The organism is Rhodopseudomonas palustris BisB18, from assembly GCF_000013745.1.
In the GTDB taxonomy this organism is placed as follows: domain Bacteria; phylum Pseudomonadota; class Alphaproteobacteria; order Rhizobiales; family Xanthobacteraceae; genus Rhodopseudomonas_A; species Rhodopseudomonas_A palustris_F.
The window spans coordinates 280780-1203525 of sequence record NC_007925.1 but is presented as its reverse complement, the minus strand read 5'-3'; the positions used below and the strand labels follow the sequence as shown (position 1 = coordinate 1203525).

Here is a 922746-nt window from a genome sequence, read left to right as displayed (position 1 = left end):
CCTTCTTCAGAAAGTCTTCGCGCAGCTTCAGCCACTGTTCGTATTCGGCGCGCTTGGCTTCGAGTTCGGCGATGCGCTGGCGCAGTTTTTCCTCGGCCGCCTGCAATTCCTTCTGCTGCCAGGCGACGCGGGCATCCAGCGCCGCATCGGCGATGTTGCTGCAGAATTTTGCGGCGTCGGACTCTTGCGGCGGAGCCGGCGGGGCTTCGCCGGCGGCGGGTGCCGCCGCCGCGGTCTTGACGACGCCGGCGCTGGTCTGCACTGGCGCGGCTGCGCGATCTGGCGCCGTATCGGGCTTGGCAGCCACGCGGGAACGCGCGGCCGACGGCGGCTTGGCCGACGATGATTTGGCGGCCGACGCTTTGGCCGACGCTTTGGCGAATTCGCTGAGGTTCAGCGGCTTCGACAACTTGGGCTCGGATTGCGCCAAGGCCGGCGCTTGAGCGCAGAGCGCGAAGCATCCCAAGCCCAGTGCAATTCCGCGCCATCTCGCAAAGCTCGCCATCGTTCTCTCGTCCATCAACACTGCGAGCGTTGCACGCTCAATCTTGCGCGACGCTGACTGCGCCATCTCATTGGATGACGAGGTCGGCTTGCAGCGCGCCGGCGGCCTTGATCGCCTGCAGGATCGCGATGATCCCCGACGGTTTCAGACCGATCTGGTTGAGGCCGCGCACCAATCGCTGCAGATCGGTACCGCGCAGGATCGCGATCTTGGCGCCCGGCTCGTTGGCGTCGATGAAGGTCTGCGGCACCACCACGGTCTCGCCGCGCGGCGAGAACGGCGAGGGTTGCGACACGATCGGCGCTTCGGTGATACGTACCGTCAGGTTGCCGTGGGTGACGGCGACCGTCGAGATCTGCACGTTGCGGCCGATCACCACCGTGCCGTTGCGCTCGTCGATCACCACCCGCGCCGGGGTGTCCGGCTCCACCAGCAGTTCCTCGATCTCGGCGATGAAGCGGACCGGCGACACCGATCGCGGCCGCGACAGGATGATGGTGCGATAATCGCGCTCGGAGGCGACCCCGGCTTGGTAACGCCCGCGACTGTGCTGGTTGATGGTGTCGAGCACCCGGGTCGCGGTGACGAAATCCGGATTCTTCAATTCGAGTAGCAGCGTTTCCATGTCGCTGAAGCGGCCCCGCACTTCGCGCTCGATCAGCGCGCCGTTGGGAATCCGGCCGCCGGTGGCGACGCCCTGGCTGAGCGACTGCGCCGCGCCCTCCACCGCATATCCGCCGACCGCGATGGCGCCCTGCGCGACCGCATAGACCTCGCCGTCGGCGCCGCGCAACTGCGTCATCACCAGCGTGCCGCCGAGCAGCGACGACGAGTCGCCGAGCGAGGAGATCGCAACGTCGATGCGCGAGCCGCCGGCGATGAACGGCGGCAGGTCCGCGGTGACCACCACCGCCGCGACGTTGCGCGTGCGCAGCGAAGTGCCGCGGATGTTGATGCCCATGTTGTCCAGCATCGACTGCAGCGACTGCTCGGTGAACGGCGAATTGCGCAGCGTGTCGCCGGTGCCCTTGAGGCCGATCACCAAGCCGTAACCGAGGATCTGATTCTCGCGCACGCCTTTCAGGTTGGCGATATCCTTGATCCGAACCGCGGCGTCGGCGGCGGTGATCGACAGCGCGATGATCACGCCCCATAGCAGCCGAGCTATCATCCGTTTTGAATCCGCACTGACCCGTCCGGCTGCACGATCCCTCGGATGGTCACGCCGGTATCGAGATTTCGAAGTTGGATCATCGACCCGGGGCTGCCGGCCTGCAGCGAAGAGCCGTAGGTCACGATCGACAGCGACCCGTCCTCGACGACGACCTTGACGACACTGCCGCGCGACACGAGCTTCTGCTCCTCGAGGGCGTTGATCGGGATCAACTGCCCGGGCAGCAACGTGCGCCGCGCGATCCGGCCGACCACCGCCGGCCGGTCGCCGACGAAGGCGGCAACGCCCGGCAGGTTCGGCGCGAAGCTGCGATCGATAATCATCTCGTCTTTGATCAAGTCGCCCGGGTAGATCACCGTGGCGGGAACCGGAAAGCGCGCCGGCTCCTCCGCGAGCGCGCTCGCGGAGATCACGGTGGCGACGAACGCCGCCGACCAGACCCGTCGAACGAGGGTGGATATGGCGCGCATCAAGGCCATCTTTCCGCTGCCCAACTTACCGAAGCCCCTTGGATACGGTCTGCGCCATCTCGTCGGCGGCCGTGATCACCTTGGAGTTCATCTCGTAGGAGCGCTGCGCCGAGATCAGCTCGGTGATTTCCTTCACCGGGTCGACGTTCGAGCTCTCCAGGTAGTGGTGATAGATCTTGCCGAATCCCGGATCACCCGGCACCCCGACCACCGGAACGCCAGACGACAGCGTCTCCTTGTAGAGATTGCTGCCGAGCGGATCGAGGCCGGCTTCGTTGGCGAAATTGGCGAGCGTCAACCGGCCCAATTCGCGCGGCGTGATCTCGCCGTCCAATTTCGCGAACACCTGTCCGGATTCGTTGACGGTGACTTCCACCGTGCCCTGGGGAATCAGGATCGCGGGATCGACATTGTAGCCGTCCGCCGTCACCAGTTGTCCATCGGCGTTGGTGTTGAACGCCCCCGCACGGGTGTAAAGCGTCTCGCCATTGGGCCCCACGACTTGAAACCATCCGCGGCCGTTGACCGCCAGATCGTAAGGATTGCCGGTCTGGGTCAACGCGCCCTGCAGATGCAGCTTGCGCACCGCGGCGGAACGCACGCCGAGCCCGAGCTTGGCGCCTTCCGGCACCGCGCCCTCGCCGACCCGGTTCGGCACGCCCTGCATCCGATCGATCTGATAGAACAGATCGGTGAATTCGGCTCGCGCGCGCTTGTAGGACGTCGTGTTGATGTTGGCGATGTTGTTGGCGATGACCTCGACGTTGAGCTGCTGTGCGCTCATTCCGGTCGCCGCGATGGCAAGGGCTCTCATATCGAATTCCTCATATCGCCATTCGGCTGACTTCTTGATAGGCCTGCACGACCTTGTCGCGGACCGCGACGGCCATCTGCAAGGTTCGCTCGGCCGACATCATCGCTTCGACCACGCGCTGCGCCGAGACCTTGCCTTGCATCCCGGAGATCGACGCGGCCTCGCCGGCCTTCAGCGTTCCGATCGCATCGGCCGCGACCTGCTCCATCACCCCATCGAAGCCGATGGTCGGGGCACCGGCTTGCGGCAGAGCCGAGGCGGATCGCGCAACATCGGTCGTCTTGGAGAGCCCCCCGGGGCTGCTTACAATCGACGAAATCGTTTCGAGCATCACGCCCCCCTCAGCAGATCGATCGTCATCGAGACCATCGACCGCGTTTGTTTGATCACCTGCAGATTGGCCTCATAGGTGCGGTTGGTTTCCCGCATGTCGGCCATTTCGATCAGCATGTTGACGTTCGGCAGCTTGACGTAGCCGCTCTGGTCGGCCGCCGGATGGCCGGGCTGGTAGTCCAACCGGAACGGCGCGCGATCGACGCCGATGTCCTTGACCTTGACCACCGGGACGCCGGCCGCGCGATCCATCTCCGCGGTGAACGTCGTGGTCTTGCGCTGATAGGGCTCGGCTCCCGGCGAACGCCCGGTGGAGTTCGCGTTCGCCAGATTCTCCGACACCACGCGCAGCCTTGTCGACTGCGCCTCGAGCCCGGAACTGGCGATCTGGACGGACGCTTGCAACGGATCGATCATCGAGGTCTCCCGCTAGCCCTTGGTGCTGCTCATGAACATCCGCTGAAACGACTTCACGATCGCGGTGTTCAACGAATAGTCCCGGTTCACGTCGCCGGCCTTGAGCATCTCCTGCTCCAGGCTGACCGAATTGCCGGAGTGCACGATGTCCCAGCTGTCCTTCTCGCGGGTCTCGCCGGGATTCGCCGCGGTCCCGCTGGCGATGTGCATCGGCGAGGTGACCGCCACCGGGATCAGCTTGCCGTCGAGCAACTTGCTGAAGGACTCGATGTCCTTGGCTTGATAACCCGGCGTGTTGGCGTTGGCGACGTTCGAAGAGATCGTTGCCTGCCGCAGCGACAACCACTGCGCTTGCGATGATGCGACGTCGAAAAGATAGATCGGACCCACGGCAGCCTCGGCATGATCATTTTTGTAAACATGGTATACAAATTCAAACTTGTCCCAGGCTGATGCAGGTCGCGATTAGCAGCTCGACTCCAGTTTGAAATTGCAGCGGGATCTTTTCGCGCGGAATGTCGACGTGCAACCGATGCCGAACGCAGATGGCAGTGGCATTCAAGCTTAGTCGGCCTGGCGTTCAGGCGCCGGGCTTGGCACGACGCGAATGCAGGAAGTAGATGATCTCGGCGACCGGACGGAAGAACTCGGCGGGGATCACCCGATCGATCTCGGCGGCGTCATACATCGATCGCGCCAGCATCCTGTCTTCGACCACCGGCACGTTGTTCCGCTCGGCAATCTCCCGGATTTTCAACGCAATCAGATCCTGCCCCTTCGCCAGCACGGTGGGCGCCGCATCCTCGCCGTGCTGATACTTCAGCGCGATGGCGTAATGCGTGGGATTGGCGATCACCAACGTCGCCCGCGGCACCGCCGCGAGCATTCGCTTGCGCGCGCGGTCGCGGGCGATCGACCGCAGGCGCGATTTGACGATGGGATCGCCCTCGGCCTGACGGAATTCGTCCTTCAGCTCCTGCTTGGTCATGCGTAGGTCGCGACGCCAGTGGAAACGGGCCCACAGCAGATCCAGCGCGACCAGCACGATGGTCGCGATGCTGATCGCCGAAACCAGCCGCATCGCCGCCGCCAGAATCAGTTCCGGCACGGCGGTCGGATCGCTGAACAGTGCATTCACGGCCGTAGCCTCCTCAGCCCGCAAGACGATGGTCACGACAAGGCTAATGGCGATAAACTTGAACACGGACTTCGCGAACTCGACCCGGCCCTGGCCGCCGAAAATTCGTCCCCAGCCCTTGGCGATCGAAATCCGCGAGGCATCCGGGGCAATTCGCTCGAAGACGATCAGCGGCACATTTTGCAGAACCGAGGCCAGCACGCCCGCCACGGCGAGCACGATGACGATCGGCAACACCAGCCCCGCCGCGCTCGCGCCGACGGCGACCAGGAATTCGGTGGCATCCGCGGCGGTGCGAATACGTATGCCGGATGGATCGTCGATCATCCGGGCCAGCGTCGCCGTGAGATTGCGGACGTTGTCGACGGCGAGAAAACTCAGAATGAGCAGCAGCGCGATCATCGACGAGAAGATCGAGGCCTCGCGCGAAACCGGGATCTTGCCCTTCTCGACGGAGTCGCGGATCTTCTTTTCCGTCGGCTCTTCGGTCTTGCTCTCCTTGTCGGGACCCTCGGACACGATCGCAGGTCGTTAGGTGAAAACCGGCTGATCGGCCTCATCCGCGTTGAGTTCGATCTCGCCTCGGCCGGCCATCTCAAGCGCAAGGTCGGTGATGGTCCGACGCGCATCGAGGATTTCGCGTTGATGCGCCGGCACGCCGGTGGCCAGTTCGTGCTCGACCAGGCGGCGGGTCCGCGACGCCAGCGACGACAGAATGAGTTCGCGGAACGCCGCGTCGGTGCCCTTCAGCGCCGTCACCACCCGGTCGGTCGGCACCTGATCGAAGATCAGCATCCGCGCCTTGCCGGTCAGATTGACGATGTCGTCGAAGGTGAACAGCATCCCCTTGAGGATTTCCGCCGACTTCGGTCGGGATTCGGCGAGGCTCTGCAACGACTCTTCCATCTGCGTGCGTTCCATCTTGTTGATGATGTCGGCCATCCGCGGGTAAGTGTCGGACGCCAGGTTGCGCGCGAAATTGATCATGAAATCTTCATGCATGGTCTTTTCGATGATGGCCATCGCTTCTTCGACCACCGGCTTGAGACTTAGCATGCGGCGCATCAGGTCGTGGCGCATATCCGAAGGCAGGTGGCTCATCACCCGCGCGGCGCAGGCCGGCTTGACCCGCGACAGCACCAAGGCAGCGGTCTGCGGATGCTCCTTGAGCAGATAGTTGGCGAGCAGGCTTTCCGAGACGAACGAAATCCGCTCCCACACCGATTTCGTCTTGTTGCCCAGCACCTCCGATATGATGTCGGAGACCTCGTCCGGCGGCAGAACGCCGTTCAGCAATTTCTCGAGCTCGCCCACCGTGCCGAAAATGTTCGGTCCCGTCGAAAAGTGCTGGGCGAATTCCTCGATGATGGTTTCGAGCTCGGGCGTCGAGATCGGCTTCAGGTCCGCGGCGGCGCGGGTGACGATCTTGATCTCTTCGGGGTCGAACTCCTTCAGGATGCCGCCGGAAAGCTCGCGGCCCATCGCCAACAGCAGCACCGCGACCTTCTCGGTGCCGCGCAGCGGCTTCAGATCCGGACTGCCCTTGGCGGGCGCATTGAATGCCATTCCCAACGCTCGCTATGCTTCTGCGCCGGTGGTTCCCCCGACGATCTCCGTCAGCGACACGCCGAATCGCGAATTCTCGTCCTCCACGACCACCACCGCGCCCCGCGCAACGATGCGGCCGTTGACCACCACTTCGACCGGCTCGCCGACCCGATGATCCAGCGGGATCACCGCGCCGCGGCCAAGCTTCATCAAATCCGCGACCGGCATCGTCGCGGATCCGAGCAGCACTTGGACGGTCACCGGAATCCGCAGGATCGGCTCGAGATTGGTGAGCCGGTTGGTTTCCTCAACGGCGCGCGCCGCCAAATCAGCGAGCTTGCCGAACGACGCCGGGTCGGATTTGGGCGGCTCCGCCTCATTCGCAGCCGCTACGTTATTGAGGTTGGATTCAAACGGCTGGTTCATGTCACTTGCTCTCTCAGTAGCTCTGTTGTCGGCAGCTTACACACTGGTGATCGATGGTTCCGCGAAGCCGGGAGCTTTCGCCCGAACGTCAAGGGCGCCTCGCTCAGGCCGACCCGCGGGATGCGTCGCCGTGCACTTCGATATCCACGATCGCTTTGCGGGCCTGTTCGATCTTGTCCCCCAGCACGTTGACCAGCTGCCGTCCGTCGGCGCTGAACTCACGGACCATCAGCACCATGTCGTCGACGGCTTCGGTGGTCTTGCCGAGCACGGTGGCGAAGTCGCCCTGGTCGTTGCGCAGTCGCACCAGCTCGCGGTGCATCTTCGTCACCCGGATGCTGGTGAACAGCAACGCGGCCAGCAGCACAAGATCAACGAGATAGGATGCCATCGATGAATTCCCGCTTTTGATCCGCAGATTCCTTGACCTGCAGCGAATAGACACCGTTCAGCTGCCCAAGCTGGCACCAGAACAGCCGCTGATTGTTGCACTCAAGCCGCACCATCGTATTCGGCGTGGCATTGAGCTTGATCACCTGGCCGACGTGAAAGCCGGCGACCTCTCCGAGGGTGAACGGCCGTTCTTCGAGCACCGCTTTCAGCACCACCTCGGTGCGCTTGATCTCGCTGTGCAACTGCCGGCTCCAGTTCGGGTCGGTCGACGCCGACTCGCCGGTCACGATCTGCGACAGCGCCTGGCGGATCGGATTGAGCGCGGCGTGCGGAATCACGATGAACATCTCGCCGCCGCGGTCCAGCCCCTGCAGCAGGATGTTGGCGCACACCGCCATGTTGTTGAGCCGGCCGACCGCCAGATAGTCCATCCGGGTCTCGACGCGCTCCAGGGTGAAGTTGACGTCGGAGGCCCGCGAGAACGACGACTGCAGCGCCTTGCCGAAGCGCTCGAACAGCGCCTGCGCGACGTGCATCTCCACATTAGAGAACACCCGCGGCATGTCCAGCGGCGGCTCGGCGCCGTCGGCGCCGAACAGCAACTCGATCATGGTGTAGATGAAATCGCGATCGAAGCCGATCAGCACCCGGGCATCCCACGCCTGGGCATAGAACACCGCGGCGATGGCCTCTCCCTCGTAGCGATCGACGATGTCGGAAAGCCGGTCGCTGCCGACGCCGCTCAGCGAGAAATACGACTGCGAGGGCGACATCGACCGCAGCGCTTCCGCGCAAAGATTGGTCATCTGGTCGAAGATCACATGCAGCATCGGCATGCGCTCGACCGAAATCCCGGCGGCTCCGAGCAGCTGATCGGAAGCCTGCTCCGACTGCCCCGATTTGATCTCCACCACTACGCCCCCGCTCCCGCTCTCGCGGCTTGGTCCGGGGTTGCAGCCTTCGCCGCCCCGCCGGAGATCGTCTCGTTTTCCACCACGTCGATCGACGGCCGTTCGCCGGGCCCGATCATCTTGCGGCCATGTTCGATGGCGATCTGCGGCAGCGCGCCGTTCATGAATGCCAGCAGCGTCTGTTTGACGATGATGTACATCCGGCATTGCCGCTCGCGCACCGATTTGACCTTGGCGGCCAACGGCGCCACCAGGCCGTAGGACAGAAAGATGCCGGCGAAGGTTCCGACCAACGCCGAGCCGATGAAGCCGCCGAGCAACTTCGGCGACTGATCGAGCGCGCCCATCGCCTTGATCACGCCGAGCACCGCCGCCACGATCCCGAGCGCCGGCAGTCCCTCGGCGACCATCATCATCGAACTGTACGGCTTCAATTTGCTGCGGACGATGGTTTCGATCTCTTCGTCCATCAGCGCTTCGATCTCGTGAGGCCGGGCGCTGCCCATGATGATCAGCCGGAAATAGTCGCAGATGAAGCTCACCATCGCCTCGTTGGCCAACACGGTCGGAAAATTGCCGAAGATCTCCGACGAAGCGGGATCGTCGATGTGCCCTTCGACTTCGTTGCGGCCCTTGTTGCGCACCTCGCGCATCAGCGAATGCAACAGCCCGAGCAGATCGAGATAATGGCGCTGCTGCGGCACCGCCATGGTCAGCGCCTGCACCACGGCGACGCCGGTGTCGACCACCACCTTCCAGGGATTGGCTACGATATAGGTCCCGAGCGCCATGCCGCCGATGATGACGAACTCCCAGGGTTGCCAGATGACGCCGATGTGCCCGCCCATCGCGGCGAACCCACCAAGTAGGCTGGCGATGGTGATGAGAGAACCAAAGAGAATGCTCAAGCGCACGGCTCCGAATCAATGGACATCATCTGATTAGGCAGCGAATCTTGCACGAGGCTGACATCGGCCGCGCCGCCAGTTCCGCACAAGCTTGACCACCGACTCTCACGGTCGATTTCGTCCGGTGGATCTCGCCGCAAGGAACAGCTCTATGGTGTCAACCATCGCCAGCTATCAGCTGATCGCGAACAACATGGCGCGACCGCTGCAGCGGACCGCGATCAGCGTCGACACGCTGGCAAGCCCGCAAAACCTGAAACTCGGAAGATAGAAAATGCAATCAGCGCTCTACGTCAGTCTGTCGGCCCAGGTCTCGCTGGAAAAGCGCCTGGAGACCATCGCCAACAATATGGCGAACATGAAGACCACCGCGTTCCGCGCCGACGCGGTGAAGTTCGAAACCGCGCTGTCGCGCGCCGCGTCGCAACCGGTCGCGTTCGCGACCCCGGGCGACAATTTCATCTCGCGCGCCGCCGGCAGCGTGACGCAGACCGGAAACAATCTCGACGTCGCGGTGGTCGGCAACAGCTGGATGGGATTCACCGGCCCGTCGGGGCCGGTCTATACGCGCGACGGCCGGATGCAAATCAGCAGCACCGGCGAGTTGCAGACCATCACCGGCTATCCGGTGCTCGACGCCGGCGGCACCCCGATCATCGTCGATCCCGACGCCGGTCCGTTGACGATCTCGCGCAATGGCACCATTTCGCAGGGCACCAACGAGGTCGGCATGCTCGGCTTGTTCGAGATTGCCGCCGACGCCAAACTGGCACGGTTCGCCAATTCCGGGGTGGTGCCGGATCGCGGCGCGACCGCGGTGGTGGATTTCATCAACACCGGCTTCCAGCAGGGTTACGTCGAAGGCTCCAACGTCGATCCGTTGTCGGAAATGACGCAGCTGATGACCGCGACCCGCGCCTTCCAGAGTGTCAGCTCGCTGATCGAGAGCTCGGAGGGCACGATGCAGAACGCCATTCGCACGCTCGGCGAGCCGTCGAAGAGCTAGCGATAGGCCGCAACAGGTGAGACTGAGATGAACGCGCTTGAACGACTCGAATCCACGCTGGTGGCGCTGCGCCAGGACGTGCCGACGGTGCGGCTTGGCGGCGTCGTCTCCGAAGTCACCCCGACCTACTATCGGGTGGCGGGCTTGTCACGCTACGTCCGGCTCGGCGAACTGATCGGACTCGACGTCGACAACCAGATCCAGCTCGGCGAAGTGGTTCGCATCGACGGCACGGGGGTCACCGCCAAGCCGTTCGATTCGCACGTCGCGGCGGGTCTCGGACTGGTGGCTTATCGCTTGCCGCCGAAAACCCTGTCGCCGCACCCGAGCTGGAAAGGCCGGGTGGTCAACGCGCTCGGCGAACCGCTCGATGACGCAGGGGTGCTGCAGGCCGGCGAGCGGGTGATGTCGACCGACGCCAATCCGCCGCCGGCGATGAGCCGCACGCGGGTGCAGGCGCCGCTGCACACCGGGGTGCGCGTCGTCGACCTGTTCACGCCGCTCTGCATCGGGCAGCGGATCGGCATCTTTGCAGGGTCCGGCGTCGGCAAGACCACGCTGCTGTCGATGCTGGCGCAGAGCTCGGGATTCGACACCGTGGTCACCGCGCTGGTCGGCGAGCGCGGCCGCGAGGTGCGCGAATTTTTGGAAGAGGCGCTGGTCCACCATCGCTCCCGGGCGATCACCGTGGTCTCCACCAGCGACGAGAGCCCGATGATGCGGCGGCTCGCCGCCAAGACCGCGACGACGATTGCCGAGTACTTCCGCGACCGCGGCGAGTCGGTGCTGTTGATCGTCGATTCGGTCACCCGGTTTGCTCATGCCGCGCGCGAGGTCGCGCTGGCGACCGGGGAGCCTGCGATCGCGCGCGGTTATGCCCCGAGCGTGTTCAGCGAACTGCCCCGGCTGCTCGAGCGCTCCGGTCCCGGGCTCGACGGCCAAGGCTCGATCACCGGGATCTTCGCCGTGCTGGTCGACGGCGACGATCACAACGAGCCGGTGGCGGACACCGTGCGCAGCACCCTCGACGGCCACATCGTGCTTGATCGCGAGGTGGCGGATCAGGGGCGCTATCCCGCCATCAACGTGCTGGCGTCGGTGTCGCGGCTGGCGCAACACGTCTGGTCGCCGGAGGAGCGCAATCTGGTCCGCAAGCTGCGCGCGATGATTGCGCGTTTCGAGGATACCCGCGATCTTCGGCTGATGGGCGGCTATCAGCCCGGCCGCGACAACGAGCTCGATCAGGCGGTGCAGTTGGTGCCGAAGATTTACGAGGTGATGCAGCAGGCGCCGTCGGATCCGGCGTGCGGCGAACCGTTCCAGGAACTGCTGGCGGTGATCAAGACCGCGATCGCCTGACCGCGGCACTCGCGCGGGGGAGAAAGTCCTTTGCCGCCTGGAGGAATGCCGTCGCGGCAAGCGCCGCCGCGCCTCTCCAGAAACAGCTCGGGCCCCGGTCGCGTCCGCGACCGGGGCCCAGCTTCGTTGTCGTCGCATCCGCCGGCCCTGGCCGGCGGAGTAAGTGCCGATCGCCTCAGCTGGCGGTGGCGGTCGCCAGCAGCGAGCCGGCATCGGTGTTGCTGGGTGCCCTCCGCAGCAGCTTCTTCCAGCGCCATAGCGACGCCACCATGATCACCACGCCGAGCGTCAGCATGATGATGGAAATTCCCGCATTGAACAGGTTGTAGCCCTTCGCAGCCGGGTTCAGGTAGACGTTGCTGATCATCCAATAGCCCGCATAGTTCACCGTCACGTAGAGATAGGCGAGCGGCACCAGGCAGGTCAGCATGTAGATCCGCTTCTGGGCGAGGCGCAGGATGATGGTGGCGCCGACCATCAGGCCGATCGAGGCCATCAGCTGGTTCGACACACCGAACAACGTCCACACCGAGTTGATGTCGCCGGAGTTCAACAGGTAGCCCCACAGCAGGCAGGCGAGCAGGCTGGCACCGAGCGCGCCCGGCATCCAGTCGAGCCGCTTGAACGGCTTGTACACTTCGCCGGCGAGATCCTGGATCAGGTAGCGGGCGACGCGGGTGCCGGAGTCGACGGCGGTCAGGATGAACACCGCTTCGAACATCACCACGAACTGGAAGAAGTACGAGGCGAGGTGCGTGAACCACGGCAGCTTGGTGAAGATCTCCGTCATGCCGACGGCGAGCGTCACGGCGCCGCCGGTGCGGCCGTAGAGATCCATGCCGATCTCCTGGCTGAGCCGCGGCAGGTCAACAACCGTCATGCCGAGCGCCTGGAACACCGCCGGCGAGGCGTTGATGGCGAAGTAGTCCGCCGGGTGCAGCACGGTGGCGGCAATCAGCGCCATCACGCCGACCACGCATTCCGCCAGCATCGCGCCGAATGCCACCGGCAGGATGTCGCTCCACTTGTCGACCAGCTTCGGCGTGGTGCCGGAGCCGATGAAGGCATGGAAACCGGAGATCGCGCCGCAGGCGATGGTGATGGAGATGAAGGGCCACACCGGGCCGCCGATCACCGGGCCACCGCCATGGATGAAGTCGGTCAACGCCGGGAACTGCACCACCGGGTTGATGAACACCACGCCGACGATCAGCGCACCGAACACCCCGATCTTCATGAAGCTCGACAGATAACCGCGCGGCGTCAGCAGCAACCACACCGGCAGAGCGGTGGCGAAGAACGCATAGGCCGGGATGGCGAGCGATACCGTCCGCTCATGCACGGTCAGCCAGTCGCCCAGCATGGTGCCCTGCAGATAGGGCCCGATGAACACGGCAGCGATGATCGCGAACACCCCGAAATAGGTGGCGCCTTTGGAACGTCCGGTGAGCTTCTCGTAAGTTCCCACCGCCATCGCAATCGGAATGGTCATCAGCACCGCGAAGGTGCCCCAGGCGTTGCGTTCCAGCGCATGCACCACGACCATGGACAATCCGGCCATCGTGATGGTGATGATGAACAGCATCGCGATCCCGGTGCACCAACCGGCGACCGGACCGAGCTCGGCTTTGGCCACTTCGGAGAGCGACTGCCCGCGATACTTCATCGAGGCGAACAGCACCACGGTGTCGTGCACCGCGCCGCCGATACACGCACCGATCAGCAGCCACAGGAAGCCCGGCAGATAGCCGAACTGGGCGGCAAGCACCGGCCCCACCAGCGGGCCAGCCGCCGCGATCGCGGCGAAATGCTGACCGGCATTCACCCATTTCCGGGTCGGGACGAAATTGCGTCCGTCCTTCATGGAATGGGCGGGGGTGACTTGTCCGTCGTCCGCCTGCAACACCTTGCGAACGAAGAAGATGCCGTAGAAGCGATAGCAGATCGTCAGAACGCAGATCGTTCCTATGACGAATGGTAGGGCGTGGATCATGGCTGCTCTCCTTTTGAAGATGCGGCACCCTAGTCCACGCAATTGCGCCCGGAACGGCGGTTCGGAAGAACGGCTGCATGCTTCGCCGAGCGGCGGCCCGTCGGCGCTGAGCGGCGACGGCGACGGCGGACGCGGTGCCTTACGGAGTGGCAGAACCGGTCGGACCGAACTATCGTGCGGCAACGCTCAGGAACCCCGCCATGCTGCCTTTCGTGTTGATCGAACGCCTATCCATGACGCTGGATCGCCTGACCATGACGTTGCAGCTGCTGCAACAGACCTGCGTCTATCTCGTCATCGCCTACCTGCTCAGCCGCACGCCGCTGTTCATTCCGCTGATGAACGTCACTGTTCGCCCTTCGCACAAAGCCGCGGCGTATGTCGTCTTCTCGATGTTCTGCATTTTGGGCACCTATTTCGGCCTGCAGTTCGACGATTCCATCGCCAACACGCGGGCGATCGGCGCCGTTCTCGGCGGCCTGTTCGGCGGGCCGTCGGTCGGGCTGGCGGTCGGGCTGACCGGCGGCCTGCACCGCTACACGCTGGGCGGCCCCACCGACGTCGCCTGCGCGATTTCCACCATTTCCGAAGGGCTGATCGGCGGCCTGGTGCACCGCCACTATGTCGGACGCCAGCAATTCGACCGGCTGTTCGACCCCTGGCGGGTGGCGCTGGTGACCTTTGTTGCCGAAGTGATGCAGATGGCGATCATCCTGCTGATCACCCGGCCGTTCGAGGTCGCCTGGTCGGTGGTGGACCATGTCGCGCTGCCGATGTGGATCGCCAACACCCTCGGCGCCGGGTTTTTCATGCGCATCCTGCAGGAACGACGGATGCTGCTTGAACGGCAGTCCAGCGTGTTCTCGGCCAAGGCTTTGAAGATCGCGGCGCGCGCCGAGGGCATTCTGCGCAACGGCTTCAATGAGGACACCACCAAGCTGATTTCCCGCATCATCTACGAGGAAACCGGGGTCGGTGCGGTGTCGATCACCGATCGCGACAAAATCCTGGCCTTCATCGGGATCGGCGACGACCACCATCTGCCGGGCACGCCGATCGCATCCGAGCAAACCCTGGAAGCCATCGACCACAACCAGGTGGTGTACGCCGACGGCAACGAAACCGATTATCACTGTTCGCTCAGCCCGACCTGCCCGCTCGGCGCGACGCTGGTGATCCCGTTGCTCGGCGAGGACGAACAAGTGATCGGCACCATCAAGCTCTACGAGCCGCGCAACAAGCTGTTCTCCAAGATCAATCGCACGCTCGGCGAGGGGCTGGCGCGGCTGTTCTCCACCCAGATTCTGGCCGGCCGCTACGATGAGAAGAAGCAGCTGTTGGCGCGCTCCGAGATCAAGCTGTTGCACGCGCAGATCAACCCGCACTTCCTGTTCAACACGCTGAACGTGCTGTCGTCGATCATCCGCACGGATCCCGAGCGGGCCCGCGAGCTGGTGCTGCACCTGTCGACTTTCTTTCGCAAGAACCTCAAGCGCCCCACCGAGGAAGCGACGCTGGGCGACGAAATCGATCACGTGAACGCCTATCTGCAGATCGAACTTGCCCGTTTTGCCGACCGCCTCTCGGTGGAATTCGACGTGCCCGAGGCTCTGCGTAGCGTCGCCCTTCCGGCTTTCTCGCTGCAGTTGATCGTGGAGAACGCCATCAAGCACGGCATCGCGCATATGCTCGAAGGGGGCGTGGTGCGGATCGTGGCCAAGGAGGTCGAGGGAGTGTTGCTGTTGTCGGTGGAAGACAATGCCGGATTGTACGGCAACCATGAACACGGCGACGGGTTGGGCATGAACCTGGTGGACCGGCGGATCCGCAACCGCTACGGCGACGGCTACGGCCTCGACGTCAGCTGTGAGCCTGAAATCAGGACGCGCGTCACCATGCGGGTGCCCATGCAATTGGTGGCGGCATGATACGGGCATTGATCGTCGACGACGAGCCGCCGGCTCTCGGCGAACTGCGTGTGCTGCTGAACGAGGCCGGCGACATCGACATCGTCGGCGAGGCCGGCAACGCGGTGGAGGCGATCGCCGCGATCAACCGGCTGCAGCCCGAGGTGGTGTTCCTCGACATCCAGATGCCGCGCATCAGCGGGTTGGAAATGCTCGCCATGCTCGATCCGGCGCATGCCCCGCGCATCGTGTTTCTCACTGCGCATGACGACTACGCGGTGCAGGCCTTCGAAGAGAACGCTTTCGACTACCTGCTGAAGCCGGTCGATCCGCTGCGGCTGGGCAAGACTCTGCAACGGCTGCAGCGCGACCGCGCCCCGCAGGACGTCGGTTCGCTGAAGAGCGCCCATCCGTTGCGACAGATCCCCTGCGCCGGACAGAATAGGATTTCGCTGTTGCGGGTGGAGGACGTCGAATATGTGGCGTCGCGGGCCAGCGGCGTGTTCGTGGTCGGCGAGGACGGCAAGGAGCGCTTCACCGAGCTGTCGCTACGCACCCTGGAGGAACGCACCAGCATGTTCCAATGTCACCGGCAGTATCTGGTGAACCTCGACCGCATCAAGGAGCTGCGTTTCGAGGAAGGTGGGCTCGGACATATCTTGACGCTGGCCGGCCGCTCGGTGCCGGTCAGCCGACGGTTTCTCTCCGTGCTCAAGGAGAAGCTCGGCATCGGTTGACGCGGGCTTGCTGCGGAAGGCAAGCGCTTCGAGTTCGCCTATCGCTTTGGTCGGCACGCAAGCTTCACCCGGCGCGAGCGCGCGCGCTCAACGTCCCCATTTCAGGGTCAGACCGGCATCGCCGGGAAAGCCGCCGGGGAAGTCGAGGATCTGGGCGGTCAGGCCGAACCCCTGCGGTTTCAATTCGCGCTGCCAGCGTTCGAACACGTCGGCGGCCTCGCCGATCAAGGTTTCCGGCCAGCTCGGATCCATCGCATTGATCGCGCGTCCGCGGTCGCTGCACAGCTCCGACGGAAACCGGATCAACAGCAATTCTCGCGCGCCGCGCTGGGCCGCCTGGCGGGCGCGCGCGATCAAGGCGTCCCAACTCGCCTGGTCGAGCGCCTTCTGCTGTAGCGCGGTGACCAGCGCGCGCCGCGCTTCGCCCGCCATCCGCTCCGCCGCCGCGCGCTGCGCGCGTTCGGCCTCCTCGGCGGCGGTGGCCAGAAAGTCGAATTCCGAGGCGCTCGGTCCGACGACGACCTCCTTGCGCGCCACCGCGGGCGGAGCTGCCGTCCGCGGCACAAACGAAACATCAGTGCTGATCACGTCATAAGCCGACATCTTATTTCTCCATGTCACTCTCTCAACCAGGCGGCTTCTCCAGCCGTCAAAATCCGTCGTGGCGGGCGTCGATCAGCAAGGTCGTCACGGCTCTCGTTGCCGGCATCTTCGACGTCGCGATGCGCGGCGGCCCTGCCCGCCCAAAACCCTTACGTCGCCACCAGGCCCTTGCTGCGGAACAGCTCACGGGTGCGTTCGAGCAGCTCGGGGGACGGCGGCGGGGTGTCGGCCAGCCGATACGGCGTGCCGACGTCGGCCCATTTGAACGCGCCCATGTTGTGGAACGGCAGCACGTCGACACGTTCGACATTGCCGAGGTCGCGCGCGAAGCAAGCTAAGCCTTCGATCTCGTCGAATTTGTCGGTGAGGCCGGGCACCAGCACGTAGCGCAGCCAGACCGGCTTCTGCATCGCCGCGAGCCGGCGGGCGAACACCAGCGTCGGCTCCAGCGCGACCCCGGTGAGGTTTTGGTAAGTCGCCTCGCTGAACGCCTTGATGTCGAGCAACACCAGATCGACGTCGGCCAACAGATAGTCATCGGCGTGGGCGCCGAGAAAGCCCGCGGTGTCGAGCGCGGTGTGCAGCCCCATCTCCTTGCAGCCGCGCAGGATGGCGTGGGTGAAGTCCGGCTGCACCAACGGCTCGCCGCCGCTCAGCGTCACGCCGCCATGGGCGTGCATCAGGAACTTGGTGTAGGCGGCGATGTCGCGCAGCACGTCGCGCGAATTGCTCGGCTTGCCGTGATGCATGTGCCAGGAATCGGGATTGTGGCAGTACTGGCAGCGCAGCAGGCAACCCGCCAGGAACAGCACGTAGCGAATCCCGGGACCGTCGACGGCGCCGCCGATCTCGGTGGAATGCACCCAGCCCGAGATGGCCGGACGCACGGCGCGCAAACCCGAAGGTTTGCGCGCCGCGGTGGCGTAACCGGCGTTGGCCTGGTCAGTGTACACTATGGAAGGTCCGAGAGATGACGTCGAGCTGCTGCTCGCGCGTCAGTTTGGTGAAGTTCACCGCGTAGCCGGAGACCCGGATGGTGAGCTGCGGATAGAGCTCGGGATGATCCATCGCGTGCAGCAGCGTCTCGCGGTCGAACACGTTGACGTTGATGTGGTGGCCGCCTTGCGCGAAGTAACCGTCGAGCAGGCCGGTCAGATTGTCGACGCGGTCGGCTTCGCCGGCCCCCAGCGCCGAGGGCACGATGGTGAAGGTGTAGGAGATGCCGTCCTGCGAATGCGCGTAGGGCAGTTTCGCCACCGAAGCCATCGAGGCCACCGCGCCCTTGACGTCGCGGCGATGCATCGGGTTGGCGCCCGGCGCGAACGGCTCACCGGCCTTGCGGCCGTCCGGGGTGTTGCCGGTCTTCTTGCCGTACACCACGTTGGAAGTGATGGTCAAAACCGACATGGTGGCGACCGAGTTGCGATAGGTCTTCTGCTTGCGCAGCCGCTCCATGAACTCCTTGACCAGCCAGATCGCGATCTCGTCGACGCGGTCGTCATTGTTGCCGAACGCCGGATACTCGCCTTCGATCGCGAAGTCGGTGGCAAGCCCGCGGGCGTCGCGGATCACCTTGACCTTGGCGTGCTTGATCGCCGACAGGCTGTCGGCGGCCACCGACAGACCGGCGATGCCGCAGGCCATGGTGCGCAGGATGTCGCGGTCGTGCAGCGCCATCTCGATCCGCTCGTACATGTACTTGTCGTGGCAGTAGTGGATGGCGTTGAGCGCGCCGATATAGGTCTTGGCGAGCCAGTCCATCATCGGGCCGAGCTTGGCTTTCACATCATCATAGTCGAGCACGTCGCCGGTCACCGGCGACAAGGTCGGGCCGATCTGTTCGCCGGACAGTTCGTCGCGGCCGCCGTTGATGGCGTACAGCATGGTCTTGGCGAGGTTGGCGCGGGCGCCGAAGAACTGCATCTGCTTGCCGATCCGCATCGCGGAGACGCAGCAGGCAATGCCGTAATCGTCGCCCCAATAGGCCCGCATCAGATCGTCGTTCTCGTACTGGATCGACGAGGTGCGGATCGAGGTCAGCGCGCAGTAGTCCTTGAAGCCCTGCGGCAGGTAGTCCGACCACAGCACGGTGAGGTTGGGCTCCGGCGCCGGGCCGAGCGTCTCCAGCGTGTGCAGGAAGCGGAAGCTCGACTTGGTCACCAGCGCGCGGCCGTCCAGCCCCATGCCGCCGATCGATTCGGTGACCCAGGTCGGATCGCCGGAGAACAGCGCGTCGTATTCCGGGGTGCGCAGGAAGCGCACGATGCGCAGCTTCATGACGAAGTGATCGACCAGCTCCTGGGCGGTGGCTTCGTCGAGCACGCCTTCGGCGATGTCGCGCTCGACGTAGATGTCGATGAAGTTCGACACCCGGCCGAGCGACATCGCGGCGCCATTGGATTCCTTCACCGCGGCGAGATAGGCGAAATAGGTCCACTGGATCGCCTCGCGGGCGTTCAGCGCCGGCTTGGCGAGGTCGAAGCCGTAGGCCTTCGCCATCACCACCAGTTCCTTCAACGCGCGGATCTGCTCGGCGATCTCCTCGCGCTGCCGCAGCACGGCGTCGTCGAGCGAGTCGAGTTCGAGGCTGGCGGCTTGCGCCTTCTTGTCCTCGATCAGCCGGGCCACGCCGTACAGCGCGACGCGGCGATAGTCGCCGATGATGCGGCCGCGGCCGTAGGCGTCGGGCAGCCCGGTGATGATGCCGGACTTGCGGCACTTCACCGCGTCGGGCGAATAGACGTCGAACACCGCGTCGTTATGGGTCTTGCGGATGCCGGGGAAGATCTTCTCGAAGCTCGGATCGGCTTTGAGGCCGTAGGCTTCGAGCCCGTTCTTCACCATGCGCCAGCCGCCGAACGGCATGATCGCGCGCTTCAACGGCGCGTCGGTCTGCAGGCCGACGATCTGTTCGAGCTCGCGGTCGATGTAGCCCGCGCCATGCGCCACGATCGAGGAGAACGTCTTGCTGTCGACGTCGAGCACGCCGCCGTGGTCGCGCTCGAGCTGCAACAGATCCTTCAGCTTGGCCCACAGCGCCTGAGTGCGCGCGGTCGCCGGCACCAGGAACGACGCATCCCCCACCCACGGCGTGACGTTCTTCTGGATGAAATCACGAACGTCGATCTCGCGGGTCCAGTTGCCGGTTTCGAAATCACGCCACGGATCGCTCGGGATTGCGTCGAACGCTTCGCCGATCGGGTTCTGCACTTGGATGTTCATGATGTGACCTCTCTGGATGAAATGTCGGGAAAGTCTTTGTCTCGTCGTCGCGCACGCCGCGGGCAGCTGTTGAAAGTGCCTGGGCTTGCTCACTCGGCAGCCTGCGCGGCGGCCGGCCGGTTGTCGGCGTCGCGGGCGGCGGCTTGGATCGCGGTGAGCGCGATGGTGTAGACGATGTCGTCGACCAGCGCGCCGCGCGACAGGTCGTTGACCGGCTTGCGCAGGCCCTGCAGCATCGGGCCGACCGAGATGACGTTGGCCGAGCGCTGCACCGCCTTGTAGGTGGTGTTGCCGGTGTTGAGGTCGGGGAAGATGAAGACGTTGGCGCGGCCGTCGAGCGGGCCGCCCGGCGCCTTCTGCCGGCCGACGCTTTCCACCGTGGCGGCGTCGTATTGGATCGGGCCGTCGACGATCAGATCCGGGCGCAGCGCCCGCACCTTGTCGGTGGCGCGGCGCACCTTGTCGACGTCTTCGCCGGCGCCGGACGCGCCGGTCGAATACGAGATCATCGCCACCCGCGGCTCGATGCCGAACGCCGCGGCGGAGTCGGCGGACTGGATCGCGATCTCGGCGAGTTCGTCGGCGGTCGGATCCGGGTTGATCGCGCAATCGCCATAGACCAGCACCTGATCCGGCATCAGCATGAAGAACACGCTGGAGACGATGCTGGAGCCCGGCGCGGTCTTGATCAGCTGCAGCGCCGGACGCACCGTCGAGGCGGTGGTGTGAATGGCGCCGGACACCAGCCCGTCGACGTCGTCTTCCGCCAACATCATGGTGCCGAGCACCACGGCATCTTCCAGCATGATCTCGGCCTGCAGCTTGGTGAGGCCCTTGGCCTTGCGCCGCTCCACCAGCGGCGCGACGTAGCGGCTGCGCTGCTGCTCGGCGTCGACGATCTCGATGTCGTCCGGCAGGTCGATGCCGTGCGCCGCGGCAACCTCGCGGATGCGGTCCGGCGCGCCCAGCAGCACGCAGCGGGCGATGCGCTTCTCGGCGCAGATCGCGGCGGCGCGGATGGTGCGCGGCTCTTCGCCCTCGGGCAGCACGATGCGGCGGCTCGCCGCACGCGCGCGCTCGACCAGGCGATGCCGGAACACCGGCGGCGGCATCAAGCCGTCGACCGGCAGGTTGAGACGATCCGCCAACGGCGCGGTGTCGACCTGCTCGGCGATGAACGAGATCACCCGCTCCATGCGGTCGGCATCGGCGCGGTTGACGTGCGCCGACAGGTTGGCGAGCTTCGAGGCGGTGATGAACGTATCATCCTCGGTGCAGAGCAGCGCCAGCCGATCGAGCGGCGCCGCCGCCAGCACCGCCGCGACCTCGGGCGCCGGCCGTCCGCCGCAGGTGAACACGAAGCCGGCCAGTGGCATGCCGCGTTGCGCGACTAACGCTGTTGCGAGGATGGCGTCGCTGCGATCGGCCGGCGTCACCACCAGGGTTCCGGGCCGCAGATCGCCGAGCAGCTTCTCCGCCGAGCGCGCGGCGACCACCACGGTCTGCACCCGCGAGCTCTCGATGTCGCCGCGGTTGAGGATGCTCAGCCCAAGATCCTCGGCGATGTCGATCAGCCGCGGCGCCCGCAGATGCGCGGCGCTCGGCACCGCGGCGAGAATCCGCACCGGCGTCGCCGAGCCCTTCAGCGTCAGCGCGCCGAGCGCGGACAACGCCGTCGCCGCCGCGGCATCGGCGCAGCGGTTGATCAACAGGCCCGCGATCGGCCGGCGGCCGTCGTCGCCATATTGCTCGGCGGCGGCGGCGGCCTTCGCGGCCAGCGCCGCCGCACTGTGCGCGCCGCCGGCCAACACCGGAATGAGATCGGCGCCGAGCGAGCGGATGATCTCGATGTTGAGCCGCGTGGCGATCTGGAAATCGACGTCGGGGATCAGCCCCTCGACGATCACCACGTCGCAATCGGCGCGCACGGTTTCCACCATCGACACCACTTCTTCCATCAGCCCGCCGAGCTGGCCGGAGCGCACCATCTCGGCGGCGTGGTCGAACGCGATCGGATCCGGCGCGGCGACGCCGCACAGAGTGCGGGCAAAATGCGGCGCGAGATCGAGATCGCCGGCATGCGCCTCGGGCTGCGCGACCGGCTTGACCACGCCGACCCGCACGCCGGTGAGTTGCAGGGCCCTGACCAGACCCAGCATCACGGAGGTGAGCCCCGCGTCGCGGGACACCGGAACGAGATAGAAGGTGCGATGGCGGGGGAGCGTGTTCATGGCAGTCATCCGGTGATCGATCGACGAGCGACAGTGCTGGGCGCCTGAGCGATCAGGCGAAGTGAAGGTCGTGGGACTGCGCGGCAACGCCGGTCGCGGGAAAAATCCCGACCAGGGTCGCGGCGTCGTTGGCGATCAGGCCTTCTTCATCGGTGGGAATGACCACGGCGGTCGGCCGCCGGCTGCGGCTGATCCGGCCGGAACGGCCGCCGAACATCCGCTCATTGGCCTCGCGGTTCAGCGTGAAGCCGAACACCCGCAGGCTCTCGATGGTCTTGGCGCGGATCAGCGCCGAGTTCTCGCCGATGCCGCCGGTGAACACCAAGGCGTCGAAATTATCCAGCGAGGCGGCGAGCCCGCCGATGTGGCGCGCCAGCCGGTGCACGAACACGTCGAGCGCCAGGATGGCGCCGGCGTGGCCGGATTTGGCGGCCTGCTCCAGCGTGCGGCAGTCGCTCGACAGTTCGGAAATGCCGAGCAGCCCGCTTTCTTTATTGAGCATGGCGTCGACCTCGTCGAGGCTCAGCCGCGCGGTGCGGGCGATATGCGCCACCGCGCCGAAGTCGATGTCGCCGCAGCGGGTGCCCATCACCAGGCCCTCGATCGGGGTCATCCCCATGGTGGTGTCGACGCTCTCGCCGTTGCTGACCGCGGTCGCCGAGGCGCCGTTGCCGAGATGCGCGATGACGATGCCATGATCCTGCGGATCGAGCCGCAGCAGCTCGACCGCCTGGCGGGCGACGTAGCGATGCGAGGTGCCGTGGAAGCCGTAACGCCGCACGCCGAAGTCGCGATAGAGGTGCTGCGGGATCGCGTAGGTGAATGCCGCGCACGGCATGGTCTGATGGAACGCGGTGTCGAACACCACCACCTGCGGCACCGACGGCAACCCTTGCGAGCAGGCGCGGATGCCGAGCAGATTGGCCGGGCCGTGCAGCGGCGCCAGCGCCGACACCGCCTCGATGTCGGCGAGAACTTCCGGCGTCACCAAAGCGGACGCGGTGAAGCGCTCGCCGCCGTGCACGACGCGATGCCCGACCACGACGATGCGATCGAGCAGGCTTTGCTCGTCGAGATAACGCAGGATCGCCGCCAGCGCCGCGTCATGGGCGCCGCCGTGCAGCGAATTGCTGGTCTTGGTCTCGCCGGACTTGATCACCAGCCTCGCCTCGGCAAGCCCGAGACATTCCGCCAAACCGCTCGCCAGCGGCGCGCCGCCGAGCGCGGGAATCACCGCGAATTTGAGCGACGAGGATCCGCAATTGATCACCAGGACGAGTTGCGACGTATAGGCCATGGGTTCGATCTCGCTGCTTGCGACTGCGTTGATCGAACCTAGCGCAGGACATTGCGGCCCGAACCGCGGTTCCGGCGAACGGCAGAATGCCTCGCCGAACGGCGGTCTGCTGGCTTTGAGCGGCGGGCTGAACGGCACCAGCGGGGGCGCCGACGAGCGGCCCGACGCGACCACCACCAACCTAGAGTACAGCAGCGCGACGGTTTCCCGCGACTCGTGGCACGATGCCGTCTCTTCGAATCGTCATCCTGCCCGAGCTATTTTGCCCGATCCGTCGATCGCTTTTTCAGCGAGGCTCGTAGGCCTCACACGCTATGCGTGCTCGGTGAGCACGGCCACGTCGTCGGCATAGATCAGCGGCGCGTCGGTGGCCGCCTGCAATTCGTCGCGGGTCAGCCCCTCGGCGATGCCGCGGACGATGAAGCCGCGCGACGGATCGACATCGATGATCGCCATATCGGTGTAGATGTTGGTGACGACGCCAAGCCCGGTCAGCGGGTAACTACACGCCTTCATCAACTTGGGCGCACCGTCCCGCGCCAGATGCTCCATCACCACGATGACGCGGCGGGAGCCCGCCACCAGATCCATCGCGCCGCCGATGCCCGGAATGTCGTCCTTGGCGCCGGTCGACCAGCTGGCGATATCGCCGTTCATCGCCACCTGGAACGCGCCCAAAATGGTGGCGTCGAGATGGCCGCCGCGCATCATCGCGAACGACAGCGACTGATCGACGATCGAGGCACCCAGGATCAGCTGCACGTGCTGCTTGCTGGCGTTGATCAGATCGTCGTCGCCGGGCAGGCCGGGCTGCAGGCCTTCGAGGCCGAGAATGCCGTTCTCGCTGTGCAGCACCACCTCTTTCTTCGGGTCGAGATATTTCGGCACCAGCGTCGGGATGCCGAGGCCGATATTGATGTAGCTGCCGGGGGCGATGTCCTGCGCCGTCAGCTGCGCGACGCGATCGCGGCTCAGTTTCTTGGCTGCGGCCATCTCAAGCATCCTTCCGTACGACGCGACTGACGAAGATTCCGGGGGTGACCACGGATTCCGGCGGGATGGTTCCCAACGGGACGATGTCGTCGACCTGGGCGATCGTGGTCTTGGCGGCCATGCACATCACCGGCCCAAAGCCGCGCGCCGCGAGCCGATAGGTGAGATTGCCCCAGCGATCGGCGTGATAGGCCTTCACCAGCGCGAAGTCGGCCGCCAGCGGCTGCTCCAGCAGATAGCCCTTGCCGTCGACCACGCGCTGCTCCTTGCCGTCGGCGATCGTGGTGCCGTAGCCGGTCGGGGTGAAGAACGGCCCGAGCCCGGCGCCAGCGGCGCGCATCCGCTCCAGCAAGGTGCCCTGCGGCACCAACTCCAGCTCGATGCGGCCGGCGCGGTACAACTCCGTGAACACCACCGAGCCCGACGATTTCGGATAGGAGCAGACGATCTTGCGCACCCGCCCGAGTTCGAGCAGACGCGCCAGACCGACGCGTTCGGTGCCGGCATTGTTGCTGATGATCGTGAGATCACCCGCGCCGTGGGCGATCAACGCGTCGATCAGTTCGCGCGGCAGGCCGGAATCACCGAAGCCGGTGATCATCACCGAGGCGCCATCGCTGATCGGCGCGACGGCGTCGGCCAGGGACGAAGCTATCTTGTTGATCATGTCGCGGCCTCGGTCGAGGGCTTGGCGGGACCCGCCGGTGGGAAATGTCCGACGTGCGATGCGCCGGGGCTGCGTTCGGCCGGTGCGTGGCCGATATAGCGTTCGTGCAACAAGCGGGCCGGCAGGCCGAGCAGCATGATGACGGTGCCGGTGACCATGCCGACGGCAATGATGTAGAAGCCGAGCGCGAAGTCGCCGGTGGCCTGCTGGGTCCAGCCGATGATGTTCGGCGCGGTGAGGCCGCCGCATTGCCCGATGCTGCTGATCAGCGCGATGCTGCCGGCCGACGCCTTCTTCGACAGATAGGCGGTCGGGATCGACCAGAACAGCGCCACCGATCCGAGATAGCCGACCGACAGCACCGCGAGCAGGGCGATCGCCAGTTTCCAATTCTGCGCCACCGAGGGCAACAGCGCAATCGCGGCCGCCGCCAGGAACACGCTGCACGCATAGTGCCAGCGCCGCTCCAGCTTGAGGTCGGAATGCCGGTTGATCAGCACCATGCCGAGCGCGCCGACCGCATAGGGAATCGCGGACAGCAAACCGACCATCAGCGTATCCGACACGCCGGAGTTGCGGATGATGGTCGGCGAGAAGTAATTGATCACCGAGCCGCACCACGCCACGGTGAACCAGGCGATCGCAGCGGCATAAAGCCTTGGATCGCGGACCGCGGTCCAGAAGGTGCCGTGCTTGCTGCTCTCGCGGGAGGCCGCTTCGATGGCCAGATTGCCGATGACGAAGCGCTTCTCCTCAGCGTTCAGCCATTTGGCGTGCTCCGGGCCGTCGTCGAGATAGAAGTAAGCCATGATGCCGACCAGCACCGGCGGAATGCCTTCGATCAGGAACAGCCACTGCCAACCCTTGAGCCCGGCGAAATCCGCCATCTGGCTCATGATCAGTCCGGACACCGGGCCGCCGATCACGCCCGACACCGCGATCGCCAGCACGAACATCGCCATGATCCGGCCGCGCATCGCCGAGGGAAACCACAGCGTCAGATAGAACACCACGCCGGGAAAGAACCCGGCCTCGGCGATGCCGAGCAGCGCGCGCACCACATAGAACTGCGTCGCCGAGGTGACGAACATCGTCGAGATCGAGACCAGGCCCCACAGCACCATGATGCGCATCATGGTGCGGCGCGCCCCGATCCGCTGCATCAGCAGATTGCTCGGGATCTCGAACAGGATGTAGCCGACGAAGAAGATGCCGACGCCGAAGCCGTAGGCCGCGGCGCTGATGCCGAGATCCTGGCGGAACTGCAGGCTGGCGAAACTGATGTTGACGCGGTCGATGTAGTTCAGCACGTAGCAAGCAAACAGAAAGGGAATCAGGCGGAGCGTGATCTTGCGATAGACATGTCCGGCCGCCTCGGATGCCGGCGCATCCGTCGCCCCTGGTTGTTTGATCGTCTCCATGTCCGCTCCCTTTTGTTGATATTGTTTGTTGGTCGTGGTCTTGAACGCGGCGGGCGCTACAGCGCCGCCGGTGTGCCGAAGATCGCGGTGCATTGGCTGGACAGCACCCCGCCATTGCCGTGCGCCAGTGCGACGTTGTGCTTGGCGAGCTGCCTGGCGCCGCATTCGCCGCGCAGCTGCCGGACGCATTCGATCATCGCCAACAGGCCGTACATGCCGGGATGGCAGTAGGACAGCCCGCCGCCATTGGTGTTGACGGCGAGGCGACCGCCCGGCGCGATGCCACCGTCCTGCACGAAAGAACCGCCCTCGCCCTTGGCGCAGAAGCCGAGATCCTCGAGAAACAGGATCGGCGTGATGGTGAAGGCGTCGTATAGCAGCGCGACGTCGATGTCGGCCGGCGCTAAGCCCGCCGCCGCAAAGGCGCGCGGCCCGGAGACCGCGGCGGCCGTGGTGGTGAGGTCGGCCATGCCGGAGATCGAGCCGTGGCCGATGGCTTCGCCGGTGCCGAGCACATGGATCGGCAGTTTGCGGCAATCGCGCGCGGTCGCCGCCGAAGTCACGATCATGGCGCCGCCGCCGTCGAGCACCAGGCAACAGTCGCGCACGGTGAGCGGGTCCGACAGCATCCGCGCGCCCAGCACCTGCTCGCGGCTGAGCGGTTCTTTCTCCCAGGCCTTCGGATTGAGCAGCGCCCATTGCCGCGCCGCGACCGCGACGTCGGCGAGCTGCTCGCGCGTGGTGCCGAACTGATACATGTGTCGGGCGGCGGCCAGCGCGTAGGCGCTCGCCGGCATCACCGGCCGAAACGGCGCCTCGTAAGGATTGATATCGGTCGGCGACGCGGCGGCGCGCGACACCGAGCGCTGCGTGCTGCCATAGGCGATCAGCGCCACTTCGCACAGCCCGAGCTCGATCACCGCCACCGCATGCGCCAGATGCGACATGAACGAGGAGCCGCCGATCTGGGTGCCGTCGATGGTGCGCGGATTGAGCCCGAGATACTCGCAGAGCATCATCGGCCCGAACCGCACCTGCGCGCTGGCGGCGAACACCGCGTCGACGTCGCTGAGCTTGAGGCCGCAGTCGTCGAGCGCGCGCATCGTCGCCTGCGCCATCAGATCGACCGGCGTCATGTGCGGTCCGACGATGCCGAGATCGGATTCGGCCACGCCGACGACGGCCGCATGGCCACGCGTCCGCGTCGTCATGAGTTCTGCTCCGCATTGAGTGCATCGAACACCGGCAGCGGCGTGCCGGCGGCATCATGGGTGATCCGCACCCGCACCCGCATGCCGATCTTCACCGCGGCGGGATCGACGCCTTCGACACGGCTCATCAGGCGAAACCCCTCGTCGACGTCGATCAGCGACACATTATATGCGGGCTCGCCCTTGGGATGCAGCGTGGTGGCCGAATAGACCGTGCCGAGCCCGGCGGAGATTTGCCATTGCAGATCGGTCGCGCCGGAGCGCGGCGCCACCAGCCGCGGAAAGAACACCGCCGTGCCGTCGGGCGCGCGCTGAAACGCCAGTTCGCCGCGTGCCAGATGCGCGAGATAAGTCTCCAGCGGAGCCGCCGCAGGCGCCGACATCAGCGCGCCCCCGCCTGGCCGGCCGGCAGCAGGCTCAGCATGCGATCGACCATCTGCGGCGCGAGGCCGAGATAGTTCGCCGGATCGCAATGATGGCGGATCGCCTCGGCGTCGCCGAGCGCATCGACGATCTCCGGCACGTCGATCAGCACGTCGGCCAGCGTCCGCTTTTCGGTCAGCGCGACGCGGCATGCGTCATAGACCACGTCGTGCGCAACCTGGCGGCCGAGCTTCGGCGCCGCAGCCATCATCACCGCTTCGGCGACGATCAGACCGCCGCTCATCGCGAGATTGTGGCGCATCCGCTCGGCATCGACGATCAGCCCATCCAGCATGTACTTGGCTTGCGCCAGCGCGCCGCCGGTCAGGATGAAGCTCTCGGGTATCGCGATCCACTCGACATGCCAGGGGCCGGTGGCGCGCTCCAGATCCTGCACCATGCCGTCGAGCATCAATGCTACGTGCTGACGAACGGTCTTCGCCGCGGCGAGCATCAGTTCGGAGGAAATCGGGTTGCGCTTCTGCGGCATGGTCGAGGAGGCGCCGCGGCCCTTGACGAACGGCTCCGCCAGTTCGGCGAATTCGGTCGCCATCAGCAACATCACGTCGGTGCCGATCTTGCCGAGGCTGCCGGTGACCAGCCCGAGGAACGACACTACTTCGGCGAGGCCGTCGCGCGCAACATGCCAGGTCGCCGACGGCTGCGCCAGCCCCAACAGGTCGCACAGCGCGGCTTGCACTTTAAGCCCGTCGGCGCCGAGCGAGGCGAGCGTGCCGGCGGCGCCGGCGAATTGCCCGAGCAGCACCCGCGGCCGCATCTGCGCGAGCCGCTCGATGTGACGTTCGATCATCGATAGCCAGACCGCGACCTTGTAGCCGAAGGTGATCGGCAGCGCCTGCTGCAGATGGGTGCGGCCGGCCATCGGGGTGTCGCGATGCTTCAACGCCAGCGCCGCAAGAATGTCGCGGAGCGCTACGAGATCGGCGCCCACCAGGTCGAGCGCGGCGCGCACCTGTAGCACGGTCGCGGTGTCCATGATGTCCTGGGTGGTGGCGCCCCAATGCACGAAGCCGCCGGCTTCGCCCGCCGCTTCCGACAATTGATGCACGATCGCCAGAATCGGATAGCCGGTGATTTCGGTCTGGTCGCGCAGCCGATCGAAATCGATGGTCATGGTGGCGGCGGCCGCCGCGATGGCCTCCGCGGCATCGGCCGGGACCACGCCGCTGGCGGCTTCAGCGCGGGCCAGAGCTACCTCGACCTCGAGATAGCGGCGCACCAGCGCCTCGTCCGAGAACACCGACCGCATCGCGGCGGTGCCGAACATGTCGCGGAAAATCAACGATTCGGTGACGGTACTCGGCATTGAAGCGTTCTCGATCCTGCCCTGGGGTGGCGCTGGTCGCGCCTATTGGTTCGTACCTATTCCTCAGATGAGACCTTATGTCAACGATAGGTTCGAACTTATTGTTGGCCCTTCGCGGGGGCCTTGGGTAGGGTGTGGGCCGGACAACCTTTCGCTGCAGGGAGCAGGGATTTGCGAACGCGCTGGGCCATCGTCGCGAATTTGTTGACGCAACGGATCGTCGGCGGCGAATATCCGGTTGGCACGGTGATGCCGAACGAAGTCGACTTGGCAGAACAACTCGGGGTCAGCCGCTCGACGGTGCGCGCCGCGCTTGGCGAATTGCAGCAGGCCGGGATGATTTCGCGGCGGCGCAACGCCGGCACCCGCGTCGAATCCGTGCGGCCGCTGCGCGGTCCCGGAAGTTACAACCAGACCCTGGCGACGATCGAAGATGTTGCGCAATACGGCGCGCAAACCGACCGGCATGTGCAGGAGATCGCAACCGAGATCGCCGATAGCAAGCTCGCGACGTTGCTGGACTGTGCACCGGGCGAAGCGTGGCTGCGGGTGTCGAGCCTGCGCTCCTCGCCGATCGCATCATCGCCGCCGCTGTGCTGGACCGACGTCTACGTCGCGCCGATGTTCGCGGCGATCGTGCGTCAGCGCGTCGCCGATTATCCCGGGCTGATCAGCACGCTGATCGAGGACTTCGCCGGCCACCCCACCGCCGAAATTCACCAGACCATCACCGCCATCGGCGTACCGAAGCGGCTGGTCACGGCGCTGGAGGCGAAGCAGGGTGCCCATGCGCTGGAAATTACCCGTCGCTATCTCGACGCCAAGGACCGGGTCTTCATCGTCAGCCGGAGCATTCATCCGGCCGACCGATTCTCCTACGACAGCCGCCTGAAGCGACAATCGGCACCGAGCGGCGTCTATCCGCTGAGCGCCAAACCAAAGCGGCTGGCGGGCTGAAAGCTCCGCCCCGCTTTGCGTCATGGCTGGCGAAAACGCCGGCAAACGGTGACGAAGGAGAACCGGCGGATGCAGCCTCCCGATCTTGAGACTTTTCGGTTAGGATTGAATCGTCCAACCAAAATGTTGTCGTCATTCCGGATTGCGAGTTCGAAGAACGAGCAAGTCAGGAATGCATAGTCCCTGCGGTGGTTATGGATTCCGGGCTCACTCGCAAAGAAGCTGCTCGTGCCCCGGAATGACGGCCCGGGACTCTTGAACAGCATCTATCCTAACCGAAAATGCCCTAGAGGTGCATCACGCCGAGGCCAACGCGCTCGTGGTTGGTCTCCGGCAGGAACGCGGATTCGCCGTAGGCCGCGACGACCACCCAATGCGCGTCGGCAAGGATGACGACCTTCACCTTCAGGCTGCTGTCGCCGGGGACGCTTGGCACCAGGCCGTTCAGCGCCTCAAGTCCGGCATGAATCAGCGCGTGGGTCGCGCCGGGTCTATTCTCGACGGTTTGATTCCGCAGGGCGGCGTTCAGGATCGCGCGCGGGAAGGTCTTGTTGATTTCGGTTTTCCGCCCGCTGACCCACATCACCGAGAGCTTGTAGTTGGTCTCGGCCGCGATCTTCTCCTTGAATCCTGCTTCCTCTTCATTCGAGGTCATCGCCAACATGATGGCCACTTTGCCAATCCTGCTGGCAGTCAGTTCCAATTGCACCAGTGCTGTTCCTTGCGTTGAGGAAACCGGTCGTGATGTCGCGAGGCCGTCAAACGGATGCCAGCGCATAGATACAACCGGCGAGGAAACGACGGCGGCGCTGAGCCCGATTCAGCGCGTTGATCTATCACATCCCCTCATACAGACGAAGTGTTGAGAATCGGTTCCGGCGGGTTCAGTCGAGATTGCGTCCAAGGCGGGTGAACCCCGTAGATGCACGCAGTTCGATGCAATTTTTACTGCGACGGGCGTCGCGCGGGATGTCAGACGCGCGGCAACGTCAGCAAGGCTTCCACCCGCCGGACCACCAACACGGCGAGTACGGCCTTGATCAGGTCACCCGGCATGAACACCAATGAGCCGGCGATCACCGTGGTCACGCTGATATGGCTCACCGCCGCCAGCCAGAGAACGCCGCCAAGGTTGAGCACGATGACGCCGCCGAGCACGGTCACGAACAGGTAGGCGGCGGAGCGGGCCAGAGGACGCTGCAAGGCTTCGGCGCGTGTCGCCAAAAAGCCGATGATGTAGGCAGCGGGCATCCATGCCAGCAAGTAACCGGCGGAAGGACCCGCGAATACGGCCAATCCACCGCGCCCGCCGGACAGCACCGGCAGGCCGACGGCAACCAATGCGAGCACGGTGAGGCAGGCCAAAGCGCCGCGCTTCGGGCCGAACATCAGGCCGGCCAACATGACGCCGAACGACTGCAACGTAATCGGCACCGGCAGAATGCCGACCACGATCGGCGGCACCGCGCCGAGCGCAACGATCAAGCCGGCGCTGAGGCCGATGAGCGCGAGGTCGCGCGTTCCCAAGGCGATGGTGGATTGCGGTGTCATCGTTACCAATCTCCGTTACCAAGGTTTGCATCCGACAACCGAGCGCCGTACGGAACCGCGGCGCTGGCGCGCAGCTGATCGCCGCCGGAGCCGGGATGCGCCGGCGCGAAGCCGTCGGGCGATTCCGGGGTGACGACTGCACCGGCGGTCGCTCCGCCGCCCGAGCGCGGCGGCGGACCGCGCAAGTCGATGGCATCGGCGAGATCCTGCGCCCGCAGGATGATTCTCACCACCAGCGGCACCGCGAGCGCGACGATCGAGCGATCCAGTCCGCGCATCGCCTGGGCTTCGCGGATTGCGGCGATCTCGTCGACGATCAGCGGCACGAAGCGGATCGCCAGCGTCAGCGTCAGGCCGGCGCGCTCGGCATCGAGCAGCCCGATCCGCTCCAGCGGCCGCAGCGCGGACTCGATCACGGCCGTCATCGCCAACACCGACGTGCTGGAGGTCACCGCATGAGCAAAACAGATCAGAGTGACGAGCCGCAGCGTGACGACGGCTGCGGAAACCATGCCGTGTTGCCAGCCTTCCAGCAGCGCGATGCACGCCACGATGACAACGGGGCCCTTCAGCCCGCGCCACAGCTGCCGCGGTCCGAGACCGGTCGCCAGCAGCGCACAAAGCGAAAGTCCGAAAGCGGCGGCGAGCAGCCATGGCCGCTCGACAAACGCCAGCCCCGCGCCGAGCGCGGCCAGCACCGTCAGCTTCCAGCCCACCGGAACGCCGGCGAGCGGCGCGGAGGCGATCCAGCGCGGCCCGGCTGCGGTCATTGGCACAACTCCCGATAGCGCGCGACGGCTTCGGCCGGCAACGCATCGACGACGAGGCGGCCGCCATCGATCACCAGCACGCGATCGAAATCCTCGACCAGTTCGAGGTCATGGGTCGCCACGATCGCCTGCTCCGACATGCCGGCGAGCAGCCGCTGAAACCGGTTGCGGTTGGCGAGGTCGAGCTGCGAGGTCGGCTCGTCGAACAGGATGGTGGTCGGCGCCCGGGTCAGCACGCCGGCCAGCGCCACCAATTGGCGTTCGCCGCCGGAGAGTTCATGGACGCGGCGTTTCGCCAGACCGGCGATGCCGAGGCGGACCAGGCTGGCTTCGATCCGCGCAGCGATGCCGTCGGGCGTCAGCCCCCTCGCCTTCAGACCGAACGCCAGATCTTCCTCGACGATCGGGCAGACGATCTGGTTGTCGGGGGTTTGAAACATAAAGCCGGTGCGGTTGCGCACGGTGACGGCGTCGCGCCGCGGGTTGAGGCCATCGACGGTGACGGTCCCGCCCGACGGGGTGACCAGGCCGATCATCAGACGCAGCAGCGTCGACTTACCCGAGCCATTGACGCCGAGGATGCCGATCCGAGCCTCGTCGGCGGAAAAATGAATGTTGTTCAGGACGCCGCGATTCTCGCGGGTCAGCGACACCTGATCGAAAGCGATCCGCTGTGTGGCCTGCTCCGCAGCCAACCGCGCCGGCACGACAGGCGCCGAGGTTTTGCCGATACCGCGGGCCAAGATCGATCGGAGCGTCATGGCGGCCTCTCAAGGGATCGGCGCATCACGCCGAGGTTGCATCCTCGTCGACCGGCCGCGGCAGGTATGGCTGCCGCGGCCGGTCGCCGATTCGATCATATCAACCGAAGATAGCCTTCATACCGAGATAGAGCACCGACGGACATACCAGACAGCCGAAGCCGGTGTAGAACGTCGCGGTCAATGCGCCATAAGGCACCAGGCGAACGTCGGTCGCGGCAAGACCCGCGGCGGTGCCGCTGGTGGTGCCCATCAGACCGCCATAGACCATGGCAGCCGCCGGATTGGTCAGGCCGAACGGCTTGGCCAAGAACGGCGTCAGGATCATCACGGCGATCGATTTCACCACGCCGGCGGCGACCGACAACGCGATCACATCCGAGGTCGCGTGCAGCGCCGAACCGGTGACCGGACCGACGATGAAGGTCACGGCGCCGGCACCAATGGTGGTGAGCGAAACCGTATCACGGTAACCGAACGCATAGGCGGTCCCAACGCCGACGATGAACGCCAGTACGGTGCCGATCACCAACGCCAACACGCCGCCTACACCGGCCTTCTTCAGTTCCTCAAGCCGCACGCCATAGGCGGTCGACACGATGCAGAAGTCGCGCAGCATGGCGCCGCCCATCAGGGCGAAGCCGGCGAACATCGAAATGTCGGCGATACCCTTCTTGCCACCCGTGGTGACGCCGCCGTAATAGGCCAGCGCCAAACCGATGATGATCGCAACTGCCGAACCGTGGATACGGTTCTTGGTGATGTGCTTGGAGAACGCGTAGCACAGCCAGGTCAACAGACCGACGACGACGAAGGCGAAGATCAGCTGACGCGGGCCGATCAGGTCATTAAGAAAAGAAGTCATGTCACTCTCCCTGATCAGGCTTTGATGGGCTTGGATGCGGAGGTCGGCGCAAGCGTCGCGGCGTCTTCATCATCCCCGAATGTCGAAGTCCGCGAACCCGCCAGAATCGAGAGCGGACGGATCAGGACGAAGCAGATGATGACCGACAGCAGGCCGGCGATGATAGCAATCGCGCCGCCGGACATCGCCGAAGCGACGTTCTGCGTCGCCGCCATCGCGATCACGACCGGGATGTACATCGCATTCCAGAACATGATGCCGTCTTGCGAGGGCTTCGGAAGCCACCCCTTACTTTTCAGCCAAGGCGTCACAAACACCAGCAACAGCATGGCGAAGCCGACGCCGCCAATATCCCCGGGGATGCCCAACGCAATGCCGAGGCCGAGGCCGATCGACGTGCCGATGAACATGCACAGTCCGAGGACCATCACACCATAGATGACCATTCTAATTACTCCCCGCTGAGCGCAGCCGATTACCAATCCGTCGGACGCTATCTCAGGTTAGGTTCCAGCGTTCACGCACGAGCCATCTCGTGCATGTCGGATAGGGTTCAGCAATTCAGTTGCCCAAGGTTCGGCTAACGCCTGAGTAAACCGGAGCCCCGGGCAATTCGCTTATTCGACGACCGCGATCAGGGCGCCGGGCTTGACCCGGTCACCGACCGCAACCGCAATCGACTTCACTGTGCCGTCGATCGGGCAGACCAGCGGGCTCTTCATCTTCATCGCTTCCAGGACGGCGACCGGGGTGCCCGCCTTGATCACGTCGCCGACCGCGACGCTGATCGAGTCAACTTTGCTCGGCATTTTTGCTTTGAGATCCATCTTAACTTTCCTCGCTTGCTGTGAACCCGTCCGACACGGACGAGCATACGGATTGATCCAGGGCGTGAACGACCGCGGACCTGTCTAGGAGACGAACGCCGTCGATGCCGCGGCCAAGAACCGTGGATGTCGACGACATCAGTTCACTAAGCTTGATGCCGAGACCGCTCGGCAGCGTCACTTCGACGTCGAACTTGCGCTGATACTGCAGCCGCAAGTCGGCCAGGCCGGCGTGAACCCGGCCGAGCCTGGCGTAACTGGTCGGACGCACCACCGCGTCGACATCGGAGATCGGTTCGAGATAAGGCAGCCCGGTCAGCACCTGCAGCGCCGCGGAGCCGAACAGGCCGACCTCGACGCCGTGCGCGCTGCACAGCGCGCGCAACGCCTTCAGCGCGTCGGCGGCTTCGAAAGCATCGTCGCGCAGCTGCCGCATCACGTCATACGGCGAGTGGGTCTTGCCGATCCGCTCCGGCGGCAGCGCGAACAGCGCCCGCACCCGCGAATCCTCGGCGCGGAACGGAAACGACACGCCGAGCTGCACGTAGTTCGGCGGCAACGCCGCCTTCGGCCCGCAGACGATGCCCGGAATGGCATCGGCCGCGAAGGCACGGCGCACCTGCTCTTGCAGCGCCGGTTGGCGGAACGGGGCGAGCAATCCGCCACACACGGTCTCGGCGGAACGCAAACGTTCCTCGACCGAGAATTCCACCATGGTGTGTCGTAGCCCGAGCATCGCTTCTAACTCCCGCCGCGATCCCTCCGCAGGGAGGTCGATCGCGCCATCTCATGACCCCGGCGATACCTATCGCCGGGTAATTCTCTCTCAGCGTTTCTTATGCCAGGCCGGATCGGTCTTGGAGGTCGACTGGACTTCCACCTGAGCGCGGACCAGATCGTCGAGGGCCTGTGTCGCCACCGGCCCGGTGATGTGTAGTTCTGCGGGGTCGATGGCCTCGGCGCTGCCGAGACCGGGGACCAGGCGCAGTTCGGTGGCTTCGCACGAGGTCTGCAGATCGGACGCGATCTTCACCACCCGGCTCTTGATGCGCAGAATGGTGCGGGCCGCGCGATCCAGCGTCTCGTGCGAAGACGCTGGCGTCTTGGTGATGATTACTTCGTATTCCGGATAGGTGCGGCGGCGGCGATAGGTGATGATCTTGCCCGCGGGATCGCAGACGTGACCGGTCTCCGACACCGGGAAGCTGTCGCCCATCGGCAGCCCGCCGACCACCAATTCGCGGAAACCGTCGCCGGCGGGTGACGGCACCAGCGTGAGATCGTCCCGCATCGGCTTGCCGTCCAGCGTCAGCCAGCCGAACTCCTGGCAACCGTAGAGGTCGTGGACCCGGTACCCCTGCGCCGCGACCTCGGTCAGCAGATCGAGATCAAGCGGCGTGCCAGCCACGACGATTTTGCAGGACGCCGGAAGATCCGCCGTGAGGCCGAGCTGCTTGGCTTCCGCCAGGCTGGCGCGAATGAACGAGGATTCGCCGAGCACGATGTCCGGCCGCTGCCGGCAGAACGCCGAGATGAAGGCGGCGCGGCTGGAACGCTCGAGGAAGAACCATTCGATGCCGCAGCGATCGAGCGCCTCTTTGGAGAACACGTTGACCAGCGGCGGATAAGTGACGAACATCCGGTCGCCCGGTTTCGCCCCGACCGCCGCCATCACCCGCCGGGTCGCCTCGCACCGCGCTTCGATTTCGGTGTGGGCGACGCCGACGATGTTCTGAAACGCCGACGATCCGGTGGTGAAGGTGACGTAAGCGAGGTTGAAGGGGGTGTGGATCTCTTCGATCACATGCGCCGCCGTAGGCCCAGCGATGCCCTTGTCCGCAAGGCTGCGGCGGGGCATCTCGGCAAGCGTCGGCGCGGTGCTGAACGCATCGGCCGCAGCTGCGTATTGGTCAAGTGCGTCGGACATCGATCCACTCCCCCTTCGGGTTAGTTCGCTTGCGGGCGGAATTTGGCTTGCACCGCCGCGAACTCGTTGCTCAGCCGTTCCTGCACCAACGGACGGACCTTGCGGCCGCCGCGATCCAGGCCGAGCTTGCCGCGGCCACGCGGGCCGACGAGGTTGAGGCCGGCGGCCTTCGCCTTACGGATTTCGGCGACCTGCTTGATGATCGCCGGACGCATCGCCGGAATTTCGGAGACCAACTCCTCGACACCGCCGAGCTGATAGAAGAACGCCGGACCGGCCGCGAACACCGGGTTGCTCTTGGCCAATTCCTCGAGCACTTCGATGTCCTTCTTGATGATCCGCGACACCGAGGTGATCGGCATCACGTGGATCATGGTGCCGAACTTGGAGTCCAACGCCAGAATCCGATCGGCCTGCAATCCGTGGCACAGGAAGGCGCCGGAAATCGCGCGACCGACCACCATGGCGACGATCGGATGTCCGGCAAGCCGGGCTTCCGCCAATGCCAGCTGATAGGCACCGGTCGCCTTGTTCATGCCGAAAATCTCTTCGACCTTGCCCGGACCGTTGCCGGGAGTGTCGACGATCAGCACGAGCGCCCGCTTCTTCGCCAACGGCAGCTCGGCATCGGCCGCGAGGCTGGCGTAGACGGCCTGCGCCATCTTGTAGCCCTCCTCCATGCCGATGATGCCGGAATACACCACCGGAAATTTCTCGTTGAAGGCTTCCGCGTCCGAGGCGATCACCGTGACCAGCGCGCCATCGAGCTTGGCTTCGCCCACCACCGCGCCGGGCCCGAAGGTCGGATCGCTGAACGCCAGCTTGCCGACCTTGTCCTGCACGAAGCTCTTCGGATCGACGATCAGATCGACCGCCTCCCGGCCTTTTCCTAATAGGGTGTCCATGTTCGTCTCCTAATCACAGAACCAAGCGTTGAACGGTCTTGCGGAACTCCGCGATGGGACCGTCGGCGAGGCCGATCGGATCGTTGTTGCCGGCATAGCGCCAGACGTCGCGGGCGTCGGTCGGCGCGATCTTCACCGCGAGCGCGACACCGCGCAGCTGCTTCTCGACGAGCGCCTCCGAGCCGATGCGACGCAGCGGTTCGAATTCGGCGATCGACAGCAGAGTCAGTTCGGTCAGCTGAGCGCGGAACGAAGCCACGGTGTCGTCGACCAGGAAGTTGCAGTCGCCCATCACGAATTTGTGGCGGCCACCAGTGGTGCGATAGACCAGCGCGCGGTTCGAGCTGTCGAACTCGTCCTTGCCCATCTCCTGCTCGATCACTTCCGGACCGGTCAGGCCGAGCCGGCCGAATTCGCTCATGATGATGGCGTCGGTCGCCGCGGCGACGAAGCCCATGCCGCCGAAGCAGCCGATCCGCGAACCGATCAGGGCGACGACCGGAACCTTGTGGCGGGCGCGCTGGATGGCGTCCATCACCTCGGCATGCGCCAGCAGGCCGGCGTTGGCTTCGTGCAGACGCACGCCGCCGGTCTCGAACGAGATCGCCACCAACGGCCGCTGCGCGTCCGGCAAGTTCGGGAATTCGACGATCAGGTTGTCATAGAACTCGATCGCCTGATCGATGGTGCCGACCATCTTGGCGCCGCCGACTTCGCCGACCGAACCGCCGATGAAGCGGCCTTCCTGCGAAATCACGAACACCGGGCGCTGGCCGATCTTGCCGACGCCGGTGACGATGCCGTCGTCGAATTCCACCGCTTCGCCGAGCGTGACGAGATGCGGACTGCAGAACCGATCGAACGGGCCGACCAACTCGACGAAGCTGCCTTCGTCGACGAGGCCGATCGCCCGATCACGAGCGTTGCTCTCCAGAAAAGAGCTTGTCTGTATTTTATTCCAGTTGGGCATGATTATTCCTCGTTGCTCAGGCCGATAGTTCGGCAAGCGCCTGGCGCAGTCGCAGGGCGACCACGGCAGGCGAGGCGTTGTTGTCGTTGATCTCGATCAGCGCGTCGGTGAGACCCGTCTCGGTGGCGAAATGGGTGATCACCCGACGCCACAGATCGTCGAAGCCCTTGACGGGAGTCACGACCCGCACCTTCAGCTTGCCGACCTTGTCGGACGCCGAGAGCAGAACTTCGAGGTCGCCGGAGCCGACGACGCCGTAGTGCACCGGAGCAGTGACGCGCCTTGGCGTACCCGTTCCATCGATTTCGAATTCGATCGTTTGAAGAGCCATGTCTTCCCCCTGATCACCAGTTGCGGAAACGAGTCGGCGGGTTGTAGAGCCCACCGGAGATGTCAACGAGGTCGCGCATCGAGCGCGCGGCCAGCAAGTCGCGGTTGGCGCGCGAGCGGTCGATGCCGATATCTTCCGGCGTCTGGAAGATCTTGGCTTCGCGCAGCTTCTTGGTCTCCGCCGGGTCTTCCTTGATCCCGACCTCGGTGTAGCCGGCGACGGCGCGAATGGCGGCCATCCGGGTCTCCATGTTCGGCGCGCGGTTGAGGTAGGCGATGCCGTCCTCGGTGACGATGTGGGTGACGTCGTCGCCGTAGATCATCACCGGCGGCAGCTCGAGCTTGGCGTTTTCAGCGAGCTTCCAGGCATCGAGCTTGTCGACGAAGCTCGGCGCGCGGGCCTCGCCGAAGGTTTCGACGCCCTGCACCACGAGCCGCTTGCCGCGCGGCATGTCGCCGATCAGGTCGTGCATGTTCGGCACTTCCTGGCCGCACTTCAACCAGCTGTCGGTGACGTGACGACGGCCCTTGGGGTCGCAGCCCATGTTCGGCGCGCCGCCGAAGCCGGCGACGCGGTTGGCGGTGGCGGTCGAGGAGTTGCCGAATTTGTCGATTTGCAGCGTGCCGCCGATGAACATGTCGAGCGCGTAGTGACCGGCGGTCTGCGCAAAGGCGCGGTTCGAGCGCAGCGAACCGTCGGGGCCGGTGAAGAACACGTCGGAACGGGCGCGGACATAGTCTTCCATGCCCAGCTCACCGCCGAAGCAATGGATGGTGTCGACCCAACCGGCTTCGATCGCCGGGATCATGGTCGGATGCGGGTTCAACACCATGTGGGTGCAGCACTGGCCCTTCAGACCCAGTTCCTCGCCGTAGGTCGGCAGGATCAGCTCGATGGCCGAGGTCAGGAAGCCGATGCCGTGGTTGAGGCGCTTGACCTTGTATTCGCCGTAGATGCCCTTCAGTGCCAGCATCGCCAGCAAGATGTGGTTGTCGGTAATCAGCCCGGGATCGCGGGTGAATAGCGGTTCGATGAAGAACGGCCGCGGGCTTTCGACGACGGCATCGACCCAGCCGGCCGGAATATCGACGCGCGGCAGCTTGTCGACGATCTTGTTGACCTGGGCGATCACGATGCCCTGGCGGAACTTGGTGGCCTCGACGATCACCGGCGTGTCTTCGGTGTTGAAGCCGGTGTAGAGATTGCCTTCGCGATCGGCTTCATAGGCGCAGATCAGCGAGACCCGCGGCGTCAGATCGAGGAAGTAGCGGCCGAACAATTCGAGGTAGGTGTGGATCGCACCGAGCTCGATCTTTCCCTCGCTGATGAACTTGGCGACGCGGGCGGCCTGCGGACCGCCGAATGCGAAATCAAGCTTTTTGGCAATGCCCTTCTCGAACATATCGAGATGCACCGGCAGCGGGACGCAGGACTGCACCATGTGCAGGTTGTTGATTTCCTTCGGATCGACCTGCAGCAGACAATCAGCGAGATAATCCGCCTGCTTCTGGTTGTTGCCCTCGATGTTGACGCGATCGAAGGAACGAATCACCGCCTTCAACAGCGCGACGGTGTCCTCCTTCTTCACCTGCTTGCCAGGACCAATGTATTTGGCCGCGGCCTCCATCCGCTGGCGCGTATCCGTTGCCAGCTTGTCCCACTTCCGTTCGGTTTTCATGAGAGTACACCCGTGTGTTTCATGGAGATTTGGTCGGGCCCCCGGCCAACGGAGATGCCCGTGGCGATTTCGCCGGAGTGAACGAGGCGGATAGATCCCGTCTCGTCTAAGATGCGCAGGGCCCCGTCGTCGGCGAGGCCGAGAAGTCGAGCGGTGATCGGTTCATCGCCATCGGTGATCCGGACGATCTGTCCGAGATGTTCCGCATGCCGCGTCCAGGTGCTGGCAAACGCCGACACCCCGACGCTTTCCCACAGCGGCAGCCACACCTTCAGCGAATCGAGGAAGCTGTTGAGCAGCCCCGTGGGGTCCACGGCGGCTCCGGCCAACGTCGAAAGCGAAATCGCCGAGTCACGTAGTTCGTCCGGAAAGTCGCGCTGCTCGATCGCAACGTTGAGACCGAACCCGAGCACGACGAAGTCGAGATCGCCGGCCGGATCGCTGTGCGCTTCGGCGAGGATGCCGCAGATCTTGCGACCGTCGACCAGCAGGTCGTTCGGCCATTTGATGCCGGCCGCAATGCGGGTCTGATCGGCGACGGCTTCCCACAGCGCCACCGCACCGAGCAGCGCCAGTTGAGGGGCGTCCTGAAACCCCCGCCCCGTCCGGATCAGGACAGAGACGCACAGACTGCCGCCTGGCCGCGAAAACCACGCCCGCGAACCCTTGCCGCGGCCGCGGGTCTGATGATCGGCGACAAGCACGGTGCCGTGCTCGGCACCGGACTGGCCGAGCAGGATCATCGCGCGGTTGGTGCTGTCGATCTCGGCGACATGAAGAACGGTCCGCCCGATGCCATAGACCCGCTGGGCAGCGCCGAGGCGTGTCGCGTCAGGAATGATGTCATCGAAGCGGATCATGATTGTTCTCCAGTTTGCCGTAGCCGCTTAGTGAGGAGCCACGAGACCGATCGTCGAGGCGAAGATGCCGACCGCGATCGCCGAGACGATGACGCCGCAGATGTTGGCACCCATCGCCACCGGGAAGATCATCGCGTAGGGATTCTCCTCGGCAGCGATCTTCTGGGCGAGCTTCGCGGTGGTCGGCACGCAGGAGATCCCGGCGATGCCGACCAGCGGGTTGAAGGCCTTCTTGCTGATCAAGTAGACCAGCCAGCCGCCGGCCAAACCGCCGATGCCCGAGACCAGCAGCGCGGTGATGCCGAGCACCAGCAAGATCAGCACGCGGCTGTCGAGCAGGGTCGAGGCTTCGCAGAGCACGCCGAGCACCAGGCCGAGCATCAACGTCGACATGTAGGTGATCGTCTTCTCGAGCAGCTCCTGGTAGACCTCGATCTCGGCTTCCTTGATGGCGATGCCGAGGAAGAACGACAGGATCAGCGGCGATGCGACCGGCAGCAGCAGGCAGAGCAACGCGGCGGAGACGATGGTGAAGATGAACTTCGCCTTCTGCGAGACATCCGGGAATTCCATCTCGACGTCCATGCCGCGATACTTCTTCGGCACCAGGAACTTCATCAGATAGGGATAGCCGGCGTAGGTCAGCGACAGATAGAGGTAGGCGATGATCGAGATCGGCACGAACAGGTTCTTGGCCATCATCAGCGAGGCGAACAGCACCATCGGGCCATCGGCACCGCCGATCGTACCCACCGCCGCCGCTTCACCCGGCGTCAGGCCGCAGTAATAGCCGATCACCAGCGTCACGAAGGTGCCCATTTCGGCGAAGATGGCGCAGGTCATCACCGCCCAAGGACGGGCCAGAATGAAGGAGATGTCCGACATCGACCCGATGCCGAAGAACAGCATGCAGGCGACCAGCGAGTTCGAGAAGGCGAAGTTGTAAACCGGTTGCAGGAAGTAGATCTGCATTTCATTGACGAGCTTGACCGGATCCGAGATCATCGGATCGAGCATCAGCGTCCCGATGTGATTGCCCTCGAGGAACATCACGCCGGCGTTGACGCACATCATGGCGACGCCCATCGGCACCATGATCAGCGGCTCGAGCGTGCGCTTGAAGCCGAGATAGGCAAGAAAGAACCCGGCGACGATCAGAAAGACGCGGGCGAAGGCGATGGACGGCTCTTGCACGAACATCGTCGCGATGCCGGGAAAGATCGTAAAGAGTTGTTGAAGCATGTGATTGGTCTCCCCTGGTCGATCAGGCGTTTTCGGGTTTTTCGGATTCGCCCAGGAGTTTACTGAGCATGACGATGACCGCGATCACCGCGTATGAAATCGCGGCGGTGAGCGCATAAGCCATCAGCGCGTAGACGATGACGTTCATTGGTAGTCTCCAGTTGCATGAAGGGCTTCGAAGCCGGTCGTCGCCGAGACCGGAAACGACCCGCGCTCGATGAGATGGACGGCGATGGTGACTGCGAGCAGATCGGCGGCACCGCCGGCACTGATCCGTCGCGCGACGCACGCGTCGCCGAAGGCGTGAATTCGAGCGATCCCATCGTCGGTCAGCGCGCCGCCGAGATCGCGGATGCGGCGGGCGCGGTCGCGCGCGAACGCGAGCGCATCGGGGCCGCCGCGCCAAAGCACCGTGGTGTCCTCGGTCTCGGCGATCAGATGGATCAGGGTGTGCACCAGCGCGCGGTTGAGGCCGTGGCCGGCATCGATCGCGGCGCGTAGCGTCGACAGACCATGCGCGGCCACCGTCGGAAAACCGTCCTCGACCTCGCCGCGAATGCCGCGCGCGCCATAGCGGGCGTGCAGCTGTTCGCCGGCGGTCGCCGGATCGTCGCGCCGCTCGATCAACTCGCGCTGCACCAGGCCCTGCGTGATCGCCGCAACTTCGGCGAAGATCTGCGTGGAATTCGGCGCCGCTTCGCCGCGCTGCGCGCGGCCGGCCGCGGCGGCGGTGATACCGAGCGCAAACAGCGCGCCGCGTTGGGTATTGACGCCGTTCGACGCCGCCAACAACAACGCGTCATACTCCCGACCGACGGCGCGCACTGCGGGCAACACCGCCGCGGCAGCACAGCCTTCAAGGGATAGTCCGATCGCCGCGCAGCGATGGAAGCACGGCGCGATCGCCGCGGAGGTCAACATGAAGGTCTGCTGATCCATGTCGGCATGCGCGCCCATCGAGCGCGCAGTCACCAGACCGGGCTTCGGATGAGCTGATACTTCGAGCAGGATGCCGCTAAGGCAGGCCGAACCGATGGTCCATGCCATCGGCGAAACGCCACCAGCGAAATAGGGTGTGAAGTCAGCGGTGCGGAGTGGCGAGCAGTCCATGACGACGATCCAGCCCACCGATTGCTTCCGAGACATGCGTCTCAAAAGACAAGCGGTCGCGGCACGACGCCCTAGCGGCGCGCACCGTCAGCAGAACACCATCACGGAGTATCTCTAAGTCACCTGGCGTGGGCTTCCCGACACCCAGCCGCCTCAACGCTGAAGCCGAGCCGGGGGGAAGATGCGTATGCGGTCGATCACGGTTATCTCGGGCTGACTTCCTCGACCAGGACGATCAGCAGTGCGACGGTATGTCACTGGGCCCAGATCGCGTCAACAGGACTTTTCACTATCCGGTATCATACGTAGGTCGCTGCAAACGATTGGCGACGCAGGCGAAACTGACGGTTTGATTATATCAATTGATAAATGCGATGCATCATTCCAAATCGGTTTCGCGCCATTGACCGCAGCCGCTCCGTCGTCAATTCACCGACGCCAGGCAATCGACTAGGCGGCGGCGCCGCTGAGACGGTCGGCGTTTGCCGGCGAAGTTGACGCGTTGCAGGCCTGCGATTGAACAACCGTCAGCCGGTATATACGTTACTGCGCATGAACCTCATGGACGTTGGCTCCGCCAGCAAGATCAGGACCGGCCGGTCCGTCTGCCCGCACGACTGCCCTTCGGCCTGTGCGCTCGAGATCGAGATGCTGGACGACCACACCGTCGGACGGATTCGCGGCGCCAAGCAGAACTCCTACACGCTGGGGGTGATTTGCGAGAAGGTGGCGCGCTATGCCGAGCGCATCCACCACCCGGATCGGCTGCTGCATCCGTTGAAGCGCGTCGGCCCGAAAGGCAGCGGCGCGTTTGCGCGGATCTCCTGGACCGAGGCGCTGGACCTCACCGCGGCGGCGTTTCTCAAGGCCGAACGCGACCACGGCGCGGAAAGCGTGTGGCCGTTCTATTTCGCCGGCACGATGGGCTTGGTGATGCGCGACGGCATCGAACGCCTGCGCAACGCCAAGGGCTATTCGGGAATGTATGCGACCTACTGCACGCCGCTGTCGTGGTCCGGCTACTATGCCGGCGTCGGCCGATTGAGCGGCGTCGATCCACGCGAGATGCAAAGGTCGGATCTGATCGTGGTGTGGGGCGGCAATCCGGTCAACACGCAGGTCAACGTCATGACCCATATCGCCATCGCCCGCAAGACACGCGGCGCCAAGCTCGCCTGCGTCGACGTCTATGACACCGGCACGATGAAGCAGGCCGACATCAAGCTGTTGATCCGCCCCGGCACCGACGGCGCGTTGGCCTGCGCCGTGATGCACGTGCTATTTCGCGACGGATACGCCGATCGCGGCTATCTGCGGCAATACACCGATTGTCCGGAGCAGTTCGAACGCCACCTCGGCGACAAGACGCCGGAATGGGCGGCGCGGATCTGCGATATCCCGGCCAGTGAGATCGAGGCCTTTGCGGCTTTGATCGGCACGACGCCGCGATCGTTTTTCCGGATCGGCTACGGCTTCACCCGCTCGCGCAACGGCGCGGCGAGTATGCACGCGGTGAGTTCAATTCCGGCCGTGACCGGTGCATGGCGCCACGAGGGTGGCGGCGCGCTGCACACCAACAGCGGCATGTACAAATGGGACAAGACCCTGATCGAAGGCACCGACGCCGGCGTGCCGTCCGGCCGCATGCTCGATCAGTCGCGAATCGGGGCGGTGCTGCTCGGAGATCCGCACGACCTGCAAGGCGGCCCGCCGGTCACTGCGATGCTGGTGCAAAACACCAATCCGGCTTCCGTCGCGCCGGATCAGACCCGGGTGAAACAGGGGTTGGCGCGGGACGATCTGTTTCTCTGCGTGCACGAGCAGTTCATGACCGAGACCGCGCGCTACGCCGACGTCGTGCTGCCCGCCACCATGTTCCTGGAGCACGACGACGTCTATCAGAGCGGCGGCCACCAACACATTCATTTCGGCCGCCAATTGATGCCGCCGCCGGGCGAGTGCCGCAGCAATCACGAGGTCATCAAGGAGCTGGCGCGGCGGGTCGGCGCCGTGCATCGCGGCTTCGCGATGACGCCGCGCGACATCATCGACGAGACGCTGAAGGCATCGAACCGGCCCGATCTTGAGCGGCTCGACGCTGAAAACTGGCTCGACGTGCAACCCGACTTTGCCGTCGCGCACAACATCAAGGGGTTCGGTCATCCGGACGGCAAATTCCACTTCAAAGCGGACTGGAACGGGGCCGCTGCCTATCTGCGGACCAAACAACTCGGCCCCTGGCAGGACCTGCCGACATTTCCCGATCACTGTCGTCTGATCGAAGAAGCGACCGAGGATTACCCGTTTCGGTTGACGACCAGTCCGGCGCGCACGTTTTTGAATTCGACCTTCAACGAGACGGCTTCCAGCGTGAAGCGCGAGGGCCGCCCGACGCTGCTGGTGCATCCCGACGATCTCGCGACGCTCGGGCTGCTCTGCGGCGACAAAGTGAGGGTCGGCAGTCGCCGCGGCGTGGTCACGCTGCATTGCCGATCCCACGATGGACAGCGGCGCGGCGTGCTGATCGCGGAATCGATCTGGCCGAACGACGCCCATGAGGATGGTTGCGGCATCAACACATTGACCGGCGCCGATCAATCAGCGCCGGCGGGCGGCGGCAGCTTCCACGACAATCGGGTCTGGCTGAAGAAGGCTTGACACGGCGCGACGCCGCGCGCATTCACCCGCGAACCTCTGCGACGACCATTCGCGCGCCGATGAACCCGATGCACGGCAGACGTAGTCATCTGCCGCCGAGCAATCGCCGTGTGCTCCACTGATTTTCTCGATGCCGACGGCCGTCGCTCCGCCTTAACGCGTCACTCACCGAATTTTTGCAATGGAAGTTTCCGCCGACGAAAATGTCGGCTAAGGCTCTGCGACATCTTGGCGCGGGAGAACCCAACGTGGTTGGCGCGATCGCTATCGTCTTTGTCGTCGCTTACGCAGCCATTGCGTTGGAGCACTCGCTGAAGATCAACAAGACGGCCTCGGCCCTGATTGGGGCCGGTTTGCTTTGGTCGGTCTATGCCGTCATGAGCGGCGACGCCGCCCTGGTCGCCAGGCAACTCAACGAGTCGGTGTCCTCTACCGCACAAGTTGTGTTCTTCCTGATCGGTGCGATGACGATCGTCGAGGTGATCGATGCGCATAACGGTTTCGAAGTCATTACTTCGATGATCAAGACCAAGAAGCAGGTCACCCTGATTTGGTTGATCGGGCTGGTAACGTTCTTTCTCAGCGCGGCGCTCGACAATCTGACAACGACGATCGTGATGATCTCGCTCATCAAGAAGCTGCTCGGCAAGTCCGACGACCGGTTGTTTTTCGCGGCGATGATCGTGATCGCCGCGAACGCCGGCGGCGCATGGTCCGCGATCGGCGACGTCACGACCACGATGCTCTGGATCGACGGCCAGATCACCCCGCTCTCGATCATGAAGGGCTTGTTTCTGCCGTCGCTGGTCAATCTGATCGTGCCGCTGCTGGTCGTGAGCTACCTGCTGAGAGGCCGCGACATCGTTTTGCCGACGCGCCAGGATAATGCGCCGACGCGAACCAAACAGCTCGAGCGCAACGTCACCTTCTATCTCGGGCTTGCCATCCTGATCGGCGTGCCGGCCTTCAAGAGCATGACCGGGTTGCCGCCTTTCATGGGAATTCTGTTCGGCCTCGGCGTGCTGTGGGTGGTCGGCGAAATCATCAACCGCGACAACGATTCCGGAGACGGGATGCGCCCGAGCTGGGTCGACGCCCTGATGCGCATCGACATGAGCTCGATCGTATTCTTTATCGGAATCCTGCTGGCCGTCGCGACCTTGGAGCACACCCACATTCTCGCCATGCTGGCCAAATGGCTGGATTTCAATGTCGGACGACAGGACGTGATCGTCATCGTTCTCGGCCTTGCCAGCGCGGTCGTCGACAACGTGCCGCTCGTCGCCGCGTCGATCGGAATGTACAGCCTGGCGGACTATCCGCCCGACAGCTTCCTTTGGGAATTTATCGCCTACTGCGCCGGCACCGGCGGATCGATTCTGATCATCGGTTCGGCGGCCGGCGTCGCCGCGATGGGGCTCGAGAGAATTCAGTTTCTATGGTACGTGCGCCGGATCAGCGGCCTGGCGCTGCTCGGCTATTTCGCCGGCTGCGCGGTTTATATCGTTCAGTACAACTTGACGCATTGAGGAGCGACCTTGCGCGCTTGGCGAGGGCAGCGCCGCAAGCCGTGCCACCGCCCGAGCACCGTTCGTTCAAGACTGCCGCGAGGCGGAATCTAGAGAGCACTTTCGGTTAGGATTGCTGCGGTTCAAGAGTCCCGGGCCGTCATTCCGGGGCACGAGCAGCGTCAGCTGCGAGTGAACCCGGAATCCATAACCACCGCAGGGAGTAGGGATTCCGGACTTGCTCGTTCTTCGAACTCGCAATCCGGAATGACGACAACATTTTGGTTGGATGATTCAATCCTAACCGAAAATGCTCTAGCCGCTGTCATAGAAGAGATCGACGACCGTGGCCGTCAGCACCGGCTTCCGGGTCTCTGCGAAGTTGATTTCACAGTTGGTTTCGACACGAACGAAACTACGCGTCGGAGTCACGGAAACAAACCTTGCTTGCAGGAACAACGGCACCTCGGTGCCGACCGGGTGCCGGAAGCGCACCCGACGATACTCGGCGACCATGGACATGTCGCAGCGTGCGACGGTGTAGGCCTGCTGCAACAGCCGCGGCAGTTGCGCAATCAGCAGGTTTCCGGGCACGATCGTTCGGCCCGTCGGCAGAGCCGCCTTGGCCCGCTCGGTGTCGCAATGAATCCATTGGCGATCTTGGCTGAGCGCGACGAAGCGATCGACATCGGACTGCGTCAGCGCAAACGTCTCGCTCGGGGGCAGTTCCTGGCCGACCAACGCGGCGAGATCGAGCGGGCGATCAACCTGGAGACGCACGAGCCTACTCCACACGTAGCAGCATGGCGGAGCCGAGCCCGCCCGCCGCAGCGATCGTCGCAAGCCCCGTCGCGCCCGCTCCCATGGTCTGCAATTCGTGCCACCCGCGCACCGCGACGATTGCACCGGAGGCGCCGATCGGGTGCCCGCGCGACAGCGCGCCGCCGCCGCGATTGACGCGGGCGGGATCGAGGTCGAAGGCCTCGATGCAGGTCATGGCCTGAACGGCGAACGCCTCCATGATTTCAACGACCGAGATCGAAGCGACCGGCAGCCCCGCACGACGCAACGCCGTTCGCACCGCTTCGATCGGCCCCAGGCCAGGCCGTTCCGGATCGCCGCCCACCCGTGCGCCGCCGACGAGACGGACGACCCGGACAGGCGCTCGGATCGACGCCAGCGCCCGTTCCGACACCACGAGGACGGCGGCCGCCGCATCGGCCTCGACCGCCACCGTCGCCGCCGTCACGCCGTGGATCGGGCTGCCGGCGAGCAACGGAAGTCGGGCGCAAAGCCCGGCGGTGAGACGCCGCGCAAACGCATCTGCTGTTAGTCCGGCCACGGCAACACATTCAACCGCCGCAGCACCGCGCGCCAGCGCCTTGCGGTGGCTCTCGATGGCGAACGCCTCTTGGGCGGCGCGGCTGATGTCCCACTCCGCCGCCAGCGTCGCTGCGGCGGGAATCATATCCGGATCGCGCTCCGGCCACGGCGTGAACGGCGGGCGGTCATAGGGCTGCGCAACCTCGTCGGCCCCGAGCGGACGACGCGAACGGATCGGCGACCGACTGAAGCTTTCGACGCCCCCGGCGACGATCACATCGGCTTCGCCGCTGCTGATCCGCGTCGCCGCCAGCAGGATCGCATCCAGGCCGGAGCAACATTGCGTGTCGATGGTGATCGCCGGCACCACGTCCGGAATTCCGACCTTGAGCGCGGCCAAGCGTGCGGGATTGCCGCCGCCGTAAAGCGCGTTTCCCAGAATCACATCGTCGACTTCGGCCGGCGCCAGGCCGGCTTCGTCGAGCACGGCCGCAATCGATGCTACGGCCAGATCCACCGCTTCGATCCTCGCGAAGGCACCTCCACGAGGAACCACCGCGGTCCGGCGCGCCGCAACCATGAACGCCGCGCTCATGGCAGCCTCCCGGTGATCGCGCCCGTCATCCAGGCTTGCCGCAGCCTTTCAAAGTCGGTTTTGCCGGACCGCGTCAACGGCCACTCCGCGACGCTCGCATAGACCCGCGGCACCTTGTAGAGCGGCAATGCCTTGCGCTGGTAAGCGATGAGATCTGCAGATGTGACGACCGCATCCGTGCGTATCTGCACGAGCGCGATCAGCCGCTCGCCGCGGCTTCGGTCGGGGGCGCTGAGAACCGCCGCGGCCGTCACCATCGGGTGCTGCTCCAACACCCGTTCGATCTCCTCGGGGTAAACGTTCTTGCCCGAGGTGACGATCTTTCGGCGCGCGCGGCCGACCAGATGCAGGAAGCCCTGCGGGTCGAGAAAGCCGATGTCCCCCACCGAGACTTCTTCACCATAGTGGAGCAAGTCGGAATCTTCACCGCAAGCGTAGTTCATAATTAGAAACGGGCTCGCGACAAACACATAGCCGGTCTTTCCCTGTGGAATTGGCCGGCCGGCTCGATCCCGGATCGTCACCACGGCTCCCGAGAAGGCGCGGCCGACAGACGTCTCTGGAGCGCCTTCGTCGGCTTTGGCGACCGTCATGAAGCCGGTCTCTGAAGCACCGTAGAACTCGGCAAACCGCGCGTTTGGAAACAGCCGTCGCAACGGCTCACGTTCCCCGATGGGCCACTTGGCTCCCGACGAGAGAATCCAGCGCATCGAGCCAAGAACCTGGTCACCAGCCGCCTTGACCGTCAGTTGTAGCTGCGTCGGCACGCCATACAGCACCGTGACACGCTCTGCTTCAATGAGGCGTACCACGGCGTCGGGCCGGAACCGCCTGCAGAGCACGACCCGGGCGCCGGAATTAAGCCCATGCACCAGAGCATAAAGAAACAACGAATGGGTCAGCGTTCCCGGCGCGAGGATCACGTCGTCGGAACTGATTCCGAATTCCAGTGCGTCGTGGCGAGAGCTCTCGGTCCACGATCGATGGTGGCGGCGGTACCCTTTTGGCAGGCCTGTCGATCCGGATGTGAAGCCGACATAGAAGGGCAGCATGGCATCCGGCTCGGCGCCTGAGTGCGCGGGGGCCGACACGCCGAGCGCCGGCACAACCTGCATGAACGCAATCATCGGGTCCGCAACGATCACGGTGTTGCTGCCGCTGAAGCGAGCGTCAGAACTGACAAACAGGTCGGGTGACAGCCGCGCTCGGATCGCGCGGGTCATCTCGATTGGCCAGTCCGGATCGAACACCTGCGCTTCGCGCCCGGCCCGCGCGACCGCCAGAAACAGCAGAGCCAGCGCGGGGCTGGTGGGCAGATGAAGGGCAACGCTGCCGCCCGCGGGGGTGGTGGCGACAATGAACCCCGCCAGCCGGTTGATCTCGCGGTTGAGATGCACCCAAGAGATCCGCTGGTCTTCGAAGACCAACGCGTCGCGGTCCGGCGTGCGCGCCGCGTAACAGGACAGCGCGGCCGTGATGCTCACGTGTGTTGCCCGAGCGCGACGGGACAGGCCCGTTGGACGGCCTTGGCCGGGCATCCGCGCGCCAGCGCTGCCAAGAGTTTGCCCGGCAGAAACACCGCGGTCGCATGCGTCTCCTGAAGCGCGCCCGCCTGCGCCACGATCATCAGGCCGGCGATACGGCAACCGCAAGCGATGAGAATTCTCCTCGGCTGGCCAAGATCCGCGGTGTCGCCCGCTAGGCTCACCGACAACGATCATCGTGTTGGCAGGTCAAATAAAAACGGTCCAGCAGCAAGATTGCTGGCTCGCGCAAAGACCGCCAGAATGCAGGCAAGTTGCATCTGCCACATCGACGATTGTCGATACCGCGATTGATCCAAGCAGCGCAAGCCTGTTTTGTCGCACGATCTTGCGCTGCGGACGGCGTCCTCGCGGCGCAGGCGCCGGAGATCTGGTCACGACTGAAGCTGCCGGAAACGGCAGACAAGCTTCAGAGGATGGGGAACTTGGTAGCGGAAGCCCTAACCTGCGTCACCCAAGACGGCGAAGCTATTTCCGATCGGCGGCGCGCAGCGCAGCGCAGTTTCGCACAGCGCCAGCCGTTCGGTGAAGGCACTAGACGGCTCGGCTGATAGCCCATTGTGTGATGGTCACAAGGTCGCTCGCGGTGGACACCAATTGTGGCGCGGTGTTGACGCCGTTGGGCGGTCCCGAGAGCGGCTCGACACAAGCTGCGTCCGGCTGCTTGTCGTACACCACCATCGATGAGGCAGGCGACGTCATATCGAGCCGCACTTGCCCGGGCCACAGCAGTTCGGCGCGCATCGGCCCGTCGAACCCGAAACAATCGTCCCACGGCCCCGGGCGCGGTGCAATGCGCTCCGAGCTCGGCAGTTCGTCCGAACCGGGCGCGTATTGCCAGTCCGCAGTGAAACCGATGTGGAGTTTCTCCGCGTCGGTTGCCGTCTCGCTGAGCCCTTTGCGAAACCAGGGATGCCAGCCGGCGGCAGCGGGAAAGCTGTCGCCGGCGGTGGAAATTTTCAGCGCAATGGTCAGCGTGTTTCCTGCAAGCTCGTAACGCTGCGTCACGCTTCCCTGCCAGGGCCACGGATCGCCGAGGTCGAAGTGAAACTCGGCTGACGATGCCGACGTTGCGCCGATACGCCACGGTGCGAAGCAGGCCATGCCGTGCAACGCGTGCGGCGGCTTGTTCACCGGAAGCTGCCAACTCCGCTCGCCAAATTGCAGCCGGCCAGACCCCAGGCGCCCGACCCAAGGCACCATCGGAAAACAGCCATACTGAAACGCACGCCGATCTGGCGTCCACTGCCGCAGCAATTCGAGGCCGAACGCCGTCAGCGACGTCATCCGGCACCCGTCATGGGGATAAATCGTGGCGGTCAGATCGCCATCGCGCAACAGCACTTGAGGACCACGCGGGCCAGACCACGGCGCGTCGAACGCCCGTCGGACCGTCTGATAGCAATCGTCGTCATGAATGAGTGTCATGTCGTCTCCCGCGGCAGTGCCGTCGCATAGTCATGAAGTTCAATCAGCCGAACCTCGCTGATCAGCCAGACCGACGTCGCGGAGATCAACGAGACGACGATCAGATAGCCTGCCACCCACCACGGGTCGCCATGGCCGAGCGTCAGCAGCGACGCCGAAATCAGCGGCGTGAGGCCGCCGAGCATCGCCGAGAACTGATAGGCGAACGACAGGCCGGTGTAGCGAACCCTGGTGCCGAACATCCGCGAGAACATCGTGGGCTGCACCGCGAACATCGCCGTGGGACCCAAATTGTAAAAGACAATGAAGGCGAGGCAGATCAGCACGCCATTTCCGGTTGCGAGCGCCGCGAAGAACGGCACGATCAGAACCGCGCAGGCCAGTGCGCCGAACAGGTAGACCACGCGTTGGCCGTACCGATCGGAGAGCCAGCCAAACAGCGGGCACAGCATGATGCCGATCGCCGAAGCCATCAGCATGCCCATCAGCGGAAGCTGACGCCCCATCGCCAGGTTGGTGGAGACGTAGGCAATGCCGAATGCATTGACGATGTTCGAGGACACCGTCTCGGCGAGGCGCGCGCCGAGCGCGAGCGCGATATTGCGGGGATGCCGGCGTAGCAGTTCGACGATCGGGAGCACTCGCTTCTCGGTGCTAGCCTGCTCGCGGCGTCGCGTGGCCTTGAAATCCAGTGTCTCCTCGATGTGTAGCCGGATCTGCATGCCCACGATCAGCATTGCCGCCGAAAGCAGGAAGGGAAGGCGCCAGCCCCAATCCAAGAACTGCGCTTCCGTAAGCCCCCAACTGCACAAGGCGAACACGCCCGTCGCCAACATGATTCCGGCGGACGCCGCCATTTGCGGCAAGGAGCCGAAGAAACCACGACGCGATTCCGGCGCGGATTCGATCGTCATCAGGGCTGCGCCGCCGTACTCGCCGCCCAATCCAAACCCCTGAATCAGCCGAAGCACCACCAACATGATGGGCGCCGCGATCCCGACATCGGCGAACGTCGGCAGAAACCCGATGAGGAAAGTCGATATGCCGGTGATCAACAGCGTCGCGATCAAGGTCGCCTTGCGCCCGACCCGGTCTCCGAAATGACCGAACACCACGCCGCCGAGTGGCCGGGCGAGAAAGCCCACACCGAAGGTGGCAAACGCCGCGATCGTCCCCACCGCAGGATCCGACTGCGGGAAGAACAGCTTGCCGAACACGAGGCCCGCCGCGGTCCCAAAGATGAAGAAATCATACCATTCGAGCAGGGCGCCGGCGAAACTCGCGGCGACCACTTTCCGCATGGCCGCCGGCGAGAGGCCGCGTGTTGTTGCGTTTTCGTTATCGGTAGGCATGGGAGTTCCTCCTCTTGTTCGGCCAACTGATTACACCGTCCTTATGGCCGGCCCTGCTCGCTCTTTTTATCTGGGTCGTGCATCGGTCACGGCTTGATCGGGGTCAGCGGCGCGACGATCGCCGCGGCGTCCTTGCTGCCGAGCCCGGCGGCGCGGGCCAGTGAGAACACTGAGAGTCCCGCCGCGGCGACCGGCGTCGGAATCCCCCAGGTCGCGGCGGCATTGACCGACAGCCGCAGATCCTTGGCGGCGAGATCGACCGCAAACCGGGTGGTGAAATCGTCGTTTATCATCCAGCCGAGCCGGATGTCGGCCTGGGTCGACCATCCGCCGGTCGTCTTCAGCGCGGAGGAAAACACCTCGGGATCAATGCCGGCTTTACGGGCCAGGAGGTAGCCCTCCGCCAGAATCGCCAAATTGGTCATGCCGACCAAGTTCGAGATGAGCTTGAACATCGTCGCCCCTTCGACGGAGCCCATGTCGAACACCACGCTCGACATGTGTTTGAACACGGGCGCCAAAGCCTCGAGAGAAACTTGATCGCCGCCGACGAACAGCGGGATCTCACCTTTCTCCGCCATCGCCGGTGTCTTGCCCATGGTGCACGCCACGAAGCGCGCGCGTCCGCCCTTGGCGATCATGTCGCTGACACGTCGCGACGTGGCCGGATCGATGGTGGAAAGATCGACCGCGATCGCGCCTTCCGCGAGGTCGGCGGCGTGCTCGGTCCAGAACGCCTCGACGTGGTCCGGCGTCGGCAGACAACTGAACACCACGGCCCGCCCGGCGACCGCGTCGCGGGCGCTCGCCGCCGCGCTGGCGCCGTGCGACACCAGCCGCTCGATGGCGGCCTTGGAGAGATCGTACACCGCGAGGCTCCAGGGTCCCGAGGTGAGCCGCGTCGCCACCGCGCCGCCCATCGCGCCAAGTCCGATGATGCCGATATTGTCGATTGAACGGCTCATGCCGCATTCTCCTTCACTGCAACGATAGAGAGCACCGAAGCGTCTTCGGCGTCGACGTTGGCGCCGATCGGCTCCCAGCGGATCGCAAGACAGGTCAGAAATCCGACCAGCGGCACGATTGCCAGCCAGTAGAAAGCGTCGGTGCGCAGGTTCTGCCAAAGGATCGGCCAGAAGATCAGCCCGCAAAGGGCGCCGGCGCGCATGATCGCGCGCGCAAAACCGACGCCCGCCGTGCGAATGCTCGGCGGGTACGACAAGGTCGCGATGGTCATGCCGAGACCGCCGGGACCGGCCGAATGAAAGAAGATGATCAGCCCGAGCAACACCAGCGCCAGCCACGGGCTATCCTTGCCCATGAAGCCCAGCATCAGCAGCGCCAGCACCACCATGCCGAAGCCGAACATCGACTGCCGACGCGCCCCGATCTTCTGCACCAGGATCGAACCGATCGCCCCGCCGGTGACGCCGCATAGCGCATTGACGGCGGCCGAGCCCCACAGCGCGTTCGACAGCCCGCCGGAGAGAATGCCCGCAAGCGTCAAGGGGAGATAGACGCCGACCGCATTGTATTGCCAGGCCTGCATCGTGGCGACCACACAGCCGAGAATGGTCCGTCTACGATAGGGCGCACGGAACAGCACAGAGTAGGCACCGTGCAGCTTGGCCCCTGCCTCCTTCTCGTGGGTGGCGTCCCCGGCCACTTCGGCCCGGACGTCATAACGATCGCTGAGGATTTTGCAGGACTCGTCGTAGCGATAGGTGCGCGCCGCCCACATCGCCGACTCCCCGATGTAGATATAGCGCAGCACCATGACGACCACGGCGAAGGCGGAGCCGATGAAAATGCCGTAACGCCACAGCATCGGCTGCTCGACCGCCGCCGCCGAGAGCGACAGCAAGATGAGATAGACCACCGTGGTCGAAAGGTACCATCCCATCTGCCAAAGATTGACGGACGTGCCGGACTTCTTCGAGGACGAGCCGCGCAATTCGGCGACCGCGCCGGTTGCCAGCGGGAAATCGATGCCGAGACCTAATCCCATCACCAACCGACTCACCAGCACAGCCCAGATATTTGGAGCGAAAGCGATCGCGAAGGCTCCGACCGTGCAAAGCCCCATGCCGATCAGGAAGCCGCCGCGCTGGCCGAAGCGATTGATGATCCGGTTCGACAACAAGCCGCCGATCAGCGCCGAGACCAGAACCGAGGCGTTCACCGTCGCCGCAAGCCCCGGCGAAATGCCGAACTGCGTGGCGATGAACGAATTGCCGAAGCCGATCATCGCGGCCTGGTAGGCATCGATCAGGACGCCGCCCAGCGCGATCAGCGTGACGGCGAGACCGGAACGGGTCGCCGGGTGGGCGTTGACGATATCGACAACGTCTTGTGGGCGCCGAATGACGTACGGCGCTGCGGCCGTGAGTGTATTCATGGACTTCTCCTGTTCCACAAGAACGTTGGGATTCTGAAGTGCCGACACGACGTGACGAAGGAAGTCAGTTTTTGAACTTGATAAGCACCTTGATGGATTCCGGCTGCTTGGCCCGGGCATAGGCATCGGCGGCCTGTTCGATCGGGAACACATCGGTGATCAGCTTCGAAGTATCGAAGCTGCCATCCGCCAGCCAGGCGATCGCAACGTCGAAATCCGACGGCACGTACATGCCGGAGCTCAAGAGGTCGCGTTCAAAGCGCTGCATGCTCGGCAGCGGAATTTCGCGCGGGCCGGAGGGCACGCCCATGCAGATGACGGTGCCGCCGGCCATCACCTTGGTGCAGGCTTCGGTGAGCGTCGCCTGCGCCGCCACCACGTCGATGACACCCGTAAACCGTTCCTCCGCGGCCAATTCGCCCGGCGCGACGACGCGGTGCGCGCCCATCTGCAAGGCCAACTCCCGCTTGCGCGCTTCGGGTTCGACCACGGTGATTTTCTGCGCGCCCATGATGCGCAACGCCTGCACAATCGACAGCCCGATGGTGCCGGCGCCGATCACCAGCACGTCCTCGCGCGCATCGACCGGCATCCGACTGACGCAGTGATGCGCGCAGGCCACCGGCTCGGCGAACGCCAAGATCTCCATCGCCAAGCCCTTTGGCGCAAGGTGCAGGTTGCGCGCCGGAACGACATGCGAGGAGCGCCCTAGGCCGGGCGCACGGAAGCCCGCGACCTGCGGAGGCTCACAGAGATTGAAGCGACCCGAGAGACAGGCACGGCATTTGCCGCACGCCATGATCGGATCGACTACGACGTGATCGCCGACCCGTGCGTTGGTGACGCCGCTGCCGACTTCCACTACGACGGCGGAAATCTCGTGGCCGGTCACCATCGGCGGTTTGGCGAACGGATGCCCGCCCGCCAGCACGTGCAGCTCGGAGCCGCAGACGCCGATAAAGGCCGGCTCGATACGGACCTCATCGGCCGCCAGCGCGGGCAAGGTCACGTCGACCTGCTCGCATACCACCACACCGATGTCTTGGAATTTGACCTGTGAAACGATGGTCATGAGAATCTCCATTCAGCCGAGTGCTTGTTGACGATGCAGATCAGCGCGACGCCATCGCGGCGTCGACGATTTCAGCCAGCCGCTGCAGCCTCGGCACCGAGACATCCCGCAACATTGAATCGATATCCTGGGCGCCGATCACCGATGCCCACACCGCGCGCCCGGCCAGAAACCCGGATGCGCCGGCGGCCATCGCGATCCTGACCGCGCGGCCGTACAGGTCGGCAGGCACGCCGGAGGACAGGATCACCCAAGGCATCGAAATATTTCCTGCCAGGCGGCGGCATCCCTCGAGCAGCTCGCTTTCGCTGCCTTTACCGCCGAACGGCATCTCGACCTTGTAGAGATCGGCCTCGGTGGCGCCGAGCTCGAGCGCGGCGGCGACAATCGCTGCCTCGCGGTCGAATTCCCAACCCCGGCGCGGCGGCCGCACCACCGGCTCGATGACGCTGATCAGTCCCGCCGACCGGCAGCGCGCGACGAACTCGGCGACCATCGCCAGCCGCGGCTCCGCCGGTTCATCGGCGCGCCAGAGCACCAACAGCTTCAGCGCCTTGGCGCCCATCGCACGGCAGGCCACGGGGTCCACCGACAGATCGATGCGCACGTCGTCGACCGGAATGCCGTTGCCGGGCAAGAATTCGTCGGCGGCGGCGATCAGGCCGCAGCTTGGCGCCAGCACCCGGTCGGCAACGATCTTGTCGAGGCAGAACTGGCGGTCCGCGAGCGTCGCGGATGCGTAGGGCGACAGGATTTTCGCTGCCGTCACCTTGAAGTTGGTCAGTACCGAATCGGCGACCGGGGTCGGCGTTCCGGCCGCGGCGAACATCGTTCGCATCGCCTCTCGCTGGTCGATCGCCAGCATCGCGAACCCACCCGAGGGGCGCGCGAGGTCGGACAGAGTGCAAGGGGCTTGGGTTACGGTCATGGACAATTTCCTCTGGAATGGGGGGACGAATGGCTCACACGGCGGACGACGGGGACGCCGTCAGCATCTCGTTCAGTTCGGACAGCGTCGGAATGGCGCTGCGCGCATCGAGCGCGCGGCACGACAGCGCCGCGGTGGTGTTGGCTTGCAGCAGCACCGAGGCCCAGTCGCCGCCGCGGCAGAGCGCGGCGAGCAAGCCGCCGTGAAACACGTCGCCGGCGCCGAGCGTCGAGACGATCTCGATATCCCGCCTGGCCGCCACCGCGACCTTCCCGGCCGGCTGGCCCGGCGCAAATCGTTCGCTCCAAAACGCGATCGATCCCTGCGAGCCGCTGGTCGCGACCACCGCCGCGGCGCCCCCGGCGAGGGCCAGTCTCGCGGCCTGTTCGATGCCCTCCGGCGTGTGCTCGAGCCCGAATTGCCGGGTCAGCGCTTCCGTCGTGGGGATGTAGAGATCGAGGCCGTCCAGCGTAAAGCCGGCGACCGGATGGCCGGCGTCAATCGACAGCCGAGGCTGCCGCGAAGGCGACCGACCACGCAGATAGTCCGACGCCGAGGCGAACCCGAAATGATCGGTATGCACCCACTCGGCGCCGTCGATCAGCTCGATGGCCCGCGCACCGAAGGCTGCGATCGGCGGCAGCGCCGGAACGGCCAGTGTGGCGATTGCGCGAGTCTGAATATCCTTCGAGACGACGACGCAGGAGGCCTGGGTTGCCACCGCGCCGTCCTGCAGCACGCCGGACACGTCGACGCCTTCGGCCTCGAGCATCTGGATCGCGTGATCGCCGGCGGTGTCCTTGCCGACCCGGCCGATGAAAGCGGCTTTGATTCCCTGACGCGCCAACACCACGGCGGCATTCGCCGCCGGGCCGCCGCCCGCGATCATCACCTGCTCGCCGATGACGCGCTCGTCGGGGCCGGGGTATCGCGGGACCAAGGCCAGGGCATCGAGCGTCACCACGCCGACGCACACGACGCGAAATGGACCAGACATAATCACCTCTCCTTGATCACCGGCGTAACCAAATGTGTGATAAAGATGACAACATCAGACTTTGTTTGTCCATAAAATAACGACTGGCGCGCGGCGTTTTGCCATTAATCTTGTGCTGCAGTGCAACTGAAGCCCCCGGCCCTCACGCCGAGGCCACGCCGCACGCCCGAATCTGTTAGAATCTGTTAGATATTTGACAAACTGCCGGCGCATCCCCCGCCCTGGCGAGACCCGAGGAAAGAGACCCGCGACAATGGCTCCCGACAACCTGCGCTACCGAGATGCGCCTGCCCGGCGCGGGGCGATCATCGACCAGCTCAAAAATCTTGGTTTCCTCACCATCGGCGAGGTCGCGAAAGAGTTGGGGGTGTCGGAAATGACGGTGCGGCGCGATGCGCGACGCCTGCACGAGGAAGGTCGGCTGATTGCGTTGCGTGGCACGTTGCGACTGCCGAGCTCGCACGACGAATCCGAAACGGAATACCAACGCCGCGCCGCAGCTGCGACCACCGCGAAGGAAATGGTCGGACGGATCGCCGCCAGCGAGGTGCTGCCGGGCGATGTGATCGCCATCGACGCCGGCACCACGGCGTTTCAGGTCGCCCGCGCGTTGCCGGAGGATTTCGACGGCACCGTCGTCACCCATTCGATTCCGGTGCTCGATCTCTTGATCGATCGGCCGATGACCAAGACCATCGCGCTGGGCGGCGACCTCTACCGGCCGAGCCGCGCGCTGGTCGGCTCCTTTACCGTGGAATGCGCGCAACGCCTGAGCGTGCGGACCTTCTACATGGGCGCCGCGGCCGTGGACGAGCGGGGTGTGTATGCGTTGGGCGACGTGGAGCGCCTGGTCAAGCAAACCCTGATGAGCATTGCAGATCGCGTCGTACTGGTGATCGACAACCGCAAATTCGACGTCAAGGCGCCAGTTTTCATGTGTGATTGGAGCCGTTTTTCCCTCGTCGTCTCCGACCAGGTTCCGCCGGACCAGATCACTGCGCTGCTGCGTCAGAAGAACATCCAAATACAGGTCGCCAGCGAAGGATAATTTGCGGCGAAGGGTATTTTCGCATAGCTCGACCACCGCAATCCTGGAGCATTTTCGGTTAGGATTGATGCGGTTCAAGAGTCCCGGGCCGTCATTCCGGGCACGAGCAGCGTCAGCTACGAGTGAACCCGAAATTCATAACCACCGCCGGGAGTAATTCCGGACTTGCTCGTTCTTCGAACTCGCAAAAAAGCGGAGGCTTACGAGCAGCAGCAGCATTTGCTGCAGGGCCTGCGGCACCGCGGCGTGCCGCTGCTGCCGCCGCTGGCCGGTATGCGCACCAACGCTACCTTGGAGAGCTTTTCGACTCGAATAATGATTTTGAAGAGATTTATGACGTCTTGAACTGGTTTTCGACGAGAACTCTGTTACGGTGGTTTTCGACAATGTGGCTCGTTTTGGCGCCTGAATCGACTATTTGAATGGGTTTTCGACCATGGACCTGGCCTTAGCCACCCCGCACCTCTTCCAGGACAAGCTCCTGCCGGATGAGGCAAGGCCTGTGGGCTTGTCGGCTCTGGTGCATGCGCTGGCCGTCAAGGCTCCGGTGCGCCGCCCGTGCGCGATTTCCGAAAAGCACATTCGCGGCAGTTCTCGCGATCAAGCCGAATGGCGGCTTTTCGACAAGCGCTATTGGCCGGGCGAAACCCTTTCCGCCCACCTGAACTTTGCCCTCCGCCATGAGGATCTGGATCTGCTCGTCCTAAAACGGGTGTTCAAGGCGGTGCCGAAATCGGCAATCGAAGCATTCGTCCGCGAAGCGCCGACCGGCGTGCCGACGCGCCGCGTCTGGTTTCTATACGAGACGCTGACGGGAGAAATGCTAGACGTTGCGGAATCCCCGGCTATAGCGGCGGTCGATTTGCTCGACCCCAAAGCCTACTTCACGGGCAAGCCGAAAGTCTCCAAGAGGCACCGTGTCCGGGACAATCTGCTCGGAACGAAGGACTTTATTCCGATCATCCGCCGCACACCTGCACTTGCCGCATTCACCGAAAGCGGCCTTGCGGCCAAAGCGCGTGACACCGTCGGCCGCACCGGCGGGCACGTCGTTGCCCGCGCCGCCAGCTTTCTTCTACTGGCGGACAGCCGCGCGAGTTTTGAGATCGAGGGCGAACACCCGCCGCGCAACAGGCTTGAGCGCTGGGGACGTGCGGTCGTCCAGGCCGGGAAACATGCGCTTACGCTGGATGAGATCAACCGGCTTCACGGCGTCCTGATCGAAGACAACCGGCTTATCCGCCCCGGTCTTCGCCCTGACGGCGTTTTTGTCGGCGAACGGGATCACGAGAACAATCCGATGCCGGAATTCATCGGCGCGCGGCCCGATGATCTCGACAGCTTGATGAAGGGCATGATCGCCACCAACACGCGGATGCGGGATGACGGCATGGATGCGGTCCTGCAAGCGGCATGCACGGCCTTCGGATTTGTCTATGTCCATCCCTTCCAGGACGGCAACGGGCGTCTTCACCGCTGCCTGATCCACCACGTCCTTGCAGAGCGCAAATTCACGCCACCCGGCATGGTGTTTCCGGTCTCGTCCGTCATGCTGGACCGGATCGACGATTACCGCACGACATTACAGGCGCATTCGGGTCCGCTCATGGATTACATTGAGTGGAAAGCGACACCCGACCGCAACGTCGATGTGACAAACGACACAGCCGACCTGTACCGATATTTCGACTGTACGGAAGAAGCCGAATTTCTCTATCAGTGCGTCGCGCACACCATTGAGCATGATCTGCCGCATGAAATTGATTATCTGCGCCGCCACGACGAAGCGCGCCGCAAGATCATGGACACGGTCGAGATGCCCGACCGTCTCGCCGACGACCTGCTGCTGTTCATCCGCCAAAACAAAGGAACGCTCTCGAAGAAGCGCAGAGAGCGTGAATTCAAGGCATTGAAGGACGAAGAAATCGCACAGATCGAAGATGTCGTGCGCGAGGCATTCGACGGGTTCGAGAATCGTGTCCCCTGACGCGGTGTAGCTGGCGGCGGGTCACCGCGACTGCCGGGTTGGTCCGGGCCGGTCAGCTGGCGGATGCCGGGAGGCTGACGGCGGGATCGTCGCCGATCGGGGCGATGGTTTCCAGCGTCATGTAGCGGGCGCGCTGCAGCATCCAATCACCGAGGTATCGCAACTGCGCATCAGCTATGATGTGACCTGGAACGCGGCGCAAGCCATCAAGCTGAAGTGCTCGCAGCTCGGCGCGGCTCAATCCCGCGCGCCACGGCGTCCGCTTTCGGGCTTGCTGCGGTGAGGATCCTCGGCGGCGGAATGGCGTCGATCGGCAAATCGCAAGCGGTCCGCGCGTCGGAGTTTAGGGACGACCGTACAATTGACGAATTCGGATTCGTTCCCGAGACGTTCAGTGGGAGGGGATCAGTGGTAGCGGGAGAGGGATTCATCCGATTACCCCCCTCGATCTCGGCCTTTTCACCCTCCGCCGCGCCGCTGGCTGAGGCAACCCGGCGTTTGGCGGGCTGCCCCACAACGGCCCCGGCCACCGCTGGTTCACTGTCGCCGCCGGACAGGGGCGTGGGATGGTGTTTCGGGGCCATGGGAGTGCCATCAAAGCGCAAGATCGCGACGGCCGGCGAGGAAAGCGCCAGCGCCGGTTGGGTCGGCCTGTTCAATTCGCCGGGGACCAGGCCGTGGGTCGCGAATGCCAGCACTTTGAAACCCGAGAGATTGAGTGCCTTCACGCTCTGCTCGTTGGCTTGTTTGCCGAGATTGAGCACCTTCGACGGATCGGCCTGCAATGCCAGCGCGATTGATTTCAATTCTTCGGCGGTGTCGGGAAGCCGCGGCAGCATTGCGAGGTCGGCACTTTCGACGCCTTCCAGTTTCGGGCTACTGCGCCGCTTCAGCGGCACTCCGCGTCTAACGTTGCTACCGGCGTCGGCTACCAGCATCGACGAGTTAGTTTTCTCGGCCTCGGCCTGCTGCTCAAGGCTGAAATAGGAGTCGCCGAACGCTATCAACTCGCCCCGATTTGGCTTGCCGGGCGGCAGATTGCGCAGAGTCCGCAACGCCGCTGCGGAGCACCGTCGTCACCGCGTGAGTGCGCGCCAGCCACGGCACATTGCGGTAGCCGATAAAGAGTGGATCGTCGTCAGGCTTGACCTCGCTCGGCGCGGTCGGCAGCAACTACAGCGGCAGCAGACCGAGCGCGCCGTTGGTGACCACGATCAGGTTTTTCGCAGGCTTCCAGCCGCTTTCGACCGGCTTCAACAGCAACGAATAGAGCTCGTAACCCAGCTTCAGATCGAATTCGGGAATATCGGAAATCATTGCCGCCTGTGGCTCCAACGCCTCGCGCAGCTTGCGCACCCCGGATTCAATTCGCCGCTGGTGGCGTTGATCGCGGCGAAGACCACCGGGCCGGTCTTGGGACCGCCCAGACAAAGCTGCCGTTCTGGCCCAAATAGAATGACAGCAGCGCCTCGTCATCGACCAACGTGGCTTTGATCTGCTTAACAGTGGGCGGCTTTGGCGACACCAGGTCGGCATAGGCCGGGAATTTCTCGCGGATCTGCAGGCGCGCCTTGTTGCGCTCTCCGCGCAGCATGTTGATCGACGCATTGCATTGGCATCACCAGCAACGTACACCGGCGCGATCTGCACCCACGCAGCAAAGGGCGCTAAGCGAAATGGCTCAGTTGAACGCCGCGATGCCCGTAATGGCGCGACCAAGGATCAGCGCATGGACGTCGTGCGTGCCCTCGTAGGTGTTGACCACTTCCAGATTGACGAGATGGCGCGCGACGCCGAATTCGTCGCTGATGCCGTTGCCTCCCATCATGTCGCGCGCGGCGCGGGCGATCTCCAGCGCCTTTCCGCATGAATTGCGCTTCATGATCGATGTGATCTCGACCGGCGCGGCACCTTCGTCCTTCAGGCGTCCCAATCGCAGACACCCCTGCAGCCCCAGCGTGATCTCGGTGAGCATATCCGCAAGCTTCTTCTGCACCAGTTGATTGGTGGCCAGCGGACGGCCGAACTGCTTGCGATCGAGAACGTATTGCCGGGCACGGAGATAACAGTCTTCGGCCGCGCCGAGCGCGCCCCAGGCGATGCCGTAGCGGGCGCTATTGAGGCAGGTGAACGGGCCTTTGAGGCCACGCACTTCCGGAAACGCGTTCTCCTCCGGACAGAACACATCGTCCAGCACGATCTCGCCGGTTATGGACGCGCGCAGGCCGACCTTACCGTGGATCGCCGGCGCGCTCAGGCCCGGCCAGCCCTTTTCGAGCACGAAGCCGCGGATTTCTCCGGCGTCGTCCTTGGCCCAGACCACGAAAACGTCGGCGATCGGGCTGTTGGTGATCCACATCTTCGCGCCGGATAGCCGATACCCGCCATCGACCTTCCGTGCCCGGGAAATCATGCCGCCCGGGTCGGAGCCATGATCGGGCTCGGTGAGGCCGAAGCAGCCGATCCACTCCCCGGTCGCGAGTTTTGGCAGATATTTCTGCCTTGTCGCCTCATTGCCGAATTCGAGGATCGGCACCATCACGAGCGACGATTGCACGCTCATCATCGAACGGTAGCCGGAATCGACGCGCTCGACCTCGCGCGCGATCAGGCCATAGCAGACGTGGTTCAGGCCGGCGCCGCCAAACGTCTCCGGAATGGTCGCGCCGAGCAGGCCGAGTTCACCCATGCTTCGGAACACACCCTCATCTGTCTGCTCGTGCCGGAACGCTTGCACCACTCGCGGCAGCAATTGCTCCTGGCAGTAGGCGTGCGCCGTGTCGCGGACGGCGCGTTCGTCCTCCGTGATCTGGCCATCGAGCGAAAGCGGATCGTCCCAGCGAAAATGTTGGCGCGGTGGGGGTAAGGCCATTTGAAGCTCCTGAGTGAACAACGCGACGCGGTGGCGGGACCGCGCGAGTTGGGCGATCTGCCTGGATCAGCGATGGGTGAAGTTCGGCTTCCGCTTCTCCAGAAATGCCGTGATGCCTTCGCGGGCATCCGGCGCCGCGAACCGGGCATGCATTTCCCGCCGTTCAAACAATATGCCCTCGCTCAGCGGCGTCTCGAACGCGCGATTGAGGGTTTCCTTCAGCACCATCAATGCGGGGGCGGAGAACGACGCGATGGTCATCGCAAGCTTCAAGGTCTCTTCGCGGAGCTTGTCGTCATCGACCACGCGCGACACCAGCCCGTAGCAGTCGGCCTCGTCGGCCTCGAGCGGACGGCCGGACAGGCACATGTCCATCGCCTTGGCCTTGCCGATGGCGCGCGGCAGCCGCTGGGTGCCGCCGGCGCCGGGCAATAGGCCAAGCTTGATCTCCGGCAGCGCGAATTTGGCGCTGCGCGCGGCGACGATGATGTCGCAGGCCAGCGCCAATTCGCATCCGCCGCCATAGGCCAGACCCGCGACCGAGGCCAGCACCGGTTTGCGCACCTGCCGGATGGTCTCCCAGTTCCGGGTGACGAAGTTCGACTTGTAGACGTCGCTGTAGCTCCACTCGGCCATGACGGCGATATCGGCGCCCGCGGCGAAGGCCCGCGCGCTGCCGGCGATCACGATGGCGCCGATGTCATCGTCGGCGTCGAAATCGCGCAGTGCCGTGCCGAGCGCATCCATCAACTCGTCGTTGAGCGCGTTGAGCATCTCCGGGCGGTTGAGCGTGACGAGTCCGACTCGGCCTTCTCGTTCGACGATGATCACGTTCTCTGCCACAAGCTTGCTCCCTCACTCCATACAGCGCGCTGACGATGTCTCATGCATGCCGACCGGCGTAGGGTCGGCGATTGGCGTTGACTGTCCTATAGATCGTTCTGCTGCAGCATTTCGCGCAGCCGGAATTTCTGAATCTTTCCGGAAGGGGTCGCGGGCATCGCCTCGCGCACAATCAGCCGTTCCGGGATGTACTGGACCGCGAGTTTTTGCGTCTTCAGAAATTCGACCATGGTCCGGAAATCAATCGTCTCTCCCGTCCGCAGCACGACGACCGCGCAGGCGCGCTCGCCGAGGCGCTCGTCGGGATAGGCGACAATCGCGACTTGGGAAACGGCGGGATGCTTGTAGAGCAGCGCTTCAACTTCGACGACCGGGATGTTCTCCCCGCCGCGGATGATGACGTCCTTGCTGCGGCCGCTGATGCGGATGTAGCCGGCGGGGGTCATGTAGGCGAGGTCGCCGGTATCGAACCAGCCCTCCGCATCGGTGGCGTTCCATTGCGGGCGTCGCAGATAGCCGCCGAAATTCGAGCATGCCCGCACCACGAGGCGTCCGATCTGCCCCGCGGGCAGCGCGGCGCCGTCACCATCGATCACCTTCACTTCGACGCCGGGCAGCGGGCAGCCGTCGGTGGTCGACGCCAGCTTGTCGTCGTCGTCGAGTGTGATGAGCGTGACCGCGCCGTTCTCTGTCATACCCCAGGCGGAGACGATTTTCGCACCGAGGCCTGCTTGCGCCTGTTCGACCAGCGGCCCCGGAATCGGCGCGCCGGCGCAGAGAAAGGTTTTCAGGCTCGGAACAGGCAGGGCGCTCTCTTTCACGACCCGCGTGAGATCGGTCAGGAACGGAGTCGAGGCCATGGTGAAACTGACGCGCTCAGTGCGGATCAGTTCGGCCGCCTTCGCCGGCTCCCAGACATCCTGCAGCACGGCGCTCGCCTGCAGCATGATCGGCATCATCAGCCCATACATGAAGCCGGTCTGATGCGCCATCGGCGACGCCATCAGGATGACGTCGTCCTGACTGAGCTTCAGCCGCCGCGCATAAGGAATGATATTGGCCATCAGCGTATTGGCGCTGTGCATCACGCCCTTGGGCTCGCCGGTGGTGCCGGAGGTGTAGATCAGTTGCGTGATGTCGTCGGGCCCCGGGCGATGGTTGGTCAGGATCGCAGGCGCATCCGGCGCCTTCTCCCATTCCGGAATCGTCAACAGCGTTTCGAAATCATCCGCGCCGCCGCCACCGACCACAACGATCTGTTGCAGCGCCGGCAATAGCGGCTGCAGACCGCGCGTCATGGCTTCGTGATCGAAATTGCGGAAGGTCTTCGGCACGACGAGCACCTTGGCCTCCCCGTGCTTCAGCATGAACGACAATTCGCGCTCGCGGAAAATTGGCATCAACGGATTGAGCACCGCGCCGATCCGCGAACAGGCCAGATAAAGGACGCTGAACTGCCAGCCATTCGGCAATTGCATCGCGACGACGTCGTTGCGAGTGACGCCGAGTCGCGACAGCCCGACCGCGACGCGGTCGGCAAGCGTGGCGAGTTCGCGATAGCTGAATCGGCGGGTCTGGTCACCGTCGAGACGCACGGCCGCGAGCGCGGTCTTGTCTGGGCAAGCGGCGACGCAGGCGTCGAGATCGTCGTTGATGGTGCGATCGTGCCAATGGCCCCGGGCGATGCTTTCGGCACGACGTGCCGGCAGCAGGATGGCATCGAATTCCATGATGATCTCCCCCTGTATGTGGGTGTCGTCTGTGCTGGCGCGCTGCTCACGCCGGAACGGCGGCGCGGCCGGCCCGGCTGCGCGCGATGACGGTCTTCATGATCTGGGCGGTGCCGTCGCCGAGTTGGAAGCCGAGCACGTCGCGCAAGCGCTGCTCCATCACGCCGCGATCGTACCCGCCATGGCCGTGCGTCAGCAGGCACTCATGCACGACGTCGTAGGCGAGTTTCGGCGCCCACCATTTGCACATCGCAGCTTCTCTGCTGTGTGGCGCGCCGTTGTCCTTCAGCCACAGCGCCTGCAGGCACAGCAGACGCGCGGCTTCGACCTGGGTGTCGAGATCGGCGAGCGGATGCGACACGCCCTGGAACGCCGACAACGGCTGACCGAACGCCTGCCGCTCCGCGACATGGGCCCAGGTTTCCTCGAGCGCGACCCGCGCCACCGCCAGCACCTGCATCCCGATCAGCGCGCGCGAGAAATCGAACCCCTGCATCACCTGCACGAAGCCCTTGTTCTCATCGCCGAGGCGATGCGAGCCGGGTACGCGGACGTTTTCGAAGAACAGCGAGCCGCGGCCGATGGCGCGCTGGCCATGGCAGTCGAACCGGCTGCGGGTAATCCCCGGCAGGTCCATCGGAATCAGCAGCGCCGTGACACCATGCGCGCCGGACTCAACTGTTCCTGTGCGCCCGAACACCACCGCGGCGTCGGCCTGGTCGGCGGCGGAGATCGAGGTCTTCTCGCCATTGACGATATAGTTATCGCCGTCGCGCTCGACGCGCAGCCGCAGATTGGCGGCGTCCGACCCGCCGCGAGGCTCGGTGAGCGCGATCGCGATCAGCGCATCGCCAGCCAGCAGCCTCGTAAGCCAAGGCTTGGCGATCTCGGGCCGGCCGTGCTGGGACAAAATCTGTCCGTTCAGTGAGGCCAGCAGATTGATGTAGGAGATGCTGAGATCGGCGCGCGCGACCTCCTCATGGATGACGCCGGCGGCGAGGCTGCCCATGCCGAGACCGCCGAACACTTCCGGCAGCTCTGGAGCGATAAATCCCATCTCACCCATCGCCTTCATCACGCCGCGGTCAAGAACGCGCGTTTTGTCGCGCTCCTGAAATCCGGGCGCGATGCGATCGATGGCAAATCGCCGGGCCTGATCGGCCAGCGCAACCAGGTCTTCATTGAGATAAGGGTTCACCGATCCGCCTCCTGATTGCGTCCATACACCGGGGGATGCCCCCGGCGGTCACTCAACGATCCGGCTAAGGCGTCACTTGATGTATTTGCGGAATTCTGGCTTGCGCTTTTCCTTCAGCGCATTGACGCCCTCGCGCGACTCGTCGGTGTCGTAATAGAGCTTCAGCGCATACATGCCCATGCCGGCGATGCCGGCCTGGTGCGCGGTGTCCATGTTAAAACTGCGCTTAGCGATGGCGAGCGCGGTCGGGCTGCGCTCGCACAGTTCTTCGCCCCATTTCTGCACTTCGACGTCGAGTTCCTCGTGCGGCACGCAGAGATTGGCCAGCCCCATGGCTTCGGCTTGCTTGCCGGAATAGCGGCGGCACATGTACCAGATTTCGCGCGCCTTCTTTTCGCCGACCACGCGGGCGAGGAAAGCCGTGCCGTAGCCCGGATCGACCGAGCCCATCTTCGGGCCGACCTGGCCGAAGATCGCTTTCTCCGAACAGATCGTCAGGTCGCAGATCGTCGCCAGCACGTTGCCGCCGCCGATCGCATATCCCTGGACGCGGGCGATGACGGGTTTCGGCACGTCGCGGATCGCGGTGTGCAGTTCTTCCATCGGCAGGCCCACGGTGCCGCGGCCATCGTAATTGCCGTCATGGGTGGTCTGATCGCCACCGGTGCAGAAGGCGCGATCGCCGGCGCCGGTCAGCACTATGGCGCCGACGTCCTTGTCGTAGCCAGCTTTGTAAAGCGCCTTGATCAGCTCGTCGCAGGTGGTACCGCGGAACGCGTTCATCTTGTCGGGGCGGTTGATTATGATCCAGGCCACGCCGTTGCGGATGTCGTAGATCAGGTCCTCGAACTTCATGAGCTTTCCTCCTGTTGTTGCTTTTGCTTAGCCGTTCATGGTCAGGCCGCCGGAGACACTCAGCACCTGACCGGTGACGAACGATGCCTCGTCGCTGCCGAAGAACACGATCGCGCCGGCGAGATCGTCCGGCTGGCCGAGCCGCCCGAGCGGGATCGCCTTCGTGAAGGCCTCCACCAGTTTTTCTGGATTGGGCGCGCCGGAGGTGACGCCGGCCAGCAGCGCGGTATCGGTTGGACCGGGGCAAACGACGTTCACGGTAATACCGTGGCGGGCATGTTCGCGCGCCAGCGTTTTTGAGAAGGCGACCAGGCCGCCCTTGCAAGCCGCGTACACTGCCTCGCCAGAGGAACCGACGCGCGCGGCATCGGAGGCGATATTGACGATTCGCCCGTAGCGGCGCTCGACCATTCCCGGCAGGACCGCGTGATGCATATGCAGTGCACCGGTCAGGTTGATGGCGATCAGCTTCTCCCACTCGCCGGGGTCGGATTTGGCGAAAGGCTTAAAGATGTCCCAGCCAGCGTTGTTGACCAGCACGTCAATGGGGCCGAGCTTTGTTTGCGTCGCCGCCACCGCGGCGTTGACGCTGGCCCGATCGGCGATGTCGCACTTGAACGCCTCGGCGGTGCCACCGGCCGCGCGGATCTCGGCGGCTACTTTCTCCGCCGCTTCGAGATTGAGATCCAGCACCGCGACCTCGGCGCCCTCTTGCGCGAATTTTCGACAGGTGGCCCCGCCTATGCCGCCGCCGCCGCCCGTGATCACGACAGTCTTGTTTTGCAGACGCGCCATCCCCGCTTACTCCCTCTCCCGGTGTTTGTTCTTGCCCGGCTATTTGCCGACGGTCGTCGTCGGCCGCTTGGCTTTTAGGACAATATATTGCTATATCTATCGCGCTGAACAGAAATCCGCAAGAGGGAGTCGATGGCACGGAATACGAAAACTGCTTCTGATAACGCCACGACAAAGATCGAATTGGCTAACCGATTGTTTTTTCGGCTCTACCAATGCGCCAATATGTTGCATAAAACCGGGACGCGCGCCGTCGAAGCGGAGGGAATCACCACCCAGCAATGGGCGGTGCTGGGAGCGCTGTCGCGGCCTGCCGCCAAGGAAGGGATGAGTATCGGCGATCTCGCGCGCTATCTGATGGTCAGCCGGCAGAATCTCGCCGGGCTGATCGGCCGCATGGAGCGCGACGGGCACGTCGAGATCCTGCCGGATGAACGCGATCGTCGCTCACGCTTGGTGACAATGACCGACAGGGGGCGTCATGTTTGGCATGTTCTCGCTCAGCCCAAGATCCGCGCCTATTACGATCAGGTGCTTGCGGATTTCTCGATCAACGACACCACGCATGCGCTGCACTATTTGCTCAAGATTCTCGACAATATGAAGCGGATCGATGAGGGCGCGCCTGACGTCGATCCAGACCGAAACATTTGACAATCGTTGAAGGTTCGCCACGACGACAATCGTAAAACACGATCAAAAGTGAGATGGGGTGGAAGCAATGAAGGCAGCCTTTATGACTGGGCATGGCGGCAACGAGGTCATCGTCGTTGGCGAGCGGCCGATACCGATACGGCAGCCGGGCGAGGTGCTGATCCGCATGAAGGCCGCGACCGTCAACCGCGTCGACCTCTATATGCGCGACAGCGGCGCGGGCATCACCCATTCGCTGCCGCAGATCATGGGCGTCGATGGTGCCGGAGTAATCGAAGAAGCCGATGACGCCGCGCTGATCGGCCGGCGGGTGACGATCTATCCAGGCCTGGTCTGCGGCCGTTGCGAATTCTGCCAGCGCGGCGAACCGGTGCTGTGCGCCAAGATGCGCCTGCTCGGCGAGCATTGCAACGGCACGATGGCCGAGTATGTTAGCGTCCCGGCCGGCAACGCACTTGAGATTCCCGACGCTCTCGATTTTGCACAAGGAGCAGCGCTGGGCGTGAACTATCTCACCGCCTGGCGAATGCTGTTCAACAAGGCCAACCTGCAACCCGGCGAAACCGTGCTGGTGTTCGGCATCGGCGGCGGCGTGTCGTTGGCGGCGCTGCAGATCGCCAAGGCGGCCGGCGCCCGCGTGTTCGTCACTTCCCGCAGCGCCGAGAAGGCGGCCCACGCTCGCGCGCTCGGCGCGGATGCGGCGATCGACGCCCCGGCCGACAAGATCCCCGCCGCGGTGATGGAATTGACCGGCGGCCGAGGCGTCGACGTGGTGATAGAAAACATCGGCGGCGCGATATGGAGCGCGGCGCTGAAATGCCTGGTGCGTGGCGGCCGGATCGCCACCTGCGGCGCCACCATCGGCGACAACCCCTCCGCCGATCTGCGCCGGGTATTCATCCGGCAATTGCAGATTTTCGGATCGACGCTCGGCAATCCCGACGAATTCGCAAAACTGATCGAATGGTGCGCCGCCGGACGGATCACGCCGCCGATCGATGTCCATTACCCGCTCGACCAAGTCCGCGAGGCATTCTCACATCTCGAAGCGGGCCAGCAGTTCGGCAAAATTGCCATCGATATTTGATAGGCGACTTTCCTAAGCGGGATGCCCGCGCTTGTCGCGGGCATCCATATCTTGAGAGCCGTGCACGATGAAGGACATGGTGGCCGGGACAAGCCCGGCCATGACGGTTGAGTGGCTGGTACCAACAATATCACGCTGCGGTGCGGCGAGCGCGGACGCCACGATCGTGAAACGGATTTGATCCACGTCAAATCCATTTCTCGCATTCCAATACTAGATTACATTATAGCACGGCGGGACTCACCGCCGACGGACCAACGCTCCGGCGAGTGGCGCGGAGTACAGGGAGGATCACGGCATGCTCGACAGGGCGCGCCAGACCACGGGCGACATCGTCGCCCGCTGCGAAGCGCTGTTTTCCGACCTCAGTTTCACCGCCGCCCGCGAATGGAAGGCGGCCGAACCCGGCCGCATCGTGGTCGGCTTCCTGCCCTACTACGCGCCGCGCGAGCTGGTACATGCAGCCGGCGGGCTGCCACTCGGAATCTTCGGCGGTGGCGACCAGCTAGAGGTCATCCACGGCGACGCCTATTACCAGAGCTATATCTGCCGAATTCCGCGCTCGACCATCGAGCTCGGCGTTTCCGGCAGGCTCGATTTCGTCGACGGCATGATGTTTCCCTCGATCTGCGACGTGATCCGCAATCTGTCGGGGATGTGGAAGCTGATGTTTCCCGAGAAGGGCGCGCGCTATATCGATCTGCCGCACAATTTCGAGGATGACCTCGGCGGCGACTTCTATGTCAGCGAATTGCGCGAGACCTGCGAGTGGCTCTCCGGAATGACCGGTAAGCCGATCACCACCGAAGCCCTGCGCGCCTCGGTCGCTGCGTTCAACGAGAACCGCCGACTGATCCGCGAGCTCTACGCGCTACGCGCGGTTGAGCCGTGGAATGTTCCCTCCTCCGAGCTATATTTGCTGCTCCGCGCCGGTATGGTGATCCCGGTCGAGCAGCACAATCAGTTGCTCGGAGAATATCTCGCCGCCGCGCGGCTGCAGCAGCGGCCGATCAAGGACAATTCCCGCGTGGTGATCTGCGGCATGTTCTGCGAGCAGCCGCCGCTCAACCTCATCAAGTCGATCGAGCTGTCGGGCTGCTACATAGTCGATGACGATTTCATCCTGGTCACCCGCTGGGAGAATTCCGACGTCGCGCTCGACGGCGATCCGCTGAAGAATTTGGCGAACGCCTATCTGCACGATTCCAAATCGACACCGCCGAAATACGAGCCCGACGAGGCCAAGAAGGGCCTTTATCTCGTCGATAGCGTGCGCAAGAACCGCGCCGAGGGCGTGATCTTCGCGATGACCAGCTTCTGCGATCCCGGCCTGCTGGAGCGCCCGATGCTGCAGGCGGTGCTGAAGAGCCACAACATCCCGCAGATCGCTTTCAAATACGCCGAAAATTCCGGCCAGATGCAGCCGATCCGCGAGCAGGCCGGCACCTTCGCCGATTCGATCAAACTGTGGAGCGGGGCATGACCATCATCGTCGGACCGAAGACCAAGCCGCCGGAGGCCACCAAGGACGCCTCGATGGCGCGGCAGAAGGAGATGGTCAACGCCCATTATGACCGGCTCGCAAACGCCAAGGAGCGCGGCGAGAAGGTCGCCGCGACCTTCGTGCCGGGCAATCTCAACGAGTTGTTGATGTGCTTCGACATGATCAACAATTTGCCGGAGGTCAACGCCATCCAGAACGGCCTGCGTAAGCAGAGCGGCGCTTTCGTCATGGAGGCGGAGAAGCTCGGCCATTCCGAAGACGTCTGCACTTACGTGAAATCCGACATCGGCATGATGGCCAAGGGCAATATCGGCCCCAACGGCCGCCGCCTGCCGGACCCGGACGTGCTTCTCTTGTCCTATACCGGCTGCTTCACCTTCATGAAGTGGTTCGAACTGCTGCGCCGCCAATACAACTGCGAAACCATAATGTTCCAGACGCCGTACCTCGCCGACGGCAAGATCACCAAGGACATGATCAGCTACATGGTGAAGCAGCTGAAGCTGGACGTGATCCCGAAGCTGGAGCGGATCTCCGGCGTCAAGTTCGACATCGACCGGCTGCGCGACTACCTCCGCAAATCCGCCAAGGCGGAGGACGATCACGTCTGGGTGCTGCAGTCGGCCAAGAACAAGCCCTCGCCGATCGACGCCTATTTTGGAGGCATCTATTATATCGGGCCGATCTTCGGCGCCTTCCGCGGCACCGACGAAGCGATTGAATACTACAAGTTCCTGCGCGCCGAGGTCGAACAGCGGATCGCCGAGGGCAAAGGGCCGGTGACGCCGGATGGCGACATGGGCAAGGAGCGTTATCGCCTCGTGGTCGAAGGCCCGCCGAACTACACTAATTTCCGTCAGTTCTGGAAGATGTTCTATGACGAAGGCGCGGTCGTGGTCGCCTCCAGTTACACCAAGGTCGGCGGCACCTATGATCTCGGCTTCCGCCACGACCCCGACCGGCCGCTGGAGTCGCTCGCCGAATATTGCCTCAATGTCTACACCAACCGCAATTTGCCGATGCGTGTCGACATGTTGGAGAACTACATGAACGAGTACGAGGCGGACGGGCTTTTGATCAATTCGATCAAGAGCTGCAATTCGTTCTCGGCCGGCCAGCTTCTGATGATGCGTGAGGTCGAGAAGCGCACCGGCAAGCCCGCGGCCTTCATCGAAACCGACCTGGTCGATCCGCGCTACTTCTCCGCAGCCAACGTCAAGAACCGGCTGGAGAGCTATTTCCAGATGATCGAGCAGAAGCGCGCCGGTCTGCGCGGCGCGGCCTGAGGAGGGATGATGCGCACCTTTATTGGTATCGATCTCGGCTCGACCACCACCAAGGCGGTGCTGCTCGACCAAAACAAAGAAGTGATCGGCCGCGGCATCACCAATTCGCGGTCGAATTACGCGACAGCGGCGCGGGTCGCCTCGGAGGAAGCGCGGATCGACGCCCGCTTCACGCTGTTTCGCCGTGCGTTACACGCCGGCGACTCCGGCCACGAGCACAGCCGCGAATTCCTGGCCGCGCTCGAACGCAATTTTCGCCTGGTCCAATTCCTCGAACAGCTCGACGATTTGGAGGAGACCTGCCACGGCCAGTTGAAGAGTGATCGCTTCGCTTCCGTCGCCGACGCGCTGAAAGAGGCGCTGCACGAAGTGTTCATCCGATTGCGGGCCGAGGCGCCTTTGCTCTACGCACCGGAGGCCAAGCGCAAGTCCGACTTCTTCCGCGACATCGCCGGCTCCCGCTACCATGTCCACGCCGAAGCCGTCGCGCGCGAGATGGGCGTTGCGCTCGAGATCGTGTTGAATGCCTACGACAAGTCGATCATCGAGGTTGAGAACCGACCGCCGGGCGGCGAGCTCAGCGAGAAGTTTCGCCGTGGCATCGCGCGCATGCTCGACACCGATTCGCACATCGCCGATGGGGAAGGCGACTATACGCGGATGATCGAGGACGCGCTCGGCATCGAACTGGAAGAGACCTATCTGGTCGGAACCGGCTACGGCCGGGTCACGCTGCCGTTCTCCAAGGAGCATATCCGCTCGGAAATCCTGTGCCACGGTCTCGGCGCGCACATGATGTATCCGGCGACCCGTACCGTGCTCGACATCGGCGGCCAGGACACCAAGGGGATTCAGATCGACGGCCAGGGTATCGTCGAGAATTTCCAGATGAACGACCGCTGCGCCGCCGGCTGCGGACGCTATCTCGGCTACATCGCCGACGAAATGAACGTCGGCCTGCACGAGCTCGGGCCACTGGCGATGAAGTCGAACCGCCCCGCCCGCATCAACTCGACCTGCACGGTGTTCGCCGGAGCCGAACTGCGCGACCGACTGTCACTCGGCGAGAAGCGCGAGGACATCCTCGCCGGCCTTCACCGCGCGATCATTTTACGCGCTATCTCGATCATTTCGCGCTCGGGCGGCGTGACCGACCAGTTCACCTTCACCGGTGGCGTCGCCAAGAACGAGGCGGCGGTGCGCGAATTGCGCAAGCTGATCAAGGAGAACTACGGCGAGGTGACGATCAACATCAATCCCGACTCGATCTACACCGGCGCGCTCGGGGCATCCGAGTTCGCCCGTCGCGCCATCGCGTCGTAAGGAGGAAACTCATGCCGATCACATCCGGGATCGATGTTGGAACCGGCGCTGTCAAGGTGGCCTTGTTCGAGGTGGGCGACGACGAAGAAATTTGCCTCGGCAAACTGGTCGAGCGGGTACGGCAGCGTGATCCGCTCAAACTCGCCGGCGACGTCTACGACAATGTTCTGAAGGAGGCCGGGCTTACGCGCGCCGATATCGCCTATTGCGCCACCACCGGAGAAGGTGAGGCCCTCGACTTCCACACTGGGCATTTCTATTCGATGACCACGCACGCGCGCGGCGCGATTTATCTGCGGCCGGACAGCCGCGCCGTACTCGACACCGGCGCGCTGCACGGCCGCGCCATCCGCATGGATAATCGCGGCAAGGTGCTGTCCTACAAGATGACCAGCCAGTGCGCGTCCGGCTCGGGGCAATTCCTGGAGAACATCGCGCGCTATCTCGGCATCGCCCAGGACGAGATCGGCTCGCTTTCGAAACAGGCCGACAATCCGGAAAAAGTCTCCGGCATCTGCGCGGTGCTGGCCGAGACCGACGTCATCAACATGGTATCACGCGGCATCACCGCGCCGAACATCCTGCGCGGTATCCATGAATCGATGGCTGACCGGCTCGCCAAGCTGCTCAAGACCCTCGGCACGATCGACGGCATGGTACAAATGACCGGTGGCTTGGCGCTCGACAAGGGTCTTGTCGAGGCCATGCAGGACGCCCTCGTCAAGGCCAAGATCACCGTGCCGATCGAAAGTCATCCGGATTCGATTTTTGCCGGTGCGTTCGGTGCTGCGTTGTGGGGAGCTTTCCGGCACCGGAAGCTCGCCGACATGGCGAGCGCGACAGGCCAGGAAACAGCGCGTTGCGACTGAAGCCGGTCGCCGCGATAGTATGGACCGGAAAGCGGCGCCAAGATCGCTTCCGGACGCAAGAACGATCAGGGAGAGACACCATGAACGCTGCAGGGGTCGCTGCGCCGCCGGAGAGATTCAATATCGCCGGGCATCTGCTGCAGGCTAATTGCGGCCGGCCGGACAAGCTGGCCTTCATCGACGACTCAAGCGCGCTCAGCTTCGCCCAGCTCGACGAAAAAGCGAGGCGGTCGGCGGCAGGCCTGCGCGCCCTCGGCATCAAGCGCGAAGAACGCGTCTTCCTGCTGATGCTTGATGGCACCGACTGGCCGATTGCATTCCTCGGCGCGATCTACGCCGGCATCGTCCCGGTCGCGGTCAATACGCTACTGACCGGCGACGACTACGCCTACATGCTGGAGCATTCCCGCGCGCAGGCCGTGCTGGTCAGCGGCGCGCTGCGCGGCACGTTGAAGATGGCGCTGACCAAGAGCGATCACGAGGTGCACAAGGTGATTGTGTCTCACCCTGACGCGCCGCTCGAACCCAACGAGGTCGAATTCGAGGCCTTCGTCGGCGCGCACGCACCACTGCAGAAGCCCGCCGCCACCCATGCCGACGATCCGGCATTCTGGCTGTATTCCTCCGGCTCAACCGGGCGCCCGAAGGGGGTCGTCCACACCCAGGCGAACCCGTACTGGACTGCGGAACTCTACGCCCGCAACACGCTGCAGCTGCAGGAGAGCGACGTCTGTTTCTCGGCTGCGAAACTGTTCTTCGCCTACGGCCTCGGCAACGCGCTGACCTTTCCGCTGAGCGTGGGTGCTACGACGCTACTGATGCCCGAGCGCCCGACGCCGGACGCGGTGTTCAAGCGCTGGCTCGGCGGTGTCGCCGGCTTGAAACCGACGGTCTTCTTCGGCGCACCAACCGGCTATGCGGGCATTTTAGCCGCGTCCAACCTGCCAGCGCGTGAGCAGATTACACTGCGGATGGCCTCCTCCGCGGGCGAAGCGCTGCCGGCGGAGATCGGCCAGCGCTTCCAGCGCCATTTCGGCATCGACATCGTCGATGGTATCGGTTCGACCGAGATGCTGCACATCTATCTGTCGAATCTGCCCGATCGGGTTTGCTACGGCACCACCGGCTGGCCGGTGCCGGGCTACGAAATCGAATTGCGCGGCGACGCTGGTGGGCCGGTGCCGGACGGCGAACCGGGCGACCTCTACATTCATGGCCCCTCGTCGGCGACGATGTATTGGGGCAACCGCGCGAAAACCCAGGAGACTTTTCAGGGCGGCTGGACCAAGTCCGGCGACAAATACATCCGCAATGAGGACGGCTCCTACTCCTATGCCGGGCGCACCGACGACATGCTCAAGGTCAGCGGCATCTATGTCAGCCCGTTCGAAATCGAGGCGACGTTGGTGCAGCATCCCTCGGTGCTGGAAGCCGCGGTGGTCGGCGTCGTTGACGAGAATGGCCTGACCAAGCCGAAGGCCTATGTGGTGCAACGGCCGGGCGTAGCCGTATCCGAAGCCGAATTGAAGACCTTCATCAAGGATCGATTGGCGCCCTACAAATATCCGCGCAGCACGGTGTTCGTCGAGGAACTTCCGAAAACCGCGACCGGAAAGATCCAGCGCTTCAAGCTTCGCGAGGGTACCTTGGGCTGAAGCAAGCGCGCTCAGCGAGGAGGATGACATGGCGTTGATGATCAATGAGGATTGCACGGCGTGCGACGCGTGTCGCCCGGTCTGTCCGAACGAGGCGATTGCAGCCGGCGACCCGATGTTTGTGATTGACGCGTTGCGCTGCACCGAATGCGTCGGAGCGGAGGATGAACCGCAGTGCCGACTGGTCTGCCCCGCCGATTGCATCGTCGCCAATCTAGACTGGTCGGAGACGCCTGAGGAACTGCAGACGAAATACGATCAGTTGCACGGCTAAGCCCTACCGGCCGAGGACAGCCGAACAGATTGACCGTGCGAGGTGCGCTCGCTCTTGCGTCGCTCGGTCTCGATCACCTTCAGGAGCGACGTGATCGAGATCGATCGTAACGTCGTCATCGCAATTCCGTCGATGTCTCGCAGCATCTTGTGCAGCGCCCGACTTTCTTCGTGATCGTCTGAAGCTGCCTGTTCGAGATCAGGCGCGGTATCTTCGAACAGCGTGATAATATCGAGCAGGGTGACACGCTTCGGATTGCCGCTGAAGCGATAGCCGCCACCAGGACCGCGCACCGATTCGATCAGGCGGGCTCGCACCAAGGCGCGCAGTACCTTGGCCAAATGATTGAGTGAGATGGCGTATTTTTCGGCGATATCGCCAGCGGAAATCTGCTGATCGGCGTGCGCCGCGAGTTCGAGCACGGCATACAATCCACACATCGTCGATTTCTGTAGCTTCATCGGCTTCAATCTTTTCTCGGCTTCCGTCGTCTCGCACTGCACGCGTCTCAATCGCCGCTGGTCCGGATCGCCTAGTCGAGATTCTTCTCCATTCCGATGAATCGGCCAACCATCAGACCCTGGCTGCGAAAAAATGCAATCACAAGCTGATTGTCATGCTCGATCATGGTCCGAACCTTGCTGACGCCGGCCTCCGCGAAGATTCTGCAAATTTCATCAAACAGTTGGGTGCCGACGTTGTTCACCCTTATCGCAGGATCGACCGTCAGCGCAAATACCCATCCGTAACTTTCCGCGCCAAACTCGAAATCCCGGACCTCACCCGAGATGAAACCGACCACCTGTCGGTTGATCTCGGCCACCAGAAATGCCCGACAGCCAGTCCGTTTCTGCGAGAAACTCTCATACAGATCCTGCCAGTATCGCGGCTTCGGTTGTCCGGTCGCCGACTCATCGATCTTGACGATCCATGACACGTCTTCGGCGCGGGCGGGCCGAACATACACTTCGCGAGCCGCTTCACCCGCGGCAACCCTGTTCACAGCACTCATCGCGTTCTCCCAATTGCGCGCTACGCATGATTCTCGCTCCTAAAGCGCGAGTGCAAGAACGACGTTCTGCGTAGGCTTGAACCCCAGTCGATCGAAAAGGCCGATCAGAGTGACGTCATTCCACTCGACGACGGTCCGGACGCGCTCAACACGCAGACTCGCGAGATGCGACATCAATTGGGTCAGCAGGATCGAACCGACACCCTGCGTCCGAAACTCGTTGTGGACCCCAATCGTGTCGAGCACTGCCTCCATTTCGGTCTGACCGAACTCTCCGTAGTCGACCGCGCCATAACGAAACCGGCGGGAGTCCGGTCGATTTCCGGGAGCATCGACAGCCGGACGCCTTTCTTGCGCAACGCCTCCTCCATCTTGCGTTGATAGTAGGAGGACGCCGGTTTGCGATAAAAGCGCTCCACATGAGCCCCCCCCCCCCCCCCGAGCATCATCATACTCCCAGCATGGTCTTGACCATTTCCTGATCCGCGAGCAACTGCTCCGACGTTCCCTCGAACACGACCTCGCCCTTGGTTAGGATGACGTGCCGATCGACCAATTCGACCAGGTCGTCGAGGTTCTTATCGACGATCACAATCGCAATCCCTTTCGTTGCGATCAATCTCATCGTCTTCCATATCTCGTCGCGCATTTTCGGCGCGAGGCCCTCGGTCGCTTCGTCGATCAGCAGGAGGGTCGGATTGCTCAGCAGAACGCGTCCGATCGTAAGCATCTGCTGCTCTCCACCAGACAGCAGATTGCCCCAAATCTTGCGACGATCGGCGAGCCTTGGAAACATCTCGTAGATCGCCTCGGGCGTCCACTCGACCTGCCCTTCGGGGCCAGGGCGTTCGGCGAACAGCAAATTCTCCTCGACCGAAAGGTTGGGGAAAATCCCCCGTCCCTCCGGGACAAAGCCCATACCGGCCCGCGCCTTGATATTCGGGCGGGCGTCGGTCATATCGCGTCCGTTCAGTAGGATTGACCCACGTTTCGGCTTCAGCAATCCCATCAGCGTGCGCAGCAGCGTGGTCTTGCCCATGCCGTTTCGCCCCAGCAGGCTGACGGTTTCGCCCCGATCGACATGAAAGTTGACGCCGCGCAAGATATGGCTGGGCCCGTAAAACGTATCGATGCCGCGCGCCTTGAGCATCACTTCCGCTATGGCGGTCATGCCGCCCCCTTCATCCTGGCGTGATGGCCGAGATAGGCCTCCAACACCGCCTCGTTGGAGCGGATTTCATCCGGACGTCCACGGGCGAACAGCTTGCCCTGGACCAGGACCGTCAATGTGTCGGCCGCGGCAAACACGGCATCCATGTCGTGCTCGATCACGATGACGGTATGATCGCGGACGAGATCGCGCAGCAGTGCGACGACCCGTTGGGTCTCTTCAGGCCCCATGCCGGCCAGCGGCTCGTCGAGAATCAGCAAATCCGCGCCGCTGGCGATCAGCATCGCGATTTCGAGTTGGCGCTGTTCGCCATTCGATAACTGTCCCGCGATGAAGTCGCCCCGACCGACAAGGCCGGCCACGCTGAGGGCATGATTGATCGCGGCTTCCTCCTGCGCGCGATAGTGACCGTCGCGCAACCGCCAAAACTCATCCTTATGAACCTGGGCCGCAAGGGCGCAGTTCTCTCGCACGCTGAACCGCGGGAAGATGTTGGTGCGCTGATAGGAGCGCCCCAGACCAGCCTGGGCGATTCGATGGGCCGGCCAGCCTGTGACGTCGAGTTCGTCGATTTGCACGCTGCCGGTCGTCGCCGGAAGCGCGCCCGAGAGCAGATTTGTAAACGTGGTCTTCCCAGCACCATTCGGCCCGATGATGGCGTGCACCAAGTTCGCTTCAAACCGTACCGAGACGTCGCTGACGGCGACCAATCCGTTGAAATTCTTGCTCAGCCCCGTGGTCGACAACACCTTGGCAACCCGCGCCGGTCGTTGGGATTCAACATCCCGCCGAATGGGCACCTGATCCTGGCGAGCACGCCTCCATTTGAGAAGGCCTGCGAGCCCGTCCGGCGACATCAACACCGCAACAATGAGGCTCGCACCGGTCCCCAGCCGCCAATGGTCGGCCACGAACGGACCGACGATACTTGCCGTCTTGAGCAGTTCCTCAAGCGAGGCATACGCGAGCGCGCCGAGGATCGGCCCAAATAGAGTGCCGGCGCCTCCAAGCACCACCATCATAATCGCCAAACCGGATTGATGCCAGTTGAGCAGATCCGGCGTGACAAAGCCGTCGATCGAGGCAAATAACGCCCCGGCCAGTCCTGCCAGCATTCCCGCCAAGGTGAACGCGGCCAGCTTGTAGCGATACGCGTTGTAGCCGAGCGAACTCATCCGAACTTCGTTGGCGCGAATGCCCTGCAATACCCGTCCGAACGGCGAGCGCACCAGCGCGAACAGCAGGCAATAGGCTCCCACCAGAACCGCGAGGCAGATATAGTAGAATTGTCGCCGATCTGAGAAGTCGAGTAGACCAAAGCCGAGAATGGTCAGATCAGGCTTGACGTTGATATAGGCTCCATCCGAGCCGTTGGCGATATCGGTGTCATGAAACAGTGCGAACAACATTTGCCCCGCTGCCAGCGTCACCATAATGAAATAGAAGCCCCGCGTCAGTGTTGCAAAGGCACCGACGATGAACGCGACCAGACCTCCGGCCAGCAACCCGGCGCCAAGCGCCACGAGCACGTTGGCGGCCTCTGACTCCGGCGAGACGAAATAGACCGCGTAGGCGCCGCAGCCGAAGAAAGCGGCATGACCGAAGCTGACCAGACCGGTCACCCCAATCAGGAGATCAAGGCTGAGGACGAACGTGGCCAGAATCACGATCCGGGTCATCAGCTTCACCGGATAGGGGCCGGTGAAGAACGGCAGCGCCACGAGACAAGTTAGCAGGAGCGCAAAGAACACGATAACGGTGGGATTGGGGCGGGTCAGCATGTCAGGATCGTCCAAATAGCCCGGCGGGACGCGCCACCAACACCAGGGCCATCAGCGCATAAATAACGATGCTGGAAAATTGCGGCAAAAACACCTTGCCAAAAGCGTCCGCCAGACCGATCAGCAACGATCCGATGAGCGCGCCACGCACCGAACCGATTCCGCCGATCACGACGACGACAAAGGAGACGATCAACACCCGGTCGCCGATCCCCGGATAGGCGCTTTCGATTGGCGCAGCCAACATGCCCGCGGTCGCGGCCAAGGCAACACCGGTGGCAAACACCATCCGGAAGATCAATCGCGAGTCGAAGCCGAGCGCCTCGACCATTTCCCGGTTCGACTCGGCCGCCCGGATCAGCCGCCCGACCCTGGTCTTCCGGATCACAAAGGCCATCATGATCGCCAGGGCGACGCAGATCGCCATCAACGCCAGCCGGTAAACCGGATAGCTCAGGCCTTCCGTCAGCCGAACGCTTGCCGAAAGATAGCTCGGCGCCGGAATTGCGTGCGGGTAGGAACCCCAGATCACTTGCTGAAGCTCGTTGAAGACGAGGATCAGCGCGAAGGTCAGCAGCACCTGCTGCAAATGGTCCCGATCATAGAGATGACGGATGAACAGCCACTCGATCAATAAACCCAGCGCAAAGGCAAGCGGAATCCCTGCCGCCAGCGCAAGAAAGACGTCGCCGAACACACCGGTCAGCGACAACGCCATATAGGCGCCCAGCATGTAGAATGAACCGTGAGAAAGATTGATGACGCCAAGAATGCCGAATACGAGCGTCAAGCCGCTCGCGGCCAAAAAGATCACCAATCCTGTTTGCAGTCCATTCAGGAACTGGATGAGTATGAGAATCATGGACACCGACCGACGTTCTGAATGACCCGAAAGAGGCCGGCGTGAGACCGCCCGCCTCTTGTTCGCGACCGACGCTATCAGGCCAGCTTGCAGCCATTGGCTTCGTCGGCCACCGCAGGGGCGGCCAGGCCGAGATGGGTGTTCTTGCCGCCCTTCAGTTCGCGCAGGTAAAAGTTCTGCACGGGATTGTGCGCTGCGGACAGCTTGAAAGGCCCGCGCGGACTGTTGAACGATGCCGCCGCCATGGTGGCGTTCAATTCCTTGCGTTTGGAGACATCGCCGCTGACGGCCTTCAGACCGATATTGAGCAATTGCGCCGCATCCCACCCCTGGACTGCGAACACATCCGGTGGGCTTTTGTAGGCTGCCTCGAATGACTTAACGAAGGCCAGATTCTCCGCGTTGTCGAGATCGCCGGCATAGTGCAGCACCGTCTTGATGCCGTCGCCGGCCGGACCCGCGGCGGCTTCAACGCCGTCCGTCAGGAAGCCGGGTCCCCAAAGCGGAATGCCGAGTCTTGCCGCGGCGTAGTCCTTGATGAACTTGAGTGCGCCGCCGCCGGAGAAGAACGCATAGACGCAATCGGGCTTCAGCGACGCGACTTCGGCCAGCGCCGACTGAAACTCGACGTCGGGGAATGCGATGGTGATGTCCTTTAGAATTTCGCCTTTTCCGGCGCTGAAGGATTTCTTGAAGCCGCTGACCATTTCTTCACCCGCGGCGTATTTCCAGGTGACCGTCACCGCCTTCTTGTGTCCCGCCTTGAGCATGGCATCGCCGGTAGCGCGACCGATCTGGCCATTGGCGAACGAGGTCCGGAACACGTTCTCTGCGCACATCGCGCGGGTGATGATGTCCGCACCGGCATTGGGCACAATGGTCGGTATGCCGTCTTCGCGCGCGATCTTGACCATCGCCATCGCAACGCCCGAATGCACGGTGCCCATCAGAATGTCCGCCTTCTCGCCCTGGATCAGCTTGGTCGTCAACTCGGTCGCCTTGGGCGGCGCGGACTCATCATCGACCTTGACGAACGAGACGCTTCGTCCGGCGAGTTTCCCGCCCTGCGCCCCGACGTAGAGCTCGAGGCCACGGGTGATCGCTTCGCCCAACGGGGCATAAGTGCCGCTATAGGGCAGCAACAGCCCGATCTTGATCGGCCCCGATTGCGCGTAGGACGACCGAATGAACGGACCGCACGCCAAGGCGGCGCCAGCGGACGCTCCAATAGATAACAAACGACGTCGGTTTATCATAGTTACCTCCCTTGAGTGTTATTGTGGCGCGCTTCCGCGAGGAATCCGCCTCTCTCATTTCTTGGTTTGGTACTACATTACGATTGCGTCGGGCGGGACAATCGTTCGGCCAGCGACGGGATCTAAAGTCGTATGAGTCGGGCGGAGTCAATGTGCTGAACCGTTCTGGTCCACCACCATCTCACGCAACATATAACGTTGCAGCTTGCCGCTCGACGTCTTCGGAAGTTCATCTACGACTCTTATCCAACGCGGGTACTTCCAGGGGCCGATCGAACGCTTGACGTGTTCCTTGAGCTCATCGAACAACACACTGATGTTTTCTTCCCGCGAGGCGAGCACGACGAAGGCCTTCGGCTTGATCAGTCCATCCAGATCTTCTGCCGGTATCACCGCCGCCTCGGCGATCTTGGCATGGCTCATCAGCGCTTCTTCGATTTCGAAGGGCGACACCCATATGCCGCTGACCTTGAACATATCGTCGCTGCGGCCGCGGTAGGTGTACACGCCATCGGCACGGCGGTGATACTTGTCCCCCGTTCGTGTCCATTCGCCTATGAAGGTCGTCCGCGACTTGTCACGCTGATTCCAGTAGCCCGCGGCGGCGGATCCGCCGTTCACCAGCAACTCGCCGATCGCGTCGTCGGCGATGTCGCGCCCCTGTTCGTCTACCAGCTTCAGACGATATCCCTCCACCGGAAATCCCGACGTCCCGTATTCCACCGCGTTCGGAAGATTGGTCAGGAACAGATGCCCCATCTCGGTCGAGCCGACGCCATTGACGATGTCCCGCCCAAAACGGCTTCGCCAATTCAATCCGACCTGTGCGGGCAGCGGCTCGCCGGCGGAAACGCACAGGCGAAGTCGCTCCGGCAGTCGCTCGTCCTTGCTATTCTGATCAGCAAGAATCGCGGCATACAGAGTCGGCACGGCGAACAACAGGGTCGGCTGGTGAACCTGCAATACGTGAAACACGGATTCGGCAGTCGGCCGCTCCGGGTAAAGCACCGATGTCGCCCCAACCCACATCGAGCAAAACATCGCGTTCCCAAGACCGTAGGCGAAGAACAGCTTTGCCGCCGAGAAGACGACGTCATCCTCGCGATAGCCAATTCGACGCTGGCCGGCACTCTGGGCCATGAAACGTGGGCTGGAGTGAACGTGCATGACGCCCTTGGGCATGCCTGTTGTGCCCGACGAATACTGCCAATATGCAACATCATCGGCACAGGTGCTGGCCGGCGCTCCGCCCTCGTTTTCCGCCGCGAGAATATCCCTCAAATTTAGCGCCGACGACGGTTCGTCGCCGACCGCAATGATCGACCGGAGGTGGGGGAGATCGGCCGCGGCTTCCTCGATCAACGGCAGCAGGTTGGTCGATACGAAGACCGCCTTTGACCGAGAATCCTCCAGAAGGTAACGGTACTGATCGGCTGTCAGCCGGGTGTTGAGCAGCACCGGAACGATACCGGCACGGATCGCCCCCCAGAACAGAATGGGAAACTCAACGATGTCCTGCAGAATCAGCGCGATACGGCTTTCCTGCTCGATGCCAAGCCGCGCCAACATCGGGCCGACCCTGGCCGCCGCGTCGCTTAGCTCGTCATAGCATATCCTACGCGACGGATCGATGAAGGCGGTCTTATCGCCTCGACCTTCCGCGACATTGCGATCCACAAAATCGACCGCCGCATTGTAGTCACGTAGCGGCATGGCGCTCCCTACCCTGGCATCTTGACCTCGCCTAGCATGCGGCCGCGTTCGCCTCCTTGACTTTTGCTAGGTGCTGAACCTCAAAATCGGCAAATCATCACGCCTTGACTTTAGTCATGGAAGCCTCGTGCCGGCGCCGACAGTCTGACGGCGAGGGAGCGGCCCATGCACGAACCGATGCCACGGCAACACAAGCGATTGCTACGCCTGAAGGTCAACGGACGCTGGCGCGAGGACGCGGTCGCCGACGGCCTGATGCTGATCGACTACCTGCGCGATGTGGTCGGCCTGACCGGGGCCAAGACCGGCTGCGACGGCGGCGAATGCGGCGCTTGCACCGTGCTGATCGACGACGAAGCCGTACTGTCCTGCCTCACGCTTGTTGTGCGCTGCGAAAGCAGTCACGTCGAAACCATCGAAGGCCTGGCAACCAAGGGTGGCCTCAATCGGCTGCAACAGGCCTTTCACGAACGGCTCGGCACGCAATGCGGATTCTGTACGCCAGGAATGATCATGGCTGCGGAAAGCTTGCTGCGGCGCAATCCGTCTCCCACCGAGGCCGAAATTCGGACAGCGCTCTCGGGCAATCTCTGCCGCTGCACCGGATACACGAAGATACTCGAATCAGTTCAGGCAGCCGCGGAGCTGGCGCCATGACGGCGGGGCCGATGCCACAGGGCGGCCTCGACCGGACCGGATTCCCGCTGATCGACGGCATCGAGAAGGTCACCGGGCGGGCCCGCTACACTGCGGACCTCAACCATAGTGAAGCCCTCGTCGCGCGCATCCTGCGCAGTCCGATCAGCCACGGTGACATCGTCAGGCTCGACATCAGCAAGGCGCTCGCGTTGGAGGGCGTCTTGGCGGTGGTCACCGGCGAGGATTGCCCGTTTACCTACGGCGTGCTGCCGATCGCCATGAACGAACATCCGATGGCGCGCGGGCGGCTCCGCTATCGCGGCGAGCCGATCGCCGCGGTGGCGGCGGTTGATGCCGCAACCGCGCAGCGCGCGATCGACTTGATTGAACTCGAATTGCGCGAGCTCCCGGCCTACTATGATTCAGCAAGCGCCCGCGCTCCGGACGCGCTGCTGTTGCACGACCACAAGCCCGGCAATATCGAGCGGGAGGTCCACAACGAGTTCGGCGATCTCGCTGCCGGCTTCGAGGCGGCAGATCTGGTTCGGGAGCACAATTTCAACTGCGCCGAGGTCAATCACGCCCAGATCGAGCCCCATGCCTGCCTGATGGACTACGATCCGATCAACGGCCGGCTGACCGCGCAGAGCGTCTCCCAGGTCGGCTATTATCTGCATCTGATGCTGGCGCGGTGCCTCGACATCGATCAGTCGCGCATTCGGGTGATCAAACCGTTCGTCGGCGGCGGCTTCGGGGCACGCGTTGAGGTCCTGAACTTCGAGATCATCACTGCGCTGCTGGCGCGCAAGGCCAGCGCCAAGGTGTCGATGCGCCTCACACGCGAGGAGACTTTCGTCACCCATCGGGCGCGGCCGCAGACCGATGTCAGACTAAAGATCGGCATGAAGCGCGACGGTCGGCTCACCGCCTGCGCCTGTGAAGTCGTGCAGCGCGGCGGCGCCTATGCGGGATACGGTATCGTCACCATCCTCTATGCCGGCGCATTGCTGCAGGGCCTGTACGATATTCCAGCGATCCGATACGACGGCTATCGGGTGTATACCAATCTGCCTCCCTGCGGCGCGATGCGGGGGCACGGTTCGGTCGACGTCCGTCACGCGTTCGAAACCCTGATTGATCGGATGGCGCGCGAACTCGGCCTCGATCCGTTCGCGGTACGCCGCGCCAATCTGTTGACGGCGCCGACGCGGACACTGAACGACCTGATGGTGAACAGCTATGGGCTCGCCGATTGCCTCGATAAGGTCGAGCGCGCCAGCGGATGGCACGAGCGAATCGGGCGGATGCCGCCGGGCAAAGGGCTCGGCATGGCCTGCTCGCACTATGTCAGCGGATCGGCCAAACCGATACACTTCACCGGCGAGCCCCACGCGGTGGTCGCACTCCGACTCGATTTCGACGGCGGCGTAACGGCGCTGACCGGCGCGGCCGATATCGGCCAGGGCTCCTCCACCGTGGTGGCCATCACGGTCGCGGAGACATTGGGCATCGCGCTGAACCGGGTGCGGGTGATTTCCGGCGACTCCGCGGTCACACCGAAGGACAATGGCGCCTACTCGTCGCGCATCACCTTCATGGTCGGCAACGCCGCGATCGATGCGGCCAAACAACTGAAGGACATCCTCATCGCCGCGGCGGCGCGCAAGCTCGAAGCCAGTCCCGATCAAGTGCAATGCGGGGGCGAGACGTTCTATGTCGGCAGCGGCGCGCAGGCCGCGCTGTCGTTCGCGGAGGTCGTGGCGGCCGCGCTGGTCGCCGAGGGCGCGATCACCGTCAAGGGCTCTTTCACCTGCCCGCCCGAATCCCAGGGTGGCAAACATCGCGGCGGCGCGGTCGGCTCCACCATGGGCTTCAGCTACGCCGCCCAAGTGGTCGAGGTCAGCGTCGATGACGCGACCGGCTTGATCGCGATCGAAAAGGTGTGGACCGCGCTCGACTGTGGACGCGCCATCAATCCGCTGGCGGTGGTCGGTCAGGTGCAGGGCGCGGTGTGGATGGGAATGGGACAGGCGCTGAGCGAGGAAACCCGGTATCTCGACGGTTTGCCCGCCCATGCCAGCTTCCTCGAATATCGCATGCCGACGATGGCGGAATCCCCGCCGATCGAGGTGCAAATCGTCGAAAGCCACGATCCGTTCGGCCCGTTCGGCGCCAAAGAAGCTAGCGAGGGAGCGCTGGCCGGATTTCCGCCGGCGATGGTCAATGCCGTCGCCAATGCGATCGGCGTCGATCTCGATGATTTGCCGGTGACGCCGGATCGCGTCGTCGATGCGCTTGTCCGGCGACGGCGCGAGGCAAGACGGACCAATCCCGCGAGGGCCACATCATGAACGCGCTGCACCCGCTGCGTCTGGTTCAACCCGGCACCGTCAACGAGGCCGTTGCCGCACTGGTGGAGAATCCTGAAGCCCGTCTGGTGGCCGGCGGCACCGACCTGCTGGTTAACATGCGCCGCGGCGTGCAGCAGCCGAATCTGCTGGTCGATGCCTCCGGAATCCCTGAGATCAAACAACTGACCTTGAATGCCGATGAAGTGACAATCGGCGCTGGCGTCACTATCGCGACACTTGCCAATGACGCCCTGATCGCATCGCGCTATCGGGCCTTGGCCGAGGCGGCCAGAACCATCGCGGGTCCCAGCCACCGCAAGGTCGGCACGGTGGGCGGCAATCTGTGCCTCGACACCCGCTGTATTTACTATAACCAGAGCGAATGGTGGCGCCAAGCCAACTCATACTGCCTGAAGAATCGGGGCGAGACCTGCCACGTCGCTCCCAACGGGAACCGGTGCCACGCCGCCTTCAGCGGCGATCTGGCTCCCGCGCTGCTGGTACTCCGCGCCGAAATCGATATCGCGGGACCGAATGGCGTCCGCCGCATACCGCTTTCCGAATTTTATGCTGAAGACGGCAAGGCGCACCTGACCCTGCAGCCCGCAGAGGTCGTGGTCAAGGTACGGCTGCCGACAAATCAAATCACTTCGAGCTATCAAAAAGTTCGGGTGCGCGGCGCCATCGACTACCCCCTGGCGGGCGTCGCCGTGGCGCTGTCGCGGTCCGGCCCTGATATCGCGCAGTTGCGGATCGCGCTGACCGGCACCAACTCCCGTCCGTTCCTGCTCGCCGGAACGGACGCGTTCGAGCGGCGCCCGCTCGACGACCAGATGCTGAAGGAGATCGATCGACGGGTGCAGCAGCAAGTGCAGCCGATGCGAACCACACTGATGTCGGCCAACTACCGGCGGCTTGCTGCTGCCGGCATCGCCCGCCGCCTCACGACCGCGCTGTTCAACGCTCTCGAGGTGGCTTGATCGCCGGGCGGCAGCGCCACACGCGTTGCCGCTCTAGCGCATCACCTGTAGCGTGCCGCGCACGGCGCTGCGACCGTCGGCTGCCAGCTTACGCAATCTGGCTACGTCGCGGACCGCAACTTGGGACGCAACGACCGTGACGCCGATGCTCCGCAGTTTTGCGAAGGCCCGCGACAACGACTCTGGGGTCAGACCCAACTCCCCCGCGATCAAGGTCTTGTCGTAGGGCAAGACCAGCCTACAGGCCCCCTGCTCCGTCAGCGCGAGCGAAGCGAGGAATTCCGCAAGACGCTGCACACCGCTCTGCGCCTTGAGCTGCTCCACCCGCTGCACCAGATAGTGCATCTGCTGACAGATCGAGGCGATCATCGGTACCGAAATATCGGGATTGTGGCGAATGCAACGGACCAAATGATCGGCCGGAATTCGCGCCACGCGGGCTTCGGTGACAGCCTCCGCCGTCGCAAGATAGCGACTGCCGGTGAGCGCCGCGGCCTCCGCGAAACTGCCGCCTTTGGTCATGATCTCGATGACCGATTCGTCGCCGGCGACGTTGCTGCGAAACAGCTTCACCCAACCGTCGATGACAATAAAGAAAGCGGTCGCCGGTTCGTCCTGCGGAACGATTGGCTCGCGCGCCCGCACGATGATCGCCGTAGCCGGTGCGATCATGTGCGCGACGGTTTCTGCCTTTAGTCCACGAAAGACGGCGATCCGCGTGATGATCTGCAGATCACCGCCGGTCAGTTTCGATGCCATCGAGGACGCTCACTCCCTATTTGACCTGACTAGAGCCCATTCGCGAACGGGTGATCCTTGATCGCCGTCAACTATTTTCGGCATTTCAGTGCCAAATTATGCTGCGTTGCAGCGTAAGCTGGGATGGTTAGAGCGCATGTGAGCGCGTGCGCAACAACTCGCACGCGAGCTGTTTGCGACCCAGTAAGCCATCATGGGAGCGGTCTACGGCATCACCAGCCCGAGGTTGCAGATTCCACAATTGCTGGACCTTTATCGCAAAGGAGGCCTCAGACTCGACGAGCTGATCACCAAGACCTATCCGGACGAGATCAATATCGGATATGCCGATCTGGAGGCCGGCAAGAATCTGCGCGGGGTCGTCGTCTTTGATTGAGCCCCGCCGTGGCCCACGCCGAAGCCTAAGTGTTTCCGGAGGCCGACGGAGATAGTCTGTTGGAAACGAAAGCCTTCGTGGGCTTCAGGATCACGCGTTCGGCAAGCCTATCGACAGGGGGCGCGATTGAGTCCATTGAACCCCACCGGCACGTTGAAGATCAACGATGCCGAGCTGGAATATCGCTTCGTCGGCCCGCTACCCGACGAGGCGCCGACGCTGGTGTTGCTGCATGAAGGGTTGGGCTCGGCGGCGCTCTGGTATGAGTTTCCAGAAGAACTAGCCGAGGCCACCGGAGCCGGCGTGTTTGCCTATTCGCGGGCCGGGTATGGCAGCTCGACGCCGACGCCGCTTCCACGGCCGCTCGACTACATGCAAAGCGAGGCATTGCAGGTGCTGCCGCGCGTGCTCGACGCCATTGTCTTTCGGCGCGGGCTGCTGATCGGCCATTCCGACGGCGCCTCGATCGCCACGCTGTATGCCGGCTACGTCGAGGATCATCGAATTCGCGGCGTGTCACTGATCGCACCGCATTTTATTGTCGAGGATATCTCGGTGAGTTCAATCGCCGAGATCCGACAGACCTATGAGACCACCGAGCTGCGCTCAAAACTGTCGCGCTGGCACGCCGACGTCGATAACGCCTTCTATGGCTAGAATGACGCCTGGCTCGATCCGGCGTTTCGCGCCTGGGACATCTCTGAATCCCTCGCCTATATCCGCGTCCCGCTGCAGATCGTGCAGGGCGGCGATGATCACTACGGCACGGTGCGGCAGATCGAGATCGCACGCGAGAAGTGCACCTGCCCGCTGGAGGTGAGTCTGATCGCAGGGGCAGCGCATTCGCCACAGCGGGAAGCCGCGGCCGAGACGCTCGCGATCATCGTCGATTTCGCGAAACGCGTCCTTGCGCTACACGGAGAGACAGCCAGCGGCGGCCAGACCAGGCGCGTTGTGCACAAGAAAGCAGATATTTCTCGCCTGCCCTAGACGCGGTGCTAGTATGCACTATCGGCGCCTATCCGATGAGCCACGGGCTAACTCGGTTACAATCGCGTTTTCAGTCGGAGCCCGATGACGTCGCACGGGCGCAAAAGACAATCGGCGAGGCGCTTGACGCCGAAGCTGCGGAGAGCCGCGGCCTGGTCACCTTCGCGCTCGATGACGTCGACTGGGACGACGAGGTGCGGGTATTTCTCGAAGAACGCGCCTCGTTCTCGCCGGACAGCCTCAACCGTCAGATCGGCGAATTCAAGGACATCGAGGCCACACCGGACGGCATACTGATCGATGACGCGACCTGGACGAAGCGTCGCAACGAATGGCTACCCTCGACCGACGACGGCGACTTCGTCGCCTCGCTGATGGTGCCGGTGAGCGAACCGGGCCAATACGCGCCTTGGATTTCGCCGCCCAGGGTCGGCATCGACAATCGCCCCGGCGATTTCGAATACGTGAAGATCGAGACCTCGCTGTCGATCAAACCTGGTCCGGATCTGCGAGTTTCGGAGTCGGCCTTGCGTTCGTCCGCCGGGCTCGCTCGCGAGATCGGCGCGCGGTCGCTCGGAACGATCGACCATGATCGCGGTTCGGCCTCTTGGTCTATCGTACCGCCGAAGCGCGCATCGAAGCGCTCCGCCGCCGGCTGCAGGGGCTCACCACCAATCCCGGCGCCGCGCTAATGGTTGAGCTTCGGCCCTTCGAGAACGGCGGCGTGTGCAGGCTGACTTTCTTGACCTGGCTCAGCTTGGCTGCCTGCGCCAACGATAGGGTTGGGCAAGACCCTCCTCGTTGCTCGCCACGTATATGCCGCGCGCCGCCCGGCGCGACATGACCGAAGTCAAATCAATTTGGCACCCGTCGGCTATTTTGGGCTGATTTCTCCTCACCCCTTAAGAAGCCGTGCGTCGGCTTCGAACGGATATGTCAACATGTATCAAATTGTGCGACGCGAGCAGTTCTCGGACACGACCTTCCTCTGGGATGTCGAGGCGCCGGACATCGCGGCTTCCGCCGAGCCGGGCCATTTCGTCATGCTGCGGCTTTATGATGGGGCCGAGCGCATCCCGCTCACCGTCGCCGACTTCGACCGCAAGAAGGGCCTCGTCACCATCGTCGTCCAGGCGCTGGGCAAGACCACGCGGGAAATGCGCGACAAGTTCAAGACCGGTGACACGTTCGAGGATTTCGTCGGCCCCCTCGGGCTGCCCCAGCATATCGACAAGGCCGGCCACGTCGTGTTCGTCGGCGGCGGCCTGGGCGTGGCGCCGATCTTCCCGCAATTGCGGGCGTTCAAGGAAGCCGGCGCGCGCACCACCGCGATCATGGGCTTCCGCAGCAAGGATCTGGTGTTCTGGGAGGACAAGTTCCGCGAATACGCCGATGAACTCATCATCTGCACCGATGACGGCAGCTACGGCGAGCCCGGCTTCGTCACCGCGGCGCTGAAGCGCGTCGTCGAGGAGCAGAAGCCCGACAAGGTGGTGGCGATCGGCCCGATGCCGATGATGCACGCCTGCGTCGAGACCACGCGGCCCTTTGGCGTCAAGACCATGGTGTCGCTGAACACCATCATGGTCGACGGCACCGGCATGTGCGGCTCCTGCCGCGTCACGGTCGGCACCGAGGTGAAATTCGCCTGCGTCGACGGCCCGGATTTCGACGGCCATCTGGTCGACTTCAAGGAACTGCACGCCCGCCAAAACCGCTTCAAGACCGAGGAAGACAAGGCGAACGAACATTTCGCCCATGTCTGCAATCTCGAGAAGCAGCTGATCGTCGACGGCAAGCGCAACTACAAGAAGCTGGCGACGCTGGCCCCGCACCAGACGCCGATGCCGGAGCGCAACGCGCAGGATCGCGCCACCAATTTCAAGGAAGTCAATCTCGGCTATTCGGTCGAGGAGGCGCTGCGCGAGGCCGAGCGCTGCATCCAATGCATCGAACCGACCTGCATCGCCGGCTGCCCGGTGGGCATCGATATTCCCGTCTTTATCCGCAACATCCTGCTGCGCGACTTCGATGCGGCGCTGGAGACGATCTACGAATCGAGCGTCTTCCCGTCGATCTGCGGCCGCGTCTGCCCGCAGGAGACGCAATGCGAGGCGCAGTGCATCATCCGCCGCTACAAGAAGCACGAGCCGGTCGCGATCGGCCGTCTCGAACGCTTCGTCGGCGATAACGCGCGCGCGCCCAAGGGCAAGCCGATCGACCTGTCCAACACCATCGGCAAGGTGGCGATCGTCGGCTCCGGCCCCGCAGGCCTCGCCGCCGCGGCAGATCTCACGCGTTACGGCGTGGAGACGACGGTGTACGAAGCCCTGCATGTGCTGGGCGGCGTGTTGCAATACGGCATCCCGTCGTTCCGGCTGCCGCGCAACATCATCGACCGCGAAATCCAGCGCCTGAAGGACATCGGCGTCAAATTCGAAACCAACAAGGTGGTCGGCAAGACTTTCACCATCGACCAGCTGATGAACGACCGCGGCTACGATGCGATGTTCGTTGCGGCGGGCGCCGGCGCGCCGACCTTCCTCGGTATCCCCGGCGAATTCGCCGGCCGGGTCTATTCGGCGAATGAATTCCTCACCCGCATCAATCTGATGGGCGGCGACAAATTCCCTTATCTCGATACGCCGGTCAGCGTCGGCCAGAGCGTGATCGTGATCGGCGCCGGCAATACGGCGATGGACTGCCTGCGCGTGGCGCGCCGCATCGGCGCTGCGACGGTGCGCTGCGTCTATCGCCGGTCGGAAGCCGAGGCGCCGGCGCGTATCGAGGAAATCCGCCACGCCAAGGAAGAGGGCGTCGATTTCTTCTTCCTGCATTCCCCGGTAGAGATCCTCGTCACCGAAGCTGGCGTCGTGCGCGCGGTGCGGCTACAGAAGATGGAGCTCGGCGAGCCCGACGAGCGCGGCCGCCGCAAGCCGATCGCGCTCGACGAATTCATCGAGCTCGAATGCGACACGGTGATCTATGCGCTCGGGACCAAGCCGAATCCGATCATCGGCCAGGCAACGCCTGGGCTTGCCCTGAACAAATGGGGCAACATCGCCGCCGCTGACGACACCCAGTCCACCAACATGCCGGGGGTGTTCGCCGGCGGCGACATCGTCACCGGTGGCGCCACGGTCATTCTGGCGATGAGCGCGGGGCGCCGCGCCGCGAAATCGATCGCGGCCTGGCTGCGATTGAACAAGAGCAAGTGGCCCATCACGGCGCAGGAGGCGGACGACTTCGTCGCCGGAAAACTGGCGCCGCCGATCGAGGAGGATGGCGTGGCGCATTGTCCGAAATGTCACCAGCCGCTGGAGAGCTCAGAGGAATACATCTGCTGCGCCGAATCCGAGCTGCAATGGCGCTGCGACGATTGCGCCAAGGTGAGCGAAGGGTTTGCGTTCCCCTACGGCATGTGCCCGCATTGCGGCGGCAAGCTGCAGGCGCTGCATCGCCCCGAGGTGAGCGACGAAGCCGGTCTGGCGGCTATTCGCACCGCTTTCGAAATCGAACTCGGCGGCCGCGCGTTCTATACCAAGGCCGCCAAGGAAACCTCGGATACGACCTTGCAGGAGCTGTTCCTGTCCTTCGCCGGGATGGAAGAGGAACACATGACGACGCTGGCGCAGCGCTATCACATCGCGTTGCCGGACGCCGCGGTGGGCTTCCATCTCGGCACGGCGGCGATCATGGCCGGCGTCAAAGGCAAGATCGACGATCCCGTCACGCTGTTCCAGGCGGCGATCGAGTTCGAACGCCGTGCCGCCGCCTTCTTCAAGACCCGCGTCGACGAGACGCCGGATGGATCGGTCGAACGGCAACTGTATCGCGAACTCGCCGCCGAGGAGGACGAGCACGTCGCCGTGCTGCAGACCGAATTCGCGCGCTGGCAGGAAGGCAAGCGCGGCCTGCTCACCTAGCAGTCTGCTGAAAAACCTAGCCTGCCCCTATCAGGTGGCCCGGGTCGCGTCTTAGTTCATGAGCGGCCTTGGCGCCAAGGCTTGTGTGGCCGGCGAAACCGGCCCGGTTCGTAAAGCCGGCCATCGCACGACTTCGGGTGCCGGCGGCTTCTAGCCCAAGGACGAGTGAGGGCGCTGGGGTGTTATAGCGGCGCCGCCAAGTTTCGATGATAATCCGGGCTTCGGAGAGGCTGCAGAAGATCTCACCGTGGATCATCATTCACGCCGAGCCGAACGGCCGGGGCTCAATGTCGAAGTGCAGGGAACACTGGCTCGATTGACGAATTCGGATGTGTTCCCGAGCTGTTCTGAGGCAGGGGATCAGTGGTAGCGGGAGAGGGATTCATCCGATTACCCCCCTCGATCTCGGACTTTTTACCGTTCGCCGCGCCGCCGGCTGAGGCAACCCGGCGATTGGCGAGCTTCGTCCATAACTACTTTGTTTACCGCCGGTTCACTGCTGGCCATTGAGTAAACGTCAATGCAGCGGTCGAAGCGCTCAACACCCCCCTCGCGACACATTGCCGCCGTTTGCAGGGCATGCCTTCGCCGGCCGCATCACGAGATCGAGCGTTGAGCTGGGCTAGCGTCAGCTCCACGACAAGGCGCCTGACGGCGGTATGTAGCCGCGCCTAGCCCCTTGGCGGACGTTTGATTAAGCTCTAAGGAAGCTCGTATCATAGCCTGTCGCTCATGACCATTCCTTCGTTTGGAGTATCAAGCTTCGTCAGCGATCCACATTCGAGGATAATGAGCTGATTGTTCGAAGAAACCTGCCTGCCTCAAATAGCTTTCTCATTAGCGCCGAAGAATACAGCGCAGATGTTGTTCCCGAGGCGTAAAAATCGTGGCAATCGCTTGATCCGACGAGTACGCTTCCGGAATCCTCAGATTCGTCAAGTCGGAAGGGCTATAAGGGGCGTCGATGCGGGTGGTTTTTAGAGGCCGTGCAACTAGACGCACGAAGCCGTCCCCCCTAGACGAGGGCGACGTACTTGAGCTGCTTGCCAACGATTGGGACGATTTCGGTTTTGGCACTCTCTTTGGCGTCACTTGCCGCGTAGGCGAGGTCTCACTTGATCTAGATTATCTGAGGTTGCTAGTTGAGGACGAAAATCCGAGCCGCGTCAAACTACAACAATTGTTGAGCGACGGGTGGGATGGCAACTTCCCGATTCCTGACACAAACTACATTTCGGTTCCGTCCGACATCTCGTTCTATCAGCAGCTCGAGGGCGTGATCGGCATCGAACGGACCATCGACGTCGCGCTCGCGCTTCGCGATGCCAGCTATCTCGTGAACGTCGTCAGGGACGAGATTGCCGTCGCCCTGACCCAAACCACCGGCTTTGGACGCTCTCTCCAACGCGAACGTGGAAGTATCAAAGCGTATTTCGACGGCTGGCGTGTCCTCGATAATCAGCACATCGCGGTTCTTGATCTCGGATTTGCATTTGAGAACGTGTTCGGAGAGCGATCAGCGCTCGATCTGAAATACCAATCAAGCAGCCCGTTTCCTCACGACATAAACGTCCTGATTGGCCCCAATGGGCACGGAAAATCCCAAGTTCTTCATCAGATGGTTCGGGACTGGATATCGCCTAGCGACGACACCGAGTTCGGGTTCGTCCGTAAGCCAAACCTCAGCCGGATGGTGGTCGTCTCGTACAGTCCTTTCGAGCATTTCCCAGTCGACCTCGCGGGGAAGCGCTTGAAGGACGTTGATGCCTACAAGTATTTCGGCTTTCGCGGCCGCCGTGCTCCGTCGGAAGCCAACAGGCGCGGCCGGATCGCGCTTTCGCACGAATTTCCGAAGAGGGATGCTGCGCGCTCGCTCCTCGATTGCCTCAGCGATGATCAGAAATATCAGTCCATTAGGGATTGGGCGAACAAGGTGCAGACAGTCGAGGGTGTCTTGCGTAGCGCCATCGACTTCGATTTCGCCACCGTGGAGATTCCTTTGGCGCGCCGCGCCCGATCGCTATTCGCGGCGGACACGACTGTAGAGCCACTGAGCATTATGACCGGCGATGACGAAGAGCGCCGTCAGTTCCTGCCAATCGCGTCTGATCGAATAGGCGTTCTAGACGCCGCGAAAGTGTTGGATTCGCTTGTCGAAGAATCCGGTGTTACTTTCTTCAAAGATGAGGAGCCGATCGAGCTGAGCTCCGGCCAACGGCTCTTCGCGTACATCGTGATCAACATTCTCGGCGCTATCAAGAGGAACAGCCTTATCCTGGTCGACGAGCCGGAGTTGTTCCTGCACCCGACGCTGGAGGTTCAGTTCGTGGGCATGCTGAAGCGAATCCTGAAAAGCTTCAACTCGAAGGCCCTGTTGGCGACCCATTCCGTAGTGACGGTACGCGAGGTGCCAGCGGACTGCGTCCACGTGTTCGACAAGGGCGAGGATTTTCTACTGGTCCGTCATCCGCCCTTTCAGACATTCGGCGGTGACATACAGCGCATATCGTCCTACGTGTTTGGCGACAGTCATGTCTCCAAACCGTTCGAGGACTGGATTACGGAGCAACTTGCGGAGTTCGGCTCGGCGGACGAGTTGCTCGCGGCCCTTGGTGACGGGGTCAACGAGGAGCTCATCGTGCGGATCAGGGCCACGGGGCGCGAATAGTAATGGTAATGCCGCTTCCGGTCCCTGCCGCTTGTTCCCTGCAATTGGTCGATGATCTGGTGGCCGAACGCCAGTCCGGGAAGAACAAGTTGTTCTTCAACGGGATCGCTGCCGAGTGGCGTCGGCGCGTTCAAACGTACTTGGACGAGCGCGGCTCGCCAGCAACAGTCCCGACCTGGCCTTTGATCGGACCAGACAAGAAGAAGTTTCTGAACCTCTACGCCTCCCCGGCCGACGGTACCGCCCAGAAGAATGTGCTGGCCGCGCTACGCGATCATACTCTGACAATATGTCCCGCTTGCGGAGAGGCGGGCAGGCCGAATACATTGGACCACTATCTTCCGAAGGATGTATATCCGCACTTCTGCGTCACGCCGCACAATCTGTTTCCGATGTGCGACGCTTGCCAAATAGAAAAGGGTAGCAAGACCGGAGACGTCGCCGATCCGCGCTTCTTTCTGCACCCATACTACGACATTTTTATAGGCCAGCAGGTACTTGGGCTTTCGATCCACGCGCCCTATGTGTGACGACAATTATCTTGGCCGGCGGACGACAACTAGCTTGGCCGGTGTGGCCGGACGGCGGGAGGGCGTAGCCCGACCAGAGTCCGGCCACACCGGCTGCGCCGTTTTGTGGGGTCATTTGACGTCACTGGCGGTCGTTTCTGAGGTGGTGCAAGCGGTTCTTTCCTCAATGGAAAGGGCCGTTCGTGCCAGGCAGCCACCTCAACGACCACCAGGTGAGAACGTACATGGACCATCGTCGAACCCATCCTCAGCACACTGCCGCCGCCAAAGCGGGAATCAGCGAACGCTCGGCTCGTCGGATCGATCGCGATCCAACCTTGCCATCGCAGCGCAAGACACCCCGAGGTTATCGGACCCGTCCCAACCCGTTCGACGGCGTTTGGGAAGCCGATATCGTGCCGCTGCTGCAATCGATGCCGTCGCTGCAGGCCATCACCATTTTGCGCGAGCTGCAGCGGCGTCATCCCGGCCGCTTTCCCGACAGCCATTTGCGAACCCTGCAGCGCCACATGCGGCGGTGGAGCGCACTCGCCGGCCCCGAGCGCGACGTCATCTTCCGTCAGGAGCATCCGCCCGGTGCGCAGGGCCTTTCCGACTTCACCGATGCGGGCGAGCTTGGTGTGACGATGGTTGGGCTCGCCTTTCCGCATCGCTTCTATCACTTCGCGCTGGCCCATTCGCAGTGGGAGTACGCCCGCGTGGTCGAGGGCGGGGAAAGCTTCTCGGCGCTTGCCGAGGGGCTCCAGAACGCGCTCTGGCTGCTCGGGGGGGCCCCGCGCGAGCATCGCACCGACAGCCTCTCGGCTGCGTTCAAGAACCTCTCGGAGGAGGAGGACTTCACGCGCGCCTATCGTGAACTTTGTGACCATTACGGCATGGCGGCGACCCGCAACAATCGCGGTGTCAGTCATGAGAACGGCTCGATCGAAAGCCCGAATCGCCACCTCAAGAAGGCGCTCGATCAGGCGCTGACGCTGCGCGGTAGCCGTGACTTCGATACTCGGGTGGCCTATCAGGCATTCACCGACGACATCGTCGGCCAACGCAATGCCGCCCGCGACCAGGCCTTCGCAGCCGACCGCGCCGCCCTGCGGGCGCTGCCGCCGCGCCGCACCACGGACTTCAGCGAGGCTGCCGTGGTGGTCACGTCCTCCAGCATGTTCTGTCTGCGCAAGGTGTTCTACACGGTGCCGTCGCGTTTGATCGGCCATCGCCTCAAGGTGCACCTCTACGACGATCGGCTCGACTGCTTCCTCGGCTCGACGCAGGTGCTCGTGCTGCCGCGCGGCCGGGTGCCGCGGGGGGCCCAACGCGGACACGTCGCCGACTACCGGCACGTGCTGCCGAGCCTTCGGCGCAAACCCCAGGCCTTGCGCAACCTGGTATGGCGTGACGCGCTGTTCCCGCGGCCGGCGTTCCGCCGGGCCTGGGACACGCTGGTCGAGCGAGGCCCGATCGACCGGGCTTGTCGCACCATGGTGGCGTTGCTCGACATCGCCTATTGCAGCGGTTGCGAAGCAGAACTCGCCGCGCATATCGACAGCGTGCTCGATCTCGGCCACCTGCCGGATCCCAACGCCCTGCGGGCTGTGTTCAGCCGCGATGCCGCGGCTCAAAACGGCGGGGCGGCATTGCCCACGGTGGCCGTCACGATGCCGGCCGCGTTGATCTACGACGTGCTGCTGTCCAGCGTCCACGGCGAGGTGTCGTCATGCTGACGCGCGACAACACACCAGCGCCCATCACGGTCGATCTCGCTCGCCTGCCGATGCTGCTGACCTCCCTGCGGCTGCCGACCATCGGCCAAATGTGGGCGGACCTCGCCGAGCGTTCAGACCGCGAAGGCTGGCCGGCCGCTCGCTATCTTGCGGCCTTGCTCGAGCACGAGCTTGCCGAACGCTATCAACGTCGAATCCAGCGCAACATGCAGGACGCTCACCTGCCGGCGGGGAAGAGCTTCGCCACCTTCGACTTCGCCGCCGTCCCGATGATCAACAAGAGCCAGATCACCGCGCTCGCGGCCGGCGGTTCTTGGCTCGACAAAGGCGCCAATCTATTGGCCTTTGGCCCGCCAGGCGTTGGCAAGTCGCATCTCGGCGCAGCTCTCGGCCAGGCTCTCATCGAAAACGGCTATCGTGTTCTGTTCACCCGCACGACCGACATGGTGCAACGACTTCAGGCCGCTCGCCGCGATCTAACGCTGCAAAACGTCATGGAAAAGCTCGACAAATACGACCTGCTCATCCTCGATGACCTCTCTTACGTCCGCAAGGATCAGGCCGAAACCAGCGTGCTCTTCGAACTCATCTCCGCCCGTTACGAGCGTCGCAGCTTGCTCATTACAGCTAATCAGCCATTCGGGGGCTGGGAGGAAATCTTCCCCGACAAGGCAATGACCGTGGCCGCCATCGACCGCCTCGTGCACCACGCCGTCATTCTGGAAATGAACACCGACAGTTATCGTCGCAAGGCCGCAGTCACGCGAATGACCGATCGGAAGGCCTCGGAAAACTCAAAGCAAAAGCCTGTAACCAAAACGATCTAATCGTCGCAATCGCGCCAATTAGATCTTGCGTCGTTGCTCAACTCCTTGCACCCTCAAATCGCTTCAGAGGCGACCGCCAAAACCGGCCATCCTAGTTGTCGCCGACCGGCCATCGTAATTGTCACTCTACACGCCCTACGACGCGCCGACGTTTAATCTCGCGCCAGTAGGGGGGATCACACCCGAACAAGCGAAGCTGCTTGTCAGGCACGTGCAGGAGCTAAATATCGTCGGACGGTACGGCGGCTATTTCACCGAGGCGCACCGGCGTGTGCTGCGGCTCTGTGATGGGATGAGGGCGTCGGGCCAAGATGTTGCTCGAGGCGTCCAGTTGTTTCGCGACAATGCGGCAATGGTCAGCTCGAACAGCTGGGATCACCTGTTCTACAGTGCCGTCCTCGACGATCCCGGCTTTTTAGATTATCTCACCAACGGCGACTTGCCCCCAATCTATGACTATTGAATGGGCGATGCGCGCCGGTGCCCTTAGCTGAACGAATCGGCGATTTCCTCAGTGGCTGTGCTGCTCGACTGCCTGACTGACTCTCCACGGCGACATCGTCGAAACCGGCAACGATAGCTGGTGTTTCAAAGCCGCGCCCGACATCCCCCCGGCGCCGCAACACCTGCGGCGGAATGGTCTCGATCGGCAATCGCAAGCGGTCCGCGCGGCTGCAATGTGGCGCCTACAAGGAGAGTGAATCCTGCACCAATAGCCGTAAGGTCTACCGCGACGCCATTGAGGCGCCGTGCTTGCGAGACTGAAAGGCGAGCTGTCGCAATCCGAATGCGACTATTCAATCCATCAGGGCCTATAACGATGAGCGGCGACGCCTTGCGCGCGAAGCTGGCGAGCACGATGAGCAAGTTGAAACGCCGCAATGCCGAGGTCCCACGCTGATTTGAGCGCCCGATCGACGCGATAACACCAGGCGTCGATCTCGCACCTTGATACCGAGGATCAAGACGCTTGAAATCGAGCGCGCCGACATAGGCGGGAAGCTGAAATGCGCCAACGAAGCCCATATCGTCACATTGCATCCCGGTCGCAGACCGCTGTTGGTCCCGTAGCCCGCTTCCCTCCATTACTACTCGTTGCCGACCATCAATGAATCATTCCACCGGACAAACCCTAAATTTAAGATCAAGATCAGAACAAATAGTCGATCAGCTCGCAATCTCAGATACCGAAGTTCTCGTGCTATCAATAAATTTACCAATCCCATTGCTAGCACTATCAGTGTGAAACATTCGATTACGTACCATCTCGTATAGTACGCCATACCTAAAATACCGCCCCTCCGCGATTCCTCCAGATGAAGACATTGCGGAATTGAAAAGGTTCGCATAGATGTCTTCTGCAGACGCCTTAGTCACCGATTTTGTACTGATAGCGTAATCCAATCGTCCGGAAACTCTCGTCAGAGAGAATAGCGCATCAAGCTCCTCCACCTTTAGCTGCTTCCGCATGTGAGCCTCGAAGCGTTCTGGTGGCGACATCCCGTCCAACGATGACTTGAATCTGAACGAGATCGACGTTTGATAGTCTTCTGGATTCAGTAGAGCTACATCCATTGCTATTGGTGTGTACGACGTTTCACTACGCACAACCAATGGATCACGGAAAATGTACCGCCGAAGATCGACAACTTGCTCGAACCGCTGACGGATTTCACTCACAACTTTAAGGTATGCCGAAAAAATATCGCTCGCTCTATGCCCATCTTTGACGACCACGGGATTCAGGTTGCAAAACAGCACCAAAAAACAGTCACCCCAACCATCCGTTAGTAGTCCAATATCCCCTTGAGAATGGAAATGACGGTATGGAGACGCAATAAGCCGATCGTCGCTAACGTGCCCCTGCAACGCAATTGACCGCCTCAAGTCGCTATCGAACGAATTCATCACGATGTCTTCTGCAAGAAGGCGCTCGATGAAGGTTAGCCTCGCCGAACGTTGCGTCAGCAGAACGTTAATTGTGGCGATCGGCACCCTCTGGCTTTCAACACTGACATTTGGATCTCGTATTGTAGGGTACGGACTTTGAGATGCTTCGAATTCTTCCAAGCGACCAACGCTTTCGTTGGCAAAGGTGCAAGCAAACGGAATTCCTCGTTGCTGCCGCCGAAAGAATGGGACCGTGAATAGCTCCTCTCCGCGGCGCGACACCGGAGACCCAGTGCGCGAGGTGCGACGCCCCTCTTCCAAGACGAAGCGATCGAACCGACCGAGCAATGTAGAGGAAAGCGCTTGACCGTAGTACTCTCTCCCATCCGTTCCAGACGGCGCGGTGCAGCCATCTCGCCCCCACGGTTTGGCCAGCAACTTGCGGCCTTCCTTCCAGCAGTTCTCTGGATCATGCCCGAGCCGAAAAGATGCATTCTCACCCATTTCGTGTTCAAAGTAGTCCAGCGAAATGCGATCGATGTTGAATGATCGCGCGGCGATCAGCCCCGGGATCACTCGGTAATCCCCTCCCGCTCTCTTTCGAGCCTGCGTAGGCACGTCCAAAAACTTAGAAAATACTTCGGCCCAGGTTTGGGATGCCGGATGGTGTCGAACGACACCAGCTCTAACGTTGATCTCCGGTCGAACTGCCAAATAGTGAATTACCTGAATTACGTCATTGAATGCTCGTGCGACAGGATCCCTTATCAGTATCTTATCCCGCAATTCTATCGGTCGTCTGTCGTTTGACGTAACAACGTTCCGAACGCCGGCCTCCAGTTTACTCCCGATTTCACTCAACTTATGAGTTGCTGCAAACTCCAACACATGGCGATACCTCTGCGCACGAATTGAATCCGGGAAATTGCAGTCAGTATGCTCACGACATAACCAGCCAGCGCGAATGCCTGCGACTCGATCGATGACTTCAGAACTATTCTTCGGCCATTCATCAATTAGATCTCGAAGCTCTCCGTCTGACTCCGATGCTGCTTCATTGGTGATCGCTAAATTGATCATGTCGTGAAGGGCTCTGGCAAGCCTATCGTCATCCGCAGTGGCCAAATAGGGTTTAATCTCCTCCAACAATTCATCGAGCCACCGCAAAACAGCCTTGAGTCGCACGACGGGAGAGCGCTCGAACCAAATAACAAACTCAAGCGCGTAATGGTAAAGGTCTCTCCCTAGCCAACCAAATTCATGGAACGCCGTCATCCAATACTGGCGAGGGGTGCCGTGCTCCTCGCTGATTGGCGTTCCTAACAGATCACGCGCTGTCAAAACAGCACACTGCCACGGGATATCTATCAGACGCTGGAACATCCGCAGCTCGGATGCTTTCACAAAGTGGGTCGCTCCCAAATAGAGCTGTCCGAAAAGAATGCTAATCTCTCGTCTCGGGTCCATAGAATTGGTAAGAGGATTACTACAAAGATAGTTTCCTAACATTCGCGGCTGCTTGAGCAGACGATCAAACCACATACCAACGCACGCGGACGAGACTATATTGTCGAGCGTCTGAGTGTGCCGGTGCAATGGCGCGATCTTTTCTCGGCGCCAATATTCGTCATGCTTCCCACGCTTGGTTCTCCATTCGTTTGTCTGCGGCCCCAGGTCAGAGCTCGCGATCATCTCCTCGATGACACGGCACATTTCGAGCCAAAGGCGCCAGTCTTCCCTCTGGTCGCCGTCCATCCATTCTAAAAGCTTGTTCGCCGTGAACTCAACAAGGTCTCGCGCACCTTCCAGGACAACATTGTCCAATTTGCTCTCGCTATGTCGCAATTCTTCGGTTAGAGCCGCGCCGAATGCACGAGCCACTGACAAACGAAGGTACCACTCTGGAATCTGCCCGCGCATCGCGGTTATTTGCTCGACGTGAATCTCTGATGCGCTGCGGAACGATGAGTCGCTCCCCGATACTTCGAATAGGTCTTCGCAGCCCGCACCAACTAGCTCTAGAAAATGAGCAAATAGATAGGAAGTCCCGTGAACTGCGATGCTTGCCATATCGACTGCACATTCAAGCCCAAGATCTTCTCTCCTCCGCCAAGATAACTCGAAGAACTGGAACTGAGAGGCATAGCACTCAAGAATATGCGAAAGCTGTCTCAATAGGCGAGAGAACGCGTCGTAGCGCCGGTCAAGCGAGGTCGGCGTAAGGTTGTCAAAGTGCTTATTGATGAGAAGATGCGCTACTTCATGGGCTATGATTGGTTGAAGATCAGGCCGTTCAGGCATCCAAAACGACGAACGAATGAACCCCGCTCGGATGTGCGTTGCATCTTCTACGCCGTCTTTAACAACTTCGGTGCGGGCAACGGATGTAAAGTATCCTGTGTAGCGGTGCACGAGATACTCGATTTCCTCATCCAGACGTACGTATCCGTAGTCGTCTTCAATACCATTCAAAAAATTGAAATACTGAGCTAGATCAATCGAAATGAAACGGCATAGATCTGCAAGGTCGGTTGTATAGATGCCCTGATCACGCCGTCGACGAACCGTTGGAATAGGATCGCGCTCCAATGACAAATTGAGGATTTCTTGCACACAGGATTGAACATCACGAAATGCCTCAAGTCTTTGATGCAACATGAACAGCACGACCCGGCGAACAAGCAGAAACTCGGCTATTGAGTCTGACGTAACACACGCCGTCTGATGAAATGCCTGCCAACCCCGACAGGCTAGCACTAGTTTGTCTCGAACAGAGTCCCTTTTCAGAAGCTGCAGATATCGAAGAGATTCGTACAGCCTTTCGTCGATAGCGGAAAGCAGATTCCTTTCTGATATATGGCGTCGCTTCTTTATAAGACTTGCAGAGACTTTCTTGACTTCATTGCAATCGGACCAGCTCCCGTAGATCTTTGTTATCGCCTCGTCGTCAACGAGGCTATCGGCATCTATGGATGCTAGATTGGCGCCGGGAAATTCAAGACACCAAAGTTGCGAAAGGGTTTCGCAGCCATTCTTTAACGAAGATAAGTTGGGAAGAATCGGCCACCAATCAATGCCGTCGGTGTCGGAATTGGTACTGTAGCGCCCCCAAAGGTAGCGGTCCTCAAGTTCGAGAGGCTGATAGAATTCTGCGACTCCGAGGTGACTCGACACGGTCTCTTGAATGTGCCGAACCTCCAGCATTAGCGTATCGATACGCTCAAAAGCATCCATCCAACTTACGATTGCCATGGATCTTGCGGAGTAAGAGGGCGACACTTCACACGCTTCCTTCTAAAACACAGCTCGATGATTACACACTAGTTTTCGACAGTCAGCCAAGGCTCTGCAAGAACGCCGCATAGAGTGATGCAAGGCCGGTAATGACCGTTGCTACGAGCGCTGGTAGCCACTTTTCTTCTGCAAACTTCACTAAGTCTGGCGCATGCGACATTTGCCAATTGCCAAACGCCGTCATTGAATTCGGAAACGGCCGAGCGTTGAAATAGCTTTTGAACTGTTGCGAAAAATCCTGCTTGAGTGTTGATACTGAATACCAAAGGCTTTGAAAGAACCAAAGCGTGATGCAAAGCATGAATGGCATCTTGCTCAACGACTGAGATTGGTTGCAGGAGCCGCTAGCCGATGCAGGAGGCGAAATCGCTTGGATTATTGGATACATCAAGAACGTTGCGATGCAGAGCGCAAATCCAAAAAGAACAGGACTAAGATAACTCAGTATGAACTCTATTCTCGCAGATGCCATTGTCTTGCGATTGCGCTGTAGTGGCACGAAGCAACTAACGATCGCAAATGCCGACAATGCAAAAAGGCGACTATCTTCTCGTCTTAACTCAAGTGAACGCAGTTTGGCGGTGTTTTCAGACGCCGTGCTAGCTAGACAATCCGACCGAAGGCATTTCCGCAGCCGTCGCACCACAACATTTGTCATTTTGATTGGCCAACGAGTCCGCGCTTCATTGCCTCGGAATAGCCTTCCTACCCAATAGATGGTTTCTTGACTAATCGGTCCAATCTTACGACCAAGCCGGGACTGATAACGAATGAGACCTCCAGCATGGTTAGAGGGGAATGACGGAAAGCAGCTTTCATACTCACGGCGTGCTTTCGTCGAACAAAGCAGTAAGAGCGCACTGATTGGCTGGGTGGATGAGCCGTTCAGCATCGCACTTATAAGTGCGCTAACGCCCATTGCAGAAGCCAGAAATAGTATGAGAAATGTAAACCACAGGAAGAGCGGCGCTACGCCAGGGATCGCCTGCGCGGGAACGACAGAGAATATGGAAAATAGGCCAAGACTTTGAACTAACGCATGCGCCAATAAATGGTAATGGACCGCATGAGGCACCAGATAGTATCGCGACGCTGAATGTTTCGGATCAAACGTCCCGAATTGACGATCAACGCGCCGCCACACAACAAAGGGGGGGGGCAGTGAAGGATCTTGGCGCCCGGTCACGCCACATCACAATAAATCAGCCCCAACGAAAAGGAGCGCGCTTCAGTTTGGACGTATCGGATCCGTGCCCGTTGCTCACGGGTATTGCCTGAGACGCTGGCCTCGTCGATGTATCAAAAATACGCCCGTTCAGCGGTCGCAACTGACGCTGCACTTCCATAGCCGCGTCAGCGCGCAATAGGTCAACATCTCTCTGTATGTGCTTATGCCAATCCTCTGTTTTGTGCCGCGAGAGGTCGAATTCGTCTCGAAGAGAGCCAAATTCTTCTCGAAGATTGTCGGCGCCCTCTTTCAGGCCATCGAACCGGTCGTCAAGCTTGGCAGACAACTTGTCGGTCGCCTCTGACAAGCGTTGCAGATTGGCGGTTACCTCTGACAATGCACGTTTCAGATAATGTGTTAGCTCGTCTTCCATAGTGGTCCCCGTTAGCAACAAAGCTCGATCGGATTAATAGCAGAGGCTCCGTCTTGAAACAGACGCAATCCATCCGGAGGCACTCCTCGTAAGCGATTTTGCAACAGTGCGATAAAAAGGCAACAGAGACCTAAAGTAATGGTGAATCGCAGCCGGCTGGTACGTGTCTCAACTCTCTCGATAGGCATTGATAGGTGTGTGTTCGTGGGGCGGCGCTATTCTTGTTCTGGCAACGTTGAGGGCGGCGCAAGCGGCGGTAATAGCGTGCCGGCTGATACTGAGGGTCGACAGGAGTTAGGTTGCCTGAGTTAGGGTCTACAAATCCGTTGCTACCTAAATTGAGTGCGCCACGCCGAGGAAGATTCGGAATGCTTCACTGACATAGCTGTCTGGTTACTGAACTGCAGTTCGTATGCTAAAGCACCTGAGCACCGGTGAGTTTTCGGCCGCAATGCGTGCGCGAGGATGTCTGAAATGGTGCTCTCGGATCGCGTTGTGAAATTGATGGCAAAGGACCGACGCAGTTTTGTAAGCCGCGCGGGCGCGATTGTCCGGGTAGGCCAAGACGGCGAACCAAGCATATTCGCCGCGAAGATGACGACTGCCGCGCGACGAAGGAAAAGGGGACCGCAGCAGCCTTGGCGCCGGGAGCATAGCCGGGATGATCGAGAGGCCCAGCTCGTCGCGTTGCGGGACGAAGAGCATGCCGCGTTGCAGGCGCTGGCAATGGAGTGGACGGCGCGCCGGCAGTCGGGCTTTGCGGCAGTGAAGAAGAAGGCCACACGGAGGCGCTTTCGATAGGGGGCTCGGCGGCGGCTACGGAAGCTCCGCTCTCGCCGCTCTAACTAAGCGCCCCGGCTGAGCTTAAACGTGTCTCGCCTTGGGCAGGTCAACTGCGCTAAAATCGACACCGAGCCCGTGTTGCCCAAGAGCGTGGACAGTACTATCGCCGCCTCTAAGCAGCGCACGCGCACGTCGATTTTCTTGAGAAGACGCGCATCCAGAATGGGGAGAGCGATGGCGCGAGTTTCTAGGCCGGCTACACGAGGAACACCGATGATATGCGCGACTTTAGTTGCTTGAACGACATTCGGCCGGGTGGCTGTACGGAGAGGCGTCCTATTGCTCGCTCAACGCCCGGGCACCCGATTGCTCCATGTGGAACACCGATCTATCCTACCGGAATGCAATTGGCTCAGCGATCACAAGGACCCGGTCGTTCGTGGCAAACTCAATTCACGCACAAGGGGCACGCGACCGACGGATTCGCGCTTGTGCTCCATTCCTCGAAAGAGCAGATATCCCCTGCATAATCGACGAGATCAGCACTTTGAGGCCCGCGTCGAAGAAGCGCTTCGCTTTTTGCTGGCCCAGTCGGTCTCAACGTGCGTGTTGGCGCAGGCAGGTTGGCTCGAACTCTCATCCGGAACACCGCGCTCGCGGCGCACCGCCATCAACCCGGCAAATCGTACGCGGTTTCCATGCTTTGGTCGGCCAGTCCTGGAAACTGTTATCCTGGGCTATGTGATCCGCGAGGCCAAGCATCCTTATACCCAACGGTCATTGAGATTGACCGACATGTGCCCACGCTCGCATCCCGATTGATGTAATTGTGTCTGGCTGGGATGAGGATTTGCCATGCCTCGCAGGCCGTATCGACGATGGCGTCATAGGTTTCGAGAACGCGGTTTGAGAGCCGGTTGGCCCGCATGTATTGCTAGATGTTCTCGACTGCGTTCAACCGAGATGGAGAAGGTATTGGCGCTGGCGGCCGATTTCCGCATTCGCTGGAGCCTCTCGTTCTTGACGACAAGAATGACCGCAGACACATCTGGCACGCCTTCTGAGAACAAACTGGCTCCGGAATTCGCGACCGTTGGACAAACATCTTATAGATCACATGTTCCCGATGATCTCAACAACGACGCAATTGAAATCCTTCAAGGAGATCATGTCAATTGAGTCTCTGCAGATGTCTGAAATCGAGCCATACCGACCGCTGCTGCTAATCGAATGTGAATAGGCGTCGAGATTGATCCATCCAGCGGGAATTCGATCAATCGCTTAGCGTACCGGTCAGCGTCGAAACATGCGCCGATTTACAATCAACCGCTTTGCGAGGCATCGCTCGAAGATGGGAGCTTCGAGCAGCTCAGGGGCCGCGGGTGTTGCACGGTGGCCTTCCGGTCGGCGCCAAACCGCGCTATGGCGGGCAGCGCCGCGATATTCCGGGTCTCCGCGTCGCCCGCAATCGGTCATGCCCGATCTCGCGGCCATTCCTGCGGGATGGTGGGCTTTTCTGTCGCCCGTTCCAAAGCGAATGCCTTCTTTCCCATTGCGGCCCAGAGCGCTCGGGCGTGTTCGCCTTGATTGCTTTTGAGCTTGTCTGCCATCCAGAGCAGCGCGCCGAGGATAATAGCGCGATCATCGCCGCTCAGGTCCACGACACGAGCTTTGACGACGAGGCCCCCCAATTCGATCAGACGCCGCGTGCGTTTGCGCCGCTCGACCTGCCAACTGCGCATATCATGCCGTGCCAGCGCCGCTTGATGGCGGTTGCGCGCCGCCCGGATGTGAAGGAGCGCCGCCCGTGTCGCGGTCAGATGCCGGTGCAGATCGGCGCGACCCGCATTGAAAGAACGCGGCCCCGCGCTTCGCCCATGCCTCCCTCTTTCCGGCATCCTTGGTTTCGGCCAACACGATCAGCGCGCCGGCCAGTTCGTCGGCGTCGAGAACATCGGCACCGGTGGCGATCACCAGTTCGCCGAGTTGCTGCACCTTGCGGGTTTTGAGGTCTCTGGTCTTTTCTTCCAGCGCCTTCAGTTCGGCATCAAAGTCGCGTGGCTTGCGCATCGTCGTCTCCACATGTTGTCGATGCAGCGATGATAGTTGAGGGCGAGCCGGAATGCTTTAGGATCACCGGGACGGTTTGAGACGGCGTAGTCCCTCCCGAGATTTTTTCGAGGGAGGGCGCGCTTATACGTCGTTCCGACGTGCGCTTCGCCGTGGCAATGATCTGATCGCGATGGCGATCTATCATCTTCACGTCAAGGTCATTGGCCGCAAATCCGGCTCCAGCGCGGTGGCCTCCGCCGCCTACCGCTCGGCGTCGCGGCTGCGCGACGACCGGCTTGAGCGTAGCTACGACTTTTCGGCCAAGCGCGGCGTCGTCCATTCCGAGGTCATGCTGCCGGAGAATGCGCCGCAGGCATGGCGCGACCGCGAACGGTTGTGGAACGATGTCGAATCCTTCGAGGTCCGCAAGGACGCGCAGCTCGCCCGCGAGGTCGAATTCGCCCTTCCGCGCGAGCTGACGCAGCGCCAAGGCATCGAACTGGCCCACGACTTCGTGCAGTCCGAATTCGTTGACCAAGGCATGATTGCCGACGTCAATGTGCATTGGGACATGGCCGAGGACGGCATGCCCAAACCCCACGCCCATGTCATGCTGACCATGCGTGCGGTGAACGAAAACGGCTTCGGCCCAAAGATACGAGACTGGAACCGCACCGAGATGGTCGAGCGCTGGCGGGAACGCTGGGCCGAGATCGCCAATCAGCGGCTGGCCGAACTCGACATCGACGCCCGGATCGACCATCGAAGCCTTGAAGCACAGGGCATCGGGCTGGAGCCGCAAAGCCAGATCGGCGCGACGGCGCAGCGGATCGAAAGCCAAGGGATCGAGGGGCGAGGGATCGAGGCCGCCACCAATGTCGCTGATCGGGCCGAGATGCACCGCCAGATTGCGCGGGGCAACGGCGCAAGAATTATCGCCGATCCTTCCATCGCGCTGGACGCCATCACGCAGCAGCAATCGACCTTCACGCAGCGCGACATGGCGAAGTTCGCGCACCGGCACAGCGACGGCATCGACCAGTTCAACCAGGTCATAGGGACGATGCGGGGCGCGCCCGATCTGGTCGAACTGGGCAAGGACGGACGGGGTGAGGACCGCTTCACCACCCGCGACATGATCGAGACCGAACAGCGCCTGCACCGCGCCACCGAGCTGATGGCGGAGCGGGATCGTCATGAGGTGCAGGACGCTGACAGGTTGGCGGCGCGGGCGCGGGCGGAAGCGCGCGGTCTGATGCTTTCGGCGGAGCAGGCCGACGCCTTGGCGCAGGTCACGAACGGTCGCGATCTCGGCGTCGTGGTCGGCCATGCCGGAACGGGAAAGAGCGCGATGCTGGGCGTGGCGCGGGAGGCTTGGGAAGCAGCAGGTTACGAGGTTCGGGGCGTGGCGTTGTCCGGCATCGCCGCTGAGAATCTGGCAAGCGGATCGGGCATCGCGTCGCGCACCATCGCCAGCCTGGAACATGGCTGGGCGCAGGGTCGCGACCTGCTCAGCGCGCGCGATGTGTTGGTGATCGACGAGGCCGGCATGGTCGGCACGCGCCAGTTGGAGCGCGTGCTGTCCCATGCTGCCGAGGCCGGCGCCAAGGTGGTGCTGGTCGGCGATCCGCAGCAGTTGCAAGCAATAGAAGCGGGCGCGGCGTTTCGGTCGATCTTTGACCGCCACGGCGGCGCGGAGATCGGCGAGGTGCGCCGCCAGCGGCAGGACTGGCAGCGCGACGCCACGCGCGATCTCGCCAACGGCAAAATCGGCCACGCGCTTGATGCCTATCGCTCCCACGGCATGGTCCATGCTGCCCCGACACGAGAGGACGCGCGCAAAAATCTGATCGACCGCTGGGACCGCGACCGGCAGGCATCGCCGGACCGCAGCCGCATCATCCTCACCCACACCAATGACGAGGTTCATGCGCTCAACGCCGCCGCGCGGGAACGGATGCGGGCGGCCGGCGATCTCGGCGAGGATGTGCGTGTCACGGTCGAACGCGGCGCTCGCAGCTTCGCCACCGGAGATCGCGTCATGTTCCTGCAAAACGAGCGCGGGCTTGGCGTGAAGAACGGCACGCTCGGCGCCATCGAGCATGTCAGTCAGCAATCCATGTCCGTGTGCATCGACGATGGCCGTTCCGTTGAATTCGACCTGAAGGATTACAACCGCATCGACCATGGCTATGCCGCGACCATCCACAAGGCGCAGGGCATGACGGTGGACCGCACCCATGTGCTGGCGACGCCGGGCCTGGACGCCCACGCCAGCTATGTCGCTCTTTCCCGGCACCGTGACGGCATGGAGCTGCATTACGGCCGTGACGACTTCACCAGCCAGGACCGGCTCACCCGCACCCTGTCGCGCGATCGGGCCAAGGACATGGCGTCGGACTACGATCGGGTTGACCCGGTGCAAAACTATGCCGAGCGGCGCGGCATCACCTTCCGCGCCCGTGTCGCCGAGATCGTGCGCAAGATCGTGCCCGAGAGGGTGCGCGGCATGTTCGATGGCCTCCGCCCACCGACGGTCCCCGCACCGGAAGCCAGGTCGGAGCCGGAAAGGGAAAGCGCCGCGGCGGCGGTCCGGCGAACGACGGACGATGCGCCGGGAAGGACCGTGGCAGCGGACAGCGACGCGGCGCTGCGCCAAGCTCGCACCAAGGCGCTCATCCGCCACGCCCGCGCCGTGGATATGATCTTCGAGATGCAGCAGCAGGGCGGCAAGGCCAGCCCGGAGCAGGTGAAGGAATTGCAGGAGGCCCGCAAGGAGTTCGAGGAGGTACGGCCCTATGGTTCGCACGACGCCGAAGCCGCCTACAAGACGAACCCGGAACTCGCAGAGCAAGCCGCTTCGGGCAATCCCGCCCGCGCGATCCGCGCCCTCCAACTCGAAACCGAGCTGCGCACCGCCCCAGCCCGGCGCGCCGACCGCTTCGTGGAACGTTGGCACAAGCTCGACCAAACCAGCCAGCGTCAGTATCAGGCCGGCGACATGTCCGGTTACAAGACCACGCGGGCAAGCATGGGCGTCATGGCGAAAAGCCTGGAGCGCGATCCGCAGCTAGAATCCATCCTCGCCAACCGCAGGGCCGAACTCGGCATCCAGATGGAAAGTGGACGCCGGCTCAGCGCGGCCCTTGCCTTTGCGCACGGTATCGACATCGGCAGAGGCCGGGGGATCGGAATCTGACCTATCCTATTTTCCGCCGCCGGTTCGCCACGCTTCGCCGAGTCGGAAAACGCTCTTGCCTGCCGGTTACTGCTGGCTCTGTCTGGATCAGGAGTAGTCAGCAGGAGGCAGCGTTTCCATGCCCGAACCAGACCGTATCATCCGTCTGAAAACCGTTCTCGCCCGCGCCGGCCTGTCCAGGTCCACCATCTACCGCAAGATCGCCGAGGGCACATTCCCGGCTCAGCTCAGAATCAGCAGCAACGGCGCAGGCTGGCGCGAATCCGAAATCAACCGCTGGGTCGCCAATCCTGTCGCATGGCGACCACGGGGCGATTTCGAATAGCCTCGCTGAGGTCGAGGCTGCTGGACGCCATGAAACCGGACCGCCGGCAGGGGACATCTCCCGCGGCCAAAATACTTGTCTCGGTGTTTAGCTATCATTTAACTTTCTCTGCGTATCTTCAGGGTGCCGACCCCCAATTTTTCTACGTTTTTGAGGCACCCAATGTCCGAATGGTCTGAAAATGTTGCGAATCTGGACATCCACGAACCGACATTCTTGGGTTCTCCCGGCATAACCGGTGCAGATCTCCGGGCGTGGCGCAAACGATTTGGAATGACCCAGGACATGCTGAGGCTCGCACTTCAGGTCGGATCGCGCCAGACCATCATTGCGTGGGAAAAATCAACCGAACGGCTCCCCCGGTACGTCCACCTGGCCATGATCGGCTTGGAGCACTCCGACGGGCACCAGTTCATGACGGGCTACCGATTCTCGGCTTCAGAGGCACGCCAAGCCCGCAAAAAAGCGACCTTCTGAGGGCCTTGAAATCGTGTGTGTGACCCATAAATCGTTGCGCAGGCCTCCGACCTATGCCCTGTCGGTCGATATCGGGGTCTGTGTCTATGATCTATGGGAACTATGGGGTGATGCCCCGTCCTGCCAGACGCTAAACCGGCGACATCCGATCTCTGGTGCCCTGACAAGCACCGCGTGGTGGGCCACAGGCCACGCAAAGCGATCCCTCAAACTGCAAACAGCCCCACGGGCTGAGGGATCGCTATTGTGAAAACCATCGGTTGGGCCGCAATCATCTACAATGTTCACGACGCCCTGACGTTTTGCGCCGTTCTCCTTCTCATCATCGGAGAATGCACGGCCACCTACATCGCGAATCAGAAGCCGAAGCGGAGGTGAGTCACTTCTTCCTTTTGTGCTTCTCTATGAGGCGATCTGTGGCAACGACGATGAAGCTGGCACATTGGAAGAATGCGGTGCTGACCATCTGAGGATCGGTCATAGCTTCAACACCCGGTCTCTGTTCAGGCGGCACCCAGGCGAGGAGTGCTTTGCGTAGGTCGGCCATCCGCTGGGTGACCGTCCCCTCCTTGTGTCCGTGAGCCACGGCGTTGCGTAGATCGTTGCCCGCCTTCAGCACAGCCCACATCGGCGGATCGAGCTCCGGCAAGAAAAGCTTTTCCACCACATCGATTTTGCCGGCGAAGGAACGGCGCTTCCATCGCCTGGACGCTGATCCGAGTAAATCGTCCAGTGCCTGCTCTGCCGTGAGGTGACATTTCAAAACGGTCACGATCCGCTCGTCGTACTTTTCGACGCGCTCGACCATGTTCTTGTGCGCTTCCTCCAAGCGCGGGTCGTTGATGTCCATAGGCTCCCCCTGCGTCGTGCGACAATTACCACGGAAACCCGCAAGGGCGATGGGTTCTTGTAACGGTCGGCGACCCCGATCCGCTCGCTCCGCGGCGACGGCAACTGACCCCGGACCCGTTCCCGCAAGGTGGGATTAGCTTAACCGGATATCCATGAAACCGGCAGCAGCTCATATCTGCCGCATCAGCAGAAGGTCGCATTATAGGACCAACCCGCCGATTGACGCGCTAAGCTTTCCGTTCTTACGACGCAAGGTAACCTACCCTTTTGTGGATATGCTTGCTACGCCATGCTGAGCGGATGGCTGGTATTCGCGTAGTTCAGCTTCAGGATCTTAAACCCGCTCCACCGCTTCATCGGCCGTGGACGAAGAACCGGCGCGTCGGCGACATCGTCGCGCCGATCGATGCCACGCTGGCGCAGACCCAGCGCGTCAGCTTCAATCCGGTGATCCCCGCGCCGATCACTGCGGCGACTGCGCCAACCAGAAGCGCCGCTTTTTCTTCAACCGACGGTGCAGAGGCTCTTCGACTGGCGGTGCAGACGCCGAACGACTCGCACCGCTTCGATCACGCCCCCGAACTCCCCACCCTTTTCTTCCTCCGGCGAGTGCTGTTGGAGCGCTGGAAAGGTAACTGGCTGATCGGCATCACTTGGATCGGCAACGACGAGATGGACCTTCTGGTGACCAACCACAAGGCCATCGGGAGCGGCGATTGGGCCATTTTCGCCATGGTTTCGAGCGATGCCACCGGCGGTTAAACCACAAAGACCGAAAAATCCGCCCGGGGAGGACGTTCTTGCCGTGGTCAGGGCGCTTGCCAAACTGAGGGCTCGGTTAGATCATGAAGCAGAGATCGCGCGCCTATCACTTCAAGCCCGCGCGACGGAGCCGAGCGCATGATCCGCGTCGCCATCTACGCTCGTTTTTCGAGCGACCTGCAAAACGATAAATCGGTCGACGACCAGATCGCGTTCTGCCGCGAGGTCTGCGCTCGCAATGGCATGACGGTAGTGTTGACCTTCGAGGACCGGGCTGTGTCCGCGTCGTCGGCGAAGAATCGTCCCGGCTTCGTCGCGCTGATGCGCGCTGCGGCGGCAAGACTGTTCGACGTCATCGTTGCTGAAGACATGGATCGCATTTTTCGCGACCAGGCCGATTATCACGCTGCTCGCAAGGAACTCGATTTTCTTGGCATCACCATCCACACCGCGACCGGGAAAGTGACCAAGATCGATGGCGCGCTGCGGGCATTGATGGGCGAAATGTATCTGGAAAACCTGGCGCTGCACGTACGGCGCGGACTCGAGGGCGTGATCCGCGACGGCCGCCACGCCGGTGGACGCGCGTATGGCTATTCCACCGTCCCGGGTTCGCCGGGCGAGCTCGTCATAGACGACGCGCAAGCCAAGATCGTGCAGCACATCTTCGCGCGCTTTGTTGCTGGCGTCACGCCGCGCGCCATTGCTGCCGAACTCAATGCTGATCGCATTGCGGCGCCGCGCGGGACTAGGTGGAACGCATCTACGATCAATGGGAACAACGCGCGCGGTCACGGCATGCTGCTCAATGAGCTTTATGCCGGCCGTATCGTCTGGAACAAGGTGCGGATGGTCAAGGATCCGACCACGGGCAAACGGATCTCGCGGATTAATCCGAAGGAGCAACATCGAATTACCGAGGCGCCGCAACTGCGCATCATCGATGATGTGACCTGGAACGCGGCGCAAGCCATCAAGCTGAAGCGCTCGCACCTCGGCGCGACTCAATCCCGCGCCCCACGGCGTCCGCTTTCTGGCTTGCTTCGATGTGGATCCTGCGGCGGTGGAATGGTGTCTATCGGCAATCGCAAGCGGTCGGCGCGGCTGCAATGCGGCACCTACAAGGAGAGTGGGGCCTGCACCAACAGCCGCAAGGTCAACCGCGACGCCGTTGAAGCGGCCGTGTTTGCGGGACTGAAAGACGAACTGTCCAATCCAATTGCGATTACTGAATACATCAAGGCCTATAACGACGAGCGGCGACGCCTTGCACGCGAGGCCAGCGACCAGATGAGCAAGCTGACACGTCGCAATGCCGAGGTCTCACGCGAACTTGAGCGCCTGATCGATGCGATAACCCAAGGTGTCGATCTCGCCACCTTGGTACCGAGGATCAAGGAACTTGAAATCGAGCGCGCCGACATAGACGGCAAGCTGAAATGCGCCAACGAAGCCGATATGGTCACATTGCATCCCGCTACGATCGAGCAATACCGCGCCGATGTAGAGAGACTGGCCGACCTTGCCGCCGAGCACAGCGACTTCGTGGAATCGGCGGAATTGATCGAAGCGTTACGGCGGCTGGTGGCCGGAGTCATCGTCCACGCCGAACCGTACGGCCGGGGCTTCAACGTCGAAGTGCAGGGACGATTGGCACAATTGACGAATTCGGATTTGTTCCCGACCCGTTCTGATGGAGGGGGGATCAGTGGTAGCGGGAGAGGGACTCGAACCCCCGACCCCAGGATTATGATTCCCGTGCTCTAACCAGCTGAGCTACCCCGCCACGCGCTGTCGTCGGCCAAAACCGTCGGCTTGGGCCGCGAACGCGCGGCATATAAGGAGGCGGCCGACGGCCTGTCAAGCAGGCTGGCCGATCGGCCGTGGAATGGGTTATTTCGGCCGGACGGTGGGGTCGCCACCCGGACTGCCCGGCGGCGGAATCACCGGCATGTTGCCGACATCCGGTGTCGGCGCCCGAATCTCCGGATCGACACCGGCCGGCGGGCACAGCACGCCATCGGAGCGGGCGAGCTTGTCGCCCAGCGGCTCGCGGCCCTGGCCGGTGGTGGCATCAGGCGTGGTGATGCTGCCCTGCTCGGGGGCGGTGCGGCTCGGCGCGCAATTGCTGGAGCCGGCCTGCGGCGCAGGCGCAACTTGCGCGGGCGCCGTCGTCGGCGGGGCTTGAGCGACGGCGACGCCGGAGGCCAGCGTCGCCGCGCAGATCAACAATGGGAGCCGAAGGTGTCGCATGCGGAGAGAACCGGCGACGGCCGCCGATGTTCCCTGCCCTGCGCGTTAGGCCTTGCGATAGCGGATCAACGAGAAATGCCCCATCGGCGGCATCGGCCGCCGCTCCTCCAGGCTGACGCCGCCGTGCCGCGCCGCCCAATTGACCAGACGCGCCCAGGGGAACTCGGGACGCCAGCCAAGCCGGCGCGCCAACGGCGCGAACGCCAGTTCGAATATTTTGCGCGGGCCGCTTTCGGCGCCGATGTGGTTGACCAGGATCAGTTCGCCGCCGGGCTTCAGCACCCGGACAAAGTCATCGAGCGTGGCTTCCGGGTCGGGCACCGCGGTGATGACGTATTGCGCCACCACGGCATCGAAGTAGCAGTCCGGGAACGCCAAATTCTTGGCGTCCATCACCCCCAGCACGTCGACATTGCTCAGCTTCAGCGCGCGCACCCGCTCCTGCGCCTTGCGCAGCATCGGTTCGGAAATGTCGACGCCGCACAGCCGGGTGGTCGGCGAATAATCCGACAGCGACAATCCGGTGCCGACGCCGACGTCGAGCACCCGGCCGCCGATGGCGTCGGCCACCGCGATGGTCGATTGCCGACCCGAATCAAAAACCTTGCCGAACACCAGATCGTAGATCGGCGCCCAGCGCGCATACGCCTTCGCGACGCCGGCGCGGTCGATATCGTTACTCATGTGCTGCCCCGATTGATGCTATCCGCGCGCGTCCGCCACCTGCGGCCGCGAAGCTGGCGCTCCGCGCAACGCGCTCTTCCCCGCGGCTCTCGGCGTCGCGCTCTTGATGAAGCCGCCGCCGAGCACGCGGGCCTGTCCGGCAGGTGCGTCGTAGAACACGCATGCCTGCCCGGGAGAGACGCCATCTTCTCCCGCAACCAGTTCAACCTGATAGCCGCCGTCCTGCGCCCGCAACCAGGCCGGCTGCGGCCGCCGCGTCGAGCGCACCCGCACGAACAATTCGAGGCCGTCGCCGACCGCGCGGTCGAGCGAACTGTCGCCGATCCAGTTGACGTCGCGCAGCACGATGCGGTCCATCCGCAGCGCTTCACGCGGGCCGACCACGACGCGCCGCGTCGACGGCTCAAGCCGCAGCACATAAAGCGGCGCTGTGGATGCGATGCCCAATCCGCGGCGTTGACCGACGGTGAAATGCACAATGCCCTGATGCTTGCCGAGCACGCGGCCGTCGAGGTCGACGATCTCGCCAGGCTCCATCGCATTCGGCTTCAGCCGCCCCACCACGTCGGTGTAGCGCCCGGTCGGCACGAAGCAGATGTCCTGGCTGTCGTGCTTGTCGGCGACCGAGAGACCGAACTTGCGCGCCAGTTCGCGGGTCTGCGGCTTGGTCATATCGCCGAGCGGAAACCGCAGATAGTCGAGCTGATCGCGGGTGGTCGCAAACAGGAAGTAGCTCTGGTCGCGGTCGGCGTCGGACGCGCAGACCAGCGCGCGCGAGCCGTCCGCCAGCCGGCGCGACGAGACGTAGTGCCCGGTCGCCAGCGCGGAGGCACCGAGCTCGCGCGCGGTCGACAACAGATCGCGAAATTTGATCGAGCGGTTGCATTCGATGCACGGCACCGGGGTTTCGCCGGTGGCGTAGCTCGCCGCGAAACTGTCGATCACCGATTCCTGAAATCGGCTCTCGTAGTCCAGCACGTAATGCGGAATGCCGATCCGATCAGCGACCGCGCGGGCGTCGTGGATGTCCTGACCGGCGCAGCAGGCGCCCTTGCGATGAATCGCCGCGCCATGATCGTAGAGTTGCAGCGTGATGCCGACGACGTCGTAGCCTTCGGACTTCAACAGCGCGGCCGTGGTCGAGGAATCCACGCCGCCGGACATCGCGACGACGATCCGCGTATCCTGGGGGCGACCTTCGAGATCGAGACTGTTGAGCATTGCTGCGGTCATTCTGCGATTGCGGCGCCGGCGCCGAACCAGCGCGCGGAGGCCAAGTTCGGAGCGTCGAAAGCCAAGGCTTTAATATAGGCCGCATCCCGGAGAGGCAATCACCGACGCGGTTTTGCCGCGGCAGAACGGCAAGTCTTGCCGAGTTGCAGCAAAGATCGCCCCAGGGGCGCCCCGGGGCGGCTTCCTCCCCTTCCCCCATGCCATTGAAATATCAAAAGAAATTCCAGCGCTCCGGACTGGCGCGGTCCTTGCTGAGGGCAAGTGGAATTACCGCAGAGGTCGTGCCCGTGCTCAGCGTCAAATCGGAAACCGTCAGCTCACCCCTTCCCGACCCGCGGTCAAACGCGCGCCAGGAGCGCTCTGCGCCCGCGGACAGCTTCGCCGCGCTGGTCGACAGCAGCAGCGCGGCGGACCGCAGCGACTATCGTCAAAGCACCATCGACCAGGCCGCCCAGCGACGAGCCGACGACCGCACCACGGCCAGCGACCCGTCCGCACGCGCCAATGCGGCATCCGACAATGCCGACCGCGCGCAGGATCGCCGCGACGACGCCAAGCAGTCCGCCAACGCCGCCGACAAGCGTGATGCCAGCGACGCCCGAGCGAATTCCGACGCCGCGCCCGCGAGCAAGCCGAAGCCGAACGCCGACAAAGCGAGCAAAGACGCCGCCTCGGACGGCAAGAAATCCACCGACGGTTCCGCCGCCGACGATGCCGCGACCGCTGCCGGCGCCGTGCAGCCAGATGCCGCTGTCGCGGCGGTCGCCGTCGGAATCACAATCCCGGTCGCGACCACCGCCGACAGTTCCGCCGTCGCCACCGATCCGGCTGCCGGCGCAACGGCCGTCGCCGCCACGGCCGCGGCCTTGCTTGCCTTGCAGAGTGAGGCGGGGAAGACCGCCACCGGCACCACCGAGACCGACGCCGCCACCACCACCGCGAATCCGGCTCTGACCGCGGCAATGGCCGCAACTACGGCAACGACCGGCAAATCGGCCGCCAAAACCGGGCAGCCGGGCAACGGCGCCGATGTCGCGGCGAAAGCCGATTCCGCCGAGACGCCGACGCTTGCGACCGCGACGCCCGCCAACGGCGCGGCCGCGGCGCAGACCCAGGCTGCCGCGTCCGACAAGCCGAAACAGGCCGACGCCAAGCCGACGGCGACCGAGGGCGACGGCACGGCCACCACCGCGCCCGCCGCGGATCAGGCCCCGGCGCAGCCGCGGCATCATGCCGACCCCGCCGCCGCCACCGCGCAATCGCGCGGCACCGCAGCCGACCCGACGACCAACGCCATTCCGCAGCAAGCCCAGCTGCCCGCGGCCGCCGCTCAGATTCCGGCGGCGCAATTGACCGCGACGCTGGCCACCAATGCGGCGGTGCCGATGGACCGGTTGGCGGTCGAAATCGCCGCCACCGCGCAAAGCGGCAACAGCCGGTTCGAAATCCGGCTCGACCCCGCCGAACTCGGCCGCATCGATGTGCGGATCGACGTCGACCGCCACGGCAACGTCACCTCGCATCTCACAGTCGAGAAGCCGGAGACGCTGGCGATGCTGCGCAACGACGCGCCGCAATTGCAGCGCGCGCTCGACGACGCCGGGCTGAAGACCGGCGACGGCGGCATGCAATTCAGCCTGCGTGATCAGTCCTCCGGACAGAACAACAATCAGAACGACGAACGCGGCGGCAACTATCAGCGGCTCTTGATAGGCGACGACGACAGCGCGCCGATCGCCGCGGTCGGACGCAGCTACGGACGGATGCTGGGCTCAACCACCGGCGTAGATATCAGGGTCTGAGGAGAACATCATGGCAGTCGAAGCAACCACCCCGGGCCCCATCGTCTCGGCCCCTGCGGTACAAAAACCGTCCGACACCTCGACGACCACCGGCAAGACGACCGGGATCGCGGACAATTTCCAGACCTTCCTGACGCTGCTGACGACGCAGCTGCAGAACCAGAACCCGCTGGATCCGCTGGACACCAACCAGTTCACCCAGCAATTGGTGCAATTCGCCGGCGTCGAACAGCAGCTGAAATCCAACAGCCAGCTGGAATCGCTGGTCAAGCTGCAGACCGGCGCGCAAGCCACCCAGGCGCTGAATTTCGTCGGCGCCACCGCCGTGGTCGACGGCAAGACCACCGAATTGACCAAGGGAGTCGCGGCCTGGGGCATCAACGTGCCGAAGAGCTCGACCGTCACCGTCAACATCACCAATGCGACCGGCCAGACCGTGTTTTCCGGCGACTACAAGATGGCGGCCGGCGATCACCAGAGCTTCGTCTGGGACGGCAAGGGCAGCGACGGCACGCAATGGCCGAACGGCAAATACACCATCTCGGCGGTCGGCAAGGACGTCGACGGCAAGAACGTCGCGGTCTCCACCGAGATCCAGGGCCTGGTGGATTCCGCCGACCTGTCGAAGACGCCGCCGATGCTGTCGATCGGCGGGCAGAGCTTCACGGTCGATCAGATCCGCAAGGTGGTGCTGCCGGCGACGCTGCCGACCACCCCCAAGTAATCGCCGTAGCAGGCGGGGTCTAGCCGCCGCGCGCCAGCCGGTCGGCGAAATAGCCGATGGTCTTGCGATAGATCGTCGCCCTGTTCCACTCGCGCATCGCCTCGAAATTCGCCGAGCCCTCTTCGTAGGAGCCGCCGGCGCGCCACCCCGCGGTCTTCAACAGGTTGGCGGTGGAGGCCAGCACGTCCGGCACGCTGTGGCGCAGGTCGACGTGGCCGTTGCCGTCGAAATCGACGCCGTATTTGATGTAGGACGACGGCAGAAACTGGGTCTGGCCGATTTCGCCGGCATAGGCGCCGACCATGTCGCGCAGCCCGAGGTCGCCGCGCTGCACGATCTGCAGCGCCGCCAACAGCTCGCCCTGAAACAATTCGGTGCGGCGGCAATCATGCGCCATCGTCGCCAGCACCCGGAATACCGGCAGCTTGCCCATATCGCCGGTGCCGTAATCGGTCTCCAGGCCCCAAATCGCCACCAGAATCTGCGGCGGCACGCCGAACTGCCGTTCGATCCGCGACAACAGCGAGGCATGGCGGATCAACATCGCCTGCCCGGTCTTGATCCGGCCGGGGCCGACCCGGGTCGAGACATATTGCTCGAAGCTCTTGTTGAAGGTGCCGCGCTGGCGGCGGTCGAACGACAGCACCGCGGGATCCTGGGTGACTCCGCCCAGCGCCTGGGCGATCACGCCTTGCGAAATCCCCTGCGCCGCGGCCTCGCGCGAGATGCTGGCGACGAAGGTCTGGAAGTCGCCGCCGCAGGACGCCGCCTGAGCCGGAGCCGCGGCGCCGAGCGCCAGCAGCAAAATTGCAAGACGTAGCCTGATCATATGAAACCGTTCCCCTGGCGAGAGATTATTAGGCATGATGTCGACCGGCTGAAGCACGGCTCACCCGCAGGTGCACCGCGCTGCGACGGCGGCAAAGCGAATTTGAATCAAAGGCCCGCAACAGATTAGAGGTTGATGGGTGGTTTTGGTTCAGAACTGATTTGTAGCACGAGGCAGGATCGCATGAGCTGGTGAATCGGTCCACGCGCGGACGCAACACTAGCACAGCGTCCGTGGTGGAAATTAGACGGCTGCGTTACGCTGCCGTCATGGCCGCAAACGGCGAAGGAAACACTCCGATGCGCGATGACCCCGCGGCCCCCGAGCGATGGTTTGCGACGCTGCGGCAACCGCTGTTTCGGCTGCTGGCGATCAACCTTGCGGGCGGGGCTGTGGTGGCCGCGTTGTTGACCGGCGGCCTGTTGCTGCTCAACCCCGGCCGGCTGCGCGAGCTGATCTTCGCCGACGCCTCTCCCGGTACCGCGCTCGGCCTGTTGCTGTTCGGCTTCGTCGTCACCTTCGGCTCGGCGGCGATGGGCACGGCGGTGATGGCGATGGGACAGGACGTCGAGGACAAGGATGGGCGCGGTGGCGGCCATCGCAAGCCGACGCTTGGCTTGCCTGTGCCGGTGCGGGCGGCCGCGCCGGCCAACACCGAGCGCCGGCGGTGAACTGACCGCGAGCTGCGCGCCCGACCGAGCTCGAAATAATGTTCACGCCAGTTGTACCCCGCCCCAGCCCCTCCACGTCCACCGCATCCCGCCCCGCGGTCGTGACGATCGCCAACGCCCCTCCCATCGGGGCGGAACGGCTGGGAGTCTTTTCTTGGCGGGGACAGTGTCAAGCGATTGGCGAACTCCTCTCCAAGGACAAAGCTGGTGTCGACAAAGCTGGTGTCCCGGACGCGGTGCAGCGCGTTGCGCTGCTCCGCGAGCCGGGACCGTTCCAACGGCAGCATCCGTAACGGCCCCGGCTCTGCAGCGCACCGCGCCGCAAACACGGCGCGTTGCACTGCATCCGAGGCTCGCCACGTCAAGCACAGAGCTTACGCGGCGCGGCGCTGGTGGCGGCCTTCGCGGATCTCCTCGATGATCTTGTTGGAAAAATCTTCGAGGTCGCCGGGGTTGCGCGAGGTGATCACGCCCTGGTCGGTGACCACCGAAGAATCCTCCCACTGCGCGCCGGCGTTGATCACGTCGGTCTTGATCGCGTGATACGAGGTCATCTTCTTGCCCTTGGCGATCCCGGTCTCGATCAACAGCCAGGGCGCGTGGCACACCGCCGCCACCACCTTGCCTCCGTCATAGAACGCCTTGATCAGCTTCAGCGCCTCGGCGTTGACGCGCAACAGATCCGGATTGATCTGGCCGCCGGGCAGCACCAGCGCGTCGTAATCGTCGGCCTTCGCCGCCGAGAGCGCCTTGTCGACCTTCACCGGCCGACCCCAATCTTTCTCGTCCCAGCCTTTGATCTCGCCGGTTTCCGGCGAGGCGATCTCCACCTTGGCGCCGGCAGCGGTGAGCCGGTCGCGCGGCACTTCGAGTTCCGATTGCTCAAAGCCGTTGGTGGCGAGAATGAGCACGCGTTTGCCGTCGAGTTGGCCTGCCATGTTGAAATCTCCGATTGTTCGGGTCGCCCCCGCACGCTGCTAATGGCGCAGCCGGAGGATCGTTCCGATCGGAGACCGCGCGAACAGCCCGCGACATCACGAGATTTTGTTATGCAGCAAATGTAGCCCGTATGAGCGACGCGAAATCCGGGGCTTGGCTATCCCGGATATCGCTCCGCTCATCCGGCTACAGGCTACAGGCGCGCCGCGTTGCCTTCCTTGTTTGCGTCCGTTTACGCCGCCAGCATGTCGCTGAGATCCTGTTCCGGCGACGTGATCAGCTTGAGACCGAATTGCTGGTTCAGGATGCCCACCAGATTCGGCGTGAGGAAACCCGGCGCGGTGGGGCCGACGCGGATGTCCTTGATGCCGAGCGCGAGCAGCGTCAGCAGGATCACGATCGCCTTCTGTTCGAACCACGACAGCACCAGCGACAGCGGCAATTCGTTGACGCCGCAGCCGAACGCATCCGCCAGCGCCAAGGCCAGCTGGATCGCCGAATAGGCGTCGTTGCATTGGCCGACGTCGAGCAGCCGCGGAATGCCGTTGATGTCGCCGAATTCCAGCGCGTTGAAGCGGAATTTGCCGCAGGCGAGCGTCAGGATCACGCTGTCCTGCGGCACCGACTGCGCCAGCTCGGTGTAGTAGGAACGCTCGTTCTTGTCGCCGTCGCAACCGCCGATCAGGAAGAAGTGCTTGATGTTGCCGGCCTTGACCTGGTCGATCACCGCCGGCGCCGCCTGCATCAAGGCGTTGCGGGCAAAGCCGGTGGTGGTGTAGTGCGGCGCCTCATCCGCGGCAAAACCCTCCATCGCCAGCGCCTTGTCGATCGCAAGCGAAAAATCGCTGCCTTCGATGTGCTGCACGCCGGGCCAGCCGACGATCGAGCGGGTGTAGATGCGGTCGCCATATTGCCCGACATTCGGATCGATCAGGCAGTTCGAGGTCATCACGATGGCGCCGGGAAAGCTTGCGAATTCGCGCTGCTGATTCTGCCAGGCGGTGCCGTAATTGCCGACCAAATGGGAGTATTTCTTCAGCGCCGGATAGGCGTGGGCGGGCAGCATTTCGCCGTTGGTGTAGACGTTGATGCCTTTGCCCGCGGTCTGCTGCAGGATCAGTTCGAGATCGTGCATGTCGTGGCCGGAGACCAGAATGGCCTTGCCTTTGACCGCGCGCATGTTGACGCGGGTCGGTTCGGGATGGCCGAAAGTCTGCGTGCCGCCGGCGTCGAGCATCTCCATGACGCGGTAGTTGAGATGGCCGATGTCCATCGCGCATGTGAACAGCGTGTCGATGTCGCCGGGATCTTCGCCCAGGAACGCCATGAATTCATGGAAGCGGCCGTAGACCTCGGCATCGCTCTGCCCCAGCACGCGGGCGTGCTCCAGATAGGCCGCGGCACCTTTCAGGCCGTACAGGCACAACAGCCGCAGCCCGAGCGCGTCCTCGCCGATCGACGCCTTGTCGGCGTTGAGCGCGACGCGGCCGGCTTGCTGCAGCACCGCCGCGCGATCGTCCGGCAACTCATAATCGGCCGCCAGCGGCAATAGCTGCGGCGCGACGCCCTGTTCGGCGCAGGCGGCGAGATAGCGCGTCCGCAGCCGGTCGCGATAGCCGATCGCGCGGCGGCTGAAATCGACAATGCGCGCGGCATCGAAATTGACGTTGGTCAGCGTGGCAAAGAAGCCCTGCGGCACATAGGCGTCGACCTCGGCGTCGACGATGCCGACGCTGCGCGCCGCCTTGGCGTACATCGAGACGCCCTGCAACAGCCGCACCAGCATGTCCTGCAGATCGGAGATCTCGGCGGTCTTGCCGCACATCCCGCGTTGATAGCTGCAGCCATTGCCTTTCGGCGCGCGAATGGTGTGTTCACATTGGATACAAAACATCGGGCATTCCATATGGGTCGGGTGAGACGGGAAGACGGCGAGCGCACCAGGTTTTTCTTCGGGGCGGGGTCGGCTGCGGTGCGGGGACGGGTATAGGCGGCGGAATCGCCGGCTCGTTGTGCTGGCACAACCTCAATGCAGAGAGCCCGTCGGCGCGGCGCCGTCATCCTGAGCGCCGTCATCCTGACGCGCCCGAACACCGCGAGGGCCTCGAAGGATGGCGCCATACGGATGTCGGATCATGGCAGCGGCCATCCTTCGAGACACCCGGCTTCGCCGGGTTCCTCAGGATGACGGTGAGCCTGTGGTCATCTCGAAGGAGGAGCCGGCCGTAGGGTGGGCAAAGCGAAGCGTGCCCACCTCGACTGCGCGGCCTCGCAAGGGTGGGCACGGCGCAACCGCGCCTTTGCCCACCCTACATTCTTACGGTCTAACATTCTCATGGTCGTCATCGGAGGCCCCTCGGCCGCCAAGCGATCACCGAAAGAACACCGCCAGCCACACCGTCGGCGGATCGGCTTGCGTCGCCTCGACGCGGTGGCGGGCATGGGCGGGAATTTCCACCAGGCTGCCGGGACGCAGCTCGATCAGCCGGTCGCCTTCTTCGAAGCGCAGCGTTGCCGCCCCCGCCAGCAGCACCACGACTTCGGTCTCGGCCTGATCGTACCAGAACCCCGGCGGGCTCGCCTGCCCGGTCGAGACGATGCGCTCGAAGCGAACACCGTCGCGCGACAGCAGCGTCTCCAGGGCTTCGTCCGGCCCCGGCGGCGGCAGTTGCTCGAGCAGATCCATCACGAACATCCGCGTCCCCTCCGTCTCCGGATCCGCTGTTAGCACACCGACGGCCGCAGATGGAGACCGCCGGCGCCCTGCCGCGGCGCAGCACGAGGCGCGCGCCGCCCGGCATTTTCCGCGCAGCGGTGTGCCGGCCGCGGCGATCCGGACCCGCGGAGCAGACTCCGGCTATCCAAGCGAACGGAAAATTGCCACAACATCGGCGTGGTTTGGTGGGTGCGGAGGTGAGATGAAGCGCTATTTGATTTTCGCGTTGATCGGCCCGTCGCTCGGCGGCTTCCTGCTGCTGATCGCGACCACGGTGCTGTCGGGCTATTGGGACAGGACCTCGCTGTCCGAAGTCGGCAAGCTGCTGGTGATCCTGTTCTCGACGCTGCAATACAGCTACCTGTTCGGGCTATTGCCGTCGCTGATGATGGCGGCGATCGACGACATTCTGGCGCATGTCAAAGGCTTGCCGCTCGCGCTGCGCATGGCGATCGGCGGCGCGGTCGCCTTCGTCGCCACCGCGCTGATGTATGGCGGCCGCGGCGCCGATAGCGGCGTCAAGCAGTTCGTGCTGTACGGGCTGGTCGGGCTGGTGCCGACGCTGCTGAATTGCTGGCTGTCGCGCAACGTCACGCCGAAGGAGGTGGCGAGCGCGTAACGCCGTGGCGCCGACCCGACTGGCGCAACCGGACGAAGCCGCGCTGTTGGCGCAGCTAGATCGCGGCGTCGTTCGCCGAGGTGGCCGAGCGGCTCAGGCTCACCCGCGACAACTGTCCGTCGCACCCCTCCTTCACCGATCAAGCCGTGATCCGCCGCAGCTTCGGCTACGGCACGGTGTTTCTGCTGACGCCCGACGACGGCGCGGCCTGCGGCTGCGTCGGGGTGCGCCGGCCGAAAGACGGCATCTGCGCGCTGGAGAAACTGGCGGTGCTGCCGTCCGCGCGCCGCCACGGCCTCGGCCGCGCGCTGGTGGAAGCCGCCGCGGTGGTGGCCGCCGACTGGGGCGCCACGCAGCTCGAGGCGAGCATCATCGCCTCGGAGCGCGATCTGGCGCGCTGGTACCAGAGCCTCGGCTTTGTGCCGCTGCGCACCGCGCGGTTTCCGCAACTGCCGTTCGAGGTAAAATCTTGTCAAGAGGGACGCTTGACTCTTGTTGCCGCAGGCTTCTTCGTTGTGCGACGACCAACCGTTGCGCCACCCGGAACGACGCCCCCCATTACTTGGCGCAGACGTACACGGTCACCTTGCTGCCAAGCCTCAACCAATTGTTGACCCTTCGCATTTATGTTCACAGCATATGTAACGAGCTGCCAGTTGTTGTTTGATTTCTGCTCAGCAACTGCAAAACCCGCGGCGATAAGGCGTGCAAAGTGGAGAAGGCCGTCACCAGAAACCACGAGAAAATCTTTCTTACATGAATTCAAGAACAGCAGCCGGTCGATTGCTTCAACATCAAAAGCACGCGTGATCGCCACTATCATCGACTTATAAACGTAAATAGACTCCGCTTTTATAGTCCCGCGATGGTAAAGTGCATGACACGTCGGGCAGAGCGCAATCAGGTTAGACGAGTCGTCGGTGCCTCCGGCGGATACTTCCCAAATATGATGCATGTCGAGGGCTAAGATATTGCGGCACGTCGGAACAGCGCAGCGGTATCCCGTTTCAGTCAGAACAATTACCCGCGTTTTCAAAGGCAGATTTTCGCGTTCGCGGGGCTTTGCTTCACGCATCTCAGAGTTTTGCCTGACTACTTAGTGTCGCCGATTATCGACTTGATCGTTGATTTCGGAAGACGACGAAAAAGGTTGGTCCACTCGACTACGATCGAACCATCCTCCTCAGCCTTATCTCGCAGTAAGTCGACTTCGTAGAGAGGCTTAAGGTGGTGATGCAGCGCCTGCTTACTGTTGTACCCGAAGATCGTCTGAAGGTGTGACTTCGTCTTGGGCTGCTCGCACTCCTTCATGATTTTCTTTGCGTCCTTCGTCTTAAGGTGCTCTTGAACGTACTGCTTAACCACAGGCGCGTTTGAGATGCTCTGAATTGTCTCAATCGCGTTCAACCGGTCCTTGATGGCGACGAGCTCATCTTGAATCGGCTGAGATTTGACCTCGATAGCGTCCTTCTTGGACCTTCTGTCGCTCACGACTTCTCGCCCACCTTTGTCGACGTCCCACCATCCATAAGACCGAAATCAGACAAGTCAAAAAGCCTAGCTCGCTTCTTGTCTCCATTGCTTTCCATCAGGCCCATTGAAGTGCAACGGCTCGCCAAAGCAAGCAAAGCATTCGGACTCATTTTACAAGCTATGCGCACTTGTTCCATTGACGCGGTGCCATCAAGCATTTGATAGGCCATTCGCGATTTTTGGTCGCTAAGCGTTGCTTCAAGTAACGCTTTCACCGGACTATGAGCAGCAGCACGAATCCAATTTCGAATCTCGAGAATCGCTTTTAAGAGTTGTTCTTCATTTTGTTCTTGCATTGTCTTCAAAAAAAATTCGGAGGAATGGAAATAGCCAACTTTGGTCTCTTCGCATCACCATCTAGCAGATGGGCCTTTTGAAGTTTGCCGACCATGCTACTAAGGTCGCCCTTATGTACGGATGTCGCCCCGTGAATCTCAGTCTGGGTCCGAGTCCCGTTCATCAAGAGCACAGATTTCTGCTTGGCGACGCTTTTGCCCACGATCTCGTGCAGGGCAGTGCGCAGCTTTGCATCGCGCTGGGCAATCTTGTCTTCGGCGAGCAATTCTAACAGTCCGCAAATTTTTCGGGCCGTCTCCAAAAGCTCGGCGGAATCGTCACTCATCAGACTCCCCTTGTTGTTCGAAGAACGTAGATGGAATCGAAAGAGCGAGTTTTGGTTGTCTTGAATCGCCTGTCAGGAGTCCTGTACTTTTCAGGTTTTTCACCAAAACACTCATGTTGCCCTTGGTAATCCCACACTCGTTGACGATCCCTGCCTGAGTCCTTGTACCATCCATCAGAAGAATGGCTTTGGCCTTCTTTCCCGTTACGCTGCCCGCGATAGCGCGAAGCGCACCACGCAGCTTTTTGTCCCGCTGAGCAATTGCGGGCTCGGCAACCAAACGAAGAAGGTCTCGCATCTCCACGAGAACCGAAAGCATCTGCGCAGAAAGATCGGTCATTTCTTAGTCGCACCAACATGCTCAAAGAGGTCTAAAGGGGCAGAACAAGTCAACTTGAGGAGCTTGTCATCAGGACCGACTAATCCGGCACCACGCAAAGCTTTAATCAAACGACTCAAATTTCCAACGTCCATCCCGCATTGTTTCTGAATAGCGGCCTGCGAGCGGGTGCCGTCCATGAGAACTACAGCCTCGGCCTTCTGTCTACTCTTTCCAACAAGCTCCAGAAGAGATGCTCGAAGTCGCTGATCGCGCTTGGCTAGCGCGGGCTCAGCGATTAGGCGTAGTAAATCTCGAATCTCTCGCAAGAGCTCAGAATCGTCGGACATAACAACAACATAATGAGGCAAGAGCCGCTGTCAATCCTGAGTTGAACCGGGTGCACAGTTGTTAACGCGTAGCGAGCGTAGCCCCGGATTGCGCTTCGCTTCATCCGGGCTACAGGGCGTGATAGGCGCGATAGCCGTGACAGGAACGCAAAACGGCGGACCTTTGGCCCGCCGTTTTGGATGGATTGCCGGGAAGCCCGGCAATGACAGTCAGTATTGATTGATCGTCTCAGCAAGCGTAGCCCGCATGAGCGCAGCGATATGCGGGGCAGCGGTCCCGGATGTCGCGTCGCTCATCCGGGCTACGGACGGCCTTCTATTGGGGACGGCTGCTGTTGCCGCGCGGTTGGGGACGGTCGGGGATGGGTGGGTACGGCTGCGCCTCACCAGCCTACGTTTCCGACGGATTCAGAGGGCCTCGGTGAGGTGCGCCAATGTCAGAACGCCTTGGGCAGTCCGACTTGCCGCAGGATGCCGTTGGCGGTGTGACGGCTGGGAATGCCGATCGGCACGGCGAAGTTGCGCTCGGTGATCGGGCTGTGCCAGATCTCGTGACTGCCCTTGCCCTGCCGCACCATCGCGCAGCCGGCGGCGCGCAGCAGCTCGCGCAATTCGCGGTCAAACTGCGGCGCCATCAGGCTGCCGGTTGCGCTTCACGCAAAGCGGTGATCTGCAAATAGACCTGCGCCGGATCGACGCCGGGATGATTGTCCGGCAACAGATCCAAAGTCATCGCAGAAACCTTGGCCAACAGTTCGTCAAGCGTGGGGGCGTCGGCCGCAGCCGGGATATCGTCGCAATGGCCGCTCCAGACGCCCGCGTCGGCGTCCCAAACCGCGGACACGGTGAAGATGACCGGCTTCGACATCATCGATGATCCACCAGCGGGTAGCTTAGGTTGAACGGCTTGTATTCGGTGGGCACGGCGCTGCGCGCCTTTGCCCACCCTACGATCTGTCTTCGACCGCGTCATCCTTCGAGACGCCCGGCACCGCGCTCCGCGCTTGCGCCGGGCTCCTCAGGATGACGCCAGTTAGTTATCCAAGAAGCTCCGCAGCTTCCTCGACCGGCTCGGATGCTTCAGCTTGCGCAGCGCCTTGGCTTCGATCTGCCGGATGCGTTCGCGGGTCACCGAGAACTGCTGGCCGACTTCTTCCAGCGTGTGGTCGGTGTTCATGCCGATGCCGAAGCGCATGCGCAGCACGCGCTCTTCGCGCGGTGTCAGCGACGCCAGCACCCGCGTGGTGGTTTCGCGCAGGTTGCTTTGGATCGCGGCGTCGATCGGCAGGATCGCGTTCTTGTCCTCGATGAAATCGCCGAGATGCGAATCCTCCTCGTCGCCGACCGGGGTCTCCAGCGACAACGGCTCCTTGGCGATCTTCAGGACCTTGCGGACCTTCTCCAGCGGCATGCCGAGCTTTTCGGCCAATTCCTCGGGAGTGGGTTCGCGGCCGATCTCGTTCAGCATCTGCCGCGAGGTGCGCACGATCTTGTTGATGGTCTCGATCATGTGCACGGGAATGCGGATCGTGCGGGCCTGGTCGGCGATCGAGCGGGTGATCGCCTGCCGGATCCACCAGGTGGCGTAGGTCGAGAACTTGTAGCCGCGGCGATATTCGAACTTATCGACCGCCTTCATCAGGCCGATATTGCCCTCTTGAATGAGGTCGAGGAATTGCAGGCCGCGGTTGGTGTATTTTTTCGCGATCGAGATGACGAGACGCAAATTCGCCTCGACCATTTCCTTCTTGGCCTGGCGCGCCTCGCGCTCGCCCTTCTGCACGCCGTGCACGATCTTGCGGAATTCGCCGATCTCGAGCCCGGTGAGAGCGGCCAGCGACTGGATCTCGCCGCGCAGCTCCTTGATGCGGTCCTTTTCGTGGGCGACGAAATTCTTCCAGCCCTTGGCGGAAAGTTTCGACACCCGGTTGAGCCAGCGCGGATCGAGCTCGGAGCCCTGGTAGTTGCGCAGAAAATCTTCGCGGGCGACGCCGTGGCTGTCGCCGAGCCGCAGCAGGCGGCCTTCGAACGAAACCAGCTTCTTGTTGATGTCGTAGAGCTGCTCCACGAGCGAATCGATACGCGCCTGGTTCAGCCGCAGCGACTTCACCTCGACGATGATCTCGTCCTTGAGCTTCTTGTATTTGCGCTCCTGCGCCGGCGACAGCGTCTCGTTCTGCAGCTGGTTGGAGATGTCCTGCTCCTGCAGGCGGCGCAGCTTCTTGTAGTTCTCGGCGATCTTGTCGAAGGTCTCGACCACCTTCGGCTTCAGCTCGGCCTCGATCGCGGCGAGCGACATCTGGTTTTCGAACTCGTCGTCGTCGGCATCGCCATCGGCGGACTCCGAGGATTCCTTGGGCTCGTCGGCCGGGCGCGGCGGCGGCGCGGCGCGGAACGGGGTCGCCGAGGGCGGCGCGGCCGGAGGCGCTGCAACGGCTTCGGCGCCGTCGGCGGCCTCGCCATCGGCGGCGGCGGGGGGCGCGATCAGCGCCGGGTTCATGTTGTTCTTGGCGTCCGGACCCGCATAGGTGGCTTCCAGATCGATGATGTCGCGCAGGAAGATCTTTCCCTCGTTCAATTCATCGCGCCAGATGATGATGGCCTGGAACGTCAGCGGGCTTTCGCAGAGCCCTGCGATCATCGCCTCGCGGCCGGCCTCGATCCGCTTGGCGATGGCGATTTCGCCCTCGCGCGACAGCAGCTCGACGGTGCCCATTTCGCGCAAGTACATCCGCACCGGATCGTCGGTGCGCTCGCCGGGCTCGGACTTCTTGGTCTCGGTGACGGCCTTGGCGGTGACCTCGACCAGTTCGTTGTCGGGCTCTTCCTCGGCCTCTTCCTTGGCGTCCTCTTCGTCGCTGTCGGCATCGTCGGCTTCCGACACGTTGATGCCCATGTCGGAGAGCATCGACATGATGTCCTCGATCTGCTCCGGCGAGGTGGTGTCGGACGGCAGCACTTCATTGAGCTGATCGAAGGTGACGAAGCCGCGCTTCTTGGCCTGCTTGATCATCTTCTTGACGGCTGCGTCGGAGAGGTCGAGCAACGGCGACGGCGCGTCCGGAGCATCCTTTTCCGGCGCGTCGACGACCTTGTCGTCCTTGGTGTCCTTGGTCTGCAGCGTCTTTGCCTTGGTGGCCATTCAATGCTCCTGAAACGCGCTCACGCCGGGGGCGTCGCCCACCCCGCTATGAATTACTATCCGTCTCGACGCGGAAAGGGCGGCGCCCGACCGCGCCACCCCGAAATCAATCTCGCCGGTTTCGCACGTTGAGAAATTTCCCGCCGTTCGCCGGACCTCTTCTAGCCGGAAGATGTTTAACTCTCGATTAACCCTGTTTCTGCAGCCAAATCCCGGATTTGGCGAGTCTTTTTCCGATTCCGGCGACCGCCGGCGGTATCCCTCGATCACACGCTGCGCTGGAACCGGCCGGACGACTCGCCGAAGCCCTCGATCAGCGCCTCGGTGCCATCCACTTCCGCCAGCCGCGCCTTGACGTCACGCAGCCAGCCAAAATTCGCTTCGCTCTGCTGGTCACCCAAGGCCAACTCGGCATCCTTCAATTCCCTAAGTAATGAGTGCCACTGCCGATGCAAGGCAACCAATTGATGCCACGTCGAAAGAACGTCTTCCGGCGCCGCGTCGGGGCCGGCCGCCCACACGTCGTTGGTCGTGATCGCGCGCTCAACGCGTTGAAGTTGCTCGGACAATCCTGCGGCTGCGAGATCCGCGCGGAGTTTCGCGCTGGGCTCGCCGGGAGATCCGGTATGATGATAGTCGTTGGCGAAGGCGGCAATGATCCCGGCGCGCAGCCGATGCGCCTCCGGATGCGCCAGTTCCAGCGCCGCCACCTCCTCCAGCCGGTCGTGCAGCAGCCAAGGATGATTGAGCAGGGTTAACAAAATCAAAGCCTCGCGCCGCGAGATCGCGCTGCGCTGGCCGCGCATGATCGGGCTGGAAGCAAGATCCGGACTGGCCACCTGATAGGGCATCCGGTTGATGGTCTGGCTGCCCGCCGAGACCGCGCCGCGGCCGCCGCGCGGCTGCATGCGGCCGGCCGCGCCGGGGGTAAAAGCAGAACGTTGCGGAAAGCCGCGGCCTGATTCGCCGCCGAAGCCGCCGCCGCCGCCGCCGCGCGGCCCGCCGCGGCCGTAGCCGCCGCGGCCGCCGAAGCCGCCCTGCGGCGCGAACGCCGATCGCAGCCGCTCCGCCATGTCCTGGCGATAATAGCGCCGCAGCACCTCGTCGCGAATGCCGTTGGTGAGTTCGTTGATCCGCGCCTCGAGTGCTGCGCGGCGCTCCGGCGTGGCGAAGCTGCCGCTCTGGATCTCGCGGGTCCACAACACGTCGGCGAGGCCGCGGGCCGAGCCGATCACCTCGTCGATCGCGGCGCGGCCGCCGGAACGCGCCAGATCGTCGGGGTCCTGGCCTTCCGGCAACAGCGCAAAGCGCAGGCTCTTGCCGGGGGCGAGATGCGGCAGCGCCATGTCGGCTGCGCGCCACGCCGCCTTCTGCCCGGCCTTGTCGCCGTCGAAGCACAGGATCGGCTCGTCGGCCATCTTCCACAACAGCTGCAGCTGGTTTTCGGTGAGCGCGGTGCCAAGCGGCGCCACGGTGGCGGCATAGCCCGCGCCGACCATGGCGATGACGTCGACATAGCCTTCGACCACGATCAGCGGCGCGCCGTCATGCGCCGCAGCGCGGGCCACCGCCAGATTGTAGAGGTTGTCGCCCTTGTGAAACAGCGGGGTTTCCGGCGAATTCAGGTACTTCGCCGGAACGTCCTTTTCCAGCGCGCGGCCGCCGAACGCGATCACCCGGCCGCGCACGTCGGCGATCGGAAACATCACCCGGTCGCGGAACCGATCGAACGGCACCGGGATGTCTTCGCCCGAGATCAGCAGCCCGGCCTCGACCATGTCCTCGACCGGAATGCCGAGCTTGCCGAGATGCTCCTTCAGCGCGAAGCGCTCGCCGGGCGCATAACCGATGCGGAATTTCAACTGCGTGGCCGGCGACATCGCGCGGTCGGCGAGATAGCCGCGGGCGCGGGCGCCCTGCCGCGCCGCCAAGGTGTCGGCGAAGAATTTTGCGGCGAGGTCCATCACGTCGTAGAGCGATTTGCGGCGTTGCTCCTGCCGCGCGGCGTCGGGCGTCACCGCCGGCAGCGGGACGCCTGCCATCTGCGCCAGCCGCTCCACCGCCTCGGTGAAGCCGCAGCCGTCGGTCTCCATCACGAAGCTGATGATGTCGCCGTGCTTGCCCGACGAGAAGTCGTGATAAAATCCCTTCTGGTCGTTCACCGTGAACGACGGCGATTTCTCCTGCTGGAACGGCGACAGCCCCTTCCACTCCCGCCCCGCCTTCTTCAATTTCACGCGGCGGCCAACCACTTCCGAAACCGGAAGCCGGGCGCGCAGTTCGTCGAGAAATTGCGGGGTGAAGCGCATCAGGGTTTTGGGGCTCGATGGGATTAGGGCGGAGCGCCGCCAACCGACCATGGATATAGGGTTTGCGCCGCGAAAGCGAAGGGAGGCCAGGTTGTCCCGGTTATTCACAGGGGGTGGCCCCTCAATCCTCGGAACGCGTCCCGAATTCGCCTGCCAATCGACTTTTGATCACCAGACTGGATTTTCCGCTGTCGTCATAGTGCGGCTCGTTCGGCGCGCGGCGACACGCCGCGATGCCCTCCTCATCGAACACATGCTCAACGATCGCGTAAGGCGGCCCCTCATACCACATCCGATCGTGGTCGAGATCGAGACGGATGGCGGCGATGGTGCGGGTGCCTACATCGGTGCAGCGCCAGCGGCCCGCCTCGGTGAGAAATTCAACACCGATCTGGAAGTCGGAATGCTCCATCTCATCATCCATGACCTGTCTCCACGGTTGACTGAGACACAGATTATCTTGGATGCAGCGGATCTTCAGCCGCGATCTTCAGCCAGGCCTGATCAATTTTCGGCATCGCGCCCGCGCCGCCCGCCACTCCGTCGCTACGTAACTCTCCGAGGGAAGACGGCCGGATTGCATTGGGGCGAATACCTAATCCGCATTTAACCATGTCAGCCGTATCGCACTGCAACCAAATCGAAACGCACCGGGCGTAATCACCACTCCATCAGCCTTTCAGGCAATGGAGCAAGACAATGGTGATCTGTGATCGGTGCAACAAGGCAATGACTGTCGCCGGCGTCGAAAGCTTCGACGGCGTTTATGAAATCCGCGCCTTCGTCTGTACATCCTGCGACCGCGAACGCGGCCTCGCGGTGCCCGGCGTTGAGCGGCACGCCGGCGCGCGCAATTGCGGGCTGATCAACCCGGCCGAATTCGACGCGCCCGTGGCGTTCTCCGCCGCCGCCTGACGACGGTGTCCGCCATCACGCCGGCACCACCTCGTCGGTGACCACCACGAATTTCACCAGATCCATGCGGCCGAAGCTGGTGGTCAGCGCCACGTCGGCGGCGTCGCGCCCGGTCGCCATCAGGACGCGGCCGATCCGCGGGTGATTGTGCCTCGCGTCGAAGGTGTGCCACTGCCCGGACAGATAGGCCTGGAACCAGCCGGAGAAATCCATCGGCGCCGGATCGCGCGGCACCCCGATGTCGCCGAGATAGCCGGTGCAGTAGCGCGCCGGGATGTTCATGCAGCGGCAGAACGTCAGCGCCAGATGCGCGAAGTCGCGGCACACCCCTGCGCCCTCTTGATACACATCATGCGCCGATTTCATGTGATGGGCGTGCTGATAGCCGAACGTCACGTGGTTGTGCACGAAGTCGGTGATCGCCGCGACCCGGGCGAAGCCGGGCGGCGTGTTGCCGAACAGCGACCAGGCGATGTCGGTGAGCTTGTCGGTCTCGCAATAGCGGCTCGGCATCAGATATTGCAGCAGCTCGTCCGGCAATTGTTCGATCGGCACCTGCTGCGCGGTCGGCACCATCACGTCGGGCAAGCCCGAATCGCGCACCAAGGCGTTGCCGTAGAAGGTGATGCCGCCGGCCGGCGCCACCAGCCGGCCGCAGACATTGCCGAAGCCGTCGCGATAGAACCCGATCGGCACGTTCGGCTCGGCGACGATGCGCTCGGTGCCGACGATGTCGGAAAATCGCGACGGGTGGATGCTGAGCATGGTCACCATCGGCGTCGGATTGACCGCCGCGTAGCTGATTTCGAAGCCGACCCTGATTTCCATGGCTACTCCCTCTCCGGCTCGCCGGCTGAGACCACGCGGATGGTGACGTCCATCCCGATGAATTCGTCGGCGCCGCCGAGATAGCTGCCGTGCAGCGGGATCGCCTGGCAGGGATCGCGCGCCACCGCGACGCGCACCAGGTCGCGGCTGCCGACGATGCCGTTGGTCGGATCGAATTCGATCCAGCCGGCGCTCGGCAGATAGACCTGCACCCAGGCGTGCGTCGAGCCGCCGCCGACATAGCCGTGCTCGCGGTCGCCGTGCACGAACAGATAGCCGGAGACGAACCGCGCGGCGATGCCGAGCCTTCGCAGCGCCTCGATCATCAGCAGCGCGAAATCGCGGCAGGTGCCGGAGCCGGTCTGCAGCGTATCCAGCGGATGCTGGGTGCCGCGCTCGTGGCGCTTGCGATAGCTGAAGTTGGCGCGAATGCCGTGGGTCATCTCGCTCAAGATCTTGAAGGTCGGCGTCGGCCCCTCGACGTCGAGGAAGCCGCGCGCCCAGGTCGAGAGTTCGCCGTGGGGGTCGCCATATTGCGGGCGGACGAATTGCACCAGATCGGGAAACTCGTCGTCGTCGTAGCGGAACGGATAGAAATAGGCGGCGTCGTCCGGCGTCAGCGCGAACTCGTCGGTCGGCGCGTGCTCGACGGTGGCGACGGAGTTGAAGCTGAGCGTGGTGGCGCGTTCGTCGAAGGTGGCGATCGCCACGCTGTTGCCGAACACGTCGTGGATCCAGCGCAGCGACATCGGCGGCGGCGAGATATCCAGCTGGCCTTTCAGTACCCGCAGATCGTGGCCGTCGCGCGGCCGCAGCATGATGCGGTGTTCGCCGAACGCCACCGGATGGGAATAGTGGTATTCGGTCTTGTGATGGATGGTCAGCAGCGGCATCTGTGAAGCAATCATGTCGTGACTTTATGCCCTCAAATCTGTACCGATGCCTGCTCAATCGCAAGTCGATCTGCTGCTTCGCTAAGCATGAGTGCCCCCATGATTCAGGACAATGCGCGCGCGTCTGATCTACGCTTCGGAACCGCGGATGTTCCGGTGATCGAGAGAAATGTGGCGGGCCGCTCGCCTTTACTTCTGACCTGCGATCACTACGGTCGCGCGATCCCGCCGCAGCTCGACAATCTCGGCGTCGCGCCCAGCGAACTCGAGCGCCATATCGCCTGGGACATCGGTATCGCCGGGGTCGCGGAAAGACTGGCGGCGGCGCTCGACGCGCATCTGATCGCGCAACGCTACTCGCGACTGGTGATCGACTGCAACCGCCCGCCGCGATCGGCGAGTTCGATTCCGCTGGTCAGCGAATCGACCTTCATCCCCGGCAATCAGGGGCTGACGCAGGACCAGGCCGCGGAGCGGCGGCAATTGATCTTCGATCCTTATCACCGGCGGATCAATCAGGCGATCGACGCCCGGCTCGCCGCAGGCCGGGCCACCGTGCTGGTGTCGCTGCACAGCTTCACGCCGAGCTATGCCGGCGTCGCCCGGCCCTGGCACATCGGCACGCTGTACAACCGCGATACCGTGCTGCCGCCGCTGTTGCTCAAGGCGCTGCGCGAAGAGGCCGAGCTGGTGGTCGGCGACAACGAGCCTTACGGCGTCGACGACGCCACCGACTACACCATTCCGGTGCATGGCGAGCAGCGCGGGTTGATCAACAGCGGCATCGAGATCCGCCAGGATTTGATCGAGAGCGAGGCGGGCCAGGCGCAATGGGCGGAGCGGCTGGCGCGGGCGCTCAGCGAGATCGAGGCGACGCTGCACGGGCGAGGGCTGATCGGTTAGTTGCTCCAAATGAGATTGTCATCCCGGGGCATGAGCAGCGAAGCTGCGAATGCGCCCGGGATCCATAACCCCTGCAGGGGATATGATGGTGTGGACGGCCCCCTACGGCATCGCTTTGTGCCAGAATGAGGTTGTCGCAAACTCAAACATGGGAGCCGTCCATGGAGCAGATTATCCGCATTGGGATGGATACGTCGAAGCATTTTTTCCAGCTGCACGGGGTCGATGCCGCCGAGAAGCCGGTGCTGCGCAAGAAGCTGCGGCGCAAGGAGATGCTGGCGTTCTTCGCCAAGCTGCCGCCGACGCCGATCGGGATCGAGGCCTGCGGTGCGGCGCACTACCTGGCGCGGGAGCTGGGCAAACTCGGCCACGTGGTGAAGCTGTTGGCGCCGCAGCACGTCAAGCCTTACGTCAAGCGCAACAAGAACGACGGGCGCGACGCCGAGGCGTTGTGCGAGGCGATGAGCCGGCCGACGATGGAGTTCGTGCCGGTGAAGACCGCGGAGCAGCAGGCGGCGCTGATGCTGATGGGACTGCGGCAGCAGCTGATCGCAAGGCGTACCCAGCTGAGCAATGCGATTCGCGGTTATGCCGCGGAATTCGGCCTGATCTCGCCGAGAGGTCTCGACAAGATCGAGCCGCTGCTGTTGCGGATCGCGCAGGACGACACCGTGCCGACGCTGGCGCGCGAGCTGTTCGCGCTGCAGGGCCAGGACTACGCGCGACTGCAGAATGAGCTGAAGGTGATCGACGCCAAGCTGTTGGCCTGGCATCGCGCCGACGCCTGCAGCCGGCGGCTGGCGCAGATTCCCGGAGTAGGACCGATCGGCGCCAGTGCGCTGGTGATGAAAACGCCGGTGCCGCAGACCTTCGCCTCGGCCAGGGCCTTTGCGGCCTGGCTCGGCTTGACGCCGAAGGATCATTCCACCGCCGGCAAGCTTCGGCTCGGCACCATCACCCGCGCCGGCGATGAACTGCTACGCAGCCTGTTGGTGGCGGGAGCGACCGCGGTGATCCAGCAGGTGCGCCGTGGCCGCGGCCGGGCGTCGCCGTGGTTGCTGGCGCTGCTGGCGCGCAAGCCGCCCAAGCTCGCGGCGGTAGCGCTCGCCAACAAGATCGCCCGGATCGCCTGGAAGCTGATGCTGACCGGAGAAAATTACGACGGCGCGCGGATGCTGAACGCATCGCCGCACGCCGCCTGAGAGATCGGCCGGCAGGCATTCGCCCGCCGGCCGGGCCGGAGCTGCAAGAGGAGACAGATGGCGCGATCGATCGATCCGAGAGGCGAGACAGTCCGTGGAATCCATTGGCACGTAAAGGTCGTGACTATGTGTGGAGCTCGCGTCGCGGAAACCATCTTGGCCAGCGGTCCAAAGCGACCGCATCAACAGGCCGGACATATGGATGCAAGCGATCCGATCCGACATCAAAAACTCTTGTGGCTCGGGGGCCGTCCACATATGGATTCCGGACTTGCTCGTTCTGACGAACTCGCAATCCGGAATGACGGCTTCCTTGTGTTGATGGACCGAGTCGAACCTTCACCGTGCCCGCGACAGCGCCAGCCACAGCCCGCCGCCGATCAGGAAGCCGCCGGAGATCCGCGACAGCAGCTTGGTGCGGCGCGCCGAGAAGAACCGTCGCGCGCGGCCGGCCAGCACCGCGTAGATCGCGTCGGTGACGCCGGCGATCACCATGAAGGTGGCGCCGAGCAGCGCCACCTGCGGGAAGTGATCCTTCTCCATGTCGACGAATTGCGGAATGAAGGCGCCGAAGAACACCAGCACTTTCGGATTGCTGAGCAGCACCAACAGCCCCTGCAGAAAAAAACCGCCGCGCGGCGGCGGCGGCGGCGTGTCGGCATCCAGCGCGTGCACCGGCGCGCGGATCAGCGCGATGCCGAGCCAGATCAGATAGGCGGCGCCGGCCAGCCGCACCCAATCGAACCAATAGCCCATCGTCGCCATCAGCGAGGTCAGCCCGACCGCCACGATGCCGATCACGATGGTGAAGCCGAGCTGCGCGCCGGCGATGTTGGTCAGCGCCGGGCGGGTGCCGTGGCGCAGCCCGTTGGCGATCACCAGCGTCACCATCGGACCGGGCAACAGCGCCAGCGCGACGCAGGCGGCGAGATAAGCGAGATAGACTTGCAGCGACATGGGGAGCTCGGGTGCGGGGGATCGAGCCGCGATTATGCAATGCCGCGACGGCAATGCAAACCGCGGTTTGCGCAGGGCGAACCAACGCTGAGGTTATGTGCCACTGCGCAAGGCTTGGTGTCCCGGGCGCGGAGCAACGCCCTTCGCGTTGCTCCGCAGAACCGGGACCGTTCCAAGCGCTGCGTTCCGTAACGGCCCCGGATCTGCAGCGCACCACGCCGCGAGTGCGGCGCACTGCGCTGCGTCCGGGGCACAGACGCTGCGCGCGCAGCCCTGTCAGGCCGAGCCGCCGGAGCGAACCGGATCGCCCTCGCCGCGTGGCGCGGTCTCCGCCAGGCGCGGCATGGCGATCACGGTGGCGCCGGCTTGGCCGGCGACCACGTCCGTCGCAACGACATCCGGCGTCTTGGCCGGCGCCGCGACCGCCACCTCCGGCTCGACGATGCGGCGATACAGATGCCAGGTGGCATGGCCGAGCACCGGCAACGTCACCAGCAGCCCGAGGAAATACGGCAGCGCCGAGATCGCCAGCAGCAGCACGATCACGGCGGCCCAGCCGATCATCGGGCCGGGGCTGGTCACCACCGCGCGCACGCTTGTGACCATCGCGGTGACGAAATCGACGTCGCGCTCCATCAGCAGCGGGAACGACACCACGGTGAGCGAAAACAGCACCAGCGCCAGCGCCGCGCCGACGCAATTGCCGACCGCCAGAAATAACAGCCCCTCATTGGTGGTCAGCAGCACGGTGAGAAACTGGCTTAGACTGCCGAACGAGGCGTTGAGCCCGAGGATCAGCGCGATCAACAACCGCACCTGGTACATCCAGACGATGAACACGAACAACGTGACGAACGCCATCCAACCGACCTCGCCGCGGCCGCGCACCGTCGACCAGATCGCCCGCAACGACAGCCGCTCGCCGGCTTCGCGGCGGCGGCTGACCTCGTAGAGTCCGACCGCGACGAACGGGCCGATCAGCGCGAACCCCGCCGCCAGCGGATAGGCCAGATAGACCAGGCCGAACGCGGTGACGCTGAGGGTGATCACAATGCCGCCGATCGCGTAGATCGCGCCGAACGCCAAGCCGAACATCGGCGCCGCTTGAAAGTCGCGCAAACCGCGGTTCAACGCTTCCGCCACGTCGGCGACGCTGATGCGCCGCACCACCGGATCGAGCTTGCCGGAGATCGAGGGCATCGACTCCTCCCAGATGATTAGTTCTTGTTGTTCGTCGCGAGTGTTTGCCTCGCGTTGCGCTGGGTCAATCGCGCGCTGATCGCAAATGCGTGTTGCTGCGCTGCGATGCGCGGAACCGCGCGCGCTCGACCGGCCGGGGTGTATTTAGCCGGGGCAAAGAGTTCCCGTCTCAGCAGCTTTCGGAGCGCGGCGATTGCGCTTCAAGATTCGCACGCCGTCATTCCGGGGCACGAGCAGCGTCAGCTGCGAGCGAGCCCGGAATCTATAACCCCTGTAGGGAGTGTGGATTCCGGACTTGCTCGTTCTTCGAACTCGCAATCCGGAATGACGACTGATTTGGGTTGGCTGCTTCGATCCAGTCGAAACTGCCCTAGCCCGCCGTCAGCGCCGCCTTGACCAACCCGCTGGCCTTGCCGAAATCCATTTGGCCGGCGTATTTCGCCTTCAGGGCGCCGATCACCTTGCCCATGTCCTTGATGCCGGCGGCGCCTTGGTCGGCAATGGTCGCGGCGATTGCCGCCTTGACCTCATCCTCCGACATCTGCTGCGGCAGATAGCCTGAGATGATGGCGATCTCGGCGCGCTCGGCGTCGGCGAGTTCGGCGCGGCCGCCCTTGTCGTAGAGCTCGACGGATTCCTGGCGCTGCTTGATCATCTTCTGCAGCACGCTGAGCAATTCGCCGTCGGCGAGCGGCGGCTTGCCCTGGCCGCGCGCCTCGATGTCGGCGTTCTTGATGGTCGAATTGACCATCCGCAGCGTCGACAGCTTGCGCTCGTCCTTGGCCCGCATCGCGTCCTTGACGGCGTTGTTGATATTCTCGCGCAACATCTAACTCTCCTCACGTTCGTCATTGCGAGGAGCGAAGCGACGAAGCAATCCAGCTCTGCCTCGCAGCCCTGGATTGCTTCGCTTCGCTCGCAATGACGCCTGAATTGTTGCGGCCTGATGTAGACGCTGCGACCGGGTGTGACAACTCAGATCCGCAACCAGTCGAGCAGCGCCGCGGTGGTCTCGCGGGGACGCTCGAGCTGCGGCAGATGCCCGCAATCCGCCAGCGTCACCAGCTTGGCGCCTGCAATGCCGTCGGCCAACTCCACCGACAAGACGTTCGGGATGGTGTTGTCCTGGTCGCCGGTCAGCACCAGCGTCGGGCAGGTGATCTTGGCCAGCGTGGCGCGGGAATCCGAGCGGCCCATGATGGCGACCAGCTGGCGCGTAAACGCCTCCGGGCCGACGTCCTCGGCCGTCGTTTCGACCACGGCCAGCAGTTCGGCGTCGCCATGCCGCGACGGATGCACCAAGCCTGGATACAGCGCTGCCGCCGCCTCGCTATAGCTGCCGGCTTTGATGGCTTCGATCTGGCGGCGGCGGCGCTCCTTGGCCTCGTCGCTGTCCGGCCGCGCCTGGGTGTTGAGCAAGGCGAGCTTGGCCACCCGCTCCGGCGCCTGCCGCATGATCTCCAAGGCGATGTAGCCACCCATCGAATGCCCGGCCAGCGCAAAGCGCGGCGGCGCTTCGGCGAGAATCCGCCGCGCGATCGCCCCGATGGAGTCGTCGCGGAGATGGTTGGCGACGGTCACCGGGCCGTGGCGCCATAGCTGCGGAATCACCGGGGCGTAGATCCGCGGCGAGCCGCCGAGCCCAGGAATCAGCAGAATCGGCATCGAATTGTTCATTTGTCCTCCCGCCGTGCGAACGCTAAGGCGAATCCGCCCCGACCCCCGCGCGGCGCAGCCTAGATGGCGCGGCCCCGCTGTCAAATCTCGCCGAAACCGGCGAATCGCCGGCTTCCGGCTTTGACGGGCGCGGAGCCGTTCATTATGTAATGGGCTCATGACAGCCTCAGAAACCAACAAAGCCTGGCCGGACCACAAACCGACCGCGCTCCTCGTGCTTGCCGACGGCACCGTGTTCGAGGGCTTCGGCCTCGGCGCGGAGGGCCATGCGGTCGGCGAAGTCTGCTTCAACACCGCGATGACCGGCTATGAGGAGATCCTCACCGATCCGTCCTATGCCGGGCAATTGATCACCTTCACCTTCCCGCATATCGGCAATGTCGGCACCAACGACGACGACATCGAGACCGTGAACATGGCGGCGACGCCGGGCGCCCGCGGGGTGATCCTGCGCGCCGCGATCACCGATCCGTCGAATTATCGCTCCTCGCGCCATCTCGACGCCTGGCTGAAGGCCCGCGGCATCATCGGCCTGTCCGGCATCGACACCCGCGCGCTGACCGCGCTGATCCGCAGCAAGGGCATGCCCAACGCGGTGATCGCGCACGCCCGCAACGGCGAATTCGAGCTGCACGCGCTGAAGGAAGAAGCCCGCGAATGGCCCGGCCTCGAGGGCATGGACCTGGTGCCGATGGTCACCTCCGGGCAGCGCTTCACCTGGGACGAGACGCCGTGGATCTGGAACGAGGGTTTCGGCCAACAGACCGCGCCGGAATTCAACGTGGTGGCGATCGATTACGGCATCAAGCGCAACATTTTGCGATTGCTCGCCGGTGAAGGCTGCAAGGTCACCGTGGTGCCGGCGACCACCTCGTCGGAAGACATTCTGGCGATGAAGCCCGACGGCGTGTTCCTGTCGAACGGCCCCGGCGATCCGGCGGCGACCGGCAAATATGCCGTGCCGGTGATCAAGGACGTGATCGCCTCGGGCGTGCCGACCTTCGGCATCTGCCTCGGCCACCAGATGCTGGGTCTCGCGCTCGGCGGCAAGACCGTAAAGATGCATCAGGGCCATCACGGCGCCAACCATCCGGTCAAGGACATCACCACCGGCAAGGTGGAGATCACCTCGATGAACCACGGCTTCGCGGTCGACAAGACCACGCTGCCGGGCAACGTGCAGCAGACCCACGTCTCGCTGTTCGATGACAGCAATTGCGGCATCGCGCTCGCCGACAAGCCGGTGTTCTCGGTGCAGTACCACCCCGAGGCCTCGCCCGGCCCGCGGGATTCGCACTACCTGTTCAAGCGCTTCGCCGATCTGATGCGGGCGAAGAAGAGCGCGTAGGCGGCTGACTGTTCCCGCGCTCTCAGAGTCGTCATCCTGAGGAGCCTGGCGAAGCGCGATAGCGCGAAGCCGGGCGTCTCGAAGGATGACGGACCAAGGCGCCTGCAGCGCATCCTTCGAGGCCGCTCGGACGGCGCTTCGCGTCGTCCAATCGGCTCTCAGGATGACGCCGTTGAAGTTGGCGCGCCGAGCTGATCCGACGACACCCCTGCCTGGCAAATTCGCTGGCGCGGCGGCTCGCCATTTTGTATGATGACCGTCATCATAACAAACTCGGGAGCACGCCATGGACGACCGCGCCTCGCCTGCCATCGCCTACGACGTCACCCCGACCCACGTCATGGCGGCGATGCCGGGGATCGAGTTCGTCCGGGCGATGTTCGCAGGGCGGCTACCGTCGCCGCCGATCATGCAGCACATCGAGCCGTTCGACTGCAGCGCCGAGCCCGGCGTAGTGGTGATCCACAGCATCCCCGCGTTCCGGCACTACAATCCGATCGGCTCGGTGCATGGCGGCTACGCCGCGACCTTGCTGGATTCGGCGATGGGGCTCGCGGTGCATACCATGTTGGCGGCGGGCCAGGGCTACACCACGCTGGAATTCAAGGTGAGCTTCATCAAGGGCATGACCCAGGACAGCGGCGCGGTGCGCACCGAAGGCCGCACGCTCAATGTCGGCCGCCGCACCGCCACCGCGGAGGCGCGGATCACCGACGCCGAGGGCCGCTTGCTGGCGCACGCCACGACGACATGCCTGGTGTTTCCGGTTCCGACGGGAACGTCGGCCGCCGCCTGAAGTTAGTCCGGCGAGCATTCACCGGAGCCAAGATGACCGACACGCGCGACCATATCAAACCGTTGACTTACCTGTTCGAAGACGACGGGCTGGTGCCGAACAACGCGCTGCCGCTGGTGGTTTACAAGCGCGCGATCGAGGTGCCGCGGACCGATCCCGCGCGGAGCATCGAAGAGCTGTTCGGGCGCAACGGCTGGGGGCAGCTGTGGCGCGACGGCGTCTTCGATTTCCAGCACTACCATGCCACGGTGCACGAGGCGCTCGGCGTGGCCCGCGGCCATGCACTGGTGCTGTTCGGCGGCGAACGCGGCGAAGCCGTGCAACTCGGCATCGGCGACGTCGCGATATTGCCCGCCGGCACCGGTCACAAAAGCCTGTTCGCCAGCCACGATTTTCAGGTGGTCGGCGCCTATCCGCCGGGCGATACGATGCAGGTGACGCGGCCGACGCCGGACAGCTACCGCAGAGCCCTGCAGACGATCCCGCAAGTGCCGGTCCCCGCGAGCGATCCGGTGTTCGGCGAGGCCGGACCGCTGACCCGGCTGTGGCGCTGAGGCGTCGTCGTAAATTGGCAACCCGCCACGCGGTCAAACGTTTGATGCGACGACGCCCGGGAAGCGCCCCGGGCATCGTCGCATGAGGGGCAACGCCTGATCATTGTTGTTGTCGTTGCATCAGGCCGGACGCACGCGTGCCTACCCCTCGTTACCGCCCTCCTGACGGCTGGCCTCGAATAGGAACCAGGTGCGGCGCTCGGTCTCGTCGATGAAGTTTTCCAACAGGCTCGCGGTGGCGACGTCCTCGAGCTCGTCGATGACCTTGTGGGCGCTGCGCATCGCGGCGGCGACCTTCTTGTTGTCGTTCATCAATTCAATCAGCATCTGCTGCGGCGGCACATAGGCGTCGTTGTTGTCCTGCAGGGTCTGCAACTTGGCGATGTGACCGATCGAGCGCAGCGTGGTGCCGCCGATCTTGCGCACCCGTTCCGCCAGGAGATCGGTGGTGGCCAACACCTGGTCGGACTGCTCGTCGAGCATCAGGTGATAGTCGCGGAAATGCCGGCCGCTGACGTGCCAGTGGAAATTCTTGGTCTTCAGGTACAGCGCGAAGGCGTCCGCGAGCAGCACGTTCAGCGTCGCGGAGATCTTGTCGACGGCCTGCTGCGGCAGGTCGGAGGGGGTGTCGAGTTCGGCGGCGACATCGGATGTCTTTGATTTGGTCACGATTTACCTTCCTATGACATGGTACAAAACGGAACATTCGGCCGGGCGCAACGAATCGCGTCGCGCACCCCACCGAGCTATTGCGTCAAATTTCACAGAGCAAGCCGACGCTTTCACAAGCCTTCGAAACGCTCTAGACCTCAACGCGCCAAACCGCCGTCGGTTCCAAAATTGGAACAAGGGGTGCGGATCTCAGAACGGGCCAAATCACGATGGACGACTGGATCGACTATTACGACTCCACGCACACGATCTATGTCAGCAAGCTGCACCGCGACGTGCATTTCCGGCAGATCGCCGAGGACATCGTGGGCTATATCCCTTCGGCCGAGGCCACCGTGCTGGATTACGCCTGCGGCGAGGCGCTGTCGGCCGGCCGGGTCGCCGAGGCCTGCGCCCGGCTGATCCTGGCGGAGCCGGCGCCCGGCGTGCGCGGCCGGCTGATCGCCCGCTTCGCGCCCAACATCAAGATCCGGGTGCGCTCGCTCGACGAGTTGCGCAACATGGAGGAGAACTCCGTCGACCTCGCGGTGATGAATTCGGTCGCGCAATATATGACCGCGCAGGAACTCGACACCGCGCTGATGGTGGTCGGCCGGCTCTTGAAGCCCGGCGGGCAGCTGGTGGTCGGCGATATCTTGCGGCCCGACGTCGGCATGGCGCAGGACGTCGCCGCGCTGTTGCGCTTCGCGCTGGCGCACGGCTTCGTCAAGGACGCGCTGTGGGGACTGGCGCGCACCGCGCTGTCGGACTATCGCGAATTGCGCAGCAAGATCGGGCTGCAGCGCTACGCCGAGGCCGAGATGATCGGCAAGCTCACCGCCGCCGGCTTCACCGCGGCCCGCGCGCCGAACAATATCGGGCACAATCCGTCGCGGATGACGTTTGTGGCGACGAAGAAGGATTAGCGCCGCTGCTCCCTCATGGTGAGGAGCGCGCCGCGAGTCAGTCCGCGTTACGCCCCCTCCCTTCGCGTGACGCCCCCTCCCCAACCCTCCCCCGCAAGCGGGAGAGGGAGCGCGCTGCCGCTGGGGCACGCTCAGAATATTTGCCTCCAACGCCAAAGATGTACGGAAACATCGCAACGAACTCGGCGAGCCCCCTCTCCCGCTTGCGGGGGAGGGTTGGGGTGGGGGCTGCTTTCGAAGAGCCCAGTCGCCAAATGGTTTTGCTCGCTTCGCCTCTGTCCGCGAGGGCAGAAGGCAAAGAAGATCAAATCACGATGCTGAGCCGCTTCGCGGCGCGGGTAATGCCGGTGTAGAGCCAGCGGGCGCGGCTTTCCTGGAACGCAAAACTCTCGTCGAACAGCACCACGTCGTCCCATTGCGAGCCTTGGCTCTTGTGCACCGTCAGCACGTAGCCATAGTCGAATTCGTCATAGGGCTTGCGCTGCTCCCACGGGATCTGCTCGATCGCGCCGCCGAAGCAATCGCCGCGCACCGAGACCTTGGTGACGCGGCCGCCGAAATCTTCGTCGGGCGACAACCGCATGGTGATGATCTTCGATTTCGACGCGGCGCGCGCCTTGACCCGCCATAGCCCGCCGTTGAACAGCGCCTTCTTGCGGTTGTTGCGCAGGCAGACCAGCTTGTCGCCGGCCACCGGCAATGGATCCTCGATGTTCAGCCTGAGCCGAAATCGCGTGTTGTAGGCCCGCCGCGTGTTGTTGCGGCCGACCAGCACCTGATCGGCGTTCATCACCCGCTGCGGATCGAGCTCGGTGCGCGAGATCACCTCGCTCTCGCCATAGCGGCCGATGTCGAGGTCGCGACCTTCGCGGACGTCCATCGACAGCCGAACGATCGGATCGTCCTGGGCCTGGCGATGCACCTCGGTCAGCATCACGTCGGGCTCGCAATCGGTGAAGAAGCCGCCGCCCTGGATCGGCGGCAGCTGCGCCGGATCGCCGAGCACCAACAGCGGGCAATCGAACGACATCAGATCGCGGCCCAATTCCTCGTCGACCATCGAGCATTCGTCGATCACGATCAGCTTGGCCTTCGAGGCCGGGGCGTCGTCCCACAGCTCGAAACTCGGCTGTTCGACGCCGCTCTCGCGAGTGCGGTAGATCAAGGAATGGATGGTGGAGGCGTTGTCGCAGCCCTTGTTGCGCATCACCAGCGCGGCCTTGCCGGTGAAGGCGGCGAATTTCACCTCGCCGTTGACGCCGTCGGCGATGTGGCGCGCCAGCGTGGTCTTGCCGGTGCCGGCATAGCCGAACAGCCGGAATACCGGCGGCGTCGAGCCGCGGCCGGGCTTGGCCTTCAGCCAATCGGCGACGGCTTTCAGCGCGGAGTCCTGGTGCGGGGTGAATGTGGGCATGCGGTCTCGGAGTGCCGGCAGGGAAGCTGCCGCGATTCGGCTTCCGCAAGCTAACCATTCAGGCGGGCAGTGCAAGCCGCCCGGGCGGCACAACCACCGTTCCCCGGATGTAGGTAGCGCAGCGCGCCGCCGATGCGGCGTGCTGCGCTGTTGATCCGGGGCCGTGACGAACGCGGCTGCTCGTGACGGTCCCGGTTCTGCGGAGCAACGCTGCGCGCTGCACCGCGCCCGGGACACGAGGCTGAGGGACCGGACTCTTATTGCCAGCCGGGCACCCCGCGCATGTCGGGCAGATGGTGGGCGATGCCCTTATGGCAATCGATGCAGGTCTTTTCCCCGGTGAACAGATAGCGCTGATGCGCCACCGAAGCGCGCGGCGACTGCTTGGTGATGTCCATCGAGGCTGCGCTATGGCAGTTACGGCATTCCAGCGAATCATTGGCCTTGAAGCGCGACCATTCGTGCATCGCCAGCTCCAGCCGGTTCTCGCGGAATTTGTCCGGGGTGTCGATCGAGCCGAACAGATGGCCCCAGACCTCTTTCGAGGCCTGCATCTTGCGGGCGATCTTGTCGGTCCAATTGTGCGGCACGTGGCAATCCGGGCAGCTGGCGCGGACGCCGGAGCGGTTCGAGAAGTGGATGGTCGGCTTCAATTCGGCGAATACGTTGTCGCGCATCTCGTGGCAGCCGGTGCAGAATTTCTCGGTGTTGGTGGCTTCCAGCACGGTGTTGAAGCCGCCCCAGAACACGATGCCGGCGACGAATCCCGCCAGCACCAGCACGCCGAGCCCGAACACCGAACTCGGCCGCAGCAGCACCTGCCACAGATCTTTCAGAAACTGCCAGGCCCGCGCCAGCCATGAGCGGCGCGGCGCCGAAGGGTCGATCGCAGTCATCGCCGGCCCCCGGGCGCCACGTGGCTCAGCACAGAATCAATGTCGGTGAAGTCGTTGCCGACCGGCGGCTTGGCGGTGTGCTGCGGCACGTGGCACTGCGTGCAGAAATACCGCCGCGGCGACACCGAGGCCAGAAACTGGCCGTCGCGATCCATGAAATGGGTGATCGAGACCATCGGCGCCTTGGATTCCGTGGTGCGGGCGCGGGCGTGGCACGACAGGCATTTGTTGCCGTTGATGTCGATCTGATAGCCCTCGGTGGTATGCGGAATCACCGGCGGCTGCTCCGGATAGTTGCGGGTCTCGCGCTCCGAGGTGTTGCGCTGCGGCGTCATCATCGCCGCCGGACCTTCATCGTTGAGCGGGGTGTCGCCGCGCAGGCCGGACGAGACGTTCTGCGCCAGCAGCGAAGTGGAGGCCGCCGCCATCACGACGACCACAGCGAGCAGAGAGGATTTTCGGATCATGACGCGGTCACCCGTTCGATGCGCACCGCGCATTTCTTGTAGTCGGTCTGCAGCGAGATCGGATCGGTGGCGTCCAGCGTCACCTTGTTGATCAGTTGCGCTTCGTCGAACCACGGCACGAACACCAGCCCGCGCGGCGGCTTGTTGCGGCCACGGGTCTCGACCCGGGTACGGATGAAGCCGCGGCGCGACTCCACCTTGATCTCGTCGCCACGGCGCAGCTTGAGCTCGGCGGCGTCGTCCGGATGCATGAAGCAGACCGCTTCGGGGAACGCCTTGTAGAGTTCGGGAACGCGCCGCGTCATGGTGCCGGAGTGCCAATGCTCCAGCACGCGGCCGGTGGAGAGCCAGAACGGAAATTCGGCGTCGGGAGCTTCCGCCGCGGGCTCGTAGGGCAGCGCAAAGATTCTCGCGCGGCCGTCCGGGAAGCCGTAGAACTGCACGCCGGCGCCCTGCTGGACGTAAGGGTCGGAGCCCTCGCGGAATCGCCAGCGGGTCTCCTGGCCGTTCACCACCGGCCAGCGCAAGCCGCGCTCGCGGTGGTAGTCGTCGAACGGCGCCAGGTCGTGGCCATGGCCGCGGCCGAACGAGGCGTATTCCTCGAACAGCCCCTTCTGCACGTAGTAGCCGAACGCCTTGGATTCGTCGTTGAGATAGCCGGCCTCGATATCGGACGAGGGATACTTGTCGACCTGGCCGTTGCGATACAGCACGTCGTACATGGTCTTGCCGCGAACTTCCGGCTTCTTCGCCAAAAGCTCTTCGGTCCACACCTCTTCGATCTTGAAGCGCTTGGCGAATTCCATCAGCTGCCACAGGTCGGAGCGAGCCTGCCCCGGCGCGCTGACCAGCTGATGCCAGAACTGGGTGCGGCGCTCGGCATTGCCATAGGCGCCTTCCTTCTCCACCCACATCGCGGTCGGCAGGATCAGGTCGGCGGCGAGCGCGGTGACCGACGGATAGGCGTCGGAGACGACGATGAAATTGTCCGGATTGCGGAAGCCCGGATAGGTTTCTTCATTGGCGTTGGCGCCGGCCTGCAGGTTGTTGTTGACCTGCACCCAATAGGCGTTGAGCAAGCCGTCCTTCAGCATCCGGCTTTGCAGCACGGCGTGATAGCCGGGCTTGTCCGGAATGGTGCCTTCCGGCAGCTTCCAGATTTTTTCGGCGATGTCGCGATGCTTCTTGTTGGTCACCACCATGTCGGCCGGCAGCCGATGCGAGAAGGTGCCGACCTCGCGCGCGGTGCCGCAGGCCGAAGGCTGCCCGGTCAGCGAGAACGGGCTGTTGCCGGGCTCGGAGATTTTTCCGGTCAACAGATGCAGGTTGTAGGCAAGGTTATTGGCCCAGACGCCGCGGGTGTGCTGATTGAAGCCCATGGTCCAGAAGCTGGTGACCTTGGTGTTGGGGTCGGCATAGAGCTCGGCCAGCGCCTCGATCTTGGCGGCCGGCACGCCGGAAATCTGCGACGCCTTCTCGATGGTGTAGTCGGCGACGAAGGCGGCGTAGTCCTCGAAGCTCATATCGGTGGCGTCGTTGGCCTTGGCGGCGCCGGTGGCGGCCTTCTGCAACGGATGCTCGGGGCGCAGGCCGTAGCCGATATCGGTCTGGCCCCGCTTGAAGGTGGTGTGCTTGGCGACGAAGTCCTTGTTGACCCGGCCGGTCTTGATGATGTGGTTGGCGATGGCGTTGAGGATCGCCAGATCGGTCTGCGGCTTGAACACCAGGCCAAGATCGGCGAGGTCGAACGAGCGGTGCTCGAAGGTCGACAGCACCGCGACCTTGACGTGCGGCGCCGACAGCCTTCGGTCGGTGACCCGGGTCCACAACAGCGGATGCATCTCCGCCATGTTGGAGCCCCACAGCACGAACACGTCGGCGGCTTCGATGTCGTCGTAGCAGCCCATCGGCTCGTCGATGCCGAAGGTGCGCATGAAGCCCGCGACCGCCGAGGCCATGCAGTGCCGGGCATTCGGATCGATGTTGTTGGAGCGGAAGCCGGCCTTGAACAGTTTCGACGCGGCGTAGCCTTCCCACACCGTCCACTGCCCGGAGCCGAACATGCCGACGCCGCTCGGGCCGCGCTTCTTCAGCGCCGCCTTGAATTTTTCCGCCATGATGTCGAAGGCCTCGTCCCACGACACCGGCATGAACTCGCCGTTCTTGTCGTATTTGCCGTCGGTCTTACGCAGCATCGGCTGGGTCAGCCGGTCGTGGCCGTACATGATCTTGGAGAGGAAATAGCCCTTCACGCAGTTCAGTCCGCGATTGACCTCGGACTTGGTGTCGCCGTGGGTGGCGACCACGCGATTTTCCTTCGTCGCCACCATCACGCTGCAGCCGGTGCCGCAGAAGCGGCAGGCGGCCTTGTCCCATTTCAGTTCGGAGACCGCGCGTTCGGTGACGAGATTGGCTGCAGCGGCCGGCATTGCAATGCCGCCGGCCAGCGCCGCCATCGCGGCGGCTTCGAGTTTCAACACCTGACGGCGATCGAGCTTGGGAGTTGTCATGAGGTTTCCTTGCCGCGGCAGAGGGTGATGTGTTTGGAAGGCGAGTTGGCCTAGCCGGCCTCGATGGCGTGGAACACCAGCGCGGCGGAATACACGTTTGGCAGCAGCGCGATGTTATTCAGCGTCGAGCCGATCACGCCGGAATCCTCGGCGTCGATCACCACCACCAGCTTGCCCTTGGGATCGCGGGCGAACACCTCGCAGCCCGCCATCGCCAGGATCGCCGTGGCGACGTCGTCGAGCCGTTCCGGACGGGCCTGCACCAAAATGCTGGCGATCTCGCCGCCGGGCGGACGCACCACGGCGTTCGGATTAGTAAAGCGGCCGGCGAACAGCGCGCGGCGATCGATAGCGGGATGCTTTGGCACGATGGTCTCCTTGGGCAAGACGGCTTACTTCGTCGGCGGACCGGCGATCGACTGATAGATCCACACGGTGAGCCCGTAGCTGCCGACGGTCGCGACCGCGAGCGCCGGCATCAACACCGCGACGAGCAGAAAGAAGGCGAACACCTCCATGCGTCGACGACGCGGGTGGTCGCCCTTGTCATGGCCAACAGCCGACATGGGTGATCTCGATTTGAAATGTGATTGATTACGGCTTCAGGGCCGCGCCCGCGGCGACAATGCTCAGAGATTGGTCCGGCGAGCTTGATCCAAATCAAATCTGCCGGCAACTCGGATATCACCGAGGTGATCGCGCTGAAGCGGCGACGGCAGGCGAACGGGAACTCATCGACTACGCCGAACAATGACGGCGCGAGCTTGCGCTGCGACAACGACAGCGCGTAGCGCGCAGCCGGAATCCTGAGCACGGAACACGGAGCATCGAGCAATGAGCGGCATACACCGCGACCACGCATGGCCGCAGCATTTCAGCGCGTCGTCCCTGCGCACGCAGGGACCCATACGGCGCGGACTCTCTTTTACAGCGGAGCAAAGATTAGTTCTTCACCACGCCCGCCAGGGGTGATGGGTCCCTGCTTACGCAGGGACGACCCGTTGAGAGGCATTGCCGGACCGCTCCGATCGTTGCCCGGCGACGCCTCGGAGGTTAGCGCGCCGCAACGGCGGCCTCTTCGCCCTGTTCGACGATTTCGTCGGTCCACACCTTGAAGCTGACCAAGTTGTTCGGGCCGAAGGTCTGGGTGATCGGCACGTCGGCGGCGTCGCGGCCCTGTGCGATCAACACCCGGCCGAGCCGTGGCACGTTGTTGCGCGGATCGAAGGTGTGCCACTTGCCGCCGAGATAGGCTTCGAACCAGCCGGCGAAATCGCCGACACCCCAGGGCTGCGGCGTGCCCATGTCGCCGAGATAGCCGGTGCAGTAGCGCGCCGGGATGTTCATGCAGCGGCAGAACGCTACCGCCAGATGCGCGTAGTCGCGGCATACCCCCTGGCCTTCCTGATAGGCCTCATAGGCGGTGCGGGTGGCGCGGGCATGCTGATAGTTGAACGCGATATGGTGGTGCACGTAGTCGCAGATCGCCTGCACCCGCGCCCAGCCGGGCGGCGTGTTTTCGAACAGTTTCCAGGCGATGTCGGACAACCGGTCGGTTTCGCAATAACGGCTGCCGAGCAGATACACCAAGGTGTCCGGCGGCAGGTCCTCGACCGCGTGCTGGATCGCATCGGGATGGGCGACGTCCGGCACGCCGAGGTCGCGGACGATGCCGTCGGCGAATAGCCGCACCCGGCCTTGCGGCGCGATGATGCGGCTGCACCAATTGCCGAACATGTCGCGATATGGCGAGATCGGCACCGCCGGCGTCACGGTGAGAAAATCCGGCACGATGACGTCGGAGGCGCGGGTGAAGTGCACGCCGAGCACCATGATCATCGGGGTCGGCTGCGGGAACTCGTAGATCATCTCGTAGCCGACGCGAAGTTTCATGCTGATCTTTCCGAATGCGAGAGGGTGCTCGTCGCGATCGCCACCAGCAGCCGGCGCTCGACCGCGATGACGGTTCACCGCGGGGCAGCCGTGCCGATCGCCGCCAGCCGGTCCGGCTTCGCGTCGCGTATCTTCCACAAATGGCCATGACAGGGGCAAAAGCAAGGCTCGGGCGGCCGTAAAGTGCGGTTCACAACATAGCGATGGCTATTGCGGGCAGAACGGCGCATGATGCCCAGCATTCCGCGCTTTGCCATTGCGATCACGCTGCCGAACTTGGCATGCAGGAAGGTCTTTATGACCATGAGATCGCGCCGCGAAACCGTTACGTTCCGGCATCCGTTTCGGCTTCCCGGCATTGAACGCGTATTGCCGGCCGGCGCCTATGAGGTCGTCACCGACGACGAGATGATCGAAGGCTTGTCGTTTCCGGTGTTTCGCCGGGTCGCGACGATGATCACCATTCCGGGTGCTGCGCCGTATCGATCCTCGCTGGAAATGATTTCGATCGCGGCGACCGATCTGGCGGAGGCGCGCCGCGTCGACGCTGGCGCCGCGCCAATCTGACGCTCTGCTTCGCCCACACTCTCAACCGCTCGCACCGGCCCGATCCGGCGCTCCTCGAAAGGTCCGCACCATGCAAAAGCTCTCTCCACGCCACGTCCTCGCCGAGGAATCGCTTCGCCTCGGCGTCGAATCCGGCTGGTACAGCACCAAGGTCAGCGGCACCTTCGTCTCCGGGCCGCATCCTACCGAAGCCGCCTGCCTGTCGCGGATCGACGAGATCAACCCGCCGCCGGCGAAGAAGCGATAACAACGCTTGGGATAACAAGACTTGGGATAACAAGACTTGGGATAACAACACTTGGGATGACAGCCGCCGTGCTCGCGCGGCGGCGCCATCCGGCGTTGCTCGACCACTCAAGGAGATCCAGATGGCGCTCACCAGCGGCAAATTCCGCAGCTACGACTGCGATCGTTCGGTCGTGCTGTTTTCGATGATGGACGACGACACCGAGATCGACTGCGCGGTGTCGACCACGGCGATGGACGCGCTCGAGGGCGCGGCGCGCACCCCGGCGAACCAGCGCGAACCGCAATTCATGCGGCTGCGCGCCAGCATCGAGGCGCTGGCGGCGCAGAAGTTTCTCAAGTCGGAACTCGAGGGCCATCCGGCCGGGATTATTCTGCGCAGCATCGACGTCCGCAAGTAAGCCGCGCGCGGCGGATTTGCGCTGGGACAGCGGCGAGTGCGACGCTATAAGGTCGGCCGCAATGTGTACTGCGGAGTCGACATGAGGCGCGTCGCGACCTGGCTGTTCTATGCGATCGGCGCGCTGGCGATTCTCTATTTGGCGCTCTATGCCTATGCGGTGCTGACCGCGCCGAAGCTGACGCCGGGCGAGCCGATCCGGATTTTCCGCAATCCCAACGCGCCGGATTATTCGTGACCGTGTCGCGATTTCTTCCGCGGGGTTGATGCGCCCAAAAAACACATCGTCATTCCGGGGCGCGAGCCGCGTGAGCGGCGCGTGAGCCCGGAATCCATAACCCCTGCAGGGAGTATGGATTCCGGACTTGCTCGGTCTTGCGACCTCGCAATCCGGAATGACGGCCTTCTTTTGGACGGGCGCACCGAACTATCGAATGCGCTGCATCCGGGGCACCATAAAGTCTAACTCTGCGAGCCGCTGCCGCGCCGTTACGCCGTCGCCACGAAGGCGCGGAATTCGCCGGAGCCGGCCGGCGTCACCGGCAAGCCGCCGTCGGCGTATTCGTTCAACTTGTTGCGCAGCGTGCGGATCGAGATGCCGAGAATGTTGGCCGCATGGGTGCGGTTGCCGAGGCAATGCTTCAGCGTCTCCAAAATCAGATCGCGCTCGACGTCGGCGACGGTGCGGCCGACCAGCGCCCGGGTCACCTGCTCGGCGGCGAGCGTGGCGTGCGCCACCGCCGGCGCGGTCTTCGGCAGGTCGAGCCGATCGCCATCCGGCGAAATGATCGCCTCGGGCCCGATCTCGTCGCCCTGCGCCATCAGCACCGCGCGATGGATGGTGTTTTCCAATTCGCGGACGTTGCCCTGCCAGCGGTTGCTGCTCAACACGCGGCGCGCCTCCGCCGAGATCGGCCGCAGCGCCACGCCGTTGGCGTCGGCGTATTTCTTGGCGAAATGCTGCGCCAGTTCGAGAATGTCCGCCGGACGCTCGCGCAACGGCGGGATCTTCAGGTTGACGACGTTGAGCCGGAACAACAAATCTTCGCGGAAGGTGCCTTCGCGCACCACGTCGGCGAGATTGCGGTTCGAGGTGGCGATAATGCGGATGTCGATCGGCACCGGGCGGGTGCCACCGACGCGGTCGATCACTCGCTCCTGGATCGCGCGCAGCAATTTGGATTGCAGCCGAACGTCCATTTCGGAAATTTCGTCGAGCAACAGCGTGCCGCCGGTGGCCTCTTCGAACTTGCCGATGCGCCGCGCCACAGCACCCGTGAAGGCGCCCTTCTCGTGGCCGAACAATTCGGATTCCAACAGATGCTCGGGGATCGCCGCGCAGTTGATGCTGATGAACGGCTTCTTGGCACGGTTGGAGCGGCTGTGCACGTAGCGCGCCAGCACTTCCTTGCCGGTGCCGCTCTCGCCGGTAATCATCACCGAAGCGTCGGAGCCGGCGATCTGCTGCGCCAGCTTGATCACCTTGGCCATCGCGTCGTCGCGATAGATCAGCTCGCGGGAATCGTTGGCCACCGCGGCCAGCACCGCGGCGATCAGTTCCGGATCCGGCGGCAGCGGGATGTATTCCTTGGCGCCGGCGTGGATCGCGGCGACCGCGGCGCGGGCGTCGTTGGCGATGCCGCAGGCCACGATCGGCACGTGGATGTGCTCGGCCTCGAGCCGCATCACCAGGTCGCGGATGTCCAGCGCGACGTCGACCAACAGCAGGTCGGCGCCCTTGCCGCCGCGCAGCACCCGCATCGCCTGCTCGTTGTTTTCCGAATGCGTCACCGAGGCGCCGTTGTCCATGGCGATCTTGGTGGCGGTCGTGAGCTGACCCTTCAAGGTGCCAACGATGAGAAGCCGCATGGATGTCTCCTGTCAGTCTGCCGCGCCCGTCGCGCCCAGCCGGTTGATTTGCGTTAGGCGCGCTCGGCCTTGATGATTTCCGTCATGGTGACGCCGAGCTTGTCCTCGACCAGCACCACCTCGCCGCGCGCCACCAGGCGGTTGTTGACGTAGATGTCGATCGCTTCGCCGACCTTGCGGTCGAGTTCCAGCACGGTGCCGGGGCCGAGCTTCAACAATTCGCCGACGTCCATCTTGGAGCGGCCGAGCACGGCCGACACCTGCACCGGCACGTCGAACACCGCTTCGAGATCGGCGGCGATCCGCGAGACCTGTTCGTCGTCGCTGTAGCCGACGTCGCCGAGCGGCGGCGCATCGGCGGAATTGAGATCGGGCAACGGCACCTGGCTGTCATTGTCGGCCATCGTTCAAATCCTCATTGTCCGGGGGTATCGTTGCGCGACGCCATATAGCGTCCGACCAGTTCGCTGATTTTTGCCTCGGTGGCCGCGCGCTCCAGCATCACGCCGCCGTCGGCCCATTCGATCTTGCAATCGCCTTGGACGATCTCGGGCTCCGCCATGATCACCAGGCGCCCCTCGAAACCACTCTGCTTGGCGATCCGTTCGATCCGCTCGTGGGCGGCGTCGTACAGCATGTCGTTGACCCGGATCACGATGTGCGGGGTCGAGACCAGCTGCCGGAAGCAATCGCCGATCAGCGCGGTGACCTCGGTCAACGGCTGCTCGGCGATCAGTTCGCCGCACAATTTGCGCGCCACCGCCACCGCGACCTCGACCGCCTCGGTTTCCATCCGCGCCTCGATGCCGGCGAACCGCGACGCGATGCCGCGCATGCCGATGCCGATCTCTTCGATCGCCAGCGCCACGCGGCGATCGCTCTCCGCCTTGGCCTCGTGCTGGCCGGCGTCGTAACCGGCGCGATACGCAGCCGCCTCGGCTGCGGCGACCTGCGCGGCGATCTCGGCCGGCGTCGCGGCCTTCTCGCGAGACTTGTCCGGCTCGCCGAAATCCACATCGAACAGAAATTTTGCAGGAGCAGTCATCAATACACCAGTTCGTCGTCGGCGCGGTTCTTGGTCAGCACGATTTCACCCTTGGCGGCGAGGTCCTTCGCCAGATTGACCAGCAACGCCTGCGCCTCGTCGACGTCGCGCAGTCGCACCGGTCCGAGCGCCGCCATGTCGTCGAGCAGCATCTTGCCGGCGCGGGTCGACATATTACCCAAGAAGAACGAGCGGACCTCCTCGTTGGCGCTCTTCAGCGCGATGCCGAGCTTGTCCTTGTCGACGTTGCGCATCAAGGTCTGCGCCGAACCGGCGTCGAGCTTGACCAGATCGTCGAAGGTGAACATCAGCGCCTTGATGCGTTCGGCGGCTTCGCGATTGTCTTCTTCCAGCGAGGTAATGAAGCGGGTCTCGGTCTGACGGTCGAAATTGTTGAAGATCTCCGCCATCACCTCGTGGGCGTCGCGGCGCCTTGTCTGCGACAGGTTGGACATGAATTCGGTGCGCAACGTCTTCTCGACGCTCTCGATCACTTCCTTCTGCACCGCTTCCATCTTCAGCATTCGCCCGATCACGTCGAGCGCCATGTCCTCCGGCAGGATCGACAGCACCTTGGCGGCGTGCTCGGACTTCAGCTTCGACAGCACCACCGCGGTGGTCTGCGGGTACTCGTTCTTCAAGTAGTTGGCGAGCACCTCCTCCTGAACGTTGGAGAGCTTTTCCCACATGTTGCGGCCGGCCGGGCCGCGGATTTCTTCCATGATGCCGCTGACCCGGTCGGACGGCAGATATTTCTGCAACAGCCGCTCGGTGGCGTCGAAATTGCCCATCAGCGCCCCGGACGCCGACATCCGCGACACGAATTCCAGCAACAGGTCCTCGACCACCTCCGGCTCGATGGTGCCGAGCGAGGACATCACTGACGACAATTCGCGCACCTCGTCGTCGTCGAGCAGCGCCCAGACCTTGCCGCCGTACTGCTCGCCGAGCGCCAGCATCAGCATCGCGGCGCGCTTCGGCCCGCTCAGCGGCTTGGTTGCGGGACGATTGCCCTGGCGCATCGCCAGGTTGGCGACCACGCTGGCGATGTCCTCGTTGCTGGCGTTGGTGGTCTGGGGTACGGCCATGTCGGGTTACGCCGGCTCCTGAAGCCATTGGCGAACAATGGCGGCGGTTTCGTTGGGGTTGCGGTCGGCCAGTTCGCCGACGCGGTGCACCGACTGGGCGTGGACCTGTCCCTGCACCTGGGCGATGTCGATCATGTTGGGCCCGGGCGCGACCAGCGGCAGGCCGTCGGGCCCGATCGCCGTGCCGCTGGCGTCGGTGAGCGCCGGCACGCCGTTGGCACCGGCGGCGCCAGGCTCGGCGGCGAGGATCCGCCGCACCAGCGGCCGGATCACCATGAACATCACCACCAGGCCGAGCAGCATCATCACCGCGAGCTCGATGACATACATCACATCATCCTTCGTGAATTGCACCATGCCGAGCAGGCCGCCCGGCTCGGCGACCGGCGGCACCGAGGGCGCCTCGGCGAACCGCAGGTTGACGACCTCGACCTGGTCGCCGCGCTTCTGATCGAAGCCGATCGCAGAGCGCACCAGCGCCGCGATGCGGTCGAGCTGGTCCTTGCTGCGCTCCTGGTAGACCATCTCGCCCTTGTCGTTCTTGCCGTAGATGCCGTCGACCAGCACCGCGACGGAGATTCTGTTGACCCGTCCGGCCTCGGTAATCTCGGTCTTGGTGACGCGCGAAATCTCATAATTGTTGGTTTCTTCGCTCTTCTTGCTCTGGTCGCGGGCCACTGCGGCGCCGGCGCCGGCCTGTGCGCCGGGAAGCTCGTTGTTGACCGTGACCTGGCCGTCATTGGCGGCGGCGGTCTGCGAGGATTCCTCGCGCGACTGGCTGGAGCGCAGCACCCGTCCTTCGGGATCGAACTTGTCGGAAGTCTGCGTCACCTTGTTGTAGTCGAAGTCGGCGGTGAGCTGGACCCGCGCCCGGCCGCTGCCGACCACGGAGGAGACAATCGCCTCGACCTGGTTACGCATCCGTTTCTCGAAACCGGCGCGGCGCTCGTCGCCGGTGGCGCCGTCGCTGGCCGGATCGCCGGCGGCGCCGTCGGCGAGCAGTTGCCCGGCCTCGTCGACGATCGACACCCGCTGCGGCTTCAGCCCGTTGACCGCTGAGGCCACGACATGGCGGATGGCGCGCACCTGCTGCGGCTCCAACGCGCCGCGCACCCGCAGCACGATCGAGGCCGACGGCTCCGGGGTCTCGCGCGAGAACAGCGGCCGCTCCGGCAGCACCAGATGGACGCGGGCGGCCTGGATCCGGTCGATCGCCCGGATGGTGCGGGCTAGCTCGCCTTCCAGGGCGCGCAGATGATTGATGTTCTGAACGAAGCTGGTCGAGCCCAGCGCATCCGACTTGTCGAAGATCTCGTAGCCGACGCCGCCGCCCTTGGGCAGCCCGCCCTCGGCGAGCTTCATCCGCAGCCGCGTCACCTTGTCCTTCGGCACCATGATCACGCTGCCTTCGTTGCGGATTTCGAAGGGGATCGCCTGGCGTTCCAAGTCCTTGATGATGCCGGAGGAATCCTCGACGCTGAGGTCGGTGAACAGGGTCGTCATCTGCGGCGTGGTGACCCGCATGATGACAAAGGCAAAGAATCCGATCAACGCGGCGGTGACCGCGATCATCGCCATCAGGCGGGCTGCGCCCAGACCTTTTAGAAAGCTCACCAGACCCTGCACGAACCAGCCCCTCAGCCTCGGCACGATCGCAGCCGACTAGGCAAATCTTGCCTATGGGATGGTTTCAATATCGTTAACGTTCCTTAACGCCGGTAAAGAAACGCACGACAAAACCGGACTCCCTCGCGGGAGCCCGGTCTGATCGGAGATGCCAATGATTTCCGTTGGATTTATTGGCGGTATTGCTGGATCCGAGTGGTCCGCAACCCGGCGAGACCATGCTGGTCGATGGAAAACTGCCAGGAGAGGAATTCGTCGACGGTCAGCGTATAACGGCTGCAGGCTTCTTCGAGGGACAACAGGCCGCCGCGAACCGCGGCAACCACTTCGGCCTTACGGCGGATGACCCACCGTTTTGTCCCGGGCGCTGGCAGATCGGCAATCGTTAACGGACTGCCGTCAGGCCCGATGACATACTTGACCCTCGGGCGATGGGGCTCTGTCATGGCGTACTCACAAACTCTCAACCACTCAACTCTGAAAACCAACCTACGCGCCGCGACTTAAAATTTGCCTAAGCGTCGCACAGCAATTTGACTCTCGTTGCGGCAACGCTGTGGTGGCAGGCTCGCAGGGCTATCTCACCGATTATTAATCTTGCTTATCAAGTGATGAAGAGGAAGTTGTCGAAAGGTTAAGCCGCGCAGCGGGTTTGCCGCGTCTTCGAGCATCATGCCGCAGGCCCGTAGCGCGATCCGACCGGGTCGCATAACGGCGAGCGCGGCGCTACAAGCCGGACTTGCGATGCCGGCAATCGCAAACGCGCATGCAAACATCGCGCTGCCGCGCAGACGATGAGTAGCGACAAGATTGTTAGTAATCGCGCAGCAGGACGAAGCCGCATCGACCGCGCGGAGTAAGAGGATGTTCGCGTTCGATGACTGCGCTCCAAGATCCCAAGCCGTCATTCCGGGGCGCGAGCAGCGATAGCTGCGAGCGAGCCAGGAATCCATAACCCCTGCAGGGCATATGGATTCCGGACTTGCTCGTTCTTCGAACTCGCAATCCGGAATGACAGCTGCATTTGGTTTGGATGCTTCGATCCCAACCAAACGAGCGTTAGTCTAGCGGATCGAGAACCGCACCGGCACCGTGAAACTCAACGAACTCTGCGGCAGCTCCGACGGAAACGACGGCAACGGCTGGGCGCGGCGGATCATCGCCATGGTCTCGGCGTCGAGCGACGCGGAGCCCGACGATCTTGCGAGTCTGGCGCCCAACACCTGGCCGCCGCGACCGACCGTGAAGCTGAGCATCGCGGTGCCCTGCAGCCCCGCCGATCGCGCCTCCGAGGGGTATTGCTTGAAACGCTGCAGATGCGCCGCCAGCCGATCGCGGTAGGACGGCAACGCCGCGGCGGCGGCGGCTCCGGCGGTGGCAGCCGCCGCGGCGCGCGCCTGCCGCGCGGCGGCCGGCGGCGCGCTGGTCTGCGGCGCCGGCGTCTCGGCGGGTTTTTTCAAGACCCGCGGCTCGGGCTTTGGCTTCTTCACCTGGGGGCGCGGCGGCTCGCGCACGATCTGCGCCGGCGCGGGTTCTTGCGGCGCCGGCTCGGCCTTCGGCTCCTGCGGCGCCGCGACCTCGGGCTTGTCCTGCAACGGCGTCGGCGGCACCGCCTGCTCCGGAGGCGGCGGCGCCACCGGCTCGGGCGGCGGGGGCGGCGGCGCTTCGGCCTCCTGCATCTGCGGGCCCGGCGGCAGGTCGAGCAGCTGCGGCTGCGGCGCCGCGGAGGACGGCGCCATGTCGACCATGATCGCCGGAATCATCGTGCCCGGCGGCGGCGAAGCGGTGTACCAGGCGATGCCGGCCGCGATCAGCGCAGCATGCACGACGACGACGACGACCGCCGACAGCGCCCAGCGCCGCGCCGAACCGCGGTCGCCCGCGACGTGCAGCGCCAACGCGTTGATCTCACTCGCTGCGGCCATCGAGGCCCACCAGCGCGATCTTCAGATAGCCGGCGTCGCGCATCAGGTTCATCACCGCCATCAGCTCGCCGTAGCTCACCGCCTTGTCGGCGCGCAGAAAGATCCGTTCGTCCTTCTGGCCCTTGGTGGCGGTATCGAGCATCCCCGGCAACGCCTCGCGGGCGATCACCTCTTCGCCGACCGCGACCGACAGATCCGGCTTCAGGGTGACGAACACCGGCTGCTCCGGCCGCGGCTGCGGCTCGACGGTCGAGGCCGGCAGATCGACGCCGAGATCGACGGTGGCGAGCGGCGCCGCCACCATGAAGATGATCAGCAGCACCAGCATCACGTCGATGAACGGTGTGACGTTGATTTCATGGGCTTCGACGAGGTCGTCGTTGTCGCCGCCGCGCCTCGAGCCGCCAAGCCTCACCGCCATGACCTACTCCGCCGCCCGTCCGAGCCGCGCGCCGCGGCGGCCCTTGTCGCGGCTGAGCAGCAGCAATAACTGCGCCGAGGCATCGCCGAGCAACGCCCGATAGCCGGCGATCACCCGCGCCAGATGATTGTAGATCACCACCGCGGGGATCGCGGCAACGAGGCCCAGCGCGGTGGCCAGCAGCGCCTCGGCGATGCCCGGCGCCACCACCGCGAGATTGGTGGTGTGCGCCTGCGAAATGCCGATGAAGGCGTTCATGATGCCCCACACCGTGCCGAACAGCCCGATGAACGGCGAGGTGGCGCCGATCGTCGCCAGAATGCCGGTGCCGCGGGCGATCCGCCGCGACATCGCGCCCTCGACCCGCTCCAGCCGCAACGCCACGCGCTCCTTGAAGGCGTCGTCGAACACCCCGCCCGACAGGCTGGCCTCGCGCGACGCCGACAGGATCAGCTGCGCCACCGCATCGTTCGCATCCGTACAATCCTGTTCGATGTCGCGCAGCGGCGTGTCGCTCTCCAACAGCGCCAGACGCTGCAGCGCACGTTCGGTTTCGCGGCGCAATTCCAGGGTCTTCGACAGCCACACCGTCCAGGTCGCCAGCGAGGCCAGCGCCAGCCCGACCATCACCACTTTGACGACGATATCGGCGTTCTGGAACATGCCCCATGGCGACAGGTTGCGCGGCAGCGCGGCGAGATCCGCGGCGGCCGACGCCAGGGTCGGCAGGCCCGCCGCGACCAATGCCAGCAACGTTGCGCCGCCGCGGCGAAGCCGCGCCGACCGGGCCGGCGATCGGGCCGTGATCGGCCGGAATTCGGAGTCATCGACCGGCGCGTCTTGAACGATTCTCATGCGGTGGATCCAGCGACAGGAGCGACACGAAAGCCAGAACGGCACGCCGCTCCGAAGCTGGTGCGACGATCAGTTTTGACCGGGAAACTTCCAAACAATACCGACTTCTTCGTGGTGATGAACAGCCCTGAAACAGAAGTTCACCTTCCGCCCGAGTGGTTTTTCAGGTACACACTTGTTCATGATCAAGCAAACCGACGCCAAGCAGAGGAAATCAACCGAGCGGCCGGCTGCAGCGAAATCCGGCGAAACGATTCCGGCTCAATTGCAGCCTGCGACGTTGACGGCACTCGATGAGTGGGCGGCGCTCCATCTGGTTTCGCGCGCCGAAGCGGTGCAGCGCCTGGTGCAGCTTGGGCTCTCCGTCGCCTCCTCCGGCAGGCCCGCCAAGGCGGTCCGCACCGCGCGCGCGGTCGAACTCGCCGCCAACCAGATCGGCCAACTGATCGATCCCGATGCGCCGTCGGAAGAGCGCGATCGCCGCATCCACCGGCTCACCGAGGGCCCGCCTGAATTCGTCGAGGCCCGGGTCGATCTGCCGAAGCGCAAGCGCTGAGCCGGCGCCCGTCGCCAAACGCAGGCACGCCTTGAAGCCTGCCCCGGACGCAGTGCAGCGCGCCGCTCTTGCGGCGTGGTGCGCTGCAGAGCCGGGGCCGTTACGGACGCTGCCTTCGTAACGGTCCCGGTTCTGCGGAGCAGCGCTACGCGCTGCACCGCGCCCGGGACACCAAGTTTCACTCGTGTACAATTTCTGCGGAGCCACGCTTCGGGGCCATCCGAGCCGGCCGAAAGAAAGCCGGTGCGCGCGCCGATCACGCCCCTGCGTCGGCGCGGGCCAGCAACGCCAGCAGCCCCTGCAGGATCAGCAGCGGCGGCGGCGGACAGCCGGGAATGTGCAGATCGACCGGAATCACCGCCGATACCCCGCCCTCCACCGCGTAGCTGGCGGCGAAACAGCCGCCGTCCTTGGCGCAATCGCCGAGCGCCACCACCCATTTCGGCGAAGGCGTCGCCTCATAGGTGGCCTTCAACGCGTCACGCATGTTCTTGGTCACCGGCCCGGTGACCAGCAGCACGTCGGCATGGCGCGGCGAGGCGACGAAGCGGATGCCGAACCGCTCGACGTCGTAATAGGCGTTGCTGAGCGCGTGGATTTCCAATTCGCAGCCGTTGCAGGAACCGGCATCGACCTCGCGGATCGACAGACTGCGGCCGAGCCGGCGCCGCGCCAGGTCGCCGAGCGAGGTCGCGAGTTCTTCCACCGCGGCCGGATCCAGCGCCGGCGCCGGCTCGGTGTGCGGACGCCGGAATAGGCCCTGAAACAACTGATCACGCATGCGCGCTCGCCTTCACAGATCCGGCCCGGAATAGGAGCAGTTGAACGATTTGTTGCAGAGCGGAAAGTCGGCGACGATGTTGCCTTCGATCGCCGCCTCCAGCAGCGGCCACTGAAACCACGACGGATCGCGCAAGTGGCAGCGCGTGATCACGCCATCACGTAGCCGCAGCCAGACCAGCACGTCGCCGCGAAAGCCTTCCACCAGGCCGAGGCCTTCGCGGTCTTCGGCGATCGCCGGAACCGACGTGAGCAGCTCGCCACCAGGCAGCTTGTCGAGGATCTGGTCGATCATCGCCATGCTCTGTTCGACCTCGCGGATCCGCACCCAGATCCGCGCATTGACGTCGCCCTCGGGCAACACCGGCACGTCGAAGCGCAACTGGCCGTAGGGCGGATAGCACAGCTTGCGCCTGGTATCGAAGGCGCGGCCGGAGCCGCGGCCGACGAAGCCGCCGGCGCCGTATTGTTCGACCAGTTCCGAACTCACCACGCCGGTGCCGACGGTGCGATCCTGCAGCGAGGCGGTGTCGTCGTAGAGTTCGATCAGCGCCGGGAACTGATGGCGGATCGACACCAGCGCGGCTTCGATCGCCTTCAGGCCGTCGACGGAGAGATCGCCGCGCACGCCGCCCGGCACGATGAGATCGCGCATCAAGCGATGGCCGAACGCGATGGCGGCGGCGCGCAGTACGTTTTCGCGCAGCACGCCGCAATGCGCCAGCATCAGCGCGAACGCCGCGTCGTTGCAGATCGCGCCGATGTCGCCGAGATGATTGGCGAGCCGCTCCAGTTCGGCCATCAGCGCCCGCAGCCAGACCGCGCGCTCCGGCACTTTGAGCTCGAGCGCGGCTTCGGCGGCGCGCGAGTACGCAAACGAATAGGCCACTGTGCTGTCGCCCGACACCCGGCCGGCGAGTTTGGCGCCCTGCTGCAGCGAGGCGCCGCCCATCAGGCCTTCGATGCCCTTGTGGACGTAGCCGAGCCGTTGCTCCAGCCGCACCACGGTCTCGCCGGAGGCAGTGAAGCGGAAATGCCCGGGCTCGATAATGCCGGCATGCACCGGGCCGACCGCGACCTGGTGCAGCCCGTTGCCCTCGACCGGCAAGAACTCATAAGCCGGCTGCGGCGCCGACGCCGTGCTGGCGCCGAGCGGCGCCGTCACCCCCCATTGGCCGTGATCGAGCCACGGCCGGGAATCCGGCGAGCCGACCGGCTCGAGGCCGAACAGATCGCGGATGCTGCGTTCCAGCCGCAGCGCCGGCGGATGCGGCGCGGCGACCGAGGGAAAGCACCGGTTCGGACAGTCCAGACTGATCACCGCGACCTCGGCGGTGGACGGCTCCAGCACCGCCATGTGCACGGCGGAAGGCTCGCCCCACAGCGCCAGCAGCGTCAGCCGGCGCTCGGCGACCGAGGTCGCGGCCCCGCTCCACAGCACTTCATCGACCACGATGCGCGGCCACGGCCGCTGCTGCCGTGCGATGCGGCCTTCCCGCTTCAGATCACTCAGCGACGGCATGGGATCCTCGCGTTATCCGAGAAGGTGGGCGACATGCTGGAACCAGACCACGATCGGCGCCGGCAGATACACGCCGGCGACCAATACCAGCACCAGATGGGCGAACATCGGCAGATACGACGCCTCGGCGGGCTGCGTACTGCCGCGCGGCTCGCCGAAGGCGACGCCGGTCAGCCGCAGCGTCAGCGCGCCGAACGCCACCAACAGCCCGAACACCAACAGCAGCGCCAACAGCGGCTGCCGCGCGAAGGTCGAACTCACCACCAGAAACTCGCTCATGAAGATGCCGAGCGGCGGCAGCCCGGCGATCGCCACCACGCCGGCGACGAAACCCCAGCCCAGCGCCGGATGGCTCTCGGTGATGCCGCGGATTTCATCGATGGTCTGGGTGCCCTTGATCTGCGCGATGTGGCCGACCGCGAAGAAGATCGCCGACTTGGTCAGGCTGTGCATCACCATGTGCAAGAGACCTGCGAAATTCGCCAGCGGCCCGCCCATCCCGAACGCGAACACGATGATGCCCATGTGCTCGATCGACGAATAGGCGAACAGCCGTTTGATGTCGCGGCGGCGGTACAGCATGAAGGCGGCGAAGATCAGCGACGTAAGCCCCATCGTCACCATCAGCGTGCCCGGCGCCATCGCCTCGGGATTGGCGGTCATCAGCATCTTGAAGCGCAGCAGCGCGTACAGCGCCACGTTCAACAACAGCCCGGACAGCACCGCGGAGATCGGCGTCGGACCCTCGGCGTGGGCGTCCGGCAGCCAGGCGTGCAGTGGCGCCAGCCCGACCTTGGTGCCGTAGCCGAGAAACAGGAACACGAAGGCGACGTTGAGCAAGGCGGGATCGAACTGCGAGGCGCGCTCGATCAGCAGCGTCCAGATCATGGCGTCCTGGCCCTCGCCGATGATCGGGCGCGCCGCCATATAGACCAGGATGGTGCCGAACAGCGCAAAGGCGATGCCGACGCTGCCGAGGATGAAATATTTCCAGGCGGCTTCCAGCGCCGCCTCGGTGCGATAGATGCCGACCATCAGCACCGTGGTCAGCGTCGCGACTTCGACCGCCACCCACATCAGGCCGATATTGTTCGACATGAACGCCAGATTCATGCCGAACATCATGGTCTGGTACATCGCGTGGTAGAACCGCAGGTAAGCCGGGGTCAGCCGGCCGGTCTCCAACTCGTGGGCGATGTAGCTGGCGCTGAACAGGCTGGTGGTCAGCCCGACGAACGAATTCAGCACGATGAACACGATGTTGAGGTCGTCGACCAGCACATAGGGTCCCGGCGTCGGCCGCGGCAGGATCAGCAACGACACCGCGCAGACGAAGGTGGCCAGGCAAGCCACCACGTTGAGCCGCGCGGTCAGCCGATAGCCGGGCAACGCCGCCAGCAGCGCCGCGGCAAAGATCGGGATCAGCACCACGCCGAGCACCGGATTGAACCCGGGAAGCGTCATCGGCGTTCTCCGCGGGATTCGTCGAGCGCTGCGACGTCGACCGAATCGAAGCGTTCGCGGATCCGGAACAGGAAGATGCCGATCACGATGAAGGCGATCAGGATCGAGAACGCGACCGAGATTTCGACCACCAGCGGCATGCCCTTGGCGCCGGTGGCGGCCAGCACCAGGCCGTTTTCCAGCGACATGAAGCCGACCACCTGGGAGACCGCGTTGCGCCGCGTCACCATCACCAGCAGCCCGAGCAGCACCACGGAAAGCGCGAAGGCGAGGTCCTCGCGCGCCAGCGCGTCGGCCTCAGCGGTGACCCGCAGCATCAGCACCATCGACAGCGCCACCAGCCCCATGCCGGCCAGCATGGTCGGGCCGATGCCGACCGCGGTCTCGATGTCGCGGTGAATGCCGAGCTGGCGGATGATGCGATGCAGCGCCACCGGAATGATGATCGCCTTGAACACCAGCGCGATCGCCGCGGTGACGTAGAGATGCGGCGCGTCCTGGATCAGCGCCTGCCAGGCCACCGCCAATGACAACGTCACCGCGTGCAGCGCGAACACGTTGAGCAGCGACGACAGCCGGTCCTGATACAGCATCATGAAGCTGATCAGCACCAGGCCGCCGGCCAGCGAGTGTGAGATGTCGAACGACAGGCTGTGCATCACAAGCTCTTCGATACGAACAGCAGCAAGGTGCCGAGCAGACCCAACATCAAGGCGGCGCCGAGAAATTGCGGGACGCGGAACACCCGCATCTTGGCGGTCGCGGTCTCGAACACCGCCAGCAGGAAGCCGGCGACGGTTACTTTCAGCAGATACATCCCGGCGCCGATCACATAGGACAGCGGTCCGGCGCCGAACACCGCGATTTCCCAAGGAAAGAACAGGCAGCCGATCAGCGAGATATACAGCAGCAGCTTGAGAAACGCGCCGAATTCGATCAGCGCCAGGTGCCGGCCGGAATATTCCAGGATCATCGCCTCGTGCACCATGGTGAGCTCGAGGTGGGTGGAGGGATTGTCGACCGGGATGCGGGCGTTTTCCGCCAGCGCCACGATCACCAGCGCGATCATCGCCATGCCGAGCGAAACGCGCAGGCCCACCTGCGAGGAGGCGATGAAGTTGGCCACGGTGGAGAGTTGCGTCGAGCCCGCCACCAGCGCCACGCAGAACACGATCAACAGCATCGCCGGCTCCGCCAAGGCCGCGATCATCACCTCGCGGGAGGAGCCGAGCCCGCCGAACGCGGTGCCGACATCCATGCCGGCCAATGCCAAGAAGAACCGCGCGGTGCCGAGCAAGGCCACGATCACGATCAGATCGGCGGTCCAATTGAACAGCAGCCCGGTGGCGAAGGTCGGCACCAAGGCGGCGGCGACCCAGATCGCCGCGAAGGTGAGATAGGGCGTGGCGCGGAACAGCCAGGAGGCGTTGTCGGCCAGCACCACTTCCTTGCGCAGCAGCCGCAACAGGTCGCGATAGGGCTGGAAGATCGAGGCGCCCTTGCGGCGCATCAGCCGCGCCTTGACCTTGCGGATGAAGCCGGTGAGCAGCGGCGCCAGCAGGAACACCAAGAGCATCTGGATGCCCTGCACCAGGATGTCGGAGATCACGACCATATCGCGAGCACCAGCAACAGCGTCACCAGGGTGACGAACACCAGGCTGAGATAGCCGCGGATCGTCAACAGCTGCCAGCGATCGAGCCTGATCGCGGCGTAGTCCACCGCGCCGGCGATCCGGCCATACAGCCCTTCCCAGACCAGATCGTGAATCTCGACCGAGAACCGCGCCGGCGTCACCGCGCCCGGCGGCGGCATTTCGACGTGTTCGCGCGCGGCGAACAGCAGCGTGCCGAACACCCGGCGCAGCGGCTGCGCGAAACTGTCCGGCGAATATTGCGCCTGCGGCACCGCATCGGAAAAGCCGCAGCCCCAGGCCGGCGCCCGCCGCACCGCGTGCGAGGAAAACCGCCGGATCGCCAGATAGCCGAGCGACGCCGAGATCGCGATGAACGCCAGCACCAACAGGCCATTATAAGAGCCGCGGCGTTCCGCGATCGGGATGATCGACAGCCATGGCAAATGCGATTGCACGGCGAGGCGGCTGTCGAGGATCTGCTGCGTCACCGGCGACAGCGCATCGATCACCAGGCCGGGGAAGATGCCGGCCAGCAGGCACAGCGACGCCAGGATCACCATCGCGGCGAGCGAAAAGCGGTCGACCTCCTGGGCGTTCGCCGCCGCATCGCTACGCGGCCGGCTGAGGAAGCTGACGCCGTAGGCCTTGACGAAACACGCCGCCGCCAGCGCCGCGGCCAGCGCCAGCAGCGCGCCGATCGCCGGCACCATGATCTTCAGGCCCCATTGCGGCAGGCTGGGGCTGAGCAGCACCGCCTGAAACATCAGCCATTCCGAGACAAAGCCGTTGAACGGCGGCAGCGCCGAGATCGCGACGCAGCCGATCAGGAACACCACGCTGGTCACCGGCATGCGGTGGATCAGCCCGCCGAGCCTGTCCATGTCGCGCGCGCCGGTCGCCACCAGCACGGCGCCTGCGCCGAAGAACAAAAGGCTCTTGAACAGCGAATGGTTGAAAACATGGAACAGCGCCGCGGTGAACGCCAGCGACGCCGCCAGGGTCTGGCCGTTGGCCTGAAACGCCAGCGCCAGACCGAGGCAGACGAAGATGATGCCGATATTCTCGATCGTCGAATAGGCCAAGAGCCGCTTCAGGTCTTTTTCCAGCAGCGCATAGAGAATCCCCATCACCGCGGTGACGCCGCCGAGCGACAGCACCAGCACGCTGGCGGTCCAGTTCGGCGGGCCTAACAGATCGAACACCACGCGGATGAAGCCGTAGACCGCGACCTTGGTCATCACCCCGCTCATCAGCGCCGAGACGTGGCTCGGCGCCGCCGGATGCGCCAGCGGCAGCCAGACGTGCAGCGGCACCAGACCGGCTTTCGAGCCGGCGCCGAGCAGCATCAGGATCAGCACCAGCGTGGCTTCGGCCGGCGCATGCGGCATGGCGCGGATCGCCGCGAAGCCGTAGTCGCCGGCTGGCCCGGCCAGCAGGCCGAATGCCAACAGCAGCGCCAGCGTGCCGAAGCTCGCCATCAACAGATAGACATAGCCGGCGCGGGCGTTGCCGGGCTCGCGGTGATGCGTCATCACCAGCGCCCAGGACGCCAGCGACATGAACTCCCAGCACAACAGATAAGAGAACGCGTCGGCCGCCAGCACCACCAGGTTCATCCCGGCGAGAAACGCCGGAAAGAACGGCAGCACCCGCTGCGGCGCGGTTTCGTGTTGGCCGTAGCCGAGCGCATAGAGGCTGGCGACGGCGCCGCCGAGATTGACCACGCCGAGAAAGAACGCCGCCAGCGCGTCGAGCCGGAAATGCGCGCCGAGCCACGGCAGCCCGATCGGCAGCACCAGCTCGTCGGCGGCTGCCCCGGCGAACAGCCAGCGCAGCGCTCCGATCAGCGCGCCCGCGCAGACCAGCGTGGTCGCGCCATAAACCACGGCGGTGGCAGCGCGGGTTCGGCTCAGCGGCAGCGCAAGCACCGCAATGGCCAGCAGGGCCGCGACGCAAACGAGTTGCACGGCCACCGCGGCAATCACCGGCGCATCCTCGCGCCGCGGCACCTGCGATCGCTGGACCGGCAACACGACGCACCGCCGCCGACGTCCGCCCGCAACGGCGCACGCGCGTCAGATGCCGTCTTTTGGTCGCGACTCATGATGCATTTAACATGATATCTGATCTATTAAACATCTTCGGCGCCTTGAGGCGAATCCAACTTTCGTACCATGCCATCTTCTAGCCCGGCTTTCTTGCGTTGGCGCAACTCCGCGGAACCGGCCGGTTGAAAACCGCCTAAGGATCGGGCCGCCCGACCCAATGCGCTACTTAGGCGCGTGACCCGTCTCGCATGCAATCCGACGCAGGCGGTTTTTCATCACCCCGTCGCCGATCGATAAGCGCCCGCCCTCAACCGCTGACGCGGTCGTCGGGGTCGTCAGGTCGCGGCACGATGTTTGCGAACCATTCGCGATCGCCGCAGCCGCCGCTGCCACTTCATTTCGATACAGACGAGCGTTGATCGACAAGCCGGACCTCGACCTGTTGCGACACGCCGAGATCCAGGTCCAGCCGGGAGATTGACTGCAGCCGATGCCGATCCCCGAACGCGGCGGAGCGGATGCCGCCGGCGGCGGCGATGCGCGCCCATATCGAACTGGGGCACGCCGAATAGAACTCTACGCGGTGTCGGTGTAGCGCCGCGCCATCGACGTCGGATGGCGCGGCGCCACGCATTGCGGCCGGATAACGCTTCTTCGAAACCTCATCGCGCCGCCAATGATCATGGGCTCGTGTTCTGTCCGAAACACCGGAGCCGGTTGTCGGGTCATGCGCTCAGAACTTCTGCGGCCGGCGGATCCGGGTCGGCTGCTCGCACAACATCAAGGTCGAACAGTCGTCGTCGGATTCGCCGTCGCCGAGCGCGGCACCGCAATGGCGGCAGGCGCGGATTCTGGTCGCCGCCCCGGATCGGCGCAGCTGGTAGCCGACGAAGTCGACGACATTCTGCGCGGGCGTTGTTAGTTTCTCAACCATGGCTGTCCTCGCTCTTGAGGCAGCTTTATCGCAGCAACAGTTCTGTCAATTGTTCAGTCGAACGCTCAAATTTTACCGGTGATGACAACGGTTCTGGCGCACGCGACGCGGGTGCTAAGCGCGTGCGCTGCAACTATCCGAGGTGTTTGTGGAAGAAATCCGCGGCGCGGCCCCACGCCAGTTCGGCGGCTTCGCGATCGTGCACCGCGGCGCGCTGTTCGTTGACGAAGGCGTGGTCGGCCTCGTAGCGATAGAATTCCGCGGGCTTTCCCGCCGCCTTCAACCCGCTCTCGAAGCCATCGACCAGCGCCGGCGTGCACCAGTCGTCGCGGCTGGCGAAGTGGCCCTGCAGCGGAATCTTCACCTCGCCGGGCCGCGCGGCCTCGTCCGGCGGAATGCCGTAGAACGCCACCGCGGCGCCGAGTTCGGGGATCTTGCAGGCGCCGATGATCGTCACCGCCCCGCCCATGCAGAAACCGGTGAGACCGACCTTGGCGCCGTTGCGGCCGAGATAAAGTGCGGCGCCGCGCACCGTCTGCGTGGTGGCGTCGATGAAATCCAGCGAGCTCATCTCTTTGTTGGCGGCCTCGGTGTCGTGATACGGCACCACCACGCCGTTATAGAGGTCGGGCGCCAACGCATCGAAGCCGGCCAGCGCGAAGCGATCGGTCAGGCCCTTGATCTGCTCCGACAACCCCCACCATTCCTGGATCACCACCACGCCGGGGGCATTGCCCTGCGCGGCGTTGGCCAGATAGCCGTGCGCTTCCTTGCCGTCGGGACGCTTGAAAGTGACGCTGGTGCCCATGGTGTCCTCCGGATCGTCGCTGCGTTGATTGCCGCCGATTTTGACCGCTGCGGGCGCCGGATGCAATCGCCACCGAGCCGCGAGGGCGGCACAGCGCCCAACCCCTCATGGCCGGGCTCGTCGCGGCCATCCACGCCCACAGACAAGGCGGTCGATGTTTCCGTGGATGGCCGGGACGAGCCCGGCCATGACGTGGAGAGAGTATTTGATTTCCGAGACGCCGCTCGCGCAGCTGCCTGATAGTTCAGGCGTGCCTTCCGGGTGGCGGGTCTGCGCGAGGACAGGCCGGGCGGCCAATTCCAGCCAACAAAAAAGCCCCCGCAGGGGCTTTTCCGTTATCGCAGTGACCGCCGCTTAGTGCGCGTCGGCCCAGATCCGCTGTTTGGTGAAGTACAACAGGCCGGACAGGATCAACAGGAAGATCATCACCTGCAAGCCCATTCGCTTGCGGGCCTCGAGGTGCGGCTCCGCCGCCCACATCAGGAAGGCAGTGACGTCCTTGGCGTACTGATCGGCCGTCTGCGGCGTGTCATCTTGATAGCTGACCACGCCATCCATCAGCATCATCGGCATCTTGATCGTGTGGCCGGGGAAGTACCTGTTGTAATAGGAGCCGTCGGGAAGCGTGAAGCCCTCGGGCGGAGTCTCTTCGTAGCCGCGCAGCAGCGCCGCCACGTAGTTCGGGCCCTGCTCCTGGAACTGGGTGAACAGATCGAACAGGAACTGCGGGAAGCCGCGCTCATAGGACCGCGCCTTGGCGACCAGGGAGAGGTCCGGTGGCACGCCGCCGCCATTGGCAAAGCGTGCGGCCTGCTCGTTCGCATAGGGCGACGGGAACGGGTCGGCGAGCCGGCGCGGGCGATCGTACATTTCGCCGGAATCGTTCGGGCCGTCCTTGATGGTGGCTTCGGCGGCGAACGCCTTGGCCTGCTCGACGGTGAAGCCCGGTCCACCCGGCTCCGCCAGGTTGCGGTAGTGGACGTACTTCATCGAGTGACAGGTCGCGCAGACCTCCTTGTAGACCTGGTAGCCGCGCTGCAGCTGGGCGCGGTCGAACTTGCCGAACGGACCCGCGAACGACCATTCCAGCGACGCCGGGATATTTTCTCCGCCGGCCGCTTTGGCGCTTTGGGCACCGCCCATCACCAGCGCGCCCGCCAGACCCAGCACCATCGCGATCGAGGCCACGGCCTTGCCGGCGCCGTCGGACTTCGCCAGCACGTCCTCCGAAATCGAGTTCGGCAGCGGCAGGGTCTTTTCCATGCGCGACAGCATCGGCAACACCACCAGGAAGTAGGCGAAGTAGGCCGCGGTCAGGATGCGGGCCATGACGGTGTAGATGCCTTCCGCCGCCTGGCCGCCGAGCCAGCCGAGCAGGATGCAGACCACCACGAAGGCCCAGAAGAAGCGCTTGGCGAGCGGACGATAGCGCGACGACCGCACCTTCATGCTGTCCAGCCAGGGCAGGAACAGCAGCACGATGATCGCACCGAACATCGCCACGACGCCCAACAGCTTGTTCGGGATCGAGCGCAGGATCGCGTAGAACGGCAGGTAATACCATTCCGGCACGATGTGCGGCGGGGTCACGCCGGGATTGGCCGGGATGTAGTTATCGGCCTCGCCGAGATAGTTCGGCATGTAGAAGATGAACCAGGCGAAGAAGATCAGGAATACCGAGGCGGCGTACAAGTCCTTCATCGTCGCATAGGGCGTGAACGGCACGGTGTCCTTATCGGTCTTCGGTTCGACGCCGGTCGGGTTGTTCTGGCCGGTGACGTGAACCGCCCAGATGTGCAGCACGACCACGCCGATGATCACGAAAGGCAGCAGGTAGTGCAGCGAGAAGAACCGGTTCAGCGTCGGACTGCCGACCGAATAGCCGCCCCACAGCAACGTCACGATGCTGTCGCCGACCAACGGAATGGCCGAGAACAGGTTGGTGATGACGGTGGCACCCCAGAAGCTCATCTGCCCCCAGGGCAGCACGTAGCCCATGAAGCCGGTGGCCATCATCAGCAAATAGATGATCACGCCGAGGATCCACAGCACCTCGCGCGGCTCCTTGTATGACCCGTAATACAGGCCGCGGAACATGTGGACGTAGACCGCGATGAAGAACATCGAGGCGCCGGCGGCGTGAACGTTACGCAACAGCCAGCCGTAATTGACGTCGCGGACGATCGACTCGACGGAATCGAAGGCCATATCGGCGTGCGGCACGTAATGCATCGCCAGCACGATGCCGGTGACGATCTGAACCACCAGCATCATCGACAGGATGGCGCCGAACGTCCACCAATAGTTCAGGTTGCGCGGCGTCGGCCACGACACGAAGGAAGAATGAACGAAGCTCACGATCGGCAGGCGGTCTTCCAGCCACTTCATGACGCCGGGACGTGGCTGATAGGTCGAAGGTCCACTCATTGGTGCGATCCTGGAATTATTGCAGCGAGGCTGGGGGGAGGGCAGCGTCAGCCGATTTGGATTTTGCTGTCGGAGACGAACTGATAGGGCGGGACGGGCAGATTGGCCGGCGCCGGCCCCTGGCGAATGCGACCGGAGGAGTCGTATTGCGAACCGTGGCACGGGCAGAAGAAGCCGTCATACTTGCCTTCGTGCGCGATCGGAATGCAGCCGAGATGGGTGCAGATGCCGACCACGATCAGCCACTGCTCGTGACCTTCCTTGGTGCGGTCCTGATCGGAGGCCGGATCGGGCAGACTGGACAGCTGCACCGCGCGCGCTTCTTCGACCTGCTTCGGCGTGCGGTTCATGATGTAGATCGGCTGGCCGCGCCAGAACACCTTGATGTCCTGACCGACCGCGATCGGTGCCAGATCGACCTCGATCGGCGCGCCCGCGGCAATCGTCGAGGCATCCGGGTTCATCTGCGCGACCAACGGCCATACTGCAGCCGCGGCACCCACCGCAGCAACGGCGCCGGTGGCGATGTAAAGAAAATCACGGCGTGTCGGGTCCGACGAAGCCTCTGTGGTCACGATAAAAAGCCCTTTCTCGTCTCAAACCGGTCAAACCGCCCCCGCGGCAAGCATGATCAGTGCGACCAGGGGCGGCCAGGACATCCGCATCCCAAAGGAGCGGCAAAACGACCTCTTGAACCGCGCGCGCCTTTGGCACAGGCGGTCCAGAATCGTTCTATTGGCACCCTTGCCCGGAGAGCGCAAGCCCGCTATCGACCTAGTCCTAATACCTTGCACGAAAACTACGCAGCCCAATGATTGGTCTCAGATTTCGTGGCTGACGATGAAGGCGCAGGGCGGAATGCGGATCGCACTTTTCCAACCCGACATCCCGCAGAACACCGGAACTATCCTTCGGCTTTGTGCCTGCCTCAACGTCGAAGCCCATATTATCGAGCCTGCCGGCTTTCCGGTTTCCGATCGCCACTTTCGTCGCGCCGGGATGGACTATCTCGATCAGGTGACAATCATGAGGCATGATTGCTGGTCGAAATTCGAGCAGTGGCGCGCCGCGGCGGGATGCCGGCTGGTGTTGCTTACGACCAAAGGACTAACGCCCTATTTGGATTACCGCTATTCTGCGCGCGACGTGCTGCTGCTCGGGCGGGAATCCGCCGGGGTCCCCGACGACGTCGCCGCGGTCGCGGATGCGCGGCTGGTGATCCCGGTGCAGCCCGGGCTGCGTTCCCTCAACGTCGCGATGGCAGCGGCCATGGTTCTGGGCGAAGCGCTGCGCCAGACCGGATCGAACAGCGAGGCACCGCAACCGTGAGCTACGCCGTCAAAGAAATCTTTCTGACTCTGCAAGGCGAAGGCGCTCATGCCGGCCGTGCCGCGGTGTTTTGCCGCTTTGCCGGCTGCAATCTTTGGAGCGGGCGGGACTCTGACCGCGAGACCGCGAAGTGCCAATTCTGCGACACCGACTTCGTTGGAACCGACGGCACGCTCGGCGACCGCTACGCCTCGGCAGCGGAACTTGCCGCCGTCATCGCCTCGCAATGGACCGGCGACGACAAATTCCGCTACGTGGTATTAACCGGCGGAGAGCCGTTGCTGCAGCTCGATGCCAAACTCATTGCCGCGCTGCACGGCCGCGGCTTTGGCGTCGGCGTCGAGACCAACGGCACGCTGGCGCCGCCCGACGGCATCGATTGGCTCTGCGTCAGTCCGAAGGCCGGCGCCGATCTGGTGCTGCGGCGCGGCAATGAGCTGAAGCTGGTCTATCCGCAGCGCGGCGCCTTACCCGAACTGTTCGCCGATCTCGGCTTCGAACGATTCTCGTTGCAGCCGATGGATGGCGCCGAGGCGGCCGCCAACACCGCAAGCGCGATCGCCTATTGCCTGGCGCATCCGCAATGGCGGCTCAGCCTGCAGACCCACAAGACGCTCGGCATCAGGTAGCTGCGGCCTGCTCCACATCGCAGCGTCATTCCGGGGCGCGCGAGCGATAGCTTGCGCGAACCCGGCATCTCGCAACAGGCCCGTGCTTCCACCCGCTGCGAGATTCCGGGTTCGCTCGGCCTGCGGCCTCGCGCCCCGGAATGACGATCTTTTTGAGGGCGACATCGGAGGACGTGACGCCGCCGTGTTCGGCCTGTCATGACGAATCGCTAGGTTGACCTTGCCTAACAACCAACGCGAGGAGAGACTCATGGAACTAGCCCCGGGCGACGTCGTGATGTTGAAGTCGGGCGGTCATCCGCTGACCGTGGCCGAGGTCAAGGACGGCGCGGTGGTGTGCGTGTGGATGGGCGAAGAAGGCGATCTGTTCCGCGAGACGCTGCCACTGGCGGTGCTGGAACGCGCCGAGATGCTGGAGATCGAAGACGACGGCGGCGACGACGAGCCGTCCGACGAGAACGATGACGAGACCGACGACGAGGACGACGAGTTGGAGCGCAGCAAGGTCGCGTAACCTCGTGCCCTGCGGGCGGGGCAGCGCAAAAGCGCTGCTCCGCAGAACCGCGACCGTACCAAGGCAAGCGCCCGAGCCGGCGCCTCGGTCGCGTTCAGCGCAGCGCGGCCGACGCGACTAGAGCCGGTGGTCGCGGGCGAACCGCGCCACGGTCTGGTCGGCGATGCCGTTCAGCGCCGCCTCGTCGAGCGCGAAGTCGGACGCCAGCCAGGCGTCTTCGGCGAGCGCGATGATATGGCCGAGCGCCGGGCCTTGGGCGACGCCGCGGGCGATGAAATCCGCGGCCTTCAACGGAAACGCCGGCGCCTGCCAGCGCTGCGGCAGGGTCACCAGATCGAGCCACGGCGTCGGATCGGCGTCTTGCCCTGCCCGCGCCCAGGCCAACATCATGCGATCGTGGTAGCGCGCTTGGCCCAGCCGATACAGCCGCCGCTTCGCGGTGGCCTGGTCCATGCCGCGCAGCCGCCACCAGCGGTGCCCCATCGAATCCAGCCGCTTGCACTCCACATTCGACAGCCGCAGGCGCTGCGTCAGCCGCCGGGCGTCCTCGGTCACCGCGACTCCCAGCGCGCCGAGCCGGCGGATCGCGTCGGGCGCCAGATCGAGCCTGCGCTCCGCGGCGATCATCGCGGCGAACGGACCGTGGAACGCGACGCCGCCGAACACCCGCAGCAGCAGCCCGCCCTCGCCCATCGCCGCCACCGCGGCGCAGGCGCCGGGCGCCACCATCAGCTTCAGCATCTCCATCCGCATCCGTTCGGCGGACAGGCTCGCCAGCCCGTCGCGGCCGCGGATGCAGGCCAGAGAGCCGTCGCGGTCCGGCGCGCCCTCGCCATAGGCGGCGTGAATCCGGAAGAACCGCAGGATCCGCAGATAGTCCTCGGCGATGCGCTGGTCGGGATCGCCGATGAAGCGCACCCGCCGGGCCTCGACGTCGTCGAGCCCGCCGACGTAATCGTGCAGCGTGCCGTCGAGCGACACCGACAGCGCATTCATGGTGAAATCGCGGCGCTGCGCGTCGACCGCCCAATCCTCGCCGAACGCCACCTTGGCCTTGCGGCCGAAAGTCTCGACGTCCTCGCGCAGCGTGGTGATTTCGAACGGCTCGCCGTCGACAACCAGCGTCACCGTGCCGTGCTCGATGCCGGTCGGCACGCTCTTGATGCCGGCCTGTTGCGCGCGGCGCATCACCTCGTCGGGCAGCGCCGTGGTGGCGATGTCGATATCCCCGGTCGGCAGCCCGATCAGCAAGTTGCGCACCGCGCCGCCGACCACGCGCGCCTCGGCGCCATCGCCGTTGAGCAGCGCCAGCACCCTCGCCGCGGCGCCGGAATTCCACGGCGCATCCTCGAGCCTTCGCACCGAACTCACGTCCCGCCTCCGTTACTTCTCGTAGCCCGGCACCAGCCGGCCGTTTTCAATATGCGCGGGAACGTAGGTCGAATTCGGCGGCGCTCCGGAGTAATGCGCCAGCAACAATAGGCTGACGATGGTCAGGATCAGCGCGCCCAACGCCAGCTTGCCCAGCACGTGCAACGGCCACGAGGATTGCCGGAACACGCCAGAGCGGCTGCCCAGCAGGTAGATCGCGTAAATGGCGAACGGAATGAGAAAGATTCCGATTTCAGTCAGCACTGGACGAATCATGGCAGATAAACCCGCTCGTACAGCACCCGCAAGATTCCCGCGGTGGCACCCCAGATGTAGCGCTCGGCGAACGGCATGGCGTAGTAGCTGCGCGCGGCGCCGCGAAATTCCTTGCTGTGCAGCTGGTGGTTGGCCGGGTTCATCAGGAACGCCAGCGGCACCTCGAAGGCGTCGTCGACCTCCGCCTTGTTGATGCGCAGCTCGAAGCCCGGCCTGACCCGCGCCACCAGCGGCAGGATGCGAAAGCCGTAGCCGGTGGCGTAGAGATCGAGATAGCCGATCGGATCGACATAGCTGCGGTCGAGCCCGATCTCCTCCTCGGCCTCGCGCAGCGCGGCGTCGCGCGGCGAGGCGTCGACGGCGTCGATCTTGCCGCCGGGAAACGCGATCTGGCCGGCGTGGTCGGTGAGATGTGCCGCGCGCATCGTCAACAGCACGGTCGGCTCGGCGTGGTCGACCACGGCGATCAGCACGGCCGCAGGACGGACCGGCCGCTCCTGCGCGATGATCTGCCACATCCGGTCGGTTCCGGCATCGCCGCTGGGGGGCAAGATGCTAGGGTCGGTGAGAGCGGGCGGAACCTCGAAACCCAACCGTTGCCGGGCGCGGCCGAAGAATTCCTCCGAGTCGACCCCGACGACGCCAGGACCGGTCTCCAGCATAGGCTCGTTCAAAGCGCTCCCCTCACCTGCTCCGCGTCGGCCATCGCAAAATACGCGCCGCCGGAAGCAATCCCAAACATCGCACGGCCATCGACCACCCGCTCCTCGCCAATGTCAACCAGATCGTAATACAGCGCGCGGGTCACCTTAGCCCACAACTCGGCGCGGACGTGCAGATACGGCATCAGCCCGCCGTCGGCTGCGACTTCGAACCGCAGCCGATGCTCCCGGTCGCACGGCACCCAGTCGTCGACATTGGTGCGAAACCGCAGCAGCGGGCCATCGGCGCCGGCGTCCTTGACCATCTCGACGGCAAGGAACGGCGCGTCGTCGACCTGGATGCCGACCTTTTCCACCGGCGTCACGAGAAAGTGCTTGCCGTCCTCGCGCTTCAGAATCGTCGAGAACAATCGCACCAGCGCCGGCCGGCCGATCGGCGTGCCGAGATAAAACCAAGTGCCGTCGCTGGCGATTCGCATATCCAGGTCACCGCAGAACGGCGGGTTCCACAGATGCACCGGCGGCAGACCTTTGGCCGATTGGCCGACGCCGGTCGCCGCCGCAACCAAGCCGTCGAGATTTTGAATCGGGCTCTGCCCTTGCTTCGCCATGGTTACCTGACCTGCTGTCCAAGTTTGGCACGATTGCTGCAACTATCGAATAGCCTTAGCTTGTCGAATTCGAGCTTCGCATCTCAACTGCTTATCTGTCGCAGCTTTCGAATTCGAGGACCTAGAAAATTTACCAATCTCGCGGCTGTGGTTCGGAGGTTCTCGTGAGGATGCGCAGTGAGCTGAAGTGAACGTCCGATCCACATCACCAGGCTTGTCTAACTCTCCATATCGTGATGCGGTTCGCGGCTTTGAGGCCGCATAATGCGGTGAATGTTTAACAACGAATGCACGGCCTTCGCTGCTCGGCGGGTGACGAAGGTGGCACGACGCAGACGCTGCGTCGCACGCAAGGGAGTGACGGATGGCTGGCGCAGAGACTGTCGAGAAGCTGGAAGACGTGATCGTGCGCTCGGCCGAGCAGGTCGCGGGCGAAATCCGCGTCGCCAGGGACGCCATCGCGACCGTGATCTTCGGACAGGACAAGGTGGTTGAAAACACTTTGGTGACCATCCTGTCCGGCGGCCATGCGCTGTTGATCGGCGTGCCCGGTCTGGCCAAGACCAAGCTCGTCGAAACCCTCGGCACCACGCTCGGGTTAGATGCCAAGCGGATCCAGTTCACCCCCGATCTGATGCCGTCGGATATTCTCGGCGCCGAGGTGCTCGACGAAAGCGTCACCGGCAAGCGCTCGTTCCGCTTCATCTCCGGCCCGGTGTTCGCGCAGCTGCTGATGGCCGACGAGATCAACCGCGCCAGCCCGCGCACCCAGTCGGCGTTGCTGCAGGCGATGCAGGAGCAGCACATCACAGTGGCCGGCGCGCGGCACGATCTGCCGAAGCCGTTCCACGTGCTGGCGACGCAGAACCCGCTGGAGCAGGAAGGCACCTATCCGCTGCCGGAAGCCCAACTCGACCGCTTCCTGATGGAAATCGACGTCGACTATCCGGACCGCGACGCCGAGCGCCGCATCCTGTTCGAGACCACCGGCGCCGACGAGACGCTGGCCAAGGCGGCGATGAGCGCCGAGACGCTGATCACCGCGCAGCGGCTGGTGCGCCGGCTGCCGGTCGGCGATTCCGTGGTGGAGGCGATCCTCACTCTCGTCAGATCCGCGCGTCCCGGCCCCGACGGCGGCGCCACCGGCAAGCTGATCGCCTGGGGCCCCGGCCCGCGCGCCAGCCAATCCCTGATGCTCGCGGTGCGCGCCCGCGCGCTGCTCGACGGAAGGCTGGCGCCGTCGATCGACGACGTGCTCGATCTTGCTGAACCGATCCTGAAGCACCGCATGGCGCTGACCTTTGCGGCGCGCGCCGAAGGCACCACGATTCCCGAGGTGATCCGCCAGCTGAAATCGCGGATCGGTTGATGGCAGCAGCTGCCGAGCGCGATCCACCGGAAGTCCTCGCCCTGCGACGCGCCGACGGCGAAAGCCGGAGTCTCGCCGCGTCGTTGCCGCGGCTGATGCTGGAAGCCCGCCGGATCGCCGCCAATGTGATCCACGGCGTGCATGGCCGGCGCCGTGCCGGCGCCGGCGAGAGCTTTTGGCAATATCGACGCTTCGTTTCCGGCGAGCCGTCGCAGAATGTCGACTGGCGCCGCTCGGCGCGCGACGACCATTTGTACGTCCGCGAACAGGAGTGGGAAGCCGCGCACACCGTATGGCTGTGGCCGGACCGCTCGTTGTCGATGGCATTCGCCTCCAAGACCGCGCGCGACTCGAAGCTCGAACGGGCGCTGATCGTCAGTTTCGCGCTGGCGCAACTCTTGGTCGCCGGCGGCGAGCGCGTCGGCGTGCCCGGACTGATGAACCCGACCTCGAACAGCAATGTGATCGACAAGATGGCGCAGGCGATGCTGCACGACACCGGCACGCGCGCCAGCCTGCCGCCGTCCTTCGTGCCGGCGGCGCTGGCCGAAATCGTCGTGCTGTCGGATTGCTGGTCGCCGATCGCCGAGATCAAGACCATGCTGGCCGGGCTGTCGGCCTCCGGCGCCCATGGCACGCTGGTCCAGGTGGTCGACCCCGCCGAAGAGAGCTTTCCGTATTCCGGACGCGTCGAATTCGTCGACCCTGAGGGCGGCGAGATGATCACCGCCGGCCGCGCCGAGAAATGGGCGAGCGATTACGTGGCCCGCGTCGCCGCGCATCGCGACCAGATCCGCGCCGAGACCAATAAGCTCGACTGGCTGTTCTCCACCCACACCACCAGCCGTTCCGCCGCCGAACTGCTGCTGTTCCTGCACGCCGGCATGACGGTGACCAAGAACACCACGCCCGGCGTCAAAGTGGGACGCAGCGCATGATGGGTCTGCCGCTCGCTTTCGCCGAACCGCTGCTGCTGCTCGGCCTCGTCGCGTTGCCGGCGCTGTGGTGGCTGCTGCGGGTGATGCCGCCGCGGCCGCGCCGCGTCAGCTTCCCGCCGACCAAGCTCTTGTTCGAGATCGCCCCGAAGGAAGAGACGCCGTCGCGCACGCCGTGGTGGCTGACCGCGCTGCGGCTGCTCGCCGCCGCCTTGGTGATCTTTGCCGCAGCGGGGCCGATCTGGAATCCGCCGGGCGGCGCCGCCGGCTCCAACGCGCCGCTGGTCATCGTGCTGGACGACGGCTGGAGCGCCGCGGCGAGTTGGGACACCCGGCTGAAAGCAGCCGACGAATTGATCGCCAGTGCCGAAAGCGCGCGGCGCGGCGTGGCCTTGGTGCCGCTATCGGAGCCGAACCGCGATCCGACGCTGCTGCCGGCCGGAACCGCCCGCGTCGCGTTGCGCCAGATCGCGCCGAAACCCTATGCGGTGGAGCGGGTCGACACGCTGCCGACGCTGGAGCGCTTCCTCAAGAGCACCGGCGACGCCGAAATCGCCTGGCTGACCGATGGCGTCGACACCGGGCGCGGCCCTGACTTCACCGCCGGATTGGCCAAGGCGATCGGCGATCGCAGCCTGACCATCTTCGAGGGCGCCGCGCCCGCGCACGCGCTGGCGGCGGCCGAAAACGCCGCGGCGAAAATGACCGTCAAGGTGCTGCGCCCGGGCAGCGGCGGCAGCGAAGCCGGCACCGTGCGCGCGCTCGACGCCAAGGGCGCGCCGATCGGCGAAGCGCGCTTTGCGTTCGCCGCGCAGGACACCGAGACCGAAGCCGCGTTCGAACTGCCGGTGGAATTGCGCAACGACATCGCCCGGCTGGAGATCGCCGGCGAGCGCTCCGCCGGCGCCGTGCAGCTGCTCGACAAGCGCTGGCGGCGCCGCGCCATCGGCATCGTTTCCGGCGCCAGCAGCGACACCGCGCAGCCGCTGCTGGCCTCGACGTTTTATCTGACCCGCGCGCTGGCGCCGTTCGCCGACGTCCGGGTCGGCGAGCGCGGCGCGCCGCAGCTGGCGATCGCACAGTTTCTCGATCAGAAGCTGCCGATGATCGTGTTGGCCGACGTCGGCGCGCTGGCGCCGGAGATCCGCGAGCGCATCAGCGCCTGGATCGAGGCCGGCGGCGTGCTGGTGCGGTTCGCCGGGCCGCATCTGGCGCAGGCCGACGACGATCTGGTGCCGGTGAAGCTGCGCCGCGGCGGCCGCAGCCTCGGCGGCAGCCTGACCTGGGAGAAGCCGCAGCATCTCGCCTCGTTTGCCGCCGGCGGCCCGTTCGCCGGGCTCGCGGTGCCGGCCGACGTCACCGTCAATCGTCAAGTCTTGGCGGAGCCCGACGCGGTGCTCGCCACCAAGAGCTGGGCCTCGCTGGTCGACGGCACGCCGTTGGTCACCGGCGATCATCGCGGCAAGGGCCTGGTCGCGCTGTTCCACGTCAGCGCCGACATGCGCTGGTCCGACCTGCCGATGTCCGGCAGCTTCGTCGAAATGCTGCGGCGGATCGTCGATCTGTCGGGCTACACCGCAACGCCCGGCGCCGGCGTCGCCGGCGAACTCAATGCCGCCACCGTGGCGCCGCTGCGCACGCTCGATGGTTTCGGCGCGTTCGGGCCGCCGCCGTCGACCGCCAAGCCGATGCCGGCGGACTTCCGCGACCGCGCCTCGCTCGACCACCCGCCGGGATTCTACGGCCCGGCCGACGGCCCGCTCGCGGTCAACGCGCTGGCCGCCGCCGACCGCATCGCCGCGCTCGACACTGCGGGGCTGCGCGCCCGCCGCGCCGGCTATGCCACCGCCGAGCCGAGCGATCTGCGCGGCATCCTGCTGTCGACCGCGCTGGCGCTGTTCCTGGTCGACGCGGTCATCGTCGCACTGCTCGGCGGCAGCCTCGGCGCGCTGTTCCGCCGCCGTCGCGCCGCGTCGGCTGCGGCGTTGCTACTTGCCGCGGCTTTGGCCGCCGTAACGCTTTCGCCGTCGCCGAGCCAGGCGCAGAGCAATTCGCGCCCCGCCGCGCAGGGCGCCAAGCAAGCCCCCAAGCCGGCCGACACCGCGCCCGGCAATGACGACTTCGCCATCAAGGCGGTGAGTCAGACCCGGCTCGCTTATGTCGTCACCGGCAATGCGGACGTGGATTCCATCGTCAAGGCCGGGATGAGCGGGCTGTCGCTGTTCTTGGCGCAGCGCACCGCGCTGGAGGCCGGCGAGCCGGTCGGCATCGATCCGTTGCGCGACGAATTGGCATTCTTTCCGCTGATCTACTGGCCGGTGATCGCGGGTGCCCCGAAGCCGCCGCAGGACGCCATCAACCGCATCGACGCCTATATGAAGCAGGGCGGCACCGTGCTGTTCGACACCCGCGACGCGCTGGAAGCGCCGCCCGGCCCGAATGGCGAATCGCAGACCCCCGGCATGCTGACGCTGCGCAGCATCCTGTCCTCGCTGGATGTCCCCGAGCTCGAGCCGGTGCCGCGCGAGCACGTGTTGACCAAGACGTTCTATCTGTTGCGCGACTTCCCCGGCCGCTTCAATTCCGGGCAGACCTGGGTGGAGACGCTGCCGCGCGACGAGGACGACGACGCCGCGGCGCGGCCGGCCCGCGGCGGCGACGGCGTCTCGCCGATCATCATCACCTCGAACGATCTGGCCGGCGCCTGGGCAATGCGTTCGGACGGCCTGCCGATGCTGCCGCTGTCGCCGGGCGAACCGCGGCAGCGCGAATTCGCCTTCCGCGCCGGCGTCAACATCGTGATGTACACGCTGACCGGCAACTACAAGGCCGACCAGGTTCACGCCCCGGCGCTGATCGAACGGCTGGGGCAATGAGGATAGATTATCAGCGCAACGACCCGACGAACCGTCATGCTCGACGCAAAGATGCAGAGCTAGAGGTCCGTCATCCTGAGGTGCTCGCCGTCTTCGGCGAGCCTCGAAGGACGACGGACCGGATGTCCGGCGTCGAAATCCACAGCACCCGCAGCCCATCCTTCGAGGCGCGTCGCAACAGCTCCGCGCGCCTCAGGATGACGGCGATTGCGTTGCGGGCGCAGCAATGGCGGGATCGATAAATGCAATACGGCATCGCCTTCGCACCCCTCGTTCCCACGCTGGTGCTGTGGATCGCGCTCGGCGCAGCGCTGCTGATCGCAGCATTGCTGTTGATCGGCCGCACCCGCGGCGCGGTGATCCGGATCGCCGCATTGGCGCTGATCGTGCTGGCGCTGGCCAATCCGTCGTTCACCCGCGAGGAGCGCGAGCCGTTGTCGAGCGTCGCGGCCGTCGTCATCGACAAGAGCCCGAGCCAGAATTTCGGCACCCGCACCCAGCAGACCGCGCAGGCGCAGGAGGCGCTGGTCAACCGCCTGAAGCAGATTCCCGGCCTCGAGGTTCGCGTGGTCGAAGCCGGCCAGGCCGACGGCGAGACCGACGGCACCAAATTGTTCGGCGCGCTGTCGACCGCGTTGTCCGACGTGCCGACCGACCGCGTCGCCGGCGCCTTCCTGATCACCGACGGCCGGGTCCACGACGTGCCGGCCAATGCCGCGGCGCTCGGCTTTGCCGCCCCGGTGCACGCGCTGATCACCGGCCGCAAGGATGAGCGCGACCGCCGCATCGCCATCACCGCGGCGCCGCGGTTCGGCATCGTCGGGCAGACCCAGACCATCACCTACCGGCTCGACGACCAGGGCATCAGCAATGAACGCGCCCGCGTCGCGGTGCGCCGCGACGGCGAGACGCTGAGCGAGCGCACCGTACTCAGCGGCCAGACCGTCAGCGTCGATATCGAGATCAAGCACGCCGGCCCCAACATCGTCGAGATCGAGGCCTCGCCGATCGAGAACGAGTTGACGCTGGTCAACAACCGCGCCGTGGTGGCGATCGACGGCGTCCGCGACAAGCTGCGCGTGCTGTTGGTCTCCGGAGAGCCGCATGCCGGCGAGCGCACCTGGCGCAATCTGTTGAAATCCGACGCCAGCGTCGATCTGGTGCATTTCACCATTCTGCGGCCGCCGGAAAAGCAGGACGGCACCCCGATCAACGAACTGTCGCTGATCGCGTTTCCGACCCGCGAATTGTTCCAGCAGAAGATCAACGAGTTTCAGCTGATCATCTTCGATCGCTACGCCCGCCAGGGCGTGCTGCCGATTGCTTACTTTGACAACATCGCGCGCTATGTCAGGAACGGCGGCGCGGTGCTGGTCTCGGCCGGCCCCGACTACGCCTCGACCACCTCGATCTGGCGCACGCCCTTGGATAGCGTACTCCCGGCCGAGCCGGTCGGCGTCACCGAAAAACCGTTCTACGCGCATCTGTCGGATGCCGGCAAACGCCATCCGGTGACGCGAGGCCTGGAAGGCTCAGGCACCGAGCCGCCGCATTGGGCGAGGTTCTTCCGCACCGTGGACACCCGCAACGCCACCACGCCGCCGGTGATGACCGGCGCCGACGGCAAGCCGCTGCTGCTGCTGCAACGCTACGGCGAGGGCCGCGTCGCGTTGCTGCTCTCTGACCACATCTGGCTGTGGGCGCGCGGCTATGAGGGCGGCGGCCCGCACCTCGACCTGTTGCGGCGGATGTCGCACTGGCTGATGAAGCAACCGGATCTCGACGAAGAGGCGCTGCGGCTATCTCTGCAAGGCAAGGAGTTGCAAGTGACGCGGCAGACCATGGCGGACGCCGTGACGCCGGTCACTGTGACCTCGCCGTCCGGCAAGACCCGCGAGCTCACGCTCGCGGCCTCCGATCCCGGCGCCTGGCGCGGCCTCACCCCGGCCGACGAACTCGGACTGTGGCAGGCCACCGACGGCACGCTGAAGGCGCTGATCAATGTCGGCCCGCTCAACCCGAAGGAATTCTCCGAAGTCACCTCGACCACCGAGGTGCTGAAACCGCTGGCGCAGGCCAGCGGCGGGGATTCCCGTCGCGTCACCGACGGCGACAGCCTCGACATGCCGCGGATCGTGCCGGTGCATTCCTCCAGCGTGTTCCGCGGCGACGGCTGGATGGGGGTGCGGATGCGCGACGCCAGCGTGGTCACCGGGGTCGGCGTGCTGCCGATCTTCACCGGATTGATCGGGCTATTGCTGCTGCTCGGCGCCTTCGCGGCGACCTGGCTGCGCGAGGGGAAGTAACAAGTCTTCATCGAGAGAGACCTGGCGCCGCAAATCGGGTTTCGTGTCCCGGGCAAGGAGCAGCGCCCTTCGCGCTGCTCCGCAGAACCGGGACCGTTACGAATGCCGCGTTCCGTTACGGCCCCGGCTCTGCAGCTCACCACGCCGCTTCGCGGCGCGCTGCACTGCGTCCGGGGCACGCTTCCCTCTTCCGGCGACCAAGTCTGTCGCCAGGGCCGCGTACGCCCTACTTCCCCGCCTCCGCCTTGCGCTCGACGAAGGTCTTGCCGCCCTTCATCTTGTGCGCCAGCGGCGCCTCGTTGATCTGGATCACCACGGCATCGGCGTCGACGCCAAGATGCGTCACCAGCGCCTTGGTGATATCGCGCATCATCGCGGCCTTCTGCTCGTCGCTGCGACCTGCGGCCATGTTGATGGTGATCTCGGGCATTTCAAGTTGTCTCCGTTGTCGATGAGCCGCGCTGCGATGCGCGGTAGTGACTTAGCGCGCCTGCCATTGCCGCGCCACGCCGGCGAGATCGTCCGACACGGCGGCGCGGATCGCCGAGGGGGTGCGGGAAAACCGCGGCGCCGGCGCCGGCTGCAGCACCCCGTCATGGGAGACGAACGCCGCGCGCTCGGCCATGTGTGGATGAAGCGGCGCTTCCGACAGCGACAGTACCGGCGCAAAGCAAACGTCGGTGCCTTCCATGATCGCGCACCATTCGGCGCGGGTCTTGGTCTTGAACAGCTCGGCCATCTTGGCTTTCAGCGCCGGCCAGTCCTTCGGACTCATCTGCCGATCGAACGCCGGATCGTCGAGCCCAGCCAACCGGCGCAGCTCGGCATAGAACTGCGGCTCGATCGCACCCAAGGCGATGAACTCGCCGTCTTTGCATTGGTAAGTGCCGTAGAAATGCGCGCCGCCGTCCAACAGATTGCTCTCGCGGCCATCCTTCCAGCGCCCGGCGGCTGAGAGTTCGCAGAACAGCGACATCAGCGACGCCGCGCCGTCGCACATCGCCACGTCGACCACCTGGCCCTGGCCGGATGTCTTCGCCTCGAGCAGGGCTGCGAGCAGCCCAACCACCAGATACAGCGCGCCGCCGCCGTAATCTCCGACCAGATTGAGCGGCGGCACCGGTCTGTCGCGCTCGCCGATCGCGGCGAGCGCGCCGGTGAGCGCGATGTAGTTGATGTCGTGGCCGGCGGCCCCACTGAGCGGGCCGCTCTGGCCCCAGCCGGTCATCCGCGCATAAACCAGGCGCTTGTTGCGGGTGGTGACGACGTCGGGCCCGAGCCCGAGCCGTTCCATGACACCGGGCCGATAGCCCTCGATCAGCGCGTCGGCGCCGTCGCATAGCTTCAGCACCTCCGCTATGCAGGCCTTGTCCTTGAGGTCGGCTGTGATGCTGCGCCGGCCGCGCATCATCACGGTGCCGCGCAGCCCCATCTGCTGCTCGCCGCGGCTCAGCGTGACGACGTCGGCGCCCATGTCGGCCAGCATCATCGCGGCGAACGGCCCGGGGCCGAGCCCGGCGAATTCGACGATGCGAAGGCCGCTCAGCGGGCCGGAGGCGGCCGGGCGATCGCGCGCCGAACCGGATGCCGGCGGCGTCAAGGTCTCGGTCACGCGCGCGTTTCCATGGGCTCGCTCCTGCGGTTCGCGGCGTTCGCCGTTGGGGGGATTGTGCCGTCGGCCAAGCGCGCCGGCAAGCGCGACCTCGCCTGCGGAATTCCGTGCGCTGAAACGTCGCCGCACGAATCATCTTTGGACTGATTGAGTTCTGCACGGCCCGGCCTTATCCATAAGTGATGAGTTCGAAACACACCACGCGCCCCAACGTCTTGCCATGGCCGCCGATGCTGCTGGCCGGTGCCGCGGTGGGTGCGATCCTGCTCGGCGGCGCGCTGCCGCTGCCCGCCTTGCACGACGTTTCGATGGCTTGGCTGGGCGGCGCGGTGGTGCTGATCGGGATTGCGCTCGACGTCTGGGCGATCGTCACCATGCGGCGCGCCGACACCAACATCCTGCCGAACCGTGCCGCCGATCTGCTGGTGACCTGGGGACCGTTCCGCTACACCCGCAACCCGATTTACGTCGCCAATACCATCCTGCTGATCGGCATCGGCATCGCGGTCGGCAATTACTGGTTCATCCTGTGCGCCTTGATCTCGGCGGTGCTGGTCGACCGGCTGGCGATCCGCCGCGAGGAGCACCACCTCGCCGCGCGCTTTGGCGCCGACTGGATCGACTATTCGCAGCAGACCCCGCGCTGGCTGTTCTAAAATCCCAAGCCGTCATTCCGGGGCACGAGCCGCGTGAGCGGCGAGTGAGCCCGGAATCCATAACCACCGCAGGGGATATCGATTCCGGACTTGCTCGTTCTAACGAACTCGCAATCCGGAATGACAGCCGCTTGTGGGTTGGATGCTCAACCCAACCGAACTAGCGCCGCGCCTGAAAGAACTGCCGCAGCATTTGCGCCGAGCGGCTCTCGCCGAGCGCGGAATAAACCTCCGGGACGTGGTGGCAGGTCGGCTGTGCGAAGAACCGCACCCCGGACTCCACCGCGCCGCCTTTCGGATCGGCGGCGCCGTAATACAGCCGCCTGATCCGCGCGAACGAGATCGCCCCGGCGCACATCGTGCACGGCTCCAGCGTGACGTAGAGGTCGCAGCCGGACAAGCGTTCGCTGCCGAGCGCGGCTGCCGCCTGCCGGATCGCCAGGACCTCGGCATGAGCGGTCGGATCGCGGTCGGTCAAAGTGCGGTTTCCGGCGCTGGCGATCACCGCGTTGTTAAGCACGATGACGCATCCGATCGGCACTTCCCCGGCGTTTTGGGCGGTTTCGGCGGCTTTCAGCGCCAAATCCATGAAAGATGCTGCGGTCATGCCTCGTCTCAACCGAAAAACTCTGCTAGGACAAAACCATTCAGCAAAAGTGGATGCCGGTTTTGCGTGAGAATGCGCCTTGAACAAAGAGTGCGCGCTCCTGCGATCCCGTTGACGTCCCTGCCCGCCATTCCGGATATCGAAACGAGACCTTCATGCCCCGCGATAACGACAAAAACAACGGCCCCGCGCGCGGCCGGCGCGACCGCCCCTCGGGCGGCAAGGGCGCAGCCGGCCACAAGGGCCGCTCCGGCGCCGCGCGCGGCCCGGAAAAGAAATTCGCCAAGCGCGCCGGCGCCACCGACGGCGCGTTCGGCGGCGAGAAGAAAAGCTTCGGCAGCAAGCCCTATGCCGGCCCCGGCAAGCCCTATGCCGGCAAGCGCGAAGGCCCGCCGCCGCGACGCGACGACGACCGCGCGCCGCGCCGGGATTTTTCCGATGCGCCGCGTCCGCGTTTCAACAAGGATGACCGCCCCGCCCGCAGCGGCGGCGACCGGCCCGATCGCGGGCCGCGCAAGGAGTTCGGCGAGAAGCGCGCCTATGCGCCGCGCGAAGGCGGCGGCGAGAAGCGGCCCTACACGCCGCGCGGTGAAGGCGGCGGCGACAAGCGACCTTACAGTCCGCGGCCGCCGCGCGAGGGCGGCTACGAGAAACGCCCCTACACCCCGCGCGGCGATGCGCCGCGCGGCGAGCGTTCGAACTTCAACGATCGCGGCCCGCGGCAGGATCGCGGCGGCGATGCCCGCCCGGCGCGGTTCTCCGACAAGAAGTTCGGCGACAAGCGCCCCTACACCCCGCGCGAAGGCGGCGGCGAGAAACGACCCTATACGCCGCGCGGCGAAGGCGGCGGCGACAAGCGGCCGTATAGCCCGCGACCGTCGCGCGACGGCGATCGTCCGTTCAGCGCGCGGCCGCAAGGCGAGCGCAAATTCGGCGGCGAGAAAAAATTCGGCCGCGGCGCGCCGGATCGCGGCCCGCGCAAGGAGTTCGGCAGCCGGCCGGATCGCGGCGCCGATCGCGGCGAGGCCAAGCCGTGGCAGAAGCGCGACGCCTCCGCGCCGGATCACGTCGGCCGCAATGCGCGGCCCGCCCGCGACGGCGCGAGGAATTTCGACAGGCCGGATTTCGACAAGCCGCGGTTCGATCGCCCGCGCGAGGAAGGTTCCAGCGGGGAACGTCCCCGCTTCTCGCGGCCGCGCGAAGACCGTCCGAAGTTCGATCGTCCGCGCGAGGCGCGCAGCGCCTGGCAGGAGCATCCGCGCTCTGAGCCGAGCGAGGCCGGAGAGCGGCCGCGCCGCGACAACGAAGACGACAGCAAGGTGTTTGCCAAGCGGCCGGCGTTCGGCGGCCGCGGCGCGTTTCGCGAGCGCAAGCCGGACGAGCGCCGTCCGCCGCGCCCGCCGGCGCCGAAGAAGGCCGGCGAACGGATCGCCAAGGTGGTGTCGCGCGCTGGCCTTTGCTCGCGCCGCGACGCCGAGGAGTGGGTCACGCAGGGCCGCGTCGCGGTCAACGGCCGCATCATCAATTCGCCGGCGCTGGACGTGACGACCCGCGACGTCATCACCGTCGACGGCAAGCCGTTGCCGCTGCCGGAGCGCACGCGCCTCTTCATGTATCACAAGCCGCGCGGGCTGATGACCACCCACGCCGATCCGGAAGGCCGGCCGACCGTGTTCGACCATCTGCCGGACGGCCTGCCGCGGCTGATCTCGATCGGCCGGCTGGATTTCAACACCGAGGGCCTGCTGCTGCTCACCAATGACGGTGGCCTCGCCCGCACGCTGGAATTGCCCGACACCGGCTGGCTCAGGCGCTACCGCGTCCGCGCCCATGGCGAGGTGACGCAGGGCCAGCTCGACGAGCTGAAGAAGGGCGTCGAGGTTGACGGCGTGAAATACGGCTCGATCGACGCCACGCTGGAGCGCGACCAGGGCGCCAATGTCTGGCTGGTGTTCGCGATCCGCGAAGGCAAGAACCGCGAAGTCCGCAACGTCTTGGCGCATCTCGGGCTCGAGGTGAACCGGCTGATCCGGGTCTCCTACGGCCCGTTCCAGCTCGGCGAGCTGGAAGAAGGCCAGGTCGAGGAGGTAAAGACGCGGGTGTTGCGCGAACAGCTCGGCGAGAAGATCGCCGCCGCCTCCGGCGCTGACTTTGCAAGGCAGATTCCCAGCAAGGGCGACGTCGATCTCGATCCGGTGGTGGTGAAGAAGCCGGTCTACAAGCGCGGCACCGTGGAGGACCGCAAGGGCCGCCGCGTGCTGGTGCAGCGCACCGGCAGCGAGGAAGCCCGCGCCCGCAACGAGGCCGAAGCCAACGGCTACGGCCCGCCGCGCCGCCCGACCCGCGGCTACAAGGGCAAGCGCGACCTCAAGCCGCGCGACGAGTGAGACGAGACGTGAGTAGCCTAAGCGTCAGTAGCGCTCGCCACAGCTCCGGCGTCATCCTGAGGAGCCCGGCGAAGCGCAGCGAAGCCGGGCGTCTCGAAGGATGGCCGCGCGCATCTTCGCCGGTTGCTACCCCCACCCCCGACCCCTCCCCACAAGGGGGAGGGGAGCGCGCTGCCGGTGCCGCAAGGTCGCGGCAAGAAGCGCTCCGTCAGCAGGCGATAGTCTAATGCGCGTGGTGGGCGGACGGCTGAAGGGGCGCAACATCGCGTCGCCGACATCGCGCGACATCCGGCCGACGCAGGACCGCCTGCGCGAGTCGCTGTTCAACATCCTGATGCACGCCTACGGCAATCCGATGCTGGATGCCCGCGTGCTCGACCTGTTCGCCGGCACCGGCGCGCTTGGCATCGAGGCGGTGTCGCGCGGCGCCAAATTCGCGCTGTTCGTCGACAACGGCGCCGAGGCTAGAGCGCTGCTGCGCAACAACGTCGAGGCGCTGGGCCTCGGCGGCGTCACCAAGGTCTATCGCCGCGACGCCGGCAATCTCGGCCCGGCGCATCCGGTCGAACCGTTCGCGCTGGTGTTCTGCGATCCGCCCTACCGCATGAAGCTCGCCGAGAAGGCGCTGATCTCACTGCGCGACGGCTGCTGGCTGATCCCGGACGCGCTGGTGGTGGTCGAAGAGGCCAAGGACGCGGCGTTCGCGGCGCCCGCCGGCTTCGACGAACTCGAACGCCGCGCTTATGACGACACCGAATTCACGCTGCTGCGGTTCGGGGCGAAAGCGGTCTGACCGCAATCAGCTAATTATCCCTGCTACGATTCAAGTCGTAATGCCGTGTTGGCCGATGCGCCGCCGCGTCGGCAGCGCGCTCCCCTCCCCCTTGCGGGGAGGGGTTGGGGGTGGGGGTGCTAAAAGGCAAGGCGGTCGCTTGGGGGCCCCCCTCCCCGACCCTCCCCCGCAAGGGGGGAGGGAGCAGAACGGCCGCGTCGCGAATTCGCCGCGCAAAAAATAGCCGGAGAACTTAAGTCAGATCCGCAGCCGCGATCCAGAACACCTCGGCCTCGGACTCCTCGGTGTCGAGCCACAATAGCGGCAAATCGGGGAACGCCGCGTCGATGTTGTCGCGGCCGCGGCCGATCTCGCACAATAGCCCGCCCGTCGGGGTGAGGTGCTGCTTCGCCTCGGCGAGAATCCGCCGCACGATGTCGAGCCCGTCCTCGCCGCCAAAGAACGCCAGCTCCGGCTCGGCGCGGCATTCCTCCGGCAGATCGGCCATGCCCTGCGCATCGACATAAGGCGGGTTGGAGATGATCAGGTCGTAGCGGGTGTCGCCGAGCGGCTTGAACAGATCGCCTTGATACAGCGTCACGCGATCCTCGAGCTCGTAGATGTCGATATTCTCCGCGGCGACTTCCAGCGCGTCCGGCGAGGCGTCGACGGCGTCGATCCGGGCATTGGGAAAGCGCTGGCTCGCCAGCACCGCGAGGCAGCCGGAGCCGGTGCACAGATCGAGCACGCTTTCCACCGCCTCGGGATCGCCGATCAGCGAACCGTCCTCGCCGTCGAAATGCGAGCCGAGCAGTTCGCCGATGAACGAGCGCGGCACGATCACCCGCTCGTCGACATAGAACGGCAGGCCGAGCATGTAGGCCTTGTTGACCAGATAGGCTGCGGGCAGCCGCGTCGTCACCCGGCGATGGATCACCTCGAGGATCTGCTCGCCCTCGGCTGCGGTGACCCGCGCGGCGGCAAACTCCTCGAAACGCTCGGGGTGCAGATACAGCGTGTCGCAGACCAGGAACGCTGCTTCCGACACCGGATCGGTGGTGCCGTGCGCGAACGCCAGATTGGCTTCGGCAAAACGGCTGACCGCATAGCGGACGTAATCGAACAGGGTCTGCAATTCACCCGGCGCGATCTTGGCAAATGGCGACTGCGGCGTGGCCGGGGGGGTCGCCGCCGGCTTGGCTTTGGATGTCGGTTTGGGCTTGCCGGCCGCCTTGCTCGCGGTCTTGCTCGCGGTCTTGGCCTTGGATGCCGCCTTGGCGGTGGGCTTGGTCTTGGTTGTGGTCTTGGTTGTGGTCTTGGCCTTGGTCGTCGCCTTGGCCTTTGTCGTCTTCGCCATCAAGTTTTGTCCCAGCGGGCTGCTGCCGCGTCATCGTGTTGTTGAGCGGCGACCCAATCGGAGCCGTCGGCTTTTTCCTCGCGCTTCCAGAACGGCGCGTGAGCTTTCAGATAATCCATCAGGAATTCGGCGGCCTGGAACGCGGCCTGGCGGTGCGCCGAGGCGGTCAGCACCATCATGATGTTGTCGCCCGGCGTCAGCCGGCCGACGCGGTGGATCACGGTGACGCCGGTGAGTGGCCAGCGCGCGCAGGCTTCATGGGCGTGGCGCTCGATCTCGGCCTCGGCCATGCCGGGGTAATGCTCCAGCGTCATCGCCGCGAGGCCGCCGTCGCCGCGGCAGATGCCGCTGAACGACACCACCGCGCCGATGTCGGTGCGGCTGGCGGTCAATGCCGTAATCTCCTGCGCGAGGTCGAAATCGGCGTGCTGGATCCGAATGGTGACGGGAGCGCTCATCGAGGACTAACCGCCGGTCATCGGCGGGAACAGCGCCACTTCGTGGGCGCCGGCGATCAGCGTCTCCGGCTTGACGTGGGTCTGGTCGATCGCGGCGCGGATCACGCCGGGCTTCTCGAACGCGTAGGCATAGGTCTCGCCGCGGCCGGCCAGCCAGCCGATCAGTTCGCCTACGGTACGAACGCTGTCCGGCGGCTCCAGGGTCTCTTCGGCGACGCCGATGCGCTCGCGCACCCAGGCGAAATATTTCAGCTTCATGCCGCGTCCTCTTCGATGAGATGATGAATGCCGGCGCGGAAATAGTCGTAGCCGGTGTACATCGTGATCAGCGCCGAGATCCACAGCAGCAACAGCCCGATCTGGGTGTTGAACGGCAGCACCTGATCGCCGGCCTCGCCGGCCAGCAGGAAGCCGATCGCGATCAGCTGAATGGTGGTCTTCCATTTCGCCAGCCGCGTCACCGGGACGCTGACCCGCAAGGCGGCGAGATATTCGCGCAGGCCCGAGACCAGGATCTCGCGGCACAGGATCACGATCGCCGCCCACAGCGTCCAGCCGTGGATGATGCCGTCGGCCGCCAGCATCAACAGGCAGGAGGCGACCAACAGCTTGTCGGCGATCGGATCGAGCATGCGGCCGAACGCCGAATGCTGATCCCAGATCCGCGCGTAGTAGCCGTCGAGAAAATCGGTGACCGCGGCCATCACGAACACCGCCAACGCCACCCAGCGCAACCACAGCGGGCCGTACATGATCGATTGCGCGAAAACGCACCCGACTACCACCGGGATCGCGGCGATCCGGGCGAAGGTCAACAGGTTCGGAAGCGAGTAGGTATGCTTCGCGGTGGTTCTGGTGGAAACGCTGTTCATCCGCCTTACCAATACTGCCCAAGCTTGAAGGTCAACCACTCCCCGACCCAAAAGGTGAGGACCCGGCGCGCGCCGGTTTTAGTCCGATCCGGGCACAATCCCTAGCCCGGTTGGGGGTGGAAATAATCGAAAATCCGTTTGGCGCTTTCGGCGCTGATGCCCGGAACCTTGCCGAGGTCGCCGAGCGAGGCGCGTTCGATCTCTTTCAAGGTCCCGAAGTGGTGCAGCAAAGCACGTTTGCGTGACGGCCCAATGCCGGGAATCTCCTGCAACCCGGCCTCGCGAATATCCTTCTTGCGCAGCTTGCGATGCGACCCGATCACGAAGCGGTGCGCCTCGTCGCGCAGCCGCTGGATAAAATACAGCACCGGATCGCGCGGCTCCAGCTTGATCGGCAACCGATCCGGCATGAACAGGGTTTCGCGCCCGGCGTCGCGGTCCGGCCCCTTGGCCACCGCCATCAAAGTCACGGTCGACAGCCCCAACGCCTGAAAGATCTCCTGAACCGCGTTGAGCTGGCCGCGGCCGCCGTCGATGATCACCAGATCCGGCCATTGCGGCACCTCGTCGTCGGGCTTCGGCTTTCCCGCCTCGGCCTCCGGCGGCGGCGCCAGCAGCCGCTTGAAGCGGCGCTCCAAGACCTCGCGCATCATGCCGTAATCGTCGCCCGGGGTAATGCCCTCGGAGCGGATGTTGAACTTGCGGTACTGGTTCTTGATGAAACCGTCCGGCCCCGCGACGATCATCGCGCCGACCGCGTTGGTGCCCTGGATGTGGCTGTTGTCGTAAACCTCGATGCGCTTCGGCGTATGCGGCAGCTTGAGCGTGGTGACCAGGCCCTGCAGCAGCCGGGTTTGCGTCGCGGTATCGGCGAGCTTGCGGCCCAGCGCCTCGCGCGCATTGGTCAGCGCGTGGCCGACCAGTTCCTTCTTCTCGCCGCGCTGCGGGGTGAGAATTTCCACCTTGTGGCCGGACTTGATGCACAGCGCCTCGGCCAGCAATTCGCATTCCTCGATTCGGTGCGACAGCAGGATCTGCTTCGGCGGCGCCTTGTCGTCGTAGAACTGCGCCAGGAACGCGGCCAGCACCTCCTCGACCGTGAACGTCTTTTCGGCGCGCGGGAAATACGCCCGGTTGCCCCAGTTCTGCCCGGTGCGGAAGAAGAACACCTCGACGCAGAAGTAACCGCCCTCCTGGTGGATGGCGAACACGTCGGCTTCTTCCACGGTGCGCGGATTGATGCCCTGCTGCGACTGGATCGCCGACAACGCGGCGAGGCGATCGCGGTACAACGCGGCGGTTTCGAACTCGAGCTCGGCCGACGCCTTCTCCATCTCGCCGGCGAGTTCCTGCTTCACCAGCCGGCTGCGGCCGGAGAGGAAGTCGGTCGCCTCGCGCACCAGCGCGGTGTAGCCGGGAAAATCGATCTCGCCGGTGCAGGGGCCGGCGCAGCGCTTGATCTGGTACAACAGGCACGGCCGGGTCCGGCTCTCGAAGAACGCGTCGGTGCAGGAGCGCATCAGGAACGCGCGCTGCAGCGCGGTGATGGTGCGGTTGACGGAGCCCACCGAAGCGAACGGCCCGAAATAGCGCCCGGGACGCGACTGCGCGCCGCGATGCTTGATGATCTGCGGCGCCCAATGGTCGCCGGTGATCAGGATGTAGGGAAACGACTTGTCGTCGCGCAACAGCACGTTGAAGCGCGGCCGCAGCTGCTTGATCAGATTGGCTTCGAGCAGCAGCGCCTCGGTCTCGGTGGCGGTGGAGATGATCTCGACGCTGACGGTGGCGGCGATCATCCGCGAGATCCGCACCACATGGCCGGTCGGCCGCGCGTAAGACGCCAGCCGCTTCTTCACGTTCTTGGCCTTGCCGACATAGAGCACGTCGGAGGCGGCGTTCAGCATCCGGTAGACGCCGGGCGAGGTCGGAGCGAGCCGCACCGCCTGCGCGATTGCCGAGCGGCCAATGGCGAGCGGCCCCGCCGCCACCTCGTCGCCGGCCTCCTCGGGAACCTGCGGCAGAACCGGCTCGTCGTCGTCCTCGGCAGCGAGGCTTGCGGTCGCGGCATCGACGTCAGCGGCGGGTTCGACCGCGTCCTGCGACGGCTGCGGCGTCGCGCCCGCGGCGCCGGCGGCGCGTTCGGGTTCCGCCGCGGCGTCGGCCGCGACCTCGGGGGTGTCGGTGGGGTGTTGAATCATCCGGCCAAATTTAGGCCTTCGCGGCCGCGACTGCCAGCGCGCAGCACCACGGCGGAACGGCCGCGGCGGCCGGCAGAGCGCAAAAGTAAGGATCTCTTAAACATCAATACTGGTCGATACCGGGGTCGCGCGGCGCTTTAACAACCGCTTAACTTAAAACTCTCGATAAATCTTAGCGGTAAAAGAGAGCATTCCGTAACCATCCGGGTCTTCTTTGCCCGTCGGTTGTCCCACGCCCGACGCAGCGTCAAGGAGTGTCGAGATGAGCAAGATTGCGATTGCGACGGCGGCCGTGCTGGCCGCGGGCCTGAGTTCGGCGCAAGCGGCGGATCTGCCCTACGGCGGCTCGCGCGCGCCCTACACGGTGTATCAGCCGCTCAACGCCCATAGCTGGGCCGGCCCCTATCTCGGCGGCAACCTGGGTTATGCCTGGGGCGACGTCCACAACAGCGCGACCGAGCCGTCGGGCGTCGCCGGCGGCGTGCAGGCCGGCTACAATTGGCAGTCGGGGCAATTCGTCTACGGCCTCGAAGGCGATATCGCGATCACCGGCGCGGACGATACGTTCGCGTCCTGGAAGTTCTCCAACCCGTGGTTCGGGACGGTGCGCGGCCGGGCCGGCTACAGCTTCGACAACCTGCTGGTCTACGCCACCGGCGGTCTTGCCTTCGGCGAACTGAAGGGCGAGCGCTTCGGCCAGTCGAATTCCAGCACCAATGCCGGCTGGACCATCGGCGCCGGCGCCGAATTCGGCCTGAACCAGAATTGGAGCGCCAAGGTCGAGTATCTCTATGTCGATCTCGGCGGAAGCAATTTCAGCATCACCGGCGTGCAGAACAGCTATCAGTTCGGCATCCTGCGGGTCGGCGTCAACTACCACTTCTAACAACAACCCTTCGCGACAAGAAAACAACCTGAAGCGAACTCCCGGCCGTTCTGCGGCCGGGATTTTTTTGTGCGGCGAGCGCAGTAATACTCGGCGAACGGACGGCTACTGCGCAGCAGACTTTGCCGTTGAATTGGCGGCGGCGCCGCATCGCCGCCGCCATCCCGAGGCGGCGCTTTGACGACGCCCCGCGTCGTCAAAGCGCCCTGGAAGGATGGGCTGCAAGTACGTACCCGGATCCGTCATCCTTGGATCGTCATCCTTCGAGACGCCCGGCTTCGCCCTGCGGGCTTCGCCGAGCTCCTCAGGATGACGGCTACGCGTTTCAGGACAGCACCAGATTGACCGCCTTGGGGCCCTTGCCCTTCTTGTCCGGCTCGACTTCGAAGCTGATCCGCTGCCCTTCGATCAGGTCCTTCAACCCGGCGCGCTCCACCGCGGTGATGTGCACGAACACGTCGCGGCCGCCGTCGTCCGGCTTGATGAATCCGTAGCCGCGCTCACCGTTGAAGAACTTGACCGTTCCCGTCATCGCCATCGGGAAACTCCCTTCCCCCGCATTGCTTTCCCCGCCGCGCGCGCGCGGCGGCTCGACCGGTCATTGCGCTGTTCGGAAAGCTGGGCCGTGCGAGCGGGGCAGAGCTGTCGCCTGCCGGTTCAAAAGCGCCCTCGGGCCGTATCACTCCGCCGCCCCCATTTGCGGAAGCGGAACGTCAAGCCAGTCCAATAGTCGTAAGCATAATACGGTTCATTGCGGGTTGCCTACCATCAGTTGCGACTTTTCGCATCTGACCGTGATACCTGCTCAAGGCTTAGCCACTTATGGCTTGGTCACTCAAGGCTGGTCACTTAAGGTTTGGCCACTTAGGGCTTGGCCACTTCCAGCCTGAACCGGCCGGCGCCGCCGAGGCCGAGCGGCTTTTCCAGCTCGGGCAGGATGATTTTCAGCTCGGCCGCCAGCGTCCAGGGCGGGTTGACGATCAACAGCCCGGTCGACACCAGCCCGGCCTCGGCGCTCTGCGGCGCGATGCTGAACTCCAGCCGCAGGCAGCTGCCCGGGGTCGGCGCCTGGCTCGCCACCTCGGCGACATGGCGGGCCAGCGCGTCGGTCGCCCGCCGGCTTTTCACCGGATACCAGATCAGATAGCAGCCGCTCGGCCATTTCGCGAAGGCGGCGGAAAACCCATCCGCGACCTGCTCGAACTCGTCCTTGCGCTCATAGGGCGGGTCGATCAGCACCAGCCCGCGGCGCTCCTTCGGCGGCACGAAGGCCGGCAGGCCGACCCAGCCGTCGAGATCGACCACCTTGGCCTGGGTGTCGCGGTGCAGCGCCTTGATCAGCCGCTTGCGCGCGGTGAGTTCGACCTCGCAGGCCACCAGGCTGTCCTGCGGCCGCAGCAACGCCCGGGCGATCAAGGGCGAGCCCGGATAGGTGGTCAGTTCGCGCTGCGGGTTGAAGGCGCGGACGATGTCGAGGTAGGGCGCCACCAGCGGCGCGGCCTTCTCGGAGAACCGCGCCTGCATGATCCGGGCGATCCCGGTCAGCCATTCGCCGCTGCGGCTGGCCTCGTCGCCGGCGAGGTCATAGACCCCGGCGCCGGCATGGCTGTCGATGACCCGGAACGGCGCGGGTTTTTCCTGCAGATAGGTCAGGATACGCACCAGCACGAGGTGCTTGATGACGTCGGCGAAACTTCCGGCATGGAAGGCGTGGCGGTAATTCATGGCGAAGCAGTAGCGCGGTTTCCGCGACCGGGGAAACCGGTTTTGCGGCCGATCAGCCGTCAAACCGCGATCCGCTCGGTTTTTCAGGGCCACGGCCGGCTTGGAGCCAGCCGCATTGACGGAAAATTAGGCTTGTTTCAGCTGCGTGGCATTGGCAGCAGGGCCGCACCAGACCGATCCAGCTGCCCCCCGGCCGACGCCCGCGCCGCGCGCCGCAGCTGCAACGGTGTCGGGGGGTTAACGGGCTGTTTAACCACCGGTGCTAGTTCTTACGTCTGAAGGAAGGCAAGTCGTTCTCAGGTCTTGTCTTCAGGTGTGTCGGCCTGACCGGCAGTTGTTCATTGATTTCGACGCACCTTCGTCGTGCGCGGTGGGAGTTCAAGATGGCGGTCGATCTGTCGATGACGGTTCTGGTGGTCGATGACTACAACACCATGATCCGCATCATTCGCAATCTGCTCAAGCAGCTCGGCTTCCAGGACATCGACGACGCCAGCGACGGCTCGGCGGCGCTGGCCAAGATGCGCACCAAGAAATACGGCCTGGTGATCTCGGATTGGAACATGGAGCCGATGACCGGCTACGACCTGCTCAAGGAAGTCCGCGCCGATCCCAACCTGGCGATGACCCCGTTCATCATGATCACCGCGGAATCCAAGACCGAGAACGTGATCGCCGCCAAGAAGGCCGGCGTCAACAACTACATCGTCAAGCCGTTCAACGCCGCGACGCTGAAGACCAAGATCGAAGCCGTGTTCCCGGATCACGTGCCGGCGTAAAACTCTGGAAGCTCGCCGCACATGCGGCGATTCTGTCCGTCACTTCGCTCACCACGTCATGGCCGCGCTCGTCGCGGCCATCCACGCCCACACGGGAGGCCTTGCCTGTTTCCGTGGATGGCCGGGACAAGCCCGGCCATGACGCGGAGAGGTCGGTGACTTTCGCAACGTCACCGGTGCAGAGCCGGCTCCCATGAGGAAGTAGGGCCTGCGTGGCTTGGCCGCGCCCTACCAGCGCAATTCGCGAGTCAGCGCCCGCGGCGGGTGGCCGAACAATTCGCGCACCTGCAAGGCATCCAGCCCGTCGAGACCCTCGAACGCCGCGGCGTGAATCCCGCGGGTGACGAACAGGCAGTCGATGCCGAAGCGCTGCGCGCCGGCGAGATCGGTGCGCACCGAATCGCCGATCGCCAGCACCCGGTCGAGCGGCACCGGGGCTCCGCGTAACGCCTGCGCGATCGCCAGAGCGCGCTGGTAGATCGGCCGGTGCGGCTTGCCGTAGAAGATCACCTCGCCGCCGAGCTCGCGATACAATTCGGCGATCGCGCCGGCGCAATACACCAGCCGGTCGCCGCGCTCCACCACGATGTCGGGATTGGCGCAGACCAGCGGCAGCTTGCGCGCCAGCGCCTCTCCCATCATCACCCGATAGTCCTCGGCGGATTCGGTCTCGTCGTCGAACGGGCCGGTGCAGACGATGTAGTCGGCCTGATCGAGCGGCGCGAACACCGCATCGAGCCCGCGATAGATCGAGTTGTCGCGCTCCGGGCCGAGCCAGAACACCGACTGGCCGTTGCGCGCGGCGACGTAATTCCGCGTCAGGTCGCCGGACGAGACGATCGCATCATAGTTGTCGTCGGCGACGCCGAGCTTGCGCAGCTGCCGCTGCACCGAATCCGCCGGGCGCGGCGCGTTGGTGATCAGGATCACCGTGCGGCCCTGGTCGCGCGCGGTCTTCAAGGCCGCGCAGGCGTCCGGGAAGGACTCCAGCCCGTTGTGCACGACGCCCCAGATATCGCTGAGCACGACGTCGACGTCGGCCACCAGCTCGCTCAGATGCTCGACAAAACGCAAGATTGTCATCGGCTGCTGCGCCGCTCAGTTCGGGCTGGCGGAGCGGCGCACCAGCGCGGCGTTGCCGGTGACGCGCTTGGGATCGATCCGGCCGATCTCGGTGCGTGAGGCCTTGGTGCTGTCATGACTTGCCCGTTGGTCGTGGTTCGGCGCGACCGCCGCATGGCCGTTGGTGGCGGCGTCCGGCCGCAGCGGGCGGGGTGCGGCGAACAGGAAGCCCTGGCCGAACCGGACGTCGAAATCCAACAGGTCGACCACCGCGCGTTCGCCCTCGATCCGCTCGGCGATCAGATCGATGCCGAAGCGGCCGAGCAGATCGCACAGATCCGCCGGATGGATGTTGGCCGACGGCGCTTCGTTCTGCAGCATCAACGCCGCAGGCACCTTGATGAAGCGCACGCCGCGATCGGCCATATCGCGCGGATCGAACCGCAGGTCGGTGACGTGGTCGATCGAGAAGCGATAGCCGCGCTGCGCCAATGCTGCGACATGTTCGATCTCCATCGGCCCGAGATTGCGGAACGCGTCCTGCTTGAACTCGATGATGAAGGAGCCGGCCAGCGCGCGGTTGGCCTCGAGAAATTCCAGGCATTGGCCGAAGGTGTCGGCGTTGGCCAGCGTCGAGGCGGCGATGTTGCAAAACACCCCGACCTCCTTGTTGCGCACCATCAGCCGGCGCAGCACCTGCATGCAGCGCAGCAGCAAAGCGTGGTCGATCTTGCCCATCAGCTGCGCGGATTCCGCGGCGGGGATGAACTCGTCGGCGGTCAGCACCTTGTCGCTGTCGTCGCGCAGCCGCGTCACCGCCTCGTAGAACCGCACCTTGCGCTGCGGCAGCGAGACGATCGGCTGCAGATAGATGTCGACGCGATTGGCCTCGATGGCGTTTCGCACCGCGATCGCGAGTTGCGCCTCGCTGCGCAGCGGCGGCGGCTGCAGCGCGGCGGGCTCGCCGACCGGCGCGGCGATCACCGTGGGGGCGATCTGGACGCTGACCGGCTCGCCGTCACGCGGCGGCACCACGATCGGCGGCGCCTCCATCCGTCGCGCCACCGGCGCGGCCGGCGCTGACGCCGCCGCCAGCAGGTCCTCATGGCTGGCGACGGTGTTGGCCAATTGCTTGACCATGGCGCCGAGTTCGCTGATTTCGTCGCGCACGATCTGGGTCTGGTCCGGGCCGTGACCGGCGGCGGCGCCCGGCGCCCGGCCCTCGAGGGCGGACAGCCTTCGGCCGAATTCGGCGACTTGCCGCGCCAGATCGCCGATGCCGCGCGACAGATCGGCGACCTGGCCGGAGACGTCGCTGCGGTCGCGCAGCCGCATCGCCACCGCGTTGTACAGCACCAGAAAGGTCAGCGTGGTCATCGCCACCAACGCCGATTCGCCGAAGCTGAACCGGGCCATCGAATACAGCACCATGCCCAGCGAGGCGGAGACCAGCACCATGCAGATGGCGATGAATATCGTGGAAATACGGATCATCGAACGCGGACGTTTCTCCGAGGCATCGCCCGGCCAGGTGGATTACCGCTGGCCATCAAACCATGCCCCAAATGACAAAAGCCGCGCATTCCGGTCGAAGTCCCGGCCTCCAGCTACGGAATACGCAGCAGTCGCAACTGTTGCGCCATCATTGGTGATTCGGCGGACGTGTCCACTGCTTTCGTCCGCCGCTCACAGGAGCTTCAGGCGACCGCGCGAATCACCTTGGACAGCTTCTCGGCGATTTCGCCGATCTGCTCCTCGCTGACGATCAACGGCGGGGTCAGCGCCAGGGTGTCGCCGGAGATCCGCATCATCAGATCGTGGTCGTGGAACGCGGTGTTGAGCGCGTCATAGCCGCGGGTGCCGGCGGCGTCAGCGCGCGGCGAAAGATCAATGCCGGCGGTGAGCCCGACGGTGCGGATATCCACCACATTCGGCTCGTTCTTCAGCGACATCATCGCCTCAGCCATGATCGGCTCGAGCTTCAGCGAACGCTCGAACAGCTTTTCGTCGCGGTAGATGTCGAGCGTGGCGAGGCCGGCGGCGCAGGCCAAGGGATGCGCCGAATAGGTGTAGCCGTGGTACAGCTCGCAGGCGTGCTCCGGGCCGGTCATGAAGGCCTCATGGATGCTGTCACGCACCAGCACGCCGCCCATCGGCACCGCGCCGTTGGTGACGCCCTTGGCGAAGGTCAACAGATCCGGCGTCACCCCGTAGCGCTCCGAGGCGAAGGCATAGCCGAGCCGGCCATAGCCGGTGATCACCTCGTCGAAGATCAGCAGAATGCCGTGCTTCTGGGTGATCTCGCGCAGCCGCTTGAGATAGCCCTTCGGCGCCGGCAGCACGCCGGTGGAGCCGGACATCGGCTCGACGATCACCGCGGCGATCGAATTGGCGCCGTGCAGCGCCACCAGACCCTCGAGGGCCTCGGCGAAATGCGCGCCGTAATCCGGCTCGCCGATGCTGAAGGCCTGCTTGGCGCGGTCATAGGTCGCCGGCAGATGGTCGACGCCGGCGATCAGAGCGCCGAACATCTTGCGGTTGGCGCCGATGCCGCCGACCGCGGTGCCGCCGAAGCCGACGCCGTGATAGCCGCGCTCGCGGCCGATGAAGCGGGTGCGGGCGCCCTCGCCGCGGATCTGGTGATAGGCCAAGGCGATCTTCATCGCGGTGTCGGCGGCTTCCGACCCGGAGTTGCAGAAGAACACCTGCTCGAGCCCCGCGGGCGCCAATTGGGCGATCCGGCTGGCGAGCTCGAACGCCTTCGGCTGGCCGAACTGGAACGGCGGCGAGAAGTCCAGCTCCTCGGCCTGCTTGGCGATCGCAGCGGAGATTTCCTTGCGGCCGTGGCCGGCGTTGCTGCACCACATCCCCGAGGCGCCGTCGATCACCTTGCGGCCGTCGGCGGTGAAATAATGCATGTCCTTGGCCCCGACGATCATCTTCGGCGCCTGCTTGAACGAGCGGTTCGCGGTGAACGGCATCCAGAATGCCGCCAGATCGTTCGGCACGTTGACGGCGGGCGCGGAGCTTTTGTCGAGCATAGGGATCCTCATCGGGGCGCGGGGCGCGGGACGCATCGGGCCATTTGGGCCACAGGCGATCGGCGCACAGGCTATCAGCTTCGCGGGGCCACGGAAACGCCGCCAGCCCATCTATTTCAGCGGGGCATATATCCGATCGCGGCGGATTTGCGCCGGATCGGACAACCCAAGCTTGCTGTCCGCGGGGTCGGCTGCTACCAACCCGGCCTCAGATTGAAGGCGAAAATGGCTGAAAAACCCAAAAAATCCCAGAAACTCCGCGCCCGGCTGCCGCGCGGCCTCGCCGATCGCGGCCCCGCCGAACTCGCCGCGACGAGGGCGATGGTCGAGACCATCCGCGCGGTCTATGAGCGCTACGGCTTCGAGCCGGTGGAGACCCCGGCGTTCGAATTCACCGACGCGCTCGGCAAGTTCCTGCCCGACCAGGACCGCCCCAACGAGGGCGTGTTCTCGTTCCAGGACGACGACGAGCAATGGATTTCCTTGCGCTATGACCTCACCGCGCCGCTGGCGCGCTATGTGGCGGAGAATTTCGACTCTTTGCCGAAGCCGTATCGCAGCTACCGCAACGGCTACGTCTACCGCAACGAGAAGCCCGGCCCCGGCCGCTTCCGGCAATTCATGCAGTTCGACGCCGACACGGTCGGCAGCGCTTCGCCCGCCGCCGACGCCGAGATGTGCATGATGGCTGCGGATGCGATGGAGGCCTTGGGCATCCCGCGCGGGTCGTATGTGGTGAAGGTGAACAACCGCAAGGTGCTCGACGGGGTGATGGAGTCGATCGGTCTCGGCGGCGAGGAGAACGCGGGTCGCAGGCTCACGGTGCTCAGGGCGATCGATAAGCTGGATCGGCTTGGTATCGAAGGGGTAAAGCTCCTGTTGGGGGAGGGCCGTTGGGACGGGGGCGAGCAAGGTAAAGGCGATTTCACAATTGGCGCTCAGCTCTCCCCGGAAACCTCCACTCCAATCTTGAATTATCTAGATCTCGGTATTCGTGTTGCCCGTGATCGAGTCGAATCACCTAATCGCGAACTCGGCATAGTAGGGTATTTGGAGCAGATAGTAAGCGGCTCCGAAACTGGAGCTCAGGGAACGACGGAATTAGCTCAAATCGTCCGTCTAGTTGAAGCAGCCGGATACGATGATGGTCGCATCCGCATCGACCCTTCGGTCGTCCGCGGCCTCGAATACTACACCGGCCCAGTCTACGAAGTGGAATTGCTGCTCGACACCAAGGACGAAAAAGGCCGCCCGGTCCGCTTTGGCTCAGTCGGCGGCGGCGGGCGCTATGATGGATTGGTGTCGCGATTCCGCGGCGAGCCGGTGCCGGCCACCGGCTTCTCGATCGGCGTGTCGCGGCTGCAGGCGGCTCTCACGCTGCTCGGCAAGCTCGACACCAGGCCGCAGGCCGGCCCCGTGGTGGTCACGGTGTTCGACCGCGACCGCGTCGCGGACTATCAGAAGATGGTGGCGCGCCTGCGCGCCGAAAACATTCGCGCCGAACTCTATCTCGGCAATCCGAAGAACATGGGCAACCAGCTGAAATACGCCGACAAGCGCAATTCGCCTTGCGTGATCATCCAGGGCTCGGACGAGAAGAACGATCCGGACGGCGCGCAGATCATCGTCAAGGACCTTGTGCTCGGCGCCGAATTGGCGTCGCTGGAAAAGGACCGCGAGGAATATCTGCAGAAACAGGCCGAGGCGCAGCGCAAGGTGCCGGAAGCCGACCTCGTCGACGAGGTCCGCCGCATCCTCGCCAAGCATAGCGTGCGCTGGAGCTGATCGGCTTCCAGCGCGCGGTCGCTGCTACGCCCCCCACCGCCGTCACCCTGAGAGCCTGCCCCGGACTTGATCCGGGGTGCCCGAGCAACGCGAGGGCCTCGAAGGATGCGGCCGCGAGTCCCGCGCTGCTCCCGCCCCGCCCGTAGCCCATCCTTCGAGACGCCCGGCTACGCCCTACGGGCTTCGCCGGGCTCCTCAGGATGACGGCGCAGGTGCGGCGACGCGCAAGGTGGGGCGACGAGAGAGCGGTGTCATCGATCGACTATTGCGCCGCGTCAGACTTGCCGCCGACCCTGCGATGAAAGTTTCGACCTGCCCTCTCCGCGTCATGGCCGCGCTCGTCGCGGCCATCCACGCCCGCGAGCAAGGCTTCCGGTGTGGTCGTGGATGGCCGCGACGAGCGCGGCCATGACGGGTTGCGACGCAAGGCCCCGACAATCGCCGCGCTCTCACGGCAACGGCGCCCGCGGCTCTGCGCCGTTCGCGAACATCTCCGGCAGGCTGCCGCGTTGGCCCTGGTCCCGCCCCCGTCCGGCGTCCGACAAATCGCCGACGCGCACCGCGCCATCATCCTGAGAGCCTGCCCCGGACTTGATCCGGGGTGCCCGAGCAACGCGAGGGCCTCGAAGGATGCGGCCGCGAGTCCCGCGCTGCTCCCGCCCGCCCGTAGCCCATCCTTCAAGACGCCCGGCTACGCCCTACGGGCTTCGCCGGGCTCCTCAGGATGACGGCGCGCTTGAGGGGGCGGCAGATAGCAGCCTGATTACTTCGCCGGCAATACCGTGCCTTCCACCGCGCCGAAGCCGACCCGGTAGCCGTCGCCCTGGCACCAGCCGCGCTGGCTCACCGAATCGCCGTCTTCGAGAAAGCCGCGCCGCTCGCCGCCGGGCAGCGTCAACGGCTCGGCGCCGTTCGATGAAATCTCCAGCAGGCTGCCGCGCTGTCCCGGCCCCGGGCCGCTGACGGTGCCGGAGCCGAGCAGATCGCCGACCCGCATCGCGCAGCCGCTGGACGCATGGTGCATCAGCTGCTGCACCGACGACCAATACATAAACTTGAAATTGGTAGCGCAGATCGTCGCCGGCGCGGTCGCCGCCGTGCGCAAATCGACTTCAAGCGCCAAGTCGTAGTTGTTCGGCCCGCGCTGCGCCAGATAGTCCAGCGGCGCTGGCTGCTGCGCCGGCCCCTGCACCCGGAACGGCTGCAGCGCTTCCCGGGTCACGATCCACGGGCTGATCGAGGTGGCGAACGCCTTGCCCTGGAACGGGCCGAGCGGCACGTATTCCCATTGCTGGATGTCGCGCGCGCTCCAATCGTTGAGCAGCACGAAGCCGAAGATCATCGCCTCGGCCTGCGCTTCGCTGAGCCGCTCACCAAGCGCCGAGCGCTGCCCGATCACCACGCCGATCTCGAGTTCGAAATCCAGCCGCCGGCTCGGCGCAAAGCGCGGGCCGGCGTCGCCCGGCTCCTTCAACTGCCCGTGCGGCCGGCGGATCTCGGTGCCGGAGACCATGACGGTCGAGGCGCGGCCGTTGTAACCGATCGGAATGTGCAGCCAGTTCGGCAACAGCGGATCGGCGTTGTCGCGAAACAGCGCGCCGACATTGCTGGCATGTTCTTTCGACGAATAGAAATCGGTGAAGCCCGCGACCTCGAGCGGCAGATGCAGCGTCACCTCGTGCTGCGCGACCAGCGCGCGGGCGCGCAGCGCCGCGTCATCGCGCAGTTGCGGATTGTCGGCGCGCAGCACTTCGCTGATCCGCGCCCGTGTCGCCGACCAAACCTCGCCGCCGAGCGCCATAAAGCCGTTGACCGCGCCTTGCGCGAACACGTTGTCGCCGGGCACGTCGAGCAGCCCCGCGTCCGCCAGTGCGGCGAGATCGAGCACATATTCGCCGATCGCGACGCCGATCCGCGGCGCCGGTTGCGACGGCGTCGAGAACACCCCGTAGGGCAGGTTCTGGATCGGAAAGTCCGAGCGCGGGTCGACCTCGACGAACGCGCGCAGGCTGGGATCGTTGGGATGCATCAGGGTTTGGTCGGATCGAAGCGCTTTTGCAACCCGCGCCAGCACTCAGCGTAGTCGGCCTGCAGCGTGCTGGAAGTCGCGGCGTGCACGGTGACGCGCTGCGGATAGCGGGTCTCGAACATGAAGGCCAAGGTGCCTTCGAGCTTCACCGGCTTCAGCTCGGCGTTCGACGCGTGATCGAACGCCTCGCGGTCCGGACCGTGCGGCAGCATCATGTTGTGCAGCGAGGCGCCGCCGGGCAGAAAGCCCTGCGGCTTGGCGTCGTACACGCCATAAATCAGCCCCATGAATTCCGACATGATGTTCATGTGATACCACGGCGGGCGGAAGGTGTTCTCCGCCACCATCCAGCGCTCCGGGAAGATCACGAAGTCGATATTGGCGGTGCCGGCGGTCTCCGAGGGCGAGGTCAGCACGGTGAAGATCGACGGATCGGGATGATCGAAGCCGATCGCGCCGACCGGCGAGAAGGTGCGCAGATCATATTTGTACGGCGCGTAGTTGCCGTGCCAGGCCACCACGTCGATCGGCGAATGCGGCAACTGCGTCACCCACAGCGCGCCGCCCCATTTGACGTAGAGCTCGGTCGGCGTGTCGCTATCTTCATAAGCCGCGACCGGCGTGAGGAAGTCGCGTGCGTTCGCAAGGCAATTGGCCCCGATCGGGCCGCGCTCCGGCAGCGTGAAGCCGCCGCCGTAATTCTCGCACAGATAGCCGCGCGCCGGCCCGTCGATCAGCTCGACGCGAAACTTGACGCCGCGCGGAATCACCGCGATCTCGCCGGGCGCGACGCCGATCACGCCGAATTCGGTGACGAGGCGCAAGCCACCCTGCTGCGGCACGAACATCAATTCGCCGTCGGCATTGTAGAAATGCTGGTTCACCATCGAGGCGCTGATCAAATACATATGCGCCGCCATGCCGGCTTGCGTATTGACGTCGCCCGCCGTGGTCATGGTCTCGACGCCCTGCAGAAAGGTCTGCGCGCGCTGCGGCAGCGGCGGCGGGTCCCAGCGCAATTGCGCGATCGGCATGTCGTGCTCATGGCAGGGTGCGGAGCGCCACAGCCCGGCCTCGGCTTTCTCGAAGCGGCCGGAGTGCTGCACCGAGGGGCGGATGCGATACAGCCAGGAGCGCTCGTTAGAGCCGCGCGGCGCGGTGAACGGCGAGCCCGACAATTGCTCGGCGTAAAGCCCGTAGGGCGCGCGCTGCGGCGAGTTGCGCCCGATCGGCAGCGCGCCGGGCAGCGCCTCGGTCTCGAACGAATTGCCGAAGCCCGACATATAGCCGGGCGTGATGGCTTGCGTGCTGCGGCCGATCAGCCCGGGAGCGGTGGTGATGTTCATGTCATCCTCCGTGTCGTTTGCGGATCATCCGCCCTGCAGCGCCGCCCACATCTCGCGGTCGCGCTCCGCGGTCCAGATCACCGGGTCTTCGATGCCGGAAGCTTCGTCGAACGCACGCGAGACGTTGAACGGCAGGCAATGTTCGTAGATCGCGAAGCTCGCAAATTTCGGGTCCATCACCGCACGGCACGCCGCCATCGTCTCCTTCAGCGAGCGGCCCTTGGCGACCGCGAGTTCGGCGGCGCCATACAGCAAGCCGACGAAATCCCGCGTCATCGCGATCGCCTCGCGGGTGGTGTCGAGGCCCTGCAGCGCGGCGCCGCGGCCGGGCGCGATCGCCTTCGGATTGAATTCGCGGATTTCGTTCAGCGTGCTCGGCCAGTCGCGCAAGTAAGCGTCGCCGCAATAGCACGCCGAATGATATTCGATCAGGTCGCCGGAAAACATCACCTCGGCATCCGGCACCCAGGCGACGATGTCGCCGGAGGTGTGGCCGGCGCCGAGCTGCAGCAGCCTCACCTCGCGCTTGCCGAGATAGATCGACATCTCGCCCTCGAAGGTCAGCGTCGGCCAGGTCAACCCCGGGATGCTTTCGGCGTCCTGGAACAGCCGCGGAAACCGGCCGAATTCGGAATCCCAATCCTGCTGGCCGCGCTCCTCGATCAGCCGATAGGTTTCTTGCGAGGCGACGATGCCCTGCGCGTCATAGGCCGAGGCGCCGAGCACCCGCACCGCGTGATAATGCGACAGCACGACGTATTTGATCGGCTGGTCGGTCACGGTCCTGACCCGCTCGATCACCTTGCCGGCCATCGCCGGCGTCGCCTGGGCGTCGAACACGATGCAGCCGTCCTCGCCGACGATCACCGCGGAATTCGGATCGCCCTCGGCGGTGAAGGCATAGAGATCGGGGCCGATCTCCGAAAAGCTGATGGCCTTCTCCGCCATGTCGGTGGTGGATGCGAAGCCTTTTGACATGTGGTCAACGTCCTTTGCGATTTTCGATCGAACTAAAACTACGCTCGTTGTGCGAACTCAGATGTGTCGTGCCCCGGACGCGGCGCACGACGCCGCCCTTGCGGCGTGGTGCGCCGCGAGCCGGGGCCGTTACGCAACGCGGTGCTTGGAACGGTCCCGGTTCTGCGGAGCAACGCCACGCGCTGCACCGCGCCCGGGACACGATCCCTCATCGTAGCCTCCCGGCCGCGCCGTCATCCTGCGATCCCTCCTCCACCACGCCGCGCTTCGCCAGCTCCACCGCCTCGCGCAGCACGCCGAGGTCGCCGATGTGATTGGCGAGCGTCAGCACCAAGGCGGTGTCGAGCGCGGCGCTCTGCTCGTCGCTCAGCCCGCGATGCGCCTCGACGATCAGCCGGTAGGCGGCGTCGGGGTCGGCGAAATTCGACGCGGTCGACAGCGTGCTTGTCATGGTCACACCATTCCCCTCGCCCGCGCCAGCGCCGCGTCGAGCGCGGCGGGCGTCGGCTGCTTGAACCGCGCGGCGACGTAGCCGTCGGGGCGAAGCAGATAGGCCGCGCCCGGGCTCGCGTCGTAACGCTGCGCGAACAGCCCGGCTTGATCGCGCAAACCCGCGTCCGCTCCGATCCGGATCTCGCCGACGCCGTCCGGCACCGGCAACGTCGTGCCATCGGCGGCGTGCAGCAGCGTGAAGCCGCGCCCGGCGGCTACGAATGCGTCGCCGAGATAGCAGCGCCCGCCGTCGCCCCGCGCCAGCGGCGCGTCGATCATCTGCGCGCCGGGCTTTGGCCCGCCCGCCCAAATCTCGCCATCCGGCGTCGACAACGGCGTGTCATAGACCGACGGCAGCGACAGCCGCCCGGCATTGACCATGCGCTTGGCGAAATCCGCCTGCTTGGCCAACGCCAGCACCGCGCCGCGTAGCCGGCGTTCCTGTTTGGAATGCGGCGCGATGAAATCGGTCGAGCGGGTGGAGGCGCGGATATTGTCGTCGGCGGCCTGGCCGCGCTCGATCTCGTAGCTCGAAAGCAGCGCTGCGCCGGCCGTCCTGCGCAGCACCAGGTCGAGCTTCCACGCCAGATTCTCGCCGTCCTCCAATCCGGAATTGGCGCCGCGGGCGCCGAACGGCGACACCTGATGCGCCGAGTCGCCGGCGAACACCACCCGGCTGTGCACCAACCGCTGCATCCGCCGGCACTGGAACTTGTAGATCGAGATCCATTCGAACGAAAAGTCGCCGTGGCCGAGCATCCGCTCGATCCGCGGCCGGACGTTCTCCGGCAGCCGTTCCACCGCCGCATCGGCGTCGGCGCCGATCTGCAGATCGATCCGCCAGACATTGTCCGGCTGGCGATGCAGCAGCGCCGATTGCCCGGAATGGAACGGCGGGTCGAACCAGAACCAGCGCTCGGTGGGAAACTCGGCCTGCATCTTGACGTCGGCGATCAGGAACTGATCCTCGAACACCTCGCCTTGGAATTCGGCGCCGACCATCCCGCGCAGCGCCGAGCGCGCGCCGTCGCAGGCCACCACGTAGTCCGCGGCAAGCCGGTATTCGCCCTCAGGCGTGGCGACGGTCAGCACCGCGTGGTCATTGTGCTGCGCAAGCCCGATCACCTTGTTGCGCCAGCGCAGGTCGACCTGCGGCAATTGCTGCACCCGATCGACCAGGAACGCCTCGGCGTAGTATTGCTGCAGATTGATGAAGGCCGGCATCTTGTGGCCTTGTTCCGGCAACAGATCGAACCGATACACCATGGCGTCGCGCAAAAAGATCTTGCCGACCTGCCAGATCACGCCCTTGGCGAGCATACGGTCGGCGACGCCGAGCCGGTCCCAGAGCTCCAGAGAACGTTTGGAAAAGCAGATCGCGCGCGAGCCGTCGCCGATCCGGTCGGCGTCGTCGAGCAGCACCACCGAGTGGCCGCGCTGCGCCAGATCGATCGACAGCGACAATCCCACCGGTCCGGCGCCCACCACCACGACGCGGTGCCGCGCCGGATCGCGCCGATCCTGGTCGCAATGGCGGCGATACCCGAACGCGGCTTGGCCCGGCGGCATCGCTCAGGCTCTGTCGCGCTGCAAAATCGCAAACCCTCGCATCGCAGCTTCCCACCCTGTGGTTGGTCTTAGTTTTGATGCATCTAAGCCGCAGAAGCCGCGCGACGCAACCGGGCCGGTGGGTCGGGCGTTGTTGACAGCGTCGCCCGGCCTCGTTTGATAATGCCGGTTGCGTCAAGTAAGCTCACCGCGCCGCAAGTCCGTTCGGCGCAAATCACCTTGGACCCGCGTCGAATGACAATCCGCCTGGCATTGATTGCGATCCTGAGCCTGGCGATGTCGCCGCTGATCGAGGCCGCCGCGGCGGCCGAGCGGGTCGCGCTGGTGATCGGCAACGCGAAATATCCCGACAGCGAAAAGCCGCTCAAGGAACCGATCAACGATGCCCGCGAACTCGGCGAGGAATTGCAGCGCGCCGGCTTCGACGTCGAGATCGGCGAGAATTTGAACGGCGAGGCGATGCGCCGCGCCTTCGACCGGCTCTATGCGAGGGTCGAGCCGGGCGCGGTGGCGCTGGTGTTTTTCAGCGGCTTCGGCATCCAGTCGAACCGGCAGAGCTACCTGATCCCGGTCGACGCGCAGATCTGGACCGAGCCCGACGTACGCCGCGACGGCGTCAGCCTGGAAACCGTGCTCGGCGAAATCAACAGCCGCGGCGCCGCCATCAAGGTGGCGCTGCTCGACGCCTCGCGGCGCAACCCGTTCGAGCGCAGGTTCCGCAGCTTCTCCGCCGGACTCGCGCCGGTGGTCGCCCCGAACGGCAGCCTGGTGATGTATTCGGCGGCGCTGAGTTCGGTGGTCAGCGACAATGGCGGCGACCACGGCCTGTTCGTCGGCGAATTGGTGAAGGCGCTGCGCGACCCGGGTTCGAGCGTCGAGGACACGCTGAGCCGCACCCGGCTCGGCATCACCCGCGCCTCGAAAAACGAACAGGTGCCGTGGATCTCGTCGTCGCTGACCGACGAATTCTCCTTGAGCCCGGGGCCGCAGCCGACTGTGGCGCTGAACGCGCCGCCGCCGACCGGCGCAGCGCCCACCGCGGCGCCGGCGCTGCCCGCGCCGATCGAGATCGCCAAGCCGAATCCGGCCGCCGCCGCGCCGCAAGCCGCGGCCAAGCCGGCGGAGCCGAACCTTGCCGCGCCGGAGCCTGCAAAAGCGCCGGCGAGCCAACTGGCGCTGGCCGAGGATCCCACCATCAAGGCGTTGAGCGGCAAGCTCGCCGACAATCCGGACGACGCCAACGCGCTGTATCGCCGCGGCCAGGTCTATGCCAGCAGGGGCGCCTACGCGCTCGCGGTGCAGGACTTCGACGCCACCATCCGGCTCAACCCGCGCGACGTCGAGGCTTACAACAATCGCTGCTGGGTGCGAACCGTGACCGGCGACCTGACAGCCGCGCTGAAGGATTGCAACGAGGCGCTGCGGCTGCGGCCGAACTTCGCCGACGCGCTGGACAGCCGCGGGCTGGTCAACCTGAAGAACGGCCAGATCAAGAACGCGATTGCCGATTTCGACGCCGCGCTGAAGATCGATCCGCGGCTGACCTCCTCGCTGTACGGCCGCGGCCTCGCCAAGCAACGCAACGGCGCGGTCGCCGAAGGCGAGCGGGACGTCAACACCGCCAAGGCCATGGACCCCAACATCGTGCAGGAATTCGACGGCTACGGGGTGCGCTGACCGCGCCGTGCCGCCGCTTGGGGCGGGCCAGGCGGCGCGCCGCCGCGCTGGATTGTGCAGCGATGCCAGCGCGCTGCGGGGCGGCTTCGGTTTTTGGTTGGGCATCGCGGAGCCGGTATGTAGATTGCCTGCGCGGCCGCAGGCCAGACGTGTTGACGGGGTTTCGATGCCGACCAATCCGAGACCCGCCAGGACCCCGACCGATGGTGGTCCGGCGCAGGCCAGCGCTCCGCTCAAGCCGATCCTAGCCACGCTGCTCGCGGCTCTGCTGAGCGCCGCCGGCGGCGAGCAGGCCGCGGCGCAGGCGGAACAGCCGGCCAGCGCGCAAGTCATCGTCGCCCGCGCGACCAACGCCTGCTTCTCCGACATGGTCCGGGTCACCGGCTTCTTCGTGCCGCGCCGCGAGGCGGTCGCCGGCGTCGATCAGGAGGGCGCGCGCATCGCCGAGATCCTGGTGCGCGAGGGCGACAGCGTCAGCGACAACCAGGAACTGATCCGATTGACCGGGGCGCGTTCGGTGCGCGCGCCGGCGGCGGGCCTCGTCATCCAGATCGCCGCCGCGGTCGGCGCGCCGGCCTCGCCGCAGGCCGGTCCGATGCTGCGCATCGCGGTGGGTGGCGAGATCGAACTCGACGCCGAGGTGCCCGGCATCCACGCGCTGAAGCTCAGCCCCGGCGCGCCGGCGCGGATCAGCCGCGACGACGGCCCCGACCTCGTCGGCAAGGTGCGGCTGGTGGCGCCGCAGCTCGACCGCGCCACCCAGCTCGGCCACGTCCGGCTGTCACTCCCCAACAATCCGCCGCTCAAGGTCGGCAGCTTCGCCCGCGCCAATATCGACGCCAGGCGCAGCTGCGGCGTGGCGATCCCGCGCACCGCGGTGGATCGTCTCGCGGTGCAGGTGGTGAACGGCAATATCATCGAGACCCGCAAGGTGCGGGTCGGGCTCACCTCGGAGAGTTCGATCGAAATCCTCGAAGGCCTCAAGGAGGGCGAGATCGTGGTCGCCGACGCCGGCACCTCGCTGCACGACGGCGACCAGGTCAAGGCGCTGTTCGCCGACGACCTCGACCGCACGCGGGTGCGCTGATGGCCCGGATGAACATCTCGGCCTGGTCGATCCGCCACCCGCTGCCCTCGATCGTGTTCTCGATCATCCTGTTGGCGCTGGGCTGGGTCTCGTTCACCAAGCTCGCGATCACCAGGCTGCCTTCCGCCGACATTCCGGTGATCTCGGTGTCGGTGTCGCAGTTCGGCGCGGCGCCCGCCGAACTCGAAGCCCAAGTCACCAAGACCATCGAGGACGGCGTCTCCGGCGTCGAAGGCGTGCGCCATATCGCCTCGTCGATCACCGACGGTCTGTCCGTCACCACCATCCAGTTCGCGCTGGAGACCAACACCGATCGCGCGCTCAACGACATCAAGGACGCGGTAACGCGGGTGCGCAGCCAACTGCCGCAGAACGTCAACGAGCCGCTGATCCAGCGCGTCGACGTGATCGGGCTGCCGATCGTCACCTATGCGGCGATCTCGCCCGGCAAGACGCCCGAACAATTGTCGTGGTTCGTCGACGACGTGGTGAAGCGCGCGCTGCAGGGCGTGCGCAACGTCGCGCAGGTCGAGCGGATCGGCGGCGTCGAGCGTGAGATCCTGGTCTCGCTCGATCCCGACCGGCTGCAGGCCGCGGGGCTCACCGCGGTCGATGTCAGCCATCGGCTGCGCGGCATCAATGTCGATCTCGCCGGCGGCCGTGCCGAAATCGGCAGCAACGACCAGGCGATCCGCACGCTGGGCGGCGCCAGGACGCTGAACGACCTCGCCGGCACCATGATCAGCCTGCCGGCCGGCGGCGAGATCCGGCTCGACGACCTCGGCACCGTCACCGACACCATCGCCGACCGCCGCACCTTCGCGCGCTTCAACGGCGAGCCGGTGGTGGCGCTCGGCATCAAGCGCAGCAAGGGCGCCAGCGACGTCGTGGTGGCGGCCGCGGTGCAGAAGCGCGTCGACGCCCTGAAGGCGGCCTATCCGGACGTCGACCTAAAATTGATCGATACTTCGGTGGACTACACCAAGGGCAATTACGAAGCCGCGATCTCGACGCTGTTCGAAGGCGCGATCCTGGCGGTGATCGTGGTGTTTCTGTTCCTGCGCGACTTCCGCGCCACGGTGATCGCCGCGATCTCGCTGCCGTTGTCGATCTTCCCGGCGTTCTGGGCGATGGATCTGTTGGGCTTCTCGCTGAACCTGGTGTCGTTCCTCGCCATTACGCTCTCCACCGGCATCCTGGTCGACGACGCCATCGTCGAGATCGAGAACATCGTCCGCCATATCCGGATGGGCAAATCGCCGTATCGCGCTGCATTGGAGGCCGCCGACGAGATTGGCCTCGCGGTGATCGCGATCTCGCTGACCATCATCGCGATCTTCGCGCCCGCCAGCTTCATGTCCGGCATCGCCGGGCAGTTCTTCAAGCAGTTCGGCATCACCGTCTCGGTGCAGGTGTTTTTCTCGCTGTTGGCGGCGCGGTTCGTCACCCCGGTGCTGGCGGCGTATTTCCTGAAGGACCATCCGCACGTCGACAAGCCGCCCGGCCTGCTGCTGCGCACCTACATCCGTCTGGTGACCTGGTCGGTGCGGCATTATTTCATCACCGTGCTGATCGGGGTCGGCGTGTTCGCCGCCTCGATCTGGAGCATCACGCTGTTGCCGCAGGGCTTCCTGCCGGCGCAGGATTCCGCGCGCTCGCTGCTAGCGCTGGAGCTACCGCCGGGCTCGCAGCTCGCCTTCACCGAACAGACCACCGAGGACATCGTGGCTCGGTTGCGCAAGCGCCCGGAAGTGCGCAGCGTGTTCGTCGACGGCGGCAGGGTGCCGCCCGGCATCTTCGAGGTGCGCCGCGCCGCATTGATCATCAACTACACGCCGAAGGGCGATCGCTCCATCACCCAGCGCGAACTCGAATTGTCGATCGGCAAGGAGCTCGAGGCGGTGCCGGACATCCGCTACTGGTTCCTCGATGAGAACGGGCTGCGGGCGATCTCGCTGGTGGTGACCGGGCTCGACAGCAACATCGTCAGCAACGTCGCCCAGGAACTGGCGAGCCAGATGAAGCGGATTCCGATCGTCGCCAATGTGATCTCGGAAACCTCGCTGGACCGCCCTGAGCTGCGCATTCTGCCGCGCGCCGATCTCGCAGCAAGGCTCGGCGTCTCCACCGAGGGCCTATCGGAAACCATCCGCGTCGCGACGATCGGCGACGTCGGCCCGGCGCTGGCGAAATTCGACGCCGGCGATCGGCTGGTGCCGATCAGGGTGCAACTCGAGGACGGCGCCCGCGCCGACCTGCAGGTGCTGGAGCGGTTGCGGGTGCCGACCGGCGGCGGCCGCGGCGGGGTGCCGTTGTCGGTGGTCGCCGACATCAGATTCGACCAGGGGCCGACCAGCATCAACCGCTACGACCGCGAGCGCCAGGCCACGGTGGCCGCCGACCTGGTCGGCACCGCGGCGCTCGGCGACGCGATGAAGCAGATCTACGCGCTGCCGGTGATGAAGAGCCTGCCGAAGACCATCAGCGTCAAGCAGTCCGGCGACGCCGAAAGCCTCAACGAATTGTCGGAGGGCTTCGCCACCGCGATCAGTGCCGGCCTGATGATGGTCTATGCGGTGCTGGTGCTGTTGTTCGGCACCTTCCTGCAGCCGATCACCATCCTGTTCTCGCTGCCGCTGTCGATCGGCGGCGCGATCGCGGCGCTGCTGATCACCGGCAAACAACTCACCACGCCGGTGTGGATCGGAATTCTGATGCTGATGGGCATCGTCACCAAGAACGCCATCATGCTGGTGGAGTTCGCGGTGGAGTCGATCCGCGACGGCCAGGGACGCGAGGCGGCGATGATCGACGCCGGCATCAAGCGGGCGCGGCCGATCGTGATGACCACGGTGGCGATGGTCGCCGGCATGACCCCCTCCGCTTTGGCATTCGGCGCCGGCGGCGAATTCCGCTCGCCGATGGCGCTGGCGGTGATCGGCGGGCTGCTGTTCTCCACCGTGCTGTCGCTGATCTTCGTGCCGGCGATGTTCATGCTGATGGACGACATCGGGCGCCTGTCGTGGCGTTACGGCAAGAAGCTGATCAGCAACGACCGCGACGACCAGGCGCCGCCGCCCGCCGCGCCGGCCGCGCATCCCGCAAACGCCCACGCCGAAGCGGCAAAGCCCGCCAAAGCGCCGTCATTCTGGCGGACATAGTTCGCGTATTCTGCCGCCTGCGCTGACACAGACGAGCAATTTCGAACTCGCAACATATTCGCCGTCATCCTGTCCGGATTGGCAACATATTCGCCGTCATCCTGAGGAGCCCGGCGTAGCGCGGAGCGCGTAGCCGGGCGTCTCGAAGGATGCGCTGCGAGCACGTCGCGCAAGCCGATCGCCCGTGGCCATCCTTCGAGACGCCCGCCCTGACGGGCGCGCTCCTCAGGATGACGGCGCGTGATGTGGCGATCATGCCGAAAGGAATTTATCGGAAGCCCCCTCGGCTCGCGGCCGCGATTGCCAGTCCGGATTCTCAACCAGTTCGCCGTCATCCTGAGGAGCCCGGCGTAGCGCGGAGCGCGTAGCCGGGCGTCTCGAAGGATGCGCCGCGAGCACGTCGCGCAGGCCGATCGCCCGTGGCCATCCTTCGAGACGCCCGCCCTGGCGGGCGCGCTCCTCAGGATGACGGCGCGTGATGTGGCGATCATGCCGAAAGGAAATTATCGGAAGCTACCCCCTCGCCTCGCGGCCGCGGCGAAAGGTCTTGTAGTTGATGCCGTATTTGTCCATCCGCAGGCCGAGGATGCGCCGCGTCAGGCCGAGCTCTTGCGCGGCGTCGGTGACGTTGCCGCGGTGGCTCTTCAACGCCTCGACGATCATCTCGTATTCCACCGCCTGCACCTTGCCGCCGAGGCTACAGCCGAAATTGGTGCCGGTCTCGGCCGAGGTCTGCAGCGACGGCGGCAGGTTGTAGCCGTGGATCACCCCGTCCTCTGAAAGAATCACCGAGCGCTCGATGACGTTCTCCAGCTCGCGGACGTTGCCCGGCCAGTGATAGGCCATCAGCATGTTCAACGCCGGGGTCGAAATCCGTTTCACCTCGCGGCCGCTATCTGCGGCGTTGCGGGCGACGAAGTGGTCCGCCAACAGGATCACGTCGCTGCCGCGCTCCCGTAGCGGCGGAATGGTGATCGGAAACACATAGAGCCGGTAGTACAGGTCCTCCCGGAACGTGCCCTTCGCCACCATCTCCAACAGATCGCGGTTGGTGGCGGCGATGATCCGCAGATCGACCTTCACCGGCTTCGACCCGCCGACCCGCTCGAAGGTCTTTTCCTGCAGCACCCGCAGCAGTTTCGCCTGCATCAGCAGGCTCAGTTCGCCGACCTCGTCGAGAAAGATGGTGCCGCCGTCGGCGAGTTCGAAACGGCCCTTGCGCAACCCCACCGCGCCGGTGAAGGCGCCCTTCTCATGGCCGAACAATTCGCTCTCGACGATGCTCTCCGGCAACGCTGCGCAGTTGAACTTGACGAACGGGCCGTCGGCGGTGGCGCTGTTGTAGTGGATCGCGTTGGCGACCAGCTCCTTGCCGACGCCGCTTTCGCCGAGCACCAGCACGGTCGCCTTGGTGCCGGCGACCTTGTGGATCAGCTCGTAAACCTGCTGCATCGGCTTGGAATTGCCGATGATATTGGAGGGCTTGAATCGCTCCTTCAGCACGCTCTGCAGCCGGCGGTTCTCGTTCTCCAGCCGGACCTTCTCGATGTTCTCGATCAGATAGAGTTCGGCCGCCGGCGCCACCATCAGCGCCACCGTGGAGAGCACCTGGACGTCCTGCCGCAGCAGCCGCGAGTTGCGGTAGGTCCGCTCGGCGCTGATGGTGCCGATCACCTTTTGCGCGTGAATGATCGGCACGCAGAAGAACGAGGCGTTGGTATTGCCGTGGCCGTGCGACTGCGTGCGGTCGAGAAAGTGCGGGTCGTCGCGCAGATGCGGCACCACGATGGCGCGGCCGGTCTCCACCACCTTGCCGGTGATGCCCTCGCCCGACGCGTAGATGCCGCGCGCCTTTTCCTCTTCGGACAGGCCGAAGCTCTCGTGAATGAAGATGGTCTCCGAGCCGCGGTCGTACAACGTCACCATGCCGCGATGGATGCGCAGTTGCTTCTGCATCACCGACAGGATGATGGTCAGCGTCTTGGCGAGGTCCTCGCTGTCGGAAATGATTTGCGCGATCTGAAACAACAGCGGCAGCACGTTCACCCGGCATTCGCCGGTGAAGCAATGGGTGAACTCCTCGACCGGCTGTTCGGTCTCGACGGCCACAGCATTGCTCGCAGTCATCGCCATGGTCACGGCCTCAGCTTCGGTTGCGTTGCTGGGTCAGGGCCCTGCCCCGCGCCGGCCGAGCCGGCAGCCTCGCGGCGGCGCCAAGGCGTCGCAGGCGATGGCGTCGCGGCGAAAAACGCGGACGGGTTGAGGCGGTTTCGTTCCGATCGGTACAAATCAGCATCCGTCTTTACATAAGGGTCCGAACTTTTCGGCGGCCGGCGCGCTGGGCCCGCGGCTGACGAACCGCTCCCGGCGCCGCCGTGAGCGGTCATCCTTTATATAACACCGTATATAACGGATGGCATGATCATGTGAGCGGCAGAACTGTCGAAACCGTAGGCAGACTGCCAATTCGGCAATCAGCCGTTGTGGCGGATGCGAGTTGCTTGCAGGGCTATCAGTCCCGCTCCGGCTCCAACGTGCCGCCGGCGAAGTTGCGATAGATGAAGCGACTTTGCGCCTCGTCGGCCTCGGTGGCGGCGAGCTGGAAGATCTCCTGGTGCCGTGGCGACAGCGCGCAGGCCGGATCAGTGGCGGCGGCGTCGCCGGTCAGCGCGAAGGCCTGGCAGCGACAGCCGCCGAAATCGATCTCCTTGAAGGCGCAGCTGGCGCACGGCTCCTGCATCCAGCCGGTGCCGCGATAGCGGTTGAAGGCTTCGGAGTTCTGCCAGATCGAGGCGATCGAATGATTGCTGCGCACCGATTCGAAGTGCAGCCCGGTGATGGTCTCGGCGGCGTGGCACGGCAGCACCTTGCCGGTCGGCGAGATGTTGAAGAACTGCCGGCCCCAGCCGCCCATGCATTTCTTCGGCCGCAACGCGTAGTAGTCCGGCATCACATAGTCGATTTCGAGAATGCCCTTCAGCCGCGCCCGGGCGTCTTCGACGATCCGCGTGGTGTCCTCGAGCTGCTGCAACGTCGGCATCAAGGCGGCGCGGTTCTTCAGCGCCCAGCCGTAATATTGCACGTTGGCAACTTCGAGCCGGTCGGCGTCGAGATCGACCGCCATCGCGATGATGTCGGCGAGCTGATCGAGGTTCTGCCGGTGCATCACCGCGTTGACGGTGAGCGGCAGATCGAGCTCGCGGGTCCAGCGCGCGACTTCGAGCTTCTTGGCGTGCGCATGGGCGAAGCCGGCAACGCGGTCGGCCACCGCAGGCTCATTGCCCTGGAAGCTGATCTGGACGTGGCACAGCCCGGCATCGGCCAAGGCTTTCAACTTGTCGCGGCTGAGCAGCACCGCCGAGGTGATCAGGTTGGAGTAAAGCCCCACGTCGGTCGCGTGGCGCACCAGCTCGACCAAATCCTTGCGCGCGGTCGGCTCGCCGCCGGAGAGGTGAATCTGCAGCACGCCGATCTCGGCTAGTTCGCTCAACACCGACTTCCACTCTTGCGTAGTGAGTTCGCCGCGGGATCGCTCCAGCTCCACCGGGTTGGAACAATACGGGCATTGCAGCGGACAGCGATGGGTCAATTCCGCCAGCACCGCCAGCGGAATGCCGAACTGCTCGGCCACCGAACCGCGCCGCTCCAGCACGGCGAGGCCGTCGGCGGGTTCGCTCGCAATCGGGTTGGCATCGGTCAGTGTCGGACTCATGTCGTATTCTCCCGCGCCTCGGCGAGGAATCCCTTGTCGGCGAGATCCTGCAACATCGCGATCACGTCGGCGCCGATCAGTTCGCGCGCCGCAGAATATTTTCTGGCCAACTCATCGATCATCTCGGCGACGCTACGCACGCCGTCGCACAGCTGCAGAATCTCCACCGCGATCTCGTCCGGCGCCAGCACCCGCTCCGGCGCGAGAATCACCCAGCGCTGCCGTGTGACGTCGAACCGCAGCTTGGCATGACGCGGCAACACCGGCCGGCTCGCCTCCTCGACGGTGAGATTGCGGCTGCGCGCGCCTGTCATGCCCTGCCTTCAGTTTGCCTCAGGAACGAACGCGCCCGGCGGAATCTGCCCGTCGACATAGGCGTGGTGCAGCGCGTCGAGCTGCGCCCACAGCACATTGGTCTTGAAAATCAGAGCGTTGCAGACCGCCTCGCGCTCCGCCGGGGTATCCGCGTGCCGCTTGACGTAATCCAGCGCGAACTGCGCGTCGCGCGGCGCCTGCTGCAGCCGGCGCTTGAAGTAGGTCATGATCTGCGGATTGACGAAATCATAGTGCTCCAGCATGCCGGCGATCCGCTCTTCGTGCAGATTGGGCGCGAATAATTCCGTCAGCGACGACGCGATGGCTTCCAGCGGCGTCCGATCGCGGACGAAATGCACATAGGCATCCACCGCAAACCGCGTCGCCGGCAGAATCCCTTCGGTCGACTCCACGTAAGCGCTGTCGAGGCCGAGCCCTTCGGTCAGCTTCAACCAACGTTCGATGCCGCCCTCGGCGCCGAGATCGCCGTCGTGATCCTCCAGCCGATGCCGCCATTCGACGCGGGTGGCGCGGTCGCGAAACCGCGAGATCACCACCGCGTCCTTGATCGGGATCGAGCACTGATAGTAATAGCGGTTCAGCGCCCAGGCCTGCACCTGGCCTTTGTTCAGCTTGCCGCCGTGCAGCAGCCGATGGAACGGATGCAGATTGTGATAGCGGGTGGCGCCGATCTGGCGCAGCGCCGCCTCGAGCTGGTCGGCGTCCTGCAGCTCGGTATTTCGCGCCAGCGAAAACGCCGACATGCCGTACACAGGAGCGTTCACAACACCACCTCCATGCCATCGGCGGGGATCTGCCAGCCGGCGCGATCGACCGCCTTGCGTTCCGCCGAGTCCGGCAGCAGCGCCGGATTGGAATTGTTGATATGCAAAAAGATCTTCTGACCGATGCCGCAATCCGCCAGAGCCGCCAACGCGCCATTATCTCCCGACATCGCGATGTGGCCCATCGCCTGCCCGGTCTTGTGGCCGAGACCGGCGGCGATCAGTTCGTCGTCGCGCCACACCGTGCCGTCGAAGAACGCCAGCGGCGCCCCGGTGAGCCGCTGTTTCAGCTCGGCGCCGACCTCGGCGCAGGCCGCGACGAAATAGAAACTGTTGCCGCTGGAGCGGTCGGTGATGCACAAACCCAGCGTATCGCCGACGTCGTTGGCGGCCTCGCCATCAGGATGCGACTTGCCTTCCAAATACCAGGCGCCCTTGCCGGCCACGGCGAACGGCAGCACCTCGATGCCGGCCGGAGTGCCATCTGGCAAAGTCAGCTCGAACGGCTGATCGATCGCGATCTCACGGCGCTTGACGCTGCGCTCACTCAACACGTTGAAGATGCTGTTGGCTTTCAGGATCGCCAACACCCGCCGATGCGCATAGAGCGTGAACGGCGAGCCTTCACGCATCGACAGCAACCCGGCCACCGCATCGACTTCGCCGTTGGTCAGGATCACGCCGGCGATCGGGCTGTGACGGAGCCGGCCATGCTGAGGATGCAATTGCGGGGTCTGGATCAGTTGCTGGCGCAGATCCGGCGAAGCGTTGATCAAGAACCAATGTTCGCCATCGGCGCTGATCGCGACCGACGCTTGAGTGCGCCGGAGCGTCGGATCATCACCCCTCGCCGCCTGGCAGACCGGGCATCCGCAATTCCATTGCGGCACCCCTCCGCCCGCGGCCGCTCCCAGCACGACGACGCGCAACATAAAACCCGTCCCCGGGGCTTGCACGTGCGGCGTAAGCCGGACACGGCGATGGCCCATCCCGGGCACATCGCCGCGCGTATCAGCCGCCTTCGCCGAACGCCAAGCTATCGCAGCCTGTTACTTGCGGGCCGCGCAGGCATACATGTTGATTTCCATGCCAACGGCAACTTCGACGATTTTCGGAGTCTTCCAGGCCATCGTTCATCCTCCCACTGTTTCGCGATTTCACGGTCAGGCGCCGCGATCTGAAAAAGATAGGGCGGCCGCTGATCGAGCGCAAGTGAAAGCTCCACACAGCGGCGTGAGAAGCGCTGCTGCAATGCGAAGTAACAACGGCATGTTGCACTTGCACACACCGGGTTCCAAGCCCGCACGCTTAGGAACTTTGCGTCCAAAGAGGTTCGACGGGTGCAACTATCCAACGCTTGTCGTGCGCGAGGCCGCAACGACGCGCAGGAAGTTGTCATTGAAGCGTCGCGCGGCGGTGGCGAAGGCCGGCAGCCGTGCGGCGGTCTCCGCCGCAAGCCCGGCGGCGCGCTGCGGCCCGAGAGCGGTGTCGAGCGATGCGGCATAAGCGGGTAATTCGCGCCATTGCGGCACCGTCTGTTCGGTGATTTCGACGTGGTACTGCACCCCATAGGCCGACGAACCGACCCGGAGCGCCTGCACCGCGCAGGCGGCGTTGCCCGCCAACAGCTCGGCGCCCTCCGGCAGCCGAGTCACTTCGGCGCCGTGCCATTGGAAGGTTTCGACCGGATTGGCGAACCCCGCGAACAGCGGATCTTGCAGCCCGGCCGCGGTCAGTTCCACGCGGCCCAGCCCGACCTCCGGGGTGTTGCCGAGCGCCACCGCCCCGCCCAGCGCGTCGGCCAACAGCTGGTGACCGAGACAGATGCCGAGATAGGGCCGGTTCAGCTCGCGAACGAAACGGCGGATCGCGGCCTTTTCCGTCACCAGCCAGGGATGTTCGACCTCCTGCCAGACGTCCATCGGGCCGCCCATCACCACCAGAGCGTCATAGGCCTCGAGCTCCGGGATCGGATCACCCTCGTCGAGCTCGACCGCATCCCAGGCAATGCCGTCGGCCCGCCAGAATTCGCGGAAAATCCCGGGGTGCTCGATATCAATGTGCTGAAAGACCAGAAAGCGCATGGTGTTCCTCGGAGTAGAGATGGGTGGCAAGCCTGCTGTGCAAGCCACGCGCCAGATTGCGGCCGTGGCGCGAGGCTTGACGCGGGCGGCGATCGCCGTCCATCCAGGCTCCCGGCGGCTCGCCCCGCCGATTTTGATTGGGATAGCGGACGTGGCAGTGAGCGGGCAATTGGAAAGAACCGAGCCGACCGGGATCGGGCACTCGACCAATCTGGTCGGGGTGCCGATGGATTTTCTCGCCCATGCCCGGTTCAACGACCATCCGGTGCCGCTGCACATCGCCGGCGTCCGCGAGATGAACCCGGAGTTGTTCGAGATGCTGGCGCAGGCCAGCGACCTCGCCGACGCTGGCGGCGCCTTCATGTGCTACATGATGGCGATGTTCGGGATCGACGCCGAACAGCAGGAGACTCCCGCGGGCCCGGACAAGCCGCGGCGCTATCGCTCCTCGTTCCTGCGGCTGATCACCGGCTGGGGCTGCGACAGCAACGGCGCCGAGGGCGCGGTGCTGAAGGGCTGGGTGGAAAGCCGCTTCGGCATCTTCCCGACCTTCCACAAGGCGTTCATCGACCGGATCTCCAGCGGCACCTGGACCACCTATGTCGAAGAGAAGATGTCGAGCCGCTTCCACAACAACGCAATCTATGTGCAACTCGATCTGCTGTTCGAATTCTGCCAGTGGGCGTTGGCCAATCTGGTGGCGCCCGGCAAGTCCCATGTGACGCTGTACCGCGGCGTCAACGATTTCGACGAGCACCAGGTGGTGGAGCGGATCGACAAGACCACCGTGATGATGCGGCTGAACAATCTGTCGTCGTTTTCCTCCGACCGCGAGATCGCCGAATGCTTCGGCGATACCATCCTCACCGTTCGCGTCCCGCTTTCCAAGGTGGTGTTCTTCAACACGCTGCTGGCCGCCTATCCGTTCAAGGGCGAACGCGAGTATCTGGTGATCGGCGGCGAGTACCGCGTCAATGCCAGTTATTTTTAGAACACGCCCAAGATGAAGCAGCCTGCGCCATGACCGCCCCGAATGTGCAAGACCGCGCGCTGGCGGCGTATCTCGGCTTCGCCATCGGCGACGCGCTCGGCGCCACCGTGGAATTCATGACCCGCTCGGAGATCGCCGCGAAATACGGCGTGCACCGCGAGATCATCGGCGGCGGCTGGCTGCGCCTCGCCCCGGGACAAATCACCGACGACACCCAGATGGCGCTGGCGCTCGGCGATTCGCTGACCCGGCTGGGGGGATTCGACGTCGCCGACGTCTGCGAAGAATTCGCCGCCTGGCTGAAGAGCCGGCCGATCGACGTCGGCTCCACCTGCCGCCGCGGCATCCGCCGCTACATCACCGAGGGTACGGTACAGGGCAATTACTTCGAAGGCGACGCCGGCAACGGCGCGGCGATGCGGGTGCTGCCGGTGGCGCTCGCCAGCTTCGGGCGGCCCATCGACGCGCAGGCCTGGACGCTTTCGCAATCGCGCATCACCCATCATCATCCGCTGTCCGACGCATCAAGTTTGATGCTGGTTGAGATGCTGCACGCGCTGTTACGCGGCGAGGATAAAGAGGCGGCGCGCGCGGTGGCCGACGGCGTGATCGCGCAGCACCGGCTGCTGAAGTTCGATCCCTATCACGGCCAATCCTCGGCTTTTGTGGTCGATACCATGCACACCGTGCTGCATTACTACTTCAACACGGCGTCGTTTTCCGATTGCGTGACCCAGACGGTGAACCAGGGCGGCGACGCCGACACCACCGGCGCGATCGCCGCGATGCTGGCCGGCGCGACTTACGGGATGGCGGCGATCCCGGGCAAATGGCTGGCCAAGCTCGACCCGAAAGTCAACGCGGCGATCCGCGAGCAGGTGCCGAAGCTGCTGGCGATCGCCGAAGATGGGCAATAGCGGCGGCGGCGCGACAGGCGGCACGCTGGATCGCCGCAACGCACGATCACTTGCTCGGAGCGGATGGATGGGAATCGTGCCCCGGACACAGCGCAGCGCGCCGCACTTGCGGCGTGGTGCGCTGCAGAGCCGGGGCCGTTACGATGGCAGCGCTTGGAACGGTCCCGGCTCGCCTCGCCGCGCAAGCGCGCGGCGCGACGTCCGGGACACGCGCCTCATTCGGGGGCCGCTTATTCGCGAAACTTCTTCTTCGGCTTTTTCGGTTTCTTGTCGAACGCCGGCTTCAGTTCGAAGCTGCCGCCGCTCGGCGAGACTTCGGCGTACATCGGCTTGTCGTTCGCCAGGGGGTCATAGGCGGGCTTGTCATACGCAGGCTTGTCGTAGCCCGGTTTGTCGTAGGATTTTTTCGTCTTGAAGCTGGCGTCACGCGGGGCGCCATCGCCCGCGTGGTTGCGGTCATACGATTTGTCGCTGGATGGCTTGCGCTCATAGGGCTTGCCGGCCGGCGGCCGCCGGTCCGGGGCCTGCTGCGCGGCGGGAGCGTCGCCCATCGCCTCGATGCGGATATTGTCTTCCTTGTCGGGACGCCGGATCATCGCCGCGAAGGACTCCGCCGCGGCGCCGGAAATCTCGAACTCGGTGGTGGTGTCGTGAATCCGGATCGCGCCGATGTCCTGCTTGTCGATGCCGCCGCGGCGGCAGATCATCGGCAGCAGCCAGCGCGCTTCGGCGTTCTTCTTGCGGCCGATCGCGGCGCGAAACCAAACGCCGCCTTCCATGGCATGACGCGTCGAGGCTTTGCCGGGTCGCGCTTTCGGGCTGTAGTCGCGGTCCTCGGCGCGCGGCCGGGAATCCCCCCGCGTCGTCGCGCGCGGCTCGCGCGAGCGGGCGCCGCGTTCGCCGGGATCCAAAATGTCTTCCGGCGACGGCAGCCGCGCGCGATACAGCCGCGCCAAAGCCGCGGCGATATATTCCGGCGAGCGCTCGGCGAGCAGCGCCTGCGCCAGCACCAGATCCTCGGCCGAGGGCTCCTCGGCGAACAGCGCGTCCTGGAACATGCGTTCCTGATCGAGCTTGCGGATCTCGTCGGCGCTGGGTGCTGTGCCCCACACCGCGTCGATGCCGGCGAGATTCAAAAGCAATTCAGCGCGGCGGCGGCGCGCCGGCGGCACCAAGAGAACGCTGACGCCCTTCTTGCCGGCGCGGCCGGTGCGGCCGGAGCGATGCTGCATCACCTCGGCGTCGTTCGGCAGATCGGCGTGGATCACCAGCGCCAGGTTCGGCAGATCGATGCCGCGCGCCGCGACGTCGGTGGCGACGCAGACCCGGGCGCGGCCGTCGCGCAGCGACTGCAGCGCCATGGTGCGCTCGTTCTGGGTCAGTTCGCCGGACAGCGCGACCACCGAGAAGCCGCGCTCCAACAGCGCGGTCTGCAGATGCTTCACCGCGTTGCGGGTGTTGCAGAACACGATGGTGCTGGGCGATTCATGGAAGCGCAGCACGTTGACCACGGCGTGCTCGACGTCGCCGGGCGCGATGCGGATCGCCTGATATTCGATGTCGGCGTGGCCGCCCTCACCGTTTGCAACTTCGACGCGGAACGCCTGCTGCTGATACTGCTTGGCCAAGGCGACGATGCCGCGCGGCAGCGTCGCCGAGAACAGCAGCGTGCGGCGGGTCGGCGGCGTGGTCTTGAGGATGAACTCCATGTCCTCGCGAAACCCGAGATCGAGCATCTCGTCGGCCTCGTCGAGCACCACGGCCTTCAATTGCGAGACGTCGAGCCGGCCGCGCCGCAGATGGTCGCACAGCCGTCCCGGCGTGCCGACCACGATATGGGCGCCGCGGGCCAGCTCGCGCTGCTCCTGCCGCGGGTCCATGCCGCCGACGCAGGACACCACGCGGGCGTCGGCGTAGGCATACAGCCACGCCAGTTCGCGATGCACCTGCAGCGCCAGTTCGCGGGTCGGCGCGACGATCAGCGCCAAGGGCGCCGCGGCCTGTTCGAAGCGCTCGGCGTCGCCGAGCAGATTCTTGGCGATCGCCAGCCCATAGGCGACGGTCTTGCCCGAGCCGGTCTGCGCCGACACCAGAAGGTCGCGCCCGGCGGCCTGGTCGGCGAGCACCGCGGTCTGCACCGGTGTCGGGTCATTGTAATTACGTTCCGCCAGGGCTCGGGCGAGCGGCGGGCTAGTGGTCAAGAATGTCACGAGATGGGTGGTCCTGCTTGGCGGCGACGCCGCGGCGTCGAATGAGGCCCGTGCCGAACAGCTCGACCCGGCGCGCCTTTAAATGCACAGCCAGCAGGCCCGTCGGAATGGGTGAGGTAGGGAATGCTTTAGGCCAAAGCGGCGCAAAGCGCCAATGATTGCTGGCGAGGAGCCGAAATCCGGGCGGCGGGGGCTCGGCCGCGCGGTGGCCCGACCTCGCGCGACCGGCCCAACGCGCTGAAATCGCTTGTTAATTGCGACCCGACCGCGCGCCCGCAGGCTGCAGCCCTGCGGCGGCTCGGGTTTCGCCCTATGCCGGGTTCCCGCAAACGCGAAGCGCCGAGCGGCTGGCCGGCCGGCGCGCTTGGGCGCTCGCCGCTAGCTCAGATAGCTCGCCAGATTGAGGCTCTGCACTTTGGCGATCGCCGCATAGGACGCCGTCAGCTGCGCCTGATAGGTCGACAATTGCGCGGTCACCGCGGCGACGTCGACGCTGGTGAGATCGGTCGCCAGCGACTGCGCATAGCTCTGATACTCGGTCTGGAAGCTGCTGGCGCGTTCGATCGCCGACGCCGCGTTGGAGACCCGGCTCTGCACGACGCCGACCGCATCGACCGCGGTTTCCGCAAGATCGAGCGCCTCGTTCAAGGTGTCGGTCGACAGCGTCGTGCTGTTGGCGACCAGGTTCATCGCCCGCATCGCCTTTTCGAACGCCGCGTTGTCGGCGGTGACGCCATAGCTCACGATCTGGCTTTCCGAGACGCGGACCGAGGCCAGTTCGTCGTCGCCCTTGTAATAGCTGGTGTCGGCGCTCGATGGCGAGGTCATCGCGGCATAGACCGTGCTGTCGATGTCCACCGGGGCCTGGTCGGTGCGGGCGCCGCCGAACACATAATCGCCGCCATACTGGGTGTTGAGCAACGAGGCCATCTGCTCCAGCATGTCCTGCGCCGATTGGCTGACGCTGGTGGCGTCGGTCGTCGTCGAACTGGTGGCCCCGGTCAGCAACGAGCGAAACTGGGTGATGAGATCCGAAATCGAGCTCATCGCCGAGTACATCACCTCGACCTTGCTGGAGGCCTGGGTCGAGGCGTCGATATAGGACTGCGCCCGGGTCACCGAGACCTGAAGGTTGAGGATCTGCTGCGAGGACGAGCCGTAGCCGCCGAAATCCGAAGACGTGATCCCGGAGGCTTCCTGGATCTGCATGTTGGCCATCGTGCTTTGGGTGCGCAGAGCCGCGGCGATCATCTGCTCGCTGTTTCCGAAAGTGGCGATCCGCATGGCCATGATGGACGCTCCTATCAGCCGACGCTTTGCACGGCTTGCAGCAGCGACGAGAACATTTCGTTGATCGCCTGAATCAGCTGCGAGGCCGCCGAATATTGATTCTGCAACGTGCTGAGACGCGCGGTCTCCTCGTCGAGATTGACGCCGGATTGCGACGCCAGCGCGCTGGCGAAGGTGGATTGCGCGGTCTGCTTGGCGGTGTAGGTATCTTCCGCGGTTGACGCCTTGGCGGCCACCGCGGAAACGATGGTGCTGGCATAATCGGCGAACGAACCGGTGCTGGAGCCGAGCCCGCCGACCGCGTCGAAGGTGATGTCGTCAGTGAGCGCCGAATACAGCGCGTTGACCACGGTGGCGGAGCCGGCGCTGAGCACCTGGCTGCCGGTGGTCAGCGTGTCGGACGAATCCAGCGTCGCCACCTGCAGCAGCCCGGAATTCGCCAGGATATCGCTACGCACCGCGAAATCCGAGGCGCCGGTCGCGGTCACCAGATCGTTCAATCCGAGCCAATCCGACAGCCCCTTGCCGTCGCTGCCGACCGAACTGGTCATCTCGTTGACGGCGACGCCGTTGGAACTGCTGCTGGAAATCGTCAGATGGCCGTCGCTGTCGATCGACGCCGAGAGCCCGGATATGCCGTTGATCGCGCTGACCAGATCGCCGACCGTGGCATAGCTCGACAGGTCGAGATCGGCGTAGGACACCAGCGTGCCGCTTTGGTCCGCCACCGCGATGCGGACCGTGCCGGTGGCGTCCAGCGCGGTGTCGGCGGCCACCGCGGTGGTGCCGGTCAATGTGGCCGGCGGCGGCAAGGAGGTGCCGGTGTTGGACACCGTGTTGAGACTGTCGGCGAGTTGCGTCGCCAGTTGATCGAGCTGGGCCTGCGCCGCCGGCAGTTCGCTGTCGCGTAGCGCGATCAACGCGCCGATCTCGCCCGAACTGATCTGCGCGGTGACGTCGACGCCGTTGACGGTGACGCCGCTCAAGGTGGAGCTCGACGTCGCGCTGTAGCTGGAGCTCGCGGTCACCGTCGAGGACGCCGTGAAGCTCAGTTCGTGCGCGCGGGTGTCGACCAGCGCCTGGCCCGACGCGGTGTAGACCTGCATGTCACCGGTTGAGGAGATGAAATAGCTGATGTTCATCTTGGTGGCGATGTCCTGCACCGCGGTGTTGCGCTTGTCCTCGAGGTCGGCGGTCGATTGACCGGCCGCCGCCGCCAGCTTGATGGCGGCGTTGAGATTGGCGATGGTCTGCAATTGCTCGTTGACGTCGTCAACCGCGGTGGCGATTTCCTGATCGGCATTGCTGCGCAGATCCTGGATGCCGCTCGAGGTGTCGCGCAACTGCGTGGCCAGATCGTCCAGCGCGCTGACGACATTGGCCTGCAGCGCCGCACTGCTCGAGGTCGCCGACAGCGAGGTGATCGCGGTCTCCAGAGCCGCGATGGTGTTGGCGAGCGAGGTGCCCGAGGAATCGTCGTCCGCGGTGGAGCCGTACAGCGCCTGCAACTGGTCGAGGTAATCATTGTTGGTGTCGGCGGCGCCGAGCGCGGAATCCGCCTGGATCAGCGATTTCATCAGCAGCTTGTCGACGGTGCTGGTGATGCCGGTGATCACCGTGCCGGCGCCGGTGCCGGCATTGACGACCGCAGCCTGGTTGGCGGTCTTGACGGTGTAGCCGGTGGTGTCGGCGTTGGAGATGTTCGACGAGGTGACGCTGATCTGCACCTGCGTGTTCATCAGGCTGCTGACGGCGATGCTCCGTGCGATGTCGAGTGACACGTTGACCTCACTGGCCGAAGACTACGCCCGCACGCCGGCGCTGTAGGACGCCGCGCGGCCTTTGACGCGGCCATTCGCGCTGTACGGCGAGACGTCGGAAATCTGCTCGCGGATCGCCGCCATCACCGCGTCGATGCGGCGCTGGCTGGCCTCGATCGCCGCGCGCAGCCGGATCACGTTCTCATCCATCGACAGCCGCAGGGTTTCGATTCGGTTCATGAAGCGCTCCTGCAGCGCCTTGTCCGGACTGTGCAGCCTGACGCGCCGCGCCGAGACCTCGGCCACCCACGCCTCGAAACGCCCGGCCAATTTGCTCTTCAATTCGGTGTGGCGCGATTGCGACGCCGGAAGACCGATCGCCAACGCGGCGTTCTCTTCGCGCACCACTTCGATCAGCGCGTCGATCAGCGCGACCAGTTCCTCGATCCGTTGTCCGCCGCTGGCGTTCGTCGGCTGTTGTGATGGCCTGTCCAGCATCTCAGTTCCCCATTACCTTGCCGTTTGCTCGACCTTGCGACGATCCGCGCCCGAGCGACGCGCATCGTGCGTACGCATTGATGGCGCTGATTTGCGCGCCCGCCGCGTTGATGTTCTCGACCAGCGCTCGGCAACGCGCCGAAAGCCCGGTCCGTACTGCGCGCAGTTCGCTTTCCAGCGCCAGCAGCCGCCGGCGATCGTCCTGCCGGGTGGCGTTGCGCACCGCCGTCGTCAGACGGCGCAGCCGAGCCAACAGCGGATCGTCGACGGCTTGGTCGGTCATCGCAGCACCTACCGCATCGCCGAGATCAGCGTGTCGTACATGTCGCTGACCGCACTCATCACTTGCGCCGCCGCCGAATAGGCTTGCTGCGCCGAGATCATGTTGCTGAATTCCTGGTTGGTGTCGCTGGTGGAAGCCTCGAGTTCACCGCCGTAGATGGTGCCGGCGCCGTTGGTTCCTGAGGCCTGCACCATCGCGGTGCCGGACGCCGCGGAAGCGGCGTAGAGCCCGTTGCTCTTGGCGACGAGTTGGTCCGGCGCGGAAAACGTCGCCACCGGAATCTTGTAGATCGCGATGGTTTCGCCGTTGGAATAGGTGGCGTTGACTTTGCCGTCGTCGCCGACCGCAATGCTGCTCAGCTTGCCGTATGCAAGTCCATCGGACTCGATGCTGGTGAGGTTGATCGAGGGCGTGGTTTCGCCCGATGCTTTTTGCGTCAAGCCATCGGTGCCGCCGACGGTGCCAAAGTTCAAGGCGATGGTGCTGGTGGCTGCCCCGGTGCTCCAGGCCACCGAAATGTCGGTCGCACTTTGCGAGGCCAGCGAGCCGTCTTCATTGAAGGTGATCGTGGCCGATCCGGTTGTGGTTCCGGTGCTCGTGGTCGAGTCCGACGACAACGTCGGATTGCCGAAACTGGCGCTCCAGGTGTTAGATCCGGTTTTGGTCCACGTCACCTGGATCGAACTCGCGGTTCCGAGCGAATCGTACACCGACATCGAGCTGGTGAAGGTGGCGTCGGTGGCGGCATCCGCCGGCAGGTTCAAGGCGAATTTGGTCTCGGTGCTCGCACTTCCACTGGTCGCGGCCACCGCGGTGTTGATCGGCTCGAGGTTGTTGCTGTCGGCGCTGCCCGTGATGTTGCCGTCGGCGTCGGTGCGCCAGCCGAGCAGATAGGCACCGCCGCTGCTGACCAGATAGCCGGAGTCGTCGATGGTGAACGAGCCGCTGCGGGTGTAGAGCGTCGAGCCACCGGTCAGCGCCGTGGTCACCGGAAAGAAGCCGTTGCCGGAAATGCCGATGTCGGTGGCGCTGGTCGTGGTGGTCAGCAGTCCCTGCTCGGAGATATTGGACCGCGACAACGTGGTGACGCCGCCCGACGAATAGGTCGTGGCGCTCGATGAGCTGGTGACCAGCGCTTGAAAGGACGCCGAGGTGGTCTTGTAGCCGACGGTCTGCGAATTGGCGATATTGTCGGAAATCATCGCCATGGCAGAGCTTTGCGCGCTGAGCGCCGAGATCGCCGATGAGAGTGCGCCTGATAGACTCATAGCTTTACTCCGAACTAATCAGGATGTGACGCCGATGATGCTGCTCGCGGCGATCGAGGTGTCGCCGATGGTGAGCATGGTGGTGCCGCTCGAACTATCGACGCCGGTCACCTTGCCGCTGACGGTGGTGTAGCCGTAGACCGAGTTGCCGCTGGAATCGGTGGCGCTGACCGACAGCGTGTAGTCGCCGCCGTCGCTAAGCTGGGTGCCGTCGGTGGTGGTGCCGTCCCAGGTGAAGCTGTTCTTGCCGGAGGTCGTGGCGCCGCTGCCGGTCCACACCGTATTGCCGGAAGAGTCGGCGACCGTCAGGGTGACGCTGGACGCCGCGGAATTCAGCGAGTAGCCGAATGCGATCTGGCCGTCCTCCAGCGTCGCGGAGTCCGCCTTGGCGGTCACCGTCTGACCGATGTAGTTGGTGGAGTTCAGCGTCAGCAGGCTGTTGAACGAGGTCGCCAGCGAACTCAGATTGGTGTTCAGGGTCTGCTGCTGCTCAAAATTCGCATACGACGTCATCTGAGAGACGAAGTCGGTGGTGTCGGTCGGATCGAGCGGGTTCTGGTTCTGCAGCTCGGTCACGAGCAAGGTCAGAAAATCGCTCGACGTCAGCGAGGTGGTGCTGGACGCGGTCGTCGTCGTAGCCGCCGTGCTCGTGGCGCTGGTTGCAGTAATGCTCATGACAGCCTCCTGCCGCGTCCGGGCGCGCAAGCGCCGGATGGCGTTTTCCGATGTGCTGTGGTGACGTGATTGCCGTTCTGTATTGAAACGGACGGCGCCGCGGATTCAGGCAGAGTTTCTGCGGATCGGGGCGTCAGAAAATTCATCGCCGCGCGCGCGGCGCGGCTGCGCCCAGCTGCCGAGAGCCGGCGGCTACGCTGACGGAGCCTGACTACTCACTTTGTCGCGGAAAATATTGCCGGGCGGAACCCGCCACAACACTAGAGCGCTTTCGGTTAGGATTGCTGCGGTTCAAGCGTCCCGGGCCGTCATTCCGGGGCACGAGCAGCTTCGCTGCGAGTGAGACCGGAATCCATAATCACCGCTGGGGGAGGATGGATTCCGGATGCTCGTTCTTCGAACTCGCAATCCGGAATGACGACGACATTTTGGTTGGATGACTCAATCCTAATCGAAAATGCTCTAAGACGGCGCGTCTCGGCGTGGAGCGGCGAGCTGGGCTGTTCTGCTAATTCGAGACAATGGCAAAGGCTGCGATCTGTCGTCGCCGCCGATCGGCGCACCACGCCGCAAGCGCCGCGCGCGACATGGCGTCCGGGCACGCGTCTTATTACGGCGCTCGGTTCGGCGAGCGCCGTTCGAAAATGACTTGGAAGATCGGGGGATGACCGTGCACCAAACGCGGGCGGCACCGCGCATGAGATGAGCGGCGCGGCGCGGCGGTCAGCCGCGGCTGTGACGCAGCGGTGGCGGCGGCGGCGCTGCGTCGGCGGCCGGCGGCGCGGGTTGGATCGCCAGCATGATCCGATCGGTCAGCGCGGCGCTGGCGCGAACCGGCTTGGCCGCCAAAGCGCGCCGCAGCAGCTTCGCCTCGTCGAGCCTTGCCCGGGCCTGGTCCGACTCGCGCAGCAGCGCCGCTGCGGCCTCACGTTGCGGCATCGGCCAGCTCGATAGATCCTCCCCGAGCCGGTCGAGCAGATCCTGGAAATCCGCGACATCGATCATGCGAACCGTGGCCTAAGCGTGCTATGGCGCTGATGCTGCTCGTATAATTACGAGGCGCCGACTCGCAGAGACTAGCATGCCGGAGCGTGGCCCGGATACCGCTTTTCACATTCTGCAACAAAGGGAAACTCTGTGACGCGCCAAGCGGAATGGGCCGGCGTTCGCGGCACGCCGGCGGCGGCCAGACCGAGCGTTTATCCCCGCCGCGCCGGCCTTGCCGTCGTCGACGCGACGAATTTCCAGGCGTCGCGCAGCTCGCTGAGGCTGGCGATGATCCGGGCAAAGCGGGCCGCGGCGTCCGGGCGGCCATAGGAGCGCAGGCACGCCATGATCAACGCGTTGTAGGTGCGATGCAGCCGTTCGGCGACCGCGCCGCCGCGGTCGAAGTCGAGATGATGGCTGAGCCCGCGCAGGATCGCGGTCGCCCGGATCATCGCCGCGTGGCTGTCCTCGAAGCGGCGTTGCTCTGCCGCGCTGATCGATCTACGCAAGGACATGATCGCGCCGTCATACAGCATCACCACCGCCTGCAACGGCGGCACCGCGATGGCGGCACTGCGATAGGCCTGCGCGGCCTGCTGGTTACTCGAATACTGCATCATCAATCACTGTCGGAGTTCAAAAGGGCGGTCAGATAATCCAGCATCGAGTTCGCCGACTGGATCGCGGACTGATAGTTGGCGTATCTGAGCTTCAAATTGGCTTCATAGGTGGCGGCCGCGGAGGTGACGGTATCGGCCTTTTGCTGCAGCGTATCGTCTTGAGACGTCAAGTTGTCGATCAACACCTGCAGCGAGCCGGTGCTGGTGTTGGAGACGCTCTTCGCCAGACTGTAGATCTGCGCCGCGATCCCGGAGGTCGAGGTCACGGTGATCGACTGCGAGGTGGAGCCTCGGTAGTTGAACGCCATGCCGGAATAGATCGAGCCGGACGCACCGACGATGGTGTCGCCGTTGATCGTGAACAGCGAACTGTCGCCGTCGACCGACGCCGAGGTCAGATTGCCGCTGGCATCGACCACCAGATCGAGCGTGAACGAAGCCGGCGGCGAACCGCTGGTGTTGATCACCGACAGGCTGCTCGACGAGGTCTCGACCGTGGTCGCCAACAGGTCGATCACGCCGTCGAGATCGCTGCTCAGGGTGGTTTCCAGCACGCTGGAATCGAATTCGAGATCGTTGGTTTCGTCGAACGTCAGTCCGAGATCGGCGATCGACAGCCCGCCGATCGAGGTGTTCAGCGCCGCCGTGACCTGCGACATGATATCCCGCATCGTCGAGTCGCCGAACAGCACCGCATCCTCATCCGCCGTCCCGCTCGAGGTCAGGCTCTGCTGGCTGTAGACGTAGTCGCGGAACGCGTTGTAGGCGGTGACCAGACCGTCGATGGCATCGACGATCGTATCGGCGTCGGTCTCGACGTCGAAAGAGATCGACGAACCGGTCGGCGTGGTCTGCAGCAGGCTGAAGCTCACGCCGGTCAAGACGTCGCTGATGTCGTTGCTGTCGCGGGTCAGCTGGATGCCGTCGAGGGTGAAGATCGCGGCTTGGGCGGTTTGCAGCACGTCGGTGAAATCGCCCGAACTATCGGTGACGCCGAGCCCGTTCATCACGTCGTCGCCGGTGACGTTGGCGGTGACGATGTCGGCGTTGTCGACGGTGGCGGTCAACACCATTTCATATTCGGTGCTGGAGATCTGAATGATCGAGGCCTGCACCTTGGTGGTCGAGGTCTGGGCGTTGATCGAGGAAACGATGTCTTCCAGCGACATGTCGCTGCTGACTTCGATGTCGGCGGTGGTGCCGCCCGAGACGCCGATCGAGAACGTGCCCGCGTAGCCCAGCTCCGCGGTCTTGTCCGCCACCGCGGCGCCGACCACGCTGTGCGCGGTGGCAATCTGGCTGATGGTCAGGGTGTGGTCGCCGGTCGCCGCCGCGTCGCTGATCGACATCGACAGCGCCGAGCTGGCGCTGACGTCGCCGGTCGAGGTGATGGTCGCGGCCCTGGTGGCGAAGACGCTGCCGGACAGCGAGTTGATGATTGAACTGCTGAGCGACTTGGCGCTGGTGGCGACGTCGCTGAGCAGCGATTGCAGATCCTGGTAGGCCGCGATCTTGGTCTCGTTGGCGGTGATCTTGGTCTCGATGCTGGTGGCCTGCGCCGTCTTGGCGGCAACCTGGGCCTCGATCAACGCATCCCAATCGATGCTGGTGGAATTGGTCGTGCCCGTCGTCGTAATGGTCGCCGAACTGGCGATCGTGCTGGCGCTCGTGGTCGTGCTGGTGCTGGTGCTGCTGACCGACGTCATCGGGGGCTCCATTCACGGATCGGAGGGCCGGCGCTGCGCCGGCCCTCCACGACTTTCGGCCAAGCGTTAGCCGAGCAGCTTGAGCAGATATTGCGGCATCTGGTTGGCGGCGGATTCCGCCGACACCGCGGCCTGCACCTTGACCTCGGAAGCCGACAACTTGGCTTGCTCGGCGGCGATGTCGACGTCGGTGATCGCCGAATTGGCGGCTTCGAGGTTCTCGGTCTGGGTCGAGATCGAGTCGGCGCTGAAGTTGAACCGCGATTCCAGCGCGCCGATGTCGGCGCGGGCGCCGGACACGGTGTCGATGGCGCTGTCGATCGTGGTCAGCATCGCGGTCGCCGCGGTCTGGGTGCCGATCGTCGACGACGTCGAAAAGCCGAGAGAGGTCGAGGTCAGATTGGCCAACGACATGGTGATGGTGTCGGTGGAGTCGGTGCCGACCATGATCGCGGTGTCGGTGAAGTCGCCGTTCAGCAGGCTGGTGCTGCTGTAGCGGGTGCCGCTGGCGATGCTGTCGATTTCCGCCACCAGCTGGGTGAATTCCGAGTCGATATAGGCGCGGCTATCGTCGGTCACGGTGCCGGACGACGCCTGGGTGGCCAGCGACTTCATGCGCGCCAGGATGTCGCTGATGTTGGAGGCGCCGCCGTCGGCGGTCTGCAGGATCGAGCTCGCCTGCGAGGCATTGGTCGCGGCCTGCTGCAGCGTGGTGATGTCTGACGAAATGCGCGTCGAGATCGCAAGCCCGGCGGCGTCATCGGAGGCCTTGTTGATCTTCGATCCGCTGGACAACTTCGCCAACGAGCTCGACTCCTGCGCGGAGTTGACGTTCAGATAGCGAACCGCGGTGTTCGCAGCGGTGTTGGTGGAGATGACGGGCATTTGCTTGCTCCTTCGGATGATGCGGCGACGTCGGCCGCTGGGGACGGAAATCCCGGACGCAGGCCAGCCCCCGTCCGCTGCGTAGAACGGATCGGCCGGCAGAAATCAGGCGGGCTATTCCCCGCGGCGCTGCGACGTGGTTAGTATTCGGTAAACACGTGGCGGATGTCGCGCTCGTGCCGGCGCAGCAGATCGCGCAGCTGCTGACGGCCGCGTTTCAGCAGCGACTCCACCGCCGCCACCGTGGTCTCCATCACCTCGGCAATTTCGCCGTTGCTCATGTTCTCGTGGTACGAAAAAATCACCGCGATGCGCTGCTGCTCGGGCAACTGCCGCATCGCGTTCTCCAGCAGATGCGTAACCTCGTCGCGCTGCATGGTGCTGACCACGTCCGGCCGGCCATCGGCCGGCTCCGGCACCGCGTCGACACAGTCGGTGCGCGGCTGGCGGTGCAGATCGATGCAGCGGTTGGTGACCACGCGATACAGCCAGGTGGAGAACTTGGCGCGGCCGTGCTGCCACTGCCCGCGATGCGTCCACACCTTGAGCATGGTATCCTGCACGACGTCTTCGGCATCGGCGCGATTGCCGACGATGCGCAGCGCGATGCCGAATGCGCGATCGATGTGGCGCTCGACCAACAGCCGAAACGCCGCTTCGTCATGTTCGGCGAGCCGATTGAGAAGCTGTTCGTCCTCGTCCAACGGCGGCGTCGGCAGTTGCTGCTCGCACGCTGCCGCCGGCGCCGAGGAAACCGATGTCGACTTCGCAATCACCGCCGGCGCGACTTCAACCGGAGCCCAGATATCGAGCGCGAACGCCATCACTATCTCCCGACCCGCTACGCCGGCGAACGCTTGGTTCGCGCGGCTTCGAAGAGTTGAACGCGTCGCCACGAAAAACCGGGCGGTGATTTTTCGATTATTTTACAGTGGCTTACGGGCAAAAACTGCCTGGCTCGCGGCAATTTTTGCCGAGCCGAAACGCGGCCTTTTCGGCTGCGATCCGACGCCGCGGCGGCGCCGTGTCGACGCCGCGCCGCGCGACGACGACACCGTCGACCTCGCGAAATCACCTTGTCAGCACGGCCGTTGCGCGACATCACACCCTCGCCCGATCACAATCTCGATCCGCACGACAGCGTGCTGATCGTTCGCAGTTCACTCGGCAAAATTTTCCGAATCACTCCACGATGCTAGCGTTTTTTGCGCGGCGTGAGACCACGCGGGGCCGTCGACGGCAGCACGAAACCGCTGCTGATCGCTTATCATCGCGTACTGCCCTGCGCGGAACGCGGGCTCAGCAACGAACCGAAACGATTGGAACTACATGGACCGCAACTGAAATATTTTGAAACGCATCGGCTGGGGTTTGCGACCGCCTGAATTCGCGACCGCGATCGTATCAGTCATAATCAGCCCGATAGGTCACACCGCCGATGAACGTCCTCGACGAGATCCAGACTGCTGCGCGGCTTCCATCGCTTACGCTCGGCCCCGCGCAGCGCAACCGGCTCGCGCAGCTGTGTGTGCAGCGAACCCCCGTGGTGTGGGACGCGACCTGCGCCGCGCCGCCCGGCGGCGCGGTGATCGTGCTCGATCCGGCGAGCACCGCGCGCATGGAGGCTTTGGTCGGATCGCTCGATCCGGACGCGATCGTTATCATTCCGTTCGGCGAGCATCCGGCCTTCGATGGCCTGAAAGCCAAACTCGCGATCCATGGGTCGATCGGCGCGGAGGGCGCCGCGGCACCGCATCATCTGTGGTGGGGCGGCGTCAAGCCGCTCTCGGCGCGAACCGGGATGTATAGCAAGGCCGGGACCCTGTTGCTGTCGTCGTATCGCAACGGCAGCGTCCCGGAGCGACAGCTGATGCGATTTCGCGGCTATATCGATCTCAACGGGCTCGACTGCGTGATCGAGCGATCGCCGAACGAGCCGCGGGCGCGCGGCACCCACAAGATCGATTTCATCTTGCGGCAATTGCAAGCCGGCGATCGGCCGGTGTTCTGGATCGATACCGGCGCCGAGATCCGGCGCCATCCGGTGTTGCCGCAATCCTTAGGTTGCGACTTCGCCGTCCATCGCAAACGTGGCGGCGAGCTCGATACGGCCGCCATGTTCTTTCGACCGACCGAGCCGGCGCGCGCCTTGCTGCAGGCCTGGCGCGACTTGAGCCTCGGTTATCCCGATCTGCCGGAGCATTTTCTGCTCGATCAGGCCTGGATTCTCACGGCCGCGCAACGCCAGATCGAAACCGCGTGGCTGCCGGAGGATTACTGTCAAACCGATCCCGCGCTGCGCGACGGCGCCACCATCGTCATCGACCACACCAGGTTCGAACGCAGCGCCGCGCAACTGCCGACGCGCCACCTGCTCGCCGCCCGGCGCTTCGGCCGACAACAGGCGCCGGAGCCGCACTTGATCATGAAGGGCATGGACGGCGCCCGCGGCGCGATCACCGTGGTGGTTCGCGACGTGCTGGGCCGCGACGCGTCGCAAGTCGGCGGCGCGGTGGAAGCCATCAGTAGAGCTTTCGCGGCCGATTGCGGCGGCTTTTCCAAGCTGGAACTGGTGCTGTGCGGCTGGGCCGACGATGTCCATGCGGTGATGCAGATCGAGGACAATGGCTGGGTCCTGGTCACCGACCCGGCGGAACGGTTGCGGCCGGACGCCTTCAAGGCTCCCGACCGTCACCGATTGACGATGCGCTGTTCGGAAAGAGGACAGCCCCTCTGGGAGGCGCCGGCGATTGCGCCGGCATGAACCAATATCGAGCATGATCCCGCAAAGGGATCTCGAAAAGGGATCTCGGTTTTCGGAGAATATCTTGCTCGATCAGAGCTAGCGCAGGACGATGCAGAGAAACGTCGTCCTACTCTAAGTCACACCGCGAGCCCGCGCCGTGGTGGCTGCGGCTGAAGTGGTCGCCGCCGTGCCCGGAACGACCGCGATTTCCAACCTGTGGTTTAGTCGATCTTTACACTCTCCTGTCAATTGCTGATTGTCAGGGCGCGGACCGCGCCGGCAAGGATGCATTGGCAATCGAGGTGGGGCGTCGATGAGCGATCAGGCGGCGGCGGGACTGCAGATCAAGTTCATGGCGGAGTCAGCTTCGCCCGGCTATCTCGAAGCTTCGGTGCGATCCCATGCGGGTCTGGTGTGGAGCGCCGCTGCGGTGGCGTTGGCGATCGTGCTGGCGGTGCCGTTCTTCCTGGTCGACGTCCCGCCGGTCCTCGACTATCCCAACCATCTGGCGCGCTACTTCATCCTGGCGCATCCCGACGACCCCGCGCTGTCGCAGATGTTCGAGCCGCATTGGGCCATCTTGCCCAATCTCGGCATGGATGTGATCGCGACCGGGCTGTTGAAGCTGCTGCCGGTGCATGTCGGCGGACGGCTGTGCCTGGCGCTGAGCCTGTTCGCGCCGGTGATCGGCGCCGTCATCTACAGCCGGGTGGTGTTCGGCCGCTTCACCTACTGGTCGCTGGCCTCCGGGCTGATCGCCTATAACGGCGTGTTCTTCCTCGGCTTCATGAATTTCCTGCTGTCGCTCGGGCTGGCTTTGGCCGCCGCCGCCGGCTGGATCGCGTTGCGGCAACGCAGCGGCTGGTGGCCGGCGGCCTTGGCCGGAGCCGCATCGGTCACGGTAATCTTCTTTTGCCACCTGTTCGGCGTCATGCTGTTCGCCTTGCTGATCGGCTCCAGCGAAGCCGCCCGGCTGTGGGACGCGCGGCGGCCAAGCTGGGGCGAGCTGCTGCGTGTGGGGTTGCTGGTGGGCCTGGTGTTGAGCCCGGCCGTCGCGCTCTATCTGGCCTCACCGCTGGCCGACGGGCCGGCCTATATCGGCTCCTGGCAGGGCCTGCCCAAACTGTGGGCCGCGCTCACCCCGTTCATGACCTACAGCAAGTACCTGACCTTGCTGACCAGCGTCGTGGTGTATTCGTTTCTGGTGCTGAACCGGCGCACCACCGTGGTGGCGCCGGCGGCGCGGCTCGCCTTCGTGGTGCTGGCGCTGGTGTTCGTGCTGCAGCCCGCCGAGATCAAGGGCGGCTCGTTCCTCGACGTCCGCATCGCGCTGATGATCGGACTGCTGGCGTTCGCCGCGGTGCAGCCGCGGCTCGCGCTACGACCCGGCCTGCTGGCCGGCGCGCTGTTCGCCGCGCTGATCGTGCTTCGCAGCAGCTACGTCTCTGCGGCCTGGATCGAGCACCGCACCGACGTCGCCGATCTGCGATCCGCGATCGCGACGGTGGAGCCTCTGGCCCGTGTGCTGGTGATGCGCGGTCACGCGCAATACATGACTGAGACGGCCGAGCGTCCCGGACAGGTGCTGCCCGGCATCTACCGGCTCGACGGTCACCTCGGCTCGCTGCTGACGATCGAGCGCGGCGCGTTCTTGCCGCTGCTGTTTGCTTCGCCGAGCCAGCAGCCGCTGGCGCTCAAGCCGCCCTATCGGCAGATCGCGCAGCCGCTGGCCGAGCCGGTGGAGTGGTCGGTGCTGCGCCAGGAGACGTTCTCGCGCCTGACCTTGGCCTATGCCAGCTATCTGCGAAACTGGCGCAGCAACTACGACTACGTGCTGCTGATCGATCCGTTACCGGATCGGCAGCCGGTGCGCGACCTCGACCTCGTCGCCGGTCGCGGCTCGGCCCTGCTGTACCGGATCAACAAACCCGGCACTGGCGCCTCCCTGCCGAGGTGACCCATGACCCGCCGCGCAACAAACGCGCCCGAGAGCATGTTCGGTTAGGATTGATGCGGTTCAAGAGTCCCGGGCCGTCATTCCGGGGCACGAGCAGCGTCAGCTGCGAGTGAACCCGGAATCCATAACCACCGCAGGGAGTATGGATTCCGGACTTGCTCGTTCTTCGAACTCGCAATCCGGAATGACGACGAAGCGCACCAATCCAACTCGAAACGTCTCTGATAGCTCGTCTCACTCAGGTCGCCTCAGGCGTTTTCAGCAGCTCGCCGACCTTGTCGCGCAACTCGCGCTTCAAGACTTTGCCCAGCGAATTGCGCGGCAGTTCGTCGACGATGAAGACGTATTTCGGCTTCTTGTAGCCGGCCACCAGGCCGCGCACGCCGTCGACGATCGATTGCGGCGTCGGCGTCATGCCCGGCAACGGCTCGACAAAGGCCACCACCGCCTCGCCATAGATCGCGTCCGGAATGCCGATCACCGCCGCCTCGGCGACTACCGGATTGGCCAGCAAGGCGAGCTCGACCTCCTTGGTGTAGATGTTGAAGCCGCCGCTGAGCACCATGTCTTTCTTGCGGTCGACGATATAGAGATAGCCCTCGTCATCGGCGCGGGCGACGTCGCCGGTGCGGATCCAGCCGTCCTCGATCGCTTTCGCAGTCTCTTCCGGGCGGTTGTAGTAGCCGCGCATCACCGAATAGCGGCCGGGTTCGCCGACCCGCACCAAGAGCTCGCCGGCCTCGCCGGTGGCGACGGCGTTGCCGGCGTCGTCGACGATCCGCACTTCGACGCCCGGCGTCGGCCGGCCAATCGAAGCGGCGTGATCGAACTGCTCCTCGTGCGACAGCGACGTCACCCCGCCGACTTCGGTCATCGCGAAGAACGACACCAGCCGCACCTGCGGCAACAGCGCGATGAAGCGGCGCTTCAGCTCGACCGGGAAGGCTTCGCCGGTGACCACGATGCGGCGCAGCGACGCGCATTTGTCCGGATCGGCTTCGATCTGTGGCAGCATCATCCGGCACACCGTCGGTACCATGCCGATCACGCTGATCTGTTCGCGGTCGATGGTGTCGATGGTCTGCTTGGGATCGAATTTCTTCATCACCACCAGCGTGCCGCCGAGCGTCAACGCGTTGGACAGCCGCGCGAAGCCGGTGCGATGCGCCAGCGGCGTGGTGACCAGATAACGATCGTCGCGCGAAATCCCCCACTCCACCGCATTGATGAAGCAATGCTGGGTAACGATATTGGCGTGGGTGATGATCGCGCCCTTCGGGCTGCCGGTGGTGCCCGAGGTGTACATGATCACCGCGTCGTCGGATTGCACCGACAACAGCGGCAACGGCGCGATCTCGGCCTCGCGCAGGCTGGCATAGTCGATCGCGCCCTCCGCACTTTGACCCACCGCGATCCGCAGCGCGTCGGGATGGACCGCGAGCACGCCTTGGATCGCGTCGCCCGGGCCTTCAAACGCGATGGCAGACGGCTGGCTGTCGGCGCAGATGTGCTGCACCTCGTGCGATGTCAGCCTTGTCGTGACCGGCACCACGATGGCGCCAAGCGAGAACGCCGCGTAGAACAATTCGACGATCTCGACGCCGTTGTTGAGAAACACCACGATGCGGTCGCCCGCACCGAGCCCGTGTTGCCGCAGCCCGCTGGCGACGTGGCCGATGCGGCGCTCGAGATCGCGATAGGCGATGCGCTCATTGCCGCAGACCAACGCGGTCTTGTCGGGGAAGCGCACCGCCTGCGCGCGCAGGATGGTTTCCAGTCGCATGATGCCCTAGACCAGTTTGAAGGCGGGATATTGCACGTCGTTGCTGAGATGATCCCAGGTCACTTCGACGCGCTGGCCGATCGCCACCTTGTCGGGATCGCTGCCCAGCACGTTGCCGAGAATCCGCACGCCCTCGTCGAGTTCGACGGTCGCCACCGACAACGGCAGCCGGCCGTCGAGGCCGGGACCCGGCACCCGGATCACCGTGCAGGCGTAGACCGTGCCCTTGCCGGAGACCTCGCGCCATTCCAGGTTGCGGCTACCGGTGAAGATCGAGACCGGCCGCGGATAGTGCTGGAATTGCCCGGTGTCCTTGCAATATTGCAAGACCAGCTTGCCCTGCTTGGCGCCGTCCCAGAACGCCTGGGTGTCGACATAGGTGGACGGCTTGGGGACCGGACGGCCCGCTTTCTCTTCAGCCATGGTCAGACCTCCAGGATCATGGCGGCACTGGTTCCCCAGTTCCGCGCGTAAGGGATGACGCCGATGCCGGTGATCAGCGCGTTGCTGGGATTGGCGACCTGGCGGCCGCCGCCTTCGCCGAACATCTGCCGCACCGCTTCGGCGAGGTTGAGCCCGCCGCTGGCGAGCCCGGGCTGGCCGGCGGAAATCTGCCCGCCGCCGGTGTTGAGCGGCAGCGTGCCCTTGAACGACAGATCGGTGTCGAGCGTGAAGTCGCTGCCCTGGCCGCGCTTGCAGAAGCCAAAGTCCTCGAACTTCATCATCACCGCGATGGTGAAGTCGTCATAGGGCTGGAACATCTTGATGTCCTTCGCGCTGAGCCCGGACTGCTTGTACAGCTTCGGCGCGATCTTGGAGAACCCGGTCTCGGTGATGTCCGGGCAGGACTGGTTGCCGTTGACGTTGGTGATCTCGGCATAGGCGGTCGGATACACCATCTTGCTGATGCCGAGGCTCTTGGCCTTGGCCTCGCTGGTGACCAGGAAGGCGTTGGCGCCGTCGCAGAACATCACGCAGTCCAGCAGCCGCAACGGATCGGCGATGACGCGCGACTTGTTGTAGTCGTCCATCGTGATCGGGGTCTTGAACTTGGCATAGGCGTTGTCGTTGTGCAGCGCGTGGTCGCGCTGGGTGATGGCGATCTTGCCGAGCGCGTCGGAATTCAGGCCGTATTGATGCTTGTAGCGGCTCATCAGCAGGCCGAAGGTCGCCGGCGGTCCCTGCACGCCCGGCGGATCCTGGAATTCGCCGCGATAGGCGCCGTAATTGGCGCGCCACGACGTGCTCGGCGCATCCGCCGACAGCACCACCACCACCTCGCACAAGCCATCGCGAATGGCAGAAGCCGCACGCGCCACGCCGCCGGTGGCCGAGCAACCGCCGGTGCCGCCATAGTTCAGCCAGGTCGGCGTCAGCCCCAGCGCCTCGGTCATATAGACCGCGAAGAACGGATTTGGACATTCGCTGAGCGGCGCGGTGACGGCGAGGCCGTCGATCGCGTCCTTTTCGATGCCGGTCGCCGCCAGCAGCTTCGCCAGCGCCTCGCCGCCGAGGTCGTAGGCGCTGCGGCCGGATTTATACTCAATCGCCGTCTCCGAATAGCCGGCGATCACGATGTCGCGTTTGCTGCTCATGGTCATTCTCCGCGGAACGCTGGCGATCGCTTTTCCTTGAAGGCCTTCAGGCCCTCGTCGCGATCTTTGGTGAAGTACAACAGGAAGGAGGCGTCGCCCTCGGCCTCGAAGCCGTCGGGCAGCGCCATGTCGATGCCGCGGTCGATCACCGACTTGGTCATCATCACCGGGATCGGCGCGTTGTCACTGATGCTTTTCGCGATCTCGCGCGCCTTGTCGATGGCGTGGCCGGCCTCGGTGACGTGATTGACCATGCGATAGCGCTCGGCTTCGGCGGCGGTGATCCGCCGCCCGGTCCACATCAATTCCTTGGCGAGCGGCTTGCCGATCAGCCGCGGCAGCGTCTGCGTGCCGCCGCCGCCCGGCATCATGCCGAGCTTGATCTCCGGCAAGCCGAATTTGGCGTTGGCGCCGGCCACGATGATGTCGCCGACCAGCGCCAGTTCGAGCCCGCCGCCGAGCGCAAAGCCTTCGATCGCCGCGATCAGCGGCTTGGTGAACGAGCCGATCTCACGGAACAGCCGGTTGACTTTGCGGTTGCGCTTGCGGAAGCGATAGAAATCGAAATAGCCGTTCTCGGCGATCTGGAATTCGCTGGTGTCGATCCCGGTGCAGAACGCCTTGTCGCTGCCGCGCAGGATCACCGCGCGGACCTCGCGATCGTGCTCGACCTCGCCGAGGATCGCGAGGATTTCCTCCGCGGTCTGCTCGCGCAGCGAGTTCAGCTTGTCCGGCCGGTTGATGGTGATCTCGATCCAGCCGCTCTCGCGCGACAGAATGACGTCCTGATAGTTCATGGGCGCTCCAGTATGTTCGGTGTTGCTGTGCAGACCCCGGTCAGGAGTCGGTCTCCTCGCCACCCATCGCGGCGGCAATCTGGTCATGCAGTTCGGCGATCCGCTTCGGGTCGGCGCGCGCGGCGTCGTCGATGTGAACTTCCAGCGCGATCTTCGCCGGCTGGCTGAGCACGATGGCGCGATCCGCCATCTCCAACGCGTCGTCGATGCGATGGGTGATCAGCACGCAGGTTTTGCCGAGCTCGCGGGCGATCTGGGTGAAGTCGCGGCGCAGTGCGCCGGAGGTGACGTGGTCGAGCTGGCTGAAGGATTCGTCGAGAAACACGATCTCCGGATCGATCGCCAGCGCGCGCGCCAGCGACACCCGCTGCCGCATCCCGCCCGATAATTCGTGGACGTATTTGTCGTCGGCACCCTCCAGCCGCACCCGTCCCAGCCACTCCTTGGCGCGGCGGCGGGCGTCCTGCTTGGAGACGCCGAGGATCAACAGGCCGAGCTCGGCGTTCTCCACCGCGGTGCGCCACGGCAAGAGGCGGTCGGTCTGGAACGACACCGACAGCCGCCCCTTCAGCGCCTTGAAGGAGTCGTGCGGATCGAAGCCGGCGACCCGCACCGAGCCAGAGTTCGGCGAGGTGGTGCCCATGATCAGATTGAGCACGGTGCTCTTGCCGGCGCCGGTCTGGCCGAGCAGCACGACGATCTCGCCGCGCCGCACCACCATCGACAGATTGTCGACCGCGAGATAACTGCCGAACTGCTTGGTGACGCCCTTGACTTCAATGAGATTGTCGATCATCGCACCACCGCCTCCGCACGCCAGCGCAGCGTGACCTTCTCGAGGGCGTTGACCGCCGCCTGCAGCACCAGGTTGAGGATCACCAGGAAGAAGGTCCAGGCCAGCACCTGGTCGATCCGGAACGTCGACTGCGCCAGATTCATCCGCGCGCCGATGCCGACCGCGGAGGCCACCAGCTCGGCGAAGATCACCATGCGGATCGCGTAGCCGATCACCGACTTGGTGGTGAGGAAGATGTAGGGCACGATATGCGGCAGGATCAGATAGCGCAGCACCTGCCAGCGCGACGGCCGGAAGCTCTCGATCATGTCGACCAGATCCTTCGGCAGCGCGCGCACGCCCTCATAGACGTTGAGCGCGTAGAACGGCAGCAGGATCACCAAGAGAATAAAGAAGATCCGGGTTTCCGGATTCTTGAACCAGAACACCGCGATCAGCATCCAGGACAGCGCCGGAATCCCGGTGTCGATCAGGATGATCGCCTTCAGATACGGCCGGATCCAGCGCACCGTGCCCATCGCGAGACCCAGCAGCACGCCGAGCGACATCGCCACGCCGACCGCGACGGTGAGGCGGATCAGCGTGATGCCGACATGATAGGGGTCGGCGAAGAACAATTCGCGCGCCGCGGCCCACACCGTCACCGGCGACGGCATGATGTAGTCCGGCACGTAACGGCTGGTGATCTCCATCGCGATCAGCATTACGATCACCACCACCGCGGTGGCGAACAGATCGCGACGATTTTCCGGATTGCGCTGCGGCCGCACCACCGCGGCGAGCGGCTTGACCACCAGCTGGTCGGCCGGCGCCGCGGCGCGCGGCGGGGGATTGCTGTTGACGCTCACTGCCATGTTGTCCGCCACGCTCATCAGATCGCGAAGAAGCTGTCGTCGACCGGCTTGGTCAGAAGCCCGTTGCGAGCCAAGAACTCGCTGGCCTTCAGCACCGATTTGCGCGACGCCGGGTCGGACATCGGCCGGAAATTGAAGGTCAGCCGCTTCGAGCCCATCGCCTCTTTCAAGATGTCGTTGGCCACCCCGGTCTTGGCGCCGAACAGGTCGACCGCCTTGGCGGTGTCGGCGTTGATGCCCTTGAGGCAATCCTCGAACACGGCGGCGATCTTGGCGGCGATGCCGGGGTTCTTGTCCAAGAGCTCCTGGCGGATGCCGACGCCGAAATACGGCAGGTCGCCCTCGCCGATCTTGTGATAGGCGTCGCCGGCTTTGAAGATCACCCGCAGGTCCGGCTTCTTCACGAGGCCGGTGGTGATGTTCGGCTCCCACGACAAGGCTGCGTCGGCGCGGTCCGCCATCACCAGCGTGACCGAGGCCGCCGGATTGTCGACGTTCTGGATGGTGGCGTCCTTCTCGATATCGAGGCCGCTGCCTTCCTTGATCAGCGCCCGCACCATCCGATAGGTGCCGGTCGATTGCAGCGCCGCGATGGTCTTGCCGCGGAGTTGCGTCACGTCGGCGACGCCGGACTTCGGCGCCAGCAGCGCAATCATATTGGCGTCGGTGATGGTGCAGAGATATTTGATCGGCACGCCGGCCTGGTGCCGCGCGGCGAAAGTGTCCCAGCTGCCGATGCAGACATCGTAATTGCCGGCGACAAAATCATTGTAGTAGGTCGAGACCGCGGTGTAGGGCGCGGGATCGGGCAGCGTCAGCCCGTGCTTTTGACCGAGCTTGTTGGCGAGGATGTATTGCACCGGCAGCACGGTGAAGCCGGGCTGCAGCGAAGCCCAACGCACCGCGACGTCGGCAGCCAAGGCCGGCCGACCCGCGGCGAGTAGCGCGGCCGCCGCTGCCGATCCAAACGCAAAATCGCGTCGTGTCAATCCGTTCATGTTTCTCTCCCGAGGTCGCGTTCGTTGCGCGTTTGTTGCGGATGCGTGCGGGTTGATCGCTACGCCCCGAATTGTTGACTGCAGTCTAACCTTGCCAAAGCCGAGACGTGGGCGCAATTTCGACCCTGCAACGTTCCAAAAATGAGACGATAGGCCGCGCGCGATGCGCAGCGGCCGGGAGGCGACGATCCGGATGACGCGCAAGCTCGATCTCAACGCGCTGTTGTTGTTCTTCGAAGTCACCAATGCGCGCAGCATCAGCGCCGCGGCGGCGAAGCTCGGGATTCCGAAATCCACCATCAGCCGCAAGATCCAGTTTCTCGAGGATCAGACCGGCGCGACGCTGTTCCGCAAGGGCTGCCGCAAGCTCACCACCACCGACATCGGCCAGACGCTGTATGAGCACTGCGAGCGGATCGCCGCCGAAATCGAGGAGGCCGGGCTCGGCACCGCGCGGATGCAGACCGAATTGCGCGGCACGCTGCGGGTCAGCATGCCGGTGGATTTCGGCATCGGCTGGCTGTCGAGCGCGATCGCCGCCTTCGCGGTGACTTATCCGGACATCCATCTTGTGATCGACGCCAACAGCCGCTGGGTCGACGTCACCGTCGAGCCCTACGATGTCGCGGTGCAGCTCGGGCCGTTGCCGCAGACCCAGGGCGGCACCCGGCCGCTGGCGAGCATCACCCGCGGCGTCTATGCCAGCCCGGAATTTCTGCGCCGCGCCGGCTCGCCGCTCAACATCGACGATTTTGGCCGCTTCGACTGCGTCGTCACCGAGCATCAGCGCGCCGAGGGGGTGTGGAATTTTCGCAGCGCGCAGGGCGCCAAGGTGATCAACGTCGCCGGCCGGATCACCGTCAATCACATCGGCATCGCCCGCGAATTGGTGATCGGCGGCGTCGGGCTCGGCATTTTGCCGAACATCATGTGCCAGAACGACGTCCGGGCGAAGCGGCTGAGCCGGGTGCTGACCGATTGGGAAAGCCCGGCACTGCAGGTCTCGGCGACGTTTCCCGGCAAGCGCAAGGAATCCCGACGCTTGCGCACCTTCCTGGATTTTCTCGAACAAAAATTGAAGATCGAGGGCGATCCGCGCGCCCGCAGCCCCGCCGCGCGGCCGGCCGGCAGCTAGGCTGGCGCCGCGCGGAAGGTCCATGCGCTACACTACGCCGCAGCTCTGATAGACGTGCTTGATCTCGAGGAAGTCGATCAGCGCGTCATAGCCGTGCAGGCGGCCGAGCCCGCTGCGGCGATAACCGCCGGTCTCGGCTTCGGCGAATAGCTTGTTGTGGTCGTTGATCCACACCGTGCCGTTGCGCAGCGCCCTCGCCACCCGCATCGCGCGGGCGCCGTCATGGGTCCACACGCTGGCGGACAGCCCGTAGTCGCTGTGATTGGCGCGGGCCACCGCCTCCTTCTCGTCCTCGAATTTTTCGAGCACCACCAGCGGCCCAAAAATCTCTTCCTGGACGAAGAACGCCGACGTGTCGCGATGCGCCACGAGCGTCGGCGACAGGAAGTAACCGTTGGCGAGGTCGCCGGCGGGCCTGCCGCCGCGCAGCACCACCTCGTCGGCGGCCTGCATCGCCTCGTCGGCGCGCTTCGCCACGGCGGCCAGCGAGGCTGCGTCGATCAGCGGACCCATCTCGGCGCCCGCCGCGCTGCCCGGCGCAATGCGGATGTTCGCCAGCGCGGCTTTCAGCGCCGCCTTCATCTCGTCGTAGCGCGAGGCATGCACCAGCACGCGGCGCGCGGCGGTGCATTGCTGGCCGGCGATGATGGTGGCGGCAGCGGCGAGCTTCGGAGCCACGTCGGCGATATCGGCGTCGTCGAACACCAGGCAAGCGGATTTGCCGCCGAGCTCGAGCGACAGTTTCTTCATGGTCGGCGCCGCCGCCGCCATGATCCGCGCGCCGGTGGCGTTGGAGCCGGTGAAGCTGATGACGTCGACGTCGTTCGAGGTCACCAGATGCTCGGCCACTTGGTGGCCCTGCTCGCTGACCAGATTGACCACGCCGCGCGGCAGCCCGTCGACCTCGTGCAGGCATTTGATGATCGCGGCGGTGATCTGCGCGGTCTGCGGCGCCGGCTTGATCACCACGGTGCAGCCGGCGGCGAGCGCCGGCGTCAGCGCGCGGATCAGCAGCACCGCCGGCGCGTTCCACGGAATGATCAGTCCGGCGACGCCGGCCGGTTCTTTCAACAACGTCGAGAAACTGCCCGGCTCGACCTCGAACACGTGGCCGGGGATGTAACGCGTGAGCCCGGCGTAATAACGGATCTCCGAGACGCTGCCGGCGATTTCGCCGCGCGACTGCGGCAGCGGCTTGCCGTTCTCCAGTGTCAGCAGCCGGGCGAGCTGATCGGCCTGCGCCTCCATCCGGTCGGCCCAGCGCAGCATCACCATCTGCCGCGCCCGCGGGTTCTGCGACCACTCCGGCCGCTCGAAGGCGCGCCGCGCCGCCGCTACCGCGGCCTGCGCATCCGCCGCGCCACCAGCCGCGAAGCCACCGATCGTGCCGCCGCTCGACGGATCAAGGCTCGGCGCCGTGGCGCCGGATTGCGCCGGCTGCCAGGCGCCGTCGATCAGATTATCCGCATGCAGAGCAGTCATGCCCATCGTCTCCCCAAAGAATGTTTCGGGCGGCGCATCGTTTGGCGCGCGCCGCCTCGCCAGTGAACCGATCCGGACGCCTCAGCGCCCGGTGAATTTCGGCGCGCGCTTGCTGTTGAAGGCTTCGACGCCTTCCTTGAAGTCGTCGGATTGCCGCAGCCGGCTGTAGCAATGGCCTTCCAGCTCGATCGCGATCGCCAGCGTGGAGTCCTCGGTGTCGTTCAGAAGCTTCTTGGCGGTGCGCTGCGCCAGCGGCGAGAACGCGCGCAACTCGTCGACCAATTTGTCGGTGGCCTTTTCCAGATCGGCGTCGGGCATGCATTCGGTGGCGATGCCCCACTCCAGCGCCTGCTTGCCGGGAATGCGCTTGGAGCGCATCACGATGTCCTTGGTGCGGGTGATGCCGACCATCTTCTGCAGCCGCGCCGAGCCGCCGGAGCCGGGGATCTGGCCGAGCTTCTGCTCCGGCAGCGCATATTGGGTGGTCTCCGACGCCAGCCGGAAATCGCAGGCCAGCGACAATTCAAATCCGACGCCGAAGCAATAGCCGCGATTGGCGACGATCACCGGCTTGGCGCAGCGCGCCGGGGCTGCGATGTTCCAGGCGAGCTTGGAGACGTGCTCCGGCGAGGCTTCCATGAAGCCGCCGATATTGCCGCCGCTGGAAAAATGCTCGCCGACCGAGCGCACCACGATGACGCGGACGCGGTCGTCCGCGTCGAGCGTTTCGAACACCAGCCGCAACTGATCGCGCTGCGGCATGCTGACGACGTTGTAGGGCGGCCGGTCGAGGATGATGTCGGCGCGCTCATGGGCTTCGTCGATCTCGACGTGAAAGCCATCGAGCTTGCCGAGGCGGGGATCGGTGAAGGCGTAGGTTGACGGCATTCGAGAGGTCCTTTCGTTGAAATTCTTGCAATTCAGGCGCCGGGCGGCGCGCTTTCCGGTTCGTAGTCGCCGGTGACCAACAGCCGACGCAGCAATTTGCCGACCGGCGATTTCGGCAGCGCGTCGACGAACACGAAGCGCCGCGGCCGCTTGAAATTGGCGAGGCCGGAGGCCTGGCAGAATTGCTCCAGCTCGCGCTCGCTGATCGGCGCGCTGCGCTTGACGAAAGCGGCGACGATCTTGCCCCAGCGCTCGTCGGGCAGCCCGACCACGGCGACCTCGGCGACGGCGTCGTGCAGCGACAGGCAGCTCTCGACTTCAACGGGCGAGACGTTCTCGCCGCCGGTGATGATCATGTCGTCGACCCGTCCGGTGACGAACAGGTCGCCGTCGGCATCGACAAACCCGGTGTCGCCGGTGAAGTACCAGCCTTCGCGCAGCGCCTTGGCGTCGGCTTCCGGCCGCCGCCAATAGCCCTCAAAAGCTTCGTCGCTGGAAAGATGCGCGATGATCTCGCCCTCTTCGTCAGGCGCGGCGACGTCATTCACCGAGCCGGCGTTCAGCTTCACCACCCGGATGTGCTGATTGATGCCGGCGCGGCCGGCCGAGCCCGGCTTGGCGACCGCGTTCTGGTCGATCGCAAAGGTGTAGATCTCGGAGCTGCCGTAATGATTGACGAACAGATCCGGCTTGAACGCCGCGTCGAGGGTTTTCAACAGCCCGTCGGTCATCGACGCGCCGGCGAAGCCGAGCTTGCGCACGCTCGACACATCGCTGCCGGCGAAATCGGCGTGATACACCAGGTCGTGATACAGCGTCGGCACCAGATAGAGATTGCTGATGTTTTCCGCCGCGATCAGCTGCAGCGCCTGGCGCGGATCGTAGCGCGGCAGGCAGACGAAGCAGCCGCCGATCAGCGACATCGCCAGCAGCGAGCGCACCCCCATGGTGTGATAGAGCGGCATCACGCCGAGCGTGCGTTCGCCGCGACCGTAGAGATTCTGCGCCACATGGGCGACCGCCGCGGCGCGCTCGGCGCGATGCCGGCGCGGCACGCCCTTCGGCTTCGAGGTGGTGCCCGAGGTGTAGAGCATGATCGACCAGGCCTCGGCGCTGACCCGCGGCAACGCATCGGCGGCCTCGGCGGCAATCATGCTGGCGAAGCTGAACGACTTGTCGCCCGGGCTCGCGTCCGCATCGCCATCGAGCGAGATCCGCCGCAGCGATTGCGCGAGCTTGGATTGCGCCACCGCCTCGGCGCTGACGTCCTGATAGACCACCGCGCAGGATTCCGAATTTTCGATGCAGAAATCCAGTTCGTCGGCCTTGGCGCGCCAGTTGATCGGGGTGATGACGATGCCGGCGAATTGGCAGGCCCAGTGAATCGTCGCGGCTTCCCAGCGGTTTTGCAGCGCGGTGACGAGGTGATCGCCGGGTTTCAAGCCGATCCGATCGAACGCTTCGACCAGCGAGGAGATCTTGCCGTACCATTGCAGGTAGCTCAGCCGCAGATCGCCGTCGACGATGGCGATGGCATCGGGATCGCGCGCCACGCTGGCGACAAAACTGCGTCCGAGATCAAACATCGCGATGGTCACTCCTGGAAAGCTCGGCGAGTTCGGCGGCCGCTTCCAGCGCCGCCTTGACGATCGGCGTGTAGCCGGTGCAGCGGCAGAGATGGCCGCTTAGCAGATCGCGGATCTCGGCTTCGCTGGGCTTCGGATGGGCGCGCAGAAAGTGATCGAGCGACATCAGGATGCCGGCGGTGCAGAAGCCACATTGCAAAGCGTGGTTGCGGCGGAACGCCGCCTGCAACACGCCGAGCGGGTCCGGCGCCGGCGCCAGTCCCTCGACGGTGCGTAGCTCGCAACCGTCGATCTGCACCGCGAGCGTCAGACAGGCGCGGGTGAGCTGGCCGTCGACGGTGATGGTGCAGGCGCCGCAGACGCCGTGTTCGCAGCCGACATGGGTGCCGGTGGCGCCGATGGTCTGGCGCAGGAAATCGGTGAGTAGCAGCCGCGGCTCGGCTTCGCCCTGCACCGGCTTGCCGTTCAGCGTGAAGCGCACCAGGTGGCGCTGCGCGGAGGACAGCCTTGTCATTGCAGCACCTCGCGCAGCAGGTCGCGGCCGATCAACCGCACCAGATCGCGGCGATAGCGCGCGGTGGCGTGGACGTCGTCGCGGGCGTCGAGCTCATGGGCGAAGCCGTTCAGCGCGTCGTCGAGCGCGGAGCCTTGCAGCCGCGGCCAGTCGCGCGCGGTCGGCACGTCGGCGACGCCGCCGACCGCAAAGCGCACGCCGTCCTTGGTGGCGACCGCGGCGCAGGCTACGATGGCGAAATCGCCGTGCCTTCGCGCCACTTCGCGGAACGCGCAGCGCGCTGCGGTGGCAGGAAACGACACCGCCTCGATGAGTTCGTCGTCGGCGCGCGCCGTCGCCATCATGCCGGCGAAGAATTCGCGCGCGGCGACCTTGCGCTGCTTGCCCGCGCTGCGCAGATGCAGCTCGCCGCCGAGCGCGACCAAAGCCAGCGGCAATTCGGCGCTGGGATCGGCATGCGCCAGCGAGCCGCACACCGTGCCGCGGCTCCTCGTCTGGGCGTGGCCGGTCCACGGCAGGGCTTTTGAGAGCAGTGGCAAAGTTGTGGCAAGCTGCGGCCAGGCCAACAGCGCCGCCTGCCGCACCCCGGCGCCGATTTTGACGCTGCCGGACTTCAATTCGATCTGATCGAGCTCGCGCAGCCGCATGATGTCGATCAGCACTTTCGGGCGGGCGAGCCGCATGTTCAGCATCGCCATCAGCGACTGGCCGCCGGCGATGATGCGGGCGTCGCCGCCGTGCTGCGCCAGCACCTCGAGCGCTTCGCCGACCGACTCGGCGCGGACATAGTCGAACGCCGCCGGCTTCATCGCGACCACCCCACGAGTCGCAGCAGCCGCGTCAGCCAGGAGTCGCTCGGCACCGGCTTGCCGCCGGCGGTGGCGGCGAGAGCGGTGAAGAACCGGCCGATGATGACGCGCGTCGCGCCGTCGAGCAGGCGTCCGCCGATGCTGGCGACCTTGCCGCCGATCGCCGCCTCATAGACGTAAGTCATCGTGGTGCCGCCGTTGCTATCAGGCGCAAGCGTGATGCGGCCCTCGCCGCCGCCGAAGCCGAGCGCGCCCTCGGCGGTGCCGCCGAGCGTCACCGCGCGCGGCGGATCGAGATCGGAGAGTTTGACGTCGGCCCGATAGCGCCCGGTCACCGGGCCAATGCCGAGCGTCACCTCGGCGCGGAAATGCGTATCGGAGATTTTCTCGACCCGCTCGCAACCGGGGATCACCGTCTTCAGCGTCTCCGGATCGAGCAGCATCGTCCAGACCTGTTGCGGCGGCGCGCCGACCGACGCGCTCCCCTCGCCGCGCAGCTTACGATCGGTGCCGCCGGCGCGTGGTGGTGCCGGCGCACGGCCGCCGGCCGGCGCCGCGCGCTCATCTCCGCGTAAAAACTGCGCCAACCGCGCCGGCACCAGCGGCAGGGTGATGTCCTTGATGCCCAGCGCGTCGGCGACTGCGTTGGCGACGCACACCGGCGTCGACATGCAATTGCCTTCGCCGACGCCTTTGGCGCCGAGCGGGGTGAACGGCGACGGCGTCTCCATGTGCAGGATCTTAGGCTCCGGCACTTCCATGGTGGTCGGCAGCAAGTAATCGGCGAGCGTGCCGGTGAGGAAGCTGCCGTCCGGCGCGTAGGCGTATTCCTCGTACAGCGCGGCGCCGATCGCCTGCGCGAAGCCGCCGCGGATCTGGCCGTCGACCATGCCGGGATGCAGGATGGTGCCGCAATCGTGCATGGTGACGTAGCGATCGATCTTAGCTTCCAGCGTGACCGGATCGATCTCGACGCCGCAGAAATCGAAGATGAAGCCGTGGCACAGCGAGGAGTTCACCCGGTCGGCGTCGTCCGGCGCCGCCAGCTCCGGCGGCGTCCAGAACACTGTTTCGCGCAGCGTGTTGCCGATATCGTCCGGCAACGAGCCCGGCGACCAATGGCTCAGCGCGGCGAGCCGCGTGAACGCAATGCTGTTGTCGGGGTTGGACTTGGAGCCGACCCGACCGCCGCGGAACACCACGTCGGCGACGTCGATGTTCAATTGACTCGCCGCAACGCGCGCCAGCCGTCCCGCCAGCCGACCCGCGGCGAGCTTGGCGGTGCCGGCCACCGCGGCGGCGAAGCGGCTCGCGTAGTTTCCGGATGCGATCGACCAGGCGTCCTTCGCGGTGTCGATCTCGGTGTTGACGCGGACATCGGTGGGCGCAACGCCGAACACGTCGGCGACCACCTGCGACAGCACGGTGCGATGGCCCTGGCCTTGCGGCACCGAAGCGACGTGCACGGTGATGCCGCCGACCGGATCGAGCGCCACGGTGGCGGTCGCCTGCGCGCCGTTCTTCGGCCCGGCCTTGCGGCGCTCCGCCGCGGTCAACACCGTGGTGATGTAGCCCATGTTGGAGACGCTGGGCTCGACCACCGCGGTGTAGCCGATGCCGTAGAGCCGGCCCTCAGCGCGCGCCGCATCGCGCCGCGCCTTCAACGCGGCGAGCCCGCCGCCGTCGACGCCGCGCGCGATCGCCTCTTGGTAGTCGCCGGAGTCCAGCAACGCGCCGGTCGCGGTGCGATAGGGAAACGATCCGGCCGGAACCAGATTGCGTTTGATCACGTCGAGCGGATCGAGCTCGAGTTCGACCGCGATGCGCTGCAGCAGCCTCTCTAGCGCGAAATACATCTGCGGGCCGCCGAAGCCGCGGTTGAGCCCGGTCGGGGTCTTGTTGGTGACGACGACGCGGTTGCGCACCGCGACGTTGTCGATCGCATAGGCGCCGGTGAGATTGCCGTGCATCCGGTACAACGTCGCCGGCTCCGGCGCGCGCAAATGCGCGCCGCAATCCTCGACCTGATCCCAGTCCAGCGCCATGATCTTGCCGTCGGCGGCGACGGCGGCGGCGATGCAGGTGGCGCGGTTGGTCGCCGACACCGAGGCGGTGAGATGTTCGAGCCGGTCCTCGATCCACTTCACCGGGCGGCCGACCACACGGGAGGCCGCAGCGATCAGCACGATGTACGGGAAAATTCCCTGCTTGATGCCAAAACTGCCGCCGGAGTCCGGCGGGGTGCGCAGCCGCAGCCGATTGCCCGGCACCTTCAGGGCGCGCGAGATCACCGCGTGGATGCTGAACGGCCCCTGGAAATTGGCCAGCACGTCGTAGGCGTCTTCCGCGGCATCGTAGTCGGCGACCACGCCGTAGGTTTCGATCGGGGTGCAGGAATTGCGCGGGTACTTGATGGCGATGGAAATGCGATGCGGCGCCTCGGCGAAGGCGCGTTCCGGATCGCCGTAGCGGAAGCTGCGATCGCTGGCGACGTTGCCGGCAAAGCCGTCGTGCAGCACCGGCGCGTCGGCCGACAGCGCGGCAAGCGGATCGATCACCGCCGCACGCACCTGGTAGTCGACCTCGATCAGATCGACGCCGTCCTCGGCGACGTAGCGATCGGTCGCAACCACGATCGCCACCGCCTCGCCGACGTAGCGCACGCGACCGACCGCGATCGGCCAGCATTGCACCGGCGCCTTGACGCCGACCACGAGGCTCGAGGTCAGCGCGGTGATATCTTCGCCGGTGAGCACCGCGACGACGCCCGCGGCCTGCTTTGCGGCCTCGGTGCGGATCGCGACGATGTCGGCGTGGGCGTGCGGCGAGCGCAGGATCGCGGCGTAGAGCGTGCCGGGCCGGGTTCCGAGATCATCGATGAACCGGCCGCGCCCGGTGAGCAGGGCGCCGTCTTCGACGCGCTCGATCGAACGGCCGACCCATGGACGGTCGACATCGATCTCCGTTGCCGCTGCTGCGGGTTGCGCCATCCTGACCACTTGCTCCCGATCGCGCTTGTTATTCGCGCGTGAGCAATCTTGTCAGCAGATCGGCGCGGCAAGCCAGACCGCCCGTGCTCAGCAATTACCAAACCGTCTCATTCGCGAGACCCGCGAGCTATCAGCTCGCCAGCCGCGACACGTTGCGGAATTCGCGCGGCCCGACGCCGGAATGATTGCGGAAGAATCGGGTGAAATGCGCCGGCTCGGCGAAGCCCAACCGCTCGCCGATTTCGGCGAACGACGCATCCTGATGCAAAACCGCCTGCACCGCATGTTCCATCCGCACCACGTTGAGATAGACCTTCGGCGGCATGCCTTCGGAATTCTCGAACAGCCGGAAGAAATGCGCGCGCGACAGCCCCGCGGCCTTGGCGAATTTGTCCATGTTGGACGCGTGGCCGGCTTCAGCGCGCATCGCGTCGATCGCCCGCCTGATCCGCCAGTCGCGCCCGGTCACCGCCATCTCGCGGATCGAGGCCGGGAAGCTGCGCCACGGCGTGAAGCGCTCGATCACCGCCACCATCAGATCGGACAGCAGCGTTTCGTGCGCGGACACGCTATCGGGCCGCGACATCATCTCGGCGGCGAGCGCCATGCTGAGGTTGCGAATCCGCGGCGAGATTTCGCCGCTGGGCTGGCTGAAGAAACCCGGCGCGCCGCTCGCCGCCCAGCCGGGACGAAACCGCTTCAGCCATTGCGGCTCGACATAGAGCGCCAGGATCAGCGTGCAGGGCCGGCTCGGATCGTGCACATAGGCGTGCGGTTGCCAGCCGTTGACCAGCACCGCGCTACTATCGGTCAGCGGATAGACCTGATCGCCGACCGCGAACTGGGTGTCGGCGCCTTCGACCTTCAGCAGGACGTGGCAATGCGGATGGGCGTGGCGCACCAGCGAACAATCCATGTCCAACAGCGCGACGCGGCCGAATTCGCCATGGGCGATACGCAACGCAGTCGACATCGCAACCTCCGCTCATGCGTTGGTCTTCCAGGGGATCAGTCGGCGTTCGATCTCGTCGAGCACGATCGAGAACACGAAGCCGAGGATGGCGATCACCAGGAGCCCAACATACATTGTGTCGACGGTCAGCACCTGCCAGGCGTTCCAGATCATAAATCCGATGCCGTCGTTGGACGCCACCATTTCCGATATCGCGATCAGGATCAACCCCATGCCGGCGGCGAGCTTGATCCCCGCCATGATCGAGGGCAACGCGCCGGGCAGCGCGATGGTGCGGAACACCTGCCAGCGGCTGGCGCGGAAGTTGTGCCCGACGTCGAGATAGATCCGATCGAGATTGACCACGCCGACCATGGTGTTGATGACGATCGGATAGAACGCGCCGAGCGCCACCATCACCACCTTGGAGAGTTCGCCGAGCCCGAAGATCAGCAGCACCAAGGGCAGGATCGCGCTTTTCGGAATTGGGTAAGTCGCCGAAATCAACGGATCGATCGCCACCCGCAGCGGCCGCGAGATCCCCATCGCCAGCCCCAGCAGCAGCGCCGGCACGCCGCCGAGCAACATGCCGAGCGCCAGCCGCCGCAGGCTCGCCAGCGTGTTGTCGAGCAGTTCGCCGGAGGCGATCAGCACGCCGATCTGATGCACGATGCTGGAGGGCGGCGGAAAGAACCGCACGTCGATCAAACCGAGCCGCCCCGCCGCCTCCCACAGCAGCAACAACCCCAGCGGCGTCAAGATCCCGATTGCGCGTTCATAGCCCTTCAACCCGCGGTTCATGATGCACTGCCCTCCAGCTGCCGCGCGCGATTGACCTCTTCGCGCAGCTGTTCCCAGATGTCGTAGACCAGTTCGCCATAGGCCGGCTTGTGACGCAGCTCGAGCACGTTGCGCGGGCGCTCGAACGGCACGTCGATCAGCGCCTTGGCGCGACCGGGATTGGCTGTCATCACCATGATGCGATCGCCGAGCGTCACCGCCTCGTCGACGCTATGGGTGATGAACACCACGGTCTTGCGGGTGGCTTCCCAGATCCGCAGCAGTTCTTCGTGCAGCAACAGCTTGTTCTGCTCGTCGAGCGCGGAGAACGGCTCGTCCATCAAGAGGATCTCCGGATCATTGACGAAGGCGCGGACGATCGACACCCGCTGCTTCATGCCGCCGGAGAGTTGATGCGGATAGCGATCACGAAACCGCCACAGCCCGATCCGCTCCAGCCAGACCCGCACGGTGTCGATCACCTCGGACTCTGCGACCTTGCGCATCCGCAGGCCGTAAGCCGCGTTGTCGAACACCGTCATCCAGGGAAACAGCGAGTCGCCCTGGAAGATCATCGAATTGGTCGGCCGCGACGGATCGACCTGGCGGACGTCGACGCGGCCTTCGCTCTGGTGATCGAGGCCGGCGAGAATCCGCAGCAGCGTGGTCTTGCCGCAGCCGCTCGGTCCGACGATGACGAAGAATTCCCCTTGCGGAATCTCGACGGTGATGCCGTCGAGCGCCACGAAGCCGGAGGTGCCGAAATATTTCCGCACCCCCGACAGCGAGATCTGCGTCGGCCGCGGCGCCGCCGCCGCCCTGTCGTGCACGATGTGAATCGCCGCCATGCTGCCTCCGTTGTTTCAGTTCGGCCGGTACGGCCCGAGTTGCTTGACCGCGTTGCTGGCGAACGCCATGTCGACGACGTCGCCGACCACGACCGGCTTTTCGATTTGGCCCTGCTCGACGAAGAACTTCAGATCGTCGGCGAGGCTCTTCATGTTGACCGCGCCGTCCGGCGAGATGCCGTTCGGCACCATGGTGTCGAATAGCTTGCGGTTGCTGAGCCCGGTGGTCTTCATGATCAGATCGATCAGCTGCTGCGAACCGGGGCCGTTGAAGAGGCCCTTGTTGGTGGCGTCGTTGTAGACCCGCGAGGCCTTGACGTAGGCGGTCATGAAGCGCTGGCCGACATCGCGGCGCTTGGTCAACAGCTCGGCGCCGTAGAGCAGGATCGCGACCTGCTGGCCGGGATACAGCGAGGCATCGGAGAACCGCACCGCGACGCCGCTGTCGACCGCCTGGCTCGCCGATGGCTCGGTGGTGATCGCGCCGTCGATCGCTTTCGACGACAGCGCCACCACCTGCTGCGGATAGCTCATATTGACGTTGTCGGCGTCCTTGTAGGTCAGCCCGCCCTTGCCGAGCGCCACCGCGAGCTTGGCGTTGGTGGCCGAGCCCGGCCCCGCCGCGGCGAGCTTCAGGCCCCTGAGATCGGCCAGCGTCTTCACCTTGCCGCTGTCGATCAGATCCTTGCGCAGCAGCAGCGGCATGTAGTCGTAGGCCGCGGCGGTGGAGCCCTTGTCGGCGACGATCTTGACGCCGAGGCCGCGGCCGACCGCGTTGAACAGCCCGGCCGAGGAGGCCCCTGCCCCGATGTCGATCTGCCCGGCCGCGAGCGGCGCGATCATCCGCGGCCCGGAGTCGAACGGGATCAGTTCGACCTTCAAATTCTGCTCGGCGAAGAAGCCGCGCTCCTGCGCGATGTAGAATACCACGTCGCTGATCACCTTGTTGACGCCGACCTTCAGGGTCACGGCGTCTTCGGCGCGCGGCGCAGCGCCGCCGGCCAACCAGGCGCAGGCACCCACCATCGTCAATAGTGCAGCTCGTCGCTTCATGCGTCGCCTCCCAAAAATCCCGGCTTGTGCCGGGTTGAATTAGTTGCGTCAGCCGCAGATGATCCGCGCCAGCGCCGCCTTCGAGTCGCTCTGCAGCACGCGCGACAGATCGACGTCTTCCAGACCATGGACGTGAATCCGCTTGAACACCATCGGCTCGGCTTCGATCGGCTTGGTGGCGTCGAGCCCCATCTTGGCGCTGATGCCGCCGTCGCTGGTCGGATCGAGCTTGGAGCCCTGCGCGCCGGACACCACCAAGAGATCGCGATCGGCCTGGAAGCGGGTCGCGATCGCCCATTCGATCTCGTGCGGATCGTCGATATCGACGTCCATGTCGACGATCACCACCTGCTTCAAGTCGTAATGTCCGCCGAACGCCCCCATGATGATGTTCTTCGGCTCGCCATTGCTGGTCTTGTCGATCTTGACCACCAGGTGATAGCGGCACACCCCGCCGCGCGTCAGCCGGACGTCGCGCACGCTGGAAAAGCTGCGTTGCAGATGCTCCAGCAGCGTCGCCTCGCGGGGGATTTCGCCGAGCACCAGATGCTCCATGCCGCCGCCGACGATGGTGTGGAAAATCGGGTTGGCGCGATGGGTGATGGCGTCGACCTGGATCACCTCGCGATCGGCGCGCGGGCCGTAATATTGCGGGAATTCGCCGAACGGGCCTTCCGGCTCGCGCAGTTTCGGCAGGATGCGGCCCTCGATCACGATCTCGGCGTGCGCCGGCACCCGCACCTGATTGGTGCGGCACTTCACCATCTCGATCGGATGGCCGAGCAGCGCGCCGGCGATTTCCATCTCGTCTTCGTCGACCGCGGCGATCGCCTGCGACGCCAGGATGCAGGCCGGATGTACCCCGATCACCAGCGCGATCTCCAGCGCCTGCCCGGCCTGCTCCGCCATCTTGAAGTAATGCAGCGTGTGACGCGGCAGCAGCAGCACGCCGATCCGGTCCGGGCCGCTGACCTGGCAGCGATGGATCGAGACGTTCTGGATTCCGGTCACCGGATTGCGCGCGATCAACAATGCGGCAGTGATATAGGGCCCGCTGTCGTGCTCATTGTGCTTGGGGATCGGCAATTGGGTCAGTAGATCGACCTCGCGGTGGATCACCTGCTGCGCCGGGGCCTCGTCGACTTCGACCCACGGCAACGGGTGCCGCACCGCGTCCTGAAACCGCGTCAGCAATTGATCGGTCGGCACGCCGAGCGAGTCGGCGACCCAGCTGCGGTCGGCGAAGATATTGGCGACCACCGGGATCGCGTGCTGGCCGGGCTGCGGAAACAGCACCGCGGTGTCGCGCTCGAGCGTCTTGGCCACCGCCGCCAGTTCGTCGATCAGCGCAACGCCGCTGCGCGCCAGCGCCAACCGGCCGCAGGCTTCGAGCTGCCGCAGCCAGCTGCGCAGATCCGGCGTGGCGTTGTGCCCGGCGAGGGCGTGGAGGCTGCTTGTCTTGGTCATCATGTCCTCTGGCGAAACGATGGCGTGGATGCCGGCATGTCAGTTCGGCTGATCGGTCGGCGCGCGGCGGCGTTTCAGCTCGGGGTCTTCGCCCCAGCGCGGCGCCACGCCGACGTCGATGTCGTAGAGATCGAGCACCCGCCCCACGGTGTGGTCGACCATGTCGTCGAGCCCGTCCGGCTTGGCGTAGAACGCCGGCACCGGCGGGGCGATGATCGCGCCGATTTCCGACAGCGCCGTCATGGTGCGCAGATGGCCGGTGTGCAGCGGCGTCTCGCGCACCATCAAGACCAGGCGGCGGCGCTCCTTCAGCGTGACGTCGGCGGCCCGCGTCAGCAGCGTGGTGGTGACGCCCGAGGCGATCTCCGACATCGAGCGCATCGAACACGGCGCCACGATCATCCCCATGGTGCGGAACGAGCCGGAGGCGATCGCAGCCGCCATGTCGTCGATCGCGTGATGGACGTCGGCCAGCGCCTTGACCTCGGCGATCTTCAGCTTGGTCTCGTAGGCGAAGGTGATCTCGGCGGTCTTCGACATCACGAGGTGAGTCTCGACGCCGGCGTTGCGCAGCAACTGCAACAGCCGTACGCCGTAGATCACGCCGGACGCGCCGGAAATGCCGACGACCAGGCGTCGCCGCGAAGGCTGCATCATGGTTTCCACCCAAATCCCTTGTTCCCCGCGTCATCGTTGCTCGAACGCGGGGCCAGACTTGAAAGCGTACGCGCCGCCGCCGATCACTGCAAATAATAGATTTTGATTTTCTCGATCATCAGAAGTGATGGTAGGGTCGCGACGACGGGAGGCTTCGCCATGGATTTCAAGCAGATGCAGTATTTCCTCTGCCTGGCGCAGGAGGGCAACGTCACCCGCGCGGCGCGGCAGCTCAACATCGTGCAGCCGGCGCTCAGCATGCAGATCGCCAAGCTGGAAAAATCCGTCGGCAAGCAGTTGTTCTATCGCCAGGCGCACGGCGTGGCGCTGACCGCGGCGGGCGAAACGCTGGTCAAACTCGCCGGCTCGATCATGCAGAACATCGACCACGCCCGCGAGGAGATGGCGCGGCTCGACGGCACGATCTCCGGCCGGGTCTCGATCGGCATGATCACCTCGGCGGCGCAGAGCACGCTCGCCGCCTCGTCGGCGAAGATCGCGGCACGCTATCCGGAGATCCAGCTTCTGGTCTGCGAGGGCTATACCGAGATGCTGCTGGACTGGGTCGCCGCCGGCCAGCTCGACATCGCCATCGTCAACATGCCGCCCGGCAAATCGACGCTCACCGCGCATCACATCCTCGACGAGCAGATGATGCTGGCGCGACGGCCCGGCAGCGCGCTGGTGCTGCCCGCGATCGTGCCCTATGCGCGGCTGAAGGACATCGACATCGTGATCCCATCGCGGCGCCATGGGTTGCGCCGCATCCTCGACGCCGCCGCCGCTGAAGCGGATTTCAGCCTGAAGCCGCGGCTGGAGATCGATACGCTGTCGGCGATCTGCGAGGTGGTGGCGACCACCGACCTTGTGACCGTGCTGCCCGGCATCGCGCTGCACGCAGCGCTCGCGCAAGGCCGGCTGCAGGCGCATCGCCTGAAAAAGCCGGCGATCTCGCGCGCCGTCGTTTGGACCACCCATCCGCGCCGGATCGTCTCGGCGGCGATGACCGCGGTGATGGAGATCATCTCCGCGGATCTGTTGGCGGCGGCGAAACAAGCCTCGCGGCTGACTTTCACAGCACCGCGATGACGTCCATCAGCCGGGCGCGGTCGGCGGCCTCCTTGGCATTGCCGGTGAGCACCACGGCGCCGCGCTCCAGCGCATAGAAGCGGTCGGCGACGCCGAGCGCGCCGTCGACATTCTGCTCCACCAGCAGAATGATGGTGCCGGCCGCCTTCATTTCCTTGATGATGGCGAAGATATCGGCGGCGATCATCGGCGCGAGGCCTTCGCTCGGCTCGTCGATCAGCGCCAGCCGCGGCTGCCCGACCATGATCCGCGCCATCGCCAGCATCTGCTGCTCGCCGCCGGACAGCGTGGTGCCGGCCTGCCGGCGCCGTTCGGCGAGCCGCGGCATCCGCTCGTAGATCAAATCGATCTCGCGGTTCTGTTCGGCGCGGCTGCGGCCCTTGCGCTGCATCAGCCCGAGCTTGAGATTTTCCTCGACGCTGAGGCCGGGAAAGATCCGGCGGTCTTCCGGCACGAAGCCGACGCCGTGGTGGCAGACCTTGTCGGCGGTGAGACCGTCGAGCCGCTGGCCGTCGAGCGTGATCGCCCCGCCGGAGGCCGCGACCCAGCCCGCCACCGCCTTCATCAGCGTGGTCTTGCCGACGCCGTTGCGGCCGAAAATGCCGATTACCTCGCCGGGCGCGGCCTGAAGCGACACGCCCTGGATGATGTGCGACAGCCCGTAATGCACCTGAAGCTGATCGATGCTGAACATCATGCGTGCCCGAAATAAGCTGACTTCACCGCGGGATCGGCCCGCACCACCGCTGGCGCGCCTTCGGCGAGCTTGCGGCCTTGATGCATCACCACGATGTGGTTGGAGATATCCATCACCACGCCGATGTCGTGTTCGATCAACAAAATAGTAACGTCGCGCGCCAGATCGCGGATCAGCGCTGCGGTGTCGGCGGTGTCGGAATGACTCATCCCCTGGGTCGGCTCATCCAGCAACAGGATGCTGGGCTCGGTGGCGAGCGCCACCGCGATCTCGAGCCGGCGCTGTTCGCCGTGCGACAGCGCGCCGGCGAGCTCGCCGGCTTTCGGCCCCAGCGCGAAGCGGTCGACCAGTTCATGCACCCGCGACAACGCTCGTTCGCTGCGCGAGACCGGCAGCAGAAACCGCCCGGTGGTTTCGAGGCGCTGGGCCGCCAGCCGCAGGTTTTCGAACACGGTGAGCTCGAAGAACAGATTGGTGATCTGGAACGAACGCCCCATCCCGGCGCGCTGCATCAGATAGGGCGGCCGCCCCGTCAGATCGACGCCCCGCAGCATGACCTTGCCGGAGCTCGGCCGGATCATGCCGCTGATCAGATTGAACAGCGTGGATTTGCCGGCGCCGTTGGGGCCGATGATGGTGGTGATGGCATTGGATTCGGCGTCGAACGAGACGCCGTCGACGGCGCGGATGCCGCCGAAGCGGACGCCGAGCCCGCGGACTTCCAGCACCACGCTCATCGCTTGCCTCCGCGCAGCACACGCTCGACCAGCGGCCGCACCACGCCCATCAGGCCTTTCGGCAGGAAGATCACGGTGGCCATGAACAACAGCCCGATCACGATCAGATGGTGTTCGGTGAGCGAGCCGATCACCGATTTCAGCACGGTGAGGATCACGCCGCCATACAGCGCGCCGGCTAGCGTGCCGACGCCGCCGATCACCACGGTGATCACCGCGTTGCCCGAGGTGGTGAAGAACAACAGTTCCGGCGACACGAAGCCGCGCAGCATCGGATACAGCGCGCCGGACAACGAGGCAATCACCGCAGCCAGCACATAAGCCGACAGCCGCAGATTGCGGGTCGAATAGCCGAGCGACGGCACCCGGCGCTCGTTGGCGCGCAACGCCAGCAGCACGCGGCCGAACGGCGTATCCAGCAGATAGGCGCAGACCGCGTAGAGCAGGACGATGAAGCCGAGCGTGAACAGGAAGAACCCGGCCGGCGAATTCGACATCACGGTGAATACGCCGAGGTCGATCGGCACCACCGGCACGCCGATCAGCCCGTCGGAGGCGCCGAGCGAGCGGGTGTTGTAGACGGCGCGGGCTGCGACCTGCGCCAGCCCGAAGGTGACGAGGGCGAAATACACCCCGCGGACCCGGTTGGCGATCAATCCTGCGAGAAAGCCGATCACCAGCGAGACCAGCAAGGCCGCGGCCATCGCCGCCCAAAACGACGGCACTTCTTTCAGCACCACCGCCGAGACGTAGGCGCCGAGCCCGAAATACAGCGCCTGGCCGAGCGACAACAGCCCGGAATAGCCGAGCAGGATATCCACCGACAGCGCCAGCCCTGCGAAGATCAGCGCCTCGGTGCCGAGCCGCAGAAAGAACCGGTCGTCCTGCAGCACCCCGACCGCGGCAAAGATCAACGCGGCAACCACGAACAGCGCGACCAGCACGTGGCTCGCGCGCATCGCAAGGCCGAGCCGGTCGATCACCCGCACCGGCCGCGCGGGCGCCTTGATATCAACGATGTGGGTATCAACCATGACCGAGCCGCCCGAACAGGCCCTGCGGCCGAAGCACCAGCACCAGCACCATGATGCTGAACACGATCGGATCGCTCCACACCGGCGACACCACCAGACTGGAGAGCGCCTGCACCTGGGTGATTACCAGCCCGGCGACCACGGCGCCGGCGATCGAGCCCATGCCGCCGACGATCACCACGGTGAAGGCGAGGAAGATGAAGTCGCGGCCCATGGTCGGGAACACCGAATAGATCGGCGCCAGCAGCACGCCGGCGAGCCCGGCCAGCGCCACGCCGAACGCAAAGGTGCCGGCGAACACCCGCTCCACCGGCACGCCGAGCGAGGCCGCCATGTTGCGGTCGAAGGCTGCGGCGCGCACCATGGCGCCGAACCTGGTCTTGTTGACCACGATCGCCACCGCGATCACGATCGCGGCGCCGAGCGCGATCAGGAACATCCGATAGGTCGGCAGGATCACGCCCATCACCTCGATGGCGCCGGGGATCGGCGTCGCCGGGCGCTGCGTGGTCGAGCCGAACACCACCTTCAGCCCCTCCTCCAGCACGAGACCGAGGCCGAAGGTCAACAGCAGCGTGGTGACGTGGCGATCCGGCATGTTGAACACCCGCTGGATCAGTCCGCGTTCGACCACATAGCCGATCGGCATCATCAGCAGCGGCACGATCACGATCAGCAGCCAGAAGCTCACGCCCGAGGCGCCGAGCGCCAGCGCCAGATAGGCGCCGAGCGCGTAGAACTCGCCATGCGCCATGTTGATGACGTCGAGCAGGCCGAAGATGATGGTGAGGCCGAGCGCCACCAGCACCACCGCCATGCCGAGCGACAACCCGGTCACCATCTGCGGCGCCAGCACGAACTGGATGTAGTCGAGAAACATCGTCAACCGCCCTCACCGATGAGATTTCGGCCGCTGCCGGCGGCGCGTGAACCGCGCATCGCCGTGTTCAAAACCGCTTGCACTCGTCGGGGCCGATGGCTTCCTCGCCTGAGACATTGCCGACGATCTTGAACTGGCCGCCGTTGACGCGGACCACATACATCGGCTGGATCGCCTGGTGATCGCCGGCGCGCATGGTCTTCTTGCCCTGCGGCGTATTCCACTCCAGGCCACGCATCGCCTCGCGCACCTTGTCGGTGTCGGTGGACTTCGCCTTTTCGACCGCCGCCTTGTAGAAATAGATCAGGCCGTAGCTGTCGGCGCCGTACAGATCAGGATCCGATTTGTTGGCGGCCTTGAACGCGGCGACGAAGGTCTTGTTCTCCAGCGTATCGATCTGCGTCGAATAGCCGACGCCGGTGCCGAAGCCCTCGGCGGCGCCGCCGATCGCGGCGATGTTCTGCGAGGTCACCGTGCCGGACGCGCCGACCACCAGCAGGTCTTTCAGCAGTCCGAAATCCTGCATCTGAGTCAGGAGGCGCACGGTGTCGTTGCCGGCGACCGAGGTGTAGAGCACTTCCGGCCGCGCCTGGCGCAGTTGCCCGAAATATTGCGTGAAGTCCTTGCTGTCGAGCGGCGCGAACACCTCGCCGGCCGGCACGGCGCCGAGCGCCTCGACGGTCTTCTTGAAGGTCGCCACCGTCGAGCGGCCCATCTCGTAGTCGGGGCCGAGGAAATACACTTTGGCTTTGGGTTTCTGCTTGATCACCCAGGCGGCGAGCGCGGTGGATTGCTGGCCGGCGCGGGCGTTGACGCGGAATACGTTCGGCGAACATTTATCGGTGGTGATGGAATCCGCGAACGACACCGTGGTGGCGATCAGCTTGCCGGCGCGCTCCGCGGTCTGTCCGACCGCGAGCGTCGAGCCGGAATTCACCGTGCCGGTGAGGAAATCCACCTTCTGCACGTCGAACAGCTTCTCGGCCTTCTGCACCGCGACCGAGGGGTTGGCTTCTTCGTCCTCGAAGATCAGCTGCACCGGACGGCCCATGATGCCGCCGGCGGCGTTGACTTCGCTGGCCGCAAGTTCGAGTCCCCAGCGCACCTGCTGGCCGATCGGCGTGTAGGTGCCGGACAGCGGCGTGACCACGCCGATCTTGATCGGGTCGGCCGCGAATGCCGGCGCGGTCAGCGCCGTGGTGGCGCACAAGCTCGACAATATGAGTGTTGTCCTGATCACGGCGTGGTCTCCTCCGGGTGAATTCTTGTCGCTGCTGCGGCACTCTGCTGGTGCTGCTTGGATCGCGTCTCATTCGGCTTGGTGGTGCAGGTGCTGCGTCCGCCGAGCCGATCGCAATCGATCCCGTGCATCAGGATCGCTTGAGCGAATGTTGTGAAATAACCCGGGGACGGCGGCGATACCGGCCGTTCTTACGACTTACCAATCGGTCTCATTATGTTCGCTGCACCGCACGCCATCGCATCCGGACCTCCCCGGCGGCAGCGGGCGAACCGGTCCGACACCGTGGTGACCCGTTCGTGGCGCCAGTTGCGACGCATAGGAAGCGGAAGCGGGCCGCCGGCGATGGTTCGCCGCGGCGCGAGGAACTATGGTATCGCCCCGGGTTAGCCGCTTATGGCGCGCGGCAGGCCCGGCCCGTCATTCCGGGGAACGAGCAGCATCAGCTGCGCGTGAACCCGGAATCCATAACCACCGCAGGGAGTATAGATTCCGGACTTGCTCGTTCTTCGAACTCGCAATCCGGAATGACGACGACATTTTTGTTGGATGATTCAATCCTAACCGAAAATGCTCTAGCTAGTCCGACGTTCCGCTCGAACGCAAGTGATGAGGCATATGATCTTCGATGGCGCCGTACGGCGCCGAGGACGCGGGCGATGTAATCGAACACGGCTGCCCTTGCCAGGTTGCTGCGAGGTCAGCATTTTCGTCGAATGCGCATGGTTCCGACCACGCGCCGAACCGGCGGAGGTCCTTGAAGCCATTGTCCGCACGAAGCGGCGTCATCCTGAGCAATTCCTCGACGAAGTGACTGGCAATAGGCTGCAGCGTGCGATCGGCCTTGCAGATGATGCCGACACGGCGATTGAAATGGGGTGGATCGATGGGTTTGAAGCTGAGGCCGGCCATGTTCCCCGCTTCGACGGCCGTGGACGGCAGAATGGCGACGCCGACACCGGCTCGTGCCATGCTGAGCGCCGTCGACATGTAATTGGTCTCCATGACGATATTCAGTTCGCAGCCTTCTCGCGCCATGGAGCGCTCGAACAACACCCTGACGCTACTGTTTTTCCGCGTCACAACGAGTGGACAGGATGCGACGTCTCTGACGTACACGACCGATGCAGCTGTATTCAAAGGATGCTCGACGGGGAAGAATGCGCACAGACTATCGGACAAATAGTCCTGCACTTTGATGCTTTTGTCGGCGCTGAAATGGGTGCCAATGCCAAAATCGACTTCCTCGGCCTTCACCAGCTTGATGATCTCTTCGCCGACCACGTCCCAGACGTCGATGATGATGCCTGGATTTTGCTCGCGAAAGTCCTTGATCCCGCGCGGCAGAAAACTGGCGGCCACCGAGGGCAGCGCCGCCACCCTGATAATTCCGCGCTTGGCATAGGTGAGATCCGACGCGGCCAACAGAACCTCGTCCATGTTCAAGGACAGACGTTCCATCAGCGGCAATATGTTGCGGCCGGCCGGCGTCAGTTCGACCCGGCGTTTGTCGCGATCGAACAGCCGGATGCCGAGCTGTTGCTCTAACTGATTGATCTGCACCGTCAGCGTGGGCTGCGAGACATTCAGTTCTTGGGCCGCACTGGTGAATTTCAGGTGTCGCGCGAGCGCCAGAAAGGCGCGAACCTGCCGGAAGCTGGGAGGAAACGTCATGATGAACAGTTGCTCTCTCGCATATGCGTTGAGTGCGTCGCAGATCGACGAAATCGTTGTAAATCAGATCCCTCACTTCTGGAACGACCAGGATTGAAATCTAGCAATAGCGGATGGAGCTTGGCGGCGGATTGATCCTTGTCATGAAGGAGGGCTAAACCGCCCGCCCGGGTGAACGAGCGCATCTTTCGTAATCACGTCGGTTCTGTCGCTTGACCCTTCGGTCTGGTGGTCCGCGCGATCCGGGATCGACGCTGGATCATCGCTTTCCTGTCTCAAGCATGGCCTGCGCCTCACTCCGCTGCTGCGGCGGCGGGCCGGTTGTCGGCGTCGCGGGCGGCGGCTTGGATCGCGGTGAGCGCGATGGTGTAGACGATGTCGTCGACCAGCGCGCCGCGCGACAGGTCGTTGACCGGCTTGCGCAGCCCCTGCAGCATCGGGCCGACCGAGATGACGTTGGCCGAGCGCTGCACCGCCTTGTAGGTGGTGTTGCCGGTGTTGAGGTCGGGGAAGATGAAGACGTTGGCGCGACCGTCGAGCGGGCCGCCCGGCGCCTTCTGCCGGCCGACGCTCGCCACCGTGGCGGCGTCGTATTGGATCGGGCCGTCGACGATCAGATCCGGGCGCAGCGCCCGCACCTTGTCGGTGGCGCGGCGCACCTTGTCGACGTCCTCGCCGGCGCCGGACGCGCCGGTCGAATACGAGATCATCGCCACCCGCGGCTCGATGCCGAACGCCGCGGCGGAGTCGGCGGACTGGATCGCGATCTCGGCGAGTTCGTCGGCGGTCGGATCCGGGTTGATCGCGCAGTCGCCATAGACCAAGACCTGGTCCGGCATCAGCATGAAGAACACGCTGGAGACGATGCTCGATCCCGGCGCGGTCTTGATCAGCTGCAGCGCGGGACGCACCGTCGAGGCGGTGGTGTGAATGGCGCCGGACACCAGCCCGTCGACGTCGTCTTCCGCCAACATCATGGTGCCGAGCACCACGGCATCTTCCAGCATGATCTCGGCCTGCAGCTTGGTGAGGCCCTTGGCCTTGCGCCGCTCCACCAGCGGCGCGACGTAGCGGCCGCGCTGCTGCTCGGCGTCGACGATCTCGACGCTGTCCGGCAGGTCGATGCCGTGCGCCGCGGCAACCTCGCGGATGCGGTCCGGCGCGCCCAGCAGCACGCAGCGGGCGATGCGCTTCTCGGCGCAGATCGCGGCGGCGCGGATGGTGCGCGGCTCTTCGCCCTCGGGCAGCACGATGCGGCGGCTCGCCGCACGCGCGCGCTCGACCATGCGATGCCGGAACACCGGCGGCGGCATCAAGCCGTCGACCGGCAGGTTGAGACGATCCGCCAACGGCGCGGTGTCGACCTGCTCGGCGATGAACGAGATCACCCGCTCCATGCGGTCGGCATCGGCGCGGTTGACGTGCGCCGACAGGTTGGCGAGCTTCGAGGCGGTGATAAACGTATCATCCTCGGTGCAGAGCAGCGCCAGCCGATCGAGCGGCGCCGCCGCCAGCACCGCCGCGACCTCGGGCGCCGGACGCCCGCCGCAGGTGAACACGAAGCCGGCCAGCGGCATGCCGCGCTGCGCGACTAACGCTGTTGCGAGGATGGCGTCGCTGCGATCGGCCGGCGTCACCACCAGGGTTCCGGGGCGCAGATCGCCGAGCAGCTTCTCCGCCGAGCGCGCGGCGACCACCACGGTCTGCACCCGCGAGCTCTCGATGTCGCCGCGGTTGAGGATGCTCAGCCCAAGATCCTCGGCGATGTCGATCAGCCGCGGCGCGCGCAGATGCGCGGCGCTCGGCACCGCGGCGAGAATCCGCACCGGCGTCGCCGAGCCCTTCAGCGTCAGCGCGCCGAGCGCGGACAACGCCGTCGCCGCCGCGGCGTCGGCGCAGCGGTTGATCAACAGGCCGGCGATCGGCCGACGGCCATCGTCGCCATATTGCTCGGCGGCGGCGGCGGCCTTCGCGGCCAGCGCCGCCGCGCTGTGCGCGCCGCCGGCCAACACCGGAATGAGATCGGCGCCGAGCGAGCGGATGATCTCGATGTTGAGCCGCGTGGCGATCTGGAAATCGACGTCGGGGATCAGCCCCTCGACGATCACCACGTCGCAATCGGCGCGCACGGTTTCCACCATCGACACCACTTCTTCCATCAGCCCGCCGAGCTGGCCGGAGCGCACCATCTCGGCGGCATGATCGAACGCGATCGGATCCGGCGCGGCGGCCCCGCACAGAGTGCGGGCAAAATGCGGCGCCAGATCGAGATCGCCGGCATGCGCCTCGGGCTGCGCGACCGGCTTGACCACGCCGACCCGCACGCCGGTGAGTTGCAGGGCCCTGACCAGCCCCAGCATCACGGAGGTGAGCCCCGCGTCGCGGGACACCGGAACGAGATAGAAGGTGCGATGGCGGGGGAGCGTGTTCATGGCAGTCATCCGGTGATCGATCGACGAGCGACAGTGCTGGGCGCCTGAGCGATCAGGCGAAGTGAAGGTCGTGGGACTGCGCGGCAACGCCGGTCGCGGGGAAAATCCCGACCAGGGTCGCGGCGTCGTTGGCGATCAGGCCTTCTTCATCGGTGGGAATGACGACGGCGGTCGGCCGTCGGCTGCGGCTGATCCGGCCGGAACGGCCGCCGAACATCCGCTCGTTGGCCTCGCGGTTCAGCGTGAAGCCGAACACCCGCAGGCTCTCGATGGTCTTGGCGCGGATCAGCGCCGAGTTCTCGCCGATGCCGCCGGTGAACACCAAGGCGTCGAAATTATCCAGCGAGGCGGCGAGCCCGCCGATGTGGCGCGCCAGCCGGTGCACGAACACATCGAGCGCCAGGATGGCGCCGGCGTGGCCGGATTTGGCGGCCTGCTCCAGCGTGCGGCAGTCGCTCGACAGTTCGGAAATGCCGAGCAGCCCGCTTTCTTTATTGAGCATGGCGTCGACCTCGTCGAGGCTGAGCCGCGCGGTGCGGGCGATATGCGCCACCGCGCCGAAGTCGATGTCGCCGCAGCGGGTGCCCATCACCAGGCCCTCGATCGGGGTCATCCCCATCGTGGTGTCGACGCTCTCGCCGTTGCTGACCGCGGTGGCCGAGGCGCCGTTGCCGAGATGCGCGATGACGATGCCATGATCCTGCGGATCGAGCCGCAGCAGCTCGACCGCCTGGCGCGCGACGTAGCGATGCGAGGTGCCGTGGAAGCCGTAACGCCGCACGCCGAAGTCGCGATAGAGGTGCTGCGGGATCGCGTAGGTGAATGCCGCGCACGGCATGGTCTGATGGAACGCGGTGTCGAACACCACCACCTGCGGCACCGACGGCAACCCTTGCGAGCAGGCGCGGATGCCGAGCAGATTGGCCGGGCCGTGCAGCGGCGCCAGCGCCGACACCGCCTCGATGTCGGCGAGAACTTCCGGCGTCACCAAAGCGGACGCGGTGAAGCGCTCGCCGCCGTGCACGACGCGATGCCCGACCACGACGATGCGATCGAGCAGGCTTTGCTCGTCGAGATAGCGCAGGATCGCCGCCAGCGCCGCGTCATGGGCGCCGCCGTGCAGCGAATTGCTGGTCTTGGTCTCGCCGGCCTTGATCACCAGCCTCGCCTCGGCAAGCCCGAGACATTCCGCCAGACCGCTCGCCAGCGGCGCGCCGCCGAGCGCGGGAATCACCGCGAATTTGAGCGACGAGGATCCGCAATTGATCACCAGGACAAGTTGCGACGTATAGGACATGTGGATTCCATGTTGCTGATAGCGACAAACGACGTCGGCCGACGGCCGAAACCAGGCGCGACAAAGCGATCGCGGACTACTGGTCGTTCCGCGTGACTAATCGATCCAAAATCCCGCGATTTTGGCGTCCGCAGGTGGCGACGCGGAGCCGGTCTGTGACCGGCGCGGGCGGAGTAATTGCTCGGCAGGCCGCGGCCTGCCGAGCAATTGCGGCCGCTCTAGCGTTCGACGCAGAGCGCGACGCCCATGCCGCCGCCGATGCAAAGCGTGGCGAGGCCCTTCTTGGCATCGCGCTTTTGCATTTCGTAGAGCAGCGTGACCAGGATGCGCGCGCCGGAGGCTCCGATCGGATGGCCGAGCGCGATCGCCCCGCCATTGACGTTGACCCGCTCCGGATCCCAGCCCATCTCCTTGTTCACCGCCAGCGCCTGAGCGGCGAAGGCCTCGTTGGCTTCGATGAGATCGAGCGCATCGACGGTCCAGCCGGCCTTGCGGAGCGCGAGGCGGCTGGCCGGGATCGGGCCAGTGCCCATGATGGCGGGATCGACGCCGGCCGTTGCCCAGGATGCGATGCGAGCCAGCGGCACCAGACCGCGGCGGAGCGCATCCTCTTCACGCATCAGGACCAGTGCGGCGGCGCCATCATTGAGACCGGAGGCGTTGCCGGCGGTCACCGTGCCGTCCTTGGCGAAAGCCGGGCGCAACTTGGCCAGGGTCTCCGCCGTGGTGCCGGGCTTCGGATGTTCGTCGCTGTCGACCACCACGTCGCCCTTGCGGGTCTTGACGGTGACGGCAACGAGTTCGTCGCGGAAACGGTCGCCCTGCTGGGCGGCTGCCGCCTTCTGCTGTGACTTCAAGGCGAACGCGTCCTGCGCCTCGCGGGTGATGTGAAAGGCCCGCGCGACGTTCTCTGCGGTGGTTCCCATATGGTAGTTGTTGAAGGCCTCCCACAGCCCGTCCTTGATCATGGTGTCCTGCAGTTCGGCATTGCCCATCTTGATGCCGCCGCGCAGCTGCACGAAGTGCGGGGAGAGGCTCATGCTTTCCTGGCCGCCGACCACCATGATCTCGGCGTCGCCTGCCTGGATGGCCTGGGCACCGAGCGCGACGCTGCGCAACCCGGAGCCGCAAACCTGGTTGATGCAGAACGCGCTGGATTCGGCGGGAATGCCGGCGGCGATCGCCGCCTGTCGCGCCGGGTTCTGACCCTGCCCCGCAGTGAGCACGTGGCCGAGGATGACCTCGCTCACGTCGGCCGGTTCGGTGTTGGCGCGAAGCAGCACCTCGCGGATCACGGCGGCGCCGAGATCATGGGCGGGAATGCTGGCAAGGCTGCCGTTGAAGGATCCGACTGCGGTGCGGGCGGCAGCGGCGATGACGATGTTGGTCATGATGTTTCCAAGCGGGTTCTAGAAGAAGTACATGCCGATGAGGAAGATCGGCAGCGTGATGACGAGCGCGGTGGCGCAGTAGCCCATGATGTCGCGCACTCCGAGGCCGGCGATCGCCAGCGCGGGAAGCGCCCAGAACGGCTGCGCCATGTTCATCCACTCCTCGCCATAGGCGATGGCCATCGCCGCCTTGCCGAGATCGACGCCGAGCGCCTGCGCAGCCGGCATGATGAACGGGCCCTGCACAACCCAGTGCCCGCCGCCCGACGGCACGGCGAAATTGACCAGGCCGGAGGACAGGAAGGCCAACGTCGTGAAGGTGTCCTTGTTGGCGATCTCGACGAACAGGTTGGTGATCAACCCGCCGAGGCCGGAATGCTCCATCATGATCTGGATCCCGGCGTAGAACGGAAACTGGATCATGATCCCCGCGGTGCCGCGGGCGGCATTGGCGACCGCGCGGGCATAGGCCATCGGGGTGCGATGCAGGACAATGCCGGCGATCAGCATCATCAGGTTCACGGTGTTCACCGTGATGTTGAAGCCGCTCTTGCTGAAGTAGAGAAACAGGTAGCCGACGCCGAAGGCGGCGACCACCCAGCTGAGGATCTGGCTCTCTTCCATCCGCTCCGCAATCGTCGCGTCCGGCCCGAGCTCGCGCCGGGTGCTGACTTCCGGCGTCAACAATTTAGGATCGACGGTCACGACGTCCTTGGGTGCGGGATGCATCATCCAGCAGACCAGCGGCAGCACCACGATCAGGGAGAGCGTGATGAAGTAGTTGTAGGAGGTGAACAGCGTATCGGCGATCGGAATGAGGCCGACGGTCTTTTCCATCGGGTTGCCCTTGGTCGCCGCGACCAGCGCCACCGACGAGGAAAACCCGCCATGCCAGGTCATGAAGCCGATATAGGCGGCGGCGATCAGCAGCCGATAATCGGCTTTCGGAATCCGGCGCGCCACTTCGCGGGCGAACATCGCGCCGAGCACCAGGCCGAAGCCCCAGTTGATGGTGCAGGCGACCGCGGAGGAGAAAGCCACCAGCATGACGCCTTGCACCGGCGTGCGCGCGAACGCCGCCAGCCAGCCCATCGCACGGTGCACGGGATCGGAGGAGGCGAGCGCATGGCCGGTGACCAGCACCAGCGCCATCTGCATGGAGAAGCCGAGCAGATTCCAGAACCCGTCACCCCACATCTGCACCATCGCGAGCGGACTGGTCGGGGTCAGGACAATGCCGAGGGCGAAGACGATGATCGTCAGTAGGATGGCGAAGATCAGCGGGTCGGGTAGGTATTTGCTGACCAGGCTGGTCAGCCCGCGCGACAGTGCGGTGATGGGGTTGAAGCGGCCCACAGCCGCTGGAGGATCGATCGAACTGACGGACATGGCTGGTCACTCTCTCAGAGGAGGTTGGCCGCCACGCCGGCGCGAAGCCGGTCGTGGCGGCGGGGGATTACGCAGCAATCGGCATGACAAAGACGTCGGAGGGCACGATCAGTTTGCAGCCGGTGGCGGCCAGCACCTGTTCGACGCTCACACCGGGGGCGGTCTCCTGCAGAACGAGCCCTTCCGCGGTGGGAACGATGACGGCGAGTTCGGTGACCAAGAGGTCGATGCGCCGCACCGAGGTCAGCGGCAGCGTGCAACGCTCGATGATCTTCGCCACGCCCTTGGCGGTGTGGGTCATCGCGACGATGACGCGCCGCGCCCCGCAGACCAGATCCATCGCGCCGCCCATGCCGGGCACCATCTTGCCGGGCACCATCCAGTTGGCGAGTTGCCCGCGTTGATCGACCTGCAGGCCGCCGAGCACGGTGACGTCGAGATGGCCGCCGCGGATCAGTCCGAACGAGGTGGCGCTGTCGAACACAGCTGCTCCCGGAACGGCGCCGATCGGACTGCCGCCGGCGTCGCTGAGATCTTCGTGTACCAACCCCGGCTCAGGCCCCATCGACATGCCGATGATGCCGTTCTCGGATTGGAACATCACGTTCACGCCGGCCGGCAGATAGCGCGTGACCAGCGTCGGCAAGCCGATGCCGAGATTGACCAGGTTGCCGGACTTCATCTCCTGTGCAACGCGACGGGCGATCAGAGTTTTTTCATCCATGGGAAGCCTCCTTGGCAACGAGGTAGTCCACCAGCACACCCGGCGTGACGACGTTATCGGGCGGCATGCCGCCCAGCGGAACGATGTGATCGACTTCGGCGATGACGGTGGCAGCCGCCATCGGCATCATCGGGTTGAAGTTGCGCGCGGTGAGGGAATATTCGAGGTTGCCGCCGTGATCCGCCGTTTTCGCCTTGACCAGCGCGAAGTCGGCCTTCAACGGCTTCTCCAGCAAGTAAACCTCGCCATCACTCTCGATGACTTGCTTGCCGTCCTCCACGACGGTGCCGATGCCGGTGGCCGTCAGGATGCCGCCGAGGCCGAAGCCGCCGGCGCGAATGCGTTCGGCCAGCGTACCTTGCGGCACCAGCTCCACCGCGATATCGCCGGCGATCATGGCTTTCTGCGTGACCGGGTTGAGGCCGATATGCGAGGCGATGACTTTCGAGACGCAGCCGGCATCGATCAGCTTGCCGATGGCAAATCCCGGGTGGGCCGTGTCATTGGCGATGATGGTGAGATCGCGCGCGCCGCGCGCGATCAACGCGTCGATCATGCGCAACGGTGATCCCACGCCCATGAATCCGCCGATCATAATACTTGCACCGTCTGGGATCAGTGCCGCGAGGGCATCGACTTGGAGCACTTTGCTCATTTGATCTCTTTCTTGTTCGGGGTGACGAATTGCTCCGTTCGCGTTGCGTGCAAGCGAAGGAGCGACCAGTGGCGAAGGGAAGGGAGAAGGGAAGAAAGGAATGGTTCGGTCGGACGTGTCGTTCGGCTTCCTCGTATCCATGCGCGCTTGGCGCTTGGTCGATCTGTCCCAAGTAACAGAGCAACCAACGTGCCAACGCCGATCTTGCGCGGCAGGGCTGGAAAACACTTGCGAAAATGCGGTTTGCCGTGCGTGCCACCGCACAACCAGAGCTCGTGGCTGCGCAACTTCCCGCTCGACTGCGCAAGAATTTGCGCAGTTCGTCGCGGCGAAGCAATTGCGGGGCCTGCCGCAGAGGAAGGGACCGAGGTGGAATCCTCCGTAGAGGGATTTGCCGTAGTTGCTATCTAAAATCGGGTGTGCAACGAGAGCCGGGCGATGCCGCTCCGGCAGCGCATAGCGGGATCCGGTTTGACGAGCAGACAGCCGAGGCGTTGGTTTGGCGATTTATGGCGCCGGCGGTCGGGGGCAGGCGGCGCGTTGCCGCGCGGGCTGCCCGGCCTGCCGCACTCGCTGCGCGGCAAGCTTTTGCTGCTCTCGCTGATCGTGGTGTCGGTGCCGATCATGACGGCGGGGTACTTCCTCGATCGTCAGGGACAACAGACGCTTCTGCAGGAGAAGGAGGAGCGGCTGTTCGGTCTTGACCGTTTGCTCGATGCGCAGCTCGGCAGCGGCTTCGACGCGCTGCTGGCGGATTACGACGGCGATAGGGCGGATGGCGCTGCCATGGTGCGCCATCTCAATGCCCGCCTCGCCACCGTGACCGACCAGATGGCCGCGGCCAATCCCGGGGTCGGCGTGGGATATTATGACCTGGAGCGCAACGCGATCGTCACCTATGGTCCGAGCGCGCAATACGGCGCCACGGTCGGCCGTCCGATCCCGCCCGACCATCCCGGCTGGGCGGTGATGCGAAGCGGCAAGCCCGCCATGGAGGCCGGACCGCAGGTGCGCGGCCTCATCCTCAACGCGATGTGGCCGATCGTGCGCAACGACCGCGTGCAGGGTTACGTCTGGGCCAACCAGCTCTCCGACGACGTCGACCATCAAACCGCGGCGATGGATCGGGCGATCCTCGCCGTCACCATCGCCGGCGTGGTACTTGGCATTCTATTGACCCAGGCGATGTCGCGCGGTCTCACCCGCGATGTTCGCTTGGTGACCGACGGTCTCGCCCGATTGCGCACCGACCTGCACCACAGCATTCCGCCGCTGGCTGGTGAAATCGGCGAGATCGCCGCCAAGATCAACGTCATGGCGCAGTCTCTGCTGGACGCCAAATCGCTCACTGAAGATATCGTGCAGAGCATCGCCGACGGCGTCATCGCCATCGACCGCGATGGCCGGATCACCGCGATCAACCCGGCGGCGCGGCACATGGTCGGCGTCGCCGAGGCGGAGGCGATCGGCCGGCCCTATAACTCGCTGTTCGATCCGGCGGCGCCGTTTTCCAGCGTGCTGCTCGACACCCTCGAACACGGCTGCGAACATGTCGATGTGGCGGTGGAAATGCCGCTGCCACGGCAGATGCTGGACGTCAGCGCCAGCAGCAGTCTGCTGCGCGACAGTCACGGCACGGCGATCGGCGCCGTGGTGGTTCTGAAGGACCGAACCGAGCAGAGCCGGCTGCGCACGCAGGTGATGCGCGCCGATCGGCTGGCTGCGCTAGGCGAACTGATGGCGGGCGTGGCGCATGAAATCCGCAATCCGTTGACCTCGATCCGCGGCTTCGTCCAGTTCCTCGAAGCCTGTGACGACGTCCGCGAATGGCGACGCTATTCGCCGGAGATCATTCGCCAGGTGGACAGCCTCAACCGCATCATCACCGAGTTGCTCGAGTTTGGCCGTCCGCGTCCCCCCGCGATCCGGCCGGTGCAGCTCAACGATCTGGTGCACGAAGTCACGCGCCTCGCCGGCCATAAGGCGAACGTCCAGTTGCGGCTTGCGCTGTGCGCGGAGCTGCCGCTGATCGAGGCCGACGGCGAGGCGCTGAAACAGGCGCTGCTGAACCTGCTGATCAACGCGATGCAGGCGGTGGAGACTCTGGGCACGGTGCGCATCGAGACGCATGTCGAGGCTGACGGCGCCACCGTCGCGGTCGCCATCAGCGACGACGGCGCCGGCATCCTGCCGGAAGACCTGGAGAAGATCTTCGACCCGTTCTTCTCGACCAAGCCGCAGGGCACTGGACTTGGCCTCGCCATGGTGCATCGTATCGTCGATGCCCATCACGGGACGGTCGCCATGACCAGTCGCCCCGGCGCCGGAACCGTCGCCACCATGCGTTTGCCGCGCCTGCACATCAAGAAGGACGAGGTTTGATGGCCCCCGCGCGGGTGGTTCTCATCGTCGACGATGACGAGGCGATCCGTCACATGCTTGCCGCCGTGCTCGGCAAGGAGGGCATCACCGTGATCGCCGCGGCGGATGGCGCGGAAGCCGTGACGCTGTTCGGACTACATCGGATGCCGGTGGTGCTGATGGACATCCGGATGCCCCGGATGTCGGGCATGCAGGCGCTTGCCGAGATCCGCAAGCTCGACCGATCGGCGGCCGTGATCCTGATGACCGCGTTCGCCGAGGTCGAGACCGCGGTCCGCGCGATCAAAGAGGGCGCATTCGATTACATCATCAAGCCGTTCGACATCGCGGAGCTCAAGCTGCTAGTCGGGCGCGCGCTGCAGATGCGCGGACTGCGCGACGACAATGCGGCGCTGCATCGCGCGCTGTCGGCGAGTTATCGCACGCACCGCATCCTGACGGCGAGCCCGCGGATGACCGAACTTCTGCAGACCATCGCCAAGGTGGCCAAGAGCCAGGCCACCGTGCTGGTCACCGGCGAGAGCGGCACCGGCAAGGAACTCGTCGCCGGCGCGATCCATTATAGCAGCCAGCGCGCCGCGGGGCCGTTGGTGAAAGTCAATTGTGCGGCGATCCCGGACGGTCTGCTCGAAAGCGAGTTTTTCGGGCACGAGAAGGGGGCCTTCACCGGCGCCATGGCGCGCCGCCGCGGGCGCTTCGAGCAAGCCGAACACGGCACCCTGTTCCTTGACGAGATCGGCGATATCTCACCGGCTCTGCAAGTCAAGCTGCTGCGCGTGCTGCAGGAGCGCACATTCGAGCGGGTCGGCGCGGGTGAACCGATCCACACGGATGTGCGCATCGTGGCGGCGACCAATCGCGACCTCGAGGCGCTGGTTCGCCAGGGCCAGTTCCGAGAGGATCTCTATTTCCGTCTCAATGTCGTGCCGCTGGTGACCGTTCCGTTGCGGGAGCGGCCGGAGGATGTGCAACTGCTGGCCAACCATTTCCTGCAGCATTACGCGGCCGAGAACCAGATCGAGGTCGCGGGCTTTGATGACCTGGCGATGGAATGCATGCTGCGCTATCCGTGGCCGGGCAATGTCCGCGAATTGTCCAACGCGATCGAGCGGGCGGTCGTGATGAGCACCGGCCACATCATCTTCGTTGAGGATTTGCCGCACCGCATCAGCGCGCCGGGCCCATCGGCCGCGCCGCCCTCGCCGAGCGAAGCGTCCGCGGAAGCCGACCGCGGGCTGCGCGAACTGGTGATGCAGTACGAGGCCCGGGTCATTGCCGAGGCTTTGGAGCGCAACGGCGGCAATCGCGTTCGCACCGCGCAAGAGCTTGGCATCAGCCGCCGCTCGCTGCTCTACAAGTTGCAGGATTACGGAATCGAGTGAGGCGCAACGGTCTGCCCTCGATTCACGCCGCCCATCACCCGGCTTGTCCCGGGATGCCGAGACTTCTGATGCCGACGCTTCTAACAATGAGATCGTCGCCGCCGCGGTCGACGAGCATCGCTAGAGCATTGTCGGTTAGGACGGATGCGGTTCAAGACTCCCGGGCCGTCATTCCGGGGCACGAGCAGCTTCGCTGCGAGTGAGCCCGGAATCCATAACCACCGCAGGGATTATGGATTCCGGACTTGCTCGTTCTTCGAACTCGCAATCCGGAATGACGACGACATTTTGGTTGGATCATTCAATCCTAACCAAAGAGTCTGTAAATTCGCTGAGCGTACGATCTCATCGGCGGCCGCCGCTTCGCCGCGATGCCGCAACCGCATGCGCGGTTGATGTCTTCTGCGTCGAACGCGGCTTCGTCAGGTGATGCGCGGTAGCAAGGCCGATCAGCGTGTTGTCTTTTCAACTGCGACAACGTCCGCATGATCACCGCCAGGCTTCGGTTCATTCAGCGAACGCAGCCTCGCACGCGGCTCCCGATTGTCTTGTCCAGATTGTCTTGTCCAAATTGTCTTGGCGCCTCGAAGCCGTCATGGAGTTTAGTAATTACAGTGATCAGATAAATTCAATTTCTTAAACCCCCGCCCTCTGACACAAGTCGAGCGTCCACTTTTACTGGGCCGCGGAAGTGTCCTTGATCATTTTTGCTTAAAGCCCTGACGACAAAAGCGGCGACATCGCAAGTTAGTCTCATCAATCCGCCGGGTTGATCGTGACGACGTGCAGTTTTGAACCGACGGTCGTCCTTTGTCGGGATCGACCTGGGAGGGGAGCCAAAATGCTAGCCATACTCGGATTGATTACAATTCTGGCGTTGTTGACCGCCATATTGACCAACAAGCTTTCGCCGCTGGTCGCCTTGATCGTCATTCCCATCATCGCTTCGCTGATCGGTGGGTTTGGACCGCAAACCGCCACCTTCATCGTCAGCGGCGTCAAGAACATTGCGCCCACGGCTGCGATGTTCGTTTTCGCCATCGTGTTCTTCGGCATTCTGACCGATGCCGGCATGATGGATCCGATCATCGACCGCATCCTGAAAGCCGTCGGTCTGAAGCCGACCCGCATCGCGGTCGGTTCGGCGCTACTCGCCTTGATCATCCATCTGGATGGCTCGGGCGCCGTGACGTTCCTGATCACCATCCCCGCCATGCTGCCGTTGTACGACAGGCTCGGAATGCAGCGTCGCATCCTTGCGCTGGTCGTCTCGTTGGCCGCGGGCGTCAACTTCCTGCCCTGGACAGGTCCGGTGCTACGCGCCTCGGCGGCGCTGAACGTGCCGGTCTCCTCGATCTTCTCGCCGTTGGTGCTCGTGCAGCTTGTCGGTCTGATCTTCGTGTTCTCGGTGGCTTGGTACATGGGTAAACGCGAGGAGCGTCGCCTCGGTCTTGGTGCCAGTGCCGTGGCCGCCGCGGGCGGTGGCGCCGATCAAGTGACTTATAAGCGCGAGCTGACGGATGCCGAGAAGGAGATCCGTCGTCCGCGGCTGTTCTGGGTCAACATTCTGCTCGCGCTGGTGATTCTCGGCACGATGATCTCCGGTTACGTCGATGCGGCCCCGATGTTCATGGTCGGCACCGTGCTGGCGCTGATGATCAACTATCCGAACGTCAAGGATCAGAAGAACCGCGTCGACGCCCATGCCAAGGCGGCGCTGATGATGGCTTCCATTCTGTTCGCCGCGGGCGCCTTCACCGGCATCATGGGCGGCACCGGAATGATCAAGGCCATGGCCGCGGCCGGCGCTGCCTATGTTCCTGCCCAGCACGCTCAGGCTATTCCGTTCATCACCGGCATCATCTCGATGCCGCTGAGCCTGCTGTTCGACCCGGATTCTTACTACTTCGGTGTGATGCCGGTTCTGGCCAACGTCTATCACAGCTTCGGCGGTGATCCGATCCATGTCGCCCAGGCCTCGATCCTCGGCCAGATGACGACCGGTTTCCCGGTCAGCCCGCTGACGCCTGCGACCTTCCTGATCATGGGCCTCACCGGCGTCAGCCTCGGCGAGCACCAGAAGCTATCGATCCCGTTCCTGTTCGCCGCGACCGTCCTGATGACGATCACGGCGACCATTCTCGGCGTCATTCCGTCCCCGATCGGCTGATCGCGACCACCGACTTTTGAACTCAAGGAGTGCAGCTATGCATACTATCCGAATCGGATCCGGCGCCGGCTATTCCGGCGACCGCATCGAACCCGCCGTCGAACTTGCAGACAAGGGCGACATCAACTACCTGGTCTTCGAATGCCTGGCGGAGCGCACGATCGCGATCGCCCAGAAAGCCAAGTTGGCCGATCCCACCCAGGGGTACGATCCACTTCTGGTCGAGCGCCTCGAAGCGGTCCTCGCCATCTGCAAGAAGAAGGGCATCAAGATCGTCACCAACATGGGCGCTGCCAACCCCAAGGCCGCAGCGGCCAAGACTCGCGAGATCGCCGGCCGCCTCGGGTTGGGCGACATCAAGATCGCCGCGATATCCGGCGATGACGTCATCGAAGCGCTGAAGACCAGCGACGTGAAGATCACCGAAACCGGCGAGCCGGCCAGCAACATGCTCAACAGCCTGGTTTCGGCGAATGCCTATGTCGGGGCGGCGCCGATCGTCGAGGCGTTGGCGAAGGGGGCCGATGTCGTCATCACCGGTCGCGTTGCCGATCCGTCGATGTTCCTCGCGCCATTGATCCATGAATTCGGCTGGTCGCTGGATGACTGGGACAAACTCGGCAAGGGAACCGCGGTCGGCCATCTGCTGGAATGCGCCGGTCAGGTCACCGGCGGTTATTACGCCGAACCCGGCAAGAAGGATGTCGCCGATCTCGCTCGGCTCGGCTTCCCGATCGCCGAAGTGTCCGAAGATGGCGCCACCATCATCACCAAGGTCGAAGGTTCCGGCGGCAAGGTCACGGAACACACTTGCAAGGAACAGATCCTGTATGAGGTGCACGACCTCGCGAACTATCTGACGCCGGATGTGACGGCCGATTTCTCCAAGATCACCTTCAAGGAAATCGCGCCGAACCAGATTCGTGTCGAAGGCGCCACCGGCCGCGCACGGCCCGAGACCTTGAAAGTGTCGGTCGGTTATGTCGATGGCTACATCGGCGAAGGCCAGATCTCCTATGCCGGCCCGGGCGCGCTCGCCAGGGGCGAACTGGCACTGGAGATCGTCAAGGAACGGCTGAAGCTGACCGGCGTGCAGACCAGCGAGCTGCGGTTCGACCTGATCGGCGTCAACTCGATCCACCAGGACGTGCTGGCACCTGCGCCCGAACCGACGGAAGTGCGCGTGCGCGTGACCGGCCGAACCGACAGCATGAAAGAGGCGGTGCGGATCGGCAACGAAGTCGAGACGCTCTACACCAACGGTCCGGCCAGCGGCGGCGGCGCAACCAAGTCCGCCAAGCAGGTCGTGGCGATGCTCTCGGCGCTATTCCCACGCGACAAGGTCAACCCTGTCATCGATTATCTGGAGGCTTAAAGATGAAGCTTTTCGACATCGCCCATTCCCGCACCGGAGATAAGGGCAACATCTCGAACATCTCCGTCATCGTTTACGACCAGAAGGACTACGACCTGGTCCGCGACCATCTCACGGCAGAGCGGGTCAAGGATCATTTCAAGGGCATCGTTCATGGCGACGTCGTTCGTTACGAGGCGCCCTCGCTCGGGGCCCTGAACTTCGTCATGCAAGACGCTCTCGGCGGCGGGGTGACACGCTCGCTGGCGCTCGATGCGCACGGCAAGTGCCTGGCGTCTGCGCTGCTGGCGATGGAGATCCCCGGCGAGACCTAAAAAACCGAAGACGTCGGATCGCCCGCCGTTTGGCGGGCGATCGCCGCGCGGGTGGCGTCGACGGGCATGTAGTCTCGCCGCCGCGACCATCCGCTGCAGCGCGCGACCAAGTCGCTGTGACCTCGAACAGGTCGAGCACCCGTCCGAGCGTTTGATCGATCATCTGCTTCAGGCTGCCGGGTTTCCTCAGAGCGCAGGCAACGGCGGCAACACAATCGCGCCGTCTCCTTCGCCGCCGTGATGGACTTCAGATCCCGGATGGAACGGCGTTGCCCGGGCGATCAGCACCAGCCACCTTCCGCTCCGCAAGGGTCACCTCGGCGGCGCGGGTGAGCAGCGACGCGTCGGCCCCCGTCGCGATTTCGCAAAGGCCGCGCACCGAGCCCGCCACATCACCCGTCATTTGTCATCGGCCGTGGGATGCTGCTGCCGCGCCGTAAATCAGTTCGGCATGATGCCCGGCGCCGTGGACGCGTTGGTTTCCGTCGCGGTTGCGGGCGGGGGATGGCTAGGCGTGAGCTGTGAACGCGGGCGATGTAAGAATTATAAGCTATTTCAATTACATACAGATCGCTGTTGCATTTTGAATGGCGCGCCATTCAGAACAAAACTACGAACGCTTATGTTATTGAAATCATTACATAATTTATGACAACCACGTAGCCGACCAAAGAAGGCTTGGCGAATCGCATCACTCATATTAGGTTACATGTAACCGAGGAGAATTGCCATGGCGTCTGCATCAAAGCCGAAGCCCTCCCGTGTAAAAGTTCGCGAGCATCGCGAACGGCTGCGCCGACAAGGACTGCGTCCCATCCAGATTTGGGTGCCGGATGTGCGCGCGCCTGCGTTCCGCTCGGAGGCGCGGCGTCAGTCGCTGGCCGTGGCCGCAAGCTCCCGTGCACACGAGGATCAGGCGTTCATTGACGCCGTATCGACGCCCATTGACGAAGCGGATGGGCATGAATGAGGCGCGGCGACATCTGGACCGTCGCGGGCGGCAAGGACTATGCGGGCAAGGCACGGCCCGTCGTCATCCTTCAGGATGACAGTTTCGACGGCACTGAATCCATCACGATCTGCGCGTTCACGACCGACGACACGGACGCACCTCTGTTCCGGCTACGTGTCGAACCGAGTGAGCGCAATGGATTGCGCGTCGCATGCCACCTCATGGCAGACAAGGTAACTACCGTCCCGAAATCCAAGGTCGGTGTGCATGTCGGACGCCTGGACGACGAGGATATCCTGCGCCTCAATCGGGCCGTGCTGGTGTTTCTTGGACTGGCAACGTCACCGAAAAACAAATAGGCATGAGCTGAGACGAGACGTATATGAAGTTTACTGTTCAGCCACACACACCTGTAACGCAATAGGAACTAAGCCGCTCACGGTTGAGGTCTTGTGGCTTGGCTGAAAGCAAATATCTCACCTATACCCCCCGGCTGCCCTTGCAGTTCACGTGCTTTGAGATGCCGTTGGTAGTCTTCTTCCATTTGCTCCCTCTGCTGCAGAGTCGCGTTTTCAATCACGTATGAATCAATAAGTTTAGGAATTGGGCACGCGTGCAATCATCTCGACTTGCTCCGACGCCAAAAATGCAACGTTACGGAAATAATATGTCGAGTCGTCCATTTCGAATAGCCGTTGGCCAGGGAAACGCGACCTGCGTATCCAGCAGCCGTCGGAACTCAACTAGAGTGAAATGAATGGCGCGCCCGAAGAGATTCGAACTCCTGACCCCTAGATTCGTAGTCTAGTGCTCTATCCAGCTGAGCTACGGGCGCCTTGTCGCGGATCGTGCAGCGTTGGCTGCAGACCGCTGGGCCTTCGCAGCGTCTGGCGTTGCGAAAGCGCGCCATAGCTACCGGCTCCGGATCGGCTTGGCAAGCTCTGAACGCGCGATCTGGCGATGTTCGGCGCCAAGCCGCCGCGGCGGCGATTTTGCCGGCAAAACCCCCGCTTCAAGCCCGGTCCACGCGATTTCGCGGCATTTTGGCTGCGAATTCGCGATCTTCGCGGCCGCAAGGGCCGGGGCCGGGCAAAATGTCGGGGCGTCTTGCCGTCCCGAAAAGTTACGCCCTCGCCCGTTCGCCGCGGATGGTCAGCAATTCCACCGGGCGGTCGGGGATGGTGATTCGGAAGGTGGCGCCGATGGTGCCCTCGACGAGGTGGATGTCGCCGCCATGGGCGCGGACCAGTTCGGCGGCGATGGCGAGGCCAAGGCCGGTGCCGCCGGCGCGCACCGAGCCCTGGAACGCCTCGAACAGATGCGCGCGGGCCTTTTGCGGCAGGCCGGGCCCAGTGTCGGAGACCTCGACGATCGCCACCGCGCCCTCGCGGCGGCCGGTGATGCGGATCTGCTGGATCCCGGCGTCGCTCTGCTGGCCCTCCAGCGCCTGGGCGGCGTTGCGCACCAGATTGAGCAGCACGCGAAACAGCTGGTCGGGGTCGGCGTCGATGGTCAGGCCGCGTTCGATCGAACTGACCCAGGTGATCGAGGCATCCGAGGCGAGCCCCGCGGTTTCCCGCACTTCGGCGACCACCGGCTCGATCAGCAGCATGCGGCGATCGGGAGCGGCCTCCTGAGCCCTCCCGTAGGACAGCGTCGATTGGCAGAACGCGATGGCGCGCTCCAGCGATCGCATCAGCTTCGGCGCGAAGCGCTGCACCCGCGGGTCCGGCACGCTGGCGAGCTGGTCGGACAACAGTTGCGACGACGCCAACAGGTTGCGCAGGTCGTGGTTGATCTTGGACACCGCAAGCCCGAGCGCGGCGAGCCGGCTCTTCTGATGCAGCATCGACACCAGGTCGCGCTGCATGTCGGAGAGTTCGCGCTCGGCGACGCCGATTTCGTCGGTGCGCTGCGTCGGCACGATGATGTTGGCGGCGCTCTCCGGATTTTGGTGGAAGCCGACCAGATTGGCGGTCAGCCGGCGCATCGGCTGCACGAACAGGAAATGCAGCGCCAGATAGACCAGCGCCGCGGTCAGGATCGCGATGGTCAGCGACACCAGCAACAGATTGCTGGAGAACCGATACATCGCCTGGCGCAGCGGCAATTCGTCGACCACCACTTCCAGAAACTGGCCGCCGCCCGGCGCCGGACCGATCACCCGGATCGCCTGGTTGCCGCTTTCGAACATCACCTGGAAGGAGTCGACGATCGCCTCCCAGGGATTGACGCTGCGCATGTCGACGTCGTGGTCGATCTGCGGCGGCAGCTCGCCGCTGGCCAGCAGCCGGCGCTGCTGTCCCATCTTGATCGCCACCGCGCGGGCGCCGATGCTGTCGAGAATGTCGCGCGCGAGACTTTCCGGCACCATGCCGGAGGGCGAGGCGTCGAGCACCAGCGCGGCGGTGTTGGCCGCCGCCAGCCGGTCGTTCAGCCGGTTCAGCCGGAAATTGGCGATCGCCGGCACATAGATCAGGATCTCGGCGATCAGCACCAACGGGATGGTCAGCAGCAACAGCTTGCCGGACAGCCCCAGCCATCGCCGGCGCCGCCATACGCGGACCTCGTCCTGCTCGGTTTCTGGTTCCAGCGGCTCGGCTTTCCTGAACCTGTTGTTCGCAACAAGATGCGCCCGGCACAACGACCGGTCAAATTACCGATCGATCATGTGGCACGCGGCTTAACGCGGCCTTGAACGCCACCGGGGCGACCGCCCGCCGCTCGCTTGCCGCGAGCAGCCCTCCGATATGTCGAGCATCGCGTGCTAAAATAGAGCGGCGCGGCCGCATCGCAACCGTGACCCACGGCGTGATTGACGAAAACAGGACGCTCCCGTATAAGCCGCGCCAACTGTCCGCGATGGCCCGGCTCGACCGGGGCGGTTCATTTTTGGGCCGGCAACGGGCCATGTTTGGGCCAGCATCTTTGGACTTCATCACATTCCTCGGCTAATTGCCCGGTCAGCGGAGAACGACCCGTGAAGCGGACTTATCAACCCAGCAAATTGGTGCGCAAGCGCCGTCACGGCTTTCGCGCCCGCCTGGCGACTGTCGGTGGTCGCAAGGTCCTCGCAGCGCGCCGCGCCCGCGGTCGCAAGCGTCTGAGCGCCTGACGGGCGTCATCGAGATCTCATCATGGATCGGTTAAGGCAGCGGGCGGACTTCATCGCCGTTGCCAATGGGGCACGGATGAGCAGACCTGCCTTCGTGCTGCAGGGCCGTGATCGCGACGACGACGGCCCGATCCGGGTCGGCTTTACCGTGACCAAAAAGATCGGCACGGCCACCGAACGCAACCGAATCCGCCGCCGGCTCCGCGAAGTTGTCAAACGCGTGGACGGCGCAGCTATGCGACCGCACAGCGACTATGTGCTCGTCGGTCGCCGCGCCGCGCTCGATCGCGGCTTTTCCGTCATGATCGATGATCTCCACGTCGCGCTCGATCGGATCGGGCGGGGGCGCCAATCCCGAACTTGAATGATGAGACCTGACCGATGACCGACAACCGCAACACCATTCTTGCCGTCATTCTGTCGGGCCTCGTGCTGCTCGGCTGGCAATATTTCTTCAACATCCCGCAGATGGAGAAGCAGCGCGCCGCCGAGCTCGCCAGCAAGAGCCAGGCGGTGAACCCGGCGCAACCGCAAGGCGCCCAGCCCGCCACGCCGGCGGCCCCGGGCGCCGCGATCCCGCAGCCCAACGCCGCAACCGCGCCGGCCGGCTCCGCGCCGAACGCCATCCAGCCCCAGGCCAACACCCCGGTGGTCAGCCGCGAGGCCGCACTCGCCGCCTCACCGCGGGTCAAGATCGACACCCCCCGGCTCAGCGGCAGCATCGCGCTGAAGGGCGCCCGCATCGACGATATCGCGCTGGTCCAGTTCCGCGAAACGGTCGATCCGAAATCGCCGGCGATCGAGCTGTTCTCGCCGTCGGGCTCGGCCAATCCCTATTACGCGGAATTCGGCTGGGTCGCCGCCGCCGGCACCTCGGTGAAGATTCCCGATCAGAACACCCAATGGGAGCAGGACGGCACCGGCAGCCTGACGCCGAACCATCCGGTGACGCTGAAATACGACAACGGCGAAGGCCTGACCTTCCGCCGCACCATTACGATCGACGAGCGTTATCTGTTCACCATGAAGGACGAGGTGACCAACGTCGGCAACGCCCCGGTCACGCTGTATCCGTTCGCGCTGATCTCCCGTCACGGCACTCCGCACGTCGCCGGCTATTACATTCTGCATGAAGGTCTGGTCGGCTATCTCGGCGAGCAGGGGCTGCAGGAATACGGCTACAGCAAGATCGACGAGGCCAAGGCGGTCAACTTCAAGGTCACCAACGGCTGGCTCGGCATCACCGACAAATATTGGGCCGCGGCGCTGTTGCCCGACACCAGCGCGCAATTGCAGGCGCGGTTCTCGTCGAACCTTGCCAACAACGTGCGCACCTACCAGACCGACTATCTGCAGGACGCCCAGACCATCGCGATCGGCGGCACCGGCACCGCCAATGCGCGATTGTTCGCGGGCGCCAAGGAAGCCGGCACGGTCGGCATCAACTTCCCGGCGCTGGGGCTCGGCGGCTACAACAAGGATCTCGGCCTCAACCACTTCGATCTGTTGATCGATTGGGGCTGGTTCTACTTCATCACCAAGCCGATGTTCGTGGCGCTCGACTTTTTCTTCCATCTGGTCGGCAATTTCGGCATCGCCATCCTGCTGGTGACGGTGATCATCAAGCTGTTGTTCCTGCCGCTCGCCAACAAATCCTACGCCTCGATGGCCAAGATGAAGGCGATCCAGCCGCAGCTCGCGGCCTTGAAGGAGCGTCATCCGGACGACAAGGCCAAGCAGCAGCAGGAGATGATGGAGATCTACCGCAAGGAGAAGATCAACCCGGTCGCCGGTTGCCTTCCCGTGCTGCTGCAGATCCCGGTGTTCTTCTCGCTCTACAAGGTGCTGTTCGTCACCATCGAAATGCGCCACGCGCCGTTCTACGGCTGGATCCACGACCTTTCGGCGCCGGATCCGACCAACCTGTTCAACCTGTTCGGTCTGCTGGCGTTCGATCCGACCCATGTGCCGGTGATCGGGCATTACCTGGTGCTCGGCGCCTGGCCGATCGTGATGGGCATCACGATGTGGGTGCAGATGAAGCTCAATCCGACCCCGCCGGATCCGACCCAGCAGATGATCTTCGCCTGGATGCCGCTGATCTTCACCTTCATGCTGGCCTCGTTCCCGGCCGGTCTGGTGATCTACTGGGCCTGGAATAACCTGCTCTCGGTGGTGCAGCAGGGCTACATCATGCGGCGCAACGGCGTGAAGGTCGAACTGTTCGACAATCTGAAAGCCAGCTTCGCCCGCAAAAAGAAGAACGCCAAGGCGACCTGACAAGGCGAACTGAAAAGGCGAACTGAGAACGGCATCGCCGTCATCTGATGCGCCGCGAAGCGGTGAAAGCAATCGGGCATTGAGCCCAACCACGTCATGCCCGGCCACGTGCCGGGCATCCACGTGCCGGGACTGCCGTGCTCGATGACGTGGATGGCCGGGACAAGCCGGCCATGACGCGGAGCAGGCAGCGCGATTCGCTCGAAGCGATAACGACGAAGGCGACATCCGTCGCACAACACATGAAAGCCTTCGCATGACCCAAGACAACGATGCGAAGTTCATCGAACAGGGCCGCAAGCTGTTCGCCGGCGACTGGCAGTTCATCTGGGCCTCGCCCTCGATCGAGACGCTGCCGCCGATGGCCGGCCTCGAAGTCGCCTTCGCCGGCCGCTCCAATGTCGGCAAGTCCAGCCTGATCAACGCTTTGACCGGCCGCAACGCACTGGCGCGGACCTCGCACACCCCGGGCCGCACCCAGGAATTGATCTTCTTCGAAGGTCCCGAGAACGCCAATTTCCGCCTGGTCGACATGCCGGGCTACGGCTACGCCTCGGCGCCGAAGGCCAAGATCGCCTCCTGGACCTCGCTGATCCACAATTTTCTGCAGGGCCGCAGCACGCTGGCGCGGGTCTATGTGCTGATCGACGCCCGCCACGGCCTCAAGGAGGTCGATCAGGACGTGCTCAACACGCTCGACAAATCCGCGGTAAGCTATCAGGTGGTGCTGACCAAGGCCGACCAGGTGAAGCCCGCCGAGCTGGCGCAGTGCCGCATCGACGTCGAAGCCGGCTTGCGCAAACATCCCGCCGCCTACCCGGAATTGCTGGTGACCTCGTCGCGCACCGGCGCCGGGATGCCGGAACTGCGCGCCGCGATGATCAAGCTGATTGCCGAGCGCAGCTGATGACCCGCAGCGTCGCCTTCCGCATCCTGATCGCGCTGGCCGGCGTGATGGGCGGCTGCGGCGTGGCGCTGGCGGCGATGGCGGCGCATCTACCCGACGCCGCGCGGCTCGGCTCGGCCTCCACCATGCTGCTGTTTCACGCCCTCGCCGCGATCGCCGCCGTGCTGCTGTGCGACCGCGGCCTGGTTCGTGCCCTGCCCGGCGTCTTGGCGGCGTTCGGCTTTGTGATCGGCGCGCTGCTGTTCGCCGGCGATCTCACGCTGCGGCAATTCGCCGGCCACGGCCTGTTCCCGATGGCGGCGCCGAGCGGCGGCAATGTGATGATCCTGAGCTGGCTGGTGCTCGCCGGCGCGGCGCTGGCGCCGCCGCGGCGATGACGCCCGGTGTCCCGGGCGCGATGCGGCATGCAATGCCGCTTCGCAGACCCGGGACCGTTCCAAATGCGGCCTTCGTTACGGCCCCGGCTCTGCGGCGCATCGCTGCGCGCTGCGCCGCGTCCGGGGCACCTCTGTCGCAATCATCCGCCCCTAGGATCGCCGGCCATGAAATGCTAGCGCTCTCCCCGTCGAAATAATCACCCCCGCGAATCGTGAGATCCCGTTCATGACCGACGCGCCCGAGATCAGCCCGCTCGATCAGGCCCGCATCCTGTCCGAAGCGCTGCCGCATATGCAGGAATATGACGAAGAAACCATCGTCATCAAATATGGCGGCCACGCCATGGGCGCCGAGGATCTCGCCAAGGCGTTCGCGCGCGACATCGTGCTGCTGGAGCAGACCGCCATCAACCCGGTGGTGGTGCATGGCGGCGGGCCGCAGATCGCCACCATGCTGAAGCGGCTCGGCATCAAATCGGAATTCGCCGCCGGCCTGCGCATCACCGACGCCGCCACCATCGAGATCGTCGAGATGGTGCTGGCCGGCTCGATCAACAAGCAGCTGGTCGGCTACATCAACGAGGCCGGCGGCAAGGCCGTCGGGCTGTGCGGCAAGGACGGCAACATGGTCAGCGCGACCAAGGCGACGCGCACCATGGTCGATCCGGATTCCCGGATCGAGGAAGTGATCGATCTCGGCTTCGTCGGCGAGCCGGAAAAGGTCGACCTCACGCTGCTCAACCAGCTGATCGGCCACGAGCTGATCCCGGTGCTGGCGCCGCTGGCGACATCGAGCAGCGGCCAGACCTTCAACGTCAACGCCGACACCTTTGCCGGCGCAGTGGCCGGCGCCTTGAAGGCCAAGCGGCTGTTGCTGCTGACCGACGTGCCCGGCGTGCTCGACAAGTCGAAGAAGCTGATCCCCGAACTGTCGGTCAAGGACGCCCGCCGGCTGATCGCCGACGGCACCATTTCGGGCGGCATGATTCCCAAGGTCGAGACCTGCATCTACGCGCTCGAACAGGGCGTGCAGGGCGTGGTCATCATCGACGGCAAGACCCCGCACGCGGTGCTGCTGGAACTGTTCACCAACCAGGGCACCGGCACGCTGATCCACAAGTGAGGGACCGACCGAGCAGGGCGTTGCGCAGCGGCCGCCTCGCGGCCTTGCGACAGACGCTACGAGGCGTTTCGACACGCGGCACGCTCTCGCCAAGCCGCGTCCCCTCCGCGTCATGGCCGGGCTCGTCCCGGCCATCCACGAACAACAAGCGCTTGAGCGATCTGCCCGTGGATGCCCGGCACAAGGCCGGGCATGACGGATTGGAGACCGCGCGTCGCGACGAACACCGCAGTCGCGGCCAGGCTGTTGCTGGCCACGCGCTCCGCTTCGGCCTGGCGCTACTGGCGCTTTCCGCGATCACTCCCGCCTATGCCGACCTGAAACTCTGCAACCGGATGAGCTACGTGGTCGAGGCCGCGATCGGCATCGACGACAAGGCGTCCACTGCCAGCCGCGGCTGGTTCCGGATCGATCCGGCGCAATGCCGCGTCGTGGTGCAGGGCACGCTGACGGCCGACCGCATCCTGCTGCACGCCCGCGCGCTCGGGGTGTACGGCGCCTCGCCGGTGCCGCAGAACGGCAGCGACCGGCTGTGCATCGCGCCGGACAATTTCGTCATCGCCGCGGCGCGGCAGTGCCGCAGCGGCCAGACCGCGGCGCCGTTCACCGAGATCAAGCCGACCGCGACCGACGACGGCAATCTGGTCGCCTATCTGGCCGAGGACAGCGAATATGACGACGAGCAGGCCAAGCTCGCCGGCATCCAGCGGCTGTTGGTGATCGCCGGTTACGACGCTGCCCCGATCGACGGCGTCGACGGCCCGAAGACCCAAGCCGCGCTGGCGGCGTTTCTGAAAAGCCGCGGGCTTGCCGCCGACGTGGTGCAGGCGCCGAATTTGTTCGACGCCATGATCAAGGCGGTCGAGGCGCCCTCCAGCACCGGGCTGACGTGGTGCAACGACACCCCGCACAAGATCATGGCCGCGGTCGGCAGCGACGACGGCAAGGCGGTGACCAGCCGCGGCTGGTACCGCATCGATCCCGGCAAGTGCCTGCATCCCGATGTCTCGGGCCAGCCGAAGCAGCTCTACAGCTTCGCCGAAGCGGTGAACGCCGACAATCGCGCCGTGAAGATCAAGGACAAGCCGCTGAGCTGGGGCGGCGGCGTCATGCTGTGCACCCGCGACAGCAAATTCGAGATCAACGACCAGCACGATTGCGCCGCTCGCGGCTTCAACCGCACCGGCTTCACCTCGGTCGACCTTTCGAGCGGCGGCAAGACGCTGCGTTTCACGCTGCCCTGATGACGACTAGGACTCGCTATGACGCTCGCTGACGCGCAACCGCGGAACTTCACCCGGATCGACACCTGGGTGTTCGACCTCGACAACACGCTGTATCCGCACCACGTCAATTTGTGGCAGCAGGTCGACGTCCGGATCCGCGACTTCGTCGCCGCCTATCTCGACATTCCGGCCGAGGACGCCTTCCGGATTCAGAAAGACTATTATCGCCGCTATGGCACCACGATGCGCGGCATGATGACCGAGCACGGCGTCCGCGCCGACGATTACCTGGCTTATGTGCACGAGATCGACCATTCGCCGCTGGAGCCGAATCCGGCGATGGGCGCGGCGATCGCCGCATTGCCCGGGCGCAAGCTGATCCTCACCAACGGCTCCACCGAACACGCCGCCAAAGTTTTGGCGCGGCTCGGCATCGAACATCATTTCGAGGCGGTGTTCGACATCGTCGCCGCCCAACTGGAGCCGAAGCCGGCGCCGCAGACCTATCAGCGCTTCCTCGATCTGCATGGCGTCGATCCGACCCATGCTGCGATGTTCGAGGATCTCGCCCGCAATCTCGCGGTGCCGCATCGGCTGGGCATGACCACGGTGCTGGTGGTGCCCGACGGCAGCAAAGAGGTGGTGCGCGAGGACTGGGAGCTGGAAGGCCGCGACGCCGTCCATGTCGATTTCGTCACCGACGATCTGACCGGGTTCTTGGTGGGGCTCAATCCAATACGATAGCGTGTCCCGGACGCGGCGCGGCGTGCTTCACGCCGCGCCGCGCTACGCGCTGCAGCGTCCGGGGCACATGTCTTGACTCTCCCTCGCCAAATCCCGACAAAAGCAGCCCACGCGCGCCACTTGCCAAGGAATCCCCGATGTCGTTGTCCGCCCTCGAAACCTCCATCAACACCGCGTTCGACGCGCGCGATACCGTCAGCACCGCGACCAAGGGCGAAGTCCGCGACGCCGTCGAGCACGCGCTCGACATGCTGGACAAGGGCGAGGCGCGGGTCGCCGAGCGCGGCGACGACGGCAAATGGACCGTCAACCAGTGGCTGAAGAAGGCCGTGCTGCTGTCGTTCCGGCTCAACGACATGAGCACGATTTCCGGCGGCCCGGGCGGCGCCACCTGGTGGGACAAGGTGCCGTCGAAATTCTCAGGCTGGGGCGAGAACCGGTTTCGCGACGCCGGTTTCCGCGCGGTGCCGGGCGCGATCGTGCGGCGCTCCGCCTTCATCGCCAAGAACGTCGTCTTGATGCCGTCCTTCGTCAATCTCGGCGCCTATGTGGACGAGGCCACCATGGTCGACACCTGGGTGACCGTCGGCTCCTGCGCGCAGATCGGCAAGCGCGTGCACATCTCCGGCGGCGTCGGCATCGGCGGCGTGCTGGAGCCGCTGCAGGCGGGTCCCGTCATCATCGAGGACGATTGCTTCATCGGCGCCCGCTCCGAAGTCGCCGAGGGCGTCATCGTCCGCAGGGGCGCGGTGCTGTCGATGGGCGTGTTCCTCGGCGCCTCGACCAAGATCATCGACCGCGACTCCGGCGAGATCTTCGTCGGCGAGGTGCCGGAATATTCCGTGGTGGTGCCGGGCAACCTGCCCGGCCGTCCGCTGAAGAACGGCCAACCCGGCCCCTCCACCGCCTGCGCGGTGATCGTCAAGCGGGTCGACGAGCGCACCCGCTCCAAGACCAGCATCAATGAATTGTTGCGGGACTAAGCTAGAGTCGGCGGCGCAACGGCGCGCGCTCGCCGGCTCGCGCCATCGCAATCGAGAGTGAAGATGGATCTGACCACGCTGCTGTTCAGCTTCAACGGCCGCATCAACCGCGCGAAGTACTGGCTCGCCGTCTCGATCTACGTTGCCGCCTGGATCGCATTCGCCGGCATCGCCTTGCTGGTGATCGGCGACCTCAACAAGGACGATCGTTTCGCCTTCGCCGGCACCGGCATCGTGCTGTGGCTGGGCGGCGTGTTGCTGTTCCTGATCGGCGTCTGGTCGGGCCTCGCGGTCGGCATCAAACGGCTGCACGACCGCGACAAGAGCGCCTGGTGGCTGCTGTTGTTCTGGCTCGGGCCGAGCCTGCTCGGCGGCGGCAGCCGCACCGTGCTGCATGGCGGCAGCAGCCTCGTCTCGTCGTTGCTGAGTGCCGCGATCTCGATCTGGGCGTTCGTCGAATTAGGTTGCCTGCGCGGCACGCCAGGCCCGAACCTTTATGGGCCGGATCCGCTCGCCCCCCCGGAGTACTGATGCCTTCCAACGCAACCGACGCCCTCGCCATCGCCCAGGACCTGCTGCGCTGCCCGTCGGTGACCCCCGCCGACGCCGGCGCGCTCGGCGTGCTGGAGCGCCTGCTACATGCGGCCGGCTTCGCGGTGCACCGTGTGACCTTCAGCGAGCCCGGCACCGCCGATATCGACAATCTCTACGCCCGGATCGGCACCACGGCGCCGCATATCTGCTTCGCCGGCCACACCGACGTGGTGCCGCCCGGCGACGAAGCGGCGTGGTCGCACGATGCGTTTGCCGGCGAGGTGCACGACGGGCTGTTGTACGGCCGCGGTGCGGTCGACATGAAGGGCGGCATTGCCTGCAGCGTCGCCGCGGTGCTGCAGCATCTGGCGACGCATGGCGGCCAGCCGCACGAGTCAGGCCAAGGCTCGATCTCGTTTCTGATCACCGGCGACGAGGAAGACGTCGCGGTCAACGGCACCGTCAAGCTGCTGCAATGGGCGGCGGCGCGCGGCGAGACATTCGATCATTGCGTGCTCGGCGAGCCGAGCAATGTCGAGGCGCTCGGCGACACCATCAAGATCGGCCGCCGCGGCTCGTTGTCCGGCACGCTGATCGTCGACGGCGTGCAGGGCCACGTCGCCTATCCGCATCGCGCGTCCAATCCGGTGCCGGATATCGCAGCCCTAATCGTGGCGCTCGGCGCCGAGCCGCTCGATGCCGGCACCGACACCTTCCAGCCGTCGAATCTGGAATTCACCTCGGTCGACGTCGGCAATCCGGCGACCAATGTGATCCCGGCGCAGGCCCGCGCCAAGTTCAACATCCGCTTCAACGACCGGCATAGCGCCGAGAGCCTGCAGACGCTGATCGAAGCCCGCGTGCAAGCCGCCTGCGGCAACCGGATCCGCGCCCGCATCGACTGGCAGCCGTCCAATGCCGGCGCCTTCGTCACCAAGCCGGGTGCCTTCACCGATCTGGTGGCGGCGGCGATCGAGGACGTCACCGGGCGCAAGCCCGAACTCAACACCGGCGGCGGCACTTCGGATGCGCGCTTCATCACGCATTACTGCCCGGTGATCGAATTCGGCCTGGTCGGCCAGACCATGCACAAGATCGACGAACGCACCCCGGTCGCCGATCTGGAAACGCTGACGCAAATCTATCGCGGCGTGCTGCAGCGATACTTCGCCTGAACGGGAGGCATTCCGGCGAGAGTCTGTAGCCCGGATGAAGCGAAGCGAAATCCGGGTCGGAACGCCCCAACCAGCCTCGTGCTCTGCGTCGGCGCGGCCCCGGATTTCGCTTCGCTCATCCGGGCTACGGCTTTGTCATTCCGGGGCGCGAAGCGGCGATAGCCGTAAGTGAACCCGGAATCTTGCTCCGCTATGACGCGCCAGGTGCACGCTGCAAGATTCCGGGTTCGCTCGGCCTTTCGGCCTCGCGCCCCGGAATGACCGGTGTACGGCGCGTGTTGGAGCGTCATTTCGCCTGAGCGGGAGGCATTCCGGGCGAGCGTCTGTAGCCCGGATGAAGCGAAGCGAAATCCGGGTCGGAACGCCCCAACCAGCCTCGTGCTCTGCGTCGGCGCGGCCCCGGATGTCGCTTCGCTCATCCGGGCTACGGCTTTGTCATTCCGGGGCGCGAAGCGGCGATAGCCGTAAGTGAACCGGAATCTTGCTCCGCGATGACGCGCCAGATGCACGCTGCAAGATTCCGGGTTCGCTCGGCCTTTCGGCCTCGCGCCCCGGAATGACCGGTGTACGGCGCGTGTTGGAGCGTCATTTCGCCTGAACGGGAGGCATTCCGGGCGAGCGTCTGTAGCCCGGATGAAGCGAAGCGAAATCCGGGTCGGAACGACCCAACCAGCCTCGTGCTCTGCGTCGGCGCGGCCCCGGATTTCGCTTCGCTCATCCGGGCTACGGCTTTGTCAACGCCGCCTCAATAATCCACCTTCACCAAATACAGCCCGTCCGGCGGCGCCACCGGGCCGCAGGCGGTGCGGCGGCGCGCCGCCAGCGCCGCGGCGAGATCGTCGGCGCTCCAGCGGCCCTCGCCGACCCACACCAATGATCCGACCATCGAGCGCACCTGGCTGTGCAGGAACGAGCGCGCCGAGGTGATAATCGACACGTTGTCGCCGTCGCGGATCACGTCGAGCTGATCGAGCGTCTTGTCCGGCGACTTGGCCTGACATTCGGTGTCGCGAAACGTGGTGAAGTCGTGCTTGCCGACCAGCCGCTGCGCGGCCGCGTGCATGGCGTCAGTATCGAGTCGTCGCGGCAGCCGCCACACCTTGCCGATCTGCAGCGCCAGATTGGCGCGGCGGTTGCTGATCCGATAGACGTAGTGCCGTTTGATCGCCGAGAACCGCGCCTCGAAGTCATCCGGCACGATCTCGGCGCTGAGCACGCCGATCGGATGCGGCCGCAGATGCGCGTTCAAGCCGTCGCGCAGCCGGCCCGGCGCGAACTCTTTGGCGATGTCGCAATGCGCCACCTGCGCCAGCGCGTGCACGCCGGCGTCGGTGCGGCCGGCGCCGTTGACGCGGACGAACTTGCCGCAGATCGCCTTGACCGCGGTCTCCAGCGCGCCCTGCACCGAGGGGCCGTTGTCCTGGATCTGCCAGCCGCAATACGGCGCGCCGTCATATTCGATGATGAGCTTGTAGCGCGGCATGTTTGGCGACGATCCTGGCAATGCGCGCCGTCATCCTGAGGTGCGAAGCCGCGCTTGCGGCGAGCCTCGAAGGATGACGGCTGAGAGGAATAACGAGGGGCCGTCGCCCTTCGAGACGCCCGCCTGTGGGCGGGCTCCTCAGGGTGACGGCGCGCAAAACAGGCTAGCACACCGCCAGCGGCGGCTGCAGCGGCGTGCCGCGCAAAAAATCCTGCGCCTGCATCGGCTGCTTGCCGGCGCGCTGCAATTGCAGGATGCGGATCGCGCCGTCGCCACAGGCGATCGCGAGGCGATCGTCGAGCAGCGTGCCCGGTTCGCCGGAGCCTTTCGCGAGCTCACAGCGCAAGATCTTCACCCGCACCGCTTCGCCCTCGATCGGCAATTCGCACCAGGCGCCGGGGAACGGCGACAGCCCGTGGATATGGCGCAGCACGGCGTGCGCCGGCTTGGCCCAGTCGATCCGCGCCTCGGCCTTGTCGATCTTGGCGGCGTAGGTCACGCCCTGCTCGGGCTGCTTGGTGAAGGTGAGTTCGCCGCGCTCTAGCTGCGCCATCGCCTCGACCATCAGCTCGGCGCCGAGCGGCGCCAGCGCGTCGTGCAGGTCGGAAGCGGTCATCGCATCGGTGAGCGCAATGCGTCCGGTCAACGCCACGTCGCCGGTGTCGAGGCCGATGTCCATCTTCATCACCATCACGCCGGCTTCTGGATCGCCGGCCATGATGGCGCGGTTGATCGGCGCGGCGCCGCGCCAGCGCGGCAGCAACGAGCCGTGCAAATTGAAGCAGCCAAATGTCGGCGCGTCGAGGATCGGCTGCGGCAGGATCATGCCATAGGCCACCACCACCGCGGCGTCGGCCTGAAACGCAGCGAATTCCGCCGCGGCCTCGGGCGTCCGCAGCGTCTTCGGCGTCAGCACTGGGATGCCGAGCCGCTCCGCCTCCTGCGCCACCGGGGTCGGCTGCAGCTTCATGCCGCGGCCGGAGGGTTTCGCCTCGCGGCTATAGACCGCGACGATCTGGTGGCCGGCGGCGGCGAGCGTGCGCAGCGTCGGCACCGCGAAATCCGGGGTGCCCATGAAAATCAGGCGAAGCGGCATGGAAGCAGAGTCCTGCGGTCGTTCAAATTTCGAACGGATTGATAACGGTCAGGCCGAGGCCGTCAAAGCCATATCTGTCGCGGGTGGCGACGGCGGCTTGGTGCGCGAGCGCAATCGCCGCGATCATGCAGTCCACGATGCCGATCGGCCGTCCCGCCGATTGGCGCTGCGCCGCGATCCGTCCATAGATTGTCGCCGCGGCAGCGTCGAATGGAAGGATGTGGTCGAAGAACGTCTCGCTCTCCAGTCGGGCAGCCCACGCCAGCAGCGTCTGACGCTGCACGCCGGCGTCCAGCCGTTCGATGCCGAAGCGGATCTCAGCCAACACGGGCGCGCAAATAAAAAGCGCGTCGGCCGGCTGGGTGTCGAGCCAATCGCGGACCCCGAGGTTCGGCTTCGGCCGGAGACCTTCGGAGACCACATTGGTGTCGAGAACGATCACGAGAAGTCCGGGGCCTCGCTGGCCGTCTCCGGGATTTCGCAATCCAGATCGACGCGATGCTCGGGCGGCACCAGTCCAAATAGCTCGCTGCCCAGTCGGCGCGGCGTTTCACCAGCGGCGAGCCCGCGCTGAATCAGCAATTTCGCAGCATCCGACAGACTTGTGTCGGTCTCCTGCGCCTGCCTTTCGATGCGGCGCTTCAGCTCGGGATCGATGTCGCGGATCAGCAGGTCGGCCATCGGCGCCTCCATTGATATCAACGATATCAAACCAGCGCCTACCGGTCAAAAGCCGTCAGACGTATTTGATGCCCCGTTTGGCGGCCTTCTCGAACTTGCGCATCACCATCGCGCGCTTCAGCTTGGAGATGTGATCGACGAACAAGACGCCGTTGAGGTGGTCGATCTCGTGCTGGATGCAGGTGGCGAACAGCCCGTCGGCGTCCTCCTCCTTCACATTGCCGTCGAGGTCGGTGTAGCGGATCCGCACCTGCTTCGGCCGCTCGACCTCGGCGTAATATTCCGGGATCGACAGGCAGCCTTCCTCATAGACGTTCATCTCCTCGGACGCCGAAATCACCTCCGGGTTGATGAAGGCGCGCGGCTCGGTCAGGCTGTTGCCCTCCTTGCGGACCAGATCCATGGTGATCAGCCGCACCGGCTGCGCCACCTGGATCGCCGCAAGGCCGATGCCCGGCGCCTCATACATGGTCTCGAACATGTCGTCGGCAAGCCGGCGCACCTCGGCGCTGACCGTCTCGACCGGCTTGGAGATCAAGCGGAGCTGCTTGTCTGGTATGATGATGATTTCGCGCAGGGCCATAGCGGCGATTTAATCTGCGATGCCGCGCCGGTCAATCGGGGTGCGGCTGCCACTTTAGCCGCCACGGCGCGGATCGAGCCGGGCAAGATCGTTAAGTCGGCGTTAACCATGACCGTTAACCCGGGGTTAACCATGAAACTTAACCGCCGGTTAAGCATAACTGTTCTTCCTTCGTTCTCATACCGGATGTAGTCTGCTAGACTGGCCGCATGAACGATATCCTGTTCACTGTTGGCGAAATGCCGTTCAGCGTCGGTGCGGCGGGGATCGGCTTTGCGGCGGCGGCGTTGCTGCTGCTCGTCGTCATCGCCGTCATCATTGCCCGCGGTCTCGGAACCGGCAGCGCGGCGGCGATGGCGCAGGCCGCCCGCGCCGACGAGCTGGAATATCGGCTGGCCGAGATGATGCGGGCGCAGCACGAGGCGAGCGGCCGGGTCGCGGCGATGGGCCAGGCGTTGGCCGGCCGGCAGGCCGAAATGGCACGCGCGGTCAGCGAGCGGCTGGATTCGGTGACGCACCGGGTCGGCCAGTCGATGGAGCACACCACCCGCCACACCCTGAACAGCCTGCGGGTGCTGCACGAGCGGCTCGGCATCATCGACGACGCCCATCACAACCTTACCGAACTCACCGCGCAGGTGACGACGCTGCGCGACGTGCTGTCGAACAAGCAGTCGCGCGGCGCGTTCGGCCAGGCGCGGATGGAAGCGATCGTCGCCGACGGCATGCCGAAGGGCGCCTACGCGTTTCAATACACGCTATCCAGCGGCAAGCGGCCGGACTGCGTAGTGTTCCTGCCGGACCAGCGCCCGTTATGCATCGACGCCAAATTTCCGCTGGAAGCGATCACCGCGTTGCACGATGCCCGCTCCGAGGAGGCGCGGCGCGCCGCATCGCAACGGCTGCGCAACGACGTGCTGCGCCACGTCACCGACATCGCGGAGAAGTATCTGATCCCCGGCGAGACCCAGGACACCGCGCTGATGTTCGTGCCGTCGGAATCGGTCTATGCCGAAATCCACGAGCGCTTCGACGACGTGATCCAGAAGGCCTACCGCGCCCGCATCGTGCTGGTGTCGCCGTCGCTGCTGATGCTGGCGATCCAGCTGATGCAGCAGATCTTGAAGGACGCCCGGATGCGCGACGCCGCCGACCAAATCCGCACCGAGGTGATGAATCTGGGCGACGATCTGAGTCGGCTGCGCGATCGCGTGCTGAAGCTGCAGACCCATTTCGGCCAGGTCAACGAGGACGTCCGCCAGATCCTGATTTCCGCCGACAAGATCGAACGCCGTGCCGGTCGGATCGAGGAGCTGGATTTCAGCAGCCACGACGCGCCGCCCGGTGCGACGGTCGCGCCAGCGTCCCAGCCGGCGCGGCCCGACCTGTTCGCCATGCCGCGGCGCGAATTGCAGGCCGGCGAGTAGCCGGGCCACGACCTGGTTGTCGCTCCGGTTTCGGCCGGTTCCTTCGGTTATGCGCGGTGCGATGCTTCCTTCCGGCCGGCGCTGTGCCATATTGAGGCGGCAACCACCTCGCCCGACAACGAATGGTGACACCAACAATGGCGCAAGGCTCCCACTCTGCGATCGACGTCGCGTTCAACAAGCTGTCGTCGCCGCGGATCTTTTTGATCCGAATGCTGGTGTTTCTGGTGCTTTGCGGGCTGCTGCTGGTGGTGCTGTACAAGCAGATCATCGTCGCCTTCTTCGCCAATCCCGGGCTCAACGCGCTGATCGGGGCGGTGCTGCTGATCGGCATCGTGCTGTCGTTCCGCCAGGTGATTCGGCTCTATCCGGAGGTCGCGTGGGTCAATAATTTCCGCATCGCCGATCCGGGGCTGGCGCTGGCGCAGCGGCCGACCCTGCTGGCGCCGATGGCGGCGATCCTCGGCGGCGAACGCAGCGGCCGGATGTCGATCTCGCAGCAGACCATGCGGCATCTGCTCGACTCGATCGCCACCAGGCTGGATGAGGCCCGCGACATCTCGCGCTACATGACCGGGCTGTTGGTGTTTCTCGGCCTGCTCGGCACCTTCTGGGGGCTGATCGAAACCGTCGGCTCGGTCGGCAAGGTGATCGAGGGCTTGAAGGTCGGCGGCGACGCCGGCTCGTTGTTCGACACGCTGAAGGAAGGCCTCGCCGCACCGCTCGGGGGCATGGGCATCTCGTTCTCCTCGTCGCTGTTCGGGCTCGCCGGCTCGCTGATCCTCGGCTTCCTCGATCTGCAATCCAGCCAGGCGCAGAACCGGTTCTACACCGACCTCGAGGACTGGCTCGCCTCCACGGTGCGCGAATATGTCGGCGACGGCGCCGGCACCGCGGTCGGAGCCGCTGCCGGCGGCGCCGACTTGCAGGGCGCGATCGAGCGGCTGCGCCGAGCGTTCGAAGACGGCTCCAGCCGCGGCACCACCGCGGCGATGGCCAACCTCGCCGACGCGATCCAGAGCCTGGTCGCGCATATGCGCAGCGAACAGCAACTGATCCGCGAATGGGCCGACGGCCAGGGCGAGCAGAACCGCGAGATCAAGGCGCTGCTGCAGCACCTCGCGCGGCAACCGGAGAAGAGTTAGTGCCCTATCGCGCGGCAGTCATAGCAGAGCGTGCCCCGGACGCAGCGCAGTGCGCCGCTCTGGCGGCGTGCTGCGCTGCAGAGCCGGGGCCGTTACGACGGCAGCATCTGGGACGGTCCCGGCTCGCAAAGCACCGCAACAGCGCTGCTCCGCGTCCGGGACACAAGGGAGCCACCTGAATGTCCCTCGCCCGCGGACGACGCAACGATCCCGGCTTCAACTACTGGCCCGGTTTTGTCGACGCGCTGTCGACGCTGGTGCTGGCGATCGTGTTCCTGCTGTCGGTGTTCCTGGTGGTGCAGTTCTTCCTGTCGCAGGAGGTCACCGGCAAGGACAAGGCGCTGCAAGAGCTCAACGCCAAGCTGGCGCAGCTCAACGACCTGTTGTCGCTGGAGAAGCTCGGCAAGCTCAATCTCGAGGACCAGCTGTCGCAACTGCGCGCCGGACTGGCGTCGTCGGAGTCCGAGCGCGACCGCATCAAGGGATTGTATGACGGCCTCGCCGGCGCCGGCAACGATGCCGCCGGCCGCGCCGGCGAACTCAACAAGGCGCTGGATTCCGAGAAACAGCTCTCGGCCCGGGCCTTGGCCCAGGTCGAGGTGCTGAACCAGCAGATCTCGGCGCTGCGCCGCCAGCTCGCAGCACTCGAAGCGGCGCTCGATGCCTCGGAGCAACGCGGCAAGGAATCGCAGAGCCGGATCGCCGATCTCGGTCAGCGGCTCAACGTGGCGTTGGCGCAGCGGGTGCAGGAATTGTCGCGCTACCGCTCGGAATTCTTCGGACGACTGCGCGCGATCCTCGGCAACCGGCCGGACATCCGCATCGTCGGCGACCGCTTCGTGTTCGAATCGGAAGTGTTCTTCGATACCGGACAGGCGCAGCTCAAGCCCGAGGGCCGCGCCGAGCTCGACAAGCTGGCGTCAGCGCTGATCGATCTCGACAAGAAGATCCCGGCGGAAATCGCCTGGGTGCTGCGGGTCGACGGCCATACCGACGTCCGCCCGATCACCGGCGCGTTCAAGTCGAACTGGGAATTGTCGAGCGGCCGGGCGATTTCGGTGGTGCAGTATCTGGTCTCGCTCGGCGTGCCGCCGCAGCGGCTGGTCGCCGCCGGCTTCGGTGAATTCCAGCCGCTCGACGTCGCGGCGACCGAGGAGGCGTATAAGCGTAACCGCCGCATCGAATTGAAGCTGACGGAGCGCTGAGCAATGACGCAAGGCTTTCGGTTGCGGCGCTATCAGGCCGTCGACGAGGACGCCTCGATCGCGCTGTGGCTCAAAACCTGGCAACTGGCCTATCCGTCGATCGACTTCGCCAAGCGGCTCGACTGGTGGCGCGCGCGCTGGCGCAACGAGTTGGTGCCTAACGCCAGCATCGTGGTGGCGGAGCAGGCCGACGAGATGACCGGCTTCGTCACCATCGATGGCGGCGGTTACCTCGATCAGCTGGTGGTGGCGCCGGAGCAATGGGGCAGCGGCCTCGCCGCCGCATTGGTCGATGAGGCGAAGCGGCTGTCGCCCACAGGCGTCACGCTGAAGGTCAACGCCGACAATTTCCGCGCCATCAAGTTCTATCAGCGCAACGGCTTCGTCACCACCGGCGAGGAGCTCAACGCCTCGGGCCGCGCGGTGCTGAACCTGGCGTGGACGCCGTAACCTTCCCCCTCCGGTCCGAAACTGTTAGTCTTGCGGCATGACCAAGCTGCTCGATCAGGCCGTGGAGGCGGCGCGAAAGCTTCCGTCCAACGTTCAGGACGACATCGCCCGCGTCGTGCTGCAGCTTGCGGGAGATGCGTCGGAGCCGGTTGCGCTGTCTCCCGACGAGCGCGCCGCAATCACCGCATCAAAGGCCGCCGCGGCGCGCGGCGACGTCGCCACCGACGAGCAGGTCCAGGCGGTCTGGGCCAAACACCAGCTATTCGAGCGGCAGGAGTAGCGACCGCCCTTCTTCCTTCTCCCCTGCTGGGAGAGGGAAGAGGTCACGCCACCTCGAACTGCAGCCGGGCGAGGCGGGCGTAGAGCCCGCCGGCGGCGGCGAGCTGGGCGTGGGTGCCCTGCTCGATGATCTTGCCCTGCTCCATCACCACGATGCGGTCGCAGGACAGCACGGTGGCCAGCCGATGCGCGATCACCACCGTGGTGCGGTGGCGCATCAATTCTTCCAGCGCGGTCTGCACCAGAGTTTCGCTCTCGGCGTCGAGCGACGAGGTCGCTTCATCCAGCAGCAGCAACGGCGCGTCGCGCAGGATGGCACGGGCGATGGCGATGCGCTGGCGCTGGCCGCCGGACAGCGTCACGCCGCGCTCGCCGAGCTGGGTTTCGAAGCCCAGCGGCAGCCGGTGGATGAATTCGGTGGCGTGGGCCTGCTCGGCGGCGCGCTCGACTTCGGCGTCGGTGGCGTCGGGGCGGCCGAACCGGATGTTGTCGCGCGCGGTGGCGGCGAAGATCACCGAGTCCTGCGGCACCAGCGCGATGCGTTCGCGCAACTGCTGCGGATCGGCGCTGGCGATCGGCACGCCGTCGAGCGAGACCTTGCCGGAGGAGGGATCGTAGAACCGCAGCAGCAGATGGAACAGCGTGCTCTTGCCGGCGCCGGAGGGGCCGACGATCGCCACCTTCTCGCCGGCGCGGACCGACAGCGACACGCCGTCGAGCGCCAGCGTATCCGGACGCATCGGATAGGCGAAGCTGACCTTGTCGAACACCACGTCGCCGCGCGGCGGGACCGGAAACGCACGCGGCGATGCCGGCGCCGCAATGTCCGGCTTGACCCGCAAAATTTCGAACAATCGTTCCGCGGCGCCGGATGCGCCGGCGACTTCGCCCCACACTTCGCTGAGCTGGCCGAGACCGGCGGCGGCGAACGCCGCATACATCACGAACTGACTGAGCCGGCCGGCGCTGATCTCGCCCGACACCACGTCGTGCGAGCCGACCCACAGGATCGCCACCACGCTGGAGAACACGATGAAGATAATGATCGCGGTCAGCACCGCGCGGGCGCCGGTCGAACTGCGCGCCGCTTCGTAGGCCTGCTCGACCTCGCGGCCGAACCGCGCGTTCGACAGCCCCTCATTGGTATAGGCCTGCACGGTGCGGATCGAGGACACCAGCTCGGAGGCATAGGCCGAGGCGTCGGCCAAAGTATCCTGGGCGTTGCGCGACAGCCGGCGCACCCAGCGGCCGAACCCGACCAGCGGCAGCACGATCAAGGGGATCGCCGCCAACACGAAGCCGGAGAGCCGCGGGCTGGAAATCACCATCATCGACGCCGCGCCGATGAACAGCATCATGTTGCGCAGCGCGATCGACACCGAGGCGCCGACCGCGGATTTGATCTGGGTGGTGTCGGCGGTGAGCCGCGATACCAGTTCGCCGCTGCGCGCCGAATCGAAGAACGACGGCGACAGCCTCGTGAGGTGCGCGAACACGTCGTGGCGCAGATCGGCGACGATGCGCTCGCCGATCGTCATCACCAAGTAGTAACGCGCCGCGCTGGCCATCGCCAGCACCGCGACGATCAGCACCATCACCAGGAAGTAACTGTTGATCAGCGCGATGCCTTCGGGGCTGAAGCCGAAATCGATCAGCCGGCGCACCGCCAGCGGCACCAACAGCGTGGTCGCCGCGGCCACGGTCAGGGCCACGAAAGCGAAGGTGGCGCGCCAGCGATAGCGGTCGACGTAAGGCGCCAGCAGCAGCAGCGGCCGCAGCCGGCCGTGCTTGGCCGCCGGCTTGGCCGCGGCGTCGGTGAGCGGCTCAGCCTTCGGCGCCGGGCGCCCCGCCGGGATGACTTTTTCGCTCTCTGCGATCGCCTCCAGCGACAGCGCGATCACTGTGCCTTTTGACTTGGTGTCGGGCCGGACCTTTTGGATCATCGATGTTTACCGCCGCGTCACTTCGAAGGATTGTAAATAGACGTGGGCAAGGCTGCTGGCAAATCCGGTGAATACCTTGTCTTGACAGCCGTGGTGCGATATAGGAACGCGGAAATCCACCCCTCAATTAGCCGTGTTGCGGGCCCCGAGGCCCCGAAGGATCATTCATGAAAGCCGAAATTCACCCGAACTATCATAGCATTACGGTGGTCATGACCGACGGCACGGAATACGTGACGCGCTCCACCTGGGGCAACGAGGGCGACAAGCTGAACCTCGACATCGACTCCAAGTCGCATCCGGCCTGGACCGGCGGCCAGCAGCAGATGCTCGATCGCGGCGGTCGGGTGTCCCGGTTCCAGAAGAAATTTTCCGGCTTCCTCAAGAAGGATTGAGGCGGCAACGCCTCAGCTCTCTGCGAGATTCAAAACGCTCCTGTTCACGCAGGGGCGTTTTTGTTGCGATCTGAGCCCGCCGCACGCCCGCGGGCGCGACAGGCTGCCGCAGCCGGTTACCTTGAATCCGCCTCCGTTGTTCCCGACGCTCAAGTTCCAGTCGGAGCTTGCGCGGGGGCGCACCGGATCAATGCCGAACATCGCCAACCATCCGCGCAAGCTTCCGCGTCAGGCGCGGTCGCTTGCCACAGTCGGGGTCATCCTCGACGCCACCGCGCTGCTGCTGGTCGACGAGGGTTACGACAAGACCACCACCAACCGCATCGCCGAGCGCGCCGGTGTCAGCATCGGCTCGCTGTACCAGTATTTTCCCAACCGCGAAGCGGTGGTCGCGGCGGTCGCGCAGCGCGTCGAGGCCGAAACCTCCGGGCCGCTTTGGCAAATTTTGTCGGATACGCGCGGACAGGATCTGCGCGGCGAGCTCAAGTTGATCGTAAGCACGTCGATCAACTCTTTCGCCGAGGCTTTGCCGTTGAAGCGGATCCTGCTGCAGGCAACGTCGATGCCCGCGACTGCGCAATGGTCCGCCGCCGTTTTCCAGAATCGGCTAACCGTTCTCCGGGCGTTCTTCCATGCCCACGCCGGCGAACTGCGCGAGGGATTCAATAGCGAAGCTGCGAGCTTGTTGATTCCCAGGATGACCAGATCGGCCATCGATGCCGCGATCCTGTCGCGCCCGGCGGCGCTGGTCAATGGCGAGCTGGAGCACGAGCTCACCACGATGCTGACGTCCTACCTGGTCGACGACCGTCGGACCGGCGCCTGGCGCACACCGAGGTCGAACGAGTAGGCCACGCCGAGCCCATAGGTGATCGGTCGGGCCAGCCAGGGGCGTTTTTGTTGGATCTCGACCCGCCGCACGCCCGCGGGCGCGACAGGCTGCCGCAGCCCGTTACCTTGAATCCGCCTCCGTTGTTCCCGACGCTCAAGTTCCAGTCGGAGTTTGCGCGGGGGCGCACCGGATCAATGCCGAACATCGCCAACCATCCGCGCAAGCTTCCGCGTCAGGCGCGGTCGCTTGCCACGGTCGGGGTCATCCTCGACGCCACCGCGCTGCTGCTGGTCGACGAGGGTTACGACAAGACCACCACCAACCGCATCGCCGAGCGCGCCGGTGTCAGCATCGGCTCGCTGTACCAGTATTTTCCCAACCGCGAAGCGGTGGTCGCGGCGGTCGCGCAGCGCGTCGAGGCCGCCATCTCCGAACCGCTCTGGTTGGCGTTGTCGCAGCGGCACGAAAGCGACCTGCGCAGCGAGATCACGCTCGGGTTGCGCAAGTCGATCGGCAGCCACGCCCGGGTGCTGCCGCTGCTGCAGATCTTGCTGGAGCTGTCCTCGCCGCCAGCGGCGGAAACCGCCCCGGCGTTCCGCGAGCGGCAGCTCATTCTCCGCAATTGTCTCAACGCCCACGCCAGCGAACTGCGCAGCGACTTCGACGTCGAGGCCGCCAGCTTCATCATTCCCAGAATTGTCGGGTCGGCGATCGACGCGGCCATTCTGTTGCGACCGGCCACGCTCGCCAATGGCGATCTGGAGCGCGCACTCAACGAGATGCTGTCGTATTACCTGATCGGCGGGCGCTGAGCGCGCGGCCGGCGCGCCGGTTAGAGCATTTTCGGTTAGGATTGAATCGTCCCACCAAAATGTCGTCGTCATTCCGGATTGCGAGTTCGAAGAACGAGCAAGTCCGGAATTCATGTTTGAGTTTGCGACAACCTCATTCTGGCACAAAGCGATGCCGTAGGGGGCCGTCCACACCATCATACTCCCGGCGGTGGTTATGAATTCCGGGCTCGCTCGCAGCTGACGCTGCTAGCGCCCCGGAATGACGGCCAGGACTCTTGAACCGCATCAGCCCTAACCGAAAATGCTCTAGCGCACACCGACGTCGAACGAATAGGCCACGCCGAGCCCATAGGTGATCTGGTCGGTGGAGCCGCGGAACGTCACCAGCGGGCTATCGGCGACGCTGCCCAGCAATTTGTCGTATTCGACATAGCCCCGCAACTCCCATTGCGCATTGAGCTTGTAACGCACTTGCGCGCCGGCGCCGACCGCGTTGGAGCCGCCCTTCGCGTCATAAGCGGGCAGCCCCGACGCCAGCGCCTCGCTATTGCTGATGCCGAAATAGGTGTTGGCGTATTTCGCGTCGGTCAGCGTGTAGCGCGGGCCCGCCGAGAGCGAGATGCGCTCGTTCAGCGGCACGATCACATCGGCGGAAAAATCCGCCACGATGCCTTCATGACCGCCGAAGCCGCGGCGCACTTCGGAGCGCACCCGCAACCAGTCGAACGCGTAATATTCGGCGAAGCCGCCGATTTCGACGGTGAATTTGACGTCGTTCAACCCGCGCAGTTCGTCGTGATCGCCGGCCTTGCGGGCGCTCTTGTAGGTGCCGACCGGACCGGCGCGAAACCCGCCGTAATCGATCAGGGCGAAGCTCGGATTGTCGCGCATGCTCTTGAACCGCTCGGGCGACCCGGCGCGGCGCACCGAGATGATCGGTTTCGGGCTCAGCATCCAACTGTCGGCACCGGGATAAGACGGTTTCATCGCTGCGCCGAGCCCCAGGGTGACCGTCCAGCCGCCGGAGGCCGAGGGCACGAACGGCACCGACGGCAGCATCACCAGGGGATCGGCGGCGATGGCCGCCGACGGAAATGACAGCGCAGCGAGGGCCGACCAGAACATACGTGAGGCGGACATTGCATTCCTTGCGTCGATCGAGGGCTGAAAGCTCGATGGGAGCGCGACATCGCGGCAGCCCATCGCTGCAGCGGCCGCATGGCGCGGCCTCCGCAACTGCTCGAAGATACCGGCGTCGGCAGCGGATCGAAACTCGCGTTCCCGGCGACGCAAGCGCGCGGCGGCGGGCTCGCTAAGCGGCTTCGCTGCTGGCGTTTTCAGGTTGGTTGGAGCCGTGTTCAGGCCGCCACGCTCGCATTCGGCAATGGCGAGGCGAAAGGCTGAGCGATATCGCCCGCCGCGCGGAGCGCTCAGCAACCGCCGAGCTGCGGCCCCTGCTGCTGGTCGCGGTCGGCTGGGGCGGCGGCGGCTATCTTATCGCACGAGGCGGCATCTGCCCGGGGACGGGCAGCCTGATCCATGCGGTCCGCGGCCGGACGATTTACCGCTCGAACGCCGCCTTCAGCCGATTGAGATGCGGCACCAGCGGGTTGCCGATCGGGGCGCGATCCGAACCATCGGCGTGCATGGTGGTGTCGAGCCGCCGCACCTTGTCCTGCAGCAGCATCGAGCGCGCGATCAGCTCCTGCAGATGTTCCGGCAGTTTCTCGATCATCTCGGCCGGGCCGGGCTCGGCGGCGCTGAGCTTGACCTTGGTCTTTTCGCGGTTGGCCTGGCTCAGCGTCATTTCGCCTTCCTTCACCGCACGATGCAGCAACAGCCAGGAGGCGAGCTGCATCAGCCGCGTGGTGAGCCGCATGCTTTCCGTCGCGTAGGTCAGGCTCACCGAGCGGTCCAGCGCCTTCGCCTCGGTGCGGCCGACACCGTCCAGATAGGACGCGGTTTCCTCGACCAGATCCATCCCATCGCGGAACAGCGTGCTGAACGCGGCGGAATTGGTGAGCCGCTCGCTGAAGTGAACGAGAGCGGAGTTGCCCTGCATAGATTCCGACATGTTAACGCCTCACGCAACCTGTTACGTCCCCGGCTTGTTTGGCCAGCCGGTTATGATGAACAAATCATTGCGCGCCGGCGGGGCAGAGTCCAGCCGCGTCGCCTGCAAGGGTTAACAGCACGTCCCCCGCCCCGCACAAACCCGGGCCCAAAAAAAGAGCCGCCGTTGCCGGCGGCTTTGAAGTTGATAACAGGGAGGCGTCAAAGCAGAGTGGACAGGAGCCACTCGGCGTCCAAAGATGGACAATCAGAGTAATACGCTGGAAAGCTTAATATCGCGTAAATGAGCGGTTTTGTTGAGGTTTGATTAGCGCGCTGGCGGGAACTCGCGCGGCCACGCGCCGGGTTCCCGCTGCGGTCCGCTGTTACCGCGTGGTCTTGAAGATGCGATCCGCGGCGTCGCGGGTCGCCCGTTTCATCGTCAGCGCCGCCTGCAGCCGGTCGATCTCCGCGGTGAGCAGCGCGATGCGCTCGCCGAGTTCCTCCACCGACAGCAGCGACAGATCCTGTCCGATCTCGTGATTGTGTTTCTTCTTCGGCTTGTCGTCGTCCTCGATCGCCATCGGCTTTGCCCCAGGTTTGCGTGATCCGGCACGGTTGCCAGTCCGGCAACGGCTGTCTAATCCTAGCCGATCTTCTGCCACCCCACCCGCCTCACGAGGACAAATCATGGAACCGATCCCTTCGCAAATGACCGTGATCGGAATCAGCAAGCCGGGCGGGCCGGAGGTGCTGCTGCCGGAGACCCGCCCGGTTCCCACGCCCGGGCCGGGCGAAATCCTGGTCAAGGTGCAGGCTGCAGGCGTCAACCGGCCCGACGTGGCGCAGCGCGCCGGGGTCTATCCGCCGCCGCCCGGCGCCAGCGATCTGCCGGGGCTGGAGGTCGCCGGACAAGTGGTCGGGCTCGGCGAGGGCGCCAGCCGCCACAAGCTCGGCGACAGCGTGATGTCGCTGGTCGCCGGCGGCGGCTATGCCCCCTATTGCATCGCCCAGGATGCCCAGGCGATGGCGGTGCCGATCGGGCTGTCGATCATCGAGGCCGGCGCCACGCCGGAAACCCTGATGACGGTGTGGCACAACGTGTTCGAGCGCGGCGGCCTCAAGCCCGGCGAAACCCTGCTGATCCACGGCGGCTCCTCCGGCATCGGCACCATGGCGATCCAGCTGGCCAAGGCGTTCGGCTCCAAAGTGATCGTCACCGTCGGCTCCAACGACAAGGCCGCGGCCTGCGTCAAGATCGGCGCCGACCGCGCCATCGACTACAAGGCGGAGGATTTCGTCGCCATCGTCAAGGAGTTCACCGAGGGCCACGGCGCCGACGTGATCCTCGACATGGTCGGCGGCGACTACATCGAGAAGAACTACGACGCCGCCGCGATCGACGGCCGGATCGTGCAGATCGCGTTTCTTCACGGGCCGAAGGCCACGGTGAATTTCGTCAAGCTGATGATGAAGCGGTTGCAGCACACCGGCTCGACGCTGCGGCCGCGCAGCAACGCCGACAAGGCCGCAATGGTCGCCGCGATCGAAGCCAAGGTGCTGCCGCTCTTTGCGGCGGGCCAAGTCAAGCCCCTGATCGACGGCACATTCCCGCTCGCCGAGGCGGCCGAAGCGCACCGGCGGATGGAATCCAGCCAACATATCGGCAAAATTGTGTTGACGCTGTGAGTCCCGACGACCTCCGGAAAGCCTTTGAAAGTCCTCACATTCATGTCATTTATCGCGCGTCAGAACCGCACACGGGTGCGCGCGACATGACCACCAACGCGGAGACTCGACATTGCGTCTGATCAGGTGCCTCGCGCTCGCCGCGCTGGGCTTCATGATGATTGCGGCCGGCTCGCCGGCGAACGCCCTCGACGCGGTCAGCGTCCGCGGTGACGCGCCCGCGATCGATCTCACCGCGGTGCTCGATCATCAGCGCAGCGAGGGCGACCGCATTCAGGTTTCCACCGCGCCCGGCACCGACGGCATCGTCCGCCGCATCGAGGTGCGCGCCCGCGAGGGCGGCCAGAACTGGGTGGTGTTCGCGCTGGCGAATAACACCGACGACCAGCTCGACCGCCTGATCGTCGCGCCGCATTACCGCATCGTCTCGTCCGGGCTGTTCTGGCCCGATCTCGGACTGTCCCGCATCGCCACCGTGACGCCGTCGACCGGTGACCGGCCGGAGCGCCAGGATTCCCCCACCGCCGACGTGTTCCGGGTCACACTGGATCCCGGCGCGGTGATCACCTTCGTCGCCGAGCTACGCACCGACAAGCTGCCGCAGCTCTATCTGTGGGAACCGGAAGCCTACAAGGACAAGGTCAACTCGTTCACGCTGTATCAGGGCATCGTGATCGGCATCTCCGGACTGCTGGCGCTGGTGCTGACCATCCTGTTCGTGGTCAAGGGCAGCATCATGTTCCCCGCCGCCGCGGCCCTGGCCTGGGCGGTGCTGGTCTATATCGGGGTGGATTTCGGATTCTGGGGCAAGGTGCTGGACATGTCGTCGGGCGCCGAGCGGGTGTGGCGCGCCTCCGGCGAAGCCATCCTGGCCGCGACGCTGTTGGTGTTTCTGTTCGCCTATCTCAATCTCAGCCGCTGGCACGTGCGCTATTCGCACATCACGCTGGGCTGGCTCGCCTTCCTGGGATCGCTGGTGGCGCTGGCGCTGTTCGATCCGGCGGTGGCGTCTGGCATCGCGCGGATGTCGCTGGTGCTGATCGCCTTCGCCGGCTTCGCGCTGATCCTGTATCTGTCGACCCACGGCTTCGACCGCGCGGTGCTGCTGATCCCGACCTGGTTCCTGCTGGTGGTCTGGGTGATCGCGGCCGGCATGGCGGTCGCGGGCAGCGTCACCAACGACATCGTCGGACCGGCGCTGCTCGGCGGTCTGGTGCTGATCGTGATGCTGATCGGCTTCACGGTGATGCAGCACGCCTTCGCGGGCGGCAGCGCGCCGACCGGCGTGGTCTCCGATATCGAGCGCCGCGCGCTGGCGCTGACCGGCTCCGGCGACCTGATCTGGGATTGGGACGTCTCCGCCGACAAGGTGTTCACCAGCCCGGAGACCGAGACCCTGCTCGGGCTGAAGCGCGGCACGCTGGAAGGTTCCGCGGCGAAATGGCTGGAAGTGCTGCATCCGCTCGATCAGGACCGGTTTCGCGCCGCGCTCGACAGCGTGCTGGATCAGCGCCGCGGCCGGCTCACCCAGGACTTCCGGCTGCGCACCCCGGACGGCCGCTTCATGTGGTTCGCGCTGAAGGCGCGCCCGGTGGTCGGCTCCGACGGCGAAGTCTCGCGCGTGGTCGGCACGCTGACCGACGTCACCGAGATCAAGAACGCCGAAGAGCGCATGCTGCACGACTCGGTGCACGACAACCTCACCGGGCTGCCGAACCGCAAGCTGTTCATCGACCGGCTCAACGCGGTGGCGAATTTCGCCAAGGCGATGCCGAACCTGCGGCCGACGCTGATGGTGATCGACCTCGACCGCTTCAAGCAGGTCAACGATTCGGTCGGCATCGCGGTCGGCGATTCGATCCTGCTGACGCTGGCGCGCCGGCTGACCCGGATCCTGAAGCCGCAGGACACCTTGGCGCGGCTCGCCGGCGACCAGTTCGGCCTGATCCTGATGTCGGAGCAGGACCCCGCCAAGATCACCGCCTTCGCCGAGACCATCCGCAAGACCATCCGCGCGCCGATCGCCTTCAACGACCGCGAGATCTTCCTCACCGCCTCGATCGGCCTGGCTTTGAGCGATCCGCAGACCCAGCTCACCGACGAGATCATCAAGGACGCCGAGCTGGCGATGTATCACTCGAAGCGGATCGGCGGCGACCGCATCGACGTCTACAAGCCGGTGATGCGGGCGCGCAAGACCGACCGGCTGACGCTGGAATCCGAATTGCGCCGCGCCATCGAGCGCCAGGAAATCACCATCCTGTATCAGCCGATCGTGCGGCTGGAAGATCGCTCGATCGCCGGCTTCGAAGCCTTGGCGCGCTGGGATCATCCCAAGCTCGGCCGGATGTCGCCGTCGGAATTCATCTCGATCGCCGAGGAGATCGGCCTGATCGTCGACCTCGGCATGTTCGTGATGGACCAGACCGCCAAGCAGCTGGCGATCTGGCAGCGGGCGATGCGCTCGCGCGAGCCGATCTTCGCCAGCGTCAACGTCTCCTCGCGGCAATTGCTGCGGCACGATCTGTTGCACGACATCCGCACCGTGCTGTCGCGCTCGACGGTGGCGCGCGGCACCTTGAAGCTGGAACTCACCGAATCGCTGGTGATGGAAAATCCGGAACACGCAGCCCAAATGCTGCATCGGATCCGCGAGCTCGGCACCGGGCTGTCGCTCGACGATTTCGGCACCGGGCATTCCTCGCTGGCCTATCTGCAGCGCTTCCCGTTCGACACCATCAAGATCGACCAGTCGTTCGTCCGCACCACCAGCCGCGGCACCCGCCCGGTGATCCTGAAATCGATCATCGCGCTGGCGCACGATCTCGGCATGGACGTGGTGGCGGAAGGTGCGGAGACCGATTCCGACGCGGTGGAGCTGTACCAGCTCGGCTGCGAATACGCCCAGGGCTTCGCCTTCGGCGAGCCGATGGACGCCGACGCCGCGATGAAGCTTCTGACCGAAGAACGGCTGGCCGAGGCGAGCTGAGGCCGTTTGTGTTCAGGGGTGTAACATGGGTGTCCGGAAAATCGACAAGGACCATATCGCTCATGACGAAGATTGGTTCGGCAACAACGCAGCGTTCTCCTGCCCGCTGTGCAGAAAGGTCTTTTTCGTTAGCGGGCATTTGCATCCCGAAGGAAAGCGCATCTGTCCGCGTTGCGAAGACTCAACAGGTTATGTCGTCGGCGGCAAAGATTCCGGTGGGTCAGCTCGAATTGAATGGCCCAATTCGAAGATCTCTTGAAGCTTAATGCCTCACTTCGTGCGCTGCTGATCCGGGGCCGTAACGGACCGCAGTATTCGTAACGGTCCCGGTTCTGCGGGGCAGCGCTACGCGCTGCGCCGCGCCCGGGACACGAGGCACGCCTCAGGCATGCCCGGCTTCGTTCGACAGCATCCCGGGCTCGATGCCGATCTTGTGCAGCGCGCGGGAATATTTCGCCTCGATGTCGCCGCCGAAGATCAGGTCGGCGTCGGCCGGGCAATGCAGCCAGCCGTTGCCCTGGATTTCGGTCTCCAGCTGGCCCGGCGCCCAGCCGGCGTAGCCCAGCGCCAGAATCGCGTGTTTCGGCCCGGCGCCGCGCGCGATCGCCCGCAAAATATCCACGGTGGCGGTCAGACAAATACCTTCATCGATCGGTAGCGTGGCGTCCTTGATGAAGAAGTCGCTCGAATGCAGCACGAATCCACGTCCGGTCTCGACCGGCCCGCCCTTCAGGACTTTCATGGTTTCGGCGTTTTCCGGCAGCTTGATCTGGTCGGCCTTGTCGATGATCTCGAGCTGCACCAACAATTCGGGGAAATCGATGCTGCCGGCCGGCCGGTTGACGATGATGCCCATGGCACCTTCCGAAGAATGCGCGCAGACATAGATCACCGAGCGGGCGAAGCGTTCGTCCTCCATCACCGGCATCGCGATCAGCAATTGGCCGTCGAGATAGCGACGCCCGGAGGCATCGTCGGCCCCCTTGGTTTCGTCGCGTTTCGGCGCTTTCGATTTGGGGTCCATCAGCTAGGCATTCTCATTTTGTCCCACATCCTGATATTGGGTGGCAGCCGTGTCAATCAAGCCGTGGTCGGGTCCCCGGCCGCCGTGTCACATCCAGTTCCGTGGTTCGAGGCCGGTCCGGTCTCTAAAGACGTCAGATGAGCGCTATGGTTCCGTTCCGCAGGGTGTTGCTCGCCGCGGCCGCCTTGGCGGCCTGCCTGATCGGCGAGGTCAGGGCCGAAGACAGTTCACCATGGGTCAGTGACAGCCATTCGGCGGTTCGGCTGTTGGCGGGCTCGCGGTCGGGCGCGGTGCTGCTCGGCGGCATCGCGATCCAGCTCGAGCCGGGATGGAAAACCTATTGGCGCGCGCCGGGGGATTCCGGGGTGCCGCCGCGGTTCGATTTCAGCAAATCCGAGAATGTCGAGGCGGTGACGATCCTGTGGCCGGCGCCGACCCGGTTCGACGACGGCGCCGGTGGCACTTCGCTCGGCTACAAGAAACAGGTGGTGCTGCCGCTGCGCATCGTCGCCAAGAACGCCGACAAGCCGGTGACGCTGCGCGCCACCGTGAGCTACGCGGTGTGCGAGAAGCTCTGCGTGCCGGTCGAGGCCAGCCCCGAACTCGCCTTTGTCAGCGTCGCCAGCACCCAGGACGCCACGCTGTCGGCGGCGCTCGACACCGTGCCGGTGCCCGCCAATGTCGGCGATCCGCATCCGGTGACGGTGCGCGACGTCAAGCGCGAGGGGCAATCGGTGATCGTCGACGTCACCACGCCGGACTTCACCGCGGTCGATCTGTTCGTCGAAGGCCCGACTCCGGAGTGGTCGCTGCCGGTGCCGAAGCGGATCGACCCCGGCCCCGCGGGCGTGAAGCGGTTCGAATTCGCGCTCGAAGGCCTGCCGCCCGGCGTCAAGCCCGACGGCGCGGCGCTGAAGCTCACTTTGGTCGGCGCCGAACGCTCCTACGAATACAACGTCAATCTTGAGTAGCGACCGTTTGAAATAGCGACGTCATTCCGGGGCGCGAGGCCGCAGGCCGAGCGAACCCGGAAACTCGCTGCAAGCAAAGCGCTGAACCACGTCGCGAGATTCCGGGTTCGCTCGAGCTTACGCTCTCGCGCCCCGGAATGACGATCGCGAGGTTTAGCGCCCGCGCCGTCCCAGCTTCTCCGCCAAAAACTCCGCCAACACCTCGACCCGCGCCGGGCGCGGGCCGCCGGGCGGCATCACCAGGTGCACCGCGCCTTCGCGCTGGTGCCAGCCCTGCAGGATCACCTCGACCGCGCCCGAGGCCAGCGCGTCGCCGACGATGAATTCCGGCAGGTCGGCGATGCCGAGCCCGGCCAGCAGCGCCGGCAGCAGCGCCTCGCCATTGTTGACCCGCAGCGGACCCGACAGCCGCACATCGGCCTGCTCGCCGGCGGCGTTGGTGTAGTGCCAGGTGTTCGGCGTCGACAGATAGGCGTAGCCGAGGCAACGATGCGCGGCGAGATGCATCGGATGGGTCGGCCGGCCGTATGTCGCCAGATAGGACGGCGCCGCCACGGTGAATCGCGGCATCGCGCACAGCCGCCGCGCCAGCAGCGAGGAATCCGGCAGCGTGGCGATGCGAATGCCGGCGTCGAAGCCGTCGCCGATCAGGTCGACGGTGGCGTCCGACAGATGCAGGTCGATCGCCACCTCCGGATAGTTTTGCATGAACTCCGGCAACAGCGGCGCGATCACCTTGACCCCGAACGTCATCGGCACCGCGAGCCGCACCAGGCCGCGCGGCGCCCCCGACTGCGCCAGCGCCTCGTTCTCCGCCGCCTCGCCGTCGGCCAACAGCCGCGTGGCGCGCTCGGCGAGCCTGTGGCCGGCGTCGGTCAACGCCAACCGCCGCGAGGTGCGGTTGAACAGCCGCGCGCCGAGCTTCTGCTCCAGCCTCGTCACCGCCTTCGACACCGTGGCCTTGGACAGCACCAGTTCGTCCGCCGTCGCGGCGAACGAGCGCAGCTCCACCACCTTGGCGAAAATCGCCAGCCCCTCGAAGTCCGGAAGCCTCGTCATGCAAAATCCTGAAACTATGAGTTTCGATCGTTTCTATTTCTAGACCATGCGGAAAGCCTTATCCAGATGCCAACGAAATGCATCAGCGCGCCCCGCGCGCCAGGAATGGAGACACGACATGATCGAACTTCGTCCGTTTGCAAGACTCGGCGGCGCCGACCACGGCTGGCTGAACGCCAAGCACCACTTCTCCTTCGCCAATTACTACGACCCGGAGAATATGGGCCACGGCGCCTTGCGGGTCTGGAACGACGACGAGATCGCCCCCAACACCGGCTTTCCGGCGCATCCGCACAAGGACATGGAGATCATCACCTATGTCCGCGATGGCGCCATCACCCATCAGGACAGCATGGGCAACAAGGGCCGCACCGAGGCCGGCGACGTCCAGGTGATGAGCGCGGGAAGCGGCGTGCGGCATTCCGAATACAATCTGGAGCAGGAGACCACCCGGATCTTCCAGATCTGGATCGAGCCTGTCGGCAAAGGCGGGCAGCCGACCTGGGGCGCCAAGCCGTTCCCGAAGGCCGACCGCTCCGGCAAGCTGGTCACCATCGCCTCGGGCTTCGCCTCCGACACCGAGGCGCTGCCGATCCGCGCCGACGCGAGGGTGCTGGCGACCACGCTGAAGGCCGGCGAGAGCGCGGAGTATCAGCCGAACAAGGCGCGGCATCTCTATCTGGTGCCGGCGGTCGGCTCGGTCGAGGTCAACGGCGTCAAGGTGAATGCCCGCGACGGCGCCGCGATCCACGACGAGGCCAAGCTGACCATCACCGCGCTGGAAGATTCCGAGCTGGTGCTGGTCGACGCGGCGTAACGCGAACTAAGCGACCTCATCCTGCGAGCCTGACCGGAATGCAGAGAATCCGATCAGGCAGTTCGCTCACCACGTCATGGCCGCGCTCGTCGCGGCCATCCACGCCCACGAGCGACGCGTTGGCTGTTTCCGTGGATGGCCGGGACAAGCCCGGCCATGACGCGGAGAGGGGCGCGAGTTTTTCGATACGCCGCCAGCGCGGAAAGCCGATCACGCTGTCCGCATTGCACTGAAATCCCGGACGCTACGTTCGCGTCCTTCCCTCTGACCTTAAGGAGCCCAAAATGGCAAAAGTCCTCGTTCTGTACTATTCGGCCTACGGCCACATCGAAACCATGGCCAACGCGGTGGCCGAAGGCGCGCGCGAAGCCGGCGCCACCGTCGACATCAAGCGCGTTCCCGAACTGGTGCCGCCCGAAATCGCCAAGGCCTCGCACTACAAGCTCGATCAGGCGGCGCCGATCGCCACCGTCGACGATCTCGCCAATTACGACGCCATCATCATCGGCACCGGCACCCGGTTCGGCCGCATCACCTCGCAGATGGCGAATTTCCTCGACCAAGCCGGTGGCCTGTGGGCCAAGGGCGTGCTGCACGGCAAGGTCGGCGGCGCCTTCACCTCGACCGCGAGCCAGCACGGCGGCCAGGAAACCACGCTGTTCTCGATCATCACCAACCTGTTGCATTTCGGCATGGTGGTGGTCGGACTGAACTACGGCTACGGCGGGCTGACCACGCTCGACGAAGTCGCCGGCGGCTCGCCCTACGGCGCCACCACCATCACTGGCGGCGATGGCGCCAGGCAGCCCAGCGCCAACGAACTCGGCGGCGCGCGCTATCAGGGAAAAGTGATCGCCGAGACCGCGATCAAGTTGCATGGCTGATAGACGCGGGGCGGCGCTTCACGAACGCCGCTCGCCTCCTATTTGAACTTCGGGCCGATCGGCCCACGTTGTCTTGGGCTGATCGGAGAAATGCGATGCTCGATATCTATGTGCTGTATCAGCTCGCCCGCGATCCCTTGCGGGTGATCGCCAAGAGCTGGATGTGCCGCGGACTGACCATTGCCACCAACGGCCGGCACCAGTGCCGCGATGTTGCGGTCAAAACCTGCAGTGACTGCGGCTGATCCAATTGCGTTCGATAACCACGACACTGTCATTCCGGGGCACGAGCCGCGCGAGCGGCGAGTGAACCCGGAATCTCGCCACAGGTTCTGCTGCCCGCCCCCCGGCAGCGAGATTCCGGGTTCGCTCGGGCTGACGCCCTCGCGCCCCGGAATGACGGCATTCTTCTCGGTTGGCGCAGTCCGCCCCATCGATCCGGACGTCGATCATCTTCAACCTAAATATCCAAATGCCGATACACCGCGATCTCGCGCTCGCGGGCGAGCCTAGAATCCTCGCCGGCGCGCACGCCGCGCCAGATGTCGAACACGATCACCAGCGTGGACATCAATCCGGTGATCTTGCCGATGATGAAGCCGAACGGAAACACCAGCCGCTCCGGCGGAATGATGAATTGCGAGCCTAAGAAGATCGCGCCGGCATTGACGAAGTAGCCCAGCCGATACAGCGACTTTTCCTTCCAGGCGGCCTTGGCGTGCGGCTTCGAGCTCTTCTTCACCGCGCGGTTGTATTTCGGATTTGCCATCAGGCCCCAGAACCGCCGCTTCTTCGGCAGCGCATTGGGCCCGGCGAGCAGCGCGCGAAAATTCTTCCGCATTTCGAAATGCGCGACCAACGCCAGCACCAGATTGGCGGCGACGGCCGCGGCCTTCAGCGCGGGCCACGACATCGTCAGCTGCGCGGCGAGATCGACGAACACCAGATGCGTCGCCGCGTTGAGCGCGAATGCCGAACGATGGAACGCGGCGCGGTTGATCGCCTGCACCTTCTCGTCGATGAATGCCGCGCCCGGCTTGCTGGCGCCGAGCTGCAGCAGGACCTGTTTCGGCTTCGGCTCGAGCCGCCAGCGCCGGCCGACCTCTTCGAGAGTTTCGGCGGGCGTGCCGCGCTTGATCCGGAAGGTGGCGCGGTTGAACCAGGTCGCGACGCGATTGATCCAGCTGCGCGTCACCGCGAATCGCGAGGCGGTTGCCGATTCGATCAAACGCTCTGGTTCTGGCTGCATGGTCGGGGCCCAAATCATCGCAAAAACCTTGCGCCAGATCGCGGCGGTTCTCAACATCGCGGCCGTCGCAGGCGGTTGTCGCGACCCTGTCGCAGCAGCGACCGGCACGGCCCGCGCGGCGACGGAGCGATGGCCCCGGCGGGTTCCGCCAACGCATTGGAATAACACGGGATTGTTCGGGAGCCCCGAGGGTCGGACGATGTGCGCTGCGACGGCGGGGCGGAATGGTGGGCGCGACAGGGATCGAACCTGTGACCCCCTCGATGTCAACGAGGTGCTCTCCCGCTGAGCTACGCGCCCTATTAGGTCTTCACGGGTGGGTCCGTATATCGGCTTCACGCCGCGCAGGCAAGCAGCCTTGCGCGGAGATTTACGCCGCCAGCATTTTGTTCACTTCGCTGACCAATTCCCGCAGGTGCACGGGCTTGGCGAGCACCTTGGCGTTTTTCGGCGCCTCGGAATCGGAATTCAGCGCCACCGCGGCGAATCCGGTGATGAACATGATCTTGATGTCGGGATCGAGTTCGGAGGCGCGGCGCGCCAATTCGATGCCGTCCATCTCCGGCATCACGATGTCGGTTAGAAGCATTTCAAACGGCTCTTCCCGCAGCCTCTGATAGGCTGACAGGCCATTGTCATAGGACGAGACCTGGAAACCGGCGTTTTCCAGCGCCTTGACCAGGAACCGGCGCATGTCGTTGTCGTCTTCGGCGAGGAGAATTTTGTGCATGGCGGCTGGACGTCAAACCCGGGTGAGAGGACCACTCCGGCCACTTAGCCCGAGCTTTGGTAAATTTCGGGTGAAAGTTGCAGACCGTAAAATCCGCAGCATGTCGCTCGACTGTGCGCGCGATTGCGGCTTGTGGCAACACACCAAGCGGGGTGCCGACCCGGGCTTAAGTTCCGCTGTCGCAAAGAATTTATTCGCTTGGCAGAGCGCTTTCGATTGCCGACAATCGCTCGCAGCAGCGCGGCGGCCCGCGGCGCGGCTGACGAGGCCGACGATGGCGGATGGCGGGGACGGCCGACGATGAGCGAATTTGACGGTGAGCTTTCGCCCGCGTTCGAGATCGTCGAACCGCAACTGTGGCGCGCGCCGATCATTTTCAACTCGCCGCATTCCGGCTCGGTGTATCCGCAGGATTTCCTGATCGCCTCGCGAATCGATCTGGCGGCGCTGCGCCGCTCGGAAGATTCGTTCATGGACGAATTGATCGCCGGTCTCAGCGACCGCGGCTTTCCGGTGGTGCGGGTGCATTTCCCGCGCTCCTATATCGACGTCAACCGCGAACCCTACGAACTCGACCCGCGGATGTTCGCCGGCCGGTTGCCGAGCTTCGCCAATACCCGCTCGATGCGGGTGGCCGGCGGGCTCGGCACCATCCCCCGGGTGGTCGGCGACGGCCAGGAGATCTATCGCGAACGCATCGACGTCGACGACGCGCTGGGGCGCATCGAGGCGCTGTACAAGCCGTATCACCGCGCGCTGCGCAAGCTGATCAACAAGGCGCATCAGCGATTCGGCGCGGTGATCGTAGTGGATTGTCATTCGATGCCGTCGGTCGGGCTGTCGCGCGACGAGCCGCGGCGCCCCGACGTGGTGATCGGCGATCGCTACGGCACCAGCTGCGTCGCGCTGATCGCCGACGTGGTGGAGCAGGCCATGACCGCCCGCGGCTATGCGGTGGGCCGCAACAAGCCCTATGCCGGCGGCTTCATCACCGAACATTACGGCAATCCGTCGAGCGGGCTGCACGCCGTACAGGTCGAGCTCAACCGCGCGATCTACATGGACGAACGGCTGCGCGAACGCAGCGCGCGGTTCGCTCAGGTGATCGACGACTTCGCTATCCTGGCCGACGCGCTGGCGGAGATTCCGCTCGGCGATCTCGGCTCGTTTCAGGCCGCGGCGGAGTAGCACGCGCGCCGGCGAAGAACCCGTCGGATGATCGCGACCCCCTCCGCACAAGAAAAAAGGGCCGCTTGCGTTGGCAAGCGGCCCAAGTCTAGGGAGGAAACGCCCAAGGAGGGCAGCGATAGCGCAAGGCGCTACCGCACCGCAACAATATGAGACTGCGCCGCACCAAGCGCAAGCGTTTTTGCGCGTTTTTCCATGCAAAATTGCATGTCAGAACACCATTCGACGCGACCACGCACGTAGTTTCGCTAAAAATATCAGTATGTTACGCGACTGCGCCAGGGATTCGCATGAGCTCATGGTGTAAATTTAGCCCCTCACAACCCTGATTTCGAAGCCGCGGGCGCGGGAAACCGCACCCAGACGCAACCCGATCCGAAAGTCGAAAGGCCCGCACGCGGTCACCGCTGGCGATTTCTCCAGGTCCTCGACGTAATTATAAGAGCAAGCGGCGGCGGATTGCATTACGCCATACATCAACCTTGCCACCCCGGTCTCAGAAGGAATCCCCGTGACGGTTATCGATTTCACTGCCTTCATCGGGCGGCTTGCGACGTCATCCGGCGAGACCATCCTGCCGATGTTTCGAACGTCGCTGGCGATCGACAACAAGAGCACGCCCGGCCATGAGTTCGATCCGGTGACCGAAGCCGACCGCGCCGCCGAGGCGGTGATGCGCCGGCTGATCAAGGACAGCTTCCCGCAGCACGGCATCGTCGGCGAGGAATTCGGCATCGAGAACGAAGGCGCCGAATATGTCTGGGTGCTGGATCCGATCGACGGCACCAAATCCTTCATCGCCGGCTTCCCGATCTGGGGCACGCTGATCGCGCTGCTGCATCGGGGCACCCCGGTCTACGGCATGATGCATCAGCCGTTCATCGGCGAGCGGTTTTCCGGCGACAGCCAGTCGGCGACCTATCGCGGCCCGTCCGGCGAGCGCAAGCTGGCGGTGCGGCGCTGCGCGCTGCTGCAGGACGCCACCACCTACACCACCAGCCCGCTGTTGATGAATGCCGACGACCGCGCCGCCTATGCGCGGATCGAAAACCAGGTCCGGCTGTCGCGCTATGGCGGCGATTGTTACTCGTATTGCATGCTGGCCGCCGGCAATCTCGACCTGGTGATCGAGACCGAGCTGAAGCCTTACGACGTCGCCGCCTTGATCCCGATCGTCACCGGCGCCGGCGGCGTCATCACCACCTGGGAAGGTGGACCGGCGCAACACGGCGGCCGCATCATCGCCGCCGGCGATCCGCGGATCCACCAAGCCGCGATGAAAGTGCTGAACGGCTAGCCCCGAAGCGGGGCCCGCCACGCCCGTCGCTGCGAAAGCAAGACATCGCCCCGCAGGCAGCGAGCCCCCTCGCCCCGCTCTTGCGGGGAGAGGGTTGGGGTGAGGGGCGCTGCCGACCAGCGCATGCCGCGATCGTAACAAACGCACTGCCCGGCCCTCACCCGACCCGGCTTCGCTGCGCTTCGCCGGATCGACCTCTCCCCGCGCAGCGGGGAGAGGTGAAGTCAGTGCCCGCAGTAGCTTCCAGGAGCTTCCAAGCGAGGCGGAAGCGGCTAGTGCGCCGCGCGGCGCAGATGCTCGGCGAGCTGCTGCGCCGGCTTCGGCAGCGCCTTGAGACTGCGCACGCAGATCACCAGCTTGCGGCTCGCCCAGGGATCGCGAATCCGCAGCACTGCGAGCGGCATGCTGCGGGCACAGCGCGCCGCCGCCGCCTCCGGCACCACGGCCACGCCAACTCCGGCCGCCACCATCTGGCAGATCGCATCGAAATCCTTCAGCCGCGCCCGAAAGCGCAGCCGGGCGCCCAGCCGCGCGGCCTGCCGGGCGAGGTGATCCTGCAGCGCGCTGCCTTGCGCAAGCCCGATGACGTCACGATCCAGCACCGCGGCGAAATCGACGGCGCGGCGACCGGCGACAGCGTCGCCCTTCGCCGCCACCAGCACCAGCCGGTCGTCGCAGAACGCAAAGCGCTCGATGTTGTCCGGCAACGCCTGGTCAATCGCCAAGCCGATGTCGGCGGCGCCGGCGGCGATCGCCGCGGCGATCTCCGCGCTTTCGCGCTCCTCGACGTCGATGCTGATGTTGGGATGGGCACTGAGAAAAGCCGCCAGCGCTTTCGGCAGATGTTCGGACAACGCGGCGGTGTTGGCGATCAGTCGCACGCTGGCTTTGACGCCGCGCGCATAGGCCGAAAGATCGCCGCGCAGGGTTTCGGTGGCGTGCAGCACGATGCGGGCGTGGTCGAGCAGGCTGTCGCCGGCGGCGGTCAACGTCACGCCGCGACGGCCGCGCAGCAGCAACGCGACGCCAAGGCGCTGTTCCAGCGCCTTGATCCGCGCGCTCGCCGACGCCAGCGCCAGATGGCATCGCGCCGCGCCGTGGGTGATGCTGCGCGCCTCGGCAATCGCCGCGAACAGCCGAAGGTCGACCAGATCGAACTGCATGCGCTTCACTCGTCGCAGCCTTCGTCAGCGCCGAAGGCTGGCCGCGGAAGTGGCAGATTGTGCGGCTTGCGCCGATCGGTCAATGTACCGTCGTGTTCGATCCCCTCCTCATCCTGATTGCCGCGGTGTTCGCTCTGGCGGGTTTCGTCAAGGGCGTGATCGGGCTCGGCCTGCCCACGGTGTCGATCGGGCTGTTGGCGGTGGCGATGCCGCCGGCGCAGGCTTTGGCGATCGTCATCGTGCCGGCCATCGTCACCAATATCTGGCAGACCTTGGTCGGCGGCTATTTGCGCGACATCCTGCGGCGGCTGTGGCCGTTGATGCTGGCGACCGCGATCGGGATCCGCGCCGGCGCCGGATTGATGACCGGGCCCTATGCGCATCACGCCACCCTGGTGCTGGGGCTGCTGTTGCTGATCTATGCCGGGCTCGGGCTCAGCCAGGCGCGTTTCCAGGTCCGCCCGGCGCACGAGAAATGGGTCGGCGGCCTCGTCGGGCTGATCACCGGCGTGGTCGCCGCGGCGACCGGGGTGCAGGTGATCCCGTCGATGCCGTTCATGCAGGCGATCGGCCTGGAAAAAGACGAATTGGTGCAGGCGCTCGGCGTGTTCTTCACCGTCGCCACGCTGGCGCAGGCGTTCAATCTCACCGAGGCCGGGCTGTTGTCGGCGACGACCGCGCTGCCCGGCGCGGTGGCGATGGCCACCGCCTTCGCCGGGATGTTCGTCGGTCAATTGGTGCGGGCGCGGATGGACGCGGCGCAGTTCCGCCGCTGGTTCCTGGTGGCGATGGGGCTTTTAGGGCTGTATCTCGCCGGCGCCACGATCGCTTCTTTTTAGAGCATGATCCCGAAAAGTGGATCCCGGTTTTCGGAAAACATCATGCTCAATCAAAAAGCTAGAGCAGGATGACGATTCGAAGAATCGTCATCCTGCTCTAGCGCTGCGACAGCGCAACCCGAACGCCGAGCGCGATGAACAATCCGCCGAGCGCGCGGTTGATCCAGCTCAGCACGGTGCCGGACGAGCGCAACCGGTCCGCTGCTTTGGCAGCAAAGGCGGCGACGATCAGGCACCACAGCGTGCCGTTGAGATCGAACAACAGTCCCAGCGCGAGAAAGGCCAGCCCCTGATGCGGCGCGTCGGCATCGACGAATTGCGGCAGGAAGGCCAGGAAGAACAGCGCCACTTTCGGATTGAGCGCGTTGGTCAGGGCGCCCTGCCAGAACACTTTGCGCAGCGAGATCTCACGCAGCGGCGTTGGCGTCTCCGCGGCGCCGGCCACCAGGCCGCTCGGCCGGCTCAGCAGCATCTGCACGCCGAGATAGATCAGATAGCCGGCGCCGACGAGCTTGAGCGCGGTGAACGCCGCGGCCGAGGCGGCGAGCAGCGCCGACAACCCGACCGCCGCAGCGACGATATGCAGCAGGCAGCCGAAGCCGATGCCGAGCGCAGCAGCGGCGCCGCCGCGCCAGCCGAACTGCAGGCTGCGGCCGACGATATAGGCGGTGTCCGGCCCCGGCGTGATGTTGAGCAGCAGTCCGGACAGCGCGAACAGCCATAATTCATGGATGCCGAACATTGGAACTCGGTCGTTTCGCGTCGGGCGGCGTCCCCCGCAACCCTGGCTGACCACAAAAAACCGGCTTTGTTAAGCTGATAGAAACCGTGACAAGGCCTGCTGGCCCCCGCATCTTTCAACGCGACGTGGAATGAGAGCAATGAGCATCGGCACCACAGCACGACTGACGGCGATCGCGGCGACGCTTTGCGGGACGCTCGGCGCGAATCCGGCGTCGGCACAATCCTCGGGGCCGTTCAGCCTGTTCGACAACATTTTCACCGGCTCGATCTCGCAAGGCAGCCACACCGCGCCGGTCTGGAGCGGCGAGGACGGCGCCTCGGGGCATCCCTTGATGACGGCGGCGGCGATCCGCGAGGCGGCGTCGAATTTCGACAATTGCGTTGCCTCGCTGTGGCCGGACGCGGCGCGCCGCGGCATTTCGCAGGACAGCTTCCAACGCTTCACCGCCGGCCTCGAACCCGACCTGCGGATCATGGACCTGATGGATTCGCAGCCGGAATTCACCAAGGCGATCTGGGACTATCTCGACATCCTGGTGAACGACAACCGGCTCGCCAAGGGCCGCGAGGTGCTGGCAAAGTACAAGCCGCAATTCGACGCCGCGGAACGCGCCTACGGCGTCGATCGCTACATCATCGCGGCGATCTGGGGCATCGAATCCAACTACTCGACCCAGATGGGCGACCGCAGCGTGCTGCAATCCACCGCGACCTTGGCCTGCGTCGGCCGCCGGCAGAAATATTTCCGCGACGAGTTTCTGGTGACGCTGGAGATCCTGCATCGCGGCGACCTGCGTCCCGAGCAGATGCGCGGCTCCTGGGCCGGCGCGTTCGGCCCGACGCAATTCATGCCGACCGCGTTCAAGCGCTTTGCCGTCGACGCCGACGGCGATGGCCGCCGCGACGTCGTCGACAACCCCGCCGACCTGATCTTCTCCACCGCCAACAACCTGAAGAAAGACGGCTGGCAGAGCGGCGCCACCTGGGGCTACGAGGTGGTGCTGCCGCAGAACTTCAATTTCATGCTGGCCGATCGCGGCAAGGCGGTGAGCATCGCGCAATGGCAGCAGCTCGGCCTCAAGCGTGCCAATAACCAGCCGTTCCCCAACCCCGCCGACAAGGCCTATGTGCTGGCGCCGGCCGGCGCCGACGGCCCGGGCTTTCTGATGCTGCAGAATTTCCGCGTCATCATGAAATACAACCCCGCCGAGGCCTACGCGCTGGCGATCGGGCATTTCGCCGATCGCTTACGCGGCGGCGCGCCGTTCATCCAGCCCTGGCCGCGGCAGGAACGGGTATTGTCCCGCGCGGAGCGGCTCGAACTGCAGCAGCTTTTGGTGCAGCGCGGCTATTACCGCGGCGAGCCGGACGGCCAGATCGGCGGCCAGACCCGCGAAGCGCTGCGCAGCTTCCAGGCCTCGGTCGGCGCGCCGGCGGACGGGTTTGCGTCCAGCGACGTGTTGGAAAGGTTGAGGGGGAGGTAGACTTTTTCCTAAATGGGAAACTCCTAAATCATGGCGCAACCTCTAAGTGAATCAATCAACACCAACCATAACTCGGAATTATATGTCAGATTCGGGCACGAGTGCGGGCAAATGGGCTGCGATTCTGTCAGCGCCCATACTGAGCCTGGTGGCGTTTGTCGTTTCTTACTACTTAGATCCACTCAATTTTGCAGGACATCAGGCCGTCGCTGCCATCCCCGCATTTCTTCTCTCGATCATCATCTTACTGATTGGGCATTTGATCAATTCAACGCACGAACTTCATCAAACATCTATTCATTCAGATAGGATCTACGAAGCCATAAAAGACTATTTGCACGTCACGAAAGTTGGATCTCCGGAGAAGGCGCAGAGCTATATTAATAGTCGCCTACCAGCAGTTCGCGAGGCCCAAAACACTTCATTTAATCTGGAGGACGAATCTGAACGCGCCAATGAGAAATTCTATGAGACGGACACTTACGATGAAACACTGAAACAAGTTACTTATCACGCGTGCCGAAATCTAATTTGGAAGGACATTGGAGACGCGCTTGCATTGCCCAGACTGCGAGCATTTCAAAGAGCCGCTAATGAACTTTCAAAATCGAAACGACATGGCTACAGGTTCAGGTTGATAGCGCACCAAGAGCCGCAGATTAATTTCATCATATTAGAATATTTGGATGGCGAACGTGAAGTTCTCTTCAATTGGGATTTCCGTGGGATTGGGCAAGATCCCACTGTCCTTATCTCAAGGGACAAGCAAATAGTCGATATGTTCTCGATTCATTTCGCTCAGCTATGGCGTCGCTCAAGTGAAGATCACGACAACCATCCGACCAAATCAACTTCTACGAAGTAAGAAGGTGGACTGCCCCTGCACAGGAACTCGGACTGCCAGCGCTTCAATTCGGCCGATGCGTCTTCAGCAGCATACCTTGCCATCCAGTCGATCGTGTTATTCACGTATTGTAGGAAATCCTCAGGATAAGGGGACGCCCTTTGAAACAATTCGAACTCCAAATGCTTATTTTCGAAAGATGATGAGGCCAACAACTGGAATAGTCGGTCTAAATCATAATGCTGGAATTCAGAACTGCCCATCACAGAGGTATGTAGGGACATTTCTATTCGACCTCTCCGCCCTTGGTCGAGCGGACCAAATCGAAGCAGCGCGCCATCATACTGACGAATAACCAATCTTCCCGAACCGGCAATTCTTGATTTGACTGCCGTCAATACCTTCTCTGGATGAGTAAAATAGGGGAACAGATTGAAGGCGAGAAACATATCCGCTTCAGGCAAATTCTGCGAACTCTTCTCTATGTCAACATTTAGAAATTGAACCGAACGCTCCCATTCTTTGGCTCGGGATTTTGCTTCGTCTAGAGCAGCTGAATCACTATCAATTCCAACAAATTCGCAATCTGGAGGAACGATGCCGTTTAAGGTCTCAAGCCACAAGCCGGGACCGCAACCTAAATCAACGATCCTCCTAGGGCGCATATCCAACAATGAACGAGCAAATGCCGTTCTTTCTTTTAGTTTGGCGCGATGATGAGCATTGAGCCAAGAAGTCGAACTAAGTGGCCGGCCAGTTTCGTTGTACCAAACATTCATCGATAATTCCGAGTTATGGTTGGTTCGATGAAATCGAATCGTCGCCACATCTGAGGGTTGGCCCCCGCATTACCCGCAACTGATAACCGTGATTTCAGAGCGCTCGGGCTCAATATGGCGCCAAGCGACGTTCTGGGGCAGACTGCCGTCAATTGAGGCGGAGAACGGAATGGAATTGCGAAGATTGACGGCTTCGTTTCTCGACACCTGCGCGGTCGAACGCCAGCTGTCGGCGAACACGCTGCAGGCCTACGGCTACGACCTCGCGGATTTCTGTGCATGGCTCAAAGGCCAAGGCGAGGCGCCGGCGGTCACGACCGAGCACCTGCGCGACTATCTGGAATCCATGATGGTCGCGCGAAAGCTGTCGCCCTCCACGGTGCGACGGCGGATCGCCTGTCTTCGCGCGTTCTTTCGCTTTCTCGACGACCGCGGCGAGATGCCGGACCCGTTCACCGGCTGGCGCCTGAAGCTGCCGCGCCGCAAGCGGTTGCCGCGCGCGCTGTCGCGCGAGGAGGCCAATCAGCTTCTGACCTCGGCGCGCGCGCCCGGCGCCGCGCGACAATCGCTGCCGGCGTCGACGCCGCTCTGCGTCGAGATCCGGCTGATGATCTCGACCGGCATCCGGGTCGGCGAGCTGTGCAAGATCGCGACCGGTGACGTCTCCAGCGACGGCGCGTCGCTGCGAATTCACGGCAAGGGCTCGCGCGACCGCGTGGTCTACGTCAGCAACCCCGCGCTGCGCAACGAACTGCGCAAGCTGACGACGCTGCGCCAGCGCCTCAGCGCGGGCGACGGCCCGCTGTTCGTCAACCGCAACGGCGAGAACCTGCGGCCCTACTCGTTCCGCACCAAGCTGCGCAACTTCGCCGGCCAGGCCGGACTGCGGCGGCGGGTGACGCCGCATATGCTGCGGCACACCGCTGCCACGCTGTTGATCGAAAGCGGCGTCGACATCAGGATCGTGCAACGCCTGCTCGGCCATTCCAGCATTGCCACTACCGAGATCTACACCCACGTCTCCGATGAGGCGCTGCGTAAGAGCCTAGAGCGTGCCAACGTGCTGGGTATGCTCGCCGCCTGACTTGCGTCCCCCTCCCGGAGTGCGGCGACCACCGCCTCGTCGCCGCATTCACCATACCGCGCCGCCTCCGTCGAAACCCGCCCGCGTGCCGCCCGAATCCGCTATTATGGTCGGATTGGATCCTTTTCTGCCGAGCGCGCGGAGCCGATGTCGAACCGTCCCAATTCGTTTTTCCGCGTCTTCACCGAGGCCGGCCCGCTGCTGGCGCTGGCCACGGCCGGGCTGCTGCTGTTTGGCGTCGCGGGGCCGGCGTCGGCGCAATTCTTCAATTTCGGCAATTTCGGCGGCCCGCCGCCGCGGCCGCAGGCGCCGATTCCGCGCAGCGGCGGCGGCTGGTTCGGCAACGAGGTGTTCGCCCCGTTCCAGCAACAGGCGCCGAAGCAGGCGCCGCGCCCGCGCGAGGATTATTCTCGCGCGCCCTCGCCGGAGAAGCGCGAAACCCCGGCGGAGCGCAACGTGCTGGTGCTCGGCGACGCGATGGCCGACTGGCTGGCCTACGGCCTCGAGGACGCCTATGCGGAAACCCCCGACATGGGGGTGATCCGCAAGCACAAGACCGTCTCCGGGCTGCTGCGCTACCAGCCGAAGGGCGAGCCGGCCGATTGGGCCGCCGCCGCCAAGGGCATTCTCGCCGCCGAGACCCCGGAAGCCATCGTGGTGATGCTCGGATTGAACGACCGCGCCGCGATCCGCGAGCCGGCGGCCGACAAGACCGAGGCCAAACCGGGCGACAAGGCCCACCCCAAGGACGCCAAGAAGGATTCCGCCAAGCCGGCCGATGGCGCCGCCAAGCCCGACGACAAGCCGGGCGATTCGGACCTCGCCGACGACGCCGACAATGCCGATACGCCCTCGATCATGGCGCCGGAAAAAAGCGCGCGCTCGGCTAACGGGCTGTACGAATTCCGCGAGGCCCGCTGGGTCGAGCTGTACAGCAAGAAAATCGACGAGATGATCGCGGTGCTGAAGACCAAGGGCGTGCCGGTGCTGTGGGTCGGGCTGCCTGCGGTGCGCGGCACCAAGGCGACCTCGGACTCGCTGTTCCTCAACGCGCTGTATCGCGAAGCCGCCGCCAAGGCCGGCATCACCTATGTGGACGTCTGGGACGGCTTCGTCGACGAGGCCGGCCGCTTCCTGCCGCAGGGCCCGGACTTCGAGGGCCAGATCCGCCGGCTGCGCTCCTATGACGGGGTGTATTTCACCAAGGCCGGCGCCCGCAAACTGGCGCATTACGTCGAGCGCGAGATCACAAGGGTGTTGGCCGGGCGTTCGGCGCCGATCACGCTGCCGAGCGAACCCGCCACCCCGGACGCCAACGCTTTGCCCGGGCTGCCGCCGCCGCGGCCGTTGGCCGGACCGATCGTGCCGCTGGTGGCCTCCTCGGTCAGCACCGATCAATTGCTCGGCGGCCCCGGCACCCGCCCGGCGCCGGTCGACGCGCTGGCGGCGAAGACGCTGGTCAAGGGCGAGCCGTTGGCGGCGCCGGCCGGCCGCGCCGACGATTTCGTCTGGCCGCGCCGCGAGGTCGGTCTGGAACAGGCCAAGGGCGACAGCCCGGTCGCCTCGGCCGCGCCGGACGACACCGCGCCGGCGACGCCGCCGAAGCCGAAGAAACCGCGCCCGATCCTGGCGCCGCAGGCCTCGGCGCCGCCGCAGGCGCAGCCCTCGACAGCATCCTCGGCATCCTCGGCATCCTCGTCGTCGTCTTCATCGTCTTGGGGCGGATTCTTCGGCTTCCAATCCGCACCGACGGCGCGGCCGCAGCCGCCGCCGAAGCCGCAGGTGCCGCGTCCGCCTGCGGATGTCGGCCCCTCGGCGGCCGCGCCAGGATCCTTTGCGCGGTAGGTTGATTGTTGCAGCTGCGATCCTCCAGGAGAGCGGTGCTCCGAGCCCCCTGCCCGCTTCCGGCAAATCACGTCATTCCGGGGCGCGAGGACGAAGCCCGAGCGAACCCGGAATCTCGCCACCGGGCTGAGGCTTGTACCCGCAGCGAGATTCCGGGTTCGCGCGCCGCTGCCGCGGCCCGCGCCCCGGAATGACCACTCTTAATGACCACTCTTGGAGTGCTTCGGATGAACAGCGGGATCATCGCCGCGGCCAGCGCGTTTCGATTCGTCAAAGCCCGCGGCATCCGGGGCGAATCTGCTAGCACTGCGGCATGACCGCGCCCGACACCCTGCCGACCTCCGCCACGCCGCCCAAAGTCCGCGCCTCGTGGCGCGAAGGCCTTGCGGTGTATCTGCAGCCGCGCGTGCTGATCGTGCTGTTTCTCGGCTTCTCGTCGGGGCTGCCTTTGGCGCTGTCGGGCTCGACGCTCTTGGTGTGGATGCGGGAATCCGGCGTCGATCTCGGCACCATCGGGCTGTTCGCGCTGGTCGGCACGCCCTACACGCTGAAATTCCTCTGGGCGCCTTTGGTCGACGCGCTGCACGTGCCGCTGTTCACCCGCCGCTTCGGCCGCCGGCGCGGCTGGCTGCTGTTCGCGCAACTGCTGCTGATCGGCGCGATCCTATTGCTGGCGCTGTCGGACCCGGCGCGATCGCCGTTGTTCGTGGCGCTCGGCGCGCTGCTGGTCGCGGCGATGTCGGCGACGCAGGACATCGTGGTCGACGCGTTCCGGGTGGAAAGCCTGCCGGAGAACGAGCAGGCCGCCGGCATGGCGTCCTATGTGGCGGCGTATCGGATCGGCATGCTGGTCTCCACCGCCGGCGCGCTGTTCCTGGTCAGCGCCTATGAGAGCACCGGACAGACCCGCGCCACCGCCTGGATGTGGGGCTATGTGACGATGGCCGCGATGGTGCTGATCGGCACCGTCACCGCGCTTCTCGCCACCGAGCCCGAGCAGTCCGCCCGCGCCGAAGAAGCCTCGCGTGGCGAGAGTTCGTTCGTCCGCGTGGTGCATGCCGCGACCGGGGCGTTCGCCGAATTCCTCGCCCGCAAGGACGCGCTGGCGGTCTTGGCGTTCGTGGTGCTGTTCAAGTTCACCGACGCGTTTTCCGGCACCATGACCGCGCCGTTCGTGATCGACCTCGGCTTTTCGCGCAACGACTACGCGGCGATCGTCAAGGGCGTCGGGCTCGCCGCCACGCTGATCGGCGGCTTCGCCGGCGGCTATCTGGCGCGGCGTTACAGCTTGGCTCAGAGTCTGTGGATCGGCGGCGTGCTGCAGGCGGTCGCCAACCTGTCGTTCTCCTGGCTGGCGATCGTCGGGGTCAATCAATGGGCGCTGGCCTTTGCCATCACCGCGGAGAATTTCACCTCGGCGATCGGCACCGTGATCTTCGTCGCGTATCTGTCGGCGCTGTGCAAGAACCCGCTGCACACCGCCACGCAATACGCGCTGCTGACCGCGCTGGCCGCGGTCGGCCGCACCTACCTGTCGTCAGGCGCCGGCTATCTCGCCAAGGCGACCGGCTGGCCGGCGTTCTTCGTGATCTGCGTGCTGGTGGCGATTCCGAGCCTGATCCTGTTGGTCTGGCTGCAACGCCGCGGCCATTTCGAAAGCCTGGGCGCGACGCGGGTGTGAGATAGGCGTGCGCGCTGAACGGCGATCACCGCGAAATCCGCGAAATCCGCGACGATGCCTGCAAATGCAGCGTAGGTGATCTGCCCCGCCATCCAACCCGTCATGGCCGGGCTCGTCCCGGCCATCCACGGAAAAGGGACGTCGTTGCTTGGAGGCGTGGATGGCCGCGACGAGCGCGGCCATGACGCGGAGAGGTTCGCGGACGATCGAGATGACGTCCGTGCAGATGAGCAGCGTGGCCGCTACGCCACCCCGGCGCGCAGCAGATCGTGCAGATGCACGATGCCGACCGGCTTCTTGCCCTCGGTGACGATCAGCGCGGTGATCTTCGAGGAGTTGAGGATTTCCAAGGTCTCGCTGGCCAGCAGCGACGGGCTGATGGTCTTGGGGTTCTTGGTCATCACCTCGTCGACCAGCGCGGTCATCAGATCGGCGCGCATGTGGCGGCGCAGGTCGCCGTCGGTGACGATGCCGACCACCAGGCCGCGCGAATCGACAATGCCGACGCAGCCAAAGCCCTTCGACGACATCTCCACCAGCGCATCCGACATCTTGGTGCCGAGCGGCCGCAACGGGATCGCGTCGCCCGAGTGCATCAGGTCGCGGGCGAATTTCAGCATCGCGCCGAGCTTGCCGCCGGGATGCAGCACGCTGAAATCGATCGAGGTGAAGCCGCGGCCTTCCAACAGCGCGATCGCCAAAGCGTCGCCGAGCGCCAGCAGCATCACCGAGGAGGTGGTCGGCGCCAGATTGTGCGGGCAGGCCTCGCGCGCCTTCGGCAGAATCAACGAGACGTCGGCGGCCTGGCCGAGCGTCGAATCGCCATCGGCCGACATCGCGATCAGCGCGATCTTGAAGCGCTTGGCGTAAGTGATCAGGTTCTTCATTTCTGGCTGCTCGCCGGACCACGACATCGCCAGGATGACGTCGTCGGGCGTGATCATGCCGAGATCGCCGTGGCTGGCCTCGGCGGCATGGACGAAGAACGCCGGCGTCCCGGTGGAGGCGAAGGTGGCGGCGACCTTGCGGCCGATATGGCCGGACTTGCCGAGCCCGGTGACGATCAAACGCCCCTTGGCATTGGTGATCAGATTAGCGGCGGCGACGAACGCCGGCCCGAGATCCGATTTGAGCGCGGCGGCGAGCGCGGTGACGCCGTCGGCTTCGGCTTCCAGCGTGCGCAACGCCGAGGCGATGGCGTCGGTCGCCTGATCGGTCATGGAGGATTTCGCACTCCGGGGTTTCGACATGGACATGATGCGTTCCCAGGACTGAAGCAGAAGCGCTTCGGGCGCCTGTCTAGCACGCCGCGGTTGCCGAAGCGAAACCGCCGCCGGACGCTCTCAACCGGTCATTAACCATAATTGTTTTAACTCCCTTAACGATGGCTTTCGCCGGACCCCGCTCGCGGCCCGGACCAAACTTACAAACCATTGATTTGCTGGAGTTTTATGGTGATCCTGGGGCCAGCATCGGGCCGCCGCAAGCGCGCAGAGGGATTGTGCGCGGTCTCGGCATGCCTGCTGCTCGCCCTGCTCGGCGCGACCGACGCCGCCGCGCAAAGCCTGACCCCGGAATTGCTCAGCCCGGAACCCGGCGGATTCGTCGCGCCGCAGGACCTGCCGCTGCGCCGCACCGCGCAAGCCCGGCCCGACCTCAATGCGCTTCCCGACGCCGAGCCGATGGCGCCATCGCGGATCGGCAAGATTCCCAGCTACGGCATCCCGGCCGCCGCCGGCGCCTCCGACAGCGGCTATGATTCGCTGAACCGCCGCCGCCGCGCGCCACGCTTCTATCCCGGCGCGCCGCGGCCGAAACGCGCCGGCCCCGGCAGCCCGGCGGTGATCGCGCCGCCGCCGCCGCGGCGGGTGGCGCCGCCCTCGGCGAGCGCGCATCGCACACCGCTTGCGCCGTCCATGGCAGGAACGGTGATCGGCCAGCCGCCGCGCCGCCAGCTCAAGGTCGATAACGATCCGTTCGGCGCGGTCGGCGACTACGCCGGCAGCTTCCTGGTGAAATCCGCGGTCGAAACCTCCGGCGGCTACGACAGCAATCCGGGCCGGGTGTCGGGCGGCAGCAAAGGCTCATCGTTCTACGTCGTGGCGCCGGAGCTGATGGTGACCTCGGATTGGGAGCGCCACGCGCTGGTCGCCGACCTGCGCGGCTCCTACACCGGGTATGGCAGCACGCGACCCGACGACGCCGGTTCGGCGTCCTCGGCGCCGGCCAATCTCGACCGCCCGAGCTTCGACGGCCATGTCGATGGCCGGCTCGACGTGTCGCGCGACACCCGCCTGCTCGGCCAGTTGCGGATGCGGCTGTTCACCGACAATCCGGGCAGCCCGAACCTCGACTTTGGCCTGGCGAAATATCCGCTGGCGCTGAACACCGGCGCCTCGGCCGGCTTCGACCAGAATTTCAACCGGCTGCAGGTCTCCGGCGTCGGGACGCTCGACCGCACCACCTATCAGCAATCGGTGCTCACCGACGGCTCCACCGAGCCTAACAACGACCGCAATTTCAACCAGTACGGCGGCGTCGCCCGGGTCAGCTACGAGTTGATGCCGGGGTTGAAGCCGTTCGGCGAGGTCGAATACGACAGCCGGGTGCACGATCAGGCGGTCGACCGCGGCGGCTATCAGCGCGACTCCACCGGCGGCTACGTCAAGGCCGGCACCAGCTTCGAATTCACCCGGCTTTTGACCGGCGAAATGTCGATCGGCTACACCGCGCGCAGCTATACCGACCCGCGGCTGGAGAAACTGACCGGGCTGTTGACCAGCGGATCGCTGATATGGGCGGCGACGCCGCTGACCACGGCGAAGTTCATCACCAATACCTCGGTCGACGAATCGACGCTGCCGGGGGTTTCCGGTGTGCTGACCCGCAGCTACACCGCCGAGGTCGACCACGATTTCCGGCGCTGGCTGACCGCGATCGGCAAATTCACCTATGGCAGCCAGGACTATCAGGGCTCGTCCCGGCTCGACCATTTCGGCGCGGTGGCCGGCAATCTGGTCTACAAGCTGAACCGCTCGTTCCAGCTCAAGGCCGAGCTGCGCCGCGAATGGCTGGATTCCAACCTGCCCGGCAACAGCTATTCCGCCAATGTGGTGATGCTCGGGGTGCGGCTGCAGAACTGAGCTGGTGCGGGCGATGCGTGCCAGCCGTGCGGCGCTGCGTCCAAGCTCGACCGCGGAGCCGTTCCGGGCGCCGCATGGGATTTGCGCCATGGGGCCCTTGGCCCGGCCGCGGAGTCAATCGCGGATGATGCCCGCGCGAGTGACCGCAGCGTCGCCGCTCAGGCCGGTCGGCGCGTCCGCGGCTGCTGGATCTTGCGGAAGCGAACGCCCTTGCCCTCCGCCAGCCTGGTGGCGATGTAGCCGGCCTCCAGGCAAGCCTCGCGCTGCGGCATCTTCTCATCGGGCGCGCGGGCCGTATCCCACCACGAAGCGCGATGCGAGGCCCGCGACAGCGCGAAACCGAGGATCTCTTCGATCTGATCGAGGCTGAGAACCAGTTCGGCTAAAGTCTGTTGCTGCAGATAATCGCGTAATGGGGCGTACGGGTTCACGTCGGTGTCCTCAATGAATTCAGAGCCTTAGCATGATCTTGGCGAGGGTGGCAGGCTTTGGTGCCGGGCAACGTTTCGTTAACCGATCGGCTCCCTGGTGCAACTACTTAAGCGCTCGGCAACGAATTGGGGCGCATTTGTTCCAACATGGAACTGTCCACCGCATTGAGATGGCGACGTCGCGCCTTTCGCTGGCAATTGTCAGCGAAATTGCTGGTCATTTCGCTGGTGGTGACGGTGCTGGCGTTCTCCGCGGTGTGCGGCAGCGTGCTGCTCGATATGCGCCGCAACACCGAGGAACTGGCGCGGCAGACGATGGAAAACCTGTCGGCCACCATCGACGCCGATGTCAGCCGCAATGTCGAGTTCTACGACAAGTCGCTGCAAGCTGTTGTCAAAAATCTGGCGCTGCCGGAGCTCGCCGACGTCAGCAAGCCGATTCTGCAACTGATCCTGTTCGACCGCGCCACCACCGCCCCGCATTTCGGCGCGATCCAGGTGTTCGACGCCGCCGGCAATCTCAGCCTCGACGCCTCGACCCTGAAGCCGCCGCCCGAGCGCCGCGACGACGAAGAGTTCTTCAAGGTCCATCGCGACAATCCCGACGTCGGCCTCTTCATCAGCCGGCCGATGCTGTACCAGGGCGGCTATTCGATCGTGCTCAGTCGCCGCCTCGCGACTCCGAGCGGCGGATTCAACGGCATCGTCGTCGGCACCATCCGGCTCGGCTATTTTCACGACCTGTTCCGGCGACTGCGCATCGGCGAGCAGGACGTGGTTTCCATCCTCACCCACAACGGCGTCATTATAATGCGCCGGCCGTTCGACCTCGACGTGGTCGGCAAGGACGTCAGCAATATCGCCGGCGTGATCAAGACGCTGGGACAACGCAGCGGTTGGTTCTCCGGCGTCGGCCTCGATGACGGCACGCCGCGGATGTATGTCTGGAGCGACTCCAGCCATCCGCTGGTGGTGCTGGTCGGCAAGCCGTGGCGGAATGTTCTCAGCCTGTGGCGCAAGGAAGCGATCCGGCTCGGCGCCATCCTGCTGGTGCTGGCGAGCTTCGTCGCCGGCGTGACGATCTTCCTGATCCGCGAAATCGACCGCCGGGCCCGCGCCGAACAGCGGCTGGAGGAACTGTCGGTCACCGATCCGCTGACCGGGCTGACCAACCGGCGCAAATTCGATGCCGCGATCGAGACCGAATGGCAACGCGCGCAACGCCAGCAGACCCCGGTGGCGCTGTTGATGATCGATGCCGACCATTTCAAGGGCTACAATGACAGTTTCGGCCATCAGGCCGGCGACCAGATGCTGATCGGGATCGCGGTCTGCATCGCGGATTCGGTGCATCGGGCGGGCGACTGTGCGGCGCGGTTCGGCGGCGAGGAATTCGCCGTGCTGCTGCCGGGGCTGTCGGCCTACGCGGCGCTGTCGGTTGCCGAAACCATCCGCGGCAAGGTCGAGCAGTGGTCGATCGACCAGACCGGGGTCACCATCAGCGTCGGCACCGCGAGCATCACGCCCGGCCCCGCGACGCCGTGGTCGGTGCTGGTGGAGGCCGCCGACAAGGCGCTGTATGCCGCCAAGGCCAGCGGCCGCAACCGCTCGGTGGTCGCCTCGTCGACCCGGGAATTGTCGCTGGTGGCGTGAGGGCGGCGAAGGCTAGCTAGCGCGTCAGCGAACGAGCTTCACAAAGATCGTCATTCCGGGGCGCGAGAGCGCAAGCTCGAGCGAACCCGGAATCTTGCCACAAGCCCTGACTCTTTCACGTGCCGCGAGATTCCGGGTTCGCTCGCCCAAGGGCTCGCGCCCCGGAATGACTGCCGCTTTTTCGGCTCCGTCGATACAGCATCGAGAAATTGGCGCTTCGACTAACGGGCACGTGCCCCGGACGGCGCGCATCGTGCCGCGCTTGCGGCGCGGTGCGCACCGAGCCGGGGCCGTTACGGAACGCAGCGCTTGGCGGTCCCGGCTCGCGACGCCGCGTGAAGAACGCGGCCCCGCGTCCGGGACACGATGCCTCACCAGATCAGCGCCGATCACTCCGCCAGATAGTGCTTCATGGTGGCGCGCAGTTCGTCGCGCAGGTCCGGGCGCTTCATCGCGAAGGCGATGTTGGCGCGCAGGAAGCCGGCTTTCGAGCCGCAGTCGTGGCGCTCGCCCTCGAATTCCACGCCGTAGAACTTCTGCGTCTTCGACAGCCCGATCATCGCGTCGGTGAGCTGGATCTCGCCGCCGGCGCCGCGTTCCTGGGTCTCCAGGATCTTGAAGATCTCCGGCTGCAGGATGTAGCGCCCGGAGATCGACAGCGTCGAAGGCGCGGTGCCCTGCGGCGGCTTCTCCACCATGCCGTCGATTTCGAACATGTTGCCGTTGCGCGCTCCGACACCGCAGATGCCGTAATTATGGGTGAGATGCGTCGGCACCTGCTCGACCGCGATGACGTTGGCCTTATCGCCGAGCTTCTCGGCGGCGGCGATCATCTGGGCGAGGCAGCCCGGCGAGTTCAGCACCAGTTCGTCCGGCAACACCACCGCGAACGGTTCGTTGCCGACGATGTCGCGGGCGCACCATACTGCGTGACCGAGGCCGTGCGGCGCCTGCTGCCTGGTGAAGCTCATCGCGCCGGCTTCCGGCTGGTCGCGCGCCAGCATCTCCATCTCGGCGGTCTTGTTGCGGCCCTTCAGCGTCATGTCCAATTCGAACTGGCGGTCGAAATGGTCCTCGATCATGCCCTTGTTGCGGCCGGTGACGAAGATGAAATGCTCGATCCCGGCCTCCTTGGCCTCGTCGACGACGTATTGGATCAGCGGCCGGTCGACGATGGTCAGCATCTCCTTCGGCATCGCCTTGGTGGCGGGCAGAACGCGGGTGCCGAGGCCGGCGACCGGAAAGACGGCTTTACGAATTTTCATGCGGAGAATCTCAAAGGAGGAATCGGGATTGGCAGGGCCTTGCAGCGTGAAACATAGGCCGATTGATGGAGGAGCGAATCATCCAATCGTCGCAGCGCCAACGCGTTGGTAGGCCTACCCGTTGCATCGCGCCGCTGCGACCGGCTGTCATTCGAACATCGGCGTGCCCGGCACGAAGGCGTCGAACGCCGCCCAGAACTGGCCGCGATAGCGGTCCTGCTCCTGCAGGATTTCGTGCTTGGCGCCGGCGATCACCAGATGCGCGCCGCCGCGCAGGTGATAGGCCATTTCCTCGATCGCCGGCGTCGACACCACGGTGTCGTGGCTGGCGGCCATCATCAGGATCGGCTGGCGGATCCGCGCCGGAAAATTCACCGCCTTGAAGCCGTGCATCGCGCGGAACGCGGTGTCGGCCCAGGCCACGGTCGGCGAGCCGATGCCGAGCGTCGGGTCTTCGGCGAGGATCGCGGCGTTGCGGGCGTAGCGCACCGGGTCGCTGGTCAGCTGATTGTCGGCGAACGGGCCGCTGCCGGCGAGCTGATCGTTGCCGCCGGGGACGTAATTGCCGCCCTGCCCGGCGAGCCGCAGCGACCGCAGCAGCAGCCGCACCGGCAGCGTGGTGGCCCGACCCGGCAGGTCGATCATCGGCGCCGACAGTACGATGCGGTCGAACCAGCGCTTGCCGGAATGCGCAATCCGCAACAGCACCGCGCCGCCCATCGAATGCGCCAGCGCGAAATGCGGCGGCGGGCAATCCGGCAGCACCACCTGCTGCACGAAGGCCTCGACGTCGGTTTCGAAGTCGGAGAAATCGCGGACATAGCCCTTGCGCGGGTCGCGCAAGCGCCGCGACGAATGGCCCTGGCCGCGCCAGTCGATGATCGCCACCGCGAAGCCGCGGTCGCGCAGGTCGCGCACCGTCTCGAAGTATTTTTCGATCTGTTCGCCGCGGCCGGTGAACACGCACACCGTGCCCTTGCGGCCGGACGGCGGCGGCCAGCGGGCGAACCGCAATTCGGCGCCGTCGGGAGTCTTGATGAAGCCGCTGACGGCGTCTTCGGGGACCGGATTGGCGGGAATCGAGACGAGCGTCATGAACCGTCCGGATAGGGCAAAAGTACTGAAAATCAAGGGCTGCGAGCCCGCGGGCGCAAAGCTTTTTGCAGCTCTTGAACCGCGTAACACCCCTCCCATATCATCTTCGTGCAGGCCGCTACTAGTGGTTCGGCAGATCGCAAGATTGAAGATCCCAAGATCTGACGATCCAGAACAGGCTGCACGGCAGACGACAGCCCGGCCCGATGGCGGGCGGGTTTCTTCAACAGTCGCTTTTCGGAGGACTAAACCATGCGTACATTCGATCTCACCCCGTTCTATCGCTCCACCGTCGGCTTCGACCGGCTGTTTTCGCTGCTCGACCAGGCCTCCGGCGAGGCCGCAGCTCCGGGCTATCCGCCCTACAACATCGAGCGCTCCGGCGAAAACGATTACCGCATCAGCGTCGCGGTCTCCGGCTTCTCGCCGGCCGAACTCTCCATCGTCACCAAGGAAAACACCCTGACGATTCGCGGCGAGAAAGCCGCGCCCGAGGCCGGCAACACCGCGGAAGTGCTGTATCGCGGCATCGCCGCGCGCGCCTTCGAGCGTGCCTTCCAGCTCGCCGACTACGTCACGGTGAAGAACGCCACGCTGGAGAACGGCCTGCTGCACGTCGATCTGGTGCGCGAGATTCCCGAGGCCAAGAAGCCGCGCAACATTCCGATCAGCACCCAGGCGCCGGCGCAGCCGCAGGTGATCGAGAACGACAACCAGAAGGCCGCGTAACGCCGCTGACGGTCACGATCGCTCCGGAGCCGCATCCTCATAGCCCGAGCTTTGCTCGGGCACCTCAGGATGACGGCGCCGGGATTGGATCGGCGGTCCGCCGAGCTGCACAAGCGGCGTGATCCACCAGCAGCGTCATCCTGAGGAACCCGGCGAAGCGCGCAGCGCGAAGCCGGGTGTCTCGAAGGATGGGCCACGGGCGTGGCCCCACCGCCTGAATTTATCAAAACGCCCCGGTCCGCCGGGGCGTTTTTTATGGCCCGCAGGTCGCGGACCAGCACGAGCGGCCTATTCCAGCCCCTGCACCGGCGGCATCTGCTGGGTCGGCTGGATCGTCGCGGATGGCTTGGCCTCGACTGCGGGGGCCGCAGGCGGCGTCTCGGCCGGTTTCGGCACCGCCGCGGTCTGCTGCGCAGGTGCCGGCAGCGGCTGCGCGGCGATCGGCGGCGGCGCAGGCCGCGGCAGCGGCGCGGTTGAATTGCGGCTCGCCACCCTTGGCACCGGCAAAGGCGGGCGCGGCGGCCGCACCTCGCGGAACGACGGCACCGGCCGGACCGGGTCGTAGCGCGCGAAACTGTCGTCGGCGTCGGCCGGAATGAAGCGGATGATCCGCCCGGAGCGGCCGTCGATCAGCACCCGGCCGTCGGCGCCGTCGAGATCGGTCGCGGCGACGCTGTAGAACACCCCGCGCAGCCGCGGCGTGCCGAGCGGCGCAAAGCCGGCGTCGCGCAGCACTGCATAGACCTCGCCCGGCGGCAGCAGTTCGGCCGCGTAGCCACGCCGCGGGAACCCCGAGGGCCCGTCGAAATCCGACACCAGGATCACGCCGGCCCGGGCCTGATCGGGTGGGATGCCCTGCGCCCCGGCAGCGCCCGCGCTCAGCAGCAATCCTGTCGAAATCGCCCATCCCACGCAACGTTTCATCGTGTTCTCCTTCGCCGACTGCGCCGCAACATGGCTGGGCGGGCGTTTTGCAACGCTGGCCTGGCGAATCTGCGAGAGATTTGCAGCAGATTGCCGCGGCTTGGCCCGGCACCCAGCCTCTCCGCGGATTTCGGCGCCGCCGGGGCTCAAACGCGGCGGATTTGGCTTGAATTCGCGGCGCGGCAGGGCTGCATTCTCCATCAAACGGAGGACTTTCATGCGCTTGTATGATAGAAAAAAATTTGGCAAGGTCAGGCTAGGACAGCAACGCTGTCTCAATTGCGGGTGGTCACCGGCCCGGAGTTTACAACGTCGTTTCAGACGTTGAATAAGGCCGCCGTTGTCACTGGGAAATTAGGCGCCACAGCCTGAATTTACGAAATCGTGGCTCGCGGGTGTGTGCGGTGGCCAAACGGTGCCGCGGCCGCCCAAGCTGCGCGACGAGAATGGCGAGGTCCCTCGCCGGATGAGAGGACTAAGATGAGCGGGTCGGAGTTCGAACGCGACAGCATCGCGGCGCATGCGCAGGCCGAAACGTCGTCGGAACCGGCGCGCGAGCATAGCTGGCGTCCGCCGGCCGAAGGCCTGTACGACCTGTCGCAGGAAAAAGACGCCTGCGGCGTCGGCTTCATCGCCAATATCAAAGGCGTCAAGTCGCATCAGATCGTCTGCGACGCGATCCGCATCCTGTGCAATCTCGAGCATCGCGGCGCGGTCGGCGCCGATCCGCGCGCCGGCGACGGCGCCGGCATTCTGGTGCAGATTCCGCACGCGTTTTTCTCCCGCAAGGCCAAGGAACTCGGCTTCGCGCTGCCTGCGCCCGGCGAATACGCCGTCGGCGCGCTGTTCATGCCGCGCGAAACCGCGTGGCGCAAAGTCATCCAGGGCATCATCGCCGACCAGATCAAGGCCGAGGGGCTGAAGCTCTTGGGCTGGCGCAAGGTGCCGGTCGACAACTCCTCGCTCGGCGAGACCGTGAAGCCGACCGAGCCCTCGAACATGCAGGTGTTCATCGGCCGCGGCAGCCACATCAAGACCGACGACGATTTCGAGCGCAAGCTGTACATCCTGCGCAAGTCGATCTCGCACGCGATCTATCAGCGCCGCGACCGCGGGCTGGCCGGCTACTACCCGGTGTCGATGTCGTGCCGTACCGTGATCTACAAGGGCATGTTCCTGGCCGACCAGCTCGGCAGCTACTATCCCGACCTGCACGAGCAAGATTTCGAAAGCGCGCTGGCGCTGGTGCATCAGCGGTTCTCCACCAACACCTTCCCGACCTGGTCGCTGGCGCATCCCTACCGCATGGTCGCGCACAACGGCGAGATCAACACGCTGCGCGGCAACAACAACTGGATGGCGGCCCGCCAGGCCTCGGTGCATTCCGAACTGTACGGCAAGGACATCAGCCGGCTGTGGCCGATTTCCTACGAGGGCGCCTCCGACACCGCCTGCTTCGACAACGGCCTGGAATTCCTGGTGCAAGGCGGCTACGCGCTGCCGCACGCCGTGATGATGATGATCCCGGAGGCCTGGGCCGGCAATCCGTTGATGGATGAGCAGCGCCGCGCGTTCTACGAATATCACGCCGCCATCATGGAGCCGTGGGACGGCCCGGCCGCGCTCGCCTTCACCGACGGCCGCCAGATCGGCGCCACGCTCGACCGCAACGGCCTGCGCCCGGCGCGCTACCTGTTGACCCGCGACGACCGCATCGTGATGGCGTCCGAGATGGGCGTGCTGAAGATTCCGGAAGACCAGATCGTCACCAAGTGGCGGCTGCAGCCCGGCAAGATGCTGCTGGTCGATCTCGAACAGGGCCGGCTCATTCCGGACGACGAGATCAAGGCGCAGCTCGCCGCGAGCCAGCCCTATCGCGAATGGCTGACCCGCACCCAGATCGTGCTGGAAGACCTGCCGGCCGCGCCGGTTTCGGCGCAGCGCTCCAACCTGCCGCTGCTCGATCGCCAGCAGGCGTTCGGCTACACCCAGGAAGACATCTCGATCCTGATGACGCCGATGGCCTCCACCGGCGAGGAAGCCTCCGGCTCGATGGGCAACGACACGCCGCTGTCGGCGCTGTCGGACAAGCCGAAGCAGCTGTTCACCTATTTCAAGCAGAACTTCGCCCAGGTGACCAACCCGCCGATCGATCCGATCCGCGAAGAGCTGGTGATGAGCCTGTTCTCGATCATCGGGCCGCGGCCGAACCTGTTCGACCTCGAAGGCCGCGCCGTCACCAAGCGGCTGGAAGTCCGCCAGCCGATCCTGACCGACGCCGATCTGGAAAAGATCCGCGCGATCTCCGAGATCGGCGATCCGCACTTCAAGTCGCGCACCCTCGACACCACCTTCCACGCCGGGCTCGGCGCGGCCGGCCTCGAACACGTGCTCGACGAATTGTCGGCACGCGCCGAAGCCGCGGTGCGTGAAGGCATCAACATCATCATCCTCTCCGACCGCGCCGCCGGTGCCGACCGGATTCCGATCCCGTCGCTGCTCGCCTGCGCCTCGGTGCATCATCATCTGATCCGGGTGGGCTTGCGCACCTCGGTCGGCCTCGTCGTGGAATCCGGCGAACCGCGCGAAGTGCATCACTTCGCTTGTCTCGCCGGCTTCGGCGCCGAAGCCATCAATCCCTATCTCGCCTTCGAAACCATCGTGGCGATGAAGGACCGGCTGCCGGTCAAGCTCGACGACTACGAGATCGTCAAGCGCTACATCAAGTCGATCGGCAAGGGCCTGCTCAAGGTGATGTCCAAGATGGGCATCTCGACCTATCAGTCGTATTGCGGCGCGCAGATTTTCGACGCGGTCGGGCTGAAGCAGGATTTCGTCTGCAAGTATTTCGCCGGCACCCACACCCGCATCGAAGGCGTTGGTCTGGCCGAAATCGCCGAGGAGACCGTGCGGCGGCATTCCGACGCATTCGGCGACGTGCAGATCTACAAGACCGCGCTCGACGTCGGCGGCGAATACGCCTACCGCACCCGCGGCGAGGACCACGCCTGGAACGCCGATACCGTGGCGGCCCTGCAGCACGCGGTGCGCGGCAATTCGCTGGAGCGCTACAAGGCGTTCGCCAAGATCCTCAACGAGCAGGCCGAGCGGCTGTTGACGCTGCGCGGGCTGTTCAAGTTCAAGACCGCCGAGGACGAAAAGCGCAAGCCGGTGCCGCTCGATCAGGTCGAGCCGGCCTCCGAGATCGTCAAGCGTTTCGCCACCGGCGCGATGAGCTTCGGCTCGATCTCGCGCGAGGCGCATACCACGCTCGCCATCGCGATGAACCGGATCGGCGGCAAGTCCAACACCGGCGAAGGCGGCGAAGAGAGCGATCGCTTCAAGCCGATGGCGAATGGCGATTCGATGCGCTCGGCGATCAAGCAGGTCGCCTCCGGGCGGTTCGGCGTGACCACCGAATACCTCGTCAACGCCGACATGATGCAGATCAAGATGGCGCAGGGCGCCAAGCCCGGCGAAGGCGGTCAGTTGCCCGGCCATAAGGTCGACGCCACCATCGCCCGGGTGCGGCATTCGACGCCCGGCGTCGGCCTGATCTCGCCGCCGCCGCATCACGACATCTACTCGATCGAGGATCTGGCGCAGCTGATCTACGATTTGAAGAACGTCAATCCGGCCGGCGCGGTGTCGGTCAAGCTGGTCTCCGAGATCGGCGTCGGCACGGTGGCGGCGGGCGTTGCCAAAGCGCGCGCCGATCACGTCACCATCGCCGGCTTCGACGGCGGCACCGGCGCTTCGCCCTTGACCTCGATCAAGCACGCCGGCTCGCCGTGGGAAATCGGCCTCGCCGAAACCCACCAGACCCTGGTGCGCGAGCGGCTGCGTAGCCGCATCGTCGTGCAGGTCGACGGCGGCTTCCGCACCGGACGCGACGTGGTGATCGGCGCGATGCTCGGCGCCGACGAATTCGGCTTCGCCACAGCACCCTTGATCGCGGCCGGCTGCATCATGATGCGCAAGTGCCATCTCAACACCTGCCCGGTCGGCGTGGCGACGCAAGATCCCGTGCTGCGCAAGCGCTTCACCGGCCAGCCCGAGCACGTCATCAACTACTTCTTCTTCGTCGCCGAAGAGGTCCGCGAGATCATGGCAAGCCTCGGCTATCGCTCGTTCAACGAGATGATCGGCCAGACCCAGATGCTCGACCACAAGGCGCTGGTGGCGCATTGGAAGGCCAAGGGGCTCGACTTCTCCAAGCTGTTCCATCGCCAGAAGGAACGGCCGGGGCAGAAGATCTACCACACCGAGACCCAGGACCATCACCTCGGCAAGGTGCTCGACCGCACTTTGATCGAAAAGGCGCAGCCGGCGATCGACCGCGGCGCCCCGGTGAAGTTCGAGATCGAGATCAACAACACCAACCGCTCCGCCGGCGCGATGCTGTCCGGCACGGTGGCGAAGATCTACGGCCACGCCGGACTGCCCGACGACACCATCCATGTCGACCTCAAGGGCACTGCGGGTCAGGCGTTCGGCGCCTGGCTGGTGCGCGGCGTCACCTTCGATCTGGAAGGCGAAGCCAACGACTATGTCGGCAAGGGCCTCTCCGGCGGCCGCATCATCGTCCGTCCGCCGCATGATTCCGGCATCGTGCCGGAGCAGTCGATCATCGTCGGCAATACCGTGATGTACGGCGCGATCGAAGGCGAGTGCTACTTCCGCGGCATCGCCGGCGAACGTTTTGCGGTGCGCAACTCCGGTGCGGTGGCTGTCGTCGAAGGCGCCGGCGATCATTGCTGCGAATACATGACCGGCGGCATCGTCGTGGTGCTCGGCAAGACCGGGCGCAACTTCGCCGCCGGCATGTCGGGCGGCGTGGCTTACGTGCTGGACGAAGACGGCATGTTCCCGAAGCTGTGCAACATGGCGATGGTCGAGCTCGAACCCGTCTTGTCGGAAGAGCTGATCAACGAAGGCACCTATCACCAATCCGGCGATCTCGAAGCGCACGGCCGGGTCGACGTGTTCGCCGATCTGCTCAGCTCCGACGTCGAGCGGCTGCACATTCTGATCAGCCGCCACGCCAAGCTCGCCGGCTCGAAGCGCGCCGCCGACATTTTGGCGAACTGGTCGAGCTATCTGCCCAAGTTCCGCAAGATCATGCCGGTGGAATATCGCCGCGCCCTGCGCGAACTGAAGGCCAAGCAGGCCGAGGAGCCGAAGATCGCGATCGGCGCGTAGCACCGCGCATGATCCCGAAAAGTGGACACCGGTTTTCGGATCAGATCATGCGCAAATAGAGAACCGCCGTCACCCTGAGGTGCCCGCGCGCCGCGCGGGCCTCGAAGGGCGACAGCGGCAGAACACTCATCCTTCGAGGCGCGTCCAAGCGGGCTCGCACCTCAGGATGACGTCGGGACCAGATTGAGAGTTAAGGGGCGTCAGGGTTCATGGGCAAGATCACGGGTTTTCTGGAAATCGACCGGCACGACCGGCCCTACGCGCCGGTCGCCGAGCGGGTGACGAACTACAACGAATTCGTCGTGCCTTTGAACGAGAAGGACACCCGCGACCAGGCCGCGCGCTGCATGAATTGCGGCATCCCGTATTGCCACGGCACCGGCGCGGTGGCGCCCGGCACCACCGGCTGCCCGGTCAACAACCAGATCCCGGATTTCAACGATCTGGTCTATCAGGGCAACTGGCAGGAGGCGTCGCGCAACCTGCACTCCACCAACAACTTCCCGGAATTCACCGGCCGGATTTGTCCGGCGCCGTGCGAAGCCTCCTGCACGCTGAACATCGACGACAACCCGGTCACCATCAAGACCATCGAATGCGCCATCGTCGATCGCGCCTGGGAGAACGGCTGGCTGAAGCCGGAGCCCGCCGCGGTGAAGAGCGGCAAGAAGGTCGCGGTGGTCGGCGCCGGCCCCGCCGGGCTCGCCTGCGCCCAGCAGCTGGCGCGCGCCGGCCACGAGGTTCACGTCTATGAGAAGGCGGCGAAAGCCGGCGGGTTGTTGCGCTACGGCATTCCCGACTTCAAGATGGAGAAGCATCTGATCGACCGCCGCGTCGCGCAGATGGAAGGCGAAGGCGTCACCTTCCACTACAATGCCCCGGTCGGCGGCTCCGCCCCCGGCGCGGTCGATGCCAAGCAGATTCTCAAGGACTATGACGCGGTGGCGCTGACCGGCGGCTCGGAAGCGCCGCGCGATCTGCCGATCCCCGGCCGCGAACTCAGCGGCATCCACTTCGCGATGGATTTTCTCACCCAGCAGAACCGCCGGGTGTCGGGCGAGTCGCTCGGCGACAAGCAAGAGATTCTGGCCACCGGCAAGCATGTCGTGGTGATCGGCGGCGGCGACACCGGCTCGGACTGCATCGGCACCTCGTTCCGCCAGGGCGCCAAGTCGGTCACCCAGATCGAGATCATGCCGGCGCCGCCGGAGCGCGAGAACAAGGCGCTGACCTGGCCGAACTGGCCGCAGAAGATGCGCACCTCGTCGAGCCAGGCCGAGGGCGCGGCGCGCGACTTCGCGGTGCTGACGCAAGCCTTCGAAGGCACCGGCGGCAAAGTCGGCAAGCTGCATTGCGTCCGCGTCGACAGCAAATTCCAGCCGCTGCCCGGCACCGAATTCGAACTGAAGGCCGATCTCGTGCTGCTGGCGATGGGCTTCGTGCATCCGGTGCATGACGGGCTGTTGAAGTCGCTCGGCGTCGATCTCGACCCGCGCGGCAACGTCAACGCCACCACCTCCGACTTCCAGACCTCGGTGCCGAAAGTGTTCGCCTCCGGCGACATGCGCCGCGGCCAATCCCTCGTCGTCTGGGCGATCCGCGAAGGCCGGCTGTGCGCCCGCGCCATCGACCAGGCCCTGATGGGCCTGACCACGCTGCCGAGGTAGGCGCGACTTCGTAGGGTGGGTCAGGCGCCCTTGCGCCGTAACCCACCATGGCGCCCACCCTGTCGCGGCGGTGGGTTACGCGCTGCGCGCTAACCCACCCTACGGCTTCTCCGCGCCACAGCGGGCCGCAACGAGACGCTCACCTCTCCACGTCATGGCCGGGCTTGTCCCGGCCATCCACGGCAACATCGGCCGCCCTGCCTGTGGGCGTGGGTGGCCGGGACAAGCCCGGCCATGACCTGTGTCGAGCAGAGAACCCTTCATCAACGCCGTGCCCGACCGCCCCCCTACCATCGCCGCCTTATCAGCCGATGCGCGCTGGCGTAGTTTGCCGGATTAAATTCGGCAGAGAACGCGCCATGACAGATCCAGATCAAGCCCCGGCCGACGGCCTCACCGCCACCGCCGTTCTCGACCGCATCCGCGCCGAGTTGAACGAGCCGGCGGCGGACGACATGCAGCTGTTGTTGAAGATCGCCAAGGATCTCGCCACCCTCGACGGCCAGCGCTGGAGCCCGGCCGACGCCGCCGCCTGGACCGCGCGCCCTGAAAGCTATCGCGAACTCAGGCTCGCCGCGCTCGCCCGCCAGCGCGGCTTCAAGCTCGGCCTGTTGAGCGGCTTCCTCGCCGGCTTCGTCCTCACCGCCCTGTTCGCCGCGTTGCTGGCGATGCATTGGTTGGTGGTGGTGGAGTGAGTGTGTGCCGGCGCGGCTGAGTTGGCCACGCCAATCGCCGTCATTCTGACCCAGCCACACTCCTTCCCGTCATCCTGAGGAGCCCGGCGAAGCGCAGCGGAGCCGGGCGTCTCGAAGGATGGCCGCCAGGGCGTGAGCTGTGCCACGTGCGACTATTCACCCCGCAAAAAAACGTGCGGATAGCAATCCCCGCTTTTGCGCCATCGCTTACTATCACCGTGTCCTCGCTCACGAGGGGCGCTTCTCGAGGGCGCTCATGAGGCGGAGCAAGGATGCGGTGTCCTGCGCGCGCGGTTCGCACCCGCAAGCCCGGGACGCCCCGGGTCGCCGTCCGGGCCTACTACGGGGCTCTGCCACTTGCTGGTTGGCTGGACGCGGGACAGGTGAAGGCGGGGGAAAGCCCGCCGGATCGGCGGTGCGGAGTGCATCGCGCCTGTCCCCGGAAGCACGGTCCTGGGGTCGACAAATCCCGCGATGGAGCGCCGCAAGGCGTGCGCGGCCTTTCGCTGCTTGCGAGCAGCGCCGGGCAGCGCCACTCAATCACGGTTGCGCCTTGCGGCGCTCCGTCCCCCTCACCTGGCGAGGGGGGAAACTACCGGCTCCCCTCGCGCAAGGCGTTGCGCGAGAACGATGGCGCGTGGGCTGAGAATTATCGGACGTGGCTGTTTGACAATTTGAATGGCGATGGATGGCGAGGCGATGGTCGCCATCGTTCCCGGCGGCAAAGCCGCGGTGCGCCGAGCGGCGCCCGTCCATCCCGTCATCCCATCAGGACTCGCACCTGCTTTCCGCGCTGTCGGCGTTTGCGAAAGGGTGCACCTCGCCGCGTCATGGCCGGGCTTCGTCCCGGCCATCCACGAGAAACGTCGGCAGCTCTGCTTGGGGGCGTGGATGGCCGGGACAAGCCCGGCCATGACGTGGTGAACGCAGTGCCGCACTATCTTCGCTGCATTTTCAGTAGGCTTGAACCGCCGCTGGTGGAGCGCGCCTCGAAGGATGACGAGACGGGTGGTGCGCCGACTGCGCGGCGCATCCTTCGAGACGCCCGGCTTCGCTCTGCGAGCTACGCCGGGCTCCTCAGGATGAGATCGTCGCGCGTGCTGCAAGCGCCCGGGATAACGCAGCGCGTGCTGCGAGCGCTCAGTCCGAGCGCAGCACGAAGCGGCGGTTGTCGTTCTGCGGCGGGCGGGCGTTCATCGGATAGAGCTTGGCGAACGCCGCGATGTCGTCGGCCGCCACCCGGATCGGATCGGCCAGCACCAGCCAATCGACGATCTCCGAACAGGGCGGCGTGGTCAGCGAGCCTTCGTAGCGGTAGTAGCCGAGCTTCGACGGCAGCAGGTCGTTGGGGTTGATGGCGTCGTCGGCCTTCACCGCGGGGCCTTCATGCTCCGGCATCGAGGCGACGATCTTGGCGAAGGCGGGGTTGGCGTCGCCGGCCAGGAACAGCACGCCGAGCACCGCGAGGCCGCTCTCGCCGCGGTGCACGAAATGCGCTTCCATCGGAAAATTCTTGCCGGCGATCAGGTGCTCGCTCGGCCGATGGAAATGCACCTGCAGCAGCTTGTAGGTGGTGTCGCCGCGGGTCAGCGTCGAGCCTTCGGCGAAATTCAACTGGATGGTGTGGCCGTTGTTGACGATGGTTTCGGCGCTCGACGCCCATTTGACGCTGAGATCGTAGAGGTCCGACTTCACCGCGCCGTCGATGTTGATCGGCGATTGCTGGCTGCCGATGCTGCAAACCTGGTTGGCGGCGTCGAGGTCGCCCCAATGGTTCGGACCGGCTTCGCCCTCGTAGCCCCAATGCGGATGTTCGGCGGCGAAACCGGTCGAGGCGCAAACCGGGCAGAGCGCAAGGCCCGCCAGGGCTTTCAAGGCATGACGACGGTTCATGGACGATCCCTCATTTGTTGATGGCACAAGCTGATAGCAGATTGGTCTCGACCGACCGATGAAGGTTCGCGGCGCGGTTTGAAATAAACTCTATTGGCTGGCCCAGACGATCCGGGCGATCCATTCGACCTCGGCCGGCGCCAGCGTGCGATCGGGATGGCTCGGGTTGAGCGACAGCAATTCCAAGGTCTTGGCGGTGCGCCGCTTCAGCTCCTTGACCATCACCTCGCCGTCGCGGGTCTTCACCACGACGCGGTCGCCGCGCCGGATCGGCGAGCCCGGCGACACCACGATGACGTCGCCGGCGCGATACGCCGGCTTCATCGAGTCGCCGGAAATCTCCAGCGCATAGGCGTGCTCGTCGTTGACCGAGGGCAGCCCGACCTCGTCCCAGCCCTTGCCGACCGGAAAGCCGCCGTCGTCGAAATAGCCGCCGGAGCCGGCCTGCGCCAGACCGAGCAGCGGCACCGATTGCACCGCGCGCGGGCCGTCGCCGATCAGCTGCACGAAGGCGTCGATCGCGGTGTTGGTCGCCGCCAGCGCCTTGGCCACCGATTCGGTCGAGGGCCAGCGCTCGCGGCCGTCATTGGTGATGCGTTTCGATTTGTTGAAGGTGGTGGGATCGAGCCCGGAGCGTTTGGCGAGGCCTGACGGCGAGAGCCCGGCGCGCTCCGCCAGGCGGTCCAACGCGGTCCAGATCTGGTCGTGGGTCAGCATGTCGTGTGTCCTGAGCCGGCGGGCGGCGATCGGATCGGCCGCCACTGCGAACTAGGAATTATTACCTCAAGACGAGCGGCGGCGCAATCCATTCGCGGATCGAAAACGCTGCCCTTGAAGTGAACCGGCGGCGTCGATACGGTCCAAACCAGTCCGCGGACGGCGCGCCAATCCGGCCTGGCCCGGCCAACGGAACGGGAACCGGTTTTGCCCTCAGCCACCGCGCAGAGCATTGTTTTTCATTATTTTTCAACGGCGGGCGGGGGCTGGGGCCGCCACCCGATGCGAGCAGGATTGCGGGCGCGTGCGCAGCATTTACAAGATTTGTGACGCCTCGGCCTGGCGCGAAGCCGAACGCCAGGGGGTGTTTGCCGGCAGCGCCGACGACATCCGCGACGGCTTCATCCATTTTTCCACCGCCGCGCAGGTGCCGGGGACCGCGAAAAAGCATTTCGCCGGCCGCAGCGGGCTGTTCCTGGTGGCGATCGACGCCGACGCGCTCGGCGACGCGCTGCGCTGGGAGGCGTCCCGCAACGACGAGCTGTTTCCGCATCTGTACGGCGAACTCGATCTCGGCGCGGTGATCGAGGTCAAGGAATTGCCGCTACGCTCCGACGGCTCCCACGCCATTCCGGAACTCGCGCCATGATCCGCGCCTTCGACGCCTTCTCGCTGCCGCTGTTGCGCTGGCTCGATCCGGAAGACGCCCATCGGCTGGCGATCCAGGGACTGCGGCTATTGCCGCAGATCCGGCCGCGCGACGACGATCCGAAACTCGCGGTGCGCGCCTTCGGGCTGAATTTTTCCAACCCGGTCGGCATCGCCGCGGGCTTCGACAAGAATGCCGAGGCGCCGGACGCGCTGCTGCGGCTGGGCTTCGGCTTCGTCGAGATCGGCACCGTGACGCCGAAGCCGCAATCCGGCAATCCGCGGCCGCGGCTGTTCCGGCTGGAGCGCGACGAGGCGGTGGTCAACCGCATGGGCTTCAACAATGACGGCGCCGAAATGGTGCTGCGGCGGCTCGCGGCGCGGGCCAATCAGGGCGGCATCGTCGGCGTCAATGTCGGCGCCAACAAGGATTCGCTCGATCGGGTCGCCGACTACGTCCGGCTGATCGAGACCTTCGCGCCGGTGGCGAGCTACTTCACCGTCAACGTGTCGTCGCCGAACACCCCGGGCTTGCGCAATCTGCAACAGGCCGCAGCGCTCGACGACCTGCTGGCGCGGGTGATCGAGGCGCGCGACCGCGTGCAACAGAATGCCGGCGATTCGCCGGTGCTGTTGAAGATCGCGCCGGATCTGACGCTGAACGAACTCGACGACGTGGTGCACATCGCCCGCTCGCGCCGGGTCGACGGCATGATCGTCGCCAACACCACGCTGTCGCGCTCGCAGGCGCTGCGCGACAAGGCGCGGGCGAAAGAGCCCGGCGGGCTGTCCGGCCGGCCGTTGTTCCGGCTGTCGACGCGGATGGTGGCGGAAACCTTCGTGCGCGCCGAGGGGGCGTTTCCGCTGATCGGGGTCGGCGGCATCGATTCCGGCGGCGCCGCGCTGACCAAGATCCGCGCCGGCGCCACGCTGATCCAGCTGTATTCGTCGCTGATCTACAAAGGCCTCGGACTGCTCGACGCGATCAAGACCGACCTCGCCTCGACGCTGCTGCGCACCGGCCGGGACTCGCTCGGCGAAATCGTCGGCGCCGATGCGCCCACCATCACCGCGGAAGACTGGCCGGTTTAAGCGCTGTCGCTGAAGACGACACCAATCGCTGCGTCATCCTGAGGAGCCCGGCGAAGCGCGTAGCCGGGCGTCTCGAAGGATGCGCCGCACGCTCGCGGTCCGAAACGCCAGTCCTGCGGCGTCATCCTTCGAGGCTTTCCGCAGCGCATCCGCGCTGCGGAAAAGCACCTCAGGATGACGAGTCAGCCGACCAGTCCGGGACTCCTGAACTACAACTCGACGATCAGCCCGTCGCTGGCGGCGGTGTGCGGCACCGCATCGAGCTTGCGCAGCATCTCGTCGCTCATATGGGTGAGGATCAGCCGCCGCGGATTGATCTCCGGCAGATGGGTTTCCAGCGTCTTCAGGCTGAGATGGTTCTTCACCGGCCGGTCGTAGGTATAGGCTTCGGCGATCAACAGATCGGCATCGTGGCCGGCTCCGACTAGCGTCTCGGTCCATTGGGTGTCGCCGCTGTAAGCCAGCGTGCGGCCCTCCGCCTCGATCCGATAGGCATGGAACGGCCCGCCGGAATCGCCGTGCACCACCGGAAATGCGCTGACCTTCACCGCGCCGAATTCGCGGGTCTCGTTCGGTTCGATGGCCACCACCGAGAGCTCGAAATGCTGCTTGGTCGACGAGGAATGCTCGAACATCGCTTCCATCAGCCGAGTCAGCCGCAATTCGATGCCGGGCGGTCCGGCGATCACCAAGGGCCGCTTGCGCTTGCCGAACTGCGCCTCGAGCAACAGGAACGGCACCCCGCCGAAATGGTCGGCGTGGAAATGCGTGATCAGGACGAGATCGATGTCGTCGCGCAGGATGCCGTAGCGTTTCAGCGCCGGCAGCGACGAGGCGCCGCAATCGATCAGGAAATTGACCTGTTCGCCGCTGACGTGAAAACAGGTGTTGAGCCGGCCGCCGGAGCCGAACGCATCGCCGCAGCCGACAAAGCGCAGTTGCATGGTTTGATCCGCTGATCCCTGACCGCCGTTGGCCGAGCCTAGGGTTTTCCGCGAGGAAACGATACCCGTACCATAGCCGGATAGCGCCAGGCCTGCAGCAGGCCGCGGATCAGCAGGAACGACAGGAAGGCGATCCACAGCCCGGCATTGCCGAGCGGGATCAGCAGATACCAGGCGGCAAGGTAGGCCGCGAACGCGACCAGCATCAGGTTGCGCATCTCCCGCGCCCAGGAGGCGCCGATATAGATGCCGTCGTAGCAATAGGCCATCACGCCGCAAGCCGGCGCCAACGCCGCCAGCAGCATGAACTCACGCGCCGCGCGACGCACCTCCGGGCTGGTGGTGACCACCTCGATCAGCGCATTGCCGGTGATCGCGAACAGCCCGGTGACCGCGATGCCGAACAGCGCGCTCCAGCCCAGCACCAGTTTGACGGCCTTGCCGAAGGCGGCGCGATCGCGGGCACCGAAGCTCTGGCCGCAGAGCTGCTCGGCGGCGTTGGCGAGGCCGTCGAGAAAGAACGAGCCGATCATCAGGAAGTTGTACAGCACCGCGTTGGCGGCCAGCGTGAGGTCGCCGGCCTGCGCGCTCTGCGCGGTGAAGAACAGGAACGCCGCTATCAGCGCCGCGGTCCGGATCAGGATGTCGCGGTTGACCACCAGCATCCGCGACAACCGGGTACGGTCGAACAGCAGATGCCGCGGCACGCCGATCCGGCCGCCGAGGATCGACCAGGCGATGCTCAGCCCGGCGATCAGGCCGCAACCTTCGGCGATCACGGTGGCGATCGCGGCTCCGGCGATGCCCTTGCCGATCCCGAGCACCAGCAACAGCGTGAAGCCGATATTGATCAGGTTGATGCCGACCTGGATCGCCAGCGCCAGCCGCGGCCGCGCCTGGCCGATCAGCCAGCCGAGCACGACGTAGTTGCCCATGATCATCGGCGCCGACCACAGCCGGATGAAGAAATATTCGCGCGCCGCGGTGGTGACAGCTTCGCTGCCGCCCATCAGGCGGAAGATCGCCGCCGCCAGCGGGACCTGCAGTGCGATCAGGATGAGCCCGATGGCGCCGCCGAGCAGCAGCGCGCGCAAGCCCACGGCGCGGACCTCGTCGCGGTCGCCGGCGCCCAGCGCCTGCGCGGTGAACGCCACCGTCGCCATCCGCAGGAAGCCGAACAGCCAGAACAGGCAGTCGAACGCCGCCGACGCCAAAGCGACGCCGCCAAGCAGATGCGGATCGCCGAGCCGCCCAATCGCGGCGGTGGAGACGATGCCCAGGAGCGGCGTGGTAAGATTGGCCAGCATCGCCGGACCGGCGATGGCGAACACCCGCCGGTGGCTGACGTTGGCGCCCGACGACAAGCGACCGGTCTCGTTAAGCGCGCGGCGCGCCGAACAGTCGCGACAACAGCCAGATCGGAATCACCACCACGGCGCCGAGCAGGAAGTAGCGCCACAGCCCGTTGATGGCATCGAAACCGAGTTCCCAGACCCGGATGAACAGCAGCCGGATGCTGGTAATGATATTCCAGGGATCGAAGCCGATCGCCGCCAGCACCACGCCGACCAACAGCGACATCAGCGCCAGCCGAAACGCCACCGCGAGCGGCGAGCCGCCGAGAAACCGCGTCAACCCGTCGTCGCGCGCCGGCAAATCCCTCGTGTCGTTTGGCATCGATCCTCCCGCGCGCAGATGAACCCGCGCATCATAACAAGAGACACGCAAATGGGGAACCGACGCGGCCCCGTCAATGGCCGGACGCCGCGGCGGGCGGAATTGCGGCCTCCGCGGTCAATAGCCGTTGCAGCGTCTCCAGGCGATCGGCGTCGCGCGGCGGCTTGTCCCAGCGCAGCCGGCTGATCCGCGGAAACCGCATCGCCACCCCGGATTTGTGCCGCGGCGAGCGCGCCAAGCCCTCGAACGCCACTTCCAGCACCAGGCCTTGATCGGGCTCGTGCACCACATGGCGGACCGGGCCGAATTTCTCGGTGGTGTTGCGGCGGACGAAGCGGTCGATCTGCAGCAACTCTTCGTCGGTGAACCCGAAATACGCCTTGCCGACCGGCACCAGCACGTCGCCGCCTTCGCCGCTCGTCCACACCCCGAAGGTATAGTCGGAATAATACGACGAGCGCTTGCCATGGCCGCGCTGCGCATACATCAGCACCGCGTCGATGACGTGCGGGTCGTGCTTCCACTTCCACCATTGCCCCTTCGGCCGGCCCGGCAGATACGGCGCGTCGCGGCGCTTCAGCATCACGCCCTCGACCGCGGCGGCGTCGAGACCGGCTCCGGCGTTGGCCGGAGCTTGGCGCGCCGCGGTGAGCGCCTGCCAATCGGCGAACGGGATCGTCGCCGACAGGTCGATGCGCCGATCGTTCAATTCGGCGATAAAGCATTCGAGCCTCGCGCGACGCTGTTCGAACGGCAGCGTGCGCAGATCCACCTCGCCGTCGCCGAGCAGGTCGTAGGCGCGGAGGTGGATCGGATAGTCCTTCAAGAGCTTCGGCGTCACGCTCTTGCGGTTGAGCCGCTGCTGCAGCACGTTAAACGACTGCACGCGGTTTTCGCGCAAGACCAGAAGTTCACCGTCGATCGCGCCGGGCCGCCGCAGCGACGGCAACAGATCCGGAAAGCTCTGGGAGATGTCCTCGCCAGTCCGCGAATACAGCCGCGAGATGAGGTGGCCGTGTTGGTCACGACCGCTGACCGCCTGAACCCGGATGCCATCCCATTTCCATTCGGCGATGTAATCGGCGGCGTCGAGCGTGTTGAAGTCGGCGTCCTCAATGGCATGGGCCAGCATCACCGGCCGAAACGGCGCCGGATCGGCATTGATCGGTTTTTCGGCGCGGCCTTCCAGCCAGGCGAACAATTCGAGATAGGGCGGCGCGAGCCCCGGCCAGATCAGTTCGAGGTCGTGCGGATCCTTGTTACCGAGGGCTGCGGCCGCGGTCTTCGCCAGCCGCGCCGAGATGCCGATCCGCAGACTGCCGGTGACGAGCTTCAAGATAGCCCAGCGCCCGGTCTCGTCGAGTTCGTCGAGCCAGCGCGCCAACTGCGCCGGCAGTTCAGCCTTGCCGAGCGTCGCGAGGGTCGTGACGACTTCGGTCAGCGTCGGCGTCGGGTCATTGCGCGCGCTAAGTGCACGGCCTGCTCCCTCCCCCTTGCGGGGAGGGAAGACGGACACGTCGCGTTGCGGAGGGGAGAAGGACGTGGGCCACATCAGCGCCACGGTTTCCGACAGATCGCCGACGTAATCGTAGGACAATGCGAACAGCACCGGGTCGGTCCGCGCGGCGATCAGTTCGCGGATCAGCCCCGACTTGGCGTGCTTGAACGACAGCGCCCCGGTCAGCGCCGCCAACGCGTAGCCGCGGTCGGGATCTTCGGTGCCGTGCAGATAGCTGGTGATCAACCGCAGCTTGGCGTTGCGGCCGGGCTCATAGGCGAGGCGATCGAGCAGTTCGGCGAAGCGGTTCATGCCTCGACGTCCTCGCTCGCGGCCAAAGCCGCGTCGCCGTCCTCGTCGCCATAGCCGACCAGATCGAGCGGCCGCGCCCGCAAGCCCTGCGTCGTGCACCAATGCACCAGCGCGTCTTCCTGGCCGTGGGTGACCCAGATCTCGCCGGCGCCGGTGGCCTTGATGGTCGAGGTCAGGCCGTCCCAATCGGCGTGGTCGGAAATCACCAGCGGCAACTCCACGCCGCGCTGCCTTGCCCGCGCGCGGACCCGCATCCAGCCCGAGGCGAACGCGGTGACCGGATCGGGAAAGCGCCGCGTCCAGATATCCGAGGTGGCAGATGGCGGCGCCAGCGTAATCGTGCCGGCGAGATCGGCCTTCTTCACACCCTTGACCGCGCGTAGCTCGCCGAGCGCCACGCCGCGAAGGGCGTAGTAGTTGGTGATCTTCTCCATCGCGCCGTGCAGATAGATCGGCGCATCAAAGCCGGCCTGGCGAAGCAGCGCTATCACCCGTTGCGCCTTGCCGAGCGAGTAAGCGCCGACCAGATGCGCGCGCTCCGGAAACAGCTTCACCGACGCCAACAACTTGGCGACTTCGTCGGCCGCGTTGCCATGGCGGAACACCGGCAGTCCGAAAGTCGCCTCGGTGATGAACACGTCACAGGGAACCAGCTCGAACGGCGCGCAGGTCGGGTCAGTCGCATCCTTGTAGTCGCCCGACGCCACGATGCGAGTGCCGCCGCAAGCGACCGCGATCTGCGCCGATCCCAGCACATGACCGGCCGGATGAAACGTCACCGTGACCTCGCCGAGCCGAAGTTCCTCGCCGTATCCGATCGCCTGCGCGGAGCCGGCGAAATTCTCGCCATAGCGCAGCCGCATCATGTCGAGGGTTTCTCGCGTCGCCAGCACCGCGCCGTGACCGGGGCGCGCATGATCGGAATGGCCGTGGGTGATCACCGCGCGCTCGACCGGCCGCACCGGGTCGATGTGGAAACCGCCGGGCTTGCAGCACAATCCGGCGGCGACCGGCAGCAGGATGTCTTGTGGACGCATCGTGCCTATATAAGTCATCATCGGAGTCATTCGAGTGCCGCGCCCTGCGCCGCACTTGCGAATGCCCGGTTCGACCACCGGTTCCAAAAATGCCAGCACGCCTGTTCATGTCATCGGGCGATATGCTCGCCGATCGGCGGTTCGATTTCGCGCGCGATCTGCAAGTCCAAGGCGATCTGGTGGCGGCCGAGGATCTATTGGTCCAGGTGGCTAGCCTGGCGCCGGGTTTCGCCACCGCGTGGTTCGCGTTGGGCGAAGTCCGCGAACAACTCGGCGACCGCGACGGCGCGGTGATCGCGTTCCGCAATGCGCAGATGACCGATCCCGACGACCGCAACGGCGCGGCGCTGCGGCTGATGCGGCTGGATGCCGCCGACCTCGCGGCGATGCCGCCGGGCTATGTCCGCGCGCTGTTCGATCAATACGCCCCGAACTTCGAGGCCGCGGTGCTGGACGATCTCGGCTATCGCGGACCGGCGCTGCTGCGCCAGGCGATCCTTGCGGTGCGCGCCGCGGCGGATCGACCGGCGTGGTTCGATCACGGCCTCGACCTCGGCTGCGGCACCGGGCTCGCTGCCTTGGCTTTGGCGCCTTATGTCGGCGAGATGATCGGTTTCGACCTATCGCCGCGCATGGTGGAGCGCGCCCGCGCCACCAAGCGCTACGCCCAGGTGGAGGAAGCGGAGGTGGTCGATGCGCTGCGCGACCGGCCGACCGCCAGCGCCGATTTGATCCTTGCCGCCGATGTCGTCGGCTATCTTTGCGACGTCAACCCGCTGCTGATCGAAGCCGCGCGGGTGCTGGCGCCGGATGGATTGCTGGCGCTGACGGCGGAAACCCATGACAGCGACGGCGTCGTGCTCGGCGCCGGGCTGCGCTACGCCCATGGCGCGCGCTATCTGCAGAGCGCCATGGCGGCCGCGGGCCTGGTCGTAAAGCACCTGGAGCAGGCGTCGGCGCGCAGCGAAGCCGGCGTGCCGGTGCCGGGGCTGGTGATCGTCGCGGCGCAGCCATAGAGGCTCTTCGAGTTGGCGTGACGAGCTTCAAAAGTTCCAGGCCGTCATTCCGGGGCCCGAGCGGCGTGAGCTGCGCGTGAGCCTGAGAGCCAGTACTCACCGCTCTGGAATACTGGATTCCGGGTTCGCTCGGCCTGCGGCCTCGCGCCCCGGAATGACGACTGTATTTTGCCTTGGATGCTTTCATCCCAAACGGAGATGCTGGCGCGCGCTCCGCCGACCGCCGCTTACAAACAAAAACCCCGGCCGCGAGGCCGGGGTTTTGCAGATCAGTTCGTCGCTGCGATCAGTAACTGACGAGCGGTTAGTTCACGCTCAGTACTTGGCGACCACCGGCGAATTGAAGTGATAGTTGATGCCGGTTCGGAAGATGTGTTCGGTGACCTTGATGGTGTTGGGCGCCAAGCCGCCGGCAAAGTCGCTGGTGGTCGAACCGAGGTCGACATAGAGATATTCGGTCTTCGAGGTCCAGTTCGGACCGACCAGGCCGAGCAGCGTGAACGGGGTTTCGATGCCCGCGCCGGCGGTCCAGCCGCTCGCGGTCTTCGAGATCGTCTCGCTGCCGGTGCCCGCCGTGATGGTGGTCTTGACGTTGCCGTAGGCGTAACCGCCGGTGCCGTAGAACAGCGTCGAGCCGAGCGAGTAGCCGAGCCGGCCGCGCACGGTGCCGAACCAGGGCAGCTTGGCGTCGTAGGCGGCAAGGCCGAACAACACCGCGGTGTCGTTGTCACGCTGGGTCGAACCCTGGAAGTCGGCTTCGAGGCCGTACACCCAGTTCGAGGCCTGCCAGTTGTAGCCGACCTGGCCGCCGCCGGCGAAGCCGTCGAGCCCGAGGTTGAACTGTTCGCTGAAGGGACCGATGGAAGCGGTGGTGCGGTTGCGCGCGAAGGCGCTGCCGAAATTGCCGCCCAGATAGAAGCCGGTCCAGTTCGCGACCGGCGCCGGCGCGTACAGCCCGTTGCCGCCGATGCGATAGTTCAGGCCGACGCGGAAGATGTTCTCACGCACGCTGGTCTGCAGGGTCTGGCCGAGGAAGCTGTCGGTCTTGTTGCCAAGATCGAGGTGGAGATATTCGATCTTGCCGGTCCAGTTCCCGCCCAGCGCCGCTTCGACGCCGCTGCCGATGGTCCAGCCTGTCAGTGTGCGCTTGCCGCTGTCGAACGCGGTGAAGCCGCCCTCGGTGACGGTGGTCCGCACGTCGCCGGCCGCGAAACCGCCGGTGAAGTAGTTCAGCACCGGACCGCGGGCGATACCGATGCGGCCGCGGGCGGTGGCGAACCAATCGAGCTTCTGGCTGTAATTCACCGGACCCGACAGTGTGGTGCGGGTGTCGCTGAGGTCGGCGCCCTGGAAATCGCCTTCGAGGCCGATCACCAGCGGGCCAAACAGCGAATTGGTCTGGTAGTTGTAGCCGATCTGGCCGCCACCCAGCGCGCCGAACGGCTGCAGATAGGTGGTGCTGGTCAGGCCGGGAGCGAAGTTCTGGATCGCGCGGTCGCGGCCGAGGCCGGCGCCGGCGTTGACGCCGACGTAGAAGCCGGTCCAGTCGTACACCGCAACGATCGGCGCTTTGTAATACGGGGCCTTGGTGGCCAGGTCGGCTGCTTGGGCACTCACGGCCGTTCCGATAAGCGCGACGCCGGCGAGAATACGTTTCATGGTCCACCCCAATTGAATTGAACTCGAAGCCTAGCGGACCACCCCGCCGCTGTCTGTGCCCGCACAGCCACACCGTTCAGGAATCCGACATAAGGGACTGATCAGGCGCGAGGAATCAGGTCCCAGCGATACCGGCAGCCGGGTTGTGGCGGCCGATCTCGATGCAGAATCGAGCGAATCGATTCGCGCGAGCCGCGAATCACCCAGCAAGCTCAACCATATCCGCCGAATCGGTATCGCCGCCCCCGCAGGCCCTCGCGGCGCCCTCGACCTGGATGGCGCGAATGCCTAGCTTCGAAAGGTGCCGCCCGATGACCCCGTTGTCCCTCTCGATGCGCTGCCCGAGCGGTTCCAGCAATGGTTCGCGGCGCGTGGCTGGTCGCCGCGCCAGCACCAGCTGGCACTGCTGGCGAAGGCCCGCGCGCAGCGGTCCGCCCTGTTGATCGCTCCGACCGGCGCCGGCAAAACCCTGGCGGGGTTTCTGCCGACGCTGGTGGAGTTGAGCCCGGGCTTGCTCCGCGACATGCGCGCTCCGCTCCCCCCGCGAAGCGGGGGGGAGGGGTCGGGGGTGGGGGGTATCGCCGCGGATGCCGCGCGCGCGGTGAGGCCGATGCCCCCCACCCCCGACCCCTCCCCACCACGCGCTGCGCGCGCGGGGGGAGGGGAGACGGCTGCTTCTGAACTGACCGCATCGATCTCCCTCGGCCGCGGCGTCACCCGTAGCAGAGGCCTCCACACCCTCTACATCTCGCCGTTGAAGGCGCTGGCAGTCGATATCGCGCGCAATCTCGAGGCGCCGATCGCGCAGATGAATCTACCGATCAAGGTCGAGACCCGCACCGGCGACACCCCGGTGTCGCGCCGCGGCCGGCAGCGCAAATATCCGCCGGACATCTTGTTGACCACGCCGGAGCAGTTGGCGTTGCTGCTCGCCTCCGACGACGCGCCGTTTCTGTTCGGCTCGCTCAGGCGCATCGTGCTCGACGAATTGCACGCGCTGGTGACCTCGAAGCGCGGCGATCTGTTGTCGCTCGGACTCGCCCGGCTGTGGCGGATCGCGCCGCAGCTGCGCGCCATCGGGCTGTCGGCGACGGTGGCCGAGCCGGAGCAGCTGGCCCGCTTTCTGGTGCCGCAGCCGCCTGGCGAAACCTCCGCCGCCGACATCGTGGTCGCCGGCGGCGCGGCGCAGCCGATCGTCGAGATGCTCGACAGCAAGGAGCGGCTGCCCTGGGCCGGGCATTCGGCGCGCCACGCGCTGCCGGAGATCTACGATCTGATCAGGCGCAACACCACCACGCTGGTGTTCGTCAACACCCGCAGCCAGGCCGAGATGCTGTTCCAGGAACTCTGGCGCATGAACGACGACAATCTGGCGATCGCGCTGCATCACGGCTCGCTCGACGTCGCGCAGCGCCGCAAGGTCGAGGACGCGATGTCGGCCGGCAAATTGCGCGGCGTGGTCTGCACCTCGTCGCTCGATCTCGGCGTCGACTGGGGCGACGTCGATCTGGTGATCAATGTCGGCGCGCCGAAAGGATCCTCGCGGCTGATGCAGCGGATCGGCCGCGCCAATCACCGCCTGAACGAAGCCTCGCGCGCGGTGCTGGTGCCGGCCAATCGCTTCGAAGTGCTGGAATGCCGGGTGGCGATCGACGCCGTCGCGGAGAACGCGCAGGACACCCCGCCGCTGCGCCTGGGCGCGCTCGACGTGCTGGCGCAGCACGTGCTCGGCTGCGCCTGCGGCGCGCCGTTTGCCGCCGACGAACTGTATGAAGAAGTGCGGACCGCCGCGCCCTATGCCGACCTCACGCGAGCGGATTTCGACGACACCATCGATTTTGTAGCCTGCGGCGGCTACGCGCTGAAGGTCTACGAGCGCTTCGCCCGCATCAAGCAGGACAAGGCCGGGCAATGGCGCGTCACCAACCCGCGGGTGCGGCAGATGTATCGCCTCAACGTCGGCACCATCGTCGAGGACACCATGCTGAAGGTGAAGCTGGTGCGCTCGTCGCGCGACGGCGGCGGCCACACCGGCGCGCTCGGCCGCGGCGGCCGGATGCTCGGCCAGATTGAGGAGTATTTCATCGAGCAATTGCTGATCGGCGACACCTTCGTGTTCGGCGGCGAGGTGGTGCGCTACGAGTCGCTGGTCGAGGACGTGGCCTATGTGTCCCGCGCCCACGACAAGGACGCCCGCGTGCCGTCCTACATGGGCGGCAAGTTTCCGCTCTCGACTTATCTGGCCGAACGGGTCCGCAAGCTGCTCGCCGACCAGCGCGCCTGGAGCACCCTGCCCGATCAGGTGCGCGACTGGCTGTCGCTGCAGGCCTCGCTGTCGCTGGTGCCGGGCACGCGTGAACTGGTGGTGGAAACCTTCCCGCGCGCCAACAAGCTCTATCTGGTGTGCTACCCGTTCGAGGGCCGGCTCGCGCATCAGACGCTAGGCATGCTGCTGACCCGCCGCTTGGAACGCAGTCGCGCGAAACCACTCGGCTTCGTCGCCAATGAATATGCGCTGGCGGTGTGGTGCCTCGGCGACCTATCGCAGATGGTGCGCCGTGGCGAACTCGATCTCGACGCGCTGTTCGATCCCGACATGCTCGGCGACGATCTCGAAGCCTGGCTTGCGGAATCCGCGTTGATGAAGCGCACCTTCCGCAGTTGCGCGGTGATCTCCGGGCTGATCCCGCGGCGCTTCACCGGCGAGGAAAAGAGCAAGCGGCAGGTGCTGTTCTCCACCGATCTGGTCTACGACGTGCTGCGCAAGCATCAGCCGGATCATCTGCTCTTACGGGCGGCGCGCGCCGATGCGGCCACCGGCCTGCTCGATATCCGCCGGCTCGGTGATATGCTCCAGCGCATCAAGGGCCGCATCGTCCACAAGGAACTCGACCGGGTGTCGCCGCTGGCGGTGCCGGTGATGCTGGAAATCGGCCGCGAAGCGGTGTACGGCGAAGCTTCCGACGAACTGCTGGCCGAAGCCGCCGAGGATCTGGTGCGCGAGGCGATGGGTGATTGAGGATCGAATGGCGTGGCTCGACTCTCGCGACATCGGCGGCCTTCTCCCTCCCCCCTTGCGGGGGAGGGTCGGGGTGGGGGGTGCCCCGGGCACGTCATTCAATTGAAAAGGCGGACCGCTTGGCCCCCCATCCCCGACCCCTCCCCGCAAGGGGGAGGGGAGCAGACCGTGATCGTTGCCGGCGTCACGCTGCTCGCCGACCTCTCCGGTGCGTTGTACTGGGAAGCCGAGCGGCTGCTGATCGTCTCCGACCTGCATCTGGAAAAAGGCTCGAGCTTCGCGATGCGCGGCGTGATGCTGCCGCCCTACGACACCATCGCCACGCTGGGCCGGCTCGGCGCGGTGATCGCGCGCTACGCTCCGAAGACGGTGATCGCGCTCGGCGACAGCTTTCACGATCGCGATGCGCATGATCGATTGTCGGACGCCAACCGCGAGATCCTCGGGGCATTGCAGGCGCGCCGTGACTGGATCTGGATCGCGGGCAATCACGACCCGGCATTGCCGAGCGATCTCGGCGGCGCGATCGCTAACGAAGTGGCGGTCGGCGCGGTCGTATTCCGCCATGAGCCGACCGGCGCGATCGGCGAAATCGCCGGCCATCTGCATCCGAAGGCGCGGGTTTCCACGCGCGGCCGGGCGATGGAGCGGCGCTGCTTTGCCTGCGACGGCCGACGCATGGTGATGCCGGCGTTCGGCGCCTATGCGGGCGGTCTCAACATCCGCCACGAGGCGTTCGCGAAAATCTTCACCCCGCAGGGCTTCGTCGCGCATCTGCTGGGCGATCGCCGGCTGCACGCCATCGCCGCGTCGCGCTGCTGCTGAGGTTTTTCTCGTCATTCCGGGGCGCGAGCCCTGGCGAGCGAACCCGGAATGACGGGGCTTATCACTTAGCGGGCGTGTCACTTCGAGTCTTTTTGCTTGAGCGGCATGTCGTCTGAATTCACGCCGCCTTGGCCTGAATGGCGTCGCAGAATTCGGCGAGGCGGTCGGCCAGCCGCAGCGTCGCCGGGCTGGCGTCGGGGCTGGCGACCAGCGCCAGTTCGGTGCTGTCGATCGGGGCGAAGCCGTCCTTGGCGGTCAGCCGGCGATGGTCGGGCTGGATCGCGATCGCCGGCAGGATGCTGAGGCCGAGGCCGGCGGCGACCGCGGCCTGAATCCCGGCAAGGTTGGCGCTGCAATAGGCCATGTGCCAGCGCCGCCCGGCGCTTTCGATGGCGTGGATCGCGCGGGCGCGATACAGGCATCCGGTCGGAAAGAAGATCAGCGGCAGCGACGCCGCGTTGGCGTCGCAGGGATGGCTGCCGCTGGTGATCCAGTGCAGCCGCTCCGGCCACACCGCGATGGCGTCGCGGCCCTCGGCGGCGCGCTTGAGCAGCGCCAGATCGAGGTCGCCGCGCTCCAGGTCGCGCTTGAGATCGACGCTCTGGGCGGCGCGGACGTCGAGTCGCAGCCCGGGCCGCGAGCGGGCAAAGCTCGCCAGCAATTTGGTCAGCCGGTAGGCGGCGAAATCCTCCGGAATGCCGAGCCGTACCGCGCCCTCGCCATTCGGCCGCGCCACCACGTCACGGGCTTCCTCCGCCAGCGACAACAGCCGCCGCGCATAGGACAATAGCCGCTCGCCAGATTCGGTCGGGGTGACGTCCTTGCCGGTCCGGTTCAGCAGCGCCTGGCCGAGGTCATCCTCCAGCCGTTTGATCTGCTGGCTCACGGTCGACTGGGTGCGATGCACGCGGGCGCCGGCGCGGGTGAATCCGCCGGCGTCGACCACCGCGACGAAGCTGCGCAGCAATTCCAGATCGAGCATGGCGCGCCCTATTCGATTTTCCACTGAACTGGATTTTATCATTTAATTTCCGAATGGCAATCGGACGCCTTAGCTTTGCCGCAAGGAGAAAACGCCCATGTCGCTTGCGCCGCCGCTCGACGTTTCCCGCCCTCGCCTCGTGCCGTTGCCGCTCATCATCGCGGCGTTCTGCGTGCTGTGGAGTTTCGCCTTCGTCGCCGGCAAGGTCGCGGTCACCGATTGTCCGCCGTTGATCCTGCTGGCGGCGCGGTTTTCGCTGGCGGGCATTTTGATCCTGGGATTTTCGCTGCTGCGCGGCGAAGCCTGGACGCTATCGTGGCGCGACGTCGCGGTCTGCGCCGTGCTCGGCATCGCCAACAACGCGCTGTATCTCGGGCTCGGCTACACCGGATTGCAGAACACCTCGGCCGGGCTCGGCGGGCTGATCGTCAGTTCCAATCCGGTGTTCACCGCGGTGCTGGCGGCGCTGTTGCTCAATGAGCCGCTGACCTGGCGCAAGGTCGCGGGGCTGCTGCTCGGCATCGTCGGCGTCGGCTTCATCGTCTCGCATCGGATGGCGATCGGCACCGACAGCCTGCGCGGCATCCTGTTCACGTTCGCCGCGTTGGCCTCGATCGTCAGCGGCACCATTCTGTTCAAGCTGTTGGCGCCGAAGGGCAGCCTGTGGATCGGCAACGGCATCCAGAATATCGCCGGCGGCCTCGTGCTGATTCCCTTCGCCGCCACGCTGGCGAACGTCGGCGACATCGTGCCCAGCGCGCGTCTGTTCTGGGCGTTCGGCTTTCTGGTGCTGGGCGGATCGATCTTCGCGTATTTCCTCTGGTTTCACCTGCTGCATGTCTGCGGCGCCAGCGCGGCGAGCGCCTGGCATTTCGTGATGCCGCCGTTGGCGATGCTGTTCGCCTGGATCGTGCTCGGCGAACATCTGGATGCCCGCGACCTGTTGGGAATCATCCCGGTCGCGCTCGGAATTTATCTGGTGACCCGGCCGGCGGCCGGGCCGGTAACCGCAGTGAAAACCGCACCTGCGGAATAGGAGAGGTCAATGTCGTTACGTATCACGCTGGTCGGCGGCCCCACTGCGCTGATCGAAATCGATGGCTTTCGGCTGTTGACCGATCCGACCTTCGATGCGCCGGGAGACTATCCGCTGCCGCATGTCACGCTGCAAAAGCTGACCGGCCCGGCGCTCAGTGCCGATGCGATCGGTCCGGTCGATGCCGTGCTGCTCAGCCACGATCAGCACGCCGACAATCTCGATCATGCCGGCAAGGCATTTCTGAAAAGTGCCAAGCGCGTGCTGACCACGGAGATCGCCGCGCAACGCCTCGGCAGCCACGCCGAAGGCCTCGCGCCGTGGGCTACGACTGAACTGACGGCCCCGGACGGCCGCGCGCTGACCGTCACCGCGACGCCGGCGCGCCACGGCCCGGCCGGGATCGAGCCGTTCGCCGGCGACGTGATCGGCTTTGTCGTCGGCCCGAAATCGCCCGGCAGCCGCTCGATCTACGTCACCGGCGACACCGTCTGGTACGACGGCACGGCCGAAGTGGCGCGCCGCTTCGAGGCGTCCGTGGTGCTGCCGTTCGCCGGCGCGGCGCAGACTCGCGGCCCATTCCATCTCACGATGGATACCAACGACGCGATCGAGACGGCGCGCGCCTTTCCGGACGCGGTGATCGTGCCGCTGCATGCCGAGGGCTGGGCGCATTTCCGGCAGAACCAGAGCGATCTGAAGGTCTCGTTCGACACGCTCGGCTTTGGTGGGCGGTTGATCATCCTCGAGCCCGGCGTGGCGACCGAGATCCTTGGTTCCTGACGCGGAACCATCCTGCCCGCGCTACGTTTGCTTCGCTGCAGGAATGCAGGATCGCGATGACCGATCAGATCAAGACCGATCTCAAGGCTTCGTGTCCCGGACGCGATGCCGCGCCCTTGGCGCGACGTCGCGAGCCGGGACCGTTCCAGGTGCCGCGTTCCGTAACGGCCCCGGCTCCGCAGTGCACCACGCCGCAAGCGCGGCGCGATGCGCTGCGTCCGGGGCACGCAAATCTTTGCCTCAATCCCTGCGAAACACCACCGAGGCCATCCAGCCGGTCAACAGCGCCATCAGCGCGGTGACCAGGCCATAGGCGAGGCCATTCTGCCGCGCGGTGGAGGCGACGAATTGCTCGAAGCCGACTTTGACGATTTCGAACGAGGTGTCGGTCTTGGTGACCAAGGCGCCGCCGGCGAACACCTTGATCTCGACCTGATAGGACCCGATCGGCACTTCGGCCGGCAGCGGAATCCCGGTGCGGAACAAGGTCGGCGTCAAGAAGGTCACCGCCGACGTTTCCTCGCGGTACAGCCCGTGTTCGGAGCGCAGCCGGACGAACGCGCTGCGGAAGGCATCGTTCGGCACCACGTCGGCGAAGTCCGGGCCGACTCGTTGGGTCAACAGGATGTTGTTGAGCCCGAGCTGCTGGCGGCGCAGCACCTCCGGCGAGGCGATCGCCTCCAGCGGCTTGTTGGCGAACACCGCCAGATAGCTCGGCACCATCAGGAACTGGCGGGAGTCGGCATTGACCCAGATCCCCAGCTTGCGCTCCTTGCGCCGCGTCACCATGTCGGCGCGCGGCCCGCGCACCGTCACCACCAGATCATAGGCGGTGCGCTCGGCCGGGGTCTCGGCGTCCTTCTCGATCGAGCCGAACAGCACCAGTTCGCCGCCGGAATAACTCGGCGTCACGGTGATGCGGGTGTTGGAAATCGAGACGATCAATTGTTCGGCTCGCGCGCTGCCGATGCCGGCCGCGGCGAGCAGCAGGCCAAGCCCGATCAGCGCCGCGCGCGCCCGTGTCAAGCGCTGCCCCCGGTCTCGCGGATGGTGAACAGATCCTGCGGCTGGATTCCGAGTTCGATCGCGAACCGCACCCCGACCGCCAAAATCAACAGCCCGAGCAACAGCCGCAATTGTTCGCCGCGGATGCGCTGTCCGGCGCGGGCGCCGAACTGCGCGCCGGTGACGCCGCCGATCATCAGAATCAGCGCCAGCACGGCGTCGACCAGGTGGTTGGTGACGGCGTGCAGCACGGTGGCGATCAGCATGGTGAACAGCGTCAGCACCATCGAGGTGCCGATCACCGTCGAGGTCGGCACCCGCAACAGATAGATCAGGATCGGCACCAGGATGAAGCCGCCGCCGACCCCCATCACCGCGCCGATGAAGCCGATCACCAGCCCGATCACCACCACCGGGATCACCGACAGATACATTTTGGAGCGCTTGAACCGCATCTTCAGCGGCAGCGCGTGGATCCAGTTGCGGTTGCCGGAGCGTTTCGGCTGGACGATGTCGCCGCGGCGCGTGCGCAGGATGGCGCGAAGACCTTCCCACACCATCAGCCCGCCGACCGCGGTCAACAGCACCACGTAGGACAGCGCGATCACTAGATCGAGCTGGCCGAGCGAGCGCATCAAGGTGAAGAACCAGACCCCGAGCGCGGTGCCGATCAGGCCGCCGCAGAGCAACACCAGCGCCAGCGCCGGATCGATGGCGCGACGCCGCCAATACGACAGCGCGCCGGACAGCGACGACGCCGCCATGTGGCTGGTCACCGAGGCGACCGCCACCGCCGGCGCGATGCCGATGAAGATCAACAGCGGCGTCATCAAAAATCCGCCGCCGATCCCGAACATGCCCGAGACGAATCCCACGGCCGCGCCCATCGCCAGGATGAGCAGAACATTGACGGGAATGTCGGCGATCGGAAGATATAGCTGCACGCGTGTTCGCTTCGGACAGAGGTGGCTGACGCGATTATTCGCTGCGTCTTTGCATATCCGAAATCGGCGCCGGCGGTACTAAAGAATGCGCGACCGGCGGCGGTTTTCCGGCCCCGCCGGTCATGCATTGGTCAAGTTGGTGAATTATTCAGATTAACGCGATGGTCGGCGAAACCCAGCGCGGACCCGGTCGGCGCGCGTGACGACCCGCGCCCTGGCTCACCGCGACTCGAAGGACCGGCCGGAATAACGCTCCGCCATGTACCTGCCCGGAGAGGTGCCGAGCGTCTTGCGGAACATCGTGACGAAGCTCGGCACGCTCTCATAGCCGAGGTCGGCGGCGACCTGCTGGATCGACGCGCCGCCGGCGAGCCACTGCACCGCGAGCATCACGCCGAGTTGCTGGCGCCAACGTCCGAAGCTCATCCCGGTTTCGCGGCTGATCAGCCGCACCAGCGTCCGCTCGCTGAGGCCGGCGCGCTGCGCCCAGCCCTCCAGCGAGCCGCGTTCCGCGGGCGCGGCCATCATCAGATCGACCAAGGCACACAGCCGCGCGTCGGTCGGCATCGGCAGGTGCAGGTCTTCGACCTGCGCGGTCGCGATCTCGTCGAGCAGCACCGCCATCAGCCGGGAATTGGCGCCGCCCTCGTCGTAGAATAGCGGCAAGCGGGCGGCGCGGAACAGCAATTCGCGTAGCAGCGGGGTCACGGCGACCGTGCAGCAGCGTTGCGGCAGGCCGGTGTCGAAGCCGGCCGCGACGAACGCGCTATAGCCTTCGAGCGAGCCGGTCGCCTTGATGGCGTGCAGCGCGCGGCTTGGGATCCAGACCGCGCTGCGCGGTGGGACGATCCACAATCCGCCCTCCACTTGGCAACTGAGCGCGCCGCGCTGCACCAGCATGATCTGACCCTTGGCATGGCGATGCGCGTCGAGCTCGAACGTGACGATTTTGTTCGACGCCATGCCGTAGGTGACGACCGGGCGCGCGACCTCGTCGGGCTCGATCCAGTCGGAGGCAACGGAGCTGTCGGTGAGAATGGGCATCGTTCGATCTACCACACGGCCTGGCGCAAATGGATAACAATCTGTCTCGGCTTCGTAATGACGCCAACGCGGCCTCCCTTTACTGACACGGACGGCCGAGGCCGAAACGGTCTCGCACCACCGAAAGGGACTTTCATGACATTGCTGAGCAGCACGCGCGTCGCAGCGACGCTCGACAAACTCCACGCAGAGGCCGACGCCGCAGACCGCAACCTGATGACCAAGTTGATGGCGCAGCTTGAGGCTTCCGGTGAAACGCTGAAGGATGCGGCCGCCAAGTTTGTCGACGAGGAGCGGTTGAACTATCGAACGATGTATCGCGGCCACGCCGATCATTTCCTGGCGATTTCTCCGGCCTATGGCCGTTTCATTTACGCGCTCGCACGCGCCCGCAGGGCGACCCGGATCGTCGAGTTCGGCACATCGATGGGGGTCTCGACGATCTATCTTGCGGCTGCGCTTCGCGACAATGGCGGCGGAAAGCTGATCGGCTCCGAGCTCGAACCCACCAAAGTAACGCGGGCGCGGGCTCACCTCGAAGCGGCCGGGCTTGCCGACCTGGTGGAGATCCGCGAGGGCGATGCACTCGACACGCTTGAGGACGTCGGCGGCGAGGTTGATGTTCTATCGATCGATGGCGCGTTTTCGCTGTACCTGCCGGTACTCAAATTGATCGAGCCCCGGCTAACGCCCGGCGCTGTGATCCTCGGCGAGAATGCCTTTGCGCAGGACTATCTCGATTACGTCCGCGCTCCCGCCAATGGTTATTTCTCCCGGTCGCTCGACATCGACGAAGGCCGCGGCAACGAGTTCACCGTGTGGGTCGGCTGACTTTCGAGTGGCCGACGCCGCCGAGTTTGCGGCAGCCGCGGAACGATCGGTGCGTTACCGCGCCGCGCGCTTGGCCGCCGCGGGCCTGGCAGCAGTGCCGGCACCGTCCCAACCACCGGGCGGGCTGGCCACGTTGATCGCGTCGTCCGGCTGCGGCTCCGGCATGAAGGTCTGGATCGCCAATTTGGCGGCCGACAGCGATTGCGGGTCGAGCCGTTTGGCGACATCGTCGCGCTTACGGCCGGCATCGGCGTCACCCTGCGCGGCAGCGAGGCTGAACCATTTGTAGGATTCGGCGAGGTTCTGCTCGACGCCGATGCCGCGCGCATAGAGAATGCCGAGATTGAATTGGCTGTCGGCGACGCCGCGCTCGGCAGCCTTGCGGAACCATTGCGAGGCGCTCTTGTAGTTGGCGCCCTGCGCGCCGCCATCGGCTTCCAGCACCGCGAGATTGTGCATCGCCTTGGCGTTGCCGCGCTCCGCCGCGAGGATGTAGTAGCGTCGCGCGGCGCCGAGATCCTTGTTCACGCTGAGACCCTTTTCATAAAGGGTGCCGATCCGGAAGATCGCCGGCACGATGCCGGCCTGCGCGGCGCGCTCATACCATTTCGCGGCCTCGTCGAAATTCGCCGGCACGGTTTTGCCTTCGGCGTAGCGCACACCGATTTCATAGGCCGCGGCGGGATCGCCTTTCAGCGCAGCGAAGCGCAGTTGCGCTCCGCCGATCGCATCCGGCAGTTTCTCGTTTGCCGGGATCGACACCATGGTCGCCGCACGGCCGCTCGGCGGCGCCGTCGGAATCGCCGGTGGCGGTGTCGGAATCGTGCCGGTGACGTCGGCATCGGCGACGCGGCTGCCGCCCGGCGCGGCCGGCGCCGGGCCGAACAACGATTGCCGGTCGATCGGGGTCGGCGAGGTCATCGACGGGTTGGCCGGTGTGGCAGGCGCCGGTGCGGCGTCGCCGCTGCTGGGCGGCGGCAACGGCGCCGGCTCCGCGCTTTCGATGGCGGCGGGCTGCGACGGGCCGCCGTCGAGCATGGTCATCGCCATTTTGAAGGTGCCGAGCACGATCACCACCACGCTGGCCCCGACCAGCAACGAGCGAATTTTCGAACCCAGCGTCGAGTTGCCACCGCTCGGCGTCGCCGTGCCCGGAGCGCCGGTTTTGCCGCCCGGCTTCGCCGCCGACTTGGCGGCGGATTTGGCGGCGGATTTCGACTTCTCGGTCACCTGGCTCGCGGCTGCGGCGGCCTGCGCGGCGCGGCGTGCCGCGGCGATGAAGTTCGACGAACTAACTTGTTCGCGGGTCGGCGCCGGGATCTCGCTGATCGCGCTTTCCGACGCCGCGATCCGCTCCGACGGTGAGGTCCGTCCCTGCGGGCGGGTGCCGGGCTCTAGCGGATGATCCGGCGGCAGTTCGGGATTGATCGACAGCCGGGACGGAGCACGCGCAGGCGCCTTCTCGGGCGGCGCGGCGACGCTGTCGCGCGCCGGCTTCGGGCTCAAAATATCCTTGATGGTCTTCGCGGCACTCGGCGCCGACGGCTCGGCCGGCGTCGAAACCGGGGCGAATTGACGGGGGGCTGCGTCGAAATGCGCGGCGGCGGGATTCGGCATCTCCGGTCGGGGCGGTACCACGACCGCGGGCGCCGAGGGCGGCGGCGCGGGCTGCGGCGTGATCGGCCGGATTGCTGCGGGCTGCGGCTGCGGCGTCGGAGCCGGCTGCGGCGCGGAGCGCGCGCTGCGTAGATCGCCTTCGATCATCGCCAGCCGGTCGACCACGTGGCCGAGCGTATTGTGCACCGCTTCCAGGGAGTCCTGGGTGTGGCGATCGGCTTGCGACTGCGTCAGCCGCAGATCGGTGATTTCGCGCTTCAGCGTATCGACCAGACCGTTGTCCGGCGACGTGGTGCGGCTGACCGCGGTCAGCGCGGCGAAGGTGTCCTGCTGGCGTTCGAGCTGACGCAGCACGTCCTGCAAGCCTTCTTCGACCCGCCCGAGATTCGGCGAGCGAGCCTCGGCCGAGGCTTCCAGGCGCTCGAGCAGGTAGCTGACCCGCTGCTCGAGATGCGCGAAAGTGGCGGCGCCGTCATTGCCGACCGGCAGATGATCGAGCCGATCGGATAACGCCTGCAGCGCGGTTTCCAGTTGCGCCGAAGGATCGCTTTGCACCGGCCGTTCGCGGTTCTCCAGCGTCGTGGTCAGAGCGGCGATGCGTTGTTCGAGGGCGGCGAAGGAATCGCTGTGGCTGTCGGCCCGGGCGAGCTGGTCGACTTTGGACGACAGCGTGTGGACGTCCTCGCTGAGCCGCGCCAGCGCCTCGTTGGAGGCGACGTTGGAGACGATGGCGCGCAGCGCCGCTATGGCGCCTTCGAGCTGTTGCAGCGTCGAAGGATCGCCGCTCGAGCGGACGATCATGTCGATCTTGCCGCCGAGATTGCGGATCGCCTCGTCGAACCCGGCGAGCTGCTCGGCCGGCGTCAACGAGCGCAGCACGTCACGGATTTCTTCCAGCGCGCGCTCGACCCCGGCCAGCGCACCGCCATCGATGCCGCTGTGCCGGCTCTCGTCGATGCGCTGCGCCAGCGAGCGGATCTCGGTCTCCAGCGATTCGATGGCGCGACGCGGCATCGCTTCGGTGATGGTCTGGCGGATCTCGGCGAGCTCGGTGCGGAAAGCGGCGATCGATTGCTCGATCGCATCAGGACGCTGCAATGCGTCGATCTGGGTAGTGATCTTGTGCAACTGGCGTTCCAGCCCGGACACATCCGGCGCGGCCGGCATCGCGGGCGCGATCGGCGGCGCGGCGCGGCGCGGCATGATCTGGTTGGCGGCGGCGTCGAGCTCGTTCTGCCGCGCGGCGATCTCGGCGATCGCAAAATCCAGCGAGACCGGGCTGAGCGGCGGCGACGAGCGATAGACATCGGCAGCGGCGCGCTCGACCCGGTCGATCTGTGGCTGAGATTGCTGCGGATCGGGGCGTTGAGCGGGCCGTGCGGTAATCTGCGACAACCGGGCATCGAGCCGCGAGATGGCGTCGTTGAGCTGCCGGGCTACGCCGGGCTCGCCGCGGCCGGCCGGCCGCGAAATCTGTTCGATCTGCCGGGTGATGGAATCCAGCCGTTGGTGGATTTCGGCGACCTCCTGGGCATCTTTCTCCGCCAAACCGGGCGATGACTGCCGCACAGTCGCCTGCGATGGGTCCTGCGGCCGAAGCTGCGGCGGAACGTCGCCGACCTGGGCGCTGATCCAGTCGCCGAGCGAAAGGCCGGCCCGGCGCGCGGCGGCTTCGGCCCGCTCGCGCACTGACGGTTCGATCCCCTCGACACTCCACGATACGCGCGAATTCATGCTCTTGTCCGCTTCCGGCACCGGCGCTACCCGCGCCCCGCAGCCCTCTCCGCGCGTCCCATGACGAGACAATCCAATCCGACGCGGGTCGTCTGCCCTCGCATCGACTTTTTCGTGTTAGGGTAAAGAACGAGTTAAAGAGCGACCTTGCGGAGGCAGGAAAGTTAGTAGCGGGAGGAAAATACCGCCTCACGGAAGATCGTCGCCCGCCGGCGCCTGTCAGTTCCCAAGCCGCTGTTTGGACAGGGCAGCCATGTGTATTTCGATTGCTGCGCCGCCTAATTTTCCCTAAACGGGGCTCACCAAAGGCCCCACACGAGAGGACCAGATGCCCAGCTACAAAGCCCCGCTTGAAGACGTCGGGTTCCTGCTCAACGACGTGTTTCAGATCGACCGCTACGACAATCTCCCGGGGTTCAGCGATGCATCGGCCGACGTCCGCGACGCCATCCTGAATGAAGCGGCCAAGCTCAGCGAACAGGTGCTGCTGCCCTTGAACCGGGTCGGCGACAAGGAAGGCTGCACCCGCCACGACGACGGCCGCGTCACCACGCCCACCGGCTTCAAAGAAGCCTACAAGCAGGTCGCCGAAGGCGGCTGGCTCGGCCTGTCGGCGCCCGAAGAATTCGGCGGCCAGGGCCTGCCCTCGACGCTGTCGCATACGGTGGCCGAATTCCTGACCTCCGCCAACATGGCGTTCTCGATGTATCACGGCCTCACCATGGGGGCGACCGCGGCGCTCTTGGTCCATGGCCGGCCCGAGCAGAAGGCGATCTTCATTCCCAAGATGGTGACCGGCGAATGGACCGGCACCATGAACCTGACCGAGCCACAATGCGGCACCGATCTCGGGCTGTTGCGCACCAAGGCGATCAAGCAGGCCGACGGCAGCTACAAGATCACCGGCACCAAGATCTTCATCTCCGCCGGCGAACACGACCTGTCCGAGAACATCATTCATCTGGTGCTGGCGCGGATCGAAGGCGCGCCGGCCGGCATCAAGGGCGTCTCGCTGTTCGTGGTGCCGAAGATCCTGGTCAATGCCGACGGCTCGCTCGGCGGCCGCAATGGCGTCACCTGCGGCGCGATCGAGCACAAGATGGGCATTCACGGCAATGCCACCTGCGTGATGAACTACGACGACGCCACCGGCTGGCTGATCGGCGAAGAGAACAAGGGCATGCAGGGCATGTTCGTGATGATGAACGAGGCCCGGCTCGGCGTCGCGGTGCAGGGCCTCGCGCAATCCGAAGTGGCGTATCAGAACGCCGTGATCTACGCCCAGGAGCGGCTGCAGGGCCGCTCGCTCACCGGGGCGAAAGCCACCGACAAGCCGGCCGATCCGATCATCGTGCATCCCGACATCCGCCGCACGCTGCTCACCATCCGCGCCTTCAACGAAGCCGCGCGCGCCATGGTGGTGTGGACCGCGCTGAAAGGCGACGTCGCGCATCGCTCCGAAGACGCCAAAGAGCGCCAGGCCGCCGACGACCATATGGGCCTGATGACGCCGGTGCTGAAGGGCGTGTTGACCGACGTCGGCTTTGCCAACGCGGTGTCGGCGCAGCAGGTCTGGGGCGGCCACGGTTATATCGCCGACAACGGCATGGAGCAGTTCGTCCGCGACGCCCGTATCGCGATGATCTACGAGGGCGCCAACGGCATTCAGGCGCTCGATCTGGTCGGCCGCAAACTGCCGCGCGACGGCGGCCGCGCGGTGATGGCGTTTTTCGCCGAGGTCGCCGCTTTCGCCAAACAGCACGGCGCCGACGCGGCGATGCAGCCTTTTGTCGCGCCGCTGTCGCGCGCGCTCGGCGATCTGCAGAAGGCCACCACCTGGCTGATGATGAACGCGATGGCGCAGCCCGACAACGCCGGCGCCGGCGCCACCGATTACATGAAGCTGTTTGGCATGGTCGGCTTCGGCTACATGTGGGCGAAGATGGTCAAAGTCGCCCAGGACAAGATTGCCGCCAGCGGCGCCACTCCCTATCTCACCAGCAAGCTCACCACCGGCCGGTTCTTCATGGAGCGGATGCTGCCGGAAACCGCGCTGCATCTGACCCGGATCGAGAGCGGCTGCGGCACCGTCATGGAACTGCCTGCGGAGGCATTCTGATCGAGTGACACCGTCATTGCGAACGCAGCGAAGCAATCCAGGGCCACGAAGTTAGAGCCGGATTGCTTCGTCGCTTCGCTCCTCGCAATGACGACCCAAACTCATTTTTGCAATTGGTCGGGCTCGATCGGGGCTGCGACCGAAACGGGAGAGAACCAATGCCCGAGGCCTTTATCTACGATCACGTTCGCACCCCCCGCGGCCGCGGCAAGCCGGATGGCGCGCTGCATGAGGTGACCGCTCTGGCGCTCGCCACCGTGCCGCTGCAGGCGCTGAAGGAACGCAACAATCTGCAAGTCGACACCGTCGACGACGTAATCCTCGGCGTGGTCGATCCGGTCGGCGAAGCCGGCTCCGACATCGCGCGCTTCGCGGCGCTGAAGGCAGGCTTGGGAGAATCCGTGCCCGGCGTGCAGATCAGCCGGTTCTGCGCCTCGGGTCTCGACGCGGTGAACTTCGCCGCGGCGCAGATCATGAGCGGGCAGCACGAGTTGGTGATCGGCGGCGGCGCCGAATCGATGAGCCGCGTCGGTATCGGCGCCTCGGGTGGCGCCTGGCCGATGGATCCGTCGATGGCGATCCCCTCCTACTTCATGCCGCAGGGCGTCTCCGCCGACCTGATCGCCACCAAATATGGTTTTTCGCGCGATGATGTGGATGCGTACGCGGTGCAGAGCCAGCAGCGCGCCGCGAAATCCTGGGAGGAAGGTCGTTTCGACAACTCCGTGGTGCCGGTCAAGGACATCAACGGCCTCACCATTTTGGCCAAGGACGAGCACATGCGTCCGACCACGACGATGCAGTCGCTCGGGCAATTGCAGCCGTCGTTCGTGCAGATGGGCATGATGGGCGGCTTCGACGCGGTGGCGATCCAGTCGCATCCGGAAATCGAGAAGATCAACTACGTGCATCACGCCGGCAATTCGTCCGGCATCGTCGACGGCGCCGGCGCGGTGCTGCTCGGCAGCAAGGACGCCGGGGCGAAATACGGCCTCAAGGCTCGCGCGAAAATCCGCGCCTTCGTCAATATCGGCTCCGAGCCGGCGATGATGCTGACCGGCCCGGTCGACGTCACCAACAAGCTGTTCGCGCGCTCCGGCATGACCAAGGCCGACATCGATCTGTTCGAACTCAACGAAGCGTTCGCCTCGGTGGTGCTGCGCTTCATCCAGGCGTTCGAGATCGACAACGACAAGATCAACGTCAATGGCGGCGCCATCGCGCTCGGCCATCCGCTCGGCGCCACCGGCGCGATGATCCTCGGCACCGTGCTCGACGAATTGGAGCGCACCGACAAGTCGACCGCGCTGGTGACGCTGTGCATCGGCGGCGGCATGGGCACCGCGACGATCATTGAGCGGGTTTGATACTTTGCAATTGAGGCAGGCTGCGCAACGGCCGCAGCCTGCTCCCTCCCCCCTTGCGGGGGAGGGTTGGGGTGGGGGGTAGCCACGAGCCCTGCCCCCGAGGACCCCCACCCCCGACCCCTCCCCGCAAGGGGGAGGGGGGAAGAAAACAACCGCCGCGCCGCATCGGCTGCTGGCATCGAAGGAGTAAATCCAATGGCCTTCAAGAATTTCACGATCGAGACCGACGCCGACGGCATCGCGCTGCTGACCTGGGACAGTCCCGGCCGTTCGATGAACGTGCTGGACGTCACCAGCATCGAAGAGCTCGGCGCCATCGTCGACCAGACCACCGCCGACGCCGCGGTCAAGGGCGTGGTGATCACCTCCGGCAAGGAGGCGTTCTGCGCCGGCGCCGATCTGGCGATGTTGGAAGCTCTGAACAAGCAGTTTGCCGAGGCCCGCAAGTCCAAAGGCGAAGACGCCGCGCAAAACATGTTGTTCGACGAGAGCCGTAAGCTGTCGCAGATCCTGCGCAAGCTGGAGACTTCCGGCAAGCCGTGGGTCGCGGCGATCAACGGCCTCGCGCTCGGCGGCGGCTTCGAAGTGACGCTGGCCTGCCATCACCGCATCGCCGCCGACAATCCGAAGACCAAACTCGGCCTGCCGGAGATCAAGGTCGGGCTGTTCCCGGGCGGCGGCGGCACCCAGCGGCTGCCGCGCATTCTGCAGCCGGCCGACGCCATGCAGATGCTGCTGAAGGGCGAGCAGGTCAATCTCGCCAAAGCGAAAGCTTCGAAGATCGTCGACGCCATCGTGCCGGCGGCGGATTTGATCCAGGCCGCCAAGGATTGGATCAAGGGCGGCGGCAAGGCCATCGCACCCTGGGACGAGAAGGGCTTCAAGCTGCCCGGCGGCCCGGTGTTCTCCAAGCAGGGCATGATGATCTTCCCGGCCGGCAACGCGATCTATCGCCGCGAAACCTACGACAACTATCCCGCCGCCCGCGCCATCATGAGCTGCGCCTATGAGGGCCTGTTGCTGCCGATCGACGCCGCGTTGCGCGTCGAGTCGCGCTACTTCGCCCACATCCTGCAGACCAAGGAGGCCGCGGCGATGATCCGCAGCCTGTTCATCTCGATGCAGGAATTGAACAAGGGCGCGCGGCGGCCGCAAAACGTGCCGCCGACCAAGGTCAAGAAGCTCGCGATCATCGGCGCCGGCTTCATGGGCGCCAGCGTCGGCTACGTCTCCGCCAAGGGCGGCATCGAGGTGGTGCTGATCGACCGCGATCAGGACAGCGCCGACAAGGGCAAGGCGCATTGCAAGAGCGTGATCGACGGGCTGATCGCCAAGGGCCGCGCCAAGGAAGCCGACCGCGACGCGATTCTGGGCCGGATCACCGCGACCCCGGACTACAATGCGATCAAGGATTGCGACCTCGTCATCGAGGCGGTGTTCGAGGATCGCAAGGTCAAGGCCGAGACCTACGCCAAGGCGCAGCCGCTGCTCAAGGAAGGCGCGATCTTCGCCTCCAACACCTCGACGCTGCCGATCACCTCGCTGGCCGAAGAGTTCCAGGACCAGTCGCGCTTCATCGGCATCCATTTCTTCTCGCCGGTCGAGAAGATGATGCTGGTGGAAATCATCGTCGGCAAGAACACCGGTGACGTCGCACTCGCCACCGCGCTCGACTACGTCCGCCAGATCAGCAAGACCCCGATCGTGGTCAATGACAGTCGCGGCTTCTTCGCCAACCGCTGCGTGCTGCGCTTCACCGCCGAGGGCCTGGAAATGCTGATGGAAGGCATTCCGCCGGCGATGATCGAGAACGTCGCCAAGATGGCCGGCATGCCGGTCGGCCCGCTGTCGCTCGCCGACGAAGTGGCGCTCGATCTGGTGCTGAAGATCATGAAGGCCACCGAGGCCGATCTCGGCGAACAGGCGGTCGATCAGCAGCAGAAGAAGCTGATGATCGAACTGGTCGAGAAGCAGGGCCGGTTCGGCCGCAAGAACGCCAAGGGGTTTTATGACTATCCGGAGAAGGGCAAGGGCCAGAAGAGCCTGTGGGCCGGCATCGCCGCGCTGCAGCCGAAGCATCTCGATCCGGATACGATCGACATCGAGGAATTGAAGCAGCGCTTTTTGGTGGTGCAGGCGGTCGAAGCCGCGCGCACCGTCGAGGATCACGTCATCACCGATCCGCGCGAGGCCGACGTCGGCTCGATCCTCGGCTTCGGCTTCGCCCCGTTCACCGGCGGCACGCTGAGCTATATCGACTTCATGGGCACCAAAGAGTTCGTGGCGCTGTGCCACAAGCTGGAGGCCAAATACGGCTCGCGCTTCACCCCGCCGAAACTTCTGGAAGACATGGCGAAGACCGGCGAGACCTTCTACGGCCGCTTCCCACCGAAGAAGCTGGCGGCGGCGTAAGCGACGGGTCTCACGCGAAGCTGCCGCAACGGCAGCGAGAGCGATCAGGCCCATCGCTCACCACGTCATGGCCGGGCTCGTCCCGGCCATCCACGCCCACAAGCGACGCCGTGCCGGTTTCCGTGGATGGCCGGGACAAGCCCGGCCATGACGCGGAGAGGATCGTGGGTTGTCGAAACCCCGCCCGTGCGAGAGCTCTGATCCCGAAAAACGCAAAACAAAAGGGCCGGATCGTCGATCCGGCCCTTTGTCATTCAATGGAAGAAGACGGCTGTTACGCCGCCTTCATCAGGCCTTCCTTGCTCAGCGCCTGCTGCACCATCGGCCGCGCCGCGACGCGGGCCTTGTAGGCGGTCAGCGTGGTCAGCGCGGAGAGGTCCAGCTTCATCGCTTCGGCCCAGCGCAGCACCGTGAACAGATAGCCGTCGGCGACGGTGAACTGGTCGCCCATCAGGTAATCGTGACCGGCGAGTGCGCCGTCGAGATATTTGAACTTGCCCATCAGCCGCTCCTTGAAGAACGCCTTGACCTCGTCGGGGATCGAAGGCTGGAACAGCGGGCTGAACCCTTTGTGCAGCTCAGCGGTGATGAAGTTCAACCATTCCAACAGCTTGTAGCGCTCCGGAGAACCCGCGGCAGGCGCCAGATGCTTCGCCGCGGCGAGGTCGGCGATCACCTGCACGATCACCGGGCCCTCGGTCACCACCTCGCCGCTGTCCAGCATCAGCGCCGGCACCTGGCCCTTCGGGTTGATCGAGAGGAAATCCTCGCCGCTCTCCAGCTTCTTGGCGCGAATGTCGACCTTGACCAGATCGTAGGGCAAACCGGCTTCCAACAGCGCGATATGCGGCGACAGCGAGCAGGCGCCGGGCGAATAATACAACTTCATAGGAGAATTTCCTTCTTAACCACGTCGGCTTGGGCCAGACCGCGGGATTAAATGCGGCTGCATGGAATAGTCAAGTTGATGCAACTGCATTTATTGCGGTACAGTGCGAGGATGCTATGGACCATGCGATGAAACGCAAGCCATCGACCGAAGCGACCGCCGCCTGGATCCGGCTGATGCGCATCCAGAGCCGGGTGCTGGACGCCGTCGAGCAGGATTTGAAGAAGGCCGGCTTCCCGCCGCTCGCCTGGTACGACGCGCTGGTCGAACTGTCGCGCGCGCCGTCCGGCGAATTGCGCCCGGTCGAACTGGAAAAGCAGATGCTGATCCCGCAATATTCGACCTCGCGGCTGATCGACCGGCTGGTCGACGAGGGGCTCGCGGCGCGGCGCGAATGCAAGATCGACAAGCGCGGCCAATTCGTCGAAATCACCGAAGCTGGGCGCGAACTGCAGAAGCGGATGGGCAGCGCCTATTCGGCCACGATCGAAAAGCACGTCGGCTCGAAACTGTCGGACGCCGACGCAGCGAAGCTGTGCGCGCTGCTTGACCGGCTGGGCTGCTCCTGCGATGCGGTACAGGCCGCCGGCAAAGACGCCGCAGCCGCCCGATGATAGACTTGCAACTCTCCGCCGCAGCGGGCGATCGCGCCCGCCTCTGCCCCCGATCCCGCGCACAATCCATCGCTGCGCCTTGCTTCCGGAATTTCCATGGCGCGTGACCAGATCGATATGACGCCGTTGCAATCGCGCGACGAGCTCGTGGCGTGGCTCGAGGCCGGCATCAAGCCGCCGTCCGAATTCCGCATCGGCACCGAGCACGAAAAGACCCCGTTCACGCTGCAGGGCCACCGTCCGGTGCCTTACCAAGGCACCCACGGCATCGGTGCCTTGCTCGAAGGCATGCAGCTGTTGCTCGGCTGGGAGCCGATCATGGAGCGCGGTAATATCATAGGGCTCTACGATGTCACCGGCGGCGGCGCGATCTCGCTGGAGCCGGGCGGCCAGTTCGAACTCTCCGGCGCGCCGGTGGAGACCATCCACCAGACCCATTCCGAACTGATGGCGCATCTGGCGCAGGTCCGCGAAGTGGCGACGCCGCTCGGCATCGGATTCCTCGGCCTCGGCATGACGCCGTCATGGGCGCGCGGCGAGATTCCGGTGATGCCGAAGGGCCGCTACGGCATCATGACCAATTACATGCCGAAGGTCGGCCAATACGGCCTCGACATGATGTACCGCACCTGCACGGTACAGACCAATCTCGACTTCTCGTCGGAAGCCGACATGGTCAAGAAGCTGCGGGTCTCGGTGGCGCTGCAGCCGGTGGCAACCGCGCTGTTCGCCAATTCGCCGTTCACCGAGGGCAAGGCCAACGGCTTTCTGTCGTTCCGCTCGGAGATCTGGCGCGACACCGACAACGCCCGCTCCGGCATGATCCCCTGGGCGTTCGAGGACGGCATGGGGTTCGAGCGCTGGGTCGATTACGCGCTCGACGTGCCGATGTATTTCATCAAGCGCGGCGACACCTACATCGACGTCGCCGGCTCCTCGTTCCGGGATTTCTTCGACGGCAAGAACGCCAAGTTTCCCAATGAGCGGCCGACGCTGTCGGACTGGGCCAATCACCTGTCGACGATTTTCCCGGAAGTGCGGCTGAAGCGCTATCTGGAGATGCGCGGCGCCGACGGCGTGCCGTGGGGCCGCTTGCCGGCGCTGCCGGCGTTCTGGGTCGGTCTGTTGTACGACGACGAGAGCCTCGACGCCGCCTGGGAGATCGCCAAGGCCTGGACCGCGGCCGAGCGCCAGGCGCTGCGCGACGACGTCCCCAAGCTCGGCTTCAAAGCCAAGATTCGCGACCGCTATCTGTTCGAGATCGCCAAGGAGTGTCTGGCGCTAGCGCATAACGGGCTGCGCCGCCGCGCCCGGGTCGACCACGACGGCCGCGATGAATCGCGGTACCTGGAGCCGCTCGACCGGATCCTGGAAGCCGGCAAGAGCCCGGCCGAAGAGATGCTCGACAAGTTCCATAGCTCTTGGAACGGCTCGGTGGAACCGGCTTACGAGGCTTACGCGTTCTAGATCAGGATCGCGCGCCGCATCGCCCCGTCATCCCGATCTAGCTTCCTGATCAAGCATGATCTTTTTTTCGAGAACCGGGATCCAGTTTTCCGGATCGTGCGCTCGAGCGCGCGCCCATTCATCGGCGGCACGGCCAAGCGGGATCGCCAGGACGCCCAAGCAGCCGCCGTTCATCCGCCGTACAGGTCGGTTGCGGTCCTATGCCGAGTTCGCTGCGGGGGCGAGCGCCGGCGCGGCGTTTTGGGACATTCTAACTTCAGCGGCGACGGACCCCTGGTGTCCGGAGCGCTGTTCGATCAGACCTTCGCTGAGGAGGCGATGCGACAATGCACGCAGACTTCGGCACCGGATTTTTGCGACGCGGCGCGCTCGGCCTGATCGGCGCCGCGCTGCTGCTGGCGTTGGCGCTGGCACCGCAACCGGCGTCGGCACAAGCCAATTTCGACCGCCCCGGCGGCGACTATTCGCGCACGGCGATCTCGAGCGGCGATCCGGCGGATTGCGCCATCGTCTGCGAGCGCGATCGCCGCTGCCGCTCCTGGAGCTTCGCCTACCCCACCGCGCCGGAGGCCGGCGCATCGTGCTGGCTGAAGAACAGCGTGCCGCCGCGGGTGGAGAGCGGCTGCTGCGTCTCCGGGGTGCGCGGCGCCGGCGTGCTGGAACCGCGCAATTCGGCGATGGAGGCGGCGATCGACCGCTACGGCGGCGACTACAAGAATTTCGACCTGAAGCGCGGCGAGGGCGACGAGGCCTGCAAGGCGGCCTGCGCCGACGACAACAATTGCCGCGCCTGGACCTATGCGCGGCCGGGCTATGTCGGCCGCGACGCGCACTGCTTTCTGAAGAAAGACATCAAGCCGCCACGGCGCAAGCCCGGCTTCATCTCCGGCGTGCTGCGTTAGCGCGTTTTCGGTTAGGATTGAATCGTCCAACCAAAATGTCGTCGTCATTCCGGATTGCGAGTTCGAAGAACGAGCAAGTCCGGTATCCATACTCCCTGCGGTGGTTATGGATTCCGGGCTCACTCGCAGCGAAGCTGCTCGTGCCCCGGAATGACGGCCTGGGACTCTTGAACCGCATCAATCAATCCTAACCGAAAATGCTCTAGCGCGTGATCGGATCACTGGACTCGCCGCGTCATGGCCATGACGCGGCGAGGTGGTGCGCCGTTTCGCGACGCCAATAGCGGAGCAGCCCGGCTGAGCGCAGCGAAGCCGGGCGTCTCGAAGGATGCGCTACGCGGTCGGCACACCACCCGTCTCGTCATCCTTCGAGGCGCGCCGACGAGGACTTGTGCCATGCTGCAAGGCCGATCTCGGCGCGCACCTCAGGATGACGGCGCTCGGCTTGCGTCAAGCGCTTCAGGCGACGCGTCTGGCGCGCCATCCATCGCCATGCAAATTGTCAAACAGCCACGTCCGATAACGATCAGCCCACGCGCCATCGTTCTCGCGCAACGGCTTGCGCGAGGGGAGCGGTTAGTTTCCCCCTCGCCAGGTGAGGGGGACGGAGCGCCGCAAGGCGCAACCGTGATTGTAGGGCGCTGCCCGGCACTGCTCGCAAGCAGGGCTGAGCCGCGCACGCCTTGCGGCGCTCCATCGCGGGATTTGTCGACCCCAGGACCGTGCTTCCGGGGACAGGCGCGATGCACTCCGCACCGCCGATCCGGCGGGCTTTCCCCGCCTTCACCTGTCCCGCGTCCAGCCAACCAGCAAGTGGCAGAGCCCCGTAGTAGGCCCGGACGGCGACCCGGGGCGTCCCGGGCGCGTGCTTGCGAGGCACGACACGCAGGACACCGCATCCTCGCTCCGCCTCATGAGCGCCCTCGAGAAGCGCCCCTCGTGAGCGAGGACGGGGTGATAATAAGCGATGGCGCAAAAGCGGGGATTGCTATCCGCAAGTTTTTTTTGCGGCGGAACGCTGCAGGCCTTGCCGCAGTATCCGCCGGCGGCATGCGTCCTTGCTACGCGCTGTGCGTTAGGCGCTACGCGCTGCGCGCCAGCGCGCCGTCGATCATCGCGATGGCGTTGGGCAGGCCGTAGACCGCGACGAACGAGCCGAACCGCGGCCCCTTCTCCTGGCCGAGCAGCACCTGGTACAGCATGTTGAACCAGTCCAGCGAGACGCCGGGCTTGCCGTCCTTGGCGGCCTTCTTGTGATCGAGGAACGGCTCGCGGCGACCGATCTCGTAGACCACATCCTGGATCGCCTCGGCGGTGGCCTCCGCCGGCAATTGCGACAGCGCGTCGCGCAGATCCTGCAAGGCTGCCCGTTCGGCCTCGGTGGGCTCGCGGAACACCTTGGTCGGCGCCACGAAGTCGCGATAGTAGTTGATGGCGTAGCCGACCATGGCGTCGAGCTTGGGATGGCTCTGCGGCGTCACCCCCGGGCGATAGCGGCCGATGAAGCCCCACAAGGTCGCGGCGTTCTCCGCATTCGACGACGACACCAGAGTCAGCAAGAGCTGGAACGTCACCGGCATGTCGGACTTCGGCGGATGGCCGGCGTGGATGTGCCACACCGGATTGCTCAACTGCTGCTTGGCGTCCTGCCGGGCGTAGCCGTCGAGGAACTGCTGGTAGTCGTCGACGTTGCGCGGGATGACGTCGAAATACAGCCGCTTCGCCGCCTTCGGCTCGCGATACATGAACAGCGACAGCGATTCCGGCGAGGCGTAGCGCAGCCATTCGTCGATGGTCAGCCCATTGCCCTTCGACTTGGAGATCTTCTGCCCCTTGTCGTCCAGGAACAATTCGTAGTTGAAGCCTTCCGGCGGCTTGCCGCCGATCGCCTGGCAGATCTTGCCGGACAGCTTGACCGAGTCGATCAGGTCCTTGCCTGCCATTTCGTAGTCGATGCCGAGCGCGGTCCAGCGCATCGCCCAGTCCGGCTTCCACTGCAGCTTGCAGTGCCCGCCGGTGACCGGCAGCGTCACCCGCTCCTGGGTTTCCGGATCGTCATAGGAGATCGTGCCGGCCGTGGCGTCGTGTGCGACGATCGGCACCTGCAGCACCACGCCGGTGCGCGGGCAGATCGGCAGGAACGGCGAATAGCTCGCCGCGCGTTCCTCACGCAGCGACGGCAGCATGATCGCCATCACCTTGTCGAGCCGCTCCAGCACCTTGAGCAAGGTCGCGTCGAACCGGCCGGACTTGTAGTAGTCGGTGGCCGAGGCGAATTCGTAGTCGAAGCCGAAGGTGTCGAGAAACACCCGCAGCCGCGCGTTGTTGTGGGCGCCGAACGACTCGTGGGTGCCGAACGGATCCGGCACGCGGGTCAGCGACTTGCCGAGATGCGTGGTCAGCATCTCTTTGTTCGGCACGTTGTCCGGCACCTTGCGCAAGCCGTCCATGTCGTCGGAAAACGCGATCAGCCGCGTCTTGATCTTGTCCTCGGTCAGCACGCGGAAGGCGTGGCGCACCATGGTGGTGCGCGCCACTTCGCCGAAGGTGCCGATATGCGGCAGCCCGGAGGGGCCATAGCCGGTCTCGAACAGCACTTCGTCCTTCGGCGCCTTCTTCAACCGCGCGACGAGCGCTTTGGCCTGTTCGAACGGCCAGGCGTTGGATTGTTCGGCGAGCGCGCGCAGGTCGCTCGGGCTGGTGGCAAGATCAATCGTAGACATCAACAACTCCGGGCGCGACGCGCGCGTGGTGATTAGAACGGGCTGACGGAAAAATAGCGCAGCCAGAGGTCGGTGTAGCGGCCTTTTTCCCAGACCCGGAACAGCGCCCAGTTCAAGGCCTGGCGCAACAGATCGTTGCCCTTGCGGACCGCGATGCCGACGCCCTCGCCGAAATACCGGCTTTCGACGAACGGGCCGCCGGAAAACGCGCAGCAATCCGCGGAATCGGTGCCGTTGATCCAGAACGCCAGCGAGATGGCGTCGCCGAAGATGTAGTCGACCTCGCCGCGGCGCAGTGCGGCGCGCAGCGCGTCGTCGTTCGGATAGGGCACCAGCTCGGCGTCGGTGAACATCACTTTCAGATAGGCCTCGTGCGAGGAGCCACTGATCGCGCCGACCTTCTTGCCCTCGAGATATTCCGGCCGCATCTCGGCCAGCACGCCGTCCTTGCGCGACACGAAGCGCGCCGGGGCGCGGTAATACGGATCGGTGAAATCCACCCGGGCGCGCATCTGCGGCGTCACCGCCAAGGAGGCGATGATGGCGTCGCCGCGGTTGCTGGCGACCGCATCGAGCAGGGTCTCGAAGCGGCGCATCTGCACCGTGCAGGTGACCTTGATCTCCTCGCACAACGCCCGCGCCAGATCGACATTGAAGCCCGCCGGATTGCCATCGGCGCCGGTGAAGTTGAACGGCGGATAATCGGTTTCGGTGAGAAAGCGGATCACGGTGAGCCGCGACAGGTCCGGCCGCTCCGGCCGCCGTCGCGGATCCCAGAAGCTCGGCACCGCTTTCGGCGCCGGCTGCGACACGCCCTTGGCGGGGGCCTGCGCAATTGCCGGGGCGAGCGGCGCGCCCACCAGCAGCAGCCCGAGCGATAGCGCCGCGATCGCGGTTGCACGGGCGCGGCACAGCAATCTGTCGTTGATGATCAAAACAATCCGTGGTTGCATTGAGGAGGTCCGCGCCGGTCGGGTCTTATAGACCATTCGGCGCCGGACGCGAGTGCAGTTTGCGTATCAGGACCGTGCATGGCCTTCACCGACCATGGAGGCCGTGACGCCGAGCGGAGGCAACCGCGTGGCCATCGGGCGCTGCGCCCGCCGCCCGCCGCCAATGGCGGCCGCGATCGCCGGCACGATCTGGCCCTCGCGGACAGCGCAACCCCGGACTGGCTGTCGGACGATCCCGGCATCGAATTGCAGTGTCTGCAGCACGCCCTGTCACCGGGACTGCTGCAGGCCGCGGTGCAGCGCGCCACCGAACTCGGCATCGGCGCCGATCAGGTGCTGATCCAATGGGGCGTGATCGACGAAGCGACCTATCTGCGGCAGCTGTCGGCGCATACCGGGCTCGCGACCGAGAGCTTCGCACAGATCGATCGCGCCGATTCGCCGCTCGCCGACCACCAGATCCCGCACGCCGCGGCCTCCGGCATCGTGCCGCTGCGCCATCGCGGCCGGCTGATCTGGACGCTGGCGCCGCGGCAGAGGGCGGCGCGGGCGCTCTGCCAATTGGTCGCCGATTATCCCGAGGTCAGGCCGCATGCGCGATTGGCCTCGGCGGAGACCTTGCAGCGCTTTCTGCTGCAACAGGGCGGCCACGCGCTGGCCGATGCGGCGACGCAGGGGCTCCGGCAACGCCATCCCGAATTGTCGGCGGCGCCGCGCGCGGTGAAAGCTGCGATCTGGCTGCAGCGCGCGCGGCGCGGCGGCGGCGTGCTGGCGCTGGCGCTGCTGCCGCCGCTGATCGCGGGGGACGCTTTCAGCCTGATGCTGGCGCTCTGGTTCCTGGGCTTCGTCGCATTACGGCTCACCGGCAGCCTGTGGCCGCGGCGCCGGTTGCCGCGCCGCTCGCGGCGGCCCGACGATCAGCTTCCGGTCTACAGCGTGGTGGCGGCGCTGTATCGCGAGGCCACATCGGTGGCGCCGCTGCTGCAGGCGATCCACGCGCTGGATTATCCGGCCTTAGGTAGCAAATGCACCAAGCGCTAGCGAAGGGGGCCTTGCTGGCCCTATGTGGCCTCGTTACCGTCGGCGTCATGAGCCATGCCGCCGGGAGGGTCGGTGGCTATGTTCCCGCAATACACAAGCCTGAACCGCGTTTCCCGGTTCTTGTTGAAGGCGTCCCTGTATCGAATTTCGCCGTAAACCCAAACACTTGCCTTACCACTGGCGACAAGATCAAAATGTTGCTTGGAGAGTCTGTAGTTTGGTCCGAAGCCAGCGAAGGCTGTCGACATTTCCCCAGGCCCCAAGACTGCCTTACGCGGGTCGCTATGGTCGATATCGTGTCTGACTTCATCAAATGGCCGATCACTCATTGCGCCATTCATACAATGGTGCAGCCCGTAAGCTGGGGTTTGCCCAGTGTTCTTCATCGTGACCACTATTTCGACGGGCTCGCCAACCGCAAAGCGCCTGACCCTGCCTTGGCTAACGAGAACGTATGCCCGCAGTTGCCGCTCTGCGTTGTCTCTAGTTTCCTCGAAGGTCTTGTCGGCAATTTCGGCGGACCTAACGGCGGCTTTGCCGGCAGTTATGCCAGCCTCAGCGGTGCGTCTAGTTTCCCTGAACGTCTTGATGAGATACCAAAGGGTAAAAACCCCAATCGGCAACTGAGCGAGAGACACGAGAAACGAGTTCTGCGCCCAGTAAGTAGCCCCAACCTGCGCAGCGGAACTTCTGTTCTCACGTTCCTCTTTTTTCTTTTCTGCTTCATCGCCAGCAGTTTTTTCTGCTCGGTATATCTCTATCGCTTCGTCGAACATGGCGCGAAGAGTCGCCCGGTTGGCGATTATTTCGGTCTCATTAGTGGCGCCGCTATGATTCTCGCATTCTATTTGATCCTCGGTAGCGGCCCCTAGGCTATATGGGCCGATCAGGCATCCTCCAATCGCAACGATGAGCAACCGACCGCCGATAAGCATTGGATCAAAACGCCGCTGTTAACCTGCCTCTATCGATCTTATTGGCGATGCTTCGCCATGTCTCTGCCGCGTCGCGCGCTGCCACTGGTATTTTCAACTCAAGCCATAGCAAGTTAGTCGCAACTCCCCATTTATGGGCCATATCCCATTGACTTGATTTGTCCGAAATACTGGAATGCCCCGCGATCTAGCGGGGGTGTATCTCATGGTTGGCGGGGCGGCTGGTAGTTCGAGGGCAATATGGCAGGCAGCGAGAGAACCGAGGGAGCCGAGCCAACCGCAGCGACCGGAGCGGCCGGAGAGGAATCCGGAGCCGGCCCGGCACCCGGATCGGGAGCCGGGCCGAACGAACGACCGGCCAGGACGGGAGATAAGGGAGAATACGGACCCGTCCCGTCACCCGGACCCGTGGCCTCCGCAACGCCGCTAGAGGCTATAACGATTTCTTGCCTGGCAAACGCGCATTACCATTCAGGCCGGGAAGCGTTCTTAGACACTGTGCATCGCTGGTTTATGTTTTTGGTGATTGCGTTCGGCGCGACCGCTTTGACGGACGTCTTGCCACGAATCTCGCATTCAGTGTTTGGGTTTAGCCTTGATGTCGGGGCGGTAAAGGAGGCTTGCGCGGCGAGCGCGGCCATCATTGCGGCGCTTGATCTGACTTTTGATCTTTCCAATCGAGCCCGCTCGCATTCGATGATGAAGCGGCGGTACTACGAATTGCTGGCCGATCTGAGAGAAGGCCAGAAAACGATTGAACATGGTCGGGTGTGCCTAGAGCGGTTTTCGGCTGACGAGGAGCCTATGTATCGGGTGCTATATCTAAGTTGCTGGAACTCCGCCCAAATGACCGTATTCGGGAAACTGGCGAAAAAATTTGAAATCTCTTTTTGCGGGAATCTGTTCAAGAACTGGTTTCGAAGGCCATCTGCCGTCTACCCCATGGTTGATCCGAGGGGCGATAGGGAGCGCGGGTTCGCCAGTTCTCAATCTGCCTGACAAGCCTATGTCTGCTTTTTGACAATCGGCCCCGCAACAGAGTCCCCCGTAAACCTGATCCCGTCAGCCTCTAGCGCCCCGCGGATGGCCGCTAAGTTGTTGGCGATGAGGTTGCGCTTTCCGCTTTCGTAGTCTTTCACGGTCGATAGTCCGACCTTGGCTCTAGTTGCCAATTCAGCTTGGGAGATATTTAACCAATTCCGCGCGGCGCGCGCTTGCTCTGGGCTCATTGTCGGTCCTGCTATCGTGTTGTTCCGGCCACTATATATCCGTTTTGGTCAAGATCAACCATTTTAGTTGACGTAATCCAAATCAGCTAATATAGTCTATGTCATCCAAAAAGGATGACATTAGATGGCCCAGCACTTCCTTCTCTCGGCAAAAGCCCGCACTCTCTCGCTCAAGTCGATCTTCGCGGCTGGCGAGGAAAAGGCTTACGAGACGTTCTGCAAGCTCCGCTGGCCTGCCACGGACGGCGAGCCCGTTTGCCCGTTCTGCGGTGGCCTGGACGCCTACAGGATCACCACGCGTCGTCGCTTCAAATGTAAGGCTTGCCTGCGCCAGTTCTCGGTTACGAGCGGGACTATTCTCGCGTCGCGCAAGATGTCGTTCACCGACCTCTTGGCCGCGATCTGCATCATCGTGAATGGCGCCAAGGGTATCTCTGCCCTGCAGCTCGCGCGCGACATCAACTGCCAGCACAAGACGGCTTTCGTGCTTTCGCACAAGCTGCGCGAGGCTATGGCGTCGGAAGCAGCTAAGACGTTGGGTGGCGAAGTTGAGGTTGATGGGGCCTACTTTGGCGGCCACATTCGGCCCGCCAACTACGCCGAAAACAGGATCGATCGGCGGTTAGCCGAGCACCAGACCGGCAAGCGCCGCGTCGTCATCGTTCTTCGCGAACGCAACGGCAGTACGGTTACATTCGTCCGCAAGAGTGAAGCGGAAGGCGTCGATATCGCCAAGCGTATCGTTTCCCGCGACGCTATCATGCACGCTGACGAAGCGGCGCATTGGGACGCGCTGCGCGCCGGTTGGCAGGTTCACAGGATTAATCACTCGGAGGCTTACTGCGATGACGGCGCGTGCACGAACCAAGCTGAAAGCTATTTCTCACGCCTTCGCCGCATGGTTGACGGGCAACACCATTCCGTCTCGCCGCAATACCTGCACCAGTACGCAGGCCATGCCGCTTGGATTGAGGACAACCGCCGTCTCGACAACGGCGCGCTGGCAAGCCGCATCGGCGGGTTGGCGATGGCTCATCCGGTTAGCCGGAATTGGAAGGGATATTGGCAGCGGGCGGCTTAATGTTGCGCATCTAAGCGCCATCGACTCGAACCCCGGCTTCATTATCTCTGGAGTGTTGAGTGCTGATCATCGTCGGGGTGCCGGATAGAGGTTATCGTTCTGGTAATGTATCCGCTGGCTAGTTCTTTGATTGTCGTCTCTGTGAAGTCGTCAGCTTTAGAGAATATCCGCCTCGAAGTTAGGTTTGCTATTATCTTCTGCTCGAAGAGTCGCAACCTTTGCTTTGATGTATCGACGTCCTGATCGAACGCAATCTCTCCGAGGGCGAACCTTACCATTTCTCCTAACGCAATTTGCATAGCGATGTCGTTGGCAATTTGTTCTGGGGCGCGTATCTGAGATTTCAACTTTTCGACCTGCGACGTTAGGTCGGATATTTGCATCCTCAAGGTATCAATCTTTTGTTCGGTTGACTGCGACTCCGGTTCCATGTTGCTAGCCCTCGTTGTTAAGAAGCCCAAACCCTAACCCCTTTCCGTTTCGGCAGGGCGGTAACTTTGCCTCGCTTGGCTGCCATATTTAGGGCTTGGACTATACGGAAGGCTATTGAGGTTCTTAGCACCCTGTCGCCTTCGTCTAGGCCCTTGGCCCGGATGACGCGGATAGCGAGTTCACGGGTATCTAGCGGCCCTTCCTTGGCAAGGGCTTCACGGCAAATCGTGGTCATTTCCCGAGGCTTAAATAGCCTCAAGGTGTTCATGTAGACCGGGAATTGGGTTCGTTTGTCGGGGTGCTCAAACAGCACCAGCGTAGCGTTGATATGGTACAGATCGCGACGGCAGATTTCAATCTGCTTTTCATAGGCGCGGATCGTCCGCTCTATCTCTTTCCGCTTGGTTTCAAGCGTTCTGACTAGGTTTGGTTCGCCCATGGGCGGCATGGTGCCGTCAGTTGGGATGGAAATCCACAAAACGCCTTGGTGCATCTGCTACCTAAGGCCGGGATTATCCGCGCGAGAAACTCGACGTCATCCTTGTTGTCGAACCGGACGATGCGCAGACCCACGCGGCGATCGCCCGGCTCGGCGCGCTGCCGCATCTGCGGATGCTGACCGCCGCGGCGCTGCCGCCGCAGACCAAGCCGAAGGCGCTGAACTGCGCGCTGCCGTTCGCCCGCGGCGCCTTCATCGCGGTGTTCGATGCCGAGGATCGGCCGGCGCCGGACCAATTGCGCGCCGCGCTCGATGCCTTCGCGCGCGGCGGCGCCAAGATCGGCTGCGCGCAGGCGCGGCTGTGCATCGACAATCTCACCAACAGCTGGCTGTCGCGGATGTTCGCCGCGGAATATGCCGGCCAATTCGACGTGTTTCTGCCCGGCATGGCCAATCTCGGGCTGCCGCTGCCGCTCGGCGGCTCGTCGAACCATTTTCGCACCGCGGTGCTGCGCGAGGTCGGCGGCTGGGATCCCTACAACGTCACCGAGGACGCCGACCTCGGCTTCCGGCTGGCCCGGTTCGGCTATCGCTCGACCACTTTCGACTCCACCACCTATGAGGAAGCGCCGATCCGGTTCAAAGCCTGGCGGCGGCAGCGCTCGCGCTGGATGAAGGGCTGGATCCAGACCTGGTGCGTGCATATGCGCCGGCCATGGCAATTGTGGCGCGAGGCCGGCACCGGCGGATTGTTCGCGCTCAACATGCTGGTCGGCGGCAACGTGCTGACCGCGTTGGCGCATCCGCTGCTGCTGTACGAACTGCTCACCGCGCTGCTGATCCCGGCCACCCGCGGCACGGCGCCCTGGTTCGCGACCGGCGAGGCCGCCTGGCTGCATGGCCTCGCCATCGCGGCGGGCTACGGCTCGACGGTGGCGATCGGGCTATTGGGCCTGGCGCAACGCGGCCGGCTAGCGTGCGGCTGGATCCTGGCGCTGACGCCGCTGTACTGGATCTGCCTGTCGATCGCCGCCTGGCGCGCGCTCGGCCAATTCGTCTGGAACCCCTATCACTGGGAAAAGACCGACCACGGCCTCGCCAAACGGCCGGACGCCGGGTCGGTGCCGCGCTGGGTGCAGCGCTGGCGGCAGATGGAACAACGCAAAGGAGAATATCCCCTGCGGACCAAGTAATCGAGCGCTCCCGTCGTGGCACCCGCAATATTGGGCCATTGCCTGCCGCACGAGGATTGGCGATTGCTCGTGAAATCTGCCATTTTTGCGCACGACATAGATATGTGCGGACCGGAGGGTGGCGAATGCAGCGAAGCACCACTTTGAATTTGCCGGACAAACTGGTGTCGCGTGCCGAGGCCTATGCCGCCGAGCATGGCACCACCATGACGGCGATCATCCGCTCGCATCTCGAGGCAATCACGTCGTCCGGCGGAAATCCGATCGCGGACGATCCGCTTCTTGCTTACTCGCAGGGGCAGCTGTCCCGAAACGAAGCGATCCGGCTCCTTGGTCTGCGCGATTATGCCGCGTTGCTTGTCGCGTTGGGCGACGCGGATTTGCCGATGCCGTCGCAACCGCCGCAGGACATCGAGAATCAAGCCACGAGCTTCACGAAACTCTGGAGCCAGTCTTGAAGCGTTGCATCCTCATCATTCCGGATGCCGGGCCATTCAACAGCCTGTGGGTCGCCGACCGTCTGGACCTGCTGCTGGCGCTCGAGATGCGTTTGGTGGTGGTGGACGCGGTCTACGACGAACTGACAAGCGACACCTCCTATCCCAAGGACAGGGACGTCAAAGCCTTTATCGACGACCATCAGCCGCCGTTCATCATCGAGACCACCGACATCGGATCCGAAGCACGCGCCAAGCGCAAAGCCGGCGGACGGCCGAAGAAGAATGCCGGCGAACTCGCCATCGCCGACTTCATGACCTCGGAGGACGGCCTGTTCAAATACGTGGCGACGGGCCAGCCTGTGGCCCTTTTGTTTGAAGATGCAGGCGTTCGGGTCTTCAACAAGCCGCCGAATCTTCATCTGCTGTCAACGGTGGGAATGTTGAGAGGCTTGGAGCGGGTCGGCGTCATCGAGTCCGCCGACAAGATCATTCACGAGATGACGCACCCTTCGCAGCCGGACAGACGCCCATCCAGCGCTCGGGTCTTTACCGATCTGCCAGACGGCGTCGACGAACCAGCGGCAATCGGAAGCTCCTGGGTGCCAGGCAATCGGTGACAGGTTTCGCCAGCCGCTATTTCGTCCGCCGCTCGCGCTCGATCGGCGTCTGCCGGTCAGAGATACCGCTTGAGATCCGCCGCGGCTTCCTCGGGCTTGCGCTTCAGGTTGAACGGCGCGACGAATTTGCCGTCGCGGTCCATCAGATAGATCAGCGCGGTGTGGTCCATGGTGTAGTCGCCGTCTTTCAGCGGCACCTTGCGGGCGTAGACCCGGAACCCGGAGATCACCTTGGCGACCGCCGCGGCGTCGCCGGTCAGGCCCTTGAGGTGCGGATCGAAGCTGGCGAGATAGTCCTTCATCGCCGCCTGGGTGTCGCGCTCCGGATCGACCGAAACGAAATAGGCGTTGACGCGGTCGGCGTCCTTGCCCATCGCCCGCAGCACCTCGGAGATTTCGAACAGCGCGGTCGGGCAGACATCCGGACAATGGGTGAAGCCGAAGAAGATCAGCGTCGGCTTGCCCTTTAGGCTCTGCTCGGTGACGCTCTCGCCGCCCTGGTCGGTGAGCTGGAACGGGCCGCCGACGGTCGAGGGCGCGGTGACGTTGCGCAAGCCGCCCGCCAGCCACAGCACCACCACCAGGCCGACCACGAGACTGCCGGCAAAGGCGCCGATGATGACGAGCGGGCGGGTTTTGGCGGTCATGACATTCCATTCCTCGAGCCGGCGCCCGACCCCCGGGCCGGCGCGGCGCGCTGGCGCAGCGGCGGTGAACCGCCGGCGTCGACGCCCGCATTGCTCACGTCACAGGGTTGTGCGCGTCCCGCACCAGATAGAGCCCGCCGCGCCGGCCGGCAAGCCGCCGCCGCCACGATGCCGTGATCAGCGGCGACCCGGCTCAGCGCGTCGCGGAGGCCCGCGCGTCGAGATAACAAGGGCGATACATCCCCATCAGCTGCCGGCCGTGCAGGAAGATCATCCGCGGGGTCAGCCCGCCGCGCTGCGCGATCCAGCGCCGGACCTGGCTCGGATACATCGAATACAGCATCTGGGTGGCTTCCTGATTGGTCACCGCCCGGCCGTTCGAGCCGAGGTCCCAGGCGGCGTGAAACCCCAGCGTGGCGCGCGCGGTGACGCAGATCTTGTCGTGCGGAACCGCGCCGAGCACGATGGTGCAGGCCGAGGCGCACAGCCCGTCGATGATCACGGTCTCGCCGGAACTGCGCAGGTCCTGGTACTTGTCGACATAGGTTCCGATTCGGCCGCCGCGATCCTCGGCGATTCGCACCACCGCGTGGCTGGATCCGATGCTTGCGACCAACAGCAGCGCCGCAAGTATCCCGGTTGCCAATCTCATGACCTGCCCCAGTCCAGACCCGATCGTTGAGATCGTGGTGTGATGCGAAGGTCGCCAGGGTGTTTCGAGATCGGGTCTTTGTCCAGATCGACGTGATCGTTGCAATGCGATTCAAATCGAGTGTTGCCGCGAGGATGCACCTGGGCGCGCCGCGTCCCAAAGTGAAACACGCGGCTCCGCTGGCTTGGCGTTTCCTCGCGCCGCGCGCGGCGGCGGCGAGGGCGTTGCGGAACACCCTTCCACGCGCCCGCCGCATAGGCTAAGGGCGGGCCTTCCCTCGTCCTCAGGCCGCAGCTCACATGATCCGTCTCGACAACATCTCCAAGCAGAACGGTCATCAGATCGTCTTCATCGAAGCCTCGGCGGCCTTGCTGAAGGGCGAGAAGGTCGGCCTGGTCGGCCCCAACGGCGCCGGCAAGACCACGCTGTTTCGCTTGATCACCGGCCAGGAGCTGCCCGACGAGGGCCAGGTCGCGGTCGATCGCGGCGTCACCATCGGCTATTTCAGCCAGGACGTCGGCGAGATGGCCGGCCGCTCGGCGGTCGCCGAGGTGATGGACGGCGCCGGCCCGGTCAGCGCGGTGGCGCTGGAACTGAAGGAACTCGAGCATGCGCTCGGCGATCCGGAGCAGGCCGACCAGATGGAGCAGATCCTCGAGCGTTACGGCGAGGTGCAGCACCGCTTCGAGGAACTCGACGGCTACGCGCTGGAGGGCCGCGCCCGCGAGGTGCTGGCCGGGCTCTCGTTCAGCCAAGAAATGATGGAGGGCGACGTCGGCAAATTGTCCGGCGGCTGGAAGATGCGGGTGGCGCTGGCGCGCATCTTGTTGATGCGGCCGGACGCCATGCTGCTCGACGAACCGTCGAACCATCTCGATCTCGAAAGCCTGATCTGGCTGGAGCAGTTCCTCAAAGGCTACGAGGGCGCGTTGCTGATGACCTCGCATGACCGCGAGTTCATGAACCGCATCGTCACCAAGGTGGTCGAGATCGACGGCGGCGCGCTGACCTCCTATTCGGGCAATTACGAATTCTACGAGGCGCAGCGCGCGCTCAGCGAAAAGCAGCAGCAGGCGCAGTTCGAGCGCCAGCAGGCGATGCTGGCCAAAGAAATCAAATTCATCGAGCGCTTCAAGGCGCGCGCCTCGCACGCCGCCCAAGTGCAGAGCCGGGTCAAGAAGCTCGACAAGATCGAACGCGTCGAGCCGCCGAAGCGGCGGCAGACCGTGGCGTTCGACTTCCTCCCCGCGCCGCGCTCCGGCGAGGACGTGGTGACCTTGAAGAAGGTGCAGAAGGGTTACGGCAAGCGCGTGATCTATGACGGGCTGGACTTCCAGGTCGGGCGCCGCGAGCGCTGGGCGGTGATGGGCATCAACGGCGCCGGCAAATCGACGCTGCTGAAGCTGGTGGCGGGTGCCACCGAGCCCGACGACGGCGCGGTGGCGCTCGGCGGCAGCGTCAAGATGGGCTATTTCGCCCAGCACGCGATGGATCTGATCGACGGCGAGGACACCGTGTTCGAATCGCTGGAGCACTGGTTTCCGCAGGCCGGCCAAGGCTCGCTGCGGGCGCTGGCCGGCTGCTTCGGGTTTTCCGGCGACGACGTCGAGAAGCGCTGCCGCGTATTGTCGGGCGGCGAGAAGGCGCGGCTGGTGATGGCGAAGATGCTGTTTGATCCGCCGAACTTCCTGGTGCTCGACGAGCCGACCAACCATCTCGACATCGCCACCAAGGAGATGCTGATCACCGCACTCTCGCAATACGAAGGCACCATGCTGTTCGTGTCGCATGACCGGCATTTTCTCGCCGCTTTGTCCAATCGGGTGCTCGAGCTGACGCCGGAGGGCATCCACCAATACGGCGGCGGCTACACCGAATACGTCGCCCGCACCGGCCAAGAGGCGCCGGGGCTGCATAGCTGAGCGGGCAGTCGCAATAACACAACGCCGTCATCCTGAGGCGCCCGCCGCCGGCGCTCTTTGCGCCGGCGGTGAGCCGCGAAGGATGCGGCTGCAAGCCTGGCGCCTGCCCCGCGGCCATCCTTCGAGACGCCCGGCTACGCGCTGCGCGCTTCGCCGGGCTCCTCAGGATGACGGCGGTGGGGTGGAGTGAGCAGGACTCACGCGCCGTTAATGATCTCCATCAAGGTAAACAACCGTCTTGCGTTGACGATTGCCGAGCCCCTGCCAAGAATGCGCCGATCGCAACTCGAGAGGCGTTCAGCCATGACCCTGTCCCGCGTATCTGCCGCTCTCCTCGTATCATCCGCCGTAGCCGCGGTGGCGCTGCCCTCCGCCGCCTCCGCCGGCTGCTACAACTGCTATGCGCCGCCGCCCTGCGTCAGCTGTTATCAGCAGCGCGTCGAACCGCCGCAATACCGCACCGTCGAAGAGACCGTGCTGGTGGCGCCCGGCGCCGTGGTGGCGCACCGCGTGCCGGCGCAGTATCGCACCGTGATGGTGCCGCAGACCGTGATGGTGGCGCCGGAAGCCGTTCAATATGAGCGGATCCCGCCGCAATATGGCGTCCGCCAGCGCGTCGAGATGGTGGCGCCGGCGCGCAGCTACTACGTGCCGGTGGCGCCGCGCTGCGGCGCGTGCGGCTACTGAGGTCACGACGGCGCGCCCTTCAAAGCGGCTCGGGATTTGCGGAACAGCAATGCTGCGCCGCCGAACTGGCGCAGCCCGGCCCTCGAGCATGTCGACGGCGCGCGCCTTGGCCTCACCGGCAAACGCCGGCGAATTCTGACCGGCGGCGGCGTCAAATGCCGGCCGGGCGCGCCGTGCGGCGGTCAGGCTTTAATCTGACGCAGGCGGGAACCTTGGCGAGGGCGCGGGATTGGTCAGCATCGGTATCAGACCGAGGAGTACCAGATGTCCACGCTCACCCGCTCAATGTCCGCTCGCGCTGTGGTGCTCGGCACCGTGGCGGCGCTCGCGATCACGACTTTCGTGCCGACCCCGGTTCAGGCTGCCAGCGCCAGCGCGCCGTTGCCGGTTCCCGCCAGCACGACGGTGGCCGATGCCGGCAACACCGACGTCAGCGCCGCCCGCAAGCAGCGACATGTCCGGCACTACCGCGGTCGCAACAACAATGGCGGCGCGGCAGCCGCGGCGGCCTTCGCCGGGATCATCGGGACGATCGGCGCGATCGCCGCGCAGAACCGCCGCGACGATTACTATTATGACAGCGGCCCCGGCTACTACGGCGGCGGCCCGGGCTATTATCGCGGCGGCCCGGGTTATTACGGGGGACCTGGCGGCTACGGCTACGGCTATTGAGCACGACCTGATCAGCCCGACGACTCATGAAGACGCGCCGGCTACGGCCGGTGCGATTGATTGTTAATAGGATTGCCATGAGTTTCGGTTAGTTTCGTTGCTATGAGTGATTCGCTGGATCGGCTTTATCGGGCGGTGATCGCCGCCAAGGATCTCGACCCCTCGACGTCGCGCACCGCGCGGCTGTTCAAGCGCGGCCCGGCAAAAATGGCCAAAAAGCTCGCCGAAGAGGCGATCGAGGTGGTGATCGACGCCGTCAACGGCAACCGCGACGCCGTGGTGCGGGAGAGCGCCGACCTTCTGTACAATTTGACCGTGCTGTGGGCCTCGGCAGGCGTCTGCCCGGACGACGTCTGGGCCGAGATGCAGCGCCGCGAAACCATGCTCGGGATCGCCGAAAAGCTGCCGAAGAGCACCATCAAGCTGAGGCCGACACCGGCTATGCCGGCCATCGCGCCTCCGGCCCGGCGACCAATCGTCGCAATCGAGGGCCGCGCCGTTCGCAAGCAGCGCTGAAATCCGGGCCGCGGCCTTGGCTCGGCATGGACAAAGCCGGGCTTTGGTGGTTCATCGCCGCCATGCTGAGACGAATCTACGACTGGTGCATCGACGCCGCACACAAGCCCTATGCCCTTTGGGTGATGGGCATGGTTTCGTTCGCGGAGAGTTCGTTCTTTCCGGTGCCGCCGGACGTCATGCTGATTCCGATGTCGCTGGCGCGCCCTGAGCGCGCCTGGCTGTACGCGGCGCTGTGCACCGTGACCTCGGTGCTGGGCGGCGCGGTCGGTTATGCGATCGGTTCGCTGCTGTACGACTCGGTCGGGCATTATGTGATCCAGTTCTACGGCTACGGCGACAAGGTCGAGGCGTTCCGCGCCGGCTACGCCGAATGGGGCGCCTGGATCATCCTGCTGAAGGGCCTGACCCCGATCCCCTACAAGCTCGTCACCATCACGGCTGGCTTTGCCGACTTCAATTTCTGGCAATTCATCGGGCTATCGGTGATCGCGCGCGGCGGCCGGTTCTTCGTGGTGGCGATCCTGCTCAATCGCTACGGCGTCTGGATCCGCGAGCAGATCGAAAAGCGGCTCGGCATGTGGGTCGGAATCGGCGCCGCGGTTCTGGTGTTCGGCTTCGTGATCGCAGCCCGCGCGTTTTGATGTTGTCCCATGCGACGTTAAATACTTTTGACCGTCGGCTCTGACGGGATAGTTTGCGACGATGTCTGATTCCTTCGGTGGGCCGTTGCCGTGATGCGTTCGCCCATGGTGCTTGCGATCCTTGCCTCCACGGCGGTGCAGGCGCCGCAATCGGCATGGCCGCAGACCGCCGCTCCGCCGGCCTTCACCAGCCCCTCCGCGGCACCGGACCGGATCGCGCCGAACCAGCCGCCGCCGGCGCCGCGCCAGGACAATCCCGGCCTGTTCAACGAGATCGGCAAGCTCTGGGACAAGCCGTCGTCGCTGCTGCCGAGCTTCATCAGTCCCGATAGCGCACCCGTGCCGCCGCCCGCCGCCGCGCCCGACGCCGCCGGCACCCCGCCGGGCCCGCCCGAGCGGATGCCGCCGCCGCCGAATTCGACCGTTCCGCCGGCGCCCCCCGTTGCCGCGCCGAGCCGGGCCGCACCAAGTCCGCCGGCGCCGAGCCCGGCCGCGCCGAGCCCGTCGGTGGCGGCTCCGGCAGCTCCGGCGTCCTCCGGTTTGACGCCCACCATGGTGACCGGACGCTCGACCTGCCGCAGCGGAGCCAACGGGGTGCCGGACTGCAACGCCGCCGCCGACGCGCTGTGCCAGGGCAAGGGCTACAAGCAGGGCAAAAGTCTCGCCACCGACTCCGCGGAAAGCTGCTCGGCAAAAATGCTGATCCCCGGGCGGCAGCGCCGACCCGACGACTGCCACACCAATTACATCGTCACCCGGGCGTTCTGCCAATAAGGCGTTGCGCGGGCGACCGGCGTTTGCGCAACGCGTGCTTGCGCGGCAGCGCAGCAATTGCTTTCCTGGTTCCCAGCGGGGGTCGTCGCGGCCGCCGTTCAACGATCAAACAAATTGGGGAACGCCTGAATGTCGATGCCTGCCTTGTTCAAGGGTCGCCTGTCGATTCCGGTAATCGGTGCGCCGCTATTCATAATTTCCGTGCCCGATCTGGTGATCGCGCAATGCAAGGCGGGGGTGGTCGGTTCGTTTCCGGCGCTCAATGCACGGCCGGCGGCGCTGCTCGACGAATGGCTGTCGCAGATCCAGCAAGAACTCGCCGCCTACGACCAGGCGCATCCGGAGAGGCCCTCGGCGCCGTTCGCCGTCAACCAGATCGTGCACAAATCCAACAACCGGCTGGAGCAGGATCTGGCGGTCTGCGAGAAGCACAAGGTGCCGATGATCATCACCTCGCTGGGCGCCCGCGAGGAATTGAATCAGGCAGCGCATGGCTGGGGCGGCATCGTGTTTCACGACGTCATCAACCAGAAATTCGCCCACAAGGCGGTCGAGAAGAGCGCCGACGGGCTGATCCTGGTGTCGGCCGGCGCCGGCGGCCACGCCGGCGAATTGTCGCCGTTCGCCTTCGTCGCCGAGACCAGGCAATGGTTCGACGGCCCGATCGCGCTGTCCGGCGCCATCGCCAACGGCCGCGCCATCAAGGCGGCGCGGATTCTCGGCGCCGATTTCGGCTATATTGGCTCCGCCTTCATCGCCACCCACGAGGCCAATGCGGTACCGCGCTACAAGGAGATGATCACCAGCTCCGGTGCCGAAGACATCGTGTATTCCAACCTGTTCACCGGCGTGCACGGCAACTACCTGAAGCCCTCGATCCTGGCCGCCGGCATGGATCCCGACAACCTGCCGCAGTCTGATCCCTCGAAGATGAGCTTCGGCACCGACGAATCCGGCGAGCGCGCCAAGCCGAAAGCCTGGAAAGAGATCTGGGGCTCCGGCCAGGGCATCGGCAGCATCACCGGCATCGTCTCGGTCGCCGAACTGGTGGCGCGGTTGAAGAGCGAATACGACGACGCGAGCGATCCGGCGCTGTGAAGGCTGCGTCATCATCAACCCGTGTCCCGGACGCGGTGCGGCGCCTTGCGCCGCGCCGTGAGCCGGGACCGTCTCAAGCGCTGCCGTCGTAACGGCCCCGGCTCTGCAGCGCACCACGCCGCAAGTGCGGCGTAGTGCGCTGCGTCCGGGGCACAGAGACCGATAGGATCATCACCTCATGGAAGCCATCTATCGCATCGACGGTGCCAACGTCATCACCCGGCGCTATGCGGCGGGGCCCTGGCATCCGACCATGCAGCACGGCTCGCCGCCCTCGGCGCTGGTGACGTTTCTCGCCGAGCAGATCCCGACGCGCGAGCCGATGCAGATCGTGCGGTTGACCATCGACCTGATGCGCCCGGTGCCGGTGGCGCCTCTGAGCTTCGAGACCGAAGTGCTGCGCGAGGGCCGCAAGATCCAGCTCTGCGCGGTGCGGCTCAAGGCCGAGGGCGTGGTGGTGGTCAGCGCCACGGTGTTGAAGGTGATCATCGGCACCCCGGCGCTGCCCGACGACATCGCGCATCCGCCGATCGACGTGCCGCCGCCCGAGCAGGGCCGCCCGCTGCAGATGCGCCATGACAACAACCCGTTCATCGGCTGCGTCTCGGTGCGTGAAGTACACGGCGGCTTTCTGTCGCTGGGGCCCGGTGCGATCTGGTACCGGCTCGACCGGCCGATGATCGAGGACCAACCCACCTCGCAGGTGATGCGGGCGGCGATCGCGGCGGATTTCAGCAACGCCACCTCGGCGGTGCTGGATTTCAAGGACTGGACCTTCATCAACGCCGACCTCAGCATCAACCTGGCGCGGCCGCCGGTCGGCGACTGGATCCTGCTCAATTCGGAGATGTGGATCGGCGCCGATGGCGCCGGCATCGCCGCCTCAAAGCTCGGCGACGTCAACGGCTATTTCGGCCGCGCGGTGCAGAGCCTGGTGATCGAGCAACGCCAACCGGAATCGGCCGCGGCGAGTTAATCAGCCGTTAACCACGTTGTCCCAACAATGGGCCTCCGCCGCGACGCGAGAGGCTTAGTCCCATGGCGTCCGGCCTGCCGATTGTAGGGCTTCGCCATGCTGTCCGAAAAAACCCCCGCCACGCTCGAGGAAATCCGCACCCGGGTGTACTACGCGCTGCACCGCCATCCGCTGTGCCGCAACGTGCAGTTCGAGATCGTGCCGACGCCGAGAAGCCGCAAGGGCGGCAACTGGACCATCAGCATGCATTCGGTCGAACCCGACGCGCTGTGGGAAGCCTCCGACATCGTCGCCGACATCCAGGACGCCTACCAGCTCGCCGCCTGACGCCGGGCCAGGCCTGAAACGCCACAGATCGACCGGCAGCGGTGGCGAACGCGTCGCCAGGGAACTGATTGCAGTCCCGCGGTCGATTGTTACCACCGCGACCCTGGAACCGGGTTTGGCGCGCGCCGGGATGCTAATCGGCCTTAACCATGATAGCAGCGCCAGCTCCGCCCGGCATGGTTAAGCCTTAATTAATCTGCATTTGTGAGGAAGAAACGTGACGGTCCGCAATCGCGAATGGAGCTTCCATTGACGCGTACAATTACTCTCCTGGCGCTGGGCTGCTGTCTTGTCGCCGGCGCTGCGGCGATCAGCGTGCTGGCCCGTGACAGCGTTCCGGCGGTGCGCGCCGGCCATTTCGCCGACCTGGTGCAGGCGCCGACCAGCAACCGCGAAAGCAAGAAGGACAAGCTGCCGGTGACGCGGGTGGCGCTGCCGGTGGCCGAGCCGGAACCGGCGACGACGGCGGCGAGCCAGCCGTCGATCAGCGAGACATCGACCAGCGAGACATCGACCAGCGAGCCGTCGGCCAGCGAGCCGTTGCGCCAAGCCTTCGCCTCCGACAGCCCGGTCGATCTCGGGTCGTCCTCCATCACCTCCGCGGTCACCATCCCGGCGCTGCCGCCGAAACCGAAAGTCGCCGCCAAGCCGCCGGCGCAAAAGAGCTACACGCTGCTCAGCGACGCGCAGATCGCCGCGATCAAGGGCCGGCTCCGCCTGTCCTCGTCGCAGGAATATTACTGGCCGTCGGTCGAAGACGCGCTGCGCGCCATCGCCCGCAAGATTCACGCGACCCGGCAGGCCAACGCGGCCTCGGGCCCTCCGGTGATCGATCCCGACAGTGAGGAAGTGCAGCAGCTGAAATCCGCCGCGATGCCGCTGTTGTTCCAGTTGCGCGAGGACCAGAAGCAGGAGGTCCGATCGCTGGCCCGGATCATCGGGCTGCACCAGGTCGCCGCGCAGATCTAAGTCCGCGCCGGTGCTGGCCACCGCCGCGCCGCCGCGCAGGCCAGCTCAGCTGCTCTTAAATAAACCGCCCCTCCGTCCCGATCCGACGAAACCTTTTGCCGTTCTGCGCGACTAAGAGATGGGTTGCGCGCTATGCGCGTGGGAATGGCAACGGGCTGAGGCGAACATGGCGCGCGGGGAAACGTCGGCATTCCAGCGGGATCTTCTGTTTGCGTTCGGCGGCGGCGATCCGCGGATCACCATCGCGGTGCTGGACGGCGCGGTGGACCGAACCCATGAGTGTTTTCGCGGCGCGCGGCTGACACCGCTGGACAATGGCTCCTCCTTCCACTGCCCCGATGGCGATACCACCGCATCAGGCTCGCACGCCGCCAGCGTCATTTTCGGCCAGCCCTGCAGCTCGGTAGAAGGCGTGGCGCCACTGTGCCGCGGGCTGATCGTCCCGATCTTCGCCGAGGACGGCCGCGGCTGTTCGTTGCGCAAACTGGCGCGCGCGATCTTCCTCGCCGTCGAACAGGGCGCCCATGTCATCGATGTCAGCGGCGGCCAGTTCGCGCGCTCCGAGCGCCCCGACCCGGTGCTGGCCGAAGCGATCGAGATGTGCGTTCGTCGCAACGTGGCGATCGTCGCGGCCGGCGGCAACGAGGGCTGCGACGAGCTGCTGGATTTGGCCGAGATCGCCCCGGTGCTGGCGGTGTTCACGCTGGAATACTACCGCCGGCGGCTGCGCTCCGTCGACCCGATCGGAATGAAGGCGCTGGTGATTCCCGGATCCAACATCGTCGGCGCGGCCCCCGAGGGCGACGTCACCCGCCGAAGCTGCGCCAACGGCGCCGCCGCGCTGGTCGCCGGCCTGGTCGGGCTGCTGCTCAGCCGCCAGCTTCGGCGCGGCGCCGCGCCGGACCCGCTCGCGGTCCGCGACTTCCTGCTGAAGTTCGCCGGCCGCCACGGCCCGTCCGGCCCGCGGCAAAGTTGCCGGCTGCTGGCCGAGCGCGAGCAGGTGCAGGCCGTGGTCGACCGCATGGGGCTGGGAATCGGCGACGGCTCGATCCCGTTCCCGTTCAACCTGTCGGCGCTCTCGGGTTAGACCAATATGAGCGTCATTCCGGGGCGTGAGGCCGCAGGCCGAGCGAAACCCGGAATCTTGCTGCAAGCAACGCCGCAAACCACGTCGCGAGATTCCGGGTTCACGCGCAGCTTCGCTGCTCGCGCCCCGGAATGACATCTCAGCGGCCGCGCAAACCCGGCGACGACGCATGCGTTCCGGTATTGCGACCGGGCGCCAGCGCCACGCCCTTGACCTGCGCGATCAGCCCGATGCCGTCGGCGAGCTCGAGATGATCCCATGAGCGTCGCGTCACCCGCGCCAGCAGCCGGGCGCCCTCGCCATTGCCGCCGAGCGCCAGCACCACCAGGATTTCGCTGTCGCCGAGCGGATTATGCGACACGATCCGCGCCGGCAGCACGTTGAGGATGCTGGTGTTGTGCGGCAGCTCGCGGGCGAGGCTGACGTCGCCGGCGGCGATCCGTAGCCGGCGGTGCTCGCCGCGCTGCGCCGGAGGCGCCGGCACCAGCAGCCGGCCGCCGTCGACCGCCACGGTCAGTAGGCCGTAGCCTGGGTCGTAATCCTCGACGGTGGCTTCGAAATTCACCGCGGCGTCGCGGCTGGCGGCGAGCGGCAGCGCGGGATCGCTCTGCAACGCGGCGAGCGGCCCCGCGGCCAGCACTTGGCCTTTGCGCATCAGCACCAGATGATCGGCGAGCCGCTCGATCTCCGCCATGTCGTGGCTGACATAGATCACCGGCAGCGCCAGCCGCTCGTGCAGCCGCTCCAGGAACGGCAGGATCTCGTCCTTGGTCAGCCGGTCGAGCGCCGACAGCGGCTCGTCCATCAGCAGCAATTTCGGCTGCGACAACAGCGCCCGGCCGATCGCGACGCGCTGCCGCTCGCCGCCGGACAGGTGCCGCGGCGAACGCTCCAGCAGCGCCGCGAGGCCGAGCAGCTCGATGACCTCGTCGAAGGTGATGCTGTCCCGCGCATGCGCGGCGTCGCGCGGCGCGCCGTACAGCAGGTTGGCCTTCACCGACAAATGCGCAAACAGGCTGGCTTCCTGAAACACGTAGCCGATCGGCCGCTGGTGCGGCTGCCGGAACTGGCTCGCGTCCTGCCAGACGTCGCCGTCGATCGCAAACGTGCTGCCGGGCAGCTGCTGCAGCCCGGCGATGCAGCGCAGCACGGTGGACTTGCCGCAGCCGGACGGACCGAACAGCCCGGTGATGCCGGTGGCCGGCACGGTGAAGGCCGCGTCCAGCGCGAAGCGGCCGAGCGCGCCGCGGAATTGCGCCTGGATGCTGCGCGAAACGTCTCTCATCGGTTGATCCGCGCGGTGCGTTTTTCCAGCAGCATCATGGTGAGGATGACGACGAAGGCGAACGCCGCCATGCCGGCGGCGAGAATATTGGCCTCGCGCCATTGCGAGGTTTCGACGAAATCGAAGATCGCCACCGACAGCACCTTGGTCTTGCCGGGAATGTTGCCGCCGATCATCAGCACGATGCCGAACTCGCCGACGGTGTGGGCGAAGCCGAGCACCGCGCCTGCGAGAAAGCCCGGCCGCGCCAACGGGATCGCCACGGTCCAGAACGCCCGGGTCGGCGACGCCCGCAGTGTGGCGGCGACTTCCAGCGGGCGGTCGCCGATCGCCGCGAAAGCGTTGCGGATCGGCTGCACCACGAACGGCATCGAATAGATCACCGAGCCGAACACCAGGCCTTCGAAGGTGAAGGCCAGCGTGCGGCCGCCCCACAGCCCGGCCAGTGCGCCGCCGGGACCGTCCGGCCCCAGCACCACCAGGAGATAGAAGCCGAGCACGGTCGGCGGCAGCACCAAAGGCAGCGCCACCACCGCGGCGACGGCTTCCTTCCAGGTGGCCTTGGAGCGCGCCAGCCACCAGGCGATCGGCGTGCCGACGATCAAGAGGATCACCGTGGTCAGCGCCGCGAGCTCGATGGTGAGACGGATCGGCTGCCAGATCTCGTTGGATATCCCGCCCATGCGAAGCTCGACCGATCCGGATTTGAGAAGCTACAAGTGATTGAGAAAGACGCAGAGTATTGCAACAAGCACTGCGGGCTCGCTCCCCATGGGAGGCGAGCCCGCGCGCGGAGCGGATGCTGCGACGAGATGCGCGTTAGCTGCTCTTGCCAGCCTCGTAGCCGTATTTCTCGATGATGGCGCGGGCTTCCGGCCCCTTCAAGAAGGCGATGAAGGCGGTGGCGGCTTCGTTGGAGGCGCCCTTCTTCAACAGCACGGCGTCCTGCAGGATCGGCGAATACAACGACTGCGGCACCATCCAGCGCGAGCCGTCCTTGTCGTTGACCACCTGCGACAGCGCGACGAAGCCGACCTCGGCGTTGCCGGTCTGCACGAACTGATAGGCCTGGGTGATGTTGGCGCCTTCGACCAGTTTCGGCTTCAGCGTGTCGTACAGCTTCAGCGCCTTCATCGCCTCCACCGCCGCCGCCCCATAGGGCGCCGCCACCGGGTTGCAGATCGACAGCTTGGCGAACGACGACGCCTTCAGGGTCTCCTCGCCCTTCACCACGCCCGGCGCCTTGCTCCACAGCACCAGCTTGCCGACCGCATAGGTGAAGTTGGAGCCGGGCACGCCGAGGCCGTCATCGACCAGTTTCTTCGGCCGCTCGTTGTCGGCGGACAGGAATACCTGGAACGGCGCGTCCTGGGTGATCTGGGTGTAGAACTGGCCGGAGGCGCCGAAGCTCAGCACCGCCTCGTGGCCGGTCTTGGCCTTGAAGATCGCGGCGATTTCCTTGGCGGCGTCGGTGAAATTGGCGGCCACCGCGACGTTGGTCTGCGCCGCGAAGGCGCTGTTGCCGGCGACGCAGGCGAGCGCGACGCCGAGCGCGAGCTTGAGGCTGGTGATAACTTTCAAGGCTGGTCTCCTATGGGTTAGTCGATGGCGATCAGCACATGGGCTGCGTCGAACAGCGCGCAGGCGGGATCGCCGGGGGAAAGCCCGAGCGCTTCGGCGCTGGAGGCGGTGATGGATGCGGCGAGCGTCTTGTCACCGCCGATGTCGAGCACGATCTCGGCGTTGACGCCGGAGATGTCGATGCGCCGCACCGTGCCGTGCACGCAATTGCGCGCCGACACCTTCGGCGGCTCGGCGCCGGGCGCGATCAGCACGAACGGCGCCTTGATCAGCACGATCGCCTCGCGGCCGACGCACAGCCCGAGGCTGCGCAGGCTCTCGCTGGTGACCAGCGCATAAATGAGAGTGCCGTCGGCCACCGCGACCGCGACTTCGGCGCTCAGCGTATCGGCGCGGATCGCCGTGATGGTGCCGCGAAGCGCGTTGCGGGCGCTGGTCTTCATGAAGAATCCCGAAACCAGGTTGAGAGGGGAAATGCCGCTGCCGGCGAGGTCGGGCTCCAAGGCGCGCAGCACCCGGGCCATTTCGGCCTCCAAGCGGCCGAACGCCTCGATCACCCGCAGCCCGGTCGGGGTCAGCACCGCGCCGCCGCCGGCCTTGCCGCCGGTGCGGCGTTCCAGCAGCGGCTGCCCGAACAGGTTGGTCATGGCGTCGAGCGCGTCCCAGGCCGCCTTGTAGGTCAGACCGGCGGCTTTCGCCCCCGCGGTGATGCTGCCTTCCCGCGCCACCGCCTGCAAAAGCCGGATGCGCTCCCGGCCGACGCCGGAAACATCCTTGCTTTTCAAGGTAACGGTGGCTTCAATGCTCACAGAGGCGCTCGCTGGTCGTCGTATAGCGATTCTATATAACGGATGCGCTGGACGGCAAAGGGTCGTTTGGACGCAGCGCGCGTGGATTTGGTCGAAACGGTGCCCCACTGTTGTGCCGCACTGCGAAATTCTGCGTGCCACGAAATATAATTTCGTGAAAGGCCTCTGAACCTCTCATTTGATGCGCATCAAATCGACGGTATTTGCCCCGTGCTAGGGACAGGCTGCGGTCGGCATAGGGCGACCGTGGCGTCGAATGGCTCATAGGTAGTCAAATCTGAATCTCGAGATCGTTTCGCCAGGCTGCTGCTGATCGCCGCAACCATGGCTGAAGCGTCGTTCGCAATTGCGAAGCGGCGATCGCGGCTCGTTCAGTTGGCAATAAATAAGAATGGACGGACGGCAATGAACGCAAAATATCCCGGCATCTCGACAGTGATCCACGGTAACGGCGCCGTCGCCCAGGTGATGGGCCATGTCTGCGGCGGCGTGATCGGCTACCCGATCACCCCCTCGACCGAAATTTCCGAGATCTACGAGGCGTTCCGCTCCTCCGGCGGCTGCAACGTCTTCGGCAAGCACCCGTTCTTCTTCGAGCCCGAGGGCGAGCATTCGGCGCAGTCCGGCGCGCTCGGCGCCTCCTTGACCGGCGGCAAGTTCGTCTCCAACGCCTCCTCCAGCCAGGGCATCCTGTACGGCCTGGAATCGCACTACGTGACGGTGGGCAAGAAGGTCGGCGGCTTCGTGCTGCAGGTCGCCGCCCGCGTGGTGTCGAAGCATTCGCTCAACGTGATGGCCGGCCATGACGACGTCTATGCGCTGCTGTCGTCGGGCTACACCATCCTGTTCGGCTCCAACCCGCAGCAGGCCGCCGATCTCGCGGCGATCTCCTATAAAGTCAGCGCCACCTCGCTGATCCCGGTCGCCAACGCGATGGACGGCTTCGCCACCTCGCACATGCTCAGCGAAGCCCTGATGCCGGAGCCGGAATTGCTGCGCGAATTCCTCGGCGACCCGGCCGGCCGCATCAAGTGCCCGACCGTCGCTCAGGAGATGCTGTTCGGCGCCAAGGGCCGGGTGTTCCAGCTGAAGCAATACCTCGCCCGCCACAAGGCGGATTTCATCGGCTCCGATCTCGACGCGCTGACCGCGCATCTCGACGCGCACGCCGATGCCATCGAAACCGACAACGACGCGGCGCTGGTCGAAGCCACCCAGCAATGGGTGCCGGAAGAGCTGCAGGGTCAGTGGAAGCGGCAGTGGGTCAACGCGCCCGAGAAGGGCACCCGCCAATTGGTGCCGGCGCTGGTCGATATCGACAATCCCGGCCTCACCGGCGGCGTGCAGAACCAGCCGGACTTCCAGGCCGGCGCGGTCGATCACCGCACCCATTTCGCCAATGCGGTGCCGCACTTCGTCAAACAGGCGATGGACGAATATTCAGCGCTGACCGGCCGCGAATATAAGCCGGTGATGAGCTTCATGGCCGACGACGCCGACCATGTGGTGGTGGGCTTAGGCTCGGTGACCGACGACGCCGAGGCGGTGGCGAGCTATCTGCGGAGCAAAGGCAAGAAGGTCGGCGTGGTGTCGATCAAATTGCTGCAGCCGTTCCCGGAAGGCGATCTGGTCGCGGCCTTGGCCGGCAAAAAGTCCGTCACCGTGCTGGAGCGCTCGGAAGTCACCGCGCTGACCAGCTTGGTGACGCAGGCGCTGTGCAAGGCGCGCGAGAACGCCGACGGCGTCCGCCACGCCGGGATTCCGCCGATCAAGCAATTGCCGAAGCTCACCACCGCGATCTTCGGGCTCGGCGGCCACGACCTGCAGCCGCGCGACATGATCGCCTGCTACGCCAACATGGAGAAGAAGGACTCCGCGCCGTTCGTCTATCTCGGCACGCAGTTCTTCACCAAGGATGCCTCGCCGCGGATGACGGCGCTGCAGGATCGGCTGAAGGCGGCCTATCCGGAAACCGAATTCATGGCGCTGCAGACCGGGCAAAACCCGAACCTGCTGCCGCCGCAGGCGTTCCGCATCCGTTTCCACTCGATCGGCGGCTACGGCACCATCGCCTCCGGCAAGCTGTTGACCGACATTCTCGCCGGTGCGCTCGACATGCACTCGAAGTCCGCGCCGAAATACGGTTCGGAAAAGAGCGGTGCGCCGACCAACTATTACATCACGCTGTCGCCGGAGACAGTGAAAATCACCAACGCCGAATTGGAAGACGTCGAGATCGTGATCTCGCCGGACCACAAGGTGTTCATCCACACCAATCCGTTGCGCGGCCTGGTCGAAGGCGGCACCTTCATCCTGCAGACCAATCTGACGGCGCTCGAAGTCTGGCGCGAGCTGCCGGCCAAGATCCGCGCCACCATCCGTAACAAGAAGATCAAGTTCTACGTGATCGACGCCTTCGCGGTCGCCAAGCGCCACGCGCCGACCGCCGAACTGGAAACCCGCATGATGGGCATCGCCTTCATCGGCGCGGTGTGCGGCAACGTCGATCGCGTGGTGGCGGACGCCTCGCAGGAAGCCATGCTGACCAAGATCCGCCAGCAGATCTCCAAGAAGTTCGGCGCCAAGGGCGGCGCGGTGGTCGAAGGCAACATGGCGGTGATCCGCGAAGGTGTCGAAGCCACTCACAAGGTCGACTACGACGCCCCCGACTTCGCCGAAAGCGCAATCGCCGCGGCGCCGAAGGCCAAGCGCGACGCCTCGCTGTCGGCCTCGATGTGCCGCGCCGCGGGCCCGGCCTCGGCCGCGGGCTTCCTCGATCCGGAATATTACGACGACGTGCTGGGCGCCCCGTTCCGCGACGGCACCATCGCGGATGCGCCGGTGCTGCCCGGCATGGGCATGTTCATGCCGGCGGGCTCCGCCGCGATGAAGGACAAGGGTCTGTTCCGCCGCAACGTGCCGCAGTTCAACCCGGATCAATGCACCGGCTGTCTGGAATGCGCGCTGGTCTGCCCGGACGCCGCGATCCCCAACACCGTGCACGACATCCACGAGCTGATTGCCACCGCGATCAAGCAGCTCGATATCGCCCCGGCGCAGCGCGACGCGCTCTCCGCGCAGGTCCGCGACCTCAGCGAAGCGGTGCGCGAGATCTATCGCACCAGCAAGGACAACACCCCGTTCCATGCCATCGTGGCGCAGGCCGCGGCCTCGCTCGATATCGACAACGCCACCTTGAAGCGCAACCTCGGCAGGCTCGCAGCTGCCCTCGAAGTCTATCCGGTGGCGCGCACCCGACCGTATTTCGACGCCATGGAGAAGGCGCAGCCGGGCTCCGGCGGGCTGTATTCGGTCTCGGTCGATCCGTGGAAGTGCACCGGCTGTCTGGAATGCGTCGATGTCTGCGGACCCGGCGCGCTGGTCGATCGCGAACAGGACGAGCCGCTGCTGGAGGAATTGCAGGCCCGGTTCGAATTCTTCAGCCACACGCCGAACACCCCGGCGCGGTTCGTCGACGGCGCCACCCAGCCCGGCGGCGAGGCCAAGCGGCTGATCCTCGACCGCGCCAATTACTACGCCACCACCGGCGGCCACGGCGCCTGCCGCGGCTGCGGCGAGGTCACGGCGATCCGGCTGGTCACCGCGACCAACCACGCGCTGCACGACAAGCGACGCAAGGACCACACCCGCGAGCTGGAAGCTTTGATCGGCGAACTCACCGCCAAGCGCGACGCGGTGGCGGCGAAGGGCGACGACGCGCCCCGGGTCGCACGGCTCGACCGCACGCTGAAGACGCTGGAAAAGCGGCTCTATCTCTATGAGAGCGGCCCGACCGGCAACGGCCCGGCCGGCATGGTGATCGCCAACGCGACCGGCTGCTCCAGCGTCTATGCCTCGACCTTCCCGTTCAACCCCTACACCGATCCGTGGGTCAACAGCCTGTTCCAGGATACGCCGGCGGTCGCCAAGGGCATCTTCGAAGGCCTCACCGCCACCGCGTCGGAAGATTTCGCCGCGCTGCGCATCGCCAGACTGGAATTGCAGGACGCCTACAATCCGGCCAAGCACGACAATCAGTTCCGTTACTTCGGCTGGGCCTCGTTCACGCCGGAGGAACGCGCGCTGCTGCCGACCGTGCTCAGCATGGGCGGCGACGGCGCCACCTACGACATCGGCTTCGGCGCGCTGTCGCGGCTGTTGTCGACCGCGACGCCGATCAAGGTGGTGGTGCTGAACACCGGCGCCTATTCCAACACCGGCGGGCAGACCTCCACGGCGAGCCTCACCGGCCAGGATTCCGACCTGTCGCGGTTCGGCGTCGCCAATACCGGCAAGCAGGAATCCCGCAAGGAGCTTGGCCTGATCGCCTCGTTCCATCCCAACGTATTCGTGGTGCAGACCTCGACCGCGCTGCAGGGCCACTTCCTGAAGAACGTGCTGGAGTATCTCAACTACAGCGACTCGCCGGCGGTGCTCGACGTCTATACGCCGTGCCAGGCCGAGCATGGCATCGGCGACGCGGTCGCCAACCGCCAGGCCCGCAAGGCGGTGGAAAGCCGGATGAACCCGGTGTTCGTGCACGACCCGCGCCGCGGCTCCAACCTGCACAGCGCGTTCTCGCTCGACGGCAACCCGGAGCCCGATCAGGACTGGGCGGCGCAGTCGATCGAATATGTCGACGACAACGGCGCCACCCAACTGCTCAAGACCGCGGTGACGCCGGCCGACTTCGCCTACACCGAGGTGCGCTTCAAGAAGCAGTTCAAGAAGCTAGCCGCCGACGCCGATGGCGTCGTGGTGCAGGACTATGTGGCGCTCAGCCCCGACCAGCGCGTCGGCAAGACGCCGTTCATCTACGCCACCGACGCCGACAAGCGGCTGATCAAGCTTTCGGTCGGCGCCGCGGTGATCCGGCTGGTCGAGGAGCGGCGCAAATATTGGCGCACGCTGCAGTTCCTCAGCGGCCTCGACGTTCGCCAGATCGACGAGACCCACCGCGTCGAACTCGACGCGCTGCTGCGGCAATACGAAGACTCGCTGAAGGCGCGGGAAACCTCGCTGGATTCGATCGCCCGCGGCATGAGCGAACTCGCCGCGTCGTCGAATGCACCCGCCGCCGGCGGCTTCGCCGGACTGATGGCGGGGCTGGCCCCGGCCGCGGCGGCACCTGCCACCAACGGCGCCAAGGCGCCGATCACCAGCGGCAACGTGCCGATCACCATCTCCGAAGATGATCTCGCCAAGTGCACCAACTGCAAGAGCTGCTACCAGGACGTCGGCGAGGTGTTCGAGCCGACCAAGATCGTGGTCGACGGCGTCACCAAGGACGTCGCCCATGTGATCCCGGGCGTGTTCGGCAAACTCAAGATTACGCCTGAACTGTCGGCCAAGCTGAGCCGGGCGGCGGCGAATTGCGACGCGGAGATCATCCGATGAGCGGCATCACCGGCGCGGTCCCCAACGAGCTGCTGCGCTACGAACAGGCGCGCAGCACGCTCGAAACCACCCGCAGCGAGCTCGAAGAGCTGCAGCATAGCGAAGCGGTCAGCGTGTTTCAGAAGCAGATCGCGCTGTTGCAGAAGCGGCTCTTGAACGATCCGGCGTCGCTGCGCGACATGTTCATCAATGACGGCACCCAGGCGATCGTCTGGGAATTCCAGCAGCCGGCGCTGGGGCTCGGTTTCACCGTGACGATGTGGGACTTGTTGAAGCGCGGCGACGACATGAGCACGATCCTGCAGCGCTTCATCTGGGCGCTGCCGTTGAAGTTCAAGCGCAAGTTCATCAAGGCGATCGATAGCCATCTGTCGGACAGCTACCCGATGTTCCGCGGGCTGTCGGAAGGCTGGCCCGGCGAGAACTTCATTCCGCCCTATATCCGCCCGGCGGAAGAGCGGATGTTCGACTTCGATCTCGTGAACCAGGGCTATCTCGGCTACACCAGCCTCGGCTACAGCGTCCGCGAGGTCGAACTGTTCGTCTGGCTGGAAGTGCTGCGCGACAAGCAGTGCGACGACAAGCCCTGCGAAATCGGCCTATTGATCGCCGGCAAGAGCGAGCCGAAGGGCGGCTGCCCGGTCAAGATTCACATTCCGGAAATGCTCGACCTGCTCGGCACCGGCCGCCACCGCGAGGCGCTGGAGCTGATCGAAAGCTGCAACCCGCTGCCCAACGTGACGGGGCGGGTCTGTCCGCAGGAATTGCAGTGCCAGGGCGTCTGCACCCACACCAAGCGGCCGATCGAGATCGGCCAGCTGGAATGGTACCTGCCGCAGCACGACAAGCTGGTGAACCCGGACGCCAACCAGCGCTTCGCCGGCATGCTCAGCCCGTGGGCGGCGGCGACCAAGCCGCCGATCGCGGTGGTCGGCTCCGGCCCCGCAGGCCTGATCAACGCTTATCTGCTCGCCGCGGAAGGCTTCCCGGTCACGGTGTTCGAGGCGTTCCACGACCTCGGCGGCGTGCTGCGCTACGGCATTCCCGAGTTCAGATTGCCGAATTCGCTGATCGACGACGTGGTGGAGAAGATCACGCTGCTCGGCGGCCGCTTCGTGCGCAACTTCGTGGTCGGCAAGACCGCGACGCTGGAAGATCTCAAAGCCGCCGGCTTCTGGAAAGTATTTCTCGGTACCGGCGCCGGTCTGCCGACCTTCATGAACGTGCCCGGCGAACATCTGTTGGGCGTGATGTCGGCCAACGAGTTCCTGACCCGCGTCAACCTGATGCGCGGGCTCGACGACAAGTACGAGACCCCGTTGCCGGAGATCCGCGGCAAAGAGGTGTTCGTGATCGGCGGCGGCAACACCGCGATGGACGCGGCCCGCACCGCCAAACGGCTCGGCGGCAACGTCACCATCGTGTATCGCCGCACCCAGAAGGAAATGCCGGCGCGCGTCGAGGAACTGCATCACGCGCTGGAAGAAGGCATCAACCTCGCGGTGCTGCGCGGCCCGAGTGAATTCATCGGCGACGGCAAGACCAACTTCGTCACCCACGCGGTGCTCGACGTCAACGAACTCGGCGCCCCGGACAAGTCCGGCCGCCGCAGCCCGACGCCGACCGGCAAGGTCGAACGGGTGCCGGTCGATCTCGTCATCATGGCGCTCGGCAACACCGCCAACCCGATCATGAAGGACGCCGAGCCCGAGCTGAAGACCAATAAATGGGGCACCATCGAGGTCGAGCGGAACTCGCAGCGCACCTCGATCAAGGACGTCTATTGCGGCGGCGACGCCGCGCGCGGCGGCTCCACGGCGATCCGTGCGGCCGGCGACGGCCAGGCCGCGGCGAAGGAAATCGTCGGCGAGATTCCGTTCTCCTCCGCCGAGATCACCACCATGGTGGCCAATGCGGCGCGCTACACCGAACTCGGCCAGATGAAGCCGACCATCGTCGACAAGATCGAACTGGCCGGCGGCATCGTCGAATTCGTGGTGCGCTCGCCGATGGTGGCGAAGGCGGCGCAGGCGGGACAATTCGTCCGGGTGCTGCCGTGGGACAAGGGCGAGCTGATCCCGCTGACGCTGGCGGATTGGGATGTCGAGGCCGGCACTATCGATCTGGTGGTGCAAGGCATGGGCACCTCGTCCTTGGAAATCAACCGGATGGCGATCGGCGACGCGTTCTCCGGCATCGCCGGTCCGCTCGGCCGCGCCTCGGAGCTGCATCGCTACGAGGGCAACCAGACGGTAGTGTTCACTGCCGGCGGCGTCGGTCTGCCGCCGGTCTATCCGATCATGCGGGCGCATCTGAAGCTCGGCAATCACGTCACGCTGATCTCCGGCTTCCGCGCCAAGGACTTCCTGTTCTGGACCGGCGAGCAGGAGCGGGTCGGCAAATTGCAGGCCGAGTTCGGCGATCAGCTCGAGGTGACCTACACCACCAATGACGGCAGCTTCGGCGTCAAGGGCTTCGTCTCCGGACCGCTCGAGGAGATGCTGAAGGCCAACCAAGCAGGCAAGGGCCGCACCATCGCCGAAGTGATCGCGATCGGACCGCCGCTGATGATGCGGGCGATCAGTGACCTCACCAAGCCTTATGGGGTGAAGACCGTGGCGAGCCTCAACTCGATCATGGTCGATGCCACCGGGATGTGCGGCGCCTGCATGGTGCCGGTGACCATCGACGGTAAGATGGTCCGCAAGCACGCCTGCATCGATGGTCCCGAACTCGACGCCCACATCATCGATTGGGACAAATTCCTGCCGCGCTTCAATCAGTTCAAGGCCCAGGAGCTGGACAGCAAGAAGAAGCACGGCTTCGCCTGATCGTAACGTCCCCCGGCGCGGATCCCGCGCCGGGGCGAATCTCGCCCCGATCGGCGCCCGCCGTTGTCGACCCCGTTGCGGTGTGTAATAGTTGCGAAGATCTCGTTCGGCGGTACGAGGACAACGCGAATGCCCGGCTCGGAATTCAGGCATTTTGACCGGGCTCTGGCCGCGATCGAGCGTTTTCAAACCACGACCTCGCCGCGAGCGCTGATCGATGCGGTCCGCGACGCCGCAGCCGCCTACGGCTATCGGTCCTTCGTGATCGCCGCGGCGCCCAAGCTCGCTTGCAACGCCTTCGACAAGCGGGTCTTGCTGCGGCATTGGCCGGAAGCCTGGTTCGGTCAATACCTGCAGGACAACTACCAAGATCACGACCCGATCGCGGCGCATGCGCGCCAGCAGACCCGGGCGTTCTGCTGGTCCGACGCGCCGTGGGACAGGTCGGACAAAAAGACCGCGGCGGTGATGGACTGCGCGGCGCACGACTACGACATGCGGCGCGGCTTCTGCGTGCCGATCTTCGGCATGCGGGGCTACGAGGCCGCGATCTCGTTCGGCGGCCCCGAGATCGACGCCAGCCCGGCGGCGACGGCGGCGATGGAGCTGATCGCGATCTATGCGATGAATCAGTTGATGACGATGCGCGAGCCCCCCGCGCGGCGGCAAACCACGCTGTCGCCGCGAGAGCGCGAGGTCGTCGCCTGGGCGGCGGTCGGCAAGACCGCGTGGGACACCGCGCGGATTTTGGCGATCTCCACCGACACCGTGAACAAACACATGGCCTCGGCGATGCGCAAGCTCGACGCCTGTACCAAGACCCAGGCGGTGGTGGAGTCGATCCGACGCGGCGAGATCGAGCTGTGAGGAGTCAATACCCAGTTCTCTGAATAGAGCCGCGCCGGGCCGCCGTGCCCTGCTCCTACGGGCAACCGCAGGAGCGCATCATGATCCGGGTGATCGACCAGGCCAATCAACTCCGCTACCGCGAAATCTTGGAGCGCCAGTTCCGCTTCCGCCACGAGATCTTCGTCAAGGAGCGCGGCTGGACCGACTTCGAGAAGGACGGCCGCTACGAGGTCGATCAGTACGACAACGAGAAGACCGTCTATGTCGTGGCCCTCGACGACGAACGGGTGATCGGTTGTTTCCGGCTGTATCCGACGCAGGCGCCGCACATGCTGAGCGAGGTCTTTTCCTATCTGGTCGACGGAGCGGTGCCGCAACGCAGCGATATGCTGGAAATGACCAGGATGTCGGTGTCGCGCGACAGGCGCGGCGGCAGCACCTACTACGAACTGCTCGCCGGACTGCAGGAATACGGCCTGCAACAAGGGCTCTGCGCGGTCACCGCGGTGATCCGTTCGTTCCGGATGCCGGTGGTGCAGGACGCCGGATTTCGGGTTCACCCCTTGGGCCTGCCGCGCGAGGTCAATGGCGAAACGCTGATGGCGGTGATGTTCGAGATCGGCGAGGACTCGCTGGAGCGGGTCCGGCGCACCGCAGGCATCGGCGTGCCGGTGCTGGAGCCGATACCGCAACCTGCGGGCGCATTGCAGCGCAAGCTCGCCTAACGGTAAGGGCCATCGATCGCGGGGGTCAATGGTCAGTTCTTGCCATGGATCGCCGAGCGAGATTGTTGAATTCTGTACGGCCGTGGCGAATTGGCCGCCACCGCGGAATGCAGTCGCGCTGGCTGATCGACCATCCCGAACCAGCGCCTTGCACCAGGCGAGAGAGTGAGGCTGACATGCCGATCCCGGAAGAATTTGCGTGGCTGTCCGACAAGTTGGAGGAGTGCATCGAACAGGCCGAGGCCTTGAAGCTCGGCCATGCGGTGCTGCTGATCAAGATGGCGGCGATGGAAGTGGCCGATCAGTCGATCGAACGCGACGTCGAGTTCGCCCGCCGCGAGGTGTCCTGATCGCGACGACGCCGCGTCCAGACCTCGACCCCATTCGAAACGCGGCGATCCTGCCCGCCGCGATCGGCTTGAACCATCGCCGAGCTGGTAAATGCCACGGCGCGGAACGGTCCCACGTGCTGGGGTATCTTGTCGCAGCCGCACGGCCGAAGCCGTGCGCGATGCGCGCTACCGGCCGGCCGGCTCGTCGTTAGCGCCACGCGATGCGGCGGCGGTCGCATTGAAGCCATGAGAGTCGTGCTAGATTGAGCACGATTTTTCCGAAAACCGGCATCCGATTTTCGGGATCATCCTCTCCAACAAGCGAGCCCTCGCGCCACTACCATCAGGATTTCCGTTGTCCCAGATCGTCACCGTCACGCCCAGCCCCGCCATCGATGCCTCGACCTCGGTCGGTAAGATTGCTGCTTTCTCCAAGCTACGTTGCGCGCCGCTGCGGCGCCACCCCGGCGGCGGCGGTATCAACGTCGCGCGGGTCATCCAGCGGCTCGGCGGCGAGGTCCGCGCGGTCTATCCCAGCGGCGGCGCCACCGGCGAATTGTTGCGCGAGCTGCTCGACCGCGAAGGCATCAACGGCATCACCGTGGCGGTGGCGGCGGAGACCCGCGAAGATTTCACGGTGTTCGAGGAGAGCACGCGGCAGCAATTCCGCTTCATGATGCCGGGATCGCCGCTCGCCGATCCGGAGTGGGCGCAACTGATTCAAGCCGCACTGGTGGGGCCGCCCGCCTTCATCATCGCCAGCGGCAGCGTGCCGCCCGGCGCGCCGGAGGATTTCTTCGGCCGCATCGTGCAGGCCGGCAGCGCGCTCGGCGCCAAGGTCGTGGTCGACACCTCGCGACAGCCGCTGCAGGCCGCGCTGCAGAGCGGCCTGTTCTTGATCAAGCCGAGCCTCAGCGAATTCTGGAATCTGACCGGCTTGAACTGCGACGACGACGCCACGCTGATCGACGCCGCGCGCGACTTGATCGATCGCGGCCTGGTGGAGATGGTGGCGCTCAGCATGGGACCGAACGGCGCGCTGCTGGTCAGCCGCGACCGCGCGCTGCGCGCCGAAGGCCTTGCGGTCGAGGCCGCCACCGTGTCCGGCGCCGGCGACAGCTTCCTGGCGGCAATGGTGTGGAGCCTGCAAAACGATCCCGATCTTGCCACCGCGCTGCGCTTCGGCATCGCGGCGGGCACGGCCGCGTTGGTCAATCCCGGCACCGAACTGGCGCAGCCGCAGGATATTGCGAACTTCCTGCCGCAGGTCCGCATCCGCGAGATCGCCGAAGCCGCGCGCGTCGCCACATCGCCGCTGATTTGAGGCACGCCGTGTCGGCGCGATCGCAATCGACTGCCGCGGCGCTGCGCAACGAAACGCCATGCTGCCCTTGACTACAAATCGAGCAGAATTGATCTTGGTCAAGGCAGCTGCCGGCACCGCGCACCTATGGTCCGCGGCGCTGCGAGACAGGCAGTTGAGGTGATCGAGGCGTTCCGCAAGCACCTCTTCCGGAAGCGATCAAGGGGAGAGTTGCATGAGCGACCAGGTCAAATACGTGCTCGACGAAGATCAGATTCCAAAGGCTTGGTACAATCTGAACGCAGATTTTCCCAAGCCGATGCCGGCGGTGCTGCATCCCGGCACGCATCAGCCGATCGGCCCGTCGGATCTCGAGCCGCTGTTTCCGATGAATCTGATCCTTCAGGAAGTTTCGACCGAACGCTACATCGAAATTCCCGATCCGGTGCGCGACGTGTTCCGGATGTGGCGGCCGTCGCCGCTGATCCGCGCCCGGCGGCTGGAGAGGCTGCTCGATACCCCGGCCAAGATCTATTTCAAATATGAAGGCGTCTCGCCGGCCGGCTCGCACAAGCCGAACACCGCGGTGCCGCAGGCCTGGTACAACAAGGAAGCCGGCATCAAGCGGCTGTCGACCGAAACCGGCGCCGGCCAATGGGGCTCGTCGCTGGCGTTCGCCGGCTCGCTGTTCGGCATCGACGTCACGGTGTTTCAGGTCCGGGTGTCGTACGACCAGAAGCCGTATCGCCGCGCGCTGATGGAAACCTACGGCGCGCGCTGCGTGGCGTCGCCGTCGAACGAGACCGAAGCCGGCCGCGCCGTGCTGGCCAAGGATCCCAACAGCCCGGGCTCGCTCGGCATGGCGATTTCCGAGGCGGTCGAGATCGCCGCCAAGGACCCGGGCGTGAAATATGCGCTGGGCTCGGTGCTCAACCATGTGATGCTGCACCAGACCATCATCGGCGAAGAGACCATCCGGCAGTTCGAACTCGCCAACGACGATCCCGACGTGGTGATCGGCTGCGCCGGCGGCGGCTCCAACTTCGCCGGGTTGTGCTTCCCCTATCTCGGGCTGCAGCTGCGCGGCGGCCGCTCGCGCCGCTTCATCGCGGTGGAGCCCGCCGCCTGCCCGACGCTGACCCGCGGCAAATACGCCTATGATTTCGGCGACACCGCGCATCTGACGCCGCTGATGAAGATGCACACGCTGGGCTCGACCTTCATGCCGCCCGGCTTCCACGCCGGCGGGCTGCGCTATCACGGCATGAGCGCGATGGTGTCGCACGCCTATGAGCTCGGGCTGATCGAGGCGCGCTCCTATCAGCAGCGCGGCTGCTTCGAGGCCGGGGTGCAGTTCGCCCGCGCCGAAGGCATCGTGCCGGCGCCGGAATCCACCCACGCGGTGCGCTGCGCGATCGACGAGGCGTTGCGCTGCAAGGCCGAGGGCAAGGCGGAGACCATCGTCTTCAACCTGTCCGGCCACGGCCATTTCGACATGCAGGCCTATATCAATTTCTTCGAAGGCAAGCTGGTCGACCTCGACTACGACGAGGCGGCGCTGGCGCAGTCGCTGGCCGACCTGCCGAACATCGCGGCGTAACCTCCGAAAGACGCGCTCGCCACCACGAGCGCGTCTTGGTTCGATCGGACACACAACGGGGCCGTCATTCCGGGGCGCGAGAGCGCAAGCTCGCGCGAACCCGGAATCTCGCAACAGGGGTGGGTCTACAGTCGCTGCAAGATTCCGGGTTCGCTCGCCCAAGGGCTCGCGCCCCGGAATGACGGCGCGAATCTTGGCAGGCGCACCAGATCAGCCGGCGATGTTGCGCTGGTCCTTGACCCGCACCGCCTTGCCCTGCGAGCGCGGCACTTCGCCGGGCGACTTGACCACCACCCGGCAGGTGACGCCGATCAACGACTTGACGTGATGGGTCACCTCGGCGGCCTTGCGCAGCCGGCCGGCGTCGTCGAGCGCTGCGTCCGGCGTCATCTCGACCTCGACGGTCATGCTATCGAGCGCCTTCTCGCGGGTCAGCACCAGCTGATAATGCGGCGCGATGCCGGGAAAGCCGACCAGCACCGATTCGACCTGCGACGGATAGACGTTGACGCCGCGGATGATCAGCATGTCGTCGTCGCGCCCGGTGACCCGCATGATGCGGACATGGCTGCGGCCGCAGCCGCAGGGCTCGTTGCTGAGCCGGGTGATGTCGCGGGTCCGATAGCGGATCATCGGCAGCGCTTCTTTGGTCAGCGTGGTGATGACCAACTCGCCGACCGCGCCGATCGGCAGCGGCTGCAGCGTTTCCGGATCGATGGTCTCGAACAGGAAGTGGTCTTCCCAGCCGTGCAGCCCGGCCTGCGCGGCGCATTCGCAGGCCACCCCCGGTCCCATGATCTCGGACAGCCCATAGACGTCCATCGCCCGGATGCCGAGCCGCGCCTCGAGGTCGCGGCGCATCGCGTCGCTCCACGGCTCGGCACCGAACAGCCCGACCCGCAACGGCGCCTGGCGCAGATCCGCGCCCATCTGCTCGGCGACCTCGGCGATGTTCAGCGCATAGGACGGCGTCGAGCACAGCACGTTGGCGCCGAAATCCTTCAGAAGCGAGACCTGCCGTTCGGTGCCGCCGCCCGACACCGGCACCACGGTGCAGCCGAGCCGCTCGGCGCCGTAGTGGGCACCGAGGCCGCCGGTGAACAGGCCGTAGCCATAGGCATTGTGCACGATGTCGTCGGGCAGCGCGCCGGCACTCGCCATCGAGCGCGCCATCAGCTCCGACCAGGTGTCGAGATCGTGCTTGGTGTAGCCGACCACGGTCGGTTTGCCGGTGGTGCCGGACGAGGCGTGGATCCGCAGCATCTGCTCGCGCGGCACCGCGAACATGCCGAACGGATAATTGTCGCGCAGATCGGTCTTCTGGGTGAACGGGAAGCGGACGATGTCGGCGAGCGACTTCAGATCGTCCGGCGCGACGCCGGCTTCGTCGAACTTGGCGCGATAATGCGGCACCGCCCGATAGGCGCGCTCGAGGGTCTTTTTCAGCCGCTCGAGCTGCAATGCAGCGAGCTGGCCGCGCGGCATGGTTTCGGCGGCGCGATCGAACATGAAAGTCGGCATTTCGCGTGCCGCGGTCTGAGCCTGTACCAAGTCGATCTCCCGTCGATCTCGTCTCGTTCGCGTGAAGCCTGCGCCCGAACTATCAGGACGCCGCCGCCGCAACCGGCGTCGTCGCCAGCGCGTAGCCGGCGGCCAACGCATCCAAATTCAAATCCAGGAAGGCGCGCGGCGAGCCCGCCCGCACCACCCGCTCGATCGATTGACGTTTGCAGATGCCGCTGAGCGCGATCAGCGCGCCGAGCGCCACGATGTTGGTGACGCGTTCGTTGCCCAATTCCAGCGCGGTGCGGCTGAGCGGCAGGTGGTGCCGCGGGTACTTGCCGTCGGGCAGCTCCGGGCACAGCCTGGTGTCGGCGATCACCAGCGCGTCGGGCTTGAGCCGCGGCCAGGACGGCTTGATCGCGAGCTTGTCGAGCAGCACCAGATAGTCGAACGCGATCGGCAGCGGATAGTCGACCTCGCCGTTGGCCACCACCAGGTCGGCGTTGCAGAACCCGCCGCGCGAGGTCGGCTCGTAGGTCTGCGACTGCGCGACGTGCTTGCCCTCCTGGGCCAGCGCATCCGCCAGCATCTTGCCGCTGAGGATCAGGCCCTGGCCGCCGGTGCCGCCGAAGCGCAATTCGATCCGCGAATCGGGCATCACTTCGCTCCCTTGGCGGCGGCGGCAGCGGCGGCTGCGCGCCGATACGCCGCGCCGTATTCCGGCCGGTCGTTCTTCGTCAGAATGCCGGTCGGCAGCGAGGTCGAATGGAACGGGGTCTCGACCGTGTTGCGATAGGCGCTGGGGCGAATCTCGCTCTTCTGCCGCATGATCATTTCCGGCGATGAGCCGAGATCGTTCTTGCGGCCGAACACTTCCGTGCAATCCGACAGCACTTCGACGAAGGCGAAACCGGGGTGTTCGAGCCCGGCCTTGATCAATTCCTTGAGCTTCGGCACGTGCCGCGTCACTTCGCGACCGACGAAGCCGGCGCCGGCCGCGGTCGCGAGCGCGCAGGCGTCGAAATTCGGCTCGTTGTTGCCGAGCGGCGTGGTAGTGGTCAGCCGCATCTCCGAGGTGGTCGGCGACACCTGGCCGCCGGTCATGCCGTAGATCTCGTTGTTGAGCATCAGGCAGGTGATCTTCAGATTGCGCCGGCAGGCGTGGATCAGATGATTGCCGCCGATCGCCAGGCAATCGCCGTCGCCACTGATCACCACGACATGCAGATCGGGCCGCGCCAGCGCCAGCCCGGTGGCGTAGGCCAGCGGCCGGCCGTGGGTGGTGTGGAAGGTGTTGGCGTCGATATAGGCCGACAGCCGCCCGGCGCAGCCGATGCCCGACACCACGGCAAGCTTGTCCTTGTCGATGTCGAGATCGTGCAGCGCCCACAGCAGCGCGCGCAGCGCGATGCCGTGGCCGCAGCCCGGGCAGAGGAAGTGCGGCATCATCTCCTTGCGGAGATAATCGCGGACGTCGAAATTCGCAGCGTCGGTGAACATCAGGCCTCCGAGGCAAGCTTGGTGGCGTGCGCGGCGATCTGCACCGGCGTGATCGGCTCGCCGCTATACTGGTGCAGACCCTCGACGCGGTGGCGGCCGAGCAGCCGCTCGACCTCGAGACGCAACTGGCCGACGTTGAGTTCGGGCACCAGCACGGCGCGGGCGCCCTTGCAGGCCTGCTGCAACGCCGCCTCCGGGAACGGCCACAGCGTGATGGGGCGGAACAGCCCGACATGGACGCCCTTGCCGCGGCAGATCTCGACCGCGCGCTTGGCAGCGCGGGCGCTGATCCCGATCGCGACGATCACCACGTCGGCGTCCTCGCAGCGGATCGCTTCCCAGGATTCGATCAGTTCGCGATGCAGGTCGAGCTTGGAATACAGCCGCGACATCGCGCGGTCGACCGCTTCGGGATTCTGGGTCGGAAAGCCGTTCTCGCCGTGGGTCAGCCCGGTAGTGTGGGTGCGATAACCATCGCCGGGACGCGGCATCGCCGGAATGCCGTCGACGCCCGCCGCATAGGGCTTGTAGTCGGCGCGCGGGCCGCTCGCCCATTTGCGCTCGGCGCGGATGCTGGTGGGCGCAACAAGCGCCACGGTTTCCGACGACTGCGCGATCACCTGATCGTACAGCACGATCACCGGGGTGCGGCAGATTTCGGCGAGATCGAAGGCGCGGATGGTCTCCTCATAGATCTCGCGCACCGAGGACGGCGCCAGCACGATCATCGGATAGTCGCCGTGGCTACCGAACCTCGTCTGCATGATGTCGGCCTGCGATGGCCTTGTCGGCATCCCGGTGGACGGCCCGCCGCGCATCACGTTGACGATGACGCAGGGAATTTCCGCGCCGGCGGCGTAGCCGATGTTTTCCTGCTTCAGCGAGAAGCCCGGACCCGACGTCGCGGTCATCGCCTTGACGCCGCCCATCGAGGCGCCGATCACCGCGGCCATCGCCGAGATTTCGTCTTCCATCTGGATGAACACGCCGCCGGCCTGCGGCAAGCTCGTCACCAGCTTTTCGGCGATTTCCGACGATGGCGTGATCGGATAGCCGGCGAAGAACTTGCAGCCGGCGGCGACCGCGCCCTGCGCGCAGGCGCTGTTGCCGGACAACAGCTTCGCGGTCGATTTGCTCAGCGATTTGTCGTGCACGTTCATCGCAGGGTCCCTTCAGCGCGGGCCTGCGGATCGAGATGGACCCGGATCGCGAAATCCGGGCACAGCCATTCGCACAGCCGGCAGCCGGTGCATTTCTCCGGCGCGGCCAGTTCGGCGACGCGCTCGGCGTTCAGCTTCAGGCAGCGTTCCGGGCACAGCTTGACGCAGATGTCGCAGCTCTTGCACCACTCGGCATTGATCTCCAGCCGCGGCGTATAGGGCGCGGCCGCCGGCACATGGACCGCGGGCGCGGCGGCCCCGGGGGTGCGCGCCTCGGCGACCCAGGTGCGGCCGAGCCGGAACGCTTCCAAATTCACCGCGATGGTCTTCTTCGGCACGAAATCGGCGACCGTGGTCTCCCAGTCCGCGACCGGGAAATCCAGTGCGTTGGACAACGCGCCGAGCAGCACAACGTTGGCGGCGCGCTCGTTGCCGAGTTCTTCCGCCATGGTGGTGGCGTCGATCGCATAGCCCTCGGCGACGTAGCTTGCGACCTGTTCGGCGGTCTCGCGTGAATAGCGCATCGGCGCGCCGGGCTTGCGGTTGAGGCAGGCGAACGGCGGCACGATCCGCTTGGTGTCGCAGATGAAGATGCCGGTGTCGGGCTTCAGGAACGGCAGCCAGCGCAGGCCCTCGGCCCATTCCAGCGCCACCAGCACGTCGGCCTCGCCCTTGGCGATGGTCGGCGACCACACCCGCTTGCCGAAGCGGACGTGGCTGAACACCGAGCCGCCGCGCTTGGCCATGCCGTGCACTTCGCTCTGCTTGACCTCGAAGCCGCGCCATTGCGCCAGCGCCGCCAGCACCTTGGAGACCATGATGACGCCCTGACCGCCGACGCCGACGATCAGCACGTTGAACGGCGGCTTGCTGGCGACCGGCGCCACCGCCGGCGCTGCGTCGATGTTGGACTCGCTCATGGCGTCACCGGGGCGGCGATTTTGATACAATCGACGGTGCAGACCTGGGCGCACAGCGTGCAGCCGATGCACAGCGCCGGATCGATCTTGACCCGGTGCCGGCCCTCGAACCACTGATCGCTCCAGGTCAGCGCCGGGCAACCGAGATTCATGCAGGACTGGCAGGCGGTGCACTGTCCGGTGACGATCTCCAGCGGCGGGCCTTTGATCTTCACCGGATCGAGCACGCAGGGCCGATTGGAGATCAGCACCGCGACGCCGCGATAAGCGATCGCCTCGCGCAACGCCTGTTGCGTCGCGGCGAGATCGTAGGAATCCACGGTGCGGACCCATTTGACGCCGATCGCGCGGATCAACGCCGCGTAGTCGATCTGCGGCGCCACTTCGCCGCGTAGCGTCTTGCCGGTGCCGGGATGTTCCTGGCCGCCGGTCATCGCGGTGATGTGGTTATCCAGCAGCATCACCGCGATGTTGGCCTGGTTGTAGACCGCGTCGATCAGCGCCGGCAGGCCGGCATGCAGGAAGGTGGAATCGCCGATGGTGGCGACGATCGGTTTGGTCTCGCCGGCCTTCGACATGCCGATGGCGTTGCCGATCGAGGAGCCCATCGCCACGCAGGTGTCGAGGCCGCGCAGCGGATCGAGGCAGCCCAGCGTGTAGCAGCCGATGTCGCCGGCGACACGGGCGCCGGCGGCGCGCACCGCCAGGAAGCTCGAAGTATGCGGACAGCCGGCGCACAGCACCGGCGGCCGGATCACCAGTTCGGGGGTCCAGCCGTTGGAGGCCGGCTGCGGCGGCAGGATGCCGGCCTTGACGAAGCCGGCGCGCACCACTTCGGGCGAGAACTCGCCGGCGCGCGGGAACAACGACTTGCCGGACACCGCAAAGCCGAGTGCCGCGATCTCTTTTTCGATCACCGGCTCGAGTTCTTCGACCACAAAGATCCGATCGACCGATTCGCAGAAATCGCGCAGCAGCTTGTCGGACAGCGGCCAGGACGCGCCGAGCTTCAGCACGCTGGCGTCGGGAAGCACTTCGCGGACGTATGGATAGCAGGTTCCGGCGGTGACGATGCCGAAACTGGTATCGGCGATCTCGCAGCTATTCAGCGGCGAGGTGGCGAAGTAGTCCTTCAGCCGCTCCTCGCGTTCCAGCACCACGAGGTGACGCGCCCGGGCGTGCGCCGGGATCATCACGTTCTTCGATGGCTTCTCGACGAAGCCGCGCGCCGGCGGCACCACGCGCTCGCCGACCGCCACGGGACTGCGGGTATGCGACAGCCGGGTGGTGCCGCGCACGATCACCGGGGTGTCGAACTGTTCGGAAATCTCGAACGCCAGCTTGGTGTAGTCGAGCGCCTCCTGGGCGTCGGACGGCTCCAGCACCGGCACCGACGCCAGCATCGCGTAGATCCGGCTGTCCTGCTCGTTCTGCGAGGAGTGAATGCCGGGATCGTCGCACACCGTCAGCACCAGGCCGCCGTTGACGCCGATATAGGTCGCCGTCATGAACGCGTCGGCGGCGACGTTGAGGCCGACATGCTTCATCGAGGCCAGCGCGCGGCAGCCGGCGAACGACGCGCCGATCGCGACGTCGAGCGCGACCTTCTCATTGGTCGACCATTGCGCGTGAAGGTCCTCGACCGGATAGGTCGCGAGATTTTCCAGGATTTCGGTGCTTGGCGTGCCGGGATAGGCCGCGGCGACCCTGACGCCGGCCTCCCAGGCGCCGCGGGCGATCGCTTCGTTGCCGGTCAGCGGGCGAAACTCTTTGGCATCGCGCGGCAATGGCTCGGTGGATGGCCGGGGTGTGTGCATTGCGTAGCCTCCTTCAGCATACGCCGCCGCGGCGATCAGCCCAAGGAAAACACCATTCCAAATCTACCACCGAACGTAATTGAGCTATGTCAACGGCAGCTCATGCCTTAGTCAAACATTGACCAATCATGTAGCAGCGGCGCGATGCGGCGCAGAGTTGCTAATTGGTATCACGCGCAACCACGCCACATGCGGCGCTTCGCTCATGCGAAGCTTTCGCGATTGGCGTGCGGTGCAAAATCCGCTACGGCTGTCGCCATGGCTCACCCGCTCTCCCGCATCATCAATCGCTTCAAGCGCGAACCCTCCCGCACCGGATCGCTGATCATCACCTTTTACGGCGACGCGATCCTGCCGCGCGGCGGATCGTTGTGGCTCGGCACGTTGCTGCAGTTTCTCGAACTGCTCGGCACCGACGGCGGCGTGGTGCGCACCGCGGTATCGCGGCTCGCCGCGGATGGCTGGCTCGCGCGTGACAAGATCGGCCGCAAGAGTTTCTACAAGCTCGCAACCAGCGGCCGCGAGCGGTTCGATCTGGCGGTGCAGCACGTTTACAATCCGCAGCCGGCGCCCTCGCAAGGCCACTTCGAACTGCTGCTGATCGGCAACGGCGCCGACCGCGACGCGGCGCGCGCAGCTTTAAGTGAAGCCGGCTTCGGCAGTCCGATGCCCGGGGTGTGGGTGGCACCGGGCGGGACCGCGGTGCCGGCGCTGGCCGCGGGCGCCATCCGGCTGGAGGCGACAGCCGCCGGCGAGATGGGCGGGCGGCTGATCGGCGCGAGTTGGCCGCTGCAAGAGATCGCCGCCTCGTATCGCGATTTCCTCAAGATTTTCGCGCCGTTGCAAGGCTGGGTCGCTGGCGCCGAAGCGCTGGCGCCGGCGGATGCGATGCTGGCGCGGATCCTGCTGATCCATCACTACCGCCGCGTCCTGCTGCGCGACCCGTTGCTGCCGGAAGCGTTGTTGCCGGGCGATTGGCCGGCGCCGCAGGCCCGGGCGTTTTGCGGGAAAATCTATCGCGCGCTGCTGCCGGCCTCCGAGCAATGGCTTGATAGCTTTGGCGAAAGTGCCTCCGGCCCGTTGCCGCCGCCGGGCCGCGAATTGGCGCAACGGTTCCCCTAGCGGCCCTGCATTATGTTACAGGAATGACTTGCATAAGCAATTTTCTGTTATATATTGCAGGTAACAAGATCCCAGGGAGACGAGCGCCATGTACACCCAGGCTCTCAATGCGCCGCAGAGCGACGAGCGTCACCTGGAAGACGCCGACAAATCGGCGCGGTTCGAAGCGCGCATCGCCGACGAGCAGCGCATCGAGCCGAACGACTGGATGCCCGCGGCCTATCGCAAGACGCTGACCCGGCAGATCTCGCAGCACGCGCATTCCGAAATCGTCGGCATGTTGCCGGAAGGCAATTGGATCACCCGCGCGCCGACGCTGCGCCGCAAGGCCGCATTGCTCGCCAAGGTGCAGGACGAATGCGGCCATGGGCTTTACTTATATGCCGCGGCTGAAACGCTGGGCTCTTCGCGCGAGGAGCTCGTGGAGCAGCTGCTCAGCGGCAAGGCGAAATATTCCTCGATCTTCAACTATCCGACGCTGACCTGGGCCGACATCGGCGCGATCGGCTGGCTGGTCGATGGCGCGGCGATCATGAACCAGATCCCGCTGTGCCGCTGCTCCTACGGCCCCTATGCGCGGGCGATGATCCGGGTGTGCAAGGAAGAATCCTTTCACCAGCGCCAGGGTTACGAGATCATGGTGACGCTGTCGCGCGGCAGCGAAGAGCAAAAAGCCATGGCGCAGGACGCGCTGAACCGCTGGTGGTGGCCGTGCCTGATGATGTTCGGCCCGCCGGATCAGCAGAGCCAGCACGGCGATCAATCCACCCGCTGGAAGATCAAGCGCTTCTCCAACGACGAGCTGCGGCAGAAATTCGTCGATGCCACGGTGCCGCAGGCGCGCTATCTCGGGCTGACGATGCCCGACCCCGATCTGCGCTTCAACGAAGCCACGCAGCATTGGGACTTTGGCGCGATCGACTGGCAGGAATTCGCCGAGGTGCTGGCCGGCAACGGCCCTTGCAACCGCGATCGGATGGCGGCGCGCCGCAAGGCCCATGACGACGGCGCCTGGGTGCGCGAGGCCGCGCAGGCCTATGCCGACAAACAGCGCGCGCGACGCGCGTCCGATAACGCAGTCGCGGCCTAGTCTATCAGCAGGAGCCGAGCATGAGCGAGCCGAACAGTCAGCTCTGGGAAGTGTTCATCCGCAGCCGCAACGGGCTCGCCCACAAGCACGCCGGATCGCTGCACGCCGCCGACGCTACGTTGGCGCTGCAGGCGGCGCGCGACGTCTATACGCGGCGCGGCGAAGGGCTGTCGATCTGGGTGGTGCCGTCGAACGCCATCACCGCCTCGGACCCCACCGAGGCCGGCATGATGTTCGAGCCGGCGGAAAGCAAAATCTATCGCCACCCGACGTTCTACGAAGTGCCGGAGGAAGTCGGGCATATGTAAGCGCTTCCTCGTGGTGAGGAGCTGCGTCACGTCTCGCGCCATAAGGTGAGATCGGTGTCGCCCTGCTACGCAAAGGGCCTATCGAGAATGGGCGGCCTCTCTCCGTCATGGCCGGGCTTGTCCCGGCCATCCACGGAAACAGCAACGGCGTCGCTTGTGGGCGTGGATGGCCGGGACGAGCCCGGCCATGACGTGGTGAGTTAAGTGCCTGATCGGCCCGCTCCCATTTCGGTCGGGCGATTCAGGATGACGCATTCGAAGCGAGTTTGGAGCGAATTCCATGGCCACCGCATCGATCGCAATCGCCGAGACTCCGCTGGTCAACTACGCGCTGCGGCGCGGCGACGACGCGTTGGTGCTCGGCCATCGTTTGTCGGAGTGGTGCGGCCACGCCCCGATGCTCGAAGAGGACATGGCGCTGGCCAATATCGGGCTCGACCTGATCGGCCAGGCCCGCGAGCTCTTCAACTACGCCGCCGAGGTCGAAGGTGCGGCGAACACCGAGGACAGCCTGGCCTATCTGCGCGACGTCCGGCAATATCGGAACCTACTGCTGGTCGAGCAGCCGAACGGCGATTTCGCCCGCACCATGCTGCGACAGTTGTTCTACTCGGCGTTCGCCGATTCGTATTGGCGGGCGATGATGGGCTCGAGCGATCCGACGCTTGCGGCGATCGCCGCCAAATCCGAGAAGGAGAGCGCCTACCACCTGCGCCATGCCTCCGAATGGGTGATCCGGCTCGGCGACGGCACTGAAGAAAGCCATCGCCGCGCGCAGGCCGCGGTCGACGAATTGTGGGCCTTCACCGGGGAAATGTTTCAAGTCGACGACGGCGACGCCGCGCTGATCGCCGACGGCATCGCGATCGATCCGGAGCGCCTGCGCGCCGGCTGGAGCGAGACCGTTGCGAGCGTGCTGGCGCGCGCGACGCTGCAGCAGCCGAGTTCAAGCTGGATGCAGAAAGGAGGCCGCGCCGGCCATCACAGCGAACATCTCGGCCATCTGCTCAGCGAATTGCAATCGCTGCAGCGCAGCTTCCCGGGTGCCACGTGGTGAGCGCGGCCGGCGAGCTCGGCACGCTGCGGCAACGCGCCTGGGCCGCTGCCGCCAATGTGGTCGATCCGGAGATTCCGGTGTTGACCATCGAGGATCTCGGGGTGCTGCGCGACGTCACGGTGAGCGGCGACCGGATCGAGGTGTCGATCACGCCGACCTATTCGGGCTGTCCGGCGATGACCATGATCGCGCTAGAAATCGAACTGGCACTGGCCCGCGAGGGCATCGCCGGCGCCAAGATCACCACCGTGCTGTCGCCGGCCTGGACCACCGACTGGATGAGCGACGCTGGCCGCCGCAAGCTGCGTGACTACGGCATCGCGCCGCCGCTATCGGGCGGCGGTCGCCGCGCGCTGTTCGGCGAACAACAGGTCGCCTGCCCGCAATGCGGCTCGATCGCGACGACCGTGCTGTCGGAATTCGGCTCGACCTCGTGCAAGGCGCTGTGGCGCTGCCTGGATTGTCGCGAACCGTTCGATTACTTCAAGTGTCACTAGAGGCAGATAGCCGATGACATCCCACACCCCGAAATTCCATCGCCTCGCCATTGCCGAGCTGCGCCGCGAAACCCAAGACGCGGTGTCGATGAGCTTTACGATCCCCGACGAGATCGCCGCGGACTACACCTTCGCGCCGGGGCAATATCTGACGCTGCGCACCACGCTCGATGGCGAGGAACTGCGCCGTTCCTACTCGATCTGCTCGGGTCCCGACGATCGCGAATTGCGCATCGCGGTGAAGAAGGTCAATGGTGGGGCGTTTTCGGGCTGGGCGCTGGAGCAGCTGAAATCCGGCGACCAGATCGAGGTGATGACGCCGAGCGGCCGGTTCGGGGTGGCGCACGCGCCGGGCGAATCCCGCGTCCATGTCGGCTTCGCGGCGGGCTCCGGCATCACGCCGCTGATCTCGATCATCCGCGGCATCCTGGCGCGCGAGCCGAACAGCCGGTTCTTCCTGTTCTACGGCAATCGCACCACCTCCAACATCCTGTTCCGCCAGGCGCTGCAGGATCTCAAAGACCGTTTCATGGCGCGGCTGGCGGTGTTTCACGTGCTCTCGCAGGAGGAGCAGGATCTGCCGATCCTGCACGGCCGGCTCGATCGCGACAGGGTGACGCTGCTACTACGCGCGATGCTGCCGGCGCAGGCGATCGATCACGTGTTCATCTGCGGCCCGACCGCGATGAGTGAGGAGATCGCCGCCACCTGTGCCGAACTCGGCGTGCCGGCCGATCGCGTCCATGTCGAGCGCTTCGTCGCGGGCTCCGGCGGCAAGCCGCGGCCGACCCCGGTGATCGCGCCGCAAGCGCCGCCGGCGGCGATCGCCGCACTGATCATCGACGGCAAGCGCAAGGAAGTGCCGGTGGCCGCAGGCGAAGCGATTCTCGACGCCGCGCTGCGCGCCGGCATCGACCTGCCCTACGCCTGCAAGGGCGGCATGTGCTCGACCTGCCGCGCCAAGGTGGTCGAGGGTGAGACCCGGATGGACGTCAACTATTCGTTGGAGCCGTGGGAGCTGGACGCCGGCTTCGTGCTGACCTGCCAGGCGCATCCGGTGTCGGACCGCGTGGTGATCGATTACGACGCGGTGTGAGGGGCGGGCGTGTGAGCTCCCGATCAGTTGAGGCGCTCGACCAATAACGCGGCCGTCATTCCGGATTGCGAGTTCGTCAGAACGAGCAAGTCCGGAATCCATACTCCCTGCAGGGGTTATGGATTCCGGGCTCACTCGCAGCTTCGCTGCTCGCGCCCCGGAATGACGACCTTCTATGGAGCAGGCCCCATCAACTATTGCAGCACGTCGTTGATCTGCAGCGACGGCTGGCTGTTGGTGAAGTGCGGAATGTCGGCGAAGATCTCGCGGCCGTGGGCCTTGCCGGCGGCCTTGAAGGCGTCGAGCGATTCGAAGGTCAACAGCGCCATCATCTGATAGTCCGGCGCGATGCCGTCGGGCTTGCCGATGCCGCGCAGCACCTGGACGTGGCGCAGGCCGTGCGCCGACCAGCGCTCCTTGAGCAGCGGAATGTGCTTTTGCAGATAATAGTCCACGTCGAATGTCGACTCCGCTCCGGCCGGATACATCACCGTGACGAGAATCATCGCTTCCTCCGCTGTCGTTGTTGATTGTCGAACAGCTTAGCCGGAATCGCCCGTCGACATCAATCAGCGCGCATCGCGTTCATGGTCAGCAGTTCATAGGTCGCGGCGGTATCGCCCGCGCCGGTGGTGATCTCGACGTCCCAGCGCACCTCGCCATATTGCGCGTTGCGCGGCGACTTCTCTTTCGCAGTGAGCCGCACCTTGATCGCCTCGCCGGGCACCACAGGCTTCAGGAAGCGCAAGCTATCCAGGCCGTAATTCGCCAGCACCGGGCCGGGATCGGGATCGACGAACAGCCCGGCGGCGAACGACAACAAGAGATAGCCGTGGGCGACGCGGCCGGGGAAGAACGGATGGCCTGCGGTCGCCTCCTCGTCCATATGGGCATAGAAAGTGTCGCCGGTGAAATGCGCGAAGTGCTCGATGTCCTCCAGCGTCACCACGCGTTCCTTGGAGGAAAAGCTCTGGCCGATCGCCAGATCTTCGAAATGATAACGGAACGGGTGCCGCTCCAGGACGAGCGGCGCGCCCTTCGACCAGCTGCCGGTGATCGCGCTCAGCATCGCGGGCGAGCCCTGCAACGCGGTGCGCTGCATGTAATGCGCGAGACTGCGCAGGCCGCCGAGTTCCTCGCCGCCGCCGGCGCGGCCGGGGCCGCCATGCAGCAGTTGCGGCATCGGCGAGCCGTGGCCGGTCTGTTCTTTGCCGCAGTCGCGATCGATCAGCACCAGCCGGCCGTGGAAGGCGCCGACGCCGAACACCAGTTCGGCCGCGGTGTCGGCGTCATGCGTATAGACCGAGGCGACCAGGCTGCCGCCGCCGCGATTGGTCAGCGTGATCGCTTCGGCGAGATCGCCATAGGGCATCAGCGTGCAGACCGGGCCGAACGCTTCCACCTCGTGCACCGCGGTGGCCCGCGCCGGGTCGGCGCAATGCAACAACAACGGCGGCAGGAACGCGTCGCGGCGGGCATCGGCGCCCTCGATCTCGAAATTGTCGGGGTCGCCCGCGACCAGCTCGGCCTCTTGGCGGAGCGTGGCGACATGCGCCAGCACGTCGCGGCGCTGATCGAGCCCGACCAGCGGCCCCATCCGCACATTGTCCAGCTCCGGATTTCCGATCGTCACAGAGGCGAGCCGCGTGCGCAGCGCGGCGATCGCGGCGTCGAGATGCGCGGCGGGCAGCAGCGCGCGGCGGATCGCGGTGCATTTCTGTCCGGCCTTCACCGTCATCTCTTTCGCCACTTCCTTGACGAACAGATCGAACTCCGGCGTGCCGGGCGCGGCATCCGGCGCCAGGATGGCGGCGTTCAGTGAATCCCGTTCGGCAATGAAGCGCACCGCCTCGCGCGCGATCACCGGATGGCGCTGCAGGGCCTGCGAGGTCGCGGCCGATCCGGTAAACGACACCACGTCCTGGCAGGTCAGATGCTCGAACAGGTCGTCGGTCGAGCCGACCAGGAATTGCAGCGCGCCCTCAGGCAGGATTTGTGACTCCGCGATCATCCGTGCCAGCGCGTGCGCGACGTAAGCCGTCACCGTGGCGGGCTTGCTGATCACCGGCACGCCGGCGAGCAAGGCCGGCGCCAGTTTCTCCAGCAGCCCCCAGCAGGGGAAGTTGAAGGCGTTGATATGCAGCGCAACGCCGCGCAGCGGCGTGACGATGTGCCGGCCGGCGAAGTTGCCGCCTTTCGACAGCGGTTCAACCGCGCCGTCGAGCAGGAATGTGGCGTTCGGCAATTCGCGACGGCCCTTGCCGGCATAGACCAGCAGCGTGCCGATGCCGCCGTCGACGTCGATCAGCGCGTCGCCGCGGGTGGCGCCGGTGGCGAAGGAGAGCTTGTAGAGCTGCTCCTTGCGCTCGCCGAGATAGCTCGCGAGTTTTTTCAACAGCTCGGCGCGCTGGTGAAAGCTCAGCCGCCGCAGGTGCGCGCCACCGGTGTCGCGGCCATAGGCCAGCGCCTGGCGCAGATCGAGGCCGCCGCTCGTCGCCTCAGCCACCACGTTGCCGGTCACCGCGCTTCGGATCTCTATGCGGTCGCGGCCGGCGCGCCACTGGCCCTGCACAAAGCTTTCAAGTTTCATCGGATGGTCCTGCAGTTTGATTCACGACGGAACCTCATGGTGAGGAGCGCGCCGATCGGGCGGGCGCGCGTCTCGAACCATGAGGCGGAACATCTCCTCATCCTTCGAGACGCCCGACCTCGCTCTGCGAGCTCCGCCGGGCTCCTCAGGGCCTGACGGAAAATCCCACCCCATTCCACGCGGGTTGCGTATCGAAAGTTCGCCAACCTCTCCACGTCATGGCCGGGCTTGTCCCGGCCATCCACGCCCACAAGCGACGCCTTGCCTGTTTCCGTGGGTGGCCGGGACAAGCCCGGCCATGACATGTGTTGAGCGAAGTGCCCGATCGCATTGGCCGGATTTCCGGTCAGACTCTCAGGATGAGGAGTCGCAACTTTGTGCTTGGGCCACGTCGTCTTGGGCCACATCGTCATCGCCGCCGCTCCGCGGCGCGTTTGGTGGGCGGCGCCGGCGCGCGCGCCAAAAGATCGCGCGAGCCGTCGGCGATCAGCCGCGTCACCAGCTCGGCATAGTCGGCGCGGCTCACCGCTCCCCCATCGCTGAACCAGAGATAGTGCCAGTTCACCATGCCGAACAGCGACATCGTTACCGGCTTCAACAGCGCGGTGCCCTTGAGCTGCGGCGCCACCGCCGCGACCGCATCGGAGAAGGTTCGCACCAATTCGCGTTCGACGTTCTTCAGCGCGGTCTGGCGCGGCGGCGAGAGAAACCGCAAGCTGGAGATCTGGACGTTGTGCTGGGCGTCGGCGTCGCGATAGGCCTCGAGCAGCGCCGCCACCAGCTCGCGCAATTGGTCGTCGGGGGGAAGCTCCGGCCGCTGCGCCGCCTTGACCACCGCGAGCAACGCTTCGAGATGCGAGCGGATCACGTCGAACAACAGTTCGTCCTTGTCCTTGTAGTAGTGATAGAGGTTGGCCTTGGAGACGCCGCAAGCCTCGGCGATCTTGTTCATCGAGGCGCGGTCGTAGCCGTATTCCGAGAACAGCTCCGCGGAGCGCTCAAGGATCGCGCGGCGCTTGTCGTCGTAATTGGTGGCGCGGGGGCGTGCCATGGCGCCCTGCTAGGCCGACGGCCGACGGTCGACGATGCGCTTGGCCTTGCCGGCCGAGCGTTCGATGCTGTCGGGATCGCGGATGATCACCCGCGTGGTGATGCCGATGGTGTGTTTGATCGCCAGCTCGAGCCGATTGGCTGCGGCCTCGCGCAGCTCGCTCGCCGCCGCATCCGGCCGCGCCTCGACGTGAACCTCGAGCTCGTCCATCCGGCCCGTCCGGGTCAGCACCAGCTGATAGTGCATCGACAGCGCCGCGATGGTCAGCAGCTTCTCCTCGATCTGGCTGGGAAACAGATTGACGCCGCGCAGGATGATCATGTCGTCGGTGCGGCCGGTGACTTTCTCCATCCGCCGCATCGACCGCGCGGTGCCGGGCAATAGCCGCGTCAGGTCGCGGGTGCGATAGCGCACCACCGGCATCGCCTGCTTGGTCAGCGAGGTGAACACCAGCTCGCCCTGCTCGCCGTCCGGCAACACTTTCCCGGAATCGGGATCGATGATCTCGGGATAGAAATGGTCTTCCCAGACGTGCAGCCCGTCCTTGGTCTCCACGCATTCCGAGGCGACGCCCGGCCCGATCACTTCGGACAGGCCGTAGATATCAACGGCGTGCAGATCGAAGGTCTGCTCGATTTCCTCGCGCATCGCGTTGGTCCAAGGCTCGGCGCCGAAGATGCCGACTTTCAGCGAGGACTTGCGCGGGTCGATCCCCTGGCGGCGGAATTCGTCGAGGATCGCCAGCATGTAGGACGGCGTCACCATGATGATGTCGGGCTTGAAGTCGGTGATCAGCTGCACCTGCCGCTCGGTCATGCCGCCGGACACCGGGATCACCATGCAGCCGAGCTTCTCGGCGCCGTAATGCGCGCCGAGCCCGCCGGTGAACAGGCCGTAGCCATAGGCGTTGTGCAGCTTCATGCCGGGGCGGCCGCCAGCGGCGCGGATCGAGCGCGCCACCACGTCGGCCCAGATCTCGATGTCGCCCTTGGTGTAGCCGACCACGGTCGGCTTGCCGGTGGTGCCCGACGAGGCGTGCACCCGCGCCACCTCGTGCTCCGGCACTGCGAACATGCCGTAGGGATAGTTGTCGCGCAGATCGGCCTTGGTGGTGAACGGAAATTTCGCCAGATCATCGAGCGAGGTCAGATCGTCGGGATGCACGCCGGCGGCGTCGAATTTCTTGCGATAATGCGGCACGTTGGCGTAGGCGTGGCGCAGCGACCAGCGTAGTTGCGTGAGCTGCCAGGCGCGCAGCTCGTCCAGCGAGGCGCGCTCGTAGTGATCGAGCGTGGCTGGTTCGGGAGCGAGCTGACTTAGTTTGCGCAGAGGAATTTCAACCATGACGGCCTATCACTGTTGCGGGGTGTCGGTGTCGGGCGCCAACAGGTCGCCGGCGACGGTGCGCGAATGGCCGCGAAACTCGGCGACTGCGACGTTGTCGGCGTCCCGCACCGTGACGTCGTAGATGCCGCCGCGCCCCGCCTTGGAGCGCTCGAAGGCGTGAGCGACCAGCCGCGCACCAACACGCACCGGCTGCAGGAACGTCACCGCGCATTGCTGCGCCACGGTGCGCTGGCCATAGCTGTTGCACGCATAGGCGAAGGCGGAATCCGCCAGCGTGAAGATGAAGCCGCCGTGGCAGATGCCGTGGCCGTTGGCCATCTCGTCGCGCACCGTCATGGTCAGCACCGCCTCGCCGGGGCCGACGCGCACCACCGCGATGCCGAGCGTCTTGGTGGCGCGGTCGTCGCGCTGCATGGCGTCGGCGCAGGCTTCCGCGAGCACCTGCGGATCGAGCCGGTCGATGGATTCTTTGCGTGCGTGCATCATGGTCTCCCGATGAAGTGCGGCGGCCGCTTGTCGAAGAACGCCGCGACGGCTTCGCTGTAGTCCGCGGTGCGGCCGGCCTGGCCTTGCAGATCGCATTCGAGATCGAGCTGCTGATCGAGGCTGTTGCTCTCGGATGCATCGAGCGCCTGCTTGATCAGCGCCAGCCCCGTGGTCGGCTGGGTGGCGAAATGCGCCGCCAGCCGATGCGCCTCGGCGAGCAATCCCGCGTCGTCGACCGCTTTCCAGATCATGCCCCAGGCTTCCGCCTGCTCGGCGGCCACCGGCTCCGCCAACAGCGCCAGCGCGCGGGCCCGTGCGGCGCCGACCAGGCGCGGCAGAAACCAGCTGCCGCCGCTATCCGGCACCAGGCCGAGCTTGGCGAAGGCCTGGATGAATTTCGCCGACTTCGCCGCCAGCACGATGTCGCAGGAAAATGCGATGTTGGCGCCGGCGCCGGCGGCGACGCCGTTGACCGCAGCGATCACCGGCAGCGGCAGCGCGCGCAGCTTGCGCACCAGCGGATTGTAGTATCGGGCGATCGGGATCGCGAGGTCGGGCAGTTCGCCCGGCTCTGCTGCGACGTCGGCGAGATCCTGCCCGGCGCAGAAGCCGCGCCCCGCCCCAGTCAGGATCAGCGCGCGACAACTGGTATCGGCCTCCGCGTCATCCAACGCAGCGATCAGCGCCGCGTGCAGATCGGCGTTGAAGGCGTTGAGACGGTCGGGGCGATTGAGCGTGAGGACGCGATATCCGTCACGGATATCCGTCAGGACCAGATCTGTTTCCACCCTTGAACTCCGCGTCGGCTTATTACTTGCTCGCCGTTTGCAGGAGCACGTTACTATTGACCAACCGTCCGGTCAATTATATTGCTAGCCGAAAGCATGACGTGCGATCGGCGCTCGCGGCGCCGTATAAGATGCGTCAGTTTTGCCGGCCAAGCTCGTTCAAAGAATCTGAGCAGCCACACAGGGAGGGAATTGGACATGACGCAATCAGTGCGTTTGACGCCTTTGCATTCCACGCGCCGACACATCACCCGGCTGCTCGCAGCGGTCGCCGTCTCCGGCTTTGCCATCGTCCCTTCGGCTTTCGCGCAGGCAACCGTCAAGGTCGGCTCGGTGCTGTCGGTGACCGGACCGGCGTCGTTCCTCGGCGACCCCGAGGACAAGACGCTGAAGCTCTATGTCGACAAGATCAACGCCGCCGGCGGCGTCGCCGGCAAGAAGATCGAGCTGGTGGTCTATGACGACGGCGGCGACGCCAACAAGGCGCGCACCTTTGCGACACGGCTGATCGAGGACGACAAGGTGGTGGCGATGGTCGGCGGCTCCACCACCGGCACCACCATGGCGATGATCCCGGTGTTCGAAGAGGCGCAGATCCCGTTCATCTCGCTGGCCGGCGCCATCGAAATCATCGAGCCGGTGCGCAAATACGTGTTCAAGACGCCGCACACCGACAAGATGGCCTGCGAGAAGATCTTTGAAAACATCAAGCAGCGCGGCTTCACCAAGGCGGCGCTGATCTCCGGCACCGACGGCTTCGGCTCCTCGATGCGCGCGCAATGCGTCAAGGTGGCGCCAACCTATGGCGTGCAGATCGTCACCGAGGAAACCTACGGCCCGCGCGACAGCGACATGACCGCCCAGCTCACCAAGATCAAGGGCACCGCCGGCATCCAGGCGGTGGTCAATCCGGGCTTCGGCCAGGGCCCGGCGATCGTCACCCGCAACTACGCGCAGCTCGGCCTATCGTCGACGCCGCTGTACCAGAGCCATGGTGTCGCCTCGAAGAGCTTCATCGACCTCGCCGGTCCTGCGGCCGAAGGCGTGCGGCTGCCCGCCGCGGCGCTGTTGGTCGGCGACAAGCTGCCGGACGGCGATCCGCAGAAGAAGGTCGTGGTCGACTACAAGAAGACCTATGAGGACAGCACCAAACAGCCGGTCTCGACCTTCGGCGGCCACGGCTATGACGGGCTGTTCATTTTGGTCGAGGCGATGAAGCGGGCGAATTCCACCGACCCGAAGAAGATCCGCGACGAGATCGAGAAGACCAAAGGCTTCGTCGGCACCGGCGGCATCGTCACCATGTCGCCAACCGATCACCTCGGCCTCGACCTCTCCGCGTTCCGCATGTTGGAGGTGAAGAGCGGCGACTGGACGCTGCTGCCGTCGGGGAGCTGAGGCGGCATTAATTGCGCACTGATCTAACACCGTCATTCCGGGGCGCGAGCCCGAAGGGCGAGCGAACCCGGAATCCATACTCCCCGCCTTGGCGTTTGGCCCGCATGGCCGAAACAGCTCGCAAACTCGAGCACAGGGGTTATGGATTCCGGGGTCACTCGCCGCTGGCGCGGCTCCTGCCCCGGAATGACGGCGCGTTTTGTAAGTAGGCAACACCACTCATCGACTTGGAATGACCCCCGGGCATCATGGCTGAATTCCTGCAATTCTTGGTGTCCGGACTGACGGTCGGCGCGGTCTATGCGCTGGTCGCGCTCGGCTTCACGCTGATCTACAACGCCTCCGACGTGGTGAATTTCGCGCAAGGCGAGTTCGTGATGCTGGGCGGCATGGTGACGGTGTTCGCCTCGGCCGCAGGCGTGCCGCTGCCGCTCGCTGCCTTGATCGCGATCGGCGTTGCCGTGGCGGTCGGGCTGTTGCTGTATTGGTGCGCGATCGCGCCGGCGCGCGGCGCTTCCGCGGTGTCGCTGATCATCATCACCATCGGCGCCTCGATCCTGCTGCGCGGCGCGGCGCAGATCGTGTTCGACAAGCAGTTCCATAAATTGCCGTCGTTCTCCGGCGACGCGCCGGTCGGCCTGTTCGGCGCCGCGGTGCAGCCGCAAAGCTTCTGGGTGCTCGGCGGCACCGCGGTGATCGTGCTGCTGCTGTATTTGTTCATGGAACGCACGCTGCTCGGCAAGGCGGTGGTGGCGACCGCCGCCAACCGGCTCGCCGCCAAGCTGGTCGGCATCAACACTTCCACGGTCATGGCGCTGGCGTTCGGCGGCTCGGCGGCAATCGGCGCCATCGCCGGCATTTTGATTACCCCGATCACGCTGACCAGCTACGACGTCGGCACGTTGTTGGCGCTGAAGGGCTTTGCCGCGGCGATGCTCGGCGGCATGGGCAATCCGCTCGGCGCGGTCGCCGGCGGCCTGCTGCTCGGCCTGTTGGAGGCCTTCGGCGCCGGCTATCTCAGCTCGACCTACAAAGACGCTTTCGCCTTCCTGGTCATTCTCGGCGTGCTGTTCGCCGCGCCGCAGGGCCTGTTCGGCCGCCGCGGCGTCGACCGGGTCTGAATGATGGCCCAGCTCAATCACCGCTATGTCATCCTGATCGTTCTCGCCGCGGTGATCGCGCTGCTGCCGCTGGCGTTTCCCTCGAGCTATTATCTGCGCGTCGCCGCATTGGTGTGGGTCTCGGCGTTCGCCGCGATCGGGTTGAATATCCTGATGGGCAAGGCCGGCCAAGTCAGCCTCGGCCATGCCGGCTTCTTCGGCATCGGCGCCTATGCGGTGGCGATTCTGCCGGCGCAGTTCGGCCTGCCGTCGCTGGCGGCACTTCTGATCGGCGCGGCGCTGTCGGCGCTGTTGGCGTTTCTGGTCGGCCGGCCGATCCTGCGGCTGAAGGGGCACTACCTCGCCATCGCCACGCTCGGCTTCGGCGTGCTGGTGGCGATGGTGATCACCACCGAAAGCCAATGGACCGGCGGCCCGGACGGCATGGCGGTGGCCAAGCTGTCGCTGTTCGGCTGGCGCGCCTCGGGCTCGGCCACCTGGTATTGGATCACGGGCGGGCTGCTGCTGATCGGCACATGGATTGCGCTCAATCTCGACGACACCCCGACCGGCCGGGCGTTTCGCGCGCTGCACGACAGCGAGATCGCCGCCCGCGTCACCGGCGTCGACGTCAACCGCTTCAAGCTGCAGGCCTTCGTCATCGCCGCCGTCTACGGCTCGATCGCCGGCTCGGCTTTGGCGATGATGAACGGCTTCATCAATCCGGATCAGGCCGGCTTCCTGCATTCTGTCGAACTCGTCACCATGGTGGTGCTGGGCGGGCTGGGCTCCGTGGTGGGCTCGATCGTCGGCGCCGCGGTGCTGATCGTGCTGCCGCAGATGCTCACCGTGTTTCAGGACTACGAGAACCTGATGCTCGGGGCGATCATCATCCTGTCGATGATCTTCATGCGCGACGGCATGGTGCCGATGGCGTGGAAGCTGTTGACGAGGACACGCGAATGACGATCCTCAGGGCCAGCGACATCGGCATCTCGTTCGGCGGCGTCAAGGCGATTGATGGCGTCGGCTTCGCGGTTGCAGCGGGCCAGATCTTTTCCATCATCGGCCCGAACGGTGCCGGCAAGACCACGCTGTTCAACGTGATTTCCGGGATGTATCGGCCAAGCCACGGCCGCGTCGAACTCGATGGGCGCGACGTCACCGACTTGGCGCCCGACGCACTGGCGGCGCGCGGGCTGTCGCGCACCTTCCAGAACCTGCAGATCTTCCAGCGCATGACCGCGGCCGAGAACGTCATGGTCGGCCGCCATCTGCAGGAGCGCTGCAACCTGTTCGCCGACCTGTTGCGTTTGCCCTCGGTGACGCGGCAGAACCGGACGACGCGCGAGGCCGCGTTGGGCTTTCTCGATCAAGTCGGATTGCGCGACAGCGCCGACGTGCTCGCCGGCTCATTGTCCTATGGCGCCTGCAAGCGGCTGGAGATCGCGCGCGCACTCGCGGCCGAGCCGCGGGTGCTGCTGCTCGACGAGCCCGCCGCCGGCTGCAACGCGGTGGAGACCGAGGAGATCGACAAATTGATCTGCCGCGTCGCCGCGCAAGGCATCGCGGTGGTGCTGGTCGAGCACGACATGAAACTGGTGATGAAGATCTCGCATCGCATCCTGGTGCTGGTGCAAGGCCGGCCGTTGATCGAGGGCAATCCGCAGGAGGTGCGCGACAATCCGGCGGTGCTGGAAGCCTATCTCGGCAAGCACGGCGCGCGGGAGGCCGCGCGTGCTTGAGGTCGCAGCCCTACACTCCGGCTACGGCCGCATCGCGGTGCTGCACGGCATCGACATCAGCGTGCGCGCCGGCGAAGTGGTGGCGCTGATCGGCTCCAACGGCGCCGGCAAGACCACGCTGCTGCGCGCATTGAGCGGGGTGCAGCCGGTGTCCGGCGGCGAGATCCGGTTTCTCGGCGAGCGCATCGACAGATTGCCACCGCACCAGCGCGTTGCCCGCGGCATTCTGCAATCGCCGGAAGGCCGCCAGGTGTTCGGCCCGCTCAGCGTGCAGGACAATCTGCGGCTCGGCGGCTATCTGCGCCGCGACGCCGAGATCGAGTACGACCGCGAGCGGATCTTTACGATGTTTCCCGTGCTGAAGGACAAGCGGCACCACGCCGCCGGCGGACTATCCGGCGGTCAACAGCAGATGCTGGCGATCGGCCGCGCGCTGATGGGCAAGCCGAAACTGTTGCTGCTCGACGAGCCGTCGCTCGGGCTGTCGCCGCTATTGGTCGATCAGATCCTCGCAGCGGTGGTGGCGCTGCGCCGCGACGGCATCACCGTGCTATTGGTCGAGCAGAATGCCGCGGCCGCGCTGGACATCGCCGACCGCGGCTATGTGATCGAGACCGGACGGATCGTGCATAGCGGGCCGGCCGCGGATCTGCTGTCGGACCCCAAAGTGAAATCGGCCTATCTGGGGTTCGACTGAGCTTCGGGACGCGTCGTTTGGAATTGCTACTTCGATTTGGTCAGCAGCAAATACAGCGCCATCGGGTTGGTCTTGAGGTAGCGCCAGCCGAGCCGCTTCGGCTCGAGCGCCGCCCGCCACAGCCATTCCAGCCCGATCGCCTGCATCCATTGCGGAGCCCGCGGCTTCAAGCCCGACAGGAAATCGAACAATCCCCCCGAGGTCTTGATCACCCCCACCGAGGTCAATCGGCTGCGGTGTCGGACCACGAACATCTGCTCGCGCGGCACCCCCATCGAGACCCAAAGAATATCCGGCTGCAGCGCCGCGATCTCGGCGCAGGCCGCGATTTCTTCCTGCTCGTCGGCAAAGAAGCCGTGGCGATGTCCGACCAGCTTGATCCCCGGAAACTGCGCGCGGATGCGCTCCACGGCGAGGTTGTTCGCGACTTCGGTGGCGCCGAGCAGAAACATCGTCGCACCGCGACTACAAGCTTCGGCTGCGACGTCGAAGAACAGATCGGTGGTGGCGACGCGTTCCGGAAGCGCAACCTCGCACTTCATGCGTGAAGCGAACACATGCGGCATGCCGTCGGCGTGAATCGCATCCGCCTCCAGGAACAACGAGCGCTCTTGCTCATCGAACGCGACGCGCGACGTCACTTCGCCGTTGGTGGAGGTGATATAGGCGGGATATCGCCAAAGGCCGCGCCGTTCCAGCGCCTCGTCGACAATCGCCTTGGCGGACTCCTGGGTGTCCACCACCGCAACGGGCAAGCCGCCGACGTTGATGCGGCGCCAATTCCGGAAACGGTTCTTTCGGCGGTCGCCGGCCAGTCGCCGCTCGATCGCCGCGGCGGCGCGAGTCGCATCGAAGGCGGCCTCACGGCGGTCGGGTGCGCGCTGCTCCAAAGCAACCGCATCTTCAATCCATCGATTGTCGGAGTCGGGCTGTTTTGACATCTGTGTTCTCACAATCGGCCCCTACACATGGACGCCCCTCCCATGTCTCAACCGGAAATGCTCGCGAACTCTAGCAACGACCCCGTCGGCGCTCCACGGCATTCAACGGAAAGGGTTAAGCGAAAGTAGCAAATTAGCCGGGAAATTTTGCAGCGACTGCGAGCGAATTTGTTACTCGGTCTTTTAGCCTGTTCCACACCCGGGCGGTCGATCAGGCGGATTGCCGGATCTGCTGCTGGTGCTTGTCGTCGGTCGACGGAAGTTCATTGAGCACGACGCCGATGATGGCGTGTTCCGCTCCGTCCAATGCCGCGATCACGTCATCCATGCAGCGATTGATATCCGAGGCGGCCGGCAGCACCACGACGATGTCGTCGTCAGGCGCCAACAGCTCGCGATGCAGCTCGCTCCCGGGCAACGTCGGTCCGTCGAGGATGACGAGATCGTAGCCTTGCCCGGCGCGGGCTTGCGTGATCGCGTTGCGAATTCTCTTGGCGCTCGCCGTGGCGTTCGGCTTGGCGTCCGCTGATTTCGGCAGCGTCACGATGCTGATGCCGTTGACGGTCACGATCGGCGGCGTCGTCCGTTCGGCGAAGCGAGGCCAGCGACCGCTGCCGCTGTCGTCCTTACGCATCGCGGCGAATTTGTCGGACAAGACGTGCTGCAATGGATCGGCATCGACCAGCAGCACCTTGGCGCCGTCGCGCGCGGCGGCCAGTGCGATGTTGAGCGTAGTAATCGCCCGATCCTCTCCGCTCGGCGGTCCGATCACCGCAATAACCGGCACCACTCCTCCGGAACGTCGCAGCGCGGCGGCGCGGAGCTGACGCATCGCGTCCAGGAACGGCGTCATCGCAAGCCCGGCGCGGAGCGTCGGCCAGCCGATGCTGGTGACGTCGGCGGTGTCGGCGCCGGACAAAATTCCATTCAGCGTCAGCAACACATCGCTCGGTTGCAGGCGGGCGATCAGCGGCTTTTCCCGCAACACCGGCGCCAGCTTGACCGCCGGCTGAGCGGTCGCGGCAGGCTTCGACGGTGACGATGGCGGGCTCGCCTCCGGCACCCCGGGCGAGCTCGGCGGCACCGCTTGCGGCTGTCGCAGCCGTTCGAGCACAAGGGTCCCGGCCGCAGCCGCGAACCCGCCGAGCGCGAAGCCGAGCATCGCCAGCATGCTCATGGCCGGCGGGAATATCCGGCGCTGCGGCGGATTCGCCTCGCCGATGATCCGCGCACTCGAGGTATTCAGGCTTTCCTGCTCCTCGGTTTCCCGCGAGCGTTTCAGGAACGACTGATAGACGCTGCCGCTGGCCTCGACGTCGCGTTCCAGTTCGCGCAGCCGGACCGAGGCCTGGCTGAGATCGACGCTCTGGCGCTTCTGCTCTTCGAGCGCCTTGGTCAACGACGCCTCATAGTCGCGGGCACGGGTGAGATCGTTCTTGGCCGACTGCGCGAAGCGGCTGACTTCTTCGGTGATGGTTCGCCGCAGGTCCTCGACCTGCTTTTCCATGTTCTTCAGCGCCGGATGCCGGGGCCCCAATTCGCCGACCAATTCGGCGTAGCGCCGCCGGGTCTCGGCATATTGCGACCGCAGGCTGGCGATGGTGGGGGATTGCAGCGCCTCCGGAATGGCGCCGGCATCCGCGGCGGCGCGCCGGCTGCTCTCCATCTGGTCGTAACGGGCTTGGGCGTCGAGCGTCTGGGCGCGCGCCGCCGCGAGCCGCTGGGTGCTCGCCGACAGCTGCTGGTCGCTGACCAGGGTGTCCTGGGTGCCGACGAAATTGTTCTGCGCCTTGTAGACCGCCAATGCGTTTTCCGCGCTGCGCAGCCTGGCCTGCAGTTCCTTCAGCCGGCCGGAAAGGTCGGTGGTGGCGCGACGCGCGGCCGCCGCTTGCGACTGCCGGGACTCGGCGAGATAGGCGGCGGAAATCGTGTTGGCGAGCAGGGCTGCCTTGGCCGGGTCGCGCGACCAGACGTCGATGTCGACGATGAAGCTGCGGTCGGCGCGCTTCACGGCGATGTGTCGGTTGAGAATCTCCAACACCGCCATCTTGACGGCGTTCGCATCGACCGACGGTTTGCTGCCGAAGCCGGCGAGGCCCAGCAACGCGCTCATCAGTCCGTCGGACGCCCCGCCGAACTCCGGATCCTGTTCGAGCCGAAGCTGGTCGATCACCGGCAGCAGCACGTTGTTCGAGGTGATCAGTCGGGCCTGGCTTTCGACCATCATCGCCAACCCGGAGACATCCTGCGCGCGCGGCGTCAATTCGCGGTCGACCAGCTGCAACTCGCGGGGATCGACGTAGAGCTGCGCCGTCGCCAAATAGCGCGGCGTCAGACTCTTGCCGACCATCACCGCCACGCAGCCGCCGATCAGCGCCGCCATCGCGATCGCCGCCTTGCGGCGCCACAGCAGCTCGACCAGATCGGCAACGGTAAAGCCCGCAGCCGTCGGCGGCCGTGGTCTTGCCAAAGGCTGCGCAGCTATCGGCTGATCATATGCCAGCATTGATCCCTGCTTCCGTTGTGCCGGTGGCCTCGTCGGACAATGCAAAAGTCTCGCTATCGCATGTGGCCCCGGACGCGTCGCCGTTGCCACAGAACGCAAAATTAACCATGTGCCGACCGCAGTATTTCGCAGAAAGGCAAATAAAGCGTTTATGCGCCGGCCGAGCTCAGCGCCTGCGACATCGTCAGCGCTTGGATGTTCCGCCGCGACGCGGCCTCGAGTGCGTGCCGCAGCAGCTGCGGCGAGCAGCCATAAGGGCTCGGCGAGGCCGCCACGTCGTGGCCGTAGAACACCACCCAGCCGTTGCAACGCAGCGCTTCGTCGTAAGTCCGATCGATCGCATCGCAATCGATCTGCCCACTGATCAACGGTATCGCATAGAGAAATTGCAGATCCACCTTGCCGCTGTTGACGCCGGGAAAGATGCCGCGACTTGACCGGAACATGGTGCCAAGCTGGGACTTTCGCAGCACGGCGGCGACGCCGAAGGGATAGGCAAAATTCTCGATCCGGATGGTGTCGTCGAGCGAGCGCAGGAAGCGGCCGTTGCGTTCGATCTCCGCCGCCATCGCCGCGGCGTCGAGATCGCAGGTCTGTCGATGCGAGAAGGTGTGGCATCCGATCTCGTGACCGTCGCGATGCAGCGCCACGATGTCGTCGCCGCTGGCTGCGGTCCACAGCGGCGACGGCGAGTCGAGCAGACTACCCGCAACGTAGAAGGTGCCTAGCGATGAGTATTCCTTGAGAATCTCGGCTCCCACCGTGACGGCAGTCTTGGGCACGTCATCGAAGGTGAAGCTGACCATCGGCTTCTGGTTGAGGAGACGAAACGGCGTGGTGCCCACCAGCCGCGCGAGACGATTGTTAATCCGGGCTTTGGCATGGGACAACATGGTCATCTAAAGCCTGTTGGCAATATATCGACTACCTAGTGTTGGTCGAACCCGCACGGAAATATTCGGACACAATCAATCAAATCAAATCAAAGATGTCTTTCCAGACGCCGATCACATGGCGCAATGGTAAACAGCATTGTAATGCGGCGTTCGACCTGCCAGCCCCGCCGGCTCGCAGCGAGGGGCCTCGCGGCGCCCATCAACGATGCCGCATTCGTCTTAAAGATCACCCCCGGGCAGCTTCGCCGATCATGACAGCGACGACGTGCCGCAAGCAGCATCGCGATGGCGGCGCGGCGATGGCCGCGGATCAGCGGAACCCGACGTGTCCGCCCAAATTAATATTAATGAGGTCTTTACGTTGCCTGAGCCGCGCTGTTTCTCGATACTAACGGTATCGGACGAGGTCGCAAAAGGTTATCACCGGACAACGCATCGCCGGGCGCAGGTTGGCTCAATGAACAGAACTTTCTTCGCCCCGGCCGCCGATCGGTCAAGCGTAGCGCCGGCGAAGCTGCCTGCCCTGAGCGCCAAGCGCCGATCATGTTTCAGGGTGGAACTGCATTCGGATTTCAGCAACGCCGAGTTTCGCCACACCTGGAAATCGTTCGAGCAATCGGCGACGGCCACGGCGTTCCAGCGCCTGTCCTACATCCAGGCGCTGCTCGCCAACATCGTGCCGCAGCGAGCGGTGGAACCGATCCTGGTCGGGGTGCGCGACACCAGCTGCGGCGCGATCGTGCTGGTCGCGTCGCTGATGCGGACCCGCCGCCACGGCGTGTCGGTCATCGAGGCGCTCGATCTCGGGCTGTGCGACTATTTCGCCCCGTTGATCCGTCCCGGCCTTGAATTCAGCGCGGTGGAGTTTGACGAGCTTTGGCGCGAGATTTGCGGCGCGCTGAAGCCGGTCGGCGCGCTCTCGATCGAGAAGATCCCCGCTGAGATCTTCGGCTATCCCAATCCGCTCGCCAAGCTGCCGTCGGCACGGCCGACCAACGACTTTGCGACGACCTTGCGGATGCGCGCGGCGGATGGCGCCCACTTGGTGGATCTGCAGAGTTATTCGGTGGTGCGAAAGGCCAACCGGCTGTGCCGAAAGCCGGAGAACTGGGGCAACATCCAACTGGAATTGGCAGACACCGCAGCCGCGCTGCAGCAAGCGCTCGACCTGATGGTCGCGCATCGGCTGGTTCGGTCCCACGCGCTGGGACGCCATGACCTGCTCGACGACCGCGGATTCATCGCGTTCTACCGGCAACTCGCGCAGGATGGGCTGGCGGACGGCTCGGTCCGGGTGTTCGTGCTGTCCTCCGATGCTGAGCCGATCGCCGTGGTCTATTCGCTCGTGCATCGCAATGCGCTGACGGTGGTGGTGCCTTCGATGACCACGGAGGAGCGGTGGCGCAAACTGTCGCCCGGGCTGGTCGCGATGGTGAAATGCTGCGAATGGGCCGACCGCGAGGGCTTTCACAACTTCGATCTCAGCGTCGGCGCGCTGCAATACAAAACCCGGTTCGGCGGCGATCAGCGCCGGCTGTACGAAATCCGTCAGGCGCTCTCGCCGGCCGGCCTGCTGATCACCGCTGAAGTGACGGCGAAGCGCCGGCTGCGCGCCTTCGCCGCCCGCCACCCGAAGGCCAAGGCGCTGGTGCGCCGCATGCTGCGCCGGCCGCCGGCTACCTGACCGCAGCGGCGCACGCGGCGCCGCATCGCGACGGCAACAAGTTGTATTAACTGCACTCTCAGGATGGTTTTGACCGACCACGACGCGCAACCTATCTTTCGGCCATGTCTCCCAACTGTCGAGCCCGCAGATGACGCCCCCCGTCCGACCCGCGGTGAGCCTTTGCATTCCGACGTTCCGTCGTCCCGACGGCTTGCGGAAGTTGCTGTCGCATCTTGCCGCGCTGGACTACCAGGGGCCGCTCAGCATCACCGTGGTCGATAATGACGGCGAGCGTCGCGCCGGCGAGGCGGTGGTGCACGAGATCGCCCCGGGGTTCCCGTTTCCGATCGCATGCCTCGTGGAACCGCGCCGCGGTCACACCTACGCCTACAACACCGGTTTTGCCGCCGCCTGCCGCACCCCGGGCACCGATTATGTCGCAGTGCTCGACGACGACGAATATCCGTCGCCAGGCTGGCTGACCGAGATGATCGCTGTCGCCGTGCAATACCAGGTCGACATCGTCGGCGGCCCGGTGTTCCCGGTGTTCGACGATCCCGCGCATTGGCTGGCGCGCGGCCAACTCTACGCGCCGCAGCGCTATCCGACCGGCCCGGTGCCGATGATCTACGGCGCCGGCAACATGCTGATCCGCCGCGCCACGCTCGAACACTATCTCGACGAGCCGTTCTCCCACGCCTTCGCCTTCACCGGCGGCAGCGACCTGGATTTCTTCAAGCGCTGCGCCCGCGACGGACGCTCATTCGCCTGGGCGGACCGCGCCGAGGTGTTCGAAACCACGCCGAAATCGCGGATGACGGTGTCCTGGTTGCTGCTGCGGGCGTTCCGGATCGGCTCCGACAACACCCGGACCGACCGGGTGGCGGCGCGCGGCCCGCGCGATGCCGTGCTGCGCTGGGTCAAGGGCGCCGGGTTGTTCGGCTACGGCGTTGCGCTGGCACCGTTCGCGCTGCTACGCGGCCGTTGCGCGATGATCGGCAGCCTGAAGGTGGCGGCCCGCGGCGTCGGCCGGCTCGCCGCGGAATTCAACGTGTTGTACGAAGAATATCGCTGAGCCTGCCGCGTCAACGGTTTGGCGCCGCGGTCATCGCCGCTTCAAATGCGCAGCCAGGCGAGGCCTAATCGCAGGGCCACCGCCGGCGTGGCACGCGGCGAGCGGCGGATCGCGGCGAGCGCATAGCGCCCGGCCTGGCGATAACGGCCGAACCGGACCGCTTGGGTCGCCGCATAAGTCATCATGTGAATCTCTGCGGCGCGGCGCAACCCGGACATCGAAGCTGGCGGCAGCTTGGCGAGGATGATCGCGTCGCCAAACACCCGATCCACCGCCGGCAGAAAGTCCGCCGGCGAGCGGATCGACGGGCTCATGGTGCTGTCGCCGTGGACGCGGTAATCCAGCAGCTGATGCTTCACCGCCTGGAATTCGCCGAGCGCGGCGAGCCGGCACCAGCAATGCCAATCCTCGCAGTATTTCAGCGCCGCGTCGAAACCGCCGACCGCCGCGAACGCGTCGGCGCGCACGATCATCACCCCGCCGTTGACGATGAAGTTGCCGGCGGCAAGCCGTTGCAACACCTCGCCCGACGGCTTGCTGCGGCGCTGCAGCCAGCCCCGCCGGCCGATCGGCGCGCCGTTGCCGTCGATACGGTCGTAATCGCCATAGATCGCCACGGCGCGTTGCGCGGCATTCGCCGCCTGCAACAACGTGGCGATCGCGCCCGGACGCAGCCGGTCGTCGCTGTCGAGAAACATCAGCCAATCGCCGCCGGCCGCACTGGCGCCGTGGTTGCGCGCGCTCGAAACGCCGCGGCCAGGATTGCTCAGCAGCCGCACCCGGGGGTCGTCAAAGCCGCCCACGATCACCCGCGTGGCGTCGGTCGAGCCATCATCGATCACGATCAGGTCTTCGACGCCGTGCCCCTGCAGCAATACGCTGGCGATCGCCTCGCCGATATGCGCGGCGGCATTCTTGGCCGGCATCACCACCGACACCGTGGCGGGCTTGCCGGTCACGGCGCCCGCCGGCCGGGCCAGCGGAGCGTCGTCAACTCGGGAGCAGGGCACGGGCGGCGCGGACGAGGCGTCGGGCCTTGGTCTTTTGGCGAAGCGCTTCGCTCCAGTCGAATAGGCTTGAATTGATGTCATAGTCGCCTCGCTGGGCGTCGGGAATCGCGCCGGCGACGATCCGGCCGATCAGGTTCGGCAATTCGCGGTAGAATTTCTCGGAGCGGAACGGCGGATGCAGCGAATACATCCCGGCGCCGGATCCTAGGAAGTCGATGCGGGCGAGCCGCTTTCGCATCATCGCCGCGGTGATGACTTCCTCGGCGGGCATCGACAGCGGCGACTGGTGAAATAGCCTTGCCCGCAGCCGCCGCTTGAAATTCGGACGGACCAGATCCAGCGCGCCGACCGCGGCGTCGAACCGGCCCTGGTCCAGCACGAAAATGCGGGTGCTGACGCTCTCGAAGCGATAGGCGGGATAATCGGCCTCGAGCCGTTGCGGCGGCTCAACGCAGGCCAGCCCGGGAAACGAGCGGTGCAGATCCGGCAGCGTGCCGTCGGCCCGCGGCGGACCGGGCAACGGACCGGCGAACAGCGCATCCGGGGTGCGCTGCAGCCAGCCGATCGCCTCATCGAGCCAAGCCTGGCTGCCGCCGCCGAACAACATGTCGCTGTCCATGTGGACCACGTAGTCGGCGCGGGATCGCAGCAGGCCGTAGAAATAGGCGTGGAACGGGCCACCGTCGAAGGCCTTTTCCGGATGGGCCGCGGAGGACGCGAAATAGCGCTGCCGCACCGCCTCCAGTGCCGCCGGCGCGTAGTCGACCTCGACGATCTCGACGTTCGAGGCCTGGTTGGCGATGGTTTCGAGCAGTCCGAACAGCCGCCCGCGGCTGTCCTCATAGGCGTCGCCGCCGTAACGGCCGCTGGCGCTCTGTTTGGTGTCGACCGTCAGCACGACGCGGTCGACCTGGCCGCCCCACACCTCGAGCTGATGCGGCAAGGTGTGCACGGCATGACGCTCGTCGAGAGGATGCAGATTGATCTGAAGCGCAGTGCGGACTTGCATGGTCATGCCTCCCTGCCGGTGAATTGATCGATGACGTCCATGAACGGCTTGCGCTGGAATTCGCGATCGAGCGGCAGCGGCCGGTTGGGCCGCTTATCGGCGCGCGGCGCCGCATAGGGAATCCAGCTGTAACGGTCGGAAATGCCCCAGGTCAGCAAAGCGTCGAGCGGCCCCGGCGCGGTCACCGCGGCGAGCAGCTCGCCGACCTGCGCGGCGACCAGCGCGTCGCGGCGTTGCACCGGCGCCGGCAAATGCTGATCCATCACGTCGAGTTCGGTCACCAGGCATTTGAGACCGTTGCCGTGCAACTCGGCCACGAAGCTCTCGAGCCCGGCGCGATCGACCGCCATCTCGCCGTGCAGATGACATTGCAGCCCGACCGCATGGATCGGCACATCGGCGTCCTGCAACTGCCGGATCAAATGACGAAACGCCGCGCGCTTGCGGCGGCAGCGCGGGTCGCCGAATTCGATGTCGTAGTCGTTGAGCACCAGCTGCGCCTTGGGATCCGCTTCCGCGGCGATCCGGAACGCCAACGGGATGTAGCGCTCGCCGAGATAGCGCGACCACAGCGATGGCCGGCGGTCGGTGGGCTGATGGGCCTCGTCGGGGATCACCTCGTTCACCACGTCCCAGGAGCGGATCCGGCCGCGATAGCGCGACACCACGGTCTCGATGTGCTCGCGCAGCGCGCGTTCGGCGGCGGCTTCGCTGTCGATCTCCTTCGTCCAGTCCGGCAAGGCGGCGTACCAGACCAGCGTATGGCCGCGCATCGCAAGGCCGTTGTCGGCCGCGAAGCCGGCGAGCGCATCGGCCTTCTCGAAGGCAAATTGCCCCGGCGCCGGCCGCAGCTCGCTCCATTTCAATTCGCTCACCGGCACGATCTGGCTGCAAGTGCCGGCGAGCGCGGCGCCGAGCCGCGGATCGCCGCGCAGATCGTCGAGCGCGACCGCTGCGCCATAGGGGATCTTGCGACGCGGGCGGATGGCGGCCGCGCGCGCGCCGGGCGACGCCAGCGCAAGCAGCGCTGCGGCCGGCGCGGTCCGCAGCAATTGCCGGCGTGTTACACCGCGCTTCGAGGAGGTCGGGATGTGCCGTGGCGCCGTCATCAGTGCGCCATCCGCAGCCGGAGAAACGACGACATCGAGGTCCTGATTCGCACCACGTTGAGCAGCCAGGCGGCGGCGGCATAGGCCACCCCGCCCGCGGCGCTCACCGTCATCAGCGAAATCAGTCCGGTGCCGCCCACCGCGCTCCGGGTGGCGTAGATCGCGACGCCCATCACCGCCGAGGCCAGCAGCACTCCGGCCAGCCGGCGCGGCTCGAACGGCAGCACGAACGCCTTGCGCGTCAAAACGATGGTGATCACCACGCCGGCCGCCTCGGTGACCAGCGTCGCATAGGCCGCCCCCAGCAGATCGAACGCCGCGACCAGCGGGAACATCAAGGTGATGCTCAGCACCAGCGTGATGATCGACTGGATCACCGGCAGCATCGGCCGTTCGGCCAGCTGGAAGCTGATCTGCAGATAGAACTGATTGATCACACCGAGCACCCGCGCCAGCGCGACGATCGGCAGCAGCAGCGTCACGCTGGCGCGGAAGTCCTGCCCGACCAGCGTCCCTGCCACCTGGTCGGCGGCCAACGCCAGCCACACCGCGACCGGCAGGATCACGGCGAGCAGCAATTCGATGTTCTCATTCAACCGCTCGCGGGTCGCGGCGAGGCCCTCGCCGCTGAACGTCCGGAACACGATCGGAAAGGTCGCCGCGGCGACGCTGGAGGCCAGCATCACCATGAACTGGCGCGGAAGATCGGCCGCGACGCCGAATTTTCCCGCGGCATCCGGCCCCAGCAGATAGGCGACGACCAGCCGGTCGCTGGTGCTGTACAGCGCCATCGACAGGCCGCCGAGCGACAACGGCAACCCGTAGCGCGCGAACTGCATCAACTGGTCACGCCGATAGCGGCTGATCCGCGGTGCCTTGCCGTCGATCGCGTTCAACACGGCGCCGATCAGGAAGCTCAAGCCGACCGCGCAGAGCAGCCCGAGGCCGCCCCAGCCGAGTTCGATCGCCAGCCAACCCAGCGCCAGACCGAGCACGGCTCGGGTGATGCCGATCGCCGCATAGCGATAGGGCCGCAACGTGGCGCGGGCGAACTCCTGGGCGATGTCGAAGGCGCCGACCGCCAAGGCGGTGAACACGCCGCCGACCAACAGGTAGACGTTGACGTCCGGGCTGAGCAGCAGAATCGCCGCAGGCGCGACGCAGCCCATCGCCGCCAGCGTCAGGCCGTAGGCGACCATCGCGGTGCCGCGGAAATCGACGTCGGCCGAACTCGCCTGATAGCGCGACACCGACAGCCGGATCCAGACGAAGAACACCGCGCCGACGATTCCGGCGATGCTCATGCCGACCACGTAGACGCCGTATTCCGCCGGGTTGAGCAGCCGGGTATAGGCGGTGATGGCGATGAAGCCGATCACCGCCGGCACCAGATGCGCGCCCAGATAGATGGAAAAATACCGATTCAGCATGTCGCCCCGATGCGGTTTGCCGACCCGCGCGAGCGGTTATGGGGTTCGCCGGTCCGCCGCCTGCTCATCGCTGTTCACCGCTGCTCTGAACATCCGAGGCGGCCTGAACGAACCCGCCCTCGCCACACGGACCGAGGCCGCCCGCTGCGATAGCTCGCATTTTAACGAGCCGAGGCTCCGACATAAAACCAATTCGCGCGCCGTCGTTAACGCTTAACCTGCAGCCACGAGCTTAACCATGTGCAGCGGCAATACCCCAGCCTGCCACGGAAACCATGCGGATTGACTAATCGCACCTCCGCCGAATCCGCAAACACGTTAACCGCTCGCTCATTCTGCAGTTAAGAGTTTTAGCGAACTGTCGGAGACAGTGCGTATATCGGCGGTGGAAGGACAGTCCTGCCCCCATGATCCTGAATCTGTTTTACGAGGAAAAGGACGATCGCTGGTTCCCGGGCGATCGCCATGTCCGATCGTTGTTGCGCCACCTTCTGCTCGGCAAACCGCAACCGGCCGGCCACACCCGCGTCTTCCTCAATCTGTGCGCCGGGCTCGACCGGTTGGGCATCCGCTACCGCGTCAACGACTACAGATACATTCAGAAACATCCGAACGAACTCGCCTGCATCATCGGGCGTCGGTTCCTGCTGGACAAGATCGCGTGGAAGAATCCGATCCTGCTCGGCGTCGCCGGCTATGATCATCCGGTGGACGCGCCGGGCTTGTTCGACAGGCTGCCGATCAAGATGGTGCTGGTTCCCGGCGATTGGTACGTCGACATGTGCCGGCCGTATTGGAAGCAGGTCAAAAGCTGGCCGGTGGGGATCGACACCGAGTTGTGGGCGCCCTCGCCGCAGGATCGAAAGTCGGTCGACGTCCTGCTGTACGACAAGGTGCGCTGGGAGCACGACCGCATCGCGCCGGCTCTGATCGATCCGATCCGCGCCCGGCTCGAGGCCGAGGGCCGCTCGGTGCTGGAACTGCGCTACGGCTCCTATGAGGAGGATGATTTCCGCGAGGCGCTGGCGCGCTGCCGCAGCATGATCTTCCTGTGCGAACATGAAAGCCAAGGCATCGCCTATCAGCAGGCGCTGTCCTGCGGCGTGCCGATCTTCGCCTGGGATCGCGGCGGCGCCTGGCAGGATCCCAACTACTTCCCCCACAAGGTGGTCTACGAGCCGGTCACCTCGGTGCCCTATTGGGACGCGCGCTGCGGACTGACGTTCAAGGACATCGAGGCCTTTCGGTCGCAATGGCCGGAATTCTGGCGCCGCAGCCAGAACGGCGGGTTCGCGCCGCGCGACTACGTTCTGCAATCGCTGACGCTGGAACAGCGCGCCCAGCAGTATTACGACATCGCCAAGAGCGTGGCCGACGACCAGGTCGCGCGACGCCCTGTGTCGATGACGTAGCGCGCGGCACGCTACGCTTTCACGCCGAACCTCGCCAGATAGTGCAGGCCGGCGGCCGCGATCACAAAGCTGAACCAGGTCGGATTCTGCCGGTCGAGCAAGAACGTCTCCATGGTGGCGAAGTAAACCCCGAACATCCAGATCACCAGGAACAGCCGGGCCAGTCCGCTGCTGCGGTCCGCGGATTGGATGACGTGGAAATTGCGCAACGGCGCAACGACGAACACCAGGATCACCAGCACCAGCCCGGGCAAACCGATGGTGAGCGCCAGATCGAGATAACTGTTGTGGCTGTGCGGCGAGGTGGAAGCCCAGCCGAGATCCTCGGCCGAGGTGCGGTTGGCGTTCTCCCAGAACGCCGCATAGCCATAGCCGCGGAACGGGTGATCGAGAAATGCCGCGAAGGCATATTTCCAGATATCGGTTCGCCCGGTGAAGCTGGTATCGATCGGAAGCAGCCCGACGATGGCCGCCAGGCCGGTGTTGATCGCGCTGCCGACGCTCAGCAGATTCATCAGCACCACCGGCACCAGGCAGACCAGCATCTTCAGCCAGAGGCTTCTGATGGTCGCGATCAGTTGGGCCAACAGGCCGACCCCGATGCACAACGCCAGCGCGCTCTTGCCGCCGGAGCCGACCAGAAACAGCGCGGCGAGGGCCGCGATCGATCCGCCCCACAGACGCAGCCCGTTGGTTGCGAGATAGAGCCCGAGATAGACCAGGATCGCCATCACCGCCGCGGCCGCGTTCTTGTGCGCGAAGCTGCCGCGCCAATCTCCCGCCAGATCGGGTTCGGTGACGTCGGCGGCGGAATGGATCGCCAGCGCAGGCGCCGCCACCAGGCCGAAATAACACAGCGCCAGAAGCAGCAAGGCGGCGACCGCGAAGCACCATTTGAACGCGGCTTGCGTGGGCGGCAACAGCGGGATCATCAGCGCCAGCGAGATCACGCTGGCGGTCAGCACGAAGCGCTGCAGCGAAACGCCGGGGCTTTGCGACAACGCAATATTGAACGCCATCCATCCGAGCAGGCAGAGGTGGAGCGGCGTCCACAGCGACTTCAGCGCCGGGATATTGTCGGAGGCCGACAGCAGCACGGTGAGCAGCGCCAGCGCGCCGAACGCCAGATAGGTGAACGCCAATTTGCCGGCCGGCGCGCCCGGCAGGGTCGCGATGCGCAAGTCCTCAAACGGCTCCAGCGTCACCCACACCAACAGCAGCGACGCCACCACGGCGAGACACCGAGCAGAGGCCAGGACATCCAGTCCATCCAGGGCCGCTTGAACGACCGCGACGACTTCAAAACGCCGAATGTCGATCATGGGATGAAATGCTTTGCCCCGGCATTCTTCAGGTCGCGCATGGGTTGGCGCCAATCGGCATTGTGTAGCGGCGTTTGGTTAACGCGGCGTGAAAGGCAACGGGGCGTCGCGCCACCGCCGCTCGCGCGTCGGGCCCAACCGCGGCCGCCGGCGAGGTCGCCGGATCCGATCGACGCCGTGACGCTTTGATCATGCAATATTTCGTCGAACTGGTCGGATATTGCGTCATCGAAGGATTAACCGTTTCGCTAGGAATGAGTAGCGGGCGGAACGCGCTGTGCCAGTATATTCCCATACTGGGAGACGCACGGATTGGGATCCGATGAATTTCTACGCATCAGAGCATTATCTCGACGCCGTCGCGGCGGTCTATTTCAAGGGCCAGCGCGCGCGCATCGAAGACGTACAAATCGGCGACGAGGTGCTTCGGCTTCTCGTGGTCAATGACAAGCGTGTCATTACGCGACATCAGTTCTTGGATTTCCACCAGCCGCTGCTTGAAACCGAGACTCGCGGAGCGACCCGCAACGGCCGGTACGCGCCCGCCGTGGCGCGCCGGGTGATCGAGCGGACGCAGTGGGATCCGGCGCAGTTTCCCGGCCTGGAGCTCGCGCCCTATGTCGACTGGTCGCAGTTTCCCGAATACGACGACTACAAGGCCTATCTGCTGAAGCACCACAAGAGCCTGGTGCGCGATCGCGAGCGCCGCGGGCGCAGCCTCGCCGCGGCGCATGGCGAACTGGTGTTCACCATGAACGACACGCAGGCCGACGTGTTCGACGCCGCGCAGCGTTGGAAGAGCCGGCAGCTGCGCGACAGCGGCCTGGCGGATTATTTCGCCGCCCCGCACACCATGGAGTTTCTCGAGGCATTGCGCAGCCGCGGCCAATTGGTCGCCTCGACGCTGCGCGCCTCCGGCCAATTGTTGTCGCTGTGGATCGGCTTCGTGCACGACCGCACCTGGTCCGGCTGGATTTTCACTTATGATCCGGCGTTCCGGAAATACTCGGTGGGACACCAGCTGCTCAGCTTCATGCTGAGCGAGAGCCACCGCCTCGGCCACCGCGAGTTCGATTTTTCGATCGGCAGCGAGGACTACAAGATGATCTACGCCACGCACGGGCGCGTGCTGGGATCGATCGGCCAGCCGCCGCTCGGCCAGCGGTTGATCGGCTACGCCAAGGACGAATTGCGGGATCGGACCCCGAAGCTGTTCGACGCCGCGCGGAATCTGAAGAAGCGGATCGACGGCACGCTGCCGACTCAGCTGGTGGCGGGCCAGACCGGCCCGGCCAAGGCGTGAGCGCCGCGCCGTTCGCCGAGGCGGCTTTGCGCAGCGGACAAGCTTACTCAGTCAAGGAGCGACAGCCTTGAACGTGAAACAGCAGGTTTTCGATACCGCGCCGCCGCCGTCGACGGAACAGTCGCCGTGGCAGGGTTGGAAGCGGGGGCTGAGGGACAGGCTCTCGGCCTCGATCCTGCCGCTGGTCGAACACGCCGCCCGCCCCTATCTGGGCGGCGACACCGTCGAGGATGCGTTGTGCGTCGCCCGCCGTCTGGCGCTGGAGAATGCGGCGAGTACGCTCGGCTTCTGGGACACCGCGGACTACGCCGGCCGCGAGGTCGCCGACATCTATCTGGCGAGCATCGCGCGGCTCTCCGACGGCAGCCTTGATAGTTACGTCTCGGTCAAGCCTCCGGCGCTGCGGTTCGATCCGTCGCTTGCGATCGAGCTCGCCGCGGCCGCGGCGGCATCGGGCGTGCGGCTGCATTGCGACTCTCACGGCATCGAGGTTGCCGATCGTTCGAATGCCATGTTGCAGGCGATGTTGACGCGGGTAGGCGCCGGCTGCGTCGGCACTACGTTGCCCGGACGCTGGGCGCGCAGCGTCGCGGATGCCGACTGGGCGGTCGCTAACGGATTGAACGTCAGGGTCGTAAAGGGCCAATGGCCGGACCCCGGCGATCCGCAGCGCGACATGGGAAAAGGATTTCTCGACGTGATCGACCGGCTGGCGGGGCGCGCGCGCCATATCGCAGTCGCCACCCACGACCTGCCGCTGGCATCGGAAGCGATCCGCCGCATCCGCGCCACCGGCACATCCTACGAACTGGAACTGCTGTTCGGAATGCCGCTGCAGCCGCTGCGGCGCTGGGCCGCGGATCACCAGGTCAAGACCCGGATCTACGTGCCGTTCGGCAAAGGCTTCATCCCGAATGCGCTCAACGTATTGCGGCAAAATCCCGGTCTGATGTGGCGCATCGCCAAGCGCCGCTTGACCGGCCGATAGTCGCATCCCCTTGGGTGCGGATTGCTGGGCCGTGCCACGATAGCGTGGCTGCGCGGCAGCCTTGCGTTGGCTCGGACCCGTCTCGCCTGCGGGGCGGAGCCGGCATCGACGCGATCACGCTTGGAAGCGCAGAAACTGGGTTTTGGCGATCCGCCCGGCCAGAACGCCGATGCACATGGCGAGGCTGTCGACCAGCGCGTCTTCCAGCCGCGCGTGGCGCGTCGACAACGGGATCTGCACGGCTTCCAGCAGCAGGCAGAACCAGATCGCGCCGAGCAGCAGCAACGGCGTCTTCTTTTCGAAAGCGAATCCGAACAGCAGGCCCGGCAGCATGAACGCACCGAAATGTTCGATGTCGTGCGGCAAGCCGCTGACCGGCCGCTGATCCGCCGGGACGATGGTCAGCAGCAGCAGCGCCGCGGCGCAGGCGTAGGCCAGGATGCGCAAATATCTCATGCCCACGGAATCCGAACGCCCTTTGCAAACACCGGTCGCGCGCTTCGGGAAGGGCCGTTCCCAGCGACACGTCGCTGCGAACCTAGAGCATGATCCCTAAAAGGGGATACCGGTTTTCGAAAAAGACCATGCTCGTTCGAATAGCTCGAGCAGCATGCCGATTCGGCCGATGCAGCGCAACGACTCCCGAGGCATTTGCGCAACGAGCGGTAAAGCGCCGACCGACAACCATCACGCGGGCTGGCCAAGCGCCACCGCGACGCCCTGGGGATGTTCTCCCCAAGGCGCCATGGCGACGTTCCGCTCAGCCGACGGCGTCGAAGGCGGTCACCGGCAGGGCCTCGCCCTTCCACTTCTCCACGTCGCAGATTGCCGTGCCCGCAATGGTTGCCTGGGCAAAGCGCGAGGACAGCGGCACGTCGAGGGTCAGCAGGTTCGGCGAGCCGTATTTGTCGAGAGCTCCCTTCTCGCCGGGCTTAGCCGGGTCGTACCAACCGCCCTCGTGCAGGCAGATCGTGCCTTGGAGGATGTCCGGCGTGACGATCGCACCGGCAAGCGTTTGGCCGCGGTCGTTGAACAGCCGCACGATGTCGCCGCTCTTGATGCCCCTTTTTGCCGCGTCGTCGGCGTTGATGACGACGGGTTCGCGGTCGGCGACGGTGTAGCTCTTGCGCGTCTCGGTGTTGCACATCTGCGAATGCAGACGCAGCGGCGGGTGGGGAGAGATCAGCTGCAGCGGGAACTTGTCCGCCCCTTTGCTGCCTTTCCATTCCACCGGCTCGATCCAGGTCGGATGCGCCGGGCAGTCATCGTAGCCGAGCTTGCCGACGTAGGGAGAGACGAACTCGATGAGGCCGGAGGCAGTCGACAGCGGCTGCAGCAGCGGATCGTTGCGGAAGTCGGCCAAATGTACGAATTCGCCTTTGCCGGCGGGGAATTCGATGATCCCCTCGCCCGCCCAGAACTCGTCGAAGTCGGGCATCTTCACCGCCTTCGACTGCGCCTTGGCCGCGTCATAGAAGAACTGCACCCACTCCATCTCGCTGCGTCCCTCGGTGAAGGCCTGGCGGTGGCCGAGCCGGTCGGCGAGTTCGGTCAAGATGTCGTAGTCGGTACGCGACTTGAACAGCGGATCGACGGCCGCATGCGCGGCAGTGATGAGGTTGAGGGTTTGGCCGAGGTCGTTACGCTCCAGATCGCTCGAAGCCGGCAGCACGATATCGGCAAAGCGGGCGCTTGGGCTCCACCAAGGATCCTGCACGATCACCACCTCCGGCTTGCGGAAGGCTTCGATCACCCGGTTGGTGTCTTGATGATGGGTGAGCTGGTTGCCGCCCGAAGTATAGACGAGACGAATGTCCGGATAGGTGATCTTGCGCCCTTTGCACTCGATGGTCTTGCCCGGGTTCAAGTATGCGTCCGACAGGCAGGCGATCGGGAACGGATTCGGCACCGCATTGCTGCCGGGCGAGATCCCGCCGACCACCGGCATGGTCGGCCGCGGATATCCGCCGTCGGCATAGTGCAGGCCGAAGCTCACACCACCACCGGGAAGCCCCATCTGGCCGAGCATGGCGCCAAGCGCGACCAAGGCCCACGGGGCCTGTTCGCCGTGATGCTGGCGTTGGGTCGACCAGCCGCCGGCAATGGTGGTGCGGGTGCCCGCCATCTTGCGGGCGAGGCCGCGGATCGTCTCCGCCGGAATGCCGGTGATGCCCGAAGCCCACTCGGCGGTCTTCGGCGTGCCGTCCTTGGCGCCGGTGAGATAGGGCTCGAAATCCTTGAAGCCCTTGGTGTAACCCTCGATGAACGCCTTGTCTTGAAGGTTCTCGGTTAGCAGCGTGTGCATCAGGCCGAGCGCCAGCGCGACGTCGGTGTTGGGCCGGATCGGCAGCCACTCGCAGCCGAGTTCTTTCACCGACTCCGACCTCATCGGGTCGATCGCGATGATCTCGATGCCGCGCTTCTTCGCCTCGTACCAGGCGTGCGTGGCGTAGCGGCCGGACAGGATGCGGGTGGTGGCCACCGGATTGCAGCCCCACAGCACGATCAGCTTGGCGTTCTGATGGATCACCGGCCAGTCGGTCGCCGCAGCCGGACTTGACCAGGCAACCGCCGGCAAGATCTCCGAGATGGCTTGGTTCGAGTAGTTGCCGAAGAAGGTCGACGAGCCGCCGAAGCCGTTCAGGAAGCGCTGCAGCAGCGCCTCGGTGCGATAGAAATGCGCGTGGTTCGAGGCCCAAGAACTCTTGCCGCGGTGCAGCGAGGCGTTACCGAATTTGGTCTTGATGCGCTGCATTTCCTCGCTGACGATCTTCAACGCGTCGTCCCAGCTCACTTCGACGAAGTCGCGACTGCCGCGGTCGGTCCGATCGCTCTTCTCGCGATTTTTCAGGAATTCGCGGCGGATCATCGGCGCCTTGACGCGCGCCTTGTTGTAGAGCCGGTCCGGCATGTCGCCGAGCAGCTTCCAGGGTTCGCCGTCCTGCTTCAGTTGCTCGACGCCGACGACCTTGCCGCCCTTCTTCACCAAGAACATCGGGCCGATCGAGGTGTTCACAAGCACTCGACCGTCGACGACGCCGCCGGCGCCGGAAGCGCCGCGCGCGAGGTGGGGAAACATCGCCAGTCCGACCGCGCCGGGAATGACGCTGCGGATAAAGGTACTACGTGTGATCGACATTGCTGTTCCTTTTGTCGCCCGCCGGTCGCTCGACCGGCCAGGCCTGTGGTTCATCTCTGGTCCGGATGATGCCCGCGGGCGCGTCCGGCTGATTGTCGCAAGGATCGTCGTGGTCCGACGATCAGGGCTGTGCGTCGCGGCACCTCCTGTGATTTGAGAGCTGCGCGCCGAGCCACCGCGCAGCACGCGTCGCCGGTGGCATCGCAAGCGGTTCGCGCGCTACGAACAGGGCTTCAACGCCGGCAGCCCGCGCTGCGGCGAGGCCATCACGGCCGCGCACCATGAGCGCCGTCGCCCAGGCGTCGGCAACGATGCAGGTCGAAGCGAACACGCTCACCGAGGCCGGCCCAGCGGCGACCGAGCGTCCGGTCGCCGGGTCGAGGGTGTGGCCGCCGTTCGCAGCGAAGCGGCGATTGTTGCCGGAGGTCGCGACCGACCGCTTGATGAGGTCGATGTGGCCGATCACGGCGCGGCGGCCGACCGCGGGCGCCTCGAGACCGATCGCCCACGGCCGCCCGTCCGGCTGCACGGCGCCGGCGCGGAGCTCGCCGTCGAGCGCCACGAGATGCGCCGGAAAGCCTGCCTCGGCGACGAGACGCGACAGCTCGTCGACCGCCCAGCCCTTGGCAATGCCGGCGAGATCGAGCGAGACGGCAGCGCGCTTGCGGATCCGCCGAGCGCCGCGATCGAGTTCAATCGTTTCATGCGCAGCAACGATCCGATCCCGCGCCACGCCGCTGCCGCTCCACCCGGAGCCGAAACCACAGGCCGCCACTTCGGCTGCGAGCCCGACGTCGAAGGCCCCGCCCGAGCGACGCCCGATGTCGAGGCCGACGGCAAGGACTTCGGCCAGATCGCGCGATACCGATTGCCACACGTCGCACGGCGCCCGGTCGAAGGCCATGACTTCGGAGTCGCCGCGGAAGCGAGACAACGATGTTTCGATCCTGGCGATACGGGCCGAAAGACGCGCCGTGAGATCGGACAGGTCGTGATCCTGCGGCAGCCAAAGCTGCACCGACCAACGCGAGCCCATCGCCGTTCCGGAGAGCACCCGCCGCGTCGGCGATCCGCGGACCACGGGCGCCGGCCATTGGCGAGCAGTCGACGCGTCTGTCGGAAGGCTGGCCTGCCGACCATGACCGAGCGCGGCAAGCAGCCGCTCGACCCAGGCCGCATAGTCCGTTTCGGACCGCCGATGAATGCGCTCGAGCGACAGCATCGGCTTGGCCCCCGTGGCCAGCAACGCGGCGTCGACCGCTTCGGCAAAGCCGCAGAAGGCTTTGGCCTCGCGGTCGCCAAATCCAAGCACGGCGAAGGCCGGTGGCAGGGTCGCCTGCGGCAGGCGCGCGAGAAACCGGTCGGCAGAATCCGGCGGCTCGCCGATACCGTGGGTCGCGGTGAGGACGATGAGCTGCTGGGCTTTCGGATATTCCGACGCAAGGTTGTTCATCGCCGCGAGATCGACCAGGTGGCCGGCCTCGATCAGCCGCGCCGCCAACCGCTCGGCGAAGCCCCATGTCGTGCCGCCCTGGCTGCCGACGAGAATGATGGTATCCGCCTTGGCGGCGGCGCCGCTGACGACGGGCCGTCGTCGACGGATCGCGATCGCAATCCCGCCAACAGCGAGGCCGGTGAGTCCGAGCAACCCGACTGCGGCGGCGGCAAGACCGAAGATGACAGCCAGCGCCGTCATGCTGCGCCCGGCGTGGAAGCGCAGGACGGCGGCCGCCAGCCGATGCATCACCGGGCGCTCGCTCGCCGCCGCAACACCGCCGCTCACCGGATCGATCCAGGCGAAGCGATCGGCGGTCGCCAGAAAATAACCGTCATTGGCATCGTCGGCGCGCGGCAGCACCAGTTCCTCGAGATCGCCGACCGCAACCGACGCCAGCGCCGCGACCGCGCCGACCGGCAGCCGGTCGCCCTCGGCGAACGCTGCCGGAAAAGCCGGGCGAATGCCGTCGATCTGGAGGGGAAAGATGGTTGCGACGGCAAGCCCGAGCCCGGTCGCTGCGGAGACGACAAACGGCAGCGCGAACGTGAGGCCAAGGCCACGATGCAGGCGCCGCAGCGCCCCGCCGCCACGTTCGCCGCGCCAGATCCGTGCGAGGCCGGTTGCCGCGAGCAACAGGCCCGCGCATGTGGCGAGGGCCAGGATGAGGCGACCTCGATCGCCGATCATCAGGGTGCGGTGGATTTCGGTCGCGGTGCGGATCGTGTCGCCCGTCTCCGCGACCGGGCGAAGCGACAGATCGGTCGGGTCGACCGCGGCGCGACGGCGCGGCGCGGCGAATTGGGCGACGATCGTGCCCACCGGCGTCACCGCCAACCGTTCGAGAGTGCCGTGGCCGGCAAGGCCCGCGGCAAGCTCGGCGACGCTCAGGCTGGCAGGCGCTGCGGCGGGTTGGGTCGCCCGCGCCCACAGCGCATCGACCGCAAGCAGGACGCCGGTGACGGCGAGCACCACCAAAAAGGGACCGGCGAGGCAGCCGAGCCAGAGGTGATATCGACGCGCCGGCATCTGCGATCCCCCTGTATCTCACATCTCGAAGTGAAACCGCGCGATGAGGCCGCGTCCGATCGCATCGCGACCGTCGGCGGCTTTTTCGAGCGGGAGGATGATTTCGGCGGGATTGTCGGCGATGTTCTCCGCTGCCGCATCGACCCGGAGCTGAAGGCCGGCGCCGATCAGGGTGTCGGCGACCTCGACGGTGACGTCCAGCCCGCGGCCGGAGCCGACCGACGCGCCGGTGATGCCGTCGAGCGGCACGCTCTGCGGACCGACGGCGCGCATCCAATGCGACAGATGCGGATAGTATTGCACCTTGTCGCCGAAGATCTGCACCGTCGCCACGAAGTGTCCCTTGGCGTCGGTCAGATAGACGGCGAGATAGGCCGGATTGCCGGAATAGCGCTCCATCGTTGCCCGGAGGCGAAGCCGCGCCGCCTCGGCGGCGGGCATCGCTTCCAGGCCGATGACCGCGCCGACGACCAACACAGCCAAGAAATGCCTCAGCCGGACCGAAGCGGCTTGACCGGTGCTGGGCATGGTATCACCTCCACAATCGAGCGGCCGAGAGCGGCAAAACCGCTCTCGGAAACAGATCGGGATCAGCCGTTTTTCGGCTGGTCGAAGACCGTCACCTTGGGCAGCTCACCCTTGAACAGCTCGACGTTGGCCATGCAGGTGTGCGCCGAGGTGGCCTGCGCGAGCCGTGAGGTCGGGATGTCGAGCGTCAGCACGTTGACGTCGCCGTATTTGCACAGCGCGTTCGGCTCGTTGGCCTTCACCGGGTCGTACCAGCCGCCTTCCTGCAGCTGGATCACGCCGGGGCGGATATCGTCGGAGACGACGGCCCCGGCGAGGCACTGGCCGCGATCGTTGAAGACGCGCACCACATCGCCGGCCTTGATGCCGCGCGCCGCGGCGTCCTTGCTGTTGATCGTGCAAGGCTCGCGCCCCGCCACAGCGTAGTTCGAGCGCACCTTGGTGCCGTTCAACTGCGAATGCAGCCGGTAGTCCGGATGGTTCGAATTGACGTGGAGCGGGTACTTCTTCTCCTTGGCGCCGAGCCACTCGACCGGTTCGAGCCAGGTTGGATGCGGCGGGCAGTCGTCGTAACCGAACTTCGCGATCGTCTTGGAGAAGATCTCGATCTTGCCGGACGGGGTCGGCAACGGATTGAGCAGCGGATCCTCACGGAATTGCGCGTACTTGGTCCGCCGCAGGTTCTTCTCGGGCGTGGCGAATTCGACGATGCCGGCTTTCCAGAACGTATCGAAATCCGGCATCGGAATCTTCTTGGCCGTGGCCTGCTCCAAGGCCGCGGCATAGACCTGCTTGACCCGATCTAGCTCGGTCTTGCCGTCGGAAAACTCCGGCTCCAGGCCGAGCTTCTCGGCGAGCATCTGGAAGATGACGTAGTCGGACTTCGCCTCGTACAGCGGCTCGATCACCTTGCGCACGGCGAAGTAGGCCTTGCGGGTGACGACGCCGAGCCCCTCGATGTCTTCGCGCTCGAGCCCGGTCGCCGCCGGCAGCACGATGTCGGCGAAGCGGGCCGAGGCAGTCCACTGGAAGTCCTGCACGATGACCGTGTCGAACTTCTTCCAGGCCGCGATCTGACGGTTGCGGTCCTGGTGGTGATGCAGCGGATTGCCGCCCACCCAGTAGGTCATCTTGACGTCGGGATAGGTGAAGGTCTTGCCGTTGTGCTCGTAGGGTTTGCCGGGGTTCATCAGCATGTCGACGATGCGGGCGACGGGAATCGTCTCGGCGCCCTTCTCCTTCGGCCAGGGCATCGTCTCCTTGCGCTTGCCGGCCTGCATCGTGGTCGACAGCGCCGGGCTATCGGCCTGCGGCGCGCCGGCATTGTCGAGATGGTAGCGCTGGCAGAAGCCGCCGCCGGGCAGGCCGATCTGGCCGATCATCGCCGCAAGCGTGACGAACACCCAGGGGAACTGCTCGCCGTGCTGCTGGCGCTGCGGCGTCCAGCCGGAGACCAGCATGGTGCGGCCCTTGGCGAAGCGACGGGCGAGATCGCGGATGGTCTCGGCCGGGATCTCGGTCTTTTCCGCCGCCCATTCCGGCGTCTTCGGCGTGCCGTCTGGCTTGCCGGTCACGTAGTCGAAGAAGACCTCCCAACCGGTGGTGTAGTCGGCGAGGAATTTCTTGTCGGCGAGGTTCTCGGTGATCAGCACATGGGCGATGCCGAGCGCGAGCGCCACGTCGGAATGCGGCCGCACCGGCAGCCATTCGCCGTTCAGGAGCTTGCATCCCTCGGTCTTAATCGGATCGATGAAGATCGCCTTCTTGCCGGCCTTCTTCATCGCCTCGAACCAGCCGTATTCGCCGTGATCGGGCACGTTGGTCGAGATGTGATTGTCCTTGAGCGGGTCGCAGGCCCAGAACACCATGAGGTCGGTGTTCTCGAGGATGGTCTGGTGCGAGGTCTGCGGGCCCTCGGCGTCGATCTGGCCGAGCACGTACGGCATGATCGCCTCGAGGCCGGCCTTGGAATAGTTCGACGACGAGCTGACCGAACCGCCAACCAGGTTGAAGAGCCGGCGCAGGCCGGTCTGCGAGTTGAACAGCCGGCCGAAGTGGCCCCAGCCATAGGAGCCGGTGTAGATCGACCACGGCCCGATCGCGGCGCAGCGCTTGATCTCGGCGGCGACGAGGTCGAGCGCCTTGTCCCAGGACACCCGGACGAAATCATCGCGGCCGCGGGTCTCGGGTTCGGCGCCGGGGCCTTTTTCGAGCCACGACCGGCGCACCATCGGATAGCGGATGCGCGAGGGCGAATAAGCGAGGTCGACGGCGCCCTCGATGGTCGCGATCGGGTGGGGATCGCCCTCCCACGGCCTGACCCCGACCACTCGGCCCGCCTGCACCTTGGCCCAGAAGGCCCCGAAATTCGAACAGCTCAGGACCTCGCCGTCGGGCGTGGCAGCGCCGGCGGGGTTGATGCCGAACAGCGGCGACAGCGCCGAGGAGGCGGCAAGCGTGCTCGCAGCGGTGAGGAAGCGACGGCGGGAGAGACTGTAGGGGGAATGCGGGAACATCTTAGGCTCCTTAGTAACTGGGCCGTCACGTGCGGCCCGAACGACAATGGGTTTGACGCCGAGCGTCGCGCGACCTTCAGGTCTGGCGCGGGGAGACCCCGGCGGGGGAGGCGAGGAAGGCGCGAAGGCAAAGCGCGGTCATGATGTCCTCCGGCCTAGGCGACGGAAACAGAATCGAGGGCGACGTCATCGAGCAGACGAACGAGAATGCGGGCGAGCGCGGCGTAGAAGCCGGTCGGATCGTGCAAGGCTACGGCCTCGGCAAAACCCGGCGTCCATTCGACAAGGCGTCGGCGCAAGGTGGCGATGGCGGGACGTTCGTCGATGTCGACGAGGCTTGCCTGCAGCCGGATGAATTGCTCGAGCAGCGACAGTTCGACGGCGAGGTGATCCGGAGGCTCGGCGCAGCTCTCGGTCAGGCGCAGCCCGTGGGCGGCCAACATTTCGCTCATGACGGCGGCCGGTTCCTGGAACAGTCGCCCCTCGCCGCGATGCGCCGATTCGATCGGCAGCGTCGCCGGGGTCCGGCCGAGGCCGAGGAAAAGCCGGCAGTACACGCTGTTGAGCCGCGACGTCGCCGCCGCCGCGTCGCCGGCCGATTTCACGGCAGCAATGGCGCCGCGCAGGTCGACCGCGTGCCGCGGGTCGCAGTCCAGCGCCTGCAGCGCATCGAAGTGTCCGCGTTCGAACAGCGCGGCGATCTCGGCCTCATCGAGCGGCGCGCCGAACAGGCGGGCGAGTTCGGCAAAGCAATCAGCGGATAAGAATGGATCGGCGGATTTGAACTTCATCGAATGATCTCCGGGAGAGAGCCCCCTGCCCGCGTGGCGAACGCGCCGCGCGGTAACGCTTCGATCAGTGACCGCCCACGACGTCCTGAGCGTGGTTCTGAAGATAGGCCTGCAGGAAGCGCACCTCGTCTTCCTCGAGCGAGGTGTTGGCCTTCATATCGTTGACGATGCCGACCCACTGGTTCGCCGGGAAATGGCCGGGAGGAGCTGGCGAATGACAGGCGCCGCAGGACGCGTCGAACATTTCCTCGCCGTAGGCCCACAACGCTTTCTGGTCGGCGGTGAGATTGGCCTTCGGCATCCACAGCACGATCGAGGCCTCTTTCCAATCGAGGTCGGTCTCGTCATCATGGCGGGTCGACTTCACTTGCGCGGTCTCCGCAAGCGCGGCAGAGACCGCGGCGAGCATGATCCGCTTGCCGGGCAGCGCGACGATCAGCCGTTCGGCGCCGGCCTGCTGCCAGCCATCGATGCGGACTTGAGCAAGATCGCCCGACAGCTTCAGCACGGTGACAGGCGCGGCCGGCAGGATGCGGCCTTCACCCGAACCGCCGGCGGCGGCCTTGTCCAAATCGCCCCAGGCCGGCGAGGTGGTGAGCGCCCAGCTCTTCTCCGCCTTGCCGCCGTTCTTCAGGCCCTCGGCTTTGAGGTCCTTCATCTTGGAGCGGAAGCCGCCCGACATATCCGGCAATTTGTGCGCGATGCCCTTATGACAGTCGATGCAAGTGCCGCCTTCCTTGAAGGCCTTCTGCATTTGCTTGGAGGCTTTCGGCCGCTGGTGGGTGAAATCCATCGCCTCGAAGGAGTGGCAGTTGCGGCACTCCCGGCTGTCGGACGCCTTCATCCGCGCCCACTCGTGTTTGGCGAGTTCGAGGCGCTTGCTCTCGAATTTTTCCGGCGTATCAATCACGCCGGTGATCTTGCCCCAGACCTCCTTGGAAGCCTGGACCTTGCGAATGATCTTGTGGCTCCAATCCTTCGGGACGTGGCAGTCCGAACAGACCGCGCGGACGCCGGCGGGATTCGAGTAGTGAATCGTCTTCTTGTACTCCTGAAAGACATTGTCTCTCATTTCGTGACAAGACGTACAGAACTCCAAACTGGAGGTCGCCTCCATGGCGGTGTTGAAGCCGCCCCATCCGACCACGCCGACGACCACTCCGATCAAGGCGCCGACCCCGAGGCCGACGGGCTTCTTCATGAATCGAACGACTGCGATGAAAGGGTTTGCCATTTCCGTACCGGTAGATATCTGTTGGTCTGCCTAGTGCGGAAAAACTAGCGGCGCGGTGTAAACCAGCTTCCGGCGAAACGTGAACGGCCCGAACTCAATTGTGAACGAATTGAAAACAACGAAATGCGAAACGAGGGAGCCCTGCAATCGAGCGACGTGGTGATCGCAATCGTCGATGACGAACCGCTGATCCAGTCGACACTCGTGAGCTATTTCCAGAACGCCGGATTCGCCGTCCGCAGCGCCGAAACGGCCGACCAGCTGCGTCGGCTGATGGCGCGGGAGAGGATCGACTTCATCCTGCTCGATATCCGGCTGCCCGATGGCGACGGCCTCACCTTGATGCGCGATATCCGGGCCGACAGCGACGTGCCGGTCATCCTGATCACCAGCCGCGCGGAAGAGGCCGACCGCATCATCGGCCTCGAACTCGGCGCCGACGACTATGTCACCAAGCCGTTTTCTCCGCGCGAAGTGCTGGCCCGCGTGAAGACGGTGCTGCGCCGGACCCGCGCGGTCGCCGATCCGGGGCGAGGCAAGCGGCTACGACGATTTGCCGGCTGGTGTCTCGATCTCGAGAATCATCGGTTGACCTCGGCTTCCGGCGAGCCGATGCGGCTGACCTCGGCAGAGTTCGAGCTGCTTGCGGCGCTGGTCCGCCACCCCGGGCGCATCATGAGCCGAAACGATCTGCTCGATGTGATGAGCAGCCGCGAGTGGGATTCGAACGATCGCACGGTCGATGTGCTGGTCGGCCGGCTGCGCCGCAAGATCGAGGCCGACCCGGGCAAGCCGCAGATCATCGTGACCGAATACGGTCTTGGCTACGTGTTCGCCGAAAAGGTCGCCTGATACGCGCGATCGATCGCCGCGCGATCCTTGGCGGCCGCGTTGCTCCAGACGCCCGCAAGCTCGTCCTCCGCATAGGCCGCGAAAGCCGTGAAATGCGTTTGTCCGAGCTTTGCGAGGACCTCCGCCGCCACGACGATGGCGCCGTCGTCCGCCGCCGCCCGTTCGAGCGTCGCCGCGGCGGCGGCCATATCGTCGGCGCCGATATGCGCCGCGGCCCCCCTGAGGCGATGCGCGAGGACACGCGCTTGGTCGTGATCGCCAAGCCGCACCGATGCGACCGTCTTGGCCAGCAACGGCGGCTGCGACGTCAGATAGAGCGAGACCAGCTTGCGGGCGCCTTCGACGCCGAGATCGCGCGCCTGCTCGCCGATCGCCCCCAGGCTCTCCCGCCGCGTTGCGCGCCGAACCGATCTCAGGCCAATGGCCGTGGCAAGGGCGGAAAACAGGTCTTCGCGATGAAACGGCTTTTCGAGCCGGCCGTCGAAACCGGCATCGATGTCGTCCGCCGACGCGCCGCCGGCGGACACCGCCAGAACAGGCACCACCGCCCGCGTGGGATGGCCACAGGCCCGGATCTGCCGGCAGGCACTGGTCCCATCGAGACCGGGCATCGCGAGATCCATCAGCACAACGTCGAAATCCTCCGCCACGGCCGCCGCAACCGCGTCTCCGCCGGTCTCGACGTGACGGACCCGATGGCCGTCGCGCTCGAGCATGGTCCGGACGATGAGGGCATTGACCGGATTGTCCTCGGCCACGAGCACATGAAGGTTTGGTAGTTCGTCCACGAGTTCGTCCGCGACGCCGGCGACGGGCGCCGCATCGTGATCCCCCCTGCTCACCGGAAACAGCACCGTGAAGCTGGTGCCGCGACCGACTTCGGTCTGCAGGTCGATGTCGCCGCCGAGGGCGTCGAGAAGTCCCCGGCAGACCGCGAGGCCGAGCCCCGAGCCGCCGAAGCGCCGGGCGACCGATCCGTCGGCCTGGGAAAACGGCTCGAAGATGTGGGCGAGCGCTTCGGGTGCAATCCCGATGCCGGTGTCGGCGACGGTGATGCGCAGCCGGTCGGGTCGCCCGGCGTCGCCGGCGACAGTGAGACGAACACCGCCTTGTTTGGTGAATTTTGCCGCGTTGCCGAGAAGATTGAGCAGGATCTGGCCGAGTTTCCCCGCATCGCCGCAGAGCACCTCGGGCAGCTCCGGATCGATCTCGACGGTGAAGTCCAGCCCCTTGCGCTCCATCGACGCGCGGATCGTCGCGTTGACCATGGCGATGCGTTCCGTGAGCGAGAACATCGCGGTGTCGACCCGAATGCGGCCGCTTTCCAAGCGGGTGAAGTCGAGAATGTCGTCGAGGATATCGCGCAACAGGCGCCCGGACTGATCGAGCGCCTGCACCCAGCTGCGCTGCTCGTCGCTCACCCGACTTTGCGCAAGAAGCTGCACGGTTCCGAGAATCCCATGCAGCGGGGTGCGGATTTCATGGCTCATGTTGGCGAGGAATTGCGACTTGGTCCGGCCGAGCTTTTCGGAATGTTTGACCATTTCGTCGCGGGTCTGATCGATGCGCAATCGCATCCGACGCGCCTCGAGCGCCTCCAGACGGAATCCCTCGAGCGCGCGGATGATGGCGCTCGGTTCGTCATTCCATCGTGGCACCTGGATCGGCGTGTCGAGATCGCCCGCCCGCAGGGTGGCGAGCGCGGCCTCGATGTTGCGCATCGGCGCCGACAGCCGGGTTCGCACGAAGCTCAGAGAAATGAAGCCGAGCACGCCGACCAGCAGCAGCACGGCGGTTGAAACTGCGCCGGTGCGAAAGGCTTCCGCACGGCTGTTGTCGGCTCGGCGGGTTTCCAGGTCGAGAGCATGGCTGCCAACGCCGAGAATCGACGAATAGGCGGAAACGCAGTTCTCCGACCAGGCCGCGGCGTCGAACGCCGGCCGTCCCGAGCCCGACAGGCCGTCGAGCGTCCTGGTCATGACACTCTGCGCCGCCTCGGTGCGTCTCAGGCCTTCGGCGACCAGCGGCGCAAATCCGGTTTCTTCAGGCAGTTGCAGGGCGATGCGTTGCATCTGCGCCCACAGCGCGGCATAGGCCCCGATGTCTTCACGCCAGCGGTCACGTTCGGCCGGCGTCAGCGGCGTGTCGAGCTGCACCGCCGGGCGAAACGCCGAGCATTGCCGCGAATAGCGGTCCCGGATGGTGAAGGACATCTGCCGGATGGCGACCAGTTCGCCGAGCTGCAGATCGTGGGCGCGCAATTCGCGGCCGACCGATGTGCCCAGGGCGTCGATCGCGGCGGCGAGATCATACACCGCCATGCGCCATGGCTCGATGCGATTGGCGTCGCGCTCCGCGCGTGGCAGCGCGGCCTCGGCGTCGACATAGCGCCGCGCCGTCTGGAACGCCTCTCCCGCTCGGGACAGCCGGCCGATCAGCCGGTCCCGATCGGGCAGCGACGACGCGGCGAGCGCGGCCTCCGCCCGCTGCCAGGCATCGAGCATTGCGCCGAGACCAAGTTGGACGCCGGCGCTGGGATCGTCATCGCGCAACAGCGCGACGCCCACCGAGCCGATCTCCAAGCGGACCTCGGCGGTCGATTGGAAAACCGTTCGATCGAGAGTCACGAGATCGACGACCTGGCGCGCGCGAAAATCATTCCGCCAAGCCGAGACCGCAAATTGTAACGAGGTGCCGAGGATCACCAGAACGGCGATCCAGGACAGCATCAACACCGAGCGCGCGACGGAATTGGGGAAGACGGAACGGCGGAACATGCGGCGAGCCCCCATCGGATATGGCGGCTGCGATGGCGGCAAGCTCTTTCCGAGGACGGCCGATCCTACAAACCGCAGGATCCGGCACCATGATCGAAGTCAAGCCGACGGAACGGATGCGGCAGGCCAAATTGCGCCGCAGCGAGCGCGCCGCGGTCCGAGCGCGCTGTCCCGGGCGGATCGGTTTGCGACCCGCCGACGCGACCCGAGGGACCCCGGACTTCCGGGAGACCGATGACCTGATTGACCCGAACGCGCCGAAATCGCCGACGTCAGCCGGCCGCTGGCGGCGGCACGTGGACCAAGCTTCACCAGGCGACAGGAGGAATGGGGCGTTGGCAAACAATGGGCGAATGCCCGAATGGTGCCCTGGCCGGCACCGAATAGTGGCTATAACAGATTAATAAATATGCGGTTTGTAACGCCATAAAAACAACGATACCAGCATGGATACCAAGCCGAATTTAGCCAGTTTGGGTTCGATTCCGGGGCCGGTTATTTTGGTTTCCGAGGGTGTGTTTGTCTATAAATAAATGTTTGAAGACAGACATCGGCGGCGGCCCAGCCATGCCGATGTGGCGTTTCACACCCTCACAGCAGACGAACTCGGCGGTTGGCGTTCCCATCTGTCGTAAGGCCTCGCGCCCGCAACAATTCACCGACTGACATCCGACTTCAAGGCCTCGGCGCTGAACCGAGCGACCCGCGGACGTGAGGATGCGCGACCTACCGGATTGCCTACGGTGATCCGCAACGGTCTCGCCAGCGACGAGCAGCCCTATTGCGTCGGTGGTCCGGACGACTGCTCAACGCTGAGGCCGATCAACTCGGCTCCGCCTCAGGTCGCCGATCGAGACCAAGGGATTGATCCGCTCGCGAAGAGCGCCAGCACTGCTAATTCACAGACGAGCAGGTGAGGCAGTACTCGTAGGGGTGCGACGTATCTCGCGTCGGTTCGAGGATCAGTATTTGCGCGATTTTCACGCCGATTGTACGACCGACCTGGCAAAGCATTTGAAATGCTCCCAATGTTTGAACGAAGGTTACTGCGGGGCGACGATCGCGCCGCACGGACTCCCTGCTTTGCCCAATTCAGTGCTTGAGGACATTGACTGAGCGTTTTGTCGTGAAGCCTGTCCATCGAGCAGCAGCTTATCAAGACCCGTGATCGATCGCCTCGGCAAATCAGTTGAGGCATTTCATGACCGACAAGACAAAACCCGTCTCGATCCGTCTTGCAAAAAGCGAAATCGACCAGCTTCACGCGCGTGCCTATACATTGTCGGCGAGTATCACCGGCGTCGCGCGTGACCTGATCCGCACTGGGCTTGCTGGCGGCGACAACAGAGCGCTCGCCGATCGATTGATGCTGATCGAGCGGCGGCTCGTCGCTCTTGAACAGCAGGACCAGGAAATCTCTGCCGTGGTCCAGTCGATCGACCGGACGGCGCGTGACCTGTTGGCGATGTTCGAGGCGCTGTTGAAGGCCCTGACCGGCGAGAGCACTGGGAGGGCGGCATGACCCGACACCTGCGGATTATCACTTTCGTGGCGGCAATGAGCTGCTTTGCTTTCGCGGCTGGTTCTTACCAGCTCGGCTTTGAGGTTTGGCCACTCGGCGTCACGGTGGCGGATGGAACGACCGTGCCCTATCGTTCGGCGCAGGTTCACGCGTGTGTCAGCCAACGCATTTTGGGGTGGTTCGGAGACCGCAACGGTGAAGCCTATTGGCTGCTTTGCCGGCAGCAGCTTTCGCAATCTCGTGCTTTGGACGGCTTCGAGATTCGGTTCTGGACCGTTTTCGGCTCCAGCATCGCCGCGCTCGTGGCGCTGTTCGGCTTCGCGCTGAGCCTTCGCCTGGATTCACCCGCGTTGAAGATCATTCGCGGAGCGCGATTGCATGCAGGCGGTCCAGGCCTGAAGGCCTTTGCCCGGGCTGCTGCCGTTGAATGCCGGATCCACGGCGAAGGCGTGGCCCTGGTGCCAGCTATCCCCATTGGGCGCGAGCGCGAGGCACGACACTTTTTGATCCTCGGCAGCGTCGGCGGCGGCAAGACCCAGACCATGCTGAATCTGATCGACGGGGCAAATGCACGAGGGGATGGAATCCTGGTGCTCGACACCAAGGGGGACATGATGGGCGGTCTTCCCGCGCAGGGAGATCCCCTCCTTGTCGCCCCCCATGACCGCAGGTCGCTGGTCTGGGATGTGGCGGCCGATTGCAGCATCAAGCAGGACGCCCGCGAACTCGCCGCCCGCTTTATTCCGCCAAGCTCAGATCCGATGTGGTCGCAGGCGGCGCAGGAAATCTTTGTCGCCTGCATCGTTCATCTGCAGGCGACCAGAGGGCAGGATTGGGGTTGGGCCGACCTCGAAGCCGTCGTGACCGCCGATGTCGATCAGCTCACGGTTTTCGCAAAGGATCACAACCCGAATGCGCTGCGGCTGCTCAACCAGCCCGACAGCAAGACCACGCAGAGCATTCTGACGACCTTCCAGACCCACATGCGGATTGTCTCCGTCCTGGCCGAGGCTTGGCCCGACCGGTCGGCCGAGCGCTTCTCGATTCGTGCCTGGCTGCACAAACCAATCCCCTACCGCCCGCTGATCCTGCAGCATGATCCCGGATATCCCGAACTGTCGCGGATCTGGATCGGCAGCATGTTGGGCCTGCTCGCCTCGGCGGTCGGTAGCCCGACCTTGTCCGAAAGCAGGCAACGGCGGGTGTGGCTATTCCTCGACGAGTTCCCGCAGCTGCCGCCGATCAAGCAGTTTGCGACCTTCCTAGAGCTCGGCCGCTCCAAGGGTGTGGCCGTCGTCATTGGGGCTCAGGACACCGCCCAGATCCGCGCCGTCTATGGCCAGGACCAGGCCAAATCCTGGTTCGGCATGACCGGCACCAAGATCATTACCCGCATCAACGCCAGCGAAGCCGCCGAAGACATCAGCCGCCTGATCGGGGACCAGGAAGTCGAACGGTCAACGCAAAGCGCGACCCGCACCAGTGGCAAGACCAGCGTCACCGAAAGCATTCAGCGCGAGATTCGACGCGTGGTCACAGCGTCCGAGCTTGCCTCCCATCTCGGGCCGACCAAAGGCGGCGTCAGGGTCCTGTTCATCGGCCTCGGTGAAGACGTCTACGAGTTGGAGCTGCCCTATCTCAGCCTGCCGAAACTGCGGGAGCCGATCATGCCGGCTGATTGGACCCAGCCCTCGGTTGCAAGAGCCTCAAAGACCGACAGCGGAGAGACTATTCCTGAGCCGTCGCCGCCCCCCTCCCGTCTCACCAAGGACCTGGCCGACAAGATCCTGAAGACGCGGCGCTGACCGATGGTGGCCTCGATCTCCGCGCGCGGGAATGCGGCCTCCGCGTTGCGATATTACGCCCATCTGCAGCGCGACGATTACTATAGCCGTGAGGGGGAGCCGCCCGGCCGTTGGGCCGGCCGCGGCGCCGAGCGGCTGAGTCTGGTTGAGCCAGTCACACAGGGCGAATTCGACGCCGCGCTGCAAGGCGTCGATCCCAAAACCGGGGAGCGGCTCGCACAAATTGGCGGGCGCGGGCGGGAGCATTCCGCCGGCTGGGACATGACCTTCAGCGCCCCGAAATCGGTCTCGGTTTTGTGGGCTCTCTCCGATGCGCACGACCGGGAGGGAATCGAGCAAGGCCATCGCTCGGCGGTGCTGGCCGCAACGGCGCGTCTCGAAGCGACCGCCGGCTGGGCCAGACGTGGCCGGGGCGGCGCCACACGGGAGCGAACCGCGGGCTTGCTGATGGCGCAGTTCGATCACCACACCAGCCGTGAATCCGATCCACAGCTCCACACCCATGCCTTCATCTTCAACCTCGCTCCGCGCCGCGACGGCAGTTGGGGAGCAATCCTCAGCCGTGAGCTCTACAAGGCACAGAAGCACGCTGGCGCAACCTACCGACAAGCCCTTGCCTCAGAGCTGGAGCGCCGAGGCATCCGGCTTGAGCGGCAGAAGGATACGTTCCGGGTCGCGGCCATCCCGCGCGATGTTGAGCGGGCTTTCTCCAAGCGGCGCCAGGCCATCGAGGAGGCCGCCCGCATTCATGGCTACAGCACACCAAAAGGGATGGAGCTCGCAACCCTGCGGACCCGCCGTCCCAAACAGGACGCAAGACTCGGCGACCTCATCAAGCATTGGCAGGCAGAAGCCAAGGCGCTCGGGTTCGAGCTCGACCAAGACCGTCAGCACACGAGGGCAATGGCTACCTCCAGCGCGCGACCTCTCCGAGCTCTGTTGGCGGACCTGTCCAACGCGGCCTCGCCGATCCAATCGGCAGCAGCGCCGACCGCGGTCGCGGCGGCGGCGGCAAGCACCGACCAACAGCGCGCAGCCCAACTCGGGTCGCGGCTCGGCCAAGCTATTCGGGCGTTGGATCAGCCGGCGGCCATGGCCGGCGTCAGGATCAAGCTTCGCTATCGAGAGCGCGAGCACGAGTAACGATAGACAGAAGATTGCCGTAATCGCCCTGCCATTCGCCCAAGTCCTTGACCGAAATCGAATTCCGCCAAACTATCAGGTCAGACCTGTCAGCGCACGTAACCTCATGCGTAAACAGTGATCTACATAGAAAGATCGTCTCAACCCAATGGGATAGCCGCACTCGGCCCGCGAAGCGTCAGCACCGCAGGTGCATAGGGTGTGGGTCGAGCCCTCGGTGGCCCGTAGCGTCGAGCAGCTTATTGAGGTTGCAAGGCAGAGCTTACCCGCAGTCGCCCTGGCAGCAGCGGCAGGTCTTGTCGTCGATGTCGAGGGTGGTCTCAATCCGCGGCAGATGCGCCGGCAGCGCGCCACGATTGGCTCGCCGCTTCGCAACTGTGGCCTGTCGCGCGGCCGGTGTTGCCTGCTCCGCGCCCGCCGCATCACTCGCCGCCGCCTGCTCGACGTCCTCGAGGCCCAGCAGCATCTGGTCCTCGGGCAGCGTCTCCGCCCGGCGGCCAAACTGGTGGCGTTGCAGGTCCTTGATGATCTGACGCAGCCGTTCGTTCTGTGCCCGCTCCGCAAGCAGCATCGCTTTCAGCGTCTCGGAATCGTCGGGCAATCCATCGCTCGGCATGATCAAATCAGATCATATTTTCCGGCACTTTGCGACGATTCCAACGCGGCTGATTCACTTCGCCGCAGAGCCCAAGTATCAACCCGGCTGCGCCGGCGTCACCGTCTCTCGCGACGCATGGACACGCCGCCAGTCCAGCCCTTCCAGCAGCGCCGACAATTGCGCGGCGGTCAAATGCATCACGACGCTTACTCTTCGGCCAACGGAAGATGCCGTCCTCCAGCCGCTTGGCAAACAGGCACAGACCCGTGCCGTCCCAGAACACCAGCTTGATCCGGTCCGCGCGCTTGGCGCGGAACACGTAGATCGCCCCCGAGAACGGATCCGCCGCCAGGCTCTCGCGCACCAGCGCCGCCAATCCATCGGCGCCCTTGCGGAAGTCTACAGGCTTGGTCGCCACCATCACGCGCACCGCGCCGGTCGGGCCGATCACGCGCTGGCTTTCAATGCCCGCAACACCGCGGCGATGCTACCCTGCCGGGGCGCCGGGGCCGATGCGCACCATCACGCACGCCGTCGATTGCAACCTCGATCATTCCGGCGAGCGGTTCGTCCCGGTCTCGACGCGTGGTCTTGCGCCGCCGAGGAGCCGCGGTGTCGGACAATGCCGGATCGACGACCGCCGGGACGAACCGCGGTTCATCATCCCTGGAAGCCAGTGTTTGAGATTCTCGAACTTGCCGGCGCCAGCCGAACAATTGCTGCGGCGACAATCCGTGCCGCCGAGCGACGCCCGAAACCGAGTCGCCGCTGGTCTCGATCTCCGCAACTACCCGCGCCTTGTCCTCGTCGCTCCATGTCCGCCGCCGACCGGCTCCGGTAAAGACCTCCAGCCGCCGAACCGGCTTGGTGATAGCACTATCCTCTGTGTCCATTCTAAGCCTAGCGGTTGAAACCAAGCCGCAGACTCGCAGATCAGGACGTCAGCCGGAAGGTGGCAGCGAAACGACGCGTACGAACAATCGCGGCGCCCCGCTCTGTTGAGCGGGGGCGTTGTCGGGTTTACCGGCGCAGTCGCCGTGGGCTCGCGGCTGCGGGACCAGATCAGGGTGAAGATCGGCGCCTTCGTCGTCGAACGGGTCGGCGCAGATCGGAGCGTTGAGCTCGGATCGTCGAGCTTGACCGAAGGGCAGTCGCGGCCTTCGCTGGAGGTCTTCGACTAAGCGGCTCCGATTTTGGTCCGGCCGACATAGACCCGGAGGCTCGGCCGTACTCGCTGGTGCGGTCGTTTTCGGGGATGATGCGGCCCCCCTTGGTCTCTTCGACAAGCATCCCGGCAATCGGCTTCGCCATCGCAAACAATCGTCGCGCCGATGCCGGTGAGCCGGTCGGGGCCGCAGCACGCCGGCGGCACATCGGCGGCACATCGGCGGCACCGCACTAGCGCTCAATTGGAGCACCCTGCGTGCTCTCGATCAACGCCCCCACCTTAGTGTGAGGCCTGCGTCGCCAGGAAAGCCGCCTGGGAAGTCAAGGATCTGAGCGGTCAGGCCAAAACCCTGCGGCTTCAACTCCCGTTGCCAGCGTTCGAACACGTCGGCGGCCTCGCCGCACAAGGATTCGGGCCACTTCGGATCGGCCGCATTGATCGCGCGTCCCCGGTCGCTGCACAGTTCCGACGGAAATCGGATGAGCAGGAATTCCCGGCCGCCGCGCTTCGCGACGTGACGAGCGCGCTCGATCAACGACTGCCAGGCCGCGTGGCTGAGCACCTTCTGCTGGAGCGCGGTAACCAGCGCGCGCCGCGCATCGCTGGCGATGCGCTCGGCGGCCGTGCGCTGCATCTGTTCGGCTTGTTCCGCGGCTGCGACCAACAGGTCAAATTCGGCGGCGCTCGGTCCGCTTGCAATCGTTGGTGCCGAAGTGCTTGGGTTCGGCACCGGCGGCGGGCCGGAGCGTGCCGTCGAGACGTCAGAAGATTCCTCTCCCACCGGGACGCGACGCGGATGCAGCGCGACAGGAGTGGCCTCAAGCAGATGCGCCCGTACCAAGTCGATCCGCGAAACTACGCCAACCAGGCGATCACCACGCGTGACGAAGACACGCTTGATCCGATGTTCGGCAATTAAGCGCGCGACTTCAGCGATCGGCGTCGTCTCCGGGACGGCGATCACTGGTTGATGCATGATTTCGGCCGTAGTGCGGTTGGTCGGATCGACCGATTGCAGGAAGTCGGCCGCCAACGGTTGCCCCTCAGCCAAGTGCGACAGCCACCGTTCACGCTTGGCGACACGGTCCGTCGCATGCTGGCCGACCAGATCCCATTCGCTGACGACGCCGATCGGGGCGCCGTCGTGGTCGACGACAGGCAAGGCGCTGACCCGTGTGGCGAGCAGAATGCGTGCCACTTCCGCCGAGGAAGAATTCGGCCCCACGACTGAAACGTCAGTGGTCATTACGTCACGCGCGAGCATCTTCTTTCTCCATGCAGATGTCTCAAAGAGACGGCTTTGAACATTTCCGGCGTTCGAATCCTTCGTGCGCGCGCAGTGTGAAACGGATTCTGCATCAGCCACTCGCCCACCTCATCGCAGCGACGGCACCGATCTGTCGCGGCCGACCAGTGGCGAGCGGAGTGCACGGCGGAGGCGGCGTCCGCACGACCCGACCTCACGCAGTGATCGTCGTTCTCCCCAGTTCATGACCCAGTGTACGCGACAGGTCGGCGAGCGCCTGCTCGCCAGTTTGCACCTTGATCGCGATCATGCCGAGCGCGGCGGCCTGCTTGCAATTGACGCCGAGGTCGTCGAGATAGACGCAAGACCGCGGCGCGATCTGCAACGCGTCGCACATCAGTTGGTAGATGCGCGGTTCGGGCTTGCGCAGACCCACTTTCGAACTTTCGGTGACGTGATCGAACTGTGCGAAAATGTCGGCGATCGCCGCGGCCACCTCCGCGTCGTCGCTCATGCCCGGCGCAAAGCCGCTCGGAACGTTGTTGGTGATGCAGCCGAGCTTGTAGCGGCCTTTGCACGCTTTCAGTGCCGCGACCATCGCCGGCCGGATATCACAGCAGAGCAGCGACAACACTTCCGCGCCGCGCACCCGATAGCCTAGCGCCGCGGATTCCTCGGCGAAGGCGCTATCGAAAGCCTCGGCGCCGATCTCGGCGCGCTCGAATTGCGCCCATGCATTTTCATGCGGATTAGTGGCGTTCACGCCGCGGAGAAAGTCGCGCGGCAGGCCCCGGGCCTGCTCGAATGCGCGGAATCCGTCGAACGGCGACGAAGTAAACACGCCGCCGAAGTCCCAAATGATTGCCTTTATCGTCATCGTCTTGTCCCAGAAGTGGCGCGCCGGGAACGACGGCGCCGCGCAGACCTCGCGCTGTCCGAGATCTGTGGGCGCCCGTCGATGCTATCGGGGCTTGGCCGTCATAGCGTTCCGCCGTTGTCGACGGTAAGGCACTGGCCGGTCAGGCCCTTGGACTCGTCGCTAGCGAAGAACAGAATGGCGTTGGCCTGATCCTCGGTGCTGCATTCGGGCACGCTCAGGTCGAAATGCCGGGCGGTGATCGCGGGCATTTCGGGATCAAACGTTGCCAGCGCCTCGGGCGTGTTGAGTTCGGTCGGCGTCGGTCCCGGCAGCGTGGCGTTGCAGCGGATGTTTTTTCCCGCGTACTGAATAGCGATGTTGCGCGTAAGCGAAAGGAGCCCAGCCTTGGCCGAGGAATACGCAGCACCGGCGAGGCCACGCGCGCCGATCGACGAGATGTTGACGATGCTGCCGGAGCCGCGTTCCTCCATGTGCTTCAGCGTCGCGCGGCAGAGGTAGAAGACGCTCGTCAGATCGACGGCGATGACGCTGTCCCACAATTCGTCTGAGGTGCGGCTTGTCGGCATGTGTCTGTCGGGAATGCCGGCATTATTGACGAGAATGTCGATGCGGCCGAACTTGGCAATCACGTCATCGACGACCTTCTCGCATTCGCTGCGCAGAGCGAGGTCGGCGACGATATACTCGGCCTCTCCGCCGTTGGCTTCGATGCCGGCCCTGAGGTCGCTCAGCCGATTCTCGCGCCGCGCCACTAGCACAACGGTCGCGCCTTCGCGGGCGAAAACTTCTGCCGTCGTCTTGCCGATGCCGGAACTCGATCCGGTGACGATGGCAATTTTTCCCTTCAGACGTCCCATGCGCTTCTCCTCGTTGGGCTGGAATTCACAATGGTCAAGAAGGGCGCGCGACGGAAATTCTTCCTTGCGCGCCCCGTTATGCATCCGAGGCATGAGCGCCCCGCTCGGCGCAGGGTTATTTCGCTTGGGCCGCCTGCATGGCGGTGATGGCGATGGTGTAGATGATGTCGTCGACCAGCGCGCCGCGCGACAGGTCGTTGACCGGCTTTCGAAGTCCCTGCAGCATCGGTCCGATCGATATGACGTCGGCCGAACGCTGCACCGCCTTGTAGGTGGTGTTGCCGGTGTTGAGGTCGGGGAAAACGAACACATTGGCTCTACCGGCGACCGGACTGCCCGGTGCCTTCTGCCGCCCGACGCTTTCAACTGTCGCCGCGTCGTATTGGATCGGCCCATCGACCGCGAGTTCAGGCCGCAGCTTTCTAACAATCTCCGTCGCCGCCCGGACCTTGTCGACGTCGCCGCCCGTCCCCGATTCACCGGTCGAGTAGGAAATCATAGCCACCCTTGGCTCAATGCCGAAGGCGGCGGCGGAGTCGGCCGATTGCACCGCGATCTCGGCAAGCTGCTCGGCAGTCGGGTCGGGATTTACCGCGCAGTCACCGTAGACCAACACCTGATCCGGCATCAGCATGAAGAACACGCTCGACACCAAGGAGCTGCCGGCCGCGGTTTTGATCAGTTGCAGCGCCGGGCGCACCGTCGAGGCAGTGGTGTGTACGGCGCCGGATACGAGCCCATCGACATGCCCCTCGGCCAGCATCATCGTGGCGAGGACGACATTGTCCTCAAGCTGCGACAGCGCTTCCTCGGGCGTCAGTCCCTTGGACTTGCGCAATCGCACCATCGGCTCGACATAGCTGGCGCGCAGGCTGGCCGGATCGAGGATTTCGATGTCGCCGGGCAGGTCGACACCATAACGGGCCGCGACGTTGCGCACCTCGGAACACTCGCCCAGCAACACGCAGTGCGCGATGCCGCGACGCGTGCAATCGGCGGCGGCGGCCAGCGTGCGCGGCTCATCGCCTTCGGGCAACACGATGCGGCGGGCGGCGGCGCGGGCGGCGCGGATCAGTTTGTGACGGAACACCGGCGGCGGCATGGCTTCGCCGCTGCTGCGCTTCGATGCCGTCGACATCAGACTGAGGTCGAGGTTCTCGCTGGCGTGAGCGATCAGCCGTTCCATGCGCCGGGCATCGTCGCTGCGCACGCCGCGGTCGAACTCGCCGAGCTTCATCGCCGCCTCGAACGTTTGCAGTTCGGTCTTGAGCACCGTCAACCCGCCGAAGCGCGGCATCAGGAAAGCATTGAGCGAATCGGTGGGAGCGGCAGCGCAGGTGAGCAGCAATCCCGCTATCGGCATGCCGCTGGTGGAGGCGAGCGCCGTCGTGATGACGACATCGTGGCGATCGCCAGGGGTGACGACGAGCGTTCCAGGGCGCAGCAGGTCGACGATATGCTCGGGCCCGCGGGCCGCAACGATCACGTCGCGCATGCGCGCGTCGGCGAGCTGCCCGGAATGCAGCACCTCGAAGCCGAGATCGGCGACGACATCGGAAAGACGCGGCGCGGCGAGGCCGGGGTCCTCGGGTAGCACTCCGAGCAACCGCACGGGCAAAGACAGATCGCGCAGCGGCGCGAGCTCCCCGTCCGGGCAACGAATCACGATCGCGCCCGCGCAGCTCTCCGCCCCGCCGGCGCGATGGACGGCGTCGATCAGTGCACCGCCGATTCGTGCCGCCCCGCTGTCGCGCCCGCTGATCACAGGGATGACGTCGGCCGAAAGGTTGCGCGCCACCGCGAAGCCGAACTCGGCGAGCAGACCGTGGCCGTCGGCAAGCGCAGCGCCCTCGACGACAACGATGTCGAGATCGTCGCCCAACTCGCTGACGAGCGCCACCACCTCTTCGAGCAGCGTCGCCGAGCGTCCGGCGATGATCATTTGTTCTGCACGCTCCGCCGGAATGGCCTCGGGCGTCTTGAGGCCGAACATACGACGGGCGAAGGCCGAGGAGCGGTCGTTTAGCATCGCGCCGGGATCGCCGATCGGCTTGACGTAGCCCACTGCGAGGCCGCGGGCTCTAAGCGAGTCAACGAGCCCGAGCGAGATGGCGGAAACCTCGAAGTCCGACGAGGCTGGGGCGACAAACAGCCCACGCGGATGTTTAATTTTGGTCATGTTCACTCATCCTCAAATCGCCCGCGACGCCGTGAGGCCGCGGTCAGATACGATCGCGACAACGTCGTGGGCGATCGTGCGTTCTTCGTTCGTCGGCGCGGCAAGAGCGACCGGAGGTGACAGAATGGCAGCGCGGATATGGATCGACTGAGGCGCCTTGAGGCCGCGTTCAAGCACGATCGCGGCAGCGTCGGAGGCGATCATGCGTTCTTCGTCGGTGGGCACGACAAGCGCGACCGGATGGCGCGCGCGGCTGACGATGCCGATCCCGCCATGTGGAACGGCGGCGTTGGCGGCCTCGTCGACCTCAATGCCGAGCACGCTTAGATGCGACAGCACCGCGGCGCGGACATGGACCGAGTTCTCGCCGATGCCGCCCGTGAACACGATGGCATCGAGGCGCTTCAACGACATGGCGAGGCCGCCGATAGTGCGGGCGACGCGATGGACGAACACCGACAGCGCTTCGGCCGCGCCAGCGTGCCCGTTGGCAGCCGCCTTCTCAAGCGTGCGGCAGTCATTGGAGAGTTCCGAGAGGCCGAGCAGACCGCTCGTCTCGTTCACCATCTTGTCAATGCCGTCGAGGTCGAGTCCCTCGGCACGAGCGATGTGCAGCACGGCGCCGACGTCGACGTCGCCGCTGCGCGTGCCCATGACGAGGCCTTCGGCCGGCGTCATGCCCATCGACGTATCGACGCTCGCCCCGTTGCACAAGGCGGTCGCGGACGCCCCGTTGCCCAGGTGGGCAACGACGATGCCGTGATCGAGCGGGTCGAGACCAAGCAGGTCCACGGTGCGGCCCGCTACATAGCGATGCGAGGTGCCGTGAAAACCGTAGCGGCGCACGCCGAGTTCGCGGCGGTAGCGCTGTGGCAGCGCGTACAGATAGGCGGCCGGCAACAGCGTCTGGTGGAAGGCTGTGTCGAACACGGCGACATGGCGCGCCCCCGGCAACGCCGCCTGTGCGGCGCGGATGCCAATCAGGTGGGCCGGATTATGCAACGGCGCGAGCGCTGAACAGTCCTCGATCCCGTCGAGGACTTCGGACGAGATCTCCACCGAATGGGTAAAGCGCTCGCCTCCGTGCACGACGCGATGGCCCACCGCGGCGATACGCGGCAGCAGGCAGCGGCCTTCGAGGAAGGCCACGAGCCCTGCGAGCGCGCGGGTGTGATCGGCGCCCGGAATGCTCGTCGATGTGCGTTCGCCGTCGATGGTGATGCGGATGCTGGCGTCGGCTTCGCCAAGATTCTCGGCGAGGCCGGTCAGAAACGCGTCGCTCTCATCGAGGTCGAAAAGCGCAAATTTCAGCGACGACGAACCGCAATTGATGACAAGTACAAGCGGTGATGTGTCGGTCATGATCCTGACACTCCTTTGAGAAATGGAAACGGGAGATGCTTTGGCACTCAGCGCTCGACGCACAGCGAGACGCCCATGCCGCCGCCGACGCAGAGCGTGGCGAGGCCCTTGCGACCGTCGCGGCGCCGAAGCTCGTGCAACAGCGTCACGAGGATGCGCGCGCCCGAGGCGCCGACCGGGTGGCCGAGCGCGATCGCGCCGCCGTTGACGTTGACCCTGGCCGGATCAAGGTCGAGATCATGGACAACGGCGATTGCCTGCGCCGCGAAGGCTTCGTTGGCCTCGATCAGGTCGAGATCGGCGATGCTCCAGCCGGCTCTGCCGAGCGCCTTGCGCGAGGCGGGCACCGGGCCGATGCCCATGATCGACGGATCGACACCAGCGACGGCGCCCCCCGCGATGCGGGCGAGCGGGATCAATCCGCGCTTTTGGGCCGCTGCGGCGGTCATCAGCACCAGCGCGGCGGCGCCGTCATTCAGGCCGGAGGCGTTGCCGGCGGTGACCTTGCCGGTTTTGGAGAATGCCGGCTTCAACTTGGCCAGGCCCTCCGGCGTCGTCTCGGGCTTGATGTATTCGTCTTCCGCGACGATGACGTCGCCCCTGCGGCCCGCGACTTTGACCGGGACGATCTCATCGTCGAAACGTCCAGCTGTGCGCGCTACTGCGGCGCGCTGCTGTGAAGCGACGGCAAAGGCGTCAAGTTCGGCACGGCTGAGCCCCCACTGTTCGGCGATGTTCTCCGCCGTCTGGCCCATGTGGTAGTCGGCGAACGCGTCCCAAAGTCCGTCGACGACCATCGTGTCGACGAGTTGTGCCGGACCCATTTTGACGCCGGAGCGCAGGTGGATGGCGTGGCGTGCCTGACTCATGCTCTCCTGGCCGCCGACGACCAGGATGTCGGCATCGCCCGCGGCGATAATCTGCGCGCCGATTAGCACCGAGCGCAGGCCCGAGCCGCAGACCTGGCTGAGACCGAAGGCGGTCGAGGCCACCGGCAGGCCGGCGGCGAGCGCGGCGCGACGCACCGGATTCTGACCATGGCCGGCTACGAGGACTTGGCCGAACACGACTTCGTCGACCTCCTGCGGCGCGACCGCGGCGCGCTCCAGGGCGGCGCGGATCACGATTGCGCCGAGTTCGTGGGCAGCAAGCGATGCTAGCGCGCCATTGAAGGAGCCAATAGCGGTGCGAACCGCCGAGACGATGACGACGTCGGACATGGGAAGAGGACCTTGTTGTTTTTGGTTCAGGGGAGCGCGAAAGGGACGCCTGGGCGGACGGGGGAGCGGGGCGCGGGCTCCCCTCCCCCCGGTTGTTGGCGGAGGCCCCACTCGGGCGGCCTCCAGCGCGAGCTCAGGCGACCGGTGTGGGGTCGGTAGCCCAGAACAGCAGCGCATTGAGCACCGCTACGCCGGCGAGCAACGCATAAGCGCCGGTGTAACCGCCGAGGTAGGTGAGGCCGAAGGCGAGAATCGCGAAGGCGCAGCAGCGGATGATGCTCTGGATCGGCTGGATCACGCCGAACGCCGTGATGAAAGCCGCCCGCGGGAATTTCTCGGCGACGATCGAAGTGGTGAGATTGGTCGCGCCGCCGAAGGAGAGACCGATCATCCCTAATGAGGCATAGAGCGTGAAGGTGTTGAACTCGAACATGTTCAACATCACCGCAACCAACCACCACAGGCTATAGATGATCAGGCTGGTCCTGGTGCTGACCTTCTGGCCGAGCCATCCCCAAATATAGGCGCCGGGAACGCCAATGAAGGCAGCGATCGAGAGAAACAGAATGGCGGTCTGGAGCGAGTAGCCCAACGCCATCAGGCGCGGCACGAGTTGCGACAGGACGCCGACGAGCACCACATAAATGCCGCCCGAACCGAGAGCGATGAGCCAGACGTCACGCATGCCGAGCAGTTGCAGCGAGCTGAAGGGAACGACGTAGTTTTCCTGCTCTTCCCTCGACTGCGCGATTTCCGCGGCGGTCATCGGTACGTTGTCGGGCGTGCAACCGCGCTCTTCGGGCGTATCCACGACGAAGGACATGACCAGAATGAGCAGCACAACCATGATTGCCGACACCGCCCAGAACCCGTACTGGACGCCGAAGAAGCCGAAGAAAGCCGCCAGCATCGGCACGAACAAGGCGGTCGACATGGTCTGCCCCATCGTGACCCAGCCCAGGGCGAGGCTTTTCTTCTTGGGGAACCAGTTGGCGATCAGCGCCATACCGGCGATGTAGGCGTAGCCCGAGCCGAAGAAGCAGACGCCGGAAAACAGCACGACGAAGGCAGCAACGGAATTCCATGTTCCAATCAAACCAAAGCAAAGTGCACAGGCGATGAGGCTGAAAATGATGGTGAACTTGGCGCCCTTCCACTCAACTACCTTGGCGAGCACATAAGCCGCCACCACCGAGCCCCAGGAGGCCGGGGTCGCCCAAAACAACAAGGTCGTCTTTGGGATGTCGAAGTATTCGGACAGTACCGGCACCATGATGTTGAGGCCGTGCACTTGAACGCCGGCGGCGATCCATAGCATCAAGCCTTCGATGGTGACGACCGACCATCCCCATTTGCCGAAGTTCGATCGCGTATCGCTGACGTCGATGGGTATGCTGATAGTCTGACTCATGACATTTCACTCCGTTTGAGGAATTTCCCGGACGCAGGTGGCGGGCGGGGGCAAGCGCTCCCGTTCCGCGCCCAGTCGGGTCGCGGCTCGAGATTCGAAAAATGTGGCTTGGTTGGCGCGGCGGGCCGTCAGCCCGTTCCAGTCAGCGCGCGGCTCATGTCATGGCCGTCGTCCTGACTGGCGTGGTGTCGATCAGCCAAAGTAGAAACATGGAGATCAACGCGATCCCAAGCAGGATCGAATAGGCTCCACGGAAACCGCCGAGATAGGTGAGCCCGAAGGCCAGGATCGCGAAGGCGCAGCAGCGCACGATCGACTGGATCGGATTGACCACGCCCCAGGCTTTGACGAAGGCGCCGCGCGGGAATTTCTCTGCCACGATCGACATCGACAGGTTGGTCGCTCCGCCGAGCGCCTCGCCGATCATGACGAGCGAGATCCACATCGTCACAGTATTGAGTTCGAAGATGTTGATCGCCAGCGCGACCGCGTACCAGCCGAGATAGAGCATCGCGCAGGCCTTGACGCCGAGCTTCTGGCTGAGCCAGCCCCACATATAGGCCCCTGGCACGCCGATGATCGCCGCGATCGACATATAGAGAATGGCTGTATTCAGCGGGTAGCCCATCGCGATGAGCCGCGCCACGAATTGCGACAGCAGACCGACGATGATGATGTAGAGACCGCCGAACGCGAGGCCCATGAACCAGACGTCGCGCATCCCGAGCAATTGGCGAACGGTGATCGGATCGACGAACGCTTCCTGATCGCGGCGCGACCGGTCGATCTCTTCGGGAGACATCGGCATATTGTCGGGCGCGCAGCCCAGCGCTTCCGGCGTATCGGCGGCGAAGCGCCAGACCACAACCGCCATCACCGCCATCAGAAACGTAATGCCCCAGAACCCTCTTTGAATGCCGAAGGTCGCGAAACAAAAGGCCACATAGGGCACGTAGGTTGCCGTCGAGAACGTCTGGCCCATCGTCGCCCAACCGAAGGCGAGACCCTTCTTGCGCGGGAACCAACTCGTCACCAGCGTCGGCCCGCCGATATAGGCAAGACAGGTGTCGAAGAAACAGACTATCGAAAAGAGGATGAAGAAACCGGTCGTGCTGCCCCAAGTGCCGAGCAGCCCGAAGGCGATGCCGCCGCCGGTAAGGCTGAGCAGAATGAGAAACTTTGGCCCCATGTGGGCGCAAACCCAGGCGCCAACGAGGCCGGCGAGGATGGAGGCCCAGGAGGCCGGCGTCGCCAACGCCAGAAGGCGAGTGTTGTCAAGCGAATAGGTCGCGGTCAGCGCCGGCAGGATGATGTTGAGGCCATGCACCACCGAGCCGGACGAAATCCACAACAGTGCGGCTTCGATCAGGATGATCGACCAACCGTGGGCTCCAAAATTGCTGCGACGCTCGAAAGCGCCAGACAATGTGGTTTCGAGAACGCTCCGATTGACGGCGATTTCGCTCATTGAACTTCCCAATCCCGCCACATCGCCGCGTCCCATCATGCGGCCGTCGGTTTACGCCACCATGGTGATCAGCGTGTCGAAGACCATCAGTTCCGGCTCGATCTGACGACGGATGTCGTCCGGGACGAGCCCCTCCAGCAACTCGCGCAACACTAGACCCTCCGGCGTCACATCGATCACGCATTGCTCGGTGACGATGTGATCGACGCAGGCGACGCCGGTGAGCGGATAGGTGCACTTGTTCAGGATCTTCGGCGCGCCCTTGGCGGTCAGTTCCATCGTGACAATCACCTTCCGCGCGCCATTGACGAGGTCCATGGCCCCGCCCATTCCTAACATCTTGCCTGGCCGCGCCCAGTTGGCGAGATCGCCCTCCCGCGACACTTGCAGGCCGCCCAAGACGGTGGCGGCGAGGCGTCCCGAGCGGACGATCGCGAAGCTCTCGGCGCTGTCGAAGGCGCTCGCGCCGACCACGGGCACGAAGCGCATGGCGTTTGCGTTGGAGAAACTCTCCACTCTTTGCAGCCCCTCGGCGAGCGGGCCGACGCCGATGAGGCCGTTTTCTGTGTGAAACATCACGCCAGGAACGGCGTAGTTGTTGCACATGCTCGGCACGCCGATGCCGAGATTGACGATATCGCCGGCGGCGAAATACGCGGCGGCTCTCTTGGCCATGCGGTGGCGGATGTCCATGTCGTTCTCCTCAGTGCGCCAGGATCATGTCTACGTAGACGCCGGGGGTGATGATGCGATCGGGCTCGAGTTCGCCGAGTTCGAGGAAGCAATCCGCCTCGACCACGGTGAGGTCGGCAGCCCTGGCGGCGAGCGGGTTGAAGTTACGCGAGGTGCCGCGATAGGTCAGGTTGCCGAGCGGGTCGGCGCCGTGTGCGCGCACCAACGCGACGTCGCCGCGCAAGGGCGTCTCAAGTATCCATCTCTCGCTGTTCATTTCGAGCACCTGCTTGCCGTTTTCGGCGATGGTGCCTAGACCGGTTTTGGTCAAAACGCCGCCCAGACCGGCACCGCCGCAGCGCAGTCTCTCGGCGAAACTTCCCTGCGGCGACAACGTCACCTCGATCTTACCCTGCGCCACCATCTCCACCATTTCGCTGTTCATGCCGATATGCGAGCCAATCATGCGGCCGACGCGACCGTTATGGATAAGCCGGCCGACTGTCAGATTGGCGTCGCCGGTGTCGTTAGAAATCAACGTCAGATGCCGCGCGCCGCTTTCGAGGACGCAGCTCACCAACGCATCGGGCACGCCGTGATTGGCGAAGCCACCAACCACGATCGTCTGTCCGTCCTTGAACAGGGCTATGATCTCGTCCTGGTTGCGAATCTTGCCGGACATGGCGTCAGTTCCTCTCAAGCAGCACGGCGACGCCCTGGCCGCCGCCAACGCAGAAGGTGACAACGGCGCGATGCAGATCGCGGCGCTTCAGTTCGCGCACGGTGCGCGCAACCAACACGGCGCCAGAACCCGCCAGCGGATGGCCGATAGCGATCGCACCGCCATTCGGGTTAACCTTGTCGAGGTCCATGCCGATCTCGCGGATGCAGGCCAGCGCTTGTGACGCGAAGGCTTCGTTGAGCTCCCAAAGATCGATGTCGGCGACCTTGAGCCCGGTCTGCTTGAGCAGCTTCGCCGTCGCAGCGATCGGGCCGATACCCATCACGTTGGGATCGACGCCAGCGACGGCATAACCGCGGAACATCGCCAATGGTTCGACGCCGAGGCTCGTGGCGGTGTCTCGGTCGACGATCACGATCGCGCCGCCGCCGTCCGACATTGGCGACGAATTGCCCGCCGTAACGACGCCATTGGGTTTGAACACCGCGCGCAAGCCGGATAGCGACTCGAGTGTGCAATCCGGGCGCACCGACTCGTCGCGGTCGACCACGGTTTTCTTACCCTTCGGACCCTTCACCTCGATCGGCACGACTTCGTCCTGGAAGCGGCCGGCTTCCCAGGCGGCGCTCGCGAGCACATGGCTGCGCACCGAAAATTCGTCGAGTTCCTGTCGCGTCAGCTTCCAGCGTTCGGCGACATTCTCCGCCGTGATGCCCATGGGCGGGTTGCCGATGCTGTCGGGACTCGTATGAATGTCGACCCACTTCGGTGGTGCGACCGAGTATGCGATCTCGCTCTTCTCCATCGAGTAAGTGCGGCGGCTGTCGCTCTCGACGCCGCCGGCGACGATCACATCGGCAAAGCCCGCCATGATCTGCATTGCGCCATAAGCCAGCGCGTTGAGCGAGGCCGCGCATTGGCGATCGAGCGTGATGCCGCCGACCGAAACCGGCAGACCAGCCTCGAGCGCCGCCATGCGGCCCATGTTATTGATCTCGTTGTTCATCAGGTTGGCGAACACGACATCGTCGATGCGCTCGGGGTCGATTTCGGCCCGCCTCACCGCCTCGCGGATCGCCGCAGCGGCGAGCACATGGGCGGGGACGGAGGCCAGCGCGCCACGACAACGCCCGACAGGCGTGCGCACGGCGGAAATGATGACGGCGTCTCTCATGGTTGTCTCCGCTTTCAAATGTTCAAGGCCGGAATGCCGAGGATTTCTCGAGCCTCCGCGGGACTCGCCGGACGCTTGCCGTAGAGCCGGATGGCTTGCACCGCCCGCTCGACGAGACCGACATTGGTCGCCTTCACGCCCTTCGCGAAATAGACGTTGTCTTCCAGACCGACACGCACGTTGCCGCCGAGTGCAATTGCCGCGAACAGGATCGGCAAGTGATCCTTGCCGACGCCAAACGCCGACCACGTGGCGTCCGCCGGGAGTTTGCTCTTCAAGTAAATCAGGTTTTCGACCGTCGCCGGCATCCCGCCCAGCACGCCGAGGCAAAACTGGTAGTGGCCCGGCGTCGAGAGCTTGCCCTTCTTCATAAAGTAATCGGCAATGCCGAGCATGCCCGAGTCGAAGATCTCGATCTCGGACTTGATGCCGCGCGCTATCAGCAACTGGCCAAGCTCGTCGAGAAATTTCGGCGAGTTCATGAACACACCACCGGGCATCCAGTTGAACGAACCGGCGTCATAGGACGCCATCTCAACGCCATCGACGGTCGCGACGTGGATCATACGTTCCGCGTCGCTCGCCCGGTTGTCGCCGGAGGTCGTGCAGTTGATGATGACGTCGCAATCCTTGTGGTCACGAATGAGTTCAATCGTCTCGGCGAATTTTGCCGCGCTCATCGTGCCGTGCCCGGCATCGTCGCGCATGTGAATGTGGACCACCGCCGCGCCGGCCTTCCAACACGCGTATGCGTCGGAAGCAATCTCTTGCGGCGTCAGTGGGATGAACTCGTTGATGTCTTTTGGCGTCATCGCACCGGTCAACGCCGCCGTAATGACCGTTCTTTCGGGATGATTCATAGTCTGATGCTTCCAGATCCAGGAGCAAGCCGCGGATACGCGACCGACCACCTCGTCCTCATCCCGATGTAAGTGAGATCGGGGCCGAGACGGTCTCGCCTGCTCTATTTGACTGATGATTAGATGGAAGATCCGGATGAGTTACTTACCAAAGATCGACCGTCGACTTGCGGTGAACGATAATCGAATAACCCGAGATGGCCCAATTCTTTCTCATTCGGCCGTGATAGCTGGAATGCATAAGCACGGCGTTAGCGCGGCCGTATCCTTCACCGGCCGCCAACATCGAGCGAAACGCAGAGGTCGGACGGATCCCATGCCTGGGGACGGAGCCTCTCCGGTCGCGATCATGCCAATCGCGAAACAGGTCTGCGGCAGCTTCGGCCAGCCGCCCAAAAAAGAGCTCGTCGTTCCGCAACCGAAGGCGGCGCCACACCGTCCGATGTGGGGCGGCCACCGTCGAACAGCAGCCGTGAGTTGCGCGATGCGTCCGGCAACACTTATTGGTCACGGCGAGCAAGCTGGGGAGCGAAGAAATAGACGGGGCTACAATATTTTATCTTCAATGCGTTAAGCCGCGCTCGCCAGCCCTGGATCATGTCGTTCAGATCTGGCTGGACCGGGCTTGCTCGGAGTGGCGCAACCTCGACGTCCTCCCGGATCTTGTCCCGCAACCGGAAAGGGTTTGATCTACATCACGCTGCGCCGATCGCACCTCGATACTAGGATGCGAGGACCGGAGCGTTCGGCCGGTCGCCGGCGATGCTCGCGTTTGTGTCTCCGTATACCCAAGTTTAAGCCTGCCGTTGGCGTTCAAACGCCTAATAGCGGAAACTGACGAGAGTCGATCATGGACCTAAGACTTTTACTCGAGTTTCTTGTCCTTTCCGAGAGCTTGAACTTCACCCGCGCCGCCAGACGGCTCAACATGACACAGCCGGTGCTGAGCCGGCATATCAAATTCTTGGAGTTGCACTTCGGCGCGCAATTGCTGACGCGCAACACCCATCGGGTTGACCTGACCGATGTCGGCAGAGTGTTCGCCGGCGAATGTGCCAAGATAAACGCCCAGTACGAACAATCGCTTGCCATGATCCGCACTTGCCCCGGCGTTAGCCGGCACTCGCTGTCGATCGGCATTCTCGGAGAAGCGACGCGGTCGTTTCTTTCGGCCTTCCTGATCGGGTATAACGACCGTCATCCTCAGGTGGCGATTGATTGCGTCGACGGCGACGTCGATACGATCATGCCGCGCGTTGAGCGAGGCGAGAGCGATCTCGGCTTTGTCATCCGGCCGCGCGGTGCCGTAACGCCGCCGCACCTGGCAAATTTCACCATCGCATCCGATCCGCTGTGCTTGGTGATCAACCGCAACCATGCCCTGGCGGTCAAGGAACGGGTGAGCATTTCAGATGTGGCGCAATGGCCGATGATTGGCCTAAATCGACAGATTTCCCCAATGTCGTTCGAGTTCAACAGCCATTTCTTCTCGCGCCATGGTTACGAGTACAAGACGTGGAAGGAGTGCGCGAACTTAGAGACGGTGTGCTTCAACGTCGAGTTCAACGACCGGGCCGTCATCTTGCTGCCGCTGCACCGGCGCTATCTCGTTGGCGCCAACGCCCGGCTGATCATGTTCGCCGAAAGCGATTGCATGTTCGAGGTGGAAATGTTGTGGAACCCAGAGAATAGCAATCCCAGCCTCAAAGGCTTCCTGACCGAATTCAAGGAATTCTCTCGCACTTGGGACTGGAGTAGCGATGTTTGCCTTGGCAATAACGAGGGCGCGCAGGTCATCTTGGAGGGCGTCGCAGTCGTCTGAGCGATTCAATCGGACTACGTCTGTAAATCCGCGATATGGGCGCACCCCGTCTCCATTGCCTGCGCGCGCAGTTCGCTAGCAACTACCCTCGTCTCGGACTTCGCGGTCAACCCGCGACGAGACGTGCAGCCATAGGGGGTGCCCCATGCTTGCCACACTATAAAACGGCCGCCGAGAAGGCGGCCGCTGATAGCAGGCGAAAGGAAGCGGCTCTTCTACAGCTTCATCGCAATACCGAGGTGAAGGAATGAGATGCCAACGTCATTTTCGGTATGGACATTAGCGAGATAGCGCGCCATCACCGTAAAGCGGTCGAAGTCATAGGCGACCATCGGTCCGACCATCACGTGCTGCACCTTGGTATTCGCAAGAGACACACCGAACTGACTGTCATTCTCGTACTGCTGCGTGTAGTTTGCGACCGCTCCGATGTTCCACTTGCCGAAGCGCTTGGCGACCGTAACGTCCAGATAGTAGGTCTTTCCGGTCTGATAGTCTGTCGTCGTGTTCTTCGTGTTGAAGTCGAAGACGTTGTTGGCGGACAATGTCCAGCCGTCCTTGATGTAGCTGATCGCGAAATTCGGTTGGAACGTCCAATAATTGTCGGCGATGTTACTCTTGCTGAGCACATATTTTCCCCTTTGCGCGTCCCAGACATCGCTGACCTTGCCGTCGGTCGTGGCGATGGAGAACCCGGCGCCGATAAAGAAGCCGTTCTTCATATTCCATGACAAGATGATCGGCGTGACGACGGTTCCGACGAGGCCGGCGGCGTGCCAATCGCTTGCGGCGAGCGGGTCGGTGATCGTGTTGTGCGCGAACTTGATCGGCTGGGCGATCGCCATCCCGTAGTTGGCGCCGAACACCTCCCAGGGAGTCGACCACATAAGCGCGGCGACGGCCTCGACATTGGCGGCCTTGATGTTGGGATTGTTATCGGCCGGAACATGAGAAACCGCGCCCGAATTGTTCCGCATCGTACCCCAGGCGTAGTCGACGTCGGATGAGAAATAGAGGCCGGGCGGCGGCAATGCGGCATTCGGGACGCCGGTCGTCGCGCCCGGCTGTAGCGGCGTGATCGATTCTGCCGCATTGGCCGCGGCCGAGGCGGCAAGCGCCAAGCCGAGCGCGGTGGCGATGGCTGAGATTCTTCTGCTGTAGGTCATCTTTAGCTTTACCCCTTTTTCTGCGCTGATCCGCCTTTACGGACGAATTCCATCGTTCGCGCGCGCATCGAGCGCGGCGTTGGCTGTCAAAGTCGGCGGACTCAACTAGACGCTGCGCCTCCAGGCATGGCCGTTCCGCCCAGTTCACCCTCGGTAGACAAATTGGTCGAAGCCCCTCGCCTTCGACGAAAACAAACGTCGTCAGCGGAACGGCGGTTGTTCACCCCGTTCGTTCTGCCGGTGTCATGCATCCGATGCTGCGGAAAACGCGCTGCGGCTCTCTTGCCGTTCAGGAATTCTCTCTAGCTGTTGGCCGCATACCTGTATTTATCGCTGCTTGCGGGGGCACACGATGGGCCGCCGCGAACACCTTCGATGATTACCAAGCCGGACTTTTCGATCTGAGATGCAGACCTGAGCGTCGTTCGGCCTCTTTCCACCGTGGCAGATCTAGATAGCGAGAGTTATAACGCCAAGTTCTATTATGGCATCAACCGATGCCAGCGCCGACATAAGGAGGTTACGCGCGAACCTTGGGCGCCCCCGACCGTGCCGGCGCGCGCAATGAGTCTCCCGCGCGGTCCGCCGGTCGGCACGGTCGACGGATATGCCAACCGCACATAACCGGCCCAATAAAAAGAATTTCTGCGACTGAGTTGTCAGTGGTACGCCCCGGTCGCGGCGCACTGGAATGTACAGATATCATTTTGAGTAGTCGTGAATATGCGCGTTTCGCATCAGTGATGTCAGCCGTCAATGAGATGTTTGACGGGTGGACACGCCCGCTTGGCAGGAGATCACCATGGTTATCAAGGCAAATTATCCTTCGGATCACGCTCGGAGCAAGCGCTCTGTCGACGCTCATCATGGATATGGGGTAGTGCCTCACATGAGTTTCGCGGAGTATTCCGAAAAACTGAAACATTGCTTCACCATGAAGCGGACGAACGGCATCCTGGAGGCCCGACTCCATACCGACGGCGACAGCATGCAATGGGGCGCTCAGGCGCACCAAGGCCTGCATCTCTTCTTCGATTGGGCGGGACGGGATCCGGAAAACGAAATCATTATCCTCGGCGGTACCGGCAAGGATTTCACCAAAGGCATTGGCCGCGTCGACAAGGAAGGAGTTTGGCACCCCGCTACGGAGTTCACCTCCAACCCGGCCGAATCTTGGAAGATGTATGACTTCCAATACTACGATGGCACGAATGACATCGAAGGCCAGGTATTCGACGTCGAAGTGCCGACGATCGGCGTGTGGAACGGCGCAGCCTTCCATACCGACCTCGTCATGTTCAGCGACATCACATTGTGCACCGAGAACGCATGGACCACGGAAATGCACTTCCGTACCAACATGGTCCCCGGGGACGGCATCCAGATCGCATGGCGCGAGTTGATGGGCCGCAAACGCTATGCTTATGCCGAGTTGACCGGCGAGATCATCACTGCCCGCAAAGCGCTCCAGCTTGGTATGGTCAACGAGATCCTTCCGGACACCGAGGCCGCCTACGCGCGCGCCTGGGAGATTGCCGAACTCATCATGCACACCGGCACCCGCACGACGCGCCGCATCACCACGCAGGTGCTGCGCCAGAAGTGGAAGGAGGACATCGCCCGTGAACTGCGCAGCGCGTTCGCAACGGAGATGTTCGTGACTGCGACAGAGCACTCGCCGCATGACGCCGATTACTGGCTGCGCGCGCACGAGGAAGCGGCGCTGGTCATGGCCGCGGAGAAGAAGGGCAAGATTGTTCGGCCACGCCTCGATGGCGGCCAAGAGGAGGACGAGATCAAGTAGCCCGAACGTTAGAATAGAACGACCTAGAATGTTCGGGATCGCCGCTACGAGAAGCGGCGATCCCGAACTGGTTTGTCCATCGAGCCAATTTCCCATCGCCAGCGACGCTAGTCGATTACTGATCGACGAAAGCCACTCGACCAAAACGGCGAAGCCTATTTGCGGCCCTCCCTCGATCGCGACGTCGCCGCCGCCGCCGCCGCCAGGGGACCCGCTCCCTATGCATCTTGGGGACCACCTCAAACCGCCGCGCGATGCGCCGATTGACAACCCCTCAAGACGCGTGACCCGAGAGTGACCGCGCCCCGCGTCGTGACTGGACCGATCTTGCTAACTGGGATTGCCACCTGCGCCGGCTGCGGCGGCGCCATGACGCTGCGCACCGGCACGTCCTCGACTGGCAAGGTTCACAAATATTACACCTGTTCGACCTGCGCACGCCTGGGAAAGACTGGCTGCAAAGGGCGTTCGGTCCCGATGGCCAAGCTTGATGCCATCGTGGTGGAGAACCTTCCCGAGCGCCTGTTCCAGCCAGAACGGCTGGCGCTCATTCTCGGCAAGCTCGCGGATCGTCGGTCAGAACAAGCGGCCGAGGTAGATCAGCGGGTGTCCAATTTGCGGTCGGAATTGACTGCGGCGGAGGACAAGCTGAAGCGTCTCTACACCATGGTGGAAAACGGTCTCACCGAACTGGACGACATCCTGAAGGAGCGGATGGCGGCTCTCAAGACCGACCGAGACCGGGCTAAGGAGGCTTTGGATCGCATCAAGCTCCGGCCGAAGTCTCATACTTTCGATGCCCAAGCCATCGAGCGGTTTGGCAGGCTTATGCGGGAAAATATCACCTCCGGACCAATCCCCTTCCGGAAGGCCTATATCAAATCCGTCGTGGATCGGGTGGAGGTCGATGATCATGCCATCCGCATCGTAGGTGACAAGGCGACCCTGGAGCAGGTCATTGCCGGCGATCAAAACGCGAACCCCAACGTTCGCAGTTTTGTACGCAAGTGGCGCGCCCGAAGAGATTCGAACTCCTGACCCCTAGATTCGTAGTGTAGTAGTAGCGCGAGTTGCGAATTATCATCTAAGCGCTGCCGATTCTCAAGGGGCAGCGAAAATGCCGCGGTGCTGCGCTATTGCAGCCTCCGCCGCCGTCGGTCGGCTCTTTAAGCCAATCAACCTTGAGATGAAATTTGTGAGTGAGTGATATTCAGAAATAAATCAGTTTCGCCTTTTGTATCCGGCGCCCCTCTACTATTCACTGGCGTCGCCGGACGCACGCCAACGTAGCCGGCAGCATCAATTGACTCGCAAGCCGATGCGGTCAAATCTCACGCCAAGATCTTGGTGACAGTGGAGGATCCATGCGGCGCGGTCAGCAACAAGAGGGTGGCGCTATTCAAGTTCCAAGGGGTGCTGATAACGTGGGAGCTCCCGTTCCATTCGCGCAGCGGCTCAGCTGCACGATTGCCGAAGCGTGCGAGGTTACCGGTTTGGGGCGAACCAAACTTTACGAACTTATCGGAGATGGTCATCTCACAACGACGACGGTCGGGCGACGACGTCTGGTGCTAGTGCGGTCGCTCCAGTCATTACTGGAACGCCGGTTGCCGTGAGCAAATGAAGCCTAGTTGTCCGGTTATTTTGCTGGCGCTATGCTGATCGACAGCGATCGGCGCCTCAGCCAGACGTGAGGTGCCCGGACGCTCGCCGGTGGTAGCGATCTACGCCGCCTCCCATACTTGATTCAAAATCCGGGCTGCCAGGGCGGCCTTGTCCTGCGGTAAGAAGCGACCGTAGTGATGCGCGACCATATCGGGCGTGTCCTGAATGGCGTAGCTTGCCTGTTCGTAAGAACCGGTCTGCTTCAGGATGTGCGTGGCCAGCACGTCGCGAACGTTGTGAGGGCCCTGGGGCAGAATGCCGCTAATTGCGCCGCGGCCGGTGTACGGGTTGTAGATGCCGTACCGCTGGATGGTCAGACGCCAGGCCTCGTAGAAGGTGTTCTGATCGTATGACGCGTCCCTGCTGGTCGCCTTCACTGTTTTAATGAAGAAGGTGCCGGGGTCTGGCGCTCCTTTGAGAAGCGTCTCTCGATGTCGACCAATATAAGCTTCGATGTGGTCGTAGAGACCGCCAAGGTTTGGCAGGATCAGACGAAAGGGCTTGCTGCCGAAAAACGACGAGTTGGCGTTCTTGAACGCGACGGCTGGAATTAGAACCTCCCAGCCGCAATCGCGCTCGCTCCAACGCAGCTCTCCCCGCTTCATATCCGCGAATTGGCGCTCGGATCGAGCTAGCTTGCCACGCTCGCAGACCATCAGTTGACGCAGGTTCTTCTGACGCAATCCAAGATGCAACCCGAAGCGCAGCATCAGGAACGATCGGACGGCCTCGGCTGCCGAGCGACGATAGAGGCGCTCATCCGGCATCAGCCGAAGGATCTCCTCGGTGATCTTCCGGTACTCGCCGACAGGACTGTCGGCTTCGAGCACCGGCATGATCGGCTCGAAGGGATCGCGATGGACGCGCGCAACACGCTGGATTTCCTTTGCTCGGGATGAGGCGTGCTTGAAGTAGATGTCGCAGGCGTCGTCCCAGTCGGCTTGGGCGCGCTCGATATCCCTCTGCGAAACCAGTCCCTCGATCGGACGCACGCGGGATGCAAGATGGGGATGCTGCCGCAGCCAGCCTGTGTCTTTGCGCGTCAGAGCGAGCGAAATGCGCAGCATGTCCACTTCCCATGCGGTGTAGAAACCGCGGCGCCGTTCGCGCCATTGCACATACCAGTCCCAGATCGACGGGAAGACGAGTAGACCAAAGGTCAAATGCTTATGCGGCACCCCATAGCCGCGGACCGGACCTTGCGGATGCGCGGCCAGCGCACCGAACATCAATCCGAGATGCTCGACCTTTTGCGACGCGGTCTCTTCATCCCAGACTCCGTTACGTTGCAGGCCGAACGCGGTAAGCGTCGCGGTCTTGAATCGGATGAGCTCAGCCATCTCCATGGCGAGGGCGGGAGGGGCATCGATAACGCCGGACATCAGGTCGGGGTCAGTGAACGAAGCACCATCATCGTCATATCGCTCATACCGATCTTGACAGCTCTCTTTCGTGGTCTCGGACTGGCCGTAGGCAATGCCAGGAAAGCGGATTGCATAGCGCTGTTTCATCGCGGCTGCTTGATAACGCCTATAGTCCGTCGAGCCATTGATGATAACGCGCCGAACCCATTCCAGAATCTCTTCCTGCGATTCGCGTGACCGCATGTTGAAGTCGTCAGGCAGATGCCATGCAAGCCGTCGTCGTTCCGCAGCGCTTATATCTTCAAGCATATGTCCGGTGGTGGAGCGTGTCTGATGCGGCAGCTTTGCTTTGAAATATTCTGCTGGCAGGCGGTAGCGGCGCTCGATGCGCGCGAGCACCTCCATGCTCGCCGCGCTGCGTGGTGCCTTTGATCCCTGCAGCCAATGACGAATCGTCGAACGGTCGAGGTTTTCGTCATCTCGGACTACCGCGCGATGGAGGTGCCAATAGCTATCACCATGACGGCGCATGTGAAGCTCAAGCGCTTCTGGAAAGGACGTCGGTTCGATCCATTGCTGGAACAGAGGTTCAGGAAACTCCTCGATGGCGCGCGGCTTTTGGCCCGGTTTCTGTCGGTCCATTGCCGCTTTCCGCTTTGATGGGTCAGCCACTCCGCGGCGGCCCTCCGAGCGCTCATCCTTTGAGAGTTGCTTCGAGGGGCGCCCCCGGCGCGGCACAGACGTCGGATTTTTGCGCGACGGGGCAGCAATCGCAGGCCGCACGGCGAGGGGCTTGGTATTGCGGGTGATTGCGTCGAGGGCAGGTTCGATCGTTGCCTTTACGTTCCATAAAGCCTTCTCGTCGAGACCACACTGGAGTGCAATTTCTTCCCAATCGTATCCGCGCAGTTTGCGCGGCGGCGTTACAGAACCTGCGATCAGGTGCAGCAGAAACGTTCTGATCCGAGCGCTTTCCTGCGGAGGGAGCACCGGGTCGATACGCAGGCGGCAGAAGTCGGAGATCTTACGAGCGAATAGTTTGGTGTGTGAGGTGTCAGGCATGCGTATAGGGCTAGGTGGTTGTCCATAATGTGGGAGAACGGTCTCCATACCCGATTCTATTCTTCGTCTCTGAGTTTCCTGATCCCATTGGTTGAACAGCGAGCTCGCAGGATAAGCGCCCTTGCCGCTTCGGCGTGGAATAAGGACTCCGCTTTCGGGGTGATCGGCGTCCAAGCCGGAGCTCCTCTGCTAGTCGAAGCACGTGAAATCATCACGCGCACGCATACGGGCAAACGCGAGGATAGTCTCTCAGCGGCCTCCCTCGCGTCACGTGGTCGTTCGCCAAAAACCGGGGTCAAGTCGTGGGCGACGACCCGATCTCATTCGCCGCGATGACAAGCATCGACCGGTCTACCATTGGTGCGATTGGTTCACGCGCGGATCTTAACGACCCGCCCATGGTCTCGCAGTCGATCCAGTTCATCGGCCCACCAGCACATCATCCGCACCCGTTCGTCCCAGAATTCGGCGGCATGAATATAGGCGCCGCGGACCTCATTCTGCTCTTGATGTGCAAGCTGACGTTCAATGGCGTCGGCATGCCATTTGCCGCTTTCGTTCAACAGCACTGATGCAGTCGATCGTAACCCATGGACAGTCAGCTCAGTCTTGTCATAGCCGAGACGGCGCAATACGGCGTTGAGCGTGTTGTCACTGATCGGACGATGCCAGGATCGCACCGAGGGAAAGAGATATTTCGATCCGCCGGTGATACCCTGGAGCTCGCGCAGGATGGACAGTGCCTGATGGGCGAGAGGCACCCGATGCGGGCGCCTCATTTTCATCTTCGCGGCGGGGATGCGCCATTCGGCGTTTTCAAGCTTGAACTCCGCCCATTCTGCCTTTCGGAGTTCTCCAGGTCGGACGAAGAAGAGTGGGGCGAGCCTCAGCGCATATCGTATCGCGGCGTTTCCCTCAAAGCCATCAATGGCGCGGAGCAAGGCACCCACGGCGTCAGGCTCGACGATTGTTGCGCGGTGAGTGACAGTCGGGGTGATCAGAGCGCCGCGCAGGTCCGCGGCCGGATCTTGTTCGGCTCGTCCGGTCGCAATGCCATAGCGGAACACAGCGCCAACGGTGCTTCGCACGCGGGTCGCGGTCTCATGTCTTCCGCGCTTCTCGATCTTTCTCAGCGCGTCTAGGATTTCAGGCGCCTTGATTTCGGCGATCGGCCGCTTGCCAAACTCCTTGTTGGCAAAATCCAGCAGCCATTGCTTTTTCTTCAGGGTCGTTGGCGCATCACCTTCGGCCTCGAACTTGTCCATGAGTTCTTTGGCCACGGCCTCAAATGTATGGCTTCGCGCGATGCGCGCATCTCGGCGTTCCGCCTTGCGCTCAACGGAGGGATCGATGCCCTCTGCCAACAACCTCTTGGCATCGTCGCGCTTGGTGCGGGCATCCGCGAGTGAGATAAGTGGATACTGGCCCAGCGCGAGCAGCTTCTGCTTGGCGTCAAAGTTGTAGCCATAGCGCCAGAGCTTTGATCCGGTCTTCGTGACGAGCATGAAGAGACCGCCACTATCGGATCGCTTGTAATCCTTTTCGGCCGGCTTCAGGTGCCGAAAATAGGTGTCGTTCTTGACCGGCATGGGTTCGATTCCACCCAAAAATCACGATACCATGACCCCCGCAATCTACCATGAAGGATACCATGAATTGGTCCGGATACCAGGAAATCCGGGCGAACGACCGCGCACGCAAAATGCGATTTGTGCCTGACTTTATTGATGAAAATGGACGTCGGCGAACGAGGGCGGACGGTAGGATGGTGCCCCTGGCCGGAATCGAACCAGCACTCCTTGCGGAACTCGATTTTGAGTCGAGCGCGTCTACCAGTTCCGCCACAGGGGCCCTCGGACCGTGGCAAGCCGCAGTCACGAAGCGGGCGGAATATAGCTGGCGCGCCCGCGCGGTCAACCCGCAGCCGGCCGCCGATCGCAAACACTGCACCGGCAAATACCCGCAACTTTGCAACCGCCGTGCGGCAAACACCCGGCTTTGATCGCGTCCGGCTCGACAGCGCCGACGCCGAGCGGTAGGAGGCAGGCTGAACAGGAGAATGTTTGCCGTGGCGCTGAACAATCTGGCGGCTGAGACCCCCGGCACCGCTCGGCCGGCAGGAGCCCGGCGCAATCCGGCGCGGATCGCGGCGTGGCTGGTTGCGGCGATCGGTGCGGCGGCGATGGCCGGCGCGTTGTTCTTTCAACTGGTGCTGAACATCGTGCCCTGCCCGCTCTGCCTGGAGCAGCGCTACGCCTATTATCTGGCGGTTCCGCTCGCGGTGGTGATCGCGATCGCCGCCGGCCGCGGTGCGGCGCGGGCTTTGCTGGTCGGCGGCCTGGCGGTGCTGGCGCTGCTGATGCTCGGCAATGCCGGGCTCGGCGTCTATCACGCCGGGGTCGAATGGGGGTTTTGGCCGGGGCCCAGCGATTGCAGCGGTCCGATCGTCGATTTCAGCCGCGGCGGGCTGCTCGACCAGCTCGATACGGTCAAGGTGATCCGCTGCGACGAAGTGCAATGGCGCTTCCTCGGGCTCTCGCTGGCCGGCTACAACGTGCTGATTTCATTGACGATGGCGGCCCTGGCCGGGGGTGGCGCGGTGGCCGCGACGAAGCGCCAGGCCTAGTCGTCGAGATCGTCCGGCCCTTTGCCGAACAGATGGATGATGCCGGGCGTCACCAGCGAGACAAAAATGAAGCGCGCCAGATGGTGCGCGCCGACGAACACCGGATCGACGTGCAGCGTCAGCGCCAGCGCCATCATCGCGTCCATCGCACCCGGCGAAAACGCCACCACGACGTCGCCGATCCGCACCGGCATGGTGAAGGCGATCGCCGCGACGAAGCACGCCGAGATCGTCATCGCCACCGCGAAAGAGCCCAGCGCCGCGCCGATATGGCTGACGATGGTGCGGGTCCTGATCTTGCTGAACCGCGCCCCGATCAGCGTGCCGATCCCGGTCAAGGCCGCCACATAGGCCCATTGCGGCAGCGTGCCGTCGACCCAGCCGGCGCCGTGCAGCACCGCGGAGCCGAGCATCGCGCCGAACATCCAGCTGGCCGGAAAATTCACCAGCCGCAGCAACAAGGCGGCGGCGACGCCGACCGCAGCGAGTTCGGCCAGCGCCAGCGGCGTCGCGGCGATGCCGCGCGACGGCAACGGGCCATGCGCCATCATTCCGGTGGCGGTGAGAAACAGCGGCACGCCGGCGGTCAGGATGATCACCCGCATGATCTGCACCACCGCGATGCCGGGCACGTCGGCTTTTCGCTCGGAAGCCAGCATGACGATCTGCGACAGCGCGCCGGGACTGCCTGCCAGCAGCGCCGAGGTGCGATCCCAGCCATGGATGCGTTGCAGATACAGGCTGCTGACCAAGGTCGAGCACGCCGTGGCCAGCGCCAACAGCGCGATGGTCATCGGGTAGGCGCTGAGATTCTTGATCAGCTGCGGCGACACCATGGCGCCCAGCGACAGCCCCAGCGTCATCAAGATCGCATGCGCCATCGGCTGCGGAAGTCCGAGCGGGCGACCGGCCATGCCGACCGAGGCAACCGCGATCATCGCCCCGGTGATCAACCCGCCGGGCAGCTCCGCCCAATAGAACAGCGCGCCGCCGGCGGCGCCGATTGCCAGTGTCTCAAGGACTTGCAGCACTTGCGCGCGGCTTGGCATGGCAATCGGCATCGAGACTGGGCGTTGCAAAGCGAGACCACAAAGCTGGACTGCGGAAGCTGCAATTTGACAGGGGCTTGCAGCAGCAAGGCCCGCGTTATCGCAAATACCGTCAAGACCGACAATCGTAACGGACGCCACGCAGCAATGCGCGGCGCAGCCGCGTTCCGCACCACTTCGCTCCGAGCGCTTCTGATCATTCGGTTCGGGAGCACGAACGCGTTGTCAGCCGCGCCGGTCTCGCTAGGATGCGGTTGTTCGCTTGGTGACAGGAGAGCCCCGATGACGAAGCAAGCCCACTTCACAGCCCTGTTCAGCGCGGTCGCGGTTTGCGGCGCGACGCTGTTTGCGGCCACTTGGCCGGCGCAGGCGCTGACCTCGCAGCAATGCAGCGCCAAATATCAGGCGGCCAAGACCGCCGGGACGCTGAACGGCCAGAGCTGGAACGATTTCCGCAAAGAGCAATGCGGCGCCGATGCCGCCGCGGCACCGGCGGCAGGCTCCGCCGAGCCCAAGGCCGCGGAAGCCAAACCCGCGACCGAAAAGTCCGCGGCGGCGAAAACGTCGGGAGCCGCAGCGGCGGCGCCCGCAACGCCCGCGGTTTTCCCCTCGACGGTGGATGCGAAATACGCAAAGGAGACCGCGTCGCGCGCCAGGTTGCACACCTGCGCGGATCAATGGAAACTCAACAAGGCCAGCAACGCCACTGGCGGACTGCGCTGGATTCAAAAGGGCGGCGGCTACTGGAGCGAATGCAACAAGAAACTGAAAGGCGCGTAACCGCGCGCCGGCCTTGCGCTGCGGGCTCGGCCGTCCGCCGACCGTGCCCGCGGGGCGAGCGATGATCGCAAGTCTCGGCCTGATCCTGCTGTGCCAATTGGCCGGCGAGGTGCTGGTGCGTGGCCTCGGGCTGGCGCTGCCGGGTCCGGTGGTCGGGCTGTTGCTGCTGCTGACGCTGCTGCTGGCGCGCGACAAGCTGTCGCTGCTCGAGGTCGGGCCGCTGCGCAATGACGGTGTCGAAAAAGCCGCCAAGGTGCTGCTCGCCAACATGTCGCTGATGTTCGTGCCGGCCGGGGTCGGCGTGGTGCAGAAACTCGACCTGATCGGCGAACACGGCCTCGCGATCGCCGGCGTGCTGATCGGCTCGGTGATCATCACGCTGTTGGTGACGGTCGCGACCTTCGTGGTCTCGGCGCGGCTGGTGGCGCGCTGGCGAGGTTCGCGGTGATCGACAATCCGTTCGCGCTATGGGTGTATCTGTCGCAAAGCCCGTTGCTGTGGCTGACCACCACGCTGGTGGTCTATGCCATGACCGACGCGGTGTCGCAGGCCAGCCGCCGCAATCCGCTGGCCAACCCGGTGCTGCACGCGATGTGGGTGATCGGCATCTTCCTGTGGCTGACCGGCACCTCGTATCAGACCTATTTCGAGGGCGCGCAGTTCGTGCATTTCCTGCTCGGGCCGGTGACGGTGGCGCTGGCGGTGCCGCTGTACGAGAACCGCAACGCGGTGATGGCGGCGATCGTGCCGATGCTGCTGGCGCTGGTGGTCGGCAGCGTCACCGCGATCGGCTCGGTGGTGGGGCTCGCCAAGGCTTTCGGACTGCCGGACATCGTGATGCTGTCGATGACGCCGAAATCGGTGACCGCGCCGGTGGCGATGGGCATTGCCGAATCGATCCACGCCGATCCCTCGCTCGCCGCGGTGGCGGTGATCCTCACCGGGATCATCGGCGCGATCATCGTCACGCCGCTGATGAACCTGGTGAAGGTCACCGATTTCCGCGCCCGCGGCTTCGCCGTGGGGCTCGCCTCGCACGGCATCGGCACCGCGCAAGCCTTCCAAATCAATCCGGTGGCCGGCGCCTTCGCCGGCATCGCCATGAGCCTGAACGCGCTGTTGACCTCGCTGCTGGTGCCGCTGGCGGCGACGTTGCTGTTTCATGGTTGAGGTGGGCGAGGACGGCGGATCGCGGCGCTATCATTGTCGTCGCCAACAACTATATGTGGCCACGCTCCTGCCTCCTCTCCTTGATCAATCCGACGGCAGGTTGGAGATCGCCATGACCGACGGACCCGACGCCCGCCCGCTGCCGCCTGCCGCGAAGCTCGACGGAACCCGCCGCCGCGTGCTGGGCGCGCTCGGCACCGGCACGTTGCTGCTGGGGATGGGGCTGCTGCTGCCGGACGCCGCGCTGGCGGCCAAAAGCGACGACGACAACAACGTGCTGTCGGAGACCGCGGTGCTGCGCGATCCGGAGATTCCGGTCGCCGGCAATGCCGACGGCGACATCAGCATCGTGGAATTCTTTGACTTCCAGTGCCCGTATTGCCGCAAGGTCGCGCCGGATTTGCGGGCGTTGGCGAAGGAGGACGGCAAGATCAGACTGGTGTTCAAGGATTGGCCGGTGCTCGGCGGCGCCTCGATCTATGCCGCGCGGTTGACGCTGGCGAGCAAGTTTCAGGACAAATACATCGTCGCGCATGAGGCGTTGATCGGCCTCACCTCGCGCCTCAGCGAAGCCGGGATCCGCGACGCCTTGAGCGCCGCCGGCGTCGACGTCGCCCGTGCCACCGCAGACCTTGCCGGCAAAGGCAAAGTGATCGATGCGATCCTGGCGCGCAACAACGCGCAAGCCAAAGCCTTCGGCTTCCAGGGCACGCCGTCGTTCATCGTGGGGAAATTTCGGGTGCCCGGCGTGCTCACCAAGGAGCAGTTCACGCTGGCCATTGCCGACGCCCGCAAGGCCGCGGCGCAGAAATGACGTCGACGCGCGGCCGGATTATTTCTCCGACAGCTTGACCCAGTCGCGCTGGACCCGCGCCTTCAGCGCTTCCCAATCGGTCTGCGCGACGTCCCAATTGACGATGGTGCGATTGGCCTGCGCCACCTCGCCGTTTGCCACGCTGGAGGTCTGCATCGAATCGTAGATGTAGACCCCTGCGACCAGAAGCAGCGCGCCCAAAATCATTCCGACAAACATCCGCATCGCGCAAACTCCGGTAAATTTCGCCAGTGCAACGCGGCGCGGGGCGCGATGGTTCCGCGTTATATATTACACGCGCAGCAGGCAAATTGCCGGCCCCCCGATCATACGTTAAGCTTTGCCCGGAGAGCTTTGGCCCCACGCACGCTGATCGAGGTGCTGATCATGACCGATGCATCGCTGCCCGCTCCGATTGCCGCTGCCGCTTCGTTTGAAGCTCGCACCGCGCTGCCGCGCCGCGCGAGCGTGGCGCTGATCATCGCCGGCGCCGCGCTCGCCGCGGCATTCGTCACGCCGGCCGATTCAGTCGCGGCGGCGAAAGCGCAATCCGGCGACGAACTCGTCATGTTGCTGCGCTTCATGGCGGCGGTGAAGGCGCTGCTGGCGCTCGGCGCCGCCGCGGCGGTGGTCTGGCGGCTCGGCCACCCCGCATCGGCCGCGCTCACGTTGGCCTACACGGCGGCCGCGGCGCTGATGGCCACAGCCCCGGCGCTGATCTGGCATCTCGCCGATGTCGGGTTCGGCGCCGCGATGTTCCATGCTGGCGTCGTAACGCTGCTGGCGGCGCTCTACGCCGATCGCCACCTTGTGGCCCGGCACGTCCCCCGGCTCGCCCGCCGCGCTTGACATCCAGCCATATATCGAGAATTATCGATATATGGAATCCGAACAAGTCATTCTGGCGCTGGCGGCGCTGGCGCAATCCACCCGGCTCGAGGTGTTTCGGCTGCTGGTGAAGCACGAGCCCGCGGGATTGCCGGCAGGCGAGATCGGCCGCACGCTGGCGGTGCCGCAAAACACCATGTCGTCGCATCTGGCGATCCTGACCCGCGCCGGGCTGGTATCGTCGGCGCGACGCAGCCGCTCGATCGTCTACCGCGCCGATCTTGCGCGGTTTCAGAGCCTCGCGCTGTTTCTGCTGCAGGATTGCTGCGGCAGCCGGCCGGAGGTCTGCGCGCCGCTGGTCGCCAACCTCACCCCATGCTGCCCAACGGAGTAGCCGCCACATGGCCGAGCGCATTTACAACGTCCTGTTCCTCTGTACCGGCAATTCGGCGCGCTCGATCCTCGCCGAATCGATCCTGCGCAAAGACGGCCGCGGCCAGTTCCGGGCATTTTCCGCCGGCAGTCAGCCCAAGGGGGCGGTCAATCCATTTGCTCTCAAGGTCCTGAGCAGCCTCGACTACCCGACCGAGGGACTGCGCTCGAAAAGCTGGCAGGAGTTTGCGGCACCCGATGCGCCGGTGATGGATTTCGTTTTCACGGTCTGCGACAACGCCGCCGGCGAGAGTTGCCCGGTGTGGCCCGGCCAGCCGATGACCGCGCATTGGGGCATCGAAGATCCCGCCGAGGTCGCGGGCTCGGATTTCATGAAAGAAGCCGCCTTCGTCACCGCGCTGCGCTACCTGAAGAACCGCATCTCGATCTTCACCGCGTTGCCGCTGAAACGGCTCGACCCGCTATCGCTCGGCAGCAAGTTGCGCGAGATCGGCCAAACCGATGGCGCGTCGTCGCGACGCCCGGACGTGGCGTGAGGCCATCATGGACGTCATCATCTATCACAATCCGGATTGCGGCACCTCGCGCAACACGCTGGCGTTGATCCGCCATGCCGGGATCGAGCCGCACGTCGTCGAATATCTCAAGACGCCGCCGTCGCGTGCGATGCTGCAGCAATTGATCGCGCGGATCGGCCTCGGAACCCGCGCGCTGCTGCGCGAAAAAGGCACGCCCTATGCCGAGCTCGGCCTGGACTCGCCCGCGCTCAGCGACGACGAACTGCTCGACGCCATGCTGGCGCATCCGATCCTGATCAACCGCCCGATCGTGGTCAGCCCGCGCGGCGTCAAGTTGTGCCGGCCCTCGGAAGAGGTGCTGGAGATTCTGCCGCCGATCACCGCCGGCGAATTCCATAAGGAAGACGGCGAACTGGTGATCGATGCCAGCGGCCGTCGCGTCGCCACCGCCTGAGGACCAAACGCATGTCGATCTTCGAACGCTTTCTGACGCTGTGGGTGGCGCTGTGCATTGTCGTCGGCATCGCGCTCGGGCATCTGTTGCCGGGCGTCTTCCAGACGATCGCCGCCGCCGAGATCGCCAAGGTCAACCTGCCGGTGGCGGCGTTGATCTGGCTGATGATCGTGCCGATGCTGATCAAGATCGATTTCGCGGCGCTGGGCCGGGTCAAGGAGCATTGGCGCGGCATCGGCGTCACGCTGTTCATCAACTGGGCGGTGAAGCCGTTCTCGATGGCAGCGCTGGGCTGGCTGTTCATCGGCTATCTGTTTCGCGATCACCTGCCGGCCGATCAGATCGACAGCTACATCGCCGGCCTGATCATCCTGGCTGCGGCGCCCTGCACCGCGATGGTGTTCGTGTGGTCGAACCTGACGAAGGGCGAGCCGCATTTCACGCTGAGCCAGGTCGCGCTCAACGACACCATCATGGTGTTTGCGTTTGCGCCGATCGTAGGGCTTCTGCTCGGGCTGTCGTCGATCATCGTGCCGTGGGGCACGCTGCTGCTGTCGGTGGTGCTGTACATCGTGGTGCCGGTGATATTCGCGCAGATCTTGCGTCGCCGCCTGCTCGCAAGCGGCGGCGAGGCGGCCTTAGAGCGGCTGCTCGGCCGACTGCAACCGCTGTCGCTGATCGCGCTGCTGGCGACGCTGGTGCTGCTGTTCGGCTTCCAGGGCGAGCAGATCCTGGCGCAGCCGTTGATCATCGGCCTGTTGGCGGTGCCGATCCTGATCCAGGTCTATTTCAACGCCGGGCTCGCCTATCTGCTGAACCGGATTGCCGGCGAGCAGCATTGCGTCGCCGGTCCCTCGGCGCTGATCGGCGCCTCGAATTTCTTCGAACTCGCGGTCGCGGCGGCAATCAGCCTGTTCGGCTTCCAGTCTGGCGCAGCGCTCGCCACCGTGGTCGGCGTGCTGATCGAGGTTCCGGTGATGCTCACCGTGGTGTGGATCGTCAATCGCTCGAAGGGCTGGTACGAGCGCGACCAGCCGGCGGCTTTGACCGCCGCGGCGCCGAAGCAGCCGGTCTGACCGCGCGTTCGGCCAAAGCCGCGGGTTCCGCAGCACCGCGGCACGCGAAAGATACGAGCGGAACCGGACAAAGGGTGGTAGCGTCACCCGATGTTTGAAATCGATCTTCGTCCGGACGCGCTCGATCAGGCCACTCAGACACCGCCGCAGGACATTCTCGAAGCCGAGAATGTCAGCCTGCGGCTATTGCTGGCGCAGGCGGAAATCAATGCCCAGGAATTGCTCGAGCAGGCCGGCATCGACGCCAAGCAGCGCGAAGCCGCCGCGAAGCTGCAGAAGCTGATTCTCGAAGAGCTGCACCACCGCATCAAGAACACCCTGGCCACCGTGAGCGCGATCGCCTCGCAGAGCCTGCGCAACGCCACCAGCACCGAACACGCGCAGCAGGCGATCGAGGGCCGGCTATTGGCGCTCGGCCGCGCGCACGATCTGTTGCTGCAGGCGCAATGGACCAGCGCCGACCTCGGCAAGGTGATCCGCGGCGCCACCGAAGCGTTCGACAATCGCGATGCCGCGAAGTTCTCTATCGCGGGACCGGACATCCGGATGAATTCGGGCGCGGTGATCGCCATCGCCATGACGCTCAACGAATTGTGCACCAACACCACCAAGTTCGGCGCGCTGTCGGCGCCCGCCGGCCATGTCGACATCGCCTGGGCGCTGGATGATGCCGGGCACCGCCTGCATCTGACCTGGTCGGAACGCGGCGGCCCGCCGGTGCAGGCGCCCACCCGGCGCAGCTTCGGCAAACGGCTGATCGAAACGCTGGGCCGCCAGCTCAAGGGCGAGGTCACGCTGAGCTATCCGCCCGAGGGCTTCATCTACGTCATCGACGTGCCGCTGGAGTCGCTGACCTCGCAGCCATAGCGGCATCGCCGCTGGGCGGCCCGCGCGGCGCGTGATGGCGCGCCCCGGGCTTGGCGATGCCGGTTTGTTCTTTTGGAACGAACAGGGGACAGCATTTCGGCGCCGGGCAACGATGAAGAAATCGCTAAGCTTGGAGCAATCGTCGCGGGCGTTCGCGCCGATCAGCTCCGACGCGGCGCAAGCGGCGTCCGGACATAGAGCGCCCCGACAGGGCCGCGCAAACTGAACGCCGCAATCGACAATTCGGCGGTCGGACCTTCCAGCACCGACGAAACCCAGCCGCTCTCCGTTTTGAGATCCAGCTCCACCTTCATGCGGTCCTGCGAAACGATCAGCACAGCCAGGCAATGGACATGAGAGCGGTAGAGCTCGCGCTTCACGTCGATCCAGCTGCGAACCGTGCCGGGCACCGCGACGTCGTCGGTCGCGGAGACGATCTCCGCCAGCAGATACGCCTTCTCGACGAATCGCTGCCCGGCCTTGAAGTCCGCGTCGATCACCGCGATGTCCGGCTCCGGCTTGTAGTCGCCGCTGGCGAGCTCCAGGCCGGGGCGCTGCGCCGCAAGCCGTGACGAATCATGGCGCTCCAAGGCATCGTTGAGCAGCTGCTGCAGATTGCTGGCGATCTGATTGTGCACCAGCGTTGGCGGCGTCATCATCATGGCGACACCGCCGAGCAATTCCCACCGCTCATGATCCGGCCGGTTGTCCTGGAAGGCGCGGAATTCCGCGCCCGACATCCGGCTTGTGTGCTGGTCAATAACCGCAACGTCGATGGGCGCCATCCCGCTGCTCCGCAAATCGGTCGCATGGCAAAAGATCGATCGCCCGCCCTCCCCCGCCGCTACGGATCGAGCTCGGTGTCCCAATACAAATAGTCGAGCCAGCTGTCGTGCAGGTAGTTCGGCGGAAACAGCCGGCCGTTGCGGTGCAGCTGATGCACCGTGGGGGCGAACGGCGCCTGCCTGGGGAACATGCGCGCCTGCTGCGGCGTCATGTTGCCCTTGCGCAAATTGCACGGCGAGCACGCCGCGACGACGTTTTCCCAGGTGGTCTGGCCACCCTTGGAGCGCGGCATGATGTGGTCGAAGGTCAGGTCCTCCGGCGCGCCGCAATACTGACAGCTGAAGCGATCACGCAGGAACACGTTGAACCGCGTGAAGGCCGGGTGGGTACTCGGCTTGACGAAGGATTTCAGCGATACCACGCTGGGCAGCTGAATTTCGAACGATGGGCTGTGCACCGCTTGATCGTAGTGCTCGACGATATTGACGCGGTCGAGGAACACCGCCTTGATCGCGTCCTGCCACGACCAAAGAGACAGCGGATAGTAACTGAGCGGCCGGAAGTCGGCGTTCAACACCAAGACCGGCCAACCGCCGTGCGAGACATGTGCGTTCAAGAAACGCTCCTGGCCCCCAATTGCTGCGAAGCAGCTTGAGTTCACATACTACAGGCAGCGTGACGGCATTGTGAAGGGCAATCGCACGGCATCCGGGTTGCGGAACCGGGGCGCAATCACGGCGGCGCGGGCGGCGTGACCGGTCTCGCCCGCGAGGCGCGGGCGAGTTAGGCCGTGGCGCGGCTCTGCCGGGCGGCCAGCAGGCTGCGGTACAGCTGCGCGTAATGCTGCGCCGGGTTGCGCCAGGAGACGTCGGCGGTCATGCCGTTGTGCTGCAGCGCCTGCCAGGCGGCGCGATCCGCATACAACGCGCGGGTCTTGCTCAACGCCGCCGCCAGCATGTCGCCGGTCACCGGCGAAAACTGCACCCCGGTGGCAACGCCGGCGGCGATCGCCATCTCGTTGGCGTCGACCACGGTATCGGACAGCCCGCCGACCCGCGCCACCACCGGCACCGCGCCGTAGCGCAGCGCGCACAATTGCGTGAGCCCGCACGGCTCGAATCGCGACGGCACCAGCAGCGCGTCGGCGCCGGCCTGGATCAGATGCGCCAGATCCTCGTCATAACCGATCATCACCCCGATCTGGCCGGGATATGCCTGCGCCGCCGACTTGAAGCGCTCTTCGAGTTCGGGATCGCCGGCGCCGAGCAGCGCCAGCTGGATACCCTCGGCGAGCAGCACCGGCAGCGCCTCGAGCAACAGGTCGAGACCCTTTTGCCAGGACAGCCGGCTGATCACGCCGAGCAGCAGCCGGTCGGGATCGAGGCTGAGGTCGAACAATTCGCGCACCGACTGGGTATTGGCGCGGCGCGCGGCCAGATGGTCGAGGTCGTAGGTCGCGGTGATCCGCTTGTCGGTGGCCGGATTCCACACCTTGTCGTCGATGCCGTTGAGGATGCCGGTCAACTGCGCCGCGCGTTGCCGCAACAGCCCGTCGAGCCCCATGCCGGCCTGCGGCCCTTGGATTTCCAGCGCATAGGCCGGCGACACCGTGGTGATGCGGTCGGACAATTGCAGCCCGGACTTCATGTAGCCGATGCTGCCGTAATACTCGACGCCGTCGACGCTGAACGCGCCCGGCGGCAGCCCCAGCGTCGCCAGCAGCTCGCGCGGAAACTGGCCCTGGAACGCGAGATTGTGCACCGTGAACACGGTCGCCGGCTGTGGCTTGCCGCTGTAGCGCAGATAGGCCGGGGTGAGCCCCGCCTGCCAGTCATGGGCGTGGATGATGTCCGGCACGAAGGACGGCACCAGGCCCTGGCCGATCTCGGCGGCGGTGCGCGCCAACGCCGCGAAACGATAGGCGTTGTCCGGCCAATCCTTGCCGTCCGGCCCGCTATAGGGGCTGCCGGGGCGGTCGTAGAGATGCGGGGCCTCGAGCACGAACAGGTCGAGGCCGCCCTTGCGCGCCGCCAACAGCCGCGCCGGGCCGCCGAACAGCATCGCAAACGAATGCACCGGCGCCGCCGATTCGATGCCCGCCAGCACCGCCGGATAGCCCGGCACCAGCGTCCGCATGGTAACGCCATGCGGCAGCAACGCCGCCGGCAGCGCGCCGGCGACATCGGCCAGGCCGCCGGTCTTGATCAGCGGATAGATCTCGGACGCGACCGAAAGCGCCGTCACCGCTGTCATGCTTCGAGCCTGTCGATCATCGGCTGGGTGATCAGGCAGATGCCGGCGTCGGTGCGGTGGAACCGCGCGGCGTCGAGTTCGGGATCCTCGCCGACCACCAGGCCTTCCGGAATCCGCACGCCGCGATCGATCACCACATTGGTCAACTGGCAGGAACGGGCGACGTCGACATAGGGCAGGATCACCGCCTGCTCGATGGTGGAGTACGAATGCACCCTCACCCCGGTGAACAGCAACGTCTGCCGCAAGGTCGAGCCGGAGATGATGCAACCGCCAGAGACCAGCGAGGAGATCGCCTCGCCGCGCCGGCCGATCTTGTCATGGACGAATTTCGCCGGCGGCACGATCTCGCCATAGGTCCAGATCGGCCAGTTATGGTCGTACAGATCGAGTTCGGGGACGATGTCGCACAGATCGATATTGGCCGCCCAATAGGCGTCGACGGTACCGACGTCCCGCCAGTAGCTGGCGGCCTCGGCGTGGGAGCGAATGCAGGAGCGGTCGAAACTATGCGCCACCGCTTTGCCGTGCTTGACGATGTAGGGGATGATGTCCTTGCCGAAATCGTGCGACGAGTTCGGATCGGCGGCGTCGCGGCGCAATTCCTCGAACAGGAATTTGGTGTCGAACACATAGATCCCCATGCTGGCGAGCGACATCGTCGGCTTGCCGGGCATCGGCGGCGGATTGGCCGGCTTTTCCACGAAGGAATGGATCACGTCGTCGGCGTCGACCGCCATCACGCCGAAGCCGGAGGCCTCCCTACGCGGCACTTCGAGGCAGCCGACGGTGACGTCGGCGCCCTGCTCGACGTGCTGCTGCAGCATCTGCTCGTAATCCATCTTGTAGATGTGATCGCCGGCCAGCAGCACGATGAATTGCGGGTCGTAGCTCTCGATGATGTCGATGTTCTGGTACACGGCATCGGCTGTGCCTAAATACCACAGCTCTTCGGAGACGCGCTGACTCGCCGGCAGAATATCGAAGCTTTCGTTACGTTCCGGGCGGAAGAAGTTCCAGCCGTGCTGCAGATGCCGGATCAGGCTGTGGGCCTTGTATTGCGTCGCCACCGCGATGCGCCGGATGCCGGAATTCAGCGCGTTCGACAGCGCGAAATCGATGATCCGCGACTTGCCGCCGAAATACACCGCCGGCTTGGCGCGGCGATCGGTCAGCTCCATCAGCCGGCTGCCGCGACCTCCAGCCAGCACATAGGCCATCGCATGACGGGCGAGCGGAGCATTTACACCGTTACTCATGAAGCCTCTCATCGTGCGTTGGCAGAGCACTGGGGTGGCCCCGCGCGGTAGCCGGATAGTCGAATCCGAGCCCCGCTTGCACCGCATATCTCTAGCGAAATTCGAATTCAAAAGGACAGCGCAAATCGATTATTTTTTGGATTTGGTCGAGGCATTGGTCGCAGACGGCGCGGCTCGCCAGGCGCGCCGCGGCGCTACCAGGCGAGGAACAGCCCGATATCGCCGGGCACGCCGTCGGGGAATTCCACCACACGGGCATGCAGCGCAAAGCCGTGGTCGCGTAGCTCGGTTTTCCAGCGCATGAAGACCTCCGCGGCCATGCCGCGCAGGGTTTCCGGCCAGCTCGGGTCCGGCGCGTTCACCGCGCGGCCGTGGTCGCTGCACACTTCGCAGGGAAAGCGCAGCAGCAGGTGCTCCTGCTCGCCCTTCATCGCAGTGGCGCGGGCGCCGCTCAGCATCCGCTTCCATGCCTCCTCGGTGAGGTGCTGTGCCAGAAACTTATCGGCCTGCTGGTGGTGCTTTTCCTCGGCGCGGTGCTTCTCCTCGTGGCGACGGCGGTCTTCCTCTTCTTCGAAATGCAGCGTCAGATCATGAAACGCCTTGGCCGAAAATGCGATGTCGAGCTGCGGCGGCGGCGGCGGCGGCGGGGCGGCGTGCTGGGAAATCTGCTGCAGCCGTTCCGAGGCGACCGGCCAGCGCGAGCCATCGTCGAACACCGGCTCGGCCTGGTGCGCTGGTACCGGGTGGGCGAACGCCCGCACCAGATCGGCACGGCTGACGATGCCGACCAGCTTGCCGTCGCGCAGCACCGGGACCCGCTTGATGCGTTTCGAGGACAGCAATTCGGCGACCTCGACCAGATCGGCGTCCTCGTCGACTGAGACCACCGGCGAGGTCATCACCTCGCGCGCGGTGCGGTCCGTCGCGTTGAGGAATTCCAGATAGTCGGAGCTCTGCTCCTGGCCTTGCGACAGCATCCGCAGCCACCAGTCCCGTCCGGCCTGGCGGTCGGCGTCGTTGCGCGGCATCAGATCGCCTTCGCTGACGATACCGATCGGACGGCCATCGTCGACCACCGGCACCGCGCTGATGCCATGGTGCAGCAGGGTCTGCGCCACCGAGCGCGCGGTGTCCTCCGGCCCGACCGTCACCACCTTGGTCGACATGACCTCGCGCACTTTCACGGCCAATCGCTCGATCGTCGGCACGACGGCCGCGCGGTTTCCAAGTCCTGACGTCATCCGCTCAATCCCGTTCTACAATCGGTCAAATCTACGCTGCGCATCAACGACGCCAGCGCGGCGCATGGAGGGCCCGCGGCAAAATGATCGGTGGTTGTAAAGATTCCTCCCTCGTTGCGATGACGACTGGATGAATACCAAACTGCCACAAGCGGGTGGCGAAAAGGTCGCGCCGCGGCCGACCGACCGCAAGCCCGGTAGATCCCCGAGTGATGCAACGATGTCGCCATCGGAATGCAAATACAATCCATGAGCGATTTTGCACAGTCCCCCGACGGCGGTGTGCTTTGGTTCGAGCAATGCGTTCCCCGGTGATTCGGGCCGCCAGGATTGCAAGGGGGAGTCCGAACCATGACGCCATTCACAAAGCCTGCGCTGCTGATAGGCTTGGCGCTGACCGCTTCGACCCTTCCGCAGATCGGACATGCGGCCAGCGCAGAGGAGCAGATCACCGCAAGGCTGAATGCCCTGGAGAAGGAAAATGCCGGGCTGCGTGCCCGCCTCAACCGGCTGGAAACCGCCAAAGCGGCGAAGCCGATGCCGCCCGCTCCGCAGAATACAAACTTGGCTGCGATGCCGCAGCGGCCTGTTGGCGAGATCTACGGCAAGGCCCCGGTCGCGATCATCCACCCGGCGCCGCGGCAGGCTTTCGAAGTCAGCGGCTCGCTGCTGCTCTTGCAGTCGGCGTCCGGCAACATGGAATATGCCACGCTGATCAACCCGTTGCCGCTGGTGTCGCCGCACTGGAACAATCAGGCGCTGGAGCCCGACTTCGCCGCCGCCTTCGACCTCGGCGCGCGCTACATGAACGGCGCCAACGACATCGCCGTGCAATGGACGCATCTGAAAGCCACCACCAACGCCTCGTTTGAAGGCACGCCTGACCAGATGGTCGGTCCGCCCTACCTGATCGGCCCGGAATCGGCGTTGTACAAGGTCGGCCGCGGCTCGCTGCAGGCCGAATTCGACTCGGTCAAAATGGACGTCGGACATACGTTCTGTGTCGATTGCGATTTCCAGATGCGCGCCTTCGGCGGCGTGGAGTTCGCCCGGATCGGCCAGGATTTGACCGGCACGGCGGAGAGCCGCGACGCCTCGGCGTCGAGTTCCTACACCAACCATTCGAAATTCACCGGCGCCGGCCCCCGGATCGGCGTGAAGAGCCAGTATTCGCTCGGCAGCTTCGATTTCTCGGGTGAAATCGGCGGCGCGGCGCTGATCGGCACCATGCAGAGCCGGGTCGACTACCTGACCGTCAAGCCGGCGCTGGCGCAGCCGACCGTGCAATATCTGGCCTCGCCCAACGCGACCCGGGTGATCCCCAGCGTCAACGCAAGGCTCGCCACCGCGTATAATTTTGCGCCGACCGCTTACGGGCTGTTCAAGGTCGAGGTCGGTTATCAGGCGGCGGTGTATTTCGACGCGGTCGGCGAATATGCCGTGACACAGGTACCGACCTCGCTGGTGCTGCCGCCGAACGGCGTCTATCTGGCCACCGCGCAGCATCTGACCAGCAACTTCACCACCCACGGCCCGTTCATGACCGCGAAGTGGCAGTTCCAGTAGAGCGAGGCGCCGACAAGCAGTTCTGCTTTTCGGAAGAGATCTCCGTCTAGCGCATGAGGCATAGTGTCCCGGGCAAGCAGCAGCGCCGTTTGGCGCTGATCCGCAGAACCGGGACCGTCACAAACTATTCCTATGAAGCATTGGTCGAGCCTCGCCGGCATCGTGTCCCGAACGCGGTGCCGCGTGCTTCACGCGGCGCCGCGAGCCGGGACCGTTGCAGACTCCGCGCTCTGTAACGGCCCCGGCTCTGCAGCGCACCACGCCGCTGGCGCGGCGCATTGCGCTGCGTCCGGGGCACGCCCGTTGGCCGGTTTTGACTAAACCGTCCCGCTTGCTCGGCCGTCGCGATCGATGACACAGTCGCGCGACCTCGCGACGATCATCCTCGAATCTCCGATGAGCCCGCCATGCTGAAGCGCGTAACCACCTGGCTTGCCGACTACGCCGCCAATGAGGACCCGCTCGCCGCGGCCGGCAATGTCGTGGCGCTGGTGCTCGCCGGCAACCAGCCGTTCTATCCGCTCTATGTGGTGTTGCTGGCCGGCACCGAGGGCCTGCCCTGGGTGCTGCTGACCATGGTGTCGCTGCCGTTCTTCTTCAGCGTGCCGGCGATCGCGCGGCGCCATCCCCGGCTCGGCCGGGTGGCGTTGGCGTTGATCACGACGACCAACACGGTGTTTTGCAGCTGGATGCTCGGCGAACCGTCGGGCACCGAACTGTTCCTGCTGCCCTGCGCCGCGCTGGCCGGCCTGCTGTTTTGGCCCAGCGAGCGGCTGATCATGCTGCCTCTGGCAGCGTTGCCGGTGCTGTCGTTCTGGCTGCTGCACGGCCATTACAGCCCGCCGCCGCATCTCTACACGCCGGAGGGCTATGGCGCGCTGTTGACGATGAACGCGGTGAGCGCCGGGATGATCTCGATCTTCCTCGGCATCGTGTTTTCGCGGCTGTACGCGGCGCCGAAGCGCTGAGTCGACGCGATCGAGACGGCTCCGACGAGGCGTTGCCCCCCGGCAACCGCCTTGAAGCGCTCAAGGGCGACTTGGCGGGGAAGCACTCGATCCGCAGCAATGATCAATGGCGGATCGTGTTCAGATGGACCGACGCGAGGCGGCGTGACGGACCGAGCGTGCGGGGATTTTTCCTACCGGGCGATATCCAGCGCGCCAGACAAAGCCTGGGCCAAATTCGCTGTTACATCTGGAATGGAACTGTCTGGCGCTCCCTAGGAGAATCGAACTCCTGTTTTCGCCGTGAGAGGGCGACGTCCTAACCGCTAGACGAAGGGAGCAGCGCGAGGGAGTGAATAGCCTCGAAACCGCGCGGCCGCAAGATGGCGATCGGGCGTTTCGGCAGTTGCGGCGCGCCCGCGAACGGCGAGCGCCAGCCGCTACGGCTCGCTGGCGAAGCTGAGCCGGCCGGCCGGCTTCAGGGTCCGGGCGTCGAAGCTGCGGATTTCGATGGCGCCGGCGATATCCAGCGTCACCAGCAGCCGATCGCCGGCCACCGCGGTGGAGACCACGCGGGCGCCCTTCGGCAGCGTCGCCGTGGTATCGGTGACCGCGACGCTTCCCTCGGCGCGGAAAAGACGGTAGCCGATGGCGACCAGAACGGCCGCCACCGCCAGCGCCGTGGTCAGGCCCGCAATCAGCATCAAGCGACGCACCCGCGCGAACAGCGCGGCCTGCTCGGGGGTCGGTTCGGGCGCAACAGTTTCGGTCATGCAAGGCTCAATTTTGGAAAACCCGTTGGAAAATACAGGTCGGCTGCTGGAAGTCACCGTCGCCGGCGACGAGGGCGCGGTCCGGCTCGACCGCGTGCTGGCGCTGCGGGCGCCGGAACTGTCGCGGTCGCGGCTGAAGGCGCTGATCCTCGCCGGCCAGGTCCGGTTGCGACCTGCCGACGCCAGCGCCGCCCTGCCGACCCCGCTTCGCGATCCCGCTTATCATGTCGAAGCCGGCGATACGATCACAATCGACGTGCCGCCGGCGGTCGCCGCCGAGCCCGCCGGCGAGGCGATCGCGCTCGATATCGTCTATGAGGACGACGACATCATCGTCATCGACAAGCCGAAGGGCCTGGTGGTGCATCCCGCCGCCGGCCACGAGACCGGCACCCTGGTCAACGCCTTGATCGCGCATTGCGGCAATAGCCTGTCCGGGATCGGCGGGGTGCGGCGGCCCGGCATCGTGCACCGGCTCGACAAGGACACCACCGGGTTGATGGTGGTCGCCAAGAACGATAAGGCCCATAAATCCTTGAGCGAGCAGTTCGCCGACCACGGCCGCACCAACGAGATGCGCCGCGGCTACAAGGCTTTCATCTGGGGCGCCCCGAACCGGCCGCACGGCACCGTCGACGCGCCGATCGACCGCCACCCGTTCGCCCGCGAGAAGATGGCGGTGCGCGACGGCGGCCGCGAGGCGGTGACGCATTGGGAGGTCGAGGACACGTTTCTTGGCCGCGGTGGCAAGCCGGTGGTGAGCCTGTTGGCCTGCCAGCTGGAGACCGGCCGCACCCATCAGATCCGGGTGCATCTCGCCCATATCGGCCACCCGCTGCTCGGCGACGGCGTCTATGGCCCGCACTTCAAAACCAAGGCCAATGCACTCAATCTGCCGGCGCAGGCCGCGCTCGCGGCGCTCGGCCGGCAGGCCTTGCACGCTTATCTTTTGGCCCTCGAGCACCCGGTTTCCGGCGAGATTCTGGAGTGGACCGCCGAGCTGCCGGCCGACCTGGCGTTGTTGCGAACCGCTCTAAAAGCGACGGAATGACGCAGGTCGTTCGGGAAAAGTTAAATATGTCAGGCGCTTAAGCCTGCGTCACGGCGACGTGAGAGGCGCAATCCTTCCAAAGTCCAAGATTTTTTGTGTATATTGCAGGTGCGTTGGATGTCCCAGCGCGGAACATCGCAGCCCGGTCGGCTTTAGCACAGCGGCCGTCTGCCTGGCCCGCCGATGTCGGGGGCCTGAACCACTGGAGGGCGCTCAATGGCCCGTGCAGCTACTTTACCGGTTCTCAACGGAGAATCCGGCTTATCTCGTTACCTCGCTGAAATCCGCAAGTTTCCGATGCTGGAGCCGCAGCAGGAATACATGTTTGCGAAGCGCTGGCGCGAACACGACGATCGCGACGCCGCGCATCATCTCGTGACCAGTCATCTAAGACTCGTTGCCAAAATTGCCATGGGTTATCGTGGCTATGGTCTGCCGATTTCCGAAGTGGTGTCCGAGGGCAATGTCGGTCTGATGCAGGCTGTGAAGCGGTTCGAGCCCGAAAAGGGCTTCCGCCTCGCGACCTATGCGATGTGGTGGATCAAGGCCTCGATCCAGGAGTACATCCTGCGCTCGTGGTCGCTGGTGAAGATGGGCACCACCGCCAATCAGAAGAAGCTGTTCTTCAACCTGCGCAAGGCGAAGAGCAAGATCTCGGCGCTGGACGAGGGTGATATGCACCCCGACCAGGTCAAGCTGATCGCCAAACGGCTCGGCGTCACCGAACAGGACGTGGTCGATATGAACCGCCGGCTCGGCGGCGACGCATCGCTCAACGCCCCGATCCGCGACGACGGCGAGCCCGGCGAATGGCAGGACTGGCTGGTCGATCACTCGCCGAACCAGGAAGCCATCATGGCCGAGCACGAAGAGCTCGACCATCGCCGCGCCGCGCTGACCGGCGCGATCGGCGTGCTCAACCCGCGCGAACGTCGCATCTTCGAAGCGCGACGGCTTGCCGACGAGCCGATGACGCTGGAAGATCTGGCGGCCGAATTCGGCGTGTCGCGCGAACGCGTGCGACAGATCGAGGTCCGCGCCTTCGAGAAGGTGCAGTCCGCAGTCAAGGGAACCATTGCGCGGCAAGAAGAAGCCGCGTTGCAGGCCGCGCTCTAACCTCCGCCGCGGCGCCTGCAGTAGAAGAGCCCCGCCGAGCGATCGGCGGGGCTTTTACTTTATGGGCGTTTACTTTACGGACGTTGCGCAAAGCGGCGCCCCTCTCCCCGTCATGGCCGGGCTTGTCCCGGCCATCCACGCCCACCAGTGATGCGTTGCCTGTTTCCGTGGGTGGCCGGGACAAGCCCGGCCATGACGTAGTGAGCTCACTGCCAATCACTTAGCGCCCCACGAAAAAGGGCAGCCTCGCGGCCGCCTGTAGAGTGACAATTACGATGGCCGGTCGGCGACAACTAGGATGGCCGGTTTTGGCGGTCGCCTCTGAAGCGATTTGAGGGTGCAAGGAGTTGAGCAACGACGCAAGATCTAATTGGCGCGATTGCGACGATTAGATCGTTTTGGTTACAGGCTTTTGCTTTGAGTTTTCCGAGGCCTTCCGATCGGTCATTCGCGTGACTGCGGCCTTGCGACGATAACTGTCGGTGTTCATTTCCAGAATGACGGCGTGGTGCACGAGGCGGTCGATGGCGGCCACGGTCATTGCCTTGTCGGGGAAGATTTCCTCCCAGCCCCCGAATGGCTGATTAGCTGTAATGAGCAAGCTGCGACGCTCGTAACGGGCGGAGATGAGTTCGAAGAGCACGCTGGTTTCGGCCTGATCCTTGCGGACGTAAGAGAGGTCATCGAGGATGAGCAGGTCGTATTTGTCGAGCTTTTCCATGACGTTTTGCAGCGTTAGATCGCGGCGAGCGGCCTGAAGTCGTTGCACCATGTCGGTCGTGCGGGTGAACAGAACACGATAGCCGTTTTCGATGAGAGCCTGGCCGAGAGCTGCGCCGAGATGCGACTTGCCAACGCCTGGCGGGCCAAAGGCCAATAGATTGGCGCCTTTGTCGAGCCAAGAACCGCCGGCCGCGAGCGCGGTGATCTGGCTCTTGTTGATCATCGGGACGGCGGCGAAGTCGAAGGTGGCGAAGCTCTTCCCCGCCGGCAGGTGAGCGTCCTGCATGTTGCGCTGGATTCGACGTTGATAGCGTTCGGCAAGCTCGTGCTCGAGCAAGGCCGCAAGATAGCGAGCGGCCGGCCAGCCTTCGCGGTCTGAACGCTCGGCGAGGTCCGCCCACATTTGGCCGATGGTCGGCAGCCGCAGGGAGGTCAGCAGCATCGGCAGGCGAGCGAGATCGACCGTGATGGGCGCTGGTGTGTTGTCGCGCGTCAGCATGACGACACCTCGCCGTGGACGCTGGACAGCAGCACGTCGTAGATCAACGCGGCCGGCATCGTGACGGCCACCGTGGGCAATGCCGCCCCGCCGTTTTGAGCCGCGGCATCGCGGCTGAACACAGCCCGCAGGGCGTTGGGATCCGGCAGGTGGCCGAGATCGAGCACGCTGTCGATATGCGCGGCGAGTTCTGCTTCGCAACCGCTGCAATAGGCGATGTCGAGCAACGCCACCATGGTGCGACAAGCCCGGTCGATCGGGCCTCGCTCGACCAGCGTGTCCCAGGCCCGGCGGAACGCCGGCCGCGGGAACAGCGCGTCACGCCATACCAGGTTGCGCAAGGCCTGGGGTTTGCGCCGAAGGCTCGGCAGCACGTGCCGGTAGTCGGCGACGTGTCCGCGTTGGGCCCCCCGCGGCACCCGGCCGCGCGGCAGCACGAGCACCTGCGTCGAGCCGAGGAAGCAGTCGAGCCGATCGTCGTAGAGGTGCACCTTGAGGCGATGGCCGATCAAACGCGACGGCACCGTGTAGAACACCTTGCGCAGACAGAACATGCTGGAGGACGTGACCACCACGGCAGCCTCGCTGAAGTCCGTGGTGCGGCGCGGCGGCAGCGCCCGCAGGGCGGCGCGGTCGGCTGCGAAGGCCTGGTCGCGGGCGGCATTGCGTTGGCCGACGATGTCGTCGGTGAATGCCTGATAGGCCACCCGAGTATCGAAGTCACGGCTACCGCGCAGCGTCAGCGCCTGATCGAGCGCCTTCTTGAGGTGGCGATTCGGGCTTTCGATCGAGCCGTTCTCATGACTGACACCGCGATTGTTGCGGGTCGCCGCCATGCCGTAATGGTCACAAAGTTCACGATAGGCGCGCGTGAAGTCCTCCTCCTCCGAGAGGTTCTTGAACGCAGCCGAGAGGCTGTCGGTGCGATGCTCGCGCGGGGCCCCCCCGAGCAGCCAGAGCGCGTTCTGGAGCCCCTCGGCAAGCGCCGAGAAGCTTTCCCCGCCCTCGACCACGCGGGCGTACTCCCACTGCGAATGGGCCAGCGCGAAGTGATAGAAGCGATGCGGAAAGGCGAGCCCAACCATCGTCACACCAAGCTCGCCCGCATCGGTGAAGTCGGAAAGGCCCTGCGCACCGGGCGGATGCTCCTGACGGAAGATGACGTCGCGCTCGGGGCCGGCGAGTGCGCTCCACCGCCGCATGTGGCGCTGCAGGGTTCGCAAATGGCTGTCGGGAAAGCGGCCGGGATGACGCCGCTGCAGCTCGCGCAAAATGGTGATGGCCTGCAGCGACGGCATCGATTGCAGCAGCGGCACGATATCGGCTTCCCAAACGCCGTCGAACGGGTTGGGACGGGTCCGATAACCTCGGGGTGTCTTGCGCTGCGATGGCAAGGTTGGATCGCGATCGATCCGACGAGCCGAGCGTTCGCTGATTCCCGCTTTGGCGGCGGCAGTGTGCTGAGGATGGGTTCGACGATGGTCCATGTACGTTCTCACCTGGTGGTCGTTGAGGTGGCTGCCTGGCACGAACGGCCCTTTCCATTGAGGAAAGAACCGCTTGCACCACCTCAGAAACGACCGCCAGTGACGTCAAATGACCCCACAAAACGGCGCAGCCGGTGTGGCCGGACTCTGGTCGGGCTACGCCCTCCCGCCGTCCGGCCACACCGGCCAAGCTAGTTGTCGTCCGCCGGCCAAGATAATTGTCGTCACACAGCCGCCCTCATCCGAACACTGATGTCGCTTGCGCTTACTCCGCCGCGAGCTTGGCTTCCGGCTGGGCGGCGCGGACTTCGGCGTCGACCTGGGCTTCGAACTGGGTGAAGTTCTTCTGGAACATCGCGACCAGTTTACGCGCGGTGGTGTCGAAGGCGGCCTTGTCGGCCCAGGTCTTCACCGGATCGAGGATCTCGCTCGGCACGCCCGGCAGCGGTCGGGACCGATCAGTACAATACGTGCCGACGATTGTTAGCGGTGCGTAAACCGGCAACCATCTGGCATCAAAAATCCGCCCAGTTCGGCAATATCTCCCCTGCCGAAAACAAAGCGGGCGGCCTTGCGACCGCCCTATAGACTCATCCTAGATCGAAATTTGGCTTATGTTTGGGACGAACGGAAGAGACGTTGACGTCTAGATAAATAGAGCCAGCTGTCGTTCTCCTGTTTCATCCTTCCGTTTGAAGTAAACGCGCCCACCGCTCTTATGCTCTTCAACAGCCGCAGCGTACAGCATAAGAGCGTTTTTCACTACTTCGGTAAGTGAGCCGGCGTGAGTATCGCGCTGAAGTTCCTGAAGCCGGTTCGTCAACGAATCCGGAATGTAAAGGTGAAGGCGGTTTCCAGCTTCCAGGCTCTTCGGCCGACCACGTGCTCGCCGCTCGCCGCTCGCCGCAGCATCGCTTCCTCCGATGATTGTCATTGTCAGCTCTCTTGTGTTTCATCTATGAGGGCCCTCAGGCCCAATTAAGCCATCATTAAATGGGCTAAAAATATGCACGTGTCAATTGGAACCCCAGAAAACACCTAATAAATATTAAAAAACCCATTTTTTGGGTTGAAAATTCATTTTTGGCGTATTAACTTTGCCGAGGGTTCCGATGGACGGAACCCGCCTTGACGCAGGAACTTCTCATGCTGCGTCCATTGAGAACCAACACCAAAAGGAGAGCCAGATGATCAACGTTACTCACGGTCTTATCGGCGCCGGTGACGCGATCGCGCTCGTTGCGATCTCGACGGTTAAGACCCCGACCCACCCCCGGGGATAGTAGAGGGGTTCGAAGAGGGAGGCCTCAATGGCCACTTCGGACGACGGCGAGGAACACCTTCTCGTCGAAGCCGCCTATCGGGAATGCCCGACGGCAAGCGAGAGGGAAGCCTCGGACAAGAGAGACGACGCGGACGGCAACGCCCACGACGAAGATATCCCCCAAATTAATCCGGCAGTACTAATAGGCGTACCACCTCTGCCGGGCCTTGACGCAATCGAGGTCGTTTTGATCCAGCCTGCCCCTATCTGGGCTCGTTGGTCCGAGGGATTGATGATTCACGTTGTGGGCAGCGGTATCGTCGCCGTATTTGCCTTCGTCATGGGTCTGATGTTCGCGGGCACGACGAACAAGGCTGAAGGAGCCTCAGCGCAGCCGCTTAGCTGTGTTGTAGCACCGGTGTCGGCGCCGGGAAAAAAGACCGAATAGCATTCTCACGCTTGGCGCGGCGAGAAACCAAAACCCCCACGAGTTCGTGGGGTTTTTCTTTTCTCCAGGAAATTTGCCTCCGGCTAGCCATGAAAAAGGGGCGGCCTCGCGGCCGCCCTCATCCGAACAGTGATGTCGCTTGCGCTTACTCGGCGGCCAGCTTGGCTTCCGGCTGGGCGGCGCGGACTTCGGCGTCGACCTGGGCTTCGAACTGAGTGAAGTTCTTCTGGAACATCGCGACCAGCTTGCGCGCGGTGGTGTCGAAGGCGGCCTTGTCGGCCCAGGTCTTGACGGGATCGAGGATCTCGCTCGGCACGCCCGGCAGCGCGGTCGGAACCGCGAAGCCGAAATACGGGTCGGTCTTGAACTCGACGTTGCGCAACGAGCCGTCCAGCGCCGCGGTCAGCAACGCACGCGTCACCTTGATCGGCATGCGATGGCCGGTGCCGTACATGCCGCCGGTCCAGCCGGTGTTGACCAGCCAGCAGTCGACGCCGTGCTTGGCGATCAGCTCGCGCAGCATGTTGCCGTACACCGACGGATCGCGCGGCAGGAACGGCGAGCCGAAGCAGGTGGAGAACACCGGGGTCGGCTCGGTGACGCCGCGCTCGGTGCCGGCGACCTTGGCGGTGTAGCCGGACAGGAAGTGATACATCGCCTGCGCCGGCGAGAGCTTGGCGATCGGCGGCATCACGCCGAAGGCGTCGGCCGCCAGCATCACCACGTTCTTCGGCTGACCGGCGCGGCCGGTCGGCGAAGCGTTGGGGATCGATTCCAACGGATAGGCCGAGCGGGTGTTCTCGGTCTTGGAGCCGTCGTTGAAATCCGGCTTGCGGGTGATCGGATCCAGCACGCAGTTTTCCAAGATCGCGCCGAAGCGGTTGGAGGCCGCGAAGATTTCCGGCTCGGCTTCCGCCGACAGCTTGATGCACTTGGCGTAGCAGCCGCCTTCGAAGTTGAACACGCCGTCCTTGCCCCAGCCGTGTTCGTCATCGCCGATCAGCGTGCGGTTGGGATCGGCCGACAGCGTGGTCTTGCCGGTGCCGGACAGGCCGAAGAAGATCGCGGTGTCGCCGTCCGGGCCGACATTGGCCGAGCAGTGCATCGGCAGCACGCCCTTGTCGGGCAGGTAGTAGTTCAGCGTGGTGAACACGCTCTTCTTCATCTCGCCGGCGTATTGCGTGCCGCCGATCAGCACGATCTTGCGGGTGAAGTCGATCGCGACGACGTTTTCGGATTTGCAGCCGTGGCGCGCAGGATCGGCGCGGAAGCTGGCCAAATCGATGATGGTGAGTTCGGGCACGAAGCTGGCGAGCTCGGCGGTCTCCGGGCGACGCAGCAGCGTGCGGATGAACAGCGAGTGCCAGGCCATTTCGGTGAACACCCGGGTCTTGATCTGGAAGCTCGGATCGGCGCCGCCGTAAAGGTCCTGGGCGAACAGCGACATGCCTTCGGCGTGCTTCAGGAAGTCCTGATACAAATTCTCGAACTGCTCGGCGGTGATCGACTGATTGCCGCCCCACCACATGGTGTTTTCGGTGTTGGCGTCGCGGACCGTGTACTTGTCCTTGGGGCTGCGGCCGGTAAAGATACCAGTATCGACGCACAATGAGCCGTCGCCGGACAACACCCCTTCGCCCGCGCGCAGCGCGTCCTCGTAGAGGTGCGGCGCAGTGAGATTCCACTTCACGCCTTTGAGGTTTTTTAAGCCGAATTTGTCGGCGCCGTAGGCACCGTTGCGAACGCCCGTCTCTTGCACGAAAAATCCTCCTCGAACCCGCGTATCTCGATTGCGCAGATTGCGCCAAAAACGCGCGTTGACCGCGGTAACCGGCAATATACCGCCCGACTCCGGTCGCGAACTAATAGTGTCGAACGCCCGGTTTGCCAACCCGCCCGCGCAACATTGTTCTAATTGTGTAGGCTGTTTTGACGTGGATCAAGCATTACTGCGGCGCGCTTGGTCGGCGAGTTGCTTTAGAAGACTTCGCAACGCAGCAGCGGTCAGCGTGCGCTGCGGCAAGGCCAGTCGCAAAGTCGTTGATCCGTCGCTGAGATCGAGTCCGTCGGGATCGCAACCGGTGCAGCGCCACGTGGCGTCGGCATCGCGCGCACCTAGTAATTGCGTCGCGTACAGTTTCATCGTGCCGAGATGATCTGCATTCAGATGGGCAATTATGCCTTGCTCCTCTGCAAGAAACGCATGGGCGTCGGTGAGGTCGGTGAGCAACTGCTGCGGCTTCAGATCGACGATGCGGCCGAACCCGGCGACCAGATGGGCGCCGCTCGGCCGGATCACGAAAAACGAAAAATCCCCGAAGTCGACGAATTGTTCGGCCGAGGGATGGGCGTTGAGATAACGGCGGCGCAGCGTCGGCAGCTCCTCGCTGGTCGCCGGTTGCGCAGTTCCCGACAACATGATGCGGGCGCCCTCCAGCGGATCGCCCGGGGCGCGTTCGTCCAGCATCAGCGACACCCGCGGGTCGGCCAGCAGATTCTGGGTGTGCAGCGCCAGCCGCGAAATCAGCAGGATGGGTGAGCCATCCCAGTGGCTTGCCAGGTTGACCAGCGAGCAATACGGCGCGCCGCTGCCGACCGCGAGGGTCGCCAGCGCGCCCTGCCGGCTGCGGCGCAGCAGCGAACGAGCCAGTTCGGAAGCGCTGAAATGCGGCGTCGGTTGCATCTGAATTTCCACCATCTCATTGCGAATCGAGCCTTATTTTGGCTCATCCGATAGCTATATGGGGACCGGAACCCGCCGCCGATTGACACTATTTCGGGAACTTGGTCACACTTCAGCCCCGCTTGCATCGTCGTTGGCCGAGTTCAAAGGCCAGTCAAATACGGGACCTCGCCCGTAGCCCTCCGTTTCGGAAAGCAGGCTCATGCCCACAATCGCTTTGGTCGACGACGACCGCAACATTCTGACCTCGGTCTCGATCGCGCTGGAAGCCGAAGGCTACCGCATCATGACCTACACCGACGGCGCCTCGGCGCTGGACGGTTTCCGCACCTCGCCGCCCGACCTTGCCATCCTCGACATCAAGATGCCGCGGATGGACGGCATGGAGACGCTGCGACGGCTGCGGCAGAAATCCGACCTGCCGGTGATCTTCCTGACTTCGAAGGACGAAGAGATCGACGAATTGTTCGGGCTCAAAATGGGCGCCGACGATTTCATCCGCAAGCCGTTCTCGCAGCGGCTGTTGGTGGAGCGGGTCAAGGCGGTGCTGCGCCGCGCCGCGCCGAAGGATCCCGCCGCGGTGCCGAAGGAAACCGACGCCAAGGCGCTGGATCGCGGGCTGCTGCGGATGGATCCGGAACGCCACACCTGCACCTGGAAGAACGAGCCGGTGACGCTCACCGTGACCGAGTTCCTGATCCTGCAGGCGCTGGCGACAAGGCCCGGTGTGGTGAAAAGCCGCAACGCGCTGATGGACGCCGCCTATGACGATCAGGTCTATGTCGACGATCGCACCATCGACAGCCACATCAAGCGGCTGCGCAAGAAGTTCAAAGTGGTCGACGACGATTTCGAAATGATCGAAACGCTGTACGGCGTCGGCTACCGGTTCAAGGAAACCTGAGCCGCGCCCTGCTGCGCATGCTGCCGGCGCGCTTAATGACTGACGGCGCGCCGCGCCTGGAGTAGGATGCGGCGCCGGCGAGCTTCGCAGGATTATCCGAAACAACCTGGCGGTTTTGGCCATTGCTCGATCGCACGCAGCCTGATCCCAACGACCCGACCGAAGCCGCCGCGCCGACGGCTTCGGCTGACGATGCAGCCGACCGCGACAGCGGACTGGTGTGGCCGCGGCCGATGGCCTGGCTGCGCCGCGCCGGACAGTTCTTCCTCGCGCTCAGCTTCTCCAGCCTCACCCGCCGCATCGTCTCGCTCAACCTCGCCGGCCTGGTGCTGTTGGTGGCGAGCATCCTCTATCTCTCGCAGTTCCGCGCCGGCCTGATCGACGCCCGCGCGCAGAGCCTGCTGGTGCAGGCCGAGATCATCGCCGGCGCGATCGCGGCCTCCGCCACCGTCGAAACCAACACCATCACCATCGATCCCGACCGGCTGCTCGACCTCAAGCCCGGCGAGACCTTCGGTCCGCCTGACGAACTATCCGGCTTGGATTTTCCGATCAATCCGGAGCGCGTGGCGCCGGTGCTGCGGCGGCTGATCTCGCCGACCAAGACGCGGGCGCGGATCTATGACCGCGATGGCGTGCTGATCCTCGACAGCCGCAGCCTGTACGGCCGCGGCGACGTGCTGCGTTTCGAGCTGCCGCCGCCGACCACCGAGAAGCCCGGCGTCGCCGAACGCACCATGATCGCGATCCGCACTTGGCTCAACCGCGGCGATCTGCCGCTGTATCGCGAACTCGGGCCGGAGAACGGCAACGGCTATCAGGAGGTGGTGCAGTCGCTCGACGGCCAGAAGAGCAGCATGGTGCGGATCAACGACCGCGGCGAAGTGATCGTCTCGGTGGCGGTGCCGGTGCAGCGGTTTCGCGCGGTGCACGGCGCCTTGATGCTGTCGACGCAAGGCGACGACATCGACCAGATGGTCACCGCCGAGCGGCTCGCCATTCTGAAAGTCGGCGGCGTCGCCTCCTTGGTGATGATGGTGCTGTCGCTGCTATTGGCCTCGACCATCGCCGGCCCGGTGCGAAGGCTCGCCGACAGCGCCGAACGGGTGCGCCGCCGCATCCGCACAAGGGTCGAGATTCCCGATTTCACCGGGCGGCGCGACGAGATCGGGCATCTGTCCGGCGCGCTGCGCGACATGACCGAGGCGCTGTACAACCGCATCGAGGCGATCGAGCGCTTCGCCGCCGACGTCTCCCACGAATTGAAGAATCCTTTGACCTCGCTCCGCTCGGCGGTGGAAACCCTGCCGCTGGCCAAGAACGAGAAGAGCCGCTCGCGGCTGCTCGAGGTGATCGAACACGACGTCAAGCGGCTCGACCGGCTGATCTCCGACATTTCCGACGCCAGCCGGCTCGACGCCGAATTGCAGCGTCAGGATGTCGCGCCGGTCGATCTGCGGCGGCTGCTCGCCACCCTCACCTCGGTCGCCAACGAAACCAAGCTCGGCACCAATGTCGGCGTCGAGGTTCGCTTCGAAGGCGCCGGCAACGACGCCTTCTGGGTGCCGGGGCATGATTCCCGGCTCGGCCAGGTGATTTCCAACCTGCTGGTCAACGCGCAATCGTTCTCCAGCGCCGGCGGCAAGGTGCGGATCGTGTGCCGCCGCCGCAAGACCGAGATCGAGATCGTGGTCGACGACGACGGCCCCGGGATTCGCGACGACGCGCTGGAGAAGATCTTCGAGCGCTTCTACACCGACCGGCCGCATCAGGGTTTTGGGCAGAATTCCGGGCTCGGCTTGTCGATTTCCAAGCAGATCGTCGAGGCCCATGGCGGCAAGATCTGGGCGGAGAACCGCCCCGGCCCGGTCGACGCCGATGGCGAGCCGAGCTTTGCCGGCGCCCGCTTCGTGGTGAGGTTGCCCGCGACATGACCGAGCCCGCTGCGTCCAGTTCTGGTTCAGGCACCGTTCATGCCTCGGCGGTGAAAGTCGGCGACCGCGCGGTGCTGATCCGCGGCCCCTCCGGCGCCGGTAAGTCGCGGCTCGCCTTCGACCTGATGCTGGCCGGACGGGCCGGGATGATCCCGGCCGCGATGTTGATCGGCGACGACCGGGTGCATCTCGAACGCCGTGCCGACGGTCTGGTGGTGCGGGCCGCGGCGGCGATCGCCGGGCTGATCGAGATCCGCGGCCTCGGTCTGCGGCGCTGCGACTTTGTCGCCGAAGCCGTGGTCGGCCTGGTGGTCGATCTGGCCGCAGGCGACGCCGAACGGCTGCCGCAGCCCGCGGCGTTGCGGACAACCATCAACGGCGTCGAATTGCCGCGCATCCCGGTTGGTGAAAGTTACGAACCGCTACCTCTGGTAGTGGCCGCATTCACCACATTGGAAGGTTCAGGGCTTACAACGGATGAGGGAGATTGTTCGAAGCGATTTGATAACCATATAATCCCCACTATCGTCACCAAATGACCGACGCCGCTCCCGTTTCAAAGGTAATTTGAGGGAGAAATAGCCCAGACCCCTTGCGTGGGGGCTCTGGATGGTCAAAGTGACCCGTTCGCGCGGTGCGCCAAAGGCACCCGCGAGGAGTTTCCGATGATTGGTCTGGTACTTGTGACCCATGGGCGCCTTGCCGACGAGTTCAAGGCGGCGCTGGAACACGTGATGGGGCCGCAAAAGCAAATTGAAGCCGTCACGATCGGCGCCGAAGACGATGCCGATCTGTGTCGCAGCGACATTATCGAAGCGGTGAATCGCGTCGATAGTGGCGATGGGGTTGCGATTCTGACCGACATGTTCGGCGGCACGCCGTCCAATCTGGCGATCTCCTGCATGAGCCGCCCCAAGGTCGAGGTGCTGGCCGGCATCAATCTGCCGATGCTGGTGAAGCTCGCCAAGGTCCGCGAAGAACGGCCGTTGCCGGACGCGATTGCGCTGGCGCAGGAAGCCGGCCGCAAATACGTCACCATCGCCAGCCGGGTGCTCGCCGGCAAATGACCGCGGACACCGACAACGCTCCGTCGACCGGCGCGGCGAATCCGGACGCGGGCGCCTCCAGCGATCCGGTCTCCGTTGAAATTCCCATCGTCAACAAGCGCGGCCTGCACGCGCGCGCCTCGGCGAAATTCGTCCAGATGGTCGAGCGCTTCAACGCCGAGGTCTGGGTCACCCGCAACGGCGAGACCGTCGGCGGCACCTCGATCATGGGGCTGATGATGCTGTCGGCCGGAATCGGCACCAGCGTCACGGTGTCGGCGGTCGGCCCGCAGGCCAAGGAAGCGGTCGACGCGCTGGCCGGCCTGCTCGCCAGCAAATTCGGCGAAGAAGACTAAGCAAACACCAAGGGCGTCATCTTGCGTCTGCTCGCCCCGTTTAATCCCGAGCCTGACTGAAAATCCCACCCGTTTCCACGCGGCGTGCGTATCGAAAATTCGCGCACCTCTCCGCGTCATGGCCGGGCTTGTCCCGGCCATCCACGCCCACAAGCGACGCCGTGCCAATTTCCGTGGATGGCCGGGACAAGCCCGGCCATGACGTGTTGAGCGAGGTGCCCGATCGCATTCGCGGCCCCGAGGGTCTTACTTCCCCCCGAGCGGCACCGGCAGCGCCGGCGGCGGCACCGGCGGCCACACCATCATGAACACGTCGCGCACGCTGTCGCCGGCAAAGCCGAACAGCGGCCGCGACAACCGCACCTCGGAGCGCGAAATCTCGCTTTGCCCCGCGACGATCTGGTCGGCGACGGCAATACAGCCGGCGTCCTCCGCGGGGCACACCAGCACGGCGCCGTGGGCCTGCGCCGCGGCCTTCAACGTCGCGACATCGGCATTTTCGAACGACCGCGCGCGGGTCTGCAGATAGTACGCGGTGTTGGCCGGCAGCACGGTGGTGCCGGCGACCAGCGGGATCGGCAGCGCGCTGCGTTGCCGCCACTGCTGCTCGATCTTCTCCGCCAGCAGCGAGGCGTATTCGAACGAGCCGGGCGGGCTGTTGAGATGGATCGTTAGCGCCACCACCGGCGCCAGCGCCAGCATCGCCAGCGTGCCGATCGCGGTGCCGGCGACCAGCCGTTCCAGCGCCACACGGCCGACCGCGATCAACGGCGAGCCCAGCGCCACGATCGGCAGCAGCGTCCAGGCCGGCATGGTCCACAGCGGCACGATCCGCAGCCCCATCATCAAGGCAAACGGCGCCGGCACCACGATCAGCAAAAGCTGGATCACCAGGATCAACCTCCGGCTGGGATCTTTTGGCGCGACCACATCCAGCAACGCCTCCGGCGTCGGCCGCAGCAGCAGAATCGCCACGATCAGCGGCACCGCCACATAGCCGACGCAGCCGGCCAGATAGCCGGCGGTCGCCGCCAGGTTCTCCGAGAAGCTCGGCGCGCTGTGCGCCGCGGCGTAGGCAAACGTCGGGAAGTGATGCTGCACCAGCCAGGCCAGATGCGGGGCGATCACCACGAGCCCGACGCCGGCCATGATCCACGGCGCCTTGGAGCGGAAGAACGACACCCGGCGCGAATCGATCAGCGCCGCCAGGCCGAGGCCTGCGATCAGCACGATCGACCAGTACTTGCCGAGCATTGCCGCGCCTGCGCCGAGCCCCGCCAGCGCCGCCCATAGCGCGTTGCGCCGCTCATAGGCGCGCAGGAAGCAATGGATGGTCACAGCCCACAGCGGCAGCAGCACCGCGTTGGCGTTGTATTTCAGCGCGATGAAGTTGAAGAACGGGATCAGCATCAGCAGCGCCAGACCGAACACGGTCTTTTCCGCCGGCAGATAGCGCCGCATGGTGCGGAACGCGATGTACAGCGTCAGAGCAATATTGACCGTCGCCAACAGGTGGAAGCTGAGGTCGGTGGCCGGAAACACCGACAACCACGCCTTCGCCACCGCGGCGCTGAACGGCGGGTGCTTGTCGTAGCCGAACGCCAGGTCGCGCGACCAGCCGTACAGTTCGGTGACGTCGGCATGCAGGTCGCGCGGCATCGTGGCGAGCGCCCGGTAGCCGGTCCAGATCGCCGCATAGGCCGCCAGGGTCCAGATCACCGCGCGGTTTTGCCGCCGCGAATCAAGCAGCGCGTCGATCCAGCGCGTAAACGGCGCGACCACAAGGCGGGAGAACATCGGGCTCATTGTCACACTGAACTTTCGGGGGAGAGCCGCCGGAGATGATATCGTTGGGGTTCGGCCGTCAAGCGCCGGCGTTTGGGCCCTTCCCGGCCGCGGCGGCGCCGATTGTCTTGCCGCTTTCGGGCCCGAATGCTATCCCGCGCCTTATGACAACTGTCCCGATTTCGAACATCCGCAACTTCTCCATCGTCGCCCATATCGACCATGGCAAGTCGACGCTGGCCGACCGGCTGATCCAGACCACCGGGGGGCTGCAGGCGCGCGAGATGAAGGAGCAGGTGCTCGATTCGATGGATATCGAACGCGAGCGCGGCATCACCATCAAGGCGCAGACCGTCCGGCTGAACTATCACGCCCAAGACGGCCGCGACTACATCTTCAACCTGATGGACACCCCCGGCCACGTCGACTTCGCCTATGAGGTGTCGCGCTCGCTGGCGGCCTGCGAGGGCTCGCTGCTGGTGGTCGACGCCTCGCAGGGCGTCGAGGCGCAGACCCTCGCCAACGTCTATCACGCGCTCGACGCCGGCCACGAGATCGTCCCGGTGCTCAACAAGGTCGATCTGCCGGCCGCGGAACCCGAACAGGTGCGCCAGCAGATCGAGGACGTGATCGGCATCGACGCCTCCGAGGCGGTGATGATTTCGGCGAAAACCGGGCTCGGCATCGACCTGGTGCTGGAGGCCATCGTGCACCGGCTGCCGCCGCCGCAAGGCGACCGCGAGGCGCCGCTGAAGGCGCTGTTGGTCGATAGCTGGTACGACGTCTATCTCGGCGTGGTGGTGCTGGTTCGCGTCGTCGACGGCGTGATGAAGAAGGGCCAGCGAATCCGGATGATGGGCACCAACGCCGCCTATGATCTGGAGCGGGTCGGCTTCTTCACCCCGAAGATGACGCAAGTCGACGAACTCGGCCCCGGCGAGATCGGCTTCATCACCGCCGGCATCAAGGAAGTCGCCGACACCCGCGTCGGCGACACCATCACCGACGACAAGAAGCCGGTCACCGAAATGCTGCCGGGCTTCAAGCCGGCCGTGCCGGTGGTGTTCTGCGGCCTGTTCCCGGTCGACGCCGACGACTTCGAGACGCTGCGCGCCGCGATGGGCAAGCTCAGGCTCAACGATGCCAGCTTCTCCTTCGAGATGGAAACCTCCGCCGCACTCGGCTTCGGCTTCCGCTGCGGCTTCTTAGGCTTGCTGCATCTGGAGATCATCCAGGAGCGGCTGTCGCGCGAGTTCGACCTCAACCTGATCGCGACCGCGCCGAGCGTGATCTACAAAATGCATCTCACCGACGGCACCGAGCTTGAGATCCACAACCCGATCGACATGCCGGACGTGGTGAAGATCGCCGAAATCCAGGAGCCGTGGATCGAAGCCACCATCCTCACGCCCGACGAATATCTCGGCTCGGTGCTGAAGCTGTGCCAGGACCGCCGCGGCACCCAGAAGGAGCTGACTTACGTCGGCTCCCGCGCCATGGTGAAGTACAACCTGCCGCTCAACGAGGTGGTGTTCGATTTCTACGACCGCTTGAAGAGCGTCTCGAAGGGCTACGCCTCGTTCGACTATCACCTCACCGACTACCAGCCGGCGGATCTCGTCAAGATGCAGATCCTGGTCAATGCCGAGCCGGTCGACGCGCTGTCGATGCTGGTGCACAGGACCCGCGCCGAAGGCCGCGGCCGCGCCATGGTCGAGAAGATGAAGGAACTGATCCCGCCGCACATGTTCGTGATCCCGATCCAGGCGGCGATCGGCGGCAAGATCATCGCCCGCGAAACCGTCCGCGCCTTGCGCAAAGACGTCACCGCCAAATGCTACGGCGGCGACATCACAAGAAAGCGCAAACTTCTGGAGAAGCAGAAGGAAGGCAAGAAGAAGATGCGGCAGTTCGGCAAGGTCGACATCCCGCAGGAGGCGTTCATCGCCGCGCTGAAGGTGGATAGTTGAGCTATTAGGAGTAGCCCGGATGAGCGAAGCGATATCCGGGGCTTCATATCACGCCGCGCCTTCCCCGGATTTCGCTACGCTCATCCGGGCTACGAGGCTTTCGCGGAGGTCACATTGGTCGCGCGCAAACCTTTGACCTTCACGAAGCACGCCCGCGACGCTGTCCTTGAGCGAACGCTCGATCTGGACTGGATTGAGAAGACCGTTTGGGAGCCGGCATGGTCCCACCCCGATCCGACCTGGCCGGGTGTCGAACGCCGATTTCGCGCGATTCCCGAGTTTGGCGGCCGTATTCTTCGCGTGGCATGCTTGGAAAATGCCGATGAAGTGCGTATCTTGACGGTATTCTTCGATCGAGATGCACGAGCCCCGACATGAGCCCGATCGTCAAATATCAGGCCGAGGACAACGCCGCCTATATCCGCTTGTCCAGCGGCAACGTGCTTGAAAGTGCCGAGGTCGCACCGAACGTCATCTTCGACTACGACGCCGAGGGCCGTATCGTCGGAATCGAATTGCTGGACGCCAGGGCGCAATTGTCCGCCGAGTTGTTGTCGAGCGCCGCTTGAGCAAGCAAGAAGTCGCCCGGATGAGCGAAGCGACATCCGGGATTCTCATATCGCAGTGCCGACCCGAATATCGCTTCGCTCATTCGGGCTACGAATTTCATTGACCAAAGCGCCGCACGTTTCGCCGTCATCCTGACGAACCGCGCGTCTTCGCCCGGTATCTCGAAGGATGGCGGCAACAAGCCTGCGGCCCATCCTTCGAGACGCGCGCCCTTTGGGCGTGCTCCTCAGGATGACGCGCCCCGGTTGCGGATTCATATCGGCTCTTGTCGATAGCTGCGCGCTTCCTTGCTATAAGCGTGTTTTTCAATCGGCGCGCGAGGCGGAAGCCATGACCGATATCACCTACGATCCGGAAGCCGAGGCGGTGTATATCACCATCGGCAATGGCGACTTCGACCATACCGAAAAGGCCGGGTCGTTCATCTACGACGTCGATGCGCAGGGCCGCGTACTGGGCATTGAGATCTTGTTTGTAAGCACAGTTCTTGCCCCGGGCGATTGGCAGAAGGCGCGGCTGCCCGGCGAAGCGCGTTTCAATGCGGCCGAATAGCAAGCACGTAGCACAACAGCGCGGCGTATTGCGACGCGACTAACCGGCAAGGCCGGCCGTTGATCGCACCTTCGTAACATGTTACGCTCTTGCCATGCCCACGACGCCGAAAAAGCCTCCTGCAAAGACCCCGCGCGAACGCATGGCGACGCGGCGGCGGCGGCTGCGCGCGCAGGGTCTGCGGCCGGTGCAGCATTGGGTGCCGGATCTGCGCGATCCCAAGGTGGTCGCAGAGATTCGCCGCGAGGGCGCGATGATGGCAAAACATCCGGAGAACGACGCGATCGATGACTGGATCGAACAGGTCTATGATTGGGACGCCTGGAAGTGAGACGCGGCGACGTGGTGCTGGTCGTCGCGCAAGGCGACCTCGGCAAGCCACGTCCAGGAGTTATTGTTCAGGCTGACGAACTCGGCAACACCACGACGTCGATATTGATATGCCCGATGTCGTCCGACCTCAGCGAGTTTCGACGCACTAGGCCGATCGTCGAGCCCTCTGCAGACAACGGCCTGCACGTACGGTCGCAGATCATGGTCGACAAGGTCAACGCGCTGCGCCGCGACCGCATCCGTGGCGTCATCGGTCGGATTGACGCTGACACTGCAGAACATCTCGATCGCGCTCTGCTGGTCGTGCTCGGCCTGGCGCGGTGAGCCGCGTCAATAGCAGGTAGCAATAGCCGAAAAGCCGAATCGACATCCGGGCCGCATCATGCTTGCTGCTGATTGCTCATCAGTCGAATTCAATGAGTCGGGGCCCGAGATGAAAAGAGCCGCTGCCGTCTGGATTGCGACGCTGTTTCTGAGCGCGTCAACGTTCTCTAGCGCCCTTGCCGAGCCGATCGCGCCCGCCGGTAAGCCGATCGGGCAGGATGCGCGGGGCAACGTGATCTATCAGGTCGCCGCCAACGGCATCTCGATCGGCTACAAGCTGATCGGCTCCGGCGCGCCGATGGTCCTGATCATGGGGCTCGGCGGCACCGCGGAGAATTGGCAGCCGCAGATCATCGACGCGCTGTCGCAACACTATCAGCTGATCATGCCGGACAATCGCGGCATGGGCCACTCCAGCGCCAATGCGACCACCTTCAGCTATCCGCTGTTCGCCGCCGACGTGATCGGCCTGCTCGATGCCCTCGGCGTCAAGCAGAGCCATGTGCTGGGCTATTCGATGGGCTCGACGATCACCCAGCAATTGCTGCTGCAATATCCGGAGCGCTTCAACAAGGCGCTGATCCACGCCACCTCGACCGACGGCAGCAACGTCGCCAAGGCGCTGCACGGCCGGGTGCCGGCCGATCCGATCGTGGCGCGGCAGGTCGAGGCCACCACGCATTGGAAGACCCCGCTGGAGCAGCTGCCCGGCATCCACAATCAGGTGATGCTGGTGGTCGGCACCGCCGACGATGTGGTCGGTGACGACAGTTCGAAGACGCTGGCCGCGGCGATCCCCGGCGCCTGGCTGGTGCAATTCAAGGGCGGCACCCATCATCTGATGTACGAGGCGCCGGCCGGCTTCGCCGCGATCGCCCGCACCTTCTTCGACACCGAGGAGAGCGTCACCGAGAAAGCCGCGCGGCCCGATGCATCGGTGGCGCCGCCGACCGCCGCGCGACCGTAGCGGCGCGCCTTACTTCGTTGCGGCCTTCGGCAGCGCTTTACAATTGCTGCCGGCGGTGACGCCGCGGAAACGCGCGTTGATGAACGCCAGGGCGTCGGCGCCGCCCTTGCTCATCGAACCGTCATGGTCGGCGCCGGCGACCGGCAGGTAATCGAGCTGATTGCCGCGCGCGCACAATTGCCGCGCCACGTCGTCGGTGGCCTGCGGCATCACCGTGACGTCGTCCTTGCCCTGCACGATCATGGTCGGCGCCTTGATGCGCAACAGGCCCGGCTCGTTCCGCCGCGCCATGGTCTGGAACGCACGCAGATCGGGCTTGGCGACGAATTGCTCCTTGGCGATCGCGGTCGACCAGTAACCGGTGGTCAGCGCAGCGGTCATGCAGCCCTGCATCAGATCCGGCAGGTGCGACAGCGCGGTCGGCGTCAGGATGCGCTTGAGGTCGATGTTCGGATTGCTGCGGGCGTAGGATTGCAGCGTGTAGAGCACGTAGGGCAGCGACAGCTCGTTGTTGCCCGAGGTCATCACCAGCCTCAAGCGGTCCATGATCTGTGAGCCCGGCGCAAACGCCACGTTGCCGCGCAGCCTGAATTCGGCAACGTAGGACGGCCCGAGCGCCGCCGCGAACAGATCGACCTGGCCGCCTTGCGAATGGCCGAGCACCGCGTAGTCGCGGCCGAGTTTCGGCTCGATCGCGCGGCCGGCGCGCAGCAGGTCGAGCGCGTTGCGGGCGGTCGGCGCGCCTTGCAGGAACGGCTGGTCGCCGGGCACGCCGAGCCCTTCATAATCGGTGGCGACGATGGCGTAGCCGTTCTTCACGAAGCCGTCGAGCAGCGTGCGGATCACCGCGATATAGCCGTGTTCCGGTCCGCTGTCGGTGTCGCGCGAGGGCGCGCAGATCGGCGCCAGCCCGGTGGTGCCATGGGTCCAGACGATCACCGGCCAGCCGCCGCGCGGCGCTTCGCCCGGCGGGATCGACAGCGTGCCCGAGACCGCCACGGTGCCGCCGGCGGCGCCGGTCGAGCGGTACAGAACCAGGCTGTTGGTCGCAGCGCTCGGCAACGCCATGGTGCCCTCGAGCGGGCGGACCCAGATCACCGAGCCGCGCGGACCGGGAGGCAACGGTTGCGGCGGCAAGTAGAACGCATCGCCCGCCGGCCCGACCGGGAGCGAGGCCGCGCCGACCGGAGCGACGACGCAGGCGGCGGCAACGCCGACCAGCGCGACGACGAACTTGCGTAGCAAGACCATGACGTTTCACCTCGTTGGGAGTGCGGAGCAGATCGAGCGGTTGTCGCTCCGCGGCGCGAGCGCTTGCGAGCGGCCGCGGAATCCTGTTGCCGGCGATGAGAGCTCGACCCCGTTGCCGGAGTCGCAGCGCTCGCGGTTTGACTTTCGCCCGCCGCAGCCGCGGTTTGTGGTCCGCCTCACGCCACCTGAATCGACGCGCGATCGGGTGTGGCGAAATCGGCGCCGCTCTGCACGCTGAGCAGGTCGATGATCTCGCTGTTCGGCCGCGCCGCGCTGAACAAGAAGCCCTGCGCCTCGTGGCAGCCCTCGGCGCGCAGCCAGCTCAATTCGGATTCGGTCTCGACGCCCTCGGCGGTGATGGTGACGCCGAGCCCCATGCCGAGGCTGATGATCGAGCGCACGATCGCCTGCAGTTCGCGGTTGGTGCACAGCCCGCGCACGAACGACTGGTCGATCTTGATCTTGTCGAACGGAAAGCTGCGCAAGTAACTCAAGCTCGAATAGCCGGTGCCGAAATCGTCCATCGAGATCCGCACCCCGAGCGCGCGCAGCGCGTGCAGCGTGGCGATCACCTGGCTGCTCTTTTCCAACAGCAGCGTCTCGGTGATCTCGAGTTCGAGCCGCTTCGGCGGCAGCCCGGTCTGCTTCAGCGCGTCCATCACCAGCGACAGCAGGTTGCCGAGCCGGAATTGCAGCGGCGACAGATTGACCGCGACGCGGACGTCGTCCGGCCAGTTCGCCGCGTCCTCGCAAGCGCGTTTCAGCACCTGGGCGCCGAGCGCGTTGATCAGCCCGGTATCTTCCGCCACCGGAATGAACTCCGAAGGCGACACCATGCCGCGTTCCGGATGCGGCCAGCGCACCAGCGCCTCGCAGCCGGTGATGCGGCCGTTGGAGAGCCCGATCAGCGGCTGATAATGCGGCCGCAGCACGTCGTTCTGGATCGCGCCGCGCAGTTCGCTTTCGATCTTGCGGCGGGTCTGGGCGCGGGCGTCCATCCCGGGTTCGAAGAAGCTGAAGGTGCCGCGGGTCTCGGTCTTGGCGCGCGCCAGCGCCATGTCGGCGCTCATCAACAGCTTCTCCGAATCGTCGCCGTCGCCGGGCGCCATCGCGATGCCGATACTGGCGCCGATCACCACCGAATTGCCGTCGAGCAAGAACGGCTCGCCGATCGCGTGCAGCAGCCGCTTGGCCAGCAGCACGACGTCCTCGGGGCGGCTGACGCCGCTCTGCAGGATGGCGAACTCGTCGGAGTTCAGCCGACCGATCACGTCCTCTTCGCGCAAGGTCGAGCGCAGCCGCCGCGCGATGCCGCGCAACAGCTTGTCGCCGACGGCGTGGCCGAGGCTGTCATTGACGCCCTTGAAATTGTCGATGCCGAGGAAATGCACCGCGGCTTTTTCGTTGCCGCGCCGGGTGTGCACCAGCATCTCGTCGAGCCGCTTGCGCAGCGAGTTGCGGTTCGGCAGCCCGGTCAATCCGTCGTGCTGCGCCATGAAGGCGAGCCGCATCTCGGCGCGCTTGCGCTCGGTGATGTCCATCAAGGCCAGCAGCACCGCCGGCTCGCCGCCGTACAGCAGTTGCCGCGAATACACCGCCAGATCGATCAGCGAGCCGTCGGCCTTGACGTGCTTCCAGGTCCGCGCGGCGCGCTCGTCGGTGCTCTGGTCGCCGGTCCACGGCCGCTCGGCTTCGAACGCCTGCAGATTGCGGATCGTCAGCGTGCTGAATTCGGCGGCCGAATAGCCGTAATGCTCGACCGCGGCGTCGTTGACGCCGAGGATGCGCTCATCGGCCAGCGCGCAGACGATCATCGGCACCGGATTGCTGTCGAACAACAGCCGGAACGAGGCCTCGCGCTGCTTCAGCTCGGTGATGTCGATGCGCAAGCCGATGATGCCGCCGTCGGCGGTCATCCGCTCCTCGATCTGGATGCAGCGGCCGTCGGAGATCAGCTGCTCGTGGCGTTCTCCGGGCTGGAACAGCTTGGCCATCCGTTCGGCCATCCATTCCTCTTCATGGCCGAGCGCTTCGGGATAGTCGCCGCGGGCCACGCCGACGCGCAGCGTGTCGATCATCTTGACGCCGGGCTGAAACAGATCCGCGGTGCGATTGTAGATTTCGGCGTATTTCTTGTTCCAGAGAATGTAGCGGCCTTCGGCGTCGAGGAACACGATACCTTGCGGCAGGATGTCGATCGCCTCGCGCAACCGCTCGTGGGATTTCCTGGCTTCGGCGATCGCCGCATCCGCCGCGGCGCGCTTGCGCACCACCTCGCCGATCTCGGCGGCGATGCGCCGGTCCTTGGGCACCGCTTTGGTCTTCGGCTTGGCCGCACCGCGCAACAACGCAGGACGCCGGTGCGCGGCTTGCTGCAGCTGTTTTTTCTTCGGCCGATTTGTCGGCATCGTTGCCCCACTCGCACACTAACGCTCGTTTCTCTCCTAAGTGTCTGAAAAAACTGTATCACCCGCAACCGCCCGGACCGCTCCACCGGCGCTGTGGGCGACAGTGGCCGACCGCCGCCCGTTTGATTGGCGACCGCAGTGCAACCAAGAGGGGGTGGTTTCGGACGTCCGCGGCGGAAACGACAATTTTGAGTTGAGTTCCGGCGACTTCCCGACGTTCCGCTTCAATCGGCGGCTCGTGCGCATCAATTTGCGGCAATCAACACCAGGGTTGCTGTCCGGTTAACGGCGAACGGGTGACGCCGCTCGATCACAGGTTGCGGATCGCCGGCGAGGGTGCCGGCGAGTTCCAGCGCGGGTTTGCTCGCGAGCTGCGCTATAGTGGGAGCGATGATCGCCCGGCTGATTCCCCTGCTGCTGATGCTGCCGCTGACCGTTGTCGCGGCCGGCGTCGCGCTGGCCCAGGACAAGGGCAGCGTCGAGCCAAAACCGCTGCCGCCGCTCAGCAATCCCAACGATCCGACGCTCGCCGCCAAGGAATTGTTCGGCCGCAAGGCCACGCCGGTCGCGGCGCAGCCGGCGCAGGCGATCGGGTTCTACGCCAAGGGTTGCCTCGCCGGCGGCGAGGCGCTGCCGATCAATGGCGAGGCCTGGCAGGTGATGCGGCTGTCGCGCAACCGCAACTTCGCGCATCCGGCGATGGTCGCGCTGTTGAAGCGGCTGGCCTCCAAGGCGCAGCGGGCCGCCGGCTGGCCGGGGCTGCTGATCGGCGACATGTCGCAGCCGCGCGGCGGGCCGATGATCACCGGCCACGCCAGCCATCAGGTCGGGCTCGACGCCGACATCTGGCTGACGCCGATGCCGAACCGGATGCTGTCGCGCAACGAGCGCGAGGAGATGTCGGCGGTGATGATGGTGCGGCCGGACCGGCTCGACATCGACCCGCGGGTCTGGAAGCCGAGCCATCTGCCGGTGATCCGCGCCGCCGCGCAGGAGCCGCAGGTCGAGCGCATCTTCGTCAACGCCGCGATCAAGAAGGCGTTGTGCCGCGAGGCCAAGGGCGACCGCGCCTGGCTCGCCAAGGTGCGGCCGATGTACGGCCACGATTATCACTTCCACATTCGCATCAAGTGCCCGGCCGGCAGCACCGCGTGCGAACCGCAACCGGCGGTCACCGAGGGCGAGGCCTGCGCGGCCTCCGATCTGGCCTATTGGTTCAGCGACGCGGTGCTACATCCGAAGCCGCCGCCGACACCGCCGAAGCCGAAGCCGCCGCTGACCTTGGCCGACCTGCCGCCGAGTTGCCGCGACGTCGTGGCGGCGCCGTAAGGCATCCACGCAGCGGTCGTAACGCATTCCACGCAGCGGTCGCCCTCGATCATCATCGCCCTCTCCGCGTCATGGCCGGGCTTGTCCCGGCCATCCACGGAAACATCGACGGCATTGCTTGTGGGCGTGGATGGCCGCGACGAGCGCGGCCATGACGTGGCGAGCGACGTGCCCGACATCGGGCCTCGCTTCGCTCGGGCGCCTCAGGATGCCGCCCGCTCGCGGCGCATTGCGGCGTCGTCCGGCGCACGCTTCCCATCAGCTCAGATCCCGGCGACCGAGGCCCAGATCGCGGCGAGCTTGCGCTTCAGCGTCTGGATCCGCGTCATCGGCGGCCGCGGCGGCTCGTCGTCTTCCGGCAGCCTGAGCCCGATCACGTTGACCCGCCCGCCGCCGAGGCTGCGCGCCACCAGCACGATGGAATCCAGCGGCAACGTCGCGCCGAGCTTCGGCGCGCGGTCGAGATGGACGTCGAAATAGTCCGCCAGCGTTAGCTGAGCCTCGTCGGGGGCGACATTGACGCCGTAGATCCCGGCGAGGTCGCCCAGCGTGACCTCGCCGACCACCATGAAATCGCCGAGCAGATGCGGGTCGGGCGCGCTCGAGGGCGACATGTCGACGAAGAAGCGATCCAGCGCCTCGGCCTTTTCCGGCGGCGCCAGCAGATAGATGTAGTCGCCCGCCGAGACCGGCTCGGCTTCGGCCGGCGACAGAATGCGCTGGTCGCGGATCACCAGCGTCGGTTTCGACCAGGACGGGATCAACCCGCGGCGCAGATAAAGGCTCTTCGGCCGCACCGCATAGCCGACCAACTGCTGTTCGAGCTGACCCGGCAGGTCGAGTTCGACTCGGCGCGGCCCGCGGTCGGCGCGCGGCAAGGCGACGTGCAACCGCCGCGCCGCAAAGCCCAGCGTCCAGCCCTGCAGCAGTAGCGAGATCAACACCACCACAAAGGCGACGTCGAAATATAGGTAGGCGTTCGACAACCCGACCAGCATCGGGATCGAGGCCAGAAAGATCGCCACCGCGCCGCGCAACCCCACCCAGGCGACGAACAGCTTTTCCCGCCAGTTGAAGCGGAACGGCGCCAGGCAGAGGAACACCGCGACCGGCCGCGCCACCAGCATCAGCGCCAGCGCGATGACGATCGCCGGGCCGATGCTGCCGAGCAGCCGCTGCGGCGACACCAACAGCCCGAGCAGCACGAACATCACGATCTGCGCCAGCCAGGTCGCGGCGTCGAGAAACGTCACCACCGAATTATGCGCCCGCGTCGGCCGGTTGCCGATGATGATGCCGGCGAGATAGACCGCGAGAAATCCCGAGGCGTGCGAACTCTGCGCGGCACCGAAGATCACCAGCGCCGCGGTGGCGACGAACGGCGCGTGCAGCCCCTGCGGCAGCGCCACCCGGTTCAGCGCCAGCACCACCAGCCGGCCGCCGACGAAGCCGACCACCGCGCCAAGCAGCGCATCGCGCAAAAACAGCATAATGACGTGCCAGGCGGTGCTGTCGCCGACCGTGATCAGCTCCACCAGCATCAAGGTGAGGAACACCGCGAACGGATCGTTGGTGCCGGATTCCACCTCCAGCGTGGCGCCGACCCGCGGCCGCAGCCGCAGCCCCTGGGCGTGCACCAACAGAAACACCGCGGCGGCGTCGGTGGAGGCCACCACGGCGCCGATCAGCAGCGCTTCGGCCCAATTCAGCTCGAGCACGTAATGCGCCACCGGCGCGGTGATCAGCGCGGTCAGCAGCACGCCGAGCGTGGCCAACACCACCGAGGGCGCCAGCACGGTCTGGATGCTCTGCAGCTTGGTTTTGAGGCCGCCGTCGAACAGGATCAGCGCCAGCGCCACCGATCCCACCAGATAGGTGGTTTGCAGATCGTCGAACCGCAGCCCGCCGGGTCCGGACTCCCCGGCCGCCATGCCGATGAACAGAAACACCAGCAGCAGCGGCGCGCCGAACCGCAGCGCCAGCAGGCTGGACAGAATCCCCACCATCACCAGGAAGGCGCCGAGCAGAATGGCTATGCTGACTGCATCAAGAGACGCCATGGTCCTCCAAAGTCGCCGCGCGGGCGCCGCTGATCCTTATCGTCGCCATCATTCCCCGCCAACCCGCTTGAGCGGGCTGCGACCGCCGGTTTGCACCGCCATGGCCTGCGGACATCGTCGCGCCGCCGGATCGATGGCCTGACGCGGCGCTGGCAATCTGGCCTAAGTTGCCGTCATTGGATATGGCACGGCGGGATTCCGCATTCGATTAAAGTGGGTGAAGATGGAATTGGACGTGAAACTCAACGAAATCTACGAAATGCTGCTGGCCGCGACCCGTTCGGTCGGTGCGGAGATTACGTCGCCCTGGTTCTATTTCCAACTCGGCCTGATCATCGCCGGGGCCGGCATCGCTTATGCCATCGGGGCGACGGTGCGCGCCCGGGTCGATCTGAGCACGACCTCGACGGGCTGGCCGGCGCCGCTGCGGCTGCTGCGTCGGGTGATGGTCGGCAGCGCCTCGACCGCGGCCTTCGCGGTGGTGATGATGGCGGCGCGCGGCGGCATGCTGGCTTGGACCTGGCCGAGCCGCAGCTATCTCTTGGCGGTCTGCGCCAAGCTGGCGCTGGCCTGGCTGGTGATCCGGCTGGTGACCAGCGTGATCCGCAACGGATTCCTGGTCCGGCTGGTCTCGCTGTCGGCGTGGTGCGTCGCCGCGCTGAGCATTCTGGGCCAGCTCGAACAGACCATCGAGGCGCTGGACTCGGTGTCGGTGGTGGTCGGCGGATTGCGGTTGACGCCGCTGTTGCTGATCAAGCTGGTGGTGCTGCTGGCGATCGCGCTGTGGCTGACCAACGTCGCCAGCAAGTTCCTGGAGGGCCGCATCGCGCAGTCGCGCGACCTCACCCCGTCGATCCAGGTGCTCTTGATCAAGCTGGTGCGGGTCGCGCTGATGATCTTCGCCGTCACCGTGGTGATGAGCGCGGTCGGCATCAACCTGTCGGCGCTGGCGATCTTCTCCGGCGCCGCCGGCGTCGGTATCGGCTTCGGTCTGCAGAAGATCGTCGCCAATTTCATCAGCGGGGTGATCCTGCTGGCCGACAAGTCGGTGAAGCCCGGCGACCTCGTCACCATCGGCGACAGTTTCGGCCGGATCAGCGCCATGAACACCCGCTATATCTCGGTCTCGGCCGGCGACGGCCGCGAGTTCCTGATCCCCAACGAGGATCTGGTCACGCAAAAGGTGGTGAACTGGACCTACACCGACAAGAACACCATGGTGAAGGTCAATTTCGGCACCAATTACGACGCCGACCCGCGGCTGGTGTGCAAACTGGCCGCCGACGTCGCCGCGGCGGTGCCGCGCGCCATCAAGCACAAGACCCCGAGCTGCCTTTTGACGGAATTCACCGAGGCGGGAATGAAATTCTCCCTGACCTTCTGGATTGCCGATCCCGACGGCATGGACCGGGTGCGCAGCGACGTCATGCTGACCTTGTGGGAGGCCTTCAAGCGCGAGGGCATCCGGGTGCCCTATCCGGTGCGGGAGATCCGCATCCGCGGCGGCGCCTTGCCGGTGGAAACCGTGGTCGAAGTGGCGCCGTGACCGGTTCCCTGCGCCGAACTGGCATGATCCCAGGCGGGGGCGCTTTGGCTTGCGCGATCCGCTGCGATCACTAGATTGGGACTTCAAATCACTCCTTTTCGAAGCAAGATCGCCCGATGAGCTATGTCGACGCCTCCGAGACCTCCGTGCGCAAGACGGGGCAGATCAAGTTGCACGGCCCGAATGCCTTCGCCGGTATGCGCAAGGCCGGCCAATTGGTCGCGCGCTGCCTCGACGAATTGGTCGATATCGTCAAGCCGGGCGTGCCGACTTCGAGAATCGACGATTTCGTCCGCGAATTCGCCTTCAGCCACGGCGCCTATCCGGCCACGCTGATGTATCGCGGCTACCGTTTCTCGACCTGCACCTCGATCAATCACGTGGTGTGCCACGGCATGCCGGGCGACCGGCCGCTGAAAGAAGGCGACATCGTCAATATCGACGTCACCTATATCGTCGACGGCTGGTACGGCGATTCCAGCCGGATGTATCCGGTCGGCGCGATTTCGCGCAAGGCCGAGCGGCTGATCGAGGTGACCTATGAATCGCTGCTGCGCGGCATCGCCGCGGTGAAGCCCGGCGCCACCACCGGCGACATCGGCCACGCCATCCAGAGCTATGTCGAGCCGGACATGGGCGTGGTGCGGGATTTCTGCGGCCATGGTCTCGGCCGGATGTTTCACGACGAGCCGAACATCATCCACGTCGGTAGCCCCGGTCAGGGCGTGGCGCTGAAGCCGGGGATGTTCTTCACCATCGAGCCGATGATCAACCTCGGCAAACCCTATGTGAAGGTGCTGTCCGACGGCTGGACCGCGGTGACCCGCGACCGCTCGCTGTCGGCGCAGTTCGAACACTCGATCGGCGTCACCCCCACCGGGGCAGAGATTTTTACGCTGTCGCCGAAGAATTTGGACAAGCCGCCGATCAACGGGTAAGCGGCCCGCCGGAAGTCGATCCGGCTCAGCTTTTTCAACGTGCTCTCCCCCGTCAGGTCGGGGTCGCAGTCTGATTCCTTCCCCACAATCCCGGCGAACAAAACGCCGTCATTCCCGCAACCAAACGCCGTCATTCCGGGGCGAGAGCAGCGAAGCTGCGATCGAACCCGGAATTTCGCAACGCGCGGCGCGGCGCTGCCTCCGCAGCAGATTCCGGGTTCGCTCGGGCTATCGCCCTCGCGCCCCGGAATGACATCTCAGTGGGATGCGTTGACGGCGCTGTCGTGGGATCAGTTCGACCCAATCAAAGCCGTCATCCCGGATTGCGAGTTCGCAAGAACGAGCAAGTCCGGGATCCATAACCCCTGCAGTGGTTATGGATCCCGGGCTCACTCGCAGCTTCGCTGCTCGTGCCCCGGGATGACAGCGCGTAGGGTGGGCAAAGGCGCTCTTGCGCCGTGCCCACCTGACTTGCCGACACTCGTCGCTATCGCAGACGGTGGGCACGCTTCGCTTTGCCCACCCTACGATCGACGCTAGACTACCCCGCCTTACGCGCCTTCGCCGCCGCGCGCGGGGCCGGCTTGCGGGTCTTGCCGGCCTCCTCCTTGGAAATCTCCTTCGCGGCCTCCTTGGCGGCGCGGCTGCCGCTGATCGGCAGCAGCATTTCCTTCTGCCCGGCCGCCGCCTTGCGCGGCTTCTTGCCCTTGGCCGACGTGCCGCCGGCAGCTGATGATTTCGCCGACCCGACTGCGGCGGGCGCAGCGGCGGCCGCCCGGCCCTCGGACCGACCGCCCTCCGCCGTCTTGGCCTTTGCATCGCCGGAAATACTCCGCCGCAGCGCTTCCATCAGGTCGACCACGTTGTCGCCCTTCGGCCGCGCCTTGGCGGCGATCGGGGTGCCGTTGCGTTTCTGGTTGATCAGTTCGGTGAGCGCCGCCTCGTAGTGATCCTCGAAACCCTCGGGCGCAAAATGCCCGGATTTCTGCTCGACGATGTGCTTGGCGAGATCCAGCATGTCCTTGGTGATCTTGACGTCTTGGATATCGTCGAAATACTCCGCGGCGTCGCGCACCTCGTAAGGGTAGCGCAGCAGCATACCCATCAGGCCGTTGTCGCGGGCCTCCAGCGCGATGACGTGCTCGCGGTTGGTCAGCACCACGCGGGCCAGCGCCACCTTGTCGAGCGAGCGGATGGTCTCGCGGATCACCGCATAGGCGTCGTGACCGACCTTGCCGTCCGGCACGATGAAATACGGCCGCACCAGATACAATTCGTCGATTTCCGACTTCGGCACGAACTGGTCGATATCGATGGTGCGGGTGGATTCCAACGCGATGGCGTCGAGTTCGTCTTTGGTCACTTCGATGTAGCTGTCGCTATCGACCTTGTAGCCCTTCATGATCTCGTCGGGCGCGACTTCCTCGCCGGTCTCGGCGTCGACCTTGAGGTATTTGATCCTGTTGCCGGTGGCGCGGTTGATCTGGTTGAAGCTGATCTTCTCGGAATCCGAGGTCGCCGGGTAAAGCGCCACCGGACAGGTCACGAGCGAAAGGCGCAAAAAGCCCTTCCAGTTGGCGCGCGGGGCCATGACGCATACTCCGAACTCAGGAACTCAACAGAACCGGGATTCAAGTGGATGCCCTCGGATTCGTTCCCGGACTGTCTTATATTGAGGGCGTCGTGAGAGGTGATCCCGAAGCGCATCCTCAAAAGTACGGAGTTCTCGACATGGCCGATCGCCCGCGCGATCTGGCGGACCGCATGGCGCGGCGCAGGCCGCCGGCCGACGGCTTTGTGCGCCAGACCCTGACGCTGCCGCGGCAGGAAGCCCGCGCGGCGGCGAGAGAGTTTTTCGCGAGTTTTCCCAAGGCCGCCTATATGAGCGGCGTGGAAAGCTGGCGCGAACTGCCCGGCGACCGCATCGAATTCACCCTGAAGCGGCTGCCCAGCGCGGATTGAGCTGATATTGAAGCCGTCATTCCGGTCGATCGGCGCAGCCATTCACATTGAACAAACATAAATCCCGGTTGCAAAACTCAGCGGGCGCGGCAAGCTTGCGCCGTTCAACTTCGCAGCGTAGCGCCATGGCCGCCGATTCCGCCGACCCCGACGATCGCACCGAGCCCGGCTTCTTCGCCGAGGCACCGCATTATCACGGCCATCGCGAGCGGCTGCGCGAGCGTTTCCGCAGCGCCGGCGCCGAGGCGCTGTCGGACTACGAACTGATGGAGCTGGTGCTGTTTCGCGCGCTGCCGCGGCGCGACGTCAAGCCGCTGGCCAAAGCGCTGATCGGCAAATTCGGCTCGTTCGCCGAAACCGTGCACGCCTCGGAGCCGCGGCTGCGCGAGATCGCCGGGCTCGGGGAAGCGGCGATCACCGAGATCAAGCTGATCGCCGCGGCGGCGAGCCGCGTCGCCAAGGGCGAGCTCAAGCAGCGCGCGGTGCTGTCGTCGTGGTCGAGCGTGATCGACTATTGCCGCACCGCGATGGCGTTCGCCGACAAGGAGCAATTCCGCATCCTGTTTCTCGACAAGCGCAACCAGCTGATCGCCGACGAATTGCAGCAGGTCGGCACCATCGACCACACCCCGGTGTATCCGCGCGAGATCGTCAAGCGGGCGCTGGAATTGTCCGCCACCGCGATCATCATGGTGCACAACCATCCCTCCGGCGATCCCACCCCGTCGCAATCCGACATCACGATGACCAAACAGATCATCGACATCGCGAAGCCGCTCGGCATCGCGGTGCACGACCACATCATCGTCGGCAAGCACGGCCACGCCAGCCTGAAGGGATTGAAGTTGATCTAGCGCTTGCTGATAGAAGTCGAACTATCTCGCTGTCATTCCGGGGCGCGAGCAGCGAAGCTGCGAGCGAGCCCGGAATCCATAACCCCCGCGGGGATTATGGATTCCGGGCCTGTGCCCCAGTCGGCTTCGCCGACTGCCGCACATCCCGGAATGACGGGCTTGCGGCGCAAGCTACGCCTACTGCCGCAACAGGATCAACGGATCGACGGTGTCCGGGGTGCGGCGCCATTGCGCGTTGTCGTCGGCCTCGAACCGCCACACCGCGCCATTGGCCGCCATCAGCAGCAAGGCGCCGCGCTCCAGCCGCCACATCGTCGGCGCGAAGCCGGCCACCGCCGGATCGCAGCGCGGTTTTAGGAACAGCTGGAAGTTGTCCGGCGTGGCCTCGTTGTTGGTCAGCGTCAAGCCGCAGATCGATTGGCCGTTGCCGCGCACCATCGACCAGTCGCCGATCATCTGGTCCATCGATTTCGCCAGCGAGCGCGCCGCGATCAGGTTCTGCAGGATGTAGATGCCCTCGCCCGAGCGCAGGCCTTCGAGGATGCCGCTTTCCACTTCGGTGAGGTCGATCACCGATTGTCCGGCCGCGTCCTGCAGCCGCACGATGTCGAGCCCCTTGATGCTCCAGGCGGCGATTTCCTTGGTGAACGGCAACGCCGCCGCGCAGGTCGGCTCCAGCTCGAGCCGGAAGCCCTGCGCGGTAGAGTCATTCTTCAAAGTGACGACGCAGGTCTTGCTGCGCTCGGCGGTGGAGAGCTCCCACTGCCCGAGCATCTGCTTCTTCATCGCGCTGGTGTCCTGCGCCCGCGCCGGCATTTCGCCGATCAACAACGCCGCCATCGCCGCGACAACCACGGCACCGGCCGGCCACAGCGAACAACGGCGCGTCGACATCGTCAGCGATCCTTCACCGGGGTTTCCGCAATCGGCGTCAGCGGCGGCTGGCCGTCGAACCAGGCGGTCAGGTTGTCGACCACCAGCTGATCCATCGCATTGCGGGTCACCACCGAGGCCGAACCGATATGCGGCAGCAACACCACGTTGGGCAGCGCGCGCAACTCTTCCGGCACGTTCGGCTCGTCGGCGAACACGTCGAGCCCCGCGGCCTGGATGGTGCCCGTCTGCAACGCCGTGATCAGCGCCGGCTCGTCGATCACCGAGCCGCGCGCCACGTTGACGACCACGCCGCGCGGCCCCAGCGCCGCCAAGACTTCGGCGTTGATCAGCTTGGCGGTGGCGGCGCCGCCCGGAATGATCACCACCAGCGTATCGACGGCTTTGGCCATCTCGATCAGGTTCGGATAGTGCCGATAGCCGACGCCCGCCGCGGGGTGCCGCGAATGATACACCACCGGCACCTTGGAGGCCTCCAGCCTGCGGCCGATCGCCTGGCCGATCCGCCCCATGCCGACGATGCCGACGCTGCGGTCGCGCAACGAGCCTGTGCTGAGCGGAAAATTCTGGCTCTGCCAGGCACCCGTTCGGACGTGGCGATCGGCGGCGATGAACTCGCGCAGCGTGGCGATCAACAGACCGAGCGCCACGTCGGCGACTTCTTCGGTCAGTACATCCGGGGTGTTGGTGACGACGATGCCGTGCTCGCGTGCATAACCCGCATCGACGTGATCGTAGCCGACGCCGAACGACGAAACGATTTCCAGCTTGGGAAACCGCGCCAGCACCGCGCCGGAGGCCGGCACCAGGCCGGTGACCGCGACGCCGCGGATCCGTGCGGCGATGTCGGGCGCGAGCCGCTCAAGATCGGCCAACTGCTCGGCCTTGTGCAGCCCGAAACGATCCGGGAAGCCCGCATCGATCAGCGGCTTGTCAGGGCCATAGAGCAAGAGATCAACCTGCTCCGAGGAGACGTCCGGCATCAATTGTCCTTTCCCAGCGCGCTTTCGTGCCAGCGTCGCAACGCAAGATGCGAGACCAGCGCCAGCAGCCCATAAATGACAATCCCGGCCAGCGAGAGCAACAGCAATGCCGCGAACATCCGCGGAATGTTGAGCCGGTAGCTCGACTCGGCGATGCGGTAGGCGAGCCCGGAGCCGGCGCCGGCGGAGCCCGCGGCGATCTCGGCGACCACCGCGCCGATCAACGACAGCCCGCCGGCGATCCGCAACCCGCCCAGGATATACGGCAATGCCGCCGGCAGCTTCAGCCGCAGCAGGGTCTGCAGGCGCGACGCGCCATAGAGCCGGAACAGCCCGGCAAGATTGCGGTCCACCGAACTCAACCCCAGCGTGGTGTTGGCGAGCACCGGAAAGAACGCCACGATGAAGGCGCAGGCGATCACCGCGGTGTCCTGCGGCAGATAGATCAACAACAACGGCGCGATCGCGATCACCGGGGTCACCTGCAGGATGATCGCATAGGGCAACAACGCAAATTCCAGCCAGCGCGACTGGTTGAACAGGATCGCCAGCGCGATGCCGCCGATCGCCGCGGCGACGAAGCCCTCCAGCGTGGTCCACAGCGTGGTGAGCAATGAGCCCGACAGCACCGGCCAATCCGCGATCAGCGTCCGCAGCACCAATCCGGGTCCGGGAAGCACATAAGGCGGAATGTCGTTGAGCCGCACCGCGAGATGCCATCCGGCGATCGCCAACGCCAGCACAATGGCCGGCAAGGCGATCTGCAACAACCGCGTCGCCGCGATGCCGCGGGCCTCGCGATCGCGCTGCGGCTCGCCGGCGTCGCTCATTCCGACTCCCTGGCGTTGGTGCGGACCAGCGCGTCGGAGATCTCACGGCATTGCGCCGCATAGCCGGCCGAGGTGCGAAACCTATCGTCGCGCGGCTCCTCCGCGGCGATACGGAATGTGGCGGCGATCCGTCCGGGCTTCGGCGTCATCACGATGACGCGTTGCGACAGATACACCGATTCGAACACCGAATGGGTGACGAAGATCACGGTCTTGCGCAGCTCGCGCCACAGCGTCAGCAGATCGTTGTTGAGCCGGAACCTGGTGATTTCGTCGAGCGCTGCGAACGGCTCGTCCAGCAACAGAATATCCGGATCGGTGACCAGCGCGCGCGCCAGCGACACCCGCATCTTCATGCCGCCGGACAGTTCGCGCGGCAGCGCATCGGCGGCCTCGCGCAAGCCGACCCGCGTCAACGCCTCCTCGACCCTGGCGGCGACGTCGGCGCGCGACGCCCGTGCCAGCCGCAACGGCAGCGCGACATTGCCGCGCACGCTGGCCCATGGCATCAGCGTCGGCTCTTGGAACACGAAGCCGATGGCGTGTTCGCCGCGCCGCGTGACCGGATGCGCGGTGCGCTGCACCGTGCCGCTGCTCGGCTGCGCCAGGCCGGCGATCAGCCGCAGCGCGGTGGATTTGCCGCAGCCGGACGGCCCCAGCAGCGCGACGAATTCGCCGCGGCCGACGTCGAGATCGAGCGGCCCCAGCGCCGGCGCGCCGCTGCGATAGCGCTTGCTGACGCCGCGCAGCCGCACCGCGACCGCGTCTCGCGGAGCAAGCTCATGCTCGGTGAGCGCTGCGGATGCGGCCATCGGCGGCGGCCTCAGCGCTTGGTCCGCAGGTCGATGCCGACGCCCTTGTTGGCGAACTGCAGCGTATAGGATTTGCGGAAATCCAGGTCGCGCGGCACCACGCCGGCGCGCGACATCTTGCCGAAGAAATCCGCGATCCGGGCGTCCGACATCGCGCCGATGCCGTCGGTCAGCGAATCCCCGGAATCGACGATGCCGTATTGCTTCATGGTGGCCACCGAATAGCTCAGCATGTCGTCGGTCATCTCCGGGTTGAGATTCTTGATCATGGCATTGCCCGGCTTGTTGTCGCCGTAGAGATAGTTGTACCAGCCGACGATCGAGGCATCGACGAAACGTTGCACCAGGTCTTGCTTTTTCTCGACCATGTCGCGACGGGTTTCGATCAGCGTCGAATAGCTGCTGAAGCCGTAATCGGCGAGCAACAGCACCGTCGGCTTGAAGGCCGCCTGCTTTTCGATCACATAGGGCTCCGAGGTGACGTACCCCTGCATCGCGCTCTTGCGGTCGAACAGGAACGGCTGCGGATTGAAGGTATAGGGTTTGACCCGCGCCGCGCTGAAACCAAATTCGGATTTCAGCCATTGGAAATAGCTGGCGACGCCCTCCTTGGAGATGAACAGCGTCAGCGGCTTGAGGTCTTGGAGCTTGGTCACCTTGGCTTCCGGATGCGCCAAGAACACCTGCGGATCCTTCTGGAACATCGCCGCCACCGCGACCACCGGCACGTTGTTGGCGACCGCGTCGAACGATTGCAGCGTATTGGCGCTCATGAAGAAATCGAGCTTGCCGGCGATCAGCAGGGCGCGGTTGTTGATGTTGGGGCCGCCCGGCACGATGCTGACGTCGAGCCCGTAGGCCTTGTAGGTGCCGTCGGCCACCGCCTGGAAAAATCCACCATGCTCGGCCTCGGCGACCCAATTGGTGCCGAACGACACCTTGTCGAGCGTGTCCTCGGCCCTGCCCGGGGCCGACAGCGCCAGCGTGACCAGGCCGGCCGTTAACGCTCGTCGCAACAAGCCCCGGCTCATCATTGGACTCCGTCGGTGGTTTTGCCCATGATGGCCTCTCGATTCTCGTTTGAGCTGCAACATGTCCGAAAGCCGGGCTGCAGTTTTTGGGGTCATGCTGCAGGCAGACATTGTACGGACCAGCGGGCCGGCCGGCAAACGCCGCGGAGAAACACCTCGACCGATGACAGGCAAGGCTCCTTCTCGCGACTGGACGGCGATCCGCTGGCCGGATTTCGCCGACACCGACGTGGCGCGCTGGATCGCGGTGCTGCCGCTGGCCGCCACCGAGCAACACGGCCCGCATCTGCCGCTCGGCACCGATGTTTTCATCGCCGAGGCTTACCTCTCGCGAGTCCGCGCGCTGCTGCCGGCCGCCGTTCCGGCGAGCTTTCTGCCGCTGCAGCCGATCGGGATATCCACCGAGCATATCGGCTTCCCCGGCACCCTGACGCTGCCGGCCGAGCTGGCGATCGCAACCTGGACGGCGATCGGCGCCAGCGTGGCCCGCGCCGGGCTGCGCAAGCTGGTGATCGTCACCAGCCACGGCGGCAACAGCGCGGCGATGAACCTGGTGGCGCAGCAGCTGCGCGCCGATCACGGCATGCTCGCGGTGACCACGTCGTGGTCGCGGTTCGGGGGCCCCGCGGGATTGTTCGATGACGAGGAGCTGCGCCACGGCATCCATGGCGGCGCGGTCGAAACCTCGATCATGCTGGCGCACGATCCGCAACAGGTGCGCAGCGACAAGATCGCGGACTTTCATCCGGCCAGCCTCGAGATCGCGCGGCGGTTTCAAAGGCTGTCGACGCAGCGGCCGGCTCCTTTGGCCTGGCAGGCCGAGGACCTCAATCGCAGCGGCGCGATCGGTGACGCCACCAAGGCCTCCGCCGAGGCCGGCCGGCAGCTGATCGCGCACGGCGCGCGAGCGTTCTGCGAATTGCTCGAGGACGTCGATCGTTTCGACCTGACCACTTTTGGTCAGACGCCGCAGGCGTGACGCCACGCAGATTCTATCCTGAATTGTCGAACCGTTTTGCGAACGACTCCGACGAATCGGCATGCGGACCAATCAGGCCGCCTTGCACAGGACGGAGAATCCAGATGTCGTTCAAAACAAGATCTGCAGCCATCGCACTTGCAGCCGTCGTCACCGCCGGCGCTATCACTTCATCGACCCAAGCCGAGGCCAAGGGTCCCGGCCCCGCCTTCGCGGTCGGCGCCGGACTGCTCGGCGCCGCCGTGGTCGGCAGCGCGATCGCCAACAACTCCGGCTATTACTACAGCGATTACGGTTATCGCCGCTGCGGCTGGGTGCGCCAGTATGACGCGTTCGGCAATTATATCGGCCGGGTCCGGAGCTGCGACTACTAACCGCGTCGTGCCGACCCGTCCGACCAAATCCGTCCGGATGGGTCGTCGGGCGCGCTACAGCGCCGCGGCAAATGAATCCGCGCGCGCCAAGTCCCAGGCATCGCGGAAGCGGAGGTCGCTGGTGCCGGCGATCAATTCACCCGGGCGAAGCTGCGGATAAAGCCGCGCAAAGGAGCGGACCTCGGTGGTCGAGGTGCGCTGCGAAAAATGGATCGGCCGCAACTCCTGCGGGTGATCGAGCCCGGCGGCGGCGATCAGTTCGGCCAAGGCCAGCAGCATGGCCTCGTGATAATTATACACCCGCTCGATCTTGTGCGGCACCACCAGCGCCCGGTTGCGGCTCGGATCCTGAGTGGTGACGCCGGTCGGACAGCGGTCGGTATGGCAGCTCAGCGACTGGATGCAGCCGAGAGCGAACATGAAGCCTCGCGCGGAGTTGCACCAGTCGGCGCCGATCGCCATGGCGCGGGCCATGTCGAAGGCGGTGGCGATCTTGCCGGCGGCGCCGATCTTGATGCGGTCGCGAGCGTCGATGCCGATCAGCGCGTTGTGCACGAAGTTGACGCCCTCGCGCATCGGCATGCCGAGATGATCCATGAATTCCAAGGGTGCGGCGCCGGTGCCGCCCTCGGTGCCGTCGACCACGATGAAGTCCGGATAAATGCCGGATTGCAGCATCGCCTTGCAGATCGCCAGAAACTCCCAAGGGTGGCCGATGCACAGCTTGAAGCCGGTCGGCTTGCCGCCGGACAATTGCCGCATCTCGTCGAGAAACGCCATCAGCTCCAGCGGCGTCGAGAACGCCTTGTGAAACGCCGGCGAGATGCAATCCTCGCCCATGCCGACGCCCCTGATCTTGGAAATTTCCTCGGAGACTTTCGCCGCCGGCAACACGCCGCCATGGCCGGGCTTGGCGCCCTGGCTGACCTTGAGCTCGATCATCTTGATCTGGTCTTCGCAGGCCACCTTGGCGAATTCGTCCGCATTGAACGAGCCGTCGGGGTTGCGGCAGCCGAAATAGCCGGAGCCGATCTGCCAAATCAGATCGCCGCCGTTCTCGCGGTGATACGGGCTGACGCCGCCTTCGCCGGTGTCGTGGGCGAAGCCGCCCTTCTTGGCGCCGCCGTTCAGCGCCCGGATCGCGTTGGGACTGAGCGCGCCGAAACTCATCGCCGAAATGTTGAACACCGAGGCCGAATACGGCCGCGCGCAGTCCGGGCCGCCGATCGAGAGCCGGAACTGCTGTTCGGCATTGGGCCGCGGCGCCACCGAATGGTGCATCCACTCATAGCCTTCGCGATAGACGTCCTCCTGAGTGCCGAACGGACGCTTGTCGAGCACCATCTTGGCGCGCTGGTAGATCACCGCGCGGGTGTCGCGGCTGAACGGCATGCCGTCCTTTTCGCTCTCGAAGAAATACTGCCGCATTTCCGGGCGGATTTCTTCGAGCAGGAACCGCAGATGCGCGGAGATCGGATAGTTCCGCAGCACCGCGTGGCTGCGTTGGATCAGGTCGCGCAGGCCGAGCAGCGTCAGCGCGCCGAACAGCAACAACGGCAGCAGCACCAGATCGAACGCCTTCGGGTCGAAGATTCCAACGCCGAACAACACCAGCGTGGCGACGGTGCAGATCGTCAGCGCAATGAACCGCGGCGAGAACGGCAACAGCAACGTGTCCATGCAGAATCCTTAGCGGCGCATTCGCCGCAAAATTGCGGCACGTCCTCGCAGTACTACGAGGCCGATCCGTTGAATCGATTCAAAGCGTGGCGGCCGTCGGCCGGCGCGGCGACAGCCATACAGCAATTCGCCGGTCGCGGGTACTCAGCATCGCGTCAACGGCGTCAGCGCAACAACCGGACGACGTCTGCGCGGCTCACGCAACCGCCGCGACGACTTCTTGGATACGTGCTCAGCCGGCGGCTCGGTCGCCGCCGGCGCGGCGGGAATCCCAGTCGGTCCGTCGCGCCGCGATTTTGCCGATTCGGCAGCTTTGCTCGGGTTGCTCTCTGGCGCCCGTCAGGAAAATTTCGGATATAGTGCGACCAGCCGCCGGACTGTTTGAGAACCTCGGTCCGATGCACACCCGCCCCTTCTGTCGAGCCGAGACCGCCAAACGTCCGAGCGTCCCATGCCGCCCAAAGCCCATGTTGCGCGCCGCCAGGCGGTTGATCCGGAGCCGGCCGATCGATCCCCCGCCACTGCCAACCGATCCGTTGAGAGACATGTCATGCAATACGCCAACCGGGCGATCGCGAGAGTCGTCGAAACATACTGCAAGCAAAATGGCTTCGACGTGGAATTCGGATTGGACGGCTGGCTCATGGTGATGAGCAAGGGCGTGATCAAGCACTACATCTATGGATACGACGTCGGCCTCAACAGCTCCGTCGTCCATCGCATCGCCAACGACAAGTCCGCGACGGCCGAGATTCTTGCATCCTGCGGAATCGACTGTGTGCCGCACGCGCTGTTCATGAATCACAACCAGTTCAAGTACGTGCCGCTCGGCGGACACTGGACGCGGATGCTGCAGATGCAGGGCGAGCACCCCGAGGGGCTGGTGCTGAAGCCGAACGAGGGTACCTGCGGCAATCTGGTTTTCAAGGTAGCCACCGAACTCGAGCTGGAGCAGGCGGCGACGGCGATCTTCGCCGTCAATCAGAATCTGGCGGTGGCGCCCTATCTGGATATCGACCGCGAGATTCGCGTCATCCTGCTCGATCAACACCCCCTCGTCGTCTACGAGAAGCAACGCCCCTCGGTGATCGGCGACGGCGTGCGGTCGGCCTTCGAACTCGTGCTCGACAGAGTGCCGGCCCAGCTGCTGGCAACGACGCTGTCCAACCTTCCTCCGAATCGCACATTGCTGGACGCCGTGCTGCCGGAAGGGGAGACATTCTTCCTCAACTGGCGGCACAATCTGGATCTCGGCGCGGAGCCTGAGCTGCTGCACGACGGCCCGCATTGGAGAGCCAGCGTCGATATCGCCGGCCGGGCCGCACAAGCGATCGGACTGGCCTTCGGGGCCATCGACGTCGTCTGGAGCAAGCAAACTCCGCGAATTCTCGAGATCAATTCCGGCGTGATGATCGAATCGCTCAGCAAGCGGCATCCCGACCTCGCGCAGCGGGTCTATACGCAGGCGCTGGACAAGATCGTGCAGCGCCTGACCCGCTAAAGACTTTTCGGTTAGGATTGAAACATCCAACCAAAAACGGCGTCATTCCGGATTGCGAATTCGAACAAAGAGCAAGTCCGGAATCCATACGCCCTGCGGTGGTTATGGATTCCGGGCTCACTCGCAGCGAAGCTGCTCGTGCCCCGGAATGACGGCCTGGAACTCTTGAACCGCATCAATCTAACCGAATGCTCTAATCTTCGCTCACCGCGGCAACAAGGTCATCGCGAGCGCCACTGGCAGCGCTGCCGCCTGCTACCACGCCGCCAGATAGGTGCCCTTGAACCGGGTTTCGATGAACTGCCGCACCGGCGCGGAGTGATAGGCCTCGATCAGCTGCTTGACCCAGGGCTTGTCCTTGTCTTCCTCGCGCACCGCGAGGATGTTGACCCAGGGACCGCCGGGGGTCTCGTGCGCGATCGGATCGGTGACCGGGTTGAGGCCGGCCTGCACCGCGTAGTTGTTGTTGATCGACACCAGGTCGACGTCGGGCAGCGAGCGCGGCAATTGCGCGGCGTCGAGCTCGACGAAGCGCAGCTTTTTCGGATTTTCCGCAATGTCCGCCACCGAGGCCGCGGTGTTGCTGGGGTCCTTCAGCTTGATCAGGCCGTTCTGGGCGAGAATCAACAAGCCGCGGGCGCCGTTCGACGGATCGTTGGCGATCGCGACCTTGGCTCCGGTCGGCAGATCGGCCAGCGTCTTGTATTTGGTCGAATAGACCCCCTGCGGTGAGATGATGGTGTTGCCGACCTTGACGATCTTCCAGTTAGTCTTGGAGATCTGGTTCTTCAGGTAAGGCTCGTGCTGAAACGAATTGGCCTCGAGATCCTTCTGCGCCAGCGCCTGGTTCGGCACCACATAGTCGGTGAATTCGACCACCTTGATGTCGAGGCCGCGCTCGGCGGCGACCTTGCGCACCACGTCGATGATCTCGGCGTGCGGCCCGGCGGTGACGCCGACGCGAATGGTTTCGGCCTGCGCCGACCCGATCAGGGCGGCGATCGCGACCAGCGACGCAGTCAGTAAACGCATAACAACCTATCTCCTGTCAGATGCGGCTCAGGATTGCCGCGAACGCTTGTCGAGCCGGCGCGCCACCGTGTCGCCGAGTGTCTGCACGCCCTGCACCAGCGCGATCAGCACCAGCACCACGGTGAGCATCACCTCGGGCATGAAGCGCTGGTAGCCGTAACGAATGCCAAGATCGCCGAGGCCGCCGCCGCCGACCGCGCCGACCATCGCCGAATAGCCGAGCAGGCTGACGATGGTCAGCGTCAAGGCCAGCGTAACCGCCGGCATCGCTTCCGGCAGCAGCACCTTGCGGACGATCTGCAGCGGGCTCGCGCCGAACGCCCGCGCCGCCTCGATCAGCCCCTGGTCGACTTCGCGGATCGCAGCCTCGATGACGCGGGCGATGAACGGGATCGCCGCGATGGTCAAAGGCACGGTGGCCGCCGCGGTGCCGATCGAGGTGCCGGCGATCAAGCGCGTCAGCGGCACGATCGCCACCACCAGGATGATGAACGGCGTCGAGCGGGTGGCGTTGACGATCAATCCGACGATGCGGTTGGCGACCGGCGCCGGAAACAGTTCGTTGGCGCGGCTGGTGGCGAGAAAGATGCCGAGCGGCAGGCCGAGCACGGTGCCGAACAGTCCCGACAGCCCGACCATCATCAGGGTGTCGAGCGTCGACCAGGCGATCATTTCGATGAGTTCAGGCGACATAACCGAGATGCTCCACCGCGCTGCCGGCGGCCTTCAATTGGTTGGACACTTGGCCGACCAGCTCCGGCTCGGCCGGGATCGACACGATCAGCGTGCCGAACGGATGGCCGGCGATCATCTCGACCTGGCCGTTGAGAATATTGATGTCGATGCCGAACGAGCGGGCGATCTGCGACAACAGCGGCTGGCCGGCGTCGCTGCCGCGGAACGAGATGCGCAGCACGGCTTCGTCCTGCGGCCCGCGCTCGGCCTTCAGCCGCGCTAGCAACCAGTCCGGCGCCTGGCTGCCGGTGACAGAGGAGACGAAGCGCTTGGTCACTTCGTGCTGCGGCGAGGCGAACACGTTGTAGGTGGTGCCTTCCTCGACGATGTGGCCGCGCTCCAAAACCGCGACGCGATCGGCGAGCGCTTTCACCACCGCCATCTCGTGGGTGATGAACAGGATGGTCAGCCGCAAGTCGGCGTTAATCCGCTTCAGCAGCTCGAGGATCTGGTCGGTGGTTTCCGGATCGAGCGCCGAAGTCGCCTCATCCGACAACAGCACTTTGGGACTCGTCGCCAGCGCCCGCGCGATGCCGACGCGCTGCTTCTGGCCGCCGGACAATTCCGCCGGGTAGCGGTCGCGCTTGTCGGCGAGGCCGACCATGTCGAGCAGCGGCAGCACCGTCTTGGCGATCTCGCGCTTGGCGACGCCGGCGATCTCCAGCGGCAGCGCGATGTTGTCGAACGCGGTGCGCGACGACAGAAGATTGAAATGCTGGAAGATCATCCCGATCGAGCGCCGCGCCTGGCGCAGCGCCGGCTCGTCGAGCGAGGTGATCTCGGTGCCGTTGACGATCACCCGGCCCTTGGTCGGCTGTTCGAGCCCGTTGATCAGCCGGATCAGCGACGATTTGCCGGCGCCGCTGCGGCCGATCACGCCGACGATGCTGCCTTCCGGCACATTCAGATTGATGTTGTCGAGCGCGACGACTTCGGCGCTGCCTTTGCGCGCCGGATAGGTCTTGGCGACATTTTCGATCGAAATGCCGGAGGGCGCGGTCGAAGCTGGCAACTCCACGGGCGCTCCGATCGGTTGGGGCCATGGTGCATTCATCGGCAGGAGTCTCGCTGCGTGGCGTTTGCGTGGGCTGATCGTCCCGGATTATCCACAAACCGGCGTGGCCGCAATGCACCACAACCACAAAGCAAGGCGATGATCGCAGGATCGCGCCGCGCAGGCAATTCCTTCTCTGGATGCGGTGCCGGGCGCCATAAACCATCTCCGCCGGCTCGCCGCAGCCGGCGCTCGGCCGAGCCCGCGCGCGGCGGTTTTCGAGAATTTCCATCTCATCAAGCGGTCCGAAGCGGCAGACGTCGGATGAATAATGACGAAAATGACCGTCATGGAGGAATTTTCCTCTCCAGCCGCGAAGAAATACAAAATTGACTGGGAACCCGCCTCCGCTAGCTTCGCCGCCAGCAAACCGAAGCTGAGGACGAGGAGTTTTCCATGAAACTAACCCGCATCGCGGCGATCGCCGCCGGACTGATGTTGGCCGCGGCCGGCACCGTCCACGCCGCCGATCCGCAAGTGATCCGGATCGGCGTCACCGCCGGGCCCTACGCCGACATCCTGCGCTATGCGGGCGAACTGGCCGGCAAGCAGGGCATTCAGCTCAAGATCATCGAGTTCACCGACTACACCGTGCCGAACGCCGCGCTGGCGCAGGACGACCTCGACATCAACAATTTCCAGCACCAGCCCTATCTCGACAACCAGGTGGCGCAGCGCGGCTACGACATCGTGCCGATCGCCAAGAGCATCATCGTGCCGATCGGGCTGTACTCCAACAAGGTGAAGAGGATCGAGGAGATCAGGGACGGCGCCTCCACGGCGATCCCGAACGATCCGTCGAACGGCGCCCGCGCGCTGCAGCTGTTCGAAAAGGCCGGGCTGATCAAGCTGAAGCCGGGCGCCGGCATCAAGGCGACCGTCGCCGACATCGCCGAGAACCCCAAGCACCTGAAGTTCAACGAACTCGACGCCGCGCAATTGCCGCGCTCGCTGAACGATCTGGACTTCTCCGCGGTCAATCTGAACTACGCGCTGAACGCCGGGCTCGATCCGAACAAGGCGCTGCTTCTGGAAGACGCCGACAGCAACTGGAACCTGGTGTTCGCGGTGCGCGCCAAGAACAAGGACAATCCGACGCTGAAGAAGTTCGTCGAGATCTATCGCTCGCCGGAGGTCAAGCAGTTCGTCGACAACAAGTTCAACGGCACGATCCTCACCACCTGGTAGCCGACCGATCGCTTGCCACGCGAGGCCGGCCGCGCGCCGGCCGCGCGCATTTTCCGCTCCCGACATCTCTGCGCCCGGCGCAGTTCGTGACGAATGGACGTCCTATGACTTCGCACACCCACGCCGACGATCGCCCCTATTGGGACGCCAAACTCGAAACCCAGAGCCGCGCCGATTGGGATGCGCTCAAGCTGTCGCTGCTGCAGAAGCATCTCGCCCATGCCTATGCGGGCTCGCCGGCCTATCGCGCGGCGTTCGACAAAGCCAAGGTGCAACCGGATCAGGTGAAAAGCCTCGACGACATCCGGCGCTTTCCGTTGATCAACAAGAGCACGCTGCGCGACCGCCAGCTCGCGGCGCCGCCGTTCGGCGATCTGGTGGCGGTGCCGGAGCGCGACATCGTCTATATCTCGGCGTCGTCGGGCTCCACCGGGGTGCCGACCGCCTCGCCGTTCACCGCGCAGGATTTCGACGGCTGGATCGATTACGAAGCGCGGCAGTTCTGGTCCTCGGGAATGCGGCCGCATGACCGCTACGCGCATTCGCTGAACATGTCGCTGTTCATCGGCGGGCCCTGCGTGCTCGGCGCGCAGAAGCTCGGCGCGCTGACCATCCACGCCGGCACGCTGCCCTCGGAGCGGCTGTTGCAGATCCTCCGCCAATTCCAGGCCAGCATCATCTGGACAACGCCGTCCTACGCCTGGTATCTCGGCGAAACCGCCGTGAAAGAAGGCTACGACCTGCGCAAGGATCTCAGCGTCAGGCGGATCTTCGTCGCCGGCGAGCCCGGCGGCTCGATCCTGGAGACCCGCGAGCGCATCGAGCAATTGTGGGGCGCCTCGGTGTACGATTACTACGGCCTGTCCGACATCTTCGGCTCCTGCGCCGGGATGTGCGAGCAGAAGAGCGGGCTGCATTGGGCCGAGGATCACATCCTGGTCGAAGTGATCGATCCGGACAGCGGCGACCCCGTCAAGCCGGGCGACCGCGGCGAGATGGTGCTGACCACGTTGCAGAAGTCGGCGCGGCCGATGATCCGGTTCCGCACCGGCGACATCGTCAGCTTCAATCCGGAGCCGTGCCGCTGCGGCCGCACCGCGATCCGGCTGAACGGCGTGCACGGCCGGCTCGACGACATGCTGATCATCAAGGGCGTCAATTTGTTTCCCAGCGACGTCGAAGCGGTGGCGCGCAAGGACCACGAACTCACCGGCGAATATCGCATGATCGTCGAGCGCATCGACCATCTCGACCGGCTCACCGTCGAGGTCGAGCACGTCCGCGGCTACAACGGCGGCGCCGAAGACCTGCAGCACCGCTTCGTGCGGACGCTGAAGGCGGTGACCGGCGTCACCGCCAAGGTCAACGTGCTGCCGCCCGATACGCTGCCCCGCGCCACCCACAAGGCCAAGCGCGTCGAGGATCGCCGCAGCGGGGTCTGGAGCTAAACCGCCTGCGCTGCGTCGACAGGTCCGCCGCCGGGGCGCGGCGCGCCGGAGGGCGACGGCGCCCGCCGCCTCGTCGCACTGGGCAAGGAAGGCGAACCGGCTTTCGGCGGTTCGCCTTCACTTGGCCTCAACCATCCTCATAGTTCGGCGGGCCCTGGCGAGAACGCGGGGCGGCGCCGGACGTTGATCGCCGATTCGCCGCGCGCTGCGGGGCTGGCGGATCTGTGCTATCCTGCAGGCTCGCTCCCCGAGAGGACCAGACCAGAATGGAGCCGTCGGAAAGCAAGATCCTAGCCTTTCTGGAGATCGAACGCGGCATCCTTGCGGGTCTGGCATCCGGCACCCCGCTGCAGCGCGCCTTGCGCGATCTGCTGCGCGGCGTCGAACCCTTGTTCGGGACCGGCTTCTGCTGCAGTCTCGGGCTCGCCGATCCGGCGACCAGCCGGTTGCTGGTCGGCCTGGCCCCGGAAAACTGCCCGTTGGCGAATGACTGCGACGCGCTGCAGCCGCACGCGTTCTGGTCGACCGCGATCGTCGGGCCGGACGGCGCCGCCATCGGGGCCCTGGTGGTCAGCCACCGCGGGCCGCGGACGCCCGGCAGGGACGCGTTGGAGCTGTCCGGCCTGATCGCCCGCACCGTCGGCCTGATCATCGAGCGGCACCATGCGACCAGTGCGTTGCGCGAGCGCGAACACGAACTGACGCGGGTCCAGGCCATCGCCAAGATCGGCGGCGTGGTGGTCGATCTGCGCTACGGCCTCCACAACGAACGCCGCTCGCCGGAATACAGCACGATCCACGGGCTGCCCCCCGATGCACCGGACGGCCACGAGGATTGGGTGCGCAGGCTGCATCCGGACGACCGCGACCGCGCGCTGCGGACCCTGCTCGATGCGATCGCGGGCACGGCCGATCACTACTCAAGCGAATATCGCATCATCCGGCCGAACGACGGCCAGATCCGCTGGATCGCCGCCGAAGCGCAGATCGAGCGCAGTCCGGACGGCCGCGCCGAGCGGCTGGTCGGCGCCCACATCGACATTACCGATCGCACGCTGGCCAAGGAAACCCTGCGCGAAAGCGAACAGCGCTTCCGGCTGATCGCCAACAGCGCGCCGGTGCCGATGTGGGTCAGCCGGCTGGACGGCAAGCGCGCCTTCGCCAACCAGGCCTATCTGGACTTTCTCGGGCTGGACTACGACGCCGCGCTGGCGTTCGACTGGCGCACCGTGCTGCATCCGGACGATCTGCCGCGAATCCTGCAGGAGCAGATCGCCGGCGAAACCTCGCTGCAGCCGTTCGTGCTGGAGGCCCGCTATCGCCGCGCCGACGGGCCGTGGCGCTGGATGCGCTCGGAATCGCAGCCGCGCTGGGACGCCGCCGGCAAGCACATCGGCTTCATCGGCGTCGCCCACGACATCACCGCCTCGAAGGAGGCCGAAACCGAGTTGCGGCGGCTCAACGAGACGCTTGAGCAGCGCATCAAGCAGCGCACCGCGCAATTGCAGGCCAACGAAGCGCAGATGCGGGCGATGTTCGAGACCACCAACCAATATCAGGGCCTGCTCGATCTGAAGGGCAACATCGTCTACATCAACGCCACCGCATTGGCCGGCATCCGTAGCACGGTCGACGCCGTGCTCGGCATTCGGTTCTGGGATTCGCCGTGGTTCACCGGCACCGAGGGGATGCGCGACTGCGTGCGTGGCGCCTTCGCGGCCGCGAAGAAGGGCGAAACCGTGCGGACCGAGATGCTGCTGCATCTGCCGATCGGCGACCGCTTCTTCGATTTCGCGATGCGGCCGATTTTCGACGAGCACGGCCGGGTCTCCGCGGTGTTGCCGGAGGCCGTCGACATCACCGAGCGGCGCCATAGCGAGGAAGCGTTGCGGCAGTCGCAGAAGATGGAGGCGGTCGGTCAGCTGACCGGCGGCGTGGCGCACGACTTCAACAACCTGCTGACCATCATCCGTTCGGCCACTGATTTCCTGCGCCGCCGCGATCTGCCGGAGGAGCGACGGCGGCGCTATATCGACGCGATCTCCGAGACGGTCGACCGTGCCTCGACGCTCACCGGGCAGCTGTTGGCGTTCGCGCGGCGGCAGCCGTTGACGCCGCAGGTGTTCAACATCGGCTCGCAGGTCGAGAGCATCGCGCAATTGATCCGCCCCTTGGTCGGCAGCCGCATCCAGATCGCGGTCCATCTCGGCTGTCCGGACTGCTTTGCGATGGCCGACGTGGCGCAGTTCGAAACCGCATTGGTCAATCTCGCGGTCAACGGCCGCGATGCCATGAACGGCGAAGGCTGCCTGACCTTCGACGTCGTCAAGGTCGAGGCGCTTCCGCCGCTGCGCAGCCATCCCGGCCGCCGCGGCAGCTTCATAGCAGTGGCGGTGACCGATACCGGATCGGGTATTGCTCCCGAACGGCTCGAAGCCATCTTCGAGCCGTTCTACACCACCAAAGAGGTCGGCAAGGGCACCGGGCTCGGGCTCAGCCAAGCGTTCGGCTTTGCCAAGCAGTCCGGCGGCGAAATCGAAGTGACCAGTACGCTCGGCCACGGATCGACCTTCACCATCTACCTGCCGCAAGCCGAGAGTCCCGCCGAACTCGCCGATGTCGTCGCGGTGGGCGCCGAGGTGACGGCGAGCGGCCGCGGCCATCGCGTGCTGGTGGTGGAAGACAACGAAGACGTCGGCCGGTTTTCCACCGAGCTGTTACGGGACCTCGGTTACGACATTCGCTGGGTCGGCAATGCCAACGAGGCGCTCGCGGCCATTTCGGAGGACGAGTTCGCCTTCGATCTGGTGTTCTCCGACGTGATCATGCCGGGGATGAACGGCGTCGAACTGGCGACGCTGATCCGTGAGCGTTATCCGGGTTTGCCGGTGGTGCTGACCAGCGGCTACAGCACGGTGCTGGCGGAAAACGCCCACCACGGTTTCGAACTGATTCAAAAGCCGTATTCGGTCGAACTGCTGTCGCGCACCTTGCGCCGCGCCATCGCCGACCGGCGCACCGCGCTGGCGTGACCAAGACAGTTTCGGTTGGCCGGGTTTCTTCAAACGCTCGGCTAGTTCATCTCAAGTCAGATCGGCCCGCTTCGATTCTGCCTTGACGCCGTGTTCAATTCGGAATGCTAAGCGTCGCGCTTAATCCCAGCCGCATCGCAAAGGGACTACGGTCCACGCTGACGAGACCGGTTGATGGGCTGACCATGCGCGACCGTTTTGCGGTCAAGCCCATTGACCATTCACAGGTCTATGGCTTTGGCGCAGCCTGCCATGCCAAGCAGTCGGAGGAATACTTTGCCCGCCTGCGCCGCGCTGAAATCGGTATTCACCGCCATCGCTGGCGTCTACCTGCTGCGTTATGCTGAGATGGCGTGAAGACAATCGCCGCCAGTCAAATGGTGAGCAAGTGAGCAAGTGAGCAAGTGAGCCGCGTTGGTGGCGATGAAGCGGGGCATGTCAATTGACTTCACCGGCTATTGGCAGCGGCATATCTGAAAATAAAAGGCCCGCTATCTGCGGGCCTTGGCTCATTCGTCTCGGGTGGGGGATATTCCTATTTCTTGGGCGGGGCCATCCGGCATTTGCCCAAAGGACCTGAGTTGCTCCTGCGTCAAAGAGTCGATGATACCCTGACTACCAAAGAGCATCACGCACGACTCCGCATAGAGATCGCGCTGAATCACTGGAATTTCCAGCCCGTCACTTGCCCTTATCAATGCTACTGTCATGGCTCACTCTCCTCTCGTAATATGTGACTCCCCGATACGTTTCCGCAAGCGAAAACCCCAACGCCTCGTATTTCTTAATTAATGCCTCGTTCGGATTTTTCAACTTAACTCTTTGACGTTTCAGGAGTTTCGCGTAATTTTCCGCCATATCTGCAACTAAGAGAGCAACATAAACCTAATTCCCGGTATCGAGCCCATAGCTTTCATGACGGCTGGGAAAGGCCGCGCGTCTTCATTGGCCCGGCTTCCAGTAGCGCAAGCCCCATGAAGGTCGACCCCTGACGCCTCATTGCTGGAGCGTGGTGACTGTGCGTATCGCAGACATACCGGGGTTATAGAGCGGAATCAGCTAGGGCGCGCCAAAATACTGGATCTTCTACTCCGCAGCGCCGGCGAGCAGCGGCGGCAACAGCCCGGCGCGACGGGCGAACTCGATCATCAAGGCGCTGACCTCGTGCGGCCGCTCCTCATGGGCGAGATGGCCGAGGCCCGGCATGGCGACGACGCTGGAGCCCGGCACCATGGCGTGGACCCGCGCGGCGTCCTTGGGCGCGATGGTCTTGTCGTTGCCGCCGGTCACCAGCACCAGCTTGGTCAAGAGCCGCGGCAGCTCCGCTGCCAGCGGCCGCAGCTTCCAGTTTCCCATCATCCGCAGCGCCGCGGCGACATGGCCGGGGCTGCAGGTCAGCCGGCGATAGAATTCGAGCCCGGCGGGATCGAGCACCGATCCGGTGTCGGCGATCATCCGCTCGATGAATTTGTCGCTGGAGGCGAAGCGCGCGAACAGCCGCGGCACCAGGCGGCTCCCCGCCAGCACTTGCGCGAACGGCGTCATCAGCCGTCCGGCCATGCCGCCGATCGGCAGCATCGCGCCGTTGAGGCCGAACAGCCCGTCGGGCGTGATCGATCCATTGAGGCACATCCGCGCCAGCACCGCGGCGCCGGCGGAATGCCCGGCGACCAGCACCGGGGCGTGATCGAGCACCCGCAGCAGCGCCGCCAGATCCTCCGCCATGCCGTCGAGGCTGAGTCGCTTCCACGCCGGCGTCTCGGTGAAGCCGTGCCCCGGCAGGTCGGGCGCCACCACGGTGAAATGCTGCGCCAGCAGCGGCGCCAGCTTGCGCCACGAATGGGTGGCGGCGCCGGTGCCGTGCACCAGCAACAGCGCCGGGCCGCGGCCCATCTGTTGCACGTGCCAGCGAAAGCCGGCGGCCTGCACGAAGCGGCTCGAGTCGCGGTTCGGCCAATCGTGGCCGTCACGCTCCCAGCACGGCTTCGGATGAAGCTCGGCGCGACGCGGCGCGACCGCGGGTTGTTCGGTGGGGATGGTGCGCATGACGGCATTCTCCTGCAGATGAGAACTCGAATCGTGGGGGCGTTGCGGACCGCTCATCGGCAGCCCTCCGCAGCGTTCGGGCTGGTCCAGGCGGTGTAGACCGCGCAATCGTCGGGCGACGGCGGACGATAGGCCGGGACTTTTTCCGGCACCGGCGGCAGAAGGCGGAGATAGGCGGTGAGCGCCATCACGTCCTCCTCGTCGAAGTTGGAGAAATGATCCCAGGGCATGCCCTGCCAATACAGCGGCCGGCCGTTGCGGCTGACGCCGCTGCGGATCGCGCGGCCGATCTGCGCATCCGACCACGTCCCGATGCCGGCGCTGGGGTCCGAGGAAATGTTGGCGGTGAACAGCGTGCCGGGCAGCCCGCTGAGCTTCAGGCCGCCGCCGCCGTTCGGCTGATGGCAGAACACGCAGGAGGCGTTGGTGAACAGATAGCGGCCGCGCTCGACCAGCGCGACGCGTTCCGGCGGCAGCGCCGAGACATCGGGCCGCGGCACCGCGCCGAGCGCCTGCTGCGATAGCATCTCGGCCGGCAATACGCCGAGGATCGGGGTCGAGTAGATCACCAGGCCGAAGCTGCAGCCGAGCACGCCGGTCCAGCGGCGCCGGCCCAGCGGCGCCCAGCGCTGCAACGGCACCAACCACGACAGTAGCGCCACCCACAGCGCCAACACCATCCATTGCGCCGCCACCAAGGTGCCCTGAATGCGGGCCAGATCGGGCCCCTTGAAATTGGCGAAGCTGCCGGTCGCATAGGTGATCGACGGCGGCCGACCGAGAAACAGATCGCTCGACCACAGCTTGCTGAAAAAGCTTTCGATCGCGCCGAAATGCAGCGGCGCCGGAATCTGGTTATGCACCGCGGGCAACGTCTTGAGGTAGCGCGCGATCGCCATCGCGTCGGTCTGCGAGATGTTGTGCAGGAACACCCAGGGCATGCTGAACACGTTGAGCAGCCGGCCGTCGTCGGTGCGGCCGTCGCGAATCGCCCGCACGATCTGCTGTTCGCTCCAGCGGCCGAGCCCGGTGTCCGGATCGGAGGTCAGGTTGCGGCTGATGAACACGCCTTGCGGATGCGCGCCGACCCGGGTGCCGCCGGCGAGGTATTGCTCGTCGCGATAGATCCCCTTGACGCTGACCTCGGTGTGGCACAGTCCGCACATCCCCGCTCGCACCAGATAGCGGCCGCGAGCGAGCGCATCCTGCGACTGACCGGGGCCCGCCAACACTCCGCCCGGCTCGCCCGGTGCCGCACGACGGCGCGCCTCCAGGAAGGCGACGAGATCCCAACGGTCGCTCGCCGGCAAATCGGCGAACGACGGCATCGGCGACGTCCCGAGCCCGGTGGTCAGACGCAGAAACACATCTTCGGGTCGCGCGCCGCCGCGAAAACTCCACGGCGCGGTGAGATCGCGACTGCTCACCGGCTGGCCGAGCGCGTCGGTCATCGCTGCGCCGCCGCGCAGATCGGCGCCGTGGCAATTCGCGCAGCCTTGCTCGCGATACAGCTGTTCGCCATGCGCCAAGCCGGCGGCGGTCACCGGCGGCCGCTGCGGCACCACGACAGGCGCGGCTTGCGGCGCGGGCGTCGCGCGCAACGCTTCGACATAGCCGACGACGTCGTCGATCTCCGCCGGCGTCAGCACGTCGCGGAAGAACGGCATCGCGCTCGCCGCGAGGCCATCGGCCACCACCTTGCGGACGTCCGCGGTGGTCGGCGCGGCGTCGTGCGGCGTGCTCTTGTACTTGAACGCGGCGGTCGTGAAATCGCGCGGCGGCGGGCGCATCGACGGCGCCGCGGCGCCGTTGCCGCGACCGTCGGGGCCGTGGCAGATCGCGCAATTCTCCAGATAGACGCGACGACCATTGGATGCGCCGGCCGGCACCATTGCGGTGGGCGGCCATTCGACGTCGCTGTATTGCGCCGGATCCGGCTGCCAGGTCGACGCCGGATTCGCGTAGCCGAAATGCGCGATCAATGATCGGGCCAGGTCGAGCGCGAGATAAATCACCAAGGCCGCGATGCTCCACCACAGCAACGACCGCGGCATCGATCCCGCGACGCGAACACTCGGCGACGGGATGCTTTCGGCAGTCGTCATAGATGCTCGTTCCGCCTACTCGGTTGGCGACCGCATTGTCGTTGCTGCGAAGCGCGATGCGACATGGCGGCGCGAGCTACGTCAAAGGCAATCAGCTCCGTTGCAAATGTCACTGAGCCGGGAGAGTTCCCTGCCGATCGACATCGCGCATGAAATCTTAACGCGAGCGGTATTTCATTATAGTACGCACATTCGCAGCAACACTGCGAACCCGCGCGACTACTAGCTGTGGAGAAATTCGAATGACGCGGACGGCGCTCACTCTTGCGCAGCGCGCACGCCGCCGCATTGGACAGTTTGGCGACGTGTAGTTGCCAAGCGGAGATGACAGTCCAGCGTAAGTGATCGACTCGCTTGACACCGAGGTGTCAGAATTTCGAGACACCGGAGCCGAGTATTCTAACTAAGCGGACAATACGGAACTGAATGCTAACCTGCGTGTTCGAATCACCTGAGCGTAAGACGGCAGCAGCGCCGCGGTGATGCCGAGCCGGCAGGTTCGTAACAGAACATGCGACCGCACAGAACATCCGATCGCCGGCGATGAAATAAGCCGGAGCGAACCGCCGTGATCACGAGCGCGAAACCACTGGTCGATCGAACAGCCTGCGGCAGTCGGCGGATAACACCGAGTTCGCCGCATAAAGGAGAACGCGATGAAGATGTCTCATTTCGCCAACTTCCTGATGATCCTGGTCGGCGGGGCGGCCCAGGAAGTCGCCAGCGCCGTGCGCCGCGGGATGCGCGGACGCGATGCAGATGCCGATCGATGACGCGGGATTGTCGGCTGAGCGCCGCTCATTACAGCGGCGGCATCGGCCGTTGCGGCTTGTCTTCGGCGCCGGCGCTAGGCTGCGCCGGGGAGATATGGCGATCCCGGGATGACTCGAACATCCGACCTACGGTTTAGGAAACCGCCGCTCTATCCGGCTGAGCTACGGGACCGAACGCCCGTCCGCCGGGCATGGATTCTCCATATCAGAGCCGCCGCCGGATCGCCACCCCGCGCAGGCGCCGCTCGCGGAAAACCCTAAGGCCGCCCGCCATCACCGCCGGGGCCTGAGCGCAGTTTAAGATTTATTTAGCCGGCCCACCCTATCTTGCCCGAATTGGGCAACGCGGGCATGGCAGCATGGCACAGCGTCTTTCCGGCCTGTTCGACAGTTTTCACCACGACCGACGCGGTAATATCGCAATTCTGTTCGCGTTCTCGCTGATCCCGCTGCTGGTGGCGATCGGCTGCGCCATCGATTACGCCCGCGCCACCCAGATCCGCAGCAAGATGCAATCCGCCGCCGATGCCGCCAGCGTCGGCTCTGTCTCGAAAGCCTCACCGGCCTTTCTTGCCGCCGGATCGATGACCACGGATGGGCCGATTGCGGTTGGGAGTACCGATGCGACAAACATCTTCAACGGCAACATGGCCAGCCAGTCCGGTTACACGCTGAGCAAGCTCGATGCCGCCGTCACCAAATCCGGCGCCACCTTGACCTCGACGGTCACGTTCTCCGCCTCGGTCGCGACGACGTTTCTGACGATCATCGGCAAGACCGCGTTGGCCATCGGCGGCACCTCGGTCTCGACCTCGAGCATGCCGGTTTACATCGACTTCTATCTGTTGCTCGACAACTCGCCGTCGATGGGCGTCGGCGCTACGCCGACCGATGTTGCCACGATGGTCGACAACACCTCCGACAAATGCGCCTTCGCTTGCCACGACGTCAATGACGAGCACAACTATTACGAACTCGCCAAGACTCTCGGCGTCAAAACCCGGATCGACGTGCTACGCGACGCCACGCAACAATTGATGGACACGGCGGCAGCCACCGCCACCTATCCGAACCAGTTCCGCATGGCGATCTACGATTTCGGCGCGTCGGCGCAGTCCGCGGCTCTGCGCCGCCTGTTCGCGCTGTCATCGAGCCTGAGCAGCGCCAAGACCGCGGCCGGCGCCATCGACCTGATGACGGTCAAGGGCCAGAACGACAACGACGATCGCGACACCAGCTATTCGAAACTGCTGCCGGCGATCGACAAGCAGATCACCGCGGCAGGAGCCGGCACCTCGGATGCGCCGCAGAAATACCTGCTGTTCGTGTCCGACGGCGTGGCCGACGAAACCAACGCCGGATGCGCCAAGACGATGAAGAATGCGTTTTGGGGAAACAAGTCTCCGCGCTGCCAGTCGCCGATCGATCCGGCGTTATGCAAGGCGATGACCGACCGCGGCGTCAAGGTCGCGGTGCTCTACACGACCTATTTGGCGCTACCCTTGAAGCAGGCCAACGGCGATCCGTCCTGGTACGCTTCGTGGATCGCACCGTTCAACGTCGGTCCCTACGGCCCCTCGCCGAACAGCGAAATCGCCAACAACATGAAGGCCTGCGCCTCGCCGGGGTTCTACTTCGAAGTCAGCCCGACCGACGGCATCGCCGACGCCATGAATGCGATTTTCAGAAAGGCCGTGGCGGACGCGCGGATCAGCAGCTGATCGGCGAACGCGCACCGCGTCGCCTGCGAGCTTGTGCTGCACGGCGATAACGCGGCTGCAATCCGTTGGCCGGCGCCGCCCCGGCGCTCGCCTTGTAAACGTCATACCTCGTCGCTATGTCGGTTGTCGGCTTATGCTGACAAGGAGACCGCGATGGGTTTGCTCGACGTCCTCAACGGTATGCAGAACGGCCCGCGCGGGCCTGCCGATCCGCAAGCCAAAGGCGGCATGTCGCCGATCACCATGGCGATCCTGGCGCTGCTGGCCTACAAGGCGGTGAAACACATCGGCGGCAACAATCAGCCGGCGCCTGCGCCGACCAACACCCGGGCCTCGGTTCCGCCCGCCGGCAACACCGTGAACGCCTGGCTTCCCGGTAGCAGTGGTGGTCTCGGCGATCTGTTGAAGGGCGGCCTCGGCGGGCTGCTCGCCGGCGGCGCCGCCGGCAGCATTCTCAGCGGCGGCCTTGGTGACCTGCTGCGGCAATTCCAACAGAGCGGCCATGGCGACGCTGCCAATTCATGGGTCAGTCCCGGGCCGAACCGGCAGATCGCGCCGAACGATCTGGCCACCGCGCTCGGTGCCGATCAAATCGACTCGCTGACCTCGCAGACCGGACTGTCACGCGAGGATCTGCTGTCCGGCCTCAGCCAGCATCTGCCGGAGGTGGTCGATCAGTTGACCCCGGACGGGCGACTGCCGACCGATGAGGAAGCCTCGCGCTGGATCTAATCGCAGCGCCGGACGTTCCTTGTCACTGTTGTGTTCAGGAAGGACAGCTGCCATGAGCGGCATTCTCTACATCGTCTTGGTGGGCTTTGTTGCCGGCATCATCGCGCGGCTGGTGTCGCCTGGTCCGAACAATCCCAGCGGATTCATTCTGACCACGGTGCTGGGAATCGGCGGCGCGTTCGTCGCCACCTTCATCGGCCAGGCGGTCGGGCACTATGGCCCCAACCAAGGCGCCGGCTTCATCACCGCAACGCTCGGCGCGCTGGTGGTGCTGTTCGTCTGGAACCGGCTGGTGGCCCGCCGCATGATCTCCGATCCGGGCGGCCGCACGCGAGTCTGAGACCGCCGCAGGCACGGCGCGCTCAATTCACCAGATGCAGACCGGCGTCCATCCGCACCAACTCGCCGGTCATGCTGCCGGACTGCGGCGAGGCCAGAAAACACACCAACGCCGCGACGTCGTCCGCCGTCGAGGCAATCTTCAGCGGCACCTTGGCGGTGACCATCTCTCGCACCTGCTGCGCGGCGGCGGCGCCGCGGCCCTTGGCGAACCACGGCGTATCGATGTAGCCGGGGCACACCGTGTTGACCCGGATCAGCGGCGCCAGCGCGCGGGCCAATGACAGCGTCATCGAATTCAGCGCACCCTTGCTGGCGACGTAGGCCACCGACGAGCCGACGCCGCTGAGGCCGGCCACCGACGACACGTTGACCACCGCGGCGGCGCTGCCGGATTGCTTCGCGCCGGCTTCCAGCAGCGCCCGCGCGGCGCGGATCATCTGGAACGGCCCGATGGTGTTCACGGCAAACAGCCGCTGGAAATCCTCCGCCGAAAGTCCGTCGAGATTGTCGTGCGCCACGTGCTTGGTGGTGCCGGCATTGTTGATCAGCGCGTCGAGCCGGCCCCACGGCGCCGCCGCAGCGACGATCTTGCGGCAATCTTCGTCACGCGCGACGTCGCCTTGCACCACCACGACCTCGGCGGCGCCGGCGGCGCGGCAGGCCTGTGCGGTGGCTTCGGCGTCGCTTTGGCTGGACGCGTAGTTGATGACGATGCGGGCGCCGGCCTTGGCCAAGATGGTCGCCGTCGCCGCGCCGAGGCCGGAGGCCGAGCCGGTCACGATCACATTCAACCCATCCGTCGGCATCTGCACTCCCCGCGTTGCTGCGCTCGGCCCGCTGCCCGCGCGGCCCACCATACCGTTGCCCCTCGCCGGAGCAAGTTTGCGAAACTCCGCACGACGGAAATAGCCGGGTGGTGGTCGCGGGGACCTCGTCCACTTGCAAAGCGAGGCGGCGGTGGTGCCGATGTCTTGAACCCCGCCGGCTTGACGAACGGCTGGCTTTCGCGACCAAACTGACCGCCAAGCTGAGCACCCAGCCCCCGCACCGGACCTGCGTGGAATCATCGCGAAGCGGCCCGGACTGCGCTAATCGTTCTGAGCCCGGGTTGATTCGAGCTCATTGCCATCGAGGATATCATGACCAGCTATGCAGACATCGGCGTCGAAAAGACCGGCCACGTCACCACCATCGAGATCCAGCGGCCGCCGCTGAACTACTTCGACATCTCGTTGATCGACCAAATCGCCGACGCGCTGGGCGAGATCGACAACGATCCCGAGGCCCGCGCCGTGGTGCTGGCGGCGCAAGGCAAGGCGTTCTGCGCCGGCGCCAATTTCGGCGATCCGTCGCGCACCCCGATCGATGCCAGCGAGCAGTCCGACCCGGCCTCCGGGCTCGGCAAGATCGGCCATCTCTACATCGAGGCGGTACGGATTTTTCGCAACAAGAAGCCGATCGTGGCCGCGGTCCACGCCGCCGCGATCGGCGGCGGACTTGGGCTAGCGCTGGCGGCGGATTTTCGCGTCACCTGTCCGGAAGCGCGGTTCTCCGCGAATTTCACCAAGCTCGGCTTTCATCCGGGCTTCGGACTGACCGTGACCTTGCCGGAACTGATCGGCCGCAACAATGCCGAGCTGATGTTCTATACCAGCCGCCGCGTGACCGGCGAGGAGGCCTACGCGATGGGGCTCGCCAATGTGCTGGTGCCGCACGACGAGTTGCGCGGCGCGGCGCTGAAGCTGGCGCGGGAAATCGCCGAGTGCTCGCCGCTGGGGCTGTTGTCGACGCGGGCGACGATGCGCGCCGGCCTCGCCGAGCGGGTGTTGGCCGCGACCCACCATGAACTCGCCGAGCAGACCCGGCTGCGCGCCACCGAGGATTTCCGCGAAGGTGTCCGCGCCAGCGAAGAGCGGAGGCTCGCGCACTTCAAGGGACGCTGAGGACGGAGCGACGGGCGCGCGATGCACGGCGCAGCGAGCGGTGACGCCCTGCGGGGTCATCGCCATGATGTTGCGAGAAACGGTGTTTTGGCACCGCCGAAGCGCGGGGGCCGCCGTATGAACGCCGCGCGTCGCGTCTTTTGTCTGTTGCCGCTGGTTTGCCACATGGTTTTCGCGGTCGATTTTGCATCCGCCGCCGGCTGCCGGTTGGCGCCGCAGGGTGAGGGCCGCGCCGCAGCGGTCGTCGACGGCCGCAGCTTTCGCCTTGAGGACGACCGCGATGTGCGCCTGTCCGGCATCGAGATCTTCCCGGAGCGCCGGCAACGCGCCACCGCCGCGCTGACCGCACTGATTGCCGGCCGCGAGGTCACGCTGCACGGCGACAGCGACGCGCCCGACCGCTACGGCCGGCAACCGGCCTTCGTATTTCGCGACGCCGAGCCGGTCTCGCTGCAGGCCCAACTGCTCGCCGCAGGCGAGGCGGTGAGCGCCGGGGATGCCGCCGATGCGGAATGCCGTGCCGAACTCAGCCGCGCCGAGGCCCAAGCGCGCCGCGATCGCCGCGGGATATGGGCGGAATCCGCCGCCATAAAAAACGCCGAAGACCCGGGCGATATCTTGGCCGGCGTGGGGCGGTTTGCGCTGGTCGAAGGCCGGGTTGCGTCGGTCCGTGCGGTGGGGGCAACGACCTATTTGAATTTCGGCCGGCGCTGGACACGCGACTTTGCCGTGACTATTTCAAGGCGCACGGGAGCCGCCTTAGAGGCCGCCGGCATGTCCCTTAAGTCGTTTGAAAGGCGACGCGTTTTGGTTCGGGGCTGGGTCGAGAAACGGGGCGGGCCGCGGATCGAGATTTTCGGAGCGGGACAAATCCAAACGCGCGACGAGAGCTAGTGGGGCGGCGCAGCCGTGGTTTCCTGACCGCGATTTCGGACCGCGAGACGGCTTCCGAGCAAAGCCGCACGGGAATTCAGAGAATTTGCTAACATCCGATCGAATCCGAAGGTCGCTCCACGCGCAGTCTGGGAGTCGATCATGGGGGCTACCGAAGAAAGACACGATGTGACGGGTGTGGAACGGCGCGAGACCGGCTTGAGCCGCCGCCTTTGGGCTGCGTCGGCATTGCTGTGCGCGGGGCTGCTGCTCAGCGCCTGCGGCGACGCCGGCCGTTTCCAGGTCGCAACGCCGCAGGCGAGTCCCGCCAAGCCGCCGCGTGCCGCGCAGCAGAATCCGGCGGCGGAGCGCGAACACGAGCGTATCCTGTCGTCCTATGGCGGCGCCTATGACGATCCGAAGCTGGAAGCACTGATCACCAAGACGGTGGACCGTCTGGTGGCGGCGTCCGATCGTCCGGACCTGTCCTACAAGGTGACGATCCTGAATTCCGGCGCGGTCAACGCCTTCGCGCTGCCGACCGGACAGCTCTACGTCACCCGCGGGCTGATCGCGCTGGCCAGCGATACGTCGGAGTTGTCCTCGGTGCTATCGCACGAGATGGCGCATGTGCTGGCCAAGCACGCCTCGATCCGCGAGGACCAGGCGCGGCAGGCGGCAATCGTCACCCGCGTCGTTACCGACATGGGCAGCGACCCCGACCTTACCGCGCTGGCGCTGGCGAAGACCAAGCTGACGATGGCGAGTTTTTCGCGGGCGCAGGAATTCGAAGCCGACGGCATCGGCGTCGGGATTTCGGCGCGGGCGCAATTCGATCCCTACGGCGCCGCACGGTTTCTGAGTTCGATGGAGCGCAATGCCGCGTTGAAGGCCAGCCGCGCCTCGGCCGATCCGCGTTCTCAGGACTTCCTGTCGTCGCATCCGGCAACGCCCGAGCGGGTGCAGAACGCGCAGGCCAATGCCCGGCAATATTCCTCGCCCGACGGCGGCGAGCGCGACCGCGAGAGCTATCTCGCGACCATCGACGGCATGGTCTACGGCGAAGACCCCAGCGAAGGCTTCGTGCGCGGCCGCCGCTTCCTGCATCCCAAGCTCGGCTTCACCTTCACCGCGCCGGAAGCCTTCACGCTGGACAACACCGCGCAGGCGGTGATCGGCGTGCGCGAGGGCGGCAACCAGGCGATGCGGTTCGACGTGGTGCGGGTCGCCTCAGAGCAGACGCTCGCCGAATATCTCAATTCCGGCTGGATGGAAAACGTCGACAAGGCCTCCACCGAGGAAATGACCATCAACGGCTTGCCGGCGGCGGCCGCGGTGGCGCATGGCGATCAGTGGCAGTTCCGGGTCTACGCGCTGCGGTTCGGCAGCGACGTCTACCGCTTCATCTTCGCCGCCAAACAGAAGACCACCGAGAGCGAACGCAACGCCCGCGAAACCGTGGGCTCGTTCCGCCGGCTGACGCTGGAGGAAATCCAGGCGGCGCGGCCGCTGCGCATCAAGATCATCACCGCGCAGCCTGGCGACACCGTGGAATCGCTGTCGCACCGGATGTCCGGCGTCGACAAGCCGGCGGAGCGGTTTCGCGTGCTCAACGGGCTTGATGCCCATGCCGAGGTCAAGGTCCGCGACCGCGTCAAGATCGTGGTGGATTGAGGAGATCGTGGCCGAGTCAGCCGAGCGGCAAGCCCGGTTCGGCGATGGCGATGGTCGATGAGGCCTGCGCGATCTGCTCGGGCCCGCCCTTCGGCGGCCACAGCTTGGCGGCGTAGTGATCGGCACGAAGTTTCATCCGCTCGTCCACGCCCGAGAAACCCCAGATATGCGTGATGCGCGGCGGACCATCGAGCGCATACATGTTGATGACGAGGTGGGCGGTGTAGTCGTGCGCCGGAGCGATCGCCGCCTCCCACCCTGCAAGCGTCGCCGGCAGCCCACCGGGTTTCAGGTGATAGGTTCTGAATTCGAAGACCCCGCCGTAGTGCTGCGGCCGAACCGGCGGCAGAAACGCAAATCCGGCATAGCTATCCATGCTCAGCGCGCTCGCGGTGCCGACGCAATTGAACGGGTTGGTGTTGAACAGGGCACGGTCGCGCTCCTTGCGAAGCTCGGCCTCGGCCGCAAAGCCGCGCAGGACCAGCAATTGCCCGAGCGTGCCGATGTCGCTGCGCCAGATGCCGAATACCTCGCCCCGTGCGGCGGGATCGGCGATCCAAGCGCGGGCGCCTTGCGAGAGCGACGCGAGTTGCAACAGCGGCCCGGACAGCGTGGTCAGTTCGTAGATCATCGATGTGGTTCCTTGATCCAGAGCCCGCGCCGCGAAGGAGGTGCAGATTCGGGCGACACCGCCCACCGGACTCCGCCTCGCGGACTGCGAACAGCGTGTCGTGTTTCCTATCATCGACAGCCGCGCGGAGCGCGCCGATCCTTACCCCAACAGCAAAAAACCCGACCTCGCGGCCGGGCTTTGCTGATTTGAACCGATCGTCCGAAGCGTGCGCTTACGCTGCCTCGTCCGCGGCAACATCGTCGCCATCGGTCTCAGCTTCGGCATCCGCGTCGGCTTCGACCTCGGTCTTGGCGCCGCGGCGCGGGCTCTTGGCGAGCTGGCCTTCGACTTCCTTGACCGCTTCGGTTTCGGTGACGTGCTGCACCACCGCGATTTCCCGCGAGAGCCGATCCAGCGCCGCTTCATAGAGCTGGCGTTCACTGTAGGACTGCTCGGGCTGCGAATCCGACCGATACAGATCGCGCACCACCTCGGCGATCGCAACGATATCGCCGGAATTGATCTTGGCTTCGTATTCCTGGGCGCGGCGCGACCACATCGTTCGCTTGACCCGGGCGCGGCCTTTCAGCGTCTCCAGCGCCCGCTTCACCAAAGCCGGCTCCGACAACTTGCGCATGCCGACATTCGCCACTTTGGCGGTCGGCACCCGCAACGTCATCTTGTCCTTCATGAAGTTGATCACGAACAGCTCAAGCTTGGCGCCTGCGATTTCCTGCTCTTCGATCGCCAGAATCTGGCCGACGCCGTGCGCCGGATAGACCACGAATTCGTTGGTCTTGAAGCCCTGGCGCTGCGTCAAAGGCTTCTTCGCCTCTTCGACGCGCGGCGCCGCAGCCGCGGGCTTGGCCGCAGGCTTTGCAGCGGCCGCGACCGGCTGCTTGCTGGCGACGACGGGCGGCTTGGCGACCGCCGGCTTCGCGGCCGCTTTCGGGGCGGCTTTCGGCGCGGCGGCTGTCGGCTTCACGGTCGTTTTCGCAGTCGTTTTTGGCATTGCACTTCTTTTGTTTTTGGAGGACTTGGCTGCCGACGCCTTTGAGTTCGACGACGAAGAAGAACTCGACGACGAATTCGACGACTTGGAAGCCTTGGCGGAGGCCTTCTTGGAATCCTTGGCGGCGGCCCGGGCGGCTGTCCGGGAACGTGTCTTCGTCGCACTACGGCTGGCCGCAGCGGCTTTTTTCACACCCTTGGAAACACTCTTTTTACGCGTTTTCTGTGACACAGCCTGCGCGTGGACGGCCACGCCCCTGTTCGATGTTTGCGCAGGACTCCTGATGCACAAAAGCGGTCGTGACCGGGTTCTGCTCATGAATGTGCCTAAAATAGCACATTTCCCGCAAAAATCAATGATTTATGCGAAATTGTGACATCGTCCCGCCAACACGGTAGCGGGATCATCGAACAGGGTTAAGTTCGTCGGACGATAATGGTTCAGTGGCACCGACTATTGCGGCGCGCCGATCTCAATCGCCGGTTCCGGGCTCCGCCGAGAAGTACTTGTCGAACTTGCCTTCCACGCTTTCGAATTCCTTGGCGTCGGCGGGCGCGTCCTTTTTCTGGGTGATGTTGGGCCAGGTCTTGGAATATTCGGCGTTGACTTCGAGCCACTTCTCCAAGCCCGGCTCGGTGTCCGGCTTGATCGCATCCGCGGGGCATTCGGGCTCGCAAACGCCGCAGTCGATGCACTCGTCAGGATGGATGACCAGCATGTTGTCGCCTTCGTAGAAACAATCCACGGGGCAGACTTCGACGCAGTCTGTGTATTTGCATTTGATGCAGGCTTCAGTGACGACGTAAGTCATCCAACGCTCCGGAATAGTCCAAATTTTGAGTGTTGGCCTACCGCAGGCGCCGCGACGCCGCAAGAGAAGATGCCTAGACTTCGGGCTTTTGCAGGTCGGTATATAGTCCAGTAGCCGCATTGGCATCGCCTCGGCGCGCGGCGAATGCCTCCACCTTGAGCAGGCGAACGGTGCGATCCAGGCTGACGGTCAGCACGTCGCCGCGCTTCAGCAGATGGCCGGGCGCCGTTTGCCGGCCACCATTGACGCGAACGTGACCGGCTTCGACCAGCGCAGCGGCGCTGGTTCGGGCTTTGACCACCCTTGCATGCCACAGCCATTTGTCGAGACGCTGGCGCTCCAATCCACACCACTGTCACTCGGACGGACCGGTTGATTGCCGGAGCCCGGCCGCGCTTAATCCTTGCGGTTGGCGGTGAGCTGCTCTTTCAGCGCGGCGAGTTTGGCGAACGGCGAATTCGGGTCGGCGACCCGCTCGCGTTCGCGCGGCGCGCTGGAGGAGAATACCCGCGGCGCGCGGTCGCCGGAGTCGCGTCCTTCGCGACCTTCCCGGCCGCCCTTGCCGCCCTGGAACTTGTCCTTGCCGCGGCCCCCTTTGCCCTGGAAGCGCTCGCGGTCCCGTGGCGGGCGCGGAGCTTGCGCCGGCCGCGCATCGGGCGTGCCCTCTGCCGCAGGCGCATCCGCAGCGGCCGCGACCGGCGCGTCGGTGCGGGGCCGGCGGAACTCCGGCTTGCGGTCGCGTCGTCCGCGGTTCGGACGATCGCCCTTGCCTTGCTCGGCCTCACCGGCTTCGCCGGCGCTGGCCGGCTGGCCGGCCTGCGCCGCGCGATCAGGATTGCGATAGCGGTTGCGATCGTGCCGCGGCCGGTGATCGTCGGCGCGGCCACCGGGCCGCCAGACCTCGACCAATTCCGGCACCGCGACCGCGGCGTCGGCGGCCAATGCGGGATCGGAGCCCGCCACCACAGCCGGGTCGGCCTCGGCCGTCGTCAGAACGGCAACGGCTTCGGTGGCGATGGCTTCGCTGCCAGGGGCATCGGACGTCGGAGTGTCGGCGGCTTCGCTGACCGTTTCGGCGCTGGCGCTCTCTGCCGGAGCTTCGGCGTCCGGGCTGACAACCTCGGCCGCGATCTGCGGCGCAGCTGTGGGTTCGGCCACAGCCGGCACTTCGCCGGCCGATTCGGTGAGCGCGGGATCGAGCGGCGGCGCCTCGGTGACGGCCTCCTGCACAGCCGCACCGATATCTGCGGCCGCGGCGTGCTCCGGGTCGGCGATCGCGGCGTCCGTTGCCGAGGTCTCCGACACGATGGTCTCGGCGACCGTCGCGTCAGGCGCAGCTTGATCGGCAACCGTCGTTTCTGTTGGATTCGCCTCGGGGTCTGTTGCTTCAACAGGCGCCGTCTCCACCACGACGGGCTTCGGCGGTGCCGGCGGCAACGGCGGCTTCTTTTCCATCCGATAGCCGAGCGCGCGCAGGATCGAGGCGAAATCTTCGCCGGCCGAGCCGGTCAGCGAGGTCATCGCCTGCGTCACGATGAAGCCGCGACCGTCGAACGCCCCGGCGGGCTTTTCGCCGGGCGAGGTCTCGCGCCACGACAGCGCCGGCCGAATCAGGTCGGCGAGCCGCTCCAGAATATCGACGCGCACCGCGCGCTCGCCGCATTGCCGGTAGCCCAGCGTGCGATAGGCGTCGCGGTCGAGCTGCTTGTCGACCGGAAACGAGGTGCGGCCGGAGCCGGCCAGATGCTGGGCGCCGGACAGCGCCGACAAATCGACCTGATCGCGCTTCTGAACCCATAACAGCGAAGCCAACGAGCGCGCCGCGGGCTTCAGCAGCGAGGGCAGATAGATGTGGTAGGCGCCGAACCGCACGCCGTATTTGCGCAGCACCGCGCGCGAGGCCTGGTCGAGGTCTTTCATCTCGGCGGCGATCTTGGAGCGCTCCAGCACGCCGAGCGCTTCGATCAGCTGAAACGCGATACCGCGGGCGATCCCGGTGACGTCCTCGGCCTTGGCGAGGTCGAACAGCGGTCCGAGCAGTTTCTCGACATGGGTCTTCAGCCACAGTTCGAGACGGGTCTGCACCGCTTCGCGCGCAGCCCCCGCCAGCCGGTCGTCGGCGACGATGCGCAGCCGCGGATGCAGCGCGTCATCGGCCGCGACCAGCTTGGCGACGGCGTCGCCGGTCCAACGGACGGTGCCGTCGGACGCCAGCACGAACTGATCGTCGGGCGCAGCCGCCAGCTTTTCGGCCCGGCTTTCGATCTCGCCGGCCAGCGCCTTCAGCGCCGCGGCCTGCAAGGCCTTGGCGTCGGAGCCTGCTTCGGCAGCATCCGGCGCAAACGTGAACCCATCGAGACGGCCAATCACATGGCCCTCTACGATCACTTCGCCGGTCTTTCCAATTTCGGTGTTCAACATCGTGTTTTCCCGCAGGCGGCGCATCAATACACTGGTACGGCGATCAACGAAACGTTCTGTTAGGCGTTCGTGGAGCGCATCGGACAATTTATTTTCGAGGTCTCGCGAGATGCCCTGCCAGTGCTCGGGGTCTGCCAGCCAGTCCGGACGATTGGCCACGAAGGTCCAGGTTCGGATCTGCGCGATCCGTCCGGACAACGTGTCGATGTCGCCATCGGTTCGATCCGCCTGGGCGATCTGGGTCGCAAACCATGCATCCGGAATTCTGCCTTTCCGCATCAAATAGCCGAACAGCGTCGTCACGAGCTCGGCGTGCGCCGCCGGCGCGATCTTCCGATAATCCGGAATCTGGCAGGCGTCCCATAGACGTTCGACGGCCGCAGCGCCATGGGCGATGTCGCGAACTTCGCCGTCTCGCGCGGCATGATCGAGCACCCGCAGGTCTTCGGCGATCGGGGCGCGGGTCAGCGCCTCATGGCTTGGGGTCAGCGACAGCGACACCTGCAGCGCGCCGAGCGAGGAAAAATCCAGCCTTGAATTGCGCCATTGCAGCGTTTTCACGCTGTCGAAGGTATGATTCTGCAGCGCGTTGACCAATTCCGGCTCAAACGGCGCACAGCGGCCTGTGGTGCCAAAAGTGCCATTGCGGGTCGCGCGGCCGGCGCGGCCGGCGATCTGGGCGAATTCCGACGGATTCAGCCGGCGGAATTGATAACCATCATATTTGCGGTCGGACGCGAAGGCGACGTGGTCGACGTCGAGGTTGAGCCCCATGCCGACCGCGTCGGTCGCCACCAGATAGTCGACATCGCCCGACTGATACATCGCCACCTGAGCGTTGCGGGTGCGCGGGCTGAGCGATCCCAGCACCACCGCAGCACCGCCATGCTGGCGGCGGATCAACTCGGCGATGGCGTAGACCTCGTCGGCGGAGAACGCCACGATCGCGGTGCGCCGCGGTTGCCGGGTGATCTTGCGGTCGCCGGCGAACTCCAGCTGCGACAGCCGCGGCCGGGTAACGATGCTGGCGCCCGGCAGCAACCGCTCGATGATCGGCCGCATCGTCGCAGCCCCCAGCAGCAGCGTTTCATCGCGGCCCCGCCGGTGCAGGATGCGGTCGGTGAAGACATGGCCGCGCTCCAGATCGGCGGCGATCTGGATCTCGTCGACCGCCAGAAACGACACGTCGAGATCGCGCGGCATCGCCTCGACGGTGGAGACCCAATAGCGCGGCTTCGGCGGCTTGATCTTCTCCTCGCCGGTGATCAGCGCCACCGCGTCCGGCCCCGCCCGGTCGACGATCTTGTTGTAGACCTCGCGCGCCAACAGTCGCAGCGGCAACCCGATCACGCCGGAGGAATGCGCCAGCATCCGCTCGATCGCCAGATGGGTCTTGCCGGTGTTGGTGGGACCGAGCACGGCGGTGACGCCCGCGCCGGGGGCGCGGTCGTTCGCAGAGGCCGATCCTGAAGTTGAAAATGCCATATCGATTGATGATTCCGAATGGAGGACGGGGAGACGGCAGTCAAAGATGTGTCACAATGCGACGCCCGCCAGGTCGAATCTTAAGCTATGGAACGAGTCCGGAACGAATCGCGCCCGAATCGGTGACTCGATGCTCGACGGCAGCCCGCGCCTCAACATCTCGGTCGATCACCTCCGTGCAATACCAGATCAGGGAAGGCGCCGCGACGTCGGAGCCGCGATCGAGGCTCGATCCTTAAGCGCACGCGTTCCGTGATTGCGCCGGGAGTCAACATGATTCCGTGCCTCCTCAAGATGCAGCGAAGCTGCGCGGCAGCGGCGCACGCAAAACAAGATGCCGCCGGGGCGCCGTCGATCGTGGTCGGGCCTGCTATTGGGTCTTGGAGGCCGCTCGCGGCGGCGTTGCCGCAGTGATGAATTGCGTGGCCTCCAGCACCGCATTACCGAGCGGGGTCGGAATCTTCAATCGGAACGGCACCAGGATGCGGGTGCCGGCGATCGGTACCAGCCAGACCTCCATGTCGCGCTGGGCGACCAGATATTTGATCGCCGCACGATCGGCGATGTAGCCGGAGATCGGCGAGAAATAGATCGCGCAGACCAGCGCCGGCCCGCGATAGCCCTTTTCGGCCTTGACGGTGTCCATACGCTTGAAATCGAACCGCAGGTCGTAACGCATCCGGCCGTCGAAAATCGACGTCGTCGTGCGGCAGGACTCGGCGGCGAGCGGATCGCCGCCGCCGGCCACCCGTAACAGCGAGCCCGTCATCGGGTCGAATACGCCGCGGCGATGCGCGTCGGTCACCGGGATGCGGTCGGCATCCACCGGCGGCTCCGGCACGATCGCAAACTCCTTGATGGTGCCGCCGGCCAGCGTCATCCGGATCGATTCCGACTTCCGCGAGGTGGAGGTGGTCGCGTTATAGTTGGTCGGCTGCAGCTGACCATTGAGCACCCGGCCCTGCGACGCACCGGTTCCGTCGCCGCCCGCAAACGCCTTCAGCAGCCCGGACGAACCGCCGCCGGCCGAGGCGGAGTATTGATCGTCGCCGATATCGATCCGCCAGACGCCTTTGCCGACCGGAATTCCGGCCAACGTCGCCTCGTAGCGCGCATCAAGGCTGCCCTGGGCGAGGGCCGGGACGGCCCGCGCCATTGCCATCAAGCCAAGCGAAACCAGCGCGCATCGAGCGGCGCCACGCGCGACGGACGCCAGGATCGCGGAGAGGGAAGATGAAATCACGGCGGAACGAGTCACAAACGGAGATCCTGTGTGACGAGATGGTGCGCCATATGCAAAACTCCACGCCGACCCAAGCCGGCGTAAGGCGCCCCCGCAGCCGCCGCGACAAGCGGGTGCGAACAGCTTCATTCGGGACGGAATACGTCGTTTATATGATTGCAAAGCCGGGCAAATTTCAAGCCGGCCGAGGCCGCCGGGAACCCGGAGGCGCGGCGACGCATGAGCGCCATCGGGCTTCCGCGCTTGACGCTGAACGGCTCTGCCCCTATACGTCCGCGGTTCCTGAAATGGACGTGTTTTTCAACCCCCGCGCCGCCTGTGGGCGATCCGGGGATGACAGAGGATTTTCGCCATGTCTCGGCGCTGCGAACTGACCGCTAAGGGTGCGCAAGTTGGCCATAAGGTCAGCCACTCGAACATCAAGACCAAGCGTCGGTTTCTGCCGAACCTGGTCAACGTCACCTTCCTGTCCGACGCGCTCGGCCGCCCGGTGCGGCTGCGGGTGTCGACCAACGCGCTGAAGTCGGTCGACCATCGCGGCGGGCTCGACGGCTTCCTGCTGAAGGCCAAGGACGCCGAGCTGTCGCCGAAGGCGGTGGACATCAAGCGGCAGATCCAAAAGAAGAAGCTGACTGCCGAACTCGCCGCCCTGGCCTAAGCAGCCACCGGTAACACTGCAGTTTCTTAGAGAATGTTCGACGGCCGGGTCGCAAGACCCGGCCGTTTTGCTTTGCGCTGTGATCCCGGGATGTCGCGGCCTGCGGCGCGCCGGACCGTCAGGGGCTGACATCGCGCTTGCGACGACGAGCGTCGCTCGACACCTCCGCTGACAGCGAGGGATCGCACCGCACCGAATGACGTCGTGCGATCGGACCGACGCGCCGCCTGGTAATACTACGAGGTAGTATAGTTGCCGTATTGAGGCCACGAATCGCGTAGTTTGCCGAGGTCGAGAGGCGCGGCCGCGTACTCGGACAGAACGCGCAGGACCTGCCATGAAATTGTCCACCCGCATGGCATTGGCGATGGTTGCGCTGGTGTCGTTCACGACCATCGCTCTGGGCTTGCTGACTTATCACAGCGTCATGACGCTGATCCTGCCGCGCGCGCTCGACCGGCTGCAAACCCACGCCCGCGTCACCGCCATGTTGCTGGACGCCTCGTTGCGCAGCGCCCGCACCGACGCTGCTATCGCGCAAACCTCCGGGGCGGCGATGATGATGCACCTGCGCAAGCAGTTCGGTGCCGCCCCGGACAAAATCGAAAGCGAATGGAAGGAAGCCACCGCGGAGCGCTTCGCGGCGGAGATGTCCGGCAAGCCCGCCTACGCGCAGATGCGCGTGATCGGGGTCGCCGACGGCGGCATGGAAATCGTCCGTGTCGACCGCACCGGTCCTAACGGCGCGATCCGCATCGTCCCGGACGATGAGTTGACCCGTCGCGGCGACCGGGACTACTTCCTGCAAGGCATCAAAATCGGGCCGAACCAGATTCACATCTCGCGCGTCGAACTCAACAAGAAGGCCACCGGCCTGGAACTTCCTCTGGTCCCGACGCTGCGCACGGTCGCGCCGATCCATCACCCCGATGGCGCGCTGTTCGGCGTCATCGTCATCAACGTCGATCTGCGTCCGGCGATCGCGGAGATCCGCTCCAGCGGCAAACCCAGCGCGCTGGTCTACATGGTCAACGACGCCGGCGATTACTTGGTGAATCCGGATCCCGCGAAGGAGTTTGGCTTCGATCTCGGCAGGCGTTTTCGGATCGGCGACGATTTCCCGGAATTCGCCTCGGCGCTGCAACAAACCGACGCTCGGCCGCGGGTGATGCAAGACCGCGACGGTCAGCGCTTCGGCGTTGGCTGGCAATGGGTGCGGCTTGCCGGCGGCCCGCGAGTTGCCGTGATCGAGGCCTTCCCCTACGGCACGCTGATGAGCGTGCAGACCGCCGTCAGCAATTCGACGCTGATCGGCGGCGCCGCCGCGGTTCTTTGCGCCATCCTGATGGCGGTGGGGGTCGCGCGTTCGCTCACCAAGCCGCTGGTGCAGATCACCAAGGCCGTCGAGGGGTTTTCCCGCGGCGAGATGATTGCGATCTCGGCGACCGGCGGCAACGAGATCGACGTACTGGCCGGAGCCTTCATCCGGATGACCGCGGAGTCGCAGCGCAAGACCGCTGAACTCAACGAGGAGATCGCCGAACGCAGCCGGATCGCCGAGGTGTTGAACAACACGCTCAACAACATGGTCGATCCGGTGCTGATCGCCGGCGCCGACGGTCACGTCATTCTCACCAACTTCGCCGCGCGCAAGCTGTTCGGCAATCCGACCGGGGTCGGCAATATGAACGCGGTGCGGACCTTCGAGCGATTCTATTCCGATGGCGTAACGCCGCTGCCGCCGCAGATGTCGCCGCTGGTGCGGGCGTTCCGCGGCGAGATCGTCGAGAACTTCGAATTCGTTGCGCGGCCGTTGGCGTCCGCGCACAAATCATATTTGGTCGCCAACGGCCGCCCGATCCGCAGCGAGGCCGGGATCCTGCAAGGCGCGGTGATGGTCTATCACGACGTCACTCAGACCAAGAAGGCGCAGGACGAATTGCGCGAAAGCGAGCGGATGGCGCGCGCGATCATCGACACCGCACTCGACGCTTTCGTGCAGATCGATCCCAGCGGGGCGATCACCGAATGGAGCCCGCATGCCGAAACGCTGTTCGGCTGGTCGCGCAACGAGGCGCTGGGAGAGAACATCGGCGTGCTGATCTTCTCACCCGATCAGACGAGCGAGACCAAGACGAACTACCGCAAGTTCATCGACTCGGTCGATCACGGCGGCACCGGCTATCGGATCGAGACCGAGGCGACCCGCCGCGACGGCACCACGATCCAGATCGAGGTGGCGCTGACCGCGCTGGTGCGCAACGGCGGCCATGTGACCAACGCCTTCATGCGCGACCTCACGGAAAAGACCATCGCCGAGCAGCAATTGCGGCAAGCGCAGAAGATGGAATCGATCGGTCAATTGACCGGCGGCATCGCTCACGATTTCAACAACATGCTGACCGTGATCACCGGCACCATCGACATCCTGGGCGCCGCGGTCGCCGACCGTCCGGAATGCGCGACGATCACCAAGCTGATCTCCGACGCCGCCGACCGCGGCGCGGAACTGACGCGCCATTTGCTGGCGTTCGCGCGCAAGCAGCCGCTGCAACCCTGCGAGACCGACCCCAACACGCTGCTCAGCGACCTGCAGAACCTGTTGCGGCCGACGCTCGGCGAACAGATCGAAATCTGCGAGGTGCTGCAGGACGGGGTGTGGCCGATCTTCGTCGATCGCGGCCAGCTCGACGCCGCGCTGGTCAATCTTGCGGTCAACGCCCGCGACGCCATGCCGGACGGCGGCACGCTGACGCTGGAGACCACCAATGTGGTGCTCGACGAGGATTATGTTCGGCGCTACGCCGAAGGCGAGCCGGGACCCTACGTGATGATCACGATCAGCGATTCCGGCTGCGGAATTCCGGAGGCGATCCGCGGCAGGGTGTTCGACCCGTTCTTCACCACCAAAGAAGTCGGCAAGGGCACCGGGCTCGGGCTCAGCATGGTGTACGGCTTCATCAAGCAATCCGGCGGCCATATCACGCTGTACAGCGAAGTCGGGCACGGCACCACGTTCCGCATCTACCTGCCACGCGCCAAGACCGAGCCGCAGTTGGTGGCGCCGTCGGTCAGCGAGGCGGTGGAGGTCGGCGGCAACGAAACCATCCTGATCGTCGAAGACGACGCCATGGTTCGCAACTACGTCACCGCCCAGCTCAAGGGGCTCGGCTACACCACGCTGGCCGCACCCAACGCCGCGGCGGCGCTGGCGCTCAGCGCCGAGGGCGCGTCGTTCGACCTCTTGTTCACCGATATCGTGATGCCGGGCAAGATGAACGGGGTGCAGCTCGCCGCCGAGATGGCGAAGCAGCATCCCTCGCTCAAGGTGTTGTACACCTCCGGCTATTCGGAGAATGCGGTGATCCACAACAACCGGCTCGATCCCGATATCCTGCTGCTCACCAAGCCGTATCGCCGCACCGCGTTGGCCCGCATGGTCAGATTGGCGCTGAGCGCGGCGACCGAACCGGAACGCCGACAGGCCTAGCCAAAGCTGCGTTTGGCGCGACGTCCGCCGCCGATTACTCTTCGAGCAGCGTGAACTGCAGCAGCAGGGTGCGTTGGATCATCGAGAAATTGTCGTCCGAGACCAGGGTGACGACCAGATCGCCGGCGGCGCCGCGATGCACGTCGAGCCCTTCCATGTTGTCGATCTCGTCGCCGAGATCGGCGTCGAAGATCGACGGACCGTCGATCACGGCGCCGGGCGCCAGCGAGCGCAGTGCGATCCGCCTAATCCTGATGCCGGCACCGGTCAGCAGCGAAAACTTGCGCTCCAACACCAGCAATTCCCCGTCCGGCAGCAGGCAGGCGTCGCTGATGTCGAAATCGTCGCGGCGGCGCACGGCGAATGGTCCGGGGGTTTTGCCGCCGATCAGAAAGCCGACGATATTGCCGTCGGCGTCGAGACCGCGTTCCGAAAGCGCGATCAAGGTCCCCGCCATCGGCAGGCCTTTCGGCACCAGCAGCAGCGCCTCGAGACCCTTGTTGCTCGGCAGCTTGCGCAGTGCCGGCGGCGTCGCCAGCACCTCGCCTCTGGCGCGGATGCCGTCGCGGCCGAAATCGAATTTCAGGATCTGCTGCACCCGCTCCAGGCCGACATAGGCGATGCCGTTATCAAGCGCCAGCGACTCGCTGTCGTACCAGCCGCGCGCGGTGATCGGCCGGCCGTCGGCGCCGAGCATCGGTGCGGCCTCGACATCGGCGAGCCCCACCATGTCGCGGCCGCGATAGACGATGCGGCCGGTGAACCAGGTCGCCTTGTCGCTGATCGCGACGAAGCGTTCGCCGCGGTCGTCGAGCCGCAGCGCCGACAGTCCGCCGAAGCCGCGAAACGGCGAGGTGAGGATCAGCCCGCTGCGAAACTGCAACGCGCCGAAGCGGACGTGCGAGGGATCGCGGGTATCGAATGATCTCAGCGGACGGGCGTTGACCTCGATCGCGACCGGCGCGTCGGCGGCATAGTCAGTAGCGACACGTTGCTTGGGGGAGGCGGTTGTTGCGGGCTGCGCCCAAGCCATCGTCGGAATGGCGGCGAGCGACAAACCCGCTGCGACGCCCTCCAGAACACCGCGACGGGTGATGACGGGATGTCGATCCGAGAGCTTTCCCACCTAAGCCGCCATGTGCGTCGGGCGCCGCGGCAACGGCGGCGCGCTCCATCGCCCCGCTCTTGCGGGCAGAGGGGTCGGGTGAGGGGCTATTGCCGGCCGGCGGGCGTGAATGCCCGCGGCGGGCGCCGTGCCTCGCCCCTCGCCCGGCGCTACGCGCCGACCTCTCCCCGCGAAGAGCGGGGAGAGGTGAGGTCGTGCTTGCGGCAAGTTCGGCATTTCGATCGACGAGCCGCGCCTACGAATGCAGCCGCCGGCGGCGGCGGCCGGGCCCGGTCGGCGGCGTCTCGGTTTCGCTGAACAATTCGGCGAGCTTCTCGGTGATCGCGCCGCCGAGTTCCTCGGCGTCGACGATGGTCACCGCGCGGCGATAATAGCGCGTCACGTCGTGGCCGATGCCGATCGCGATCAATTCCACCGGCGAGCGGGTCTCGATCTCCTCGATGATGTGGCGCAGATGCCGCTCCAGATAGTTGCCGGGATTGACCGACAGCGTGGAGTCGTCGACCGGCGCGCCGTCGGAGATCATCATCAGGATCTTGCGCTGCTCGCTTCTGCCGAGCAGCCGCTTGTGCGCCCAGTCCAGCGCCTCGCCGTCGATGTTCTCTTTCAACAAGCCCTCGCGCATCATCAGCCCGAGATTCTTGCGCGCGCGGCGCCACGGCGCGTCGGCGGATTTGTAGATGATGTGGCGCAGATCGTTGAGCCGGCCCGGCAACGCCGGCTTGCCGGCGGCGAGCCAGGCTTCGCGCGACTGCCCGCCCTTCCAGGCCCGGGTGGTGAAGCCGAGAATCTCCACCTTGACGCCGCAGCGCTCCAGGGTTCGCGCCAGGATGTCGGCGCAGGTCGCCGCCACTGTAATCGGTCTTCCGCGCATCGAGCCGGAATTGTCCAGCAGCAGCGTAACCACGGTGTCGCGGAAGGTCGCTTCCTTCTCGCTCATGAACGACAACGGATGGAACGGATCGGTGACCACGCGCGACAGCCGCGCCGGATCCAGCACCCCCTCTTCGAGATCGAAATCCCAGGCGCGGTTCTGCTGCGCCATCAGGCGGCGCTGCAGGCGGTTGGCGAGCCGGGCGACGATGCCCTGCAGATGCGCCAGCTGCTTGTCGAGATAGCTGCGCAGCCGCTCCAATTCGTCGTGGTCGCAGAGGTCTTCGGCGGCGACCACCTCGTCGAATTTCGGCGCGAAGGCGTGATATTCCGGGCCGCGCGGCTCGTTGCCGCCGCGCGAATTCGGTCGCGTCGCTTCGCCCGGGGTCTCGTCGTCGCCGAGTTCACCGTCGTCGAAAGCGTCGCTCATCGAGGCCTGCGCGCTCTCCATGGCGCTGTCGGATGTCTCTTCCGACGACGCCTCGGCCTGGTCGGCGCTCATCTCCTGCGCGGCTTCGCTGTCGGGCGAACCTTCGGCGCCGGATTGATCGTTCTCGCCTTGCTTGTTCTCTTCTTCGGTGTCGTCCTCGTCGGCGTCGGCGTTGCGATCGTCGCCGAGCTCCAACGCCTGCAACAGATCGTGAATCGCGTCGCCGAACTTGGTCTGATCCTCGGCAAACCGCTCGAGCCGGTCGAGCCTAGGCCCGATCTTGTCTTCCAGCACCGGACGCCAGAGGTCGACCATCTTCTTCGCCGCCGCCGGCGGCGCGAGGCCGGTGAGCCGTTCGCGCACCAGCATGGCCAGCGCATCGGGCAACGGCGCGTCGGCGCGGTCGGTGATCTCGTCGAACTTGCCGCGGTGGAAATGATCGTCGAGCATCGCGGTGAGGTTCTTCGCCACCCCGGCCATGCGGCGGGAGCCGAGCGCCTCGACCCGGGCCTGCTCGACGGCTTCGAACACGCCGCGGGCCTGCGGATTGCCCGGCATCAGTTTGCGATGCAGCTTGGCGTCGTGGCAGGCGAGCTTCAGCGCGATGGAATCGGCGTGGCCGCGCACGATCGCGGCGTCGCGCCTGCTCATCTTGCGCGCCGGTTCGGGCAACCGCGCCTTGCCCGGCGATAGCCCTGGGCGCTCGGCGGCGAAGCTGACTTCCAGCTCCGGGGTCTTGGCGATGGCGCGCAGGCACGCGGTCACCGCGCGCTTGAACGGCTCGGTCGGCGCTTCACGCGAGTTGCCGCGGAACTTGCTGTTGGATGTGGTCATGGTTACTCTTCCGGTGAGCGCACGTCATCAAACTCAACGGCACGCGTCAGGATCGCTTCCCAATCATAGGGACAGATCGAGCCGAAAACTTTCGCCGGAAGCCCGGTTTCCTGTTGAGCTTCGTCACGGGCATCAACGTAAGCTTCACCGATCGCTTCTGCGATATGCGGCTTGAGGCTGGGATTCTTCATCAGCACCCGGGCAATATGTCGGCGCTGAGTTCGGATCGAAAATACCCAGCTTCTGGAGCGGTGCGTCGGCTGTTGATCCCACTTCAAAAGATGCAACAGCACAACGCGAATCGCGCTTTCCAGCTTGTCGTATTGCTCGCCGCCCACGTCGGACAACTCCTCGGCAATGTTGTCAGCATCGATCTCGGACAGCCGACCGGCCTTCAACAGCGCGACTTGGTGTTCGACCCAGCCGTAGACATCGTCTTCGTAGCACGGCGACGCGATCGAAGCCGTATTCGACGGGGGGCGGAACTTTGAACTCGTGGTCATCGCCAATCCTCAGACGCGCCTTGATGAACCGAGCCACGCCGCCGGCTCAACGACGCTGTTCACCCCTCACCCGGCTTCGCTTCGCGAAGGCTGCCTCTCCCACGAGGGGAGAGGGGAAGAACCTCAGCTCATCGCCACGTTGACCGAGCTTTCCGGCAATTCGGCGTTGAAGCAGCGCTGATAGAATTCCGCGACCAGCGGCCGTTCCAATTCGTCGCACTTGTTGAGGAAGGTGACGCGGAACGCGAAGCCGATGTCGCCGAAGATCTCGGCGTTTTCCGCCCAGGTGATCACGGTGCGCGGGCTCATCACCGTCGACAGATCGCCGTTGGCGAAGGCGTTGCGGGTCAGATCGGCGAGCCGCACCATCTTGTTGGCGATGTCGCGGCCTTCCGGATTGCGGTAGTGCACGGCTTTCGCCAGCACGATCTCGACTTCCTCGTCATGCGGCAGGTAGTTCAGCGTGGTGACGATCGACCAGCGGTCCATCTGGCCCTGGTTGATCTGCTGGGTGCCGTGATAGAGGCCGGAAGTGTCGCCGAGGCCGATGGTGTTGGCGGTGGAGAACAGCCGGAACGCCGGATGCGGCTTGATCACCTTGTTCTGGTCGAGCAGCGTCAGGCGGCCGGAGACTTCCAGCACGCGCTGGATCACGAACATCACGTCGGGCCGGCCGGCGTCGTATTCGTCGAACACCAGCGCGATATTGTGCTGCAGCGCCCAGGGCAGGATGCCGTCGCGGAATTCGGTGACCTGCTTGCCATCGCGCACCACGATGGAGTCCTTGCCCACCAGATCGATGCGGCTGATGTGGCTGTCGAGATTGACGCGGACGCACGGCCAGTTCAACCGAGCCGCGACCTGCTCGATATGGGTCGACTTGCCGGTGCCGTGGAAGCCGGTGACCATGACGCGGCGGTTCTTGGCGAAACCGGCGAGAATCGCCAGCGTGGTGGCGCGGTCGAACCGGTAATCGGCATCGACATCCGGGACGTGGGCGTCGACTTCGGAATAGGCCGGGACTTCAAGATCACTATCGATGCCGAACACCTGCCGCACCGACACCTTCATGTCGGGCAATCCGGCGGGCTCCTGCGAGGTCGTCATGGCGGCGGTCATCAATCCTCCGTGGTCCCGGACGCGCCCGGGACCGGATAAGCATGTTGCTGCGGTTGAGTGCTTCGGCAAACCTAGCAGAGAGCCGCGATTGGCAGAAGCCCGTCGGAGCATCAAAGTTCCGCTGCGATATCATCAAGATAGGCACGCAGCGCGAAATTTGCCAGGCTGCCTTGCGAATCGCGGCGGTTTGCCGGCCGTTCTGACCCGGAACCGGATTCGCGAACGCCGCTTGCTTTGGCGTGCACCGATGCCGCCAGGCGCGCCTGCAGCATGGCCGACGTCATCGCAAATGGGGGTCAAGTGGGCGCCTTCCTCGACCAATTGATCGCTTTCGCCGGACACCATGCCGGATGGGCCTACCTGACGCTGTTTCTCGCAGCGCTCTTGGAGGCGGTGCCGATCTTGGGCTCGCTGATTCCGGGCTCCACCATCATTCTGGCGTTGAGCGCGCTGGTGCCCGGCGGCCAACTGGCGTTGATGCCGGTGCTGGCCGCGGCGGCGGCCGGGGCGCTGATCGGCGACGGCACGGCCTATTGGATCGGCCGACGCGAGCAACGGCAAATCCTCGAGGCCTGGCCGATGTCGCGTTATCCGGAGCTGGTGGCGCGCAGCGAGGCATTTTTCAAGCGCTTTGGGATCTGGGCAGTGTTCGCGGCGCGTTTCGTGCCGCCGATCCGCGCCTTCGTGCCGGTCACCGCCGGCGCGCTCGGGCTCTCGCCCGCGCGGTTCTTCGCGGTGAATATTCTGGCGATTCTATTATGGGCGCCGGCGCATGTGCTGCCCGGCGTGTTGGCGGCGACCGAACTGGAGAACCCCGGCGGGATCCGGATCCATCATTGGCTGCCGCTGCTGGCCGGCGTGGTGGCGACTTTGGCGCTGGCGGCGTGGGCAGTGCGTTGGTGGCGCAAGAACCATCTGACAAGCCACGACGCCTGACGATGCTTGCGAATGCGGCGGTCGTCATCCTGAGGTGCCCGCAACGCGAGGGCCTCGAAGGATGCGGCTCGCGAGTCCCGCGCGGCTCCGGAGCGCGTGGCTCCATCCTTCGAGACGCCCGACGTTGCGCGATGCGCTTCGTCGGGCTCCTCAGGATGACGCCGCTAGGGATGGCATGTCAGCGGTCAATCGCGGATCAATCAGCTCGCGCCGCGGACCACCGTCTTCAGGTAGTTGTACGCCTTGATGATCTCGATGAGGCGATCTTCGGTGGAACGGTCGCCGCCATTGGCGTCGGGGTGATGCTGCTTGACCAGCGACTTGTACTTCGCCTTCACGGTTTCCAGCGTGGCGTCGGCGCCGAGCCCCATCACCTGCAGCGCCTTGCGTTCGGCGTTGAACACCTTGCGGGTTTCCGGCTTGGGTTCCTCGGCGGCGGAGCCGGGACCCGGACGCCAGCGGCCGCGGCCGTTGAGTTCGCTGAACATGTGGAACGGATCGGCGGCGGATTCCAGATCGGCGTCGGCGGACTTGCCTTTGCCCTTGGTGCCGTTGGCGCCCATCTTCCAGGTCGGGCGATGCCCGGTCAGCGCGTCTTTCTGATAACGCGCCACCGCATCGGCGGCCATGCCCTGGAAAAAATTATAGCCCTGGTTGTATTCGCGGACGTGGTTGAGACAGAAGTGCCAGTATTCCTTCTCGGCGCCGCGGCCCTTCGGCGCGCGATGCGGCCCCTTGTTGGTACAGCCCGGGGCTTCGCACATCACCGCGGCCTCGCGCGCAGCCGCTTGCTGCTTCGCGCTCAGCTTGTTCGGCTTGATGCGGATACTGTCGAAGAATTTTGATGAATCGATCGCCATGGCCGACTATGACAACGCAACGCGAAATGCTTCAAGTCTTGACATTGCGAATACCTGACAGGTTGATACGCGGTTCACGACACTCGGGTCACCACCTAAGGCGACGACATGAGCGCAAAACACGATATTACAAAGAAGTTGAGCGGAGCTTTCACGCCGCAACTCCTCGATGTGATCGACGAATCACATCTTCATGAGGGACATTCCGGGCATCGTCATGGCGGCGAGACGCATTTCCGGGTCAACATCGTGTCGGCGGCGTTCGCAGGCAAGAGCCGGATCGAGCGCCACCGCATGGTCAATGCCACGCTGGCCGAGGAACTCGCCGGCCAGTTGCACGCGCTGGCGATCAAGGCGCTCGCACCCGGCGAGGCCGGGATTTAGATCATTGCAACCTCGGCGTCGCGGCCCCTGGTCGTAGATGCAAGGCGCAAACCTCCACCGGGCATCACAGCGCCGTTCCGGCGCGTTTCGGCTTGTCGTCGCCGTCCGCCTCGCCCTCGCGTAGCACCGGCACGATCCGCAACGCGGTGATGCGATTGCGCTCGCGGCGCAGCACTCGGAAGCGAAAACCGTGGAAGGTGAAGCTCTGGCCGCGCTCCGGAATCGAGCGCGCCTCGTGAATCACCAGGCCGGCCACCGTGGTGGCCTCCTCGTCGGGCAGGTGCCAGTCCATCGCGCGGTTGAGATCGCGGATCGGCACCGAGCCATCGACCACCACCGAGCCGTCGGGCTGGGCGCGCACCCCGGCGAAGACGATGTCATGCTCGTCGGCGATATCGCCGACGATTTCTTCCAGAATGTCTTCCAGCGTCACCATGCCTTCGACTTCGCCGTATTCGTCGACCACGAGCGCGAAGTGGGTCTTGCGGCTGCGGAATGCCTTCAATTGCTCCGACACCGAACGCATTTCCGGCACGAACCACGGCGGCAACGCGATGCCGACGACGTCGATCTTGTCGGTCTCGCCGTCGGCGGCGCGGATCGCACGCAACAGATCCTTGGCGTGCAGCACGCCGATGATGTTTTCCGGCTTGTCCCGCCATAGCGGAATCCGGGTGTATTCGGTCGCCAACACTTCGCGCACCAATTCCTCCGCCGGCAGGTCGGCGTTGATCATCACCATCTCGGTGCGATGCACCATGACATCGGAGACCTGCAGCTCGCTGAGGTCCAACAGGCCGCCCAGCATGTCGCGGTCCTGCTTGGCGACGCCGCCTTCGTAGTGAATCAGTTCGACCGCGCCGCGCAGCCGCTCGGTCGGCGACAACAGCGGCTGGTTGGCGCCGATCCGAATGCCCAGTATATTCATCAACATTCGTACGATGCCTTCGATCACCCGCAACAGCGGACCGAGCACCAGCACCATCAGCCGCATCGGCCGCGCCACCAGCAGCGACACCCGGTCCGGCGCGTTGATGGCGATGGTCTTCGGCAGCACCTCGGCGAAGATCACCACCACCACGGTCATCACCCCGGTGGCGTAGAGCACGCCGAGTTCGCCGAACCAGGCGGTGAACAGCCCGGTCGCCAGCGCCGAAGCGCCGATATTGAAGATGTTGTTGCCGAGCAGCAGCGCGCCGATCATCCGCTCGCGCATCGCGAACAACTCGCCGACCACGCCGGCCTCGCGGCTGCCCTGGCTGGCGAGCCGCATCATGCTGGCGCGCGACGAGCCGGTCAGCGCGGTTTCAGAGGCGGAAAAGAACGCCGAGCCGACCAGGCAGGCCAGCACGATGCCGAATGTGATCCAGTCCATCTTCAGTTACTGCTCTGGTTCGGCGCTCAAGTCTTGTCCGCGAGCTTGCGCGCCAGAAAATCGCGAACCGGTTCCGGCTCGACGTCGTGTGCGATCACCGCGCGGCCGATCGCTTCCAGCAGAATGAAGGTGAGCCGGCCGCGCTTGACCTTCTTGTCCTGCGCCATCAGCGCCATCAAGGCGTCGGCGTCGGCCAGGCCCTCCTGCGCGAAACCGGCGATGTCCTGCAGCCTTGTCGGCAGTCCCACTTCGGCGAGGTGATGCGACAGCCGCGCCGCGGCGTCGTTCGACAACATGCCACGTTCCGCGGAAAACTGCGCCGCCAGCACCATGCCGACGGCGACGCCTTCGCCGTGGAACAGCCGTTCGGAGAAGCCGGTGGCGGCTTCCAGCGCGTGGCCGAAGGTGTGGCCGAGATTGAGCAGCGCGCGCTCGCCGGTCTCGCGCTCGTCGCGCGCCACGATCGCCGCCTTGGCGCGGCAGGAGGTGGCGATGGCGTGTTCGCGGGCGCTGCCGCCGCGCACGATCTCGGCGTGGTTGGCCTCGAGCCAGGCGAAGAACGCCTCGTCGCCGAGCGCGCCGTACTTCGCCACTTCGGCATAGCCGGCGCGAAACTGCCGCGGCGACAGCGTGTCGAGCACCGCGGTGTCGGCGATCACCAGCACCGGCTGATGAAACGCGCCGACCAGATTCTTGCCGTGCGGCGAGTTGATCCCGGTCTTGCCGCCGACCGAGGAATCCACCTGCGCCAGCAGCGAGGTCGGCACCTGCACGAAATCGAGGCCGCGGCGGACGATGGAGGCGGCAAAGCCAGCGAGATCGCCGACCACGCCGCCGCCGAGCGCGATCACCAGATCGTTGCGTTCGATCTTGGCGGCGATCAGCGCCTCGCAGACCTGCTGCAGCCCGGCATAGCTCTTCGAGCCTTCGCCGCCCTCGACCACGATCGGCATCGAAACGATGCCGACATCGTCGAGCGCGGCCTGGGTCTGCGCCAGCCAGCAGGTGGCGACATTACGGTCGGTGACGATCGCCGTGCGGGCGCCGGGCCGCAACGCGGCGATGCGGGTCCCGAGCGAACGCAGCACGTCGCGGCCGATCACGATGTCATAGCCGCGGTCGCCGAGCGCGACCTCGACGGTGATCGGGGCGGAGTGATTGAGCGGCGCGGTCATGATGAGGGACTCATGGTTGGAGCGGCGAGGTCGCCGCGGCAAAGGTGGGCGTGCAGCGCCTCGACGCATTCGTCGACGATCTTTTCGTGCGGCACGTCGCGCGAGGCAATGGTGAGATCGGCGCTTTGATAGACCGGATAGCGCTCGGCGATCAGCCGGTCGATGGTGGCGGCGGGATCGGCGGTCTTCAACAGCGGCCGGTCGGCGCGGCGCTTGATCCGGCGCAGGATGACGTCGGCCTCGGCGTGCAGCCACAGCGACACCGCCTGGGCGGCGATCCGCAGCCTGGTGTCGTCGCGCATGAAGGCGCCGCCGCCGGTCGCCAGCACGTGCGGGCCGTTATCCAACAGCCGCGCGATCACCCGCGCCTCGCCGTCGCGGAAATACGGCTCGCCGTGGTTGGCAAAGATCTCGGCGATGGTCATCCCGGCCGCCGCCTCGATCTCGGTGTCGGCGTCGACGAACGGCAGATGCAGCCGCGTCGCCAGCCGGCGTCCGACCGTGGACTTGCCGGCGCCCATCATCCCGACCAGCACGATCGGGCGCCGCCCCAGCGCCGCGACGATCTCGGCTTCGGCGGCGGTGAGCGGGCTGGCTGAGGACACCGTCTCGGACATCAATTCAACGAACCTGCAATCAAATGAAGCTGTTGGCGCCCCTGGCGCCGTTCCGCCCCACCTATACTCCCGCAGTCGAGGCGGTTGCCAGAGACTCTTGCAACCGGAATGCGAACATGGTCATCGTCAGCCTGCCCTCGCCGGCCGTTTGCCTCGTCCTCGCGTCCCGAGACCCTTGATGCCCAGCCTGTTGCGCTTTCTGACCATTATCGCGGTGATCGGCGGGTTGATTTACGGCGCGATCTTCGCGCTGGCGAATTTCGTCAATCCGAAGCCGCGGGAAATGACCGTCACCATCCAGGCCGACAAGTTTCTCAAGAAATAGCGTGGGCCCGCCATGCCGCCCGGAAAAAACTCCGACGCCCGGCTGATCGAGCTGTTCCTCGACATGATCGCCGCCGAACAGGGCGCCGGCAAGAACACGCTCGACGCCTATCGTGGCGACCTCACCGACCTGTCGGACTTCCTCGGCCACGCCAGGTCGAGCTTCGTTGCCGCCGACACCGAGGTGCTGCGCGGCTATCTCGCCGAGCTCGACGAGCGCGGCTACAAATCGACCAGCGTGGCGCGCAAGCTGTCGGCGTTCCGGCATCTGTTTCGCTTTCTTTTGACCGAGCGGATCCGCGCCGACGATCCGGCCGCGATCCTGTCCGGGCCGAAGCGCGGCCGCGGCCTGCCGAAAGTGCTGTCGATCGCCGACGTCGACCGGCTGTTGCAGCACGCCAAGGATCTGATCGCGGCGCCGCACGCCAACACCCAGCAGCGGCTGCGCGCGGCGCGGCTGTATTGCCTGCTCGAGGTACTGTACGCGACCGGACTGCGGGTCTCCGAGCTGGTGTCGCTGCCGTTGTCGGCGGCGCGGCGCGACGCCCGCATGATCGTGGTGCGCGGCAAAGGCAACAAGGAGCGGCTGGTGCCGCTCAACGAATCCTCCAAGCAGGCGATGGCCGGCTATCTCGCCGCACTCGATGAGCTGCGACAAGAAAAGGCCAAGAACGCTAGCGCCTCGAAATGGTTGTTTCCGTCGTTCGGCGAGAGCGGCCATTTGACAAGGCAGCATTTCGCCCGCGAGCTGAAAGACCTCGCCGGCGCCGCCGGGCTGTCGCCGCGCTTGGTCAGCCCGCACGTGCTGCGCCACGCCTTCGCCAGCCACCTACTGCACAACGGCGCCGACCTGCGCATCGTGCAGACCCTGCTCGGTCACACCGATATTTCCACCACGCAGATCTACACCCATGTGGTCGAGGAACGGCTGAAGAGCCTGGTGCGCGATCTGCACCCGCTGGCTGATAAGCCGTAGCGGCCCGGTAATCCCCGATTATTAAAATACGTCCATGATATATCTTTAGCGTTGCGCTCTCGATTTCTATGATATATCTCAGAGCGATCATCAACGAGTAAGGAACTCAAATGTTTGGATTTCATCACGACCGCCACGCTCAGGGCCGCCCCGGCCGCGGCGAAGGATCTCACCATCACCACGCCGGCCACGGCGAGGGATTTCCCCATCACCACGCCGGCCCGCGCGGCGGCGGCCGGTTCGGACGCGGCCCTGATGCCGAGGACTTCCAGGGCGACGACCGCGGACACGGCGGCGGGCGCCGGCGCCGGTTCGACGGCGCCGAGCTGCGGCTGGTGCTGTTGAAGCTGATCGCCGACAAGCCGCGGCACGGCTACGACCTGATCCGCGCGGTCGAAGAACTGACCGGTGGCGCCTACGCGCCGAGCCCCGGCATCGTCTATCCGACGCTGACGCTGCTCAGCGACATGGGGTTGATCGCCGAGCAATCGGCCGAGGGCGCCCGCAAGCAGTTCGCCGTCACGCCTGAAGGCACCGCGCATCTCGCCGAACAGGCGACCGAGGTCGCCGCCATGCTGGCGCGGCTCGAAGCGCTCGGCGCGATGCGCGAGCGGGTCGACGCGGTGCCGGTGCGCCGCGCCATGCACAATCTGCGCAGCGTGCTGCAGCATCGGCTCGGCGAAGGGCTGGACAAGGAGCGGCTGCAAGCGGCCGTGGCGCTGATCGACGAGGCGGCGCAAAAGATCGAACGGCTGTGACCTGGTCGCGCCGGCTGAGCGCAGTCGCTCAGCCGGACGTCGGCGACGATCTTGACCACATTGCGCCAAGCATTCGCAGCAAACGCGGGGCGTAGCGCAATTGCTAGGGTCCCCGCCGCTTGACTTGGCGCGGCATTTGGCTTGAAAAGCCCGAAAGGCCGGCATTTGCCGCCGTTTCGCTTTTCCTTTGCAACTCCCCGAATGCACCCCATGCCCGATCCGATGCGCAGTTACCTGGATTTCGAAAAGCCGGTCGCGGAACTGGATTCCAAGATCGACGAATTGCGGGCGTTGGCGGCCTCCGGCAGCAACATCGGCGAGGAAATCGCGCGGATGGAGGAGAAGGCGCAGCAAGCGCTGACGGATCTCTACGTCGCGCTGACGCCGTGGCAGAAGACCCAGGTGGCGCGGCATCCGCAGCGGCCGCATTGCATCGATTACGTCGAGACGCTGATCGCCGATTTCACGCCTTTGGCCGGCGACCGTAAATTCGGCGACGACGAAGCGCTGATCGGCGGCTTCGGCCGCTTCCGCGGCGAGAGCATCTGCGTGCTCGGTCAGGAAAAGGGCTCCTCCACCGAGACCCGGCTGAAGCACAATTTCGGCATGGCCCGCCCGGAAGGTTATCGCAAGGCGGTGCGGCTGATGGAGATGGCCGACCGTTTCGGCATCCCGGTGTTGTCGCTGGTCGATACCGCCGGCGCCTATCCGGGCATCGGCGCGGAAGAACGCGGCCAGGCTGAGGCGATCGCGCGCTCGACCGACGCCTGCCTGTCGCTGACCGTGCCCAATGTCGCGGTGATCATCGGCGAAGGCGGCTCCGGCGGCGCCATCGCGATCGCCACCGCCAACAAGGTGTTGATGCTGGAACACGCGATCTACAGCGTGATCTCGCCGGAAGCCGCGTCCTCGATCCTGTGGCGGGATTCCGCCAAGGCCCAGGAAGCCGCCACCTCGATGAAGATCACCGCGCAGGATCTGGCGCGCTTCGGCGTGATCGACAGCATCCTCACCGAACCGCGCGGCGGCGCGCATCGCGACCGCGAAGCGATGATCGCCAAGACCGGCGACGCCATCGCCAAGGCGTTCGGCGAAATGCGCGACCTCGACGGCGCCGCGATCCGCGCGCAGCGGCGGCAGAAGTTCTTGGACATCGGCCGCAAGCTCGGCTGAGTCGGCGCCGATTTCGGCAAATCCAGCGTTTCGGCGGGCGACGTCCGCAGCCGCCAAGATCAGCCGAAGTATTCGTTCGCGGGCGGCTCCCTCATCGTGGCTTTTTCTGGGCTTGGCGCGCCGCGACAGCGCTTTTCTGCTGGCCGAAATCTTCAAACTCTATTCACCATCGCGCCCGGCACCCGTCCCTGCCCGCCCGATCGGCTTGCGACCCCGGGGGCTTAAGGATAATAATTGCTTCACGGCGGCGGACAGATCGTCTCAAATTCCGAGACGATGCCCCGATCGGCTGCGGAGCTTTACCTTGATTGATCGCACGCTCGTTCGCGCGCTGGTGACATCGGTTGCGCTTGCCACCGGTGTCATGCTCGCCGGCTGCAACAGCGACGAGATTTCGCTCGCCAATAACGCCAAGGCCAATCAGCCGGTGCCGCCGAAACTGGTCGCCGAGATGCAGACCAAGGATATGGACCTGCAGGCGCCGATGCTGGTGCGGCTGTTCAAGCAGGAGGCCGAGCTCGAGGTCTGGAAGCAGACCCGCTCCGGCCAGTTCGCGCTGTTGAAAACTTATCCGATCTGCCGCTGGTCGGGCGACCTCGGACCGAAGGTGCGCGAGGGCGACCGCCAGGCGCCGGAGGGCTTCTACAACATCACGCCCGCGCAGATGAACCCGCAATCGGCCTATTACCTGTCGTTCAACACCGGCTATCCCAACGCCTTCGACAAGGCGCTCGGCCGCACCGGATCGCAGCTGATGGTGCATGGCGACTGCTCGTCGCGCGGCTGCTACGCGATGACCGACGAACAGATCGCCGAGATCTATTCGCTGGGGCGGGAATCCTTCTTCGGCGGCCAGCGCGCGTTCCAGCTGCAGGCCTATCCGTTCAAGATGACGCCGGTGAACATGGCGAAGCATCGCAACAACCCGAACATGCCGTTCTGGAAGATGATCAAAGAAGGCTACGATCATTTCGAGGTGACGCGGCAGGAACCGAAGGTCGAGTTCTGCGAAGCCAAGTACGTATTCGATCCGGCGACCCCGCCGAACGCCTCGAGACCGCTGGCCTTCAACGCTACCGCGAAATGCCCGGCCTATGTGGTGCCCAACGACATCGCCGACGCGGTGCGCCAGAAGCAGCGCGAGGACGACGTCAAGACCGCCGAACTGATCGCCAAGGGGATTCCGGTGGCGCAGCGCCGTCCCGACATCGACGGCGGCATGAACCGGATCTTCGCCTCGAAGATTCCAGACGGCGCGACCGGGCTGTCGGAGCCGGATGTCCCGGGCCTGCAGACCGCATTCGCTCGCGCCCCCGGCACCATCCCGGCACACGTCAATCCGCCGAAGGCCACCGTGGCGACCGCGTCCGAAGAGGCGGAGCAGCTCGCCAACAGCCGAGCCGCCTCGCCGTCGGAAGGATTGCTCAACAATATGGCGCATAAGGGCGGCAGCGAAACCACCGCGACAGCCGCACCGGCCAAGCCGAAGCTATCGGTCGCCACCAAGCCGGCCAGCACGCCGCCGCGCCCGGCCTCAGTGGTCGCGGTGAAGCCGCCGGCCGCCAAGCCGAGCAGCGCACCGCATCAGGTCGCCGCGGCCCGGCCGCCGCTGAAGCCGAGCCTATCGTCGGCCGATGCAACCGCCTCGCACGCTTCGTCGACCGGCGGCACCCTCACCGGCGCGCAGCCGGTGGTGTCGGCGAACTCCTTCGAGAGCCGCTTCTCCGCGGTGCGCTAAGGCAGGCCTGCGCAGCACCAACTGGCATTCCCTCCACCCTTAACGACAGATCGCGACGTCGCCGTCCTGCGTAACCGATCTGTCCGAATTCAAAAGCTCCTGTCCCGCTTTGGACCCCACCCCCGACCCCTCCCCGCAAGGGGGAGGGGAGCACACCGCGTCGCGCGGAAGCGCTCCCGTTTCAATTCAACGCCATCAGGTTCAGAGGGAAGCGGTGCCGGTACTGCGCCCCGTCGAGATGCCCCGACAGTGCTGGCGAGCTGCAAGCGCTGAACGCCGCGCAAGTGCTTTTTTGGTTTCCCCGAGATCGCTGAGCCCACGATGGCGTGGGCCTCGCCGCGAAAGTGGCCTGCTCCCCTCCCCCTTGCGGGGAGGGGTCGGGGGTGGGGGTCCCCAAGAACGACGGATCGATTCGACGGATCCAGACGGACCGCGGATGATCCGCCGACAACCAAACAGCCCAGCTACAAACGATGAGCCGGTGTCTCCCGCGGCGCGGCGATATCGGCCCGTGCGCCTACCCGTCAGCGGAGCCCGCGTTCTATCAGCGGGACTCGCCGCCCCGCCTTACGCGTATCGCCCGTGGCAGTGCTTGTACTTCTTGCCGGAGCCGCAGGGGCAGTCCTCGTTGCGGCCGACCTTGCCCCAAGTCGAAGGATCGTTCGGATTGCGCGCGGTCTTGTCGGCATTGTCGGCCGGCGCCAGCGAGACATTGGCGAACGCCATATCGTCCTCGCCGGTGTCGGCGTTGAACTTGTGGCCTTCCATCGGCGGCAGCTCCTGCGGCTGCTCGGGCGGCACGATCTCGACCCGCATCAGCTGCGCGGTGACGGCCTCGCGCAGATGCGTGATCATCGCCTCGAACAGCGCGAAGGCTTCCGACTTGTATTCTTGCAACGGGTCGCGCTGGCCGTAGCCGCGCAGCCCGATGACGTTGCGCAGATGGTCGAGCATCACCAGATGCTCGCGCCACAGATGATCCAGCGTCTGCAACAGGATCGATTTCTCGGCGTAGCGCATCACCTCGGGGCCCCACTGCCCCACCTTGGCCGCCATGTGTTCGTCGACGCGCTGCTCGATCCTTGTCAGCAGTTCCTCGTCGGCGATGCCTTCTTCCTTGGCCCATTCGTCGACCGGCAGGTCGAGCCCGAGCACGCGCTCCAGCTCTTCCTTCAGCCCGGCGACGTCCCACTGCTCGGCATAGGCGTGTTCCGGCACGTGCTTGGCGACGATGTCGTCGATGAAATCGTGCCGCATCCCGGCGACGGTTTCGGCGACGCTGTCGTCCTTCATCAGGCTGATGCGGTGATCGAAGATTTCCTTGCGCTGGTCGTTCTGGACGTTGTCGAACTTCAACAGATTCTTGCGGATGTCGAAGTTGCGCGCCTCGACCTTCTGCTGCGCCTTCTCCAGCGCCTTGTTGATCCACGGGTGGATGATCGCCTCGCCCTCTTTCAGGCCGAGCCGCGTCAGCATGGTGTCGAGCCGGTCGGAGCCGAAGATCCGCATCAGATCGTCTTCCAGCGACAGGAAGAACTTCGAGCGGCCGGGATCGCCCTGACGGCCGCTTCGGCCGCGCAGCTGATTGTCGATGCGGCGGGATTCGTGACGCTCCGAGCCCATGATGTAGAGCCCGCCCGGCCGGGTCAGGGTCTTGGCCGGCTTGTTGCCCTTAGCGGGTTCGACCTCGACGACCTCCTCGGCCTTCAGCACGATCTCGCGGAAACGCTCGATGTCGGCCTTGATGAGTTCGATCTTGGCGGCCTTTTCGGCCTCGTCGGTGATGCCGACGGTCTCGTGCTGGATCCGCATCTCCAGCGAACCGCCGAGTTTGATGTCGGTGCCGCGGCCGGCCATGTTGGTGGCGATGGTGATCGCGCCGGGCACGCCGGCCTCGGCGACGATATAGGCTTCCTGCTCGTGAAAGCGGGCGTTCAGCACCGCGAACAGCTTGGCCGGCTTGCCCGCGCGAGCCGCCGCATAAAGCTTCTCCATACCCTTCGGGTCGGTGAAGTCGATCTGCTTGTAGCCGTGCTTCTTCAGATACTCGCCGAGCACCTCGGACTTCTCGATCGAGGCGGTGCCGACCAAGACCGGCTGCAGCCGCGAATTGGCGCGCTCCACCTCGGCGAGGATCGCGGCGTATTTCTCGCTCTGGGTGCGATACACCTCGTCGTCTTCGTCGAGCCGGGCGATCTGCACGTTGGTCGGGATCTCGACCACTTCGAGCTTGTAGATGTCGAACAATTCGTCGGCTTCGGTCAGCGCCGTGCCGGTCATGCCGGACAGCTTTTCGTACATCCGGAAGTAGTTCTGGAAGGTGATCGAGGCCAGGGTCTGGTTTTCCGGCTGGACCTGGACGTGCTCCTTGGCTTCCAGCGCCTGATGCAGGCCCTCCGAATAACGCCGTCCCGGCATCATCCGGCCGGTAAATTCGTCGATGATGACCACTTCGTCGTCGCGGACGATGTAATCCTTGTCGCGCTGGAACAGCGAATGGGCGCGCAGCGCCTGGTTGACGTGGTGCACCACCGAGACGTTCTCGACGTCGTACAGCGAGTCGCCCTTGAGCTGGCCGGCGTCGCGCAGCAGCACCTCGATGTGCTCCATGCCGGCTTCGGTCAGCGTCACGGTGCGCTGCTTCTCGTCGACCTCGTAGTCGGTCGCCTTGTCGAGCGACGGCATGAAGGTGTCGATGGTGTTGTAGAACTCCGAGCGGTCGTCGAGCGGACCGGAGATGATCAGCGGGGTACGGGCTTCGTCGATCAGGATCGAGTCGACTTCGTCGACGATGGCGTAGTAGTGACCGCGCTGGACCATGTCCTCCAGCCGGTACTTCATGTTGTCGCGCAGATAGTCGAAGCCGTATTCGTTGTTGGTGCCGTAGGTGATGTCGCAGGCATAGGCGGCCTGGCGCTGCTGATCGTCGAGGCCGTGGACGATGACGCCGGTGGTCATGCCGAGGAAGCCGTAGATCTCGCCCATCCAGGCGGAGTCGCGCCGCGCCAGATAATCGTTGACGGTGACGACGTGGACGCCCTTGCCGGCCAGCGCGTTGAGATAGACCGCGAGCGTGGCGACCAGGGTCTTGCCTTCGCCGGTCTTCATTTCGGCGATGTCGCCCTCGTGCAGCACCATGCCGCCGATCAACTGCACGTCGAAATGCCGCTGGCCGAGCGTGCGCTTGGCGGCCTCGCGCACCGTGGCGAAGGCCGGCACCAGAATGTCGTCGAGCGTCTTGCCGTCGGCCAGTTGCTGACGAAATTCCGCGGTTCGTCCCCGCAGCGCCTCGTCGGACAACGCCACCAGCTCCGGCTCCAGCGCGTTGATGGCATCCACACGGGGTTGATAGGCCTTGATCCGTCGGTCGTTAGGGGAGCCGAAGAGCCTACGGGCGAGCGCGCCGATCATACCAATTTCCTGTCTTTGCAGTTCGGCGTTGCAGCCATCGTCCGTTCACCCCGTCGCTATCAACTCATTGTGACGCTTTGAGGCCGGTATCCCTTTCCGGGATCGGGCGCGAAATGAATGGAAAGCCAGCAATCCGAAAGTTTCGCGGGCCCAAGCGCGGCCAGGCACCTGCCGTCGCGCCGGTCCGATCGCGGAGAGATATGGCTGGGGTAGTGGGTTGTCAACGCGCCGACGTCTTCAGGAATTCATGATTTTGACAGAGTTTGCGCGTTGCCAAGGCGGCATGATTGGGCGACTGTCCCGCGAACCCCGCACATCCCGCCTTTGCAGATAAGGATTTTCCATGACGTCTTCGCCGCTCGATCCCAAACCGCGCCTGCGCTTCGGCCTCGCCTGCGCCGCCCTGACCGGCTGTCTGCTGCTGGCCGGCCTGCCGGCCCGCGCGCAGGACGCCGATCCGGTGCTCGCCAAGGTCAATGGCCAGGAAATCCGCCAGAGCGACGTCGCCATCGCCGAGGAGGAGCTCGGGCCCAGCTTGGCGCAGATGGACCCAGCCACCAAGACCGACAACGTGCTGTCGTTCCTGATCGACCTCAAGATCGTCGCCAAGGCCGCCGAAGACAAGAAAATCGCCGATCGCGAGGACTTCAAGGCGAAGCTCGCCTTCGCCCGCAACCGGCTGTTGATGGACAATCTGTTGGCCGTCGAAGGCAAGGCGGCGACCACCGACGCCGCGATGAAGAAAGTCTATGACGACGCCGCCAAGCAGATCACTGGCGAAACCGAAGTTCGCGCCCGCCACATCCTGGTGGAGACCGAGGACGAGGCCAAGGCGATCGAAGACGAGCTGAAGAAGGGCGCCGATTTCGCCGAACTCGCCAAGAAGAAGTCCAAGGATCCCGGCGCCTCGGACGGCGGCGACCTCGGCTTCTTCACCAAGGACCAGATGGTGCCGGAATTCTCCTCGGTCGCCTTCGCGCTGGAGCCGGGCAAGATTTCCGACCCGGTGAAGTCGCAATTCGGCTGGCACATCATCAAGGTCGAGGAAAAGCGCAACCGCAAGGCGCCGGACTTCGCTCAGGTCAAGGCGCAGATCGAAACCTATGTGACGCGCAAGGCGCAGGCCGATTACGTCACCAAGCTGCGCGAAACCGCCAAGATCGAGCGGCTCGACAAGCCGGCCGAGGCCGCCAAAGCCGATCCGGCCAAGCCCGCCGAGGTCGCCAAGCCTGAGGCGGCAAAGCCCGACGCCGCCAAGACCCCGGCGAAGAAGTAACCGCCGTTTCCAGCTCTGTCCCGCGCGCGGGGCCGAGCTGGCGAGTCTAAACGAGCCGGATGAGAGGACGCCGCGTCATGCGCAGCACCGCTCATCCGGCTTTCTCGTTTGGCGCGCAAACCGACCTCCCCGCGGTCGCGCAGAGGTGATACAGAGCGCTCCACTCTTTGCAGACACTTGCTGAAAGCTGAACGCGCATGGCCACCGCCGTCTCCCCGCTCGCCCCGACCAATGTCCCCGAATTGCCGCCGCTCGCCGGCGTCAAGCTCGCCACCGCCGCCGCCGGGATCCGCTACAAGGGCCGCACCGACGTGCTGCTGGCGCTGCTCGACCCGGGCACCGCGGTGGCCGGGGTGTTCACCCAGTCGAAATGCCCGTCCGCCCCGGTGGAATGGTGCCGGCTCAATCTGAAAGGCGGCAAAGCGCGGGCGCTGGTGGTGAATTCCGGCAACGCCAACGCCTTCACCGGCAAGACCGGCCGCGTCGCCACCGCGCTGACCGCGAAAATCGCCGCGAAAGCGATCGGCTGCAAACCCGCCGATATTTTTCTGGCCTCGACCGGGGTGATCGGCGAACCGCTCGACGCCAGCAAATTCGACGGCGTGCTCGATCAACTCGCCGAGGCCGCTGTGCCGGGCGGCTGGATGGACGCCGCCCGCGCGATCATGACCACCGACACCTTCCCGAAGGTCGCCACCGCCACGGTGAAGCTCGGCAAGGCCAAGGTGACGATCAACGGCATGGCCAAGGGCGCCGGCATGATCGCCCCCGACATGGCGACGATGCTGGCCTTCGTGTTCACCGACGCGCCGATTGCCGCCCCCGCGCTGCAGTCGCTGCTGAAGGCCGGCGTCGCCGACACTTTCAACGCGGTGACCATCGATGGCGACACCTCGACCTCGGATACGCTGCTGGCGTTCGCCACGGGGGCCGCCGCCGCCAACGGCGCGCCGAAGATTTCCAAGGCCAGCGACATCCGGCTGAAAGCTTTCGTCAAAGCCTTCAACGCGGTGCTGGCCAATCTCGCCGAACAGGTCGCCCGCGACGGCGAAGGCGCGCGGAAACTGGTCGAGATCATCGTCGACGGCGCGACCTCCAAGGCCAGCGCCCGCAAGATCGCGATGTCGATCGCCAATTCGCCGCTGGTGAAGACCGCGATCGCCGGCGAGGATGCCAATTGGGGCCGCGTGGTGATGGCGGTCGGCAAGGCCGGCGAACCCGCCGACCGCGATAAATTGTCGATTTCGTTCAACGGCATCCGGGTCGCCAAGGCGGGCGCGCGGGATCCCTCCTACAACGAGGCCGAAGTCTCCAAGGCGATGAAGAGCCCGGAAATCCAGATCAAGGTCGCGCTCGGCCTCGGCAAAGGCCGCGACCGCGTGCTGACCTGCGACCTGACAAAAGAATACATCGCCATCAACGGCGACTATCGGTCGTGAATCTTCTGCTCGTCGTCGCGGTGGCGCTGATCGACGCCGATAATCGCGTGCTGATCGCCCAGCGCCCGCCCGGCAAGACCTTGGCCGGGCTATGGGAATTCCCCGGCGGCAAACTCGACGACGGCGAGCGGCCGGAGCAGGCGCTGATCCGCGAATTGGACGAAGAACTCGGCATCACGGTGAGGGAGCCGTGCCTGGCGCCGCTCACTTTCGCCAGCCACGCTTACGAAGACTTCCATCTGTTGATGCCGCTGTACATCTGCCGGCGCTGGGAAGGCACGGCGACCGCGCGCGAGGGCCAGACCCTGGCCTGGGTCCGCCCGAACAAACTGCGCGACTATCCGATGCCGCCGGCCGACATTCCGCTGCTCTCGCACCTGATTGATTTGCTGCAGTAGTTCTTCGTGCCCCGGAGGCAGTGCACCGCGCCGCCCTTGCGGCGTGGGGCACTGCCTCCGGGGCCGTTACGGACCGCAGCACTTGGAACGGTCCCGGCTCCCGGCGCAGCGTCAAGGACGCTGCGCCGGGTCCGGGACACCTGGCTACCCACTTACTTCGGCATCATCCGCTTCACCGCGTCGGCCAGGCTGGCCTTGGCGGAGCCCGGTTTGAGCGGCTGCTGCTGACTTTCGTGCGGTGACCAGCCGGAAAGCCAAACCAGTTCGAAGGTGGCGCGGACGCGGCCGTCGGGATCGGCGAAGCGTTCGGCGTAGATCTCGGCCATCCGCAGCAGCGTGGCGCGGCGCAATGGCGTGCGGCGGCGCTCGACCAAGACGTTGCCGGCCCCCATCCGCCGCAAATCCTGCATCAGCGCCAAGGCGTTATCGTAGCGTACGATGATCCGGTCGACGTCGGTGACCGGCAGCGCGAAGCCGGCGCGCTGCAGCAAGGCGCCGAGATCGCGCAGATCGGCGGCCGGCGCAACCCGCGGCGAGACCCCGCCGTCGAGCTCGGATTCCGCTGCGGCGAAGGCCTGGCGCAACTCTGTTAAGGTGTCGCCGCCGCTCATCACTGCCAACAACAGTCCGTCGGGCTTCAAGGCGCGGCGAATCTGCTTCAGCACGCCCGGCAGATCGTTGACAAATTGCAGCGCCAGCGCCGAGACCGCCAGATCGATCGAGCCCTCGGCGAGCGGCAGCCGCTCGTCGGCGTCGAGAGCGATCGGCTGCATGGCGCCGACCCGGCCGCGCAGCACTGCGCGCAATTCGTCGCCCGGGGTGGCGATATCGGCGGCGGCGGGAAATTCTCGCAGCACCGCGTGCAGCCGTTCCGCCATCTCCTCGGCGACGCGGTCGAGCAGAAACGTCGCCGGCCCCAAGGCGCGGGCGCGGCGCTGCCGCGCCGCCAACAGGGCGCGGTCGAACAGTTTGGGCGCTTGCGGCGAACTCATGCCGCTGCGTTAAGCCGGAGGCGTGCCACTGGCAATCAGTTCAGCTTGGAGGATGCCGCGGCCGGACCCGGGCTCTGCTGCGGCGCTTCGAACATCCTCAATGATGCATCGAGCGCGTTGCGCAGATGCATCGCCGCCGCCTGGCTGCAGCGCAGCCGGCCGGTGGTGACGAATTTCACTTCGACCGAGCCGTCGGCCAACGGGTTCAGCGTCCGCGACGCCAGTTCGATCTGCACCGTGTTGGCCATGATGCCGTGCGCCGGCGCGATGTCGAAATTGATGATCGGCGCGGTCGAAATATCGACATAGATCAGCGTCTCGGCTGGCTTGGCCTCTGGATCGGACAACTCGCTCTCCTCGGTCTGATTCGCTTTACCGGCAACTTAGGCGATCTCGCCCGCACCATACGCCTAGGTTGCCGCTTGAGCGACGGCATTGCCGGCATTAGCCTTGCGGCATGGAGACCGACGCGCCATCGCCGCGATCCATCGCGGCCTCGTTCCGTGGCGCGCTTGGCCTTTGCCGGCAGGCGTTGGGCCACGGCGCGCGCCTGGCGCTCGACATTGCCTTGCCGACGCTGTGCGTGGCCTGCCGCGAGCCGGTTTCCGGCCACGGCGTCTGCGCCGCCTGCTGGTCGCAACTGTCGTTCATCGCGCCGCCCTATTGCGAGCGGCTCGGCATTCCCTTTGTCTACGATCCCGGCCCCGGCATTCTGTCGATGCAGGCGATCGCCGATCCGCCGGCCTATGCCCGCGCCCGCGCCGCGGTGCGCTATGACGAGGTGGCGCGAACTTTGGTGCACGCACTCAAGTTCCACGACCGCGTCGATCTGGCGCCGACCATGGGACGCTGGATGGCGCAGGCCGGCGCGCCGCTCCTTCAAGATGCCGACCTGTTGGTGCCGGTGCCGCTGCATTGGCGGCGCGGCTTTTCGCGGCGCTACAACCAGTCCGGCGCGCTGGCCCGCGCCATCAGCCGGCAGGCCAACGTGCCGGTTTCGCGCGACGCGCTGCGAAGGGTGCGGGCCACCGCGCATCAGATCGGGCTGTCGAAAAGCGAGCGCGCCGCCAATGTGCAGGGCGCGTTCCGGGTTCCGTCGGAGAACAAAGCGACTGTGCAGGGCCGCCGGATCGTGCTGGTCGACGACGTTTTGACCTCCGGCGCGACAGTGGACGCCTGCGCGCGGGCGCTGCTCCGCGCCAGGGCCGCCTCGGTCGATGTGCTGGTCTTTGCGCGGGTTGTGGACACCCACAAATCCCCCATATAGTCGGGTCAACCTAATTCTTGATGAGCATGGTCCGAAAACCGGAATCCCTTTTCGGGATCATGCTCCAGCAACCTGAGTGTGACATGAGCGCTGCTATCGAAATCTTCACGCGGCCGGGCTGTGGCTATTGCAGCGCCGCCCGTTCGCTGCTGACCCGCAAGAAAGCGGCGTTCACCGAATACGACGTCTCACTCGACCCGAGCTTTCGCGAGCAGATGACGAAGCGGGTCGGCGCCGGCGCCACCTATCCGCAGATTTTCATCGGCGAACTCCATGTCGGCGGCTGCGACGACCTTTATGATCTCGACCGCGCCGGCAAGCTGGATTCGCTGCTCGCCGGCGAAACGGCCGCTTCATGAGCGCCGCCGGAACCTTCACCGCCGCGATGGTGCAACTGCGCACCGGGCTGCTGCCGCAGCCCAATCTCGCCGCTGCGAGCGCGCTGATCCGCGAGGCGGCGGCGGCCGGCGCCGACTATGTGCTCACCCCCGAGGTGAGCAATATGATGCAGCCGAACCGCGCCGCGCTGTTCGAGCAGCTCGCGTTCCAGGACGATGATCTGTCGCTGAAGGCCTATCGTGAGTTGGCGAAGGCGCTGAACATCCATCTGCATATCGGCTCGCTGGCGGTGAAGGCGACGCCCGATCGCGCCGCCAACCGTTCGTTCCTGATTGATCCGCAAGGCGCCATTCTCGCCAGCTACGACAAGATCCATATGTTCGATATCGATCTCGAGAACGGCGAAAGCTATCGGGAATCGGCGAACTACCAGCCCGGCGAGACCGCGGTGATCAGCGACCTGCCGTGGGGCCGGATCGGGCTGACGATCTGCTACGACGTGCGGTTTCCGGCGCTGTACCGCGCGCTGGCCGACGCCGGCGCGGCCTTCATCTCGGTGCCGGCGGCGTTCACCAAGACCACCGGCGAGGCGCATTGGCATACGCTGCTGCGCGCCCGCGCCATCGAGAACGGCTGCTTCATCTTCGCCGCCGCGCAAGGCGGGCTGCACGACAACGGCCGCTCCACCTTCGGCCATTCGCTGATCATCGATCCGTGGGGCGTGGTGCTGGCGGAAGGCGGCACCGAGCCCGGCTTCATCATCACCGAGATCGACCCCGGCAAGGTCACCAAGGCGCGCAGCGCGATCCCGTCGTTGCAGCACGGCCGCCGCTTCGGCCTCGCCGATCCGAAGACCAATCCGGAGCATCTGCACCTGGTGCGGGGCACGGTATGATCCGCTACACGCTGCGCTGCGACCACGGCCACCAATTCGAGAGCTGGTTTCAGAGCTCTTCGGCCTATGATTCGCAGGCGCGGCGCAAGCTGGTGAGCTGCCCGAACTGCGGTTCGGTGAAGGTCGAGAAGGCGATCATGGCGCCGCAGATCTCGCACCAGCGCAAGGATCCGGCGCAGCCCGCGGCTGCGGTCCCCGCGCCCGCACCCGAAGTCGCAGCGCCCGACGCGACATCGACCTCGACGCCGCTGTTGCTGGCGCAGGAGCGCGAACTGCGCAGCAAGCTGAAAGAGCTGCGCGACCACATCACCAAGAACGCCGACAACGTCGGGCAAAAGTTTCCCAACGAAGCCCGCAAGATGCATTACGGCGACATCGAACACCGGCCGATTTTCGGCGAGGCCACCAGCGACGAGGCCCGCGCGCTGATCGACGAAGGCATCGACGTCACGCCGCTGCCGGTGCTGCCGGAAGACCGCAACTAATTGATTAGCCGGGTTTGCGCCGTGAGGTGCTCCGCGCGAGGCTCTCCGGATGCTGCGCCGGCTATCCAGCACTGTGCTCAACCCGTCATGGCCGCGCTCGTCGCGGCCATCCACGCCCACAAGCACGGCCGCCGATGTTGTCGTGGATGGCCGGGACAAGCCCGGCCATGACGTGGAGAGGGCAGCGATAATCGAGACCCTGCCATTGTTGCGACCGACGTAGCGAATTTGATCCTCATGGGGAGCGTGCTGATCGCGCTACGCTGATCAGCCGGCGATCAGCAGCGCAACGCCGACCACGATCAAGGCGATGCCGAACAATTCCCGCGGCAGCAGCGGCTGCTTGAACGAAAAATACGCCACGGCCTGCGCGAACAGCACCTCGACCAGCGCCAGCGTGCGCACGTTCGCCGCCGCGGTCAGCGCGAAGGCGAGAAACCAGAACTGCGAGGCCAGCGCGCCGGTGAAGCCGGCCAGCATCGACGGCTTCCACAGCTGGAGAATGTCGCGCAGCACTTTCGGCGCGCGGGCCAGCAGATAGATCGTCAGCACCAGCGTCTGCACGCCCAATGCGGCCACCAGGGTATACGACGCCGCGGTGACGAAGGAGACGTCCGGCACCACGATGATGGCGCCGCGGAACCCCACCGCCGACAGCGCGAACGCCGCCGCCGCCACCAGCCCCTGCAGCGTCGGCTTCAGATCGGTGAAGCTCTTATCACCCCCCGGCCGCAGCGCGGTGATCACCACGCCGAGCGTGGCGATCAGGATCGCGGTGACCTTCAGCCAGGTCAGGTGATCGCCCAAAAACACGAAGCCGAAGATCGCGGTCTGGATCGCCTCGGTTTTCAGATACGCAGTCGTCACCACGAAGGAGCGGTCGTTCATCGCCGCCAGCATCAAGCCGGTGCCGAGGATCTGGCTCAGCGCGCCGAGCAGCAGCCATGGCCAGAACGCCGCGGTCGGCCACGGCACCGCGTCGCCGGTGGCGACGATCACCACCGCGAAGAAAACGAGCGAGAACGGAAAGCCGAACAGGAAGCGGATATTGGTGGCGCCCCAGGTACCGAGCGGCCCGGTGAGCTGGCGCTGCATCGCATTGCGCGCCACCTGGCCGAGCGCGGCCACCAACGTGAAGGGAATCCAGAGCGCGGCGATGGAGAACATGCGGGGCTGCTAAGCGGAGAACGGAATCAGTATCGTGCCGGGCATGCGCTGCGCGGTCAACGGCGCCGGCGTCATGGCGCTATGCGCGGCGCCCCACGGCGCCGTCATGCTACGCGCGACCCGATCGCAGCGTCGTCATCCTGAGGTGCCCGAGCATCGCGAGGGCCTCGAAGGATGCGACTCAGGGTGGTGCGGCTCGCCAAGGACTCGCGGCCCATCCTTCGAGACGCCCGGCTTCGCTGCGCGACGCCGGGCTCCTCAGGATGACGGCGGAGTGAGTGGCAAAGGTCCAGCCCGGCCATGACGCGGAGAGGACGAACATTCTAAGTAGCGCTGCCCGCGTAGCAACGTCGGCTATTCGATCCGAGCTTCCAGGTAAAAGTCGCCGCTTCACCCCGCCGCCGTCTCGGCCACCACCATGTAGTTGACGTCCATGTCGGCGGAGAGGCTCCATTTGTCGGCAAGCGGATTGTACACCAGGCCGGCCTGTTCGGTAACCGCGAGCTTGTTGTTGTGCAGGTGCTTGGTGAGTTCGTCCGGGGTGACGAACTTGTCCCATTGATGGGTGCCGCGCGGCAGCCAGCGCATCACGTATTCGGCGCCGACGATCGCCAGCGCGAAGCTCTTCCAGTTGCGGTTCAAGGTGGCCACCACCATCAGCCCGCCGGGCTTGGTGATCGCGGCGCAGCGCGCCAGGAAGGCGCCGACGTCGGTGACGTGCTCGATCACTTCCATCGCCAGCACGATGTCGAAGCGCTCGCGCGGGTCCATTTGTTCGACCGTGGTGCAGCGGTAGTCGATCAGCAATTGGGATTTTTCCGCGTGCAGCTTCGCCGCCGCGATGTTGGTGGCGGAGGGATCGACGCCGATCACCTGGGCGCCGAGCCGCGTGAACGGCTCGCACAACAGCCCGGCGCCGCAGCCGATGTCGATCATGCGCAGGCCGGACAGGCAGTTCAGGCTCTTGGCGTTGCGTTCGAATTTGCGGCAGGCGGCGTCGCGGATGAACGACAGCCGCAGCGGGTTGATCTTGTGCAGCGGCGCCATCTTGCCGGTGGGGTCCCACCACTGCGCCGACAGCCGCGAGAACTTGGCGATTTCGGCGGGATCGACGGTGGCCGACGACGCGTCGGACGAATTTGATTGCATGGACATGGATGCGCCGTTGCTCCTATCGCGCGATGATCGAATTGCGAAACGCCGGCGGCGCGGCGGTGGTGCGGAGGTTTGGCCTGCTCTGGCCGACGACCGCCTCCATCGTCTGTTGGGCGATGGCCGGGGATCGGCGCCGGATCAGGCGGTCGCCCGGTGGCAGATTATCGTCGCTATGGCGCCCCATCGAGCCTCGAATCGCTTTCGCCAGACTTACGGTTTTCCGTCCGCGGGGCCGAGGCCGGTTGCTTGCTCGCAACCACCTCGATATGTATACGCGCCTTCCGGCACCGCGTCGCGGACCGCGATATCATTATCCGTTGTTCTCAGGGAATGCACTATTGGTCATGGGCCGGCTCGTGATGAAATTCGGCGGCACGTCCGTCGCCAATATCGACCGCATCCGCAACGTCGCACTGCATGTGAAGCGCGAAGTCGATGCCGGCCATCAGGTCGCGGTGGTGGTGTCGGCGATGTCCGGCAAAACCAACGAACTGGTGGCGTGGTGCCGCGATGCTTCGCCGATGCACGACGCCCGGGAATACGACGCCGTGGTGGCGTCCGGCGAGCAGGTCACCTCGGGGCTGTTGGCGATCGCCCTGCAGGCGCTCGGCATCCAGGCGCGGTCCTGGCAGGGCTGGCAGATCCCGATTCTGACCAGCGACGTCCACGCCTCGGCACGGATCGTCGAGATCGATGGCAGCGAGATCATCAAGCGGTTTGACGACCGCAAGGAGGTCGCGGTGATCGCCGGGTTCCAGGGCATCAATCCGGAAACCGGCCGCATCACCACGCTGGGCCGCGGCGGCTCCGATACCTCCGCGGTGGCGATCGCCGCGGCGCTGAAAGCCGACCGCTGCGACATCTACACTGACGTCGACGGCGTCTACACCACCGACCCGCGGGTGGTGCCGAAGGCCAAGCGGCTCGACAAGGTGTCGTTCGAGGAAATGCTGGAACTGGCGTCGCAGGGCGCCAAGGTGCTGCAGGTGCGCTCGGTCGAGCTCGGCATGGTGCACAACATGCCGATCTTCGTGCGCTCCTCGTTCGACAAGCCGGAAGATATCGACCCGCACGGCACCCCGCCGGGCACGCTGATCTGCAGCGAGGAGAAAATCATGGAAAACCACGTCGTCACCGGCATCGCCTTCTCCAAGGACGAGGCGCAGATCTCGGTGCGCCGGATCGAGGACAAGCCCGGCGTCGCCGCCTCGATCTTCGGTCCGCTCGCCGCGGCCAATATCAACGTCGACATGATCGTGCAGAGCGTGTCCGAGGACGGCGCCACCACCGACCTGACGTTTACGGTGCCGGCGTCGGATTTCGACCGCGCCAAACAGACCATCACCTCGGCCCAGGCCACCATCGGCTATGCCCGGTTCGACTCAGAAACCGACGTCGCCAAGGTCTCGGTGATCGGTTCCGGGATGCGCAGCCATGCCGGCGTCGCAGCCCAGGCCTTCGAGGCGCTGGCGGCCCGCAAGATCAACATCCGCGCCATCACCACCTCGGAAATCAAGTTTTCCGTGCTGATCGACGCCGCCTACACCGAGCTTGCCGTCCGCACCCTGCATACGCTGTACGGATTGGACCAAGTTTAGAATTGTTTTCGCGGCATTTGACGTATCGGGGGCTGCAGGTTTCCGCGCGGTGGCAGGCGTTTTGCTTGGCAAAACAAGCTTCAATTCGCTATACGGCCTGCAGAGATGGTTGCGGGCGGCGGCTGGTCCAGGATAACCCACGGTTGCGCTGCGGCATCGCCACCAGACGCCGTCTGAACCGATCCCGTCCGCGATTCGTGGTTGGCGTGGCGAGCGGGCGACCGCGGCCGGCGGGCAGGCGGTTGCAGCAACGCCAAGCCGGCAGACCGCCGCCTGGCGGCCTGTGATTCGCGAGGATTTCCCGGCTCGCCGGGCGGACGACGTGACGCTGTTGGTTTGAGGTTTTGGCCGGTGCTGCCATCGCGGCGCGTCGGCTTCGATGGGGAGATATCGGCATATGCGGAGCGCGTCGGGTGGCCCCCGCGTCTTGCTGAGACGGCTCCGCGAAACCATGGCGGAGCAGGTCTCCGCGCAGGAACGTCTCGACAAGATCGTGGTGCTGATCGCCGCCAACATGGTGGCCGAGGTGTGCTCGACCTATGTGCTGCGGGTCGACAACACGCTCGAACTTTACGCCACCGAAGGCCTCAACCGCGACGCCGTGCACCAGACCGTGCTGAACGCCCATGAGGGCCTGGTCGGCCTGGTCGCCTCCGAGGCCACGCCGCTCAATTTGAGCGACGCGCAGACCCATCCGGCGTTCTCGTTCCGCCCGGAGACCGGCGAAGAAATCTACCACTCGTTCCTCGGCGTGCCGATCCTGCGCGCCGGCAATACGCTCGGCGTGCTGGTGGTGCAGAACCGCGCCAAGCGCACTTACGTCGAGGAAGAGGTCGAGGCGCTGCAGACCACCGCAATGGTGGTGGCGGAGATGATCGCGTCCGGCGAATTGTCGGCAATGGCGCTGCCCGGCGCCGAGCCCGCGGCGCGGCATTCGATCCACAAGACCGGCGCGGTGCTGTCGGACGGCATTGCGCTCGGGCATGTCGTGCTGCACGAGCCGCGCGTCGTCATCACCAATTACATCGCCGAGGATCTGCCGAAAGAGCTGAAGCGGCTCGACGCCGCCTTGACCAAGCTGCGCGCCGATCTCGACCGCATGCTGGAGCGCGGCGACGTCGCCGAGAGCGGCGAGCACCGCGACGTGCTGGAAGCCTACCGGATGTTCGCAAACGACCACGGCTGGTCGCACCGGCTGCACGAGGCGGTCGCCACCGGCCTCACCGCCGAGGCCGCGGTGGAGCGGGTGCAGTCCGATACCCGGGCGCGGATGCTGCGTTCGACCGATCCGTACTTACGCGACCGATTGCACGATCTGGAAGATTTGGGCCACCGCTTGATGCGGCAATTGGTCGGCCAGGACCACGCGCCGTCTCGCGAGCAGTTGCCCGACAACGCCATCCTGATCGCGCGCTCGATGGGGCCGGCGGCGCTGTTGGATTACGACCGCAAGCGGCTGCGCGGCTTGGTGCTAGAGGAAGGCACCGCGAATTCCCACGTCTCGATCGTGGCGCGCGCGCTCGGCATCGCGGCGGTCGGCGAAATCCCCAACGCGCCGGGCATCGCCGATCCCGGCGATGCCATCATCGTCGACGGCACCTCCGGCTCGATCTATGTGCGGCCCTCGGCCGAGGTGGAATCCGCCTTCGCCGAGCGGGTGCGGTTTCGCGCCCGGCGGCAGGCGCAGTATTCGGCGCTGCGCGAATTGCCCTGCGTCACCAAGGACGGCCAGCCGGTCGACCTGATGATCAATGCCGGGCTGGTGATCGACCTGCCGCATATTGAAGACACCAATTGTTCGGGGATCGGCCTGTTCCGCACCGAACTGCAGTTCATGATCGGCCAGAGCCTGCCGCGCTCCAGCGACCAATTGGCACTGTACCGCGCGGTGCTCGATGCCGCGGGACCGAAGCCGGTGACCTTCCGCACCCTCGATATCGGCGGCGACAAGGCGCTGCCCTATATGGAGACCGTGGTCGAAGAAAACCCGGCGCTGGGCTGGCGCGCGATCCGGCTCGGGCTGGACCGCCCGGGCCTGCTGCGCAGCCAGATCCGCGCGCTGCTGCGCGCCGGCGGCGGACGCTCGCTGCGCATCATGTTTCCGATGATCTCGGAGGTCGCCGAGTTCGACCAGGCCAAAGCGATCGTCGAGCGCGAATTGACCTATCTGCGCCAGCACGGCCACACGCTGCCGGAGCGGGTCGACGTCGGCACCATGGTCGAGGTGCCGGCGCTGCTGTATCAGCTCGACGAATTGCTGGAGCGGGTCGATTTCGTCTCGGTCGGCTCCAACGACCTGTTCCAGTTCCTGTTCGCGGTCGACCGCGGCAACGCCAAGGTCTCCGACCGCTTCGATTCGCTGTCGGCACCGATCCTGCGGGTGCTGCGCCAGATCGTGCAGCGCGCCAATGCGGCGCGGCGCGCGGTGTCGCTGTGCGGCGAGATGGCGTCGCAGCCGCTCGGCGCGCTGGCGCTGATCGCGCTCGGCTATCGCTCGCTGTCGCTGTCGGCGATCCAGCACGGCCCAGTCAAGGCGATGATCCTCGATCTCGACGCCGCCAAGGCCGCGGCGATGATCACACCGCTGCTGAACGCGCCCGCCGGCAGCGTCTCGATCCGCAACAAGTTGACGGAGTTCGCCGAGTCCGAGGGATTGTCGTTGTAGCGAGGCTGTCGTCCGCTTCACGCCGCGCCAAGCCTTGGCAAATTCTTGCCCGAACTCCCGAGACCTCCGATGTCGCTGCTCCCCGAAACCAAACTCGACGTGCTGCTCGCCCACCACGCCTCGCTGGAAAACCAGCTGCAGAGCCAGGTCGGCGCCGACACCTATGTGAAGCTGATGCGCGAGCTCGCCGAGCTCAATCCGCTGATCGAGGCGGTGAAAGCCTATCGGCAGGTTGGCGCGGAACGCGGCGAGATCGACGCGCTGCTCGCCGATGCTGCGACCGATGCCGAGATGCGGGCGATGGCGGAGGCCGAGCACGCCGCGCTCGAGGCGCAGGAGGCCGAACTGGCGCAGCAGATCCGCGTCGCGCTGCTGCCCAAGGACGCGATGGACGACCGCAACGTGATGCTGGAAATCCGCGCCGGCACCGGCGGCGACGAGGCCTCGCTGTTCGCCGGCGACCTGTTCCGGATGTACGAGAAATTCGCCGTCCTGCAGGGCTGGAGCGTCGAGGTGGTGTCGGCCTCCGAGGGTACCATGGGCGGCTACAAGGAAATCATCGCCGAGGTGAAGGGCCGCGGCGCCTTCGCCAAACTGAAGTTCGAATCCGGCGTGCACCGGGTGCAGCGGGTGCCCGACACCGAGACGCAAGGCCGCATCCACACCTCGGCGGCCACCGTGGCGGTGCTGCCCGAGGTCGAGGAGGTCGACGTCGACATCAAGCCCGACGACCTGCGGATCGAGACCATGCGGGCGCAGGGCGCCGGCGGCCAGCACGTCAACAAGACCGAATCGGCGATCCGCATCACCCATATCCCGACCGGGCTGCAGGTGATGATGCAGGACAGCCGCTCGCAGCACAAAAACCGCGCCTCGGCGATGAACATTTTGCGCTCGCGCATCTACGACGCCGAACAGCAGCGGATCGATTCGGTGCGCTCCGCCGAGCGCAAGGAAAAGGTCGGCTCCGGCGACCGCTCGGAGCGGATCCGGACCTATAATTTTCCGCAAGGCCGGGTCACCGACCACCGCATCAATCTGACGCTGTACAAGCTGCCGCAGGTGATCGCCGGCGAAGCCTTGGGCGAACTGATCGACGCGCTCACCACCGAGCACCAGGCCGCCCAGCTCGCGGCACAGGGCAACGCGGCGTGAGACGCTTTGGCGTGGGGCGCCTCGGCGCGAGGCGGGTCGGCGTAAGCGAGGGCGCGCGCTTCCTGACGAGCTTTGGTCTCGCACGGCCGCAGTGTTTCCCCTCCCCCTTGCGGGGAGGGGATCCGCGAGCGCCGGCAAGGCGCTCACCGAAGCACCATCACCGTGACGGATAGCTTCACCTCACCCACCATCGAAGCCGCCCGCCGCGCGGTGGCGACGCGCTTACGCGGGTCTGCGATCGAATCCGCCGAGCTCGACGCGCGGCTGCTGATCGGCGCGGTGCTCGGGCTCGATCTCACCGGATTGATGGTGGGCGCCGCGCGGCTGCTGACGCCGGAGCAAGCCTCTCAGCTCGACGCCTTAGTGACACGCCGCCTCGCCGGCGAGCCGGTGGCGCGGATCGTCGGCATCAAGGAATTCTGGGGGTTGCCGCTCGCACTCTGCGGCGACACGCTGGTGCCGCGGCCGGATACCGAAACCATCGTCGAGGCGGCGCTGCAACTGTTTGCCGGCCGACCCGCGCCGCAACGCATCGCCGATCTCGGCACCGGCAGCGGCGCGATCCTGCTGGCGCTGCTGTCGGAGTGGCCGCAGGCTTGCGGCGTCGCCAGCGATATCAGCGTCGCGGCGCTGCACACCGCGCGCGCCAACGCGGCGCGGCTTGGACTCGGCGACCGCGCGGCCTTCGTCGCCTGCGACTACGCGTCGGCGTTGCGGGGGCCGTTCGACCTAATCGTCTCCAATCCGCCCTATATCCGCAGCGCCGACATTGCGGCGCTCGACCGCGAGGTGCGCGACCACGATCCGCGCCGCGCGCTCGACGGCGGCGCCGATGGCCTCGCCGCCTATCGAACGATCACGACGCAGGCCGCCGGTCTGCTTTCGCCCGGCGGCGCGCTGATCGTCGAGATCGGCCAGGGCCAGGGCGACGAGGTGTCGGCCTTGATGCGGGCGGCGGGGCTGACCACCGATCGGCCGCCGACGCCGGATCTGGCGGGGATCGGCAGGGCGGTGACCGGCCGCCGGCCGCCGGGTTGAGGTCGGAACCGGTTGCAAAAAACCGCTTGGAATATTGTCCAAGAGCGATTACGTTCCAGCATGACATCAGGGTTGCTGGCCCCGCGGACGCTGCGGGCAAAGGCCACCATTCTCGTCGTTGAGAATGCTCGCCGGTGAGAATGCCCTGTAAAAAGGTTCCAAAAAGGCGGATTAGGTTGAGCGCGATGGCTGAGAGAGCTGCGCTGCTTGCGACCGCAAAGCGAACGAAAGCCTGATATTGCGCTTGAAAACTCACGCGAGACGATCTGAGCTGGTTGCGGCTGGCTGAATGAGTCGGTCGGACTGCGCTCTGGGCGCTCGCGGTCGGTTGGGGACGCGTCTGTGAACGCGATGGTCGGCAAAACCGGTTTTGAAACGGCAGTGCGATATGGATGCCTATGGCGCGTCCGGTACCGGACATGGCCATGTGCTGGCCTGGGGTCGGCTGTGGCCTTGGCGATCTGAATGACTTCAATGTGGGTGTGGTAAAAAGGCTCGACATGAGAAACGGTCAGAACAACAACAACAAGCGGCTGCGTAACCGAAACAACAACAACAGTAACAATAATAACAACAACAACAACAACAACCGGCGCGGTCAGAACCCGATGACAAGGGTGTTCGAATCCAACGGCCCCGATATCAAGATCCGCGGCACCGCCTCGCACGTCGCCGAGAAATACGTGCAGCTGGCGCGCGACGCGCGCTCATCGGGCGATCCGGTCGCGGCCGAGAATTATTATCAGCATGCCGAGCATTATTTCCGGCTGATCGCCGCCGCCCAGGAGCAGTTTCGCCAGAACCTGCCGCAGCAGCGCACCGACAACGAAATGCAGGACGATTCCGGCGAATTCGGCGACGGCGAAAGCTATTCGAATTTCGGCGCCGAGCCCGGCCTGGTGCCGGTGCAGCCGCAGCCCTTCGTGCCGCGCGAGCCGCAGCAACAACGCGACCAGCAGCCGCGCGAGCAACAGCGCGACGCGCAGCCCTACCAGCCGCGCGAGCAGCGCGAGCCCCGCGAGCAACAGCAGCCGCGCGAACACCAATCGCGTGACCACCAGCCGCGCGAACATCGGCCGCAGCCGCAGCCGCAATATCAGCCGCAGCCGCAGCCGGTGATCCCGGTCAGCGACAGCGTCGACCGGCTGCCGTCGTTCATCACCGGGCCGCAGCCGCAAATCAGCGGCGCGCCGGGCTTCGAGGGCACCGGCGGCGAGCGTTTCCCGCCGCGCCGTCGCCGCCGTCCGCCGGGTCCGCGCCCGGAGGGCGCCGCCGCACCGGCGGCACCGGCCGACGACTTCAATCCCGGCAACGAATAACTGCGCGGCGGCCGGGGACACCGGCCGCGCCAGGCTTCTTCGCGTTGGGTCGAGCGAGCATCCGACCGAAAACCAGGCCGTCATTCCGGGGCGAGTTCGAATAACGAGCGAACCCGGAATCTCGCAACACGCGGCGGGCTGTGCAGCAATGCAGGATTCCGGGTTCGCGCGCAGCTGACGCTGCTCGCGCCCCGGAATGACAGCTGCATTATTTTGGTTGGCGGCTTCGGCCCAACCCAACAACGTCGCTCTACCGCGGCGTCGGCATGCCGAGATCGCCGAGATGCCCGTCGTCGTCGCGCGGCGAGGGCAGCATCGCCGGCTGCAACGCCGGAATCAGCCGGGTGCGTTCGCGGCGCACCGGGATGGCGCGCGCCACCTGCTTGGTGGCCTCGACGATATGCACGCCGGCGAACGGCAGCGACATCGCGGCGCCGAGCCGCTCCCAGGCCGGCGCCGAACGCAGCATCCAATTGTGCCCGATCGGCGGCAGGAACAGCGCCTCGCTCCATGCCGTCGGCGTGAACCAGCTGCGCCGCAGCAATTGCGCGATCTGGGTGCGCGAATACGGCCGGCCGTGGCCGAATGGCGTGGTGTCGGTGCGCGCCCAGACCCCGCGCCGGTTCGGCACGATCGCGATCAGCCGGCCCGCCGGCGCCAGCACCCGCCACAACTCCCGCATCAAGCCGTCCGGATCGTCGGACATTTCCAGCGCGTGAACCAACAGGATGCGGTCGACCGCGGCGTCCGGCAGCGGCAGCGAGTGTTCCTCGACCAGGCTCGACAACGTCGGCCGCGCGGTCGGCCATTTCAGCACGCCCTGCGCCGCCGGCATGAAGGCGATGCAGCGTTCGCTGTCGCTGCGAAACAACCCGAGATAGGGCGTCGAATAGCCGAACCCGAGCACGCGCTGGCCGCGCGCATCGCGCCAATGTGCCTGAATCCCGCGATTGATCAGCCGCCGCGCCATCACGCCCAGGCGTTGCGAGTAGAAGTCGCGCAGTTCGGTGACATCGATCGTCATGATTTGCTTCTATCACCCGGCGGCAGCGCCCACGCCATGCAAGCCATCAGCAATAACGCATTGCCGCGCAAGCGTTAACGCCATATTTCAGGGGGCCCGGGGCGGTTCAGCCCGAGCCTGGTTACTCACGGAGATGTCATGGCCGCCGAAATTCGCGTGTTCACCTGTCTCAAGGACAATTTCGGCTACCTGGTGCACGACAGCGACAGCGGCGCCACCGCGTCGATCGACGCCCCGGAAGCCGCCCCGATCCTCGCCGCGCTCGCCCGCGAAGGCTGGACGCTGACCGACATCCTGGTGACCCATCACCACGCCGACCACATCGGCGGCATCGCCGAGCTGAAACAGGCGACCAATTGCCGCGTGGTGGCGCCGCACGACAATGGCGCGGCGATTCCGCTGGTCGATCTGCGGGTCCGCCAGGGCGACGTCGTCAAGATCGGCGGGCTGTTGGCGCGGGTGCTGGAAACCCCCGGTCATACCCTCGACCACGTCGCCTACGTGTTCGACGACGACAAGGCGCTGTTCGCCGCCGACACGCTGTTCTCGATCGGTTGCGGCCGGGTGTTCGAGGGCACTTATCCGATGATGTGGGAGTCGTTGCTGAAGCTGCGAGTGCTGCCCGACGACATGCGGCTGTATTGCGGCCATGAGTACACCGCCGCCAATGTGAAGTTCGCGCTGACCGTGGAGCCCAACAACCCGGCGCTGCAGGCCCGCGCCGCCGAAGTGGCGCATCTGCGTACCGCGGGGCTGCCGACCATTCCGACGCTGCTCGGCGACGAGAAACGCGCCAACGTCTTCCTGCGCGCCGACGAGCCGACGGTCGCCGCCGGGGTGCGGCTGAAGGGGGCCGGCGCGGTCGAGGTGTTCACCGAACTGCGCGAACGCAAGAACAAGTCGTGAGGCGGTGATGCCCCCGGCTCACGACCTCACCGCCGCCGAGATCATCGCCCGGCTGGAGCTGGCGCCGCATCCCGAGGGCGGGCATTTCCGCGAGACGTTTCGCGATGCCCGCGTCGACCCGGCGGGGCGCGCGGCCTCGACCGCGATCTATTTCCTGCTGGCCAAGGGCGAGCGCTCGCACTGGCACCGCATCGACGCGGTCGAGGTCTGGCACTACTACGCCGGCGCGCCGCTGGAGCTGCAGATCGCCGACGCCGAAGGTCGCCGCACCCTGCGGCTGGGGCCGGATCTCGCCGCTGGGCAATTGCCGCAAGGCCTCGTGCCGCCGCACGCCTGGCAGGCCGCGCAAAGCAGCGGCGACTGGACCCTGGTCGGCTGCACCGTGGCGCCGGGCTTCGATTTCGCGACGTTCGAACTGGCGGAGAAGGGCTGGGAGCCGGCTGCCCGATGACCGGCCTCAAGTAAGACCCGTGTCCCGGACGCTACGCAGCGCCCTTGCGCTGCGCAGCGAGCCGGGACCGTTCCAAGCGCCGCGTTTCCTAACGGCCCCGGCTCTGCAGCGCACCACGCCGCAACAGCGGCGCGTTGCACTGCGTCCGGGGCACCGTCAAAATCTGATGTGGCGCGTGATGCCGCCCTCAGCGCCGTCGCCAGATCATATCCTTCGCCGCGATCAGGCCGCCGCCGGCGATCAGCGCCGCGGCGAGGCCCAGCGTAGCGCTTGGCTCGGCGAAGCCGGCCAAGATCAGAAACCCGGTCGACAATAGCGGCGTGGCGTAGCTCGCAGCCCCCAGCACGCGGATGTCGCCGCGTTTCATGCCGATGTCCCAGGCGTAGAACGCCCCGCCCACCGGGCCGATGCCGAGGATCGCGATTGCCGCCCATTGCAACGGCGTGTCCGGCCACACCGTGGTCTCGACCGCGCCGTGCACCAGCACCGCCAGCACGGCGGTCGCGAGGCAGAAGCCGGCCACCGCGTCGGTCGGCACGGCGCGCAGCCGTCGCGACATCACCGAATAGGCCGCCCAGATGAAGGCCGCGACGAACGCCGCGACCAGACCCGCGATGTGCCCCGGCTCGAACCGCGCCGAGGCGTTGCCGGCGAACAGCAAGACGGTGCCGACCAGCCCGAGCAAGGCGCCGGCGACATGATGCCAACGCAGCCTCTCGCCGGGCAGCAGCGAGGAGAACAGCACGATCAGCAGCGGCCACAGATAGTTCAACAGCCCGGCCTCGGCCGGCGGCGCCAGCCGCAGCGCCAGGAAATACAGCGCGTGATAGCCGAACAGCCCGCCGACACCGACCGCCCAGGCCAACGGCGCTTGCCGCAGCGCGCGGGCGGCGCCCGGCCGCAGCAGCCAGCTGGAGAAGCCGACCAGCGCGCCGATCGCAAAGGTCAGCGCGGCGAGCTGAAACGCCGGCATAGTGCCGCTGGCGACCGTCAGCACCGCCAACAGCGACCACATCAGGATCGCGCTCAGCCCGATCAGCGTCGCCGCGCGCACCGTCATGACGCGGTGCGCCGGGACGATGACGCGGGCGTCAGGCCCCGAAGGCTCAGCTGAAACCTCAGCCCATCGATTGCCCGCCATTGATCGACAGCGTCGAGCCGGTGATGAAGCCGGCATCGTCGGCGGCGAGGAACACCACCGCGCGGGCGATCTCCTCCGGCTCGCCGAGCCGGTTGACCGGGATCAGCGGCAGAATGTTCTTCTCCAAAACCTCTTTCGGCACCGCCTGCACCATCTCGGTATTGATGTAGCCGGGGCAGATCGCATTCACCGTGATGCCGCCGCGCGCGGTCTCCAGCGCCAGCGCCCGGGTGAAGCCGAGATCGCCGGCCTTCGCTGCAGAGTAATTGACCTGGCCGAACTGGCCCTTCTGGCCGTTGACCGAGGAGATGTTGATGATGCGGCCGAATTTGCGGCCGCGCATGCCCTCGATCACCTGCCGGGTGACGTTGAACAGCGAGCCCAGATTGGTGCTGGTCACCGCGCTCCATTGATCGAGCGTCATTTTGTGAAACGCGCCGTCGCGGGTGATGCCCGCATTGTTGACCAGGATTTCGACCGGGCCGAGCTCGGCTTCCACCTTCTTGACGCCTTCCACCGAGGCATCGAACGAACTGACATCCCATTTGAAAACCGGAATTCCCGTCTCGGCCTTGAATTTATCCGCCGCCGCGTCGTTGCCCGCGTAGTTGGCTGCGACATGATAACCCGCCGCCTTCAACGCCTTGCTGATCGCCGCCCCAATTCCTCGTGTTCCTCCGGTCACCAACGCCACACGCGCCATATTCCAAGTCCTCCCCTGCGTCCGACTCGTCCCGCATTGCGCCGGGAAATGATCGAATCAGGCGCTGCATTGCCATTGCAAGCGTGATCAGATGCTCAACCTTTAACTTTGTTATGACCGTTGCTGACTGCGCTCCGTTTCCTAGTAGCTTCGAATTAATCTGGCCGCGTGACGAACATCAAGACAAAAACGCCCGGCACGATGGCCGGGCGTCGGAATGATTAGGTGCAGTGCGGTGGCACCGTATTTGGGCTGTGCTGCGTTGCGAGACTCAATCCCGCGCGAGGCACATCGCAATACCCATGCCGCCGCCGATACACAGCGTAGCAAGGCCTTTCTTGGCATCGCGCTTCTGCATTTCGTGCAGCAACGTCACCAGGATGCGCGCGCCGGAGGCGCCGACCGGATGGCCGATCGCGATCGCGCCGCCGTTGACGTTCACTTTAGAAGTATCCCAGCCGAGGTCCTTGTTGACCGCGCAGGCCTGCGCCGCGAAGGCCTCGTTGGCTTCGATCAGATCGAGATCGCCGATCGACCAGCCGGCCTTCTTCAGCGCCGCGCGCGACGCCGGGATCGGCCCGGTGCCCATGATCTTCGGATCGACGCCGGCCTGGCCCCAGGAGACGATGCGCGCCAGCGGCGTCTTGCCTTCCTTGGCGGCCTGCTTGGCGGTCATCAGCACCACCGCGGCGGCGCCGTCGTTGATCCCGGAGGCCGAGCCCGCCGTCACCGTGCCGTCCTTTTCGAACGCCGGCTTCAGCTTCGCCATCGCCTCGATGGTCGCGCCGTGACGCGGAAACTCGTCGGTGTCGACGATGATGTCGCCCTTGCGGTTTTTCACCGTGACCGGAACGATCTCGTCGTTGAAGCGGCCGGCCTTCTGCGCCGCCTCGGCCTTGTTCTGCGAGGCCACCGCGAACTCATCCTGCTGCTGCCGGGTGATCTGATACTGCTTGGCGACGTTCTCAGCGGTGTTGCCCATGTGATAGCCGTTGAAGGCATCCCACAGACCATCCTTCAGCATGGTATCGACGAATTCCACCGCGCCCATCTTCACCCCGCCGCGCAGATATTGCGCGTGCGGCGCCATGCTCATGGATTCCTGACCGCCGGCGACGACGATATCGGAATCGCCGTTGAGCAGCGCCTGATAGCCCAGCGCCACGGTGCGCAGGCCGGAGCCGCACAGCTGATTGATGCCCCAGGCCGGGCTTTCCACCGGAATGCCGGCGGCGATCGAGGCCTGGCGCGCCGGGTTCTGGCCCTGCGCCGCGGTGAGGATCTGGCCCATGATGACTTCGGAAACCCGGCCGGGCTCCAGACCGGCGCGCTCCAGCGCGGCCCGGATCACCACCGCACCGAGGTCGTGCGCGGGCAAAGTAGCAAAGGCGCCGTTGAAACTTCCGACAGCGGTACGAGCGGCGCTGACGATGACGACATCGTCGGACATGAGCATTTCTCCTGGGCTTGTACTGTTTGGACTGTGCCCGCCGGGCGGCGGGCCGGGTCGGTTGCTATCCTGTTAAGCTGGTTGCGGCGTGTCAATCGGCAAAGCCCATTTCGACGCCGCAGCGCGATCAAAATGCTGACCAAGGCGGCACCGGGAGGATCCGATCGCTGCCGAATTAACCTTCGCGAACAAAAAGGTAGCAGAACCGCGGCGGAAGTGCTTATTTTGTTGCATTGCGTTTCGTTCGTCCGGCGCGAGCCGGTTCCTGTCCTCCTAGGTGTGGGTGACCATGGCGAAATCGAATCTGCCGACGACGATCAAGAAATATGCAAACCGGCGGCTCTACAACACCGGAACCAGTACTTACGTGACGCTCGAGGACCTCGCCGCGATGGTGAAGGACGGCGAGGATTTCCTGGTTTTCGACGCCAAATCCGGCGACGACATCACCCGCTCGGTGCTGGCGCAGATCATTTTCGAACAAGAGAACAAGGCCGGTCAGAACCTGCTACCGACCACCTTCCTGCGCCAACTGATCAGGTTCTACGGCGACAGCATGCAGATGGTGGTGCCGCGCTATCTGGAGCAGTCGATCGACACGCTGACCCGCGAACAGGAGAAATTTCGCAACCAGCTGACCTCGACCTTCAGCGTCGGACCGTTCGCCCCGCTGGAAGAGCACGTCCGCCGCAACATGGAATTGTTCGAGCGCACCTTCTCGATGTTCAAGCCGTTCGTGCCGCCGCATCCGTCCAGTCAGCCGGCGCCGGCGCCCGAGCCGGAAGCGCCGCCGGCGGATCCCGCGGTCGACGCCGGCAATATCGAGGACCTGCGTCGCCAGATGAAGGAGATGCAGGAGCGGCTCGACCGCATGGCGGCGGAGCCGAAGCCGTTGGCCGAGGAGCCGAAGAAGGACGAGGGGGCGTAGCTCGCAAGGCGCGCCAGTCATTCCGGGGCGCGAGAGCGCAAGCTCGAGCGAACCCGGAATCTCGCACCGGGCAGGGCGCCGCGCCTCGCGGCAGATTCCGGGTTCGCTCGCCGCTGATGCGGCTCGCGCCCCGGAATGACGGCGCAATTTTTCGAGCGCGCATCCAACCAATGCTAACGACATCGCAATGCTTAGTCTAACGACGTCCGATGCTGACGCGGTCGATCAGCTCGCCGCGGTGACTCCGGTTGCACGAACCGCCCACGGCCGCTCCGCGGAGGCCAGCCCGATCAGCCGGCCCTGGATGTAGTCGCAGCCCCAATCGCGCAGCATGATCGCCGACGCTTCGTCCTGCACCCATTCGGCGACGGTCTTGATCTCGAGCCGACGCGCCAGGTCGATCAGCGTCTGCACGAAAGCGCGATCGTCGGCCGAGCGCGCGATGTTCTGCACGAAGGCGCCGTCGATCTTCACGATATCGACGCCGAGATTGCGCAGGTTGCGGAACGAGGTGTAGCCGGCGCCGAAATCGTCGATCGCGATCCTGGCGCCGAAATTCTTCAGCCGGTTGACGAAGCCGCGGACGTCGTCGAGGTCCTGGATCGCCACCGTCTCGGTGATCTCGACGATCAGCCGCTCGGCGACGCCGGGATTGGCGCCGAGCAGCGATTCGATGCTGGCCCACCAGTCGGCGTCCATCGTGGTATCGGGCGAGATGTTGAGGCTGAGCTCGACGCCGGGCGCGGCGGCGAGTTCCGCCACCACCAGTTCGAGCACGCGATGGTCGACCAGCCGGATCAGCCCGAGTTTCTCCGCGACCGGCACGATGTCGGGCGCCAGCAGCAATTCGCCGTCGTCCTGTTTCATCCGCACCAGGCATTCGTGGAACGCCGGGGCGCGGGACACCGCCTGCACCACCGGCTCGAACGCCATCACGATGCGGCGCTCGTTCAGCGCGGTGACGATCTCGTCGGTGACCCGGATGTTGACCCGGCGCTGGGCGTCGCGCTCGACGTTCGGCCGCCACAATGAAAACGAGCCGCGGCGCCGGCTCTTGGCGGCGTCGAGCGATTCATGGGCGCGGTTCAGCGCCTCGTCGGCGCCGCGCGCATAACGCGGGGCGCTGACGCCGCCGATCGACGCCGTCACCGCGACCGGGCCGGATTTGGTTGGCACCACTTCGTCGCGAATCCCGGCGAGAAACCGCTCGGCTGCGACGGTCATGTCGTCGATGGTGCAGTTCTTCAAGATCAGGCCGAATTTGTTGCCGGAAAATCGCCCAAGCAGATCGCCGGCGCGCAATCGCGCGCGGATCCTCTTGGCGACCTCGCCGATCACCTGGTCGGCGACGTCGAAGCCGAAGGCGTCGTTGACCCGCGCCAGATGGTCGATGCCGATCAGCATGAAAGCGAAGTTGGAGCGAAACTGCGACGCCTCGTCGACCGCTTCGGCGAGCGAGGCCATCAGATGGCTGCGGTTGAGTTCGCCGGTCAACGGATCGTGCTGCGCCAGCTTGACCAATTGCTGCTCGCGGGCGTGCCGTTCGTTGTTGACCCGCACGATGCCTTCGACCCGCGCCGGCTTGCCGTCCGGCGCGGCGAACCAACAGCCGGTTTCCTCGATCCAGCACACCGGGGCCGCGGTCGAGGCACGCACGCCGTATTCGATCCGATAGGCAACGCCGTGGCTCCCCCCTGGCGAACCGAGCAGCGCCTCGGAACGCACCGCACGCACCGGCTCGATCAGGTTGGCAAAGCTGGCGCCGCTGGCCAGCGCCTCGGCCGGGAGGTCGCGGAAGATCGCGGCGGCGGCCGGGCTCCAGGCCATGGCATCGCTGGCGATGTCCCAGACGAAGGCCGCATGGCCGAGCGCGGCCAGGATGTCGGCCTCGTCGGGGCGGCCGGGCGATGCCGCGGAGGAGCCGGCGGTCGACGGGTCGGCAGATGTCACGGTCGCCTCGTTTCGGGACACGTCGGGTGATTCTTCTGTGCAGAATAGGGCGCTCGGCGGCTCCGAGGCTAGGCTAAGTTCCTAAACAATTCAGAAACCATGTCATGTGCAGGGGCGGAACGAAGCCGCGGCCTCCGGCATGGGGTTTGCGAGGATTACATTGCCAGGGACCTTTGCGTCCCGAAACGAGACAATGGATCGGGAGCCTGAGTATGCGTGCCGAGAGCGAGTTGAGCGTTCCGGAAATCGCGGCGGCCACATACACCTCGACCACCGAGGTGATGCCCCCGCCCCGCACTGCCCAGGCCGACGACGAGGTGGTGCAGCTGCGCATCCTGCCGCGCGCCGACGCCAGTTTCGTGACCCATCTGATCGCGATCCAGCAGCAATCGCCGCAAACCCGCACGTTGCGCCGGGCCACCTCCGAGGATGCGCTGGCGGCCTACCGCTCCACCGCGCATCGCAGCGATCGCCCGGCTGAGGTTGCGAGCGTCACCCGCCGCAGCGTCTGACCCGCCGTTCGGCATAATTTCGGCATAATGCAGAAAAGCGGATCCCGGTTTTCCGAAACCGCGGCTCAGCGCGCCGGCGGCGTCGCCTGCCGGGTCGGCTGGTCGGGCTGCAGATCCGGCGACTTCACCTGCGGCGACGCGCCGGCGGGCGCGCCATCGCCGTGCGCAGCCTCGGACGCCGCCGGCTCGGCATGAGACGCCGCGGCGACTGGCGCCGGCTGCGGCAACTCGGAATCGGGAGCCGCGGGATGCGGCGTCGGCAGCGCGGGTCCGGCGGCAGTGGGGGGCACGGCGGGCTCCGGCGCGGTCGCGGCCTCGGGCTCGGGCTCGGCGGCGACCTCGGGCTCGGCAGCGAGTTCCTTGGCGGCGGCTTTGCCGGGCTTCGCGGCTCTCGCCGCGGCGGCCGGCCGCCGGCGGTTGCGCAAGGCGACGCCGGAGAGGAAATCCACCAGCGCCAACAGCGCCAGCAGCAGCACCGTGGAATCGCCGAATGGCGGCAGCAGCAGGAATTCGGCGATCGCGCCGGCGAACACCAGCAGCGACAACAGATGATCGGTGACGTATTTGGCCCCGGGCCGCGCGCCCTTGATGACTTCGAGCAGCAACAGCAGCACGCCGAGCGCCAGCAGCAGCTCGCCGATGCTCGGCGCAAAGCTTGCGCCCGACGGCAGCGTCAGTCTGGCGAGCGGCGCGTCGAAGCCGACGCCCGGCATCAGAAAGACGAGGATGTTGCAGATGGCCAGCGGAATCAGTAGCAGCGGAAAACCGATAATCGACATCGGCGAAGCCTTCCTTCCAAGCAGGACGCCGGAGTCTGGACGGGCGACACGATTCTCCGCAAGTCCGCCTCTGTCGCAACAGCTACAGCGCGTTCAGGCCTCCCGCTGGACAGCCTGAGGCTCGCTGTGCGCCCGCTTGATCCGCGTATCACGCAAAATGGCGGGAGCCGCGCCGGGCTCCCGCGCCTTGCGCGATTAGGATTCCTTCTTCTTCAGAACCTGGCGACCCTTGTACATGCCGGTCTTCAGGTCGAGGTGATGCGGGCGACGCAGTTCGCCGGAATCCTTGTCTTCCGCATAGGTCGGGGTCTTCAGCGCGTCCGCGGAACGACGCATGCCACGCCGCGAGGGCGAAGTTTTTCTTCTCGGAACGGCCATATCGGGGTCCTTGCAGGGTGTTGAGACGTCCACAGCAGCGGACGGCCCGGCGCCGTGGCGCGGGCAAAAGTCGGATAAGGCCGCGCTTATAACGGAAGCCCGGCGGCAAAGCTAGGCCGCAGGCCGAGCAAAATTGCCGCAAAGACTCACGAATCGCCGCCGTCGCCCCAGCAACGCGGCAATTCGGCGGATTGCCCGCGGGCGACATAGGTCGAGGCCAGCCGTCGCACCCCGGGCTTCGGGTTGCGGGCGCTACGCGTGTGCGGATTGGGCAGGATCGCCGCCAGCAAGCCCGCTTCGCGCCCTGACAGCTCCGTGACCGGGCGGCCGAAGGCATATTGCGCAGCCGCCTCGCCGCCGAACTGGCCGGCCGGCCCCCATTCGGCGATGTTGAGATAGATCTCCAGGATCCGCCGCTTCGACAGCACCAGGTCGATCCACATCGCCAGCGGAAATTCCAGCGCCTTACGCACCACGCTGCGGCCGGGCCACAGAAACAGGTTCTTCGCCACCTGCTGGGTGATGGTGGAGCCGCCGCGCGCCACCTCGCCGTCCTGGGCGTCGTCGATCACGTCGCGCAGCGAATCCCAGTCGATGCCGTGGTGCACGCAGAACTTGGCGTCTTCGGCGCCGACCACGCTGCGCGGCAGCGCCGGCGACATCTGCGCCAGATCGACCCATTGCCGCGCCACCGGCGCGCCGGTCAGCCAGCGCCACGCCATCAGCGTCGACACCGGATGGCCGCCGCCATACAGCGGCGTCAGCAGATACGGCAACGCCAGCACCACCAGCACGGCAAGAAGGATATTGCGAGCGACACGCAAGGCGGGGCCACCGGTTTGGGACAAGCCGCGCAGACCGAGCTTCGAAGCGGACCGCGGCGACCGATTTCGCCGCGAGCTTAAGGCTTTTTGCTGCGGTAGGAAATCGCGCCGCCGTTAACGCTGGATCGTTGGCGGAATTGACGAACAAGGTCGCATGACCGATTGTCGCGCCACCTTGATCCGGAGCTATTCTTAATGTCGACCCTCACGCTTTCCGCCGATTTCGTGCAACGGCTGGACCAGACCGCCGACGATACCGAGGCGCTGCTCGCCCGGCTGTTGTCCGATCAATTGCTGCCGGACGAGATCGCCCGCCCGCGACGGCTGATGGAAGCGATCCGCTATTCCAGCCTCGCCGGCGGCAAGCGGCTGCGGCCGTTCCTGGTGGTGGAGAGTGCCGCGGTGTTCGGCGTGCCGCGCGGCGCGGCGCTATTGGCCGGCGCCGCGTTGGAATGCATTCATTGCTACTCGCTGATCCACGACGATCTGCCGGCGATGGACAACAGCGAACTGCGCCGCGGCCGGCCGACGCTGCACCGCGCCTATGACGACGCCACCGCGATTCTCGCCGGCGACGCGCTGTTGACGCTGGCGTTCGACATCATCACCCGCGACGAGATTCACAGCGACGCCGGCGTCCGGCTGGCGCTGACCAGGGCGCTGGCGCGGGCGTCTGGGATCGGCGGCATGGTCGGCGGCCAGATGCTCGACCTCGCCGGCGAAGGCCGCTTCGGCGACCGCGAGCCGGTCGACGTCGCGCGGCTGCAGCAGATGAAGACCGGCGCCTTGCTGCGGTTCGGCTGCATCGCCGGCGCCATCCTCGGCCAGGCCACCAAGGAGCAAACCAAGGCGCTCGACGATTACGGCCGCGCGCTCGGCGAAGCGTTCCAGATCGCCGACGATCTGCTCGACGTCGAGGGCGACGCCGCGGCGCTGGGCAAGCCCGCCGGCGCCGACGCCGCGCTCAACAAGACCACCTTCGTCACGCAACTCGGCATCGACGGCGCCAAGAAGCGGGTCCGCGACCTGTTGGCGCGCGCCGACAAGGCGTTGTTGATCTTCGGCGAGAAAGGCGACGTGTTGCGCGCCGCCGCGCGGTTCGTCGCCGAACGCAAGAACTAGCCGGCAATGGCCGCGGATGCGCTCGACGATCCGCATCTCGCGCGCTTCCGCAAACTGCCGCGACCGGTCCGCGTGGTCTATGCGCGGCCGCGCACCTTCGTGGCGATCGCGGCCGGCGCCGCGGCGTACTTCGTGCTGCCGGATCAGCTGCGGCTGGTGACCCGGCTGCTGCTGAGCTGGGACATCTTCATCGGTCTGTATCTGGCGCTGGTGCTCGGCATGGTGCTGCGCAGCGGCATCGCCCATATCCGCCGCAACGCCATCCTGCAGGACGACGGCCGCTTCCTGATCCTGCTGGTGACCGCGCTCGGCGCCTTCGCCAGCATGGCGGCGATCGTCTCCGAACTCGGCGCCTCACATCGCGGATCGGCGGAACTGGTGCTGGCAACGCTGACCATCGCGCTGTCGTGGTCGATGGTGCACACTACTTTCGCGCTGCACTACGCGCATGATTACTATCGCGGCGCCAAGCCCGGCGGACTGCAGTTTCCCAGCGGCGACAGCCATGAGGACGTCGACTACTGGGACTTCGTGTACTTCTCTTTCGTGATCGGGATGACCGCGCAGGTCTCCGACGTCGGCATCACCGACAAGACCATCCGCCGCACCGCCACCGCGCACGGCGTGGTGTCGTTCGTGTTCAACACCGCGTTGGTCGCCCTGATGGTCAACATCGCCGCCAGCGCGATCTGAGCAAGCCCCGCGACGCCCTGGCTCCAGCGGGAAAAATCCCCGGTTCCCGGAACGCTTGCGGACCACTTCGGTTGAAGCCACTCACTCAATCGGAGACCACGATGAAGATCAAACTGATTGCAACGGCGACGGCGCTGGCGCTGTTCACCACGCTGGCCGCGGCGCAGCCGAGCCAGCCGCAGGGCGGCGCCAACACCGGGCCGACCAGCAATTCGGCCAATAGCCGCGGCCAGGACATGAACCAGGGCACCGTCGGCACCAGCCCCGCCACCCCCGGCACCGGCAATTCGCTCAGCCCGGGATCCGGCCTGACCGGCTCGCCGCATCCGTCGGCGCAAAGCAATGTCGGCGGCAATGCCGGCACCGGCAACAGCCCGCGCTGAGCTTGGCCCGAAGCTGTCGCGTCAAGCGACGCGGGATTCTTCCTCGAAGGCGAGATCGCGGACGATCTGGAACAGCCGCGCGCCTTCGATCCGCGCCGTGGTGAAGCCGGTGGCGACGGCGATATGACCGAACAGGTCATGGCCCTCGCGAGAACGCCCGAAGAATCCCATCGACCATTGCGCGAAGGTGCGCTCCTTGGTGATGTCGAAGGCGAGCACCTGGACGTCGCCATGGCGGGTGTCTTGCTGGATTTTTTCGAAGATGGCTTCGACGCCGTCGCGCGGCCCTTCCAACACCTGGGCGAAAATGCCGGTGTTGAAAATCAGCGCGCCGGTGATGTCGAGCCGCGCATTGTTGCGCTGCGCGGCGTGCAGGATCGACTCGACCTCGATGGCGATGCTGCTCGGGCCGCCCAAGATCCGGTTCTTGCTGAAATAGACCAGACGATAAAGCTTCGGATCCATGGTCCCTCGCGGCGCGCAGCGCCGAACGTCACATCAGATTCTCGCCTTGGTTTCTGGTCGAGAGAAACCCCTCGATGCGCTCTGGAGCGATCGGACGGCTGAAGAAATAACCCTGCACCTCGGTGCAGCCGTCGGCGGCGACGCGGGCCAGTTGCTCGGCGGTTTCGACCCCTTCGGCGACGGTGGCCATGCCGAGGCTGTGGCCGAGTGCGGCGACCGCCCGGACGATCGCCTGGCCGGCCGGATCGTTCGACGTGCCGCGGACGAAGCTCTGATCGATCTTGATCTTGTCGAACGGGAAGCTACGCAGATAGCCGAGCGACGAGTAGCCGGTGCCGAAATCGTCGAGCGCGACCCGCACTCCCATGGTGCGTAGCGTCTGCAGCACCGCAAGCGCCGTGCCGCGGGCGTCCAGCATCACGCTCTCGGTGATTTCGAGTTCGAGGCGGCGCGGATCCAGCCTGCTGTCGGCCAGCGCCGAGATGATGGTCGACACCAGATTGGGATCGGCGAACTGCACCGCCGAGACATTGACCGCAACGCTGAGTTCGGGCGGCCATTTCGCGGCCTCGCAGCACGCGGTGCGCAGGACCCATTCGCCGATCGGCGTGATCACCCCGGTCTCTTCGGCGAGCGGAATGAAATCCAGCGGCGACACCGCGCCGCGCTTCGGGCATTGCCAGCGCAGCAGCGCTTCGAAGCCGGTGACGGTGTTCGACTTCAGATTGACCTGAGGCTGATACACCAGCGCGAATTCGCGCAGCGCCAGCGCCCGGCGAAGATCGATCTCGAGTTTGCGGCGGGCCTGCATCCGCTCGTCCATCGCCGACTCGAAGAAGTGGTAGGAGCCGTGACCGTCCTTTTTGGCGCGATGGAGCGCAAGATCGGCGTTCTTCATGACGTTGTCGGCGTCGTCGACGCCGTCCGACAGCAGCACGACGCCGATGCTGGCGGCGACATTGATCAATTGACCGTCGAGCAGATAGGAACGGCCGATCAGATCGACCAGCCGGATCGCCAGCGCGTCGGCGGATTGCGCCTGCGGCCGCCCGGTCTGGATGATTCCGAACTTGTCGGCTTCCAGCCTTGCCACGACGTCGCCGGCTCCGACCGCGGAGCGAATCCGCTTGGCGACCAAGCCGAGCAGCGCGTCGCCGATCTTGTGGCCGAGCGATTCGTTGAGCGCCTTGAAGCGACCGAGATCGACCACCAGCATCGCGGCGCCGCCGGCCAGATCGGCTTCGCCCAGGATCTTGCTCAACCGTTCGCGGAACATCAGCCGGTTGCCGAGACCGGTCAGCCGATCGGTGCGCGCGGCTTCGGCCTCGCGGGCCCGCTCGGCCAGATGATCGGTGATATCGCCGGCGGTGATCAGCCGCCCCTCCTGCACCGGCAAGATCTCGATTCCGAAGGTGCGGCCGTCCGGAAAGCTGACTTGGCGATCGATCTTGCTGCCCTTGCGGGTGGCTTCGCTGGAGAATGGATCGAGAATCCCCGCGGCCCCCTCGGCGCCGAACAGATCATCGAACACCGAATTGCTCAGCAACAACCGGCCGTCGTCGCCAATCAGGGCTGCGGCCTGGCCCATTTGCATGAAGACGCTGAGGGCGAGGGTTGCGGCCTGCTCCGGCCCGCCATCGAGAGGCGCCGAACCGCTGCGCGAATTCGACTGTTGGGCAAGCGCGTGGGACTGGGATGTAGCGCGGATCGGCATAATACCCAGCAAACACGGCGATCCTTGCAAAAGCATGAATTTACCGTGCGCAATACAGCTGAAGGTAAATTAGCAGTTAGGGCGAATTGATTGCAAGTTGCAACACCGCGGGCGGTATCGCTTGACCTGGTACCGCTCCCGGGCGATTGCAGATTTCAGAGCACCTCAGAGATCGCCAAGGCCTGCCGTGGAAGCCAAATTCGAGATCTTCTTGACCCTGCTTGCGGTGCTGGCCGGCACCGCCTGGCTGGCGCGACGGATCGACGTCGCGCCGGCGATCCTGTTGCTGTTGGCGGGCATCGTGCTGGCCCTGGTCCCGGGGATGCCGGCGATCGCCCTGCCGCCGGAGCTGGTGCTGCTGGTGGTGCTGCCGCCGCTGATCTATTCGGCCAGCGTCGCGATGAGCTGGCGCGAGTTCAAATTCAACCTGGAGCCGATCGCGCTGTTGGCGATCGGCTGCGTGATCTTCACCGCCTGCGCGGTGGCGACGGCGACGCATTTTCTGATCGGGCTGCCGTGGAGCGTCGGCTTTCTGCTCGGCGCCATCGTGGCGCCGCCGGATGTGGTGGCGCCCTTGGCGATCGCCCGCAAGCTCGGGCTGCCGCGCCGCATCCTGGTGGTGCTGGAAGGCGAGGGCCTCGCCAACGACGCCACCGCGCTGATCCTGTACCGCTTTGCGGTGGTGGCGATCACCACCGGCGCGTTCTCGCTGCCGGTGGCATCGGGCACTTTCGCGGCGATCCTGGGCTGCGAGATCGCGTTCGGCATCGCGATCGGCTGGCTCAGCCTGCGGCTGCGCCACCATGCCCGCGATCCGCAGATCGAGATGACGCTGTCGTTGATCACGCCCTACGCCGCCTATTGGATTCCCGAGCATCTCGGCGGCTCCGGGGTGATCGCCACGGTGACCTGCGGGCTCTACATCAGCTGGAACGGGCCGCTGCTGATCTCTTCGGCGACGCGGCTGCAGGGCATCTTCTTCTGGGATTTGGTGATCTACCTGATCGAGGGGCTGTTGTTTCTGCTCACCGGCTTCCAGATGCGGGTGCTGTTGGAAAAGTCGAAGGAATTTCCGCTCGCCGACATCCTGGTCGCCACCGGCTTGGTCGCACTGATCGTGATCGTGGCGCGGTTCGCCTGGGTGTTTCCCGGCACCTATCTGCAACGGCTGTGGCGCCCGCGGCTGCGCGCCGAGCCGCTACCGAACTGGCGCGCGATGTTCGTGGTGGCGTTCACCGGGGTGCGCGGCGCGGTGTCGCTGGCCGCGGCGCTGGCGCTGCCGTTGACGCTGCCGTCCGGCGTCGACTTTCCGTATCGCGACCTGATCCAGCTGGTGTCGTTCGGCGTCATCCTGATCACGCTGGTCGGGCTCGGTCTCAGCCTGCCGATGGTGGTGCGGCTGCTCGGGATCACCCAGGACGGCCACGCCGAACACCGCCGCGAACGCGAGGCGGAGATCGCCGCAAGGCGCGAGGCGCTGGACGCGGCGCTGAGCTCGCTCGACGCCATCACCGACGACCGCGAACTCTCCGACGAGGTGGTGAAGCTGCTGCGCGCCCGCCACCAGACCCGCGCCAATCAGTTGCCGCAGCCGCCGGACGCCGACGGCAACGATGTCACCGCCACCGGCGCCGCATTGGTGCGCGAACTGATCACGGAGGAACGCAAGTTCATCCACGCGCAGCTACGCGATGGCAACATCACCGACGAAAGCCGCCGCCGCATCGAGCGCGATCTCGATCTGGAAGAGGCGAGCCTGGCGAACCGGGAATACAAGAAGGCGTTGTGAGGGGCGGGTTGGACGCCGCTCAGATCAGTAGCCCGGATGAGCGTAGCGATATCCGGGGCCACGGGCCTGAGTGCAAATCCCGGATGTCGCTGCGCTCATCCGGGCTACGCGTGTGATGCTGAAGAGGCCCAGCACGAATTGCTGCAATCGGTTGATGATATCGAGTCCCGGCACGACCTTGTCTACAGATTGAGCGACGAAGAGCGCGAAGCCGTCGAGCGTGGACTGGCTGACATGCGGGCCGGCCGATTTGCGAGCGACGAGGCGGTGACCGCTCTGTTCAAACGTTATCTTGCATGAAGCCCTGAGGGCGAAAGTCCCGCACGCGGTGCAGACAGTAGCCCGGATGAGCGAAGCGATATCCGGGGTACGCCAATCAGTTCGTGAAACCCGGATGTCGCTGCGCTCATCCGGGCTACGGTGCTACGTTGCGCCTTACTCCGCCGCGGTCACCGTCACCGGCGCCGCGACACCAGCGCCGTAGCGCTGCTCAATGTAGTCGATCACCAGCGCCTTGAACTCGCCGGAGATGTTGGCGCCGCGCAGGGTGCGGAATTTCTGGCCGTCGACGAACACCGGCGCCGCCGGGGTCTCGCCGGTGCCGGGCAGCGAGATGCCGATATTGGCGTGCTTGCTCTCGCCGGGGCCGTTGACGATGCAGCCCATCACCGCGACGTTGAGATTTTCCACGCCGGGATAGCGGGTCTTCCAGGCCGGCATTTCGACCCGGATGAAGTCCTGGATCGAGCGCGCCAGTTCCTGGAACGTGGTCGAGGTGGTGCGGCCGCAGCCCGGGCAGGCCGCCACCAGCGGCACGAAGGTGCGGAAGCCCATGGTCTGCAGCAGCTCCTGCGCGACCTGGACTTCCAGCGAACGATCGCCACCGGGCTCCGGCGTCAGCGAAATCCGGATGGTGTCGCCGATGCCCTGCTGCAGCAGGATGCCGAGCGCCGCCGAGGAGGCGACGATGCCCTTGGAGCCCATGCCGGCCTCGGTGAGGCCGAGATGGATGGCGTAATCCGAGCGCGAGGCCAGATCCTGATACACCGCGATCAGGTCCTGCACCGCCGAGACCTTGGCGGACAGCACCATCTTGTTCTTCGCAAGGCCAATCTCCTCGGCCCGCGCGGCCGACAGCAGCGCCGACTGCACCATCGCCTCGCGGGTCACCGCGCGGACGTCGCGCGGCTTGGCCGAGACGGCGTTTTCGTCCATCAGCTTGGTCAACAATTCCTGATCGAGCGAGCCCCAATTGGCGCCGATCCGCACCGCCTTGTTGTTCTTGATCGCGATCTCAACGATGTCGGCGAACTGGCTGTCGCGCTTGTTCTTGAAGCCGACATTGCCCGGATTGATGCGGTACTTGTCGAGCGCCTCGGCGCAGGCCGGGTAGTCGGCGAGCAGCTTGTGGCCGATGTAATGGAAGTCGCCGATCAACGGCGTGGTGATGCCGCGCTTGCGCAGCGCGTCGCGGATATGCGGCACCGCGGCCGCGGCTTCCTCGCGATCCACCGTGATCCGCACCAGTTCGGAGCCGGCGCGGGTCAATGCAGCGACCTGCTCCACCGTGCCCGCCACATCAGCGGTGTCGGTATTGGTCATCGATTGCACGACGATCGGCGCGCCGCCGCCGACGGCGACGTCGCCGACCATGACCTGGGTGGTTTTGTGCCGCGGCGCAGGGCCGGCGACATCGTGCGAAAGCGGGTTTTCGAGCTTGTTCATGGGGCCCCAAATATCAGATTTTCATGACAGTCAGCAATCGATCAATGGATGCAGGAACCCGGATCAGAGGTGGCATGCACCCCTCAGATGGCCCGCGGACGGGGGAAACCAAGGGCTGGCGCCGGGGCGAGCGGGCGTTCGGCGCGGAACATCCGGTTCCAGGCCGCCTCAGGCCGTTCGGTCGGGCCGAGCCGCCGGCTCGGCCCGCGGTGCCGGCCGATTGACCAGATAGAGCCCGGCGGTCACCAAGAGCGCGGCGACGCCGAAGGTCGGCGTCAAGGGATCGTCCATGATCAGATAACCCGCGGCGACGCCGAACAGCGGGGTGATGAAGGTGAAGGACGACAATTTGCTGGCCGAATAGGTCTTCACCAGGCCGAACCACAACAGGAAGGTCAGCCCGACCACCCAGACCGCCTGATAGGCCATCAGCGCCAGCGACAGCGGCGTGGGCCATTGCGGCACGGTTTCGCCGGACAGCCAGGCCGCCAGCGCCAGGATCGGGATCGACACCGCGACCTGATAGCCGAGGCCCTTTTCCGCCGGCACCCGGCCGAGCCGCGTCGTCTTGACGATCAGCGTGGTGGCGGCCCACAGCGCGCCGCCGCCGATCATCATCAGATCGCCGAGCAGCACGCCGGCATCGACATTGGGCTGCGGCACCCCGATCGCCAGCGCCACGCCGACGAAGCTCAGCGCCAGCCCGCCCCATTGCAGCCGGTTCAGCCGCTCATGCAGCAGCTGGTAGGCGCCGAACGCCACGAAGAACGGCGCGGTGTAGAGAAACACCACGGCGCGCGACGCCGTGGTCAGCATCAGGCCGCGATAGATCAGCACGAATTCGATGCCGAACAGCACGCCGGCGAACAGCCCGGCGCGCCAGGCGCCGTCGCGCTGCCACAGCTTCACGCCGCGGGCTTGCGCGATCAGCCCGATCACCAGCAGCGCGCCGAGCGAGCGGATCGTCGCCTGCAGGAACGGCGGAACCTCCGGTAGCACCAGCTTGATCGCGATCTGGTTGAAGCCCCAGGACAGGCAGCACAACATAACTAGCGCGATCGCGCCGACGCTGAGCGGGCGCGCGGCTTGACCCGCGCTCGGTTGCTGTGACGGCATCGGGCCTCCGGCGTGTCGCCGCGCTGTGGTCGATCAGGGGCCCGGCGGTTCGGCGGACAGGCAATGTGCGCAGGTGCCGGCGATCTCCACCACCGCGAGTTTCGGCGCAAAGCCGGTGGCGCGCGCCGCCTCATTGAGCCCGTTGGCGAGCGGGCCCGCGGGAATTTCGCCGACCGAGCCGCAGCGGTCGCAGATCAGGAACGCCACCGTCGCGGCGTGGTCGTGGTCATGCGCGCAGGCCAGAAACGCGTTGCGGCTCTCGATGCGGTGCACCAGGCCGTTCTGCATCAGGAAATCCAGCGCGCGATACACCGTGATCGGCGCCGGGCGCGCAGAGTCGCGGGCCAGTTCGTCGATCACCTCATAGGCGCCGAGCGGCCGGTGGCTGGTCAACAGCGCCTGCAGCACGCGGCGGCGGATCGGCGTGAAGTTCTGGCCGCGGCGCTGGCAGATGCGTTCGGCATGGTCGATCGCGTCCGTGGCGCAACGAACGTGATCGTGATCGGGCGGCGGGAAGGTCGGCTTGGCGTCGGTCATGGGCCTTATGTAGCGCGGCGTGGGCGTTTCGCCCACCGTTTCGTCACGATCGATCCGCGGCATGATCGCAAGTTCCGCAGCGTGGAACGCATGCGCGCCGGACATCGATACCATACCGAAATGCCGCTCGCAGAGAAGATGAGCTTGCTTATCTTATACAACGATAGGGAGTTGGAACGACCATGCCGCGCGGTTCCGTGGATCTAAATTTTCTGTTTACGCTCGCCGAGGTGCAGCGCCTGGTGCGCTGCTATGCCGACAAGGCGGCGTCGCGCTACGGCATCACCCGCGCGCAATGGGCGGTGCTCGCCAAGGTCGAGCGCTGCGAAGGCCTCAAGCAATCCGAGCTCGCCGAAATGCTGGAGATGCAGCCGATCACGCTGACGCGATTGATCGACCGGCTGTGCGAGCACGGCTGGATCGAGCGGCGCAGCGACGACACCGACCGCCGCGCCAAACGTCTCTATCTGCGCAAGGCCGCGCGCCCCTTGCTCGGCAAATTGACCGGGTTGCGCTCTGAACTCACCGCCACCGCGCTGGCGGGAATTAGCCCCGTCGACGTCCACCGGCTCGTCGGCCATCTCGAAACCATCAGGGAAAACGTCCGCACCGCGATCCACGACGCGCATGCGGCGCCTCAACGAAAGATCCAGCGGCATGGCTGATCCGGTTCTCAAACTCGCGCCCGAGCAGAAGGGCAATCCGCCGGAGCCCACCACGCAGCGCGCGGCAGCGCCGCGGCGCAGCCTGTTCGGCGCGCTGAAGGCCTATCGCCGGCCGCTGTTGCTGATCGTGCTGCCGCTGCTGGTGCTGATCGCCGGCATCGCCTTCTATCTGGAGGGCGGCCGCTACGTCACCACCGACGACGCCTATGTGGGCGCGCAAAAGGTGCTGATCACGCCGGACGTCGCCGGCAAGATCATCGACGTCGCGGTGAAGGAAGGTCAATTGGTCAACACCGGCGACGTGCTGTTCCAGATCGACCCGGTGCCGTTCCAGCTCGCCGTGCAGCAGGCCAAGGCCAAGCTCGACGACGCCAAGACCAGCCACGACAATCTGGTCGCCAATGTGAAGCTCTATGGCCAGACCGTCGAACTGGTCAACGCCGGCATCGCCATCAAGCAGCGCGACGTCGAGCGCAAGGGCTCGCTGGTGAAGAGCTCGGCCGGCTCGCAGCTCGACCTCGACAATTCGAATTCGGCGCTGGTCTCCGCGCAGGCGCAGCTGCAGCTGGTCAAGCAGCAGCTCTCCACCGCGCTCAATCAGCTGCTCGGCAATCCCGAGCTGCCGCTCGAACAATTCCCCGCCTACATGCAGGCCAAGGCGGCGCTCGACGACGCGCAGCGCAACCTCGATCTGTCGACGGTGCGCGCGCCGATGAACGGCACCGCCACCCAGGTGGACAACATCCAGCTCGGCCGCTTCGTCGCCGCCGGCAATCCGGTGTTCAGCGTGATCGACACCACCGCGCCGTGGGTCGACGCCAATCCGAAGGAAAGCGATTTCACCTACGTCACCGTCGGGCAGAAGGTGACGATCGACATCGACGCCTTCCCCGACCACGCCTTCATCGGCACGGTGGGCTCGCTGTCGCCCGGCACCGGCGCGCAATTCGCCATCCTGCCGGCGCAGAACGCCACCGGCAACTTCGTCAAGGTGGTGCAGCGGGTGCCGGTGCGGATCTATTTCGACACCAACGACAGAGCGGTGCGCAAGCTGAAGGCCGGGATGAGTTCCTACGTCTCGATCGACACCAAGCACACCCGCTCGCTGGCCGGACTGATCGGGCTGTCGTCGGCCAAAGCGCAGCCGCAGGATTGATCGCATGACCACCGCAGGCGCAGCCCCGGTTGCAGTTCCAGGTCTGCGCCGCAACATGGTGACGATCTGCGCCATGACCGCGACCATCATGCAGGCGCTCGACACCACGATCGCCAACGTCGCGCTGCCCTATATGCAGGGCTCGCTGTCGGCGTCGCAGGATCAGATCAACTGGGTGCTGACCTCCTACATCGTCGCCGCCGCGATCATGACCGCGCCGGTCGGCTGGGTCGCCAATCGCTTCGGCAGGAAGCGCATCTTCATCATCTGCTCGGCCGGCTTCACCATCGCCTCGGTGATGTGCGGGCTCGCGCAAGATATCACCCAGATGGTGGCGTTCCGGCTGCTGCAGGGCGTGTTCGGCGCAGCATTGGTGCCGCTGTCGCAATCGGTGATGCTCGACATCTACGCGCTGCACGAGCGCGCCAAGGCGATGTCGATCTGGGGCATGGGGGTGATGCTGGGGCCGATCATGGGGCCGTCGCTCGGCGCCTGGCTGACCGAGACCTATTCCTGGCACTGGGTGTTCTTCGTCAACCTGCCGTTCGGCATCGTCACGGTGGCGGGACTGTTAGTCTTCATGGACGAAACCAAACTGAACCACGCGCTGCGGTTCGACTGGTTCGGCTTCGCAGCCCTTGCAATCGGCATCGGCGCGATGCAGCTCGCGCTCGACCGCGGCGAGCAGCTCGGCTGGCTGGAATCCGGCGAGATCATCGCCGAATGTATCGTCTCGGTGATCGGCTTCTATTACTTCTTCGCGCATTCCTTCACCACGCCGAAGCCGTTCATCCAGTTCGCGATCTTCACGGACAAGAATTTCATCGGCGGCTGCGTGTTCATGGCGGTGATGGGCTTGGTGCTGTTCTCCACCATGGCGCTGTCGTCGCCGTTCATGCAGAACGTGATCGGCTTTCCGATCCTCACCGCCGGGCTACTGCTGGCCACCCGCGGCACCGGCACCTTCGTGGCGATGATGATGGTGGGGCGGATCATGCGCCATATCGAGGCGCGCACGCTGATCGCCGGCGGGCTGACGCTGACCTGCGCCACCTTGTACTTCATGACGCAGTGGACCGACCAGACCAGCGTTTACAGCATCATCGTGGTCAGCATCGCGCAGGGCTTCGGCTTCGGGCTGGTGTTCGTGCCGCTGTCGACGGTGGCGTTCCTGACGCTGCCCGGCCATCTGCGCACCGACGGCACCGCGATGCTGACGCTGGTGCGTAACGTCGCCTCCTCGATCGGCATCTCGGTGGTGATCGCCGAACTGACCTCGGGGACGCGACGGGCGCATGCGGTGCTGACCGAATACGTCACCCCGTTCAACCACGCGATGCAGATGCCGGACGTCCGCGGCACCATCGACATGGCGACCGACACCGGGCGGGCGATGATGGACGGCATCGTCACCATGCAGGCGCAGATCATCGCGTTCTCGCAGGACTACGCGCTGGTGATGTTCCTCACCGCGGCGGCGATCCCGGCGGCGATCATCATCGGCTCCACCAAGGCGACGCTGCGCCAGCAGTCCAAGGGACCCGACCACGCCGCGGTGATCGATTAGCGCGAGCGGCACGGATGAGCAGAAGGGCGGCCTCGCGGCCGCCCTTCTGTTATTTGCGGCAGCTCGCCTGCGCGATGGTCAAATGCCGAGCTGACCGGCCTTGGCGGCGGCGTAGCGTTCGCTGACTTTGTTCCAGTTCACCGTATTCCACCAGGCCTTGAGATAATCGGCGCGGCGGTTCTGGTAACTGAGATAGTAAGCGTGTTCCCAGACGTCGTTGCCGAGCAGGGCGCGCTTGCCGTCCATCATTGGATTGTCCTGGTTCGGCCGGGTCTCGATCGCCAGCTTGCCGTCCTTGCTGACGGTGACGAACACCCAGCCCGAACCGAACTGCCGGCCGCCGGCAGCGTTGAAATCGGCCTGGAATTTCTCCATGCCGCCAAGGTCGCGGTCGATCGCGGCCAACACGTCGCCGGCCGGCTTGCCGCCGTTCGGGCCCATGATCTGCCAGAACATGGTGTGATTGGCGTGGCCGCCGAGGTTGTTGCGCACGCCGGTGCGGATCGCCTCCGGCACGTCGCCGAGATTGCCCAGCACCTCGGGCACCGGCATCGACGCCAGCTTCGGGTTGTCCTTGGCGAAATTGTTGAGATTGCTGACATAGGCCTGGTGGTGCTTGCCATGGTGGATTTCCATGGTCTTGGCGTCGATATGCGGCTCCAGCGCCGCGACCGGATAGGGCAGCGGCGGCAGCGTGAACGGGCCTGTCGGCGCCGCCGTCGTGGCCTGCGCGAACGCCAGGCGCGGCGCGGCCGCGGCAGCGACGATGCCGGTAGCGGCCATCATCAGATGGCGTCGGGACAGTAATGACATGGGTTCCTCCATTGCGGCGTTGGTGCTGGCCATCGATGACTCGCCGGAACCGATGCGGTTCCGGCCACACCCATCGCCGCACTGCGACGGAGTACCGCAGCGCCGATCAAATGCACCCGAGCGAGCGCGGCACCTCGTGCGAGACGGGGTGCGACGCTCCAGCCAAAAGAAAGGGCGGCCTCGCGGCCGCCCTTTGGTCTATTTGCTGATCGCATTTCACGCCCGGCTCGCGCCGATCGCGACGAAGCGCTTACTCCGCGGCGGTGGCGCCCTCGGCGGCCTTCTGCTTGGCCTCGAGGTCTTCGCCGGTTTCCTGATCGACCACCTTCATCGACAACCGGGTCTTGCCGCGGTCGTCGAAGCCCAACAGCTTGACCTTGACCTTGTCGCCTTCCTTGACGACGTCGGAGGTCTTCTGCACCCGGCCGGCAGCGAGCTGGCTGATATGGACGAGGCCGTCCTTGGCGCCGAAGAAGTTCACGAAGGCGCCGAACTCCATGACCTTGACGACGGTGCCATCATAGATCGCGTTGAGTTCCGGATCCGACGCGATCGACTTGATCCACTTGATCGCGGCCTTGATCGATTCGCCGTCGCTGGAGGCGACCTTGACGGTGCCGTCGTCGTCGATGTTGACCTTGGCGCCGGTCTTTTCGACGATCTCGCGGATCACCTTGCCGCCGGTGCCGATCACTTCACGGATCTTGTCGGTGGCGATCTTGAAGGTCTCGATGCGCGGCGCGTATTCGCCGAGTTCGGCGCGGGCGTTGGTCAGAGCCTTCGACATCTCACCTAGAATGTGGATGCGTCCGTCCTTGGCCTGGCCGAGCGCGACCTTCATGATCTCCTCGGTGATGCCGGCGATCTTGATGTCCATCTGCAGCGAGGTGATGCCCTGCTCGGTGCCGGCCACCTTGAAGTCCATGTCGCCGAGATGATCCTCGTCGCCGAGGATGTCGGAGAGCACCGCGAAGCGCTCGCCTTCCAGGATCAGACCCATCGCGATGCCCGCGGTCGGCCGCTTCAACGGCACGCCGGCGTCCATCAGCGCGAGAGAGGCGCCGCACACCGAGGCCATCGAGGACGAGCCGTTCGACTCGGTGATCTCGGAGACCACGCGCAGCGTGTAGGGGAACTCGTGATGCGGCGGCAGCACCGGATGGATCGCGCGCCAGGCGAGCTTGCCGTGGCCGATTTCGCGACGCTTGGTGCCGCCCATGCGGCCGGTCTCGCCGACCGAGTAGGGAGGAAAGTTGTAGTGCAGCAGGAAGGTCTCTTTGTAGGTGCCGGACAGCGAGTCGATGTACTGCTCGTCCTCGCCGGTGCCGAGCGTGGTGACCACCAGCGCCTGGGTTTCGCCGCGGGTGAACAGCGCCGAACCATGGGCGCGCGGCAGCACGCCGACCTGGGCGACGATGTTGCGCACGGTCTTGCTATCACGGCCGTCGATGCGCTTGCCGGTGTCGAGGATGTTCCAGCGAACGATCTTGGCTTCCAATTCCTTGAACACGCCGGCGATCCGCAGCTTGTCGTATTGCGGCTCCTGGCCTTCCGGGAAGTAGTGCGCCATCACCTTTTCCTTGGCCTTGCCGACCGCGGCGTAGCGATCCTGCTTGACCGGAATGGCGTAGGCGGCGCGCAGCTCGGGCTCGATCAGGCCGAGAATTTCCTTCTCAAGAACGCTCTCGTCGACCACCGCGACTTCGCGCGGCTCCTTGGCGGCCTTCTCGGCGAGCTCGATGATCGCCTGCACCACCGGCTGGAAGTGCCGGTGACCGAACATCACCGCGCCGAGCATGATGTCTTCGTTGAGTTCCTTGGCTTCGGATTCCACCATCAAGACGGCGTCGGCGGTGCCGGCGACGACCAGGTCGAGCTGAGTGTCGACCATTTCATCGAGCGTCGGGTTGAGCACGTATTCGTCGTTGATGAAGCCGACGCGGGCGGCGCCGATCGGGCCCTTGAACGGCGCGCCGGACAGGGTCAGCGCGGCCGAGGAGGCGACCAGCGCGAGAATGTCCGGATCGTTCTCCATGTCGTGGGACAGCACGGTGACGATCACCTGGGTCTCGTTGCGCCAGCCGTCGACGAACAGCGGACGGATCGGGCGGTCGATCAGGCGGGAGACCAGCGTCTCCTTTTCGGTCGGACGGCCTTCGCGCTTGAAGTAACCGCCGGGAATGCGGCCGGCGGCGTAGGTCTTTTCGATGTAGTCGACGGTCAGCGGCAGGAAGTCGACGCCTTCCTTGGCGGACTTGGCGGCCACCACGGTGGCGAGCACAACGGTCTCGCCGTAAGTGGCGACGACGGCGCCGTCAGCCTGACGGGCGATCTTGCCGGTCTCAAGCTTGAGCGGACGCCCACCCCAATCGATTTCGACTGAATGAATATTGAACATGGCGTGTTTCTTTCATGAGTTCACGAAAGGCACGAACGCCCAAACCCCGAAAACCATGCGCAAGATTGCGAGACGCTGACCGCGCCGCGATTGCGGCGTCAGCGTCCGGCGATCCTGCCATGGTTTTCGAGCCCTGGATGGCGTCCATCCTCCCGATCGGTGCGGACAAGTCCTTCGGACGCTTGCCCGCGCGACGGACCCCTTGCCCGTCATCGTCCAGCCGCCGGAGTGCTGCTGGACATGTCTTGCGGGCCATCAACTGGCCCGCACATCACATGCATGGAATCGAACCGGAACGGGAAACCCGTGGTCCCACCCTATGCAAAAACGCGCGCCGGGGTCGGCGCGCGAACTTCGCTCAACGACGGATGTTGTGCTTCTCGAGCAGCGCCTTGTAGCGCGCCTCGTCCTTCTTCTTGACGTAGTCCAGCAGCGAACGACGGGTCGACACCAGCTTCAGCAGGCCACGACGGGAATGGTTATCCTTGACGTGGGTCTTGAAGTGGCTGGTGAGGTTGGCGATGCGTTCCGACAGGATCGCGACCTGAACCTCGGGCGACCCGGTGTCGCCGGCCTTCTTCGCATTGGTCTTGATGACTTCCGCTTTACGTTCTGCGGTAATCGACATCGTCAGTTACTTTCCTTAGGCTGCGAACTGGCGGTCAGTCCGTTCAGGTTGAACACGCGCTTGGGGATGAGTTCGCCATTGCCAAGTTCGGCGAGGGCCAGAAGCCGGCCTGCCACCGTGACATAAACTGTGCCGCTACAGTTGGGCGCATCCCGTCCGCGCAACAAAACGGCCTGGCCCCGATGGAGCCTTGCCGCATCAGCCCGTGTGACGGCCAGCGCCGGGATGTCGTCCAGCGCGGTCTCAACGGGCAAAAGCGCGTCGGCGAGGCTACCCTCGCCGGACGCGGCTCTATCGCATAAAGCCTCCAACTGTTCCAGCGGAATCATATCTTGCTCGCCGAACGGCCCGACCAGGGTGCGGCGCAGCGCGCAGATATGGCCGTAACAGCCCAGAATTCTCCCCATATCGCGCGCCAAAGCCCGCACATAGGTGCCCTTGCCGCATTCCGCCTCGAACGTCGAATGGCCCTCATCCGGCTGATCCACCAGGGTTAATTCGTGGATCACCACCGGGCGGGGAACCAGCGGCACGATTTCGCCGTCGCGCGCCATGTCGTAGGCCCGCTCGCCCGCGATCTTGATCGCGGAATATTGCGGCGGGGTCTGTTCGATCTCGCCGGTGAATTGCGGCAGCAGCGCGCGAATCGCCTCGACGCTCGGCCGCAGCTCGCTGGTCGCGGTGGCGCGGCCCTCGGTGTCGTCGGTGTCGCGCTCCTCGCCCCAGGCCACGGTGAAGCGATAGCGCTTGCGGCCGTCCATCACGAAGGGGACGGTCTTGGTGGCTTCGCCCATCGCGATCGGCAGGCCGCCGGAGGCCAACGGATCCAGCGTGCCGGCGTGGCCGGCGCGCTTGGCGGAAAACAGCCGCTTCACCACCGCGACCGCGTGGGTCGAGGTCATGCCGATCGGCTTGTCCAGCACCACCCAGCCGTGGACGTCGCGCTTGTCGCGGCGCGGTTGGCCGTTCTGCTTTGGCTTGCCGCCGCGGCCGTTCTGCCGCGGATCGTTGTTAGCGCGCGGCGCGCGGTCGCCGAGCTCACCGCCGTCCTGGTCGGGCTGCAGCGTTAACTGATCGGACACCATCGCGGCCGAATTCGGAGTGGTCACGTCGATCGGCTCATCGCTCGGCGGCTCGATCGCGGCGGTGGCGGTGGTCTCGTTCATCAGGTTTCGTCCGAATCTTGCTGGAGGTCCTTTTGGACCCCGGGTGTTCTCAATAATTTCTCGATCCGTTCCGCTTCGTCGAATCGCTCGTCGATGCGGAAGCGAAGATCGGGTGCGAATTTTAGATTAACGCGCCGCGCCACGGCGGTGCGGATGAACGGCTTGTTGGCGGCCAGCGCTTTCAGCACGACGTCGGTGTCGCGGCCGCCGAGCGGCATCACATAGACGGTGGCGAGCTTGAGGTCCGGCGACATCCGCACTTCCGGGACGGTGATCAGATGGCCTTCGAGCACGGGGTCGTGCACGCCGCCCTGCGACAGCAGCTCGGCGACGGCATGGCGGACGATTTCGCCGACCCGCAACTGCCGCTGCGAGCCGCCGGGCGACTGAGCCTTCTGATGATGTTTCGGCATGGAATTCACCTATGTCGCCCGGCTCGTCCGGAGCGATGCCTTTCAGGATTAACTGCCGTCATTCCGGATCGCGAGATCGGCGCCAAGGCGCCGATTGAGCGAGTCCGGAATCCATAACCACGACAGGGAGCATAGATTCCGGGCCTGCGATCCATGCCGGCTATGCCGGCGGGATCGCATCCCGGAATGACCAAGAGCGCGCTGTAAGACTTGGACTTACAGCGAGCGTTGGATCGTCTCGACGCGATAACACTCGATAATATCGCCGGCCCGCATGTCGCCGTAATTCTCGAACGCCATGCCGCATTCCTGACCGGACTGCACTTCCTTCACTTCGTCCTTGAAACGCTTCAGCGTCGACAGCTTGCCTTCGTGAACCACGACGTTGTCGCGGATCAGTCGGACATTGGCGCCGCGCTCCACCGAACCGTCGGTGACCCGGCAGCCGGCGACCTTGCCGACCTTGGAGATGTTGAAGACTTCCAGGATCAGCGCGTTGCCGAGCATGGTTTCGCGCAAGGTCGGCGCGAGCAGACCGCTCATCGCCTTCTTCACGTCGTCGACCAGGTCGTAGATGATGTTGTAGTAGCGGATCTCGATGCCGTTGCGCTTGGCGGCCGCGGCCGCTTCCTTGTGGGCGCGGACGTTGAAGCCGATGATCGCGGCGTTGAAACCTTCCGCCAGCGTGACGTCGGATTCCGAGATGCCGCCGACGCCGGCGTGCAGGATGCGCGCGGTGACCTCGTCGGTGCCGAGCTTCTCCAGCGAGCCGAGGATGGCTTCCAGCGAGCCCGCCACGTCGGCCTTGATGATCAGCGGGAAGTCCTTGCGGCCGGTAGTCTTGAGCTGGCTCATCATCTGCTCGAGCGAGCCGCGCAGGCCGGAGACGGCCGAGGCGGACTTCTCGCGCTTCTGATGCGCACGATAGCTCGTCACCTGACGGGCGCGGGCTTCGCTGTCGACCACGGCCATGCGGTCGCCGGCTTCCGGCGGGCCGTTGAAGCCGAGCACTTCCACCGGCACCGAGGGGCCGGCTTCGGTCAAGGTAACGCCCTGATCGGAGATCAGCGCGCGGACCCGGCCCATTTCGGCGCCGGCGACGATGATGTCGCCGACCCGCAGCGTGCCGCGCTGCACCAGCACGGTCGCCACCGGACCGCGGCCGCGATCGAGCTTGGCTTCGATCACGGTGCCTTCGGCCGGACGCTCGGTGTTGGTCTTGAGGTCGAGCAGTTCGGCCTGCAAGGCGATCATTTCCAACAGCTTGTCGAGGTTGGTCTTGTTCTTGGCCGAGACCTCGACATCGACGACATCGCCGCCGAGCGATTCCACCTGGATGCCGTATTGCAGCAGCTCGGTGCGGACCCGCTCCGGCTTGGCGTCTTGCTTGTCGATCTTGTTGATCGCCACGATCACCGGAACCTTGGCGGCCTTGGCGTGATTGATCGCCTCGATGGTCTGCGGCATCACGCCGTCGTCGGCGGCGACCACCAGCACTACGATGTCGGTGACCTTGGCGCCGCGGGCGCGCATCGCGGTGAACGCGGCGTGGCCGGGGGTGTCGATGAAGGTGATCTTCTTGCCGCTTTCCGGCGAGGTGACCTGATAGGCGCCGATATGCTGGGTGATGCCGCCGGCTTCGCCGGACACCACATTGGCGTGGCGCAGCGCGTCGAGCAGCGAGGTCTTGCCGTGGTCGACGTGGCCCATCACCGTCACCACCGGCGAACGCGGCTCGGTGTCGGTGGCGTCGTCGACGATATCGAACAGGCCCTCTTCAACGTCGCTGGCTGCGACGCGCTTGACGGAGTGGCCGAGTTCCTCGGCGATCAGCTGCGCGGTGTCGGCGTCGATCACGTCGGTGATCTTCACCATCTGACCCTGCTTCATCAGCATCCGGATCACGTCCACGGCGCGCTCGGCCATACGGTTGGCGAGTTCCTGGATGGTGATGGCTTCCGGAATGATGACTTCGCGGACCAGCTTTTCCTTCGGCTCGTTGGACTGGTGGCCCTTGAGGCGCTGGGTGCGGCGGCGGAACGAGGCGATCGAGCGCTCGCGGACGTCGTCGGCGGACAGCGCGGTGACCAGCGTCAGGCGGCCGCGCTGCTTGGCGGGCGCCGGCTTCGCGGTCGGCTTCGGGGCGACCACCGGGCGCGCGGCGCCGCCGGGGCCACGACGGATCTGCCGCGGACCTTCGTCCTCGTCGGTGGCGTCGGCGGCCACGCCGGGGGCGCGCGCCGGCGCGCCGGGCTTCGCCGCGGTGGCGGTCGTCGCAGCCGTGGTCTTGGCGGGGGCGGCAGCGGCGGCCTTCTTGGCCTCCTCCTCGCCGAACCGCTTCTTGGCTTCGAGTTCGGCCTTACGCTTGGCCTCCTCGTCCTGCCGATGTCGTTCTTCTTCGGCCTTCTTGCGGGCCTCGGCGGCCTCGCGCTCGGCCTGTTCGATGCCTTCCTTGCTGTTGCGACGGGCGAGTTCGGCTTCCGCCGCCTTGCGCTCTTCCTCGTCGCGGATCCTTGCATCGGCCAGCGCCGAAGCGCGCGCGGTGCGCTCGTCCTCGGTCAAAGTGCGCAACACCACGCCGGAGCCGCCGCCACGGTGCGACGACTGCGGCGGGCGCGACATCGGGGCACGAACCGGCGCGGGCTTCGCCGCAGCAACCGGCGCGGGCGCCGCCGGCGCATCGGCCGGGCCGTCGCCGCCAACCCGGCGCTTGCCGCGTTTTTCCACCACCACCTGCTTGGTACGGCCATGGCTGAAGCTCTGGCGCACGGTGCCCTGCTCGACGCCCCGCTTGAGGGTCAAGGTCTTGCTCGGGCTGACGCTCAAAGTCTTGTCGCCAGGATTTTTCGTATCAACCATTCAGCAGTCCCAATCTCGTTACGCAGTGCGTGCCCGCACAGTCTTCGCCGTGAAGTTGTTGGCCGTGGTGCTGTCGTCCGCCAGCCGGTATTTCACCAGAATCTGACTGCGCGACAGGAAGGTCTTGCCCGCCGCGCCTCCGAGAAGCGCAGCATGTATCACATTTGATCGCCCGAGTGCCAAATCCAATTCGGCCGAAGTGAGAAATGTCACAACGGGAAATTCGCGCGATTCGGTCGTAAAGCGGTCATTTTGCCGGGCAACGGCGTCCAGCTTGCGGATTCCGTCGGCGGCTCCGTCTAAAGCATGAACGAGCGCCACCGCCTCGCCCTGGTTCAGCGCGGCCTCGACCTTGGAGAACCCGCTGACCACCTGGCGGGCCTTGGCGGCCATCGCCAGCGCCTCGATCACCCCGCGCACCAACAGCGCGTCGGTGTCGTCGGCGAGCGTCGCGGCGCCGCGCAGCTCGCGCTTGAAGCCCTTGGCGAACAGGTTTCGCCGCGCCGCCTCGGCCACCGCCCGGCGCGAGGCGGTGACCCACAGCCCCCGCCCCGGCAGCTTGCGCTTCAGGTCGGGGATCACTTCGCCCGTAGGCGCAACCACAAACCGGATCAGCTCTTCGATCGGCCGCACGTCTCGCGATACCGCGCACATCCGCTCGGTCCCGGACCTTGCGGTCCGGGGGCCCTTGTCGAGATCTGCCGGGTCGGCGAAAGCGAGCATGCGCGTGACAACGCTCCTAAACCGGCTGGTCTTCCGACGCCTCGTCGGCGTCGGCGGTGGCGTCGGCAGTCTTGGCGAGGTCGGCTTCGGTGATCCAGCCGGCGATGACGCGGGCCTGCATGATCAGCGTTTCGGCGTCGGCGCGCGAAATCTCGTTGGCGTCGAGAATGCCCGGGAACTTGACCGGCTCGCCGCCTTCCTTGCGCTCGCTCCAGCCCACCAGGTCGTCGGTGGCGCAGCCGGCCAGGTCCTCGACGGTCTTGATGTCGTTCTCGCCGAACTTCACCAGCATCTTCGAGGTCACGCCTGGCACCGTCTTCAAAGCGTCTTCCACACCGAGTTCCTTACGTTTGGCTTCGAGCTCGGATTCGAGCTGTTCAAGATATTCGCGGGCCCGGCTCTGCAGTTCGTTCGCGGTCTCGTCGTCGAAGCCTTCGATGGAAGCGAGTTCGCGGACGTCGACCATGGCCAGCTCCTCGACCGAGGTGAAGCCTTCCGACGCCAACAGCTGGCCGACCACTTCGTCGACGTTCAGCGATTCCATGAAGACACGGGTGGAATTCTCGAAATCGGCCTGGCGGCGCTCCGATTCCTCGGTCTCCGTCAGAATGTCGATATCCCATCCGGTGAGCTGCGAAGCCAGCCGGACGTTTTGCCCGCGCCGACCGATCGCAAGGGATAATTGGTTATTGGTGTCCGGGACCACAACCTCGATCCGCTCACGATCTTCGTCGATCACCACTTTCGAGACTTCGGCGGGTGCCAACGCATTGACCACGAAGGTGGCGATGTCCGGCGACCACGGGATGATGTCGATCTTCTCGCCCTGCAGTTCGTTGACCACCGCCTGGACGCGCGAGCCGCGCATGCCGACGCAGGCGCCGACCGGATCGACCGAGGAATCCCTGGAAATCACGCCGATCTTGGCGCGCGAGCCGGGATCGCGGGCCACCGCCTTGATCTCGACGATGCCGTCGTAGATTTCCGGCACTTCCTGCGCGAACAGCTTGGCCATGAACTGCGGATGGGTGCGCGAGAGGAAGATCTGCGGGCCGCGGGTTTCGCGGCGGACGTCGAAGATATAGGCGCGGACCCGGTCGCCGTTGCGGAACACTTCGCGCGGCAGCATCTCGTCGCGCCGCACGATGGCCTCGCCGCGGCCGAGGTCGACGATCACGCTGCCGTATTCGACGCGCTTCACCACGCCGTTGACGATGTCGCCGATGCGGTCCTTGAATTCCTGATATTGCCGGTCGCGCTCGGCCTCGCGCACCTTCTGCACGATCACCTGCTTGGCCGACTGCGCGGCGATCCGGCCGTATTCCAACGGCGGCAGGGTGTCGGCGATGGTGTCGCCGATCTGCGCGCCGGGGTTGGCGCGCTGGGCGTCCTTCAGCGAAATCTGGTTCGAGGAGTTCTCGACCTCCTCGACCACCAACATGTGGCGGGACAGCCTGAGTTCGCCCTTCTTGGCGTCGATCTCGGCGTGAACGTCGGTTTCGGAGCCGTAACGGGCCCGCGCCGCCTTGGCGATGGCGTCTTCCATCGCGGCGATCACGATCGAGCGATCGATCGATTTCTCGCGCGCAACCGCGTCCGCAATCTGAAGCAGTTCGAGCTTGTTGGCGCTGACAGCGGCCATGTTCAGTCTCCTTCGGTGGGATCGGTTTGGCCCAACCGCTTGCGTTCGGCGGCGGCGAGCCGATGTTCCTTGGTATTGGTCGGCGGCGGCTTCTTCGCCGCCTTGAGTTTGGCCTTCGGCAGCTTGGCCTTCGGCGCGTTGCTCTTGGTCGGATCGCTCTTCTTGGCGTGCGGCGGCGGCGGCGGCAGCACGCCGAGCTCCCGCTTCATCTCGCGCTCGGCGATCTTGCCGCGACGCATCGATTCGGCGATCAATTCGTCGGTCAGCACCAAATTGGCGCTGGCGATATCCTCGAGCGGCAGCAAGCTATTGGGGTCCTCGCCATCGCGCGCGCCCTCGCGCGCCAACAGCACGGCGTCGCCCTGCAGCGGGCCGAGCAGGCCGCGGAAGCGCTTGCGGCCGCCGACCGCGACCGCCATCTCGATCTTGACCAGGTAGCCTTCATAGCGCTCGAAATCGGAGCGGCGAACCAGCGGGCGGTCGATCCCCGGCGACGAAATCTCCAGCCGATAGGCGCGCTCGACCGGGTCTGCGATGTCCAGCACCGGCGACAGCGCGTGCGAAATCGCCTCGCAATCCTCGACCAGCATGGTGCCGTCCGGCCGCTCGGCCATGATCTGCACCGTGCAGCCGAGTTCGCCGGACACCTTGATCCGCACCAGACGATAGCCCATGCCCTGCAGCACCGGGCCGGCCACCGCAGCGACGCGCGCGCCGAGGCCAGGCTCCACCACCAGTCGCGGTTCGGCGAGCAGGTCGAGGTCGACGGCAGCGGGGGTCGGATCGGTCATATCCAGGGTCAGGTGCAATCTGTCGGGCATTGGGTTTTTGGGTCAGGCGCCGCCACGGGCGTTCGAAAGAAATCGCCGGCATCCCGTCCCCGCGTGGGGGTGCTGCAGGTAATAAAAAAGAGCGGGTCCGGGAGGGCCCACTCTCAATACAGCCTGTATGAGATACCAAACTCACGGTGAATATAACCGATCGCGCAACCAGCAGCAAGGGCCGCGCGGCGCCGGAACCGGCGATTTTCGGCGTTCCGGCGCGGCCCCGAATCTAACTCTTCCTTCATTCGGATGGTCTAGATTTTGTTCAACAATTCACTCGCTCATGCCGTGTTGCCCATGCCCTTTGCCGATACTCTGTTTCCCGGTCTGGATGATATCGTCAAGCATGGCGATCCCGGCCGTCGCGCCGACGCGGTGCGGCGCATCGCCGAGCTGTTCGTCGCCGGCGCGGATAATTTTCACGCCGATCACGTCAACTTGTTCGATGGGGTGTTCGCCACGCTGGTGCCGCAGACCGGAATCGAGGTCCGCGGCGAGTTGTCCGAACGGCTGGCGGCGCTAAGCAACGCGCCGCCGGTTCTGGTCCGCAACCTGGCGCGGGACGAGGAGGTCCGCGTCGCCGGCCCTTTGCTGAGCCGGTCGCTGCTGATCGACGACCACACCCTGATCGAGATCGCGCAGTTGCGCGGGCAATCCCACCTGCTGGCGATCGCGCAGCGGCCGACCCTGTCGCCGCCGCTGACCGACGTGATCGTGGTGCGCGGCGACGGCGCGGTGGTGCGTCGGCTGGCCGGCAACGCCGGCGCTGATTTCTCTCCGGTCGGCTATTCCGGCCTGGTGCGGCGCGCCGGACTGGACGACATGCTCGCGGTGACGATCGGCCAGCGCGAGGACCTGCCGGCGCCGGTGCTGAAGGATCTGTTGGCCGCCTCCGTCGACGTGGTGCGGCAGCGACTGTTCGAGATCGCCAAGCCCGCCGCGAAGATCGCCATCAACCGCGCGATGAGCGAACTGGCCTCGGCCCCGGGCCATGTCGCGGTGGTTCGCGACTTTGCGCCGGCGCAGCGGCTGATCGTCAGCCTGCACAACGACGGCGCGCTGAACGAAGCCGCGCTGCTCGGCTTCGCCCGAACCCACCGTTACGAGGAATCCGTCGCTGCGCTGTCGGCGATGTCCGGGGTTCGGATCCGCACGCTGGACCAGCTGTTGATGGGCGAACGCCAGGACCCCATTCTGATTCTCGGCAAATCGATCGGCATCGAATGGGCGACGGTGCGGGCGCTGATCGGGCTTCGGTTCGGGCCGGGCCGTTCGCCGTCGGCGCCGGACATCGAGGAGGCGCGGCTGAACTTCCAGCGGCTGGCGCCGACCACGGCGCTGCGGGTGCTGAATTTCTGGCGGATGCGCGAGCCCGGCGCGTAAGCGGCGGCACCGCACCGCGTCAGCCGGCAAGCTGGGCTTCGATCGCGGCCTTGTCGATCACCGACCAGACCCGCACGATCTTGGCTTCGGCAAATTCATAGAACACGTTTTCGGCGAAGCTGACGCGCCGTCCGTTGACCGCAACACCGAGGAATTCTCCTCGCGGTGCACAGTCGAAGCGGAGCCGGCTCGCCACGCGGGGCGGATCGCAGATCAAGAGCTCTATCTTGAATAGCAGATCGGGAATCTCCCGATAGTTTCCCTGCAGCATCTCAAGGTAACCGCGCAACCCGATCGGCTGACCATTGTGGATCACCTCGTGATCGACGAAGTAGTCGAGCTTCGCCCAGTCCTGCTGATTGAGGCAGGCGATGTAGTCGCGGTAGGTATCGCCAAGCAGGTTCGGCGTCACATCGATCGTCCCTGTGCTTTCAAGACGTCCCGCGGCCGCGGGGAGGTCGCCGAATTGGGCGAGCCCAGCCCAACAACGCAGCAAGCAAACCGGTTCCCAGGCGGCCGCTTTGCGGCGCGCCGGCGCCGGCTGATCACCGCGCGCCGCGGGCGAGAGCAGGATGACGCTCCTCCTCGGCAGCCTGCTGTCGCTTCTTGACCGGCGTGATCTTTTCCCGAAACCGGGCTGAGGCTCACAACTCGCCGGCCTTGGCCCGATCGTTTGGCGCCGCGGCGGCGCGACGGAAGTGCAGATAGGCGGCGCGGCGGCCCTCGCGTTCGGCTTTGCGGCCATAGCGGGTCATGGTGTAGCCGGCGAACGGCAATTGCCAATCGCAGGCCCGCTCCGCGGTCCAGCAAAACTCCTTCGACCGCAGCAGGTGCGCCAGCGTCCAGGCGCAGTAATCGTCGATGTCGCTGACGAAGCGAAACTCGCCGTCCTCATGCAACACCCGGGCCATCGCCGCCACGCTGGTATCCTGCACGAAGCGCCGTTTCCAGTGCCGCCGTTTCGGCCACGGATCGGGATGGATCAGGTCGACCCGCGCCAGCGATGCCGGCGGCGCCCATGCCAGCAGTTCGGCGGCGTCGCCGGCGAACAGGCGGATGTTGCCGAGTTCGCGAGCCTCGATCTGGGCGAGGATTTTCGCCATGCCGTTGACGTAGGGCTCGCAGCCGATGAAGCCGGTGGTCGGATGCGCCAGCGCTTCGGCAATCAGATGCTCGCCGCCGCCGAACCCGATCTCCAGCCGAACCTCGGCGATCCCGGATGCGAACAACGTCTCGAGCCGGGCCGGCGCCGGCGCGCCGAGATCGAACGACAGTCGCGGCAACAGCTCCGCGATCAAATCTGCCTGATGGCTGCGCAGCTTGTGGCCCTTGCGGCGTCCGAAGAAGGCCCGCTCGGGCATCGCGGTCGCGGCTTCGTCGTCGTCACGGGGATCGGGCATGGGCTGGCGCTGCGCAGGGTGAGCGGATTCGGATGGCGCGGCGAATCTACAACGCCCGGACGCGATCGGCAAAATTTGGAATTGTTCTAAGCGGCGGTGCCGCCGGGCATGCGAAAACCAATCGATGCCGAGGTGGGTGCCGAACCGCGCGTGCGCGGTCAGGCTGGGTCGCTAGAGTTCATTGCGAACTCTAAGACGTTGGGTGTCAGCGTTGATCGGGCGCTTCGCGCGAGGCGATCTGTTCGACCAGATCGACGATGCTTCGACGCAGCTTGGAATCGGTGATCCGCGTGAACGCGCGGGTCAGCGCCAGGCCTTCGGAGGTGGCGAGAAAATCCGACACATAGGCCGGCGACGCCGCTTCGGCGAAACCGTCGGCTTTGGCCAGACCACCCGGACCTCCTTCGAACAAGAACGACACCGGCACCTGCAGAATCTCGGAGATCTGCTGGATGCGGCTGGCGCCAACGCGGTTGGTGCCCTTTTCGTATTTCTGAACTTGCTGGAACGTCAGCCCGAGCGCTTCGCCAAGTTTTTCCTGACTCATGCCGAGCATGATGCGCCGCATGCGCACACGGCTGCCGACATATTTGTCAACAGGGTTGGGCGCTTTAGTCGACATCGTACGCACTCCTTGGAAATCGCGCGCAAAACCATTCGCGTGCACGAGGTGGAATACGCCCTAAATAATCGCCGCGTCAAATCCGTGCAAACACCTGAATGATTTTTGCGGTTAATTTCGCCAGATCAACAGTTGTGAATTTGCATACGCCGGTTGTTACTGCCTTGCCGGCAAGCAGTTTGCTCGTTTTTACTTATCCGAGACTACGAGTTGCGCTTATCGCTTACGAGTTCGCCAGGCGGCGACGGAGCACAACTATCATCGTCAGCGCGATGATTATCACCGCGGGAATATTGCCGAAACGCGCATACAAGGTGGGTTTTCTCGCTGCCGGCAAAGCCGAATCCAGCACGCCTTCGACGCCGAGATCAAGCCGTGCGACGATGCGGCCGAGCGGATCGATTACCGCAGAAATGCCACTGTTCGCTGCGCGAACGATCGGTAGTCCCTGCTCGATGGCGCGGACGCGGGTTTGTTGCAGATGCTGATACGGCCCGCTGCTGATACCAAACCAGCCGTCGTTGGTCAGATTGACGATCCAGCCGACCCCCTCGCGCGATCCCAGTTCGTCAGGAAACACCGCCTCGTAACAGATCAGCGGCAACACCCGCGGCGCATGAGGCAAATCGATGGCACGGCGTCGATCGCCCGGAATAAATCCGCCCTGCACCTTGGTTAGTTGAACGAAGCCGATCTTCTCCATCAAATCTTGATACGGCAGAAACTCGCCGAACGGCACCAGATGCAGTTTGTCATAAACCGACAAAATGCTGCCGTCGTGATCGATCGCGTAAATCGAGTTATAAGCGCGGGTTATCCGCGTCCCCGGCGGCAGCTCCGGCGCGCGCACCGAGCCGGTGATCAGGATGGTGTCCTTCGGCAACAGGTCGGCGATCTGCGCCATGGCGTCGGCTTCGCGGGCGAGGAAGAACGGAAACGCCGATTCCGGCCAGATCAAAATAGTCGCGTCGCGCACGCCGGTGGTCTGCGGCCCGGTGGCGCGGTCCGACAGCGCCAAGTACTTGCGCATGACCTCCGCCTTGGCGGCGTAGTTGAAGCGGACGTCCTGCTGCAAATTGGGCTGCATGATGCGCAGCCGAACGTTGGCCACCGTTGCGGTCGGCTCCAGCGACAGCCGGATCATGCCGTAAGCCGCCATCGCGATCAGTACGGTCAGCGCCGCCGCCGGCGCCAGCCAGGGCCGGCGCGTCGCGGCACCGTCGTCGAGCAGCACCGCGGGACTGGCAAAGATCGCCACGGCGACAAAGGTCATTCCCCAAAGTCCGATAACCGACACAGTCTGCGCGAGCGCCAGCGGCTCGGTCAGCGCATAGCCGAAGGCGTTCCACGGAAAGCCGGTGAGCAAATGTCCGCGCAGCCATTCGCCGATCGTCAGACTGACGGCGAGCGCCAGCACCCGCGTGGCATCCTTGGTCCACAACAGCCGCGCCAGCGCCGCGCCGAGCGCGGTGAACAGCGCCAGGTAGGCCGGCAGCCCGCACACCGCGACCGGCAACAGCCAGCCGAAGGTCGGTGCGTCGACCAGGAACGCGTAGCCGATCCAATACAGTCCCGGGACGAAATAACCGAAGCCGAACCACCAGCCGGTCAGCGCCGCGGCGCCCACCCCGCGCCAGCGCCCGGCGCCGGCGCCATCGATCAACCAGACCAGCACCGGGAAGGTGACGAACAACACCGGCCAGGCGTTGATCGGCGCCATCGCCAGCGAGGATAGCGCGCCGGCGGATAGCGCGATGGCGGCGCGCTTCCATCCCCAGGCCAGAATGATGCTCATGCCGATGCTGCGGAGAACCCGCGCCAGCGTCACGGCGAGCCGACTCCGTCGCCCGGCGTGGCCGGGCCGACATTGGCATTGTCGTTGCCCTGAGGCGGACCGGGCTCGTTGCCCTGCGCTGGACCGGGCTCGTTCGGCGCGTCGCGCCGGCGCAATTCGCGTTGCCGCGGGGCCGGGCGTTCCTTGCGGACGCCGATGCGCAGCCGCTTGACCCGGCGCGGGTCGGCGTCGAGCACTTCGATCTCGTAGTTGCCGGGGCCGGAGATCACTTCGCCGCGCACCGGCAGGCGTCCGACATGGGTGACCAGATAGCCGCCCAGCGTCTCGACCTCCTCGCCGGCCTCGCCGGTGACGAAGTCCTCGCCGATCACCTGGCGGACGTCCTCGAGGCTGGCGCGGGCGTCGGCGATGAAGGAGTTGTCGGCCTGCCGCACGATCGACGGCGGCTCGGCGCTGTCGTGCTCGTCGTCGATCTCGCCGACGATCTGCTCGACGATGTCTTCGATCGAAACCAGGCCGTCGGTGCCGCCATATTCGTCGACCACCAGCGCCAGATGAATCCGCGACGCCTGCATCTGCGCCAACAGATCGATCGCCCGCATCGAGGGGGGCACGTAGAGCAGCTTGCGGATGATCCCGGTCTCGGTGAGCGGGATCTTGAGGTCGATGGCGCGCAGATCGAGGCTATTGGGCGAGGGTTTCTTGCGCGAGGATTTGCCGGGCGACGTCTTGGCCGGCGACGTCTTGGCCGGCGAAGTCTTGACGGCTGCGGCAGGGGTCGCAGCGGCCGCCGCCTTGCTCGACGCCTTGCTCTTGCTCGGTAGTTCGTCGCGCGCCCGCGCCGTCATGTAGGCCAACAGATCGCGGATGTGGACGATGCCGACCGGATCGTCGAGGGTTTCGTTGTAAACCACCAGGCGGGAATGCGCGGCGCTCTCGAACAGCCCCATCAGTTCGCCGAGCGTGATGTCCTGCTTGATCGCGACGATGTCGGCGCGGTGCACCATGACGTCGGCGATCCGCCGTTCGTGCAGACCGAGAATGTTGCGCAGCATGGTGCGCTCGATCGCCGAGAAGCCGGTGTCGTCCGGCGTGGTAGCATCGAGTACCACCTGCAGGTCCTCGCGCACCGAGCCCGGCTTCCAGCCGAACAGCGTGCGGATCGCCCGCAGCAGCCAATTGTCGGCGGCCGGCCGCATCACGTCGCCCTGATGCACCACCGCGGGAAGACTGCTACTACTTGGCATCGTGTCGCTCACGGGATTGTCTTGCGCTGGGTCGGGATCCGGCATGTCAATTCACCCGGTCCTGGTCGGCATAGGGATCCGGCACGCCGAGCTGCGCCAGGATCTCGCGTTCCAAACTCTCCATCGCCTCGGCCTCGGCGTCCTTCTCGTGGTCGTAACCGACCAGATGCAGGAAGCCGTGCACCGCGAGGTGGCTGAGGTGATGGTCGAACGGCTTACCTTCGTCGTCGGCCTCGCGCCGCGTGGTCTGGTAGGCGATCGCGATGTCGCCGAGCATTTTCGGCGCGTCGTCGGGCGCGTCGCCTTCCGGCTGCAGCGCCGGAAACGACAGCACGTTGGTCGGCTTGTCGATGCCGCGCCAATTGGCGTTGAGGGTCTGCACGCCGGCGTCGTCGGTGAGCATCACCGCGAGTTCGGCGTCGGCGGTGTCGGCGTCGGTCATCGCCGCCGCGGCCTCGATCGCGCGCAGCACGATCGCCTCGGCCTCGGCTTCGGCCTGCCAGCAATCGGCGACGATCAGAACCTCGGTCGCGGGTGGAATAAAGCGGGTCATCAGTCGGGAATGTCCTTCGCAAGCATGTCCGGATTACGGACGCCTGCCGTGGTCGCGGGGCTGCGGCGTCAGCCCCCGTTTTTGCTCGCCGCTGGGCGCGGCACGCCCTCGTAGGCGGCGACGATGCGCGCCACCAACTCATGCCGGATCACGTCCCCGGCGGTGAATTTCACCTGGGCGATGCCCTCGACGCCGTCCAAAAGCTTGGCGGCTTCGGCGAGGCCCGAGGTCTGGCCGTTCGGCAGGTCGACCTGGCTGGGGTCGCCGGTGACGATCATTCGGCTGTTTTCGCCGAGTCGGGTCAAAAACATCTTCATCTGCATCGATGTGGTGTTCTGCGCCTCGTCGAGAATGATCGCGGCGTTGGTCAGCGTGCGGCCGCGCATGAAGGCCAGTGGCGCGATCTCGATTTCGTTGCTCTGCAGCGCCTTCTCGACGATCCGCGAATCCATCAGATCATACAACGCGTCGTAGATCGGACGCAGGTATGGATCGACTTTTTCTTTCAGGTCGCCGGGCAGAAAACCTAGCCGCTCGCCGGCTTCCACCGCCGGGCGGGTCAGGATGATCTTGTCGACCTCCTTGCGCTCGAACAATTGCGCGGCATGCGCCACCGCAAGCCAGGTCTTGCCGGTGCCGGCCGGGCCGATGCCGAACACCAATTCGTGACGCTTCAAGGCGCGGATGTAGGAATCCTGCGCCGCGGTACGGGCGCGCACCGGGCGTTTGCGCAAATTGATGGCCTCGAACGCCGAACTCGACGGCTTGGCGTCGAATTCGAACAGCGAGCCTTGGGCGATCACCGCGCGGATCGCGCCTTCGACGTCACCCTGCGCCAGATCGTGGCCTTGGGTGGCGAGCTCATAGAGCGTATCGAGCACCCGTCGGGCGGCGTCGCAGCCCTCGCGGGAGCCGGCGATGGTGATGTGGTTGCCGCGCGAATCCACCACCACGGCGAGCCGGCGCTCGACCAGCGCCAGGTTCTGGCCATAGGGGCCGACCAGCGACGAGACCGCGCGATTGTCGTCGAAGGCGACGACCACCTGGGTCTCCGGCTGGGTCTGGCTTTCGCGGTCGAGTTTGCGGCGGGGAGCGAGTGAAGGCGAATCCGATGCGCTTTTGGGCAAGGGTTCAGGCTCCCGTGGTGATCGGCAGGGACTGCGGGGAATCTTCGGATCGCGTTGCGAAGCCTGAGTGTTGCTGCGGCGCTGCGAGTTCGCCGATCAGGCTGTAGCGCTCCAGGCTGTCGATCCGGACCGGCAGCACCTGGCCGATGATATCCGGCGCAGCCATCACATGGGCCGGCTGCAGATAGGCGGTGCGGCCGACGATCTGGCCCGGATTGCGCGCGGCGCGCTCGAACAGCACCTCGACGGTGGTGCCGATCACAGCCGCGTTGAAGGCCGCCTGCTGGCTGTCGATCAACTCCTGGAGCCGTACCAATCGCTCGTCCATGACCGCCGCTGAGACTGTCTCCTGCAACTCCGCCGCTGGCGTCCCGGGCCGCGGCGAATACTTGAACGAATAGGCGCCAGCGTAGCCGATTTGTGTGACCAGCGCGAGGGTGGCGGCGAAATCTTCGTCGGTCTCGCCGGGGAAGCCGACAATGAAGTCCGACGAGAAGGCGATCGCCGGGTTGGCGCTGCGAAAACGGTCGACCAGCCGGCGATAGTCGTCGGCGCTATGCTTGCGGTTCATCGCCGCCAGAATCGCGTCGGAACCGGACTGCACCGGCAGATGCACGAACGGCATCAAGGCCGGCAGATCGCGGTGCGCGTCGATCAGCGACTGATCGACATCGCGCGGATGGCTGGTGGAATAGCGCAGCCGCACGATGCCGGGGATCTTGGCCAGATGATGCAGCAGCGCGCCGAGCGGCCAGGGCCGGCCGTCCGGCCCGTCGCCGTGATAGGCGTTGACGTTCTGCCCGATCAGGGTGATTTCGCGCACGCCGTTGTCGGCCAGCCGCCGGACGTCCTCGACGATCTTGTCGACCGGGCGGGAGACCTCGGCGCCGCGGGTGTAGGGCACCACGCAGAAGGTGCAGAACTTGTCGCAGCCTTCCTGCACGGTGACGAAGGCCGAAATGCCGCGGGCGCGGATCGCGTCGGGCTGTGGCGGCGGTAGAAAGCCGAATTTGTCGTCGACCGGGAACTCGGTTTCCAGCGCGCGGCCGCCGCGCGCGGCCTCAGCCAGCAATTGCGGCAGATGGTGATAGCTCTGCGGCCCGACCACGACGTCGACCGCGGGCTGCCGGCGGATGATCTCGGCGCCCTCGGCTTGCGCCACGCAGCCCGCCACCGCGATATTCATGCGGCGGCCCTGCAAGGCCGCCTCGTCCTTGGCGACGCGCAGCCGGCCGAGCTCGGAATAGACCTTCTCGGAGGCCTTTTCCCGGATGTGGCAGGTGTTGAGGATGACCAGGTCGGCCTCGTCGGCATTCGCGGTCTCGACAAACCCCTCCGGCGCCAGCGCATCGACCATGCGCTGGGCGTCATAGACATTCATCTGGCAACCGAAGGATTTGATGTGCAGCTTGCGCGGCTGAGTCATGGAACCCGAATGCAAGGCAAAACGGCGCGGCCCCGCCGCGCCGGTAAGATCTCTGCTTCAGATAGAGGCTAAAGCCGGCGAAATCCAGCACCGCCGCCGAATGCGCCCCGACGCGCCACCGCGCGGGTTCGCGTCCATCTAAATTTCCACAATTAAATCAGTCAGTTGGCGCATGTCGTCAAAAGCCGCCCGGGCTCCAGCCTGACGCAAGGTCTGGCCGTGCCCGGGCCGGCAATGGCTGCCCCCGGCAAATCCCAGCGTGGCCATCCCGGCGGCGCGGGCGGCGGTGATGCCGGCAACGCTGTCCTCGATCACCAGGCAGCGCGCCGGGTCCGCGCCCATCTGCGCCGCCGCGAACAGAAACAGGTCGGGCGCCGGCTTGCCGCGGGCGACCTGGGTGGCGGAGAAAATGTGCGGCGCGAAACGATCGTAGAGCCCGACCCGATTGAGGCTGACGCCGATCTTCTGCGGCGGACCGCTGGACGCCACGCAGACAGGCTGCGCCAGCGCGTCGAGCGCCTGCGCGATGTGCGGCATCGGTTCGAGCGAGGTTTCCAGCTGGCGAAATAGCTCGACGTTCAATTGCGCATGGAAATCGTCCGGCAGCATCCGGCCAAGCTCGCGCTCGACCTCGCGCCGGGTTTCCCGCGAGGAGCGGCCGAGAAAGCGGTCGTGCACCTGATCGGCGGTGATCGGATAGCCGCTGTGGGTCAGCGCTTGCGCAAAGACCCGGCAGGAAATGATCTCGCTGTCGACCAGAACGCCGTCGCAATCGAAGATGACGAGGTCGACGCTCACTCCGCCTTCTTGTCGTCGTCCAGCGGCACGCAGTACAGCTCGAGCCGGTGATCGACCAGCTTGTAGCCCAGCTCGCGGGCGATCTCGGCCTGCAGCTTCTCGATGTTTTCGTTGGTGAATTCGATCACGGTGCCGTCCCGCAGATTGATCAGGTGATCATGATGGCTGTCGCGCATCTGCTCGTAGCGGGCGCGGCCCTCGCGGAAATCGTGGCGCTCGATGATGCCGGCGTCCTCGAACAGCTTGACGGTGCGGTACACCGTGGAAATCGAGATCTTGTCGTCGACCGCGACGCAGCGGCGGTACAATTCCTCGACGTCGGGATGGTCTTCGGCCTGCGCCAGCACCCGGGCGATCACCCGCCGCTGTTCGGTCATCCGCATCCCGGTGGCGGCGCAACGCGCCTCGATTTCTGTAGACTTCAACACGGGCATGGCTTCCAACGCGGTCATGAGGACTTTGGCTTCGAGAAATTAGCTTTCAAGAATGCCGGCTTGTTCTGCCACCGCAAGGTGGTCACGACAAGTCGCGACGCATTAGCAATGCGTTCAATTGTTCTCCATCGGGCTGCCGGTAATAGCGCTCGCGGCGACCGACCACGGCGAAGTTGAAATGGTCGTAGAGCCGCCGCGCCGGCTGATTGTTCTCCTCGACCTCGAGAAACAACGTCTTGACGCCGCGCCCGGCGAGGTGGCCGAGATGGGTTTGCAGCAGTTCGCGCGACAGCCGGCGGCCGCGATAGCCGGGATCGATGGCGATCGACAGGATTTCCGCCTCGTCCGCCGCCATCCGCGACACCACGAAGCCGATGATCCGCCGCCCCAGCCGCAACCGGTGCACCAGCGTGTTGCGCTGGCTCAGCATGTCCTCGAATTCCTGCTCGCTCCAGCCGCGATGGAACGAGGCGGCGTGCAGTTCCGACAGCCGCGCGGCGTCGCGCAGCGTCGCGCCCTCGACCTGCGCGTCGGCGTAGCCCCAGAACTCTGCAAGCCAGGTCATCATCGGCGGGTCACGATCGGCAAGAGTCACGAACGGCAAATGTCACGAACCGGGTGTCACGAACGGGGTGTCACGCGGAGGGCGCTGCGGCGAATTGCACCGCGGGAATTTGCGGCTTGGCGTCGGGCGGTCGCAGATAATACGGCCGCGCCGGCGAATTCTCCGGGGTGACGGCGGCGCCGAGCCAGGCCACCCAGCCGATGTCGGGCGCCGGTTGGGCGTCGACGAACACCGGTGGCGCATCGGACGGCCAGCGCGCGGCCAAAAGCTGCGCCGCATTGCCGACCAGCCGGGGCGCGCCGAACCGCGCCGCGGCGGCGATGGCCTGGTCGATCGGGGCGACCCGCGGCCGCAGCAGCGTGGTGCCGTCGCCGCCGGACACTTGGTAATAGACCTGGTCGTGGCGGGCATCGATCGCCGACAGGATCGGATCGCCGGCCGTCTCGCCGAGCAGCGGCGCCGCGAAGGCGGCGAGCGTGGTGAGGCCGACGACCGGCCGGTCGGCCGCCAGCGCGATGCCGCGCGCCGCGGACAGCCCGACCCGCAGCCCGGTGAAACTGCCGGGGCCGGTGGTCACCGCGATGCGGTCGAGCGCCTCGAAGGAAATCCCGGCATCGGCCATCACCCGCGCGATCAGCGGCACCAGCGCTTCGGCATGGCCGCGCTGCATCGGCAGCGATTGCTGCGCGATCATGGTGGCGGAATCGGTGTTCAGCACGCCGGCGGCGCACGCGTCGAGGGCCGTGTCGATGGCGAGGATCAGCATGGCGGCGACTATACCAGCATCGTCACCGCCGCGTCATGTGCCGCGATACCGCCTCGGGCATTAATCCCGAGCGGTTTGCCCATCCCGCATGGATTTTCCGCGCGGCGGCAGCCGCCGCGGCTGAAGCTCCGGCTCAGATCGGCCGCACCTCGACCACGGCCGGCACGAAGTGCTTCAACAGGTTCTGGATGCCGTGCTGCAGCGTCGCGGTGGACGACGGACAGCCCGAGCAGGCGCCCTGCATCTTCAGATAGACGATGCCGTCCTTGAAGCCGCGGAAGGTGATGTCGCCGCCGTCATTGGCGACCGCCGGGCGCACCCGGGTCTCGATCAGATCCTTGATCATGTCGACGGTTTCGGCGTCGGCCTTGTCGAAGAACTCGTCGTCCTCCGAGGGCTCGTCGCCGTCGACCCGGCCGTCGGCCATCAGCGGCTCGCCGGACATGTAATGTTCCATGATGGCGCCCAAGATCGAGGGCTTGAGGTGCTGCCAGTCGCTGTCGTCCTTGGTCACGGTGACGAAATCCGAGCCGTAGAACACCCCGGTAACGCCCGGCACCTCGAAGATCCGCTCCGCCAGAGGCGAGCGCGCCGCGGTGGCACGGTCGTTGAATTCCATGGTGCCGCTGTCGAGCACGACGCGGCCGGGGATGAACTTCAGGGTGGCGGGGTTCGGCGTGGGTTCGGTCTGAATGAACATGGTTGTCTCCGTCGTCGCCGGTTCAAGGCCGGCGCGTGGCCTGGCTCGCTGAGGGATGGCTTTAGCTTAACAGATGGCTTGGCTTAGCAGATGGCGATGCCGAACGCACGATCAAGACGCCGGAAAAACCCGCAGCCCGGGGTTGCGGCGGAGCGGCTGGGCCCGCCGTTCACCAGCCGTTGATCCGCGGCCAGATCGCACTCACGGCGCCGGCATCGTCGAGCACGTGATAGCGGTCGTGCTGGGCCCCGGTGGCGCAGGCGTGGTTGGGCAGAATGCGCAGCTGCGCGCCGATCGGCAGATCGGGCAACGCGGCGCCGCTGCCGGGGCGAACCGCGACGATGCCGTGTTCCTGGTTGGCGTCCTTGACGATCAGGTCCGGATAGGGCTGCCCGGCAAGATCGCAGACCAGGCCGTAGCCCTGATCCACCGCCTGCCGCGCGGTGCCGCGATCGCGCGACAGCGCCATCCAGCCGGCGTCGACGATGATCCAGCCTTTGGCGCGTTGCTGGCCGATCACGCTGCCGAGCACCGACAGCGCGATGTCGTCGATCGCGCAGGCGCCGATGCCGGCCTGCACCAGATCGCCGATCATGAACACGCCGGCCCGCACTTCCGTGATGCCGGCAAGCTCCTTGGCGAAGCGCGCGGTCGGGGTCGAGCCGATGCTGACCACCGGGCACGGCAGCCCGGCGTGGCGCAGCTGCGTCGCGGCGCCGACCGCGGCCGCCCGCTCGGCTTCCGCCGCAGCCGCGATCGCCGCGGGATCGCTGAGACCGTAGCTGTCCCCGGCATGCAGCAGCACGCCGCGCAGGTCAGCGCCGCCCTCGATCAGCCGCCGTCCGATCGCGGTCAGCGTGGCCGCGTCGTTCGGCGCGACGCCGGAGCGGTGGCCGTCGGCGTCGACCTCGATCAGCACCGGCAGCGCATCGGCATTGGCCTTGACCCACTCGACCACCGCGTCGGCCTGCTCAACGCTGTCGAGGATCACCGCGAGATCGGCGCCGAAGCGTTTGCGGATCGCGCCGACGCGGTCGAGCTTTTGCGGCGCGATGCCGACGGCATAGATCATGTCGCGCACCCCGCCCGCGGCGAAGAACTCCGCCTCGCGCAGGGTCGACACCGTCGCCGGGCCGCCCGGATGGGTCATCGCGATCCGCGCCACCTCCAGGCATTTGGCGGTCTTCAGATGCGGCCGGAAGCCGACGCCCAGCATCTCCAGATGCCGTTTCATGGTCGCAACGTTGCCGCGCAACCGCGCCTCGTCGAGCAGCAGGCAGGGCGTCGCCAGCTCTTGCAGGCGTGGCGTGCCGGGGTTTGAGGCGGGCGCCAGCATGTCGGTCTCCATCATCAGGCTCGCTGCGGGGTGCCTTGAACTCGACGATCGAGCGAGGCCGCAGACGACATTAGAACGATCAGTTGCGGAGGTTCTATCGGATACCATCCAAGAACCGCGACGCTTTTCGAGATCATGCGCGCGGCGGAACCTGCAATTGAACCCAGCGGGTGATGCCGATCGTCGCGAGGAATGCCGGATCGTGGCTGACCACCAGCAGAGCGCCGTCATAGCCGCGCAAGCCCGCCTCGACCGCTTCAATTGCATCGATGTCGAGATGATTGGTCGGCTCATCCAGAATCAGCAGCGCCGGCGGCGCCGGTCCACCCAGCACGCAAGCCAGGCCGGCGCGCAGCGCCTGCCCGCCGCTCAGGCCGGAGACGATCTGCAGCGCCGCATCGGCGCGGAACATGAAGCGGGCCAGCGCAGCGCGGCAGGCGTTTTCGTCGCAGCCCGGATTGATCCGCCGGAAATTGTCGCGGATCGAAACCGAACGGTCGAGCAGGCTGACCTGCTGGTCCAGCATGGCAAAGCCTGTCATGATCCGGACGCGCCCCGACCAGGGCGGCAGCCCTCCCGTGATCAACGACAACAGCGTGGTCTTGCCTGAACCGTTCGGACCGCCGATCGCCACCCGCTCAGGCCCGACCAGCTTCAGCGTGAAATTTTCGACGATCGGGCAGCCGATCTGATAGCCGCCGCTGAGCGCGTCGATCTCCAGCACCGTTTTGGTCGCCGACAACCCGGTCGAGGGCAGCGCGACCGCCAACGGCTGCAGGATCTCGATCCGCTGACGCGCCGCGTCAACAGCCTCCGACGCCTGCTGGCGCCGTCGCTCGGCGAGCCGGGCGGCTTCGCCTGCGGTGTTTTCGCTGCCGGCCTTGCGCAGGCCGAGCGCGATGGCCGGAATATCACCGCGTCTGCCCTTGTTGCGCCCGACGCGATCCTTGCGGGCCTTGCGCTCCTGCCCGCGCTGCGCCGCGTGGGCCAGGGCCCCGACCCGCCGTTCGGCGTCCGCCAGCTGTTGCCGGGCGGAGGCCAGTTCGATCGCCTTGCGGGCGCGATAACTGCTCCAATTGCCGCCATAGCTGGTCGCGCCGCGCGAAGTCAGCTCGACGATCGTATCCATGGTTTCGAGCAAGTCGCGATCGTGGCTGACGATGATAGCGCCGCCTTGCCACTCTGCCAGCATCGCCATCACCGCCGCGCGACCGTCGCGATCGAGATTGTTGGTCGGCTCATCCAGCAGAGCGAAATCCGGCTTGGCGAAGGCCAGCGCCGCCAGTTTGGCACGGGTGAGTTGGCCACCTGACAGGTTGGTCAGCGGCGCATCGAGAGCCAGTTGCAGACCAAAGCGTCTCAACGCACGAGCAATTCGGGTCTCCAGCGTCCAGTCGATGCCGACCTGATCATCGGCGACGAGCAACCCGGCTTCAGCGCGACGAAGCAAAGCCAGGCCATCGGCCACGCCGAACAGATCGGCGACGGCGGCATCGGCGGCGGCCTGAACGGTCTGATCCAGCATCGCCAGCCGGCCGTGGATGCTCACCTCGCCGGTCTGAGGCACGAGGCCGCCGGCGATCAGCTTCAAGAGGGTGGTCTTGCCAATCCCATTGCGACCGACCAGCCCGGTGCGGCCGCGACCGAAATGCAGCGTCAGGCCGGAAAACAGCGTCCGGCCGTCAGGGGTGGACCATGCGAGATTGGTAAGCGAGATCGAGGCGGACATGGCGACAGATTTCTCCGGTGGCAAGGCTGATCGGCGTTGCTGTCGGATCGAAATCCATGGCTCCAAACCTCCTGTCGAATGTCCGGGCAGACCATATTGCAAATCAGGCGGGTGACAAGCCGCCAGGCGACCCGCTGTGAAATGCGGTGCGATGCGCCGCTACGACAGCGCGTCGATCTCGTCGTCGGTCAAATTGCCGGGCACGATCATCACCGGGATCGGGAACGCGCCGATGCCGCGCAGCATGGTGGTGACGATCGGCCCGGGCCCTTCGGCCCCCGCATTGGCGGCCAGCACCAGCATCACGATGTCGACGTCCCGATGGATCACGTCCTTGATTTGCTCCAGCGGGTCGCCCTCGCGGATCACCCGCTCAGGCGTAATCGCCGCGATGCCGTTGGCGCGGCCGGAGGCGCGGTCGAGCGCGGTTTCGGCGATTTCCTGCGCCTCGGCGCGCATCACGTCGGCGACGCCGAGCCATTGCTGATTATGGTCGAGGATCTCGATCACCCGCAGCATCACCACGCCGCCGCCGATTCGCACCGCCCAGCGGCTGGCGTAATACACCGCGCGATCCCATTCCGCGGTCTCGTCCACGATCACCAGGCACTTCGGCTGGTGCCCCGGCTCATAGCTTCGTCGCTGCGTTCTCATCGAAGTCCCGCTGCCGATCCGCGCTTGCGCGCCGGCCCATGCTGACAGGCACGGCGCGTGTCGACAAGCGGCACGAAATGATGGTGAGCAAGATCGAGAATCCGAACCAAGACGATCGCGCTGAGTCGTCATCCTGAGGAACCCGGCGAAGCCCGTAGGGCGAAGCCGGGTGTCTCGAAGGATGACGCCGCGTGGATTGCGGATCAGTCAGCGTGCCCGCGGCTCATCCTTCGAGGCGCGCGCAAGTGCGCGCGCACCTCAGGATGACGCCCCGATGAGCGGATAGGACGCGCAATCTGCCAGCAAGTTCAGCCCTTTTTGCGCACCAGGCCGACGATGTCCTTCACCGCATTCATGGTCTCGGCGGCGATGACGCGGGCGCGGTCGGCGCCGTCGGCCAATACCTGATCGACGTAAGTCGTATCGGCGGTCAGCCGCTTCATCTCGGCGGCGAGCGGGGCCAGTTTCGACACCGCCAGATCCACCAGATTCGACTTGAAGCCGGAGAACTGCGCGCCGCCGAATTCGGCCAGCACCTCGGATTTCGGCTTGCCGGCCAAAGCCGCATAGATGCCGACCAGATTGTCGGCCTCGGGGCGCGGCTCGAGGCCCTTTTCCTCGCTCGGCAACGGCTCCGGATCGGTCTTGGCCTTGCGGATCTTTTGCGCGATGGCGTCGGCGTCGTCGGTGAGGTTGATCCGCGAATAATCCGACGGGTCCGACTTCGACATCTTCTTGGTGCCGTCGCGCAGGCTCATCACCCGCGTCGCCGGGCCGGTGATCACCGGCTCCGGCAGCGGGAAATACGCCTCGCCATAGCCTTGCGCGGCGATCGAGGCGGAAAAATCGTTGTTGAACTTCTGCGCGATATCGCGCGTGAGCTCCATGTGCTGCTTCTGGTCCTCGCCGACCGGCACATGGGTGGCGCGATACACCAGAATGTCGGACGCCATCAGCACCGGATAATCATAAAGTCCAACCGAGGCGTTCTCGCGATCCTTGCCGGCCTTTTCCTTGAACTGGATCATCCGGTTGAGCCAGCCGAGACGGGCCACGCAGTTGAACACCCAGGCCAGTTCGGCGTGTTCGGAGACCTGGCTCTGGTTGAAGATGATCTGCTTCTTGGGGTCGATGCCGGAGGCGATGAAGGCCGAGGTCACCTCGCGGGTATGGCGTCGCAGTTCGTCCGGGCCGCCCCAGACCGAAATCGGCATGGTCATGGCGTGCAGATCGACCACGCAATAGATGCAGTTGTGGGTGTCCTGCAGTTTGACGAAATTGACGATCGCGCCGAGGTAGTTGCCGAGATGGAGATTGCCGGTCGGCTGCACGCCGGAGAAAACCCGTTCGATCGTCATGTTGCTGTTCCCGCGAGCGTCTTGCGCCATTCTTTGCCGTCAGGCGCCGTGCTCTGCCACGCGCGCGTCAGTCGCGCAAGCGATCCGGCCGCTGCAGCGCGCGGAGCAGGTCTGAGGGGTTGACGACGCCGAGCAGCATCAACAGCCCGCCATAGATGATGATGCCGCCCGTGATCACCAGGCCGAGCGCCAGCGCCTGTATGGCGATGCTCGCGCCCGCCACCAGCGGCAGCGCGAACGCGGCCTTCAGCCACAACAGCCCGGCCATCGCCGCTGCTGCGACCGCGATCAGGACCAATCGCCGTCGCGCCAAAACGTCGACCGCGAAGCCGAATGAGGCCGCGGCCTTGCGGATCAACAGCCAGGCCGAGCCCCAGGCCCCCAGCGCCACCGCCGCGGCGATGCCGCTCGCCCCGAACAGCGCGCCCAGCGGCATCGCGGCCACGATCGCGAGACCTAGCCCGCCGAGCATGGCGTTGAGCGGCGCGCGTGTGTTGTCGCGGGCGAAAAACGCCGGCGCGATCGCCTTCACCGCCACATGCGCCGGCAGGCCCAGCGCCAGAAACGCCAAAGCCTGCGCGGTGGCTGCGGCGTCGGCGGCGCCGAACGCGCCGTGTTCGAACAACAGCCGCACGATCGGCTCGCTGAGCACGATCAGCCCCAGCATCGCCGGCAGCGCCAGCCCGACCGCGAGCTCCAGCGCGCGGGATTCCGCCTGCGCGATCGCAGCCTTGTCGCCACCCTGCACCGCGCGGGTCAGTTCCGGCACCAGCACGGTGCCCATCGCGGTGCCGACGATGCCGAGCGGCAATTCGATCAGCCGGTTGGCGAAATACAGCCACGACACCACGGCCGGCGCGTGCGACGCGATGATCGCGCCGCCGACGATCAGCAATTGCGGGCCGGAATTCGCCAGCATGCCGGGAACCGCCTTGGCGAAGAAGCCGCGCATCTCGCCGTCGAAAGAAATTCGCAACGGCCCGGCCACCGCCGCGCCGCGCCGCCATACCAGCATCGAAAGTTGCAGCAGCCCGGCGGCGCCGATGGTGGCGGCCATCAGCAGCGCGGCCTGGGCGGCATCGTGAGGCCGCAGCAGCAACGCGACCATCACGCCGATCAGCGCCAGATTGAACAACAAGGGCGAGAACGCGGTCAGCGCAAAGCGCTGCTGCGCGTTCAGCACCCCCATCAGCACCGTGACGGGGCCTGCGAAAGCCAAATAAGGCAACATCAGCCGGGCATTGTCGACCGCCAGCGCCAGGCTCGGCCCGCCGACGAAGCCCGGCGCCAGCAGCGCGATCAACAGCGGCATCGCCAATCCGATCAGCACCGCCGCCGCCACCAAAGCCGCGCTGACGGTGCCGAGCACCCGCCCGGCGAACGCCGCCGCCGCGGCAGCCCCCTGGGCGTCGCGCAACCGCAGCCAGGCCGGCACCAGAGCGGCGTTCAGCGCGCCTTCGGTCAGCAGTCGGCGGATCACATTGACCAGCTGAAATGCCACCAGAAAAGCGTCCGCCACCGGCCCCGCGCCAAGCAAGGCGGCCACCAGTGCATCGCGAACGAATCCCAACAGCCGCGACGCCAGGGTGCCGGAGGAGACGGTGAGCAGCGGGCGAATCATGAAACCATCGGCAGGGTGCAACCTTGCTGGCGTCGGGGCGAACGTGATAGGTCGCGCCATCCTATTTGACAAACCTGCCTCCGCGCATGCCGGCCGAGCTCGCCCGGATTTTCCGCGCTCGCATCGCCCTACGGGACAAATCTCATGACCTCAGCGAAATACGACGTGCTCGGAATCGGCAACGCCATCTTCGACGTGCTGGCGCCAACCGAAGACGACTTCCTGATCAAGCACGGCATGGTGAAGGGCAGCATGACGCTGATCGACGAGCCGCGCGCCGCTGCGATCTATGCGCAGATGAGCCAGGCGGTGGAAATGTCCGGCGGCTCGGCCGCCAACACCATCGTCGGCCTGGCCAATTTCGGCGCCCGCGCCGCCTATGTGGGCAAGATCAAGGACGACCAGATCGGCCGGCTGTACAGCCACGACATCCGCGCCGCGCAAGTGGCGTTCGACACCAAGCCGGCTTTGGGCGGCCCGGCCTCCGGCTGCACCTACATTCTGGTGACGCCGGACGGCGAGCGCACCATGAACACCTATCTCGGCGCGGCGCAGGATCTCGGCCCCGACGACATCGATCCGGCGCAGATCGCGGCCGCCTCGCTGATCTATCTGGAAGGCTATCTGTGGGATCCGAAGAACGCCAAGGAGGCGTTCCTGAAGGCCTCGAAGATCGCGCACGCCGCCGAGCGCCAGGTGGCGCTGACGCTGTCGGATCCGTTCTGCGTCGACCGCTATCGCTCCGAATTCCTCGAGCTGATGCGCACCGGCACCGTCGACATGATCTTCGCCAACGAATCCGAATTGCACTCGTTGTACCAGACCGCCGATTTCGACACCGCGCTGAACCAGCTGCAGCAGGACGTGGCACTCGGCGTCGTTACCCGCAGTGAAAAGGGCTGCGCGGTGGTGGCGCCCGACAGCATTACCCTCGTCCCGGCCTCGCGAATCGACAAGCTGGTCGACACCACCGGCGCCGGCGACCTGTTCGCCGCCGGCTTCCTGTTCGGGCTGGTGCGCGGTACCAGCTTCGAGGACGCCGGCCGGCTCGGCGCGCTCGCCGCCGGCGAGGTGATCCAGCACATCGGCGCCCGCCCGCAAGTGTCGTTGAAGGATTTGGCGCAGCAGAACGGGTTGCCGGTGTAAGCGAGTTAGTTGCGCGACGCCCGCGCTTCCTGAAGTGCGCTCACCTCTCCGCGTCATGGCCGGGCTTGTCCCGGCCATCTACGGAAACAGGCAAGACGTCGCTTGTGGGCGTGGATGGCCGGGACGAGCCCGGCCATGACGGGTTGAGCTCAGTGCCTCATTGTCTTCGCGGCAAGGCCGGTTAGTTTCCGGATGACGGCTAGAGACTTTTCGAGTTTGATTGATGCGCTTCAACATTCCCAGACTGTCATTCCGGGGCGCGAGCAGCGATAGCTGCGAGCGAGCCCGGAATCCATAACCCCTGCAGGGGATATGGATTCCGGACTTGCTCGTTCTTGCGAACTCGCAATCCGGAATGACGACCGGATTTGTGTTGGATGCTTCAATCCAACTGAAAGTGCTCTAACTCCTCACGCTGCGCGTTGCGCGGCGTCGAGACCGGCATAGACGCCGCGTTCGAAGCCGGAAAATGCCGCGAGGCATTTCGGGTCGGCGAACGGCAACACCTGCATCAGGATCACCCCGCAGATGTCGCGCGATGGGTCGATCCAGTAGTAGGTATTCGCCAGCCCGGCCCAGGCCAGGCTGCCGGGGCTGCGGCCCTCCGGGGTCGGCGCGGTATTGATCAGGAAGCTCAGTCCCCACTTCTTGTCCATGTCGGGATAAAGATCGACGTCGTTGGTAGCGAACGCGATCGCCGAGTTCATCTTGCCGACGCACAGCTCGCCGATGTGGTTCTGGCTCATCTGCGCCACGGTTTCCGGCTTCAAGATCTGGTTGCCGTTGCCGCGGCCCTGGTTGAGGATCATCTGGGTGAACTTGATGTAGTCCGACGCGGTGCCGTAGAGGCCGCCGCCGCCCATGTGGAATTCCGGCTCCTGCGGCAGCTCGAACGGGATCGGCGCCAGCGATCCATCGGGACCGCGAAAATGCATCGCCACCAGCCGCTGGCGCTGCGCCGCGCCGATCTTGAACGCGGTGTCGGTCATGCCGAGCGGCGCCAGGATGTGGTCGCGTAGATAGGCGTCGAGCCGCATCCCGGTCGCGGCCTCGATCGCCTTGCCGACGAAATCGAGGCCGATGGCGTATTCCCAGCGGCTGCCGGGCTCCGCCATGATCGGAACCTGCAGCGCGGCGTGCCGGCACGAGGTGATCGGCGGTACCCCGAACTTGTCGCGGTACGCCACCATGTCGGCGTTCCACATGTCGTAGCACAGTCCCGAGGTGTGGGTGAGCAGATGACGCAGCGTGATCCGGGTGGTCGCCGGCCGCAGCCGCGGATTGCCCTCGGCGTCGAAGCCGTCCAGCACTTGCGGCGCCGCCAACTCCGGCAGCAGTCCACCGATCGGTTGGTCCAGCGACAATTTTCCCTGTTCCACCAGCTGCATCGCGGCGGCGGCGGTAATCGCCTTGGTCATCGAGGCGATCCAGAACACGCTGTCCGGCGTCATCGGATCCGGCTTCGACAGGTCGCGGCGGCCGAACGCGCCCTGATACACGATGTCGCTGCCGGTCGCGGCGATCGCCACCACGCCGGGGATCTCCCCGGTGTCGGCGTGCTGCCGCAAAAACTGATCGATCTGCGCTTGTTCCCGCATGGCATCCTCCCGCTGGTCTTGTTTGGAACCGGAGTGTTGTCCGCAGAATGCGATCCGGCAAGCGTGAGTTGTTTACGATAACGCCAGGCAATTCCCGGAACGCCCGCCGCCGGCAACGGCGGCGGAACGTTTGTTGCGTAACGATGTTCAAAATCGGACATGCCGCCTTGGATGCGGCAACGGAACCCGAGCGCGAAGACATTCGACGCTGAACCATTTGCACGCTGCCGCAGACATCAGCTCTGTGCAGCAAACAACATGCGGCCCATCGGCTGCGAAAGGCAGACCATGATTGTAGGCTGGGGCGGCTGGAAATCTTATCCGCGGCCGGGACGTGGCGAAAATATCGAGGCCCCGATCGGTCCTGGGATCTACGAAGTGCGATACGCCAACACCGGCGAATTGTTCGATTTCGGCGCCGTCGACAATGTCGCGCAGGCGCTGGCCGGATTGCAGGTGACGCCGCGCTCGTTGGCGTCGTTCTTTGGGCGGCGCAACGCCGCTCCGTTTCCGCCGCTGGAATATCGGATCTGCGCCACCGCTACCAAGGCCGACGCCCGCATCGCCGCCGAGCGGATGATCGGCCGCCGCGAAACCTATCTGCGCGGCGCGGCCTGAGCCGCGCGGCGCGATCGGCGCATCAACAGATCGTCAGCTGAGCCGGCGCGCCCGATGCACGCCGGCTGTTTCGTGGCTATAATCCAGCGCCGATGAACGATCCGGGCCGCCGGCCCCCGTCCACCCCGCGCTGGAGCAAAGCTGATGTCGACCACCGCTGCCGCCCGTTCCCAATCCACTGCGCTTTCGCTGCGCGATCGTCTGAAGCATCCCGCGCTGTTGCGCGAGGCCTGCTACATCGACGGGCAATGGACCGGCACGCCTGAGACCGTTGTCAGCAACCCGGTCAACGACCTCGAACTCGGCCGGGTGCCGAAGCTCGGAGCGACCGAAGCCACGCAGGCGGTGGAAGCGGCGCAACGTGCGTTTCCGGCCTGGGCTAAACTCACCGCCAAGCAGCGCTCCAACATCATGCGCAAATGGTACGAACTGATCGTCGCCAACCGCGAAGATCTGGCGCTGATCCTCACTTCCGAACAAGGCAAGCCGCTGACCGAAGCACTCGGCGAAGTCGACATCGGCGCCGCCTATGTGGAGTTCTTCGCCGAGGAAGCCCGCAGGGTTTATGGCGAGACCATTCCGACGCAGCGGCCGGATGCCCGGCTGATCGCCATCAAGCAGCCGATCGGGGTGTGCGGCGCGATCACGCCGTGGAATTTTCCCAATTCGATGATCACCCGCAAGGTGTCGCCGGCGCTCGCCGCCGGCTGCACCGTGGTACTGAAGCCCGCCAACGAGACGCCGTTCTCGGCGCTGGCGCTCGCCGCCTTGGCGGAGCAGGCCGGACTGCCGAACGGCGTGTTCAACATCGTCACCGGCCACGCCTCGGCGATCGGCAAGGTGTTGTGCGAGCATCCGGCGGTGCGCTTCGTCGGCTTCACCGGCTCCACCGAAGTCGGCAAGATCCTGTATCAGCAGGCCGCGGTGGGCGTGAAGAAGCTCGGGCTCGAGCTCGGCGGCAACGCGCCGTTCATCGTGTTCGACGACGCCGATGTCGATGCCGCGGTGGACGGCGCGATGGTGTCGAAATATCGCAACATGGGCCAGACCTGCGTCTGCGCCAACCGGATCTACGTCCAGGACGGCGTCTATGACGCCTTTGTCGAGAAACTCGCCGCCAAGGTCGGCGCCATGACAATCGGCGACGGCACCGAGCCCGGCGTCACCCAAGGCCCGCTGATCAATCAGGCCGCGGTGGAGAAGACCGAGCGCCACATCGCCGACGCCGTTGCCAACGGCGCCACCATCGTGATCGGCGGCAAGCGCCATGCGCGCGGCGGCACGTTCTTCGAGCCGACCGTGCTCGCCAACGTCAAGCCCGACGCGCTGGTGGCGCATGAGGAAACTTTTGGCCCGCTGGCGCCGGTGTTCCGCTTCAAAACCGAAGAGGAAGTGATCAAGCTCGCCAACGACTCGCCTTTCGGGCTCGCCTCCTACTTCTACGCCCGCGATCTCGGCCGGGTGTGGCGCGTCGCTGAAGCGCTGGAGGCCGGCATGGTCGGCGTCAATTCCGGGCTGATCACCACCGAAGTGGCGCCGTTCGGCGGCGTCAAGGAAAGTGGCCTCGGCCGCGAAGGCTCGCATCACGGCATGGAGGACTATGTCGAGATCAAATACGTGATGATGGCGGGGATTTGAGCTGAAAAGCGGCAATCGCCGGTAAGGTTAAGCAGCGATGAAAGCCCTGTGCCGCAGGGCTTTCTCGCATTCCCGGAACCGTAGCCTTAACCGTCGTTTAACGCGGCTTTAAATCCCGCCGCCTAAGCTAGCCCATCTGTCGGGTGGGCGTTTTCGGATGGCGTGGGGCAAGAAGAAAGGCAGCGCGCGGCAGGAGCCGGTGTTCGACTTGTCGTCGTCGCTGTCCGGCCTGCGGCTGTCGGTGCAGGACCGCATCGGACCGCCCGACGAAAAGCTGATCAAGCCGAAAGCCGACGCGGCGAAGAAAGCCGACGCCAAGAAGCCGGCGGGCAAATCGCCGAAAAAACCCAAGAGCAAGCCGCGCGGCCGGATCAGCGCGGCGATCTTCAAACTGTTCTATTGGGGCGCGGTCACCGCGATCTGGGGCGTAATCGCGGTGGTCGGCCTCTTGATCTATGTCGGCGCGCATCTGCCGGCAATCCAGTCCTTGGAAATCCCGAAACGGCCGCCGACCATCCAGATCGTCGGCTTCGACGGCAGCGTCTTGGCGACACGCGGCGAACAGGCCGGCACCAATATCGCGTTGAAGGATGTGCCGCCCTATCTGCCGAAGGCCTTCATCGCCATCGAGGACCGCCGCTTCTACGATCATTACGGCGTCGACCCGATCGGCATCGCGCGGGCCGCCGCCGCCAACATCGCGCATCGCGGGGTGTCGCAGGGCGGCTCGACGCTGACCCAGCAGCTCGCCAAGAACCTGTTCCTGACCCAGGAACGCACGCTGCAGCGCAAGCTGCAGGAGGTCGAGCTGGCGCTATGGCTGGAGCGCAAGCATTCCAAAAGCGAAATTCTCGAACTCTATCTCAACCGGGTGTATTTCGGCTCCGGCGCCTATGGGGTGGAAGCCGCGGCACAGCGCTATTTCGGCAAATCGGCGAAAAACGTCACGCTGGCGGAAGCCGCGATGCTGGCCGGCCTGGTCAAATCGCCGTCGCGGTTGGCGCCGAACCGCAATCCGGAAGGCGCCGAAAACCGCGCCAAGACCGTGCTCGGCGCGATGGCCGACGCCGGCTTCATCACGCCGGCGCAGGCCCAGGTGGCGAGCGCCAACCCGTCCGGCACGGTGAAGCCGTCCGGCGCCGGCACCATCAACTACGTCGCCGACTGGATCGGCGAAGTGCTCGACGATCTGGTCGGCCAGATCGACCGTTCGATCATCGTCGAGACCTCGATCGATCCGAAGCTGCAATCGGTGGCGGAGGCCGCGATCATCGACGAATTGGCGGCGAAGAGCGTCAAGTTCAACGTCTCGCAGGGCGCGCTGGTGGCGATGACGCCGGACGGCGCGGTGCGCGCCATGGTGGGCGGACGCAACTACGCCGACAGCCAGTTCAACCGCGCGGTCACCGCCAAGCGACAGCCGGGCTCGGCGTTCAAACCGTTCGTCTATCTCACCGCGCTCGAGGCCGGGCTGACGCCCGACACCATCCGGCAGGACGCCCCGATCGACGTCAAGGGTTGGCGACCGGAGAACTACAGCCACGAATATTTCGGCGCGGTGACGCTGACGCAGGCGCTGGCGATGTCGCTCAACACCGTGGCGGTGCGGCTCGGGCTGGAAGTCGGCGCCAAGAGCGTGGTGCGCACCGCGCACAGGCTCGGCATCGCCTCCAAGCTCGACGCCAACGCCTCGATCGCGCTCGGCACCTCCGGGGTGTCGCTGGTCGAACTGGTCGGCGCCTATGCGCCGTTCGCCAATGGCGGGCTCGGCACCGCGCCGCATGTGGTGGAGAAGATCCGCACCGCCGACGGCAACAAGGTGTTGTACGACCGGCCGCAGGACGCGCCCGCGCAGGTGATCGAGCCGCGCTATGTGGCGATGATGAACAGCATGATGCAGGAGACGCTGATTTCCGGCACCGCCCGCAAGGCCGAGATTCCGGGTTGGACCGCGGCAGGCAAGACCGGCACCAGCCAGGATTTCCGCGACGCCTGGTTCATCGGCTTCACCAGCAAACTGGTCACCGGGGTGTGGCTCGGCAATGACGACAACGCGCCGACCAAGAAGGCCACCGGCGGCGGTCTGCCGGTCGAGGTGTGGACCAGGTTCATGCGCACGGCGCATCAGGGCCAGACTCCGCTGCCGCTGCCAGGCGCCGGACAGACCGGAGCCGGCATCGCCACGGTGGCGCAGGTCGGTTCGCGCGGCGATCCGGGTTTGCTGCAGCAGGGCACGGCTCAGCAGGGTTATGCGTCGCAGCCCGGTTATGCCGCATCGGGCCCGGGCGGGTCGAACTATCAGCAGGCGCCGAGCCCGCCGATCCCGGTCAACGGCGGCGGCCGCAGCGCGCCGCAGCGCGCGCAGACCACCCGGCCCGAAGCCGCCGGCGGCCTCGACGGCTGGCTGGTGGAGCGATTGTTCGGGCGGTAGCGGCTGGTTGAGGCGATCGCGCGCCGGATTTGTGGATGGCAACAAGCCCCACCCCAGCCCTGCCCCGCGAGCCGACCGCTTGCGAGGCAGCATTGCGGACGGGGTGCCACCCGCACGACCTTAAAGCCCCGCCCGCCGCTCCTTCTTCCGCCATTCCATCACAAAGCCGATCAACGCCGCCAGCGCCGGCGGCGGCTGGCGGCGGCTCGGATAGTACAGAAACGGCCCGGGAAACGGCTCGCACCAGTCGTCCAGCACGCTGACCAGCCGGCCGGCGGCGATGTCGGCGCGGACATAGCCCTCGAAGGCGGCAAAGAAGCCGAGGCCGTCCAACGCGGCGCGGATCGCCAATTGCGAATAGCCCGCCACCAACGGCCCGCGCGGCGTCACCCGCACCACACGGCCGGCCTGCTCGAACTCCCAATCCGGCATCGCGCCGCTTTCGAAGCGGATCCGGATGCAACGATGCGCCAAAAGATCCTGCGGCTGCTTTGGTGCGCCATGCTGCGCAACATAGTGCGGCGACGCCACCACCACGAAGCGCTCCGGCGGCCCCAACGAGATCGCGATCATGTCCTGCGCCAGGTGCTCGCCATAGCGCACCCCGGCGTCGAAGCCGGCGGCGACGATATCGATCAGCGAGGTCTGCGCGACGATCTCCAGGTCGATCTGCGGATAGGCCTGCAGGAACGGCGTCACCATCGGCGCCAGCACCAGATCGACCGCCGGCGCCGGCGCATTGATCCGCAGCCGCCCGGCCGGCACGCCGCGAAGCCCGCGCACCTGGTCGAGCGCGGCGTCGACGTCGCGCAGCGCCGGGCCGACCCGCGCCAGCAGCGCTTCGCCGGCCTCGGTCAGCGCCACGCTGCGGGTGGTGCGGTGCAGCAGCCGGACCCCCAGCCGCTCCTCGATGTCGCGCAGCCGCTGGCTCAGGCTGGAGACCGAGACGGCGCTCTCCAGCGCGGCACGGCGGAAATTCTTGCTGCGCGCCACGGCGACGAAGGCAGCGAGATCGCGCAGATCGAGGTCGGTCATTGTGCGCTATACTGAACAAGCCTTTCGGGATTGTCCAGCTTATCGCGAGATTGCAACGCCGCCATATCAGCCTCGTCGCAACGCCGCCGGATCATCCGCGGCCTTATTCGAGGACCCATCATGGACAAGCGCACACTCGGCCGCAGCGGCCCCACCGTCTCGGCTCTCGGGCTCGGCTGCATGGGAATGTCGGATTTCTACGGCCCCGCCGACCGCGGCGAGAGCATCGCCACCATTCACGCCGCGCTCGATGCCGGCATCACCCTGCTCGACACCGGAGATTTCTACGGCACCGGCCACAACGAACTGCTGATCCGCGAAGCGGTGGCCGGGCGCGACCGCGACGGCTTCCAGCTCAGCGTCAAATTCGGCGCGCTGCGCGATCCCGCCGGCGGCTTCACCGGCTATGACGGCCGGCCATTGGCGGTGAAGAATTTCCTGGCCTATTCGCTGGGCCGGCTCGGCGTCGAGCATATCGACATCTACCGCCCGGCGCGGCTCGATCCGAACGTGCCGATCGAGGACACCATCGGGGCGATCTCCGAGCTGGTGCAGGCCGGCTACGTCAAACATATCGGGCTGTCGGAAGTGAGCGCCGACACCATCCGCCGTGCCCATAAGGTGCATCCGATCGCCGATCTGCAGATCGAGTATTCGCTGATTTCGCGCGGCATCGAGGCCGACATTCTGCCGACCTGCCGCGAGCTCGGCATCGGCGTCACCGCCTATGGGGTGCTGTCGCGCGGCCTGATCAGCGGGCATTGGCAGAAGGACCACGCCGCCGCGCGCGACTTCCGCAGCGTCAGCCCGCGATTCTCCGGCGCCAATCTCGACGCCAATCTGGCGCTGGTGGAGCGGCTGCGCGAGGTCGCAGCAGAACTCGGCGCCTCGGTGGCGCAGGTGGCGATCGCCTGGGTGGCGGCGCAAGGCGCCGATATCGTGCCGCTGGTCGGCGCCAGGCGCCGCGACCGGCTGACCGAGGCGCTCGGCGCGCTCGCGGTGAAGCTGACCCCGGCGCAACTCGCAACGCTTGCCGGCGCGTTCCCGCCGGACGTCGCGGCCGGCGGGCGTTACCCGCAGGAGCACCTCGTGCATCTGGATAGCGAGAAGCGGAATTGAGCAGCGGCGCTGCGACGAGGCACACCCCCACCCCCCGCAAGAGCCACTCGGGGTGGGGCCGTCGCCCCGCAGACCGTCGCCAATCGCCGAGCTACCCCCGCGTCGCCTGCCAGACGCCGCTGCAGCGGTCGCCGGAAATAATGCCGCTCCAGCGCCCGGCGCCGACATTGCCGCCGAGCCGGCCGCTGCCGTTCGCCACCGAGGCGCCGACCGCGACCCGCACCGACACCGCGCCGCCGCGGCCGATGCCGCCGCTGACCTTGCCGCCACCGGCCGATGACACAAGGCGGCCGGTGACGGTGAACGGCACCCGGTAGCCCGAACTGCAGGTGCCGGCCTGGGTGGCGAATTCCACGTTCCAGATCCCGTCATAGAGCCCGGCTGGCGCGCGCCGGGCGTCCTTTGCCTCGGCGTCGCCGGCTGCGCCAATCACCGCGACCGCCAGCACCACGACCAGCCGCCACGGCGCCGCGGCGGAGCTGTCGAATTCGGCAGAATGATGAGAGAGGGGTCGCGTCAACATCGGCGTCGGGCTCCCTGCAATGGGGCGATCGCCCGCGGTGAGGCGAGGGCCCCGGCCATATCGTCTGGCGTTAATCGTTGCCAATCTGACGCCGCTCTGCCATAAGCGCAACCTTCATCGCCCGGCTGATCAAGGGCTGCCGTGTCGATGTCCGTGCCGGTTCGGTCCAACAGGACTTTACCTGAGCACTTTCAACGCTCTAACGAGCATTTTAGCCGGCCAGCCGCCCTCGCGGGCGACTCTTGCGCGTCGGGATAGGAGAGCCAAATGCCCAAGCTGAAGACCAAATCGGGCGCCAAAAAGCGCTTCAAAGTCACCGGTACCGGCAAAGTTGTGTCGGCCCATGCCGGCAAACGCCACGGCATGATCAAGCGGACGAAGAAGCAGATTCGTCAGCTGCGCGGCACGCGCATTCTGTTCAAGACCGACGGCGAAAACATCAAGAAGTATTTCCTGCCGAACGCCTGACCGTTCAAGCCGCTCTGTGAGCGGCGACCTCATCAGGCCGCGTCCGCGCGGCTGTTCCACCAATTTCAGATGAAGGAGATCAGTCATGGCTCGCGTCAAACGCGGTGTGACGGCTCACGCCAAGCATAAGAAAGTCTACAAGCTCGCCAAGGGTTTCCGTGGCCGGCGCAAGAACACCATCCGCACCGCCAAGGCCGCCGTCGACAAGGCCGGCCAGTATGCGTTCCGCGATCGCAAGCGCAAGAAGCGCACGTTCCGCGCGCTGTGGATCCAGCGCATCAACGCCGCGGTCCGTCCGCTCGGCATGACCTACAGCGTGTTCATCAACGGCCTCGCCAAGTCCGGCGTGATGGTCGACCGCAAGGTGCTGTCGGATCTGGCGATCACCGAACCGGCGGCGTTCCTGGCGATCGCCGAAAAGGCCAAGGCTGCTCTCGCGGCGTAAGCTTCGGTCGTCTGTCGAAGCCACCTTACGAAACGGTCATGGCCGGGCAAAATCGCGAAGCAGGTCTTCGCGAAGATGTCCCGGCCATTCCACGTCTTGCTGGCCGGTGATGAAAACCGTCGATGCCCGGACACGCCCGGGCATGACGCATGAGAGGTCAGCGGCTTAGTCATCCTCGCGTTAGGATTGCGCCATGTCCGATCTCGCCGCCCTCCAACACACCATTCTCGCCGATATCGCCGCAGCCTCCGACGAGGCCGCGCTCGAAGCGGTGCGCGTCGCAGCGCTCGGCAAGAAGGGCGCGATCTCGGCGCTGCTCGCCACGCTCGGCAAGATGTCGCCGGAGGAGCGCAAGACCGAGGGCGCTGCGATCAACCTCGCCAAGATGGTGGTGACCGATGCGCTCGCCGCGCGGCGCGAGCTTCTCAAGAACGCCGCACTCGACAAGCGGCTGGCGTCGGAGACCATCGACGTCACCCTGCCGTTGCGCGAAAATCCCGCCGAGCAGGGCCGCATCCATCCGCTCAGCCAGGTGATGGACGAACTCACCACGATCTTCGCCGACATGGGCTTTGCGATCGCCGAAGGTCCCGACATCGAGACCGACGACTACAACTTCACCAAGCTGAATTTCCCCGAAGGCCATCCGGCCCGCGAGATGCACGACACCTTCTACTTCAACCCGAAGCAGGACGGCTCGCGGCTGTTGCTGCGCACCCACACCTCGCCGGTGCAGGTCCGCACCATGTTGTCGCAAAAGCCGCCGATCCGGGTGATCTGTCCGGGCCGCACCTATCGCAGCGACTCTGACCAGACCCACACCCCGATGTTTCATCAGGTCGAGGGGCTGGTGATCGACAAGGGCTCGCATCTTGGCCACTTGAAATGGATCCTGCACGAGTTCTGCAAGGCGTTCTTCGAGGTCGACAACATCAACATGCGGTTTCGGCCGTCGTTCTTCCCGTTCACCGAGCCGTCGCTGGAGGTCGACATCCAGTGCCGTCGCGACAAGGGCGAGATCCGCTTCGGCGAGGGCGAGGACTGGCTGGAGATTCTGGGCTGCGGCATGGTGCACCCCAACGTGCTGACCGCCTGCGGCATCGATCCGGAAGTCTATCAGGGCTTCGCCTGGGGCATGGGCATCGACCGCATCGCGATGCTGAAATACGGCATGAGCGACTTGCGGCAATTGTTCGAAGCCGACGTGCGCTGGCTCAATCACTACGGCTTCAAGCCGCTCGACGTGCCGACGCTGGCCGGGGGACTGAGTTCGTGAACGAGAGGAGATTGCGATGAACCTCGACGACGTCAAGAAACTCACCCGCAAGACCTTGTCCGCACAGCTTGCAGCTTACGGTTTCGACGACGTGGTCGTCTCGGCCGGCAAGGATCACGATGAAGACGACGCCCTGTTCATGACTGCGAAGTATAAGTCCGGCTCGGCCCTTCCCAGCGGCGACGTTCTCAATCGCACCCTGGCGATTTTGCGACGCGAATTGCAGAAGGCCGGCGAAGAGCGCTTTCCTTATCTCACCCACAGCCCTGAGGGCGAGGAGACGGGGTATGACGACGAGGACGCGCCGGAATGACCGAGCTTGAAGACAGGCTCCTCGTGGTGGCGCGGGATCTTTGCCGGCGCACCGGAAAGAGGCCCCGCGAAGCCTTCATGCGTCGCGCTGTCAGCAGCGCATACTACGCCGTCTTCCACGCGCTGTGTCGTCTCTGTGCCGATACCATCATCGGCGGCATCCATCACAAGTCGCAGGCCTGGCAGCGCGTCTATAGAGGCGTCAGCCACACCGGGGCAAAGGCGGTCTTGACCAGTTCCAAGGAATTGTCGGCCTTCCCTGCTGAAGTCGCGGATTTTGGCGTCGCCTTCGTGCTTCTGAAGAAAGAACGGGAGCAGGCTGATTATAGTTCTGCTCCATTCGAAAAGTATTTCGCCGGCACCGAATCTCTGGTGGAGCAGGCCGCCAACGCGATCGTCATCCTGGGTAAACTAGAAGATGCCCATCGCCGCGCGCTTGCTGCCGCGCTGCTCGTCAAGGCTCGTACATCATGAAATTCTCGCTCTCCTGGCTCAAAGACCATCTCGACACCGACGAATCGCTGGAGCGGCTCGCCGACAAGCTCACCATGATCGGGCTCGAGGTCGAAGGCATCGAGGACAAGGCCAAGCTCTTGAAGCCCTTCAGCATCGCGCAGATCATCTCCGCCGAGCAGCATCCCAACGCCGATCGGCTGCGGGTCTGCAAGGTCGACACCGGCGCCGCGGAGCCGCTGCAGGTGGTCTGCGGCGCGCCGAATGCCCGCGCCGGGCTGAAGACGGTGTTCGCAGCGCCCGGCACCTATATCCCGGCGAAGGATTTCACCATCAGCGTCGGCACCATCCGCGGCGTCGAGAGCCAGGGCATGATGTGCTCGGCCGGCGAACTGGCGTTGCCCGACGGCATTGACGGCATCATCGAATTGCCGACCGATGCGCCGGTCGGCGTCTCCTACGCGGAGTGGGCCAAGCTCGGCGATCCGGTGCTCGACATCAACCTGACGCCGAACCGGCAGGACTGCGCCGGCGTGCGCGGCATCGCCCGCGATCTCGCCGCCGCCGACATGGGCAGGTTGATCGATCACGCCATCAAGCCGATCCGGGGCGAATTCCCCTGCCCGGTGAAAGTCGCCGTCGAAGACGACAAGCTCTGTCCCGGCTTCGCGATGCGGCTGGTGCGCGGCGTGAAAAACGGCCCGTCGCCGGAATGGCTGCAGCAGCGGCTGACCTCGATCGGGTTGCGCCCGATCAACGCGCTGGTCGACATCACCAACTATCTCACCTTCGACCGCGCGCGGCCGCTGCATGTTTTCGACGCCGCCAAGGTCAAAGGCGACCTCACGGTGCGCCACGCCCGCGACGGCGAGACGCTGCTGGCGCTCGACGGCAAGACCTACACCCTCGATAGCAAGGTCTGCGTGATCGCCGATGAGACCGGCGTCGAATCGCTGGCCGGCATCATGGGCGGCGAGGCGTCGGGTTGCTCCAATGAGACCACCGACGTGCTGATCGAATCGGCGTTGTGGAACGAAATCAACATCGCGCAGACCGGGCGTCGGCTGGGCATCAATTCGGATGCGCGCTATCGCTTCGAGCGCGGTGTCGACCCGGCCTTCATGGTGCCGGGGCTCGAGCTCGCCACCAAGCTGGTGCTGGAGTTCTGCGGCGGCTCGCCGTCGGAGATCGTGGTGGTCGGCAACGCGTTCGGCGACGACCGGCTGATCGACTTCCCGCTCGCGGAAGTGAAGCGGCTAGCCGGCATCGACGTGGCGCTGCCTGAAGCCCGTCGCATCCTCAGCCGCCTCGGCTTCATGGTTGCGGGCTCCGGCCAGACCGTGAAGGTGGCGATTCCGTCGTGGCGCAGCGACGTGCAGGGCAAGGCCGACATCGTCGAGGAAATCGTCCGCATCGTCGGCGTCGACAAGGTGCCGCTGACGCCGTTCGAGCGCGGCGATGCGCCGCGCAAACCGGTGCTGACCCCGATCCAGCTGCGCACCCGCCGCGCCAAGCGCGCGCTCGCCGCGCGCGGCCTGGTCGAGGCGGTGACCTGGTCGTTCATTTCCAAGCCGCAGGCCGAATTGTTCGGCGGCGGCCAGCCCGAATTGGCGCTCGCCAATCCGATCGCCGCGGACCTCTCCGACATGCGGCCGAGCCTGCTGCCCGGGCTGATCGCCGCCGCGCAGACCAATGCCGATCGCGGCAATTCTGATCTGGCGCTGTTCGAAGTCGGCCAGGTGTTCAAGGGTGACCGGCCGCAGGATCAGCTGGTCGCCGCCTCCGGCGTGCGTCACGGCTTTGCCTCCTCGGCCGGGCTCGGCCGGCACTGGTCGGGCTCCGCCGCGGCCGATGCGCTCGACGTCAAGGCCGATGCCTTCGCGGTGCTGGCCGCCGCCGGCTGCCCGATGCAGGCGCTGCAGATCGTCACCGGCAAGGCGTTGCCCGCCTGGCTGCATCCGGGGCGCTCCGGCGCGATCCAGATCGGCCCGCAGAACGTGCTGGGCTATTTCGGCGAATTGCATCCGCGCGCGCTGGAAGCGTTGCACGCCGACGGTCCGCTGCTCGCCTTCGAGGTGATCCTCGACAACATCCCGGACGGCAAGCAGAAGCCGACCCGCGCCAAGCCGACGCTGGAATTGTCCGCGTTCCATCCGGTGTCGCGCGACTTCGCCTTCATCGTCGACCGCAGCGTTCGCGCCGGCGACATCGTCCGCGCCGCACAAGCCGTCGACAAGAAGCTGATCACCGGCGTGAGCGTGTTCGACGTCTATGAGGGCAAGGGCATCGACGAGGCCAAGAAGTCGGTCGCCATCGCGGTGACCATCCAGCCGCGCGACAAGACGCTGACCGATCAGGAAATCGACGCGATCGGATCGAAGATCGTCGCCGAAGTCACCAAGAAGACCGGCGGTAGCTTGCGGGGCTGAGCACAGCCGTCATCCTGAGGTACGCGCTCTTTCTTGCGCGCCTCGAAGGATGACAGCCACGGGTGCTTGCGGCCCATCGTTCGAGGCCCTCGCGTTGCTCGGGCGCCTCAGGATGACGCCGAGAATCGCGGCGGATTCACCACGCAGCTCACGGCGGCTACCGCCTCCCCGGCCAGCCGAGGTCTCCGGCACTCGCGCCGGAGACGCCCCGCTCGCGGCGTTGCTTCGGCTTGCGCGGCGAAGACTGCGCCGGCGTGTCGCTCTTCAGGCTGCCGATCCGCTTCAACGCGGCGTCGGCGGCGCGTTCGCCTGAGTCCCAGGCGCCGTCCACGGTGCCCCACAGCGTCTCATGGCTGGCTTCGCCGGCCAGAAACAGGTTGCCGATCGGCTCGGCCAGCACCCGCCTTGCGAACTGCCCGCCGGGCAGCGCCGCCGACATCGCGCCTTGCACCAAGGGCTGCGCATTCCAGCGCGTCGCGCTGGCGCCTTGGACCTCCGCGACGGCGTCGCTGCCGAACAGCTTGCCGAGCCATTCCTTGGCGAAATCGATCATCGCCGCCTCGCCCTGCGCCGCGAGGTCACGGCCGAACGCGCCCGCGACGTCGACCGAGCACAGCGAGCTGCCGGCCATATTGGCGACCAGGAAGGCAGTGCGGGCGTCGCTCGACTGCTCGATCATGATCTCGTCCTTGGGCAATCCCAGCGGATTGCCGGACAACAGCAATGCGACGTGATCGTAGCTGCCGAGCGTCAGCTTGGCGGCGGCGTCGAGCTGCCGCTTCGGCAGCTCCGGGGCGAACTTGATGGCGCCGGACGCCAGCACGTTGCTCGACACCGTGACGATCACGGCGCGCGCCGTGATCCGCCCGGCTGGGGTTTCGACGCCGACGTCGCGGCCGCCCCAGGTGATTCGCGTCGCCGGCGTCGCCAGCGCGACGGGCAGACCCTCGCCGAGCTTGCCGATCATGGTGCCGAGTCCCTGGCGGCAGGCCACCATGGCGTTGCGATCCTGGGCGCGGAACTGATCGAGCGCCGACAGGTCCTTGAGATCCTTGCCGGTGGCGTAGGGCCCGAGCAAGAATTCCACCGTCCCGGCCCAGTCGCCGAGATCCTTCGGCAGCGCCGCCGCGCAGGACAGATCGGCCTTGCGCGCGGCGTCGTCGATGGCGCGGTTGGCGCGCACCAGACTCGCCAGCAGATCCTCGGTCTCGCCGGGGCGAGCGTTGCGGCGGCCGATCCGCAGCTTCTGCCCGGGCGGCGCCGGCGCGACGTCGAGCCCTGCGCCGCGCGCCAGCTTGACCAGCGGGTTGGTCTCCGGATTGTGCAGCCAGCGCGCGCCGCGATCGAACGGAACCTCGAAGCTGGTCGTATCGGTCAGGCAGCGGCCGCCGACCTGCCGGCCGGCCTCGATCACGATCACCTTGCGGCCCGCGGCGATGATTCGCCGGGCCGCCGCGATGCCGGCGGCGCCGGCGCCGATCACCACCACGTCGGCCTCGCGCGGCAGCGGTGCGGCGAAAGCCGGCCAGCGCAACGCCGGCGTCAGCGCCAAGGCCGCCGAGGCCGCCAGGAACTCGCGGCGGGACATTGTCATCACGTGGTTTCCGCAACTTGACGATGGAGGGGAGATCGCGGCCAACTTGCCGCATCGCAGCGCGGCCGGCAACTCTCATGGTTACGCGATTGTGCAGGCGATGCCGCGGCAATGAACCAAATTGCAACGGCTTGTGATCATCCTTCGACCAGGCAGGCGAGCTGCCGGAGACCGCACCATGGGCGTCGTGCTGGATCGAATCGGTAAGCTGATCGCAGCTTATCTGCAGAAGGAGGTGCCGGGCTATGAGCCCTTCACCCCGAGCGACCCCGAACATCTGCGCATGACCATGCAGCCCGGCGACGTGCTGTTGGTCGAGGGCAACAACCGCGTTTCCGGCATCATCAAATACCTGACGCAGTCGACCTGGTCGCACGCGGCGCTCTATGTCGGGCCGATCGACGGCGCCTGCGAGCCCAATGGCGAACCGCACGTGCTGATCGAGGCCAATATCGGCGAGGGCGTGGAGTCGTCGCCGCTGTCGCGCTACTTTCCCTATCATACAAGGCTGTGCCGGCCGGTCGGGTTGTCCTATGAGGACCGCACCACGGTGTGCCGCTACGCCATCAACCGGATCGGCTTCGGCTACGACACCAAGAACATCCTCGACCTGATGCGCTATCTGTTTCCGTTGCCGGTGCCGCAGCGCTGGCGGCGGCGGCTGATCGCGCTGGGCTCCGGCGATCCGACCAAAATCATCTGTTCGGCGCTGATCGCGCAGGCGTTCGACGCGGTGCGTTATCCGATCCTGCCGAAAGTCACCCGCGCAGGCTCCCGCGCCGCGCGCCGCGAGATTTTGCAGATCCGCGATTCCTCGCTCTACATGCCGCGCGATTTCGACATCTCGCCGTATTTCAACATCGTCAAGCCGACCATCGTCAGCGGCTTCGATTATACCGCGCTGCATTGGGCCGACAAACAGAAGCCGCTCACCGAGGTGCCGGACCCTGACGATCCGTTTCTCGGCGCAGTCGATGCGCCGGCACTCATGGCCGAAGCGGCGGACCCGCAGGCCCCGCTCGGCAACGCGGACGCAGCACTGGTCGAACGGGTCCGCGTCACCGAGCATTTCACCGTGGTCGATTATGTGCCGGCGCGGCCGCCGCAGCGCGAGCGCGTCGCCTAGCGTCGGCGCGGCGCCTCTTGTCGAAGCCGATCGACATGGCTACCTCTGGCAAGTTCGACAGAGGAACTCGCGATCATGCTCGACGCCGCCATCAAGGCCCTGACCCAGATCCTGGCGCCGCCGATGCGCGCCATCCTGTACCGCTCGATCGGCTTCGCGCTGGTGCTGATCACCGTGATGGCGATCGGGCTGCAGCGCGCGCTGAGCTGGTTCGCGGAATCCGGCGAGGTCTGGGCCGAGACCGCGCTGGGCTCCAGCTTTCACGCCCCGCTGAATATCCTGGCCTGGGTGCTGTCGATCGCCGCAGGCCTCGGCGTGGTGCTGGGCGCGGTGTTCCTGATGCCGGCGGTGACCTCGCTGGTGGCGGGCTTCTTCGTCGACGACGTCGCCGAACACGTCGAGCGCGAACACTATCCGGACGAACGGCCCGGCGTCGCGCTGCCGTTTGGTCTCGCGATCACCGAGAGCACCAAGACCGCGCTGCTCACCATTCTGGTCTATCTGTTGGCGCTGCCGTTCGTGTTCATCGCCGGCGCCGGCTTCATCGCGTTCTTCGTCGCCACCGCCTGGCTGCTCGGCCGGGAGTATTTCGAACTCGCCGCGATGCGGTTTCGCCCCGCCGCCGAAGCCAAGGCGATGCGCAAGGAATACGCCACCACGGTGTTCTTCGCCGGCCTGGTGATCGCCGCCTTCGTGTCGATCCCGATCGTCAACCTGGCGACGCCGCTGTTCGGCATGGCGTTCATGGTGCACATGCACAAGCGCTTGAGCGGCCCGCGCCCCGAACTGATCGTCGACGCGCCGCGGCGCAGAGATCTGCCGGTGGCGTGAGGGCGCGGCTATCCGCCACACGCTGTCATTCCGTGGCGCAAGCCGCGTCAGCGGCGCGCGAACCCGGAATGACAGTTAGTTGTGTTGCCACTCAGCGCGCACGTCCTCATCTGCTTCGTCGGCGAGATGATGCGCCGCCAGCGCTTCGAAGCTCTCCCTCGGCAGCAATCGCGCCAGCGCCCACACCGCCGCGCCGCGCACCAGCGGGCTGGCATCGCCAAGCAGTCTCTCGGCTTCAGCCGCGAGACCTGCATCATCGGAGTTGGCGATCGCGATCAGCACGTTGCGGACGAAGCGATCGCGGCCGATCCGCTTCACCGGTGATTTGCTGAACAGCGCGCGAAACGCCGCGTCGTCGAGCCGCGCCAGCTCCGCCAGCGGCGGCGCGCGTAACGCGTCGCGCGCGGCGAGCTTGGCCTCGCGGCCCATCGCGGCGAACTTGTTCCACGGACAGACCGCGAGGCAATCGTCGCAGCCGTAGATGCGGTTGCCGATCGCCCGGCGGAATTCGCGCGGGATCGGCGCCTTATTTTCGATCGTCAGATACGAGATGCAGCGCCGCGCATCGAGCCGGTATGGCGCGACAAAGGCGTCGGTCGGGCAGGCGTCGAGGCAGGAGCGGCAGGAGCCGCAATGGTCGGTCTCGGGTGCGTCGCGCGAAAGCTCCAGCGTGGAAAAGATCGCGCCGAGAAACAGCCAGGAGCCGAACTCGCGCGACACGAGATTGCTATGCTTGCCCTGCCAGCCGAGTCCTGCAGCCTGCGCCAGCGGCTTCTCCATCACCGGCGCGGTGTCGACGAACACTTTGACGTCGCCGCCGGCCTGCGCGATCAGCCAGCGCGCCAGCTGCTTCAGCCGCGGCTTGATCAGCTCGTGGTAATCGTCGCCCTTGGCATAGACCGAGATCGCGCCACGGCTGCGCTCGCCGAGGATCGCGCGCGGATCGGCGTCGGGGCCGTAATTCATGCCGAGCATGATCACCGAACGCGCCTGCGGCCACAGCACGCGCGGATCGGCGCGGCGGTCGCGATGCTCGGCCAGCCACCCCATCGTGCCGTGCAAGCCAGCGTCGAGAAACGCGTCGAGCCGCGGGCTGATGCCCGCGATCGCATCGACGCCGCAAATGCCGAGCGCGTCAAAGCCGAGCGCGCCGGCCTGCGAGCGCAGTTGCTCGTTCAGGCTCTCGCTCATGGCAATGCGATCGATGCGGTGCCGCGGCTTCGACCGGTTGCGACCTGGCATGTCCCGGACCAGGAGCCGCGCGCTGGCGCAGCTCCGCAGAGCCGGGAGCGTAACGGATGCCGGCCGTGCCACGGCCCCGGCGCGGCAGCGCACCGTTTCGCGCGGCGCGGCATCCGGAGCACAAGCGCGAGTGCGAGCGCGTTCAGAAATCCAGATCGACGTAGGTGCGCGAGGCCGGCACCCCGGCCAGCCATTCGCTGAGCAACGGGCGGAACGACGGCCGGGATTTCACCCGCGCGTACCACGCCTTTGCGGCTTCGTCCTCGGTCCATGGCACGTCGCCCAGATAGTCGATCGCCGACAGGTGCGCCGCGGCGGCAAGGTCCGCGTAGCTCAATTGATCGCCGGCGAGAAAATTGCGGGTCCGCGCCAGCCAGCCGATATAGGCCAGATGATAGCGCACATTGGCGGTGGCGGCGCGGATCACGTCCATCGCCGGCGGGCCGCCGCCGTCCTCCTCGTTCATGAAGCGCTTGTAGATCCGTTCGGTGACCAGCGGGCCGCTGGCTTCCTCGAAGAATTTTTCGTTGAACCAGGCGACCAGCCGGCGCACCTCGATGCGATCGTCCATCACGGTCGGCAGCATCCTGCGGTCGCCCAGCGCCGGGCCGTGGCTTTCGTCGAGAAATTCGCAGATCACCCCGGCTCCGGGGATCGCCGGGCGGGCGTCGGCGATCAGCACCGGCGTGGTTCCGGCCGGATTGAGCGCCAGGAACGCGGCGCGCCGCTCCCAGGGGCGCTCCTCCACCAGCCGCAAATCAAGGCCGTGTTCCCCCAGAGCGAGGCGGACGAACCGCGACAGCGGGCAGAACGGGTGGTGAAACAACGTGTACATGGGGACCTTGATAGGGATCGGATGCTTAACAAATCCTCACCGTCGGCCTTGCCAGGCGAGCGAAGCGCGCGGGTCAGACAACCGGCGAGTTCGGCATCTTTGGCGTTGCGGCCGTTGGACGAATAGGCGAGAAGAACCCGGCTTTTTCGAGCCGATCCTCACGCAGAGCGGATCAATTCATGCTTTCCGACATCTTAAGAGCGGTCATCCTCGGCATCGTCGAGGGGGTCACCGAGTTTTTGCCGGTTTCCTCCACCGGCCATCTCTTGCTGGCGGAGCGGTTCTTCGATCTCGGCGACACCAATTTCTGGAAAAGCTTCACGATCCTGATCCAGCTCGGCGCGATTCTGGCGATTCTGGCGCTGTATTTCGCCAAATTGTGGCGGATCGCGCTGGGAATGTTCTCCGATCCGGCGGCGCAGCGATTCGTCATCGGGGTGCTGGTGGCGTTCCTGCCGGCCGCGGTGATCGGCGCCTTGGCCGGCGGCTACATCAAGAGCTACCTGTTCAATCCCTGGGTGGTGTGCTTCTCGCTGATCGTCGGCGGCGCCATCCTGCTGTGGGTCGATCAGCTCGACCTGCAGCCGACCCAGGACGAGGCCACTGCGTTCCCGCTGCCGATGTATCTCTACATCGGCTGCGCGCAGTGCCTGGCGATGATCCCGGGGGTGTCGCGCTCCGGCGCCACCATCGTCGGCGCCATGCTGCTCGGCGCCGACAAGCGCGCCGCGGCGGAGTTTTCGTTCTTTCTGGCGATCCCCACCATGGTCGGCGCCTTCGTTTACGATCTGTACAAGAACCGCGCCGACATGACGATGGACCATTCGCTGATCGTGGCGATCGGCTTTGCGGTGTCGTTCGTCACCGCCATCATCGTGGTGAAGAGCTTCCTGGCCTACGTCACCCGCCACGGCTTCACGCTGTTCGCGTGGTGGCGGGTCATCGTCGGCACGCTGGGGCTGATCGCGCTGGCGCTCGGCAAATAGGCCGGGTGAGCCCGCGTGTCCCGGACGTGAAGCAGCGCCCTTGCGCTGCTTCATGAGCCGGGACCATTCCAAACACCGCGTTCCGTAACGGCCCCGGCTCGCCGCGCCCCACGCAAACGCGGCGCGGTGCACCGCGTCCGGGGCACGCTTGTGGTCAATTCAGCGACGCGGATTTGCGGTTGGGGCCGCGAACGCTCAGGAGTTCTTCGGCTCGACGATCTTGCGCTGGAACTGGCCGGTGGCACGGAATCGCCACAGATAGGACGGCGCGATCGCCTGCAGCGAATCCGGCGGGATGCCGAGCCCCTGCAGCGTCAGCCCGGCTGCCTGGGCGGCCTCCGACACTACATTGTCGACCTGCAGCAAGGCCACTTGGTCGGGGGTCAGCTTCAGCGGACCGGGGGCGAATTGCAGCAGCTGCGCCTGCAGCCGCGCCAGCCCGAACGGCAATGACAGCAGGATGCGGCGGCGCTGGATGACGTCGAGGATGATCTCGATCACCTGCCGCATGGTCAGCACTTCCGGGCCGCCGAGCTCGTAGGTGGCGCCCGGCTTGGCCTTGCCGTCGACCGCCTGCGCCACCGCGGTGGCGACGTCGCCGACATAGACCGGCTGCAATTTGGTGGCGCCGCCGCCGATCAGCGGCACCACTGCCGACATCCGCGCCAGCCCGGCGAATCGGTTGGTGAACTGGTCCTCGGGGCCGAACACCACCGAGGGCCGGAAAATCACAGCCTGCGGCACCGCGGCGAGCACCGCCTGCTCTCCGGCGGCCTTGGAGCGGGCATAGAGCGACGCTGACTGCGCGTCGGCGCCGATCGCCGAGACATGCACCATGCGGGCGCCGACCGCGGCTGCGGCCTGCGCAATGGCGCCGGCGCCCTGCGCCTGCACCGCCTGGAATTTCTGCGCCCCGCCCTCGGCCAGGATGCCGACCAGATTGACCACGATGCCGGCGTCGCGCACCGCGGCCTGCACCGAATCGGGATAGCGCAGGTTGGCCTGCACGGCGTGGATCTGGCCGACCTTGCCGAGCGGCTGCAGATGCCCGGTGAGATCCGGCCGGCGCACCGCGACCCGGATGCGGAAATCGCGTTTGGCCAGCGCGCCGACGACATGCCGGCCGATGAATCCCGAACCGCCGAAAACCGTGACGAGGGTGTCCAAATTCGAGGCCATGGGCTGGAATCCTATCGCGAAAAATCGAGGCCGCGGCGCGGCAGCGCCTTGGTGGCGCTCTTGCATCGGCTTTGCAGCCCTGCGGTTTTGGCGTTTTCGCGCTGCGTCGTCAACCAAACGGTGTACGAGGCCGGGGTTCGGCATTTCCGATTTGACAAGCGCCCCCCCGATCCGTACTAACCCGCCCGGGCCCAGGTGGCGGAATTGGTAGACGCGCTGGCTTCAGGTGCCAGTGGCTTCACGGCCGTGAAGGTTCGAGTCCTTTCCTGGGCACCACTCGTGCTCATGCCCAACATATGCCGGCTGCCGTCGTTGCAGCGCGGCCGCGCGCGAGCCGAGCGCACCGCCGCCGATCCGGCGTATTCCGCGATCACGCCTCACGCCCCGCAGCAGCTCAGCCGGCCGTCTTGATCGACCATGCGGGCGCCAGCCCCGACGTGCCTTCATCCGCAACTTATTGGGCGGAGCTTTATGGCGTTCGTCGAGGGCCCCTCCCGCGGCTATCTGGTCTTGAATGCCGCGGACAAGGTTGAGGCGAAGGGGTGCCTGAACGGGGTGGAGAACCGCGTATCGGAGTTCGTGCGATCACAGGTGAAGTACACGCGATTGCGGCCCAACCACGCTTGGCGATATCGGCTGATCACACTTGGGCGGACGCACGGCCTCGACCCAAAGCTGCGCCGCATGATCAAAGGACATGCAGGCCAAAGGCGTTGACGAGCATGGCTATCCAGGGGGCTGGATGGGAGAAGTGCAACCCGCCCAAGTGCGACTTTGCCGCCCGATAGATTGAAGTGTCTGCCTCAGGCTAATCCCCATTGAAATCGTCCAGCTCTTCGCGTCGCCCGAACCGTTTGGTATCAGCAACCGAGAGCAGCTGTTACATTTGCTGCTGCAATTAGAGTTCGGAAGATGCGACAGACGACCGCTGGACGACTATACCCTATGACATTTCCACTGCAGCCACACCTGCGCCATCGCTCGAACCAAACGGCTGGCTTCCTCAAGCGTCATTGATCCTTCGGTCCTGATGCGCTGACGTAAACACCATTCGCGGGAATGCCGGTGAAGTTGCGCGTCGCGTCTAAAGACATCAATGTCATTGGGCCACTTAGGACCGTGCGCATTCTTTCGGCCGACATCGCGGGTCATTACCTCATAAGCCTTATAGAGATCGAACCAATCTGGCTTTGCTCGCAAGTAGGTGAGTACATCTGCAACTGCCCCGTTTTTCAGGCCCACCTCCATCCACAAGGTTTGGTGAGGCTGGGCCGAGGATTGTCCGGCCACTATTCCCCTCGCGCTGACCCCACGCAGGACAACTTGTGCGGAGGCGCAAACGGTTGCGATGATCCATGTTCCGTCTGGTCTTTGTTCATGAATGCCGCCGGTGCTGATCGGCCGCCGTGCCGAGTCATCGACGAACAGGATGCCATTGAGAAAATCTACGATGCGTTGCGCAGCGTCGTGAACGTCCCGAGCACTAGAAAGCACCTCGAACTCCCTCGCAATCAGCACTGTAGCGCTGGGGTCCGAAGTGATCCCACTCTGGATGGAGATTTGAGTGTTCTCATTAAACAAATAGGCGGCCTGCTCAACGTCCGCAGCATCTCCTCGCAGTTCCACGCCCCATCTGGATGGCAATCTCGGAATCTGGAGAATTACATCACCACCCTGCGCCATGGTTTACTGCTCCTATGCCCTCAACCGACTGTCTTCGAGGCAGCGGCTTTTCTAACAAGATTCGGGGGGCTGCCAAGGACTCGGCAATGACGCAGAAGCAATTGCATATCGATTTCAGACATTGCTTTTATGAAATTCAGATGCAATCGTGAATTAGGAGGCGCGATGAACGTTTCAGTCCTCATAGTCAGGCGGAGCCGATCGCTCACATTCGGCGCCCTTTCTCAGATTCCGGGGCAACTTCGCGCCAAACGATTTCTTGAGCCTGACCCGACAACGCCAGGTCGGCTTGCCCAGGGAAGCGGCGATTGCCGGTCGGCCTGTCGGAAATGCCGATGACGAAGGGCCCTCGGTCGGACAGGATGCCGGCTGTCCCAGAGGACCTGCTTAAGACAAGCGAGACGACGGATCAGCGTCCAAGACACCCGCCGCCGGGATCAAAAAATACCAATCAAGTCCAACAGGACAGGCAAGGCTGAATGTCGACAGCAGTGATGAAAATCCTCAACGTCCTGCGGGACGAAGGCGGCCTTCAGGGCAAGGACATCGCCAATATCGTAGCGGTCTCGCCGGCGACCGTGTCGCGATGGTCGAGCGGCAAGGCTACTCCGGATCTCAAAACTCAAACGATCATTGCGGAGCTTCGCTACGTTGTAGATCGGCTTGCCGAATTCTATACCGCGGACGAGACCAGGCTCTGGTTGCACACGCCGCACCCCATGCTGGACGGCGAGAAGGCCATCGATCTCATCAACGCCGGCAAGACCGAATTGGTGCTTGGCATCATCGAAAACCTCGATTCCGGGGCCTATACCTAAGTGTCGGCTGAGATCCGGAAATCTCGCGACGTTGCGTTGCTTGATGCCTTGGACGGCATGCCTCGTCATCATTTCTCCGGCGCGGTCTGGCGTGTGACGCCCCAAGGCCGGGATCCGCTTCTCGCTGGGAAGTCGCAGAGTCGATGGTGCAATGGCACTTTTGACGTTCTCTACACCTCCCTGACCAGGCAAGGCGCGCTGGCGGAAATCTTCGCGCTGTATTCAAGCCAGCCGGTTTTTCCTTCGAAGATCAGATCCGTTGCCCACACGATCGAGGCGTCGTCGGGCCAGACGCTGAGGCTCGTCGACCTCGCCGCATTGGAAAATCTCGGCGTTAGAACGCAGAATTATAGCGAGAGAGAGTACGGCCGAACCCAGGAGATTGCCGACGCCGCCTATTTTCTAGGTTTCAGCGGCCTGCTGGTGCCCAGTGCACGATGGCATGGTGAGAATTTGGTTCTCTTTACAGATCACATCGACCCGGAGGGGTTGCGGGTCGTTGCTTCCGATGCAGACCCGATCGACTGGTCGGCGTGGCGAGCGGAGCGCAGAGGCACGGCACAAGAATAAGCCTTGCTGCAGCTCGGCCGATGCCTCGCCGCTCCACGAGCGACTCGCGCCGCCACCGATCCGGCAGACCCCCACCTCACGCCCCGCAGCAGCTCAACCGACCATCCAGATCCATCATCCGGGCCTGCACGCCCGGACGCTCGCCGACGATGCCTTCGATCTTGTCCCGCGGCAGCAGGCTGAACGCGGTGGAGAGCGCGTCGGCTTCAGTGGCGGTCGGCGCCAGCACGCTGACGCTGCGGTAGCGCGCGGGGCTGCGGCCGGTTGCCGGATCGAACAGGTGGGTGAAGCGGCCTTCGTGATCGAAGCGGAAGCCGGCGCCGGCGGAGGTCGCCACCGCGCGGTCGACGAGATCGATGGTTTCGGTGATGGCGCCGACCTGGTCCGGATCGGCGAGGCCGACGCGCCATGGCGTGCCGTCGGGCCGGGCGCCGAGCGCGCGGATTTCGCCCATGTCGACCAGCGTGGTCGACAGCCCCGCGCCGCGCAACAGCGCCACCACCTTGTCGGTGGCATAGCCTTGCGCGATGCCGTTCAGCGTGATCGCGGCACCCGGCTTCAGCAGCACGACGCGGTCCGGCGTGACCCGCAGCCCGTCATGGCCGACCCGCGCCATGGCCTGGGCCAACGCTTCGGCCGACGGCCCCTCGGGATCCGGCTGCGCCGCGGCGAAATGCGCCTGGTAGAGCCGCCACAGCGGCTGCACGGTGGGATCGAACGCGCCGCCGGTGAGTTGCGCGAAGCGCAGCGCGGCCTGCAGCAGCGTCACCATGTCGGGGTCCGGCGCGATCAGCACGCCGCTGCGGTTGAGGTCGCAGATCGCGGAGTCCGGCTGATACAGGCTGAACTGCCGCTCCAGCCGCCGCACTTCGGCGAGCGACAACGCGATCAGCCGCTCCGCCGCGGCGCGGTCCGGGTGATAGATCTCGAGCGACACCTGGGCGCCGAGCGCCTGGCCCTGCCAGCGCAGCGGCTCGGTGGCGGCGCGCGCCAGACCGGCGCGGCCGAGCAGGCCTGCGCCCGCGGCGGTCGCCGCGATGGTGATCAGGCGACGGCGTGTCAGAGATGGCGTCGGCATCGGCCGCTCCTCGTTCAATCAGTTGGTCCGCACGTCGGAATGCTCAGGCTCGTTGGCCGCCGCCGGCGGCTCGCTGCCGAGCACGTAGTCGGCGGGAATCTTGTCGAACGTCACCACCCGGCCGCCATTCGCCGCGACGAACGCCTCGGCGGCGGCGCGTTCGCCGAACGGCACCGCTTCGGCGGCGCCCATGCCGCCCTGCTTGCGGCCGCCGATCACGAACAGCGCTTTCCTCGCGTCGATCCAGTTGGTGTCGCCCGGCGCGTCCCAGCTCGCCGCGCGGCCCATGTCGGAGACGTAGATGGCGCGGATGTCGCGCGGTTGGTCCGGCATCAGCGTGAAGGCGACGGTGTCGCGGGCCGAGGAGAACCAGTACGGATCGATCCGGCCGGCGGTGATGATCTGGCCCTTGGGGCCGGGATGCTCCATCAGATTCATGCCGCAGAACACCCCCATGGCGTCGGCGTTCAGCGCCACCGCCGGCGGCGCGGTGGCGACGGTGTCCTCTTTGCACCCGGCAAGAGTGACGGCGGCGGCGAGCGCCAGGATCAGACGCAGTTTCATAATTCCCTCCGCGCAAACGACAGCATCGACAGCCCCAGCGGCACCGCGATCCACACCGACAGCCCGAGTAGCAAGGGCCACAGTCCGGGATTGGTGCTGCCGGCGAGCCCGGCCATCCCGGAAAACTGGCTGACGTTGAAGCCGGTCAGATTGGTCAGCCGGTACAGATCGGTCGGGTTGAGAAACAGCAGCGCGTTCAGGATCGGCCCGGAAATGATGCGTCCTTGGTCGACCACCAGGATGCCCAACAGCGCCATGTCGAACACCAGCACCATCAACAGCCAGACCCCGATCGAGAGGCCCGCCGCGGTGCCGCGGTCGCGCACGAGACTCGAGATCAGGTAGCCGATCGCCACGAACACCGCGCCGAGCATCACCGAACTGCCGAGCATGGCGCCGAACGCGTACCAGCTCGCCGCCAGCGCCGAGGCGCCAGTCAGCATCAGCGCGAGGCCGGCGGCGCCGTAGCCGATCACGGTGGCGAAGCCGAGGATCAGCACGTGGCCTGCGAATTTGCCCAAAATCACCTGGCCGCGGCCGACCGGATAGCTGAGCAGCAGAATCATCGTGCCGCGCTCCATCTCGCCGACCACGGCGTCGTGCGAGATCAAGAGGGCAATCAGCGGCAACAGGAAGATGGTCAGGCTGGAGAGCGAGACCACGACGACGTCGAGCGCGCCGGCGCCGACATTGCCGGTCGGCGCGCTGCCGAGGAAGCTCAGCGACAGCGCCAGGGCTGCGAGCAACAGCGTGGTCGCCAGCACCCAGCGGTTGCGCAAGCCTTCCTGGATTTCCTTGGCGGCGATGATGGCGATGGTTCTCATGCGACCGGCTCCTGCAGATTCAGGAAATGCGCGTAGAGCTCATCCAGCGTCGGTGCGGCGATCTCGATATTGCGCACCCGCGGATCGGCGGCGGCGTCGCGCAGCAGCGCCATCTTCTGCGCGTCGTCCGGCACCAGCAGCACATGGCCCGGCGCCGCGGCGTCCTGCGGGCCATTCATCCAGTCGGGCACAGCGCCGTCGTCGGCGAGCTCGATCGCGACGCGGATCGGCAGCTGCGAGATTTTGCGCAGCTCGCTCATCGTGCCCTGCGCCGCCAGCACGCCGCGGTTCATGATCAGCACGTGTTCGGCGCGGTCTTCGAGTTCGTTCAGCGCGTGCGAGGAGATCAGCACGGTGGCGCCGTCGTCGCGCAATTCATCGAGGATTTCGTAGAAGGTCTGGCGCAGCGCCGGGTCGAGCCCGGTGGTCGGCTCGTCCAACAGCAGCACGCGCGGCCGGCCGAGCAGCGCTTGCGCCAGCCCAAGCCGCTGCCGCATGCCCTTGGAATAGGTGCCGACCTTGCGGTCGGCGGCGGGGGCGAGCCCAACGCGCTCCAGCAATGGCCAGGCACTGGCGGGCGCGATCTGTTTCAGCCGCGCGTAGAACGCCAGCGTCTCGCGGCCGGTCAACGCCGCATTGAAGGCGACGTTCTCCGGCAGATAGCCGAGCAGCCGGCGGCCGGCGAATTCGCCGGCTGCTGGGTCTTCGTCGAGCACGCGGATGTCGCCGTGTTCGGCGCGGATCAGCCCCAGCATCAGCTTGATCAGCGTGGTCTTGCCGGCGCCGTTGTGGCCGACCAGCGCGCTGAGCCGGCCCGGCAGCAATTCGAACGACACATCGCGCAGCGCCCGCACCGCGCGGTAGCGCTTCTCGACGTGGCTGACGGTGACGGTCGCGGTCATGGCTGGCCCCGCGTCGCAGAAGGCTTCGGCGGCGGCGCGATCAGCGGATGGGTGTCGATCACGCCGCCGGGATACAGCGCCGGAAACTGGCTCTGCGCCCAGCGCAGCACCTGCACCGCCGGGCTGTTGATCAAGACTTTCGCCGACGGCGCGGTCCACAGCACGCGGTCGACCAGATCGTTGGGCCGATAAGCGGTGTCGGCGATGCCGTCGCCGTCGAGATCGAACGCCGGGTTGTCGCTCCAGTAATTGCCGCGGCCGCCCTTCGACCAGTCGAGGTTGCGGGTGCCGACATATTTCACCTGGTTGCGGTTGCCGATGAAGGCGTTGCCGGTGATCTCGTTGCCTTCGGAGCCCGCGGTGAAATGGATGCCGATGCCGCAGCGCTCGAACCAGTTGTCGCGAAACTTGTTGTGGTTGGCGTTGTAGATGAACACGCATTTCTGCGGGCCGTCTTGCGACGATCCGGCTTGCGCGGGCTTGGCCTCCGGCAGCATGCCCTTCTCGTCGTCGCTCCCTTCGTCACGGCCGTTGCCGATATTGGCGAGCGAGCCGCCGCTGACGCGGTTGCCCTCGATCGCGGCGTAGTTGGCGTAGTTGAACAGCAACCCGTAGTCGCGGTCGCGATCCGAGACGTTGCCGCGGATGGTCAGCCGGTTGGAATACATGATGGCGAAGCCGGCGTGGTTGCCGATCGAGAGGTTGCCCGAAACTTCGCTGTCGTTGGTGTACATGTAGTGCACCGCGAAGCGGACGTTCTCGAAGCGGTTGTTGATGAAGCGATCGTTCTTGCTGGTGATGGTGAAGATGCCATCGCGGCCGTAGCGGAACGTATTGTCGGCGATCGTCACCTCGGGCGCGTTCCACACCGAAACGCCGTTGCCGGCCTCAGCGAGTCGGATGTCGCGCAAGCCTTCGATCACGTTGCCTTGCACGCGCGATCCGGTGGCGCCGTGCACGTAAACGCCGAACAGATTGCCCTGCAGCCGATTGTTCTCGACCAGTGCGCGCTCGGCGCTCTGCTCGAGGAAGATGCCGGAATCCATGGTCTGCAGATCGCGGCCGGAGTTTTTGATGGTGAGGCCGCGAATCACCACATCCGGCGCGGTGACTTTGATCACCGTGCCGGCGCCGTTGCCGGCCAAGATCGCGCCGGGTTCGCCGGCAATCGTGAGGCGCCGCGCGATCGTGATCGCGCCGGGATGCTCGCCGGCCGCAACCGCGATGACGTCGCCGTCCTGCGCGCGGTCCAGCACCGCCTGCAGCGGCTGCCCCGGCGCCACGCCGATGGTCTCCGCGAGTGCGGAGCTGGCGGCGGCGGCGAACAGCACCGCGGGAATGAGACGCAACCGAAGCGGCACGTGTGGTCCTCAGAGTGTGACGCGAAAGGCGTTCAGGTAACTCGAGCGTTTCAGTTCGTTATCGGCGTGCCCCGGACGCAGTGCACAGCGCCGCGCTTGCGGCGTGGTGCGCTGCAGATCCGGGGCCGTTACGGAACGCAGTGTTCGTAACGGTCCCGGTTCTGCGGGGGCGGCGCGAAGAGCGCCGCTCCGCGCCCGGGACACGAGTCCCATTAGGGTTCAGTTTCGTCCTGCCGCCGAAGTCGTCACACCGTCTTCGGTTCGACCAGCATGCGGCCTTTCATCTCCATGTGCATGGCGTGGCAGAACCACGAGCAGTAGTACCAATACACCCCGGCGCGATCGGCCGAGAACGTCACCGAGGCGGTGGCCTGCGGGGCCACTTCCATCTGGATGCCGTAGTTGACGATCGAGAAGCCGTGGGTGAGATCCTCGACGTCGTCGATGTTGGTGACGTAGACGGTCACCTTGTCGCCCTGCTTGACCTGGAACTTCTCCAGCCCGAACGCCGGCGCCTGCGAGGTCATGTAGACCCGCACCTTGTCGCCGTCGCGGATCACCTTGGAGTCGCTCTCCAGTTTGACGCCGTCGAGCTTGGCCTGCTTCACCGCGTCCTCGAACATCGGATCGGCCCGGTTCCAGATCGAGATCGGGTTGATCTTGGAGCGGTGAACGATGGTGGCGTCATGCGGCTCGGCGAAGCTCGGGCCGTCGTGGATCAGCTTCATCTTCTCGCCGGAGATGTCGATCAGCTGATCGTTCTCCGGCTTCAGCGGGCCGACGTTGAGGAAGCGGTCCTTGGAGAACTTGTTCAGCGAGATCAGCCATTTTCCGTCGGCCTCTTTGGTCTGACCCATCGAGGAATGATTGTGGCCGGGCTGATAGTGCACGTCGATCTTGTCGATGATCGGGTCGACCTTCTCGCCCTTGAAGGCGCGCTTGGCGAGATCGATGTTCCATTTGCAGATCTGGCTGTCGAGGAACAGCGTGGTGTAGGCGTTGCCGCGGCCGTCATAGGCGGTGTGCAACGGGCCGAGCCCGAGCTGCGGTTCGGCGACCACGACGTCGCGCGGCTTGATCTTGTCGTCGAACAGGTCGTCGAATTTGCGCACGTCCATCACCGTGACGGTCGGCGACAGCTTGCCGTTGGCGACGATGTGGATGCCGTCCGGCGCGGTGTTCATGCCGTGCGGGCTGTTGGAGACCGGCACGTAGCGGGTGTAGCGCGAGCCGTGGCGGCCGTCGATCACCGGCACGCCGCCCATTTCCTTGAAGTCGCCCTTCTTCACCGCCTCTTCGATGCGCTTGATGTTGAAGATCACCACCCAGTCCTGCTCGTTGGCGGTCATCTCCGCGGCGTTGACGCCTTCTTCGGAGTTGTAGCAGGTCGCGAAGGCATATTTGCCCTGGTAGTCGGCGTCGACATTGTCGAGATTGCCGTCGACCATCACCTGCCAGGCCACCTTCATGGTGTCGCCGTCGATCGCGGTGAAGATCGCGTGATAATCCTTGGACTTGTCGAGATTGCTGCCGTCGTTGGGCAGCGGCACGCGGTCTTCGCCGTTGCAGAACACGTAGCCGGTGCGCGGATATTTCTGCACCCGCAAGCCGTGCACGGTGTGCTGGTTCGGCAGCTGGATGATCTTGTCGCATTTCATCACGTCGAGCCGGACGCGTGCGACGCGGGTGTTGGCCTTGTCGTTCATGAAGGCGTAGCGGCCGTCATAGGTGCCCTCGGTGAACGACAGATGCGGGTGATGCAGATCGCCGTTCATATAGGTGCCGCCGCGGGTCTTCAGGAATTCGCGGCTTTCCGGCAGCAGCCCTTCGGTCAGAATCTTCAGGCTTTCATTGGTCTGGCCCCAGCCGGTGGCGCTGCAGCGGTTGAACACCGGCACCCGCATCAGTTCGCGCATCGACGGCAGGCCGACGATCCGCAATTCGCCGGTCTGGCCGCTGGAGAAGAACGTGTAGTATTCGTCGAGTTCGCCCGGGGCCACCTCGGCCTTCTGGATCGCCGGACGCGCCGGCAGCGTCGGCGCGGCTTTGGTCTGGGCGTCGGCCGTGGCGATCAGCCCGGTGCCGTCGCCGGTCAGCGCGATCCCGCCCGCGAGGCCGACACCGGCCGCCGCGGCCGTGGTTCCGAGCAGCGTACGCCGGCTGACACCCTTACTGTCCTTCGTGTTGTCGGTCATCGTAAGCCTCCTAGGCTTTAGGTTGCAGGTGGGGGGAGGGAGCGGCAGACAATCCGGCGATCGGCCGGCCGCCTGCGGTGATCAGCGTGTCCGGGCCCTTGCCGGTTCGCATCGACGGCGAGGACATCACCTCGCGCTTTTCGCGCTTCAGCCGCACCTGGATCATGTGCGGGCAGCGGTGATCGTCGAAATACAATTCCTGGCAGTGCATGCAGTAGATGCACTCGTTGACGTTGATGTGGCCTTCGGGATGGATCGCCTGCACCGGGCATTCGTTGCCGCAGCGTTGGCACGGCGAGCCGCATTCCTTCCAGCGCCGCAGCCATTCGAACATCCGGATCCGGCCGGGGATGGCGAGCGCCGCGCCGAGCGGGCACATGTAGCGGCAGAAGAACCGCTCGACGAACAGCCCGGCCGTGAGCAGCGTCAGCGCATAGACCACATAGGGCCAGTCGCGGGCGAATTTCAGCACGATCGAAGTCTTGAACGGTTCGACTTCGGCGAGCTGTTCGGCCAGCGCGGTGGAGTACAGCGACATCCCGAACAGGCCGAGGAAGATGATGTATTTGATCGGCCACAGCCGTTCGTGCAGCCCCCACGGCAGGCGATATTGCGGCACTTTCAGCGCCTGGGCGATGTTGTTGGTGAGTTCCTGCAGCGCGCCGAACGGGCACAGCCAGCCGCAGAACGGACCGCGGCCCCAGAACAACAGCGCCGCCGCGGTCGCCGCCCACATCATGAAGATCAGCGGCGCGGAGAGGAAGTACTGCCAGCTGAACCCGGTCATCAGCGAATTGACGAAGGTCAGCACGTTGACCACCGAGAGCTGCGCGTTGGCGTACCAGCCGAGCCACACCAGAATGAACAACAGATAGCCGCGGCGCACCCAGGTGTAGAGCAGCGGCCGTCGCACCAGCGCGTTCTGAAAAAAGAAAATCAACGTCAACACGCCGAGCGCCGCCGCGCCGATGCCGATCTTTACCAGATCGCCGCGCCAGATCCGCATCCACAACGGATCCTCGTCGCTGCCTTGGCCTTCGCCGACCCGCGGCGCGGCGGTGGAGGCGGCCGGCGCGGGCGACGGCTTCGCAGCGACCGGCGCCGGTTGCATCCGCTTCAGCAAACTATCCGGCAGCGCATAGCCGAGGTCGAAGGTCAGTGCCGCCTTGTCGCGGACGTCGAGCACGCGCTGCACCACCAGCTGCAACGCCCATGGCGCCGCCGGATCGAAAGCGAAGTCGGCCGGCACCAGGAACAGCGCGATCTCCGGAAAGTCCGGCGCGCCGGCGGCGGCGACGCTGCCGAGCCTTGTGTGGTCGCGGTCGCGGAACCGGATGCTGTTGTTGTCCTGGATCAGTTCGATGCGGTCGAAGATGCCGCCGCGCACATAGCCCGAGCCCTTGAACGAGTATTTGCCGGAGCCTGCGACCAGCAGCGCCTGCTGCCCGGGCTTCAACCGTGCTTTGAGCCGCTGATAGCCGTCGTCGCCGAGCAAGCTGCGGCCGATGGTCGGCACCGCGACGTCGGCGGCGTAGAGATCGATGAAGCTCGCATCCGGCTCGCCGTCTTCCGGACGCGCCGCCGCGGCGGCGTTGCCGGATTTCTCGAACGCCTGGTTGACGTCGCCGACGCTGAGCTGCAGCCGGCGCAACGCGCCGTCGGCGAGCAGCCCCTGCCAGTCGCGGACTTCGCTCTTGTCCATGTCGATGATCTTGGCGGCGTCGGGCGGCGCTGTGGTCACCGCCGCGACGGGGCCGCCGTCGGCAAGCCGGTTGCTGCGGATCAGCTTGATCGCCGAGCGCACGATGCTGTCGCCGATCACCAGCACGGTGACGGTGGCGCCGCTGACGATATCGACCCGCGGCGGCTTGGCGCCGCCGCGCGCCACCACCGTCATGTCGACGCCGATCAGCTTGTTGACGACATCGAGGATTCGCTTCTCGGGAATCCCGAGCAGAATGATCGGCTCTTTGTGTTCGACCAGCTTGAACCCGGTCAGCACGCCTTTGGGATCGATGCCGACCAGCATCTCGATCGGCTTGCCGGAGTAACCGGTGGCGTTGGTGAAATCCGAATTCAGATAGACGAATCCGAGCAACCGATCGGACTTGTACACCGGCACGATCGCCGGTTCGCCCTGCGGCGGTCCGAAACGGTCGGCGCCGGGAACGAGTTCGCCGGGCTGGGATTTGGCGAGATAGTCGCCGAGCACGCCTGCTGCGAAGCCTGGGGCAGCATTCCCCAGCCAGCAGCAGAGCGCCAGCGCGAGGCTGAGGAGCAACGGAGTGAGGGCAAGTTTTCGCAAGTCGCAGGTTCCAGGTTCGACAGAACGCCGTTGTTCTGGATCGCGTTGGTTGCGTCGGGGGCCGTATAGCAGTCGAACTCGGCGCTTCGTTGCGCTAGAGCAAGCTTTACGGAACTCGATCAGACGAATCTGTCGTGGGTGGGAGTGTCCTGCAATGCGTACTGAACCGCTCTTGACAGTTGCTCCCGTGGCCGCGGTCCAAAGTGTGGCGGAACTTTACGCGATTGCACTGACTCAGGCGGAAACCGCAGCCACGCATTATCAACGACACGCGACAGCGGGCGACACGGCATCGGGCGACACGTCATTGCTATCGACGCAGTCTGTTTTCGAGGTGCTGGCGCGACGCGAACGGCAACGCGCTGAGGCGATCACCGTAGGCGCAGTCGCCGCGTTGAACAAGCCGCCGGATGCTGCGGACTTACTTTGGAGTCCGACCGATCTGGTTCCGGCGCAGGAGATTTCCGAGATCGGCGACTCGTCGCTCGGCACCGCCTATGATGCGTGGGCGCTGGCGGTGCGCCATCGCGAGCGGGCGTTTGTTTTCTGGACCTATGTGGCGGCGTTGGCCGGCGATCCGACGGTGCGATCGACCGCGGAGGGATTTGCCCGCGAGGCGTTGCGCGATGGCGATGCGCTGCGGCGCGAACGGCGGCTCGCCTGGCGATCGTTGCGACACGACGCAACCGGTGAGCGAGAGGCCGCGCGCGAACCCGCATCCGCGGCGCTGTTGGAAAGCCTGCTGCTCAAGGACATCATGGCGTGGGCGGCGCAACTGACGCCAAGCGAACGCGGCGTGCTGATGACGCTTGCGCCCTCGCCGCTGCCGCCGGATCACGATCCGCATGATCCGCTCGTCGCCGAGGGCTCGCTCGACGAGATCAAAAGCCGCGCGCTGCGCCGCGCCGAACAACTCTCCAATCTCTATCTCGAAGACGCCGATCGCGCGCTCGACCAGGCCGGGCTAGAATTTGCGCAGCGGCTGGCGGCGCAATCGATCGCAAGGCTCGCCGCGCTGCGGAGCATGGCGGCGACGGGGTAAAAGGAAGCCGTCATTCCGGAGCTCGCGCAGCGTCAGCTGCGAGAGAACCCGGAATCTCGCAGCCCGCGACCGTGACGCAAGGACGTTCCCGATCGATCAGCAAAATGAGGCCTCGTGTCCCGGACGCGGTGCAGCGCGAAGCGCTGCTCCGCAGAGCCGGGACCGTCACGAAGGCAGCGTCCGTAACGGCCCCGGCTCTGCAGCGCACCACGCCGCAAGGGCGGCGCGTTGCACTGCGTCCGGGGCACGCCCGCGGTGGAAGCCACGCGGCAATATTCAGCGCCGCCCGAACGCCGCAACTAATTCGCTGCACCCGAGACGGTGCGCACCACGCCGGCGGTGGCGCGCGCGCTGACCGCGGGTGCCGGCGGCATCAATGCGGCGACCGCGGAATCATATTGCGGCAGCGTGACCACGGCGTCCTTGGCGGTGACGTGCACCACCTTGTAGCCGCCGGCCTTCAGCTGCTGCAGCACCTGCGGCATCGCCAGCGCGGTGCTGTGCTGGAAGTCGTGCATCAGGATGATGCCCTTGCCGGCCTTTTGCAGCTTGGTCATGATCGAGCTCACCACGGCGTCGGGCTCATGGATCGCGAAATCCTTGGAGTCGACGTCGATCGAGAACGCCGCGATGTTGCGTTCGCCGAGATAGGCCTTCAATTCCGGGGTCTGACGCAGCTGCGGAAAGCGGAAGAACGGCGCCGGCGCCCGGCCGGCCGCAATCGCGATGGCGCTGAAGCCCTTCTCGATTTCGTCCTTGGCTTCCTGCAGCGATTTCTTGGCGAGGTTGACGTGCGACCAGGTGTGCGAGCCGATGGTGTGGCCCTGCGCCACCACGTCCTTGAGGATCGCCGGATGCCAAGAGGCGTGTTTGCCGATCGGGAAGAACACCGCCTTGACGCATTCGGCCTCCAGCGCCGCCAGCACCGCGCGGGTGTTCACCGGCCAGGGTCCGTCATCGAACGACAGCACCACTTCGCCGGGCTGCAGGAAGTCGTAGTCGCGATATTGCGTGAGGCCGAAGCCGGGACCGCCCGCGGCATCGATCTGCACCGTGCGCGAGACGCCGAGCGCGCCGGGATGGCTGCAGCTCGCACTGGTCTTCGCGGCCTCGGCGGCGCGGGTCTGCGGCGTCGCGACGCTCGGCGCCGCTGCGGTGGATTCGGTGGCGTCGGCGCGCGGCGTCGGCCATCGCGCCGCCACCGTGCCGGTGGTCAATTCGGCCTGGACCTCGGCCGCATCGGACGCTTTGTTGAAGAACATGTGGCTTGCCGTGGCACCGATCACGATCGCCAAAACACCGCCGCCGGCCGCAGCCAGAACCGTTACTCTACGCACAGAAACCACCTCGCCGCCGAACTCCGGCCTGAAATTTCAAGTTCGACCGAAATGGTTAAGCGCTGGTTGTCGTGCGCTGAATTATTGCGGCTCGCGGCTCAGGCCGGCGTTCAGCATCGCGTGAGGTGAGCAGGGCTTGGTCATTCCGGGGCGCGAGGCCGAAGGCCGAGCGAACCCGGAATCTTGCTACGGGTGATGACCCGGGCGCGTTGCGAGATTCCGGGTTCTCTCGCAGCTTGCGCTGCTCGAGCCCCGGAATGACGCCGAACTTTACGAAGCGCCTCGCCCCCGCTTGAAGGACCGCTCAGCGCTCCCGCGCGCTGGCAATCGCGTCAGCGGCCGCTCCGCATATCCCGCGCTTGGGGTGCGGGCAATCACCGGTTAAGTTCTCCGACAGACGTCACTGCTCGAGCACCGGCAAAGGGACCATGCGCGCATTCCTGTTCGTTATTTTGCTGCTTGCACTGGCCGCCCCCGGCCGCGCCGCCGAGCCGATCGTCAAGGACGGCAACACCCTGCAACTGGGCGGCACCACCTTTCGGCTCGACGGCACCGATGCGCCGGAGTTCGACCAGCTCTGCGTCGACGACCGGGCCGATCCGCGGCCCTGCGGACAGCAGGCCCGCGAGCAGCTGGTCAAGCTGATCGGCGGCCGCGAGATCGCCTGCAAGGATCTCGGGCCGGACAAGGTGTACACCACCCGCCGGCTCGGGATCTGTACGATCGCGGGCGAGGCCGACAGCCTGAACCAGATCATGGTGCGCGAGGGCTGGGCGCTCGCCGCGGAGTCCGACGGCAAGCCGCGCTTTGCCGCCGAGGAAGCCACGGCGCGCGCCGAGCGTCGCGGCCTGTGGCGCGGCTGCTTCGTCGCGCCAAGGCAGTTCCGCCGCTGGGACAGGACCGCGGCGCTGCTCGGGGCGTCGTGCCGCGCCGACAAGAAGCCGGAGTTGCTCGCGATCCTATTCCCGGACGATCCGGCGATGCCGCCCGGCTGCGCCATCAAGGCGAAGTTCGCCGCCCGCGCGCGCTTCATCGGCAAGGTCGGCATCTATCATCTGCAGGGCTGCCGCAGCTATGCCACGCTCGGCAAGCCGAACCGCTGGTTCTGTTCGGAACAGGACGCCCAGGCCGAAGGGTTTCGCAAGGCGTTTAACTGCGGGCGCAATGCCAAGACGCCGTGAGCGCCGCACGCCACGCCCCGCGTGGCTGAGATAGATGTCGCTGAGATCCATGTCAGCGTGCCCCGGACGCGGTGCATCGCGCCGCTCTTGCGGCGTGGTGCGCCGCAGAGCCGGGGCCGTGACGGATGCTGCCGTCGAAACGGTCCCGGCTCGCAGTGCCGCGTGAAGGACGCGGCACCGCGTCCGGGACACGATCCTCGGATTCAATTTCTTGCTACAAGATGATTTGCATGTTGCGAACAGGGCGAGGCGGCGATGCCGGTGGTGTCGGATCAGATTGAAATCTTGGAGGCGTCGGCGTGGAGCAAGGTCGGCAGTCAGGCCGGCTCCAACCCCGGCGGCATCTACCAAGACGACGGTGGCGTCCGCTGGTACGTCAAGACGCCGAACACCGCCGACCACGCCCGCAACGAGGTGCTGGCCAACCGGCTGTATCGGCTGGCCGGCGTCGCGGTGCCCGACGTCGAACTGGCTTGGCGCGACGGCGATCTGGCGGTGGCGAGCCGCATGGTCAAGGGCCTGATGCTGGCGGAGCTGCCGGAGCATCTGTCGGAGCAGGCCGCGGTCCGCGTCGGCGAGGGCTTCGCCGCCGATGCCTGGCTGGCCAACCGCGACGCGCTCGGCGTCGACCTCGACAACATGATCGTCACCGCCGCCGGCGCGGTGATCCGCATCGATCAGGGCGGCGCGCTGCGCTATCGCGCGCAGGGCTCGCTGAAGACCGAATTCGGGCCGATCGTGGTGGAGTTCGAGACGCTGCGCGACCGCCGCAAGAACGCGGTGGCGGCGAGCTTCTTCGGTGCGCTGACACAGCAACAACTGCTGTCGTCGCTGCGCCGCGTGACGCAGATCGGCACCGCCGCGATCGCCGCCGCCGTGAACGGCATCTATGGCGACGGCGCCGAGTCCAGTCGGCTCATCGATACACTGATCGCGCGCCGCGACGATCTCGCGCAACGCGCCCAACGCCTCGAGGCCAAGTGATGCGAACCTCGGCGTCCCATCCTTTGCAGATCGCGGCGGTCGCCGGCGGCCCCGGCTGCGGCCGGGTCGGGCTCACCTTCTGCCCCGGCAAGTACGATCCCTATGCGGCCAGCGGCGCCTGGAAGCGCGATCTGGCCAGCGACCTCGATCTGATCCGCGATTGGGGCGCGGCCGCCGTGGTCACCCTGGTGGAGCAGCGCGAGCTGGCGATGCTACGGGTGGAGACGCTCGGCGAAGAAGTGCTGCGCCGGCAGATGGCGTGGTTTCATCTGCCGATCGTCGACGTCTCGGTGCCGGATCAGGATTTCGAATTGGCCTGGGATTCGGCCGGCGCGGGGCTGCGCGCGATTCTGCGCAGCGGCTTCGACGTCGTGGTGCATTGTCGCGGCGGGCTCGGCCGCGCCGGCACCATCGCGGCGCGACTGTTGGCCGAACTCGGCTTCGAGCCGGCCGCCGCGGTGCGTGAGGTGCGCAAGGCGCGGCCCGGTGCGATCGAAACCCCGACGCAGAAACACTACGTGCTCGCCGTCCGCACCGCCGACGAATCGCCGCCGCCGGCGGATCGCATCCGCGATCGCGCGATCGGCGCGCTGGCCGGGCTGGCGATCGGCGACGCCGTCGGCGTGCCGCTGGAGTTTCAGCCGCGCGATAGCACTCCGCCGCTGCATGACATGATCGGCGGCGGGCCGTTCCGGCTCGAGCCCGGCGAATGGACCGACGACACCAGCATGGCGCTGTGTCTCGCCGACAGCCTGCTCGCCTGCCCAGGCGCCTTCGATGCGGCCGATCTGATGGGCCGCTTCGTCGCCTGGTGGGAGCAGGGGGCCAACTCCGTCAATCAGCGCGGTTGTTTCGATATCGGGCTCACCACCAAGGCGGCGTTGCAGCGCTGGCAGCGCGAGCGCGATCCCTATGCCGGCTCGCCGGATCCGCGCGCCGCCGGCAACGGCTCCTTGATGCGGCTGTCGCCGGTCGCGATTCGATTCTGGAACGACCGACAAGCCCTGCAGGACGTCGCGATCCGACAGAGCCGGACCACGCACGCCGCCGCCGAAGCGCTGGAGGCCTGCGCGCTCTACGCCGAGATCCTCGCCGACGCCATCGAAGGACGGCCGCGCTCGCAGCTGCTGCGGCCGCGCGATGGCGCCTATGCCGGCGCGGTGCAGGCGATCGCCGCGGGAAGCTGGCGCGGCAAGCGCCGCGACCAGATCCAAAGCTCGGGCTACGTGCTGCATTCGCTCGAGGCCGCGCTGTGGTGCGTCGGCAGCACGGCGGATTTTTCCTCCGCGGTGCTGAAGGCCGCCAATCTCGGCGACGACGCCGACACCACCGCGGCGATCGCCGGGCAACTGGCCGGCGCGCTGTATGGCGCAAGCGGCATTCCGCGGCATTGGATGGCGCGTTTGGCCGGCCGCGAGGCGATCCTTTCGCGCGCCGCCGCGTTGTTCGACCGCTCACTCGGCGCGCAAGCGCCGCCGCCGACGATAGCTGATCAGAGACTTTTCGGGTTGGATTGATGCGCTTGAAGACTTCCCAGGCTGTCATTCCGGGGCACGAGCAGCTTCGCTGCGAGTGAGCCCGGAATCTATAACCCCTGCAGGCAGTATGAATTCCGGACGTGTTCGTTCTTGCGAACTCGCAATCCCGAATGACGGCTGATTTGGGTTCGACGCTTCGAGCCGAAAGAATGCTCTACAGCTGCGACGTCGATCGCCGCGCGACCGCGGTGGTGTCGCCGAGGCTCGGCACCACCACCAGGCGCTTGATCTCGCCGTTCTGGTAGGCCTGCAGGAAGCGATCGTATTGCTTGATCGACACGCAGCCGTTGGAATCGCCGTTCGGCCCGAGCATGTAGCTGTGCGCCAACAGGCCGGAGCGCCCCAGCGTGTCGTTGCGGCCGACCGGGATCATGCGGATCGCCTGCACGCCGTGAAACAGCCGCTCGCGGGGCTTCAGCTCATAGACGTTCGGCGGCGTCGCGCCGACATTGTGTTTGTCGACGTGCCCCGGATCGTCCATCAGCGCGCCGAAGCCGGAATGCGCCTCCAGCTTGACGCCGTTCGGCATGTAGACCCGCCGCGCCGAAATATCATAGACCGCGGTGGCGTTGTCATAGCCGAGTGCTACGAGGTTCGGCCCGTCGCTGCCGAGCCCTCCATCGGGATCGAGCGAGGCCAGCGTCATTCGTCCGGAAAACATCTCGGAGAATTTTTCCAACAGGCCCGGCTGCGGGTCGTTGCTGACCGCGGCGCTGCGCTGCGCCGCCATCAGGTCGGCCAGCACCGGCCGCGACCGCGGCAGCGGCACCGCGACGACGCTGGTGGTCTGCGCCGGCGGCGTCGACGTCATGGCGATCAGATCCGGCGGCGCCACGCTTTGCGCGGTGAGATCCTGCGCCAGCCGCGCCTTGGCCTGGCGCAATTTGGCTTCGAGTTCGGGTGTCAAAGATCGCATGGCGGCAGGCGGCAGCGCCACCGGAGCAACTTGGTCGGAAATCGAATCTCTCAAGAACCGGGCATCGAACGACGCCACCTCGACGACGCTTGTGGGAGTCGACTCAAAGACCCAGGCGATCGGATCGATATCGGCGATCCAGGCTGCGGTCGCGGCGGCCAGCGCCACGCCGAGCAGCCCTATCGTGCCGGGAAACAGGACGCCGCGCCCTGATGGGATGTTCTCAACGCACGTTTTGACGTGGGCCATCCATTTCCCCGTGCGACGCCATGGACGGCTCGCCCATTCCGCCCAGAATGCATCAAGCCGGCGCATCATGAAAGCCAAACTGCGGCAGTTTAGAGACCGCCGCCATTGCCTCGGGTTTGCCACAACATGCAGCGGCCGGCTGCGAGGGCGGTTTGGCTATTGGTTTCGCGGTATCATTGTATTGTTGGCGGGCTGTCAACTGGCCCGGTTCCTGCTTCGCCCTTGGGCTGCGACCCCTGCCGCCGGTGGTGCCGACCGGATTCGTCGAGAGGATGACGCCAACCATGCCGCTCTACAGTTTTCATTGTGCGAAGTGCGACAGCGACGTCGAATTGCTGGTCGGCTGCGACGACAAGCCGGCCTGTCCGCACTGTCGCAGCAAGAAGCTGCAGCGACTGGTGTCGCGGGTGGTGGCGCCCGGCAAGAGCGGCGGACTGATCAAGGCGGCGCGGGCGCAGGCCGCCCGCGAAGGCCATTTCAGCAATTACAGCCGCTCCGAACGTCGCGGTTAGGCCGGCCTGTCGGGGCCGGTCGCGCCGGCTCACGGTTTTGATTGACGGAACGGCGCGCTTCGCAGAAGTTCGCCGCACGTTTGGCCGAGGTTGCAATGCTCAGTTGCCCCGCAAGCGCTTCTGACAACGTCCAAAACCGAGGCTTTCCGACATGACCATCCGCCTGCATCGCGGCGATCTGCCAGACTTGTCGCGCTACACCGATTCGGTGGCGATCGACACCGAAACCATGGGGCTGAACCCGCATCGCGACCGGCTCTGCGTGGTGCAGCTCTCCAACGGCGACGGCAGCGCCGACGTGGTGCAGATCCCGGTCGGCCACAGCGACGCGCCTAACCTGAAGAAACTGCTGGGCGACCCGGCGATCACCAAGATCTTCCATTTCGCGCGGTTCGATCTCGCGGCGCTGTACAACGCGCTCGGGGTGATGCCGCAGCCGGTGTATTGCACCAAGATCGCCTCGCGGCTGACCCGCACCTATACGGATCGGCACGGCCTGAAAGATCTGGTGCGCGAAGTGCTCGGCGTCGATTTGTCGAAGCAGCAGCAATCCAGCGACTGGGGCGCGCAAAGTCTCAGCGACGCGCAATTGGCCTACGCCGCCTCCGACGTGCTGCATTTGCACGGCCTGCGCACAAGGCTCGACGCCATGCTGGCGCGTGAAGGCCGCACCGAATTGGCTCAGGCGTGTTTCGATTTCCTGCCGACCCGCGCCAAACTCGACCTCTCAGGCTGGGCGGAACAGGATATTTTCGCGCATTCCTGATCGGGGACCGCCGCGTTTCGGTCATCTTCCTCGTTCTGGTGATCGGCTTCACCCGCCCGTGGCGGGCGTGGGGCTTGCGGAACCGGCGGGTCGGCGCCAGTTGGTGTCGAGGTCGTATGGCCGCGCGGGCGCCCCGGCGCGGGCAGGCGTTTTGGAGCAGCGGTGCAGTCGGTCCAGATGACGTCATCCTATCAAGCCGGAATGGAGACGCGCTTTGCCGCCGCTGCGCGTCACAGCCGGCTGGTGCGGTTGTTGCGGGTCGCGGTGCCTCTGGCGGTGCTGCTGGCAATGGCCGCGATCGTCGCGGTTTCGGTGTTCAACCCGTTCCGTTTCTTGGCGAAGCTGCCGGTGGACATGGGCAATCTGGTGGTGTCCGGCACCAAGATCACGATGGAATCGCCGCATTTGTCGGGATTCTCGCCGGACCAACGGCCCTATGAATTGTGGGCCAAGACCGCGACCCAGGACCTCACCACGCCCGACCATGTCGATCTGGCGACGTTGCGGGCCAAGCTTTTGACCCAGGACCAGGCGACCGTCACGGTCGATGCGCGCCAGGGGCTGTTCGACACCAAGGCGCAGCTGCTCGACTTGCGAAAGGACGTCTACTTGCTGAGTTCGACCGGCTACGAGGCCTGGATGACCCGGGCGTTTATCGATATCGGCAAGGGCACCGTGGTGTCGGACGAGCCGGTCGACGTGAAATGGCAGGGCGGAACGCTGCGCGGACAACGCATGCGGGTCACCGAAAAGGGCGAGATCGTCCGCTTCGAAGGCGGCGTGGTGATGAATCTGGACGGCGTGCAACCCGCCCCGGCCGAACCACCCGCCCCGCAGCCGTCCGCGCCAAGGGCCGAAACCGCGCCGGCCAGCCCGCCCCGGGCTGTCTCCGGCAAAGCCAATGTGAAATGATCGCGCGATGACGAAGCTGCAGATGACCGGTCGAACCTTGGGAGGCGCATGCGTTGCGATGCTGGTCGTCGCAGCGCTCGGCGTTGCTCCGGCGGCCGCGCAGGCCGGGATGACCGGCGTCCCCAACGCCATGCAGGGCTTTTCGCAAAATCGCGACAAGCCGATCCAGATCGAAGCCGCCACGCTCGAAGTCCGCGACAAAAAGAAAGAAGCCACCTTCACCGGCGACGTCAAAGTGGTGCAGGGCGACACCACCATGACCTCCAGGATTCTGGTGGTGTTCTACGATCAGGAGCAGCCGGCGAGTGCCGAGCCGACGCCGGGCCGTTCGGCCAAGGCCGCAGCGAAGCCGCAAATGACCGCCGCCGCCCCCGGCCCCGGCGGCGGATCGTCGATCCGCCGACTGGAGGCCAAAGGCAACGTCGTGGTGACCCAGAAGGACCAGGTGGTCACCGGCGATACCGCGGTGTTCGACACCAAGACCAATCTGGTGACCATGCTTGGCGGAGTTGTGCTGACCCAGGGCAAGAACGTGGTGCGCGGCGACCGGCTGCTGGTCGATATGACGACCGGCGTGTCGCGGGTCGAGTCGGGCAGCGGGCGGGTTCAGGGGCTGTTCCAGTCCTCCCCCGGCGCAGGGCCGCTCGGGACGGCGCCGCCGCCGAATTCGGCCAAGCCGAAATAGCTTTTCGACGCGCCCACCGCGGCGCAATGAGGTTGAGTGGCAGGGTGGTGACCCGCTAAGGGTTTGGCGGGTCAGGCGGGCGTTTGGCGGCGGGGTGCGATGCACCACAATTCGCCGCTATTGCTCGGCAAACACCGGACACTCAGTGATGGAAGGCCGCCGGTTTGCAGCGCGGGCCTTCGAACCAAGGCCGGGAAGGTTGACGTTAACGATATGGTGGATCTCCTCGGCATGTTCCGTCGCCGGCCGGCGAAGGCCGCCCCGAGCTTTGCGCGCGCGCAGCGCGGCGACATCACGGGTCTGGGCGACAGCGTGGGCGATCTGTTGACCAGCCCGGTGCGCGACGTGCCGCCGGTCGCGCGCGATCCGGCCGCCGCGCCGCCGATCGCTCCGCAGCAGCCGGCCCGTTCGAATCCGGCGCGGGCGCAGCGTGCGCCGTCCCGCGATGGCTTTCTTGCGGTCCATGGCATCGAGAAAAGCTTCGGCAGCCGCCGCATCGTTCGCGGCGTCAGCATCTACGTCCGGCGCGGCGAAGCGGTCGGTCTGCTCGGCCCCAACGGCGCCGGCAAGACAACCGTGTTCTATATGATCACCGGGCTGATCAAGGCCGATCGCGGCGCCATCGAACTCGACGGCCACGACGTCACCAAGCTGCCGATGTATCAGCGCGCCCGGCTCGGCATCGGTTATCTGCCGCAGGAAGCATCGATTTTCCGCGGCCTCAGCGTCGAGCAGAATATCCGCGCGGTGCTCGAGGCGGTGGAGCCGGATCGCCGCAAGCGCGAGGCCGAACTCGACAATCTGCTGCATGAATTCAACATCGAGCGGCTGCGCAAATCGCCGTCGATCGCGTTGTCGGGCGGCGAGCGGCGGCGCGTCGAAATCGCCCGCGCCTTGGCCAGCCGGCCGAACTACATGCTGCTCGATGAGCCGTTCGCCGGCATCGATCCGATCGCGGTGGGCGACATCCAGGACCTGGTCCGGCATTTGACCAACCGCGGCATCGGCGTGCTGATCACTGACCACAACGTCCGCGAGACCCTGGGCCTGACCGACCGCGCCTATATCGTCTATGCCGGAGAGATCTTGACCGAAGGCAGTCCGGAGGAGATTGTCAATAATCCGGATGTCCGGCGCCTTTACCTCGGCGAGGAGTTCCGGCTGTAGCGCTGTCCAGCCCGCTGAACGTCAATCGCCTGCCGCCGCGGCGCCCATACTCCAAATTTCCCATTCGTCAAGCCGTGTACATCGGCCCCGGAAAGCGCTAAGCAAGAAACGGACCAATCTGGAACGGCTGCCTGCATGGCACTGACCCAACGCTTAGAATTCCGCCAGTCGCAATCGCTGGTGATGACGCCGCAGCTGATGCAGGCGATCAAGCTGCTGCAACTGTCGAATCTCGACCTCGCCAGCTTTGTGGAGGACGAGCTCGAGCGGAACCCGCTGCTCGATCGCGCCAATGAGAACGGCGAACCGCCGGTTCCGGGCGAGCTCGCGCCGGAGCGCGCCGAATTCTCCGACCGCGACGACGCCGCGTCGGGATCTGGCGAGGATGCGGGGGCGGATGGCTCGGATTTTTCCGACCGCGCAGCCGGCGATGGCTTTGAAGCCTCGGCCGAGGACTGGATGCAGCGCGACCTCGGCAGCCGCGCCGAGATCGAACAGACCCTCGACACCGGCCTCGACAATGTATTTTCCGAAGAGCCGGCCGAGACCGCTGCGCGCACCGCGCAGGACGCAGCCCCAACCGCCTTCACCGAATGGGGCGGCGGCTCGTCGAACGACGACGGCTACAATCTGGAAGCCTTCGTGGCCGCCGAAATCACGCTGGGCGGCCATCTGGCCGAACAGCTGGCGGTGGCGTTCACCGATCCCAAGCAGCGGCTGATCGGGCAGTACCTGGTCGACCTGGTCGACGACGCCGGCTATCTGCCGCCGGATCTCGGCGACGCCACCGAACGGCTCGGCGCCAGCGCCGAGCAGGTCGAGGCGGTGGTCGCAGTGCTGCAGAAATTCGACCCCGCCGGGGTCTGCGCGCGCAACCTCAGCGAATGCCTGGCGATCCAGCTGCGCGATCGCGACCGCTACGATCCGGCGATGCAGGCCTTGGTCGAGCATCTCGATCTGTTGGCCAAGCGCGACATCGGCGCGTTGCGCCGGATCTGCGGCGTCGACGACGAGGACCTCGCCGACATGATCGGGGAGATCCGCCATCTCGATCCGAAGCCGGGGCTGAAATTCGGCACCGCGCGGGTGCAGACCGTGGTGCCCGACGTCTATGTGCGGCCCGGGCCGGACGGCGGCTGGCATGTCGAGCTGAACAGCGAGACGCTGCCGAAGGTCCTGGTCAATCAGGTGTATTATTCCGAACTTTCGAAGACGATCCGCAAGGACGGCGACAAGGCCTACTTCACCGATTGCCTGCAGAACGCCACCTGGCTGGTGCGCGCGCTGGATCAGCGCGCCCGCACCATCCTCAAGGTCTCCACCGAGATCGTGCGCCAGCAGGACGGCTTCTTCACCCAGGGCGTCGCCCATCTGCGGCCGCTCAATCTGAAAGCCGTCGCAGATGCCATTCAGATGCACGAGTCGACAGTCTCGCGCGTGACCGCCAACAAGTATATGGCGACCAATCGCGGGATCTTCGAACTGAAATACTTCTTCACCGCGTCGATCGCCTCGGCAGACGGCGGCGAAGCCCATTCCGCCGAGGCGGTGCGCCATCACATCAAGCAATTGATCGACGGGGAAAACCCGGCGATTATTCTGTCCGACGACACCATCGTTGAAAAACTGCGCGAGGCTGGTATTGACATCGCCCGGCGCACCGTCGCCAAGTACCGCGAAGCGATGCGGATTCCTTCCTCCGTCCAGCGTCGCCGAGACAAGCAAAGCATGCTTGGAAATGCACTCACAGCGCCGGCAACAACGGCAGACCGGTCCCGCGACACCGCACCGGCTTGATTGAGTTCATTCCTCCTGAAACTGTATCTCCATCTTAGACGAATCGAGGCATGACATGACCATTCGGGTCTCCGGCAAGAGCATCAGTGTCGGCGAAGCGTTGCGCGGCCGCGTCAGCGAGCGCACCGACGAGGTGCTGCGCAAGTATTTCGACGGCAACTATTCCGGCCACATCACCCTCAGCAAGGACGGCTTCGGCTTTCGCACCGATTGTGCGCTGCACCTCGATTCCGGGATCACGTTGGAAGCCGAATCCAACGCCGCCGACGCATATGCCAGCGCCGACCAGGCGCTATTGCAGATCGAAAAGCGGCTGCGCCGCTACAAGAGCCGGCTGAAGGATCGCTCGGCCCGAAAGATCCACGCCGCCGCCGCCGCGGTGGCGGAACTCGGCAGCGCGACGCTGGACGCGCCAAGCTACGTCATCGAGGCGCCCGACACCGAAACCGAGATCGCCGATGAGGGCTACAACGCCGTGATCATCGCCGAAGCCACCACCTCGCTGAAGCGGTTGTCGGTTTCGGAAGCGGTAATGGAATTGGACCTCACCGGGGCGCCGGTGGTGGTGTTTCTTCATGGCGGCAGCGGCCGGGTCAACGTCATTTATCGGCGGCCGGACGGCAATGTCGGCTGGGTCGATCCGCCGGTGGTGCCCAGCTGAGATCGCCATTGACGCCCCGCGGAGCGCTCCCTATGGTCCGCCGCCTTCGCGGGCCGCGCCCCGGCGGCGGCGGTTTTGCGCCGGCCGAGACTGGTGCTAGACTGCACCAGTTCGATGATTTCAGAGCGTTTTCCACCGGCGAAGCGAACTCCTGTCCGCCTGCCACTGCGCTTCCGCTTGACCCAGCCTGCCGCACGCCTATTTCACACTGACGGTAAATCATCCTCGGAACGCTTCATGACGATTACCGATCTGGTCGCGCCCGAGGCCGTTCTCCCGGCGTTGAAAGTCAATAGCAAGAAGCAGGCGTTGCAGGAGTTGGCTGCACGTGCCGCTGTGCTGACCGGACAGAACGAACGCTCGATCTTCGAAGTGCTGCTGCAACGTGAGAAGCTCGGCACCACCGCGGTCGGCTACGGCGTGGCGATTCCGCACGGCAAGCTGCCGAAGCTGGACAAGCTGTTCGGGCTGTTCGCGCGGCTGGAGCGGCCGATCGATTTCGAAGCGATGGACGGACAGCCGGTCGATCTGGTGTTTCTACTGCTGGCGCCGGAAGGCGCCGGCGCCGACCACCTCAAGGCGCTGGCCCGCATCGCGCGGCTGTTGCGGGATATGGACGTCGCCAAGAAGCTGCGCGCCTCGCGCGACGCCCAGGCGATCTATTCGGTGCTGGCGCTGCCACCGGCAACCGCAGCCTGATGCGGACGATGTAGCAAACGCGCGGGCGGCGACCGCGGCCCGTAAGACGCTCATCAAATTCGTTGAACGACGTCGCCAGCCGCCGGGTCTGTTGGTCCCGTGCTGCCGCCTCAACCGAGACCAAGATGTTTCAGATCGCCATCCTCGCCTTCAGCCTGTCGACCGATGCCTTTGCCGCCTCGGTCGCCAAGGGTGTGAGATTTCCCAACATGTCGTGGCTGCGCAGCGCGGGGATCGCGCTCGGGTTCGGCACGCTGGAAGGGCTGGCGCCGCTGATCGGCTATCTGCTCGGCAAGCAGTTTGCCGGGACGATTGAGGGTTATGACCACTGGTTTGCTTTCATCATCCTGGCCGGCCTCGGCCTGCGGATGATCTGGCGGAGCTTTCACCCCGAAACGCTGAGTTCGCCGCAGATGACGCCGACCTGGGCCGCTGTGCTCGCCACCGCGGTCGGCACCAGCATCGACGCCACCGCGGTGGGACTGACGCTGGCGCTGTTCGGCGACAACATTCCGCTGACCCTGTTCGTGATCGGGATCGTCACCTTCGTGCTGACCTTGATCGGCTTGCGGGTCGGCGGACTGATCGGCGAGCGCACCGGCCGCTGGGCGGAATTGGCCGGCGGGTTCGGCCTGATCGCGATCGGCGCCAACATACTGGTCACTCACCTGACCGCGTGAGCCAGGGCAGCAGCTGCGGTCATCGGCTCTCCGCGGACGGCGCCGCGACAGCCCGGGATGGCCATCCGGGTCAGCTTTCTTCTTGGGTCAAAAAATGCGTCAGCCGACGGATCGCGGGGGCGGCGACCAGCACCACCGGCAGCATCACCGTCCATGACAGCAGCCAGGATTGCAGCCAGTGCCGCAGAAACACCGCGGCGCCGGTCAGCGGCAGGCTGGCGATGGCGGCGGCAACCGCGCAGGTCATGCCGGATTGGATGACGCTGAAAACGAAGTGGCTATAGCGGCGGGGAATCGCAAACATCTGAGTTCCGGCTTTGGTCGCCATGCGGCCGCCTCGCTCGAAGCAGCGCTGTGCCCGCGTCCATCTGTTGCCGATGCGAGCGACGGACTTGTCCTGCGCTCGAACCTTGCCCCGCCGGCCGGCATCCTGCAACCGTCAGCCGCATTCTTCGGTGCGACGATGGCAGCATCGGCGCAAAAAAGCGCGGGCCGCCGATATCATCGGTCAGCCCGCGCTAAACTCGCTCTGATTGCTCGTCCCGCTTGCGCGCGTTGATCTCGCGGCGCCGCTTTCGTCAGTGGACGCTGACGGCCTGCAATTCCTGGCTCCAGGCGTTGGCGATCGCAGCTTCCCGACTATCGGTCAACATGATCGGCGTGCCGTCGGCCGAATGCAGCGCGAACAGCTTCAAGCCCGGCGCAATCCGCGGCGCCTGCGGAAACAGGCCCGGCACATCTTCGGATCGGATCTGCTTCACATAAGCGATATGGCCCTCGCCAAGGGTGGCAAGCGCCTCGGTGGAGACGTCGACATTTTCAACGACATTCACTGCGGTCATGGTCTCGACTCCTTATGGTCATATCAAGCGGTCGAGTCCGCTACTCGTTCCATTATTCGTGCTCATTGATAGCGATTGTCTTAACAACCCGCTCCGGCTCAGGCCGGGCCAGATCGATCGACAACAGCCCGTTCTTCAGATCCGCACCCAGCACTTGCATCCCCTCCGCCAGCACGAAGGTGCGCTGGAAGTGGCGCGCGGCGATGCCGCGATGGATGTATTGCCGGGTCTTGTCGTCCTGCTGCCGGCCGCGGATCACCAGCTGGTTTTCCTCAATGGTGACATCAAGTTGGTCGCGGGTGAAGCCGGCGACCGCGAGCGTGATCTGGAGCTTTTCCGGCTCCCCGTTACAGCGGTCGCAACGCTCGATGTTGTAGGGCGGATAACCGTCGGCGCCCTTGACGACGCGATCAAGCGCACGCTCAATATCGTCGAATCCCAGCAGGAACGGACTGGATAACGTCGGAACACGAGACATTTTCGTACAAAGCCCTCTCGAAGCGACTTTGAGTTCAGGGCCCTTGCGGCACCCTGAGAGTCGGCCGGCTGGCGGACTGCCCTCCGGTCACTGCACAATATGGGCATCACCCCGCCCTGTTCAAGAACCCCGATCGGGCGTCCCAAGGCGGCACTTTGGCACTTACAGGTCGATCCGGCGGCGGCCGTCGGCGCTGAACAGATGCAGTTTTTCACGCGGCGCCGTGACCATGATCCGCTCGCCGGCCGCAGGGGCGCTTTGGCCGGGGACCCGGACGATCACCTCGCCGGGCGGCAATTCGCCGGGCTTGGCGCTGATCACAGGCTCGCCGTGACGCGAGCGGGCGCCATAGACGAAGGTCTCGGCGCCGACCCGCTCGATGGCGTCGACGACGAGCTCGAGCGCCAGGCCGCCGCTCGCCGCGGCCTCCGTCGAAATCAGCAGATCCTCGGGGCGAATGCCGAGAATCCCAGCCTCGGTGTTCGCCCGAACGTCGCCGGCGAATTGCGCGCGGATCTCGTCGGGCTCGAGCGCGATCAGGTTCATCGGCGGCGCGCCGATGAACGAGGCGACGAAGGTGCTGGCGGGCTTGCGATAGATCTCCAGCGGATTGCCGATCTGCTCGACGACGCCGCCATTCATCACCACCAAAATATCGGCCAACGTCATCGCCTCCAGCTGGTCGTGGGTGACGTAGATCGAGGTGGTGTTGAGCCTGCGCTGCAATTTGCGGATCTCGACCCGCATCGCGATGCGCAGCTTGGCGTCGAGATTGGACAGCGGCTCGTCGAACAGAAACACTTTTGGCTGCCGCACGATGGCGCGGCCCATCGCCACCCGCTGGCGCTGGCCGCCGGAGAGTTGCTTGGGCTTGCGCTCCAACAGCGCGCCGATCTCCAGAATCCGCGCCGCCTCGCGGACCCTGCTGTCGATCTCCGGCTTCGGCATGCCGCGGTTGCGCAAGCCATAGGCCATGTTGTTGTAGACGCTCATATGCGGATACAGCGCGTAGTTCTGGAACACCATCGCGATGTCGCGATCCGCAGGCTCGATGTCGTTGACGACGCGGCCGCCGATGTCGATCTCGCCTTTGGTGATGGTCTCGAGCCCGGCGACCATCCGCAGCAGCGTCGACTTGCCACAGCCGGAGGGGCCGACCAGCACGCAGAACTGGCCGTCGCCGACCGCAAAGTCGATGCCCTTGATGGCCTCGACGCCGCCGGGATAAGTCTTACGCACGTTGCGCAGGGTGACGTTAGCCATCGGCGCGCTCCGCGCGCCAAGAGAGCGAATAGCGAATAGTGAGTAGCGAATAGTGGCGCTCACGACGGCGTAGGCGTCGCGCGGCCCTCTTACTATTCGCTATTCGCCATTCGCTATTCGCCACCTTCACTTCTCCGTCTCCACCAGGCCGCGCACAAACAGTCTTTGCATCACGATGACCACCAGCACCGGCGGCAGCATCGCCAGCACCGCGGTGGCCATCACCACCGGCCATTCGGTCAGCGCGTCCGAAGTTGTAATCATCTTGCGGATTCCGATCACGATGGTCTGCATGTCGTCGCGGGTGGTGATCAGCAGCGGCCACAGATACTGATTCCAGCCATAGATGAACAGGATCACGAACAATGCTGCGATATTGGTGCGCGACAGCGGCAGCAGCGTATCCCAGAAGAACCGCAACGGCCCGGCGCCGTCGATCCGCGAGGCTTCCAGGAGTTCGTCGGGCACCGTCATGAAGAACTGCCGGAACAGCAGCGTCGCGGTCGCCGAGGCGATCAGCGGCAGCGTCAGTCCGGCGTAGCTGTCCAGCATGTTGAGGTCGGCGGCGATCTTGTAGGTCGGATAGATCCGCACCTCGACCGGCAGCATCAGGGTGATGAAGATCATCCAGAAGATCCACATCCGGAACGGGAAGCGGAAGTACACGATGGCATAGGCCGACAGGATCGAGATCGCGATCTTGCCGAGCGCGATGACCAGCGCCATCACCAGCGAATTGAACAGCATCACGCCCACCGGCTCGCGGGTCGAGCCGGAGGTGCCGACAAAAATCGTTCGGGTGTAGGTCTCGAGGAAATGCCCACCCGGCAGCAGCGACATCTGGCCGTTGGCGATCGACGCGGCGTCCTGGGTCGAGGCGACGAACGCCAGATAGACCGGAAACGCCACCACGGCGATGCCGATCCACAGAATGAGATGCGCGACGAATCCGCGGATGCCCTTGCGCTCGACCATCAATAGGTCACCTTGCGTTCGACGTAGCGGAACTGGATCGCGGTCAGCCCTATCACGATCACCATCAGCAGCACCGATTGCGCCGCCGAGGAGCCGAGATTGCCGCCGAGCAGGCCGTCGAGATAGACCTTGTAAACAAGGGTCTCGGTGGATTTCGCCGGCCCCCCGCCGGTCATCGCGTCGATGATGCCGAAGGTGTCGAAGAACGCGTAGACGATGTTGACCACGATCAGGAAGAAGATGGTCGGCGTCAGCAGCGGAAAAGTCACGGTCCAGAACCGCCGCATCGGACCGGCGCCGTCGATCGCAGCGGCCTCCAGCACGCTCTTCGGGATCGACTGCAAGCCGGCGAGAAAGAACAGGAAGTTGTAGGAGATCTGCTTCCAGGCCGCGGCCAGCACCACCAGGATCACCGCGTGATTGCCGTTGAGCAGCGGATTCCAGTCGAGCCCCAGATTGCGCAGTCCTCGCGCGAGCACGCCGAGCGACGGATGCAGCATGAACATCCACAGCACCCCGGCGACCGCGGGCGCCACCGCATAGGGCCAGATCAACAGCGTGCGATACAGCCCCACCGCGCGCAACGGCTTGTCGGCCATCACTGCCAGCAGCAGCGCGAACGACAGCGAGGAGCCGGCGATCAGTGCGGAAAACGCGAAGGTGCGGACGATGGCGTTGAAATATCCCGGCTGCTGCAACAACTCGGTGTAGTTCTCGAACGCCACGAAAGTGGTCGACAACCCGAACGCGTCCTGCAGCAGGAACGATTGCCACACCGCCTGCAGCGCCGGCCAATAGAAGAACACCAGCACGATGCCGACCTGCGGGGCGATCAGCAGGAACGGCAGCGCGCGCGATTGGAAGACGGCCTGTTTCTGCATGGGCTACTTCCCCTCCCCCCGCTCTTGCGGCGGGGAGGGGTCAGGGGTGGGGGGAGCCACGGACGCGACGCTCAAGATGGTCTCGACAACGCCCTCGATATTTTCGAGCACCTCGTGATTCCAAAACCTCAGCACCCGATAACCCTGTGCATGCATGTAGTCGGTGCGGATGTGATCCGTCGCGCTCTCCGCATGCTGCCCGCCGTCAATCTCAACGACGAGCCGAATGGCGTGGCAGGCAAAATCCGCGAAGTAGGGGCCGATCGTGGCTTGTCGTCGGAAGTGGACCTCGCCGAGCGATACTTTGCGCAGCCGCTGCCAAAGCTTGCGCTCGGCGTCGGTCGGATTCCGCCGCAGGCTGCGGGCGCGGGTGACGCGGTGATCGATTGTACGAGACATCGGCGCCGTCCCCCCACCCCCGACCCCTCCCCGCCGCAAGAGCGGGGGGAGGGGAACTCCCTCCGCTCTCGAATGCATCGATGCTATCTCATCTGCTGACGTCGTTCATCTTTGAACAACTTACGGTCGCTTCCCTACTTGCTCACCGTGCGTTCGAACTGCCGCAGCATGGCGTTGCCGCGGGTCACTGCGGTGTCGAGCGCGTCCTTGGCGGTCTTCTTGCCGGCCAGCGCGGATTCGATTTCTTCCGCCCAGATGTCGCGCAGCTGCACCATGTTGCCGAGCCGCAGTCCGCGGGAGTTTTCGGTCGGCGGTTTGTTGGTCAATTCCCTGAGCGGCGTCTCCAGATACGGCGCGTTGACGTAAAAGCCTTCCTCCTGGGCCTTGGCGTAGGCCGCCTTGGTGATCGGCAGATAGCCAGAGGCCTTGTGGATCGCGACCTGACGGTCGGTGTCGGACAGGAAGCTGAGGAACTTGGCGACGCCCTTGTATTCCGCCGGCGACTTGCCGCCCATCACCCACAGCGAGGCGCCGCCGATGATCGAGTTCTGCGGCGCGCCTTGAACGTCCGGATAATACGGCATCGGCGCGTTGGTCCAATCGAACTTGGCGTTGCCTTTGACCTGGCCGAAGAAGCCCGAGGAACTCAGGAAGATCGGGCATTCGCCGGAGGTGAAACGGCCTTCTCCAGTGTTGGTGCGGCCGGAATAATCGTAGGTCTTGTCCTTCTGCAGCGCGATCAGCGTCTCCAGATGCTTGATCTGCAGCGGGCCGTTGAATTCGAGCTTGGTGTCGAAGCCGTCGAGGCCGTTGGCCCGGCTCGCCAGCGGCACGTTGTGCCAGGCCGACAATTGCTCGAGATTGGCCCAGGTCACCCAGGCGGTGGAGAAGCCGCAGGTGGCGTAGCCCGCCGCCTTCAATTTCTTGGCGTCTTCGAACACCTCCGGCCAGGTCTTCGGGATCTCGGCGATGTTGGCCTTCTTCAAGGCGTCCTTGTTGATCCACATCACCATCGAGGACGAGTTGAACGGGAACGACAGCATCTCACCCTTCGAGGTCGAGTAGTAGCCGGTGATCGCCGGCAGATAGGCCTGCGAGTCGAATTTCTCTCCGGCCTCCGCCATCAACTTGTAGACCGGCTTCACCGCCCCGGTCGCTGCCATCATGGTGGCGGTGCCGACCTCGAACACCTGGATGATATGCGGCGCGTTGCCGGCGCGGAACGCCGCGATGCCGGCGTTCATGGTGTCGGGATAGCTGCCCTTATAGGACGGCACCACCTTGTAGTCGGTCTGCGCGGCGTTGAACTCTTCGGCGAGCTTGACGATGACGTCGTTGTTGGCGCCGGTCATGGCGTGCCACCACTGGATCTCGGTCGCAGCAAGCGCAGGCGAAGCGAGTCCCAACGCAAGCGAAAGCGTCGCCGCCAGGCCGACATGTCGAAGTGCCATCAAAATCCTCCCGATAGGCCATCATCTCGTCGCGCGGTAACAGCGCCTGATGACATGCACATGACCGTGTCCGCGAGCGCAGCGTAGGGGGGAAGCGACGGCCGAGGGAAGCGATAAAAGAGACGGAACAGCAACTGCCGCGATGCGGTATCGAACGCGAGCGAGTTGCGGAACGCCGCTGCTCAGCGTTTCCTTTGCCGGTCGCACACGGCGCCGCTTGCAACCAACGCCCGGATTTCGTCTGACGAAAATCCGAACTCGCCGAGCACCTCGCCGGTGTGCTCGGCGAATGTCGGCGGCACGCGACGCAGCGATGCTTTGGTGCGCTCGAATCGGATCGGCGAAGCGACACCTTTGTACCAGTCCTTCTCGATCACATCGCCGCGGTAGGTCGCGTGCGCGCTGGTCAGCGCCTTGTCGATGGTCTGCACCGGGCCGGCCGGTAGGCCAGCCGCCAACAGCCGATCGCACAGCGGCTCGGCGTCGGCCTCGCTGAACACCGCGGCGAGTTCCGCACTCAACGCGTCGCGGTTGGCGATGCGGTCCTTGTTGCGGGCGAAGCGCGGATCGGTGCCGAGCTCGGGCTTGCCGATCTCCTTAGCTAGCTTGCGGAAGGTGGCGTCGTTGCCGACGCCGATGAAGATGTCGTCGGTGCGAGTCGGGAAGATCGCGTAGGGCACCAGGTTGGGGTGCTCGTTGCCGGTCAGCGCCGGCGGCCTGCCGTGCAGGAAATAATTCGCGGCGTGCGGATGCATGATGGCGAGGCCGGTCTCGAACAGCGTGGTTTCGACGAACTGGCCGCGGCCGGATTTCTGCCGCTCGGCCAGTGCCATCAGGATGCCGACCGTGGCATAGAGCCCGGTGGTGATGTCGACCAAAGGCACGCCGATCCGGGTCGGGCCGCTTTCTTTCGAGCCGGTGGCGGCGATCATGCCGGCCATCGATTGCACGATGGCGTCGTAGCCGGGATTGCCGCCGCGCGGGCCGTCGGCGCCGAAGCCGGAAATCCGGCAATGCACCAGCCGGGGAAATTGCGCGCTCAACACTTCGTTGCCGAGGCCCCATTTCTCCAGCGTGCCGGGCTTGAAATTCTCGATCACCACGTCGGCCTGGCCGAGCATCTTCAACAGCACCGCGCGGCCGCCGGGCGAGGCGAGGTCGAGCGAGATCGAGCGCTTGTTGCGGTTGGCGCCGATGAAATACGCCGCGTCCGCGTCGTGGAACGGAGGGCCCCATTCGCGGGTCTCGTCGCCGGCCGGCGGCTCGACCTTGATGACGTCGGCGCCGTGGTCGGCGAGGATCTGCGTGCAATAGGGGCCGCCGAGCACGCGCGACAGATCGATCACGCGCAGGCCGGTCATCGCACCGGGGGCAATGTCAGGAGGCATATGCGCTTTCTTGCGAAGCTATGAGGAAGAGTTCCGAAACTTATCCGTCAGAGCCGCTTCTTGGCAAATGCCCGGCCCGACGCCGACTTCAAATATTGCTCGAACGCGACGGCTTTGTCTTCGTCGCTGAACGCGATGTAAGTCTTGAGCCGCCAGGGCTTGAATTTGGAGGTATGGGGCACCTCGCCGGCATTGTGCTTGGCCAGCCGTGCGCGCAGATCGTCGGCGATGCCGACATAAAAATGTTCGGAGTCGAGGCTTTCGAGAATGTAGACGTACTTCATCGAACCCTGCCAAGGCGCGCGGAACGTCGGAGTGCTGATTGAAGTTGGAGTTTGGAAGATTGAAGCTGTGTCGATGAAATCGAGCGGCCCGGCTTCGCCCTGCGGGCTACGCCGCGGCAGCCTTCGCTTGCTTCGCCACGAGAGTTCGGCGTGGCTTGCCGAGCCGTAGCTTGCGAAGCAAGCGAAGGCTGGTGGAGCCAGGCGGGATCGAACCGCCGACCTCTTGCATGCCATGCAAGCGCTCTCCCAGCTGAGCTATGGCCCCTTAACCGTGCGCGGCGGTGGGATTCGTCCGCGCAGGCATTCGTTGATCACATTCCGGCGACGATCTCAAGTCTCCTCGTCACCAGAAACGTCACCAATGATATCGGTGACGTCTTCGTCGCCTTCTTCTTCGTCGGCGATGAAGGTGGAATCGTCGTCGTCATCGTCTTCGATGGTGTCGTCGATCTCGATATCGTCTTCGGATTCCGGCACCACGGCCTTGACCTTGCCGGTGTTCTCTTCGGCGTCGGCTTCTTCCAACGGCACCAATTCCTCGGCTTCGGCGGCTTCCGGCGCTTCGGCGGCAGCAGCCGCGGAGGCCGCGGCGGCGCGCGAGGCGGCGTCCGCACGGGTTCGCGGCGGCGGAATCGGCGCAATCGGAACGACCTCCCCGGTATAGGGCGAAATCACCGGGGTCTTATTGAGGTCGTAGAACTTTTTGCCGGTCGTCGGGCAAATACGCTTGGTGCCGAGGTCGGATTTGGCCACTTGTGCAATCCTGGGAATTCTTGAAAAACGGTGCTTCACTTGGCTAGTTGCCACGCTGCTGTCAATAGCGCTCTGCACGGGGCGGCGGCAACGTGATGCGCGCAAGCCGTTCGCATCCGGCCGCGCCGGCGCAGAGGAACACAATCTTGACCCATTCAGCTCACCCCTCCGGCCAGCCGAGCCCACTTCAAGCGCGCAAGTCCGCGTCCCTGACCGGCCGGGTGCGGGTGCCGGGCGACAAATCGATCTCGCATCGGGCGCTGATTCTCGGCGCGCTGGCGGTCGGCGAAACCCGGATCAGCGGGCTGCTCGAGGGCGAGGACGTGCTCAACACCGCCAAAGCGATGCGGGCGCTCGGCGCTAGCGTCGAGCGCACCGGCGATTTTGCCTGGCGGATCCACGGCGTCGGCGTCGGCGGTTTCGCGCAGCCGGCCGCGGCGCTCGATTTCGGCAATTCCGGCACCGGCTGCCGGCTGGTGATGGGCGCGGTCGCCGGCTGTCCGATCACCGCCACCTTCGACGGCGACGCCTCGCTGCGCTCGCGGCCGATGCGGCGGATCGTCGATCCATTGGAACTGATGGGCGCACGGGTCATCGACAGCCGCGAGGGCGGCCGGCTGCCGCTGACCCTGCAGGGCGCCCGCGATCCGCTGCCGATCCTCTACCGCACCCCGGTGGCCTCGGCGCAGATCAAGTCCGCGGTGCTGCTGGCGGGGCTGGCGGCGCCCGGAATCACCACGGTGATCGAGCAGGAGGCCAGCCGCGACCACACCGAACTGATGCTGAGCCATTTCGGCGCGCAGATCGTCAGCGAGCCCGAAGGCGCGCACGGCCGCAAGATCTCGCTGACCGGGCAGCCCGAGCTGCGCGGGGCGCCGGTGGTGGTGCCGGCCGACCCGTCCTCGGCGGCGTTTCCGATCGTGGCGGCACTGATCGTGCCGGGCTCCGACATCGTGCTGACCGAGGTGATGACCAATCCGCTGCGCACCGGGCTGTTCAAGACCTTGCGCGAAATGGGCGGCTCGATCGAGGAGAGCGAGGTGCGCGGCGACGCCGGCGAGCCGATGGCCCAGTTCCGGGTGCGCGCCTCGCAGCTCAAGGGCGTCGAAGTTCCGCCGGAGCGGGCGCCGTCGATGATTGACGAATATCTGGTGCTGGCGGTGGCCGCCGCCTTCGCCGAGGGCACCACGCGGATGCGGGGCTTGAAGGAATTGCGGGTCAAGGAGAGCGACCGGCTGGAAGCCACCGCGGCGATGCTGCGGCTCAACGGCGTTTCGGTCGAGATCGACGGCGACGATCTGATCGTCGAGGGCCGCGGCCACGTGCCGGGCGGCGGGCTCGTTGCCACCGAAATGGATCACCGCATCGCGATGTCGGCGCTGGTGATGGGGCTCGCCGCCGACCAGCCGGTGACCATCGACGATACCGGCTTCATCGCGACGTCCTTCCCGGACTTCATCCCGATGATGCGCCGGCTCGGCGCGGAGTTCGGCTGAACACGGACTGTTGGTCGCGTGCCCCGGATGCAGTGCACCGCGCCGCCCTTGCGGCGTGGTGCGCTGCAGATCCGGGGCCGTTACGGACCGCAGCGTTTGGAATGGTCCCGGCTCGCGTCGCAGCGCTTGCGCGCTGCTCCGCGTCCGGGACACGAGCTCACGCCGCCTCGATCGGCGCCCGGCCGGCGAGCGTGTCGGCGTCGCGTTGCACCGCGGTCAGCGCCGCTTCGAGCTGCTGGCTGATCACGGCGCGATCGGCGTCGGCGTCCACCGTGATCGGCGCGCCCCAGCGCACCACGATCTTCGAGAACGGCTTCGGCAGGAATAGCCGGTCCCAGCTCTTGAACACCACCGCGCGCTGCGGGCTGATCGACACCGGCAGGATCGGCAGCCCGGTCAGCCGGGCGAGATCGAGAACGCCCTCGTTGACGTGCATCCGCGGTCCGCGCGGCCCGTCCGGGGTGACGAACAGGCAATGGCCGTCGCGGCCGAACCGCATCAATTCGCGCACCGCGCGCATGCCGCCCTTGGAGCTCGATCCGGTGACGGTCTGGATTCCGAAGATCGCGCCGATCTTCGAGATGATGCGGCCGTCGCGGTGGCCGCTGATCAGCGCCTTCAGCGCCTTGTCTTCCATGCACAGCATCGGCAGCATGATCAGCCGGCCGTGCCACATCGCCATGATGTAGGGCCCCGGAACCGGCGGCCGCGGCCGGTCGAATTTGGCCGTCCAGGTCACGATCTGAAAATACGCCGCCAGCGGATAGCTGATGGAGGTCTGGAACGCATCCGAGCGCAGGATGCGTTTGATGAAAGCGGGCGTGGCCATCGGAAAACGTCACCGGGATCATTGCGGCGCAAGCGGCGGCGCGGACGGCCGCCCGCGCTGCGGGTCTTGGGAGGCCGGCTTATACGTGCCGACCGGCCGCTTGCAAACGACCACGCGCGAATGCGGCGGCTTGAAACTTGCCCGCCGGCGGTGTTGAAGGTGCCCGGTTCGGTCGCCCGCGCCCCGCAATGGGCGCCGCTGGGCGCAGGAAAGCAGGATCAGGATGATTATCGCCATCGACGGACCGGCCGCCTCCGGCAAGGGCACGCTCGGCAAGCGGCTCGCGGCGCATTACGGCTACCGTCATTTAGATACCGGCGTGATCTACCGTGCGGTCGCCAAGGCGCTGCTGGACCAGGGTGCCGAGCTGACCGACGAGACGCGCGCGGTCGCTGCGGCCGAAGCGCTCGATCCGGACACCTTCGCCGATCCGGCTTTGAAATCGCAAACCGTCGGCGAGGCCGCCTCGGTGGTGTCGGCGTTGCCGCGCGTCCGCGCCGCGCTGCTCAACTTTCAGCGCCAGTTCGCGGCCCACCCGCCCGGCGCGGTGCTGGACGGCCGCGACATCGGAACCGTGATCTGCCCGGAGGCCGACGTGAAGATCTTCGTGGTCGCCGATGCGAGTGTCCGCGCGCATCGGCGCACGCTGGAAGCGCTGGCGCGCGGCGAGCCCGCCGATGAGGCGCAGGTGCTGGCAGATATTCTCAAACGCGACGAACGCGACAAGAGCCGCGCGGCGGCGCCGCTAAAAGCCGCAGACGATGCGCACTTGCTCGATAACTCGCATTTGGATATAGAAAGCGGCGTCCGGGCCGCCATCGACATTGTCGAGGCCGTTCGAGCGGGCCGGCAGCGGGTCTGAGATTTCTCGGAAGTGGGATACTCAGGCGAAACCGTTGCCGTCATTGGAGGAAAGCCCGCTCCAGGTCGCGTGTGTGGTGTTGAACTGATAGGATCACGACCTTAGATTTTCGAGGTCGGTCTACCGTGTTCAGGCCCCGGATCGCCTACTGGAATTTCTAACAACCACCGTATCGATCGTGCAGGCATGCTGCCGGCCCGCTTAGCCCATTCAGCAAGCGGTCGCCAAAGGGCGCGGACCTTTGGCACTTCACGCCCGATACGCCCTCAACCGATAAGCCGGCGACACCCGCATCTGGAGAACAAATGGCTTCGACTGCTTCCTATAATCCTTCCCGCGACGATTTTGCCGCGATGCTCGACGAGTCTTTCGCCGGCGGCAATCTGCAGGAAAGCTCTGTCATCAAGGGCATTGTTGTTGCGATCGAGAAGGACATGGCCGTCATCGACGTCGGCCTGAAGACCGAAGGCCGCGTGGCGCTGCGCGAATTCGCCGGCCCCGGCAAAGAAAGCGAACTCAAGGTCGGCGACACCGTCGAAGTGTTCCTCGACCGCATCGAGAATGCGCTCGGCGAAGCCGTGCTGTCGCGCGACAAGGCGCGCCGCGAGGAAAGCTGGGGCAAGCTCGAGAAGGCCTTCAACAATAACGAGAAGGTCCACGGCGTCATCTTCAACCAGGTCAAGGGCGGCTTCACCGTCGATCTCGACGGCGCGGTGGCGTTCCTGCCCCGCTCGCAGGTCGACATCCGGCCGATCCGCGACGTCGCGCCGTTGATGAACAACTCGCAGCCGTTCCAGATCCTCAAGATGGACCGCCGCCGCGGCAACATCGTGGTGTCGCGCCGCACGGTTCTCGAAGAGACCCGCGCCGAGCAGCGCCAGGAACTGGTGCAGAACCTCGAAGAAGGTCAGGTGATCGACGGCGTGGTCAAGAACATCACCGATTACGGTGCGTTCGTCGACCTCGGCGGCATCGACGGCCTGCTGCATGTGACCGATATCGCCTGGCGCCGGGTCAATCACCCGACCGAAGTGCTCACCATCGGCCAGACCGTCAAGGTCAAGATCATCAAGATCAACCACGAGACCCACCGCATTTCGCTCGGCATGAAGCAGCTGCTGGACGATCCGTGGCAGGGCATCGAGGCGAAGTACCCGCTGAACGCGCGCTTCACCGGCCGCGTCACCAACATCACCGACTACGGCGCCTTCGTCGAACTGGAGCCGGGCATCGAAGGCCTGATCCACGTCTCGGAAATGTCGTGGACCAAGAAGAACATGCACCCCGGCAAGATCGTCTCCACCTCGCAGGAAGTCGAAGTGCAGGTGCTCGAGGTCGATTCGGTGAAGCGCCGGATTTCGCTCGGTCTGAAGCAGACCATGCGCAATCCGTGGGAAGTGTTCGTCGAGAAGTACCCGGTCGGTTCCACCGTCGAAGGCGAAGTCAAGAACAAGACCGAGTTCGGTCTGTTCCTGGGTCTCGACGGCGAAGTCGACGGCATGGTGCATCTGTCGGACCTCGACTGGAAGCAGCCGGGCGAGCAGGTCATCGACAACTTCAAGAAGGGCGACGTCGTCAAGGCGATCGTGCTCGATGTCGATGTCGAGAAGGAGCGCATCTCGCTCGGCGTCAAGCAGCTCGAAGGCGACCCCTTCGCCGAGCCGGGCGACGTCAAGAAGGGCGCGATCGTGACCTGCGAAATCATGGACGTGAAGGAATCGGGCATCGACGTGCAGATCGTCGGCACCGACTTCAACACCTTCATCAAGCGCTCGGAGCTCGCGCGTGAGCGTTCCGATCAGCGCGCCGAACGCTTTGCGGTCGGTGAGAAGGTCGACGCCCGGGTGATCCAGTTCGACAAGAAGGCCCGCAAGGTCCAGGTGTCGATCAAGGCGCTCGAAGTCGCCGAAGAGAAGGAAGCCATCGCGCAATACGGGTCTTCGGATTCGGGAGCGACGCTGGGCGACATTCTCGGCACCGCGCTGAAGCAGCGCGACAAATAAGCTTCGACAGCGTCGGAGTTGGAATTGGGGCCCCGGGAAACCGGGGCCTTTTTTCGTTGGGGCACGCGGTAGGGTGGGCAAAGGCGCTGTTGCGCCGTGCCCACCAGGACCGTCCGCGCAGCTTGCGGTGGGCACGCGATTGCTGTCGCTCTTCGAGCGACGGCAATCGCTTTGCCCACCCTACGGCTCTACGACTCAAAGATCACCGTGCCCCGGACAAAGCGCGGCACGCCGCCCTTGCGGCGTGATGCGCTGCAGAGCCGGGGCCGTTACGGAACGCAGCGTTCCGTAACGGTCCCGGTTCTGCGGAGCAGCGCTGCGCGCTGCACCGCGCCCGGGACAACAGGCCTGGCGACGGGCCCGCACCTTGTTTTCTTCATATTGGGTTGCAATTGATGTAATCGGGATACGATTGATCAACACTCCCGATAGAAAACCGTGACGATCGTTGCTGGAGAAGTCCGATGTCGTTTGATTCCGATGTGATCGTCGATCGCCGCAGGATGCGCCGCAAGCTGACCTTCTGGCGCGTCGCGGCGGCGCTGGTGGCGATCGCCGCGGTGATCGCGGTCGGCTCCGCCACGGTGCCCTCGGGTCCGTTGGCGGGGACCTCCGGGGCGATCGCCCGCGTCAAGATCGACGGACTGATCCGCAGCGATGCCGATCGTGTCGAGGCGCTGGAGCGGCTGGAAAAATCCGCCGCGGCCGCGGTGGTCGTGCACATCAACTCGCCGGGCGGCACCACCGCCGGCTCCGAGCAGCTTTACGACGCGCTGGTGCGGCTCAAGGCCAAGAAACCGCTGGTGGTGGTGATCGAGGGCCTGGCGGCCTCCGGCGGCTATATCGCGGCGATCGCCTCGGATCATATCGTGGCGCAGCAGAGTTCGCTGGTCGGCTCGATCGGCGTGCTGTTTCAGTTTCCCAACTTCACCGAATTGATGAAGACCGTCGGCGTCAAGGTCGAGGAAGTGAAGTCGTCGCCGCTGAAGGCCGCGCCGAACGGCTTCGAGCCGACCAGTCCGGAAGCCCGCGCCGCGCTGGAATCGCTGGTGAAGGATTCCTACGCCTGGTTCCGCGGCCTGGTGAAGAGTCGCCGCGGCATGGACGATCAGTTGCTGGAGAAAGTCGCCGACGGCCGGGTGTTCACCGGGCGCCAAGCGGTCGATCTGAAGCTGATCGATCAACTCGGCGACGAGAAGACTGCGATCGCCTGGCTGGTCGCGGAAAAGAAGGTCAAAGCCGATCTGCCGGTTCGCGACTACAAGTTGACACCGCGGTTCGGCGATCTGACGTTCCTGCGGGCCGCCACCTCGATCACGCTCGACGCGCTGGGCTTGAATGCGGTGGCCCGGCAGATCGAACGCGCCGGCGTGGTGCAATCGGTCGAGCAGCTCGGGTTGGACGGCATGCTGGCGCTGTGGCGACCAGCGGGATCGAACTGAGTTGTGGTGCGACTGCGCGCCCGCTCGATACGCGAAGCGACGTCAGGGGTGCCGCGATGCCGTTTTCGGCGGCGACCTGGTGATTTCAACGCCCTCTGAATTCATTTAGCGTCTTGACAGTCCAAGGCATTTTCACAGAAATGGCGATCCGCACCCACGGGCCCCAGTCTCGATGATCAAATCCGAACTCGTTCAGCGTATCGCCGAGCACAACCCGCACCTTTATCAGCGGGACGTCGAGAATATCGTCAACGCTATCCTCGACGAGATCGTGGCGGCGCTGGCGCGCGGCGACCGCGTCGAGCTTCGTGGTTTCGGCGCATTTTCGGTCAAGCATCGGCCGGCGCGCGCCGGGCGCAATCCGCGCACCGGCGCCCACGTGCCGGTTGACCAGAAGAGCGTGCCGTTTTTCAAGACCGGCAAAGAAATGCGCGAACGGTTGAACCGTGACACCGGAGCGCCAGACAGCGGCGCGTAGCTTAGATCGGCGGCCTTCAAGGCGAGAGAGACCATGCAGAAATTCTTGACGGCCTTGGTTCTGATTCCGCTCGGACTGATCCTCTTCGTGTTCGCGGTCGCCAACCGCCAACTGGTCACGGTGTCGCTGGATCCGTTTGCCGGCAACGACCCCGAACTCGCGGTGACCATGCCGTTGTTCGTTCTCCTGATCGCGGTGGCGATCCTCGGCGTCATCGCCGGCAGCTCGGTGACCTGGCTGCGCCAGCGGCGTTGGCGCAAAGCTGCGCGCCGGCATCAGGCCGAGGCGATCGAGGCGCGGGCGCAGCTGACCGAATTGCGCGCCAGCGTCGTGACCCAGCCGGCGGCGGAGGCCCCGCGGGCGCCCCGGCTGTTGCAGCTCGGTTCCGCCAATAGTGCGCGAGACAAGCAGAGCGCGACGTTGTAACACCGGCCTTTCGGACCGAGCGCCTTGCTTTTCGGCCAACCCGTGCTGCGAGACCATGCCCCTTGTCGTCAAAATTTGCGGCCTGTCCACCCGCGCGACGCTCGACGCGGCGCTGGCGGCCGGCGCCGACATGGTCGGCTTCGTGGTCTTCCCGGCCTCGCCGCGGCATGTCGACCTCGCGCTCGCGCGCCAACTTGGTGACGCCACCGGCGATCGCGCCGCCAAGGTCGCGCTGACCGTCGATGCTGACGACGCGCTGCTGGAAAGCGTGATCGAGACGCTGCGGCCGGACATTCTGCAGCTGCACGGTCATGAATCGGCGGCTCGGGTCGCCGAGATCCGCCGCACGTTCGGGCTGCCGGTGATGAAAGTGCTGGGGGTGGCCAGCGCCGCGGACCTTGCGCCGTTGCCGGACTACGCGGCGGTGGCCGACCGCATCCTGTTCGATGCGCGGGCGCCGAAGGGCGCCAGCCGTCCGGGCGGGCTCGGCGCGGTGTTCGACTGGCAATTGCTACGCGATCTCGATCTGGCGCTGCCGTTCATGGTGTCGGGCGGCCTCACCGCCGACAATGTCGCCGAGGCGGTGCGGATCACCGGCGCCGGCGGCGTCGATATTTCTTCCGGCGTCGAAACCGCCCCCGGCGTCAAGGATCCAGATTTGATCCGCGCCTTCATTCGCGCCGCGCGCGCCTCGCAAGAGTTGATGATTTGATGACTACGCAGCTGCCAAATTCGTTTCGCTCCGGCCCCGACGAGCGCGGGCATTTCGGCATCTTCGGCGGACGCTTCGTCGCCGAAACCTTGATGCCGCTGATCCTCGATCTGGAAAAAGCCTATGCCGGCGCCAAGGCCGACCCTTCGTTTCAGCGCGAGATGGACGGCTATCTGAAGGATTATGTCGGCCGGCCGTCGCCGCTGTATTTCGCCGAGCGTCTCACCGACCACCTCGGCGGCGCGAAAATCTACTTTAAGCGCGAGGAGCTCAACCACACCGGCTCGCACAAGGTCAACAACGTGCTCGGCCAGATCATGGTGGCGCGGCGGATGGGCAAGAAGCGCATCATCGCCGAAACCGGCGCCGGCCAGCACGGCGTCGCCACCGCGACGCTGTGCGCGCGGTTCGGGCTGGAATGCATCGTCTTCATGGGTGCGGTCGACGTCGAGCGGCAGCAGCCCAATGTGATCCGGATGCAGATGCTCGGCGCCAAGGTGGTCCCGGTGCAGTCCGGCGCCCGCACGCTGAAGGACGCGATGAACGAGGCGCTGCGCGACTGGGTCACCAACGTCAGCGACACGTTCTACTGCATCGGCACCGCCGCCGGGCCGCATCCCTATCCGATGATGGTGCGCGACTTCCAGTCGATCATCGGCACCGAGACCAAGACGCAGATGCAGGCCGCCGAAGGCCGGCTGCCGGATTCGCTGGTCGCCTGCATCGGCGGCGGCTCCAATGCGCTGGGGCTGTTTCATCCGTTCCTGGACGATCCCACGGTCGAGATCTTCGGCGTCGAAGCCGCGGGCCATGGTCTCACGCAATTGCACGCCGCATCGATCGCCGGCGGCCGCCCCGGCGTGCTGCACGGCAACCGCACTTATCTCCTGATGGACGACGACGGCCAAATCCAGGAAGGCCATTCGATCTCCGCCGGGCTCGATTATCCCGGCATCGGCCCGGAGCATTCCTGGCTGCACGAGACCGGCCGCGTCACTTACCTCAGCGCCACCGACGACGAGGCGCTGGCGGCGTTCCAATTGCTGTCGCGGCTCGAAGGCATCATCCCGGCGCTGGAGCCGGCGCACGCCATCGCCAAGGTGCTCGAACTCGCACCGCAGCGGCCGAAGGACCACCTGATGGTGATCAACCTCTCCGGCCGCGGCGACAAGGACATCCCGCAAGTGGCTGAGATTTTGCGGGGGCAGAAGTGATGACTCGAATCGACACCCGTTTCGCCGAACTGAACAAGCAGGGCCGCGCCGCCTTCGTCACCTTCCTGATGGCGGGCGATCCCGATCTCGACACCTCGCTCGAGCTGATCAAGGCGCTGCCGAAGGCCGGCGCCGACATCATCGAAATCGGCATGCCGTTCACCGATCCGATGGCGGACGGCCCGGCGATCCAGGCCGCCGGCTTGCGCGCGCTGAAGGCCGGCACCACGCTGAAGAAGACGCTGGCTCTGGTGCAGGCGTTCCGCCGCGACGATAACGCCACGCCCGTGGTGCTGATGGGCTACTACAATCCGATCTACATCTACGGCGTCGACAAATTTCTGGTCGATGCCAAAGCGGCCGGCGTCGACGGCTTGATCATCGTCGACCTGCCGCCGGAGGAAGACTCCGAATTGTGCCTGCCGGCGATGCAGGCGGGGTTGAATTTCATTCGGCTGGCGACGCCCACCACCGACGACAAGCGGCTGCCGGCGGTGCTGGCGAACACCTCGGGCTTTGTCTATTACGTCTCGATCACCGGCATCACCGGCTCGGGCAGCGCGGATTCCGCGGTGGTGGGCCAGGCTGTACAAAGGATCAAGCGCCACACCAAGCTGCCGGTCTGCGTCGGCTTCGGCATCCGCACCCCGGAGGGCGCCCGCGACATCGCCCGCCACGCCAACGGCGCGGTGGTCGGCTCGGCGCTGGTCGATGTGCTGGCCAAAAGCCTGGACAAGGACGGCCGGGCCACCGCCGGGACGGTCGGCGCCGTCGCCGCACTGGTCGGCTCGCTGGCCGAGGGCGTCCATGCGGCGCAGCAGGCGGCCGAATAGCCACAATTGCGTCGGACCAAGGGTCCACCAAGGTGCGGGTTGCCGGGCGCGGCCCGGCCCGCCATATAGACAGCGCGCCATCCGCGACCGGAGGCGCCTCCCGGATAGCAGCGACGCCCGGACACAAGCGACGCGGAGTGCATCATGAATTGGCTGACCAACGTCGTTCGCCCCAAGATCCGCAACATCCTGCGTCGCGAGACCCCGGAGAACCTGTGGATCAAATGTCCGGATTCCGGCCACCTGGTGTTCTACAAGGACGTCGAAGCCAACCAGTTCGTGATCCCCGGCTCCAACTACCACATGCGCATGGGGGCTGCGGCGCGGCTGAAATCGATTTTCGACAATGAGACCTGGTACGACATCGCGCTGCCCGAGGTCACGCCCGATCCTTTGAAATTCCGCGACGAACGCAAATACGTCGACCGCATCAAGGACGCCCGCGCCAAGACCGGCATGAACGACGCCATCAAGGTCGGTTACGGCAAGCTCGAAGGCGGCGCCGTCGTGGTCGCGGTGCAGGATTTCGACTTCATGGGCGGATCGCTCGGCATGGCCGCCGGCGAGGCGATCGTGCGCGGCATCGAGCTTGCGGTCGAGAAGCAATCGCCGTTCATCCTGTTCGCGGCCTCCGGCGGCGCGCGGATGCAGGAAGGCATCCTGTCGCTGATGCAGATGCCGCGCACCACGGTCGGCGTGCAGATGCTGCGCGACGCCAAGCTGCCCTACATCGTGGTGCTGACCAATCCGACCACCGGCGGCGTCACCGCGTCCTACGCCATGCTGGGCGACGTGCAGATCGCCGAGCCCGGCGCGCTGATCGGCTTTGCCGGCGCCCGGGTAATCGAGCAGACGATTCGCGAGAAACTCCCGGAAGGTTTCCAGCGCGCCGAATATCTCAAAGAGCACGGCATGATCGACATGGTGGTGCACCGCCACGATTTGAAGGCAACGCTGGCGCGGCTGTGCCGGCTGCTGACCAAAGCTCCGATGCCCGAAGTCATCGTGGAGTCTGAGCCCGAACCGGAGCCGGAGCCGGTGGTGGCCGAAATCATTCCGCCCACGTCCGATCTGCCGGTCTCGGCGCCTGCGCCGGCCCCCGTTGCCGCGCAAACGCCGGCGCCCGCCGCGCCCTCGGCGTGAGCGAAGGCGGCGCCGCACCATTGACGCCGCTGGCCGAGGTGCGGGCGCGGCTGGCCAAGCTGCATCCCCAGCGCATCGATCTAGACCTCGAACGGATGCAGCGGCTCTTGCAGCGGCTGGATCGCCCGGAGCGCAGCCTGCCGCCGGTGATCCATGTCGCCGGCACCAACGGCAAAGGCTCGACGCTGGCTTATCTGCGGGCGATTCTGGAAGCCGCGGGCCTGCGCGTTCACGCCTACACCTCGCCCTGGCTGGTGCGGCCCAATGAGAGCATCCGGCTCGGACGCGTCGGCGGCGGCGTGCTGGTCGGCGACGACGAACTGATCGCCGTGCTCAGCCACTGCGAACGGCTCAATGCCGGGGCGCCCATCACGCTGTTCGAGATCGAAACCGCGGCGGCGTTGCAGCTGTGCGCGCAGCACCCGGCCGATGTGTTGCTGCTGGAAGTCGGGCTCGGCGGCCGGCTCGACGCCACCAATGTGATCGAGCGGCCGCTCGCCAGCGTGATCGCGCCGATCGGCATCGACCACACCGAATTTCTCGGAGAGACACTGGCGGCGATCGCTGCCGAAAAGGCCGGCATCATCAAGCGCGACAGCCCGGTGATCTGCGCCGAGCAGCCGGACCAAGCGATGGCGGTGATCGAAGCCGAGGCGCGGCGGCTGCACGCGCCGCTGCACGCCGCAGGGCAGCACTGGCATGTCGGCATCGAGCGCGGCCGGCTGGTCTATCAGGACGATCGCGGGTTGTTGGACCTCGCCGCGCCAAAACTGTTCGGCCGGCACCAGTTCGACAATGCCGGGCTGGCGATCGCCACGCTACGGGCGATCGCGACGTTGCGGATCGACCACGCCGCCTATGAGGCCGGCGTCGCCGGCGCCGAATGGCCTGCGCGGATGCAGCGGCTGACGGCGGGCGCTTTGGTCGATGCCGCGCCGCAGGGCAGCGAGCTCTGGCTCGACGGCGGCCACAACGCCGATGGCGGCCGGGTCGCGGCGGCGGCGCTCGGCGACCTTGAGGAGCGGGTGTCGCGGCCCCTGGTGGTGATCGCCGGAATGATGGCCAACAAGGACGCCGAGGCATTTCTCGGCAATTTCGCAGGCCTCACCCGCCACATCATCGCGGTGCCGATCCCGAGCCGCGAGGGCGCGATGGCGCCTGCGATGCTCGCCGACGCCGCGCGAAAACTTGGGCTGCGGGTCGAGATCGCGGCCAGCGTCGAGGCGGCGCTGGCGTCGCTGCGGCGGCTCGCCTACGAGGTGCCGCCGCGGATTCTGATCGCCGGCTCGCTGTATCTCGCCGGCGAGGTACTGGCGCGGAACGGCACGCCGCCGAGGTGATATCAGCTCATCCTGTGTCCCGGACAAGGTGCGGCACGAAACGCCGCGCCGCCGATCCGGGACCGTTCGAGATGCTGCCGTCGTAACGGCCCCGGCTCTGCGGCGCACCACGCCGCAAGCGCGGCGTAGTGCACCGCGTCCGGGGCACGACGACCGCGAAGTCGATACCTGAGGTCGCCGAACAAGGCCCCCAACGAAAACGGCCCGCTCTGGCGGGCCGTCGCAACCAATCAAAATCAGCGCCGGCTCACACCGCGGCGGAGATCCACTGATGCAGCTTCTGCTTCGGCGCGGCGCCGACCTGGCGCGAGGCCATCTCGCCGCCCTTGAAGATCAGCAGCGTCGGGATCGACATCACGCTGTACTTCGACGCGGTCTGCGGATTCTCGTCGACATTGAGCTTGACGATCTTGACCTTCTCGCCGAGCGCGCTGGAAATTTCGTCCAGCGCCGGCGCGATCATGCGGCAGGGACCGCACCATTCCGCCCAGAAATCCACCACGACCGGACCCGTTGCATTGAGCACTTCGGATTCGAAATCGGCGTCTGAAACCTTGCCAACGGCCATGGAGTACCTCGTTTGAATGTTGGAGAGGCGCGTCGGGAATCGCGCCGGTAAGATGTCTTGCAAGGTAAGAACGCGTCCAAGCCCGGTCAAGCACGCTCACGCGGACATGATGGCTGCCAGCCCTGCGTCCAGCGCGTTGTCGGAAATCTCCATGATTTCAGCGACTTCGCTCCATATCAGGGCGGCCCGGAGCGTCCGGCCGGGGTATAGGTTGGCGAGCACCGCGCGATACAGCGCGAGCTGCCGCAGATATCCCGAAGGGATCTCGGCCAGCGCGCGGGGCGGCGCCTGATTGGTCTTGAAATCCACCAGCAGCACCTCGCTCGGCGTCACCAGCAGCCGGTCGATCTGGCCCGACACCAGCACCGTGTCGCCCCCGAGGCGAGTCAGCCGGCCGGCGATCGGCACTTCGGCGCGGCTGCCGGGGCCGAACAAGGCGGCGAGCCGCGGATCGTCGATCAGCGCCAACACCGAAACGGCCAGCGCGGCGCGGTCCGGCTCGGTCCAGACCGGATCCTTGGCGTTGCGCGCCAGATAGCGCGCCGCGGCGGCGGCGCGGCGCTCGCGCGGCAGCTCCGGCAACGACTGCAGCAGCCGATGCACCAATTGGCCGCGCTGCCGCGCCTGGGCGCGCGGGGCGCTGCTGTCCTCGGCGCGGCTGCGGCGGCTGTCGGCATCGTCGGAGGGCCGCAACACCCGCTCGGCGAGAGGCGTCGGCGCGGCGGGTTGGTTCAGCCAGGCCGGCAGCGGTTGCGGCGCCGGCGCCGCCACGCGCGGGGGCGCTGCGGCCTGGTCCTGTTCGGGGACAAGATCTTCTTGGCGGCAATAGCGCTTCACCACGCCGTCCGGCGGCGGCACGGTCTGCATCGCCAGGCCGGAGCCTTCGAGGCCCTTGCAGATCAGGTCGTACCACGACAGCGGTCGTACCTCGGCGCGGTTGCCGGGCTGGCAGCCGCCGACGATCAGCCGGTCGGCGGCGCGCGTCATCGCCACGTACAGCAGCCTGCGATATTCGTCCTCGGTCTCGGCGATCATCGCCGCGCGGGCGTTCGCCACCACCGGCGGATCGTCGGCCTTCTTGCCGGCCCACACCGCGACGCTCGGCCCGCTCAGTGCGGCATTGCCCTGCGGCAGATGCACCAGATTGAGCCGCTGGGTGTCGGCCGGCGACGAGGTGGTGTCGACCAGGAACACCACCGGCGCCTCCAGCCCCTTGGCGCCATGCACCGTCATCACCCGGACTTCGTCGCGGGAAATTTCCATGTCGCGCTTCACCTCGGTGTCGGCGGCGCGCAGCCAGGCCATGAAGCCCTGCAGCGAGGCCGGCGCCTTGCGCTCATAGCCGAGCGCCAGTTCGAGGAATTCGTCGAGCGCGTCGGTGGCCTCATGGCCGAGCCGGCGCAAGATCCGCGCGCGGCCGCCGTCGCCGCCGAGCAGCCAGGCGTAGAACGCGAACGGGGTGTCCGCGCGGGCGCGCTTCTCGCAGTCTTGCAGCCGCCGATGTGCGGTGTTGAATTTGCCGTCCTCGGCGGCGTGCGCCGCCAAGGCGTCGCGCAGGCTACCCTTGCGTTGCCAGGCGAGCTTGAACAGGTCGTCGTCGTCGAGCCCGAACAACGGGCTCTTCAGCGCCACCGCCAGCGCCAGATCGTCCTGCGGCAGCAATAGCGCATCGGCGAGATTCATCAGGTCGATGATGGCGATGTGCTCGGTCAGCTTCAGCCGGTCGGCGCCGGCCACCGGAATGCCGCCGCGCTTCAAGGCCTGGATGATGGCGTCGAACGCCTTGCCGCGCCGCCGCACCAGGATCAGCACGTCACCATAGCGCAACGCGCGGCGATCGCCTTTCGGCCCGGTCAGCGTGCCGTTGCCGATCAACTCGGCGATCTCGGCCTGCACCCGCTGCGATAGCTTCACCTCGGGGCTGGTCTCCGGCAGCGCGTCGAACGGCGCGCGCCAGCCTTCGAGATCCTGGCGTTCGTCGGGCTGCTGCAGCTCCCACAGATCGATCAGGCTGGGGCCGGCATCGGCCAGCGATTCGTGGATCGGGTAGGTGGTGTCGGCGTGGATGCTGCGATAGATCGCCTGGTCGCGAAACACGTGGTCGACCGATTGCAGGATCGCGGCGCCCGAGCGGAACGAGTAGTTGAAGCTGATCGGATCGAATTTCAGCTCGGCGTTGCGGAAGCGGGTCTGCAGCGCGCTGCGGCGCAGGGCGAATTCGCGCGGCGAGGCGCCCTGGAACGAGAAGATCGACTGCTTCTCGTCGCCGACCGCGAAGATGGTGCGCTTGACGTCGCGCGCGCCGACACCGGCGGTGAATTCGGCGATCAAATGGTCGACGATGTCCCATTGCCGCGGGCTGGTGTCCTGCGCCTCGTCGATCAGCACGTGGTCGACGCCGCGGTCGAGCTTGTAGTGCACCCAGCCCGACGAGATGCGGTTCAGCATGTCGAGCGTCTTGTCGATCAGGTCGTCGTAGTCGAGCAGCCCGCGATCCTGCTTCTGCCGGGCGTAGTCGGCGGCGACGTCGCTGGCGATCACCAGCAAGGCTTGGGTGCGCTCGCGCAGCGCCAGCGCCCGGCGCCGCTCCAACAGCGGTCCGATCCGCTCGCATTCGCGCTTCATCGCCGCGACCAGGTCGGGCCGCGCGTCGGTGATCTTCTTGGTGGCGAGCGTCTTGCGCGGGGTGAAATCCTTGGTCAGGAAGATTTGCAGATAGCGCGCGATCTGATCGTTGCCGGTGAGCGTCGCGGCCTGCCGCAGCCGCTCGGCCTGATCGCCGTCGGTCTTGCTGCCGCCCTCGAGAATCGACGCGGCCTTTTCCCAGCGCGCCCGCGGCAGGTTCGGCCCGTCGACGATTTCCTGATCGACCGCGGCGCAGCTGTCGTCGGGGGCGACGCCGAGCGCCGCGGAAAGCTGCGCCATCGCAGCCTCGGTGGAGCCGGCGCGCGCGATCCAGGCCATGAACTTGTCGCGGCTGAAGCAGGCGTCGCGCACCACGTCGCGAAACGTCACGTCGGCGGCGCTGGTCATCGCCACGGTCAAAGCCTTGCCGGCGGCGCTATTCGGCGCTTGCGCCGCCTGCAGCAGCACCGAGAGACTGGCGCGCTCCATCATCTCGGTCTGGTCGCGCTCATCCAGCACCGCGAACCGCGCCGGCACGTTGGCCTCGAACGGAAACTGCTGCAGCAAGCGGGTGCACAGCGCGTGGATAGTCTGCACCTTGAGCCCGCCCGGGGTCTCCAGCGCGCAGGCGAACAATTCCCGCGCCCGCATCCGCAGCTTCGAGTCGGGCTGGGCGATGCCGGCCGCGCGGATCGCGGCGTCGAGGCTATCGTCGCTCAGCGTCACCCAATGCCCGAGCGTGGTGAACACCCGCTGCGCCATGTTGGCGGCGGCCGCCTTGGTGAAGGTGATGCAGAGAATCTTCTCCGGCGGCACGCCGGCGAGCAGCAGCCGGATCACCCGCTGCACCAGCACGTGGGTCTTGCCGGAGCCGGCATTGGCGGAGACGAACACCGAGGCGGTGGGATCGGAGGCCTGCACCTGCCGCTCGGTGGCGGCGGGGGGAATCACGCGCAGACTACTCATTGGTCGTCTCCGAGCCCGCCGGCCGCCGACCATTCCTTGATCCGCGCCAGATCGTCGTAGTCGCCGTAGCGGTTCGCCCACATCGGCAGATTCAGCGAGGAGTAGGGTGTCGTGGCATCGTCGAATTTGCGGATCAAGGCTTCGAGCTTGGCGCGGGCCTCGATCGCGGCGTCGTCGGGGAACAGCGCTTCTTCGGCGCGGTCGCGTTTCAGTTCGAGGATTTTTTCTTCGCCCGGCGGGTTGTTGCCGCTGAGTTTGACGTAGACCAGTTCACTCACCGAAGAGCCCGCGGCGATGCCTTCGAAGCCGCCTTCGCGCAAGATCGCGGCTTCGAGCGTCAGTTGCGGCGACAGCCCCATCCGCACCTGCTTGCCGGTCGGTGGGCGGCCGGTCTTGTAGTCGAGGATCGCGAAGGTGCGGTCGGCGCGGCGTTCGATGCGGTCGGCGCGGGCGGAGAGAACGAAACGACGCGTGGCGTCGAGCGGAATGCTGAGCGTGCCGCGGGTCTCGGCGTCGACGCCGGCGACGTTGAGCCGGCGCTCGGTCTCCCAGGTGGCGAACCAATGGGCGATCCGCAGAAAGCGCGGCCACCACAGCGCGCGCGCCTCCGGCCGTTCCATCAGCGGCGCGAAATGTTTTTGCCCGATGGCGCGCAACGCGGCGGCCGGATCGTCCGGCAGCGCCTGCGCAAAAACTTGCGTGAATTCGCCGAGCGCCTCATGGATCGCCGAGCCGCGATCCGCCGCCGACAGCGGCATGTCGACCGGGTCGAGCGGCGCCAGCTTGAGAATGAACTTGGCGTAGATGGTGTAGGGATCGCGCAGCCAGTCCTCGATCGCGGTGACCGACAATTGCAGCGGCCGGGCGTCGCGCGGCGGCCGCGGCATCGGCTGCGTGATCGGCACGACCTTGTCGGGGCGGTCGAGCGCGTGGGCATAATCGAGATAGATTTGTCCGCGCGCCTCGGCGGCTTTCCAGCGTTCCGCGCCGGCCACCGCCTCCAGCCGATGCAGGAAGCGCGACGCCACCGCCGGTGCGCCGGCCACCTTGGCGGCGTGGCTGAGGATCACTTCATCGGCGCCGAGCATCTGGGCGAAGTCGTGCGCCGACAGCCCGATGCGGCGCTCCGGCAGGTCGAGACCCAATTGATGCCGCATCGGCCGGCTCAGCCAGGGATCGCTGCGCGGCGCCGGCGGCCAGATGCCTTCGACCAGCCCGCCGAGAATCACCCGATCGCATTGCGTCAGCCGCGCTTCCAGCGGACCGAAGATCCGCAGCGAAGCGCTCTCGGCTTCCGGGCGGCGCACGACGCGGTCGGCAAACGCGGTCTGGAACAGTTCGGTGTAGTCGCCGGGTTGCGCCGCGAGTCCGCTCGGCGCCGGCAGATCGTCGAACGCGGTGTTCAGGGCGTTGCCCTGCGGACCATCGAACGCCGCTACGAACCCATCGTCGTCGCGCGACAGCGCCGCGACCACCGCGCGATGCTTGGTGGCGAGGTCGGAAAAATCCAGCGGCCTATTCGGATCAAGCGTTTCCAGCGGCGCCAGCGCGGTTTGCAGTTGCGCGATCAGCGCCTGCGCGCGATCGAGCGCGTCGTCGTTGAGCCGCGCGCGCGGCTCGGAGCCGTGCAGCATCGAGGTCTCGCGCCTACGCAGCTTGCCGAGTTCGTCGCGGAACCGGGCGAAGTCGCGGGACAGGCCCGCGCTGCCGGCGGCGGGACGGGTGCCGCGCAGCACCGCCTGCTCCAGCGTCTCGATGGCGCCGCGCCAGAAACCGGGCGCTTGGCCGAGCCGCAGCAGCGGATGTTTCAACAGCGCCAGCAAGGTCGCCGGCTCGAGCTGCGCGGTCGCAGCCTGCGCCGAAAGCCGTGCGAAAACCCCCGGCGGGGTGTCGATCAAAGCGTCGCCGCCGGAATCGTCGAACGGCAGCTTCCAGCGGCCCAGCGCCGCCATCACCCGCCGCGCCAGCGCACGGTCGGGCGTCACCAGCGCGGCCGACTTGTTGAGTTCGCGAGCCTGCCGCATCGCCACCGCGATCGCCAGCGCTTCCAGCTCCGGATTGTCGGCGGAGATCACCGCAAGCTCGGTCATGCCGGCGGCGATGTTCTGCTCGACCGCGGGCTCGGCGAGCCGCTGGTGCCATTGCGCGGTGGCGTTGGACGGCCGCATCGCCTCGGAGGCCAACAATTCGCGGCCGCGCGGCGCCGGCGCGCCGAGCGGAGCGACGTCGCGGCGTTCGATGCCGAAGGTCTCGAGCAGCGCGTGCAGCGCGTATTGCGGATGATTCGACGACGGCGGCGTAACAGCCTTGCCGTTGGCGTCGCGGATGCCGCCGATCTTTCGCCAAGCGTCGTCGTCGAGATGGGTGTCGAGCCCGGGCAGCACCACCGCGCCCTGCGGCAAGGCGGCGATGGCGCGGAGAAATCTTGCGGTCGCCGGCATCGAGCCGGTGGAGCCTGCGGCGATCACCGGACCGGTGTGATGCGCGGCGAGCCGCTTGGCCTCGGCTTCGATCAGCAGGTCGCGCCGCGCCGCGGGTTCGATCAGCGCGTTGGCGGCGAGATAGGCCGGCCAATGTTCTCGCGCGATCTTAAGAAAGCCCAGCGTCAGCTGCCAATAATTGTCGAGTTCATCGGGCACCAGCCCGTCGAGTGCGGCCCACTCGACCTTGCGGGTCACCATGTCGTCCATCAGCCGCGCCAGATCGCCGGCCAACGCCAGCGCCGAGGCCGGGCCGCCGACCACCAGCGGCGCCAGCTCCTTGCCCCAGGCGGCGACCAGTCGCGCCAGGATCAGCCGGCGGTCGAGTTCGGCGAGGTTCGGCGGAATCTCCAGCGACGCCACTCCGTCGAACGGCTCGGCGTCGTCGGCAAACGCCAGTTCGTCCTCGTCGATGCCGCCGAGCGCCACGATCCGCGGCAGCAGCACCGCGTCGCTCTGCAGCACGTCGAGAAAGATCTCGCGCGCCATCCGCCCGGCGCGCCGCGTCGGCAGATATAGCGTGGCTTCGGCGAGCCGCTCAGGATTGGCGCGGGCCTCGAAGCCCGGCACCAGCCTGCCCTCGACCAGCGCGGCAATCAGCGTACGCAGGAACGGCGCCGAGGCCGGAGTATTGAAAACGCGCATGAAGGTCCCGATTCGCGGAGCGGCTGCATCATGCCATGGGCCGACGCGCGGCGGGAGTGCCACAGGCCGGCGGCTGCGTTGCCCCGGGCTGCATGGCCCGCGGCGGTCATCCTTCGAGGCGCGCCACGAAGCGCCGTGCATTCGGTGACGCCGGTTTCGGCGCACACCTCAGGAGGACGGCCCGTTGTATGATTTCCACAAGAGGTTCAACATCTTCGCCGTCATCCTGAGGAGCCCGGCGAAGTCCGCAGGACGAAGTCGGGCGTCTCGAAGGATGCGCCGCGAAACGTGTCAGGCCACGCTACTGGCGAGATAGGCACGTTCGGCGGTCTGGATCGCGTCCGGCGTGCCGACATGCATCCAGACGCCGTCGAGCCGCAGCCCGAACAGCCGGCCCTCTTCGCTTGCCCGGTCGAAGATTTTGGTCAGCGGAAACTCGCCCCGCGGGGCGTCGGCGAACAGCTGCGGCGACATGATCGCCACCCCGGCGTAGACGAACGGCACCACTTCGAGCTCCTTGCGCTTGCGCAAAGTGCCGTCCGGCGCCATCGCATAGTCGCCGCTGCCGGTGTAGCCGATGCTGTTGGCGGTCGCCGCCATCAACAGCAGGATATCCATCCGCTCCGGATCGAAGGTCGCGGCGAGCCGCGCCAGATTGGACTGCGCGCCGTCGATCCACATGGTGTCGGCGTTGAGGTGATAGAACGGCGCGGAGCCGAGCAGCGGCAGCGCCTTGACCACGGCGCCGCCGGTGCCGAGCACCGCGTCGCGCTCGTCGGATATCACCACCCGCGGCTGTTTGCGGCCGGCGACATGGTCGATGATCTGGTCGGGCAGGTAATGCACATTGACCACGGCCTCGGCGACGCCGGCTTCGGCGAGGCGATCGAGCACGTGGTCGAGCAACGGCTTGCCGGCGACGCTGACCAGCGGCTTGGGGATGGTGTCGGTGATCGGCCGCATTCGCAGGCCGAGCCCGGCGGCGAGGATCATGGCTCTGTCTGGCTTGACGGGCATCGACGCTCTCGACTGCAAGGGTCTTTCGGATTCGTTCTGGAGCAGATTAACATGCAATCCAGCGCCGTCATCCAGGTCGGTGTTCGGCGGGTCCGGGATAATCGTCCGCCATGACGGATATACGACGCCGCCGCGGCGCCGAGGTGGCGCCGTCAGGTGGTGGCGGTCTGCGGCTTGCCGCGCTCGCCGGCGCGCTTTTTCTTGTCGTTCGGACGTAGGAAATTGACGCCGAGCTGATCGCCATTGACCCAGGTCAGTTCGCAGCGCCGATAGGCCAGCCCGGTGGACGACAGCAGCAGGAAGAATTCCTTGAGATTGAGGCCCTCCACCGATCCTTCGATGGTGAGCTTGGCGCCGATTTCCGAAACGTCTTCGACCGTACAGGCGCGGCGCCAGGTTCCGTCGATCGCCATCATGTGAGCGTCGAGGCCTCGTTCGAACACCACGCGCGCGCCTTTGCGGCGCTCCGCAGCAGCCATGGGTTTCTCCCTTCATCCGAACAGCGTTGCGACCCCGCAGCCAGGCAGGATACGCAGGTAGATTATCTAGGCTTCGGCTAACAACGGGTAAAGGCGCGGCTCAGGCCGGCGGCGGGACGTGAGCGACGACCCAGTCGCGCAACGGCGTCAGCTTCGGGTGCGCCAGCGAACGGTTGAGGTAGGTCCAGATCCGCGGCAGGTGGTGGAGATATTGCGGCTTGCCGTCGCGGCGGTTCAGCCGGGCAAAAGTGCCGAGCAGCCTGGTGTTGCGCTGCGCCGACATCACCGCATAGATTTCGGCGAACGCCACCGCGTCGAAGCTCGGGTCCGCGGCGCGCCGCGCCTTGATGTAGCGCGCCAGCAGCGCCAGTTCGAGCGACTCCGGCACGTCGACCCTGGTGTCCTGCAGCAGCGACACCAGGTCGTAGGCGGCGGGTCCCAGCACGGTGTCCTGAAAATCGATCACCCCGACCTTGGCGATGCCCTCGCGGTCCTCCAGCCAGATCAGGTTGGGCGAATGGAAGTCGCGCAACACCCAGGTGGCGGGTTCGGCCTCGTGCGCTTGCAGCAGCATGCGCCACGTTGCCACGAAGGCGTCGCGCAGTTCGGGCGTCGGCGCGGCGCCGCGGTGGGGCAGATACCATTCCGGCATCAATCCGACCTCGATCAGCATCGCCTCGACATCGAAGCGCGGAATCGCGTAGTCGGCTTGCGCCGACAGCGGCAACGTATCGGGCAAAGGCTCGCGGTGCAGCGCCGCCAGCATGTCGGTCGCGCTCTGGTAGCGCTCGGCGATCGGCGCCGGCGGATCGCCGGCAAGGAAACTCACGCCGCCGAAATCCTCGGTGATCAGAAAGCCGGCCTCGAGATCGGCGTGATGGATCGCCGGCGCGGAAAAACCGCGCGCACGCAGGCCGTCGGCGATCGCCACGAACGGCCTGACGTCTTCGGCCAAGTGCACTGCAGCGCTGTAGCTCTTGCCGTGATAGATCGCCGGGCCATCGGGGCGCCGCGGCGCGTTCATCAGAATCACCGCGACGTCGTCGCGGAGCAGCCGCGCATAGGACCGCGTCGAGGCATCGCCGGCCATGCGCTGCCGGTGCGCGTCGGCATAGCCGGTTTCGTCGAGGAACCCGAGCAAGGTGATCAGCCGGTCGACCTGGGCGGCGGCGCGGCCGTGGCCGGTGATTTCCGCGGCGCGCGCCGCGGTGCCGAGCGCCGGACGATGGGTCAGCGCGATGTCGATGCGATCTTCGGGCAGCAGATCCGGCGCGCGCTCCGGCCATTCGATCAGCACGACGCTGCCCTCGGGCAGCGGCGACAACCCGATCTCTTCCAGCTCCGACGGATCCTCGATGCGGTAAAGGTCGGCGTGCAGCAGCGGAAACGGCGATAGCTCGTAGCTCTGCACCAGCGTGAAGGTCGGGCTCGGCACTTCGAGCTCGGGGTCGCCGGCGAGATAGCGGATCATCGCCCGCGCCGCCGCGGTCTTGCCGGCGCCGAGATCGCCGGACAGCGTGATGACGTCGCCCGGTGCGATCAGCAGCGCCAGATCCGCCATCAGATTCGCGGTTGCGCTCTCGTTGAGCAGCGCCAGCGAGAATGTGACGGGCGCGGTCATTCGGCGGCGTTGCGTTGCTGCGACTGATCGATCGGAAACGAGCAGGTCAGCGTGGTGCCCTTGCCGACCACCGAATCGATCCGCACATTACCGCCGTGCAGCTCGACGAAGGAGCGCACCAAGGACAGCCCGAGCCCGGCGCCGCGGTGCCGCGAGCCGTTGGACCGGCTTTCGAACCAGTCGAACACTTTTTCTTTGACGTCGGGCGGAATGCCCGGGCCGGTGTCGGTCACGGTGAACACCACGGTCTGCTCGGTACGTTTGGCGCTGAGCGTGATCGCGGCGTGCTGCGGCGAGAAGCCCACGGCGTTGGCCAACAGATTGTACAGCACCTGCACCACGCGGCGCTCGTCGGCGATGAAATGGCCGACATCCGGCGCGGCGTTGACCTCGAGCACGATGTGATCGCGGGCGAGACGGTCCTGGATGCCTTCGATAGCGTCCGCGATGGCCTTTCGGATGTCGACCTGGCCGAGGTTCAGCGTCATCGCCCCGGCGTCGATGGTGGCGAGGTCGAGGATGTTGTTGATGATCGCCAACAGCGCGTTGGTCGAGGTGGTGATGTAGCTGAGATATTCTTCCTGCTTTTCGGTCAGCGGCCCGGTCGAGGGATCGCTGAGGAAATGCGCGAAGCCGATGATGGTGGTCAGCGGCGAGCGCAGTTCGTAGGAGACGTGGTGGACGAAATCGACCTTCATCTGGTCGGCGGTTTCCAAGGCCTCGTTGCGCTCGCGCAGCGCGCGCTCGACGTTCTCGGTGTCGGTGATGTCCTGAAACGTCAGCATGGTGGCGCCGTCGGGCAGCGGCATGGTCATGCAGTTCAGCACGCTGCCGTCGCGGCGCTCCAGCTTCAGCGGAATCGCGATGCGGTTCTCGATCCCGGTGATGGCGCCGCGCAGCGTCTGCCAGATCGCCGGGTCGTCGAACAGCGGCCGGCACCAGTCGACCACGGTCTCGATATGCGGCTGCAGCTGCAGCGCCTCCGGCGACAGGTTCCACATCCGCGCGAACGGCGGGTTGAACAGCCGGGCGCAGCCGTTGCTGCCGAACACCGCGACCGCCTCGGCGAGATTGTCGAGGGTTTCGCGCTGCACGTTGATCAGGCCGTCGAAGCGGCGCGCCAGTTCCAGGCTCTCGGTGACGTCGTCGAACAGATAGGTGACGCCGCCTTCGGGATTCGGCGTGGTGACGATCGAGACCGCGCGGCCGTCGGGCAGATACCAGACGTCCTTGGCCGGATCGACGGCGCGATAGGCCTCGTGCAGCCGCATCTTCCATTCGCGGAAGTTCGGCTGCTCCGGCAGTTTGCGCGCCGCGCGCAGCCGGTCGAGCACGCTGGAATCGTCCGGGTTGCTGTCGAGAAAAGCGCGGTCGAGGTCCCACAGCCGGCGATAGGAATCGTTGTAGAAGGCGAGCCGGTGCTGTTCGTCGAACACCGCGACGCCGCTCGACAATTGATCGAGGGTGCGGCGATGCGCCTCCGCCATCCGCACCAAAGCGGCGCCGAGCGCATAGGCTTCGCTGGCGTCGATCGCGGCGCCGGCGCTGCCGCCGCGCACCTTCATGGCGTGAACGTCGTAGATCCGCCGCTCGCCGCGAACCACGATCGGCAGCCGGGCGCTGAAATTGGCGTTGTCGTTGAGCGCGCGGCTGAGCGCGGTGCGGTCGTTGCTTTCCAACAGTTCGAGATTGCGCTCGATCGCCTCGGCGACGCTGCCGGCCTCGGTCGCCCGCGCATAGGCGGCGTTGGCGAAGTTCAATTCTCCGGCGTCGCGCCGAGTCCAGATCGGCCAGGGTGCCGCGGCGGCGAAGTCCCGCAGCATTTCGGTTTCTTCTTGCAGCGTCTTGTGACGTTGCGTCATTTCGGCGAGTTCGCGGCGCAGCCCGGAGAGTTCACGCATCCGCACGATGGCCTGGCCGCCGACCGCGCGGCCCACCGCCTCGATGCTGCGGCCGGTCGAGGTGACGAGGTTGAGTTGGAAGCCTTCGCCGGATTCCAACAGCGCGTCGACGGCATGGTCCATCTTCAGCGCCGGCTCCGGCGGCATCCAGGTTCCGAACGCCAGGATGCGCTGCGACTGCACGGACTGGTCTGCGGCCAAGCCGGCCTGCGGGATCAAGAGCGAGACGTCGCCGCTGATCTGCGGCCGGCTATCGCCGGCGGCCCAGGCGATCAGCACCTGGGATTCGGCGAACAATAGCGCGCGGAAGCGGTCGGCCTCGACCTGCAGGGTCTGGATATTGCCGCGCAACCGCGTCTCGCAGGCGGCGGCGCGCAGCCGCGTGCGCATCAACAGGATCGCCGCGACCACCGAGAAGCCGAGCACGGCGACCGCCATGGTCAGTGCGATGATGTCCTGGCGGCTGAAATCGAACAGCGCGGCCAGAGCGGAGTCGACCGGGGTTTCGGCGGCCGAGGCCGGAGACACTGAGGCCCACATCGCCAGCGCGACGGCTGCGCCGCCGCTGCGTGCCGGCGCCGTGCACGACAGCAAGGTCCGACGCATCGATGCGATCACGCCTGACATGGAGAGCCCCAAACCGCAGAACGAACGACCGGCCGTGGAGCGCCGGATCGGCAAGCGTCGGCGATCTGCGGTCGGATCGTGCGCTCAATAAATATTCGCGCGCGATCCGACCGAAACCGAAATCCGCTGGTGCCGATCGTGCCCCGTTACGCCGTTCACGAATCGAGCGACATTATCCCCATCGGGACAAGGCGGGTAAGAGTCCAGATCGTGAACGGCGCGCGGAGAGCAAAATTGGACGGATTTAATTTGTTCCGGCCATGCCGGGCCGCGATTAGCGGCCGGTCGAGCCGAATCCGCCGCTGCCACGCTCGGTGGTTTCCAGCGAGGCGGCGACCGTGAGGTCGACCCGCGCCACCCGGGCGACCACCATCTGGGCGATTCGCTCGCCGCGCCGGACCGTGAACGGCTGGCTGCCGTGGTTGATCAACAGCACGCCGATCTCGCCGCGATAGTCGGCGTCGATGGTGCCGGGCGCGTTCAGCACGGTGACGCCGTGGCGCGCGGCGAGTCCGGAGCGCGGCCGCACCTGCGCCTCGTAGCCGGGCGGCAATGCCAGCGTCAGTCCGGTCGGCACCAGCGCGTAGGTGCCGGGCGCCAGCACCAGCGGCGCGTCGGGGGCGACCGCGGCGAGCAAGTCGAGCCCTGCGGCATGCGCGCTCTGATAGGCCGGCAGCGCGAGGCCCTGGCCATGCGGCAATTGCTGGACGGCGGCGGAGATAGCGACGGTCATGATTCGGTGGTCCTTACAGCTTTGGAAATACGCGCAATCAGCGCGGTGGCAACTTGGTCTTTCGACATCACCGGCCAGGAGTCGATGGCGATCGCATCGCCGGCGCGGGTGAGAAGGTGGATGGTGTTGCGGTCGCCGCCCATCACGCCGGTGGCCGGCGTGACGTCGTTGGCGACGATCCAGTCGCAGCCTTTTCGCGCGAGCTTTGCGCGCGCGTTGTCGAGCAGATGTTCGGTCTCGGCGGCGAAGCCGATCACCAGCGGCGGGCGATTTTCGGCGCGTTTCGAGATGGTGGCGAGAATGTCGGGGTTCTCGACGAGCTGCAGCGGCGGCACGCCGGCGCTGCCCTTCTTGAGTTTCTGCGCGCCCTGATCGGCGACGCGCCAATCGGCGACCGCGGCGGCGAAGATCGCGACGTCGACCGGCAGCGCCGCATCGACCGCCTCCAGCATCTCGCGCGCGGATTCGACGCGGATCACCTTGACGCCTGCGGGATCGTGCAAGTCGACCGGACCGGAGATCAGCGTGACCTCGGCGCCGGCGGTTGCTGCTGCTGCAGCGAGGGCAAAACCTTGCTTGCCGCTGGAGCGATTGGCGATGTAGCGCACCGGATCGATCGGCTCATGGGTCGGACCGGCGGTGATCAGCAGCTTGCAGCCGGTGAGCGGCTGCGCTTGCTGAGGGCGCAGAAACGCCTGTGCCGCAGCGGCAATTTCAATCGGCTCGGCCATCCGCCCGGTGCCGGCTTCATTGGCCTCGGCCATTTCGCCGGCGTTGGGACCGACCATGTGGACGCCGTCGCGGACCAGCTGCGCGACGTTGCGCCGGGTCGCTGCGTTATTCCACATCAATGGATTCATCGCCGGCGCCAGCAGGATCGGCCGGTTGGCGGCGAGCAGGATCGCGCTGGCGAGGTCGTCGGCGTGGCCGTTCGCCATCTTGGCCATCAGGTCGGCGGTCGCCGGCGCCACCACGATGAGCGCGCAGTCGCGCCCGAGCCGAATATGGCCCGCGTCGAATTCACTAGCTGGATCAAACAGATCGGTGTAGCAGCGCTGATGCGACAGGGCGCTCGCGGTGAGCGGGGTGACGAATTGCTGCGCAGCTTTGGTGAGCACGCAGCGCACCGTGAAGCCGCGCTCCATCAGCCGCCGGATCAGGTCCATGGATTTATAGGCGGCGATGCCGCCGCCTACGATCAGCGTCATGCGGGGTTGGCCGGTCGCCGCGACGGGCTCCGGCGCGGGCGCCACAGGCTGCGAAACCGCCTCGTCAAAACTTGCGGCAAACTCGTGGCGGGGCTGCGCGGCGTCGCGCAAGATGGTCCGCACCTCGTCTTCCATTGAGCGGCCATGGCGGGCGGCGCGCTGGCGCAGCTCGGCCTTGATCGCCTCGTCGAGTTTACGGATCGTCAGACTGGCCACCGGGATCTCCTGGAACCGGAGATTAACAAATGATCGCAATGCGTGCAATACATGCGTGCATTGCAGTCAAACCCCGGTTCGCGTCACTGCAGCGTCAGCAGCACGCCGATGAAGGTCGCGGCGATGATCCACAGCGCGATGGTGCGACCGCGGGTGCGGTTGCGTTCGCTGCGGCCGATCGCCGCGATGGTCTCCGGCGACAACACCAGGCCGTTGCGGGTCATCACCTCGAGCTGATTGAGCACCGCGACCGAGCGCGCGGCGATCGCCGGCAACCCGCCGAGCAGATGGCTGAGTTCGCCGGCGCCGGAGAGCGCGGTCTCGATCTTGCCGACCGGGCCGAGGTTACGCTCGATCCATTCGCGCACCACCGGGTCTGCGACCTTCCAGATGTCGAGCTTGGGATCGAACGACCGCGCCACGCCTTCGACCACCACCATGGTCTTCTGCAACAGAATGAGTTCAGGCCTTGTGCGCATGTCGAACAGCCCGGTGACCTCGAGCAGCAGCGTCAACAGCTTCGCCATCGAGATGTCTTCGGCGATGCGGTTGTGGATCGGCTCGCCGATGGCGCGGATGGCTTGGGCGAAATTCTCCACCGAATGATGCGCCGGCACATAGCCGGCCTCGAAATGCACCTCGGCGACGCGGCGATAGTTGCGGGTGATGAAGCCGAGCAGGATCTCGGCGAGAAACCGCCGCTCCTTCGGCGCCAACCGCCCCATGATGCCGAAATCCACCGCGACCAGCCGGCCGCTCGGATCGAGGAACAGATTGCCGGGATGCATGTCGGCATGGAAGAAGCCATCGCGCAGCGCGTGGCGCAGAAAGCTCTGGATCACCTTGCGGCCGAGCTCGGCGACGTCGACATTGGCTTCGGCGAGCCGGGTGTGATCGTTCAGCGGAATGCCGTCGATCCACTCCATGGTCAGCACGTTGTGGGTGGTGCGGTCCCAGTCGACCTGCGGCACCCGGAAATCCGGATCGTCCTTGGTGTTCTCGGCCATCTCGGAGGCCGCGGCGGCCTCCAGCCGCAAATCCATCTCCATCGCCACCGAGCGCGACATGGTGTTGATGATTTCGACCAGCCGCAGCCGTCTGGCTTCCGAGGAATAGATCTCGGCCTTCTCGGCCACAAAAAAGAAATCACCGAGGTCGCGGTTGAACCGCGCCGCCACATTGGGCCGCAGCACCTTCACCGCGACGCGCTTGCGCACCCCATCGGTGTCGGTCTCGCCGCGATGCACCTGGGCGATCGAGGCCGCGGCCACCGGCTCGCTGAGGCTGACGAACACCTGCGCCACCGGGCGCTCCAGCGACGCCGCGATCACCGCCTCGGCCTCGGTCTGCGAGAACGGCGGCAGCCGGTCCTGCAGGCTTTCGAGGTCGTGCGCCATCGCCACGCCGACCACGTCGGGGCGCGTCGCCAGGAATTGCCCGAGTTTCAGATAGGCGGGGCCGAGCCTTGTCAGCGCGCGCGACAATCGCGGCCCGGATTTGGCGCCGGGGCGCTCGATCAGCCGGGCGAGCCGCAGCGCCAGTTGGCCCGGCGGCGGCACCAGCGACGGATCGACCACGCCGAACACGCCCTCGCGCGCGAACACGTAGCCGGCGCGGAGAAGCCGCGCCGCATGAGTGAGGGCAGAGATCACAAACGCCAGCCCGAATGCAGCGCCACGATGCCGCCGGACAGCGACTGATAGGACACCCGCGCAAATCCGGCGTCGCGGATCATCTCGGCGAACACCGTGGGCTTGGGGAATTTGCGGATCGATTCGACCAGATATTGATAGGATTCGGCGTCGCCGGTGACGGCGCGGCCGATCTGCGGAATCACGTTGAACGAGAACAGGTCGTAGATCTTGGCGAGACCGGGGACGTCGACGGTGGAGAATTCCAGGCACAGGAAGCGGCTGCCCGGCTTCAGCACCCGATGGGCTTCTTTCAGCGCCTGGTCGATCCGCGGCACGTTGCGAATGCCGAAGGCGATCGTATAGGCGTCGTAGCTCTTGTCGGGAAACGGCAGCGCCTCGGCGTTGCCCTCGATGAACGAGACCTGATGGTCGAGATGCCGCGCAATGGCGCGTTCGCGGCCGACGCTGAGCATGTCCGAATTGATGTCGCACACCGTGGCGGTGAAGCCGGCGCCTGCCGCCTTCGCCGCGCGGAACGAGATGTCGCCGGTGCCGCCGGCGACGTCCAAGAGCGCGAACGGCGCGTCGGAGCGCGGCGGGTTCAGCGTGGTGATCATGACGTTCTTCCAGGCGCGGTGCAGCCCGCCCGACATCAGATCGTTCATCAGGTCGTAGCGCGACGCGACGCTGTGGAACACGTCGTTGACCAGCGTCTGCTTGTCGTCCAGCGCCACGTCCTTGAAGCCGAAATGCGTGGTCTCGCCCGGCTGTGTCATGCCTTTATTCTCCTGCAAGCGGCCGCATCCCGGCCCTGAGCCGGTTCGCAATCGCCAAAACCTGTCTGCGGCGGACCATATAGCGCGCCGCCGCCGATGGCGCTATCACCTTGGCAACCAAAGGTGAACACGCCGCATGCCGGAATTGCCCGAAGTCGAAACCGTCCGGCGCGGGCTCGAGCCGGCCATGGCGGGCGCGCGGATCGACGGCTTCGAGGCGCGGCGCGCCGATCTGCGCTTTGCGCTGCAGCCGGATCTGGCCACGCGGCTGATCGGCCAGACCGTCAAGGGGCTCGGCCGGCGGGCGAAATATCTTTTGGCGGAACTGTCGAGCGGCGACGTGCTGTTGATGCATCTCGGGATGTCGGGCTCGTTCCGGGTGCTGCAGGGCGAGGCGTCCGGCGCGCCGGGGGCGTTTCACCATCCGCGCAACGACGACCGCGCCCATGATCACGTGGTGTTCCGGATGTCGAACGGCGCGGTGGTGGTGTTCAACGATCCGCGCCGCTTCGGCTATATGAAAATCCTGGCGCCGGGCGAGATCGCCGACGAGCCGTTTCTCAAAGGTTTGGGCCCGGAGCCGCTCGGCAATTCGTTCGACGCGGCGATGCTGGCGTCGGCCTGCGCCGGCCGCAAAACCAGCCTCAAGGCGGCGCTGTTGGACCAGCGCGTGGTCGCGGGGCTCGGCAACATCTATGTCTGCGAGGCGCTGTTCGGCGCGCATCTGTCGCCGAAACGACTCGCGGCGACGCTGGCGACCCGAACGGGCGCGCCGACCGAGCGCGCCGAGCGGCTGGTCGAGGCGATCCGCGCGGTGCTGCACGCGGCGATCAAGGCCGGAGGCTCGTCGTTGCGCGACCACCGCCAGACCTCGGGCGAACTCGGCTATTTCCAGCATTCCTTCGCGGTCTACGACCGCGAGGGCGAACCCTGCCGCAGCAAAGGCTGCGACGGGGTGGTGAAGCGCTTCGTACAGAACGGCCGCTCCACCTTCTGGTGCCCGAAGTGCCAGAAGTGAGGGGGCTGACGGCATCGCGCTGAGAGCGCCGATGCCATGCCCGTCGCTATCCGCGTGCGACTCAACGCCGGTCCCCACCGCGACCGTCATCCTGAGGTGCGCGCCCGGCAAAACGCTTGCTACGTCTTGCGGCCTATCATGGGCGCGCCTCGAAGGATGACGACACGCGTCGCGACCTCTCGGCGATTGTCTCGGAGCCGAGTCGTCGGGGCGGAGCACGTGGGGCGGACGTCGTCCTTGCGGCCCATCCTTCGAGACGCCCGGCTGCGCGCTGCGCCGGGCTCCTCAGGATGACGGTGGTGGGTGGTGGTACCGCAGCCGTCATCCTGAGGTGCGCGCCGGGCGAAGCGCTTGCTACGTCTTGCGGCCTATCATGGGCGCGCCTCGAAGGATGACGACACGCGTCGCAGCCTCTCGCCGCCTGTCTCGGCGCCGAGCCGTCGGGGCGGAGCGCCTGGGTCGGACGTCGTCCTTGCGGCCCATCCTTCGAGACGCCCGGCTGCGCGCTGCGCCGGGCTCCTCAGGATGACGGTGGTGGGTGGTGGTACCGCAGCCGTCATCCTGAGGTGCGCGCCGGGCGAAGCGCTTGCTACGTCTTGCGGCCTATCATGGGCGCGCCTCGAAGGATGACGACACGCGTCGCAGCCTCTCGCCGCCTGTCTCGGCGCCGAGCCGTCGGGGCGGAGCGCCTGGGTCGGACGTCGTCCTTGCGGCCCATCCTTCGAGACGCCCGGCTGCGCGCTGCGCCGGGCTCCTCAGGATGACGGTGGTGGGTGGTGGTACCGCAGCCGTCATCCTGAGGTGCGCGCCGGGCGAAGCGCTTGCTACGTCTTGCGGCCTATCATGGGCGCGCCTCGAAGGATGACGACACGCGTCGCAGCCTCTCGCCGCCTGTCTCGGCGCCGAGCCGTCGGGGCGGAGCGCCGGTGTCGGACGTCGTTCTTGCGGCCCATCCTTCGAGACGCCCGGCTGCGCGCTGCGCGCGGCGCCGGGCTCCTCAGGATGACGGTGATGTGTGGTGGTACCGCAGCCGTCATCCTGAGGTGCGCGCTCCGCGAAGCGCTTGCTACGTCTTGAAGCCTATCATGGGCGCGCCTCGAAGGATGACGACACGCGTCGCGGCCTCTCGCCGCTTGTCTCGGCGCCGAGCCGTCGGGGCGGAGCGCCTGGGTCGGACGTCGTCCTTGCGGCCCATCCTTCGAGACGCCCGGCTGCGCGCTGCGCGCGGCGCCGGGCTCCTCAGGATGACGGTGGTGGGTGGTGGTACCGCAGCCGTCATCCTGAGGTGCGCGCCCGGCGAAGCGCTTGCTACGCGTTTGACGATTCGTGGCGCGGCTCGAAGGATGGCAACTATACGGTCGATTCGCCGCTGCACACGCGGCCGCGGCGTCGCGCCAGTCGGCTGATGTCACCCCAATCGCCGCGGATCAACGCCTCTTTCTTGGCGCGGCTCCAACCCTTGATCTGCCGTTCGACCGCGATCGCATCGGTGATGCGATCGAAATGCTCCGACCACACCAACGTCACCGGCCGGCGGGTCGAGGTGTATCCCGGGTAGCTACCGGCGTCGTGTTGCGCCACGCGCGGCGCGAGATCGTCGCCGGTGGCGCTGCCGACGTAGTAGGAGCCGTCGGCGCAACGGAGCATGTAGACGAAGATGCCCATTCTTACACCCGTCGATGCATGTAACGATTACATTTAGCTTGGCAGTAGCGGCGGCGATGTCAATTGTTAAGGCGTGTGGCGTCTGCGTAGTACGCGGCCATCCTTCGAGACGCCCGGCTGCGCGCTGCGCGCTGCGCCGGGCTCCTCAGGATGACGGTGGTGGGTGATGGTACCGCAGCCGTCATCCTGAGGTGCGCGCCCGGCGAAGCGCTTGCTACGTCTTGAAGCCTATCATGGGCGCGCCTCGAAGGATGACGACACGCGTCGCGACCTCTCGGCGCTTGTCTCGGCGCCGAGCCGTCGGGGCGGAGACGCCGGTGTCGGACGTCGTTCTTGCGGCCCATCCTTCGAGACGCCCGGCTGCGCGCTGCGCGCTGCGCCGGGCTCCTCAGGATGACGGTGGTGTGTGGTGGTACCATGCGTCCGGGCGAAAACGTGCGGCGGTCTCAGGAGGACGCAGGCTTCGTCGTCAGCGATGCGGCGCGCGCTAGAACTCCGCGAACCCTTGCGGATCGTGCAGCCGCTGCAGCCGTTGCGCGGCGGCGATCGCAAAGCGCAGCGTCATCAGTTTGCGGGTCGGGGCGGCCAGCCGGTGCTCCGGCGCTTCGCAATGCAGATGCGCGCCGTAGCCGTCGGCGACGATCAGCCCGGTGTCGCCGGGGAAAATCTCGCAGGGCAGGTCCTGGGTGAAGGCGAAGAACAGCCGGTCGCAATGCGCCCGGTAGTCCGGCCATTTGCTGTCGGCGCGCAGATCCTCGAGCGAGGACTTGATTTCGACGATCCAGATCTCGCCGCGCCCGTTCAGCCCGACCAGGTCGGCGCGGCGACCGGACGGCAGCGGCAATTCGCCGACGCAACTAAATCCCAGCGCGTGCAGCAGCCGCGCGGTGCCGCGCGCGATCAGTAGCGCGGTTTCCGACTGCCGCCGATCCGGCGGCGGCACCAGCTTTGCTGCGGAATGCGGATCCATCGCCGACAAGTCTAGCCGAACCGGGTGCTCCGACCCAAGCGGCGGTTGCAGCGGAACCATGCAGCGCCGGCAGTCTTTTCGGCTTGGCTCAGGGGCAAAAATCGGCATTGTGCGGGGATGACAGACGCAAGCGAAACCAAAGCCAAGGCCGGCGCGGCGATCATTCCGGTGACGCTGTTCCAGCAGAATTGCACGTTGTTGTGGTGCGAGACCACCCGCAAGGCGGTGGTGGTGGATCCCGGCGGCGAGGTGCCGCAGATTCTGGCGGCCATCAAGCAGGCCGAGGTCACGGTCGAGAAGATCTGGCTGACCCACGGCCATATCGACCATGTCGGCGGCGCCGCCGACCTGCGCGACGACTTGAAGGTGCCGATCGAAGGCCCGCATCGCGCCGACAAATATCTGTTGAACAACGTCGTCACCAGCGGCGAGATGTTCGGCATGACCGGAATGCGCGATGTGCTGCCGGATCGCTGGCTCGAAGAGGGCGAAACCGTCAGCGTCGGCGAACTGAGCTTTTCGATTCTGCACTGCCCCGGGCATTCCCCGGGCAGCGTGGTGTATTTCAACGATCAGATGCGGTTCGCGCTGGTCGGCGACGTGCTGTTCAAGGGCTCGATCGGCCGCACCGACCTGTCCGGCGGCTGCCACGCCACGCTGATGGAATCGATCACCCGCAAGCTGCTGCCGCTCGGCGACGACGTCAGCTTCATCTGCGGCCACGGCCCGGGCTCGACCTTGGGCCACGAGCGGCTGAGCAATCCGTTTCTCACCGGGGATTTATAAGCGTTCGATCGGCGGCCTGACGGCGACGGTGAGCGTCGGAGCCCAGCAGGCGCTATCGACGCTCCGGCGCCACTGCGCATCGTCAGCGTCAGCGTCAGCGCATTTTCGGTTAGGATTGAACCATCCAAACCAAAACTCGTCATTCCGGATTGCGAGTTCGAAGAACGAGCAAGTCCGGACTCCATACTCCCGGCGGTGGTTATGGATTCCGGGCTCGCTCGCAGCTGACGCTGCTCGCGCCCCGGAATGACGGCCAGGACTCTTGAACCGAATCAATTCTAACCGAAAATGCTCTAGCCGCTCGATGCGTCCAGGTCGCTGCCCCGGGCTAGCCGTGGCGAGCACGAACGCTCAGCGAAACGATCTCTGTTGCACCGGCCTGGTACTTGCCCATTTGCCAATCTGCGACGAGCCGATCATCTGCTTGGGCTGATACGGATTGAGCGTGCCGGCGTTGGCCGACCAGCCCTTCTCCACGATCTCCATGGCGAATTGCTTGGCCTCGGCTTCCGACTTGAAGGTTTTTGTGGAGCGAACCATTCCGGAGGCGCGGTCATCCGATTTCACCGCTTGATCCGGACCATACGCTACGTACCAGATATCAGGTTGGGTCATGCGGCCTCAACCCGCGCGAGGCGGCAAAGTTCCAAGTCCTGCGACTTTTATTTGACACTCGGCCGGCCGGTTAACTATCTCACGCCGGCAGACCAGCCTTTGCATGAGCCGGACTTGCAGGACCCAGACTTGCATGACCCAGACTTGCATGACAAAGGCCGCCCCATCGGGACGGCCTTTGCTGAGAGCAGGATGACGTCGCTACGGATCGATCGTCAGTCTGCTCACTTTCGATGGAGCATGTTGTTTCCCGAAAACCGGATCGGCTTTTCGGGATCATGCTTAAGCCTGGTCCCAGTCGTTATTCGACGATGTCGACGATGCGGTGGGTCGCCGGGTCGACCAGCACGGTGCGATCGTTGACCACCGTGTAACGGTAGTTGCGGACGCCGTATTCCTGCGGAACCTCGTAATAGGTCACGCCTTCACCCGGCAGCACCGCGCCGACGCGAACTTCGTCCTTGTAGCGATAGGACGGATGGCGCTGTTCGACCGCATAGCTGCGGAAGCGCGGCCGCTGGTCGGCACCGAGCACGCCGGCGACGCCGCCGACCACGCCACCAATGGTTCCACCGACCACCGCGCCGATCGGGCCGGCGGCGCGCTCGCCCTCGCGGGCGCCGCGCTCGATGCCTCCCGGCACGCCCTGCGCCTGCACCATGGCGGGAGTAGCGACGGCGATAATAACAGCGGCAGTACCAAGTATACGACGAATCATGACAAGCTCCGAATGTTGTGAAAGGGGATCTGACGGCAGGCTAAGTCGGCGACCGCTCGGAAGTTCCGGGCCCCCTGCATGATCGGGGCACCAACGGCCAACCCGCGCGGGATGGAACTGCGCCGACTGTTTTTTTCAGCAGCACTGTGGGGCTTCTGGCGATTCAGCATCCGATCGGCGGGCTGATACCCGATATCCACCACAGGCCGGCTCCGCGATGACGCTACGTCTCGAGCAAACGGCCGTCGCGGCGCTGTGGATCTCCCACACGCGCCGAACGGTTTCGATCGCTGCATGGTTCAGCGCCGCAGCGGCGCGGGTCGGTGCAAGGTCCGCGGCGGCCCGCCGCGGCCGCTACTTCATCAGCCCGGCGGCGGTGAGCGCCCGGGTGATCACCGCGTTGACGTCGAAGCCGCGGCGGCCCGGCGGATCGCGCGGCTCGGCGCGGCGATCCTGCGTCGCGCGCGCCTTGCGGGCGCGGGGAATTTCCTCGAGCTGCTCGACTGGCACCGTCGGCAGCGACGCGGCGGCGGTGGCCGGCCGATGCACGCGCTCGGTCAAGCCGAAGAATTTGGCGATGTGGTAGGACGACGAGATGCCGACATCGAGCAGGTAGGCGCCCTGCGCGCCGTAGCTCTCGGTATTTTCACCAGTGCCGAGCGGGGTGCCGTGCGCCATGTTGGTGATGGTGTAGGATTCCACCACGGTTTCTCCGGCTGCGTTCCACCACACCTGGCGCGGATAGCCATCGACCTTGGCGGTCGACATCGGCGACGACGGCAATTGATGCAGGTCGAGCCACTGCTTGACCAGTTCGTCGGCATTCGACGGGTTGACGGTGCGGTCGGCGCTGCCGTGCCACACCGAGAGTTTCGGCCACGGCCCGCGATGGCTGGACGCGTCGCGCACCAGATCGCCGAGTTCCGAGGCCGGCCGCGAGGCGGATTGCATCATCGCGGACAACGCCTGCTGCACATTGCCGGCGACGCCGAACGGCAAGCCGGCGATCACCGCGCCGGCCGCGAAGGTTTCCGGATAGGTCGCGAGCATCACCGCGGCCATCGCGCCGCCGGCCGACAAGCCGGTGACGAACACCCGGTCGCGGTCGATATGATGGGCGACCGCCATTTGTTCGATCATCCGCCGGATCGAGGCGGCCTCGCCGCCGCCGCGGCGGATATCCTCCGGCACGAACCAGTTGAAGCAGCGGTTAGGATTGTTGGCGTTGGTCTGCTCCGGCATCAGCAGCGCAAAGCCGTAGCGCTTGGCCAGCGTCGACCAGCCGGCGCCGACGTCGTAGCCGCCGGCGGTCTGCGTGCAGCCGTGCAGCACCACCACCAGCGGCGGCTTTTTCACCGCGTCGGACGGCACATAGGACAGCATCCGCAATCGGCCGGGATTGGGCCCGAAATCCGCGGCTTCGGTCAGCCGGCTGTTTGCCGCCGCGGCCTTCGTGGCCCGGCTGTCGCCGTTCAACCCGCTGATGCCGTTGAGGTTGCGCAGCTGGCGAAGAAATTCGATGTTCTTTGAAAGCGACACGGCAGCTCCTGCTCCAGAAATCCGGCGGGACAATCGACCACACCGGATATGGTTGCTGCACTGCAAAATAAAATACCTCCAGCGATCAATCGCGCGTGTCCGGACCGCACCGGACGGCGTCAGGGCGCCGGGGGCCAGCCCTTACAACAAATCTTTGCAACAAGCCTCTGCAATCAGCCCCACAGCAGGAGGCCGGCGGCGCAGTCCGCCAGCCTCGCCGGCCCGGATGCTGTATCACGCTGCGCCACGCCTTTCGACTTTGGTCGCACGTAGCAAATTTGACTTTTCAGCGCGAAAGCTTTCTCCCTGATGCTGACGCTGTCCGGCGTCACCCTGTTACGTGCAACGGTCGCCGCCCGGGCGCCGTGACTTCGCGGACCGAACCGAATGTATGATGTGTTGAAAGCGCTTCACGTGCTCGGCGTGGTGCTGCTGGTCGGCAACGTGACCATCACCGCCTATTGGAAAGTGCTGGCCGACCGCACCGCGGATCCGAAGATCGTCGCCCACGCGCAGCACGGCGTGAACGCGGCCGACTGGATCTTCACGCTGGCCGGCATCGCGCTGGTGATGATCGGCGGCTATGGCGCGGCCTATGTCAAAGGGCTGCCGCTGTTCGACTCGGTCTGGCTGCTCGGCGGGCAGATCCTGTTCGCGGTGTCCGGCATGATGTGGCTGGGGATTCTGGTTCCGCTGCAGATCCGCCAGGGCCGCGCGGCGCGCGGCTTCGCCTCGCTCGACCGGATTCCGCTGAGCTACCTGCGCGACGCGCAGAAATGGCTGGTCTGGGGCATTCTCGCCACCGTGCCGCTGGTCGCCGCCACCGTGCTGATGGTGCTGAAGCCGTAGCGGCGCAGCTTTGGGGGCCTCGCATGACCGTCGTCGCCGTGAGGCCCGAAGTCGATGCCGGCGCGGTGTTGCCCGGCGCGCAATTCATCGACGCCTTTGCCGTCACCGTCCCCGGCCCGATCGATGCGCGGCAGGCGGCGGAGCGGATGATGACGCGCTCGCCGCCTTGGGTCACCGCGCTGATGACGCTACGCGATGCCGTAGTTAAACCGTTCGGGCTGAAGACCGCGGACAGCGCGCGGCAAGCGACGATCGATCGCGTCGGCATGTTCCCGGTGCTCAGCGAAACCCCGCAACGGCTGATCGCCGGCTTCGACGACAGCCACCTGGATTTTCGCGTGGTGGTGGATGTCGCGGACACCGAGCCCGACGCCGGCGTCCGGGTTACCGCGACCACGCTGGTGCTGACCCACAATTTGCTCGGCCGAACCTATCTGGCAACGATCACGCCGTTCCACCGTCTGGTGGTCCGCGCCATGCTGCGGCAGGCCTAGCGCGTCGTTGGTCGGTCGATCCGCTCCCTCAACAACAAGCCGTCATTCCGGGGCGCGAGAGCGCCAGCTCGAGCGAACCCGGAATCTTGCCGCCGGCGGAGGCGTGTGCTCGTCGCGAGATTCCGGGTTCGCTCGCCCAAGGGGGGCTCGCGCCCCGGAATGACGGCTCAATTTCGTTTCCGAACCTCGGACGAACGCTTCTTAGCCCTCGCCCTCGTCCCCGGCCTGTTTGGTGCCGGTGACGGTGTCGCCGGGTTTGGCGCGTTCGGTCACCCGCATTTCCAGATCCTGGAAATTCTGCTGCAGCTGATCGAGCGCGAAACCGAGCGCGAAGAACTGCTCGATGCGGTCGCCGGTCAATTGCCGGGTCAGCCCGTCTTTCCGCACCTTGTCGACTTCGGCGTCGTAGGCCGCCAGCGCCGCCTGCAGCGGCTGCAACGACGGCGGATCGCCGCGGCCGCGCAACGCCATCGCGCTGGCCGAGAGATATCCGGTGGCCGCCTCGCTGAAATGCTCCAGCACGCCGCCGAGCCGCGCCTGCAGCGGCTCCGGCAGCGGCCCGCCGGCGGCGCGGCCGACCATCACCAGATCGTGGCGCAGCCGCAGCAGCGTGCGCAGCAACGGCGCGGTGTCCGGTCCGTTCGACAGCCCGGCCGAGCGTTCGCTTTCCGCCTCGACGGCGATTTCGCCGAGCTTGACCAGCGATTCGCCGATGCCGTCCTGCAGCCGGTGCAGCGCGTCGGTGTCGAGCCCGCCGGTCAGCCCGGCCAGCAATTCGCGCAGCGCCACCGCCATCAATTCCAGCGCCCGCGCCGCGGCGTTGGTGGCGAGCCCGAGCGCGCGGGACGGCAGCACGAAGAACGACACCACCAGCCCGGTGATGGCGCCGACGCCCACCTCGAGCACCCGGTCGATGGTGGAATCCAGCGGGTTGACCTGGGTCATGGTCGGCACCAAGAGCACGATGATGGCGGTCACCAAGGCGACGTTGAAGCGCGGCTTGATCGCCGCGATCAGGGCCAGCGGCGCCACAATCACCGCCAGCACCGCCAACAGCTCCCATTCGCTGTGGTGCGGCACGAAGATGGTCACCGCGCCGCCATAGGCCGCGCCGCCGATGGTGCCGATCAGATAGTCGATCGCCACTTTCAGCGAGCGTCCGACGCTGAGCTGGGTGACGATGATCGAGGTCAGCACCGCCCACAGCGGTAGCCGCAGATGCACCGCCTGAGCAAAGGCCAGCGCCAACAGCGCCGCCAGCGTCACCCGCAGCGCCAGTCCGAGTTGCAGCCGGCGCGGTTTCAACTGCGCGCCGATTTTGATTCCGAATTTACTCATATGCCTCGTGTGAAATATCGCGACGGCGAATCCGCCGCGCTCGCGTTGCCTTGTGCGCCACAGAGCATGCCGAATTGTGACTGGCAATCGCCGCCGCGGTCGCCGGCTTGAACGCCGCCATCGCTCCGCCTACCCTGCCGCACCTTCCACTGCCCGGGCGCGCCGATGACCGATGAGACCGCGACTCTGGCCGGCTACGTCGCCGGCCTTGCTTTCGCCGATATTCCGCCCGAGGTGCGGACCCGCGCCAAAAGCCTGACGCTGGATTTTCTCGGCAGTACGATCCGGGCGCGGCGCGACGCCGAATCGACGCCGGCGATCTTGCAGACGCTGCGGGCGCTGTCGCTCGATGGCGCGGGCCAATCAACGGTGTTCGGCGACGATCGCGGCTGGACCCCGGCGGTGGCCGCCCTGCTCAACGGCGCGCTCGGCCATTCGCTGGACTTCGACGACACCCACGCCGATTCCTCGCTGCATCCCTCCGCGCCGGTGGTGCCCGCCGCCTTCGCGGTCGGAGAGCTGGTCGGCGCCTCGGGGGCCGAGGTGCTGACCGCGATCATTGCCGGCTATGAAGTGTGCTGCCGGCTCGGCAACGCGCTCGACCCCACCTCGCATTACGCCCGCGGCTTTCATCCCACCGCCACCGCCGGCACGTTCGGCGCGGCGGCCGCCGCGGCCAAGCTGTTCAAGCTGTCGCAACATCAGATCGTCGCGGCGTTCGGCGTCGCCGGCAGCCAGGCCGCGGGCTCGCTGCAATTTCTGGTCAACGGCGCCTGGAACAAGCGCTACCAAGTCGGCGCCGCGGCGATGAACGGGGTGATCGCCGCCACGCTCGCCCGCAACGGCTTTCTCGGCGCCACGCAATCGATCGAGGGCAAGCACGGCTTGTTAGTCGGCTACAGCGACGATGCACATCCGGACCAAGCCGTGGCCGGTCTCGGCTCGGTCTATGAAACGATGAAGATCGGGGTGAAACCTTATCCGAGCTGCCGTTACACCCACGCGGCGATCGACGCGCTGATCGCGATGCGCCGCGAGCATAACCTCGCGCCGGACCAGATCACCCGCGTGGCGATCGGCCTGCATCGCAACGGCATCACGCTGACCGGCGACGCCGCCACCAAGCGGCATCCGCGATCGATCGTCGCCGGGCAATTCTCGATGTATTTCACCGGCGCCGTGGCGCTGGAGAAGGGCCGCTTCGGCTGGGACGATTATGCAAGGCTCGGCGATCCTTCGATCGACGCGCTGGCGGAAAAATTCGACGTGGTGCAGGACGTGCGATTGGAAGGCCGGAGCCACCCGTTCGGCGCCCATGTCAGCATCAGTACCGAAGATGGCGTGCGCGAGCGGCTGATTCCGGACCCCTCCGGCGAGCCCGCCGCGTTTCCCAGCGCCGGCGCCATGCAGCAGAAATTCCTGCAGCTGGCGCGCCCGGTGCTGAACGGCGGCGCCGAAACCTTCGCCGACGCGATGCTGGCGCTGGAGCGCTTCGACCGCGTCGCCGATGTGGCGGCGCTGGGAAGAGGGTAGCAGGTCCCGGACGATAATTACTTGCTATCGGCTTTGGGACGCCAGCCTGCTGGCACACTGCTCTGTCCAAAGCAGCTGTCATTCCGGGGCGCGAGGCCGCAGGCCGGGCGAACCCGGAATCCAGTGTTCCAGGGCGGTGAATACTGGATCTCGGGTTCACTCGCGGCTCACGCCGCTCGTGCCCCGGGATGACGGTGCGTGTCGGTGAAGCGTTTCGGCCGGCACCTCGCCGGCCAACGCCCACGCTCACGCCACGGCGGGAATCGGCGCCCCCGGCTGCGCCACGGCCTGTGGCTGCGCGGTGCCGGTCAGGGCGACGCGGATCATGCGCGCCAGATCCGCTTTGCGGTAGGGCTTGGCGAGGAACAGCATCTCGGCATCGATATGGCCATCATGAACCACGCTCTCCTCGGTGAAGCCCGAACTGAACAGCACGCTCAACGCCGGCCTGCGACGCCGCGCTTCGACGGCCAGTTGCCGGCCGTTGAGCGCCCCGGGCATGGTCATGTCGGTGAACAACAGATCGATCGGCTGCGCGCTATCGATCACCACCAGCGCTTCCGCGGCGTTGGCCGCGGTCAGCGTCGCATAGCCCAGGCTTTCGATCTGTCCGATCACGTAGCGGCGCACCAGGTCGTCGTCCTCCACCACCAGGATGGTCTCGGTGCCACCCTGAATCTTCGGTTGGCTGACCAATTCCAATTGCGGTTGAGCGACCCCGGTGGCTTGCGGCAGCAGCATCGTCACCGTGGTGCCGTGGTCCGGCACGCTCTCGATCACGACGTGGCCGTTGGATTGCTTGACGAAGCCATAGACCATGCTGAGGCCGAGACCGGATCCCTTGCCGACATCCTTGGTGGTGAAGAACGGCTCGAACACCCTGGGCAGGATGTCCGCCGGAATGCCGTGCCCGGAATCGCCGACCGCGACCAGCACATAGCTGCCGGCATCGAGTTCATTGGCCGCCGCGGCGCTCGCGTCGAGCACGATGTCGCGGGTGGTGATGCTGACCTCGCCGCCCTCGGGCATCGAATCGCGGGCGTTGAGCGCGAGGTTGAGGATGGTGTTGGTGAGTTGTCCGGGATCGATCAGGGCGCGCGACAGCTCCCCGGCCAGCGTGGTGACGAGGGTGATGTGATCGCCGAGCGTCGGCCGTAGCAGATTGGTCGCCTCGACGATCAGCGCATTGACGTCGATCGCGCGCGGATGCAGCGGCTGCTTGCGCGCGAATGCCAGCAGCCGCTGCGTCAGTTCGGCGCCGCGCACCGCGGCCTCGTCGATCATCTTGGCGATCGCCGCGAGTTGCGGCCGGTCCGCGACCGCCGCGGCGAGAATCTCGATGGTGCCGGAGATGACGGTGAGGATGTTGTTGAGGTCGTGGGCGAGGCCGCCGGTCAATTGCCCGACCGCTTCCATCTTTTGCGCCTGGCGCATCTGCAGATCGACGGCGTTCTTCTCCTGCAGCAGGCGCTCCTTGTCCTCGGCCAGCCGCTTCATCCGATCGAAGGCGTCCTGCAACTCCCGCGCTCGCGATGCGGTCGCCACGGCTTCGGCCAGCACATTGGCGAAGCCGGTCAGGAAATTGACGTCGTATTGGTCGTAGTCTTGCTGCTGATTGTTGTCGATTTCCAGGATGCCGTAGGGCTGGTCGCCGCTGCCTCTGATGACGACGTCGATGGTCGAGACGATGCCGTGCGCGGCATAGAACGCCGGCGGATCGAAGTAGCGGTCCTTCTTCAGATCGTCGCAGACCGCGGGCGTGCCGGTGGAAAACGCGCGCCCCTGCGGCGAACTCATATCGGCGCGCGACACCACATGGCCGACCACGCCATCCTGCCAGCCGTAGCCGGCGACGATCAAGAGATCGTTCTGCTCGGGGCGATGCCGGCAGACCTTGCTGAAGGGGGCGTCGAGCCCCTCGGCGCAGACCCGCACCGCTTCGTTCAGGATCTTCGAGAGATCCCATTCGCGCAGCGAAAACGTGCCGAACCGCGCAATCGCCGCCTGTTGCCGCAGCAGCTTGTCGATTTTGGTCGCGTCGGTCGACGCCGGATTGTCATCTGGTGCGACGGGAATGGGAGGGCGCTTCGAGGCATCGTCCATGATCGGTCAGTCCCCCCGCTGTGGTCTCAGCCAGCGCGACCGTTCACATCATGAAGTCCCGGCGTTGCCTGAACACATGGGGAGCAGGGCCAGGGACCTCGAATCAGCGCTGGATGCTGCGCCCAATGGGGGGCGGCGTCTGAGCAATCCTGGTCAGTGGCCGCCGTCTTGCGGAGGAGGGCGACGGCGGCGGCGCCGCTACTTCCGCACGCAGATCAGGCGGAGCACCGACGCCTTGGCATCGCCGGCCGAGGCCGCGGTGGTCGCCACCGCGTTGTCCTTGAGGAAGCCGCGGACGGTCTCGGCCGGCACCAGCATCGCTTGCGCCGGCGCTGCGCCATTCGCCGGGCCTGCGAACAGCACCGGCTTCAACAGCGCAAGCCCAGCGAATCTGCCCTCGGCATCGACCGCCGCGGCGCCGGAAAAGCCGAGCCCCGGCGCCGGCGTCAGCGCCAGATCGCGGCCGGCGGCGACCGGGGCGATCTGCGCCCGCACGCTGCTCGCCGCGGAGCCGCCGCCCTGGCTCTGCGGATCGGCGATGCCGATCAATTCGACGCTCGGCTTGGCGGCGCCGCCGCCGAGCCCGAGCGGCGCAAGTCCCTGCGCGCCATAGACCCGCAGCAGCGCCAGATCGTGCGCCTTGTCCTCGGCCACCTTCTCGGCGCGGCCGAGGCCGGCGACCACGATCGCCTGGCAGCCGTCCACCGCCTGGCGGTCGGCGAGGATCGCACCGTCGGCGCTGACCACCACGCCGGTGGAATATTCCACCGATTTCCGCGGCGGCGGCCCTGCGGCCTGAACGCCGGCCGGAAACGGAGTGAACGCGCTCGACATCGCGATCACCACCGGCTCCATGGTGCCCTCGGTGGCCTGGTCGTAGAGGATGGTGAGGATGCGGACTTCGGCGTCCTTGAAGGCGCCGCGGACGTAGAATTTCTTCAGCCCCTGCAGCCCCGACAGCACGAAGAAATCCGGCTTCACCGCGCTGTATTCGACCTTGCGGCCGGCCGGCTCTGTCTTTTCCTGCGCGGCGAGCTTGGCGGTGGAGGGCTCGGCCTCCTTGCGGCGGCTGAGCAGCACCTGGATGGTGCCGGTCGAGGAGCTCCATTTCGCGCCGTTGGCGTCGCTGGTCTGCTGCGGCACCAGCTTCAGCGGCAGCCCGAGCCGCGCGCCGGTGACGGAATCGCTGACCAGTTTCCAGCCGACATTGTCCTTCGCCTTCTTGGCGACCTCGGCGAGCGTGCCGCGTTCCTGCGGATTGAGCACGCCAGTCGGCTTGCCGCCGCGGTCGGTCTGGAACGCCTTGATCGCCGCGACCATGCGCTCGGACCCCTCGCCGTTGATCGCGCCATTGTAATGCCCGGCCCAGGCCAGGTCCGACTGGATCGCGGTGCGCTCGGCCTGCGCCATCGCATTGGCGGTATTGGCCGGGGTTTGCAGCGCCGGGCGGATCGCCACGGTGGCGACCGGCTTCGGCTTGCCGCCTGCGGTGGCCGGCGGCGACATTTGCGCCGTGGCGCTGCCGGCCGCGAATACCATCATCAGGGTTGCGGCGAGCATCGTTCTCATGACAACTCCTGCCTGCTATGCCGCGCGCAGCTAACCACAAATGCCGGGTCGGCGACAGCGGCGCAGCGGTTCATGACAAGGTGCCTTCCATCATGCTGAGTGGCGACGAACTCGAACGCTATGCCCGCCACATCGTGCTGCGCGAGGTCGGCGGCCCCGGCCAGGCCAAGCTGCAGGCCGCCTCGGTGCTGGTGATCGGCGCCGGCGGGCTCGGCGCGCCGTCATTGATGTATCTGGCGGCCGCCGGCGTCGGCACACTCGGCGTGGTCGACGACGACACCGTGTCGCTGTCCAACCTGCAGCGCCAGATCATCCACGCCACCCCGGACATCGGCCGCAGCAAGGTCGACAGCGCCGAGGATCGCATCACCGCGCTCAATCCGCACGTCCGTTTCGTCCGCCACCCGATGCGGATCGACGCCGACAACGCGATGCAGTTGATCGGCAGCTACGATATGGTGCTCGACGGCTCGGACAATTTCGCCACCCGCTATCTGGTGTCCGACGCCTGCTATCTGGCGCGGAAGCCGCTGATCACCGGCGCGCTCGGGGTGTTCGACGGCTCGCTGACCACGATCCGCGCCCATGAGAAGAACGCCGACGGCGAACTCAACCCGACCTATCGCTGCCTGTTTCCGGAAGCGCCGCCGCCCGGCACGGTGCCGAGCTGCCAGGAGGCCGGCGTGCTCGGCGCGCTCGCCGGCGTGCTCGGCTCGATGATGGCGCTGGAGGCGATCCGCGAGATCGTCGGCTTCGGCGAGGGCCTGGTCGGCCGGCTGTTGATGATCGACGCCCGCGCGATGCGGTTCGAAACCCTGCGCTACAACCGCGACCCGGCCAATCCGTTGAACGGCGATCGGCCGAGCATTTTGGATCTCAGCGCCCACGCCTGAGCGGCAACTTTTTTGCCGCATCAAGATCGGCATCGCGACCGATGCTGGCGGATTCGCTCTAGAGCATTTCCGGTTAGGATTGATGCGGTTCAAGAGCCCCGGGCCGTCATTCCGGGGCACGAGCAGCTTCGCTGCGAGTGAGCCCGGAATCCATAACCACCACAGGGAGTATGGATTCCGGACTTGCTCGTTCTTCGAACTCGCAATCCGGAATGACGCCGACTTTGGTTGGACGATTCAATCCTAACCGAAAAATCTCTAGGCCTTCCCCAACTTGGCCTTCAGCGCGTAGAGCGCATCCAGCGCTTCGCGTGGGCTGAGTTCATCCGGGTGCAGCGCCTTCAGCGCTTCGATCAGTCGTTCGGCCTCGCTGGGCGGCGACGGCTCCGCCGCGGCGCGGGCGGTGACGGCGAACAGCGGCAGGTCTTCGGCCAAGGCGCGCGCCGACTGGCCGCGGTCTTGCGCCTCCAGTTTCGCCAGCACCGACTTCGCCCGCGTGATCACCGATGGCGGCAATCCGGCGAGCTTCGCCACCTGGATGCCGTAGGAGCGATCCGCCGAGCCCGGCAGCACCTCGTGCAGAAACACCACGTCGCCGTGCCATTCCTTGACCCGCACGGTGGCGTTGAATAGCCGCGGCAGCTTGGCGGAGAGCGCGGTGAGTTCGTGGTAATGCGTGGCGAACAGCGAGCGGCAGCGATTTGACTCATGCAGATGCTCGATCGCCGCCCAGGCGATCGACAACCCGTCGAAGGTCGCGGTGCCGCGGCCGATCTCATCCAGGATCACCAGCGCGCGCTCCGAGGCCTGGTTCAAGATCACCGCGGTCTCGACCATCTCGACCATGAAGGTGGAACGGCCGCGCGCAAGGTCATCGGCGGCGCCGACCCGCGAGAACAGCCGGTCGACGATGCCGATGCGGGCGCGCGACGCCGGCACGAAGGAACCGATCTGCGCCAACAGCGCGATCAGCGCGTTCTGCCTGAGAAAAGTCGATTTACCCGCCATGTTGGGGCCGGTGATCAGCCAGATCTGCCCGGATTGCTGCCCCGGCCCGGGTGAGAGGTCGCAGGCGTTGGCGATGAACGGCTGGCCATCGCGGCGCAAAGCCTGCTCGACCACCGGATGGCGGCCGCCTTCGATCGCGAAGCTAAGCGAGCCGTCGACCTCGGGGCGGACGTAGTTGTCGTCCACCGCGAGTTTCGCCAGCGCCAGGGTGACGTCGAGCGCCGCGAAGCCGTGCGCCGCGGCGCGCAGATCGTCGGTGGCGGCCTGCACCAGCGCGACGAGGCGCTCGAAGATCTCCAGTTCGAGGCCGAGCGCGCGGTCGCCCGCATTGGCGATCTTGGCTTCGATCTCGCCGAGTTCGGCGGTGGTGAAGCGGGTCTGCCCGGCCAGCGTCTGGCGATGGATGAAGGTCAAGTTGAGCGGCGGCGCCATCAGCTTATCGCCGTGCTGCGCGGTGACTTCGACGAAGTAGCCGAGCACGTTGTTGTGGCGGATCTTCAGGCCCTTGACGCCGCAATCGTCGGCGTAGCGCGCCTGCATCGCCGCGACGATCAGCCGCGAATCGTCGCGCAGCTTGCGGGTCTCGTCGAGCGCGTCATGATAACCCTCGCGGACGAAGCCGCCGTCGCGCTTCATTAAGGGGAGATCATCGGCGAGCGCGCGGGAGAATTCTTGTGCGAGGTCGCGCGACGGCCGCCGCAGCGCCGCCATCGCGGTCTGAATTTCTTTCGGCGGCACTTCCAGCGCGCCAAGCTGCGCCAGCGCCTGATCGGCCGCGAGCAAGCCGTCGCGCAACGCGGCCAAGTCGCGCGGCCCGCCGCGACCGACCGAGAGCCGCGCCAGCGCTCGCGACATGTCGGGCGCTGCGCGCAGCGTCGCCCGCAGCGCTTCGCGCAAGCCGGGATCGGGCAGCAACGCCGCCACGGCGTCGAGCCGCTGCGCGATCTGCTCGACATCGGTCAACGGTGCGGCGAGCCGCTGCGCCAGCAGCCGCGAGCCGGCGGCGGTGACGGTGCAGTCGATCGCGTCCAGTAGCGAGCCGCGGCGCTCGCCGGAGAGCGTGCGGGTCAGTTCGAGATTGGCTCTCGTCGCCGGATCGATCGCCATGGTCGAGCCGGTCGCCTCGCGCGACGGCGGCGACAAAGGCGGCTTCTTGCCGAGCTGGGTGCGGTCGATATAGGTGACGCAGGCGGCGGCCGCGGTGGCCTCCAGCCGCGACATCGCCGACAGCCCATCCATCGTCGCCACCGCGAAGTAATCGCACAGCCGCCGCTCCGCGGTCGCCGAGTCGAACACGTCGCGGGTCAGCGGCGTCACCGCCGGCAATTCGCGCAGCAACGGACCCAATTCAGGGTCGCTATACAGCGCGTCGGTGACGATCGCCTCGTTGGGGTTGATCCGCGCCAAGGTGGCGGCGAGTTCGGCGGGCGCGCATTCGGTGACGATGAATTCCGCGGTCGAGATGTCGATCCAGGCGAGCCCGATGCGGTCGGCGCCGGCGGAGGCGCGGGCCCGCGCAATCGCCAGCAGGTAGTTGTTGGCGCGGGCGTCGAGCAGGGTGTCTTCGGTCAGCGTGCCGGGCGTGATCAGCCGCACCACGTCGCGCCGCACCACGCTTTTGCGGGCGCGCGCCGCGGCCGGATCTTCGGTCTGCTCGCACACCGCGACGCGGTGGCCGAGCGCGATCAGCCGATGCAGATAGTCGTCGGAGCGCTCCACCGGCACGCCGCACATCGGGATGTCCTGGCCCTTGTGCTTGCCGCGCTTGGTCAGCGTGATGCCGAGCGCGCGCGCGGCGATCTCGGCGTCCTCGAAGAACAATTCGTAGAAATCGCCCATCCGGTAGAACAGCAGCAGGCCGGGATTGGCGGCCTTGATCTCGTGGTACTGCTCCATCATCGGCGACACCTTCGCCTCGATCGGCGCGGGCGTGTCGGGGGACGGCGAAATGTCGGGTTCGATGCTCATGGCGGGCGCAAACTAGCGCAATTCCGCCGCGCGATCCTACCCGCTCAGCGCGGCAATACACGGTTTTGCATGATTGGCGCACCGGCCCTCCCGCCGGCTCAACCCACGCTCTCTTTCACCACCTCGCCGAGCGCGGTGAAGTCCGCCTTGCGCGGCGAGGTCGCGCGGAACACCAGGCCGATGCTGCGGCCGGGCTGCGGATCCTTCAGCCGCAACAGCCGCACCCGGCTGTCGCGGCGCTCGACCTCGGCGGCGATCTGCGGAATCAGCGTGATGCCGTAGCCGTTGGCGACCATCTGCATCACCGTCGACAGGCTGGAGGCGCCGAACGTCATCCCGGCGCTGGACTGCTGCCGGCCGCGCCGCGCGGTGGCGCAGAACGCCAAGGCCTGGTCGCGCAGGCAATGGCCGTCTTCCAATAGGATCAGCCGGCTCTGATCGATATCGCGGGCGCCGATGCGGGCGGTGTCGGGGCGCGGATCGTCGGCCGGCACCGCCAGCAGGAACAGATCCTCGAACAGCGGCAAGGCGTCGAGTTCGGAATCCTCCAGCGGCAACGCCAGCAAGGCGGCGTCGAGCACGCCGCTCTTGATGTCGCCGACCAATGAGCGGGTCTGGCTCTCGCGCAATTCCAGCCGCAGCTCGGGATAGCCGCGCTGCAGCGCCGGCAAAATCTTCGGCAGCAGATACGGCGCCAGCGACGGGATCACGCCGAGCGTCAGCCGTCCGGTCAACGGCTTGCCGCGGTGGCGGGCGAAATCGACGAGGTCGCGCGATGCCGTCAGCACCTCGTCGCCGCGCCGGGCGATCTCGCGGCCGGCGTCGGTCAGCAAAACCTCGCCGGGCCGCCGCTCCACCACCTTGACCCCGAGCCTGCGCTCCAGATCGCCGATCTGCATCGACAGCGCCGGCTGGGTCACCGAACAGGCCTCGGCGGCGCGGCCGAAATGGCCGTGTTTGGCGAGCGCGGAGAGATAGCGAAGTTGACGCAGCGTGACCATCAGCGATCAGATAAACTGATCGCGGGAACAATGCAATTCGACTGGACCTGATGATGGAAGTGTTCCAGATTCACGCCGTCGGGTCCCCGGCGATCGCCGCCTCGGACCGCCGACCAACAAACCATCATCATCGCGCAGCAAGATGCCGGACCCGGTTCGGACATCTGGCTGTCGGAGGACGCGCCGCCGCACGGATCACGACCACCCGCCGGCAATCGAATTGCCGGTGCATCGAAATCAAAACGCCGCGGACCGGCTCGGTCCGGTGCGCCTGTTGGCGCATCGTGGATGCCGAGGGGCGCGGTGCCGAACCGACGACAACGCTAACACGCACAATGACACCACGAACGGAGACACCCATGGACGCCAAGACTGACGACAAAGCCGGCAAATGCCCCGTCGCCCACGGCCCGGCGCCGCGCGGCAACCGCGACTGGTGGCCGGAGCAGCTCAACCTGTCGATGCTGCACCAGCGCTCGCCCTCCGCCGACCCGCTCGGCAAGGATTTCCATTATGCCGAACAGTTCAAGACGCTCGACCTCAAGGCGCTGAAACAGGACCTCACCGCGCTGATGACGGAGTCGCAGGACTGGTGGCCGGCGGATTTCGGCCATTACGGCGGTCTGTTCATCCGCATGGCCTGGCATAGCGCCGGCACCTATCGCACCACCGACGGCCGCGGCGGCGCCGGCGCCGGCCAGCAGCGCTTCGCGCCGCTGAATTCCTGGCCCGACAACGCCAATCTCGACAAGGCGCGCCGGCTGTTGTGGCCGATCAAGCAGAAATACGGCCAGAAGATTTCCTGGGCCGATCTCTATGTGCTGGCCGGCAACGTCGCGCTGGAATCGATGGGCTTTCAGACCTTCGGCTTTGCCGGCGGCCGCGCCGATACCTGGGAGCCGGAAGAATTGTTCTGGGGACCCGAAGGCACCTGGCTCGGCGACGAGCGCTACAGCGGCGAGCGCCAGCTCGCCGATCCGCTCGGCGCAGTGCAGATGGGGCTGATCTACGTCAATCCGGAAGGCCCGAACGGCAACCCGGATCCGCTCGGGTCTGCCAAGGACATCCGCGAAACCTTCGCCCGCATGGCGATGAACGACGAAGAGACCGTGGCGCTGATCGCCGGCGGCCACACCTTCGGCAAGACCCACGGCGCCGGCGATCCGTCGCTGCTCGGGCCGGAGCCGGAAGGCGGCGACGTCGAGGACCAGGGGCTCGGCTGGAAGAGCAAATACGGCACCGGCTTCGGCGCCGACGCCATCACCGGCGGACCGGAAGTGATCTGGTCGCAGGAGCCGACCAAGTGGAGCAACCACTTCTTCGACAACCTGTTCAAGTTCGAATGGGAATTGACCAAGAGCCCGGCCGGCGCCCAGCAATGGGTCGCCAAGAACGCCGAGCCGTCGGTGCCGGACCCGTTCGACCCATCGAAGAAGCGGCTGCCGACCATGCTGACCTCCGACCTCGCGCTGCGCTTCGATCCGATCTACGAGAAGATCTCGCGGCGGTTCTACGAGAATCCGGATGAGTTCGCCGACGCCTTCGCGCGGGCCTGGTTCAAGCTGACCCATCGCGATATGGGCCCGGTGGCGCGCTATCTCGGCCCGGAAGTGCCGAAGGAAACGCTGCTCTGGCAGGACCCGATCCCGCCGGTCGATCATGAACTGATCAACGACGCCGACGTCGAAGCCTTGAAGGCCAAGATCCTCGGTTCGGGCCTCTCGGTCGCGGACCTGGTCTCCACCGCCTGGAATTCGGCCTCGACCTTCCGCGGCTCCGACAAGCGCGGCGGCGCCAATGGCGCGCGCATTCGTCTCGCTCCGCAGAAGGACTGGGAGGTCAACCAGCCGGAGCAGCTCGCAACCGTGCTGCAGAAGCTGGAAGCGATCGGCAAGGAGTTCGGCAAGAAGGTCTCGCTCGCCGACCTGATCGTGCTCGGCGGTGTCGCGGCGATCGAGAAGGCCGCCAAGGACGCCGGCGTCGCGGTCAAGGTGCCGTTCTCGCCGGGCCGCATGGACGCCTCGCAGGAGCAGACCGACGCGCCGTCCTTCGCGCCGCTGGAACCGCGCGCCGATGGCTTCCGCAACTACATCAACAGCAAGAAGCACCAATTCATGAAGCCCGAAGAGGCTTTGGTGGATCGGGCGCAGCTGTTGACGTTGACCGCGCCGGAAATGACCGTGCTGGTCGGCGGCCTGCGGGTGCTCGGCGCCAATGCGGGGGATTCCAAGCACGGCGTGTTCACCACCAAGCCGGGCACGCTGAGCAACGACTTCTTCGTCAACCTGTTGACGATGGCGACGTCGTGGCAGCCCTCCGGGACGGAAGGCATCTATGAGGGCCGCGACCGCAAGTCGGGCGAAGTGAAGTGGACCGCGACCCGCGTCGACCTGATCTTCGGCTCGCACTCGCAGCTGCGCGCGCTCGCCGAGGTCTATGCGCAGGCGGATTCCAAAGAGAAGTTCGTCAACGACTTCGTCGCCGCCTGGACCAAGGTGATGAACGCCGACCGCTTCGACCTCATCGCCGAGCCGGTGCTGCTGGAAGCCGCGGAGTAGTGCTGCGAACGACAGAGTAGCCGGCGATTGACAGTCGCAACGACCCAGACGACCACCCCCCGCGATGGCAATCGCGGGGGTTCTCGTGTTGGGCGCAGCGATTTGGATGCGAACGGGTTCGCGTCGAACTATCCCTAGGGCATTTTCGATTAGGCTTGAATCATCCAACCAAAATGTTGGTCGTCATTCCGGATTGCGAGTTCGAAGAACGAGCAAGTCTGGACTCCCTGCGGTGGTTATGGAGTCCGGGCTCACTCGCAGCTGACGCTGCTGGTGCCCCGGAATGACGGCCCGGGACTCTTGAACCGCAGCAATCCTAACCGAAAATGCTCTAGTATCAGCCTTCCACCACCACCGTCATCCTGAGGAACCCGGCGTAGCGCGCAGCGCGAAGCCGGGCGTCTCGAAGGATGGCCACAGGCGCGGGGCTACATCGGGTACGGGTCCGCATCCTTCGCGGCCCTCGCTTGGCGCGGTCGTCTCAGGATGACGGCGATAAGATGCGTGGAGACGTCGTCAAATCAACCCCACGCGCGTTCGCCGCTAGCGCGGCGCGCGCTTGGCGAGGATGCGCTGCAGGGTGCGGCGGTGCATGTTGAGGCGCCGCGCGGTTTCCGAGACGTTGCGGTTGCACATCTCGTAGATCCGCTGGATGTGCTCCCAGCGCACCCGGTCGGCCGACATCGGATTGTTCGGCAGTTCGGATTTCTCGCTGCCCGAGGCCAGCAAGGCGGCGACCACGTCGTCGGCATCGGCCGGCTTCGACAGATAGTCCACCGCGCCCATCTTCACCGCGGTGACCGCGGTGGCGATATTGCCGTAGCCGGTCAGCACGATGGCGCGGGCGTCGGGGCGCTGCTGCTTCAAGGCCGCGACCACGTCGAGGCCGTTGCCGTCGCCGAGCCGCAGGTCGACCACCGCGAAGGCCGGCGCCGCCTTGCCGATCTGCAACAGGCCGTCGGCGACGTTGTCGCACGCCGTCACGGTGAAGCCGCGGGTCTCCATGGCGCGCGACAGCCGCTCCAAAAACGGCTTGTCGTCTTCGACGATCAGCAGCGAGCGGTCGGCGTAGTCGGACAGTTCGGGAATGGCGTTCACGGTTCGTGCGTCTCCTGGGCGGCCCGATAACATATGGCGAGGCGCTGTGGCGCTGCCAAGGCCGCCGCCGCGGATCAGACGATGGCACTGCGCGACAAAAGCGCGCGACGTCGTGTCACGCCTCGGTCGCGGTCGCGGTCTGCACGGTTTCGAAATCGGCGCGCGGCCAGACGATCTGCACCACCGCGCCGTGGTCGGGGAAGGTCTTGTTGCCGAACGACACTTTGGCGCCGGTGCGCTCCAACAGGGTGCGGGCGATGAACACGCCGAGACCGAGCCCACCATGCCCGCCCGAGGTCTCGGCGGCACGTCGCCGCGACAGATACGGTTCGCCGATTCGCCGCAGCATGTCGGGCGCGATGCCGGGGCCATCGTCGGAAATTACGATCTGCACCGTCTCGGCATTCCACCAGGCATTCACTTCGACCGCGGTGCGGGCGAAATCCACGGCGTTCTCCAGAATGTTGCCGACGCCGTAGAGGATCGCCGGATTGCGCATCACCACCGGCTCGCTGACCCCGGCGACTGCGATCCGCACCCGGATCTCGATACCGAAATCGCGGTGCGGCGCCACCGCCTCCTCGATCAGCGTCGACAACGGCATGCGGTCGAACGGCGCGCCAGACGACGACAATTGGGTGATCTTGGCGAGGATTTCCCGGCAGCGCTGCGCCTGTTCGCGCAACGTCCTGAGATCGGCGGCAAGCGGGCTGTCGGCCGGGACGCTGCGCTCGACCTCGCGGGCGATCAGGAAGATCGTCGACAGCGGCGTGCCGAGTTCATGCGCGGCAGCGGCGGCGAGACCGTCGAGCTGGGTCAAATGCTGTTCGCGGGTCAAAACCAGTTCGGTCGCCGACAGCGCGTCCGACAATTTGCGCGCCTCCTCGGTGACCTGGAAGGTGTAAAGACTGGTGACGCCGAGCGCGAGCAGGATCGAGAGCCAGACCCCGATCAGATAGATCTGCGGCAACACCACCGGATCTTCCGGGTCCCACGGCAGCGGCAGATGGTAGAACAACAGCGCGCCGGCGCAGCTCGCCGCGAAGATGCCGAGCGTGATCGTCATCCTGGTCGGCAACGCGGTCGCCGCGATCAGCACCGGGCCGAGGAACAGGAACGAAAACGGATTCTGCAAGCCGCCGGTGAGAAACAGCAGGCCGGCCAGTTCGGCGATGTTCAGCGCCAGCAATGCCGCGGCGTGCAGCGGCTCCAGCCGCTGCATCGGATTGAAGGCGATCTGCAGCGCGAGGTTGACCAGCGCCGACAGCGCGATGATGCCGAGGCAGGGCACCACCGGCAGCTCGAATTCGAGGCCGTGGGCGACCACGAACACTGCGGCGAGTTGTCCCAGTGCCGCCAGCCAGCGCAGCCGCAGGATGGTATCAAGCCGGACGTGGCGGCGCGGATGGCGGAAATCGGACACTTCGGTATCGGTCATGCAGCAACATTAGCCGCGCCGCAGCGCGATCACAAATAGGGGCAAGCGCGCGGGGTGTTGGGACACGCCGTGTTGTCATTCCGGGGCGCGAGGGCGCAAGCCCGAGCGAACCCGGAATCTCGCAACAAGCGAGCTGATAGCGGTCCCGTGTCGCAAGATTCCGGGTTCCTCGCAGCGGAGCTGCTCGCGCCCCGGAATGACGCGGTGGTTTGTCGACGCGCCGCTCGGAACCAGGGCGACGCCGACGTGCGATCACAAACCCGCGCCACGCCCCATCTTGCACTTGCCGCGATGATGGCTCAGGAACGGCCTCATGACCCGCACAGAATCCGCCTCGCCGCCCGGCACCCCCGCGCCTGATCCGGACCACGCCGCCGCGATCGAGGTCGCGCATCTGGTCAAGATCTACAAGGCCACCCGCGCCGTCGACGACGTGTCGTTCGACATCGCGCGCGGCAGCATCACCGGGCTGCTCGGCGGCAACGGCGCCGGCAAGACCACCACCATCGCGATGATCATGGGATTGGTATTGCCGACGTCCGGGACGGTGCGGGTGCTGGGCTATGCGATGCCGGAGCAGAGCGAGGACGTGCTCGGCCGGATGAATTTCGAAAGCCCCTATGTCGACATGCCGATGCGGTTGACGGTGCGGCAGAATCTCACGGTGTTCGGCAAGCTCTACGCGGTGCCGGATCTGCGCGAGCGGATCGCGCAGCTCGCCGACGACCTCGATCTCAACGAGTTCCTCGATCGCCCCAACGGCAAACTCTCCGCCGGGCAGAAGACCCGGGTGGCACTGGCCAAGGCGCTGATCAACCGACCGGACCTGCTGCTGCTCGACGAGCCGACGGCGTCGCTCGACCCGGATACCGCCGACTGGGTGCGGCAGCGGCTGGAAACCTACCGACAGCAGCACCGCGCCACTATCCTCTTGGCCTCGCACAACATGCTGGAGGTCGAGCGATTGTGCGACCGCGTCATCATCATGAAGCGCGGCCGCATCGAGGACGACGACAGCCCGGACAACATCATGCAGCGCTACAACCGCGCCACGCTGGAAGAAGTTTTTCTCGACGTCGCCCGCGGCCGGGTGCAGGACGGCGCGTTGCAGGACGAAGCGTCATGAGCGCCGTGGTTCATCGCGGCATCGCTGCGCACCGCATCGGCGCGATGATCCTGCGCTACTGGTACCTGTTGTTGTCGTCCTGGCCGCGGCTGCTGGAACTGGTGTATTGGCCGGCGCTGCAAATCATCACCTGGGGCTTCCTGCAGAACTACATCTCGCAGAATGCCGGGTTCTTCGCCCAGGCCGGCGGCACGCTGATCGGCGCGGTTGTCCTGTGGGACATCCTGTTCCGCGGCCAGCTCGGGTTTTCGATCTCGTTCCTCGAAGAGATGTGGGCGCGCAATCTCGGCAACCTGATGATGAGCCCGCTGAAGCCGGTCGAGTTCCTGATCGCCCTGATGATCATGAGCCTGATCCGGCTGGCGATCGGCATCGGGCCGATGCTGGCGCTCGCCACCTGGCTGTTCGACTTCAACCTGTTCGGTTTCGGACTGCCGCTGGTGGCGTTCTTCTGCAATCTGATCTTCACCGGCTGGTCGCTCGGCATCTTCGTGTCCGGGCTGGTGCTGCGCAACGGACTCGGCGCCGAAAGTATCGTCTGGACCGTGATGTTCGGGCTGATGCCGCTGGCCTGCGTGTACTATCCGGTAACGGTGTTGCCACATTGGCTGCAATATGTGGCATGGACGTTGCCACCGACCTATGTGTTCGAGGGTATGCGGGCGCTGCTGATCGAGCACGTATTTCGCCCCGACCTGATGATTTCCGCGTTGCTGATCAATGCGGTGCTGTTCGCGGCGTCGTTTATGAGCTTCATTTGGCTGCTCAACAGCGCGCGCCGCCACGGTTCGCTGATCCAGGGTGGCGAATAATTCTATCCGGGGACCCCGCAGGAGATTCCCCATGCCCGCTCGTGGAACTGCGGATTGACGCTGTCCTGCGCAATCGCCACTATGCGGCGATGCAACCGGATTGAGGGACGCGATGCCGAACGTCATTGGTGAATTTGGTCGCCCGCCGGAGTTGCCGGCCGAAGTCAGTCCGGCGATGACCACGCCGATGTACTGGTTCTACGAACTGGCCCATGCCTCGCTCAATCCGGCACGGGCGTTTGGCGACGTCACCAAGATCATGTTCCAGAATCCGCTCAACCCGTGGACCCACACCGAACTCGGCAAATCGATCGCCGCGGCTTGCGAAGTATTCGAGCGCACCACGCGGCGCTACGCCAAGCCGGAATGGGGTCTCGACAGCACCGAGGTGCTGGGGGTGCGCACCCCGATCGAGATCGAATCGGTGTGGGAAAAGCCGTTCTGCCGGCTGTTATATTTCAACCGCCTGCATGAGCGGCCGCTGCGCCACGCGCAGCCGCGGGTGCTGATCGTGGCGCCGATGTCGGGGCACTACGCGACGCTGCTGCGCGGCACCGTCGAAGCCTTTCTGCCGACCCACGACGTCTACATCACCGATTGGTCGGACGCCCGCATGGTGCCGTTGACCGACGGCCGCTTCGACCTCGACGACTATGTCGATTACGTCATCGAGATGCTGCAGCATCTGGGCGGCAATGTGCATGTGATCGCGGTGTGCCAGCCGTCGGTTCCGGTGCTGGCCGCGGTGTCGGTGATGGAGGCCGCGTCCGATCCGTTCGTGCCGTTGTCGATGACGCTGATGGGCGGCCCGATCGACACCCGCAGCAACCCCACCGCGGTGAACAATCTGGCAGCGGAACGCGGCATCGACTGGTTTCGCAACCACGTCATCACCAAGGTTCCGTTCCCGCATCCGGGCTTCATGCGCGACGTCTATCCCGGGTTCCTGCAGCTGAACGGCTTCATCAGCATGAATCTCGACCGCCACATGGACGCCCACAAGAACCTGTTCAACCATCTGGTTCAGGGCGATGGCGACCTCGCCGACAAGCACCGCGACTTCTACGACGAATATCTCGCGGTGATGGATCTGACCGCCGAATATTATCTGCAGACCGTCGACGTGGTGTTCGTCAAGCACTCGCTGCCGAAGGGCGAGATGATGCACCGGGGCGCCCGGGTCGACCCCAGCAAGATCAGGCGCACCGCGCTGATGACGGTGGAAGGCGAGAACGACGACATCTCCGGCATCGGCCAGACCGAGGCGACGCATCGGCTGTGCACGTCGATCCCGGACGAACGCCGCGTGCACTACGTGCAGAAGGGCGTCGGCCATTACGGCGTGTTCAACGGCTCGCGTTTCCGCTCCGAAATCGTGCCGCGGATTTCCGACTTCATGGTGTCGGCGGCGAATGCCAAGCCGGCCAACGCCGCGGAGTAGCGCTGCTACTCATCGCGGCGCGCCCGCGCGCACCAGGGTGGCGCGCGGTGTTTCCTGATGGCGAGCCCGGCGATTCGTCGCCTTGCCGGGTAACCCGCTGATTTCGCCGCGAGAATGCCTAAAATCCGGCGGGTTATACAAATGAGTCCAGATTCGACCCTTCGCCGGGAAAATCCCGTTTCTGAATCCAGAATCAGGTGTTCCTGGCCCCTTTTGGTAGGGGTGCGGCCGCCCGGCTCAGCTGTATATTGGGCAAATGATTTGTTTTTGCGCCGAGCGCTTCCAATGGCGGCGGATATGGCAGAATCCGGGGGAATTCTCCCTGTCCGGATCCGCAGAAATGGCCTTTCGCGCGCTTCTTTATCGGCGTCCTGCCGAACCCCAATCCATTGCCGTCAAGTTCGGCTCCCAGATTTTCGCCATCCGCCTGCGTCGCCACAGGCGGGCGCGGCGCTACACCTTGCGGATTCATCCGAGCGATCGCGAAGCGATCCTGACCATGCCGCCGCGCGGCACGCTGGTCGACGCCAAGGAATTCGCGCAACGCCACGGCGCCTGGATCGCAGCAAGGCTCGGCCGGCTGCCGAAGGCGGCGCCGTTCCATCCCGGAACGTTGGTGCCGCTGCGCGGCAGCGACCATAAGATCGTGCATCGCGCCGGCGTGCGCGGCACGGTGTGGGCGGAGACCCGCGAGTCGGGTGAGCGGATCCTCTGCGTCGCCGGCGAACCAGAGCACATCGATCGCCGGGTGCACGACTTTCTCAAGCGCGAGGCGCGGCGCGATCTGTCCAAGGCGGCGCAGCACTACGCCGAGCTGTTCGGCGTCAAGGTGACGCGGATCTCGATCCGCGACCAGTCGAGCCGCTGGGGCTCCTGCACCTCGGCGGGATCGCTGTCGTTTTCCTGGCGGCTGATCCTGGCGCCGCCCTATGTGCTGGACTATCTCGCCGCCCACGAGGTCGGGCATCTGGTGGAGATGAACCACTCGGCGAAGTTCTGGCGCGTGGTCGGCAAGGTCTGTCCGCAGATGGACCGCGCCAAGAAGTGGCTCGACGGCTACGGCAACGACCTGCATCGCTACGGCATCACGGACTGAGCCGTTCGGTTTCGCGACCGCCTGCCGGTGGCTCCCCAGCCCTGCGCCGCAAGCGGTCCCGCTTGCGGCGCAGGCGGCGCGCGGCCGATGTTACAGCGTGTCGTCTTCCGTCCAAGAGGCCGAAAATCCAAGACCGCCGTACCGGGCGCTCAAGACCGGCTGCGCAGACCGCCCCCCCCCCCCCCCCGCGTGCGGAGACAAGGGCGGAGACTTTCCGGGCATAGCCAAAATGCTGTGCCGCGCGCTTTACAACATGTGCGGCAGCACGCGGTCCGGCGGCTTGTGGTTGTCGAGGAAGGTGCGGATGTTGATGATCACCTTCTCGCCCATCTCGACCCGGCCCTCGATAGTGGCGGAGCCCATATGCGGCATCAAGACCACCTTGCCGTGCTTGGCGAGCCGCACCAGCTTCGGATTGACCGCGGGCTCGTTCTCGAACACGTCGAGGCCGGCGCCGGCGATGTCGCCTGACTCGATCAGCCGGGTCAGCGTCTCCTCGTCGATCACCTCGCCGCGGGCGGTGTTGACCACATAGGCGTCCTTGCGGATCAGCTTCAGCCTGCGCGCCGACAACAGATGGAAGGTCGCCGGCGTGTGCGGACAGTTCACCGAGATGATGTCCATCCGCGCCAGCATCTGGTCGAGGCTCTCCCAATAGGTCGCGCTCAACTCGTCGGCGATCTTCGGCGCCACCGGGCGGCGGTTGTGATAATGGATCTGCAGCCCGAAAGTGCGGGCGCGCCGCGCCACCGCCTGGCCGATCCGGCCCATGCCGATGATGCCGAGCCGCTTGCCGCCGAGCCGCCGCCCCAGCATCCAGGTCGGCGACCAGCCCGGCCAATCCCGGCCTTCGGTCAACAGCGAGGCGCCCTCGATCAGCCGCCGCGGCACCGCGAGAATCAGCGCCATGGTCATGTCGGCGGTGTCTTCGGTCAAAACCTTCGGCGTGTTGGTCACGGTGATGCCGCGGGCATGCGCGGCGGCGACGTTGATGTTGTCGATGCCGTTGCCGAAATTGGCGATCAGCTTCAGCCGGGAGTCTGGCTGCTGCAAAATCTCTTCGGTGATCTCGTCGGTGACGGTGGGGACCAGAATATCGGCGGTGCGCACCGCCTCGGCCAGCGCCTCCGGGCTCATCGGCTCGTCGTCGAGATTGAGGCGCGCGTCGAACAGCTCGCGCATCCGGGTCTCGATCGAGTCCGGCAGCTTGCGGGTGACGACAACCAGAGGCTTTTTCTTAACCGACATGTCCTGCTCTCAACGGGCTGCAGCCTTGCTGCGGCCAAGCCTGCTTCGTCCCTGCCGCAACTTCGTCAAGCACCCTCTTCTCGTCCCCCGGGTCTCGTCCCCCGGGCGAGTTGTTCTCACCCCGGCGAGCGGCCCGACGCGGTCTCCGGATGGCTGTCGGATCAGGCCGACTGAACATTCCGGGGCAACGCGTTCAGTCCTCATTAACCCGGTTGCTGGAAACTGCAGCGCAATGCGATCGCGGCAATTTCGAGCGGTGGCCCATGGGTTTTTGCGGAGCGGCCGTCGTCGCGGGCTCCCGACGGTCGGTCCTCTCTAGCAGAAGGCCGGGCCAAGACAAGAACCCAAGAGGCCTAGTTCCCGACATTCGAAACCGCCGGATTCGCGTCGATACGCGGGGTGCATCGCAGCATTGACGGGGCCGGACCGCTGGACGGTCGCCGGCGTCTGCATCCCCTTAAAAAATTGATTAGCGCGCGGCAGGAGACGGGTGATGGCGGTCAAGCGGTTTGTGGTGTCACTGGTGGTCGCAAGCGCGGTGTTGGGCGCTGCCGCGACCGTCGGCCATGCGGCGAAGGACGGCCCCATCTCGGCCAGCGGCCTGCCGATTCCGCGCTATGTCAGCCTGAAGTCCGACCATGTGAACGTCCGCGCCGGCCCGACCAAGGACAACGACGTCGCCTGGGTCTACACCCGCTCCGGGCTGCCGGTGGAAATCACCGCCGAATACGAGAACTGGCGACGGGTGCGGGATTCCGAAGGCGCCGAGGGCTGGGTCTACCATTCGCTGCTGTCGGGCCGCCGCACCGCGGTGGTGACGATGAAGAGCAAGGACGAATTGGCGCCGCTCTATGACAGCGCCAGCGTCACCAGCCCGGTTGCGGCGCGGCTGCAGGCCGGGGTGCTCACCCAGGTGAAGCGCTGCGCGCAGGGCTGGTGCCGGGTAATCGGCAACGGCTTCGACGGCTGGATCCAGCAGGAACGGCTGTGGGGGGTCTACGCCGACGAGAAGGTGGATTGAGAGGGCGGAATGCCTGGCCAGGCCCGGAGCGAAAGCGTCAAACTGATCGCGAGCTGGTTCAATACCGTATCGGCTGCCGTAATTACGGTGGGGGTATTCACTCCCTTGGCGGTGACGATTTACGGGATCGGCGACCCGCCGCGGAACTCCAACCTTCTGGATGGACTGCCGATTATTTGCATTGGCGGCTCTTGGCTCCTACATTGGTCGGGTCAGTGGTTTCTCCGAAAACTGGATGACCCCGATGACGCACAATGACATCATGGTGTTAGCGTGGCCGGCCATTGGCGTCGCCGCGATGTGCTTGTTCGGTTGGTTTATGTCGCGCTGGATCGACCGCACCTATCCCAGGAAATCTGCGACCTCAGCGGCGGTCACCAACGGCACTTCGCCGTCAGCAGGCCCCTTTAAAGGGAACGCTATGCAGACCGCAACCGTAGTCGGCGTTATGCCCGCGGCCGACCCCAATCGCGGCCCGGAGCCGGCGGAGGGGCTGGATCAATTGCGCGAGCGCTTGGCGCGGCTCCAGGCCGACAGCACGCGCAACGGCCTCGATATCAAGCGGATCGAGGTGCTGATCGAAGAAAAAAATCCCGCCGACCAGTCGTTGCCTAGCCCCTAGGAGCGTTGGCGAGGCGCTCAGCCGATCTTGCGCAGCCGCACCACCATGTCGACCCGGCTGATCTCGTAGCCGGCCGGCACCGTCGGCATGTTCTGCAGCGACACGTGGGTCACCGGGATGTCGATCAATTCGTGGTTGTTCTCGAGATAGAAGTGGTGGTGCTGGGTGACGTTGGTGTCGAAATAGGTCTTGGTGCCGTCCACGCTGACCTGCCGCAGCAGTCCGGCGTCGGTCAGTTGGTTCAAGGTGTTGTAGACCGTGGCGAGCGACACCGGGACTTTGGCGTGGGTGGCTTCCTCGTACAGCATTTCGGCGGTGAGATGCCGCGCGCCCTTGCCGAACAACAGCCAGCCCAGCGCCATGCGCTGCCGGGTCGGCCGCAGCCCGACCGATTGCAGCATTTCGTTGACGTCGTGCCACGGGCAGCCGGTCAGCTGCGCGTGCTGGTGAGGGGTGTCCTCGGCCGCCGTTTCGGCGCGGAAGAACCCGGTGCTTTCGCTGCTGTCTCTCATATCCACGTGAGCATCCGCGCGTTGTGTAAGTCTGACTTGACTATAGGAAGCATTAGAACCAGGTGCAAGTTTTTCGCAACTGAATGCCGTGGGACGATTTGCCTAGGAGAACTGCGTGGCCATCCGCTTTGCGGTGTCACACGCCTGTGATAGAGAGCGCCGGTTCGCTTTAACGCATTCAGCAAAGCGGGAAGCAGGGCTTGCTAAAATGGGCTTCGTGCCGGGCACGAAGCTATTGGCGGCACTCGCTTTTGATGACATTCGCCACCTCCTCGGGCGCGAAGCCGTCCACGTGCTGGAAATTTCGAGAATTGAAAAGGTAACGCAGCATGCGGGATCGTCGCGCCAGTTATGAATATGAGGATTTGCTGGCCTGCGGCCGCGGCGAGCTGTTCGGCCCGGGCAACGCCCAATTGCCGCTGCCGCCGATGCTGATGTTCGACCGCATCGCTGAAATTTCGGAAACCGGCGGCGAACACGGCAAAGGCCTGATCCGCGCCGAACTCGAGGTCAAGCCGGACCTATGGTTCTTCGGCTGTCATTTCAAAGGCGATCCGGTGATGCCGGGCTGCCTGGGGCTGGACGCGATGTGGCAGCTGGTCGGCTTCTTCCTCGGCTGGTCCGGCGGCATCGGCCCCGGCCGCGCGCTCGGGCTCGGCGAATTGAAATTCTCCGGCCAGGTTCAGCCGAACATCAAGAAGGTCGTCTACACCATCGACATCAAGCGGGTGATGCGTTCGAAGCTGTGGCTCGGCATCGCCGACGGCACGCTGGCCGCCGATGGCGAGATCTTCTATCGGGCCAAGGACCTCAAGGTCGGTCTGTTCAAGCAGACCGCCGCGGCGCAGCCGGCGGAATAATTCCGGAAGGCTTCGCCACACTGCCGCCATCACTTCGTCAGGCGGCTGCGACAGGGGCGTGCTATCCAACGACATCTGGCTGCCACAAAAATCCGGCTGCTACGAAAATCAGGCTTCACGACATCTGGGTTCCAACGATAATTGGACCTTCAACTCACGGAATGGACGAGGCGAACATGAGACGGGTTGTGGTCACGGGGATGGGCATCGTCTCATCGATCGGTAACAACACGCAGGAAGTGCTGGCCAGCCTTCATGAGGCGAAGCCCGGCATCACCCGCGCCGACAAATTCGCCGAGCTCGGGTTCCGCTCGCAGGTGCAGGGCGCACCGACGCTGAACCCGGCCGACACCGTCGATCGGCGCGCGATGCGCTTCCTCGGCGAAGGCGCGGCCTGGAACCACGTCGCGATGGAGCAGGCGATCCAGGATTCCGGCCTCGAGCAGGACGATATCTCCAACATCCGCACCGGCATCATCATGGGCTCCGGCGGGCCAAGCGCCCGCACCATCGTCGAGGCCGCCGACATCACCCGCAGCAAGGGCCCGAAGCGGGTCGGTCCGTTCGCGGTGCCGAAGGCGATGTCCTCGACCGCGTCGGCGACGCTCGCCACCTGGTTCAAGATCAAGGGCGTCAACTATTCGATCTCCTCGGCCTGCGCGACCTCGAACCATTGCATCGGCAATGCCTACGAGATGATCCAGTGGAACAAGCAGGACGTGGTGTTCGCCGGCGGCTGCGAAGAGCTCGACTGGTCGCTCTCGGTGCTGTTCGACGCGATGGGCGCGATGAGCTCGAAATACAACGCCACGCCATCGACCGCGTCGCGGCCCTATGACGTGTCGCGCGACGGCTTCGTGATCGCCGGCGGCGCCGGCGTCATCGTGCTGGAAGAACTCGAACACGCCAAGGCGCGCGGCGCCAAGATCTACGGCGAAATCATCGGCTATGGCGCGACCTCCGACGGCTACGACATGGTCGCCCCCTCCGGCGAGGGCGCCGAGCGCTGCATGAAGATGGCGCTCGCCACCACCAATGGCATCAAGATCGACTACATCAACCCGCACGCCACCTCGACGCCGGCCGGCGATCCGCCGGAAATGCAGGCGTTGCGCGCGGTGTTCGGCACCGGCGAGGCCTGCCCGCCGATCTCCGCCACCAAGGCCTTGACCGGGCACTCGCTCGGCGCCACCGGGGTGCAGGAAGCGATCTATTCGCTGTTGATGATGCAGAACGGCTTCATCTGCGAAAGCGCCAACATCACCGAACTCGACCCGGTGTTCGCCGACATGCCGATCGTGCGCAAGCGCATCGACAATGCCAAGGTCGGCACAGTGTTGTCGAACTCGTTCGGCTTCGGCGGCACCAACGCCACGCTGGTTTTCAAGCGGATGGACGCGTAAGTTCTGTTCCAGCCCCCCGCCTCGCGGGGGCCTTATTGCAGCAACGATAACCTCGTGGTGAGCAGGCGCCCGTTCGGCGCCGTCTCGAACCATAGGGATGTGCAGGGTTCGTGGGTCGAGGCGCGGCGCGAGCGCCGCGCCGGGCGATGCGATCGTGACGAACGAGAAAGCGGTAGACGATGCAGGGACTGATGCAGGGCAAGCGCGGCTTGATCATGGGGGTCGCCAACGATCATTCGATCGCGTGGGGCATCGCCAAGGCGCTGGCCGCGCAGGGCGCCGAACTGGCCTTCACCTATCAGGGCGACGCGCTCGGCAAACGGGTCAAGCCGCTGGCGCAATCGCTCAACGCCGAATTGGTGCTGCCCTGCGACGTCGAAAACATCGACAGCGTCGACGCGCTGTTCGCCGCGGTTGGCGAAAAATGGGGTGGGCTCGACTTTCTGGTCCATGCCATCGGCTTTTCCGACAAAAACGAGCTGAAGGGACGCTACGCCGACACCACGCGGGAGAATTTCTCCCGCACCATGGTGATCTCCTGCTTCTCCTTCACCGAACTCGTCAAGCGCGCCGCGCTGCTGATGCCGCAGGGCGGCTCGATCGTCACGCTGACCTATGGCGGCTCGACCCGGGTGATGCCGAACTACAACGTGATGGGCGTCGCCAAGGCCGCGCTGGAAGCCAGCGTGCGCTACCTCGCCTCGGATTTCGGCCCGCAGGGCGTCCGCGTCAACGCGATTTCGGCGGGGCCGATTCGCACGCTGGCCGGCTCCGGCATCGCCGACGCCAGGCAGATGTTCAACTATCAGCAGCGCCACGCCCCGTTGCGCCGCACCGTGACCATCGACGAGGTGGGCGGCTCGGCGCTGTACCTGTTGTCGGAGCTGTCGACCGGCGTCACCGGCGAAATCCACTTCGTCGATTCCGGCTACAACATCATCTCGATGCCGCAGCCCGACGCGCTGAAGACCGTCGACGAAGCCGAAACCGCCGCCGAGAAGAGCCGCGCGGCGCTGGCGGCGAAATAGTTTCCCGGCTCGGGCACCGCGCCGCCGCGCTGCCCTCGCCAAACCACCGCCGTCATCCTGAGGAACCCGGCGTAGCTCGAAGAGCGAAGCCGGGTGTCTCGAAGGATGCGCCACGCGTTCTTCGCCACTGCAGCGCTCGCAGCCGCATCCTTCGAGGCCCTCGCTTCGCTCGGGCACCTCAGGATGACGGCGCCGCGGTCGCGGCCAGCGTGTCCAGCGTGTGAAGCCGATTCTCCGTTACCCGCCGGCTCCATGCGCAGCAGGACGCGACTTGTCTCCGCGCCGATGCGCCCCGATAATGCTTCGCAACGGATCATCACGGAGGAGGCGTGCGATGAGCTGGATGCCCGACAACGATCCGGTGCTCGGCGACCCCGCCTCCTGCGACGCGCTGTCGCTGGTGATCGTGCCGCGCACCCGCGATCTCGGCGACGGCTTTTTGGTGCGCCGCGCGCTGCCGCACGGCAAGCGGCAGATGGTCGGCCCCTTCATCTTCTTCGATCATTTCGGCCCGGTGCAGTTCATCGCAGGCAAAGGCATGGACGTGCGGCCGCATCCGCATATTGGCCTTGCCACCGTCACCTATCTGTTCGACGGCCGCATCCGGCATCGCGACAGCGAGGGCAACGTCCAGGACATCGAGCCCGGCGCGATGAACCTGATGACCGCCGGCCGCGGCATCGCGCATTCCGAGCGCACCCCGGACGTGGAGCGCCGCGACGGCCAAAACATGCTCGGCCTGCAAAGCTGGATCGCGCTGCCGCAAGGCGCCGAACAGATCGCGCCGTCGTTCCAGCACTACGCCGCAGCCAACCTGCCGACCTATTCCGACCGCGGCATTTCGGCGCGGCTGATCGCGGGTCGCGGCTTCGGCCTGCAATCGCCGGTGGCGATGCTGTCGCCGTGGTTCTACGCCGAAGTCAGCCTTGCGGCCGGCGTCAGCGCGCCGCTCGATCCCGACCACGAGGAACGCGCGATTTATCTGGTCGAAGGCGAGGTCGAGATCGCGCAGGAGCGGTTCGAAGCGCCGCGGCTTCTGATCTTCCGGCCCGGCGACCGCATCACCGTGCGCGCCGTGCTGCCGACCCGGATGATGTTTCTCGGCGGCGACGCGCTGGAAGGCCCGCGCTACATCTGGTGGAACTTCGTCTCCTCCAGTAAAGAGCGGATCGAACAGGCGAAGCAGGACTGGAAGACCGGCCGCTTCGCCGCCGTACCTGACGAAACCGAATTCATTCCGCTGCCGGAATGACCGCGCGCCGATCCCCCGTCGACGCGCGCGCTGCTGAAAGTCCTGCCCATGTCGACGATGCTGTCCAGCGATCTGCCCTTGCCGAAAATCGGACGCGGCAAGGTCCGTGACATTTACGATGCCGGCGACGACCGGCTGCTGCTGGTCACCACCGACCGGATCAGCGCCTTCGACGTGGTGATGACCGAGACCATCCCGTTCAAGGGCGCGGTGCTGACCCAGCTCAGCGCCTGGTGGTTCGGCCAGCTCGGCGGCGTGGTGCCGCACCACATGATCAGTGCCGACATCGACGCCATCATCGAAGCGCTGCCGCAGCTTGGGGCGCAGCGCGCGGCGTTGGCCGGCCGCACCATGCTGTGCCGGCGCACCACGGTGTTCCCGATCGAATGCGTGATCCGCGGCTATCTCACCGGCTCGGCCTGGAAGGAATACGCCGCCTCCGGCACGCTGGCGGGGGAGCAGCTGCCGGCCGGCCTGTTGGAAAGCGCCAAGCTCGAGCCCTGGATCTTCAGCCCCGCTACCAAGGCGGAAACCGGCCATGACGAGAACATCACCGTGGCGCGGATGGCCGAGCTGATCGGCGAAGAGGCCAGCTACACGCTGGAGAGCATGAGCCGCGCGGTCTACACCCAAGGCGAGGCGATCGCCCGCGAGCAGGGCATCATCATCGCCGACACCAAGTTCGAATTCGGCCGCGACGCCGAGGGCCGCATCATCCTGATCGACGAAGTGATGACGCCGGACTCCTCGCGATTCTGGGCCGCCGCCGACTATCAGCCGGGCCGCTCGCAGCCGTCCTTCGACAAGCAGCCGTTGCGCGACTATCTCGACGCCGAGCGCCGCGCCGGGCGCTGGAACGGCGAGGCGCCGCCGCCGGCCTTGCCGGACAGCGTGCTGCAGGCCACCAGCCTGCGCTATCGCGACGCCTTTCGCCGGCTCACCGGCGCCGAGCTCGCCATCGACTGAACGATCGGGGCTAGGCCCGCAGCGCTGGAATCAAACGGGAGCAACAGCATGAGCAAGAACGACACGGTTCTGGTCGAGCGGAACGGACCGGTCCTGATCGTCTCGATCAACCGGCCGCAAAGCCGCAACGCGGTCGACCCGGCGACCGCGCAGAAACTGTTCGACACGTTCTTGGCGTTCGACGCCGACGACACCGCCTCGGTCGCGGTGCTGACCGGCTGCGGCGGCCATTTCTGCGCCGGCGCCGACCTCAAGGCGGTCGCCGACGGCGATTTGCACAACCCCGGCGCGATCGGCGGCCACGGCACGCTGGCGCCGATGGGCCCGAGCCGGTTGCGGCTGAGTAAGCCGGTGATCGCCGCGGTCGAGGGCTACGCGGTGGCCGGCGGGCTGGAGCTCGCGTTGTGGGCGGACATGCGGGTGGTGGCCGACGACGCCACCTTCGGGGTGTTCTGCCGCCGCTTCGGCGTGCCGCTGATCGACCTCGGCACCATCCGGCTGCCGCGGCTGATCGGACAATCGCACGCCATGGATCTGATTCTCACCGGCCGGCCGATGTCCGGCATCGAGGCGCATCGCGTCGGGCTCGCCAACCGGCTGGTGCGGCGCGGCGAGGCCGCCACCCAGGCGATCGCCATCGCCAGGGAGATCGCGCATTTCCCGCAGGCCTGCCTGCGCGCCGATCGCGCTTCGGCGCTGGGCCAATGGGACATGCCCGAGGAAGACGCCATCGCGGCCGAGCTGCGCGGCGGCCTGGCGGTGATCGCCTCGGGCGAAACCGCCGACGGCGCAGCGCGGTTTGCCGCGGGCTTCGGTCGCCACGGCGTGTTCGGCGCCGAGGCCGGCGAATGACCCGGCCGCGCAAATCGATCGCCGAGATCGAGGCGCTGCTGCTGGAGGACGTCCGGGCGCAGCGGCATTGCGACAAGGTTGCGCATGTCGAGATCCGACTCTGCGAACCGGACGACGACAGCAACGGCGCCAATTGGACCGTCGCGGTGGTCGACAACGGCCAGTGCAGCCGCGAATTCGCTGGCGCCGCGGTGATGGTGGCGATGGACCGGCTGCAACGCGAGGTCGACGCCATCGCGGAGTGAGCACTGCTCGTTGTGTGTCTGCGCCTCTCCCCGACCGCGGCGCGCTCCCTCCCCCCCTTGCGGGGGAGGGTTGGGGAGGGGGGTAACTGCAAAGCCGAGACTCGAAGACCCCCACCCCCGACCCCTCCCCGCAAGGGGGAGGGGAGCGCGCAGCATTCGTTGCCCCGGAATGACAGCGCCTACGACGCCTGCTTCTGCTCGACGTCGCCATTGGCGAGCAGGTGGATCAGCGCGCGCTTGATCGCCGCCTGCCGGGTCGGCGCGGTGATCTGCGCCCCCAACAGGTCGGTGACGTAGAACACGTCGCGGGCGCGTTCGCCGAAGGTCGCGACATGGGCCGAGGCGATGTTGAGGTTGAGCTTCGAGATCGAGGTGGTGAGCTGATACAACAGCCCCGGCCGATCCAGCCCCGACACCTCGATCACCGTGTAGCGCTCCGACCACTGATTGTTGATCGCGACTTCCGGCTCCACGGTGAACGGCTTCAGCTTGCCCTTGCCGCTGGCGCGACGCGCCACCACTTCGGGCAGCCGCAACTTGCCTTCCAGGATGTCCTCGATCATCTCGCCGATCCGGGTCGCCCGGCGACCTTCGTCGTCGTCGCGGTCGTATTCGCGGGTGATCGCGATGGTGTCGAGCGCGCGGCCGTCGGTGGTGGTGTAGATCTGCGCATCGACGATGTTGGCGCCGGCGGAAGCGCAGGCGCCGGCGATGATCGACAGCAGCCAGGGATGGTCGACCGCCAAAATGGTGAGTTCGGTGACGCCGCGCGCTTCGTCGAAGCCGACATTGATCGCGAGCTTGTGGCCGGCCTGTTCGGAGGCGCGCAGGAAGCGGGCGTGGCGGATTTTTCGCGCCAGTTCGACCTTGAGCCAGTACGCCGGATAGTGCCGCGAAATGTAGGCGTTGAGTTCGGCCTCCGGCCATTCGGTGAAATTGGCGCGGAATTCGGCTTGGGCTGCGCGAATCCGTTCGGCGCGGTTGACCTCGGAGAAGCCGCCGGTCAACACCGGTTCGGTCTCGTAGTAGAGCGTGCGGATCAGCTGCGCCTTCCAGCCGTTCCACACGCCCGGCCCGACGCCGCGAATGTCGGCGGTGGTGAGGATGGTCAAGAGCTTCATCTGCTCGACCGATTCCACCACCGCGGCGAAGTTCTCGATGGTCTTGCGGTCCGACAGGTCGCGCGACTGCGCCACCGACGACATCACCAGATGTTTCTCGATCAGCCAGGCGATCAGTTCGGTATCGGCGGCGTTGAAGCCGAGCCGCGGCGCCAGCCGCCGCGCGATTCGTGCGCCGGCCACCGAATGATCCTCCGGCTGGCCCTTGGCGATGTCGTGCAGCAGCACCGAGATGTAGATCACCGCGCGATGCTCGGGACGGATCTTGCGCATCAGGTCGGAGGCGACGGTGAACTCGTCATTGCCGCCGCGCTCGATCTCCTGCAGGAAGCCGACGCAGCGCAACAGATGCTCGTCGACCGTGTAGTGGTGATACATGTTGAACTGCATCATCGCCACGATCTTGCCGAAGGCGCGGATGAAATGCCCGAGCACGCCAGTCTCGTTCATCCGCCGCAGCACGATCTCGGCGTTGTCCGAGGTCAGGATCTCCATGAACAGCCGGTTGGCTTCGGGATTTTCCCGCAGCTGCGCGTTCAACAGCCGCAGCGAGCGCGTCACGGTGCGCATCGCGTCGGGATGGAAGGCGAGGTTGTTCTTCTGCGCCAGCCGAAACACCCGGATCAGATTGACCGGATCCTGCTTGAAGACGTCGGGGGCGGCGAGATTGATGCGGTTGTTGTCGATGACGAAATCGTCGGAGCCCGGCACCCGTCGGCGCTTGGTGTTGGGCCGCAGCCGCGCCATCATCCGTGTCAGCGCCGGCGCCGGCTTGGCTTCCTGGTCTTCCAATTTTGCGCACAGGATCGCGGTGAGATCGCCGACGTCCTTGGCGATCAGGAAGTAGTGCTTCATGAAGCGCTCGACGTCCTGCAGCCCGGGATGCGAGGTGTAGCCGAGCCGGATCGCGATCTCGCGCTGCATGTCGAACGACAATCGCTCCTCGGCGCGGCCGGCGACGAAATGGATGTTGCAGCGTACCGACCAGAGGAAATCCTCACAGCGCTTGAAGATGCGATATTCCTGCGCGTCGAACACGCCGCGGGCGACCAATTGGCTGCTCTCGCGCACCCGGTAGACGTATTTGGCGATCCAGAACAGCGTGTGCAGGTCGCGCAGGCCGCCCTTGCCGTCCTTGACGTTAGGCTCGACCAGATAGCGCGACTGCCCGGAGCGGCGGTGCCGCTCCTCGCGCTCGGCGAGCTTGGCGGTGACGAATTCCGAGGCGGTGCCTTCCACCACTTCCTTGTCGAACCGCTCGACCAGTTCGGCGTAAAGGATTTCGTCGCCGGTGAGGTAGCGGGTCTCCAGGATCGCGGTGCGGATCGTCATGTCGGCGCGCGCCTGGCGGATCGATTCGTCGACCGAGCGGGTGGCGTGGCCGACCTTCAGCCCCATGTCCCACAGGCAATACAAGATCGCCTCGGCGACCTGCTCGCCCCAGGCGGTCTGCTTGTAGGGCAGGATGAACAGCAGATCGATGTCGGACTCCGGCGCCATCAGCCCGCGGCCATAGCCGCCGGTGGCGATCACCGCCATCCGCTCGCCGCTGGAATGGTTCGGCGAATTGTACAGATGCTTGGTCGCCGCCGCGTAGAGGATGCGGATGATCTCGTCCTGGATGAAGCACAATCGCTCGGCGCAATGCCGGCCGTGGCGGTCCTGCAGCAGCAGCGCTTGGGTGACCTGCCGGGCCTTGATGAACTCGGCCTTCAACAGCTGCGCCATCGCCACCCGGAACACGTCGTCGCGGCCGGCATGGGTCGCGGCAAGCGCGTCGATCTCGCCGGTGATCCGGGCGGTCTCGAAGCGATCGTCGGTGGCGGTCTCGGCGGGCGCGATTGTGGTGTCCATAGCTAACCGGATATCGGACGGCGCGGACGCTGTCACGGGAACATTGTGGTGAAGTCACGGGGGTTTTGGCGGCGCTCCCGGTTCCGGGAGACGGCGCAGCCCAGCCCCACCCGGCGCCGCGCCGGCGGCATTAGACCCCTCGAGCGGTTGCGATTTGGTGCACCGGGCCGGAGCGCCAGCCAGCTGAGCTGGCGGGAGGATCAGGGTGGGGGCAATTGCCAAGGCTAAGGGCGCGGGTCACGGTCAGGGCTTGCCGCACAAGAAAAAGGCCCGCCAGAGATCTGACGAGCCTGAATTCTGTCGGGAGATGGTCGCGACCGAAAATTCGATCAGCGCGGCGCCAACACCATGACGACCTGACGGCCTTCGAAGCGGGCGTCCTGCTCGACCTTGGCGTATTCGGCAACGTCGTTCTTGACCTTGTCGAGCAGCTTGGTGCCGATCTCCTGATGCGCCATTTCGCGGCCGCGGTAGCGCAGGGTGATCTTCACCTTGTCGCCTTCTTCGAAGAACCGCTGCATCGCCCGCATTTTCACTTCGTAGTCGTGATCGTCGATCATCGGGCGGAGCTTGATCTCCTTGATCTCGACGATCTTCTGCTTCTTGCGGGCTTCGGCGGCCTTCTTCTGCGCCGAGTATTTGAACTTCCCGTAGTCCATGATCTTGCATACGGGAGGATTAGTATTGGGCGAAATCTCGACCAGATCCATGCCCGCCTCGGCGGCCATCTTGATCGCGGCGATCGTTTCGATCGTGCCATGATTCAGGCCCGTCTGATCGATCAGCTGGATCTCGTGGTTACGGATTTCATCATTGGTGCGCGGCCCGTCTTTGGTTGCGGCGGGCGGGGCTCTGTTGGGACGGCGAATGGGTGGCTCTCCAATGTTGTGAACGTAGGCGGCGAATGATCAACCAGGTGTTAGCGGCTTGTTCGATCAGTCATGCGCTGTAACATAGTTACGAGCGGGATCGGACGCAAAAAAGCGCAGTCCACGGGGCTGATCGCCGGACAGTGTGAAGGAAACCGCAACCGCGGGCAAGCGACGAGACGCGCGATCGCGACAAAACCATCGTCTAAGAGGCATTTTGGCAACGCGACGGCCGATTCTCGGCGTGTAGTCGGGAACTTTTCCCGCGACAATCGCGACCGCCCGGCTGGCGACGGCGGGCCGCCGGCTTTCGTTGACGAAGCCGCGGCGCTGGATCAGACCACGGACGATGCGGGGGAGTTGTCCATGAGCGGCAGACCAATCGATCTCACCATTGCCTTGCCGTCGTCGATCGAGGTCGGGACCGGCGCCGAACAACGACGGATCGCGGTCCGCGCCCGCGCCGGCACATCGCCCGGCGTGTTCTGGCTCGGCGGCTTTCATTCCGACATGACCGGCACCAAGGCGGTGGCGCTCGACGGCTTCGCCGCCGAGACCGGCCGCGCCTGCGTGCGGTTCGACTATTCCGGCCACGGCGAATCCGGCGGCGCCTTCATCGACGGCAGCATCAGCCGCTGGCTGGAGGAAAGCGTCGCGGTGTTCGACGAATTCTGCGAGGGCCCGCAGATCGTGGTCGGCTCCTCGATGGGCGGCTGGCTGGCGCTGCTGCTGGCGCGGCGGCTTGCCCGGCGCACCACGCCCGCGCGCGGCCGAATCGCCGCGCTGGTGCTGATCGCACCGGCCGCGGATTTCACCGAAGCGCTGATGTGGGACGGGTTTTCGCCGCAGATCCGCAAGCAGATCGAAACCACCGGGACCTGGCTGCGGCCGTCGGACTATGGCGAGCCCTATCCGATCACCCGCAAGCTGATCGAGGATGGCCGCAAGCATCTCGTGCTCGGCGGCAGCATCGAACTCGGCTGCCCGGTGCGGATCCTGCAGGGCAGGCAGGACCCCGACGTGCCGTGGCGTCACGCCTTTACGCTTGCCGAGCGGCTGCCCTGCGACGACGTGGTGCTGACCATGATCCCGGACGGCGACCACCGATTGAGCCGCCCGCAGGACATCGCACGGATCATCGCCACGGTGAAAGAATTCGGCTGAGGTCAGCCGGCCGTGGCCGTCACACGGTCTTTTCCGGCCAGCGGCACAGATCGTTGATCAGGCAGACCTCGCAGCGCGGTTTTCGCGCCAAGCACGTGTAGCGCCCGTGTAAAATCAGCCAGTGATGGGCGTGCAGCATGAACTCGGTGGGGATCACCTTCTCCAACCCGAGTTCGACTGCGAGCGGGGTGTCGCCGGATGCGAGGCCGGTGCGGTTGGCGACCCGGAACACATGGGTGTCGACCGCCATGGTGCGCTCGCCGAACGCCATGTTGAGCACCACATTGGCGGTCTTGCGGCCGGCGCCGGGCAAGGTCTCCAGCTCGGCGCGGCTGCGCGGCACCTCGCCGCCGAACTCGCTGATCAGCTTCTGCGACAGCGCGATCACGTTCTTGGCCTTGTTGCGATAGAGCCCGATGGTCTTGATGGAGTCGCGCACCGCGTCTTCGCCGAGATCGAGCATCTTCTGCGGGGTGTCGGCCACCGCGAACAGCGCCCGGGTCGCCTTGTTGACGCCGGCGTCGGTGGCCTGCGCCGACAGCACCACCGCGACCAGCAGCGTGAACGGGTTGAGATGTTCGAGCTCGCCCTTCGGCTCCGGATTGGCTTTGGCGAAGCGGCCGAACGCCTCCCGCACCTCGGCCGCGGTCCAGGGCTTTGATTTGGCTTTGGCGGCGGGTGTCGCCGCTTTGCCGGCGACCGCCGGCTTGATGCCGCGGATCGCGGCTTTGGCGACGGGGTTACTGGAGGCCGCCGGCTTCGCCGGCAGGCTTTTCAAGGTTTTGGCCATTCGCTCCTCAAATGATGACACCGCGCGTGCGTCCCCGCGGCGAGCCGGTATAATGATCCGCAATGACCTCGCTCAGCGAACCCACGACCCAGCTGTTCTCGGCGATGCTGACGCCGCACCGCTCGCTGAGCAAGACCGGGTTTTGGGCGCTGATGGTTTTCCTCAGCACCGTCAGCTTCGCCGCCGGGCTGGCGTTCTGGCTGCTCGGCGCCTGGCCGGTGATGGGGTTCTTCGGGCTCGACGTTCTCGCGGTGTATGGGGCGTTCAAGATCAATTTCCGCCACGCCCGCGCCAGCGAGGAAATTTCGGTGACGCCGTCGGAGTTGCGGGTGCGGCGGGTCAGCCACCGCGGCGATGTCGTCGAATGGGTGCTGAACCCGCTGTGGGTGCGGCTCGAGCAGATCATCGACCCCGAATTCGGCGTCGAAAAACTCTATCTGGTGTCGCGCGGCCGCCGGCTCGGCGTCGCGAGCTTTTTGGGGCCGGCCGAAAAGGCCAGCTTCGCCAAGGCGCTCTCCGGAGCCTTGGAGGCGGCGCGGCGCGGCCTGCTGCATAACCCGTGAGGCCGGGATCGCCAGCGAGGCGGTCGGGAATCGGGTGGCCGCGGGCATCGTCCCCGCTTACATCACAACCATGATGAACCTCGCCGTGACCGATCATCGCCTCGCCAAGCCCGGCCCGCAGGACAGCGCCTTGCGGGATTATGATTCGGTGCGCCGCGCCATCGGCTTCATCTCCGAGCGCTGGCGCGCGCAGCCCGCGATCGAATCCATCGCCGACGCCGCCGGCGTCACGCCCGACGAATTGCATCTGTTGTTCCGGCGCTGGGCTGGCCTCACGCCGAAAGCCTTCATGCAGGCGCTGACGCTGGACCACGCCAAGAGCCTGCTACGCGACTCCGCCAGCGTGCTCGATGCGGCGCTGGATAGCGGCCTGTCCGGGCCGGGGCGGTTGCACGACCTGTTCGTCACCCATGAGGCGATGTCGCCCGGCGAATGGAAGAGCGGCGGCACCGGTATGACGCTGCGCTACGGCTTCCACCCGTCGCCGTTCGGCACCGCGGTGGTGATCGAAAGCGCGCGCGGCCTCGCCGGGCTGGCCTTCGCCGATCCGGGTGAGGAGCTCACCGCACTCGCCGACATGCAGCGGCGCTGGCCGCGCGCGAGTTATGTGGAAGACGCCGCCGGCACCGCGGCGCTGGCGCAACGCATCTTCGACACCAGGCAATGGCGCGCCGACCAGCCGCTGCGCGTGGTGCTGATCGGCACCGATTTCGAGGTCCGGGTGTGGGAGACGCTGTTGAAGATCCCGATGGGCCGCGCGGTCAGCTATTCGGATATCGCGGGCTGCATCAGTCTGCCGAAGGCCTCGCGCGCGGTCGGCGCCGCGGTCGGCAAGAACCCGGTGTCGTTCGTGGTGCCGTGCCACCGCGCGCTCGGCAAGAGCGGCGCGCTGACCGGCTATCACTGGGGCCTGACCCGCAAACGCGCGATGCTGGGCTGGGAGGCCGGGCAGGTCGGGATGGAGTGAGACGTTGTCAACAACGTAGCAACGACGCCCGAGGCACGCCGCTCACTTCAATCAGGCCCGCTGCGCAAGAGGCGTGTCGAAATGTCCGCCCTCTCCGCGTCATGGCCGGGCTTGTCCCGGCCATCTACGGAAACAGGGCGGGCGTCGCTTGTTGGCGTGGATGGCCGGGACAAGCCCGGCCATGACCGTGTTGACCGAAGTGCCTGACCGCCACCGCGGCATTCGCGGATACGCGCGGGCGACGGGGCGCCTCGAATTACTCAGCCAGATCGAGCTTTGAGGCCACGGTGGAATCGGCGTTGAGGCGGTAGATCACCGGCGCACCGGTGCCGAGTTCGCGCTTCAGGATGCTTTCCGGCGTCAGCTTCTCCAGCACCATGATCAAGGCGCGCAGCGAATTGCCGTGCGCCGCCACCAGCGTGCGTTCACCGCGCAGCACGCAGGGCAGGATCTCCTGCACGTAGTAGGGCAGCGCGCGCGCCAAAGTATCCTTCAGGCTCTCGCCGCCGGGCGGCGGCACGTCGTAGGAGCGGCGCCAGACATGGACCTGCTCCTCGCCCCATTTCTTGCGGGCGTCGTCCTTGTTCAGCCCGGACAGATCGCCGTAGTCGCGCTCGTTGAGCGCCAGATTCTTACTTGTCGGCAGCCCGGTCTGGCCGAGTTCGTTGAGCATCAGGTCGAGCGTGGTCTGCGCCCTGGTCAGCACCGAAGTGAAGGCCACGTCGAACACCAGGCCCTGGGCTTTGAGTTTCTTGCCGGCTTCGATGGCTTCCGCGACTCCCTTCTCGGTGAGGCCGGGGTCCTTCCATCCGGTGAACAGATTCTTCAGATTCCATTCGCTCTGGCCGTGGCGCACGAGCACGAGAAGACGATCGGTCATTTGGCTGATTTCCAGTTCTGATCAGATGTCGCTGAGGCCGAGCACGTCGGCCATCGAATACAGGCCAGGGCCCTGATCGCGCGCCCACAGCGCGGCCTTCAACGCGCCGTGGGCGAAGATCATGCGGTCCTCGGCCTTGTGGGTAAGCTCGATGCGCTCATAGGGGCCGGCGAAGATCACGGTGTGATCGCCGGTGACGGTGCCGCCGCGCAGGGACGCAAAACCGATGTCGCCGGCCTTGCGCGCGCCGGTGACGCCATCGCGGCCGCGGATCGAATGCTCGGCAAGCGCGACGCCGCGGCCGGCCGCTGCGGCTTCGCCGAGCAGCAGCGCGGTGCCGGAGGGGGCGTCGATCTTGGCCTTGTGGTGCATCTCGACAATCTCGATGTCGAACCCGTCGTCGAGCGAGCGCGCCACGCGTTTCACCAGCGCCGCCAACAGGTTGACGCCGAGGCTCATATTGCCGGACTTGACCACGGTGGCGCGCGAGGTGACGCTGCTGATCACCGCGTCGTCCGACGCCGTGAGGCCGGTGGTGCCGATGACGTGGACCATGCCGCGCTGCGCGGCGATCGCCACATTGGCGATGGTGGCTTCCGGAACGGTGAAATCCACGATGCCGTCGGCCTCGGCCGACAACGCCCACAGATCCGCCGACAGCTTGACGCCGGAGGGCGGCAGCCCGGCCAGCGTGCCGGCGTCCTGGCCGAGCAGCGCCGAGGTCGGCGCTTCCAGCGCGCCGGCGACCACCGCGCCGGGGGTTTCGGTGATGGCGCGGATCAACGCGCGGCCCATCCGGCCGCCGGCTCCCGCAACGATCAGACGCATGTCGGACATGGTTCGCGGCCCTCGAATTCAGGCGCGGTATAGCCGGGGCAAGCCGGCCCGGCAACCGAAGCGGGATGTCCTGATGGCGAGGAGGCGTTCGCAGGACTGACTGGAGGCGTGCCCCGGACGCAGCGCGGCGCGCCGTCTTCCGGCGTGCAGCGCTGCGAGCCGGGGCCGTCACGAAACGTAGCGGTTGGAACGGTCCCGGCTCGCGAAACAGCGCAAGAGCGCCGCTCCGCGTCCGGGACACCAGGATGACGGCTTGAGCGCATCCAGCTACGGCTGCGGGCCGTCATAGCCTTCGACGATCACCAGGTCGTTCTCGCCATGCGGCTTGCGGATGGCGACCAGGCGCTGATATTCCGGCGAGTGGTAACAGGCCAGGGCGGTGTCGTAGTCCTTGAATTCGAGCACCACGTTGCGCGAGCGCGACGAGCCTTCCGGGTTTTCATACCTGCCGGCCCGGACCAGGAATTTGGCGCCGTATTTGTTGAACACCGCGCCGTTCTGCGCGACGTATTCCTTGTAGCCGTCCATGTTGGCGACCTCGACGCGCGCGATCCAGTAGCCTTTTGCCATTGCCGTATTCCCACTCAAGCCGTTGCGGTTGCGATTTCTTCGACGATGGCTGAGGCGGCGGCCTTGGGATCGGCCGCCTCGACGATCGGCCGGCCGACCACCAGATAATCCGCGCCGGCGGCGATGGCGCGCGCGGGCGTCATGATCCGCTTCTGGTCGCCCGCCGCGGCCCCGGCCGGGCGAATCCCGGGCGTCACCAGAGCGATGTTGCGGCCGACGATGCCGCGCAGATGCGCCGCCTCTTCGGGCGAGCAGACCAGGCCGTCGATGCCGATCGCCTGCGCCTGGCGGGCGCGCTGCTCGACCAGTTCGCGCACCCCGAGCCGGTAGCCGGCCTCCTGCAGATCGGAATCGTCATAGGAGGTCAGCACGGTAACGGCGAGAATCTTCAGCCCCGAATCGCCGCGCGCTTCGACCGCGGCTTTCATGGTCTGCGGATAGGCGTGCACGGTGAGAAAGGTGGCGCCGAGCGCGCTCAAGCTCTCCACCCCTCGCCCGACGGTGTTGCCGATGTCGTGCAGCTTGAGATCGACGAACACCTTCTTGCCGGCGTCGGCGAGCCGGCCGACCATCGACAGCCCGCCCGCATAGGCCAATTGGTAGCCGATCTTGTAAAAACTCGCGCTATCGCCGAGCCTTGCGATCATCGCCTCGGCGGCCTCGACGCTCGGCAGATCCAGCGCCACGATCATACGATCGCGCGCGGCAAGCTTCTCACTCATTGGGGGCTCACTTCCGGGGGCTCACTTCATCTGTTGGGCGAAGTCGATCAACTGCCGCACCAGGCCGCGCAGCGCCTCGATATCGGCGGGATGTTTCAGCCGGTCGGTCTCGTCATAGGCCTGGTCGGCGAACGACAGCGCCAGCTGATTGGGAATTACGGTGGCGCGGCAGCCGCTGAGGATCAGCCGCAGCGCCGCCAGACAGCGCGTGCCGCCGAGCCGGCCCTCGGAGGCCGAGGCCAGCGCGAAAGCGCGCTCGCGAAATACCTGGCCTTGGGTTTCGTGCGGGTCCTTGACCCGCGACACCCAGTCGATGGCGTTCTTCAATAACGGCGGCGGCGCGGAATTGTATTCCGGGCTGACCAAGAGCACGCCGCGATGCGCGCCGAGCATCCGCTTCAGATCGACCGCCGGCTTCGGCACGCCCGACGTGGCCTCGAGGTCGGCGTCGTAGATCGGCAACGGATAGTCGGCGAGCGAGAGCCGGGTGACGTCGACGTCGGCACGGACGAATTCGTCGATCGCGGCGGCGGCCAGCCGCGCATTCAGCGAGCCGGTGCGCAACGAGCCGGGAATGACGAGGATCTTGACCGCCGACATGCTTCCGATCGCGTTGTAACGGGCCGACCGGCGGCAGCGCCGGTCTCGAACGTGCAGCATCTTATCCGAAAACCGGGATGCCGCTCGAGATCAACCCTTGCGATACACCCAAACCCGCGCCGGCGGAATGTTCATCCAGATCCGCTCCGAAGCCTCGGTGGCGACTCCCGGCAAGGATTTCGGAATCGGCGGCGCCACCGAATAGGTGAACTGCACGAACGGCGCGCCAGGCGCCAGCAGCGCGAACGAGTCGCGGATCAGCCGCAGCCGGGTCAGCATCGGCTTGGTGACCAGCGGCAGCCCGGACACCACCGCGGCGGCCGGAGCTTTGAGGATCTTCCACAGCGAATCGCGCAGCCGATAGGCATCGCCCTGCACCACGGTGGCCTGCGGATAACGCTCGCGCAGCAGCGCGCAAAAGCTCGGATTGTATTCGACCAGCACCAGCCGCTTCTGGTCGACGCCGTGCTCGATCAGCGCGTGGGTGATGGCGCCGGTGCCCGGCCCGAGTTCGATCACCGGATCATCGGAATCGATCTCCACATAGTTCGCCATGGTGCGGGCGAGCACTTTGCCCGACGGCATCACCGCGCCCATATGGAGAGGTTTTTCGATCCAGGAGCGGAGAAAACGGACCTCGTCGTCGAGACGGGCCGGCTTTTTCAACGCACGCACGGAAGATTGCAGAGCCATTTTGGCTACCAGGCGGGCCGGATCAATGAGTGTCAAATTTCTGTTACAAGACGTATAGGTAGCATCCCTAGCGGTCAAGCCAAACGGTCAGCTAGCTGCTCCGCGCGTACCGAAGAAGTCCTTGACCTTGGTAAAGAAACCAGCGGCCTCCGGTTGCGTGGCGCCGGAAGATAATTTTTCGAACTCGGCCAGCAGCTCTTGTTGCCGCTTGGTGAGGTTCTGCGGGGTCTCCACCACAACCTGGACGTACATGTCGCCGGTTTGCCGGGAGCGTAGTACCGGCATGCCCTTCGCCGCGATGCGAAAGCGCCGACCCGACTGCGTGCCCGACGGCACCTTGACCTTCGATTTCCCCTTGTCGATGGTCGGCACTTCGATCTCACCGCCGAGCGCCGCGGCGACCATCGAAATCGGGACCCGGCAATGCAGATCGGCGCCGTCGCGCTGGAAGAATTCGTGGCTGGCCAGCGACAGGAAAATGTAGAGGTCGCCGGGAGGACCGCCGCGTAGACCGGCCTCGCCCTCGCCGGCGAGCCGGATCCGCGTGCCGTCTTCGACGCCTTGCGGAATGTTGACCGACAGCGTGCGCTCGCGCTCGATGCGGCCGGCGCCGGAGCAGGCCGGACACGGATCTTCGATGGTCTGGCCGCGGCCCTGACAGCCGGGGCAAGTGCGTTCCAGCGTGAAGAAGCCTTGCGCCTGACGCACCCGGCCGGCGCCGCCGCACATCGAACAGGTCTTCGGCTTGGTGCCGGCCTTGGCGCCGGTGCCGGAACAGGATTCGCAGGTCACCGAAACCGGGATTTCGATCTGCGCGGTCTTGCCGACGAAGGCGTCCTCGAGGGTGATTTCCATATTGTAGCGCAGGTCGGCGCCGCGCTCGCGGCCGGTGCCGCGGCCGCCGCGCTGCCCGGCCATGCCGAACAGGTCTTCGAAAATATCCGAGAACGACGAGGCGAAGCCGGCGCCGAAGCCCGGGCCGCCGGCGCCGCCTTGCTCGAAGGCGGCGTGGCCGTAGCGGTCATAGGCGGCGCGCTTGTCGCCGTCCTTCAACACTTCATAGGCTTCGTTGATTTCCTTGAAGCGGGATTCGCTGCTGGCGTCGCCGGGATTGCGGTCCGGGTGCCATTTCATCGCCAGCTTGCGAAACGCCGCTTTCAGACTGGAATCGTCGGCGCTCCGATCGACTTCGAGGGTTTCGTAATAGCAGCGCTTGGTGGTGGACATCCGTCAATTCCGCCTGAAGTTTGTCCTGATCCCGAGAGCGTCCGAGAGAACGCGCCGTAAGGATGCAACGCAGAACTTAAATACCGCCGGCCCGATCGGCCGGCCCCCAAAAGAAAATGGCCCCCGACCGTTCAGACGCGCTCCGCGCTTCCGAGGGTGGGGGCCACGTTCATGACAGCATCACGCCGACTTCTTGGGCTTGTCGTCGTCGACTTCGGTGAATTCGGCGTCGACCACGTCGTCCTTGGCGGCGTCCTTGGCGGCGTCGGCCTCGGCCTGCTGCTTATACATCGCTTCGCCGAGCTTCATCGAAGCCTGCGCCAGCGTGTTGGACTTCGCCTTGATGGCTTCGGCGTCGTCGCCCTTCAGGGCTTCGCGCAGATCGCCCAGCGCGTCCTCGATGGCGCGGCGTTCGCCCTCTTCGACCTTGGCGCCGTGTTCGGCCAACGCCTTCTCGGTGGTGTGAACCAGCGCATCGGCGTGGTTCTTGGCATCCACCGCCTCGCGCCGCTTCTTGTCTTCCGCGGCGTTGATCTCGGCGTCCTTGACCATCTTGTTGATGTCGGCTTCGGACAACCCGCCCGAGGCCTGGATGCGGATCTGCTGTTCCTTGCCGGTGGCCTTGTCCCTGGCCGAGACGTTGACGATGCCGTTGGCGTCGATGTCGAAGGTGACTTCGATCTGCGGCATGCCGCGCGGCGACGGCGGAATCCCCATCAGATCGAACTGGCCCAAGATCTTATTATCGGCGGCCATTTCGCGCTCGCCCTGGAACACCCGGATGGTGACCGCATTCTGGTTGTCTTCGGCGGTCGAGAACACCTGGCTCTTCTTGGTCGGGATCGTGGTGTTGCGCTCGATGATGCGGGTGAACACGCCGCCCAGCGTCTCGATGCCCAGCGACAGCGGGGTGACGTCGAGCAGCAGCACGTCCTTGACGTCGCCCTGCAGCACGCCGGCCTGGATCGCGGCGCCGATGGCGACGACTTCATCCGGGTTGACGCCCTTGTGCGGCTCCTTGCCGAACAGCTGCTTGACGACTTCCTGCACCTTGGGCATCCGGGTCATGCCGCCGACCAGCACCACTTCGCCGATTTCACCGGCGGTGAGGCCGGCGTCCTTCAGCGCCTTGCGGCACGGCTCGATGGTCTTCTGCACCAGATCGTCGACCAGCGCTTCGAACTTGGCGCGGGTCAGCTTCATGGTCAGATGCTTCGGACCGGACTGATCCGCGGTGATGAACGGCAGGTTGATTTCGGTCTGGGTGGTCGACGACAATTCGATCTTGGCCTTTTCGGCGGCTTCCTTCAGCCGCTGCAGCGCCAGCTTGTCGTTGCGCAGGTTGATGCCCTGCTCCTTCTGGAATTCGTCGGCCAGGTAGCTGACCAGCCGCATGTCGAAATCTTCGCCGCCCAAGAACGTGTCGCCGTTGGTCGACTTCACTTCGAACACGCCGTCGCCGATCTCCAGGATCGAAACGTCGAAGGTGCCGCCGCCGAGATCGTACACCGCGATGACGCCGGCCTTCGCTTTGTCGAGGCCGTAGGCCAGCGCGGCCGCGGTCGGCTCGTTGATGATGCGCAGCACTTCAAGGCCGGCGATCTTGCCGGCGTCCTTGGTGGCCTGACGTTGCGCGTCGTTGAAATAAGCGGGGACGGTGATCACCGCCTGATCGACCTTGGCGCCGAGATGGGCTTCCGCGGTCTCCTTCATCTTCTGCAGGATGAAGGCCGAGACCTGCGAGGGCGAATAGGTCTTGGCGTCGGCTTCGACCCAGGCGTCGCCGTTGGAGGCTTTGACGATCTTGTAGGGGACGAGCTTCTTGTCCTTCTCGACCATCGGGTCATCGTAGCGACGACCGACCAGGCGCTTCACCGCGAAGAAGGTGCGCTCGGGATTGGTCACCGCCTGGCGCTTCGCCGGCTGACCGACCAGCCGCTCGCCGTCATCGCTGAACGCGACGATCGAGGGGGTGGTGCGCATGCCCTCGGCATTCTCGATAACTTTCGGCGCCTTGCCATCCATGACGGCGACGCACGAGTTGGTGGTGCCGAGATCGATCCCAATGACCTTTCCCATGGTGCTCATATCCTTCTTTTTGCGGCAGGTTGGCTGGGCCCTGACGGCGCACCAATCCGAACCCCCAAATATTGAATTGCTCGCGATATTGCGGCGGTCAGCCTCATATAGGAGGGGGGGTGAGGGCTGCAAGGACCGGACGCAAGCTTGGCCCAGGAAAACGCCGCGTTTTGGAAGATCGTGTCGCCGGATCGCGGCCGGGCTTCTGTGAGTAGCCGGCGGGCTTTATCCTAAAGTCAGGAGCGCCGCGCGGCCGGCGGGCGGCGACCGGCGCGAGGGCGCCAACTCGCCGCGGGCGAATTCGGTTGATCCTCCGGGTCGGATGGTCAAAATTCGCAACCTGACGCAGCGCACCGGGGCCGCCGTTCCCACCATCGAACGGCCTCAATGCAACCGCAGTAGATTTTTCATGATGCTTATTCAACGCTTGTTTGCCGCCGTCCTGCTCACCGCTGCCGTGGGCGCAGCCGCTCCGGCCGCCGCCGCCGATCCCGTGTATCCGCGCGGGATCCGGGTCGGGATCGTTCCGCTCGACGGCCTGACCGCGTCGCCGAGCTTTGTCGGCTTCGAGTCGGCCGATCACGGCGTCAAGGTGCTGCTCGCCGAATTGCCGCCCGCCGCCTATGGCGAAGTCGAAGCCGCCTTCAAGGCGACCCCGGAGGGCGTCGGCGGCATCAAGCCGGAAAACCTGCAGACCACCGCCGGCAAAGGCTACTACACCATCGAGAAGGCCAAGGACGGCGCCGACAGTGTGCGGCGCTACTCGCTGATCGTGCCGGGCAGCGGCTTTTCCGGCTACGTCGCCGTGCAGGTCGCGGAGGCCAGCGCCAAGAGCCTGTCCGACGACGACATCCGCCGGATGTTCACTTCGGTAACGGTGCGTCCCGAGGTGCCGGTCGACGAGCAATTGGCCTTGATGCCGTTCAAACTCAACGACCTCAGCGCCTTCAAGATGGTGCGGACGCTGGCGCCCGGCGCCGCGCTGCTGCTGGCCGACGCCTCCGACGACGCCGGCATCGAGGCGGCGCCGTTCATGGTCATCGGGCTGATCGGCTCGGCGCCGGAGAAGCCCGACGACCGCGGCCGCTTCGCCCAGCAGGCCGCCGGCATCATCCCCGGATTACGCGACGGCCGGATCACCATGTCGGAGCCGGTGCGAATCGACGGCGCGGCGGGCTTCGAGACAAGGATCGACGCCGTCTCCGGCAAGGCCAATACGCCGGTAACGGTGGTGCAGTGGCTGCGGTTCGGCTCAGGCAATGTGGCGATGCGAATCATCGCCAGCGCGCCGCGCGATCAATGGCCGAAAGCATTTCCCCGCTTCCGCGCGGTGCGCGACGGCATGCAGGCGCGCTGAAACGCGGCCGTCATTCCGGATTGCGAGTTCGAAGAACGAGCACGTCCGGAATTCATATTCCCTGCAGGGGTTATGGATCCCGGGCTCGTTCGCAGCTAAAGCTGCTCACGCCCCGGGATGACGACCCTGATATTTTCGAAGCGGATCAGTCCGACGAGGCGCTGTCGTTAGCGGACGAATTGGCCTTGGCGCCGCCCTTCGACACCGCGACCAGCGCCGGGCGCAGCACGCGATCGCCGAGCGTGAAGCCGGCTTGCACCACCTGCACGACGGTGCCGGCGGCGACCGAAGAATCCGGCACTTCGTACATCGCCTGCTGGAAATTCGGATCGAACTTCTCGCCGATCGGATCGAATTTCTTGACGCCGTTTTTCTCCAGCGCATTGAGCATCGAACGCTCGGTCAATTCGACGCCTTCGATCAGCGCCTTGAGGCCCGGCTCGGCGGTGGCGCGGGCATCGGCCGGAACCGCGTCCAGCGCGCGCTGCAAATTATCCGCAATATCGAGCACGTCACGGGCGAAGCCGGCGATGCCGTAGGTCCGGGCGTCGGCCACTTCGCGCGCCGTGCGCTTGCGCAGATTTTCCATTTCCGCCAGCGTCCGCAACATCTTGTCGCGGGATTCCGCGGCTTCCTTGGCGAGCGCCTCGGTCGATCCCACCTCGGGATCGTCGGGCATGATGTAGGGCTTGGAAACCACCGGTTCGGCGGCTTGCGCCGGCTGCGCCGGAGTGTCCTTCGGTCCGTTGGGATCGGTCATCATGCTGCCTTCTGTAAAGTCGTCTTGGAAGTGGGGGATTGTGCTGCGCGGGATATCGTGGTTTGCGGCGTGAAAATCAAGCGTAACCGCAGCCTCGCGCGCAGCGTTAGCCGCCCAGCATCTGGCTGACCACACGCGCCGCATAGTCGACCATCGGGATCACGCGGGCATAATTCAGCCGCGTCGGCCCGATCACGCCGAGCACGCCGACAATGTGGCCGGCGCCGTCGCTATAGGGCGCGATGATGGTGGAGGAGCCCGACAGCGAGAACAATTTGTTCTCCGAGCCGATGAAGATCCGCACGCCCTCGGCGCTTTCGGCGCGGCCGAGCAGATCGATGACGCCGCGCTTGGTCTCCAGGTCGTCGAATAACAGCCGCACCCGCTCGAGGTCGTCGAGCGCGTGCAGATCCTCCAGCAGATTGGCGTGGCCGCGCACGATCAACTGGCGATCGTCATTGGCGCCGCCGGACCAGCTGGCGATCCCCGCCGAAATGACTTTTTGCGTGAGCTGATCGAGTTCGGCGCGATCCTGGCTCAGCGCGGTTTCCAGCTCCAGCCGCGCCTCCGCCAAGGTGCGGCCGCGGATCCGGGCGTTGAGGAAATTCGAGGCCTCGATCAACGCCGAGGACGGCACGCCTGCGGCGAGCGTCAGCACCCGGTTCTCGACCTGGCCGTCTTCGGACACCAACACCACCAGCGCCCGCTCCGGCTCCAGGCGAACGAATTCGATATGTTTCAGCCGGGCATTGGATTTCGCGGTCAGCACCACCGCGGCGGCACGGGTCAGGCCGGACAGCCGGGTCAAGGCTTCGCCGAGCGCGGCTTCGACCGATTGGGCGCGGCCGACGGAGGCGAGCTGGGCCTGGATCGACTGCCGTTCCGGCTCGGTCAGGTCGCCGACCTGCATCAAGGCGTCGACGAAAAACCGCAGCCCGAGTTCGGTCGGCAGCCGGCCGGCCGAGGTGTGCGGCGCGTAGATCAGCCCGAGCTGCTCCAGATCCGACATCACATTGCGCACCGAGGCCGGCGACAGCGGCACCGTGATCAACCGCGAGATGTTGCGCGAGCCCACCGGCTCGCCGGTCGCAAGGTAGCTTTCGACGATCTGGCGGAAGATCTCCCGCGAGCGCTCGTTGAGCTGGGCCAGGCCGGCATTTGGCGCAATCAGGCCGATCGGATCGTGGTGAGCCAAAGAAGTCCTCCTCGGACCCTCTAATTTGTCGATGCCAGAGGCGAGTTACAAGCGGCATCCGCGGCCAACGCCCTTGCCGCTGCGCCCCGCCGCCCCTAAAAGCACGCAAGCCAGGCCATTTCCCGATTTTGTTGGAGGATTTTCCCATGCGGCCAAGCCGTCGTGCGCCGGATGAACTGCGCGCCGTGTCGCTGGAACGCGGCGTGGTCAAATATGCCGAAGGCTCCTGCATGGTGAAATTCGGCGACACCCACGTGCTGGTCACCGCCACGCTGGAAGATCGGCTGCCGCCATGGCTGAAGGGCCAGGGCCGCGGCTGGGTCACCGCCGAATACGGCATGCTGCCGCGCGCCACGCTGGAACGCACCCGCCGCGAGGCCTCCGCCGGCAAGCAGAACGGCCGCACCGTGGAAATCCAGCGTCTGATCGGCCGCTCGCTGCGCGCCACGGTCGACCTGCAGGCGCTCGGCGAGCGCCAGATCACCGTCGACTGCGACGTCATCCAGGCCGACGGCGGCACCCGCACCGCCTCGATCACCGGCGCTTGGGTCGCCTTGGCCGACTGCATCGGCTGGATGAAAACCCGCAACATGTTCAAGGGCACCGCCCCGGTGCTGCGCGACAACGTGGCGGCGATTTCCTGCGGCATCTACAACGGCACCCCGGTGCTCGACCTGGATTACGCCGAGGATTCCGAAGCCGACACCGACGCCAATTTCGTCATGACCGGCGATGGCCGCATCATCGAGGTGCAGGGCACCGCGGAGAAGACGCCGTTTTCGCAGGACGAGTTCCTGGCGCTGATGGCGCTGGCCAAAAAGGGCGTCGCCCGGCTGGTCGACCTGCAGAAAATGGCGGTGGCGTGAACAATCTCCCGCCACGCCGGCGTCTGGCGTAGATTCGCACCATGCACCGTCGAATCACCGGCCAACTCGTGATCGCGACCCATAATCCCGGCAAGCTCGCCGAGATGCGGGAACTGCTGGCGCCTTATGGCATCGCGGCGGTGTCGGCCGGCGAACTGAAACTGGCCGAACCCGACGAGACCGGCGACAGCTTTCGCGCCAATGCCAGGATCAAGGCGATCGCCGCAGCCAACGCCGCGCAACTGCCGGCTTTTGCGGACGATTCCGGGCTGGTGGTGGAGGCGCTCGACGGCGCGCCGGGAATTTTTTCCGCGCGCTGGGCCGGCGAGGGCAAGGACTTCACCTCGGCGATGACGCGGATCGAGCGGCTGTTGCAGGAGCGCGGCGCCACCACATCGGACCAGCGCAAGGCGCATTTCGTCTCGGCCTTGTGCGTCGCCTGGCCGGACGGCCATCTCGAAGAGGTCGAAGCGAGGGCGGACGGCACGCTGGTCTGGCCGCCGCGCGGCACCGCCGGGTTCGGCTACGACCCGGCGTTCCTGCCCGAGGGCCATGTCCGCACCTTCGGCGAAATGACCAGCGTCGAAAAACACGGGCTGCCGCCGCTCGGCCTCGGGCTGTCGCATCGCGCCCGCGCCTTCGTCAAACTCGCGGAGATCTGCCTTGACCCGCGCTGACCGCGACCCGGCGTTCGGCGTCTATATCCACTGGCCGTTCTGCCTGTCGAAATGCCCGTATTGCGATTTCAACAGCCATGTCCGCCATGTCGCGATCGACCAGGAACGCTACCTGCGCGCCTTCGTCCGCGAGATCGAAACCACCGCGGAGCGCACGCCGGGGCGCGAGGTCACCTCGATCTTCCTCGGCGGCGGCACGCCGTCATTGATGCAGCCCGCAACCGTCGGCGGCATTCTGGAGGCGATCGGTAAGCATTGGAACGTCGCCGCCGACGTCGAAATCTCGATGGAGGCCAATCCGACCAGCGTCGAGGCCACGCGATTCCGCGGCTATCGTGCCGCCGGCGTCAACCGGGTGTCGCTCGGCGTGCAGGCGCTCGACGATCTGTCGCTGAAAACGCTCGGCCGGCTGCACACCGCTCAGGAAGCGATGGAGGCGGTCGCGATCGCGCGGTCGATCTTCGAGCGCTACTCGTTCGACCTGATCTATGCCCGGCCCGGCCAGACCCCGGCGATGTGGCAGGCGGAATTGCAAAAGGCAATCGGAGAGGCCGCCGAACACCTGTCGCTGTATCAACTCACCATCGAAGCCGACACGCCGTTCTTCGGGCTGCACGCCGCCGGCAAATTGCAGACCCCCGACGAGGCGACCGCGCGGGCGCTGTACGACGTGACGCAGGAAGTCTGCGCCGCGCATGGATTGCCGTCCTACGAGATTTCCAACCACGCCCGCGCGGGCGCCGAGTGCCGGCACAATCTGTTGTATTGGCGCGGCCAGGAATATGCCGGGATCGGCCCCGGCGCCCACGGCCGGCTCGACATCAACGGCATCCGTCACGCCATCGCCACCGAGAAGCGGCCGGAAGCCTGGCTGATGCGGGTCGAGGCCTGCGGCCACGGCGTGGTGGTCGACGACCGGCTCAACAGCGAAGAGCGCGCCGACGAATTCCTGCTGATGGGACTGCGGCTCGCCGAGGGCATCGACCCCACGCGCTATCAGGCATTGTCCGGCCGCGCGCTCGATCCGGCGCGGATCGCGGTGCTGCGCGAAGAGGGCGCCATCGTGGTCGATCCAAATGGCCGGCTGCGCGTCACGCTGTCGGGATTTCCGCTGCTCGACGCGGTGGTGGCGGATCTGGCGGCCTGAGCTTTCCATGAGGCATTGTGTCCCGGACGCGAGCAGCGCGCTTGCGCTGCGATGCGAGCCGGGACCGTCTCAAGCGCTGCCGTCGTAACGGCCCCGGCTCTGCAGCGCACCACGCCGCAAGAGCGGCGCGTTGCACTGCGTCCGGGGCACGCTCGAAATACCTCAGGCGCCAAAACTCTTCGGCGAACCGGCCGCCGGCTGGCTGCCGCCGGAGCCGACTCGCATCACCGCGAGGCCGCGCTCGTTGCTGCCGTCGGCGCGGAAACGAAACAGCCCGTCGATGCCGGCAAAGCCCGACGGATTGGTCAGCACCTCGGGCGAGAACCGCTGCGCGCCCTGGGTGCGCGCCAAGGCCGCCACCAGCGCCACCGCGTCGTAGGCCAGCGTCGCTGTGCGCACCGGATCGGCGCCGTATCTGGTGCGGTAGCGCGCGGAGAAGGCGCGGAAGCCCGACGGATCCGGCGCGGCATAGAGCCCGCCCTGCAGCGCGGCGTTGCCGAACACCCGCGGGTTGTCCCACAGCCCGGTGCCGAGCAGTTGCACGCGCTTGAGATCAGCCCCCGCAGCGGTCAACGCGTCGGCCACGCCGACCAGCGCCTCGCCGTCGTCGGCCAAGAACAACGCGTCGGCGCCGCCGAGCGCCGCGGCGACGGTGCGCGCCGGGGTGGCGCGATCGGTGCCGTAGCGTTCGAACGCCACGATGCGGCCGCCCTTGCGGCCGACCGCCTGCTTGAAGGCGGCCTCGACCACATTGCCGTAGGCGTTTTCCGGCAGCAGGGCTGCGAACGACCTTTTGCCGGTGGAGGCGGCGTAATCGACGATCCGCACGACGTCGGATTCCGGCAGAAAGCTCAACAGATAGACGCCGCGGCCGGCGACGCTGGAATCGGTGGAGAACGCGATCACCGAGACCCCGCGGGCCCGCGCCAGCTGCGCGGTGGCCGGCACCGCCAGCGCGAACAACGGCCCCAAGATGATTTCCGCGCCCTCGTCGAGCGCCTGCTGGGTGCCGGCCTGGGCGCCCTGCGGATTGCCGGCGTCGTCCTTGATCAGGAGCTGGATGTTGGGATTCTGGAATTCCGCCAGCGCCAATTCGGCGGCGTTCTTCATCGATTGCGCCGCGACGCCGGCATTGCCGGGCGCCGACAATGGCAGGATCAGCCCGACCTTGACCTGGCCGGTGCCGACCGCGGCCGGCTGTTGCGCCGGGCCAGCGGAACCCGGCTGCGGGGTCGTCGAGGAAAACGGCCCGGTCAGCGATTGCTGCACGCCGGCGCAGGCGGACAAAAGCGGCGCGCCGAGGATCAGCCCCACCGCGTTGCGTCGGGTGTGTCCCGGCCTAGTTGGATCGCGCGGTCCCGCCATAGCATTTCTTCCACTGACCGACTTCGTCGGCCCGGACGAACTCCGGACGCAGGACGGATTCAGCCATATTGTCCGCGAATGGTTAAGTAAAACAAAAGGTTTATGCTGAGGCGTGAGCGAGCGCAATTCCCTGTGGGCTTTTGCCGATTTCCTCTTAGATTGCCGCCATGCACGTAACTCCAGGTTCCTCAGACACCCAGTCCGATCCCACCGCGCCGAAACAGCGCAGCTTCGCCATCGCCGGTCAATTGGTCAGCGCGTCGCGGGCGGTGCCCGGGCTGCATCTGGTCGCCACCCCGATCGGCAATCTCGGCGACATCACGCTGCGCGCGCTGGAAACCCTGGCCGGCGTCGACATCATCGCCTGCGAGGACACCCGAATCACCCGGCGGCTGACCGAGCGCTACAATATCCATGCCTCGCTGAAACAATATCACGAGCACAACGCCGCGCAGGCGCGACCGAAGATCTTGGAGAAGCTGGCGCAGGGCTGTTCGATCGCGCTGGTGTCGGATGCCGGCACGCCGTTGATCTCCGATCCCGGCTTCAAGCTGGTGCGCGAGGTCACTGCCGCCGGCTTCAACGTGTTCGCGCTGCCCGGCCCGTCCTCGGTGCTGACCGCGCTGGCGGTGGCGGCGCTGCCGACCGACCGGTTCTTCTTCGAGGGGTTTCTGCCGTCGAAGCAGATGGCGCGGCGCGCCCGGCTCGCCGAACTGTCACGAATCGATGCCACGCTGGTGCTGTTCGAATCCGGCAACCGGGTCGAGGACACCTTGCAGGACATGGCGCAGGTGATGGGCACGCGCGACGCCGCGATCTGCCGCGAACTGACCAAGCTGCACGAGGAGGTGCGCCGCGCCCCGGTCGCGGAATTGGCCGCGAGCGCCGGCGCGCTGGAGACCCGCGGCGAATTCGTGCTGGTGATCGGCCCGCCCGCGGCCGACGCCCAGCTGATGGCGGCGCAGGATCTCGACGACTTGTTGCGCAGCGCGCTGCAGCAGGGCAGCGTCAAGGACGCGGTGGCGCAGGCGGTCGAAGTGTCGGGCCGGCACCGCCGCGAGATCTATGCGCGGGCGTTGGAATTGGCGAAACAGGGTGCCTCCGACCATGGCGAAGAGTAGCGACGCGCGCTCGCCGGCGCCGCACGCGGCCGCGCCGGAGCGGGTGGCGGCGTTTCGCACCGGCATCTCGGCCGAGGCCCGCGCCGCCGCCTATCTGATCGCCAAGGGCTATCGCATCGTGGCGCGGCGCTTTCGCACGCCCTACGGCGAGATCGACCTGGTGGCGCGGCGGCGCAATCTTCTGGCCTTCGTCGAAGTCAAAGCCCGCGCCAAGCTCGACGACGCCGCCTATGCGGTGACGCCGCGTCAGCAACAACGCATCATCGACGCCGCGCAGGCCTGGCTGATGGCGCATCCCGAACACGCCGACTTTGAGCTGCGCTTCGACGCCGTGCTGATCGCGCCGAAATCTTTGCCTCGGCACCTGCCGGCGGCGTTCGACGCCAGCCCCTAAGGCCCGCGCCTTCATCCCACCTCCACGAAACCGGAATTCTGCCTATGACCTTGAACGTCGCCGTCCAGATGGACCCGATCGCCCGCATCAACATCCGCGGCGACTCCACTTTCGCGCTGCTGCTCGAAGCGCAACAGCGCGGACATACCCTGAGCTACTACACGCCCGACCAATTATCGCTGCGCGGCAACGATCTGGTCGGCTCGGTGCAGTCGCTCAGCGTGCGCGATCAGCCCGGCGATCACTTCACGCTCGGCGAAGCGCAGCGCAAGAACATGCGCGACTTCGACGTGGTGCTGTTGCGGCAGGATCCGCCATTCGACCTCGCCTACATCACCAACACGCATTTCCTCGAGCGCATCCATCCCGACACGCTGGTGGTCAACGATCCGGCGAGCGTGCGCAACGCCCCGGAAAAGCTGTTCGTGATGGACTTCGCCGACCTGATGCCGCCGACGCTGATCTCGCGCAATCTCGCCGAGATCAATTCGTTTCGCGCCGAGCACGGCGCGGTGGTGATGAAGCCGCTGCACGGCCATGGCGGCGCCGCGGTGTTTCGGGTGCTGCCGCAGGACATGAATTTCGGCTCGCTGTTCGACATGTTCTCGGTGACGTTCCGCGAGCCCTGGGTGATCCAGCGCTTCCTCCCCGAGGTGAAGCACGGCGACAAGCGCATCATCCTGGTCGACGGCGAATTCGCCGGCGCGGTCAACCGCGTGCCGGCGGAGGACGATCTGCGTTCCAACATGGTACGCGGCGGCGCTGCACGGGCCACCGACCTGACCGAACGCGAACGCGAAATCTGCGAGCGGCTGGGGCCGCATCTGCGGCAGCGCGGATTGCTGTTCGTCGGCATCGACGTGATCGACGGCCACCTCACCGAGATCAACGTCACATCTCCCACGGGAATCCGCGCCATCGCCAAGCTCGGCGGGCCGGACGTCGCGGCGCGAATCTGGGACGTGATCGAGAAAAAGCGCGGCTGAGCGTTCAGCCGCGCAGGATCCGGCGCGGTCCGCCCGGCGGTCGCGTCACGGCCGCCGTTCGCCCGCCCGTTCCGGGCTTGTGAATCCGGAACGTGCCGCGGCCGGCCTCTTTCGCCGCATAGAGCGCCTTGTCGGCCATGACAAAAAGTTGCGACGCCGTGCAGCCATCGACCAGGGCAACGCCGACGGAGGCACCAAGCTGCAGCTCGTGGCCATGGAAGACGATCGGACGACGCATCTCTTCGATGATGCTGCGGGCGATCTCGGAAATCTCCGCGAACCGCTGGTGAGATCCCAGCAGCACGGCGAATTCATCGCCGCCGAACCGCGCCACCAGCCTGGCGTCGCCGCAGGCCTTGCTGATGCGTTGTCCAGCCTGCTTCAGGCATTCGTCGCCGGCGGCGTGACCGAAGCAATCATTGACCGCCTTGAACTCGTCGAGGTCGACCAACAGCAGCGCACCGAACGGTCGGGCGTCGGCCGCCTCGTCGAGCTGCGCCAGCGTCGATTGAAACCGGCCGCGGTTGGCGAGCCCGGTGACGACGTCGAATTCGGCGAGGTAGCGGGTGCGGTCGGCGAGAATTTTCTCGTCGGTGATGTCCTGCTTGATGCCGAAGATGCGCACCGCAACGCCGTCCTCGGACTCCACCGTCGCGGTGATCCGGATCCAGCGCCGGTTGCCCTTGACGGTGACGATCTCGGTATCAAGGCTGAAGCCGCTGAGCTGTTCGATGGCGCTGCTGCGCAGTCGGTGCAACGCTCGGGCCGATTCTTCTGGATAGCAGTCCAGCAGCTGGCGGCGATTGAGCACCGCGCCGCGCGGCAGGTCGAAAAGATCGTAGACCACATCGGTCCACGACAGCGACTCGTCGGGCAGCGTGCATTCCCAGACGCCGATCCGGGCCGCGGCCGAGGAGCGATCGAAGATTTTCCGGCTATGGGCGAGCGACGCGCTCAGCTCCCGGATCAGCGCTGCCTGCGCGTCGACCTGGGATTGCAGAGCCGCGGTCATTTCGGCAGCGCTCGATGCCGTAGGCTGGAGACGATGAAGGGGCATGATCTTCAACTGCGGACATCTTGGTGTGCCATCTGCACAGGATTTGCATAAGCCTCTTAACGAATTACTGCCGCAACGGCGTCGTATCGCCCGACAAACCAACCGCTTGGCAGCAATGCACCGTCGACTTCTATGTTCTTCGAATGTTCTTGTCGGATTGCGTGTCCTGCGCTAGCTTTGCACGCGAGGAGCAGGGCCATGGTGCAGCGGGTAACCACCGTCGCGTTCGAAGGGATCGAGGCGAGAGCGGTCGACGTGCAGGTGCAGGTCGCGCCCGGGCTGCCGGCGTTCTATCTGGTCGGGCTGCCCGACAAGGCGGTGTCGGAAGCCCGCGAGCGGGTGCGTTCGGCGCTGATCGCGTCGGGCCTGGCGCTGCCGGCGCGGCGCATCACCGTCAACCTGGCGCCGGCCGATCTGCCCAAGGAAGGCAGCCATTACGATCTGCCGATCGCGCTGGGATTGATGGCGGCGATCGGCGCGATTCCCGCCGACGCATTGGCCGGCTTCACCGTGCTCGGCGAATTGGGGCTCGACGGCTCGATCGCCCCGGTGGCGGGCGTGCTGCCGGCGGCGATCGGCGCCAACTCCCGCGACGAGGGCTTGATCTGTCCCGCCGCCTGCGGCTCCGAGGCGGCCTGGGCCAGCCCCGACATCCAGATCATCGCGGCCAACTCGCTGATCCAGATCGCCAATCATTTCAAGGGCACACAACTGCTGAGCCGACCGCAGCCGAAGGTGCACGAAGCGCCCGCCTCGCTGCTCGATTTGCGCGACATCAAGGGCCAGGAAAGCGCCAAGCGCGCGCTGGAGATAGCCGCGGCCGGCGGGCACCACCTTCTGATGATCGGGGCGCCCGGCGCCGGCAAGTCGATGCTGGCGGCGCGGCTGCCGTCGATCCTGCCGCCGTTGTCGCCGTCCGAACTCCTCGAAGTCTCGATGATTGCGTCCGTCGCCGGCGAGATCCGCGACGGCGCCCTGACCGCGCGGCGGCCGTTCCGCGCGCCGCATCATTCCGCCTCGATGGCGGCCCTGACCGGCGGCGGCATCCGCGCCAAGCCCGGCGAAATCTCGCTGGCGCATCAGGGCGTGCTGTTTCTCGACGAATTGCCGGAGTTCGACGCCCGGGTGCTGGATTCGCTGCGCGCGCCGATGGAGAACGGCGAGGTCGCGGTGTCGCGCGCCAACCACCGCGTCACCTATCCGGCGCGGTTCATGCTGGTCGGCGCGATGAACCCGTGCCGCTGCGGCCATGCTTACGATCCCGGCTTCTCCTGCAAGCGCGGCCGGCTCGACCGCTGTACCGCCGACTATCAATCGCGAATTTCCGGTCCGTTGATGGACCGCATCGACCTGCGCATCGAGGTGCCGGCGGTGACCGCCGCCGACCTGATCCTGCCGCCGCCCAGCGAAGGCTCCGCCGAGGTCGCCGCCCGCGTCGCCGCCGCCCGCGACATCCAACGCCAACGCTACGCCGCGGCCGGGCTGCCGCAGGTTCGCACCAATGCCGAGGCGCCGGCCGCGGTGCTGGAAAAGATCGCGCGGCCGGATTCTTCGGGGGCCGCGCTGCTGCGCGACGCCGCCGAATCGATGCGTCTGTCGGCGCGCGGCTATCACCGCGTGCTGCGGGTCGCCCGCACGCTGGCCGACCTCGACGGCGCCGAAACCATCGGCCGGCTGCATCTCGCCGAGGCCTTGTCGTACCGCGCACTGGCGGAAGACCTGCGCCGCGCCGCGTGACCGTTGACGGCACCATCCTGGCATACCCGACGCAAGCCGAACGGCGAGTGTCGCCCCAAGATGCGTGCCCCGGACGCGGTGCGTCGCGCCGCTCTTGCGCGTGATGCGCTGCAGAGCCGGGGCCGTTACGGAACGCGGCACTTCGTAACGGTCCCGGCTCGCGTCGCAGCGCAAGAGCGCTGCTCGGCGTCCGGGACACCAGGCCTGGGCTGGTGAGCGTAGCCGAGAGCTTTCGTTGATGCGCTCTCAAACGCCGGCTCATTCCGAAGCGCCAGCCTTTGGCTAGCGAACCCGGAATGACACCGCGCGCACTCGCACCTTATAGCGCCGCCACCTGTTGCGAGATTCCGGGTTCGCTCGAGCTGTCGCTCTCGCGCCCCGGAATGACGGCGTTGTTTTCGGTTTGGCGGCCTCGGCGCCGATCGGTCGTGTCGCGTTCGCAGGGCGGCGCTGCCGATGCGCGACCAGACGCTCAACTAACAAGACCTCCGGCGGTCTTGGCGCCTGCAGCGCGTTGCAGTTGCAGATCATCACCTGCGTAACCGCCTGGTAACGACTTTCGTTTACGCTTCGCCAACCATAGCTCCATTTTGTCGGGGCCGCCGAGCGAGTGCGTATCATGTTGCGTTTCGGAATTCTCGCCTCCACCATCCCGCTATTGCTGGTCGGCGTGTTCGCCGGCGGCGAATTGAGCCCCGGCCCGCGGCCCTGCATCGCGCTCGGCGATGGCGCCGCGCAACTCGCCCCGACGCCCTGGCAGGCCGGTCTTCATGTCAGCTTCACCGACGACGCCAGCCGCGCCAGCGTGCGGGTGCAGATCGTCGACGCGCCGGAGCAAGCCGATTTCACCGTAGTCGACGACATCGACGCCGCCGAGCCGGCCGGCTGCGAGCGCGGCGAAAGCCCGCGCTTGATCGCGATCACGCCGACGCCGTCCGGCGCCGATCCGGTGATTCACTTGTCGCGCGACCGCGATGCCGACTACCGGATCTTCGTCCGCTCCAGCCGCGTCAGCGAACGCGAGGCCGCGGCGCTGATCGTCGGCGCCAACGCCGCGCCGGCGCATCTGGTCGCCGCGCTGGACGGTGGCTCTTAAGCAGCGGTCAACCGTGTTCCCAGCGGCGATGTTCGACGCCCGGCATTTCAAGCTCTTAGCAACGTTGTCTCGGCATCGTCGGTTCGGACATCGGTCCGGTTCGGGTGAGAGACCGCACCGGAGCACGGCCGCGAGGCATCGAGAGCAGGACGGGTGGACTGGTGAGTGGAACTCTTGATCTGAACCTGGCGCCGGACGGCACTGCGCGGCGAGCCCCATGGCGCAAGCTCGCCGGCCGGGTCGCCATGATCTTCGCTGCGGCATTCGGCGCCGCCTACGGATTGATCGTCGGCAGTCGCGTGGAACTCGCCGGCTATCACCCGCACGCCGTGGCGTTCGCCGGCAGTTTGCTGGTCGGGCTCGGCTGCGTGCTGTTCGCCATCCCGAGCATCAAGCTGCGCGCCGCGCGGCATGAATTGCGACTGCTCGCTTTGCACAATGACGCGCTCGCCGACCGCAACTGGGAACTGCAGGAGGCCGAATACCGCGCCCGCAGCCTGTTCGAATCGCAAAGCGATCTGATCGTGCTGCGCGACGCCGAGGGCCGTATCGGTTTCGTCAACGATGCGTACTGCGAATTGGCCGGGCGCGCGTCGGCAGCGCTGATCGGCAGCCCGGACACGCTCGATGTGCTCGAACAAAGCGAGGTCATCACCGAGCCTAACGGCACCCGAACTTACGACCAGAAAGTCGCGACGGCGCACGGTCCGCGCTGGATCGCCTGGCGCGAGGGAATCGTGCGCAACGACTCCGGCCGGCCCGCGGAAACCCAATGCGTCGGCCGCGACGTCACCGCGCGCGCCGAGACCGAACGCGCGCTGGCCGAGGCGCGCGACATCGCCGACACCGCCAACCGCGCCAAGTCGCGCTTCCTGGCGATGGCGTCGCACGAGATCCGCACCCCGTTGAACGGCATCATCGGCATGAGCGGCTTGCTGCTCGACACCCATCTCACCCCCGAACAGGCCACCTACGCCCGGGCGGTGAAGACCTCCGGCGATGCTTTGGCTTCGCTGATCGAGGAGCTGTTGGATTACTCCAAGATCGAAGCCGGCAAGATCGACCTGGAGAACCGGCCGTTTGCGCTGTCGGCGCTGATCGAGGACATCACCGAATTGCTGGCGCCGCGGGCGCAAGCGCGGCACCTCGAAATCGCCGCCGACGTCGACGAGCGGCTGCCGGCCGAAGTGATCGGCGACGCGGCGCGGCTGCGCCAGGTGCTGCTCAATCTCGCCGGCAACGCCATCAAATTCACCGCCACCGGCGGCGTCGCGCTGATCGTCGAGCCCGGCGCCATGCCCGGCGAGATCCGCTTCATGGTGCGCGACACCGGCATCGGCATCGCGCCGGAGGCCCAGGCGCGGATCTTCCGGGAATTCGAACAGGCCGACGAACTCATCGCTCGCAACTATGGCGGCACCGGGCTCGGGCTCAGCATCAGCGACCGCATCGTCAAACGGATGGGCGGGCAGATCACCTTGCACAGCGCGCAAGGCACCGGCTCGACCTTCGAATTCGTCGTCCCGCTCGCCGCCGCTGCGACCGCAGCCGGCGGCGCGACCGCCAGCGTCACCGCGCCGGATCTGTCCGGCCAGGCGATCATGCTGGTGGCGCCGCAAACCATCGCCGCCTCGCTGATCGCGCGGCGGCTGCAGCGCTGGGGCGCACAGACCTGCGTACTGGCCGATCGCGAGGTCGCGCAAGCCTTGCTGCCGGAGCGCGCCTGGCAGGCGATCCTGATCGATCGGGCGATCGGCACCGACGACGTTGCATCGCTGGCGGAAGCCGCACGGCCGCACGCCGCGCAACGCATCGTGATGCTGACGCCGGCGGAACGCCATGAACTGCGCGACACCGCGGCATCCGGACTCACCGGCTATCTGGTGAAGCCGCTGCGCGCCGCCTCCTTGGCGGCGCGGCTGGGCTTGCCGGACGTTGTTTCGCCGGGCATCGCCGACGACGATCTCGCCGAACCGGCCCAAGATCCTGCAACCGATGCGGCAACCCGCCCGGTCAAGCCGGCGCCGCAAGGGCTGTCGATTTTGGTGGCGGAAGACAACGAGATCAACGCGCTGTTGATGCGCTCGCTGTTGAGCAAGCTCGGCCACCGCGCCGTGATCACCAGCGACGGCGAACAGGCGCTGGAATCCTGGCTCGCCGCGGACTCCGCCGGCGCTGCCTATGACTTGGTGCTGATGGACATCCAGATGCCGCATCTCGACGGCATCGAAACCACCAAGCGGATCCGCGCCCACGAGGCCGGCCACCGCGCCCGGCGCACCCCGATCCTGGCGCTCACCGCCAATACGCTGGTGGAAGACCGTTATGCCTGTTTCGAGGCCGGCATGGACGGGTTCCTGGTCAAGCCGCTGGATCGCGACAAACTCACCGAAGCGTTGGCCAGTATGCAGGCCTCGCGGTATCTGGCGGCCTGACGCGAACGATCAGTTGGGCGGATGGCTGCGGTTTGTCGCGCTGTCACACGCCGGCAATCGGCGCGTCACATCCTTGTTGAATGCCCGTGTTTGGTAATCGTCGAAGACCGCACACGATTCGTGGACATGCGGTCGCGAGGATACGATGCACGGCGACGATCTGGCCCGCTCGACCCAACGTTTCATCAAGCTTTTGCGGCCGGAAAATGCCGGCGCGATGGCCGCCACCGCGATCACCTGGCTGAAGACGCCGCCCTATCTGCCGCAGCCGCGCAAGGCGTTGCGGCCGTTTCCGGCGGCGCCCGCCAGCCTCGGACGGATGGGTGCGCTCGAGGTCAAGCTCGCCACCGAAAAACGCGACGTCCGTCACGCGCAGAAACTGCGCTACCGGGTGTTCTACAAGAACGGCACCGCGGTGGCCGACGCCGCCACGCTATTGGCGCGCCGCGACAAGGACGGCTTCGACAGGATCTGCGATCATCTGTTGGTGGTCGATCACGCCGCCAAGCCGACGCTGAGCGGCAAGCAGCCGGTGGTCGGCACCTATCGGCTGTTGCGGCAGGAATTGGCCGACCGCCACGGCGGCTTCTACACCGAGAACGAGTTCGATCTGTCCGGCATGATCGAGCGCCACCCCGGCCTGCGCTTTCTCGAGCTCGGCCGCTCCTGCGTGCTGCCGCGCTACCGCAACAAGCGCACCGTCGAACTGCTGTGGCAGGGCATCTGGAACTACGTCCGCCAATACGACGTCGACGTGATGATCGGCTGCGCCAGTTTCGAGGGCACCGATCCGGACCGGCTGGCGCTGCCGCTGTCGTTCCTGCATCACCACGCCTCAGCGCCGGAGGAATGGCGGGCCCGCGCCCATCCGTCGCGCCGCATCGAGATGAACCGGATGGCGAAGGACGCCATCGACCCGAAGGCGGCGTTGCGCGAACTGCCGCCGCTGATCAAGGGCTACCTGCGGGTCGGCGCCATGGTCGGCGACGGCGCGGTGATCGACTATCAGTTCGGCACCACCGACGTGCTGATCGTGATGCCGGTGGCGGCGATCAAGGGCCGCTACATCGAGCATTTCGGCGGCAGCGACGCCCCGCGTCGCGCGGCGTAACCCTTTGCTCGCTTGAGTAACGGCCGTGCGGCCTTGGTCGCACGCCGGTGACCGTCGACACGACTGACTATCAACCCAACGGCCGTCATCCTGAGGAGCCCGGCGTAGCGCAGCGAAGCCGGGCGTCTCGAAGGATGGGCTGCAAGCGCTGCGGAGCCGCACCGACTCGCGGCCGCATCCTTCGAGGCTCGCGCGAGACGCGCGAGCGCCCCAGGATGACGGCGTTATTCTGGTGGAGAGCGCGCCGCGCCACGCGGCGTGACCATGTTGCTCGCTCGCGCAACGGCCGTGCGGCTTTGCTCCGCACGCCGGTGACGATCGACACGACTGACTATCAACCCAACGGCCGTCATCCTGAGGAGCCCGGCGTAGCGCAGCGACGCCGGGCGTCTCGAAGGATGGGCTGCAAGGACTGGTGGCCGCATCCTTCGAGGCTCGCGCGAGCGCCTCAGGATGACGGCGTTGTTCTGGCGGAGAGCGCCCGCGCCACGCGCGCGTGACCCTTTACTCGCTCGCGCAACGGACGCGCGGCTTTGCTCCGCACGCCGGTGACCATCGACACGACTGACTATCAACCCAACGGCCGTCATCCTGAGGAGCCCGGCGTAGCGCAGCGAAGCCGGGCGTCTCGAAGGATGGGCTGCAAGGACTGGTGGCCGCATCCTTCGAGGCTCGCGCGAGACGCGCGAGCGCCTCAGGATGACGGCGTTGTTCTGGCGGAGAGCGCGCCGAGTCTGCGCGGTGCAACTATGGTATCGTCACAGCGCGGCTGCTGTGAGAATTACAGCCGCCGCAGCGCCACGGTTTCGACGACGTGATCGGTGCCCTTTTTCATGATCAGCGTGGCGCGCGGCCGGGTCGGCAGGATGTTGTCCTCGAGATTGGCGAGGTTGGTGCGCTCCCAGATCGCCAGCGCGGTCGCGGTGGCCTCTTCGTCGGACAACGGCGCGTAGCGATGGAAATACGACCGTGGATCGTGGAACGCGGTGTCGCGCAGCGCCAGAAACCGCTGCACGTACCACTCGCGCAGCACCGGCTCGTCGGCGTCGATATAGACCGAGAAGTCGAAGAAGTCGGACACCACCGGCACCGCCTTGCCGTCGCGCGGCAGCCGGCCGGTCTGCAGCACGTTGACGCCCTCGACGATCAGGATGTCGGGACGATCCACCGTGACATACTCGTTCGGTACGATGTCGTAGGTGAGATGCGAATAGATCGGCGCCCGCACCCGGCGCCGCCCGGCCTTGATGTCGCTGAGGAACGCCAGCAGCCGGGGCAGGTCGTAGCTCTCCGGAAAGCCCTTTTTCTGCATCATTCCCTGCCGCTCCAGCATCGCGTTGGAATACAAGAAGCCGTCGGTGGTGATCAGGTCGACCTTGGGCCGCGGCGACCAGCGCGCCAAGAGCGCCTGCAGCACCCGCGCGGTGGTGGATTTGCCGACCGCCACCGAGCCGGCGACGCCGATGATGTAGGGCATCTTGCGGTCGACGATGCCGAGAAACCGCCGCTGCGCGAAGTACAACTGCTGCGTCGCCGCGACGTAGATCGACAACAGCCGCGACAGCGGCAGGTAGATCTCCTCGACCTCCTTGAGGTCGAGCCGGTCGTACATCGAGCGCAGCGCCGCGATCTCGGTGGCGTTGAGCGTCATCGGGGTGTCGTCGCGCAGCTTGGCCCACTGCGCCCGGGTGAACACCCGGTATGGATTGTAGATCTGGTCTGCCCGCGCATCCATCCAGTCGTTCCTCGTGGTCTGGCGCGTCATTGGCGCGCAAGTCTTGTTATTGAGCGTCTCATGGCATTAAGCGTGCCGGCAGCCGTGGTTGCCGGGGAAGCTATAAATTAGTCGCGCTTGCGCGAGGCCTTTTCGGCCAGCCCCGACATCGTGGTGCGCTGCGCCAGCGCCGCCTCGACCTCTTCGAGACGGACGTCGCGGGATTTCAGCAGCACCAAAAGGTGAAACAGCACGTCGGCGCTTTCCGCGATCAGATGCGCGCGGTCGTTCTCGACCGCGGCGATCACCGTCTCCACCGCTTCCTCGCCGAACTTCTTGGCGCAATGCTCCGGCCCCTTGTCGAGCAGCTTGCGGGTGTAGGAGCCTTCGCCGCCGGACGCCGCGCGGGCGTCGACGGTGGCGGCCAGATCGTGGATCGTGAAACGGGCCATCGCGGCCTCCAGCTTTCTGTTGTGCGGCAGCGCGCCGACGCTCCCAAGCAGCCCGATCGCTACGGATCGAGCCGCATCGGCAGTCCGGCGCGCACCATGTGGTCCTTGGCCTGGCGAATGGTGAACTCGCCGAAATGAAAGATCGACGCCGCCAGCACCGCGGTGGCGTGGCCATTGCGGATGCCGTCGACCAGATGATCGAGAGTGCCGACGCCGCCCGAGGCGATCACCGGCACGTGCACGCTGTCGGCGATCGCGCTGGTCAGCGGGATGTCGAAGCCTTGCCGGGTGCCGTCGCGGTCCATCGAGGTCAAAAGGATTTCGCCGGCGCCGAGCGAGACCACTTCCTGGGCGTATTCGATGGCGTCGATGCCGGTGGAATTGCGCCCGCCATGGGTGAAGATCTCCCAACGTTCGCCGCCGCCGCCGCGCTTCACCCGCTTGGCGTCGATCGCCACCACGATGCACTGGTCGCCGAATTTTTCCGCGGCTTCCTTGACGAATTCGCGGCGCGACACCGCGGCGGAATTGATCGAGACCTTGTCGGCGCCGGAGCGCAGCAAGACCTTGATGTCGTCCACGGTGCGCACGCCGCCGCCGACGGTGAGCGGCATGAAGCAGGCCTCGGCGGTGCGCCGCACCACATCGAGCATGATGCCGCGGTTCTCGTGGGTCGCGGTGATGTCGAGGAAACACAGTTCGTCGGCGCCGGCGGCGTCATAGGCGATCGCCGCCTCCACCGGATCGCCGGCGTCGCGCAGGTCGACGAAGTTGATGCCCTTGACGACTCGGCCGTCCTTGACGTCGAGGCAGGGGATGACGCGAACTTTGAACATCTATTCGGCTGCCGAGGCGAGAGACTTGTTCTTGATGAAGTCCCAGTAAACGCCCGGCATCCGTCCTTCGAATTTGCTGGAGGCGATATCGGAAATAAAGAACACCCGCGAGCCAGCAACCGCAATGAACCGGTTCGATAACTCGGAGACGGACAGACCGCTGCGCACGAAGCAAACGTGAGCTTCAAGTTCAATCATCTCGGCATTGTCATCGAGACCGTCCACGAATGCGCGCAGATCGAGATCGTCTCCATTGCCGTCATCAAATACCAGAAGGCGGGTTTCCATCTTTTCCTCCGTGATCGTGCTCGATGCTGCCGATCTCTTTTGTCGAGGTGACAATGACGGGCTTACGACCCTTCCTGTACCGAAACTTCAACTCCTGGAGCCGCACTCTGTACTCCTCGGATTGAAGCCGGTCAGGATCGCGAAACAATAGTATGAAATAGGCGACGATTGCTGGAAAACAAAACGCCGCCGCCAATGCGATCGAGACCAGCCGGGAAGCCCCATCTGTGAGGACGGCCGCGAGAAGAAACATCGGCGCCGCAAAACCGGCCAGCCACAGCATAGGATTGACCGCCGTCCGAACCACGCGGATGGTATCGACCCGCGATAGCCCGGCCCGGACGATCTGATCGAGCTTGAACATCGCGCGCCCTATGCCGCCGCGGCGCGGCGCATCAATGCCAGGGCCTCGGTGGGATCGAGCCTTCCGTCATACAGCGCGCGGCCGACGATGGCGCCGGCCAATTTGGCGGCGCGCGGCAGGATCAGCGCCTTGACGTCGTCGATCGAGCCGAAACCGCCCGAAGCGATCACCGGGGTCGAAATCGTCGCAGCCAACTCGATCGTGGCGTCGAGGTTGAGGCCTTTCAACAGCCCGTCGCGGGCGATGTCGGTGAAGATGATCGCCGCGACGCCGGCGTCCTCGAAGCGCTGCGCGATCTCCAGCGCAGTGACTTCCGAGCTTTCTGCCCAGCCCTGCACCGCAACCTTGCCGTCGCGGGCATCGAGCCCGACCGCGACGCGGCCAGGGAATTTTTTCGCGGCGTCCTTGACCAGCGCCGGATCGCGCACCGCCGCGGTGCCGATGATGACGCGGCTGACGCCCTTGCCGAGCCAGGCTTCGATGGTGGCGAGATCGCGGATGCCGCCGCCGAGTTGCACCGGCATTTTCACCACCTGCAGCATCGATTCCACCGCCTGCGCGTTCATCGGCTTGCCGGCAAACGCGCCGTCGAGATCGACCACGTGCAGATACTCGAACCCCTGCGCCGCGAAGCTCTTGGCTTGGGCTGCGGGATCGAGGTTGAACACCGTGGCGCGGTCCATGTCGCCCTGCTCGAGGCGGACGCATTGGCCGTTTTTCAGGTCGATGGCGGGAAACAGAATCATCGTTGGGCCTTACTCCCTCCCCCCTTGCGGGGGAGGGTCGGGGAGGGGGGTAAGCAACAGGCGCCGGCCTCGCGGACCCCCACCCCCGACCCCTCCCCGCAAGGGGGAGGGGAGGTGCGCGGCACCGCGCGCCCGATGTCGAGAGGGATCCTCACGGCTTCCACTTCAAGAAATTCGAGATCAGCGCCAGCCCGAAGCGCTGGCTCTTCTCGGGGTGAAACTGGGTGCCGAACATGGTGTCGCGGCCGACGATCGCGGTGACCGGCCCGCCATATTCGGCGCGCGCCAGCACGTCGGATTCGTTGACGGCGGCGAGGTGGAAGGAATGCACGAAATAGGCGTGGCGGCCGTTCGGGCCGAGCGGCAACCGCTCCAGCACCGGATGCTCGCGCAGCATCTCCAGCGTATTCCAGCCCATATGCGGGATCTTCAAATTCTCCTCGCGCGGCGTGATCTTGACCACGTCGCCGGGGATCCAGCCGAGCCCGTCCGAGGTGACGTGCTCCTTGCCGTGGGTCGCCATCAGCTGCATGCCGACGCAGATGCCGAAGAACGGCCGCGCCTTGTCGCGCACCGCTTCGGTCATCGCCTGCACCATACCGTCGACCGCGTCGAGCCCGCGGCGGCAATCGGCGAACGCGCCGACGCCGGGCAGCACCACGCGGTCGGCGCGGTACACCACTTCCGGATCGCTGGTCACCACGATCTTGTCCGGCACGTCCATGCCGCGCGCGGCGCGCTCGAACGCCTTGGCGGCGGAGTGCAGATTGCCGGAGCCGTAATCGATGATGGCGACGCTCATCGCGACGATCCCGGACGCGGAAACAGCCCGAAGATGTCCTGCTGCGCCGAACTCGGCGACCCCGAACGGGTCGGCGGCGGCGCGCCGCGCTCCACCGGCGGCCGATAGTCGTCGCTCGGCCGCGCCGCGCTCCAGCGATCGAAGAACCTCCGCTCGGCGGCGTCCGCGTCGTCGGCCACCACCAGGTCGAGCTGCCGCCAGCCGCGCCGCGACAGCGTCCAGCGCCGGAGGCTCGCGGCTTCCAGCCCCATCAACAGCGCGATCAACAGCAGCACGGCGAAGCGGCTGCCGGCACCGGCATGCGCCGCGGCCATGATCAGCGTGGCGACCACATTCAGCGCGACATAGCCGGCCAGCGCCAGCCACAGTCGGTGATAGAGCAGCCAGAACGGCCCGGCGAGGAAGGCCCAGACATGAAAGCCGTCGCGCACGAACACGAAGCGCTCGGCCGAGCTTGGCCGGTTCGAAGTATGTGCGACCGGCGCATGGACTGTGTAAACCGACATCGCGGTTCTCCAACCGAAACTCAAAGCCGATCAGCCGCCGAGCTGACCCTTGGTGGACGGCACCTCGCCGGCCGCGGAGGGATCGATCGCGACCGCCGCGCGCAGCACCCGCGCCAGACCCTTGAAGCAGGATTCGGCGATGTGGTGGCTGTTCTCGCCATATAGGGTCTCGACGTGCAGAGTCACACCCGCATTCATCGCGAAGGCGTTGAACCATTCGCGCACCAGTTCGGTGTCGAATTCGCCGATCTTGTCGCGCGGGAACTCGGCCTTGAACACCAGCGTCGGGCGGCCGGAAATGTCGATCACCACCCGGGTCAGGGTCTCGTCCATCGGCAGATGGATGCCGGCATAGCGGGTGATCCCGGCCATGTTGCCGAGCGCCTGCTTGACCGCCTGACCGAGCGCGATGCCGACGTCCTCGGTGGTGTGATGATAATCGATATGCAGATCGCCCACCGCCTTGACGGTGATGTCGATCCGCGAATGCCGGGCGAGCAGATCCAGCATATGGTCGAAGAATCCGATCCCGGTGGCGATATTGGACGCGCCGGTGCCGTCGAGGTCGACCGTGACCTCGATCGCGGTTTCCTTGGTCTTGCGCTTGATCGTCGCCGTGCGCATGAAGCGGGCTCTCCGGGCTGAAAACGCGGCCCTTTTAACAGGCCGATGACGGCTTCGCTACAGCGGAACGGGCGGGCGTGCCCCGTCTTGCGGCTATGGTGACCGAAAACCGGACGCTGCCGCGATTTGCATCCGAGACGCCGCGTGCCTAGATCAGCGCTCTCACGAGGATTCCCATGACCCCACAATTTTCGGCTTCCGGCGAAGGATCGCCCCAGGTTTGGCACGGCACCACGATTCTCACCGTCCGCAAGGGCGGCAAAGTGGTGATCGGCGGCGACGGCCAGGTCTCGATCGGCCAGACCGTGATCAAGTCCAACGCCCGCAAGGTGCGCAAACTCGGCAAGGGCGACGTCATCGGCGGCTTCGCCGGCGCCACCGCCGACGCCTTCACGCTGTTCGAGCGGCTCGAGGCCAAGCTCGAGCAATATCCCGGGCAGCTCACCCGCGCCGCGGTCGAGCTCGCCAAGGACTGGCGCACCGACCGCTATCTGCGAAGGCTGGAGGCGATGATGATCGTCGCCGACAAGGAGGTTTCGCTGGTGTTGACCGGCACCGGCGACGTGCTGGAGCCGGAAGCCGGGGTGATGGCGATCGGCTCCGGCGGCAATTACGCGCTGGCCGCGGCGCGCGCGCTGATCGATTCCGACAAGGACGCCGAGGCGATCGTCCGCCGCTCGCTGGATATCGCCGCCGACATCTGCGTTTACACCAACCGCAACGTCACCGTGGAAACGCTGAGCGCGTGATCGCGATCTTTTTCCCCTCACCCGGCACGGACGTCGTCCGCGCCACCCTCTTCCTTGAGAGAAGAGGGAAAGAAGCAGAGACATGACCGACTTTTCCCCCCGCGAAATCGTTTCCGAACTCGACCGTTTCATCGTCGGCCAGCACGACGCCAAGCGCGCGGTGTCGATCGCGCTGCGCAACCGCTGGCGGCGGCTGCAGCTCGAAGGCTCGTTGCGCGAAGAGGTGCTGCCGAAGAACATTCTGATGATCGGGCCGACCGGGGTCGGCAAGACCGAGATCGCGCGGCGGCTGGCCAAGCTCGCCGGCGCGCCTTTCATCAAGGTCGAGGCCACCAAATTCACTGAGGTCGGCTATGTCGGCCGCGACGTCGAGCAGATCATCCGCGATCTGGTCGAAGTGGCAATCTCCCAGGTCCGCGAAAAGAAGCGCAAGGACGTCGAGGCCCGCGCCCAGATCGCCGCCGAGGAGCGGGTGCTTGACGCCCTGGTCGGCGCCAATTCCAGCGCCACCACGCGAGATTCGTTCCGCAAGAAGCTGCGCGCCGGCGAACTCAACGACAAGGAGATCGAGGTCGAGACCCAGTCGACCGGCGGCGGTTCGCCGATGTTCGAGATTCCCGGCATGCCGGGCGCCCAGATGGGCGCAATCTCGCTCGGCGACATCTTCGGCAAGATGGGCGGCCGCACCAAGACCAGGCGGCTGACGGTGGAAGATTCCCACGAGCTGTTGGTGAACGAGGAGGCCGACAAGCTGTTGGACAGCGATCAGCTGGTGCAGGAAGCGATCAATGCCGTCGAGAACAACGGCATCGTGTTTCTCGACGAGATCGACAAGATCTGCGTGCGCGACGGCCGCAGCGGCGGCGAGGTGTCGCGCGAGGGCGTGCAGCGCGACCTGTTGCCCTTGATCGAAGGCACCACGGTGTCGACCAAGCACGGCGCGGTGAAGACCGACCACATCCTGTTCATCGCCTCGGGCGCCTTTCACATCGCCAAGCCCTCCGACCTGTTGCCGGAGTTGCAGGGCCGGCTGCCGATCCGGGTCGAACTTTCCGCTCTAACGCGCGATGACATGCGGCGGATTCTGACCGAGCCGGAAGCCTCGCTGATCAAGCAATATGTCGCGTTGCTGCAGACCGAAGGCGTCACCCTCGAGATCACCGACGAGGCGATCGACGCGCTGGCCGACGTCGCCGTGGCGGTGAATTCCAGCGTCGAGAACATCGGCGCGCGGCGGCTGCAGACGGTGATGGAGCGGGTGCTCGACGAGATTTCCTTCACCGCGCCGGACCGCGATGGCGAGACCATCCAGGTCGACGCCGCCTATGTGCAGAAGCACGTCGGCGATCTCGCCAAGAACGCCGATCTGAGCCGGTTTATTTTGTGAGTTGGAATGACTCGTGTCCCGGACACGACACCGCGTTCTTGACGCGGTGCCGTGAGCCGGGACCGTTGCGGATGCTGCCTTCGTAACGGCCCCGGATCTGCAGCGCACCACGCCGCAAGTGCGGCGTACTGCGCTGCGTCCGGGGCACATTCCCATAAGCGGCTGTCGGCTATCTGACCCGCCGCACCCGCACATACAGCGCGCCTTCGCCGCCATGGCCGATATGCGCTTCCTCGAAGCCGACCACGAGCGTGCGGAATTCCGGCAGGCCGAGCCAATGCGGCACTTGGCGGCGCAGCACGCCGCGCTCGGACTCCGGACCGACGGTGCGGCCCTTGCCGGTGATCACCAGCACGAAAGTCATGCCTTCATGGCTGGCGCGGTGCAGGAACGACAGCAGCGCGCCATGCGCCCGGGTCTGCGTCATGCCGTGCAGGTCGATGCGGCCGTCGATGCTCTTTTTGCCGCGCGACAGATGTGCGCGCTCGCGCCGCCCGATCGGCGCCAGCGGCGGCGCCGGCCGCGGCGCGTCGAGCTTCGGCACCGGCGGAGCCTTGCTCGGCGCCACCGGCTTGAGGGAGGCTGGCGACTTCTCGACCCGCACCGCTGGTTCAGGCGCTGCCGCCAAGGCTACCGCCTTCACGACGCGGTGCTTCTTGCGCAGCGGCTTGACCTGTTTGGCAACGCTCTCCCACAATTCGCGTTCCGGCTCGCTGAGCGCGCGGCGGCGGCGGGACGGGACGACAGGGTCGGAGAGCTGCGGTGGCTTCTTGCTCATCGCGCCCCGTGCCAGCGGCGATGATGCCGCCAAGGCCGATGCAGCCGCCGATGCGCCGGGCGGATCTCCGGCGCCGTTGCCGGGCGCGCCTCCGGCAACGGCACCGCCGCCGCCGCTGCGGCGGGCTTGCTGGCTCGCTCGGCGGTCGACGGCGCGGCCTTCGCGGGCTCGGCACTCGGCGTTGCAGGGTTGGCAGACGGCGCAGCAGACGGCGGCTCGGCGGGCTTTTGCTCAACGGTCGGCTTGGGCTGCTCCGTTTGCGGAAACAGTTTTGCGATTTTCGCGGACGGCCGCGCTTCCGGCAGCGGCATGGTGCGTCCCCGCGCCAACGGATCGAGGCTGTTGGGCAGCAGCATCACGAAGCGCGCGCCGTGACGCAGCCGGCCCGACACCCGCCCGGCCTCGGCGCCGGCGCCGAAATACAGATCGGCCCGCGCCGGCCCGACGATCGCCGAGCCGGTGTCCTGCGCCACCATCAGCCGGCGGAACGGCGTCGCCGATTGCTCCGAGTCCAGCGGCAGATCGGCCTCGATGAAAAACGGCGTGCCGTAGACGTGGAGCGCCTTGTCGACCGCGATCGAACGGCCCGGCGTCAGCGGCACGCCCTGCGCGCCGACCGCCTCGTCCTTGTCGGACAGATCGACGGCGCGGAAGAACACATAGGAGCGGTTCTGCCGGCGCAGCTCGTGGGCGCCGTCGGGATTCTCCTCCATCCACTGCCGGATCCGCTGCATCGACATCTGCTCTTTCGGGATGATGTTGCGCTCGATCAGGATGCGGCCGACCGGCGTGTAGGGATAACCGTTATGCGCGTCGTAATTGATTCGCAGCGTGGTGCCGTCCTCGAACCGCACCCGCGCCGAGCCCTGGATCTGGGTGAACAGAAGATCGGTCTGGCTCTTCAGCCAGCACAATTCGAGGCCGCGGCCGGCGACCGCGCCGTCCTCGATCGCGGCGCGATCGTAATACGGCACCAGCTTGCGCCGGCCGATCTTGCGAAACACCTCGCCCTTGTTGGGAAGCCCCGCGGCGCCCTGGCTGACGCCGCGCACGAACAGATTGGACGGCCGGCGATATACCGGCACGGTGTAGACGTCGGTCCGGGTGCGCGAGCCGTCGAGCACCGGCTCGTAATAGCCGGTGACGAAGCCGTCGGTCTCGCCGAGCTTGGAAATCCGCACCGGATGAAAATGCCGTTCGAAAAACGCCCGAGCCGCCGCCGGCTCGCTGATGTCGGCGGCGCGGGCGATGCGGCAGGGTTCGCGGAGCGAGCCGCCGAGCGGCTTGGTCTCGTTGGGCGGACCGCGCTGCGCGGCGATCGGCTTGCAGCTCGCGCGAAACGCCTTGAACGCCGCGAGCTGATCGTCTTCGCTCCAACCGGCGACGTCGGCCCAGCCGACCGGGACGTATTGGCCGTTGGGAATTTCCAGCGGCCAGACCGCCAGATGGCGATGCCGCGGAACGTGATGCCGGGCTTCGGCCAGCGCCGGCGCGAGCCAGCACCCGACAGCGAGCGCGGCGCAGACGGCGGCGCGGAAGCCGCCGTGCTTAATGGACGCTGCCGGTGCCGACCAGCTTCCAGTTCGGATCGCGCGATCCGACGTCTCGGGCAAATGTCCAAACATCGGTGATATCGGCGACCTTGTCCGGGTTTCCATCGACAATCGCGCCCGTCTTGTCGCGGGTCACGGTGATCATCTGCGAGACGAATCGCACGGTCAATTGCGCCGCGCGGTCGCGCGCCTCGGCCGACACCAGTTCGGCCTTGTCGATCGAGACGAACCGGGTTTCGGTCTTCTGCTCTTGCTTTTCGCGCTCGCGGATCACCGCCTCGAAGCTGTCATAAACCTCCGGGGACAACAGATCCTTCAGCGCGCGGCGGTCGCCATTGGCGAAGGCCAGCACGATCATCTCATAGGCGCCGCGGGCGCCGGTGAGGAAGTGCTGCGGATCGAACGACGAATCCTGCGCCACGATGGCGTTGAGCCCCTGCGCCAGCGGGGTGCCCGGTTCGGCCACGCCTTTCCAACGATCGGTGGGCGGCACCACGTCCGCGGACGGCGTCTGCGGAGCTTGGTCAACCACGGCGCCTGGCAGCGGCACGACGTTGTCCTGCGCGCCACGCACCACGTCGCGGGCGGCGCGATCAAACGGCGGCCGCTCATTGCCGGTTTTCTGGCCCAGCACATTGCGGAGACGCAGGAAGATAAACACCGCGAGGGCCAAGAAGATGATGGTGTAAATATCCACGTCGCATTCGCTTTCTGGTCATCGCCGGAAAGGTCCGGCGTCAATGCATCCCGAGGGAAGACGGAGTTGTTGGTCCCGAAGGTTCAGCTCTTAGCATGTAGGCATGATCAGAGCCCAGCCAATGGCGGGCTTTGCCACAAAGCAACGCGTTGCCGAAGGTATTGCCATGCTGATCCTTGATTTGGGTCGAATTGTAGCGCGTTTTGCGGTTCAGGGGAAACCCGATCGCTGCCCAAGAACAGACGCGGCGTCAATGGTTTAGGAGATCTACCGGGACTGCGGAAAGGCGCCTTGTGGCGAGCGGAAGGATTTCTTGCTGATCCAGCTCCGCTTGCCGCCCGCCGATGCTTCCGTCCTTGTGGAACGCGGCGGGGCTATGATAGCCACTCGCCCCGACAACAGCTTCGCGCAATCGCGCGACATCGCAGCCGGGCGGCTTCGCCGGGCTTGGCAACGCTTCAGGAGAACAACTCATGACCAACGGCAACGGCGCGCCTCCGGAAGCGGCCCAGGCTCCACAGCTCAACGTTCTGGCGCAGTACACCAAGGATCTGTCGTTCGAGAATCCGAACGCGCCGGCCTCGCTGGCGCCGCAGGCGCAGCAGCCGTCGATCAACATCCAGATCAACGTCACCGCCAACACGCTCGCCGACAGCGAGTTCGAAGTGACGCTGGCGATCGAGGGCAAGGCCGACAACGCCGGCTCGCTGATCTTCAGTTTCGAACTGCTCTATGCCGGCGTGTTCCGGATTCTCAACGTGCCGAAGGAAAACCTGCATCCGTTGGTGATGATCGAATGCCCGCGGCTGTTGTTCCCGTTCGCCCGTGAGATCATCGCCACCGCGGTGCGCGACGGCGGCTTCCCGCCCTTGATGTTGGATCCGGTGGATTTCGTCGGATTGTATCGCCAGAACATGGAGCGTCAGGCTGCTGCCGCGGCTTCGGCCGACGAGGCCAAGCCGAGCTGATCGGCGCCGCTTTGGACGAGAATTTTGACAAGCCGGGCTTTAACAAGTCCGGCTTGTTTCGTTTGGGGGGCTTTGTTCCGGCTGGCTTGCTACGCTCGCCAAAGATCACATTGTCATCCCGGGGCGCGAGCAGCGAAGCTGCGAGCGAGCCCGGGATCCATAATCCCTGCAGGGGATATGGATCCCGGACTTGCTCGTTCTTGCGAACTCGCAATCCGGGATGACGGCTTCGTTGTTGGTTGAACTTATCCAATCAAACGAAAGGCGCCGCTCACGCCTCGCCGAAATACTCGTTCCAGATCGGCTTGTCGCCGAGCGTGGCGACGAATTCGCGGTGCGCGATGCGGTCGGCGTCGGTGACCCTTGCTGCGAGCGGCGTTTCGCGTTGCCGCCGCGGCGCGTCACCCGGTCGGTTGGAGCGCGACGGCGCGGCTTCCGCCAGAATCAGCTGCGACTGCCGGGCGCCGATCAGGTCGATATAGACTTCGGCCAACAATTCGGCGTCGAGCAGCGCGCCGTGCTTGGTGCGCCGCGAATTGTCGATCGCATAGCGCGAGCACAGATCGTCGAGCCGATTGGAAACGCCGGGATGTTTGCGCCGCGCCAACAGCAGCGTATCGACCAGCCGGTCGCGCGGAATCGGCGGTCGCGCGATCTTGCCCAATTCGGCATTGATGAAGCCGATGTCGAACGAGGCGTTGTGAATCACCAAAGGTGCCTCGGCGATGAATTCCAAAAACTCGTCGACCACCTCGGCGAACAACGGCTTGGTCGACAGAAACTCGGCGGACAGCCCATGCACCGCGAACGCTTCCTGCGGCATATCGCGCTCGGGATTGATGTAGCGGTGAAAAGTCTGGCCGGTCGGCATCCGGTTGAAGATTTCGACGCAGCCGATTTCGACCAGCCGATCGCCGCGCAACGGATCGAGTCCGGTGGTTTCGGTGTCGAGGACGATCTCACGCATCAGTGCAACTTTCAGTCCGGTTTTTATTCGACCAGCCACCCCGCGTCGTCATTGCGGGGCGCGACGCCGTAAGGAACAGCGAACCCGGAATCTTGCGGCGAGGCCGAGCGCTTCGTTGGTCGCGAGATTCCGGGTTGGCTTGCAGCTCCGCTGCTCGGGCCCCGGAATGACGGCCTGCTGGCGACGAATCAGGCGCGCCGCTGCGGCATCTTAGCAGTCGCGGCGAGGATTTCGCGGATCTGCGCGCGCACCGGCTCCAAACCGTTCGAGGTATCCACCACGAAATCGGCGCGCTGACGCTTCTCGGCATCCGGCAGTTGCCGTGCCAGCAGCGCGTCGAGCTTTTCGTCGGTCATGCCCTGGCGGGCAAGAATCCGCGCGCGCTGAACTTGGTGCGACGTGGTGACCACCACCACGGCGTCGACCCGGGCATCGCCGCCGGTCTCGTACAACAGCGGCACGTCGACCACCGCCACCGGGGCGCCGGATTTTTCCGCGTCGGCGAGAAACTGCTGGTGATGGGCGCGCAGCATCGGATGCACGATCGCTTCCAGCCGCTGCATCGCCGCCGCATCGTGCAGCACCCGCGCCGACAACAGCGCGCGGTCGACCTTGCCGTTCACCGTGGTGCCGGGAAATGCCGTCTCGACCGCCGGCGCGGCCTCGCCCTCATAGATTTGATGCACGGTGGCGTCGGCGTCGTAGACCGGCACGCCGGCCTCGGCGAACAGCCGAGCGGTGGTCGACTTGCCCATCCCGATCGAGCCGGTCAGTCCGAGGATTCGCATATCGGTGCCCGCCGCTCTTTCAGAACGCCAGCAGCCGTTGCTGCCGCAAATAGTTCAACAGCGGCACCAGCGGCAGGCCCAGAATGGTGAAGTGATCGCCATGGATGCCGTCGAACAGATGCACGCCGAGACCCTCGACCTGATAGCCGCCGACGCTGGAGGTTGCGGCGTCGCCGGCCTCGTTGAGATAGGCCTCGATCTCGGCCTCGGTGAGCTGGCGCATGGTCATCCGCGCCACCGAGGTTTCGGCGAACACGGTCTTGCCGTTGCGCACCAGCGCGATCGCCGAATGCAATTCGTGGCGGCGGCCGGACAACGTGCGCAGCTGCGCGGTGGCCTTGGCGCGATCGGCCGGTTTGTTAAAAGTCCGCTCGCCGAGCGCCAGCGTCTGATCGGCGCCGAGCACCAGGCGGCCGGGCAGGCGCTGCGACACCGCCAGGGCTTTTTCTTCGGCCAATCTTGCGGCGATCTCCGCCGGCGAGGTCAGGCCGGAGGCCTGCTGCACGCCGCGTTCGTCGATCGCGGCCGGGATCGCCTCGAACGGAATGCCGGCGTTCTGCAGCAACATCTGTCGCGCATAGCTCTGTGACGCCAGAACCAGCGGTTGCGAGCCGAGCCAGATCGTCATTCCTGCCGCTGCCGCTGCCGGTCGGCCAACAGTTTCATCACCGCGGCCGCGGTTTCCTCGATCGAACGCCTTGTGACTTCGAGCAACGCCCAGCCGTATTTGGCGCTCAGCCTGCGGGCGAACGAGACTTCGTCGTTGACCGACTGCCGATCGATGTAATCCTCGTTGCCGACCGTGGCGCCCATCGAGAGCAGCCGGTTCTGCCGGACCTGGATCAGCCGCTCCGGCGTGGCGTGCAGGCTGACCACCAGCGGTTTGGTCAGGGTTTCGAGCTGGTGCGGAATCGCGATGCCGGGCACCAGCGGCACGTTCGCGGTGCGGATGCCGCGATTGGCGAGATAGATCGAGGTCGGGGTCTTCGAGGTGCGCGACACCCCGACCAGCACCACGTCGGCGTCTTCCAGGCCTTCGACGTGCTGCCCGTCGTCGTGGATCATCGAATAATTCAACGCGTCGATGCGCTTGAAATATTCTGCGTTCAAGGTGTGCTGGGCGCCGACCCGGCCGGTCGTGGAGGAGCCGAGATAGGCCTGGAACAGCTGCATCACCGGCCCGATGATCGACAGGCTCGGAATGTTGATTTCCTCGCACTTCGCCTCGAGCCGCCCCACCAGATCCTTTTCCAGCAGGGTGAACAGCACGATGCCGGGAGCTTCCTCGATCTCGGTCAACACCCGGTCGAGCTGCTTCTGGCTGCGCACCAAGGGATAAACATGTTCGACCGGGCTGACATTGGCGTATTGCGCCGCCACCGCGCGCGACACCGTGATCAGAGTCTCGCCGGTCGAATCGGACACCAGATGAAGGTGAAAATAGCTGCCGTCGGTGGGCATCATAAGCCTGTATATCCTGTGAATCACTGTGGGGCGTTCGGGCGCTCGCGGCCTCGGCGGCAGGGCTCCCGGGATAAGCCGGAATTTTCTACACAGGACTCCTTGCGGGGATCGTATCGGGGGTCGATCGGGATGGTAGCGGGGTTATCTCGGCTTGTCTCTTGATAAGACAGCCAAGACGGCCGGCAAGTCGCTGAGGCTCTGGCGATTCCTGCCGGCTGTGGAGGGCTGGGAAAACTCCCGCCCGCTGTGCACAAACCCGGGACAATTCCGGATCGTGTTGCGTGGGCCTAATCCACTGCCACTTAGACTCTAACCTAAGAATCTATAACTATTGTTTTAGAAAAGGATGGCTTGCGGAGAACTCGTTCTTCAAGCATTCCGATAATGCCCATGTTAGGCATGGCGTTCCGAGCAGTTCGAAAAAAGTCGAGCGGCCAGGCACCGCAGTGAGAGTTCTGATGGCCGAGCTGATCTACCCCTGGGCGAAGGCGTTTCACATCATCGCGGTGATTTCCTGGATGGCCGGCATGCTCTACATGCCGCGATTGTTCGTCTACCACTGCACGGCCACGGTCGGATCGAAACAATCCGAAACCTTCAAGATCATGGAACGCCGGCTCTACAAGGCGATCATGACCCCGGCGATGCTGGCGGCCTGGGCGGCCGGGTTGTACATCGCCTGGGACCGCGGTTTTCTGATGGACGGCTGGTTTCACGGCAAGCTCGCCGCCGTGGTGCTGATGACCGTGATCCACCTCATGATGGGCCGCTACGTGCGCGATTTCGCCGCCGACCGGAACACGCGAAGCCACAAATTCTATCGCATTATCAACGAGGTTCCGACGCTGCTGATGATCGCCGCGGTGATTTTGGTGGTGATCAAGCCGTAGCCCTGCAGCGGGGTTTGGCGCGGCGTGGGGAATTTCTTGCGTCGCGGCGTTCGATTTTCTATATTGCAGCCATCCCACCCACGCAGGCGGATGCAGGCGCACTCCGGTTTGGTTGTTTGACCGGCCGCCTCTTAAGGTTCGAAGCCCCCTCCCGGCACCTTCCGTTGGCCAAGACTTCCTGCCTCGAGACTTCCTGCCTCAAGACCTGCGGACTTTCCTGATCTTTCTGGCGTTCGCGTCGTTGAACTCCCTCGCCATCCCTCTCCGTTTTTCCACAGGATCCTCCCAATGCGGGAAATGAAGCTTCAAGACCTCAAGGCGAAGACGCCGGCCGAACTGGTGTCGTTCGCCGAAGAACTCGGGGTCGAAAACGCCAGCACGATGCGCAAGCAGGAGCTGATGTTTGCCAGCCTCAAGCAGTTGGCGATCAAGGAAACCGACATCATCGGCGAAGGCGTTGTCGAGGTTCTCTCCGACGGCTTCGGCTTTCTGCGTTCGCCGGATGCGAATTATCTACCCGGTCCGGACGACATCTACGTGTCGCCGTCGCAGATCCGCCGCTTCGGGCTGCGCACCGGCGACACCATCGAGGGCCATATCCGCAGCCCGAAGGAAGGCGAGCGCTACTTCGCGCTGCTCAAGGTCAACACGCTGAATTTCGAGGACCCGGAAAAGTCCAAGCACAAGGTCAATTTCGACAATCTGACGCCGCTGTTTCCGGACCAACGCTTCCGGCTCGAGCTGGAAGATTCCAGCCGCAAGGATTTGTCGGCGCGCGTCATCGACATCGTGGCGCCGATCGGCAAGGGCCAGCGCGCGCTGATCGTGGCACCGCCGCGCACCGGCAAGACCGTGCTGATGCAGAACATCGCGCATTCGATCACCGCCAATCATCCGGAATGCTATCTGATCGTGCTGTTGATCGACGAACGGCCGGAAGAAGTCACCGACATGCAGCGCTCGGTGAAGGGTGAGGTGGTGTCCTCGACTTTCGACGAGCCCGCGGTGCGTCACGTTCAGGTCGCCGAGATGGTGATCGAGAAGGCCAAGCGTCTGGTCGAACACGGCCGCGACGTGGTGATTCTTCTCGACTCGATCACCCGGCTCGGCCGCGCCTACAACACCGTCGTGCCGTCGTCCGGCAAGGTGCTGACCGGCGGTGTCGACGCCAACGCGCTGCAGCGGCCGAAGCGTTTCTTCGGTGCCGCGCGCAACATCGAAGAGGGCGGCTCGCTCACCATCATCGCCACCGCGCTGGTCGATACCGGCTCGCGGATGGACGAAGTGATCTTCGAAGAGTTCAAGGGCACCGGCAACTCCGAGCTGATCCTTGATCGCAAGGTCTCGGACAAGCGCACCTTCCCGGCGATCGATATCTCGCGGTCGGGCACGCGCAAGGAAGAGCTGATCACCGATCCGCAACTGTTGAAGAAGATGTACGTGCTGCGCCGCATCCTCAACCCGATGGGCACGATGGATGCGATCGACTTCCTGCTCGACAAGCTGCGCAACACCAAGAACAACGCCGAGTTCTTCGAATCGATGAACACCTGACAAGCTGGCCAGGCCGATGGATCGTTTGCGCGGTCCGTCGGCTTGGTTTTTTGACGCCGCAGACCGCGTCGGAAATGTTGCGGCAAACCTGGGGCAGTGAACGGAGCAGCGGCGCTGGGCGCCGTAATGAGCTGCCGTTACTCTCCTTAAGTGTCTGACGATATTGATGAAATCGGCGTTTTCGCCGATTTTTTCGTGCCGGGTGATAATCCGCCGCATTTTCGTTGCGTCGGGTGAGGCGCGCCGCCAAATAGGCGATGCATTCGCGCCAGCAAACCATCTTCGCATTATCCTCGGGCCGACCGCCGGCGGCGCTGGCGATCGTCCGGGTGTCGGGGCCTGAGGCCGCAATCGTGCTCGAGCGAATCGCCGGACGATTGCCGCCGCCGCGCCAGGCGATGCGCGCGCTGTTGCACGACGCGAGCGCGCAGCCGATCGACGACGCCATCGTGCTGTGGTTTCCGGCGCCGCGGAGCGCCACCGGCGAGGACGTCGCCGAGTTTCACATCCATGGCGGCCGCGCGGTGCTGAGCGCGGTGATCGCGGCGATCGGCACGAACGAAAATTTGCGCGCTGCGGAGCCCGGCGAATTCACCCGGCGGGCGTTCGAGAACGGCAAGCTCGACCTCACCGAAGCCGAAGGGCTCGACGATCTGATCCACGCCGACACCGAGCGGCAACGCCGCCAGGCGCTGCGGCAGTTGCAGGGCCTGCTCGGCGACAGAGCGCGCGACTGGCGCGGAGAGATCATCGCGGCGTCGGCGCTGGTGGAAGCCGCGATCGATTTTGCCGACGAGGGCGACGTGCCGGACGAATTGATCGCGCCGGCCAAGGCCAAGATCGAAATCCTGCTCGACGAGATCGAAGACGTGCTGGCGCAGGAGGGCCGCAGCGAAAAGCTGCGCGACGGCTTGGTGGTGGCGATCACCGGGCCGCCGAATGTCGGCAAGTCCACGCTGATGAACCAGCTGGCGCGGCGCGAGGTGGCGATCGTGTCGCCGCATGCCGGCACCACGCGCGATATCATCGAGGTGCATCTCGATCTCGACGGCTATCCGGTGACGGTGATCGACACCGCCGGGATCCGCGAGGCGATCGACCCGGTCGAGCAGGAGGGCGTGCGCCGCGCCAGGAGCCGCGCCGCCGAGGCCGATCTGCGGCTGTGGCTGGTGGATGCGCAGGCGGCGGGCGACGGCGAGGACGCGTTGCGGGCCTGGATGGCGCAGGGTCAGAACGGCTTCTGGGTGGTGCGCAACAAGGTCGACGTGGCGGGCGAGCCGACGGGCGAGCTATCGGCCACCGGCTGGCCGTGCTTTTCGATCTCCGCGGCGAATGGCCGCGGCGTGGCGGAATTGATCGCGGCGCTGGGAAAATTCGCCGCGGCGCATCTTGGCGGGGAGTCGGCGTTGATCACCCGCGCCCGGCACCGCGACTTGTTGCGGCAGACCGCCGACGCGCTGGGGAGGGCGATCGACCTGCCGGAACAGGTCGAGTTGATCGCGGAGGAGTTGCGGATTGCAGCGCACCGGCTCGGGCAATTGCTCGGCCGGGTCGACGTCGAGGATATCTTGGACGTGATCTTCCGGGAGTTTTGTGTCGGGAAGTAATATTTCTTTGTTTACTTTTTATAAAATGAATAGAATTTTCAATTCTATGTTTCACGTGAAACGTTAGCGAGACAAGGCCAACCGAATTGTCACGCGCCTTGAATTGCGCCAGCCGGGGCTTTGCCGACTTAGGAAGGGTGGAGCCGAAGAGCCGCAACGCGGCGTCGCCCACCGCCGTCTTGCAAGGTATTCGTGACTTGGCGCCCCGATGCTTGGCACCCTGATCCTGAGAGCTAGAGCATTTTCGGTTACGATTGATGCGCTTCAAGAGTCCCGGGCCGTCATCCCGGGGCTCGAGCAGCGTCGGCTGCGAGTGACTCAGAATCCATTGAAAAATGCCCTAACTGAAAAGGCCGCGAAACCGATCAGCCACTTGGCTCACCACGTCATGGCGCGCCTGTCGCAGCCATCCACGGCAACCAGGCGAGGCGTGGGTTGTTTCCGTGGATTGCCCGGGACAAGCCCCATGACGCGGAGAGGGCGCGCGGTTTCGATACGCCGATCCTTTGCCAAAGGCAGGGTCGCATTTCCGGTCAGACGCAAAGGCGGCGAGTTCGTAATCGTTGCGCCGTCGGCCGTTGGATGGCGCCCGTTGGTGTGTCGTGCGAGACGTGCGAGCCCCTAACCGCACCTTCTGTTTCACGTGAAACAGCATCGGTACGCCGATCCGATTTTCCGGCTTCCCGGTTTTCCACAGCCGCGATACAACCGCCGCCATGCAAACTTCATTCGACGTCATCGTGATCGGCGGCGGCCACGCCGGCTGTGAAGCCGCGGCGGCCGCGGCGCGGCTTGGCGCCACGACCGCGCTGGTCACGCATCGCTTCGCCACCGTCGGCGCGATGTCGTGCAATCCGGCGATCGGCGGGCTCGGCAAGGGCCATCTGGTGCGCGAGGTCGACGCGCTCGACGGGTTGATGGGCCGCGTCGCCGACCAGGGCGGCATCCAGTTCCGGATGCTCAATCGCCGCAAGGGTCCGGCGGTGCGCGGGCCCCGCGCCCAGGCCGATCGCAAGCTCTATGCCGCGGCGATGCAGGCTTTGATCCTGGCGACACCCCATCTTAGCGTCGTCGAAGCCGAAGCCGACGACCTTTTGACCTCCGACGGCCGCATTACCGGGATTCGGCTGGCCGATGGCCGCGAACTCGGCGCCGGCGCAGTGGTGATCACCACCGGCACCTTTTTGCGCGGGCTGATCCATCTCGGTGAGCGAAGCTGGCCGGCCGGGCGGATCGACGAGGCCCCGGCGCTCGGACTGTCAAAATCCTTCGAACGGCTGGGCTTTGCGCTGGGCCGGCTGAAGACCGGCACCCCGCCGCGGCTTGACGGCCGCTCCATCGACTGGGGGGCGGTCGAGATGCAGCCCGGCGACGAGCCGCCGGAGCCATTCTCCGTCCTGACGGAGAAAATAACCAATCCGCAGATCGAATGCGGAATCACCCGGACCACGCCCGCGACCCACGCGGTGATCCGCGCCAATGTGCATCGTTCGCCGATGTATTCCGGGCAGATCCAGTCGTCGGGGCCGCGCTATTGCCCGTCGATCGAGGACAAGATCGTCCGGTTCGGCGATCGCGATGGCCACCAGATCTTTTTGGAGCCGGAAGGACTCGACGATCCGACGGTCTACCCCAACGGCATCTCCACCTCGCTGCCCGAAGAGGTGCAACGCGCCATCCTGGCGACGATTCCGGGGCTGCAGCGGACCACCATGCTCCGCCCGGGCTATGCGATCGAATACGACCATGTCGATCCGCGCGAACTCGAGCCGACGCTGCAGGCCAAGCGATTGCGCGGGCTGTTTCTGGCCGGCCAGATCAACGGCACCACCGGCTATGAGGAGGCGGCGGCGCAGGGCCTGGTCGCCGGGCTGAACGCCGCGCTGCTGGCGTCGGGCGGGGGCGAAATCGCTTTCGACCGCGCCGACGGCTATCTCGGGGTGATGATCGACGATCTGGTGACCCGTGGCATCACCGAGCCGTACCGGATGTTCACCTCGCGCGCCGAATATCGCCTGACGCTGCGCGCCGATAACGCCGATCAACGGCTGACCGGGCAGGGCATCGCGCTGGGCTGCGTCGGCGCGGAGCGGACAGAGTTTCACACCGCCAAGATGGCGGCGCTGGCGCAGGCCAAGGCGCTGGCGCAATCGCTGGCGATTACGCCTTCGCAGGCCGCCAAGCACGGATTGTCGCTGAACCGCGACGGAGTGCGGCGCTCTGCGTTCGAATTGCTGGCCTATCCGGAGGTGGATTGGGCGCGGGTCGAGGCGATCTGGCCGGAATTGGCGGCGATCGAGCCCTCGATCGCCACGCATCTGGAGATCGACGCCACTTACGACGTCTATCTGAAGCGGCAGACTGCCGACGTCGAAGGCTTTCGCCGCGACGAGGGCCTGTTACTGACCGAGATCGACTACGCCCTGGTGCCGGGGCTCTCCAACGAGGCCCGCGGCAGACTGGAAAAGGCCCGGCCGCGCACGGTGGGCCAGGCCGGCCGTCTCGACGGGTTGACGCCGGCGGCGCTGGGGATTCTGGCGGCCTATCTGCGGCGAGACCAGCGCAGGAAGCCGGCGGGTTCGGCGGCCGGGTAGGGCGGGCGCCGCCGATCCGCGTCGTGGTGGGGCCGCCGGGTCGCATTGTCTCCGTCTCCGGGTCGCATTGTTTCACGTGAAACGAAAGCCGGGCGTCTCGAAGGATGGCCACGATCGCGGTGCCCGGAGCCGCATCCTTCGAGGCCCTCGCTTTGCTCGGGCACCTCAGGATGAGGGCGGTGTATGCGTTGCGGCGATGGGAAGGGAGTCGTTCCGGGCTGAGAAGGCCCTGCAGCTCGAGCGTCATCCTGGGGAACCCGGCGGAGCCCGGAGGGCGAGGCCGGGTGTCTCGAAGGATGGCCGCGATCGCGGTGCCCGGGGCCGCATCCTTCGAGGCCCTCGCTTTGCTCGGGCACCTCAGGATGACGACGGTGTATGCGATGCGGCGATGCGGACAAAATCGTCCAGGCTCAGGCGAAGCTGTAAGGCGCACGCAACCACGAGGCTTTGCCGGCCAACTTGCGCAAAATGATGGATGTCGCGGCCGGGTAGGGTTATGAACCGAGTCTCTCGCGGCGCCTGTTGGATCCGCTCGCGTGGCCAGGCCTGATGGCTCGCGGCAACCGGGCGAACCGTCACGGCGAAGAGGCCGCACCGTGAGCGATCTGAGTGCCTCGCATTGCGCGATGTGTCGTTCCAGCTGCCGACCTCTTCGACCTTCGCTAACCCTTTGGATTCCGCCAGCCGATGGCCCAACGTTCGCAGAAATCGCCGCCGCCGCCGGAGCTTGCCGCCGATAAGGCCGCGGCGCTCAGGCTCACGCCTGTTTCACGTGAAACAGAAGCGCGGCTCGACGCCTATGTGGCGCTGCTGCTGCAGTGGCAGGCCAAGACCAACCTGATTTCGCCGGCGACGCTGCCGCAACTCTGGACCCGGCACGTCGCCGATTCGCTGCAGCTGCTGCGGTTGGCGCCGGACGCCAAAACCTGGCTCGATTTCGGCAGCGGCGGCGGCTTTCCCGGCGTGGTGCTGGCCTGTGCGCTGGCCGAGAGCGCCGGCGGGTCGGTGCAGCTGGTCGAGCGCAACGTCAAGAAGGCGGCGTTTTTGCGCGAAGCGCTGCGCGTCACCGGCGGCGCCGGACAAGTTATCCTCGCGGATATCGGGGATAGTGTGGATAGATTTGCCGGGCAGGTCGATTGCGTCACCGCGCGCGCGGTGGCTCCGCTACACCAACTCATCGGTTTCGCCAAACCCTTGATCCGGCAGGGCGCCAAGGCCCTGTTCCTCAAGGGTCAGGATGTAGACGCGGAATTGACCGAAGCCACTAAATCTTGGAAGTTTAGCCCACGCCTGCATCCCAGCCTCACCGGCGGACAGGGCTGGATCGTCGAGCTCGGCGCCGTCGAGCCCCAGGATCAGTCCGCCCCAACACCCCATGGCGCATCCGTATGACCGTAATTGATCAAATATATCAAGGCGATACACGGAATGCCGGGGCCGCGAAGCCGCGCATCCTGGCGCTCGCCAATCAGAAGGGCGGGGTCGGCAAGACCACCACCGCGATCAATCTCGGCACCGCGCTGGCGGCGATCGGCGAACGGGTGCTGATCGTCGATCTCGATCCGCAGGGCAATGCCTCCACCGGGCTCGGCATCGACCGCCGCAACCGCAACTGCTCGACCTATGACGTGCTGATCGGCGAGGCGCCGCTGCGCGACGCCGTGGTGCCGACCGCGGTACCGCGGCTGCATATCGCGCCGTCAACGATGGATCTCTCCGGCCTCGAGCTCGAGCTCGGCGCCACCCGCGACCGCGCGTTCCGCTTGCGCGACGCCATCGCGGCGCTCAACGACAACATCGCGCCGCCGCTCGACTACACCTATGTGCTGATCGATTGCCCGCCGTCGCTGAACCTGCTCACCGTGAATGCGATGGCGGCGTCGGACGCGATCCTGGTGCCGTTGCAGTGCGAGTTCTTCGCGCTGGAAGGCTTGTCGCAGCTGCTGCAGACCGTCGAGCAGGTGCGCTCGACGCTCAACCCGAATCTGTCGATCCACGGCATCGTGCTGACGATGTTCGACAGCCGCAACAATCTGTCCAACCAGGTGGTCGCCGACGTCCGCCAGTTCATGGGCAAGAAGGTCTACGACACCATGATCCCGCGCAACGTGCGGATCTCGGAAGCGCCGAGCTACGGCAAGCCGGTCTTGGTGTACGATCTGAAATGCGCCGGCAGTGAAGCCTATCTCAAGCTCGCCACCGAAGTGATCCAGCGCGAGCGCGAACTCCGCACCGCGCATTGAATGCGCGGCGGGCGCGGTCGCAGTCATCCTTCGAGACGACCGACTTAGCGCTTCGCGCTACGCCGGTCTCCTCAGGATGACGGAGAGGCTTTGAGCGACGCAACATAGGCAGCGTCATCCTGAGGTGCGAAGGGACGAAGTCCCGAGCCTCGAAGGATGGCGACGAGGATAAGACGTCCACCACCCGGCGCGTCGCGCCGTCATTAGTAGCAGTTAGTACACGTATCCAACGCGGAGATGCGACGTGAATCCAAGGGAGCTCTTGATGGCCGACGAGCAGCGTTCGCGATTGGGTCGCGGTCTGGCAAGCCTGATCGGCGATGTCGGCGGCGAGGCCGCGCATCTGGAGCGGCCGCGCGCGCAGCGCAAGGTGCCGATCGAATTCCTGAAACCCAATCCGCGCAATCCGCGCCGGGCGTTTTCCGACGCCGAGCTCGGCGAACTCAGCGACTCGATCAAGCAGCACGGCGTCATCCAGCCGATCGTGGTGCGGCCGATCAAGGGCGCGCAGGACCGCTTCGAAATCATCGCCGGCGAACGGCGCTGGCGCGCCTCGCAGCTCGCCGGGCTGCACGAAGTGCCGATCGTGCCGATCGACGTCAGCGATTCGGTGGCGCTGGAAATCGCCATCATCGAAAACGTGCAGCGCGAAGACCTCAACGCGCTGGAAGAGGCGCAGGGCTATCACGCGCTGGCCGAGAACTTCAAACACGGCCAGGACGAGATCGCCAAGCTGGTCGGCAAGAGCCGCAGCCACGTCGCCAACATGATGCGGCTGACCCGGTTGCCCGACGACGTGCAGGCGCTGATCGCGGCGGGTAAACTCTCCGCCGGTCACGCCCGCGCGCTGATCGGCGTGCCGGACGCGTCCGCCGCGGCGCAGCGGATCGTCGCCGAAGGGCTCAACGTGCGGCAGGCCGAAGCGCTGGCGCACGAAGAAGGCGTGCCGGAACGCGCGCCGCAAAAGGCCCGCGCCGGCAAGGCGGCGAAGGATCCCGATACGCTGGCGCTGGAGAAGCGAGTCAGCGACGCGCTCGGCATGAAGATCAGCATCGACGATCGCGGCGGCGCCGGCGCGGTGCAGATCAAATACCGCGACCTCGACCAACTCGACGACATCGTGCGCCGGCTGGAGGCGGGTGGTTAGTTTGCGGCGGGTGGGCGAGGTGTGGCCGCATCCTTCGAGGCTCGCCGAAGACGGCGAGCACCTCAGGATGACGACGCTGAGTTCGCGTCGTCGCAATCAACGGCAACGGGAGTTGGTCGATCTGCCCGACCACACAACAAGCTGTCATTCCGGGGCGCGAGGCCGAAAGGCCGAGCGAACCCGGAATCTTGCTGCTGGGGACGTTGCTGGCTCGTTGCGAGATTCCGGGTTCGCGCGCCGCTGACGCGGCTTGCGCCCCGGAATGACGGCTTTTCGTAGGGTTGTCCGCAACCACTCTCACCAATGACCGCGCGCATCAAGGCGGGTTAGTTTCGCCGCGGGTTAGTCCTGCCGCGGGCTAGTTGCGCGGCGGGTTAGCCCCGCCGCCTTGCATTGACCGCGATCGCCAGCAGCGCGCGCTGCGCGATCACCGGGGCGAGTGCGGATTGCTTGCGCATCTCCAGCGCTGCGTTGCCGAGCTGATCGATGATCGCCAGCAGCCGCTGCGCGGTGAAATTGCGCAACCCCGCTTCGACGATCGCCTTTCTGGAAAAATGCAACCGCGGAAAGCCGCCCTCGACGGCGGAGGATTCCGAACTGCCGGCGTCGACCGCGAGCGCGGCCTTGTGCATCAAGGCGGCGTGGCGTTGCGCCGCCATCATGATGGTGCCGGGATTGGAGCCGGCGTTCATCGCCTTGGTGAATTCGGTTTCCACCAGCGACGGCTTGCCCGCGAAGGCGCCGTCGATCACCGGATCGAGCTTCAATTCGGAGGCGTCCGCCACCACCGCCATGACGTCGTCGAGCGTCACCTCGCTTTGGCCGTGGGTGTACAGCACCAGCTTGCGGACTTCGTTGCGCGAGGCCTGGCGGTCGCCGCCGAGCAGCGACACCAGCAGCGCGCGGACGTCGGGCGCGATGCGCAGATTGGCGTTGCGGAATTCGTCGTCGACCAGTTTGGCAAGATCGCGCTCGCCGTCGGTGTAGCAGCCGATCGCCACCGCGGTCTTGGCGCGCTCGCAGGCCTTGCGCAGCGCCGCGTCGGGCTTGAGGTCGCCGGCCTCGATCACGATCCGGCAATCCTTCAGCGCGGAGAGGGCCAGCGTCTCGACGCCGCTGACGAAATTCTTCGAGCCGGCGCGCACCCTGATCGCGCGACGGCCGCCGAACATCGGAATCGTCATCGCCTCGTCGACCAGCCGCGACGGCTCGGCGGCGAGCTCGTCGCCGTCCAATCGCACGGTGGAGAACGGATCGGAGGGATCGTCGACCGCCGACGCAATCAGCGCCTCGGCGCGCTCGCGCACCAGGCCGGCGTCGGGGCCGTACAACAGAATGATCGGGCGGCCGGAATCCGGCCGGGCGAGAAAACTATCGACTTCTCGTCCGCGCAGCGCGACCAAGTCAGATGCCGGCGGAGAAGAACGACGCCAGCCGGGTCTGGATATTCTCGGCGATTTCCTGTGAGGCGCGATCCTCGGCGTCGCGGAACGCGCGTTGCCGGGCGAAGCGCTGGGTCTGGCCGGGGACGTCGTACGACACTCGCGAGAACGTGCTGCCGGTCAGGATCACCTTGTCGGTGGCGCTGTCTTTCAACACGTAGCTGGCATCGATGCCGTAGTTCTCGATCGCCGGCAGCGCGGTCGAAGGATCGACGATCAGCGAGGAGCGCGAGGTGGTGAGCCTGATCTCCAACCGATGCGTCGGCGGCATGCCGGTGGCGTTGCCGTACATCTTGAACATCAGCGCATTGCGGATCTCGACGCCGAGCCGCGCCACCCGCGAGCCGTTCGGCGCGTCGATCGCCGGAACCTCGACGCTGGCGAGCTTGTCGCGCAGGCCCGGCGTGCCGTCGCTGCGCTCGGCATACATCGGTTGAAAACAACCGGCGGTCAGCGCGGCCAATGCGACCACGACGATCAGTCGGGCGGCAAGGCGGGGACTAGCCCACGACATTCACGATCCTTTGCGGAACAATGATAATCTTGCGGACAGGTTTTCCATCCAAGGCTTGTTTTACCGCATCGAGTGCCAAAACGGCAGCCTCAATTTGCGGATTTTGCGCATCTCGGGCGACTGTGACTTCGCCGCGCTTCTTGCCATTGACTTGAACCGGTAGGGTGATGCTGTCCGACACCAGCAACGCGGTCTCGATCTCCGGCCACCTTGCTTCCGACACCAGTCCGCTGTGGCCGATCGCGGCCCAGCATTCCTCGGCCAGATGCGGCATCATCGGCGCGATCAACAGCACCAGGATGTCGATCGCCTCGCGCGCCGCCGCGGCCAGCACCGGATCGCCGCCGAGGCCGCCTTGCGGCGCGTTGGCCAGCACCGCCTCCAGCTCGCCGACATAGACGTAGAGCTTGGCCACCGCGGTGTTGAAGCGCAGCCGGTCGATGCCGGCGAGAATTTCCGACAGCGTCCGATGCGCCGCGACCCGCAGCGCCTGCGCGGCGGGATGATTCGCGGCGTCGAGCCTGGTGCCGGGCGCCGGCAGTTGCGGCGCCATCGCGCTGACCAGCCGCCACACCCGCTGCACGAACCGGCTGGCGCCCTTGACGCCGTCCTCGCTCCAGATCACGTCGCGATCCGGCGGCGAATCCGACAGCATGAACCAGCGCGCGGTGTCGGCGCCGTAGCTGCCGATGATGTCGTCGGGATCGACGGTGTTGCGCTTGCTCTTCGACATTTTCTCGATCGGGCCGATCTCGACCGGCTGACCGCTGTCGAGCAGGCTGGCCAGCCGATTGTCGCCGTCGGCGACGATGCGGATTTCGGCCGGCGAGGCAAATGTGCCGTCGAGCTTCCTGTAGGTCTCGTGCACCACCATGCCCTGGGTGAACATGCCGCGGAACGGCTCGTCGAAGCCGACATGGCCGGTGGCCTGCATCGCCCGGGTGAAGAACCGGCTGTACAGCAGATGCAAAATCGCGTGCTCGACGCCGCCGATATATTGATCGACCGGCATCATGCGGTCGACCACCGCGCGGGTGGTCGGCGCGTCTTCGTTCCACGGATCGGTGAAGCGCGAGAAGTACCAGGACGAATCGACGAAGGTGTCCATGGTGTCGGTTTCGCGCCGCGCCTTGCCGCCGCATTGCGGGCAGGCCACGTGCTTCCAGGTCGGATGGCGGTCGAGCGGATTGCCCGGACGATCGAATTCGATGTCGTCGGGCAATTTGACCGGCAGGTCCTTGATCGGCACCGGCACCACGCCGCAGACCTCGCAATGGATGATCGGGATCGGGCAGCCCCAATAGCGCTGCCGCGAAATGCCCCAGTCGCGCAGCCGGAAATTGACCTGGCGCTGCGCCACCGGACGGTTGCCGAGCGCGATCGCTTCCAGCCGTTTCGCCACCGCTTCCTTGGCATCGGCGATGCTCATGCCGTCGAGAGCGATGAAGCCGTTGTTGGAATTGATCAGGCGGCCGTCGCCGTCATAGGCGATGTCGGTGACCACGAAGGTCGCCGGGTCCTGGCCCTCGGGGCACACCACCGGCAAATTGCCGAGGCCGTATTTGTTGACGAAGTCGAGGTCGCGCTGGTCGTGCGCCGGGCAGCCGAAGATCGCCCCGGTGCCGTAGTCCATCAGCACGAAATTGGCGACATAGACCGGTAGCTGCCACGACGGATCGAACGGATGCACCGCGCGAATCCCGGTGTCAAAACCCTGCTTCTCGGCGGTATCGATCTCGGCCTGCGCGGTGCCGGTCTTGCGGCATTCTTCAATGAACGCGGCAAGCGCCGGGTTGCTCTTGGCGGCTTCCGCGGCGAGCGGATGATCCGGCGACAGCGCGACGAATTTGGCGCCGAACAGCGTGTCGGGGCGGGTGGTGAACACCTCGACCTCGGTTTCGTGATTCGGCGTGGTCGACGTGTCCAGCGCAAAGCGCAGCAACAGCCCTTCGGAGCGGCCGATCCAGTTGCGCTGCATGATGCGGACCTTGTCCGGCCAGCGATCGAGCCGGTCGAGCGCGGTCAGCAGATCCTCGGAGTATTTGCTGATCTTGAAGAACCATTGCGTCAGCTCGCGCTGCTCGACCAAAGCGCCGGAGCGCCAGCCGCGGCCGTCGATCACCTGCTCGTTGGCGAGCACGGTGTTGTCGACCGGGTCCCAGTTCACCTTGGATTGCTTGCGCTCGACCAGGCCGGCGGCCAGGAAATCGATGAACATGCGCTGCTGGTGCTTGTAGTAGGACGGATCGCAGGTGGCGAATTCGCGCGACCAATCCAGCGACAGCCCCATCGATTTCAGCTGCGCCTTCATGGTGGCGATGTTGGCGTAGGTCCAGGATTTCGGGTGCACCTTGTTGGCCATCGCGGCGTTTTCCGCCGGCATGCCGAACGCGTCCCAGCCCATCGGATGCAGCACGTTATAGCCGCGCGCCCGCATCGTCCGCGCCACCACGTCGCCCATGGTGTAATTGCGCACATGACCCATGTGGATGCGCCCGGACGGATAGGGGAACATCTCCAGCACGTAATATTTCGGCCGCGGATCGTCGTTCTGGGTCGCGAAGATCGCGTTGTCGTCCCACTGGCGTTGCCAGCGCGGCTCGGATTCGCGGGCGTTATAGCGTTCGTTGGTCATGGGCTGTTCGAAAGACTGGCCGGCCGGTTCAAGCGCGTGTGGCAGCGAAAGATGCGCGAATGAGGTCGCAAACCGGTGCTCGCTCCGCGCGTGAGGCGCGCGACTAGGCCACAAAAGCCGGTGGCCGGTCAATGGCTTGCGACAAAGCCCGAAGACGGTGCCGGGCTGCTTGCCGGCGCCGCGCTCAGCTCGCCATCGACAGCCCGGAATCCGAGCCGCGGATGAAGCCGTGCTCGACCACGGCGTTGCGGCCGCGGTGCTTGGCGGCATAAAGCGCGGCGTCGGCGGCTTCGATCAGGTCGCGCGGCGAATTCGCCGGGTGCGGCACGGTGCAGGCCACCCCGACGCTGACCGTGACCTGCTGGAAGACGCTGGTGCGGTGCGGAATGGCGAGGTGGGCGATGGCGCTGCGCACCATCTCGCCGACCTCGGAGGCGCGGTCCGTCTCCGCCAGCAGCAGACAGAATTCCTCGCCGCCATAACGCGCGGCAAAGCCGCCGATGTCGTTGGCGATCGCCGCCAGGGTTTCGCCGATCCGGCTGATGCAGGCGTCGCCTTCGGGGTGGCCATAGGTGTCGTTGAACGGCTTGAAATGGTCGACGTCGATCATCAACAGCCCGACATCGGTGCCGTTCTGCTCGGCCTTCATCCATTCGAAATCGAGCCGGCTCTGGAAGCCGCGGCGGTTGGCGAGCCCGGACAACACGTCGATCGAGGCCATCACGGTGAGGCGGTTGTTGATCGCCACCAGGCCGCGCTCGCGCTCGACCAGATGCGCCGCCATGGCGTTGAAGGCGCGCGCCAGCGGCACGAATTCCGCCGGCAGCCGCTTGCGGCAGACCCTGGCCGACCAGTCGCCCTGGCCGAATTTTTTCGCCACCTCGGTCATCATATTGACCGGCTTCACGATCAGCCGTTCCGCCGCGATCAGGGCGCCGAGCAGCACGATGAAGCAGACCAGAAACAGCTGCAGATAGGCGGTGCGGATGTCGCGGTTGATGCCGGCGGAGACCTTGGCCTCGTCAACCGCCACCACCAGCCGGGCGGTGGTGCCGCGAATCGGCGCGAAATACACCGCGCGGTTGTTGCCCGGCGCCTCGCCGGAGAACGCCCGTTCCTCGGCGCCGAGATCGTTGAGGCCGGGACTGACCGGCTGCGCCGGGCCGACGAACGGCTGGCCGACCAGGCTCATCTGGTCGGGCGGGGTCGCCAGCACGATGCCGTCGCCGTCGACCAACGCCGCGGTGACGCCGGGACGGCCGCCGAGGTTGCCCATCACCCCCGACATCCAATCCAGGTTCAGTCCGGCGACCAGCACCGCCTCTTCGCCGCTGTCGATCGCCGACACCGGATAGGCCGCCAGAATGGTGCCCTTGCCGGTCTGTCGGCCAACCAGAAAATCGCTGACCACGAAATCATGGGACTCCATCGCCTTCTTGAAATAGCTGCGGTCGCTGATGTTCAGGCCGACAAACATCGTCGAGGTCGAACAGCGCACGACGCCGTCGGGGCCGGCCACCATCAGCATGCGAATCGACGGCAGGTCGACCCGCAGGCTGGCGCGCAAGGTGGCGCAGCCGCGGCCGATTCGCGACGCCGAGGCGTGGATATAGGCGGAGGATTTCAGCACCGCTTCGACCGAGGAAATGATCTCGCGCTGCGACGCCGCGGTGCGCTCGGCCAGCGCCGACAATTCGCTGGACGCCATCGACACCTGCTTGACGCGGGTGTCCTCCAACGACCGGATGCGCTCGACCATCAACGGGCCGACCAGGATCAACGCCAGCAGCACCAGCCGCGCGCGAATCCCGAATATGCCTTTGAATTTCGCCTTTTTGCGGTAGAAACCGATGTGTGACATCGTCATCCCCATTCCCCGCGAATACGCTAGGCGAAAGGATTCAAGAAGCCTTTCTGCAATTCGCTACAATTCGAGCGATCCCCGTAGCATTACGAAGGTTCAAACACCTTGAGTGAGACCGCAGCCATCGTCGGCGATCCGGCAACGTTTTGTTTACTATCTGAGCCGAAGCGCCGCAGCGGCCGCGGCAGAGCTGCGCCAGGCGCGGCGGGATCGTCGCGATGAGCGAAGCGGCGGGCCTCGCCGAGGTCGAGCGGCAGATCGCGCGGGCCTGCGCCGACGCCGGCCGCGAGCGCGCGGCGGTGACGCTGATCGCGGTGTCGAAGACCTTCGAGGCCGACGGCATCACCCCGGTGCTTGAGGCCGGGCAACGGGTGTTCGGCGAAAACCGCGTGCAGGAGGCCAAGGGAAAATGGCCGGCGCTGACCGCGGCCTATCCGGGCGTCGCGCTGCATCTGATCGGCCCCTTGCAATCCAACAAGGCCAAGGAGGCGGTGGCGCTGTTCGACGCCATCCATTCGGTGGACCGGCCGAGCCTGTGCCAGGCGCTGGCCAAGGAAATCGCCGCGCAGGGTCGCGCGGTCGAGCTGTTCGTGCAGCTCAACACCGGCGAGGAGCCGCAAAAGGCCGGGGTAGTGCCGGCCGAGGCCGACGCCTTCATCAAAGCCTGCCGCGACACTTATGGGCTGAACGTCTCCGGGCTGATGTGCATTCCGCCGGTCGACCAGGCGCCGGCGCCGCATTTCGCGCTGACCGCGAAGATCGCGGCGCGCAACGGCTTGCAGAAACTGTCGATGGGGATGAGCGCCGATTTCGCCGTCGCCATCCAGTTCGGCGCCACCCATGTCCGGGTCGGCTCGGCGATCTTCGGGCACAGGTGATCGCTTCGTTGAGCGTCTTTCAGACAGCCCGTGCCCCGGATGCAGCGCAATGCGCCGCACTTCGCGGCGTGGTGCGCTGCCAAGCCGGGGCCGTTGCGGATGCTGCCTTTGGAACGATCCCGGCTCGCGGAGCAGCGTGAAGAACGCTGCTCGCGTCCGGGACACGGGGGCACGAATTCACCCGATCACGATCCTGGTCTGCGGCCCAAGCCGCGCCAGCAGCCGCAGCAGCGCGGATTTCCGCATCGCCACGCAGCCGGCGGTCGGGCCGAAATTGTCGCGCACCAGATGCAGGAACACCGCGCTGCCGCGCCCGGCCACGCGCGGCCGCGCGTTGTGGTCGATTTCGATAATAAAATCATAGAGATGATCGTCGCGCCGGAGGCGGTCGCCGGGGCCGCCGGAGGGCCGGCGGATCGGCTTGTTGTAATGCCGGTCGGCCGGATCCTCGCACCAGGCATCCTGCGCCGTGATGGCCCGCACCGGCAGCGGCGTCTGCGGCCGCGGCGCCCGGTCGGCCCGCCACCACAGCCGCAGCGGGTGAAAGGTGCCGCGCGGCGTGCCGCCGTCGCCCTCGCGCTTGTTGGCCTTGAGGCCGCCACGCCCCAGCGCCACCGGCACGGTGATCCCCGCGGCGGTCAGCCAGCCGCGGCTGGGATTGCCGGCGGCGGGCCGCACCAACACCACCGCGACCGCCGCGCAGGGCCGGCCGCGGCGCTGGCGAAGCGGCCGAATCGTTGACGACACAGGGGGTTGCACCGGGAGGCGGGCTCTCATGCTGGGGCCGGAATCGTAAATTTCACGGCGGTGGAGTTATATTTGACGGCAACTGTTCCTATCTGGATCAGACTACCCCAGCGAATCGCCGCTTGGGAGCGCGATCCGACAGGCGCCCGCCCGTTGCCGCCGCGATCCCGACGCCCGCCCAGAGGACCTCTCCGATGCCGAACGCTCGCAAGATCCTGATCGTGGACGATGACAACGACTTGCGCGACGCACTGGTCGAACAATTGTCACTGCACGAGGAGTTCGAGGCCTCGGCGGTGGATACCGGCGCCAAGGGGGTGATCGCCGCCAAGGCCGAATCGCCGGACCTGGTGCTGATGGACGTCGGGCTGCCCGACACCGACGGCCGCGAGGTGGTGCGCAGCTTGCGCAAGGGCGGCTTCAAGGCGCCGATCATCATGCTGACCGGCCACGACACCGACTCCGACACCGTGCTCGGCCTGGAATCCGGTGCCAACGACTACGTCGCCAAGCCGTTCCGTTTCGCAGTGTTGCTGGCGCGGATCCGCGCCCAGCTGCGCCAGCACGAGGCCAGCGAGGACGCGGTGTTCACCGTGGGCCCCTACAGCTTCCGCCCCGGCTCCAAGATGCTGACCGGCGCCAACGCCAAGAAGGTGCGGCTGACCGAGAAGGAAACCGCGATCCTGCGCTTCCTGTACCGCTCCGGGCTGTCGCCGGTGTCGCGCGAGACGCTGCTGCAGGAGGTGTGGGGCTACAATTCCGGGGTCACCACTCACACCCTGGAAACCCACATTTACCGGCTACGCCAAAAGATCGAGAAGGATGCGGCGAATCCCGAGATCCTGGTCACCGAAGCCGGTGGCTACAAGCTGGTGCCGTGATACGATTCGGGCGCCGATTCGCTCTTTAGCGAAATTTGTCCCTGCGTCCCGATCAGCCGGTCCTTGATGTCGATCGAAGATGATGTTGCGCTGCTCGAGCGCGTCCCGACATTGCGCCTGTTGGGCGACGCCTCGCTACGCATGCTGGCGATCGGCTCCGATCAGCACATCTATGCTCGCGGCGATACGTTGTTCAACGCCGGCGACATCGCCGATGCGGGCTATGTGGTGCAGCGCGGCTCGTTCAAGATCAGCGCCGACGACGCCGGCAGCCACGAGATTGTCGCCCAGCCCGGCGCGCTGATCGGCGAACTGGCGCTGATGCTGGCGATGCCGCGGCCCTCCACCGCGGTGGCGCAGGAATATTCCGCGGTGATTCGGATCGGCCGCGGACTGTTTCAACGGGTGCTGGAAGCCGACCCCGCCGCAGCATTGCGGCTGCGCGACGAATTCGCCGCCCGCACCACCAGGATCGCCAACGAAATTTTGAAGGCCGGCGCGAGGCTGGGGTCGTAGCGGCCACGTCCGGTTCGGCTCTCCCCGCAAGAACGGGGTGAGGGAGTGCGCGACCGTCGCCGCGGCTTCGGCACACGGCTTCGACCTCTTCCGAACTACTTCGAGCCTCGGCGAATCCTACAGCTCCATCGTCACCGTCACCGGGACGTGGTCGCTCGGGCGCTCCCAACCGCGGGCGTCGCGGGTCACCTGATAGTCCTGCACGCAAGGACCGAGCGCCGGCGATACCCAGATGTGATCGAGCCGGCGTCCCCGATTGGCGATCGTCCAGTCGGCGGCGCGATAACTCCACCAGGTGTAGATCTTGTCCGACAGCGCAATTCGTTCGCGCGCGACGTCGAGCCAGCCGCCTTGATGCTGCGCCGCCAACAGCTTCTCGCATTCGATCGGGGTGTGCGACACCACTTTAAGTAACTGCTTGTGCGACCAGACGTCGTGCTCATGCGGCGCGACGTTGAGATCGCCGACCAGGATGTGACGGGCGTCGCCTTGCGGATGCAGCGGTTCGCAACTCTTCATCTCGTCGAGGAAGGCGAGCTTGTGCTTGAACTTCGGGTTGAGTTCGGGGTCGGGAATGTCGCCGCCGGCCGGCACGTAGAAATTATGCAGCACCAGAGGGGCGCTGGTGTGCTCGGCCGCGAACGCCACCGAGATGTGTCGGGAATCCAGATTCTCGCAGAAGATGCGGACGTCGGTCGAGGCAAACGGCAACCGCGAGATGATCGCTACGCCGTGATAGCCCTTCTGCCCGTTCAGCGCGACGTGCTCGTAGCCGAGCCGCTTGAAGCGCTTCAGCGGAAAGGCGTCGTCCGGGCATTTGGTTTCCTGCAGGCACAGCACATCGGGCCGCTCGCTCTCGAGAAACTTCGCCACCAGATCGATGCGCAGCCGCACCGAGTTGATATTCCAGGTCGAGAGCGAAAAGCGCATGGGGATCCAATCGCGTGAAACGAGTAGGCCTCATCCCGAGGAGCGCGCCCTTGCGCGCGTCTCGAGGGATGCGGCCTCATGGTTCGAGACGCCCGCCAAGCGGCGGGCTCCTCACCATGAGGGACAAAGCTTGGATGGCGCTAGCGACTTTCTGATTTGGATTGATGCGCTTGCCCAAAACCCACGCCGTCATTCCGGGGCACGAGCAGCGTCAGCTGCGAGTGAGCCCGGAATCCATAACCCCTGCAGGGAGTTTGGATTCCGGACTTGCTCGTTCTTGCGAACTCGCAATCCGGAATGACGGCTGTGGTCTTGATTGGACGCCTCAAAACGAAAACGCGCTCAACCCGGCGGGGTCGAGTAGTTGGTGAAGTCGATCTTGAACATGCCGGGATCGGGCTTCTTGGTGGCGTCGAGATTGTACACCGCGACGGTGGTGTCGTAGCCCTGCGGATCGGTCACGGTCCATTGCTTGAGCTGATTGTCCTTGGCGCCGATCATCAGCATCAGCCGGCTGGTGCCGACCAGCACCTGCTTTTCCTCGATCACCACCGAGATGAACACATCGTCGGCGGTGACGCTGACCACGTTGGTATCGCGCAACAGATCGATGCGGTCGGACAGCAGATAGCGCAGCGGGGTCTGCGACAGCGGATAGATGTCCTGGGTCGCGAGCTTGCGGTCGCGCACCGCGACCGAATTGCCGTCGGCGATGATCGCGATCGGGCTCGGCTCGTCATATTCGAACCGCACCTTGCCGGGTTTCTGGATGTAGAAATCGCCCTTGGTGCGGCTGCCGTCCGGCCCGACTTGGACGAAGTTGCCGACCAGCGTCGAGAGCGACGACAGATAGCTGCTGACCTTGGCGGCCTGCGCCTTTTGCTGGGCGTCGAAGGTGACGAACAGCGGGCTCGGCACGTTGCGCCGCGGATCGGGAATCACCGGCTCCGGCGGCACGCTGCTGGCGCCGCCCGCGGTCGGTCCGCGGGTCGGCGTCGTGGTGGCGGAAAGCTGGATGCCGCCGTCGCGCGGCTTCGGCGCGGGTTTCGGCAACGGCACGTTTTGCGCGGCGACCGGCGCCGCCAGCAGGCCGACCGCGAGCGCCAGCGCCAACGTGCGCTGCGCGCCAGGCTTGCGCCGCAAGATCCGGGGCGTGCGGTCAGTTGTCGGGGCGTTGATCGTCACTGCGTCGTCCTGGCCGGCCGGAAAGCGGCATTTTACATCGGTTGCGGTCCGGATGGGGACCGATTTTATGCGCTGCAACGAGGCCGCTGCGCCTCCTGCGGCTAAGCCAGCGCTGTGGCGATTTCGCGACTCCGACGCCGGATCGATGGGCGGGGTCGCGGTCAAAACCCGCTTTCCTCTTCCTCGACCAGAATTTCGCGTTTGCCGGCGTGGTTGGCCTGGCCGACGATGCCTTCCAGTTCCATCCGCTCCATCAGCGACGCGGCGCGGTTATAGCCGATCTGCAGCCGGCGCTGAATATAGCTGGTCGAGGCCTTGCGATCGCGCTTCACGATGGCGACCGCCTGCGAGAACAGGTCGGTGCCCTCGCCGCCCATGCCGGTGGCGTCGAACACCGCGCCGTCCTCGTCGGTCGGCTCTTCGGCGGTGACCGCTTCGAGATATTCCGGCTGGCCTTGCGTCTTGAGATGCTTGACGACCTTCTCGACCTCTTCGTCCGAAACGAAAGGCCCGTGGACGCGGCTGATTCGGCCGCCGCCGGCCATGTACAGCATGTCGCCCTGGCCCAACAGCTGCTCGGCGCCCATTTCACCCAGAATGGTGCGGCTGTCGATTTTCGAGGTGACCTGAAACGAGATGCGGGTCGGGAAGTTCGCCTTGATGGTGCCGGTGATGACGTCGACCGACGGGCGTTGCGTGGCCAGGATGACGTGCAGCCCGGCGGCGCGCGCCATCTGCGCCAGCCGTTGCACCGCGCCTTCGATGTCCTTGCCGGCCACCATCATCAGGTCGGCCATTTCGTCGACGATGATGACGATGTAGGGCAATGGCTCGAGGTCGAGCTTCTCGGCCTCATAGATCGCCTTGCCGGTTTCCTTGTCGAAGCCGGTATGCACGGTGCGCGTCAGCTCTTCGCCGCGGCTTTTGGCTTCCATCAGCCGGCTGTTGTAGCCGTCGAGGTTGCGCACCCCGAGCTTCGACATCTTCTTGTAGCGCTCCTCCATCTCGCGGACCGCCCATTTCAAGGCCACCACGGCCTTCTTCGGATCGGTGACCACGGGGGTCAGAAGGTGCGGGATGCCGTCATAGACCGAGAGTTCGAGCATCTTCGGATCGACCATGATCAGCCGGCACTGATCGGGCCGCAGCCGGTACACCAGGCTGAGGATCATGGTGTTGATGGCGACCGATTTGCCGGAGCCGGTGGTGCCGGCGATCAGCAGATGCGGCATCCGCGCGAGGTCGACGATGATCGAATCGCCGCCGATGTTCTTGCCCAGGCACAACGGCAGCTTGGCTACCGATTCGTTGCCGTCCTTCACGCAGAGCAATTCGCGCAAATACACCTTTTCGCGATGCGGGTTCGGCAATTCGATGCCGATCGCGTTGCGGCCCGGAACGACCGCAACACGCGCCGACAACGCGCTCATCGAGCGCGCGATGTCGTCGGCCAGCCCGATGACGCGAGAGGACTTGATGCCGGGCGCCGGCTCCAATTCATACAGCGTCACCACCGGGCCGGGATGCGCCTTGACGATCTCGCCGCGGACGCCGAAATCGCCGAGCACGCCTTCCAGCGCGCGGGAATTGGTTTCCAGCTCGGTCTTGCTCAGCGGCTGGCGGTCGGAGGCCTTCGGCGAGGTCAGCATCGACACCCCCGGCAATTCGAATTTGTCCGAGGATTTGCGAACCGGCTGGCGCGGCGCGGCCTTCTTGCGCGGCGCCCGGGCGACCGGGGCCTCTTCCTCGTCGGGCTCTTCGGGCTCGTCGGCGTCGTCGTGGTCGGCATCGGCCTGCGGCGCGATCGAGGGGCTGCGGCCGCCGCCGAGCCGCGGCTCCTGGCGCTCGAACGCCGCGGCGCGGCCGGTCGGCGCGCTCGACACCAGCGCCCGATAGGCCAGCGTCAGCAATCGGCCGAGCCGCGCCTTGGTGCTCATGGCGGCGTGCACCATGAAGCCCAGCGATACCGAGCCGCCGTCCTTGTCGTCTTCCTCGTCGAAGCTGTCGTCGACCACGATCGAGGTCTGCTCCTGTTCGCGGGCGCCGAAGCCGCAGGCCATCAGGAACGAGGCCAGCGTCGCGGTGCCCAGAATGAGGCCGAGCACCAGCCGGTAGATGAAGCCCGGCGGGCCGAACACCACGGCGGGCGCGCGCACCAGCGCGTCGCCGACCACGCCGCCGATCCCGGTCGGCAGCGGCCAGGAGCCCACCGGCGGCCAGCAACTGGCAAAGCCGGCGGCCAGCACGGTGCACAGGATCCAGCAGGCGATCCGCAGCGCTTCGCGGTCGAAGGCGCGATGGGTGATCATCCGCCAGCCCCACACCGCGACGGTGAGGATCGTCGCGATGGCGCCGAGGCCTAAGATCTGCATCGCCAGATCGGCGCCGATCGCGCCGGAATAGCCCAGAATATTGCGGATCGGCTGCGAGGTGGCGTGGCTGAGGCTGGGGTCCTGCACCGACCAGGTCATCAGCGCCGCGGCGGCGATCATCGAAAGCACCACCAGGCCGACTCCGGCGAGCTCGCGCAGCCGCCGCGCCAGACTCTCGCGGATCGCTTGCGGCAGATGGCCGACCAGGGGAATGACGCGCTCCATCGCCATGCTCATCGGCCTTGCTTCTCATCGAGCAGCCGCACCAGCCGGTGCAGCGCTTCGGCGGTGGCTTCGGCGTCCTGCACCAAGGCCAGCCGGATATAGCCGGCGCCGGGATTGCTGCCGTCGGTTTGGCGGCGGGCGAGATAGCTGCCGGGCACCACGCGGACGCCGCCGTCGCGATACAGCTTCACGGCCGCGGCCTCGTCGCCGCCGTGACGCGACACGTCGAGCCACAGGCAGAAGCCGCCGGCGGGGCGGCTGTAGCCGTAGCGATTGCCGAGGATCTGGTCGGCGAGGTCGAATTTCTGCCGGTACAGCCGTCGGTTCTCCTCGACATGGGCCTCGTCGCCATAGGCCGCGACGCCGACATGTTGCAGCGGCACCGGCACCTGGGGCGCCGCGACATTGCGCAGCTCATGGAACAGATTGAGGAATCTCTTGTCGCCGGCGACGAAACCGACGCGCAGCCCGGGCAGGTTGGAGCGCTTCGACAGCGACTGGAACGCCGCCACCTGGGCGAAGTCCGGTCCGGCGGCTTCCAGCATGCTGCCGGGGGCCTCTCGGGTGTAGATCTCCGAATAGCATTCGTCGGCCAGCACCATGAAGCCGTGGCGGTCGGCCAGCGCTTTCAGCTTGGCGAAATACGCAGGGTCCGCCACCGAGCCCTGCGGATTGGCCGGCGAGGCCAGATAGATCGCCACGCTGCGCGCCAGCGTCGCTTCGTCGAGCGAATCGAGGTCGGGCAGAAACCCGCTGGCGGCGGTGGTCTCAAGGTAAATCGGCTCGCAGCCGGCGGCGCGGGCGCCGGCGCCATAGGCCGGATAGAACGGGTTCGGCAGCAGGATCGCGGGCGTGCCGGCGCGGGGCGCGACGTAGCGCGCGGCGGCGAGCGCGGCGAGGAACAGGCCCTCGCGGCTGCCGTTCAGCACCAGGATTTCGCTCTCCGGATCGATCGGACGCGGCAGTTTGAAACGGCGGCCGAGCCAGCCGGCGGCGGCCTCGCGGAACGGCGCGATGCCTTTGGCCGCAGGATAGCGGCCGAATTCGCCGATGTGCTGCGCCAGCACGGCGCCGACGAACGGCGGCAGCGCGTGCTGCGGCTCGCCGACCGACAGATTGATCAGCGGCAACGCCGGTTGATAGGGCGCCAAGAGCTCGGTCAGCCGCGCGAACGGCGAGCGCTCGGCCTCCGCGCCGGTCGCGCCGGTGGGATTGCCGGCGCCCAGCGCCGCGCGGGAAGAAGCGGTCATAGCCATTCGAGGCGCCAGCACTTTCAGGCGATCGATCGCAGGGTCGGGATCGAGCGAAAACGGATCAGCCACCATAGATACGGCGAGGTTAAGACGCGATTAACCATCGACTTTTGGGTGAAGGACTTGTTGCCGAGCAAGCGACCGGCAGCCTCTCAGGCCTGCCGGTCGATTTCGTGCTCGACGACGGCCCGCAACGTCGGCAGCGCGCGCGCAACGGTGTCCCACACCAATTGCGCACCGACCTCCTCGTAATCGTGCCGATAGATGTTCCCTGCCCCGGAAATCTGTTTCCAGGCAATCTGAGAATGACGTACCTTAACATCGTCGCTTAGGCGCCGCGACGCCTCGGAAATGATCTCAAGGCAGCGGGTCACGGCATATAGCGTGCGCAGGTCGGCTTTGAACCCGGCCAAGTCGTATCCCTCGATAAACCGGGTGGCGAGATCGATGTGATTTCTGATGTCGCGCAGCGCCGCTAGGGACGCGTCAGAACGCATAGACGGCATCGGCGGTCGCGGTTGCTCCGATCGCGGGCTTGAGGCTGTCGCGGTTGACGACATCGACGCGGGTGTCGAACAGGCCGGCGATGAACTCCTTCAGCCCGGCATAATCGAACACCGTGATGTGCGCCTCGGGGTCGATCTCGACCATGATGTCGATGTCGCTGTCGGGTCCATTGTCGCCGCGCGCCACCGAGCCGAACAACGCCGCGCGGCGGACGCCGCGGGCGCGTAGCGCCTGCTCGGATCGTTGCAGCGTCGCGAGGACTTCGAGGCGGTTCATCGCCGCAATATAGCATGGGGGAGGATTTGCGGGAGAGCCGGCGGCCAACTTGGGGCCAGGGCGGTTGGCGGGCGATGACACGCCCTGTCGCGGGGCGTGCCCCGGACGCTGCGCAACGCGCCGCTCTTGTGGTGCGCTGCAGATCCGGGGCCGTTACGAATGCTGCGTTTGGGACGGTCCCGGCTCACGGCGCCGCGTGAAGTCCGCGGCACCGCGTCCGGGACACGATGCACCCGTAGCCCGGATGAGCGAAGCGAAATCCGGGGCTGTCGCCGCAGCACTCCCGGATTTCGCTTCGCTTCATCCGGGCTACGAATCCCAAACAAAAAAAGGGCTCCAGCTTGCGCCGGAGCCCTGGCGGAGCGGGCGGTGCCCGGTCCGGAAGTCGGGGCGCGGCCTTTCGGTCGCGCCCTCGGGAGAAGGCTTACATGTTGTAAGCGCGCTCAGTGTGCTCGACGACGTCGAGACCCTCGCGTTCCACCTCGACGGTGGCGCGCAGGCCGACGATCACGTCGACGACCTTGTAGAGGATCGCCGAGCCGATGCCGGACCACACCAGCGTGGTGCCGACGCCCCAGCTCTGCGCGGTCAGCTGCGCCACCATGTCGTAGTCGGCGATCTTGCCGGCTGCGTAGTCCATGATGCCGGTGCCGCCGAGCGCCGGGTTGACCAGGATGCCGGTGCCGAGCGCGCCGACGATGCCGCCGATGCAGTGCACGCCGAACACGTCGAGCGAGTCGTCATAGCCGAGCGCGTTCTTCACCACGGTGCAGAAGAACAGGCAGACCACGCCGACCACCAGGCCGAGCACGATGGCGCCCATCGGACCGGAGAAGCCGGCCGCGGGCGTCACCGCAACCAGACCGGCGACCGCGCCGGAGATCGCACCGAGCACCGAGGGGTGGCCCTTGATCATCCACTCCGCGAACATCCAGGACAACGCCGCGGCCGCGGTGGCGACGAACGAGTTGGTCATGGCGAGGCCGGCGCCGCCGGTGGCTTCCAGGTTGGAGCCGGCGTTGAAGCCGAACCAGCCCACCCACAGCAGCGAGGCGCCGATCATCGACATCGTCAGCGAATGCGGCGACATCAATTCCTTGCCGTAGCCGGTGCGCTTGCCGATCAGGATCGCGCCCATCAGACCGGCGATGCCGGCGTTGATGTGCACCACGGTGCCGCCGGCGAAGTCGATGGCGCCCTTCTTGAACACCCAGCCGGCGTCGGCATTGACGGCGTCAAGTGCGGCCTGCGCGGTGGCCTTGCTGGCGTCGTCGGTCGCAGCGGCGAGCGCCTTGGCGGCGGCGTCGATGGCGTCCGGGCCGGCCCAATACCAAACCATGTGGGCGATCGGGAAGTAGATCAGGGTGAGCCACAACGGGATGAACAGCGCCACCGCGGCGAAGCGGGTGCGTTCGGCGAAGGCGCCGACGATCAGCGCCGGGGTGATCGCCGCGAAGGTCATCTGGAAGCAGACATAGACCAGTTCCGAGACGTTGGCGTCGACGCTGAAGGTCGCGGCTTTCGAATCGGTGGTCACGCCGGCGAGGAACGCCTTGGAGAAGCCGCCGATGAAATCGGAGCCGCCGGTGAAGGCCAGGCTGTAGCCGTACAGTGCCCACAGGATGATCGCGATACAGACGGTGTAGAACACCTGCATCAGCACCGAGAGCATGTTCTTGGAACGCACCATGCCGCCGTAGAACAGCGCCAGGCCGGGGATCGTCATCAACAGCACCAGCACTGTCGAGGTCATCAGCCAGGCGTTGTCGCCTTTGTTCACGGTGGGCTCGGCATAGGCTGCGGTCGCGGCAAACATGCCGACGGCAAGCGCAGCCAGTCCCGCACTGTAGGGACGTTTAAACGTCATATGTTGTACTCCTGATTGAATTTGGGTGAGCGCGAGATCTTACAGGGCCGCAGCATCGGCCTCGCCGGTGCGGATCCGAACCGCGTGGTCGAGAGCGATGACGAAAATTTTGCCGTCACCGATCTGGCCGGTTTTCGCAGCGCTGGTGATGGCCTCAATGGTCTTGTCGACCTGGTTCGAGGCGATCGCGACCTCGATCTTGATCTTGGGCAGGAAGCTCACCGCGTACTCGGCGCCGCGGTAGATTTCCGTATGGCCCTTCTGCCGGCCATAGCCCTTGACTTCCGTCACCGTCAAACCGTGAACGCCGATGGCGGTCAAAGCGTCACGGACTTCTTCCAGTTTGAATGGCTTGATAATCGCCATAACAATTTTCATGGGTCCTATCCCCGCTTGGGCCCGGCCGGAACAAGGCCGGGCGATCTCGACTGAGGTTCACCACGCGGAGTCTCACTACGCGGGCACAGCCGTCGCGCTATAATCAAATGCCGTGCCAGACCGGGCGCCTTCCCTAACGGTTTATGAATGCGTAGTTTTTCGAGCCCGCTTGTGGTTCGGTTGCAGTGCGCCAAAGCAACCCGCCTAAAGCGCAGTCATGCCTGATCAAGAAACGGGCATGACAGGGTTCGACCATAATCGTTGCTCATGCGGCAGGCAAATTGTGCGGGTTTCCCGCGCTTCTCCTCGCGATAAGCCGGCCTCCGAACGCGCCGCCAGGCCGGCAGATTACAATTTACGCAACCGCCTGAGCCGCGGGTCGGCGACTACTGCAGCGCCTCGCCGTGCTGCGAAATGTCCAGGCCCTCGCGCTCGTGCTCGCGCGACACCCGCAGCGGCACCATCAGCCTGACCAGCATCAGCAGTCCGAAGGTGGCCGCGCCCGACCACAGCAGGGTGACGGCGATGCCGTAGAGCTGGATCAGCGGCTGCATCCAATGGCCTTCGATCAGGCCGGCGGTGCCGCCGATCGCCGCGGTGGCGAACACCCCGCCGAGCAGGGTGCCGACCAGGCCGCCGACGCCGTGGACGCCGAACACGTCCAGCGAATCGTCATAGCCGAACCGTTGCTTGAGGCTGGTGCAGGCCCAGAAACACACCGTGCCGGCGATCAGGCCGATCACGATGCCATGCCAAGGCGCGACGAAGCCCGACGCCGGCGTAATGGTGCCAAGCCCGGCGACCGCGCCCGAAATCATGCCCAGCACGGAGGGCTTGCGCCGGGTGATCCATTCGATCGCGCCCCAGGCGAGAGCGCCGGCGCAAGCCGACAGATGGGTGGCGGTGATCGCCATCACGGCGTGGGCATTGGCGCCGAGCGCCGAGCCGCCGTTGAAGCCGAACCAGCCGACCCACAACAGCCCGGTGCCCATCACCGCCAGCGACAGGTCGAACGGCGACAGATTGTCGGCGCCGTAGCCTTGCCGGCGGCCGATCACCAAGGCTGCGACCAGCCCGCCGATGCCCGCCGACAGATGCACCACGAGACCGCCGGCGAAATCCAGCACGCCCGCGGAGCCGAGGAAACCGCCGCCCCACACCCAATGCGTCAGCGGCACATAGACCACCACGAACCAGCCGATCGAGAACACCAGATAGGCCGAGAACCGCATCCGGTCGGCCACCGATCCCGCCACCAGCGCCACCGTGATGATCGCGAACGTCATCTGGTAGAGCATGAACAGCGCTTCGGGGATGGTCTTGGCGAGCGGGTTGACGCCCTCCATGGTCATGCCGGAAAGAAACAGCCGGTCGAACGAGCCGATCAGCGCGCCGTCGCCGGTGAACGCCAGCGAATAGCCGAACGCCACCCACAGGATCGAGATCAGCGCCACCGCGGCCAGGCTCTGCGCCATGGTGGCGAGCACGTTCTTCTTCCGCACCATGCCGGAGTAGAACAGCGCCAGGCCCGGGATGGTCATCATCAGCACCAGCGCGGTGGCGACGATCATCCAGGCGGTGTCGGCGCCGTTGATAGTGCTGTCCTCGGCCAACGCCGCGGTGGAAAAACTGCTTGCCGCAAAGCAAGCGGCCAGCGCGAGACGCGCTGCGCGACGGATCGATGCCATTGGTGAGCCCCCCAGCTCGGTGTCGCGGCGCGACGCGGGGGCGTCGCTCCGGTCAGCGCGACGGCGTCAGAGCGCGTCGCTGTCGGTTTCGCCGGTGCGGATGCGCAACGCGTGATCGATCGGCGTGACGAAGATCTTGCCGTCGCCGATCTGCCCGGTGCGGGCGCTCTTGGTGATGACGCCGACGGCGGCCTCGGCGAGGTTGGCATCCACCGCGATCTCGATGCGCAGCTTGGGCAGGAAGTTCACGATGTACTCGGCGCCGCGATAGATCTCGGTGTGGCCGCGCTGGCGCCCATAGCCCTTGACCTCGGTCACGGTCATGCCGTGGACCCCGATCTCGGTGAGCGCCTGACGCACCTCGTCAAGCTTGAACGGTTTGATGATCGCGACAACCAGTTTCATGAACCAACCTGCGTTTGCAAAAACGATCCCGGCCGGCGGACGCGGCCAGCGGCTTTGTGCACTGTATATGCCGGGTTTGCCGGCAACGCGCTTGGAAAATAAGCGAATGGACGGCCGCGAAAACGCTTTTTCGCCAAAACCCGCGGCAGCCCAAGATTTGGGCGAGTGAGTTGCGCGCCTCGTCTTAGGGCTGGTCGCGGCGTTCGCGTAGCGAGCCTTCCTGGATCACCGAGGCCACCAGCGCGCCGTCCTGCCGATAGATCAATCCGCGCGCCAATCCACGGCCGCCTTGCGCGGAGGGCGAATCCTGCGCGTAGAGCAACCATTCGTCGGCGCGGAACGGACGGTGAAACCACATCGCATGATCGAGGCTGGCCGGCATCATCCGCTTGTCGAACAAGGTGCGGCCGTAGCGCGCCATCGCCGCATCGAGCAGCGAGAAATCCGACGCATAGGCCAGCGCGCACATATGCAGCGCCGGATCGTCCGGCAGCTTCGCCGCGGTGCGGATCCAGATGTGGATGCGGCCGTCGGCGATCTTCTCGCCGAAATAGCGGCTGAGTTCGACCGGGCGCAGCTCGATCGGGCGATCGCTCTCGTAATAGCGCCGGATGAAGTCGGGCATCTCCTTGAAGAACGGCTGCTTGGAGATCTCCTCGGCGCTCAGTTTGTCCGGCGGCGGCACCTGCGGCATCACGTCCTGGTGGTCGAAGCGGCCCTCCTCCTCGACGTGGAACGACATCATCATCGAGAAGATCGCTTGGCCGTGCTGGATCGCGGTGATGCGGCGAGTGGCGTAGCTCTTGCCGTCGCGCAGCCGCTCCACCTCGTAGATGATCGGCACCTGCGGATCGCCGGGCAGGATGAAATAGCAATGCAGCGAATGCGGCAGCCGGCCTTCGACGGTGCGGCAGCCGGCGACCATGGCCTGGCCGATCACCTGGCCGCCGAACACCCGCTGCCACGAGGTCTTCGGACTGGTGCCGCGGAACAGGTTCACCTCGAGCGGCTCGAGGTCGAGGATGGAAATCAGATCGATCAGGCTCTTGGACATCGGCATTCACGGCTTTCCGAGCATTGCGCGCCCTGCCCCCACGGTTTCACACCGGATCGGATGTCTGATAGAACCAAAGCTGGTGCGGCGCGTCTCCCGCCGCTTGTTTCGCCCAGCTCCGTTCCCCTGGCAAGAGTGAGAACCAACGATATGACGGCACAGCGCGGCATTGTCATCGGAGGCGGCGCGTTCGCCGGACTGGCGCTGGCCCTGGCGTTGCGCCAGGGGCTCGGCCCCGACGTTCCGGTGATCGTCGCCGATCCGGCGCTTTCGCTGCGGCCGTCGCGCGATCCGCGTGCCACCGCGATCGTCGCCGCCTGCCGCCGGCTGTTCGACACGCTCGGCGTGTGGCAGGCGGTGGCGCCGCATGCGCAGCCGATCCTCGACATGGTGGTGACGGATTCCGCGCTGGAAGACGCCACCCGGCCGGTGTTCCTGACCTTCGCCGGCCAGATCGAGCCCGGCGAGCCGTTCGCCCATATGGTGGAAAACCGCCATCTGATCGACGCCTTGGCCGAGCGCGCCGAGGCCGCCGGCGTCGAACTGCGCGCCACCGCGGTGACGGGTTACGAATCCCGGCTGGAGGCCACCAGCGTGACGCTCGGCGATGGCAGCGTGATCGACGCCGCGCTGCTGGTCGCCGCCGACGGCGCCCGTTCCAAGCTGCGCGAGCGCGCCGGCATCAGCACCTATGGCTGGGATTACGACCAGGCCGGCATCGTGGTCACCGTCGAACATGAGCGCGACCACAACGGCTGCGCCGAAGAGCATTTCCTCCCCGCCGGGCCGTTCGCAATCCTGCCGCTCGTCGGCAAGCGCTCCTCGCTGGTGTGGACCGAGAGCCGCGCCGAAGCCGCGCGGATCGTCGCGCTGTCCGACGCCGAGTTTCATCGCGAGCTGGAACAGCGGTTCGGGCTGCGGCTCGGCGAGGTCAAGGCGCTGGACAAGCCGAAATCGTTTCCGCTCGGCTATTTCGTTGCGCAATCCTTCATCGGCGAGCGGCTGGCGCTGATCGGCGACGCCGCCCATGTGATCCACCCGATCGCCGGGCAAGGCCTCAATATGGGGCTGAAGGACGTCGCAGCCTTGGCCGAGGTGATCGTCGACGCGGCGCGGCTCGGCATCGATTTCGGCCAGGCCGACGTGCTCGATCGCTACCAGGTGTGGCGGCGGTTCGACACCATGGCGATGGGGGTGGCGACCAATTCGCTGAACCTGTTGTTCTCCAACAAGTCGACGCTGCTGCGCAGCGTCCGCGACATCGGGCTCGGCGTGGTCGACCGGCTGCCGCCGCTCAAGGAACTGTTCATCCGCCAGGCCGCCGGCCTCGGCGGCGAAGTGCCGCGGCTGTTGAAGGGCGAGGCGCTGTAACGGCGCAAACCGTCGCCGCGCGTGTCCCGGGCGCGGAGCCGCGCGGCTTCGCGCGGATCCGCAGAACCGGGACCGTTACGGATACAAAGCAAGAGACATGGCGAGGCTGCCTTCGTAACGGCCCCGGCTCTGCAACGCACCACGCCGCAAGCGCGGCGTAGTGCGCTGCGTCCGGGGCACGCTCCGTCTTTGTGCGCGCTGCCATCAGGCGCGGAAATCCAACCCTCACCCCAACTTGCGGGCTTCTTCCGGCAGCATGATCGGGATGCCGTCGCGGATCGGATAGGCGAGCTTGGCGCCGCGCGAGATCAGCTCCTGGCGCGCGGCGTCGAATTCCAGCGGTCCCTTGGTGATCGGGCAGACCAGGATGTCCAGCAGTTTGCGGTCGACGCCGGCTTCGGGCCGGTCGGAGGCAGAGGTGGTCATTGCAGGCTCCAGCAAAATTCAATCCAGGCAATCGCGCGTAAGGCAATCCATCGCGGGCCGGCGGCGCGCGTCGCACCACGACGCAGGCGGCGCGATCGAGCCATTGTAACGCATCATTGTAACGGCGGGTCGCCGCTGGTGCGCTTTTTTGCCAGATCCATCTGCGTCACCGCGACCAGGATTTCGGCGCGGGTCTTCAGGTCGGGGGCTTCCAGCATCGCCTGCTTCTCCGGCGGGCCGTAGGGCGACATCATCGCCAGCGCGTTGACCAGCGCTTCGTTCGGCGCGCTCTCGATGCCGTCCCAGTCGACCTTGAGCCGGTTAGCCTTGAGGAAATCGCGCAGCACGGCGAGCAGCGTCTCGCGGTCGACCGCTTCCTCGCCCTTGCGGGCGGTGAAGTCGTCGACGAACGGCGCGTAATCGACCCGGCATTGCCGATACGGCGTGATCGCCGCGAGTTCTTCCACCACCTTGAAGCGGGCGACCCCGGTCAGTTCGAGAATATAGCGGCCGTCGCCGGCCTCGGCGAACTGGGTGATGCGGCCGACGCAGCCGACCCGAAACAGCTCCGGCTTATCCTCGTTGCTGGAATGCGACAGATCCGGCTGGATCATGCCGATCAGACGGTGGTCGCGCAGCGCGTCGTCGACCATCGCCAAATAGCGCGGCTCGAAGATGTTGAGCGGCATCTGGCCGCGCGGCAGCAACAGCGCGCCCGGCAGCGGAAACACCGGAATCCGCTCCGGAAGGTCGCCGGGTCCACGATAGTCGGCATTGATCGGCATGGACGGCCCCGGTTTGGCTGCGCGCGTGGTCACGAATCACGAAAACAGGATGGTCGACAGCCGCTTGCGGCCGTCCACGGTGGCCTCGTCGGTCGGCCCCCAGGCCTCGAACAGCAGCACCAGCTGCTTGCGGGCGCCGTCGTCGTCCCATTTGCGGTCGCGCTTGACGATCTCCAGCAGCTGCGAGGTGGCGTCGGCACGGCGGCCGGCGGCGTTGAGCGCCACCGCCAGCTCGAAGCGGGCCTGATGGTCGAGCGGGTTGGCGGCGACCTTCTGTTCGAGCTCGGTGATCGGGCCGAGCGCCTTGGCCTGTTCGGCGAGGTCGATCGCGGCCTGCACCGCCTTGACGGCGCTGTCCTCGCGCTTGCTGTCGGGCACCAGCGCCAGCGTCTGTTTGGCCTGTTCCATCGCGCCGGTCTCGACGTAGCAACGCGCCAGCCCGGCCAGCGCCGGCAGATTGTCGGCCTCGACCGCCAGCACCTCGGCATAGACCGCGGCGGCGGTCGCGGCGTCGCCGGCGGCGAGCGCGGCCTCGGCCTCCTCGATCAACTCGCCGACCCCCGGCGCGCCGCCACCGGCGCCCGCGGTCAGCTTGTCGATGAAGGCGTTGATCTGGCTTTCCGGCACCGCGCCCATGAAGCCGTCGGCCGGCTGGCCCCCTACGAAGGCGATCACCGCGGGGATCGACTGGATCCCCATCTGGCCCGGAATCGACGGATGCTCGTCGATGTTCATCTTCACCAGCTTGACCTTGCCGTTGGCGGCGCGAACCGCCTTCTCCAGCAACGGCGTCAACTGGCGGCACGGCGTGCACCACGGCGCCCAGAAATCGATCAGCACCGGCTGGCGCTTGGATTCTTCGATCACGTCCTTGACGAAGCTTTGGGTGGAGGTTTCCTTGATCAGATCGGTCGCCTGCGGCGCCGCTCCATTGCCCTGCTCGATGATCGTCACGTCGCCCTCGCCTTGTTCCAAAGATGCGCCGTTCTAGCACGGCGGCCACCTGCGCGCATAAACCTGGTTGATTCGACCGAAACGCTGCCGACGCGCCGCCAGCTGTGGCGCGCCGACGAAGCCGCGAAGCCAAAGAGATTCGCGGTTTCGGCCCTGAACCGTCTCTTACGTGGCGCTTGGGCGGAGAATTTTCAATCGCCGGGCGAGTGCGCGGGGGCTGCCGAGCATTTGGGTCGTCGATTTTCTGCAGCTCCTTGCTGCAATGCAGCGTCGGCAGCGCGGCCCAAGCCGCCGATTTGGCGGCGATTGGTCGAATCTCCGACATTTGCAGGTGAGATTGCGCCGCCACGCCTGTTGCATTCGTCGGCGGCTTTTGGCATAGCTCTGCGCGTCGCTGGTGACCGCGCGTCGCCAGCCACTCGGATGCGGGTGTAGCTCAGTGGTAGAGCACGACCTTGCCAAGGTCGGGGTCGAGGGTTCGAATCCCTTCGCCCGCTCCAAGTTTCTTCGGCAGGCTCAGATGGTTGCCTTCGCTGCGCTTCGGCCCAGCCGATCCGCCGCGCTGCGCGCCGAACCATCATCTTCCATGAACATCGATCCAAACGACGCGGCATCGCATGTCGGGCCGCGAGGGCGATTGTCGCTGCGCTTGGCCTGGCTTCGTCACCGCTCAGGCTTCGCCACCGCTGAGACAGGCACACCGCAGCCCTCCGTAGCCGCTTCCGTCGAACCCATCGCGTTGCGGGGGAATAGGGGCCGGCCCGGCCGAAACCGAGCGACGCTCGGGGCATCTCGGAAAACGCGCTACCTCTCCGCGTCATGGCCGGGCTTGTCCCGGCCATCCACGCCCACAAGCGAGGCCATTGATGTTTCCGTGGATGGCCGGGACAAGCCCGGCCATGACGTGGTGAGCGAAGTGCCTGACCGAAGCACCTGGTTCTCCGTCATTGCCGAGCGACCTCCAACCTTGCGCCGCTCGGCTTGCCGGCCGCCGCGAGCCGGCCACGACGCAAAAAAGCCCGCGGCGAGCGCGGGCTTTTTCTGTCGCTTTGGAAGTCTCTAGAGCCGCACGGCGAGTCGCCTCAGCAAGGTCGACGCGCCGCGGGAAGCCGGTCAGGCGCTCTTGGGAATGCCCAAGCTGTTATGGATCCAGTTCGACCAGGATTGCCGGACGTGCTGGCCGACCATCTGGCCGTCGGACGACAGCATCACCTTGGCGTTGCGCACCGCGCCCTTCAGGTCGTTCCAGAATTCCTTCAGATTGTTCACCAGACTCGGATGGTCGGAGACGAAGCGCTGGGTCTTGATGCGGGCGAGCTCAACCAG

General features: G+C 65.3%; 840 protein-coding genes, 10 tRNA genes and 11 pseudogenes (2 of these 861 cut by a window edge). 359 read left to right on the top strand and 502 right to left on the bottom strand.

Features of this window, described 5'->3' with window-relative positions:
• From RPC_RS05535 to motA, 13 genes are all read right to left on the bottom strand, one after another.
• Nucleotides 1–505 carry the 5' portion of a MotE family protein gene (locus RPC_RS05535; RefSeq protein ID WP_011471569.1) on the bottom strand. Its footprint begins 221 nt before the window's first position, so 505 of the gene's 726 nt are visible here — the first part of the coding sequence; it begins with the start codon at nt 503–505; its stop codon lies beyond the left edge, outside the window.
• A 67-nt stretch (nt 506–572) separates the two neighbouring features.
• Nucleotides 573–1676, bottom strand: coding sequence for a flagellar basal body P-ring protein FlgI (gene flgI / locus RPC_RS05530; protein WP_011471568.1), 1104 nt, complete (start codon nt 1674–1676; stop codon nt 573–575).
• A complete protein-coding gene (gene flgA / locus RPC_RS05525; protein ID WP_011471567.1) occupies nt 1673–2158 on the bottom strand; it encodes a flagellar basal body P-ring formation chaperone FlgA in 486 nt (161 codons plus the stop codon). Before flgA ends, flgI begins: the two co-directional genes overlap by 4 nt.
• A gap of 16 nt (nt 2159–2174) precedes the next feature.
• Nucleotides 2175–2963, bottom strand: a complete 789-nt coding sequence (gene flgG / locus RPC_RS05520; protein WP_011471566.1) for a flagellar basal-body rod protein FlgG — start codon at nt 2961–2963, stop codon at nt 2175–2177.
• Nucleotides 2964–2973: 10 nt separating this feature from the next.
• Nucleotides 2974–3294, bottom strand: coding sequence for a flagellar hook-basal body complex protein FliE (locus RPC_RS05515; protein ID WP_011471565.1), 321 nt, complete (start codon nt 3292–3294; stop codon nt 2974–2976).
• Nucleotides 3294–3713 (bottom strand): flagellar basal body rod protein FlgC, encoded by a 420-nt coding sequence (gene flgC / locus RPC_RS05510; RefSeq protein ID WP_011471564.1) that lies wholly within the window; start codon nt 3711–3713, stop codon nt 3294–3296. The genes RPC_RS05515 and flgC overlap by 1 nt, the downstream gene beginning before the upstream one ends.
• A gap of 12 nt (nt 3714–3725) precedes the next feature.
• Nucleotides 3726–4103, bottom strand: coding sequence for a flagellar basal body rod protein FlgB (flgB, locus tag RPC_RS05505; protein WP_011471563.1), 378 nt, complete (start codon nt 4101–4103; stop codon nt 3726–3728).
• A gap of 190 nt (nt 4104–4293) precedes the next feature.
• Nucleotides 4294–5370, bottom strand: coding sequence for a flagellar biosynthesis protein FlhB (gene flhB / locus RPC_RS05500; RefSeq protein ID WP_011471562.1), 1077 nt, complete (start codon nt 5368–5370; stop codon nt 4294–4296).
• A gap of 12 nt (nt 5371–5382) precedes the next feature.
• On the bottom strand, nt 5383–6417 hold the full coding sequence (locus tag RPC_RS05495; protein ID WP_011471561.1) for a flagellar motor switch protein FliG: 1035 nt from the start codon (nt 6415–6417) through the stop codon (nt 5383–5385).
• 12 nt (nt 6418–6429) lie between these two features.
• A complete protein-coding gene (gene fliN / locus RPC_RS05490) occupies nt 6430–6825 on the bottom strand; it encodes a flagellar motor switch protein FliN (RefSeq protein ID WP_011471560.1) in 396 nt (131 codons plus the stop codon).
• Nucleotides 6826–6928: 103 nt separating this feature from the next.
• Nucleotides 6929–7216 carry a hypothetical protein gene (locus RPC_RS05485; protein WP_011471559.1) on the bottom strand — a complete coding sequence of 96 codons (288 nt, stop codon included), beginning with the start codon at nt 7214–7216 and terminating at the stop codon, nt 6929–6931.
• Nucleotides 7197–8132: a flagellar motor switch protein FliM gene (locus RPC_RS05480; protein ID WP_011471558.1), complete on the bottom strand. Its 936-nt coding sequence runs from the start codon at nt 8130–8132 to the stop codon at nt 7197–7199. The genes RPC_RS05485 and RPC_RS05480 overlap by 20 nt, the downstream gene beginning before the upstream one ends.
• Entirely contained in the window at nt 8132–9037 is a 906-nt protein-coding gene (gene motA, locus RPC_RS05475) for a flagellar motor stator protein MotA (protein ID WP_041801435.1), read from the bottom strand. The genes RPC_RS05480 and motA overlap by 1 nt, the downstream gene beginning before the upstream one ends.
• 274 nt (nt 9038–9311) lie before the next feature.
• Here motA and flgF point away from each other — a divergent pair, with 274 nt between their 5' ends.
• Complete coding sequence (flgF, locus tag RPC_RS05470) at nt 9312–10043, top strand: flagellar basal-body rod protein FlgF (protein ID WP_011471556.1); 732 nt, start codon at nt 9312–9314, stop codon at nt 10041–10043.
• Nucleotides 10044–10070: 27 nt separating this feature from the next.
• Nucleotides 10071–11402: a flagellar protein export ATPase FliI gene (gene fliI / locus RPC_RS05465; RefSeq protein WP_011471555.1), complete on the top strand. Its 1332-nt coding sequence runs from the start codon at nt 10071–10073 to the stop codon at nt 11400–11402.
• Between the two features lie 175 nt (nt 11403–11577).
• On the opposite strand, the gene RPC_RS05460 is transcribed toward fliI, so the two are convergent.
• On the bottom strand, nt 11578–13395 hold the full coding sequence (locus RPC_RS05460; RefSeq protein ID WP_011471554.1) for a carbon starvation CstA family protein: 1818 nt from the start codon (nt 13393–13395) through the stop codon (nt 11578–11580).
• A 200-nt stretch (nt 13396–13595) separates the two neighbouring features.
• Between RPC_RS05460 and RPC_RS05455 the strand changes: the two genes are divergently transcribed.
• Nucleotides 13596–15323 carry a LytS/YhcK type 5TM receptor domain-containing protein gene (locus RPC_RS05455; RefSeq protein WP_011471553.1) on the top strand — a complete coding sequence of 576 codons (1728 nt, stop codon included), beginning with the start codon at nt 13596–13598 and terminating at the stop codon, nt 15321–15323.
• Nucleotides 15320–16039: a two-component system response regulator BtsR gene (btsR, locus tag RPC_RS05450; protein ID WP_011471552.1), complete on the top strand. Its 720-nt coding sequence runs from the start codon at nt 15320–15322 to the stop codon at nt 16037–16039. The genes RPC_RS05455 and btsR overlap by 4 nt, the downstream gene beginning before the upstream one ends.
• Before the next feature lie 87 nt (nt 16040–16126).
• On the opposite strand, the gene RPC_RS05445 is transcribed toward btsR, so the two are convergent.
• The 5 genes from RPC_RS05445 to RPC_RS05425 form a co-directional block, all read right to left on the bottom strand.
• Complete coding sequence (locus tag RPC_RS05445; RefSeq protein ID WP_011471551.1) at nt 16127–16642, bottom strand: hypothetical protein; 516 nt, start codon at nt 16640–16642, stop codon at nt 16127–16129.
• A gap of 149 nt (nt 16643–16791) precedes the next feature.
• Nucleotides 16792–17595: a pyruvate formate-lyase-activating protein gene (pflA, locus tag RPC_RS05440; RefSeq protein WP_011471550.1), complete on the bottom strand. Its 804-nt coding sequence runs from the start codon at nt 17593–17595 to the stop codon at nt 16792–16794.
• Nucleotides 17585–19864 (bottom strand): formate C-acetyltransferase, encoded by a 2280-nt coding sequence (gene pflB / locus RPC_RS05435; protein ID WP_011471549.1) that lies wholly within the window; start codon nt 19862–19864, stop codon nt 17585–17587. The genes pflA and pflB overlap by 11 nt, the downstream gene beginning before the upstream one ends.
• An 89-nt stretch (nt 19865–19953) precedes the next feature.
• The gene (gene pta / locus RPC_RS05430) at nt 19954–22095 is read right to left on the bottom strand and encodes a phosphate acetyltransferase (protein ID WP_041801433.1); all 2142 of its coding nucleotides are present in this window, start codon (nt 22093–22095) and stop codon (nt 19954–19956) included.
• A gap of 52 nt (nt 22096–22147) precedes the next feature.
• Nucleotides 22148–23392, bottom strand: coding sequence for an acetate/propionate family kinase (locus RPC_RS05425; protein ID WP_011471547.1), 1245 nt, complete (start codon nt 23390–23392; stop codon nt 22148–22150).
• On the opposite strand from RPC_RS05425, the gene RPC_RS26430 reads away from it, so the two are divergent.
• A complete protein-coding gene (locus RPC_RS26430) occupies nt 23391–23744 on the top strand; it encodes a hypothetical protein (protein WP_167532054.1) in 354 nt (117 codons plus the stop codon). The two genes, RPC_RS05425 and RPC_RS26430, sit on opposite strands and share 2 nt — an antisense overlap.
• Here the strand turns inward: RPC_RS26430 and RPC_RS05420 are convergent.
• The 6 genes from RPC_RS05420 to pcaB are packed head-to-tail and all read right to left on the bottom strand — an operon-like array spanning nt 23705 to nt 29434.
• Nucleotides 23705–24385 (bottom strand): 3-oxoacid CoA-transferase subunit B, encoded by a 681-nt coding sequence (locus tag RPC_RS05420; protein ID WP_011471546.1) that lies wholly within the window; start codon nt 24383–24385, stop codon nt 23705–23707. The two genes, RPC_RS26430 and RPC_RS05420, sit on opposite strands and share 40 nt — an antisense overlap.
• Nucleotide 24386: 1 nt before the next feature.
• On the bottom strand, nt 24387–25049 hold the full coding sequence (locus RPC_RS05415; protein ID WP_208855651.1) for a 3-oxoacid CoA-transferase subunit A: 663 nt from the start codon (nt 25047–25049) through the stop codon (nt 24387–24389).
• The gene (locus tag RPC_RS05410; protein WP_011471544.1) at nt 25049–26473 is read right to left on the bottom strand and encodes an MFS transporter; all 1425 of its coding nucleotides are present in this window, start codon (nt 26471–26473) and stop codon (nt 25049–25051) included. The genes RPC_RS05415 and RPC_RS05410 overlap by 1 nt, the downstream gene beginning before the upstream one ends.
• A 56-nt stretch (nt 26474–26529) precedes the next feature.
• A complete protein-coding gene (locus tag RPC_RS05405; protein ID WP_011471543.1) occupies nt 26530–27684 on the bottom strand; it encodes an acetyl-CoA acetyltransferase in 1155 nt (384 codons plus the stop codon).
• On the bottom strand, nt 27681–28067 hold the full coding sequence (locus RPC_RS05400) for a Zn-ribbon domain-containing OB-fold protein (protein WP_011471542.1): 387 nt from the start codon (nt 28065–28067) through the stop codon (nt 27681–27683). The genes RPC_RS05405 and RPC_RS05400 overlap by 4 nt, the downstream gene beginning before the upstream one ends.
• A complete protein-coding gene (gene pcaB / locus RPC_RS05395) occupies nt 28067–29434 on the bottom strand; it encodes a 3-carboxy-cis,cis-muconate cycloisomerase (RefSeq protein WP_011471541.1) in 1368 nt (455 codons plus the stop codon). The genes RPC_RS05400 and pcaB overlap by 1 nt, the downstream gene beginning before the upstream one ends.
• A gap of 171 nt (nt 29435–29605) precedes the next feature.
• Here pcaB and RPC_RS05390 point away from each other — a divergent pair, with 171 nt between their 5' ends.
• Nucleotides 29606–30391 carry a GntR family transcriptional regulator gene (locus RPC_RS05390; RefSeq protein WP_049766065.1) on the top strand — a complete coding sequence of 262 codons (786 nt, stop codon included), beginning with the start codon at nt 29606–29608 and terminating at the stop codon, nt 30389–30391.
• A 286-nt stretch (nt 30392–30677) separates the two neighbouring features.
• Here RPC_RS05390 and RPC_RS05385 read toward each other — a convergent pair whose 3' ends face one another.
• The 17 genes from RPC_RS05385 to mdcB form a co-directional block, all read right to left on the bottom strand.
• Entirely contained in the window at nt 30678–31100 is a 423-nt protein-coding gene (locus RPC_RS05385; RefSeq protein ID WP_415914800.1) for a HutP family protein, read from the bottom strand.
• Nucleotides 31101–31363: 263 nt separating this feature from the next.
• Nucleotides 31364–31942 carry a biotin transporter BioY gene (locus RPC_RS05380; protein WP_011471537.1) on the bottom strand — a complete coding sequence of 193 codons (579 nt, stop codon included), beginning with the start codon at nt 31940–31942 and terminating at the stop codon, nt 31364–31366.
• 2 nt (nt 31943–31944) lie between these two features.
• Nucleotides 31945–32712, bottom strand: a complete 768-nt coding sequence (locus RPC_RS05375; protein ID WP_011471536.1) for an energy-coupling factor transporter transmembrane component T family protein — start codon at nt 32710–32712, stop codon at nt 31945–31947.
• Nucleotides 32709–33473: an energy-coupling factor ABC transporter ATP-binding protein gene (locus RPC_RS05370; RefSeq protein WP_011471535.1), complete on the bottom strand. Its 765-nt coding sequence runs from the start codon at nt 33471–33473 to the stop codon at nt 32709–32711. The genes RPC_RS05375 and RPC_RS05370 overlap by 4 nt, the downstream gene beginning before the upstream one ends.
• Nucleotides 33474–33573: 100 nt before the next feature.
• Nucleotides 33574–34338, bottom strand: a complete 765-nt coding sequence (gene madM / locus RPC_RS05365) for a malonate transporter subunit MadM (RefSeq protein WP_011471534.1) — start codon at nt 34336–34338, stop codon at nt 33574–33576.
• A gap of 14 nt (nt 34339–34352) precedes the next feature.
• On the bottom strand, nt 34353–34784 hold the full coding sequence (madL, locus tag RPC_RS05360; RefSeq protein WP_011471533.1) for a malonate transporter subunit MadL: 432 nt from the start codon (nt 34782–34784) through the stop codon (nt 34353–34355).
• A 171-nt stretch (nt 34785–34955) separates the two neighbouring features.
• Complete coding sequence (locus tag RPC_RS05355) at nt 34956–35147, bottom strand: biotin/lipoyl-containing protein (protein WP_415914799.1); 192 nt, start codon at nt 35145–35147, stop codon at nt 34956–34958.
• Nucleotides 35148–35166: 19 nt separating this feature from the next.
• A complete protein-coding gene (gene mdcG, locus RPC_RS05350) occupies nt 35167–35901 on the bottom strand; it encodes a malonate decarboxylase holo-[acyl-carrier-protein] synthase (RefSeq protein WP_011471531.1) in 735 nt (244 codons plus the stop codon).
• Between the two features lie 90 nt (nt 35902–35991).
• Nucleotides 35992–37092 carry an AMP-binding protein gene (locus RPC_RS05345; RefSeq protein ID WP_011471530.1) on the bottom strand — a complete coding sequence of 367 codons (1101 nt, stop codon included), beginning with the start codon at nt 37090–37092 and terminating at the stop codon, nt 35992–35994.
• Between the two features lie 20 nt (nt 37093–37112).
• Nucleotides 37113–37997: a biotin-independent malonate decarboxylase subunit gamma gene (gene mdcE / locus RPC_RS05340; RefSeq protein ID WP_011471529.1), complete on the bottom strand. Its 885-nt coding sequence runs from the start codon at nt 37995–37997 to the stop codon at nt 37113–37115.
• A 13-nt stretch (nt 37998–38010) separates the two neighbouring features.
• Nucleotides 38011–38967 (bottom strand): biotin-independent malonate decarboxylase subunit beta, encoded by a 957-nt coding sequence (locus tag RPC_RS05335; protein WP_011471528.1) that lies wholly within the window; start codon nt 38965–38967, stop codon nt 38011–38013.
• Nucleotides 38968–38983: 16 nt separating this feature from the next.
• Nucleotides 38984–39298, bottom strand: a complete 315-nt coding sequence (gene mdcC / locus RPC_RS05330) for a malonate decarboxylase acyl carrier protein (RefSeq protein WP_011471527.1) — start codon at nt 39296–39298, stop codon at nt 38984–38986.
• Between the two features lie 13 nt (nt 39299–39311).
• Nucleotides 39312–40976, bottom strand: a complete 1665-nt coding sequence (gene mdcA, locus RPC_RS05325) for a malonate decarboxylase subunit alpha (RefSeq protein WP_011471526.1) — start codon at nt 40974–40976, stop codon at nt 39312–39314.
• Nucleotides 40973–41836, bottom strand: coding sequence for a biotin--[acetyl-CoA-carboxylase] ligase (locus RPC_RS05320; protein WP_011471525.1), 864 nt, complete (start codon nt 41834–41836; stop codon nt 40973–40975). The genes mdcA and RPC_RS05320 overlap by 4 nt, the downstream gene beginning before the upstream one ends.
• Nucleotides 41837–41863: 27 nt before the next feature.
• Complete coding sequence (gene madB / locus RPC_RS05315) at nt 41864–43078, bottom strand: Na+-transporting malonate decarboxylase, carboxybiotin decarboxylase subunit (RefSeq protein ID WP_011471524.1); 1215 nt, start codon at nt 43076–43078, stop codon at nt 41864–41866.
• Between the two features lie 22 nt (nt 43079–43100).
• Entirely contained in the window at nt 43101–43226 is a 126-nt protein-coding gene (locus RPC_RS26720) for a hypothetical protein (protein ID WP_415914798.1), read from the bottom strand.
• Nucleotides 43223–44125: a triphosphoribosyl-dephospho-CoA synthase MdcB gene (gene mdcB / locus RPC_RS05310; protein ID WP_011471523.1), complete on the bottom strand. Its 903-nt coding sequence runs from the start codon at nt 44123–44125 to the stop codon at nt 43223–43225. The genes RPC_RS26720 and mdcB overlap by 4 nt, the downstream gene beginning before the upstream one ends.
• 615 nt (nt 44126–44740) lie before the next feature.
• Here mdcB and RPC_RS05305 point away from each other — a divergent pair.
• Together RPC_RS05305 and nhaD are read left to right on the top strand one after the other, a co-directional pair.
• Nucleotides 44741–46846, top strand: coding sequence for a molybdopterin-containing oxidoreductase family protein (locus RPC_RS05305; RefSeq protein WP_011471522.1), 2106 nt, complete (start codon nt 44741–44743; stop codon nt 46844–46846).
• Between the two features lie 248 nt (nt 46847–47094).
• Nucleotides 47095–48375, top strand: a complete 1281-nt coding sequence (gene nhaD / locus RPC_RS05300; protein ID WP_011471521.1) for a sodium:proton antiporter NhaD — start codon at nt 47095–47097, stop codon at nt 48373–48375.
• 294 nt (nt 48376–48669) lie between these two features.
• On the opposite strand, the gene RPC_RS24955 is transcribed toward nhaD, so the two are convergent.
• The 10 genes from RPC_RS24955 to RPC_RS05250 all read right to left on the bottom strand — a co-directional run bounded on the left by RPC_RS24955 (nt 48670) and on the right by RPC_RS05250 (nt 59991).
• On the bottom strand, nt 48670–49134 hold the full coding sequence (locus RPC_RS24955) for a MaoC/PaaZ C-terminal domain-containing protein (RefSeq protein ID WP_011471520.1): 465 nt from the start codon (nt 49132–49134) through the stop codon (nt 48670–48672).
• A 4-nt stretch (nt 49135–49138) separates the two neighbouring features.
• Nucleotides 49139–50272 carry a thiolase family protein gene (locus tag RPC_RS05290; RefSeq protein WP_011471519.1) on the bottom strand — a complete coding sequence of 378 codons (1134 nt, stop codon included), beginning with the start codon at nt 50270–50272 and terminating at the stop codon, nt 49139–49141.
• A complete protein-coding gene (locus tag RPC_RS05285) occupies nt 50269–51756 on the bottom strand; it encodes an AMP-binding protein (protein WP_011471518.1) in 1488 nt (495 codons plus the stop codon). Before RPC_RS05285 ends, RPC_RS05290 begins: the two co-directional genes overlap by 4 nt.
• Before the next feature lie 594 nt (nt 51757–52350).
• Nucleotides 52351–53244 carry an aldose epimerase gene (locus RPC_RS05280; protein WP_011471517.1) on the bottom strand — a complete coding sequence of 298 codons (894 nt, stop codon included), beginning with the start codon at nt 53242–53244 and terminating at the stop codon, nt 52351–52353.
• On the bottom strand, nt 53241–54596 hold the full coding sequence (locus RPC_RS05275; RefSeq protein WP_011471516.1) for an MFS transporter: 1356 nt from the start codon (nt 54594–54596) through the stop codon (nt 53241–53243). Before RPC_RS05275 ends, RPC_RS05280 begins: the two co-directional genes overlap by 4 nt.
• An 86-nt stretch (nt 54597–54682) precedes the next feature.
• The gene (locus tag RPC_RS05270) at nt 54683–55561 is read right to left on the bottom strand and encodes an NAD(P)-dependent oxidoreductase (protein ID WP_011471515.1); all 879 of its coding nucleotides are present in this window, start codon (nt 55559–55561) and stop codon (nt 54683–54685) included.
• Entirely contained in the window at nt 55558–56994 is a 1437-nt protein-coding gene (locus RPC_RS05265) for an MFS transporter (RefSeq protein ID WP_011471514.1), read from the bottom strand. Before RPC_RS05265 ends, RPC_RS05270 begins: the two co-directional genes overlap by 4 nt.
• Before the next feature lie 64 nt (nt 56995–57058).
• Nucleotides 57059–58066, bottom strand: a complete 1008-nt coding sequence (locus RPC_RS05260) for a zinc-dependent alcohol dehydrogenase (RefSeq protein ID WP_011471513.1) — start codon at nt 58064–58066, stop codon at nt 57059–57061.
• A 40-nt stretch (nt 58067–58106) separates the two neighbouring features.
• Complete coding sequence (locus RPC_RS05255) at nt 58107–58994, bottom strand: aldolase (RefSeq protein ID WP_011471512.1); 888 nt, start codon at nt 58992–58994, stop codon at nt 58107–58109.
• 34 nt (nt 58995–59028) lie between these two features.
• Nucleotides 59029–59991: a carbohydrate kinase family protein gene (locus tag RPC_RS05250; RefSeq protein WP_011471511.1), complete on the bottom strand. Its 963-nt coding sequence runs from the start codon at nt 59989–59991 to the stop codon at nt 59029–59031.
• Between the two features lie 253 nt (nt 59992–60244).
• Between RPC_RS05250 and RPC_RS24950 the strand changes: the two genes are divergently transcribed.
• The 3 genes from RPC_RS24950 (at nt 60245) to RPC_RS05235 (ending at nt 63026) form a co-directional block, all read left to right on the top strand.
• On the top strand, nt 60245–61039 hold the full coding sequence (locus tag RPC_RS24950) for a DeoR/GlpR family DNA-binding transcription regulator (RefSeq protein ID WP_011471510.1): 795 nt from the start codon (nt 60245–60247) through the stop codon (nt 61037–61039).
• 165 nt (nt 61040–61204) lie between these two features.
• On the top strand, nt 61205–61384 hold the full coding sequence (locus tag RPC_RS05240) for a hypothetical protein (protein WP_041801431.1): 180 nt from the start codon (nt 61205–61207) through the stop codon (nt 61382–61384).
• A gap of 91 nt (nt 61385–61475) precedes the next feature.
• A complete protein-coding gene (locus RPC_RS05235; RefSeq protein ID WP_011471508.1) occupies nt 61476–63026 on the top strand; it encodes a Fic family protein in 1551 nt (516 codons plus the stop codon).
• A gap of 206 nt (nt 63027–63232) precedes the next feature.
• Here RPC_RS05235 and RPC_RS26715 read toward each other — a convergent pair whose 3' ends face one another.
• The 9 genes from RPC_RS26715 to badH all read right to left on the bottom strand — a co-directional run bounded on the left by RPC_RS26715 (nt 63233) and on the right by badH (nt 71319).
• Complete coding sequence (locus tag RPC_RS26715) at nt 63233–64081, bottom strand: CHAT domain-containing protein (RefSeq protein ID WP_415914797.1); 849 nt, start codon at nt 64079–64081, stop codon at nt 63233–63235.
• Nucleotides 64082–64199: 118 nt separating this feature from the next.
• Entirely contained in the window at nt 64200–64382 is a 183-nt protein-coding gene (locus RPC_RS26710) for a hypothetical protein (protein ID WP_041801428.1), read from the bottom strand.
• 7 nt (nt 64383–64389) lie between these two features.
• Nucleotides 64390–64620, bottom strand: a complete 231-nt coding sequence (locus RPC_RS26705; RefSeq protein WP_041801426.1) for a hypothetical protein — start codon at nt 64618–64620, stop codon at nt 64390–64392.
• An 87-nt stretch (nt 64621–64707) separates the two neighbouring features.
• Nucleotides 64708–65898, bottom strand: a complete 1191-nt coding sequence (locus RPC_RS05215; protein ID WP_011471507.1) for an acyl-CoA dehydrogenase — start codon at nt 65896–65898, stop codon at nt 64708–64710.
• Between the two features lie 66 nt (nt 65899–65964).
• The gene (locus tag RPC_RS05210) at nt 65965–66741 is read right to left on the bottom strand and encodes an enoyl-CoA hydratase-related protein (RefSeq protein ID WP_011471506.1); all 777 of its coding nucleotides are present in this window, start codon (nt 66739–66741) and stop codon (nt 65965–65967) included.
• 86 nt (nt 66742–66827) lie between these two features.
• Complete coding sequence (gene aliA, locus RPC_RS05205; protein WP_011471505.1) at nt 66828–68471, bottom strand: cyclohexanecarboxylate-CoA ligase; 1644 nt, start codon at nt 68469–68471, stop codon at nt 66828–66830.
• Nucleotides 68472–68517: 46 nt separating this feature from the next.
• Nucleotides 68518–69669, bottom strand: a complete 1152-nt coding sequence (gene aliB / locus RPC_RS05200) for a cyclohexanecarboxyl-CoA dehydrogenase (RefSeq protein WP_011471504.1) — start codon at nt 69667–69669, stop codon at nt 68518–68520.
• A 72-nt stretch (nt 69670–69741) separates the two neighbouring features.
• Nucleotides 69742–70524: a 2-ketocyclohexanecarboxyl-CoA hydrolase gene (gene badI / locus RPC_RS05195; RefSeq protein ID WP_011471503.1), complete on the bottom strand. Its 783-nt coding sequence runs from the start codon at nt 70522–70524 to the stop codon at nt 69742–69744.
• A 27-nt stretch (nt 70525–70551) separates the two neighbouring features.
• The gene (badH, locus tag RPC_RS05190; RefSeq protein WP_011471502.1) at nt 70552–71319 is read right to left on the bottom strand and encodes a 2-hydroxycyclohexanecarboxyl-CoA dehydrogenase; all 768 of its coding nucleotides are present in this window, start codon (nt 71317–71319) and stop codon (nt 70552–70554) included.
• Nucleotides 71320–71451: 132 nt separating this feature from the next.
• On the opposite strand from badH, the gene RPC_RS05185 reads away from it, so the two are divergent.
• On the top strand, nt 71452–71973 hold the full coding sequence (locus tag RPC_RS05185; protein WP_011471501.1) for a MarR family transcriptional regulator: 522 nt from the start codon (nt 71452–71454) through the stop codon (nt 71971–71973).
• Nucleotides 71974–72040: 67 nt separating this feature from the next.
• On the top strand, nt 72041–73060 hold the full coding sequence (locus tag RPC_RS05180) for a zinc-binding dehydrogenase (protein WP_011471500.1): 1020 nt from the start codon (nt 72041–72043) through the stop codon (nt 73058–73060).
• Between the two features lie 12 nt (nt 73061–73072).
• On the opposite strand, the gene RPC_RS26000 is transcribed toward RPC_RS05180, so the two are convergent.
• Entirely contained in the window at nt 73073–73246 is a 174-nt protein-coding gene (locus RPC_RS26000; protein WP_157043142.1) for a hypothetical protein, read from the bottom strand.
• Nucleotides 73247–73358: 112 nt separating this feature from the next.
• Here RPC_RS26000 and bcrC point away from each other — a divergent pair, with 112 nt between their 5' ends.
• The 6 genes from bcrC (at nt 73359) to RPC_RS05150 (ending at nt 79971) form a co-directional block, all read left to right on the top strand.
• Nucleotides 73359–74543, top strand: a complete 1185-nt coding sequence (gene bcrC / locus RPC_RS05175) for a benzoyl-CoA reductase subunit C (RefSeq protein ID WP_011471499.1) — start codon at nt 73359–73361, stop codon at nt 74541–74543.
• Nucleotides 74540–75850, top strand: coding sequence for a benzoyl-CoA reductase subunit B (bcrB, locus tag RPC_RS05170; RefSeq protein WP_011471498.1), 1311 nt, complete (start codon nt 74540–74542; stop codon nt 75848–75850). Before bcrC ends, bcrB begins: the two co-directional genes overlap by 4 nt.
• Nucleotides 75851–75859: 9 nt before the next feature.
• Nucleotides 75860–77173 carry a benzoyl-CoA reductase subunit A gene (gene bcrA / locus RPC_RS05165; RefSeq protein WP_011471497.1) on the top strand — a complete coding sequence of 438 codons (1314 nt, stop codon included), beginning with the start codon at nt 75860–75862 and terminating at the stop codon, nt 77171–77173.
• Between the two features lie 11 nt (nt 77174–77184).
• Nucleotides 77185–78042 carry a benzoyl-CoA reductase subunit D gene (gene bcrD / locus RPC_RS05160; protein ID WP_011471496.1) on the top strand — a complete coding sequence of 286 codons (858 nt, stop codon included), beginning with the start codon at nt 77185–77187 and terminating at the stop codon, nt 78040–78042.
• Nucleotides 78043–78122: 80 nt separating this feature from the next.
• Nucleotides 78123–79697 (top strand): benzoate-CoA ligase family protein, encoded by a 1575-nt coding sequence (locus RPC_RS05155; protein ID WP_011471495.1) that lies wholly within the window; start codon nt 78123–78125, stop codon nt 79695–79697.
• 28 nt (nt 79698–79725) lie between these two features.
• Nucleotides 79726–79971 (top strand): YfhL family 4Fe-4S dicluster ferredoxin, encoded by a 246-nt coding sequence (locus RPC_RS05150; RefSeq protein ID WP_011471494.1) that lies wholly within the window; start codon nt 79726–79728, stop codon nt 79969–79971.
• Here the strand turns inward: RPC_RS05150 and RPC_RS05145 are convergent.
• The 8 genes from RPC_RS05145 to RPC_RS05110 form a co-directional block, all read right to left on the bottom strand.
• A complete protein-coding gene (locus RPC_RS05145) occupies nt 79968–80432 on the bottom strand; it encodes an Rrf2 family transcriptional regulator (RefSeq protein WP_011471493.1) in 465 nt (154 codons plus the stop codon). The two genes, RPC_RS05150 and RPC_RS05145, sit on opposite strands and share 4 nt — an antisense overlap.
• Nucleotides 80433–80503: 71 nt before the next feature.
• On the bottom strand, nt 80504–80983 hold the full coding sequence (locus RPC_RS05140) for a GNAT family N-acetyltransferase (RefSeq protein WP_011471492.1): 480 nt from the start codon (nt 80981–80983) through the stop codon (nt 80504–80506).
• Between the two features lie 39 nt (nt 80984–81022).
• Entirely contained in the window at nt 81023–81229 is a 207-nt protein-coding gene (locus RPC_RS26700; RefSeq protein WP_415914796.1) for a GNAT family N-acetyltransferase, read from the bottom strand.
• Between the two features lie 202 nt (nt 81230–81431).
• The gene (locus tag RPC_RS05130) at nt 81432–82154 is read right to left on the bottom strand and encodes an ABC transporter ATP-binding protein (protein ID WP_011471491.1); all 723 of its coding nucleotides are present in this window, start codon (nt 82152–82154) and stop codon (nt 81432–81434) included.
• Nucleotides 82151–83935: a branched-chain amino acid ABC transporter ATP-binding protein/permease gene (locus tag RPC_RS05125; RefSeq protein WP_011471490.1), complete on the bottom strand. Its 1785-nt coding sequence runs from the start codon at nt 83933–83935 to the stop codon at nt 82151–82153. The genes RPC_RS05130 and RPC_RS05125 overlap by 4 nt, the downstream gene beginning before the upstream one ends.
• A 1-nt stretch (nt 83936) precedes the next feature.
• On the bottom strand, nt 83937–84797 hold the full coding sequence (locus RPC_RS05120; RefSeq protein ID WP_011471489.1) for a branched-chain amino acid ABC transporter permease: 861 nt from the start codon (nt 84795–84797) through the stop codon (nt 83937–83939).
• A 77-nt stretch (nt 84798–84874) separates the two neighbouring features.
• Nucleotides 84875–86053, bottom strand: a complete 1179-nt coding sequence (locus tag RPC_RS05115; RefSeq protein WP_011471488.1) for an ABC transporter substrate-binding protein — start codon at nt 86051–86053, stop codon at nt 84875–84877.
• A gap of 147 nt (nt 86054–86200) precedes the next feature.
• Complete coding sequence (locus RPC_RS05110) at nt 86201–87766, bottom strand: benzoate-CoA ligase family protein (protein ID WP_011471487.1); 1566 nt, start codon at nt 87764–87766, stop codon at nt 86201–86203.
• Between the two features lie 165 nt (nt 87767–87931).
• Here RPC_RS05110 and hcrC point away from each other — a divergent pair, with 165 nt between their 5' ends.
• The 3 genes from hcrC to hcrB are packed head-to-tail and all read left to right on the top strand — an operon-like array spanning nt 87932 to nt 91736.
• Nucleotides 87932–88423, top strand: a complete 492-nt coding sequence (hcrC, locus tag RPC_RS05105; RefSeq protein WP_011471486.1) for a 4-hydroxybenzoyl-CoA reductase subunit gamma — start codon at nt 87932–87934, stop codon at nt 88421–88423.
• Nucleotides 88420–90756: a 4-hydroxybenzoyl-CoA reductase subunit alpha gene (gene hcrA / locus RPC_RS05100; protein ID WP_011471485.1), complete on the top strand. Its 2337-nt coding sequence runs from the start codon at nt 88420–88422 to the stop codon at nt 90754–90756. Before hcrC ends, hcrA begins: the two co-directional genes overlap by 4 nt.
• Complete coding sequence (hcrB, locus tag RPC_RS05095) at nt 90753–91736, top strand: 4-hydroxybenzoyl-CoA reductase subunit beta (RefSeq protein ID WP_011471484.1); 984 nt, start codon at nt 90753–90755, stop codon at nt 91734–91736. The genes hcrA and hcrB overlap by 4 nt, the downstream gene beginning before the upstream one ends.
• 33 nt (nt 91737–91769) lie before the next feature.
• On the opposite strand, the gene RPC_RS05090 is transcribed toward hcrB, so the two are convergent.
• Nucleotides 91770–92495, bottom strand: coding sequence for a Crp/Fnr family transcriptional regulator (locus RPC_RS05090; RefSeq protein ID WP_011471483.1), 726 nt, complete (start codon nt 92493–92495; stop codon nt 91770–91772).
• A gap of 193 nt (nt 92496–92688) precedes the next feature.
• Here RPC_RS05090 and RPC_RS05085 point away from each other — a divergent pair, with 193 nt between their 5' ends.
• The 4 genes and pseudogenes from RPC_RS05085 to gltA all read left to right on the top strand — a co-directional run bounded on the left by RPC_RS05085 (nt 92689) and on the right by gltA (nt 97787).
• Nucleotides 92689–92871 carry a hypothetical protein gene (locus RPC_RS05085; RefSeq protein WP_041801424.1) on the top strand — a complete coding sequence of 61 codons (183 nt, stop codon included), beginning with the start codon at nt 92689–92691 and terminating at the stop codon, nt 92869–92871.
• Between the two features lie 126 nt (nt 92872–92997).
• Nucleotides 92998–93861 (top strand): annotated as a pseudogene (locus RPC_RS05080) (alpha/beta fold hydrolase).
• Between the two features lie 23 nt (nt 93862–93884).
• A pseudogene (locus tag RPC_RS25790) lies at nt 93885–94103 on the top strand (benzoyl-CoA-dihydrodiol lyase); the annotation flags it as partial.
• Nucleotides 94104–94802: 699 nt separating this feature from the next.
• A complete protein-coding gene (gltA, locus tag RPC_RS05070) occupies nt 94803–97787 on the top strand; it encodes an NADPH-dependent glutamate synthase (protein ID WP_011471481.1) in 2985 nt (994 codons plus the stop codon).
• 51 nt (nt 97788–97838) lie between these two features.
• Here the strand turns inward: gltA and RPC_RS26695 are convergent.
• Nucleotides 97839–98043, bottom strand: a pseudogene (locus tag RPC_RS26695) (integrase core domain-containing protein); the annotation flags it as partial.
• Nucleotides 98044–98751: 708 nt separating this feature from the next.
• Between RPC_RS26695 and RPC_RS05065 the strand changes: the two are divergent.
• From RPC_RS05065 to RPC_RS05045, 5 genes are all read left to right on the top strand, one after another.
• The gene (locus RPC_RS05065; protein WP_011471479.1) at nt 98752–100455 is read left to right on the top strand and encodes an AAA family ATPase; all 1704 of its coding nucleotides are present in this window, start codon (nt 98752–98754) and stop codon (nt 100453–100455) included.
• Nucleotides 100456–100463: 8 nt separating this feature from the next.
• Nucleotides 100464–100985 carry a hypothetical protein gene (locus RPC_RS24945; RefSeq protein ID WP_157043141.1) on the top strand — a complete coding sequence of 174 codons (522 nt, stop codon included), beginning with the start codon at nt 100464–100466 and terminating at the stop codon, nt 100983–100985.
• A 224-nt stretch (nt 100986–101209) separates the two neighbouring features.
• Complete coding sequence (istA, locus tag RPC_RS05055; RefSeq protein WP_011471085.1) at nt 101210–102703, top strand: IS21 family transposase; 1494 nt, start codon at nt 101210–101212, stop codon at nt 102701–102703.
• Complete coding sequence (gene istB, locus RPC_RS05050) at nt 102697–103530, top strand: IS21-like element helper ATPase IstB (protein ID WP_011471086.1); 834 nt, start codon at nt 102697–102699, stop codon at nt 103528–103530. The genes istA (RPC_RS05055) and istB (RPC_RS05050) overlap by 7 nt, the downstream gene beginning before the upstream one ends.
• 118 nt (nt 103531–103648) lie before the next feature.
• The gene (locus RPC_RS05045) at nt 103649–103993 is read left to right on the top strand and encodes a hypothetical protein (RefSeq protein WP_011471477.1); all 345 of its coding nucleotides are present in this window, start codon (nt 103649–103651) and stop codon (nt 103991–103993) included.
• 704 nt (nt 103994–104697) lie between these two features.
• Here RPC_RS05045 and RPC_RS05040 read toward each other — a convergent pair.
• From RPC_RS05040 to RPC_RS25985, 3 genes are all read right to left on the bottom strand, one after another.
• Entirely contained in the window at nt 104698–108654 is a 3957-nt protein-coding gene (locus tag RPC_RS05040) for a hypothetical protein (protein WP_041801418.1), read from the bottom strand.
• 100 nt (nt 108655–108754) lie between these two features.
• Nucleotides 108755–109900 carry a hypothetical protein gene (locus RPC_RS25990; protein ID WP_011471474.1) on the bottom strand — a complete coding sequence of 382 codons (1146 nt, stop codon included), beginning with the start codon at nt 109898–109900 and terminating at the stop codon, nt 108755–108757.
• A gap of 16 nt (nt 109901–109916) precedes the next feature.
• The gene (locus tag RPC_RS25985; RefSeq protein WP_157043140.1) at nt 109917–110315 is read right to left on the bottom strand and encodes a hypothetical protein; all 399 of its coding nucleotides are present in this window, start codon (nt 110313–110315) and stop codon (nt 109917–109919) included.
• Between the two features lie 1758 nt (nt 110316–112073).
• Here RPC_RS25985 and RPC_RS25980 point away from each other — a divergent pair.
• Nucleotides 112074–112277, top strand: a complete 204-nt coding sequence (locus RPC_RS25980) for a hypothetical protein (RefSeq protein WP_157043139.1) — start codon at nt 112074–112076, stop codon at nt 112275–112277.
• 293 nt (nt 112278–112570) lie between these two features.
• Here the strand turns inward: RPC_RS25980 and RPC_RS05030 are convergent, their stop codons facing one another.
• Nucleotides 112571–112840: a conjugal transfer protein TraD gene (locus RPC_RS05030; RefSeq protein WP_011471473.1), complete on the bottom strand. Its 270-nt coding sequence runs from the start codon at nt 112838–112840 to the stop codon at nt 112571–112573.
• A 1-nt stretch (nt 112841) separates the two neighbouring features.
• Nucleotides 112842–113168, bottom strand: a complete 327-nt coding sequence (locus tag RPC_RS05025) for a conjugal transfer protein TraD (protein WP_011471472.1) — start codon at nt 113166–113168, stop codon at nt 112842–112844.
• A 172-nt stretch (nt 113169–113340) separates the two neighbouring features.
• Between RPC_RS05025 and traA the strand changes: the two genes are divergently transcribed.
• The 3 genes from traA to RPC_RS25975 all read left to right on the top strand — a co-directional run bounded on the left by traA (nt 113341) and on the right by RPC_RS25975 (nt 117151).
• Nucleotides 113341–116349: a Ti-type conjugative transfer relaxase TraA gene (traA, locus tag RPC_RS05020; RefSeq protein WP_041801412.1), complete on the top strand. Its 3009-nt coding sequence runs from the start codon at nt 113341–113343 to the stop codon at nt 116347–116349.
• A 118-nt stretch (nt 116350–116467) separates the two neighbouring features.
• Nucleotides 116468–116674: a helix-turn-helix transcriptional regulator gene (locus tag RPC_RS05015; RefSeq protein ID WP_011471470.1), complete on the top strand. Its 207-nt coding sequence runs from the start codon at nt 116468–116470 to the stop codon at nt 116672–116674.
• A gap of 162 nt (nt 116675–116836) precedes the next feature.
• Nucleotides 116837–117151, top strand: coding sequence for a hypothetical protein (locus RPC_RS25975; RefSeq protein ID WP_157043138.1), 315 nt, complete (start codon nt 116837–116839; stop codon nt 117149–117151).
• A gap of 379 nt (nt 117152–117530) precedes the next feature.
• On the opposite strand, the gene RPC_RS05005 is transcribed toward RPC_RS25975, so the two are convergent.
• A complete protein-coding gene (locus RPC_RS05005; protein WP_011471469.1) occupies nt 117531–118001 on the bottom strand; it encodes a hypothetical protein in 471 nt (156 codons plus the stop codon).
• A gap of 302 nt (nt 118002–118303) precedes the next feature.
• On the opposite strand from RPC_RS05005, the gene RPC_RS05000 reads away from it, so the two are divergent.
• Both RPC_RS05000 and RPC_RS25385 read left to right on the top strand, forming a co-directional pair.
• Nucleotides 118304–118765, top strand: coding sequence for a hypothetical protein (locus tag RPC_RS05000; RefSeq protein ID WP_011471468.1), 462 nt, complete (start codon nt 118304–118306; stop codon nt 118763–118765).
• Between the two features lie 138 nt (nt 118766–118903).
• Nucleotides 118904–119950, top strand: a pseudogene (locus tag RPC_RS25385) (recombinase family protein); the annotation flags it as partial.
• 138 nt (nt 119951–120088) lie between these two features.
• On the opposite strand, the gene RPC_RS26690 reads toward RPC_RS25385, so the two are convergent.
• From RPC_RS26690 to mnmA, 5 genes are all read right to left on the bottom strand, one after another.
• Nucleotides 120089–120301: a hypothetical protein gene (locus tag RPC_RS26690; protein WP_041801407.1), complete on the bottom strand. Its 213-nt coding sequence runs from the start codon at nt 120299–120301 to the stop codon at nt 120089–120091.
• A gap of 173 nt (nt 120302–120474) precedes the next feature.
• Nucleotides 120475–120551: transfer RNA gene (locus RPC_RS04985), tRNA-Met, on the bottom strand.
• 107 nt (nt 120552–120658) lie between these two features.
• Nucleotides 120659–121018 carry a hypothetical protein gene (locus tag RPC_RS04980; RefSeq protein ID WP_011471466.1) on the bottom strand — a complete coding sequence of 120 codons (360 nt, stop codon included), beginning with the start codon at nt 121016–121018 and terminating at the stop codon, nt 120659–120661.
• A 45-nt stretch (nt 121019–121063) separates the two neighbouring features.
• A complete protein-coding gene (locus RPC_RS04975; protein ID WP_011471465.1) occupies nt 121064–121702 on the bottom strand; it encodes a class I SAM-dependent methyltransferase in 639 nt (212 codons plus the stop codon).
• A gap of 18 nt (nt 121703–121720) precedes the next feature.
• The gene (gene mnmA, locus RPC_RS04970) at nt 121721–122923 is read right to left on the bottom strand and encodes a tRNA 2-thiouridine(34) synthase MnmA (protein WP_080507315.1); all 1203 of its coding nucleotides are present in this window, start codon (nt 122921–122923) and stop codon (nt 121721–121723) included.
• A gap of 299 nt (nt 122924–123222) precedes the next feature.
• Between mnmA and RPC_RS04965 the strand changes: the two genes are divergently transcribed.
• Together RPC_RS04965 and RPC_RS04960 are read left to right on the top strand one after the other, a co-directional pair.
• Entirely contained in the window at nt 123223–124737 is a 1515-nt protein-coding gene (locus tag RPC_RS04965) for a flagellar hook-length control protein FliK (protein WP_041801405.1), read from the top strand.
• 10 nt (nt 124738–124747) lie between these two features.
• Nucleotides 124748–125461 carry a flagellar hook assembly protein FlgD gene (locus tag RPC_RS04960; RefSeq protein ID WP_011471462.1) on the top strand — a complete coding sequence of 238 codons (714 nt, stop codon included), beginning with the start codon at nt 124748–124750 and terminating at the stop codon, nt 125459–125461.
• Nucleotides 125462–125480: 19 nt separating this feature from the next.
• Here RPC_RS04960 and RPC_RS04955 read toward each other — a convergent pair whose 3' ends face one another.
• Nucleotides 125481–126290 carry a lytic murein transglycosylase gene (locus tag RPC_RS04955; protein WP_011471461.1) on the bottom strand — a complete coding sequence of 270 codons (810 nt, stop codon included), beginning with the start codon at nt 126288–126290 and terminating at the stop codon, nt 125481–125483.
• Between the two features lie 299 nt (nt 126291–126589).
• Here RPC_RS04955 and RPC_RS04950 point away from each other — a divergent pair, with 299 nt between their 5' ends.
• Nucleotides 126590–126961, top strand: a complete 372-nt coding sequence (locus RPC_RS04950; RefSeq protein ID WP_011471460.1) for a hypothetical protein — start codon at nt 126590–126592, stop codon at nt 126959–126961.
• Between the two features lie 374 nt (nt 126962–127335).
• Here the strand turns inward: RPC_RS04950 and RPC_RS04945 are convergent, their stop codons facing one another.
• The 3 genes from RPC_RS04945 to RPC_RS04935 form a co-directional block, all read right to left on the bottom strand.
• The gene (locus RPC_RS04945) at nt 127336–127899 is read right to left on the bottom strand and encodes a type 1 glutamine amidotransferase domain-containing protein (RefSeq protein WP_011471459.1); all 564 of its coding nucleotides are present in this window, start codon (nt 127897–127899) and stop codon (nt 127336–127338) included.
• Between the two features lie 233 nt (nt 127900–128132).
• Nucleotides 128133–129794 carry a hydroxylamine reductase gene (gene hcp / locus RPC_RS04940; RefSeq protein ID WP_041802461.1) on the bottom strand — a complete coding sequence of 554 codons (1662 nt, stop codon included), beginning with the start codon at nt 129792–129794 and terminating at the stop codon, nt 128133–128135.
• Nucleotides 129795–130271: 477 nt separating this feature from the next.
• Entirely contained in the window at nt 130272–130595 is a 324-nt protein-coding gene (locus RPC_RS04935; RefSeq protein ID WP_011471457.1) for a cupin domain-containing protein, read from the bottom strand.
• Between the two features lie 223 nt (nt 130596–130818).
• On the opposite strand from RPC_RS04935, the gene RPC_RS04930 reads away from it, so the two are divergent.
• Both RPC_RS04930 and RPC_RS26685 read left to right on the top strand, forming a co-directional pair.
• Nucleotides 130819–131235 (top strand): DUF5413 family protein, encoded by a 417-nt coding sequence (locus RPC_RS04930; protein ID WP_011471456.1) that lies wholly within the window; start codon nt 130819–130821, stop codon nt 131233–131235.
• A gap of 80 nt (nt 131236–131315) precedes the next feature.
• Nucleotides 131316–131849, top strand: coding sequence for a GNAT family N-acetyltransferase (locus tag RPC_RS26685; protein ID WP_011471455.1), 534 nt, complete (start codon nt 131316–131318; stop codon nt 131847–131849).
• A 251-nt stretch (nt 131850–132100) separates the two neighbouring features.
• On the opposite strand, the pseudogene RPC_RS26680 reads toward RPC_RS26685, so the two are convergent.
• From RPC_RS26680 to RPC_RS24935, 10 genes and pseudogenes are all read right to left on the bottom strand, one after another.
• Nucleotides 132101–132190, bottom strand: a pseudogene (locus RPC_RS26680) (HNH endonuclease); the annotation flags it as partial.
• 137 nt (nt 132191–132327) lie between these two features.
• A complete protein-coding gene (locus RPC_RS04915; RefSeq protein WP_041801403.1) occupies nt 132328–132726 on the bottom strand; it encodes a hypothetical protein in 399 nt (132 codons plus the stop codon).
• A complete protein-coding gene (locus RPC_RS25965) occupies nt 132723–133064 on the bottom strand; it encodes a hypothetical protein (protein ID WP_157043136.1) in 342 nt (113 codons plus the stop codon). The genes RPC_RS04915 and RPC_RS25965 overlap by 4 nt, the downstream gene beginning before the upstream one ends.
• A gap of 5 nt (nt 133065–133069) precedes the next feature.
• Nucleotides 133070–133390 carry a hypothetical protein gene (locus RPC_RS04905; RefSeq protein WP_011471453.1) on the bottom strand — a complete coding sequence of 107 codons (321 nt, stop codon included), beginning with the start codon at nt 133388–133390 and terminating at the stop codon, nt 133070–133072.
• Complete coding sequence (locus tag RPC_RS04900; RefSeq protein WP_011471452.1) at nt 133383–133730, bottom strand: MarR family transcriptional regulator; 348 nt, start codon at nt 133728–133730, stop codon at nt 133383–133385. Before RPC_RS04900 ends, RPC_RS04905 begins: the two co-directional genes overlap by 8 nt.
• Nucleotides 133731–134496: 766 nt before the next feature.
• On the bottom strand, nt 134497–134694 hold the full coding sequence (locus RPC_RS04895; protein WP_011471450.1) for a type II toxin-antitoxin system HicA family toxin: 198 nt from the start codon (nt 134692–134694) through the stop codon (nt 134497–134499).
• The gene (locus tag RPC_RS04890) at nt 134694–134927 is read right to left on the bottom strand and encodes a DUF1902 domain-containing protein (RefSeq protein WP_157043135.1); all 234 of its coding nucleotides are present in this window, start codon (nt 134925–134927) and stop codon (nt 134694–134696) included. Before RPC_RS04890 ends, RPC_RS04895 begins: the two co-directional genes overlap by 1 nt.
• Before the next feature lie 165 nt (nt 134928–135092).
• Entirely contained in the window at nt 135093–137201 is a 2109-nt protein-coding gene (gene rpoD, locus RPC_RS04885) for an RNA polymerase sigma factor RpoD (RefSeq protein ID WP_011471448.1), read from the bottom strand.
• Between the two features lie 266 nt (nt 137202–137467).
• The gene (dnaG, locus tag RPC_RS04880) at nt 137468–139510 is read right to left on the bottom strand and encodes a DNA primase (RefSeq protein ID WP_011471447.1); all 2043 of its coding nucleotides are present in this window, start codon (nt 139508–139510) and stop codon (nt 137468–137470) included.
• Between the two features lie 121 nt (nt 139511–139631).
• Complete coding sequence (locus tag RPC_RS24935) at nt 139632–139922, bottom strand: hypothetical protein (protein ID WP_415914795.1); 291 nt, start codon at nt 139920–139922, stop codon at nt 139632–139634.
• Nucleotides 139923–140239: 317 nt separating this feature from the next.
• Between RPC_RS24935 and RPC_RS04870 the strand changes: the two genes are divergently transcribed.
• Nucleotides 140240–140425 carry a hypothetical protein gene (locus RPC_RS04870; protein WP_157043134.1) on the top strand — a complete coding sequence of 62 codons (186 nt, stop codon included), beginning with the start codon at nt 140240–140242 and terminating at the stop codon, nt 140423–140425.
• Between the two features lie 15 nt (nt 140426–140440).
• Here the strand turns inward: RPC_RS04870 and RPC_RS04865 are convergent, their stop codons facing one another.
• The gene (locus RPC_RS04865; protein ID WP_011471445.1) at nt 140441–141253 is read right to left on the bottom strand and encodes a transglutaminase-like domain-containing protein; all 813 of its coding nucleotides are present in this window, start codon (nt 141251–141253) and stop codon (nt 140441–140443) included.
• 2 nt (nt 141254–141255) lie between these two features.
• Entirely contained in the window at nt 141256–142146 is an 891-nt protein-coding gene (locus tag RPC_RS04860) for a transglutaminase family protein (RefSeq protein ID WP_041802455.1), read from the bottom strand.
• Nucleotides 142147–142245: 99 nt separating this feature from the next.
• Between RPC_RS04860 and RPC_RS04855 the strand changes: the two genes are divergently transcribed.
• Complete coding sequence (locus RPC_RS04855; protein WP_049766062.1) at nt 142246–143049, top strand: N-formylglutamate amidohydrolase; 804 nt, start codon at nt 142246–142248, stop codon at nt 143047–143049.
• Nucleotides 143050–143210: 161 nt separating this feature from the next.
• Nucleotides 143211–144251 (top strand): IS110 family transposase, encoded by a 1041-nt coding sequence (locus RPC_RS04850; RefSeq protein WP_011471442.1) that lies wholly within the window; start codon nt 143211–143213, stop codon nt 144249–144251.
• A 339-nt stretch (nt 144252–144590) separates the two neighbouring features.
• Here RPC_RS04850 and RPC_RS04845 read toward each other — a convergent pair whose 3' ends face one another.
• From RPC_RS04845 to RPC_RS04830, 4 genes are all read right to left on the bottom strand, one after another.
• Nucleotides 144591–145208 (bottom strand): LysE family translocator, encoded by a 618-nt coding sequence (locus tag RPC_RS04845; protein WP_011471441.1) that lies wholly within the window; start codon nt 145206–145208, stop codon nt 144591–144593.
• A gap of 276 nt (nt 145209–145484) precedes the next feature.
• The gene (locus RPC_RS04840; RefSeq protein WP_011471440.1) at nt 145485–146408 is read right to left on the bottom strand and encodes a DUF2189 domain-containing protein; all 924 of its coding nucleotides are present in this window, start codon (nt 146406–146408) and stop codon (nt 145485–145487) included.
• A gap of 370 nt (nt 146409–146778) precedes the next feature.
• The gene (locus RPC_RS04835) at nt 146779–147237 is read right to left on the bottom strand and encodes a GatB/YqeY domain-containing protein (RefSeq protein ID WP_011471439.1); all 459 of its coding nucleotides are present in this window, start codon (nt 147235–147237) and stop codon (nt 146779–146781) included.
• Nucleotides 147238–147383: 146 nt separating this feature from the next.
• Nucleotides 147384–148085, bottom strand: a complete 702-nt coding sequence (locus RPC_RS04830; RefSeq protein WP_011471438.1) for an alpha/beta fold hydrolase — start codon at nt 148083–148085, stop codon at nt 147384–147386.
• A 157-nt stretch (nt 148086–148242) separates the two neighbouring features.
• Here RPC_RS04830 and carA point away from each other — a divergent pair, with 157 nt between their 5' ends.
• The 3 genes from carA (at nt 148243) to RPC_RS04815 (ending at nt 150783) form a co-directional block, all read left to right on the top strand.
• On the top strand, nt 148243–149433 hold the full coding sequence (carA, locus tag RPC_RS04825) for a glutamine-hydrolyzing carbamoyl-phosphate synthase small subunit (RefSeq protein ID WP_011471437.1): 1191 nt from the start codon (nt 148243–148245) through the stop codon (nt 149431–149433).
• Between the two features lie 286 nt (nt 149434–149719).
• The gene (locus tag RPC_RS04820; RefSeq protein ID WP_011471436.1) at nt 149720–150229 is read left to right on the top strand and encodes a PaaI family thioesterase; all 510 of its coding nucleotides are present in this window, start codon (nt 149720–149722) and stop codon (nt 150227–150229) included.
• A gap of 32 nt (nt 150230–150261) precedes the next feature.
• Nucleotides 150262–150783 carry a cupin domain-containing protein gene (locus RPC_RS04815; protein ID WP_011471435.1) on the top strand — a complete coding sequence of 174 codons (522 nt, stop codon included), beginning with the start codon at nt 150262–150264 and terminating at the stop codon, nt 150781–150783.
• A 141-nt stretch (nt 150784–150924) separates the two neighbouring features.
• Here RPC_RS04815 and RPC_RS04810 read toward each other — a convergent pair whose 3' ends face one another.
• Entirely contained in the window at nt 150925–151452 is a 528-nt protein-coding gene (locus tag RPC_RS04810; RefSeq protein WP_011471434.1) for a Dps family protein, read from the bottom strand.
• A 212-nt stretch (nt 151453–151664) separates the two neighbouring features.
• On the opposite strand from RPC_RS04810, the gene RPC_RS04805 reads away from it, so the two are divergent.
• On the top strand, nt 151665–152360 hold the full coding sequence (locus RPC_RS04805) for a class I SAM-dependent methyltransferase (protein ID WP_011471433.1): 696 nt from the start codon (nt 151665–151667) through the stop codon (nt 152358–152360).
• A 304-nt stretch (nt 152361–152664) separates the two neighbouring features.
• On the opposite strand, the gene RPC_RS04800 is transcribed toward RPC_RS04805, so the two are convergent.
• From RPC_RS04800 to RPC_RS25960, 8 genes are all read right to left on the bottom strand, one after another.
• Nucleotides 152665–153774 carry an ATP-dependent DNA helicase gene (locus RPC_RS04800; protein ID WP_011471432.1) on the bottom strand — a complete coding sequence of 370 codons (1110 nt, stop codon included), beginning with the start codon at nt 153772–153774 and terminating at the stop codon, nt 152665–152667.
• Between the two features lie 257 nt (nt 153775–154031).
• Nucleotides 154032–154670: a NapC/NirT family cytochrome c gene (locus RPC_RS04795; RefSeq protein WP_011471431.1), complete on the bottom strand. Its 639-nt coding sequence runs from the start codon at nt 154668–154670 to the stop codon at nt 154032–154034.
• Nucleotides 154667–155137: a nitrate reductase cytochrome c-type subunit gene (locus RPC_RS04790; RefSeq protein ID WP_011471430.1), complete on the bottom strand. Its 471-nt coding sequence runs from the start codon at nt 155135–155137 to the stop codon at nt 154667–154669. The genes RPC_RS04795 and RPC_RS04790 overlap by 4 nt, the downstream gene beginning before the upstream one ends.
• Nucleotides 155134–157647: a nitrate reductase catalytic subunit NapA gene (gene napA / locus RPC_RS04785; RefSeq protein WP_011471429.1), complete on the bottom strand. Its 2514-nt coding sequence runs from the start codon at nt 157645–157647 to the stop codon at nt 155134–155136. The genes RPC_RS04790 and napA overlap by 4 nt, the downstream gene beginning before the upstream one ends.
• A 50-nt stretch (nt 157648–157697) precedes the next feature.
• Nucleotides 157698–158015 carry a chaperone NapD gene (locus RPC_RS04780; RefSeq protein ID WP_011471428.1) on the bottom strand — a complete coding sequence of 106 codons (318 nt, stop codon included), beginning with the start codon at nt 158013–158015 and terminating at the stop codon, nt 157698–157700.
• A gap of 24 nt (nt 158016–158039) precedes the next feature.
• The gene (napE, locus tag RPC_RS04775; protein WP_011471427.1) at nt 158040–158213 is read right to left on the bottom strand and encodes a periplasmic nitrate reductase, NapE protein; all 174 of its coding nucleotides are present in this window, start codon (nt 158211–158213) and stop codon (nt 158040–158042) included.
• A gap of 487 nt (nt 158214–158700) precedes the next feature.
• Nucleotides 158701–159540: a transglutaminase-like domain-containing protein gene (locus RPC_RS04770; RefSeq protein ID WP_011471426.1), complete on the bottom strand. Its 840-nt coding sequence runs from the start codon at nt 159538–159540 to the stop codon at nt 158701–158703.
• A 74-nt stretch (nt 159541–159614) separates the two neighbouring features.
• Nucleotides 159615–159845, bottom strand: a complete 231-nt coding sequence (locus RPC_RS25960; protein ID WP_157043132.1) for a hypothetical protein — start codon at nt 159843–159845, stop codon at nt 159615–159617.
• Between RPC_RS25960 and RPC_RS04765 the strand changes: the two genes are divergently transcribed.
• From RPC_RS04765 to RPC_RS26420, 4 genes are all read left to right on the top strand, one after another.
• Nucleotides 159838–160107: a hypothetical protein gene (locus tag RPC_RS04765; RefSeq protein ID WP_011471425.1), complete on the top strand. Its 270-nt coding sequence runs from the start codon at nt 159838–159840 to the stop codon at nt 160105–160107. The two genes, RPC_RS25960 and RPC_RS04765, sit on opposite strands and share 8 nt — an antisense overlap.
• 70 nt (nt 160108–160177) lie before the next feature.
• The gene (locus RPC_RS26425; protein ID WP_167532053.1) at nt 160178–160354 is read left to right on the top strand and encodes a hypothetical protein; all 177 of its coding nucleotides are present in this window, start codon (nt 160178–160180) and stop codon (nt 160352–160354) included.
• Nucleotides 160355–160475: 121 nt separating this feature from the next.
• Nucleotides 160476–160754 (top strand): DUF1488 domain-containing protein, encoded by a 279-nt coding sequence (locus RPC_RS04760; RefSeq protein WP_011471424.1) that lies wholly within the window; start codon nt 160476–160478, stop codon nt 160752–160754.
• 81 nt (nt 160755–160835) lie between these two features.
• On the top strand, nt 160836–160991 hold the full coding sequence (locus RPC_RS26420; protein WP_011471423.1) for a hypothetical protein: 156 nt from the start codon (nt 160836–160838) through the stop codon (nt 160989–160991).
• 251 nt (nt 160992–161242) lie between these two features.
• Here the strand turns inward: RPC_RS26420 and RPC_RS04750 are convergent, their stop codons facing one another.
• From RPC_RS04750 to exbB, 10 genes are all read right to left on the bottom strand, one after another.
• A complete protein-coding gene (locus RPC_RS04750; RefSeq protein WP_011471422.1) occupies nt 161243–162622 on the bottom strand; it encodes a sigma-54-dependent transcriptional regulator FlbD in 1380 nt (459 codons plus the stop codon).
• Nucleotides 162623–162675: 53 nt separating this feature from the next.
• Nucleotides 162676–163026 carry a flagellar motor switch protein FliN gene (fliN, locus tag RPC_RS04745; protein ID WP_011471421.1) on the bottom strand — a complete coding sequence of 117 codons (351 nt, stop codon included), beginning with the start codon at nt 163024–163026 and terminating at the stop codon, nt 162676–162678.
• Nucleotides 163027–163037: 11 nt separating this feature from the next.
• Nucleotides 163038–163667: a FliH/SctL family protein gene (locus tag RPC_RS04740; protein WP_011471420.1), complete on the bottom strand. Its 630-nt coding sequence runs from the start codon at nt 163665–163667 to the stop codon at nt 163038–163040.
• Nucleotides 163667–164755, bottom strand: coding sequence for a flagellar motor switch protein FliG (gene fliG, locus RPC_RS04735; protein ID WP_011471419.1), 1089 nt, complete (start codon nt 164753–164755; stop codon nt 163667–163669). The genes RPC_RS04740 and fliG overlap by 1 nt, the downstream gene beginning before the upstream one ends.
• 6 nt (nt 164756–164761) lie before the next feature.
• A complete protein-coding gene (gene fliF, locus RPC_RS04730) occupies nt 164762–166381 on the bottom strand; it encodes a flagellar basal-body MS-ring/collar protein FliF (RefSeq protein ID WP_011471418.1) in 1620 nt (539 codons plus the stop codon).
• A 170-nt stretch (nt 166382–166551) separates the two neighbouring features.
• Nucleotides 166552–166827 (bottom strand): DUF1153 domain-containing protein, encoded by a 276-nt coding sequence (locus tag RPC_RS04725; RefSeq protein ID WP_002714638.1) that lies wholly within the window; start codon nt 166825–166827, stop codon nt 166552–166554.
• 135 nt (nt 166828–166962) lie between these two features.
• Nucleotides 166963–167334, bottom strand: coding sequence for a hypothetical protein (locus RPC_RS25955; protein ID WP_157043131.1), 372 nt, complete (start codon nt 167332–167334; stop codon nt 166963–166965).
• A 111-nt stretch (nt 167335–167445) separates the two neighbouring features.
• On the bottom strand, nt 167446–168306 hold the full coding sequence (locus RPC_RS04720; RefSeq protein WP_011471416.1) for an energy transducer TonB family protein: 861 nt from the start codon (nt 168304–168306) through the stop codon (nt 167446–167448).
• Complete coding sequence (gene exbD, locus RPC_RS04715; RefSeq protein WP_011471415.1) at nt 168290–168727, bottom strand: TonB system transport protein ExbD; 438 nt, start codon at nt 168725–168727, stop codon at nt 168290–168292. The genes RPC_RS04720 and exbD overlap by 17 nt, the downstream gene beginning before the upstream one ends.
• Nucleotides 168728–168730: 3 nt before the next feature.
• Nucleotides 168731–169582 carry a tonB-system energizer ExbB gene (gene exbB, locus RPC_RS04710; RefSeq protein ID WP_011471414.1) on the bottom strand — a complete coding sequence of 284 codons (852 nt, stop codon included), beginning with the start codon at nt 169580–169582 and terminating at the stop codon, nt 168731–168733.
• A 181-nt stretch (nt 169583–169763) separates the two neighbouring features.
• Here exbB and RPC_RS04705 point away from each other — a divergent pair, with 181 nt between their 5' ends.
• The gene (locus RPC_RS04705; RefSeq protein WP_011471413.1) at nt 169764–170138 is read left to right on the top strand and encodes a hypothetical protein; all 375 of its coding nucleotides are present in this window, start codon (nt 169764–169766) and stop codon (nt 170136–170138) included.
• 256 nt (nt 170139–170394) lie between these two features.
• On the opposite strand, the gene RPC_RS04700 is transcribed toward RPC_RS04705, so the two are convergent.
• The 10 genes from RPC_RS04700 to petA form a co-directional block, all read right to left on the bottom strand.
• Nucleotides 170395–170919, bottom strand: a complete 525-nt coding sequence (locus RPC_RS04700) for an NADH-quinone oxidoreductase subunit B family protein (protein WP_011471412.1) — start codon at nt 170917–170919, stop codon at nt 170395–170397.
• Between the two features lie 12 nt (nt 170920–170931).
• A complete protein-coding gene (locus tag RPC_RS04695; protein WP_011471411.1) occupies nt 170932–172440 on the bottom strand; it encodes an NADH-quinone oxidoreductase subunit C in 1509 nt (502 codons plus the stop codon).
• Between the two features lie 12 nt (nt 172441–172452).
• Entirely contained in the window at nt 172453–173904 is a 1452-nt protein-coding gene (locus RPC_RS04690) for a hydrogenase 4 subunit F (RefSeq protein ID WP_011471410.1), read from the bottom strand.
• Nucleotides 173901–174563 (bottom strand): hydrogenase-4 component E, encoded by a 663-nt coding sequence (locus tag RPC_RS04685; RefSeq protein WP_011471409.1) that lies wholly within the window; start codon nt 174561–174563, stop codon nt 173901–173903. Before RPC_RS04685 ends, RPC_RS04690 begins: the two co-directional genes overlap by 4 nt.
• The gene (locus tag RPC_RS04680; RefSeq protein ID WP_041801397.1) at nt 174563–175519 is read right to left on the bottom strand and encodes a respiratory chain complex I subunit 1 family protein; all 957 of its coding nucleotides are present in this window, start codon (nt 175517–175519) and stop codon (nt 174563–174565) included. The genes RPC_RS04685 and RPC_RS04680 overlap by 1 nt, the downstream gene beginning before the upstream one ends.
• A complete protein-coding gene (hyfB, locus tag RPC_RS04675; protein WP_041802447.1) occupies nt 175510–177522 on the bottom strand; it encodes a hydrogenase 4 subunit B in 2013 nt (670 codons plus the stop codon). Before hyfB ends, RPC_RS04680 begins: the two co-directional genes overlap by 10 nt.
• A 799-nt stretch (nt 177523–178321) precedes the next feature.
• Nucleotides 178322–178522, bottom strand: coding sequence for a hypothetical protein (locus RPC_RS04665; protein ID WP_041801394.1), 201 nt, complete (start codon nt 178520–178522; stop codon nt 178322–178324).
• 133 nt (nt 178523–178655) lie between these two features.
• Entirely contained in the window at nt 178656–179330 is a 675-nt protein-coding gene (locus tag RPC_RS04660; protein ID WP_041802446.1) for a dienelactone hydrolase family protein, read from the bottom strand.
• 354 nt (nt 179331–179684) lie between these two features.
• Nucleotides 179685–181757, bottom strand: coding sequence for a cytochrome c1 (locus tag RPC_RS04655; RefSeq protein WP_011471403.1), 2073 nt, complete (start codon nt 181755–181757; stop codon nt 179685–179687).
• Nucleotides 181758–181804: 47 nt separating this feature from the next.
• Nucleotides 181805–182332, bottom strand: a complete 528-nt coding sequence (gene petA / locus RPC_RS04650; RefSeq protein ID WP_011471402.1) for a ubiquinol-cytochrome c reductase iron-sulfur subunit — start codon at nt 182330–182332, stop codon at nt 181805–181807.
• A 283-nt stretch (nt 182333–182615) separates the two neighbouring features.
• Between petA and RPC_RS04645 the strand changes: the two genes are divergently transcribed.
• The 3 genes from RPC_RS04645 (at nt 182616) to RPC_RS04635 (ending at nt 184229) form a co-directional block, all read left to right on the top strand.
• Nucleotides 182616–183086: a tRNA (cytidine(34)-2'-O)-methyltransferase gene (locus RPC_RS04645; protein ID WP_041802444.1), complete on the top strand. Its 471-nt coding sequence runs from the start codon at nt 182616–182618 to the stop codon at nt 183084–183086.
• Entirely contained in the window at nt 183083–183715 is a 633-nt protein-coding gene (gene queE / locus RPC_RS04640; protein ID WP_011471400.1) for a 7-carboxy-7-deazaguanine synthase, read from the top strand. Before RPC_RS04645 ends, queE begins: the two co-directional genes overlap by 4 nt.
• 250 nt (nt 183716–183965) lie before the next feature.
• A complete protein-coding gene (locus RPC_RS04635; protein WP_011471399.1) occupies nt 183966–184229 on the top strand; it encodes a YodC family protein in 264 nt (87 codons plus the stop codon).
• Between the two features lie 117 nt (nt 184230–184346).
• Here the strand turns inward: RPC_RS04635 and RPC_RS04630 are convergent, their stop codons facing one another.
• Genes RPC_RS04630 through RPC_RS04615 form a run of 4 tightly spaced genes read right to left on the bottom strand, consistent with a single transcriptional unit; the run spans nt 184347 to nt 187149 of the window.
• Nucleotides 184347–185600: a CCA tRNA nucleotidyltransferase gene (locus RPC_RS04630; RefSeq protein WP_011471398.1), complete on the bottom strand. Its 1254-nt coding sequence runs from the start codon at nt 185598–185600 to the stop codon at nt 184347–184349.
• Between the two features lie 12 nt (nt 185601–185612).
• The gene (locus RPC_RS04625; RefSeq protein WP_011471397.1) at nt 185613–185876 is read right to left on the bottom strand and encodes a DUF6111 family protein; all 264 of its coding nucleotides are present in this window, start codon (nt 185874–185876) and stop codon (nt 185613–185615) included.
• Nucleotides 185873–186538, bottom strand: a complete 666-nt coding sequence (locus tag RPC_RS04620; RefSeq protein WP_011471396.1) for a CoA pyrophosphatase — start codon at nt 186536–186538, stop codon at nt 185873–185875. The genes RPC_RS04625 and RPC_RS04620 overlap by 4 nt, the downstream gene beginning before the upstream one ends.
• An 8-nt stretch (nt 186539–186546) precedes the next feature.
• Nucleotides 186547–187149, bottom strand: a complete 603-nt coding sequence (locus tag RPC_RS04615; protein ID WP_011471395.1) for a DUF1285 domain-containing protein — start codon at nt 187147–187149, stop codon at nt 186547–186549.
• A 364-nt stretch (nt 187150–187513) separates the two neighbouring features.
• On the opposite strand from RPC_RS04615, the gene RPC_RS04610 reads away from it, so the two are divergent.
• The 4 genes from RPC_RS04610 (at nt 187514) to RPC_RS04590 (ending at nt 194635) form a co-directional block, all read left to right on the top strand.
• A complete protein-coding gene (locus RPC_RS04610) occupies nt 187514–188518 on the top strand; it encodes an AAA family ATPase (protein WP_011471394.1) in 1005 nt (334 codons plus the stop codon).
• Entirely contained in the window at nt 188518–189456 is a 939-nt protein-coding gene (locus RPC_RS04605) for a DUF58 domain-containing protein (RefSeq protein WP_011471393.1), read from the top strand. The genes RPC_RS04610 and RPC_RS04605 overlap by 1 nt, the downstream gene beginning before the upstream one ends.
• The gene (locus RPC_RS04600) at nt 189453–192329 is read left to right on the top strand and encodes a DUF4159 domain-containing protein (protein ID WP_011471392.1); all 2877 of its coding nucleotides are present in this window, start codon (nt 189453–189455) and stop codon (nt 192327–192329) included. Before RPC_RS04605 ends, RPC_RS04600 begins: the two co-directional genes overlap by 4 nt.
• A 242-nt stretch (nt 192330–192571) precedes the next feature.
• Nucleotides 192572–194635 carry a membrane protein gene (locus tag RPC_RS04590; RefSeq protein WP_011471390.1) on the top strand — a complete coding sequence of 688 codons (2064 nt, stop codon included), beginning with the start codon at nt 192572–192574 and terminating at the stop codon, nt 194633–194635.
• 226 nt (nt 194636–194861) lie between these two features.
• Here RPC_RS04590 and RPC_RS04585 read toward each other — a convergent pair.
• Nucleotides 194862–195068, bottom strand: a pseudogene (locus tag RPC_RS04585) (tautomerase family protein); the annotation flags it as partial.
• Between the two features lie 48 nt (nt 195069–195116).
• Nucleotides 195117–196247 (bottom strand): CaiB/BaiF CoA transferase family protein, encoded by a 1131-nt coding sequence (locus RPC_RS04580; RefSeq protein WP_041801390.1) that lies wholly within the window; start codon nt 196245–196247, stop codon nt 195117–195119.
• Nucleotides 196248–196429: 182 nt separating this feature from the next.
• On the opposite strand from RPC_RS04580, the gene RPC_RS04575 reads away from it, so the two are divergent.
• Nucleotides 196430–196903 carry a methyltransferase family protein gene (locus tag RPC_RS04575; RefSeq protein ID WP_011471387.1) on the top strand — a complete coding sequence of 158 codons (474 nt, stop codon included), beginning with the start codon at nt 196430–196432 and terminating at the stop codon, nt 196901–196903.
• Nucleotides 196904–197063: 160 nt separating this feature from the next.
• Here RPC_RS04575 and RPC_RS04570 read toward each other — a convergent pair whose 3' ends face one another.
• On the bottom strand, nt 197064–197510 hold the full coding sequence (locus RPC_RS04570) for a nucleoside deaminase (RefSeq protein ID WP_011471386.1): 447 nt from the start codon (nt 197508–197510) through the stop codon (nt 197064–197066).
• 155 nt (nt 197511–197665) lie between these two features.
• Between RPC_RS04570 and RPC_RS04565 the strand changes: the two genes are divergently transcribed.
• A complete protein-coding gene (locus RPC_RS04565) occupies nt 197666–199897 on the top strand; it encodes a pseudouridine synthase (RefSeq protein WP_011471385.1) in 2232 nt (743 codons plus the stop codon).
• A gap of 226 nt (nt 199898–200123) precedes the next feature.
• On the top strand, nt 200124–200690 hold the full coding sequence (gene rsmD / locus RPC_RS04560) for a 16S rRNA (guanine(966)-N(2))-methyltransferase RsmD (RefSeq protein WP_011471384.1): 567 nt from the start codon (nt 200124–200126) through the stop codon (nt 200688–200690).
• 232 nt (nt 200691–200922) lie between these two features.
• On the opposite strand, the gene prmB is transcribed toward rsmD, so the two are convergent.
• From prmB to uvrC, 5 genes are all read right to left on the bottom strand, one after another.
• The gene (prmB, locus tag RPC_RS04555; protein ID WP_011471383.1) at nt 200923–202026 is read right to left on the bottom strand and encodes a 50S ribosomal protein L3 N(5)-glutamine methyltransferase; all 1104 of its coding nucleotides are present in this window, start codon (nt 202024–202026) and stop codon (nt 200923–200925) included.
• Nucleotides 202026–202484 carry a molybdenum cofactor biosynthesis protein MoaE gene (locus RPC_RS04550; RefSeq protein ID WP_011471382.1) on the bottom strand — a complete coding sequence of 153 codons (459 nt, stop codon included), beginning with the start codon at nt 202482–202484 and terminating at the stop codon, nt 202026–202028. Before RPC_RS04550 ends, prmB begins: the two co-directional genes overlap by 1 nt.
• A 6-nt stretch (nt 202485–202490) precedes the next feature.
• Complete coding sequence (gene moaD, locus RPC_RS04545; protein WP_011471381.1) at nt 202491–202742, bottom strand: molybdopterin converting factor subunit 1; 252 nt, start codon at nt 202740–202742, stop codon at nt 202491–202493.
• Nucleotides 202739–203356: a CDP-diacylglycerol--glycerol-3-phosphate 3-phosphatidyltransferase gene (gene pgsA / locus RPC_RS04540; protein ID WP_041801389.1), complete on the bottom strand. Its 618-nt coding sequence runs from the start codon at nt 203354–203356 to the stop codon at nt 202739–202741. The genes moaD and pgsA overlap by 4 nt, the downstream gene beginning before the upstream one ends.
• Before the next feature lie 101 nt (nt 203357–203457).
• Nucleotides 203458–205557: an excinuclease ABC subunit UvrC gene (gene uvrC / locus RPC_RS04535; protein WP_011471379.1), complete on the bottom strand. Its 2100-nt coding sequence runs from the start codon at nt 205555–205557 to the stop codon at nt 203458–203460.
• Nucleotides 205558–205819: 262 nt separating this feature from the next.
• Between uvrC and RPC_RS04530 the strand changes: the two genes are divergently transcribed.
• Nucleotides 205820–206443: an outer membrane protein gene (locus RPC_RS04530; RefSeq protein ID WP_011471378.1), complete on the top strand. Its 624-nt coding sequence runs from the start codon at nt 205820–205822 to the stop codon at nt 206441–206443.
• 325 nt (nt 206444–206768) lie between these two features.
• Here RPC_RS04530 and RPC_RS04525 read toward each other — a convergent pair whose 3' ends face one another.
• Together RPC_RS04525 and RPC_RS04520 are read right to left on the bottom strand one after the other, a co-directional pair.
• Nucleotides 206769–206981 carry a cold-shock protein gene (locus tag RPC_RS04525; RefSeq protein ID WP_011471377.1) on the bottom strand — a complete coding sequence of 71 codons (213 nt, stop codon included), beginning with the start codon at nt 206979–206981 and terminating at the stop codon, nt 206769–206771.
• 326 nt (nt 206982–207307) lie between these two features.
• Nucleotides 207308–208168, bottom strand: coding sequence for a 23S rRNA (adenine(2030)-N(6))-methyltransferase RlmJ (locus RPC_RS04520; RefSeq protein ID WP_011471376.1), 861 nt, complete (start codon nt 208166–208168; stop codon nt 207308–207310).
• 383 nt (nt 208169–208551) lie between these two features.
• Between RPC_RS04520 and RPC_RS04515 the strand changes: the two genes are divergently transcribed.
• Nucleotides 208552–208947, top strand: coding sequence for a response regulator (locus RPC_RS04515; protein ID WP_011471375.1), 396 nt, complete (start codon nt 208552–208554; stop codon nt 208945–208947).
• A 228-nt stretch (nt 208948–209175) separates the two neighbouring features.
• Here RPC_RS04515 and RPC_RS04510 read toward each other — a convergent pair whose 3' ends face one another.
• The 3 genes from RPC_RS04510 to RPC_RS04500 form a co-directional block, all read right to left on the bottom strand.
• A complete protein-coding gene (locus tag RPC_RS04510) occupies nt 209176–210030 on the bottom strand; it encodes a TIGR01459 family HAD-type hydrolase (protein WP_011471374.1) in 855 nt (284 codons plus the stop codon).
• Nucleotides 210031–210045: 15 nt separating this feature from the next.
• Nucleotides 210046–211503: an EAL domain-containing protein gene (locus RPC_RS04505; RefSeq protein WP_011471373.1), complete on the bottom strand. Its 1458-nt coding sequence runs from the start codon at nt 211501–211503 to the stop codon at nt 210046–210048.
• A 203-nt stretch (nt 211504–211706) separates the two neighbouring features.
• Nucleotides 211707–213050: an aspartate aminotransferase family protein gene (locus tag RPC_RS04500; protein ID WP_011471372.1), complete on the bottom strand. Its 1344-nt coding sequence runs from the start codon at nt 213048–213050 to the stop codon at nt 211707–211709.
• Nucleotides 213051–213275: 225 nt separating this feature from the next.
• Here RPC_RS04500 and hisS point away from each other — a divergent pair, with 225 nt between their 5' ends.
• Entirely contained in the window at nt 213276–214835 is a 1560-nt protein-coding gene (gene hisS, locus RPC_RS04495) for a histidine--tRNA ligase (protein WP_011471371.1), read from the top strand.
• A gap of 763 nt (nt 214836–215598) precedes the next feature.
• Here hisS and fahA read toward each other — a convergent pair.
• From fahA to RPC_RS04470, 5 genes are all read right to left on the bottom strand, one after another.
• On the bottom strand, nt 215599–216864 hold the full coding sequence (gene fahA / locus RPC_RS04490; protein WP_011471370.1) for a fumarylacetoacetase: 1266 nt from the start codon (nt 216862–216864) through the stop codon (nt 215599–215601).
• Nucleotides 216864–218210 (bottom strand): homogentisate 1,2-dioxygenase, encoded by a 1347-nt coding sequence (gene hmgA / locus RPC_RS04485; protein WP_011471369.1) that lies wholly within the window; start codon nt 218208–218210, stop codon nt 216864–216866. The genes fahA and hmgA overlap by 1 nt, the downstream gene beginning before the upstream one ends.
• Before the next feature lie 24 nt (nt 218211–218234).
• Nucleotides 218235–219188 carry an MBL fold metallo-hydrolase gene (locus RPC_RS04480; RefSeq protein WP_011471368.1) on the bottom strand — a complete coding sequence of 318 codons (954 nt, stop codon included), beginning with the start codon at nt 219186–219188 and terminating at the stop codon, nt 218235–218237.
• 208 nt (nt 219189–219396) lie between these two features.
• Nucleotides 219397–219639, bottom strand: coding sequence for a DUF2783 domain-containing protein (locus RPC_RS04475; RefSeq protein ID WP_011471367.1), 243 nt, complete (start codon nt 219637–219639; stop codon nt 219397–219399).
• 2 nt (nt 219640–219641) lie between these two features.
• Nucleotides 219642–221249, bottom strand: a complete 1608-nt coding sequence (locus RPC_RS04470; RefSeq protein WP_011471366.1) for an FAD-dependent oxidoreductase — start codon at nt 221247–221249, stop codon at nt 219642–219644.
• Nucleotides 221250–221483: 234 nt separating this feature from the next.
• Between RPC_RS04470 and RPC_RS04465 the strand changes: the two genes are divergently transcribed.
• The 3 genes from RPC_RS04465 (at nt 221484) to RPC_RS04455 (ending at nt 227174) form a co-directional block, all read left to right on the top strand.
• Nucleotides 221484–222926, top strand: a complete 1443-nt coding sequence (locus RPC_RS04465; RefSeq protein WP_041801386.1) for a caspase family protein — start codon at nt 221484–221486, stop codon at nt 222924–222926.
• Between the two features lie 166 nt (nt 222927–223092).
• Complete coding sequence (locus RPC_RS04460; RefSeq protein ID WP_011471364.1) at nt 223093–224013, top strand: efflux RND transporter periplasmic adaptor subunit; 921 nt, start codon at nt 223093–223095, stop codon at nt 224011–224013.
• Nucleotides 224013–227174 (top strand): efflux RND transporter permease subunit, encoded by a 3162-nt coding sequence (locus RPC_RS04455; RefSeq protein ID WP_011471363.1) that lies wholly within the window; start codon nt 224013–224015, stop codon nt 227172–227174. The genes RPC_RS04460 and RPC_RS04455 overlap by 1 nt, the downstream gene beginning before the upstream one ends.
• Before the next feature lie 513 nt (nt 227175–227687).
• On the opposite strand, the gene RPC_RS04450 is transcribed toward RPC_RS04455, so the two are convergent.
• The 7 genes from RPC_RS04450 to RPC_RS04420 form a co-directional block, all read right to left on the bottom strand.
• A complete protein-coding gene (locus RPC_RS04450; protein WP_011471362.1) occupies nt 227688–229307 on the bottom strand; it encodes a sigma-54 interaction domain-containing protein in 1620 nt (539 codons plus the stop codon).
• A 379-nt stretch (nt 229308–229686) separates the two neighbouring features.
• Nucleotides 229687–230886: a pyrroloquinoline quinone biosynthesis protein PqqE gene (gene pqqE / locus RPC_RS04445; RefSeq protein ID WP_011471361.1), complete on the bottom strand. Its 1200-nt coding sequence runs from the start codon at nt 230884–230886 to the stop codon at nt 229687–229689.
• Entirely contained in the window at nt 230883–231200 is a 318-nt protein-coding gene (pqqD, locus tag RPC_RS04440; RefSeq protein ID WP_011471360.1) for a pyrroloquinoline quinone biosynthesis peptide chaperone PqqD, read from the bottom strand. Before pqqD ends, pqqE begins: the two co-directional genes overlap by 4 nt.
• A 9-nt stretch (nt 231201–231209) precedes the next feature.
• On the bottom strand, nt 231210–231965 hold the full coding sequence (gene pqqC / locus RPC_RS04435; RefSeq protein ID WP_041802438.1) for a pyrroloquinoline-quinone synthase PqqC: 756 nt from the start codon (nt 231963–231965) through the stop codon (nt 231210–231212).
• A 17-nt stretch (nt 231966–231982) separates the two neighbouring features.
• Nucleotides 231983–232918, bottom strand: a complete 936-nt coding sequence (gene pqqB / locus RPC_RS04430; RefSeq protein ID WP_011471358.1) for a pyrroloquinoline quinone biosynthesis protein PqqB — start codon at nt 232916–232918, stop codon at nt 231983–231985.
• 117 nt (nt 232919–233035) lie between these two features.
• Nucleotides 233036–233116, bottom strand: a complete 81-nt coding sequence (gene pqqA / locus RPC_RS04425; protein WP_041801384.1) for a pyrroloquinoline quinone precursor peptide PqqA — start codon at nt 233114–233116, stop codon at nt 233036–233038.
• A 216-nt stretch (nt 233117–233332) separates the two neighbouring features.
• Complete coding sequence (locus tag RPC_RS04420) at nt 233333–234070, bottom strand: type 1 glutamine amidotransferase (RefSeq protein WP_011471357.1); 738 nt, start codon at nt 234068–234070, stop codon at nt 233333–233335.
• A gap of 157 nt (nt 234071–234227) precedes the next feature.
• Between RPC_RS04420 and RPC_RS04415 the strand changes: the two genes are divergently transcribed.
• Together RPC_RS04415 and draG are read left to right on the top strand one after the other, a co-directional pair.
• Nucleotides 234228–235061 (top strand): NAD(+)--dinitrogen-reductase ADP-D-ribosyltransferase, encoded by an 834-nt coding sequence (locus RPC_RS04415; RefSeq protein ID WP_011471356.1) that lies wholly within the window; start codon nt 234228–234230, stop codon nt 235059–235061.
• Between the two features lie 29 nt (nt 235062–235090).
• Nucleotides 235091–235978, top strand: coding sequence for an ADP-ribosyl-[dinitrogen reductase] hydrolase (gene draG / locus RPC_RS04410; protein ID WP_011471355.1), 888 nt, complete (start codon nt 235091–235093; stop codon nt 235976–235978).
• A gap of 230 nt (nt 235979–236208) precedes the next feature.
• On the opposite strand, the gene RPC_RS04405 is transcribed toward draG, so the two are convergent.
• The 12 genes from RPC_RS04405 to RPC_RS04350 form a co-directional block, all read right to left on the bottom strand.
• On the bottom strand, nt 236209–238188 hold the full coding sequence (locus tag RPC_RS04405) for a DEAD/DEAH box helicase (RefSeq protein ID WP_011471354.1): 1980 nt from the start codon (nt 238186–238188) through the stop codon (nt 236209–236211).
• A 378-nt stretch (nt 238189–238566) separates the two neighbouring features.
• Complete coding sequence (locus tag RPC_RS04400) at nt 238567–239478, bottom strand: flagellin (RefSeq protein ID WP_011471353.1); 912 nt, start codon at nt 239476–239478, stop codon at nt 238567–238569.
• A 14-nt stretch (nt 239479–239492) separates the two neighbouring features.
• Complete coding sequence (gene flgK / locus RPC_RS04395) at nt 239493–241259, bottom strand: flagellar hook-associated protein FlgK (protein WP_011471352.1); 1767 nt, start codon at nt 241257–241259, stop codon at nt 239493–239495.
• Nucleotides 241260–241280: 21 nt separating this feature from the next.
• A complete protein-coding gene (locus tag RPC_RS04390) occupies nt 241281–241736 on the bottom strand; it encodes a flagellar protein FlgN (protein ID WP_011471351.1) in 456 nt (151 codons plus the stop codon).
• Nucleotide 241737: 1 nt separating this feature from the next.
• Complete coding sequence (locus RPC_RS04385) at nt 241738–242019, bottom strand: hypothetical protein (protein WP_011471350.1); 282 nt, start codon at nt 242017–242019, stop codon at nt 241738–241740.
• 8 nt (nt 242020–242027) lie between these two features.
• Nucleotides 242028–243287 carry a flagellar hook protein FlgE gene (gene flgE, locus RPC_RS04380; RefSeq protein WP_011471349.1) on the bottom strand — a complete coding sequence of 420 codons (1260 nt, stop codon included), beginning with the start codon at nt 243285–243287 and terminating at the stop codon, nt 242028–242030.
• A gap of 18 nt (nt 243288–243305) precedes the next feature.
• Complete coding sequence (locus RPC_RS04375; RefSeq protein ID WP_011471348.1) at nt 243306–243962, bottom strand: flagellar hook assembly protein FlgD; 657 nt, start codon at nt 243960–243962, stop codon at nt 243306–243308.
• Between the two features lie 723 nt (nt 243963–244685).
• On the bottom strand, nt 244686–244967 hold the full coding sequence (locus tag RPC_RS04370; protein ID WP_011471347.1) for a hypothetical protein: 282 nt from the start codon (nt 244965–244967) through the stop codon (nt 244686–244688).
• Between the two features lie 194 nt (nt 244968–245161).
• The gene (fliS, locus tag RPC_RS04365) at nt 245162–245569 is read right to left on the bottom strand and encodes a flagellar export chaperone FliS (RefSeq protein WP_041801382.1); all 408 of its coding nucleotides are present in this window, start codon (nt 245567–245569) and stop codon (nt 245162–245164) included.
• On the bottom strand, nt 245569–247275 hold the full coding sequence (gene fliD, locus RPC_RS04360; protein WP_011471345.1) for a flagellar filament capping protein FliD: 1707 nt from the start codon (nt 247273–247275) through the stop codon (nt 245569–245571). Before fliD ends, fliS begins: the two co-directional genes overlap by 1 nt.
• Nucleotides 247276–247341: 66 nt before the next feature.
• Nucleotides 247342–248160 (bottom strand): flagellin, encoded by an 819-nt coding sequence (locus tag RPC_RS04355; protein ID WP_011471344.1) that lies wholly within the window; start codon nt 248158–248160, stop codon nt 247342–247344.
• Between the two features lie 140 nt (nt 248161–248300).
• A complete protein-coding gene (locus tag RPC_RS04350) occupies nt 248301–248984 on the bottom strand; it encodes an RNA polymerase sigma factor (protein ID WP_011471343.1) in 684 nt (227 codons plus the stop codon).
• 614 nt (nt 248985–249598) lie between these two features.
• Between RPC_RS04350 and RPC_RS04340 the strand changes: the two genes are divergently transcribed.
• Together RPC_RS04340 and RPC_RS04335 are read left to right on the top strand one after the other, a co-directional pair.
• On the top strand, nt 249599–250924 hold the full coding sequence (locus tag RPC_RS04340) for a hypothetical protein (protein WP_011471341.1): 1326 nt from the start codon (nt 249599–249601) through the stop codon (nt 250922–250924).
• Nucleotides 250925–251219: 295 nt separating this feature from the next.
• Entirely contained in the window at nt 251220–252863 is a 1644-nt protein-coding gene (locus tag RPC_RS04335; RefSeq protein ID WP_011471340.1) for a hypothetical protein, read from the top strand.
• A 238-nt stretch (nt 252864–253101) separates the two neighbouring features.
• On the opposite strand, the gene RPC_RS04330 is transcribed toward RPC_RS04335, so the two are convergent.
• The 7 genes from RPC_RS04330 to RPC_RS04300 are packed head-to-tail and all read right to left on the bottom strand — an operon-like array spanning nt 253102 to nt 259686.
• Nucleotides 253102–254646: a class I adenylate-forming enzyme family protein gene (locus RPC_RS04330; RefSeq protein WP_011471339.1), complete on the bottom strand. Its 1545-nt coding sequence runs from the start codon at nt 254644–254646 to the stop codon at nt 253102–253104.
• A 6-nt stretch (nt 254647–254652) separates the two neighbouring features.
• Nucleotides 254653–255069: a Zn-ribbon domain-containing OB-fold protein gene (locus tag RPC_RS04325; protein WP_011471338.1), complete on the bottom strand. Its 417-nt coding sequence runs from the start codon at nt 255067–255069 to the stop codon at nt 254653–254655.
• Between the two features lie 2 nt (nt 255070–255071).
• On the bottom strand, nt 255072–256241 hold the full coding sequence (locus RPC_RS04320) for a thiolase family protein (protein ID WP_011471337.1): 1170 nt from the start codon (nt 256239–256241) through the stop codon (nt 255072–255074).
• A 2-nt stretch (nt 256242–256243) separates the two neighbouring features.
• The gene (locus RPC_RS04315) at nt 256244–257038 is read right to left on the bottom strand and encodes an enoyl-CoA hydratase/isomerase family protein (protein ID WP_011471336.1); all 795 of its coding nucleotides are present in this window, start codon (nt 257036–257038) and stop codon (nt 256244–256246) included.
• Between the two features lie 40 nt (nt 257039–257078).
• A complete protein-coding gene (locus tag RPC_RS04310) occupies nt 257079–257834 on the bottom strand; it encodes an ABC transporter ATP-binding protein (RefSeq protein WP_011471335.1) in 756 nt (251 codons plus the stop codon).
• Nucleotides 257831–258688, bottom strand: a complete 858-nt coding sequence (locus RPC_RS04305; protein ID WP_157043130.1) for an ABC transporter permease — start codon at nt 258686–258688, stop codon at nt 257831–257833. The genes RPC_RS04310 and RPC_RS04305 overlap by 4 nt, the downstream gene beginning before the upstream one ends.
• A 17-nt stretch (nt 258689–258705) precedes the next feature.
• Nucleotides 258706–259686 carry an ABC transporter substrate-binding protein gene (locus tag RPC_RS04300; RefSeq protein ID WP_011471333.1) on the bottom strand — a complete coding sequence of 327 codons (981 nt, stop codon included), beginning with the start codon at nt 259684–259686 and terminating at the stop codon, nt 258706–258708.
• Between the two features lie 193 nt (nt 259687–259879).
• On the opposite strand from RPC_RS04300, the gene RPC_RS04295 reads away from it, so the two are divergent.
• Complete coding sequence (locus tag RPC_RS04295) at nt 259880–260821, top strand: LysR family transcriptional regulator (RefSeq protein ID WP_011471332.1); 942 nt, start codon at nt 259880–259882, stop codon at nt 260819–260821.
• Nucleotides 260822–260848: 27 nt separating this feature from the next.
• Here RPC_RS04295 and RPC_RS04290 read toward each other — a convergent pair whose 3' ends face one another.
• From RPC_RS04290 to RPC_RS04235, 12 genes are all read right to left on the bottom strand, one after another.
• Nucleotides 260849–262303: an aldehyde dehydrogenase family protein gene (locus RPC_RS04290; protein WP_041802429.1), complete on the bottom strand. Its 1455-nt coding sequence runs from the start codon at nt 262301–262303 to the stop codon at nt 260849–260851.
• An 81-nt stretch (nt 262304–262384) separates the two neighbouring features.
• Nucleotides 262385–263191, bottom strand: a complete 807-nt coding sequence (locus tag RPC_RS04285) for an enoyl-CoA hydratase/isomerase family protein (protein ID WP_011471330.1) — start codon at nt 263189–263191, stop codon at nt 262385–262387.
• A 32-nt stretch (nt 263192–263223) separates the two neighbouring features.
• Complete coding sequence (locus RPC_RS04280; protein WP_011471329.1) at nt 263224–264777, bottom strand: AMP-binding protein; 1554 nt, start codon at nt 264775–264777, stop codon at nt 263224–263226.
• Complete coding sequence (locus tag RPC_RS04275; protein WP_011471328.1) at nt 264770–265291, bottom strand: (2Fe-2S)-binding protein; 522 nt, start codon at nt 265289–265291, stop codon at nt 264770–264772. Before RPC_RS04275 ends, RPC_RS04280 begins: the two co-directional genes overlap by 8 nt.
• Nucleotides 265288–266100 carry an FAD binding domain-containing protein gene (locus RPC_RS04270; protein WP_011471327.1) on the bottom strand — a complete coding sequence of 271 codons (813 nt, stop codon included), beginning with the start codon at nt 266098–266100 and terminating at the stop codon, nt 265288–265290. Before RPC_RS04270 ends, RPC_RS04275 begins: the two co-directional genes overlap by 4 nt.
• On the bottom strand, nt 266097–269090 hold the full coding sequence (locus RPC_RS04265) for a xanthine dehydrogenase family protein molybdopterin-binding subunit (protein ID WP_011471326.1): 2994 nt from the start codon (nt 269088–269090) through the stop codon (nt 266097–266099). The genes RPC_RS04270 and RPC_RS04265 overlap by 4 nt, the downstream gene beginning before the upstream one ends.
• A 130-nt stretch (nt 269091–269220) precedes the next feature.
• Nucleotides 269221–270063: an AraC family transcriptional regulator gene (locus tag RPC_RS04260; RefSeq protein ID WP_011471325.1), complete on the bottom strand. Its 843-nt coding sequence runs from the start codon at nt 270061–270063 to the stop codon at nt 269221–269223.
• Between the two features lie 12 nt (nt 270064–270075).
• Nucleotides 270076–270843 carry an ABC transporter permease gene (locus RPC_RS04255; RefSeq protein ID WP_011471324.1) on the bottom strand — a complete coding sequence of 256 codons (768 nt, stop codon included), beginning with the start codon at nt 270841–270843 and terminating at the stop codon, nt 270076–270078.
• A complete protein-coding gene (locus RPC_RS04250) occupies nt 270840–271670 on the bottom strand; it encodes an ABC transporter ATP-binding protein (protein ID WP_011471323.1) in 831 nt (276 codons plus the stop codon). Before RPC_RS04250 ends, RPC_RS04255 begins: the two co-directional genes overlap by 4 nt.
• A 15-nt stretch (nt 271671–271685) precedes the next feature.
• A complete protein-coding gene (locus tag RPC_RS04245; RefSeq protein WP_011471322.1) occupies nt 271686–272723 on the bottom strand; it encodes an ABC transporter substrate-binding protein in 1038 nt (345 codons plus the stop codon).
• Nucleotides 272724–272771: 48 nt separating this feature from the next.
• Nucleotides 272772–274190, bottom strand: coding sequence for a UbiD family decarboxylase (locus RPC_RS04240; RefSeq protein WP_011471321.1), 1419 nt, complete (start codon nt 274188–274190; stop codon nt 272772–272774).
• A gap of 39 nt (nt 274191–274229) precedes the next feature.
• Complete coding sequence (locus RPC_RS04235) at nt 274230–274847, bottom strand: UbiX family flavin prenyltransferase (protein ID WP_011471320.1); 618 nt, start codon at nt 274845–274847, stop codon at nt 274230–274232.
• Nucleotides 274848–275006: 159 nt separating this feature from the next.
• Between RPC_RS04235 and RPC_RS04230 the strand changes: the two genes are divergently transcribed.
• Nucleotides 275007–275936, top strand: a complete 930-nt coding sequence (locus tag RPC_RS04230; RefSeq protein ID WP_011471319.1) for a LysR family transcriptional regulator — start codon at nt 275007–275009, stop codon at nt 275934–275936.
• Here the strand turns inward: RPC_RS04230 and RPC_RS04225 are convergent.
• From RPC_RS04225 to RPC_RS04170, 12 genes are all read right to left on the bottom strand, one after another.
• Complete coding sequence (locus RPC_RS04225; RefSeq protein ID WP_011471318.1) at nt 275920–276633, bottom strand: ABC transporter ATP-binding protein; 714 nt, start codon at nt 276631–276633, stop codon at nt 275920–275922. The two genes, RPC_RS04230 and RPC_RS04225, sit on opposite strands and share 17 nt — an antisense overlap.
• Nucleotides 276630–277370 (bottom strand): ABC transporter ATP-binding protein, encoded by a 741-nt coding sequence (locus RPC_RS04220; RefSeq protein WP_011471317.1) that lies wholly within the window; start codon nt 277368–277370, stop codon nt 276630–276632. Before RPC_RS04220 ends, RPC_RS04225 begins: the two co-directional genes overlap by 4 nt.
• A complete protein-coding gene (locus RPC_RS04215) occupies nt 277367–278404 on the bottom strand; it encodes a branched-chain amino acid ABC transporter permease (protein ID WP_011471316.1) in 1038 nt (345 codons plus the stop codon). The genes RPC_RS04220 and RPC_RS04215 overlap by 4 nt, the downstream gene beginning before the upstream one ends.
• On the bottom strand, nt 278397–279284 hold the full coding sequence (locus RPC_RS04210) for a branched-chain amino acid ABC transporter permease (RefSeq protein WP_011471315.1): 888 nt from the start codon (nt 279282–279284) through the stop codon (nt 278397–278399). Before RPC_RS04210 ends, RPC_RS04215 begins: the two co-directional genes overlap by 8 nt.
• A 67-nt stretch (nt 279285–279351) precedes the next feature.
• A complete protein-coding gene (locus RPC_RS04205; protein WP_011471314.1) occupies nt 279352–280524 on the bottom strand; it encodes an ABC transporter substrate-binding protein in 1173 nt (390 codons plus the stop codon).
• Nucleotides 280525–281103: 579 nt separating this feature from the next.
• Nucleotides 281104–282198 (bottom strand): LysR family transcriptional regulator, encoded by a 1095-nt coding sequence (locus RPC_RS04200; protein ID WP_011471313.1) that lies wholly within the window; start codon nt 282196–282198, stop codon nt 281104–281106.
• 293 nt (nt 282199–282491) lie between these two features.
• The gene (gene pta, locus RPC_RS04195) at nt 282492–284630 is read right to left on the bottom strand and encodes a phosphate acetyltransferase (RefSeq protein WP_041801377.1); all 2139 of its coding nucleotides are present in this window, start codon (nt 284628–284630) and stop codon (nt 282492–282494) included.
• A 52-nt stretch (nt 284631–284682) separates the two neighbouring features.
• Nucleotides 284683–285927, bottom strand: a complete 1245-nt coding sequence (locus RPC_RS04190; protein WP_011471311.1) for an acetate/propionate family kinase — start codon at nt 285925–285927, stop codon at nt 284683–284685.
• A gap of 218 nt (nt 285928–286145) precedes the next feature.
• On the bottom strand, nt 286146–287318 hold the full coding sequence (locus tag RPC_RS04185) for an acetyl-CoA C-acetyltransferase (protein ID WP_011471310.1): 1173 nt from the start codon (nt 287316–287318) through the stop codon (nt 286146–286148).
• Nucleotides 287319–287336: 18 nt separating this feature from the next.
• Entirely contained in the window at nt 287337–288707 is a 1371-nt protein-coding gene (locus tag RPC_RS04180) for a TIGR00366 family protein (RefSeq protein ID WP_011471309.1), read from the bottom strand.
• A gap of 67 nt (nt 288708–288774) precedes the next feature.
• Nucleotides 288775–289431 carry a 3-oxoacid CoA-transferase subunit B gene (locus tag RPC_RS04175; RefSeq protein ID WP_011471308.1) on the bottom strand — a complete coding sequence of 219 codons (657 nt, stop codon included), beginning with the start codon at nt 289429–289431 and terminating at the stop codon, nt 288775–288777.
• The gene (locus RPC_RS04170) at nt 289424–290086 is read right to left on the bottom strand and encodes a CoA transferase subunit A (RefSeq protein ID WP_041801376.1); all 663 of its coding nucleotides are present in this window, start codon (nt 290084–290086) and stop codon (nt 289424–289426) included. The genes RPC_RS04175 and RPC_RS04170 overlap by 8 nt, the downstream gene beginning before the upstream one ends.
• 540 nt (nt 290087–290626) lie before the next feature.
• Here RPC_RS04170 and atoS point away from each other — a divergent pair.
• The 5 genes from atoS (at nt 290627) to RPC_RS04145 (ending at nt 297709) form a co-directional block, all read left to right on the top strand.
• The gene (gene atoS, locus RPC_RS04165; RefSeq protein ID WP_011471306.1) at nt 290627–292468 is read left to right on the top strand and encodes a two-component system sensor histidine kinase AtoS; all 1842 of its coding nucleotides are present in this window, start codon (nt 290627–290629) and stop codon (nt 292466–292468) included.
• Nucleotides 292468–293850 (top strand): acetoacetate metabolism transcriptional regulator AtoC, encoded by a 1383-nt coding sequence (atoC, locus tag RPC_RS04160; protein ID WP_011471305.1) that lies wholly within the window; start codon nt 292468–292470, stop codon nt 293848–293850. Before atoS ends, atoC begins: the two co-directional genes overlap by 1 nt.
• Nucleotides 293851–294691: 841 nt before the next feature.
• Nucleotides 294692–296020, top strand: a complete 1329-nt coding sequence (locus RPC_RS04155; protein WP_011471304.1) for a CitMHS family transporter — start codon at nt 294692–294694, stop codon at nt 296018–296020.
• 37 nt (nt 296021–296057) lie between these two features.
• On the top strand, nt 296058–297395 hold the full coding sequence (locus RPC_RS04150) for an acyclic terpene utilization AtuA family protein (RefSeq protein WP_011471303.1): 1338 nt from the start codon (nt 296058–296060) through the stop codon (nt 297393–297395).
• Nucleotides 297396–297397: 2 nt separating this feature from the next.
• Nucleotides 297398–297709, top strand: coding sequence for an AtuA-related protein (locus RPC_RS04145; RefSeq protein WP_011471302.1), 312 nt, complete (start codon nt 297398–297400; stop codon nt 297707–297709).
• A gap of 247 nt (nt 297710–297956) precedes the next feature.
• Here the strand turns inward: RPC_RS04145 and RPC_RS25950 are convergent, their stop codons facing one another.
• Entirely contained in the window at nt 297957–298112 is a 156-nt protein-coding gene (locus RPC_RS25950; protein ID WP_157043127.1) for a hypothetical protein, read from the bottom strand.
• A 327-nt stretch (nt 298113–298439) separates the two neighbouring features.
• Between RPC_RS25950 and RPC_RS25375 the strand changes: the two genes are divergently transcribed.
• Nucleotides 298440–298679, top strand: a complete 240-nt coding sequence (locus tag RPC_RS25375; protein ID WP_011471301.1) for an antitoxin MazE family protein — start codon at nt 298440–298442, stop codon at nt 298677–298679.
• Complete coding sequence (locus RPC_RS04135; RefSeq protein ID WP_011471300.1) at nt 298676–299020, top strand: type II toxin-antitoxin system PemK/MazF family toxin; 345 nt, start codon at nt 298676–298678, stop codon at nt 299018–299020. The genes RPC_RS25375 and RPC_RS04135 overlap by 4 nt, the downstream gene beginning before the upstream one ends.
• 399 nt (nt 299021–299419) lie before the next feature.
• Here RPC_RS04135 and RPC_RS04130 read toward each other — a convergent pair.
• A tRNA-Arg gene (locus tag RPC_RS04130) sits at nt 299420–299496 on the bottom strand.
• A 288-nt stretch (nt 299497–299784) separates the two neighbouring features.
• Nucleotides 299785–301254: a sensor histidine kinase gene (locus RPC_RS04125; protein WP_041802412.1), complete on the bottom strand. Its 1470-nt coding sequence runs from the start codon at nt 301252–301254 to the stop codon at nt 299785–299787.
• 387 nt (nt 301255–301641) lie between these two features.
• On the opposite strand from RPC_RS04125, the gene rpmH reads away from it, so the two are divergent.
• The 11 genes from rpmH (at nt 301642) to dapE (ending at nt 311125) form a co-directional block, all read left to right on the top strand.
• The gene (gene rpmH / locus RPC_RS25370) at nt 301642–301776 is read left to right on the top strand and encodes a 50S ribosomal protein L34 (protein WP_011471298.1); all 135 of its coding nucleotides are present in this window, start codon (nt 301642–301644) and stop codon (nt 301774–301776) included.
• A gap of 22 nt (nt 301777–301798) precedes the next feature.
• On the top strand, nt 301799–302140 hold the full coding sequence (rnpA, locus tag RPC_RS04120; protein ID WP_041801373.1) for a ribonuclease P protein component: 342 nt from the start codon (nt 301799–301801) through the stop codon (nt 302138–302140).
• Between the two features lie 17 nt (nt 302141–302157).
• Nucleotides 302158–304056, top strand: coding sequence for a membrane protein insertase YidC (gene yidC, locus RPC_RS04115; RefSeq protein ID WP_011471296.1), 1899 nt, complete (start codon nt 302158–302160; stop codon nt 304054–304056).
• A gap of 256 nt (nt 304057–304312) precedes the next feature.
• The gene (yihA, locus tag RPC_RS04110; RefSeq protein ID WP_011471295.1) at nt 304313–304963 is read left to right on the top strand and encodes a ribosome biogenesis GTP-binding protein YihA/YsxC; all 651 of its coding nucleotides are present in this window, start codon (nt 304313–304315) and stop codon (nt 304961–304963) included.
• Nucleotides 304963–305340, top strand: coding sequence for a DUF423 domain-containing protein (locus RPC_RS04105; protein ID WP_011471294.1), 378 nt, complete (start codon nt 304963–304965; stop codon nt 305338–305340). The genes yihA and RPC_RS04105 overlap by 1 nt, the downstream gene beginning before the upstream one ends.
• A gap of 226 nt (nt 305341–305566) precedes the next feature.
• Nucleotides 305567–306463, top strand: coding sequence for an acetylglutamate kinase (gene argB, locus RPC_RS04100; RefSeq protein ID WP_011471293.1), 897 nt, complete (start codon nt 305567–305569; stop codon nt 306461–306463).
• Between the two features lie 272 nt (nt 306464–306735).
• Nucleotides 306736–307707, top strand: a complete 972-nt coding sequence (locus RPC_RS04095; protein ID WP_041802410.1) for a DUF1036 domain-containing protein — start codon at nt 306736–306738, stop codon at nt 307705–307707.
• Nucleotides 307708–307725: 18 nt separating this feature from the next.
• On the top strand, nt 307726–308433 hold the full coding sequence (locus RPC_RS04090) for a pyrimidine 5'-nucleotidase (protein WP_011471291.1): 708 nt from the start codon (nt 307726–307728) through the stop codon (nt 308431–308433).
• Between the two features lie 137 nt (nt 308434–308570).
• Entirely contained in the window at nt 308571–309416 is an 846-nt protein-coding gene (dapD, locus tag RPC_RS04085) for a 2,3,4,5-tetrahydropyridine-2,6-dicarboxylate N-succinyltransferase (RefSeq protein WP_011471290.1), read from the top strand.
• Between the two features lie 63 nt (nt 309417–309479).
• On the top strand, nt 309480–309947 hold the full coding sequence (locus tag RPC_RS04080) for a DUF805 domain-containing protein (protein ID WP_011471289.1): 468 nt from the start codon (nt 309480–309482) through the stop codon (nt 309945–309947).
• Nucleotides 309947–311125 carry a succinyl-diaminopimelate desuccinylase gene (gene dapE, locus RPC_RS04075; RefSeq protein ID WP_011471288.1) on the top strand — a complete coding sequence of 393 codons (1179 nt, stop codon included), beginning with the start codon at nt 309947–309949 and terminating at the stop codon, nt 311123–311125. The genes RPC_RS04080 and dapE overlap by 1 nt, the downstream gene beginning before the upstream one ends.
• Before the next feature lie 745 nt (nt 311126–311870).
• Here dapE and truA read toward each other — a convergent pair.
• The 5 genes from truA to def form a co-directional block, all read right to left on the bottom strand.
• On the bottom strand, nt 311871–312608 hold the full coding sequence (gene truA, locus RPC_RS04070; RefSeq protein ID WP_011471286.1) for a tRNA pseudouridine(38-40) synthase TruA: 738 nt from the start codon (nt 312606–312608) through the stop codon (nt 311871–311873).
• 163 nt (nt 312609–312771) lie between these two features.
• Nucleotides 312772–313704, bottom strand: a complete 933-nt coding sequence (gene fmt / locus RPC_RS04065) for a methionyl-tRNA formyltransferase (protein WP_011471285.1) — start codon at nt 313702–313704, stop codon at nt 312772–312774.
• Between the two features lie 22 nt (nt 313705–313726).
• Entirely contained in the window at nt 313727–314146 is a 420-nt protein-coding gene (locus RPC_RS04060; protein ID WP_011471284.1) for a type II toxin-antitoxin system VapC family toxin, read from the bottom strand.
• A complete protein-coding gene (locus tag RPC_RS04055; RefSeq protein ID WP_011471283.1) occupies nt 314143–314385 on the bottom strand; it encodes a hypothetical protein in 243 nt (80 codons plus the stop codon). The genes RPC_RS04060 and RPC_RS04055 overlap by 4 nt, the downstream gene beginning before the upstream one ends.
• A 55-nt stretch (nt 314386–314440) precedes the next feature.
• Nucleotides 314441–314968 carry a peptide deformylase gene (gene def / locus RPC_RS04050; protein WP_011471282.1) on the bottom strand — a complete coding sequence of 176 codons (528 nt, stop codon included), beginning with the start codon at nt 314966–314968 and terminating at the stop codon, nt 314441–314443.
• 209 nt (nt 314969–315177) lie between these two features.
• Between def and RPC_RS04045 the strand changes: the two genes are divergently transcribed.
• The 5 genes from RPC_RS04045 (at nt 315178) to RPC_RS04025 (ending at nt 319475) form a co-directional block, all read left to right on the top strand.
• Nucleotides 315178–316395, top strand: coding sequence for a DNA recombination protein RmuC (locus tag RPC_RS04045; protein WP_011471281.1), 1218 nt, complete (start codon nt 315178–315180; stop codon nt 316393–316395).
• 137 nt (nt 316396–316532) lie between these two features.
• On the top strand, nt 316533–317540 hold the full coding sequence (locus tag RPC_RS04040) for a hypothetical protein (protein ID WP_011471280.1): 1008 nt from the start codon (nt 316533–316535) through the stop codon (nt 317538–317540).
• Between the two features lie 179 nt (nt 317541–317719).
• Nucleotides 317720–318745 (top strand): peptidoglycan -binding protein, encoded by a 1026-nt coding sequence (locus RPC_RS04035; RefSeq protein WP_011471279.1) that lies wholly within the window; start codon nt 317720–317722, stop codon nt 318743–318745.
• A 3-nt stretch (nt 318746–318748) separates the two neighbouring features.
• Entirely contained in the window at nt 318749–319195 is a 447-nt protein-coding gene (locus RPC_RS04030; protein WP_011471278.1) for a GNAT family N-acetyltransferase, read from the top strand.
• A 37-nt stretch (nt 319196–319232) separates the two neighbouring features.
• A complete protein-coding gene (locus tag RPC_RS04025; RefSeq protein ID WP_011471277.1) occupies nt 319233–319475 on the top strand; it encodes a hypothetical protein in 243 nt (80 codons plus the stop codon).
• Between the two features lie 43 nt (nt 319476–319518).
• Here RPC_RS04025 and RPC_RS04020 read toward each other — a convergent pair whose 3' ends face one another.
• Nucleotides 319519–321417: an ABC transporter ATP-binding protein/permease gene (locus RPC_RS04020; RefSeq protein ID WP_011471276.1), complete on the bottom strand. Its 1899-nt coding sequence runs from the start codon at nt 321415–321417 to the stop codon at nt 319519–319521.
• Between the two features lie 167 nt (nt 321418–321584).
• Here RPC_RS04020 and rpmE point away from each other — a divergent pair, with 167 nt between their 5' ends.
• The 3 genes from rpmE (at nt 321585) to RPC_RS24925 (ending at nt 323456) form a co-directional block, all read left to right on the top strand.
• Nucleotides 321585–321812: a 50S ribosomal protein L31 gene (rpmE, locus tag RPC_RS04015; protein WP_011471275.1), complete on the top strand. Its 228-nt coding sequence runs from the start codon at nt 321585–321587 to the stop codon at nt 321810–321812.
• Between the two features lie 190 nt (nt 321813–322002).
• Nucleotides 322003–322662, top strand: coding sequence for a TetR/AcrR family transcriptional regulator (locus RPC_RS24930; protein WP_011471274.1), 660 nt, complete (start codon nt 322003–322005; stop codon nt 322660–322662).
• Nucleotides 322663–322838: 176 nt separating this feature from the next.
• A complete protein-coding gene (locus RPC_RS24925) occupies nt 322839–323456 on the top strand; it encodes a TetR/AcrR family transcriptional regulator (RefSeq protein ID WP_011471273.1) in 618 nt (205 codons plus the stop codon).
• Nucleotides 323457–323744: 288 nt separating this feature from the next.
• On the opposite strand, the gene RPC_RS04000 is transcribed toward RPC_RS24925, so the two are convergent.
• A complete protein-coding gene (locus tag RPC_RS04000; protein ID WP_011471272.1) occupies nt 323745–324578 on the bottom strand; it encodes a MipA/OmpV family protein in 834 nt (277 codons plus the stop codon).
• 78 nt (nt 324579–324656) lie between these two features.
• Between RPC_RS04000 and RPC_RS03995 the strand changes: the two genes are divergently transcribed.
• Nucleotides 324657–324842 (top strand): hypothetical protein, encoded by a 186-nt coding sequence (locus tag RPC_RS03995; RefSeq protein WP_041801371.1) that lies wholly within the window; start codon nt 324657–324659, stop codon nt 324840–324842.
• A gap of 157 nt (nt 324843–324999) precedes the next feature.
• On the opposite strand, the gene RPC_RS03990 is transcribed toward RPC_RS03995, so the two are convergent.
• Nucleotides 325000–325512 carry a DUF1465 family protein gene (locus RPC_RS03990; RefSeq protein WP_011471271.1) on the bottom strand — a complete coding sequence of 171 codons (513 nt, stop codon included), beginning with the start codon at nt 325510–325512 and terminating at the stop codon, nt 325000–325002.
• A 364-nt stretch (nt 325513–325876) separates the two neighbouring features.
• A complete protein-coding gene (locus tag RPC_RS03985; protein ID WP_011471270.1) occupies nt 325877–326074 on the bottom strand; it encodes a DUF1192 domain-containing protein in 198 nt (65 codons plus the stop codon).
• Between the two features lie 106 nt (nt 326075–326180).
• Here RPC_RS03985 and RPC_RS03980 point away from each other — a divergent pair, with 106 nt between their 5' ends.
• The 3 genes from RPC_RS03980 to RPC_RS25945 all read left to right on the top strand — a co-directional run bounded on the left by RPC_RS03980 (nt 326181) and on the right by RPC_RS25945 (nt 330427).
• Entirely contained in the window at nt 326181–327179 is a 999-nt protein-coding gene (locus RPC_RS03980; protein WP_011471269.1) for an NAD(P)H-quinone oxidoreductase, read from the top strand.
• Nucleotides 327180–327291: 112 nt separating this feature from the next.
• Nucleotides 327292–330168, top strand: coding sequence for an EAL domain-containing protein (locus RPC_RS03975; protein ID WP_011471268.1), 2877 nt, complete (start codon nt 327292–327294; stop codon nt 330166–330168).
• A 25-nt stretch (nt 330169–330193) separates the two neighbouring features.
• Nucleotides 330194–330427 carry a hypothetical protein gene (locus RPC_RS25945; RefSeq protein ID WP_157043124.1) on the top strand — a complete coding sequence of 78 codons (234 nt, stop codon included), beginning with the start codon at nt 330194–330196 and terminating at the stop codon, nt 330425–330427.
• 123 nt (nt 330428–330550) lie between these two features.
• On the opposite strand, the gene RPC_RS03970 is transcribed toward RPC_RS25945, so the two are convergent.
• Nucleotides 330551–331192, bottom strand: coding sequence for a YqgE/AlgH family protein (locus tag RPC_RS03970; RefSeq protein ID WP_011471267.1), 642 nt, complete (start codon nt 331190–331192; stop codon nt 330551–330553).
• A gap of 137 nt (nt 331193–331329) precedes the next feature.
• Here RPC_RS03970 and RPC_RS03965 point away from each other — a divergent pair, with 137 nt between their 5' ends.
• Nucleotides 331330–332163, top strand: coding sequence for a protein-disulfide reductase DsbD domain-containing protein (locus RPC_RS03965; protein WP_011471266.1), 834 nt, complete (start codon nt 331330–331332; stop codon nt 332161–332163).
• 153 nt (nt 332164–332316) lie between these two features.
• Here the strand turns inward: RPC_RS03965 and RPC_RS03960 are convergent, their stop codons facing one another.
• The gene (locus tag RPC_RS03960; RefSeq protein ID WP_011471265.1) at nt 332317–333222 is read right to left on the bottom strand and encodes a LysR family transcriptional regulator; all 906 of its coding nucleotides are present in this window, start codon (nt 333220–333222) and stop codon (nt 332317–332319) included.
• 118 nt (nt 333223–333340) lie between these two features.
• On the opposite strand from RPC_RS03960, the gene RPC_RS03955 reads away from it, so the two are divergent.
• On the top strand, nt 333341–334039 hold the full coding sequence (locus RPC_RS03955; protein WP_011471264.1) for a pirin family protein: 699 nt from the start codon (nt 333341–333343) through the stop codon (nt 334037–334039).
• A gap of 16 nt (nt 334040–334055) precedes the next feature.
• Here the strand turns inward: RPC_RS03955 and RPC_RS25940 are convergent, their stop codons facing one another.
• Nucleotides 334056–334253, bottom strand: a complete 198-nt coding sequence (locus tag RPC_RS25940; RefSeq protein WP_157043123.1) for a hypothetical protein — start codon at nt 334251–334253, stop codon at nt 334056–334058.
• A 70-nt stretch (nt 334254–334323) separates the two neighbouring features.
• Between RPC_RS25940 and wrbA the strand changes: the two genes are divergently transcribed.
• On the top strand, nt 334324–334923 hold the full coding sequence (gene wrbA / locus RPC_RS03950; RefSeq protein WP_011471263.1) for an NAD(P)H:quinone oxidoreductase: 600 nt from the start codon (nt 334324–334326) through the stop codon (nt 334921–334923).
• 95 nt (nt 334924–335018) lie between these two features.
• Entirely contained in the window at nt 335019–335168 is a 150-nt protein-coding gene (locus RPC_RS26415; RefSeq protein ID WP_011471262.1) for a hypothetical protein, read from the top strand.
• Nucleotides 335169–335383: 215 nt separating this feature from the next.
• Here the strand turns inward: RPC_RS26415 and RPC_RS03945 are convergent, their stop codons facing one another.
• The 3 genes from RPC_RS03945 to cpdR form a co-directional block, all read right to left on the bottom strand.
• A complete protein-coding gene (locus RPC_RS03945; RefSeq protein WP_041802402.1) occupies nt 335384–336172 on the bottom strand; it encodes a hypothetical protein in 789 nt (262 codons plus the stop codon).
• Nucleotides 336173–336397: 225 nt separating this feature from the next.
• A tRNA-Val gene (locus tag RPC_RS03940) sits at nt 336398–336472 on the bottom strand.
• A gap of 70 nt (nt 336473–336542) precedes the next feature.
• A complete protein-coding gene (gene cpdR / locus RPC_RS03935; RefSeq protein WP_011471260.1) occupies nt 336543–336902 on the bottom strand; it encodes a cell cycle two-component system response regulator CpdR in 360 nt (119 codons plus the stop codon).
• A 300-nt stretch (nt 336903–337202) separates the two neighbouring features.
• Between cpdR and RPC_RS03930 the strand changes: the two genes are divergently transcribed.
• Together RPC_RS03930 and hisN are read left to right on the top strand one after the other, a co-directional pair.
• Entirely contained in the window at nt 337203–338090 is an 888-nt protein-coding gene (locus tag RPC_RS03930; protein ID WP_011471259.1) for an N-formylglutamate amidohydrolase, read from the top strand.
• Nucleotides 338091–338601: 511 nt separating this feature from the next.
• Entirely contained in the window at nt 338602–339387 is a 786-nt protein-coding gene (hisN, locus tag RPC_RS03925) for a histidinol-phosphatase (RefSeq protein ID WP_011471258.1), read from the top strand.
• A 272-nt stretch (nt 339388–339659) separates the two neighbouring features.
• Here the strand turns inward: hisN and RPC_RS03920 are convergent, their stop codons facing one another.
• Entirely contained in the window at nt 339660–340550 is an 891-nt protein-coding gene (locus RPC_RS03920; protein ID WP_011471257.1) for a LysR substrate-binding domain-containing protein, read from the bottom strand.
• A 92-nt stretch (nt 340551–340642) separates the two neighbouring features.
• Between RPC_RS03920 and RPC_RS03915 the strand changes: the two genes are divergently transcribed.
• The gene (locus RPC_RS03915) at nt 340643–341389 is read left to right on the top strand and encodes a sulfite exporter TauE/SafE family protein (RefSeq protein WP_157043122.1); all 747 of its coding nucleotides are present in this window, start codon (nt 340643–340645) and stop codon (nt 341387–341389) included.
• A gap of 97 nt (nt 341390–341486) precedes the next feature.
• On the opposite strand, the gene RPC_RS03910 is transcribed toward RPC_RS03915, so the two are convergent.
• On the bottom strand, nt 341487–342131 hold the full coding sequence (locus RPC_RS03910; protein ID WP_011471255.1) for a LysE family translocator: 645 nt from the start codon (nt 342129–342131) through the stop codon (nt 341487–341489).
• Between the two features lie 130 nt (nt 342132–342261).
• On the opposite strand from RPC_RS03910, the gene RPC_RS03905 reads away from it, so the two are divergent.
• Nucleotides 342262–343617 (top strand): lytic murein transglycosylase, encoded by a 1356-nt coding sequence (locus tag RPC_RS03905; RefSeq protein WP_011471254.1) that lies wholly within the window; start codon nt 342262–342264, stop codon nt 343615–343617.
• 82 nt (nt 343618–343699) lie between these two features.
• Nucleotides 343700–344482 (top strand): hypothetical protein, encoded by a 783-nt coding sequence (locus RPC_RS25935; RefSeq protein WP_157043121.1) that lies wholly within the window; start codon nt 343700–343702, stop codon nt 344480–344482.
• Here RPC_RS25935 and RPC_RS25365 read toward each other — a convergent pair.
• Nucleotides 344443–345240, bottom strand: a complete 798-nt coding sequence (locus RPC_RS25365) for a methyltransferase domain-containing protein (protein WP_080507308.1) — start codon at nt 345238–345240, stop codon at nt 344443–344445. The genes RPC_RS25935 and RPC_RS25365 overlap by 40 nt on opposite strands.
• Before the next feature lie 88 nt (nt 345241–345328).
• On the opposite strand from RPC_RS25365, the gene RPC_RS03895 reads away from it, so the two are divergent.
• The 3 genes from RPC_RS03895 to RPC_RS03885 all read left to right on the top strand — a co-directional run bounded on the left by RPC_RS03895 (nt 345329) and on the right by RPC_RS03885 (nt 349850).
• Nucleotides 345329–346324 (top strand): tyrosine-type recombinase/integrase, encoded by a 996-nt coding sequence (locus RPC_RS03895; protein ID WP_415914794.1) that lies wholly within the window; start codon nt 345329–345331, stop codon nt 346322–346324.
• A gap of 147 nt (nt 346325–346471) precedes the next feature.
• On the top strand, nt 346472–348169 hold the full coding sequence (locus RPC_RS03890) for an SGNH/GDSL hydrolase family protein (RefSeq protein WP_011471250.1): 1698 nt from the start codon (nt 346472–346474) through the stop codon (nt 348167–348169).
• Nucleotides 348170–348482: 313 nt separating this feature from the next.
• On the top strand, nt 348483–349850 hold the full coding sequence (locus RPC_RS03885; RefSeq protein ID WP_011471249.1) for an AmpG family muropeptide MFS transporter: 1368 nt from the start codon (nt 348483–348485) through the stop codon (nt 349848–349850).
• Between the two features lie 242 nt (nt 349851–350092).
• Here the strand turns inward: RPC_RS03885 and RPC_RS03880 are convergent, their stop codons facing one another.
• Nucleotides 350093–351106, bottom strand: coding sequence for a KpsF/GutQ family sugar-phosphate isomerase (locus RPC_RS03880; protein ID WP_011471248.1), 1014 nt, complete (start codon nt 351104–351106; stop codon nt 350093–350095).
• A 195-nt stretch (nt 351107–351301) separates the two neighbouring features.
• Here RPC_RS03880 and RPC_RS03875 point away from each other — a divergent pair, with 195 nt between their 5' ends.
• Nucleotides 351302–352993 carry an outer membrane beta-barrel protein gene (locus RPC_RS03875; RefSeq protein ID WP_011471247.1) on the top strand — a complete coding sequence of 564 codons (1692 nt, stop codon included), beginning with the start codon at nt 351302–351304 and terminating at the stop codon, nt 352991–352993.
• A 158-nt stretch (nt 352994–353151) separates the two neighbouring features.
• Here the strand turns inward: RPC_RS03875 and RPC_RS03870 are convergent, their stop codons facing one another.
• Nucleotides 353152–353424 carry a hypothetical protein gene (locus tag RPC_RS03870; protein WP_011471246.1) on the bottom strand — a complete coding sequence of 91 codons (273 nt, stop codon included), beginning with the start codon at nt 353422–353424 and terminating at the stop codon, nt 353152–353154.
• A gap of 147 nt (nt 353425–353571) precedes the next feature.
• Between RPC_RS03870 and RPC_RS03865 the strand changes: the two genes are divergently transcribed.
• Entirely contained in the window at nt 353572–355077 is a 1506-nt protein-coding gene (locus RPC_RS03865) for a sensor domain-containing diguanylate cyclase (RefSeq protein ID WP_011471245.1), read from the top strand.
• Nucleotides 355078–355466: 389 nt separating this feature from the next.
• Here the strand turns inward: RPC_RS03865 and galU are convergent, their stop codons facing one another.
• Complete coding sequence (gene galU / locus RPC_RS03860) at nt 355467–356342, bottom strand: UTP--glucose-1-phosphate uridylyltransferase GalU (RefSeq protein WP_011471244.1); 876 nt, start codon at nt 356340–356342, stop codon at nt 355467–355469.
• A gap of 147 nt (nt 356343–356489) precedes the next feature.
• Complete coding sequence (locus tag RPC_RS03855) at nt 356490–357437, bottom strand: alpha/beta fold hydrolase (protein ID WP_011471243.1); 948 nt, start codon at nt 357435–357437, stop codon at nt 356490–356492.
• Nucleotides 357438–357689: 252 nt separating this feature from the next.
• Here RPC_RS03855 and RPC_RS03850 point away from each other — a divergent pair, with 252 nt between their 5' ends.
• Nucleotides 357690–358166, top strand: a complete 477-nt coding sequence (locus RPC_RS03850) for an Hsp20 family protein (RefSeq protein ID WP_011471242.1) — start codon at nt 357690–357692, stop codon at nt 358164–358166.
• Between the two features lie 288 nt (nt 358167–358454).
• Here RPC_RS03850 and RPC_RS03845 read toward each other — a convergent pair whose 3' ends face one another.
• Entirely contained in the window at nt 358455–359090 is a 636-nt protein-coding gene (locus RPC_RS03845) for a hypothetical protein (RefSeq protein WP_011471241.1), read from the bottom strand.
• Between the two features lie 480 nt (nt 359091–359570).
• Between RPC_RS03845 and gltB the strand changes: the two genes are divergently transcribed.
• From gltB to RPC_RS03830, 3 genes are all read left to right on the top strand, one after another.
• A complete protein-coding gene (gltB, locus tag RPC_RS03840; RefSeq protein ID WP_011471240.1) occupies nt 359571–364292 on the top strand; it encodes a glutamate synthase large subunit in 4722 nt (1573 codons plus the stop codon).
• 209 nt (nt 364293–364501) lie between these two features.
• Entirely contained in the window at nt 364502–365959 is a 1458-nt protein-coding gene (locus tag RPC_RS03835) for a glutamate synthase subunit beta (RefSeq protein WP_011471239.1), read from the top strand.
• 359 nt (nt 365960–366318) lie between these two features.
• Nucleotides 366319–366654 carry a hypothetical protein gene (locus tag RPC_RS03830; RefSeq protein ID WP_041801367.1) on the top strand — a complete coding sequence of 112 codons (336 nt, stop codon included), beginning with the start codon at nt 366319–366321 and terminating at the stop codon, nt 366652–366654.
• Nucleotides 366655–367794: 1140 nt separating this feature from the next.
• Here RPC_RS03830 and RPC_RS03820 read toward each other — a convergent pair.
• A complete protein-coding gene (locus tag RPC_RS03820; protein WP_011471237.1) occupies nt 367795–368547 on the bottom strand; it encodes a carbonic anhydrase in 753 nt (250 codons plus the stop codon).
• Nucleotides 368548–368637: 90 nt separating this feature from the next.
• The gene (locus tag RPC_RS03815; RefSeq protein ID WP_011471236.1) at nt 368638–369264 is read right to left on the bottom strand and encodes a S24 family peptidase; all 627 of its coding nucleotides are present in this window, start codon (nt 369262–369264) and stop codon (nt 368638–368640) included.
• Nucleotides 369265–369568: 304 nt separating this feature from the next.
• On the opposite strand from RPC_RS03815, the gene RPC_RS03810 reads away from it, so the two are divergent.
• Together RPC_RS03810 and RPC_RS03805 are read left to right on the top strand one after the other, a co-directional pair.
• Nucleotides 369569–369913 carry a DUF952 domain-containing protein gene (locus RPC_RS03810; protein ID WP_011471235.1) on the top strand — a complete coding sequence of 115 codons (345 nt, stop codon included), beginning with the start codon at nt 369569–369571 and terminating at the stop codon, nt 369911–369913.
• Nucleotides 369910–371004, top strand: coding sequence for a quinone-dependent dihydroorotate dehydrogenase (locus RPC_RS03805; protein WP_011471234.1), 1095 nt, complete (start codon nt 369910–369912; stop codon nt 371002–371004). Before RPC_RS03810 ends, RPC_RS03805 begins: the two co-directional genes overlap by 4 nt.
• Nucleotides 371005–371213: 209 nt before the next feature.
• Here the strand turns inward: RPC_RS03805 and RPC_RS03800 are convergent, their stop codons facing one another.
• The 5 genes from RPC_RS03800 to RPC_RS03780 all read right to left on the bottom strand — a co-directional run bounded on the left by RPC_RS03800 (nt 371214) and on the right by RPC_RS03780 (nt 376472).
• Nucleotides 371214–371948 (bottom strand): MBL fold metallo-hydrolase, encoded by a 735-nt coding sequence (locus tag RPC_RS03800; RefSeq protein ID WP_011471233.1) that lies wholly within the window; start codon nt 371946–371948, stop codon nt 371214–371216.
• A gap of 38 nt (nt 371949–371986) precedes the next feature.
• Nucleotides 371987–373255: an MATE family efflux transporter gene (locus RPC_RS03795; protein WP_049766177.1), complete on the bottom strand. Its 1269-nt coding sequence runs from the start codon at nt 373253–373255 to the stop codon at nt 371987–371989.
• 70 nt (nt 373256–373325) lie between these two features.
• Entirely contained in the window at nt 373326–373625 is a 300-nt protein-coding gene (locus RPC_RS03790; protein ID WP_011471231.1) for a DUF6460 domain-containing protein, read from the bottom strand.
• Between the two features lie 73 nt (nt 373626–373698).
• The gene (locus RPC_RS03785) at nt 373699–375435 is read right to left on the bottom strand and encodes a cisplatin damage response ATP-dependent DNA ligase (protein ID WP_011471230.1); all 1737 of its coding nucleotides are present in this window, start codon (nt 375433–375435) and stop codon (nt 373699–373701) included.
• A complete protein-coding gene (locus tag RPC_RS03780) occupies nt 375432–376472 on the bottom strand; it encodes a ligase-associated DNA damage response exonuclease (protein ID WP_041801364.1) in 1041 nt (346 codons plus the stop codon). Before RPC_RS03780 ends, RPC_RS03785 begins: the two co-directional genes overlap by 4 nt.
• An 89-nt stretch (nt 376473–376561) precedes the next feature.
• Between RPC_RS03780 and RPC_RS03775 the strand changes: the two genes are divergently transcribed.
• Nucleotides 376562–377488 (top strand): methyltransferase domain-containing protein, encoded by a 927-nt coding sequence (locus RPC_RS03775; protein ID WP_011471228.1) that lies wholly within the window; start codon nt 376562–376564, stop codon nt 377486–377488.
• A gap of 315 nt (nt 377489–377803) precedes the next feature.
• Here RPC_RS03775 and RPC_RS03770 read toward each other — a convergent pair whose 3' ends face one another.
• Nucleotides 377804–379147: an outer membrane protein gene (locus tag RPC_RS03770; protein ID WP_011471227.1), complete on the bottom strand. Its 1344-nt coding sequence runs from the start codon at nt 379145–379147 to the stop codon at nt 377804–377806.
• Nucleotides 379148–379448: 301 nt separating this feature from the next.
• Here RPC_RS03770 and RPC_RS03765 point away from each other — a divergent pair, with 301 nt between their 5' ends.
• Nucleotides 379449–382166 carry a ligase-associated DNA damage response DEXH box helicase gene (locus RPC_RS03765; protein ID WP_011471226.1) on the top strand — a complete coding sequence of 906 codons (2718 nt, stop codon included), beginning with the start codon at nt 379449–379451 and terminating at the stop codon, nt 382164–382166.
• 129 nt (nt 382167–382295) lie between these two features.
• Nucleotides 382296–382991 carry a ligase-associated DNA damage response endonuclease PdeM gene (gene pdeM / locus RPC_RS03760; protein WP_049766176.1) on the top strand — a complete coding sequence of 232 codons (696 nt, stop codon included), beginning with the start codon at nt 382296–382298 and terminating at the stop codon, nt 382989–382991.
• A gap of 118 nt (nt 382992–383109) precedes the next feature.
• On the opposite strand, the gene RPC_RS03755 is transcribed toward pdeM, so the two are convergent.
• Entirely contained in the window at nt 383110–383973 is an 864-nt protein-coding gene (locus RPC_RS03755; protein ID WP_011471224.1) for a LysR family transcriptional regulator, read from the bottom strand.
• Between the two features lie 97 nt (nt 383974–384070).
• On the opposite strand from RPC_RS03755, the gene RPC_RS03750 reads away from it, so the two are divergent.
• A complete protein-coding gene (locus RPC_RS03750; protein ID WP_011471223.1) occupies nt 384071–385009 on the top strand; it encodes a DMT family transporter in 939 nt (312 codons plus the stop codon).
• 9 nt (nt 385010–385018) lie between these two features.
• Complete coding sequence (locus RPC_RS03745) at nt 385019–385792, top strand: MBL fold metallo-hydrolase (RefSeq protein ID WP_011471222.1); 774 nt, start codon at nt 385019–385021, stop codon at nt 385790–385792.
• A 240-nt stretch (nt 385793–386032) separates the two neighbouring features.
• On the opposite strand, the gene RPC_RS03740 is transcribed toward RPC_RS03745, so the two are convergent.
• The 3 genes from RPC_RS03740 to RPC_RS03730 form a co-directional block, all read right to left on the bottom strand.
• On the bottom strand, nt 386033–386818 hold the full coding sequence (locus RPC_RS03740) for a TIGR02186 family protein (RefSeq protein WP_011471221.1): 786 nt from the start codon (nt 386816–386818) through the stop codon (nt 386033–386035).
• The gene (locus RPC_RS03735; protein ID WP_011471220.1) at nt 386815–387741 is read right to left on the bottom strand and encodes a sulfite exporter TauE/SafE family protein; all 927 of its coding nucleotides are present in this window, start codon (nt 387739–387741) and stop codon (nt 386815–386817) included. Before RPC_RS03735 ends, RPC_RS03740 begins: the two co-directional genes overlap by 4 nt.
• 219 nt (nt 387742–387960) lie before the next feature.
• A complete protein-coding gene (locus RPC_RS03730; RefSeq protein ID WP_041801362.1) occupies nt 387961–388785 on the bottom strand; it encodes an AraC family transcriptional regulator in 825 nt (274 codons plus the stop codon).
• 135 nt (nt 388786–388920) lie between these two features.
• Between RPC_RS03730 and RPC_RS03725 the strand changes: the two genes are divergently transcribed.
• Nucleotides 388921–389616 carry an O-methyltransferase gene (locus RPC_RS03725; RefSeq protein WP_011471218.1) on the top strand — a complete coding sequence of 232 codons (696 nt, stop codon included), beginning with the start codon at nt 388921–388923 and terminating at the stop codon, nt 389614–389616.
• Nucleotides 389617–389670: 54 nt separating this feature from the next.
• On the opposite strand, the gene RPC_RS03720 is transcribed toward RPC_RS03725, so the two are convergent.
• Entirely contained in the window at nt 389671–392967 is a 3297-nt protein-coding gene (locus RPC_RS03720) for a tetratricopeptide repeat protein (protein WP_041801360.1), read from the bottom strand.
• A 328-nt stretch (nt 392968–393295) separates the two neighbouring features.
• Between RPC_RS03720 and RPC_RS03715 the strand changes: the two genes are divergently transcribed.
• The 3 genes from RPC_RS03715 to RPC_RS03705 all read left to right on the top strand — a co-directional run bounded on the left by RPC_RS03715 (nt 393296) and on the right by RPC_RS03705 (nt 398865).
• Nucleotides 393296–395086: an acyl-CoA dehydrogenase C-terminal domain-containing protein gene (locus RPC_RS03715; RefSeq protein WP_011471216.1), complete on the top strand. Its 1791-nt coding sequence runs from the start codon at nt 393296–393298 to the stop codon at nt 395084–395086.
• A 158-nt stretch (nt 395087–395244) separates the two neighbouring features.
• Nucleotides 395245–396453: an acetyl-CoA C-acetyltransferase gene (locus RPC_RS03710; protein WP_011471215.1), complete on the top strand. Its 1209-nt coding sequence runs from the start codon at nt 395245–395247 to the stop codon at nt 396451–396453.
• 195 nt (nt 396454–396648) lie between these two features.
• Nucleotides 396649–398865, top strand: coding sequence for a 3-hydroxyacyl-CoA dehydrogenase NAD-binding domain-containing protein (locus RPC_RS03705; RefSeq protein ID WP_011471214.1), 2217 nt, complete (start codon nt 396649–396651; stop codon nt 398863–398865).
• Between the two features lie 274 nt (nt 398866–399139).
• On the opposite strand, the gene gstA is transcribed toward RPC_RS03705, so the two are convergent.
• Nucleotides 399140–399754 carry a glutathione transferase GstA gene (gene gstA, locus RPC_RS03700; protein ID WP_011471213.1) on the bottom strand — a complete coding sequence of 205 codons (615 nt, stop codon included), beginning with the start codon at nt 399752–399754 and terminating at the stop codon, nt 399140–399142.
• Nucleotides 399755–399882: 128 nt separating this feature from the next.
• On the opposite strand from gstA, the gene RPC_RS03695 reads away from it, so the two are divergent.
• The 3 genes from RPC_RS03695 to RPC_RS03685 all read left to right on the top strand — a co-directional run bounded on the left by RPC_RS03695 (nt 399883) and on the right by RPC_RS03685 (nt 402737).
• Nucleotides 399883–400368, top strand: a complete 486-nt coding sequence (locus RPC_RS03695; RefSeq protein WP_041802398.1) for a MarR family winged helix-turn-helix transcriptional regulator — start codon at nt 399883–399885, stop codon at nt 400366–400368.
• A 96-nt stretch (nt 400369–400464) separates the two neighbouring features.
• Nucleotides 400465–401835 carry a glutamate--cysteine ligase gene (locus RPC_RS03690; RefSeq protein ID WP_011471211.1) on the top strand — a complete coding sequence of 457 codons (1371 nt, stop codon included), beginning with the start codon at nt 400465–400467 and terminating at the stop codon, nt 401833–401835.
• Between the two features lie 326 nt (nt 401836–402161).
• On the top strand, nt 402162–402737 hold the full coding sequence (locus RPC_RS03685; protein ID WP_011471210.1) for a PAN domain-containing protein: 576 nt from the start codon (nt 402162–402164) through the stop codon (nt 402735–402737).
• Nucleotides 402738–403819: 1082 nt separating this feature from the next.
• Here RPC_RS03685 and RPC_RS03680 read toward each other — a convergent pair.
• Nucleotides 403820–405460, bottom strand: a complete 1641-nt coding sequence (locus RPC_RS03680) for a lysine--tRNA ligase (protein ID WP_011471209.1) — start codon at nt 405458–405460, stop codon at nt 403820–403822.
• 32 nt (nt 405461–405492) lie between these two features.
• A complete protein-coding gene (locus tag RPC_RS03675; RefSeq protein ID WP_080507307.1) occupies nt 405493–406413 on the bottom strand; it encodes a transporter substrate-binding domain-containing protein in 921 nt (306 codons plus the stop codon).
• Nucleotides 406414–406491: 78 nt separating this feature from the next.
• Between RPC_RS03675 and RPC_RS03670 the strand changes: the two genes are divergently transcribed.
• From RPC_RS03670 to RPC_RS03660, 3 genes are all read left to right on the top strand, one after another.
• Complete coding sequence (locus tag RPC_RS03670; RefSeq protein WP_011471207.1) at nt 406492–407454, top strand: putative glycosyl transferase; 963 nt, start codon at nt 406492–406494, stop codon at nt 407452–407454.
• Between the two features lie 284 nt (nt 407455–407738).
• Nucleotides 407739–408326: a hypothetical protein gene (locus RPC_RS25930; protein ID WP_157043120.1), complete on the top strand. Its 588-nt coding sequence runs from the start codon at nt 407739–407741 to the stop codon at nt 408324–408326.
• Between the two features lie 576 nt (nt 408327–408902).
• Complete coding sequence (locus tag RPC_RS03660) at nt 408903–409388, top strand: hypothetical protein (protein WP_041801357.1); 486 nt, start codon at nt 408903–408905, stop codon at nt 409386–409388.
• Between the two features lie 5 nt (nt 409389–409393).
• Here the strand turns inward: RPC_RS03660 and RPC_RS03655 are convergent, their stop codons facing one another.
• The gene (locus RPC_RS03655) at nt 409394–409618 is read right to left on the bottom strand and encodes a helix-turn-helix domain-containing protein (protein ID WP_041801356.1); all 225 of its coding nucleotides are present in this window, start codon (nt 409616–409618) and stop codon (nt 409394–409396) included.
• Nucleotides 409619–409742: 124 nt separating this feature from the next.
• Between RPC_RS03655 and RPC_RS03650 the strand changes: the two genes are divergently transcribed.
• On the top strand, nt 409743–410699 hold the full coding sequence (locus RPC_RS03650; RefSeq protein ID WP_011471204.1) for an IS1595-like element ISRpa4 family transposase: 957 nt from the start codon (nt 409743–409745) through the stop codon (nt 410697–410699).
• Nucleotides 410700–411147: 448 nt separating this feature from the next.
• Here RPC_RS03650 and RPC_RS03640 read toward each other — a convergent pair whose 3' ends face one another.
• Nucleotides 411148–411624 (bottom strand): hypothetical protein, encoded by a 477-nt coding sequence (locus RPC_RS03640; RefSeq protein ID WP_049766057.1) that lies wholly within the window; start codon nt 411622–411624, stop codon nt 411148–411150.
• A 17-nt stretch (nt 411625–411641) separates the two neighbouring features.
• Between RPC_RS03640 and RPC_RS03635 the strand changes: the two are divergent.
• From RPC_RS03635 to RPC_RS03625, 3 genes and pseudogenes are all read left to right on the top strand, one after another.
• Nucleotides 411642–412763, top strand: a pseudogene (locus RPC_RS03635) (glycosyltransferase family 2 protein); the annotation flags it as partial.
• A gap of 125 nt (nt 412764–412888) precedes the next feature.
• On the top strand, nt 412889–413221 hold the full coding sequence (locus RPC_RS03630) for a hypothetical protein (RefSeq protein ID WP_011471203.1): 333 nt from the start codon (nt 412889–412891) through the stop codon (nt 413219–413221).
• The gene (locus RPC_RS03625; protein ID WP_011471202.1) at nt 413218–413820 is read left to right on the top strand and encodes a hypothetical protein; all 603 of its coding nucleotides are present in this window, start codon (nt 413218–413220) and stop codon (nt 413818–413820) included. Before RPC_RS03630 ends, RPC_RS03625 begins: the two co-directional genes overlap by 4 nt.
• A 56-nt stretch (nt 413821–413876) precedes the next feature.
• On the opposite strand, the gene RPC_RS03620 is transcribed toward RPC_RS03625, so the two are convergent.
• Together RPC_RS03620 and RPC_RS03615 are read right to left on the bottom strand one after the other, a co-directional pair.
• Nucleotides 413877–414467, bottom strand: coding sequence for an SCO family protein (locus RPC_RS03620; protein WP_011471201.1), 591 nt, complete (start codon nt 414465–414467; stop codon nt 413877–413879).
• A 193-nt stretch (nt 414468–414660) separates the two neighbouring features.
• Complete coding sequence (locus tag RPC_RS03615; RefSeq protein WP_011471200.1) at nt 414661–415119, bottom strand: hypothetical protein; 459 nt, start codon at nt 415117–415119, stop codon at nt 414661–414663.
• A gap of 299 nt (nt 415120–415418) precedes the next feature.
• Between RPC_RS03615 and RPC_RS03610 the strand changes: the two genes are divergently transcribed.
• The 11 genes from RPC_RS03610 (at nt 415419) to RPC_RS03560 (ending at nt 424791) form a co-directional block, all read left to right on the top strand.
• Nucleotides 415419–417041 carry an ABC-F family ATP-binding cassette domain-containing protein gene (locus tag RPC_RS03610; RefSeq protein ID WP_011471199.1) on the top strand — a complete coding sequence of 541 codons (1623 nt, stop codon included), beginning with the start codon at nt 415419–415421 and terminating at the stop codon, nt 417039–417041.
• A gap of 303 nt (nt 417042–417344) precedes the next feature.
• A complete protein-coding gene (locus tag RPC_RS03605) occupies nt 417345–417728 on the top strand; it encodes a hypothetical protein (RefSeq protein WP_011471198.1) in 384 nt (127 codons plus the stop codon).
• Between the two features lie 264 nt (nt 417729–417992).
• Nucleotides 417993–418400, top strand: a complete 408-nt coding sequence (locus tag RPC_RS03600) for a hypothetical protein (RefSeq protein WP_011471197.1) — start codon at nt 417993–417995, stop codon at nt 418398–418400.
• A gap of 102 nt (nt 418401–418502) precedes the next feature.
• Nucleotides 418503–418916 (top strand): phosphoribosyl-ATP diphosphatase, encoded by a 414-nt coding sequence (hisE, locus tag RPC_RS03595; RefSeq protein WP_011471196.1) that lies wholly within the window; start codon nt 418503–418505, stop codon nt 418914–418916.
• 62 nt (nt 418917–418978) lie between these two features.
• Entirely contained in the window at nt 418979–419560 is a 582-nt protein-coding gene (locus RPC_RS03590) for a YqaA family protein (RefSeq protein WP_041802387.1), read from the top strand.
• A 105-nt stretch (nt 419561–419665) separates the two neighbouring features.
• A complete protein-coding gene (locus RPC_RS03585; protein WP_011471194.1) occupies nt 419666–420334 on the top strand; it encodes a hypothetical protein in 669 nt (222 codons plus the stop codon).
• A 129-nt stretch (nt 420335–420463) separates the two neighbouring features.
• Nucleotides 420464–421432: an NAD(P)H-dependent flavin oxidoreductase gene (locus RPC_RS03580; protein WP_011471193.1), complete on the top strand. Its 969-nt coding sequence runs from the start codon at nt 420464–420466 to the stop codon at nt 421430–421432.
• Nucleotides 421433–421610: 178 nt separating this feature from the next.
• On the top strand, nt 421611–422408 hold the full coding sequence (locus RPC_RS03575; RefSeq protein ID WP_011471192.1) for a thioesterase family protein: 798 nt from the start codon (nt 421611–421613) through the stop codon (nt 422406–422408).
• Between the two features lie 96 nt (nt 422409–422504).
• A complete protein-coding gene (locus tag RPC_RS03570; protein ID WP_011471191.1) occupies nt 422505–422735 on the top strand; it encodes a hypothetical protein in 231 nt (76 codons plus the stop codon).
• A gap of 249 nt (nt 422736–422984) precedes the next feature.
• The gene (locus RPC_RS03565) at nt 422985–423704 is read left to right on the top strand and encodes a hypothetical protein (RefSeq protein ID WP_041802385.1); all 720 of its coding nucleotides are present in this window, start codon (nt 422985–422987) and stop codon (nt 423702–423704) included.
• A 166-nt stretch (nt 423705–423870) separates the two neighbouring features.
• Nucleotides 423871–424791 carry a S8 family serine peptidase gene (locus RPC_RS03560; protein WP_011471189.1) on the top strand — a complete coding sequence of 307 codons (921 nt, stop codon included), beginning with the start codon at nt 423871–423873 and terminating at the stop codon, nt 424789–424791.
• Between the two features lie 139 nt (nt 424792–424930).
• On the opposite strand, the gene modC is transcribed toward RPC_RS03560, so the two are convergent.
• The 4 genes from modC to RPC_RS03540 form a co-directional block, all read right to left on the bottom strand.
• Entirely contained in the window at nt 424931–426076 is a 1146-nt protein-coding gene (gene modC, locus RPC_RS03555) for a molybdenum ABC transporter ATP-binding protein (RefSeq protein WP_011471188.1), read from the bottom strand.
• Nucleotides 426073–426759: a molybdate ABC transporter permease subunit gene (gene modB, locus RPC_RS03550; RefSeq protein ID WP_011471187.1), complete on the bottom strand. Its 687-nt coding sequence runs from the start codon at nt 426757–426759 to the stop codon at nt 426073–426075. Before modB ends, modC begins: the two co-directional genes overlap by 4 nt.
• Before the next feature lie 136 nt (nt 426760–426895).
• Nucleotides 426896–427657: a molybdate ABC transporter substrate-binding protein gene (gene modA / locus RPC_RS03545; protein ID WP_011471186.1), complete on the bottom strand. Its 762-nt coding sequence runs from the start codon at nt 427655–427657 to the stop codon at nt 426896–426898.
• Nucleotides 427658–427674: 17 nt separating this feature from the next.
• Nucleotides 427675–428466 (bottom strand): TOBE domain-containing protein, encoded by a 792-nt coding sequence (locus tag RPC_RS03540; RefSeq protein ID WP_011471185.1) that lies wholly within the window; start codon nt 428464–428466, stop codon nt 427675–427677.
• A gap of 405 nt (nt 428467–428871) precedes the next feature.
• On the opposite strand from RPC_RS03540, the gene RPC_RS03535 reads away from it, so the two are divergent.
• The 7 genes from RPC_RS03535 to RPC_RS03510 all read left to right on the top strand — a co-directional run bounded on the left by RPC_RS03535 (nt 428872) and on the right by RPC_RS03510 (nt 441503).
• On the top strand, nt 428872–433863 hold the full coding sequence (locus RPC_RS03535) for a 2-oxoacid:acceptor oxidoreductase family protein (protein WP_041801351.1): 4992 nt from the start codon (nt 428872–428874) through the stop codon (nt 433861–433863).
• Nucleotides 433860–436694, top strand: a complete 2835-nt coding sequence (locus RPC_RS03530) for a sulfide/dihydroorotate dehydrogenase-like FAD/NAD-binding protein (RefSeq protein ID WP_011471183.1) — start codon at nt 433860–433862, stop codon at nt 436692–436694. The genes RPC_RS03535 and RPC_RS03530 overlap by 4 nt, the downstream gene beginning before the upstream one ends.
• 129 nt (nt 436695–436823) lie before the next feature.
• The gene (locus tag RPC_RS03525) at nt 436824–437561 is read left to right on the top strand and encodes a helix-turn-helix transcriptional regulator (protein ID WP_011471182.1); all 738 of its coding nucleotides are present in this window, start codon (nt 436824–436826) and stop codon (nt 437559–437561) included.
• Between the two features lie 80 nt (nt 437562–437641).
• Nucleotides 437642–438268 (top strand): acyl-homoserine-lactone synthase, encoded by a 627-nt coding sequence (locus RPC_RS03520; protein WP_011471181.1) that lies wholly within the window; start codon nt 437642–437644, stop codon nt 438266–438268.
• 176 nt (nt 438269–438444) lie between these two features.
• Nucleotides 438445–438618: a hypothetical protein gene (locus tag RPC_RS25925; RefSeq protein ID WP_157043119.1), complete on the top strand. Its 174-nt coding sequence runs from the start codon at nt 438445–438447 to the stop codon at nt 438616–438618.
• A 337-nt stretch (nt 438619–438955) separates the two neighbouring features.
• A complete protein-coding gene (locus RPC_RS03515; protein WP_011471180.1) occupies nt 438956–439924 on the top strand; it encodes a 1-phosphofructokinase in 969 nt (322 codons plus the stop codon).
• Nucleotides 439925–440138: 214 nt separating this feature from the next.
• A complete protein-coding gene (locus tag RPC_RS03510; protein WP_011471179.1) occupies nt 440139–441503 on the top strand; it encodes a TrpB-like pyridoxal phosphate-dependent enzyme in 1365 nt (454 codons plus the stop codon).
• Nucleotides 441504–441713: 210 nt separating this feature from the next.
• On the opposite strand, the gene RPC_RS03505 is transcribed toward RPC_RS03510, so the two are convergent.
• The 6 genes from RPC_RS03505 to iorA form a co-directional block, all read right to left on the bottom strand.
• Nucleotides 441714–443024: a phenylacetate--CoA ligase family protein gene (locus RPC_RS03505; RefSeq protein ID WP_041801349.1), complete on the bottom strand. Its 1311-nt coding sequence runs from the start codon at nt 443022–443024 to the stop codon at nt 441714–441716.
• A gap of 82 nt (nt 443025–443106) precedes the next feature.
• Nucleotides 443107–443664, bottom strand: a complete 558-nt coding sequence (locus tag RPC_RS03500; protein ID WP_041801347.1) for a 2-oxoacid:acceptor oxidoreductase family protein — start codon at nt 443662–443664, stop codon at nt 443107–443109.
• The gene (locus RPC_RS03495) at nt 443664–444506 is read right to left on the bottom strand and encodes a 2-oxoacid:ferredoxin oxidoreductase subunit beta (protein ID WP_011471176.1); all 843 of its coding nucleotides are present in this window, start codon (nt 444504–444506) and stop codon (nt 443664–443666) included. The genes RPC_RS03500 and RPC_RS03495 overlap by 1 nt, the downstream gene beginning before the upstream one ends.
• Entirely contained in the window at nt 444506–445666 is a 1161-nt protein-coding gene (locus tag RPC_RS03490) for a 2-oxoacid:acceptor oxidoreductase subunit alpha (protein WP_011471175.1), read from the bottom strand. Before RPC_RS03490 ends, RPC_RS03495 begins: the two co-directional genes overlap by 1 nt.
• Nucleotides 445663–446586: a 2-oxoacid:acceptor oxidoreductase family protein gene (locus RPC_RS03485; protein ID WP_011471174.1), complete on the bottom strand. Its 924-nt coding sequence runs from the start codon at nt 446584–446586 to the stop codon at nt 445663–445665. Before RPC_RS03485 ends, RPC_RS03490 begins: the two co-directional genes overlap by 4 nt.
• Nucleotides 446583–448403, bottom strand: coding sequence for an indolepyruvate ferredoxin oxidoreductase subunit alpha (gene iorA, locus RPC_RS03480; protein ID WP_011471173.1), 1821 nt, complete (start codon nt 448401–448403; stop codon nt 446583–446585). Before iorA ends, RPC_RS03485 begins: the two co-directional genes overlap by 4 nt.
• Before the next feature lie 258 nt (nt 448404–448661).
• Here iorA and paaX point away from each other — a divergent pair, with 258 nt between their 5' ends.
• The 6 genes from paaX to paaE all read left to right on the top strand — a co-directional run bounded on the left by paaX (nt 448662) and on the right by paaE (nt 453573).
• Nucleotides 448662–449525, top strand: a complete 864-nt coding sequence (gene paaX, locus RPC_RS03475) for a phenylacetic acid degradation operon negative regulatory protein PaaX (protein ID WP_011471172.1) — start codon at nt 448662–448664, stop codon at nt 449523–449525.
• An 88-nt stretch (nt 449526–449613) separates the two neighbouring features.
• Entirely contained in the window at nt 449614–450615 is a 1002-nt protein-coding gene (gene paaA, locus RPC_RS03470; protein WP_011471171.1) for a 1,2-phenylacetyl-CoA epoxidase subunit PaaA, read from the top strand.
• Between the two features lie 20 nt (nt 450616–450635).
• Complete coding sequence (paaB, locus tag RPC_RS03465; protein ID WP_011471170.1) at nt 450636–450923, top strand: 1,2-phenylacetyl-CoA epoxidase subunit PaaB; 288 nt, start codon at nt 450636–450638, stop codon at nt 450921–450923.
• A 280-nt stretch (nt 450924–451203) separates the two neighbouring features.
• Nucleotides 451204–451980, top strand: a complete 777-nt coding sequence (gene paaC, locus RPC_RS03460) for a 1,2-phenylacetyl-CoA epoxidase subunit PaaC (protein ID WP_011471169.1) — start codon at nt 451204–451206, stop codon at nt 451978–451980.
• Entirely contained in the window at nt 451974–452477 is a 504-nt protein-coding gene (gene paaD / locus RPC_RS03455) for a 1,2-phenylacetyl-CoA epoxidase subunit PaaD (RefSeq protein WP_011471168.1), read from the top strand. Before paaC ends, paaD begins: the two co-directional genes overlap by 7 nt.
• A 13-nt stretch (nt 452478–452490) precedes the next feature.
• On the top strand, nt 452491–453573 hold the full coding sequence (gene paaE / locus RPC_RS03450; protein WP_011471167.1) for a 1,2-phenylacetyl-CoA epoxidase subunit PaaE: 1083 nt from the start codon (nt 452491–452493) through the stop codon (nt 453571–453573).
• A 194-nt stretch (nt 453574–453767) separates the two neighbouring features.
• On the opposite strand, the gene RPC_RS03445 is transcribed toward paaE, so the two are convergent.
• The 6 genes from RPC_RS03445 to paaG all read right to left on the bottom strand — a co-directional run bounded on the left by RPC_RS03445 (nt 453768) and on the right by paaG (nt 459835).
• A complete protein-coding gene (locus tag RPC_RS03445) occupies nt 453768–454079 on the bottom strand; it encodes an EthD family reductase (RefSeq protein ID WP_011471166.1) in 312 nt (103 codons plus the stop codon).
• 59 nt (nt 454080–454138) lie between these two features.
• A complete protein-coding gene (paaZ, locus tag RPC_RS03440) occupies nt 454139–456163 on the bottom strand; it encodes a phenylacetic acid degradation bifunctional protein PaaZ (protein WP_011471165.1) in 2025 nt (674 codons plus the stop codon).
• Nucleotides 456164–456572: 409 nt separating this feature from the next.
• Nucleotides 456573–457214: a TetR/AcrR family transcriptional regulator gene (locus tag RPC_RS03435; RefSeq protein WP_011471164.1), complete on the bottom strand. Its 642-nt coding sequence runs from the start codon at nt 457212–457214 to the stop codon at nt 456573–456575.
• 9 nt (nt 457215–457223) lie between these two features.
• Nucleotides 457224–458558 (bottom strand): phenylacetate--CoA ligase PaaK, encoded by a 1335-nt coding sequence (paaK, locus tag RPC_RS03430; RefSeq protein WP_011471163.1) that lies wholly within the window; start codon nt 458556–458558, stop codon nt 457224–457226.
• A 9-nt stretch (nt 458559–458567) separates the two neighbouring features.
• The gene (paaI, locus tag RPC_RS03425; RefSeq protein ID WP_011471162.1) at nt 458568–459044 is read right to left on the bottom strand and encodes a hydroxyphenylacetyl-CoA thioesterase PaaI; all 477 of its coding nucleotides are present in this window, start codon (nt 459042–459044) and stop codon (nt 458568–458570) included.
• A complete protein-coding gene (gene paaG / locus RPC_RS03420) occupies nt 459044–459835 on the bottom strand; it encodes a 2-(1,2-epoxy-1,2-dihydrophenyl)acetyl-CoA isomerase PaaG (protein ID WP_011471161.1) in 792 nt (263 codons plus the stop codon). The genes paaI and paaG overlap by 1 nt, the downstream gene beginning before the upstream one ends.
• A gap of 198 nt (nt 459836–460033) precedes the next feature.
• Between paaG and RPC_RS03415 the strand changes: the two genes are divergently transcribed.
• From RPC_RS03415 to RPC_RS03395, 5 genes are all read left to right on the top strand, one after another.
• Entirely contained in the window at nt 460034–461233 is a 1200-nt protein-coding gene (locus RPC_RS03415) for an ABC transporter substrate-binding protein (RefSeq protein WP_011471160.1), read from the top strand.
• Nucleotides 461234–461481: 248 nt separating this feature from the next.
• Complete coding sequence (locus RPC_RS03410) at nt 461482–462354, top strand: branched-chain amino acid ABC transporter permease (protein ID WP_011471159.1); 873 nt, start codon at nt 461482–461484, stop codon at nt 462352–462354.
• On the top strand, nt 462355–463299 hold the full coding sequence (locus RPC_RS03405) for a branched-chain amino acid ABC transporter permease (RefSeq protein WP_011471158.1): 945 nt from the start codon (nt 462355–462357) through the stop codon (nt 463297–463299).
• Nucleotides 463296–464078 carry an ABC transporter ATP-binding protein gene (locus tag RPC_RS03400; protein ID WP_011471157.1) on the top strand — a complete coding sequence of 261 codons (783 nt, stop codon included), beginning with the start codon at nt 463296–463298 and terminating at the stop codon, nt 464076–464078. Before RPC_RS03405 ends, RPC_RS03400 begins: the two co-directional genes overlap by 4 nt.
• Entirely contained in the window at nt 464071–464775 is a 705-nt protein-coding gene (locus tag RPC_RS03395; RefSeq protein WP_011471156.1) for an ABC transporter ATP-binding protein, read from the top strand. Before RPC_RS03400 ends, RPC_RS03395 begins: the two co-directional genes overlap by 8 nt.
• 26 nt (nt 464776–464801) lie before the next feature.
• On the opposite strand, the gene RPC_RS03390 is transcribed toward RPC_RS03395, so the two are convergent.
• The 3 genes from RPC_RS03390 to RPC_RS03380 form a co-directional block, all read right to left on the bottom strand.
• On the bottom strand, nt 464802–465716 hold the full coding sequence (locus RPC_RS03390) for a WecB/TagA/CpsF family glycosyltransferase (RefSeq protein WP_011471155.1): 915 nt from the start codon (nt 465714–465716) through the stop codon (nt 464802–464804).
• Nucleotides 465717–465927: 211 nt separating this feature from the next.
• Entirely contained in the window at nt 465928–468222 is a 2295-nt protein-coding gene (locus RPC_RS03385; RefSeq protein ID WP_011471154.1) for a GumC family protein, read from the bottom strand.
• 149 nt (nt 468223–468371) lie between these two features.
• Nucleotides 468372–469121, bottom strand: a complete 750-nt coding sequence (locus RPC_RS03380; RefSeq protein WP_011471153.1) for a polysaccharide deacetylase family protein — start codon at nt 469119–469121, stop codon at nt 468372–468374.
• A 550-nt stretch (nt 469122–469671) separates the two neighbouring features.
• Here RPC_RS03380 and RPC_RS03375 point away from each other — a divergent pair.
• A complete protein-coding gene (locus RPC_RS03375) occupies nt 469672–470802 on the top strand; it encodes a GNAT family N-acetyltransferase (protein ID WP_041801345.1) in 1131 nt (376 codons plus the stop codon).
• Nucleotides 470803–470932: 130 nt separating this feature from the next.
• Nucleotides 470933–471859, top strand: coding sequence for a glycosyltransferase family 2 protein (locus RPC_RS03370; RefSeq protein WP_011471151.1), 927 nt, complete (start codon nt 470933–470935; stop codon nt 471857–471859).
• A 41-nt stretch (nt 471860–471900) separates the two neighbouring features.
• On the opposite strand, the gene RPC_RS03365 is transcribed toward RPC_RS03370, so the two are convergent.
• Genes RPC_RS03365 through RPC_RS03350 form a run of 4 tightly spaced genes read right to left on the bottom strand, consistent with a single transcriptional unit; the run spans nt 471901 to nt 476417 of the window.
• Nucleotides 471901–472818: a glycosyltransferase gene (locus RPC_RS03365; protein ID WP_415914793.1), complete on the bottom strand. Its 918-nt coding sequence runs from the start codon at nt 472816–472818 to the stop codon at nt 471901–471903.
• 31 nt (nt 472819–472849) lie between these two features.
• A complete protein-coding gene (locus RPC_RS03360; protein ID WP_415914792.1) occupies nt 472850–473878 on the bottom strand; it encodes a glycosyltransferase family 2 protein in 1029 nt (342 codons plus the stop codon).
• A gap of 2 nt (nt 473879–473880) precedes the next feature.
• Nucleotides 473881–474987, bottom strand: a complete 1107-nt coding sequence (locus RPC_RS03355; RefSeq protein ID WP_011471148.1) for an endo-1,4-beta-xylanase — start codon at nt 474985–474987, stop codon at nt 473881–473883.
• Nucleotides 474987–476417 carry a lipopolysaccharide biosynthesis protein gene (locus RPC_RS03350; protein ID WP_011471147.1) on the bottom strand — a complete coding sequence of 477 codons (1431 nt, stop codon included), beginning with the start codon at nt 476415–476417 and terminating at the stop codon, nt 474987–474989. Before RPC_RS03350 ends, RPC_RS03355 begins: the two co-directional genes overlap by 1 nt.
• A gap of 407 nt (nt 476418–476824) precedes the next feature.
• On the opposite strand from RPC_RS03350, the gene RPC_RS03345 reads away from it, so the two are divergent.
• The gene (locus RPC_RS03345) at nt 476825–477829 is read left to right on the top strand and encodes a glycosyltransferase (RefSeq protein ID WP_011471146.1); all 1005 of its coding nucleotides are present in this window, start codon (nt 476825–476827) and stop codon (nt 477827–477829) included.
• A gap of 11 nt (nt 477830–477840) precedes the next feature.
• Here RPC_RS03345 and RPC_RS03340 read toward each other — a convergent pair whose 3' ends face one another.
• Nucleotides 477841–479151 (bottom strand): O-antigen ligase family protein, encoded by a 1311-nt coding sequence (locus RPC_RS03340; RefSeq protein WP_011471145.1) that lies wholly within the window; start codon nt 479149–479151, stop codon nt 477841–477843.
• Between the two features lie 322 nt (nt 479152–479473).
• On the opposite strand from RPC_RS03340, the gene RPC_RS03335 reads away from it, so the two are divergent.
• On the top strand, nt 479474–480454 hold the full coding sequence (locus RPC_RS03335) for a GNAT family N-acetyltransferase (protein ID WP_011471144.1): 981 nt from the start codon (nt 479474–479476) through the stop codon (nt 480452–480454).
• 67 nt (nt 480455–480521) lie between these two features.
• Nucleotides 480522–481442 (top strand): proline dehydrogenase, encoded by a 921-nt coding sequence (locus tag RPC_RS03330; RefSeq protein ID WP_011471143.1) that lies wholly within the window; start codon nt 480522–480524, stop codon nt 481440–481442.
• Between the two features lie 114 nt (nt 481443–481556).
• Here RPC_RS03330 and RPC_RS03325 read toward each other — a convergent pair whose 3' ends face one another.
• The 7 genes from RPC_RS03325 to RPC_RS03295 all read right to left on the bottom strand — a co-directional run bounded on the left by RPC_RS03325 (nt 481557) and on the right by RPC_RS03295 (nt 492141).
• Nucleotides 481557–481898 carry a hypothetical protein gene (locus RPC_RS03325; protein WP_041801343.1) on the bottom strand — a complete coding sequence of 114 codons (342 nt, stop codon included), beginning with the start codon at nt 481896–481898 and terminating at the stop codon, nt 481557–481559.
• Nucleotides 481899–482202: 304 nt separating this feature from the next.
• Complete coding sequence (locus tag RPC_RS03320) at nt 482203–484581, bottom strand: molybdopterin-dependent oxidoreductase (protein ID WP_011471141.1); 2379 nt, start codon at nt 484579–484581, stop codon at nt 482203–482205.
• A 121-nt stretch (nt 484582–484702) separates the two neighbouring features.
• Entirely contained in the window at nt 484703–487105 is a 2403-nt protein-coding gene (locus RPC_RS03315) for an FAD:protein FMN transferase (protein ID WP_011471140.1), read from the bottom strand.
• Between the two features lie 18 nt (nt 487106–487123).
• Complete coding sequence (locus RPC_RS03310) at nt 487124–487633, bottom strand: DUF2271 domain-containing protein (protein ID WP_011471139.1); 510 nt, start codon at nt 487631–487633, stop codon at nt 487124–487126.
• A gap of 62 nt (nt 487634–487695) precedes the next feature.
• Nucleotides 487696–490149: a molybdopterin guanine dinucleotide-containing S/N-oxide reductase gene (locus tag RPC_RS03305; protein WP_011471138.1), complete on the bottom strand. Its 2454-nt coding sequence runs from the start codon at nt 490147–490149 to the stop codon at nt 487696–487698.
• Between the two features lie 155 nt (nt 490150–490304).
• A complete protein-coding gene (locus RPC_RS24920; protein ID WP_011471137.1) occupies nt 490305–490940 on the bottom strand; it encodes a TorD/DmsD family molecular chaperone in 636 nt (211 codons plus the stop codon).
• A gap of 64 nt (nt 490941–491004) precedes the next feature.
• Nucleotides 491005–492141, bottom strand: coding sequence for a NapC/NirT family cytochrome c (locus RPC_RS03295; protein WP_041801342.1), 1137 nt, complete (start codon nt 492139–492141; stop codon nt 491005–491007).
• Nucleotides 492142–492297: 156 nt separating this feature from the next.
• On the opposite strand from RPC_RS03295, the gene RPC_RS03290 reads away from it, so the two are divergent.
• On the top strand, nt 492298–493026 hold the full coding sequence (locus tag RPC_RS03290) for a response regulator (protein ID WP_011471135.1): 729 nt from the start codon (nt 492298–492300) through the stop codon (nt 493024–493026).
• Here RPC_RS03290 and RPC_RS24915 read toward each other — a convergent pair.
• A complete protein-coding gene (locus RPC_RS24915) occupies nt 492999–495608 on the bottom strand; it encodes an ATP-binding protein (protein ID WP_167532051.1) in 2610 nt (869 codons plus the stop codon). The two genes, RPC_RS03290 and RPC_RS24915, sit on opposite strands and share 28 nt — an antisense overlap.
• Nucleotides 495609–497004: 1396 nt before the next feature.
• On the opposite strand from RPC_RS24915, the gene RPC_RS03280 reads away from it, so the two are divergent.
• Genes RPC_RS03280 through mobF form a run of 3 tightly spaced genes read left to right on the top strand, consistent with a single transcriptional unit; the run spans nt 497005 to nt 500273 of the window.
• Nucleotides 497005–497325, top strand: coding sequence for a hypothetical protein (locus RPC_RS03280; protein ID WP_041801340.1), 321 nt, complete (start codon nt 497005–497007; stop codon nt 497323–497325).
• Complete coding sequence (locus tag RPC_RS03275) at nt 497322–499130, top strand: type IV secretion system DNA-binding domain-containing protein (protein ID WP_011471132.1); 1809 nt, start codon at nt 497322–497324, stop codon at nt 499128–499130. The genes RPC_RS03280 and RPC_RS03275 overlap by 4 nt, the downstream gene beginning before the upstream one ends.
• A gap of 3 nt (nt 499131–499133) precedes the next feature.
• Nucleotides 499134–500273, top strand: a complete 1140-nt coding sequence (gene mobF / locus RPC_RS03270; protein ID WP_011471131.1) for a MobF family relaxase — start codon at nt 499134–499136, stop codon at nt 500271–500273.
• Nucleotides 500274–500547: 274 nt separating this feature from the next.
• Here mobF and RPC_RS03265 read toward each other — a convergent pair.
• The 15 genes and pseudogenes from RPC_RS03265 to RPC_RS03200 form a co-directional block, all read right to left on the bottom strand.
• A pseudogene (locus RPC_RS03265) lies at nt 500548–500889 on the bottom strand (transposase domain-containing protein); the annotation flags it as partial.
• Nucleotides 500890–500967: 78 nt separating this feature from the next.
• Nucleotides 500968–501292: pseudogene (gene tnpB / locus RPC_RS03260) on the bottom strand (IS66 family insertion sequence element accessory protein TnpB).
• A gap of 40 nt (nt 501293–501332) precedes the next feature.
• Nucleotides 501333–501764, bottom strand: a complete 432-nt coding sequence (gene tnpA / locus RPC_RS25360; RefSeq protein ID WP_415914791.1) for an IS66-like element accessory protein TnpA — start codon at nt 501762–501764, stop codon at nt 501333–501335.
• Nucleotides 501765–502304: 540 nt separating this feature from the next.
• The gene (locus tag RPC_RS25350) at nt 502305–503303 is read right to left on the bottom strand and encodes a CBS domain-containing protein (protein ID WP_011471127.1); all 999 of its coding nucleotides are present in this window, start codon (nt 503301–503303) and stop codon (nt 502305–502307) included.
• A gap of 196 nt (nt 503304–503499) precedes the next feature.
• Complete coding sequence (locus RPC_RS03250; protein ID WP_011471126.1) at nt 503500–504162, bottom strand: HAD-IA family hydrolase; 663 nt, start codon at nt 504160–504162, stop codon at nt 503500–503502.
• Nucleotides 504163–504263: 101 nt separating this feature from the next.
• Nucleotides 504264–505022 carry an SDR family NAD(P)-dependent oxidoreductase gene (locus RPC_RS03245; protein WP_011471125.1) on the bottom strand — a complete coding sequence of 253 codons (759 nt, stop codon included), beginning with the start codon at nt 505020–505022 and terminating at the stop codon, nt 504264–504266.
• A gap of 115 nt (nt 505023–505137) precedes the next feature.
• A complete protein-coding gene (gene pta / locus RPC_RS03240) occupies nt 505138–507201 on the bottom strand; it encodes a phosphate acetyltransferase (RefSeq protein WP_011471124.1) in 2064 nt (687 codons plus the stop codon).
• A 12-nt stretch (nt 507202–507213) separates the two neighbouring features.
• Nucleotides 507214–508563 (bottom strand): acetate/propionate family kinase, encoded by a 1350-nt coding sequence (locus RPC_RS03235; protein WP_011471123.1) that lies wholly within the window; start codon nt 508561–508563, stop codon nt 507214–507216.
• Nucleotides 508564–508610: 47 nt separating this feature from the next.
• Entirely contained in the window at nt 508611–509783 is a 1173-nt protein-coding gene (locus RPC_RS03230; RefSeq protein ID WP_011471122.1) for an acetyl-CoA C-acetyltransferase, read from the bottom strand.
• Between the two features lie 133 nt (nt 509784–509916).
• Nucleotides 509917–511194 (bottom strand): MFS transporter, encoded by a 1278-nt coding sequence (locus RPC_RS03225; RefSeq protein ID WP_011471121.1) that lies wholly within the window; start codon nt 511192–511194, stop codon nt 509917–509919.
• 154 nt (nt 511195–511348) lie between these two features.
• Nucleotides 511349–512662, bottom strand: coding sequence for an MFS transporter (locus RPC_RS03220; protein WP_011471120.1), 1314 nt, complete (start codon nt 512660–512662; stop codon nt 511349–511351).
• Between the two features lie 51 nt (nt 512663–512713).
• Nucleotides 512714–513355 carry a succinyl-CoA--3-ketoacid-CoA transferase gene (locus RPC_RS03215; protein WP_011471119.1) on the bottom strand — a complete coding sequence of 214 codons (642 nt, stop codon included), beginning with the start codon at nt 513353–513355 and terminating at the stop codon, nt 512714–512716.
• Nucleotides 513356–513365: 10 nt separating this feature from the next.
• The gene (locus RPC_RS03210; RefSeq protein ID WP_011471118.1) at nt 513366–514016 is read right to left on the bottom strand and encodes a CoA transferase subunit A; all 651 of its coding nucleotides are present in this window, start codon (nt 514014–514016) and stop codon (nt 513366–513368) included.
• Between the two features lie 4 nt (nt 514017–514020).
• Nucleotides 514021–515190 (bottom strand): thiolase family protein, encoded by a 1170-nt coding sequence (locus RPC_RS03205; protein ID WP_011471117.1) that lies wholly within the window; start codon nt 515188–515190, stop codon nt 514021–514023.
• A 14-nt stretch (nt 515191–515204) separates the two neighbouring features.
• The gene (locus tag RPC_RS03200; protein WP_011471116.1) at nt 515205–516050 is read right to left on the bottom strand and encodes a 3-keto-5-aminohexanoate cleavage protein; all 846 of its coding nucleotides are present in this window, start codon (nt 516048–516050) and stop codon (nt 515205–515207) included.
• Between the two features lie 850 nt (nt 516051–516900).
• Here RPC_RS03200 and RPC_RS03195 point away from each other — a divergent pair.
• A complete protein-coding gene (locus tag RPC_RS03195) occupies nt 516901–517872 on the top strand; it encodes a LysR substrate-binding domain-containing protein (protein WP_011471114.1) in 972 nt (323 codons plus the stop codon).
• Nucleotides 517873–518087: 215 nt separating this feature from the next.
• Here RPC_RS03195 and RPC_RS03190 read toward each other — a convergent pair whose 3' ends face one another.
• Complete coding sequence (locus tag RPC_RS03190; RefSeq protein WP_011471113.1) at nt 518088–519038, bottom strand: SphA family protein; 951 nt, start codon at nt 519036–519038, stop codon at nt 518088–518090.
• Between the two features lie 889 nt (nt 519039–519927).
• Here RPC_RS03190 and RPC_RS03185 point away from each other — a divergent pair.
• On the top strand, nt 519928–520842 hold the full coding sequence (locus RPC_RS03185) for an enoyl-CoA hydratase/isomerase family protein (protein ID WP_208855632.1): 915 nt from the start codon (nt 519928–519930) through the stop codon (nt 520840–520842).
• Between the two features lie 294 nt (nt 520843–521136).
• The gene (locus RPC_RS03180; protein WP_011471111.1) at nt 521137–521880 is read left to right on the top strand and encodes a zinc ribbon domain-containing protein; all 744 of its coding nucleotides are present in this window, start codon (nt 521137–521139) and stop codon (nt 521878–521880) included.
• On the opposite strand, the gene RPC_RS25920 is transcribed toward RPC_RS03180, so the two are convergent.
• Nucleotides 521851–521934, bottom strand: a tRNA-Ser gene (locus RPC_RS25920). The two genes, RPC_RS03180 and RPC_RS25920, sit on opposite strands and share 30 nt — an antisense overlap.
• Before the next feature lie 272 nt (nt 521935–522206).
• Between RPC_RS25920 and RPC_RS25345 the strand changes: the two genes are divergently transcribed.
• The gene (locus tag RPC_RS25345) at nt 522207–522458 is read left to right on the top strand and encodes a helix-turn-helix domain-containing protein (RefSeq protein ID WP_080507302.1); all 252 of its coding nucleotides are present in this window, start codon (nt 522207–522209) and stop codon (nt 522456–522458) included.
• Nucleotides 522459–522566: 108 nt separating this feature from the next.
• On the opposite strand, the gene RPC_RS03170 is transcribed toward RPC_RS25345, so the two are convergent.
• From RPC_RS03170 to RPC_RS03160, 3 genes are all read right to left on the bottom strand, one after another.
• Entirely contained in the window at nt 522567–524933 is a 2367-nt protein-coding gene (locus tag RPC_RS03170) for a hypothetical protein (RefSeq protein WP_011471110.1), read from the bottom strand.
• A 371-nt stretch (nt 524934–525304) separates the two neighbouring features.
• The gene (locus RPC_RS03165) at nt 525305–526522 is read right to left on the bottom strand and encodes a tyrosine-type recombinase/integrase (RefSeq protein WP_011471109.1); all 1218 of its coding nucleotides are present in this window, start codon (nt 526520–526522) and stop codon (nt 525305–525307) included.
• Between the two features lie 177 nt (nt 526523–526699).
• Nucleotides 526700–526784, bottom strand: a tRNA-Leu gene (locus RPC_RS03160).
• A gap of 208 nt (nt 526785–526992) precedes the next feature.
• Here RPC_RS03160 and RPC_RS03155 point away from each other — a divergent pair.
• Nucleotides 526993–527559, top strand: a complete 567-nt coding sequence (locus RPC_RS03155) for a disulfide bond formation protein B (protein WP_011471108.1) — start codon at nt 526993–526995, stop codon at nt 527557–527559.
• Here the strand turns inward: RPC_RS03155 and RPC_RS03150 are convergent.
• Nucleotides 527556–528608: an AbrB family transcriptional regulator gene (locus RPC_RS03150; RefSeq protein ID WP_049766048.1), complete on the bottom strand. Its 1053-nt coding sequence runs from the start codon at nt 528606–528608 to the stop codon at nt 527556–527558. The genes RPC_RS03155 and RPC_RS03150 overlap by 4 nt on opposite strands.
• A gap of 282 nt (nt 528609–528890) precedes the next feature.
• Between RPC_RS03150 and RPC_RS03145 the strand changes: the two genes are divergently transcribed.
• The 4 genes from RPC_RS03145 to RPC_RS03130 all read left to right on the top strand — a co-directional run bounded on the left by RPC_RS03145 (nt 528891) and on the right by RPC_RS03130 (nt 531372).
• Complete coding sequence (locus RPC_RS03145; RefSeq protein ID WP_011471106.1) at nt 528891–529388, top strand: hypothetical protein; 498 nt, start codon at nt 528891–528893, stop codon at nt 529386–529388.
• 61 nt (nt 529389–529449) lie between these two features.
• Nucleotides 529450–529836 carry a CidA/LrgA family protein gene (locus RPC_RS03140; RefSeq protein WP_011471105.1) on the top strand — a complete coding sequence of 129 codons (387 nt, stop codon included), beginning with the start codon at nt 529450–529452 and terminating at the stop codon, nt 529834–529836.
• Nucleotides 529833–530558: an LrgB family protein gene (locus tag RPC_RS03135; protein WP_011471104.1), complete on the top strand. Its 726-nt coding sequence runs from the start codon at nt 529833–529835 to the stop codon at nt 530556–530558. The genes RPC_RS03140 and RPC_RS03135 overlap by 4 nt, the downstream gene beginning before the upstream one ends.
• A 112-nt stretch (nt 530559–530670) precedes the next feature.
• Nucleotides 530671–531372, top strand: a complete 702-nt coding sequence (locus RPC_RS03130) for a DsbA family protein (RefSeq protein WP_011471103.1) — start codon at nt 530671–530673, stop codon at nt 531370–531372.
• Between the two features lie 18 nt (nt 531373–531390).
• On the opposite strand, the gene RPC_RS03125 is transcribed toward RPC_RS03130, so the two are convergent.
• A complete protein-coding gene (locus RPC_RS03125; RefSeq protein ID WP_011471102.1) occupies nt 531391–531597 on the bottom strand; it encodes a hypothetical protein in 207 nt (68 codons plus the stop codon).
• A gap of 162 nt (nt 531598–531759) precedes the next feature.
• Here RPC_RS03125 and RPC_RS03120 point away from each other — a divergent pair, with 162 nt between their 5' ends.
• The 6 genes from RPC_RS03120 (at nt 531760) to RPC_RS03095 (ending at nt 535508) form a co-directional block, all read left to right on the top strand.
• Complete coding sequence (locus RPC_RS03120; protein ID WP_011471101.1) at nt 531760–532221, top strand: hypothetical protein; 462 nt, start codon at nt 531760–531762, stop codon at nt 532219–532221.
• 31 nt (nt 532222–532252) lie between these two features.
• Entirely contained in the window at nt 532253–532594 is a 342-nt protein-coding gene (locus RPC_RS03115) for an ArsR/SmtB family transcription factor (protein ID WP_011471100.1), read from the top strand.
• Nucleotides 532595–532601: 7 nt separating this feature from the next.
• A complete protein-coding gene (locus RPC_RS03110; protein ID WP_011471099.1) occupies nt 532602–533129 on the top strand; it encodes an arsenate reductase ArsC in 528 nt (175 codons plus the stop codon).
• A 7-nt stretch (nt 533130–533136) separates the two neighbouring features.
• Nucleotides 533137–533565 carry an arsenate reductase (glutaredoxin) gene (arsC, locus tag RPC_RS03105; protein ID WP_011471098.1) on the top strand — a complete coding sequence of 143 codons (429 nt, stop codon included), beginning with the start codon at nt 533137–533139 and terminating at the stop codon, nt 533563–533565.
• A gap of 11 nt (nt 533566–533576) precedes the next feature.
• A complete protein-coding gene (arsB, locus tag RPC_RS03100; protein ID WP_011471097.1) occupies nt 533577–534641 on the top strand; it encodes an ACR3 family arsenite efflux transporter in 1065 nt (354 codons plus the stop codon).
• A gap of 90 nt (nt 534642–534731) precedes the next feature.
• On the top strand, nt 534732–535508 hold the full coding sequence (locus tag RPC_RS03095) for a sensor histidine kinase (RefSeq protein ID WP_011471096.1): 777 nt from the start codon (nt 534732–534734) through the stop codon (nt 535506–535508).
• Between the two features lie 161 nt (nt 535509–535669).
• Here the strand turns inward: RPC_RS03095 and RPC_RS03090 are convergent, their stop codons facing one another.
• The 5 genes from RPC_RS03090 to RPC_RS03070 form a co-directional block, all read right to left on the bottom strand.
• Entirely contained in the window at nt 535670–536293 is a 624-nt protein-coding gene (locus RPC_RS03090; protein WP_011471095.1) for a Uma2 family endonuclease, read from the bottom strand.
• A gap of 59 nt (nt 536294–536352) precedes the next feature.
• Entirely contained in the window at nt 536353–536910 is a 558-nt protein-coding gene (locus RPC_RS03085; RefSeq protein WP_011471094.1) for an HNH endonuclease, read from the bottom strand.
• Between the two features lie 167 nt (nt 536911–537077).
• Nucleotides 537078–538547, bottom strand: coding sequence for a glycogen synthase GlgA (gene glgA / locus RPC_RS03080; RefSeq protein ID WP_011471093.1), 1470 nt, complete (start codon nt 538545–538547; stop codon nt 537078–537080).
• On the bottom strand, nt 538544–539806 hold the full coding sequence (gene glgC, locus RPC_RS03075) for a glucose-1-phosphate adenylyltransferase (protein WP_011471092.1): 1263 nt from the start codon (nt 539804–539806) through the stop codon (nt 538544–538546). The genes glgA and glgC overlap by 4 nt, the downstream gene beginning before the upstream one ends.
• A 194-nt stretch (nt 539807–540000) precedes the next feature.
• Nucleotides 540001–541047, bottom strand: coding sequence for a CBS domain-containing protein (locus RPC_RS03070; protein ID WP_011471091.1), 1047 nt, complete (start codon nt 541045–541047; stop codon nt 540001–540003).
• Nucleotides 541048–541398: 351 nt separating this feature from the next.
• On the opposite strand from RPC_RS03070, the gene RPC_RS03065 reads away from it, so the two are divergent.
• The 3 genes and pseudogenes from RPC_RS03065 to RPC_RS25780 form a co-directional block, all read left to right on the top strand.
• The gene (locus RPC_RS03065; RefSeq protein ID WP_011471090.1) at nt 541399–542613 is read left to right on the top strand and encodes an Lpg1974 family pore-forming outer membrane protein; all 1215 of its coding nucleotides are present in this window, start codon (nt 541399–541401) and stop codon (nt 542611–542613) included.
• Between the two features lie 407 nt (nt 542614–543020).
• The gene (locus RPC_RS25785; protein WP_011471089.1) at nt 543021–543581 is read left to right on the top strand and encodes a hypothetical protein; all 561 of its coding nucleotides are present in this window, start codon (nt 543021–543023) and stop codon (nt 543579–543581) included.
• 29 nt (nt 543582–543610) lie between these two features.
• Nucleotides 543611–543718, top strand: a pseudogene (locus RPC_RS25780) (type II toxin-antitoxin system RelE/ParE family toxin); the annotation flags it as partial.
• Nucleotides 543719–543826: 108 nt separating this feature from the next.
• Here RPC_RS25780 and RPC_RS03055 read toward each other — a convergent pair.
• Together RPC_RS03055 and RPC_RS03050 are read right to left on the bottom strand one after the other, a co-directional pair.
• Nucleotides 543827–543901: transfer RNA gene (locus RPC_RS03055), tRNA-Glu, on the bottom strand.
• A 99-nt stretch (nt 543902–544000) separates the two neighbouring features.
• Nucleotides 544001–544333 (bottom strand): hypothetical protein, encoded by a 333-nt coding sequence (locus tag RPC_RS03050; protein ID WP_041801338.1) that lies wholly within the window; start codon nt 544331–544333, stop codon nt 544001–544003.
• On the opposite strand from RPC_RS03050, the gene RPC_RS03045 reads away from it, so the two are divergent.
• Nucleotides 544332–545384 carry an RluA family pseudouridine synthase gene (locus RPC_RS03045; protein ID WP_415914790.1) on the top strand — a complete coding sequence of 351 codons (1053 nt, stop codon included), beginning with the start codon at nt 544332–544334 and terminating at the stop codon, nt 545382–545384. The genes RPC_RS03050 and RPC_RS03045 overlap by 2 nt on opposite strands.
• A 216-nt stretch (nt 545385–545600) precedes the next feature.
• Entirely contained in the window at nt 545601–546500 is a 900-nt protein-coding gene (gene rpoH, locus RPC_RS03040; RefSeq protein WP_011471087.1) for an RNA polymerase sigma factor RpoH, read from the top strand.
• Between the two features lie 388 nt (nt 546501–546888).
• Here the strand turns inward: rpoH and istB (RPC_RS03035) are convergent, their stop codons facing one another.
• The 4 genes and pseudogenes from istB (RPC_RS03035) to RPC_RS25915 all read right to left on the bottom strand — a co-directional run bounded on the left by istB (RPC_RS03035) (nt 546889) and on the right by RPC_RS25915 (nt 550143).
• Nucleotides 546889–547722 (bottom strand): IS21-like element helper ATPase IstB, encoded by an 834-nt coding sequence (istB, locus tag RPC_RS03035; RefSeq protein WP_011471086.1) that lies wholly within the window; start codon nt 547720–547722, stop codon nt 546889–546891.
• Nucleotides 547716–549209: an IS21 family transposase gene (gene istA, locus RPC_RS03030; RefSeq protein WP_011471085.1), complete on the bottom strand. Its 1494-nt coding sequence runs from the start codon at nt 549207–549209 to the stop codon at nt 547716–547718. The genes istB (RPC_RS03035) and istA (RPC_RS03030) overlap by 7 nt, the downstream gene beginning before the upstream one ends.
• Nucleotides 549210–549474: 265 nt before the next feature.
• Nucleotides 549475–549654 (bottom strand): annotated as a pseudogene (locus RPC_RS25335) (phosphoenolpyruvate carboxykinase (ATP)); the annotation flags it as partial.
• A gap of 201 nt (nt 549655–549855) precedes the next feature.
• A complete protein-coding gene (locus RPC_RS25915; protein WP_011471084.1) occupies nt 549856–550143 on the bottom strand; it encodes a hypothetical protein in 288 nt (95 codons plus the stop codon).
• Nucleotides 550144–550519: 376 nt separating this feature from the next.
• Here RPC_RS25915 and RPC_RS03025 point away from each other — a divergent pair, with 376 nt between their 5' ends.
• Nucleotides 550520–550921 carry a hypothetical protein gene (locus RPC_RS03025; RefSeq protein WP_011471083.1) on the top strand — a complete coding sequence of 134 codons (402 nt, stop codon included), beginning with the start codon at nt 550520–550522 and terminating at the stop codon, nt 550919–550921.
• A 145-nt stretch (nt 550922–551066) separates the two neighbouring features.
• On the opposite strand, the gene RPC_RS03020 is transcribed toward RPC_RS03025, so the two are convergent.
• Both RPC_RS03020 and RPC_RS03015 read right to left on the bottom strand, forming a co-directional pair.
• Entirely contained in the window at nt 551067–552680 is a 1614-nt protein-coding gene (locus RPC_RS03020; RefSeq protein WP_011471082.1) for a phosphoenolpyruvate carboxykinase, read from the bottom strand.
• 180 nt (nt 552681–552860) lie between these two features.
• Nucleotides 552861–553604 carry a HugZ family protein gene (locus RPC_RS03015; RefSeq protein WP_011471081.1) on the bottom strand — a complete coding sequence of 248 codons (744 nt, stop codon included), beginning with the start codon at nt 553602–553604 and terminating at the stop codon, nt 552861–552863.
• Between the two features lie 202 nt (nt 553605–553806).
• Here RPC_RS03015 and RPC_RS03010 point away from each other — a divergent pair, with 202 nt between their 5' ends.
• The 5 genes from RPC_RS03010 (at nt 553807) to RPC_RS02990 (ending at nt 557844) form a co-directional block, all read left to right on the top strand.
• A complete protein-coding gene (locus tag RPC_RS03010; protein ID WP_011471080.1) occupies nt 553807–554508 on the top strand; it encodes a response regulator transcription factor in 702 nt (233 codons plus the stop codon).
• 122 nt (nt 554509–554630) lie between these two features.
• Nucleotides 554631–556442: a stimulus-sensing domain-containing protein gene (locus RPC_RS03005; RefSeq protein WP_080507300.1), complete on the top strand. Its 1812-nt coding sequence runs from the start codon at nt 554631–554633 to the stop codon at nt 556440–556442.
• A complete protein-coding gene (locus RPC_RS03000) occupies nt 556439–556981 on the top strand; it encodes an HPr kinase/phosphorylase (RefSeq protein WP_011471078.1) in 543 nt (180 codons plus the stop codon). Before RPC_RS03005 ends, RPC_RS03000 begins: the two co-directional genes overlap by 4 nt.
• A gap of 126 nt (nt 556982–557107) precedes the next feature.
• A complete protein-coding gene (locus RPC_RS02995; RefSeq protein WP_011471077.1) occupies nt 557108–557509 on the top strand; it encodes a PTS sugar transporter subunit IIA in 402 nt (133 codons plus the stop codon).
• On the top strand, nt 557506–557844 hold the full coding sequence (locus RPC_RS02990; RefSeq protein WP_011471076.1) for an HPr family phosphocarrier protein: 339 nt from the start codon (nt 557506–557508) through the stop codon (nt 557842–557844). Before RPC_RS02995 ends, RPC_RS02990 begins: the two co-directional genes overlap by 4 nt.
• 246 nt (nt 557845–558090) lie before the next feature.
• Here the strand turns inward: RPC_RS02990 and RPC_RS02985 are convergent, their stop codons facing one another.
• Nucleotides 558091–559641: a glycosyltransferase family 39 protein gene (locus RPC_RS02985; protein WP_011471075.1), complete on the bottom strand. Its 1551-nt coding sequence runs from the start codon at nt 559639–559641 to the stop codon at nt 558091–558093.
• Between the two features lie 152 nt (nt 559642–559793).
• On the opposite strand from RPC_RS02985, the gene lepA reads away from it, so the two are divergent.
• The 7 genes from lepA (at nt 559794) to RPC_RS02955 (ending at nt 564345) form a co-directional block, all read left to right on the top strand.
• Entirely contained in the window at nt 559794–561599 is a 1806-nt protein-coding gene (gene lepA / locus RPC_RS02980) for a translation elongation factor 4 (protein ID WP_041801335.1), read from the top strand.
• Nucleotides 561600–561713: 114 nt separating this feature from the next.
• The gene (locus RPC_RS25910; protein WP_011471073.1) at nt 561714–561977 is read left to right on the top strand and encodes a DUF4258 domain-containing protein; all 264 of its coding nucleotides are present in this window, start codon (nt 561714–561716) and stop codon (nt 561975–561977) included.
• Complete coding sequence (locus tag RPC_RS02975; protein WP_011471072.1) at nt 561974–562168, top strand: DUF2283 domain-containing protein; 195 nt, start codon at nt 561974–561976, stop codon at nt 562166–562168. The genes RPC_RS25910 and RPC_RS02975 overlap by 4 nt, the downstream gene beginning before the upstream one ends.
• 331 nt (nt 562169–562499) lie before the next feature.
• On the top strand, nt 562500–562721 hold the full coding sequence (locus tag RPC_RS25905; protein ID WP_041801334.1) for a DUF2283 domain-containing protein: 222 nt from the start codon (nt 562500–562502) through the stop codon (nt 562719–562721).
• Nucleotides 562722–562815: 94 nt separating this feature from the next.
• A complete protein-coding gene (locus tag RPC_RS02965; protein ID WP_011471070.1) occupies nt 562816–563052 on the top strand; it encodes an antitoxin MazE family protein in 237 nt (78 codons plus the stop codon).
• Nucleotides 563053–563063: 11 nt separating this feature from the next.
• A complete protein-coding gene (locus RPC_RS02960) occupies nt 563064–563378 on the top strand; it encodes a type II toxin-antitoxin system PemK/MazF family toxin (protein ID WP_415914789.1) in 315 nt (104 codons plus the stop codon).
• A gap of 109 nt (nt 563379–563487) precedes the next feature.
• Nucleotides 563488–564345 (top strand): alpha/beta fold hydrolase, encoded by an 858-nt coding sequence (locus tag RPC_RS02955; RefSeq protein WP_011471068.1) that lies wholly within the window; start codon nt 563488–563490, stop codon nt 564343–564345.
• Between the two features lie 9 nt (nt 564346–564354).
• Here the strand turns inward: RPC_RS02955 and RPC_RS02950 are convergent, their stop codons facing one another.
• On the bottom strand, nt 564355–565596 hold the full coding sequence (locus tag RPC_RS02950; protein WP_011471067.1) for an alpha/beta hydrolase family protein: 1242 nt from the start codon (nt 565594–565596) through the stop codon (nt 564355–564357).
• 176 nt (nt 565597–565772) lie between these two features.
• Nucleotides 565773–568004 carry a putative bifunctional diguanylate cyclase/phosphodiesterase gene (locus tag RPC_RS02945; protein ID WP_011471066.1) on the bottom strand — a complete coding sequence of 744 codons (2232 nt, stop codon included), beginning with the start codon at nt 568002–568004 and terminating at the stop codon, nt 565773–565775.
• Nucleotides 568005–568394: 390 nt separating this feature from the next.
• Between RPC_RS02945 and mepA the strand changes: the two genes are divergently transcribed.
• Nucleotides 568395–569333 carry a penicillin-insensitive murein endopeptidase gene (mepA, locus tag RPC_RS02940; protein ID WP_011471064.1) on the top strand — a complete coding sequence of 313 codons (939 nt, stop codon included), beginning with the start codon at nt 568395–568397 and terminating at the stop codon, nt 569331–569333.
• Nucleotides 569334–569596: 263 nt separating this feature from the next.
• Here mepA and RPC_RS02935 read toward each other — a convergent pair whose 3' ends face one another.
• Nucleotides 569597–571393, bottom strand: coding sequence for a potassium/proton antiporter (locus RPC_RS02935; protein WP_011471063.1), 1797 nt, complete (start codon nt 571391–571393; stop codon nt 569597–569599).
• Between the two features lie 223 nt (nt 571394–571616).
• Between RPC_RS02935 and RPC_RS02930 the strand changes: the two genes are divergently transcribed.
• Both RPC_RS02930 and map read left to right on the top strand, forming a co-directional pair.
• Nucleotides 571617–572939 (top strand): mechanosensitive ion channel family protein, encoded by a 1323-nt coding sequence (locus RPC_RS02930; RefSeq protein WP_011471062.1) that lies wholly within the window; start codon nt 571617–571619, stop codon nt 572937–572939.
• A 116-nt stretch (nt 572940–573055) separates the two neighbouring features.
• Nucleotides 573056–573877, top strand: a complete 822-nt coding sequence (gene map / locus RPC_RS02925) for a type I methionyl aminopeptidase (RefSeq protein ID WP_011471061.1) — start codon at nt 573056–573058, stop codon at nt 573875–573877.
• A gap of 541 nt (nt 573878–574418) precedes the next feature.
• On the opposite strand, the gene RPC_RS02920 is transcribed toward map, so the two are convergent.
• On the bottom strand, nt 574419–575468 hold the full coding sequence (locus tag RPC_RS02920) for a Ku protein (protein WP_011471060.1): 1050 nt from the start codon (nt 575466–575468) through the stop codon (nt 574419–574421).
• A 140-nt stretch (nt 575469–575608) separates the two neighbouring features.
• Here RPC_RS02920 and RPC_RS02915 point away from each other — a divergent pair, with 140 nt between their 5' ends.
• Together RPC_RS02915 and radC are read left to right on the top strand one after the other, a co-directional pair.
• Nucleotides 575609–575839, top strand: a complete 231-nt coding sequence (locus RPC_RS02915) for a hypothetical protein (RefSeq protein WP_011471059.1) — start codon at nt 575609–575611, stop codon at nt 575837–575839.
• Nucleotides 575840–575964: 125 nt separating this feature from the next.
• A complete protein-coding gene (gene radC / locus RPC_RS02910; protein ID WP_011471058.1) occupies nt 575965–576693 on the top strand; it encodes a RadC family protein in 729 nt (242 codons plus the stop codon).
• A 177-nt stretch (nt 576694–576870) separates the two neighbouring features.
• Here radC and RPC_RS02905 read toward each other — a convergent pair whose 3' ends face one another.
• The 5 genes from RPC_RS02905 to RPC_RS02885 are packed head-to-tail and all read right to left on the bottom strand — an operon-like array spanning nt 576871 to nt 581243.
• Entirely contained in the window at nt 576871–577587 is a 717-nt protein-coding gene (locus RPC_RS02905; RefSeq protein ID WP_011471057.1) for an AprI/Inh family metalloprotease inhibitor, read from the bottom strand.
• Between the two features lie 2 nt (nt 577588–577589).
• A complete protein-coding gene (locus tag RPC_RS02900; protein WP_011471056.1) occupies nt 577590–578570 on the bottom strand; it encodes a 2-hydroxyacid dehydrogenase in 981 nt (326 codons plus the stop codon).
• The gene (locus RPC_RS02895) at nt 578570–579400 is read right to left on the bottom strand and encodes an ABC transporter permease (protein WP_011471055.1); all 831 of its coding nucleotides are present in this window, start codon (nt 579398–579400) and stop codon (nt 578570–578572) included. Before RPC_RS02895 ends, RPC_RS02900 begins: the two co-directional genes overlap by 1 nt.
• The gene (locus tag RPC_RS02890) at nt 579397–580212 is read right to left on the bottom strand and encodes an ABC transporter ATP-binding protein (protein WP_011471054.1); all 816 of its coding nucleotides are present in this window, start codon (nt 580210–580212) and stop codon (nt 579397–579399) included. The genes RPC_RS02895 and RPC_RS02890 overlap by 4 nt, the downstream gene beginning before the upstream one ends.
• An 11-nt stretch (nt 580213–580223) precedes the next feature.
• The gene (locus RPC_RS02885) at nt 580224–581243 is read right to left on the bottom strand and encodes an ABC transporter substrate-binding protein (RefSeq protein ID WP_011471053.1); all 1020 of its coding nucleotides are present in this window, start codon (nt 581241–581243) and stop codon (nt 580224–580226) included.
• Nucleotides 581244–581406: 163 nt separating this feature from the next.
• On the opposite strand from RPC_RS02885, the gene RPC_RS02880 reads away from it, so the two are divergent.
• Nucleotides 581407–582222 carry a creatininase family protein gene (locus tag RPC_RS02880; RefSeq protein ID WP_011471052.1) on the top strand — a complete coding sequence of 272 codons (816 nt, stop codon included), beginning with the start codon at nt 581407–581409 and terminating at the stop codon, nt 582220–582222.
• Nucleotides 582223–582326: 104 nt separating this feature from the next.
• The gene (locus tag RPC_RS02875) at nt 582327–582596 is read left to right on the top strand and encodes a hypothetical protein (protein ID WP_011471051.1); all 270 of its coding nucleotides are present in this window, start codon (nt 582327–582329) and stop codon (nt 582594–582596) included.
• Between the two features lie 54 nt (nt 582597–582650).
• Here the strand turns inward: RPC_RS02875 and RPC_RS02870 are convergent, their stop codons facing one another.
• Entirely contained in the window at nt 582651–584276 is a 1626-nt protein-coding gene (locus RPC_RS02870) for an FMN-binding glutamate synthase family protein (protein ID WP_011471050.1), read from the bottom strand.
• Nucleotides 584277–584727: 451 nt separating this feature from the next.
• On the opposite strand from RPC_RS02870, the gene RPC_RS02865 reads away from it, so the two are divergent.
• Complete coding sequence (locus RPC_RS02865) at nt 584728–585777, top strand: ATP-grasp domain-containing protein (protein WP_011471049.1); 1050 nt, start codon at nt 584728–584730, stop codon at nt 585775–585777.
• A 255-nt stretch (nt 585778–586032) separates the two neighbouring features.
• Here the strand turns inward: RPC_RS02865 and RPC_RS02860 are convergent, their stop codons facing one another.
• From RPC_RS02860 to RPC_RS02850, 3 genes are read right to left on the bottom strand one after another with little or no spacing between them, the layout of a single operon-like run.
• Entirely contained in the window at nt 586033–586809 is a 777-nt protein-coding gene (locus RPC_RS02860) for a MetQ/NlpA family ABC transporter substrate-binding protein (protein WP_011471048.1), read from the bottom strand.
• Between the two features lie 27 nt (nt 586810–586836).
• Nucleotides 586837–587502, bottom strand: a complete 666-nt coding sequence (locus RPC_RS02855; RefSeq protein WP_011471047.1) for a methionine ABC transporter permease — start codon at nt 587500–587502, stop codon at nt 586837–586839.
• Nucleotides 587492–588598 carry a methionine ABC transporter ATP-binding protein gene (locus RPC_RS02850; protein WP_041801328.1) on the bottom strand — a complete coding sequence of 369 codons (1107 nt, stop codon included), beginning with the start codon at nt 588596–588598 and terminating at the stop codon, nt 587492–587494. The genes RPC_RS02855 and RPC_RS02850 overlap by 11 nt, the downstream gene beginning before the upstream one ends.
• A 435-nt stretch (nt 588599–589033) precedes the next feature.
• Here RPC_RS02850 and RPC_RS02845 point away from each other — a divergent pair, with 435 nt between their 5' ends.
• From RPC_RS02845 to RPC_RS25900, 4 genes are all read left to right on the top strand, one after another.
• On the top strand, nt 589034–589786 hold the full coding sequence (locus RPC_RS02845; protein WP_049766173.1) for a MetQ/NlpA family ABC transporter substrate-binding protein: 753 nt from the start codon (nt 589034–589036) through the stop codon (nt 589784–589786).
• A gap of 104 nt (nt 589787–589890) precedes the next feature.
• Nucleotides 589891–591234, top strand: a complete 1344-nt coding sequence (locus RPC_RS02840) for a phenylacetate--CoA ligase family protein (RefSeq protein ID WP_011471044.1) — start codon at nt 589891–589893, stop codon at nt 591232–591234.
• 266 nt (nt 591235–591500) lie between these two features.
• Nucleotides 591501–594266, top strand: a complete 2766-nt coding sequence (locus RPC_RS02835) for a hybrid sensor histidine kinase/response regulator (protein WP_080507299.1) — start codon at nt 591501–591503, stop codon at nt 594264–594266.
• A gap of 185 nt (nt 594267–594451) precedes the next feature.
• Nucleotides 594452–594613: a hypothetical protein gene (locus RPC_RS25900; protein WP_157043116.1), complete on the top strand. Its 162-nt coding sequence runs from the start codon at nt 594452–594454 to the stop codon at nt 594611–594613.
• A 162-nt stretch (nt 594614–594775) separates the two neighbouring features.
• Here the strand turns inward: RPC_RS25900 and RPC_RS25895 are convergent, their stop codons facing one another.
• The 4 genes from RPC_RS25895 to RPC_RS02820 all read right to left on the bottom strand — a co-directional run bounded on the left by RPC_RS25895 (nt 594776) and on the right by RPC_RS02820 (nt 599362).
• Nucleotides 594776–594976: a hypothetical protein gene (locus RPC_RS25895; protein ID WP_157043115.1), complete on the bottom strand. Its 201-nt coding sequence runs from the start codon at nt 594974–594976 to the stop codon at nt 594776–594778.
• 376 nt (nt 594977–595352) lie between these two features.
• On the bottom strand, nt 595353–596312 hold the full coding sequence (bchO, locus tag RPC_RS02830; protein ID WP_041801326.1) for an alpha/beta fold hydrolase BchO: 960 nt from the start codon (nt 596310–596312) through the stop codon (nt 595353–595355).
• 53 nt (nt 596313–596365) lie between these two features.
• Nucleotides 596366–598417 carry a c-type cytochrome gene (locus RPC_RS02825; protein ID WP_011471040.1) on the bottom strand — a complete coding sequence of 684 codons (2052 nt, stop codon included), beginning with the start codon at nt 598415–598417 and terminating at the stop codon, nt 596366–596368.
• Nucleotides 598418–599285: 868 nt separating this feature from the next.
• A tRNA-Arg gene (locus RPC_RS02820) sits at nt 599286–599362 on the bottom strand.
• Nucleotides 599363–599549: 187 nt separating this feature from the next.
• On the opposite strand from RPC_RS02820, the gene RPC_RS02815 reads away from it, so the two are divergent.
• The 3 genes from RPC_RS02815 to RPC_RS02805 all read left to right on the top strand — a co-directional run bounded on the left by RPC_RS02815 (nt 599550) and on the right by RPC_RS02805 (nt 601983).
• Nucleotides 599550–600911 carry a TadE/TadG family type IV pilus assembly protein gene (locus tag RPC_RS02815; RefSeq protein WP_011471039.1) on the top strand — a complete coding sequence of 454 codons (1362 nt, stop codon included), beginning with the start codon at nt 599550–599552 and terminating at the stop codon, nt 600909–600911.
• A 153-nt stretch (nt 600912–601064) separates the two neighbouring features.
• A complete protein-coding gene (locus RPC_RS02810) occupies nt 601065–601643 on the top strand; it encodes a YidB family protein (protein ID WP_011471038.1) in 579 nt (192 codons plus the stop codon).
• Nucleotides 601644–601695: 52 nt separating this feature from the next.
• Nucleotides 601696–601983: a GlsB/YeaQ/YmgE family stress response membrane protein gene (locus RPC_RS02805; RefSeq protein WP_011471037.1), complete on the top strand. Its 288-nt coding sequence runs from the start codon at nt 601696–601698 to the stop codon at nt 601981–601983.
• A 22-nt stretch (nt 601984–602005) separates the two neighbouring features.
• Here RPC_RS02805 and RPC_RS02800 read toward each other — a convergent pair whose 3' ends face one another.
• Nucleotides 602006–602791, bottom strand: a complete 786-nt coding sequence (locus tag RPC_RS02800) for an SDR family NAD(P)-dependent oxidoreductase (RefSeq protein WP_011471036.1) — start codon at nt 602789–602791, stop codon at nt 602006–602008.
• A gap of 333 nt (nt 602792–603124) precedes the next feature.
• Here RPC_RS02800 and RPC_RS02795 point away from each other — a divergent pair, with 333 nt between their 5' ends.
• From RPC_RS02795 to RPC_RS02785, 3 genes are all read left to right on the top strand, one after another.
• Nucleotides 603125–603928: an enoyl-CoA hydratase/isomerase family protein gene (locus RPC_RS02795; protein ID WP_011471035.1), complete on the top strand. Its 804-nt coding sequence runs from the start codon at nt 603125–603127 to the stop codon at nt 603926–603928.
• Nucleotides 603929–604045: 117 nt separating this feature from the next.
• Nucleotides 604046–604822: a thermonuclease family protein gene (locus tag RPC_RS02790; protein ID WP_011471034.1), complete on the top strand. Its 777-nt coding sequence runs from the start codon at nt 604046–604048 to the stop codon at nt 604820–604822.
• 141 nt (nt 604823–604963) lie between these two features.
• Nucleotides 604964–606475: a M48 family metalloprotease gene (locus RPC_RS02785; RefSeq protein WP_011471033.1), complete on the top strand. Its 1512-nt coding sequence runs from the start codon at nt 604964–604966 to the stop codon at nt 606473–606475.
• Nucleotides 606476–606491: 16 nt separating this feature from the next.
• Here the strand turns inward: RPC_RS02785 and RPC_RS02780 are convergent, their stop codons facing one another.
• The 6 genes from RPC_RS02780 to RPC_RS02750 form a co-directional block, all read right to left on the bottom strand.
• On the bottom strand, nt 606492–607106 hold the full coding sequence (locus RPC_RS02780; protein WP_011471032.1) for an NIPSNAP family protein: 615 nt from the start codon (nt 607104–607106) through the stop codon (nt 606492–606494).
• Nucleotides 607107–607320: 214 nt separating this feature from the next.
• A complete protein-coding gene (locus RPC_RS25325; protein WP_011471031.1) occupies nt 607321–608418 on the bottom strand; it encodes a CarD family transcriptional regulator in 1098 nt (365 codons plus the stop codon).
• A gap of 154 nt (nt 608419–608572) precedes the next feature.
• Nucleotides 608573–608911 carry a ferredoxin FdxA gene (fdxA, locus tag RPC_RS02765; RefSeq protein WP_011471030.1) on the bottom strand — a complete coding sequence of 113 codons (339 nt, stop codon included), beginning with the start codon at nt 608909–608911 and terminating at the stop codon, nt 608573–608575.
• A 73-nt stretch (nt 608912–608984) separates the two neighbouring features.
• Nucleotides 608985–609254, bottom strand: a complete 270-nt coding sequence (locus tag RPC_RS02760) for an RNA-binding S4 domain-containing protein (protein WP_011471029.1) — start codon at nt 609252–609254, stop codon at nt 608985–608987.
• 53 nt (nt 609255–609307) lie between these two features.
• Entirely contained in the window at nt 609308–612817 is a 3510-nt protein-coding gene (locus RPC_RS02755; protein WP_011471028.1) for a helicase-related protein, read from the bottom strand.
• A 370-nt stretch (nt 612818–613187) separates the two neighbouring features.
• Complete coding sequence (locus RPC_RS02750) at nt 613188–614189, bottom strand: DUF3108 domain-containing protein (RefSeq protein ID WP_011471027.1); 1002 nt, start codon at nt 614187–614189, stop codon at nt 613188–613190.
• Between the two features lie 223 nt (nt 614190–614412).
• On the opposite strand from RPC_RS02750, the gene rpmB reads away from it, so the two are divergent.
• Together rpmB and RPC_RS02740 are read left to right on the top strand one after the other, a co-directional pair.
• Nucleotides 614413–614718 carry a 50S ribosomal protein L28 gene (gene rpmB, locus RPC_RS02745; protein WP_011471026.1) on the top strand — a complete coding sequence of 102 codons (306 nt, stop codon included), beginning with the start codon at nt 614413–614415 and terminating at the stop codon, nt 614716–614718.
• Between the two features lie 337 nt (nt 614719–615055).
• Nucleotides 615056–618208 carry a PAS domain S-box protein gene (locus RPC_RS02740; protein WP_011471025.1) on the top strand — a complete coding sequence of 1051 codons (3153 nt, stop codon included), beginning with the start codon at nt 615056–615058 and terminating at the stop codon, nt 618206–618208.
• Between the two features lie 34 nt (nt 618209–618242).
• Here RPC_RS02740 and RPC_RS02735 read toward each other — a convergent pair whose 3' ends face one another.
• The 5 genes from RPC_RS02735 to RPC_RS25890 form a co-directional block, all read right to left on the bottom strand.
• Nucleotides 618243–619241, bottom strand: coding sequence for an esterase-like activity of phytase family protein (locus tag RPC_RS02735; RefSeq protein ID WP_011471024.1), 999 nt, complete (start codon nt 619239–619241; stop codon nt 618243–618245).
• A gap of 328 nt (nt 619242–619569) precedes the next feature.
• The gene (gene cobT / locus RPC_RS02730) at nt 619570–621471 is read right to left on the bottom strand and encodes a cobaltochelatase subunit CobT (RefSeq protein WP_011471023.1); all 1902 of its coding nucleotides are present in this window, start codon (nt 621469–621471) and stop codon (nt 619570–619572) included.
• A 2-nt stretch (nt 621472–621473) separates the two neighbouring features.
• The gene (locus RPC_RS02725) at nt 621474–621974 is read right to left on the bottom strand and encodes a DUF29 domain-containing protein (protein ID WP_011471022.1); all 501 of its coding nucleotides are present in this window, start codon (nt 621972–621974) and stop codon (nt 621474–621476) included.
• A 123-nt stretch (nt 621975–622097) separates the two neighbouring features.
• Nucleotides 622098–623093, bottom strand: coding sequence for a cobaltochelatase subunit CobS (cobS, locus tag RPC_RS02720; protein ID WP_011471021.1), 996 nt, complete (start codon nt 623091–623093; stop codon nt 622098–622100).
• Between the two features lie 110 nt (nt 623094–623203).
• Nucleotides 623204–623365 carry a hypothetical protein gene (locus RPC_RS25890; RefSeq protein WP_157043113.1) on the bottom strand — a complete coding sequence of 54 codons (162 nt, stop codon included), beginning with the start codon at nt 623363–623365 and terminating at the stop codon, nt 623204–623206.
• Between the two features lie 28 nt (nt 623366–623393).
• On the opposite strand from RPC_RS25890, the gene RPC_RS02715 reads away from it, so the two are divergent.
• Nucleotides 623394–624029, top strand: a complete 636-nt coding sequence (locus tag RPC_RS02715; protein WP_011471020.1) for a DedA family protein — start codon at nt 623394–623396, stop codon at nt 624027–624029.
• A gap of 200 nt (nt 624030–624229) precedes the next feature.
• Here RPC_RS02715 and RPC_RS02710 read toward each other — a convergent pair whose 3' ends face one another.
• On the bottom strand, nt 624230–624889 hold the full coding sequence (locus tag RPC_RS02710) for a J domain-containing protein (protein WP_011471019.1): 660 nt from the start codon (nt 624887–624889) through the stop codon (nt 624230–624232).
• Between the two features lie 108 nt (nt 624890–624997).
• Here RPC_RS02710 and RPC_RS02705 point away from each other — a divergent pair, with 108 nt between their 5' ends.
• Nucleotides 624998–625273 carry a BolA family protein gene (locus tag RPC_RS02705; RefSeq protein WP_011471018.1) on the top strand — a complete coding sequence of 92 codons (276 nt, stop codon included), beginning with the start codon at nt 624998–625000 and terminating at the stop codon, nt 625271–625273.
• Nucleotides 625274–625337: 64 nt separating this feature from the next.
• On the opposite strand, the gene RPC_RS02700 is transcribed toward RPC_RS02705, so the two are convergent.
• The 3 genes from RPC_RS02700 to RPC_RS02690 are packed head-to-tail and all read right to left on the bottom strand — an operon-like array spanning nt 625338 to nt 628440.
• The gene (locus tag RPC_RS02700; RefSeq protein WP_011471017.1) at nt 625338–626648 is read right to left on the bottom strand and encodes an HlyC/CorC family transporter; all 1311 of its coding nucleotides are present in this window, start codon (nt 626646–626648) and stop codon (nt 625338–625340) included.
• A gap of 26 nt (nt 626649–626674) precedes the next feature.
• Nucleotides 626675–627823, bottom strand: coding sequence for a 3-dehydroquinate synthase (aroB, locus tag RPC_RS02695; protein ID WP_011471016.1), 1149 nt, complete (start codon nt 627821–627823; stop codon nt 626675–626677).
• Nucleotides 627820–628440, bottom strand: a complete 621-nt coding sequence (locus RPC_RS02690; RefSeq protein WP_011471015.1) for a shikimate kinase — start codon at nt 628438–628440, stop codon at nt 627820–627822. Before RPC_RS02690 ends, aroB begins: the two co-directional genes overlap by 4 nt.
• 178 nt (nt 628441–628618) lie before the next feature.
• Here RPC_RS02690 and RPC_RS02685 point away from each other — a divergent pair, with 178 nt between their 5' ends.
• From RPC_RS02685 to RPC_RS02665, 5 genes are all read left to right on the top strand, one after another.
• Complete coding sequence (locus tag RPC_RS02685; protein ID WP_011471014.1) at nt 628619–628765, top strand: hypothetical protein; 147 nt, start codon at nt 628619–628621, stop codon at nt 628763–628765.
• Between the two features lie 12 nt (nt 628766–628777).
• Complete coding sequence (xerD, locus tag RPC_RS02680) at nt 628778–629740, top strand: site-specific tyrosine recombinase XerD (RefSeq protein ID WP_011471013.1); 963 nt, start codon at nt 628778–628780, stop codon at nt 629738–629740.
• A 110-nt stretch (nt 629741–629850) separates the two neighbouring features.
• Entirely contained in the window at nt 629851–630498 is a 648-nt protein-coding gene (locus RPC_RS02675; RefSeq protein ID WP_011471012.1) for a PadR family transcriptional regulator, read from the top strand.
• Between the two features lie 210 nt (nt 630499–630708).
• Entirely contained in the window at nt 630709–631671 is a 963-nt protein-coding gene (locus RPC_RS02670) for an acetyl-CoA carboxylase carboxyltransferase subunit alpha (protein WP_041801318.1), read from the top strand.
• A 304-nt stretch (nt 631672–631975) separates the two neighbouring features.
• The gene (locus RPC_RS02665; RefSeq protein WP_011471010.1) at nt 631976–633409 is read left to right on the top strand and encodes a L,D-transpeptidase family protein; all 1434 of its coding nucleotides are present in this window, start codon (nt 631976–631978) and stop codon (nt 633407–633409) included.
• Between the two features lie 567 nt (nt 633410–633976).
• On the opposite strand, the gene secA is transcribed toward RPC_RS02665, so the two are convergent.
• Nucleotides 633977–636820 carry a preprotein translocase subunit SecA gene (gene secA, locus RPC_RS02660; protein ID WP_011471009.1) on the bottom strand — a complete coding sequence of 948 codons (2844 nt, stop codon included), beginning with the start codon at nt 636818–636820 and terminating at the stop codon, nt 633977–633979.
• Nucleotides 636821–637163: 343 nt separating this feature from the next.
• On the opposite strand from secA, the gene RPC_RS02655 reads away from it, so the two are divergent.
• The 3 genes from RPC_RS02655 to RPC_RS02645 all read left to right on the top strand — a co-directional run bounded on the left by RPC_RS02655 (nt 637164) and on the right by RPC_RS02645 (nt 639933).
• Entirely contained in the window at nt 637164–638096 is a 933-nt protein-coding gene (locus RPC_RS02655; protein ID WP_011471008.1) for a peptidylprolyl isomerase, read from the top strand.
• Between the two features lie 197 nt (nt 638097–638293).
• Nucleotides 638294–639535 carry a bifunctional glutamate N-acetyltransferase/amino-acid acetyltransferase ArgJ gene (argJ, locus tag RPC_RS02650; protein ID WP_011471007.1) on the top strand — a complete coding sequence of 414 codons (1242 nt, stop codon included), beginning with the start codon at nt 638294–638296 and terminating at the stop codon, nt 639533–639535.
• Nucleotides 639532–639933, top strand: a complete 402-nt coding sequence (locus RPC_RS02645) for a (deoxy)nucleoside triphosphate pyrophosphohydrolase (RefSeq protein WP_011471006.1) — start codon at nt 639532–639534, stop codon at nt 639931–639933. Before argJ ends, RPC_RS02645 begins: the two co-directional genes overlap by 4 nt.
• Before the next feature lie 152 nt (nt 639934–640085).
• Here RPC_RS02645 and RPC_RS02640 read toward each other — a convergent pair whose 3' ends face one another.
• Complete coding sequence (locus tag RPC_RS02640) at nt 640086–640925, bottom strand: methyltransferase domain-containing protein (RefSeq protein WP_011471005.1); 840 nt, start codon at nt 640923–640925, stop codon at nt 640086–640088.
• 35 nt (nt 640926–640960) lie between these two features.
• On the bottom strand, nt 640961–641272 hold the full coding sequence (locus RPC_RS02635; protein ID WP_011471004.1) for a hypothetical protein: 312 nt from the start codon (nt 641270–641272) through the stop codon (nt 640961–640963).
• A 110-nt stretch (nt 641273–641382) separates the two neighbouring features.
• Between RPC_RS02635 and RPC_RS02630 the strand changes: the two genes are divergently transcribed.
• The 4 genes from RPC_RS02630 to RPC_RS02615 all read left to right on the top strand — a co-directional run bounded on the left by RPC_RS02630 (nt 641383) and on the right by RPC_RS02615 (nt 643911).
• Nucleotides 641383–642192, top strand: a complete 810-nt coding sequence (locus RPC_RS02630; protein WP_011471003.1) for a ComF family protein — start codon at nt 641383–641385, stop codon at nt 642190–642192.
• Nucleotides 642193–642275: 83 nt separating this feature from the next.
• Complete coding sequence (grxC, locus tag RPC_RS02625) at nt 642276–642551, top strand: glutaredoxin 3 (RefSeq protein WP_041801317.1); 276 nt, start codon at nt 642276–642278, stop codon at nt 642549–642551.
• Nucleotides 642548–643426, top strand: a complete 879-nt coding sequence (locus tag RPC_RS02620) for a carbon-nitrogen hydrolase family protein (protein WP_011471001.1) — start codon at nt 642548–642550, stop codon at nt 643424–643426. The genes grxC and RPC_RS02620 overlap by 4 nt, the downstream gene beginning before the upstream one ends.
• Nucleotides 643423–643911, top strand: coding sequence for a DUF1178 family protein (locus RPC_RS02615; RefSeq protein ID WP_011471000.1), 489 nt, complete (start codon nt 643423–643425; stop codon nt 643909–643911). Before RPC_RS02620 ends, RPC_RS02615 begins: the two co-directional genes overlap by 4 nt.
• Nucleotides 643912–644178: 267 nt before the next feature.
• On the opposite strand, the gene RPC_RS02610 is transcribed toward RPC_RS02615, so the two are convergent.
• A complete protein-coding gene (locus tag RPC_RS02610) occupies nt 644179–645078 on the bottom strand; it encodes an EamA family transporter (RefSeq protein WP_011470999.1) in 900 nt (299 codons plus the stop codon).
• 390 nt (nt 645079–645468) lie between these two features.
• Entirely contained in the window at nt 645469–646233 is a 765-nt protein-coding gene (gene ubiG, locus RPC_RS02605; RefSeq protein WP_011470998.1) for a bifunctional 2-polyprenyl-6-hydroxyphenol methylase/3-demethylubiquinol 3-O-methyltransferase UbiG, read from the bottom strand.
• A gap of 344 nt (nt 646234–646577) precedes the next feature.
• Here ubiG and RPC_RS02600 point away from each other — a divergent pair, with 344 nt between their 5' ends.
• From RPC_RS02600 to RPC_RS02580, 5 genes are all read left to right on the top strand, one after another.
• On the top strand, nt 646578–647831 hold the full coding sequence (locus RPC_RS02600) for an aspartate kinase (RefSeq protein WP_011470997.1): 1254 nt from the start codon (nt 646578–646580) through the stop codon (nt 647829–647831).
• 397 nt (nt 647832–648228) lie between these two features.
• Nucleotides 648229–650496: a phosphoenolpyruvate--protein phosphotransferase gene (gene ptsP, locus RPC_RS02595; protein ID WP_011470996.1), complete on the top strand. Its 2268-nt coding sequence runs from the start codon at nt 648229–648231 to the stop codon at nt 650494–650496.
• 69 nt (nt 650497–650565) lie between these two features.
• Entirely contained in the window at nt 650566–651651 is a 1086-nt protein-coding gene (gene prfA / locus RPC_RS02590) for a peptide chain release factor 1 (protein WP_011470995.1), read from the top strand.
• A gap of 162 nt (nt 651652–651813) precedes the next feature.
• Nucleotides 651814–652689 carry a peptide chain release factor N(5)-glutamine methyltransferase gene (prmC, locus tag RPC_RS02585; RefSeq protein WP_011470994.1) on the top strand — a complete coding sequence of 292 codons (876 nt, stop codon included), beginning with the start codon at nt 651814–651816 and terminating at the stop codon, nt 652687–652689.
• A gap of 500 nt (nt 652690–653189) precedes the next feature.
• Nucleotides 653190–654008: a DUF4167 domain-containing protein gene (locus RPC_RS02580; RefSeq protein WP_011470993.1), complete on the top strand. Its 819-nt coding sequence runs from the start codon at nt 653190–653192 to the stop codon at nt 654006–654008.
• Between the two features lie 250 nt (nt 654009–654258).
• Here the strand turns inward: RPC_RS02580 and RPC_RS02575 are convergent, their stop codons facing one another.
• Nucleotides 654259–655032, bottom strand: coding sequence for a methyltransferase domain-containing protein (locus tag RPC_RS02575; RefSeq protein ID WP_011470992.1), 774 nt, complete (start codon nt 655030–655032; stop codon nt 654259–654261).
• 138 nt (nt 655033–655170) lie between these two features.
• On the opposite strand from RPC_RS02575, the gene gloB reads away from it, so the two are divergent.
• Both gloB and RPC_RS02565 read left to right on the top strand, forming a co-directional pair.
• Nucleotides 655171–655938, top strand: a complete 768-nt coding sequence (gene gloB, locus RPC_RS02570) for a hydroxyacylglutathione hydrolase (RefSeq protein ID WP_011470991.1) — start codon at nt 655171–655173, stop codon at nt 655936–655938.
• A gap of 7 nt (nt 655939–655945) precedes the next feature.
• Nucleotides 655946–656389 (top strand): cupin domain-containing protein, encoded by a 444-nt coding sequence (locus RPC_RS02565; protein ID WP_011470990.1) that lies wholly within the window; start codon nt 655946–655948, stop codon nt 656387–656389.
• Nucleotides 656390–656576: 187 nt separating this feature from the next.
• Here the strand turns inward: RPC_RS02565 and RPC_RS02560 are convergent, their stop codons facing one another.
• The 3 genes from RPC_RS02560 to RPC_RS02550 all read right to left on the bottom strand — a co-directional run bounded on the left by RPC_RS02560 (nt 656577) and on the right by RPC_RS02550 (nt 659683).
• Nucleotides 656577–657449 carry an aromatic amino acid exporter YddG gene (locus tag RPC_RS02560; protein WP_011470989.1) on the bottom strand — a complete coding sequence of 291 codons (873 nt, stop codon included), beginning with the start codon at nt 657447–657449 and terminating at the stop codon, nt 656577–656579.
• A 58-nt stretch (nt 657450–657507) separates the two neighbouring features.
• Nucleotides 657508–658233, bottom strand: coding sequence for an acetoacetyl-CoA reductase (gene phbB / locus RPC_RS02555; RefSeq protein WP_011470988.1), 726 nt, complete (start codon nt 658231–658233; stop codon nt 657508–657510).
• Between the two features lie 271 nt (nt 658234–658504).
• The gene (locus RPC_RS02550) at nt 658505–659683 is read right to left on the bottom strand and encodes an acetyl-CoA C-acetyltransferase (RefSeq protein WP_011470987.1); all 1179 of its coding nucleotides are present in this window, start codon (nt 659681–659683) and stop codon (nt 658505–658507) included.
• A gap of 289 nt (nt 659684–659972) precedes the next feature.
• On the opposite strand from RPC_RS02550, the gene phaR reads away from it, so the two are divergent.
• The gene (gene phaR, locus RPC_RS02545) at nt 659973–660611 is read left to right on the top strand and encodes a polyhydroxyalkanoate synthesis repressor PhaR (RefSeq protein ID WP_011470986.1); all 639 of its coding nucleotides are present in this window, start codon (nt 659973–659975) and stop codon (nt 660609–660611) included.
• A 225-nt stretch (nt 660612–660836) separates the two neighbouring features.
• Here the strand turns inward: phaR and RPC_RS02540 are convergent, their stop codons facing one another.
• Nucleotides 660837–662561, bottom strand: coding sequence for a putative bifunctional diguanylate cyclase/phosphodiesterase (locus tag RPC_RS02540; protein ID WP_011470985.1), 1725 nt, complete (start codon nt 662559–662561; stop codon nt 660837–660839).
• A 212-nt stretch (nt 662562–662773) separates the two neighbouring features.
• Between RPC_RS02540 and RPC_RS02535 the strand changes: the two genes are divergently transcribed.
• The gene (locus RPC_RS02535; protein WP_011470984.1) at nt 662774–663073 is read left to right on the top strand and encodes a hypothetical protein; all 300 of its coding nucleotides are present in this window, start codon (nt 662774–662776) and stop codon (nt 663071–663073) included.
• Between the two features lie 65 nt (nt 663074–663138).
• Here the strand turns inward: RPC_RS02535 and RPC_RS02530 are convergent, their stop codons facing one another.
• The 3 genes from RPC_RS02530 to mtgA all read right to left on the bottom strand — a co-directional run bounded on the left by RPC_RS02530 (nt 663139) and on the right by mtgA (nt 665054).
• A complete protein-coding gene (locus RPC_RS02530) occupies nt 663139–663852 on the bottom strand; it encodes a hypothetical protein (protein WP_011470983.1) in 714 nt (237 codons plus the stop codon).
• 195 nt (nt 663853–664047) lie between these two features.
• The gene (gene rpmF / locus RPC_RS02525) at nt 664048–664230 is read right to left on the bottom strand and encodes a 50S ribosomal protein L32 (RefSeq protein ID WP_011470982.1); all 183 of its coding nucleotides are present in this window, start codon (nt 664228–664230) and stop codon (nt 664048–664050) included.
• 146 nt (nt 664231–664376) lie between these two features.
• Nucleotides 664377–665054, bottom strand: a complete 678-nt coding sequence (gene mtgA / locus RPC_RS02520; protein ID WP_011470981.1) for a monofunctional biosynthetic peptidoglycan transglycosylase — start codon at nt 665052–665054, stop codon at nt 664377–664379.
• Nucleotides 665055–665249: 195 nt separating this feature from the next.
• Between mtgA and RPC_RS02515 the strand changes: the two genes are divergently transcribed.
• The 3 genes from RPC_RS02515 to RPC_RS02505 all read left to right on the top strand — a co-directional run bounded on the left by RPC_RS02515 (nt 665250) and on the right by RPC_RS02505 (nt 667252).
• Nucleotides 665250–666176, top strand: a complete 927-nt coding sequence (locus RPC_RS02515) for a polyprenyl synthetase family protein (RefSeq protein WP_011470980.1) — start codon at nt 665250–665252, stop codon at nt 666174–666176.
• Between the two features lie 6 nt (nt 666177–666182).
• Nucleotides 666183–666869 carry a DUF1345 domain-containing protein gene (locus tag RPC_RS02510; RefSeq protein ID WP_011470979.1) on the top strand — a complete coding sequence of 229 codons (687 nt, stop codon included), beginning with the start codon at nt 666183–666185 and terminating at the stop codon, nt 666867–666869.
• 101 nt (nt 666870–666970) lie between these two features.
• Nucleotides 666971–667252 (top strand): hypothetical protein, encoded by a 282-nt coding sequence (locus RPC_RS02505; RefSeq protein ID WP_011470978.1) that lies wholly within the window; start codon nt 666971–666973, stop codon nt 667250–667252.
• Nucleotides 667253–667273: 21 nt separating this feature from the next.
• On the opposite strand, the gene RPC_RS02500 is transcribed toward RPC_RS02505, so the two are convergent.
• Together RPC_RS02500 and RPC_RS02495 are read right to left on the bottom strand one after the other, a co-directional pair.
• A complete protein-coding gene (locus tag RPC_RS02500) occupies nt 667274–667717 on the bottom strand; it encodes a BLUF domain-containing protein (protein ID WP_011470977.1) in 444 nt (147 codons plus the stop codon).
• A 28-nt stretch (nt 667718–667745) separates the two neighbouring features.
• The gene (locus RPC_RS02495; RefSeq protein WP_415914788.1) at nt 667746–669443 is read right to left on the bottom strand and encodes a putative bifunctional diguanylate cyclase/phosphodiesterase; all 1698 of its coding nucleotides are present in this window, start codon (nt 669441–669443) and stop codon (nt 667746–667748) included.
• A gap of 175 nt (nt 669444–669618) precedes the next feature.
• Between RPC_RS02495 and RPC_RS02490 the strand changes: the two genes are divergently transcribed.
• The gene (locus RPC_RS02490; RefSeq protein ID WP_011470975.1) at nt 669619–671220 is read left to right on the top strand and encodes a Na+/H+ antiporter; all 1602 of its coding nucleotides are present in this window, start codon (nt 669619–669621) and stop codon (nt 671218–671220) included.
• 36 nt (nt 671221–671256) lie between these two features.
• A complete protein-coding gene (locus RPC_RS02485; protein ID WP_041801312.1) occupies nt 671257–671520 on the top strand; it encodes a hypothetical protein in 264 nt (87 codons plus the stop codon).
• A gap of 135 nt (nt 671521–671655) precedes the next feature.
• On the opposite strand, the gene ispG is transcribed toward RPC_RS02485, so the two are convergent.
• The 3 genes from ispG to RPC_RS02470 form a co-directional block, all read right to left on the bottom strand.
• Complete coding sequence (gene ispG, locus RPC_RS02480; RefSeq protein ID WP_011470974.1) at nt 671656–672945, bottom strand: flavodoxin-dependent (E)-4-hydroxy-3-methylbut-2-enyl-diphosphate synthase; 1290 nt, start codon at nt 672943–672945, stop codon at nt 671656–671658.
• 168 nt (nt 672946–673113) lie between these two features.
• Entirely contained in the window at nt 673114–674061 is a 948-nt protein-coding gene (locus tag RPC_RS02475) for a DMT family transporter (RefSeq protein ID WP_011470973.1), read from the bottom strand.
• A gap of 33 nt (nt 674062–674094) precedes the next feature.
• Nucleotides 674095–674598 (bottom strand): Fur family transcriptional regulator, encoded by a 504-nt coding sequence (locus tag RPC_RS02470; protein ID WP_011470972.1) that lies wholly within the window; start codon nt 674596–674598, stop codon nt 674095–674097.
• Nucleotides 674599–674780: 182 nt separating this feature from the next.
• Here RPC_RS02470 and RPC_RS02465 point away from each other — a divergent pair, with 182 nt between their 5' ends.
• The 3 genes from RPC_RS02465 to RPC_RS02455 are packed head-to-tail and all read left to right on the top strand — an operon-like array spanning nt 674781 to nt 677986.
• Complete coding sequence (locus tag RPC_RS02465; protein ID WP_011470971.1) at nt 674781–675263, top strand: MarR family winged helix-turn-helix transcriptional regulator; 483 nt, start codon at nt 674781–674783, stop codon at nt 675261–675263.
• Nucleotides 675256–676419, top strand: a complete 1164-nt coding sequence (locus RPC_RS02460) for an efflux RND transporter periplasmic adaptor subunit (protein ID WP_011470970.1) — start codon at nt 675256–675258, stop codon at nt 676417–676419. The genes RPC_RS02465 and RPC_RS02460 overlap by 8 nt, the downstream gene beginning before the upstream one ends.
• Before the next feature lie 4 nt (nt 676420–676423).
• Nucleotides 676424–677986, top strand: coding sequence for an MDR family MFS transporter (locus RPC_RS02455; protein WP_011470969.1), 1563 nt, complete (start codon nt 676424–676426; stop codon nt 677984–677986).
• A 78-nt stretch (nt 677987–678064) separates the two neighbouring features.
• Here the strand turns inward: RPC_RS02455 and RPC_RS02450 are convergent, their stop codons facing one another.
• The 9 genes from RPC_RS02450 to rimP form a co-directional block, all read right to left on the bottom strand.
• A complete protein-coding gene (locus RPC_RS02450; RefSeq protein ID WP_011470968.1) occupies nt 678065–678799 on the bottom strand; it encodes a superoxide dismutase in 735 nt (244 codons plus the stop codon).
• A 250-nt stretch (nt 678800–679049) separates the two neighbouring features.
• Entirely contained in the window at nt 679050–681197 is a 2148-nt protein-coding gene (pnp, locus tag RPC_RS02445; protein ID WP_011470967.1) for a polyribonucleotide nucleotidyltransferase, read from the bottom strand.
• 358 nt (nt 681198–681555) lie between these two features.
• A complete protein-coding gene (rpsO, locus tag RPC_RS02440; RefSeq protein WP_011470966.1) occupies nt 681556–681825 on the bottom strand; it encodes a 30S ribosomal protein S15 in 270 nt (89 codons plus the stop codon).
• Nucleotides 681826–681827: 2 nt separating this feature from the next.
• Nucleotides 681828–682910, bottom strand: coding sequence for a tRNA pseudouridine(55) synthase TruB (gene truB, locus RPC_RS02435; protein ID WP_157043289.1), 1083 nt, complete (start codon nt 682908–682910; stop codon nt 681828–681830).
• An 80-nt stretch (nt 682911–682990) separates the two neighbouring features.
• Nucleotides 682991–683404, bottom strand: a complete 414-nt coding sequence (gene rbfA, locus RPC_RS02430; RefSeq protein ID WP_011470964.1) for a 30S ribosome-binding factor RbfA — start codon at nt 683402–683404, stop codon at nt 682991–682993.
• A 216-nt stretch (nt 683405–683620) separates the two neighbouring features.
• Nucleotides 683621–686263 (bottom strand): translation initiation factor IF-2, encoded by a 2643-nt coding sequence (gene infB, locus RPC_RS02425; RefSeq protein WP_011470963.1) that lies wholly within the window; start codon nt 686261–686263, stop codon nt 683621–683623.
• Between the two features lie 18 nt (nt 686264–686281).
• Nucleotides 686282–686986 carry an RNA-binding protein gene (locus RPC_RS02420; RefSeq protein ID WP_011470962.1) on the bottom strand — a complete coding sequence of 235 codons (705 nt, stop codon included), beginning with the start codon at nt 686984–686986 and terminating at the stop codon, nt 686282–686284.
• Between the two features lie 16 nt (nt 686987–687002).
• Nucleotides 687003–688628, bottom strand: coding sequence for a transcription termination factor NusA (gene nusA, locus RPC_RS02415; protein ID WP_011470961.1), 1626 nt, complete (start codon nt 688626–688628; stop codon nt 687003–687005).
• A 2-nt stretch (nt 688629–688630) separates the two neighbouring features.
• On the bottom strand, nt 688631–689419 hold the full coding sequence (gene rimP / locus RPC_RS02410) for a ribosome maturation factor RimP (RefSeq protein WP_041801310.1): 789 nt from the start codon (nt 689417–689419) through the stop codon (nt 688631–688633).
• A 330-nt stretch (nt 689420–689749) separates the two neighbouring features.
• On the opposite strand from rimP, the gene RPC_RS02405 reads away from it, so the two are divergent.
• Nucleotides 689750–690835 carry a DUF2336 domain-containing protein gene (locus tag RPC_RS02405; protein ID WP_011470959.1) on the top strand — a complete coding sequence of 362 codons (1086 nt, stop codon included), beginning with the start codon at nt 689750–689752 and terminating at the stop codon, nt 690833–690835.
• Nucleotides 690836–690854: 19 nt separating this feature from the next.
• On the opposite strand, the gene RPC_RS02400 is transcribed toward RPC_RS02405, so the two are convergent.
• The 18 genes from RPC_RS02400 to murJ all read right to left on the bottom strand — a co-directional run bounded on the left by RPC_RS02400 (nt 690855) and on the right by murJ (nt 708966).
• A complete protein-coding gene (locus RPC_RS02400) occupies nt 690855–691247 on the bottom strand; it encodes an ester cyclase (protein ID WP_011470958.1) in 393 nt (130 codons plus the stop codon).
• A gap of 232 nt (nt 691248–691479) precedes the next feature.
• Nucleotides 691480–692235: a tRNA (guanosine(46)-N7)-methyltransferase TrmB gene (gene trmB, locus RPC_RS02395; RefSeq protein WP_011470957.1), complete on the bottom strand. Its 756-nt coding sequence runs from the start codon at nt 692233–692235 to the stop codon at nt 691480–691482.
• Between the two features lie 205 nt (nt 692236–692440).
• Nucleotides 692441–692857 (bottom strand): helix-turn-helix domain-containing protein, encoded by a 417-nt coding sequence (locus RPC_RS02390; protein ID WP_011470956.1) that lies wholly within the window; start codon nt 692855–692857, stop codon nt 692441–692443.
• Between the two features lie 223 nt (nt 692858–693080).
• The gene (gene lnt, locus RPC_RS02385) at nt 693081–694685 is read right to left on the bottom strand and encodes an apolipoprotein N-acyltransferase (protein WP_011470955.1); all 1605 of its coding nucleotides are present in this window, start codon (nt 694683–694685) and stop codon (nt 693081–693083) included.
• Nucleotides 694682–695944 carry a hemolysin family protein gene (locus RPC_RS02380; protein ID WP_011470954.1) on the bottom strand — a complete coding sequence of 421 codons (1263 nt, stop codon included), beginning with the start codon at nt 695942–695944 and terminating at the stop codon, nt 694682–694684. Before RPC_RS02380 ends, lnt begins: the two co-directional genes overlap by 4 nt.
• A 1-nt stretch (nt 695945) precedes the next feature.
• A complete protein-coding gene (ybeY, locus tag RPC_RS02375) occupies nt 695946–696452 on the bottom strand; it encodes an rRNA maturation RNase YbeY (protein ID WP_011470953.1) in 507 nt (168 codons plus the stop codon).
• 68 nt (nt 696453–696520) lie between these two features.
• Nucleotides 696521–697579 (bottom strand): PhoH family protein, encoded by a 1059-nt coding sequence (locus tag RPC_RS02370; RefSeq protein ID WP_011470952.1) that lies wholly within the window; start codon nt 697577–697579, stop codon nt 696521–696523.
• 4 nt (nt 697580–697583) lie between these two features.
• Nucleotides 697584–699005: a tRNA (N6-isopentenyl adenosine(37)-C2)-methylthiotransferase MiaB gene (miaB, locus tag RPC_RS02365; protein ID WP_011470951.1), complete on the bottom strand. Its 1422-nt coding sequence runs from the start codon at nt 699003–699005 to the stop codon at nt 697584–697586.
• A gap of 138 nt (nt 699006–699143) precedes the next feature.
• Entirely contained in the window at nt 699144–699803 is a 660-nt protein-coding gene (locus RPC_RS02360) for an HAD family hydrolase (protein WP_011470950.1), read from the bottom strand.
• Nucleotides 699800–700237 (bottom strand): Fur family transcriptional regulator, encoded by a 438-nt coding sequence (locus tag RPC_RS02355; protein ID WP_415914834.1) that lies wholly within the window; start codon nt 700235–700237, stop codon nt 699800–699802. The genes RPC_RS02360 and RPC_RS02355 overlap by 4 nt, the downstream gene beginning before the upstream one ends.
• Nucleotides 700238–700319: 82 nt before the next feature.
• A complete protein-coding gene (gene rimI / locus RPC_RS02350; protein WP_011470948.1) occupies nt 700320–700805 on the bottom strand; it encodes a ribosomal protein S18-alanine N-acetyltransferase in 486 nt (161 codons plus the stop codon).
• 67 nt (nt 700806–700872) lie between these two features.
• A complete protein-coding gene (tsaB, locus tag RPC_RS02345) occupies nt 700873–701568 on the bottom strand; it encodes a tRNA (adenosine(37)-N6)-threonylcarbamoyltransferase complex dimerization subunit type 1 TsaB (RefSeq protein WP_011470947.1) in 696 nt (231 codons plus the stop codon).
• A gap of 133 nt (nt 701569–701701) precedes the next feature.
• Nucleotides 701702–702268 carry a NifU family protein gene (locus RPC_RS02340; RefSeq protein WP_011470946.1) on the bottom strand — a complete coding sequence of 189 codons (567 nt, stop codon included), beginning with the start codon at nt 702266–702268 and terminating at the stop codon, nt 701702–701704.
• Between the two features lie 169 nt (nt 702269–702437).
• The gene (locus RPC_RS02335) at nt 702438–703619 is read right to left on the bottom strand and encodes an alanine racemase (RefSeq protein WP_011470945.1); all 1182 of its coding nucleotides are present in this window, start codon (nt 703617–703619) and stop codon (nt 702438–702440) included.
• A gap of 118 nt (nt 703620–703737) precedes the next feature.
• Entirely contained in the window at nt 703738–705333 is a 1596-nt protein-coding gene (locus RPC_RS02330) for an ABC-F family ATP-binding cassette domain-containing protein (RefSeq protein WP_011470944.1), read from the bottom strand.
• 159 nt (nt 705334–705492) lie between these two features.
• Nucleotides 705493–705987: a universal stress protein gene (locus RPC_RS02325; RefSeq protein WP_011470943.1), complete on the bottom strand. Its 495-nt coding sequence runs from the start codon at nt 705985–705987 to the stop codon at nt 705493–705495.
• A 308-nt stretch (nt 705988–706295) separates the two neighbouring features.
• Nucleotides 706296–707345: a tryptophan--tRNA ligase gene (gene trpS, locus RPC_RS02320; protein ID WP_011470942.1), complete on the bottom strand. Its 1050-nt coding sequence runs from the start codon at nt 707343–707345 to the stop codon at nt 706296–706298.
• Between the two features lie 67 nt (nt 707346–707412).
• Nucleotides 707413–708966: a murein biosynthesis integral membrane protein MurJ gene (gene murJ / locus RPC_RS02315; protein ID WP_041801305.1), complete on the bottom strand. Its 1554-nt coding sequence runs from the start codon at nt 708964–708966 to the stop codon at nt 707413–707415.
• Between the two features lie 144 nt (nt 708967–709110).
• On the opposite strand from murJ, the gene RPC_RS02310 reads away from it, so the two are divergent.
• Entirely contained in the window at nt 709111–710112 is a 1002-nt protein-coding gene (locus RPC_RS02310; RefSeq protein ID WP_011470940.1) for an adenosine kinase, read from the top strand.
• Between the two features lie 410 nt (nt 710113–710522).
• Here RPC_RS02310 and RPC_RS02305 read toward each other — a convergent pair whose 3' ends face one another.
• Nucleotides 710523–711710: a serine hydrolase domain-containing protein gene (locus RPC_RS02305; RefSeq protein ID WP_011470939.1), complete on the bottom strand. Its 1188-nt coding sequence runs from the start codon at nt 711708–711710 to the stop codon at nt 710523–710525.
• A gap of 288 nt (nt 711711–711998) precedes the next feature.
• Here RPC_RS02305 and RPC_RS02300 point away from each other — a divergent pair, with 288 nt between their 5' ends.
• From RPC_RS02300 to RPC_RS02290, 3 genes are all read left to right on the top strand, one after another.
• Nucleotides 711999–712328 carry a hypothetical protein gene (locus RPC_RS02300; protein ID WP_011470938.1) on the top strand — a complete coding sequence of 110 codons (330 nt, stop codon included), beginning with the start codon at nt 711999–712001 and terminating at the stop codon, nt 712326–712328.
• Nucleotides 712329–712472: 144 nt separating this feature from the next.
• On the top strand, nt 712473–713966 hold the full coding sequence (locus RPC_RS02295; RefSeq protein WP_011470937.1) for an NAD-dependent succinate-semialdehyde dehydrogenase: 1494 nt from the start codon (nt 712473–712475) through the stop codon (nt 713964–713966).
• Between the two features lie 157 nt (nt 713967–714123).
• Entirely contained in the window at nt 714124–716397 is a 2274-nt protein-coding gene (locus RPC_RS02290; protein ID WP_011470936.1) for a transglycosylase domain-containing protein, read from the top strand.
• 120 nt (nt 716398–716517) lie between these two features.
• On the opposite strand, the gene RPC_RS02285 is transcribed toward RPC_RS02290, so the two are convergent.
• Nucleotides 716518–717432, bottom strand: coding sequence for a LysR family transcriptional regulator (locus tag RPC_RS02285; RefSeq protein ID WP_011470935.1), 915 nt, complete (start codon nt 717430–717432; stop codon nt 716518–716520).
• Nucleotides 717433–717552: 120 nt separating this feature from the next.
• Here RPC_RS02285 and RPC_RS02280 point away from each other — a divergent pair, with 120 nt between their 5' ends.
• Nucleotides 717553–718551 carry an aldo/keto reductase gene (locus RPC_RS02280; protein WP_011470934.1) on the top strand — a complete coding sequence of 333 codons (999 nt, stop codon included), beginning with the start codon at nt 717553–717555 and terminating at the stop codon, nt 718549–718551.
• Nucleotides 718552–718642: 91 nt separating this feature from the next.
• Here RPC_RS02280 and RPC_RS02275 read toward each other — a convergent pair whose 3' ends face one another.
• Nucleotides 718643–719074 (bottom strand): hypothetical protein, encoded by a 432-nt coding sequence (locus RPC_RS02275; protein WP_011470933.1) that lies wholly within the window; start codon nt 719072–719074, stop codon nt 718643–718645.
• A 267-nt stretch (nt 719075–719341) separates the two neighbouring features.
• Between RPC_RS02275 and rpmI the strand changes: the two genes are divergently transcribed.
• From rpmI to pheT, 6 genes are all read left to right on the top strand, one after another.
• On the top strand, nt 719342–719542 hold the full coding sequence (gene rpmI, locus RPC_RS02270) for a 50S ribosomal protein L35 (protein ID WP_011470932.1): 201 nt from the start codon (nt 719342–719344) through the stop codon (nt 719540–719542).
• An 85-nt stretch (nt 719543–719627) separates the two neighbouring features.
• The gene (gene rplT / locus RPC_RS02265; protein ID WP_011470931.1) at nt 719628–719987 is read left to right on the top strand and encodes a 50S ribosomal protein L20; all 360 of its coding nucleotides are present in this window, start codon (nt 719628–719630) and stop codon (nt 719985–719987) included.
• A 193-nt stretch (nt 719988–720180) separates the two neighbouring features.
• Nucleotides 720181–721263 (top strand): phenylalanine--tRNA ligase subunit alpha, encoded by a 1083-nt coding sequence (gene pheS, locus RPC_RS02260; RefSeq protein ID WP_011470930.1) that lies wholly within the window; start codon nt 720181–720183, stop codon nt 721261–721263.
• A 16-nt stretch (nt 721264–721279) separates the two neighbouring features.
• The gene (locus RPC_RS02255) at nt 721280–721576 is read left to right on the top strand and encodes a hypothetical protein (protein ID WP_011470929.1); all 297 of its coding nucleotides are present in this window, start codon (nt 721280–721282) and stop codon (nt 721574–721576) included.
• Nucleotides 721573–722049 (top strand): hypothetical protein, encoded by a 477-nt coding sequence (locus tag RPC_RS02250; protein ID WP_011470928.1) that lies wholly within the window; start codon nt 721573–721575, stop codon nt 722047–722049. The genes RPC_RS02255 and RPC_RS02250 overlap by 4 nt, the downstream gene beginning before the upstream one ends.
• Nucleotides 722046–724457 (top strand): phenylalanine--tRNA ligase subunit beta, encoded by a 2412-nt coding sequence (gene pheT, locus RPC_RS02245; protein WP_011470927.1) that lies wholly within the window; start codon nt 722046–722048, stop codon nt 724455–724457. The genes RPC_RS02250 and pheT overlap by 4 nt, the downstream gene beginning before the upstream one ends.
• A 157-nt stretch (nt 724458–724614) precedes the next feature.
• Here pheT and RPC_RS02240 read toward each other — a convergent pair whose 3' ends face one another.
• Entirely contained in the window at nt 724615–726051 is a 1437-nt protein-coding gene (locus tag RPC_RS02240; protein WP_041801303.1) for a flavin monoamine oxidase family protein, read from the bottom strand.
• 178 nt (nt 726052–726229) lie between these two features.
• Between RPC_RS02240 and RPC_RS02235 the strand changes: the two genes are divergently transcribed.
• Nucleotides 726230–727177, top strand: coding sequence for a YiiX/YebB-like N1pC/P60 family cysteine hydrolase (locus RPC_RS02235; protein WP_011470925.1), 948 nt, complete (start codon nt 726230–726232; stop codon nt 727175–727177).
• Between the two features lie 75 nt (nt 727178–727252).
• Entirely contained in the window at nt 727253–728008 is a 756-nt protein-coding gene (locus RPC_RS02230) for a sulfate transporter family protein (protein WP_011470924.1), read from the top strand.
• Between the two features lie 75 nt (nt 728009–728083).
• Here the strand turns inward: RPC_RS02230 and queG are convergent, their stop codons facing one another.
• Both queG and RPC_RS02220 read right to left on the bottom strand, forming a co-directional pair.
• On the bottom strand, nt 728084–729199 hold the full coding sequence (queG, locus tag RPC_RS02225) for a tRNA epoxyqueuosine(34) reductase QueG (RefSeq protein ID WP_041801301.1): 1116 nt from the start codon (nt 729197–729199) through the stop codon (nt 728084–728086).
• Nucleotides 729200–729392: 193 nt separating this feature from the next.
• A complete protein-coding gene (locus RPC_RS02220; RefSeq protein WP_011470922.1) occupies nt 729393–730085 on the bottom strand; it encodes a glutathione S-transferase family protein in 693 nt (230 codons plus the stop codon).
• 179 nt (nt 730086–730264) lie between these two features.
• On the opposite strand from RPC_RS02220, the gene RPC_RS02215 reads away from it, so the two are divergent.
• Nucleotides 730265–731071 (top strand): undecaprenyl-diphosphate phosphatase, encoded by an 807-nt coding sequence (locus tag RPC_RS02215; RefSeq protein WP_011470921.1) that lies wholly within the window; start codon nt 730265–730267, stop codon nt 731069–731071.
• A gap of 195 nt (nt 731072–731266) precedes the next feature.
• On the opposite strand, the gene RPC_RS02210 is transcribed toward RPC_RS02215, so the two are convergent.
• Nucleotides 731267–732250 (bottom strand): complex I NDUFA9 subunit family protein, encoded by a 984-nt coding sequence (locus RPC_RS02210; RefSeq protein ID WP_041801299.1) that lies wholly within the window; start codon nt 732248–732250, stop codon nt 731267–731269.
• Between the two features lie 189 nt (nt 732251–732439).
• Here RPC_RS02210 and RPC_RS02205 point away from each other — a divergent pair.
• Nucleotides 732440–732526 (top strand) — tRNA-Leu (locus RPC_RS02205).
• 660 nt (nt 732527–733186) lie between these two features.
• Here the strand turns inward: RPC_RS02205 and RPC_RS02195 are convergent.
• Nucleotides 733187–733933, bottom strand: a complete 747-nt coding sequence (locus RPC_RS02195) for a hypothetical protein (protein WP_157043112.1) — start codon at nt 733931–733933, stop codon at nt 733187–733189.
• Between the two features lie 479 nt (nt 733934–734412).
• Here RPC_RS02195 and RPC_RS02190 point away from each other — a divergent pair, with 479 nt between their 5' ends.
• Both RPC_RS02190 and RPC_RS02185 read left to right on the top strand, forming a co-directional pair.
• Nucleotides 734413–734751: an antitoxin Xre/MbcA/ParS toxin-binding domain-containing protein gene (locus tag RPC_RS02190; protein WP_011470918.1), complete on the top strand. Its 339-nt coding sequence runs from the start codon at nt 734413–734415 to the stop codon at nt 734749–734751.
• Nucleotides 734752–735321: an RES family NAD+ phosphorylase gene (locus RPC_RS02185; protein ID WP_011470917.1), complete on the top strand. Its 570-nt coding sequence runs from the start codon at nt 734752–734754 to the stop codon at nt 735319–735321. It abuts the gene before it with no gap.
• A gap of 76 nt (nt 735322–735397) precedes the next feature.
• On the opposite strand, the gene RPC_RS02180 is transcribed toward RPC_RS02185, so the two are convergent.
• From RPC_RS02180 to RPC_RS02150, 7 genes are all read right to left on the bottom strand, one after another.
• Nucleotides 735398–736399 (bottom strand): FAD:protein FMN transferase, encoded by a 1002-nt coding sequence (locus tag RPC_RS02180; protein ID WP_011470916.1) that lies wholly within the window; start codon nt 736397–736399, stop codon nt 735398–735400.
• A gap of 18 nt (nt 736400–736417) precedes the next feature.
• Nucleotides 736418–736963 carry a nitrous oxide reductase accessory protein NosL gene (locus tag RPC_RS02175; RefSeq protein ID WP_011470915.1) on the bottom strand — a complete coding sequence of 182 codons (546 nt, stop codon included), beginning with the start codon at nt 736961–736963 and terminating at the stop codon, nt 736418–736420.
• Nucleotides 736960–737787, bottom strand: a complete 828-nt coding sequence (locus RPC_RS02170) for an ABC transporter permease (protein WP_011470914.1) — start codon at nt 737785–737787, stop codon at nt 736960–736962. The genes RPC_RS02175 and RPC_RS02170 overlap by 4 nt, the downstream gene beginning before the upstream one ends.
• The gene (locus tag RPC_RS02165) at nt 737784–738689 is read right to left on the bottom strand and encodes an ABC transporter ATP-binding protein (RefSeq protein WP_011470913.1); all 906 of its coding nucleotides are present in this window, start codon (nt 738687–738689) and stop codon (nt 737784–737786) included. Before RPC_RS02165 ends, RPC_RS02170 begins: the two co-directional genes overlap by 4 nt.
• Entirely contained in the window at nt 738686–740050 is a 1365-nt protein-coding gene (locus tag RPC_RS02160; RefSeq protein WP_011470912.1) for a nitrous oxide reductase family maturation protein NosD, read from the bottom strand. Before RPC_RS02160 ends, RPC_RS02165 begins: the two co-directional genes overlap by 4 nt.
• 245 nt (nt 740051–740295) lie before the next feature.
• The gene (nosZ, locus tag RPC_RS02155) at nt 740296–742245 is read right to left on the bottom strand and encodes a TAT-dependent nitrous-oxide reductase (protein ID WP_011470911.1); all 1950 of its coding nucleotides are present in this window, start codon (nt 742243–742245) and stop codon (nt 740296–740298) included.
• A 10-nt stretch (nt 742246–742255) separates the two neighbouring features.
• Complete coding sequence (locus RPC_RS02150; RefSeq protein ID WP_011470910.1) at nt 742256–744550, bottom strand: 4Fe-4S binding protein; 2295 nt, start codon at nt 744548–744550, stop codon at nt 742256–742258.
• Between the two features lie 49 nt (nt 744551–744599).
• Between RPC_RS02150 and RPC_RS02145 the strand changes: the two genes are divergently transcribed.
• The gene (locus tag RPC_RS02145; protein ID WP_415914787.1) at nt 744600–745592 is read left to right on the top strand and encodes a hypothetical protein; all 993 of its coding nucleotides are present in this window, start codon (nt 744600–744602) and stop codon (nt 745590–745592) included.
• Nucleotides 745593–745891: 299 nt separating this feature from the next.
• Here RPC_RS02145 and RPC_RS02140 read toward each other — a convergent pair whose 3' ends face one another.
• Nucleotides 745892–746929, bottom strand: a complete 1038-nt coding sequence (locus RPC_RS02140) for a polysaccharide deacetylase family protein (protein WP_011470908.1) — start codon at nt 746927–746929, stop codon at nt 745892–745894.
• 428 nt (nt 746930–747357) lie between these two features.
• On the opposite strand from RPC_RS02140, the gene RPC_RS02135 reads away from it, so the two are divergent.
• The 3 genes from RPC_RS02135 (at nt 747358) to RPC_RS02125 (ending at nt 750611) form a co-directional block, all read left to right on the top strand.
• Nucleotides 747358–748110: a thermonuclease family protein gene (locus RPC_RS02135; protein ID WP_011470907.1), complete on the top strand. Its 753-nt coding sequence runs from the start codon at nt 747358–747360 to the stop codon at nt 748108–748110.
• Between the two features lie 255 nt (nt 748111–748365).
• Nucleotides 748366–749094: a hypothetical protein gene (locus tag RPC_RS02130; protein WP_011470906.1), complete on the top strand. Its 729-nt coding sequence runs from the start codon at nt 748366–748368 to the stop codon at nt 749092–749094.
• Nucleotides 749094–750611, top strand: coding sequence for an ADP-ribosylglycohydrolase family protein (locus RPC_RS02125; protein ID WP_011470905.1), 1518 nt, complete (start codon nt 749094–749096; stop codon nt 750609–750611). The genes RPC_RS02130 and RPC_RS02125 overlap by 1 nt, the downstream gene beginning before the upstream one ends.
• Before the next feature lie 175 nt (nt 750612–750786).
• Here RPC_RS02125 and RPC_RS02120 read toward each other — a convergent pair whose 3' ends face one another.
• Entirely contained in the window at nt 750787–751797 is a 1011-nt protein-coding gene (locus RPC_RS02120) for a DUF2778 domain-containing protein (RefSeq protein ID WP_080507298.1), read from the bottom strand.
• Between the two features lie 284 nt (nt 751798–752081).
• Between RPC_RS02120 and RPC_RS02115 the strand changes: the two genes are divergently transcribed.
• The 9 genes from RPC_RS02115 (at nt 752082) to RPC_RS02075 (ending at nt 759676) form a co-directional block, all read left to right on the top strand.
• The gene (locus tag RPC_RS02115; RefSeq protein WP_011470903.1) at nt 752082–752309 is read left to right on the top strand and encodes an FmdB family zinc ribbon protein; all 228 of its coding nucleotides are present in this window, start codon (nt 752082–752084) and stop codon (nt 752307–752309) included.
• A 151-nt stretch (nt 752310–752460) separates the two neighbouring features.
• Nucleotides 752461–753075 (top strand): ribonuclease D, encoded by a 615-nt coding sequence (locus RPC_RS02110; protein ID WP_011470902.1) that lies wholly within the window; start codon nt 752461–752463, stop codon nt 753073–753075.
• A 177-nt stretch (nt 753076–753252) separates the two neighbouring features.
• Nucleotides 753253–753987: an LPS export ABC transporter periplasmic protein LptC gene (gene lptC, locus RPC_RS02105; RefSeq protein WP_011470901.1), complete on the top strand. Its 735-nt coding sequence runs from the start codon at nt 753253–753255 to the stop codon at nt 753985–753987.
• Nucleotides 753988–753994: 7 nt separating this feature from the next.
• Nucleotides 753995–754672: an LptA/OstA family protein gene (locus RPC_RS02100; protein WP_011470900.1), complete on the top strand. Its 678-nt coding sequence runs from the start codon at nt 753995–753997 to the stop codon at nt 754670–754672.
• 213 nt (nt 754673–754885) lie between these two features.
• Nucleotides 754886–755839, top strand: a complete 954-nt coding sequence (gene lptB / locus RPC_RS02095) for an LPS export ABC transporter ATP-binding protein (protein WP_011470899.1) — start codon at nt 754886–754888, stop codon at nt 755837–755839.
• A gap of 135 nt (nt 755840–755974) precedes the next feature.
• Complete coding sequence (gene rpoN, locus RPC_RS02090; RefSeq protein ID WP_011470898.1) at nt 755975–757636, top strand: RNA polymerase factor sigma-54; 1662 nt, start codon at nt 755975–755977, stop codon at nt 757634–757636.
• A gap of 55 nt (nt 757637–757691) precedes the next feature.
• Nucleotides 757692–758297, top strand: a complete 606-nt coding sequence (hpf, locus tag RPC_RS02085; RefSeq protein ID WP_011470897.1) for a ribosome hibernation-promoting factor, HPF/YfiA family — start codon at nt 757692–757694, stop codon at nt 758295–758297.
• Nucleotides 758298–758534: 237 nt separating this feature from the next.
• Complete coding sequence (gene ptsN / locus RPC_RS02080; RefSeq protein ID WP_011470896.1) at nt 758535–758996, top strand: PTS IIA-like nitrogen regulatory protein PtsN; 462 nt, start codon at nt 758535–758537, stop codon at nt 758994–758996.
• A gap of 125 nt (nt 758997–759121) precedes the next feature.
• Entirely contained in the window at nt 759122–759676 is a 555-nt protein-coding gene (locus RPC_RS02075; protein WP_011470895.1) for a manganese efflux pump MntP, read from the top strand.
• Nucleotides 759677–759746: 70 nt separating this feature from the next.
• Here RPC_RS02075 and RPC_RS02070 read toward each other — a convergent pair whose 3' ends face one another.
• The 12 genes from RPC_RS02070 to RPC_RS02015 all read right to left on the bottom strand — a co-directional run bounded on the left by RPC_RS02070 (nt 759747) and on the right by RPC_RS02015 (nt 768390).
• Complete coding sequence (locus tag RPC_RS02070; RefSeq protein ID WP_041802311.1) at nt 759747–759980, bottom strand: DUF2798 domain-containing protein; 234 nt, start codon at nt 759978–759980, stop codon at nt 759747–759749.
• 274 nt (nt 759981–760254) lie between these two features.
• Nucleotides 760255–760518: a DUF1150 family protein gene (locus RPC_RS02065; RefSeq protein ID WP_011470893.1), complete on the bottom strand. Its 264-nt coding sequence runs from the start codon at nt 760516–760518 to the stop codon at nt 760255–760257.
• 52 nt (nt 760519–760570) lie between these two features.
• Entirely contained in the window at nt 760571–760996 is a 426-nt protein-coding gene (locus RPC_RS02060; protein ID WP_011470892.1) for an Hsp20 family protein, read from the bottom strand.
• A 162-nt stretch (nt 760997–761158) separates the two neighbouring features.
• On the bottom strand, nt 761159–762259 hold the full coding sequence (locus tag RPC_RS02055) for a sn-glycerol-3-phosphate import ATP-binding protein UgpC (RefSeq protein WP_011470891.1): 1101 nt from the start codon (nt 762257–762259) through the stop codon (nt 761159–761161).
• A gap of 126 nt (nt 762260–762385) precedes the next feature.
• On the bottom strand, nt 762386–763234 hold the full coding sequence (gene ugpE, locus RPC_RS02050) for a sn-glycerol-3-phosphate ABC transporter permease UgpE (protein ID WP_011470890.1): 849 nt from the start codon (nt 763232–763234) through the stop codon (nt 762386–762388).
• Nucleotides 763234–764115 carry a sn-glycerol-3-phosphate ABC transporter permease UgpA gene (gene ugpA, locus RPC_RS02045; protein ID WP_011470889.1) on the bottom strand — a complete coding sequence of 294 codons (882 nt, stop codon included), beginning with the start codon at nt 764113–764115 and terminating at the stop codon, nt 763234–763236. Before ugpA ends, ugpE begins: the two co-directional genes overlap by 1 nt.
• 3 nt (nt 764116–764118) lie before the next feature.
• On the bottom strand, nt 764119–764514 hold the full coding sequence (locus RPC_RS02040; protein WP_011470888.1) for an endonuclease domain-containing protein: 396 nt from the start codon (nt 764512–764514) through the stop codon (nt 764119–764121).
• Between the two features lie 134 nt (nt 764515–764648).
• On the bottom strand, nt 764649–765965 hold the full coding sequence (ugpB, locus tag RPC_RS02035; RefSeq protein WP_011470887.1) for a sn-glycerol-3-phosphate ABC transporter substrate-binding protein UgpB: 1317 nt from the start codon (nt 765963–765965) through the stop codon (nt 764649–764651).
• Nucleotides 765966–766147: 182 nt separating this feature from the next.
• Complete coding sequence (locus RPC_RS02030; RefSeq protein WP_011470886.1) at nt 766148–767353, bottom strand: CaiB/BaiF CoA transferase family protein; 1206 nt, start codon at nt 767351–767353, stop codon at nt 766148–766150.
• 47 nt (nt 767354–767400) lie between these two features.
• Nucleotides 767401–767637: a GIY-YIG nuclease family protein gene (locus tag RPC_RS02025; RefSeq protein ID WP_011470885.1), complete on the bottom strand. Its 237-nt coding sequence runs from the start codon at nt 767635–767637 to the stop codon at nt 767401–767403.
• Between the two features lie 189 nt (nt 767638–767826).
• Nucleotides 767827–767902 (bottom strand) — tRNA-Ala (locus RPC_RS02020).
• A 65-nt stretch (nt 767903–767967) separates the two neighbouring features.
• Entirely contained in the window at nt 767968–768390 is a 423-nt protein-coding gene (locus RPC_RS02015) for a TIGR02300 family protein (protein ID WP_011470884.1), read from the bottom strand.
• Nucleotides 768391–768485: 95 nt separating this feature from the next.
• On the opposite strand from RPC_RS02015, the gene aroA reads away from it, so the two are divergent.
• Complete coding sequence (gene aroA / locus RPC_RS02010) at nt 768486–769886, top strand: 3-phosphoshikimate 1-carboxyvinyltransferase (RefSeq protein ID WP_080507295.1); 1401 nt, start codon at nt 768486–768488, stop codon at nt 769884–769886.
• 157 nt (nt 769887–770043) lie between these two features.
• Here the strand turns inward: aroA and RPC_RS02005 are convergent, their stop codons facing one another.
• Nucleotides 770044–770715 (bottom strand): lysophospholipid acyltransferase family protein, encoded by a 672-nt coding sequence (locus RPC_RS02005; RefSeq protein WP_011470882.1) that lies wholly within the window; start codon nt 770713–770715, stop codon nt 770044–770046.
• Nucleotides 770716–770938: 223 nt separating this feature from the next.
• On the opposite strand from RPC_RS02005, the gene cmk reads away from it, so the two are divergent.
• The 10 genes from cmk (at nt 770939) to RPC_RS01955 (ending at nt 781168) form a co-directional block, all read left to right on the top strand.
• Nucleotides 770939–771577 carry a (d)CMP kinase gene (cmk, locus tag RPC_RS02000; protein ID WP_011470881.1) on the top strand — a complete coding sequence of 213 codons (639 nt, stop codon included), beginning with the start codon at nt 770939–770941 and terminating at the stop codon, nt 771575–771577.
• A 305-nt stretch (nt 771578–771882) separates the two neighbouring features.
• Nucleotides 771883–773580: a 30S ribosomal protein S1 gene (gene rpsA, locus RPC_RS01995; RefSeq protein ID WP_011470880.1), complete on the top strand. Its 1698-nt coding sequence runs from the start codon at nt 771883–771885 to the stop codon at nt 773578–773580.
• A gap of 464 nt (nt 773581–774044) precedes the next feature.
• Nucleotides 774045–775022: a signal peptide peptidase SppA gene (sppA, locus tag RPC_RS01990; protein ID WP_011470879.1), complete on the top strand. Its 978-nt coding sequence runs from the start codon at nt 774045–774047 to the stop codon at nt 775020–775022.
• 172 nt (nt 775023–775194) lie between these two features.
• Nucleotides 775195–775500 carry an integration host factor subunit beta gene (locus tag RPC_RS01985; protein ID WP_011470878.1) on the top strand — a complete coding sequence of 102 codons (306 nt, stop codon included), beginning with the start codon at nt 775195–775197 and terminating at the stop codon, nt 775498–775500.
• A 33-nt stretch (nt 775501–775533) separates the two neighbouring features.
• Nucleotides 775534–775926, top strand: a complete 393-nt coding sequence (locus tag RPC_RS01980) for a lipopolysaccharide assembly protein LapA domain-containing protein (RefSeq protein ID WP_011470877.1) — start codon at nt 775534–775536, stop codon at nt 775924–775926.
• 55 nt (nt 775927–775981) lie between these two features.
• Entirely contained in the window at nt 775982–776638 is a 657-nt protein-coding gene (locus RPC_RS01975; protein ID WP_011470876.1) for a phosphoribosylanthranilate isomerase, read from the top strand.
• Nucleotides 776638–777852, top strand: coding sequence for a tryptophan synthase subunit beta (gene trpB, locus RPC_RS01970; protein ID WP_011470875.1), 1215 nt, complete (start codon nt 776638–776640; stop codon nt 777850–777852). The genes RPC_RS01975 and trpB overlap by 1 nt, the downstream gene beginning before the upstream one ends.
• Nucleotides 777849–778685, top strand: a complete 837-nt coding sequence (gene trpA, locus RPC_RS01965; protein ID WP_041801279.1) for a tryptophan synthase subunit alpha — start codon at nt 777849–777851, stop codon at nt 778683–778685. The genes trpB and trpA overlap by 4 nt, the downstream gene beginning before the upstream one ends.
• A gap of 144 nt (nt 778686–778829) precedes the next feature.
• Nucleotides 778830–779828, top strand: coding sequence for an acetyl-CoA carboxylase, carboxyltransferase subunit beta (accD, locus tag RPC_RS01960; protein ID WP_011470873.1), 999 nt, complete (start codon nt 778830–778832; stop codon nt 779826–779828).
• On the top strand, nt 779825–781168 hold the full coding sequence (locus RPC_RS01955) for a bifunctional folylpolyglutamate synthase/dihydrofolate synthase (RefSeq protein WP_011470872.1): 1344 nt from the start codon (nt 779825–779827) through the stop codon (nt 781166–781168). The genes accD and RPC_RS01955 overlap by 4 nt, the downstream gene beginning before the upstream one ends.
• Before the next feature lie 247 nt (nt 781169–781415).
• Here the strand turns inward: RPC_RS01955 and trxA are convergent, their stop codons facing one another.
• From trxA to ubiE, 11 genes are all read right to left on the bottom strand, one after another.
• Nucleotides 781416–781736: a thioredoxin gene (trxA, locus tag RPC_RS01950; protein ID WP_011470871.1), complete on the bottom strand. Its 321-nt coding sequence runs from the start codon at nt 781734–781736 to the stop codon at nt 781416–781418.
• Between the two features lie 96 nt (nt 781737–781832).
• Nucleotides 781833–785327 (bottom strand): double-strand break repair helicase AddA, encoded by a 3495-nt coding sequence (gene addA / locus RPC_RS01945; protein ID WP_011470870.1) that lies wholly within the window; start codon nt 785325–785327, stop codon nt 781833–781835.
• Nucleotides 785324–788452 (bottom strand): double-strand break repair protein AddB, encoded by a 3129-nt coding sequence (addB, locus tag RPC_RS01940; RefSeq protein WP_011470869.1) that lies wholly within the window; start codon nt 788450–788452, stop codon nt 785324–785326. Before addB ends, addA begins: the two co-directional genes overlap by 4 nt.
• A gap of 291 nt (nt 788453–788743) precedes the next feature.
• Nucleotides 788744–789469: a nucleotidyltransferase family protein gene (locus RPC_RS01935; RefSeq protein WP_011470868.1), complete on the bottom strand. Its 726-nt coding sequence runs from the start codon at nt 789467–789469 to the stop codon at nt 788744–788746.
• 152 nt (nt 789470–789621) lie between these two features.
• The gene (locus RPC_RS01930; RefSeq protein ID WP_011470867.1) at nt 789622–789948 is read right to left on the bottom strand and encodes a PilZ domain-containing protein; all 327 of its coding nucleotides are present in this window, start codon (nt 789946–789948) and stop codon (nt 789622–789624) included.
• Nucleotides 789949–790048: 100 nt separating this feature from the next.
• On the bottom strand, nt 790049–791569 hold the full coding sequence (locus RPC_RS01925) for a bifunctional tRNA (adenosine(37)-N6)-threonylcarbamoyltransferase complex ATPase subunit type 1 TsaE/phosphotransferase (protein ID WP_011470866.1): 1521 nt from the start codon (nt 791567–791569) through the stop codon (nt 790049–790051).
• Nucleotides 791566–794097 carry a sensor histidine kinase gene (locus tag RPC_RS01920; RefSeq protein ID WP_011470865.1) on the bottom strand — a complete coding sequence of 844 codons (2532 nt, stop codon included), beginning with the start codon at nt 794095–794097 and terminating at the stop codon, nt 791566–791568. Before RPC_RS01920 ends, RPC_RS01925 begins: the two co-directional genes overlap by 4 nt.
• 274 nt (nt 794098–794371) lie before the next feature.
• Nucleotides 794372–794830: a dUTP diphosphatase gene (gene dut / locus RPC_RS01915; RefSeq protein WP_011470864.1), complete on the bottom strand. Its 459-nt coding sequence runs from the start codon at nt 794828–794830 to the stop codon at nt 794372–794374.
• Nucleotides 794827–796254, bottom strand: coding sequence for a bifunctional phosphopantothenoylcysteine decarboxylase/phosphopantothenate--cysteine ligase CoaBC (coaBC, locus tag RPC_RS01910; RefSeq protein ID WP_011470863.1), 1428 nt, complete (start codon nt 796252–796254; stop codon nt 794827–794829). The genes dut and coaBC overlap by 4 nt, the downstream gene beginning before the upstream one ends.
• A gap of 83 nt (nt 796255–796337) precedes the next feature.
• Nucleotides 796338–797906 carry a 2-polyprenylphenol 6-hydroxylase gene (gene ubiB, locus RPC_RS01905; RefSeq protein ID WP_011470862.1) on the bottom strand — a complete coding sequence of 523 codons (1569 nt, stop codon included), beginning with the start codon at nt 797904–797906 and terminating at the stop codon, nt 796338–796340.
• Nucleotides 797903–798664 (bottom strand): bifunctional demethylmenaquinone methyltransferase/2-methoxy-6-polyprenyl-1,4-benzoquinol methylase UbiE, encoded by a 762-nt coding sequence (gene ubiE, locus RPC_RS01900; protein WP_041801277.1) that lies wholly within the window; start codon nt 798662–798664, stop codon nt 797903–797905. The genes ubiB and ubiE overlap by 4 nt, the downstream gene beginning before the upstream one ends.
• A gap of 136 nt (nt 798665–798800) precedes the next feature.
• Here ubiE and mutM point away from each other — a divergent pair, with 136 nt between their 5' ends.
• Nucleotides 798801–799682 (top strand): bifunctional DNA-formamidopyrimidine glycosylase/DNA-(apurinic or apyrimidinic site) lyase, encoded by an 882-nt coding sequence (gene mutM, locus RPC_RS01895; RefSeq protein ID WP_011470860.1) that lies wholly within the window; start codon nt 798801–798803, stop codon nt 799680–799682.
• 1350 nt (nt 799683–801032) lie between these two features.
• Here the strand turns inward: mutM and RPC_RS01890 are convergent.
• Together RPC_RS01890 and RPC_RS01885 are read right to left on the bottom strand one after the other, a co-directional pair.
• Nucleotides 801033–801347 carry a GIY-YIG nuclease family protein gene (locus RPC_RS01890; protein ID WP_011470859.1) on the bottom strand — a complete coding sequence of 105 codons (315 nt, stop codon included), beginning with the start codon at nt 801345–801347 and terminating at the stop codon, nt 801033–801035.
• A gap of 487 nt (nt 801348–801834) precedes the next feature.
• A complete protein-coding gene (locus RPC_RS01885; protein ID WP_011470858.1) occupies nt 801835–802317 on the bottom strand; it encodes an MmcB family DNA repair protein in 483 nt (160 codons plus the stop codon).
• 117 nt (nt 802318–802434) lie between these two features.
• Here RPC_RS01885 and RPC_RS01880 point away from each other — a divergent pair, with 117 nt between their 5' ends.
• Nucleotides 802435–803103 (top strand): MBL fold metallo-hydrolase, encoded by a 669-nt coding sequence (locus RPC_RS01880; RefSeq protein ID WP_011470857.1) that lies wholly within the window; start codon nt 802435–802437, stop codon nt 803101–803103.
• A 351-nt stretch (nt 803104–803454) separates the two neighbouring features.
• On the opposite strand, the gene RPC_RS01875 is transcribed toward RPC_RS01880, so the two are convergent.
• The 3 genes from RPC_RS01875 to RPC_RS01865 form a co-directional block, all read right to left on the bottom strand.
• Complete coding sequence (locus tag RPC_RS01875) at nt 803455–803718, bottom strand: hypothetical protein (RefSeq protein ID WP_011470856.1); 264 nt, start codon at nt 803716–803718, stop codon at nt 803455–803457.
• A 301-nt stretch (nt 803719–804019) separates the two neighbouring features.
• Nucleotides 804020–804436 carry a DUF1236 domain-containing protein gene (locus RPC_RS01870; protein WP_011470855.1) on the bottom strand — a complete coding sequence of 139 codons (417 nt, stop codon included), beginning with the start codon at nt 804434–804436 and terminating at the stop codon, nt 804020–804022.
• Nucleotides 804437–804790: 354 nt separating this feature from the next.
• Complete coding sequence (locus tag RPC_RS01865) at nt 804791–805975, bottom strand: extracellular catalytic domain type 1 short-chain-length polyhydroxyalkanoate depolymerase (protein ID WP_011470854.1); 1185 nt, start codon at nt 805973–805975, stop codon at nt 804791–804793.
• A gap of 387 nt (nt 805976–806362) precedes the next feature.
• Here RPC_RS01865 and RPC_RS01860 point away from each other — a divergent pair, with 387 nt between their 5' ends.
• Together RPC_RS01860 and RPC_RS01855 are read left to right on the top strand one after the other, a co-directional pair.
• Nucleotides 806363–806824: a DUF2269 family protein gene (locus RPC_RS01860; RefSeq protein WP_011470853.1), complete on the top strand. Its 462-nt coding sequence runs from the start codon at nt 806363–806365 to the stop codon at nt 806822–806824.
• 23 nt (nt 806825–806847) lie between these two features.
• On the top strand, nt 806848–807318 hold the full coding sequence (locus tag RPC_RS01855; protein WP_011470852.1) for a DUF2867 domain-containing protein: 471 nt from the start codon (nt 806848–806850) through the stop codon (nt 807316–807318).
• A gap of 201 nt (nt 807319–807519) precedes the next feature.
• Here the strand turns inward: RPC_RS01855 and RPC_RS01850 are convergent, their stop codons facing one another.
• A complete protein-coding gene (locus RPC_RS01850; RefSeq protein ID WP_011470851.1) occupies nt 807520–808656 on the bottom strand; it encodes an FUSC family protein in 1137 nt (378 codons plus the stop codon).
• A gap of 165 nt (nt 808657–808821) precedes the next feature.
• Here RPC_RS01850 and RPC_RS01845 point away from each other — a divergent pair, with 165 nt between their 5' ends.
• On the top strand, nt 808822–810189 hold the full coding sequence (locus RPC_RS01845) for an MmgE/PrpD family protein (RefSeq protein ID WP_011470850.1): 1368 nt from the start codon (nt 808822–808824) through the stop codon (nt 810187–810189).
• A gap of 246 nt (nt 810190–810435) precedes the next feature.
• On the opposite strand, the gene RPC_RS24900 is transcribed toward RPC_RS01845, so the two are convergent.
• Nucleotides 810436–812292 (bottom strand): ATP-binding protein, encoded by a 1857-nt coding sequence (locus tag RPC_RS24900; RefSeq protein ID WP_011470849.1) that lies wholly within the window; start codon nt 812290–812292, stop codon nt 810436–810438.
• Nucleotides 812293–812490: 198 nt separating this feature from the next.
• Entirely contained in the window at nt 812491–813861 is a 1371-nt protein-coding gene (locus RPC_RS01835; protein ID WP_011470848.1) for a serine protease, read from the bottom strand.
• Between the two features lie 92 nt (nt 813862–813953).
• Here RPC_RS01835 and RPC_RS01830 point away from each other — a divergent pair, with 92 nt between their 5' ends.
• A complete protein-coding gene (locus RPC_RS01830) occupies nt 813954–814754 on the top strand; it encodes a HesA/MoeB/ThiF family protein (RefSeq protein WP_011470847.1) in 801 nt (266 codons plus the stop codon).
• A gap of 258 nt (nt 814755–815012) precedes the next feature.
• On the opposite strand, the gene mutS is transcribed toward RPC_RS01830, so the two are convergent.
• Nucleotides 815013–817730, bottom strand: a complete 2718-nt coding sequence (gene mutS / locus RPC_RS01825) for a DNA mismatch repair protein MutS (protein WP_041801273.1) — start codon at nt 817728–817730, stop codon at nt 815013–815015.
• Nucleotides 817731–817828: 98 nt separating this feature from the next.
• Nucleotides 817829–818731, bottom strand: coding sequence for a LysR substrate-binding domain-containing protein (locus RPC_RS01820; RefSeq protein ID WP_011470845.1), 903 nt, complete (start codon nt 818729–818731; stop codon nt 817829–817831).
• A 359-nt stretch (nt 818732–819090) separates the two neighbouring features.
• On the opposite strand from RPC_RS01820, the gene katG reads away from it, so the two are divergent.
• Nucleotides 819091–821289 (top strand): catalase/peroxidase HPI, encoded by a 2199-nt coding sequence (gene katG / locus RPC_RS01815; RefSeq protein ID WP_011470844.1) that lies wholly within the window; start codon nt 819091–819093, stop codon nt 821287–821289.
• 543 nt (nt 821290–821832) lie between these two features.
• Here katG and RPC_RS01810 read toward each other — a convergent pair.
• Nucleotides 821833–822387 carry an ActR/PrrA/RegA family redox response regulator transcription factor gene (locus RPC_RS01810; protein WP_041801272.1) on the bottom strand — a complete coding sequence of 185 codons (555 nt, stop codon included), beginning with the start codon at nt 822385–822387 and terminating at the stop codon, nt 821833–821835.
• 115 nt (nt 822388–822502) lie between these two features.
• Nucleotides 822503–823825 (bottom strand): ActS/PrrB/RegB family redox-sensitive histidine kinase, encoded by a 1323-nt coding sequence (locus tag RPC_RS01805; protein WP_011470842.1) that lies wholly within the window; start codon nt 823823–823825, stop codon nt 822503–822505.
• A 313-nt stretch (nt 823826–824138) separates the two neighbouring features.
• Here RPC_RS01805 and RPC_RS01800 point away from each other — a divergent pair, with 313 nt between their 5' ends.
• From RPC_RS01800 to RPC_RS01785, 4 genes are all read left to right on the top strand, one after another.
• A complete protein-coding gene (locus tag RPC_RS01800) occupies nt 824139–824951 on the top strand; it encodes an ABC transporter ATP-binding protein (RefSeq protein ID WP_011470841.1) in 813 nt (270 codons plus the stop codon).
• Nucleotides 824948–825763 carry an ABC transporter permease gene (locus RPC_RS01795; protein ID WP_011470840.1) on the top strand — a complete coding sequence of 272 codons (816 nt, stop codon included), beginning with the start codon at nt 824948–824950 and terminating at the stop codon, nt 825761–825763. Before RPC_RS01800 ends, RPC_RS01795 begins: the two co-directional genes overlap by 4 nt.
• Before the next feature lie 112 nt (nt 825764–825875).
• A complete protein-coding gene (locus tag RPC_RS01790) occupies nt 825876–827204 on the top strand; it encodes a polyhydroxyalkanoate depolymerase (protein ID WP_011470839.1) in 1329 nt (442 codons plus the stop codon).
• 256 nt (nt 827205–827460) lie between these two features.
• Nucleotides 827461–828300, top strand: a complete 840-nt coding sequence (locus tag RPC_RS01785; RefSeq protein ID WP_011470838.1) for a M48 family metallopeptidase — start codon at nt 827461–827463, stop codon at nt 828298–828300.
• A 246-nt stretch (nt 828301–828546) separates the two neighbouring features.
• On the opposite strand, the gene RPC_RS01780 is transcribed toward RPC_RS01785, so the two are convergent.
• Nucleotides 828547–829548 carry a 2-hydroxyacid dehydrogenase gene (locus RPC_RS01780; RefSeq protein WP_011470837.1) on the bottom strand — a complete coding sequence of 334 codons (1002 nt, stop codon included), beginning with the start codon at nt 829546–829548 and terminating at the stop codon, nt 828547–828549.
• Between the two features lie 493 nt (nt 829549–830041).
• On the opposite strand from RPC_RS01780, the gene RPC_RS01775 reads away from it, so the two are divergent.
• Both RPC_RS01775 and RPC_RS25885 read left to right on the top strand, forming a co-directional pair.
• Complete coding sequence (locus RPC_RS01775) at nt 830042–830569, top strand: SH3 domain-containing protein (protein ID WP_011470836.1); 528 nt, start codon at nt 830042–830044, stop codon at nt 830567–830569.
• A 244-nt stretch (nt 830570–830813) separates the two neighbouring features.
• Nucleotides 830814–831191 carry a hypothetical protein gene (locus tag RPC_RS25885; RefSeq protein ID WP_157043111.1) on the top strand — a complete coding sequence of 126 codons (378 nt, stop codon included), beginning with the start codon at nt 830814–830816 and terminating at the stop codon, nt 831189–831191.
• Between the two features lie 17 nt (nt 831192–831208).
• Here the strand turns inward: RPC_RS25885 and irrA are convergent, their stop codons facing one another.
• Nucleotides 831209–831703, bottom strand: coding sequence for an iron response transcriptional regulator IrrA (gene irrA / locus RPC_RS01765; protein ID WP_011470833.1), 495 nt, complete (start codon nt 831701–831703; stop codon nt 831209–831211).
• Between the two features lie 115 nt (nt 831704–831818).
• Between irrA and RPC_RS25880 the strand changes: the two genes are divergently transcribed.
• The 8 genes from RPC_RS25880 (at nt 831819) to RPC_RS01730 (ending at nt 838309) form a co-directional block, all read left to right on the top strand.
• Nucleotides 831819–832058: a hypothetical protein gene (locus RPC_RS25880; protein ID WP_157043110.1), complete on the top strand. Its 240-nt coding sequence runs from the start codon at nt 831819–831821 to the stop codon at nt 832056–832058.
• Nucleotides 832033–832563 (top strand): 3-hydroxyacyl-[acyl-carrier-protein] dehydratase FabA, encoded by a 531-nt coding sequence (gene fabA, locus RPC_RS01760; RefSeq protein ID WP_011470832.1) that lies wholly within the window; start codon nt 832033–832035, stop codon nt 832561–832563. Before RPC_RS25880 ends, fabA begins: the two co-directional genes overlap by 26 nt.
• 176 nt (nt 832564–832739) lie before the next feature.
• Entirely contained in the window at nt 832740–833966 is a 1227-nt protein-coding gene (fabB, locus tag RPC_RS01755) for a beta-ketoacyl-ACP synthase I (RefSeq protein ID WP_011470831.1), read from the top strand.
• Nucleotides 833967–834145: 179 nt separating this feature from the next.
• Nucleotides 834146–834994, top strand: a complete 849-nt coding sequence (gene fabI, locus RPC_RS01750) for an enoyl-ACP reductase FabI (protein WP_011470830.1) — start codon at nt 834146–834148, stop codon at nt 834992–834994.
• Between the two features lie 334 nt (nt 834995–835328).
• Nucleotides 835329–836246 (top strand): pirin family protein, encoded by a 918-nt coding sequence (locus RPC_RS01745; protein WP_011470829.1) that lies wholly within the window; start codon nt 835329–835331, stop codon nt 836244–836246.
• A gap of 48 nt (nt 836247–836294) precedes the next feature.
• A complete protein-coding gene (locus RPC_RS01740; protein ID WP_011470828.1) occupies nt 836295–837212 on the top strand; it encodes a phosphoribosylaminoimidazolesuccinocarboxamide synthase in 918 nt (305 codons plus the stop codon).
• Between the two features lie 48 nt (nt 837213–837260).
• Entirely contained in the window at nt 837261–838064 is an 804-nt protein-coding gene (locus tag RPC_RS01735; protein ID WP_011470827.1) for a crotonase/enoyl-CoA hydratase family protein, read from the top strand.
• Nucleotides 838061–838309: a hypothetical protein gene (locus tag RPC_RS01730; protein ID WP_011470826.1), complete on the top strand. Its 249-nt coding sequence runs from the start codon at nt 838061–838063 to the stop codon at nt 838307–838309. The genes RPC_RS01735 and RPC_RS01730 overlap by 4 nt, the downstream gene beginning before the upstream one ends.
• 179 nt (nt 838310–838488) lie before the next feature.
• Here RPC_RS01730 and RPC_RS01725 read toward each other — a convergent pair whose 3' ends face one another.
• Nucleotides 838489–841284 (bottom strand): [protein-PII] uridylyltransferase, encoded by a 2796-nt coding sequence (locus tag RPC_RS01725; protein WP_011470825.1) that lies wholly within the window; start codon nt 841282–841284, stop codon nt 838489–838491.
• Nucleotides 841285–841613: 329 nt separating this feature from the next.
• Complete coding sequence (gene infC / locus RPC_RS01720; protein ID WP_041801265.1) at nt 841614–842153, bottom strand: translation initiation factor IF-3; 540 nt, start codon at nt 842151–842153, stop codon at nt 841614–841616.
• A 366-nt stretch (nt 842154–842519) separates the two neighbouring features.
• Between infC and RPC_RS01715 the strand changes: the two genes are divergently transcribed.
• Nucleotides 842520–843317, top strand: a complete 798-nt coding sequence (locus RPC_RS01715; protein ID WP_011470823.1) for an alpha/beta hydrolase — start codon at nt 842520–842522, stop codon at nt 843315–843317.
• Between the two features lie 19 nt (nt 843318–843336).
• Here the strand turns inward: RPC_RS01715 and nth are convergent, their stop codons facing one another.
• A complete protein-coding gene (gene nth, locus RPC_RS01710; protein ID WP_011470822.1) occupies nt 843337–844107 on the bottom strand; it encodes an endonuclease III in 771 nt (256 codons plus the stop codon).
• Nucleotides 844108–844169: 62 nt separating this feature from the next.
• Between nth and RPC_RS01705 the strand changes: the two genes are divergently transcribed.
• Together RPC_RS01705 and RPC_RS01700 are read left to right on the top strand one after the other, a co-directional pair.
• A complete protein-coding gene (locus RPC_RS01705; RefSeq protein ID WP_011470821.1) occupies nt 844170–844670 on the top strand; it encodes a DUF2244 domain-containing protein in 501 nt (166 codons plus the stop codon).
• Nucleotides 844671–844740: 70 nt separating this feature from the next.
• Nucleotides 844741–845637 carry a methylated-DNA--[protein]-cysteine S-methyltransferase gene (locus RPC_RS01700; RefSeq protein ID WP_041802305.1) on the top strand — a complete coding sequence of 299 codons (897 nt, stop codon included), beginning with the start codon at nt 844741–844743 and terminating at the stop codon, nt 845635–845637.
• 256 nt (nt 845638–845893) lie between these two features.
• Here RPC_RS01700 and RPC_RS01695 read toward each other — a convergent pair whose 3' ends face one another.
• From RPC_RS01695 to dnaK, 8 genes are all read right to left on the bottom strand, one after another.
• On the bottom strand, nt 845894–846517 hold the full coding sequence (locus tag RPC_RS01695) for a 2,3-bisphosphoglycerate-dependent phosphoglycerate mutase (RefSeq protein WP_011470819.1): 624 nt from the start codon (nt 846515–846517) through the stop codon (nt 845894–845896).
• Between the two features lie 21 nt (nt 846518–846538).
• Nucleotides 846539–847354, bottom strand: coding sequence for a 4-hydroxy-tetrahydrodipicolinate reductase (dapB, locus tag RPC_RS01690; protein ID WP_011470818.1), 816 nt, complete (start codon nt 847352–847354; stop codon nt 846539–846541).
• A 267-nt stretch (nt 847355–847621) separates the two neighbouring features.
• Nucleotides 847622–847924 (bottom strand): DUF1330 domain-containing protein, encoded by a 303-nt coding sequence (locus tag RPC_RS01685; protein WP_011470817.1) that lies wholly within the window; start codon nt 847922–847924, stop codon nt 847622–847624.
• 14 nt (nt 847925–847938) lie between these two features.
• The gene (gene pyrF, locus RPC_RS01680) at nt 847939–848646 is read right to left on the bottom strand and encodes an orotidine-5'-phosphate decarboxylase (RefSeq protein ID WP_011470816.1); all 708 of its coding nucleotides are present in this window, start codon (nt 848644–848646) and stop codon (nt 847939–847941) included.
• A 21-nt stretch (nt 848647–848667) separates the two neighbouring features.
• Complete coding sequence (locus RPC_RS01675; protein WP_041801263.1) at nt 848668–849246, bottom strand: NADPH-dependent FMN reductase; 579 nt, start codon at nt 849244–849246, stop codon at nt 848668–848670.
• Nucleotides 849247–849336: 90 nt separating this feature from the next.
• The gene (locus tag RPC_RS01670) at nt 849337–849939 is read right to left on the bottom strand and encodes a class I SAM-dependent methyltransferase (protein WP_011470814.1); all 603 of its coding nucleotides are present in this window, start codon (nt 849937–849939) and stop codon (nt 849337–849339) included.
• Nucleotides 849940–850026: 87 nt separating this feature from the next.
• Nucleotides 850027–851166: a molecular chaperone DnaJ gene (dnaJ, locus tag RPC_RS01665; RefSeq protein ID WP_011470813.1), complete on the bottom strand. Its 1140-nt coding sequence runs from the start codon at nt 851164–851166 to the stop codon at nt 850027–850029.
• Nucleotides 851167–851346: 180 nt separating this feature from the next.
• Nucleotides 851347–853245 (bottom strand): molecular chaperone DnaK, encoded by a 1899-nt coding sequence (gene dnaK / locus RPC_RS01660; protein WP_011470812.1) that lies wholly within the window; start codon nt 853243–853245, stop codon nt 851347–851349.
• 409 nt (nt 853246–853654) lie between these two features.
• On the opposite strand from dnaK, the gene RPC_RS01655 reads away from it, so the two are divergent.
• The gene (locus RPC_RS01655) at nt 853655–854602 is read left to right on the top strand and encodes a hypothetical protein (RefSeq protein ID WP_011470811.1); all 948 of its coding nucleotides are present in this window, start codon (nt 853655–853657) and stop codon (nt 854600–854602) included.
• Between the two features lie 145 nt (nt 854603–854747).
• Here RPC_RS01655 and grpE read toward each other — a convergent pair whose 3' ends face one another.
• Both grpE and hrcA read right to left on the bottom strand, forming a co-directional pair.
• Complete coding sequence (gene grpE, locus RPC_RS01650; protein WP_041802304.1) at nt 854748–855362, bottom strand: nucleotide exchange factor GrpE; 615 nt, start codon at nt 855360–855362, stop codon at nt 854748–854750.
• Between the two features lie 106 nt (nt 855363–855468).
• Nucleotides 855469–856557: a heat-inducible transcriptional repressor HrcA gene (gene hrcA / locus RPC_RS01645; RefSeq protein ID WP_011470809.1), complete on the bottom strand. Its 1089-nt coding sequence runs from the start codon at nt 856555–856557 to the stop codon at nt 855469–855471.
• A 146-nt stretch (nt 856558–856703) separates the two neighbouring features.
• Here hrcA and rph point away from each other — a divergent pair, with 146 nt between their 5' ends.
• Genes rph through hemW form a run of 3 tightly spaced genes read left to right on the top strand, consistent with a single transcriptional unit; the run spans nt 856704 to nt 859247 of the window.
• Nucleotides 856704–857423 (top strand): ribonuclease PH, encoded by a 720-nt coding sequence (rph, locus tag RPC_RS01640; RefSeq protein ID WP_011470808.1) that lies wholly within the window; start codon nt 856704–856706, stop codon nt 857421–857423.
• A gap of 41 nt (nt 857424–857464) precedes the next feature.
• Entirely contained in the window at nt 857465–858100 is a 636-nt protein-coding gene (rdgB, locus tag RPC_RS01635) for an RdgB/HAM1 family non-canonical purine NTP pyrophosphatase (RefSeq protein WP_011470807.1), read from the top strand.
• Nucleotides 858087–859247 carry a radical SAM family heme chaperone HemW gene (gene hemW / locus RPC_RS01630; protein ID WP_011470806.1) on the top strand — a complete coding sequence of 387 codons (1161 nt, stop codon included), beginning with the start codon at nt 858087–858089 and terminating at the stop codon, nt 859245–859247. The genes rdgB and hemW overlap by 14 nt, the downstream gene beginning before the upstream one ends.
• A 162-nt stretch (nt 859248–859409) precedes the next feature.
• Here the strand turns inward: hemW and RPC_RS01625 are convergent, their stop codons facing one another.
• Nucleotides 859410–860612, bottom strand: coding sequence for a penicillin-binding protein activator (locus RPC_RS01625; RefSeq protein ID WP_011470805.1), 1203 nt, complete (start codon nt 860610–860612; stop codon nt 859410–859412).
• A gap of 167 nt (nt 860613–860779) precedes the next feature.
• Here RPC_RS01625 and rsmI point away from each other — a divergent pair, with 167 nt between their 5' ends.
• Genes rsmI through gshB form a run of 3 tightly spaced genes read left to right on the top strand, consistent with a single transcriptional unit; the run spans nt 860780 to nt 863113 of the window.
• Nucleotides 860780–861733, top strand: coding sequence for a 16S rRNA (cytidine(1402)-2'-O)-methyltransferase (gene rsmI / locus RPC_RS01620; protein WP_011470804.1), 954 nt, complete (start codon nt 860780–860782; stop codon nt 861731–861733).
• The gene (locus tag RPC_RS01615) at nt 861720–862127 is read left to right on the top strand and encodes a YraN family protein (RefSeq protein WP_011470803.1); all 408 of its coding nucleotides are present in this window, start codon (nt 861720–861722) and stop codon (nt 862125–862127) included. Before rsmI ends, RPC_RS01615 begins: the two co-directional genes overlap by 14 nt.
• A 44-nt stretch (nt 862128–862171) precedes the next feature.
• Complete coding sequence (gshB, locus tag RPC_RS01610) at nt 862172–863113, top strand: glutathione synthase (RefSeq protein ID WP_011470802.1); 942 nt, start codon at nt 862172–862174, stop codon at nt 863111–863113.
• A gap of 4 nt (nt 863114–863117) precedes the next feature.
• Here the strand turns inward: gshB and RPC_RS01605 are convergent, their stop codons facing one another.
• The gene (locus tag RPC_RS01605) at nt 863118–864125 is read right to left on the bottom strand and encodes a diguanylate cyclase domain-containing protein (RefSeq protein WP_415914786.1); all 1008 of its coding nucleotides are present in this window, start codon (nt 864123–864125) and stop codon (nt 863118–863120) included.
• A 243-nt stretch (nt 864126–864368) separates the two neighbouring features.
• Here RPC_RS01605 and RPC_RS01600 point away from each other — a divergent pair, with 243 nt between their 5' ends.
• The 4 genes from RPC_RS01600 (at nt 864369) to RPC_RS01585 (ending at nt 870549) form a co-directional block, all read left to right on the top strand.
• Complete coding sequence (locus RPC_RS01600) at nt 864369–865907, top strand: YifB family Mg chelatase-like AAA ATPase (RefSeq protein WP_011470800.1); 1539 nt, start codon at nt 864369–864371, stop codon at nt 865905–865907.
• 619 nt (nt 865908–866526) lie between these two features.
• Nucleotides 866527–867003: a hypothetical protein gene (locus RPC_RS01595; RefSeq protein WP_041801261.1), complete on the top strand. Its 477-nt coding sequence runs from the start codon at nt 866527–866529 to the stop codon at nt 867001–867003.
• A 161-nt stretch (nt 867004–867164) separates the two neighbouring features.
• Nucleotides 867165–869438: a response regulator gene (locus RPC_RS01590; RefSeq protein ID WP_011470798.1), complete on the top strand. Its 2274-nt coding sequence runs from the start codon at nt 867165–867167 to the stop codon at nt 869436–869438.
• Nucleotides 869439–869583: 145 nt separating this feature from the next.
• Nucleotides 869584–870549: a GNAT family N-acetyltransferase gene (locus tag RPC_RS01585; RefSeq protein ID WP_011470797.1), complete on the top strand. Its 966-nt coding sequence runs from the start codon at nt 869584–869586 to the stop codon at nt 870547–870549.
• Nucleotides 870550–871330: 781 nt separating this feature from the next.
• On the opposite strand, the gene coaA is transcribed toward RPC_RS01585, so the two are convergent.
• The 9 genes from coaA to hisB form a co-directional block, all read right to left on the bottom strand.
• On the bottom strand, nt 871331–872284 hold the full coding sequence (coaA, locus tag RPC_RS01580; RefSeq protein ID WP_011470795.1) for a type I pantothenate kinase: 954 nt from the start codon (nt 872282–872284) through the stop codon (nt 871331–871333).
• Between the two features lie 107 nt (nt 872285–872391).
• Complete coding sequence (locus RPC_RS01575) at nt 872392–872715, bottom strand: phosphoribosyl-ATP diphosphatase (protein WP_011470794.1); 324 nt, start codon at nt 872713–872715, stop codon at nt 872392–872394.
• Nucleotides 872716–872774: 59 nt separating this feature from the next.
• The gene (hisF, locus tag RPC_RS01570; RefSeq protein ID WP_011470793.1) at nt 872775–873551 is read right to left on the bottom strand and encodes an imidazole glycerol phosphate synthase subunit HisF; all 777 of its coding nucleotides are present in this window, start codon (nt 873549–873551) and stop codon (nt 872775–872777) included.
• Entirely contained in the window at nt 873552–873839 is a 288-nt protein-coding gene (locus RPC_RS01565; RefSeq protein WP_011470792.1) for a hypothetical protein, read from the bottom strand.
• The gene (locus RPC_RS01560) at nt 873814–874203 is read right to left on the bottom strand and encodes a hypothetical protein (protein WP_011470791.1); all 390 of its coding nucleotides are present in this window, start codon (nt 874201–874203) and stop codon (nt 873814–873816) included. Before RPC_RS01560 ends, RPC_RS01565 begins: the two co-directional genes overlap by 26 nt.
• 8 nt (nt 874204–874211) lie before the next feature.
• Complete coding sequence (gene hisA, locus RPC_RS01555; protein WP_011470790.1) at nt 874212–874949, bottom strand: 1-(5-phosphoribosyl)-5-[(5-phosphoribosylamino)methylideneamino]imidazole-4-carboxamide isomerase; 738 nt, start codon at nt 874947–874949, stop codon at nt 874212–874214.
• 151 nt (nt 874950–875100) lie between these two features.
• Nucleotides 875101–875751, bottom strand: coding sequence for an imidazole glycerol phosphate synthase subunit HisH (gene hisH / locus RPC_RS01550; RefSeq protein WP_011470789.1), 651 nt, complete (start codon nt 875749–875751; stop codon nt 875101–875103).
• Nucleotides 875748–876257: a DUF2628 domain-containing protein gene (locus tag RPC_RS01545; RefSeq protein WP_011470788.1), complete on the bottom strand. Its 510-nt coding sequence runs from the start codon at nt 876255–876257 to the stop codon at nt 875748–875750. Before RPC_RS01545 ends, hisH begins: the two co-directional genes overlap by 4 nt.
• A gap of 30 nt (nt 876258–876287) precedes the next feature.
• Nucleotides 876288–876881: an imidazoleglycerol-phosphate dehydratase HisB gene (gene hisB / locus RPC_RS01540; RefSeq protein ID WP_011470787.1), complete on the bottom strand. Its 594-nt coding sequence runs from the start codon at nt 876879–876881 to the stop codon at nt 876288–876290.
• 176 nt (nt 876882–877057) lie between these two features.
• Between hisB and hslV the strand changes: the two genes are divergently transcribed.
• A complete protein-coding gene (hslV, locus tag RPC_RS01535; RefSeq protein ID WP_011470786.1) occupies nt 877058–877630 on the top strand; it encodes an ATP-dependent protease subunit HslV in 573 nt (190 codons plus the stop codon).
• A gap of 82 nt (nt 877631–877712) precedes the next feature.
• Nucleotides 877713–879017: an ATP-dependent protease ATPase subunit HslU gene (gene hslU / locus RPC_RS01530; protein ID WP_011470785.1), complete on the top strand. Its 1305-nt coding sequence runs from the start codon at nt 877713–877715 to the stop codon at nt 879015–879017.
• Nucleotides 879018–879186: 169 nt separating this feature from the next.
• Here hslU and RPC_RS01525 read toward each other — a convergent pair whose 3' ends face one another.
• Genes RPC_RS01525 through RPC_RS01515 form a run of 3 tightly spaced genes read right to left on the bottom strand, consistent with a single transcriptional unit; the run spans nt 879187 to nt 882045 of the window.
• Entirely contained in the window at nt 879187–879795 is a 609-nt protein-coding gene (locus RPC_RS01525; RefSeq protein ID WP_011470784.1) for a Smr/MutS family protein, read from the bottom strand.
• Nucleotides 879792–881420 carry a murein transglycosylase A gene (locus RPC_RS01520; protein ID WP_011470783.1) on the bottom strand — a complete coding sequence of 543 codons (1629 nt, stop codon included), beginning with the start codon at nt 881418–881420 and terminating at the stop codon, nt 879792–879794. Before RPC_RS01520 ends, RPC_RS01525 begins: the two co-directional genes overlap by 4 nt.
• Nucleotides 881344–882045, bottom strand: coding sequence for a Tim44/TimA family putative adaptor protein (locus RPC_RS01515; protein ID WP_011470782.1), 702 nt, complete (start codon nt 882043–882045; stop codon nt 881344–881346). Before RPC_RS01515 ends, RPC_RS01520 begins: the two co-directional genes overlap by 77 nt.
• Before the next feature lie 473 nt (nt 882046–882518).
• On the opposite strand from RPC_RS01515, the gene secB reads away from it, so the two are divergent.
• Nucleotides 882519–883013 carry a protein-export chaperone SecB gene (gene secB, locus RPC_RS01510; RefSeq protein WP_011470781.1) on the top strand — a complete coding sequence of 165 codons (495 nt, stop codon included), beginning with the start codon at nt 882519–882521 and terminating at the stop codon, nt 883011–883013.
• Between the two features lie 271 nt (nt 883014–883284).
• Here the strand turns inward: secB and dnaQ are convergent, their stop codons facing one another.
• The 4 genes from dnaQ to RPC_RS01490 all read right to left on the bottom strand — a co-directional run bounded on the left by dnaQ (nt 883285) and on the right by RPC_RS01490 (nt 886229).
• Nucleotides 883285–883980 (bottom strand): DNA polymerase III subunit epsilon, encoded by a 696-nt coding sequence (gene dnaQ, locus RPC_RS01505; protein ID WP_011470780.1) that lies wholly within the window; start codon nt 883978–883980, stop codon nt 883285–883287.
• A gap of 188 nt (nt 883981–884168) precedes the next feature.
• The gene (gene coaE / locus RPC_RS01500) at nt 884169–884768 is read right to left on the bottom strand and encodes a dephospho-CoA kinase (RefSeq protein ID WP_011470779.1); all 600 of its coding nucleotides are present in this window, start codon (nt 884766–884768) and stop codon (nt 884169–884171) included.
• A gap of 19 nt (nt 884769–884787) precedes the next feature.
• A complete protein-coding gene (locus tag RPC_RS01495; RefSeq protein ID WP_011470778.1) occupies nt 884788–885396 on the bottom strand; it encodes a Maf family protein in 609 nt (202 codons plus the stop codon).
• Nucleotides 885393–886229, bottom strand: a complete 837-nt coding sequence (locus RPC_RS01490; RefSeq protein WP_041802299.1) for a pyruvate, water dikinase regulatory protein — start codon at nt 886227–886229, stop codon at nt 885393–885395. The genes RPC_RS01495 and RPC_RS01490 overlap by 4 nt, the downstream gene beginning before the upstream one ends.
• Before the next feature lie 461 nt (nt 886230–886690).
• Here RPC_RS01490 and hemJ point away from each other — a divergent pair, with 461 nt between their 5' ends.
• The 7 genes from hemJ to RPC_RS01455 all read left to right on the top strand — a co-directional run bounded on the left by hemJ (nt 886691) and on the right by RPC_RS01455 (nt 896267).
• Nucleotides 886691–887122, top strand: a complete 432-nt coding sequence (gene hemJ / locus RPC_RS01485) for a protoporphyrinogen oxidase HemJ (protein WP_011470776.1) — start codon at nt 886691–886693, stop codon at nt 887120–887122.
• Nucleotides 887123–887410: 288 nt separating this feature from the next.
• Nucleotides 887411–888676, top strand: coding sequence for a transcription termination factor Rho (gene rho, locus RPC_RS01480; protein ID WP_011470775.1), 1266 nt, complete (start codon nt 887411–887413; stop codon nt 888674–888676).
• Between the two features lie 257 nt (nt 888677–888933).
• On the top strand, nt 888934–890283 hold the full coding sequence (mnmE, locus tag RPC_RS01475; protein ID WP_011470774.1) for a tRNA uridine-5-carboxymethylaminomethyl(34) synthesis GTPase MnmE: 1350 nt from the start codon (nt 888934–888936) through the stop codon (nt 890281–890283).
• Nucleotides 890284–890999: 716 nt separating this feature from the next.
• Nucleotides 891000–892877 (top strand): tRNA uridine-5-carboxymethylaminomethyl(34) synthesis enzyme MnmG, encoded by a 1878-nt coding sequence (mnmG, locus tag RPC_RS01470; protein ID WP_011470773.1) that lies wholly within the window; start codon nt 891000–891002, stop codon nt 892875–892877.
• A 687-nt stretch (nt 892878–893564) separates the two neighbouring features.
• Nucleotides 893565–894269 (top strand): 16S rRNA (guanine(527)-N(7))-methyltransferase RsmG, encoded by a 705-nt coding sequence (gene rsmG, locus RPC_RS01465; RefSeq protein ID WP_011470772.1) that lies wholly within the window; start codon nt 893565–893567, stop codon nt 894267–894269.
• Nucleotides 894266–895120: a ParA family protein gene (locus tag RPC_RS01460; RefSeq protein ID WP_011470771.1), complete on the top strand. Its 855-nt coding sequence runs from the start codon at nt 894266–894268 to the stop codon at nt 895118–895120. Before rsmG ends, RPC_RS01460 begins: the two co-directional genes overlap by 4 nt.
• 265 nt (nt 895121–895385) lie before the next feature.
• The gene (locus RPC_RS01455) at nt 895386–896267 is read left to right on the top strand and encodes a ParB/RepB/Spo0J family partition protein (RefSeq protein ID WP_011470770.1); all 882 of its coding nucleotides are present in this window, start codon (nt 895386–895388) and stop codon (nt 896265–896267) included.
• Nucleotides 896268–896641: 374 nt separating this feature from the next.
• Here the strand turns inward: RPC_RS01455 and holA are convergent, their stop codons facing one another.
• The 4 genes from holA to RPC_RS01435 all read right to left on the bottom strand — a co-directional run bounded on the left by holA (nt 896642) and on the right by RPC_RS01435 (nt 902719).
• The gene (holA, locus tag RPC_RS01450) at nt 896642–897670 is read right to left on the bottom strand and encodes a DNA polymerase III subunit delta (protein ID WP_011470769.1); all 1029 of its coding nucleotides are present in this window, start codon (nt 897668–897670) and stop codon (nt 896642–896644) included.
• A gap of 1 nt (nt 897671) precedes the next feature.
• A complete protein-coding gene (lptE, locus tag RPC_RS01445) occupies nt 897672–898223 on the bottom strand; it encodes an LPS assembly lipoprotein LptE (RefSeq protein WP_011470768.1) in 552 nt (183 codons plus the stop codon).
• Entirely contained in the window at nt 898210–900858 is a 2649-nt protein-coding gene (gene leuS, locus RPC_RS01440) for a leucine--tRNA ligase (protein WP_011470767.1), read from the bottom strand. Before leuS ends, lptE begins: the two co-directional genes overlap by 14 nt.
• 184 nt (nt 900859–901042) lie before the next feature.
• Nucleotides 901043–902719: a diguanylate cyclase domain-containing protein gene (locus RPC_RS01435; RefSeq protein ID WP_041802295.1), complete on the bottom strand. Its 1677-nt coding sequence runs from the start codon at nt 902717–902719 to the stop codon at nt 901043–901045.
• 221 nt (nt 902720–902940) lie between these two features.
• Here RPC_RS01435 and RPC_RS01430 point away from each other — a divergent pair, with 221 nt between their 5' ends.
• On the top strand, nt 902941–903600 hold the full coding sequence (locus RPC_RS01430; RefSeq protein WP_011470765.1) for a YggS family pyridoxal phosphate-dependent enzyme: 660 nt from the start codon (nt 902941–902943) through the stop codon (nt 903598–903600).
• A gap of 177 nt (nt 903601–903777) precedes the next feature.
• On the opposite strand, the gene RPC_RS01425 is transcribed toward RPC_RS01430, so the two are convergent.
• A complete protein-coding gene (locus RPC_RS01425; protein ID WP_011470764.1) occupies nt 903778–904377 on the bottom strand; it encodes a L,D-transpeptidase family protein in 600 nt (199 codons plus the stop codon).
• A 164-nt stretch (nt 904378–904541) separates the two neighbouring features.
• Here RPC_RS01425 and RPC_RS01420 point away from each other — a divergent pair, with 164 nt between their 5' ends.
• Together RPC_RS01420 and RPC_RS01415 are read left to right on the top strand one after the other, a co-directional pair.
• On the top strand, nt 904542–905228 hold the full coding sequence (locus RPC_RS01420) for a response regulator transcription factor (RefSeq protein WP_011470763.1): 687 nt from the start codon (nt 904542–904544) through the stop codon (nt 905226–905228).
• A 66-nt stretch (nt 905229–905294) separates the two neighbouring features.
• A complete protein-coding gene (locus tag RPC_RS01415; protein ID WP_011470762.1) occupies nt 905295–905744 on the top strand; it encodes a cyclic nucleotide-binding domain-containing protein in 450 nt (149 codons plus the stop codon).
• A gap of 117 nt (nt 905745–905861) precedes the next feature.
• On the opposite strand, the gene RPC_RS01410 is transcribed toward RPC_RS01415, so the two are convergent.
• The 11 genes from RPC_RS01410 to tesB form a co-directional block, all read right to left on the bottom strand.
• A complete protein-coding gene (locus tag RPC_RS01410; protein WP_011470761.1) occupies nt 905862–906674 on the bottom strand; it encodes an exodeoxyribonuclease III in 813 nt (270 codons plus the stop codon).
• Nucleotides 906675–907016: 342 nt separating this feature from the next.
• A complete protein-coding gene (locus RPC_RS01405) occupies nt 907017–907787 on the bottom strand; it encodes an outer membrane lipoprotein carrier protein LolA (RefSeq protein ID WP_041802291.1) in 771 nt (256 codons plus the stop codon).
• A gap of 233 nt (nt 907788–908020) precedes the next feature.
• Entirely contained in the window at nt 908021–910468 is a 2448-nt protein-coding gene (locus tag RPC_RS01400) for a DNA translocase FtsK (protein ID WP_011470759.1), read from the bottom strand.
• A complete protein-coding gene (locus tag RPC_RS01395) occupies nt 910465–911712 on the bottom strand; it encodes an aminotransferase class I/II-fold pyridoxal phosphate-dependent enzyme (RefSeq protein ID WP_041802289.1) in 1248 nt (415 codons plus the stop codon). The genes RPC_RS01400 and RPC_RS01395 overlap by 4 nt, the downstream gene beginning before the upstream one ends.
• Nucleotides 911713–911861: 149 nt before the next feature.
• The gene (locus RPC_RS01390) at nt 911862–912206 is read right to left on the bottom strand and encodes a HepT-like ribonuclease domain-containing protein (RefSeq protein WP_011470757.1); all 345 of its coding nucleotides are present in this window, start codon (nt 912204–912206) and stop codon (nt 911862–911864) included.
• Entirely contained in the window at nt 912196–912492 is a 297-nt protein-coding gene (locus RPC_RS01385) for a nucleotidyltransferase family protein (RefSeq protein WP_011470756.1), read from the bottom strand. The genes RPC_RS01390 and RPC_RS01385 overlap by 11 nt, the downstream gene beginning before the upstream one ends.
• Nucleotides 912493–912916: 424 nt before the next feature.
• On the bottom strand, nt 912917–914359 hold the full coding sequence (locus RPC_RS01380) for an ammonium transporter (protein ID WP_011470755.1): 1443 nt from the start codon (nt 914357–914359) through the stop codon (nt 912917–912919).
• A 39-nt stretch (nt 914360–914398) separates the two neighbouring features.
• Nucleotides 914399–914737, bottom strand: a complete 339-nt coding sequence (locus RPC_RS01375; protein WP_011470754.1) for a P-II family nitrogen regulator — start codon at nt 914735–914737, stop codon at nt 914399–914401.
• Between the two features lie 386 nt (nt 914738–915123).
• Nucleotides 915124–916425 carry an ammonium transporter gene (locus RPC_RS01370; RefSeq protein WP_011470753.1) on the bottom strand — a complete coding sequence of 434 codons (1302 nt, stop codon included), beginning with the start codon at nt 916423–916425 and terminating at the stop codon, nt 915124–915126.
• A gap of 66 nt (nt 916426–916491) precedes the next feature.
• On the bottom strand, nt 916492–916830 hold the full coding sequence (locus RPC_RS01365) for a P-II family nitrogen regulator (protein WP_011470752.1): 339 nt from the start codon (nt 916828–916830) through the stop codon (nt 916492–916494).
• Between the two features lie 184 nt (nt 916831–917014).
• Nucleotides 917015–917884 carry an acyl-CoA thioesterase II gene (gene tesB / locus RPC_RS01360; RefSeq protein WP_041802288.1) on the bottom strand — a complete coding sequence of 290 codons (870 nt, stop codon included), beginning with the start codon at nt 917882–917884 and terminating at the stop codon, nt 917015–917017.
• Between the two features lie 150 nt (nt 917885–918034).
• Here tesB and RPC_RS01355 point away from each other — a divergent pair, with 150 nt between their 5' ends.
• Nucleotides 918035–919255 carry a ubiquinone biosynthesis hydroxylase gene (locus RPC_RS01355; protein ID WP_011470750.1) on the top strand — a complete coding sequence of 407 codons (1221 nt, stop codon included), beginning with the start codon at nt 918035–918037 and terminating at the stop codon, nt 919253–919255.
• A gap of 225 nt (nt 919256–919480) precedes the next feature.
• Here RPC_RS01355 and RPC_RS01350 read toward each other — a convergent pair whose 3' ends face one another.
• The 3 genes from RPC_RS01350 to RPC_RS01340 form a co-directional block, all read right to left on the bottom strand.
• Nucleotides 919481–919681: a Trm112 family protein gene (locus RPC_RS01350; RefSeq protein WP_011470749.1), complete on the bottom strand. Its 201-nt coding sequence runs from the start codon at nt 919679–919681 to the stop codon at nt 919481–919483.
• Between the two features lie 113 nt (nt 919682–919794).
• Nucleotides 919795–920466, bottom strand: a complete 672-nt coding sequence (locus RPC_RS01345) for an LON peptidase substrate-binding domain-containing protein (protein ID WP_011470748.1) — start codon at nt 920464–920466, stop codon at nt 919795–919797.
• Nucleotides 920467–920502: 36 nt separating this feature from the next.
• Complete coding sequence (locus tag RPC_RS01340; protein ID WP_011470747.1) at nt 920503–921420, bottom strand: tetratricopeptide repeat protein; 918 nt, start codon at nt 921418–921420, stop codon at nt 920503–920505.
• A gap of 425 nt (nt 921421–921845) precedes the next feature.
• On the opposite strand from RPC_RS01340, the gene RPC_RS01335 reads away from it, so the two are divergent.
• Nucleotides 921846–921920: transfer RNA gene (locus RPC_RS01335), tRNA-Gly, on the top strand.
• 613 nt (nt 921921–922533) lie between these two features.
• Here the strand turns inward: RPC_RS01335 and RPC_RS01330 are convergent.
• A protein-coding gene (locus tag RPC_RS01330) for a HAMP domain-containing protein (RefSeq protein ID WP_011470746.1) crosses the window boundary here: on the bottom strand, nt 922534–922746 show its end. Its footprint extends 567 nt past the window's final position; only the last 213 of its 780 coding nucleotides appear in the window; the start codon falls outside the window, past its right edge; it ends in the stop codon at nt 922534–922536.

Bases quoted from the DNA above. Each gene is read 5' to 3' on its own strand.
- flgI (WP_011471568.1), bottom strand. From the start codon at position 1,676: ATGATAGCTCGGCTGCTATGGGGCGTGATCATCGCGCTGTCGATCACC.
- flgA (WP_011471567.1), bottom strand. From the start codon at position 2,158: ATGGCCTTGATGCGCGCCATATCCACCCTCGTTCGACGGGTCTGGTCG.
- flgG (WP_011471566.1), bottom strand. From the start codon at position 2,963: ATGAGAGCCCTTGCCATCGCGGCGACCGGAATGAGCGCACAGCAGCTC.
- RPC_RS05515 (WP_011471565.1), bottom strand. From the start codon at position 3,294: ATGCTCGAAACGATTTCGTCGATTGTAAGCAGCCCCGGGGGGCTCTCC.
- flgC (WP_011471564.1), bottom strand. From the start codon at position 3,713: ATGATCGATCCGTTGCAAGCGTCCGTCCAGATCGCCAGTTCCGGGCTC.
- RPC_RS05495 (WP_011471561.1), bottom strand. From the start codon at position 6,417: ATGGCATTCAATGCGCCCGCCAAGGGCAGTCCGGATCTGAAGCCGCTG.
- fliN (WP_011471560.1), bottom strand. From the start codon at position 6,825: ATGAACCAGCCGTTTGAATCCAACCTCAATAACGTAGCGGCTGCGAAT.
- RPC_RS05485 (WP_011471559.1), bottom strand. From the start codon at position 7,216: ATGGCATCCTATCTCGTTGATCTTGTGCTGCTGGCCGCGTTGCTGTTC.
- flgF (WP_011471556.1), top strand. From the start codon at position 9,312: ATGCAATCAGCGCTCTACGTCAGTCTGTCGGCCCAGGTCTCGCTGGAA.
- fliI (WP_011471555.1), top strand. From the start codon at position 10,071: ATGAACGCGCTTGAACGACTCGAATCCACGCTGGTGGCGCTGCGCCAG.
- RPC_RS05460 (WP_011471554.1), bottom strand. From the start codon at position 13,395: ATGATCCACGCCCTACCATTCGTCATAGGAACGATCTGCGTTCTGACG.
- RPC_RS05455 (WP_011471553.1), top strand. From the start codon at position 13,596: ATGCTGCCTTTCGTGTTGATCGAACGCCTATCCATGACGCTGGATCGC.
- btsR (WP_011471552.1), top strand. From the start codon at position 15,320: ATGATACGGGCATTGATCGTCGACGACGAGCCGCCGGCTCTCGGCGAA.
- RPC_RS05445 (WP_011471551.1), bottom strand. From the start codon at position 16,642: ATGTCGGCTTATGACGTGATCAGCACTGATGTTTCGTTTGTGCCGCGG.
- pflB (WP_011471549.1), bottom strand. From the start codon at position 19,864: ATGAACATCCAAGTGCAGAACCCGATCGGCGAAGCGTTCGACGCAATC.
- pta (WP_041801433.1), bottom strand. From the start codon at position 22,095: ATGAACACGCTCCCCCGCCATCGCACCTTCTATCTCGTTCCGGTGTCC.
- RPC_RS26430 (WP_167532054.1), top strand. From the start codon at position 23,391: ATGGGTTCGATCTCGCTGCTTGCGACTGCGTTGATCGAACCTAGCGCA.
- RPC_RS05425 (WP_011471547.1), bottom strand. From the start codon at position 23,392: ATGGCCTATACGTCGCAACTCGTCCTGGTGATCAATTGCGGATCCTCG.
- RPC_RS05420 (WP_011471546.1), bottom strand. From the start codon at position 24,385: ATGGCCGCAGCCAAGAAACTGAGCCGCGATCGCGTCGCGCAGCTGACG.
- RPC_RS05410 (WP_011471544.1), bottom strand. From the start codon at position 26,473: ATGGAGACGATCAAACAACCAGGGGCGACGGATGCGCCGGCATCCGAG.
- RPC_RS05405 (WP_011471543.1), bottom strand. From the start codon at position 27,684: ATGACGACGCGGACGCGTGGCCATGCGGCCGTCGTCGGCGTGGCCGAA.
- RPC_RS05400 (WP_011471542.1), bottom strand. From the start codon at position 28,067: ATGTCGGCGCCTGCGGCGGCTCCGCTGGAGACTTATCTCGCGCATCTG.
- pcaB (WP_011471541.1), bottom strand. From the start codon at position 29,434: ATGCCGAGTACCGTCACCGAATCGTTGATTTTCCGCGACATGTTCGGC.
- RPC_RS05380 (WP_011471537.1), bottom strand. From the start codon at position 31,942: ATGACACCGCAATCCACCATCGCCTTGGGAACGCGCGACCTCGCGCTC.
- RPC_RS05375 (WP_011471536.1), bottom strand. From the start codon at position 32,712: ATGACCGCAGCCGGGCCGCGCTGGATCGCCTCCGCGCCGCTCGCCGGC.
- RPC_RS05370 (WP_011471535.1), bottom strand. From the start codon at position 33,473: ATGACGCTCCGATCGATCTTGGCCCGCGGTATCGGCAAAACCTCGGCG.
- madM (WP_011471534.1), bottom strand. From the start codon at position 34,338: ATGACTTCTTTTCTTAATGACCTGATCGGCCCGCGTCAGCTGATCTTC.
- madL (WP_011471533.1), bottom strand. From the start codon at position 34,784: ATGGTCATCTATGGTGTGATGGTCCTCGGACTGTGCATGTTCATCGGC.
- RPC_RS05355 (WP_415914799.1), bottom strand. From the start codon at position 35,147: ATGCCGAGCAAAGTTGACTCGATCAGCGTCGCGGTCGGCGACGTGATC.
- mdcG (WP_011471531.1), bottom strand. From the start codon at position 35,901: ATGCTCGGGCTACGACACACCATGGTGGAATTCTCGGTCGAGGAACGT.
- RPC_RS05345 (WP_011471530.1), bottom strand. From the start codon at position 37,092: ATGTCCGACGCACTTGACCAATACGCAGCTGCGGCCGATGCGTTCAGC.
- mdcE (WP_011471529.1), bottom strand. From the start codon at position 37,997: ATGGACACCCTATTAGGAAAAGGCCGGGAGGCGGTCGATCTGATCGTC.
- RPC_RS05335 (WP_011471528.1), bottom strand. From the start codon at position 38,967: ATGCCCAACTGGAATAAAATACAGACAAGCTCTTTTCTGGAGAGCAAC.
- mdcC (WP_011471527.1), bottom strand. From the start codon at position 39,298: ATGGCTCTTCAAACGATCGAATTCGAAATCGATGGAACGGGTACGCCA.
- mdcA (WP_011471526.1), bottom strand. From the start codon at position 40,976: ATGAAAACCGAACGGAAGTGGGACAAGCTGGCAACGGATACGCGCCAG.
- RPC_RS05320 (WP_011471525.1), bottom strand. From the start codon at position 41,836: ATGATCCGCTTCGATGACATCATTCCTGACGCGACACGCCTCGGCGCT.
- madB (WP_011471524.1), bottom strand. From the start codon at position 43,078: ATGCTTCAACAACTCTTTACGATCTTTCCCGGCATCGCGACGATGTTC.
- RPC_RS26720 (WP_415914798.1), bottom strand. From the start codon at position 43,226: ATGAACGTCATCGTCTACGCGCTGATGGCTTATGCGCTCACCGCCGCG.
- mdcB (WP_011471523.1), bottom strand. From the start codon at position 44,125: ATGGCATGGACCATCGGTTCGGCCTGCCTTAGCGGCATCCTGCTCGAA.
- RPC_RS05305 (WP_011471522.1), top strand. From the start codon at position 44,741: ATGAACCTCATGGACGTTGGCTCCGCCAGCAAGATCAGGACCGGCCGG.
- RPC_RS05290 (WP_011471519.1), bottom strand. From the start codon at position 50,272: ATGAGCGCGGCGTTCATGGTTGCGGCGCGCCGGACCGCGGTGGTTCCT.
- RPC_RS05280 (WP_011471517.1), bottom strand. From the start codon at position 53,244: ATGACACTCATTCATGACGACGATTGCTATCAGACGGTCCGACGGGCG.
- RPC_RS05275 (WP_011471516.1), bottom strand. From the start codon at position 54,596: ATGCCTACCGATAACGAAAACGCAACAACACGCGGCCTCTCGCCGGCG.
- RPC_RS05270 (WP_011471515.1), bottom strand. From the start codon at position 55,561: ATGAGCCGTTCAATCGACAATATCGGCATCATCGGACTTGGCGCGATG.
- RPC_RS05265 (WP_011471514.1), bottom strand. From the start codon at position 56,994: ATGAATACACTCACGGCCGCAGCGCCGTACGTCATTCGGCGCCCACAA.
- RPC_RS05260 (WP_011471513.1), bottom strand. From the start codon at position 58,066: ATGACCATCGTTTCACAGGTCAAATTCCAAGACATCGGTGTGGTGGTA.
- RPC_RS05255 (WP_011471512.1), bottom strand. From the start codon at position 58,994: ATGACCGTAACCCAAGCCCCTTGCACTCTGTCCGACCTCGCGCGCCCC.
- RPC_RS05250 (WP_011471511.1), bottom strand. From the start codon at position 59,991: ATGTCTGGTCCATTTCGCGTCGTGTGCGTCGGCGTGGTGACGCTCGAT.
- RPC_RS24950 (WP_011471510.1), top strand. From the start codon at position 60,245: ATGGCTCCCGACAACCTGCGCTACCGAGATGCGCCTGCCCGGCGCGGG.
- RPC_RS05235 (WP_011471508.1), top strand. From the start codon at position 61,476: ATGGACCTGGCCTTAGCCACCCCGCACCTCTTCCAGGACAAGCTCCTG.
- RPC_RS26705 (WP_041801426.1), bottom strand. From the start codon at position 64,620: ATGCTGCGCGGAGAGCGCAACAAGGCGCGCCTGCAGATCCGCGAGAAA.
- RPC_RS05215 (WP_011471507.1), bottom strand. From the start codon at position 65,898: ATGGCCTTACCCCCACCGCGCCAACATTTTCGCTGGGACGATCCGCTT.
- aliA (WP_011471505.1), bottom strand. From the start codon at position 68,471: ATGGAATTCGATGCCATCCTGCTGCCGGCACGTCGTGCCGAAAGCATC.
- badI (WP_011471503.1), bottom strand. From the start codon at position 70,524: ATGAAGTTCGAGGACCTGATCTACGACATCCGCAACGGCGTGGCCTGG.
- badH (WP_011471502.1), bottom strand. From the start codon at position 71,319: ATGGCGCGTCTGCAAAACAAGACTGTCGTGATCACGGGCGGCGGCGGC.
- RPC_RS05185 (WP_011471501.1), top strand. From the start codon at position 71,452: ATGGCACGGAATACGAAAACTGCTTCTGATAACGCCACGACAAAGATC.
- RPC_RS05180 (WP_011471500.1), top strand. From the start codon at position 72,041: ATGAAGGCAGCCTTTATGACTGGGCATGGCGGCAACGAGGTCATCGTC.
- bcrC (WP_011471499.1), top strand. From the start codon at position 73,359: ATGCTCGACAGGGCGCGCCAGACCACGGGCGACATCGTCGCCCGCTGC.
- bcrB (WP_011471498.1), top strand. From the start codon at position 74,540: ATGACCATCATCGTCGGACCGAAGACCAAGCCGCCGGAGGCCACCAAG.
- bcrA (WP_011471497.1), top strand. From the start codon at position 75,860: ATGCGCACCTTTATTGGTATCGATCTCGGCTCGACCACCACCAAGGCG.
- bcrD (WP_011471496.1), top strand. From the start codon at position 77,185: ATGCCGATCACATCCGGGATCGATGTTGGAACCGGCGCTGTCAAGGTG.
- RPC_RS05155 (WP_011471495.1), top strand. From the start codon at position 78,123: ATGAACGCTGCAGGGGTCGCTGCGCCGCCGGAGAGATTCAATATCGCC.
- RPC_RS05150 (WP_011471494.1), top strand. From the start codon at position 79,726: ATGGCGTTGATGATCAATGAGGATTGCACGGCGTGCGACGCGTGTCGC.
- RPC_RS05145 (WP_011471493.1), bottom strand. From the start codon at position 80,432: ATGAAGCTACAGAAATCGACGATGTGTGGATTGTATGCCGTGCTCGAA.
- RPC_RS05140 (WP_011471492.1), bottom strand. From the start codon at position 80,983: ATGAGTGCTGTGAACAGGGTTGCCGCGGGTGAAGCGGCTCGCGAAGTG.
- RPC_RS05130 (WP_011471491.1), bottom strand. From the start codon at position 82,154: ATGACCGCCATAGCGGAAGTGATGCTCAAGGCGCGCGGCATCGATACG.
- RPC_RS05125 (WP_011471490.1), bottom strand. From the start codon at position 83,935: ATGCTGACCCGCCCCAATCCCACCGTTATCGTGTTCTTTGCGCTCCTG.
- RPC_RS05120 (WP_011471489.1), bottom strand. From the start codon at position 84,797: ATGATTCTCATACTCATCCAGTTCCTGAATGGACTGCAAACAGGATTG.
- RPC_RS05115 (WP_011471488.1), bottom strand. From the start codon at position 86,053: ATGATAAACCGACGTCGTTTGTTATCTATTGGAGCGTCCGCTGGCGCC.
- RPC_RS05110 (WP_011471487.1), bottom strand. From the start codon at position 87,766: ATGCCGCTACGTGACTACAATGCGGCGGTCGATTTTGTGGATCGCAAT.
- hcrC (WP_011471486.1), top strand. From the start codon at position 87,932: ATGCACGAACCGATGCCACGGCAACACAAGCGATTGCTACGCCTGAAG.
- hcrA (WP_011471485.1), top strand. From the start codon at position 88,420: ATGACGGCGGGGCCGATGCCACAGGGCGGCCTCGACCGGACCGGATTC.
- hcrB (WP_011471484.1), top strand. From the start codon at position 90,753: ATGAACGCGCTGCACCCGCTGCGTCTGGTTCAACCCGGCACCGTCAAC.
- RPC_RS05090 (WP_011471483.1), bottom strand. From the start codon at position 92,495: ATGGCATCGAAACTGACCGGCGGTGATCTGCAGATCATCACGCGGATC.
- RPC_RS05085 (WP_041801424.1), top strand. From the start codon at position 92,689: ATGGGAGCGGTCTACGGCATCACCAGCCCGAGGTTGCAGATTCCACAA.
- gltA (WP_011471481.1), top strand. From the start codon at position 94,803: ATGTATCAAATTGTGCGACGCGAGCAGTTCTCGGACACGACCTTCCTC.
- RPC_RS05065 (WP_011471479.1), top strand. From the start codon at position 98,752: ATGCGGGTGGTTTTTAGAGGCCGTGCAACTAGACGCACGAAGCCGTCC.
- RPC_RS24945 (WP_157043141.1), top strand. From the start codon at position 100,464: ATGCCGCTTCCGGTCCCTGCCGCTTGTTCCCTGCAATTGGTCGATGAT.
- istA (WP_011471085.1), top strand. From the start codon at position 101,210: ATGGACCATCGTCGAACCCATCCTCAGCACACTGCCGCCGCCAAAGCG.
- istB (WP_011471086.1), top strand. From the start codon at position 102,697: ATGCTGACGCGCGACAACACACCAGCGCCCATCACGGTCGATCTCGCT.
- RPC_RS05040 (WP_041801418.1), bottom strand. From the start codon at position 108,654: ATGGATGCTTTTGAGCGTATCGATACGCTAATGCTGGAGGTTCGGCAC.
- RPC_RS25985 (WP_157043140.1), bottom strand. From the start codon at position 110,315: ATGGAAGACGAGCTAACACATTATCTGAAACGTGCATTGTCAGAGGTA.
- RPC_RS05030 (WP_011471473.1), bottom strand. From the start codon at position 112,840: ATGCGCAGTTGGCAGGTCGAGCGGCGCAAACGCACGCGGCGTCTGATC.
- RPC_RS05025 (WP_011471472.1), bottom strand. From the start codon at position 113,168: ATGCGCAAGCCACGCGACTTTGATGCCGAACTGAAGGCGCTGGAAGAA.
- traA (WP_041801412.1), top strand. From the start codon at position 113,341: ATGGCGATCTATCATCTTCACGTCAAGGTCATTGGCCGCAAATCCGGC.
- RPC_RS05015 (WP_011471470.1), top strand. From the start codon at position 116,468: ATGCCCGAACCAGACCGTATCATCCGTCTGAAAACCGTTCTCGCCCGC.
- RPC_RS25975 (WP_157043138.1), top strand. From the start codon at position 116,837: ATGTCCGAATGGTCTGAAAATGTTGCGAATCTGGACATCCACGAACCG.
- RPC_RS05005 (WP_011471469.1), bottom strand. From the start codon at position 118,001: ATGGACATCAACGACCCGCGCTTGGAGGAAGCGCACAAGAACATGGTC.
- RPC_RS05000 (WP_011471468.1), top strand. From the start codon at position 118,304: ATGGCTGGTATTCGCGTAGTTCAGCTTCAGGATCTTAAACCCGCTCCA.
- RPC_RS04980 (WP_011471466.1), bottom strand. From the start codon at position 121,018: ATGCGACACCTTCGGCTCCCATTGTTGATCTGCGCGGCGACGCTGGCC.
- RPC_RS04975 (WP_011471465.1), bottom strand. From the start codon at position 121,702: ATGAGTAACGATATCGACCGCGCCGGCGTCGCGAAGGCGTATGCGCGC.
- mnmA (WP_080507315.1), bottom strand. From the start codon at position 122,923: ATGCTCAACAGTCTCGATCTCGAAGGTCGCCCCCAGGATACGCGGATC.
- RPC_RS04960 (WP_011471462.1), top strand. From the start codon at position 124,748: ATGGCAGTCGAAGCAACCACCCCGGGCCCCATCGTCTCGGCCCCTGCG.
- RPC_RS04955 (WP_011471461.1), bottom strand. From the start codon at position 126,290: ATGATCAGGCTACGTCTTGCAATTTTGCTGCTGGCGCTCGGCGCCGCG.
- RPC_RS04950 (WP_011471460.1), top strand. From the start codon at position 126,590: ATGCGCGATGACCCCGCGGCCCCCGAGCGATGGTTTGCGACGCTGCGG.
- RPC_RS04945 (WP_011471459.1), bottom strand. From the start codon at position 127,899: ATGGCAGGCCAACTCGACGGCAAACGCGTGCTCATTCTCGCCACCAAC.
- hcp (WP_041802461.1), bottom strand. From the start codon at position 129,794: ATGTTTTGTATCCAATGTGAACACACCATTCGCGCGCCGAAAGGCAAT.
- RPC_RS04935 (WP_011471457.1), bottom strand. From the start codon at position 130,595: ATGTTCGTGATGGATCTGCTCGAGCAACTGCCGCCGCCGGGGCCGGAC.
- RPC_RS04930 (WP_011471456.1), top strand. From the start codon at position 130,819: ATGAAGCGCTATTTGATTTTCGCGTTGATCGGCCCGTCGCTCGGCGGC.
- RPC_RS25965 (WP_157043136.1), bottom strand. From the start codon at position 133,064: ATGCAAGAACAAAATGAAGAACAACTCTTAAAAGCGATTCTCGAGATT.
- RPC_RS04905 (WP_011471453.1), bottom strand. From the start codon at position 133,390: ATGAGTGACGATTCCGCCGAGCTTTTGGAGACGGCCCGAAAAATTTGC.
- RPC_RS04900 (WP_011471452.1), bottom strand. From the start codon at position 133,730: ATGACCGATCTTTCTGCGCAGATGCTTTCGGTTCTCGTGGAGATGCGA.
- RPC_RS04895 (WP_011471450.1), bottom strand. From the start codon at position 134,694: ATGGCGCCGCAGTTTGACCGCGAATTGCGCGAGCTGCTGCGCGCCGCC.
- RPC_RS04890 (WP_157043135.1), bottom strand. From the start codon at position 134,927: ATGTCGAAGCCGGTCATCTTCACCGTGTCCGCGGTTTGGGACGCCGAC.
- rpoD (WP_011471448.1), bottom strand. From the start codon at position 137,201: ATGGCCACCAAGGCAAAGACGCTGCAGACCAAGGACACCAAGGACGAC.
- dnaG (WP_011471447.1), bottom strand. From the start codon at position 139,510: ATGCGCTTCACCCCGCAATTTCTCGACGAACTGCGCGCCCGGCTTCCG.
- RPC_RS24935 (WP_415914795.1), bottom strand. From the start codon at position 139,922: ATGGAGCATTCCGACTTCCAGATCGGTGTTGAATTTCTCACCGAGGCG.
- RPC_RS04870 (WP_157043134.1), top strand. From the start codon at position 140,240: ATGACTGTCGCCGGCGTCGAAAGCTTCGACGGCGTTTATGAAATCCGC.
- RPC_RS04865 (WP_011471445.1), bottom strand. From the start codon at position 141,253: ATGGAAATCAGGGTCGGCTTCGAAATCAGCTACGCGGCGGTCAATCCG.
- RPC_RS04860 (WP_041802455.1), bottom strand. From the start codon at position 142,146: ATGCCGCTGCTGACCATCCATCACAAGACCGAATACCACTATTCCCAT.
- RPC_RS04855 (WP_049766062.1), top strand. From the start codon at position 142,246: ATGATTCAGGACAATGCGCGCGCGTCTGATCTACGCTTCGGAACCGCG.
- RPC_RS04850 (WP_011471442.1), top strand. From the start codon at position 143,211: ATGGAGCAGATTATCCGCATTGGGATGGATACGTCGAAGCATTTTTTC.
- RPC_RS04845 (WP_011471441.1), bottom strand. From the start codon at position 145,208: ATGTCGCTGCAAGTCTATCTCGCTTATCTCGCCGCCTGCGTCGCGCTG.
- RPC_RS04840 (WP_011471440.1), bottom strand. From the start codon at position 146,408: ATGCCCTCGATCTCCGGCAAGCTCGATCCGGTGGTGCGGCGCATCAGC.
- RPC_RS04835 (WP_011471439.1), bottom strand. From the start codon at position 147,237: ATGTTGCGCGAGAATATCAACAACGCCGTCAAGGACGCGATGCGGGCC.
- RPC_RS04830 (WP_011471438.1), bottom strand. From the start codon at position 148,085: ATGAACAATTCGATGCCGATTCTGCTGATTCCTGGGCTCGGCGGCTCG.
- carA (WP_011471437.1), top strand. From the start codon at position 148,243: ATGACAGCCTCAGAAACCAACAAAGCCTGGCCGGACCACAAACCGACC.
- RPC_RS04820 (WP_011471436.1), top strand. From the start codon at position 149,720: ATGGACGACCGCGCCTCGCCTGCCATCGCCTACGACGTCACCCCGACC.
- RPC_RS04815 (WP_011471435.1), top strand. From the start codon at position 150,262: ATGACCGACACGCGCGACCATATCAAACCGTTGACTTACCTGTTCGAA.
- RPC_RS04805 (WP_011471433.1), top strand. From the start codon at position 151,665: ATGGACGACTGGATCGACTATTACGACTCCACGCACACGATCTATGTC.
- RPC_RS04800 (WP_011471432.1), bottom strand. From the start codon at position 153,774: ATGCCCACATTCACCCCGCACCAGGACTCCGCGCTGAAAGCCGTCGCC.
- RPC_RS04795 (WP_011471431.1), bottom strand. From the start codon at position 154,670: ATGACTGCGATCGACCCTTCGGCGCCGCGCCGCTCATGGCTGGCGCGG.
- RPC_RS04790 (WP_011471430.1), bottom strand. From the start codon at position 155,137: ATGATCCGAAAATCCTCTCTGCTCGCTGTGGTCGTCGTGATGGCGGCG.
- napA (WP_011471429.1), bottom strand. From the start codon at position 157,647: ATGACAACTCCCAAGCTCGATCGCCGTCAGGTGTTGAAACTCGAAGCC.
- napE (WP_011471427.1), bottom strand. From the start codon at position 158,213: ATGTCGGCTGTTGGCCATGACAAGGGCGACCACCCGCGTCGTCGACGC.
- RPC_RS04770 (WP_011471426.1), bottom strand. From the start codon at position 159,540: ATGAAACTTCGCGTCGGCTACGAGATGATCTACGAGTTCCCGCAGCCG.
- RPC_RS04765 (WP_011471425.1), top strand. From the start codon at position 159,838: ATGACCATGAGATCGCGCCGCGAAACCGTTACGTTCCGGCATCCGTTT.
- RPC_RS25960 (WP_157043132.1), bottom strand. From the start codon at position 159,845: ATGGTCATAAAGACCTTCCTGCATGCCAAGTTCGGCAGCGTGATCGCA.
- RPC_RS26425 (WP_167532053.1), top strand. From the start codon at position 160,178: ATGCAAAAGCTCTCTCCACGCCACGTCCTCGCCGAGGAATCGCTTCGC.
- RPC_RS04760 (WP_011471424.1), top strand. From the start codon at position 160,476: ATGGCGCTCACCAGCGGCAAATTCCGCAGCTACGACTGCGATCGTTCG.
- RPC_RS26420 (WP_011471423.1), top strand. From the start codon at position 160,836: ATGAGGCGCGTCGCGACCTGGCTGTTCTATGCGATCGGCGCGCTGGCG.
- RPC_RS04750 (WP_011471422.1), bottom strand. From the start codon at position 162,622: ATGCGGCTTCTCATCGTTGGCACCTTGAAGGGTCAGCTCACGACCGCC.
- fliN (WP_011471421.1), bottom strand. From the start codon at position 163,026: ATGGCCGACAATGACAGCCAGGTGCCGTTGCCCGATCTCAATTCCGCC.
- RPC_RS04740 (WP_011471420.1), bottom strand. From the start codon at position 163,667: ATGACTGCTCCTGCAAAATTTCTGTTCGATGTGGATTTCGGCGAGCCG.
- fliG (WP_011471419.1), bottom strand. From the start codon at position 164,755: ATGGCCGTACCCCAGACCACCAACGCCAGCAACGAGGACATCGCCAGC.
- RPC_RS04725 (WP_002714638.1), bottom strand. From the start codon at position 166,827: ATGACAGAGCCCCATCGCCCGAGGGTCAAGTATGTCATCGGGCCTGAC.
- RPC_RS25955 (WP_157043131.1), bottom strand. From the start codon at position 167,334: ATGGATTCCTGGCTCGCTCGCAGCTATCGCTGCTCGCGCCCCGGAATG.
- RPC_RS04720 (WP_011471416.1), bottom strand. From the start codon at position 168,306: ATGGCCGCAGCGAGTGAGATCAACGCGTTGGCGCTGCACGTCGCGGGC.
- exbD (WP_011471415.1), bottom strand. From the start codon at position 168,727: ATGGCGGTGAGGCTTGGCGGCTCGAGGCGCGGCGGCGACAACGACGAC.
- exbB (WP_011471414.1), bottom strand. From the start codon at position 169,582: ATGAGAATCGTTCAAGACGCGCCGGTCGATGACTCCGAATTCCGGCCG.
- RPC_RS04705 (WP_011471413.1), top strand. From the start codon at position 169,764: ATGATCAAGCAAACCGACGCCAAGCAGAGGAAATCAACCGAGCGGCCG.
- RPC_RS04700 (WP_011471412.1), bottom strand. From the start codon at position 170,919: ATGCGTGATCAGTTGTTTCAGGGCCTATTCCGGCGTCCGCACACCGAG.
- RPC_RS04695 (WP_011471411.1), bottom strand. From the start codon at position 172,440: ATGCCGTCGCTGAGTGATCTGAAGCGGGAAGGCCGCATCGCACGGCAG.
- RPC_RS04690 (WP_011471410.1), bottom strand. From the start codon at position 173,904: ATGACGCTTCCCGGGTTCAATCCGGTGCTCGGCGTGGTGCTGATCCCG.
- RPC_RS04685 (WP_011471409.1), bottom strand. From the start codon at position 174,563: ATGCACAGCCTGTCGTTCGACATCTCACACTCGCTGGCCGGCGGCCTG.
- RPC_RS04680 (WP_041801397.1), bottom strand. From the start codon at position 175,519: ATGGTCGTGATCTCCGACATCCTGGTGCAGGGCATCCAGATGCTCTTG.
- RPC_RS04665 (WP_041801394.1), bottom strand. From the start codon at position 178,522: ATGGTTGAGAAACTAACAACGCCCGCGCAGAATGTCGTCGACTTCGTC.
- RPC_RS04660 (WP_041802446.1), bottom strand. From the start codon at position 179,330: ATGGGCACCAGCGTCACTTTCAAGCGTCCCGACGGCAAGGAAGCGCAC.
- RPC_RS04655 (WP_011471403.1), bottom strand. From the start codon at position 181,757: ATGAGTGGACCTTCGACCTATCAGCCACGTCCCGGCGTCATGAAGTGG.
- RPC_RS04645 (WP_041802444.1), top strand. From the start codon at position 182,616: ATGCGGATCGCACTTTTCCAACCCGACATCCCGCAGAACACCGGAACT.
- RPC_RS04635 (WP_011471399.1), top strand. From the start codon at position 183,966: ATGGAACTAGCCCCGGGCGACGTCGTGATGTTGAAGTCGGGCGGTCAT.
- RPC_RS04625 (WP_011471397.1), bottom strand. From the start codon at position 185,876: ATGATTCGTCCAGTGCTGACTGAAATCGGAATCTTTCTCATTCCGTTC.
- RPC_RS04620 (WP_011471396.1), bottom strand. From the start codon at position 186,538: ATGCTGGAGACCGGTCCTGGCGTCGTCGGGGTCGACTCGGAGGAATTC.
- RPC_RS04615 (WP_011471395.1), bottom strand. From the start codon at position 187,149: ATGGCGAAGCAAGGGCAGAGCCCGATTCAAAATCTCGACGGCTTGGTT.
- RPC_RS04610 (WP_011471394.1), top strand. From the start codon at position 187,514: ATGGCTGGCGCAGAGACTGTCGAGAAGCTGGAAGACGTGATCGTGCGC.
- RPC_RS04605 (WP_011471393.1), top strand. From the start codon at position 188,518: ATGGCAGCAGCTGCCGAGCGCGATCCACCGGAAGTCCTCGCCCTGCGA.
- RPC_RS04600 (WP_011471392.1), top strand. From the start codon at position 189,453: ATGATGGGTCTGCCGCTCGCTTTCGCCGAACCGCTGCTGCTGCTCGGC.
- RPC_RS04590 (WP_011471390.1), top strand. From the start codon at position 192,572: ATGCAATACGGCATCGCCTTCGCACCCCTCGTTCCCACGCTGGTGCTG.
- RPC_RS04575 (WP_011471387.1), top strand. From the start codon at position 196,430: ATGAGTTCGAAACACACCACGCGCCCCAACGTCTTGCCATGGCCGCCG.
- RPC_RS04570 (WP_011471386.1), bottom strand. From the start codon at position 197,510: ATGACCGCAGCATCTTTCATGGATTTGGCGCTGAAAGCCGCCGAAACC.
- RPC_RS04565 (WP_011471385.1), top strand. From the start codon at position 197,666: ATGCCCCGCGATAACGACAAAAACAACGGCCCCGCGCGCGGCCGGCGC.
- rsmD (WP_011471384.1), top strand. From the start codon at position 200,124: ATGCGCGTGGTGGGCGGACGGCTGAAGGGGCGCAACATCGCGTCGCCG.
- prmB (WP_011471383.1), bottom strand. From the start codon at position 202,026: ATGGCGAAGACGACAAAGGCCAAGGCGACGACCAAGGCCAAGACCACA.
- RPC_RS04550 (WP_011471382.1), bottom strand. From the start codon at position 202,484: ATGAGCGCTCCCGTCACCATTCGGATCCAGCACGCCGATTTCGACCTC.
- moaD (WP_011471381.1), bottom strand. From the start codon at position 202,742: ATGAAGCTGAAATATTTCGCCTGGGTGCGCGAGCGCATCGGCGTCGCC.
- pgsA (WP_041801389.1), bottom strand. From the start codon at position 203,356: ATGAACAGCGTTTCCACCAGAACCACCGCGAAGCATACCTACTCGCTT.
- uvrC (WP_011471379.1), bottom strand. From the start codon at position 205,557: ATGATTCAACACCCCACCGACACCCCCGAGGTCGCGGCCGACGCCGCG.
- RPC_RS04530 (WP_011471378.1), top strand. From the start codon at position 205,820: ATGAGCAAGATTGCGATTGCGACGGCGGCCGTGCTGGCCGCGGGCCTG.
- RPC_RS04525 (WP_011471377.1), bottom strand. From the start codon at position 206,981: ATGGCGATGACGGGAACGGTCAAGTTCTTCAACGGTGAGCGCGGCTAC.
- RPC_RS04520 (WP_011471376.1), bottom strand. From the start codon at position 208,168: ATGAATTACCGCCACGCCTTCCATGCCGGAAGTTTCGCCGACGTCATC.
- RPC_RS04515 (WP_011471375.1), top strand. From the start codon at position 208,552: ATGGCGGTCGATCTGTCGATGACGGTTCTGGTGGTCGATGACTACAAC.
- RPC_RS04510 (WP_011471374.1), bottom strand. From the start codon at position 210,030: ATGACAATCTTGCGTTTTGTCGAGCATCTGAGCGAGCTGGTGGCCGAC.
- RPC_RS04505 (WP_011471373.1), bottom strand. From the start codon at position 211,503: ATGATCCGTATTTCCACGATATTCATCGCCATCTGCATGGTGCTGGTC.
- RPC_RS04500 (WP_011471372.1), bottom strand. From the start codon at position 213,050: ATGCTCGACAAAAGCTCCGCGCCCGCCGTCAACGTGCCGAACGATCTG.
- hisS (WP_011471371.1), top strand. From the start codon at position 213,276: ATGGCTGAAAAACCCAAAAAATCCCAGAAACTCCGCGCCCGGCTGCCG.
- fahA (WP_011471370.1), bottom strand. From the start codon at position 216,864: ATGCATCCCAACGATCCCAGCCTGCGCGCGTTCGTCGAGGTCGACCCG.
- hmgA (WP_011471369.1), bottom strand. From the start codon at position 218,210: ATGAACATCACCACCGCTCCCGGGCTGATCGGCCGCAGCACGCAAGCC.
- RPC_RS04480 (WP_011471368.1), bottom strand. From the start codon at position 219,188: ATGTCAAAAGGCTTCGCATCCACCACCGACATGGCGGAGAAGGCCATC.
- RPC_RS04475 (WP_011471367.1), bottom strand. From the start codon at position 219,639: ATGACAAGCACGCTGTCGACCGCGTCGAATTTCGCCGACCCCGACGCC.
- RPC_RS04470 (WP_011471366.1), bottom strand. From the start codon at position 221,249: ATGCCGCCGGGCCAAGCCGCGTTCGGGTATCGCCGCCATTGCGACCAG.
- RPC_RS04465 (WP_041801386.1), top strand. From the start codon at position 221,484: ATGACAATCCGCCTGGCATTGATTGCGATCCTGAGCCTGGCGATGTCG.
- RPC_RS04460 (WP_011471364.1), top strand. From the start codon at position 223,093: ATGCCGACCAATCCGAGACCCGCCAGGACCCCGACCGATGGTGGTCCG.
- RPC_RS04455 (WP_011471363.1), top strand. From the start codon at position 224,013: ATGGCCCGGATGAACATCTCGGCCTGGTCGATCCGCCACCCGCTGCCC.
- RPC_RS04450 (WP_011471362.1), bottom strand. From the start codon at position 229,307: ATGGCGATGACTGCGAGCAATGCTGTGGCCGTCGAGACCGAACAGCCG.
- pqqE (WP_011471361.1), bottom strand. From the start codon at position 230,886: ATGAGTCCGACACTGACCGATGCCAACCCGATTGCGAGCGAACCCGCC.
- pqqD (WP_011471360.1), bottom strand. From the start codon at position 231,200: ATGACAGGCGCGCGCAGCCGCAATCTCACCGTCGAGGAGGCGAGCCGG.
- pqqC (WP_041802438.1), bottom strand. From the start codon at position 231,965: ATGTCGGCGTTTTCGCTGGCGCGAAATACCGAGCTGCAGGACGCCGAC.
- pqqB (WP_011471358.1), bottom strand. From the start codon at position 232,918: ATGTTGCGCGTCGTCGTGCTGGGAGCGGCCGCGGGCGGAGGGGTGCCG.
- pqqA (WP_041801384.1), bottom strand. From the start codon at position 233,116: ATGGCCTGGAAGACTCCGAAAATCGTCGAAGTTGCCGTTGGCATGGAA.
- RPC_RS04420 (WP_011471357.1), bottom strand. From the start codon at position 234,070: ATGCGCTTTCTGGTCTTTCAGCACATTGATATCGAGCACCCCGGGATT.
- draG (WP_011471355.1), top strand. From the start codon at position 235,091: ATGACCGCCCCGAATGTGCAAGACCGCGCGCTGGCGGCGTATCTCGGC.
- RPC_RS04400 (WP_011471353.1), bottom strand. From the start codon at position 239,478: ATGGCCATGCGGATCGCCACTTTCGGAAACAGCGAGCAGATGATCGCC.
- RPC_RS04390 (WP_011471351.1), bottom strand. From the start codon at position 241,736: ATGCTGGACAGGCCATCACAACAGCCGACGAACGCCAGCGGCGGACAA.
- RPC_RS04385 (WP_011471350.1), bottom strand. From the start codon at position 242,019: ATGACCGACCAAGCCGTCGACGATCCGCTGTTGGCTCGGCTGCGCCGT.
- flgE (WP_011471349.1), bottom strand. From the start codon at position 243,287: ATGAGTCTATCAGGCGCACTCTCATCGGCGATCTCGGCGCTCAGCGCG.
- RPC_RS04375 (WP_011471348.1), bottom strand. From the start codon at position 243,962: ATGAGCATTACTGCAACCAGCGCCACGAGCACGGCGGCTACGACGACG.
- RPC_RS04370 (WP_011471347.1), bottom strand. From the start codon at position 244,967: ATGATCGATGTCGCGGATTTCCAGGATCTGCTCGACCGGCTCGGGGAG.
- fliS (WP_041801382.1), bottom strand. From the start codon at position 245,569: ATGATGCAGTATTCGAGTAACCAGCAGGCCGCGCAGGCCTATCGCAGT.
- fliD (WP_011471345.1), bottom strand. From the start codon at position 247,275: ATGACGTCGGTCAGCAGCACCAGCACCAGCACGACCACGAGCGCCAGC.
- RPC_RS04355 (WP_011471344.1), bottom strand. From the start codon at position 248,160: ATGCCCGTCATCTCCACCAACACCGCTGCGAACACCGCGGTTCGCTAT.
- RPC_RS04350 (WP_011471343.1), bottom strand. From the start codon at position 248,984: ATGGCGTTCGCGCTCGATATCTGGGCTCCGGTTGAAGTCGCGCCGGCG.
- RPC_RS04340 (WP_011471341.1), top strand. From the start codon at position 249,599: ATGAACGTCCTCGACGAGATCCAGACTGCTGCGCGGCTTCCATCGCTT.
- RPC_RS04335 (WP_011471340.1), top strand. From the start codon at position 251,220: ATGAGCGATCAGGCGGCGGCGGGACTGCAGATCAAGTTCATGGCGGAG.
- RPC_RS04330 (WP_011471339.1), bottom strand. From the start codon at position 254,646: ATGCGACTGGAAACCATCCTGCGCGCGCAGGCGGTGCGCTTCCCCGAC.
- RPC_RS04325 (WP_011471338.1), bottom strand. From the start codon at position 255,069: ATGGCTGAAGAGAAAGCGGGCCGTCCGGTCCCCAAGCCGTCCACCTAT.
- RPC_RS04320 (WP_011471337.1), bottom strand. From the start codon at position 256,241: ATGAGCAGCAAACGCGACATCGTGATCGCCGGCTATTCGGAGACGGCG.
- RPC_RS04315 (WP_011471336.1), bottom strand. From the start codon at position 257,038: ATGAACTATCAGGACGTCATTCTGTCGCGCGAGAGCGGCTGGATCGAG.
- RPC_RS04310 (WP_011471335.1), bottom strand. From the start codon at position 257,834: ATGATCGACAATCTCATTGAAGTCAAGGGCGTCACCAAGCAGTTCGGC.
- RPC_RS04305 (WP_157043130.1), bottom strand. From the start codon at position 258,688: ATGGCAGTGAGCGTCAACAGCAATCCCCCGCCGCGCGCCGCGGCGCCG.
- RPC_RS04300 (WP_011471333.1), bottom strand. From the start codon at position 259,686: ATGAACGGATTGACACGACGCGATTTTGCGTTTGGATCGGCAGCGGCG.
- RPC_RS04295 (WP_011471332.1), top strand. From the start codon at position 259,880: ATGACGCGCAAGCTCGATCTCAACGCGCTGTTGTTGTTCTTCGAAGTC.
- RPC_RS04290 (WP_041802429.1), bottom strand. From the start codon at position 262,303: ATGACTGCTCTGCATGCGGATAATCTGATCGACGGCGCCTGGCAGCCG.
- RPC_RS04285 (WP_011471330.1), bottom strand. From the start codon at position 263,191: ATGCCGTCAACCTACGCCTTCACCGATCCCCGCCTCGGCAAGCTCGAT.
- RPC_RS04280 (WP_011471329.1), bottom strand. From the start codon at position 264,777: ATGTTTGATCTCGGACGCAGTTTTGTCGCCAGCGTGGCGCGCGATCCC.
- RPC_RS04275 (WP_011471328.1), bottom strand. From the start codon at position 265,291: ATGACAAGGCTGTCCTCCGCGCAGCGCCACCTGGTGCGCTTCACGCTG.
- RPC_RS04270 (WP_011471327.1), bottom strand. From the start codon at position 266,100: ATGAAGCCGGCGGCGTTCGACTATGTCCGCGCCGAGTCGGTCGGCGAA.
- RPC_RS04265 (WP_011471326.1), bottom strand. From the start codon at position 269,090: ATGGCGCAACCCGCAGCAGCGGCAACGGAGATCGATGTCGACCGTCCA.
- RPC_RS04260 (WP_011471325.1), bottom strand. From the start codon at position 270,063: ATGTCGACTGCGTTGCGTATCGCCCATGGCGAATTCGGCCGCGTCGCG.
- RPC_RS04255 (WP_011471324.1), bottom strand. From the start codon at position 270,843: ATGAACCGCGGGTTGAAGGGCTATGAACGCGCAATCGGGATCTTGACG.
- RPC_RS04250 (WP_011471323.1), bottom strand. From the start codon at position 271,670: ATGGCGGCGATTCACATCGTGCACGACAGGGCGGCGGCGGCGCCGCGG.
- RPC_RS04245 (WP_011471322.1), bottom strand. From the start codon at position 272,723: ATGAAGCGACGAGCTGCACTATTGACGATGGTGGGTGCCTGCGCCTGG.
- RPC_RS04240 (WP_011471321.1), bottom strand. From the start codon at position 274,190: ATGACCAAGACAAGCAGCCTCCACGCCCTCGCCGGGCACAACGCCACG.
- RPC_RS04235 (WP_011471320.1), bottom strand. From the start codon at position 274,847: ATGATGCAGCCTTCGCGGCGACGCCTGGTCGTCGGCATTTCCGGCGCG.
- RPC_RS04230 (WP_011471319.1), top strand. From the start codon at position 275,007: ATGGATTTCAAGCAGATGCAGTATTTCCTCTGCCTGGCGCAGGAGGGC.
- RPC_RS04225 (WP_011471318.1), bottom strand. From the start codon at position 276,633: ATGATGTTCAGCATCGATCAGCTTCAGGTGCATTACGGGCTGTCGCAC.
- RPC_RS04220 (WP_011471317.1), bottom strand. From the start codon at position 277,370: ATGAGCGTGGTGCTGGAAGTCCGCGGGCTCGGCGTCCGCTTCGGCGGC.
- RPC_RS04215 (WP_011471316.1), bottom strand. From the start codon at position 278,404: ATGGTTGATACCCACATCGTTGATATCAAGGCGCCCGCGCGGCCGGTG.
- RPC_RS04210 (WP_011471315.1), bottom strand. From the start codon at position 279,284: ATGTTTCTCGACTACATCCAGTTCGTGCTGGCGCCGCAGATGGTGACC.
- RPC_RS04200 (WP_011471313.1), bottom strand. From the start codon at position 282,198: ATGACGTTTCCTCCCAGCTTCCGGCAGGTTCGCGCCTTTCTGGCGCTC.
- pta (WP_041801377.1), bottom strand. From the start codon at position 284,630: ATGAACACGCTCCCCCGCCATCGCACCTTCTATCTCGTTCCGGTGTCC.
- RPC_RS04190 (WP_011471311.1), bottom strand. From the start codon at position 285,927: ATGTCCTATACGTCGCAACTTGTCCTGGTGATCAATTGCGGATCCTCG.
- RPC_RS04185 (WP_011471310.1), bottom strand. From the start codon at position 287,318: ATGACCAACATCGTCATCGCCGCTGCCGCCCGCACCGCAGTCGGATCC.
- RPC_RS04180 (WP_011471309.1), bottom strand. From the start codon at position 288,707: ATGTCCGTCAGTTCGATCGATCCTCCAGCGGCTGTGGGCCGCTTCAAC.
- RPC_RS04175 (WP_011471308.1), bottom strand. From the start codon at position 289,431: ATGGATGAAAAAACTCTGATCGCCCGTCGCGTTGCACAGGAGATGAAG.
- RPC_RS04170 (WP_041801376.1), bottom strand. From the start codon at position 290,086: ATGAGCAAAGTGCTCCAAGTCGATGCCCTCGCGGCACTGATCCCAGAC.
- atoC (WP_011471305.1), top strand. From the start codon at position 292,468: ATGGCCCCCGCGCGGGTGGTTCTCATCGTCGACGATGACGAGGCGATC.
- RPC_RS04155 (WP_011471304.1), top strand. From the start codon at position 294,692: ATGCTAGCCATACTCGGATTGATTACAATTCTGGCGTTGTTGACCGCC.
- RPC_RS04150 (WP_011471303.1), top strand. From the start codon at position 296,058: ATGCATACTATCCGAATCGGATCCGGCGCCGGCTATTCCGGCGACCGC.
- RPC_RS04145 (WP_011471302.1), top strand. From the start codon at position 297,398: ATGAAGCTTTTCGACATCGCCCATTCCCGCACCGGAGATAAGGGCAAC.
- RPC_RS25950 (WP_157043127.1), bottom strand. From the start codon at position 298,112: ATGACGGGTGATGTGGCGGGCTCGGTGCGCGGCCTTTGCGAAATCGCG.
- RPC_RS25375 (WP_011471301.1), top strand. From the start codon at position 298,440: ATGGCGTCTGCATCAAAGCCGAAGCCCTCCCGTGTAAAAGTTCGCGAG.
- RPC_RS04135 (WP_011471300.1), top strand. From the start codon at position 298,676: ATGAGGCGCGGCGACATCTGGACCGTCGCGGGCGGCAAGGACTATGCG.
- rnpA (WP_041801373.1), top strand. From the start codon at position 301,799: ATGGATCGGTTAAGGCAGCGGGCGGACTTCATCGCCGTTGCCAATGGG.
- yidC (WP_011471296.1), top strand. From the start codon at position 302,158: ATGACCGACAACCGCAACACCATTCTTGCCGTCATTCTGTCGGGCCTC.
- yihA (WP_011471295.1), top strand. From the start codon at position 304,313: ATGACCCAAGACAACGATGCGAAGTTCATCGAACAGGGCCGCAAGCTG.
- RPC_RS04105 (WP_011471294.1), top strand. From the start codon at position 304,963: ATGACCCGCAGCGTCGCCTTCCGCATCCTGATCGCGCTGGCCGGCGTG.
- argB (WP_011471293.1), top strand. From the start codon at position 305,567: ATGACCGACGCGCCCGAGATCAGCCCGCTCGATCAGGCCCGCATCCTG.
- RPC_RS04090 (WP_011471291.1), top strand. From the start codon at position 307,726: ATGACGCTCGCTGACGCGCAACCGCGGAACTTCACCCGGATCGACACC.
- dapD (WP_011471290.1), top strand. From the start codon at position 308,571: ATGTCGTTGTCCGCCCTCGAAACCTCCATCAACACCGCGTTCGACGCG.
- RPC_RS04080 (WP_011471289.1), top strand. From the start codon at position 309,480: ATGGATCTGACCACGCTGCTGTTCAGCTTCAACGGCCGCATCAACCGC.
- dapE (WP_011471288.1), top strand. From the start codon at position 309,947: ATGCCTTCCAACGCAACCGACGCCCTCGCCATCGCCCAGGACCTGCTG.
- truA (WP_011471286.1), bottom strand. From the start codon at position 312,608: ATGCCGCGCTACAAGCTCATCATCGAATATGACGGCGCGCCGTATTGC.
- fmt (WP_011471285.1), bottom strand. From the start codon at position 313,704: ATGCCGCTTCGCCTGATTTTCATGGGCACCCCGGATTTCGCGGTGCCG.
- RPC_RS04055 (WP_011471283.1), bottom strand. From the start codon at position 314,385: ATGGCCGACCTGCTGATCCGCGACATCGATCCCGAGCTGAAGCGCCGC.
- def (WP_011471282.1), bottom strand. From the start codon at position 314,968: ATGGCCCTGCGCGAAATCATCATCATACCAGACAAGCAGCTCCGCTTG.
- RPC_RS04045 (WP_011471281.1), top strand. From the start codon at position 315,178: ATGAACGATATCCTGTTCACTGTTGGCGAAATGCCGTTCAGCGTCGGT.
- RPC_RS04040 (WP_011471280.1), top strand. From the start codon at position 316,533: ATGGCGCAAGGCTCCCACTCTGCGATCGACGTCGCGTTCAACAAGCTG.
- RPC_RS04035 (WP_011471279.1), top strand. From the start codon at position 317,720: ATGTCCCTCGCCCGCGGACGACGCAACGATCCCGGCTTCAACTACTGG.
- RPC_RS04030 (WP_011471278.1), top strand. From the start codon at position 318,749: ATGACGCAAGGCTTTCGGTTGCGGCGCTATCAGGCCGTCGACGAGGAC.
- RPC_RS04025 (WP_011471277.1), top strand. From the start codon at position 319,233: ATGACCAAGCTGCTCGATCAGGCCGTGGAGGCGGCGCGAAAGCTTCCG.
- RPC_RS04020 (WP_011471276.1), bottom strand. From the start codon at position 321,417: ATGATCCAAAAGGTCCGGCCCGACACCAAGTCAAAAGGCACAGTGATC.
- rpmE (WP_011471275.1), top strand. From the start codon at position 321,585: ATGAAAGCCGAAATTCACCCGAACTATCATAGCATTACGGTGGTCATG.
- RPC_RS24930 (WP_011471274.1), top strand. From the start codon at position 322,003: ATGCCGAACATCGCCAACCATCCGCGCAAGCTTCCGCGTCAGGCGCGG.
- RPC_RS24925 (WP_011471273.1), top strand. From the start codon at position 322,839: ATGCCGAACATCGCCAACCATCCGCGCAAGCTTCCGCGTCAGGCGCGG.
- RPC_RS04000 (WP_011471272.1), bottom strand. From the start codon at position 324,578: ATGTCCGCCTCACGTATGTTCTGGTCGGCCCTCGCTGCGCTGTCATTT.
- RPC_RS03995 (WP_041801371.1), top strand. From the start codon at position 324,657: ATGGCGCGGCCTCCGCAACTGCTCGAAGATACCGGCGTCGGCAGCGGA.
- RPC_RS03990 (WP_011471271.1), bottom strand. From the start codon at position 325,512: ATGTCGGAATCTATGCAGGGCAACTCCGCTCTCGTTCACTTCAGCGAG.
- RPC_RS03985 (WP_011471270.1), bottom strand. From the start codon at position 326,074: ATGGCGATCGAGGACGACGACAAGCCGAAGAAGAAACACAATCACGAG.
- RPC_RS03980 (WP_011471269.1), top strand. From the start codon at position 326,181: ATGGAACCGATCCCTTCGCAAATGACCGTGATCGGAATCAGCAAGCCG.
- RPC_RS25945 (WP_157043124.1), top strand. From the start codon at position 330,194: ATGGGTGTCCGGAAAATCGACAAGGACCATATCGCTCATGACGAAGAT.
- RPC_RS03970 (WP_011471267.1), bottom strand. From the start codon at position 331,192: ATGGACCCCAAATCGAAAGCGCCGAAACGCGACGAAACCAAGGGGGCC.
- RPC_RS03965 (WP_011471266.1), top strand. From the start codon at position 331,330: ATGAGCGCTATGGTTCCGTTCCGCAGGGTGTTGCTCGCCGCGGCCGCC.
- RPC_RS03960 (WP_011471265.1), bottom strand. From the start codon at position 333,222: ATGACGAGGCTTCCGGACTTCGAGGGGCTGGCGATTTTCGCCAAGGTG.
- RPC_RS03955 (WP_011471264.1), top strand. From the start codon at position 333,341: ATGATCGAACTTCGTCCGTTTGCAAGACTCGGCGGCGCCGACCACGGC.
- wrbA (WP_011471263.1), top strand. From the start codon at position 334,324: ATGGCAAAAGTCCTCGTTCTGTACTATTCGGCCTACGGCCACATCGAA.
- RPC_RS26415 (WP_011471262.1), top strand. From the start codon at position 335,019: ATGCTCGATATCTATGTGCTGTATCAGCTCGCCCGCGATCCCTTGCGG.
- RPC_RS03945 (WP_041802402.1), bottom strand. From the start codon at position 336,172: ATGCAGCCAGAACCAGAGCGTTTGATCGAATCGGCAACCGCCTCGCGA.
- cpdR (WP_011471260.1), bottom strand. From the start codon at position 336,902: ATGCACAAAATTCTCCTCGCCGAAGACGACAACGACATGCGCCGGTTC.
- RPC_RS03930 (WP_011471259.1), top strand. From the start codon at position 337,203: ATGAGCGAATTTGACGGTGAGCTTTCGCCCGCGTTCGAGATCGTCGAA.
- RPC_RS03920 (WP_011471257.1), bottom strand. From the start codon at position 340,550: ATGCAGTTCGATCTGGTCGACCTTCGGCTGTTCGCGGCGATTGCCGAG.
- RPC_RS03910 (WP_011471255.1), bottom strand. From the start codon at position 342,131: ATGTTCGGCATCCATGAATTATGGCTGTTCGCGCTGTCCGGACTGCTG.
- RPC_RS03905 (WP_011471254.1), top strand. From the start codon at position 342,262: ATGAGAGCAATGAGCATCGGCACCACAGCACGACTGACGGCGATCGCG.
- RPC_RS25935 (WP_157043121.1), top strand. From the start codon at position 343,700: ATGTCAGATTCGGGCACGAGTGCGGGCAAATGGGCTGCGATTCTGTCA.
- RPC_RS25365 (WP_080507308.1), bottom strand. From the start codon at position 345,240: ATGAATGTTTGGTACAACGAAACTGGCCGGCCACTTAGTTCGACTTCT.
- RPC_RS03890 (WP_011471250.1), top strand. From the start codon at position 346,472: ATGTCGAACCGTCCCAATTCGTTTTTCCGCGTCTTCACCGAGGCCGGC.
- RPC_RS03885 (WP_011471249.1), top strand. From the start codon at position 348,483: ATGACCGCGCCCGACACCCTGCCGACCTCCGCCACGCCGCCCAAAGTC.
- RPC_RS03880 (WP_011471248.1), bottom strand. From the start codon at position 351,106: ATGTCCATGTCGAAACCCCGGAGTGCGAAATCCTCCATGACCGATCAG.
- RPC_RS03875 (WP_011471247.1), top strand. From the start codon at position 351,302: ATGGTGATCCTGGGGCCAGCATCGGGCCGCCGCAAGCGCGCAGAGGGA.
- RPC_RS03865 (WP_011471245.1), top strand. From the start codon at position 353,572: ATGGAACTGTCCACCGCATTGAGATGGCGACGTCGCGCCTTTCGCTGG.
- galU (WP_011471244.1), bottom strand. From the start codon at position 356,342: ATGAAAATTCGTAAAGCCGTCTTTCCGGTCGCCGGCCTCGGCACCCGC.
- RPC_RS03855 (WP_011471243.1), bottom strand. From the start codon at position 357,437: ATGACGCTCGTCTCGATTCCCGCCAATCCGGTCCCCGAAGACGCCGTC.
- RPC_RS03850 (WP_011471242.1), top strand. From the start codon at position 357,690: ATGCGTACATTCGATCTCACCCCGTTCTATCGCTCCACCGTCGGCTTC.
- RPC_RS03845 (WP_011471241.1), bottom strand. From the start codon at position 359,090: ATGAAACGTTGCGTGGGATGGGCGATTTCGACAGGATTGCTGCTGAGC.
- gltB (WP_011471240.1), top strand. From the start codon at position 359,571: ATGAGCGGGTCGGAGTTCGAACGCGACAGCATCGCGGCGCATGCGCAG.
- RPC_RS03835 (WP_011471239.1), top strand. From the start codon at position 364,502: ATGGGCAAGATCACGGGTTTTCTGGAAATCGACCGGCACGACCGGCCC.
- RPC_RS03830 (WP_041801367.1), top strand. From the start codon at position 366,319: ATGACAGATCCAGATCAAGCCCCGGCCGACGGCCTCACCGCCACCGCC.
- RPC_RS03820 (WP_011471237.1), bottom strand. From the start codon at position 368,547: ATGAACCGTCGTCATGCCTTGAAAGCCCTGGCGGGCCTTGCGCTCTGC.
- RPC_RS03815 (WP_011471236.1), bottom strand. From the start codon at position 369,264: ATGCTGACCCACGACCAGATCTGGACCGCGTTGGACCGCCTGGCGGAG.
- RPC_RS03805 (WP_011471234.1), top strand. From the start codon at position 369,910: ATGATCCGCGCCTTCGACGCCTTCTCGCTGCCGCTGTTGCGCTGGCTC.
- RPC_RS03800 (WP_011471233.1), bottom strand. From the start codon at position 371,948: ATGCAACTGCGCTTTGTCGGCTGCGGCGATGCGTTCGGCTCCGGCGGC.
- RPC_RS03795 (WP_049766177.1), bottom strand. From the start codon at position 373,255: ATGCTGGCCAATCTTACCACGCCGCTCCTGGGCATCGTCTCCACCGCC.
- RPC_RS03790 (WP_011471231.1), bottom strand. From the start codon at position 373,625: ATGCCAAACGACACGAGGGATTTGCCGGCGCGCGACGACGGGTTGACG.
- RPC_RS03785 (WP_011471230.1), bottom strand. From the start codon at position 375,435: ATGAACCGCTTCGCCGAACTGCTCGATCGCCTCGCCTATGAGCCCGGC.
- RPC_RS03780 (WP_041801364.1), bottom strand. From the start codon at position 376,472: ATGCGTCCACAAGACATCCTGCTGCCGGTCGCCGCCGGATTGTGCTGC.
- RPC_RS03775 (WP_011471228.1), top strand. From the start codon at position 376,562: ATGCCAGCACGCCTGTTCATGTCATCGGGCGATATGCTCGCCGATCGG.
- RPC_RS03770 (WP_011471227.1), bottom strand. From the start codon at position 379,147: ATGAAACGTATTCTCGCCGGCGTCGCGCTTATCGGAACGGCCGTGAGT.
- RPC_RS03755 (WP_011471224.1), bottom strand. From the start codon at position 383,973: ATGCTCGATCTGGAATTGCTGCGCAGCTTCGTCGCGGTGGTCGACGCC.
- RPC_RS03750 (WP_011471223.1), top strand. From the start codon at position 384,071: ATGTCGCTTGCGCCGCCGCTCGACGTTTCCCGCCCTCGCCTCGTGCCG.
- RPC_RS03745 (WP_011471222.1), top strand. From the start codon at position 385,019: ATGTCGTTACGTATCACGCTGGTCGGCGGCCCCACTGCGCTGATCGAA.
- RPC_RS03730 (WP_041801362.1), bottom strand. From the start codon at position 388,785: ATGCCCATTCTCACCGACAGCTCCGTTGCCTCCGACTGGATCGAGCCC.
- RPC_RS03725 (WP_011471218.1), top strand. From the start codon at position 388,921: ATGACATTGCTGAGCAGCACGCGCGTCGCAGCGACGCTCGACAAACTC.
- RPC_RS03720 (WP_041801360.1), bottom strand. From the start codon at position 392,967: ATGAATTCGCGCGTATCGTGGAGTGTCGAGGGGATCGAACCGTCAGTG.
- RPC_RS03715 (WP_011471216.1), top strand. From the start codon at position 393,296: ATGCCCAGCTACAAAGCCCCGCTTGAAGACGTCGGGTTCCTGCTCAAC.
- RPC_RS03710 (WP_011471215.1), top strand. From the start codon at position 395,245: ATGCCCGAGGCCTTTATCTACGATCACGTTCGCACCCCCCGCGGCCGC.
- RPC_RS03705 (WP_011471214.1), top strand. From the start codon at position 396,649: ATGGCCTTCAAGAATTTCACGATCGAGACCGACGCCGACGGCATCGCG.
- gstA (WP_011471213.1), bottom strand. From the start codon at position 399,754: ATGAAGTTGTATTATTCGCCCGGCGCCTGCTCGCTGTCGCCGCATATC.
- RPC_RS03695 (WP_041802398.1), top strand. From the start codon at position 399,883: ATGAAACGCAAGCCATCGACCGAAGCGACCGCCGCCTGGATCCGGCTG.
- RPC_RS03690 (WP_011471211.1), top strand. From the start codon at position 400,465: ATGGCGCGTGACCAGATCGATATGACGCCGTTGCAATCGCGCGACGAG.
- RPC_RS03685 (WP_011471210.1), top strand. From the start codon at position 402,162: ATGCACGCAGACTTCGGCACCGGATTTTTGCGACGCGGCGCGCTCGGC.
- RPC_RS03680 (WP_011471209.1), bottom strand. From the start codon at position 405,460: ATGTCTACGATTGATCTTGCCACCAGCCCGAGCGACCTGCGCGCGCTC.
- RPC_RS03675 (WP_080507307.1), bottom strand. From the start codon at position 406,413: ATGCAACCACGGATTGTTTTGATCATCAACGACAGATTGCTGTGCCGC.
- RPC_RS03670 (WP_011471207.1), top strand. From the start codon at position 406,492: ATGGCCTTCACCGACCATGGAGGCCGTGACGCCGAGCGGAGGCAACCG.
- RPC_RS25930 (WP_157043120.1), top strand. From the start codon at position 407,739: ATGGTCGATATCGTGTCTGACTTCATCAAATGGCCGATCACTCATTGC.
- RPC_RS03660 (WP_041801357.1), top strand. From the start codon at position 408,903: ATGTTTTTGGTGATTGCGTTCGGCGCGACCGCTTTGACGGACGTCTTG.
- RPC_RS03655 (WP_041801356.1), bottom strand. From the start codon at position 409,618: ATGAGCCCAGAGCAAGCGCGCGCCGCGCGGAATTGGTTAAATATCTCC.
- RPC_RS03650 (WP_011471204.1), top strand. From the start codon at position 409,743: ATGGCCCAGCACTTCCTTCTCTCGGCAAAAGCCCGCACTCTCTCGCTC.
- RPC_RS03640 (WP_049766057.1), bottom strand. From the start codon at position 411,624: ATGCACCAAGGCGTTTTGTGGATTTCCATCCCAACTGACGGCACCATG.
- RPC_RS03630 (WP_011471203.1), top strand. From the start codon at position 412,889: ATGCAGCGAAGCACCACTTTGAATTTGCCGGACAAACTGGTGTCGCGT.
- RPC_RS03620 (WP_011471201.1), bottom strand. From the start codon at position 414,467: ATGACCGCCAAAACCCGCCCGCTCGTCATCATCGGCGCCTTTGCCGGC.
- RPC_RS03615 (WP_011471200.1), bottom strand. From the start codon at position 415,119: ATGAGATTGGCAACCGGGATACTTGCGGCGCTGCTGTTGGTCGCAAGC.
- RPC_RS03610 (WP_011471199.1), top strand. From the start codon at position 415,419: ATGATCCGTCTCGACAACATCTCCAAGCAGAACGGTCATCAGATCGTC.
- RPC_RS03605 (WP_011471198.1), top strand. From the start codon at position 417,345: ATGACCCTGTCCCGCGTATCTGCCGCTCTCCTCGTATCATCCGCCGTA.
- RPC_RS03600 (WP_011471197.1), top strand. From the start codon at position 417,993: ATGTCCACGCTCACCCGCTCAATGTCCGCTCGCGCTGTGGTGCTCGGC.
- hisE (WP_011471196.1), top strand. From the start codon at position 418,503: ATGAGTGATTCGCTGGATCGGCTTTATCGGGCGGTGATCGCCGCCAAG.
- RPC_RS03590 (WP_041802387.1), top strand. From the start codon at position 418,979: ATGCTGAGACGAATCTACGACTGGTGCATCGACGCCGCACACAAGCCC.
- RPC_RS03585 (WP_011471194.1), top strand. From the start codon at position 419,666: ATGGTGCTTGCGATCCTTGCCTCCACGGCGGTGCAGGCGCCGCAATCG.
- RPC_RS03580 (WP_011471193.1), top strand. From the start codon at position 420,464: ATGTCGATGCCTGCCTTGTTCAAGGGTCGCCTGTCGATTCCGGTAATC.
- RPC_RS03575 (WP_011471192.1), top strand. From the start codon at position 421,611: ATGGAAGCCATCTATCGCATCGACGGTGCCAACGTCATCACCCGGCGC.
- RPC_RS03570 (WP_011471191.1), top strand. From the start codon at position 422,505: ATGCTGTCCGAAAAAACCCCCGCCACGCTCGAGGAAATCCGCACCCGG.
- RPC_RS03560 (WP_011471189.1), top strand. From the start codon at position 423,871: ATGGCGCGCGGGGAAACGTCGGCATTCCAGCGGGATCTTCTGTTTGCG.
- modC (WP_011471188.1), bottom strand. From the start codon at position 426,076: ATGAGAGACGTTTCGCGCAGCATCCAGGCGCAATTCCGCGGCGCGCTC.
- modB (WP_011471187.1), bottom strand. From the start codon at position 426,759: ATGGGCGGGATATCCAACGAGATCTGGCAGCCGATCCGTCTCACCATC.
- RPC_RS03535 (WP_041801351.1), top strand. From the start codon at position 428,872: ATGAACGCAAAATATCCCGGCATCTCGACAGTGATCCACGGTAACGGC.
- RPC_RS03530 (WP_011471183.1), top strand. From the start codon at position 433,860: ATGAGCGGCATCACCGGCGCGGTCCCCAACGAGCTGCTGCGCTACGAA.
- RPC_RS03525 (WP_011471182.1), top strand. From the start codon at position 436,824: ATGCCCGGCTCGGAATTCAGGCATTTTGACCGGGCTCTGGCCGCGATC.
- RPC_RS03520 (WP_011471181.1), top strand. From the start codon at position 437,642: ATGATCCGGGTGATCGACCAGGCCAATCAACTCCGCTACCGCGAAATC.
- RPC_RS25925 (WP_157043119.1), top strand. From the start codon at position 438,445: ATGCCGATCCCGGAAGAATTTGCGTGGCTGTCCGACAAGTTGGAGGAG.
- RPC_RS03510 (WP_011471179.1), top strand. From the start codon at position 440,139: ATGAGCGACCAGGTCAAATACGTGCTCGACGAAGATCAGATTCCAAAG.
- RPC_RS03505 (WP_041801349.1), bottom strand. From the start codon at position 443,024: ATGCCGACTTTCATGTTCGATCGCGCCGCCGAAACCATGCCGCGCGGC.
- RPC_RS03500 (WP_041801347.1), bottom strand. From the start codon at position 443,664: ATGCCCGATTCGCGGATCGAATTGCGCTTCGGCGGCACCGGCGGCCAG.
- RPC_RS03495 (WP_011471176.1), bottom strand. From the start codon at position 444,506: ATGTTCACCGACGCTGCGAATTTCGACGTCCGCGATTATCTCCGCAAG.
- RPC_RS03490 (WP_011471175.1), bottom strand. From the start codon at position 445,666: ATGAACGTGCACGACAAATCGCTGAGCAAATCGACCGCGAAGCTGTTG.
- RPC_RS03485 (WP_011471174.1), bottom strand. From the start codon at position 446,586: ATGAGCGAGTCCAACATCGACGCAGCGCCGGCGGTGGCGCCGGTCGCC.
- iorA (WP_011471173.1), bottom strand. From the start codon at position 448,403: ATGCACACACCCCGGCCATCCACCGAGCCATTGCCGCGCGATGCCAAA.
- paaX (WP_011471172.1), top strand. From the start codon at position 448,662: ATGGCTCACCCGCTCTCCCGCATCATCAATCGCTTCAAGCGCGAACCC.
- paaA (WP_011471171.1), top strand. From the start codon at position 449,614: ATGTACACCCAGGCTCTCAATGCGCCGCAGAGCGACGAGCGTCACCTG.
- paaB (WP_011471170.1), top strand. From the start codon at position 450,636: ATGAGCGAGCCGAACAGTCAGCTCTGGGAAGTGTTCATCCGCAGCCGC.
- paaC (WP_011471169.1), top strand. From the start codon at position 451,204: ATGGCCACCGCATCGATCGCAATCGCCGAGACTCCGCTGGTCAACTAC.
- paaE (WP_011471167.1), top strand. From the start codon at position 452,491: ATGACATCCCACACCCCGAAATTCCATCGCCTCGCCATTGCCGAGCTG.
- RPC_RS03445 (WP_011471166.1), bottom strand. From the start codon at position 454,079: ATGATTCTCGTCACGGTGATGTATCCGGCCGGAGCGGAGTCGACATTC.
- paaZ (WP_011471165.1), bottom strand. From the start codon at position 456,163: ATGAAACTTGAAAGCTTTGTGCAGGGCCAGTGGCGCGCCGGCCGCGAC.
- RPC_RS03435 (WP_011471164.1), bottom strand. From the start codon at position 457,214: ATGGCACGCCCCCGCGCCACCAATTACGACGACAAGCGCCGCGCGATC.
- paaK (WP_011471163.1), bottom strand. From the start codon at position 458,558: ATGGTTGAAATTCCTCTGCGCAAACTAAGTCAGCTCGCTCCCGAACCA.
- paaI (WP_011471162.1), bottom strand. From the start codon at position 459,044: ATGCACGCACGCAAAGAATCCATCGACCGGCTCGATCCGCAGGTGCTC.
- RPC_RS03415 (WP_011471160.1), top strand. From the start codon at position 460,034: ATGACGCAATCAGTGCGTTTGACGCCTTTGCATTCCACGCGCCGACAC.
- RPC_RS03410 (WP_011471159.1), top strand. From the start codon at position 461,482: ATGGCTGAATTCCTGCAATTCTTGGTGTCCGGACTGACGGTCGGCGCG.
- RPC_RS03405 (WP_011471158.1), top strand. From the start codon at position 462,355: ATGATGGCCCAGCTCAATCACCGCTATGTCATCCTGATCGTTCTCGCC.
- RPC_RS03400 (WP_011471157.1), top strand. From the start codon at position 463,296: ATGACGATCCTCAGGGCCAGCGACATCGGCATCTCGTTCGGCGGCGTC.
- RPC_RS03390 (WP_011471155.1), bottom strand. From the start codon at position 465,716: ATGTCAAAACAGCCCGACTCCGACAATCGATGGATTGAAGATGCGGTT.
- RPC_RS03385 (WP_011471154.1), bottom strand. From the start codon at position 468,222: ATGCTGGCATATGATCAGCCGATAGCTGCGCAGCCTTTGGCAAGACCA.
- RPC_RS03380 (WP_011471153.1), bottom strand. From the start codon at position 469,121: ATGACCATGTTGTCCCATGCCAAAGCCCGGATTAACAATCGTCTCGCG.
- RPC_RS03370 (WP_011471151.1), top strand. From the start codon at position 470,933: ATGACGCCCCCCGTCCGACCCGCGGTGAGCCTTTGCATTCCGACGTTC.
- RPC_RS03360 (WP_415914792.1), bottom strand. From the start codon at position 473,878: ATGCAAGTCCGCACTGCGCTTCAGATCAATCTGCATCCTCTCGACGAG.
- RPC_RS03355 (WP_011471148.1), bottom strand. From the start codon at position 474,987: ATGACGGCGCCACGGCACATCCCGACCTCCTCGAAGCGCGGTGTAACA.
- RPC_RS03350 (WP_011471147.1), bottom strand. From the start codon at position 476,417: ATGCTGAATCGGTATTTTTCCATCTATCTGGGCGCGCATCTGGTGCCG.
- RPC_RS03345 (WP_011471146.1), top strand. From the start codon at position 476,825: ATGATCCTGAATCTGTTTTACGAGGAAAAGGACGATCGCTGGTTCCCG.
- RPC_RS03340 (WP_011471145.1), bottom strand. From the start codon at position 479,151: ATGATCGACATTCGGCGTTTTGAAGTCGTCGCGGTCGTTCAAGCGGCC.
- RPC_RS03335 (WP_011471144.1), top strand. From the start codon at position 479,474: ATGAATTTCTACGCATCAGAGCATTATCTCGACGCCGTCGCGGCGGTC.
- RPC_RS03325 (WP_041801343.1), bottom strand. From the start codon at position 481,898: ATGAGATATTTGCGCATCCTGGCCTACGCCTGCGCCGCGGCGCTGCTG.
- RPC_RS03320 (WP_011471141.1), bottom strand. From the start codon at position 484,581: ATGTCGATCACACGTAGTACCTTTATCCGCAGCGTCATTCCCGGCGCG.
- RPC_RS03315 (WP_011471140.1), bottom strand. From the start codon at position 487,105: ATGCCGGCGCGTCGATATCACCTCTGGCTCGGCTGCCTCGCCGGTCCC.
- RPC_RS03310 (WP_011471139.1), bottom strand. From the start codon at position 487,633: ATGCCCAGCACCGGTCAAGCCGCTTCGGTCCGGCTGAGGCATTTCTTG.
- RPC_RS03305 (WP_011471138.1), bottom strand. From the start codon at position 490,149: ATGTTCCCGCATTCCCCCTACAGTCTCTCCCGCCGTCGCTTCCTCACC.
- RPC_RS24920 (WP_011471137.1), bottom strand. From the start codon at position 490,940: ATGAAGTTCAAATCCGCCGATCCATTCTTATCCGCTGATTGCTTTGCC.
- RPC_RS03295 (WP_041801342.1), bottom strand. From the start codon at position 492,141: ATGAAGAAGCCCGTCGGCCTCGGGGTCGGCGCCTTGATCGGAGTGGTC.
- RPC_RS03290 (WP_011471135.1), top strand. From the start codon at position 492,298: ATGCGAAACGAGGGAGCCCTGCAATCGAGCGACGTGGTGATCGCAATC.
- RPC_RS03280 (WP_041801340.1), top strand. From the start codon at position 497,005: ATGACCGACAAGACAAAACCCGTCTCGATCCGTCTTGCAAAAAGCGAA.
- RPC_RS03275 (WP_011471132.1), top strand. From the start codon at position 497,322: ATGACCCGACACCTGCGGATTATCACTTTCGTGGCGGCAATGAGCTGC.
- mobF (WP_011471131.1), top strand. From the start codon at position 499,134: ATGGTGGCCTCGATCTCCGCGCGCGGGAATGCGGCCTCCGCGTTGCGA.
- tnpA (WP_415914791.1), bottom strand. From the start codon at position 501,764: ATGGACACAGAGGATAGTGCTATCACCAAGCCGGTTCGGCGGCTGGAG.
- RPC_RS25350 (WP_011471127.1), bottom strand. From the start codon at position 503,303: ATGCTCGCGCGTGACGTAATGACCACTGACGTTTCAGTCGTGGGGCCG.
- RPC_RS03250 (WP_011471126.1), bottom strand. From the start codon at position 504,162: ATGACGATAAAGGCAATCATTTGGGACTTCGGCGGCGTGTTTACTTCG.
- RPC_RS03245 (WP_011471125.1), bottom strand. From the start codon at position 505,022: ATGGGACGTCTGAAGGGAAAAATTGCCATCGTCACCGGATCGAGTTCC.
- pta (WP_011471124.1), bottom strand. From the start codon at position 507,201: ATGACCAAAATTAAACATCCGCGTGGGCTGTTTGTCGCCCCAGCCTCG.
- RPC_RS03235 (WP_011471123.1), bottom strand. From the start codon at position 508,563: ATGACCGACACATCACCGCTTGTACTTGTCATCAATTGCGGTTCGTCG.
- RPC_RS03230 (WP_011471122.1), bottom strand. From the start codon at position 509,783: ATGTCCGACGTCGTCATCGTCTCGGCGGTTCGCACCGCTATTGGCTCC.
- RPC_RS03225 (WP_011471121.1), bottom strand. From the start codon at position 511,194: ATGAGTCAGACTATCAGCATACCCATCGACGTCAGCGATACGCGATCG.
- RPC_RS03220 (WP_011471120.1), bottom strand. From the start codon at position 512,662: ATGAGCGAAATCGCCGTCAATCGGAGCGTTCTCGAAACCACATTGTCT.
- RPC_RS03215 (WP_011471119.1), bottom strand. From the start codon at position 513,355: ATGGACATCCGCCACCGCATGGCCAAGAGAGCCGCCGCGTATTTCGCC.
- RPC_RS03210 (WP_011471118.1), bottom strand. From the start codon at position 514,016: ATGTCCGGCAAGATTCGCAACCAGGACGAGATCATAGCCCTGTTCAAG.
- RPC_RS03205 (WP_011471117.1), bottom strand. From the start codon at position 515,190: ATGAGAGACGCCGTCATCATTTCCGCCGTGCGCACGCCTGTCGGGCGT.
- RPC_RS03200 (WP_011471116.1), bottom strand. From the start codon at position 516,050: ATGAATCATCCCGAAAGAACGGTCATTACGGCGGCGTTGACCGGTGCG.
- RPC_RS03195 (WP_011471114.1), top strand. From the start codon at position 516,901: ATGGACCTAAGACTTTTACTCGAGTTTCTTGTCCTTTCCGAGAGCTTG.
- RPC_RS03190 (WP_011471113.1), bottom strand. From the start codon at position 519,038: ATGACCTACAGCAGAAGAATCTCAGCCATCGCCACCGCGCTCGGCTTG.
- RPC_RS03185 (WP_208855632.1), top strand. From the start codon at position 519,928: ATGAGTTTCGCGGAGTATTCCGAAAAACTGAAACATTGCTTCACCATG.
- RPC_RS25345 (WP_080507302.1), top strand. From the start codon at position 522,207: ATGCGGCGCGGTCAGCAACAAGAGGGTGGCGCTATTCAAGTTCCAAGG.
- RPC_RS03170 (WP_011471110.1), bottom strand. From the start codon at position 524,933: ATGCCTGACACCTCACACACCAAACTATTCGCTCGTAAGATCTCCGAC.
- RPC_RS03165 (WP_011471109.1), bottom strand. From the start codon at position 526,522: ATGCCGGTCAAGAACGACACCTATTTTCGGCACCTGAAGCCGGCCGAA.
- RPC_RS03155 (WP_011471108.1), top strand. From the start codon at position 526,993: ATGTTTGCCGTGGCGCTGAACAATCTGGCGGCTGAGACCCCCGGCACC.
- RPC_RS03150 (WP_049766048.1), bottom strand. From the start codon at position 528,608: ATGCCAAGCCGCGCGCAAGTGCTGCAAGTCCTTGAGACACTGGCAATC.
- RPC_RS03145 (WP_011471106.1), top strand. From the start codon at position 528,891: ATGACGAAGCAAGCCCACTTCACAGCCCTGTTCAGCGCGGTCGCGGTT.
- RPC_RS03140 (WP_011471105.1), top strand. From the start codon at position 529,450: ATGATCGCAAGTCTCGGCCTGATCCTGCTGTGCCAATTGGCCGGCGAG.
- RPC_RS03130 (WP_011471103.1), top strand. From the start codon at position 530,671: ATGACCGACGGACCCGACGCCCGCCCGCTGCCGCCTGCCGCGAAGCTC.
- RPC_RS03125 (WP_011471102.1), bottom strand. From the start codon at position 531,597: ATGCGGATGTTTGTCGGAATGATTTTGGGCGCGCTGCTTCTGGTCGCA.
- RPC_RS03120 (WP_011471101.1), top strand. From the start codon at position 531,760: ATGACCGATGCATCGCTGCCCGCTCCGATTGCCGCTGCCGCTTCGTTT.
- RPC_RS03115 (WP_011471100.1), top strand. From the start codon at position 532,253: ATGGAATCCGAACAAGTCATTCTGGCGCTGGCGGCGCTGGCGCAATCC.
- RPC_RS03110 (WP_011471099.1), top strand. From the start codon at position 532,602: ATGGCCGAGCGCATTTACAACGTCCTGTTCCTCTGTACCGGCAATTCG.
- arsC (WP_011471098.1), top strand. From the start codon at position 533,137: ATGGACGTCATCATCTATCACAATCCGGATTGCGGCACCTCGCGCAAC.
- arsB (WP_011471097.1), top strand. From the start codon at position 533,577: ATGTCGATCTTCGAACGCTTTCTGACGCTGTGGGTGGCGCTGTGCATT.
- RPC_RS03095 (WP_011471096.1), top strand. From the start codon at position 534,732: ATGTTTGAAATCGATCTTCGTCCGGACGCGCTCGATCAGGCCACTCAG.
- RPC_RS03090 (WP_011471095.1), bottom strand. From the start codon at position 536,293: ATGGCGCCCATCGACGTTGCGGTTATTGACCAGCACACAAGCCGGATG.
- glgA (WP_011471093.1), bottom strand. From the start codon at position 538,547: ATGACAGCGGTGACGGCGCTTTCGGTCGCGTCCGAGATCTATCCGCTG.
- glgC (WP_011471092.1), bottom strand. From the start codon at position 539,806: ATGAGTAACGGTGTAAATGCTCCGCTCGCCCGTCATGCGATGGCCTAT.
- RPC_RS03070 (WP_011471091.1), bottom strand. From the start codon at position 541,047: ATGACGTCAGGACTTGGAAACCGCGCGGCCGTCGTGCCGACGATCGAG.
- RPC_RS03065 (WP_011471090.1), top strand. From the start codon at position 541,399: ATGACGCCATTCACAAAGCCTGCGCTGCTGATAGGCTTGGCGCTGACC.
- RPC_RS25785 (WP_011471089.1), top strand. From the start codon at position 543,021: ATGCTGAAGCGCGTAACCACCTGGCTTGCCGACTACGCCGCCAATGAG.
- RPC_RS03045 (WP_415914790.1), top strand. From the start codon at position 544,332: ATGCAAGGCTCAATTTTGGAAAACCCGTTGGAAAATACAGGTCGGCTG.
- RPC_RS03050 (WP_041801338.1), bottom strand. From the start codon at position 544,333: ATGACCGAAACTGTTGCGCCCGAACCGACCCCCGAGCAGGCCGCGCTG.
- rpoH (WP_011471087.1), top strand. From the start codon at position 545,601: ATGGCCCGTGCAGCTACTTTACCGGTTCTCAACGGAGAATCCGGCTTA.
- istB (WP_011471086.1), bottom strand. From the start codon at position 547,722: ATGCTGACGCGCGACAACACACCAGCGCCCATCACGGTCGATCTCGCT.
- istA (WP_011471085.1), bottom strand. From the start codon at position 549,209: ATGGACCATCGTCGAACCCATCCTCAGCACACTGCCGCCGCCAAAGCG.
- RPC_RS25915 (WP_011471084.1), bottom strand. From the start codon at position 550,143: ATGACAATCATCGGAGGAAGCGATGCTGCGGCGAGCGGCGAGCGGCGA.
- RPC_RS03025 (WP_011471083.1), top strand. From the start codon at position 550,520: ATGGCCACTTCGGACGACGGCGAGGAACACCTTCTCGTCGAAGCCGCC.
- RPC_RS03015 (WP_011471081.1), bottom strand. From the start codon at position 553,604: ATGCAACCGACGCCGCATTTCAGCGCTTCCGAACTGGCTCGTTCGCTG.
- RPC_RS03010 (WP_011471080.1), top strand. From the start codon at position 553,807: ATGCCCACAATCGCTTTGGTCGACGACGACCGCAACATTCTGACCTCG.
- RPC_RS03000 (WP_011471078.1), top strand. From the start codon at position 556,439: ATGACCGAGCCCGCTGCGTCCAGTTCTGGTTCAGGCACCGTTCATGCC.
- RPC_RS02995 (WP_011471077.1), top strand. From the start codon at position 557,108: ATGATTGGTCTGGTACTTGTGACCCATGGGCGCCTTGCCGACGAGTTC.
- RPC_RS02990 (WP_011471076.1), top strand. From the start codon at position 557,506: ATGACCGCGGACACCGACAACGCTCCGTCGACCGGCGCGGCGAATCCG.
- RPC_RS02985 (WP_011471075.1), bottom strand. From the start codon at position 559,641: ATGTTCTCCCGCCTTGTGGTCGCGCCGTTTACGCGCTGGATCGACGCG.
- lepA (WP_041801335.1), top strand. From the start codon at position 559,794: ATGACAACTGTCCCGATTTCGAACATCCGCAACTTCTCCATCGTCGCC.
- RPC_RS02975 (WP_011471072.1), top strand. From the start codon at position 561,974: ATGAGCCCGATCGTCAAATATCAGGCCGAGGACAACGCCGCCTATATC.
- RPC_RS25905 (WP_041801334.1), top strand. From the start codon at position 562,500: ATGACCGATATCACCTACGATCCGGAAGCCGAGGCGGTGTATATCACC.
- RPC_RS02965 (WP_011471070.1), top strand. From the start codon at position 562,816: ATGCCCACGACGCCGAAAAAGCCTCCTGCAAAGACCCCGCGCGAACGC.
- RPC_RS02955 (WP_011471068.1), top strand. From the start codon at position 563,488: ATGAAAAGAGCCGCTGCCGTCTGGATTGCGACGCTGTTTCTGAGCGCG.
- RPC_RS02950 (WP_011471067.1), bottom strand. From the start codon at position 565,596: ATGGTCTTGCTACGCAAGTTCGTCGTCGCGCTGGTCGGCGTTGCCGCC.
- RPC_RS02945 (WP_011471066.1), bottom strand. From the start codon at position 568,004: ATGCCGACAAATCGGCCGAAGAAAAAACAGCTGCAGCAAGCCGCGCAC.
- mepA (WP_011471064.1), top strand. From the start codon at position 568,395: ATGATCGCCCGGCTGATTCCCCTGCTGCTGATGCTGCCGCTGACCGTT.
- RPC_RS02935 (WP_011471063.1), bottom strand. From the start codon at position 571,393: ATGGCGTCTCTTGATGCAGTCAGCATAGCCATTCTGCTCGGCGCCTTC.
- RPC_RS02930 (WP_011471062.1), top strand. From the start codon at position 571,617: ATGGAATTGGACGTGAAACTCAACGAAATCTACGAAATGCTGCTGGCC.
- map (WP_011471061.1), top strand. From the start codon at position 573,056: ATGAGCTATGTCGACGCCTCCGAGACCTCCGTGCGCAAGACGGGGCAG.
- RPC_RS02920 (WP_011471060.1), bottom strand. From the start codon at position 575,468: ATGGCCCCGCGCGCCAACTGGAAGGGCTTTTTGCGCCTTTCGCTCGTG.
- RPC_RS02915 (WP_011471059.1), top strand. From the start codon at position 575,609: ATGGCCGATCGCCCGCGCGATCTGGCGGACCGCATGGCGCGGCGCAGG.
- radC (WP_011471058.1), top strand. From the start codon at position 575,965: ATGGCCGCCGATTCCGCCGACCCCGACGATCGCACCGAGCCCGGCTTC.
- RPC_RS02905 (WP_011471057.1), bottom strand. From the start codon at position 577,587: ATGTCGACGCGCCGTTGTTCGCTGTGGCCGGCCGGTGCCGTGGTTGTC.
- RPC_RS02900 (WP_011471056.1), bottom strand. From the start codon at position 578,570: ATGCCGGACGTCTCCTCGGAGCAGGTTGATCTCTTGCTCTATGGCCCT.
- RPC_RS02895 (WP_011471055.1), bottom strand. From the start codon at position 579,400: ATGAGCGACGCCGGCGAGCCGCAGCGCGATCGCGAGGCCCGCGGCATC.
- RPC_RS02890 (WP_011471054.1), bottom strand. From the start codon at position 580,212: ATGGCCGCATCCGCAGCGCTCACCGAGCATGAGCTTGCTCCGCGAGAC.
- RPC_RS02885 (WP_011471053.1), bottom strand. From the start codon at position 581,243: ATGAGCCGGGGCTTGTTGCGACGAGCGTTAACGGCCGGCCTGGTCACG.
- RPC_RS02880 (WP_011471052.1), top strand. From the start codon at position 581,407: ATGACAGGCAAGGCTCCTTCTCGCGACTGGACGGCGATCCGCTGGCCG.
- RPC_RS02875 (WP_011471051.1), top strand. From the start codon at position 582,327: ATGTCGTTCAAAACAAGATCTGCAGCCATCGCACTTGCAGCCGTCGTC.
- RPC_RS02870 (WP_011471050.1), bottom strand. From the start codon at position 584,276: ATGGACACGTTGCTGTTGCCGTTCTCGCCGCGGTTCATTGCGCTGACG.
- RPC_RS02865 (WP_011471049.1), top strand. From the start codon at position 584,728: ATGCCGCCCAAAGCCCATGTTGCGCGCCGCCAGGCGGTTGATCCGGAG.
- RPC_RS02860 (WP_011471048.1), bottom strand. From the start codon at position 586,809: ATGCGTTTACTGACTGCGTCGCTGGTCGCGATCGCCGCCCTGATCGGG.
- RPC_RS02855 (WP_011471047.1), bottom strand. From the start codon at position 587,502: ATGTCGCCTGAACTCATCGAAATGATCGCCTGGTCGACGCTCGACACC.
- RPC_RS02850 (WP_041801328.1), bottom strand. From the start codon at position 588,598: ATGAATGCACCATGGCCCCAACCGATCGGAGCGCCCGTGGAGTTGCCA.
- RPC_RS02845 (WP_049766173.1), top strand. From the start codon at position 589,034: ATGTTGGCCGCGGCCGGCACCGTCCACGCCGCCGATCCGCAAGTGATC.
- RPC_RS02840 (WP_011471044.1), top strand. From the start codon at position 589,891: ATGACTTCGCACACCCACGCCGACGATCGCCCCTATTGGGACGCCAAA.
- RPC_RS02835 (WP_080507299.1), top strand. From the start codon at position 591,501: ATGGAGCCGTCGGAAAGCAAGATCCTAGCCTTTCTGGAGATCGAACGC.
- RPC_RS25900 (WP_157043116.1), top strand. From the start codon at position 594,452: ATGCGCGACCGTTTTGCGGTCAAGCCCATTGACCATTCACAGGTCTAT.
- RPC_RS25895 (WP_157043115.1), bottom strand. From the start codon at position 594,976: ATGACAGTAGCATTGATAAGGGCAAGTGACGGGCTGGAAATTCCAGTG.
- bchO (WP_041801326.1), bottom strand. From the start codon at position 596,312: ATGCGCACCATCCCCACCGAACAACCCGCGGTCGCGCCGCGTCGCGCC.
- RPC_RS02825 (WP_011471040.1), bottom strand. From the start codon at position 598,417: ATGACGACTGCCGAAAGCATCCCGTCGCCGAGTGTTCGCGTCGCGGGA.
- RPC_RS02815 (WP_011471039.1), top strand. From the start codon at position 599,550: ATGGCACAGCGTCTTTCCGGCCTGTTCGACAGTTTTCACCACGACCGA.
- RPC_RS02810 (WP_011471038.1), top strand. From the start codon at position 601,065: ATGGGTTTGCTCGACGTCCTCAACGGTATGCAGAACGGCCCGCGCGGG.
- RPC_RS02805 (WP_011471037.1), top strand. From the start codon at position 601,696: ATGAGCGGCATTCTCTACATCGTCTTGGTGGGCTTTGTTGCCGGCATC.
- RPC_RS02800 (WP_011471036.1), bottom strand. From the start codon at position 602,791: ATGCCGACGGATGGGTTGAATGTGATCGTGACCGGCTCGGCCTCCGGC.
- RPC_RS02795 (WP_011471035.1), top strand. From the start codon at position 603,125: ATGACCAGCTATGCAGACATCGGCGTCGAAAAGACCGGCCACGTCACC.
- RPC_RS02790 (WP_011471034.1), top strand. From the start codon at position 604,046: ATGAACGCCGCGCGTCGCGTCTTTTGTCTGTTGCCGCTGGTTTGCCAC.
- RPC_RS02785 (WP_011471033.1), top strand. From the start codon at position 604,964: ATGGGGGCTACCGAAGAAAGACACGATGTGACGGGTGTGGAACGGCGC.
- RPC_RS02780 (WP_011471032.1), bottom strand. From the start codon at position 607,106: ATGATCTACGAACTGACCACGCTGTCCGGGCCGCTGTTGCAACTCGCG.
- RPC_RS25325 (WP_011471031.1), bottom strand. From the start codon at position 608,418: ATGAGCAGAACCCGGTCACGACCGCTTTTGTGCATCAGGAGTCCTGCG.
- fdxA (WP_011471030.1), bottom strand. From the start codon at position 608,911: ATGACTTACGTCGTCACTGAAGCCTGCATCAAATGCAAATACACAGAC.
- RPC_RS02755 (WP_011471028.1), bottom strand. From the start codon at position 612,817: ATGGCATTTTCAACTTCAGGATCGGCCTCTGCGAACGACCGCGCCCCC.
- RPC_RS02750 (WP_011471027.1), bottom strand. From the start codon at position 614,189: ATGAAGCTGTTCGCACCCGCTTGTCGCGGCGGCTGCGGGGGCGCCTTA.
- rpmB (WP_011471026.1), top strand. From the start codon at position 614,413: ATGTCTCGGCGCTGCGAACTGACCGCTAAGGGTGCGCAAGTTGGCCAT.
- RPC_RS02740 (WP_011471025.1), top strand. From the start codon at position 615,056: ATGAAATTGTCCACCCGCATGGCATTGGCGATGGTTGCGCTGGTGTCG.
- RPC_RS02735 (WP_011471024.1), bottom strand. From the start codon at position 619,241: ATGGCTTGGGCGCAGCCCGCAACAACCGCCTCCCCCAAGCAACGTGTC.
- cobT (WP_011471023.1), bottom strand. From the start codon at position 621,471: ATGACCACATCCAACAGCAAGTTCCGCGGCAACTCGCGTGAAGCGCCG.
- RPC_RS02725 (WP_011471022.1), bottom strand. From the start codon at position 621,974: ATGACCACGAGTTCAAAGTTCCGCCCCCCGTCGAATACGGCTTCGATC.
- cobS (WP_011471021.1), bottom strand. From the start codon at position 623,093: ATGACCGCCGCCATGACGACCTCGCAGGAGCCCGCCGGATTGCCCGAC.
- RPC_RS25890 (WP_157043113.1), bottom strand. From the start codon at position 623,365: ATGCTGCAGGCGCGCCTGGCGGCATCGGTGCACGCCAAAGCAAGCGGC.
- RPC_RS02710 (WP_011471019.1), bottom strand. From the start codon at position 624,889: ATGGCGATCGATTCATCAAAATTCTTCGACAGTATCCGCATCAAGCCG.
- RPC_RS02705 (WP_011471018.1), top strand. From the start codon at position 624,998: ATGAGCGCAAAACACGATATTACAAAGAAGTTGAGCGGAGCTTTCACG.
- RPC_RS02700 (WP_011471017.1), bottom strand. From the start codon at position 626,648: ATGGACTGGATCACATTCGGCATCGTGCTGGCCTGCCTGGTCGGCTCG.
- aroB (WP_011471016.1), bottom strand. From the start codon at position 627,823: ATGACCGCGCCGCTCAATCACTCCGCCCCGATCACCGTCGAGGTCGCG.
- RPC_RS02690 (WP_011471015.1), bottom strand. From the start codon at position 628,440: ATGTCCGAGACGGTGTCCTCAGCCAGCCCGCTCACCGCCGCCGAAGCC.
- RPC_RS02685 (WP_011471014.1), top strand. From the start codon at position 628,619: ATGCCCAGCCTGTTGCGCTTTCTGACCATTATCGCGGTGATCGGCGGG.
- xerD (WP_011471013.1), top strand. From the start codon at position 628,778: ATGCCGCCCGGAAAAAACTCCGACGCCCGGCTGATCGAGCTGTTCCTC.
- RPC_RS02675 (WP_011471012.1), top strand. From the start codon at position 629,851: ATGTTTGGATTTCATCACGACCGCCACGCTCAGGGCCGCCCCGGCCGC.
- RPC_RS02670 (WP_041801318.1), top strand. From the start codon at position 630,709: ATGCCCGATCCGATGCGCAGTTACCTGGATTTCGAAAAGCCGGTCGCG.
- secA (WP_011471009.1), bottom strand. From the start codon at position 636,820: ATGATCGGCGCGCTCGCCCGTAGGCTCTTCGGCTCCCCTAACGACCGA.
- RPC_RS02655 (WP_011471008.1), top strand. From the start codon at position 637,164: ATGACGTCTTCGCCGCTCGATCCCAAACCGCGCCTGCGCTTCGGCCTC.
- argJ (WP_011471007.1), top strand. From the start codon at position 638,294: ATGGCCACCGCCGTCTCCCCGCTCGCCCCGACCAATGTCCCCGAATTG.
- RPC_RS02640 (WP_011471005.1), bottom strand. From the start codon at position 640,925: ATGAGTTCGCCGCAAGCGCCCAAACTGTTCGACCGCGCCCTGTTGGCG.
- RPC_RS02630 (WP_011471003.1), top strand. From the start codon at position 641,383: ATGGAGACCGACGCGCCATCGCCGCGATCCATCGCGGCCTCGTTCCGT.
- grxC (WP_041801317.1), top strand. From the start codon at position 642,276: ATGAGCGCTGCTATCGAAATCTTCACGCGGCCGGGCTGTGGCTATTGC.
- RPC_RS02620 (WP_011471001.1), top strand. From the start codon at position 642,548: ATGAGCGCCGCCGGAACCTTCACCGCCGCGATGGTGCAACTGCGCACC.
- RPC_RS02615 (WP_011471000.1), top strand. From the start codon at position 643,423: ATGATCCGCTACACGCTGCGCTGCGACCACGGCCACCAATTCGAGAGC.
- RPC_RS02610 (WP_011470999.1), bottom strand. From the start codon at position 645,078: ATGTTCTCCATCGCCGCGCTCTGGATTCCCTTCACGTTGGTGGCCGCG.
- ubiG (WP_011470998.1), bottom strand. From the start codon at position 646,233: ATGTCCATGCAATCAAATTCGTCCGACGCGTCGTCGGCCACCGTCGAT.
- RPC_RS02600 (WP_011470997.1), top strand. From the start codon at position 646,578: ATGGGCCGGCTCGTGATGAAATTCGGCGGCACGTCCGTCGCCAATATC.
- ptsP (WP_011470996.1), top strand. From the start codon at position 648,229: ATGCGGAGCGCGTCGGGTGGCCCCCGCGTCTTGCTGAGACGGCTCCGC.
- prfA (WP_011470995.1), top strand. From the start codon at position 650,566: ATGTCGCTGCTCCCCGAAACCAAACTCGACGTGCTGCTCGCCCACCAC.
- RPC_RS02580 (WP_011470993.1), top strand. From the start codon at position 653,190: ATGAGAAACGGTCAGAACAACAACAACAAGCGGCTGCGTAACCGAAAC.
- RPC_RS02575 (WP_011470992.1), bottom strand. From the start codon at position 655,032: ATGACGATCGATGTCACCGAACTGCGCGACTTCTACTCGCAACGCCTG.
- gloB (WP_011470991.1), top strand. From the start codon at position 655,171: ATGGCCGCCGAAATTCGCGTGTTCACCTGTCTCAAGGACAATTTCGGC.
- RPC_RS02565 (WP_011470990.1), top strand. From the start codon at position 655,946: ATGCCCCCGGCTCACGACCTCACCGCCGCCGAGATCATCGCCCGGCTG.
- RPC_RS02560 (WP_011470989.1), bottom strand. From the start codon at position 657,449: ATGACGGTGCGCGCGGCGACGCTGATCGGGCTGAGCGCGATCCTGATG.
- phbB (WP_011470988.1), bottom strand. From the start codon at position 658,233: ATGGCGCGTGTGGCGTTGGTGACCGGAGGAACACGAGGAATTGGGGCG.
- RPC_RS02550 (WP_011470987.1), bottom strand. From the start codon at position 659,683: ATGTCCGACGATGTCGTCATCGTCAGCGCCGCTCGTACCGCTGTCGGA.
- phaR (WP_011470986.1), top strand. From the start codon at position 659,973: ATGGCGAAATCGAATCTGCCGACGACGATCAAGAAATATGCAAACCGG.
- RPC_RS02535 (WP_011470984.1), top strand. From the start codon at position 662,774: ATGCGTGCCGAGAGCGAGTTGAGCGTTCCGGAAATCGCGGCGGCCACA.
- RPC_RS02530 (WP_011470983.1), bottom strand. From the start codon at position 663,852: ATGTCGATTATCGGTTTTCCGCTGCTACTGATTCCGCTGGCCATCTGC.
- rpmF (WP_011470982.1), bottom strand. From the start codon at position 664,230: ATGGCCGTTCCGAGAAGAAAAACTTCGCCCTCGCGGCGTGGCATGCGT.
- RPC_RS02515 (WP_011470980.1), top strand. From the start codon at position 665,250: ATGTCGACCCTCACGCTTTCCGCCGATTTCGTGCAACGGCTGGACCAG.
- RPC_RS02510 (WP_011470979.1), top strand. From the start codon at position 666,183: ATGGCCGCGGATGCGCTCGACGATCCGCATCTCGCGCGCTTCCGCAAA.
- RPC_RS02505 (WP_011470978.1), top strand. From the start codon at position 666,971: ATGAAGATCAAACTGATTGCAACGGCGACGGCGCTGGCGCTGTTCACC.
- RPC_RS02500 (WP_011470977.1), bottom strand. From the start codon at position 667,717: ATGGATCCGAAGCTTTATCGTCTGGTCTATTTCAGCAAGAACCGGATC.
- RPC_RS02485 (WP_041801312.1), top strand. From the start codon at position 671,257: ATGAGCGTAGCGATATCCGGGGCCACGGGCCTGAGTGCAAATCCCGGA.
- ispG (WP_011470974.1), bottom strand. From the start codon at position 672,945: ATGAACAAGCTCGAAAACCCGCTTTCGCACGATGTCGCCGGCCCTGCG.
- RPC_RS02475 (WP_011470973.1), bottom strand. From the start codon at position 674,061: ATGCCGTCACAGCAACCGAGCGCGGGTCAAGCCGCGCGCCCGCTCAGC.
- RPC_RS02470 (WP_011470972.1), bottom strand. From the start codon at position 674,598: ATGACCGACGCCAAGCCGACCTTCCCGCCGCCCGATCACGATCACGTT.
- RPC_RS02465 (WP_011470971.1), top strand. From the start codon at position 674,781: ATGCCGCGCGGTTCCGTGGATCTAAATTTTCTGTTTACGCTCGCCGAG.
- RPC_RS02460 (WP_011470970.1), top strand. From the start codon at position 675,256: ATGGCTGATCCGGTTCTCAAACTCGCGCCCGAGCAGAAGGGCAATCCG.
- RPC_RS02455 (WP_011470969.1), top strand. From the start codon at position 676,424: ATGACCACCGCAGGCGCAGCCCCGGTTGCAGTTCCAGGTCTGCGCCGC.
- RPC_RS02450 (WP_011470968.1), bottom strand. From the start codon at position 678,799: ATGTCATTACTGTCCCGACGCCATCTGATGATGGCCGCTACCGGCATC.
- pnp (WP_011470967.1), bottom strand. From the start codon at position 681,197: ATGTTCAATATTCATTCAGTCGAAATCGATTGGGGTGGGCGTCCGCTC.
- rpsO (WP_011470966.1), bottom strand. From the start codon at position 681,825: ATGTCGATTACCGCAGAACGTAAAGCGGAAGTCATCAAGACCAATGCG.
- truB (WP_157043289.1), bottom strand. From the start codon at position 682,910: ATGGTGTCCGATCAGTTAACGCTGCAGCCCGACCAGGACGGCGGTGAG.
- rbfA (WP_011470964.1), bottom strand. From the start codon at position 683,404: ATGCCGAAACATCATCAGAAGGCTCAGTCGCCCGGCGGCTCGCAGCGG.
- infB (WP_011470963.1), bottom strand. From the start codon at position 686,263: ATGGTTGATACGAAAAATCCTGGCGACAAGACTTTGAGCGTCAGCCCG.
- RPC_RS02420 (WP_011470962.1), bottom strand. From the start codon at position 686,986: ATGCTCGCTTTCGCCGACCCGGCAGATCTCGACAAGGGCCCCCGGACC.
- nusA (WP_011470961.1), bottom strand. From the start codon at position 688,628: ATGGCCGCTGTCAGCGCCAACAAGCTCGAACTGCTTCAGATTGCGGAC.
- rimP (WP_041801310.1), bottom strand. From the start codon at position 689,419: ATGACCGATCCGACCCCCGCTGCCGTCGACCTCGACCTGCTCGCCGAA.
- RPC_RS02405 (WP_011470959.1), top strand. From the start codon at position 689,750: ATGCCCTTTGCCGATACTCTGTTTCCCGGTCTGGATGATATCGTCAAG.
- trmB (WP_011470957.1), bottom strand. From the start codon at position 692,235: ATGCCCGATCCCCGTGACGACGACGAAGCCGCGACCGCGATGCCCGAG.
- RPC_RS02390 (WP_011470956.1), bottom strand. From the start codon at position 692,857: ATGTCGACTAAAGCGCCCAACCCTGTTGACAAATATGTCGGCAGCCGT.
- RPC_RS02380 (WP_011470954.1), bottom strand. From the start codon at position 695,944: ATGCCGGATCCCGACCCAGCGCAAGACAATCCCGTGAGCGACACGATG.
- ybeY (WP_011470953.1), bottom strand. From the start codon at position 696,452: ATGACCCGCTTTATTCCACCCGCGACCGAGGTTCTGATCGTCGCCGAT.
- miaB (WP_011470951.1), bottom strand. From the start codon at position 699,005: ATGACTCAGCCGCGCAAGCTGCACATCAAATCCTTCGGTTGCCAGATG.
- RPC_RS02355 (WP_415914834.1), bottom strand. From the start codon at position 700,237: ATGCCCGTGTTGAAGTCTACAGAAATCGAGGCGCGTTGCGCCGCCACC.
- rimI (WP_011470948.1), bottom strand. From the start codon at position 700,805: ATGATGACCTGGCTTGCAGAGTTCTGGGGCTACGCCGACGCGCAGGTC.
- tsaB (WP_011470947.1), bottom strand. From the start codon at position 701,568: ATGCTGATCCTCGCCATCGACACGGCCCTCGACGCGTGCGCCGCCGGC.
- RPC_RS02340 (WP_011470946.1), bottom strand. From the start codon at position 702,268: ATGTTCATTCAGACCGAACCCACGCCGAACCCCGCCACCCTGAAGTTC.
- RPC_RS02335 (WP_011470945.1), bottom strand. From the start codon at position 703,619: ATGATGGAGACCGACATGCTGGCGCCCGCCTCAAACCCCGGCACGCCA.
- RPC_RS02330 (WP_011470944.1), bottom strand. From the start codon at position 705,333: ATGTCCGCCTCGATCTCGCTTACCAATCTCGCATGGTCCACCCCTGAC.
- RPC_RS02325 (WP_011470943.1), bottom strand. From the start codon at position 705,987: ATGAGAACGCAGCGACGAAGCTATGAGCCGGGGCACCAGCCGAAGTGC.
- trpS (WP_011470942.1), bottom strand. From the start codon at position 707,345: ATGACGATCGAACGGGTTTTCTCCGGCGTGCAGCCGACCGGCAATCTC.
- murJ (WP_041801305.1), bottom strand. From the start codon at position 708,966: ATGATTCGCCCGCTGCTCACCGTCTCCTCCGGCACCCTGGCGTCGCGG.
- RPC_RS02310 (WP_011470940.1), top strand. From the start codon at position 709,111: ATGACCTCAGCGAAATACGACGTGCTCGGAATCGGCAACGCCATCTTC.
- RPC_RS02305 (WP_011470939.1), bottom strand. From the start codon at position 711,710: ATGCGGGAACAAGCGCAGATCGATCAGTTTTTGCGGCAGCACGCCGAC.
- RPC_RS02300 (WP_011470938.1), top strand. From the start codon at position 711,999: ATGATTGTAGGCTGGGGCGGCTGGAAATCTTATCCGCGGCCGGGACGT.
- RPC_RS02295 (WP_011470937.1), top strand. From the start codon at position 712,473: ATGTCGACCACCGCTGCCGCCCGTTCCCAATCCACTGCGCTTTCGCTG.
- RPC_RS02290 (WP_011470936.1), top strand. From the start codon at position 714,124: ATGGCGTGGGGCAAGAAGAAAGGCAGCGCGCGGCAGGAGCCGGTGTTC.
- RPC_RS02285 (WP_011470935.1), bottom strand. From the start codon at position 717,432: ATGACCGACCTCGATCTGCGCGATCTCGCTGCCTTCGTCGCCGTGGCG.
- RPC_RS02280 (WP_011470934.1), top strand. From the start codon at position 717,553: ATGGACAAGCGCACACTCGGCCGCAGCGGCCCCACCGTCTCGGCTCTC.
- RPC_RS02275 (WP_011470933.1), bottom strand. From the start codon at position 719,074: ATGTTGACGCGACCCCTCTCTCATCATTCTGCCGAATTCGACAGCTCC.
- rpmI (WP_011470932.1), top strand. From the start codon at position 719,342: ATGCCCAAGCTGAAGACCAAATCGGGCGCCAAAAAGCGCTTCAAAGTC.
- rplT (WP_011470931.1), top strand. From the start codon at position 719,628: ATGGCTCGCGTCAAACGCGGTGTGACGGCTCACGCCAAGCATAAGAAA.
- pheS (WP_011470930.1), top strand. From the start codon at position 720,181: ATGTCCGATCTCGCCGCCCTCCAACACACCATTCTCGCCGATATCGCC.
- RPC_RS02255 (WP_011470929.1), top strand. From the start codon at position 721,280: ATGAACCTCGACGACGTCAAGAAACTCACCCGCAAGACCTTGTCCGCA.
- RPC_RS02250 (WP_011470928.1), top strand. From the start codon at position 721,573: ATGACCGAGCTTGAAGACAGGCTCCTCGTGGTGGCGCGGGATCTTTGC.
- pheT (WP_011470927.1), top strand. From the start codon at position 722,046: ATGAAATTCTCGCTCTCCTGGCTCAAAGACCATCTCGACACCGACGAA.
- RPC_RS02240 (WP_041801303.1), bottom strand. From the start codon at position 726,051: ATGACAATGTCCCGCCGCGAGTTCCTGGCGGCCTCGGCGGCCTTGGCG.
- RPC_RS02235 (WP_011470925.1), top strand. From the start codon at position 726,230: ATGGGCGTCGTGCTGGATCGAATCGGTAAGCTGATCGCAGCTTATCTG.
- RPC_RS02230 (WP_011470924.1), top strand. From the start codon at position 727,253: ATGCTCGACGCCGCCATCAAGGCCCTGACCCAGATCCTGGCGCCGCCG.
- queG (WP_041801301.1), bottom strand. From the start codon at position 729,199: ATGAGCGAGAGCCTGAACGAGCAACTGCGCTCGCAGGCCGGCGCGCTC.
- RPC_RS02220 (WP_011470922.1), bottom strand. From the start codon at position 730,085: ATGTACACGTTGTTTCACCACCCGTTCTGCCCGCTGTCGCGGTTCGTC.
- RPC_RS02215 (WP_011470921.1), top strand. From the start codon at position 730,265: ATGCTTTCCGACATCTTAAGAGCGGTCATCCTCGGCATCGTCGAGGGG.
- RPC_RS02210 (WP_041801299.1), bottom strand. From the start codon at position 732,250: ATGGCCTCGAATTTGGACACCCTCGTCACGGTTTTCGGCGGTTCGGGA.
- RPC_RS02195 (WP_157043112.1), bottom strand. From the start codon at position 733,933: ATGGCGCAGGGTGGTGATGTAATTCTCCAGATTCCGAGATTGCCATCC.
- RPC_RS02190 (WP_011470918.1), top strand. From the start codon at position 734,413: ATGTCGACAGCAGTGATGAAAATCCTCAACGTCCTGCGGGACGAAGGC.
- RPC_RS02180 (WP_011470916.1), bottom strand. From the start codon at position 736,399: ATGCCGACGCCATCTCTGACACGCCGTCGCCTGATCACCATCGCGGCG.
- RPC_RS02175 (WP_011470915.1), bottom strand. From the start codon at position 736,963: ATGAAACTGCGTCTGATCCTGGCGCTCGCCGCCGCCGTCACTCTTGCC.
- RPC_RS02170 (WP_011470914.1), bottom strand. From the start codon at position 737,787: ATGAGAACCATCGCCATCATCGCCGCCAAGGAAATCCAGGAAGGCTTG.
- RPC_RS02165 (WP_011470913.1), bottom strand. From the start codon at position 738,689: ATGACCGCGACCGTCACCGTCAGCCACGTCGAGAAGCGCTACCGCGCG.
- nosZ (WP_011470911.1), bottom strand. From the start codon at position 742,245: ATGACCGACAACACGAAGGACAGTAAGGGTGTCAGCCGGCGTACGCTG.
- RPC_RS02135 (WP_011470907.1), top strand. From the start codon at position 747,358: ATGCGCGCATTCCTGTTCGTTATTTTGCTGCTTGCACTGGCCGCCCCC.
- RPC_RS02130 (WP_011470906.1), top strand. From the start codon at position 748,366: ATGCCGGTGGTGTCGGATCAGATTGAAATCTTGGAGGCGTCGGCGTGG.
- RPC_RS02125 (WP_011470905.1), top strand. From the start codon at position 749,094: ATGCGAACCTCGGCGTCCCATCCTTTGCAGATCGCGGCGGTCGCCGGC.
- RPC_RS02120 (WP_080507298.1), bottom strand. From the start codon at position 751,797: ATGGCCCACGTCAAAACGTGCGTTGAGAACATCCCATCAGGGCGCGGC.
- RPC_RS02115 (WP_011470903.1), top strand. From the start codon at position 752,082: ATGCCGCTCTACAGTTTTCATTGTGCGAAGTGCGACAGCGACGTCGAA.
- RPC_RS02110 (WP_011470902.1), top strand. From the start codon at position 752,461: ATGACCATCCGCCTGCATCGCGGCGATCTGCCAGACTTGTCGCGCTAC.
- lptC (WP_011470901.1), top strand. From the start codon at position 753,253: ATGACGTCATCCTATCAAGCCGGAATGGAGACGCGCTTTGCCGCCGCT.
- RPC_RS02100 (WP_011470900.1), top strand. From the start codon at position 753,995: ATGACGAAGCTGCAGATGACCGGTCGAACCTTGGGAGGCGCATGCGTT.
- lptB (WP_011470899.1), top strand. From the start codon at position 754,886: ATGGTGGATCTCCTCGGCATGTTCCGTCGCCGGCCGGCGAAGGCCGCC.
- rpoN (WP_011470898.1), top strand. From the start codon at position 755,975: ATGGCACTGACCCAACGCTTAGAATTCCGCCAGTCGCAATCGCTGGTG.
- hpf (WP_011470897.1), top strand. From the start codon at position 757,692: ATGACCATTCGGGTCTCCGGCAAGAGCATCAGTGTCGGCGAAGCGTTG.
- ptsN (WP_011470896.1), top strand. From the start codon at position 758,535: ATGACGATTACCGATCTGGTCGCGCCCGAGGCCGTTCTCCCGGCGTTG.
- RPC_RS02075 (WP_011470895.1), top strand. From the start codon at position 759,122: ATGTTTCAGATCGCCATCCTCGCCTTCAGCCTGTCGACCGATGCCTTT.
- RPC_RS02070 (WP_041802311.1), bottom strand. From the start codon at position 759,980: ATGTTTGCGATTCCCCGCCGCTATAGCCACTTCGTTTTCAGCGTCATC.
- RPC_RS02065 (WP_011470893.1), bottom strand. From the start codon at position 760,518: ATGACCGCAGTGAATGTCGTTGAAAATGTCGACGTCTCCACCGAGGCG.
- RPC_RS02060 (WP_011470892.1), bottom strand. From the start codon at position 760,996: ATGTCTCGTGTTCCGACGTTATCCAGTCCGTTCCTGCTGGGATTCGAC.
- RPC_RS02055 (WP_011470891.1), bottom strand. From the start codon at position 762,259: ATGGCTAACGTCACCCTGCGCAACGTGCGTAAGACTTATCCCGGCGGC.
- ugpE (WP_011470890.1), bottom strand. From the start codon at position 763,234: ATGGTCGAGCGCAAGGGCATCCGCGGATTCGTCGCGCATCTCATTCTG.
- ugpA (WP_011470889.1), bottom strand. From the start codon at position 764,115: ATGCAGAAACAGGCCGTCTTCCAATCGCGCGCGCTGCCGTTCCTGCTG.
- RPC_RS02040 (WP_011470888.1), bottom strand. From the start codon at position 764,514: ATGTCTCGTACAATCGATCACCGCGTCACCCGCGCCCGCAGCCTGCGG.
- ugpB (WP_011470887.1), bottom strand. From the start codon at position 765,965: ATGGCACTTCGACATGTCGGCCTGGCGGCGACGCTTTCGCTTGCGTTG.
- RPC_RS02030 (WP_011470886.1), bottom strand. From the start codon at position 767,353: ATGCCTCCTGACATTGCCCCCGGTGCGATGACCGGCCTGCGCGTGATC.
- RPC_RS02025 (WP_011470885.1), bottom strand. From the start codon at position 767,637: ATGAAGTACGTCTACATTCTCGAAAGCCTCGACTCCGAACATTTTTAT.
- aroA (WP_080507295.1), top strand. From the start codon at position 768,486: ATGCGCGCAAGCCGTTCGCATCCGGCCGCGCCGGCGCAGAGGAACACA.
- RPC_RS02005 (WP_011470882.1), bottom strand. From the start codon at position 770,715: ATGGCCACGCCCGCTTTCATCAAACGCATCCTGCGCTCGGATGCGTTC.
- cmk (WP_011470881.1), top strand. From the start codon at position 770,939: ATGATTATCGCCATCGACGGACCGGCCGCCTCCGGCAAGGGCACGCTC.
- rpsA (WP_011470880.1), top strand. From the start codon at position 771,883: ATGGCTTCGACTGCTTCCTATAATCCTTCCCGCGACGATTTTGCCGCG.
- sppA (WP_011470879.1), top strand. From the start codon at position 774,045: ATGTCGTTTGATTCCGATGTGATCGTCGATCGCCGCAGGATGCGCCGC.
- RPC_RS01985 (WP_011470878.1), top strand. From the start codon at position 775,195: ATGATCAAATCCGAACTCGTTCAGCGTATCGCCGAGCACAACCCGCAC.
- RPC_RS01980 (WP_011470877.1), top strand. From the start codon at position 775,534: ATGCAGAAATTCTTGACGGCCTTGGTTCTGATTCCGCTCGGACTGATC.
- RPC_RS01975 (WP_011470876.1), top strand. From the start codon at position 775,982: ATGCCCCTTGTCGTCAAAATTTGCGGCCTGTCCACCCGCGCGACGCTC.
- trpB (WP_011470875.1), top strand. From the start codon at position 776,638: ATGACTACGCAGCTGCCAAATTCGTTTCGCTCCGGCCCCGACGAGCGC.
- accD (WP_011470873.1), top strand. From the start codon at position 778,830: ATGAATTGGCTGACCAACGTCGTTCGCCCCAAGATCCGCAACATCCTG.
- trxA (WP_011470871.1), bottom strand. From the start codon at position 781,736: ATGGCCGTTGGCAAGGTTTCAGACGCCGATTTCGAATCCGAAGTGCTC.
- addA (WP_011470870.1), bottom strand. From the start codon at position 785,327: ATGAGTAGTCTGCGCGTGATTCCCCCCGCCGCCACCGAGCGGCAGGTG.
- addB (WP_011470869.1), bottom strand. From the start codon at position 788,452: ATGCGCGTTTTCAATACTCCGGCCTCGGCGCCGTTCCTGCGTACGCTG.
- RPC_RS01935 (WP_011470868.1), bottom strand. From the start codon at position 789,469: ATGCCCGTCAAGCCAGACAGAGCCATGATCCTCGCCGCCGGGCTCGGC.
- RPC_RS01930 (WP_011470867.1), bottom strand. From the start codon at position 789,948: ATGGCTGCTGCGGAGCGCCGCAAAGGCGCGCGCGTGGTGTTCGAACGA.
- RPC_RS01925 (WP_011470866.1), bottom strand. From the start codon at position 791,569: ATGACCGCGCCCGTCACATTCTCGCTGGCGCTGCTCAACGAGAGCGCA.
- RPC_RS01920 (WP_011470865.1), bottom strand. From the start codon at position 794,097: ATGTCAGGCGTGATCGCATCGATGCGTCGGACCTTGCTGTCGTGCACG.
- dut (WP_011470864.1), bottom strand. From the start codon at position 794,830: ATGACCGTCGCTATCTCCGCCGCCGTCCAGCAATTGCCGCATGGCCAG.
- ubiE (WP_041801277.1), bottom strand. From the start codon at position 798,664: ATGACACAGCCGGGCGAGACCACGCATTTCGGCTTCAAGGACGTGGCG.
- mutM (WP_011470860.1), top strand. From the start codon at position 798,801: ATGCCGGAATTGCCCGAAGTCGAAACCGTCCGGCGCGGGCTCGAGCCG.
- RPC_RS01890 (WP_011470859.1), bottom strand. From the start codon at position 801,347: ATGGGCATCTTCGTCTACATGCTCCGTTGCGCCGACGGCTCCTACTAC.
- RPC_RS01885 (WP_011470858.1), bottom strand. From the start codon at position 802,317: ATGGATCCGCATTCCGCAGCAAAGCTGGTGCCGCCGCCGGATCGGCGG.
- RPC_RS01880 (WP_011470857.1), top strand. From the start codon at position 802,435: ATGACAGACGCAAGCGAAACCAAAGCCAAGGCCGGCGCGGCGATCATT.
- RPC_RS01875 (WP_011470856.1), bottom strand. From the start codon at position 803,718: ATGACCCAACCTGATATCTGGTACGTAGCGTATGGTCCGGATCAAGCG.
- RPC_RS01870 (WP_011470855.1), bottom strand. From the start codon at position 804,436: ATGATTCGTCGTATACTTGGTACTGCCGCTGTTATTATCGCCGTCGCT.
- RPC_RS01860 (WP_011470853.1), top strand. From the start codon at position 806,363: ATGTATGATGTGTTGAAAGCGCTTCACGTGCTCGGCGTGGTGCTGCTG.
- RPC_RS01855 (WP_011470852.1), top strand. From the start codon at position 806,848: ATGACCGTCGTCGCCGTGAGGCCCGAAGTCGATGCCGGCGCGGTGTTG.
- RPC_RS01850 (WP_011470851.1), bottom strand. From the start codon at position 808,656: ATGAGTAAATTCGGAATCAAAATCGGCGCGCAGTTGAAACCGCGCCGG.
- RPC_RS01845 (WP_011470850.1), top strand. From the start codon at position 808,822: ATGACCGATGAGACCGCGACTCTGGCCGGCTACGTCGCCGGCCTTGCT.
- RPC_RS24900 (WP_011470849.1), bottom strand. From the start codon at position 812,292: ATGGACGATGCCTCGAAGCGCCCTCCCATTCCCGTCGCACCAGATGAC.
- RPC_RS01835 (WP_011470848.1), bottom strand. From the start codon at position 813,861: ATGAGAACGATGCTCGCCGCAACCCTGATGATGGTATTCGCGGCCGGC.
- RPC_RS01830 (WP_011470847.1), top strand. From the start codon at position 813,954: ATGCTGAGTGGCGACGAACTCGAACGCTATGCCCGCCACATCGTGCTG.
- mutS (WP_041801273.1), bottom strand. From the start codon at position 817,730: ATGAGCATCGAACCCGACATTTCGCCGTCCCCCGACACGCCCGCGCCG.
- RPC_RS01820 (WP_011470845.1), bottom strand. From the start codon at position 818,731: ATGGTCACGCTGCGTCAACTTCGCTATCTCTCCGCGCTCGCCAAACAC.
- katG (WP_011470844.1), top strand. From the start codon at position 819,091: ATGGACGCCAAGACTGACGACAAAGCCGGCAAATGCCCCGTCGCCCAC.
- RPC_RS01805 (WP_011470842.1), bottom strand. From the start codon at position 823,825: ATGACCGATACCGAAGTGTCCGATTTCCGCCATCCGCGCCGCCACGTC.
- RPC_RS01800 (WP_011470841.1), top strand. From the start codon at position 824,139: ATGACCCGCACAGAATCCGCCTCGCCGCCCGGCACCCCCGCGCCTGAT.
- RPC_RS01795 (WP_011470840.1), top strand. From the start codon at position 824,948: ATGAGCGCCGTGGTTCATCGCGGCATCGCTGCGCACCGCATCGGCGCG.
- RPC_RS01790 (WP_011470839.1), top strand. From the start codon at position 825,876: ATGCCGAACGTCATTGGTGAATTTGGTCGCCCGCCGGAGTTGCCGGCC.
- RPC_RS01785 (WP_011470838.1), top strand. From the start codon at position 827,461: ATGATTTGTTTTTGCGCCGAGCGCTTCCAATGGCGGCGGATATGGCAG.
- RPC_RS01780 (WP_011470837.1), bottom strand. From the start codon at position 829,548: ATGTCGGTTAAGAAAAAGCCTCTGGTTGTCGTCACCCGCAAGCTGCCG.
- RPC_RS01775 (WP_011470836.1), top strand. From the start codon at position 830,042: ATGGCGGTCAAGCGGTTTGTGGTGTCACTGGTGGTCGCAAGCGCGGTG.
- RPC_RS25885 (WP_157043111.1), top strand. From the start codon at position 830,814: ATGACGCACAATGACATCATGGTGTTAGCGTGGCCGGCCATTGGCGTC.
- irrA (WP_011470833.1), bottom strand. From the start codon at position 831,703: ATGAGAGACAGCAGCGAAAGCACCGGGTTCTTCCGCGCCGAAACGGCG.
- fabA (WP_011470832.1), top strand. From the start codon at position 832,033: ATGCGGGATCGTCGCGCCAGTTATGAATATGAGGATTTGCTGGCCTGC.
- fabB (WP_011470831.1), top strand. From the start codon at position 832,740: ATGAGACGGGTTGTGGTCACGGGGATGGGCATCGTCTCATCGATCGGT.
- fabI (WP_011470830.1), top strand. From the start codon at position 834,146: ATGCAGGGACTGATGCAGGGCAAGCGCGGCTTGATCATGGGGGTCGCC.
- RPC_RS01745 (WP_011470829.1), top strand. From the start codon at position 835,329: ATGAGCTGGATGCCCGACAACGATCCGGTGCTCGGCGACCCCGCCTCC.
- RPC_RS01740 (WP_011470828.1), top strand. From the start codon at position 836,295: ATGTCGACGATGCTGTCCAGCGATCTGCCCTTGCCGAAAATCGGACGC.
- RPC_RS01735 (WP_011470827.1), top strand. From the start codon at position 837,261: ATGAGCAAGAACGACACGGTTCTGGTCGAGCGGAACGGACCGGTCCTG.
- RPC_RS01730 (WP_011470826.1), top strand. From the start codon at position 838,061: ATGACCCGGCCGCGCAAATCGATCGCCGAGATCGAGGCGCTGCTGCTG.
- RPC_RS01725 (WP_011470825.1), bottom strand. From the start codon at position 841,284: ATGGACACCACAATCGCGCCCGCCGAGACCGCCACCGACGATCGCTTC.
- RPC_RS01715 (WP_011470823.1), top strand. From the start codon at position 842,520: ATGAGCGGCAGACCAATCGATCTCACCATTGCCTTGCCGTCGTCGATC.
- nth (WP_011470822.1), bottom strand. From the start codon at position 844,107: ATGGCCAAAACCTTGAAAAGCCTGCCGGCGAAGCCGGCGGCCTCCAGT.
- RPC_RS01705 (WP_011470821.1), top strand. From the start codon at position 844,170: ATGACCTCGCTCAGCGAACCCACGACCCAGCTGTTCTCGGCGATGCTG.
- RPC_RS01700 (WP_041802305.1), top strand. From the start codon at position 844,741: ATGATGAACCTCGCCGTGACCGATCATCGCCTCGCCAAGCCCGGCCCG.
- RPC_RS01695 (WP_011470819.1), bottom strand. From the start codon at position 846,517: ATGACCGATCGTCTTCTCGTGCTCGTGCGCCACGGCCAGAGCGAATGG.
- dapB (WP_011470818.1), bottom strand. From the start codon at position 847,354: ATGTCCGACATGCGTCTGATCGTTGCGGGAGCCGGCGGCCGGATGGGC.
- RPC_RS01685 (WP_011470817.1), bottom strand. From the start codon at position 847,924: ATGGCAAAAGGCTACTGGATCGCGCGCGTCGAGGTCGCCAACATGGAC.
- pyrF (WP_011470816.1), bottom strand. From the start codon at position 848,646: ATGAGTGAGAAGCTTGCCGCGCGCGATCGTATGATCGTGGCGCTGGAT.
- RPC_RS01675 (WP_041801263.1), bottom strand. From the start codon at position 849,246: ATGTCGGCGGTCAAGATCCTCGTCATTCCCGGCTCGTTGCGCACCGGC.
- RPC_RS01670 (WP_011470814.1), bottom strand. From the start codon at position 849,939: ATGGCTCTGCAATCTTCCGTGCGTGCGTTGAAAAAGCCGGCCCGTCTC.
- dnaJ (WP_011470813.1), bottom strand. From the start codon at position 851,166: ATGTCCACCACCAAGCGCTGCTATTACGAAACCCTCGAAGTCGATCGG.
- dnaK (WP_011470812.1), bottom strand. From the start codon at position 853,245: ATGGGAAAGGTCATTGGGATCGATCTCGGCACCACCAACTCGTGCGTC.
- RPC_RS01655 (WP_011470811.1), top strand. From the start codon at position 853,655: ATGATGCTTATTCAACGCTTGTTTGCCGCCGTCCTGCTCACCGCTGCC.
- grpE (WP_041802304.1), bottom strand. From the start codon at position 855,362: ATGACCGATCCCAACGGACCGAAGGACACTCCGGCGCAGCCGGCGCAA.
- rph (WP_011470808.1), top strand. From the start codon at position 856,704: ATGCGGCCAAGCCGTCGTGCGCCGGATGAACTGCGCGCCGTGTCGCTG.
- rdgB (WP_011470807.1), top strand. From the start codon at position 857,465: ATGCACCGTCGAATCACCGGCCAACTCGTGATCGCGACCCATAATCCC.
- RPC_RS01625 (WP_011470805.1), bottom strand. From the start codon at position 860,612: ATGGCGGGACCGCGCGATCCAACTAGGCCGGGACACACCCGACGCAAC.
- rsmI (WP_011470804.1), top strand. From the start codon at position 860,780: ATGCACGTAACTCCAGGTTCCTCAGACACCCAGTCCGATCCCACCGCG.
- RPC_RS01615 (WP_011470803.1), top strand. From the start codon at position 861,720: ATGGCGAAGAGTAGCGACGCGCGCTCGCCGGCGCCGCACGCGGCCGCG.
- gshB (WP_011470802.1), top strand. From the start codon at position 862,172: ATGACCTTGAACGTCGCCGTCCAGATGGACCCGATCGCCCGCATCAAC.
- RPC_RS01605 (WP_415914786.1), bottom strand. From the start codon at position 864,125: ATGACCGCGGCTCTGCAATCCCAGGTCGACGCGCAGGCAGCGCTGATC.
- RPC_RS01600 (WP_011470800.1), top strand. From the start codon at position 864,369: ATGGTGCAGCGGGTAACCACCGTCGCGTTCGAAGGGATCGAGGCGAGA.
- RPC_RS01595 (WP_041801261.1), top strand. From the start codon at position 866,527: ATGTTGCGTTTCGGAATTCTCGCCTCCACCATCCCGCTATTGCTGGTC.
- RPC_RS01585 (WP_011470797.1), top strand. From the start codon at position 869,584: ATGCACGGCGACGATCTGGCCCGCTCGACCCAACGTTTCATCAAGCTT.
- coaA (WP_011470795.1), bottom strand. From the start codon at position 872,284: ATGGATGCGCGGGCAGACCAGATCTACAATCCATACCGGGTGTTCACC.
- RPC_RS01575 (WP_011470794.1), bottom strand. From the start codon at position 872,715: ATGGCCCGTTTCACGATCCACGATCTGGCCGCCACCGTCGACGCCCGC.
- hisF (WP_011470793.1), bottom strand. From the start codon at position 873,551: ATGTTCAAAGTTCGCGTCATCCCCTGCCTCGACGTCAAGGACGGCCGA.
- RPC_RS01565 (WP_011470792.1), bottom strand. From the start codon at position 873,839: ATGGAAACCCGCCTTCTGGTATTTGATGACGGCAATGGAGACGATCTC.
- RPC_RS01560 (WP_011470791.1), bottom strand. From the start codon at position 874,203: ATGTTCAAGCTCGATCAGATCGTCCGGGCCGGGCTATCGCGGGTCGAT.
- hisA (WP_011470790.1), bottom strand. From the start codon at position 874,949: ATGATTCTGTTTCCCGCCATCGACCTGAAAAACGGCCAATGCGTCCGC.
- hisH (WP_011470789.1), bottom strand. From the start codon at position 875,751: ATGAGCGTCGCCATCATCGATTACGGCTCCGGCAATCTGCACTCCGCC.
- RPC_RS01545 (WP_011470788.1), bottom strand. From the start codon at position 876,257: ATGTCGGTTTACACAGTCCATGCGCCGGTCGCACATACTTCGAACCGG.
- hisB (WP_011470787.1), bottom strand. From the start codon at position 876,881: ATGCGCACGGCGACGATCAAGCGCAAGACCAAGGAAACCGCGATCGAG.
- hslV (WP_011470786.1), top strand. From the start codon at position 877,058: ATGACCCCACAATTTTCGGCTTCCGGCGAAGGATCGCCCCAGGTTTGG.
- hslU (WP_011470785.1), top strand. From the start codon at position 877,713: ATGACCGACTTTTCCCCCCGCGAAATCGTTTCCGAACTCGACCGTTTC.
- RPC_RS01525 (WP_011470784.1), bottom strand. From the start codon at position 879,795: ATGAGCAAGAAGCCACCGCAGCTCTCCGACCCTGTCGTCCCGTCCCGC.
- RPC_RS01520 (WP_011470783.1), bottom strand. From the start codon at position 881,420: ATGTTTGGACATTTGCCCGAGACGTCGGATCGCGCGATCCGAACTGGA.
- secB (WP_011470781.1), top strand. From the start codon at position 882,519: ATGACCAACGGCAACGGCGCGCCTCCGGAAGCGGCCCAGGCTCCACAG.
- dnaQ (WP_011470780.1), bottom strand. From the start codon at position 883,980: ATGCGTGAGATCGTCCTCGACACCGAAACCACCGGACTCGATCCGTTG.
- coaE (WP_011470779.1), bottom strand. From the start codon at position 884,768: ATGCGAATCCTCGGACTGACCGGCTCGATCGGGATGGGCAAGTCGACC.
- RPC_RS01495 (WP_011470778.1), bottom strand. From the start codon at position 885,396: ATGACGATCTGGCTCGGCTCGCAACCGCTGGTTCTGGCGTCACAGAGC.
- RPC_RS01490 (WP_041802299.1), bottom strand. From the start codon at position 886,229: ATGCCCACCGACGGCAGCTATTTTCACCTTCATCTGGTGTCCGATTCG.
- hemJ (WP_011470776.1), top strand. From the start codon at position 886,691: ATGGCCGAGCTGATCTACCCCTGGGCGAAGGCGTTTCACATCATCGCG.
- rho (WP_011470775.1), top strand. From the start codon at position 887,411: ATGCGGGAAATGAAGCTTCAAGACCTCAAGGCGAAGACGCCGGCCGAA.
- mnmE (WP_011470774.1), top strand. From the start codon at position 888,934: ATGCATTCGCGCCAGCAAACCATCTTCGCATTATCCTCGGGCCGACCG.
- mnmG (WP_011470773.1), top strand. From the start codon at position 891,000: ATGCAAACTTCATTCGACGTCATCGTGATCGGCGGCGGCCACGCCGGC.
- rsmG (WP_011470772.1), top strand. From the start codon at position 893,565: ATGGCCCAACGTTCGCAGAAATCGCCGCCGCCGCCGGAGCTTGCCGCC.
- RPC_RS01460 (WP_011470771.1), top strand. From the start codon at position 894,266: ATGACCGTAATTGATCAAATATATCAAGGCGATACACGGAATGCCGGG.
- RPC_RS01455 (WP_011470770.1), top strand. From the start codon at position 895,386: ATGGCCGACGAGCAGCGTTCGCGATTGGGTCGCGGTCTGGCAAGCCTG.
- lptE (WP_011470768.1), bottom strand. From the start codon at position 898,223: ATGTCGTGGGCTAGTCCCCGCCTTGCCGCCCGACTGATCGTCGTGGTC.
- leuS (WP_011470767.1), bottom strand. From the start codon at position 900,858: ATGACCAACGAACGCTATAACGCCCGCGAATCCGAGCCGCGCTGGCAA.
- RPC_RS01435 (WP_041802295.1), bottom strand. From the start codon at position 902,719: ATGTCACACATCGGTTTCTACCGCAAAAAGGCGAAATTCAAAGGCATA.
- RPC_RS01430 (WP_011470765.1), top strand. From the start codon at position 902,941: ATGAGCGAAGCGGCGGGCCTCGCCGAGGTCGAGCGGCAGATCGCGCGG.
- RPC_RS01425 (WP_011470764.1), bottom strand. From the start codon at position 904,377: ATGAGAGCCCGCCTCCCGGTGCAACCCCCTGTGTCGTCAACGATTCGG.
- RPC_RS01420 (WP_011470763.1), top strand. From the start codon at position 904,542: ATGCCGAACGCTCGCAAGATCCTGATCGTGGACGATGACAACGACTTG.
- RPC_RS01415 (WP_011470762.1), top strand. From the start codon at position 905,295: ATGTCGATCGAAGATGATGTTGCGCTGCTCGAGCGCGTCCCGACATTG.
- RPC_RS01410 (WP_011470761.1), bottom strand. From the start codon at position 906,674: ATGCGCTTTTCGCTCTCGACCTGGAATATCAACTCGGTGCGGCTGCGC.
- RPC_RS01400 (WP_011470759.1), bottom strand. From the start codon at position 910,468: ATGAGCATGGCGATGGAGCGCGTCATTCCCCTGGTCGGCCATCTGCCG.
- RPC_RS01395 (WP_041802289.1), bottom strand. From the start codon at position 911,712: ATGGCTATGACCGCTTCTTCCCGCGCGGCGCTGGGCGCCGGCAATCCC.
- RPC_RS01390 (WP_011470757.1), bottom strand. From the start codon at position 912,206: ATGCGTTCTGACGCGTCCCTAGCGGCGCTGCGCGACATCAGAAATCAC.
- RPC_RS01385 (WP_011470756.1), bottom strand. From the start codon at position 912,492: ATGAACCGCCTCGAAGTCCTCGCGACGCTGCAACGATCCGAGCAGGCG.
- RPC_RS01380 (WP_011470755.1), bottom strand. From the start codon at position 914,359: ATGACGTTTAAACGTCCCTACAGTGCGGGACTGGCTGCGCTTGCCGTC.
- RPC_RS01375 (WP_011470754.1), bottom strand. From the start codon at position 914,737: ATGAAAATTGTTATGGCGATTATCAAGCCATTCAAACTGGAAGAAGTC.
- RPC_RS01370 (WP_011470753.1), bottom strand. From the start codon at position 916,425: ATGGCATCGATCCGTCGCGCAGCGCGTCTCGCGCTGGCCGCTTGCTTT.
- RPC_RS01365 (WP_011470752.1), bottom strand. From the start codon at position 916,830: ATGAAACTGGTTGTCGCGATCATCAAACCGTTCAAGCTTGACGAGGTG.
- tesB (WP_041802288.1), bottom strand. From the start codon at position 917,884: ATGTCCAAGAGCCTGATCGATCTGATTTCCATCCTCGACCTCGAGCCG.
- RPC_RS01355 (WP_011470750.1), top strand. From the start codon at position 918,035: ATGACGGCACAGCGCGGCATTGTCATCGGAGGCGGCGCGTTCGCCGGA.
- RPC_RS01350 (WP_011470749.1), bottom strand. From the start codon at position 919,681: ATGACCACCTCTGCCTCCGACCGGCCCGAAGCCGGCGTCGACCGCAAA.
- RPC_RS01345 (WP_011470748.1), bottom strand. From the start codon at position 920,466: ATGCCGATCAATGCCGACTATCGTGGACCCGGCGACCTTCCGGAGCGG.